General features: G+C 71.7%; 794 protein-coding genes, 15 tRNA genes, 1 other RNA gene, 7 pseudogenes and 3 riboswitches (1 of these 820 only partly in view). Of the genes and pseudogenes, 423 read left to right on the top strand and 394 right to left on the bottom strand.

What is annotated here, in order from left to right; genetic code table 11:
- The coding region (locus AB0C66_RS05880; RefSeq protein ID WP_362433425.1) for a biotin/lipoyl-containing protein at nt 1-474 on the top strand (474 nt) is incomplete at its 5' end.
- Between the two features lie 186 nt (nt 475-660).
- Here AB0C66_RS05880 and AB0C66_RS05885 read toward each other — a convergent pair.
- A complete protein-coding gene (locus AB0C66_RS05885; RefSeq protein WP_362433426.1) occupies nt 661-1,575 on the bottom strand; it encodes an alpha/beta fold hydrolase in 915 nt (304 codons plus the stop codon).
- A gap of 284 nt (nt 1,576-1,859) precedes the next feature.
- Here AB0C66_RS05885 and AB0C66_RS05890 point away from each other — a divergent pair, with 284 nt between their 5' ends.
- Both AB0C66_RS05890 and AB0C66_RS05895 read left to right on the top strand, forming a co-directional pair.
- The gene (locus AB0C66_RS05890) at nt 1,860-2,657 is read left to right on the top strand and encodes a 4'-phosphopantetheinyl transferase superfamily protein (RefSeq protein WP_362433429.1); all 798 of its coding nucleotides are present in this window, start codon (nt 1,860-1,862) and stop codon (nt 2,655-2,657) included.
- A 60-nt stretch (nt 2,658-2,717) separates the two neighbouring features.
- Nucleotides 2,718-2,933, top strand: a complete 216-nt coding sequence (locus AB0C66_RS05895; RefSeq protein ID WP_362433432.1) for a DUF2277 domain-containing protein — start codon at nt 2,718-2,720, stop codon at nt 2,931-2,933.
- Between the two features lie 102 nt (nt 2,934-3,035).
- On the opposite strand, the gene AB0C66_RS05900 is transcribed toward AB0C66_RS05895, so the two are convergent.
- The 6 genes from AB0C66_RS05900 to ehuB all read right to left on the bottom strand — a co-directional run bounded on the left by AB0C66_RS05900 (nt 3,036) and on the right by ehuB (nt 7,200).
- Nucleotides 3,036-3,109, bottom strand: a tRNA-Lys gene (locus AB0C66_RS05900).
- 74 nt (nt 3,110-3,183) lie between these two features.
- Complete coding sequence (locus AB0C66_RS05905) at nt 3,184-3,945, bottom strand: IclR family transcriptional regulator C-terminal domain-containing protein (protein ID WP_362433434.1); 762 nt, start codon at nt 3,943-3,945, stop codon at nt 3,184-3,186.
- Nucleotides 3,946-4,102: 157 nt separating this feature from the next.
- On the bottom strand, nt 4,103-4,873 hold the full coding sequence (gene ehuA, locus AB0C66_RS05910) for an ectoine/hydroxyectoine ABC transporter ATP-binding protein EhuA (protein ID WP_362433436.1): 771 nt from the start codon (nt 4,871-4,873) through the stop codon (nt 4,103-4,105).
- Between the two features lie 22 nt (nt 4,874-4,895).
- Nucleotides 4,896-5,546, bottom strand: coding sequence for an ectoine/hydroxyectoine ABC transporter permease subunit EhuD (gene ehuD / locus AB0C66_RS05915; RefSeq protein ID WP_362433439.1), 651 nt, complete (start codon nt 5,544-5,546; stop codon nt 4,896-4,898).
- Nucleotides 5,543-6,289, bottom strand: a complete 747-nt coding sequence (gene ehuC / locus AB0C66_RS05920) for an ectoine/hydroxyectoine ABC transporter permease subunit EhuC (protein ID WP_362433442.1) — start codon at nt 6,287-6,289, stop codon at nt 5,543-5,545. Before ehuC ends, ehuD begins: the two co-directional genes overlap by 4 nt.
- Nucleotides 6,286-7,200, bottom strand: coding sequence for an ectoine/hydroxyectoine ABC transporter substrate-binding protein EhuB (gene ehuB / locus AB0C66_RS05925; protein WP_362433444.1), 915 nt, complete (start codon nt 7,198-7,200; stop codon nt 6,286-6,288). Before ehuB ends, ehuC begins: the two co-directional genes overlap by 4 nt.
- Nucleotides 7,201-7,319: 119 nt before the next feature.
- Here ehuB and AB0C66_RS05930 point away from each other — a divergent pair, with 119 nt between their 5' ends.
- On the top strand, nt 7,320-7,829 hold the full coding sequence (locus AB0C66_RS05930; RefSeq protein ID WP_362433446.1) for a DUF3830 family protein: 510 nt from the start codon (nt 7,320-7,322) through the stop codon (nt 7,827-7,829).
- Nucleotides 7,830-7,894: 65 nt separating this feature from the next.
- Here AB0C66_RS05930 and AB0C66_RS05935 read toward each other — a convergent pair whose 3' ends face one another.
- Both AB0C66_RS05935 and AB0C66_RS05940 read right to left on the bottom strand, forming a co-directional pair.
- The gene (locus AB0C66_RS05935) at nt 7,895-9,319 is read right to left on the bottom strand and encodes an amidase (RefSeq protein ID WP_362433449.1); all 1,425 of its coding nucleotides are present in this window, start codon (nt 9,317-9,319) and stop codon (nt 7,895-7,897) included.
- Between the two features lie 26 nt (nt 9,320-9,345).
- On the bottom strand, nt 9,346-10,293 hold the full coding sequence (locus tag AB0C66_RS05940) for a D-2-hydroxyacid dehydrogenase (protein ID WP_362433451.1): 948 nt from the start codon (nt 10,291-10,293) through the stop codon (nt 9,346-9,348).
- Between the two features lie 201 nt (nt 10,294-10,494).
- Between AB0C66_RS05940 and AB0C66_RS05945 the strand changes: the two genes are divergently transcribed.
- The 3 genes from AB0C66_RS05945 to AB0C66_RS05955 all read left to right on the top strand — a co-directional run bounded on the left by AB0C66_RS05945 (nt 10,495) and on the right by AB0C66_RS05955 (nt 13,585).
- Entirely contained in the window at nt 10,495-11,439 is a 945-nt protein-coding gene (locus tag AB0C66_RS05945; RefSeq protein ID WP_362433454.1) for a decarboxylase, read from the top strand.
- A 130-nt stretch (nt 11,440-11,569) separates the two neighbouring features.
- The gene (locus tag AB0C66_RS05950; RefSeq protein ID WP_362435500.1) at nt 11,570-12,292 is read left to right on the top strand and encodes an aspartate/glutamate racemase family protein; all 723 of its coding nucleotides are present in this window, start codon (nt 11,570-11,572) and stop codon (nt 12,290-12,292) included.
- A 171-nt stretch (nt 12,293-12,463) separates the two neighbouring features.
- Nucleotides 12,464-13,585 carry an LLM class flavin-dependent oxidoreductase gene (locus tag AB0C66_RS05955; protein WP_362433456.1) on the top strand — a complete coding sequence of 374 codons (1,122 nt, stop codon included), beginning with the start codon at nt 12,464-12,466 and terminating at the stop codon, nt 13,583-13,585.
- A gap of 114 nt (nt 13,586-13,699) precedes the next feature.
- Here the strand turns inward: AB0C66_RS05955 and AB0C66_RS05960 are convergent, their stop codons facing one another.
- Complete coding sequence (locus AB0C66_RS05960) at nt 13,700-15,589, bottom strand: EAL domain-containing protein (protein WP_362433459.1); 1,890 nt, start codon at nt 15,587-15,589, stop codon at nt 13,700-13,702.
- A gap of 312 nt (nt 15,590-15,901) precedes the next feature.
- Between AB0C66_RS05960 and AB0C66_RS05965 the strand changes: the two genes are divergently transcribed.
- From AB0C66_RS05965 to AB0C66_RS05975, 3 genes are all read left to right on the top strand, one after another.
- Nucleotides 15,902-17,173, top strand: coding sequence for a M6 family metalloprotease domain-containing protein (locus tag AB0C66_RS05965; RefSeq protein WP_362433462.1), 1,272 nt, complete (start codon nt 15,902-15,904; stop codon nt 17,171-17,173).
- Nucleotides 17,174-17,342: 169 nt separating this feature from the next.
- On the top strand, nt 17,343-19,019 hold the full coding sequence (locus AB0C66_RS05970; protein WP_362433464.1) for an AMP-binding protein: 1,677 nt from the start codon (nt 17,343-17,345) through the stop codon (nt 19,017-19,019).
- Nucleotides 19,020-19,159: 140 nt separating this feature from the next.
- Complete coding sequence (locus AB0C66_RS05975; RefSeq protein ID WP_362433467.1) at nt 19,160-19,765, top strand: response regulator transcription factor; 606 nt, start codon at nt 19,160-19,162, stop codon at nt 19,763-19,765.
- A gap of 81 nt (nt 19,766-19,846) precedes the next feature.
- Here the strand turns inward: AB0C66_RS05975 and AB0C66_RS05980 are convergent, their stop codons facing one another.
- The 3 genes from AB0C66_RS05980 to AB0C66_RS05990 all read right to left on the bottom strand — a co-directional run bounded on the left by AB0C66_RS05980 (nt 19,847) and on the right by AB0C66_RS05990 (nt 23,832).
- Nucleotides 19,847-21,022: a histidine kinase gene (locus AB0C66_RS05980; RefSeq protein WP_362433469.1), complete on the bottom strand. Its 1,176-nt coding sequence runs from the start codon at nt 21,020-21,022 to the stop codon at nt 19,847-19,849.
- 214 nt (nt 21,023-21,236) lie between these two features.
- Nucleotides 21,237-23,579: a TOMM precursor leader peptide-binding protein gene (locus tag AB0C66_RS05985; protein ID WP_362433471.1), complete on the bottom strand. Its 2,343-nt coding sequence runs from the start codon at nt 23,577-23,579 to the stop codon at nt 21,237-21,239.
- A 7-nt stretch (nt 23,580-23,586) separates the two neighbouring features.
- On the bottom strand, nt 23,587-23,832 hold the full coding sequence (locus AB0C66_RS05990; protein WP_362433474.1) for a hypothetical protein: 246 nt from the start codon (nt 23,830-23,832) through the stop codon (nt 23,587-23,589).
- 191 nt (nt 23,833-24,023) lie between these two features.
- Here AB0C66_RS05990 and AB0C66_RS05995 point away from each other — a divergent pair, with 191 nt between their 5' ends.
- The 6 genes from AB0C66_RS05995 to AB0C66_RS06020 all read left to right on the top strand — a co-directional run bounded on the left by AB0C66_RS05995 (nt 24,024) and on the right by AB0C66_RS06020 (nt 30,372).
- Nucleotides 24,024-24,848: an AfsR/SARP family transcriptional regulator gene (locus AB0C66_RS05995; protein ID WP_362433476.1), complete on the top strand. Its 825-nt coding sequence runs from the start codon at nt 24,024-24,026 to the stop codon at nt 24,846-24,848.
- Between the two features lie 224 nt (nt 24,849-25,072).
- Complete coding sequence (locus tag AB0C66_RS06000) at nt 25,073-25,633, top strand: cyclase family protein (RefSeq protein WP_362433479.1); 561 nt, start codon at nt 25,073-25,075, stop codon at nt 25,631-25,633.
- Nucleotides 25,634-25,679: 46 nt separating this feature from the next.
- The gene (locus AB0C66_RS06005; protein ID WP_362433482.1) at nt 25,680-26,912 is read left to right on the top strand and encodes an FAD-dependent monooxygenase; all 1,233 of its coding nucleotides are present in this window, start codon (nt 25,680-25,682) and stop codon (nt 26,910-26,912) included.
- Nucleotides 26,913-27,094: 182 nt separating this feature from the next.
- Nucleotides 27,095-28,231, top strand: a complete 1,137-nt coding sequence (locus AB0C66_RS06010; protein ID WP_362433484.1) for an NAD-dependent epimerase/dehydratase family protein — start codon at nt 27,095-27,097, stop codon at nt 28,229-28,231.
- Nucleotides 28,231-28,935 (top strand): SDR family oxidoreductase, encoded by a 705-nt coding sequence (locus tag AB0C66_RS06015; protein WP_362433486.1) that lies wholly within the window; start codon nt 28,231-28,233, stop codon nt 28,933-28,935. Before AB0C66_RS06010 ends, AB0C66_RS06015 begins: the two co-directional genes overlap by 1 nt.
- A 90-nt stretch (nt 28,936-29,025) precedes the next feature.
- Nucleotides 29,026-30,372, top strand: coding sequence for a nucleotide disphospho-sugar-binding domain-containing protein (locus AB0C66_RS06020; protein WP_362433489.1), 1,347 nt, complete (start codon nt 29,026-29,028; stop codon nt 30,370-30,372).
- A 19-nt stretch (nt 30,373-30,391) separates the two neighbouring features.
- On the opposite strand, the gene AB0C66_RS06025 is transcribed toward AB0C66_RS06020, so the two are convergent.
- The 7 genes from AB0C66_RS06025 to AB0C66_RS06055 form a co-directional block, all read right to left on the bottom strand.
- A tRNA-Lys gene (locus tag AB0C66_RS06025) sits at nt 30,392-30,465 on the bottom strand.
- A gap of 56 nt (nt 30,466-30,521) precedes the next feature.
- The gene (locus AB0C66_RS06030; protein WP_362433491.1) at nt 30,522-31,115 is read right to left on the bottom strand and encodes a bifunctional DNA primase/polymerase; all 594 of its coding nucleotides are present in this window, start codon (nt 31,113-31,115) and stop codon (nt 30,522-30,524) included.
- Between the two features lie 196 nt (nt 31,116-31,311).
- A complete protein-coding gene (locus AB0C66_RS06035; RefSeq protein WP_254740761.1) occupies nt 31,312-31,677 on the bottom strand; it encodes a hypothetical protein in 366 nt (121 codons plus the stop codon).
- A gap of 259 nt (nt 31,678-31,936) precedes the next feature.
- Nucleotides 31,937-33,313, bottom strand: a complete 1,377-nt coding sequence (locus AB0C66_RS06040) for an AAA domain-containing protein (RefSeq protein ID WP_362433494.1) — start codon at nt 33,311-33,313, stop codon at nt 31,937-31,939.
- On the bottom strand, nt 33,310-34,890 hold the full coding sequence (locus AB0C66_RS06045; protein ID WP_362433496.1) for a hypothetical protein: 1,581 nt from the start codon (nt 34,888-34,890) through the stop codon (nt 33,310-33,312). The genes AB0C66_RS06040 and AB0C66_RS06045 overlap by 4 nt, the downstream gene beginning before the upstream one ends.
- Nucleotides 34,881-36,026, bottom strand: a complete 1,146-nt coding sequence (locus AB0C66_RS06050; protein WP_362435503.1) for a hypothetical protein — start codon at nt 36,024-36,026, stop codon at nt 34,881-34,883. The genes AB0C66_RS06045 and AB0C66_RS06050 overlap by 10 nt, the downstream gene beginning before the upstream one ends.
- Before the next feature lie 31 nt (nt 36,027-36,057).
- On the bottom strand, nt 36,058-37,092 hold the full coding sequence (locus tag AB0C66_RS06055; RefSeq protein ID WP_362433499.1) for a phosphatase PAP2 family protein: 1,035 nt from the start codon (nt 37,090-37,092) through the stop codon (nt 36,058-36,060).
- Between the two features lie 320 nt (nt 37,093-37,412).
- Between AB0C66_RS06055 and AB0C66_RS06060 the strand changes: the two genes are divergently transcribed.
- Entirely contained in the window at nt 37,413-38,006 is a 594-nt protein-coding gene (locus AB0C66_RS06060; RefSeq protein ID WP_362433502.1) for a histidine phosphatase family protein, read from the top strand.
- Between the two features lie 103 nt (nt 38,007-38,109).
- On the opposite strand, the gene AB0C66_RS06065 is transcribed toward AB0C66_RS06060, so the two are convergent.
- Complete coding sequence (locus tag AB0C66_RS06065) at nt 38,110-39,489, bottom strand: tetratricopeptide repeat protein (RefSeq protein WP_362433504.1); 1,380 nt, start codon at nt 39,487-39,489, stop codon at nt 38,110-38,112.
- A gap of 291 nt (nt 39,490-39,780) precedes the next feature.
- Between AB0C66_RS06065 and AB0C66_RS06070 the strand changes: the two genes are divergently transcribed.
- Both AB0C66_RS06070 and AB0C66_RS06075 read left to right on the top strand, forming a co-directional pair.
- The gene (locus tag AB0C66_RS06070; RefSeq protein WP_362435506.1) at nt 39,781-40,227 is read left to right on the top strand and encodes a hypothetical protein; all 447 of its coding nucleotides are present in this window, start codon (nt 39,781-39,783) and stop codon (nt 40,225-40,227) included.
- Between the two features lie 61 nt (nt 40,228-40,288).
- Nucleotides 40,289-41,179 carry a fused MFS/spermidine synthase gene (locus tag AB0C66_RS06075; RefSeq protein WP_362433506.1) on the top strand — a complete coding sequence of 297 codons (891 nt, stop codon included), beginning with the start codon at nt 40,289-40,291 and terminating at the stop codon, nt 41,177-41,179.
- A 63-nt stretch (nt 41,180-41,242) separates the two neighbouring features.
- Here the strand turns inward: AB0C66_RS06075 and AB0C66_RS06080 are convergent, their stop codons facing one another.
- The gene (locus AB0C66_RS06080) at nt 41,243-41,779 is read right to left on the bottom strand and encodes a hypothetical protein (RefSeq protein WP_362433508.1); all 537 of its coding nucleotides are present in this window, start codon (nt 41,777-41,779) and stop codon (nt 41,243-41,245) included.
- A gap of 42 nt (nt 41,780-41,821) precedes the next feature.
- Here AB0C66_RS06080 and AB0C66_RS06085 point away from each other — a divergent pair, with 42 nt between their 5' ends.
- From AB0C66_RS06085 to AB0C66_RS06095, 3 genes are all read left to right on the top strand, one after another.
- Nucleotides 41,822-42,559 (top strand): response regulator transcription factor, encoded by a 738-nt coding sequence (locus tag AB0C66_RS06085; protein ID WP_362433510.1) that lies wholly within the window; start codon nt 41,822-41,824, stop codon nt 42,557-42,559.
- A complete protein-coding gene (locus AB0C66_RS06090; RefSeq protein ID WP_362433512.1) occupies nt 42,556-43,935 on the top strand; it encodes a HAMP domain-containing sensor histidine kinase in 1,380 nt (459 codons plus the stop codon). The genes AB0C66_RS06085 and AB0C66_RS06090 overlap by 4 nt, the downstream gene beginning before the upstream one ends.
- Before the next feature lie 115 nt (nt 43,936-44,050).
- Complete coding sequence (locus AB0C66_RS06095; RefSeq protein WP_362433515.1) at nt 44,051-45,160, top strand: chitinase; 1,110 nt, start codon at nt 44,051-44,053, stop codon at nt 45,158-45,160.
- A gap of 71 nt (nt 45,161-45,231) precedes the next feature.
- On the opposite strand, the gene AB0C66_RS06100 is transcribed toward AB0C66_RS06095, so the two are convergent.
- The 5 genes from AB0C66_RS06100 to AB0C66_RS06120 form a co-directional block, all read right to left on the bottom strand.
- Nucleotides 45,232-46,878, bottom strand: coding sequence for a ubiquinol-cytochrome c reductase cytochrome b subunit (locus tag AB0C66_RS06100; RefSeq protein ID WP_362433518.1), 1,647 nt, complete (start codon nt 46,876-46,878; stop codon nt 45,232-45,234).
- A gap of 182 nt (nt 46,879-47,060) precedes the next feature.
- Nucleotides 47,061-48,488, bottom strand: a complete 1,428-nt coding sequence (locus AB0C66_RS06105) for a GH1 family beta-glucosidase (protein WP_362433520.1) — start codon at nt 48,486-48,488, stop codon at nt 47,061-47,063.
- A 62-nt stretch (nt 48,489-48,550) separates the two neighbouring features.
- Entirely contained in the window at nt 48,551-49,471 is a 921-nt protein-coding gene (locus AB0C66_RS06110) for a carbohydrate ABC transporter permease (protein WP_362433522.1), read from the bottom strand.
- Between the two features lie 72 nt (nt 49,472-49,543).
- On the bottom strand, nt 49,544-50,500 hold the full coding sequence (locus AB0C66_RS06115) for a sugar ABC transporter permease (RefSeq protein ID WP_362433524.1): 957 nt from the start codon (nt 50,498-50,500) through the stop codon (nt 49,544-49,546).
- Nucleotides 50,497-51,837 (bottom strand): extracellular solute-binding protein, encoded by a 1,341-nt coding sequence (locus AB0C66_RS06120; RefSeq protein WP_362433526.1) that lies wholly within the window; start codon nt 51,835-51,837, stop codon nt 50,497-50,499. The genes AB0C66_RS06115 and AB0C66_RS06120 overlap by 4 nt, the downstream gene beginning before the upstream one ends.
- 281 nt (nt 51,838-52,118) lie before the next feature.
- Between AB0C66_RS06120 and AB0C66_RS06125 the strand changes: the two genes are divergently transcribed.
- Nucleotides 52,119-53,165, top strand: a complete 1,047-nt coding sequence (locus tag AB0C66_RS06125) for a LacI family DNA-binding transcriptional regulator (protein WP_362433529.1) — start codon at nt 52,119-52,121, stop codon at nt 53,163-53,165.
- Between the two features lie 6 nt (nt 53,166-53,171).
- On the opposite strand, the gene AB0C66_RS06130 is transcribed toward AB0C66_RS06125, so the two are convergent.
- The 3 genes from AB0C66_RS06130 to AB0C66_RS06140 form a co-directional block, all read right to left on the bottom strand.
- Nucleotides 53,172-54,281 (bottom strand): glycosyltransferase family A protein, encoded by a 1,110-nt coding sequence (locus tag AB0C66_RS06130; protein ID WP_362433531.1) that lies wholly within the window; start codon nt 54,279-54,281, stop codon nt 53,172-53,174.
- Complete coding sequence (locus AB0C66_RS06135; RefSeq protein ID WP_362433534.1) at nt 54,278-54,574, bottom strand: hypothetical protein; 297 nt, start codon at nt 54,572-54,574, stop codon at nt 54,278-54,280. The genes AB0C66_RS06130 and AB0C66_RS06135 overlap by 4 nt, the downstream gene beginning before the upstream one ends.
- A 234-nt stretch (nt 54,575-54,808) precedes the next feature.
- On the bottom strand, nt 54,809-55,696 hold the full coding sequence (locus tag AB0C66_RS06140; protein ID WP_362433536.1) for a glycosyltransferase family A protein: 888 nt from the start codon (nt 55,694-55,696) through the stop codon (nt 54,809-54,811).
- A gap of 129 nt (nt 55,697-55,825) precedes the next feature.
- Between AB0C66_RS06140 and AB0C66_RS06145 the strand changes: the two are divergent.
- A pseudogene (locus tag AB0C66_RS06145) lies at nt 55,826-56,056 on the top strand (hypothetical protein); the annotation flags it as partial.
- 207 nt (nt 56,057-56,263) lie between these two features.
- On the top strand, nt 56,264-57,004 hold the full coding sequence (locus tag AB0C66_RS06150; protein ID WP_362433538.1) for a Clp protease N-terminal domain-containing protein: 741 nt from the start codon (nt 56,264-56,266) through the stop codon (nt 57,002-57,004).
- Between the two features lie 75 nt (nt 57,005-57,079).
- Here AB0C66_RS06150 and AB0C66_RS06155 read toward each other — a convergent pair.
- The 4 genes from AB0C66_RS06155 to AB0C66_RS06170 form a co-directional block, all read right to left on the bottom strand.
- Nucleotides 57,080-57,152: transfer RNA gene (locus AB0C66_RS06155), tRNA-His, on the bottom strand.
- 96 nt (nt 57,153-57,248) lie between these two features.
- Nucleotides 57,249-57,857: an oligoribonuclease gene (gene orn / locus AB0C66_RS06160; RefSeq protein ID WP_362433540.1), complete on the bottom strand. Its 609-nt coding sequence runs from the start codon at nt 57,855-57,857 to the stop codon at nt 57,249-57,251.
- 5 nt (nt 57,858-57,862) lie between these two features.
- Nucleotides 57,863-59,182, bottom strand: coding sequence for a helix-turn-helix domain-containing protein (locus tag AB0C66_RS06165; protein ID WP_362433542.1), 1,320 nt, complete (start codon nt 59,180-59,182; stop codon nt 57,863-57,865).
- A gap of 462 nt (nt 59,183-59,644) precedes the next feature.
- Nucleotides 59,645-60,160 (bottom strand): hypothetical protein, encoded by a 516-nt coding sequence (locus AB0C66_RS06170; protein ID WP_362433545.1) that lies wholly within the window; start codon nt 60,158-60,160, stop codon nt 59,645-59,647.
- Between the two features lie 437 nt (nt 60,161-60,597).
- On the opposite strand from AB0C66_RS06170, the gene AB0C66_RS06175 reads away from it, so the two are divergent.
- A complete protein-coding gene (locus AB0C66_RS06175) occupies nt 60,598-61,119 on the top strand; it encodes a universal stress protein (RefSeq protein ID WP_362433547.1) in 522 nt (173 codons plus the stop codon).
- Between the two features lie 513 nt (nt 61,120-61,632).
- Here AB0C66_RS06175 and glmS read toward each other — a convergent pair.
- The 3 genes from glmS to AB0C66_RS06190 form a co-directional block, all read right to left on the bottom strand.
- A complete protein-coding gene (gene glmS / locus AB0C66_RS06180) occupies nt 61,633-63,465 on the bottom strand; it encodes a glutamine--fructose-6-phosphate transaminase (isomerizing) (protein ID WP_362433549.1) in 1,833 nt (610 codons plus the stop codon).
- Between the two features lie 86 nt (nt 63,466-63,551).
- Entirely contained in the window at nt 63,552-63,827 is a 276-nt protein-coding gene (locus tag AB0C66_RS06185; RefSeq protein WP_362433552.1) for a hypothetical protein, read from the bottom strand.
- A 74-nt stretch (nt 63,828-63,901) separates the two neighbouring features.
- Entirely contained in the window at nt 63,902-64,843 is a 942-nt protein-coding gene (locus AB0C66_RS06190; protein ID WP_362433555.1) for a DUF4429 domain-containing protein, read from the bottom strand.
- A 106-nt stretch (nt 64,844-64,949) separates the two neighbouring features.
- Between AB0C66_RS06190 and AB0C66_RS06195 the strand changes: the two genes are divergently transcribed.
- Nucleotides 64,950-66,560 (top strand): beta-N-acetylhexosaminidase, encoded by a 1,611-nt coding sequence (locus AB0C66_RS06195; protein ID WP_362433557.1) that lies wholly within the window; start codon nt 64,950-64,952, stop codon nt 66,558-66,560.
- Between the two features lie 46 nt (nt 66,561-66,606).
- On the opposite strand, the gene AB0C66_RS06200 is transcribed toward AB0C66_RS06195, so the two are convergent.
- From AB0C66_RS06200 to AB0C66_RS06215, 4 genes are read right to left on the bottom strand one after another with little or no spacing between them, the layout of a single operon-like run.
- Nucleotides 66,607-67,773, bottom strand: a complete 1,167-nt coding sequence (locus tag AB0C66_RS06200) for an acyl-CoA dehydrogenase family protein (protein ID WP_362433559.1) — start codon at nt 67,771-67,773, stop codon at nt 66,607-66,609.
- Nucleotides 67,774-67,776: 3 nt separating this feature from the next.
- Nucleotides 67,777-68,739, bottom strand: a complete 963-nt coding sequence (locus AB0C66_RS06205) for a hydroxymethylglutaryl-CoA lyase (protein WP_362433561.1) — start codon at nt 68,737-68,739, stop codon at nt 67,777-67,779.
- A complete protein-coding gene (locus AB0C66_RS06210) occupies nt 68,739-70,856 on the bottom strand; it encodes a biotin carboxylase N-terminal domain-containing protein (RefSeq protein ID WP_362433564.1) in 2,118 nt (705 codons plus the stop codon). The genes AB0C66_RS06205 and AB0C66_RS06210 overlap by 1 nt, the downstream gene beginning before the upstream one ends.
- 14 nt (nt 70,857-70,870) lie before the next feature.
- Complete coding sequence (locus AB0C66_RS06215) at nt 70,871-72,514, bottom strand: carboxyl transferase domain-containing protein (RefSeq protein WP_362433566.1); 1,644 nt, start codon at nt 72,512-72,514, stop codon at nt 70,871-70,873.
- A 98-nt stretch (nt 72,515-72,612) separates the two neighbouring features.
- Between AB0C66_RS06215 and AB0C66_RS06220 the strand changes: the two genes are divergently transcribed.
- The 3 genes from AB0C66_RS06220 to tesB all read left to right on the top strand — a co-directional run bounded on the left by AB0C66_RS06220 (nt 72,613) and on the right by tesB (nt 75,482).
- Nucleotides 72,613-73,239 (top strand): TetR/AcrR family transcriptional regulator, encoded by a 627-nt coding sequence (locus AB0C66_RS06220; protein WP_362433569.1) that lies wholly within the window; start codon nt 72,613-72,615, stop codon nt 73,237-73,239.
- Between the two features lie 134 nt (nt 73,240-73,373).
- Nucleotides 73,374-74,531 carry an acyl-CoA dehydrogenase family protein gene (locus AB0C66_RS06225; protein WP_362433571.1) on the top strand — a complete coding sequence of 386 codons (1,158 nt, stop codon included), beginning with the start codon at nt 73,374-73,376 and terminating at the stop codon, nt 74,529-74,531.
- Nucleotides 74,532-74,594: 63 nt separating this feature from the next.
- Nucleotides 74,595-75,482 (top strand): acyl-CoA thioesterase II, encoded by an 888-nt coding sequence (tesB, locus tag AB0C66_RS06230; protein ID WP_362433574.1) that lies wholly within the window; start codon nt 74,595-74,597, stop codon nt 75,480-75,482.
- Between the two features lie 97 nt (nt 75,483-75,579).
- Here tesB and AB0C66_RS06235 read toward each other — a convergent pair whose 3' ends face one another.
- Nucleotides 75,580-76,380: a phosphatase gene (locus AB0C66_RS06235; RefSeq protein ID WP_362433576.1), complete on the bottom strand. Its 801-nt coding sequence runs from the start codon at nt 76,378-76,380 to the stop codon at nt 75,580-75,582.
- 214 nt (nt 76,381-76,594) lie between these two features.
- The gene (locus tag AB0C66_RS06240; protein WP_020871138.1) at nt 76,595-76,798 is read right to left on the bottom strand and encodes a cold-shock protein; all 204 of its coding nucleotides are present in this window, start codon (nt 76,796-76,798) and stop codon (nt 76,595-76,597) included.
- A 287-nt stretch (nt 76,799-77,085) separates the two neighbouring features.
- Here AB0C66_RS06240 and AB0C66_RS06245 point away from each other — a divergent pair, with 287 nt between their 5' ends.
- The 3 genes from AB0C66_RS06245 (at nt 77,086) to AB0C66_RS06255 (ending at nt 81,427) form a co-directional block, all read left to right on the top strand.
- Nucleotides 77,086-77,388 carry an SCO5918 family protein gene (locus tag AB0C66_RS06245; protein ID WP_362433578.1) on the top strand — a complete coding sequence of 101 codons (303 nt, stop codon included), beginning with the start codon at nt 77,086-77,088 and terminating at the stop codon, nt 77,386-77,388.
- A gap of 107 nt (nt 77,389-77,495) precedes the next feature.
- Entirely contained in the window at nt 77,496-78,482 is a 987-nt protein-coding gene (gene speB / locus AB0C66_RS06250; RefSeq protein ID WP_362433580.1) for an agmatinase, read from the top strand.
- 206 nt (nt 78,483-78,688) lie between these two features.
- On the top strand, nt 78,689-81,427 hold the full coding sequence (locus AB0C66_RS06255; protein ID WP_362433582.1) for a discoidin domain-containing protein: 2,739 nt from the start codon (nt 78,689-78,691) through the stop codon (nt 81,425-81,427).
- Between the two features lie 106 nt (nt 81,428-81,533).
- On the opposite strand, the gene AB0C66_RS06260 is transcribed toward AB0C66_RS06255, so the two are convergent.
- Together AB0C66_RS06260 and map (AB0C66_RS06265) are read right to left on the bottom strand one after the other, a co-directional pair.
- Entirely contained in the window at nt 81,534-82,550 is a 1,017-nt protein-coding gene (locus AB0C66_RS06260; RefSeq protein WP_362433585.1) for a helix-turn-helix domain-containing protein, read from the bottom strand.
- Between the two features lie 147 nt (nt 82,551-82,697).
- Nucleotides 82,698-83,465, bottom strand: a complete 768-nt coding sequence (gene map, locus AB0C66_RS06265) for a type I methionyl aminopeptidase (RefSeq protein ID WP_362433587.1) — start codon at nt 83,463-83,465, stop codon at nt 82,698-82,700.
- 82 nt (nt 83,466-83,547) lie between these two features.
- Here map (AB0C66_RS06265) and AB0C66_RS06270 point away from each other — a divergent pair, with 82 nt between their 5' ends.
- Entirely contained in the window at nt 83,548-83,826 is a 279-nt protein-coding gene (locus AB0C66_RS06270) for a helix-turn-helix transcriptional regulator (RefSeq protein ID WP_362433589.1), read from the top strand.
- Nucleotides 83,827-83,939: 113 nt separating this feature from the next.
- Nucleotides 83,940-87,902, top strand: a complete 3,963-nt coding sequence (locus AB0C66_RS06275; RefSeq protein WP_362433592.1) for an ABC transporter ATP-binding protein — start codon at nt 83,940-83,942, stop codon at nt 87,900-87,902.
- A gap of 103 nt (nt 87,903-88,005) precedes the next feature.
- On the opposite strand, the gene AB0C66_RS06280 is transcribed toward AB0C66_RS06275, so the two are convergent.
- Nucleotides 88,006-88,449, bottom strand: a complete 444-nt coding sequence (locus AB0C66_RS06280) for a hypothetical protein (protein ID WP_362433595.1) — start codon at nt 88,447-88,449, stop codon at nt 88,006-88,008.
- Between the two features lie 248 nt (nt 88,450-88,697).
- Here AB0C66_RS06280 and AB0C66_RS06285 point away from each other — a divergent pair, with 248 nt between their 5' ends.
- A complete protein-coding gene (locus tag AB0C66_RS06285) occupies nt 88,698-90,101 on the top strand; it encodes a S28 family serine protease (RefSeq protein ID WP_362433597.1) in 1,404 nt (467 codons plus the stop codon).
- 109 nt (nt 90,102-90,210) lie between these two features.
- On the opposite strand, the gene AB0C66_RS06290 is transcribed toward AB0C66_RS06285, so the two are convergent.
- The 3 genes from AB0C66_RS06290 to AB0C66_RS06300 all read right to left on the bottom strand — a co-directional run bounded on the left by AB0C66_RS06290 (nt 90,211) and on the right by AB0C66_RS06300 (nt 93,879).
- Nucleotides 90,211-92,157, bottom strand: a complete 1,947-nt coding sequence (locus AB0C66_RS06290; RefSeq protein WP_362433599.1) for a glycoside hydrolase family 3 protein — start codon at nt 92,155-92,157, stop codon at nt 90,211-90,213.
- A gap of 110 nt (nt 92,158-92,267) precedes the next feature.
- A complete protein-coding gene (locus AB0C66_RS06295) occupies nt 92,268-92,816 on the bottom strand; it encodes a hypothetical protein (protein WP_362433601.1) in 549 nt (182 codons plus the stop codon).
- Nucleotides 92,817-92,964: 148 nt separating this feature from the next.
- Nucleotides 92,965-93,879, bottom strand: a complete 915-nt coding sequence (locus tag AB0C66_RS06300) for a LysR family transcriptional regulator (RefSeq protein ID WP_362433603.1) — start codon at nt 93,877-93,879, stop codon at nt 92,965-92,967.
- A gap of 116 nt (nt 93,880-93,995) precedes the next feature.
- On the opposite strand from AB0C66_RS06300, the pseudogene AB0C66_RS06305 reads away from it, so the two are divergent.
- A pseudogene (locus AB0C66_RS06305) lies at nt 93,996-94,835 on the top strand (EamA family transporter); the annotation flags it as partial.
- Nucleotides 94,836-94,863: 28 nt separating this feature from the next.
- Here AB0C66_RS06305 and AB0C66_RS06310 read toward each other — a convergent pair.
- The 3 genes from AB0C66_RS06310 to AB0C66_RS06320 form a co-directional block, all read right to left on the bottom strand.
- Nucleotides 94,864-95,661, bottom strand: coding sequence for a sugar phosphate isomerase/epimerase family protein (locus tag AB0C66_RS06310; RefSeq protein WP_362433605.1), 798 nt, complete (start codon nt 95,659-95,661; stop codon nt 94,864-94,866).
- 536 nt (nt 95,662-96,197) lie between these two features.
- Nucleotides 96,198-97,388, bottom strand: coding sequence for a class I SAM-dependent methyltransferase (locus tag AB0C66_RS06315; protein ID WP_362433608.1), 1,191 nt, complete (start codon nt 97,386-97,388; stop codon nt 96,198-96,200).
- A gap of 190 nt (nt 97,389-97,578) precedes the next feature.
- A complete protein-coding gene (locus tag AB0C66_RS06320) occupies nt 97,579-98,631 on the bottom strand; it encodes a LacI family DNA-binding transcriptional regulator (RefSeq protein ID WP_362433610.1) in 1,053 nt (350 codons plus the stop codon).
- Nucleotides 98,632-98,900: 269 nt separating this feature from the next.
- Here AB0C66_RS06320 and AB0C66_RS06325 point away from each other — a divergent pair, with 269 nt between their 5' ends.
- Genes AB0C66_RS06325 through AB0C66_RS06335 form a run of 3 tightly spaced genes read left to right on the top strand, consistent with a single transcriptional unit; the run spans nt 98,901 to nt 102,138 of the window.
- Nucleotides 98,901-100,061, top strand: coding sequence for a Gfo/Idh/MocA family oxidoreductase (locus tag AB0C66_RS06325; protein ID WP_362433612.1), 1,161 nt, complete (start codon nt 98,901-98,903; stop codon nt 100,059-100,061).
- Nucleotides 100,058-101,230, top strand: coding sequence for a dihydrodipicolinate synthase family protein (locus AB0C66_RS06330; protein WP_362433615.1), 1,173 nt, complete (start codon nt 100,058-100,060; stop codon nt 101,228-101,230). Before AB0C66_RS06325 ends, AB0C66_RS06330 begins: the two co-directional genes overlap by 4 nt.
- Nucleotides 101,227-102,138, top strand: a complete 912-nt coding sequence (locus AB0C66_RS06335) for a sugar phosphate isomerase/epimerase family protein (RefSeq protein WP_362433618.1) — start codon at nt 101,227-101,229, stop codon at nt 102,136-102,138. The genes AB0C66_RS06330 and AB0C66_RS06335 overlap by 4 nt, the downstream gene beginning before the upstream one ends.
- Here the strand turns inward: AB0C66_RS06335 and AB0C66_RS06340 are convergent.
- The 8 genes from AB0C66_RS06340 to AB0C66_RS06375 form a co-directional block, all read right to left on the bottom strand.
- A complete protein-coding gene (locus AB0C66_RS06340) occupies nt 102,115-102,498 on the bottom strand; it encodes a hypothetical protein (RefSeq protein ID WP_362433620.1) in 384 nt (127 codons plus the stop codon). The genes AB0C66_RS06335 and AB0C66_RS06340 overlap by 24 nt on opposite strands.
- Entirely contained in the window at nt 102,495-103,163 is a 669-nt protein-coding gene (locus tag AB0C66_RS06345; RefSeq protein WP_362433623.1) for a sigma-70 family RNA polymerase sigma factor, read from the bottom strand. The genes AB0C66_RS06340 and AB0C66_RS06345 overlap by 4 nt, the downstream gene beginning before the upstream one ends.
- 72 nt (nt 103,164-103,235) lie before the next feature.
- A complete protein-coding gene (locus AB0C66_RS06350; protein ID WP_362433625.1) occupies nt 103,236-103,658 on the bottom strand; it encodes a hypothetical protein in 423 nt (140 codons plus the stop codon).
- 405 nt (nt 103,659-104,063) lie between these two features.
- Nucleotides 104,064-104,468, bottom strand: a complete 405-nt coding sequence (gene rbsD / locus AB0C66_RS06355; RefSeq protein WP_362433627.1) for a D-ribose pyranase — start codon at nt 104,466-104,468, stop codon at nt 104,064-104,066.
- Entirely contained in the window at nt 104,465-105,388 is a 924-nt protein-coding gene (rbsK, locus tag AB0C66_RS06360; RefSeq protein WP_362433630.1) for a ribokinase, read from the bottom strand. Before rbsK ends, rbsD begins: the two co-directional genes overlap by 4 nt.
- Before the next feature lie 46 nt (nt 105,389-105,434).
- Nucleotides 105,435-107,384, bottom strand: a complete 1,950-nt coding sequence (locus AB0C66_RS06365) for a substrate-binding domain-containing protein (protein WP_362433632.1) — start codon at nt 107,382-107,384, stop codon at nt 105,435-105,437.
- Nucleotides 107,374-108,951 carry a sugar ABC transporter ATP-binding protein gene (locus AB0C66_RS06370; protein WP_362433634.1) on the bottom strand — a complete coding sequence of 526 codons (1,578 nt, stop codon included), beginning with the start codon at nt 108,949-108,951 and terminating at the stop codon, nt 107,374-107,376. Before AB0C66_RS06370 ends, AB0C66_RS06365 begins: the two co-directional genes overlap by 11 nt.
- Nucleotides 108,948-109,964 carry a LacI family DNA-binding transcriptional regulator gene (locus AB0C66_RS06375; protein ID WP_362433636.1) on the bottom strand — a complete coding sequence of 339 codons (1,017 nt, stop codon included), beginning with the start codon at nt 109,962-109,964 and terminating at the stop codon, nt 108,948-108,950. Before AB0C66_RS06375 ends, AB0C66_RS06370 begins: the two co-directional genes overlap by 4 nt.
- 255 nt (nt 109,965-110,219) lie before the next feature.
- Between AB0C66_RS06375 and AB0C66_RS06380 the strand changes: the two genes are divergently transcribed.
- Nucleotides 110,220-112,460 (top strand): ATP-dependent RecD-like DNA helicase, encoded by a 2,241-nt coding sequence (locus tag AB0C66_RS06380; RefSeq protein WP_362433639.1) that lies wholly within the window; start codon nt 110,220-110,222, stop codon nt 112,458-112,460.
- Between the two features lie 152 nt (nt 112,461-112,612).
- Nucleotides 112,613-113,902: a citrate synthase gene (locus AB0C66_RS06385; RefSeq protein ID WP_362433641.1), complete on the top strand. Its 1,290-nt coding sequence runs from the start codon at nt 112,613-112,615 to the stop codon at nt 113,900-113,902.
- 496 nt (nt 113,903-114,398) lie between these two features.
- Here AB0C66_RS06385 and AB0C66_RS06390 read toward each other — a convergent pair whose 3' ends face one another.
- The 3 genes from AB0C66_RS06390 to AB0C66_RS06400 form a co-directional block, all read right to left on the bottom strand.
- The gene (locus AB0C66_RS06390; protein ID WP_362433643.1) at nt 114,399-116,687 is read right to left on the bottom strand and encodes a heavy metal translocating P-type ATPase; all 2,289 of its coding nucleotides are present in this window, start codon (nt 116,685-116,687) and stop codon (nt 114,399-114,401) included.
- A gap of 86 nt (nt 116,688-116,773) precedes the next feature.
- Nucleotides 116,774-117,013, bottom strand: coding sequence for a heavy-metal-associated domain-containing protein (locus AB0C66_RS06395; RefSeq protein ID WP_362433646.1), 240 nt, complete (start codon nt 117,011-117,013; stop codon nt 116,774-116,776).
- Nucleotides 117,014-117,235: 222 nt separating this feature from the next.
- The gene (locus AB0C66_RS06400) at nt 117,236-117,898 is read right to left on the bottom strand and encodes a TetR/AcrR family transcriptional regulator (RefSeq protein ID WP_362435509.1); all 663 of its coding nucleotides are present in this window, start codon (nt 117,896-117,898) and stop codon (nt 117,236-117,238) included.
- A 162-nt stretch (nt 117,899-118,060) separates the two neighbouring features.
- Here AB0C66_RS06400 and AB0C66_RS06405 point away from each other — a divergent pair, with 162 nt between their 5' ends.
- Nucleotides 118,061-120,403, top strand: a complete 2,343-nt coding sequence (locus tag AB0C66_RS06405) for an MMPL family transporter (RefSeq protein ID WP_362433648.1) — start codon at nt 118,061-118,063, stop codon at nt 120,401-120,403.
- A 155-nt stretch (nt 120,404-120,558) separates the two neighbouring features.
- Here AB0C66_RS06405 and AB0C66_RS06410 read toward each other — a convergent pair whose 3' ends face one another.
- From AB0C66_RS06410 to AB0C66_RS06440, 7 genes and pseudogenes are all read right to left on the bottom strand, one after another.
- Complete coding sequence (locus AB0C66_RS06410) at nt 120,559-120,765, bottom strand: MerR family transcriptional regulator (protein WP_362433651.1); 207 nt, start codon at nt 120,763-120,765, stop codon at nt 120,559-120,561.
- 190 nt (nt 120,766-120,955) lie between these two features.
- Nucleotides 120,956-122,002, bottom strand: a pseudogene (locus tag AB0C66_RS06415) (Gfo/Idh/MocA family oxidoreductase); the annotation flags it as partial.
- A 144-nt stretch (nt 122,003-122,146) separates the two neighbouring features.
- The gene (locus AB0C66_RS06420) at nt 122,147-123,166 is read right to left on the bottom strand and encodes a Gfo/Idh/MocA family oxidoreductase (RefSeq protein ID WP_362433654.1); all 1,020 of its coding nucleotides are present in this window, start codon (nt 123,164-123,166) and stop codon (nt 122,147-122,149) included.
- Between the two features lie 48 nt (nt 123,167-123,214).
- Nucleotides 123,215-124,135 (bottom strand): sugar phosphate isomerase/epimerase, encoded by a 921-nt coding sequence (locus tag AB0C66_RS06425; RefSeq protein WP_362433656.1) that lies wholly within the window; start codon nt 124,133-124,135, stop codon nt 123,215-123,217.
- Between the two features lie 185 nt (nt 124,136-124,320).
- The gene (locus tag AB0C66_RS06430) at nt 124,321-125,181 is read right to left on the bottom strand and encodes an ATP-binding cassette domain-containing protein (protein WP_362433659.1); all 861 of its coding nucleotides are present in this window, start codon (nt 125,179-125,181) and stop codon (nt 124,321-124,323) included.
- Between the two features lie 5 nt (nt 125,182-125,186).
- Nucleotides 125,187-126,260, bottom strand: a complete 1,074-nt coding sequence (locus tag AB0C66_RS06435; RefSeq protein ID WP_362433661.1) for an ABC transporter permease — start codon at nt 126,258-126,260, stop codon at nt 125,187-125,189.
- 7 nt (nt 126,261-126,267) lie between these two features.
- On the bottom strand, nt 126,268-127,278 hold the full coding sequence (locus AB0C66_RS06440) for a substrate-binding domain-containing protein (RefSeq protein ID WP_362433663.1): 1,011 nt from the start codon (nt 127,276-127,278) through the stop codon (nt 126,268-126,270).
- A gap of 281 nt (nt 127,279-127,559) precedes the next feature.
- Between AB0C66_RS06440 and iolC the strand changes: the two genes are divergently transcribed.
- The 7 genes from iolC (at nt 127,560) to AB0C66_RS06475 (ending at nt 136,714) form a co-directional block, all read left to right on the top strand.
- Nucleotides 127,560-128,507, top strand: a complete 948-nt coding sequence (gene iolC, locus AB0C66_RS06445) for a 5-dehydro-2-deoxygluconokinase (protein ID WP_362433666.1) — start codon at nt 127,560-127,562, stop codon at nt 128,505-128,507.
- Nucleotides 128,508-128,682: 175 nt separating this feature from the next.
- Complete coding sequence (locus AB0C66_RS06450; protein WP_362433668.1) at nt 128,683-129,561, top strand: deoxyribose-phosphate aldolase; 879 nt, start codon at nt 128,683-128,685, stop codon at nt 129,559-129,561.
- 52 nt (nt 129,562-129,613) lie between these two features.
- The gene (iolB, locus tag AB0C66_RS06455) at nt 129,614-130,531 is read left to right on the top strand and encodes a 5-deoxy-glucuronate isomerase (RefSeq protein WP_362433670.1); all 918 of its coding nucleotides are present in this window, start codon (nt 129,614-129,616) and stop codon (nt 130,529-130,531) included.
- Complete coding sequence (iolD, locus tag AB0C66_RS06460) at nt 130,528-132,414, top strand: 3D-(3,5/4)-trihydroxycyclohexane-1,2-dione acylhydrolase (decyclizing) (protein WP_362433673.1); 1,887 nt, start codon at nt 130,528-130,530, stop codon at nt 132,412-132,414. The genes iolB and iolD overlap by 4 nt, the downstream gene beginning before the upstream one ends.
- Nucleotides 132,415-132,439: 25 nt before the next feature.
- Nucleotides 132,440-133,933 carry a CoA-acylating methylmalonate-semialdehyde dehydrogenase gene (locus tag AB0C66_RS06465; RefSeq protein WP_362433675.1) on the top strand — a complete coding sequence of 498 codons (1,494 nt, stop codon included), beginning with the start codon at nt 132,440-132,442 and terminating at the stop codon, nt 133,931-133,933.
- A 178-nt stretch (nt 133,934-134,111) separates the two neighbouring features.
- A complete protein-coding gene (locus AB0C66_RS06470; RefSeq protein ID WP_362433677.1) occupies nt 134,112-134,573 on the top strand; it encodes a hypothetical protein in 462 nt (153 codons plus the stop codon).
- Between the two features lie 59 nt (nt 134,574-134,632).
- Nucleotides 134,633-136,714 carry an FUSC family protein gene (locus AB0C66_RS06475; RefSeq protein WP_362433680.1) on the top strand — a complete coding sequence of 694 codons (2,082 nt, stop codon included), beginning with the start codon at nt 134,633-134,635 and terminating at the stop codon, nt 136,712-136,714.
- Nucleotides 136,715-136,765: 51 nt separating this feature from the next.
- Here the strand turns inward: AB0C66_RS06475 and AB0C66_RS06480 are convergent, their stop codons facing one another.
- On the bottom strand, nt 136,766-137,371 hold the full coding sequence (locus AB0C66_RS06480; protein WP_362433683.1) for a TetR family transcriptional regulator C-terminal domain-containing protein: 606 nt from the start codon (nt 137,369-137,371) through the stop codon (nt 136,766-136,768).
- Between the two features lie 114 nt (nt 137,372-137,485).
- On the opposite strand from AB0C66_RS06480, the gene AB0C66_RS06485 reads away from it, so the two are divergent.
- Nucleotides 137,486-137,989 carry a PH domain-containing protein gene (locus tag AB0C66_RS06485; protein ID WP_362433687.1) on the top strand — a complete coding sequence of 168 codons (504 nt, stop codon included), beginning with the start codon at nt 137,486-137,488 and terminating at the stop codon, nt 137,987-137,989.
- Nucleotides 137,986-139,581 carry a PH domain-containing protein gene (locus tag AB0C66_RS06490; RefSeq protein WP_362433689.1) on the top strand — a complete coding sequence of 532 codons (1,596 nt, stop codon included), beginning with the start codon at nt 137,986-137,988 and terminating at the stop codon, nt 139,579-139,581. Before AB0C66_RS06485 ends, AB0C66_RS06490 begins: the two co-directional genes overlap by 4 nt.
- Here the strand turns inward: AB0C66_RS06490 and AB0C66_RS06495 are convergent.
- From AB0C66_RS06495 to AB0C66_RS06505, 3 genes are read right to left on the bottom strand one after another with little or no spacing between them, the layout of a single operon-like run.
- Nucleotides 139,556-140,311, bottom strand: coding sequence for a succinate dehydrogenase/fumarate reductase iron-sulfur subunit (locus tag AB0C66_RS06495; protein WP_362433692.1), 756 nt, complete (start codon nt 140,309-140,311; stop codon nt 139,556-139,558). The genes AB0C66_RS06490 and AB0C66_RS06495 overlap by 26 nt on opposite strands.
- Nucleotides 140,308-142,263, bottom strand: coding sequence for a fumarate reductase/succinate dehydrogenase flavoprotein subunit (locus AB0C66_RS06500; protein WP_362433693.1), 1,956 nt, complete (start codon nt 142,261-142,263; stop codon nt 140,308-140,310). The genes AB0C66_RS06495 and AB0C66_RS06500 overlap by 4 nt, the downstream gene beginning before the upstream one ends.
- Nucleotide 142,264: 1 nt before the next feature.
- Nucleotides 142,265-142,888, bottom strand: a complete 624-nt coding sequence (locus tag AB0C66_RS06505) for a succinate dehydrogenase (RefSeq protein WP_362435512.1) — start codon at nt 142,886-142,888, stop codon at nt 142,265-142,267.
- 250 nt (nt 142,889-143,138) lie between these two features.
- Between AB0C66_RS06505 and AB0C66_RS06510 the strand changes: the two genes are divergently transcribed.
- Entirely contained in the window at nt 143,139-144,098 is a 960-nt protein-coding gene (locus tag AB0C66_RS06510; RefSeq protein WP_362433695.1) for a LysR substrate-binding domain-containing protein, read from the top strand.
- A 29-nt stretch (nt 144,099-144,127) separates the two neighbouring features.
- Here AB0C66_RS06510 and crcB (AB0C66_RS06515) read toward each other — a convergent pair whose 3' ends face one another.
- From crcB (AB0C66_RS06515) to AB0C66_RS06530, 4 genes are all read right to left on the bottom strand, one after another.
- On the bottom strand, nt 144,128-144,502 hold the full coding sequence (gene crcB / locus AB0C66_RS06515; RefSeq protein ID WP_362433698.1) for a fluoride efflux transporter CrcB: 375 nt from the start codon (nt 144,500-144,502) through the stop codon (nt 144,128-144,130).
- On the bottom strand, nt 144,499-144,867 hold the full coding sequence (locus AB0C66_RS06520) for a DUF190 domain-containing protein (RefSeq protein WP_362433701.1): 369 nt from the start codon (nt 144,865-144,867) through the stop codon (nt 144,499-144,501). Before AB0C66_RS06520 ends, crcB (AB0C66_RS06515) begins: the two co-directional genes overlap by 4 nt.
- A complete protein-coding gene (gene crcB / locus AB0C66_RS06525) occupies nt 144,864-145,364 on the bottom strand; it encodes a fluoride efflux transporter CrcB (protein ID WP_362433703.1) in 501 nt (166 codons plus the stop codon). Before crcB (AB0C66_RS06525) ends, AB0C66_RS06520 begins: the two co-directional genes overlap by 4 nt.
- Before the next feature lie 92 nt (nt 145,365-145,456).
- Nucleotides 145,457-146,494 (bottom strand): polyprenyl synthetase family protein, encoded by a 1,038-nt coding sequence (locus AB0C66_RS06530; RefSeq protein WP_362433705.1) that lies wholly within the window; start codon nt 146,492-146,494, stop codon nt 145,457-145,459.
- Between the two features lie 300 nt (nt 146,495-146,794).
- Between AB0C66_RS06530 and AB0C66_RS06535 the strand changes: the two genes are divergently transcribed.
- Together AB0C66_RS06535 and AB0C66_RS06540 are read left to right on the top strand one after the other, a co-directional pair.
- On the top strand, nt 146,795-148,771 hold the full coding sequence (locus AB0C66_RS06535) for an AarF/UbiB family protein (RefSeq protein ID WP_362433708.1): 1,977 nt from the start codon (nt 146,795-146,797) through the stop codon (nt 148,769-148,771).
- A gap of 120 nt (nt 148,772-148,891) precedes the next feature.
- Nucleotides 148,892-149,893: a zinc-dependent alcohol dehydrogenase family protein gene (locus AB0C66_RS06540; RefSeq protein ID WP_362435515.1), complete on the top strand. Its 1,002-nt coding sequence runs from the start codon at nt 148,892-148,894 to the stop codon at nt 149,891-149,893.
- Between the two features lie 416 nt (nt 149,894-150,309).
- Here the strand turns inward: AB0C66_RS06540 and AB0C66_RS06545 are convergent, their stop codons facing one another.
- The 4 genes from AB0C66_RS06545 to AB0C66_RS06560 are packed head-to-tail and all read right to left on the bottom strand — an operon-like array spanning nt 150,310 to nt 153,855.
- The gene (locus AB0C66_RS06545; protein ID WP_362433710.1) at nt 150,310-151,521 is read right to left on the bottom strand and encodes an ABC transporter permease; all 1,212 of its coding nucleotides are present in this window, start codon (nt 151,519-151,521) and stop codon (nt 150,310-150,312) included.
- Nucleotides 151,518-152,279, bottom strand: a complete 762-nt coding sequence (locus AB0C66_RS06550) for an ABC transporter ATP-binding protein (protein WP_362433713.1) — start codon at nt 152,277-152,279, stop codon at nt 151,518-151,520. Before AB0C66_RS06550 ends, AB0C66_RS06545 begins: the two co-directional genes overlap by 4 nt.
- A complete protein-coding gene (locus AB0C66_RS06555; protein WP_362433715.1) occupies nt 152,276-153,340 on the bottom strand; it encodes a peptidoglycan-binding protein in 1,065 nt (354 codons plus the stop codon). Before AB0C66_RS06555 ends, AB0C66_RS06550 begins: the two co-directional genes overlap by 4 nt.
- Entirely contained in the window at nt 153,337-153,855 is a 519-nt protein-coding gene (locus AB0C66_RS06560) for a hypothetical protein (protein ID WP_362433717.1), read from the bottom strand. The genes AB0C66_RS06555 and AB0C66_RS06560 overlap by 4 nt, the downstream gene beginning before the upstream one ends.
- A 196-nt stretch (nt 153,856-154,051) precedes the next feature.
- Here AB0C66_RS06560 and AB0C66_RS06565 point away from each other — a divergent pair, with 196 nt between their 5' ends.
- Nucleotides 154,052-154,768 carry a response regulator transcription factor gene (locus tag AB0C66_RS06565; RefSeq protein WP_362433719.1) on the top strand — a complete coding sequence of 239 codons (717 nt, stop codon included), beginning with the start codon at nt 154,052-154,054 and terminating at the stop codon, nt 154,766-154,768.
- Nucleotides 154,765-155,931 (top strand): ATP-binding protein, encoded by a 1,167-nt coding sequence (locus tag AB0C66_RS06570; RefSeq protein ID WP_362433721.1) that lies wholly within the window; start codon nt 154,765-154,767, stop codon nt 155,929-155,931. The genes AB0C66_RS06565 and AB0C66_RS06570 overlap by 4 nt, the downstream gene beginning before the upstream one ends.
- Before the next feature lie 164 nt (nt 155,932-156,095).
- Here the strand turns inward: AB0C66_RS06570 and AB0C66_RS06575 are convergent.
- Nucleotides 156,096-156,171, bottom strand: a tRNA-Arg gene (locus tag AB0C66_RS06575).
- A 383-nt stretch (nt 156,172-156,554) separates the two neighbouring features.
- Between AB0C66_RS06575 and AB0C66_RS06580 the strand changes: the two genes are divergently transcribed.
- From AB0C66_RS06580 to AB0C66_RS06610, 7 genes are all read left to right on the top strand, one after another.
- Nucleotides 156,555-158,165: a dynamin family protein gene (locus AB0C66_RS06580; RefSeq protein ID WP_362435518.1), complete on the top strand. Its 1,611-nt coding sequence runs from the start codon at nt 156,555-156,557 to the stop codon at nt 158,163-158,165.
- Between the two features lie 6 nt (nt 158,166-158,171).
- Nucleotides 158,172-160,205 carry a GTPase gene (locus AB0C66_RS06585; protein WP_362433723.1) on the top strand — a complete coding sequence of 678 codons (2,034 nt, stop codon included), beginning with the start codon at nt 158,172-158,174 and terminating at the stop codon, nt 160,203-160,205.
- Between the two features lie 229 nt (nt 160,206-160,434).
- Complete coding sequence (locus AB0C66_RS06590; protein WP_362433725.1) at nt 160,435-160,875, top strand: single-stranded DNA-binding protein; 441 nt, start codon at nt 160,435-160,437, stop codon at nt 160,873-160,875.
- Nucleotides 160,876-161,081: 206 nt separating this feature from the next.
- Complete coding sequence (locus AB0C66_RS06595) at nt 161,082-162,476, top strand: Cys-Gln thioester bond-forming surface protein (protein WP_362433727.1); 1,395 nt, start codon at nt 161,082-161,084, stop codon at nt 162,474-162,476.
- A 269-nt stretch (nt 162,477-162,745) separates the two neighbouring features.
- Nucleotides 162,746-164,410, top strand: a complete 1,665-nt coding sequence (gene ettA / locus AB0C66_RS06600; protein WP_362433729.1) for an energy-dependent translational throttle protein EttA — start codon at nt 162,746-162,748, stop codon at nt 164,408-164,410.
- A gap of 4 nt (nt 164,411-164,414) precedes the next feature.
- Complete coding sequence (locus AB0C66_RS06605; protein WP_362433731.1) at nt 164,415-164,879, top strand: thioesterase family protein; 465 nt, start codon at nt 164,415-164,417, stop codon at nt 164,877-164,879.
- The gene (locus AB0C66_RS06610; RefSeq protein WP_362433733.1) at nt 164,876-165,646 is read left to right on the top strand and encodes a hypothetical protein; all 771 of its coding nucleotides are present in this window, start codon (nt 164,876-164,878) and stop codon (nt 165,644-165,646) included. The genes AB0C66_RS06605 and AB0C66_RS06610 overlap by 4 nt, the downstream gene beginning before the upstream one ends.
- A 90-nt stretch (nt 165,647-165,736) precedes the next feature.
- Here the strand turns inward: AB0C66_RS06610 and AB0C66_RS06615 are convergent, their stop codons facing one another.
- Nucleotides 165,737-166,141, bottom strand: a complete 405-nt coding sequence (locus AB0C66_RS06615; protein WP_176182937.1) for a globin — start codon at nt 166,139-166,141, stop codon at nt 165,737-165,739.
- An 80-nt stretch (nt 166,142-166,221) separates the two neighbouring features.
- On the opposite strand from AB0C66_RS06615, the gene AB0C66_RS06620 reads away from it, so the two are divergent.
- Nucleotides 166,222-167,307, top strand: a complete 1,086-nt coding sequence (locus AB0C66_RS06620; protein ID WP_362433735.1) for a methyltransferase domain-containing protein — start codon at nt 166,222-166,224, stop codon at nt 167,305-167,307.
- Between the two features lie 72 nt (nt 167,308-167,379).
- Here the strand turns inward: AB0C66_RS06620 and AB0C66_RS06625 are convergent, their stop codons facing one another.
- From AB0C66_RS06625 to AB0C66_RS06690, 14 genes are all read right to left on the bottom strand, one after another.
- The gene (locus AB0C66_RS06625) at nt 167,380-168,720 is read right to left on the bottom strand and encodes an FHA domain-containing protein (protein WP_362433737.1); all 1,341 of its coding nucleotides are present in this window, start codon (nt 168,718-168,720) and stop codon (nt 167,380-167,382) included.
- A 62-nt stretch (nt 168,721-168,782) separates the two neighbouring features.
- On the bottom strand, nt 168,783-170,141 hold the full coding sequence (locus AB0C66_RS06630) for a VWA domain-containing protein (RefSeq protein ID WP_362433739.1): 1,359 nt from the start codon (nt 170,139-170,141) through the stop codon (nt 168,783-168,785).
- Nucleotides 170,142-170,378: 237 nt separating this feature from the next.
- On the bottom strand, nt 170,379-171,647 hold the full coding sequence (locus AB0C66_RS06635) for a PP2C family protein-serine/threonine phosphatase (RefSeq protein WP_362433740.1): 1,269 nt from the start codon (nt 171,645-171,647) through the stop codon (nt 170,379-170,381).
- A 3-nt stretch (nt 171,648-171,650) separates the two neighbouring features.
- The gene (locus AB0C66_RS06640) at nt 171,651-174,167 is read right to left on the bottom strand and encodes a tetratricopeptide repeat protein (RefSeq protein WP_362433741.1); all 2,517 of its coding nucleotides are present in this window, start codon (nt 174,165-174,167) and stop codon (nt 171,651-171,653) included.
- The gene (locus AB0C66_RS06645; protein ID WP_362433743.1) at nt 174,160-175,491 is read right to left on the bottom strand and encodes a hypothetical protein; all 1,332 of its coding nucleotides are present in this window, start codon (nt 175,489-175,491) and stop codon (nt 174,160-174,162) included. Before AB0C66_RS06645 ends, AB0C66_RS06640 begins: the two co-directional genes overlap by 8 nt.
- Nucleotides 175,492-175,662: 171 nt before the next feature.
- Nucleotides 175,663-176,679 (bottom strand): glutamate ABC transporter substrate-binding protein, encoded by a 1,017-nt coding sequence (locus AB0C66_RS06650; RefSeq protein WP_362435520.1) that lies wholly within the window; start codon nt 176,677-176,679, stop codon nt 175,663-175,665.
- Nucleotides 176,680-176,699: 20 nt separating this feature from the next.
- Nucleotides 176,700-178,076 carry a hypothetical protein gene (locus tag AB0C66_RS06655; protein WP_362433746.1) on the bottom strand — a complete coding sequence of 459 codons (1,377 nt, stop codon included), beginning with the start codon at nt 178,074-178,076 and terminating at the stop codon, nt 176,700-176,702.
- A 233-nt stretch (nt 178,077-178,309) separates the two neighbouring features.
- Nucleotides 178,310-179,332 (bottom strand): BadF/BadG/BcrA/BcrD ATPase family protein, encoded by a 1,023-nt coding sequence (locus AB0C66_RS06660; protein ID WP_362433749.1) that lies wholly within the window; start codon nt 179,330-179,332, stop codon nt 178,310-178,312.
- Nucleotides 179,323-180,585, bottom strand: a complete 1,263-nt coding sequence (locus tag AB0C66_RS06665; RefSeq protein WP_362433752.1) for a 6-phospho-beta-glucosidase — start codon at nt 180,583-180,585, stop codon at nt 179,323-179,325. Before AB0C66_RS06665 ends, AB0C66_RS06660 begins: the two co-directional genes overlap by 10 nt.
- A complete protein-coding gene (locus AB0C66_RS06670) occupies nt 180,582-181,487 on the bottom strand; it encodes a carbohydrate ABC transporter permease (protein ID WP_362433754.1) in 906 nt (301 codons plus the stop codon). Before AB0C66_RS06670 ends, AB0C66_RS06665 begins: the two co-directional genes overlap by 4 nt.
- 73 nt (nt 181,488-181,560) lie before the next feature.
- Nucleotides 181,561-182,520, bottom strand: a complete 960-nt coding sequence (locus AB0C66_RS06675; RefSeq protein WP_362433757.1) for a sugar ABC transporter permease — start codon at nt 182,518-182,520, stop codon at nt 181,561-181,563.
- A gap of 11 nt (nt 182,521-182,531) precedes the next feature.
- Nucleotides 182,532-183,878 carry an ABC transporter substrate-binding protein gene (locus tag AB0C66_RS06680; protein WP_362433759.1) on the bottom strand — a complete coding sequence of 449 codons (1,347 nt, stop codon included), beginning with the start codon at nt 183,876-183,878 and terminating at the stop codon, nt 182,532-182,534.
- A gap of 43 nt (nt 183,879-183,921) precedes the next feature.
- Nucleotides 183,922-185,142 carry an ROK family transcriptional regulator gene (locus AB0C66_RS06685; RefSeq protein ID WP_362433761.1) on the bottom strand — a complete coding sequence of 407 codons (1,221 nt, stop codon included), beginning with the start codon at nt 185,140-185,142 and terminating at the stop codon, nt 183,922-183,924.
- 236 nt (nt 185,143-185,378) lie between these two features.
- The gene (locus tag AB0C66_RS06690) at nt 185,379-186,464 is read right to left on the bottom strand and encodes a mechanosensitive ion channel family protein (RefSeq protein ID WP_362433764.1); all 1,086 of its coding nucleotides are present in this window, start codon (nt 186,462-186,464) and stop codon (nt 185,379-185,381) included.
- A gap of 394 nt (nt 186,465-186,858) precedes the next feature.
- On the opposite strand from AB0C66_RS06690, the gene AB0C66_RS06695 reads away from it, so the two are divergent.
- From AB0C66_RS06695 to AB0C66_RS06715, 5 genes are all read left to right on the top strand, one after another.
- On the top strand, nt 186,859-187,395 hold the full coding sequence (locus AB0C66_RS06695; protein WP_362433767.1) for an HNH endonuclease: 537 nt from the start codon (nt 186,859-186,861) through the stop codon (nt 187,393-187,395).
- Nucleotides 187,396-187,661: 266 nt separating this feature from the next.
- Nucleotides 187,662-187,952, top strand: coding sequence for a hypothetical protein (locus AB0C66_RS06700; protein ID WP_362433768.1), 291 nt, complete (start codon nt 187,662-187,664; stop codon nt 187,950-187,952).
- Nucleotides 187,952-190,111, top strand: a complete 2,160-nt coding sequence (gene malQ, locus AB0C66_RS06705) for a 4-alpha-glucanotransferase (RefSeq protein ID WP_362433771.1) — start codon at nt 187,952-187,954, stop codon at nt 190,109-190,111. Before AB0C66_RS06700 ends, malQ begins: the two co-directional genes overlap by 1 nt.
- Nucleotides 190,108-190,350 (top strand): hypothetical protein, encoded by a 243-nt coding sequence (locus AB0C66_RS06710; protein WP_362433773.1) that lies wholly within the window; start codon nt 190,108-190,110, stop codon nt 190,348-190,350. The genes malQ and AB0C66_RS06710 overlap by 4 nt, the downstream gene beginning before the upstream one ends.
- A gap of 275 nt (nt 190,351-190,625) precedes the next feature.
- The gene (locus AB0C66_RS06715) at nt 190,626-191,600 is read left to right on the top strand and encodes an acyl-ACP desaturase (RefSeq protein WP_362433776.1); all 975 of its coding nucleotides are present in this window, start codon (nt 190,626-190,628) and stop codon (nt 191,598-191,600) included.
- Between the two features lie 92 nt (nt 191,601-191,692).
- On the opposite strand, the gene AB0C66_RS06720 is transcribed toward AB0C66_RS06715, so the two are convergent.
- From AB0C66_RS06720 to AB0C66_RS06730, 3 genes are all read right to left on the bottom strand, one after another.
- Nucleotides 191,693-192,793: a hypothetical protein gene (locus AB0C66_RS06720; protein ID WP_362433778.1), complete on the bottom strand. Its 1,101-nt coding sequence runs from the start codon at nt 192,791-192,793 to the stop codon at nt 191,693-191,695.
- 775 nt (nt 192,794-193,568) lie between these two features.
- Entirely contained in the window at nt 193,569-196,169 is a 2,601-nt protein-coding gene (pepN, locus tag AB0C66_RS06725) for an aminopeptidase N (RefSeq protein ID WP_362433781.1), read from the bottom strand.
- A 128-nt stretch (nt 196,170-196,297) separates the two neighbouring features.
- Nucleotides 196,298-197,323: an aspartate-semialdehyde dehydrogenase gene (locus tag AB0C66_RS06730; RefSeq protein WP_362433783.1), complete on the bottom strand. Its 1,026-nt coding sequence runs from the start codon at nt 197,321-197,323 to the stop codon at nt 196,298-196,300.
- A gap of 367 nt (nt 197,324-197,690) precedes the next feature.
- Between AB0C66_RS06730 and AB0C66_RS06735 the strand changes: the two genes are divergently transcribed.
- Nucleotides 197,691-199,424: a TIGR03767 family metallophosphoesterase gene (locus AB0C66_RS06735; protein WP_362433785.1), complete on the top strand. Its 1,734-nt coding sequence runs from the start codon at nt 197,691-197,693 to the stop codon at nt 199,422-199,424.
- Nucleotides 199,425-199,466: 42 nt separating this feature from the next.
- Here AB0C66_RS06735 and AB0C66_RS06740 read toward each other — a convergent pair whose 3' ends face one another.
- Together AB0C66_RS06740 and pepN (AB0C66_RS06745) are read right to left on the bottom strand one after the other, a co-directional pair.
- Nucleotides 199,467-200,495, bottom strand: coding sequence for a hypothetical protein (locus AB0C66_RS06740; RefSeq protein ID WP_362433787.1), 1,029 nt, complete (start codon nt 200,493-200,495; stop codon nt 199,467-199,469).
- 111 nt (nt 200,496-200,606) lie between these two features.
- The gene (gene pepN, locus AB0C66_RS06745; protein ID WP_362433789.1) at nt 200,607-203,210 is read right to left on the bottom strand and encodes an aminopeptidase N; all 2,604 of its coding nucleotides are present in this window, start codon (nt 203,208-203,210) and stop codon (nt 200,607-200,609) included.
- A gap of 166 nt (nt 203,211-203,376) precedes the next feature.
- Here pepN (AB0C66_RS06745) and AB0C66_RS06750 point away from each other — a divergent pair, with 166 nt between their 5' ends.
- A complete protein-coding gene (locus tag AB0C66_RS06750; protein ID WP_362433791.1) occupies nt 203,377-204,012 on the top strand; it encodes a DsbA family protein in 636 nt (211 codons plus the stop codon).
- 110 nt (nt 204,013-204,122) lie between these two features.
- Here the strand turns inward: AB0C66_RS06750 and AB0C66_RS06755 are convergent, their stop codons facing one another.
- Nucleotides 204,123-204,764 carry a superoxide dismutase gene (locus AB0C66_RS06755; RefSeq protein ID WP_362433793.1) on the bottom strand — a complete coding sequence of 214 codons (642 nt, stop codon included), beginning with the start codon at nt 204,762-204,764 and terminating at the stop codon, nt 204,123-204,125.
- A gap of 162 nt (nt 204,765-204,926) precedes the next feature.
- Nucleotides 204,927-206,348: an amino acid permease gene (locus tag AB0C66_RS06760; RefSeq protein WP_362433795.1), complete on the bottom strand. Its 1,422-nt coding sequence runs from the start codon at nt 206,346-206,348 to the stop codon at nt 204,927-204,929.
- A 272-nt stretch (nt 206,349-206,620) separates the two neighbouring features.
- Between AB0C66_RS06760 and AB0C66_RS06765 the strand changes: the two genes are divergently transcribed.
- Entirely contained in the window at nt 206,621-207,241 is a 621-nt protein-coding gene (locus AB0C66_RS06765) for a biotin transporter BioY (RefSeq protein ID WP_362433797.1), read from the top strand.
- A 163-nt stretch (nt 207,242-207,404) separates the two neighbouring features.
- On the opposite strand, the gene AB0C66_RS06770 is transcribed toward AB0C66_RS06765, so the two are convergent.
- Nucleotides 207,405-208,871 carry an amino acid permease gene (locus tag AB0C66_RS06770; RefSeq protein ID WP_362433800.1) on the bottom strand — a complete coding sequence of 489 codons (1,467 nt, stop codon included), beginning with the start codon at nt 208,869-208,871 and terminating at the stop codon, nt 207,405-207,407.
- A gap of 182 nt (nt 208,872-209,053) precedes the next feature.
- On the opposite strand from AB0C66_RS06770, the gene AB0C66_RS06775 reads away from it, so the two are divergent.
- Together AB0C66_RS06775 and AB0C66_RS06780 are read left to right on the top strand one after the other, a co-directional pair.
- Nucleotides 209,054-209,542 (top strand): ribose-5-phosphate isomerase, encoded by a 489-nt coding sequence (locus tag AB0C66_RS06775; RefSeq protein ID WP_362433803.1) that lies wholly within the window; start codon nt 209,054-209,056, stop codon nt 209,540-209,542.
- Nucleotides 209,542-210,351 carry a DNA-formamidopyrimidine glycosylase family protein gene (locus AB0C66_RS06780; RefSeq protein WP_362433805.1) on the top strand — a complete coding sequence of 270 codons (810 nt, stop codon included), beginning with the start codon at nt 209,542-209,544 and terminating at the stop codon, nt 210,349-210,351. The genes AB0C66_RS06775 and AB0C66_RS06780 overlap by 1 nt, the downstream gene beginning before the upstream one ends.
- A 17-nt stretch (nt 210,352-210,368) precedes the next feature.
- Here AB0C66_RS06780 and AB0C66_RS06785 read toward each other — a convergent pair whose 3' ends face one another.
- Nucleotides 210,369-211,598, bottom strand: coding sequence for a GNAT family N-acetyltransferase (locus tag AB0C66_RS06785; RefSeq protein ID WP_362433807.1), 1,230 nt, complete (start codon nt 211,596-211,598; stop codon nt 210,369-210,371).
- Between the two features lie 128 nt (nt 211,599-211,726).
- Here AB0C66_RS06785 and AB0C66_RS06790 point away from each other — a divergent pair, with 128 nt between their 5' ends.
- On the top strand, nt 211,727-212,869 hold the full coding sequence (locus tag AB0C66_RS06790; protein ID WP_362433809.1) for a PP2C family protein-serine/threonine phosphatase: 1,143 nt from the start codon (nt 211,727-211,729) through the stop codon (nt 212,867-212,869).
- Between the two features lie 116 nt (nt 212,870-212,985).
- On the opposite strand, the gene AB0C66_RS06795 is transcribed toward AB0C66_RS06790, so the two are convergent.
- Nucleotides 212,986-214,176 carry an acyltransferase family protein gene (locus AB0C66_RS06795; protein ID WP_362433811.1) on the bottom strand — a complete coding sequence of 397 codons (1,191 nt, stop codon included), beginning with the start codon at nt 214,174-214,176 and terminating at the stop codon, nt 212,986-212,988.
- Between the two features lie 620 nt (nt 214,177-214,796).
- Here AB0C66_RS06795 and AB0C66_RS06800 point away from each other — a divergent pair.
- On the top strand, nt 214,797-214,991 hold the full coding sequence (locus tag AB0C66_RS06800; protein ID WP_176182972.1) for a hypothetical protein: 195 nt from the start codon (nt 214,797-214,799) through the stop codon (nt 214,989-214,991).
- Nucleotides 214,992-215,128: 137 nt separating this feature from the next.
- Here AB0C66_RS06800 and AB0C66_RS06805 read toward each other — a convergent pair.
- Nucleotides 215,129-215,202 (bottom strand) — tRNA-Gly (locus tag AB0C66_RS06805).
- Nucleotides 215,203-215,376: 174 nt separating this feature from the next.
- Here AB0C66_RS06805 and AB0C66_RS06810 point away from each other — a divergent pair.
- From AB0C66_RS06810 to clpX, 5 genes are all read left to right on the top strand, one after another.
- Nucleotides 215,377-215,453: transfer RNA gene (locus tag AB0C66_RS06810), tRNA-Pro, on the top strand.
- Between the two features lie 176 nt (nt 215,454-215,629).
- Nucleotides 215,630-217,057, top strand: coding sequence for a trigger factor (tig, locus tag AB0C66_RS06815; protein WP_362433814.1), 1,428 nt, complete (start codon nt 215,630-215,632; stop codon nt 217,055-217,057).
- Between the two features lie 293 nt (nt 217,058-217,350).
- Entirely contained in the window at nt 217,351-217,965 is a 615-nt protein-coding gene (locus tag AB0C66_RS06820; RefSeq protein ID WP_362433816.1) for an ATP-dependent Clp protease proteolytic subunit, read from the top strand.
- A 61-nt stretch (nt 217,966-218,026) separates the two neighbouring features.
- A complete protein-coding gene (locus tag AB0C66_RS06825) occupies nt 218,027-218,683 on the top strand; it encodes an ATP-dependent Clp protease proteolytic subunit (protein ID WP_176182974.1) in 657 nt (218 codons plus the stop codon).
- Between the two features lie 179 nt (nt 218,684-218,862).
- On the top strand, nt 218,863-220,146 hold the full coding sequence (clpX, locus tag AB0C66_RS06830) for an ATP-dependent Clp protease ATP-binding subunit ClpX (RefSeq protein WP_362433819.1): 1,284 nt from the start codon (nt 218,863-218,865) through the stop codon (nt 220,144-220,146).
- A 106-nt stretch (nt 220,147-220,252) separates the two neighbouring features.
- On the opposite strand, the gene AB0C66_RS06835 is transcribed toward clpX, so the two are convergent.
- Genes AB0C66_RS06835 through AB0C66_RS06845 form a run of 3 tightly spaced genes read right to left on the bottom strand, consistent with a single transcriptional unit; the run spans nt 220,253 to nt 223,113 of the window.
- A complete protein-coding gene (locus AB0C66_RS06835) occupies nt 220,253-221,104 on the bottom strand; it encodes a hypothetical protein (protein WP_362433822.1) in 852 nt (283 codons plus the stop codon).
- 30 nt (nt 221,105-221,134) lie between these two features.
- Complete coding sequence (locus AB0C66_RS06840) at nt 221,135-222,184, bottom strand: hypothetical protein (RefSeq protein ID WP_362433824.1); 1,050 nt, start codon at nt 222,182-222,184, stop codon at nt 221,135-221,137.
- A gap of 29 nt (nt 222,185-222,213) precedes the next feature.
- Nucleotides 222,214-223,113: a hypothetical protein gene (locus tag AB0C66_RS06845; protein WP_362433826.1), complete on the bottom strand. Its 900-nt coding sequence runs from the start codon at nt 223,111-223,113 to the stop codon at nt 222,214-222,216.
- 123 nt (nt 223,114-223,236) lie between these two features.
- Here AB0C66_RS06845 and AB0C66_RS06850 point away from each other — a divergent pair, with 123 nt between their 5' ends.
- From AB0C66_RS06850 to obgE, 17 genes are all read left to right on the top strand, one after another.
- On the top strand, nt 223,237-225,870 hold the full coding sequence (locus AB0C66_RS06850) for a valine--tRNA ligase (protein ID WP_362433828.1): 2,634 nt from the start codon (nt 223,237-223,239) through the stop codon (nt 225,868-225,870).
- A 183-nt stretch (nt 225,871-226,053) separates the two neighbouring features.
- Nucleotides 226,054-227,502, top strand: coding sequence for a penicillin-binding protein 2 (locus AB0C66_RS06855; RefSeq protein WP_362433830.1), 1,449 nt, complete (start codon nt 226,054-226,056; stop codon nt 227,500-227,502).
- A 52-nt stretch (nt 227,503-227,554) separates the two neighbouring features.
- Nucleotides 227,555-229,066 carry a folylpolyglutamate synthase/dihydrofolate synthase family protein gene (locus AB0C66_RS06860; RefSeq protein WP_362433832.1) on the top strand — a complete coding sequence of 504 codons (1,512 nt, stop codon included), beginning with the start codon at nt 227,555-227,557 and terminating at the stop codon, nt 229,064-229,066.
- Between the two features lies 1 nt (nt 229,067).
- Complete coding sequence (locus tag AB0C66_RS06865) at nt 229,068-229,424, top strand: DUF4233 domain-containing protein (RefSeq protein ID WP_362433834.1); 357 nt, start codon at nt 229,068-229,070, stop codon at nt 229,422-229,424.
- Between the two features lie 75 nt (nt 229,425-229,499).
- Nucleotides 229,500-229,913: a nucleoside-diphosphate kinase gene (ndk, locus tag AB0C66_RS06870; protein ID WP_362433837.1), complete on the top strand. Its 414-nt coding sequence runs from the start codon at nt 229,500-229,502 to the stop codon at nt 229,911-229,913.
- A 318-nt stretch (nt 229,914-230,231) separates the two neighbouring features.
- Entirely contained in the window at nt 230,232-231,251 is a 1,020-nt protein-coding gene (locus AB0C66_RS06875; protein ID WP_060944038.1) for a rod shape-determining protein, read from the top strand.
- A 151-nt stretch (nt 231,252-231,402) separates the two neighbouring features.
- On the top strand, nt 231,403-232,449 hold the full coding sequence (gene mreC / locus AB0C66_RS06880) for a rod shape-determining protein MreC (protein WP_362433839.1): 1,047 nt from the start codon (nt 231,403-231,405) through the stop codon (nt 232,447-232,449).
- A 6-nt stretch (nt 232,450-232,455) separates the two neighbouring features.
- Nucleotides 232,456-233,169 carry a rod shape-determining protein MreD gene (gene mreD, locus AB0C66_RS06885; RefSeq protein WP_362435523.1) on the top strand — a complete coding sequence of 238 codons (714 nt, stop codon included), beginning with the start codon at nt 232,456-232,458 and terminating at the stop codon, nt 233,167-233,169.
- A 63-nt stretch (nt 233,170-233,232) separates the two neighbouring features.
- The gene (mrdA, locus tag AB0C66_RS06890) at nt 233,233-235,377 is read left to right on the top strand and encodes a penicillin-binding protein 2 (RefSeq protein WP_362433841.1); all 2,145 of its coding nucleotides are present in this window, start codon (nt 233,233-233,235) and stop codon (nt 235,375-235,377) included.
- Nucleotides 235,374-236,576 carry a rod shape-determining protein RodA gene (gene rodA, locus AB0C66_RS06895; protein ID WP_362433843.1) on the top strand — a complete coding sequence of 401 codons (1,203 nt, stop codon included), beginning with the start codon at nt 235,374-235,376 and terminating at the stop codon, nt 236,574-236,576. The genes mrdA and rodA overlap by 4 nt, the downstream gene beginning before the upstream one ends.
- A gap of 56 nt (nt 236,577-236,632) precedes the next feature.
- Nucleotides 236,633-238,201 carry a CYTH and CHAD domain-containing protein gene (locus AB0C66_RS06900; protein WP_362433846.1) on the top strand — a complete coding sequence of 523 codons (1,569 nt, stop codon included), beginning with the start codon at nt 236,633-236,635 and terminating at the stop codon, nt 238,199-238,201.
- Nucleotides 238,202-238,280: 79 nt separating this feature from the next.
- A complete protein-coding gene (locus AB0C66_RS06905) occupies nt 238,281-240,206 on the top strand; it encodes a TIGR03960 family B12-binding radical SAM protein (protein WP_362433848.1) in 1,926 nt (641 codons plus the stop codon).
- Nucleotides 240,207-240,343: 137 nt separating this feature from the next.
- Nucleotides 240,344-241,120: a TIGR03936 family radical SAM-associated protein gene (locus AB0C66_RS06910; RefSeq protein ID WP_362433850.1), complete on the top strand. Its 777-nt coding sequence runs from the start codon at nt 240,344-240,346 to the stop codon at nt 241,118-241,120.
- A gap of 220 nt (nt 241,121-241,340) precedes the next feature.
- Entirely contained in the window at nt 241,341-245,516 is a 4,176-nt protein-coding gene (locus tag AB0C66_RS06915; protein WP_362433852.1) for an Rne/Rng family ribonuclease, read from the top strand.
- Nucleotides 245,517-245,782: 266 nt separating this feature from the next.
- On the top strand, nt 245,783-246,103 hold the full coding sequence (gene rplU / locus AB0C66_RS06920; protein ID WP_362433855.1) for a 50S ribosomal protein L21: 321 nt from the start codon (nt 245,783-245,785) through the stop codon (nt 246,101-246,103).
- A 14-nt stretch (nt 246,104-246,117) separates the two neighbouring features.
- A complete protein-coding gene (gene rpmA, locus AB0C66_RS06925) occupies nt 246,118-246,375 on the top strand; it encodes a 50S ribosomal protein L27 (RefSeq protein ID WP_009717948.1) in 258 nt (85 codons plus the stop codon).
- Nucleotides 246,376-246,516: 141 nt separating this feature from the next.
- Nucleotides 246,517-247,950 (top strand): GTPase ObgE, encoded by a 1,434-nt coding sequence (gene obgE, locus AB0C66_RS06930; RefSeq protein ID WP_362433858.1) that lies wholly within the window; start codon nt 246,517-246,519, stop codon nt 247,948-247,950.
- Between the two features lie 170 nt (nt 247,951-248,120).
- Here obgE and AB0C66_RS06935 read toward each other — a convergent pair whose 3' ends face one another.
- Nucleotides 248,121-250,208 carry a hypothetical protein gene (locus AB0C66_RS06935; protein WP_362433861.1) on the bottom strand — a complete coding sequence of 696 codons (2,088 nt, stop codon included), beginning with the start codon at nt 250,206-250,208 and terminating at the stop codon, nt 248,121-248,123.
- A 338-nt stretch (nt 250,209-250,546) separates the two neighbouring features.
- On the opposite strand from AB0C66_RS06935, the gene proB reads away from it, so the two are divergent.
- The 5 genes from proB to AB0C66_RS06960 all read left to right on the top strand — a co-directional run bounded on the left by proB (nt 250,547) and on the right by AB0C66_RS06960 (nt 255,916).
- A complete protein-coding gene (gene proB, locus AB0C66_RS06940; protein WP_362435526.1) occupies nt 250,547-251,680 on the top strand; it encodes a glutamate 5-kinase in 1,134 nt (377 codons plus the stop codon).
- 380 nt (nt 251,681-252,060) lie between these two features.
- Nucleotides 252,061-252,546, top strand: coding sequence for a hypothetical protein (locus AB0C66_RS06945; protein WP_362433863.1), 486 nt, complete (start codon nt 252,061-252,063; stop codon nt 252,544-252,546).
- Between the two features lie 91 nt (nt 252,547-252,637).
- Nucleotides 252,638-253,936, top strand: coding sequence for a glutamate-5-semialdehyde dehydrogenase (locus AB0C66_RS06950; protein ID WP_362433865.1), 1,299 nt, complete (start codon nt 252,638-252,640; stop codon nt 253,934-253,936).
- 118 nt (nt 253,937-254,054) lie between these two features.
- The gene (locus AB0C66_RS06955; protein WP_362433867.1) at nt 254,055-254,699 is read left to right on the top strand and encodes a hypothetical protein; all 645 of its coding nucleotides are present in this window, start codon (nt 254,055-254,057) and stop codon (nt 254,697-254,699) included.
- 134 nt (nt 254,700-254,833) lie between these two features.
- Complete coding sequence (locus tag AB0C66_RS06960; RefSeq protein ID WP_362433870.1) at nt 254,834-255,916, top strand: hypothetical protein; 1,083 nt, start codon at nt 254,834-254,836, stop codon at nt 255,914-255,916.
- A gap of 50 nt (nt 255,917-255,966) precedes the next feature.
- Here the strand turns inward: AB0C66_RS06960 and AB0C66_RS06965 are convergent, their stop codons facing one another.
- Nucleotides 255,967-257,157 (bottom strand): M48 family metallopeptidase, encoded by a 1,191-nt coding sequence (locus AB0C66_RS06965; protein WP_362433872.1) that lies wholly within the window; start codon nt 257,155-257,157, stop codon nt 255,967-255,969.
- A gap of 104 nt (nt 257,158-257,261) precedes the next feature.
- On the opposite strand from AB0C66_RS06965, the gene AB0C66_RS06970 reads away from it, so the two are divergent.
- The 7 genes from AB0C66_RS06970 (at nt 257,262) to AB0C66_RS07000 (ending at nt 261,551) form a co-directional block, all read left to right on the top strand.
- On the top strand, nt 257,262-257,414 hold the full coding sequence (locus AB0C66_RS06970; protein ID WP_362435661.1) for a hypothetical protein: 153 nt from the start codon (nt 257,262-257,264) through the stop codon (nt 257,412-257,414).
- A gap of 126 nt (nt 257,415-257,540) precedes the next feature.
- Nucleotides 257,541-257,708 carry a hypothetical protein gene (locus tag AB0C66_RS06975; RefSeq protein WP_362433874.1) on the top strand — a complete coding sequence of 56 codons (168 nt, stop codon included), beginning with the start codon at nt 257,541-257,543 and terminating at the stop codon, nt 257,706-257,708.
- A gap of 59 nt (nt 257,709-257,767) precedes the next feature.
- On the top strand, nt 257,768-258,379 hold the full coding sequence (nadD, locus tag AB0C66_RS06980; RefSeq protein ID WP_362433876.1) for a nicotinate-nucleotide adenylyltransferase: 612 nt from the start codon (nt 257,768-257,770) through the stop codon (nt 258,377-258,379).
- A 13-nt stretch (nt 258,380-258,392) separates the two neighbouring features.
- Nucleotides 258,393-260,156 (top strand): LytR C-terminal domain-containing protein, encoded by a 1,764-nt coding sequence (locus AB0C66_RS06985; protein ID WP_362433878.1) that lies wholly within the window; start codon nt 258,393-258,395, stop codon nt 260,154-260,156.
- A 162-nt stretch (nt 260,157-260,318) separates the two neighbouring features.
- The gene (gene rsfS / locus AB0C66_RS06990; RefSeq protein WP_362433881.1) at nt 260,319-260,756 is read left to right on the top strand and encodes a ribosome silencing factor; all 438 of its coding nucleotides are present in this window, start codon (nt 260,319-260,321) and stop codon (nt 260,754-260,756) included.
- Nucleotides 260,753-261,406 carry a histidine phosphatase family protein gene (locus AB0C66_RS06995; RefSeq protein WP_362435529.1) on the top strand — a complete coding sequence of 218 codons (654 nt, stop codon included), beginning with the start codon at nt 260,753-260,755 and terminating at the stop codon, nt 261,404-261,406. Before rsfS ends, AB0C66_RS06995 begins: the two co-directional genes overlap by 4 nt.
- 72 nt (nt 261,407-261,478) lie before the next feature.
- Nucleotides 261,479-261,551, top strand: a tRNA-Ala gene (locus AB0C66_RS07000).
- Nucleotides 261,552-261,613: 62 nt separating this feature from the next.
- Here the strand turns inward: AB0C66_RS07000 and AB0C66_RS07005 are convergent.
- The gene (locus AB0C66_RS07005) at nt 261,614-262,498 is read right to left on the bottom strand and encodes a helix-turn-helix transcriptional regulator (protein ID WP_362435532.1); all 885 of its coding nucleotides are present in this window, start codon (nt 262,496-262,498) and stop codon (nt 261,614-261,616) included.
- 240 nt (nt 262,499-262,738) lie between these two features.
- Between AB0C66_RS07005 and AB0C66_RS07010 the strand changes: the two genes are divergently transcribed.
- The 9 genes and pseudogenes from AB0C66_RS07010 to AB0C66_RS07050 form a co-directional block, all read left to right on the top strand.
- Nucleotides 262,739-264,250, top strand: coding sequence for an MFS transporter (locus AB0C66_RS07010; protein WP_362433883.1), 1,512 nt, complete (start codon nt 262,739-262,741; stop codon nt 264,248-264,250).
- Between the two features lie 76 nt (nt 264,251-264,326).
- On the top strand, nt 264,327-264,485 hold the full coding sequence (locus AB0C66_RS07015) for a hypothetical protein (protein ID WP_362433886.1): 159 nt from the start codon (nt 264,327-264,329) through the stop codon (nt 264,483-264,485).
- Nucleotides 264,486-264,490: 5 nt separating this feature from the next.
- Nucleotides 264,491-264,724 (top strand): hypothetical protein, encoded by a 234-nt coding sequence (locus tag AB0C66_RS07020; protein ID WP_176183008.1) that lies wholly within the window; start codon nt 264,491-264,493, stop codon nt 264,722-264,724.
- A gap of 147 nt (nt 264,725-264,871) precedes the next feature.
- Nucleotides 264,872-264,944: transfer RNA gene (locus tag AB0C66_RS07025), tRNA-Ala, on the top strand.
- Nucleotides 264,945-265,288: 344 nt separating this feature from the next.
- On the top strand, nt 265,289-268,165 hold the full coding sequence (gene leuS, locus AB0C66_RS07030; protein WP_362433891.1) for a leucine--tRNA ligase: 2,877 nt from the start codon (nt 265,289-265,291) through the stop codon (nt 268,163-268,165).
- 177 nt (nt 268,166-268,342) lie between these two features.
- Nucleotides 268,343-269,086 carry a hypothetical protein gene (locus tag AB0C66_RS07035; RefSeq protein ID WP_362433895.1) on the top strand — a complete coding sequence of 248 codons (744 nt, stop codon included), beginning with the start codon at nt 268,343-268,345 and terminating at the stop codon, nt 269,084-269,086.
- 134 nt (nt 269,087-269,220) lie between these two features.
- Nucleotides 269,221-270,066, top strand: a complete 846-nt coding sequence (locus AB0C66_RS07040; RefSeq protein WP_362433897.1) for a DegV family protein — start codon at nt 269,221-269,223, stop codon at nt 270,064-270,066.
- A gap of 292 nt (nt 270,067-270,358) precedes the next feature.
- Nucleotides 270,359-271,351, top strand: a complete 993-nt coding sequence (locus AB0C66_RS07045) for a ComEA family DNA-binding protein (protein ID WP_362433899.1) — start codon at nt 270,359-270,361, stop codon at nt 271,349-271,351.
- Nucleotides 271,348-273,918, top strand: a pseudogene (locus AB0C66_RS07050) (ComEC/Rec2 family competence protein); the annotation flags it as partial. The gene AB0C66_RS07045 and the pseudogene AB0C66_RS07050, both read left to right, overlap by 4 nt.
- A 55-nt stretch (nt 273,919-273,973) precedes the next feature.
- On the opposite strand, the gene AB0C66_RS07055 reads toward AB0C66_RS07050, so the two are convergent.
- Nucleotides 273,974-274,441 (bottom strand): pyridoxamine 5'-phosphate oxidase family protein, encoded by a 468-nt coding sequence (locus tag AB0C66_RS07055; protein WP_362435535.1) that lies wholly within the window; start codon nt 274,439-274,441, stop codon nt 273,974-273,976.
- Between the two features lie 147 nt (nt 274,442-274,588).
- Complete coding sequence (locus AB0C66_RS07060) at nt 274,589-275,482, bottom strand: winged helix-turn-helix transcriptional regulator (RefSeq protein WP_362433901.1); 894 nt, start codon at nt 275,480-275,482, stop codon at nt 274,589-274,591.
- A gap of 57 nt (nt 275,483-275,539) precedes the next feature.
- Here AB0C66_RS07060 and AB0C66_RS07065 point away from each other — a divergent pair, with 57 nt between their 5' ends.
- The 3 genes from AB0C66_RS07065 (at nt 275,540) to holA (ending at nt 277,619) form a co-directional block, all read left to right on the top strand.
- Nucleotides 275,540-276,208, top strand: coding sequence for an O-methyltransferase (locus tag AB0C66_RS07065; RefSeq protein WP_362433903.1), 669 nt, complete (start codon nt 275,540-275,542; stop codon nt 276,206-276,208).
- Between the two features lie 103 nt (nt 276,209-276,311).
- Nucleotides 276,312-276,557, top strand: a complete 246-nt coding sequence (locus tag AB0C66_RS07070) for a hypothetical protein (protein ID WP_362435538.1) — start codon at nt 276,312-276,314, stop codon at nt 276,555-276,557.
- Nucleotides 276,558-276,629: 72 nt separating this feature from the next.
- Nucleotides 276,630-277,619, top strand: coding sequence for a DNA polymerase III subunit delta (holA, locus tag AB0C66_RS07075; RefSeq protein ID WP_362433905.1), 990 nt, complete (start codon nt 276,630-276,632; stop codon nt 277,617-277,619).
- 90 nt (nt 277,620-277,709) lie between these two features.
- Here holA and AB0C66_RS07080 read toward each other — a convergent pair whose 3' ends face one another.
- Nucleotides 277,710-278,465, bottom strand: coding sequence for a hypothetical protein (locus tag AB0C66_RS07080; RefSeq protein WP_362433907.1), 756 nt, complete (start codon nt 278,463-278,465; stop codon nt 277,710-277,712).
- A 438-nt stretch (nt 278,466-278,903) separates the two neighbouring features.
- On the bottom strand, nt 278,904-279,170 hold the full coding sequence (gene rpsT, locus AB0C66_RS07085) for a 30S ribosomal protein S20 (RefSeq protein WP_362433909.1): 267 nt from the start codon (nt 279,168-279,170) through the stop codon (nt 278,904-278,906).
- 225 nt (nt 279,171-279,395) lie between these two features.
- Between rpsT and lepA the strand changes: the two genes are divergently transcribed.
- The 5 genes from lepA to AB0C66_RS07110 all read left to right on the top strand — a co-directional run bounded on the left by lepA (nt 279,396) and on the right by AB0C66_RS07110 (nt 287,460).
- Nucleotides 279,396-281,276, top strand: coding sequence for a translation elongation factor 4 (gene lepA, locus AB0C66_RS07090; protein WP_362433911.1), 1,881 nt, complete (start codon nt 279,396-279,398; stop codon nt 281,274-281,276).
- Between the two features lie 252 nt (nt 281,277-281,528).
- On the top strand, nt 281,529-283,418 hold the full coding sequence (locus AB0C66_RS07095) for a long-chain fatty acid--CoA ligase (RefSeq protein ID WP_362433914.1): 1,890 nt from the start codon (nt 281,529-281,531) through the stop codon (nt 283,416-283,418).
- A 151-nt stretch (nt 283,419-283,569) separates the two neighbouring features.
- Entirely contained in the window at nt 283,570-285,606 is a 2,037-nt protein-coding gene (locus AB0C66_RS07100; RefSeq protein ID WP_362433916.1) for an ATP-binding SpoIIE family protein phosphatase, read from the top strand.
- A 342-nt stretch (nt 285,607-285,948) separates the two neighbouring features.
- The gene (gene hemW, locus AB0C66_RS07105) at nt 285,949-287,181 is read left to right on the top strand and encodes a radical SAM family heme chaperone HemW (RefSeq protein ID WP_362433919.1); all 1,233 of its coding nucleotides are present in this window, start codon (nt 285,949-285,951) and stop codon (nt 287,179-287,181) included.
- 12 nt (nt 287,182-287,193) lie between these two features.
- Nucleotides 287,194-287,460, top strand: coding sequence for a hypothetical protein (locus AB0C66_RS07110; RefSeq protein ID WP_362433921.1), 267 nt, complete (start codon nt 287,194-287,196; stop codon nt 287,458-287,460).
- Here the strand turns inward: AB0C66_RS07110 and AB0C66_RS07115 are convergent.
- Both AB0C66_RS07115 and AB0C66_RS07120 read right to left on the bottom strand, forming a co-directional pair.
- Complete coding sequence (locus tag AB0C66_RS07115; RefSeq protein ID WP_362433926.1) at nt 287,453-288,280, bottom strand: DUF3097 domain-containing protein; 828 nt, start codon at nt 288,278-288,280, stop codon at nt 287,453-287,455. The genes AB0C66_RS07110 and AB0C66_RS07115 overlap by 8 nt on opposite strands.
- Nucleotides 288,281-288,302: 22 nt before the next feature.
- Nucleotides 288,303-289,040, bottom strand: coding sequence for an MBL fold metallo-hydrolase (locus AB0C66_RS07120; RefSeq protein WP_362433929.1), 738 nt, complete (start codon nt 289,038-289,040; stop codon nt 288,303-288,305).
- 176 nt (nt 289,041-289,216) lie between these two features.
- On the opposite strand from AB0C66_RS07120, the gene hrcA reads away from it, so the two are divergent.
- The 12 genes from hrcA (at nt 289,217) to AB0C66_RS07180 (ending at nt 303,463) form a co-directional block, all read left to right on the top strand.
- A complete protein-coding gene (gene hrcA / locus AB0C66_RS07125) occupies nt 289,217-290,233 on the top strand; it encodes a heat-inducible transcriptional repressor HrcA (protein WP_362435540.1) in 1,017 nt (338 codons plus the stop codon).
- Nucleotides 290,234-291,370, top strand: a complete 1,137-nt coding sequence (gene dnaJ / locus AB0C66_RS07130) for a molecular chaperone DnaJ (RefSeq protein WP_362433931.1) — start codon at nt 290,234-290,236, stop codon at nt 291,368-291,370. It begins immediately after the preceding gene.
- A gap of 236 nt (nt 291,371-291,606) precedes the next feature.
- Nucleotides 291,607-292,698 (top strand): nitronate monooxygenase, encoded by a 1,092-nt coding sequence (locus tag AB0C66_RS07135; protein ID WP_362433934.1) that lies wholly within the window; start codon nt 291,607-291,609, stop codon nt 292,696-292,698.
- Nucleotides 292,695-293,438: a 16S rRNA (uracil(1498)-N(3))-methyltransferase gene (locus AB0C66_RS07140; RefSeq protein WP_362433937.1), complete on the top strand. Its 744-nt coding sequence runs from the start codon at nt 292,695-292,697 to the stop codon at nt 293,436-293,438. The genes AB0C66_RS07135 and AB0C66_RS07140 overlap by 4 nt, the downstream gene beginning before the upstream one ends.
- Before the next feature lie 109 nt (nt 293,439-293,547).
- Nucleotides 293,548-294,117: a hypothetical protein gene (locus AB0C66_RS07145; RefSeq protein ID WP_362433939.1), complete on the top strand. Its 570-nt coding sequence runs from the start codon at nt 293,548-293,550 to the stop codon at nt 294,115-294,117.
- Nucleotides 294,118-294,227: 110 nt separating this feature from the next.
- Complete coding sequence (locus AB0C66_RS07150; protein ID WP_362433941.1) at nt 294,228-294,587, top strand: histidine triad nucleotide-binding protein; 360 nt, start codon at nt 294,228-294,230, stop codon at nt 294,585-294,587.
- 4 nt (nt 294,588-294,591) lie between these two features.
- Nucleotides 294,592-295,512, top strand: a complete 921-nt coding sequence (locus AB0C66_RS07155; RefSeq protein WP_362433944.1) for a ribonuclease Z — start codon at nt 294,592-294,594, stop codon at nt 295,510-295,512.
- A 165-nt stretch (nt 295,513-295,677) separates the two neighbouring features.
- On the top strand, nt 295,678-296,781 hold the full coding sequence (locus AB0C66_RS07160) for a PfkB family carbohydrate kinase (RefSeq protein ID WP_362433947.1): 1,104 nt from the start codon (nt 295,678-295,680) through the stop codon (nt 296,779-296,781).
- A gap of 167 nt (nt 296,782-296,948) precedes the next feature.
- Nucleotides 296,949-297,953 (top strand): PhoH family protein, encoded by a 1,005-nt coding sequence (locus tag AB0C66_RS07165; RefSeq protein WP_362433950.1) that lies wholly within the window; start codon nt 296,949-296,951, stop codon nt 297,951-297,953.
- A gap of 12 nt (nt 297,954-297,965) precedes the next feature.
- Complete coding sequence (gene ybeY / locus AB0C66_RS07170) at nt 297,966-298,463, top strand: rRNA maturation RNase YbeY (protein ID WP_362433953.1); 498 nt, start codon at nt 297,966-297,968, stop codon at nt 298,461-298,463.
- Nucleotides 298,460-299,773, top strand: a complete 1,314-nt coding sequence (locus AB0C66_RS07175; RefSeq protein WP_362433955.1) for a hemolysin family protein — start codon at nt 298,460-298,462, stop codon at nt 299,771-299,773. Before ybeY ends, AB0C66_RS07175 begins: the two co-directional genes overlap by 4 nt.
- Before the next feature lie 438 nt (nt 299,774-300,211).
- Entirely contained in the window at nt 300,212-303,463 is a 3,252-nt protein-coding gene (locus AB0C66_RS07180; protein ID WP_362433958.1) for an Ig-like domain-containing protein, read from the top strand.
- A 127-nt stretch (nt 303,464-303,590) separates the two neighbouring features.
- Here AB0C66_RS07180 and AB0C66_RS07185 read toward each other — a convergent pair whose 3' ends face one another.
- Complete coding sequence (locus AB0C66_RS07185) at nt 303,591-305,075, bottom strand: MFS transporter (protein WP_362433961.1); 1,485 nt, start codon at nt 305,073-305,075, stop codon at nt 303,591-303,593.
- Between the two features lie 201 nt (nt 305,076-305,276).
- Here AB0C66_RS07185 and AB0C66_RS07190 point away from each other — a divergent pair, with 201 nt between their 5' ends.
- The 3 genes from AB0C66_RS07190 to AB0C66_RS07200 all read left to right on the top strand — a co-directional run bounded on the left by AB0C66_RS07190 (nt 305,277) and on the right by AB0C66_RS07200 (nt 307,685).
- Nucleotides 305,277-306,134, top strand: a complete 858-nt coding sequence (locus tag AB0C66_RS07190; RefSeq protein WP_362435543.1) for a helix-turn-helix transcriptional regulator — start codon at nt 305,277-305,279, stop codon at nt 306,132-306,134.
- Nucleotides 306,135-306,213: 79 nt separating this feature from the next.
- Nucleotides 306,214-306,564 (top strand): cytidine deaminase, encoded by a 351-nt coding sequence (locus AB0C66_RS07195; protein ID WP_362433964.1) that lies wholly within the window; start codon nt 306,214-306,216, stop codon nt 306,562-306,564.
- A gap of 86 nt (nt 306,565-306,650) precedes the next feature.
- Nucleotides 306,651-307,685, top strand: a complete 1,035-nt coding sequence (locus AB0C66_RS07200) for a GTPase Era (protein WP_362433967.1) — start codon at nt 306,651-306,653, stop codon at nt 307,683-307,685.
- Here AB0C66_RS07200 and AB0C66_RS07205 read toward each other — a convergent pair whose 3' ends face one another.
- Nucleotides 307,686-307,952 carry a protealysin inhibitor emfourin gene (locus AB0C66_RS07205; protein ID WP_362433969.1) on the bottom strand — a complete coding sequence of 89 codons (267 nt, stop codon included), beginning with the start codon at nt 307,950-307,952 and terminating at the stop codon, nt 307,686-307,688.
- A gap of 27 nt (nt 307,953-307,979) precedes the next feature.
- On the bottom strand, nt 307,980-309,065 hold the full coding sequence (locus AB0C66_RS07210) for a M4 family metallopeptidase (RefSeq protein WP_362433972.1): 1,086 nt from the start codon (nt 309,063-309,065) through the stop codon (nt 307,980-307,982).
- Between the two features lie 323 nt (nt 309,066-309,388).
- Here AB0C66_RS07210 and leuA point away from each other — a divergent pair, with 323 nt between their 5' ends.
- Nucleotides 309,389-311,164 (top strand): 2-isopropylmalate synthase, encoded by a 1,776-nt coding sequence (gene leuA, locus AB0C66_RS07215; RefSeq protein ID WP_362433975.1) that lies wholly within the window; start codon nt 309,389-309,391, stop codon nt 311,162-311,164.
- Between the two features lie 209 nt (nt 311,165-311,373).
- On the top strand, nt 311,374-312,090 hold the full coding sequence (locus AB0C66_RS07220) for a TerB family tellurite resistance protein (protein WP_362433978.1): 717 nt from the start codon (nt 311,374-311,376) through the stop codon (nt 312,088-312,090).
- A gap of 18 nt (nt 312,091-312,108) precedes the next feature.
- On the opposite strand, the gene AB0C66_RS07225 is transcribed toward AB0C66_RS07220, so the two are convergent.
- On the bottom strand, nt 312,109-312,609 hold the full coding sequence (locus AB0C66_RS07225; RefSeq protein WP_362435546.1) for a carboxymuconolactone decarboxylase family protein: 501 nt from the start codon (nt 312,607-312,609) through the stop codon (nt 312,109-312,111).
- Between the two features lie 156 nt (nt 312,610-312,765).
- On the opposite strand from AB0C66_RS07225, the gene AB0C66_RS07230 reads away from it, so the two are divergent.
- Nucleotides 312,766-313,233: a MarR family winged helix-turn-helix transcriptional regulator gene (locus tag AB0C66_RS07230; RefSeq protein ID WP_362433981.1), complete on the top strand. Its 468-nt coding sequence runs from the start codon at nt 312,766-312,768 to the stop codon at nt 313,231-313,233.
- 15 nt (nt 313,234-313,248) lie between these two features.
- Here the strand turns inward: AB0C66_RS07230 and AB0C66_RS07235 are convergent, their stop codons facing one another.
- The 3 genes from AB0C66_RS07235 to AB0C66_RS07245 form a co-directional block, all read right to left on the bottom strand.
- Nucleotides 313,249-314,286 (bottom strand): hypothetical protein, encoded by a 1,038-nt coding sequence (locus tag AB0C66_RS07235; RefSeq protein WP_362435549.1) that lies wholly within the window; start codon nt 314,284-314,286, stop codon nt 313,249-313,251.
- Nucleotides 314,287-314,463: 177 nt separating this feature from the next.
- Complete coding sequence (locus AB0C66_RS07240) at nt 314,464-314,655, bottom strand: YegP family protein (RefSeq protein ID WP_362433984.1); 192 nt, start codon at nt 314,653-314,655, stop codon at nt 314,464-314,466.
- 76 nt (nt 314,656-314,731) lie between these two features.
- Entirely contained in the window at nt 314,732-315,391 is a 660-nt protein-coding gene (locus AB0C66_RS07245; protein ID WP_362433987.1) for a GNAT family protein, read from the bottom strand.
- Between the two features lie 124 nt (nt 315,392-315,515).
- Between AB0C66_RS07245 and AB0C66_RS07250 the strand changes: the two genes are divergently transcribed.
- Both AB0C66_RS07250 and AB0C66_RS07255 read left to right on the top strand, forming a co-directional pair.
- On the top strand, nt 315,516-315,725 hold the full coding sequence (locus AB0C66_RS07250) for a helix-turn-helix domain-containing protein (RefSeq protein ID WP_030081114.1): 210 nt from the start codon (nt 315,516-315,518) through the stop codon (nt 315,723-315,725).
- Nucleotides 315,725-316,303: a Clp protease N-terminal domain-containing protein gene (locus tag AB0C66_RS07255; protein WP_362433991.1), complete on the top strand. Its 579-nt coding sequence runs from the start codon at nt 315,725-315,727 to the stop codon at nt 316,301-316,303. Before AB0C66_RS07250 ends, AB0C66_RS07255 begins: the two co-directional genes overlap by 1 nt.
- Before the next feature lie 22 nt (nt 316,304-316,325).
- Here AB0C66_RS07255 and AB0C66_RS07260 read toward each other — a convergent pair whose 3' ends face one another.
- A complete protein-coding gene (locus AB0C66_RS07260; RefSeq protein WP_362433994.1) occupies nt 316,326-317,804 on the bottom strand; it encodes a hypothetical protein in 1,479 nt (492 codons plus the stop codon).
- Nucleotides 317,805-318,111: 307 nt separating this feature from the next.
- On the opposite strand from AB0C66_RS07260, the gene AB0C66_RS07265 reads away from it, so the two are divergent.
- The 4 genes from AB0C66_RS07265 to AB0C66_RS07280 all read left to right on the top strand — a co-directional run bounded on the left by AB0C66_RS07265 (nt 318,112) and on the right by AB0C66_RS07280 (nt 323,357).
- Nucleotides 318,112-318,636: an N-acetyltransferase gene (locus AB0C66_RS07265; protein WP_362433997.1), complete on the top strand. Its 525-nt coding sequence runs from the start codon at nt 318,112-318,114 to the stop codon at nt 318,634-318,636.
- A 149-nt stretch (nt 318,637-318,785) separates the two neighbouring features.
- Nucleotides 318,786-321,599: an NACHT domain-containing protein gene (locus AB0C66_RS07270; RefSeq protein WP_362434000.1), complete on the top strand. Its 2,814-nt coding sequence runs from the start codon at nt 318,786-318,788 to the stop codon at nt 321,597-321,599.
- A gap of 60 nt (nt 321,600-321,659) precedes the next feature.
- A complete protein-coding gene (recO, locus tag AB0C66_RS07275) occupies nt 321,660-322,406 on the top strand; it encodes a DNA repair protein RecO (protein ID WP_362434003.1) in 747 nt (248 codons plus the stop codon).
- 114 nt (nt 322,407-322,520) lie between these two features.
- The gene (locus AB0C66_RS07280) at nt 322,521-323,357 is read left to right on the top strand and encodes an isoprenyl transferase (RefSeq protein ID WP_362434006.1); all 837 of its coding nucleotides are present in this window, start codon (nt 322,521-322,523) and stop codon (nt 323,355-323,357) included.
- A 22-nt stretch (nt 323,358-323,379) separates the two neighbouring features.
- On the opposite strand, the gene AB0C66_RS07285 is transcribed toward AB0C66_RS07280, so the two are convergent.
- From AB0C66_RS07285 to AB0C66_RS07295, 3 genes are read right to left on the bottom strand one after another with little or no spacing between them, the layout of a single operon-like run.
- On the bottom strand, nt 323,380-324,528 hold the full coding sequence (locus tag AB0C66_RS07285) for a (Fe-S)-binding protein (RefSeq protein ID WP_362434009.1): 1,149 nt from the start codon (nt 324,526-324,528) through the stop codon (nt 323,380-323,382).
- A complete protein-coding gene (locus tag AB0C66_RS07290) occupies nt 324,525-325,907 on the bottom strand; it encodes an FAD-linked oxidase C-terminal domain-containing protein (protein ID WP_362434012.1) in 1,383 nt (460 codons plus the stop codon). The genes AB0C66_RS07285 and AB0C66_RS07290 overlap by 4 nt, the downstream gene beginning before the upstream one ends.
- A complete protein-coding gene (locus tag AB0C66_RS07295) occupies nt 325,907-327,565 on the bottom strand; it encodes an L-lactate permease (protein ID WP_362434015.1) in 1,659 nt (552 codons plus the stop codon). Before AB0C66_RS07295 ends, AB0C66_RS07290 begins: the two co-directional genes overlap by 1 nt.
- Nucleotides 327,566-327,685: 120 nt before the next feature.
- Between AB0C66_RS07295 and AB0C66_RS07300 the strand changes: the two genes are divergently transcribed.
- A complete protein-coding gene (locus AB0C66_RS07300) occupies nt 327,686-328,396 on the top strand; it encodes a GntR family transcriptional regulator (protein ID WP_362434018.1) in 711 nt (236 codons plus the stop codon).
- Between the two features lie 353 nt (nt 328,397-328,749).
- Entirely contained in the window at nt 328,750-328,977 is a 228-nt protein-coding gene (locus tag AB0C66_RS07305; RefSeq protein WP_362434021.1) for a hypothetical protein, read from the top strand.
- A gap of 41 nt (nt 328,978-329,018) precedes the next feature.
- Here the strand turns inward: AB0C66_RS07305 and AB0C66_RS07310 are convergent, their stop codons facing one another.
- The 4 genes from AB0C66_RS07310 to AB0C66_RS07325 form a co-directional block, all read right to left on the bottom strand.
- Nucleotides 329,019-329,444 carry a transcriptional repressor gene (locus AB0C66_RS07310; RefSeq protein ID WP_362434024.1) on the bottom strand — a complete coding sequence of 142 codons (426 nt, stop codon included), beginning with the start codon at nt 329,442-329,444 and terminating at the stop codon, nt 329,019-329,021.
- A gap of 72 nt (nt 329,445-329,516) precedes the next feature.
- Nucleotides 329,517-330,389 carry a metal ABC transporter permease gene (locus AB0C66_RS07315; protein WP_362434027.1) on the bottom strand — a complete coding sequence of 291 codons (873 nt, stop codon included), beginning with the start codon at nt 330,387-330,389 and terminating at the stop codon, nt 329,517-329,519.
- 1 nt (nt 330,390) lies between these two features.
- On the bottom strand, nt 330,391-331,242 hold the full coding sequence (locus tag AB0C66_RS07320; protein ID WP_362434030.1) for a metal ABC transporter ATP-binding protein: 852 nt from the start codon (nt 331,240-331,242) through the stop codon (nt 330,391-330,393).
- A 20-nt stretch (nt 331,243-331,262) separates the two neighbouring features.
- Complete coding sequence (locus AB0C66_RS07325) at nt 331,263-332,282, bottom strand: metal ABC transporter substrate-binding protein (RefSeq protein WP_362434033.1); 1,020 nt, start codon at nt 332,280-332,282, stop codon at nt 331,263-331,265.
- A gap of 152 nt (nt 332,283-332,434) precedes the next feature.
- Between AB0C66_RS07325 and AB0C66_RS07330 the strand changes: the two genes are divergently transcribed.
- Complete coding sequence (locus AB0C66_RS07330; protein ID WP_362434036.1) at nt 332,435-333,817, top strand: glycine--tRNA ligase; 1,383 nt, start codon at nt 332,435-332,437, stop codon at nt 333,815-333,817.
- A 132-nt stretch (nt 333,818-333,949) separates the two neighbouring features.
- Entirely contained in the window at nt 333,950-334,243 is a 294-nt protein-coding gene (locus AB0C66_RS07335) for a hypothetical protein (protein WP_362434038.1), read from the top strand.
- 44 nt (nt 334,244-334,287) lie between these two features.
- Here AB0C66_RS07335 and AB0C66_RS07340 read toward each other — a convergent pair whose 3' ends face one another.
- The 3 genes from AB0C66_RS07340 to AB0C66_RS07350 all read right to left on the bottom strand — a co-directional run bounded on the left by AB0C66_RS07340 (nt 334,288) and on the right by AB0C66_RS07350 (nt 337,492).
- Nucleotides 334,288-334,872, bottom strand: a complete 585-nt coding sequence (locus AB0C66_RS07340; protein WP_362434041.1) for a TetR family transcriptional regulator — start codon at nt 334,870-334,872, stop codon at nt 334,288-334,290.
- A gap of 8 nt (nt 334,873-334,880) precedes the next feature.
- Complete coding sequence (locus AB0C66_RS07345) at nt 334,881-335,897, bottom strand: aldo/keto reductase (protein ID WP_362434044.1); 1,017 nt, start codon at nt 335,895-335,897, stop codon at nt 334,881-334,883.
- A 146-nt stretch (nt 335,898-336,043) separates the two neighbouring features.
- Complete coding sequence (locus tag AB0C66_RS07350; protein ID WP_362434047.1) at nt 336,044-337,492, bottom strand: MFS transporter; 1,449 nt, start codon at nt 337,490-337,492, stop codon at nt 336,044-336,046.
- 101 nt (nt 337,493-337,593) lie between these two features.
- Between AB0C66_RS07350 and AB0C66_RS07355 the strand changes: the two genes are divergently transcribed.
- A complete protein-coding gene (locus AB0C66_RS07355; RefSeq protein WP_362434049.1) occupies nt 337,594-338,475 on the top strand; it encodes a helix-turn-helix transcriptional regulator in 882 nt (293 codons plus the stop codon).
- A gap of 84 nt (nt 338,476-338,559) precedes the next feature.
- Here AB0C66_RS07355 and AB0C66_RS07360 read toward each other — a convergent pair whose 3' ends face one another.
- The gene (locus AB0C66_RS07360; RefSeq protein ID WP_362434051.1) at nt 338,560-340,047 is read right to left on the bottom strand and encodes an MFS transporter; all 1,488 of its coding nucleotides are present in this window, start codon (nt 340,045-340,047) and stop codon (nt 338,560-338,562) included.
- A 219-nt stretch (nt 340,048-340,266) separates the two neighbouring features.
- Here AB0C66_RS07360 and dusB point away from each other — a divergent pair, with 219 nt between their 5' ends.
- The 5 genes from dusB (at nt 340,267) to AB0C66_RS07385 (ending at nt 349,486) form a co-directional block, all read left to right on the top strand.
- Nucleotides 340,267-341,406 (top strand): tRNA dihydrouridine synthase DusB, encoded by a 1,140-nt coding sequence (dusB, locus tag AB0C66_RS07365; protein ID WP_362434054.1) that lies wholly within the window; start codon nt 340,267-340,269, stop codon nt 341,404-341,406.
- 124 nt (nt 341,407-341,530) lie between these two features.
- Entirely contained in the window at nt 341,531-342,775 is a 1,245-nt protein-coding gene (locus AB0C66_RS07370; RefSeq protein ID WP_362434057.1) for a hypothetical protein, read from the top strand.
- Nucleotides 342,772-345,030: a caspase family protein gene (locus AB0C66_RS07375; RefSeq protein WP_362434059.1), complete on the top strand. Its 2,259-nt coding sequence runs from the start codon at nt 342,772-342,774 to the stop codon at nt 345,028-345,030. Before AB0C66_RS07370 ends, AB0C66_RS07375 begins: the two co-directional genes overlap by 4 nt.
- A 23-nt stretch (nt 345,031-345,053) precedes the next feature.
- Nucleotides 345,054-346,016: a MoxR family ATPase gene (locus AB0C66_RS07380; RefSeq protein WP_362434062.1), complete on the top strand. Its 963-nt coding sequence runs from the start codon at nt 345,054-345,056 to the stop codon at nt 346,014-346,016.
- Nucleotides 346,016-349,486 carry an SAV_2336 N-terminal domain-related protein gene (locus AB0C66_RS07385; RefSeq protein ID WP_362434065.1) on the top strand — a complete coding sequence of 1,157 codons (3,471 nt, stop codon included), beginning with the start codon at nt 346,016-346,018 and terminating at the stop codon, nt 349,484-349,486. The genes AB0C66_RS07380 and AB0C66_RS07385 overlap by 1 nt, the downstream gene beginning before the upstream one ends.
- A gap of 4 nt (nt 349,487-349,490) precedes the next feature.
- On the opposite strand, the gene AB0C66_RS07390 is transcribed toward AB0C66_RS07385, so the two are convergent.
- Nucleotides 349,491-350,849 carry a hypothetical protein gene (locus tag AB0C66_RS07390; RefSeq protein ID WP_362434068.1) on the bottom strand — a complete coding sequence of 453 codons (1,359 nt, stop codon included), beginning with the start codon at nt 350,847-350,849 and terminating at the stop codon, nt 349,491-349,493.
- 545 nt (nt 350,850-351,394) lie between these two features.
- Here AB0C66_RS07390 and ppdK point away from each other — a divergent pair.
- Together ppdK and AB0C66_RS07400 are read left to right on the top strand one after the other, a co-directional pair.
- Nucleotides 351,395-354,118, top strand: a complete 2,724-nt coding sequence (gene ppdK, locus AB0C66_RS07395) for a pyruvate, phosphate dikinase (RefSeq protein ID WP_362434071.1) — start codon at nt 351,395-351,397, stop codon at nt 354,116-354,118.
- 403 nt (nt 354,119-354,521) lie between these two features.
- The gene (locus AB0C66_RS07400; RefSeq protein ID WP_362434073.1) at nt 354,522-355,589 is read left to right on the top strand and encodes a helix-turn-helix domain-containing protein; all 1,068 of its coding nucleotides are present in this window, start codon (nt 354,522-354,524) and stop codon (nt 355,587-355,589) included.
- Nucleotides 355,590-355,632: 43 nt separating this feature from the next.
- Here AB0C66_RS07400 and AB0C66_RS07405 read toward each other — a convergent pair whose 3' ends face one another.
- The 8 genes from AB0C66_RS07405 to AB0C66_RS07440 form a co-directional block, all read right to left on the bottom strand.
- Nucleotides 355,633-356,499, bottom strand: coding sequence for a carbohydrate ABC transporter permease (locus AB0C66_RS07405; RefSeq protein WP_362434076.1), 867 nt, complete (start codon nt 356,497-356,499; stop codon nt 355,633-355,635).
- Nucleotides 356,500-356,502: 3 nt separating this feature from the next.
- Nucleotides 356,503-357,495, bottom strand: coding sequence for a sugar ABC transporter permease (locus tag AB0C66_RS07410; RefSeq protein ID WP_362434079.1), 993 nt, complete (start codon nt 357,493-357,495; stop codon nt 356,503-356,505).
- Nucleotides 357,495-358,769: a sugar ABC transporter substrate-binding protein gene (locus AB0C66_RS07415; RefSeq protein ID WP_362434082.1), complete on the bottom strand. Its 1,275-nt coding sequence runs from the start codon at nt 358,767-358,769 to the stop codon at nt 357,495-357,497. Before AB0C66_RS07415 ends, AB0C66_RS07410 begins: the two co-directional genes overlap by 1 nt.
- 155 nt (nt 358,770-358,924) lie before the next feature.
- Nucleotides 358,925-360,289: a 3-carboxy-cis,cis-muconate cycloisomerase gene (pcaB, locus tag AB0C66_RS07420; RefSeq protein ID WP_362434085.1), complete on the bottom strand. Its 1,365-nt coding sequence runs from the start codon at nt 360,287-360,289 to the stop codon at nt 358,925-358,927.
- Between the two features lie 151 nt (nt 360,290-360,440).
- On the bottom strand, nt 360,441-361,646 hold the full coding sequence (locus tag AB0C66_RS07425) for a thiolase family protein (RefSeq protein WP_362434088.1): 1,206 nt from the start codon (nt 361,644-361,646) through the stop codon (nt 360,441-360,443).
- 156 nt (nt 361,647-361,802) lie between these two features.
- Nucleotides 361,803-362,618, bottom strand: a complete 816-nt coding sequence (locus tag AB0C66_RS07430; protein ID WP_362434091.1) for a putative protein N(5)-glutamine methyltransferase — start codon at nt 362,616-362,618, stop codon at nt 361,803-361,805.
- Nucleotides 362,619-362,754: 136 nt separating this feature from the next.
- Nucleotides 362,755-363,603: a helix-turn-helix transcriptional regulator gene (locus tag AB0C66_RS07435; protein ID WP_362434094.1), complete on the bottom strand. Its 849-nt coding sequence runs from the start codon at nt 363,601-363,603 to the stop codon at nt 362,755-362,757.
- A 21-nt stretch (nt 363,604-363,624) separates the two neighbouring features.
- Nucleotides 363,625-364,371, bottom strand: coding sequence for a DUF6879 family protein (locus AB0C66_RS07440; protein ID WP_362434096.1), 747 nt, complete (start codon nt 364,369-364,371; stop codon nt 363,625-363,627).
- Between the two features lie 200 nt (nt 364,372-364,571).
- Between AB0C66_RS07440 and AB0C66_RS07445 the strand changes: the two genes are divergently transcribed.
- The 3 genes from AB0C66_RS07445 to AB0C66_RS07455 all read left to right on the top strand — a co-directional run bounded on the left by AB0C66_RS07445 (nt 364,572) and on the right by AB0C66_RS07455 (nt 367,700).
- Nucleotides 364,572-364,877, top strand: coding sequence for a hypothetical protein (locus AB0C66_RS07445; protein ID WP_362434099.1), 306 nt, complete (start codon nt 364,572-364,574; stop codon nt 364,875-364,877).
- Nucleotides 364,878-365,212: 335 nt separating this feature from the next.
- Nucleotides 365,213-365,629 (top strand): hypothetical protein, encoded by a 417-nt coding sequence (locus tag AB0C66_RS07450; protein ID WP_362434100.1) that lies wholly within the window; start codon nt 365,213-365,215, stop codon nt 365,627-365,629.
- A gap of 46 nt (nt 365,630-365,675) precedes the next feature.
- Nucleotides 365,676-367,700, top strand: a complete 2,025-nt coding sequence (locus tag AB0C66_RS07455) for a hypothetical protein (protein ID WP_362434102.1) — start codon at nt 365,676-365,678, stop codon at nt 367,698-367,700.
- Between the two features lie 16 nt (nt 367,701-367,716).
- On the opposite strand, the gene nirD is transcribed toward AB0C66_RS07455, so the two are convergent.
- The 9 genes from nirD to AB0C66_RS07500 form a co-directional block, all read right to left on the bottom strand.
- Nucleotides 367,717-368,085: a nitrite reductase small subunit NirD gene (gene nirD / locus AB0C66_RS07460; RefSeq protein ID WP_362434104.1), complete on the bottom strand. Its 369-nt coding sequence runs from the start codon at nt 368,083-368,085 to the stop codon at nt 367,717-367,719.
- Nucleotides 368,082-370,676: a nitrite reductase large subunit NirB gene (nirB, locus tag AB0C66_RS07465; protein WP_362434106.1), complete on the bottom strand. Its 2,595-nt coding sequence runs from the start codon at nt 370,674-370,676 to the stop codon at nt 368,082-368,084. Before nirB ends, nirD begins: the two co-directional genes overlap by 4 nt.
- A complete protein-coding gene (locus AB0C66_RS07470; RefSeq protein ID WP_362434108.1) occupies nt 370,673-372,016 on the bottom strand; it encodes an FAD-dependent oxidoreductase in 1,344 nt (447 codons plus the stop codon). The genes nirB and AB0C66_RS07470 overlap by 4 nt, the downstream gene beginning before the upstream one ends.
- A 122-nt stretch (nt 372,017-372,138) precedes the next feature.
- Nucleotides 372,139-373,404, bottom strand: a complete 1,266-nt coding sequence (locus AB0C66_RS07475; protein ID WP_362434109.1) for a cytochrome P450 — start codon at nt 373,402-373,404, stop codon at nt 372,139-372,141.
- 28 nt (nt 373,405-373,432) lie between these two features.
- The gene (locus tag AB0C66_RS07480; protein ID WP_362435552.1) at nt 373,433-374,632 is read right to left on the bottom strand and encodes a cytochrome P450; all 1,200 of its coding nucleotides are present in this window, start codon (nt 374,630-374,632) and stop codon (nt 373,433-373,435) included.
- A gap of 50 nt (nt 374,633-374,682) precedes the next feature.
- Nucleotides 374,683-375,276: an ATP/GTP-binding protein gene (locus AB0C66_RS07485; RefSeq protein WP_362435555.1), complete on the bottom strand. Its 594-nt coding sequence runs from the start codon at nt 375,274-375,276 to the stop codon at nt 374,683-374,685.
- Nucleotides 375,277-375,337: 61 nt separating this feature from the next.
- The gene (locus tag AB0C66_RS07490; protein ID WP_362434111.1) at nt 375,338-375,697 is read right to left on the bottom strand and encodes a DUF742 domain-containing protein; all 360 of its coding nucleotides are present in this window, start codon (nt 375,695-375,697) and stop codon (nt 375,338-375,340) included.
- A complete protein-coding gene (locus AB0C66_RS07495) occupies nt 375,694-376,140 on the bottom strand; it encodes a roadblock/LC7 domain-containing protein (RefSeq protein ID WP_362434113.1) in 447 nt (148 codons plus the stop codon). The genes AB0C66_RS07490 and AB0C66_RS07495 overlap by 4 nt, the downstream gene beginning before the upstream one ends.
- Nucleotides 376,140-377,654: an ATP-binding protein gene (locus AB0C66_RS07500; protein ID WP_362434115.1), complete on the bottom strand. Its 1,515-nt coding sequence runs from the start codon at nt 377,652-377,654 to the stop codon at nt 376,140-376,142. The genes AB0C66_RS07495 and AB0C66_RS07500 overlap by 1 nt, the downstream gene beginning before the upstream one ends.
- Before the next feature lie 347 nt (nt 377,655-378,001).
- Here AB0C66_RS07500 and AB0C66_RS07505 point away from each other — a divergent pair, with 347 nt between their 5' ends.
- The 3 genes from AB0C66_RS07505 to AB0C66_RS07515 all read left to right on the top strand — a co-directional run bounded on the left by AB0C66_RS07505 (nt 378,002) and on the right by AB0C66_RS07515 (nt 380,879).
- The gene (locus AB0C66_RS07505) at nt 378,002-378,784 is read left to right on the top strand and encodes a TSUP family transporter (protein WP_362434118.1); all 783 of its coding nucleotides are present in this window, start codon (nt 378,002-378,004) and stop codon (nt 378,782-378,784) included.
- Nucleotides 378,785-378,976: 192 nt separating this feature from the next.
- The gene (locus AB0C66_RS07510; RefSeq protein ID WP_362435558.1) at nt 378,977-379,855 is read left to right on the top strand and encodes an aminoglycoside phosphotransferase family protein; all 879 of its coding nucleotides are present in this window, start codon (nt 378,977-378,979) and stop codon (nt 379,853-379,855) included.
- An 82-nt stretch (nt 379,856-379,937) separates the two neighbouring features.
- Complete coding sequence (locus AB0C66_RS07515) at nt 379,938-380,879, top strand: hypothetical protein (protein ID WP_362434121.1); 942 nt, start codon at nt 379,938-379,940, stop codon at nt 380,877-380,879.
- Between the two features lie 33 nt (nt 380,880-380,912).
- On the opposite strand, the gene AB0C66_RS07520 is transcribed toward AB0C66_RS07515, so the two are convergent.
- Complete coding sequence (locus AB0C66_RS07520; protein ID WP_362434123.1) at nt 380,913-381,290, bottom strand: cupin; 378 nt, start codon at nt 381,288-381,290, stop codon at nt 380,913-380,915.
- A 141-nt stretch (nt 381,291-381,431) separates the two neighbouring features.
- On the opposite strand from AB0C66_RS07520, the gene cutA reads away from it, so the two are divergent.
- Nucleotides 381,432-381,755 (top strand): divalent-cation tolerance protein CutA, encoded by a 324-nt coding sequence (gene cutA / locus AB0C66_RS07525; RefSeq protein WP_362434125.1) that lies wholly within the window; start codon nt 381,432-381,434, stop codon nt 381,753-381,755.
- Nucleotides 381,756-381,802: 47 nt separating this feature from the next.
- On the opposite strand, the gene AB0C66_RS07530 is transcribed toward cutA, so the two are convergent.
- Nucleotides 381,803-382,513 (bottom strand): ElyC/SanA/YdcF family protein, encoded by a 711-nt coding sequence (locus tag AB0C66_RS07530; RefSeq protein WP_362435561.1) that lies wholly within the window; start codon nt 382,511-382,513, stop codon nt 381,803-381,805.
- Between the two features lie 208 nt (nt 382,514-382,721).
- Here AB0C66_RS07530 and AB0C66_RS07535 point away from each other — a divergent pair.
- Both AB0C66_RS07535 and AB0C66_RS07540 read left to right on the top strand, forming a co-directional pair.
- Nucleotides 382,722-383,731, top strand: a pseudogene (locus AB0C66_RS07535) (adenosine deaminase).
- A 91-nt stretch (nt 383,732-383,822) separates the two neighbouring features.
- Nucleotides 383,823-384,281, top strand: a complete 459-nt coding sequence (locus AB0C66_RS07540; protein ID WP_362434127.1) for a MarR family winged helix-turn-helix transcriptional regulator — start codon at nt 383,823-383,825, stop codon at nt 384,279-384,281.
- A gap of 502 nt (nt 384,282-384,783) precedes the next feature.
- Here AB0C66_RS07540 and AB0C66_RS07545 read toward each other — a convergent pair.
- Nucleotides 384,784-387,042 (bottom strand): molybdopterin oxidoreductase family protein, encoded by a 2,259-nt coding sequence (locus tag AB0C66_RS07545; RefSeq protein WP_362434129.1) that lies wholly within the window; start codon nt 387,040-387,042, stop codon nt 384,784-384,786.
- 240 nt (nt 387,043-387,282) lie between these two features.
- Between AB0C66_RS07545 and AB0C66_RS07550 the strand changes: the two genes are divergently transcribed.
- The 5 genes from AB0C66_RS07550 to AB0C66_RS07570 all read left to right on the top strand — a co-directional run bounded on the left by AB0C66_RS07550 (nt 387,283) and on the right by AB0C66_RS07570 (nt 395,033).
- Entirely contained in the window at nt 387,283-388,125 is an 843-nt protein-coding gene (locus tag AB0C66_RS07550; protein WP_362435563.1) for a CbiX/SirB N-terminal domain-containing protein, read from the top strand.
- Nucleotides 388,122-389,531, top strand: coding sequence for a deoxyguanosinetriphosphate triphosphohydrolase (locus tag AB0C66_RS07555; protein WP_362434131.1), 1,410 nt, complete (start codon nt 388,122-388,124; stop codon nt 389,529-389,531). The genes AB0C66_RS07550 and AB0C66_RS07555 overlap by 4 nt, the downstream gene beginning before the upstream one ends.
- A 586-nt stretch (nt 389,532-390,117) precedes the next feature.
- Nucleotides 390,118-391,413 carry an FAD-dependent oxidoreductase gene (locus AB0C66_RS07560; RefSeq protein WP_362434134.1) on the top strand — a complete coding sequence of 432 codons (1,296 nt, stop codon included), beginning with the start codon at nt 390,118-390,120 and terminating at the stop codon, nt 391,411-391,413.
- Nucleotides 391,414-391,511: 98 nt separating this feature from the next.
- Entirely contained in the window at nt 391,512-393,461 is a 1,950-nt protein-coding gene (dnaG, locus tag AB0C66_RS07565; protein WP_362434136.1) for a DNA primase, read from the top strand.
- A gap of 180 nt (nt 393,462-393,641) precedes the next feature.
- Nucleotides 393,642-395,033, top strand: a complete 1,392-nt coding sequence (locus AB0C66_RS07570) for an RNA polymerase sigma factor (RefSeq protein ID WP_362434139.1) — start codon at nt 393,642-393,644, stop codon at nt 395,031-395,033.
- Between the two features lie 111 nt (nt 395,034-395,144).
- On the opposite strand, the gene AB0C66_RS07575 is transcribed toward AB0C66_RS07570, so the two are convergent.
- Together AB0C66_RS07575 and AB0C66_RS07580 are read right to left on the bottom strand one after the other, a co-directional pair.
- Entirely contained in the window at nt 395,145-396,602 is a 1,458-nt protein-coding gene (locus AB0C66_RS07575; protein WP_362434142.1) for an FGGY family carbohydrate kinase, read from the bottom strand.
- Between the two features lie 25 nt (nt 396,603-396,627).
- Nucleotides 396,628-396,900 (bottom strand): YtxH domain-containing protein, encoded by a 273-nt coding sequence (locus AB0C66_RS07580; RefSeq protein WP_362435566.1) that lies wholly within the window; start codon nt 396,898-396,900, stop codon nt 396,628-396,630.
- 224 nt (nt 396,901-397,124) lie between these two features.
- On the opposite strand from AB0C66_RS07580, the gene AB0C66_RS07585 reads away from it, so the two are divergent.
- The 3 genes from AB0C66_RS07585 (at nt 397,125) to AB0C66_RS07595 (ending at nt 397,548) form a co-directional block, all read left to right on the top strand.
- A tRNA-Asn gene (locus tag AB0C66_RS07585) sits at nt 397,125-397,197 on the top strand.
- A 5-nt stretch (nt 397,198-397,202) separates the two neighbouring features.
- Nucleotides 397,203-397,278, top strand: a tRNA-Asn gene (locus AB0C66_RS07590).
- Nucleotides 397,279-397,474: 196 nt separating this feature from the next.
- Nucleotides 397,475-397,548, top strand: a tRNA-Ile gene (locus AB0C66_RS07595).
- Nucleotides 397,549-397,895: 347 nt separating this feature from the next.
- On the opposite strand, the gene AB0C66_RS07600 is transcribed toward AB0C66_RS07595, so the two are convergent.
- Nucleotides 397,896-398,159, bottom strand: a complete 264-nt coding sequence (locus AB0C66_RS07600; protein ID WP_362434144.1) for a hypothetical protein — start codon at nt 398,157-398,159, stop codon at nt 397,896-397,898.
- 243 nt (nt 398,160-398,402) lie between these two features.
- Entirely contained in the window at nt 398,403-399,281 is an 879-nt protein-coding gene (locus tag AB0C66_RS07605; RefSeq protein WP_362434146.1) for an AraC family transcriptional regulator, read from the bottom strand.
- A 221-nt stretch (nt 399,282-399,502) separates the two neighbouring features.
- Here AB0C66_RS07605 and AB0C66_RS07610 point away from each other — a divergent pair, with 221 nt between their 5' ends.
- The 4 genes from AB0C66_RS07610 to AB0C66_RS07625 all read left to right on the top strand — a co-directional run bounded on the left by AB0C66_RS07610 (nt 399,503) and on the right by AB0C66_RS07625 (nt 402,952).
- Nucleotides 399,503-401,185, top strand: a complete 1,683-nt coding sequence (locus AB0C66_RS07610; RefSeq protein WP_362434149.1) for an FG-GAP-like repeat-containing protein — start codon at nt 399,503-399,505, stop codon at nt 401,183-401,185.
- A gap of 110 nt (nt 401,186-401,295) precedes the next feature.
- Nucleotides 401,296-401,742, top strand: coding sequence for a thioredoxin (gene trxA, locus AB0C66_RS07615; RefSeq protein ID WP_362434152.1), 447 nt, complete (start codon nt 401,296-401,298; stop codon nt 401,740-401,742).
- A gap of 4 nt (nt 401,743-401,746) precedes the next feature.
- Nucleotides 401,747-402,394: a histidine phosphatase family protein gene (locus AB0C66_RS07620; RefSeq protein WP_362434155.1), complete on the top strand. Its 648-nt coding sequence runs from the start codon at nt 401,747-401,749 to the stop codon at nt 402,392-402,394.
- Nucleotides 402,395-402,526: 132 nt separating this feature from the next.
- Nucleotides 402,527-402,952, top strand: a complete 426-nt coding sequence (locus tag AB0C66_RS07625; protein WP_362434157.1) for an OsmC family peroxiredoxin — start codon at nt 402,527-402,529, stop codon at nt 402,950-402,952.
- Between the two features lie 17 nt (nt 402,953-402,969).
- On the opposite strand, the gene AB0C66_RS07630 is transcribed toward AB0C66_RS07625, so the two are convergent.
- A complete protein-coding gene (locus AB0C66_RS07630; RefSeq protein WP_362434159.1) occupies nt 402,970-403,623 on the bottom strand; it encodes a hypothetical protein in 654 nt (217 codons plus the stop codon).
- A gap of 52 nt (nt 403,624-403,675) precedes the next feature.
- Between AB0C66_RS07630 and AB0C66_RS07635 the strand changes: the two genes are divergently transcribed.
- The gene (locus AB0C66_RS07635; RefSeq protein ID WP_362434162.1) at nt 403,676-404,545 is read left to right on the top strand and encodes an SMP-30/gluconolactonase/LRE family protein; all 870 of its coding nucleotides are present in this window, start codon (nt 403,676-403,678) and stop codon (nt 404,543-404,545) included.
- Between the two features lie 171 nt (nt 404,546-404,716).
- On the top strand, nt 404,717-405,463 hold the full coding sequence (locus AB0C66_RS07640) for a hypothetical protein (protein ID WP_362434164.1): 747 nt from the start codon (nt 404,717-404,719) through the stop codon (nt 405,461-405,463).
- A gap of 320 nt (nt 405,464-405,783) precedes the next feature.
- On the opposite strand, the gene AB0C66_RS07645 is transcribed toward AB0C66_RS07640, so the two are convergent.
- Nucleotides 405,784-406,212 (bottom strand): MarR family transcriptional regulator, encoded by a 429-nt coding sequence (locus tag AB0C66_RS07645; protein ID WP_362434166.1) that lies wholly within the window; start codon nt 406,210-406,212, stop codon nt 405,784-405,786.
- A gap of 100 nt (nt 406,213-406,312) precedes the next feature.
- On the opposite strand from AB0C66_RS07645, the gene AB0C66_RS07650 reads away from it, so the two are divergent.
- The 4 genes from AB0C66_RS07650 (at nt 406,313) to AB0C66_RS07665 (ending at nt 410,239) form a co-directional block, all read left to right on the top strand.
- The gene (locus tag AB0C66_RS07650) at nt 406,313-407,332 is read left to right on the top strand and encodes an NADP-dependent oxidoreductase (RefSeq protein WP_362434168.1); all 1,020 of its coding nucleotides are present in this window, start codon (nt 406,313-406,315) and stop codon (nt 407,330-407,332) included.
- Between the two features lie 305 nt (nt 407,333-407,637).
- Nucleotides 407,638-408,192 carry an IPT/TIG domain-containing protein gene (locus tag AB0C66_RS07655; RefSeq protein WP_362434171.1) on the top strand — a complete coding sequence of 185 codons (555 nt, stop codon included), beginning with the start codon at nt 407,638-407,640 and terminating at the stop codon, nt 408,190-408,192.
- A 269-nt stretch (nt 408,193-408,461) separates the two neighbouring features.
- Nucleotides 408,462-409,370 (top strand): virginiamycin B lyase, encoded by a 909-nt coding sequence (locus AB0C66_RS07660; protein ID WP_362434174.1) that lies wholly within the window; start codon nt 408,462-408,464, stop codon nt 409,368-409,370.
- Nucleotides 409,371-409,426: 56 nt separating this feature from the next.
- The gene (locus AB0C66_RS07665) at nt 409,427-410,239 is read left to right on the top strand and encodes an EI24 domain-containing protein (RefSeq protein WP_362434176.1); all 813 of its coding nucleotides are present in this window, start codon (nt 409,427-409,429) and stop codon (nt 410,237-410,239) included.
- A gap of 198 nt (nt 410,240-410,437) precedes the next feature.
- Here AB0C66_RS07665 and AB0C66_RS07670 read toward each other — a convergent pair whose 3' ends face one another.
- Nucleotides 410,438-411,700 (bottom strand): pyroglutamyl peptidase, encoded by a 1,263-nt coding sequence (locus tag AB0C66_RS07670; protein WP_362434179.1) that lies wholly within the window; start codon nt 411,698-411,700, stop codon nt 410,438-410,440.
- Nucleotides 411,701-411,872: 172 nt separating this feature from the next.
- Between AB0C66_RS07670 and AB0C66_RS07675 the strand changes: the two genes are divergently transcribed.
- From AB0C66_RS07675 to AB0C66_RS07690, 4 genes are all read left to right on the top strand, one after another.
- Nucleotides 411,873-412,583 carry an SDR family oxidoreductase gene (locus AB0C66_RS07675; RefSeq protein WP_362434182.1) on the top strand — a complete coding sequence of 237 codons (711 nt, stop codon included), beginning with the start codon at nt 411,873-411,875 and terminating at the stop codon, nt 412,581-412,583.
- A gap of 140 nt (nt 412,584-412,723) precedes the next feature.
- Nucleotides 412,724-413,197: a hypothetical protein gene (locus AB0C66_RS07680; protein ID WP_362434184.1), complete on the top strand. Its 474-nt coding sequence runs from the start codon at nt 412,724-412,726 to the stop codon at nt 413,195-413,197.
- A gap of 46 nt (nt 413,198-413,243) precedes the next feature.
- The gene (locus AB0C66_RS07685) at nt 413,244-414,557 is read left to right on the top strand and encodes a lipase (RefSeq protein WP_362434186.1); all 1,314 of its coding nucleotides are present in this window, start codon (nt 413,244-413,246) and stop codon (nt 414,555-414,557) included.
- Nucleotides 414,558-414,716: 159 nt separating this feature from the next.
- Nucleotides 414,717-415,217, top strand: coding sequence for a DUF6299 family protein (locus tag AB0C66_RS07690; protein ID WP_362434189.1), 501 nt, complete (start codon nt 414,717-414,719; stop codon nt 415,215-415,217).
- Between the two features lie 102 nt (nt 415,218-415,319).
- Here the strand turns inward: AB0C66_RS07690 and AB0C66_RS07695 are convergent, their stop codons facing one another.
- Nucleotides 415,320-416,213, bottom strand: coding sequence for an SGNH/GDSL hydrolase family protein (locus AB0C66_RS07695; protein WP_362434192.1), 894 nt, complete (start codon nt 416,211-416,213; stop codon nt 415,320-415,322).
- 370 nt (nt 416,214-416,583) lie between these two features.
- On the opposite strand from AB0C66_RS07695, the gene AB0C66_RS07700 reads away from it, so the two are divergent.
- Together AB0C66_RS07700 and AB0C66_RS07705 are read left to right on the top strand one after the other, a co-directional pair.
- Nucleotides 416,584-417,078, top strand: a complete 495-nt coding sequence (locus AB0C66_RS07700) for a DUF3145 domain-containing protein (RefSeq protein ID WP_362434194.1) — start codon at nt 416,584-416,586, stop codon at nt 417,076-417,078.
- A gap of 80 nt (nt 417,079-417,158) precedes the next feature.
- Nucleotides 417,159-418,052 carry an NAD(P)-dependent oxidoreductase gene (locus tag AB0C66_RS07705; protein WP_362434197.1) on the top strand — a complete coding sequence of 298 codons (894 nt, stop codon included), beginning with the start codon at nt 417,159-417,161 and terminating at the stop codon, nt 418,050-418,052.
- Nucleotides 418,053-418,126: 74 nt separating this feature from the next.
- Here AB0C66_RS07705 and fabF read toward each other — a convergent pair whose 3' ends face one another.
- The 5 genes from fabF to AB0C66_RS07730 form a co-directional block, all read right to left on the bottom strand.
- Nucleotides 418,127-419,413: a beta-ketoacyl-ACP synthase II gene (fabF, locus tag AB0C66_RS07710; RefSeq protein WP_362434199.1), complete on the bottom strand. Its 1,287-nt coding sequence runs from the start codon at nt 419,411-419,413 to the stop codon at nt 418,127-418,129.
- Between the two features lie 69 nt (nt 419,414-419,482).
- Complete coding sequence (locus AB0C66_RS07715; RefSeq protein ID WP_014060365.1) at nt 419,483-419,731, bottom strand: acyl carrier protein; 249 nt, start codon at nt 419,729-419,731, stop codon at nt 419,483-419,485.
- A gap of 82 nt (nt 419,732-419,813) precedes the next feature.
- Nucleotides 419,814-420,824, bottom strand: a complete 1,011-nt coding sequence (locus tag AB0C66_RS07720) for a ketoacyl-ACP synthase III (protein ID WP_362434202.1) — start codon at nt 420,822-420,824, stop codon at nt 419,814-419,816.
- Nucleotides 420,821-421,816: an ACP S-malonyltransferase gene (locus AB0C66_RS07725; protein WP_362435569.1), complete on the bottom strand. Its 996-nt coding sequence runs from the start codon at nt 421,814-421,816 to the stop codon at nt 420,821-420,823. The genes AB0C66_RS07720 and AB0C66_RS07725 overlap by 4 nt, the downstream gene beginning before the upstream one ends.
- Before the next feature lie 89 nt (nt 421,817-421,905).
- Nucleotides 421,906-423,090: a helix-turn-helix domain-containing protein gene (locus AB0C66_RS07730; RefSeq protein ID WP_362434204.1), complete on the bottom strand. Its 1,185-nt coding sequence runs from the start codon at nt 423,088-423,090 to the stop codon at nt 421,906-421,908.
- A 90-nt stretch (nt 423,091-423,180) separates the two neighbouring features.
- Between AB0C66_RS07730 and AB0C66_RS07735 the strand changes: the two genes are divergently transcribed.
- Complete coding sequence (locus tag AB0C66_RS07735; protein WP_362435572.1) at nt 423,181-423,858, top strand: pirin family protein; 678 nt, start codon at nt 423,181-423,183, stop codon at nt 423,856-423,858.
- A 42-nt stretch (nt 423,859-423,900) separates the two neighbouring features.
- Here AB0C66_RS07735 and AB0C66_RS07740 read toward each other — a convergent pair whose 3' ends face one another.
- Nucleotides 423,901-424,719 carry a serine hydrolase domain-containing protein gene (locus AB0C66_RS07740; RefSeq protein ID WP_362434205.1) on the bottom strand — a complete coding sequence of 273 codons (819 nt, stop codon included), beginning with the start codon at nt 424,717-424,719 and terminating at the stop codon, nt 423,901-423,903.
- Between the two features lie 153 nt (nt 424,720-424,872).
- Between AB0C66_RS07740 and AB0C66_RS07745 the strand changes: the two genes are divergently transcribed.
- Complete coding sequence (locus AB0C66_RS07745) at nt 424,873-425,322, top strand: MerR family transcriptional regulator (protein WP_362435575.1); 450 nt, start codon at nt 424,873-424,875, stop codon at nt 425,320-425,322.
- A gap of 23 nt (nt 425,323-425,345) precedes the next feature.
- Here the strand turns inward: AB0C66_RS07745 and AB0C66_RS07750 are convergent, their stop codons facing one another.
- The 7 genes from AB0C66_RS07750 to AB0C66_RS07780 all read right to left on the bottom strand — a co-directional run bounded on the left by AB0C66_RS07750 (nt 425,346) and on the right by AB0C66_RS07780 (nt 432,096).
- Nucleotides 425,346-425,534 (bottom strand): hypothetical protein, encoded by a 189-nt coding sequence (locus tag AB0C66_RS07750; RefSeq protein ID WP_362434207.1) that lies wholly within the window; start codon nt 425,532-425,534, stop codon nt 425,346-425,348.
- Nucleotides 425,521-426,720, bottom strand: coding sequence for an alpha/beta hydrolase (locus tag AB0C66_RS07755; RefSeq protein WP_362434209.1), 1,200 nt, complete (start codon nt 426,718-426,720; stop codon nt 425,521-425,523). The genes AB0C66_RS07750 and AB0C66_RS07755 overlap by 14 nt, the downstream gene beginning before the upstream one ends.
- A 187-nt stretch (nt 426,721-426,907) precedes the next feature.
- Entirely contained in the window at nt 426,908-427,591 is a 684-nt protein-coding gene (locus AB0C66_RS07760; protein ID WP_362434212.1) for a response regulator transcription factor, read from the bottom strand.
- Between the two features lie 39 nt (nt 427,592-427,630).
- Complete coding sequence (locus AB0C66_RS07765; protein ID WP_362434214.1) at nt 427,631-428,989, bottom strand: sensor histidine kinase; 1,359 nt, start codon at nt 428,987-428,989, stop codon at nt 427,631-427,633.
- 141 nt (nt 428,990-429,130) lie between these two features.
- Nucleotides 429,131-430,054, bottom strand: a complete 924-nt coding sequence (locus AB0C66_RS07770) for a DUF4429 domain-containing protein (RefSeq protein ID WP_362434217.1) — start codon at nt 430,052-430,054, stop codon at nt 429,131-429,133.
- A gap of 74 nt (nt 430,055-430,128) precedes the next feature.
- A complete protein-coding gene (locus AB0C66_RS07775) occupies nt 430,129-431,334 on the bottom strand; it encodes an alpha/beta hydrolase (RefSeq protein ID WP_362434220.1) in 1,206 nt (401 codons plus the stop codon).
- A 93-nt stretch (nt 431,335-431,427) separates the two neighbouring features.
- Nucleotides 431,428-432,096: a TetR family transcriptional regulator gene (locus AB0C66_RS07780; protein WP_362434223.1), complete on the bottom strand. Its 669-nt coding sequence runs from the start codon at nt 432,094-432,096 to the stop codon at nt 431,428-431,430.
- Between the two features lie 170 nt (nt 432,097-432,266).
- On the opposite strand from AB0C66_RS07780, the gene AB0C66_RS07785 reads away from it, so the two are divergent.
- Together AB0C66_RS07785 and AB0C66_RS07790 are read left to right on the top strand one after the other, a co-directional pair.
- Nucleotides 432,267-433,871, top strand: coding sequence for an MFS transporter (locus AB0C66_RS07785; protein ID WP_362434226.1), 1,605 nt, complete (start codon nt 432,267-432,269; stop codon nt 433,869-433,871).
- Between the two features lie 160 nt (nt 433,872-434,031).
- Complete coding sequence (locus tag AB0C66_RS07790; protein WP_362434228.1) at nt 434,032-434,415, top strand: peptidase inhibitor family I36 protein; 384 nt, start codon at nt 434,032-434,034, stop codon at nt 434,413-434,415.
- Nucleotides 434,416-434,504: 89 nt separating this feature from the next.
- On the opposite strand, the gene aceE (AB0C66_RS07795) is transcribed toward AB0C66_RS07790, so the two are convergent.
- Nucleotides 434,505-437,234, bottom strand: coding sequence for a pyruvate dehydrogenase (acetyl-transferring), homodimeric type (aceE, locus tag AB0C66_RS07795; protein WP_362434231.1), 2,730 nt, complete (start codon nt 437,232-437,234; stop codon nt 434,505-434,507).
- 468 nt (nt 437,235-437,702) lie between these two features.
- Here aceE (AB0C66_RS07795) and AB0C66_RS07800 point away from each other — a divergent pair, with 468 nt between their 5' ends.
- From AB0C66_RS07800 to AB0C66_RS07825, 6 genes are all read left to right on the top strand, one after another.
- Nucleotides 437,703-438,143, top strand: coding sequence for a DUF3052 domain-containing protein (locus tag AB0C66_RS07800; protein WP_362434233.1), 441 nt, complete (start codon nt 437,703-437,705; stop codon nt 438,141-438,143).
- 115 nt (nt 438,144-438,258) lie between these two features.
- Complete coding sequence (locus AB0C66_RS07805; RefSeq protein ID WP_362434235.1) at nt 438,259-438,717, top strand: peroxiredoxin; 459 nt, start codon at nt 438,259-438,261, stop codon at nt 438,715-438,717.
- Between the two features lie 158 nt (nt 438,718-438,875).
- Nucleotides 438,876-439,451, top strand: a complete 576-nt coding sequence (locus AB0C66_RS07810) for a TerD family protein (RefSeq protein ID WP_362434237.1) — start codon at nt 438,876-438,878, stop codon at nt 439,449-439,451.
- Between the two features lie 160 nt (nt 439,452-439,611).
- Nucleotides 439,612-440,187: a TerD family protein gene (locus AB0C66_RS07815; protein ID WP_362434240.1), complete on the top strand. Its 576-nt coding sequence runs from the start codon at nt 439,612-439,614 to the stop codon at nt 440,185-440,187.
- A 51-nt stretch (nt 440,188-440,238) separates the two neighbouring features.
- Nucleotides 440,239-441,396: a DUF475 domain-containing protein gene (locus tag AB0C66_RS07820; RefSeq protein WP_362434243.1), complete on the top strand. Its 1,158-nt coding sequence runs from the start codon at nt 440,239-440,241 to the stop codon at nt 441,394-441,396.
- A gap of 109 nt (nt 441,397-441,505) precedes the next feature.
- Complete coding sequence (locus tag AB0C66_RS07825; RefSeq protein ID WP_362434246.1) at nt 441,506-442,231, top strand: Tellurium resistance; 726 nt, start codon at nt 441,506-441,508, stop codon at nt 442,229-442,231.
- Nucleotides 442,232-442,346: 115 nt separating this feature from the next.
- Here AB0C66_RS07825 and AB0C66_RS07830 read toward each other — a convergent pair whose 3' ends face one another.
- The gene (locus AB0C66_RS07830; protein WP_362434249.1) at nt 442,347-443,411 is read right to left on the bottom strand and encodes a TerD family protein; all 1,065 of its coding nucleotides are present in this window, start codon (nt 443,409-443,411) and stop codon (nt 442,347-442,349) included.
- 244 nt (nt 443,412-443,655) lie between these two features.
- Between AB0C66_RS07830 and AB0C66_RS07835 the strand changes: the two genes are divergently transcribed.
- The 4 genes from AB0C66_RS07835 (at nt 443,656) to AB0C66_RS07850 (ending at nt 449,218) form a co-directional block, all read left to right on the top strand.
- Nucleotides 443,656-444,843, top strand: a complete 1,188-nt coding sequence (locus AB0C66_RS07835; protein WP_362434252.1) for an HpcH/HpaI aldolase/citrate lyase family protein — start codon at nt 443,656-443,658, stop codon at nt 444,841-444,843.
- Between the two features lie 24 nt (nt 444,844-444,867).
- Entirely contained in the window at nt 444,868-447,522 is a 2,655-nt protein-coding gene (locus AB0C66_RS07840; RefSeq protein ID WP_362434255.1) for a phosphoribosyltransferase, read from the top strand.
- On the top strand, nt 447,519-448,379 hold the full coding sequence (locus tag AB0C66_RS07845) for an HAD family hydrolase (RefSeq protein ID WP_362434258.1): 861 nt from the start codon (nt 447,519-447,521) through the stop codon (nt 448,377-448,379). Before AB0C66_RS07840 ends, AB0C66_RS07845 begins: the two co-directional genes overlap by 4 nt.
- A gap of 224 nt (nt 448,380-448,603) precedes the next feature.
- Nucleotides 448,604-449,218, top strand: a complete 615-nt coding sequence (locus AB0C66_RS07850; protein ID WP_362435577.1) for a class I SAM-dependent methyltransferase — start codon at nt 448,604-448,606, stop codon at nt 449,216-449,218.
- Here the strand turns inward: AB0C66_RS07850 and AB0C66_RS07855 are convergent.
- The 3 genes from AB0C66_RS07855 to AB0C66_RS07865 all read right to left on the bottom strand — a co-directional run bounded on the left by AB0C66_RS07855 (nt 449,193) and on the right by AB0C66_RS07865 (nt 451,881).
- On the bottom strand, nt 449,193-450,131 hold the full coding sequence (locus tag AB0C66_RS07855) for a DUF4383 domain-containing protein (protein ID WP_362434261.1): 939 nt from the start codon (nt 450,129-450,131) through the stop codon (nt 449,193-449,195). The genes AB0C66_RS07850 and AB0C66_RS07855 overlap by 26 nt on opposite strands.
- Before the next feature lie 180 nt (nt 450,132-450,311).
- On the bottom strand, nt 450,312-450,539 hold the full coding sequence (locus AB0C66_RS07860) for a zinc ribbon domain-containing protein (protein ID WP_362434264.1): 228 nt from the start codon (nt 450,537-450,539) through the stop codon (nt 450,312-450,314).
- A gap of 73 nt (nt 450,540-450,612) precedes the next feature.
- Nucleotides 450,613-451,881 carry a hypothetical protein gene (locus AB0C66_RS07865; RefSeq protein WP_362434267.1) on the bottom strand — a complete coding sequence of 423 codons (1,269 nt, stop codon included), beginning with the start codon at nt 451,879-451,881 and terminating at the stop codon, nt 450,613-450,615.
- A 194-nt stretch (nt 451,882-452,075) separates the two neighbouring features.
- On the opposite strand from AB0C66_RS07865, the gene AB0C66_RS07870 reads away from it, so the two are divergent.
- Nucleotides 452,076-452,150, top strand: a tRNA-Val gene (locus AB0C66_RS07870).
- 153 nt (nt 452,151-452,303) lie between these two features.
- Here AB0C66_RS07870 and AB0C66_RS07875 read toward each other — a convergent pair.
- The gene (locus AB0C66_RS07875; protein WP_362434270.1) at nt 452,304-452,525 is read right to left on the bottom strand and encodes a hypothetical protein; all 222 of its coding nucleotides are present in this window, start codon (nt 452,523-452,525) and stop codon (nt 452,304-452,306) included.
- A gap of 344 nt (nt 452,526-452,869) precedes the next feature.
- Between AB0C66_RS07875 and AB0C66_RS07880 the strand changes: the two genes are divergently transcribed.
- On the top strand, nt 452,870-453,091 hold the full coding sequence (locus AB0C66_RS07880; RefSeq protein ID WP_362434273.1) for a hypothetical protein: 222 nt from the start codon (nt 452,870-452,872) through the stop codon (nt 453,089-453,091).
- A 427-nt stretch (nt 453,092-453,518) separates the two neighbouring features.
- On the opposite strand, the gene AB0C66_RS07885 is transcribed toward AB0C66_RS07880, so the two are convergent.
- On the bottom strand, nt 453,519-453,893 hold the full coding sequence (locus tag AB0C66_RS07885; protein ID WP_362434275.1) for a hypothetical protein: 375 nt from the start codon (nt 453,891-453,893) through the stop codon (nt 453,519-453,521).
- Nucleotides 453,894-453,975: 82 nt separating this feature from the next.
- Nucleotides 453,976-454,341 (bottom strand): hypothetical protein, encoded by a 366-nt coding sequence (locus AB0C66_RS07890; RefSeq protein WP_362434276.1) that lies wholly within the window; start codon nt 454,339-454,341, stop codon nt 453,976-453,978.
- A 220-nt stretch (nt 454,342-454,561) separates the two neighbouring features.
- Here AB0C66_RS07890 and AB0C66_RS07895 point away from each other — a divergent pair, with 220 nt between their 5' ends.
- Nucleotides 454,562-455,371: a VWA domain-containing protein gene (locus tag AB0C66_RS07895; protein ID WP_362434279.1), complete on the top strand. Its 810-nt coding sequence runs from the start codon at nt 454,562-454,564 to the stop codon at nt 455,369-455,371.
- A 223-nt stretch (nt 455,372-455,594) separates the two neighbouring features.
- Here AB0C66_RS07895 and AB0C66_RS07900 read toward each other — a convergent pair whose 3' ends face one another.
- Nucleotides 455,595-456,230: a histidine phosphatase family protein gene (locus AB0C66_RS07900; protein ID WP_362434282.1), complete on the bottom strand. Its 636-nt coding sequence runs from the start codon at nt 456,228-456,230 to the stop codon at nt 455,595-455,597.
- Nucleotides 456,231-456,453: 223 nt separating this feature from the next.
- A complete protein-coding gene (locus tag AB0C66_RS07905) occupies nt 456,454-457,419 on the bottom strand; it encodes an MASE1 domain-containing protein (RefSeq protein ID WP_362434285.1) in 966 nt (321 codons plus the stop codon).
- A gap of 544 nt (nt 457,420-457,963) precedes the next feature.
- Between AB0C66_RS07905 and AB0C66_RS07910 the strand changes: the two genes are divergently transcribed.
- Nucleotides 457,964-458,746 (top strand): alpha/beta hydrolase, encoded by a 783-nt coding sequence (locus tag AB0C66_RS07910; RefSeq protein WP_362434288.1) that lies wholly within the window; start codon nt 457,964-457,966, stop codon nt 458,744-458,746.
- On the opposite strand, the gene AB0C66_RS07915 is transcribed toward AB0C66_RS07910, so the two are convergent.
- From AB0C66_RS07915 to AB0C66_RS07940, 6 genes are all read right to left on the bottom strand, one after another.
- Entirely contained in the window at nt 458,727-459,494 is a 768-nt protein-coding gene (locus AB0C66_RS07915; RefSeq protein ID WP_362434291.1) for a lytic transglycosylase domain-containing protein, read from the bottom strand. The genes AB0C66_RS07910 and AB0C66_RS07915 overlap by 20 nt on opposite strands.
- A gap of 222 nt (nt 459,495-459,716) precedes the next feature.
- On the bottom strand, nt 459,717-460,400 hold the full coding sequence (locus AB0C66_RS07920; RefSeq protein WP_362434294.1) for a VTT domain-containing protein: 684 nt from the start codon (nt 460,398-460,400) through the stop codon (nt 459,717-459,719).
- Nucleotides 460,401-460,596: 196 nt separating this feature from the next.
- A complete protein-coding gene (locus AB0C66_RS07925; protein ID WP_362434297.1) occupies nt 460,597-461,076 on the bottom strand; it encodes a DoxX family protein in 480 nt (159 codons plus the stop codon).
- Nucleotides 461,077-461,212: 136 nt separating this feature from the next.
- Nucleotides 461,213-463,159, bottom strand: a complete 1,947-nt coding sequence (locus AB0C66_RS07930) for an FAD/NAD(P)-binding protein (RefSeq protein WP_362434300.1) — start codon at nt 463,157-463,159, stop codon at nt 461,213-461,215.
- Between the two features lie 157 nt (nt 463,160-463,316).
- A complete protein-coding gene (locus AB0C66_RS07935; RefSeq protein ID WP_362434303.1) occupies nt 463,317-465,038 on the bottom strand; it encodes an alkaline phosphatase D family protein in 1,722 nt (573 codons plus the stop codon).
- Between the two features lie 129 nt (nt 465,039-465,167).
- Nucleotides 465,168-465,827, bottom strand: a complete 660-nt coding sequence (locus tag AB0C66_RS07940; protein WP_362435579.1) for an HNH endonuclease family protein — start codon at nt 465,825-465,827, stop codon at nt 465,168-465,170.
- A gap of 489 nt (nt 465,828-466,316) precedes the next feature.
- Between AB0C66_RS07940 and AB0C66_RS07945 the strand changes: the two genes are divergently transcribed.
- Complete coding sequence (locus tag AB0C66_RS07945) at nt 466,317-466,898, top strand: TMEM165/GDT1 family protein (protein ID WP_362434306.1); 582 nt, start codon at nt 466,317-466,319, stop codon at nt 466,896-466,898.
- Nucleotides 466,899-467,317: 419 nt separating this feature from the next.
- Here AB0C66_RS07945 and AB0C66_RS07950 read toward each other — a convergent pair whose 3' ends face one another.
- Nucleotides 467,318-467,980 carry an HAD-IA family hydrolase gene (locus AB0C66_RS07950; protein WP_362434309.1) on the bottom strand — a complete coding sequence of 221 codons (663 nt, stop codon included), beginning with the start codon at nt 467,978-467,980 and terminating at the stop codon, nt 467,318-467,320.
- Between the two features lie 162 nt (nt 467,981-468,142).
- A complete protein-coding gene (locus AB0C66_RS07955; protein ID WP_362434312.1) occupies nt 468,143-469,279 on the bottom strand; it encodes a peptidoglycan-binding domain-containing protein in 1,137 nt (378 codons plus the stop codon).
- A 167-nt stretch (nt 469,280-469,446) separates the two neighbouring features.
- Here AB0C66_RS07955 and AB0C66_RS07960 point away from each other — a divergent pair, with 167 nt between their 5' ends.
- A complete protein-coding gene (locus AB0C66_RS07960; protein WP_362434315.1) occupies nt 469,447-471,546 on the top strand; it encodes an MFS transporter in 2,100 nt (699 codons plus the stop codon).
- 34 nt (nt 471,547-471,580) lie between these two features.
- Here the strand turns inward: AB0C66_RS07960 and AB0C66_RS07965 are convergent, their stop codons facing one another.
- Nucleotides 471,581-472,144, bottom strand: a complete 564-nt coding sequence (locus AB0C66_RS07965) for a GNAT family N-acetyltransferase (RefSeq protein ID WP_362434318.1) — start codon at nt 472,142-472,144, stop codon at nt 471,581-471,583.
- A gap of 98 nt (nt 472,145-472,242) precedes the next feature.
- Here AB0C66_RS07965 and AB0C66_RS07970 point away from each other — a divergent pair, with 98 nt between their 5' ends.
- The 4 genes from AB0C66_RS07970 (at nt 472,243) to AB0C66_RS07985 (ending at nt 474,628) form a co-directional block, all read left to right on the top strand.
- Nucleotides 472,243-472,908 (top strand): hypothetical protein, encoded by a 666-nt coding sequence (locus AB0C66_RS07970; protein ID WP_362434320.1) that lies wholly within the window; start codon nt 472,243-472,245, stop codon nt 472,906-472,908.
- Complete coding sequence (locus AB0C66_RS07975; protein WP_362434323.1) at nt 472,905-473,408, top strand: hypothetical protein; 504 nt, start codon at nt 472,905-472,907, stop codon at nt 473,406-473,408. The genes AB0C66_RS07970 and AB0C66_RS07975 overlap by 4 nt, the downstream gene beginning before the upstream one ends.
- A gap of 69 nt (nt 473,409-473,477) precedes the next feature.
- Nucleotides 473,478-474,056: an XRE family transcriptional regulator gene (locus AB0C66_RS07980; protein WP_362434326.1), complete on the top strand. Its 579-nt coding sequence runs from the start codon at nt 473,478-473,480 to the stop codon at nt 474,054-474,056.
- Nucleotides 474,053-474,628, top strand: a complete 576-nt coding sequence (locus AB0C66_RS07985) for a GNAT family N-acetyltransferase (protein WP_362434328.1) — start codon at nt 474,053-474,055, stop codon at nt 474,626-474,628. Before AB0C66_RS07980 ends, AB0C66_RS07985 begins: the two co-directional genes overlap by 4 nt.
- Here the strand turns inward: AB0C66_RS07985 and AB0C66_RS07990 are convergent.
- From AB0C66_RS07990 to AB0C66_RS08005, 4 genes are all read right to left on the bottom strand, one after another.
- Nucleotides 474,618-475,814 (bottom strand): helix-turn-helix transcriptional regulator, encoded by a 1,197-nt coding sequence (locus tag AB0C66_RS07990; protein WP_362434331.1) that lies wholly within the window; start codon nt 475,812-475,814, stop codon nt 474,618-474,620. The genes AB0C66_RS07985 and AB0C66_RS07990 overlap by 11 nt on opposite strands.
- A 31-nt stretch (nt 475,815-475,845) precedes the next feature.
- Nucleotides 475,846-476,043, bottom strand: coding sequence for a hypothetical protein (locus AB0C66_RS07995; RefSeq protein ID WP_362434334.1), 198 nt, complete (start codon nt 476,041-476,043; stop codon nt 475,846-475,848).
- A gap of 419 nt (nt 476,044-476,462) precedes the next feature.
- Nucleotides 476,463-476,789 (bottom strand): antibiotic biosynthesis monooxygenase, encoded by a 327-nt coding sequence (locus tag AB0C66_RS08000; protein ID WP_362434336.1) that lies wholly within the window; start codon nt 476,787-476,789, stop codon nt 476,463-476,465.
- A 16-nt stretch (nt 476,790-476,805) separates the two neighbouring features.
- A complete protein-coding gene (locus tag AB0C66_RS08005) occupies nt 476,806-477,252 on the bottom strand; it encodes a DUF2000 family protein (RefSeq protein ID WP_362435581.1) in 447 nt (148 codons plus the stop codon).
- Nucleotides 477,253-477,682: 430 nt separating this feature from the next.
- Here AB0C66_RS08005 and AB0C66_RS08010 point away from each other — a divergent pair, with 430 nt between their 5' ends.
- Both AB0C66_RS08010 and AB0C66_RS08015 read left to right on the top strand, forming a co-directional pair.
- Nucleotides 477,683-479,683 (top strand): bifunctional glycosyltransferase 87/phosphatase PAP2 family protein, encoded by a 2,001-nt coding sequence (locus tag AB0C66_RS08010; protein WP_362435584.1) that lies wholly within the window; start codon nt 477,683-477,685, stop codon nt 479,681-479,683.
- A gap of 550 nt (nt 479,684-480,233) precedes the next feature.
- Nucleotides 480,234-481,304 (top strand): ice-binding family protein, encoded by a 1,071-nt coding sequence (locus tag AB0C66_RS08015; RefSeq protein ID WP_362434339.1) that lies wholly within the window; start codon nt 480,234-480,236, stop codon nt 481,302-481,304.
- A gap of 301 nt (nt 481,305-481,605) precedes the next feature.
- Here the strand turns inward: AB0C66_RS08015 and AB0C66_RS08020 are convergent, their stop codons facing one another.
- Nucleotides 481,606-482,727: an acyl-CoA desaturase gene (locus AB0C66_RS08020; RefSeq protein WP_362434342.1), complete on the bottom strand. Its 1,122-nt coding sequence runs from the start codon at nt 482,725-482,727 to the stop codon at nt 481,606-481,608.
- A 516-nt stretch (nt 482,728-483,243) separates the two neighbouring features.
- On the opposite strand from AB0C66_RS08020, the gene AB0C66_RS08025 reads away from it, so the two are divergent.
- Nucleotides 483,244-483,879: a superoxide dismutase family protein gene (locus tag AB0C66_RS08025; RefSeq protein ID WP_362434345.1), complete on the top strand. Its 636-nt coding sequence runs from the start codon at nt 483,244-483,246 to the stop codon at nt 483,877-483,879.
- A gap of 29 nt (nt 483,880-483,908) precedes the next feature.
- Here AB0C66_RS08025 and AB0C66_RS08030 read toward each other — a convergent pair whose 3' ends face one another.
- Nucleotides 483,909-485,141, bottom strand: coding sequence for a cytochrome P450 (locus tag AB0C66_RS08030; protein ID WP_362434347.1), 1,233 nt, complete (start codon nt 485,139-485,141; stop codon nt 483,909-483,911).
- A gap of 274 nt (nt 485,142-485,415) precedes the next feature.
- On the opposite strand from AB0C66_RS08030, the gene AB0C66_RS08035 reads away from it, so the two are divergent.
- Nucleotides 485,416-486,585 carry a steroid 3-ketoacyl-CoA thiolase gene (locus tag AB0C66_RS08035; RefSeq protein ID WP_362434350.1) on the top strand — a complete coding sequence of 390 codons (1,170 nt, stop codon included), beginning with the start codon at nt 485,416-485,418 and terminating at the stop codon, nt 486,583-486,585.
- A 34-nt stretch (nt 486,586-486,619) separates the two neighbouring features.
- On the opposite strand, the gene AB0C66_RS08040 is transcribed toward AB0C66_RS08035, so the two are convergent.
- From AB0C66_RS08040 to AB0C66_RS08065, 6 genes are all read right to left on the bottom strand, one after another.
- On the bottom strand, nt 486,620-487,474 hold the full coding sequence (locus tag AB0C66_RS08040) for an ECF transporter S component (RefSeq protein ID WP_362434352.1): 855 nt from the start codon (nt 487,472-487,474) through the stop codon (nt 486,620-486,622).
- Nucleotides 487,471-489,096, bottom strand: coding sequence for an ATP-binding cassette domain-containing protein (locus tag AB0C66_RS08045; RefSeq protein WP_362434353.1), 1,626 nt, complete (start codon nt 489,094-489,096; stop codon nt 487,471-487,473). Before AB0C66_RS08045 ends, AB0C66_RS08040 begins: the two co-directional genes overlap by 4 nt.
- Entirely contained in the window at nt 489,093-490,403 is a 1,311-nt protein-coding gene (locus tag AB0C66_RS08050; protein ID WP_362434355.1) for a CbiQ family ECF transporter T component, read from the bottom strand. Before AB0C66_RS08050 ends, AB0C66_RS08045 begins: the two co-directional genes overlap by 4 nt.
- On the bottom strand, nt 490,400-491,206 hold the full coding sequence (locus AB0C66_RS08055; protein ID WP_362434358.1) for an SCO2322 family protein: 807 nt from the start codon (nt 491,204-491,206) through the stop codon (nt 490,400-490,402). The genes AB0C66_RS08050 and AB0C66_RS08055 overlap by 4 nt, the downstream gene beginning before the upstream one ends.
- Complete coding sequence (locus AB0C66_RS08060) at nt 491,206-492,471, bottom strand: prenyltransferase/squalene oxidase repeat-containing protein (protein WP_362434360.1); 1,266 nt, start codon at nt 492,469-492,471, stop codon at nt 491,206-491,208. The genes AB0C66_RS08055 and AB0C66_RS08060 overlap by 1 nt, the downstream gene beginning before the upstream one ends.
- Nucleotides 492,472-492,662: 191 nt before the next feature.
- Nucleotides 492,663-492,748, bottom strand: a riboswitch (cobalamin riboswitch).
- A gap of 123 nt (nt 492,749-492,871) precedes the next feature.
- Complete coding sequence (locus AB0C66_RS08065; protein WP_362434363.1) at nt 492,872-493,927, bottom strand: MBL fold metallo-hydrolase; 1,056 nt, start codon at nt 493,925-493,927, stop codon at nt 492,872-492,874.
- Between the two features lie 96 nt (nt 493,928-494,023).
- Here AB0C66_RS08065 and AB0C66_RS08070 point away from each other — a divergent pair, with 96 nt between their 5' ends.
- Nucleotides 494,024-495,490, top strand: coding sequence for an aldehyde dehydrogenase (locus AB0C66_RS08070; protein ID WP_362434366.1), 1,467 nt, complete (start codon nt 494,024-494,026; stop codon nt 495,488-495,490).
- Nucleotides 495,490-495,723 carry a ferredoxin gene (locus AB0C66_RS08075; RefSeq protein ID WP_362434368.1) on the top strand — a complete coding sequence of 78 codons (234 nt, stop codon included), beginning with the start codon at nt 495,490-495,492 and terminating at the stop codon, nt 495,721-495,723. The genes AB0C66_RS08070 and AB0C66_RS08075 overlap by 1 nt, the downstream gene beginning before the upstream one ends.
- Before the next feature lie 71 nt (nt 495,724-495,794).
- Here the strand turns inward: AB0C66_RS08075 and AB0C66_RS08080 are convergent, their stop codons facing one another.
- Both AB0C66_RS08080 and AB0C66_RS08085 read right to left on the bottom strand, forming a co-directional pair.
- Complete coding sequence (locus AB0C66_RS08080; RefSeq protein WP_362434370.1) at nt 495,795-496,415, bottom strand: response regulator transcription factor; 621 nt, start codon at nt 496,413-496,415, stop codon at nt 495,795-495,797.
- Between the two features lie 284 nt (nt 496,416-496,699).
- Complete coding sequence (locus tag AB0C66_RS08085) at nt 496,700-497,314, bottom strand: TetR family transcriptional regulator (RefSeq protein WP_362434373.1); 615 nt, start codon at nt 497,312-497,314, stop codon at nt 496,700-496,702.
- A gap of 539 nt (nt 497,315-497,853) precedes the next feature.
- Here AB0C66_RS08085 and AB0C66_RS08090 point away from each other — a divergent pair.
- The 3 genes from AB0C66_RS08090 to AB0C66_RS08100 all read left to right on the top strand — a co-directional run bounded on the left by AB0C66_RS08090 (nt 497,854) and on the right by AB0C66_RS08100 (nt 501,092).
- The gene (locus tag AB0C66_RS08090; RefSeq protein ID WP_362435587.1) at nt 497,854-499,149 is read left to right on the top strand and encodes a glycosyltransferase family 4 protein; all 1,296 of its coding nucleotides are present in this window, start codon (nt 497,854-497,856) and stop codon (nt 499,147-499,149) included.
- 87 nt (nt 499,150-499,236) lie between these two features.
- Complete coding sequence (locus AB0C66_RS08095) at nt 499,237-499,986, top strand: methyltransferase domain-containing protein (protein WP_362434375.1); 750 nt, start codon at nt 499,237-499,239, stop codon at nt 499,984-499,986.
- A complete protein-coding gene (locus AB0C66_RS08100; protein ID WP_362434377.1) occupies nt 499,986-501,092 on the top strand; it encodes a prenyltransferase in 1,107 nt (368 codons plus the stop codon). Before AB0C66_RS08095 ends, AB0C66_RS08100 begins: the two co-directional genes overlap by 1 nt.
- 19 nt (nt 501,093-501,111) lie before the next feature.
- On the opposite strand, the gene AB0C66_RS08105 is transcribed toward AB0C66_RS08100, so the two are convergent.
- From AB0C66_RS08105 to AB0C66_RS08125, 5 genes are all read right to left on the bottom strand, one after another.
- Nucleotides 501,112-501,405 carry a hypothetical protein gene (locus AB0C66_RS08105; protein ID WP_362434380.1) on the bottom strand — a complete coding sequence of 98 codons (294 nt, stop codon included), beginning with the start codon at nt 501,403-501,405 and terminating at the stop codon, nt 501,112-501,114.
- Between the two features lie 85 nt (nt 501,406-501,490).
- The gene (locus AB0C66_RS08110; RefSeq protein WP_362435589.1) at nt 501,491-502,501 is read right to left on the bottom strand and encodes an LLM class F420-dependent oxidoreductase; all 1,011 of its coding nucleotides are present in this window, start codon (nt 502,499-502,501) and stop codon (nt 501,491-501,493) included.
- Nucleotides 502,502-502,631: 130 nt separating this feature from the next.
- Complete coding sequence (locus AB0C66_RS08115) at nt 502,632-503,459, bottom strand: hypothetical protein (protein ID WP_362434382.1); 828 nt, start codon at nt 503,457-503,459, stop codon at nt 502,632-502,634.
- 162 nt (nt 503,460-503,621) lie between these two features.
- Nucleotides 503,622-504,524, bottom strand: coding sequence for an N-acetylmuramoyl-L-alanine amidase (locus tag AB0C66_RS08120; protein ID WP_362434385.1), 903 nt, complete (start codon nt 504,522-504,524; stop codon nt 503,622-503,624).
- A gap of 48 nt (nt 504,525-504,572) precedes the next feature.
- On the bottom strand, nt 504,573-505,181 hold the full coding sequence (locus tag AB0C66_RS08125) for a class I SAM-dependent methyltransferase (RefSeq protein WP_362435592.1): 609 nt from the start codon (nt 505,179-505,181) through the stop codon (nt 504,573-504,575).
- A 222-nt stretch (nt 505,182-505,403) separates the two neighbouring features.
- On the opposite strand from AB0C66_RS08125, the gene AB0C66_RS08130 reads away from it, so the two are divergent.
- The 5 genes from AB0C66_RS08130 (at nt 505,404) to AB0C66_RS08150 (ending at nt 512,060) form a co-directional block, all read left to right on the top strand.
- Entirely contained in the window at nt 505,404-506,933 is a 1,530-nt protein-coding gene (locus tag AB0C66_RS08130; RefSeq protein WP_362434387.1) for an MFS transporter, read from the top strand.
- A 357-nt stretch (nt 506,934-507,290) separates the two neighbouring features.
- Nucleotides 507,291-508,178, top strand: coding sequence for a MaoC/PaaZ C-terminal domain-containing protein (locus AB0C66_RS08135; protein WP_362434390.1), 888 nt, complete (start codon nt 507,291-507,293; stop codon nt 508,176-508,178).
- Nucleotides 508,179-508,203: 25 nt separating this feature from the next.
- Nucleotides 508,204-509,289, top strand: coding sequence for a Zn-dependent alcohol dehydrogenase (locus AB0C66_RS08140; RefSeq protein ID WP_362434392.1), 1,086 nt, complete (start codon nt 508,204-508,206; stop codon nt 509,287-509,289).
- Nucleotides 509,274-510,254 (top strand): 3-oxoacyl-ACP reductase, encoded by a 981-nt coding sequence (locus AB0C66_RS08145; protein ID WP_362434394.1) that lies wholly within the window; start codon nt 509,274-509,276, stop codon nt 510,252-510,254. Before AB0C66_RS08140 ends, AB0C66_RS08145 begins: the two co-directional genes overlap by 16 nt.
- Nucleotides 510,255-510,572: 318 nt before the next feature.
- Complete coding sequence (locus AB0C66_RS08150; RefSeq protein WP_362434396.1) at nt 510,573-512,060, top strand: alkaline phosphatase family protein; 1,488 nt, start codon at nt 510,573-510,575, stop codon at nt 512,058-512,060.
- An 89-nt stretch (nt 512,061-512,149) separates the two neighbouring features.
- On the opposite strand, the gene AB0C66_RS08155 is transcribed toward AB0C66_RS08150, so the two are convergent.
- A complete protein-coding gene (locus AB0C66_RS08155; protein ID WP_362434398.1) occupies nt 512,150-512,317 on the bottom strand; it encodes a hypothetical protein in 168 nt (55 codons plus the stop codon).
- 1,975 nt (nt 512,318-514,292) lie between these two features.
- Nucleotides 514,293-515,294: pseudogene (locus AB0C66_RS08160) on the bottom strand (hypothetical protein); the annotation flags it as partial.
- Nucleotides 515,295-515,644: 350 nt separating this feature from the next.
- Here AB0C66_RS08160 and AB0C66_RS08165 point away from each other — a divergent pair.
- From AB0C66_RS08165 to AB0C66_RS08175, 3 genes are read left to right on the top strand one after another with little or no spacing between them, the layout of a single operon-like run.
- Complete coding sequence (locus tag AB0C66_RS08165; RefSeq protein ID WP_362434401.1) at nt 515,645-516,484, top strand: Nif3-like dinuclear metal center hexameric protein; 840 nt, start codon at nt 515,645-515,647, stop codon at nt 516,482-516,484.
- A gap of 48 nt (nt 516,485-516,532) precedes the next feature.
- Nucleotides 516,533-517,276 carry a C4-type zinc ribbon domain-containing protein gene (locus tag AB0C66_RS08170; protein ID WP_362435595.1) on the top strand — a complete coding sequence of 248 codons (744 nt, stop codon included), beginning with the start codon at nt 516,533-516,535 and terminating at the stop codon, nt 517,274-517,276.
- Nucleotides 517,277-517,280: 4 nt separating this feature from the next.
- Entirely contained in the window at nt 517,281-518,426 is a 1,146-nt protein-coding gene (locus AB0C66_RS08175; RefSeq protein ID WP_362434403.1) for a bifunctional RNase H/acid phosphatase, read from the top strand.
- 10 nt (nt 518,427-518,436) lie between these two features.
- Here AB0C66_RS08175 and eda read toward each other — a convergent pair whose 3' ends face one another.
- From eda to AB0C66_RS08205, 6 genes are all read right to left on the bottom strand, one after another.
- Nucleotides 518,437-519,069: a bifunctional 4-hydroxy-2-oxoglutarate aldolase/2-dehydro-3-deoxy-phosphogluconate aldolase gene (eda, locus tag AB0C66_RS08180; protein ID WP_362434405.1), complete on the bottom strand. Its 633-nt coding sequence runs from the start codon at nt 519,067-519,069 to the stop codon at nt 518,437-518,439.
- A 101-nt stretch (nt 519,070-519,170) separates the two neighbouring features.
- Nucleotides 519,171-519,974: a peroxide stress protein YaaA gene (yaaA, locus tag AB0C66_RS08185; protein WP_362434409.1), complete on the bottom strand. Its 804-nt coding sequence runs from the start codon at nt 519,972-519,974 to the stop codon at nt 519,171-519,173.
- Nucleotides 519,975-520,060: 86 nt separating this feature from the next.
- Nucleotides 520,061-521,716 (bottom strand): alpha-amylase family glycosyl hydrolase, encoded by a 1,656-nt coding sequence (locus AB0C66_RS08190; protein WP_362434411.1) that lies wholly within the window; start codon nt 521,714-521,716, stop codon nt 520,061-520,063.
- A 119-nt stretch (nt 521,717-521,835) separates the two neighbouring features.
- Nucleotides 521,836-522,681: a carbohydrate ABC transporter permease gene (locus AB0C66_RS08195; protein ID WP_362434413.1), complete on the bottom strand. Its 846-nt coding sequence runs from the start codon at nt 522,679-522,681 to the stop codon at nt 521,836-521,838.
- Entirely contained in the window at nt 522,681-523,673 is a 993-nt protein-coding gene (locus tag AB0C66_RS08200) for a sugar ABC transporter permease (protein WP_362434416.1), read from the bottom strand. The genes AB0C66_RS08195 and AB0C66_RS08200 overlap by 1 nt, the downstream gene beginning before the upstream one ends.
- Nucleotides 523,670-525,001: an extracellular solute-binding protein gene (locus AB0C66_RS08205; RefSeq protein ID WP_362434418.1), complete on the bottom strand. Its 1,332-nt coding sequence runs from the start codon at nt 524,999-525,001 to the stop codon at nt 523,670-523,672. Before AB0C66_RS08205 ends, AB0C66_RS08200 begins: the two co-directional genes overlap by 4 nt.
- A gap of 194 nt (nt 525,002-525,195) precedes the next feature.
- Here AB0C66_RS08205 and AB0C66_RS08210 point away from each other — a divergent pair, with 194 nt between their 5' ends.
- The gene (locus AB0C66_RS08210) at nt 525,196-526,584 is read left to right on the top strand and encodes a LacI family DNA-binding transcriptional regulator (protein WP_362434420.1); all 1,389 of its coding nucleotides are present in this window, start codon (nt 525,196-525,198) and stop codon (nt 526,582-526,584) included.
- 188 nt (nt 526,585-526,772) lie between these two features.
- Here the strand turns inward: AB0C66_RS08210 and AB0C66_RS08215 are convergent, their stop codons facing one another.
- Nucleotides 526,773-527,570, bottom strand: coding sequence for a MerR family transcriptional regulator (locus tag AB0C66_RS08215; protein ID WP_362434422.1), 798 nt, complete (start codon nt 527,568-527,570; stop codon nt 526,773-526,775).
- Between the two features lie 97 nt (nt 527,571-527,667).
- On the opposite strand from AB0C66_RS08215, the gene rnpB reads away from it, so the two are divergent.
- Nucleotides 527,668-528,070, top strand: an RNA gene (gene rnpB / locus AB0C66_RS08220) — RNase P RNA component class A.
- A gap of 78 nt (nt 528,071-528,148) precedes the next feature.
- Here rnpB and AB0C66_RS08225 read toward each other — a convergent pair.
- A complete protein-coding gene (locus AB0C66_RS08225; protein WP_362434424.1) occupies nt 528,149-529,963 on the bottom strand; it encodes a HAMP domain-containing sensor histidine kinase in 1,815 nt (604 codons plus the stop codon).
- A gap of 1 nt (nt 529,964) precedes the next feature.
- The gene (locus AB0C66_RS08230) at nt 529,965-530,672 is read right to left on the bottom strand and encodes a response regulator transcription factor (RefSeq protein ID WP_362434427.1); all 708 of its coding nucleotides are present in this window, start codon (nt 530,670-530,672) and stop codon (nt 529,965-529,967) included.
- 335 nt (nt 530,673-531,007) lie between these two features.
- On the opposite strand from AB0C66_RS08230, the gene AB0C66_RS08235 reads away from it, so the two are divergent.
- From AB0C66_RS08235 to AB0C66_RS08260, 6 genes are all read left to right on the top strand, one after another.
- Nucleotides 531,008-532,429: a peptidoglycan-binding protein gene (locus AB0C66_RS08235; RefSeq protein WP_362434430.1), complete on the top strand. Its 1,422-nt coding sequence runs from the start codon at nt 531,008-531,010 to the stop codon at nt 532,427-532,429.
- Between the two features lie 5 nt (nt 532,430-532,434).
- Nucleotides 532,435-533,160: an ABC transporter ATP-binding protein gene (locus AB0C66_RS08240; protein WP_362434432.1), complete on the top strand. Its 726-nt coding sequence runs from the start codon at nt 532,435-532,437 to the stop codon at nt 533,158-533,160.
- The gene (locus AB0C66_RS08245; RefSeq protein ID WP_362434434.1) at nt 533,157-534,437 is read left to right on the top strand and encodes an ABC transporter permease; all 1,281 of its coding nucleotides are present in this window, start codon (nt 533,157-533,159) and stop codon (nt 534,435-534,437) included. Before AB0C66_RS08240 ends, AB0C66_RS08245 begins: the two co-directional genes overlap by 4 nt.
- 102 nt (nt 534,438-534,539) lie before the next feature.
- Nucleotides 534,540-535,136 (top strand): hypothetical protein, encoded by a 597-nt coding sequence (locus tag AB0C66_RS08250; protein WP_362434436.1) that lies wholly within the window; start codon nt 534,540-534,542, stop codon nt 535,134-535,136.
- A gap of 221 nt (nt 535,137-535,357) precedes the next feature.
- Nucleotides 535,358-535,720 (top strand): DUF1304 domain-containing protein, encoded by a 363-nt coding sequence (locus AB0C66_RS08255; RefSeq protein WP_362434439.1) that lies wholly within the window; start codon nt 535,358-535,360, stop codon nt 535,718-535,720.
- A gap of 8 nt (nt 535,721-535,728) precedes the next feature.
- A complete protein-coding gene (locus AB0C66_RS08260; RefSeq protein ID WP_362434442.1) occupies nt 535,729-536,328 on the top strand; it encodes a TetR/AcrR family transcriptional regulator in 600 nt (199 codons plus the stop codon).
- Here AB0C66_RS08260 and AB0C66_RS08265 read toward each other — a convergent pair.
- Nucleotides 536,287-536,763, bottom strand: a complete 477-nt coding sequence (locus tag AB0C66_RS08265) for a helix-turn-helix domain-containing protein (RefSeq protein ID WP_362434445.1) — start codon at nt 536,761-536,763, stop codon at nt 536,287-536,289. The genes AB0C66_RS08260 and AB0C66_RS08265 overlap by 42 nt on opposite strands.
- Between AB0C66_RS08265 and AB0C66_RS08270 the strand changes: the two genes are divergently transcribed.
- Complete coding sequence (locus AB0C66_RS08270) at nt 536,753-537,166, top strand: hypothetical protein (protein WP_362434447.1); 414 nt, start codon at nt 536,753-536,755, stop codon at nt 537,164-537,166. The genes AB0C66_RS08265 and AB0C66_RS08270 overlap by 11 nt on opposite strands.
- 207 nt (nt 537,167-537,373) lie before the next feature.
- On the opposite strand, the gene AB0C66_RS08275 is transcribed toward AB0C66_RS08270, so the two are convergent.
- Nucleotides 537,374-538,522: a glycosyltransferase family 39 protein gene (locus AB0C66_RS08275; RefSeq protein WP_362434450.1), complete on the bottom strand. Its 1,149-nt coding sequence runs from the start codon at nt 538,520-538,522 to the stop codon at nt 537,374-537,376.
- A gap of 150 nt (nt 538,523-538,672) precedes the next feature.
- Between AB0C66_RS08275 and AB0C66_RS08280 the strand changes: the two genes are divergently transcribed.
- Nucleotides 538,673-539,449, top strand: a complete 777-nt coding sequence (locus tag AB0C66_RS08280; RefSeq protein WP_362434452.1) for an AfsR/SARP family transcriptional regulator — start codon at nt 538,673-538,675, stop codon at nt 539,447-539,449.
- Between the two features lie 122 nt (nt 539,450-539,571).
- On the opposite strand, the gene AB0C66_RS08285 is transcribed toward AB0C66_RS08280, so the two are convergent.
- Together AB0C66_RS08285 and AB0C66_RS08290 are read right to left on the bottom strand one after the other, a co-directional pair.
- Nucleotides 539,572-540,522: a hypothetical protein gene (locus AB0C66_RS08285; protein WP_362434455.1), complete on the bottom strand. Its 951-nt coding sequence runs from the start codon at nt 540,520-540,522 to the stop codon at nt 539,572-539,574.
- Complete coding sequence (locus AB0C66_RS08290; protein WP_362434458.1) at nt 540,512-541,144, bottom strand: TOMM precursor leader peptide-binding protein; 633 nt, start codon at nt 541,142-541,144, stop codon at nt 540,512-540,514. The genes AB0C66_RS08285 and AB0C66_RS08290 overlap by 11 nt, the downstream gene beginning before the upstream one ends.
- A gap of 272 nt (nt 541,145-541,416) precedes the next feature.
- On the opposite strand from AB0C66_RS08290, the gene AB0C66_RS08295 reads away from it, so the two are divergent.
- Nucleotides 541,417-542,541 (top strand): YcaO-like family protein, encoded by a 1,125-nt coding sequence (locus AB0C66_RS08295; protein WP_362434460.1) that lies wholly within the window; start codon nt 541,417-541,419, stop codon nt 542,539-542,541.
- A gap of 142 nt (nt 542,542-542,683) precedes the next feature.
- Here AB0C66_RS08295 and AB0C66_RS08300 read toward each other — a convergent pair whose 3' ends face one another.
- The 4 genes from AB0C66_RS08300 to AB0C66_RS08315 form a co-directional block, all read right to left on the bottom strand.
- Nucleotides 542,684-544,288, bottom strand: coding sequence for a M4 family metallopeptidase (locus tag AB0C66_RS08300; RefSeq protein WP_362434462.1), 1,605 nt, complete (start codon nt 544,286-544,288; stop codon nt 542,684-542,686).
- Between the two features lie 276 nt (nt 544,289-544,564).
- Complete coding sequence (locus AB0C66_RS08305) at nt 544,565-545,869, bottom strand: MFS transporter (RefSeq protein WP_362434465.1); 1,305 nt, start codon at nt 545,867-545,869, stop codon at nt 544,565-544,567.
- Complete coding sequence (locus AB0C66_RS08310) at nt 545,866-547,887, bottom strand: PEP/pyruvate-binding domain-containing protein (protein WP_362434467.1); 2,022 nt, start codon at nt 547,885-547,887, stop codon at nt 545,866-545,868. The genes AB0C66_RS08305 and AB0C66_RS08310 overlap by 4 nt, the downstream gene beginning before the upstream one ends.
- On the bottom strand, nt 547,887-549,269 hold the full coding sequence (locus AB0C66_RS08315) for an ATP-grasp domain-containing protein (protein ID WP_362434469.1): 1,383 nt from the start codon (nt 549,267-549,269) through the stop codon (nt 547,887-547,889). Before AB0C66_RS08315 ends, AB0C66_RS08310 begins: the two co-directional genes overlap by 1 nt.
- Nucleotides 549,270-549,631: 362 nt before the next feature.
- Here AB0C66_RS08315 and AB0C66_RS08320 point away from each other — a divergent pair, with 362 nt between their 5' ends.
- Entirely contained in the window at nt 549,632-550,921 is a 1,290-nt protein-coding gene (locus AB0C66_RS08320) for a PAS domain-containing protein (RefSeq protein ID WP_362434471.1), read from the top strand.
- Nucleotides 550,922-551,068: 147 nt separating this feature from the next.
- Nucleotides 551,069-552,757, top strand: coding sequence for a sigma-70 family RNA polymerase sigma factor (locus AB0C66_RS08325; RefSeq protein ID WP_362434474.1), 1,689 nt, complete (start codon nt 551,069-551,071; stop codon nt 552,755-552,757).
- Nucleotides 552,758-552,809: 52 nt separating this feature from the next.
- On the opposite strand, the gene AB0C66_RS08330 is transcribed toward AB0C66_RS08325, so the two are convergent.
- Nucleotides 552,810-553,886, bottom strand: coding sequence for a DMT family transporter (locus AB0C66_RS08330; RefSeq protein ID WP_362434476.1), 1,077 nt, complete (start codon nt 553,884-553,886; stop codon nt 552,810-552,812).
- A gap of 182 nt (nt 553,887-554,068) precedes the next feature.
- Here AB0C66_RS08330 and AB0C66_RS08335 point away from each other — a divergent pair, with 182 nt between their 5' ends.
- Nucleotides 554,069-554,680: a TetR/AcrR family transcriptional regulator gene (locus AB0C66_RS08335; RefSeq protein WP_362434478.1), complete on the top strand. Its 612-nt coding sequence runs from the start codon at nt 554,069-554,071 to the stop codon at nt 554,678-554,680.
- Nucleotides 554,681-554,699: 19 nt separating this feature from the next.
- On the opposite strand, the gene AB0C66_RS08340 is transcribed toward AB0C66_RS08335, so the two are convergent.
- Nucleotides 554,700-555,575 carry a glycosyltransferase family 2 protein gene (locus tag AB0C66_RS08340; protein ID WP_362434480.1) on the bottom strand — a complete coding sequence of 292 codons (876 nt, stop codon included), beginning with the start codon at nt 555,573-555,575 and terminating at the stop codon, nt 554,700-554,702.
- Between the two features lie 134 nt (nt 555,576-555,709).
- On the bottom strand, nt 555,710-556,339 hold the full coding sequence (locus AB0C66_RS08345) for a hypothetical protein (RefSeq protein ID WP_362434484.1): 630 nt from the start codon (nt 556,337-556,339) through the stop codon (nt 555,710-555,712).
- 489 nt (nt 556,340-556,828) lie between these two features.
- Here AB0C66_RS08345 and AB0C66_RS08350 point away from each other — a divergent pair, with 489 nt between their 5' ends.
- Both AB0C66_RS08350 and AB0C66_RS08355 read left to right on the top strand, forming a co-directional pair.
- The gene (locus AB0C66_RS08350; RefSeq protein WP_362434487.1) at nt 556,829-558,451 is read left to right on the top strand and encodes an alkaline phosphatase D family protein; all 1,623 of its coding nucleotides are present in this window, start codon (nt 556,829-556,831) and stop codon (nt 558,449-558,451) included.
- A gap of 124 nt (nt 558,452-558,575) precedes the next feature.
- On the top strand, nt 558,576-559,613 hold the full coding sequence (locus AB0C66_RS08355) for a serine hydrolase domain-containing protein (protein WP_362435597.1): 1,038 nt from the start codon (nt 558,576-558,578) through the stop codon (nt 559,611-559,613).
- Nucleotides 559,614-559,692: 79 nt separating this feature from the next.
- Here the strand turns inward: AB0C66_RS08355 and AB0C66_RS08360 are convergent, their stop codons facing one another.
- Nucleotides 559,693-560,700, bottom strand: coding sequence for a small ribosomal subunit Rsm22 family protein (locus AB0C66_RS08360; protein WP_362434489.1), 1,008 nt, complete (start codon nt 560,698-560,700; stop codon nt 559,693-559,695).
- 91 nt (nt 560,701-560,791) lie between these two features.
- Here AB0C66_RS08360 and AB0C66_RS08365 point away from each other — a divergent pair, with 91 nt between their 5' ends.
- Nucleotides 560,792-561,409: a TetR/AcrR family transcriptional regulator gene (locus tag AB0C66_RS08365; protein WP_362434492.1), complete on the top strand. Its 618-nt coding sequence runs from the start codon at nt 560,792-560,794 to the stop codon at nt 561,407-561,409.
- Here AB0C66_RS08365 and AB0C66_RS08370 read toward each other — a convergent pair.
- The gene (locus AB0C66_RS08370) at nt 561,396-562,331 is read right to left on the bottom strand and encodes a glycerophosphodiester phosphodiesterase family protein (protein WP_362434494.1); all 936 of its coding nucleotides are present in this window, start codon (nt 562,329-562,331) and stop codon (nt 561,396-561,398) included. The genes AB0C66_RS08365 and AB0C66_RS08370 overlap by 14 nt on opposite strands.
- Before the next feature lie 169 nt (nt 562,332-562,500).
- Between AB0C66_RS08370 and AB0C66_RS08375 the strand changes: the two genes are divergently transcribed.
- On the top strand, nt 562,501-563,238 hold the full coding sequence (locus AB0C66_RS08375; protein ID WP_362434497.1) for a bifunctional DNA primase/polymerase: 738 nt from the start codon (nt 562,501-562,503) through the stop codon (nt 563,236-563,238).
- A 34-nt stretch (nt 563,239-563,272) separates the two neighbouring features.
- Here the strand turns inward: AB0C66_RS08375 and AB0C66_RS08380 are convergent, their stop codons facing one another.
- From AB0C66_RS08380 to AB0C66_RS08410, 7 genes are all read right to left on the bottom strand, one after another.
- Nucleotides 563,273-564,142 carry a hypothetical protein gene (locus AB0C66_RS08380; RefSeq protein ID WP_362434499.1) on the bottom strand — a complete coding sequence of 290 codons (870 nt, stop codon included), beginning with the start codon at nt 564,140-564,142 and terminating at the stop codon, nt 563,273-563,275.
- Nucleotides 564,129-565,100: an iron uptake transporter permease EfeU gene (efeU, locus tag AB0C66_RS08385; protein WP_362434502.1), complete on the bottom strand. Its 972-nt coding sequence runs from the start codon at nt 565,098-565,100 to the stop codon at nt 564,129-564,131. The genes AB0C66_RS08380 and efeU overlap by 14 nt, the downstream gene beginning before the upstream one ends.
- 27 nt (nt 565,101-565,127) lie before the next feature.
- Entirely contained in the window at nt 565,128-566,390 is a 1,263-nt protein-coding gene (efeB, locus tag AB0C66_RS08390) for an iron uptake transporter deferrochelatase/peroxidase subunit (RefSeq protein ID WP_362434504.1), read from the bottom strand.
- Between the two features lie 70 nt (nt 566,391-566,460).
- Nucleotides 566,461-567,600, bottom strand: a complete 1,140-nt coding sequence (gene efeO / locus AB0C66_RS08395; protein WP_362434506.1) for an iron uptake system protein EfeO — start codon at nt 567,598-567,600, stop codon at nt 566,461-566,463.
- 125 nt (nt 567,601-567,725) lie between these two features.
- Nucleotides 567,726-568,580, bottom strand: coding sequence for a heme ABC transporter ATP-binding protein (locus AB0C66_RS08400; RefSeq protein ID WP_362434508.1), 855 nt, complete (start codon nt 568,578-568,580; stop codon nt 567,726-567,728).
- Nucleotides 568,577-569,719, bottom strand: a complete 1,143-nt coding sequence (locus AB0C66_RS08405; RefSeq protein ID WP_362434510.1) for an iron ABC transporter permease — start codon at nt 569,717-569,719, stop codon at nt 568,577-568,579. The genes AB0C66_RS08400 and AB0C66_RS08405 overlap by 4 nt, the downstream gene beginning before the upstream one ends.
- The gene (locus AB0C66_RS08410; protein WP_362435600.1) at nt 569,716-570,705 is read right to left on the bottom strand and encodes an ABC transporter substrate-binding protein; all 990 of its coding nucleotides are present in this window, start codon (nt 570,703-570,705) and stop codon (nt 569,716-569,718) included. Before AB0C66_RS08410 ends, AB0C66_RS08405 begins: the two co-directional genes overlap by 4 nt.
- 156 nt (nt 570,706-570,861) lie before the next feature.
- Between AB0C66_RS08410 and AB0C66_RS08415 the strand changes: the two genes are divergently transcribed.
- A complete protein-coding gene (locus tag AB0C66_RS08415) occupies nt 570,862-572,331 on the top strand; it encodes an HtaA domain-containing protein (protein WP_362434512.1) in 1,470 nt (489 codons plus the stop codon).
- A complete protein-coding gene (locus AB0C66_RS08420) occupies nt 572,328-573,887 on the top strand; it encodes an HtaA domain-containing protein (RefSeq protein WP_362434515.1) in 1,560 nt (519 codons plus the stop codon). Before AB0C66_RS08415 ends, AB0C66_RS08420 begins: the two co-directional genes overlap by 4 nt.
- A 121-nt stretch (nt 573,888-574,008) precedes the next feature.
- Here AB0C66_RS08420 and AB0C66_RS08425 read toward each other — a convergent pair whose 3' ends face one another.
- Entirely contained in the window at nt 574,009-574,677 is a 669-nt protein-coding gene (locus AB0C66_RS08425) for a biliverdin-producing heme oxygenase (protein WP_362434517.1), read from the bottom strand.
- Between the two features lie 147 nt (nt 574,678-574,824).
- On the bottom strand, nt 574,825-575,682 hold the full coding sequence (gene map, locus AB0C66_RS08430; RefSeq protein ID WP_362434520.1) for a type I methionyl aminopeptidase: 858 nt from the start codon (nt 575,680-575,682) through the stop codon (nt 574,825-574,827).
- A gap of 91 nt (nt 575,683-575,773) precedes the next feature.
- On the opposite strand from map (AB0C66_RS08430), the gene AB0C66_RS08435 reads away from it, so the two are divergent.
- Nucleotides 575,774-575,992, top strand: coding sequence for a hypothetical protein (locus tag AB0C66_RS08435; protein WP_362434522.1), 219 nt, complete (start codon nt 575,774-575,776; stop codon nt 575,990-575,992).
- 57 nt (nt 575,993-576,049) lie between these two features.
- Here the strand turns inward: AB0C66_RS08435 and AB0C66_RS08440 are convergent, their stop codons facing one another.
- Both AB0C66_RS08440 and AB0C66_RS08445 read right to left on the bottom strand, forming a co-directional pair.
- Entirely contained in the window at nt 576,050-577,339 is a 1,290-nt protein-coding gene (locus AB0C66_RS08440) for an MFS transporter (protein ID WP_362434525.1), read from the bottom strand.
- Between the two features lie 90 nt (nt 577,340-577,429).
- Nucleotides 577,430-578,050 carry a hypothetical protein gene (locus AB0C66_RS08445; protein ID WP_362434529.1) on the bottom strand — a complete coding sequence of 207 codons (621 nt, stop codon included), beginning with the start codon at nt 578,048-578,050 and terminating at the stop codon, nt 577,430-577,432.
- Nucleotides 578,051-578,315: 265 nt separating this feature from the next.
- Between AB0C66_RS08445 and AB0C66_RS08450 the strand changes: the two genes are divergently transcribed.
- From AB0C66_RS08450 to AB0C66_RS08475, 6 genes are all read left to right on the top strand, one after another.
- On the top strand, nt 578,316-579,440 hold the full coding sequence (locus tag AB0C66_RS08450) for a sialidase family protein (protein ID WP_362434531.1): 1,125 nt from the start codon (nt 578,316-578,318) through the stop codon (nt 579,438-579,440).
- A complete protein-coding gene (locus AB0C66_RS08455) occupies nt 579,437-580,774 on the top strand; it encodes an extracellular solute-binding protein (protein ID WP_362434534.1) in 1,338 nt (445 codons plus the stop codon). Before AB0C66_RS08450 ends, AB0C66_RS08455 begins: the two co-directional genes overlap by 4 nt.
- The gene (locus tag AB0C66_RS08460) at nt 580,771-581,691 is read left to right on the top strand and encodes a sugar ABC transporter permease (RefSeq protein ID WP_362434536.1); all 921 of its coding nucleotides are present in this window, start codon (nt 580,771-580,773) and stop codon (nt 581,689-581,691) included. Before AB0C66_RS08455 ends, AB0C66_RS08460 begins: the two co-directional genes overlap by 4 nt.
- Nucleotides 581,692-581,807: 116 nt before the next feature.
- Nucleotides 581,808-582,638, top strand: a complete 831-nt coding sequence (locus AB0C66_RS08465; RefSeq protein WP_362435602.1) for a carbohydrate ABC transporter permease — start codon at nt 581,808-581,810, stop codon at nt 582,636-582,638.
- A gap of 24 nt (nt 582,639-582,662) precedes the next feature.
- Nucleotides 582,663-583,400, top strand: a complete 738-nt coding sequence (gene npdG / locus AB0C66_RS08470; protein WP_362434538.1) for an NADPH-dependent F420 reductase — start codon at nt 582,663-582,665, stop codon at nt 583,398-583,400.
- 49 nt (nt 583,401-583,449) lie between these two features.
- On the top strand, nt 583,450-583,695 hold the full coding sequence (locus AB0C66_RS08475; RefSeq protein WP_362434540.1) for a hypothetical protein: 246 nt from the start codon (nt 583,450-583,452) through the stop codon (nt 583,693-583,695).
- 4 nt (nt 583,696-583,699) lie between these two features.
- Here the strand turns inward: AB0C66_RS08475 and AB0C66_RS08480 are convergent, their stop codons facing one another.
- Nucleotides 583,700-584,500 carry a site-2 protease family protein gene (locus tag AB0C66_RS08480; protein WP_362434542.1) on the bottom strand — a complete coding sequence of 267 codons (801 nt, stop codon included), beginning with the start codon at nt 584,498-584,500 and terminating at the stop codon, nt 583,700-583,702.
- Nucleotides 584,501-584,726: 226 nt separating this feature from the next.
- On the opposite strand from AB0C66_RS08480, the gene AB0C66_RS08485 reads away from it, so the two are divergent.
- Nucleotides 584,727-588,395, top strand: coding sequence for a BTAD domain-containing putative transcriptional regulator (locus tag AB0C66_RS08485; RefSeq protein WP_362434544.1), 3,669 nt, complete (start codon nt 584,727-584,729; stop codon nt 588,393-588,395).
- Nucleotides 588,396-588,540: 145 nt separating this feature from the next.
- On the opposite strand, the gene AB0C66_RS08490 is transcribed toward AB0C66_RS08485, so the two are convergent.
- The 3 genes from AB0C66_RS08490 to panB form a co-directional block, all read right to left on the bottom strand.
- Nucleotides 588,541-589,368 carry an ABC transporter permease gene (locus AB0C66_RS08490; RefSeq protein ID WP_362434546.1) on the bottom strand — a complete coding sequence of 276 codons (828 nt, stop codon included), beginning with the start codon at nt 589,366-589,368 and terminating at the stop codon, nt 588,541-588,543.
- Complete coding sequence (locus AB0C66_RS08495; RefSeq protein ID WP_362434549.1) at nt 589,365-590,390, bottom strand: ATP-binding cassette domain-containing protein; 1,026 nt, start codon at nt 590,388-590,390, stop codon at nt 589,365-589,367. Before AB0C66_RS08495 ends, AB0C66_RS08490 begins: the two co-directional genes overlap by 4 nt.
- Before the next feature lie 156 nt (nt 590,391-590,546).
- On the bottom strand, nt 590,547-591,437 hold the full coding sequence (panB, locus tag AB0C66_RS08500) for a 3-methyl-2-oxobutanoate hydroxymethyltransferase (RefSeq protein WP_362434551.1): 891 nt from the start codon (nt 591,435-591,437) through the stop codon (nt 590,547-590,549).
- A 245-nt stretch (nt 591,438-591,682) separates the two neighbouring features.
- Between panB and AB0C66_RS08505 the strand changes: the two genes are divergently transcribed.
- The 4 genes from AB0C66_RS08505 (at nt 591,683) to AB0C66_RS08520 (ending at nt 596,723) form a co-directional block, all read left to right on the top strand.
- Nucleotides 591,683-593,308, top strand: a complete 1,626-nt coding sequence (locus AB0C66_RS08505; protein WP_362434554.1) for a DHA2 family efflux MFS transporter permease subunit — start codon at nt 591,683-591,685, stop codon at nt 593,306-593,308.
- A complete protein-coding gene (locus AB0C66_RS08510) occupies nt 593,305-594,081 on the top strand; it encodes a TetR/AcrR family transcriptional regulator (protein ID WP_362434556.1) in 777 nt (258 codons plus the stop codon). Before AB0C66_RS08505 ends, AB0C66_RS08510 begins: the two co-directional genes overlap by 4 nt.
- A gap of 275 nt (nt 594,082-594,356) precedes the next feature.
- Entirely contained in the window at nt 594,357-595,382 is a 1,026-nt protein-coding gene (locus AB0C66_RS08515; RefSeq protein ID WP_362434558.1) for an endonuclease/exonuclease/phosphatase family protein, read from the top strand.
- Between the two features lie 135 nt (nt 595,383-595,517).
- Nucleotides 595,518-596,723, top strand: a complete 1,206-nt coding sequence (locus AB0C66_RS08520; protein ID WP_362434560.1) for an MFS transporter — start codon at nt 595,518-595,520, stop codon at nt 596,721-596,723.
- Between the two features lie 396 nt (nt 596,724-597,119).
- Here the strand turns inward: AB0C66_RS08520 and AB0C66_RS08525 are convergent, their stop codons facing one another.
- Nucleotides 597,120-598,883, bottom strand: coding sequence for an NAD+ synthase (locus AB0C66_RS08525; protein WP_362434563.1), 1,764 nt, complete (start codon nt 598,881-598,883; stop codon nt 597,120-597,122).
- Nucleotides 598,884-599,008: 125 nt separating this feature from the next.
- The gene (locus AB0C66_RS08530) at nt 599,009-600,715 is read right to left on the bottom strand and encodes a multicopper oxidase family protein (protein ID WP_362434565.1); all 1,707 of its coding nucleotides are present in this window, start codon (nt 600,713-600,715) and stop codon (nt 599,009-599,011) included.
- 502 nt (nt 600,716-601,217) lie between these two features.
- Here AB0C66_RS08530 and glnA (AB0C66_RS08535) point away from each other — a divergent pair.
- A complete protein-coding gene (gene glnA / locus AB0C66_RS08535) occupies nt 601,218-602,579 on the top strand; it encodes a type I glutamate--ammonia ligase (protein ID WP_362434567.1) in 1,362 nt (453 codons plus the stop codon).
- Between the two features lie 51 nt (nt 602,580-602,630).
- Here glnA (AB0C66_RS08535) and AB0C66_RS08540 read toward each other — a convergent pair whose 3' ends face one another.
- From AB0C66_RS08540 to AB0C66_RS08605, 14 genes are all read right to left on the bottom strand, one after another.
- On the bottom strand, nt 602,631-603,920 hold the full coding sequence (locus AB0C66_RS08540; protein ID WP_362434569.1) for a site-specific integrase: 1,290 nt from the start codon (nt 603,918-603,920) through the stop codon (nt 602,631-602,633).
- Between the two features lie 90 nt (nt 603,921-604,010).
- Nucleotides 604,011-604,250 carry a helix-turn-helix domain-containing protein gene (locus AB0C66_RS08545; RefSeq protein WP_362434571.1) on the bottom strand — a complete coding sequence of 80 codons (240 nt, stop codon included), beginning with the start codon at nt 604,248-604,250 and terminating at the stop codon, nt 604,011-604,013.
- Between the two features lie 480 nt (nt 604,251-604,730).
- Nucleotides 604,731-606,206, bottom strand: a complete 1,476-nt coding sequence (locus AB0C66_RS08550) for an ATP-binding protein (RefSeq protein ID WP_362435605.1) — start codon at nt 606,204-606,206, stop codon at nt 604,731-604,733.
- Nucleotides 606,207-606,208: 2 nt separating this feature from the next.
- The gene (locus AB0C66_RS08555) at nt 606,209-607,090 is read right to left on the bottom strand and encodes a bifunctional DNA primase/polymerase (RefSeq protein WP_362434574.1); all 882 of its coding nucleotides are present in this window, start codon (nt 607,088-607,090) and stop codon (nt 606,209-606,211) included.
- An 83-nt stretch (nt 607,091-607,173) separates the two neighbouring features.
- Nucleotides 607,174-607,446 carry a hypothetical protein gene (locus tag AB0C66_RS08560; RefSeq protein WP_362434576.1) on the bottom strand — a complete coding sequence of 91 codons (273 nt, stop codon included), beginning with the start codon at nt 607,444-607,446 and terminating at the stop codon, nt 607,174-607,176.
- Nucleotides 607,447-607,695: 249 nt separating this feature from the next.
- Nucleotides 607,696-609,816 (bottom strand): ATP-binding protein, encoded by a 2,121-nt coding sequence (locus AB0C66_RS08565; protein ID WP_362434578.1) that lies wholly within the window; start codon nt 609,814-609,816, stop codon nt 607,696-607,698.
- Nucleotides 609,817-609,913: 97 nt separating this feature from the next.
- The gene (locus AB0C66_RS08570; RefSeq protein WP_362434580.1) at nt 609,914-610,084 is read right to left on the bottom strand and encodes a hypothetical protein; all 171 of its coding nucleotides are present in this window, start codon (nt 610,082-610,084) and stop codon (nt 609,914-609,916) included.
- Between the two features lie 82 nt (nt 610,085-610,166).
- The gene (locus tag AB0C66_RS08575) at nt 610,167-610,499 is read right to left on the bottom strand and encodes a hypothetical protein (RefSeq protein WP_362434582.1); all 333 of its coding nucleotides are present in this window, start codon (nt 610,497-610,499) and stop codon (nt 610,167-610,169) included.
- Between the two features lie 17 nt (nt 610,500-610,516).
- Nucleotides 610,517-610,999 carry a hypothetical protein gene (locus AB0C66_RS08580; protein WP_362434584.1) on the bottom strand — a complete coding sequence of 161 codons (483 nt, stop codon included), beginning with the start codon at nt 610,997-610,999 and terminating at the stop codon, nt 610,517-610,519.
- A complete protein-coding gene (locus tag AB0C66_RS08585; protein WP_362434586.1) occupies nt 610,996-611,859 on the bottom strand; it encodes a DUF2637 domain-containing protein in 864 nt (287 codons plus the stop codon). The genes AB0C66_RS08580 and AB0C66_RS08585 overlap by 4 nt, the downstream gene beginning before the upstream one ends.
- On the bottom strand, nt 611,856-612,167 hold the full coding sequence (locus AB0C66_RS08590; protein WP_362434589.1) for a hypothetical protein: 312 nt from the start codon (nt 612,165-612,167) through the stop codon (nt 611,856-611,858). Before AB0C66_RS08590 ends, AB0C66_RS08585 begins: the two co-directional genes overlap by 4 nt.
- A complete protein-coding gene (locus AB0C66_RS08595) occupies nt 612,164-612,619 on the bottom strand; it encodes a Pycsar system effector family protein (RefSeq protein WP_362434592.1) in 456 nt (151 codons plus the stop codon). The genes AB0C66_RS08590 and AB0C66_RS08595 overlap by 4 nt, the downstream gene beginning before the upstream one ends.
- Nucleotides 612,616-612,882: a DUF6284 family protein gene (locus AB0C66_RS08600; RefSeq protein ID WP_362434596.1), complete on the bottom strand. Its 267-nt coding sequence runs from the start codon at nt 612,880-612,882 to the stop codon at nt 612,616-612,618. The genes AB0C66_RS08595 and AB0C66_RS08600 overlap by 4 nt, the downstream gene beginning before the upstream one ends.
- A 507-nt stretch (nt 612,883-613,389) precedes the next feature.
- On the bottom strand, nt 613,390-614,103 hold the full coding sequence (locus AB0C66_RS08605) for a GntR family transcriptional regulator (protein WP_362434599.1): 714 nt from the start codon (nt 614,101-614,103) through the stop codon (nt 613,390-613,392).
- Nucleotides 614,104-614,164: 61 nt separating this feature from the next.
- Between AB0C66_RS08605 and AB0C66_RS08610 the strand changes: the two genes are divergently transcribed.
- Together AB0C66_RS08610 and AB0C66_RS08615 are read left to right on the top strand one after the other, a co-directional pair.
- Complete coding sequence (locus AB0C66_RS08610; RefSeq protein ID WP_362434602.1) at nt 614,165-614,977, top strand: class I SAM-dependent methyltransferase; 813 nt, start codon at nt 614,165-614,167, stop codon at nt 614,975-614,977.
- Nucleotides 614,978-615,135: 158 nt separating this feature from the next.
- Nucleotides 615,136-615,276, top strand: a pseudogene (locus AB0C66_RS08615) (glutamine synthetase); the annotation flags it as partial.
- Between the two features lie 95 nt (nt 615,277-615,371).
- Here AB0C66_RS08615 and AB0C66_RS08620 read toward each other — a convergent pair.
- Nucleotides 615,372-617,093, bottom strand: a complete 1,722-nt coding sequence (locus AB0C66_RS08620) for a hypothetical protein (RefSeq protein WP_362434605.1) — start codon at nt 617,091-617,093, stop codon at nt 615,372-615,374.
- Between the two features lie 257 nt (nt 617,094-617,350).
- Here AB0C66_RS08620 and AB0C66_RS08625 point away from each other — a divergent pair, with 257 nt between their 5' ends.
- Nucleotides 617,351-617,977 carry a maleylpyruvate isomerase family mycothiol-dependent enzyme gene (locus AB0C66_RS08625; RefSeq protein ID WP_362434608.1) on the top strand — a complete coding sequence of 209 codons (627 nt, stop codon included), beginning with the start codon at nt 617,351-617,353 and terminating at the stop codon, nt 617,975-617,977.
- Between the two features lie 5 nt (nt 617,978-617,982).
- Here the strand turns inward: AB0C66_RS08625 and AB0C66_RS08630 are convergent.
- Nucleotides 617,983-618,062 (bottom strand) — tRNA-Tyr (locus AB0C66_RS08630).
- A 1-nt stretch (nt 618,063) separates the two neighbouring features.
- Nucleotides 618,064-618,158: transfer RNA gene (locus tag AB0C66_RS08635), tRNA-Ser, on the bottom strand.
- Between the two features lie 330 nt (nt 618,159-618,488).
- Between AB0C66_RS08635 and AB0C66_RS08640 the strand changes: the two genes are divergently transcribed.
- On the top strand, nt 618,489-621,725 hold the full coding sequence (locus tag AB0C66_RS08640; protein WP_362434611.1) for a bifunctional [glutamine synthetase] adenylyltransferase/[glutamine synthetase]-adenylyl-L-tyrosine phosphorylase: 3,237 nt from the start codon (nt 618,489-618,491) through the stop codon (nt 621,723-621,725).
- A 56-nt stretch (nt 621,726-621,781) separates the two neighbouring features.
- Here the strand turns inward: AB0C66_RS08640 and AB0C66_RS08645 are convergent, their stop codons facing one another.
- Both AB0C66_RS08645 and AB0C66_RS08650 read right to left on the bottom strand, forming a co-directional pair.
- On the bottom strand, nt 621,782-622,981 hold the full coding sequence (locus AB0C66_RS08645; RefSeq protein WP_362434614.1) for a hypothetical protein: 1,200 nt from the start codon (nt 622,979-622,981) through the stop codon (nt 621,782-621,784).
- Nucleotides 622,978-624,063 carry a hypothetical protein gene (locus AB0C66_RS08650; RefSeq protein WP_362434617.1) on the bottom strand — a complete coding sequence of 362 codons (1,086 nt, stop codon included), beginning with the start codon at nt 624,061-624,063 and terminating at the stop codon, nt 622,978-622,980. Before AB0C66_RS08650 ends, AB0C66_RS08645 begins: the two co-directional genes overlap by 4 nt.
- Nucleotides 624,064-624,181: 118 nt before the next feature.
- Between AB0C66_RS08650 and AB0C66_RS08655 the strand changes: the two genes are divergently transcribed.
- Nucleotides 624,182-624,715, top strand: a complete 534-nt coding sequence (locus tag AB0C66_RS08655) for a MepB family protein (RefSeq protein ID WP_362434620.1) — start codon at nt 624,182-624,184, stop codon at nt 624,713-624,715.
- Here the strand turns inward: AB0C66_RS08655 and AB0C66_RS08660 are convergent.
- The 6 genes from AB0C66_RS08660 to AB0C66_RS08685 form a co-directional block, all read right to left on the bottom strand.
- Nucleotides 624,700-625,365 carry a PAS domain-containing protein gene (locus AB0C66_RS08660; RefSeq protein ID WP_362434623.1) on the bottom strand — a complete coding sequence of 222 codons (666 nt, stop codon included), beginning with the start codon at nt 625,363-625,365 and terminating at the stop codon, nt 624,700-624,702. The genes AB0C66_RS08655 and AB0C66_RS08660 overlap by 16 nt on opposite strands.
- Nucleotides 625,362-626,537: a threonine synthase gene (locus AB0C66_RS08665; protein WP_362434625.1), complete on the bottom strand. Its 1,176-nt coding sequence runs from the start codon at nt 626,535-626,537 to the stop codon at nt 625,362-625,364. Before AB0C66_RS08665 ends, AB0C66_RS08660 begins: the two co-directional genes overlap by 4 nt.
- 124 nt (nt 626,538-626,661) lie before the next feature.
- Nucleotides 626,662-627,501, bottom strand: coding sequence for an HAD family hydrolase (locus tag AB0C66_RS08670; protein ID WP_362435607.1), 840 nt, complete (start codon nt 627,499-627,501; stop codon nt 626,662-626,664).
- A 260-nt stretch (nt 627,502-627,761) separates the two neighbouring features.
- On the bottom strand, nt 627,762-628,643 hold the full coding sequence (locus tag AB0C66_RS08675) for a phosphatase PAP2 family protein (RefSeq protein ID WP_362434627.1): 882 nt from the start codon (nt 628,641-628,643) through the stop codon (nt 627,762-627,764).
- A 115-nt stretch (nt 628,644-628,758) separates the two neighbouring features.
- Nucleotides 628,759-629,811 carry a LacI family DNA-binding transcriptional regulator gene (locus AB0C66_RS08680; protein ID WP_362434629.1) on the bottom strand — a complete coding sequence of 351 codons (1,053 nt, stop codon included), beginning with the start codon at nt 629,809-629,811 and terminating at the stop codon, nt 628,759-628,761.
- Between the two features lie 25 nt (nt 629,812-629,836).
- Complete coding sequence (locus tag AB0C66_RS08685; RefSeq protein ID WP_362434631.1) at nt 629,837-631,498, bottom strand: glycoside hydrolase family 13 protein; 1,662 nt, start codon at nt 631,496-631,498, stop codon at nt 629,837-629,839.
- A gap of 253 nt (nt 631,499-631,751) precedes the next feature.
- Here AB0C66_RS08685 and AB0C66_RS08690 point away from each other — a divergent pair, with 253 nt between their 5' ends.
- The 6 genes from AB0C66_RS08690 to pulA all read left to right on the top strand — a co-directional run bounded on the left by AB0C66_RS08690 (nt 631,752) and on the right by pulA (nt 640,523).
- Nucleotides 631,752-633,029 (top strand): extracellular solute-binding protein, encoded by a 1,278-nt coding sequence (locus AB0C66_RS08690; protein ID WP_362434633.1) that lies wholly within the window; start codon nt 631,752-631,754, stop codon nt 633,027-633,029.
- A 12-nt stretch (nt 633,030-633,041) separates the two neighbouring features.
- The gene (locus AB0C66_RS08695) at nt 633,042-634,055 is read left to right on the top strand and encodes a sugar ABC transporter permease (protein WP_362434636.1); all 1,014 of its coding nucleotides are present in this window, start codon (nt 633,042-633,044) and stop codon (nt 634,053-634,055) included.
- A 2-nt stretch (nt 634,056-634,057) separates the two neighbouring features.
- Nucleotides 634,058-634,888, top strand: coding sequence for a carbohydrate ABC transporter permease (locus AB0C66_RS08700; protein ID WP_362434639.1), 831 nt, complete (start codon nt 634,058-634,060; stop codon nt 634,886-634,888).
- Between the two features lie 52 nt (nt 634,889-634,940).
- Nucleotides 634,941-636,671, top strand: a complete 1,731-nt coding sequence (locus AB0C66_RS08705; RefSeq protein ID WP_362434642.1) for a glycoside hydrolase family 13 protein — start codon at nt 634,941-634,943, stop codon at nt 636,669-636,671.
- The gene (locus tag AB0C66_RS08710; protein ID WP_362434645.1) at nt 636,668-637,702 is read left to right on the top strand and encodes a LacI family DNA-binding transcriptional regulator; all 1,035 of its coding nucleotides are present in this window, start codon (nt 636,668-636,670) and stop codon (nt 637,700-637,702) included. Before AB0C66_RS08705 ends, AB0C66_RS08710 begins: the two co-directional genes overlap by 4 nt.
- A 199-nt stretch (nt 637,703-637,901) precedes the next feature.
- Nucleotides 637,902-640,523, top strand: coding sequence for a pullulanase-type alpha-1,6-glucosidase (pulA, locus tag AB0C66_RS08715; protein WP_362434648.1), 2,622 nt, complete (start codon nt 637,902-637,904; stop codon nt 640,521-640,523).
- An 80-nt stretch (nt 640,524-640,603) separates the two neighbouring features.
- On the opposite strand, the gene AB0C66_RS08720 is transcribed toward pulA, so the two are convergent.
- The 5 genes from AB0C66_RS08720 to AB0C66_RS08740 all read right to left on the bottom strand — a co-directional run bounded on the left by AB0C66_RS08720 (nt 640,604) and on the right by AB0C66_RS08740 (nt 648,889).
- Complete coding sequence (locus AB0C66_RS08720) at nt 640,604-642,553, bottom strand: hypothetical protein (RefSeq protein WP_362434650.1); 1,950 nt, start codon at nt 642,551-642,553, stop codon at nt 640,604-640,606.
- 114 nt (nt 642,554-642,667) lie between these two features.
- Nucleotides 642,668-645,820, bottom strand: coding sequence for an alpha-N-acetylglucosaminidase (locus tag AB0C66_RS08725; RefSeq protein WP_362434652.1), 3,153 nt, complete (start codon nt 645,818-645,820; stop codon nt 642,668-642,670).
- A gap of 142 nt (nt 645,821-645,962) precedes the next feature.
- Nucleotides 645,963-646,610, bottom strand: a complete 648-nt coding sequence (locus tag AB0C66_RS08730; protein WP_362434654.1) for a response regulator transcription factor — start codon at nt 646,608-646,610, stop codon at nt 645,963-645,965.
- A 170-nt stretch (nt 646,611-646,780) separates the two neighbouring features.
- Nucleotides 646,781-647,365: a hypothetical protein gene (locus tag AB0C66_RS08735; protein ID WP_362434656.1), complete on the bottom strand. Its 585-nt coding sequence runs from the start codon at nt 647,363-647,365 to the stop codon at nt 646,781-646,783.
- Between the two features lie 246 nt (nt 647,366-647,611).
- Nucleotides 647,612-648,889, bottom strand: a complete 1,278-nt coding sequence (locus AB0C66_RS08740) for a histidine kinase (RefSeq protein WP_362434658.1) — start codon at nt 648,887-648,889, stop codon at nt 647,612-647,614.
- A 280-nt stretch (nt 648,890-649,169) separates the two neighbouring features.
- Here AB0C66_RS08740 and AB0C66_RS08745 point away from each other — a divergent pair, with 280 nt between their 5' ends.
- A complete protein-coding gene (locus tag AB0C66_RS08745; protein ID WP_362434660.1) occupies nt 649,170-651,392 on the top strand; it encodes an MMPL family transporter in 2,223 nt (740 codons plus the stop codon).
- A 96-nt stretch (nt 651,393-651,488) separates the two neighbouring features.
- On the opposite strand, the gene AB0C66_RS08750 is transcribed toward AB0C66_RS08745, so the two are convergent.
- From AB0C66_RS08750 to AB0C66_RS08760, 3 genes are all read right to left on the bottom strand, one after another.
- Entirely contained in the window at nt 651,489-652,130 is a 642-nt protein-coding gene (locus AB0C66_RS08750; RefSeq protein ID WP_362435609.1) for a winged helix-turn-helix domain-containing protein, read from the bottom strand.
- 381 nt (nt 652,131-652,511) lie between these two features.
- Nucleotides 652,512-653,225, bottom strand: coding sequence for a serine protease (locus AB0C66_RS08755; RefSeq protein WP_362435611.1), 714 nt, complete (start codon nt 653,223-653,225; stop codon nt 652,512-652,514).
- Between the two features lie 323 nt (nt 653,226-653,548).
- Complete coding sequence (locus AB0C66_RS08760; RefSeq protein ID WP_362434663.1) at nt 653,549-656,884, bottom strand: AAA family ATPase; 3,336 nt, start codon at nt 656,882-656,884, stop codon at nt 653,549-653,551.
- A gap of 182 nt (nt 656,885-657,066) precedes the next feature.
- Here AB0C66_RS08760 and AB0C66_RS08765 point away from each other — a divergent pair, with 182 nt between their 5' ends.
- Complete coding sequence (locus tag AB0C66_RS08765) at nt 657,067-657,510, top strand: SPW repeat protein (protein WP_362434665.1); 444 nt, start codon at nt 657,067-657,069, stop codon at nt 657,508-657,510.
- Nucleotides 657,511-657,671: 161 nt separating this feature from the next.
- Here the strand turns inward: AB0C66_RS08765 and AB0C66_RS08770 are convergent, their stop codons facing one another.
- Nucleotides 657,672-658,424, bottom strand: a complete 753-nt coding sequence (locus AB0C66_RS08770) for a DUF2848 domain-containing protein (RefSeq protein WP_362434667.1) — start codon at nt 658,422-658,424, stop codon at nt 657,672-657,674.
- Nucleotides 658,425-658,571: 147 nt separating this feature from the next.
- Between AB0C66_RS08770 and AB0C66_RS08775 the strand changes: the two genes are divergently transcribed.
- The 3 genes from AB0C66_RS08775 (at nt 658,572) to AB0C66_RS08785 (ending at nt 661,267) form a co-directional block, all read left to right on the top strand.
- Complete coding sequence (locus AB0C66_RS08775) at nt 658,572-659,927, top strand: MFS transporter (protein ID WP_362434670.1); 1,356 nt, start codon at nt 658,572-658,574, stop codon at nt 659,925-659,927.
- Nucleotides 659,928-660,074: 147 nt separating this feature from the next.
- Nucleotides 660,075-660,887, top strand: a complete 813-nt coding sequence (locus AB0C66_RS08780) for a carbon-nitrogen hydrolase family protein (RefSeq protein WP_362434672.1) — start codon at nt 660,075-660,077, stop codon at nt 660,885-660,887.
- Complete coding sequence (locus tag AB0C66_RS08785; RefSeq protein ID WP_362434674.1) at nt 660,884-661,267, top strand: cupin domain-containing protein; 384 nt, start codon at nt 660,884-660,886, stop codon at nt 661,265-661,267. Before AB0C66_RS08780 ends, AB0C66_RS08785 begins: the two co-directional genes overlap by 4 nt.
- A gap of 1 nt (nt 661,268) precedes the next feature.
- Here the strand turns inward: AB0C66_RS08785 and AB0C66_RS08790 are convergent, their stop codons facing one another.
- Nucleotides 661,269-661,895: a GntR family transcriptional regulator gene (locus AB0C66_RS08790; protein WP_362434676.1), complete on the bottom strand. Its 627-nt coding sequence runs from the start codon at nt 661,893-661,895 to the stop codon at nt 661,269-661,271.
- Nucleotides 661,896-661,991: 96 nt separating this feature from the next.
- Nucleotides 661,992-663,104 (bottom strand): medium chain dehydrogenase/reductase family protein, encoded by a 1,113-nt coding sequence (locus tag AB0C66_RS08795; RefSeq protein ID WP_362434680.1) that lies wholly within the window; start codon nt 663,102-663,104, stop codon nt 661,992-661,994.
- Between the two features lie 198 nt (nt 663,105-663,302).
- Between AB0C66_RS08795 and AB0C66_RS08800 the strand changes: the two genes are divergently transcribed.
- Both AB0C66_RS08800 and AB0C66_RS08805 read left to right on the top strand, forming a co-directional pair.
- On the top strand, nt 663,303-663,986 hold the full coding sequence (locus tag AB0C66_RS08800) for a TetR/AcrR family transcriptional regulator (protein ID WP_362434683.1): 684 nt from the start codon (nt 663,303-663,305) through the stop codon (nt 663,984-663,986).
- A gap of 133 nt (nt 663,987-664,119) precedes the next feature.
- Nucleotides 664,120-664,638, top strand: coding sequence for an inorganic diphosphatase (locus AB0C66_RS08805; protein ID WP_362434685.1), 519 nt, complete (start codon nt 664,120-664,122; stop codon nt 664,636-664,638).
- 28 nt (nt 664,639-664,666) lie between these two features.
- Here AB0C66_RS08805 and AB0C66_RS08810 read toward each other — a convergent pair whose 3' ends face one another.
- From AB0C66_RS08810 to glnA (AB0C66_RS08825), 4 genes are all read right to left on the bottom strand, one after another.
- Nucleotides 664,667-666,604 (bottom strand): ABC transporter ATP-binding protein, encoded by a 1,938-nt coding sequence (locus tag AB0C66_RS08810; protein WP_362434688.1) that lies wholly within the window; start codon nt 666,602-666,604, stop codon nt 664,667-664,669.
- Between the two features lie 236 nt (nt 666,605-666,840).
- Complete coding sequence (locus AB0C66_RS08815) at nt 666,841-668,124, bottom strand: ricin-type beta-trefoil lectin domain protein (RefSeq protein WP_362434690.1); 1,284 nt, start codon at nt 668,122-668,124, stop codon at nt 666,841-666,843.
- A 291-nt stretch (nt 668,125-668,415) separates the two neighbouring features.
- Nucleotides 668,416-669,384: a helix-turn-helix domain-containing protein gene (locus AB0C66_RS08820; protein ID WP_362434693.1), complete on the bottom strand. Its 969-nt coding sequence runs from the start codon at nt 669,382-669,384 to the stop codon at nt 668,416-668,418.
- A gap of 226 nt (nt 669,385-669,610) precedes the next feature.
- Nucleotides 669,611-671,020: a type I glutamate--ammonia ligase gene (glnA, locus tag AB0C66_RS08825; protein WP_362434696.1), complete on the bottom strand. Its 1,410-nt coding sequence runs from the start codon at nt 671,018-671,020 to the stop codon at nt 669,611-669,613.
- 241 nt (nt 671,021-671,261) lie between these two features.
- On the opposite strand from glnA (AB0C66_RS08825), the gene AB0C66_RS08830 reads away from it, so the two are divergent.
- The gene (locus AB0C66_RS08830; RefSeq protein WP_362434698.1) at nt 671,262-671,732 is read left to right on the top strand and encodes an RDD family protein; all 471 of its coding nucleotides are present in this window, start codon (nt 671,262-671,264) and stop codon (nt 671,730-671,732) included.
- 97 nt (nt 671,733-671,829) lie between these two features.
- Here AB0C66_RS08830 and AB0C66_RS08835 read toward each other — a convergent pair whose 3' ends face one another.
- The 4 genes from AB0C66_RS08835 to lipB all read right to left on the bottom strand — a co-directional run bounded on the left by AB0C66_RS08835 (nt 671,830) and on the right by lipB (nt 674,951).
- Nucleotides 671,830-672,510: a DUF4191 domain-containing protein gene (locus AB0C66_RS08835; RefSeq protein ID WP_362434701.1), complete on the bottom strand. Its 681-nt coding sequence runs from the start codon at nt 672,508-672,510 to the stop codon at nt 671,830-671,832.
- Nucleotides 672,511-672,520: 10 nt separating this feature from the next.
- Nucleotides 672,521-672,718 carry a hypothetical protein gene (locus AB0C66_RS08840; protein ID WP_362434704.1) on the bottom strand — a complete coding sequence of 66 codons (198 nt, stop codon included), beginning with the start codon at nt 672,716-672,718 and terminating at the stop codon, nt 672,521-672,523.
- A 273-nt stretch (nt 672,719-672,991) separates the two neighbouring features.
- On the bottom strand, nt 672,992-673,942 hold the full coding sequence (gene lipA / locus AB0C66_RS08845; RefSeq protein WP_362434707.1) for a lipoyl synthase: 951 nt from the start codon (nt 673,940-673,942) through the stop codon (nt 672,992-672,994).
- Between the two features lie 193 nt (nt 673,943-674,135).
- The gene (gene lipB, locus AB0C66_RS08850) at nt 674,136-674,951 is read right to left on the bottom strand and encodes a lipoyl(octanoyl) transferase LipB (protein ID WP_362434709.1); all 816 of its coding nucleotides are present in this window, start codon (nt 674,949-674,951) and stop codon (nt 674,136-674,138) included.
- 226 nt (nt 674,952-675,177) lie between these two features.
- Here lipB and AB0C66_RS08855 point away from each other — a divergent pair, with 226 nt between their 5' ends.
- The gene (locus AB0C66_RS08855; protein WP_362434712.1) at nt 675,178-676,737 is read left to right on the top strand and encodes a regulator; all 1,560 of its coding nucleotides are present in this window, start codon (nt 675,178-675,180) and stop codon (nt 676,735-676,737) included.
- A gap of 587 nt (nt 676,738-677,324) precedes the next feature.
- Here AB0C66_RS08855 and AB0C66_RS08860 read toward each other — a convergent pair.
- Both AB0C66_RS08860 and AB0C66_RS08865 read right to left on the bottom strand, forming a co-directional pair.
- A complete protein-coding gene (locus AB0C66_RS08860) occupies nt 677,325-678,644 on the bottom strand; it encodes an NAD(P)/FAD-dependent oxidoreductase (protein WP_362434714.1) in 1,320 nt (439 codons plus the stop codon).
- A gap of 295 nt (nt 678,645-678,939) precedes the next feature.
- On the bottom strand, nt 678,940-679,839 hold the full coding sequence (locus AB0C66_RS08865; protein ID WP_362434716.1) for a TIGR01777 family oxidoreductase: 900 nt from the start codon (nt 679,837-679,839) through the stop codon (nt 678,940-678,942).
- Between the two features lie 67 nt (nt 679,840-679,906).
- Here AB0C66_RS08865 and AB0C66_RS08870 point away from each other — a divergent pair, with 67 nt between their 5' ends.
- Complete coding sequence (locus AB0C66_RS08870) at nt 679,907-680,455, top strand: GNAT family N-acetyltransferase (protein ID WP_362434718.1); 549 nt, start codon at nt 679,907-679,909, stop codon at nt 680,453-680,455.
- 60 nt (nt 680,456-680,515) lie between these two features.
- Here the strand turns inward: AB0C66_RS08870 and AB0C66_RS08875 are convergent, their stop codons facing one another.
- Complete coding sequence (locus AB0C66_RS08875; protein ID WP_362435613.1) at nt 680,516-681,037, bottom strand: DUF4240 domain-containing protein; 522 nt, start codon at nt 681,035-681,037, stop codon at nt 680,516-680,518.
- 192 nt (nt 681,038-681,229) lie between these two features.
- Here AB0C66_RS08875 and AB0C66_RS08880 point away from each other — a divergent pair, with 192 nt between their 5' ends.
- Nucleotides 681,230-682,150 (top strand): SDR family oxidoreductase, encoded by a 921-nt coding sequence (locus AB0C66_RS08880; protein ID WP_362434720.1) that lies wholly within the window; start codon nt 681,230-681,232, stop codon nt 682,148-682,150.
- Nucleotides 682,151-682,173: 23 nt separating this feature from the next.
- On the opposite strand, the gene AB0C66_RS08885 is transcribed toward AB0C66_RS08880, so the two are convergent.
- From AB0C66_RS08885 to AB0C66_RS08915, 7 genes are all read right to left on the bottom strand, one after another.
- Nucleotides 682,174-683,139 (bottom strand): WYL domain-containing protein, encoded by a 966-nt coding sequence (locus tag AB0C66_RS08885; RefSeq protein WP_362434723.1) that lies wholly within the window; start codon nt 683,137-683,139, stop codon nt 682,174-682,176.
- Between the two features lie 83 nt (nt 683,140-683,222).
- The gene (gene aceE / locus AB0C66_RS08890; protein WP_362434726.1) at nt 683,223-685,901 is read right to left on the bottom strand and encodes a pyruvate dehydrogenase (acetyl-transferring), homodimeric type; all 2,679 of its coding nucleotides are present in this window, start codon (nt 685,899-685,901) and stop codon (nt 683,223-683,225) included.
- Nucleotides 685,902-685,993: 92 nt separating this feature from the next.
- Nucleotides 685,994-686,617 (bottom strand): GntR family transcriptional regulator, encoded by a 624-nt coding sequence (locus AB0C66_RS08895; RefSeq protein ID WP_362434728.1) that lies wholly within the window; start codon nt 686,615-686,617, stop codon nt 685,994-685,996.
- Nucleotides 686,618-686,819: 202 nt separating this feature from the next.
- Complete coding sequence (gene sucB, locus AB0C66_RS08900) at nt 686,820-688,574, bottom strand: 2-oxoglutarate dehydrogenase, E2 component, dihydrolipoamide succinyltransferase (RefSeq protein ID WP_362434730.1); 1,755 nt, start codon at nt 688,572-688,574, stop codon at nt 686,820-686,822.
- A gap of 50 nt (nt 688,575-688,624) precedes the next feature.
- Nucleotides 688,625-690,013 carry a dihydrolipoyl dehydrogenase gene (lpdA, locus tag AB0C66_RS08905; protein ID WP_362434733.1) on the bottom strand — a complete coding sequence of 463 codons (1,389 nt, stop codon included), beginning with the start codon at nt 690,011-690,013 and terminating at the stop codon, nt 688,625-688,627.
- A 268-nt stretch (nt 690,014-690,281) separates the two neighbouring features.
- Nucleotides 690,282-691,814 (bottom strand): leucyl aminopeptidase, encoded by a 1,533-nt coding sequence (locus tag AB0C66_RS08910; RefSeq protein ID WP_362434735.1) that lies wholly within the window; start codon nt 691,812-691,814, stop codon nt 690,282-690,284.
- 193 nt (nt 691,815-692,007) lie between these two features.
- Complete coding sequence (locus AB0C66_RS08915) at nt 692,008-692,913, bottom strand: adenosylcobinamide-GDP ribazoletransferase (protein ID WP_362434738.1); 906 nt, start codon at nt 692,911-692,913, stop codon at nt 692,008-692,010.
- A gap of 33 nt (nt 692,914-692,946) precedes the next feature.
- Between AB0C66_RS08915 and AB0C66_RS08920 the strand changes: the two genes are divergently transcribed.
- Nucleotides 692,947-693,708, top strand: coding sequence for a hypothetical protein (locus AB0C66_RS08920; protein WP_362434741.1), 762 nt, complete (start codon nt 692,947-692,949; stop codon nt 693,706-693,708).
- A gap of 67 nt (nt 693,709-693,775) precedes the next feature.
- Here the strand turns inward: AB0C66_RS08920 and AB0C66_RS08925 are convergent, their stop codons facing one another.
- The 3 genes from AB0C66_RS08925 to AB0C66_RS08935 all read right to left on the bottom strand — a co-directional run bounded on the left by AB0C66_RS08925 (nt 693,776) and on the right by AB0C66_RS08935 (nt 698,030).
- Nucleotides 693,776-695,563, bottom strand: coding sequence for a phosphatidylglycerol lysyltransferase domain-containing protein (locus tag AB0C66_RS08925; protein ID WP_362434744.1), 1,788 nt, complete (start codon nt 695,561-695,563; stop codon nt 693,776-693,778).
- Between the two features lie 115 nt (nt 695,564-695,678).
- Nucleotides 695,679-696,770 (bottom strand): nicotinate-nucleotide--dimethylbenzimidazole phosphoribosyltransferase, encoded by a 1,092-nt coding sequence (gene cobT, locus AB0C66_RS08930; RefSeq protein WP_362434747.1) that lies wholly within the window; start codon nt 696,768-696,770, stop codon nt 695,679-695,681.
- 60 nt (nt 696,771-696,830) lie between these two features.
- A complete protein-coding gene (locus tag AB0C66_RS08935; protein ID WP_362434749.1) occupies nt 696,831-698,030 on the bottom strand; it encodes a bifunctional adenosylcobinamide kinase/adenosylcobinamide-phosphate guanylyltransferase in 1,200 nt (399 codons plus the stop codon).
- Between the two features lie 140 nt (nt 698,031-698,170).
- On the opposite strand from AB0C66_RS08935, the gene AB0C66_RS08940 reads away from it, so the two are divergent.
- The gene (locus tag AB0C66_RS08940; RefSeq protein ID WP_362434752.1) at nt 698,171-698,374 is read left to right on the top strand and encodes a hypothetical protein; all 204 of its coding nucleotides are present in this window, start codon (nt 698,171-698,173) and stop codon (nt 698,372-698,374) included.
- 92 nt (nt 698,375-698,466) lie between these two features.
- On the opposite strand, the gene AB0C66_RS08945 is transcribed toward AB0C66_RS08940, so the two are convergent.
- Both AB0C66_RS08945 and AB0C66_RS08950 read right to left on the bottom strand, forming a co-directional pair.
- Entirely contained in the window at nt 698,467-699,222 is a 756-nt protein-coding gene (locus AB0C66_RS08945) for a methyltransferase domain-containing protein (protein WP_362435615.1), read from the bottom strand.
- A gap of 62 nt (nt 699,223-699,284) precedes the next feature.
- On the bottom strand, nt 699,285-699,881 hold the full coding sequence (locus tag AB0C66_RS08950; protein WP_362434754.1) for a DUF3043 domain-containing protein: 597 nt from the start codon (nt 699,879-699,881) through the stop codon (nt 699,285-699,287).
- Nucleotides 699,882-700,142: 261 nt separating this feature from the next.
- Between AB0C66_RS08950 and AB0C66_RS08955 the strand changes: the two genes are divergently transcribed.
- From AB0C66_RS08955 to AB0C66_RS08970, 4 genes are all read left to right on the top strand, one after another.
- Nucleotides 700,143-700,916 carry a PspA/IM30 family protein gene (locus tag AB0C66_RS08955; RefSeq protein WP_362434756.1) on the top strand — a complete coding sequence of 258 codons (774 nt, stop codon included), beginning with the start codon at nt 700,143-700,145 and terminating at the stop codon, nt 700,914-700,916.
- A gap of 44 nt (nt 700,917-700,960) precedes the next feature.
- Nucleotides 700,961-701,239, top strand: a complete 279-nt coding sequence (locus AB0C66_RS08960; RefSeq protein ID WP_362434758.1) for a hypothetical protein — start codon at nt 700,961-700,963, stop codon at nt 701,237-701,239.
- 90 nt (nt 701,240-701,329) lie between these two features.
- Nucleotides 701,330-702,610, top strand: a complete 1,281-nt coding sequence (locus tag AB0C66_RS08965; RefSeq protein WP_362434760.1) for a histidine kinase — start codon at nt 701,330-701,332, stop codon at nt 702,608-702,610.
- Nucleotides 702,607-703,290 (top strand): response regulator transcription factor, encoded by a 684-nt coding sequence (locus AB0C66_RS08970; protein ID WP_362434763.1) that lies wholly within the window; start codon nt 702,607-702,609, stop codon nt 703,288-703,290. The genes AB0C66_RS08965 and AB0C66_RS08970 overlap by 4 nt, the downstream gene beginning before the upstream one ends.
- Before the next feature lie 95 nt (nt 703,291-703,385).
- On the opposite strand, the gene nadA is transcribed toward AB0C66_RS08970, so the two are convergent.
- On the bottom strand, nt 703,386-704,573 hold the full coding sequence (gene nadA, locus AB0C66_RS08975; protein ID WP_362434765.1) for a quinolinate synthase NadA: 1,188 nt from the start codon (nt 704,571-704,573) through the stop codon (nt 703,386-703,388).
- A 238-nt stretch (nt 704,574-704,811) separates the two neighbouring features.
- On the opposite strand from nadA, the gene erpA reads away from it, so the two are divergent.
- On the top strand, nt 704,812-705,165 hold the full coding sequence (gene erpA / locus AB0C66_RS08980) for an iron-sulfur cluster insertion protein ErpA (protein ID WP_362434768.1): 354 nt from the start codon (nt 704,812-704,814) through the stop codon (nt 705,163-705,165).
- A gap of 130 nt (nt 705,166-705,295) precedes the next feature.
- Here the strand turns inward: erpA and AB0C66_RS08985 are convergent, their stop codons facing one another.
- Entirely contained in the window at nt 705,296-706,855 is a 1,560-nt protein-coding gene (locus tag AB0C66_RS08985) for a hypothetical protein (RefSeq protein ID WP_362434770.1), read from the bottom strand.
- Nucleotides 706,856-706,947: 92 nt separating this feature from the next.
- Nucleotides 706,948-707,160, bottom strand: a complete 213-nt coding sequence (locus AB0C66_RS08990) for a hypothetical protein (protein ID WP_362434772.1) — start codon at nt 707,158-707,160, stop codon at nt 706,948-706,950.
- Between the two features lie 174 nt (nt 707,161-707,334).
- On the opposite strand from AB0C66_RS08990, the gene AB0C66_RS08995 reads away from it, so the two are divergent.
- A complete protein-coding gene (locus AB0C66_RS08995; protein ID WP_362434775.1) occupies nt 707,335-708,309 on the top strand; it encodes a carbohydrate kinase family protein in 975 nt (324 codons plus the stop codon).
- A gap of 57 nt (nt 708,310-708,366) precedes the next feature.
- On the opposite strand, the gene AB0C66_RS09000 is transcribed toward AB0C66_RS08995, so the two are convergent.
- Nucleotides 708,367-709,767 (bottom strand): aminotransferase class V-fold PLP-dependent enzyme, encoded by a 1,401-nt coding sequence (locus tag AB0C66_RS09000; RefSeq protein WP_362434778.1) that lies wholly within the window; start codon nt 709,765-709,767, stop codon nt 708,367-708,369.
- 314 nt (nt 709,768-710,081) lie between these two features.
- Between AB0C66_RS09000 and coxB the strand changes: the two genes are divergently transcribed.
- The 4 genes from coxB (at nt 710,082) to AB0C66_RS09020 (ending at nt 714,573) form a co-directional block, all read left to right on the top strand.
- On the top strand, nt 710,082-711,044 hold the full coding sequence (gene coxB / locus AB0C66_RS09005; protein ID WP_362434780.1) for a cytochrome c oxidase subunit II: 963 nt from the start codon (nt 710,082-710,084) through the stop codon (nt 711,042-711,044).
- On the top strand, nt 711,041-712,780 hold the full coding sequence (gene ctaD / locus AB0C66_RS09010; protein ID WP_362434783.1) for a cytochrome c oxidase subunit I: 1,740 nt from the start codon (nt 711,041-711,043) through the stop codon (nt 712,778-712,780). The genes coxB and ctaD overlap by 4 nt, the downstream gene beginning before the upstream one ends.
- Complete coding sequence (locus tag AB0C66_RS09015; RefSeq protein WP_362434785.1) at nt 712,777-713,175, top strand: cytochrome c oxidase subunit 4; 399 nt, start codon at nt 712,777-712,779, stop codon at nt 713,173-713,175. Before ctaD ends, AB0C66_RS09015 begins: the two co-directional genes overlap by 4 nt.
- A gap of 144 nt (nt 713,176-713,319) precedes the next feature.
- Nucleotides 713,320-714,573, top strand: a complete 1,254-nt coding sequence (locus AB0C66_RS09020; RefSeq protein ID WP_362434787.1) for an Ig-like domain-containing protein — start codon at nt 713,320-713,322, stop codon at nt 714,571-714,573.
- Between the two features lie 47 nt (nt 714,574-714,620).
- On the opposite strand, the gene AB0C66_RS09025 is transcribed toward AB0C66_RS09020, so the two are convergent.
- Complete coding sequence (locus AB0C66_RS09025; RefSeq protein WP_362434789.1) at nt 714,621-715,022, bottom strand: hypothetical protein; 402 nt, start codon at nt 715,020-715,022, stop codon at nt 714,621-714,623.
- Between the two features lie 199 nt (nt 715,023-715,221).
- Here AB0C66_RS09025 and AB0C66_RS09030 point away from each other — a divergent pair, with 199 nt between their 5' ends.
- The 6 genes from AB0C66_RS09030 to AB0C66_RS09055 all read left to right on the top strand — a co-directional run bounded on the left by AB0C66_RS09030 (nt 715,222) and on the right by AB0C66_RS09055 (nt 722,520).
- The gene (locus AB0C66_RS09030; RefSeq protein ID WP_362434792.1) at nt 715,222-715,842 is read left to right on the top strand and encodes a heme-copper oxidase subunit III; all 621 of its coding nucleotides are present in this window, start codon (nt 715,222-715,224) and stop codon (nt 715,840-715,842) included.
- Between the two features lie 69 nt (nt 715,843-715,911).
- A complete protein-coding gene (locus AB0C66_RS09035; RefSeq protein ID WP_362434795.1) occupies nt 715,912-716,721 on the top strand; it encodes a c-type cytochrome in 810 nt (269 codons plus the stop codon).
- Complete coding sequence (locus AB0C66_RS09040) at nt 716,718-717,776, top strand: Rieske 2Fe-2S domain-containing protein (RefSeq protein WP_362434797.1); 1,059 nt, start codon at nt 716,718-716,720, stop codon at nt 717,774-717,776. Before AB0C66_RS09035 ends, AB0C66_RS09040 begins: the two co-directional genes overlap by 4 nt.
- Nucleotides 717,773-719,410, top strand: coding sequence for a cytochrome bc complex cytochrome b subunit (locus AB0C66_RS09045; protein WP_362434800.1), 1,638 nt, complete (start codon nt 717,773-717,775; stop codon nt 719,408-719,410). The genes AB0C66_RS09040 and AB0C66_RS09045 overlap by 4 nt, the downstream gene beginning before the upstream one ends.
- A 231-nt stretch (nt 719,411-719,641) precedes the next feature.
- Nucleotides 719,642-720,715 carry an anthranilate phosphoribosyltransferase gene (trpD, locus tag AB0C66_RS09050; protein WP_362434802.1) on the top strand — a complete coding sequence of 358 codons (1,074 nt, stop codon included), beginning with the start codon at nt 719,642-719,644 and terminating at the stop codon, nt 720,713-720,715.
- 84 nt (nt 720,716-720,799) lie between these two features.
- Nucleotides 720,800-720,917: riboswitch (SAM riboswitch) on the top strand.
- A 199-nt stretch (nt 720,918-721,116) separates the two neighbouring features.
- Nucleotides 721,117-722,520, top strand: coding sequence for an aminotransferase class V-fold PLP-dependent enzyme (locus AB0C66_RS09055; RefSeq protein ID WP_362434804.1), 1,404 nt, complete (start codon nt 721,117-721,119; stop codon nt 722,518-722,520).
- A gap of 312 nt (nt 722,521-722,832) precedes the next feature.
- Here the strand turns inward: AB0C66_RS09055 and AB0C66_RS09060 are convergent, their stop codons facing one another.
- The gene (locus AB0C66_RS09060; protein WP_362434807.1) at nt 722,833-723,114 is read right to left on the bottom strand and encodes an Lrp/AsnC ligand binding domain-containing protein; all 282 of its coding nucleotides are present in this window, start codon (nt 723,112-723,114) and stop codon (nt 722,833-722,835) included.
- Entirely contained in the window at nt 723,111-723,833 is a 723-nt protein-coding gene (locus tag AB0C66_RS09065) for a rhomboid family intramembrane serine protease (protein ID WP_362434809.1), read from the bottom strand. The genes AB0C66_RS09060 and AB0C66_RS09065 overlap by 4 nt, the downstream gene beginning before the upstream one ends.
- Before the next feature lie 172 nt (nt 723,834-724,005).
- Here AB0C66_RS09065 and AB0C66_RS09070 point away from each other — a divergent pair, with 172 nt between their 5' ends.
- The 6 genes from AB0C66_RS09070 (at nt 724,006) to AB0C66_RS09095 (ending at nt 730,782) form a co-directional block, all read left to right on the top strand.
- Entirely contained in the window at nt 724,006-724,251 is a 246-nt protein-coding gene (locus AB0C66_RS09070) for a hypothetical protein (protein WP_362434813.1), read from the top strand.
- 17 nt (nt 724,252-724,268) lie between these two features.
- Nucleotides 724,269-725,630 carry an NYN domain-containing protein gene (locus AB0C66_RS09075; RefSeq protein ID WP_362434816.1) on the top strand — a complete coding sequence of 454 codons (1,362 nt, stop codon included), beginning with the start codon at nt 724,269-724,271 and terminating at the stop codon, nt 725,628-725,630.
- Nucleotides 725,631-725,902: 272 nt separating this feature from the next.
- Nucleotides 725,903-726,928 (top strand): NlpC/P60 family protein, encoded by a 1,026-nt coding sequence (locus AB0C66_RS09080; protein WP_362434818.1) that lies wholly within the window; start codon nt 725,903-725,905, stop codon nt 726,926-726,928.
- A gap of 279 nt (nt 726,929-727,207) precedes the next feature.
- The gene (locus AB0C66_RS09085; protein WP_362434821.1) at nt 727,208-728,263 is read left to right on the top strand and encodes an NlpC/P60 family protein; all 1,056 of its coding nucleotides are present in this window, start codon (nt 727,208-727,210) and stop codon (nt 728,261-728,263) included.
- Nucleotides 728,264-728,295: 32 nt separating this feature from the next.
- Nucleotides 728,296-729,597, top strand: a complete 1,302-nt coding sequence (locus AB0C66_RS09090) for a hypothetical protein (protein WP_362434824.1) — start codon at nt 728,296-728,298, stop codon at nt 729,595-729,597.
- A gap of 42 nt (nt 729,598-729,639) precedes the next feature.
- Complete coding sequence (locus AB0C66_RS09095; protein WP_362434826.1) at nt 729,640-730,782, top strand: glycosyltransferase family 4 protein; 1,143 nt, start codon at nt 729,640-729,642, stop codon at nt 730,780-730,782.
- A 97-nt stretch (nt 730,783-730,879) separates the two neighbouring features.
- Here the strand turns inward: AB0C66_RS09095 and AB0C66_RS09100 are convergent, their stop codons facing one another.
- A complete protein-coding gene (locus AB0C66_RS09100) occupies nt 730,880-732,676 on the bottom strand; it encodes an AMP-dependent synthetase/ligase (protein ID WP_362434828.1) in 1,797 nt (598 codons plus the stop codon).
- 254 nt (nt 732,677-732,930) lie between these two features.
- Here AB0C66_RS09100 and AB0C66_RS09105 point away from each other — a divergent pair, with 254 nt between their 5' ends.
- The 6 genes from AB0C66_RS09105 to AB0C66_RS09130 all read left to right on the top strand — a co-directional run bounded on the left by AB0C66_RS09105 (nt 732,931) and on the right by AB0C66_RS09130 (nt 738,098).
- Complete coding sequence (locus AB0C66_RS09105) at nt 732,931-733,695, top strand: metallophosphoesterase (protein WP_362434831.1); 765 nt, start codon at nt 732,931-732,933, stop codon at nt 733,693-733,695.
- Nucleotides 733,696-733,761: 66 nt separating this feature from the next.
- Entirely contained in the window at nt 733,762-734,202 is a 441-nt protein-coding gene (locus AB0C66_RS09110; protein ID WP_362434834.1) for an SRPBCC family protein, read from the top strand.
- A 115-nt stretch (nt 734,203-734,317) separates the two neighbouring features.
- Complete coding sequence (locus AB0C66_RS09115; RefSeq protein ID WP_362434836.1) at nt 734,318-735,682, top strand: ArsA-related P-loop ATPase; 1,365 nt, start codon at nt 734,318-734,320, stop codon at nt 735,680-735,682.
- Between the two features lie 112 nt (nt 735,683-735,794).
- Nucleotides 735,795-736,262: a DUF5304 domain-containing protein gene (locus AB0C66_RS09120; protein ID WP_362434839.1), complete on the top strand. Its 468-nt coding sequence runs from the start codon at nt 735,795-735,797 to the stop codon at nt 736,260-736,262.
- Nucleotides 736,263-736,318: 56 nt separating this feature from the next.
- Entirely contained in the window at nt 736,319-737,260 is a 942-nt protein-coding gene (locus AB0C66_RS09125) for an ROK family glucokinase (RefSeq protein ID WP_362434841.1), read from the top strand.
- 13 nt (nt 737,261-737,273) lie between these two features.
- Nucleotides 737,274-738,098: an endonuclease/exonuclease/phosphatase family protein gene (locus AB0C66_RS09130; RefSeq protein ID WP_362434843.1), complete on the top strand. Its 825-nt coding sequence runs from the start codon at nt 737,274-737,276 to the stop codon at nt 738,096-738,098.
- A gap of 6 nt (nt 738,099-738,104) precedes the next feature.
- Here AB0C66_RS09130 and AB0C66_RS09135 read toward each other — a convergent pair whose 3' ends face one another.
- The 4 genes from AB0C66_RS09135 to AB0C66_RS09150 all read right to left on the bottom strand — a co-directional run bounded on the left by AB0C66_RS09135 (nt 738,105) and on the right by AB0C66_RS09150 (nt 741,326).
- Complete coding sequence (locus AB0C66_RS09135) at nt 738,105-739,121, bottom strand: CU044_5270 family protein (RefSeq protein WP_362434846.1); 1,017 nt, start codon at nt 739,119-739,121, stop codon at nt 738,105-738,107.
- Nucleotides 739,114-739,728: an RNA polymerase sigma factor gene (locus tag AB0C66_RS09140; protein WP_362434848.1), complete on the bottom strand. Its 615-nt coding sequence runs from the start codon at nt 739,726-739,728 to the stop codon at nt 739,114-739,116. Before AB0C66_RS09140 ends, AB0C66_RS09135 begins: the two co-directional genes overlap by 8 nt.
- Before the next feature lie 115 nt (nt 739,729-739,843).
- Nucleotides 739,844-740,530, bottom strand: coding sequence for a hypothetical protein (locus tag AB0C66_RS09145; protein WP_362434851.1), 687 nt, complete (start codon nt 740,528-740,530; stop codon nt 739,844-739,846).
- Nucleotides 740,523-741,326 carry an alpha/beta fold hydrolase gene (locus AB0C66_RS09150; protein WP_362434853.1) on the bottom strand — a complete coding sequence of 268 codons (804 nt, stop codon included), beginning with the start codon at nt 741,324-741,326 and terminating at the stop codon, nt 740,523-740,525. Before AB0C66_RS09150 ends, AB0C66_RS09145 begins: the two co-directional genes overlap by 8 nt.
- A gap of 157 nt (nt 741,327-741,483) precedes the next feature.
- Between AB0C66_RS09150 and AB0C66_RS09155 the strand changes: the two genes are divergently transcribed.
- From AB0C66_RS09155 to AB0C66_RS09175, 5 genes are all read left to right on the top strand, one after another.
- Nucleotides 741,484-742,218, top strand: coding sequence for a lysophospholipid acyltransferase family protein (locus tag AB0C66_RS09155; RefSeq protein WP_362435617.1), 735 nt, complete (start codon nt 741,484-741,486; stop codon nt 742,216-742,218).
- A 142-nt stretch (nt 742,219-742,360) separates the two neighbouring features.
- Complete coding sequence (locus AB0C66_RS09160; protein ID WP_362435619.1) at nt 742,361-743,620, top strand: DUF5931 domain-containing protein; 1,260 nt, start codon at nt 742,361-742,363, stop codon at nt 743,618-743,620.
- Nucleotides 743,617-744,297, top strand: coding sequence for a response regulator transcription factor (locus tag AB0C66_RS09165; RefSeq protein ID WP_362434855.1), 681 nt, complete (start codon nt 743,617-743,619; stop codon nt 744,295-744,297). Before AB0C66_RS09160 ends, AB0C66_RS09165 begins: the two co-directional genes overlap by 4 nt.
- Before the next feature lie 165 nt (nt 744,298-744,462).
- The gene (locus tag AB0C66_RS09170) at nt 744,463-745,491 is read left to right on the top strand and encodes a 6-phosphofructokinase (protein ID WP_362434858.1); all 1,029 of its coding nucleotides are present in this window, start codon (nt 744,463-744,465) and stop codon (nt 745,489-745,491) included.
- Nucleotides 745,492-745,594: 103 nt separating this feature from the next.
- Nucleotides 745,595-746,236, top strand: coding sequence for a hypothetical protein (locus AB0C66_RS09175; RefSeq protein WP_362434860.1), 642 nt, complete (start codon nt 745,595-745,597; stop codon nt 746,234-746,236).
- A 54-nt stretch (nt 746,237-746,290) separates the two neighbouring features.
- Here AB0C66_RS09175 and AB0C66_RS09180 read toward each other — a convergent pair whose 3' ends face one another.
- Both AB0C66_RS09180 and AB0C66_RS09185 read right to left on the bottom strand, forming a co-directional pair.
- Nucleotides 746,291-748,222: an anthranilate synthase family protein gene (locus tag AB0C66_RS09180; protein ID WP_362434864.1), complete on the bottom strand. Its 1,932-nt coding sequence runs from the start codon at nt 748,220-748,222 to the stop codon at nt 746,291-746,293.
- A gap of 96 nt (nt 748,223-748,318) precedes the next feature.
- A complete protein-coding gene (locus AB0C66_RS09185; protein ID WP_362435621.1) occupies nt 748,319-748,375 on the bottom strand; it encodes a trp operon leader peptide in 57 nt (18 codons plus the stop codon).
- A 236-nt stretch (nt 748,376-748,611) separates the two neighbouring features.
- Between AB0C66_RS09185 and AB0C66_RS09190 the strand changes: the two genes are divergently transcribed.
- Nucleotides 748,612-748,956 carry a hypothetical protein gene (locus tag AB0C66_RS09190; protein ID WP_362434866.1) on the top strand — a complete coding sequence of 115 codons (345 nt, stop codon included), beginning with the start codon at nt 748,612-748,614 and terminating at the stop codon, nt 748,954-748,956.
- 768 nt (nt 748,957-749,724) lie between these two features.
- Here the strand turns inward: AB0C66_RS09190 and AB0C66_RS09195 are convergent.
- Together AB0C66_RS09195 and AB0C66_RS09200 are read right to left on the bottom strand one after the other, a co-directional pair.
- Nucleotides 749,725-749,988: a DUF397 domain-containing protein gene (locus AB0C66_RS09195; RefSeq protein WP_362434869.1), complete on the bottom strand. Its 264-nt coding sequence runs from the start codon at nt 749,986-749,988 to the stop codon at nt 749,725-749,727.
- Entirely contained in the window at nt 749,972-750,796 is an 825-nt protein-coding gene (locus AB0C66_RS09200) for a helix-turn-helix transcriptional regulator (RefSeq protein WP_362434871.1), read from the bottom strand. The genes AB0C66_RS09195 and AB0C66_RS09200 overlap by 17 nt, the downstream gene beginning before the upstream one ends.
- A 126-nt stretch (nt 750,797-750,922) precedes the next feature.
- Between AB0C66_RS09200 and AB0C66_RS09205 the strand changes: the two genes are divergently transcribed.
- The 3 genes from AB0C66_RS09205 (at nt 750,923) to AB0C66_RS09215 (ending at nt 753,117) form a co-directional block, all read left to right on the top strand.
- Complete coding sequence (locus AB0C66_RS09205) at nt 750,923-751,273, top strand: ATP-binding protein (protein ID WP_362434874.1); 351 nt, start codon at nt 750,923-750,925, stop codon at nt 751,271-751,273.
- 75 nt (nt 751,274-751,348) lie between these two features.
- On the top strand, nt 751,349-752,698 hold the full coding sequence (locus AB0C66_RS09210) for a class II 3-deoxy-7-phosphoheptulonate synthase (RefSeq protein ID WP_362434876.1): 1,350 nt from the start codon (nt 751,349-751,351) through the stop codon (nt 752,696-752,698).
- Nucleotides 752,699-752,862: 164 nt separating this feature from the next.
- Nucleotides 752,863-753,117 carry a (2Fe-2S)-binding protein gene (locus AB0C66_RS09215; RefSeq protein WP_362434878.1) on the top strand — a complete coding sequence of 85 codons (255 nt, stop codon included), beginning with the start codon at nt 752,863-752,865 and terminating at the stop codon, nt 753,115-753,117.
- A 36-nt stretch (nt 753,118-753,153) separates the two neighbouring features.
- Here the strand turns inward: AB0C66_RS09215 and bfr are convergent, their stop codons facing one another.
- Nucleotides 753,154-753,633 (bottom strand): bacterioferritin, encoded by a 480-nt coding sequence (gene bfr, locus AB0C66_RS09220; protein ID WP_362434881.1) that lies wholly within the window; start codon nt 753,631-753,633, stop codon nt 753,154-753,156.
- Between the two features lie 150 nt (nt 753,634-753,783).
- Here bfr and AB0C66_RS09225 point away from each other — a divergent pair, with 150 nt between their 5' ends.
- Entirely contained in the window at nt 753,784-754,416 is a 633-nt protein-coding gene (locus tag AB0C66_RS09225) for a sulfite oxidase-like oxidoreductase (RefSeq protein ID WP_362434883.1), read from the top strand.
- Between the two features lie 227 nt (nt 754,417-754,643).
- On the opposite strand, the gene AB0C66_RS09230 is transcribed toward AB0C66_RS09225, so the two are convergent.
- The 6 genes from AB0C66_RS09230 to thiO all read right to left on the bottom strand — a co-directional run bounded on the left by AB0C66_RS09230 (nt 754,644) and on the right by thiO (nt 760,525).
- On the bottom strand, nt 754,644-755,513 hold the full coding sequence (locus AB0C66_RS09230) for a deoxyribonuclease IV (RefSeq protein WP_362434886.1): 870 nt from the start codon (nt 755,511-755,513) through the stop codon (nt 754,644-754,646).
- A 97-nt stretch (nt 755,514-755,610) separates the two neighbouring features.
- Entirely contained in the window at nt 755,611-757,533 is a 1,923-nt protein-coding gene (gene pknB / locus AB0C66_RS09235; protein WP_362434888.1) for a Stk1 family PASTA domain-containing Ser/Thr kinase, read from the bottom strand.
- 88 nt (nt 757,534-757,621) lie between these two features.
- Nucleotides 757,622-758,080 (bottom strand): SRPBCC domain-containing protein, encoded by a 459-nt coding sequence (locus AB0C66_RS09240; RefSeq protein ID WP_362434891.1) that lies wholly within the window; start codon nt 758,078-758,080, stop codon nt 757,622-757,624.
- Nucleotides 758,081-758,243: 163 nt separating this feature from the next.
- On the bottom strand, nt 758,244-759,113 hold the full coding sequence (locus AB0C66_RS09245) for a thiazole synthase (protein ID WP_362434892.1): 870 nt from the start codon (nt 759,111-759,113) through the stop codon (nt 758,244-758,246).
- Between the two features lie 3 nt (nt 759,114-759,116).
- The gene (gene thiS, locus AB0C66_RS09250) at nt 759,117-759,317 is read right to left on the bottom strand and encodes a sulfur carrier protein ThiS (RefSeq protein ID WP_362434894.1); all 201 of its coding nucleotides are present in this window, start codon (nt 759,315-759,317) and stop codon (nt 759,117-759,119) included.
- Nucleotides 759,314-760,525 carry a glycine oxidase ThiO gene (gene thiO / locus AB0C66_RS09255; RefSeq protein WP_362435623.1) on the bottom strand — a complete coding sequence of 404 codons (1,212 nt, stop codon included), beginning with the start codon at nt 760,523-760,525 and terminating at the stop codon, nt 759,314-759,316. The genes thiS and thiO overlap by 4 nt, the downstream gene beginning before the upstream one ends.
- A riboswitch (TPP riboswitch) is annotated at nt 760,523-760,636 on the bottom strand. (Overlaps the previous gene by 3 nt.)
- Before the next feature lie 249 nt (nt 760,637-760,885).
- On the opposite strand from thiO, the gene AB0C66_RS09260 reads away from it, so the two are divergent.
- The 5 genes from AB0C66_RS09260 (at nt 760,886) to AB0C66_RS09280 (ending at nt 765,530) form a co-directional block, all read left to right on the top strand.
- Complete coding sequence (locus AB0C66_RS09260) at nt 760,886-762,067, top strand: FAD-dependent oxidoreductase (RefSeq protein ID WP_362435625.1); 1,182 nt, start codon at nt 760,886-760,888, stop codon at nt 762,065-762,067.
- Between the two features lie 123 nt (nt 762,068-762,190).
- Nucleotides 762,191-762,556 carry an Rv2175c family DNA-binding protein gene (locus tag AB0C66_RS09265; RefSeq protein WP_362434897.1) on the top strand — a complete coding sequence of 122 codons (366 nt, stop codon included), beginning with the start codon at nt 762,191-762,193 and terminating at the stop codon, nt 762,554-762,556.
- 85 nt (nt 762,557-762,641) lie between these two features.
- A complete protein-coding gene (gene thiE / locus AB0C66_RS09270) occupies nt 762,642-763,382 on the top strand; it encodes a thiamine phosphate synthase (protein WP_362434899.1) in 741 nt (246 codons plus the stop codon).
- A gap of 181 nt (nt 763,383-763,563) precedes the next feature.
- Nucleotides 763,564-764,484, top strand: coding sequence for a methylenetetrahydrofolate reductase [NAD(P)H] (gene metF, locus AB0C66_RS09275; protein ID WP_362434901.1), 921 nt, complete (start codon nt 763,564-763,566; stop codon nt 764,482-764,484).
- Between the two features lie 38 nt (nt 764,485-764,522).
- Nucleotides 764,523-765,530 carry a hypothetical protein gene (locus AB0C66_RS09280; protein ID WP_362434904.1) on the top strand — a complete coding sequence of 336 codons (1,008 nt, stop codon included), beginning with the start codon at nt 764,523-764,525 and terminating at the stop codon, nt 765,528-765,530.
- Nucleotides 765,531-765,557: 27 nt separating this feature from the next.
- Here the strand turns inward: AB0C66_RS09280 and AB0C66_RS09285 are convergent, their stop codons facing one another.
- From AB0C66_RS09285 to AB0C66_RS09300, 4 genes are all read right to left on the bottom strand, one after another.
- On the bottom strand, nt 765,558-767,090 hold the full coding sequence (locus AB0C66_RS09285) for an NAD(P)/FAD-dependent oxidoreductase (protein ID WP_362434907.1): 1,533 nt from the start codon (nt 767,088-767,090) through the stop codon (nt 765,558-765,560).
- A 371-nt stretch (nt 767,091-767,461) separates the two neighbouring features.
- Nucleotides 767,462-768,100, bottom strand: coding sequence for a TetR/AcrR family transcriptional regulator (locus tag AB0C66_RS09290; protein WP_362434910.1), 639 nt, complete (start codon nt 768,098-768,100; stop codon nt 767,462-767,464).
- Between the two features lie 77 nt (nt 768,101-768,177).
- Nucleotides 768,178-770,262 carry a YhgE/Pip domain-containing protein gene (locus AB0C66_RS09295; RefSeq protein ID WP_362434913.1) on the bottom strand — a complete coding sequence of 695 codons (2,085 nt, stop codon included), beginning with the start codon at nt 770,260-770,262 and terminating at the stop codon, nt 768,178-768,180.
- The gene (locus AB0C66_RS09300; protein WP_362434915.1) at nt 770,234-771,049 is read right to left on the bottom strand and encodes an ATP-binding cassette domain-containing protein; all 816 of its coding nucleotides are present in this window, start codon (nt 771,047-771,049) and stop codon (nt 770,234-770,236) included. The genes AB0C66_RS09295 and AB0C66_RS09300 overlap by 29 nt, the downstream gene beginning before the upstream one ends.
- A 213-nt stretch (nt 771,050-771,262) precedes the next feature.
- Between AB0C66_RS09300 and AB0C66_RS09305 the strand changes: the two genes are divergently transcribed.
- The 3 genes from AB0C66_RS09305 to AB0C66_RS09315 all read left to right on the top strand — a co-directional run bounded on the left by AB0C66_RS09305 (nt 771,263) and on the right by AB0C66_RS09315 (nt 773,393).
- Nucleotides 771,263-771,775 (top strand): SAV_6107 family HEPN domain-containing protein, encoded by a 513-nt coding sequence (locus AB0C66_RS09305; RefSeq protein ID WP_362434918.1) that lies wholly within the window; start codon nt 771,263-771,265, stop codon nt 771,773-771,775.
- Nucleotides 771,776-771,965: 190 nt separating this feature from the next.
- Nucleotides 771,966-772,724: a methyltransferase gene (locus AB0C66_RS09310; protein WP_362434920.1), complete on the top strand. Its 759-nt coding sequence runs from the start codon at nt 771,966-771,968 to the stop codon at nt 772,722-772,724.
- A 270-nt stretch (nt 772,725-772,994) separates the two neighbouring features.
- Nucleotides 772,995-773,393: a DUF3040 domain-containing protein gene (locus tag AB0C66_RS09315; protein ID WP_362434923.1), complete on the top strand. Its 399-nt coding sequence runs from the start codon at nt 772,995-772,997 to the stop codon at nt 773,391-773,393.
- 592 nt (nt 773,394-773,985) lie between these two features.
- Here AB0C66_RS09315 and AB0C66_RS09320 read toward each other — a convergent pair.
- From AB0C66_RS09320 to AB0C66_RS09335, 4 genes are all read right to left on the bottom strand, one after another.
- Entirely contained in the window at nt 773,986-776,406 is a 2,421-nt protein-coding gene (locus AB0C66_RS09320; RefSeq protein ID WP_362434926.1) for a transglutaminaseTgpA domain-containing protein, read from the bottom strand.
- Between the two features lie 70 nt (nt 776,407-776,476).
- A complete protein-coding gene (locus AB0C66_RS09325; protein WP_362434929.1) occupies nt 776,477-777,847 on the bottom strand; it encodes a DUF58 domain-containing protein in 1,371 nt (456 codons plus the stop codon).
- A gap of 14 nt (nt 777,848-777,861) precedes the next feature.
- Complete coding sequence (locus tag AB0C66_RS09330; protein ID WP_362434932.1) at nt 777,862-778,968, bottom strand: MoxR family ATPase; 1,107 nt, start codon at nt 778,966-778,968, stop codon at nt 777,862-777,864.
- Between the two features lie 205 nt (nt 778,969-779,173).
- A complete protein-coding gene (locus AB0C66_RS09335) occupies nt 779,174-779,734 on the bottom strand; it encodes a carbonic anhydrase (protein ID WP_362434934.1) in 561 nt (186 codons plus the stop codon).
- Nucleotides 779,735-780,141: 407 nt separating this feature from the next.
- Between AB0C66_RS09335 and rsmH the strand changes: the two genes are divergently transcribed.
- The 16 genes from rsmH (at nt 780,142) to AB0C66_RS09415 (ending at nt 798,619) form a co-directional block, all read left to right on the top strand.
- Nucleotides 780,142-781,101 carry a 16S rRNA (cytosine(1402)-N(4))-methyltransferase RsmH gene (gene rsmH / locus AB0C66_RS09340; protein ID WP_362434937.1) on the top strand — a complete coding sequence of 320 codons (960 nt, stop codon included), beginning with the start codon at nt 780,142-780,144 and terminating at the stop codon, nt 781,099-781,101.
- Nucleotides 781,102-781,402: 301 nt separating this feature from the next.
- A complete protein-coding gene (locus AB0C66_RS09345; RefSeq protein ID WP_362434940.1) occupies nt 781,403-781,915 on the top strand; it encodes a septum formation initiator family protein in 513 nt (170 codons plus the stop codon).
- A gap of 91 nt (nt 781,916-782,006) precedes the next feature.
- Complete coding sequence (locus AB0C66_RS09350) at nt 782,007-783,968, top strand: penicillin-binding protein 2 (protein WP_362434943.1); 1,962 nt, start codon at nt 782,007-782,009, stop codon at nt 783,966-783,968.
- Nucleotides 783,969-783,980: 12 nt separating this feature from the next.
- Nucleotides 783,981-785,741, top strand: coding sequence for a UDP-N-acetylmuramoyl-L-alanyl-D-glutamate--2,6-diaminopimelate ligase (locus tag AB0C66_RS09355; RefSeq protein WP_362434946.1), 1,761 nt, complete (start codon nt 783,981-783,983; stop codon nt 785,739-785,741).
- A gap of 62 nt (nt 785,742-785,803) precedes the next feature.
- The gene (murF, locus tag AB0C66_RS09360) at nt 785,804-787,231 is read left to right on the top strand and encodes a UDP-N-acetylmuramoyl-tripeptide--D-alanyl-D-alanine ligase (protein ID WP_362434949.1); all 1,428 of its coding nucleotides are present in this window, start codon (nt 785,804-785,806) and stop codon (nt 787,229-787,231) included.
- Nucleotides 787,232-787,296: 65 nt separating this feature from the next.
- Nucleotides 787,297-788,364 (top strand): phospho-N-acetylmuramoyl-pentapeptide-transferase, encoded by a 1,068-nt coding sequence (mraY, locus tag AB0C66_RS09365; protein ID WP_362434952.1) that lies wholly within the window; start codon nt 787,297-787,299, stop codon nt 788,362-788,364.
- Entirely contained in the window at nt 788,361-789,812 is a 1,452-nt protein-coding gene (gene murD, locus AB0C66_RS09370; RefSeq protein WP_362434955.1) for a UDP-N-acetylmuramoyl-L-alanine--D-glutamate ligase, read from the top strand. The genes mraY and murD overlap by 4 nt, the downstream gene beginning before the upstream one ends.
- A 55-nt stretch (nt 789,813-789,867) precedes the next feature.
- On the top strand, nt 789,868-791,313 hold the full coding sequence (gene ftsW, locus AB0C66_RS09375; RefSeq protein WP_362434958.1) for a putative lipid II flippase FtsW: 1,446 nt from the start codon (nt 789,868-789,870) through the stop codon (nt 791,311-791,313).
- Nucleotides 791,314-791,319: 6 nt separating this feature from the next.
- Complete coding sequence (gene murG, locus AB0C66_RS09380; RefSeq protein WP_176183474.1) at nt 791,320-792,414, top strand: undecaprenyldiphospho-muramoylpentapeptide beta-N-acetylglucosaminyltransferase; 1,095 nt, start codon at nt 791,320-791,322, stop codon at nt 792,412-792,414.
- Nucleotides 792,415-792,427: 13 nt separating this feature from the next.
- Nucleotides 792,428-793,225 carry an FtsQ-type POTRA domain-containing protein gene (locus AB0C66_RS09385; protein WP_362434961.1) on the top strand — a complete coding sequence of 266 codons (798 nt, stop codon included), beginning with the start codon at nt 792,428-792,430 and terminating at the stop codon, nt 793,223-793,225.
- 276 nt (nt 793,226-793,501) lie between these two features.
- Nucleotides 793,502-794,737, top strand: a complete 1,236-nt coding sequence (ftsZ, locus tag AB0C66_RS09390) for a cell division protein FtsZ (protein WP_362434964.1) — start codon at nt 793,502-793,504, stop codon at nt 794,735-794,737.
- 43 nt (nt 794,738-794,780) lie between these two features.
- Entirely contained in the window at nt 794,781-795,515 is a 735-nt protein-coding gene (gene pgeF / locus AB0C66_RS09395) for a peptidoglycan editing factor PgeF (protein WP_362434967.1), read from the top strand.
- Nucleotides 795,516-795,518: 3 nt separating this feature from the next.
- Nucleotides 795,519-796,238 carry a YggS family pyridoxal phosphate-dependent enzyme gene (locus AB0C66_RS09400; protein ID WP_362434970.1) on the top strand — a complete coding sequence of 240 codons (720 nt, stop codon included), beginning with the start codon at nt 795,519-795,521 and terminating at the stop codon, nt 796,236-796,238.
- 123 nt (nt 796,239-796,361) lie between these two features.
- Complete coding sequence (gene sepF, locus AB0C66_RS09405) at nt 796,362-796,976, top strand: cell division protein SepF (RefSeq protein ID WP_362434973.1); 615 nt, start codon at nt 796,362-796,364, stop codon at nt 796,974-796,976.
- Nucleotides 796,977-797,049: 73 nt separating this feature from the next.
- Nucleotides 797,050-797,346, top strand: coding sequence for a YggT family protein (locus AB0C66_RS09410; RefSeq protein WP_176183480.1), 297 nt, complete (start codon nt 797,050-797,052; stop codon nt 797,344-797,346).
- A gap of 49 nt (nt 797,347-797,395) precedes the next feature.
- On the top strand, nt 797,396-798,619 hold the full coding sequence (locus AB0C66_RS09415) for a DivIVA domain-containing protein (protein WP_362434976.1): 1,224 nt from the start codon (nt 797,396-797,398) through the stop codon (nt 798,617-798,619).
- Nucleotides 798,620-798,852: 233 nt separating this feature from the next.
- Here the strand turns inward: AB0C66_RS09415 and ileS are convergent, their stop codons facing one another.
- A complete protein-coding gene (gene ileS, locus AB0C66_RS09420; RefSeq protein WP_362434979.1) occupies nt 798,853-801,987 on the bottom strand; it encodes an isoleucine--tRNA ligase in 3,135 nt (1,044 codons plus the stop codon).
- Between the two features lie 605 nt (nt 801,988-802,592).
- On the opposite strand from ileS, the gene AB0C66_RS09425 reads away from it, so the two are divergent.
- From AB0C66_RS09425 to AB0C66_RS09440, 4 genes are all read left to right on the top strand, one after another.
- Complete coding sequence (locus AB0C66_RS09425) at nt 802,593-803,327, top strand: TraR/DksA C4-type zinc finger protein (RefSeq protein WP_362434982.1); 735 nt, start codon at nt 802,593-802,595, stop codon at nt 803,325-803,327.
- A gap of 74 nt (nt 803,328-803,401) precedes the next feature.
- The gene (locus tag AB0C66_RS09430) at nt 803,402-803,983 is read left to right on the top strand and encodes a signal peptidase II (RefSeq protein WP_362434984.1); all 582 of its coding nucleotides are present in this window, start codon (nt 803,402-803,404) and stop codon (nt 803,981-803,983) included.
- 100 nt (nt 803,984-804,083) lie between these two features.
- Nucleotides 804,084-805,025, top strand: a complete 942-nt coding sequence (locus tag AB0C66_RS09435) for an RluA family pseudouridine synthase (RefSeq protein WP_362434987.1) — start codon at nt 804,084-804,086, stop codon at nt 805,023-805,025.
- Entirely contained in the window at nt 805,022-805,498 is a 477-nt protein-coding gene (locus AB0C66_RS09440; protein WP_362434990.1) for a GNAT family N-acetyltransferase, read from the top strand. Before AB0C66_RS09435 ends, AB0C66_RS09440 begins: the two co-directional genes overlap by 4 nt.
- A gap of 20 nt (nt 805,499-805,518) precedes the next feature.
- Here the strand turns inward: AB0C66_RS09440 and AB0C66_RS09445 are convergent, their stop codons facing one another.
- Nucleotides 805,519-806,634, bottom strand: coding sequence for a mechanosensitive ion channel domain-containing protein (locus tag AB0C66_RS09445; RefSeq protein WP_362435627.1), 1,116 nt, complete (start codon nt 806,632-806,634; stop codon nt 805,519-805,521).
- A gap of 138 nt (nt 806,635-806,772) precedes the next feature.
- On the opposite strand from AB0C66_RS09445, the gene AB0C66_RS09450 reads away from it, so the two are divergent.
- Nucleotides 806,773-807,354: a dienelactone hydrolase family protein gene (locus AB0C66_RS09450; RefSeq protein ID WP_362434993.1), complete on the top strand. Its 582-nt coding sequence runs from the start codon at nt 806,773-806,775 to the stop codon at nt 807,352-807,354.
- A gap of 31 nt (nt 807,355-807,385) precedes the next feature.
- Here AB0C66_RS09450 and AB0C66_RS09455 read toward each other — a convergent pair whose 3' ends face one another.
- The 5 genes from AB0C66_RS09455 to AB0C66_RS09475 form a co-directional block, all read right to left on the bottom strand.
- Nucleotides 807,386-809,026 (bottom strand): alkaline phosphatase D family protein, encoded by a 1,641-nt coding sequence (locus AB0C66_RS09455; protein ID WP_362434995.1) that lies wholly within the window; start codon nt 809,024-809,026, stop codon nt 807,386-807,388.
- Between the two features lie 156 nt (nt 809,027-809,182).
- Nucleotides 809,183-810,016: a thioredoxin domain-containing protein gene (locus AB0C66_RS09460; RefSeq protein WP_362434997.1), complete on the bottom strand. Its 834-nt coding sequence runs from the start codon at nt 810,014-810,016 to the stop codon at nt 809,183-809,185.
- A 61-nt stretch (nt 810,017-810,077) separates the two neighbouring features.
- Nucleotides 810,078-810,776 carry a hypothetical protein gene (locus AB0C66_RS09465; protein WP_362434999.1) on the bottom strand — a complete coding sequence of 233 codons (699 nt, stop codon included), beginning with the start codon at nt 810,774-810,776 and terminating at the stop codon, nt 810,078-810,080.
- Nucleotides 810,777-810,820: 44 nt separating this feature from the next.
- Nucleotides 810,821-811,918: a thioredoxin domain-containing protein gene (locus tag AB0C66_RS09470; RefSeq protein ID WP_362435002.1), complete on the bottom strand. Its 1,098-nt coding sequence runs from the start codon at nt 811,916-811,918 to the stop codon at nt 810,821-810,823.
- A 95-nt stretch (nt 811,919-812,013) separates the two neighbouring features.
- Entirely contained in the window at nt 812,014-813,339 is a 1,326-nt protein-coding gene (locus AB0C66_RS09475; RefSeq protein ID WP_362435004.1) for a DUF2252 domain-containing protein, read from the bottom strand.
- 237 nt (nt 813,340-813,576) lie between these two features.
- Here AB0C66_RS09475 and dnaE point away from each other — a divergent pair, with 237 nt between their 5' ends.
- Nucleotides 813,577-817,122: a DNA polymerase III subunit alpha gene (gene dnaE, locus AB0C66_RS09480; RefSeq protein WP_362435006.1), complete on the top strand. Its 3,546-nt coding sequence runs from the start codon at nt 813,577-813,579 to the stop codon at nt 817,120-817,122.
- A 71-nt stretch (nt 817,123-817,193) separates the two neighbouring features.
- Here dnaE and AB0C66_RS09485 read toward each other — a convergent pair whose 3' ends face one another.
- Entirely contained in the window at nt 817,194-817,376 is a 183-nt protein-coding gene (locus AB0C66_RS09485) for a hypothetical protein (RefSeq protein ID WP_362435008.1), read from the bottom strand.
- Between the two features lie 287 nt (nt 817,377-817,663).
- Here AB0C66_RS09485 and AB0C66_RS09490 point away from each other — a divergent pair, with 287 nt between their 5' ends.
- From AB0C66_RS09490 to AB0C66_RS09510, 5 genes are all read left to right on the top strand, one after another.
- The gene (locus tag AB0C66_RS09490) at nt 817,664-818,974 is read left to right on the top strand and encodes an NYN domain-containing protein (protein WP_362435010.1); all 1,311 of its coding nucleotides are present in this window, start codon (nt 817,664-817,666) and stop codon (nt 818,972-818,974) included.
- Between the two features lie 150 nt (nt 818,975-819,124).
- Nucleotides 819,125-819,919, top strand: a complete 795-nt coding sequence (locus AB0C66_RS09495; protein WP_362435012.1) for an IPT/TIG domain-containing protein — start codon at nt 819,125-819,127, stop codon at nt 819,917-819,919.
- A gap of 97 nt (nt 819,920-820,016) precedes the next feature.
- Nucleotides 820,017-821,039 (top strand): ABC transporter ATP-binding protein, encoded by a 1,023-nt coding sequence (locus tag AB0C66_RS09500; RefSeq protein WP_362435015.1) that lies wholly within the window; start codon nt 820,017-820,019, stop codon nt 821,037-821,039.
- Between the two features lie 88 nt (nt 821,040-821,127).
- The gene (locus AB0C66_RS09505) at nt 821,128-821,976 is read left to right on the top strand and encodes an ABC transporter permease (RefSeq protein ID WP_362435017.1); all 849 of its coding nucleotides are present in this window, start codon (nt 821,128-821,130) and stop codon (nt 821,974-821,976) included.
- Between the two features lie 59 nt (nt 821,977-822,035).
- Nucleotides 822,036-822,707 carry an ABC transporter permease gene (locus AB0C66_RS09510; protein WP_362435019.1) on the top strand — a complete coding sequence of 224 codons (672 nt, stop codon included), beginning with the start codon at nt 822,036-822,038 and terminating at the stop codon, nt 822,705-822,707.
- Nucleotides 822,708-822,721: 14 nt separating this feature from the next.
- On the opposite strand, the gene ybaK is transcribed toward AB0C66_RS09510, so the two are convergent.
- From ybaK to AB0C66_RS09525, 3 genes are read right to left on the bottom strand one after another with little or no spacing between them, the layout of a single operon-like run.
- Complete coding sequence (ybaK, locus tag AB0C66_RS09515; protein WP_362435021.1) at nt 822,722-823,225, bottom strand: Cys-tRNA(Pro) deacylase; 504 nt, start codon at nt 823,223-823,225, stop codon at nt 822,722-822,724.
- A gap of 11 nt (nt 823,226-823,236) precedes the next feature.
- Nucleotides 823,237-823,977, bottom strand: a complete 741-nt coding sequence (locus tag AB0C66_RS09520) for an LON peptidase substrate-binding domain-containing protein (RefSeq protein WP_362435023.1) — start codon at nt 823,975-823,977, stop codon at nt 823,237-823,239.
- Nucleotides 823,978-824,011: 34 nt separating this feature from the next.
- Nucleotides 824,012-825,607 (bottom strand): oxidoreductase, encoded by a 1,596-nt coding sequence (locus tag AB0C66_RS09525; protein ID WP_362435026.1) that lies wholly within the window; start codon nt 825,605-825,607, stop codon nt 824,012-824,014.
- A 155-nt stretch (nt 825,608-825,762) separates the two neighbouring features.
- On the opposite strand from AB0C66_RS09525, the gene hisD reads away from it, so the two are divergent.
- The 9 genes from hisD to AB0C66_RS09570 all read left to right on the top strand — a co-directional run bounded on the left by hisD (nt 825,763) and on the right by AB0C66_RS09570 (nt 832,611).
- The gene (gene hisD, locus AB0C66_RS09530) at nt 825,763-827,088 is read left to right on the top strand and encodes a histidinol dehydrogenase (RefSeq protein WP_362435028.1); all 1,326 of its coding nucleotides are present in this window, start codon (nt 825,763-825,765) and stop codon (nt 827,086-827,088) included.
- The gene (locus AB0C66_RS09535) at nt 827,085-828,191 is read left to right on the top strand and encodes a histidinol-phosphate transaminase (protein WP_362435030.1); all 1,107 of its coding nucleotides are present in this window, start codon (nt 827,085-827,087) and stop codon (nt 828,189-828,191) included. The genes hisD and AB0C66_RS09535 overlap by 4 nt, the downstream gene beginning before the upstream one ends.
- Nucleotides 828,188-828,781 (top strand): imidazoleglycerol-phosphate dehydratase HisB, encoded by a 594-nt coding sequence (gene hisB, locus AB0C66_RS09540; RefSeq protein WP_362435033.1) that lies wholly within the window; start codon nt 828,188-828,190, stop codon nt 828,779-828,781. The genes AB0C66_RS09535 and hisB overlap by 4 nt, the downstream gene beginning before the upstream one ends.
- Nucleotides 828,778-828,942, top strand: a complete 165-nt coding sequence (locus tag AB0C66_RS09545; protein ID WP_362435035.1) for a hypothetical protein — start codon at nt 828,778-828,780, stop codon at nt 828,940-828,942. The genes hisB and AB0C66_RS09545 overlap by 4 nt, the downstream gene beginning before the upstream one ends.
- Nucleotides 828,939-829,580 carry an imidazole glycerol phosphate synthase subunit HisH gene (hisH, locus tag AB0C66_RS09550; RefSeq protein ID WP_362435038.1) on the top strand — a complete coding sequence of 214 codons (642 nt, stop codon included), beginning with the start codon at nt 828,939-828,941 and terminating at the stop codon, nt 829,578-829,580. Before AB0C66_RS09545 ends, hisH begins: the two co-directional genes overlap by 4 nt.
- A gap of 41 nt (nt 829,581-829,621) precedes the next feature.
- Nucleotides 829,622-830,353: a bifunctional 1-(5-phosphoribosyl)-5-((5-phosphoribosylamino)methylideneamino)imidazole-4-carboxamide isomerase/phosphoribosylanthranilate isomerase PriA gene (gene priA, locus AB0C66_RS09555; protein WP_362435041.1), complete on the top strand. Its 732-nt coding sequence runs from the start codon at nt 829,622-829,624 to the stop codon at nt 830,351-830,353.
- Nucleotides 830,350-830,760 (top strand): Rid family hydrolase, encoded by a 411-nt coding sequence (locus tag AB0C66_RS09560; protein WP_362435044.1) that lies wholly within the window; start codon nt 830,350-830,352, stop codon nt 830,758-830,760. The genes priA and AB0C66_RS09560 overlap by 4 nt, the downstream gene beginning before the upstream one ends.
- Nucleotides 830,757-831,545: an imidazole glycerol phosphate synthase subunit HisF gene (gene hisF, locus AB0C66_RS09565; RefSeq protein ID WP_362435047.1), complete on the top strand. Its 789-nt coding sequence runs from the start codon at nt 830,757-830,759 to the stop codon at nt 831,543-831,545. Before AB0C66_RS09560 ends, hisF begins: the two co-directional genes overlap by 4 nt.
- Nucleotides 831,546-831,759: 214 nt before the next feature.
- Nucleotides 831,760-832,611 carry an endo alpha-1,4 polygalactosaminidase gene (locus AB0C66_RS09570; protein WP_362435050.1) on the top strand — a complete coding sequence of 284 codons (852 nt, stop codon included), beginning with the start codon at nt 831,760-831,762 and terminating at the stop codon, nt 832,609-832,611.
- A gap of 54 nt (nt 832,612-832,665) precedes the next feature.
- Here the strand turns inward: AB0C66_RS09570 and AB0C66_RS09575 are convergent, their stop codons facing one another.
- From AB0C66_RS09575 to AB0C66_RS09585, 3 genes are all read right to left on the bottom strand, one after another.
- Nucleotides 832,666-833,280, bottom strand: a complete 615-nt coding sequence (locus AB0C66_RS09575) for a class I SAM-dependent methyltransferase (RefSeq protein WP_362435052.1) — start codon at nt 833,278-833,280, stop codon at nt 832,666-832,668.
- Between the two features lie 65 nt (nt 833,281-833,345).
- Nucleotides 833,346-833,978, bottom strand: coding sequence for a TIGR03085 family metal-binding protein (locus tag AB0C66_RS09580; protein ID WP_362435054.1), 633 nt, complete (start codon nt 833,976-833,978; stop codon nt 833,346-833,348).
- A 78-nt stretch (nt 833,979-834,056) separates the two neighbouring features.
- Nucleotides 834,057-834,989 (bottom strand): hypothetical protein, encoded by a 933-nt coding sequence (locus AB0C66_RS09585; RefSeq protein ID WP_362435056.1) that lies wholly within the window; start codon nt 834,987-834,989, stop codon nt 834,057-834,059.
- A 209-nt stretch (nt 834,990-835,198) separates the two neighbouring features.
- Here AB0C66_RS09585 and hisI point away from each other — a divergent pair, with 209 nt between their 5' ends.
- From hisI to AB0C66_RS09650, 13 genes are all read left to right on the top strand, one after another.
- On the top strand, nt 835,199-835,564 hold the full coding sequence (hisI, locus tag AB0C66_RS09590) for a phosphoribosyl-AMP cyclohydrolase (protein WP_362435058.1): 366 nt from the start codon (nt 835,199-835,201) through the stop codon (nt 835,562-835,564).
- Nucleotides 835,565-835,600: 36 nt separating this feature from the next.
- Nucleotides 835,601-837,112, top strand: coding sequence for an anthranilate synthase component I (locus tag AB0C66_RS09595; RefSeq protein WP_362435060.1), 1,512 nt, complete (start codon nt 835,601-835,603; stop codon nt 837,110-837,112).
- Between the two features lie 163 nt (nt 837,113-837,275).
- Entirely contained in the window at nt 837,276-837,944 is a 669-nt protein-coding gene (locus tag AB0C66_RS09600; RefSeq protein WP_362435062.1) for a TIGR02234 family membrane protein, read from the top strand.
- A 143-nt stretch (nt 837,945-838,087) separates the two neighbouring features.
- Nucleotides 838,088-838,339: an HGxxPAAW family protein gene (locus AB0C66_RS09605; protein ID WP_362435065.1), complete on the top strand. Its 252-nt coding sequence runs from the start codon at nt 838,088-838,090 to the stop codon at nt 838,337-838,339.
- A gap of 189 nt (nt 838,340-838,528) precedes the next feature.
- Nucleotides 838,529-838,957: a DUF2752 domain-containing protein gene (locus AB0C66_RS09610; RefSeq protein WP_362435629.1), complete on the top strand. Its 429-nt coding sequence runs from the start codon at nt 838,529-838,531 to the stop codon at nt 838,955-838,957.
- A 157-nt stretch (nt 838,958-839,114) separates the two neighbouring features.
- Nucleotides 839,115-839,924, top strand: coding sequence for an indole-3-glycerol phosphate synthase TrpC (gene trpC / locus AB0C66_RS09615; RefSeq protein WP_362435067.1), 810 nt, complete (start codon nt 839,115-839,117; stop codon nt 839,922-839,924).
- Nucleotides 839,925-840,282: 358 nt separating this feature from the next.
- Nucleotides 840,283-841,518, top strand: coding sequence for a tryptophan synthase subunit beta (trpB, locus tag AB0C66_RS09620; RefSeq protein WP_362435069.1), 1,236 nt, complete (start codon nt 840,283-840,285; stop codon nt 841,516-841,518).
- Nucleotides 841,518-842,333, top strand: coding sequence for a tryptophan synthase subunit alpha (trpA, locus tag AB0C66_RS09625; RefSeq protein ID WP_362435072.1), 816 nt, complete (start codon nt 841,518-841,520; stop codon nt 842,331-842,333). The genes trpB and trpA overlap by 1 nt, the downstream gene beginning before the upstream one ends.
- A gap of 57 nt (nt 842,334-842,390) precedes the next feature.
- Nucleotides 842,391-843,185, top strand: coding sequence for a thioredoxin domain-containing protein (locus tag AB0C66_RS09630; RefSeq protein ID WP_362435074.1), 795 nt, complete (start codon nt 842,391-842,393; stop codon nt 843,183-843,185).
- Between the two features lie 71 nt (nt 843,186-843,256).
- Nucleotides 843,257-844,258, top strand: coding sequence for a prolipoprotein diacylglyceryl transferase (gene lgt, locus AB0C66_RS09635; RefSeq protein WP_362435076.1), 1,002 nt, complete (start codon nt 843,257-843,259; stop codon nt 844,256-844,258).
- Nucleotides 844,259-844,425: 167 nt separating this feature from the next.
- A complete protein-coding gene (locus tag AB0C66_RS09640; RefSeq protein WP_362435078.1) occupies nt 844,426-845,157 on the top strand; it encodes a VIT1/CCC1 transporter family protein in 732 nt (243 codons plus the stop codon).
- A gap of 298 nt (nt 845,158-845,455) precedes the next feature.
- Nucleotides 845,456-850,006, top strand: a complete 4,551-nt coding sequence (gene gltB, locus AB0C66_RS09645; protein ID WP_362435631.1) for a glutamate synthase large subunit — start codon at nt 845,456-845,458, stop codon at nt 850,004-850,006.
- Complete coding sequence (locus AB0C66_RS09650; RefSeq protein WP_362435080.1) at nt 849,999-851,459, top strand: glutamate synthase subunit beta; 1,461 nt, start codon at nt 849,999-850,001, stop codon at nt 851,457-851,459. Before gltB ends, AB0C66_RS09650 begins: the two co-directional genes overlap by 8 nt.
- 132 nt (nt 851,460-851,591) lie before the next feature.
- On the opposite strand, the gene AB0C66_RS09655 is transcribed toward AB0C66_RS09650, so the two are convergent.
- Nucleotides 851,592-852,074 carry a PPOX class F420-dependent oxidoreductase gene (locus tag AB0C66_RS09655; protein WP_362435083.1) on the bottom strand — a complete coding sequence of 161 codons (483 nt, stop codon included), beginning with the start codon at nt 852,072-852,074 and terminating at the stop codon, nt 851,592-851,594.
- A 61-nt stretch (nt 852,075-852,135) separates the two neighbouring features.
- The gene (locus AB0C66_RS09660) at nt 852,136-853,056 is read right to left on the bottom strand and encodes a hypothetical protein (protein ID WP_362435085.1); all 921 of its coding nucleotides are present in this window, start codon (nt 853,054-853,056) and stop codon (nt 852,136-852,138) included.
- A 241-nt stretch (nt 853,057-853,297) separates the two neighbouring features.
- On the opposite strand from AB0C66_RS09660, the gene AB0C66_RS09665 reads away from it, so the two are divergent.
- Nucleotides 853,298-854,095 (top strand): serine protease, encoded by a 798-nt coding sequence (locus AB0C66_RS09665; protein ID WP_362435087.1) that lies wholly within the window; start codon nt 853,298-853,300, stop codon nt 854,093-854,095.
- Nucleotides 854,096-854,186: 91 nt separating this feature from the next.
- Here the strand turns inward: AB0C66_RS09665 and AB0C66_RS09670 are convergent, their stop codons facing one another.
- On the bottom strand, nt 854,187-854,564 hold the full coding sequence (locus AB0C66_RS09670; RefSeq protein WP_362435089.1) for a VOC family protein: 378 nt from the start codon (nt 854,562-854,564) through the stop codon (nt 854,187-854,189).
- A gap of 362 nt (nt 854,565-854,926) precedes the next feature.
- Here AB0C66_RS09670 and AB0C66_RS09675 point away from each other — a divergent pair, with 362 nt between their 5' ends.
- The 4 genes from AB0C66_RS09675 to AB0C66_RS09690 all read left to right on the top strand — a co-directional run bounded on the left by AB0C66_RS09675 (nt 854,927) and on the right by AB0C66_RS09690 (nt 861,096).
- Complete coding sequence (locus tag AB0C66_RS09675; RefSeq protein WP_362435092.1) at nt 854,927-855,340, top strand: chorismate mutase; 414 nt, start codon at nt 854,927-854,929, stop codon at nt 855,338-855,340.
- Between the two features lie 128 nt (nt 855,341-855,468).
- A complete protein-coding gene (gene pepN / locus AB0C66_RS09680) occupies nt 855,469-858,039 on the top strand; it encodes an aminopeptidase N (RefSeq protein ID WP_362435094.1) in 2,571 nt (856 codons plus the stop codon).
- Between the two features lie 157 nt (nt 858,040-858,196).
- The gene (locus AB0C66_RS09685; RefSeq protein ID WP_362435096.1) at nt 858,197-859,624 is read left to right on the top strand and encodes a pyridoxal-dependent decarboxylase; all 1,428 of its coding nucleotides are present in this window, start codon (nt 858,197-858,199) and stop codon (nt 859,622-859,624) included.
- Nucleotides 859,621-861,096 (top strand): SidA/IucD/PvdA family monooxygenase, encoded by a 1,476-nt coding sequence (locus AB0C66_RS09690; protein ID WP_362435098.1) that lies wholly within the window; start codon nt 859,621-859,623, stop codon nt 861,094-861,096. Before AB0C66_RS09685 ends, AB0C66_RS09690 begins: the two co-directional genes overlap by 4 nt.
- A gap of 87 nt (nt 861,097-861,183) precedes the next feature.
- On the opposite strand, the gene AB0C66_RS09695 is transcribed toward AB0C66_RS09690, so the two are convergent.
- A complete protein-coding gene (locus AB0C66_RS09695; RefSeq protein ID WP_362435100.1) occupies nt 861,184-862,995 on the bottom strand; it encodes a 5'-nucleotidase C-terminal domain-containing protein in 1,812 nt (603 codons plus the stop codon).
- Between the two features lie 146 nt (nt 862,996-863,141).
- Here AB0C66_RS09695 and AB0C66_RS09700 point away from each other — a divergent pair, with 146 nt between their 5' ends.
- The 3 genes from AB0C66_RS09700 to pyk all read left to right on the top strand — a co-directional run bounded on the left by AB0C66_RS09700 (nt 863,142) and on the right by pyk (nt 865,921).
- Nucleotides 863,142-863,600 (top strand): NUDIX hydrolase, encoded by a 459-nt coding sequence (locus AB0C66_RS09700; RefSeq protein WP_362435103.1) that lies wholly within the window; start codon nt 863,142-863,144, stop codon nt 863,598-863,600.
- Nucleotides 863,601-863,650: 50 nt separating this feature from the next.
- Complete coding sequence (locus tag AB0C66_RS09705; protein WP_362435106.1) at nt 863,651-864,346, top strand: SIMPL domain-containing protein; 696 nt, start codon at nt 863,651-863,653, stop codon at nt 864,344-864,346.
- A 144-nt stretch (nt 864,347-864,490) separates the two neighbouring features.
- Nucleotides 864,491-865,921, top strand: coding sequence for a pyruvate kinase (gene pyk / locus AB0C66_RS09710; protein WP_362435108.1), 1,431 nt, complete (start codon nt 864,491-864,493; stop codon nt 865,919-865,921).
- Between the two features lie 97 nt (nt 865,922-866,018).
- On the opposite strand, the gene AB0C66_RS09715 is transcribed toward pyk, so the two are convergent.
- A tRNA-Leu gene (locus AB0C66_RS09715) sits at nt 866,019-866,101 on the bottom strand.
- Nucleotides 866,102-866,198: 97 nt separating this feature from the next.
- Between AB0C66_RS09715 and AB0C66_RS09720 the strand changes: the two genes are divergently transcribed.
- Nucleotides 866,199-866,834, top strand: coding sequence for a response regulator (locus AB0C66_RS09720; RefSeq protein ID WP_362435110.1), 636 nt, complete (start codon nt 866,199-866,201; stop codon nt 866,832-866,834).
- A 77-nt stretch (nt 866,835-866,911) separates the two neighbouring features.
- Here AB0C66_RS09720 and AB0C66_RS09725 read toward each other — a convergent pair whose 3' ends face one another.
- The 8 genes from AB0C66_RS09725 to AB0C66_RS09760 all read right to left on the bottom strand — a co-directional run bounded on the left by AB0C66_RS09725 (nt 866,912) and on the right by AB0C66_RS09760 (nt 876,674).
- On the bottom strand, nt 866,912-867,628 hold the full coding sequence (locus tag AB0C66_RS09725; protein WP_254742931.1) for an ABC transporter ATP-binding protein: 717 nt from the start codon (nt 867,626-867,628) through the stop codon (nt 866,912-866,914).
- Nucleotides 867,625-868,551, bottom strand: coding sequence for an ABC transporter ATP-binding protein (locus AB0C66_RS09730; RefSeq protein ID WP_362435633.1), 927 nt, complete (start codon nt 868,549-868,551; stop codon nt 867,625-867,627). Before AB0C66_RS09730 ends, AB0C66_RS09725 begins: the two co-directional genes overlap by 4 nt.
- A 5-nt stretch (nt 868,552-868,556) precedes the next feature.
- Nucleotides 868,557-870,299 (bottom strand): branched-chain amino acid ABC transporter permease, encoded by a 1,743-nt coding sequence (locus AB0C66_RS09735; RefSeq protein WP_362435112.1) that lies wholly within the window; start codon nt 870,297-870,299, stop codon nt 868,557-868,559.
- 10 nt (nt 870,300-870,309) lie between these two features.
- Entirely contained in the window at nt 870,310-871,242 is a 933-nt protein-coding gene (locus AB0C66_RS09740; RefSeq protein ID WP_362435114.1) for a branched-chain amino acid ABC transporter permease, read from the bottom strand.
- Between the two features lie 101 nt (nt 871,243-871,343).
- The gene (locus AB0C66_RS09745; RefSeq protein ID WP_362435116.1) at nt 871,344-872,576 is read right to left on the bottom strand and encodes a branched-chain amino acid ABC transporter substrate-binding protein; all 1,233 of its coding nucleotides are present in this window, start codon (nt 872,574-872,576) and stop codon (nt 871,344-871,346) included.
- A gap of 279 nt (nt 872,577-872,855) precedes the next feature.
- Complete coding sequence (locus tag AB0C66_RS09750) at nt 872,856-873,545, bottom strand: hypothetical protein (protein ID WP_362435118.1); 690 nt, start codon at nt 873,543-873,545, stop codon at nt 872,856-872,858.
- A 270-nt stretch (nt 873,546-873,815) separates the two neighbouring features.
- Nucleotides 873,816-874,331: a hotdog fold thioesterase gene (locus AB0C66_RS09755; protein ID WP_362435120.1), complete on the bottom strand. Its 516-nt coding sequence runs from the start codon at nt 874,329-874,331 to the stop codon at nt 873,816-873,818.
- A gap of 63 nt (nt 874,332-874,394) precedes the next feature.
- Complete coding sequence (locus AB0C66_RS09760; RefSeq protein WP_362435123.1) at nt 874,395-876,674, bottom strand: FdhF/YdeP family oxidoreductase; 2,280 nt, start codon at nt 876,672-876,674, stop codon at nt 874,395-874,397.
- Between the two features lie 178 nt (nt 876,675-876,852).
- Between AB0C66_RS09760 and polA the strand changes: the two genes are divergently transcribed.
- The 6 genes from polA to AB0C66_RS09790 all read left to right on the top strand — a co-directional run bounded on the left by polA (nt 876,853) and on the right by AB0C66_RS09790 (nt 883,547).
- Nucleotides 876,853-879,591 carry a DNA polymerase I gene (gene polA, locus AB0C66_RS09765; RefSeq protein ID WP_362435125.1) on the top strand — a complete coding sequence of 913 codons (2,739 nt, stop codon included), beginning with the start codon at nt 876,853-876,855 and terminating at the stop codon, nt 879,589-879,591.
- Between the two features lie 137 nt (nt 879,592-879,728).
- Nucleotides 879,729-881,492: a lytic murein transglycosylase gene (locus AB0C66_RS09770; protein WP_362435128.1), complete on the top strand. Its 1,764-nt coding sequence runs from the start codon at nt 879,729-879,731 to the stop codon at nt 881,490-881,492.
- Between the two features lie 198 nt (nt 881,493-881,690).
- Nucleotides 881,691-881,825, top strand: coding sequence for an SPW_0924 family protein (locus AB0C66_RS09775; protein ID WP_362435130.1), 135 nt, complete (start codon nt 881,691-881,693; stop codon nt 881,823-881,825).
- A 15-nt stretch (nt 881,826-881,840) separates the two neighbouring features.
- Nucleotides 881,841-882,842, top strand: a complete 1,002-nt coding sequence (locus tag AB0C66_RS09780) for a DUF3068 domain-containing protein (protein ID WP_362435132.1) — start codon at nt 881,841-881,843, stop codon at nt 882,840-882,842.
- 109 nt (nt 882,843-882,951) lie between these two features.
- Nucleotides 882,952-883,170, top strand: coding sequence for a hypothetical protein (locus AB0C66_RS09785; protein WP_176183556.1), 219 nt, complete (start codon nt 882,952-882,954; stop codon nt 883,168-883,170).
- Nucleotides 883,167-883,547 carry a hypothetical protein gene (locus AB0C66_RS09790; RefSeq protein WP_362435136.1) on the top strand — a complete coding sequence of 127 codons (381 nt, stop codon included), beginning with the start codon at nt 883,167-883,169 and terminating at the stop codon, nt 883,545-883,547. The genes AB0C66_RS09785 and AB0C66_RS09790 overlap by 4 nt, the downstream gene beginning before the upstream one ends.
- Nucleotides 883,548-883,586: 39 nt before the next feature.
- On the opposite strand, the gene hrpB is transcribed toward AB0C66_RS09790, so the two are convergent.
- Nucleotides 883,587-886,292: an ATP-dependent helicase HrpB gene (gene hrpB, locus AB0C66_RS09795; protein ID WP_362435139.1), complete on the bottom strand. Its 2,706-nt coding sequence runs from the start codon at nt 886,290-886,292 to the stop codon at nt 883,587-883,589.
- Nucleotides 886,184-887,059: a class I SAM-dependent methyltransferase gene (locus tag AB0C66_RS09800; RefSeq protein ID WP_362435141.1), complete on the bottom strand. Its 876-nt coding sequence runs from the start codon at nt 887,057-887,059 to the stop codon at nt 886,184-886,186. The genes hrpB and AB0C66_RS09800 overlap by 109 nt, the downstream gene beginning before the upstream one ends.
- A 355-nt stretch (nt 887,060-887,414) precedes the next feature.
- On the opposite strand from AB0C66_RS09800, the gene rpsA reads away from it, so the two are divergent.
- Nucleotides 887,415-888,926, top strand: coding sequence for a 30S ribosomal protein S1 (gene rpsA / locus AB0C66_RS09805; protein WP_362435143.1), 1,512 nt, complete (start codon nt 887,415-887,417; stop codon nt 888,924-888,926).
- 146 nt (nt 888,927-889,072) lie between these two features.
- Here the strand turns inward: rpsA and AB0C66_RS09810 are convergent, their stop codons facing one another.
- Nucleotides 889,073-889,564, bottom strand: a complete 492-nt coding sequence (locus tag AB0C66_RS09810) for a hypothetical protein (protein WP_362435145.1) — start codon at nt 889,562-889,564, stop codon at nt 889,073-889,075.
- Between the two features lie 324 nt (nt 889,565-889,888).
- On the opposite strand from AB0C66_RS09810, the gene AB0C66_RS09815 reads away from it, so the two are divergent.
- From AB0C66_RS09815 to AB0C66_RS09825, 3 genes are all read left to right on the top strand, one after another.
- Nucleotides 889,889-890,833 carry a PAC2 family protein gene (locus AB0C66_RS09815; RefSeq protein WP_362435148.1) on the top strand — a complete coding sequence of 315 codons (945 nt, stop codon included), beginning with the start codon at nt 889,889-889,891 and terminating at the stop codon, nt 890,831-890,833.
- Between the two features lie 24 nt (nt 890,834-890,857).
- Nucleotides 890,858-891,460: a dephospho-CoA kinase gene (coaE, locus tag AB0C66_RS09820; RefSeq protein WP_362435151.1), complete on the top strand. Its 603-nt coding sequence runs from the start codon at nt 890,858-890,860 to the stop codon at nt 891,458-891,460.
- Between the two features lie 122 nt (nt 891,461-891,582).
- Nucleotides 891,583-891,975: a tetratricopeptide repeat protein gene (locus tag AB0C66_RS09825; RefSeq protein WP_362435154.1), complete on the top strand. Its 393-nt coding sequence runs from the start codon at nt 891,583-891,585 to the stop codon at nt 891,973-891,975.
- Nucleotides 891,976-892,011: 36 nt separating this feature from the next.
- Here the strand turns inward: AB0C66_RS09825 and AB0C66_RS09830 are convergent, their stop codons facing one another.
- Nucleotides 892,012-892,338, bottom strand: a complete 327-nt coding sequence (locus AB0C66_RS09830; RefSeq protein ID WP_362435157.1) for a DUF6343 family protein — start codon at nt 892,336-892,338, stop codon at nt 892,012-892,014.
- A gap of 122 nt (nt 892,339-892,460) precedes the next feature.
- Here AB0C66_RS09830 and AB0C66_RS09835 point away from each other — a divergent pair, with 122 nt between their 5' ends.
- A complete protein-coding gene (locus tag AB0C66_RS09835) occupies nt 892,461-893,669 on the top strand; it encodes an ADP-ribosylglycohydrolase family protein (protein WP_362435160.1) in 1,209 nt (402 codons plus the stop codon).
- 27 nt (nt 893,670-893,696) lie between these two features.
- Here the strand turns inward: AB0C66_RS09835 and AB0C66_RS09840 are convergent, their stop codons facing one another.
- A complete protein-coding gene (locus AB0C66_RS09840) occupies nt 893,697-894,899 on the bottom strand; it encodes an aromatic acid exporter family protein (protein WP_362435635.1) in 1,203 nt (400 codons plus the stop codon).
- Between the two features lie 90 nt (nt 894,900-894,989).
- Between AB0C66_RS09840 and AB0C66_RS09845 the strand changes: the two genes are divergently transcribed.
- The gene (locus AB0C66_RS09845) at nt 894,990-895,484 is read left to right on the top strand and encodes a type II toxin-antitoxin system PemK/MazF family toxin (protein WP_362435163.1); all 495 of its coding nucleotides are present in this window, start codon (nt 894,990-894,992) and stop codon (nt 895,482-895,484) included.
- A gap of 21 nt (nt 895,485-895,505) precedes the next feature.
- On the opposite strand, the gene AB0C66_RS09850 is transcribed toward AB0C66_RS09845, so the two are convergent.
- On the bottom strand, nt 895,506-896,051 hold the full coding sequence (locus AB0C66_RS09850; protein ID WP_362435166.1) for a DUF1697 domain-containing protein: 546 nt from the start codon (nt 896,049-896,051) through the stop codon (nt 895,506-895,508).
- 144 nt (nt 896,052-896,195) lie between these two features.
- On the opposite strand from AB0C66_RS09850, the gene AB0C66_RS09855 reads away from it, so the two are divergent.
- Nucleotides 896,196-896,843 (top strand): uridine kinase, encoded by a 648-nt coding sequence (locus AB0C66_RS09855; RefSeq protein ID WP_362435169.1) that lies wholly within the window; start codon nt 896,196-896,198, stop codon nt 896,841-896,843.
- A gap of 37 nt (nt 896,844-896,880) precedes the next feature.
- Here AB0C66_RS09855 and AB0C66_RS09860 read toward each other — a convergent pair whose 3' ends face one another.
- The 5 genes from AB0C66_RS09860 to AB0C66_RS09880 form a co-directional block, all read right to left on the bottom strand.
- Nucleotides 896,881-897,543: a DUF4360 domain-containing protein gene (locus AB0C66_RS09860; protein WP_362435172.1), complete on the bottom strand. Its 663-nt coding sequence runs from the start codon at nt 897,541-897,543 to the stop codon at nt 896,881-896,883.
- 82 nt (nt 897,544-897,625) lie between these two features.
- Nucleotides 897,626-898,279: a DUF4360 domain-containing protein gene (locus tag AB0C66_RS09865; protein ID WP_362435175.1), complete on the bottom strand. Its 654-nt coding sequence runs from the start codon at nt 898,277-898,279 to the stop codon at nt 897,626-897,628.
- A 392-nt stretch (nt 898,280-898,671) separates the two neighbouring features.
- The gene (locus tag AB0C66_RS09870) at nt 898,672-899,187 is read right to left on the bottom strand and encodes a methylated-DNA--[protein]-cysteine S-methyltransferase (RefSeq protein ID WP_362435637.1); all 516 of its coding nucleotides are present in this window, start codon (nt 899,185-899,187) and stop codon (nt 898,672-898,674) included.
- Between the two features lie 204 nt (nt 899,188-899,391).
- On the bottom strand, nt 899,392-900,273 hold the full coding sequence (locus AB0C66_RS09875) for a glycerophosphodiester phosphodiesterase family protein (protein ID WP_362435178.1): 882 nt from the start codon (nt 900,271-900,273) through the stop codon (nt 899,392-899,394).
- Between the two features lie 114 nt (nt 900,274-900,387).
- A complete protein-coding gene (locus tag AB0C66_RS09880) occupies nt 900,388-900,588 on the bottom strand; it encodes a DUF4177 domain-containing protein (protein WP_362435181.1) in 201 nt (66 codons plus the stop codon).
- Between the two features lie 99 nt (nt 900,589-900,687).
- On the opposite strand from AB0C66_RS09880, the gene uvrB reads away from it, so the two are divergent.
- From uvrB to AB0C66_RS09900, 4 genes are all read left to right on the top strand, one after another.
- Nucleotides 900,688-902,823 (top strand): excinuclease ABC subunit UvrB, encoded by a 2,136-nt coding sequence (gene uvrB, locus AB0C66_RS09885; RefSeq protein ID WP_362435184.1) that lies wholly within the window; start codon nt 900,688-900,690, stop codon nt 902,821-902,823.
- 241 nt (nt 902,824-903,064) lie between these two features.
- Nucleotides 903,065-903,643, top strand: coding sequence for a TerD family protein (locus tag AB0C66_RS09890; protein WP_362435187.1), 579 nt, complete (start codon nt 903,065-903,067; stop codon nt 903,641-903,643).
- A gap of 141 nt (nt 903,644-903,784) precedes the next feature.
- Nucleotides 903,785-905,707 carry a TerD family protein gene (locus AB0C66_RS09895; RefSeq protein ID WP_362435190.1) on the top strand — a complete coding sequence of 641 codons (1,923 nt, stop codon included), beginning with the start codon at nt 903,785-903,787 and terminating at the stop codon, nt 905,705-905,707.
- Between the two features lie 346 nt (nt 905,708-906,053).
- Nucleotides 906,054-907,067 (top strand): TerC family protein, encoded by a 1,014-nt coding sequence (locus tag AB0C66_RS09900; protein WP_362435192.1) that lies wholly within the window; start codon nt 906,054-906,056, stop codon nt 907,065-907,067.
- A 143-nt stretch (nt 907,068-907,210) separates the two neighbouring features.
- Here AB0C66_RS09900 and AB0C66_RS09905 read toward each other — a convergent pair whose 3' ends face one another.
- The 3 genes from AB0C66_RS09905 to AB0C66_RS09915 form a co-directional block, all read right to left on the bottom strand.
- Complete coding sequence (locus AB0C66_RS09905; protein WP_362435195.1) at nt 907,211-908,545, bottom strand: MFS transporter; 1,335 nt, start codon at nt 908,543-908,545, stop codon at nt 907,211-907,213.
- A gap of 90 nt (nt 908,546-908,635) precedes the next feature.
- Nucleotides 908,636-909,292 (bottom strand): MBL fold metallo-hydrolase, encoded by a 657-nt coding sequence (locus tag AB0C66_RS09910; RefSeq protein ID WP_362435198.1) that lies wholly within the window; start codon nt 909,290-909,292, stop codon nt 908,636-908,638.
- 4 nt (nt 909,293-909,296) lie between these two features.
- A complete protein-coding gene (locus AB0C66_RS09915; RefSeq protein WP_362435201.1) occupies nt 909,297-910,025 on the bottom strand; it encodes a maleylpyruvate isomerase family mycothiol-dependent enzyme in 729 nt (242 codons plus the stop codon).
- 226 nt (nt 910,026-910,251) lie between these two features.
- Here AB0C66_RS09915 and uvrA point away from each other — a divergent pair, with 226 nt between their 5' ends.
- Nucleotides 910,252-913,275, top strand: a complete 3,024-nt coding sequence (uvrA, locus tag AB0C66_RS09920) for an excinuclease ABC subunit UvrA (protein ID WP_362435203.1) — start codon at nt 910,252-910,254, stop codon at nt 913,273-913,275.
- Nucleotides 913,276-913,365: 90 nt separating this feature from the next.
- Here uvrA and AB0C66_RS09925 read toward each other — a convergent pair whose 3' ends face one another.
- Together AB0C66_RS09925 and AB0C66_RS09930 are read right to left on the bottom strand one after the other, a co-directional pair.
- Nucleotides 913,366-914,301 carry a carbohydrate kinase gene (locus AB0C66_RS09925; protein WP_362435205.1) on the bottom strand — a complete coding sequence of 312 codons (936 nt, stop codon included), beginning with the start codon at nt 914,299-914,301 and terminating at the stop codon, nt 913,366-913,368.
- A 33-nt stretch (nt 914,302-914,334) separates the two neighbouring features.
- A complete protein-coding gene (locus AB0C66_RS09930) occupies nt 914,335-915,333 on the bottom strand; it encodes a LacI family DNA-binding transcriptional regulator (RefSeq protein ID WP_362435208.1) in 999 nt (332 codons plus the stop codon).
- A 285-nt stretch (nt 915,334-915,618) separates the two neighbouring features.
- On the opposite strand from AB0C66_RS09930, the gene AB0C66_RS09935 reads away from it, so the two are divergent.
- The 6 genes from AB0C66_RS09935 to AB0C66_RS09960 form a co-directional block, all read left to right on the top strand.
- The gene (locus AB0C66_RS09935) at nt 915,619-916,044 is read left to right on the top strand and encodes a Rieske (2Fe-2S) protein (protein WP_362435211.1); all 426 of its coding nucleotides are present in this window, start codon (nt 915,619-915,621) and stop codon (nt 916,042-916,044) included.
- Between the two features lie 117 nt (nt 916,045-916,161).
- The gene (uvrC, locus tag AB0C66_RS09940; protein ID WP_362435213.1) at nt 916,162-918,345 is read left to right on the top strand and encodes an excinuclease ABC subunit UvrC; all 2,184 of its coding nucleotides are present in this window, start codon (nt 916,162-916,164) and stop codon (nt 918,343-918,345) included.
- Nucleotides 918,342-919,295 (top strand): RNase adapter RapZ, encoded by a 954-nt coding sequence (gene rapZ / locus AB0C66_RS09945; protein ID WP_362435216.1) that lies wholly within the window; start codon nt 918,342-918,344, stop codon nt 919,293-919,295. Before uvrC ends, rapZ begins: the two co-directional genes overlap by 4 nt.
- Complete coding sequence (gene yvcK / locus AB0C66_RS09950) at nt 919,292-920,311, top strand: uridine diphosphate-N-acetylglucosamine-binding protein YvcK (protein WP_362435219.1); 1,020 nt, start codon at nt 919,292-919,294, stop codon at nt 920,309-920,311. The genes rapZ and yvcK overlap by 4 nt, the downstream gene beginning before the upstream one ends.
- A complete protein-coding gene (gene whiA / locus AB0C66_RS09955; protein ID WP_055554275.1) occupies nt 920,302-921,291 on the top strand; it encodes a DNA-binding protein WhiA in 990 nt (329 codons plus the stop codon). The genes yvcK and whiA overlap by 10 nt, the downstream gene beginning before the upstream one ends.
- A 162-nt stretch (nt 921,292-921,453) precedes the next feature.
- Nucleotides 921,454-922,746, top strand: partial view of a M14 family zinc carboxypeptidase gene (locus AB0C66_RS09960; RefSeq protein WP_362435222.1) — the start only. Its footprint extends 1,671 nt past the window's final position; only the first 1,293 of its 2,964 coding nucleotides appear in the window; it begins with the start codon at nt 921,454-921,456; its stop codon lies off the right edge, out of view.

Consider the following 922,746-nt stretch of genomic DNA (forward strand, 5'->3'; position numbering starts at 1 on the left):
GCCTTCACCAGCGACCCCTTCACCATCCACACCCGCTGGATCGAAACCCAGTTCAACAACACCATCACCCCCTACACCCCCACCGGCACCGACGAGAACGACGACACCACCCCCCGCGAAACCGTCGTCGTGGAAGTCGGGAACAAGCGGCTGGAGATCTCCCTCCCGGCCGTTCTCGGACTGGCCGTCGCCCCGGCGGACGGGGCGGCCAAGAAGCCGAAGCGCAAGGCGGTCAAGAAGTCGGGGTCCTTCGCGTCGGGTGACGCACTGGCCTCCCCGATGCAGGGCACCATCGTCAAGGTGGCCGTCGCCGAGGGCGACACGGTGGCCGAAGGCGACCTCGTCGTCGTCCTCGAGGCCATGAAGATGGAACAGCCCCTCAACGCCCACCGTGCCGGAATCGTCAAAAACCTGAACGCGGATGTCGGTGCCTCGGTCAGCTCGGGCGCGGTCATCTGCGAGATCAAGGACTGATCGGAGCCCGTCCGCTTCCGGTGGCATCTTCGTGCCAGAGGCTGGGCCCGGCCGGTGTCGTGACGGACGATGGAGGCCCTGTTGGGACCGGTTCTCCCCCGCATACGGGGGCGGGGGAGACCGTGGGGTCCGTTCGCCCCGTGAAGACCGAAGCGGCCCCCTCGCGGGCCGGGGCGCCAGTGGCCGCTAGTCCTTGAGGGTGCGGTCCAGGAAGCCCAGGACGGTGTCGGCGTAGACGTCCGGCTGGGTCTTGACGCCCTGGAGGTGCTCGGTGTCCGGCAGGGTGTGCACCTCGGCCAGCGGATAGCGCTCGCCCAGGGCGTGCACCCCGGCGGCGGGGATCATGGTGTCCCGCTCACCGGCCAGGAAGAGCATGGGGGTCCGCTCATACGCGCCCTCGGCCGCCGGGGGCCACTGCACCCGCAGCATCGCCACCGCCGCCGACGAGGCGACCGTCTCCAGCACCGCGCGGGAGGGCCCGGAGCGCAGCGGGCCCGGTACCGGCACCCCGTCGGAGGCGACGAAGTTCCGGAACAGCGGGGCCAGTTCGAGGGCGGGCCCGCTGTCGCAGACCACCGCGTCCACCGGGCAGTCCTGCCCCCTGCCCAGCATGTAGAAGGAGGGGAAGGTGGAGATGGAGAAGCCGTAGATGGCGATGCGCGCCGCGGCGTACTCCTCCAGCGAGCGCATATACCGGACCACGGCGACCACGTCGTCCGTATGGCGCTCGCTCATGGCCCAGCAGGCCCGGTCGGCCACGCTCTTGCCGTGGTTGCGGTGGTCGAAGAGGGCCACCGTGTAGCCCGCCTGATGCAGCAGCTTCGCCTGGGCCAGGCTCGCGGACTTGCTGAGCCCCAGCCCGTGGCCGAGCACCACCACCCGCTGGGGGTCGCCGGGGCAGAGCCAGACATGCAGTCCGCGCCCCTTGAACCCGTCCAGCTCCACCGTGACGTCCGTACTGTCGATGCCCAGATCGGCCGGGCTCTTGTGATGGCGTTTACGGGGCGGGTGATAGATGAAGTACGAGAGGAACGCGCCGTACAGCGGTGCCACCGGGAGGGTGGCCGCGGACGCCGCCTTCGCCAGGAATCCCGTCGCCATATCGCAAGCCCCCATCACCGGTTGTGCACGGACGTGCGCGATCGTAGTGCCGCCGCCCCGGTGAGCGGTGCGTACCGGAGGTGAACGTGTCCTAACTCACCGGGTGTTCCGGTGCCGCAACACCGCGTGGCGCCAAGGGGGTTGGCTCGGGCCGGACGGGCCGCGGCGGCAGTTTCCTGCCGTGCCGCCGTACGGGTGAGCCGGGCCCGCACCCCGGCCCGCCCTGTAGCGTCGTCCCGACGGGACGCCGGATGGCGACGAGTTGTGCGGAGGAGAGCCGAACAGTGCCGTTCACCAGCCCGGCCGAGCCCACCCGGAACCCCGGGTCCTGGGGTCCGGCCCGTGCCCTGCCCCGCCCCGAGGACCGGCCGGCCCCCGGTGAGGTGGCCGTCTGGCTGCTGCGGATACCGCCCGCCGTCGGGGCAGCCGAGGAGGCCGCCGGAATGCTGGACGAGCGGGAGCGCGACCGCGCCGCCCGGTTCCGCCACGCCACCCCGCGGGAGCGTTACGTCGCCTCGCATGTGGGGCTGCGGACGCTGCTCGGCGGCTATCTCGGGGCCGATCCGGCGGAGGTGGAGTTCCTCCGGGAGACCTGCGGAATGCCGGACTGCGACAAGCCCCACGGCCGCCCCGCCCTGGCCGGGGACCCCACCCTGTGCTTCTCCCTCTCCCACGCCGGGGACGCCGCGCTCTACGCGGTCGCCGGGGTGACCGTCGGCGCCGATATCGAGGAGCGCGAGCCCCGGCGGGCGGGCACCCGGCTCACCGGGCTGATCGGCCAGCTGCACGCCGGGGAGCGGGCGGCGATCGAGGCGCTCCCCGAGGAGCTGCGGGAGGAGGCGTTCCTCGGCTGCTGGGTGCGCAAGGAGGCGTATCTCAAGGCCATCGGCACCGGGCTGCCCGGGGGCCTGCGCACCCACCACGTCGGCCTCGCCGAGGGGCTGGCGCCCGAGGGCGCGCCGCCCGGTCCGGACGGCTGGACACTGGCGGACGTGGACGCGCCCACGGGCTATCACGCGGCGGTCGCGGTGCGCGGCGACGAGGCCCCGGTGGTCACCGTGGGCGGGCTGGCGCTGGGCTGAGGGCCGCGGGGCGCCGCCGGGCCCGGGGCGCTGTCGGTGCGGCGGCGTACCGTCGGGAGTATGTGCAGATCCATCAAGACACTCCGCCCGCCCTTCGCCGAGACCGTCACCGAGGAGGACATGCGCGCCGCGGCGCTCCAGTACGTGCGCAAGATCTCCGGTTTCCGGCAGCCCGCCGCGCACAACGCGGAGGCGTTCGACCGCGCGGTCGAGGCGGTCGCCGCCGCCACCGGGGAGCTGCTGGGCTCACTGGAGGTGCGGGGCGGGGCGCGCTGAGCGCCGGGGCTCGACCGTGGGCTCCCCATGACCATGGGCCCACCATGCGGCTGGGCGTCCTCGGAAATCCGAGAACGCCCAGGTCAGCTTCCTGATCATCGGTGCGCCGCCAGGGACTCGAACCCCGGACCCGCTGATTAAGAGTCAGCTGCTCTAACCAACTGAGCTAGCGGCGCCTGCTGACGACGTAAATACTACCCGGTCCCGGAGGGTGCTCCTGACCACCGCCGCGACGGCCTCGGAGGGCGGCTCAGATGGTCAGGGAGAGCAGCATCGGGGCCACCTCCCGGTTGAGGGTGTAGGCGGCCTGGCGCAGCCGGTGGGCGTGCTCCAGGGGGAGCGAGAGGGCGAGGCAGCCGACCGAGCGGCCCGCGGTGATCGGCACGGCCGCGCAGACGGTGCCGACCGCGTACTCCTGGAGGTCGAGCACGGGCACGGTGGCGGGCTGGCTGTCCAGCTTGCGGAACAGCACCTTCTCGTTGGTCGTCGTACGGGAGGTGAGCCGCACCGTGCGGTGGCGGGAGAGGTGGTCCCGGCGGCCGTCGTGGTCGAGCTGGGTGAGCAGGCATTTGCCCGCCGCCATGGCATGGGCCGCGGACCGGAAGTCCACCCACTCGTTGACCTTGGGCATCCGCGGGCCGTCGGCGTACTGCGTGATCTTGACCTCGCCGTCCACATAGCGGCTGAGGTAGACGGCGGCCCCCACCGAGTCGCGCAGCGCGGTCAGCGACCGCTGGAGCTTGTGCTCCACGGCATGGCCGCGGTCGGCCGCGGCGGAGCCGAGCAGGGCCAGGGATTCGCCGCCGATATACGCCCCGTCGCCGACCTGCTCGACATAGCCCTCGCGGCGCAGCATCCGGAGCGGCTCGGCGAGCTGATGGGCGGGCAGCCGGGTCTCGCGCGCGATCACGGTGTCGTCCACGCCGCCGGAGTGCCGGGCGACGACCTCCAGGATGCGGAGGGCATGCTGCACCGAGTGGAATGGCGTGGTCGGCTCGGGCCTGAGCGCCACGGTGTCCCCCCCTCGCCGGTTGTGACCGCTTACGGCTGTGTACCACGATAACGGCCAAGGGTGGTGAACGGAGCGGGTGTTGGGCATTCGCATATGCCATGGGCGGGCCCCCGCCGATCACGGCGGGGGCCCGCTCTCCACTCGGGGGCGCGGAGCGCTAGAGCACCGCGCTCAGGAACTCCCGGGTCCGCTCGTGCTCCGGCTCGGTGAAGATCTTCTCCGGCGGACCGGACTCGATGACCCGGCCCGAGTCGAACATCAGGACGTCGTCCGAGATGTCCCGGGCGAAGTTCATCTCATGGGTGACACAGAGCATGGTGATGTCCGTGGTGTGGGCGATATCGCGCAGCACGTCCAGCACCCCCGCCACCAGCTCCGGGTCCAGCGCCGAGGTGACCTCGTCCAGCAGCATCACCTGCGGGCGCATGGCCAGCGCCCGGGCGATCGCCACCCGCTGCTGCTGTCCGCCGGACAGCTGCGTCGGATAGGAGTCGCACTTGTCGCCGAGGCCGACCAGGTCGAGCAGTTCCCGCGCCCGGGTCTCGGCCTCGTCCTTGCTCAGCCCCAGGACATGCACCGGGGCCTCGGTGATGTTGCGCAGCACCCGCATATTGGGGAAGAGGTTGAACTGCTGGAAGACCATGCCGATCTTCTTGCGCACCTCACGGGTGTGCTTCTCGCCCGCCGGGACCAGCTTGCCGGCCTTGTCCTCATGGGTGAGGTAGTCCCCGTCGACCCTGATCGTGCCCTCGTCGGGCTTGAGCAGCGTCATCAGCAGCCGCAGGATCGTGGTCTTGCCGGAGCCGGACGGGCCGATCAGGGTGACGTGCTTGCCCGAGGAGACCGAGAAGTCCAGGTTGTCCAGGACGACGTTGTCGCCGAAGCGCTTGGTCACCTGGTCGAAGCGGATCAGTTCACTGCCGTCCACGGCAGGATTCGTGTGGTCGGTTTCAGTGGCCAAGACGACGCTCCAGGGCTCGCATGAGAAGGGATGCCGGATAGGCGATGAGGATGAAGGCGATGCCGACCATGGTGAACGGCTCGATGTAGTTGAAGGACGAGGAGCCCTCGGCACGCGCCTTCTGCAACATGTCGACCACACCGATCAGCGCGAGCATCGGGGAGTCCTTCAGCATCGCGATGACGTAGTTGCCCAGGGCGGGCACCACACGGCGGATCGCCTGCGGCAGGATCACCGCCATCCAGGTGCGGCCGCGGGAGAGGCTGAGCGCGGTGGCCGCCTCCCACTGGCCCACCGGCACACCGTCGATACCGGCCCGGTAGACCTCGGCGGTGTAGGTGGAGTAGTGCAGCCCCAGCGCGATCACCCCGGTGGTGAGCGCCGAGAACTTGATGTCCCAGGTGGGCAGCACATAGAAGAAGAAGAACAGCTGCACCAGCAGCGGGGTGTTGCGGATGAACTCCACCACCGCCGACACCGGCCAGCGTATGAAGCGGGTGGGGGAGCGGAAGGCCATCGCCCACACCAGGCCCAGCGCGAACGCCAGCACCGAGCCGAGGGCGGTGGCCTCCAGCGTGATCAGCAGCCCGTCCAGCAGCTCCGGGAGAAAGTCCTTGGCTACGTCCCAGTTCCAGTTCACTGGGCCCCACCTCCCGTGATCATGTTGGACGACTGCTCGGCCTCCTGGCGGGCGGAGAGCTTCCGCGTCACCAGCGGGCCGCGCTTCTCCGGGAACTGTCCGATGCCCGCCTTGGCGCGGCGTTCCAGCAGCCGCATCAGCCGGGTCAGTACAAAGGCCAGTACGAAGTACATGACCAGGATGAGCGAGTAGATCTGGGCGCTCTCACCGGTCGCCAGCCGCGAGAGCTGACCGGCGAAGGTGATGTCGGCGACGTTCACCGCGGAGACCAGGGCCGTCCCCTTCAACAGCTCGATGAGCAGGTTGTTGAAGGGCGGGATCATCTCGGGGATCGCCTGCGGCAGGATCACCCGGCGCATCCGCTGCGCGGGGGTGAAGCTGAGCGCGATGGCCGCCTCGCGCTGGGCCGGGGCCACGGACGCGATGGCACCGCGCACGATCTCCGAGCCGTAGGCGCCGTAGGTGAGGCCCAGCGCCAGGACGGCCGCCCACATCGGGAACAGCTGCCAGTGGAAGGCCAGCGGCATCACGAACGCCAGCCAGAACATCAGGACCAGGGCCGAGGTACCGCGGAAGATCTCCACATAGAAGCCCGACAGGAAGCGGACGATCCACCGCGGTGAGGTCCGCACCAGGCCGATGCCGAAGGCCACGGCGGTGGCGAAGGCGGCGCTGTACAGGGTCAGCTGGATCGTGATCCAGACACCCGGGAGGAGCCAGTTTTCCCACAGTCCGGCTGTCATTTGCACAGCTCCTCTGCGGTCAGGTCGGTCATCTCTTCCTTGGTGAAGCCGAAGGGCCGCACGATCCTCAGCAGTTCGCCGCTCTTCTTTATCTTGTGCAGCTCTTTGTTGAAGGCGTCACGCAGCGCGGTCTCCTCCGGGCGGAAGGCGAAGCCGCCCGCCCCGATGTCCGGTTTGCCGTCCACATACGCCTGGAACGGCTCGGTCGCCTCCGCTCGCCGGCTGTTCCGCTGTTTCACGACGTTGTGAACGGTCACCGTGGTGCCCGCGAAGACATCGGCCCGGCCCTGTTCCACGGCCAGCAGTCCGGCCAGCTGATCGGGAAGGATCAGCATGTCGCCCTGCTTCACCCCGGCCGCCTCCGCGTAGCCGATTTGGGCATAAGCGGTACCGGTGGCCATCTTGGCCTTGGATTTCACGATGTCGTGGTAATTGTGGATGTTCTTCGGATTCCCCTTGCGCACGATGAACGCGTCACGCATGCGGTAGTCGGGGTCGGAGAAGATCACCTGAGCGCAGCGTTCCGGTTGGATGTACATCCCCGCCGAGACCACGTCGAACTGCTGCGACCGCAGACCGGGGATCAGTGATCCGAACTCGGTCGGCACCGGCTGGACCCTGTCCACGCCCAGCCGTTTGAAGATGACCTTCGCGAGTTCCGGTGCCTCACCGGTGAAATCGCCGTTTTTGTCGATATAGCCGAATGGGATCTCCCCCGCGATTCCCAGTCGTACCGTGCCTTGCGACCGCAGCCGCTCCAGCAGGTTGCCCCCGTCCTTGCCACCAGAGCTGGACACCCGGCTACAGCCGACCGCGCCCAGCAGACCCAGGGCCGCACCGCCGGTCAGCAGCGACCGGCGGGCGAGCCCTTTTCCTCTGCTCTCGATGTCTTTCCCACGTGGTGGAGCCATGGGCGCGCGACTACCCGACTCGGCGAAATGTATGCGGGCTGTTTCCAGCCCTTGATGTAGCCGATGCTGGGTATGTCCCTACGACAGCATTGACTCCGAACTGGCCTGGAGGAATGTCCATGGTTGACCGAGCTGACCGGTTCATCGAGGTCTCGCTCGACAAGCGCGGTGTGGCCTGCACGGCGAAACTCCTTGACGATCGTGCGCCGATCACCTGTGAGGCGGTCTGGAACGCGCTGCCCCTCGGAGGTGATGTGTATCACGCCAAGTACGCGCGGAACGAGATCTACACGTTGCTGCCGCCGTTCGCGCCGGAAGAGCCCCCGCTCGAGAATCCGACGATCACCCCCATCCCAGGTGATCTGTGCTATTTCACCTTTACGGACACCCAGCTCGGAACGAAGTCCTACGGTTATGAGACGGACGCCAAGCACCAGGGCCGTAACCAGGTCATCGATCTGGCGCTGTTCTACGAGCGGAACAACCTGCTGATCAACGGTGACGCGGGATGGGTGCCCGGCATCGTGTGGGGCACCATCGTGGACGGTCTGGACCGGATGGCCGACGCCTGCCAGGACCTGTGGCGGGCCGGGGCGCTGGGCGAGAGCCTCAACTTCCGGCGGGCATGACGGAGCGCCGGACGGACCCGGTGGGCCCGTCCGGCGCACGCTGATGTCCGGGTGGCTTCCCGGGCTCAGGCGGCGGGCGGCCGCACGCCGTCCGCCAGCCCCGCCCCGTAGAGCGCGTGGGCGGCCCGCAGCACCAGCGCGTCCGCATGACGCGCGCCCACCAGCTGTACCCCGATCGGCAGCCCCGCCGAGGACAGTCCGCACGGCATCGACGCCGCGGGCTGCTGGGTGAGGTTGAACGGGTAGGTGAACGGGGTCCAGCCGGTCCAGCGGGTGTGCTCCGAACCCGGCGGCACCTCGACCCCCGCCGCGAAGGCGGTGATCGGCATGGTCGGCGTGACCAGCAGGTCGTACGCGGAGTGGAACCGGCCCATGGCGTGGCCGAGCGCCATCCGCACATCCACCGCCGCCAGATAGTCCAGCGCGCTGTACGCCGCCCCCTGGGCGCACACCTCCCGCAGCCCCGGGTCCAGCAGCTCCCACTGCTCCTGCCCCAACGGCTGCACCACCCGGGCCGCGCCGCTGAACCACAGCGTGTGGAACGCCTCCACCGGATCCTCGAACCCCGGGTCGATCTCCTCGACCACCGCGCCCAGCCGCTCCAGCAGATCCACCGCCCGCCGGACCGCCACGGCCACCTCGGGGTCCACCTCCGCCGTACCGCCGAGCGCCGGGCTGTAGGCCACCCGCAGCCCGTCCACCCCGCCGCCGCCCGCCGTGATCGCGTCACGGAACCCCGCGCCGCCCTCCGGCGGGGCCGCCAGCTGGGACCAGTCGCGCCAGTCCGCACCGGAGATGACATCCATCAGGAGCGCGGCATCGGCCGCGTCCCGGGTCATCGGACCCACATGGGCCAGGGTGCCGAAGGCGCTCGCCGGATAGAGCGGAACCCTCCCATAGGTGGGTTTGAGGGCGAAGATGCCACAGAAGGACGCCGGGATGCGGACCGAGCCTCCGCCGTCCGTCCCCAGGCTCAGCGGACCCGCTCCCAGTGCCACCGCCGCCGCGCTGCCGCCGCTGGAGCCGCCCGCGGTCCGCCCCGGGTCGTACGGATTGCCCGTCACCCCGTGGACCGGGCTGTCCGTGACGCCCTTCCAGCCGAACTCCGGGGTGGTCGTCTTGCCCACGAACACCGCGCCGTGCTCCCGCAGCCGGGCCACCGAGGGCGCGTCCTCGTCCCACGCCCGGCCCTCCGGGCGCACCGTCCGCGAACCGCGCAGCGTGGGCGCGCCACGCTGCAACAGGATGTCCTTCACCGACACCGGCACCCCGTCCAGCAGCCCCATGGGGGCGCCGCGCCGCCATCGCTCGGCGGACTCCTCCGCCTGGTGGAGCGCCTCCTCGGCGTTCAGCCGGCAGAACGCGTTGACCTCGGGCTGGATCTGCTCGATCCGCTGAAGGGCCGCCCGGGTGGCCTCGACGGGGGACAGCTCACCGGAGGCGTACCGCTCCAGGTGTTGCACAGCGGTCAGATCGTGGATATCGGTCATCCAACTCTCCGTTCGGGGTTGTGCGTTCAGTCCACCGGTACGTATCCGAGCCGCTTGTCGACGACGTTGAGCAGTGGTTCGCCGGCGGCCCAGCGGTCGAAGTTGTCCTGGAACTGCTCGGCCAGGTGATCACGCCAGCCGACCGTGTCACCGCTCATATGGGGCGAGACGAAGAGCCCCGGAACGTCCCACAGCGGGTCGTCGGCGGCCAGCGGCTCGTTCTCGAAGACATCCAGCGCGGCGCCGCCGATCTGCCGGGCGACCAGGGCCGCCGAGAGATCCTTCTCGATCACCATGGGGCCGCGACCGACATTGATGAACCGGGCGGTGGACTTCATCCGGGCGAAGGCGGTCCGGTCGAACATCCCGCGGGTGGACTCGGTGAGCGGCGCCGCGCACACCACCCAGTCGGCCCGGGAGAGCAGCTCGGGGAGTTCGTCGCCGCCGCGCACGCCCTCCCGGGCGGTACGCCCGACGAGGTCGACCACCACGCCGAGCGCGGCCAGGGTGGCGCCGATGGCCCGGCCGATGGGGCCCGCGCCCACGACCACCGCGTGGCTGCCCGCCAGCCGCATGGTCTCGCGGTGCTTCCAGCGGCGCTGCCGCTGGAGCTCCCAACTCCCGGAGAAATCCTTGGCCATGGCGATGACCAGACCCGCCACGTACTCGGCGATCGGCTGCTCGAAGACGCCGCGGGCGTTGGTCAGGACGGTGTCGGAGGCGGTCAGCTCCGGGGAGAGCAGGCGGTCGACGCCCGCGCTCGCGGTGTGGACCCAGCGCGGCCGGGGCCCCTCGCCGGGCCAGGCGTCGCGGACCGCGTCGGAGGTGAAGTCCCAGACCAGGAGCACATCCGCGGAGGGGAGTGCTTCGGGCAGGGAACCCTCGTCGCAGACCACGACCCGGGCCCGGTCGGCCAGCCGGTCCAGCCGGACCGGAGGCTGGTCGCCGAAGACGACCACAGTGCATTCGGACATAGGCGGGAAACCGTTTCGAAACGTGGATGGGTTTGGCTGAACCAGGTCTGGGCAGACGCCTCAGTTTGCAGGATTGACCACGCTAGGCAGCGGAAACTACCGTCGTCAACAACGGCATCTGTTCCGGCGTCCCGGCATCAGGCCGGCTTCTCTGTATCTCTGGCCAATGGTCCAGCCCTCCGTTCTGATTTGGGGCTCGATATGGACGTCTCTTTTCTCGGTGGCCCGCAGCCGCAGCTCGGCGTGGGCATCGTGGCACCGTTCGACTTCGCTCTCGACCGGGAGCTGTGGCGCTGGGTACCGGACGAGGTCTCCCTGCACCTCACCCGGACCCCCTTTGTGCCGGTGGAGGTCAGCCTCGACCTGGCACGCCTTGTCAGTGAGCACGAGACCCTGCACGAAGGGGTGCGGGCGCTGAGCGCGGTCGCACCGGAGGTGGTGGCCTACGCCTGCACCTCCGGCAGCTTCGTCGGCGGAGTGGCCGGCGAGCGCGCGATGTGCGCGGCCATGACCCATGCGGGGGAGCTGCCCTCGCTGACCACCTCGGGCGCCCTGCTCGAGGCGCTGCACGAGATCGGCGCACGGCGGGTGGCGGTGGTCACGCCGTACACCCAGTCGGTGACCGACTCGCTGGAGGACTACCTCGGTGAGGGTGGTATCACCGTCACCGGACGGGCCTACCTCGGCCTCACCCGGCACATCTGGAAGGTGCCCTACCGCGATGTGGTCGACATGGCGCGGCAGGCGGTGGTCGGATCGCCCGACGCGCTGTTCATCAGCTGCACCAACCTGCCGACCTACGACGTGATCCCGCAGCTCGAGGCGGAGCTGCGGATGCCGGTACTGTCCGCCAACCAGGTCACGATGTGGGCGGCGCTGCGGAGGATGGGCGCCCGGGCCGTCGGGCCGTACCAGGCGCTGCTGGACCCGGCCGCCAGGTCCGGTCCGGCGGGGATGTCCGCGTCGTCGCTGAGCGCGCCGATCGCCGAGCAGGTGGCCGACGCGGAGCCGGAGCCCGAGGCGGCGCTGGCGGGGGCGGCCTCACCGGGGCCGGACCTCGACCCCGGGGACGGGCTCGATCCCGGGTTCGGCACCGGGCTCGGGGAGGGCCCGTACCTCGATGACACGGGCGGCCCGTCGGTGTGAGTGATCCGCCGGGTGAGAGGGAACCCGGCGGGCGTCCGCGGTGTACAAGAAGTGACAGAGCAGGGGCGGCGCTCACGGCGCCGCCGGATAGGAGGCAGAGCTAGTGGTAGCGGACACGACGCGGCCGGTCCTGGACACGGTGGGCTTTCTCTACCCGGGCTATTCCGCCGAGGACGACTATCCGCGCCTGGAGGGCATCCTGGGCGACGGCGTCCGGCTCCCGCTGGTCCATACCGATATCGGGGAGGACGCCCACCGGGTGGACGCCCTGCTGGAGATGGGGTCGGCCCGGCGGCTCGCGGCCGGGGTCTCGGAGCTGAAGGAGCGCGGCGCCCAGGCCGTGGTCTGGGCCTGCACCAGCGCCAGCTTCGTCTTCGGCTGGGAGGGCGCGCAGGAGCAGGTGCGCGAGCTGGGAGAGACGGCCGGACTCCCCGCGTCCAGCACCTCCTTCGCCTTCGCCCATGCGGTGCGGGCGCTCGGCGCCGAGCGGGTCGCCATCGCCGCCACCTACCCGGAGGACGTCGCGGGGCACTTCCGGGCCTTCCTCAAGGCCGCGGGCGCGGAGGTGGTCTCCACCCGGGGCAGCGGCATCATCACGGCCGCGGAGGTCGGCACCTGGGGCCGGGACGAGGTGCTGCGTCTGGCCCGTGCCGGAGACCATCCCGAGGCGCAGGCGGTGCTCCTTCCGGACACGGCGCTGCACACCGCCGCCTGGTTGCCCGATCTGGAGCGGGAGTTGGGCAAGCCGGTGCTCACGGCGAACCAGGTCACGGTCTGGGAGGGGCTGAGGCTGCTGGGCCGGGAACCGGTCCATGACCGGCTGGGCGTCCTGTTCGCCAAGGCCGGGCGCTGAGGCGGGGCGCCCGGGCCGGGCGCTGACGGAGCGGGATCGGGGCCGGGTCCGCCGTGGTGGCGGCGGACCCGGGAATAAAACGGAGTCCTTCTCCGGTTGTCCGGTCGCTGTGGGCGTACGCGCCCCGCGGAACAGCGACCGGAGCGAAAGTGACCAGGGAGGCGGGCCACCGTGGCCGATGAGCGGGACCGGCGAGACGAACAGCGCGACACCGTCCGGGGCGAGGCCCTCGGCAGCGCGCCCGTACCGCTGTCGGTACTGGACCTGGCGACCGTCGGCAGCGGGGTCACCGCCACCCAGGCGCTGAAGACCTCCGTCTCCCTCGCCCGGCTGGCCGAGCGCCGCGGCTTCCACCGCTTCTGGGTGGCCGAGCACCACTCGATGCCCGGTGTCGCCAGCTCCTCCCCGGCCGTGATCCTCGCTCATCTCGCCGCCCATACCGAGCGCATCCGGCTCGGCTCTGGCGGGGTGATGCTGCCCAACCACGCCCCGCTCGTCATCGCGGAGCAGTTCGGCACCCTGGAGGCGCTCGCCCCCGGCCGGGTGGACCTCGGGCTCGGCCGGGCGCCCGGCACCGACGGCGCCACCGCCGCCGCGCTGCGCCGCACGGACCGGCTGCGCGAGGGCGCCGATGAGTTCCCGCAGCAGCTCGCCGAGCTGATCCGGTTCCTCGACGACGACTTCCCGGACGGGCACCGCTACGCCCGGATCCATGCGGTGCCCGGCCCCGTGCAGGGCTCCGTACCCGGCGGGGTGCAGTCCGCCGACCGGCCTTCGGTGTGGCTGTTGGGGTCCAGTGGGTTCAGCGCCCGGCTCGCGGGCACCCTCGGTCTGCCGTTCTCCTTCGCCCACCACTTCTCCGCCGCGAACACCCTCCCGGCGCTCGACCTCTACCGCGAGACCTTCCGTCCCTCCGCCGTGCTGGACCGGCCGTATGCCTCGATCGGTGTCTCCGCGCTCGCCGCCGAGGACGGTGCACAGGCCCACCGCCAGGTGCTCACCGGTGCGCTGTCCATGGTCCGGCTGCGCACCGGCCGCCCCGGGCTGGTCCCCACCCCCGAGGAGGCCGAGGCGTACGCGTTCAGCGAGTTGGAGCGCGATGTCGCGCACGGCTGGCTGGCGAACGTGGTGTACGGGACGCCGGACGAGGTCCGCGAGGGGCTCGACGGGCTGGTCAAGCGGACCGGTGCCGATGAGCTCATGATCACGTCCACGGCGCACGGCCGTGAAGCGCGGCTGCGCTCCTATGAGTTGATCGCCGACGCCTATGGCCTGCCCGGCGCGCCCGCCTGATCACCCGCCCCGCCGCCGCCGTCCCGACGCCCCCTCACGACGGTGCCGACGTACCCCTTCACGACGGTGCCGAGGTACCCCTCGCGAGGGTGCTGACGTACCCCCGGCCGTCGCTCAGGACGCCCGGGGGGTGGCGATCATGGCCTGGATGCGGTCCGGCGGCACCGGGCGGGAGTAGAACCACCCCTGCCCGGTGTCACAGCCGATCCGCCCCAGCCGCTCCGCCTGTTCCGCGCTCTCCACACACTCGGCCGTGACCGTCAGCCCCAGCCGGTGGGCCAGCTGTACCAGCGCCTCCACGATCGTCTCGTCCGCCGGGTTCGGATGCTCCGCCGTCCGGAAGCCCTGGACGAACGATCCGTCGAGTTTGAGCGTGGAGACCGGCAGTCTGCTGAGGTAGGCCAGGTTGGAGTAGCCGGTCCCGAAGTCGTCGATGGCGATCGCCACGCCCATATCGCTGAGCCGCTGGAGCGCCTGGAGCGGTCGTCCCGCCGAGCCCATCACCGCGGACTCGGTCAGCTCCAGTTGCAGCAGATGCGGCGGCAGCCCGGTCTCCTGGAGGATCGCGCCCACATCGGCGACCAGGTCGGAGTCCCAGACCTGGCGGACCGCCACATTCACACTGACCACCAGCGGCCGCCGGGGATTGGCCCGGTACCAGGCGCTGGCCTGGTGGCAGGCGGTCCGCAGCACCCACCGGCCGAGCTGCACGATCGCGCCGTTCTCCTCGGCCAGCGGGACGAAGCGGTTCGGCGACAGCCGCCCGAACTGCGGATGGTCCCAGCGCACCAGCGCCTCCACCCCGCGCACCACCCCGTCCACCAGCCCCACCAGCGGCTGGTAGTCGAGGACGAACTCCTCCCGCTCGACCGCCGGGCGCAGTGTGCTGGAGAGCGCCTGACGGGTCATCCGGTGGGCGTTGCGCTCGGGGTCGAAGAGCGTCCAGCGCGCCTTGCCGTCCTCCTTGGCCCAGTACAGCGTGGTGTCCGCGGCCTGCATCAGCCAGGTGGTGTGGGTGCCCGCCGCGGGCCGCTCCACCACTCCGATGCTCGCCGACACCGAGAGCCGCTGGCCCACCACGTCGAACGGCCGCTGGAGCGCGGCCAGCACCGTCCGGGCCAGCTCGCACAGCTCCTCGGTACCGGTGGAGTTCCGCACCAGCAGCGCGAACTCGTCGCCGCCGAGCCGCGCCACCAGATGGCCGCCGGGCGCCGCGCATTCGGCCAGCCGCTGGGCCACCGCGCCCAGCAGCCGGTCGCCGACCCGGTGGCCCAGGGTGTCGTTGACGGCCTTGAAACCGTCCAGGTCCAGATAGCAGAGGCCGATCCGGCCGGTGCCCTCCTGGTCGTAGGCGGCCGACTCCAGCGCCGAGGCCAGCCGCTCGAAGAAGAGATGGCGGTTGGGCAGCCGGGTCACCGGGTCGTGCATCTGGAGATGGCGCAGCCGCCCCTGGAGGTCCCGGCGGTCGCTGATGTCCGCCATCGACAGCAGCATGCCGCGACTGTCCGCGGCGGGCTCGACCGTGATCTCCGCCCACAGCGCGTGGCCGTCGGAGTGCTGGAGCCGCCGGGTGCAGCACAGCCGTGCCCGGCGGCCGCACAGCACCTCGCGGTACTCGGTCCAGGTCCGTGGATCCTCCCGCAGACCGGCCAGTTCGGCGGCGGTGCGGGTGGCCAGCAGGGCCGGATCGGTGCCCAATAACGCGCCGAGCGCCGGGTTGGCGTCCAGCACCCGGCCTTCCCGGTCGACGACGGCCATCGCCAGCCGCGCCGCGTGGAACGCGGCGCGGTAGTCGGCGGGCACGGCGCCCGGGGGAGCGCCGGAGCCGGGGCAGGGTGCGCCGGCGCCCGCACCAAGGGGTGGAGCGCTGGGCTCCACATCACGCTCTGTGACTGTCGGCAGCGTCGCGCCGGGCGCGCGGCCCTGCCCGTCGGGGGTTCCGCTCACCGCTCGCTCCCGCATGGCGTTCGTCGTGGCCAGGTCTGTCGTACACGTCTCGCACATGTCTCACACCGGGTGCCGGACGGGCCGAGATCGCCCGTCCACCGAGGGAATCCCCGTGGGAAATGTGCCGATCATAGAGGCTCGCACTCCGGGCGTTCCATCGACGTCTTCACGCTCACCGCCGCCTTGACCGTGTGTTTGGTCGTAACTGTCCGACTCTGCGCGGGCCAACGGCCCGCCTGACCGATTGTGACCGTCTGTTACGTACCCGCATCGCGGCCGGTTCACTCGACCAGTCCAGCCGAACAGGGCGTACCGCCCGTTTCGACCCCAGGGTGGAGTGGGTGTTCCGACTACGCCCGGGAGGTCGACATGGTGCGTCCTCAGGTACCCGAGGGGGTGCACCGACCGCTCCGGCTGCGGCGGGCCGGAGCCGTCCTGACCTCGCTGAGCGCACTGGTCGCCACCTCCGTGCTGGCGGGCCCCGCGGCCGCCGCGGGCGCGGGCGGCCCCTGTGGTCTGGAGCGCACCGGGGCGCATCACTCCGAGGGGCTGGACAGCTGGAACTCGCGCTATCCGCGCCCGGCCCGGTCGCTGGACGCGGCGATGGTCTTCCTCCGCTTCCCCGACGCGAAGCCCAAGGTGACCACCGACCGGCTGGCCGCCGACCACACCCCCGCCACCGCCGACTTCTTCAAACGGGCCTCCTACGGGAAGTTCCGGCTCCGGGTGCATCCGCTCAAGAACTGGATCACCATGCCCCAGGCGTCCACCGCGTACGCGATACAGCGCGACTGGAACTCCGGGCGGCGGGCGGCCTATCTGCGGGACGCCATCTCCGTGGCCGATCCGCGGATGGACTTCAGCCGCTACGACATCGTCTATCTGGTCGCCGACCCCGACGCCCCGGGCGTGGACGCCGACGCGACAAAAGTGGTCAACTTCGAACGGCCGCTGCGCGCGGACGGCACCGATCTGCGCCGACTGGTTACCGTGTTCGAACACCATCCGCCGGACCGCAATGTCCTCGCCCATGAGACCGGCCATGTCTTCGACCTGCCCGACCTCTACCACCGCCCCGAGGACACCGACAACAGCGGTGAATGGGACACCTACGTCGGCGACTGGGACCTGATGGGCAGCCAGTTCGGACTGGCCCCCGACCCCTTCGGCTGGCACAAGTGGAAGCTGGGCTGGCTCGGTGACCGCCAGGTGGCCTGCGACCGTGCCCTCGGTTCACGGATGTACACCGTCCAGCCGCTCGCCGCCCCCATGGCCGAAAGCCGCCTCGCCCTCGACACCCGCACCCGGCTGGTCGTGGTCCGCACCGGCCCCACCACCGCCCTGGCCATCGAGGCCCGCGGCCGCTACGGCAACGACGCTCAGCTGTGCACGGAAGGGGTGCTGGTCTACCAGGTGCACAGCGACACCGCCTCCGGCGACGGCCCCATCCAGGTGCTGGACGGCCACCCCGCCAGCTCCGCCTGCTGGAACGATTCCGTCTACCCCGCGCTCGCCGACGCCCCGCTGGGCGTCGGGGACAGCCTCGCCGCCAAGGACGACGGCGTGCGGGTCACGGTGACCGGCCGCGGTACGGGCGGCGCCTGGAACATCCGGGTCACCCGCCGCGAACTGGGCACCTAGCCGCACGGCGGTCGGATCGGCCCGGCCGTGCCGCCAGCCACGCCGGAGGGGCGCGAGGTGGCGTTCGCCGTTGTGTCGGAGCGTTGTACCCACCCGTGATCAAGCCACCTTCGAGGTGGCGCTCCGAGACTGTGGGCCCGTTTCGACCTCAGGCGCCCGGGAGTTGTGCATGACGCGGTACGCGAATCTGGCGGAGGCCCTGAAGGAACGCGCTCTTCAGCGCCCCGGACACGACGCTCTGGTCCATCCGGCCGGAAGCGGCACCACCGCTTCCGGCCACCGGCTCTCCTACGCCGAACTCGACGCCCGCGCCACCGCCGTATCCGCCTGGCTGCGCGCTCGCGACGCCGGTGGCCGACGGGTGCTCATCGCCATGGACCCCGGCCCGCATACGGCGGTGGCCCTGCTCGGCTGTCTGCACGCGGGAGCCGTCGCGGTACCGGTGCCCGCGCCGTCCGACTCCCGCACCGACGCCGAGCGCACCGCGGCCATCGCCCGGGACGCCTCCGTGGACCTGGTCCTCACCGAGACCGCACACGCCACCGAGACCTCACGCCGACTCTCGCTCGTGGGCCGCGCCGATCTGACCTGCCTCGCCGTCGACGGACTGCGGCCGGACGGCCACCCCCAGAACCTCCGCGCCACCGGACAGGACCGGGAGCCCCATGACCCCGCCCGCACCGGCCCCGACACCCTCGCACTGCTCGCCTATGACTCCGGTCCCGCCACCGCCCCGCGCGGGACCCGGCTCACCCATGGCAATCTGCTGACGGCCATGGTCGCGCTGCGCGGGGCGCTGGGCACCGGGCGCCACTCCCGGATCGGCGGCTGGCTGCCCCGCCACCACACCCCCGGGCTGGTCGGACAGGTACTGCATCCGCTCTGGCTGGGGGCCACCGCCGTCACCCTGCCCGTACACCCCCTCGGCGCCGACCCGGCCGCCTGGCTGCGGGCGGTCAGCCGCCACGGCATCACCGAGACCGTCGCCCCCGACACCCTCTACGCCCGCGGCGCCGCAGCCGCCACCGAAGAACTGCTGGCCGGACTCGATCTGTCCCGCTGGCGGACCGCCCTGAACGCCGGGGAACCGGTCTCGGCCGTCACCATGGCCACCTTCCCCCGCCGCTGCGCCCCCGCCGGACTGCGGACCGGCGCCCTGGTCGGCGGCTACGCCCCGGCCGAGGGCGCCCCGGTGCTCTTCGCCGCCGGGCGCCGCGCGGCGGGCGGGGCGGACGCCGCCGTCGTCGATCCGCTGACCTCCCGTCGGCTGCCGGACGGGGCGACGGGGGAGATCTGGCTGCGCGGACCGGCCGTCAGCACCGGCCACTGGGGCGGACCGCCGGACACCGCGCCGCTGTTCGCCGCCCGTGCCGCCGGGGGAGCGGGCGGCTTTCTGCGCACCGGCGACCTGGGTCTCGCCGTGGACGGCGGGCTCCGGATGACCGGGCGGCTGCGCGACACCCTGCTCGTGGACGGACTCACCCTGCACCCCCAGGACGTCGAGCGCGAACTGCTGCGCCGCGGACGCCCGCTGGGGTCCGCGCGGGTCTTCTGCGACGGCCCCGGCACCGGCCGGCTGGTGGTCGTCCAGGAGGTCCGCGCGGCGGGCGGGGCCCGCGCCCGGCTGCCCCTGCTGGCCGCGCGGATCCGGGCCGGGGTGGCGGAGGAGTTCGGGGTCACCACCAGCGCACTGCTGCTCGTCCGCCCCGGCACCGTGCGCGGGGTCGGCGCCGTCAAGGTACGCCGCTCCCTGCTGCGCGAGCGCTATCTCCGCGGTGAACTGCGCACCCTGCACGCCGAATTCGCGCCCGGGCTCACCGAACCGGCGCATGGCGGCGCGGCCTGACCACCCGCGTACGCGGCCCGCGCGTTTCAAGGGACGGGTGTTCGACGGGCGGATTCGGCCGGGAATGGTGAAACGTCGGCGCGGATACGGGAATACTTGCCGAGGGGGCGATAAAGGGGCGGAATACAACCGGGGGCCACATGGTTCGCGTGCTCATAGCCGAAGACATGCACATGCTGCGCAAGGCCCTGGTCGCCTTGCTGGAATTCGAACCCGATATCGAAGTCGTGGCGGAGTTCTCCAGCGGCACCGATATCCTGCCGCGCGCCCGGGAACTCCGTCCGGACGTCGCCGTCCTCGACATCGACCTGCCCGGAATGGACGGGCTGACCGCCGCCGCCGAGCTGCGCACCGCCGTTCCCGAATGCCGGACCATGATGCTCACCAGCCTCGGCCGCCCCGGGAATCTGCGCCGGGCCCTCGCGGCCCAGGTCTCCGGATTCCTGCTGAAGGACAGCAGCCCGGACAAGCTGTCGGACGCGATTCGCGCGGTCGCCAAGGGCGAGCGGGTGATCGACCCCCAGCTGGCGCTGGCCGCCCTGGACGACGGTCCACAGCCGCTGACCCCGCGTGAGCTGGAAGTGCTGCGGCTGGCCTCGGAGGGGGCGGACTCGGCCCAGATCGCGGCCACGCTGTTCCTGTCGGTGGGGACGGTGCGCAACTATCTGACGTCCGCGGTGACCAAGCTGGACGCCCGCAACCGGGTGGACGCCATCCGGATCGCCCGTGAGGCGGGTTGGATCTGAGCCGTGGCGCGCGGGGCTCCGTGGGTACGTTCCACCCGCGGGGCTCCCCCGGCTGCCAACGGGCCCTTCCACAGGGCCCGTTCAGGCCTTGACGGTCGGCCCCGGGCCGTACTCCTCCTCCGCCCCGCGGCGCGCCCGGCGCCGCGGTTCCGGCTCCGGCCCCGGTTCCATGGATACCTCCAGCTCCGCCCGCAGTTCGAACCAGCCGTCCGGGCGCAGGCCCGCGCGCAGTCCGCCGCCCAGGCTCTCCAGCCGCACCTTGAGATTGCCGATCCCGCTGCCGCCGTCCGTACTGTCGGCGCGCAGCAGCGTGGAAGGCTTGCCCACCCCGTCGTTGACGAGCGTCAGCCGCACCCGGTGGCCGGTGCGGCGCGCCTCGATCGCGCAGTGCTCGGCCTTGCTGTGCCGCAGCACATTGGTCAGCCCCTCGCGCAAGACGCTCGCCAGCACCGTGTCCACCAGCTCGGGCAGCTTGCCGCAGCCGATGTCCGAGGTGGCGCTGATCCCGGCCGCGGACAGCATCGACCGCGCCGACTCCGCCTCCGCCGACAGCGACATGGTGCGATAGCCGCTGGCCACCGCGCGGACGTCGGCCAGCGCCTGGCGGGAGGTCTGGAGGATCTCCGAAAGCTCCCGCTGGGCCCGGGAGTTCTGCCGCGGCACCAGCCGGTGCACCAGCTCACACTTGAGGGTGATGGTGGACAGGCTGTAGCCCAGCAGGTCATGGACGTCCCGGGAGAACCGCAGCCGCTCCTGGGCGACGGCCAGCCGGGCCAGTTCGGCGCGGGACCGGGAGACCTCGGCGACCAGCCCGGAGAGCCGGGAGAGCCCGAAGACCACCAGTCCGGTCAGCGCCGTGGAGACCGTCGTATATCCCACCTTGCCCCAGCCGAAGCCGACTTGGAACAGCAGCACATCGGTACAGAGCATGATCGTGGCGAACGCCGTCCAGCCCAGCGCCGGGGAGAGGACGAGCAGCGCGGAACCCGCCAGGAACCCCGGCATGCCCAGCCACGCCTGTCCGAAGACCGCGAACGGCAGGAAGGTCAGCAGCGCCTGCACCGTGAGCGTCCAGTGCCGGGCGTCGGCGAACCGTGGCACCAGCGCGGGGAAGGAGTGCATCAGCTGGAGCCCCAGCAGCATCGCCAGCAACAGCAGGGCCAGCACCAGCAGGGCCGAGCCCATCGCCCGGCCCGAGGGGCGGGAGTCGAGCACATAGGTCACCGCGACGCAGAAGTAGCCCACGAGCACCACCACGGTGATGACGACGGCAAGGCGCGGCGCCAGGCTCTCATGAGGGCGTGGCCGGTTGTCCCCGGCAGCGCCGGAAAAGAGGCTCCGCTGCACTCGTCCTCCGGATGGTCGGGCCGGATTGGGCGGCTTGCCCGAGAGTATCCGATCTAAGCCGCAGGTGGAGAGGGAGCGTAGTGCGTTGATATGACGCTGAGTCTGACGAGGGAGCACCGGGCGATCACAGGAAGAGGGGAATGGGGTTGAGACTGCGGTAGGGCGTGGGGCCGGGCAACCGGCCGAGGGCGACCGGAACGTCGAAGAGGCGGCCGGGCGCGAACCGGGGCCAGTGCGGGCGCAGTCCGGGGACGAGGACCTTGGCCACGGGCAGTCCGACATCGGGCCGGGTCTGGTCCAGGACCAGCAGCTCCATCCCGCGGCGCCGGACCATCTCGGCTATGGAGGCCAGGGAGAACCCGTCCGCCGGGGTGGATATCTCCGGTGGCGGCGCGGCCGGGTCCGGCGTCAGATAGGGCTGCCCCGCGGTGGTCGCGGTACGGAACCAGCGCAGCGCCTCGGGGTCGGCGGCGCCGTAACCCCCGCCGTCCGCACGGGCCTCGACCACCGCCGGAAGCATCTGGTTGAGCTCGGCCAGGGCATGGCACAGGGCGGTGAGCCGGTCGGGGTGGGCACCGAAGCCGAGGGTGATGTCCTCGGCGGGCTTGTCGGTCCTGCGGGAGAGCGCGGCGACCACGGGGATACCGAAGTCCGTGGTGAGGTCCAGGGCCCACACCTGCCGCCGCAGCCCGGCGTGGAGCCGCGCCACCTCGCCAGGCCAGGGGTCGTCGAGGGCGTCCAGCGCGATCCCGGGCTGGCGGGTGCGGTTGTACCACCACAGGGCGACCGCGTCCCGCTCGACGAGCTCCAGGAAGCCGCGGACCGCCGCGTCCTCCAGGGTGCCGCCAGCCGCCGCCCCGTTGGAGTCGGCCCGGCAGAAGCGGCGGCCCGGGGCCTGCGGCGCGCCGTAGTACAGCAGGGCGGTGGGCAGCAGCCGGTGGCGCCCGGCCGTCAGCGACCACACCGGGGTCCAGTCCACCTCCGCGTCCTCGTCGAACGGGTCGTGGACGCGGTGGCGCGCGGGGGCCGTCCGGTCCCGGAACTGGCGGGGGGCGAAGAGCTGCACGGTGTCGGGGTGGACGGCGGCCCCGGGGGCCAGATCCCGGTAGCGGGCGCGCTGCCGGGGCTCGTCCCCCTGGAAATGGCCGCTGTAGTGCTCCAGGGCCTCGCACAGGGCGCCCGCGCGGGCCTGTTCGGCGGTACGGCCCTTGCCGTGGGCCGCGGCGCCCAGACCGGCGCGCAGCGCGTCCAGGCCGCCCAGGAGATCCGCTCCGGTGAACGAAGGGTGGCGCGCGTGAAAGCAGTTGAGCCCGTCGGGGCCGCGCGGATCGGGGCGGATCTCGGTGATCAGCCCGGTGACGGGGTCCACGAGATGGCCGTAGGTCTCCAGGACCCGGCGGGGCGAGGTGTCCGTGGCGGCGGGGCCCCGCCGCGCCGCCAGGCCCAGCGGGGCCCGCACCCGCGCCGCGACCAGCCCCGGATCACCGCAGCCGGGGCACTGCGGACGGCGGACCAGCGGATGCCGGTCCACGGTGGCGGTGAGACTGTCCAGCACGGACAGCGCGCGCTGGCCCGGATGCCGGTGCCCGGCGAGCCACTTGGCCGCCTCCAGGGCGGCCGACTGAAGGGCGGCGGCCCGGCTGGCGGGCAGCGAGGCGGGTGGCCTGGGCACCGGTCCCGAGCGGCCCAGCCTGCGCTGGAGATACGCCTCCGCCTGGCGTCCGCGCCACAGCCGGTCGGCCAGACAGGACCAGCAGGGGTCGTCGGGGGCGCCGAGGAACGGGCCCAGCCACGCCTGGGTGCCCACGGGTTTGACGGGCAGCCAGCGGCGCCCGGCGGCACGGTGCTCACGGTCGACGGTGGCGAGCCGGGGGTCGAGATAGTCATCGCACACCACAAGGGTGAGATCGGCATCGTGAGGTTGACGCGACCCGACGGGGCATACGCCATCGGGGAGTTCGGGGCCACCGGCGGCCCTGGGGCCGTCCGCCGCCGTGCCGTCCGGGGCGCGCGGAACGGCGGCCCGCAGACCCGCGGCCCGCAGCGCCCGCAGGGCCTCCTCCGGGTCGGTGGAGCCGAGGGTCAGCGCCGCCACGACGGCCGCCCCTGGGGCCCGGGGGCACCCCGCCCGGCCGCCCCCCTCCGCGCCGAGCCCGGCCAGCTCCCAGTACGCCTCCTCCGGCCCCGGGAGACCGGCCCGGCCGCGCTCGCAGACCAGCCCCGCCTCCCGCAGCCTGGCGATGACCAGCTCGGCCTGCTCCGCCGGGACGGCGCCCGCCCGGTCCGCCGCGGTGGCCGCCTCGGCGAGGATGCGCGCGAGATCCCGGGAACCGTCCAGCAGCGGGGCGAGGGTGGCGACGGTCCGCCCGTGGAGGGCGGTGACACCGTGCTCGGAGACGAGGTAGACGGCCTCGCCCGGGACCGGCTCGACCCGTAGGTGCGGGGTGAAGCCCAATTCCCCTGACATCCGGCCGTCAGTCTCCGGCGGTGCAGATGCAGATACAGGCACGGGGTGCGACAACTCCCCGCGAGGCGTCGGTGAGTTCCTCGATGACCAGGTCGTCCTGGAAGGCCGGCAGTGGTCCGGCCACCACGAGGCCCGGCGCGACGGACGCCAACTCGGAGGTGCCGGAGGGGGATGTGAAAGCGGGCGCGTCGATCATCGCGCTCTCCTCGAGATAGAGGGGCAGTTCGCTGCGGAAGGGCCGCGACGCGACCACGTGCAGCTCTCTACCTATCTTGTCGCCAAGGTATGAATTTATCATGGTTTTGCACCCCAGAACTCATATGGGGTTGGGTATTCCGACACTGGCCGGAGACATCCTCCGCACGCGAGTCTCTTAGTTGCCTCGGTGGCTGGGCCGCGCGGCACAAGAGGCACTTGACGGACCGTTGACGGAGGTACAGGACCATGGACATCAAGGTGTTGGGGCCACTGAGCGTCGAAGCGTGCGGTCATTCGATCGTGCCCACCGCGGGCAAACCGCGGCAGATCCTCGCACTGCTTTCCGTCTACGCCAACCAAATGCTGCCGGTCCCCACTCTTATGGAGGAAATCTGGGGCACTCAGATGCCGCGCAGCGCGCTGACGACCCTTCAGACCTACATCCTCCAGCTCCGCCGGAGACTGGCCACCGCGTACGGCCCGCAGGCCCCCAACGCCTCGAAGAGCGTCCTGGCCACCCGCTACGGCGGGTATGTGCTGGAGGCCCAGCCCGGTGCGGTGGACATCCATGAGTACGACCGGCTGGTGGCCGCGGGACGGGACGCGCTGGACGCGGGGGACGATGCGGAGGCGTCCCTGCTGCTGCGCGAAGCCCTTGCCGTCTGGCGCGGTCCGGCGCTGGTGGATGTGCGGGTCGGACCGGTCCTGGAGATCGAGCTGGCCCGGCTGGAGGAGAGCCGCCTCGGTGTCCTGGAGCGTCGGATCGAGGCGGATCTGCGGCTCGGCCGCCATGCCGAGCTGCTCACCGAGCTCACCGAGCTGACCGCCCGCCATCCGTTGCACGAAGGGCTGCACGCCCAGTGCATGGCCGCCCTCTACCGGGCCGGCCGTCCCTGGCAGGCGCTGGAAGTCTACCAGGGGCTGCGGGCCCGGCTGGTGGAGGACCTCGGGCTGGAGCCCTCGCCCCGGCTCCAGAAGCTCCAGCAGGCGGTGCTCGCCTCGGATCCCGCCCTCGACCTGGACGTGGACGCCCAGTGGCGGCGTCCCGTGCTCGATCTGTTCGCCGCTTGACCCGCCGCTGACCCACCGCCCCGGCTGCCGCGCGGTGCGTCCGGGTACGCCGTCGCCCCTCTCCCCGCGCGCCATCCGTCCCCCGTCCGGAGAGTCCTCCCCCCGAAACGCCCGGCGCCGCCCTTCAGCCGGGCCCGCTACGGCTCCGCTGCCCGATCCCCCCGCGCGGGCAAGCGGAGCCGTAGTGCTTTCCCGCCGTCCAACGCACCAGCCGAGGTGGCGCCTTGCGCATCATCGACCTGACCACTTCCGAGGACGGCCGCGGCCCGGAGCCGGTCCCCGGAGCGGCCACGCGGTGGGCTCCCCGCCCGGCCCATGTCCTTGACCTCAGCGCCGTGGCCCCGGTGACCCGCACCGCCGGGGTCGCGGACATCGACCGGGCGCTGGCCCGGCTCGGCTGCCGCCCCCGCCCCCGGGATGTGGTCCTGCTGCGCACCGGCGCCTCCGGTCTGGCCGGTACCCCGCGCTACTTCACCGACTTCACCGGGCTCGACGGACCGGCCACCGACTATCTGCTGGGCCTCGGGGTGCGGGTCATCGGCACCGACGCGTTCAGCCTCGACGCCCCCTTCCGCGCGATGATCCGCCGGTATCACGCCACCGGTGACCGCTCGGTGCTCTGGCCGGCGCTCTTCGCGGGCCGTCGGCACGCCTGCCGCCGGATCGAGCGGCTGGCCCGGCTGGACATCCTGCCGCCCACCGGGTTCCAGGTCGCCTGTCTGCCCGCGCGGACCGCCGGGCCGGGGGCCCAGCCGACCCGCGCGGTGGCGCTGCTCGACGACTAGGCCGTGTCCGAGGCCCCTGCCCCGGCCGACCAGGAGGAGGTGTGGGGTGCGCGAGATCGACACCGATGTATGTGTGGTCGGCGGCGGTCCGGCCGGGCTGGTGCTGGCCCTGCTGATGCTGCGCTCGGGCCTGGGCGTGGTCGTCCTGGAGCGGGCCCGCGCCCATCAGCGGGAGTTCCGGGGCGAGATCCTCCAGCCCGGCGCACTGGCGCTGCTGGACGCGCTCGGGGTGCTGACCGGCGTACGGGCTCGCGGCGCGCGCGAGTTGGACCGGTTCCGCTTCCTGGACGGTGACCGGGTACTGCTGGAGGCCGACTACCGGCTGCTACCGCCCCCATATGACCACCTGTTGACCGTTCCCCGACCGCATCTGCTCGATGAACTCCTCGCCCACTGCCGGCAGTCGCCGCGCTTCCGCTATCTGCCCGGACGGCGGGCCGGCGGCCTGCTGCGGCGCGAGGGGCGGATCGCCGGGGTCGTCGCCGACGGACCGTCCGGCCGCTGTGCGGTGCGCGCCCGGGTCGTCGTCGGCGCGGACGGCCGCTTCTCGCGGATCCGGCGGCTCGCGGGCATCGGGGCGGGCCGCACCGCGCCCCGCGGCCAGGACGTGCTGTGGTGCTCGCTGCGGACGGAGGCGGCCGCGCCACCGCCGCCCGAGGTCCGGGTGGTGCGTACACCGGGCGGCCCGGTGCTCCTCCACGGCTCATGGCCCGACCGGATCCAGCTCGGCTGGACCCTGCCGCACGGCCACGGCCGCGCCCTGACCGCGTCCGGCCTCGAGCGGGTCACCGAGCGGCTGGTGCGGGCCGTTCCGGAGTACGGCGGGCTGATCCGCGACCAGCTCAGCGCCCCGGACGACCTCACCGTGGTGGACGTCTTCTCCGCCCGCGCCGAGCGATGGGTGGCCGACGGCCTGGTGCTCATCGGCGACGCCGCCCACACCCACAGCCTCATCGGTGCCCAGGGCGTCAACCTGGCCGTCCAGGACGCGGTGGTGCTGCATCCGGTGCTGACCGACGCACTGGCCGCCGAGGACACCGGCGCGGCCCGGCTCGCCGCCTTCGAGCGGCGCCGGGGGCCGGACATCGCCGCGGTGATGCGCCGCCAGAGCCTCCACAGCCGGGTGATGCACGCCCATGGTGCGTACGCCACCCGCGTACGCCCCCGGCTTGCGCGGGTACTGCGCCATACGCCGCTCTACCGCCGGGCCCTCCAGCGCGTCGCCTACGGCAATCCGTCGATCCGGATCACCGACGACCGGGCCTGCGGCTGGGCGTAGCGGGTCCCGTGGCGCGTCCGACGCCGTGCCGCGCGGCCGCCCGTGGCAAGCGGACGGCCGTGGCAAGCGGACGGTCGAACTCCGGACGGCGGCGAGGGGGTCACCGGGTACGGGTCGAGGCGGGCTCGAGTCACGGCGGCGACCATGGGCGTTCCCAGCGAGAACAACCGCGAGGAGCGCCGATGGTGTCACACGCAGCCGGACTGTCGGTCGTGGTGCTCGGCGGCACCGGCGCCCTGGGCCGCCAGGTGTGCCGGGCCTTCCAGGACGCGGGCGCCCGGGTGCTGGTGGTCTCCCGCGGGGGACCGGCCGACCCCGCCGACCCCGTGGAGCCCCCGGACCACATCCGGCTGGACCTGACCCGCGCCCCCGCGGAGGCCCTGGCCGCGGTGCTCGCCGGAGCCGCCGCCGATGTGGTGGTGAACGCGGCGGGCCGGGCCGGGGACGCCACCGGGGAGCAGCTCGCCGCGGTCAACTCACGGCTGGTGGACACCGTGGTGGAGGCCGTGGCGCAGCTGGAGCGCCGTCCCCGTCTGGTCCAGCTGGGCACCGTCGAGGAGTACGGACCGGTCTGCCGGGGCGTGGGCACCACCGAGGATCTGCCGCCCTTACCGGCCAGCCCGTACGGCCGGACCAAACTGCTCGGCGCCCAGACGGTGTTGCGCGCCACCCGGGCCGGTGCGGTGGACGGCACGGTGCTGCGCATCGCCCAGGTCTTCGGCCCCGGTGCGCCCCGCGGCAGCCTGCTGGGCACCGTCGCCCACCATCTGGCGGTCCGTCGCCCGGCCGCGCTGCGGCTCGGCCCGCTGGACGGCCGGTGGGATTTCGTGGACATCCGCGATGTGGCCACGGCCGCCGTGGCTGCCGCCACCGCCCCGCGCGCGGTCGGGCAGGTCGTCAACATCGGTGGTGGCCAGGCGCTGGGCGTACGGCGGCTGGTCGAGCGGATGATCGTGCTCGGCGGGTACTGGGTGCCGCTGGTGGAGGACCCCGGCCTGGGCGGCGGTCCCGGTCCGGGCCCCGACTGGCAGCGGGTGGACATCTCCCGGGCCCGGCTGCTGCTGGGCTGGCGGCCCCGGCTGCGCACCGCCCGGTCGCTGCGCGACCAGCTCGCCGCGGCGGGGGTGCCCGAGTGGGGCGGGGCCTTCGCCCGCGCGGTCAGCCCCCCATGGGCGGCCGCCCTCGAACGCGCGGCCACCCGCGAGCACCAGACCACCCGCGAGCACCAGACCACCCGCGAGCACCAGACCACCCGCGAACGCCAGGCCATGCGTGAACGACGCGGCGCCCCCGGGTGGATGGCGGTGGAGCGCCCGTGATGGAGCTCGGTCTGGAAGGCCGCACCGTCCTGGTCACCGGTGCCACGGGCGCCGTCGGCCGGGCCGCCGCCCGCGCCTTCGCGCAACAGGGCGCGCGGGTGGCGCTCGCCTACCGTCACCGCCGCGCCGCCGCCGAGGAGTTGGCCGCCGAGCTGGCGGGCCCGAACGGCGGCCGCGCCTTCGCCGTGCCGTACGCGCTGGAGGACTCCGCCTCGCCGCGCTGGGTGGTGGCCGCCGTGGAGGAGCGCTGGGGCGGCCTGGACGTACTGGTGGCCAACGCCTGGCGGTGGGGGGTGCGGCAGGGCGCGGACGCCCGCTTCGAGGAGGTGAGCGAGGAGGACTGGCTGCCGGTCGTCGCGGACAACCTGGCCCCCGCGATCCGTACCGTCCAGTGCGCGGTCGCCGGAATGCGCAAACGGGGCTGGGGCCGGGTCGCGCTGGTGTCCCCGCACCCCGCGCTCGTCGCCGGTCACGGCCGGGAGTTCCACGGGGTGGCCAAGGCCGGGCTGCACGGTCTGGCACGCGCCCTGACGGACGGCGGTACGGGCGCCGACGGGGTACTGGTCAACGCCGTCTGCGCGGGCCCGTCGGCGGCCGATGAGGCGACCGCACCCGAGGACATCGCCCGGGTGCTGCTGTTCCTCTGCTCGGCGGCCAACGCCGCCGTCAGTGGCGAAACGCTCACGGTCGCGGGCGCCCGCTGACGGACCCGGCCGGTCGACCCACCCGGCGCACGGCCGCCCGGCGCCGGACCGACCGGTCCGGCGGCCCCGCTCGACTCCCCGGAGGAGACTGTGCGCGTCCTCTTCACGACCTGGGCCTCCGGTGCCCATCTCGCGTCCCTGGTGCCGCTGGCCCGCTCGCTGCTGGCCGCCGGTCACCAGGTGCGGTTCGCGGTGCCGTCCGGCTGTGCCGCGGCCGTCGCCCGCACCGGTCTGGTCCCGGTCCCGGTCGGCTCGCTGCCCCCGGCCGCGGTCAGGGTGGCGGCGGCCGCCCGCCGTCCGGCCGGGCACTGGCCCGCGGACTGGCCGGTGCGGCCCGCCGTGCTCAGCCCCGAACAGCACGGTGTGCTGCGGGCGTTCGGCGACCGGCAGGTGCGGATCGCCGACGGGATGGCCCAGGGGCTGGTGGCCTTCGCCCGCTGCTGGCAGCCCGATCTGGTGGTGCACGACGCGAGCGCGTACGCGGGCACGGTGGCCGCCGCGGTGCTGGGGGTGCCCGCGATCGGTCAACTCTGGGGCAGTACCGCCGTGGTGCGGCTGGAGCGGCACCGGCTGGAGGGCCCGCCGCTGCCCGGCTACGCCCGTCTGATGCGGCGTTACGGAGCTGACCCGGAGCGGGAACCCGACCTCTGGCTGGATCCGTGTCCGCCGAGCCTCACGCTGCCCTCGCGGTCGAGGCGGCTTCCGGTGCGCTTCGTCCCCCTCGACACCCCGGTCGAGCCGCCGTACGCCGTACCGCCCCGGCCGTCGCCCGCCCCGCCGTCGCCCCGGGCGGCGGTCCCCGCGCCGTACGGCCGCCGGCCGTACCGCCCGGTCCGCTCCGGGCCGCTGCGGGTCTGCGCGGCCTGGGACGACGCGGCGGGGCCGCCGGAGGCGGTACGGGCGGCGCTGCGGGTGGCCGAGGCCCGGGGTGTGGAGGTGGTGCGGGTGGGCAGCGCCGCCGAGGGACGTCCGCCCGCCGGACCGCTGCACCGGGTGCTGCCCGGCTGCGGCGCCGTGGTCCACCCCGGCGGGGGGACGACGCTGATGGCCGCGGCGCTCGCCGGGGTGCCGCAGCTGGTGGTCGCGCCCCGGCTCGAACAGCAGCTCAACGGGGCGCGGTTGGCCCGGGTGGGCGCCGGGGTGCTGGTGCCCGCCGACCAACTCGACGGTTCACCGCGTACGGCCACGGCGGCCGGTGCCCGGCTGGCCCGGAATCTGTTCGCGCTGCTGGAACAGCCCTCGTACGCGGCCGCGGCGCGTACCCTGCGCCGGGAAGCGCTGGCGATGCCCGGTCCGGACGACGCGGTCGGTGTGGTGACCCGGCTGACGGCCCCGGACCGGACCCGGACGGACCGTCCCGCCCCGCACCGTCCCGTCACCGACCGGGACGGCGGTGGACCCGGGCCGGGGCATGCGAAAGGCCCCCCACCGAAGTGAGGGGCCTCACACATGTCTGTGCGCCGCCAGGGACTCGAACCCCGGACCCGCTGATTAAGAGTCAGCTGCTCTAACCAACTGAGCTAGCGGCGCCTGCTGACGTAGAAGACCTTAGCACCCGGGTCGGGCTGCGTGAAAATCGATATCCCTCAGCCCGGAAAAGCGGCGGGAGCGCTGGTCACAGGGGTGGAGCCGGTATCGGAGCCGATCGCTCGGGCGGCCCGGACACAGGCCCACAGCAGCACTTCGGGACCCGGCAGCCAGGGGTTGCGCACATCGGGGGCGACCAGCCAGCGCGGGGACGGTGCCATGGCGGCGTCCCCGGGGGACTCCGCCGTGGGCGGGTCCGGGGGGAACAGCGGGGGAACGGTCACCGCGTCGCCCCAGCCGTAGCAGAGCAGCGGGGGAGCGGTGGCGCGCCACTCCTCCCAGCCGAGCAGCGCGGGCAGCCGCTGGGCCGCGCCCGGGGTGGCGAAGAGCATGACCCGGCCGCCTTGGGCGGCCACCGGTCCGGTGCCCGGGCCGTCCGTCCATAACCGGCTCACCACCCGGCGGCCGAACAGCGCGTCCATGCTGACCACGTCGAAGGCCGTACCGCAGGGCAGGGCCACGGACGCGGACGGATGCCGGGCCCACAGGGCGTGCACATCGCGGGGGGAGTGACTGGCCGAGGCCAGCCAGTCGGCGCCCGCCGGGGTGACGAACGCGGCGGTGTGCTGGATTTCCCGAGGCCATCTGCTCATGTCTCTACCTTTACCGTCGGTACGTACGGCGTAGGGGGATGAGGCAAAACCGGGACACGGCGGCGGGGGATGGAGTACCTTCCGCCCGCATATGCCCCCGGCTCATGATCGCGGCACGGAGAACGGAGTCCCACCCGCACCGCGGGACACAACCCGCACATCAGCCACCCCTCCTTCACCGCGAACGCCACAACCGTCAGTCCGACGGGTCGCCGCCCCGCATCAGCTCCCGGCCGAACTCGACCATCTTCTTGGCGTAGTCCTCCGTCCACTCCGCCCGCTCGGCGATCACGGCCGGGGTCAGCCGGTCGAACCGCCGCGGATCGGCGAGCTGGGCGGCGGCCATCGCCTGGAACTCCATGGCGCGGTCGGTGGCCGCGCGGAACGCCAGCACCAGCTCCGTGGAGCGGGCCAGCAGCTCCCGCGGGTCCTCGATGGACTCCAGGTCGAAGAAGTGCGCCTCGTCCTTGACGGCGGCCGCCGGCTCGAAGAGCAGCGGTGCGGGTTTCAGCCGCCGGGGCGCGGCGCCGTGCGGGCCTTGAGCCGGATCCGGCTCGGGCATGTGATCGCTCCTCCTGTGTGGTGAGCCAGGGTCGGTTCGCGGGTGCTTCCCGCTCTCCATTGTCGCGCGCGCGGCGAGACCGCCCCCACCGCACGCCGCCGACCAGGGTTTCTCTCCCCACCCCACCGCCCCGCGAACCATACGTAGGGCAGAACCCGAGGATCGGCGCCTACCAGGGCCGCTCCGACGGGCCCGCCGACACCCGCCGACGGCCGGGTCAAGGGGCCGGGCGGCCCGGGGTCAGGATCCGGACAGCACTTCAGGGGCGCCAGGGCACACGGTGTTCGGAGAGATGGGCCAGGACGGCGTGGTTGGCCTCCCAGCCGTCCGGGAACTTCACCGTGACCCCCAGCTGGACCGGTTCGGTGGACGGATGCTCGTCCAGCAGCTCGGCCACCCCCGCCCGGCAGACCACCACACAGGCGTGCCGGTGCCGGGAGGCGAGCACACACAGCCGCCCGGTCTCCAGATGGAAGGCCGTGGCGTCCGGACGGCCCGACAGCGGGTGCAGCACCACCGTCACATCGAACTCACGCCCTTGGAGGCGGTTGGCGGTATCGACGGTGACGCCGGACACCCCGAGCCCGGTGAGCGCCGCCCGTACCGCCGCCGCCTGGTCCCGGTGGGCGGTGCCCACCGCGATCCGGTCGGCGGTGAGCGGCACCGGCTCCGCCGAGCGCTCGCTGACCGCGGCCCCGCCCCGGTCCAGCAGCCGCCGCACCACCTGGGCGACGGCTGCCACCGCCTCCGGGTCGGTGCGCGGGGTGCTGCGGGCGGGCAGCTCCAGCAGCCCCCAGCCCGAGACGGCCGCCTCGTCCAGCACCCGGTCGGGACCCGAGCCGTCGGAGCCGACCCCGAAGCTCAGCCGCCGCTCACCGTGGCCGGTGCCGCTGCGGAACGGGGTGTACGGGTAGAAGGCGTCCGAGACCAGCGGTGCGGCCGAGGCGGGCAGCCGCCAGGAGACCGGCAGCCGGTGCTGCGGAAGCCGCGGGTTGTGCGCGAGCAGCGTGGTCACCGCGCTCGCCGACGGGTCGTACGACAGCCCCGCCCACTGGTCCGCGCCGACCACGCTGAACGGGTCCAGCTGACCGGGGTCGCCGACGAACAGCGCCCGCTCGAACAGCCCGGCGACGGCCAGCAGGGCGTCCGAGCGCATCTGGTACGCCTCGTCGACGATCGCGTGCCGCCACGGCTCCACGTTCTTGATGTGCGCCCACTTGGCGGCGGTGGACACCACGATGTCCAGCCCGGCGAGATCCGCGACCTTCGCCGAGGCCCGCACCGAGGGGTGCTCGTCGAGCACGGGGTCGTAGGGGTGCGGATCACTGCTGTGCAGCCGCCCCACCGGAAGGTCCGGGTCCGCGGTGGCCAGCCGGTCCACCAGATCGTCCACCTGGGCGTTGGTCTGCGCGACCACCATCAGTGGCCGGCCGGCCGCGGCCAGCTCCCGTGCCGCGCGCACCACCAGCGTCGACTTGCCCGCGCCGGGCGGGGAGTCGACCACCACACCGCGGTGGGCGCCGTGCAGGGTGTCGTGCAGGATCGCGTCGGTCGCGCGGGCCGCGGCGGCCGACGGGTCGAACGGCTCGGCCTCCACGCCACCGGCCCCACCCTCGACACGGTTTGTGCCGATCACAGATGGTCCTCCTCGGTCACCGGGTCGGGATCGGGGCCGAGCGCCGCGGCCTGCGGCGGGCCGCCGTGGGTCCATGGGGTGCTCTCCGCGTCGGGCAGCTCCGGGCCGCCGCGCGGCGCGTGCTCGAACAGCGTCCAGCACAGCCGGTCGCCCGGCTCGGGCACCGAACCGGGCTCGGGGGTCTTCCCGCGCCCCATGCCGCCGGTCAGCCGCACCACCAGCGCGTCCGGCGTGTGCGCGGCCGCGAACTCCCCGGTCTGCGTCCGGCCGTCGGCCATCACCCGGTACAGCTTGACCCGCTCGGCCAGCTGCGGACGGTCCTCGGTGCGCACCGTGACCAGCGGTCGGGGCCGCGGCACCTTCGCCTCCGACCAGGCCATCTCCACTTCGGTGACCTCACCCGCGAACGCCTCCCCGGCCAGCCGCCGCCCCGCCATCACCAGCGGGTCGTCCAGCGACTCCTGGGCCTCCAGCTGTGCCTGCGCGGTCTCCCGCGCGGAGAGCTTCTGGGCCGCGGTCACCGCGTCGTCCCGCTTGGGCTGCGGCGGCTCGCCCGCGCGGACCCGGTCCCGGTGGCCGGTGAACGACCAGCGGTCCCGCTTCCAGCGCTCCGCCACCCGCCCGCCCGGCGGCAGCGCGCGCAGCAGGTCCACGCCGTGCCACAGCGCGTCCCAGGTGGGCCGCAGCTGGGAGGCGATCAGCTCGCGCAGCCCGTTCTCGGCGAGCCGCAGCCGCGCCTCGCCCCCGGCCACACCGCCGGTGACCTCGGCGCGCGCCGCGTCATAGCGGGCGATGGCCGGGGCCAGCAGCCTGTTGTCGAAGGCCGGGTCGGTGGACGGGCCCGCGGGCGGGCACAGCAGCTGGCCGTCGGCGTCCCGCGCGGACTCCGCGAGCAGCGCCGCCTCCGGCCCCCCGACGCCCTCCGGGGGGTCGATCCAGGCGAGCAGCGAGCCCAGGTGCTGGTCCTCCAGATTGCTCTGGCCGGTGGCCCAGTGCCGGCCCAGCGTCTCGGTGAGCGACAGCAGCAGACTCGACCCCGGCACCCGGGACCGCTCACCGTAGTGCGTCAGCCAGCGCCCGAGCAGCGGCACCCGCGCGGGCGCGGGGAAGGGGGTGTCCGGGTCCTGGTCGGCCGTCCGCCGGAACCGCATCGAGCGGCCCAGCAGCCGGACGAACGCCACCCCCGCCGCGCTGGGCACCAGCAGCTGCGGGGCGTCCGCGCACAGCTCGACCTGGACCGGCACCTTCTTCCCGGTCTCCGGGTCGGTCTCCTTGCGCTCCTCCAGCTCCACGTCGTCCGCGTAGGAGTCCAGGTACGGCAGCATCTCCTCGGCCAGCTCGGCGAGGAAGGCGAACCGCAGATCGCGGTTGCGCGGCTGGGGGACGACCAGCAGCCGCGGCGCGTCCCGGTCGGTGCCCACCAGCGCCCCCAGCGGGGCCCCCGCCTCACCGGCGGTGGTCAGCGGGACGAAGGCCAGCGGGCGGTCGGAGAGATGGCGGTGGAGCACGGTCGCGACCGGCCGCGCCCGCCCGTCCCGGACGGCTTCCATCCGGGCCAGGGTGGTGATCAGCGACATGCCACCGCCCCGGGCGCGGCGAGCGCCTCGGCGCGCAGGGCCGCCGCACGGCGCAGGGCGTCCACCGCCGGATCGCCGGAGGGCTCCCCGTCGGTCTCGAGGGCGGCGGCCAGCACGGCCCCGATCGTGGTCAGCCCGCCCAGCTCGCCCCGCACCCCGCGGCCCAGCGACTCCACGGCGCCCGCGGTCCGGGACCGCGCCCGGCAGTGGACCGCCAGCTCACACGCGGCGAGGCACTCCGGGGCGTAGGCGGCGTCCACCGCGTCCACGGCGGCCGTCAGCTCCCCGACCGGGCGGGTCGCGGTGCGGCCGTCGTCCGCCAGCCGCAGATCGAAGGTGGTGCCCTCGGGGAGGGCCGCGGCGATGTCCTCGATCCGGGTCAGCCGGGCGAGCTGCCGCCGGGTGACGGACAGCTGCTTGCGCACATCGACCAGTTCGGCCGTCGGCAGGTTGGAGAAGTCCTTGGGGCACACCAGCAGCACCTGGTGGCGCACCCGCGCCGCCCGCGCCTCGCCACCGCCGTCGGGCTCGTCCTCCGGTGTGAGCTCATCGTCGGGCTTGAGCTCGCCGACCCGCGCCGCCACCCGCTCCAGCGCCAGCGCGTAGACCGCGGACTGCCGGGCGGCCGCGCCCACCTTGGCCGGGTCCGCCGAGCCGTCCACCATCGGGAAGGACTTGATCTCGATGACCGACCAGGAGCCGTCGGGGTGCACCACGACCGCGTCCGGTTCGAGGAAGGCGGGGGAGCCCGCCACGTCCAGGCTCACCATCGGGTGGTCCAGCAGCGCCCACCGCCCCGCGGCGGTGGCCTCGCGCAGCGCCAGGGCGGTACGCGCGGTACGGCCCTGCGGGCCCGCGGCGGTCAGATCGGGGGTGTCCACACCGCCCGGCTCGGGCGCGGGCGAGCCGTCCCGCAGCCGCTCGTGCAGCAGCCGGGTGAGCGCCTCACCGCGGTCCGCCTTGACCCGCGCCTCGAAGGAATTGCCGCGCTGGTGCGCGAACTGGGACTGGCCGAAGTTGGCCGAGGCGCCCAACGCCCGGGCGAGCGAGCCCTTGTCGACCCCGGCCCCGTCCAGCAGGGCACGGCGACGGCACCCCGGGTTGGCGGCCAGCGCCGCCAGGGCCCGGGCGTCCATCGGATGCGGAACGGCCTGCGGTCCGCGCAGCTCAGCGAGCCGCTGCCGCAGCGCTGTCGTCGGTCTCGGCCGCGGCACCGGTTCCTGCCGCGCCCGGTTTGTCACCGGCCGCACCGTGGTGGCGTTCCCTGTCCGCGCCCCTGCTCTGCTGTCGGGGGATCCGTTCCCGTTCACGCGCCGCAGTCTCGCACCTGTCACTGACATTCGTGGCCGCACCGGTGTTTCCGGTGGCCACGGCGGTCTGCGGAGAGGTGCCCGGAGAGGTCTGCGGAACGGCCTCGCGGGCCGGACCGAACCGGGTGCGCAGCCGCTCGGCGAGCCGCAGCGCGGGCTTCGCCAGCAGCGCCCCGGCCCCCATGACGGCCGCCCCGGCGGCCGCGTCCAGGAAGTAGTGGTTGGCGGTGCCCATCACCACGAGCGTGATGAGCAGCGGATAGAGGACCGCGAGCGCCTTCGCCCATACGGAGCGGCCGTGCCGCCACAGCGCCACCCCGCACCACAGCGCCCAGCCCACATGGAGACTGGGCATCGCCGCGTACTGGTTGGTCAGCCCGCCGAGCCCGCGCGGCGCGCTCGCCTCACCGCCCCACCAGCCGTACGAGCCGTACTGCGCCATGGTGTCGACGAAGCCGTGGCCGCCGTCCAGCAGCCGGGGCGGGCAGGTGGGCAGCAGGGTGAAGCCGATCAGCCCGATGAGCGTGGAGACCAGCAGCCAGGTGCGCAGAAAGCGGTAGTCGGACGCCTTGCGGCGCTTCCACATCCACACCAGGACCGCCGGGGTGGCCACGTAGTGCAGCGAGGCATAGGCGAAGTCGGCCGGTATGCCGATCGAGGCGTGGGCCGTGAAGAGATCGTTCAGCGGCGACTCGAAGTCGATGTTCAGCCGCTGCTCGAAGTGCAGGATGGCCAGCCCGTGGTCCACTGCCGTGGACACATCACCGCGGGCCAGCAGTCTGCCGGCTGAATACGCGGCGTACACCACGGCTATCAGGGGCAGTTCGGTCCACCAACGGGGCCGACCGCCCTGTGATGCCCCGGCACGGGGCGCGGTAGCGGTAGGGGGCATCCGGACGTTCTCCAATAAATGTCAGGCGACCACGACAAGGCGCGCGGTCAACCGTACGGTGTAGGCGGGGCGACCCGTGCACCGCCCCCGAAATGCCCCGGTGGCGGCGGGGGCGCCACGCCCCCTGGTCCCCGGCGGACGTATGCGCGAGGGGGAAGACGCCGGGATCGCCCCGCGGGTTGCCTCACGAACGAGTGAGCGATGATGGAGCCGGCGGACCGAGCGCGGTCCGCACCCGCGTTCGTATCATGCCGCGGGCGGCGGTGTGCGACGGGGCACGGCGGCGCGCCGTGGTGGCACATCCGCTGAAAGGCACACCCATGGCACCACGCATCCTGCTGGCCCGGCACGGACAGACGGAGTGGTCGCGGTGCGGGAAGCACACCGGCCGCACCGATATCCCGCTGCTCGACGAGGGGCGGCGCGGCGCCACGCTCCTCGGCGAGCGGCTGCACCGCGCGCCGTGGGCCGGGCTGCCGGACGCCGAGGTACGCACCAGCCCGCTCGCCCGCGCCAAGGAGAGCTGTGAGCTCGCGGGCTTCGGCGACCGGGCCCAGGAGTGGGACGCGCTGCTGGAGTGGGACTACGGCGCCTACGAGGGGCTGACCCCGGCCGAGATCGCGGCCGCCCGGCCGGGCTGGCTGATCTGGCGCGACGGCGTCCCGGAGGGCGAGGCGCGGGAGGCGGTCGCGGCGCGCGCGGACGCGGTGGTGGAGTGGGCGCGCTCGGCCGACCGCGATGTGCTGGTCTTCGCGCACGGCCACATCCTGCGCACCCTGGGGGCGCGCTGGCTCGGCTACGACATCTCCTTCGCGTCCCGGATCCGGCTGGACCCGACGTCGCTGTCCCTCCTGGGCTGGGCCTACGGCGAACCGGCCATCGAGCGCTGGAACGACACCGGCCACCTGACCTGACGCCCCCAGGGCCCCCGGGACCTCGCCCCCGGCTCGGCGCCCTCGCGGGTGCCGCCGCTCCGGCCGTGGCCGGATGGGTGGGGCCCGTGGGGACCGGACGGTCTCAGACTCGCTGCGGGCGGGTGGCCGTTTCGTAGTGGTCCAGGAAGTCCGCGACCGGTGGCACGGCGCCGTGCGGGCGCAGACGCCGGGCGGTGTCGTCGAGCATCCGCCGGATGCGGGACGAGGTGACCTGGTCCATCAGCCGCAGGGCGCGGCCCGCCGCGGCGGCGGCTTCGTCCGGCGCGCCGTCGTGCGCGAGGTCGGCCGCCAGCTCGGTGGTGAACAGCGCGATGTTGCGGGTGAAGTGGGGGTCCTGGAGCGCGACCGCGCGGCGCGCGTGATCGGCGGCCCGCCCCCAGTCGCCCAGCGCGGACCAGCACTGCGCCTCCAGACCCTCCAGCTCCGCCTCGCCGTAGAAGCTCATCCACTCGGGGTCGCCGTCCGAGGGCCCGCGGCCGAACAGGGTCTGGGCGCGCAGCAGGGCCGCCTCGCAGCCGCCGCGGTCGCCGAGCCAGGCCCAGCCGCCCGCCTCGCGCAGCGCCAGCAGGGACAGCAGCCGGGGGGAGGAGAGCCGTTCGGCGACCCGCTGCGCCGCCTGGGCCGCCCGGACCGCCTCGCGGGGGCGGCCCGCGTCGCGCGCCAGAAAGGCGGTGTTGCAGAAGGCGTGGGCCTCCAGGGCGGGGTCGCCGCTGACCCGCGCGGTGGCCAGCGCCTCGGCGTAGTGCGAGCGGGCGTCGGAGAGACGGCCGGAGTCGTGGGCCAGCCAGCCCACCGAGATGGCCAGTTCACCGGCGCCCGCGTAGAGCCGTTCGGCGACCGAGCGGCTGTAGCCGCCCGCGTCCAGCAGGGCGTAGGCGGCGCTCAGCGGGGTGGCGGTGTGGCTGTAGAGGGTGTCCGCGCCGTGCCGGTCGTCCAGCACCCGGATCCGGCGCACGGCCTCCTCCACGGCGGCTGCCTCCGCCTCGCCCACCCGGCGCCCGGACCGCCGGGGCGGGGGAACGAGCGGGGTCGGGGCCGCGGGGACGAGCGGGGTCGCGGCCACGGCGGCGGCCGCCGCCCCGCTGGTCATGAAGGCACGGCGTAGCAGTTCGCTCTCCTCGAAGACGTCGATGGACGCCCCCGCCCCGGGCGCGGGCGCGGGGACGGTGCCCGCTCCGTGGCGGGCGCCGTGGCCGCGGACCGACTCCCGGGAGGCGAAGCCCAGATCGGTCAGCGAGCGGCCGGGGAACATATGGCGGAAGACGCGTTCGTACGCGTAGTTGGGGCAGCGGATCGCCCCGGACTCGACCCGGCCGATATAGCGGGCGTCGCAGGAGACCTGTTCACCGATCTCACGGGCGGCGCGGCGTACGGAGGCCGCGAACTCGGCGGGGGAGAGCGGTCCCCGCAGCCGCCGGAACGCGTCGTTCGGCCGGAGGGACGGAGCTGGAAGCGGCGTCATATGCAGCCTCTCCCTTGGGTACTGCCAGGTGGGCGGGGGAGCACCGTACCGGCTGTGAGATCCACAACACCGGGGAAATTCCAGCAAATGGGACATGTCGCCCATGATCTGCCATGAACTGCCATCCTTTACGGCGGCATTCGGCCGTAGCCGTTGACACCGTCCGGGCGTTGAACCCCTTGCAACCCGATGAAGAGGGAGGCCGGAGTGGATACCAGCCGCTCGCGGACGACTGCCCAGCATCCCCCGCGCACCGCTCACCATCACCATCCCCCGCGCCAGGACTGCGATCTGGTCACCGTGCCCGCCCGGCAGGGGCTGGAGGCGGTGGACATCCTGCGTCGTGCGTGCGACGGCCTCGGCCCCGTACTGCACGACACCGCCTGTGACACCCTCGGCTTCCTGGTGCCGCCCGGTACCGCGGACGGCTGGGATCTGCCGGGCAGCGACTGCACCCAGACCTCCGGGCGCGGTATACGGATCAACTTCGGCGCGGGTTCCGGCCCCGGGAGCGACCCCGCGCCCGGCAGCGACGCCGGTGCCGGAAGCGACGCCGGTGCCGGACGCGATCCCGCGCCCGGTACGCCGGTCCGCGCCCCGGACGAGCCCCCGGGCATCGGCACCGGCTGGCTGGTGCCGCCGGACGCCGCGTACACCGTGGCCACCGACCCGGCGGAACTGCGGGCGGCGCTCGGCGCGGCGGCCCGCACCATCGAGGCCGTCGACCGCTGCCAGTGAATCAGTGATCCCCCGGTGACCGGATCGGCCGCTGTCGGTGGCCGGACGCATACTGGGGCCCATGGCGAGAGGCACACACAAGCGAGCGGCGCACGGGCGCGGAGCGGGCCGGGGGCGCACCCCCGAACCGGCCGTGGCACCCGTGGACGGGGGGCTCGCCGAGCTGGTGCCGGACCGCGATCACCCGCGCGCCTTCACCCTGCTGCTGGACGGCAAACCGCAGTCGCATGTGGATCTGGACGACCCGGCCCGCCTCGGCTTCGAGTACCAGCGCAGGTTCGGCCATATCGCCGATCTCGCCGCGCCGCCCGGCCGTCCGCTGCACGCCGTCCATCTCGGTGGCGGCGCCTTCACCCTCGCCCGCTATATCGCGGCCACCCGTCCACGCTCCACCCAGCAGGTCATCGAGATCGACGGGCCGCTCGTCCAGTTCGTCCGGCGTGAGCTGCCGCTCGGCCCCGGCGACCGGATACGGGTGCGCTCCACCGACGCCCGCGCCGGGCTGGCCAAGATTCCCGACGGCTGGGCCGACCTGATCATGGCGGATGTCTTCGGCGGCGGCCGCACCCCCGCCCATCTGACCAGTGTGGAGTTCCTGGGCGAGGTGCGGCGGGTGCTGCGCCCCGGCGGGGCCTATGCCGCCAATGTCGCCGACGGTCCGCCGCTGGCCCATCTTCGGGCCCAGATCGCCACCACCCGCGCGGTGTTCACCGAGGTGTGTCTGACCGCCGACCCCGCCGTGCTGCGTGGCCGCCGCTTCGGGAACGCGGTGCTGCTGGCCGCCGACCGCGAGCTGCCGCTGGCCGAGCTGACCCGGCGCGCCGCGAGCGACCCGCACCCCGCCCGGGTCGAACACGGCCGGGCGCTGGAGGACTTCACCGGTGGCGCGGCGCCGGTCACCGACGCCACCGCGGCGCCCTCCCCGGCCCCGCCGCCCGAGGTCTTCGACTGACATCGACGACGGGCACCGGCACCGGAGACCGGCACCGGAGACCGGATCGGCGCAGGCGCGGCGTCAGGGCTCGTCCACCCGGACCCGGGGCGGGCCGTCATGCCAGGTGCAGAAGACCGATGTGGTGTCCGCGCCCGAGACGAAGTCCACCCGGATCCACTGCGTTTGCTTCCACACCTGCATCCGCCAGCCGCTGTCCGGAGTGGCCGAGACCAGATCCGCCCAGGAGTCGCGGATGTCGAAGACCACCCGGCCGCCCCGCACCGGATAGCCGCGGACATTCCCGCCCTCGTCCGGCTTCGACTCCTTCGTCGCCCGCGGCTTCGGATCCGGCTTCGTCCCGCGCGAAGGCGGCGCCGAGGAGCTGCCGGACGGCGGGGACGCGGACGGCGAATTCGCGGGCGGCGAGGGCGGTTCGGGCTGGTGGGTCGAGGAAGCCCGCTCCTCCTCGGCCGACCGGTCCGCGCCCGCGATCGTCAGCGCGCGCGGCGGATCGTACGCCGTGCCGGTCAGCACCGTACGCACGCCGAACCAGGACAGCGTGACCGCGGCTCCCGTGGCCAGCACCCACGCCAGGCATTGGACCAGACCTCTTCGCATTCCCCCCATCCTGCCTCACCCGGATGGCGTACGGTGCCGCTCATGGCAAGTGTGCTCGTCGTCGAGGACGACCAGTTCGTGCGCTCGGCCCTCATCCGGCAGTTGACCGAGGCGTCCCACACGGTCCGCAGTGTGGGGACCGCGCTGGAGGCGCTGCGCGAGGTGGCGCAGATCGGCTTCGACCTGGTCATCCTGGATCTCGGCCTGCCCGACCTGGACGGCGCCGAGGCGCTCAAGATGCTGCGCGGGATCACCGATGTCCCGGTCATCGTGGCGACCGCGCGGGACGACGAGGCGGAGATCGTCCGGCTGCTCAACGACGGTGCCGACGACTACCTCGTCAAACCCTTCTCCGTGGCGCACCTTTCGGCCCGGATGGCCGCCGTGCTGCGTCGCTCCCGGGCCACCGCCGCCGGTGAGCCGCCGCCCTCGGGGGTGCTCCGGGTCGGTGGTCTCACCGTCGACCCGCTGCGCCGCCAGGCCGCCCTGGACGGTGCCGGACTCGACCTCACCCGGCGCGAGTTCGATCTGCTGGCCTTCCTCGCCGGACGCCCCGGTGTGGTCGTACCCCGTAAGGAGCTGCTGGCCGAGGTCTGGCAGCAGTCCTACGGCGACGACCAGACCATCGATGTCCATCTCTCCTGGCTGCGCCGCAAACTGGGCGAAACCGCCGCCCGCCCCCGCTATCTCCACACCCTGCGCGGTGTCGGGGTCAAACTGGAGCCCCCCGAGCGGAACGGGGAGAACGGCGAGCACCGGGAGCATCGGGAGCACCGGTGAGATGGGCCCTGGTCAAGGTCTGCCTGGCCGTCACCGCCATGGTCGTGGTCGCCTTCGCCGTACCGCTCGGCCTCGTCGTCAAGGAGCTGGCGCGCGACCGGGCGTTCGCGGACGCCGAGCGGCAGGCCGCCCAGATCGGCCCGGCGCTCGCCATCACCACCGAACGCGCCCGGCTCCAGCGCGCCGTGGCCAGCACCCAGGCGGGCGGGGACGGCCGACTGGCGGTCCATGTCCCCGATGTGCCGGGCAGCCGCGGCAGCGGCTACGACCTCGGCGAGAGCCGGGCCGACCGCCGCGACCTGGCCACCGCCCGCACACTGGGCCGGTCCTCGGTCTCCGAGGTCCCCGGCGGCTACACACTGCTCCAGCCCACCGCGCTGAGCACCGCTCAGGTCGCGGTGGTGGAGGTGTACGTACCGCGTGCCGTGGTCACCAGCGGGGTGACCACCTCCTGGCTGGTGCTGGCCGGGGTCGGTCTCGCCCTCATCGTGGGCGCCGTGGCCACCGCGGACCGGCTGGGCACCCGGCTGGTGCGCCCGGCGAAACGGCTCGCCGGGGCCGCCCATGACCTGGGCCAGGGCGAACTGGGGGTACGTGTCCCCGAGGAGGGGCCGTCCGAACTCCGTTCCGCCGCCGTGGCGTTCAACTCCATGGCCGACCGGGTCGTCCAGCTGCTGGCCGGGGAGCGTGAGCTGGCCGCCGACCTCTCCCACCGGCTGCGCACCCCGCTCACCGTGCTGCGCCTCAACGCAGCTTCGCTCGGCGACGGCCCGGCGGCCGACCAGACCCGGGCCGCCGTCGCCCAGTTGGAGCGCGAGGTCGACCAGATCATCCGCACCGCGCGGCAGCAGAAGGCGCACGCCCCCTCCGGCTGTGATGTCTCCGAGGTGATCCGGGAGCGGATGGACTTCTGGTCCGCGCTCGCCGAGGACCAGGACCGCACCGTACGGCTGGCCGGGGTCGACCGCACCGTACGGGTCCCGGTCGCCCGCCCCGAACTCGCCGCCGCCCTGGACGCGTTGCTCGGCAATGTCTTCCGGCACACCCCCGAGGGCACCGCGTTCGCCGTGGACGTCCACAACGGCGAGGACAGCGTGATCGTGCTGGTCTCCGACGCGGGCCCCGGGATCGAGGATCCGGAGGAGGCGCTGCGCCGCGGCCATGGCGACGGCGGACCCGGTTCGACCGGGCTCGGACTGGACATCGTGCGCCGGGTCGCCGAGTCCACCGGCGGCGATCTGCGCATCGGGCGCTCGGTGCTGGGCGGTACCGAGGTACGGGTCTGGCTCTCGCTCCAGGGCGACGCCGCGGCGGTACGGGGGCGCCGCGGCAGCCGCCGCCGGGCCCGGCTTAATCGCCCCCGATGGGCTCCTTAAGGGCGCCATAAGAAGCGCAACCCGCGCCCGGAACAGGGCTTTCGCCCGTTTCGGTCCCGCTAGCGTGCTGCCCGCACCCCCACCCCCACCCCCGTACGCCGAAGGCAGGCAGCTGATGAGCACTACGCACCGTCGCACGGTGAGCCGGAGCAGCAAGGTGATCGGAGCGGTGGCCGCCGCCGCGGTGGCCGGCGGCGCGGCGTTCGCGCTCAGCGGTGCGGCGAACGCCGGAACCGTCGCCGGGCAGAAGCACACCGCCACCCAGCACGGGAAGGCGAAGAAGGCGGCCAAGGCGAAGAAGGCCGAGAAGGCCGAGAAGACGCCCCGGGCGGCCGCGGGCTTCGCCCCGTACGTCGACACCTCGCTCTCGCCCGCCTTCGACCTGGTGGGCGCGGCGAAGAAGACCGGCGTGAAGGAGTTCAACCTCGCCTTCCTCACCTCGGGTGGCGGCTGTACGCCCAAGTGGGGCGGTGTCACCGACCTCGAAGGCGACGCCGTGGCCCGGCAGATAGGCACGCTGCGCGCGGCCGGGGGCGATGTCCGGGTCTCCTTCGGCGGTGCCTCCGGCTCCGAACTGGGGCTGGTCTGCACCTCGGTGGATCAGCTCACCGCGGCGTACGCCAAGGCCGTGGACACCTTCAAGCTCACCAAGGTCGACTTCGACATCGAGGGCGCCGCGCTGCCGGACACGGCCGCCAACACCCGCCGTGCCCGGGCCATCGCCGCCCTCCAGAAGAGCCACCCCGGCCTGGATGTCTCCTTCACCCTGCCGGTGATGCCGACCGGGCTCACCCCGGACGGCGTCAAGCTGGTGGCCGACACCAAGAAGAACGGGGTGAAGGTCTCCGCCGTGAACATCATGGCGATGGACTACGGCGCCTCCTTCGACGGCGATATGGGCCAGTACGCGATCGACGCGGCCACCGCGACCCAGGGGCAGATCAAGGACGCCCTCGGGCTGGGCGACACGGCGGCCTGGCGGACCGTCGCGGTGACGCCGATGATCGGCGTCAATGACGTGGCCACCGAGATCTTCACGGTGGCCGACGCCGAGCAGCTGGTGGACTTCGCCAAGTCCAAGAAGCTCGGCTGGCTGTCCATGTGGTCCGCGACCCGTGACAAGCGGTGCCCCGGCGGCTCCCAGAACTCCGCGTCACCCACGTGCAGTTCGGTCGAGCAGGAGGAGTTCGCGTTCTCCGAGGCGCTCGGCGCGTACCGGGGCTGACGCCGGGCGCACCCCCGACCACGCGACCGGCCCCCGGGGACGCGCCCCGGGGGCCGGTTCCGGCCGGTCCGCTAGGGATGGTGCTGCCGCTCGTACTCCTCGCGCGTGGGCTTGGTGATCTGGCCGTACTCGCCGAAGTAGGCCCGGGAGAGCCGGACCCGCAGCCGCTCCTTGCGCGTCAGCTTCCGCTCGACCCCCGACTCGTCGACCGCGGCCGGCAGCTCCAGCGGCCGGTACTGGTCGAACGAGGTCAGGGTGTACCGCTCGCCCGGTGACAGCGGTTCATGCACCTCGGTGTACTCGCCGTGCGGCAGCCGCTGGATGATCCCGGTCTCCCGGCCGTGCAGCACCTTCTCGTGGTCGCGCCGCTGAAGGCCCAGGCAGATCCGTTTGGTGATGAGGAACACCACGACCGGCGCCACGAAGAAGCCGATCCGGCAGGCCCAGGTGATGGTGTTGATCGACAGATGGAAGTGGGTGGCGACCAGGTCGTTGCCGCCGCCGATCAGCAGCACGATGTAGAGGGCGACCCAGGCGGCGCCGAAGCCGGTACGGGTCGGGGCGTTGCGCGGACGCTCATTGAGGTGGTGCTCGCGTCTGTCCCCGGTGACCCACGCCTCCAGGAACGGATAGAGCCAGATGACGAGCAGCACCGTCGGGAAGACCATCAGCGGGATGAAGACGCCGAGGACGAGCGTATGGCCCCAGAGGCTGATCTCCCAGCCCGGCATCAGCCGGATGAGCCCCTCGGAGAAGCCCATGTACCAGTCGGGCTGGGCGTCGGTGGACACCTGGTCGGGGCGGTACGGGCCGTAGGCCCAGATCGGGTTGACGGTGGCGAGGGCCGACATCAGGGCGGTGATGGCGAACACCAGGAAGAAGAAGCCGCCGGACTTGGCAACATAGACCGGCCACAGCGGCGGCCCGACGATGTTCATGTTCCTCCGGCCGGGCCCCGGGTGATGGGTGTGCTTGTGATAGACGAGCAGCATCATATGGAGCGCCAGCAGCCCCAGCATGATGCCCGGGATCAGCAGCACGTGCACGGTAAACAGACGGGGCACGATGACATCGCCGGGGAATTGCCCGCCGAAGAGGAAGAACGAGATGTAGGTGCCCACGATGGGCACCGACAGGATCGCGCCCTCCATGAAGCGCAGACCGGTTCCGGAGAGCAGATCGTCGGGCAGTGAATAGCCCATGAAGCCGTCGAACATACCGAGGATCAGCAGTCCGGCGCCGGAGAGCCAGTTGATCTCACGCGGTTTGCGGAACACGCCGTTGAAGAACGTGCGCATCATGTGGACGAGCATGCTCGCGATGAACAGGATCGCCGCCCAGTGGTGGATCTGCCGCATCAGCAGTCCGCCACGGACGTCGAAACTGATGTCCAGGGTGGATTCGAAGGCCGCGGACATCCGGATGCCCTGGAGCGGGGTGTAGCGGCCGTGGTAGACGACCTCGTTCATCGATGGTTCGAAGAACAGGGTCAGATAGACACCGGTGAGAATGATGATGATGAAGGTGTAGAGGGCGATCTCACCGATCAGGAAGGACCAGTGGTCCGGGAAGACCTTCCGCAGATTGGCCTTGGCCATCTTGAAGAGGCCCACCCGCCCGTCCGCCCAGTCGGCGAGGGCCTCGCCCTTGCCGACCGGTCTGGTCCGGGCGGAGCCGTCGTCGTGGACCCTCTGCCGGCGCCCCGGGGATGCACTCATGTTTCGGATTTACCAGTCCCTCCCCCGTCCCGCCCGCGCCCGCCGGGCGCGGCTAGCCCCTTTGGCGGAAATGTTGGAGGAAACGTGGGAAGAAACGCGGCATACGCGTGGTCCGGGGAAGCCGGGAATCGGTCGAACATCCACTCGGGCCGGGTGCGGTCCTCGAGCGCGGTTTCCGAGCGCTATTCCGCCGGCAGCTCACCCGTCTCCGCCACCCGTGCGTACCAGCGGGCGCTGGATTTCGGGATGCGGGTCTGGGAGGGATAGTCCACATACACCGCGCCGAAGCGCTTGCTGTAGCCGTAGGCCCATTCGAAATTGTCCATCAGGGACCACAGGAAATAGCCGCGCAGATCGGCGCCGTCGGCCAGCGCCCGGTGCGCCGCCGCCAGATGGCCGCGCAGGTAGCCGATCCGCTCCGGATCGTGGACCCGGCCCTCCGCGTCCGGCTTGTCGTCGTACGCCGCACCGTTCTCCGTGATGTGGAGCGGCACCCCCGGAGCCTCCTGGGTGTAGCGCATCAGCAGGTCGTACAGCCCGCTCGGATCCACCGACCAGCCCATCTCGGTGCGGTCCCCCGGAGGCTGGTGGAACACCACGTCCTCCGAGCCGGGCCAGGGGGAGTGGGCACTGGCGCCATGGCCGTCATGACGCCCGGCGGGCTCATCACCGGCCGGGGCGGACACCAGGGCCGGGGTGTAGTAGTTGATGCCCAGCGCGTCCAGCGGCTGTCTGATGACCGCCAGATCGCCGTCGTGGACAAAACCCCAGTCGGTGACGGACCGGGTGTCCTCGATCAGGTCCTTCGGATACGCGCCGCGCAGCAGCGGCCCGGTGAAGACCCGGTTGGCCAGCGCGTCGATCCGCCGCCGCGCGTCCAGGTCCGCCGGGCTCCCGGTCAGCGGTCTCACCGCGGCCGGGTTGAGGCTGATGGCGATCCGGGCACGGGCGGGCAGTGCGGCGCGCAGCGCCTGGGTGCCCAGGCCATGGGCGAGATTGAGGTGGTGGGCGGCGCGCAGCGGGGCCAGCCGCTCGGTGCGCCCCGGGGCGTGCACCCCCGAGCCGTAGCCCAGGAAGGCACTGCACCAGGGCTCGTTCAGCGTGGTCCAGAAGTCCACGCGGTCGCCGAGCGCGCCCGCCACGATCCCGGCGTACTCGGCGAACCGCTCGGCCGTCTCCCGCTCCGGCCAGCCGCCGCCCGCCGCGCCTCCGCCGCGGAACCGGGACTCCAGCTCCTGCGGCAGATCCCAGTGGTAGAGGGTCAGCACCGGCTGGATGCCCGCCGTCAGCAGCTCGTCCACCAGGGAGCGGTAGAAGTCCAGCCCGCGCTGGACGGCCGGGCCGCGACCGGTGGGCTGGACGCGGGACCAGGAGACCGAGAAGCGGTACGCGCCCAGCCGCAGCTCGCCCATCAGCCGGACGTCCTCGCGGTAGCGGTGGTAGTGGTCGGCGGCGATATCGCCGGTGTCACCGCCGAGCACCTTTCCGGGGGTGCGGCTGAAGGTGTCCCAGATGGACGGGGTGCGGCCGTCCTTCTGCGCGGCGCCCTCGACCTGATAGGCGGCCGTGGCCGCGCCCCACAGGAATCCGGGCGGAAAGGCGAGTGTCATGGAAGCGCTCCCAAGCGTACGAGGGAATGGTCCGGACGGTTCGAGAGGAGAGAAGGGGAAATTCAGCCCTTGACGGCGCCCTGCATGATGCCGCCCACGATCTGTTTGCCGAAGAGGACGAAGGCGATCAGCAGTGGAAGGGTGCCGAGCAGCGCACCCGCCATGATCACCGACTGATCGGGGATATAGCCACGGCCCAGACCGGTCAGTGCCACCTGAACGGTCGGGTCGCCGTTCTGGGTGAGCGCGATGACCGGCCAGAAGAAGTCGTTCCACGCCTGGACGAAGGTGAGCATGCCCAGCACGGCCATGGCCGGACGCGCGGCCGGGAACACCACATGCCAGATGATCCGCAGACTGCTCGCCCCGTCCATCCGCGCCGCCTCGACCAGTTCGGACGGCAGCGCCTGAAGCAGGTACTGCCGCATGAAGAACACCCCGAAGGCGCTGACCAGGGTGGGGAGGATGACCGCCTGGAGCTGGTCGGTCCAGCGCAGTTCGGCGATGGTCATATACAGCGGCACCACACTCAGCTGCGGCGGCACCATCATCGTCCCGATGGTGAGCAGCAGCAGCGCGTTCTTGAACCGGAACCGCAGCTTGGCGAAGGCGAACCCGGCGATGGTCGAGAACAGCACGGTCCCGGCCGCGATCGTCCCCGCCACCACCGTCGTATTGAGCAGCGCCGTGCCCATATTGGCGTCGGTCCAGGCTATTTCCAGGTTCCTGGCGAGGTTCCCGCCGAACCAGAACGGTGGCGGGGTCTCCGCCAGCCGGGTGTTGCTGCGGGACGCCGCGACGGCCGTCCACACCAGCGGGAAGAGCGAGCCCGCGGTGAAGAGGATCAGCACGGCGTAGGTCACCGGTCCGCCGTGCAGCTGGCGCCCGGCCCGGCCGCGGCCCCGCGCGGCCGGGGGCGCGGAACGCGATGCGGACGCCGTCGCGGGGTCAGCCGCCGGACGGGACGGCACGGTGGCGGTCATGGCACTCCCTCGCCTTCCTCTTCGGCTTCGTCGGATGGGTCTTTGGTCTCGGCAGGGCCCGCCGCACGGCCCTCACCGGCTCTTCCGCAGCCGTCGCCCGATCAGCCCGTACACGGCGGCGATCAGCAGCAGGATGAGGAACATCGTCCAGGCGATGGCGGAGGCCCGGCCCAGGTGGAGATTGACCCAGCCCTGCTCGTACAGATAGAGGCCGAGCGTCTGGTACTGGTGGTCGGCGCCGCCGGTGGCCCCCGCCGCCCCGTTGAACAGCAGCGGTTCACCGAAGAGCTGGGTGGCGCCGATCGTCGAGACGACCACCGTGAACAGGATCGTGGGCCGCAGCGAGGGGATCGTGACATGGCGGAACTGCTGCCAGCGCGAGGCCCCGTCCAGCGCCGCCGACTCGTACAGATCGCTGGGCACGGCCTGCATCGCCGCCAGATAGATCAGCGCGTTGTACCCCGTCCAGCGCCAGATCACGATCGTGGAGACCGCGAACTGCGAGGTCCAGGAGCCGTTCTGCCAGTCGATCGCGTCGAACCCGACCAGTCCCAGGGCCCAGTTGATCATCCCGTAGTCCCGCCCGAAGAGCAGCACGAAGACCAGGGTCGCCGCCGCGACCGAGGTGGCGTACGGGGTGAGTACCGCGACCCGGAAGAACATCGAGCCGCGCAGCCGGTAGTTGAGCAGATGGGCGAGACCGAGCGCCATCAGCAGCTGCGGCACCGTGGAGATCACCCCGATGGTGAAGGTGTTCCGCAGCGCGTTCCAGAAGAACTCGTCCTCCCACAGCCGCGCGTAGTTGTGCGGCCCCGCCCACTCCATATGGGTGGGATCGGTGAGCTCCACCCGGTGCAGCGAGGCCCAGCCCGTGTACAGCAGCGGGAACAGTCCGAAGGCGGTGAAGAAGAGGAAGAACGGGGCGATGAAGGCGTACGGACTCCAGCGGATGTCCCGGCGGTGGCGGCGGCTGCGCCGGGCGCGGCGGCGCTCCTCGGCGGGAGCACGCGCCGCGGTGAGCGCCGTCACCGATCCAGGGCGTTGTCGATGGAGCGGACGGCGGCCTTCCAGCCCTCGTCCGCGGATTTGCCCTGCTGATCGACCTGGAGCAGTCCGACATCGGTGATGTTCTGGTGGATGAGCGAGTCCTTGGGGCCCAGCACCTGGGTGGGGATGCCCTCGGCCGCCGCGCTGAACAGGGCGCCGATCGGCGCGCCACCGAAGTACGGATGTTTGGCCCCGGCCACCTGCGGCAGCTCGTACGCGGCCCGGGAGCTGGGGAAGCTGCCCTGCTTCTCGAAGAGGGTGGCCTGCTGCTCGGGCGCGGTCAGCCAGGCGGCCAGCTTCACCGCCTCGTCCGTGTGGCTCCCGGCGCGGGGTACGGCGAGGAAGGAGCCGCCCCAGTTGCCGGGCCGGGGCGCGGCGGCCACGTCCCACTGGTCCTCGGCCTTGGGCCCGGCCTTCTCCTTGATATAGCCGAGCATCCACGGCGGACAGGAGACGGTGGCGAACCGGCCGTTGGCGTATGCCTGGTCCCAGGTCTTCTGGAACTGCTGGAGCCGGGCGGTCAGATTGCCCTTCGCCGCGGCCGTGGCGATGCGCCACGCCTCCTTGACCCCCGGGCTGTCCTGGTAGACGGGGTTGCCGCCGGTGTCGTAGTAGCGCTGGGCGCTGCTGGAGACCGCGGCGTTGTAGACCCCGGCCGCCGAGTCGACGAAGGCGGTGCCGCCCGGGGCGCTCTTCCTGTAGCGCTCCCCGGTGTCGAGGTACTTCTGCCAGTCGCCCGCCCACAGCTCGGCGACCTTCTTCCGGTCGGTGGGCAGTCCGGCCCGGCGGAAGAGGTCCTTGCGGTAGCAGATCGCCATGGGGCCGATATCGGTTCCGAGGCCGATCGTCCGGCCGTCCTTGGTAGTGGATTGCGCCCATTTCCAAGGAATGAAGCTGTCCTTCTTCACCCCCTTCGCCTTCGAAAGATCAATGAACTTGTCCGCCTGGGTGGTGGTGACCTCGTTGATGTTGGCCACTTCGACCGCCTGGATGTCGGCGAGTCCGCTGCCCGAGCCGAGGTGGGTGAGGAGCTGGGGGTAGTAGTTCTCGTTCCGCTCGATCGAGGTTTCCTTGATCCGGATATCCGGGTGGAGCTTCATATACGCGTCGTAGAGCCCGGCCTGCTTGTAGCCGAAGACGCCGAAGACCCCGACGGTCACGGTGGTTCTGCCGCTTCCGTCACCGCCTCCGGAGGCTCCGGCGGGGTCGTCGCCGTCGTCGGCGCAGCCGGTCAGCAGCCCGGCGCCGAGGGCCGCCGCGGCCAGCAGGGCCACCATCCGCCGCCGGTGCCCCACCGCTCTTCCTGAACACGTGCGCATTCCGTCCTCCTCGCACCCTGACGTACCGCTCCCGGCCAAGAGGCGGGCATACGTGGGACTTTGAGTTGCCTCGGCTCGGGCGGGGAACGTGCGGCTTGTGTATGGCTCAGGTAGTGTGGGAGCGCTCCCAGATTGATGTGTTGAAGGGTCGCGGCTCGCCGTGGGGGTGTCAAGAGATCGCGCGAAACAACGCTCCCAAACCACACTGATGTTGAATGTCCCTTCGCAGCCGCCCAGGCAGGGGGAGCTGCCGGGCACGTACGTACGGCTGGAGGCGCGACATGGCAGGAACGCGACGACGAGGGGCGGGGCGGGGACGGCCCACGCTGGAAGAGGTCGCGGTCCGCGCCGGAGTCGGCCGGGGCACCGTCTCGCGGGTGGTCAACGGCTCGCCGCGGGTCAGCGACCGTACCCGCGTCGCCGTGCAGCGGGCCGTCGCCGAACTGGGCTATGTGCCCAACCGGGTGGCCCGCGCCCTGGCCGCCAACCGGGCCGACGCGGTGGCCCTGGTGATACCCGAGCCCGAGACCAGACTCTTCGCCGAGCCCTACTTCTCCGACATCATCCGCGGCGTCGGCGCCGAACTCGCCGATACCGACCTCCAGTTGCTGCTCACCCTCATCCGCACCCCCAAGGAGCGCCAGCGCTTCGCGGACTATCTCGCCGCCCACCGGGTGGACGGGGTGCTGCTGGTCTCGGTCCACGCCGACGATCCGCTGCCGGACCTGCTGGGGCGGATAGAGATCCCCGCGGTGCTCAGCGGCCGCCGCTCGGCGCATGAGTCGGTGGCGTACGTGGACTCGGACAACACCGGTGGGGCACGGGGCGCGGTGGAACACCTCATCGCGCGCGGCCGCTCCACCATCGCCACCATCACCGGACCCCTGGACATGTATGCCGCGCAGTGCCGTCTGGACGGCTATCGCGCCGCGCTCCGGGCGGCGGGCCGGGCGGTGGATCCGGCGCTGGCCGTCGCCGCGGACTTCACCGAGGAGGGCGGCCGCCGCGCGATGCGCGATCTGCTGGACCGCGAACCCGGTCTGGACGCGGTCTTCGCGGCGTCGGACGTGATGGCCGCGGGCGCCCGGCAGGTGCTGCGCGAGGCGGGCCGCCGGGTGCCGGACGATGTCGCGCTGGTCGGCTTCGAGGACTCCGCCGTCGCCCGCCATATGGATCCGCCGCTCACCAGCGTCCGGCAGGCCACCGAGGAGATGGGGCGGGCGATGGTGCGGGTGCTGCTGGAGGAGATCGAGGGCGCGGCGGAACGTACGGCGGCGCGGCCGCAGTTGGTGCTGCCGACGCGGCTGGTGACGCGCTCCTCGTCCTGAGCGGGTTCAGCCCCGCGGGCCGGGGCTCGCCGCCGCGGCGACCGGGGCCGCGTCCGCCGGGGCCGCTGCGGCCACCGGGCTCGTGCCCGCCGTGTCCGTGTCCGCGTCGGCCGTTCCGCCGTCCCGCCGGGCCAACGCCGCCTCCAGCCGCTGGATATGACGGTGCTGGAGCCGGGCGGTGCGCTGGAGCGAGAGAACCGCCCGCAGGAACTGGTCCATATCGGCGGCCCGGGTGAGGATGTCGTCCGGCACCCGCGCGTCGTCCTGGCAGTCCGGCGGGGACGGGCCGAGCACCGCCTGCGCCCACGCCCGGGTGACCGGCTTGAACATCCGCGGATGGTTGGCCACGATCCGGGCCCGCACCGCGAGGTCGTTCTCCGCGGCCTCCACATGCAGCCCGTCGTCCTTGTTGCGCGCCCCGAAGAGCGGCTCGTGGAGATGGTGGGCGGTGAACCCGCGCTCGGCGCAGGCGATCCAGAAGTCCCAGTCCTCCCCGGCGCGCATCTCCTCGTCGTAGCCGCCCACCGCCTCCCACACCTCACGGCGGTAGAGCGAGCAGTAGAACATGATCAGCCGGCGCAGCAGCAGCCGCGGATCGTAGGCCGGGAGGGCCAGTACCTGCGAGGGGAGGTCCTGGTCGTCGGTGAAGGCGGAGACGTCGGTGGAGGCGATGGCGATGTCCGGATCGCCCTCCAGCACCGCGACGGTCTTCTCCAGCATGGTCGGGGCGATCACGTCATCGGCGTCCAGCGGCAGCACATAGCGGCCGGTGGAGACGGCGATCCCGGCGTTACGGGCGGCGGAGACCCCCGCGTTGGCCTGGCGCAGCAGCCGGATCCGGCGGCCGGGGTGGCGGGCGATGAGCGCCTCGGCCACCGCCGCGGTGTCATCGGGGCTGCCGTCGTCGACGACGATCAGCTCCCAGTCCTCGTAGCTCTGCGCCAGTACGCTCGCCACCGCCTGCGGCAGATAGCGGCCGTAGCCGTAGCAGGGGATCACCACGGAGACGGCCGGGCGCGGGGCGTGTTCGGCGTACTCGGTGGACGAGCCGGACGCGGCCCCCGGGAGGTGAGTCTCCAGGGGGCCGTGCCCGGTCGCGGTGGACGCCGTTCTCACAGGGCTCCGGCCGCGGTGGTGGACGGCGCCGAGATGTTGCTGCACCCGGGGCTGAACTTGATCGGCGCGATCACGACATTGGCCGCGCTGGAGGCGGAGTTGTCGCAGTGGTTCTGCTGGGTCACGGCCGCGTCGTCACCGAAGACATGGCTGAAGTTCAGACACTCGGTGGACCCGGTCACGCCGACGCAGGTGACACCGTTCTGGAGCGGGTCGGCCAGCGCGTGGCCGCCGACGAAGACCACCGCCCCTGCCGTCGCCGTCACCAGGGCGGCCGTTTTGCCGATGTTCATGAAAGCCTCCTCATGGACGCTCCGCGGGGGTACCCGCGGGCCTGTGTCCAACGACGGCCGCAGGGGTGGGCATCGAGAGAGCCGACGGCTTCACCTGTCCGGCGCAGCGGACGGCGACGGTGTCGCCGTGCGCCAGGGCGAGTTGCGGCGGGGCGCCGTCGTCCGCGTCCGCTCGTGGCGCGGTGTTTCGCCGTGCGGCGCGGCCAGTAGGGCTGGACCGGCATCGCGGTGTTGTCAGGGCGCGGGCCTCGGTAGTGGCAGGTCCGCCGTGGTCAGGGGCAGCCGCGTCGCCATCTCACGCGTCCGCTCCTCGTAGCCGTCGCCCGTCCACCGCTGGGCCGCCGCCTCGAAGAGGCGCGCGAGATGCGGCTCGTCGCAGGTGTTGGCCCCGTGGCAGACGTAGGTATAGAGCTCCGGGGCGTCCACGGACACCACGAGCCCGGCGCGGACCACCCCGAGCGCGACCGCCGAATCCTCACCGCGCCGCAGCGCGGGATAGCGCGGCATCCCCTCCCTGGCACAGAGCATGGAGTTCTCCCACACCCGCGCCCCGGAGAGGGCCAGAGTGCGGCGGGCGGGCCACCACAGCCGCTCCCGGGCGAGGAAGCAGGCGCTCGCGCCCAGTCCGGCGACCGCGGCGAGCTGCACCTCCAGCCGCTCCGGGTCGTACACATCGTCGTCGTCCCACTGGCACACATACGGCCCGGCGGCCAGCTCCACCGCCAGATTGCGCACCTCGCCCAGGGTGAGCCCCGGGCGCGGGGTGCGGTGGTGCCGGATCCGCGGGTCGGCGAGCGCGTCGAGGTGGCGGGCCAGGGTGTCGTCCGTGCCGTCGTCCACGACGACCAGCTCCGCGGGGGCGTGGGTCTGGGCGAGGAAGCACCGGACGGCGCGTGCGGCGAACCCCGGCCGGTCCTTGGTCACCATCAGACAGGACACCAGCGGTGGCGGGGTGTCCGACGTCCACCGTGCGCGCTGGGCGTCGAGGTCGAACTCACCGTTCGCGCCCGGCCGCGTCCGCTGGCTGGTCCAGTACCGGACCCTCCGCCACCGCCGGGAGATGATGTCCCGGTCCCTCCTGGTCCGCTCGCTCATCGGCGGGATTCCGCTCTGCTCGGGCATCCGCACAGTATGTCCGGGTGTGGCGGGGGAGCCGCCGCCGTGTCACCCGCCCGGCCCCCCGGGGCGCGCGGATCGCCCGTCTGGGGCGCCCGGGGTGCGGTGGTGGGCCGTCAGCCGCACGTTGGACGCATGACCGAGAGTGAGATCCCGCGTATCAACCGGCCGTCGATCGTGGTGCTCGGTGTCCAGCCGGGGGATCCCCCCTACCGGCTGGTGGAGGTGGCCGGTGAGCTGGCGGGCAAGGCCCACTCGGTCCTGGACGTGATCGAGATCGCCCGGGCGGTCGGGCTCGACGACGTCGATCTCGACGACCCCGATGTCGTCCGCTGGGTGGGCGGCGACAAGTTCACCTGGACCTCGTGGTGGCCCTATCACCCGCCGCCGCACGAGGAGGGCGAGCGGCACGGGAGGCGGCATGGCTGGCGCGGGCGGCACGAACGCCATGAGGACGCCGAGGACCCCGAGGGGCGGGCGCCCGACGGGACATCCGACTGACCGCCCCCTCGACCGTCCTCGACTGTCAACCGTCCGTTGACACCCCTCGGACTGTCAACCTATGGTTGACGTATGACGGAGCCAGTCGGCATGACGCGTCCCGTACGCCTCGACGACCTCATCGGGGCCATCAAGAAGGTCCACACCGACACCCTCGACCAGCTCACCGACGCGATGCTCGCCGCCGAACACCTCGGCGAGGTGGCCGACCATCTGATCGGCCACTTCGTGGACCAGGCGCGGCGCTCGGGCGCCTCCTGGACGGACATCGGCAAGAGCATGGGGGTCACCCGCCAGGCGGCCCAGAAGCGGTTCGTCCCCAAGGGCGCCGGTGATCTGTCCGCCCTCGACCCCGGCCAGGGCTTCGGCCGGTTCACCGCGCGCGCCCGGAACGTGGTGATGGCGGCCCAGAACGAGGCGCGCGCCGCCGCCAACGACGAGATCCGCCCCGCCCACCTCGTACTGGGCCTGCTGGCCGAACCCGAGGCCCTCGCCGCGAAGGCGCTCACCGCGCAGAAGCTGTCGGCGGACGCGGTCCGCGAGGCGGCCACCGCGGCCCTGCCCCCGGCCGCCGAGCCGGTCCCCGACCTCATCCCCTACGACGCGGCGGCGCGCAAGGTGCTGGAGCTGACGTTCCGCGAGGCGCTGCGGCTGGGCCACGACTACATCGGCACCGAGCACATCCTGCTCGCCCTGCTGGAGTTCGAGGACGGCGCGGGTCCGCTCACCGCCCTCGGCGCCGACAAGGCCGCCGCGTCGGAGCACATCGCCCACGCCGTAGCCGAAATCGCCGCCACCCGCGGCCGGGACTGACGCCCAGGAGGCGGGCGTTGGGGGTACGAGGAGGGCCCCCGTCCGCTCGCGCGGACGGGGGCCCTCCTCGTACAGGGTGAGTAACGGGACTCGAACCCGCGACATCCTGGACCACAACCAGGTGCTCTACCAGCTGAGCTATACCCACCATGACCGGCACTTTCCGTACCGGCCGAGAAAAAGTGTACAGGGTCGGCGGGGGTGCTCGCGCCCGGCTTTCGGGGAGCCGGGCGCGAGCGGTGGATCATGCCTCCCGGGCGGGCAGGACGTGCTTGGCCGCGAGCGACTTCGCCGTGTCCGAGTCCGGGCCGGGCTGGGGCACGAAAACCGCCTCCCGGTAGTAGCGCAGCTCGGCGATCGACTCATGGATGTCGGCCAGCGCGCGGTGGTTGCCGTTCTTCTTGGGGCTGTTGAAGTAGGCCCGCGGATACCAGCGGCGGGCCAGCTCCTTGATCGAGGAGACGTCGACGATCCGGTAGTGCAGATAGCTCTCGAGGGTGGGCATGTCCCGGAGCAGGAAGCCGCGGTCGGTGCCGACCGAGTTCCCGCACAGCGGAGCCTTGCCCGCCTCCGGGACGTGCTCGCGGATGTACGCCAGGACCCGGTCCTGAGCGTCCTCCAGCGAGGTGCCGCCGTCGAGCTCGGCGAGCAGGCCGGAGGCCGTGTGCATCTCACGCACCACCTCGGGCATGGTGGCCAGCGACTCGGCGGGCGGCCGGACAACGATGTCCACTCCCTCGCCCAGGATGTTCAGCTCGGAGTCCGTGACCAGCGCGGCCACCTCGATGAGCGCGTCGTCCGACAGCGAGAGCCCGGTCATCTCGCAGTCGATCCACACCATGCGATCGTTCATACGTCTCACCCTACGGGGCGTTCCCGCTGGCCGGGCAGGGTCGGGCGGCCCGGTGCACGTCCCGCCGCCTGCTCGGGCAGGCGTGGGGCGTACGCGTCCGACTCCGGCTTGCCCGGGTCCGTGCCGCCGTGCGGATGCGGAGGGTGATGGTGATGCGCCGCGGGGTGACCGAGGGGTGTGCCGGGGCGGCGCAGCGCCACGGCGTGCTCGCCCGAGCGCTGCTCGATCACCTCGGCCCGCTCCGGGCGGTCCATCCGCTCGCCCCGCTCCATCCGCTCCAGCCGGTCCGGCCGGTCCGCGGAACCGCTCTGCGGCCTGCGGGCGCGGTACGCGGCCCGGTACGCGGCCGGGGAGGACCCCAGCTGCCGCCGGAAGTGGCCGCGCAGGGCCACCGGGGAACGGAAGCCGCAGCGCCCGGCCACCTCGTCCACCGAATAGTCGGAGGTCTCCAGAAGGCGCTGTGCCTGGAGCACCCGCTGGGTGATCAACCACTGGAGTGGAGCGCTCCCAGTGAGGGACCGGAAACGCCGGTCGAAGGTGCGGCGGCTCATATACGCGCGCGCGGCCAGGGCCTCGACGTCGAACTGCTCATGCAAATGCTCAAGGGCCCATGCCACCACCTCGGCGAGCGGATCCGCGCCGATCTCCTCTGGTAAGGACCTGTCCAGGTAACGCTCCTGCCCTCCACCGCGGCGCGGCGGTACGACGAGGCGGCGGGCGAGGGCCCCCGCGGCGTCGGCGCCGTGGTCGGTGCGCACGATGTGCAGGCACAGGTCGATCCCGGCGGCGGTGCCCGCCGAGGTCAGTACATCGCCGTCGTCCACGAAGAGTTCGCGTGGATCCACATGGACGGACGGATAGCGCTTGGCGAGTGTCGGCGCGTACATCCAATGTGTGGTCGCCGGACGTCCGTCGAGCAGCCCGGCGGCCGCGAGTACGAAGGCCCCGGTGCACAGGCCCACGATCCGCGCGCCCTCCTCGTGCGCGCGGCGCAACGCGTCGAGCGCGGCGGCCGGTGGCGGCTGGGTGATCGACCGCCAGGCCGGTACGACGACGGTTCCGGCCCGGGACAGCGCCTCCAGGCCGTATGGTGCGGTCAGTTCCAGTCCGCCAGTCGTTCGCAGTGGCACATCTTCGCCCGCGCACACCAGAAGTCGGTAGCGAGGCACCCCGGCGTCCTGCCGGTCGATACCGAAGACGGAGAGCGGGATGGAGCTTTCGAAAATGGGGCCGCCGCTGAACAGCAGCACCGCGACGATTTCTCGTCGCCGGCGTCCGGAGAGCTTGCGCGAGGTCTCCGGTACGGTCGTGGAGTCCTGGCTCATGGCTCTAAGCCCCCCTCGGTGGTCGCGTCCTCTCGGTCCTGCACGTTTCCCCTCGGTCCTGAACGGTTCCCCCGCCGGTCATGGCCAAGATCGAATCTACTGTGTCGCGTGTGGTCGCCGTGACCAGTTCACCACCCGCCACTATGTCGACATGACAACTTGGCGCGAAGCATTCGATCACGAAGCGTTGCACTCGTAGCCCTCGCTGTGAAGTGCGCCTAGTGCGGACATCCACTTCGCGTAGGGGGTCAGATCCCCCCACGCCCCTTTCTACGCTGGCCTGAACGCGGTTGAGCACGGTGTTTGCCAAGGGAAGAACTGTGACGCGAAGTTGGCCGAAAATAGCCAGGTGTTGAGGTGGAAAAGCGTCATGCGCCCGGCGTACGACTCTCTCGTACTCCATCACCCGAGTGTGTACGCGGCGCTACGCAGCGCGCCCTCCGGGGGGTCCCGGGCGGGTCCTCAGCCGTGCCGGCCGCCGCGGTGGGCGCCGATACCGGTACGCCCGTGACGGCCCCGGTGGGGCGCTCCCGCGTCCGGGCCCAGCCGGGCCGCCACCCGCTCGGAATGACGCAGCAGGGCGCGGCTGACGGCGGTTACCGCCGCCAGGCCCGCGGCGGCGGCGAGCGCCGCGCCGAAGGGCAGTCCGCACACCAGGAGGACGAGCGGAACCACCGCGCAGCTGAAGGACGCCCAGCGGATCACCTCGTTCACCGTCCCGTCCGCCGGGGCCGCCCCGGGCGCGCCCTGCGGGAGGGCCGGTGGGGGCGCCGGGGGGAGGGCGGTCGGGGCCGCCGCCCGCCGGGGGGCGGGGATGGCGGGGGGCCGCGCGACGGTCCTGGGGCGGCGCCGCGACCGGCGGCGTGAGGCCGCACGTGAGGCCGCGCGGGAGGCGGCGCGCGAGGTGGTCGCCGAGGTGGTGCCGGGGGCCGCGCCGGGGGTGCTGCCATGGGCGTCGCGGGCGCGGGGGACGGGCACGGGCGGGGGGCTCCTCTCAGGCCGCTGACGGGCACCGGCGGAGCCGGACCCGGGCGTCCGGGCGGGCCACCGGCCCGGTGGCGTCCGGTCGCGGCTACTACAACGCCGGGCCCGTCCGCAGGTCACTGCGTGGCAGCCGCACGGTGTACGCGAGGGGACCGTGAGGCACCAGGGGGGACCACTTGGGGCATTGCGTATCGGGCCGGGCTCCGGCATGCTCCGGTGAATGCTTCGGGCGCTCCGCTGCCGAAGCGGCCCCTGGGCAGGCGAGGAATGGCGCCGTACCCTTAGGGGTAAGGGCTTGGATAGATGAATCCCGGACGGATTTGGTTCGTTCGCTCCGTCCCCGAGCTCCAGCGGAGCTCCGTCCCCCGACAACTCCGACCCGAGCCCCCGCCGATTCCCTCCGCACGAGGACATCCTTCGCCGAGACACCGATGGCCGGTCACGAAATCCCCGAACCCGCGGACCGCAAGCGGGTCGCCGATCACACGGCGCACCCCGAAGCGGCGGAAGAAACACGTCATTCCTGCGATCCGGCGTTCCACCACGGTGTTGTGGTGGGCTTCGACGGTTCCACCTCCAGTGAGCGCGCCCTCGCGTACGCGATCGGGATGGCCCGGCGCTCAGGCTCCGGCCTGATCATCGTCCACGTCGCCAACCGGCTGCCGACGACGGTGTGGGCGGGCTGTGAGCCCCCGGTCTTCGTCGATGTCCCCGATCACCGCACCGAGGTGCTGGGGCTCGAGCTGGCCTGCGCCGACCACCTCTCCGAGGTGCCCTGGATCCTCGTCGAGCGGGGCGGGGACATCTGCCACGAGCTGGAGGAAGTCGGCCGGGAGTACGAGGCCGACGCCATCGTGGTCGGCTCCACCCACGGTCTGGTGGGGCGGATCTTCGGCTCGGTGGCCGGGCGGCTCGCGCGGCGGGCGCAGCGGCCCGTCGTGGTCATCCCCTGAGCGTCGCCTGACGGGCGGTCGGGCACCACTTGACGATCGCCGGAATCCCGCTGGATCTCGCTTGAGCCCTGGTCGGTCCTTCCTTGGGCTCTACGTGAGCCCGCCTCGAACGTTCCCGGGCCGACGTACGTCCATCCCTCGCCGTTCCCCGTCCCGGTTCCGGCCCGTTTCCTTTCCCTCGCCCCAAACCGCCGTCCTGGCCGGGCGATTGGTCGTGCGCCGGGAATCGGACACCCCCAACACGCCGTGACCGCAGGTGAGATGGCGTCAAGTTCATCTTGACAGTCGATAAATCTACCGGCGCGTAGGGGTGGGTTGTGCGCTTGTGAGGGGTACGTACGCATCATTCGCGCTGTCGCGCGGGAAGTGACGGTTCCCGCGGGGCGGCCGCCGCCGGCGGAAGGGCGACGCCGGCCAAAGGGAGGCGGCCCCCGCGTGTGTGGTGGCACACGCGGGGACCGCCGGCCAGCCGCTCGGAGCGTGCTCGGAGGAGCTGGGAGGGGGCCCGGGGGCCTACTCCACCGTCACCGACTTGGCGAGGTTACGGGGCTTGTCGATGTCCCGGCCCAGCGCCAGCGCCGTGTGGTAGGCGAGCAGTTGGAGCGGGATGCCCATGAGGATCGGGTCGAGCTCCACCTCGTTACGGGGCACCACGATGGTGTGGTCCGCCTTCTCCTGCTCCTGGTGGGCGACGGCGAGGATCCGGCCGCTGCGGGCCTTGATCTCCTCCAGGGTCGCGCGGTTCTTCTCCAGCAGGTCGTCGTCGGGCAGTACCGCCACGGTCGGCACCTCCGGCTCGATGAGCGCCAGCGGTCCGTGCTTGAGCTCGGAGGCCGGGTACGCCTCGGCGTGCACGTAACTGACCTCCTTGAGCTTCAGGGACGCCTCGCGCGCCACCGGGTAGCCGCGGACCCGGCCGATGAACATCATGCTCTTTGCGTTCGCATACTCCGCGGCGAGCTTCTTGATCTCCTCCTCGCCGCGCAGCACCTCGGCGATCTGCTCCGGCAGCCTGCGCAGCCCGGCGATGATCCGCTTGCCGTCGGCGACCGACAGATCGCGGATCCGGCCCAGGTGCAGGGCGAGCAGGGCGAAGGCGACGGCGGTGTTGGTGAAGCACTTGGTGGAGACGACGCAGACCTCCGGGCCCGCGTGCACGTACACCCCGCCGTCCGTCTCGCGCGCGATGGCGCTGCCGACGACGTTGACGACGCCCAGCACCCGGGCGCCCTTGCGCTTGAGCTCCTGGACGGCGGCCAGGGTGTCGTAGGTCTCGCCGGACTGGCTGACCGCGATGTAGAGGGTGTCGGGGTCCACCACCGGGTTGCGGTAGCGGAACTCGCTCGCGGGCTCGGCGTCGGCGGGGATCCGGGCCAGCTCCTCGATCAGCTGGGCACCGATCAGACCCGTGTGGTACGCCGAACCGCAGCCGAGGATCTTCACCCGGCGCACTCCGCGCGCCTCGCGGGCGTCCAGGTTGAGCCCGCCCAGCCGGACGGTGGAGAAGCGGTCGTCGATCCGGCCGCGCAGCACCCGGTCCACGGCGTCGACCTGCTCGTGGATCTCCTTGTGCATGTAGGTGTCGTGGCCGCCCATGTCGTAGGACTCGGCCTCCCACTCCACCGTGGTGGGGGAGGGGGCGGTGCGGCTGCCCTCGGTGGTGTAGGTGCGGTAGTCATCGGCCTTGAGGGTGGCCATCTCGCCGTCGTCCAGGGTGACCACCTGGCGGGTGTGGCTGACCAGCGCGGCGACGTCGGAGGCGACGAACATCTCCTTCTCGCCGATGCCCAGCACCACGGGCGAGCCGTTGCGGGCGACGACGATGCGGTCGGGGAAGTCCGCGTGCAGTACGGCGATGCCGTAGGTGCCCTCGATCAGGGTGAGCGCGTGGCGGACCTTCTCCTCCAGGGTGCTCGCCTGGGAGCGGCCGATCAGATGCGCCAGCACCTCGGAGTCGGTCTCGGAGACCAGCTCCACCCCGTCGGCGACCAGCTTGGCGCGCAGATCGGAGGCGTTGTCGATGATCCCGTTGTGGACGATCGCGACCTTGCCGTCGGCGTCCGTGTGGGGGTGCGCGTTGATGTCGTTGGGCGCGCCATGGGTGGCCCAGCGGGTGTGGGCGATGCCGACGGTGCCGGCGAAGCGCTTGGGCAGCCGGGACTCGAGGTCCCGGACCCGGCCCTTGGCCTTGGCGGTCTTCAGTCCTGCGCTCTGGGCGCCCTTGGCGGGCTTGGCCTGGATCGCGATGCCCGCGGAGTCGTAGCCGCGGTACTCCAGTCGCTGGAGCCCCTCCAGCAGCAGCGGTGCCACATCGCGTTTGCCGATGTATCCGACGATTCCGCACATGGTGTTCAGGCCCTCCCTGGTTGATCGTTCGCGGGTGCTCGTGGTCCCGGACCGGCGATGGCGGCCGCGGCCCGTGGTCCGTGGTGTCAGCCGTAGACGATGCGGCGCAGCTGCCGCAGCGAGAGTTCGGGCGGCGCCACCGCGCGGTGCGGCAGCTCGGCCGTGATCCGCTCGAAGATGTCCGCGTTGGTCAGCCCGCCGGACTGCAACTCGCGATGGCGGCGGCGGACGAACTCCTCGGTCGTCTCGTCGAAGTACGCCAGGACGTCCAGCACCACCCGGGCCGCCTCGCCGCGGCTCAGCGGCGTGGAGCGGACCAGGTGGTCGACAAGGTCATCGTGGGACATACGGCGATCGAGCACCCGTTGATACTGCGGGGATGAGGGTGGTTTCGCAAGAATCCTGCCCGATATCGGGCAGGGGGTGAGATGAATGGCTAGAAACGGCGGAGTACGGCGTGCTTGGCGGCTGTGAACTCCTCCTCGGTGAGCACCCCGCTCTTATGGAGATCGCCGAGTTCGCGCAGCCGTCGCAGCAGGGCGTCGTGATCCGCGTCACCGCCGCCGGAGTCGCCTGCCGCGTCCTGGCCGTTAAGTATGCTTTGCCCGGATTGACGGGTATAGGTGTCCGTGGTGAGGGCGGGGGTCGGGTCGGCGGGTCCGGCCGACGGGGCGACCGGGGCGCCCGGATGCGGCAGCCGGGCGGTGACGGCCGCCGCGATCAGCGCCATCAGCGGGTCCTTCTTGAAGCCGTACAGCACCACGGCGTGCGGGTCGTACTTGGGCGCCGCCGGGGCCGCCCTCGCCGTACGGAACCGCAGGTAGCCGTTCTCCAGTCCGACGGCGGGCTGCCACTCCACCGCCTCCAGGTCGGCCAGCCGGATCGTCCGGGTGCCGCCCGACTTCTTCGACTCCTCGGTCTTCCAGTTCCACTCCAGCCGCACCCGCTCCCCGTCGAAGGCGACCGTGGCGTCCCCGGCCGTCGCCGACAGCGGAACGTACGGTCCGGGCAGCAGATAGCGGTCACACGGGCCGGACGGCACCTGGTCCAGCAGCAGCGCCTGCCGGACCTCCTCGGCCATGTACTCGGCGACGCCCGCGCGCTCCGCCTCGACCGTCAGCTGATACGGATCCGCCGCGTCCGGCAGCTTGCCGCCCGTCACCTGGATCAGCGGATCCGCGCCCTCGCGCAGCTTCAGCCGCAACCGCCCCGATTTGCGGCCCGGTTCATGGGCGAGCCCCGCCAACGCCTCCAGGGGGACGGTCAGTTCGCCGAGCGCCTGCCGCGCCGGGTGCACGCTCTTGTCCCGCCCCGGGACGATCCGTATCGCGTCGCCGTCGAAGAACCATGCGCCATCGCTCTGGGTGATTTCCGCCATGGTGTGAATTCTGACAGGTACACAGTGCAATATTGGTCTACACCCTTGACCGTCGGCGAGGGCGCACGGTACCCAAGGACGCGACCTTTCGTTGAAGGGATTCCCTGTGGGACGACGCCGTGCCCGACTTCTGTGTTCCCTCCTGCTGACCGTGGCGGCGGGGGCGGGGACCGCCGCCACGGCGGAACCATCCGCCGCCGCTCCGGCCCGATCCGCCACCGCGCCCACTCCGCTGGACCGGGTGGTGCCCGCGCCCGCCTCGGTACGCCCCGCCGCCACCCCGTACACCCTCGGCCCGGACGCCCGGATCCGCGTCTCGGGAGACTCGTCCGCGGCGCGGCGGGTGGGCGACTACCTCGCCGACGTACTGCGCCCCTCCACCGGCTACCGGCTGCCGGTGACCGCGCGCGGCGGGGGTGACGGCATCCGGCTGCGGCTCACCCCCGGGGCGCGCGCCGTACGCGGCCTCGGCGCGGAGGGCTACCGGCTCCAGGTGACCGGCCGCGCGGTCACCCTCAGCGCCCGCGCCTCCGCGGGGCTGTTCCACGGTGTCCAGACGCTGCGTCAGCTGCTGCCGGCGTCCGTGGAGCGGACGACCCGGCAGCCCGGCCCCTGGCGGATCTCCGGCGGCACCATCACCGATGAGCCGCGCTACGGCTACCGGGGCGCGATGCTCGATGTCTCCCGGCACTTCTTCACCGTCGGCCAGGTCAAGCGCTATATCGACCAGCTCGCCCTGTACAAGATCAACAAGCTGCATCTGCATCTCTCGGACGACCAGGGGTGGCGGATCGCCATCGACTCCTGGCCCCGGCTGGCCACCCACGGCGGCTCCACCCAGGTCGGCGGGGGACCTGGCGGCTACTACACCAAGGCCGACTACCGGGAGATCGTGCGCTACGCGGCCGCCCGCGAACTGACCGTCGTCCCCGAGATCGACCTGCCGGGACACACCAACGCGGCCCTCGCCTCCTACGCGGAGCTCAACTGCGACGGGGTCGCCCGGCCGCTCTACACCGGCACCGAGGTCGGCTTCAGCTCCCTGTGCGTACCCAAGGAGGTGACCTACGACTTCGTGGACGACGTCATCCGCGAGCTCGCCGCGCTCACCCCCGGCCGTCTGATCCATATCGGCGGCGACGAGGCACACTCCACCAGCCACGCCGACTACACCGCCTTCATGGACCGGGTGCAGCCCGTGGTGGCCCGCTACGGCAAGACGGTGGTGGGCTGGCACCAGCTGACCGGCGCCCACCCCGCCCAGGGGGCCATCGCCCAGTACTGGGGGCTGGACGGCAGCGAGAAGGAGGTCGCGGACGCGGCCAAGGCGGGCACCCGGCTGATCCTCTCGCCCGCCAACCGGGCCTATCTGGACATGAAGTACACCAAGGACACCCCGCTGGGGCTCTCCTGGGCCGGATATGTCGAGGCCCGGCAGTCCTACGACTGGGACCCCGGCGCCTATGTGAAGGACGCCCCGGCCTCCTCCGTCCTCGGGGTGGAGGCGCCGCTGTGGACGGAGACGCTGTCGACCAGCGCGCATATCGAGTACATGGCCTTCCCCCGGCTGCCCGGGATCGCCGAACTCGGCTGGTCGCCGCGGGCCACCCATGACTGGGACGCCTACAAGGTGCGGCTGGCCGCCCAGGGGCCCCGCTGGGACGCCCTGGGCATCAGCTACTACCGCTCACCACAGGTGCCCTGGCCCACCTCCTGACGGACGGGCCGGGGAAGGCGGTGGGCCCCGGTGGGGCCCGCCGTCCTCAGCCCGCGAAGCCCAACTCCCGGGCGATCAGCATGCGCTGGACCTCACTGGTGCCCTCGCCGATCTCCAGGATCTTGGAGTCACGCCACATCCGGGCCACCGGATACTCGTTCATGAAGCCGTAGCCACCGTGGATCTGGGTGGCCTCCCGGGCGTTGTCCACCGCGACGCCGGAGGAGTAGAGCTTGGCGATCGACGCCTCCTTCTTGAACGGCTCCCCGCGCACCAGCCGGGAGGCAGCGTCACGCCAGGCCACCCGGGCCATATGGGCGCGCATCTCCATATCGGCCAGCTTGAACTGGATCGCCTGGTTGGCGCCGATGGGACGGCCGAAGGACTCCCGGGTCCTGGCGTACGACACCGACTCGTCCACACAGCCCTGGGCCAGCCCGGTGGCCAGTGCCGAGATCGCGATCCTGCCCTCGTCCAGTATCCGCAGGAACTGGGCGTAGCCACGGCCCTTCTCACCCAGCAGATTGGCCGCCGGGACCCGGCAGTCGGTGAAGGACAGCTCCCGGGTGTCCGACGCGTTCCACCCGACCTTGGAGTAGGGGGCGGCCACGGTGAAGCCGGGGGTGCCCGAGGGCACGATGATCGAGGAGATCTCCGGACGGCCGTCCGGCTTGCGGTCGGTGACGGCGGTGACCGTGACCAGCGCGGTGATATCCGTACCGGAGTTGGTGATGAAGCACTTGGAGCCGTTGATCACCCACTCGCCGGTGGCCTCGTCCAGCCGCGCGGTGGTGCGGGTGGCGCCCGCGTCCGAACCGCCGGCGGGCTCGGTCAGCCCGAACGCGCCCAGCGACTCACCGGAGCACAGCCCCGGCAGCCACTGCCGCTTCTGCTCCTCGGTGCCGTAGAGGTAGATCGGCATCGCGCCGAGCGAGACCCCGGCCTCCAGGGTGATCGCGACCGAGGAGTCGACCCGCGCCAGCTCCTCGAGGGCCAGGCCGAGCGCCAGATAGTCGCCGCCCATGCCGCCGTACTCCTCGGAGAAGGGCAGGCCGAACAGGCCCATCCGGCCCATCTCGCGGATGATCTCGTACGGGAACTCATGGTGCTCCCAGTACTCCCCGATCTTCGGGGCGACCACGTCATGCGCGAACTCCTCGACGGTACGGCGCAGTTCCTCGTGCTCGGTGGAGAGACGGTGGTCGATCGTCATGACTCAGATCTCCTTCTGGGAGAGGGCGCGGACGGTACGGGACGGGCTGGGCCGCCCCAGGTGCCGGGCCATCCACACACTGGTCGCGGTGAGACGGCCGAGGTCGACCCCGGTCTCGATGCCGAGGCCGTCGAGCATCCACACCAGGTCTTCGGTCGCGAGATTGCCGGTGGCGCTCTTGGCGTAAGGGCAGCCGCCGAGGCCACCGGCGGAGGCGTCGACGGTGGTGACGCCGTGCTGGAGCGCCGCCAGGGTGTTGGCGAGCGCCTGGCCGTAGGTGTCGTGGAAGTGCACCGCCAGCCGGTCGTTGGCCACTCCCGCCTCGTTCAGGGCGGCCAGCAGCTCCTGGACATGGCCGGGGGTGGCCACGCCGATGGTGTCGCCGAGGCTCACCTCGGTACAGCCCATGTCCACCAGACGGCGGCTGACCGAGACGGTCTGGGAGACCGGGACCGGCCCCTCCCAGGGGTCGCCGAAGCACATCGACAGATAGCCGCGCACCGTCACCCCGGCCTCCAGGGCCCGGGTGACGACGGGGGCGAACATCTCCAGCGCCTCGTCCACCGTGCGGTTGAGATTGGCCTTGGCGAAGGACTCGGTGGCGCTGGCGAAGACGGCGATCTCACGGGCGCCCAGGGCGAGCGCCCGCTCCAGACCTCGCTCATTGGGGACCAGCACCGGAAGCCGTACGGAGACATCGTCGATCAGCGGCATCAGCTGCTCGGCGTCGGCCAGTTGGGGCACCCACTTGGGGTGGACGAAACTGGTGGCCTCGACGGTGGTGAGACCGGCGTCGGCCAGCCGCCGGATGAACTCGGCCTTCACGGCCACCGGCACCAGCGTCTTCTCGTTCTGAAGGCCGTCCCGCGGGCCCACCTCATGGATCCGGACCCGGGCGGGCAGCCCGGGGGCCGGAACGGTCATGGGGAGCCCGGCCGGTCCGGCGGGGGTGTCCGGCGCGGACATCACACACGCTCCTCGGGTTCGCCGGGTGTCTCGGACGGGGTGACGACTGCCAGCAGCTGGTCCATGGCGACCGTGCTGCCGGGGGTGACATCGAGCTCGGTGACGGTGCCGTCGTGCGGGGCGGAGATGAGGTGCTCCATCTTCATCGCCTCGACCACCAGCAGGCCCTGGCCCGCGGTGACCTCATCGCCGACGGCCGCCTTGACCACGGTGACGGTGCCGGGCATCGGAGCGGTGAGCTCCCCGGCGTGGGCGGCGGAGCCGCCGCCGCGCAGCGCCTCCTCGACCGGGTCATGGCCCACCACGCGCCAGGTGTCGCCGTCGCGGCCCAGCCACTGGCTCGCGCCGTCCGCGATCTGCCGGAAGGGGAAGGTGACCCCGGCCAGATCGAGCACCACCCGACCGCCGTCCTCGCCGAGCACGGTCAGCCGGGCCCGCAGGGGCTCGACCGGGGACGCGCCCTGGGTGTCCTGGGCGTCCCGCGCGGTGGGACCGCCGTCCTCGCGCTCGATCACCACATCGGCGTCATGCGCCCGGCCGCGCACCCGGACCGTGACCGGGGGGTGGCCGGAGATCCGCAGCCGGTGGACGGTCCGGGCGGGTGTACCGCCCAGCCGCCAGCCGGTCGGCACCGAGAACGGGTCGACCCAGCCGCCGGGCTCCGGCCGCGCACCGGCCCCACCCGGCTCGAGGGCCGCCTGGCGCAGCAGCGCCGCCGCCACATAGACCTCGTCCGGGACCTGCTCGGGGATCAGGGACGCCGCCGCACGGTCCACAAGACCGGTGTCCAACTCGCCGGAGACCACCTGAGGATGGGCGGCCAGCCGGCGCAGAAAGCCCGCGTTGGTGTCCACGCCCAGCACGCTCAGCTCGGCGAGGGCGGCCCGCAGCCGGCGCAGCGCGGTGGGGCGGTCCGGGCCATGGGCGATGACCTTGGCGAGCATCGGGTCATAGGTGGTGCCGACCTCGGTGCCGGTGCTCAGCCCGGAGTCGACCCGGACGCCCTCGCCCCCGGGCTCGTCCAGCGCGAGCACGGTGCCCGCCGAGGGCAGGAAGTCGACCCGCTCGCCGGTGGCCCGCGCGGTCTCGGCGCAGATCCGCGCCTCCACGGCATGGCCGGTGAAGGTGATGTCCTCCTGGTTGTGGGGCAGCGGTTCGCCCGCGGCCACCCGCAGCTGCCACTCCACCAGATCCAGCCCGGTGATCAGCTCGGTCACCGGATGCTCGACCTGGAGACGGGTGTTCATCTCCATGAAGCAGTACGCGGACGGGTCGTCGCCCGGCACGATGAACTCCACCGTGCCCGCGCCGACATAGCCGCAGCTGCGCGCGGCGGAGGCGGCCGCCTCGCCCATCAGCGCCCGGGTGGCCTCGTCCAGCAGCGGACTGGGCGCCTCCTCGATGATCTTCTGATGGCGGCGCTGGAGCGAACACTCGCGCTCCCCGAGGTGGATCACTCCGCCATGGCCGTCGGCCAGCACCTGGATCTCGATATGGCGGGGCCGGTCGATCCACCGCTCCACGAGCAGGGTGTCGTCGCCGAAGGCGCCGCGCGCCTCGCGCCGGGCGGCCGCGATCTCATCCGCGAGCAGCGCCTCGTCCCGCACCAGCCGCATGCCCTTGCCGCCGCCGCCCGCCGAGGGCTTGAGCAGCACGGGCGTACCGATCTCCCGGGCCGCCTCGATGAGCTGGGCGTCCGTCAGCCCGCTGCCGGAGGAGCCGGGCACCACGGGCACCCCGGCCGCGCGCACTGTCTCCTTGGCGCGGATCTTGTCGCCCATCAGCTCGATGGCGTCGGCCGGGGGCCCGATGAAGGCCAGCCCGGCGGCGGCGCAGGCGCGGGCGAACGCCGCGTTCTCCGCGAGGAAGCCGTAGCCGGGGTGGACGGCCTGGGCGCCGGTGCGCTCGGCCGCCTCCAGCAGCCGCTCGATCGACAGATAGCTCTCCGCGGCCTGGGCGGGCCCGATCCGCACGGCGGTGTCCGCCTCCCGCACATGGCGGGCGTCCGCGTCGGCGTCGCTGTAGACGGCGACCGAGCGCACCCCGAGCCTGCGCAGGGTGCGGATGACCCGTACCGCGATCTCACCGCGGTTGGCCACCAGGACTGTCTCGAACATCGGGTGCATTCCCCTCACATCCGGAAGACGCCGTAGCCGGGCGCCGCGGGGTCCTTCTCGGGCAGCGGGGCGCTCGCGCAGGCGGTGAGCGCGAGACCGAGCACCGTACGGGTCTCCAGGGGGTCGATCACTCCGTCGTCCCACAGCCGGGCGGTGGCGTAATAGGCGCTGCCCTGTGTCTCGTACTGCTCGCGGACCGGGGCGCGGAACGCCTCCTCGTCCTCGGCGCTCCACTCCTCGCCGCGCGCCTCCAACTGGTCGCGCTTGACGGTGGCGAGCACCGAGGCGGCCTGCTCGCCGCCCATCACCGAGATCTTCGCGTTGGGCCACATCCACAGGAAGCGCGGCGAATAGGCCCGGCCGCACATCGAATAGTTTCCCGCGCCGTAGGAACCGCCCACCACCACCGTGAGCTTGGGAACCCGGGTGCAGGCCACGGCGGTGACCATCTTGGCGCCGTGCTTGGCGATACCGCCCGCCTCATAGCTGCGGCCCACCATGAATCCCGAGATGTTCTGAAGGAAGACCAGGGGAATGCCGCGCTGATCGCACAGCTCGATGAAGTGGGCGCCCTTCTGGGCGGATTCGGAGAACAGAATGCCGTTGTTGGCGACGATACCCACCGGATGGCCCATGATCCGGGCGAAGCCGGTGACCAGTGTGGTGCCGAACTCGGCCTTGAACTCGGCGAACCGCGAGCCGTCCACCACCCGCGCGATCACCTCCCGCACGTCGTACGGCGTGCGGGAGTCGACCGGAACCGCCCCGTACAGCCCGGCGGGATCCACCGCGGGCTCCCGGGAGGGCTCCACCCGCCAGGGCAGCGCGCCGCGCTGGGCGGGGGAGGGCGGCAGGGTGGCGACGATGTCGCGCACGATCCGCAGTGCGTGGGCGTCGTCCTCGGCGAGGTGGTCGGTGACGCCGGAGACCCGGGAGTGGACCTCGCCGCCGCCCAGCTCCTCGGCGGTGACCACCTCGCCGGTGGCCGCCTTCACCAGCGGCGGCCCGCCCAGGAAGATGGTGCCCTGGCCGCGCACGATGACCGCCTCGTCGCTCATCGCCGGGACATAGGCGCCGCCCGCGGTGCACGATCCCAGCACCGCCGCGACCTGGGGGATCCCGGCGCCGGACATCCGCGCCTGGTTGTAGAAGATCCGCCCGAAGTGGTCGCGGTCGGGAAAGACCTCGTCCTGCATGGGGAGGAAGGCGCCGCCGGAGTCGACCAGATAGACGCACGGCAGCCGGTTCTCCAGCGCGACCTCCTGGGCGCGCAGATGCTTCTTCACCGTCATCGGGTAATAGGTGCCGCCCTTGACGGTGGCGTCATTGGCGACCACCACCACCTCGCGGCCCGCGACCCGGCCGATCCCGGCGATCACGCCCGCCGCCGGGGCCTGCCCGCCGTACAGCCCGTCGGCCGCGAGCGGGGCCAGCTCCAGGAAGGGGGAGCCGGGGTCCAGCAGGGTGTCCACCCGGTCGCGCGGCAGCAGCTTGCCGCGCGAGGTGTGGCGCGCCCGCGCCTTCTCGCCGCCGCCCAGCCGCGCCGCGGCCAGCTTCTCGCGCAGGAGCGCGGCCAGCTCGCGGTGTGCGGCCTCATTGGCCTTCCAGGCGTCGGACGCCGGGTCGGCGCCGCTTCGCAGCACCGGTGCCTGCTCCATCCCTACGAGCCCCCTCGCTCGGTCGCCGTACGGGTTAATCAGCGTTAACCCATCCATCAGGTTAACGACCACTAACCCCGCTGTCTAGAATTGATTTCATGAGCACGCATGCCCCCGCCCCGACCCGCCGTGAGCAGATCCTCAAGGAGGCCGCGCGGCTCTTCGCCGAGCGCGGTTTCCACGGTGTCGGCGTCGATGAGATAGGCGCCGCGGTCGGCATCAGCGGCCCCGGTCTCTACCGCCACTTCCCCGGTAAGGAGGCGATGCTCGCCGAGCTGCTGGTGGGTATCAGCGGCCGGCTGCTGACCGGCGGGAAGAAGCGCGCCGCCGAGGCGGAGGGCGGCGGTCTGAGCCCGGCCGAGGTGCTGGACTCCCTCATCGAGGGCCATATCGACTTCGCCCTCGACGACCGGCCGCTGATCATCCTCCATGACCGCGAGCTGGACCGGCTCCGGGACACCGACCGCAAGCTGGTGCGCTCGCTCCAGCGGCAGTACGTGGAGCTGTGGGTCGAGGTGGTGCGCACCGTCTACCCGGGGCTCGCCGAGGCAGAGGCCCGCGCCTGTGTGCACGCCGTCTTCGGGCTGCTCAACTCCACTCCGCACCTCGGTCGGCCCGGTGCCCTCCCCGGGCGCGAGGCCACCGCCGCCCTGCTGCACCGGCTGGCGCTGGGCGCCTTCGCCGCCGCGCACGCCACCGACGGCGCCTCTGGACAGGGTCACTGACCGGCCGGTAGCTTTCGCTGAGCAAGCGCTTAGATGCCTGCTGTCAACCCGGCATGGCGCGATCACGGCGGCGCGCGGTCACAGCCGCGCATGCGGTGGTGGTTGAGCCGCGAGAACGATTAGGGGAGTGGCTGATGCGCCGCACGGTGTTCAACGAGGACCACGAGGCGTTCCGGCAGACCATCCGCGACTTCATCGCGGCCGAGGTCGTGCCGTACTACGACGAGTGGCGCGAGGCCGGCCAGGCTCCCCGCGACTTCTACAAGAAACTCGGTGAGCTGGGCGTCTTCGGGATCGAGGTCCCCGAGGAGTACGGCGGCGCGGGCGAGACCAGCTTCAAGTTCAACGCGGTGATCACCGAGGAGTGCGCCCGGGCCGGGGTCAGCTTCGGCGGCAGCGGCGTGCACACCGGTCTGTGCCTGCCCTACCTCCTCGAGTACGCCACCGAGGAGCAGAAGCGGCGCTGGCTGCCCTCCTTCGTCTCCGGCGACATGATGACCGCCATCGCCATGACCGAGCCGGGCACCGGGTCCGACCTGGCGGGGATGAAGACCACCGCCAAGCTCTCCGAGGACGGCACCCACTACGTCCTCAACGGCGCCAAGACCTTCATCACCGGCGGGGTGCTCGCCGACCGGGTGCTGGTCTGCGCCCGTACCGCCGCAGCCACCCCCGAGGACCGCCGCGCGGGCATATCCATCCTCGTCGTCGACACCACGAGCGAGGGCTACGCGGTCGGCCGCAAGCTGGAGAAGCTGGGCCTGAAGACCTCCGACACCGCCGAACTGTCCTTCACCGACGTCAAGGTGCCGGTCGAGGATCTGCTCGGCGAGGAGGGCAAGGCGTTCGGCTACCTCGCCCACAACCTGCCCCAGGAGCGGCTGGGCATCGCCATCGGCGCCTACGCCCAGGCCGCCGCCGCCCTGGAGTTCGCCAAGAGTTACGTCCAGGACCGCACGGTCTTCGGGAAGTCCGTGGCGTCCTTCCAGAACACCAAGTTCACGCTCGCCGACTGCAAGTCGGAGGTGGACGCGATGCAGGCGGTCGTGGACCGGGCCCTGGAGGCGCATGACGCCGGTGAGCTGACCGCCGCCGACGCCGCTTCCGCCAAGCTGTTCACCACCGAGCGGGCCAACATCGTCATCGACAAGTGCCTCCAGCTGCACGGCGGTTACGGCTACATGATGGAGTACTCCATCGCCCGGCTGTACGCGGACACCCGCGTCAACCGCATCTACGGCGGCACCAGCGAGGTCATGCGGTCCATCGTCGCCAAGTCGATGGGGCTGTGATGGCCGTCCGCCCCGCCCGTCGGCGACAGCCCCGCGACACCGCTCTGCCAGACTGCTCGAACCATGAATGACGCACTCCAGGGCCTGCTCGAACTGCTCGACCTCGAGCGGATCGAGCGGGACATCTTCCGCGGCACCAGCGACGCCGCGCCACTGGTGCCGCGGGTGTTCGGCGGCCAGGTGGCCGCGCAGGCCCTGGTGGCCGCGGGCCGCACCGTCCCGGACGACCGCTCGGCGCATTCGCTGCACGCCTACTTCCTGCGGCCCGGCGACCCCGGGGCGCCCATCGTCTACACGGTCGACCGGATCCGCGACGGCCGGTCCTTCACCACCCGCCGGGTGGTGGCCGTCCAGCACGGCCAGCCGATCTTCCACCTGTCGGCGTCGTTCCAGACGTACGAGGAGGGGCTCGAGCACCAGGAGCCGATGCCGGACGTCCCCGATCCGCTCTCCCTGCCGACCGCCGAGGAGCTGCTGCCCCGCTACCGGGACCTCATCCGGCCGGAGGTCGCCCGGCGGATGCTGATGTCCCGGGCCGCGGTGGACCTGCGCTACGTGGACGAGCCGCCCTACGGCAGCGTCGGGCGGCCGCGCGAGGCGAAGTCGCGGGTGTGGTTCCGGACCAACGGCAAACTGGACGGTGTGGCCGACGACCCGCTGCTCCACGTCTGCCTGGCCACCTATGTCTCCGATATGACCCTGCTGGACTCGGTGCTGCTCGCCCACGGCCGGGGCGGCTGGGTGGTGGGGGACATCGTCGGCGCCAGTCTCGACCACGCCATGTGGTTCCACCGACCGTTCCGGGTGGACGACTGGCTGCTGTACGACCAGGAGAGCCCCTCGGCGTCCGGCGGCCGCGGCCTCGCCAAGGGCCGGATCTTCACCGCCGACGGGCGGCTGGCCGTCTCCGTGATCCAGGAGGGGGTCATGCGGGTGCCGCACAAGGCGTGAGCGCGGGCTCCGGACGTGCGGTGGGTCCTCGGGGCCCGCGGCGCGCGGCGGGGACGCGCGCCGGTGCGTCGGGGAGGCGAGGGCCGGGGCCCAGGCGTCAGAAGCGGGCCTCGAGCCCGGCCGCGTCCAGCAGGTAGGCGGTCATCGGGTCGTAGAACCGCGGATTGGTGACATGGTCGTCCAGCGGGACGACCGCCGAGAGGGTGCCCTCGGACTCGCCGAGGAAGAGGGCCGGGTCATTGCAGTCCGCGTAACCCACCGCGTCGATACCCCGCTGTCCGGCGCATCCGGCCCAGCCGTGGTCGGCGACGACCAGATCGGGCAGCGGACGCCCCTCACGGGCCAGCCCGTCCAGGATCGCCGCCATCGGCGCGGGGGAGTGGGTGTGCCAGAGCGTCGCCCCTCTCTCCAGCATCGCCACATCGCAGAACTGGAAGACATACCCCTCGTCCGCCTGGAGCCCGCCGGGGATCTCCACGATGTCGCAGCCCGCGGCCCGCAGCGCCGCCGCGGTGGCCCGGTGCACCTCGAGCAGCCCGCCCGGGTGGCCGGTGGCGAACAGCACCCGCTCCTGTGTCTCGGCCGCCTTCCGCAGCACCGACGCCATCCGGTCCAGCGCGCCGACCGTGAGCTCGGGGTCGATGGTGTCCTGTCCCGAGCGGTGCTCCGGATCGTCGATCACCCCGCACCGCTCCGCCATGACGGCCAGTACGTCCTGTTCGTCGACCCAGCGGTCGCCCAGCTCCAGGCCGAGCCAGTAGTGGCGGTCACCGTTGGCCAGCTTGCGGTAGTGGGAGAGGTTGTTCTCCCGGGGAGTGGCGACATCGCCCGCGATGCGGGTGCGGACAAGGTGGTCGATCAGATCGGCACGACTGGGCACGGTACTGGGTATGGGCATGTGGCCCATTGTCGCCCCTGCCGGGGCGGAATGGGGGCCTCCGCCGAGTGGTGGACACGGCCCGTCGCGGTGTGACGAGGGCCACTGATCCGCCGGAGCCAGGGCGCCCGTCGGCGCGCCCGGTGCCCACACCGATCGCCGACACGAACCGCCGACAACAAACCGGGGCCCGCACCTTGTCAGGTGCGGGCCCCGGCTGTGAAACGCGTCAGCGTCAGGCGGGAACGATGTTCTCGGCCTGCGGGCCCTTCTGGCCCTGCGTGACGTCGAACGTCACCTTCTGGCCCTCCTGGAGCTCACGGAAGCCCGAGGTGGCGATGTTCGAGTAGTGGGCGAAGACGTCGGCGCCGCCGCCATCCTGCTCGATGAAGCCGAAGCCCTTTTCCGCGTTGAACCACTTCACGGTGCCAGTAGCCATGTCAATCTCCTTCTATGGGGAACGAGTCGGAACCCGAATGTGACGGATTCCGGTGTCGCCGCAATGACCCCATCCGGAAATGACCGGTAAAAACAAAATGCGCCTGATGGCTACATCCCGTCAGGCGCACACAAAGTTCATGGGTACCAAAACTGCAACTGATAGCGACTGTACCACGCATCCCGACCGAGCGGTGGGAACCTCCGAGAATCTCCGCCGCTTCCCCTGGGGTGCCCGGTGTGGGACGCTGGATTTTCCGGTTTCCCCCTCTCTCCCGTTGAGGCACTATGCGCTGCATTATCGCCAATTTCGCCTTCGACCTGACCGCGCGCGAGGTGACGGAGGCCATGGTGGGCATCAGCCCCGAGCCCGTCACCGGCCCCTCGGTCCGCATCGGGCGCCGCACCTACCCGGTCAAGCAGGTCGGAGCCGTGATCACCCGCCAGGACCGCCGCGACTTCACCGCGGGCGAGGTCACCCGGGCCATGAAGCGTCTCGGCTTCACCTGCTACCCGGCCCCCGAGCCCACCCTGGACGACCCCGTCAGGAACGCCTCCGGGCTGCTGGGCGGACCGGCGCAGGAGAGCTGAGCGGGCGGCCGAACGGCCGAACATTGGACGCGGTGTCCAAATGACCCGCTCCGGACCCTCGGGAACGTATATGTGACGAGGCGAGGGAGCTGCCTACGCTCCTCCGTATGACCTCAGCACCGCGACAGCCCTCCGCCGCCCCCGTCGGCCCCGTCGACTCCTCCCGTGTCCCGCGCTTCGCGGGTCCCGCGACCTTCGCCCGGCTGCCGCGCGTGGACGAGGTCGGTGGCACCGCGGATGTCGCCGTGGTCGGAGTGCCCTTCGACAGCGGTGTCTCCTACCGGCCCGGCGCGCGCTTCGGTGGCAACGCCATCCGCGAGGCGTCCCGGCTGCTGCGCCCCTACAACCCGGCACAGGACGCGTCGCCCTTCGCCCTCGCGCAGGTCGCCGACGCCGGCGACATCGCCGCCAACCCGTTCAACATCAACGAGGCCGTCGAGACGGTCCAGGCCGCGGCCGACGACCTCCTGGACACCGGCGCCCGGCTGATGACCCTGGGCGGCGACCACACCATCGCCCTCCCGCTGCTGCGCGCGGTGGCCCGTCGGCACGGTCCGGTGGCGCTGCTCCACTTCGACGCCCATCTGGACACCTGGGACACCTACTTCGGCGCCGAGTACACCCATGGCACACCGTTCCGGCGCGCGGTCGAGGAGGGCATTCTCGACACCGCCGCCCTCTCGCACGTCGGCACCCGAGGTCCGCTCTACGGGAAGAAGGACCTGGACGACGACGCCAAGATGGGCTTCGGCATCGTCACCTCGGCCGATGTCATGCGGCGCGGTGTGGACGAGATCACCGATCAGCTCCGCCAGCGCATCGGTGACCGTCCGCTCTACATCTCGATCGACATCGATGTGCTGGACCCGGCCCACGCGCCCGGCACCGGCACCCCCGAGGCGGGCGGTCTGACCTCCCGTGAGCTGCTGGAGATCCTGCGCGGTCTGGCCGGCTGCCATCTGGTCTCGGCGGACCTCGTCGAGGTCGCCCCGGCCTACGACCACGCCGAGATCACCTCGGTGGCCGCCTCCCACACCGCCTACGAGCTGACGACGATCATGGCCCGCCAGATCGCCGCCTCCCGGAGCGAGTGACACTCACCTGACACCCGGCCGACCTCCGTCCGGCCCCCGCCCGCCGCCCCCGGCCGGGCGGGGGCCGGACGCGTCTCGGCGCCGGACGCGGCCCGTTCGGCTGAACTTGTGTTCATGCGTTGAAGACATTCGCTTATCCATTGACCTGTTGTGTTCACTTCTTTATCGTCGCTGGGACCGTCATCGGCGAACCACGACGGAGAACAATGACGTACTCCACGCCCCGGCTGCCCCGCGCCGCCCGGCTGATCACACCGCTTGTCCTCTGCGGACTGATCGCCGGGGTGCCCACCGCCTCGGCGGGACCCCTGCCCGAACCGTCCGCCCCGGGCGGTGATGACTCCGGGTCCTGTACACGCGGTTCCGGCGACCGCTCGTCCGACGGCTGGTCGCTGTCGTCCACCCGGATCGATCCGGAGGACAGCTACCACGCCTACGTCGGCAACGGGTATCTCGGACAGCGGGTGCCGCCCCAGGGCACCGGCTACACCGGCGGCGGTGACAAGACCGGCTGGCCGCTGTTCACCCCGCGCTACGACGGCTCCTTCGTCTCCGGGCTCTACGCGCACAACAAGAAGACCACCGACAACCGGCAGGTCGCCGCGGCCCTTCCGACCTGGTCCACCCTGGAGGTGGCCACCGGGGGCGCCGCGGGCGAGACCTTCGGCTCCAGGACACCCGCGGGCCGGATCTCCGACTACCGGCAGACCGTCCAGATGCGCTGCGGTCTGGTCCGCACCTCGCTCACCTGGACCGCGTCCGACGGCCGCGCCACCGACCTCATCTACGACGTGCTCGCCGACCGCCGCCACGCGCATGTCGGCGCCGTACGGCTGCGGATGACCCCGCACTGGAGCGGCGACGCCACCGTCACCGACCGGCTCGACGGGCGTGGCGCCCGGCGGCTGTCGGGGACCGGCGGCGGTGCTCACCGCGGCGGTTCGGTGGACGTCGGGTTCCGCACCGACGGCACCCGCACCGACGGGGCCGTGGCCTCCACCCTGCGCCCCGACGACGGGGTGCGGGCGCGGGCCCACGGCACACCCGGCGCCTCCGGTGAGCTGAGCGCCCGTCAGGGCCTGCGCTTCCCGGTCCAGCGCGGCCGTTCCTACGCGTTCACCAAGTACGTCGGCGTCGACACCGGTCTGACCTCGCGCACTCCGCGCGCCGACGCCCTCGGTGCGTCCCGGGGCGCCGCGTCCCGCGGCTGGCACGCGCTGTTCGCGTCGCACACCGCCGCCTGGCGGAAGCTGTGGCGCTCGGATGTCGAGGTGGCCGGGCGGGACCAGGCCGAACTGCGCTCCTGGGTGCGCTCGGCCCAGTACGGACTGCTGTCCGCCACCCGCGCCGGATCCCGTAACAGCATCGCGCCCACCGGGCTGACCAGTGACAACTACGGCGGTCTGGTCTTCTGGGACGCCGAGACCTGGATGTACCCGGGGCTGCTGGCCGCCCATCCCGAACTGGCCAAGTCCGTGGTCGAGTACCGCTACAAGACCCGCGCGGGCGCCCGCGCCAACGCCCGCAAGCTGGGCTACCCGGGGCTCTTCTACCCGTGGACCAGCGCGAGCCGGGGCGGGCTGTGGACCGAGTGCCACAGCTGGGACCCGCCGCACTGCCGCACGCAGAACCACCTCCAGAGCGATATCGCCCTCGCGGCCTGGCAGTACTACCAGGCGACCGGGGACTCCGGCTGGCTGCGCAGCCGCGGCTGGCCGGTGCTCAAGGGCATCGCCGAGTTCTGGGCCGACCGCGCCACCCGCAACGACGACGGCAGCTACTCCATCAAGAACGTCGCCGGACCGGACGAGTACAGCAACGGCGTGGACGACGCGGTCTTCACCAACGCGGGTGCCGCCACCGCGCTGCGCCACGCGGTCCGCGCCGCCCGGCTGCTCGGCGAGGACGCCCCCGCCTCCTGGACCCGGATCGCCGACCGGCTGCGGATCCCCTACGACAAGAAGAAGGGCGTCTTCCAGCAGTACCGCGGCTACCAGGGCTCGACGATCAAGCAGGCGGACACCGTGCTGCTGATGTATCCGCTCCAGTGGCCCATGTCGGGCGGGGCCGCCGCCCGGACGCTGGACTACTACGCCGCGCACACCGACCCGGACGGCCCGGCCATGACGGACTCGGTGCACGCCATCGACGCCGCCGCCATCGGCGAGCCCGGCTGCTCCTCGTACACCTATCTCCAGCGCTCCATCAAGCCGTTCGTCCGCGGCCCGTTCCGTCAGTTCTCCGAGGCGCGGGGGCGGAAGGCGGGCGCCAGCGACCCGCTGGCCGGCTCCCCGGCGCAGGACTTCCTCACCGGCAAGGGCGGTTTCCTCCAGGTCTTCACCCATGGGCTGACCGGGCTGCGCGCGGAGGAGGACCGGGTGCGGCTGAACCCCACGCTGCCGCCGCAGCTCCACGACGGGGTCACCCTGCGCGGACTGCGCTGGCAGGGGCGCAGCTATGACGTGGCGATCGGGCCGCGGGAGACCACGGTGCGGCTGACCGGCGGTGCGCCGTTCACCCTCGAGACCCCGCACGGCGGGAAGCAGATCGTGAGCCGGGAGGCCCCCGCGGTGCTCAAGACGCGCCGTCCGGACCTGGAGCCGACGGCCAACCTGGCGCGCTGCGTCAAGGCGACGGCGAGTTCGGAGGAGCCGGGGATGTACGCGGGCGCCGCCGTGGACGGCGGCGAGGCCACCGCCTGGGTGCCGAACACGGCCGGGGCCACGCTCACCGCCGATCTCGGCCGGGTGGTGCGCGGTGCGAAGGTCACCCCCCGGTGGACCTCGGTACGGCCCGCCTCGTACCGGGTGCGGACCTCGGTCGACGGCCGCCACTGGCATCCGGCGGGCTCGGGCCCGGCCCGCTATGTCCGGGTCACGGTGCGGTCGGCGGACGCCAAGAAGCGAGCCGGGATCGAGGAGTTGAGGGTGACGGGCGACGGCTGACCGGGCGGTGGGTGTCGTACGGCGCGCCCGGCGAAGGTGTGCACAGAGTGCCAAGAACTGTGCAAGGGATGCCAACGACACCCCGGCCCCGCCGGGCCATGCTGGATCAGGTCAGGCAGGCAGGGTTTCTACGGGGGGAACCCTGCCTGCCTGCGCCCAGCGCCTCCTGGCGGAAGTCCCGCGGCGGGACGCCGTAGGCGCCGCGGAAGGCCCGGCTGAATTCGGCGGCGTGGCCGAATCCCCAGCGGGCCGCGATGGCGTGGATGGGGGTTTCGCCCAGCGCGGGATCCGCCAGATCGCGGCAGCAGCGTTCCAGACGCTGGCCGCGGATCCACGCGGAGACGGTGTGGCCCTGCTGCTCGAAGAGGCGGTAGAGATAGCGGACCGAGATGTGATGGGCCGCGGCGATGGAGGCCGGACTGAGCTCCGGATCGTGCAGATTGCGCCGTACGAACTCCTGGACGCGTAACAGCAGGGTGCGGCGGCGGCCTTCGGGGGTGACGGCGGCCTCGGCGTGGCCCACCGGGCCCGCGTCGAGCTCATGCGCGAGCAGTGCGGTGAGCAGATCGAGGACGACCGTGCCCAGCCGCGGGCCGTCGGCCGGGCCGTAGCCGTCGGTCTCGGTGGCCAGCCGGGTGAGGAGGTCGGCGAGCATCGCACCGATCCCGGTCTGCCCGGACAGCGGGCGCCCGAGCAGCAGTCGCAGATCGGACGGGGCGAAGGGCAGCAGCGCCGGTGCGATGCCGACCGTCAGCTCGTCGACCCGGCCGCGGACGCTCTCACCCCGGTAGGGGGTGGAGGTCGAGGTCAGCATGAACTGCCGGGGGCCGAGGGTGGTGTGGTGCCCTCCGTGGTCGAGGTCCGTCTCCCCCCGTACCACCAGATTCAGGTGGTACAGCTGGGGATCGGAGCGGCGGATATGGACGGAGGTGCGCTCATTGTGCAGCGAGGGCACGGAGGTGAAGGCCACGGTCACCTCACCGAGCCCCACGCCCCGCATCAGGGCGGCGAAGTCGTTCTCGTGATCGCTGCGCAGCTCCACGGGAATGGTCACCTCATCGGCCAGCGCGCGCCATGCCGCGAACCGTTCGGCGGGCGGGATGTCATCGATCCGGGACACCATCTCGATCCTCGTCCTTCCCTGTGCGGCGATCGCTCCGGACGACCGTAGTCAGCGGCCCTAAGTGTTTGATGAACGATCCGGCGTTGAACAGTCCGCATGCGCGCGCCGTCCGTGCGCCCCTTGAGCCGGGGCCGTGCCCCGGCTTGCTCAGGGCGCGGTCAGGATCCGCGGTCCGTCGTCGGTGATCGCCACCGTGTGCTCGAAGTGGGCGGCGCGGGTGCGGTCGACGGTGCGCAGGGTCCAGCCGTCGGGGTCGGTGAGATACGCGTCCCGCCCGCCCGCCAGGAACATCGGCTCGATGGCCAGCACCAGCCCGTGCCGCAGCGGAAGCCCCCGGCCGGGGCGGCCCTCGTTGGGCACCGGCGGGTCCTCGTGCATCCGGCGGCCGATGCCGTGGCCGCCGAAGTCCGCGGGGATGCCGTAGCCCGCGGCGCGCCCGACCGTGCCGACGGCGTGTGCGATATCGCCGATGCGCGCCCCGACGACGGCCGCCTCGATGGCCGCCGCCAGCGCCCGCTCGGTGGTCTCGACCAGCCGCAGGTCCTCCGGGCGCGGTGTGCCGACGATGAAGCTCACGGCGGCGTCCCCGGCCCAGCCCGCCAGTGTGGCGCCGCAGTCGATGCTCACCAGATCGCCGTCGCGCAGCCGGTAGCCGTCCGGGATGCCGTGGACGATCGCGTCGTTGACCGAGGCGCAGATGACCGCGGGGAAGGGGGTCGGGGCGAACTGCGGGGTGTAGCCGAGGAAGGGGGAGCCCGCCCCGGCCTCGTGCAGCACGCTCCGCGCCGTCTCGTCCAGCCGGCGCAGCGACACGCCCACCGCGGCCGCCTCCCGGACCGCGGCGAGCGCGGTGCCCACGACGCGGCCCGCCTCACGCATGGCGTCCAGGGACGCGTCCGTCTTGATCTCCACCATGGCCCGCTGCCTTCCGTTCGCGCCGGGTCCGGCCTCCCGACCGGCCGCACCCAATTCTTATACCGGTATTAGTATCACGGTCATGGTACGTACCCCTCTCACCCCGCTGGAGCGCGAACGCGGCCGCTTCCTCGGCGTGCTGCTGCGGCAGGCCCGCGGTGAACGCAGCATGGCCGAGATCGCCGCCGTGGCCGGGATCTCCGCCGAGACGCTCCGCAAGATCGAGACCGGCCGGGCCCCGACCCCCGCCTTCTTCACCATCGCGGCCCTGGCCACCACCCTGGGCCTCGGCCTGGACGAGATCGCCGCGCGCTGCGCCGCGGTCACCGAGCCACCGGAGGAGGACAGCGCGGCGGCGTGATCCGGCTCACTCCGGGCGCCCGTTCGCGGCGGCTTTTGTTGCGGGCGGATGAAATCCGCTCACCTGTGTGTTGGTGCCTTCCGGCAGGACGTGCGGACAGGAGAGGACACGGGGTGACGGACGGGGTGACGGATGTGGCGGCGACGGACGAGCCGGAGACACGACAGGGCTGGGTGCGGCGGCTGACCCGCTGGAGCTGGCGGTACCGGCGCAATGTGCTGCTGGCCCTCGGCTCCTCGCTGGGCGGGATGGCCGTCATGGCGCTCGTCCCGCTCGTCACCAAGCTGATCATCGACGACGTGATCGTCGGCCATGACCGGTCGATGACCCCATGGGCCACCCTGCTGATCGTCGCCGCCGTCGCGGTCTACGGCCTCACCTACGTCCGCCGCTACTACGGCGGACGGCTCGCGCTTGACGTCCAGCACGATCTGCGCACCGAGATGTACGCCTCGATCTCCCGCCTCGACGGCAGACGACAGGACGAGCTGTCCACCGGCCAGATCGTCGGCCGGGCCACCAGCGACCTCCAGCTGATCCAGGGGCTGCTGTTCATGGTGCCGATGATGATCGGCAACGTACTGCTCTTCCTGGTCTCCCTCGTGGTGATGGCGGTGCTCTCACCGCTGCTCACCGTGGTCGCGCTCGCCGTCGCCCCCGCACTGTGGGTGATCGCCTCGCGCAGCCGCGTCCGGCTGTTCCCCGCCACCTGGTACGCCCAGGGGCAGGCGGCCGCCGTCGCCGGAGTCGTCGACGGCGCCGTCACCGGCGTCCGCGTCGTCAAGGGCTTCGGCCAGGAGGGCCAGGAGACCGGCAAACTGCGCGGGGTCAGCCGGGAGCTGTTCGCCGCCCGGCTGCGCACCGTCAAGCTCAACTCCCGCTACACCCCCGCCCTCCAGACCGTCCCCGCCCTCGGCCAGGTCGCCATGCTGGCGCTCGGCGGCTGGATGGCCACCCGCGGGCAGATCACCCTCGGCACCTTCGTCGCGTTCTCCACCTATCTCGCCCAGCTGGTGGGCCCGGTCCGGATGCTCACCATGATGCTGACCGTCGGCCAGCAGGCCCGGGCCGGAGTGGAGCGCGTCTTCGAGCTCATCGACACCGAACCCGCCATCGAGGAGCGCCCCGACGCGCGGGAGCTGCCCGCGGAGGCGCCCGCCACCGTCGAGTTCGACCGGGTCACCTTCGGCTACGACCGTGACCACCCGGTGCTCTCCGACGTCTCGCTGCGCATCGAACCGGGCGAGACCCTGGCCGTCGTCGGTGCCTCCGGAAGCGGCAAGTCCACCCTCTCGATGCTGCTGCCCCGCTTCTACGACGTGACCTCCGGCGCGGTCCGGGTCGGTGGCCACGATGTGCGCGAGCTGACCTACGCCTCACTGCGCGCGGCCATCGGGCTGGTCCCGGAGGACAGCTTCCTCTTCTCCGACACGGTCCGCGCCAACCTCGCCTACGGACTGCCGGACGCCACCGACGAGCGGATCCGGGCCGCCGCCCGCGCCGCCCAGGCCGACGGCTTCGTCTCCGCACTGCCGCACGGCTACGACACCCAGGTCGGCGAGCAGGGGCTCACCCTCTCCGGCGGTCAGCGCCAGCGGCTGGCCCTGGCCCGCGCGATCCTCACCGACCCCCGGCTGCTGGTCCTCGACGACGCCACCTCGGCGGTCGACGCCCGTGTCGAGCACGAGATCCATGAGGCGCTGCGCGGGGTGATGGCCGGGCGCACCACCCTGCTGATCGCCCACCGCCTCTCCACGCTCGCCCTCGCCGACCGGGTCGCGGTCCTCGACCGCGGCCGTCTGGTGGACATCGGCACCGACGAGGAGCTGCGCGAGCGGTGCCCGCTGTACCGGCGGCTGCTCACCGACCCGGACGAGCTCGGCGGCGTCACCCGCGATCCGGCCGGGCGGCTCGCCACCGCCGGGGCCCTGGACGGGGAGCACGCGGCCGACTGCCTCACACCGCCCTCGCCGAACGGCGAGCACGCGGCCGATGGATCGCGCACCCCCGATCTGGCCGGGCTGACCACGGCGGCCCGGTGTCGCCCGCACGGCGGTGACGACCCCGAGCACGCCGCCGCCTCCGACGGCGCCGACCCGGCCGCCGCCCCCGCAGTGACCCCCGGACTCGTCACCCCCGGCCTGTGGGTGCGGCGCGAGGGCGGGACCGGCGGACCGGCCGTGAAGGACGGCGGCACCCCCGCGGCCGCACCCGCCCCCGGGATCGCCGGGGCGCTCGCCGGGATGCCCGCGACCCCCGATCTGCTGGCCAAGGTCGAGGCCCTGCCGCCCGCCGACGACCTCCCCGACGTCGACGAGGATCGCGCGGTGCGCCCCGAGAAGACGTACGGGCTGCGGCAGTTGCTGCGCGGCTTCGGCGCGCCGCTGCTGGTCTCGCTGCTGCTGGTGGCCGTCGACGCCCTCGCCGGGCTGCTGCTGCCGGTCCTCATCCGGCACGGCATCGACGAGGGTGTCCAGCGGCTGGCCCTGGGGGCGGTGTGGGCGGCGTCCGGGCTCGCGCTCGTTGTCGTACTCGCCCAGTGGGCGGCGCAGATCGGTGAGACCCGGATGACCGGACGGACCGGTGAACGGGTGCTCTACGCCCTCCGCGTCAAGATCTTCGCGCAGTTGCAGCGGCTCGGACTCGACTACTACGAGCGCGAGTTGACCGGCAAGATCATGACCCGGATGACCACGGACGTGGACGCGCTGTCGACGTTCCTCCAGACCGGACTGGTCACCGCCGTGGTCAGCCTGCTCACCTTCTTCGGCATCCTGGTCGCACTGCTGGTGATCGACGTCCAGCTGGCGCTGGTGGTCTTCGCGACCCTGCCGCCGCTCATCCTCGGCACGGTCTTCTTCCGGCGGCAGAGCGTCAAGGCGTATGAGCTGGCGCGCGAACGGGTCAGCGTGGTCAACGCCGACCTCCAGGAGAGCGTGGCCGGGCTGCGGATCGTGCAGGCGTTCCGCCGCGAGGGTTCCGGCCGGGAGCGGTTCGCCGGGCGCAGCGACGACTACCGCCAGGCGCGGGTCCGCGGCCAGTGGCTGATCTCGGTGTACTTCCCCTTCGTCCAGCTGCTGTCGTCCACCGCCGCCGCGCTGGTGCTGATCGTGGGCGCCGGACGGGTCGGGGACGGCTCGCTGACCGCGGGCGCGCTGGTCGCCTATCTGCTCTACATCGATCTGTTCTTCGCCCCCGTGCAGCAGCTCTCCCAGGTCTTCGACGGCTATCAGCAGGCCAGCGTCTCGCTCGGCCGGATCCAGGAGCTGCTGCGGGAGCCGACCACCACTCCGCTGCCCGAGGAGCCGCGCGAGGTGTCCGCCGTCCGCGGCGATGTCACCTTCGAGGACGTGCGCTTCCGCTACGGAGGTGAGGGCGAGGAGGCGCTGTCGGGCGTCTCGCTCACCATCCCCGCGGGCCAGACCGTGGCCTTCGTCGGGGAGACCGGCGCGGGCAAGTCCACCCTGGTCAAGCTGGTGGCCCGGTTCTACGACCCGACCGCGGGAGCGGTCCGCGTCGACGGCACGGATCTGCGCGAACTCGACCTCACCGGCTACCGCAACCGGCTGGGCGTCGTCCCCCAGGAGCCGTATCTCTTCCCGGGGACGGTGCGCGAGGCCATCGCCTACGGACGGCCCGGCGCGAGCGACGCGGAGGTGGAGGCGGCCGCGCGGGCGGTCGGCGCCCACACCATGGTGGCCTCGCTGGAGGGCGGCTATCTGCATCCGGTCTCCGAGCGCGGACGCAATCTCTCCGCCGGACAGCGGCAGTTGATCGCGCTGGCCCGGGCGGAGCTGGTGGGCCCGGACATCCTGCTGCTGGACGAGGCCACCGCCGCACTGGACCTGGCCACCGAGGCCCTGGTCAACCAGGCCACCGACCGGCTGGCGGGGCGCCGCACCACCCTGGTGGTCGCCCACCGGCTGACCACCGCGGCCCGCGCGGACCGGGTGGTGGTGCTGGACCACGGCCGGGTCGTCGAGGACGGCACCCACGCCGAGCTGGTGGCGCGGGGCGGCCGCTACGCCGTGCTGTGGCGGACCTTCACCGGCCAGGCGGCCCCGGTCGGCGCGTAACGGCGAGCGGTCGGCGCGGGGCGCGGCCGGGTCCTTTCGGACGGGCCGAGCGCCCCCGCCGTCCGTCACTCTGGGCGTTCGTCCGGGGTGACGCAGGGTGAGGTCAGGGCTCCATCCCACTGGCCCGCGCTATGCCCTCCACCTCGATGCGGTCCCGCTCCCGCTGCTCCGCCTCGGCGGCCACCCGCTGCTTGTGGCGGTGCAGGTAGTCGGGGTCGCCCACGCGGTCCTGGGGGACCAGCACCTTCATCCCCTTGGCGTGCGGGCTGTCGCCGAGATCGACCACCACCCGCTCGTCCTGGGAGGTGAGCAGACCGAACAGCACCAGCAGCTCGGCCTGCAAGGCGGGGGTGAACAGCTCCTTCTCCTCCGGACCCATACCGAGCTCGTAGGTCCCCCCGCGGACGGCCGGTGAGGTGCTCAGTTCGCGCAGCAGCCGCATCAGCAGCTCGAGTGAGCGCGGGTCGATCCGTTCCTGCAATTCCGTCAGATACCGCGTCAGCCGCTCGGCCCGTTCACTCCGGTCGTGCCGTTCGTCTCGGTCCATGTACGCAGCATGGGCCATCACAGCCCGCTACGAAAGAGGGCGGGGGTAACAACTCTCCGTATTCGGCCGTGGGTTGGCGGGAAGGAGAGACCACGAGGTCGTGTCGTTCGGATCTTCGCGGATCAGGCCGCGGCGTGGACCCGCGAAAGATCCGAACGACACGGCCTAGCGGCTCCGGGCGTGCCCCGAGTAGGTTCTCGGCGACCTGTGCGAATTCATGGGAAACCAGGGGAAGAAGAGGAGGCCGCATGGGCAAGGCGCTCAGATGGCTGTTGTCGCTGGTGATACTCGTGGGGGCGGCCGGATGGGGTGCGGGCGATGCCTCCGCGCGCCCGGCAGCCCCCCAGGAGCCGGACATCAAGGAACGGGTCCTCGACATTCCGGGGATGAGCTTCGTCGAGGAGAAGCCCTACGAGGGCTATCGCTTCCTCGTGTTCAACTACGCCCAGCCGGTGGACCACCGGCATCCGTCGAAGGGGACCTTCCAGCAGCGGTTCACCCTGCTGCACAAGGCGACGGACCGGCCGACGGTCTTCTACACCTCCGGCTACAACGTCACCACCACTCCGCGCCGCAGTGAGCCGGCGCAGCTGGTCGACGGCAACCAGGTGTCGATGGAGTATCGATTCTTCACGCCCTCCCGGCCGCAGCCCGCCGACTGGTCGAAGCTGGACATCTGGCAGGCCGCCAGCGACCAGCACCGCCTCTACCGGGCGCTGAAGACGGTCTACGGCAAGAAGTGGCTGGCCACCGGGGGCAGCAAGGGCGGAATGACGGCGACCTACTACCGCCGCTTCTTCCCCCGTGACATGGCCGGAACGATCGCCTATGTCGCCCCCAACGACGTGATGAACAAGGAGGACTCGGCCTACGACCGCTTCTTCCGCGGCGTCGGCACCGCCGAGTGCCGCACCAAGCTCAACGCGGTGCAGCGCGAGGCACTGGTGCGCCGGGACGAGATCGTGGCGCGCTACCAGAAGTGGGCCGACGACGAGAAGCAGACCTTCACCGTCGTCGGCAGCGCCGACAAGGCGTACGAGAACGTGGTCCTGGACCTGGTGTGGGCCTTCTGGCAGTACCACCTGCTGAAGGACTGCGCGGACGTCCCCGCGGCCACCGCCTCGACCGATGAGCTGTACGGCTTCATCGACGAGATCTCCGGCTTCTCCGCCTACACCGACCAGGGTCTGGAGACCTACACGCCGTACTACTACCAGGCGGGCACCGAGCTGGGCTCGCCCTCGTTCGAGACCCCGCACCTGGACGGGCTGCTGCGCTACCCGGGCATCTACGCCCCGCGCAACTACGTGCCGCGGGACATCCCGATGCGGTTCAAGAACCAGGCGATGCGTGACGTGGACAGCTGGGTGCGCCATGACGCGCAGCGGATGATGTTCGTGTACGGGCAGAACGACCCGTGGGGCGCTGAGCGGTTCCGGCTCGGCAAGGGCGCCAAGGACTCGTACGTCTACACCGTCGCGGGCGGCAACCACGGCTCCAACATCGCCGGTCTCGCGGCCGGTGAGAAGGCCAAGGCCACCGAGGAGGTCCAGCGGTGGGCGGGGGTCTCCCCGGCGGGTAAGCCGCTGGCACCCACCGACAAGCGGCTGGACAAGCGCGAGATCGAGCGTCAGCCGGTCCTGCGGCCCTGAGCGGACCGGCCGGGAGCACTCGTCCCCGTTCCGGCGGGACGTCAGGTGCGACGCGGGGGCCGGGGGCGACAGCCCCCGGCCCCCTTCCGTCTCCGGTCCCGTCTCCGGGTCAGCCGTACGAGAGACCGTGCCCGATCGGGTACAGCACCCGGGACGGCTCGTCCGCGTCCCGTACCGCGACCGGCAGACGGCCGCGCGGATCCGCCTTCCCCGCGATCACCCGGGCCGCCGCGCGCAGTTCCACATCCGTCCAGGAGTAGACGGCGAGCGACGCCCCGGGCTCGGTGTCCGCACCGCGCAGCCGCGCGATGTCGTACGGATTGCGGATGGCCAGGTGCACCACCGGCTTCCCGGTGGCCACCAGCGCCGAGACCAGGGTCCGCTGCGCCGACCCGGCGCCCAGGTTGTACGTCGCCACCACCACCGCGTCCCGGCCCCGGGCCGCCGCGACCGCCTCCTCGATCCGTCCCGGTGACGGATCGGGCGCGGTGCCCGTCCCGGTGGACAGGGCCTCCGCCGAGAAGCCGAGACCGTCCAGGGCGCGGGCGAGCACGGCCGTGAGCGGCCCGCCGGTCCCGGACGGCGACGCCGGGTCCACCCCCACCACCAGCAGCCGGTGGTGGCGCCTGCGGGACAGCGGAAGCAGCCGCTCGCGGTTGGTGAGCAGCGTGGTGGTGCGCTCGGCGATCCGGTCGGCGGCGGCGTGGTGCGCGCGGGTGCCCACCGTACGGTCCACTTCCCGGTCGCTGGTGTACGGATCGTCGAACAGGCCCCGGCGCGCCTTGAGTTCCAGGACGCGCCGCAGTGAGATGTCGAGCCGCGCCTCGGTGAGCTCGCCGTCCCGTACGGCCTTGTGGACCCCGCGCCAGGCGGCGGCCAGGTCCGGCGGGTTGAGCAGCTGGTCCACACCCGCCTTCAGCGCGAGCACCGGCACCCGGTCGTCGCCGTACTTCTTGCGCACGCCCTCCATACCGAGCGAGTCGGTGACCACGACTCCGTCGTAGCCGAGCTCTTCGCGCAGCACCCCGGTGAGGATGGGCCGGGAGAGGGTGGCGGGGTCGTCGGCCGGGTCCAGGGCCGGGAACAGCAGATGCGCGGTCATGATCGAGTCGATACCGGCGTCGATGGCGGCCCGGAACGGCGGTGCGTCCAGCCGCTCCCACTCCTTGCGGGAGTGGGTGATCACCGGCAGTCCCACATGGCTGTCCACGGTGGTGTCGCCGTGCCCGGGGAAGTGTTTGGCGGTGGCCGCCACCCCCGCGCTCTGGTACCCCGCGACCTGGGCGGCGACCAGGCGGGCGACGGCCCGTGGGTCGGCGCCGAAGGACCGTACGCCGATCACCGGGTTGGCCGGATTGACGTTGACGTCGGCGACCGGGGCGTAGTCCTGGCGGATGCCGAGCGCGGCCAGTTCGGCCCCGGCGATCCGGCCCGCCGTCCGCGCGTCCTTCGCGCCGCCGCCCGCGCCGAGCGCCATCGCGCCCGGCATGAGGGTGGCGGGTGCGCCGATCCGGGCCACGATGCCGTGCTCCTGGTCGGTGGAGAGCAGCAGCGGCACGGGGGCCCGGCGGTCCCGCAGCGCGGCCTTCTGGATGCCGTTGGAGAGCGCGGCGACCTGGTGGGGGTCGCGGATGTTGTGCGTCCAGCCGAAGTAGATGATCCCGCCGACGTGGTACTTCGCGATCAGCTCGGCGGCGTTGGCGACCCCCAGCTCCTTCTGGTTCGACGCCACGTCGTCAGGGTCGGGCGCGGTGGCCGAATGCCCGTACACCCGCATCACGAAGAGCTGACCGATCTTCTGGTCCAGCGTCATCCGTCCGATGAGCGCGTCGACGCGGTCGCGGTGGTGGTCGCGGGCGGTGTCCTCGCGCCGTGTGGCGGCCCGTTCCCCGGTCGCCCCCGCCCCGGCGCCGGAGCGGGCCGGGGAGGCGCTGGAGGGGGACGGACGGCGCGCCGGGGCGGCGCCGGGCGCCACCGGGGCGCAGGCGGTCGCGGCGGCGGCCACGGAGGCGGCGGTGGCGGCGAGCAGGGCGCGGCGTGACGTGGGCTCGGGCACCCGCACTCCTTCCGTCGGGGTGGAGGGGGGGCGGCTGGCGGTTGCTAGGACACGCTTCAGTGGAATGCGGATCCGGGTCAATGGGAATGGCTTTTTCGGTTCAACTTCGGTCAGGAGAAAACTGGTTCCGATGGAAGTCGTTCCTTCGGCACCACGAAGACGGCGATCAGATGGAACGGCGCGAAGCATTCCGGCGGTGGTGAGGGATGCCGCCCCGGGATGAGCGCCAGCCGGTCCCCGGACCGCTTCAGCGTCGCCGACGGCCACCGCGCGCATCCCGTGGTCGTGGACCAGCCGACCAGCGCCGACCGCGAGAAGTCGGTGTTCCGGGCCTCGGCGGTGATGGCGTCGGCCCGCTTGCCGAAGTGGCGGGCGAAGGCGTCGAGTCCGGCCCGGTCGCGCACCACGGTGTGGACCTCGGGGACACCGCCGGAGGTACTGGTGACATAGGCGAGCCCGGAGTCGATCCGTCCGCCGTGCGGGGACGGGGAGGCGCCGCCGCTGCTCCCGGGGCTGGCGCCGCTCGGGGGGCCGCCGCTGCTCCGGGAGGGGCGCGGGCCGTCGCCGGGGTGCTGCTGGCCGCAGCCCGCGGCGAGCGGCAGCACCGCCCCGACCAGCAGCGATGCCGATACCGCTCCGCGGACAATTCTCGTCGGCACACCGCTTGGACGCCGCGCCCCATGGGCCGGTTCCGGGCGCGGCGCGGCCGTCTCGCCGTGGTGGGTAACGGGACACACCCGCCCATAGTGACAGCTGGAGACGGCGCCCCGGGGCCCGTGCCGGTTCCCTGCCCTGGACGCGTCGGGGTCAGTGGGTCCGCTGGGGCCAGAGCTCGCGCAGCAGATGGACGGTCTCGGCGATGGCCGGGCGGCGGGAGGCACCGGTGCGCCACAGCGCGTACAGCCGCCGCGTCGGGACCGGTTCCAGGGGGACCGCCAGCACCCCCTCCGGCAGCGGGCCGCGCCCCAGGCGGGGCATCAGGGCGATGCCGAGACCGGCCGCGACCAGCGCGATCTGGGTGTGGTTCTCGGCCGCCTGGTAGGCGAGTTCCGGTTCATGACCCGACGCCCGCAGGGTACGGACCAGCCAGTCATGGCAGACCGAGCCCGGCGGCTGGCAGATCCAGCGCTGTCCCGGCAGGTCCTCACGGCTCAGCGGCCGCTTCCCGCCGCGTTCGGCCAGCGGATGTCCGGCCGGGACCAGGATGTCGCAGGAATCGTCCCCGACGACCGCCCGCTCCTGGCCCTCCGGGGCGGGCAGCGGCGCGATGTCCCAGTCGTGGGCGACCCCCATATCGATCACGCCCTGCGCCACCAGGTCCACCGACAGATGCGGATCCACCTCCACCAGGCGGGCGTCCAGCGAGGGGTGTTCCTCGCGCAGCCGCGCCAGCACCGGGGGCATCAGCCCGCGCGCCGCCGAGGGGAACGCGCCGATCACCAGCCGTCCGGTGGGACGGCCGCGCCGCTCCTCCAGCGTGGTCTCCGCGCGCTCGACGATGGCCAGCAGCTGCTGGGCGGTGGCGGCCAGGTGCCGGGCCGCGTCGGTCAGCGCGATGCCCCGGCCCTGGCGCTCCAGCAGGGTGGTGCGGGTCTCCCGCTCCAACTTGGCGATCTGCTGTGACACCGCGGACGGGGTGTAGCCCAGCGCCGTCGCCGCGGCGCTCACCGAACCGTGTACGGCGACCGCGTGCAGAGCCCGCAGCCGGGACAGATCCAGCATGGGGCGCCCTCCCTCTCGCCGTATGCGCTCACGGCAGCACCTTTCACATTCACTGCATCCAACCATGCAGATATCCGCGCTGGTGCTACAAGGTCACCAGACGTGATCCTCGACCCATGCGACCTGCACACATCGCCCTCGCCGTCCTTGTCGCCGCCGCCTGGGGCGTCAACTTCACGGTTATCGAAGTGGGGCTCGACCACTTCCCGCCACTGCTCTTCTGCGCCCTGCGGTTCCTGGCGGCGGCGCTGCCCGCGGTCTTCCTGGTCGGACCGCCCCGGGTCGCCTGGCGCTGGGTCCTCGGGGTCGGATTCGCCCTGGGGGTGGCCAAGTTCGGGCTGCTGTTCATCGGGATGCACGAGGGGATGCCCGCCGGTCTCTCCTCGCTCGTACTCCAGATCCAGGCGGTCTTCACCGCGCTGTTCGCCTCCGTGGTGCTCTCCGAACGCCCCACCCGGGTACGGCTGCTGGGCATGGGCGTCGCCCTCGCCGGGATCGCGGTGGCCGCCGCCGACGAGGGCACCTCCGGACCGCTGCTCGGCTTTGTGCTGGTGATCGCGGCGGCCGCCTTCTGGGGCGTCTCCAACGTCCTCATGCGCAAGGCCGCACCGCCGGACGCGCTCAGCTTCATGGTCTGGGTGAGCCTGGTGCCCGTGCTGCCGCTGCTCGGCCTCTCGCTGCTGTTCGAGGGCGCCGAGCCCGACCTGCGGGCGCTGGCCGGGATCGACTGGGCCGGTGCGGGCACCATCGTCTACGTCGCCTGGATCACCACCGTGTGCGGCTTCGGGGTGTGGGGCTTCCTGCTGCGCACCTACGACGCGTCCGCGGTCGCGCCCTTCTCGCTGCTGGTGCCGGTGTTCGGGATGTCGTCGGCGGCGCTGGCGCTGGGGGAGGGGATCAGCCCGGCGCGCTGGCTGGCGGCCGCGCTGCTGGTCGGCGGCGTGGCGCTGACCTCGCTTCCGGTCGCCCGGCTGCGCGGTCTGCTCAGGCCGCGTCGGCCAGCAGTCGCAGCAGATGCTCCCGCCCCGGGGCCAGCAGCCCTGACAGCTCCGGAACCCGCGGGTACCAGCGCTTCTCGTACTCCCAGCACAGCCAGCCGTCCCAGCCTTCACGGCTGAGCAACTCCACGCACTCGGTCAGCGGCAGCACCCCGGCGCCCAGCGGCAGCGGGGTGGTGTCGTCGACCGAGGCGATGTCCTTGACCTGCACATAGCCCAGCTGCGGGGCCAGCGCCGGATAGCTGGCCGCCGGGTCCTCCCCGGCCAGCCAGGTGTGCATCACATCCCACAGCGCCCCGACACTGCCGTGTCCCACGGGCCCGAGGATCCGCGCCGCGTCGGCCCCGGACGGATGTGAGTCATGGGTCTCGAGCAGCAGTCGCACCCCCAGGTCGGCCGCCTGCGGCGCGGCGGCGGCGAGCCGCCGGGCGGCCGTGGCGTCGGCCTCCGCGGCGCTCTGGTCGCCGCCGCCGGGGAACACCCGGACGTGCGGCGCGCCCAGGTCGTGCGCCAGCCGCGTCAACGCACCCAGCTCGGCCAGCACCGGCTCATCCGGCCCGGCCGCGGCGACCCGCGTGTACCCGGCCACGGTCAGCACCTCGACCCCGCCCTCCGCGAACTCCCCCCTCACCCGCGCCCGCTCCTCGTCCCCGATCCCGGGATGCACCGGCTCCTCCGGATGGGCCCGCAGTTCCACTCCGTGATACCCCCTGTCGGCGGCGAGCCGGACCACATCCCGCACGGCCATGCCGGGGACGCCGAGGGTGGAGAAGGCGAGCTTCATACGGGCTCCGTTGCTGGTCGGTGGATCTTCAACGCGAAGCTAAGCAGGGGCACGGGCGGGGTCAATCCCGCCGTGCCGGTCGGCCGGGCGACTGGGCGCGCCCGGCCGGGTGCGGTGCGCTCCCGGCGAGGCGATGGCTGATCGGGTGCCCGGCCGGACAGCGAGTATGCGCCCCCGGCCACGGGCCGTGCCCGGGTGGTGGGGCGGTATCGCTCCGGCCCCGCCCCGGCGTCCGGCCGCGCGGCGGCCATCGGCGCCCGCCTCGGGCATGTGGCCATGCCACGCTGCCCCGGCGCCCACGGGGCGGCGCCCCGTGCCGGGCTTGGCGCCCCGGCGAGGCGATGGCTGATCTGGCGCTCGGCCGAGCGGGGGGTGTGCCTGCCCGGGCACGCTGCCCCCGGCCGTACGGGCGGAGTCGGGACCGGGCGTGGGGGCGCTGCGACCGGCGGCGTGGCGACCACCGGCGTCGCCGGTTCGGGGCGTGTGTTGTGCGGGGCTCGCGCGCCGTGGCGGGCCCCCGCGCGCCGCAGGGCTTGTTACGGGCGCGGGGGGTGCTGGGCCTCAGAGGGGGTCAGGCGCCAGAGGGAGGTTCGTTCGGCGGCGCGGGCGGTGTGGAGGGGATCGTCCGGGTCGGTCGCGCGGCCGTGGGTGGGGCGGGTGTCGTGGCGGGCCAGCACCTTCAGGCCCGCCGCCTCGATCGCCGCCAACAGCTCCGCCCGCGACCGCAGTCCGAGGTGCTCGGCCAGGTCGGAGAGGACCAGCCAGCCCTCGCCGCCCGGAGTCAGCCGGGCGGTGAGGCCGTCCAGGAAACCGCGCAGCATCCGGCTGTCGGGGTCGTACACCGCGTACTCCACCGGGGAGGAGGGGCGCGCCGGGACCCACGGCGGGTTGCAGACGATCAGCGGGGCGCGGCCCGGTGGGAAGAGGTCGGCCCGGACCACCTCCACCCGGTCCGACAGGCCCAGCCGGGAGACGTTCTCCCGGGCACACGCCAGCGCCCGCGGATCCTGGTCGGTGGCGATCACCCGGGCGATCCCCCGGCGCGCCAGCACGGCCGCGAGAACGCCCGTACCGGTGCCGATGTCGAAGGCGGTCCCGCCCGGGGGCAGCGGCGCCTCGGCCACCAGGTCGACGTACTCGCCGCGCACCGGGGAGAAGACGCCGTAGTGCGGATGGACGCGGTCGCCGCCCAGCGCCGGTACCTCGACGCCCTTGCGGCGCCACTCGTACGCGCCGATCAGCCCCAGTAACTCGCGCAGCGAGGTGACCGAGGGCGCGTCGGACGGGCCGTACGCCTCCGCGCACGCCTCCCGTACGTCCGGTGCGCGGCGCAGCGGGACCCCGAAGTCGGCGTCCAGCGGCACCAGCAGCATGCCCAGCAGCCGGGCTCGCCGGGACTGCGCCTGGCGGTGCCGGTGGAACGCCTCGGCCGGGGACTCCGCGGGCGCCCGGCGTCCGCGCGCCCGGCGCGGGCCCCGGTCGACCCGGCGGGCCACCGCCGTCAGCAGCTGACGGGCGCCCGGGTAGTCGCCGCGCCACAGCAGCGCGGTGCCCTCGCACACCAGCCGGTAGGCGGTGTCGGCCGCCGTCCGGTCGTCGGCGATGTGGACCCGCCCCGGTGGCGGCGCGCCGCTCTCGGAGCGCCAGTGGGCGGAACGGGACCGGCCGTCCTCGGTCCAGTGGATGTGGATGACGTGCTGCGTGGTCAGGGGACACCCTTTGCTCATGCGCGTGCTCATGCGCCGTTCGTGTGGGCCGATCCTCGCCGTACCGGGGTGGGCGCGCGAGCCGTTTTCCGGACGGTGCCACCGGGTCGGTGCCACGGGTCGGTGATCCGGTGCGTCGGTCCGGTGCGTCGGACCGGTCGCGTCATGGCATCGGATGAGATGCGCTCAGCTGAGACCTCCGCCGGTGGCCTCAGCCCCGCGGCGGCGGCGCCGTGGACGACCGCGCCATCAGCTCGCCCCGCACCATCGCCACCCCGCCCGGCGGCTGCGGCTCGCGGCCCAGCGCCAGCCGCCCCGCCCGTATGCCCGCCTCGTGCAACGGCAGCCGGACCGTGGTGAGCGAGGGCACCGCGTCCGCGCTGAACGGCAGGTCGTCGAAGCCCGCCACCGACACGTCCTCGGGGATCCGCAGCCCCCGGTCGCGCAGCGCCGCGCAGACACCGAGCGCGATCGTGTCGTTGGCGGCGACGATCGCGGTCAACCCGCCGTCCCTACGGAGCAGTTCAAGGGTGGCGTCATAGCCGGAGGGGCGGTCGTAGAGACCGTGCACGGTCAGCCGCTCGGCGTCCTCGTCCAGCCCGGCCGCGGCCAGCGCCGCGCGATGGCCCTCCAGCCGGTGGCGGGTGGTGGTGCGTTCGGAGGGGCCCGCCACATAGCCGATCCGGCGGTGGCCGAGGGTCACCAGGTGCTCGGTCAGCCGGCGCGCCCCGCCCCGGTTGTCGAACGCGAGGGTCACCGTGTCCTCCAGCGGCGGACGTCCGCACAGCACCACCCGGGTGCCGGACGCGGCGAGCCGGGAGACCTTGGTGGCCACCGCCGCGGCGTGGTCGGGCTGTTCGGCCGCACCGCCGGTCAGCACCACCGCGGCCGCGCGCTGCCGCTGGAGCAGGGTGAGGTACATCAGCTCGCGCTCGGGCGAACCGCCCGTACTACAGATGACGGCCAGCTTCTCGCCCCCGCGCCCCGGAGTGCCGCCGGGCGCGCCCATCTCGGACTGCACCGCGCCCGCGATGATGCCGAAGAAAGGGTCGGCGATGTCATTGACCAGGACCCCGACCAGATCGGAGGTGGCGGCAGCGAGAGCGCTTGCCGGGCCGTTGACCACGTACTCCAACTCGTCGACGGCGCGCAGCACCCGGGTCCTGGTCGACTCGGCGACCGGGTAGTTGCCGCTCAGGACGCGGGACACGGTGGCCGCCGAGACCCGAGCCCGGGCCGCCACATCAGCCAGGGTCACTGCCATGTTTCCTCCGTCGTTGGTCACCTGGTGGTACGCCGCGAGCGCCGGTGGGGGCGGCGTACATGGTCTCACTGCCACCGTCACCGTGGTCCGGGATCGGGTGCGTTGGCCCATCCGTTGCGATGCGGCGTGCTCGTCCGCGGTCACTTCCCGGATGGCCTGAACTGCCCCGTGGCGACCGGGGTGTCCCATCTGTACAGGGTGGTGACGGACGGCTAGCGTGAAAGATCCAGAAAGCGCTTACCGTGCCGTCCGTGAGGAGAAGAAGCCACGTGACACGCAAGACCGTGCGGATCGCCATGAACGGTGTGACCGGCCGGATGGGCTATCGCCAGCATCTCGTCCGGTCCCTCCTCGCCCTGCGCGAACAGGGCGGTCTCGATCTGGGCGACGGCCGGACGCTCTGGCCGCGGCCGCTGCTCGTCGGCCGCCGGGAGCACGCGCTGAAGGCGATCGCCGCGCGCCACGGACTCGATCCGGTCGACGACGTGTCCACCGACGTGGACGCCGTCCTGGCCGACGAGAGCGTGGACGTCTACTTCGACGCACAGGTCACCGCGGCCCGCGAGGACGCCCTCAAGAAGGCCATCGCGGCGGGTAAGCACATCTACACCGAGAAGCCGACGGCCACCGGTCTGGACGCGGCGCTGGAGCTGGCCCGGATGGCGCGCGCGGCGGGCGTCAGACACGGGGTCGTCCAGGACAAGATCTTCCTCCCGGGGCTGCTGAAGCTGAAGCGCCTGGTCGACGGCGGTTTCTTCGGCCGGATCCTGTCGGTGCGCGGCGAGTTCGGCTACTGGGTCTTCGAGGGCGACTGGCAGGACGCCCAGCGGCCGTCCTGGAACTACCGCGCGGAGGACGGCGGTGGCATCGTCGTCGACATGTTCCCGCACTGGGAGTACGTGCTGCATGAGCTGTTCGGCCCCGTGCGCAGCGTCCAGGCCCAGGCCACCACCCATATCCCGACCCGCTGGGACGAGCGGGGCAAGCCGTACGACGCCACCGCCGAGGACGCCGCGTACGGCGTCTTCCGGCTCGAAGGCGGTGCCATCGCGCAGATCAACTCCTCCTGGGCGGTCCGCGTCCACCGCGACGAACTGGTGGAGTTCCAGGTGGACGGCACCGAGGGCTCGGCCGTCGCGGGGCTGCGCGGCTGTCGGGTCCAGCACCGCTCGGCCACCCCCAAACCGGTCTGGAACCCCGACCTCCCGGCCACCGAGTCCTTCCGCGGCCAGTGGCAGGAGGTCCCGGACAACGGGGAGTTCGACAACGGCTTCAAGACACAGTGGGAGCTGTTCCTGCGCCATGTGGTGCTCGACGAACCCTGGCGCTGGGACCTGCTGGCGGGCGCCCGCGGGGTCCAACTGGCCGAGCTGGGGCTGAAGTCGTCGGCCGAGGGCCGTCGGCTGGACGTACCGGAGCTGAGCCTGTGATCCTCCGCCTCCCCGCACCGGGCGGTGCGACCCGCCCCCACCGGCCGTGTGCCGAACCCGCCCGCCTCGCCCCGGGCGGCGCCCCGCTCACCTCCCGCGTGGTGTTCGCGGCCGCCCATGTGGTCGCCGATCCCTACGCCGACACCCACCCCGGCGGCCCGGCCGCCGTGGACTGGGACGCGACCCTCGCCTTCCGCCGCCATCTGTGGTCCCACGGACTGGGCGTGGCCGAGGCGATGGACACCGCCCAGCGCGGTATGGGGCTGGACTGGGCGGGCGCGGCAGAGTTGATCCGCCGTACGGCCGCCGAGGCCCGGGCGGTGGGCGGACGGCTCGTCTGCGGTGCGGGCACCGATCAGCTCGCCGTCACCGGGATCGGCCGTCCGTACGGTCTGGACGAGGTGCGCGCCGCCTACGAGGAACAGCTCGCCGTATGCGAGGAGTCCGGCGCCCGGACGGTGCTGATGGCCTCGCGGGCGCTGGCCGCCGTGGCCAAGGGCCCGGAGGACTACCTGGAGCTCTACGGCCGTCTGCTGGAGCAGGTGGCCGCGCCCGTCGTGCTCCACTGGCTGGGCCCGATGTTCGACCCGGCGCTGGAGGGCTACTGGGGAAGTGCCGACCCGGACGCCGCCACCCGCACCGTACTGGAGCTGATCGCCGCCCATCCGGACAAGGTCGACGGCATCAAGGTCTCGCTGCTCGACGCCGGTCGCGAGATCGGGCTGCGCCGTCTTCTGCCGGACGGGGTGCGCTGCTACACGGGTGACGACTTCCACTACCCCGAGCTGATCGAGGGCGACGACCACGGCGCCAGCCACGCCCTGCTGGGTGTCCTCGACCCGCTCGGGCCGCTGGCCGCCGAGGCGGTCCGGGCGCTGGACGCGGGCGACGCGCCGGGCTTCCGCGCGCTGCTGGACCCGACGGTGGAGCTGGCCCGCCACCTCTTCCAGGAGCCGACGCGCTTCTACAAGACCGGGGTGGTGCTGCTGGCGTGGCTGGCCGGGCACCAGTCGCACTTCACGATGGTGGGCGGCCTCCAGTCGGCCCGTTCGCTGCCGCATCTGGCCCGGGCGTACGAACTGGCCGACGGGCTGGGCCTGTTCCCGGACCCGGAGGCGGCCGCCGCGCGGATGCGGCAGCTGCTGATCGTCCAGGGGGTCGCGCAGTGAGCGCGGTGCGCGGTCCCGACCGGCTCGGCCGACTCAGCCTCAACCAGGAGACCGTGCGCCAGTGGTCGCTGCCGGAGCTGGCCGAGGGCTGTGCGGCGGCCGGTGTGCGCGGTGTCGGCCTGTGGCGGGGGCCCGTCCAGGCGTACGGCGTCGAGGCCGCCGCCCGGCTGATGCGCACCGCCGGGCTGACCGTCACCTCGCTCTGCCGGGGCGGTTTCTTCACCGCCGACGACCCCGCGGAGCGGGCCTCCGCGCTCGACGACAACCGCGCCGCGCTCGACGAGGCCGCCACCCTCGGCACCGGCACCCTCGTCCTGGTCTCCGGCGGTCTGCCGCCCGGCAGCCGCGATCTGTCCGGCGCCCGCGAGCGGGTCGCGGACGCGCTGGGGGAGCTCAGCCCGTACGCCGCCGAGCGCGGGGTGCGGCTGGCCGTCGAACCGCTGCACCCCATGTACGCCGCCGACCGCTGTGTGGTCTCGACCCTCGCCCAGGCGCTGGACCTGGCCGAGCGGTTCCCGGCCGAGCGGGTGGGCGTGGTGGTGGACACCTACCACCTGTGGTGGGACGACACCGTGGCCGCCCAGATCGCCCGGGCGGGCGCGGGCGGCCGGATCGCCGCCTTCCAACTCGCGGACTGGATCACTCCGCTCCCGGCGGGGGTGCTGCTGGGGCGCGGACAGCTCGGGGACGGCTCGATCGATCTGCGGTGGTTCCGCGAGCGGGTCGACGCGGCCGGGTACGACGGGCCGATCGAGGTCGAGATCTTCAGCCCGGCGCTATGGGAGCGGGACGGCGCGGAGGTACTGGCGGAAGTCGCCGACCGCTACGCGTCCTTGGTGCTGCCCGAGCCGCCGGACCCGTCCGCGTCGTCCGCGGCGCCCGGCCTACGGCGACTGCGCGCCCGCTGACGTGGGGACCGCACTGTCCGGTCGCGAACCGGACGGATCGGGCAGTGGTGTCTCGCTGGGCCGGGGCGTCGGGGCGTCCGAGGTACGGGGGTCGCGGGCGGGCGGCGCCGGGCGGTCCGGCTCCTGGCCGGGGCCGGTGGGGAGCAGCAGAAGGCAGACGGCCACCACGGCCGCCGCGGCCACGAGGACGACGGAGGCGGCGCGCCGGATCCTCCGGGTCCCCCAGGCCGGTCCGGTAGGCGGCCGGGCGGGGGTCAGCGTATGCGGGGTGATGAGCCGCGCGCGGGCCTCGAGCGCGGCGCGCAGGCGGGTCTCGACGGCGCGGTGCCGGTCCGCAGCACCGGGGGATGGAGCCCTCATCGATCCGCCTCCAGCAGTTTCTCCAGGGTGTCCAGCGCACGGCTCGCGGTGGACTTCACGGTGCCTCGGGACACGTTCAGGGTCTCCGCTATCTGTGCCTCGGTCAGATCGGACCAGTAGCGCAGGACGAGGACCTCGCGCTGCCGCCGGGTGAGTCTCGCCAGGGCGTCCAGGACTTCCCGGTGCTCCTCGGCGAGCAGCAGCCGCTCGTCGACCGGCGCCCCCTCGGTGTGGTGTGGCGGGGTGTACGCCCGCGCCGTACGCCGGCGGCGCAGCACCGAGCGGGCGCCGTTGACCACCGCCGTATGCAGATAGGCATGTGCGTCCTGGAGGCTGTCCAGGCGCGAGCCGTGTCGACGGCAGACGGCGGCGAAGGCTTCCTGGACGACGTCCTCGGCGGTATGCCGGTCGTCCACCAGGGAGACCGCCAGCCGGATCATGTCGAGCCGCCGGGCCCGGTACAGGTCGTCCAGCGTGGGCCGCGGTTCCGCGTCACCGCCCCGCCGGACGGGCCCCAGCAGCCGTAGCCCGCGCCGTTCGGCGGTCCGCTCCGCGTCCGCGGCCGGTGCCCCCGCGTGCCGGGCGGGAGCGGTACGCGCCCGGCGCAGCAGCCGGTCCCACCAGCCCGGCCGGCGGACCCCCGGCAGGATGTACGTGAGCTCCATCTTCTTCGTCCACCTCATGGGGCAGGGCCGAATGCCGTATCCGGCCCTGCCCGGCTACTGGCTGGGAGCCGGTTATCGGCTGCTGGACTTGGTGGGGGACTTGGAGGGTACGGGCTTGGCCGTGGCGCCGGTGTGTCCGGGCTTGGTCGGGGAGGCGGAGGGTACGGGCTTGGCCACCGAGGCGCCGGTGTGTCCGGGCTTGGTGGGGGACGCGGAAGGCACGGGCTTGGCCGAGGCGCCGGTGTGTCCGGGCTTGGTGGGAGACACGGCGGGCTTCGGCTCGGCCGAGGTGCCGGTGTGTCCGGGCTTGGTCGGAGAGGCGGAGGGCTTCGGCTTCGCCGGCGCTTCCGTCCCCTTCGGACGGGGGTGTTCGTCGCCCCCGCCGGTGGCGGCCTGGGCGGCGAGCCCACCGCCCAGTATCAGGGCGAATCCGGCCGTGGACCCCACGACCCAGGTACGCAGGCGACGCGACTTGCCGGAACGGTTGTGCTGCATAGGGAACGACTCCCGAAGTGAGGTGAGGACTCTGGTGGGTGAGGCGGGGATCCAAGGCCGAAGGTCATGCCGAGGAATCCCGCCTTCAACCCACCAGACGTGCGGCCCGCCCCCGGGTTGTCGCACCTCGGAGAATTACCCGAACCGCCCTCCCGGCGGCCGGAATCGGCTTCGGGTACCTGACATTGCGTAACAGATCGATAACTCGCGGAAATCGTGCAACCCTTCCCGGCCCCGGCGGGTCGTACGGGGCGTCGGGCTTCCTGGGGAGGGATCCGGGGGGATCGAGAGGAAGCCCGGAGGAGGGGGAAACGAGGGGCCCGGTCCATGGACCGGGCCCCTCGAAGTGCTCATCGAAGTGTTCGCCGAAGTGTTCTCAGCCGGTGGTGACCGGGACGCCGCCCGTCAGAACGGAACCCCGCACCGCAGCAGCACATTGGCGTACGGCCGCGCCTCACCGGTGCGCACCACCAGCCGCGCCCGGCCGGTCAGCGACTTGAGCTCCTCGTGCGGCACCAGCGTCAGCGACGCGTCGGGGAACAACCCCTCCAGCAGCGCGGTCGCCTCCTTGTTGCGGTCCCGCACTTCGGACGCGGCCGTGGCCCCCTCGACCACCAGCTCGTCCAGCAGCCCGGTCAGCACCTGCTCGAAGGTCGGCACCCCCAGGACGAAGGCGAGGTCGACGACGACCGGTCCGCCGGGCCCGGCGGGGACCGGCAGACCCGCGTCGCACACCATCACGGTGTCGGTGTGGCCCAACAGGGCCAGCCCGGTGCTCAGATGGCGGTTGATGACTCCTGCCCGTTTCACAGCCGCGTCACGTCCTCGGCGGTGGGGAAGGACTGCTGGGCACCGGCCCGGGTCACCGCGGCGGCGCCCACGCGCACCGCATACCGCACCGCCGTCTCCAGGTCGTCGCCGACGCCCAGCCGCCAGCCGAGCGCCCCGGTGAAGGCGTCCCCGGCGCCCGTGGTGTCCACGGCCTCGACCGGGAGGCTGGGCACCCGGACCGCGGGCCCGCCGTCGGCGACGAGCGCGCCCTGCGCGCCCAGGGTCACCACGACCGAGCGCGGGCCGCGCGCCAGCAGGGCCGCCGCCCACTCCTCGGGCTCCGCGGAACCGCCCGCCGGATCGTCGCCGAGCAGAAAGCGCGCCTCGTGCTCGTTGACGACCAGCGGATCGCAGACGGCCAGCACCTCTCCGGGCAGCGGCGCGGCGGGCGAGGGGTTGAGCACCACCCGCGGCCCCGGCCGCCCGTCCGCACCCGCCGCCGCGCGGACCACCTCGGCCACGGTCTCCAGCGGGATCTCCAGCTGGAGCGAGACCACGCGGGCCGAGGCCAGCAGGGGCGCGGCGGCCCGTACGTCCTCCGGGGTGAGGCGGGCGTTGGCGCCGGGGGAGACCACGATGCTGTTGTCGCCGGACGGGTCCACCGTGATCAGCGCGACACCGGTGGGCGCCCCGCCGGTGAGCACACCGGAGGTGTCCGCCCCGGCCGTCCGCAGCGAGTCCAGCAGCAGCCGGCCGTGGCCGTCGTCGCCGACCCGGGCCAGCAGGGCCGTACGGGCCCCCAGCCGGGCGGCGGCGACGGCCTGGTTGGCGCCCTTGCCGCCCGGGTGGACGGCCAGGTCGGAACCGAGGACCGTCTCGCCAGGTCCTGGGCGGCGCTCGACTCCGATCACCAGATCGGCGTTGGCGGATCCCACGACCAACAGGTCGTAGTCGTGCATCGTTACGTCCCTTCGCGTGACGGGTGCCGTGGGGCGCGCCGCGGCGTCACTTGGCCGCGACGACCTTCACCGGCACCTTCACCGTCTTGTCCACGTCCTGGCCCTTGGCGGCCCGGATCGCGTTCCGTACGGCCATCTTCCCCAGCTCGCGGGGCTGCTGGGCGACGGTCGCGGCGAGAGTGCCGTCCCGCACCGCCTTGAGACCGTCCGGGGTGCCGTCGAAGCCGACGACCTTGACGGACTTGCCCGCCTTGGGGCCCAGCGCCTTGACCGCGCCGAGCGCCATCTCGTCGTTCTCGGCGAAGACCCCGTCGACACCCGAGTGGGCCTGGAGCAGGTTGGTGGTCACGTCCAGCGCCTTGGCCCGGTCGAAGTCGGCGGGCTGCTTGCCGACGACCTCGATGCCCGGGTACGCCTTCAGGCCCTCCGCGAAGCCCTGGCCGCGCTCCCGCGAGGCCGAGGTACCGGCGACGCCCTGGAGCACCAGGATCTTGCCCTTGCCGCCGAGCCGTTCGGCCAGCGTCTTCGCGGCCAGCTTGCCGCCCGCGATGTTGTCCGACGCCACCAGGGTCTCGATGCTCGCCTTGTTGACGCCGCGGTCGGCGGCGAGCACCGGGATACCGGCCTTGTTGGCGGCCTTGACGGACGGACCCGCGGCATCGGAGTCCACCGGGTTGATGATGATCGACTTCATGTTCTGGCTGGTGAAGTTCTGGATCTGATTGGCCTGCTGGGAGGCGTCGTTCTGGGCGTCGGTGACGGTCAGGCTCACCCCGGCGGCCTTGGCCTCCTGCTGGGCGCCCGCCTTCAGCTGTACGAAGAAGGGGTTGTTGAGCGTGGAGACCGACAGACCCACCTTGGTGCCCTTGCCCCCGGAGCCGCCCGAGTGCAGGAGCGAGGAGGCGAGCACCACGGCGCCGACGGCCACCGCGGCCACGGCGAACCGCCCCGCCGTCGCGGCCGCCTTCCTGCCGGGCCCCTTCGGCCCTCCGGCCGGATCGCCGGGCGCGGCCGGACGGGAGCCCGCGCGGCGGCGCAGGGTGTCGAGCAGCACCGCGAGCGCGATGACCACACCGATGACGACCTGCTGCCAGAAGGCGGACACCTCCAGCAGATTGAGCCCGTTGCGCAGCACCGCGAGGATCAGCGCGCCGATCAGGGTGCCGGACGCCTTGCCGACCCCGCCGGACAGGCTCGCGCCGCCGATCACCACCGCGGCGATGGCGTCCAGTTCGTAGCCGACCGCCGCCTGCGGCTGCGCCGAGGACAGCCGGGAGGCCAGCACGATGCCCGCCACGGCCGCGAAACCGCCGGAGAGCGCGTAGATGACCAGCTTCTGGCGTGCCACGCGGATCCCGGAGAGCCGGGCCGCCTCCTCGTTGCCGCCGATCGCGTACATCGCCCGGCCCGCGTAGGTACGGCCGAGCACACCCGCGGTGATCAGACCCATCGCGATCATCACGATCACCGGGACCGGCAGCCAGCCGCCGAGGGTGTCCCCGAGTCCGGAGACCGCGTCGGGGACGGCGATCGGGCTGCCCTGGGAGATGACCAGCGCCAGCCCGCGGCCGATCGAGAGCATCGCCAGCGTGGCGATGAACGGCGGCAGTTTGCCGTACGAGACCAGCGCCCCGCTGACCAGACCGCAGGCGAGGCCGGTGGCGACGGCGAGCAGCGCCGCCAGCCACACCGGCAGCCCCTGGGAACTGGCCGACCAGGCCAGCACGGTGGCCGAGAGCGCGGCCACCGAGCCGACGGACAGGTCGATCCCCGCGGAGACGATGACGAAGGTGACGCCGAAGGCGAGGATCGCGGTGACCGCGGCCTGGACACCGACGTTGAGGAGGTTGTCGGTGGTCAGAAAGTCGCCGGAGAGCAGCGACATGGCCGCCACCAGCAGTACCAGGGCGCTCAGCGCGCCGTTGTCGAGCAGCACGCGGCGCAGCACCGCCGGGCCCCCGGGGTCCTTCGTGGTCGGATACGTGTCAGTGGCCACGGGTGCCCTCCTTATCCGTGACGTCGACGCCTTCGTCGACGCCCTTGACGTCCTTCACTGCCAGGGCCATCACGGCGTCCTGGGTCGCTTCCCGCGCGGTCAGCTCACCGGCGATCCGGCCCTGGGCCATGACCAGGACGCGGTCGCTCATCCCCAGCACCTCGGGCAGGTCGCTGGAGATCATCAGGACCGCGTGGCCGGATGCGGTGAGTTCATTGATGAGCTGGTAGATCTCGACCTTGGCGCCCACGTCGATGCCGCGGGTCGGCTCGTCGAGGATCAGCACCTTGCTGTCGGCGAGCAGCCACTTGCCGATGACGACCTTCTGCTGGTTGCCGCCGGACAGGGTGCGCACCCGCTGGTCGAGACCGGCCATCCGGACGGCCAGCCGCTCCGCGACGCGCTCGGCGGCGCGCCGCTGTCCGGCCCGGTCGACGAGGCCCGCGCGGGTCGCGGAACGGAGCGTCACCAGGCCGAGGTTCTCCTGTACGGAGGCGTCCAGGACCAGGCCCTGGCCCTTGCGGTCCTCCGGTACCAGACCGACACCGGCGGCCATCGCGGCCACCACGTCATGGCGGCGCAGCGGACTGCCCGCGACCTCGACGGTGCCGGAGTCGTAGGGGTCGGCGCCGAACAGCGCCCGCACCACCTCGGTGCGGCCCGCGCCCACCAGACCGGCCAGGCCCACCACTTCACCGGCGCGCACCTCGAAGCCGATGTCGTGGAAGCTGCCGTCGCGGGTGAGCCCCTCGACCTTCAGCAGCGGTTCACCGGCGTCGGCCCGCTCGCGCGGGTACTGCTGCTCGATGGTGCGGCCGACCATCAGCCGCACCAGCTCGTCCTGGTCGGTGGCGGCCGGGACCTGGGTGACGCTGCGGCCGTCGCGCAGGACGGTGACCCGGTCGCCCAGGGCGGCGATCTCCTCCAGATGGTGGGTGATGAAGACGACGCCCACCCCGTCCTCGCGCAGGGTGCGCACGATCCGGAAGAGCTTGTCGACCTCCTCCGTGGTGAGCACCGCGGTCGGCTCGTCCATGATCAGTACGCGGGCGTCCAGACTGAGCGCCTTGGCGATCTCGACCATCTGGAGCCGGGCGATGCCCAGATCCCGTACCCGGGTCCTGGGGGAGACCTCCACCCCGACGCGGGCGAGGAGTTCGGCTGCCCGCTCGTGCATCGTATGGCGGTCGATCATGCCGAAGCGGCGCGGCTGGCGGCCCAGGAAGATGTTCTCGGCGACGCTGAGGTCGGGGACGAGGTTGAACTCCTGGTAGATGGTGGCGATACCGAGCCGCTCGGCGTCCTGGGCGCCGTCGATGCGCACCGGCTCGCCGTCGACCAGGACGCGGCCGCCGTCGGGGCGGTGGGCGCCGGAGACCATCTTGATCAGCGTGCTCTTGCCCGCGCCGTTCTCGCCCAGCAGTACGTGCACTTCGCCGCGGCGCAGATCGAAGTCGACGCCGTCCAGGGCGATCACCCCGGGGAAGGTCTTGCGGACGCCCTCCATCCGCAGCAGTTCGGACTCCGGGCGCGACGGCTCTTCGGCGACACGGGGCGTCGTGCTCATGGCTTGCTCCCTTCGGGCTCGCCGCACGAGCGGCGGGTGACCAGGCGGGCGGAGAGGGTCACCGACTCCGCGGGGCGGCCCTCGACGAGGTCGATCAGCGCCCGTACGGCGGCGTGGCCGAGCTCCCCGGTGGGCTGGGCGATGGCGGTGATCGGCGGATCGGTGTGGACGAACCAGGGGATGTCGTCGAACGCGGCGAGCGCGATGTCGTCGGGCACCCGCAGCCCGCGGGCGCGGATCTCGTCCATCGCGCCCAGCGCCATCAGGTTGTCCGCGGCGAAGATCGCGTCGGGCGGCCGCGGCAGATCGAGGAAGCGGGCGGTGACCCGGCGTCCGCTGTCCGCCTGGAAGTCGCCCTGGCCGATATGGCCGTCGTCCAGTGTCAGACCGAACTCCCGCAGCGCCGCCCGGAAGGCGGCCACCCGCTCACGCCCGGTGGTGGTGGCCGCCGGGCCCGCGATGATGGCGAGCCCGCGGTGGCCGAGGGCGTGCAGATGGGCCACCAGATCGCGGATGGCGTCCCGGCCGTCGGTGCGCACCACCGGCACCGCCGCCAGGCCCGGGTCCTCGATCCAGCGGTCGACGAAGACCATGGGCGTACCGGTGCGGACGGCGTCCAGCATCATCGGCGAGCCGCCGTCGGTGGGGGAGACCAGCAGCCCGTCGATGCGGCGGTCCATCAGGGTCTGTACGTGGTGGTCCTGGAGATCGGGCCGCTCATCGGCGTTGCCGATCACCACGCTGTAGCCGAGGTCGCGGGCCGCGTCCTCGACGGAGCGGGCCAACTCGGTGAAGAACGGATTCAGCACATCGCTGATGACCAGTCCCAGGGCCCGGGTCTGGTCGGTGCGCAGCGAGCGGGCGACGGCGTTGGGGCGGTAGCCGAGGTCGGCGACCGCGGTGAGTACGCGCTCCCGGGTACCGGCGCGGACGGACGGGTGGTGGTTGAGCACCCGCGATACCGTCGCGACGGACACCCCGGCCCGTTGCGCCACGTCCTTGATGGCCGGCATCGTCCACCTCCTCGTGGAATCGATTACACGGAGGATTGGAATCGATTACACGGGAGGTGGACAAGGGCTCGGTCCGCCCCGAAACCGGATCGTGATATTCCGCCGCCGGATCGCGGCCGGATCATCGGGGCCGGATCGCCGCTAGCTCACCGCCGGGTCGCCGCCGGTACGTTCCGGCCATCGCCGCCGGGCGGGTTGTCCACAGCCGCACACCGCTCCGGACCGGGTGTCGGGCCCCGGCGGTACGGTCGGTCCATGCTCAAACTCGCGGTGGTCGAAGGGGTTCTGGAGCGGATCACCTACGCCAATGAGGAGAACGGCTATACGGTCGCGCGGGTCGACACCGGCCGTGGCGCGGGCGATCTGCTGACCGTCGTGGGCTCGCTGCTGGGCGCCCAGCCGGGCGAGTCGCTGCGGATGGAGGGCCGCTGGGGCTCCCATCCGCAGTACGGCAAGCAGTTCACCGTGGAGAACTACACCACCGTCCTCCCCGCCACCGTCCAGGGCATCCGCCGCTATCTGGGCTCCGGTCTGATCAAGGGGATCGGCCCGCGGATCGCCGATCGGATCACCGAGCACTTCGGCGTCGAGACCCTTCAGGTCATCGAGGAGCGGCCGGAGCGGCTGATCGAGGTCCCCGGGCTCGGCCCCAAGCGCACCAAGATGATCGGCGCGGCCTGGGAGGAGCAGAAGGCCATCAAGGAGGTCATGATCTTCCTCCAGGGCGTCGGCGTCTCCACCTCCATCGCGGTGCGGATCTACAAGAAGTACGGGGACGCCTCGATCTCCGTCGTGAAGAACGAGCCCTACCGGCTGGCGGCCGATGTCTGGGGCATCGGCTTCCTCACCGCCGACAAGATCGCCCAGTCGGTCGGCATCCCGCACGACAGCCCCGACCGGGTCAAGGCCGGTCTCCAGTACGCCCTGTCCCAGTCCACGGACAACGGCCACTGCTACCTCCCCGAGGAGCAACTGATCGCGGAAGCCGTGAAGTTGCTCCAGGTCGACACCGGCCTGGTGATCGACTGCCTGGGGGAGCTGGCCGCCGAGGAAGGTGTGGTGCGCGAGCGGCTCCCCGCCCCCGGCGGCGGCGATCCGGTCGCGGCGGTCTATCTGGTCCCCTTCCACCGCGCGGAGCTCTCGCTGGCCGGGCAGGTGCTGCGGCTGCTGCGCACCGAGGAGGACCGGATGCCCGCCTTCCGGGGCGTGGACTGGGAGAAGGCGCTGACCTGGCTGGCCGGGCGTACCGGTGCCGAGCTGGCCCCCGAGCAGCGGGACGCGGTGCGGCTCGCGCTCACCGAGAAGGTCGCGGTGCTCACCGGCGGACCGGGCTGCGGAAAGTCCTTCACCGTCCGCTCCGTGGTGGAGCTGGCCCGCGCCAAGAAGGCCAAGGTGGTGCTGGCCGCCCCCACCGGCCGGGCCGCCAAGCGGCTCGCCGAGCTGACCGGCGCCGAGGCGTCCACCGTCCACCGGCTGCTGGAGCTCAAGCCCGGCGGCGACGCCGCATACGACCGCGACCGCCCGCTCGACGCCGATCTGGTGGTGGTCGACGAGGCGTCCATGCTCGATCTGCTGCTGGCCAACAAGCTGGTCAAGGCGGTTCCGCCAGGTGCCCACCTGCTCTTCGTCGGCGATGTGGACCAGCTGCCCAGCGTCGGCGCCGGGGAGGTGCTGCGCGATCTGCTGGCCCCCGGCGGGCCGGTCCCCGCGGTGCGGCTGACCCGGATCTTCCGCCAGGCCCAGCAGTCCGGTGTGGTCACCAACGCCCACCGGATCAACGAGGGGGTGCCACCGCTCACCCAGGGGCTGTCCGACTTCTTCCTCTTCGTCGAGGACGACACCGAGGAGGCCGGGCGGCTCACGGTCGATGTCGCGGCCCGTCGCATCCCCGCCAAATTCGGTCTGGACCCCCGCCGTGACGTGCAGGTTCTCGCCCCCATGCACCGTGGCCCGGCAGGCGCCGGCGCGCTGAACGGACTGCTTCAGCAGGCCATCACCCCGGCCCGCCCGGACCTCCCGGAGCGCCGTTTCGGCGGCCGGATCTTCCGTGTCGGCGACAAGGTGACCCAGATCCGTAACAATTACGAGAAAGGGGCCAATGGGGTCTTCAACGGCACGGTTGGAGTCGTCACCTCCCTCGACACCGACGAGCAGCGGCTGACCGTGCTGACGGACGAGGACGAGGAGGTGCCGTACGACTTCGACGAGCTGGACGAGCTGGCTCACGCCTATGCGGTGACCATCCACCGCTCCCAGGGCAGTGAGTACCCGGCCGTCGTGATTCCGGTGACCACCGGAGCCTGGATGATGTTGCAGCGCAACCTGCTCTACACCGCGGTGACCCGCGCCAAGCGCCTTGTGGTGCTGGTGGGCTCGCGCCGCGCGCTGGGGCAGGCGGTGCGCACGGTTTCGGCGGGAAGGCGCTGTACGGCACTGGACCACCGGCTCGGCGGCGATGTACGAGTCGAGGACGCCATGAGGGTTTCCCCACGATGACGAACGGGGCAGGATGGGCGTGAAAGCGGCACTGAGTGCCGCCAAAGGGCCCTTTGGCCGACCCCGAGTGCACGACCATCGTCCGGATGGGGGAAGGTGGGGGGAGTCAGGGCACCTCGAAGAAGAGAACCAGGACGTCCGTGAGGGATGACGTGAGCGACAACTCTGTAGTACTGCGGTACGGGGACGGCGAATACACCTACCCGGTGGTCGACAGCACCGTCGGCGACAAGGGCTTCGACATCGGCAAGCTGCGCGCCCAGACCGGTCTGGTGACCCTGGACTCCGGTTACGGCAACACCGCCGCGTACAAATCCGCGATCACCTACCTCGACGGTGAGCAGGGCATCCTGCGCTATCGCGGCTACCCCATCGAGCAGCTGGCGGAGCGCAGCTCGTTCCTGGAGACGGCCTTCCTGCTGATCAACGGCGAGCTGCCCACGGTGGACGAACTGGCCGCGTTCCGCGAGCAGATCACCACCCACACGCTGCTCCACGAGGACGTCAAGCGCTTCTACGACGGCTTCCCGCGCGACGCCCACCCGATGGCCATGCTCTCCTCGGTGGTCAGCGCCCTGTCGACGTTCTACCAGGACAGCCACAACCCCTTCGACGAGAAGCAGCGCGACCTCTCGACGATCCGGCTGCTGGCCAAGCTGCCGACCATCGCGGCGTACGCCTACAAGAAGTCGGTCGGCCACCCCTTCGTCTACCCGCGTAACGACCTCGGCTACGTCGAGAACTTCCTGCGGATGACCTTCTCGGTGCCGGCCCAGGAGTACGACCTCGACCCGGTCGTCGTCAGCGCCCTCGACAAGCTGCTGATCCTGCACGCCGACCACGAGCAGAACTGCTCGACCTCCACCGTCCGCCTGGTCGGCTCCTCGCAGGCCAACATGTTCGCCTCCATCTCGGCGGGCATCAGCGCCCTGTGGGGCCCCCTGCACGGTGGCGCCAACCAGTCGGTGCTGGAGATGCTCGAAGGCATCCAGGCCGCGGGCAGCGACGTCGACACCTTCATCCGCAAGGTGAAGAACAAGGAAGACGGCGTGAAGCTCATGGGCTTCGGGCACCGCGTCTACAAGAACTTCGACCCCCGGGCGAAGATCATCAAGTCCGCGGCGCATGACGTCCTCTCCGCCCTCGGCAAGTCGGACGAGCTTCTTGAGATCGCCCTCAAGCTCGAGGAGCACGCCCTCGCCGACGACTACTTCGTCGAGCGCAAGCTCTACCCGAACGTGGACTTCTACACCGGTCTGATCTACCGGGCGATGGGCTTCCCGACCGAGATGTTCACCGTGCTGTTCGCGCTCGGCCGGCTGCCGGGCTGGATCGCCCAGTGGCACGAGATGATCAAGGAGCCGGGTTCCCGTATCGGCCGCCCGCGCCAGATCTACACGGGCGTGGTCGAGCGCGACTTCGTCCCGGTCGAGCAGCGCTGACCGCGGCCTGACCGCCGGAGTTCTGGCATGGGGCGCCCCCAAGGGGGCGCCCTTCGTCATGAGTGCCACGCCTCTCGGGCTGGCCGCCGTACCGGCGAGAGGGCCCCAAAAAAGCCAGAAAGCGCCCCGCTTCCGATCCCCCCACGGGTCGGAGCGGGGCGCTTCCCATGTCCCGGTTCGGATTCCCCCCACGGGATCCGGCCGGGCGTCCACGGGCCGCACAGGCGGCATTGCGGCGCGATCTGCCGGGACGAGTACCTACGGGAGGGCCGCTCAAAGCTCCCCGAGTACCTCGCCCCGGCCACGCGTAGCGGGATACGTCCCCCAAGACGAATCCCCACCGTCCCATTAGACTCGCGACCCGCCGAAATGGTTACGTTGGGTTGCCTGTGATCTGCGTCTCTTGCCATAACGGGCGTACAAGGGCAAGAGCCTCGATTTGAAGATCGAGGCTCTCGTGTATGGGTGTTGTGCGGCTTATGGGGAGTCGGTGAAGCTATGTGGATGCTGTGAAGGTCCGCAGTCGCAGGCTGTTGGTGACGACGAACACCGACGAGAACGCCATGGCCGCTCCCGCGATCATCGGGTTGAGCATCCCGGCCGCCGCGAGCGGCAGCGCGGCGATGTTGTAGCCGAACGCCCAGAAGAGATTGCCCTTGATGGTGGTCAGTGTCCGGCGCGCCAGCCGGATCGCGTCGGCCGCCACCCGGAGGTCGCCGCGGACCAGGGTCAGGTCCCCGGCCTCGATGGCCGCGTCCGTACCGGTGCCCATGGCGAGCCCGAGGTCGGCGGTGGCCAGCGCGGCCGCGTCGTTGACGCCGTCGCCGACCATGGCGACCGTACGGCCCTCGTCCTGGAGCCGCTTGACCACGGCCACCTTGTCCTCGGGCAGGACGTCGGCGATGACCTCCTCGACACCGACCTCGCGCGCCACGGACTCGGCGACCGGCCGGTTGTCCCCGGTCAGCAGGACCGGGGTGAGGCCGAGGGCGCGGAGCTGGGCGACGGCCTCGGCGCTGGTCTCCTTGACCGCGTCGGCGACCAGCAGGATGCCGCGCGCCTCGCCGTCCCAGGCCACGGCGACGGCCGTATGGCCCTCCGCCTCGGCGGCGGCCTTGGCGGACAGCAGCTCCTCGGGCAGTCCGACGGCCCACTGGGCGAGCAGCTTCTCCCGGCCGACCAGCACCTTGTGCCCGTCGACGACACCGCGGACGCCGAGTCCGGCGACGGAGGTGAAGCCCTCGGGCACCGGGAGGGCGCCGACGCGCTCGGCCGCGCCGTCCGCGATGGCACGGGCGACCGGGTGCTCGCTGGCGTGCTCCACGGCGCCGGCAAGGCGCAGCAACTCGTCCTCGTCCGTGCCGGGGGCGGTGACGGCCCCGCGCAGCCGCATCCGGCCGGTGGTGACGGTGCCGGTCTTGTCCAGGACGACGGTGTCCACCCGGCGGGTCGACTCCAGCACCTCGGGACCCTTGATCAGGATGCCGAGCTGCGCGCCGCGGCCGGTGCCGACCATCAGCGCGGTCGGGGTGGCCAGGCCCAGGGCACAGGGGCAGGCGATGATCAGAACGGCCACGGCGGCGGTGAACGCGGCGGTCGTGTCGCCGGTGGCGGCCAGCCAGCCGAGCAGCGTGCCGAGGGCGATCAGCAGCACGATCGGTACGAAGATCCCGGAGATCCGGTCGGCGAGCCGCTGCACCTCGGCCTTGCCGTTCTGCGCGTCCTCCACGAGCCTGGCCATCCGGGCGAGCTGGGTGTCGGCGCCGACCCGGGTGGCCGCCACGACGATCCGGCCCGACGTGTTGACGGTGGCGCCCGCGACCGCGTCCCCCACCACGACGTCCACCGGGACCGATTCGCCGGTGAGCATCGAGGCGTCCACGGCGGAGCCGCCCTCGACGACGGTGCCGTCGGTGGCGATCTTCTCGCCGGGGCGGACGACGAAGCGGTCGCCGACGGCCAGTTCGGCGACGGGGACGCGGAGCTCCCGGCCACCGCGCAGCACCGCCACGTCCTTGGCGCCGAGCTCCAGCAGGGCGTGCAGCGCGGCCCCGGCCCGTCGCTTGGACTTCGCCTCCAGGAAGCGGCCGAGGAGGATGAAGGTGGTCACCCCGGCGGCGGCCTCGAGGTAGATCGACGACGAACCGGCCGCGCGGGAGACGGTGAGGTCGAAACCGTGCCGCATACCGGGCATGCCCGCGTCACCGAGGAACAGCGCCCACAGGGACCAGCCGAGGGCCGCCAGGGTGCCGATGGAGACCAGGGTGTCCATGGTGGCGGCGCCGTGCCGGGCGTTGGTCCAGGCGGCCCGGTGGAAGGGCGCGCCGCCCCAGACGACGACGGGCGCGGCGAGGGTGAGCGAGAGCCACTGCCAGTTCTCGAACTGGAACGAGGGCACCATCGCCAGCACGACGACGGGCAGGGACAGGGCGAGGGAGACGAGCATCCGGTGGCGCAGGGTGTCCGGCCCGTCCTCGGCGCGGCCGGGGCGGTCCGCAGGGGCGCCGGGGGGCTCGGTGTGCCCGGCCGGGGGCGCGGGCTCGGCCGGGCGCGGTTCCTCGGCGGTGTAGCCGGTTCTGATGACCGTGGTGATCAGATCCGCCACCTCGACCCCGGCGCCGTAGGACACCTTGGCCTTCTCGGTGGCGAAGTTGACCGTGGCGGACACTCCGTCGATGCGGTTGAGCTTCTTCTCGATGCGCGCCGCGCAGGAGGCGCAGGTCATACCGCCGATGGCGAGTTCGACCTGTGCCGTGGGCCCGGCTTCGGAAGCCGTGCTGGTCATGTCTGGGTCTCCTGGGAGGAGGGCCGGTGCCGTACGGCGTCTGTATGAGCAGGGCGGTACGGTCCGGCGGGAGGAGTCGGGGGTGCTCAGGCCCGCCCGGCGAGCTCGTAGCCCGCCTCGTCGACGGCGGCGCGGACGGCCTCGTCGTCCAGCGGGGCGGCCGAGACGACGGTGACCTCTCCGGTGGCGGCCGCGGCGTTGACGGACGAGACGCCGTCGAGGGCGCCGAGCTCCTCGGTGACGGCTCCCTCGCAATGGCCGCAGGTCATACCGGTCACCTGGTAGACGGTGGTGACGCCGGAGCCGGTGTTCGCCTCGGAGCTCATGGACTTTCTCCTGTGGGGTGGGCGTGACGGTTGGGACGCGGGAGACGCCGGATGCGCCAGGGTCTCCTGACTCTTTCAACTCTATACCCCTAGGGGGTATTCCCGAAAGCCGGAGGTGCGCCGGTTCGCAAGGGGTGCGCCACGCCCGCGCGCGCTCCCCCTTCGCGCGTACGTGCGCGGGTGGCGGACGACGGGCGGTGGCGGGCAGGGGCGCGGCCGGGGTCAGGGGGCGGGGGCGCCCTCGGTGCCGAGGGTCGGCGCGAGATAGCCGTACAGGGCGGCCTTGGACTCGGTGACGTACGCCTCCCGCTCCGCTCCCTCGTGGGCCAGGATCAGATCGAGACCGGCCTTGAACAGGTGGAACGCCATGGTGGCCGTCTGCGTGAGGCGGTCATCGGGAAGATCGGGCCGGTAGACCGCGATCAGCTCCTCCACCCGGGCCTGGAGGGTGACATGCAGCGCGTGGTGCTCCTCGATGACACGGCCGGGGGCGTCCGTGGAGTTGATCAGCGCGAGGAAGGCGGGATTCGCGCAGTTGAACTCGATCATCGGATCGAGGACCGCGTCCAGCATCTCGCCCAGCGGCAGCGAGGCGTTCTCCTCGGTGAAGACCAGACCGTGGGCCTGTCGCATCTGATGGATCAGCCGCTCGCCCAGCTCGACCGCGATGGCCTCCTTGTTCGGGAAGAACTGGTACAGCGTGCCGGGGGAGACGCCCGCCTCGCGCGCGATGGCGTTGGTGCTCGCGCCGGTGTAGCCGCTCTGCCGGAAGACGTTGGCGGCCGCGTCGAGAAGCTGCTGGACCCGGCGCTCACCGCGCGCCTGCCTGCGGCGCGGCTTGATGGCTCCCTCGGGCCGGGCTCCCTTGCTCTCGGTCACGGCAATCTCCGGATCTTCGTGTTCGATTGACAAACGCGAGTGCTCGCTCGCATTCTTGTAAAACGCGAGCGATGACTCGTGTTTGCCAGTCTATGGCAATCAACGACCCATGCTGCCTGCCCAAACGCTGTGCGGTGGCCTGGGCACAGGTGAAGGGGACACCGTGCCATGACCACTGTCAACCGGCCGTCGGGGGATCGGATCGGGGGATGGACCCGTCTGGTCACGGCGCGTCCCCGGCTCTCGTTGCTGCTCGCCCTGGTCTTCGCCGCGCTCGCCGTGGTGGCGGGCAGCGGGGTCGCCGACCGGATGGGCAGCGGGGGCTGGGAGGACCCGGCGTCCCAGTCCGCCTACGCCACCAAGGCGTTGGAGAAGCGGTTCCCGACTTCCCAGCCCAATCTGTTCCTGCTGGTCGACAGCGGCAAGGCCACCGTGGACGATCCGGCGGTCGCCGCCGAGGGCCGCGCGCTGGCGAAGAAGCTGGCGAAGGAGGAGTCCGTCACCGGCGTCACCTCCTACTGGGACACCGGTGCGCCCACCCTCCGGCACCGCGACCGCGGTGAGGCGGTCATCGCCGCGCGCATCGTGGGTGACGAGTCCGCCGCCAACAAGGCGCTGGAGCGGCTCGCCCCGCACTTCCGCGGGCACCACGGCCCGGTCGAGGTGTCGATCGGCGGCATGGTCGCGGTCCGCCATGAGCTCCAGACCACCATCCAGGAGGATCTGCTGCGGGCCGAGATGATCGCCCTGCCCATCACCCTGGTACTGCTCGTCATGGTCTTCGGCAGTGCGGTGGCCGCCCTGCTGCCGCTCGGGGTGGGCGTCATCGCCATCCTCGGCACCGACGCGGTGCTGCGCGGCCTCACCGAGTTCACCGATGTCTCGGTCTTCGCGCAGAATCTGACCACCGCGCTCGGCCTCGGGCTGGCCATCGACTACGCCCTGTTCATCGTGCGCCGCTTCCGCGAGGAGCTGGCCACCGGCGCCGACACCCTGCCCGCCGTGGCCGCCACGCTGCGCACCGCGGGGCGCACCGTGCTCTTCTCGGCGCTGACCGTCGCCGTCTCGCTCGCCGCCATGATGGTCTTCCCGCAGTACTTCCTGCGCTCCTTCGCTTACGCGGGTATCGCCGTGGTGCTGATCGCCGCGGGTGCCGCCCTGGTGGTGCTGCCCGCGGCGCTGGTGCTCCTCGGTGACCGGGTCAACTCCCTCGATCTGATGAAGCTGTTGCGCCGCGGCCGCGCCGCCCGCACGGGGGAGCCCGGCAGGGGCTGGGGGTGGGTCGCCCGGCTGGTGATGCGGCGGGCCCCGCTGTTCGCGCTGGCCACCGTCGCCGGTCTGGTCGCGCTGGGGCTGCCCTTCCTGAGGGTGGAGTTCGGCACCGCGGACGACCGTCAGCTGCCGACGGGCGCCGAGTCGCACGTCGTCCAGCAGCACATCCGGGACGGCTTCCCCGGCGGCCCCGGTGGCGCCGTCGAGATCATCGCCGAGGGCCGCCCCGGAGCCCGCGCCCTCGCCGAGTACAGCACCGAGCTCTCCACGCTCCCCGGTGTGCGGCGGGTGGACGGCCCCGCGGGCCAGTTCGCGGGCGGCCGTCGGCTGGCCGAGCCAGGACCGGCCGAGGCGGCGCGCGCGGCCGAGGGGAGCGCGTACCTCACCGTGCTGGCCAAGGGCGAGGCGGTGGACGCCGCGGGCCAGGACCTGGTCCGTGATATCCGCGCCCAGCACCCCCCGTTCCGCACCTCGGTGACCGGCACCGCGGCCGTCCTGGTGGACACCAAGGACTCCATAGCCGACCGGCTGCCCTGGGCCGCCGCGATCATCGCCGCCGTCACCCTGCTGCTGGTCTTCCTGCTCACCGGAAGTGTGCTGATACCGATTCAGGCGGTCCTGCTCAACGCGCTCAGTCTCACCGCGATGTTCGGTGCGGTGGTGTGGGTCTTCCAGGACGGCCATCTGTCCGGGCCGCTGTCCTTCACCACCACCGGCTCGATCGAGACCACCCTGCCGGTGCTGATGTTCTGCGTCGCCTTCGGCCTCTCCATGGACTACGGGGTCTTCCTGCTCTCCCGGATCAAGGAGGAGTACGACCGCACCGGGGACCATACGGCGGCCGTGGAGTTCGGACTGCGGCGCACCGGTGGGCTGATCACGGCGGCCGCGGTGATCCTCGCCGTGGTGATGGTCGCCATCGGCACCTCGCGGGTCACCAACACCAAGATGCTGGGCCTGGGCATCGCCCTGGCGGTGCTGATGGACGCCATGGTGGTGCGCAGCCTGCTGGTGCCCGCGGTGATGCGGCTGACCGGTCGGGCCACCTGGTGGGCGCCGGGACCGCTGCGGCGGCTGCACGCCAGGATCGGGCTGAGCGAGGGGGAGTCCGCCCCGTCCCGGGGCGGCGATGGCGACGGTGTCGGCGAGGGCGGCAAGGACGGCGACGGCGACGGCGGGGATGACACCGGGCCCCGCAGCGAGGAGGAGCTGCGGGACCCGGTCCGCGCGGGGCACTGACGCCTTCCGGGGGGCTCACGCCCGCCCGTAAGGCGCCGGGGACATGATGTGCCGAGGTGTGTGACCTGCACCTACCGCGCGGGGTATAGGGGGGTGGTCAGCGGCCGGTGCCCCCTTGGGGCCTGTCGTCCGGACAGGGACGGTGCGCACGCGCCCTAAGGGGCGCCGCTGCGGCCGCGCCGGTTGCCCGGTCTGCGGGCCACCCAGGCGCGGACGGTGTCCGCGTACCAGTACGGCTTGCCGCGCTCCACCAGATCGGGTGACGGCAGCAGTCCGTGCTTGCGATACGACCGTACGGTGTCGGTCTGGACCCCGATATGAGCGGCGATCTCCTTGTACGACCACAGCCTCCGGTCGGTCATTCTCCAGCCCTTCCCGCAGCCACCGTTGACCACGGCCCCGGTGGGGCCGTCGGGGGAGCCACGGCGGACCTGCTGACGATCTCTCAGCCTGTGCCGGGTGAACGACGCTGAGTGATCACCGGTGAGGGGCTGTTGAACACCTGTGACGAAGACGTGTGGAGATGTGACGGCTGTGACAGTGGGGTGACGCTCAGGCCCTCAGCTCGGACATCCGTTTGGTGATCTCCTCCAGCCGCACCGGGCGGTGCTCCAGCCGGGACAGCTCACATGCCTCGGCCACCAGCAGGGCGTAGAGCGCCTGCTCACCGGAGCAGGGGTTGGCGGCCTCGCCCCGGGCGGCCCGGACGAAGGCGGCCAGCTCCGCCCGGTAGGCGTCCTCGAACCGCTCCAGGAAGTGCGCCCAGGGCCGGGCGGGACCGATGGGCCCGCCGGGTTCGGCCGAGGTGAACGGCGTACGGCCGTCCAGCCCCACCACCAACTGGTCGCGTTCGCCGGACAGTTCCATCCGTACGTCGTATCCGGCCCCGTTGTAGCGGGTGGCGGTCGCGGTCACCAGCGTGCCGTCGTCCAGCGTCAGCAGCGCCGCGGCGGTGTCCACATCGCCCGCCTCCCGGAAGAACGCGGCGCCGTCCGCCGATCCGGACGCGAACACCTCCACCACCTCACGCCCGGTCAGCCAGCGCACGGCGTCGAAGTCATGCACCAGACAGTCCCGGATCAGCCCACCGGAGTGCGGCAGGAACTCCGGCGGCGGGGGAGCGGCGTCCGAGGTGATCGCACGGATGGTGTGCACCCGGCCGAGACGCCCCTCGCGCAGCGCCTCCCGCGCGGACCGGTATCCGGCGTCGAACCGCCGCTGGAAGCCCATCTGGAGCATGGTCCCGGCGGATTCGACCTCGTTCAGCGCCCGGACGGTGCCCGCCAGGTCCAGGGCGATGGGCTTCTCGCAGTAGGCGGGCAGCCCGGCCCGCGCCGCCCGGGTGATCAGCTCGGCGTGCGAGGCGGTCGCGGTGGCGATCACCACTGCGTCGATCCCGGCGCTGAAGACCGCGTCCACCGACGCGGCGGCGGCCACCGGCACCCCGGCCTCCCCGCCGACCCGCACGGCCAGTTCGGCGGCCCGCGCACTGTCGGCGTCCCCGATCAGCAGCTCGTCGACCCCGTCCGTGGCGGCGAGGGCGGCGGCATGGAAGGAGCCGATCCGCCCGGCGCCGAGGAATCCGATGCGCATGATGTGTTCCCGTCTGAGTGAGTGGAGTGGCGTCGGGTGCGGCGAAGGGCCGGCCGCGGCGGCGGCCGGCCCTCCGGTGCGTCAGCCGTGACGGTCGGTCGGCGGTGAGTGCCAGCAGTGCGGGTCAGCGGCGGGTGTCAGTGGTGCGGGTCAGCGGTAGAGGGCGGGCCGCTCGATCATCTCCACGGCCGTGCGCTCACCGGTCTTCTGGGCCCGCAGCCCCGCCTCGCAGACGGCGGCCGCGGCATAGCCGTCCCAGGTGCTGGGGCCCTCGACCACCCCGCGCCGGGTGGCGTCGACCCATGCCTGCACCTCCCGGTCGTACGCCTCCTCGAAGCGGGCCACGAAGTCCGGGGCGATCTCGCCGCCCCAGGCGCCGGGGCGGTTGACCAGCATCCCGTGGGCGTCGCCGACCCGTGCGGTGCCGCGTTCGCAGACCGCCTCGGTCTGCACCTGGTAGCCGAAGCCGCAGGTGGCGAACATCTCGACGTTGACGAGGGCGCCACCGCTGGTCTCGAAGATCACCAACTGGGGGTCGCTGAGCCCCTCGGGCGCGTTCGCGTTGGGCGTCGGCTTGAGCACCGTCACCGTGGTGATCTCCTGCTCCAGCAGCCAGCGCGACTGGTCCATCTCATGCACCACCGAGTCGCTGATCAGCATCTCGGTGGTGAAGTAGGAGTGCACCGAGGCATTGCGGTGCCGGCAGTGCAGCATCAGCGGACGGCCCAGCTCGCCGGCGGCCAGCAGCGCCTTGAGCTTCATGAACTCGGAGTCGTAGCGGCGCATGAAGCCGACCTGGACCCGGCGGTGGCCCAGCTTCTGCTCGGCCTCCAACACCCGCAGCGCGGACGTCGAATCCGGGGTGAGCGGCTTCTCGCAGAGCACCGGCAGATCCCGCTCGAACGCGCTCAGCAGCGCGTCCTCATGCGCGGGTCCGGGCGAGGCGATCAGGACGGCGTCCACACCCGGCGCGGCCATCGCGGCGGCCGGGTCGGTGAACGCGCGGCAGCCCTCGGCGGTGTCGGCGACCGAGGCGGCGCGCGCCTCGTCGACGTCGACCACGGCGGCCACCCGCGCGCCGCTGATCACGTCATTGATCCGGCGGACATGGTCGGCGCCCATCTTGCCGGTCCCGATGACGGCGATCCCGAGCGTCCCCTGCTGGGTCATATGCGGTCTCTTCTCTTTCTGCCGGTGTTGGTGTGCCGGGGCGGGGCGTCAGGCGCCGCAGGAGCGCAGGAAGCGACGGGTGCGCTCGGCGATCGGGAACGGCTGGTCGGGCGGGCAGGGGTACATGTCCTGCTCGACGATGGCGAACAGGTCCACGTCCAGCTTCTGGGCGGCGGCGAGGACCGGTGCCAGCTCGGGCACCCCGTTCGGCGGTTCGCACATCACCCCGCGCTGGACGGCCGGGCCGAACGGCACCCCGTTCTTCACCACATCGGCCAGGATCTCCGGGTCCACCTGCTTGAGGTGGAGATAGCCGATGCGCTCGCCGTAGGTCTCGATGAGCTTGACGCTGTCCCCGCCGCAGTAGGCGTAGTGCCCGGTGTCCAGACACAGGCCGACCAGGCCGGAGTCGGTCGCGTCCAGGAAACGGGCGACGTTCTCCTCGGTGTCGATATGGGTGTCGGCGTGCGGGTGGACGACGATCTCCAGCCCGTAGCGCTCCCGCACCTCACGGCCGAGCCGCTCCATGCCGGTGGACAGGTGGCGCCACTGCTCGGCGGTCAGCTCACGCGGCTCGATGATCTCGGCGGTCTTGTCGTCCCGCCAGAAGGAGGGGATGACCACCAGGTGCTTCGCGTTCATCGCCTGCGTCAGCTCGGCGACCTGGGAGACATGCGCCCAGGTGGCGTCCCAGACATCGGGTCCGCGGTGCAGCGAGGTGAAGACGGTGCCCGCCGAGACGGTGAGCCCGCGGCGGGAGGTCTCCTCGGTGAGCCGGGCCGGGTCGGTCGGCAGATAGCCGTACGGACCCAGTTCGATCCAGGAGTAGCCGGCCTCCGCGACCTCGTCGAGGAAGCGCTGCCAGGGGACCTGCTGCTCGTCGTCGGGGAACCACACCCCCCATGAGTCGGGGGCCGAGCCGACCCGGATGCGGTCCAGGGCGGGTACGGGAGAGGCGGCGGCAGTCATGGGGAGGGGTCTCCTCTCGCCGGTCATCGACGACCGGGGAAGGGGGCGGTGCGGATTTCTGTGCTCGCTGAGGGGATGGGTGCCCGCGTCGTACTGTTTTGGGCAGCTTCACGGTCCGGGCGGGCGGTCGTCAAGGGTTCGTCAGGACATTCGGACGTCATGTCAGAGGGGGAGCGGCGGACGCCTCAGGTGCTGGGCGTCTTCACCACCTCCGGCAGCTCCTCCACATCGACCCCGCGGACCTGCGCCAGCTCGTGCTTGAGGGCGGCCAGTTCGGCGCCACCCGCCATATGGTTGGTCAGCTCCTCGAGGCTGACGTTCTCACGGGAGGCGTTCAGCTCCAGGGCGCCCAGCCGGAGCACCGCGAAGTGATCGCCGACCATATAGGCGTGGTGCGGATTGTGGGTGATGAAGATGACGCCGAGCCCGCGCTCGCGCGCCGCCGCGATGTACTTGAGCACCACACCGGACTGTTTGACGCCGAGCGCCGCGGTGGGCTCGTCCAGGATCAGCACCCGGGCGCCGAAGTGGACGGCCCGCGCGATGGCCACGGACTGCCGCTGGCCGCCGGAGAGGGTGCCGATGGGCTGTTCCAGGTTGTCGAGGTGGATGCCCATCGCGGACAGCTCCTCGCCGGTGGTCCGCTTCATCCGCTCGATATCGAGGCGGCGGACCGGCCAGGGGCCCTTGGTCAGCTCGGAGCCGAGGAAGAAGTTCCGCCACACCGGCATCAGCGGCACGGTGGCCAGGTCCTGGTAGACGGTGGCGATGCCGAGGTTCAGCGCGTCACGGGGGTTGTTCAGCCGTACCGGTTCACCGTCGACGAGGTAGTCGCCCTCGTCGTGCTGGTGCAGTCCGGACACGATCTTGATGAGGGTGGACTTCCCGGCGCCGTTGTCGCCGAGGACGCAGGTGACCTTGCCCGGCCGGACGTCGAGGTCGATCCCCTCCAGGGCGCGGACGGTGCCGTAGAGCTTGCCGACGCCCTTGAGCCGGACGACCGGCTCATCGGCCCCGCCGGTCTTGGTGGTGTCCTTCGATGCCACGGTGATCACCTCCTGGCGGCCTGACGGCGCACCCACAGATTGACGAGCGTCGCGAGCAGCAGCATCACGCCCACGAAGAACTTGAACCAGTCGGGGTTCCAGTTGGCGTAGACGATGCCCTGGTTGACCATGCCGAAGATAAACGCCCCCAGGACCGCGCCGATCGCCGAGCCGTAGCCGCCGGTGAGCAGACAGCCGCCGATCACCGCCGCGATGATGTAGTAGAACTCGTTGCCGACGCCCTCGCCCGCCTGCACGGTGTTGTACTCGAAGAGCAGGTGCATACCGACGAACCAGGCGGCGAAGCCGACGGTCATAAAGAGAGCGATCTTGGTGAGGTTCACCGGGACGCCGACCGCCCGGGCGCTCTCCTTCGAACCGCCCGCCGCGAAGATCCAGTTGCCGAACTTGGTGCGCAGCAGCACCCAGGTGGCGATGGCCGCGAAGGCCAGCCACCACAGCACGGTCACCTTCACCTCGACGCCGAAGACGGTGACCTCGGAGGCGAAGACCGACTTGGCCTGGTCGAAGCCGTCCATGTCATTGATGGTGTCGGTGGCGACATTGCCGGTCAGCAGCTTGGTGATGGCCAGATTGGCGCCCTGGAGCATCAGGAAGCTGGCGAGCGTGACCAGGAAGCTGGGCAGTCCGGTGCGGATCAGCAGCAGTCCGTTGATCAGGCCCACGCCGAGCGAGACCAGCAGGGCGACGACCACACCCACCCAGACGTTGGCGGTCAGCTGGAAGCTCAGCATGGACGCGGCCAGCGCCGAGGAGGTGACGGCGACACCGGCCGACAGGTCGAACTCGCCGCCGATCATGAGCAGGGAGACGGCGAGCGCCATGATGCCCATGGTGGACGCCTGGTAGAGCACGGTGGCGAAGGAGTCGGCCTGCCGGAAGGTCGGGGCGACGGCGAAGAAGAAGATATAGACGCCGATGGCCGCGACCAGCGCGCCGATCTCCGGCCGGGCCAGCAGCCGCCGGGCCAGCGAGCGTTCGGGGGCCCGGCTCTTCGGCTCCCTGGCGGGGGAGGAGGCCGGCGGCGTGGCCGCCGCCGGCGTGACGGTATGGGTCATCGCTGGATCACCGCGTCCCCTTCTGTGCGAACTTCGCGATGGTGTCCACGTTGTCCTTGCTGACGAAGGCCGGGCCGGTCAGCACCGGCTCCTCGCCACCGCCGCTGAAGTTGCCGTTGTACCGGTAGAGCCACATGGAGTCGATCGCCAGATAGCCCTGGAGATAGGGCTGCTGGTCGACGGCGAACTGCACATCCCCGCTCTTCACGGCGGCGACGAGCTCCTTGTTGAGGTCGAACGTGGCGACCTTGGCCTTACCGCCCGCCTCCTCGGCGGACTGCACGGCGGTCAGCGCGAACGGGGCGCCGAGGGTGACCACATGGTCGATGCTGGAGTCCTGCTTGAGCTTGGCGGCGATGGTCGACTTCACCGACGGCATATCGGTGCCGTTGACGTAGAGGATGTCCGTCTTGCCCTTGAAGGTCTTCTTCACACCCGCGCACCGGGCCTCCAGGGCGACATGGCCCTGTTCCTGGATCACACAGATGTTGTGCTTGGCCTTCACCTCGTTCAGCCGCTTGCCGAACGCCTCACCGGCGATGGACTCGTCCTGCCCGAAGTACTCCAGCAGGCCCATCTCCTTCCACTGCTCCAGCCCGGCGTTGAAGGCGACCACCGGGATCCCGGCCTTCTTGGCCTTGGCTATCGCACCCTTCATCGCGTCCGGCTTGGCCAGCGTGATGGCGATCCCGTCGACCCTCTGGTCGATCGCGTTCTGGATCAGGCTGGCCTGGTCGGCACCGCTGGGGTTGCTGGAGTAGACGAGGTCGATGTTGTCCTTGGCCGCCGCGGCCTTGGCACCCTTGCGGACGGTGTCCCAGAAGGTGTCGCCCGGTGCCGCATGAGTGATCATCGCGATCTTGAGCCGGGGGGTGTTCGCCTTTCCGGCGACGATGTCGTCGTCGGCTTCCTGTGCCTTCTTACCGCCTTGACTGCTGCATCCCGCCGCGAGGAGGACGGTTGCGGTGGCGAGCGCGGCGAGTCCCGCTCCGCGGCGTCGGTTGATTCTGAGGTCCATCTGTTCCAGCACCTCTCAAGCCAGGTCCGTTGTTCACACGGCCGTTGCAGAACGGGAGCCAACTCCTCCCGGCCATCGGCTGTCAAGGGTTTGTCATGACAACATTTCATCTGGACGTAACGACGCGATAACGCCTGTCAGTCCCACCTCATCTTTACGTCCGAATGTAAGGACAAATTCTTGACAGGGAGGCCGGAGCACGTCTAGACCTGAAAGGGCCGGGCGTCGTCCGGTGTTCTGCACCACCACCCTGAGCTGCGTCTTTTCCCGAAGGGGCACGCATGAGTGAGCCGTACGACCTGATCACGATGGGCCGGATCGGAGTGGATCTCTATCCGCTCCAGACCGGTGTCCCTCTGCCGCAGGTCGAGTCGTTCGGAAAGTTCCTCGGCGGCTCGGCGACCAACGTCGCGGTCTCCGCCGCCCGGTTCGGCCGCCGCTCCGCGGTCATCAGCCGCACCGGCGCGGACCCGTTCGGTGACTACATCCACCAGGAACTGCGGGCGTTCGGGGTGGACGACCGGTTCGTCACCCCGGTCGAGGAGTACCCGACCCCGGTCACCTTCTGCGAGATCTTCCCGCCGGACGACTTCCCGCTGTACTTCTACCGCCGCCCCAAGGCGCCCGATCTGGAGATCCACCCCGGGGAACTGGACCTCGACGCGGTCCGCGCGGCCCGGATCTTCTGGATGACGGGCACCGGTCTGAGCGAGGAACCCAGCCGCGCCAGCACCCTCGCGGCCCTGGCCGCCCGCGCCAGGAGCGGCATCACCGTCTTCGACCTCGACTGGCGGCCGATGTTCTGGCGCGACCCGGACACCGCCCGCCCCTTCTACACCGAGGCACTGCGCCATGCCACGGTCGCCGTCGGCAATGTGGACGAGTGCGAGATCGCCACCGGTGTCCGCGAACCCACCGACTGCGCGGAGGCGCTGCTGGCGGCCGGAGTTGAACTGGCCGTCGTCAAACAGGGGCCCAAGGGCGTCCTCGCCGTGCACCGGGACGGCACCACCGCCGAGGTCCCGCCCGTCCCGGTGGAGGTGGTCAACGGGCTCGGCGCGGGCGACGCGTTCGGCGGCGCCCTGTGCCACGGCCTGCTCTCCGGCTGGGACCTGGAACGGATCATGCGGTACGCCAATGTGGCGGGGGCCATCGTCGCGTCCCGGCTCGCCTGCTCCTCGGCGATGCCGACGGCGGCCGAGGTCGAGGCCCTGCTCAAGGGGGACTGACCGTGGCGCCGATGGGTGCCTCGGACCCTCCGGGTGCCCCCGGTCGGCCCGTGGGCGCCATTGGGTTCGCTGCTCTACCGGCGAGAGAGCCGAAGGGGCGAGCACGGTCGACCGTCGACAGCGGCTCCGGCGCCCCGGAGGCGAGCCGAGCCCCAAAAAAGAAGGGAAACACCCCTTGAGCATCAGCATCTCCGACCTCGTCACGGTGCGCAGCCGCCACCCCGAGGCCATCGCCGAGGCGGCCGCCCGCCGGGTCCGCCGTCCGCTGATCGGCGACCGCGGCCGGCTGATGATCGTGGCCGCCGACCACCCGGCACGCGGTGCCCTCGCCGTCGGAGACCACAAGCTGGCCATGGCCAACCGGTTCGAGCTGCTGGAGCGGCTGTGTACGGCGCTGTCCCGCCCCGGTGTCGACGGGGTGCTCGCGACCGCCGACATCCTGGAGGACCTGCTACTGCTCGGCGCCCTCGAGGGCAAGGTCGTGATGGGCTCGATGAACCGCGGCGGCCTGGCCGGTGCCACCTTCGAGCTGGACGACCGGTTCACCGGCCACCGCCCCCGGGACATCGCCCGCCTCCGCTTCGACGCGGGCAAGCTGCTGCTGCGGATCGACTACGCGGACGCGGGTTCGCTGACCACCATGGCCAGTACCGCCCGTGCCATCGACGAGATGGCCGAGCACCGGCTGCCGGTCTTCGTCGAACCGTTCATATCCCGGCGCATGGACGGCCGGGTCCGCAACGATCTGGGTGCCGAGGCCGTCACCAAGTCGATCGCCATCGCCTCCGGCCTCGCCGGGACCTCCGCCTACACCTGGCTGAAGGTGCCGGTGACCGATGACCCCGATGAGATGGCCGCCGTCATGGAGACCAGCACCCTTCCGGCGGTACTGCTCGGCGGTGAGGTGGGAAGGGACCAGGAGGGGGCGTACGAGCGATGGCGGAAGGCCCTGCGCCTGCCGACCGTCCAGGGCCTCGTCGTCGGCCGTTCGCTGCTCTATCCGGCGGAGGGCAGCGTCGAGACCGCCGTGGACACCGCCGTCGGACTGCTCTGACACGTCCCGCACCACGGGCCCCGCCCCTGGAGGAAAGGCAGAAACTGACGTCATGACCAGCACCGAGCCTTCGACCGGTTTCCATGTGCGGGCCGGTGAGGCGGCCGACGGCCCCTATGTGGTGGATATCGGCCCCGAGCGGGCCGGATGGGGATACTCCGCGCTGCGGGTGCTCGAGCTGCCGCCCGGCGGTTCGCACTCCCTGGCCACCGGTGACAGCGAGTGGATCGTGCTGCCGCTCAGCGGCGGCTGCACAGTGGTCACGGAGGGGGAGCTCTTCGAACTCCACGGCCGCGACAGCGTGTTCAGCGGAGTGAGCGACTTCGTCTATCTGCCGCGCGACACGCACGCGCGGATCGCCAGCGGCGCGGGCGGCCGCTTCGCGCTCACCGGCGCCCGCTGCGAGCGGCGGCTGCCCGCGCGCTACGGCCCCGCCTCGGAGGTCCCGGTCGAACTGCGCGGCACCGGTAACTGCTCCCGCCAGGTCAACAACTTCGGCGCGGCAGGGGTTTTCGCATGCGACAAGCTGATCGCCGTCGAGGTGCTGACCCCGGGCGGCAACTGGTCCTCGTACCCGCCGCACAAGCACGACGAGTGCCGTCCCGGTGAGGAGAGCGAGCTCGAGGAGATCTACTACTTCGAGATCGCCGAGGCCCATGGCAGCGAGGGCATCGGCTACCAGCGGGTCTCGCCGTCCGGCCGCGGCCGTGGCACCGATGTGCTGGCCGAGGTCCGCTCCGGAGACGCCGTTCTCATCCCGGACGGCTGGCACGGCCCGTCCATCGCCGCCCCCGGCCATGACATGTACTACCTCAATGTGATGGCGGGCCCGGAGGCGGAGCGCGCCTGGCTCATCTGTGACCACCCCGAGCACGCCTGGATCCGCTCCACCTGGCCGGACCAGCCCGTCGACCCCCGGCTCCCGCTCTATGAAGCCCCCGATCACGCCCCCGATGGAGGCCCCCGATGAACGCCTCGGCAGTGCGCCGTCTGACCGTCGCCCAGGCCCTGGTGGAGTTCCTGGCCCACCAGTACACCGAGCGGGACGGCCGGCGGCACCGACTGATCAACGCCACCTGGGGCATCTTCGGCCATGGCAATGTGGCCGGGATCGGGCAGGCGCTCCTGGAGTCCGGCCCGGCGGCGATGCCGTACCTCCAGGGCCGCAATGAACAGGCCATGGTGCACGCGGCCGTGGGCTTCGCCCGGCAGTCCAACCGGCTCGCCGCCCAGGCCGTCACCACCTCCATCGGCCCCGGCGCCACCAATCTGGTCACCGGCGCGGCGCTGGCCACCGTCAACCGGCTGCCGGTGCTGCTGCTGCCGGGCGACACCTTCGCCACCCGCCCCGCCGACCCGGTGCTCCAGCAGCTCGAACTCCCCTCCGCGGGTGATGTGTCGGTCAACGACTGTCTGCGCCCGGTCTCCCGCTACTTCGACCGGGTGACGCGTCCCGAGGCGCTGATCCCGGCCGCCCTGGCGGCCATGCGGGTGCTCACCGACCCGGCCGAGACCGGCGCGGTCACCCTCGCCCTGCCGCAGGACGTCCAGGCCGAAGCCTTCGACTGGCCCGAGGAGTTCTTCGCCGACCGGGTCTGGCAGGTACGCCGCCCGGCCGCCGATCCCACCGAACTCGCCGTCGCCGCCGAGGCGATCCGGTCCGCCCGCAGACCGCTGATCGTCGCGGGCGGCGGGGTCCACCACAGCGAGGCCGAGGACGCGCTGCGCGCCCTGGCCGACGCCACCGGGATCCCGGTCGCCTCCACCCAGGCGGGCAAGGGCTCGCTGCGCCATGACCACCCGGCCGACATCGGCGGGATCGGGCACACCGGCACCGCCGTCGCGGACGATCTCGCCCGCACCGCCGACCTGGTCATCGGCGTCGGCACCCGCTACAGCGACTTCACCACCGCCTCCGCGACCCTCTTCGCCGAGCCCGCGGTCCGCTTCGTCAACCTCAACATCACCCCGTTCGACGCCCACAAGCTGGGCGCCACCACCCTGGTGGCCGACGCCCGCGCCGGTCTCGAGGCGCTCACCCGCGAACTGTCCGGCCACCGGGTCGACGAGACCTACGAGGCGGAGTACCGCACCGGCAAGACCGCCTGGGAGCGCCGGGTGGACGCCGCGTTCGCCGCCGGGAACGAGGGGGCACGCCCCTCGCAGACCCAGGTGCTGGGCGCGCTGGACGCGGTCGTCGGCGACGAGGACGTGGTGGTCAACGCGGCCGGATCGCTCCCCGGCGATCTCCACAAGCTGTGGCGCGCCCGCTCGCCCCGCCAGTACCACCTGGAGTACGGCTACTCCTGTATGGGCTACGAGATCCCCGGCGCCATCGGGGTACGGCTGGCCGCCCCCGACCGCCCGGTGTGGGCGCTGGTGGGCGACGGGACGTATCTGATGATGCCGACCGAGATCGTCACCGCGGTCCAGGAGGGCATCAACATCAATGTCGTCCTGCTCCAGAACCACGGCTACGCCTCCATCGGCGCCCTCTCGGAGGGGATCGGCGCCGAGCGGTTCGGCACCGCCTACCGTTTCCGGGCGGCCGACGGCACCTATACCGGCGATCCGCTGCCGGTGGATCTCGCCGCCAACGCCGCCTCGCTCGGTATGGATGTGCTGCGCGCCAAGAGCGTGGGCGAGCTGCGCGAGGCGCTGGCCGCGGCCCGCGCCTCGGACCGTCCCACATGTGTCTATGTGGAGACCGAAACAGCCGACACAGTGTCCGGCCCGCCCGAGGCGCAGGCATGGTGGGATGTGCCAGTCGCCGAGACCGCGACCCGGCCGGCCGCCGTGAAGGCCCGCGAGGACTACGACCGGCAGGCCGCCGCCCGCCGCCGCCACCTCTGACGTTTTTCGAGAGAAAGGCCCACCCATGAAGACCGTCAACCACTGGATCGGCGGCAAGGCCGTCGAGGGCGCGACCGGTCGCTTCGGTCCGGTCTACAACCCCGCCACCGGCGCCCAGGACACCCAGGTCGCCCTGGCCTCCGTGGACGAGGTCGACGCGGCGGTGGCCACCGCCAAGGAGGCGTTCCGCGTCTGGGGCGGGACGTCCCTGGCCAAGCGGACCGCGATCCTGTTCAAGTTCCGTGAGCTGGTCGTCGCCCACCGCGATGAGCTGGCCGAGCTGATCACCGCGGAGCACGGCAAGGTGCACTCCGACGCGCTGGGCGAGGTGGCCCGCGGTCTGGAGATCGTGGAGCTGGCCTGCTCGATCGCCGAGAAGCTCAAGGGCGAGCTGTCCACCCAGGTGTCGACCGGGGTCGATGTCTCCTCGATCCGCCAGCCGCTCGGTGTGGTCGCGGGCATCACCCCGTTCAACTTCCCGGCCATGGTGCCGATGTGGATGTTCCCGGTGGCCATCGCCTGCGGTAACACCTTCGTCCTCAAGCCCAGCGAGAAGGACCCGTCCGCCGCGGTCCGGCTGGCCGAGCTGGCCTTCGAGGCCGGGGTACCGGAGGGCGTGCTCAACGTCGTCCACGGCGACAAGGTGGCCGTGGACCGGCTGCTGGAGCACCCGGACATCGCCGCGGTCAGCTTCGTGGGTTCCACCCCGATCGCCCAGTACATCCAGGCCAAGGCCGTGGAGCACGGCAAGCGGGTACAGGCGCTCGGCGGCGCCAAGAACCACATGCTGGTGCTGCCCGACGCCGACCTGGACTTCGCCGCGGACAACGCCATCAACGCCGCCTACGGGTCGGCCGGTGAGCGCTGTATGGCGGTCTCGGTGGTCGTCGCGGTCGGGGACACCGGCGATGAGCTGGTGAAGAAGATCGCCGACCGCGCCGCCAAGCTCCGGATCGGCCCCGGCAACGACCCGGCCTCCGAGATGGGCCCGCTCATCACCAAGGAGCACCGCGAGAAGGTCGCCTCCTATGTGCGCGGGGCCGCGGCCCAGGGCGCCGAGGTGGTCGTGGACGGCACGGGCTACACGGTCGAGGGCCACGAGGACGGCTTCTTCATCGGTGTCTCGCTGCTGGACAAGGTGCCGACCACCGCCGACGCCTACCGCGACGAGATCTTCGGCCCGGTGCTGTGCGTGGTCCGCGCGGAGACCTACGACGAGGCCATCGAGCTGATCAACAGCTCCCGGTGGGGCAACGGCACCGCGATCTTCACCCGGGACGGCGGCGCCGCGCGCCGCTTCCAGCTCGAGGTGGAGGCGGGCATGGTCGGCGTCAATGTGCCGATCCCGGTGCCGGTGGGCTACCACTCCTTCGGCGGCTGGAAGGACTCGCTCTTCGGCGACCACCACATCTACGGCAATGACGGGGTGCACTTCTACACCCGCGGCAAGGTGGTCACCACCCGCTGGCCCGACCCCAGCGACGGCGGTATCAACCTGGGCTTCCCCAGCAACCACTGAGCGCGCCGCGCGTCCGTGACGAACCCCCCGTCGGCCCCCGGCCGACGGGGGGTTCGCGCGTCAGGGGACAGGCCACCGGAGAGTGCGTGGACGGCGCACAACCATCCGGAGGGTTGGCGGGTCTTCCTCGGTGTTCGCCCGAATAATGGGCGCAACGACCTACTCAGGGGGATTCATCATGTTTCGTGTGTTTCGTTCCTCGGCGGTGCGGGTCGGCTGCACGGCCGCGCTCGGCCTCGGGCTCGCCCTCGCCGCGAGCGCTCCCGCCTCCGCGCACCCGACCCGTACCGACCCCAACAACCGCTACACCGCCGAGGAGATCCACCACTTCCTGGAGGGCTTCTACGGCAACCACGGCCCGCGCCCCTGGGAGCGCGAGCACCTGGTCTCGGACCAGCTGAAGGAGGAGGCCGGTCAGAACCCCGGCTATGACGTGCTGCTGTGCGCGCAGAACACCCCCCGGCGGATCGACGTCGGCGAGGTGACCACGGCGCAGTCCGCGCGGGTCGGCTGGGCCACGGTCACCACCCACTGGCGCGGCTCCCCCGCCACCACCTCGTCCTTCACCGCCTATGTGGACCTCGACGGCAGCCGTCCGATGAAGCTGCTCGACGTGGACTGCGGTACGCCCGAGGGCTGATCGCGTCCCGCCGGGCCCGCGGTTTCGGTTCCACCGGACCGGAGCCTTAGTCTCGCCGTATGACCTGGTCGCGCGCGCTCAAGGAGACCGCGCGCGACGGGCTGTCCATCGAGCGCACCCGGCTGGAACCGCTGGTCGCGCTGCGCGGCGCGTGCGGGGTGGCGATCGTCGTCGGGCTGACCCTGTGGCTGGGGTCGCCGACGCTCGCGGTCTCCTCCGCGTTCGGCGCGTTCTCCGCCGGGATCGCCATCTTCCAGCGCAGCTGGCGGCCGCGTCCCGCGCTGGCGCTGGCCGCCGCGGCCGGTCTCGCGGTGAGCACCTTCCTGGGCTATCTGGCCGCCGCCCACACCGCCACCTTCGTTGTCATGCTCGCCGTCTGGACGCTGCTGACGGGGATGGCGTGGGCGGTCGGCCCCGTCTCCGGGCTGGTCGCGACCCAGATGGTCGCCGTGATGCTGGTGACCGTCACCCTTCCCACCTCGGTGGTCGGCGCCCTGGAGCACGCCGCGCTGATCGGCCTCGGCGGGGTCGTCCAGGCCGCGCTGATCGTGCTGTTCCCGGTGCGGCCGTGGGGCGTCCAGCGGGACGCGCTGGCCGACGCGCTCGCCGCCGTCGCCGACTACGCCCGGCGGCTGCGCCACGACCCGGTGGCGCCCTTCGACCCCACCCCGCTGATGGACGCGCGCAACGCCGCCGAGCTGACCCCGCGTCAGGCCCGGCGGCGCCCGCGCCAGCTGCGCGGCTACCGGCTGCTGGCCGAGCGGATCCGGCCGGTGCTCGCCTCGCTCGCCGACCCGGTCGTCGGCGCCGCGGCCGAGGGGCCCGAACGTGACCGGGCGCGTGAACTGCTGGGCGCCACCGCCACCGTGCTGGACGCCGTGGCCCACGCGATCCGCAAGGGCGCGCCGGTGCGGCTGCCGCCGGAGGCGATGGCGGTGCTGGAGGTGCCGCCGACCGGCCCCAAGCTGGACGGCGCCGCCCGCCGCGCCGCGCTGCGGCTGATGGCGCTGGTGAACGACGTGGTGGAGTCCTCCGACGAACCGGTCGAGACGGTGACCGCCGAGGGCGGCCGGGACCGTCGCTCCCTGGTGCGCCCCACCCCCGCCGGCGTGCTGCGGGTGTCCTGGCACGCGCTGCGCCGGGAGACCCGCTGGTCCTCACCGGTCGCGCGGCACGCGGTACGGGTCTCCGTGGTCGCCGTGACCGGCTATCTGCTGGCCACCGCGCTGCCCTTTGGCCACGGCTACTGGGCGCCGCTGACCTCGGTGATGGTGCTGCGCCCCGACTTCGGCCAGACCTTCTCGCGCGGGGTGGCCCGGTTCACCGGAACGCTGGCGGGGGTGCTGGTCGCCGGGGTGGCGGTGGCACTGGCCGACCCGGCCCCCTGGGTGAGCGCGCTGCTGGCGGTGGTGTGCGTCGGCTCGCTGTATCTGCTGATGCGCACGGGGTTCATCGTGGCCTCCGCGTGCATCGGCGCCTATGTGGTCTTCCTGCTCGGCATCGCGGGCGCGGCCCTGGGGCAGACGGTGCAGGCGCGGGTGGCGCTGACCCTGCTGGGCGGGGTGCTGGCGATGGCCGCGTATGTGGTCTTCCCGGCCTGGGAGACACCGCTGCTGCGGGACCGGCTGGCGGACTGGCTGACCGCCAACGGCCGTTACGCCACCGCCGTGTTCGACGCCCACGCCCGCCCCGCCGACCGCCGCCCCCGCCAGGTGCGCGAGGCGCTGCTGGACGCGCGGGCGGCACGGGCCGCCTGGGAGCAGCTGGAGGCGCGGGCGCAGCGGGAGCCGGTGCGCCACCGCGGGCTGTCCCGGCGCGCGGCCCGGGAGGCGCAGACCGCGGTGTCCACCACGGGGCGGGTCACCATGCTGCTGGAGGCGCACCTTCCGGACGGTGCCGCGCCCCCGTCCGCGGAGGCCGGGGAGTTCGCCGCGGCGCTGCGTACGGTGATGCCGGAGGCCGGTGCCGCGGTACGGGAGCGGCGGCCGCTGGACTGGGAGCCGCTGCGGGAGGTGCTGGAGCGCTGGCAGCGCCGGGCCGGGGACCGGCCCGGGGTGGCGGTACGCGGCGCCGAACTGCTGGTGGAGGCCCTGGAGGATCTGGCGGAGGCCCTGACGGCGCCCAAGCCGAGCCGCGGCTAGCTCTGTTGCCCGAGCCGGGCGGTGCCCAAGCCGGGCCGTCGCCGGGCTTGGTCATGGCTGGGCCACAGCCGTACCGCTGAACAGCCGTCCCAGGTGCAGATCGATCAGCTCCATGGCCTCCTCGGGGGTGTGCAGCTCCAGCAGGGTGTGCCCGGTGACCCCCTCGACCAGGGCCATCAGCAGGGACGCCTCACGCTCGGGGTCCCGGTCGGCGGCCACCTCGCCGCGTTCGACGCCACGTGCCACCTGTCCGGCGAAGAAGGCGCGGAGCGCGCGGGCGCCTTCCCGGGAGTGGGCGCGCGGCCCCTTGTCGTACAGCGCCCGGGTGAAGTAGGCGATCTGCACCAGATTGCCGATCCGGCTGTTCTCGTCCAGCGGCAGGATCTCCGCGAGCGTTTCCCGCAGCACGGTGCGCGGTGTCGGCTCGTCCGGCAGTGCCTCGATCCGGGCGCGGATCCGCCGCTCGGCGAGCTGCCCGATGTGGTCGAGCGCGAAGCCCAGCATCTCGTCCTTGCTGGTGAAGTAGTGCTGCAACTGACCGAGGGAGATGCCCGCCTCGGCCGCGACATCGCGCAGGCTCGCGCCTTCCAGACCGCGTGCGGCCGCGATCCGCCACAGCGCCTCGGCGATCAGCTTGCGCCGCTCTTCGTGATCCACCCGCTTGGGCACCCCGTGGTCCTCCCCGCGCCAACCCTTTTTGGCAAGTCACTTGTATTGCTATAGTAGCCCCGTTCGATACAGCTGACGTGAAAAGTTCACGGGGGACTCGCGATGCCCGAACTCAGGCCGCCGCGCCACCGCGTCGATCCACGAGCCCGCCGCTGGTGGACCGTGCAGGCCCTGCTCGCCGTCAGTGGCCCGGCGCTGCTGACCGCCCTCGCCCTGGCCGTCCTCTCGCTGCTCTTCTTCCCCGGCGCACTGCCCTGGCTCGGCCCGCTGCTGCTGGTGGTCCTGGTGCTGCCCGCCGTCGGCTATCTGTGGTTCATGCCGAAGTGGCGGTACACGGTGCACGCCTGGGAGCTGGGGGAGCGCGCGGTCTACGCGGCCGGCGGCTGGTTCTGGCGCACCCGGCGGATCGCCCCGCTCTCCCGGGTGCAGACCGTGGACACCGTACGCGGCCCCATCCAGCGGGCGTTCGGGCTGGCCACCGTCACCGTCACCACCGCCTCCACCGCGGGCGACATCCGGATCGCGGGGCTGTCCGACGCCGACGCCGAGGAGCTCTCGCGCCGGATCGGGGAGGCCGCCCAGCTGGTCCCCGGTGATGCCGCGTGACCGGCACCCCGCTGCCCGGGACGGCACCGGCACCGGCGCCCGAGTGGCGCTCCCTCGACCCGCGCACCGTCGCCGTCCACCTCAGCTGGATGGCCGCCCCGCTCGGCTCCCTCGGGCTGACCGCCCTGGCCACCCATGGACGGCTGGACGCCCGCGCCTGGATCACCCTCGGATGTATCGCCGCCGGTTTCGCCGTGGTCACCACCGGTGGGCTGCTGCGCTGGTGGCGCACCCGCTACCGGATCACCGCCGACGCCTTCGAACTGCGCACCGGGCTGTTCACCCGGCGGCTGCGCGCCGTCCCGCTGCACCGCATCCGCAATGTCGATCTGACCGCCCACCCGGTCCAGCGGCTCTTCGGCCTCACCGTGCTGCGGGCCGGGACCACGGCCGACAGCGCCGCGGGCGGCAGCGCGCTCACCCTGGAGGCGCTCACCCGCCCCGCCGCCGAGCGGCTCCGTGCCGAACTGCTGGCCCGCGCCGGGAGTACGGACACCGCCGGGGAGTCGGATCCGGTGCTCTCCACCGTCGACCGGCGCTGGCTGCGCTACGCCCCGCTCACCTTCTGGATCTTCGGTGGGGTCTTCGCCGTCCTCGGCACCGTCTGGCGGGTGCTCAGCGACGCCGGTGTCGAGCCCTGGCGGATCGGCGTGGTCCGCGACAGCTTCCAGGAGTTCGGCCGGAGCGCGCTGTGGCTCACCGCGCCGCTCGCCCTCCTCGGTATCGCCGCCGTCGGCAGCGTCGGCGCGGTGGTGCTGTACACCGAGAACTGGTGGAAGTACCGCCTGGAGTGGACGGACGCCAGCACCCTCCGTGTCCGCCGCGGACTGCTCACCACCCGCTCGGTCTCCTTCGAACGCTCCCGGCTGCGCGGTGCGGTGCTCCGCGAACCGCTGCTGCTGCGCCTGGGCGGCGGCGCCACCGTACGGGCGGTCGCGGGCGGCCTCGGCAGCCGTGAGGAGAACTGCAAACGCAGCCAGGTGCTGCCGCCCGCGCCGCGCGCCGAGGCGCTGCGGGTGGCAGCCGGAGTGACCGCGGCGGGACCCGGCGGCGACCCCACGGCGCTCTTCGACCGGCCCGCGCTGCGCCCCCACCCCGCCGCCGCCCGCCGCCGCCGGGTCTCCCGCGGGCTGCTCTGGGCCGTGCTGCCCGGCACCGCCGTCCTCGCCGTACTCGGCGCGCTGCTCACCCCGGTGCTGCTGTACTGCGGGCTCGGCTACGCCCTGCTGGCCACGCCCCTGGTGCTGGTGCTCGCCCGGGACGCCCACCGCTCCCTCGGCCATGCGGTGACCGGCCGTCATCTGCTGATCCGCTCGGGCACCTTCAGCCGGGACACCGTGGCCCTGGAGCGGGACGCCGTGCTCGCCTGGAGCTTCACCGACAACCCGCTGTCCCGGCGGGCCGGTCTCACCACCGTCACCGCCGCCGTCGCCGCGGGCCAGGAGGGTTATCGCGCCCCGGACATGGCCGCCGGGGACGCCGTCCCCTTCGCGGCCGCGGCCGCGAAGGGGATCCTTGACGAGTTCCTCGTGACCGGCGCGGACGGCACGGCGACGGCGGACCCGGTCAGTCCTTCCGGTCGCCGCCCTTGAGGCTCGCCCTCAGGAACTCCCGGTTCATCCGCGAGATCGACTGGAGCGGTATCCCCTTGGGACAGGCCACGGCGCACTCCCCGGTGTTGGTGCAGCCGCCGAAGCCCTCCGCGTCCATCGTCTCCACCATGTCCAGCACCCGGGACTCGCGCTCCGGCGCACCCTGCGGCAGCGCGTTGAGATGCACCACCTTCGCCGAGGTGAAGAGCATCGCCGAGCCATTGGGGCAGGCCGCCACACAGGCCCCGCACCCGATGCACTCGGCGTGCTCGAAGGCGAGGTCCGCCACCGGTTTGGGCACCGGGGTGGCGTGCGCCTCCGGGGCGCTGCCGGTCGGCACGGAGATGAACCCGCCCGAGCCGATGATCCGGTCGAACGCCGACCGGTCCACCACCAGATCCTTCACCACGGGGAACGCGGCGGCCCGCCAGGGTTCCACGTCGATGGTGTCGCCGTCCGCGAACTGCCGCATATGGAGCTGACAGGTGGTGGTGCGCTCGGGGCCGTGCGCCTGCCCGTTGATCACCATGCCGCAGGCGCCGCAGATGCCCTCACGGCAGTCGTGGTCGAAGGCGACCGGCTCGTCCCCGCGGAGGATCAGCTCCTCGTTGAGGGTGTCGAGCATCTCCAGGAAGGACATCTCCGGTGCGATACCGCTGACCTCGTAGGTGGTCAGGGCGCCCGGCTCCTCGGGGCCGCGCTGGCGCCAGATCCGCAGGGTGAGCCTCATGCGTAGCTCCGTCGGGTGGGGTGGACGACATCGAAGGTCAGCTCTTCGCGGTGGAGTACGGGCGGGTCACCGGTGCCCGCGAACTCCCAGGCCGCCGCGTACGAGAAGGTCTCGTCCCGCCGCTCCGCCTCGCCTTCCGCGGTCCGGCTCTCCTCCCGGAAGTGGCCGCCGCAGGACTCCTCGCGGTGCAGCGCGTCCAGACACATCAGCTCGGCGAGCTCCAGGTAGTCGACGACCCGGTTGGCCTTCTCCAGTGCCTGGTTCAGCTCCGCACCGCTGCCCGGCACCCTGATCCGGCGCCAGAACTCCTCGCGCAGCGCGGGGATGCGGTCCAGCGCCTTGCGCAGTCCGCTCTCGCCGCGGGCCATCCCGCATTCGTCCCACAGCAGTTCGCCCAGCTCACGGTGGAAGGAGTCGGGGGTGCGGTCGCCGTCGTTCGCCAGCAGCCGGCGCAGCCGGTCGGACACCTCCGCCACCGCACCGGTCACCGCCGGATGGGCCGGGTCGACCTCGGCGGTCTCACCGTGGGGATGGCGGGCCAGATAGTCGTTGATGGTGGCGGGGAGCACGAAATAGCCGTCCGCCAGCCCCTGCATCAGGGCCGAGGCGCCGAGCCGGTTGGCGCCGTGGTCGGAGAAGTTGGCCTCGCCGATCGCGAACAGACCGGGCACAGTGGTCTGGAGGTCGTAGTCGACCCACAGCCCGCCCATCGTGTAGTGGATCGCCGGATAGATCCGCATCGGCACCCGGTAGGGATCCTCCGCGGTGATCCGCTCGTACATCTCGAAGAGGTTGCCGTACCTCTCCGCCACCGCCGCGCGCCCCATCCGCGCGATGGCGTCGGCGAAGTCCAGATAGACGCCCTGGCCGCCGGGACCGACCCCGCGCCCCTCGTCGCATACGTTCTTCGCGGCGCGGGAGGCGATATCGCGCGGCACCAGATTGCCGAACGCCGGATAGATCCGCTCCAGGTAGTAGTCGCGCTCCCGCTCCGGGATCTCCTCCGGCGGCCGGGTGTCGCCCTTCGCCTTCGGCACCCAGATCCGGCCGTCGTTGCGCAGCGACTCGCTCATCAGCGTCAGCTTGGACTGGTGGTCACCGGAGCGCGGGATACAGGTGGGGTGGATCTGGGTGAAGCAGGGGTTGGCGAAGTACGCACCGCGCCGGTGCGCCCGCCAGATCGCGGTGGCGTTGGAGTTCTTGGCGTTCGTCGACAGATAGAAGACATTGCCGTAGCCGCCGGAGGCGAGCACCACCGCGTCGGCGAGATGGGTGGAGATCCGCCCGGTGATCAGGTCCCGGGCCACGATGCCGCGCGCCCGGCCGTCGACCACGATCAGATCCAGCATCTCGGTGCGCGCGTGCATCTCCACCCGGCCCGCGGCGATCTGCCGGGACAGCGCCTGGTACGCGCCGAGCAGCAGCTGCTGGCCGGTCTGGCCGCGGGCGTAGAAGGTGCGGGAGACCTGCACCCCGCCGAACGAGCGGGTGTCCAGCAGCCCGCCGTACTCCCGGGCGAACGGCACGCCCTGCGCCACGCACTGGTCGATGATCTCCACCGACACCTCGGCCAGCCGGTGCACATTGGACTCGCGGGCGCGGAAGTCACCGCCCTTGACGGTGTCGTAGAAGAGCCGTCGGATCGAGTCGCCGTCGTTGCGGTAGTTCTTGGCGGCGTTGATTCCGCCCTGCGCGGCGATGGAATGGGCCCGGCGCGGGGAGTCCTGGTAGCAGAACTGCACCACCTGGTAGCCCTGTTCGGCCAGGGTCGCCCCGGCCGCGCCGCCCGCCAGCCCGGTGCCCACGACGATGACCCGGCAGCCGCGCCGGTTGGCCGGGTTGACCAGCTTCGCCTCGAAGCGGCGGCGGTTCCAGCGCTCCTCGATCGGACCGTCCGGCGCGGTGGTGTCGGCGATCGGCTCACCGGTCCGGTAGTCGGTGTACGCGCTCATATCAGCTCACCACTCCACTCATCACGCCCACCGGTACGGCGATGAAGCCGCAGGTCAACAGGGCGGCCAGAACATTCGCGGCCGTCTTCAGGGCCTTGTCGCGGCGGGGCCGCCCCGCGCCGAGGGTCTGGGCCGCGCTCCAGAAGCCGTGCCGGATGTGCAGACCGAGGGCGAGCATCGCCGTGATGTAGAGGGCGTTGCCGTACCAGGTGGAGAAGGTCGCCACCACGTTCTGGTACGGATGGCCGGGCTCGGCCCGCTCGTTCACCGTGAGCGTGGTCAGGTCCAGGATGTGCCAGACGAGGAACAGCCCGAGGATCACCCCGCCCCAGCGCATGGTGCGGGTGGCGTAGCTCGTCCGCGCCCGCTGATGGGCGTAGCGGCGCGGGCGGGCGGCCAGGTCGCGGCGGCTGAGCTGCGCCGCGGCCACCGCGTGCAGCACCACGGCGGTCAGCAGCGCCAGCCGGGCCAGCCACAGGAACCCCTCGTGGGGGAGGAACGGTTCGCCGAGCGTCCGCAGCCAGTGGGCGTAGCCGTTGAGGTCGTCGGGGCCGAGGAAGACCTTCAGGTTGCCGAGCATATGGGCCACCAGATAGGCCAGCATGATCAGCCCGGTGACGGCCATCACCGCCTTCTTGCCGACGGTCGAGCGCCAGACGGAGCCGATGAACGACGGCTTCCGCGGCGGCTTCCGTGGCTGGTTTCGCGACGGCCCCCGCGGGGGCTCGCCCGGGACCTCTCGCCGAGGGCCGGGCCCGGGGTGGTCCGCGTCCGTGCGTGTCGCCAGTGCCATGTCATCGACGCTAAGCAGCCCCGTGTGATTCGTCCAAGACATGATGTGGCTGGTTTCCATAGGACCGGGCTATCATCGCTGCGTGCGACTCCAGCAGCTCCGCTATTTCGCCACCGTCGCGGACACCCGCCACTTCACCCGCGCCGCCGAGCTGCTGCATATCGCCCAGCCCTCGCTGTCCCAGCAGATCAGAACGCTGGAACGGGAACTGGGTGCCGAGCTCTTCCACCGCGCCCGCGGCAATATCGCGCTCACCGACGCGGGGGAAGCGCTGCTGCCGCTGGCCCGCCAGATCCTCGCGGACACCGAGACCGCCCACCGCGAGGTCCAGGAGGTCGCCCAGCTCCGGCGCGGCCGGGTACGGCTCGGTGCCCCGCCCAGCCTGTGCGCCAGCCTCGTCCCCGATGTGCTGCGCCGCTTCCATGACGCGTTCCCGGGGATCGAGCTGTTCGTGCACGAGGGCGGTTCCCAGGACCTGGTGCGCAGCCTGGCCGCCGGTGAGCTGGATCTCGCCCTGATCATCACCCCGCTGGCGGGCCAGGCCCCGGCGCTGGCCGCCACCGAGCTGCTGCGCGAGGAGCTGGTGGTGGCCTCCTCGCCCGCCTCCCCGCCACCCACCCGGCGCCGCCGGATCAGGGTGGAGGATCTGCGGGACCAACCGCTTGTGATGTTCCGGCGCGGCTACGACCTGCGGGAGTTCACCACAAGCGCCTGCCGGGCGGCCGGGTTCGAGCCCACCTTCGCGGTCGAGGGCGGCGAGATGGACGCGGTGCTCGGCTTCGTCCGCGCCGGGCTCGGCATCGCCGTCCTGCCGGGGATGGTGGCCGAGCGGTCCGGGCTGCGGATCACCCCGTTCGCGGGCCACCGGATGCGGCGGACCATCGCGGTGGCCCACCGCAAGGACGTCGCCCCACCCCGCGCCGCGCGCGAACTGCGCCGCGTGCTGCTGGAACACCTCCGCACGGCGAGCGAGGGCGCAGGCGAGGGCCTGCCACCCAGTACGACCCTGCTACCCGCCGATCCGGCCGATCCGGTGGGGTAGCCGGGGCGCGCCGTGGTCGGCCGGGGCGGTCAGTTCCAGAGGGTGTCGGCCAGGCCCGCGCCCGCGAACGCCGCGCCCACTCCGGCCACCACACTGCCCACCACATTGGCGGCGGCGAAGAGCCGTGCGCCGTCCTCGGCCAGCCGCAGCGTCTCGTACGAGAAGGTCGAGTACGTCGTCAGCGCCCCGCACAGCCCGGTGCCCAGCAGCAGTTGGAGCTGTGAGGAGGCGGCCCCGGCGGCGACCGCGCCGGTCAGCAGACCCAGCACCGCACACCCCACGACGTTCACCGTGAACGTGCCCCACGGGAACATCGCGTCGTGCCGCGACTGCACCGCGCGGTCGGTCAGATAGCGCAGCGGGGCCCCGGCCATCCCGCCGACCACCACCAACAGCCAGTTCACTCCGGCCGCCCCGGGTGGCCGACGATCTCGACCGGGTCCAGGACCATCAGGGCCTCACCCGCGATCTCCTCCAGGCAGGGCAGGAAGGACCGCACCCGTTCCTCCGTATCGACGATCACCACGACCATCGGCAGATCCTCGCCGAGCGACAGCAGCCGTGAGGTGTGCACCAAGGACGAGGTGCCGTAGCCCTCCACCCCGCGGAACACACTCGCGCCCGCGAGCCCCGCGCGATGGGCGCGGTGCACGATCTCCGCGAACAGCGGCCGGTGGCGCCAGGTGTCGCGCTCGCCGACGAAGACGGTCAGCCGCAGCCCGTCGGTCCCCTGCGCGGCGCCGTTCCCCGGCCCGGACGGCGCGCTCATCGCGCGCTCCGCCCGTGGCCGCCGAGGGCAAGGGCGCGCCGGGTCGCCACGACCCCCGCCCAGACGGCCGCCATCGCGGCCAGCGCCGTTCCGATCAGACAGAGCATCCCGGAGGCGACGCGGCCCGCGTCGAGCAGGCGCTTGACGTCCACGGCGTACGTCGAGAAGGTGGTGAACCCGCCCAGCACCCCGGTGCCGAAGAACGGCCGGTGCAGCCGGTGCGCGCCCCACACCTGGTCCACCAGCACCAGCAGGACGCCGATGAGGGCGCATCCGACGGCGTTCACCAGCAGTGTGGTCCAGGGGAACGCGGCCGCCGGGGTCGGCCACAGCAGCGAGGCGCCGTAGCGCGCGGCCGCCCCGATCCCGCCGCCGACCGCCACCGCGGCCAGCACCGGCCCCTGACCGCGCCACACACCGCGCCCGGCGGGCACGGGCGGCCCGGTGTCGGGGTCGGCGGGCCCCTCCGCCACCCCCGGAGACCATGAGCTGCCCATGGAGCTCAGATTACGTGCTCGGGCGCCCGGCGGCCGGACCGCGGGTCGAGGTGAGCCGGACCGCGGGTCGAGGTGAGGTGGTCGGGACCGGCTCAGTGGTCCCGGTCCGCCACCACGTCGCACAGCCCGTACAGCACCCGGGTCGCGGCCCCCTCCGGCAGTGCGCCCAGCGCGCCCCGCGCCAGCGCCAGCCGCGCCCGCATCATCGCCTCGGCCTCCGCGAGCGCGTCCCCGCCGCGCAGCAGCGCCATGGCCCGCGGCACCACCGCGCCGTCCTCCCGCCCGCGCCCGGCGGCCGTGAGCAGCTCCCGCAACTCGTCCGCCGCGGGGCCCCCGTCGGCCAGTGCGAGCAGCACCGGGAGGCTGGCCACTCCGACGGCCAGGTCCTTGCCCTGCTCCTTTCCGGAGACCTCGGAGGCGGCGGTGATGTCGAGGATGTCGTCGGCGATCTGGAAGGCGGTGCCGAGGTGTTCGCCGTACTCCGCGAGCGCCTCCACGGTGTCCGCGGGCGCGCCCGTCCGGATCGCGCCGCTCTGGAGCGCCATCGCGATCAGGGCGGCGGACTTCCCGGCGACCACGGCGAAGTAGTGCGAGAGCGGGTCCTCGCCCGACGAGGCGCCCGTCAGCTCCCGTATCTGCCCCGCCACCAGCCGGTTGGTGACCCTGGCCTGGAGCCGGAGGATCTCCGGGCCGAGCTCCGCCGCGAGCCGGGCGCCCTTCGCCAGCAGCCAGTTGCCCGCCAGGACGGCGACCGAGTTGCCCCACAGCGCGTTGGCGCTCGGCGCCCCGCGCCGGGTGCGGGCCTGGTCCATCACGTCGTCGTGGTGGAGCGAGGCGACGTGCACCAGCTCCGCGAGCGCCGCCGCGTCCACGGCCGCGCCGGGGTCCCGCTCCCCGAACTCCGCGGCGACCAGGGCCAGCAGCGGGCGCAGCCCCTTTCCGCCGGTGCCGATGAGATGGCCGACGATCCGGGCGACACACGGGTCCCCGGCCTCGGCGGCGAGCCCCCGCAGCCGCTCCTCCGACGCCTCCAGACCGTGCCGGAGGCGGGCGGCGAGAGCGGGTTCGCGGGCGGCCAGCTCTCCGGCCAGGGAACCACCGCGCACGGTGTGGGCGAACGACGCGACCATGCCGCGGACGCTAGGCGAGGAATGCGGCCGCATCGCGGGGTGTGTCAGGAAGGTGCCACCGGTACGGGCGGCCCGCCACGCGGTGTCGCGAAGGGGGTGGGCGCACACCCCCGTCACCGAAAGACCCCTGGCACCTTCCTGGCAGCTTCCCGCGCCCCGTCGCGGCCCGCCGAAGTCCGGTGCCGAAGATGGGGACGGCCCACGGGGACGGAACACCGATCGTCCGGGGCGGCCGGAGACGGGGTACGGACACATGGGGGCTGCGACGGCGGTACGTGGTCGGGGCGCCGCGGGACCGCGGTGAAGGCGGCCCAGTTCGCCCTCGTCGTCCTCGTCATGAGCGGCTTCATGACGGTCTTCGTGCTGAGCGCGCGACGGATGCTCGGGCTCCATATCGGCTTCATCCGCGCCCTGTTCGCCGGGCTGGTGAGCCTGGCCGGGCTCGGGGTCTTCAACCTGGTGATGCAGCGGCCGGAGCAGCAGGGCATTCTCACCGGCGTCCAGTTCGGCTCCACCCTGCTGGTGACGATGGGCTTCCTGGCCGCGTGGGAGGTGGTGCTGCCGAGCGGTTCCATGGGCTCCCCGGCGGGCTGGCCGAGGGCGCTGAAGTCCCGGGTCGCCCGCGGCCGCCGCTACTCCCACATCGTCTCCATCGCGGTGCGCCACGGGCTGCGCCCGTATCTGCGCGGCCGCTCCGGCGAGGGGGCCGCGGGTGGCACCGCGCGTCTGGCCCGGCCGCTGCGTCTGGCCCTGGAGGAGGGCGGCCCCACCTTCGTCAAACTGGGCCAGATGCTCTCCACCCGGCACGACATGCTGCCGCGGGAGTTCGTGAGCGAGCTGAGCCGACTCCAGTACCAGGTGGCCCCCGCACCCTGGCCCGCCGTCGAGGAGGCCCTCATCGCGGCGTACGGCGTCCCGCTGGACACGCACTTCAAGGAGTTCGAGCCGACGCCGCTGGCCGCCGCCTCCATCGCCCAGGTGCACGCCGTCTGGCTGCACGACGGCGGTAAGGCCGTCGTCAAGGTGCTGCGCCCCGGCGTCCGTACGGTGGTCGAACGCGACCTGGACATCATCTGCCGGCTCGCGGCCATGCTGGAGCGCCGCACCCGCTGGGCGCGCGCCATCGGCCTCGTGGAGCTGGCCGAGGGGTTCGCCGCCTCCGTCCACGAGGAGCTGGACTTCCGGGTGGAGGCCGCCAACATCGCCACCGTACGGGCCGCGTGGGCACGGCGGCGCCCGGACGACGCCCTCCGGCTGCCCACCGTCCACGAGCCGCTGTCCGGTGAATCCGTCCTGGTCCTGGACTGGCTGGCGGGGGAGCCCGTGGGCGCCGCGACCCGGCTGGCCTCGGCGAGCGAGGACGACCGCGCCCGGTGGGCGCACACCCTGCTGTCCACCCTGCTCGACCAGGTCCTCGTCGACGGTGTCTTCCACGCCGATCCGCACCCGGGCAACATCCTGCTGCTGGACGACGGCCGGGTCGCCCTGATCGACTTCGGCTCGGTGGGCCGGGTGGACGCCCAGCTGCGGGCCGGGCTGAAACTGTTCCTGCTGGCCGTCAACAGCGGTGACCCGGCCGCCCTGTGCGATGCGCTGCTCCAGATCGTCGACCGCCCCGACGAGATCGACGAGCGCGCACTCGAACGGGCCCTGGGCCGCTTTCTCGCCCGCCACTTCATCCCCGGCAGCGCACCGCAGGTGCAGGTGTTCGCGGATCTGTTCCGGCTGGTCGCCGGATACGGGCTGACGGTGCCGCCGGAGGCCGCTGCCGTCTTCCGGGCGCTGGCCACGCTGGAGGGCACGCTCACCACCGTCCGCCCCGGGTTCAACATGGTCGACGAGGCGCGCTACCTCACCGGTGGACGGCGCGGCGCCGCCTCGGCCTCGGGGCGGTCCTTCGGGGCGTCCGCGTCGGGTCCGTCGCCCGAACCGGCCGTACCGGCAGAGCTGCTGGCCGCGTGGGAGCTGCTGCGCCGACTCCCGCGCCGTCTGGACCGGGTGACCAGCGCGCTGGAGCAGGGGCGGCTGGGGGTGGGGGTCCGGCTGTTCGCCGACGCCCGCGACCGCAAGTACGTACGCTCCCTGGTCCATGAGGTGCTGCTCACCTTCATCGCGGCGACCAGCGGGGTGATGTCGGCGATCCTGCTGAGCATCGAGCGCGGACCCGAGGTGATCCCCGGCACCGGACTCTTCCAGCTGTTCGGCTACCACCTGCTGGTGATCACCGCGGTACTGGTGCTGCGGGTGCTCTTCATCATCTCCCGCGAGGACCGCTGAACGCGGCGTGCGGGGTGCGGTGCGGCGGCCTGGCGGGCGCGCCCTGACGGCCCGACCCACCACCCCGGCGTTACGTTGTGACGCGTGACGGCTGCCGCGAACGCTGACCTCCCCCCGACCATGCGCGCCTGGGTGGTCCGTACCCCCGGCCGGATCGACCAGGTGGACCTGCCGGTGCCCCGGCCCGCCGCCGATGAACTGCTCGTCCGGGTGCGGGCGTGCGGGGTGTGCCGTACCGATCTGCATGTGCGGGACGGCGATCTGCCCCCGCACCGCAGCCCCGTCGTCCCCGGCCACGAGGTGGTCGGCGAGGTGGTCGCGGCGGGCCCGGAGGCCGCGGGGCGGCGGCTCGGCACCCTGGTCGGCGTCCCCTGGCTGCGCCGCACGTGCGGCCGCTGCGTGTACTGCCGCCGCGGCCAGGAGAACCTGTGCCCCTCGTCCGAGTACACCGGCTGGGACGCGGACGGCGGCTACGCCGAGTACGTCACCGTCCCGGCCGACTACGCCTACGACCTGCCCACCGGCTACGCCGACGAGGAGCTCGCCCCGCTGCTGTGCGCGGGAATCATCGGCTACCGGGCCCTGCGCCGGGCGGAGCTGCCACCCGGCGGCCGCCTGGGCATCTACGGCTTCGGCGGCTCGGCGCATCTCACCGCGCAGGTGGCCCTCGCCCAGGGCGCCGTCGTCCATGTGCTCACCCGCTCGGCCGAAGCCCGCGCCCTCGCGCTCGAACTCGGCGCCGCCTCCGCGGGCGACGCCGCCGGGCGGCCGCCCGAGCCGCTGGACGCGGCCATCCTCTTCGCGCCGGTGGGCGACCTGGTGCCGGTGGCCCTGGAGGCGCTGGACAGCGGCGGCACCCTCAGCGTCGCCGGGATCTACCTCTCCGACATCCCGTCCCTCGACTACGAGCGCCATCTCTTCCGCGAGCGCACCCTGCGCAGTGTCACGGCCAACACCCGTGAGGACGGCCGGGAGTTCCTGGCCACGGCCTCCACCCACCGCATCCGCGCCACCATCACGCCCTACCCCTTCGACCGCGCGGACGTCGCCCTGAACGACCTCGCGGCGGACCGGGTCAACGGTGTCGCGGTGCTGACCATGCCGCCCGGCGCGGCGCGTTAGCGCATCGCGTCAGCGCGGGAACACGATGCCCGGGGCCCTCCGCGCTCTCGCCCCAGTGTTCGACTAGCAATTTTCCCTGGTGTCACCACGCGCCGACTCTGGAAGCATCGGCCCCGGGTCCACCGCAGGTGTCATCCGGCACCGGCCATGACGAGGCCCCACCCCGCGCCGTGAATACGGCGTCACCCCCGAGAACAGCCTCCTGGTGGCCCCGCCTCGCCCCCGTAACGGGACCATCAGGAGGCCCTTTTGGCATGCCTGACACGCGGCCACGGACGCGTGGACGGCCGCATGCACCGCGCGTGGCTACGAGGCGACAGCGGTGTGGTGCACGGCCCCGTACGCGCCCGAGCCCCCGTACGCCGCCGTATGGGTCTCATACGGCGGCGTACGGGGGCCCGTAAAGTCCGCCCGGCTCATGCCGCGTGCAGCGCGAGCGTGGGCGAGAGCCGTGAGGCGCGTATGGCCGGATACAGCCCGGCGATACACCCGATGACCAGCGTGGTTCCGAAACTTCCCGCGACGGCCCACGGCGGGATCACCCATGGGAGATCGCTCCCGAGCGCGTACACCGCGGTGGCGCCGGAGCCGAGCAGTACCCCCGCCACCCCGCCCAGCCCCGACAACAGCAGCGACTCGGTGAGGAACTGGAAGCGGATCTGCCCACGGGTGGCCCCGATGGAGCGCCGCAGTCCGATCTCGAAGCGCCGCTCCAGCACCGAGATGATCATGGTGTTGGCCACCCCGACCCCGCCCACCAGGAGGGCGACCCCGCCCAGCCCCAACAGCAGGCTGTTGAAGGTGCCTTCGGTGGCGGCCTTGGCCTGGAGCGCGGCCGAGGGATCGCTGACCGACACATTGCTCGGCGACTCGGGGTCCACCGAACGCGGGATGAGGGCCCGGACCGTGGACACGGTGGCGTCCGTGGACCGTTCGTACACCGAGGTGGGATGCCCGTCGAAGTCGAGGTGGGCCTTGGCGGCCCGCCAGCCGACCAGGGCCGAGCGCTCGATCTCGGGGGCGAGGGGCAACGGATCGAGGATCCCCAGCACGGTGAAGTACCCGCCCTTGATGTACACCCGCTGCCCGGGCTCGGTGATGCCCAGCCGCTCGGCCGCCACATCGCCCAGGACCACCGAGGGGTAGGCGGCGGTGGCCGCGTTGAACCACGTACCGGAGCGCATCGTGGCGCGCAGCGTCGTCCGCAGCTCCTGGCTGGTGGCCTGGACGGTGATCCCGCCCGTTACCTGGTCGCTGATCTTCTCCGAGCGGCGGACCGAGAGCGGGAGCTCTCCGGTCGCGCCGACGTCCTCGACGCCCTCGATACGGCTGACGCGGCCCGCCGTGTCCTTCGCCAGCGATACGGGATCCCCGGTCAGCAGGGACTCCCCGGGCTTGACCACGAGCATATTGGTGCCCAGGGAGTCGAGTTCACGGAGCAGCCGCTCCTTTCCGGACGAGGAGATTCCGACGACGGCGATCATGGTGGCGATGCCGATGGCGATCCCGAGTGCGGAGAGCACGATGCGCAGAGGTCTGCTGCGCATACCCGCCGCACCGGTGTGCAGGATGTCGCGCGGGGTCAACCGGGCGGGGGCGAGACCCGGCCGCCGCTGCCGCGGGTTCATGGTGTCTCTCCTCGTCGCCCGGTGGCCGTCGTCCCGTGCACCGGCCGCTCGGCGCCGCCGGTCCCGCCGACCCCGACACCGGCGGCGTCGCGCCGGATGTCCTCCACGATCAGCCCGTCATGCAGCCGCACCTGGCGGGGCAGGGTGGCGGCGACCTCCCGGTCATGGGTGATCACGGCGATGGTGGCGCCCTCCCGGTGCAGTTCATGGAGGAGTTCCAGCACGTTCTCCCCGGAGACGGAGTCCAGCGCGCCGGTCGGCTCGTCGGCCAGCAGGAGGTCCGGTTCACCGACGATCGCCCGCGCGATGGCGACGCGCTGCTTCTGGCCACCGGACAGTTCATGCGGCCGGTGACCGAGACGGTCCCCGAGGCCCACCCGCTCCAGCGCCGCCGTCGCCCGCCGCCGCCGCTCGGCGCGCGGCAGTCCGGTGTAGAGCAGCCCCTCCGCCACGTTGTCCCGGGCGCTGACCCCGGCGAAGAGGTGGAACGCCTGGAAGACGAAGCCGATGTGCTGTGCGCGCAGGGCCGACAGCCGACGGTCGGACAGCGCGCCGGTGTGGTGCCCGGCGATCGTCACCGAACCGGCGGTGGGGGAGTCGAGGGTGCCCACGATGTGCAGCAGGGTGGACTTCCCCGATCCGGAGGGACCGACGATCGCCAGCAGTTCGCCGCGTTCGACGGTCAGATCGACGCCGCGCAGGGCGGCGACCCCGCCCGGATACTCCTTGCGCACCTCGGTCAGACATACGACGCTCATATCGAGGGAACCCCGACTCGCATACCTTCCCGCAGCCCGCCCCCGGTGACTTCCACCCGGCCCTGGGCGAACAGCCCCAGCCGCACCTTCACCTCACGGACCTGGGTGCCCTCGACGACCTGCACGCCGTAGGAATTGTCGGGCAGTGCGAGAAGGGCGCTGACCGGAACGCTGAGCACATTCTCGCGCGTCTCGCCCTTCAGATGGATGGTGACGGGGGCCTTGTCGATTCCCCTGACCTTGTCCGGATGGTCGAAGGCGACGGTGATGCTCACCCGCGGATCGGTGTCGGAAGGGTCCTTGCCCGGCTTGGCGGTGTTCGCCACCGCCGTGACCTCACCCATCTCCCTCTTTCCGTCGGGCAGTTCCACCTCCACCTTCTTTCCTTCCGTGGCCATGGCGGAGTCCACGACCTTGACGTCGAACTGCACCACACGGTCCGAACTGGTGATGCTCAGTACGGGCTGTCCGGGAGTGGTGCGGTCACCGACCGCCGCCTGGGTTTCCCGTACCCGTACCGGCCCCGTCGCGAAGAAGACCTGATCCGGGCCGATGGTGCCGGTCACCTTGAGACCGTGGTCCTTCTGCCATCTCTTGACGGCCTTTTCCGTGCCTTGGGTGAACTCCTCGTCCACCGAAAGACCGATGCCATAGCCGAGGGCGATCAGATTGGTCTTCAACTGCCGTACGTCGGTACCGGTGTTCCCCTTCTTGAGGGTCCGGTACATCGGCTCGGAGCCGTACATCAGCCGTACGTCCCGGCCGTCGACCGCGTACAGCCGCTCCTTGCGGGTGATCTTCGAACCGCCGCCCGGGAGCCAGGTCACGGTGCCACCCGCACCGGCGTTGACCTTCCGCTTCTTTGCGTAGCCGAGCGTCCCCTCCACCGTCGTACTGCTGATGAGGTCGTTTCTGACGACCTTGTCGGTCGCCTTCGGAAGGCCGGTCCGCTCCTCGACGCCGCTCTTGCCGGAGCTGGATATCTCATGAGCGGCGAGCCCCGCTCCGGACAGGGCGGCAACAGTGATCACACCCCAGGTGACCGCGGCCCAACGCCTCACGCTCCGCACTCTTTCCAGTCCTTCATGAACTTTTCCTTGTTCTCCCCCTTCGGAATGGGAATGGTCGCCCTCGTGCCGCTGCCTCCGCCCTCGATGGGCTTGGGGTCGGGCAGGTCATAGCCCTTCTTCCGCATACAGGCGGCGAGTTTCACCTGCTGCTCCTGGAACTGGCGATTTTCCTCCGGGCTGCCCCCGCCCATGCCGCCGCACTTCTTCATGGCCGCGAAGAACTTCTTCTGCGAGGTGCCCTCGGGCGGTCCGATGGCGAGCATCTTCCCGTCCTCGGTCTGCTTTTGATCCGGCAGTTCCACGCCTTGGCCGCGCATGCACTTCTGGAGCTTCAGGAATGAATCCGATGCTTCGACCTCGGAATTTCCCGCGGCATTGCCGCCGGACCCGGGGGCCTCCGCCGGCGTCTTGTCGGTACCGCCGCCGTCGGATGAACAGCCGACGGTCAGCAGAGCGAGACCGGTCACAACAGAGGCCATCACCAGCTGAATCCGTGAATTCCTCATATGCGTTTCACCTCCATGATGGAACGGAAGAGAGAAGGGGAAGTGAGCACACGGCGACCCCTATCGCGGCGGCCTTCGGCGTCACACTGAGAGGCAGCGTGACACAAAGGCCCGTTTCGTTTCTCTTACCGAGTCGCGGGGGATTGCGGCCATCATGTAATGGCAATGAAACGCGGAACCCGTGTATACAGGGAACATGCGCGTACTTCTGGTAGAGGACGAGCAGTTCCTCGCAGAGATGATCGCTCACGGTCTGCGACGCGACGCGATCACCGTCGACATCGCACTCGACGGGGAGAGCGGACTCGGCAAACTCGTCTACGGCGACTACGACGTGGTGATCCTCGACCGGGACCTGCCGGGGATGCACGGCGATGACGTCTGCCGCCATGTGGTGGCCGAGGGCCTGCTCACCCGCGTCCTCATGCTCACCGCGTCCACCACCGTCGCCGAGCGGGTGGCCGGTCTGGGGCTGGGCGCCGATGACTATCTGACCAAGCCCTTTGCCTATGACGAACTGCTGGCCCGGGTCCTTGCCCTGGGCCGCCGGAACCAGCCCGCACTGCCCCCCGTTCTCCGGGGGGCCGGTCTGGTACTGGACACCTCGCGCCGCCAGGTGACCCGCGACGGCCGCCAGGTGGTGCTCGCGCGCAAGGAGTTCGCCGTGCTGGAGACCCTGATGCGGGCCAACGGCGCCGTGGTCAGCGGCGAGAGCCTGATCGAAAAGGTCTGGGAAGAGGGCACCGGATACGACACCAATCCGGTGCGGGTCACCATGAGCCGCCTGCGCACCAAACTCGGTGCCCCGCCCGCGATCGAAACGGTCCCGGGCGCGGGATACCGCATCGCCCCCAGTGCCCGCCGGGCCCCGTCCGGGCGGAAGGACGAGATACCGCGACAGGAATGTCCATGATCCGCCGCTTGCGCCTCGGGACCGAACGGGCCCGGCTGACGGCGCTGTACACCGGACTGATCCTGCTCGCCGGCGGCCTCCTCACGGCCTTCATCTACTCGCTGGCCCAACGCTGGCTCGAGGGGCCGGTACAGCGGGCGGCCATGGACGCGAAGCCGACGGGCATGGTCGCCCCGTTCGCGTTCGTCCGGCCGGTCCGCCTCCCCAGCACGGAGATGACCAAGACCGCCGCGTTCAGAATCCAGTCGGACGCGGTCGAGGCGGTCACGGGAATGACGCTCAGCCGTCTGCTGATCATCTGTGTCATCGGATTCGGCGTCTTCTCCGTGCTCTCGGCCTTTCTCGCGTGGTGGATGGCGGGACGGGTACTCCGCCCCGTCGGCGTGATCACCGCCACCGCGAACAAACTCTCCGGAGAGAACCTCGCGCAGCGCATCGATCTCAAAGGCCCGCCCGGAGAGCTGAAACAGCTGGCGGACACCTTCGACCGGATGCTGGACCGTATCGAGCGACTGGTCCAGGCGCAGCAGCGGTTCGCCGCCAACGCGGCGCATGAACTGCGCACCCCGCTGGCCATTCAGCGGGCCGCCGCCGAGATCGGTCTCTCCGACCCCCGGCCGGAGGAGGTCCAGTGGATCCGGCGGCGGCTGATCGACACCGCCGACAGCAGTGAGCGGCTGATCGAATCGCTGCTGCTCTTCGCCGACGCGGCCGAGGGGCTGCGCCACTGTGAGGCCGTCGCGCTCGACCGGACGACGGAGGCGGCGGTGGCGGAGGCCGGTGAGGAGGCGCGGCAGCGCGAGATCACGCTCACCACGGTCCTGAAGCCCTGCACCGTGGAGGGCGACCCCGTCCTGCTCGGCCAGCTCATCCGCAATCTGGTGCGCAACGCCCTGCGGTACAACCACCCCGGCGGCGAGATCCGGATCGTGCTCGGCGACGGGACCCTGCGCATCACCAACACCGGGCCGCACGTTCCCGCCGGGATGGCGCCCCGGCTCTTCGAGCCGTTCCACCGCCTCCAGGCCCGCACCCGGGTACGGGGCGAGGGCGCGGGGCTCGGCCTGGCCATCGTCGCCGCCATCGCGCGCGCCCACGGTGGAACCGCCGCCGCCCATCCCCGCCCGGGCGGCGGTCTCACCGTCACCGTGGAGTTCCCCTGACGGCGGATGGAGTCGACGCCGGTACGGTGCGCCCCTGTTCACCCGGGGCGACCCCGGTCGGCGCAGCCGTCCACGGCGCTTACGCGGCCGCTACAGGGGCGCCGCTAGAGTCCCGCGGAACAGGAGGCGAAAGCCCCCTCCGCGGCAGGCGGGGAGGGAGCCGATGGCGCCCCCGGCAGGACTCGAACCTGCGGCCAAGCGCTTAGAAGGCGCCTGCTCTATCCACTGAGCTACGGGGGCCGGTGGTGGTCATGGAACGGTGAGCCCCCGGGTGCCCGCGGTGCCGTCGGTGCGACCGTGGTGCGGGTGGCCGGGTTCGGCGGACCGTGACCTTGCCGGGGACAAGGATAGGGCTCCTTGCGCCTCGCCCCGGTTGCTTCACCTCCGTGGCACGTTGTGGAGGTTCGGTGAAGCGGTCTGATAATCGCAGGCAGGTCCGAAACTCGCATCGTTTTTCACGCCCCAGCGGGCGGGTGTTGTCTACTCGTTATGCCTGGGCCCCAGTCGTCCCGTCCGCCTCGTGCCCCTTCTGGGGTGATCCGGGCGGGTCTCTTTGACGCGCATCTATGGGCATACGCTTCAAAAACACATCAAAAACGGGCATTCTTCACCACGTGGCGATCTTGGACGTACGGCCCCGGCTGCTCGACGCGTTGACCGCACTGCGTGATCGCGTTGACGCCGCCCACTTTCCGCTTCCCCTTCCCGGTGCCGACCGCGCTCGACGCAGCCGCGCCGAACTTCTCGCCCAACTGGACGACTACCTCGTGCCCCGGCTGCGCGCCCCCGAAGCGCCCCTGCTGGCGGTGATCGGGGGGTCCACCGGGGCGGGCAAGTCCACGCTCGTCAACTCGCTGGTGGGCAGACGGGTCACCGAGGCCGGGGTTCTGCGGCCGACCACCCGGACACCGGTGCTGGTGTGCCACCCCGACGACCGTCCCTGGTTCGCGGGACAGCGGGTACTGCCGCAGCTCACCCGGGTGTGGGTACCGGCGCAGGGCGAGCGGGCGGAGACGGCGTACGACGAGGACGACCGGGGGCAGGAGGGGGCGCGGGCCCTGCGGATCGAGACCGATCCGGGTCTCGCGCGCGGGCTCGCCCTGCTCGACGCGCCCGACATCGACTCCCTCGTCGCCCGGAACCGCGATCTGGCCGCCGAGCTGATCTGCGCCGCCGACGTCTGGGTGCTGGTCACCACCGCCACCCGCTACGCCGACGCCGTCCCCTGGCATCTGCTGCGTACCGCGAAGGAGTACGACGTCACCCTCGTGACCGTGCTCGACCGGGTGCCGCATCAGCTCGCCGCCGAGGTCTCGCGGCAGTACGCGGCCCTCCTTACGGCGGCCGGACTCGGTGATGTACCGCGCTTCACCATCCCCGAACTGCCCGAGTCCGCGGGCGGCGGCAGCGGGCTGCTGCCCTTCACCGCCGTCGCCGCGCTGCGGTCCTGGCTCACCCAGCACGCCCAGGACCCGTACGCCCGGAGCGTCGCGGCCTCCCGTACGGCCGCCGGGGTGCTCGCCTCACTGCGTTCCCGGATGCCCGCCCTGGCCGGTGCGGCCGCCGCCCAGCACGCGGCGGCGGTACGGCTGGTGCAGCGGGTCGAGGGGGCGTACGGGGAGGAGCTGGAGCGGGTGCGGCGGGAGATCGCCGGCGGCGCGGCGCTCGCGGGCGGCGCGCTCACCCACTGGCACGGCCTGCCCCACGACAGCACCCCCGAGGAACTGCTCGGCGCCCTCGTCGACTCGCTGGCGACCCTGCTGCGCAGCGCGGCGGCCGCCGCGGACGAGCGGGTCGCGGAGACCGGGAAGCGGGATCCGGTGGCACGGGCCGGGCTCGCCCCGTGCGACGCGCGCGGCGCGGGGGAGCGGATCGGCGTGGCGGTGCGCCACTGGCGGCGGTGCGTCGAGGAACTGGCCGAGGAGGAGGCGCGGACGCGGGTCGCCGAGAACGGCGGCAGATGCGCGCCCGACGAGGTCGCCGCCCTGCTGATGGCATCCCTGCTGGGCGGCCGTCGCGCCCGTACGGCGGGTGAGCGGCTGGCCGAGACCCTGGGCGCCCACGGTGCGCTGAACCTGGGCGACCGCGGCGGGCAGCTGCTGGACGGCTGTGTCGCGCGCGCCCTGGAGACGGAGCGGGACCGGCGGCTGGCGCCCCTGGACACCCTGGACGTGACGCCGGACCACCAGGTCCAGCTGATCGCCGCGCTGTCCGTACTACAGAAGGAGAGGTGACCGAAGGTGACCGCCACTGAGGGCCACGGAGCGGACCACCCCACGGCCGACCGGCCGCGCCAGACCTGGGACGACGGCCTCATCGCCCGGCGCGCCCAGCGGCGGGCGGAGGGGCACGCGGCGCGCGGGGAGACCACGGACGCGGAGGCGGTGGTTCCGGCGGACGGCGGGGTCGGCGCCGCGGCGGGCCCCGAGGGTCCCTGGGGGGACGACGGCCGCGCCGGGGGCGGCGCGGCGGCCTGGGCGGCGGTCGGCGCGATGGGCGGGCGGGGACCGGGCGGCGGGTTCGCGGCCGGGGCGGCGGGCGATATGCGGACGGCGGGCGGGCAGGGGGCGTACGGCAGCCCCTCGTACAGCGCGTACGGGCCCGGCGCGCGCGGCTTCGTCACGGGTGCCCTGCGGCCGCGTCTGGAGGCGCTGCGCCAGCTCGTCGGGCTGTCCCGGACCCGGCTGGACGGGCGGACGCTGGCGGGCGCCGGGCGGGTGCTGGACGAGGCCGACGCGCGCGGGCGGCATCCGCTCGGCCACACCGTCGTCGCGCTCGCGGGAGCCACCGGAAGCGGCAAGTCCACTCTGTTCAACGCCCTGGCCGGGACGCAGCTCTCGGAGGCCGGGATCCGCCGCCCCACCACCGCCACGCCGCTGGCGTGCGCCTGGACCGACCACGCCGACGGTCTGCTGGACCGGCTCGGCATCCCGATGGCCGACCGGCGGCGCCCCGCCTATCCGTACGACCCCGCGCTGCGCGGCCTCGTCCTGCTCGATCTGCCCGATCACGACTCGGCCGCCGCGGGGCACCGGGAGCGGGTGGACCGGCTGCTGGGGCTGGTCGACGCGGTGGTGTGGGTGGTGGATCCGGAGAAGTACGCGGACGCGGTGCTCCATGAGCGCTATCTGCGGCCGCTGGCCGGATACGCCGAAGTGACCTTCGTGGTGCTCAACCAGGTGGACCGGCTCCCGGGCGAGGCCGCCGACCAGGTGCTGGACGATCTGCGGCGGCTGCTGGACGAGGACGGGCTCGCCCTGGGCGAGCACGGGGAACCGGGGGCCGCCGTACTGGCGCTGTCGGCGCTGACGGGGGAGGGCGTCGGCGAGCTGAGGGACATGCTGGGGCGGCTGGCGGCCGAATGCGGGGCGGCGGAGCGGCGGCTCGCGGCCGATGTGGACGGCGCGACCGCGCGGCTGCGCCCGCAGTACGTGGCGGACGGCGCTTCGGTCGGGTTGGGCGACCGGGCGCGGGCGGAGTTCGAGGACCGCCTCGCGGAGGCGGCGGGCGCGGCGGCGGCCGGCCAAGCGGCCGAGCGCGCCTGGCTGCGGGACGCGGAGTGGGCGTGCGGTACGCCATGGGGGCGGGTCGCCCGCCGGGGGCCATGGGGCGTGCGGGGCTCCCGGGGCCCGTACGGCTCCCTGGGGCTGTCCTCGGGGACGGGCACCAGACGGTCCGCGGGGCGGCGGGTGGAGGACGCCAGGGAGATCCCGGGGGCACGGGCGAAGGCGGCGGCGGTGGAGGCGGTCACGGCCCGCCCCGCGGTGGAGGAGGCGGTACGGACGCTGGCGGACGAGGCGACGGCGGGACTGCCCGGCCCTTGGGCCCAGGCGGTACGGGAGGCGGCGGGGTGGGGCGGCAGAGGGCTGCCGGACGCGATCGACGAGGCGGTGGCGGCCGCGACGGCGGGGCGCCGCCCGGCCCGGCCAGGCTGGTGGTCGGCGGTGGCGTCGACACAGGTGGCCCTGATGCTGATGCAACTGGCGGGGATGGTGTGGCTGGTGGGGATCGTGGCGGGGCTGTTCGGCGGGCTGCTCTGGTGGCTGCCCGCGATGCTGCTGTCGGGAGCCGTCGCGGTCAGCGCGGGGCTGGCGTGGGGCTGCGGGGTGATGGCCCGGGGGCCCGCGCGGCGGTACGGGCGAATGGCGGAGGCGCGGCGGCGCGAGGCGGCGGTGGCGTGTGGCCGGGCGCGTGTGCTGGAGCCGGTGGGGGCGGAGCTGTCGCGCTATCGCGAGGTGCGGGCGCAGTACGTCATCGCGGCGGGCGGAAGCTGACGGCACGCCGGGGAAGCCGACGGCGGGAGAGACGGGGTCCGCGGGGGGTTTCACTCGGGCGGGGCGCCGAGTTGTCCACAGCCTGGGGGTTCCGCACAGGGCCCGGCGGGATCTCGCGGTCGCGTGCAGCATGAGAACCGAGCGCGGGAGGACCGGGCGCAGGAGGACCAAGCGGCGTCGTGGCGCCGCCGGATGACGGTCCGCGAGAGGCACGGGGGAGGCATCACCGGTGAACGAGAGCTGGGTGACCGTGGTGGGCAACGCCGCGACACGGCCGGATTTCCGCGAGACGGCGTCCGGGGTCGCGGTGGCCCGATTCCGGCTGGCGGTGACGGTGCGCCGCTGGGATCGGCGGCGTGAGATCTGGGCGGACGCTCATACGAGCTTCTACACGGTCTGGACCTGGCGGTCGCTCGCGGCGAATGTGGCGGGTTCGGTATCGCTGGGTGAACCGCTCCTGGTCCATGGCACATTGCGGCTGCGCGAGAGAGAACGGGACCGGTCACGGGAGCAGCCGCCGGACGGGCCAGGGGGTACCAACCGCTGGATCACCGCGGAGATCGACGCGGTCGCCGTAGGCCATGACCTTACGCGCGGTACGTCCGCCTTTCGTCGGATCTCACCGGCGAAACCTCTGCTAAACGTACCGACTAGGGCAACTTCCCCTTGACCATCGGTGATTTATCGATAATCCCAGGTCATACCGGGTCTCAGGCGGAGATAACAATTCCGATTCGGATCGGTGAGTCCACGTACTGGCGGGGGTCGTGGGGTCTCTTTCTCCCTAAGATCCGTGAGTGCCCAACGGGGGTTCCTGAGTTTTGAGTTCGCTGGCGTGCGCACCTATCTGACTGGCGCTCGCCCGAAGGGAAAACCATGATTGCTGTTAAAAGGCGGGGGTCAGCCCGCCTGGGTGCCGCCATGTTGGCGTCCGGCCTGGTCGCGGTAGGCGTGATGGCTGCCGCCGGTACCGCCGCCGCGGATGGCTCGGCCCCGAACCAGGGCGGTGCCACCGCCACGCTGAGCGGTCTCAAGACCTTCGACAAGGCCGTCATCCACGAGGGCGGCAAGGACCAGCGCGTCGGCGCCGGTCTCTTCGAGATGGCTGTCGACAACGGCGGCACCATCCAGACGTACTGCATCGACCTGCACAACCCGACGCAGGACAAGGCGAAGTACGAAGAGAAGTCCTGGAGTGCCACCTCGCTGGCGAGCAACCCCGACGCCGGCAAGATCAACTGGATTCTTCAGAACTCCTACCCGCAGGTGAACGACCTTTCGGCGCTGGCCAAGAAGGCCAAGTCCGGTCCGCTCACCGAGAAGACGGCCGCCGCGGGTACGCAGGTCGCCATCTGGCGCTTCTCCGACAAGGCGGATGTCGACGCGGTCGACCCCGCGGCCGAGAAGCTGGCGGACTACCTCCAGAAGAGCGCTCAGAAGCTCCAGGAGCCCAAGGCGTCGCTGACGCTCGACCCGCCCGCCGTCTCCGGCAAGGCCGGTGACCGGCTCGGCCCGGTCAAGGTCCGCACCAACGCGGACAGCGTCACCCTCACCCCGGGTACCGAGGCCACCGCCGCCGGCGTCAAGCTGGTGGACAAGAGCGGCAAGACCCTCACCAGCGCCGCCAACAACGGCGAGGTGTACTTCGACGTGCCGAAGGGCACGCCCGACGGCACCGCCACGCTGACCGCCCAGGCCGCCACCAAGGTTCCGGTCGGCCGTGCGTTCGCCAGCGCCACCAAGAGCCAGACGCAGATTCTGGCGGGCTCCAGCGAGAGCACCGTGACCGCCACCGCCACCGCCAACTGGGCGGAGAAGGGCGCGGTCCCGGCGGTCTCCGCCGAGAAGAACTGCGCCAAGGGCGGGTTGGACATCACCGCGGCCAACAAGGGCGACGAGGCGTTCACCTTCGAGCTGCTGGACGAGAAGTACACCATCGGGGCGGGTCAGTCGAAGACCGTCACCGCGCCGGTGAAGGAGGACCAGAGCTACACCTTCACCATCAAGGGTCCGAACGGTTTCAAGAAGACCTTCTCCGGCGTCCTGGACTGCAAGACCTCCAGCAGCGGCGGCAGCAGCGACACCCCGTCGAAGCCGAGCCCGGCCTCGGCCGGTGGCGCCAGCAGCGGCAGCACCGGCGGTGGCGACCTCGCCGAAACCGGTAGCAGCAGCAACACCCCGATGATCGCGGGCATCGCCGTGGCGTTCGTGGCGATCGGCGGCGGCGCGATCTTCTTCGTCCGCAGGAAGAACGCGACCGCGGGGGAGTGACCTCGGGGTCACCCTCGGTCGGCGGCGCATCGCGCCCCAAGGGCGTGATGACCGGCGACTGACAGTGATGACACGGCGAAGGGCCGGAGTCCCAGCGGGACTCCGGCCCTTCGTACGCGGTTCGCGGGCGGGCCCGCGGATAACCGGTTTTCGCCTCGGGCTTGGCGTACGGCAAGATGGGGTGTATCTGCCCTCACGCGGTGGGAGCCGCCCAGGACCACGCTGCGGGGCCGCACCTCGATACCTACCAGATTGCCGGACGGTTTCTCTTGGCTGAGTACATCTACACCATGCGCAAGACGCGCAAGGCGCACGGTGACAAGGTGATCCTCGATGACGTCACGCTGAGCTTTCTGCCCGGCGCGAAGATCGGTGTCGTGGGCCCCAACGGCGCCGGTAAGTCCACGGTGCTGAAGATCATGGCCGGTCTGGAGCAGCCCTCCAACGGTGACGCCTTCCTCTCCCCGGGCTACAGCGTCGGCATCCTGCTCCAGGAGCCCCCGCTGGACGAGTCCAAGACCGTGCTGGAGAACGTCCAGGACGGTGTCGCGGACACCAAGCGCAAGCTGGACCGCTTCAACGAGATCGCCGAGCAGATGGCGACCGACTACAGCGATGAGCTGCTGACGGAGATGGGCAAGCTCCAGGAGGACCTGGACCACTCCAACGCCTGGGACCTGGACGCCCAGCTCGAGCAGGCCATGGACGCCCTCGGCTGCCCGCCCGGCGACTGGCCGGTGCTCAACCTCTCCGGTGGTGAGAAGCGCCGCGTCGCGCTCTGCAAGCTGCTGCTGGAGGCCCCCGACCTGCTGCTGCTCGACGAGCCCACCAACCACCTGGACGCCGAGTCCGTCCAGTGGCTGGAGCAGCACCTCGCCAAGTACGCGGGCACCGTCGTGGCCATCACCCACGACAGGTACTTCCTGGACAACGTGGCCGAGTGGATCCTCGAGCTCGACCGCGGCCGCGCCATCGGCTACCAGGGCAACTACTCCACCTACCTGGAGACCAAGCAGACCCGTCTGAAGGTCGAGGGGCAGAAGGACGCCAAGCGCGCCAAGCGCCTCAAGGAGGAGCTGGAGTGGGTCCGCTCCAACGCCAAGGGGCGGCAGGCCAAGTCCAAGTCCCGGCTGGCCCGTTACGAGGAGATGGCCGCCGAGGCGGAGAAGACCCGGAAGCTGGACTTCGAGGAGATCCAGATCCCGCCGGGCCCCCGCCTGGGCAACGTGGTCGTCGAGGTGGAGAACCTCTCCAAGGCGTTCGGTGAGAAGGTCCTCATCGACGACCTCTCCTTCACCCTCCCCCGCAACGGCATCGTCGGTGTCATCGGCCCCAACGGCGCGGGCAAGACGACCCTCTTCAAGATGCTCCAGGGGATGGAGACCCCGGACGCGGGCACCATCAAGGTCGGCGAGACCGTCAAGATCTCCTACGTCGACCAGTCGCGCGCCAATATCGACCCCAAGAAGACGCTGTGGGCCGTCGTCTCCGACGAACTGGACTACATCAACGTCGGCCAGGTCGAAATGCCGTCCCGGGCCTATGTCTCCGCGTTCGGCTTCAAGGGCCCGGACCAGCAGAAGCCAGCGGGGGTGCTCTCCGGCGGTGAGCGCAACCGCCTCAACCTCGCGCTCACCCTCAAGCAGGGCGGCAATCTGCTGCTCCTCGACGAGCCCACCAACGACCTGGACGTCGAGACCCTGTCCTCCCTGGAGAACGCGCTGCTGGAGTTCCCCGGCTGCGCCGTGGTGGTCTCCCACGACCGCTGGTTCCTGGACCGCGTCGCCACGCACATCCTGGCGTACGAGGGCGAGTCCAAGTGGTTCTGGTTCGAGGGCAACTTCGAGTCGTACGAGAAGAACAAGGTCGAGCGGCTCGGCGCGGACGCGGCCCGTCCGCACCGCGCCACCTACAAGAAGCTCACCCGGGGCTGAGCGGATGGCCCGGCACATCTACTCCTGCCCCCTGCGCTGGTCCGACATGGACGCGTTCGGCCATGTCAACAACGTGGTCTACCTCCGCTATCTGGAGGAGGCCCGCGTCGACTTCATGTGGCGGCTGGCACCGGGGGACGGGAGCGAGGCGTTCACCGGCGGGGTGGTCGTGTCCCGCCACGAGATCGACTATCTGAAGCCCCTCGTCCACCGGCACTCCCCGGTGACCATCGAGACCTGGGTGACGGAGATCCGTGCCGCCTATCTGACCCTGCGGTACGAGGTCAAGGACGAGGACGGGGTGTACGCGCGGGCCGCCACCCGCCTCGTCCCGTTCGACCTCGAACAGGGGCGTCCGCGCCGGGTCAGCCGTGAAGAGGTGGAGTTCCTCACGGAGTACCTGGAGCCCGCCGCGCCCGCCAAGGGCGCCGGGCGGGACGGGCGGCCGGAAGGGGCCCTCACGGTATGACGGTCGCCCGCCACGAGCTCCACTTCGCCGACGCCGGGGAGGCGGCCGATCTGGCCGCCTTCCTGGCCCGGCTGATCCACTACGACCGCGCCGCGGCGGTGCGGCTCCAGGCGGGCGCGGGTGTGCTCGCCGTCTTCGGCCGTCCGCCGTCCTTCGAGGTGCTCGCGATCCGCACCGCGCGGGTGGAGGCGACGGTCATGGGCGGTGGCGAGGGGACCCCGGACACCACGGTCTCGGCCGGTGAGTTCGCGGACGCGCTGGACACGGCGCTCGCCGCGCGGACCACCGCCGGGCAGGAGCCGCTGGTGGTTCCCGTGCCCGACGCCGTCACCGGTCCGCCATGGGCCGGGGTGCTGCCGCCGCGCGGCGGCTGGCGCCGGATCGAGGGGCTGCCGGGCGCGGACGAGGTGCGGGCGGCGGTCTCCGCCGCGGTCGCCGAGTTCCGGGCGCGTGACGAGGCCCTGCCCGAGGAGCGCCGGACCCGCGCCGAGCGCGACCGCATCGGCCGTGAGATCTGGTCGCGCACGCTGGGCTCCACCGGGCTGCCGCTGCGTGCCGTGCACGCGGCCCAGTCGCTGGGCTTCCTCCGCCCGGCCCGCGCCGCGGCGGGCGTCGGCGCCGGCCACACCGGGGGAGCGGCGCAGGAGCCGGTCGCCGAGCCGCTGGCCCTGCTGTCCGCGGGCGGGTGGCTGCGGCTGCGCACCCCGTACGGCTCGGTGGCGGTCCGGACCTCGGGGCTGCCCGGTCTGACCGTCTCCCCGGCCTGACCGTCACCCCGGCTGAACCCCGCCTCGCTTGCTCGCGAATCCTGTCCGATCCCGCCGCCGGTGTCTGCCCGGCGGTGTGCCGGGGGCCGTTCAGCCCTCGGTGTTGACCATGGACGCGGCCGCGTAGGTGAGGTAGTTCCACAGCTGCCGCTCAAGGTCCGGGGCGAGCTCCAGCTCGTCCACCGCGTCGCGCATATGACGCAGCCAGGCGTCATGGGCCGCGCGGTTCACCGTGAACGGGGCATGCCGCATCCGCAGCCGCGGATGGCCGCGGTTGTCGCTGTAGGTGCGGGGACCGCCCCAGTACTGCATGAGGAAGAGCGCCAGCCGCTCCTCCGCCGGTCCCAGATCGTCCTCGGGGTACATCGGCCGGAGCAGCGGGTCCTCCGCGACCCCCTGGTAGAAGCGGTGCACCAGACGACGGAAGGTCTGCTCGCCGCCGACCTGCTCGTAGAAGGTCTGCTCCTGAAGTGTGCCGCGCGGAATGTCTTTCACGCCTCCATGCTCTCAGACCACCCGGCTGGCGGAAGGGGGCGTGGGTCGCGGCCCGGAGGCGGGCGCAGGACAGTGGAGTCATGGGCAGCACGGGCGGTCGTACCCGCGGCGCGCCGGAGCCCGGCCCTCGCGCCGCGGCCGACGCCCCTTACGCGGCGACGGACGACCCCGGCGCCACCGAGGCCGCGGCGCGGGCGCGGAACGGGCTGGTGCGGCGGCTCACGGAGGACGGCGCGCTCACCGATCCCCGCTGGTGGGCGGCGTTCGAGGCGGTGCCGCGCCATCTCTTCGTGCCCTACTACTACGAGGCGGGCGAGGGGCGGGTCGGGTCGTACGCGGCGCAGGGGAGCGGGAGCGCCGGCTACGCCCGGCTGTGCCGCGATGATCCGGATCCCTCGCGCCGGGCGCGCTGGCTGGCCGGAGCGTACGCCGACGCGCCCCTGGCGACGCGGATGCGCGGGGGTGAGCTGATCTCCTCCAGCAGCCAGCCGTCGTTGATGGCGCGGATGCTGGAGGCCCTCGAGGTGGCGGACGGCAACAGCGTGCTGGAGATCGGCGCGGGCACCGGCTACAACGCCGCGCTGCTCGCCCACCGGGTCGGCGACGAGCGGGTCACCACACTCGACCTGGATGCGGAGATCACGGACGCCGCCCGTGCCCAGCTGGCCGCGGCCGGTTTCCGTCCGGCCGTCGTCACCGGTGACGGGGCTCGCGGCTGGCCCGACCGCGCCCCCTACGACCGGATCATCGCCACCTGCGCGGTGCCGTCCGTGCCGGGGGCCTGGCCCGGCCAGTGCCGACCGGGCGGGCTGATCCTCACCCCGCTCGCGACCGGGCTGATCGCGCTGCGGGTCCCCGACGCCGGACACGCGGAGGGGCGCTTCCTGGCCACTCCCGCCTATTTCGTCCCGCTGCGCGGCACCGCTCCGCCGCCCTCGGTCTCCACCCACGGCATTCCGCCCCGGCCGCTGATGGACGACTCCTTCCGCTTCCTGCTGAACCTGGTCGCGGGCCGGATGGAGCCGGTCGAGGCCCTCGCGCTCTGGGAGCACGAGGACCGGCCGGGGCGCGAGCGCTACGGCGTGACGGTGCGGGGCGACCGCCAATGGGCCTGGCTGGACGACCCGGAGGGCCCGTACGGCTGGCCGCTGGGCCCCGGCCGCTGACCGGGGCCGCGGCCCCGGGCGGGACCCCGGCCCGTTCCGGCCGGACCGCCACCCGGTGGCCGCGGCCGGTGCTCAGCCTCGGCGGACCGTGATCGTCGTCCAGGCGCCCACATGGACGCGGTCGCCGTCCTGGAGGGGGATCGGGACGTATGGCTGGATCGGGTCCTCACCACCGTTGATCGTGGTGCCGTTCGTCGAGTCCTGGTCGACGACCGACCAGCTGCCGTCCGGCTGCTGGACGAGCACCGCGTGCTGATGCGAGACGCCCGGGTCCTCGGGCGGCCGTCCGAGGTCGATATCGGGGGACTCGCCCGTGCTGTGGCGTCGGCGGCCGATGGTGATCTGCTGGCCGTTGAGCGGCAGCTGCTGCTCGGGGGAGTACGCCGGGAGGTTCAGCCCGGCCGCCTCCGGACCGCTGCGGTGCATCATCGCCATGAAGTACTCGCGGTCCGGTGCGACAACCGCGACCCACCCGGCGGGCGACGGCGGAGCCCCGCCGTGCTCGAACGGGGAGGGCGGCGTCGCGTGCTGCTGCTGCGGCGGCGGGGGCGGACCCGGGTGCCCCTGGTACGCCGGAGGAGGCGGGGGCGGCGCGGCGCCCGGGAACTCGTCATGGCCGTACGGCGGTGCGGGCGGCGCGGGCTGTGCCGCGCCCTGCGGCGGCTGCGGATAGCCGTATCCGTACTGCGGCTGCGGCTGCTGCGGCTGCTGCGGGGGCGCGGCCGGACCGGCACCGGCCTGCGGCGGCGGCAGCGTCCAGTCGTCGTCGCCGAACCCCTGGCCGGGCGGCGGGCCCGGCTCCGCGCTGGGCAGCGGCTCCGCCGGGCGGTTCATCTGGGACGGGCGCGACGCCTGGTAGTCACCGCCGTGCGGGGGCTGCTGGCCCTGCGGCGGGAATGGCTGCGGCGGACCCGGCAGCGGCGGCGGGGCGAACCCGCCGGACGAGGGCGGGGAGTACGGAGTGGGTGACTGCGTCAGGAAGTTGAACCGGCACTCCTCACAGAACGGGGCCTGTGCCTCCCGCGGGGTACGGCACTGGGGGCACAGCTCCGCCTGGAAGGTGGCGTCCGGCTGCGGTGGTGTGGGCGCGCCGGGGTAGCCGTAGCCACCGCCCGTACCGCCGGGCGGGGGCGGCGGCGCACCAGGACCGCCGTACGGCGGGGGTGCGCCCGGTCCGCCGTAGGGCGGCGGCGCGCCGGGACCGCCGGGAGGCGATGCTCCGGGGCCGTGCGGGGGCGGGCCCGCCGGGCCCGGGAAGCCGTAACCGCCGGGGGCACCCGGGGCTCCTGGCATCGGGGGCGGCGGAGGCGGGGGGACGGCGCCGGCCGGCATCGGCGTCCCCGACATCCGGTGGCCACACACCTCGCACCAGTCGTCGGCCGTCGATTGGTGGCCGTTAGGGCATGTCGGCATGTCGGTGATCCCCCTCGTGTGCCGTTCTTGGCGTTTCCTGCTTGGATGTGCTGCTTTTTCTGCTATTTCTTAACGCGAACTGTCTTGGTGGAACGCGTTTCGAGTGTCATCTCGTCCGCTTCCGCGACCTTCGCCTTCAGTCGCACAGTACCTGTCGCCGCGTCGACGACGTCCACCACCTTCGCGAGCAGCCTCGCGGTGCCCTCGTTCCCGGAGGCGCTGGCCAGCTGAACCGCCCGCCCCAGCTTGGCGGTGGCTCCTTCGATATCTCCCGACTTGCGGGCATCCATCCCCTGTTGGATGACCTGGGCCAGTTCCGCCTGACCTGTGTAGTGCGCGACATGGCTGTTCATCGCGGTGGAGGCGACCACGTCATCCGTCCACACCGCCCGTACCAGCCCCTGCGCCAGCGGGGCCGCGGGGCCGCCGTCCGGCTGTGGCAGCACCAGGGAGACCCGCGCCGCGAGCATCTCCCGGCCGAGCTCGGCCGCGGGCACCCGGACACACACGTGGTAGTCGCGGGACTCGTCCCCCCAGGAGCCCGTCGGATAGTCGGCCGCGCGCGGACCGGCCTCGGTGCGCCGGGCGGACAGATCCTCGACCGTCGGTGCGACCTGTTTCACAAAGGCCACCTCGGCGCCCATCGGGGTCCACAGCCGCAGACTGACGTCGGCGACCTCCTTGCCCATCGCCGTTTCCATCATCCCCGTGAAGTCGCCGGACAGATCGGCGGGGTCGGCGACGATATCGGCCGTGCCGAGCAGCGCGGAGGCGATCCCGGTGACCTCCTTGACCTCCCAGTCCGTGCCCACCCCGCGGGCGTCGCAGGTGAAGCGGCCCGCGCAGGCCTCCAGCGCCGCCCGCAGATCCTCCGGCTTCTCATGCTCGTTACGGCCGTCGGTCAGCACGATGCCGTGGCGGATGGCGACGTCGGCGGAGGCGAGCAGCCGGTCGGCCAGCATCAGCCAGGTGCCGATCGCGGTGCCGCCGCCCGCGCTCAGGGTGCGCAGCGCGTCCTTGGCCAGGGCGCGGGTCTCCGGATCGGCGGTCGCCAACCGGCCGTCGCCCGGGAAGACTTCCACCGCCTTGTGGGTGCCCGCGACCACCGCGAAGGCGACACCGTCGCGCACCGTGTCGATCGCGGCGGCCGTCGCGTCCCGGGCGTTGCGCATCTTGGTCGGTGGGTAGTCCATCGAACCGGAACAGTCGACCATGATCACCACGGCCGCGTCGGGGGAGGCGCCCCCGCCGTCCCGCGGGCCCGGGAGCTGGCCGGGCATCGGCATCCCGCCGGTGGTCCCGCCGCCGGTCGAGGTGACCGTGACGATCGCGTTCACCTCGCGGGCGCCCTCGGGGAGGTACGGGTTCTGGTCGACCTCCACCGAGAAACGCGGCGCTTGGGACTTGGAGAAAGTGGCCATCGGGTTCGCTCCTCGGCGCTCCATGCGATCTGTCCCATAGTGGTCCATGGACAGGTCGTCCTATCGACAAAAAGGGCCGAGCGGAGCGGCAGCGCACAGCGGCGCCCGCCGGAGGAGACCACCACGGCTCCCCCGCGCCCCCACGCGACGGCGGTGCTCCGTGGGACCTCCACGAGCCGTCGTCGCGCCGCGGAGGTCCGTCTCACCCGGCGGGGATCCGCGACCCCCCTCGAGCCGTCAGGCGGATCCTGCCCTCCCCCGTGGAGCGGGGAACGGCACCACCGCCACTGTTACGTTGTCGTGGCCCCCGCCGTCGAGGGCGTGACCCACCAGTACCTGGGCGCTGTGCAGCGGCCGGGACCTGGCGTCCGGAGGGACCACCATGGCCATCTCCTCCGCGGACTCGGCGTAGTTCCACAGTCCGTCGGTGCAGACCACCACCACCCCCGGGCGGTCCGGTTTGAACGACGCGGTGTGCGGCTCCAGTTCATAGGCGTCCGCGCCGAGCCAGCCGGTGATGGCGTGGGCCCGCTCGTCCGCGTACGCCTCGGCCTCCGACATCAGCCCGGCGGCCACCATCTGCGCGGCCCAGGAATCGTCCTCGGTGAGACGGGCGGCCGGGGTCGTACGGTCGTCCGGCACCCAGTAGGCGCGGCTGTCCCCGATCCAGCCCACGGTGAGGATGCCGGGGGTGACCACCGCGCTGACGATGGTGCACGCCGGGGCGTTCTGATGGCGCTGCTGCTGTTCCTCGTGGGCGGCGGACCCGGGCTCCAGCGCCAGTGAGTTGACCGCCTCGGCGGCGGCCATGATCGCCTCGTTCATGGCCTGCTGGGGGTGGGCGCCGCGGGGGAGCGCGGTCCGCAGCGACGCTTCCGCGGCGTGGGCGGCGGCGGCCGAGGCGTCATCCGGGCGGGTGGCCGAGGAGACGCCGTCACAGACGACCGCGACCACGGCCGGGGTGCCGTCGGGCAGCGCGGCGGCCGAGAGCGAGAACGCGTCCTCGTTGCGGTGGTGGCGCAGGCCACGGTCGCTGGCCGCGGCCACCCCCTCCAACTCGCGCTCCATATGGTCGCGCTCGCGTGCCTGCGCATGGCCGCAGTGCTCGCAGTAACCGTCCTGGTCGATGGTGCCCTCCTGACACGCGACACAGCGGGGGCGGCCCGCGCCGCCGTTCAGCCGGGGATCCGCTCCGCCGCCCGCCACCGGGGGAGCCGGGGCCTGGGCCGGAGCCGGGGCCGGAGCCGCCAGTGGATAGTCCGCCGGCTCCGGAGCCCGGCCGGAGGGCGTGCCGCCCGCGGAGGGCACGCCCGCGGACGTACCGCCCGCGGAGGGCACGCCCGCGGACGTACCGCCTGTGGACATACCGCCCGAGGGCGCCGGGCCCGGCGGCGCGGCCGCCGTCAGGTCGGCGCCGCAGTTATCGCAGTAGTGGTCCCCCGACTGCGGCGGCTCTTCACAGGTCGGGCAGGCTGACAGCTGGGGAAGCTGCGGCATCTGCGACATCGATCACACCCACGTCCTGGGGCGGAGACGGTTGGCCCGCTCCACCAGTTCGATCCTTTCCTCGCCCCGCTGCGCGAGCCTGGCGAGTACCCGGTACGAGCGCTCCAATCCGAAGCGCAGCCCGCGCTCGTCCAGGCTGCTGCCGAGCAGAGGCGGCCCGGTGTGACCCGGAGGCGCCCCGCTGCTGCCGGACAGTATCCAATCCAGCGCACTGCCGAGCACTTCCGTGCGCAGCCGCTCGCGCCGCACCGCGTCCAGTCCGAACTCGCCCAGCCGCTCGACCTGGAGGGCCGAGGCCGTCAGATCGGCCAGCAGGGCGTCATACGGGGCGCGCTGGCGCAGCCGCGCCCGTACCGCCGCGACCCGCGCCGCCGTGTAGTGGATCGACGACTCCGGCACCGACTCCAGGACGTGCACCGCCCCGGCCCGGTCCCCGGCGCACAGCCGCACCCGGGCCAGCCCGAAGGCGGCGCTCACGAAGCTGGGGTCGGTCGTCCACACCAGGCGGTAGTACTCCGCCGCGTTGTCCAGCTGGCCGAGCACCTCGGCGCAGACCGCCAGCGCCAGCTTGGGGGCGGGCTCGCCGGGGAACGCGTCGTAGACGGCGTCGAAGGAGAGCGCGGCCGTCGCGTGGTCGCCGGTGGCCAGCGCGTGCAGCCCCCGGTACCAGACGATCCGCCAGTCGTCGCTGTACGCGGCCTCCAGACCGGTCAGCGCGGTGCCCGCCTCCCGCGCCTGGCCCAGCTCCAACTGGGCCCGTACCCGGCGCAGCCGCAGCTCCAGCGAGTCGGCGGGGGCGCTCTCGAGGGCGGCGGTCAGCTCCGCGGGCGCGGCGGCCAGCAGCCCGGCGAGGAATCCGGCGTTGGGATCGGCCTGGTCCACCAGCGGCACCGGCAGTGCCAGGGCGGTGGCCCGGGCGTCCAGCGGGGCGATGGCGGGCAGCGACAGGGGCGGTGGCCCCGGCCGCTGGCCGAGGGGCCCGCCCGTGCCGCCCTGGCCGTTCGCTGCCGGGCCGCTCGCCGTCCGGCGGCCGGTCTCCCGCGCGCCCAGTACGGACGGATCCTGGTCCTGACCGGCGAACACCTCCGTGTCCACCACCCGCGGCTCGGGCCCGAAGAGGGTGGACAGCGCGGGCCGCGGCCGACCGCTCTGGACCGCCACGACCTCCCGCAACACCCCGGTCAGCTGGTCGGCCATCTCCTGCGCGGAGGCGAACCGGCGGCCCGGGTCCGGGTCGGTGGCCCGCACCAGCAGCCGGTAGAACGACTCATAGCGCCGGAAGACCTCGATGTTCTCCGGGTCGGGCAGGCTGTCCGCGTAGACGTTGGTATAGCCCTGGAAGTCGAAGGTGAGCACCGCGAGCGTGCGCGCCACCGTGTACAGGTCGGAGGAGACCGACGGCCCGGCGTCCGAGATCTCGGGCGCCTGGTAGCCGACGGTGCCGTAGATCGCGCTGTCCTCGTCGTCCATCCGCCGGACCGCGCCCATGTCGATCAGCTTCAACTGGTCCTGCTGCTGTATCGCGTTGTCGACCTTGAAGTCGCAGTAGAGCAGATTGCGGCTGTGCAGATGGCCCAGGGCCTCCAGCGCCTCGATGCCGTACGCGCACGCCTGCTCCACCGGCAGCGGATCCCGGCGGCCGTCCGCGGCGCGCCGGTCGTTGGCGATGTCCTTCAGCGACTTGCCGCCCACGTACTCCATGACGATGTAGCCGTCGAGGCTGCCGGTGCGCTGGTCGAGGTGTTCGACGAAGTTGTAGATGCGGACGATGTTCGAATGCTCGATCTCGGCGAGGAAGCGGCGCTCGGAGACGGCGACCGCGAGCGCGTCCTCGTCACCGGTGTCCAGCAGGCCCTTGAGCACCACCCAGCGGTCGGAGACCGCGCGGTCTATGGCCAGATAGATCCAGCCCAGACCGCCGTGGGCCAGACAGCCCGCCACCTCGTACTGCCCGTGCACCACATCGCCGGGGCTCAGCTTCGGTACGAACGAGTACGGATGACCGCACTTGGTGCAGAAGCCCTCGGTGCGGCCCGGACGGTCGCCGCGGGAGCGGCCCACCGACGCCCCGCAGTCCCCCCGGCTACAGAACCGCTTGCGCTCCGGCACCTCGGGGTCGGCCAGCACCGCCGCCCGCGGATCGGGACGCGGCACCTCCGGGACGCTGACCAGGCCCGCGCCCAGCGCGTTCCGCCCGGAGGCGGAGGAGGTGGAACGGGAGCTGCGCACCGAGACCGAACGCGCCGAGGACCGCCCCGACAGCGAGGAGCGGGACAGCCGCCCGGAGACCGAACGCCGCGACGAGGAGGAGCGCGCCGACCGCGAGCCGCCCGAGGACCGGGCCGAGGGCGCGGAGCCGCTTCGGCCCCCGCCCGCGACCCCGGTGGGGGGTGAACTCACCAGCCCCGCCGGGGAGACGACCGGAGCCATCCCGCAGGTGTCGCAGTACAGCTCGCCGCCGCCCACGTCCTCGTAGGAGCCGCCGCACTCACGCCGCTGGCAGCTGACCGCTTCACTCATGCCGTGCCCCCTGGGTGCCGTGATCGGTGGGGCCCGCCTGGCGGGGTACGAGGGCGTCGGCCGCGGCCCGCTGGTAGCGCAGCACCGCCTGCTCGGCCGCCCGCAGATCGCACGGGGCGCTCCACAACATCCGGCGCGCCGCGTCGTACCGCTCCACCAGCAGCGGATCCTCCGCCATTCCATGCCGGGCGACCTTGGCCTTGTACGCGTCGAGCCGGCCGCGCAGCTCGGCGCGGACCGCGAGCGGCGCGGTCACCGCCGTCAGGGACTCCCGGGCCCGCAGCAGCTCGTCGTCGGCGCGCTGCTCCAGGCTCTCCAGCAGTGGCGAGAGCCGGTGCCACTGGGAGCGCCTGCGGTAGTCGGCCGCGGCCACCAGCTGTTCATGCAGCACGGTGGGCGGGCCGCTGACCGCGGGCACCTCGGAGGCCGCGATCTTCGCCAGCACCTCGCCGCGCGCCTGCCGGGCCTCGGCCAGGGTGCGGTCGGCGCGGGAGAGCACATCGCGCAGCCGCATCAGCCGCCGCTCCGCGTCCTGCCGTACGTCCAGCACGGCTTCGATCTCGCGCCGCACATCCTCCAGGGCACGGGCCGCGCGGTCGTACCGCTCGGTGTCCGGGGAGCCGCCGCCCGGCGCCGAACTGCCGCTCTTCCTCGGCTTCCAGAACGCCAGCGGATCGGAGACCACCTCGGCGCGGAGCGCGGTCAGCTCGGTGGTGATCCGCTCCAGATCGTCGCCCGAGGGGTGCTCACCGGGGCGCACACCCACCGAATGCGCCAGGGAACGGGTGCGGTGCAGCTCGGCGGAGAGCATATCGATCCGGGCGGGCAGCGCGGACCACACGGCGTCCGCGGTGACGATGACGTCCAGCGCCTCGGCGTACCAGCGGTTCATCCGGTCCACCAGCCGGTCCAGGCTCAACTGCTCGCTCAGCAGCGGCGATCCGGTGAGGGTGGCACTGCTGGGCAGGGTGATCCCGGGGCCGCGCAGCAGCTCGGTGAGGTCGGCCAACTCGCCCGGGGTGGGCCAGCGGTGGCGGGCGCGCAGCTCACGGGCGCGGGTGAGGGTTTCGGTGTACGCGTCGAAATAGCTCCACAGCAGGGAGACGGCCTGTTCGGTGGTGGCCCAGCGCTCCTTGGTGACACCGGTCAGCTCGGCGCCCTCCAGGAGTCTTCTGCCCGCGTGGTCCTGGAGAGCGAGCAGCGAGGTCTCGATGGCCTCGTGCTCGGCGGCGAGCTTCGCCAGCGCGCGGTCCACCTCCTCGCGGCCCATGGCCGGCCCGTCGGGTGTCCCCGCTGAACTGGGGAAGGGTCCCGGGACCCCCATCGATCACCTCTCCGTGTCCGTATCCGCCGTGTGATCCGTTACCGCGTCATCCCTACGCGTGCGGGCCGGGCGCTAATCCTTACCGGTCCGTCATCCTCGAATCGCCGTCCGCCGCCGCCCCTTTCCGCTTCCGTCCCCGGCCGTCTTCCCCGGCCTCCGGCACCCCGTCCGTCAGTCCCTGTACACGGGGTCCGGCGGGGCCGGTTTCTCCTGCGCCCCGCCGAAGTCCTCCGCGAGCCACTTGCGGTAGGCGCGCATCCAGGGGCTGCTGTCACCGCCCTCGCGGTAGTCCGCCAGGACCTTGTTGACCCGGCGTACCAGGTCCTTGTCGTCCTTGTTCATCGCCACGCCGTACAGCTCGTCGGTGAATCGGGAGCCGACCAGCTTGACGGAGGGGTCCTGGGCGGCCTGGCCCGCCGCCAGCGCATTGTCCGTGATCACCGCGTCCACCTGGCCCAGTTGCAGCCTGACCAGGCAGTCGAGCTGATTGGGGACCGGTTTGACCTTGATCGCGCCGAGTGCCTCGGCACCCGTCTCCGGCTTGTCCAACTCGGCCTCGGCGGTGGAACCCTGTGCGGTGCACACCTTCTTGCCGCGCAGCGTCCTGTTGTAGCCGGTGGTGGACGAGCCCTCGCCCACCAGCACCTGCTGACCGGCCTGGAAGTAGGCGGTGGAGAACGCCACATCCTTGATCCGGTCGCAGTTGATGGTCATGGTGCGCACCACCACATCCACCTTGCCCTGCTGAAGGGCCTTGATGCGCTGACTGGTGGGGATGGTGCGGTAGATGACCGCGTCCGGATCGCCGAAGATGTCCTTGGCGATGGCGCGCACGATGTCGATATCGAAACCGGTGAGGTCGCCGGTGGCCGGATCGCGGTAGCCCCAGCGGTAGCTGTTCTGGTCGACGCCCGCGATCAGCTTGCCGACCTTGTGGCCATTGATCTCACGGTTCTTGATCCGCTTGATGGCCGGGCCGCTCGCACCGGACGGCCGCAGACTCGCCTCCGGCTTCTCACAGCTGTCCGCGGCGGTCCGGTGTCCGGCCCGCAGGGCCTGCGGCCGCCGGTCGGCGGCGGTGCTCCGGCCGCTGTCGTCCTGGCCGTCCACCATGGCGGGCGCCACGATCGCCGTGGCCACCCCCAGGGCGCACACCGCCACCGCGGCGGCAGATCGCACCGAGCGCATGCTGATGCCCCCCATCACCCTCATCGGTACTCCGACAGTCTGCGGCCTATGCCCAGCACCGCGCCCACGGCCCCGAGCACCGCCAGCGCCGCGGCCCCGGCGGCCATCGCGGTGAACGCGCCCCGCCCGTCGTCGGCGGCCCGCTGGAACTCCCGCTGCTCATGGTCGACGGCCTTGGCCAGCAGGGTGTCCACGGTGTCGAAGGAGCCACCCGTGCTGTCCTCGGTGCCGATGACCTTCTTCAGCGCCTCCCCGTAGTCACCGGCGTCATCGGCGCTGCGGGCGGCCCGGTGCCGCTTCTGCCACTCCTGGACCGCCGAGCGGGCGCTGTCCACCGGATCGCGCCCGGCGCTGTCGTCGGCGGCCTCCCGCGCACCGCGCAGATCCCCGGCCAGGCTCTTCATCCGGGAGCCGTAGCTGACCTCATAGGCGTCCTTGCCCTTGTCCGGGCCGTCCTTGTCGATGACGACCGCGCCGCGCGCGACCAGCGTCAGATTCTCGTCGGCCCGGGCCCGGAGGGCGTCGATCCGCGCCGCGTTGAGCACGTGCAGGGACTGCGCGCCGTGCTCATCGGAGTCGCTCAGCTGGGCCCGCGCGACGGCGTGGCCGACCACCGTCCACAGCAGCACCACCGCGGCGGCGGCGGTGGCGGCCAGCAGACCGTGGTTGAACACCCGGTTGGTACGGCGGTAGTGACGGCGCTGCGCCCAGCCCAGCGCGCCCAGCGCGATCACCCCGGCGCCGAGCGCCGCCCAGGGCCAGGCCCTGGCGTCCCCGTAGTCCTCGCCGAGGCGGGCCGTCTCCGCCTCGTAGAGCCTGCCGGCCGCGGGGAGCAGCTCACCGCGCATGGTGTCGTTGGCATAGCGGAGATACGCGCCGCCCAGCGGCAGCCCCTGGCGGTTGTTGGCGCGCGCGGACTCCACCAGACCGGTGTAGACCGGCAGCAGCCGGTTGATCGTGCGTATCTCGTCCCGGGCGGAGGCCGCGCCCTCGGTGGTGGCCGCGGCCCGCACCAGCAGCTGGGAGGCGGTGTCGATGTCCTTCTCGTACCGCTGGCGGACCGCCGCGGGCTCCTCCTTGCCCGCCAGGAAGCCGCTGGCCGCCGTGGTGTCGGCATCGGCCAGCGAGCGGTAGATCCGGGCGGCGTCGGCGCTCAGCGGCGCGCTGCGGTCGGCCACCGCGTCCGCCGCGGACTGGCGGTCCGCGACCTGCCAGGCCGTCACCGCCCCGAACGCCACCACCAGCACGGCCAGCACCGCTCCGATGATCCGCAGCCGCCCCGGCTCGGTCGTGGCCGCAGCCCGCGCCCGGTCGACGCCCTCGCGCCACGCGGTGCGCGGCGGAGCCGCGGGCGCGGGCGGCGGTGCGGCTCTGCCGGTGGTCGGCGGGTGTGACACAAGACCTCCCCCTCGGTCCGGATCCCCTCGGTCGTTCTCGCAGGACGTCCCCCGGCATGACGGGAGACGGCTACCCGGCAGCAGTATGACCGCGGGCCCGGGACCGGGTCACCGGTCTTGCCCCGATCTTGCTCGGATCGGGATCTTCCCGGTGCGATCGCGCATTCCCTGCCCCTCTCTACTTTCCTTACGTCCGGGGCGGTCGCGCGGTTCCACTCCTCCCGTCCAAACCCTCAGTCACGGGCGTATTGCGCCCGCAACCGGGCGTGCGCCCCGGCGGGCGCCCCCATGCGGTCCAGACCGAGCAGCGCGGCGCCGAGCACCGGCGGGGCGGTGACCACACGCGGCTCCGCCTTGGGGGCGCGCACGGTGAGGAGTTCGCGGATCCGGTCGTCCAGCAGGGGATGACGGGCCGCCAGCACCCCGCCGCCCAGGATCACCGGGGTCGGCTCGGCCAGCAGATCCAGCCGGGTCAGCGCGACCGCGGCCAGCGCGACCACCTCCTCGGCCTGCCGGGCCACGATCGCGCGCGCCACCGGATCGCCGGACGCGGCCACCGCGAAGAGCACCGGCGTCAGCTCCAGCCGCCGGGTGGCCCGGACCACCCCCAGATGCAGCGCCTCGATCAGTTCGTACATCGTGGTCAGGCCGAAGTGCGCGGGCAGGGCGCGGGCCAGCTCGGTCGGCTCGCCCCGGCCGTCCTCGGCGCGAGCCGCCCACCACAGCGCCTCCTCGGACAGAAAGCCCCCGCCGCCCCAGTCGCCGGAGATCCGGCCGATGGCCGGGAAGCGGGCGGTCCGGCCGCCGTGGCCGAGCCCCGCGCAGTTGATGCCCGCCCCGCAGACGACGGCGACTCCGGTCGGTTCACCGGCGTCCGCCACCCCGGCCCGCAACAGCGCGAAGGTGTCGTTGGCCACGGTGACCCCGGCGCCCCAGCGGCGGGCGGCCAGCGCGTCGGTCAACTCCTCCTCCTCGGCGGGCAGATCGGCGTTGGCCAGACATGCCGAGATATGGCCGATCCGGGCCGGTCCCGGGCCGCCCGCCGTCAGGGCCGCCCGCGCCACCAGCGGCGCCAGCGCGCCCACCGCCTGCTCGGCACCCACCACCGGTGGCCGGAAACCGCCGCCGCGGGCCGTGCCGAGGACCGCACCGTCCAGCGCCACCAGCGCGATGTCGGTCTTGCTGTTGCCCGCGTCGATCGCGAGGACGGCCCGGCCCCCCGCGGCCGGAGGCGGTACGGACTGGGTCAGATCCACGCCAGATGCTCCCGGTTGTGCGCGATCAGGTCATCGGTCAGCTTCTCGGCGTACTCGATCTGGCCGATGAGCGGATGGGCGAGCAGCGCCCGGAAGATCCTCTCCCGCCCGCCCCTCAGCGCCGCCTCCAGCGCCAGCTCCTCGTACGCCGTCACCTGGCCGATCAGCCCGGCGAACAGCGGCTCCAGGGGGCGCACCGGCAGCGGCTCGGCGCCCCGCGCGTCCACCGTCGCCGGGACCTCGATCACCGCGTCGTCGGGGAGGAACGGCAGGGTGCCGCCGTTGAAGGTGTTGACGATCCGCACCTCGCCGGTGTCCCGCAGCAGCGAGGAGGTCAGGTCGACCGCCGCCTCCGAGTAGAACGCCCCGCCGCGCCTGCCGAGCAGTTCGGGCTTGTGGTCGAGCGCCGGATCGCCGTACATCGCCAGCAGCTCCCGTTCGATCGCCGCGACCTCCGCCGCCCGCGACGGCCGGGTCCGCTGCTCCCGCACCACCGCGTCGTGCTGGTAGAAGTAGCGCAGGTAGTAGGAGGGGACGACGCCGAGCCGGTCCAGCAGGGCGCGCGGCATCCGCAGGTCCCCGGCCACGGCGTCACCGTGCTCGGCGAGCAGCGCGGGCAGCACATCCGCACCGTCCGGGCCGCCGATCCGCACGGCGCGCTCCCAGGTGAGGTGGTTGAGCCCCACATGGTCCAGCCACACCTCGCCGGGCGCGACGCCCAGCAGCTTCGCGAACTTCCGCTGGAAGCCGATGGCCACATTGCACAGCCCGACCGCCCGGTGACCGGCCGACAGCAGCGCCCGGGTGACGATCCCCACCGGATTGGTGAAGTCCACGATCCAGGCGTGCGGGTTGCGCGCACGCACCCGCTCGGCGATGTCCAGCACCACCGGGACCGTACGCAGCGCCTTGGCCAGCCCGCCCGCCCCGGTGGTCTCCTGGCCCACACAGCCGCACTCCAGCGGCCAGGTCTCGTCCTGGTCGCGGGCGGCCTGGCCGCCGACGCGCAGTTGCAGCAGCACCGCGTCCGCCCCGTCCACGCCCGCGTCCAGGTCTGCGGTCCAGGAGATCCGGCCGGGGTGGCCCTGCCGGGCGAAGATCCGGCGGGACACCCCGCCGACCAGCTCCAGCCGGTCCGCGGCCGGATCGATCAGGACCAGCTCCTCCAGCGGGAGCAGATCCCGCAGCCGGGCGAATCCGTCCACGAGTTCGGGGGTGTAGGTGGATCCCCCACCCACCACTGCGAGCTTCAACCCTTGACTCCTGTCAGTGTGACGCCTTCGACGAAGGCTTTCTGGGCGAAGAAGAAGACGACGATGACGGGGGCCATGACCAGCAGGGTCGCGGCCATCGTCAGGTTCCAGTTGACGCTGTGCGCGCTTTTGAAGCTCTCCAGGCCGTAACTGAGCGTCCAGGCACCGGGATTCTGCGCGGCGTAGATCTGTGGGCCGAAGTAGTCGTTCCAGCAGTAGAAGAACTGGAAGAGGGCGACGGCGGCGAGGCCCGGCTTCGCCATCGGGACCACCACGCGGAGCAGGGTGCGCAGTTCCCCGCAGCCGTCGATCCTGGCCGACTCCAGGTATTCGCGGGGAATCGTCAGAAGGAACTGGCGCAGCAGGAAGATGGAGTACGCGTCACCGAATGCCATCGGAATGATCAGCGGCCAGAGCGAACCCGACAGATGGAGCTGCTGGGCCCAGACCAGATACATCGGGATGACGATGACCTGGGGCGGCAGCATCATCGTCGAGATGACCAGCAGCATGGCGGTCCGGCGGCCCCGGAACCGGAATTTCGCCAGAGCGTAGGCCACCGGGAGGGAGGAGCAGACGGTGAAGAGGGTGCCGAGTCCGGCGTACAGCAGGGAATTGCGCCACCAGTCCGCGAATCCGGGAGTGGTGAAGACCTCCGCGTAATTCGACCATTTCCACTCATGCGGCCACAACTCGCCGCTCATCGCCTGCTCATCGCTCATCACCGAGGTGAGGAGGACGAAGACGAACGGCAGAAGGAAGAAGAGCGCCGCGGCGAGGGCGACGGTGTGCACGGCGATCCACTCCAGGGCCGCGCGGCGGCGGGCCGCGGGGGCGGGGGAGCGGCGGGTGGCGGGGCGCGAAGGGGCGGAGGGCGCCGGGAGGGTGGTGGTCGCGGTCATTGCGGATCGGTCCTCTCAGCCCTCGGCTCAGGCTCGGTACTCGTCGGTCGTCGGCTCGGCACGGCTCCTCGGCTCAGTCCTCGGCCGACAGCAGCCCGGAGCGGCGCCGCATCAGCAGCGTGGTCACGGCCATCGCGAGGGCGAAGAGCACCAGCGAGAGCACACATGCGGCGCCGGTGTTGAAGTTCTGGAAGCCGAGCGAGTAGACGAGCTGCGGCACGGTGAGCGTGGAGTGGTCGGGATAGCCGGGCTGGATCACCGAGCCGGGGCCGACGCTGACGCCGGAGGCCAGCTTTCCGGCCACCAGCGCCTGGGTGTAGTACTGCATCGTCTGCACCACACCGGTCACCACCGCGAACATCACGATCGGGGTGATCGACGGCCAGGTCACATAGCGGAAAGTGGTCAGCGCCCCGGCGCCGTCCAGCTCGGCCGCCTCATATTGCTCGCGTGGGACGTCCAGCAGCGCGGCCATGAAGATGACCATGAGGTCGCCGATGCCCCACAGCGAGAGCATCACCAGCGAGGGCTTGGCCCAGTTCGGATCGTTGAACCAGTTGGGGGCGTCGATGCCCACCTTCCCGAGGATCGCGTTGACCGGTCCGGTGCCGGGGTTGAGCAGAAAGACAAACGCGACCGTGGCCGCCACCGGCGGGGCCAGATACGGCAGATAGAACGCCGTCCGGAAGAAGCCCACCCCGGTCTTCACCTTGGTGACCAGCAGTCCGATGCCCAGTCCGAAGACCACGCGCAGCGCGACCATCACCACGACCAGCCACAGCGTGTTCCATAGCGCCGGGCCGAACAGCGGCATCTGTTCCCACACATACCGCCAGTTCCGCAGACCCACGAAGGTGGGGGGCTCGATCTGGTTGTAGTGCATGAAGGAGAAGTAGACGGTGGCGATCAGCGGATAGCCGAAGAAGACCGTGAAGCCGACCAGCCAGGGTGAGAGAAATCCGAGGGTGCGCAGCCGCTCGCGGAGGACTTTGCGGCGCAGGGCAGAGGCGGGGGCGGGGGCGAGAGGGGCCATGGCGCGCTCCATCAGTTCCGAGCCTGGAGATTGTCGGCGTCGATCTGCTCGTCCAGCTCCCTCAGCCCCCGGCCGAGGTCGCGCACCCGGCCCGATTCCACCTCATAGCCGAAGTCCTGGAGCGAGACGACGTACTGCCCGCCGTTGACCGAGGCCGGAAGGGCGCTGCTGTAGCGGTTTCCGGCGATGCGCAGGAAGGTACGGAAGGCCGGGTCGGAGTCCAGCTCCGGGGAGGCGAGCGCGGCCTTGGTGGACGGCACATTGTGAATGGCGTTGGCGAAGGCGACGACCTGGTCGGTGTCGGAGGTCAGGAATTCCACCAGCTTCCAGGCGGCGTTCTGATGGGTGCTGCTGTGCGCGATGCCCACGACCGTGCCGGTGAGATAGCCCCGGCCATACGTCTCCGGCCGGTCGTCCGGAACGGGCAGTGGCGCGGTGCCCCAGCGGAAGGGGGCGTCCTTCAGGAAGAGGCCGCGCCATTCGCCGTCCAGATGCATGGCCAGCTTTCCGGTCAGAAAGGCGTTCTGCGCGGACATCTCATCGCCGAAGGAGGTACGGAACTTCTCCAGCGGGCCGTAGCCGCCCTGGCTGCGGATCAGCTCCCGCTGGGTGGCGAAGAACTCCCTGGCCGCCGGTTCCTGCGCCAGCCGTGCCTTTCCGTCCTCGCCGAAATAGGACGGCCCCCACTGGGCGAACAGCCGGTCCGGACTGTTCTGGTAAAGGCGGAAGTTGGGCATGAAACCGACGCGTTCATAGCCACCGCCCTTGGTGCGCCGGGTCAGTTCGGCCGCGTCCCGCGTGAACTCCGACATGGTGCGCGGCGGGCGCTCGATACCCGCCTCCTCGAAGGCGTCCTTGTTGTAGTAGAGGCCGTACGCGTCGGCGAGCAGCGGCAGGGCGCACTGCTCGCCCTGGTAGCGCGTGTAGTCCAGCAGGGTGGCGGGGAACACCCGGTCCTTGTCCAGCCCGGTCTTCTTCATGAAGGGGTCGAGATCGACCCACATTCCGGATGAGCAGTACTGCCCCACGTTGTTGGTGGTGAAGGAGGAGACGACGTCCGGGGCGTCGTCCCCACCGGCCCGCAGCGCCTGGTTCACGGTGGCGTCGGTGACGTTTCCGGTCGCCTTGACCCTGATGTTGGGATGGAGCCGTTCGAACCGGGCGATGCTGTCATCGATCGCCTTGACCTCGTTCTTCTCCGCCCAGCCATGCCAGAACCGCAGCGTCACGGGCTTGGTCGGGTCGTCCTCGGCGCTGCCGGTGCTGGGGTTGGCGCAGCCCGTCAGCACCAGGGCACAGCTGCTCAAGCCCGAGAGGAGGAATGCCGTTCGTCGTGCCGATGCCGTATGTCGTGCCATGGGGACGCCCTTCGGAGGCGGAGGCGGGGGCGGGGCGGGGGAGTCACACGTCGAAGCGGGTGGTGTCGAAAACGGTGTGGCGCGCATCGGCCAGGGCCTGCCGCAGTGCGCCGAGGAGAATCGGATCGCCGTCCAGCGCGCTGATCCGTATCTCCGGCCTGGGCAGGGCGAGTCCGGTCAGCTCTGCCTCCACCAGCTCCCGCAGCCGCTCCCCTCCGGCCTGGGCGATCTCGCCCGACAGCACGACCAGTTCGGGGTCGACCACCGCGACGACGGAGGCGAGTCCGGTGGCCAGCCGACGGGCCAGCTCGGTGAGCACCGCATCGCCCGCGCCGGGGGTGCGCAGCGCCGCGGTCAGCGCCTTGGCGGCGGTGGGCGCGTCGATGCCGTGCTCATGGGCCAGCTCCAGCACGGCGGGTGAGCCGACGAGCTTCTGGAACCCCCCGCCCGCGTCCGGCCGGGCGGCGTCGTCCTGGCCACCGCGGGCGAGCGGTGCCCCCGGCAGCGGCATATAGCCGATCTCCCCGGCCCCGCCGGTGGCCCCGCGGAGCAGGGCGCCGCCGAGCACGATGGCCGCGCCGACCCCCTCGTCGGCCCAGACCAGTACGAAGTCGTCGAAGTCCTGGGCGGTGCCGTGGTGTTGTTCGGCGACGGCCGCGAGATTGACGTCGTTCTCGATGACGACCGGGGTGCCCAGCACCTCGGCCAGGTCGTCCCTCAGGGTGCGGGACTGCCAGCCGGGCAGATGGGGCGCGTAGCGCAGGGTGCCGGTACGCGGGTCGAGCGCGCCGGGGGTGCCGATCACGGTGGAGCGTGGCGCGCCTTGCTCCAGCCCGGCGGCGGCCAGCGCCCCGTCCACGGCCTCGGCCACCAGCTCGGCGGTGCGGGCGCGGAGCGCCGGGTCGCCCGCGGCGGCGGCCACCCGGTACTCGCCGACGGTCCGGCCGGTGATGTCGGCGACCACGGCGGTGATGCCCGCCTGGTCCACCGCGAGCGCGGTCACATGGGCGGCGGCCGGATCGATCTCGTACAGCTGGGCGTTGGGCCCCGGCCGCCCGGTCACATTGCCGGTGGTGCGGACCAGACCGGCGGATTCCAGCCGGGACAGCAGCTGGGAGGCGGTGGGCTTGGACAGCCCGGTCAGCTCCCCGAGCCGGGTCCGGGTGAGCGGTCCGTGCGCGGCCAGCAGCTCCAGGGCGGCCCGGTCGTTCATGGCGCGCAGCACGCGCGGGGTGCCGGGTGTGCTGCCGGATGCTGCGGCCATGCGGTGCCCCGTCTCCGCGGCTCGGATGAGTCGCCTACCTCGCTCTGTTAAGAAACTTTCCTATTGATGAACAGGAAAGTAGGCGCCGCTCCGCGCGGCGTCAATGGGTACGACCGGGCGGCGTCAGTGGGTACGACCGGCAAGAGACGCTCCAGGAGCGAGGGCCCCCGGAAACGACGGACGCCACCGTCCCCGGAGCGGGGCGGGAGCGTCGTCTCGGGCGGCGGCCCTGTGCGTCACTTCTGTACGGGCGGCGGGGCGGCCGCCGGGGCGGTGGGCGGCGGGATCGCGCTCGCGGCCTGGGACTGCGGGGAGTCCGGGTTGCCCAGGGCCGAGGGCGCGGAGACACCCGAGGACGGATCGGCGGCCGCCGTGTCCAGCGCCGCCCCCTCGGGCCGGCCGACCAGCGGGATGCCCTCGTCCTCCAGCGCCTTCTTGATCCGCCAGCGCAGCTCGCGCTCGACGCCCAGTGCCTTGCCCGGCATGGTGCGCGCGGAGACCCGCACCACCATGGAGTCCAGATAGACCGCGTCCAGTCCCAGCACCTCGACCGGCTCCCACAGCCGCTCGTTCCAGGGCTCGTCCTTGGCCATGTCCACGCCGACCTGCGTGATCACCGCGCGGACCCGGTCCAGGTCCTCGTCGGCTCGCACCTGGACGTCGACGCTCGCGGTGGCCCAGCCCTGGCTGAGGTTGCCGATCCGCTTCACCTCGCCGTTGCGCACGTACCAGATCTCGCCGTTGTCCCCGCGCAGCTTGGTGACGCGCAGCCCGACCTCGATCACCTCACCGGAGGCCACCCCGGCGTCGATGGAGTCGCCCACGCCGTACTGGTCCTCGAGGATCATGAAGACACCGGAGAGGAAGTCGGTGACCAGGTTGCGGGCGCCGAAACCGATCGCGACACCGGCCACACCGGCGCTGGCGAGCAGCGGTGCGAGATTGAGCTTCAAGGCGGAGAGGATCATCAGCCCCGCGGAGCCCATGATCATGAACGAGGCGACGGAGCGCAGTACCGAGCCGATCGCCGCGGACCGCTGCCGTCGCCGCTCCACATTGACCAGCAGTCCGCCGAGCGCGGTGCCGTCGACCGCCTGGGCGGTCCGGTTCATCCGGTCGATCAGCTTGGTGATGGCACGCCGGACGAGGGAGCGGGCCACAAACGCGATCACCAGGATCAGCGCGATGCGCAGCCCGACACTGAGCCAGGTGGACCAGTTCTCCTCGACCCACCCCGCGGCGTTGGTGGCGCTCTCCTGTGCGTCGTCGATCGTCGTCGGACGAGGCGTCGAGTCAGCGGCCAGAGCAGCGGACCAGAACACAGCAGAAACCCTTCGTGTGCGACATGCCCACACGGATCACCCGCGCGCGCAACCCCTCACACAGTAGCCGGGCGCGGGAAGGCGCCGTTCCTGTGTTCGACAGCGCGCGAGCGCGTCCAGGGGGCGCGTATCAGCGGGCGGACCGGCCTCAGCTCCCCGTTTCCACCGCTTTCCGCCGTACGGGGGAAAGCGGCGCGGAACCGGTCCGGGCACCCGTGATTCTTGCCACTCCCGGCCGGTGACAACGCACTGTGCGGACGGGATACGCGGGGTACGCGGAAATGCCTCTCAACCGTTAACCCGGTGATAGTGGCGTTCCGGCCAGGGTTCAGGGGAAACTGGGGGAGATCGTCCCGGCGCGAGCCACGCGCCGCCGGCGTACAAGGAGGCATCCGTGCCGCATGTCCTGGTCCTCAACGCGTCGTACGAGCCGCTCGGCGTCGTACCGCTCCGCCGCGCGCTCATTCTCGTCCTCAACGACAAGGCCATCAGCCTCGAGGACTCAGGCGCCCTGATGCACAGCGCTACCCGGGTCATACCCGCTCCCAGCGTCGTCCGGCTGAAGCGCTTTGTGAGGGTGCCCTTTCGCGGCCCCGTCCCGCTCACCCGCCGTGCCCTGTTCGCCCGTGACGGCGGCAGGTGCGCGTACTGCGGTGGCGTCGCAACCAGCGTCGATCACGTCATTCCGCGCAGCCGCGGTGGCCAGCACACCTGGGAAAACGTGGTCGCCGCATGCCGTCGCTGCAACCATGTCAAGGCCGACCGCCATGTCGCCGAGATCGGCTGGCGGCTGCGCCATCAACCCGCGCCGCCGTCCGGGCTGGCCTGGCGCATCATCGGCACCGGGCATAGGGACCCGCGCTGGCTGCCATACCTCCAGGCATACGGCGCGGAAGACGCCATGGCCCGGATCGACGGCAAATCCGCCTGAGACCGGGCCATCGTCATGTCTGCCCGCCGTGCCGCCCGCGGCGGGCAGCCCACCCTCCGGGCGCGACGTGGGGCACGGCTCCGCAAGTCTGACGGGCCAGGGGCGGTCCTGTTCGTAAACTCTGTGTCCCCGACCCCCTGTCGCCGACAAATCGCCGCCCGTGCGGGATGTGAGCTGCGGCACGTCCGGGGGTTGTTTACGTCTGCACCGGTTTCGACTGGGTAAGCGCGACGTTGACCCACTGCCGACACCCCACGGAGGTCCGTGTGGCCGCGTCAGCTCAGCTTCTGCTCTCCGCCCTGTCCAAACCCGTGCCCGAGGCATCCAGCCCGTTGGATCCCTTCGACGGGGTTTCCGACCCCGACTGCGGACTGTGCGGACTGGACGGCTTCGGGACCGGCGGCGCCACCGAGGCGCCCCTGACCAGCGAGCCTCCGCTCGCCGACAATGTGCCCCTGACCAGCGAGCCCCCGCTCGCCGCCGAACTTCCCCTGACCAGTGAGCCGACCGCCGCCGCCATCGGCGCGGGAGCGGGCTTGGAGCCGATGGAGTTCTGATGGGCAGAGCGCGGCTCGCCGAGCTGCACGGTGTCGCCACCTCCTACGAGCCCGCCCCGGGCCGCACCGTCCAGGTGCCCGAGGACACGATCGTCGCCGTACTCGCCGCGCTCGGCGTGGACGCCTCCACCCCCCGATCCGTCACCGAAGCGCTCGCCCGGCATACGGGCCGTGAGCGCGACCGGCTGCTGCCGCCCTGCGTGGTGGTGCGCCCCGGTGCCACACCCCGGCCGCAGGTGCCCGAGGGCACCGTTCTGCGGGTGTGCACCGAGGACGGCGCACCGCACACGTGGGGGCCGGTGGACGGCCCGGCCGCCGACCGGCTGCCCCCGCTGCCGCCCGGCGCCCACACCCTGACCGCACGGGCGCCCGACGGCCGCCGGGCCCGCGCCACCCTGATCGTCGCCCCGGACCGGATGCCGGTCCCCGCGGCGCGCACCCACGGCTTCCTCGTCCAGCTCTACTCGCTGCTGTCCGCCCGCTCCTGGGGCATGGGCGACCTCGGCGACCTGGTCGACCTCGCCGCCTGGTCCGGCCGGGCGCTCGGCACCGGCTTCGTCCAGCTCAATCCGCTGCACGCGGCCGTGCCCGGCGCTCCCACCGACCCCTCGCCCTACCGCCCCTCCTCGCGCCGCTTCCCCGACCCGGTCCATCTGCGGGTCGAGGACGTGCCCGAGTACGCCCAGCTGCGCGGCACCGCCCGGGAACGGGCCGACCGGCTGCTGGAATCGGCCGCCGGACTGCGCAGGGCCGTCTTATCCGAGGGCGCGCTGATCGACCGGGACGCGGTGTGGGCGCTCAAGCGCGAGGCGCTTCAGCTGGTGCGGTCCGTTCCGCTCAGCCCCGGCCGCCGCGCCGCCTACTGCGACTTCCTCGCCGAGCGCGGCCGGGCCCTGGAGGACCACGCCCTGTGGTGCGCGCTCGCCGAGGCCCACGGCCCCGAGTGGCGCGGCTGGCCCGACGGTCTGTCCGATCCGCGCTCCGCCCGCACCGCCCGCGCCCGCGGCGAGCACCTGGACCGCACCGACTTCCACTGCTGGCTCGCCTGGCTCACCGACGCCCAGCTCGCCACCGCCCAGCGCACCGCCCGCGAGGCGGGTATGGACATCGGGCTGGTGCACGACCTGGCGGTCGGGGTGCACCCCTCCGGCGCCGACGCCTGGGCCCAGCAGGACGTGTTCGCGTCCGGCATGTCCATCGGGGCGCCCCCGGACGCGTTCAACTCCCGCGGCCAGGACTGGGGCCTGCCGCCCTGGCGCCCGGACGCCCTCGCCGCCACCGGTTACGCCCCCTACCGCGAGCTGCTGCGCGGTCTGCTGCGCCACGCGGGCGCGCTGCGTATCGACCATGTGATGGGCCTGTTCCGGCTGTGGTGGGTCCCCGAGGGCAAGGAGCCGACCCAGGGCGCCTACGTCCGCTATGACGCCGAGGCCATGCTCGGGGTGCTCGCCCTGGAGGCGCACCGCGCGGACGCGGTCGTCATAGGCGAGGACCTGGGCACGGTCGAGCCCGGCGTACGGGAGACCCTGGCCCGCCGCGGTGTGCTGGGCACCTCGGTGCTGTGGTTCGAGCGGAACTACAACGGCGGGGGCGCGGCCCGGCCGCTGGCCCCCGAGGAGTGGCGCGCCGACTGCCTGGCCACCGCCACCACCCACGATCTGCCGAGCACCGCGGCCCGGCTCAGCGGCGACCACGTCGACCTGCGCCACCGGCTGGGGCTGCTCACCCGCCCGCTGGCCGAGGAGCGCGCCGCGGACGCGGTCGAGGTCGCCGAGTGGCTGGCGCTGCTCGGGCGGCTGGGGCTGCTGCCGGAGGGGCCCGGTGACGAGGAGGCCGCCATCCGGGCCGTCCACCGCTTCCTGCTGCGCACCCCGGCCCGGATGGTGGGGGTGTGGCTGCCGGACACGGTGGGGGACCGCCGGCCGCAGAACCTGCCGGGCACCTGGGACCAGTACCCCAACTGGCGGCTGCCTATCGCCGATGCCGAGGGGCGGCCCGTCTCGCTGGAGGAACTGGTGGCCTCGCCCCGGCTGCACACCCTGATGGCCGAGCTGGCCCGTGCCGTACGGGAGGAGCCCGCGGCGGCGGGGGCGCGGGGTGCCGCGGACGCCACCCCGCGCACGACCGGCGCGGGGGCGTCGGATAAGTTGAGTCCGTGAGCAACAAGGTCAAAATGAACGCCGTGCGCGCCGGGGCCGTGGTCGCCGCGACGACGGCGATGGTGCTGATGTCGTCCCCCGCGTTCGGGCTCACCCCCGATGACGGCGACGACCCGGGTCCGGGCCTGAGCGTCGCCGCGACGCTGGGCCTCTACGTCGTCACTCCGATTGTGCTCTTCCTGGTGATCGCCGGGCTGGTGATGGTCGGAGGCAAGAAGACCGACCAGAAGTCCGACTGACACCGGGCGATCGACGAAAGCGCCCCAGGCGGCGCTGCGAAGGCGCCCCCGGCCATCCGGCCGGGGGCGCCTTCGTCGTCTGCGCGGCCGGGTCCGCTGTTGCGTTCACCACGGCGCGCCGCGCGTGTCGCGGACCGACTCCCCCCGTGACACGGTGAGTTCACCACCGGCCTGCCGGGCGCCACGGGCCGTTTATTTTCGCTTTAACCTACGGTGACGTAACCTACGGGGCCGTAGGTAAAGATCGCCGTACCCCCGTCCTCAGGAGCCGCGCTGTGACCCTCGCCCCCTCCCGCCGAAACGGCCAGGTCGTGTGGAGCGACAGCCGGCTGCTCTACGCCCTCGAGGAAGTTGTCGAGGTCGAGCTCAACCGGCATCTGAAGGTCGCCAAGGAATGGATGCCGCACGAGTACGTGCCCTGGAGCGACGGCCGTAACTTCGACGGTGTGCTCGGCGGCGAGGCATGGGAGCCCGGGCAGTCCAAGGTCACCGAGATCGGCCGGACCGCGCTGGTGGTCAATCTGCTGACCGAGGACAACCTCCCCAGCTACCACCACGAAATAGCTTCTCTGTTCGGCCGCGACGGCGCATGGGGCACCTGGGTGCACCGGTGGACCGCCGAGGAGGGCCGCCACGGCATCGTGATGCGCGACTACCTGCTCACCAGCCGCGCCGTCGACCCGGTCGAGCTGGAGCGCTTCCGGATGCAGCACATGGCGGAGGGGTTCGAGTCCGACAACGCGCACAGCATGCTGCACTCGGTGGCGTACGTCGCCTTCCAGGAGCTCGCCACCCGTATCTCGCACCGCAACACCGGCCACCACTCGGGTGACCCGGTCTGCGACCGGATGCTGGCCCGTATCGCCACCGACGAGAACCTCCACATGGTCTTCTACCGCAACCTGCTGTCGAAGGCGTTCGAGCTGGCGCCCGACCAGACCATGTCCGCCGTCCGCGATGTGGTAGTCAACTTCCGCATGCCGGGTCACGGTATGCCGGGATTCGAGCGCGCCGCCGCCCGGATGGCCATCGGCGGCATCTACAACCTGCGCATCCACCACGACGACGTCCTCCAGCCGGTGCTGCGCTTCCTCAAGGTCCTGGAGATCGGCGGGCTCGGCCCGGAGGGGCTGAAGGCGCAGGAGGAACTGGGCCTGTACATGGGCGGCCTTGACGACCAGGCCGTCAAGTTCGACGAGAAGCGAGAGGCGTTGCTGGCCCGGCGCAAGGCCCGCGCCGAGCGCGTCTGACCTCTCCACCCTCCGGGATGCCGGCCGGGCCGGGTCCGACAGCACGTGGCTGCTGTCGGACCCGGCCCGGCCCGTTTCATGGGCCGGGGTCATCAGCCCACGCAGCTGGGCGGGATGAAGGGGCTGCCGATGCAGTTGGTGGGCTGGTTGCCGGTGATGGGGGAGTTGGTGACGGTGTACGGGACGTCGGAGTAGATGCCGCCAGGCTGACCCATGGTGGCGGTGTTGTTGGTCACCGGGCTGTTGATCAGGGTCATGGTGCCCTCACTGTTGAAGATCCCGGCGGGCCAGGAGTCGGCCCTGTTGGAAGTGACGGGGCTGTTCCTGAGCAGGAGCGTGCCCTCGTTCTCGATGCCCCCGACCGATCCGTCGGCGGCGTTACCAGTCACCGGCGTGTTGGTGAGCGTCAGGTTTCCCGAGTTGAACAGACCCGCGTACGAGGCGGCGGTGGCGGTGTTGTTGGTGACGCTGCTGTTGTTGAAGGTGGCGGTGCCGCTGGAGACATAGCCACCACCGCCCTCGTTGGCGGTGTCGTTGTTGCGGACGGTGCTGTTGTTGACGGTCAGGGTCCCCACCTCGGTGTAGAGCCCGCCTCCAAAGGTGTCAGCCTGGTTCGAGGTGATGGAGGAATTGCTGATGGTGGTGGTGCCCACGTTGTGGATACCGCCTCCGTCGTTGTCGGCGCTGTTGCCGGTGATGGTGCTGTAGGAGATGGCGGCTGTGCCTCCGACGCTGATGCCCCCTCCGTTGCCAAGGGTGGTGTTCCCACTGACGGTGACGGCTCTCAGGAGGCGGAGCGTGCCACCGGTGTCGACGAGGATGCCTCCGCCGTCGTTGGGGGTGTCGCCGCCGGAGATGGTCAGTCCGTTGGTGAGGCTGAGGGTGCCGCCGCTGCCGACTTCGAAGATGCGGAAATCGGGGGCGCCCGGGTCGCGTTTGATGATGGCGTTGTTGCCGACGATGGTGAGGGGCCTGGTGATGATGGGGAGTCCGTTGTCGCCGATGGCGGTGGTGAGGGTGTAGGTGCAGCCGGAGGCGAGGACGAGGGTGTCGCCCGCGGGTGCGTTGGTGATGGCGGTGATCAGTGCGGGGGTGGAGCAGGGGACGACGGTGGCGGCGTGGGCGGGGGCGGCGAGGGCGCCGATGGCCAGGGCGGCACAGGCGGGGGCGGCGAGGGCGCGGATGAGCTTCATGGCGGTGTCCTTATCTGCGGCTGCTGTCCTTCTCGGCCCGGCGGGTGGGCCGTTGAAAAGGGGGCGGTGGTGTTCCGCCGGTGGTGGAAGGTGACCCGGGCAGCGCTGAGGCAGGCAGGGGCGTGCCGGGGCGAGGTGGTGGACGGGGCAGAGCGTCCCGCGCTCCTCCCGGACGACGCCGACGGAGCGGGGGGGAAAGGGAGCGGCCCGGAAGTACCTCCGGAAGCATCCGGTGAGGGCGAGTCCTGATGAATCCCGGAGTGCTATCAGTGATGCAGGAACGCCCATGGGGAGCAAGGGCCCGGACCGGGCGTCACCTGTACGGTGCAGCGCGCGGAGCCATACGTAGAGCCGGGCGTCACGTTCCATGAGCCCGGCGCACCTCCAGCGCAACACCGCTCCCGGAAGTCACGATGTGGTCTTCCGTGTGCCTCGCCGAAACTGGCCGACCGACTACGGACGAGGTGGGAGGCGGCCGCCATGCGGCACGAAACGTGGTGGCGCCCCGTACTCCGAGGTCGCGTGCGGACGACGGTGCGCCCGGAACTCACCTGGCCGAGGGCAGGTCGGCAGGGCTCGCGACGGGATGGCCGTCGTCGAGCAGGAGGCCACTCCTGGTCACGGGCAGGCCGGGACGGCGACGAGGAGCGGACAGCCCTCCACTCGTGCCCGGCAGCGCGGCGCGGGTGGACACCCGCGGCCGCGGCCGTTCCGCGCTGTGGGCGCGGTCGCTGCCGTGCGCAGCATGGAGGAGCACGCACGGCAGCGCGGTCGGTCAGCCCGCCGCCGAGGCGTCCGCGGCCTGGGCCTTCAGGGCCCGCTCCACGCCCGCGCGGGACTCGGTGACCAGGCGGCGCAGGGCCGGGCTGGGGTCGGCCGAGGCGAGCCAGGCGTCGGTGGCGTCCAGGGTGGCCCGGGAGACCTGGAGGGCCGGGTAGAGGCCGACCGCGATCTGCTGCGCCATCTCATGGCTGCGGCTGTTCCAGATGTCCTTCACCGCGGTGAAGTACTTCTCCGTGTACGGCGCCAGCACCTCCCGCTGATCGGTCTGGACGAAGCCGCCGATCACCGCCTCCTGCACCGCGTTCGGCAGGTTGTCGCTCTCCACGACCGAGGCCCACGCCTCCGCCTTGGCCTCGGGGGTCGGCCGCGCGGCCCGCGCAGCCGTGGCGTGCCGCTCGCCCGCCGAGGTCCTGTCGCGCTCCAGCTCCGCGGTGATCGCCGCCTCGTCGGCCCGGCCGGTGGCCGCCAGCCGCTCCAGCAGCGTCCAGCGCAGCTCGGTGTCGACGGCCAGGCCCTCGATCGTCTCGGTGCCGTCCAGCAGCCCGGCGACCAGGTCCAGCTGGGCGTCGGTACGGGCGGTGGCGGCGAACGCCCGTGCCCAGGCGAGCTGGTGGTCGCTGCCGGGGGCCGCGGCCCGCAGATGGTCGAGGGTGGCCTCGGTCCATGCCGTCAGCCCGGCCGGCCGCCAGTCCGGCGCCGCGTACAGCTCCAGGGCCAGCTTGACCTGGCGCTGGAGCGACTGGACCACACCGATGTCGGACTCCTTGGCGATGCCCGACAGCACCAGCGACAGATAGTCACGGGTGGCCAGTTCGCCGTCCCGGGTCATGTCCCAGGCCGAGGCCCAGCACAGGGCGCGCGGCAGGGACGCCTCGAAGTCGCCCAGGTGCTCGGTGACCACGGCGAGCGAGTCCGGGTCGAGCCGCACCTTGGCGTACGACAGATCGTCGTCGTTGAGCAGGATCACCGCGGGGCGCTTGGCCCCGATCAGCTGCTCCACCTCGGTCAGTTCACCGTCCACGTCCAGCTCGATCCGCTCGGAGCGGACCAGCTTGCCGGTGGCGTCCAGGTCGTACAGGCCGATGGCGATGCGGTGCGGGCGGAGTGTGCCACGCGGCGCAGCCGCATCATCGGACACAGCGCCCGTGGCGCCGGGCGGCAGTGCCGGGGCCTCCTGGCGGACCGCGAAGGAGGTGATGGTGCCGGTCGCGTCCGTGGTGATCTCCGGGCGCAGCACATTGATGCCCGCGGTCTCCAGCCACCGCTTCGACCAGGTCTTCAGATCGCGGCCGCTGGTCTCCTCCAGCGCGCCGAGCAGATCGGACAGCCGGGTGTTCCCATAGGCGTGGCGCTTGAAGTACGCCTGGACACCGGTGAAGAACTCGTCCATGCCGACGTACGCCACGAGCTGCTTCAGCACGCTCGCGCCCTTGGCGTAGGTGATGCCGTCGAAGTTGACCAGGACGTCGTCCAGGTCCCGGATCTCGGCCATGATCGGGTGGGTGGAGGGCAGCTGGTCCTGCCGGTAGGCCCAGGTCTTCATGGAGTTGGCGAACGTGGTCCAGGCGTGCGGCCACTTGCTGCCCGGGGCGTGCGCCTGGCAGGCGATGGAGGTGTAGGTGGCGAACGACTCGTTGAGCCACAGGTCGTTCCACCACTCCATGGTGACCAGGTCGCCGAACCACATGTGGGCCAGCTCGTGGAGGATGGTCTCGGCGCGCGTCTCGTAGGCCGCGTCCGTCACCTTGGAGCGGAAGACGTACTGGTCGCGGATGGTGACCGCGCCCGCGTTCTCCATCGCGCCCGCGTTGAACTCCGGCACGAAGAGCTGGTCGTACTTGGCGAAGGGGTACGGGTAGTCGAACTTCTCCTCGAACCAGTCGAACCCCTGCCGCGTCACCGCGAAGATCGCGTCCGAGTCGAGGAACTCGGCCAGCGAGGGACGGCAGTAGATGCCCAGCGGCACCGAGCGGCCGTCCTTCTCGTAGGAGCTGTGCACGCTGTGGTACGGGCCGACGATGAGGGCCGTGATGTACGAGGAGACCCGCGGCGTCGGCTCGAAGCGCCAGACGTTGTCCTTGGGCTCCGGCGTCGGCGAGTTGGAGATCACCGTCCAGCCCTCGGGCGCGGTCACGGTGAACTGGAAGGTGGCCTTCAGGTCCGGCTGCTCGAAGCTGGCGAACACCCGGCGGGCGTCCGGCACCTCGAACTGGGTGTACAGATAGGCCTGCTGGTCCACCGGGTCGACGAACCGGTGCAGCCCCTCACCGGTGTTGGTGTAGGCGCAGTCGGCCACCACCCGCAGCTCGTTGCGCCCGGCCAGCAGACCCGGCAGCGCGATCCGCGAGTCCTTGAACACCCCGGCCGGGTCCAGCACCTCGCCGTTGAGCACCACCTCGTGCACGGTGGGCGCCGCCAGGTCGATGAACGACTCGGCGCCCGCCTCCACGGCGTCGAAGCGCACCGACGTCACGGAGCGGTAGGTGCCGCCCTCCTGCGCGCCCGAGAGATCGAGGTCGATCTCGTACGAGTCGACGGTGAGCAGGCGGGCCCGCCGCTGTGCCTCGTCGCGGGTGAGGTTCGTTCCAGGCACCTGGCATTCTCCTTGTGTCGCGTTTCCGGCCATCCTTCCACGGACACCCGCCCTCGCGGCGGTGCGCTGAGGGCCGGGGCGGACGGTCGGCCCGCCCCGCTCCGGCCCTCGATGGCTCCGGCTCGGCCTCAGCCGAGGTCGGCCGCCACCAGCTCCGCGATCTGCACCGCGTTCAGCGCGGCGCCCTTGCGGAGGTTGTCGTTGGAGAGGAAGAGCGCGAGGCCGTGCTCGACGGTCTCGTCCGCCCGGATCCGGCCGACATAGCTGGGGTCCTGGCCCGCGGCCTGGAGCGGGGTCGGGATCTCGGAGAGGGCCACGCCCGGAGCACCGGCCAGCAGCTCATAGGCGCGCTCGACGCTGATCGGACGCTCGAAGCGGGCGTTGACCTGGAGCGAGTGGCCGCTGAAGACGGGCACCCGGACACAGGTGCCGGAGACCTTCAGCTCGGGGATCTCGAGGATCTTGCGGCTCTCGTTACGGAGCTTCTGCTCCTCGTCGGTCTCATGGCGGCCGTCGTCGACGATCTTCCCGGCGAGCGGGAGCACGTTGAACGCGATCGGCCGGGCGTAGACACCGGGCTCGGGGAACTCGACGGCCCCGCCGTCGTGGGTGAGCTCGGCCGCGCGGTCCGCGGTCTTGCGGATCTGGCCGTCGAGCTCGGCGACACCGGACAGACCGGAACCGGAGACGGCCTGGTAGGTGGTGGCCACCAGGGCGGTGAGACCGGCCTCGCGGTGCAGCGGGCGCAGCACCGGCATGGCGGCCATGGTGGTGCAGTTCGGATTGGCGATGATCCCCTTGGGGCGGTCCACCGCGGCATGCGGGTTGACCTCGGAGACCACCAGCGGGACCTCGGGGTCCATCCGCCAGGCCGACGAGTTGTCGATCACGACGGCGCCCTGGCCGGCGACCTTCTCGGCCAGCGCCCGGGAGGTGGCGCCGCCCGCGGAGAAGATCACGATGTCCAGACCGGAGTAGTCGGCGGTGGCCGCGTCCTCGACGGTGACCTCCTCGCCGCGCCACGGGAGCGTACGCCCCGCGGAGCGGGCCGAGGCGAACAGCCGCAGCTCCTCGGCCGGGAAGTCGCGCTCGGCGAGTATCTTGCGCACCACTCCGCCGACCTGCCCGGTCGCACCGACGATTCCGATCCTCATATCTACCCTTTTCCTCGGTCGTGCCTGCTCCGGGCCCCCTACCCAGCGGCCAGTGTCTCAGGCTGTGATGTAGCCCGCTCGTGACTTTCGCCCCGGCCGCGCCCCGCGGTGGCCCAGGGCCCCGGGCCCGCCGCACCGCCGCTGAGCGCCCTGTCGGCTTCCCTCCCGGATGAACACCGGGTGAGCGGAAGAATGCCTGCTCACAAGGGTGCGGTAACCGTTTGCCGGTGCGGAGATCCACGTGTGGAGATCGGCGGCCGGCGTTGCCGTCGCGTTCACGCACAGGCCATCCCCACTGCCAACGATCCGAGGTGAGGGGCAGTTCCCTGCCCGCCCGCTTCCGCGAATCCACTCGGGGAGATCGCGTATGTCCCGCATACGGTCCGCCGCCTCTGCCGTCGCCGCCCTCGACCGCCGCACCTTCCTGGCCGCCGCCACCGCCACCGGCGCCACCGCCGGTCTGGGGATCGCCTTCGGGCCCGGCACCGGCTCCGCGGACGCCTCACAGCGTCCCATGGCGCGCGCCGCCGCCCGCCGTGTGGTGGAGGCGCCCGCCGCACCCTCCAACGCCGGTACGACGCTCGAGACCTTCTCCGCGGCGCACGGCGGGATCGGCTACCGCAGGCTCACCGACGGCCCGGCCTGGGCCCGCGGTGTACGCACCGACATCGTGGCGGGCAAGGGCGGCCGGGAGGACCGGCGCACCGCGCTCGCCTCCTTCGTCCAGCTCACCGATCTGCACATCACCGACGTCCAGCACCCGATGCGCTACGAGTTCCTGCGGTCCGGCCGCACCGGGGCCTGGCGGCCGCACGAGGCGCTGACCGTGGTCGGCGCCGCCTCCCTCATCGAGCGGGTCAACGGACTGCGCGGCGGACCGGTCACCGGGGCGCCGCTGTCCTTCGTGATGACCACCGGCGACAACACCGACAACAACGCGAAGATCGAGCTGGACTGGTTCCTGGCCGCCATGAACGGCGGCCGGATCACCCCCAACACCGGCGACCCCCGGCGCTACGAGGGCGTCCAGAACAGCGGGATCAAGGAGTTCTGGCACCCCGGCCGGGCCCTGCGCGACGCCGACAAGCAGCGCGGCTTCCCCCGGATCGACGGCTTCCTGGAGGCGGCGCTGCGCCCCGTACACAGCCCCGGACTGCGGCTGCCCTGGTACTCGACCATCGGCAACCACGACGACCTGGGCGGCGGGGTCTACTCCTTCGGCGGCGGCTACCTCGCGGAGCTGGCCACCGGCGGCCGCAAGCTCGAGATCGTCCCGGCCGCCGAGGCCGCCAGGATCTACGAGGGCGAGCGCAAGGGCGCCGACCCCCGCGGCAAGGACATGAAGGAGCTGCTGCGCGCCCACGCCCGGGACATGCGCAGGGTCACCCCCGACGAGCGCCGCGCGCCCTTCACCCAGGCCGAGTACCTCACCGCGCACCTCGACCCGGCCGCGGCCGGCCCCGGTCCGGTCGGCCACGGCTACACCAAGGCCAATCTCGAGCAGGGCACCCTCTACTACTCGTTCCGGATCTCGGACGACGTCATCGGCGTCAGCCTGGACACCACCGACCCCGGCGGCCACTACACCGGTTCGGTCGGCACCGCCCAACTCCGCTGGCTGGAGCGGACCCTGAAGGCCCACAAGGACGACCACGTCCTGGTCTTCAGCCACCACTACAGCCGCAGCATGACCAATATGAATCACGACCCGGCCCGGCCCGGCGAGGCCCGGCACGGCGGTGACGAGATCATCGCCCTGTTCCGGCGCCACCCCCAGGTACGGGCCTGGATCAACGGCCACAGCCACCAGAACGAGATCACCCCGCACGACACCTTCTGGGAGATCACCACCGCCTCGCACGTGGACTTCCCCCAACTGGCCCGGGTCATCGAGATCGTGGACAACCACGACGGCACCCTGTCGCTGTTCACCACGCTCATCGAGGCGGCCGCGCCGCGCCGCACGGACCACACCGACCTCTCCCAGACCGGTCTCGCCGCGCTCTACCGCGAACTGTCCTTCAACGCGCCCGGCGCCAGCCAGAAACTGGCCGGGGACCCGGGCGACCGCAACACCGAACTGCTGCTGCGCAAGGGCTGACCACCACACCCGGCGGCGGCGGCCGGAGCCGCCGCATGGACGTCACCGCGGCAGCACCACGACGTACGGGGCCGGGTCGCGGTCGGCCGCCGCGATCAGGGCGGTCCGCACCACCGCGGCCTGCTCCTCCAGACCGTCCCGCAGCTTCCGCGGGGTGACCCGCACCACCGTGATGCCGAGCCCCTCCAGGTGCTCGCGCTTACGGGCGTAGGCGCCGCGCAGCGCGTACTCGTCATGGCGCGGCGCCCGCGCGTCGATCTCCAGCGCCACCGCCTGCTCGCCCCAGTAGGCGTCCACCTCGCCCAGGCGGTGGCCGCCCGGCAGCCGCAGCTCGACGTTCCACAGCGGTTCGGGCAGCCCGTGGCCGCGCACCATGTCGTACAGCCGTCCCTCGGCGATGGCCCGCCCCTCGGCCAGCAGTGCGTCCACCGCGTCGATCACATGCGGCCGGGACAGCAGCCGGGCCTGGCTCAACTCCTTGACCACGGCCGTCGCCTCGCAGTGGCCGTGGCGTACGGACTCGGTGAGCAGCCTGCGCACCAGCACCGCGTCGCTGAGCCGGGCGACCGCGTCGGCGAGCGCCCGGGCGACCGGGGCGGTGGGCACCCCCGCGAGGTACCGCGGACCGGGCAGGGTCTGGGCGCGGACGAACCGCACATAGCCGGTGGCGCGCAGCCGCCGGGTGCGCGGCACCAGGATGTCGACCTCGTCCAGGGAGGCCAGCGGGGGAGCGGCGGAGAAGTGGTGCAGGGCCAGCGCCGCGAGCCCGGTGACCATCGCCTCGCCGTACGGCTCCGCCTCCTCGGCGCCGCTCCCGGCCGCCGCCGTCTGTCGGCGGCTCGCCGTGTACAGCAGCGCCGCGTGCAGCCGCTCCTCGCTGGTGGCCGGGCCGGGGTGGAGCAGATGGACGCCCGGCAGGATCTGCTGCCAGGGCCCGCCCTCGCGGCAGCGCTCGGCGGCGGTGGCCGCGCTGACTCCGTGCTCACGGAGCTGACGCGTGGTCAGCACCCGGCGCTGCACATCGGTGAGGTGGTGGAGCGGGCGGGGGGACAGCGGCGTGTTGTGGCTCATGCCCCGGCCATTCCCGCTCGCTCCACCCCACTCACCGCTGTTACCAACTCGTCGACAAACCCGGACAACGCCGTCCTAAAGTACGGGAGTTCGAATGCCGAAAACGGTCCGTCAGACGGCTGCCCGTGTATCGCACTCCTGACCGCGCCGGGTGCGCGCCAGATCGTCCCGCGCCTCCAGGACCAGCCGCCGCAGCGCGGGCGCCGCGTCCGGCCGGGCGGCCAGCCAGTCGTCCGCGGCCTTCAGCGTGGTGGCGTCGCCCTGGGTGGCCGGGAACAGACCGCGTACGATCGCCATCCCGATCTCGATCGACCGCTCCTGCCAGACGCGTTCGATCACCTCGAAGTAGCGCGGCGCGTACGGTGTCAGCAGCTCCCGCTGGCCCGGCTGGTCGAAGCCCGCGATGGTGGCCTCCACCAGGGCGTTGGAGAGCCGGTCGGAATCGACCACGGCCGTCCACGCGCCCGCCTTGACCTCCGCCGAGGGGCGCGCGGCCAGACAGCGCACCTGGTGGCGCTTGCCGGACGCGGTGTCGTCACGGGCCAGTTCGGCCGCGATCACCGACTCGTCGGCCGTCCCGGCCGCCGCGAGCGACGCCAGGAAGGTCCAGCGCAGCTCCTGGTCGACATCGAGTCCGTCGATCCGGGCCGAACCGTTCAGCAGCCCTTCCAGCAGCCGCAGTTCGGACTGGTCCGTGGCGAGCTCGGCGAAGAACCGCGCCCAGGCCAGCTGGTGTCCGCTGGCCGGCTCCGCGCGGCGCAGCTCGGCGAGCGCGCCCTCGGCCAGCCGGGCCCCGGCCGCCTCACGCGTCCCCGGCGCGGCGTAGTGGTGCAGCGCGGACAGCGCCCACGCCTGGACCATCTGGAGCACCCCGATATCGCTCTCGGTCCCGGCGAAGCGCAGCACCAGACCCAGGTAGTCACGGGCGGGCATCAGCCCGTCCCGGGTCAGGTTCCACACCGCGGACCAGCACAGCGCGCGGGCCAGCGGATCGCTCAGCTCGCCCAGGTGCTCGCGCAGCGTGGCCAGCGAACCCTCGTCGAAGCGGATCTTGCAGTAGGTGAGGTCGTCGTCGTTGACCAGGACCAGATCGGGCCGCTCGGCGCCGGTCAGCTCACCGACAACGGTCCGCGCTCCGTCGACGTCGGTCTCGGCACGGGCGTAGCGCACCAGCGCCCCGTTCTCGTCCCTGCGGTACAGACCCACGGCGATCCGGTGCGGGCGCAGCGTCGGGTGACTCTCGGGGGCCTCCTGGACCACGGCCAGCTCGGTGATGTGCCCGGCCGCGTCACACGTGAGCTGCGGGGTGAGCACATTGACGCCCGCGGTCTCCAGCCAGGCCCGGGACCAGGCGGCCAGGTCCCGGCCCGAGGTCTCGGTGAGCACCGCCAGCAGGTCGGTCAGCCGGGTGTTGCCGAAGGCGTGCCGCTTGAAGTAGCGCCGCGCGCCCTCCAGGAAGGCGTCCTGACCGGCGTAGGCCACCAGCTGCTTGAGCACCGAGGCGCCCTTGGCGTAGGTGATCCCGTCGAAGTTGAGCTTGGCGTCCTCCAGGTCACGGATGTCGGCGGTGACCGGGTGGGTGGAGGGCAGCTGGTCGGCGCGGTACGCCCAGGACTTGCGGCGGTTGGCGAAGGTGATCCAGCCGTCGGTGAAGCGGGTGGCGCCGACCAGCGCGAAGGCCCCCATGAAGTCCGCGAACGACTCCTTGAGCCACAGGTCGTCCCACCACTCCATGGTCACCAGATCGCCGAACCACATATGGGCCATCTCGTGGAGGATGACGTTGGCCCGGTGCTCGTACGACGCCCGGGTGACCTTGCCGCGGAAGATGAACTCCTCGCGGAAGGTGACACACCCCGGGTTCTCCATGGCGCCGATGTTGTACTCCGGCACAAACGCCTGGTCGTACTTGCCGAACGGATACGGGTAGTCGAAGCGGTCGTGGAAGAAGTCCAGTCCCTGCTTGGTGACGGTGAAGATGTCGTCGGCGTCGAAATGCTTGGCGAGACCCGCGCGGCACAGCGCGCCCAGCGGGATCTCCAGGACCGTGCCGTCGGACAGGGCGCGCCGGTAGGTGTCGGTCTCGTAGTGGTACGGGCCCGCGACGACCGCCGTGATGTAGCTGGAGATGGGCAGCGTCGGGGTGAAGTGGGTGGTGGTGCCGGGGCCGCCGGAGACGGTCGGCTCACGGCGGGCCTCGGTGCCGTTGCTCAGTACGGTCCAGTGGTCGGGCGCGGTCACCGCGAAGGTGAACGGGGCCTTGAGGTCCGGCTGTTCGAAGGTGGTGAAGACCCGTCGGGCGTCGGCCGGCTCGTACTGCGTGTAGAGGTAGACCTCGCCGTCCTCGGGGTCGATGAAGTGGTGCAGCCCCTCACCGGTGCGGCTGTACGCGCACCGGGCGTCCACGGTCAGCTCGTTCTCGGCGGCCAGCCCGTCCAGCGCGATCCGGGCGCCGTCGAAGACGGCCGCCGGGTCCAGCTCCCGGCCGTTGAGGCGCACCGAGGTCACCGAGGGCGCCACCAGATCGGCGAAGGCCGACGCGCCCGGCTCGGCGCAGCGGAACCGCACGGTGGTGGTGGAACGGAACGTGCGCGGCCCGGGTGCGGTGTGCGGTTCGACCGCCGACCGCACGTCGAGCGCCACCTCGTACGCGTCCACGGTCAGTAGCCTCGCCCGCTCCCGGGCCTCGTCACGGGTCAGGTTCTCACCAGGCACGACGCGGGCTCCCTCGCGCTCGTCTCGAATATCGGACAGCGCGCATCATGTCACGCCGTACTCCCCGGGGGAATCGGGGAATGGGGCTCGATCGTCGATGCGTTGGTGTGAGGAGAGAGCCCGATATCCCGCTGCGTTTTTGTATGCGCCCGCATGAGGAGACACCGTGACGGAGACCGCCAAGACCCCCGCCGACTTCTGGTTCGATCCGCTCTGCCCCTGGGCCTGGATGACCTCGCGCTGGATGCTCGAGGTGGAGAAGGTGCGTCCGGTCGAGGTGCGTTGGCATGTGATGAGCCTGGCCGTGCTGAACGAGCCCAAGCTGGACGAGCTGCCCGAGGAGTACAGCGAGTTCCTGAAGACCGCCTGGGGCCCGGTGCGGGTCTGCGTCGCCGCCGAGCAGAAGCACGGCAGCCAGGTCCTCGGCCCGCTCTACACCGCCCTGGGCACCCGTTTCCACAACCAGGGGCTGGAGAGGGACCGCGAGACGATCGTGGCCGCCCTCGAGGAGGCGGGGCTGCCCGCCGACCTCGCGGACGCCGCCGACTCCGACGCCTATGACACCGAGCTGCGCGCCTCCCACAAGGAGGGCATCGACCTGGTGGGCCAGGATGTGGGCACCCCCGTGATCGCCGTACCCGGCCCGGAGGGCGAGCGCGTCGCCTTCTTCGGCCCGGTGATGACCCCCGCCCCCAAGGGCGAGGAGGCCGCGAGGCTGTGGGACGGCACCCTGATGGTCGCCTCCGTCCCCGGCTTCTACGAGCTCAAGCGCACCCGGACGGTCGGCCCGATCTTCGACTGACCGTCCGCCGGAGGACGGCGGGGCCCCCGCGCGAGTCGACCGCGCGGGGGCCCCTTATTTCCGCCTGCCAGGTGTTCGGTGAGAAGACGATCACGCAAGCAGGAGGTCTGTTACGGCGCGAGCAGCAGGTTGTTCGCGCGCTCCTTGGCGGCCGTGTAGCGGCGCGCCACGTCCTGCCAGTTCACGACCTGCCACATGGCCTCGATGAAGTCCACCTTCTGGTTCTTGTACTGGAGATAGAAGGCGTGCTCCCAGGCGTCGAAGACCAGGATCGGCACCGAGCCCTGGCCGACGTTCCCCTGGTGGTCGTAGACCTGCTCGACGATCAGCCGCCCGCTCACCGGCTCATGGGCGAGCACACCCCAGCCCGAGCCCTGGGTGGTCGCGGCCGCCTTGGAGAGCTGTGCCTTGAACGCCGCGAAGGACCCGAAGTACTCGGTGATCGCGTCGGCCAGCTCGCCCACGCCGTCCTTCTCCAACGGCTCGCCGCCGCCGTCACCGGTCATGTTCCGCCAGTAGATGCTGTGCAGGATGTGGCCCGACAGATGGAAGGCCAGATTCTTCTCCAGCCCGTTGATCGAGCCCCACTGGTCCTTGTCCCGCGCCTCCGCGAGCTGCTCCATGGTGTCGTTCGCGCCCTTGACGTACGCGGCGTGGTGCTTGTCGTGGTGCAGCTCGATGATCTCGGGGCTGATGACCGGGGCCAGCGCCGAATAGTCATACGGAAGTTCAGGAAGTGTGTAGATGGCCATGCGAAGCCCTCCGGGACCGGCTTAATGCAATTAACTTGCAACTGCACGCTACCAGCAAGAAGGTTTTCCGCCAGCCGGGACCGGATCTCCGGGCCAAAAGAAGGAGGCGGGGTGAGCCCCCGGACCGAGGACCCACCCCGCCTCCTCGCGGGGATCACGAGATCAGGCCTTGCGGGCCACCGCTCGCTGGCGGGCGTAGCCGATGATGGCGAGGGCCACCGTCAGAGCGGCCGTGGCGTACAGCTGGGTACGGGTTTCGCTCTCGCGCAGCATCAGGCCCAGCACGCCGAGCGTCGCGGCCAGCGCGACCCAGGTGAGGTAGGGGAACAGCCACATCTTGACCACCAGCTTCTCCGGCGCCTCGCGCTGGAGCCTGCTGCGCATCCGCAGCTGGGCGACGGCGATGAAGCCCCACACCACCAGCACCGCGGCGCCGACCATGTTGAGCAGCCACTTGAAGATGGTCTCCGGCCACCAGTAGCTCAGCAGGACCGCGACGAAGCCGAAGAAGGACGAGGCGAGCACGGTGAGCCGGGGGACGCCACCGCTGACCTTGCCCAGGAAGGCCGGGCCCTCACCGCGCGCGATCAGCGAGTACGACATCCGGGAGGCGCCGTAGATGTTGGCGTTCATCGCGGAGAGCAGGGCGATGAGCACGATGACGTTCATGATGTCGCCGGCCGCGGGGATGTCGAGGTGGTCGAGGACCGCCACGTACGGGCCGTTGGCCAGGATGGACTTGTCGTCCCACGGGATGAGGGTGACGACGACCAGCATCGAGCCGACGTAGAACAGGGCGATCCGCCACATCGCGGTGCGCACGGCCGCGGCGACGCTCTTGACCGGGTTCTCGGACTCGGCGGCGGCGATGGTCACCGTCTCCAGGCCGCCGTAGGCGAACACCGAGGCGAGCAGACCCACCACCAGTCCGTCCACGCCGTTGGGCAGGAAGCCGCCGTCACCGGAGAGGTTGGAGCCGCCCGGGGCGTCGGTGCCGGGCAGCACCCCGGCTATCGCCAGCACGCCCAGGACCAGGAAGAGGGTGATCGCGGCGATCTTCAGCGCGGCGAACCAGAACTCGAACTCACCGAAGTTGCTGACCGCCGCCAGGTTGGTGCCGCAGAAGATCGCCATGAACAGGGCGACCCACATCCAGGAGTCGGTGGCCGGGAACCACTGGACCATGATCCCCGCGGCGCCGATCGCCTCGGCGGCGATGCCCACGCACAGCAGCACCCAGAACATCCAGCCCGCCGTGAACCCCGCCCATGGCCCGATCGACCGCTCCGCGTGCACGGAGAAGGAGCCCGAGGCCGGGTTGGCGGCCGACATCTCGCCCAGCATCCGCATCACCAGCATCACCAGCAGCCCGGACAGGGCGTAGGCGAGCACGATGGAGGGGCCGGCGGCGGCGATACCGGCACCGGAGCCGACGAACAGGCCCGCTCCGATCACCCCACCGAGGGCGATCATCGACAGATGGCGCTGCTTGAGGCCGTGGGAGAGCGCGGGCGAGGCGGGTGTGCCCGCGCCGGTCGCCTCCATGTCGCGCTGTGGCGCGGAGGACGCAGGTGTCCGGTTCATGTGCTCTTCTCTGTCCCTTGGGTGGGGGGCGGACGGGTGCAAAACGAGCTCAGTGTGAGGCGTGTGTCCGGTGAGGACAACAGCGCATGCTGGATTGTCTGGATATCGGACATCGCGGTGACGCTCCGTATCCCGGCGTTATGCCAGAAGCCGCCAAGGGGCCGGTCCGCCCTTTGTGGTCAACCGACGGTGATCGGGACCGCCCGGCCGGGTTAGCGTCGCCTTATTGTTCACCACCGCGGTCCACCTTTCTCACCTGGGAGCTTTCGCTGATGAGCACCGCCTCGCCCGCCGCCTCGACCGGTTCGGTCCTCGCGGACGTGGTCTTCCCCGCCCGCTCCGCCCGCGCCGCCGGTCTGCCCGACCGGCGCGATCTGGCCCGTGACGCCGTCCTGGTGCTCGGCGGCGCCGCGCTCACCGGGCTGGCCGCACAGCTGTCGGTGCCGGTCCCCGGTTCGCCGGTGCCGGTGACCGGCCAGACCTTCGCCGCCCTGCTGGTGGGCACCTCGCTGGGCGCCGGACGCGGTTTCGCGTCCCTGCTGCTCTACGCCCTGGCCGGGATGGCGGGCATGCCGTGGTTCGCCGAGGGCAGCTCCGGTACCGCACCGTCCTTCGGCTATGTGCTCGGCATGATGCTCGCCGCGACCGTGGTGGGCGCCCTGGCCCGGCGCGGCGGCGACCGCGGGGCGCTGCGCACCGCGGGCACCATGGCGGTCGGCTCCGCGATCATCTACGCGGTGGGCGTCCCCTACCTGGCGCTGGCCGCCGATCTCTCGCTCTCCCAGGCGGTCGCCGCCGGGCTGACCCCCTTCCTCCTCGGGGACGCCCTGAAGGCGGCGCTGGCGATGGGCGCGCTGCCCGCGGCCTGGAAGCTGCTCGGCCGCCGCGGCTGAGACCCCTCGCGGTCGGAGGAGACCGCTACCCGGCCCCTCGCGTCCCACGGGGCTGGGGAGCCGGATACGGAGCCGGGGCCCGCACCGATCACTGGTGCGGGCCCCGGCTCCGTATGACGCGGCTCGTAGGCACCCGGAGCCCCAGGTGAGGCGGGAGGCGCGGTTACGGGGCCACGGACTCCTTGGTCCGGCCCTCGGCGGCGTCCACCTTGCGGGCGGGCGACAGCTTGTCGCGCACCAGGGCGAAGGCCACCACCAGAAGGGCCACCAGCGCGGAGAGGATGACCTGCTCGCGCCCGTCCTTGTCGGTGAGCATGTAGACCAGCACGAACGAGATCATCGCGATGGTCGCCCAGGTCAGGTACGGGAACAGCCACATCCGGACGATCAGCTTGTCCGGGTTCTCGCGCAGGATGATCCCGCGCATCCGCAGCTGGGTGAAGCAGATGACCAGCCAGACGAAGAGCGCGACCGCACCCGAGGAGTTCAGCAGGAAGTCGAAGACGGTGTCCGGCCACTGGTAGTTGAACCAGACGGCGACGAAGCCGAAGACGACCGAGCCGAGGATCGCGGTCTGCGGTACGCCGCGGGAGTTGGTCCGGGCGAACGCGGCCGGGGCGTCACCGCGCTGGCCGAGCGAGAAGGCCATCCGGGAGGCGGTGTAGAGGCCGGAGTTGAGGCAGGAGAGCACGGCGGTCAGCACGATGACGTTCATGACCTGGCCGGCGTGCGGGATGCCGATGGACTCCAGCGAGGCGACGTAGGAGCCGTGCTTGGCGATGGCCTTGGAGTCCCAGGGCAGCAGGGTGATCACAACGAAGATCGAGCCCAGGTAGAAGACCGCGATACGCCAGATCACGCTGTTGGTGGCCTTGGAGACGGCCCGCTGCGGGTTCTCGGACTCACCGGCGGCCAGGGTGACGATCTCGCTGCCCATGAAGGAGAAGACGACCAGCAGCACACCGGTGAGAATCGCGCCCGGTCCGTTCGGCATGAAGCCGCCGTGGTCGGTCAGGTGGTCCAGTCCGGCCCCGGGGTTGTCCGAGCCCGGCAGGACGCCGAAGACGGCCAGTCCGCCGATCACGATGAAGGCGGCGATGGCGACGACCTTGATGCCCGCGAACCAGAACTCGAACTCACCGTAGGAGGCGACCGAGGCCAGGTTGGTGGCGGTGAGCACGAACATCACGATCAGTGCCCAGGCCCACTGCGGTACGGACGGTACCCAGCCCTCGAGGATGACCGCGCCCGCGGTCGCCTCCACGGCCAGCACCACGACCCAGAAGAACCAGTACAGCCAGCCGATCGAGAAGCCCGCCCAGCGGCCGAGTGCCCGGTCCGCGTAGGCGGAGAACGAGCCGGAGGTGGGGTTGGCCGCGGCCATCTCGCCCAGCATCCGCATCACCAGGACGACCATCAGGCCGACCAGGGCGTAAGAGATCAGAATTGCGGGTCCCGCCTTGGCGATGCCCGCGCTGGAGCCCACGAAGAGGCCGGCGCCGATCACTCCGCCGATGGCGATCATCGACAGATGTCGGTTCTTGAGTCCGGCCTTCAGGCCGTCGGGGGAGCCGGGGCCGGAGTCGCCGGGCCTCTGCTGCTCCGAGGTGGTCGCAGGTTGTGCGCTCATGGGCTCGATTCCTTTGCTCTCGGGTTACGAGCGTCGCCAGTGAATCTCAGGAAGACCTTTTGATGAACCTTTGATTCCAGATTGTTACTTGAGGTTTCCATGAGGTTCCTTGGTATTGGCGAGGTTTTTGGGGTCGCGTACCCGGCGCGGCGGGGGTGACACGGGCGTGTCACACTCAGGACATGCGCGTGTACCTCGGTTCCGACCATGCTGGTTACGACCTCAAGAACCACCTCGTGGAGTGGCTCAAGGCGGATGGGCACGAGCCCGTCGACTGCGGCCCGCACCTCTACGACGCCCAGGACGACTACCCGCCGTTCTGTCTGCGTGCCGCCGAGCGGACCGCCGCCGACCCCGACAGCCTCGGCGTCGTGATCGGCGGATCCGGCAATGGTGAGCAGATCGCGGCCAACAAGGTCAAGGGCATTAGGGCCGCCCTCGCGTGGAGTGAGCAGACGGCGGCGCTCGGTCGCGAGCACAACAACGCCAACGTGATCAGCGTGGGGGCCAGGATGCACACGGAAGACGAGGCGACCAAGTTCGTCGAGATCTTCCTCAACACCCCCTACTCGGGTGAGGAGCGCCACACCCGCCGGATCGAGATGCTCTCCGCGTACGAGACCACCGGTGAGCTGCCCCCGATCCCGGCCCACCACCCCGACCACGGCTGATGCCCGAAGGGCACACCATCCACCGGCTGGCCGCCGACCACCTCGAGCGGTTCGGCGGCCGTCCGGTGCGGGCCAGCAGCCCCCAGGGCAAGTTCGCCGACGGCGCGGCCCTGATCGACGGCCTGCCGCTGCACCACGCCGAGGCCCACGGCAAGCACCTCTTCCTGGACTTCGCCGCCTCCGGCTGGGTCCATGTCCACCTCGGGCTCTTCGGGAAGTACGGCTTCGGCCCGGCCCCCGCCCCGCCGCCCACCGACACCGTCCGGCTGCGGCTGGCGAACCCCACGGGGTACGCGGACCTGCGCGGCCCGACGGCCTGCGCGCTGATCACCGAGGGCGAGAAGCAGGCGGTGCACGACCGCCTCGGCCCCGACCCGCTGCGCCCGGAGGACGACGGCGAGGGCGCCTGGGACCGGATCTCCCGCAGCCGGGTCAGCGTCGCCGCCCTGCTGATGGACCAGAAGATCGTCTCCGGGGTGGGCAATGTGTACCGCGCCGAGGTGCTGTTCCGGCACGGCATCGACCCGTACCGCCCCGGCCGCGGGCTCACCCGCGCCGAGTGGGACGCGATCTGGGCCGATCTGGCGGAGCTGATGCGCGAGGGTGTCCGGAACAACCGGATCGACACCGTCCGGCCCGAGCACACCCCCGAGGCCATGGGCCGCCCGCCGCGGGTGGACGACCACGGCGGCGAGGTGTACGTCTACCGCCGCGCGGGGCAGCCCTGCCACATCTGTGGCGGCGAGGTCCGCACCGCCGGCCTCGCCGCCCGCAATCTCTTCTGGTGCCCCGGCTGCCAGCGGGCCTGAGCGCCCCGCTGACCGCCTCAGAAACCGTGGGGCAGCCAGGGGGTCCGGGTGCCCAGGAAAGCCGCCGAGGCCGCCTCCAGCGCCCCCTCGCGCACCTCCCGTACCAGGCCCGCGCCCGCGAGGGCGGTCAGCGACACCCCGCCGAGGTAGGCCGCGCCCAACTCCCGTACGCCGAGCCGGAGATCGGGGGCATCCGAGGTGCGGGCACAGGAGGCGCCCTTGGCGTCGCCGGTCAGCCGCCAGCGCCCCTCGTTCCAGGGGCAGAAGGGGTCGTCGACCTCCAGCACGACGTCCAGCGGCGCGGTGTACGCCCGCGCCTGAAGCGCCGCGCCCACATCCACCAGCCGTACGTGCAGCGCGTCCTTCACCCGTACCTGGCACCGGCGGATGTCCGAGACCAGGTACTGCCAGGGGTCGTCGACCGGACGGCCGCCGGTGCGGAGGACCGAGGTCAGGTCGATCTCGAACAGGAAGCGCCACAGCGCCGCGTAGGACGCCGGGTCCAGGGCCTCCAGATCGCGCAGAACGACCGTGCCCTTGGGGCCCGCCAGGTCCCAGTCGGGCTTGATGGCGAACCGCGCGTACCCGGTGACCTCGCCGCCCGACTCGGCCAGCACACAGCGGAGCGGGGACGCCCCCTCGCGCTCACCGGGCGGGTCCAGTACCGGCAGCCGCTCCCAGCCCGGGAGGCGCTCCAGCAGCCCCGGCCGGGTGGGCACCAGCCGGGCGTAGACGGCCTCGCAGCGCTCGACCGCGTCGGCCGGGGCCACCTCGCGCAGCGTCACCTCGCCGGCGCCGTCCGGGACGGACAGCCGCACCCGGTCGGTGTCGATCGCCGCGTACGCGCTCCGGGTGGCGATGCCGTAGCCGAACCGGCCGTAGATGTCCGGTTCCGATGCGGTCAGCACCGCCAGCGGCTCGCCCGCCGCGCGGACATCGTCGAGCTGGCGTCTCATCATGGTGCGCAGCACCCCGCGCCGCCGGTGCGTGGCCTGCACGCTGACCATGGTCACACCGGGTGCGGCCACCGAAGCCCCGCCGGGAACCGTCATCCGGAAGCTGAACAGCCCCGCGGTGCCGACGATGTCGTCGCCGTCCCACACCCCGATCGAGCGCTCGCATTCGGTCAACTCCCGCCAGAGCCCGGATTCCTCGGGAGCTTCGGGAACACCGCCGAACGCGAGTACCAGCTTTCCGTACCAATCATCCCAAACCGCAGGATCGAGCACGCGCAGCTCAGTCGTCATATTCCCATCCCTAGCAGCAGTTTCCCGTACACGCGAACGAATTTCGCTTACGATTGCCCCCCTGGGCGGGTGGTTCGACGCGCCACGAATCGACGCGCGTCCAAACGGGTGGGTAGGGTCCCGGTTCAATGACAGGCGGCGTGGACACTCCGATGACCCGGATGCGCAGAGTTCTGCACCGGGCTCGCACTGGCGTGCGCAAAGCCGGAGTGGACTATTTCCGCGGCGAGGGCTCCGACCGGCTGGCGCTGGCCGTGCTGCTCCTCGGCGTCCCCGCCATCGCCTGCGGCACCATCGCCCAGCCCGACTGGTGCGCTCCCTCCGCCCTCGTCCTGCCCATCGTCGCGGGCGGTCTGCTGCTGCGCCCCGCCAGCCTGCTCGCCCTCTACGCGGCGGCCGCCACCGCCCTGATCGTGGAGTCCGCCGTCCTCGGGCCCTACACCGAGGAGGACGCCTCCTCCCGGGTCACCCCCGGCACCATCCTGGTCGTCGCCGCCGTCGGCTTCTTCGGCCTGCTGATCGCCCAGTTCCGCAGCCGGGTCGGAGTGCCCTGGCGGCGCGGCGGCACCATGCTGTTCGACCTGCGCGAGCGGATCCGGGTACAGAGCAAACTGCCCGGACTGCCGCGCGGCTGGCACCGCGAGATGGCGCTGCGCCCGGCCGGCGGGCAGTCCTTCTCCGGCGACTTCGTGGTGGCCGCCCGCACCGGCGGCGGCCGCACCCTCGAGGTCGTCCTCACCGATGTCTCCGGCAAGGGCATGGACGCGGCCTCCCGCGCCCTGCTGCTCTCCGGCGCCTTCGGCGGGCTGCTCGGCTCGCTGCCGCCGCACGGCTTCCTCCCCGCCGCCAACGGCTACCTCCTCCGCCAGGACTGGGACGAGGGCTTCGCGACCTCCGTCCACCTCGTCCTGGACCTCGACAGCGGCGACTTCGAGCTCTTCTCCGCCGGACACCTCCCCGCCCTCCAACTCAGCGCGGGCACCGGCAAATGGGAGGAGAAGGCCGCCGACGGGCCGCTCCTCGGCGTCTACGACGGCGCCCAGTTCGACCCCACCAAGGGCACGCTGCGCCCCGGTGACGTCCTGATGCTCTTCACCGACGGTCTCGTGGAGACCGCCGACCGCGACATCAGCGAGGGCATCGACCGGCTCACGGGGGAGGCCGACCGCTATGTCTCCTCGGGCTTCCACGGCGCCGCCTGGCATCTGATCGAGACCGTCGCCAAGGACGTCAACGACGACCGCGCGCTGCTGCTGATCTGCCGCGAGTAGTACCCGCCGGGCCACATACCCGCCGGGACACATACCCGCCAGGACACGAAGAGGGCCGGAGCCCTATGGCTCCGGCCCTCTCCATGTCCCGCTCGTCCCGGGGCGGCTGTGGTGTCTCAGGCCGCCGTCGTGGTGCGCTTACGGGCCTGCTCGGCGGGGTCCTTCTTGAAGGCCCACGCCATCTTCGGCTCCATCGCCCAGCGGAAGGCCCGCTGGACGGGGGGTGTGCAGAGCACGGTGACCACACCGGCCGCCATGATCGTGACCGCGATCTCGCCGAACGGCTTGTGCAGCCACTCGTACTCGTCGAACCAGCCCCAGAAGCGCGAGCCCTTGGCGAGGAAGCCGTGCAGCAGATAGCCGTACAGCGTTCCGGCGCCCAGTGCGGTGAACCACATATGGCGCCGCGGCACCCAGGCGAAGAAGCAGCTGACCAGCACGATCGAGCAGCCGAACAGGGCCAGCGTCATCACCGGACCGGTCCACGGCGGAGCGCCGAGCTCCTGGACGCTGTCCCGGTGGTAGAACCAGGCCGAGTTCATCCGCGGTGCCGCCCAGTAGGCGAACAGCAGGGCGCACAGCCCGATCGGCAGCGACAGCCAGCGCGTCTCGCGCCGCCGGACCATCTGGAAGTGCTCGGGCTTCATGCACAGGCCGAGCACGAAGAACGGCAGGAACTGGAGCACCCGCTGGAGGTCGAGGTCGTCACCGATGTCGGGGGAGACCGACGCCAGCGTGGCGATCGCCAGTGAGAGCGGAATCGGCCAGCGGACCAGCTTCCAGAGCGGGGTCGACATCCGCCAGACGAACAGCGCGATCAGGAACCAGGTGAGGTACCAGGGGTCCAGCAGGCTGAAGTCATAGGTCGGGTCGTCGTCGGCCCAGCGCTTGAAGAAGGTGTACGCCACCTCGAAGAGCACATACGGGACGGCGATCCCGGTGACCAGCCGCTTGAGCCGGTCCGGCCGCATGTCGAAGCTGCGCGAGAAGTAGCCGGAGATCACGATGAAGGCCGGCATATGGAAGGTGTACACCGTCATGTACAGCGCTTCCGCGGTGCGGCTGTGATCGGTGAGCGGCTCCCACGAGTGGGCCATCGCGACCAGCACGATCGCCAGGTACTTGGCGTTGTCGAAGAACGCGTCGCGCTGCTTCGGCTTCTGTCCGGCCGCGGTGCTCGGGGCGGGCGGGGCCGCCTGGTGCCGTCCTGCTTCGTCGTCCCGCGAGGTGGGGGAAGTGGGCACCGCCTCCTGGGCCGGGGGGAGGGGAGCCCGCTGGTAGCCGTGCGGGCGCAGGGAGTTGGTCACAGGCCCTCCCACCATGAACTGGGGGAGACCGTCCGGGACCTCACTGCGCGAGGGGGAGTCATGGCAGCGTGGAACATCCAAGGCACGATAGCGCCGAAACCTGTAATGCGTAAAACCTCGTTCACTTCTTTGTGGCTAATACCTTCCGTTCCTTGGTCGATAGCCCTTCGCGATCAAGTCGACAAAGCGATCCGAGAGGGCAATTTCGCACAACAGGATGTCCGTTCTGTCATGCTTCATACTGCTTAAATGGTGCATATGCCCCGCAGGAGGCTCTGGCGGAATGTCTGATTCATTGATGTTTTGTCACCCGCGCGAGCGACCGCCAGATGAATTTCGAATTGGCCGTACAGGCCGCCGTGTTGGCTATCGGATCGGCGTTGAATTTGATGTTCGGGCGGTTCCTCGAATTGTGGGCAGGGTCACCCGTGTCCGCTTGTGTGATGGATAACCGGATGGGTACCGGAGGGGTGGGTGAGCTGCGGGCCGTCCGCCGGTGGCCACTTCACCCCGCTGCTGTGGAGCGGGAGTTGGTGGCACGATGGTGACCGCGGGGGTGTGCGGGGTCGCGTGCTTCCGGGGCCGGTGAGACGCGTGCGACCGAGGGTGTGTGATCAGTTGTGGTCATTTCTCTGTCATTGGTGGTGCTTGTCGGCATCGTCCTGGTGCTGATGATCCGCAATGGCTCGATCAAGTGGGGGCCGGGCCTTGTCGCGATGCTCTTCGGCTTCCTGCTCGCCTCCTCGGATCTCGCACCGGACATCCAGGACTTCCTCGACTCGGTCGCGAACGCCATCAGCGACATAGATGTCTGACCCCGTCCGCGGGGGAGTGTGCGTCCTCGCGGACGGCGGCAGCGGGACCGGGATGGCCGAAACCGTACGCACCGCACCTGCGCGCAACGCACAACGGCCCGGTCCGGACAGAAGTCCGGAGCCGGGCCGAGGGCCGTTGGAGCGGGCGACGGGAATCGAACCCGCGTAGCCAGTTTGGAAGACTGGGGCTCTACCATTGAGCTACGCCCGCGCGCGCCGCGTCCGCCCGGTCAAGCCGGGACGGCACCGTCCGGGAACGATCGCCCGGAGCGCGGCACGGCATGCATCGTAGCGGGTTCCGGCGGTCTCCCGCACACCCTTGCCCACCAGTCGAATATCCGGCGGCCAGGGCGTCCGCGGCCATGTACCCTACGTGTCGCACCGACGGGGTGTGGCGCAGCTTGGTAGCGCGTCCGCTTTGGGAGCGGAAGGTCGTCGGTTCGAATCCGGCCACCCCGACCATCACCGGCGAGCAAGATCGCGCACCGGCGAGCAAGATCGCGTTGTGGGGCGCGTCAGCCGTGCGGTTACTATGCAAGCTGCGCGTCTGTGTCTTTATCTCTGCCGGGCGCGATCCGCTGCGAACGCATCAGCGCATGCAGCAGAACCCCACACGTCAGCCCCAAGGAGACCGAACCGTGAAGAGCGCCGTGGAGAACCTGAACCCGACTCGGGTTCGGCTCACTGTCGAGGTGCCCTTCGAGGAGCTCAAGCCCAGCCTCGACGCGGCGTACAAGAAGATCAACCAGCAGGTCTCGGTGCCTGGGTTCCGTAAGGGCAAGATCCCGGCCCGCGTCATCGACCAGCGGTTCGGCCGTGGTGCGGTGCTGGAGGAGGCGGTCAACGACGCGCTCCCGAAGTTCTACACCGAAGCGGTCAACGAGGGTGAGCTCAACCCGCTCGGCCAGCCCGAGGTGGACATCACCGAGCTCAAGGACAACGAGCTGCTGGCGTTCACCGCCGAGGTGGACATCCGCCCGACGATCGAGATCCCGGACTACTCGGGTATCGAGGTCACCGTGGACTCCGTCGAGGTGTCCGACGAGGACATCGACAGCTCGGTCGAGCAGCTGCGGGACCGCTTCGCCACCACCACCGCCGTCGAGCGGGCCGCGGCCGAGGGCGACATCGTCGTCATCGACCTCGAGGCCAAGGTCGACGGGGAGGTCCTGGAGGACGGTGTCGCCCAGGGCGTCACCTACACCATCGGCTCCGGTGAGCTGCTGGACGGTATCGACGAGGCCGTGACCGGTCTCGAGGCCGGTGGCTCCGCCACCTTCACCTCCGAGCTCAAGGGCGGCTCCGCCCAGGGCAAGGAGGCCGAGGTCGCGGTCCAGGTCTCCGAGGTCAAGGCCCGTGAGCTGCCCGAGCTGGACGATGACTTCGCTCAGCTGGCCAGCGAGTTCGACACCCTCGAGGAGCTGCGCGCGGACAGCCGTAAGCGGCTGGAGCAGACCAAGAAGTTCGAGCAGGCCACCCAGGCCCAGGAGAAGGTGCTGGACGCCCTGCTGGAGCTGGTCGAGGTCCCGATCCCCGAGAAGCTGCTCGAGGACGAGATCAACACGCGTAAGCACAACCTGGAGCACCACCAGCTCGGCCAGATGGGCCTGAACCTGGACTCCTACCTCCAGATGCAGGGCAAGACCGCCGAGGAGTTCGACGCCGAGCTCAAGGAGCAGGCCGAGAAGGGCATCCGCACCCAGTTCGTCCTGGACGAGCTGGTCAACAAGGAGCAGCTGTCGGTCGGCCAGGAGGAGCTCACCGAGCACCTGATGCGCCGTGCGCAGTCCTCCGGGATGAGCCCCGACCAGTTCGCCCAGGCCGTCGTCGAGGGTGGCCAGGTGCCGATGCTCGTCGGTGAGGTCGCCCGCGGCAAGGCGCTCGCCGTCGTGGTCGAGGCCGCCAAGGTCGTCGACGACAAGGGCGAGACCGTCGACCTGGACGACGAGGACGAGACCGGCGAGACCGTCGAGGCCACCTCCGAGGAGGGTGCCGAGGCGTCCGCCGAGGAGACCGAGGCCGAAGGCGAGAACGACGACAACAAGGGCGACAAGGCCGAGGGCTGACCCTCACCCGCTCCACAGCCCGTACGAACGGGCCCGAACGTATGCACACGTCCGGGCCCGTTCGTGTTCCGCGACGCGGTACCTCCCGGGCCGGTGCGACGGGTGGGACATGCGCTCAGAGCGAACAGTTCCTGATGCGGGATGGCGCCCGCCGACCAGCGCGTTAGGGTCCGTAGATACGAGGGCAGGGGAGTCTCACGAGCCCGCCGGGGCGCACCGGCGGCCATGTCCCCCGCGCCCAGACGAAGACGCTGTAGACGGCCAGTCGCCGTCAGAGACGAGCAGGTGGATACGTGACGAATACGATGCCTTCCGCCGCCGGCGAGCCGACCATCGGTGGCCTCGGCGACCAGGTCTACAACCGGCTGCTCGGTGAGCGGATCATCTTCCTCGGCCAGCCGGTCGACGACGACATCGCGAACAAGATCACGGCGCAGCTGCTCCTGCTGGCAGCCGACCCGGACAAGGACATCTACCTCTACATCAACTCTCCGGGCGGCTCGATCTCCGCCGGCATGGCGATCTACGACACCATGCAGTACATCCAGAACGACGTGGTCACCATCGCCATGGGCCTCGCGGCGTCGATGGGGCAGTTCCTGCTCAGCGCCGGCACCCCGGGCAAGCGGTTCGCGCTGCCGAACGCCGAGATCCTGATCCACCAGCCCTCCGCGGGTCTGGCGGGTTCGGCCTCGGACATCAAGATCCACGCGGAGCGGCTGCTGCACACCAAGAAGCGCATGGCGGAGCTGACCTCCTTCCACACCGGCCAGTCCGTGGAGCAGATCACCCGCGACTCCGACCGTGACCGCTGGTTCTCCGCCGATGAGGCCAAGGAGTACGGCCTGGTCGACGATGTCATGGTGTCCGCGTCCAGCGTTCCGGGCGGGGGCGGCACCGGGGCCTGAGTCCCGCCGTCCCGTAGCCGACCTCCAGCCCTCAGATCGCCACAGGATGGTGAAGACCCAGATGAACAACTTTCCCGGCAGCGGCATCTACGACCGCCCGATGGCCGAATCCCGCTATGTCGTGCCGCGCTTCGTCGAGCGCACCTCCCAGGGCATTCGTGAGTACGACCCGTACGCCAAGCTCTTCGAGGAGCGGGTGATCTTCCTGGGCGTGCAGATCGACGACGCCTCGGCCAACGACGTGATGGCGCAGCTGCTGTGCCTGGAGTCGATGGACCCGGACCGCGACATCTCGGTCTACATCAACTCGCCCGGCGGCTCGTTCACCGCGCTGACCGCCATCTACGACACGATGCAGTTCGTCAAGCCCGATATCCAGACGGTCTGCATGGGCCAGGCGGCCTCCGCCGCCGCCGTGCTGCTCGCCGCCGGTACCCCCGGTAAGCGGATGGCGCTGCCCAACGCCCGGATCCTGATCCACCAGCCGTACAGCGAGACCGGCCGCGGTCAGGTCTCCGATCTGGAGATCGCGGCCAACGAGATCCTGCGGATGCGCTCGCAGCTGGAGGAGATGCTGGCCAAGCACTCCACCACGCCGATCGAGAAGATCCGCGACGACATCGAGCGGGACAAGATCCTGACCGCCGAGGAGTCGCTGTCGTACGGTCTGATCGACCAGATCGTCTCGACCCGTAAGACCTCCGTCGGCCTCGGGTGACGCACCGGTGACATGGCCCCCCGCGGACCGAGTAGGTCCAAGGGGGGCCCGAACCGGGGGCCCGGCAAGGTACCGTCATAGAGGGCCGGGGTCGGTCTCCGGTAACAGACGCAGAAAGCGCAGCGCAAGCACCCGGGTCCGCGGAGCAAAGCGGATCCAAGGCGAAGGGGAAGCACCTCGTGGCACGCATCGGTGACGGCGGCGACCTGCTCAAGTGCTCGTTCTGCGGGAAGAGCCAGAAGCAGGTGAAGAAGCTCATCGCGGGCCCCGGTGTGTACATCTGCGATGAGTGCATCGATCTCTGCAACGAGATCATCGAGGAGGAGCTCGCCGAGACCTCCGAGGTGCGCTGGGAGGAACTCCCCAAGCCGCGTGAGATCTACGAGTTCCTCGAGGGCTATGTGGTCGGCCAGGAGGCCGCCAAGAAGGCGCTCTCCGTCGCCGTCTACAACCACTACAAGCGGGTGCAGGCGGGGGAGAACGGCGGCCACCGCGACGACGGCATCGAGTTGGCGAAGTCCAACATCCTGCTGCTCGGTCCCACCGGCTCGGGTAAGACGCTGCTGGCCCAGACCCTCGCCCGGATGCTCAACGTCCCCTTCGCCATCGCCGACGCCACCGCGCTCACCGAGGCGGGCTATGTCGGCGAGGACGTGGAGAACATCCTCCTGAAGCTGATCCAGGCCGCTGACTACGACGTCAAGAAGGCCGAGACGGGCATCATCTACATCGACGAGATCGACAAGGTGGCCCGCAAGAGCGAGAACCCCTCGATCACCCGCGATGTCTCGGGCGAGGGTGTCCAGCAGGCGCTGCTGAAGATCCTGGAGGGCACCACCGCCTCCGTTCCGCCGCAGGGCGGCCGTAAACACCCGCACCAGGAGTTCATCCAGATCGACACCACGAACGTGCTGTTCATCGTGGGCGGTGCGTTCGCCGGTCTGGAGAAGATCATCGAGTCGCGGGCCGGCGCCAAGGGCATCGGCTTCGGCGCCACCATCCGCTCCAAGCGCGAGATCGAGGCCAGCGACCAGTTCCAGGAGGTCATGCCGGAGGACCTGGTGAAGTTCGGGATGATCCCGGAGTTCATCGGCCGTCTGCCGGTCATCACCTCCGTCCACAACCTCGACCGCGAGGCGCTGCTCCAGATCCTGGTCGAGCCGAGGAACGCTCTGGTCAAGCAGTACCAGCGGCTGTTCGAACTCGACGGTGTGGAGCTGGACTTCGACCGTCCCGCCCTGGAGGCCATCGCCGACCAGGCCATCCTGCGCGGCACCGGCGCGCGCGGGCTGCGCGCCATCATCGAAGAGGTGCTGATGTCGGCGATGTACGAGGTGCCGTCCCGCAAGGACGTCGCCCGGGTCGTCATCACCGAAGAGGTCGTGCACTCCAACGTCAACCCGACGCTGGTCCCGCGCACCCGCGGCACCGAGCCGGGCGAGCGCCACGAGAAGAGCGCCTGACCGCCTCACCGCCCCACAGCGCATACGAAGAGGGCCCCGGCTTCCGGGGCCCTCTTCGTGTCTCTCCGTGTCTCTGACGCGCTTCTGAGGGCGCCCCCGCGGCGCCTCAGGCGGGCTTGCGGGTGTCCTTGTAGATGCCGGCGGTCACCTTGGCGAAGGCTTCCATGTCGACGTCGGAGGCTTCTTCGTTCTCCCCGTCGACGTCCAGCACCATCGCGGCGTCGGTCTTCTCCGCCCAGGCGCAGGCCGGGGCGTAGAGACGGTTGTAGATCTTGACGACCTGGCACTCGATGGCGGGGCCGTCCGCGCCGTCGGGCTGGAACTTCTTGCGCTTGCCCTCGGCGCCCGGGTCGCTGTCGCCGCCCTTGAACCCCTTGAACATCGAGTCCTGGACCTTGGCGGGGTCGCTGATCTCGCCGTACATACCGGAGAAGACCAGCCCCGAGTTCTCGTCGTCGGCCTGCGTGTAGCGGGCCATGACGGAGGTCGCGCCCTCGGGCATGCTGTCCTGCACGCTGGTGCCCTCGTTCTTGAGGTCCGTCGTGCCCTTGTCCAGCGTGTAGCCGCCGTCGTCGAGCTCCTTGGGGGTGACCAGCTTCATCGCCTTGGGCTTGTCCTCGCCACCGGTGAGCACCACGGCTCCGGTGACGACCGCGCCCACCACCACGAGCGCGGCGGCGGTGATGGCGATGATTTTGGTCGTGTTGCGGCCGCCCCCGGGCGCGGGCTGTCCGGGCTGCCCGGGGTAGGGAGGCTGGCCGTAGGGTGCCGGCTGCTGGGGGAAGCCGTACCCCTGCTGGGGTGCCTGCGGCTGCTGGGGGTAGCCGTAGGACGGGGACTGGGCGTACGGGTTGGGCTCGGCGGACGGCTGCTGGCCCCCACCGTACGGATTGGGCTGACCGCCACCGAGCGGTCCGGGCGGCGGACCGGGTGGTGGCGGTGGCTGGTTGTAGCTCATGGGTGCTGGGGACTCCCCTTTCCGGTTGGCTTAACTGATCTCGACACGCGCGTCCTTGCGGACGTTGGCGGTGATCTCGGCGGCCTGGTCCAGCGTCATGCCCCTGCCCGACACCGCGGACGCCGTGTCGGAGACCACCACATAGCCGACCGTGCTGTGGTCACCCCACATGCAGATCGGGATGGTGAAGGACTTGGCGCCGCTGGTGGCGGACGAACCCGGCGTGAACTTGGCGTTCTGGCACTTCATCACGGCGTTGTCGAGGCCGCTGGGGGACATCTCCTCGGGGCTGCCGACCAGTTCGGCCTGGGCGCCGCTGGAACCGGCGGACGGGTCGTTCGTGGCCTCCTTGGCCATCTTCGCGAAGGCGCCGTCGACCACCTTCGCCGGGTCCTTCACCTGGCCCCAGACGCCCTTGAACTCCAGGGCCTTGAGATCGAGGCCCGTGCCCGACCTGTACTGGCCGCCCGCGCCCTCCGGGTTGGTGACACCGAAGGCGGCGAAGTCGCTCTTGTCGCTCTCGCTCAGGGCGGAGTCGCTGTCCTGCCCGGGCTTCTTGGTGTAGTCCGTGGCCACGGTCTGGGGCGCGGTGAGCTTGTAGCGCTTGCCGTCGTCGGCGACCTTCGAGCTGCCGCCCTTGCCGCCGCCCTTGGCGCTGCCGCCCTTGTCGTCGTCACCGCCGCCCATGAGCACGATGCCGCCGACCACCGCGGCCACCACGACCACCGCGCCGATGGCGATCGCTATGCCCTTCTTCTTGTTGCCGCCGGGGCCGGGGCCCGGCTGGTACGGGCCCGGCATGCCCGGCTGCCCGTAGGGAGGCTGCTGACCGTACGGCTGCTGGGGCTGGCCGTACGGCGGGGCGGGCTGCTGGGGCGCCTGCGGGTAGCCGTAGCCCGGCTGTGGCTGACCCTGCGGCTGGCCCTGTGGCTGGCCGTAGGGATTCGGCGGCGGGGGCTGCTGCCCGTAGCCGCCCTGCTGCGGGTAGCCGTAGCCGGGCTGGCCGGCGGCACCGCCCTGCCCGTAGGGCCCCGGCTGCTGGGGCTGCTGGCCGTAGGGGCCCGGCTGGTTGTAACTCATCTCAGTCCTTCGTTTGAACTTGGGTGTTGCTAGCTGTCCCGTGCGACGCGCGCGTCCTCGCGCACCTTGGCCGTCAGGTCGGCGGCGTCCTTCAAGGACATGCTGTCGCCGAGAACCGCGGCAGCCGGGTCCGCCATCACGGCCACGCCCAGGGTGTTCCTATCGCCCCAGACGCATGCGGGCGCCTCCATGGATCCCTGTTGCGAGGTGAACTTCATCGACTGGCACTTCAGGACGTCCCCGTCGAAGCCGTCCGGGGTGAACTCCTGCGCCGAGCCGTTGGCCTCGGCGGTGCCGTTGTCCCGCAGGGTTTTGACGATGACCGCCAGTACGAGGTCCGCACCCCGCCGTGGATCGGTCACCTCGCCCCAGACGCCGGTGAATTTCATCATCTTCTTGCCGGCCGTCTGGTAGTCGGCCGCCACCAGATGCGGATCCTTGATGACCGGAATGCTCTGGAGGTCCTTCTTGCCCGCCGCCGACAGATCGCTGTCGTCGGTGCCCGCCCCCTGGCGTTGGTACTCCGCCGCGACCGTCTCGGGCGTCGTCAGCTTGTACGGACCGCTCTCCCCGCCGAACAGCGCGAAGCCCCCCGCCACCAGACCGCCCACGACCACCAGGGCGCCCACCGTGAGGCCGATGGTCCGCCCCTTGCCGCGGCCACCGGCCGCGGGCGGCGGTCCGCCGTAGTAGCCCGCCCCCTGCTGCGGAGTCTGCGGAGGCTGACCGTAGGGTCCCTGGGGCGCCGCGTACGGCCCCGGCGCGCCGTACGGTCCCGGCTGGCCGTAGCCTCCCTGCGGGGGCTGGGCGTAGCCGGGGTGCTGGGGCTGCTGGGCATATGGATTGGGCACAGGCGGCTGGCCGGCGCCGTACGGCCCTGGCTGACCCCCGTAGGGGCCGGGCTGCGGCGGCGGCTGCTGATAGCTCATCGTGCCTCTCTCCGTGATGTGCAGGGCAGGGTGCGGAACATCCTTCCCGACGCGCTGCCGTGGCTCGGCGCCGGGGCCACAACGGGTTCGTAACGGAGTGCCCCCGCCCTTTAGACTGCGACCGTGACCGAGAACTCTTCGCAGCGCCCCGACAGCGGGCCGAACAGCCACCCCGAACTGCCGACCCAGTACGCGCCGGCCGATGTAGAGGGGCAGTTGTACGAGCGCTGGGTGGAGCGTGGTTATTTCGAGGCCAGCGCGAAGAGCGACAAAGAGCCCTACACCATTGTCATCCCGCCCCCGAACGTGACCGGATCGCTGCACCTCGGTCATGCCTTCGAACACACCCTCATCGATGCGCTCACCCGGCGCAAGCGCATGCAGGGATACGAGACGCTCTGGCAGCCCGGCATGGACCACGCCGGTATCGCCACGCAGAACGTGGTCGAGCGGGAGCTGGCCAAGGAGGGCCTCTCCCGCCACGACCTGGGCCGTGAGGCGTTCGTCGAGCGGGTGTGGCGCTGGAAGGGCGAGTCCGGCGGGCAGATCTCCGGCCAGATGCGGCGCCTGGGCGACGGTGTCGCCTGGAACCGCGAGCGCTTCACGATGGACGAGGGGCTGTCCAAGGCCGTCCAGACCATCTTCAAGAAGCTCTACGACGATGAGCTGATCTACCGCGCCGAGCGCATCATCAACTGGTGCCCACGCTGTCTCACCGCCATCTCCGACATCGAGGTGGAGTACGACGACGAGGACGGCGAGCTGGTCTCGATCCGCTACGGCGAGGGGGAGTCCTCCATCGTCGTCGCCACCACCCGCGCCGAGACGATGCTCGGTGACACCGCGGTCGCGGTCCACCCGGACGACGCCCGCTACCGCCACCTGGTCGGCACCGAGATCGAGCTGCCGCTCACCGGCCGCCGCATCCCGGTCGTCGCCGACGCCCATGTCGACCCGGAGTTCGGCACCGGCGCGGTCAAGGTCACCCCGGCCCACGACCCGAACGACTTCGAGATCGGCCAGCGCCACGGCCTGCCGAACCTCTCCGTCCTGGACGAGCACGCGGTGATCACCGCCCATGGCCCCTTCCAGGGCCTGGATCGGCTGGAGGCGCGCAGCGCCATCGTCGGCGCGCTCCGTGCCGACGGCCGGATCGTCGCCGAGAAGCGGCCGTACACCCACTCCGTCGGCCACTGCTCGCGCTGCAAGACCACCATCGAGCCACGGCTGTCGATGCAGTGGTGGGTCAAGGTCGGTCCGCTCGCCAAGGCCGCGGGCGACGCGGTCCGCGACGGCCGGGTGCGGATCCACCCGGAGGAGATGTCCAAGCGCTACTTCGACTGGGTCGACAACCTCCATGACTGGTGCATCTCGCGCCAGCTGTGGTGGGGCCACCGGATCCCGGTCTGGTACGGGCCGAACGGCGAGGTCGTGTGCGTCGGCCCGGACGAGGAGCCGCCCGGCGGCGAGGGCTGGACGCAGGACAACGACGTCCTGGACACCTGGTTCTCCTCGGGTCTGTGGCCGTTCTCCACTCTGGGCTGGCCGGAGCGGACCGAGAGCCTCGAGAAGTTCTATCCCAACGCGGTCCTGGTCACCGGCTACGACATCCTCTTCTTCTGGGTCGCCCGGATGATGATGTTCGGCCTCTACGCGATGGACGGCACCCCGCCGTTCCACACCATCGCCCTGCACGGCATGGTCCGTGACCAGTTCGGCAAGAAGATGTCCAAGTCCTTTGGGAACGCGGTCAATCCGCTGGACTGGATGGACCAGTACGGCTCCGACGCCGTCCGGTTCACCCTGGCCCGCGGCGCCAACCCCGGTGTGGACGTGCCGATCGGCGAGGACTGGGTCCAGGCGTCCCGCAACTTCGCCAACAAGATCTGGAACGCGACCCGCTTCGCGCTGATGAACGGGGCCACGGTCGAGGGCGAACTCCCCGCCCCCGAGCGGCTTTCGGCCACCGACCGCTGGATCCTGTCCCGGCTGAACGAGGTCGTCGCCGCGGTCGACGGCTTCTACGAGGACTACCAGTTCGCCAAGGTCTCCGACGTCCTCTACCACTTCGCGTGGGACGAGGTCTTCGACTGGTATGTCGAGCTGTCCAAGACCACCTTCGCCAAGGGCGGTCCGGAGGCCGACGCCTCGCGCCGCGTCCTCGGTGAGGTCCTGGACGTCACCCTGCGGCTGCTGCACCCGGTCGTCCCCTTCGTCACCGAGAAGCTGTGGACCTCGCTGACCGGCCAGGAATCGGTGGTCATCGCCGACTGGCCGAAGGACAGCGGCTTCCGGGACGAGGCGGCCGAGCGGGAGATCGAGAACCTCCAGCAGGTGGTCACCGAGGTCCGCCGGTTCCGCGCCGACCAGGGGCTCCAGCCCGGCCAGCGGGTCCCCGCGCGGCTCGAGCTGTCCGGCACCCAGCTGGCGCCCCACGAGGACGCGATGCGCTCGCTGCTGCGCCTCCAGCCCGCCGGTGAGGAGTTCACCGCGACCGCCTCGCTGCCGGTCGCGGGCGCCACGGTGGCGCTGGACCTGTCCGGCGCGATCGACGTCGGGGCCGAGCGCAAGCGGCTGGCCAAGGACCTCGCCGCGGCCGAGAAGGACAAGGCGCAGACCACGGCGAAGCTGGCCAACGAGGGCTTCCTCGCCAAGGCGCCGGACCATGTGGTGGAGAAGATCCGCACCCGGCAGGCGGCCGCCGAGGCCGATATCGCCCGGATCACCGCCCAGTTGGAGGCGCTGCCCAAGGGCTGAGCCCGCAGCGCGCCGCGTTCGTCCGTCAGCGCCCCCGCCGTCCGTCGGCGGGGGCGCTGACGCGTGCGCGGGGTGGTGGCGCACACCGGTTTCACAGCCGATGCACAGGTATGCCCCATCGGGAACCACAACGGCCCTTCCGGGAGTCTTTCCCACGTACGTCCCGGAAGGAGCTCTGGCTGAATGAACAAGCCGCTGCGGAAGGCATCCGTGTTCTCGCTGCTGCTGGTGCTGACCCTCATCGCCTGGGTCACCTATGTCCAGATGGCGCAGGGCAGCAGTCTCCGGGACAACCCGCACAACACCCGTAAGGCCATCGCCCAGTACGCGAACCCCCTCGGCGACATCGTCGTCGACGGCAAGCCGGTCACCGGCTCCCGGGCCACCGGGGGCAATCTGCGCTACAAGCGCACCTACACCGACGGCGAGCTGTACGCGCCGGTCACCGGCTACGCCTCCCAGGCGTACGGCAGCAACCAGCTGGAGGCCCTGGAGCACTCGGTCCTCGACGGCTCCGACAACAGGCTGAAGAACCCCCTCCAGGCGGTCACCCGGGAGCCCTCCAAGCCCGGCGACGTGATCACCACGATCGACCCGGCCGCCCAGAAGGCCGCCTTCGAGGGGCTGGGGGACAAGACCGGGGCGGCCGTGGCGATCGACCCGGACACCGGCCGGGTCCTCGCCCTGGCGAGCACGCCCTCCTACGACCCCGGCACCTTCGCGGGCTCCTCCGCCGATGACCAGAAGGCGTGGCAGAAGCTCCAGAAGGACAAGGAGCAGCCGATGCTCAACCGGGCACTGCGCCAGACCTATCCACCGGGCTCGGCCTTCAAGCTGGTGGTGGCCGCGGCCGCGCTCGAGGACGGGCTGTACGACTCGGTGAACGAGCGGACCCACAGCCCCGATCCGTATCTGCTGCCGGGCACGGTCACCGAACTGCGCAACGAGAACGCGTCGGCGCCCTGCGAGGACGCCACGATCCGCACCGCCCTCCAGTACTCGTGCAACACCGTCTTCGCGAAGATGGCCGTGGACCTGGGCCAGAAGAAGGTGGCGGCGCAGGCCGAGAAGCTGGGCTTCGACGACTCGGAGCTGGACATCCCCGTGCGCGCCGCGAAGAGCGTCTATCCGGACGGGATGAACGACTCGCAGACCGGGCTGAGCGGTATCGGCCAGTTCGACGTCACCGCGACCCCGCTCCAGATGGCCATGGTGACCTCGGCCATCGCCGGGGACGGCAAGCTGATGACCCCGAATCTGGTGGACCGTACGACGGACGGCAGCGCGTCCGTGCTGGACCGCGCCGAGGCGAAGGAGTACGGCCGGGCGATGTCCGAGGACACCGCGGCCCAGCTGCGCTCGGCGATGCGGACCGTCGTGGACCGGGGCACCGGCACCAACGCCGCGATCCCCGGTACCGAGGTGGGCGGCAAGACGGGCACCGCGCAGCACGGAGAGAACAACAGCGGTAAGCCGTACGCGTGGTTCGTGAGCTACGCCGATGACGGCAAGGGCCACCAGGTCGCGGTCGCGGTGGTGGTCGAGGACAGCGACGCGGCGCGCGCCGATGTCTCCGGCGGCGGGCTGGCCGGTCCGATCGCCAAGGCGGTGATGCGGGCCGCGCTGGGGTGAGGGCATGAGGCGCGCGAAGGACCAGCGGGTCCGCCCTCGTAGACTGGACCGCGTGAGCGAGCGCCCCCAGAACGAAGCCGACGAACCGGACGAATTCGAAGAGATCGTCGGAGCCGAGACCGACCGTGACCCCGATCTGGCGGTGATCGAGGCCGGCAGCCGGACGCTGCGTACCCAGTCCGGCCCGCCGCAGGGTGACGGCGTCCCGGCCCGGCCCGCCGACCCCGAGGTGGACCGCGCGCTGCGCGAGGTGGAGGCGAAGCTGGCCGAGCGCTGGCCGGAGACCAAGCTCGACCCGTCGCTCGGACGGGTCGAGGCGCTGATGGACATCCTCGGTTCGCCGCAGCGCGCCTACCCCTCGATCCACATCACCGGGACCAACGGCAAGACCAGCGCCGCGCGCATGATCGAGTCGCTGCTGGGCGGCTTCGAGCTGCGCACCGGCCGCTACACCAGCCCGCATGTGCAGTCCATCACCGAGCGGATCAGCCTGGACGGCGCGCCCATCTCCGCCGAGCGGTTCATCGAGACGTACCAGGACATCCAGCCGTACGTGGACATGGTGGACGCCCAGCAGGAGCACCGGCTGTCCTTCTTCGAGGTGCTCACCGGGATGGCCTACGCGGCCTTCGCGGACGCGCCCGTGGACATCGCGGTCGTCGAGGTCGGCATGGGCGGCTGCTGGGACGCGACCAATGTGATCGACGCGGGAGTCTCGGTGATCATGCCGATCTCCCTGGACCACACCGACCGGCTCGGCACCACTCCTGAGCAGATCGCCCAGGAGAAGGCCGGGATAGTGAAGCAGGACGCCACCGTGGTGCTGGCCCAGCAGCCGGTGGAGGCCGCGTCGGTGATCCTCAAGCGCGCGGTCGAGGTGGACGCCACGGTGGCCCGCGAGGGCATGGAGTTCGGGGTGCTCTCCCGTGAGGCGGCGGTCGGCGGCCAGCTGCTGACCCTGCGCGGTCTCGGCGGTGAGTACCCGGAGGTCTTCCTCCCGCTCTACGGTGCCCACCAGGCCCATAACGCCGCGGTGGCCCTGGCCGCCGTCGAGGCGTTCTTCGGTATCGGCACCCAGCACGCGCGCACACTCGACATCGACACCGTCCGCACCGCCTTCGCCTCGGTCACCTCGCCCGGCCGGATGGAGGTGGTGCGCCGCAGCCCCACCGTGGTGCTGGACGCCGCCCACAATCCGGCGGGCGCGCGCGCCGCGGCCGAGGCGGTCACCGAGGCGTTCGGCTTCAGCCGGCTGATCGGTGTGGTGGGGGCCAGCGGCGACAAGGACGTGCGCGGGCTGCTGGAGGCGTTCGAGCCGGTCTTCGCCGAGGTGGTGGTGACGCGTAACTCCACCCACCGCGCGATGGACGCGGACGAGCTGGCGGCCATCGCCGTCGAGGTCTTCGGCGCCGACCGGGTACAGGTCGAGCCCCGGCTGGACGACGCTCTGGAGCAGGCTGTCACCCTGGCGGAGGAAGAGGGTGAATACTCCGGCGCGGGGGTGCTGGTCACCGGATCCGTGATCACGGTCGGCGAGGCCCGGCTGCTTCTGGGAAAGGGCTGATATGCGAACGCTCTGTGCCTCCACCCTGATCGGTGAGTTCTTCGTCATCGGCTTCGGGGGGCTGGTCGCGATGAAGACGGCCGATCTGTCGACCGGCGCCGTCTGGACGGTCTGCGCGATCGCCATGGCGCTCTGTGTGCTGCTGTGCGGCATGCTCAGCCGTCCCGGCGCGGTGCGGATCGGCTGGGCCCTTCAGCTGGGCCTGGTGCTGAGCGGTCTCATCGTCCCCGTGATGTTCTTCCTCGGCGCGGTCTTCGCCGGGCTGTGGTGGGCCTCGGTCCACTTCGGCCGGAAGGTCGACGAGGCCAAGGCCCGGTTCGCCGGAGCCGGTGCCACCCCCTCCGCTGACGCTGCGTAACGTGACCACTGTTCACCCATGTAGCCTCTGCGGCACAGCTTCACCCGTATGCCACTTCCCTAAGGAGCCCGCACCGTGAGCCAGCGCACTCTCGTCCTTCTCAAGCCCGACGCCGTACGCCGCGGTCTGGTGGGCGAGGTGCTGGGGCGGATCGAGAAGAAGGCGGGCTGGGCCATCACCGCCCTGGAGCTGCGCGAGCTGGGCCGGGACCTTCTCGAGCAGCACTACGCCGAGCACGTCGGCAAGCCGTTCTACGAGCCGCTGGTGGAGTTCATGTCCTCCGGTCCGGTCGTGGCGCTGGTCGTCGAGGGCGAGCGGGTCATCGAGGGCGTACGGGCGCTGGCCGGGCCGACCGACCCGATCGCCGCGGCCCCGGGTTCCATCCGCGGGGATTTCGGCACCATCGTTCGGGAGAATCTCATCCACGCCTCGGACTCGGAGGAGTCCGCGCAGCGGGAAATCAAGATTTTCTTTCCCGGTCTCGCCTGATTACCGGCGGGTCACACCCGGCTTGGGCTAAATGATCATCAAGTGGTCATACCCCTGCTGACCTGGGGGCGGTCGAATTAATCGACCGCCTCTCGGTATATGCGGCCCGATCGGGGGAACGCATCTCCGCGACACGACGTCACCATTAGAGGGGGCGGGCTCGTGTTCTGCTGACAATGGCGGAGGACCCCCGCAGCGTGTTCGAGCGGGCGTGACTACGATGAGAGCTTCCGCGCTCGCAGCGCAACCATCCTGCCGAACCTCAAGCAAGCAATCGCTCCAGTAGGGAAGGCCTGACGTATCCTCATGGGGAACAACATGTCGTTCATCGGCCGTGACATGGCTGTCGACCTCGGCACCGCCAACACGCTGGTGTACGTCAGGGGCCGCGGGATCGTCCTCAACGAGCCGTCCGTCGTCGCCATCAACACCAACACCGGTGGAATTCTCGCGGTGGGTGCCGAGGCGAAGAAGATGATCGGCCGGACCCCTGGCAACATCGTCGCCGTGCGTCCGCTCAAGGACGGTGTGATCGCCGACTTCGAGATCACCGAGCGGATGCTGCGGTACTTCATCCTGAAGATCCACAAGCGCCGCTATCTCGCCCGGCCCCGCGTGGTGGTGTGTGTGCCGTCCGGTATCACCGGTGTGGAGCGCCGTGCCGTCATCGAGGCGTCCACCCAGGCGGGCGCCCGTCAGGTGCACATCATCGAGGAGCCCATGGCCGCCGCCATCGGCTCCGGCCTCCCGGTCCATGAGGCCACCGGCAACATGGTGGTGGACATCGGCGGCGGCACCACCGAGGTCGCCGTCATCTCGCTCGGCGGCATCGTCACCGCGCAGTCCATCCGGGTGGCCGGCGATGAGCTGGACAACGCGATCATCCAGCACATCAAGAAGGAGTACAGCCTTCTGCTCGGGGAGCGCACCGCAGAGAACATCAAGATCACCATCGGCTCCGCGTTCGAGAGCGACCAGGAGGAGCACACCGAGATCCGCGGCCGTGACCTGGTCAGCGGACTTCCCAAGACCGTTGTCATCTCCGCCGCCGAGGTCCGCAAGGCGATGGAGGAGCCGGTCAACTCGATCGTCGACGCGGTCAAGACGACCCTCGACAAATGCCCTCCGGAGCTCTCCGGCGATGTGATGGACCGGGGCATCGTGCTCACCGGCGGCGGTGCCCTGCTGCGCGGCCTGGACGAGCGGCTGCGCCGGGAGACCGGGATGCCGATCCATATCGCCGAGGACCCGCTGGACTCCGTCGCGCTCGGCTCCGGCAAGTGTGTCGAGGAGTTCGAGGCGCTCCAGCAGGTGCTGGACGCCCAGCCCCGCAGATGACGATCCGGCGGATCCGCCGCACGGGTTGACGGCCGCTGGCTGCCCGTGCGGCGGAACGCTGATATACAGGCATAAGGCTCCCCAGGACCGGCCGTGGACCACATAACAGCGGGACCGGTCCGACTCCGACGAGGAAGGCACGTCGCCGCACGTGAGGGACACACGAGAGAGCCGGCTGCTCCTGGTGCTGCTGGTCGCCATCGCGTTCGCGCTGATCACGGTGGACATCCGCGGCGGCGAGGACTCACCCCTCGACGGCGCGCGCCAGGCCGCCGCTTCGGTCTTCGGCCCGGTGGAGGACGGCGTCGCGTCCGCCGTCGACCCGGTCGGCAACGCCGTGGCGGCGGTTCGGGACTCCGACGACCGGCACGACCGCATCAAGGCGCTGGAGCAGGAGAACGCCAAGCTGAAGGCGCGGCTCGGCAGCAATGACCGCAACCGCGCCCGGGTGGTCGAACTCGACAAGCTGCGCAAGGTCGCCAGCCGCGGCCAGTACGGCATCAAGGGCGCCGAGGTCATCGGTATCGGCGCCGCCCAGGGCTTCTCCTGGACCGTCACCATCGACATCGGCAGCGACGACGGCATCCGCCGCGATATGACCGTCCTCAACGGTGACGGACTGGTCGGCCGGGTCACCACCGTCGGCCCCTCCACCTCCACCGTGCTGCTCGCCATCGACCCCGACTTCACCGTCGGCACCCGGATGGAGAAGTCCGGTGAGCTCGGCTTCGCGGGCGGGCGCGGCGACCGCTCGCTCCACGTCCAGCTCCTCAACGGCAAGGCGAAGATCAAGAAGGGCGACCGGCTGGTCACCTTCGGCTCCCAGGCGGACAAGCCGTTCGTACCCGGCGTTCCGGTCGGCAAGGTGGTCCGGGTCGACCCCACCGGCGGCGACCTCACCCGCACCCTCCAGGTGCGCCCCTATGTGTCGTTCAGCAAGCTGGACATCGTCGGTGTGGTGGTCGAGCCGCCGCGCTCCAACCCGCGCGACACCGTGCTGCCGCCCAAACCGGCGAAGCCCAAGCCGACGCCGACGGTCACCGTGACGGCGACGCCCTCCGGCCGCCCCTCGGGCAACGCCAACCGGGACAGCGCCGCCGAAGGGGGCCCCGACGCCGCCGGGAACCCCAACGCCGCCGGGGGCGAGACCACCGCCCCCGGGGAGAACGACGCCGCCAACCGGGACAACGGGGACTGACCGATGCTGCACCTCAACCGGATCCTCCTGTCGACCCTCCTGGTCCTCTTCGCCCTGCTCACCCAGATCTGCGTACTGGCCCGGCTGCAACTGCCCGGCGCCGTCCCCGATCTGCTGCTGCTCGTCGTGCTCGGTCTCGCCCTGGTCTACGGACACACCGGCGGTGCCCTCATCGGCTTCGGCGCCGGACTGCTGGCAGACCTCGCCCCGCCCGCCGACCACGCGGTCGGGCGCTACGCCCTGGTGCTGTGCGTCATCGGCTATCTGGCCGGGCTGGCCAAGCCGGAGAGCGGCCAGCTCCGGTCGGCCACCGGACCGATGCTGGTGGTCGTCGCGGCGGCCATCGGCGCCACCCTGCTGTACGCGGGCGTCGGCGAGCTCGTCGGCGATGACGCGGCCCGCCATGTGGGGCTGAGCAAGCTGCTGTTCACCGCCGCCCTCTACGACCTGCTGCTGGCCCCCTTCGCGGTACCACTGATCATGGCGCTCGCCCGCAAGGCCGAGAACGATCCGATGGCCGACAGCGCGGGCGGCCCCGGTGGCGACAGCGCCTCCCGCTGGATCAGCGCGGCGGGCGGCGTCCGTACCGCGCGGGCCGGCCGGCTGAGCCGTCTGAAGCGCACGGGCCGCACCGCCCGGATCGGCGGCCAGCGGGGCGGGCTGCTGACCAAGGGCGGCAAGGGCCGGACCGGACGCATCAAGGGGGTCAAGCGCCTGTGAGCAGCGTCCGCATGTCGTCCGCCGCCTGCCCGTCGTCGTCCACCACCACCCTCGGGGGAGGCCATGAGTAACATCCCTGAGACCGGGCGGACCCCGCGGGTCACCGTCCGGCTCGTGGCCATCCAGATCCTTGTCTTCTCACTGCTGCTCACCCTCGGCGGACGGCTGTGGTACCTCCAGATCCGCAACGGCGACGAGTACACCAAGAAGGCCGCCAACAACCACGTCCAGCAGGTCGTCCACCCCGCGGTGCGCGGTTCGATACTGGACGCGCGGGGCGTGCCGCTCGCCGACAACGAGACCCGGCTCGTGGTCTCCGCCAGCCGGACCGCCCTGATGAAGGAGCCGGACGACGGAAAGGCCGTCCTCACCCGTCTCGCGGGCGTGCTGAAGCTGAAGCCCGAGGACGTGCTGACCAAGGTCCGGCTGTGCGACGCCAAGACCCCGCAGCCGTGCTGGAACGGTTCCCCGTACCAGCCCATCCCGATCACCGATGAGGCCAGCCCCCAGCAGGCCCTCCAGATCCGGGAGCGCGAGGAGGACTTCCCCGGGATCAGCGCGGAGCCCACCGCGGTGCGCCGGTACGCCGCGCCCGCCGGGTCCAACGCCGCCCAGGTGCTCGGCTATCTCTCCCCGGTCACCGATGAGCAGATCAAGAAGGCCGAGCACACCAAGTCCCCGCTGCTCCGCTCCGACCAGGTGGGCAGCAACGGGCTCGAGCACCAGTACGACAGCCAGCTGCGCGGCAAGGCCGGGGTCACCCGCTACGAGGTCGACAACCTCGGCCGGGTGATCGGCCAGAAGGAGAGCCAGCGGGCCCGCCCCGGGGACAACGTCGTCACCAGCATCGACTCACGCGTCCAGTCGGTCGCCGAGAAGGAGCTGGCACAGGCGATGAAGGACGCCCGTAAGCAGTTCGACAAGAACACCGGCCGTAACTACAAGGCCGACTCCGGTGCGGTCGTGGTGATGGAGGCGAAGACGGGCCGTGTGGTGGCCATGGCCTCCAACCCGACCTACGACCCCAACGCCTGGGTCGGCGGTATCTCCGGCAAGGACTACAAGCAGCTCACCGGCAAGGACTCCAACTACCCGCTGCTGAACCGGGCCATCCAGGGGCAGGCGGCCCCCGGCTCGATCTTCAAGGTGATCCCGACGACCGCCGCGGTCAACGCCGGTTACGACTTCGACGGCCGCTACCCCTGCACCAGCTCCTTCAGCATCGGCAGCCAGGTCTTCAAGAACTTCGAGTCCGCCAACTACGGCCCCATCAGCCTCGGCCGCGCCCTCGAGGTCTCCTGCGACACCGTCTTCTACAACCTCGCCTACGAGCAGTGGAAGAAGGACGGCGGCAACAAGCCGAAGAAGAAGGCCGCGGACTGGTTCTACAAGACCGCCCACCAGTTCGGCCTGGGCAAGGAGACCGGTATCGACCTCCCCAACGAGGTCACCGGCCGGGTCCCGGACCGCCAGTGGAAGAAGGACTACTGGAAGGCCAACAAGGACGGCTGGTGCAAGAGCGCCAAGAAGGACGGCGACTACGGCCAGCGGCTCTCCTACGAGAACTGCCTCGAGGGCATGAAGATGCGCGCCGGTGACTCGGTGAACTTCTCCATCGGCCAGGGCGACACCCTCGTCACCCCGATCCAGATGGCCACCATCTACTCGGCCATCAGCAACGGCGGCACGATGTACGACCCCAGCATCGGCAAGGCGATCGTCAGCCCCGACGGCAAGAAGATCACCAAGATCAAGCCCACCTCGCACGGCAAGCTGCCGATGAAGCCCGGCACCCGCGACAAGATCGACAACGCCCTCGCCGGCGTGGCCACCCGGGGCACCGCCGCCTGGCGGTTCAACGGCTGGCCGCAGAACAAGATCCCGATGCACGCCAAGACCGGTACCGCCGAGGTCTACGGCAAGCAGACCACCTCGTGGTTCGCGACGTACACCAAGGACTACTCGGTCATCATGACGATCTCCCAGGGCGGTACCGGCTCCGGGGCCTCCGGCCCGGCCGTGCGCAAGATCTACAACGCGCTCTACGGCATCGACAACAAGGGCGGCATCGACAAGAAGAAGGCGCTGCTGCCCCAGCCGCAGGCCAACCTTCCCAAGATCGAGCCCGATGGCTCCATCGAGGCCCAGCCCCTGGGCAAGCAGTTCGCCCTCGCGGCGAACGAACGGCGCCGGGGAGCCCAGCGATGAGCGCGTCCACCCATAACTACTCCGTCCGCCGCTTCACCCCGGAGCGCGGCACCTGGAGCAAGCTCACCGCCCGTGACTCGCTGGTCCGCCGACTGGACTGGGTGCTGCTGATCTGCGCGCTCGCCCTCTCCGCCATCGGTGCGGTGCTGGTGTACTCCGCGACCCGCAACCGCACCGAGCTCAACCAGGGCGACCCGTACTACTTCCTGGTCCGGCACGCGCTCAACACCGGTATCGGGCTGCTGCTGGCCATCGGCACCATCTGGCTGGGCCACCGCACCCTGCGCGGTGCGGTCCCGATCCTCTACGGGCTCTCCGTGGTCCTGGTGCTGGCCGTGCTCACCCCGCTGGGCTCGACCGTCAACGGCGCCCACGCCTGGATCCAGATCGGCGGCGGCTTCTCGCTCCAGCCCTCCGAGTTCGCCAAGATCACGATCATCCTGGGGATGGCCATACTGCTGGCGACCCGGGTGGACGCGGGCGACCGGGTGCACCCCGACCACCGCACCGTGGTCCAGTCCCTCGGTCTGGCCGCGCTGCCCATCGCCATCGTGCTGCTGATGCCGGACCTCGGCTCGGTGATGGTCATGGCGGTGATCGTGCTCGCCGTACTGCTCGCCTCCGGCTCCTCCAACCGCTGGGTCGCCGGGCTGATCCTCACCGCGGTGATCGGCGCGGTGCTCATCTGGCAGCTCGGCGTGCTGGACCAGTACCAGATCGACCGCTTCGCGGCCTTCGCCAACCCCGCCCTGGACCCGGCCGGTGTCGGCTACAACACCAACCAGGCCCGGATCGCCATCGGTTCGGGCGGGCTCACCGGCAAGGGGCTGTTCCACGGCACCCAGACCACCGGCCAGTTCGTGCCCGAGCAGCAGACCGACTTCGTCTTCACGGTGGCGGGGGAGGAACTGGGCTTCCTCGGCGCGGGCCTGATCATCGTGCTGCTGGGGATCGTGCTGTGGCGGGCCTGCCGTATCGCCCGGGGCACCAGCGAGCTGTACGGGACGGTCGTCGCCGCCGGGATCATCGCCTGGTTCGCCTTCCAGGCGTTCGAGAACATCGGGATGACCCTCGGCATCATGCCGGTGGCCGGACTCCCGCTGCCGTTCGTCTCCTACGGCGGCTCCTCGATGTTCGCCGTCTGGATCGCGGTCGGTCTGCTCCAGTCCATCCGGGTGCAGCGCCCGGTTTCCGCCTGACGTCGGCGCGCTCCGGGGGACTCCCGCACCCGCCCCGGGGCGACTAGATTCGGTTCATGGTGGACAAGATGCGGGAGATCGAGCGCAAGTACGAGGCGAACGGGACCACCACTGACCGCGGACTGCCGGATCTGACCGGCGTCGCCACGGTCGCGGGTGTGACGGACCGCGGTGTGGTCACGCTGGACGCCCTCTACTACGACACCCCCTGCCGCCGCCTGGCGGCCGACGGCGTCACCCTGCGCCGCCGCACCGGCGGCGGCGACGAGGGCTGGCACCTCAAACTGCCGGTGGGCGCCGACACCCGGGACGAGATCCGCGCCCCGCTCTCGGACGCCCTGCCCGCCGAGCTGGCCGCGCTGGTCCGCTCCCGCGTCCGCTCCACCGAGCTCGTACCCCTCGTCCATCTCCTGTCCGAGCGGGAAGTCAGGCAGCTGGTGGACGCCGACGGCGCGCCGCTCGCCGAGATCTCCGCCGATCGCGTCACGGCCCGGCGGCTGGCACCGGAGGCCGGGGAGGCGGTCCGGTGGACCGAGTACGAGGTGGAGCTGGCCGAGGGCGGTGACCCGGCGCTGCTCGACGCGCTGGAGCCGCGGCTGGCCGAGGCCGGGCTGTGCCGGTCGGCCTCCCCCTCCAAGCTGGCCCGGGCGCTGGCCGAGACCGATCCCGCGACGCGGTCGGCGAAGAAGCCCGCCAAGACCAAGAAGTTGGATGCCAGGGCGAAGAAGCCGGACGCCGGGGCCACCGCGGGCGATGTCGTCCTCGCCTACGTACGCCGTCAGATCACCGCCATCGTCACCCTCGACCCCGCCGTACGGCTGGACACCCCCGACTCCGTCCACCGGATGCGCGTCGCCACCCGCAGGCTGCGCTCCGCCTTCCGCTCCTACCGCAAGGTGCTGGACCGCGCCGTCACCGACCCCATCGGCGCCGAGCTGAAGTGGCTCGCCGCCGAGCTGGGCATCGACCGCGACCGCGAAGTGCTCACCGCGCGGCTCGAGGAACGGCTCGCCGAGATCCCCGTCGAACTGCGGCTCGGCCCGGTGGCCGCCCGGCTGCGCATCTGGTCCGAGGCGCGCCGCCAGGGCTCGCGCGGCAGGCTGCTGGAGGTCCTGGACGGCGAGCGGCATCTCGCGCTCCTGGACCGGCTCGACGCCCTGCTCGCCGACCCGCCGCTGCGCCCGGCCGCCGCCCGCCCCGCCGAGGAGGTGATCCTCAAGGCCGTGCTGCGCGACTACCGGCGGCTCGCCGACCGCGTCGAGACGGCCCTGCACGCCCCCGCGGGCCCGGACCGGGACATCACCCTCCACGAGGCGCGCAAGGACGCCAAACGGGTCCGCTACGCCGCCGAGGCGGCCCGTCCCGCGCTCGGCAAGCCCGCCAAACGGTTCAAGAAGCTGATGACCGCCGTGCAGGAGCTGCTCGGCGACCACCAGGACAGCGTGGTGGTCCGCGAGGCGCTGCGCGAGCTCGGCGTCCAGTCGTACGCGGCGGGGGAGAGCTCCTTCACCTACGGACTGCTGTACGGCCGTGAGGAGGCGCTGGCCGCCTCCCGGGAGCGGGAGCTGCCGGAGCTGTGGGCCGAGGTCTCCCGGCCCGGCCACCGGGCGGCCCTGGAGACGTAGATCCGTGGCGAGAGGCCGCCCGCGGGACCGGTACGCTTGAGGGTCACCCCTGTCAGCTCACGAAGGTATCTCCCACACGATGTCTGTCGAGTCGGTCTTCCCACAGCTCGAGGCCCTGCTCCCGCACGTGCAGAAGCCGATCCAGTACGTAGGCGGGGAGCTCAACTCCACGGTCAAGCCGTGGGACGACTGTGACGTCCGCTGGGCGCTCATGTACCCCGACGCGTACGAGGTCGGTCTGCCCAACCAGGGCGTCATGATCCTCTACGAGGTCCTCAACGAGCGCGAGGGTGTGCTCGCCGAGCGCACCTACAGCGTCTGGCCCGATCTCGAGGAGCTGATGCGCGAGCACAAGGTGCCGCAGTTCACCGTGGACTCGCACCGCCCGGTCGCCGCGTTCGACGTGTTCGGTGTCTCGTTCTCCACCGAGCTGGGCTACACCAACCTGCTCACCGCGCTCGACCTGGCCGGGATCCCGCTGGACGCCGCCGACCGCACCGAGGACCACCCCGTCGTGGTCGCGGGCGGTCACGCCGCGTTCAACCCCGAGCCGATCGCGGACTTCATCGACTGCGCGGTGATCGGCGACGGTGAGCAGGCCGTGCTCGAGATCACCGAGATCGTCCGGGCCTGGAAGGCCGAGGGCCGCCCCGGCGGCCGTGAGGAGCTGCTCTTCCGGCTCGCCCGCACCGGCGGGGTCTACGTTCCGCGGTTCTACGACGTGGAGTACCTGGCCGACGGCCGGATCGCCCGTGTGGTGCCCAACCGCTCGGGTGTGCCGTGGCGGGTGTCCAAGCACACCGTCATGGACCTCGACGAGTGGCCGTACCCCAAGCAGCCCCTGGTGCCGCTGGCCGAGACCGTCCATGAGCGGATGTCGGTGGAGATCTTCCGCGGCTGCACCCGTGGCTGCCGCTTCTGCCAGGCGGGCATGATCACCCGTCCGGTGCGCGAGCGCTCCATCACCGGAATCGGCGAGATGGTCGAGAAGGGGCTGAAGAACACCGGCTTCGAGGAGGTCGGCCTGCTGTCGCTGTCCTCCGCCGACCACACCGAGATCGGCGATATCGCCAAGGGGCTGGCGGACCGGTACGAAGAGGACAAGATCGGTCTGTCCCTGCCCTCGACCCGGGTGGACGCGTTCAACATCGATCTGGCGAACGAGCTGACCCGTAACGGCCGCCGGTCGGGGCTGACCTTCGCCCCCGAGGGCGGTTCGGAGCGCATCCGCAAGGTCATCAACAAGATGGTCTCCGAAGAGGACCTCATCCGGACCGTCTCCACCGCCTACGGCAACGGCTGGCGGCAGGTGAAGCTGTACTTCATGTGCGGGCTGCCGACCGAGACCGACGACGACGTCCTCCAGATCGCCGATATGGCGACGAAGGTCATCGCCAAGGGCCGTGAGGTGTCCGGTAAGAACGACATCCGCTGCACCGTCTCGATCGGCGGGTTCGTCCCCAAGCCGCATACCCCGTTCCAGTGGGCGCCGCAGCTCAGCGCCGAGGAGACGGACGCGCGTCTGGAGAAGCTGCGCGAGCGGATCCGTGGCGACAAGAAGTACGGCCGCTCCATCGGCTTCCGCTACCACGACGGCAAGCCCGGCATCGTCGAGGGCCTGCTCTCCCGCGGTGACCGCCGGGTGGGCGCCGTCATCCGCGCCGTCTACGAGGACGGCGGCCGTTTCGACGGCTGGCGCGAGCACTTCTCCTACGACCGCTGGATGGAGTGCGCCGAGCGGGCGCTGCCCGAATTCGGGCTGGACGTCGCCTGGTACACCACCCGCGAGCGCACCTACGAGGAGGTCCTGCCCTGGGACCACCTGGACTCCGGTCTCGACAAGGACTGGCTCTGGGAGGACTGGCAGGACTCGCTCGACGAGACCGAGGTCGACGACTGCCGCTGGACCCCCTGTTTCGACTGCGGCGTCTGCCCGCAGATGCAGACCGAGATCCAGATCGGCCCCACGGGCCGCAAGATGCTGCCGCTGTCGGTCGTGAAGTAGCCGACCGTTCACCGGCAGCCCACGAAGTAGGCTGGAAGGTGCCGGGCCGAGCGGGCCCGGCACCGAAAGGCCGAGGAATTCAAGGAGAGACTCCCCTGGGCAAGCGACAGCCCGAAGGCCCGCCGCCCGCACCGGCGGTGCAGCGCATCCGTTTGCGCTACACCAAGCGCGGCCGCCTCCGGTTCACCAGCCACCGCGACTTCCAGCGCGCCTTCGAGCGGGCGTTGCGCCGCGCCGAGGTGCCCATGGCGTACTCGGCGGGATTCACCCCGCACCCCAAGGTGTCGTACGCCAATGCCGCACCCACCGGCACCGGCAGTGAGGCCGAGTACCTGGAGATCCAGCTCACCGAGGCGCGCGAGCCCGACACGCTGCGCGCTCTCCTCAATGAGTCGCTGCCCCCCGGCCTGGACGTGATCGACGCCGTCGAGGCCGGGACCTCCGGTCTGGCGGACCGGCTGGAGGCGTCCGTATGGGAGCTCCGGCTGGACCGGGTCACCCATGCGGAGGCCGAACGGGCCGTCGCCGCCTTCCTCGAGGCCGACACGGTCGAGGTGCAGCGCCGGACCAAAAACGGGTTGCGCACCTTCGACACCCGCGCCGCGGTGGTCCGGCTGGAGGCGATCGATGCCCCGGCCGATAGGCCGGTGGACGGTGGCTGTGCGATACTGCGGCTGGTGGTACGGCATCTGACACCTGCCGTACGACCCGACGACGTCCTGTCCGGTCTCCGCGCTACGGCCGACCTGGCGCCGCCGGTCCCCGCAGCGGTGACCAGGCTGGCGCAGGGGCTGCTCGATGAGGAGTCCGGCACGGTGACCGACCCGCTCGCGCCCGATCGCGAGGCAGTCACGGCCGCCCCACCCACGGCCGCCGAGCTGACCGCCGCGATGGCGCCGGAAGGTTCCGCGTAAGGACCGCCGTCGACGCGCCGCCGATGCACTTGGGAGCCACCCGGGTCCGGCTGGCGCACTGACCAGGAGACTTTCGCCGGTCCCGGCCATAGCCGGATCCGGCGAGCGAGACGACAGCTCCCGTGCGGCGCCCGCGCCCCGGACGGCGGCACCCGCGCACCGCGCGGCTGCGGCCGGAAGACGGCGCGGCGCCCGGGAGCGTGACGGGAGAACCGCCCGCATGCTCGAGCCCATTGAGCCGATCGAACCTGTCCAGCCTGCCCAGCCCCTGGGGCAGAGCGCGCCACGCGTCGGCGCCCCCGGGGACGTTCAGGACACCACCCCCAGTGACACCCTGCCGCCGCGCCGCCGCCGTGCGGCCTCCCGGCCCGCCGGTCCACCGGTGGGCGGAGTGGGTGACGCGGAGACCGTCACCCCCACCGTGCCGGCCATACCGGCCGAGGAGATCGCCGAGGTCACCGCCTCCGGGCCGGTCGCCGCCGGTGCCGCGATGGCCGCCGGTGCCGATGCCGAATCCGCCGCGCCCGCCCGTAGCCGCCGTCGGGCGATCCGTAAGGCGACCGCCCCGGCCGGAGCGCCGGAGGCCGCCGAAACGGTCGTGCCCGCCGACGCCGGACGGGACCCGGAGAGCGCCGCCGCCGAGCCCGCGGCCGAACCGGTCACCGAGGCCGCGCCGCCCGCCCGGTCGCGCCGTCGCGCCACTCGTAAGGCCACGGCTCCGGCCGGTGCGCCGCAGACCGCGGAGACGGTCGTGGCGGCCGAGGAGAAGGCCGCTCCGGCCGCGGCCGACGCGCCGTCCCGGCCGGAGTCCGGATCCGCCGACGAGCCCGCTTCCGAGCCCGCGCCGCCCGCGCGATCGCGTCGCCGTGCCACCCGTAAGGCGACCGCTCCGGCGGGCGCGCCGCGGTCGGCCGACGAGGACGCGTCGTCTACGGCGGCCGCTGGCGGCAGTGGTGAGGAGGCCACCGCCCCAGCCGCAGTCGCAGCCGATGCCCCGGCCGAACTCGTGGAGCCCGCCGAGTCCGCCGAGGAAGCCCCGCGGGGCCGTAGCCGCCGCCGGGCGACCCGTAAGGCGACCGCCCCCGTCGGTGCGCCGCAGGAGTCCTCCGCGGTCGCGCCGGAGCCGGAGACCGCCGAGGCGGCTGCCTCCGCTGAGGAGCCCGCCGGGACCGCGCCCGCGCGGACGCGGCGCCGGGCCGCCCGTAAGGCCGCGGCCGGTGCGCCGGAGGCCGCCGGGACGCCCGCCGCGCAGGAGGGCGTAGCCGCCGAGGAGACTCCCGCCGCGGCCGAGGAGACCACCGCGACCGAGGAGGCGCCGCGCGGCCGTGGCCGCCGCCGGGCGACCCGTGCGGCCGCCGCCGAGTCCGAGGCCGCGTCCACCGAGTCCGGGGCCGCCGAGGCGGAGCCCGAGCAGGAGCCCGCGCCGCGCCGCCGCCGGGCCGCGCGCCCGCCGACGGCCGTGTTCCAGGCGCCGGTCTTCACCGAGCCGGTGTTCCAGACCCCGGAGAGCGCCGCCGCCGAGGCCGCGGCCGCCCAGGGCGGGGAAGCCGGGGCCGAGGAGACCGAGGAGGAGCAGCCCGCGGCCGAGACCGCGGCGCCCGCCCGCCGCCGTCGCCGCCGCCGTGGCGAGCCCGCCGAGGAGCGCACGGAGACCACCGAGGCCGCCAAGGCCCCGGAGACCCCCGAGACCGACACCGCCGCCGAGTCCGCCGAGCCGTCCGAGGCCGAGGAGCAGCGGGCCGAGGGCGAGCAGGACGACGACGAGTCGGGTGACCGCCCGGCCCGCCGCCGTCGCCGTGGTGGCCGTCGCCGCCGCCGGGGTGAGGCCGCCGACGCCGAGGGTGGCGAGGGGCGCGCCGAGGGCGAGGACCACGAGGACGAGTCCGCCGAGGGCGAGGGCGCCGAGGAGTCCGGCAGCGGCCGGGCCGACGAGGGCGCCGAGGACAACGGCGGAGGCTCCAGCAGCAGCCGTCGCCGTCGTCGCCGCCGCCGTCGCAGCGGGGACTCCGATGTCGACGGGGGCGGTGACGACCCGGAGCGCACCGTCGTCAAGGTCCGTGAGCCCCGTAAGAAGGAGGCCGAGCCCGGTACCGGCGCCGACGAGGTGCAGTCCATCAAGGGCTCGACCCGTCTGGAGGCCAAGAAGCAGCGCCGCCGTGAGGGGCGCGAGCAGGGCCGCCGCCGGGTGCCGATCATCACCGAGGCCGAGTTCCTGGCCCGCCGTGAGGCGGTCGAGCGGGTCATGGTGGTGCGGCAGAGCGGTGAGCGCACCCAGATCGGGGTGCTCGAGGACAACGTCCTCGTCGAGCACTTCGTCAACAAGGAGCAGTCCAGCAGCTACGTCGGCAATGTCTACCTGGGCAAGGTCCAGAACGTGCTGCCGTCGATGGAGGCCGCCTTCGTCGACATCGGCAAGGGCCGTAACGCCGTGCTGTACGCGGGCGAGGTGAACTTCGAGGCGCTGGGCCTGGCCAACGGGCCGCGCCGGATCGAGACCGCCCTGAAGTCCGGGCAGTCGGTGCTGGTCCAGGTCACCAAGGACCCGATCGGCCACAAGGGCGCCCGGCTGACCAGCCAGGTCTCCCTGCCCGGCCGCTACCTGGTGTACGTGCCCGAGGGCTCGATGACCGGTATCAGCCGCAAGCTGCCCGACACCGAGCGGGCCCGGCTGAAGCAGATCCTCAAGAAGATCGTTCCCGAGGACGCGGGCGTGATCGTCCGCACCGCCGCGGAGGGCGCCAGCGAGGACGAGCTCGCCCGCGACGTCCGGCGTCTCCAGGCGCAGTGGGAGGAGATCCAGAAGAAGGCGAAGACCGGCAACGCGCCGTCGCTGCTCTACGGCGAGCCGGATATGACCGTCCGGGTCGTCCGCGACATCTTCAACGAGGACTTCTCCAAGGTCATCGTCAGCGGTGACGACGCCTGGAACACCATCCACGGCTATGTCGAGCATGTCGCGCCCGACCTCGCCGACCGGCTCCAGAAGTGGAGCTCGGACGTCGATGTCTTCGCCACCTACCGGATCGACGAGCAGCTGATGAAGGCGCTGGACCGCAAGGTCTGGCTGCCCAGCGGCGGTTCGCTGGTGATCGACCGGACCGAAGCGATGATCGTGGTCGACGTCAACACCGGCAAGTTCACCGGCCAGGGCGGCAACCTGGAGGAGACGGTCACCAGGAACAACCTGGAGGCGGCCGAGGAGATCGTGCGCCAGCTGCGGCTGCGCGACCTCGGCGGCATCATCGTGATCGACTTCATCGACATGGTGCTGGAGTCCAACCGGGACCTGGTGCTGCGCAGGCTGCTGGAGTGCCTGGGCCGGGACCGCACCAAGCACCAGGTGGCGGAGGTCACTTCGCTGGGCCTGGTGCAGATGACCCGTAAGCGGGTCGGCCAGGGGCTGCTGGAGTCCTTCTCCGAGAGCTGTGTGCACTGCAACGGCCGTGGCGTGATCGTCCACATGGACCAGCCCACGTCGGCCGGTGGCGGTGGCGGCAAGCGCAAGAAGAAGAAGTCCGGTGGCGGTCAGCAGGCGCCCGAGCAGGACCGGGCCGTCGCCGAGACCGAGGCGGAGGCCGAAGCCGAGGCCGAGGGCGAGACGGTGGTCGAGGCCGCCGAGGAGGCCGCCGCCGAGGCCGCGGCCCCCACGGCACTGCCGGAGCCGGTCTTCGCGGCCGACGAGGAGCTGTACAGCAGCGCCGCCGAGGCCGAGGCCGCCGCGACCCGTGGCCGTTCCCGCCGCCGGGTGACCCGTAAGGCGTCCGCCCCGGCGGGTGCCCCGAAGGCCGCCGCGCAGCAGGAGGCCGTGGTCGTCGTCGGCCCGGACGAGCAGAAGGAAGCCCCCAAGGCCGGAAGGCGGGGGAAGCGGGCAGCAAAGGCCGAGCAGGCGCAGCAGGCCGAGCAGGCGCCGGAGCAGGCCGCCGGGGCCACGGCCGAGGCGCCCGCCTCCGCCGCCGCCCCGGAGGCCGCCGAGGCCCCCGAGGCCGCTCCCGCGCCGCGTACGCGCCGTCGGGCGACCCGGAAGGTGTCCGCCCCGGCGGGCTCGCCGACGGGTGCCGAGGACGCGGCCGTGGTGGTCGTGGGCGCCTCCGCGCCGGAGGCGGCGTCCGCGCCCGCCGCCGAGCCGGAGCCGGTCGCCGAGGCGGCCGAGTCCGCCCCGGCCGAAGGCGAGACCGCCGCACCCGCCAGGAAGACGGCGCGCAAGACCGCCGCCAAGAAGGCCCCGGCGAAGAAGACGGCCGCCAAGAAGACCGCGGCGAAGAAGACCGCCGCCAAGAAGACGACGGCCAAGAAGACGACCGCGAAGAAGACCACGGCCAAGAAGTCGGTGTCGAAGAAGACCGCGGCGGCGGAGCAGCAGACGCCGCAGTCGGTCTCGGCCGCCACTGACGACTGACGTTCCCGGTCGTCCGGACCCCGGTGGGGCACCCGCTCACCCCGAGCAGGTGCCCCTCCGGGCTCTGGTAGCCTTGTCCCTCGGCGTCTGTACGCCAAACCCCTGAGCAGATCCCTCCCGACCCCGTCGGGAGAGGCCGCTCGGCCGAAGGTGAATCGCAGCGACGTTCCGTCGCGAGAAAGCACTCGGTTGTCATGATCCGCGGAGGGTCATGTGGAGCGGCTGGCATCAGAGGACCCGTCTACGAGCGAGAGAGTGAGAACCGCGTGTACGCAATCGTGCGCACCGGCGGCCGCCAGCAGAAGGTGGCCGTGGGCGACGTCATCGAGGTCGACCGGATGTCCGACAGCAAGGTCGGCGACTCCGTCGAGCTCTCGACTCTGCTCGTCGTCGACGGCGACGCCGTCACCAGCGACCCGTGGGTCCTGGCCGGCGTGAAGGTCCGCGCCGAGGTGGTCGACCACCACAAGGGTGCCAAGATCGACATCCTGAAGTACAAGAACAAGACCGGTTACCGCAAGCGGATCGGCCACCGCCAGCTGCACACCGCGCTGAAGATCACCGGCATCGACTCGGCTGCGAAGTAAGGGACTGAGAAGACATGGCACACAAGAAGGGCGCATCGTCCACTCGGAACGGTCGCGACTCCAACGCCCAGCGGCTCGGGGTCAAGCGCTTCGGCGGCCAGGCCGTCAACGCGGGTGAGATCCTGGTCCGCCAGCGCGGCACGCACTTCCACCCGGGCACGGGCGTCGGCCGCGGCGGCGACGACACGCTGTTCGCGCTGGCCGCCGGTGCGGTGCAGTTCGGCACCCACCGTGGTCGCAAGGTCGTGAACATCGTTCCGGTCGCTGAGTAATCAGTCCCGGCGCGACACCGCACACCTTTCCGAGGGCGGACCGCTCTTTCCCGTGACGGGGAAGCGGGTCCGCCCTCGGCGCGTTGAGCCGACCGAGACCATCACCACAGATCAGTTCCGTACACCCTGGAGGCATCCGTCATGACCACCTTCGTGGACCGCGTCGAGCTGCATGTCGCCGCGGGTAACGGGGGCCACGGCTGCGCCTCCGTGCACCGCGAGAAGTTCAAGCCGCTGGGCGGCCCGGACGGCGGCAACGGCGGCCGTGGCGGCGATGTGATCCTGGTCGTCGACCAGTCGGTCACCACGCTGCTCGACTACCACCACAGCCCCCACCGCAAGGCCACCAACGGCAAGCCCGGCGAGGGCGGCAACCGCTCCGGCAAGGACGGCACGGACCTGGTCCTGCCGGTCCCCGACGGCACCGTCGTCCTCGACAAGAAGGGCGAGGTCCTCGCCGACCTCATCGGCGAGGGCACCACCTATGTCGCCGCCCAGGGCGGCCGCGGCGGCCTCGGCAACGCGGCCCTCGCCTCGGCCCGCCGCAAGGCCCCCGGCTTCGCGCTGCTGGGCGAGCCCGGCCACGCCGGGGATATCGTCCTGGAGCTCAAGACCGTCGCGGACGTGGCCCTCGTCGGCTACCCCAGCGCCGGCAAGTCTTCGCTGATCTCGGTGCTCTCGGCCGCCAAGCCGAAGATCGCCGACTACCCGTTCACCACCCTGGTGCCCAACCTCGGTGTGGTCACGGCCGGTTCGACCGTCTACACCATCGCGGACGTCCCCGGGCTGATCCCCGGCGCCAGCCAGGGCAAGGGCCTGGGGCTGGAGTTCCTGCGCCATGTCGAGCGGTGCTCGGTGCTGGTGCACGTCCTGGACACGGCCGCCCTGGAGTCCGAGCGCGACCCGGTGACCGACCTCGATGTCATCGAGGCGGAGCTCGCCCAGTACGGCGGGCTGGAGGACCGGCCGCGCATCGTGGTGCTCAACAAGGTCGACGTGCCCGACGGCAAGGACCTCGCCGACATCATCCGCCCTGATCTGGAAGCCCGTGGCTACCAGGTCTTCGATGTCTCGGCGGTGGCCCATCTCGGCCTCAAGGAGCTGTCGTTCGCCCTGGCGAAGATCGTCGGTGATGCGCGCGCGGCCAAGCCCAAGGACGAGGCGACCCGGATCGTCATCCGGCCCAAGGCCGTGGACGACGCGGGCTTCTCGGTCGTCGCCGAGGACGGGTTCTACCGGGTGCTGGGCGAGAAGCCCGAACGCTGGGTCCGCCAGACCGACTTCAGCAACGACGAGGCCGTCGGCTACCTCGCCGACCGGCTGAACCGCCTCGGTGTCGAGGAGGAGCTGATGAAGTCGGGTGCCCGCGCGGGCGACGAGGTCGTCATCGGCCCCGAGGACAACGCGGTCGTCTTCGACTGGGAACCGACCATGAACGCGGGCGCGGAGATGCTGGGCCGCCGGGGCGAGGACCACCGTTTCGAGGCCCCGCGCCCGGCCGCGCAGCGGCGCCGGGACCGCGACGCGGAGCGGGACGAGGCCGAGGAGGAGTTCGACTCCTTCAAGCCGTTCTAGCCAACCCGTCCAGGGCGCTCCGCCGGTCGGGGAGCCCAGGACGGTACGGGTCCTCAAGGCCGCTGTACGGCGTTCTGCGGGCCCGGCACGGCAGCCCATGACAAGGGGCCCGGGAGGCAAGCTCCCGGGCCCTTCTCGTGTCCGTCGCGCGGATCAGACGGTCGCCGTCATCAGACCGTCGCCGTCTCCTCCGGCTCCGGTGAGCCGGGCTCCAGCTCCATCTCCTCGGCCGCGTCCCGGGCCTCGCGCTGCGAGGGGATCTCGTCCGACAGCCGGGTGGCCATCCGGGCCCGGCGCCGGTCGGCCTCGGCGGCCAGATCCAGCGCCGCCTGGTTGAAGCGGACCAGCGAGGGCGGGTCGGACGGGCCGAGCAGGTGCACCTTCAGCTCGGCGCGGGCGGCCAGCAGGGTGTCCTTCTCCGGGTTCCGGACCGCCTCCAGCAGCTCCGCGACACCCTCGGCCTCCGGGGTGAGGATGGTGGCGGCGCGCACGGTCGGGAAGCCCGCCCGGAACTCCTCCTCCGACAGCCCGCTGGTGTTCGCCACGGCGTACGGCTTCTCGCTCGTCAGGTAGTCGGAGACCACGCTGGAGACGTCGCTGATCAGCACGTCGGCCTGGTTGAAGCAGGTGAAGATCGCCGGACGCGGGCCGGTGATGATCTGGTGCTCCCAGACCGGCAGCGAGGCCCAATAGGCGCTCTCCCAGGCGGCGGTGGCCGCGGCGACACCCGCCGCGCGGTTGTCCTCCGGGGCGCCCTGGATCTTCATCCGCTCGATCTCGTCCGCGCTGGCGCGGAAGGAGGTGCTGGTGAGCTGGTTGAGCTCATCGGCCCGCCGGGTCAGCTCGGCGGCCGCCTCCGGACCGGGCCGGTCACCGCCGCGCCGGGTGTTCGCCTCGGCGATCATCGCCTTGATGCGCTCGTTGGCGCTTCCCGCGCGGGGGTCGACGGAGCCGGTCATCGGGTGCGGCTTGTACAGCAGCCGGACCTTGGGGTCGGCGAGCAGCGCGCGGACGACGTTCTCACCCGCGAGCACCACCGAGGTGTTGCCGGGGTTGCCGTCCCAGCCCTCCCAGGTCGGCGCGTAGAGCACCGTGGTGAACTCGCCCGTGGGCACGCCGGTGTGCGGGCGGATGGGCGCGAGCTGCGGACGGCCGACCTCGACCACGTCCTTGTCCTCGACGCCGATGTCGGCGAGCTGGTAGCGCTCGCGCGCGGCCGGGCCCGCGACCCACACCTCGTCGTACGCCTTGGCGTACGGGTTGCAGCTGGAGAGCTTGTCGCTCTCGCCGTGGTTGGTGAACGCGTGCTTGATCGAGGGGATGCGCAGCACCTGGGAGGTCTTACCGGAGTTCGCCGGGTGCAGCAGCACCTTGAGCGTGGAGTGCTCCAGCCGCATCAGGTGCGCGACCTTCGGCAGGCAGACGATCGGCACATCGGTGGCGTCGATCTTCTGCACCATGAACCGCTCGCGGAGCACGATGATCGGGTTGCCGTCGAGCGCCGCGAGGGTGGAGAGCCACATGTTCGCCTGGTAGGCGGAGGAGTTGCCGCCGGAGAAGTACATGCCCACGGTCGGCCGGTACTCGGCCAGCCAGGCGTCCAGCCACTCCAGGGCCTTGGCCTCGCCGATCACGCGCTTGCGCGGCAGCAGCCAGGTGGCGAGGTGCACGGTGCCGCCCAGGGCGATCAGCAGCGCGACCGCCAGACCGGCCCCGCCCCACCAGCCGTTCTTGGTGGCCGCGGTGACCAGCAGACCCACGGTGACCGGGGCGGCCAGCCGGAGCAGCCGGCGGCCGTGCTGGCGGGCGAAGAGCCGCGGCGGTGCGTCGCTCAGCCGCAGCGCGGACGCGTCGATATTGCGGGTGACGAACGGCAGCTGCCGCGAGCGGCGGACCAGTATGGCCACCGCCTGGCAGGCGAAGTGCAGCACATAGAAGGTGAGCAGGGCCACGGTGAGCGGGGCCTGCTCGCGCAGCGGATTGATGCCCTCGATCCGCAACAGCCCGACCATGATGAGCATGTCGCGGAACAACTGGCGCACCGTGACGTCGAAACGGACCTTGCCCAGCAGCGACAGCAGTCCTGGTTGCTTGTGCTGGAGGAAAAGATCGAGTGCGAGACCACACGCCGAGGCGACGATGAGGAGAGGTACGTTCGGAAGCACGGCGCCGACAAGCTGTGTGGTGAAGAACACCACCATCGCGAGCAACGCCGTCAGCTGTACGACCCGGCGTGGGGCGAATCCGGCAGAGGGCACTGGGAGGGCTCCTGGCAGGAGGGCAACGGACGTAAAGGGGGACCCCTGACCGTATGCCGCCGCCCGGCCCGGTAGCAATCCGCGCGGGTGCCAACCGCCCCGAACCGGGTCCAAACGATCACCGGAGCGCCGCCTCGCGGCCCCGTCCGGGGGCTGGAACTCGCAGGCGGGCGAGGGCGCGCCTGCCGTAGATTGCCCCCTTGTCATGATGAGTGTGCAGGGCACGCGTGTCGTCGGGCGTACGGTGCGTGACGACGGCGTCGGGACGTGTGACGAGGCCGGGGACGGAGCAGGGGAGCGGAGTGACTGAGCAGGACGGGTCGGCGGTACGGAGCGAGGTGGCCGCCGCCCGCAGGATCGTGGTCAAGGTCGGTTCGTCCTCCCTCACCACCGCGGCGGGTGGTCTGGACGCGGACCGGGTCGACGCACTGGTCGATGTCGTCGCGAAGGCCCTGGAAGGGGACGGCGGCGACCGGGAGACGGCCGGGGACGGCAAGGAGATGGTCCTCGTCTCCTCGGGCGCCATCGCGGCCGGGCTGGCCCCGCTGGGCCTGGACCGGCGCCCCCGTGACCTGGCCCGCCAGCAGGCGGCCGCCAGCGTCGGACAGGGCCTGCTGGTGGCCCGCTACACAGCCTCCTTCGCCCGCTATGGACGGCGGGTCGGTCAGGTGCTGCTCACCACGGACGACACCAGCCGCCGCGCCCACTACCGGAACGCCACCCGCACCCTGGACCAGCTGCTGGCCATGGGTGCGCTGCCGATCGTCAACGAGAACGACACGGTGGCCACGGACGAGATCCGGTTCGGCGACAACGACCGGCTGGCCGCCCTGGTGGCCCATCTGGTGCGGGCCGATCTGCTGGTGCTGCTCTCCGATGTGGACGGTCTCTACGACGGCGACCCCAGGAGCCCCGGCACCTCCCGGATCGACGAGGTCCGGGGGCCGAAGGACCTGGACGGGGTGTCGATCGGCAGCGCGGGGCGCTCCGGGGTCGGCACCGGCGGCATGGTGACCAAGGTCGAGGCGGCCCGGATCGCGGCCGCGGCGGGGGTGCCGGTGGTGCTCACCTCCGCCAGCCGGGCCGGTGACGCCCTGCTCGGCCGCCGTACCGGCACCTACTTCCACCGCACCGGCCGCCGCTCGGCCAACCGGCTGCTGTGGCTCGCGCACGCCTCCGCGCCGCGCGGCGCGCTCGTCCTGGACGACGGGGCGGTGCGGGCCGTGGTGGAGCGGCGCACCTCGCTGCTCCCGGCCGGGATCGCGTCCGTGGAGGGCGAGTTCACCGCGGGGGACCCGGTGGAGCTGCGGGACACCGCCGGGCGCGCGGTCGCCCGCGGGCTGGTCAACTTCGACGCCAAGGAGATCCCCCGGCTGCTCGGCCGGTCCACCCGTGAGCTGGCACGTGAGCTCGGACCGGCCTATGAGCGCGAGGTCGTGCACCGCGACGACCTGGTGGTGCTGGACCGCTGAGGCTCCTGGGGCGCCGGGAAACGCCGGGGCCGCGCCGGGGCTGACCCGCGCCCCCGGGCTCCCGACCGGCGCCCGCGGCTTCCTGGCGCCCGCGTACCGGCTCCCCGGGGTCGCGCACGGATCGCGGAGGGCGCGGGTGGGCGGTGGAGAAGGGGAGGAATTCGCGACAAGTCCGTGTCATTCCTTGAAGACCTTGTGCAAAAAGGCCACGCGGCACCGCCGGGGCTGGTCAACTTTGTTCCACGGGGCCGTGAGGGCAGCGGGTCCGTGGTGGGCCGCGGCGGCCCCGGAGCGGAAGCGGAAGCCGCGGGACCATCGCCACACCGCCACTAGTGCTCCGCCCGCTGATGAGCGGAGCAGCGAGCTACAGGAGGCCGCCGGTGAGACGAGGGCGCCCGGGGGCGCCGTCCAGAGGGGCGGCGGAGCGCACCCTGACCAGTGTGGGAACGGGCGACGTGGGTACGGCGGCCGCGGAGGCCGGGACCGGGGACGCCACGGCGCGGGCAGCCGGGCGCGTCGTCGAGAGCTCCCGGCTGTGGCACATCACCCTCAGCGTCTCGGGCGTCGAGGCGCCCCTGCGGGAGGTCCGACGGGCCCTGGAGCAGCTGGCCCATGACCACCCCTTCCTGCTGACCAGCCGCTATGCCAACGATCACGCCGAGATCCGCTACTGGGAAGAGGCCCGTGATCTGCATGACGCGGCGGCCGTCGCGCTGCGGCTGTGGGGCGAGCACCGCTCCACGGCCAATCTGCCGCCGTGGGAGATCGTCGGGCTCGAGGTCATCGACCGTGATACGTATCACCAGCGGATCGCGGAGGGCTACGGCCCGCCGCCGGCCTCTCCGGTGGGCGTGCACCCGTTCTGAGGACGTATGTGCCGCACCCGGAATATGAGACTCCATCTCGAAGACCGGAACAGTGGGCGGCTCGGGCTCCCGGGCTCAGTAGGCTGCCTGCATGACCAGCGCACCCACGTCGCCGCTCACCGACCCCTGGCCGAAGTCCCCCGTCCTCCAGGCCGCCTACCGGGCCCGGGCCGCGGCCGCCGATCTCGCCCCGCTGCCGCGCGCCGTCAAGGACGACGCGCTGCTCGCGATGGCCGACGCCCTCGAGGTGCGCACCAAGGAGATCGTCGAGGCCAACGCGACCGATGTGGAGCGGGCCCGTGAGGCGGGCACCAGCGAGGCCATCGTCGACCGGCTGACCCTCACCCCCGAGCGGGTGCGGGCCATCGCCGCGGACGTCCGGCACGTGGTCGCGCTGCCCGACCCGGTCGGCGAGGTGGTGCGCGGCTCGACGCTGCCCAACGGGATCGATCTGCGCCAGGTGCGCGTACCGCTCGGCGTCGTCGGCATCATCTACGAGGCCCGGCCCAATGTGACGGTGGACGCGGCCGCGTTGTGCCTGAAGTCGGGCAACGCCGTACTGCTGCGCGGCTCCTCGTCCGCGTACCACTCCAACAGCGCGCTGGTGAAGGTCCTGCGGGACGCCGTCGGCGGCGCCGGACTGCCCGCGGACGCCGTGCAGTTGGTGCCCGGGGAGAGCCGGGAGTCGGTGCGCGAGCTGATGCGCGCCCGCGGTCTGGTCGATGTGCTGATCCCGCGCGGCGGCGCGTCCCTGATCCGCACCACGGTCGAGGAGTCGACGGTTCCGGTCATCGAGACCGGCACCGGCAACTGCCATGTGTACGTGGACGCCGAGGCGGACCTCGACATGGCGGTCGACATCCTGGTGAACTCCAAGGCCCAGCGGCCGAGTGTGTGCAACGCGGCCGAGACGCTGCTCGTGCACCAGGACATCGCCGGTGAGTTCCTGCCGCGCGCCCTGGACGCGCTGGCGGAGGCCAAGGTCACCGTGCACGCCGACGAGCGCGTGATGGCGCTGGCGGAGGGCGCCAAGGCCACCGTGGTCCCGGCGGTGATGGACGACTGGGAGACCGAGTACCTGTCGTACGACATCGCGGCGGCGGTGGTGGACTCCCTTGAGGCCGCGGTGTCCCACATCCGGCTGTGGTCCTCCGGCCACACCGAGGCCATCGTGACGACGTCCCAGGCGGCCGCCCGCCGCTTCACCCAGCTGGTGGACTCCACCACGGTCGCCGTCAACGCCTCGACCCGCTTCACGGACGGCGGGCAGTTCGGCTTCGGCGCCGAGATCGGCATCTCCACCCAGAAGCTGCACGCCCGCGGCCCCATGGGGCTGCCCGAGCTGACCTCGACCAAGTACATCGTCACCGGCGACGGCCACACCCGCTGACCCCACCCGTCGACTCACCCGTTCGGGGGATACCGGTACCGGGTCCCCCTGGGGGAGATCTTCCCCCGAATACCATTTCGCCCTGCCCAAATTGACCCGTCCGGTCTACTCTGAACGGGTGCCGGACGACGTGGGGGGCAAGCCGTTCCCGAACGGCGACGAGCCCGACGACCGCGGCCACGGAGAGGCGAACGACGAGTTCGCCGCCGTGGCCTTCGACGAGGACTTCGTACGGTCGGCCCTGATCCATGAACCGACCGCGGTGGAACGGATGCTGGCGGCCGCCGAGGCCCGTGCCGAGGCCGAGGCGTCCCGGCGGCGCCCCGCGGGTGTGCCCTCCGAGGACGAGCTGTTCGAGGACGGTTACGGGCCCGACGGCGACGCCGAATTCGGCTATGACCCGGACGACACCGATCCCGACGGCCGTTTCGGCCACGGCCGGGACGCCGACGGCCTCTACGGCCCGTACGGCCCCTATGGGCGGTACGGCAGCGCCGGGCGGCCCTATCGCGGCCATGCCCGCTGGCAGCGCCCGGTGGCCTGGCTGCTGGCCGTCCTGATGGGCGTCGGGGTGGTCGCGCTGGCCTTCACCGCCGTCTACCGGGGCGCCTCGGGCAACCGTCAGGACCCGAGCCCACCGCCCGCCAGCAGCGGGGTCGACGGCAGCCCCACCGGGCCGCCACGGCTGGAGCCCTCCTCGTCCTCCTCCGACCCCGCCGAGTCCGGGACACCGCCCGCCTCCACCGCGCGCAGCTCGCCCTGAGCCCTCGCCGAGGCGCCCGGTCCGCCGGGCCCCTCTAGCACGCCGCGCGGTATGCGGCGTTTCCTCCTGGAGCCGTCCGAAGTTGTGGAGTACCACCGCGTTTACCGGTGCCCGCCGCGACCTACTCTTGAGGTATGACCGGGCGTGGAGACCCTCCCGAGGGGACACCCGAAGGCGTCCCGGGAGGTGGTGAGGACGAGTACCGCTCCGTCGTATTCGACGAGTCGTTCGTTCGTGCTGCCCGGCTCCAGGAGTTCTCCGCCCGGGAACGGATGGGTGACCACGCGCGGGCCGTGCGCAGCCGTCACGCCTGGGCCAGGGCCGGGGCGTCACGGCAGGCCGTCGTCCTCATCCTGCTGATCGCCCTCGCCTTCGCCGCTGCGGTCTACATGGGGGTGCGCCACCCCTACCAAGCCCCGCCACCGCAGACCGTCGAACCGCTGCGCAGCAGTGTGGTGCCGCTGGCGCCGCGCGGTGAGGTGCCCGGCGGGGCGCCGGAGCAGCTGGTCCGCACCAGTCCGGCCGCCGAGTTCCGCACCGGCGCCGAGGGCATCACCCTGCCCGGCGCCCGGCGCACCCAGAGCTTCTCCGAGAGCCAGGTGATGTCGGCACTCACCACCGCGAAGGACTACGTGGTCACCTCGGCCCTCGACCCGGGCGTGGTCACCGGCGGTCCGGTGCGCATGGTGCGGCTGCTGCTGGACCCGGCCCAGCAGAACCAGTTCGACCGGAGCTTCGAGCACCCGGTGGACGACGGACGCCACTCCGCCACCGGCTGGCTCACCCGCTTCAACCCCGCCGAGGTCACCCTGGCCGACGCCCCGGTGCGGGTGCGGGGCACGCTCACCGTCGTCGAGCGCAGCCCGGCCACCCTGGAGGTCACCGCCGACCACATCTTCGTCTACGCGGTGCAGCGGGCCCATGAGCGAGGTCCGGACCACGCCTCGCTGTTCACGGTGCGCCGGGAGACGCGGTTCCGCTTCGACCGCGGGGACCTGCGCGACCACCATCTGGAGCTGGTGCAGAGCGCCGTACTGGCGGGCCCGCAGTCCTGTGCGGCGAACGCCTCCGGCTATCTGCGGCCGCTGCTCGCCGGGCAGAGCGCCAAGGGCGACGCTCCGGCCGGCACCGACCCCTACGCACCGGGCCGGACCCCCGTCTCGCTCTGCGGGGCCCTGACGCCCGGCTCCCAGCCCCGGATGGGCGGCGGCTCGTAAGGGGCCCGTCGGCCCGCGCGGCGCCTCCGGCGGGCCCTCCTGCGACGTGCTCAGCCCTTGCGCGGGGTGTCGGGGCCGTCCGGGCCCTCGGTGTCCTCCGGACCGTTCTCGGGTCCGGCGGGGCCGTCCTCGCGGCCCGTACCACCCGCGCCGGAGCGGTCCTCCGCGTCCGAGCCCTCGGACGTCTCGCCGCCCGTACGGCCGCCGCCGAACCGGTCGCGCAGCTTGCTGCCCAGGTCCCCGGCGCCGCCCGCCACATCCCGTACGAACGCCATCAGCGGGTCCTTGCTGGTGCGCACCGACTCCGCGTAGTGGCTCGCCGACTCCCGGAAGGAGTCGCCGACCGAGGTGTCCTTGTCCTCGTCACGTCGCGGATAGTGACCGTCCATGAGCCGCTGGTAGTCACGGCTGGCGGCCCACTTCTTCAGCTCGGCCGCGCGCACCGTGGTGAACGGATGGCTGCGCGGCAGCATGTTGAGGATCTTGAGCACGGAGTCGCGCATATCCCCGCTCGACTCGTACTCCTCCGCCTGCTCCAGGAACGCGTCCACGTTCATCTCATGCAGGTGGTGGCCGCCCGCGAGCTTCATCAGCCCGCGCATCGACGCGTGGAGGTCCTGGCCCACCAGCAGCCCCGCCCGGTCCGCCGACAGCTCCGACTTGCGGAACCATTCGCGCAACGCCGTCACCAGGGCCAGCACCGCCACATTGCCCAGCGGGATCCAGGCCACCTTCAGCGCCAGGCTGGTGAGGAAGAGCAGTATCGTCCGGTAGACCGAGTGGCCGGAGAGCGCGTGGCCCACCTCATGGCCGATGACCGCCCGCATCTCCTCCTCGTCGAGCAGCTCCACCAGCCCGGTGGTCAGCACGACGATCGGCTCGTCCATGCCGATGCACATCGCGTTCGGCTGCGGGTTCTGCGTGATGTACATGGCCGGGACCTTCTCGAGGTCCAGTATGTAACAGGCGTCCCGCAGCATGTCGTTGAGGTGGGCGAACTGCCGGTCGCTCACCCGCACCGAATCCGACAGGTACAGCAGCCGCAGACTGCGCTCGGGCAGCAGTCCGCTCAACGCCTTGAAGGCGGTGTCGAAACCGGTCAGCTTGCGCAGGGCGACCAGCGCCGAGCGGTCCGCGGGGTGTTCGTACGCGCGGGAGGAGATACCGGGGAACCGCCGCCGGCTGCGCCCCGGCACCCGCTCCGGCCCGCCGCCCCGTCCAGAGGTGTCGCTGTCGCCCATGTGGCCCCCTCGTCGCCGATGTTCCGCCCAGTCTGCCCGGTCGTGCCCCGTCCCCCGGCGGACCCCAGCCTAGGCCCTGACCGGCGGGGGGTTAGCGTGGAGACATGCCCGATATGACTGGTCTCACCGAAGTACTCGCCGCCACCTCCAAGGACGCCGGACCGGGAGCGCTGCTGCGCGTGGTCATCGTCGTCGGTGTGGTGGGGGCGGGTCTGCTCGCCTGGTTCCTGCTCCGCGGATACGGCAAGCAGGACTGACCACCGCGCTCAACCGGCGACCGGGCGCGGGGCGGAGGACGGCGCGGAGAGCGGTGCCGAAGGGGGCTCGCATACGATGTGGCCGACGTGACTCGACGCCTAGACCCCGATAGGTAGTGCCCCGCGATGAGCGCTTACAGCACCGCACACAACCTGGTCACCCTCGCCGCCGAGGGTGGCGAGCACCACACCGACACCCATGCGAGCATCAGCCCGTATATGACCGGTGGCGGCGCGCTGCTCATCCTTCTGCTGCTGCTGTGGATCACCACCCGCTTCAACCGGGACCGCTGACCGGGGCCGTGGACCCTGCGGGCCCCGGCCGCGGACCGGGCCCAGTAGGGTCTGCACGCATGGAAGAGCAGAAGGTGCCCGGCAAGCGGCGGCTCGGTGTGATGGGCGGGACGTTCGACCCGATCCACCACGGACACCTGGTCGCGGCGAGCGAGGTGGCGTCGCAGTTCCACCTCGACGAGGTGGTGTTCGTGCCCACCGGGCAGCCGTGGCAGAAGAGCCACAAGAAGGTCTCCCCGGCCGAGGACCGCTATCTGATGACGGTCATCGCGACCGCCTCCAACCCGCAGTTCTCGGTCAGCCGCATCGACATCGACCGCGGCGGCCCGACGTACACCACCGACACCCTCCGGGACCTCAGGGCGTCCAGCGGTGACGCGGATCTGTTCTTCATCACCGGCGCGGACGCGCTCTCCCAGATCCTCACCTGGCGCGACGCCGAAGAGCTGTTCTCCCTCGCCCACTTCATCGGGGTGACCCGGCCGGGGCACATACTGGCCGACCCGGGTCTGCCGGAGGGAGGGGTCTCCCTGGTCGAGGTGCCCGCGCTGGCGATCTCGTCCTCGGACTGCCGCTCGCGCGTCGTCCATGGCGAACCCGTCTGGTATCTGGTGCCGGACGGCGTGGTGCGCTACATCGACAAGCGCGAGCTGTACCGGCACGACTGCTGAAGGGGTACGCCCGGTGAATGACGGACAGGACCCGTACGACCCGTACGCGCAGGATCCGTACGCCCAGGAGCCGCGGATCTACGGCTACGACGCCTATGGGCGTCCGGTCTACCAGCCGCAGGCGGGGCAGCAGACCTACGACCCCCAGCAGAGCTACGACCCGCAGCAGGGCTATGACCAGCAGCGGAGTTACGACCCCCAGCAGGGCTATGACCCGCAGCAGGGTTACGACCCGTACGGGCAGCAGGGGCAGGGCGGCTACGGCTACGACCCCTACGCGCAACAGCAGCCCCAGCAGCCGCAGGCCCAGCCGTACGACCCCTACGCGGCGCAGCGGCAGTATCCCTACGACACCCGGCAGCAGGGCTACGACCACGCGCCGACCGTCCCGCCGCAGCGTGAGCCGAGCCCCTACGAGGAGCTGAGCCCCGAGGCGCTGCGGGAGCCGCCGCCCGAGCCCGCCACCGGGCCGGAGCCCGCCCGCGGACCGGGAGCGGCGAAGGCGGGGGAGCCAGACGAGGACTACCGCACCGAACAGTTCGCCTTCATCGAGGAGGAGGACGAGGAGTCCGACGACGTCATCGACTGGCTGAAGTTCGCCGAGACCCGTACCGAGCGGCGCGACGAGCGCAAGCGCAAGGGCCGTAACCGGATGGTCGCGCTGATCGTGGTGCTGGTACTGGCGGTCACGGGCGGGGTCGGCTACCTCTGGGCCGTCGGCAAGCTGCCGGGGCTGTCCGGCGGGAAGACCGACGAGGCGGTGGGCGGTCCGCAGAAGCGCGAGGTGATCGTGGTCCATCTGCGCGAGACCAAGGGCGGTCGCAGCTCCACCGCCCTGCTGGTGGACAACGAGACCACCAAGGAGGGCACCACCGTCCTGCTGCCGAACGCGCTGTCCGTCTCCACCGAGGAGGGCGGCTCCACCACGCTCGGCAAATCGGTCATCGATCAGGGCTCGGACTCCACCCGGGAGTCGCTGAGCACCCTGCTGGGTTCGCGGATCCAGGGCACCTGGCGGCTGGACACCCCGTATCTGGACAGCCTGGTCGAGCTGGTCGGCGGGATCACCGTGACCACCGACGCGACCGTGCCGGACCGGCAGAAGGGCGCCGCCCCGCTGGTGAAGAAGGGCCGGGAGCAGCCGCTGGGCGGCCAGGCGGCCGTGGCGTACGCCACGTACCGCGCGCCGGGCGAGCCCCAGACCAAGCAGCTGGCCCGGTTCGGACAGGTGATGCACGCGGCGCTGAGGAAAGTCTCCAGCGACGAGAAGGGCGCGACCAGCACCGTGGAGTCGCTGGCCCAGATCCCCGATCCGTCGCTGTCGGAGCGGCAGCTCGGCGCCTCGCTGGCCAGACTGGCCGGACAGGCCAAGAGCGGCGACTACAACACCGCGATGCTGCCGGTGCGACAGGACGGGACGCTCAGCGCCCGGTCCACCGACCGCGTGGTCAAGGACATCCTCGGCGGCACGGTCAAGAACACCGAGGGCGACGCCCCCCGGGTCAGCGTGACCAACGCGGGCGGCGCCGCGGACGCGGCGGGGTCGGCCCGGGTCACCCTGGTCAACGGCGGTTTCACGGTCGTCTCCGCGACCGAGGGCGGCGGCACCCCGCAGCAGCTCTCGCGGGTCACCTACGCCGACGCCGCCCAGGCGGCGCAGGCCAAGGAGGTCGCCAAGACGCTCGGCCTGCCCGCGAGCGCGGTGCGCAAGGGCAAGGGCGCGGCCAACGCGGACATCACGGTCGTCCTCGGCCGGGACTACACGGGCAAGGGCTGAGCGGCCGGACCGCTCCCTCGGATCGCCGCGGCGGCCGCCTCCGGGCGGCCGCCGTGCCATGGCCGGGCGGCCACCGGGTCCTGGCCCGGCGGGGCGGTCGCGGGGCGTGAGACCCTTGGGGTGCCAGACCTTCGAGGTACTACGACGACCGAAAGCCTGCCTGTGACCGCCACGGACCGCTCCATCGAGCTCATCAACGCCGCCGCCCAGGCGGCCGCCGACAAGCTCGCGCACGACATCATCGCGTACGACGTCAGCGACGTGCTCTCGATCACCGATGCCTTCCTGCTCGCCTCGGCGCCCAACGACCGCCAGGTGAAGGCGATCGTCGACGAGATCGAGGAGCGGCTGAACAAGGAGCTCGGCGCCAAGCCGGTGCGTCGCGAGGGCGACCGCGAGGCCCGCTGGGTGCTCCTGGACTACGTGGACGTCGTCGTGCACGTCCAGCACAGCGAGGAGCGGGTCTTCTACGCCCTGGAGCGGCTGTGGAAGGACTGCCCGCAGCTGGAGCTCCCGGCCGACGCCGTCGCCACCCGGGGCAAGGCGAACGAGTACGCGCAGGCGCAGGCCGACGGCGGCGCTGGTGGTGAGGTCAGCTGAACGGCACCACCGGAGGCCGGGGCCGCCGTGTCGTCCTGTGGCGGCACGGCCAGACGGCCTGGAACGTCGAGCGGCGCTTCCAGGGCTCCCTGGACATCGAGCTCACCGAGACCGGGCTCGCGCAGGCGCGCCGCGCGGCCCGGCTGCTGGCCGCGCTGAAGCCGGACGCGGTCGTCGCCTCCGACCTCAAGCGGGCCGCGGCCACCGCCGCCGAGCTGGCGGCCGTCACCGGGCTTCCGGTCTCCCATGACGCGGCGCTCCGGGAGACCTACGCCGGTCAGTGGCAGGGGCTCACCCACGACGAGATCATGGCGCGGTTCGGCGAGGAGTACACCGCCTGGAAGCGCGGTGAGCCCATCCGCCGCGGTGGTGGCGAACTGGAGTCCGAGGTCGCCGACCGGGCCGCCCCGGTCGTGACGGAGAACGTCGAGAAGCTGCCCGACGGCGGCACGCTCGTAGTGGTCAGCCACGGCGGCACCATCCGTACCACCATCGGCCGGCTGCTCGGTCTGGAACCCCGGACCTGGGAGGCGCTGGGCGGTCTGTCCAACTGCTGCTGGTCGGTGCTGGGCGAGGGGCTGCGCGGCTGGCGGCTGCTGGAGCACAACGCCGGATCGCTGCCCGAGCCGGTGCTCGGCGACGACGACTGAGCGGATTTCCTTTTCCGGCTGGTCACCGGCTATGCTCCTTCTCGTTCCCAGCGCTTCGGCGCGAAGAGCAGCGGGGCTATAGCTCAGTTGGTAGAGCGCCTGCATGGCATGCAGGAGGTCAGGAGTTCAATTCTCCTTAGCTCCACAGCACCGCACCGATCCCGTCCCCCTCCCTGAGGGTGGCGGGATCGCTGCTTTCCCGGCCCGTCAAGGGCGTTCGGCGTGCTGAGCCCGCTCGGCCCGCACCGCGGAGAGCGGCCGCACATGGTCGGAGCAGCCGATCAGCGGATCGTGGATGCCCCGCAGCCGCTCCAGGAAGCCCCGGCTCTCCTCGTCGTCCGGTGTGTAGACCACCACCCGGGTCTCCGTCGCCCCATTGATCTGCATCGACGTCGAGATCAGCCGTATCGCGCCGACCGAGGCGTGCTGCACCACCTTGATCCGCGAACCGGGCGGGGCGACGTCCCCGGTGCGCCAGAGCCGTGCGAAGTGGTCGCTGGCGGCCAGCAGCCGGGTGAGGAACGCCTCCCAGGCGGGCTCGCCCACATGCCGTCCGTACGCGCCGCGCAGCGTCGCCACGATGACCGGCAGCTCCTGGTCCAGGTTGTGCAGCGAGACACAGCAGCGCTGGGTCACGAAGAGCTGCCACAGCACGTTCCGCTCGGAGGGGGAGCTCAGCAGCATCGACGGAAACAGGTGCCGGTACCCGGCGTTGTTCGCCAGGATGTCGTACCGGGCGTTGTAGACGACGGCCGGAAGCGGATCGAGGGCGTCGAGGATGGCCTGCACCTCGGGGCCGACCGTGCCCGCGTCCCGCATCCGGTCCGGGACGTACGGCACCTCGGCCAGGTCGTACAGATGCCCGCGCTCGGCGTCGTCGAGCCGCAGGGTGCGCGCGACCGCGTCCAGCACCTGCACACTCGCGTTGATCGGACGGCCCTGCTCCAGCCAGGTGTACCAGGTGACGCCGACGCCGGAGAGCTGGGCCACCTCCTCCCGGCGCAGCCCCGGGGTGCGGCGGCGCAGCCCGGGCGCCATCCCCACGTCCGCCGGGGTCACCCGGGCGCGGCGGCTGCGCAGGAAAGCGGCCAGCTCGGGCCGCCGCCGCTGGGTGGTCTGCCGGTGCCGCGCGGTGTGCGAGGCGGTCTCTTGTGCGGTCTGTTGTGCGGTGTTCACGTGTGCGGTGTTCACGGCCATCGTCGATCCCCCATGTCCCCCGTTGCCCCCGTTGTCCCCCATGCTCCAGGCGGCGGCCGGAGGCTGCCAGGTGCTGCCACTACCAGCATCGGCGGGCTCTCGTTACCGGTACCCACGCGCCCGCACGCTCGGCTCATGACCTACACCACTCCGACCACCCCTCTCCCCGCAGAGGACTCCACACCCAGTAAAGACCGGACCACTGACATCCCGGCCGCCGCGGCGCCCGCCCGGCGGCCCCCGCGCCCCGGCTGGCTGCTCGCGATCGTCCTCACCGGCCAGCTGATGGCCGTGCTCGACGTCCTCATCGTCAATGTCGCGGCCCCGACCATGCGCGCCGATCTGCACGCCTCCGGCGGCGGACTCCAGCTCGTCATCGCCGGTTACACCATCGCCTACGCCGTACTGCTGATCACCGGGGCGCGTCTGGGCGCTCTGCTCGGCCACCGGCGGATGTTCCTGTCCGGGCTCGTCGGGTTCACCGCCGCCTCGCTGGCCTGCGGTCTGGCCACCGGCACCGGGCAGCTGATCGCCTTCCGGTTCATCCAGGGCGCGGCGTCGGCCATGATGCTGCCGCAGGTGCTCACCCTCATCCAGCGGACGTACACGGGCAGTTCGCGGGCACGGGCGCTCGGCGCGTACTCCGCGGTGCTCGCCTCGGGAGCCGCCGCCGGGCTGGTGGTGGGCGGGGTGCTGGTCGAGGCCGACCTGATGGGCACCGGCTGGCGTCCGGTCTTCCTGGTGAACGTGCCGATCGGTCTTGTGCTGCTCGTCCTCGGCCCCCGGCTGATGGGCTCCGCCGAGCAGTCATCCGGACCGGCCACCGGGCTCCGCGGCGGTCTCGATCTGCCCGGTCTGCTGCTGCTGGCCTCGGCCGTCCTGCTGTTCACGGTGCCGATGGTGCTCGGACAGGAGCGGGACTGGCCGCTGTGGGGCTGGGTCATGCTGGGGCTGAGCGCGGTCCTCACGGCGCTGTTCGCGGTCTACGAGACACGGCTTGCCCGGCGCGGCGGCAGGCCGCTGATCTCCCCGCGGGTGGTGCGGGCGCCCGGGATGGCGGTCGCGGTGATCCGTATCGTGCTGGCGATGGCGGCGAACGGCGGCTTCCTCTTCGCCACCACCCTGCATATGCAGGGTGGGCTGGGCTACAGCGCGATGCGGGCCGGACTGACCTTCGTGCCCTGCGCGGTGGCGTTCGGTGTGCTGGGGCTCAACTGGCAGCGGCTGCCGGTGCGCCGGCAGCCCGCCGTGGTGCCGGCCGGATTCGCGCTGGCGGCCGTGTCGTTCCTCGGGATCGGTCTGGGGCTGCGGAACGGCGGCGACGGCGGGCCGTGGCTCTACGTCGCCCTGGCGGGCGTGGGAGCCGGGCTCTCGCTCGCCTACGGCCCCGTCCTGACACGGACGTTGGCGACCGTACGGCAGCAGGACGCGGCGGACGCCAGCGGCGTCCTGGTGACGGCGGCTCAACTCGGTCTGCTCAGCGGTGTCGCGGTCTTCGGCACCGTGTTCCTGAACGCGGCGGAGGGCGGGGCCCCCGGAGCGCGCGCCTCGGCGGACGCCCTGTGGGTGACCTGCGTCGCACTGGCCGCGGCGGCGGCATGCGGAACGCTGCTGAGTCTCGTGAGGCGGCTGAGGCATCTCCGCTGACCTGGCCGTCGTCCCATGGCAGAATCGGACGGCCGGAGGGGTAGGGGCCGACAGTCCGATGGGGAGGGCAGGTGGGATGCCGACGAGCATCCTCGATGCGATCGAGGACCTTTCCGACGAGGATCGGTCGGGCATCGCGTGTCCGTCCTGCGGCTCCGGCAAAGTGGCTCAGGTCCTCGGCGACAACGGCGGTGTTTCCTACGTGTGTACGGCCTGCGGCCACATCTGGAGCTGAGTGACATGGGAGCACACAGCCGGAAATGTGACTGGTGCGGCAGCGGCACACCGATCGTCCGTGACATGGAGCCGCTCAACTCCGACTACCAGTACTGGTGCGCGGAGTGCGCACGGGCGCTGATCATCAAGGGCGATCCCATCGAGACCTACCGGGAGCTGGAAGGGGAGCCGATCTACGGTCGGCTCCTCGACGAGCACTGCACGCTGAAGCGTTTCTACTCGTTCGCCACGGCGTGACCCGGGGCCGCCCCGGGCCCTGTTCCGGCCCGGCTCCGGCGCCGCCGCGGCCCCGCTCCGGCCCCGCGGTAATCGATTTGGCGGAAGGCCGGGGCGTCCGTGTAATGTAGGCGATGCCGCCGAGGGGAACCGGGCGGAGCAAGACCTGGGGCTATAGCTCAGTTGGTAGAGCGCCTGCATGGCATGCAGGAGGTCAGGAGTTCAATTCTCCTTAGCTCCACAGTGACCGGAGACGGATTGTCCGCTATGGACAGTCCGTTTCTTTTGTCTTCCCGGCTCTTTTGAGTGTCGCGGCTGCCCGCTGCTTTGTCTTCCGCGGCCGCCCGCCGCGGCTGGCTGCCGCGGTTCCCTCGATGCGGGCCCTTGGCGCCCTGCGGTAACCTGACCCCATGCGTGCCGTACGCCTTCTGCTTAGCGGGCCGCGCTGATCGAGAACCGACCGAGAACAGCTCCGGTCGGCATCGGCGCGGCGTCCCCTCCTGTGCGAGGGGTCTTTTTGTTTCGGAGGCAAGAGGGAGTCGTTCCCTACCGCAGGCAGAGACGACCGATGGAGCTTTGAGGATCATGAGCGAGACCACTGCCGCGGCCGAGGTGGCCGCGCCGCACCGCTATACGGCCGCACTGGCCGCTGACATCGAAGCCCGCTGGCAGGACTTCTGGGACGCGAACGGCACGTATGACGCGCCCAACCCGAGCGGTGATCTGGCCGGTGACGCCGAGGCGGTCGCCCGCCCCAAGAAGTTCGTCATGGACATGTTCCCGTACCCCTCGGGCGCGGGTCTGCACGTCGGCCATCCGCTGGGCTACATCGCCACCGATGTCTACGCCCGCTACCACCGCATGACGGGCCACAACGTCCTGCACACCCTGGGCTTCGACGCCTTCGGACTGCCCGCCGAGCAGTACGCGGTGCAGACCGGCACCCACCCCCGGGTGAGCACCGAGGCCAATATCGAGAACATGCGGCGCCAGCTGCGCCAGCTGGGCCTGGGGCACGACGCGCGCCGGTCCTTCGCGACGATCGACCCGGACTACTACAAGTGGACCCAGTGGATCTTCCTCCAGATCTTCAACTCCTGGTACGACCCGGAGGCGAGGAAGGCCCGCCCGATCGCCACCCTGGTCGAGCGGTTCGCCGCCGGTGAGCGCCCGACGCCCGACGGCCGCCCCTGGGCCGAGCTGACCGAGGCCGAGCGCGCCGACGTACTGGGCGGCCACCGCCTGGCGTACGCCTCCGACGCGCCCGTCAACTGGTGCCCCGGGCTGGGCACCGTGCTGGCCAACGAGGAGGTCACCGCGGAGGGCCGCTCCGAGCGCGGCAACTTCCCCGTCTTCAAGGCCAAGCTGCGCCAGTGGAACATGCGCATCACCGCCTACGCCGACCGGCTGCTGTCGGACCTGGACGGGCTGGACTGGCCCGAGGCCATCAAGCTCCAGCAGCGCAACTGGATCGGGCGCAGCGAGGGCGCCCGGGTGGACTTCCCGGTGGCCGACCGCCCCGACGCGAAGATCACCGTCTTCACCACCCGGCAGGACACCCTGTTCGGCGCCACCTATATGGTGCTGGCCCCCGAGCACGGCCTGGTGGACGAGATCGTTCCGGCCGCCTGGCCCGAGGGCACCCACCAGGTGTGGACCGGCGGGCACACCACCCCGGCCGAGGCCGTCGCCGCGTACCGCAAGCAGGCCGCGGCCAAGTCCGATGTGGAGCGGCAGGCCGAGGCCAAGGACAAGACCGGCGTCTTCACCGGCGCCTTCGCGGTCAACCCGGTCAGCGGCCAGCCGGTACCGGTCTTCATCGCGGACTATGTGCTGATGGGTTACGGCACCGGCGCGATCATGGCCGTTCCGGCGCATGACACGCGTGACTTCGCCTTCGCCCGCGCCTTCGAGCTGCCCATGCGCTGTGTGGTCGAGCCGTCGGACGACCGTGGCACCGACCCGTCCACCTGGGACGACGCCTTCGCCTCGTATGACGCGAAGATCGTCAACTCGACGGGGGAGTCCGTCTCCCTGGACGGGCTGGGCGTCGTCGGGGCCAAGGCCCGTATCACCGAGTGGCTGGAGACCCGCGGGATCGGCGAGGGCACCGTCAACTTCCGGCTGCGCGACTGGCTCTTCAGCCGTCAGCGCTACTGGGGCGAGCCCTTCCCGATCGTCTACGACGAGGGCGGCATCGCCCACGCGCTGCCCGAGTCGATGCTGCCCCTGGAGCTGCCCGAGGTCGAGGACTACTCGCCGCGCACCTTCGACCCCGAGGACGCCGACACCTCCCCGGAGACCCCGCTGTCCCGGAACCAGGACTGGGTCAACGTGGTGCTGGACCTGGGCGACGGCCGCGGCCCCCGCCCGTACCGCCGCGAGACCAACACCATGCCCAACTGGGCCGGATCGTGCTGGTACGAGCTGCGCTACCTGGACCCGCGCAACGGCGACCGGCTGGTCGACCCGGATATCGAGGGCTACTGGATGGGCCCGCGCGAGGAGCGGCCCACCGGCGGTGTCGACCTGTATGTCGGCGGCGCCGAGCACGCCGTACTGCATCTGCTGTACGCGCGCTTCTGGTCCAAGGTGCTGTTCGACCTGGGCCATGTCTCCTCGGCCGAGCCGTTCCACAAGCTGTACAACCAGGGCATGATCCAGGCGTATGTCTACCGGGACAGCCGGGGCATCGCCGTGCCCGCCGCCGAGGTCGAGGAGCGCGACGGCGCCTACTGGTACCAGGGCGAGAAGGTCACCCGGCTGCTGGGCAAGATGGGCAAGTCCCTGAAGAACGCCGTCACGCCGGACGAGATCTGCGCCGAGTACGGGGCCGATACGCTGCGGCTGTACGAGATGGCCATGGGTCCGCTGGACGTCTCACGCCCCTGGGACACCCGCGCGGTCGTCGGTCAGTACCGGCTGTTGCAGCGGCTGTGGCGCAATGTCGTGGACGAGGACACCGGCGAGACCGTGGTCGTCGACGCCGAGCCCGACGAGGCCACGCTGCGCGCCCTGCACAAGGCGATCGACGGGGTACGGCAGGACATGGTGGGTCTGCGCTTCAACACCGCCATCGCCAAGATCACCGAGCTGAACAACCACGTCACCAAGGTGCGCGAGGTGCCGCGGCAGGTGGCCGAGGGCCTGGTGCTGCTGATCGCCCCGCTGGCCCCGCATATCGCCGAGGAGCTGTGGCGCAAGCTGGGCCACACGACGTCGATTGTCCACGAGCCGTTCCCGGTCGCGGACCCGGCGTACGTGGTGGACGAGACGGTGACGTGCGTGGTGCAGATCAAGGGCAAGGTCAAAGCCCGGCTGGAGGTAGCCCCGTCGGTCACGGAGGGCGAGCTGGAGAAGCTGGCCCTGGGTGACCCGGCGGTGATGGCGGCGCTGGACGGCGCGGATATCCGGAAGGTGATCGTGCGGGCGCCGAAGCTGGTCAATATCGTCCCGGCGTGATCGTTCCGGCGTGATCGCCGTCGTCGCGGGGTGACGGCTTCTCCGCGTGACGGCTTCCCCTTACGGGCGGGCCGGGGGTTCCTGAAGGAACCCCCGGCCCGCCCGGTCCGTTTAGGGTGGAGGAACGGGTGCCGTTGACGCGTGCCGCCGCCGTGACCCACGCCAGAAGGAGCGCGCATGGAAGCCGTCTGGATCCTGTTGGTGCTGTTCCTCGTCTGCGCCGGAGTGAGCGTCTACGCGACCGCGCGGGCGGTCAAGTCGGCCAAGCGGGGCATCGACCGCACGGTGCACCAGGCCCGGCGCACCGTGGAGGACACCCGGCTGCGGGCCCGCCAGTTCGCCCAGCCGGGCACCGCCGGTGAGCTGGCCGAGCTGCGGCTGTCCCTGCGCTCCTCGATGCACGCCACCGAGCAGGCGCTGAACGCCTCGGCGGAGCAAGACCGCTCCCTGTCGGAGTCGTTGGGGCTGTTCCGGCGGCTCACCGAGCACGGCCGGGAGCTGGAGGAGGATCTGAAGCGGCTCGAGCGGGACCCCGACAGGGCCAGGGTCACCGCCCTGCTGCCCGAGCTGCGGGACCGCACCCAGCGGATCACCCACTCCGCGGACTCGCTGCGCTGGGCGGCGCGGGACCGGGCCCAGCGGTTCGCCCGGGACGATCTGGACGAGCTGGGGCGCGCGATCGACATGGAGGCGGGTGCGCTGCGGCACTGGACGTCGGAGTCGGAGGCGGAGGCGGGTTCCGCGTCGGATTCGGCGTCGGCGGGCGCGCGAGGCCCGGCCGGGGCGCAGGGAGCCCCTGAGGGCGCTTCCGGGCGGGCGCGGGACCCGGAGCCGCCGTCGATCGGTACGACGCCCCGGACGGAGGGCTACTCCTGGCAGAAGCCATGGCGGAAACCCGCCCGTCCGGAGAACACGGCCTGACGCGCCACGGGACGGACGCGGCGCGGCCCGGTGGGGGCCCGCCGGAGCCGGATACGGGGCTGACCGGTACGGTCAGTGATCGTCCGGCGGGGTCGCGCTGTCGGCCCGACGCGTCCCCCGATAACCTCCCTGTCATGTCCCGCCATGTCGCGATCGTGACCGATTCAACGGCGTACCTGCCGCAGGAGGCGATGGAGCGGCACCGCATCACCGCCGTCCCGCTGACCGTGGTGCTCGGAGACCGGGCCCTGGAGGAGGGCACCGAGATCTCGGCGCGTGCCCTCGCGCAGGCCCTTCAGAAGCGCAGGCCGGTGACGACGTCCCGGCCCAGCCCCGAGATGTTCGCGGCGGCCTACCGCGCCGCCGCGGCGGAGGGGGCGACGGGCATCGTCTCCCTCCATCTGTCCGCCGAGATCTCCGGCACCTACGACGCGGCGGTGCTCGCCGCCCAGGACGCGCCGGTGCCGGTACGGGTTGTGGACAGCGGCATGGTCGCGATGGCGCTGGGCTTCTGCGCGCTGGCGGCGGCCGAGGCGGCGGAGGGCGGGGGCACGCTGGACGACGCCGTGGCGGCGGCCCAGAAGCGGGCCGACGGCACAGCCGCCTACTTCTACGTGGACACCCTCGACTATCTGCGGCGCGGCGGCCGCATCGGCACGGCGCAGGCACTGCTCGGCTCCGCGCTGGCGGTCAAACCGCTGCTCCAGCTCGACGAGGGGCGGATCGAACTCCGGGAGAAGGTGCGCACCGCCTCGAAGGCCATCGCCCGGCTGGAGGAGCTGGTGGTGGAGCGGGCCGGGCAGAGCCCGGTGGACATCGCGGTGCAGCACCTGGCGGCGGAGGAGCGGGCGGCGACGCTCGCGGAGCGGCTGCGGGAGCGGGTGCCGGGGCTGGTGGAGCTGTACGTGGGCGAGGTGGGTGCGGTGATCGGTGCCCACACCGGGCCGGGGCTGTTGGGCGCGATCGTTTCGCCGCGGTAGGGCGGGCTGAGGGGGTCACCCGCCGGGGTGGCCGAGATATCCACAACTGCTCGGTTTTCCCCCGGATTTGGGGCGTCCCGGCGGGATCGACCGGAGGTGCCTACCGTCGGGAGGCATGAGGTCACAGTCACAGACAGTAATCATCGGTGCGGAGCGCGGGCGTCATCGCGGGGGTGGGGCAGGCCGTCCTTCCGGCACCCGGGCGGGCCTGTCGTCGCCGTTGTCCCCACCCTCGCGCCCGGCCTCGTCTTCGGCTCGTGCCGCGGCGCTGTTGCCCGGGCCCCGGTCGGCCGTGAGGGACTCGGGGCCTCCTGAGTCCCGGCAGACCGATACCGGGCAGACGAGCGGCTGTGGGGCTGTTGCCCTCGGCAGCCGGGACGGTCCGGAAGAGGGGGCTCGAGCCCGTCCGGCACCCCGCTGGGCCGACACCGCCGAAAGCGAGCCCCAGTCCGATGGTGCCGGTGCCGGTGCCGGTGCCGGTACGCGTGCCGGTGATGGTGCCGGTGAGGCCGGGGCCGACACCGATGGCGGCGGGGCGTTACGACGGCGTGAGCGGATCCGGCTGGCGCTGCGCGAGCGGCTGCCGACCTGGCTCCAGGTGCGCTGCGGTATGCGGCTCAGAACCCTGGCCGCGCTGACGGCCGCCCTGCTCGTGGCGGTGGCCTTCGCGGTGTACCACTTCTGGACCGGCCGTCCGCAGACCGTGCGGGCGCCGGAGCCCGAGCCGCCGCGCGCGGCGCCCGCCGGGCCCGTACCCACCCCCGGCGGGCGGCCCGGCCCGAGCGCCGGCCGCTCGGTCGTGGTCGATGTGACGGGCAAGGTCCGGCGGCCGGGGCTGCGTACGCTGCCGTCCGGCGCGCGGGTGGACGACGCTCTGGAGGCGGCGGGCGGGGCGCGGCCCGGCGCGGACACCAGCGGGCTGAACCGCGCCCGTCCGCTGGTCGACGGTGAGCAGATCGTGGTCGGCGCCCCGGGCGTCCCGGCGGGCCAGGCCCCTGGTGCGCCACCCGCCGCCGCGGCCACGGGAGCGGGCGGTGGAGCGGGCCCCGGCACCGGCGCTCCGGGCCCGGCCGGGGGACCGGGTGTGCCCGGGGCACCGGTCAGCCTCAACTCCGCGACACCCGAGCAACTCGACACCCTGCCGGGTGTCGGTCCGGTGCTGGCGCGGCACATCCTCGACTACCGCACCCAGCACGGCGGTTTCCGCAGCGTCGATGAACTCCGCGAGGTGACCGGCATCGGTGAGCGCCGGTTCGCCGATCTGCGTCCGCTGGTCCGCCCATGACGGAGCAGCTCGCCCGGGCCCGCGCACCGGTGCACGCCGCGGCCGCCTCACCGCGCGGGGCGTCCGAGCCCCGTCAGGAGGGTCCGCCGGATCTGCGGCTGGTGCCGCCCGCGCTCACGGCCTGGGCCGCCGCGGGTATCGCCCTGGGCACACCGGGCCGGACCGTCGCCGTGTTCTGCGCGCTGGCCTGCCTCATGGCGGCCGTGCTCCTGCTCGGGACCCGCCGTATCGCCTCCACCGCGGCCGGGCGGCCACCTGGTGTCTCCCGTCCTGGTTCCGGAGGACGGGCCGGGTGGTCCGTCAACGGCCCGGCGCACGGCGGTGGGTGGCATCGGCGGGCGGCGGGGGCGATGGCCGCGGCGCTGTTGTGCGGTGCCGCGGCGGGGGCGGTCGCCGCGCTGCACGCGGCGGAGGTGCGGCACGGCCCGGTGCCGGACCTCGCCCGGACGTACGCCGGGGTCACCGCGGAGGTGGAGGTCACCGGTGACCCCCGGCTCACTCGCCCCCGGGTGCGGGGTGCCGCGCCGGTGCCCGTGGCGGTGGTGATCGAGGCGGAGGCCGACCGGGTCACCGGACCCGATGGCACCACGACCGCCACCCGCGCTCCCGTGCTGGTGACGGTCAGGACCGGCGCCGAGCGGGAGCGGGCGCGCTGGCTCGCACTGCTGCCCTCGACCCGGCTTCGGGTGCACGGCCGGCTGGCGCCACCGCTGCGCGACGGGGACCGCGTCGCCGCCGTGATGCGGGTCGACGGCGATGGGCCGCCGAGGGTCATCGGCGCCCCCAGCGTCCTCCAGCGGCAGGCGGGACGGCTGCGCGCGGGGCTGCGGACAGCGACGGACGGGCTCTCCGCGGATGCGCGGGCGCTGCTGCCGGGGCTGGTCGTGGGGGACACCTCCCGGGTGCCGCCCGACCTCGACGAGGTGTTCCGGGCCACGGACCTGCTGCATCTGATGGCGGTCTCCGGCAGCAATCTGACGCTTGTGCTCGCCCTGTTGACCGGTCCGCCGCGGCTGGCCGCACGGGCCGAGCGGCGGGGTCTGGCGGCCGCGCTCGGGATGCGGCTCAGGACCACGGCCGTGCTCGGCGGCGCGCTCACCCTCGGCTTCGTCGTCGTATGCCGTCCCGAGCCCAGTGTGCTGCGTGCGGCGGTGTGCGGGCTGATCACCCTGCTCGCCCTCGGCACCGGGCGGCGCAGATCCCTGCTACCGGCCCTGGCCGCCGCCGTCCTGGCATTGGTGCTCTACGACCCGTGGCTGGCGCGGAGTTACGGTTTCGCGCTCTCCGTCCTGGCCACCGGCGCGCTGCTCACCCTCGCGCCGGTGTGGTCCGCCGCGCTGCGCAGCCGTGGTGTGCCGCCGCGAGGGGCGGAGGTGCTGGCGGCGGCCGCGGCCGCCCAGGCGGTCTGCGCTCCGGTCGTGGTGGTGCTCGCCGAGCGGGTGAGCCTGGTCGGGGTTCCCTGCAATCTGCTGGCCGAAGCGGCGGTCGGCCCGGCCACCGTCCTGGGGTTCGCCACCCTTGCCGTGGCCCCGTTCGCCCCGCCGCTCGCCGGCTGGCTCGCCTGGCCGGCCGGATGGCCGGCGGAGTGGATCGCCGAGGTGGCCCGGCGGGGCGCGGCCCTTCCCGGGGCCGAGCTGGACTGGCCGGGCGGCTGGACCGGCGGATTGCTGCTGGCCGTGGCCACCCTGGCCATCGTCCTGGTGGGGCGACGGCTGCCACACCGCCGGTGGCTGGGTGCGGTGAGCGCGCTGGTCCTGCTGCTGGTGCTGGTCCGCCCGGCGCCGCTGGCCCGGGTCATCACCGGCTGGCCACCGCCCGGTTGGCGTCTTGTGGTCTGCGATGTCGGCCAGGGTGACGCACTGGTCCTGGCGGCCGGATCCGGTACGGCCGTCGTGGTGGACACCGGTCCCGACCCACAGGCGGTGGACGGCTGTCTGCGTTCTCTGGGCGTGGTCCGGATCCCGCTGCTGGTGCTCACCCACTTCCACGCCGACCATGTGGCCGGGCTGACCGGTGCGCTGCGCGGGCGCGCCGTGGGCGCCATCGAGACGACGACCCTGGAGGATCCGCCCGGCCAGGCCGAGTTCGTACGCCGTCGCGCACGGGCGGCGCACGTTCCGGTGGTCGTGGCGGGGCCGGGGGAGCGCCGCCGGGTCGGCGCGCTGTCCTGGGAGGTGCTGTGGCCCGCGCCACCGTCCCCGCCGTCGCCCCCGGGCGCCCCCACCGTGCCCCCGGTGGAGGGGGCGAACGACGCGAGTGTCACCCTGCTCGTCCGTACCGCGGGGCTGACCCTGCTGCTGCTCGGTGACCTCGAACCACCCGCTCAGCGGGCCCTGCTGGCGGCTCACCCCGAGCTGCCCCGGGTCGATGTGGTCAAGGTCGCGCATCACGGTTCGGCCTATCAGGACCCCCGGCTGACGGACCGCCTCCGCCCGCGCCTGGCCCTGATCTCCTGCGGTGCGGACAATCCGTACGGACACCCGTCGCCGCGCACCGTCGCGGCACTGCGCGCCAGGGGAGCGGTCGTGCTGCGGACGGACACCGACGGGCCGATCGCCGTGACGGGCCCCGCGCTGCGCGCCGTGCTCAGACGGTCCACCCGGCTCGGGTGGTTCACCCGGCTCAGACGGCCCACGCGCCGTTCCGCATCAGATGGCGGGCCGGTAGCTCGGCCTCCTCGTACCAGACCTGCACCTCGGTGGGTGCCACCCGGAAATAGGCGTAGGGAGAGCCGCTGTGGGGCCGCCGGGGATCCCACCGGGACTTGGCCGCGAAGGCGTCGGCGGTGGCGACCGGCGCCTCGTCCAGGGCGAACACCTCCACCGTGCCCCCGATCAGCACCACATCACGGGTGTCGGCGAGGGAGAGCCGGGCGCGGCCGACCTCCAGCAAATTGCGGCCGGTGGGGTTGGCCCGGCGGGTGGAGAGCCAGATCGCCTCGCCGTCCCACAGGAAGGACAGCGGCACCAGGCAAGGCAGGCCGTGCCCGTCGGCGGACGCCACCCAGATGTCCGCCTCCCGCCCCAGCCGTGCCAACAGATCGCGCTTGCGCTGTCGTTGATCGCGTACCGCCGCCGCGTCGTTCCCCATGCCCGCCCGTGCCCCTCTCGTCCGGTCTGCCTGGGCGCACGCTATCCACGCGGTGGTGCCCGGCGCGTCGGGCGTGCGGCGTAGGGCCGGGGCCCCACGGCGACGGCCCGGACCGTGGCGCGGGGCGGACGACGGCGGGCCGACGGCTCACCGGGTGGCCGTGTCGGCCACCTCCCGGGCCAGGGCGAGGGCCTCGGCCACGGCCGCCGGGATGTCGGTCACCGGGTAGAGGGCGTGCCGGACGGTGCGGTCCGCGCCCGAGACGACCAGGATCAGCCGCTTGAGACGGAGTTGCTGCGCGGCGCGGAAGGAGGGCAGTCGCAGCGCCGCGGCGAACCGCAGCTCGCCGTCGGACAGCAGGGGGAACGGCACCTTCTCGGCGGCGGCGAAGACGGCCTGCTCATCGGGGCGTTGGGTACTCACACCCCGTACCGCCGCGCCCACCGCACGGAAGGACTCCCAGGCATCGCGGAACAGCCGGTTCTCCAGGGTGCAGCCCGCCGCGCCCGGAATATCCGCCCAGTCGTCCGGGAGCGGGGAGGGAACCCCGGTCGCCGGATAGGTGAACAGCACCGTGGCCGCGCTCCGTTCCGCGATGACGTCATGGGCGGCGCCGTCGGAACCGGGCAGCGCGAGGCCGGGCGGTACGGCGGTGCCCACCAGCTCCCGGACCCGGGCCGTCTCCGCGCTGCCGTCCTCGGCGGTGGCGGTCAGGGCGCCGTCGCCGGGCAGCCAGCGGTCGGCCCAGTCCTGCATGCCGATCAGCACGGGCAGGAACGCCCGGCCGCGTTCGGTCAGTTCGTAGGCGTACCGGAGCGGCCGTTCCTGGTAGGGGCGGCGCTCCAGCACCCCATGACCGACCAGCTCCTTCAGCCGCTCGGTCAGCACCTTGCGGGAGATGGCCAGTTCCCCGGTCAGCTCGTCGAAGCGGGTGTGCCCCCGTGCGACCTCGCGCAGGATGAGCAGGCTCCACCAGTCGCCGAGCACGGCCGCGGCCCGGGCGATGCCGCAGACGTCGTCGAGGTCTCGCTTCCTTGTCATGGCGGTCCATAGTAAGTTCCTCTTGAAAACCATGTCCGTTCCGAAAGGAAACTCACTGTGTCGCTGGCTCGGTGGACCGAGGTCGACAGCTACTTCAACACCCTGCTCAACCCCGCCGACCCGGCCTTGGACGCGGCGCTGGACCTCAGCGCGGCGGCCGGTCTGCCGCCGCACCAGGTGGCGCCCAACCAGGGCAAGCTGCTGCATCTGCTGACGAGGATCCGGGGCGCCCGCAGGGTGCTGGAGATCGGCACCCTCGGCGGCTACAGCACCATCTGGCTGGCCACGGCCCTGCCCGCGGACGGACGGCTGATCTCCCTGGAGGCCGATCCGGGGTGCGCCGAGGTCGCCCGCGCCAATGTGGCGCAGGCGGGGATGGCCGGGATCGTCGACATCCGCACCGGACCGGCGCTCGACTCCCTCGCGCTCCTCGCCGAGGAGGGCGCGGACCCCTTCGACGTGGTCTTCATCGACGCCGACAAGCCGAACAACCCCGGCTATCTCGACTGGGCGCTCCGGCTTACCCGCCCCGGCAGCTTGATCATCGGCGACAACGTGGTGCGGGACGGCGCGGTGGCCGACCCCGCCAGCACCGATCCCACGGTCCAGGGCATCCGGCGCTTCACCGAGCGGATGGCCGAGGAGCCGCGGCTGACGGCCACCGCGGTGCAGACGGTCGGTGAGAAGGGGTACGACGGCTTCGCCCTGGCCCTGGTCACGGACTGACCGGCGGCAGGGGGCACCGGCCGCCCGGCGGTCCTGGTCACCGGCCGCCCGGCGGTATGCCGCACGGCCGATACCGGACAATGACCCGGTGATCGATGAAGGACTGAACGGCGCACGGCACATCCTGGTGCTGCCCGACCGCGACGCCGCGGAGGAGGTCGCCGAGGCGCTGCCCGAGCGCTTCCGCCTCGCCCACGAGCCCCAGTTGGTCCGGGACGCGCTGGCGGGCGAGGACGACGCCGAGGACGCCCAGTGGCTGGTGGTGGTCGAGGACCCGGCCGGGGAGCTGGACCCGGCGGCGCTGGACGCGTTGGCCGCGGAGCACGAGGGCTGGCTCGAGACCGAATAGCGGCCCCCGGGCTCCACGTCGCGCCCGGCGCCCGGCCGGGGATGTCGGTGGTCCGTGGGATGCTGGACCGCGATGGCCAGGAAGACGACGACCGACGATCCGCTCGCCCCCGTGACCCTTGCCGTGGGTCAGGAGGAGCTGCTGCTCGACCGCGCCGTGCAGCAGGTCGTGGCGGCCGCCCGCGCGGCCGACGCCGACACCGATGTGCGCGACCTCGCCCCCGACGCGCTCCAGCCCGGCACCCTCGCCGAGCTCACCAGCCCCTCGCTCTTCGCCGAGCGCAAGGTGGTCGTGGTGCGGAGCGCGCAGGATCTCTCGGCCGACACCATCAAGGATGTGAAGGGCTATCTCGGCGCCCCCGCCGAGGAGATCACCCTCGTTCTGCTGCACGCGGGCGGAGCCAAGGGCAAGGGGCTGCTCGACGCCGCCCGTAAGGCCGGGGCGCGCGAGGTCGCCTGCCCCAAGATGACCAAGCCCGCCGACCGACTGGCGTTCGTGCGCTCGGAGTTCCGCGGCACGGGGCGGTCCGCCACCCCCGAGGCGTGTCAGGCGCTGGTCGATGCCATCGGCAGTGATCTGCGCGAGCTGGCCAGTGCGGTGACGCAGCTCGCCGCCGATGTCGAGGGCACCATCGACGAGGCCGTCGTCGCCCGCTACTACACGGGCCGCGCCGAGGCGTCCAGCTTCACCGTCGCCGACCGGGCCGTCGAGGGGCGGGCGGCCGAGGCGCTGGAGGCGCTGCGCTGGGCCGTTGCCACCGGAGTGGCCCCGGTGCTGATCACCAGCGCTCTGGCGCAGGGCGTCCGCGCCATCGGCAAGCTGGCCTCGGCCCCGCGCGGCGCCCGCCCGGGCGATCTCGCCCGGGAGCTCGGGATGCCCCCCTGGAAGATCGACCGGGTGCGGCAGCAGATGCGCGGCTGGTCGGCGGATGGTGTGGCGGTCGCGCTGCGCGCGGTCGCCGAGGCCGACGCCGGGGTCAAGGGTGGCGGGGACGATCCGGAGTACGCCCTGGAGAAGGCCGTCGTGGCCATTGCCCGCGCCGCTCGCTCGGGCCGCTCCTAGCGGAACCGGCCGCCACGGCAGCCCTCACAGGAACCAGAGCACCCACGAGAGCCTTCACGAGAACCAGAGCCCCCGGGGGCGCCGGATCGCTCACCCCTTCATCTTCTCGAGCGTCACCTCGGCGCTCTTCTTGAGCATCTCGGTGGCCTCGGCGTTCGTCTTCGCGGTGGCGCTGGAGGAGCTGGACACATACTCCGACCACGTCGACTGGTAGGTGGTCCAGCCGTCGCGGACCGCGAGGATCACATACGCACCGGTTCTGGTGCTGGACCGGTTGGTCTGCGTCACCACGTACGCCTCGTCGCCGAGCCCGCCGACCGCCTTGACCTCGTACCGGTAGGTGGAGGTCTTCTGGTCCTCATAGGCCCGGTAGGTGGCCTCGAACTCGGGCCCCGGGTCGGTCTTCTTGTGCAGCGACGCCGTCGTGTAGAGCCAGACCGAGGAGTAGTCGCTGCTGGAGGCGGAGTCGGGCTGGAAGTCGATGTTGCAGGTCATCGAGTCCAGTGCCTCGCTCTGGGAGCTGCTGTGCGTCGGGTTGGACGCGCTCGAGCTGGTGTCGTCCTTCTCCTCGTACCCGGCGCTCTCGAAGGCTTCGGTGTCGGTCGGGTCGCACAGGTTGTCCGTGTACTTGTACCCGGCGAGATCGGCCTTCGCCTCCTCGCCGCCGCCGAACCCCCCGGTGGCCAGCAGGACACCGGCCCAGACCGCCGAGGCGAGCACGGCCCCGCCGAGCCCCCACAGCCAGCCCTTGCCGCCGGTGCCGCCGCCACCCGCCGGGACGCCCGGAGGCATCGCGAGCGGCATCCCCATGGGCGCGGCCTGCTGCCCGTACCCGGCCATGGGCATGGCGGCCATCGTGGGCTGGGCGTAGGGATTTGCCTCCGGTGGCCGGGGCTGCTGAGGCACACCGTAAGCGCTGTGCTGAGGCTGCTGGGGCGGCTGAGGCTGCCCGTACGGATTGGGTGTCTCCCCCGGTATCGACATGACGTGAACATACCCGAGAAAACGACAAAATCCCCACGCTGTCCTGGGGAAGGACGACGTGGGGATTTCGGTTCGATCACTGTCGATCAACGCCCGAAAGGCATCGATCAAGCGACCGGTCGATCCGAGTGCGCCGCACCCGCGTGGCGAACGCAGGCCGTGTGCGGCGCGGTGCCGCAGTCAAGCTGTCGGCTGCCGGTCGGAGCGGGTGAGAGGGACCGCTGGGCCCGGACCGGCGGGGTGGGACGGGTTGCGTCCCGGACGGGACGGTGTACGTCCCTGAGGCATCAGCCCCGGACGTCAGCCCTTGAGGCTGGCGACCTGCTGCGCGAGCGCCGACTTCTTGTTGGCGGCGTTGTTCTTGTGGAGCACGCCCTTGCTGACGGCCTTGTCCAGCTTGCGGCCGGCGGCCTGGGCGGCGGCGGTGGCCTTCTCGGCGTCACCGGCGGCCACGGCCTCACGGGTACGGCGGATGGCCGTCTTCAGCTCGGACTTGACCGCCTTGTTGCGCAGCCGGGCCTTCTCGTTCGTCTTGTTGCGCTTGATCTGGGACTTGATGTTCGCCACGTAAAGAGCCTTCGCAGGTTCGTTGGATTTCGCTGGTCGTGTGCTGTGCCCGCGACCGCGCGGGGGCGGCACGAGACACAGTCGGCCAGGTTACCAGCAGGGTCTACGGCGTCCCAAACCCGGACGCGGGCGTCCCGCACCCGGATGCAGTCGCCAGTCATGGGACCATGGACGGACTGACATCACCCCGATGACACCGCGTCCCGCCTAGACACAGGACCCTGCGTGCCCGCGATCCCTACCAATGTGCCGGAGCCGAGCCGTACCGACCCGGCTCTCATCCGTAACTTCTGCATCATCGCGCACATCGACCACGGCAAGTCGACGCTCGCCGACCGCATGCTCCAGCTGACCGGTGTGGTCGACCAGCGGCAGATGCGCGCGCAGTACCTCGACCGCATGGACATCGAGCGCGAGCGCGGCATCACGATCAAGTCCCAGGCGGTCCGGCTGCCCTGGGCGCCCACCGAGGGCGAGGGCCGGTCCGAGGCGGCCACCCATATCCTCAACATGATCGACACCCCCGGCCATGTGGACTTCACCTATGAGGTCTCGCGGTCGCTCGCGGCCTGTGAGGGCTGCGTCCTGCTGGTCGACGCGGCGCAGGGGATCGAGGCCCAGACCCTCGCCAACCTCTATCTGGCGATGGAGAACGACCTCACGATCATCCCGGTCCTCAACAAGATCGACCTCCCGGCCGCGCAGCCCGAGAAGTACGCCGCCGAGCTGGCCCACCTCATCGGCTGTGACCCCTCCGATGTGCTCAGGGTCTCGGCGAAGACCGGCGAGGGCGTCGCGGATCTGCTGAACCGGGTCGTGGAGCTGGTTCCGGCCCCGGTCGGCGTCAAGGACTCCGCCGCCCGCGCGATGATCTTCGACTCGGTCTATGACCCGTACCGGGGCGTGGTGACCTATGTGAAGGTCGTGGACGGCACGCTCAACAGGCGTGAGCGGATCAAGATGATGTCCACCGGCGCCGCCCATGAGCTGCTGGAGATCGGCACCAACTCACCCGAGATGACCCCCTCCGACGGGCTCTCCGTCGGTGAGGTGGGCTATCTGATCACCGGTGTGAAGGATGTCCGCCAGTCCAAGGTCGGCGACACCATCACCCAGTTCACCAAGGGCGCCGAGGAGCCGCTGGGCGGCTACAAGGACCCCAAGCCGATGGTGTTCTCCGGGCTGTATCCGCTGGACGGTTCGGACTACCCCGAGCTGCGCGAGGCCCTGGACAAGCTCCAGCTGAACGACGCCGCGCTGGTCTACGAACCGGAGACGTCCGCCGCGCTCGGCTTCGGCTTCCGCGTCGGCTTCCTGGGGCTGCTGCACCTGGAGGTCATCCGTGAGCGTCTGGAGCGCGAATTCGGTCTCGACCTGATCGCCACCGCGCCCAACGTGGTCTACCGCGTGGACATGGAGGACGGCAGCGAGCACACGGTGACCAACCCCAGCGAGTTCCCGGTGGGCAAGATCGACACGGTCCATGAGCCGGTCGTCCGGGGCACCATCCTCGCCCCGAGCGAGTTCATCGGCGCGATCATGGAGCTGTGCCAGAACCGCCGCGGTGTGCTGCTCGGTATGGACTACCTCTCCGAGGACCGCGTCGAGATCCGCTACACCCTGCCCCTCGCCGAGGTCGTCTTCGACTTCTTCGACCAGCTCAAGTCCAAGACCCGCGGCTATGCCTCGCTGGACTACGAGCCCACCGGCGAGCAGACCTCCGACCTGGTCAAGGTCGACATCCTGCTGCACGGCGACAAGGTCGACGCCTTCTCCGCGATCACCCATAAGGACAAGGCGTACGCCTATGGTGTCCGGCTGGTCGCCAAACTGCGCGAGCTCATCCCGCGGCAGAACTTCGAGGTGCCCATCCAGGCCGCCATCGGCTCCCGGGTCATCGCCCGTGAGACGGTCCGCGCCATCCGTAAGGACGTCCTCGCCAAGTGCTACGGCGGTGACATCTCCCGTAAGCGGAAGCTGCTGGAGAAGCAGAAGGAGGGCAAGAAGCGGATGAAGATGGTCGGCAGCGTGGAGGTGCCCCAGGAGGCGTTCATCGCGGTGCTGTCCTCCGACTCCGACGGCGGAGAGAGCAAGGGGAAGAAGTGACGCGCGGTGTCACTGGGAAGTGACGCGAAATGAGTGCTCAGCGGGCCCGGTGCGAAGGATGCGCCGGGCCCGCTTTCGTGGTGACAGAGGTGCGGTGCGTCCCGGTGTGAGGGGTGCGGCGGACCGCCCCGTCGTCGTTTGAACAACGTGACCTGCAACCCCTTACGCGGTAAGGATTCGGCCCTTACGCTGATCACTGCTCGAAGGTTACTCGCGAGTCACCAAGCAATGAGGCTGGCCCCGGAGGATGCCGTGACGGACACACAGACCTTGCTCGAGAACCGGCCGCCGTCCCTGGCGACGCACTTCCTCCAGCGCGTCGAGGCGACGCCTGACAAGGAGGCGTACCGCTATCCGGTCCCGGCCGCCTCGGGTACGGGCCCCGACGAATGGCGCCCCCTGACCTGGCGCGAGAGCGCGGACCGGGTCTTCGCCATCGCCGCCGGTCTGATGGGTCTGGGCGTCCGGCCCGAGGAGCGGGTGGCACTCGCCGCCAGCACCCGTGTGGAGTGGATCCTCGGCGACCTCGGAGTGCTCTGCGCGGGCGCCGCGACCACCACGGTCTACCCGAGCACCAACGCCGAGGAGACCGCGTTCATCCTGTCCGACTCCGGCAGCCGGGTGCTGATCGCCGAGGACGGTGTCCAGCTCGCCAAGGTCCGCGAGAAGCGCGACCAGCTCCCCGAGCTGGCCCATGTGGTGGTGATCAACGCCGATGACGCGGTTCCGGCCGCGGGCGACCCGGAGGGCTGGGTGCTCTCCCTCACCGAGCTGGAGAAGCGCGGCACGGCCTACCTGGAGCAGCACCCGCAGGCCGTACGGGAGCGGATCGACGCGCTCCGCGCCGACCAGCTGGCCACGCTCATCTACACCTCCGGCACCACCGGGCGCCCCAAGGGCGTACGGCTGGCGCATGACTCCTGGTCGTACATGGCCATCGCGATCGGCAGTGTCGAAGGGCTGCTCTACGCCGACGATGTGCAGTACCTCTGGCTGCCGCTGGCGCATGTCTTCGGCAAGGTGCTGACCGCCGGGCAGATCTACGTCGGCCACTCCACCGCCGTGGACGGCCGGGTCGACAAGATCATCGAGAATCTGCCGGTGGTCCGCCCGACCTATATGTGCGCCGTGCCGCGGATCTTCGAGAAGGTCTACAACGGAGTGGCCGGGAAGGCGCGCGAGGGCGGTGCGGCCAAGTACAAGATCTTCCAGTGGGCGGCCGGGGTCTCCCGCGACTACGCCAAGATCTCCCAGGACAACTTCCGCCGTACCGGCACCCCTTCGGTCCCGTTCGGCCTCAGGACCCAGCACGCCCTCGCCGACAAGCTCGTCTACGGCAAGCTGCGCGAGGCGTTCGGCGGCCGGCTGCGCGCCGCGGTGTCCGGCTCGGCCGCGCTCGCGCCCGAGATCGGCTACTTCTTCGCGGGCGCCGGGATCAACATCCTGGAGGGCTACGGCCTCACCGAGTCCAGCGCCGCCAGCTTCCTCAACCCGGTGGACTACCGCACCGGCACCGTCGGCAAGGCGTTCCCCGGTACCGAGGTGCGGTTCGGCGAGGACGGCGAGATCCTGCTCCGCGGCCCGGGCGTCATGCAGGGCTACCACGGGCTGCCGGAGCTGACCGCGCAGGTGCTGGAGTCCGACGGCTGGTTCCACACCGGTGACATCGGGGAGCTGTCGCCCGACGGCTATCTGCGGATCACCGACCGCAAGAAGGACCTGATCAAGACCTCGGGCGGCAAGTACGTGGCCCCGGCGGAGGTCGAGGGCCAGTTCAAGGGCGTCTGCCCGTTCGTCTCCAACATCCTGGTGTACGGCGCCGACCGCAACTACTGCACCGCGCTCATCGCCCTGGACGAGCCGACCATCATGGGCTGGGCCAAGGAACACGGTATGGACGGCAAGTCCTACGCCGAGGTGGTGGCCACCGATGAGGCGCGCCAGCTGATCGACGGTTATGTGCGGCGGCTCAACGAGGACCTCCAGCGCTGGCAGACGATCAAGAAGTTCCGGCTGCTGCCCCGCGATCTGGACGTGGAGCACGGTGAGTTGACGCCCAGCCTCAAGCTCAAGCGACCGGTGGTCGAGCGCGAGTACAAGGACCTGATCGAAGACATGTACGCCGGAACCCGGGAGGCCTGACGGGGAGTCGACCGTGCCCGGTACGCCGGGCACGGGAATTTTCCCCTCATCGCGGCTCACTTGCGTAACTCGGCGCATATGAGGGCGGTCCGTCTGTCACGCTGTCCCTGCCGGTGCTGTTGGCACCGGACGCGGATGCGGATACGGCACTATGACGGAGCTTCTCAGGAGCCGCACAGTGGGGACGTCATCTTCTGCCATGTCTGGCGGGTCGGTCGAGGCCGGCGGGGTGGCTGTACCGGTCGGGGGTGTGGGCCCGGTCCGGACCAGCGCCTCGGCCCGCGCCAGCCTGCCCGGCTCACCGCTGGCGGCCTCCGCCGCGCGGCGGTTCGTCCGGGCCGCCCTCGCCGAATGGGCCACCCTGGACGTCCCCGCCGCCGACCGGATCACCGGACGGGTCGGGGACGAGGCCGTCCTGCTGGTGAGCGAGTTGGTCACCAACGCGGTGGTGCACGCCGGTACCGCCGTCGAACTCAGCTGCGCGCTGGACGTCCCCGGCCACGACGGCGAACCGCCCTCGCTGGTCTTCGAGGTGACCGACCACCACCCCACCCGGGTGCTGCGCGGCGAACCACCGGACGGGGAGGAGCCGGAGTACGTCGGCGGCCATGGGCTGCGGCTGGTGGCCGGGATCGCCGAGTCCTGGGGCACCACCTACCGGCGCACCAGCAAGACCGTGTGGTTCCAGCTCGCCGTCGCCGCGGAGGCGGACGAGGGCCCCGCCGCCGTGGGATTCGACGGCCTCGGCCGGGACGGCGCCCGGCGCGCCGAGCGCGCCCTGCCGCGCGAGGCACTTCCCGTCGAGCTGATCGCCCCCGCGCCGCGGCGGGCGCCCGCCCGCCGCCATGATCCCGAATGGGCGCGGCACGGCGCGCTCTCCTTCCTCGCCGAAGCGTCCGATCTGCTCGCCGGGCAGTTCGACGAGGAGCTGGTGACCTCGCTCGCCGTCCAGCTGCTGGTGCCCCGGCTGGCCGACTGGTGCGCCGTATGGCTCGACGCCGCGAGCGGCCCGCCGCGGCTGGTGCGGGTCTGGCACGCCAGCGAGAGCCGTGCCGAGGAGCTGCGGCGGGTGCTGGAGAAGGAGCCGCCCCATCTGCCGGCCGCCGCCCGTGGCGGCGCCGTGGACTGGCCGTGGCCCGCCGACCCCGCCGCGTACGGGCCCGGCGGGGCCGCCCTGGCCTGCCGGCTGCTCGCGGGCGGCCGGGCGATGGGCACGCTGCTGATGGGACGGGCCGGGCTGGTGCGGATGCCCGACGAGGTCGTCGGCCTGGTCGAGGACTTCACCCGCCGGGTCGCCCTCGCGCTGGCCTCCGCCCGCCGCTACACCCGGCAGGCGGATATCAGCCGGGTGCTCCAGCGCGGCCTGCTGCCCTCCGGCATCCCGCGCATCCCCGGCGCGGAGGCGGCCGTCGTCTACGAGCCCACCGGCGAGATCTCCGCCGGGGGCGACTTCTACGACGTCTTCCCGGCCCGTGACGGCCGCTGGGGCTTCGTCCTCGGCGACGTCTGCGGCAACGGCCCGGAGGCCGCCGTCGTGACCGGTCTGGTGCGCCCCTGGCTGCGGCTGCTGGCCCGCGAGGGCTACGGCGTCGGGGAGGTCCTCGACCGGCTCAACCAGCTGCTCGGCGAGGAGGCGGTCGAAACGGCCGTCGAAGAGGCCGCCGAGGCCGTGGTGGCGGGCGTCGAGGCGGCCGGGGTCGGCGTCGGGGTCGCGGAACTGGTCGACGCCGGGCTCGTCGGCGCGGGGCTGCCGCCGGGCGGCGGGATGGCCCGCTTCCTGTCACTGCTGTACGGGGAGCTGGAGCCGCTGGGCGACGCCGGCGGCGGGCTGCGCTGCACCCTCGCCAGCGCGGGCCATCCGCTGCCGCTGGTGCTGCGGCCGGACGGCTCGGTGCGCACCGTCACCGAGCCGCAGATACTGCTCGGCGTGGTGGACGATGCCGCGTACGAGAGTGAAACGTTTGATCTGGCGCCCGGGGAAACGCTCCTGTGCGTGACGGACGGCGTCACCGAGCACCGCTCGGGCAGCCGTCAGTTCGACGACGAGGAGGGACTCGCCGCCGTCCTCGCCTCCTGCGCGGGGCTGAGCGCGCGCGAGGTCGCGGAGCGGGTGCGCGAGGCGGTCCACGCGTTCGCGGTGGAGCCGCCGGACGACGACCTGGCCATGCTCGTCCTGAAGGCCCTCTAGGACGGGTCCCTCGGGCCCCGGGCGCTGGAATCGTCGGCGCCGAGCCGGGGAGTGGTGTGTGCCGTCGCCCGGCCCTGGAGCGGTGGGCGCGTGGGGCCCGTGCCTCCTCCGCCTTCGGCGTCGGCTACCGGGGTTGTCGGTGTCGATCCGGGCAGCGCGCGGCGCTGAATCCCCGGGCACGGGCCAGGGGGTGCCGAGCCACGGCATGTGGCGTCGTCGGCCCGGGGCGCTGGAATCGTCGGCGCCGGGCCGGGGCGGCGGCCGTAACGCACCGGGCCCGGCTCGGCACGGGCGGAAGCGGGGCGGTGCTCGGGTCGGTGGCGATGCCGGACAATGGGTCCCATGCCTTCCGTACTGCCCGATGGCGAGCCCATGCCCGAGGACGGTGCGCTGCCCCCCGCCGCGCTCGCCGGGGCCGCGCGGCGCCCGCTGGGCTTCTATCTGCATGTGCCCTACTGCGCCACGCGCTGCGGGTACTGCGACTTCAACACCTACACCGCCAGTGAGCTGCGCGGCTCCGGCGGGGTGCTGGCCTCCCGGGACAACTACGCCGAGCAGGTCACCGAGGAGGTGCGGCTGGCGCGGAAGGTGCTGGGCGACGACCCGCGCGCGGTCGAGACCGTATTCGTCGGCGGCGGTACGCCGACCCTGCTCGCGGCGGCCGATCTGGGCCGGATGCTCGCGGCGATCCGGGAGGAGTTCGGACTGGCGGAGGGCGCCGAGATCACCACCGAGGCCAATCCGGAGTCGGTGGATCCGCGCTATCTGGCGGAGCTGCGCGAGGCCGGGTTCAACCGGATCTCGTTCGGGATGCAGAGCGCCCGCCAGCACGTGCTGAAGGTGCTGGACCGTACCCACACCCCCGGCCGCCCCGAGGCGTGCGTCGCCGAGGCGCGGGCCGCGGGCTTCGGCCATGTGAACCTCGACCTGATCTACGGCACGCCGGGCGAGAGCGACGATGACTGGCGGGCCTCCCTGGAGGCCGCCCTCGGCGCCGGACCGGACCATGTCTCGGCCTACGCGCTGATCGTCGAGGAGGGCACCCAGCTGGCCCGCCGGATCCGGCGCGGCGAGGTCCCGATGACCGACGACGATGTGCACGCCGACCGCTACCTGATCGCCGAGGAGATGCTCTCGGCCGCCGGGTTCGACTGGTACGAGGTCTCCAACTGGGCCACCACCCCCGAGGGCCGCTGCCGCCACAACGAGCTGTACTGGCGCGGCGCCGACTGGTGGGGCGCGGGCCCCGGTGCCCACAGCCACGTGGGCGGGGTCCGCTGGTGGAACGTGAAGCACCCCGGCGCCTACGCCCAGGCCCTCGGCGAGGGCCGGTCGCCCGGTGCGGGCCGTGAGGTGCTGGCCGACGAGGAGCGCCGCGTCGAGCGCGTCCTGCTGGAACTGCGGCTCGCCGAAGGCTGCCCCCTGGACCTGCTCCGCCCCGCGGGCGCGGCGGCCGCGCGGCGGGCCCTGGAGGACGGCCTGCTGGCCCCGGAGCCGTACCGCCGGGGCCGGGCCGTGCTCACCCTGCGGGGGCGGCTGCTGGCGGACGCCGTGGTGCGCGACCTGGTGGACTGATAGGCGAGGAACATGACTGCGCTGAGTGCACGCCGGGAAGAGCGGGATCATCGCGATGACCGCTGTGGGCGACCGGGTGCCGCTTACGCCGCCGGGCAGGTACCCGCCTACCTGATCATCGACCCCATCGCCGCCGAGTGCGTGCTCCTCACCGAGCCGAAGGGGACCGGCGAGGCGGCCGACTACGGGACGGAGCGGGCCAGTGAGTTCGGTGACCCGGTCACCGTCGAGGCGCTGGACATCACGCTGGAAACAAGCGACTTCCGGACGCTCAGCTGACCCCGACCGTCACAAAATCGATCAGCTCCTCCACCCGGCCCAGGAGTTCGGGCCGCAGGTCCTTGTAGGAGTGGACCGAGGAGAGGATGCGCTGCCAGGCGGCGCCGGTGTTCTCCGGCCAGCCCAGGGCGCGGCAGACGCCCGTTTTCCAGTCCTGGCCGCGCGGGACCGTGGGCCAGGCGGAGATGCCCAGCGAGGACGGTTTCACGGCCTCCCAGATGTCGATATAGGGGTGGCCGACGACCAGTACGTCGTCGCCGGTGACCTCGGCGGCGATCCGGGACTCCTTGGAACCGGGCACCAAGTGGTCGACCAGGACGCCGAGCCGGGCATCCGGGCCGGGGGCGAACTCCCGGACGATGGCGGGGAGATCGTCGACACCCTCCAGGTACTCGACGACCACGCCCTCGACGCGCAGATCGTCCCCCCAGACCCGCTCCACCAGCTCCGCGTCATGGCGTCCCTCGACATAGATGCGCCCCGCGCGGGCCACCCTCGCCCGCGCCCCCGGTACGGCGAGCGAACCGGAAGCCGTGCGCCGGGGCGCGGCGGGGGCCGTCGCGCGCGGGCGCACCAGCGTGACGACACGGCCCTCGAGCAGAAAGCCGCGCGGCTCCATGGGGAAGACACGGTGTTTACCGAAGCGGTCCTCCAGAGTGACCGTCTGCCCCTGCGCGGTCTTCTCACAGCGGATCACCGCCCCGCAGAACCCGGTGGTGACCTCCTCCACGACGAGGTCCGGTTCGGCGGCGACCTCCGGGGCGGGCTGCTGCCGCTTCCAGGGCGGGGTCAGATCGGGGTTGTCGTATCGGCTGCGCACCCGGCAGACGATAGCGCCGGGACTAGGGGGACACGCCGAAGCGGGCGGCCAGATCGGCGCGCTGGGCACGTACGAACTCCGCGTCCACCACCGCCCCGTGGCCCGGGACGTACCGCGCCTCCTCCCCGCCGAGCTCCAGCAGCCGGTCCAGGGCGGCGGGCCACCGCGCGGGGATCGCGTCGGGCCCCGCCTGCGGCGGTCCGGACTCCTCGACCAGATCGCCGCAGAAGACCACCTCGGGCCGGCCCGGGACCAGGACCGCCAGATCGTGGGCGCTGTGCCCGGGGCCCACGTTCGCCAGCAGCACCGGCCGGTCGCCCAGGTCAAGGGTGAGCTCCCCGGAGACCAGGTGGTGGGGGAGGACCAGATGGTCGGCGGCCTCGGTGGCGGCGCCCCGCTCCACACCCTGCCGGATGGCCGACTCGCGCAGCTCCTCCCGTTCCGCGCGCAGCAGTTCGTCCAGGCCCGCCGCGCCGTACACCTCGCAGCCCGAGAAGGCGGCGGTGCCCAGGACATGGTCGAAGTGCGGATGGGTGAGCGCGATCCGGGTGGGGCGGCGCCCGGCGAGCCGGGTGATCTGGGTGCGCAGCGCGGCGCCGTCACGCAGGGTCGCCCCGGTGTCCACGACGAGTACGTCCGTCCGGCCGACGATCACGCCGATGGTCTCGTCCCAGCCCGGCATGCGGAGCCGGGCCACCCCGGCGGCGATGGTCTCCCAGCCCGCCTCGTGCCACCGCGACTCTTCCCAATACGTCTCCATACCGAGACGCTAGCTCTCCTGGCGATAGCGTGGCGGATCGTGCGGGCTCCGCCACACGGCGGCCCTTGCCCCGGCCACCGCACCCCGCCGTACACTGGCGTAGGGGTTCTGGCACTCGTGCCCGTTGAGTGCCAGGGGACGACCTGAAGAGACCGCTGGACTGGGAGGTGCGCGGGGTGCTCAGCGAACGCAGACTCGAAGTGCTGCGTGCCATTGTCCAGGACTATGTGGGGACCGAGGAGCCGGTCGGCTCCAAGGCGCTCACCGAGCGCCACCGGCTGGGGGTTTCCCCGGCCACCGTGCGCAACGACATGGCCGCGCTGGAGGACGAGGGCTTCATCGCGCAGCCGCACACCAGCGCCGGGCGCATCCCCACCGACAAGGGCTACCGCCTCTTCGTGGACCGGCTGGCCGGCGTGAAGCCGCTGTCCACACCGGAGCGCCGCGCCATCCAGAACTTCCTGGACGGCGCCGTGGACCTCGATGACGTGGTGGGCCGCACCGTCCGGCTGCTGGCGCAGCTGACCCGGCAGGTCGCGGTGGTGCAGTACCCGTCGCTGACCCGCTCGACGGTGCGCCATGTGGAGCTGCTGCCGCTGGCCCCGGCCCGGGTGATGCTGGTGCTGATCACGGACACCGGCCGGGTCGAGCAGCGCATGGTGGACTGTCCGTCCCCGGTGGGCGAGGAGTCGCTCGCGGATCTGCGGGCCCGGCTCAACAGCCGTGTCGTGGGGCGGCGGTTCGCGGATGTGCCGCAGTTGGTGCAGGATCTTCCGGAGTCCTTCGAGCAGGAGGACCGGGGGACGGTCTCGACCGTGCTGGCGACCTTGCTCGAGACGCTGGTGGAGGAGACCGAGGAGCGGCTGATGATCGGCGGCACCGCGAACCTCACGCGTTTCGGGCATGATTTCCCCCTGACGATCCGGCCCGTTCTGGAGGCACTTGAGGAGCAGGTCGTCCTCCTCAAGCTGCTCGGCGAGGCCAAGGACTCGGGTATGACCGTCCGCATCGGGCATGAGAATGCTCACGAGGGGCTGAATTCCACCTCGGTGGTCGCGGTCGGCTACGGTTCGGGCGACGAGGCCGTCGCCAAACTCGGCGTGGTCGGACCGACCCGCATGGACTACCCCGGAACGATGGGAGCGGTACGCGCAGTGGCACGTTACGTCGGACAGATCCTGGCGGAGTCGTAAGTGGCGACGGACTACTACGCAGTCCTGGGCGTGCGGCGTGATGCCTCGCAGGACGAGATCAAGAAGGCATTCCGCCGGCTCGCGCGTGAGCTGCACCCGGATGTGAACCCGGATCCGAAGACCCAGGAGCGGTTCAAGGAGATCAACGCCGCGTACGAGGTGCTGTCGGACCCGCAGAAGAAGCAGGTCTACGACCTCGGCGGGGACCCGATGTCCGGTGCGGGCGGAGGCGGCGGCGCCGGTGGCTTCGGCGCGGGCTTCGGCAATTTCTCCGACATCATGGACGCCTTCTTCGGCACCGCCTCACAGCGTGGACCGCGGTCCCGCACCCGGCGCGGCCAGGACGCCATGATCCGTCTCGATGTGGAGCTCAGCGAGGCCGCGTTCGGGACCACCAAGGACATCCAGGTCGACACCGCCGTCGTCTGCACCACGTGCAGTGGTGAGGGCGCGGCGCCGGGCACCTCGGCGCAGACCTGTGACATGTGCCGCGGCCGCGGTGAGGTCTCCCAGGTGACCCGCTCCTTCCTGGGCCAGGTCATGACCTCGCGGCCATGTCCGCAGTGCCAGGGCTTCGGCACCGTGGTGCCGACCCCGTGCCCGGAGTGCGCCGGTGACGGGCGGATCCGCTCGCGCCGCACCCTGACGGTGAAGATCCCGGCCGGTGTGGACAACGGCACCCGGATCCAGCTGGCGGGCGAGGGCGAGGTCGGCCCCGGCGGCGGCCCGGCGGGCGACCTGTATGTGGAGATCCATGAGGTCCCGCACCCGGTCTTCCAGCGCCGCGGTGACGACCTGCACTGCACGGTGACCATCCCCATGACGGCGGCGGCGCTCGGCACCAAGGTGCCGCTGGAGACGCTGGACGGTCTGGAGGAGGTCGACATCCGGCCCGGTACCCAGTCCGGCCAGTCGATCCCGCTGCACCAGCGCGGTGTCACCCATCTGCGAGGCGGCGGCCGGGGCGATCTGATCGTCCATGTCGAGGTGACCACCCCGACCAAGCTGGACGCGGAGCAGGAGGAGCTGATGCGGCGGCTGTCCAAGCTGCGCGGCGAGGAGCGGCCGACCGGCGAATTCAAGCCGGGGCAGCAGGGCCTGTTCTCGCGCCTGAAGGATGCCTTCAACGGCCGGTAGGCGCCGGGCCGGGGGTCCGGGGGTTTGTCCCCCGGGGGATGGGGCCAAGCCGGGGCAGCAGGGCCTGTTCTCGCGCCTGAAGGACGCCTTCAACGGCCGGTAGGCACCCGGCCGGGGGTCCGGGGGTCTGTCCCCCCGGAGTCGCCGCCAACGGGCGGTAGCCGCCCGGCCTGGACCCGGCGAGCCGCCGTAGATCCGGTTGTCGGACGGTGCGGAGCGCATGACACGATGTGGTCATGCCCTCCGCACTGACCGATCTCTTTCGGTATCCGATCGTGCAGGCGCCGATGGCGGGCGGAGCTTCCTGCCCCCCGCTGGCCGCCGCCGTCTCCGAGGCCGGTGGCCTCGGTTCCCTCGCCGCCGGGTACAAGACCCCGGAGGCGATGTACGAAGAGATCAAACAGCTGCGCGGGCTGACCGGCCGCCCCTTCCTGGTCAATCTGTTCATGCCGCAGCCGCCCACCGCCGACCCGGCCGCCGTCGAGGTCTACCGGGAGCAGCTGGCGGGTGAGTCCACCTGGTACGAGACACCGCTCGGCGACCCCGAGGCGGGCGCCGACGACGCGTACGAGGCGAAGCTGGCGATCCTGCTCGAGGACCCGGTGCCGGTGGTCTCGTTCACCTTCGGCTGCCCTACCCGTGAGGTCCTGGCCGCGCTGGCCGGGGCCGGTACCCGTACCGTCGTCACGGTGACCTCGCCGGTCGAGGCGCAGACCGCCCAGTGGGCGGGCGCCGACGCGCTCTGTGTGCAGGGTGTGGAGGCGGGCGGCCACCAGGGCGGCTTCCGTAACGACCCCTCCGAGGACGGTATGGGCGGCGGCCTCGGGCTGCTGTCCCTGATCGCGCTGGTCCGCGAGTCCGTACAGATCCCGGTCATCGCCGCGGGCGGGCTGATGCGCGGTGCGCAGATCGCGGCGGCGCTGGCCGCGGGTGCGAGCGCGGCCCAGCTGGGCACCGCGTTCCTGGTCACCGCGGAGTCGGGGGCCAACGCCCTGCACAAGCGCGCCATGACGGACCCGATGTTCGGCCGGACCGAGCTGACCCGCGCCTTCTCCGGGCGTCCGGCCCGGGGCCTGGTCAATCGATTCATCCGCGAGCACGGCCCGTACGCCCCGGCCGCCTACCCCCAGCTGCACCACCTCACCTCCGGGCTGCGCAAGGCCGCGGCCAAGCAGGGCGATCCGCAGGGCATGGCGCTGTGGGCCGGACAGGGGCACCGGCTGGCCCGTGCGCTGCCCGCCGGGCGGCTGGTGGAGACGCTGGCGGCCGAATTGGACGCGGCGCGCGCCGCCTTGACCGTCAAGCCGTCCGACGGCGAGGTCTGGTGACCGCCCCGGTGTTCGTGGCCGACTCCCTCCAGGGGGCGGCCGCGGGGGCCCGGATCGCGCTGGAGGGGCCCGAGGGGCGGCACGCCGTCTCCGTACGGCGGCTGCGCGTCGGTGAGCCCGTGGTGCTCACCGACGGGCGCGGTACGGGCGTCCACGGCGCCGTGGCGGCCGTCGAGGGCAAGGACCGGCTGCTGGTGGAGGTGGCCGAGGTACGCCATGAGGAGCCGCCGAGCCCGCGGATCACCGTGGTGCAGGCGCTTCCCAAGGGCGACCGCGGCGAGTTGGCCGTGGAGACCATGACCGAGACCGGTGTGGACGCCGTGGTGCCGTGGACCGCCGCCCGGTGCATCACCCAGTGGAAGGGCGAGCGCGGGCTGAAGGCGCTCGGCAAGTGGCGGGCGACCGCCCGGGAGGCGGGCAAGCAGTCCCGGCGCCTGACCTTTCCGGAGGTCACGGACGCGCTGACGACCAAGCAGGTTGCCCGACTTCTGGCCGATGCCGATTTCGCCGCCGTGCTGCACGAGGAGGGCAGTGCGCCGCTGGCCACGGCCGGACTTCCGGCCGCCGGTGAGATCGTGCTCGTCGTGGGCCCCGAAGGGGGAGTCTCCCCCGAGGAGTTGACGGCCTTCGCGGCGGCGGGCGCGGCGCCGTACCGGCTGGGGCCGAGCGTGCTGCGCACGTCGACGGCGGGAACGGCGGCGGCCGCGCTGCTGCTGGGGCGCACCGGACGCTGGGGCTGAACGGCCCGTCCCCGCCGGGGTCCCGGGCCCGTCCCGGGGCGGGGCACGGTGGCCGACGATGGTCTTCCGGTTCGTCGCGCCCAATGGGAACCTGTCCCCTATGGGGGTAATGAGCCATGTAAGGCATCGGCGCGGCCGCCAGCTCCTGGCCGTCGCGGTATCGGTCGCGGCCGTCGTCGCGGTCACCGGATGCGACCCGGAGGACAACGGGGTCAGCTCCATCGTCGTCGCGGTCACCACCGACAAGGTCGCCTCCCGCGCCCTGGAGAAGGGCGATGTCGACGTCCGCTGGCTGACCTGTAACGCGGAGATGAAGGGCGGCCGCACGGCCGGTGCTTCGGCCTCCGGCGACGCCAACCGCGAGCGGGACGAGGGCGCCGAGACCGACGCGTCGGTCGACTGCCGGGGCGAGACCGGGAACGACAAGGACATCAGGGTCAACGGGCGGGTCACCTTCGTACGGAAGAACCACTGCGTCCGGGGCCACTTGACCGCCTCCGTGGACGGGCACCGGGCCTTCGAGGCCCGGGTGATCGGGGAGTGCGAGGGCGGCCGCGACGACGACGGCGATACCGGCGGCGGCAACGGCCGGAACGACGCCCGCGGGACCGACCGCCCCGAGCCGCACCGCAGCTACCCCCTGGACCACCACACCACGGCCGGCACCCAGGGCAAATAGCGGCACATAGCGGCAGCGGCCACCAGGGCGAAGAGGATTCGCGGGTACCGTCGGCGGGGCGTCCCGGTACCATCCGGTCCGTATCAGCCGACGACCGTGAGGAGCCACCGGTGGCGGGAGAACCGCAGGCCGACTGCCTGTTCTGCAAGATTGTCTCGGGGGAGGTGCCGGCCACCGTCGTCCGCGAGACCGACACCACGGTCGCCTTCCGCGATATCAACCCCCAGGCGCCGACCCACATTCTGGTGATCCCCAAGGTGCACTACCCGGACGCCGCCTCCCTCGCCGCCGCCGAACCGCAGATCACCGCCGATGTGCTGCGCGAGGCGGGCGTGGTCGCGGCCGAGGAGAAGATCGACGGCACCGGCTTCCGCGTGGTGTTCAACACCGGTTCCGGCGCCGGGCAGACGGTCTTCCACGCCCACGCCCACGTCCTGGGCGGCCGCGGGCTCAACTGGCCCCCCGGATAGTCCGGTGTCCGCACGCGAACTGGTCGTCCTCGGCACCGCGAGCCAGGTCCCCACCCGCCACCGCAACCACAACGGCTATCTGCTGCGGTGGGACGGCGACGGGCTGCTCTTCGACCCCGGCGAGGGCACCCAGCGCCAGATGGTGCGGGCCGGTGTCGCCGCGCACGACATCGACCGGATCTGTGTCACCCACTTCCACGGCGACCATTCGCTGGGGCTCTCCGGGGTGATCCAGCGGATCAACCTGGACAAGGTGCCGCATCCGGTGACCGCGCACTACCCGGCGAGCGGACAGCACTTCTTCGAGCGGCTGCGCTACGCCACCGCGTACCGCGAGACGGTGCCGCTGACCGAGCAGCCGATCGAGGGCGAGGGCGGGGTGATCGCCCGGACCCCCGCCTACACACTTCACACCGCGCGGCTCTCGCATCCGGTCGAGTCCTACGGCTACCGCCTCGTCGAGCCCGACGGCCGCCGCATACTCCCCGAGCGGCTGGCGGTGCTCGGCGTCCGCGGCGCGGACATCGGCCGCCTCCAGCGGGAGGGCGCGCTGGAGCGGGACGGGCGCACCATCGGCCTGGAGGAGGTCAGCGAGGTCCGCCACGGCCAGCGGTTCGCCTTCGTCATGGACACCCGGCTGTGCGAGGGCGCGTACGCCCTGGCGCAGGGGTGCGATCTGCTGGTCATCGAGTCGACCTTCCTGGACGAGGACGAGTCCCTGGCCGTCGAGTACGGCCATCTGACCGCGGGCCAGGCGGCCCGCCTCGCGACCGGCGCGGGCGTCCGCCATCTCGTCCTGACCCACTTCTCGCAGCGCTACGGCGATCCCTCCGAGTTCGAACGCCAGGCCCGCGAGGCGGGGTTCGAGGGCGAGCTCACGGTGGCCCAGGACCTGATGACCGTGGCCGTGCCCAAACGCGGCTGAGACGGCGCCCCCGGCGCCGCCCGGCGTCGCGGCGGTGTGTCCCGGCGTCGCGGCTCCCGGGCGTTCCGGCGGGCGGATCGGGCACACTGGCGGCACCCGCTTCCGACGGCGAGGGCACGGCGGCCGGGAGCGCCGAACACGACCGGTTCGACCTGGGAGCACACGGTGACGACATACGACGGCGACGAGCGCGCGGCGGGCCGTCCCCTGCTCGACCCGCTCGCGGCCGTTCGCGAGCCCGGTGATCCGGCCTGCGACGTCTATCTGACCGGCACCGTCTTCCTGGACATCATCTTCACCGGGCTGGACTCCGCCCCCATCCGCGGTACCGAGTCCTGGGCGCGCGGGATGGGCTCGAGCCCCGGCGGCGTCGCCAATATGGCCACCGCCCTGGCCCGGCTCGGCCTGCGCACCTCACTGGCCGCCGCCTTCGGGGACGACCACTACGGCGACTACTGCCGGGACGCGCTCGACCGCGGCGAGGGGATCGACCTGGCGCTGTCCCGGACGATCCCGGGCTGGCACTCCCCGGTGACCGTCTCGATGGCCTACGAGGGCGAGCGGACGATGGTCTCCCACGGCCATGAGGCGCCGCCGCCCGAGGAGCCCGCCCCCAGCTGTCCGCCCCCGGCCCGCGCCGCCATCGCCTCGCTCGTTCCCGGCCGCCGTGAGGAGTGGGTCGCCGAGGCCGCGCGCAAGGGCAGCCGGGTGTTCGCGGACGTCGGCTGGGACGACACCGGCCGCTGGGACCCGGCCGATCTCGCCGATCTGGAGCACTGCGAGGCGTTCCTGCCGAACGCGGCCGAGGCGATGAGCTACACCCGCACCGACTGTCCGCGGGCCGCCGCCCGCGCGCTCGCCGACCGCGTACCGCTCGCGGTGGTCACCCTGGGCGCCGAGGGGGCGTACGCGGTCGACGGCCGCACCGGTGAGACCGCCGAGGTGCCCGCGATCGAAGTGGAGGCGCTGGATCCCACCGGTGCCGGGGATGTGTTCGTGGCGGGCTTCGTCACCGGCACCCTCGCCGACTGGCCGCTGGCCGACCGGCTCGCCTTCGCCGGGCTGACCGCCGCGCTGTCCGTCCAGGAGTTCGGCGGTTCGCTGTCCGCGCCCGGCTGGGTCGAGATCGCCGCCTGGTGGCAGCACACCCGTGCCTATGACGACCAGCCGCTGCGCCGTTACGCCTTCCTGGACCGGATACTCCCGGCCGCCGCCCGCCCCTGGCCGCTCCGCCGGGCCGTCCCCACCATCGGCTTCCGCCGGGCGTGACCGCCCCGGGTCCGGCCGCCGCCCGCCTTCCACGGATGGTGTGATGGGCCGGTACGGAGTAAAAGCGCTCGGGTGTTGTCGGTGCTCCGTCGTACCCTGGTATCCCAAGGTTGTCGAGCGGCGAGAACCCTGTCACAGGAGGTAGGAGCAGGCCCGAGAGCCGGCCCATGACGCGACCAACCACAGCCCGGCAGGCGCACGCGCAGTTCACGGTCCCGACCAAGCACCCGATGGTGATGGTCCTGGGGTCGGGGGATTCGCTGCTGCGTGTGATCGAGAATGCGTTCCCGGCGACCGATATCCACGTGCGGGGCAATGAAGTCAGCGCGACGGGGGATCCCAAGGAAGTCGCCCTCATCCAGCGCTTGTTCGACGAGATGATGCTGGTGCTGCGCACCGGTCAACCGATGACGGAGGATGCGGTGGAGCGCTCGATCTCCATGCTGCGCACTGCGGAGAACGGGGAGGGCGCGACCGAGGAGACGCCCGCCGAGGTACTCACCCAGAACATCCTCTCCAACCGCGGCCGCACCATCCGCCCCAAGACGCTGAACCAGAAGCGCTATGTCGACGCCATCGACAAGCACACCGTGGTCTTCGGGATCGGCCCCGCCGGTACCGGCAAGACGTATCTGGCCATGGCCAAGGCGGTTCAGGCGCTCCAGTCCAAGCAGGTCACCCGGATCATCCTGACCCGCCCCGCGGTCGAGGCGGGGGAGCGGCTCGGCTTCCTGCCGGGCACGCTCTACGAGAAGATCGATCCGTATCTGCGGCCGCTGTACGACGCGCTGCACGACATGCTCGACCCGGACTCCATCCCGCGGCTGATGGCCGCGGGCACGATCGAGGTCGCGCCGCTGGCGTACATGCGCGGCCGTACGCTCAATGACGCGTTCATCATCCTCGACGAGGCGCAGAACACGAACCCCGAGCAGATGAAGATGTTCCTCACCCGGCTCGGCTTCGACTCCAAGATCGTGATCACGGGTGATATCACCCAGATCGACCTGCCCGGCGGGACCAAGAGCGGTCTGCGCCAGGTGCGGGAGATCCTGGACGGCGTCGATGACGTCCACTTCTCCATGCTCACCAGTACCGACGTGGTCCGGCACAAGCTGGTCGGCCGCATCGTCGACGCGTACGAAGAGTACGACAGCCGCAACGGAAAGTAATCAAGAAGCCTCATGGCGATCGACGTCAACAACGAATCCGGCACGGACATCGACGAGCGGGCGGTGCTGGACGTCGCCCGCTACGCACTGGCCCGGATGCGCATCCACCCGCTCTCCGAGCTCTCGGTGATCGTCGTTGACGCCGACGCCATGGAGCAGTTGCACATCCAGTGGATGGACCTGCCCGGTCCGACCGATGTGATGTCCTTCCCGATGGACGAGCTGCGGCCGCCCGTCAAGGACGACGAGGAGGCTCCGCAGGGCCTCCTCGGTGACATCGTGCTCTGCCCCGAAGTGGCGAGGAAACAGGGCGAGGAGGCGCCGACCGGGCACTCCATGGACGAGGAGCTCCAGCTGCTCACCGTCCACGGCGTCCTCCACCTCCTCGGCTACGACCACGAGGAGCCGGACGAGCGCGCCGAGATGTTCGGCCTCCAGGCCGCGATCGTCGACGGCTGGCGTGCCGAGTACGGGCTGACCGGCCCCTCCCCGGCCCCCACCACCCGATGAGCGGGCAGCACATCGCGGCGGCCGTCCTGCTGGTGGTCGTCGCCTGGCTGGCGGCGTGCGCCGAGGCGGGTCTCGCCCGCACCACCCGGTTCCGCGCCGAGGAGGCCGTACGCACCGGGCGGCGCGGCAGCGCCAAGCTGATGCTTGTCGCCGAGGACCCCACCCGCTATCTGAACGTGGCGCTGCTGGTCCGGGTGGCCTGCGAGGTGGCGGCGGGCGCGGTGGTCACCTACGCCTGTCTGCGCGAGTTCCCCGAGACCTGGAAGGCGCTGACCGTCGCCATCGGCGTCATGGTCCTGGTGTCCTACGTCGCCGTCGGCGTCTCACCGCGCACCATCGGCGCCCAGCACCCGCTCAACACCTCGACGGCGGCCGCCTATGTGCTGATCCCGCTGGCCCGGGTGATGGGCCCGATCCCGCCGCTGCTGATCCTCCTGGGCAACGCGCTCACGCCCGGAAAGGGCTTCCGCAAGGGCCCGTTCGCCTCCGAGGCCGAGCTGCGCGCCCTGGTCGACCTCGCGGAGCAGGAGTCGCTGATCGAGGACGAGGAGCGGCGTATGGTCCACTCCGTCTTCGAGCTCGGCGACACCCTGGTGCGCGAGGTGATGGTGCCGCGCACCGACCTGGTCGCCATCGAGCGCTACAAGACCATCCGGCAGGCACTCACCCTCGCGCTGCGCTCCGGCTTCTCCCGGATCCCGGTCACCGGGGAGAACGAGGACGACATCGTCGGGATCGTCTACCTCAAGGACCTGGTCCGGAAGACGCATATCAACCGCGAAGCCGAATCCGAGCTGGTCTCCACCGCGATGCGGCCCGCCGCCTTCGTCCCGGACACCAAGAACGCGGGCGATCTGCTGCGCGAGATGCAGCAGGATCGCAACCATGTGGCCGTCGCCATCGACGAGTACGGCGGCACGGCCGGGATCGTGACCATCGAGGACATCCTCGAGGAGATCGTCGGTGAGATCACCGACGAGTACGACCGGGAGCTGCCGCCCGTCGAGGACCTGGGCGACGGCACCCACCGGGTCACCGCCCGGCTCGACCTCGGCGACCTCGGCGAGCTCTACGGCACGGACCTGGAGGACGAGGACGTCGAGACGGTGGGCGGACTGCTCGCCAAGGCCCTCGGCCGGGTGCCGATCGCGGGCGCCACGGCCCAGATCGATGTGCCCGAGGGCGGTACGGACCCGGCGCTCAAGGCCCTGCGGCTGACGGCGGAGTCCCCGGCCGGCCGCCGCAACCGCATCGTCACGGTGCTGGTCGAGCCGGTCCGGGAGACCGCCGCCGCCGAATCGGAGTCCTAGCCGGACCACCGTCATCACGGCCACTACCGCGCCGCGGTCCGCCCTCACCGGGCGGGCCGCGGCGCGCAGTTGTGCGCAGCCCCAGGCACACCGCCAGCCCCGTCCCCGCGCACTTGGCGCTCCCCGTCCGCTCGGCGCGGCCGCCGCCCGCGTCGAGGCGCCCCGGTACGCCCGCGTAGCCGGGTGCGCGGGGACGCGCTGCGCCATCCGGGTGGAAAGGGCTCCCGCACCCTGGCTCATCTGGCCTAGTCCCCGGCTTACTTGCAGATACCGACTGGTGGGTCGCCCATACCTCTGTCGGGGGACTGTCGGCTTGTCTATGTGACGTAGACAGCCGGCCGTATGGGCACCCCCGCACAGATGGCCACGGCCCCCGCAGACACCTTGCGGGGGCCGTGGCGGCCCACTCCTTACCGCGACCGGGAAGGGGCCACTCTCATGGCTGCCTCGACCACTGTGGTGACGTCCGCGCCGAACCCCTCGGTCTTCGGCGAGACCGTCACCTTCACCGCGACCGTCGCCTCAGTACCACCGGGTGCGTTCACTCCGACCGGTACGGTCGGCTTCTCCGTGGATTCCGGCACACCCGTGACCGTCCCCGTCGACGGGGCCGGACAGGCATCGTTCACCATCAGCACCCTGAGCGTGGGCCCCCACACCGTGTCCGCCGCCTACAGCGGCGACGCCAACCTCGACCCCTCCACGGATTCCACCATCCAGCAGGTCGACGCGGCGGTGACGAGCACCACCCTGACCGTCTCGCCGAACCCCGCGGTCTGCGGGCAGGCCGTGACGCTGGGCGCCACGGTGGCCACCGTGCCCCCGGGCGCCGTCCCCACCGGGTCGGTCACCTTCATCGTCAGCGCCGACGGTCCGGCGGTGGTCGCGCCGCTGGACGCCACCGGACATGCCTCGATCACGGTCCCCGACCTGGAGGTGGGCGCCCATCTCGTCGCCGCCTTCTACAGCGGCGATCCGGGCTTCGGCCCTTCCAACTCCGCGCTGGTGCCGCTCACGGTCAACCAGGCGACGTCCACGGTGGCCTTCACCGCGACACCGGACCCGTCGGTCTGCGGGGAGCCGGTGACGATGTGCGCCCAGGTGACGGTCGAGGCTCCCGGCACCTGTACGCCGACGGGCATGGTGACCTTCTCGGTGACCGGCGGCCCGACCCTGTCGGCGGAGCTCGACGCGACCGGCCAGGCATGTGTCACGACGAGCGCCCTCCCGGTCGGCACCGACACGGTGACGGTCACGTACTCCGGTGACGAGGGTGTCGCGGGCGCCAGTACGACGGCCGCCGTCACGGTGGACCAGGGCACCTCGGCGACCGCGGTGACGGTGGCCCCGAACCCGGCGGCATGCGGTGCGGCGGTGACGATCTGTGCCCAGGTGACGGTCGGTTCGCCGAGCACCTGTATCGCGACCGGGGACGTCACCTTCGTGATCTCCGGTGGTCCGACGCTGACCGGCACCCTCGACGCGAGCGGCCAGGCGTGTGTGACCACCACGGCGCTGGGCGCGGGCAGCCACACCGTGAGCGCCACCTATGAGGGCAACGCCGACGTCCTGGGCTCCACGGCGACCACGACCGTCACGGTCGACCAGGGCGTCTCGTCCACCACGGTGACGGTCGCGCCCGACCCCTCGGTCTGCGGTGAGACGGTGCAGATCTGTGCCCAGGTGACGGTCGGTTCGCCGAGCACCTGTGTGCCGACCGGGGACGTGACCTTCGTGATCTCGGGTGGTCCGACGCTGACCGGCACGCTCGACGCCAACGGCCTGGCGTGCGTGACCACCACCGCCGTCCCCGTCGGCAGCCACACCGTGACCGCCACCTATGAGGGCAACGCCGACGTCCAGGGCTCCAGCGCCACCGCCCCGCTGACGGTCAACCAGGCGACCTCCAGCACGGCGCTGAACGTGAACCCCGAACCCTCGGTGTGCGGCCAGGCAGTGACCCTGTGCGCCCAGGTGACCGTGGGCCAGCCGGGAACGTGTGTGCCGACCGGCAATGTGACCTTCACCATCGCGGGCGGGCCGACGCTGACCGGCATGCTCGACGCCACTGGCCAGGCATGCGTCACCACCAGTGCCATCTCCGTCGGCAGCCATGCCGTCATGGTCGACTACCCCGGTAACACCGGTGTCGCGGGCTCCAGCACGACGGGCACGGTCACCGTGAACCAGGGCGTCTCGTCCACCACGGTGACGGTCGCGCCCGACCCCTCGGTCTGCGGTGAGACGGTGCAGATCTGCGCCCAGGTGACGGTCGGTTCGCCGAGCACCTGTGTGCCGACCGGGGACGTGACCTTCACCATCTCGGGTGGTCCGACGCTGACCGGCACGCTCGACGCCAACGGCCTGGCGTGCGTGACCACCACCGCCATCCCCGTCGGCAGCCACACCGTGACGGCGGGGTACGCGGGCTCCACAGGGGTCGTGGGCTCCGTCGGGACGGCAACGGTCAATGTGAACCAGGCGAACTCCACCACGGCGCTGACGGTGACCCCCCAGACGTCGGTGTGCGGCCAGTCGGTGAGCCTGTGCGCCCAGGTGACCACCACGGCCCCCGGCACCTGTGTGCCGACCGGCACGGTGACCTTCACCATCGCGGGCGGGCCGACGCTGACCGGCACGCTCAACGCGAGCGGTCAGGCGTGTGTGACCACCACGGCCATCCCCGTCGGCACCCATGCCGTCACCGCCTCCTACGCGGGCGGCGGAGGCGTCGCGGGCTCGATGGCCACTGGTTCGGTCACCGTCAACCAGGCGAACTCCACGACCACGTTGACCATCACCCCCAACCCGTCGGTGTGCAGCCAGTCGGTGAGCCTGTGCGCCCAGGTGACCACCACGGCGCCCGGCACCTGTGTGCCGACCGGCACGGTGACCTTCACCATCCCCGGTGGCCCGACGCTGACCGGCACGCTCAACGCCAGCGGTTCGGCCTGCGTCACGGCCAGCGGCCTGGGCGTGGGCCCGCACACGGTGACGGTGGCGTACGGCGGCAACGCCGGGGTGGCGGGTTCGACCACCACCGGAACGGCCACCGTCAACGCGACGCCCACCACCACCACGCTCACCTCCTCGCCCAACCCGTCGATGGTCGGGCAGACGGTCACCTTCACCGCGACCGTGGCCCCGGTGTCCCCGGGCACGGGCGTCCCGACCGGCACCGTGACCTTCGTGATCAGCGGTGGGCCCACCCTGATGGGCACGCTCAACGCCTCCGGACAGGCCAGCGTGAGCACCAACGCGCTCACCAGCGGCCCGCACACGGTGGTCGCCACCTATGGCGGCGACGCCTGTTACAGCGCCTCGTCCGCCACGCTCGTCCAGAGCGTGGGCACCACGGGTACCACGCTGACGGCGACCCCCGCGATGATCCGTTTGCGGATCAACGGAACGCTGGTCATCCCGACCCTGAGCGCCACGCTCAGGGACAGCTCCAACAACCCGGTGCCGGGGCAGACCATCACCTTCAGGGCCAACAGCGCCACCGGCCCGATCGCCCTGGGCAGCGCCGTCACCAACGCCAGCGGCACGGCAACGCTCACCACCGTGAACGTACCGCCGACCGTGCTCTCGGCCGCCAGCTACACCGCCTCCTTCGCGGGGGCACCCGGTCTGAGCCCGGCGTCGGCCAACGCCACGCTGACGTTCCAGGCGTACCCGTTCTTCCCGTAAGGACGGCGCGGAACCTCCCCCGGGCGGCCCCGCTCACAGGCTCCCCGGGGGAGGGCACTCGCTGACCCACCCACAGCTGCGCCGGACCGCGTCCAGCGGCCCGGCGCAGCTGTGGTGCGCGCACCGGTCACCCGCGGCCACGGCGTCCGCGCAGACTCAAGCCCACCGCGAGCGCGATCAGCGCGAGGACCGCCGCGTCGACGCCGATGCCCAGCCGCACTCCGCCCAGCGTCGCGGCCGCGAAGTCCGCGCCACCGTCGCGCAGCGAGGCGATATGGGCCGAGGCCAGGGCGCTGAGCAGCGGGATGCCCACGGTCATCCCGATCTGCTGGGAGCTGGTCACCAGCCCGGTGGCCAGGCCCTGTTCATGGTCCGGCAGTCCGGAGGTGGCGATGACGCCATAGGAGACGATCACCCACAGATGAGCGACGCTGGCGAGGCTCACCGCGGCCATCGCCAGCCAGGCACCGGCGGTGGCGTCCTCGCCCAGAGCCACCATCACGGCCGTCAGCACCGCCTGGATCAGCATCGATCCGACCAGGGTGCGACGGGCGCCGAAGCGGCCGATCACCTTGGGCGCGACCGCGCCCGCGACCGCCGACAGGACGCCCTGCACACCGAAGACCAGACCGGTGACGAGCGACGACAGCTCCAGCACCTCCTGGAGGTACAGCGTCAGCAGGAAGATGACCGAGCTCATCATCGCGAAAGTGGTCAGCCCGGCCAGATTGCCCCAGGCCACGGTGGGACGGCGCAGCATCGGCAGCGACACCAGCGGTTCGGCGGCCCGGGACTCCACCACCGCGAACAGCACGAGCAGCAGGGCGCCGCCGACCAGCGTCACGATGACGTCGGTACCGCCGAAACCGCGCTCGGCGGCGGTCGAGAGGGCGTAGATGACACCGAGCAGCCCACCGGTGACGGCCACCGCGCCCGGTACGTCCAGCCGCGGCCGCCGCGGGTGCCGGGACTCCGTCAGCAGCGCGGGGGCGGCGGCCAGCACCAGCACGCCCGCGACCGCGAGCAGCCCCATGGTGGAGCGCCAGCCGAGCGCGTCGGTCATCCCGCCGCCCAGGACCATGCCGATGGTGAAGCCCAGCGACATCAGGGTGCCGCTGATGCCCAGGGCGCGTTCGCGCTGCGGGCCCTCGGCGAAGGTGGTGGTGAGCAGCGACATCCCGGTGGGCACGATGACAGCCGCGCCCAGCCCCTGGGCGGCCCGCCCGGCGAGGAAGACCGCCGGGTTCCAGGCCAGGGCGGCCAGCAGGGACGCCACCGTGAACAGGGCGAGCCCGGTGAGGAACAGTCTGCGCCGCCCGTACAGGTCGGCCACCCGGCCGAAGAACAGCAGGAAGCCACCGGACGGCAGGGCGAAGGCGGTGACCGCCCACTGGAGGTCGGACTGGCCCATGCCCAGGTCCCGGCCGAGCACCGGGAGCGCCACGTTCAGGATCGAGAAGTCCAGCGCCACCATGAACTGGGCGGCGCACAGCACCAGCAGGACCAGCTTGGCGCGGCCGGTCAGCCGTGCGGGAGCCGGATCGGGAACCGGGGGAGCGCTACCGCGCCCGGCGGTGGGGTCGGAAAGAACGGAGGAGGAATCGATCGCCATGGTCAACAGGTTCGGATGATCCGGGAGAGCGTGGGGAGCGGGCACTTATCCTGTTGGCCGCACCACCAGTTTCGGTGAGAGCACACCGGTGGGGACCCACCGGTGAGGAGGGGGAACGGCGTGGCAGCAGCCGCGGAGACGACGGCGAGGACACGGACCACCGGTAAGTCACACCGCCGACAGGAGCTGCGTGACTTCCTGATGAGCCGCCGGGCCCGGGTCAGCCCCGCCGAGGCGGGGCTGCCGGACGGCGGCCGCCGCCGTACGCCCGGGCTGCGCCGGGAGGAGGTCGCGGTGCTGGCCGGGGTGGGCGCGTCCTGGTACCAGTGGCTGGAGCAGGGCAGGGACATCACCGTCTCGCCGCAGGTGCTGGACGCGGTCGCCCGGGTGCTCCGGCTCAACGACCCCGAGCGCCGCCACCTCTATGTGCTGGCCGGGCTCAACCCGCCGGTCCCCGCGTCCGAGTACGACACGGACTATCTGTGCGACGGGCTCCGGCGGCTGATCGACGGCTGGATGCCGTTCCCCGCGCACATCATGGACCGGTACTGGAACGTGATCGCGTACAACGAGGGCGCGGCGATGGTGCTGGGGCTGCGCCCGGAGATCGCGCAGAACTGCCTGATCACCTTCTTCACCGACCCGGTCTACCGGTCCCGCGCCAAGAGCTGGGCGCAGAACGCGCCCTGGGTCGTCGCCCAGTTCCGCGCCGCCTTCTCCGACTACCCGGACGACGAGGGCTATGGCGAGATCGTCGCCGAACTGTCCCGGCTGTCCACGGAGTTCACCGAGCTGTGGGAGCGACGGGACATCCAGGCCGCCGGGCAGATGTTCAAGGAGCTGCACCATCCGCTGGTGGGCGCGTTGCGCTTCGAATCCACCCAGCTGCGGATCCCGGCCCGTCCGGACCTGACGATCGTGCTGCACCAGCCGATGCCGGTCGCGGGCGCCGGGCCGGGGACGGTGGCGCAGCCGGCCGAGGAGACCACGGCGAAGCTGGAGTGGCTGCTCTCCCCGGAGGGACGGCGCGGCGGGATGTACTCGGTGGCGGGCGGCTGATCCGCGCCACCGGCATCCGGACCGAGCGGCCGCCCCACCGGCATCCGGCCCGATGGGCGGCCCGCATATGCTCGTCCGTATGAGCGACGCAGCGCAGCTGGACCCCGAAGACCGCAAGATCGTCACGCTGGCCCGCTCGGCGCGGGCGCGCAACGGCGTGGCCGAGGGCGCCGCGGTGCGCGACGAGACGGGGCGCACCTATGTGGCCGGTACCGTCGCCCTGGACTCGCTCCGGCTGAGCGCGCTGCGGACCGCGGTCGCCATGGCCGTCGCCAGCGGCGCCACCTCGCTCGAGGCCGCGGCCGTCGTCACCGAGGCCGAGGCCGCGTCCGAGGAGGACCGCGCGGCCGTACGGGACCTGGGCGGGGCCGGTACGCCGGTGCTGCTGGCGGGCCCGGACGGCACCGTGCGCGGCACCTTCCCGGTCTGACGGCGAGACCGCCGTACGGCCTGCGCGGATCCGCCGGACCGCCCGGTCCGGCGGACTGGTCCGAGCCGGTCGGGGCATCGGGGAGAATGGGCGCCATGAGTGTCCGTACCCCTCCGTCCCCGTCCGAGCCGGCGAAGCCGCCACACCGCTCGGGCTTCGCCTGTTTCGTCGGCCGCCCCAACGCCGGCAAGTCGACCCTCACCAACGCGCTGGTGGGGACGAAGGTCGCGATCACCTCCAACCGGCCCCAGACCACCCGGCACACCGTGCGCGGCATCGTGCACCGGCCCGACGCACAGCTCGTGCTCGTCGACACCCCCGGTCTGCACAAGCCGCGCACCCTGCTCGGCGAGCGTCTCAACGATGTCGTGCGGACCACCTGGGCCGAGGTCGATGTGATCGGCTTCTGTCTGCCCGCCGACCAGAAGCTCGGCCCGGGTGACCGCTATATCGCCACCGAGCTGGCAGGGATCAAGAAGACCCCCAAGGTCGCGATCGTCACCAAGACCGACCTGGTCGAGCCCGAGCAGCTGGCCCGGCAACTGCTGGCCGTCGACCGGCTCGGCACCGAGCTTGGCATCGAATGGGCGGAGATCATCCCGGTCTCGGCGGTGGACGCGGAGAAGCAGGCGGGCCGCGGCCCCGACGCCGCTGCCGCCGACGGCGACAACGGAGCCGGGGCGGGGGCCGGTCAGGTGAGCCTGCTGGCCGATCTGCTGGTCCCGCTGCTGCCCGAGGGCCCGGCCCTCTATCCCGAGGGCGACCTCACCGATGAGCCCGAGCAGGTCATGGTCGCCGAGCTGATCCGCGAGGCGGCGCTGGAGGGTGTGCGGGACGAGCTGCCGCACTCCATCGCGGTGGTCGTGGAGGAGATGCTGCCGCGCGAGGACCGGCCCGCGGACAAGCCCCTGCTGGACATCCACGCCAACCTCTATATCGAGCGGCCCAGCCAGAAGGGGATCGTGATCGGCCCCAAGGGACGGCGGCTCAAGGACGTCGGCACCAAGTCCCGCAAGCACATCGAGGCGCTGCTGGGCACACCGGTCTTCCTCGATCTGCATGTCAAGGTCGCCAAGGACTGGCAGCGCGACCCCAAGCAGCTCCGGAAGCTGGGCTTCTGATTACGCCCCCTCCTTGAGCACCGTGCGGACCAGCTCCCGCTGGGCCTCGCTCAGGTGCGGGTCCGCGGCATGGACGGTGCGGCCGTCGATGGTGATCTCGTAGTGGAAACCGTCGGGGACGCCGCGGCCGGCGGCCGCGGCTCCCTTCTCGACGGCCTGGTGGGCCAGGGCGGCCAGATGGGTGGCGTCGGGCCGGCCGGAGGTGTCCAGCTCGGCCCGGCGCTCGATTCCGGCGAATCCGCCGGTGCGGGTGACGGAGATACGCATGCGTCCATCACTACCCGAGGGCGGGCCCTAGCGCGCGCCCGCCCGCGTCCGCAGATCGGTGATGCCGACCCCGGCCCACGCCTCCCGCACCGCCGTGAGCTCCTCGCCCTCGCCGTAGCGGGACTGCGCGGCGGCCACCGTGAGCTGGGCGAAGTCGCTGAACTCGGCGTCGGACGCCAGATCGCCGCCGGTGAGCACGTCGTACCAGATCTGCCCGGCGCGCTCCCAGGCGTTGCCGCCGAGGGCGGTGGCGGCGAGGTAGAAGGCGTGGTTGGGGATGCCGGAGTTGATGTGGACCCCGCCGTTGTCCCGTGAGGTGTGGACGAAGTCGTCCATCGTGCCGGGCTGCGGGTCCTTGCCGAGGACATCGTCGTCGTACGCGGTGCCCGGGGCCTTCATCGAGCGCAGAGCCACCCCGGTGACCCGCTCCGCGAGCAGCCCCTTGCCGATCAGCCAGTCGGCCTCCTCGGCGGTCTGGCCGAGGACGTGCTGCTTGACCAGCGAGCCGAAGACATCGGACATGGACTCGTTGAGCGCGCCGGACTGGCCGAAGTACTCGAGGTTGGCGGTGTACTGCGTGACGCCGTGGGTGAGCTCGTGGGCCATCACATCGACCGGGATGGTGAAGTCGAGGAAGATCTCGCCGTCCCCGTCGCCGAAGACCATCTGCTCGCCGTCCCAGAAGGCGTTGTTGTAGTCGTCGCTGTAGTGGACGCTCGCGTTCAGCGGGAGTCCGGAGTCGTCGACGGAGCGCCTGCCGTACGCCTTGAGGAACAGTTCGAAGGTGGCGCCCAGACCGTCGTAGGCGCGGCTGACCGACTCGTCACGGCCCGCCGCGTCGCCCTCGGCGCGCACCTTCTTGCCGGGCAGCCGCGTCTCGTGCTCGGCGTCGTAGATGGTGCGCTTCGGCTTGTTGGACGGGGCCCGCTCCGCGGTGGCGGTGACCCCGCGGACGGTGGTGATCCGGCGGCGGGTGCGCTCCAGGGCGTCCCGCTCCAGGGTGCGGCGGGCGGGTCCGGCCACCGCGGGATCGTCGGCGTGGGAGAGCTTGTCGAGGACGTGCGGCGGCACGATCGTGCAGAAGACACGGTGGGTGTTCGGGTAGACGTCCATGGCTGGCAATGTGGCACTGCGCTGCGGGGTTGTCACTCCTTGCGGTCATGATTGATGAAATCGAGTGGTAGATGGGGATTTCCCGGCGGGCGGCGGCGGGAGATGTGCCGTCCCGCATAGTGATACGGCCCCGCCGGGTCCCGGGCGTCTCGGTTAGGCTGCTTCCCATCATGCGTTTCGGGCTGCTTCTTCTTAGCTGCCGCGGCGAGGGCCTGTAGTCGTAGGCCGACCCCCTCCCCGCGGAGTTCGGTGTTGCGGTGATTACGCCCGTCGGCCGCCCAGTGGACCTACGTCCAGCGGACTCACGAGGAGCCCTACGCGCCATGACCCACTCCGATACGCCCGGCCATTCCGTCGGCCGCCCCACGCCGATCACCGCCGCGACCGTCACCCAGCGCCCCTCCGGGATGCCGATCCACCGCTACGGCCGCTACGAGGCCGTGGACATCCCCGACCGCACCTGGCCGGACAACCGCATCACCGTCGCGCCGCGCTGGCTGTCCACCGATCTGCGGGACGGCAACCAGGCGCTGATCGACCCGATGTCCCCGGCCCGTAAGCGCGAGATGTTCGACCTGCTGGTACGCATGGGCTACAAGGAGATCGAGGTCGGCTTCCCCTCCTCCGGGCAGACCGACTTCGACTTCGTACGGTCGATCATCGAAGAGGGCGCGATCCCCGAGGATGTGACGATCTCCGTCCTGACCCAGGCGCGCGAGGAGCTGATCGAGCGCACCGTGGAGTCGCTGCGCGGCGCCCACCGGGCCACCGTGCACCTGTACAACGCGACCGCCCCGGTCTTCCGCCGGGTGGTCTTCCGCGGCAGCCGGGACCAGGTCAAGCAGATCGCGGTGGACGGCACCCGGCTGGTGATGGAGTACGCCGAGAAGATCCTGGACGACCGGACGGCCTTCGGCTACCAGTACAGCCCGGAGATCTTCACCGACACCGAGCTGGACTTCGCCCTGGAGGTCTGCGAGGGCGTGATGGACGTCTGGCAGCCCGAGGACGGCCGCGAGATCATCCTGAACCTGCCCGCCACCGTCGAGCGCTCCACCCCCTCCACCCACGCCGACCGCTTCGAATGGATGTCCCGCCGGCTGTCCCGGCGCGAGCACGTCTGTCTGTCGGTCCATCCGCACAACGACCGCGGCACCGCCGTCGCCGCCGCCGAGCTGGCGATCATGGCGGGCGCCGACCGGATCGAGGGCTGTCTGTTCGGCCAGGGCGAGCGCACCGGCAATGTCGACCTGGTGACGCTGGGCATGAACCTGTTCTCCCAGGGCGTCGACCCGCAGATCGACTTCTCGGAGATCGACGAGATCCGTCGTACCGCCGAGTACTGCAACCAGATGGAGATCCACTCGCGCCACCCCTACGCGGGCGATCTGGTCTACACCTCCTTCTCCGGCTCCCACCAGGACGCCATCAAGAAGGGGTTCGAGGCGATGGAGGCGTCCGCGGCCGAGCAGGGCAAGCCGGTCGACGACATCGAGTGGGCGGTCCCGTATCTGCCCATCGACCCCAAGGACGTCGGCCGCTCCTACGAGGCCGTCATCCGGGTCAACTCCCAGTCGGGCAAGGGCGGCATCGCCTATGTCCTGAAGAACGACCACAACCTGGATCTGCCGCGGCGGATGCAGATCGAGTTCTCCAGGACGATTCAGGCCAAGACCGATGCCGAGGGCGGAGAGATCACCCCGGCCCAGATCTGGTCGGTCTTCCAGGACGAGTACCTGCCGACGGACGACAACCAGTGGGGCCGGATCTCGCTGCGCTCGGCGCAGACCTCCACCACCACCGAGGGCACCGACGCGCTGACCGTGGCGGCCGTCGTGGACGGCGCCGAGGTGGTGCTGACCGGCTCCGGCAACGGTCCGCTGGCCGCGTTCTTCGAGGCCCTGGGCGCCATCGACGTGGACGTCAGGCTGCTGGACTACTCCGAGCACACGCTGAGTGAGGGCGCGACCGCACAGGCGGCCGCGTACATCGAATGCGCGATCGACGGCCAGGTGCTGTGGGGCGTCGGGATCGACGCCAACATCGTGCGGGCCTCCCTGAAGGCGGTCGTCTCGGCGGTCAACCGGGCCGGTCGCTAGCCTCCGCCGCGGGCCCGCCGCCAGGGCCGGGCGGCCCCTCGGCAAGGGCCGGTTGACCCGTCACCCACATGGGCCCCGTCCACCGCGTGAGGTGGGCGGGGCCCCGGGTTTGGCCTGTTGTCTCCGTTCGGGGTACTGACGTCACCTCATTGATGTGGCTAGCATCACGTCAACGCGGCAACGTGGCCGAAGCGTTATGGAGGTGTGACGTGGTGCACGCGCGTGCCCGACGAGACCGGGACCTGTGTGTGGTAGGCGTACGCACTCTGTGGCGGACCGTCGGCGACGGTGAGTTCTTCTGCCCCGACTGCGGAGGTGATCGCAACTACCGCCGCCGCACCGGCCGCCGCCGTATCGTGCTGCTCGGCCTGCCGCTGCTGCCCCGCGGTCCGGTCGCCCCCGTCGTCGAGTGCGCCGCCTGCTGCGGCCGCTTCGGCACCGAGGCGCTCGACCATCCGACCACCACCCGCTTCTCCGCGATGCTGCGCGACGCGGTGCACACGGTGGCCCTCGCGGTGCTGGCCGCCGGTGGCACCGAGGCGGCCGCGGTCCGCCAGGTCGCGGTGGGCGCGGTCCGCGCGGCCGGGTTCGCCGATTGCAGCGAGGAACAGCTCCTCGCCCTCATCGAGGCCCTCGCCGCCGACACCGGCCGTCTCCCGGGCGCCTGTGGCACCGGGGAGCGCGACGGCCTCGACCCGTGCGGTACGGCGCTGGCCATCGAGCTCCACGAGGCCCTTGAGCCGCTGGCCCCCCATCTGGCCCCCACCGGCCGTGAGGCCATCCTGCTCCAGGGCGCCCGGATCGCCGTCGCCGACGGCGCGTACCGCCCGGCCGAGCGCGCCGTCCTGGAAACCGTGGGCCGCGCCCTGATGATCGGCCCCGATGACACCGCACGTCTCCTGGCCGCCACCCGCGCGCCCTTCTGACCGCCGGGGGCCAGGTCCTCAGCCCGCGGCGGGGCGCGCCTGGGCCGGGGCGGGCCGTTCCTCCAGCGGCGCCTGGGTCATCCGGTTGGCGAACGTGGACAGGGTGTACGCGCCGATGCCGAGCACCACCTCCAGCGCGTTGCGCCGGGTGTATCCCCGGGCCAGGAAGGCGTCCAGGGCGCCGGGGCTCAGCGCACCGGCGGTGGCGAGGGCGTCGAGGGCGAAGATCCTCACGGCGTCGAGCCGTTCGTCCTCCAGGGGCCGCGCCTCACGCAGGGCTTCGATGAGCCCGGCCTCCGCGTCCAGGGCGCGGAGGGTGGCGGTGTGCATCTCGACGCAGAGGTGGCAGGCGTTGCGGACGGCGATCGTGAGGATGAGCACTTCGCGGGCGAGCGGATCGAGGGTGGTCGTCTCGAACGCCGCACTCAGCTTGAGGAACCCGTCCAGCAGCTGCGGCGACTCGGCGAGTCTCGCCACGGCGGGGGAGAGGTGGCCGAGACGCTGGACCGTCATCTCCATGGCGCGCCGCGCGGCGGGCGGCGCGGAGTCCACGGTGTGGACGGGGAAGGCGTGATCGGATACGGGCGTGGGCAAGACGGACTCCCGGAGCTAGAGTAGTCAACGTGGTTGTCGAAAAAGTAAACCAGGTTGTCGATTGGCGCAAGGGCGGTCCGCATGGCTGAGGACACCCCGGGGTTCGAGCTGCCGCTGCTGCTCTTCGCCGGATTCCGCTCGATCGTCGACCAGTTGCACGCCGAACTGGCCCGCCAGGGCCATTCCGATATCCGCCCCGCCCACGGCTTCGCCATGCAGGCCATCGGGCGGGACGGCACCACCGCCAGCGAGCTGGGCCGACGGCTCGGGGTCTCCAAGCAGGCCGCGGGCAAGACGGTCGACCGGCTGGCGGCGCTGGGCTACGCGGCCCGGGTGGACGACCCGGCCGACGCCCGGCGCAAGCTCATCCGGCTCACCCCGCGCGGCTACGACGCGCTGGCCCGGTCGGCCGCCGTCTTCGAGGAGCTGCGCACCGCGTGGGCCGGGCGGCTGGGCGAGGAGCGGCTGCGCCAACTGGAGGCGGATCTGCGGACGATGGCGCCGCCCAGCGGCTTCCGGCTGGATGTGGCGGGCTGGTTCGGCCCCTGACGGCAGGGGACCCGCTCACCGCTTGGCGGGTGCTCCCCAGCCCTTCCGGTACGCCCTCCAGTCCTCCTCCGTCGCGGCGAAGTCCACGTACAGCGCCACCCCGAACCGCTGCCGGTGGCGGTCCTGGCGGGCCAGGCCGAGGCGGGTGCCGCGTACCGCCGCCGGGACGGTCTCGGCCCAGGCGTGCCGGCCCAGGTTGTCGGTGTGGTAGCCGGGCAGGCCCATCAGCAGGTCCGTGGTGGGCGGGGTGATCTCGAGCGCGAGCTCGGTCTGCTGGGCCACATAGCCGCCGTACAGGCTCTCCAGCGGCGTCGAGGTGTCGTACGACATCACCGCGATCTGGTCCACCCGCCGGGCCACCTGGCCGAAGTACCGCTGCGACCACCACTTGGGGTGGCCGGTGAGGAAGCCCGCCGCCGAGTGCAGCCCCGGCAGCGGGTCGATCTGATGGGCGGCCACCGACAGCGGGGCGTGGCGGGCGCGGGTGAGGGCGTGCAGACCGTCCAGGAGCGAGAGATAGGAGCCGTCGCCGGAGTGCAGCGGCTCCAGGTCGAAGTGCACCCCGTCGAAGCCCGCGTCCAGCACCTGTCGCGCGGACGTGACGACCCGGGCCCGGTTGTCCCGGTCGCCGAGCCGGAGGCCGGTCGGCCCCTCGGTGGCCAGTACGTCGCCCAGCCACGCCTGTACGCGGACGCCGGGCAGTTCGCGGTGGACGGCCTTCAGCAGCCAGGCGGCCTTGGGGTAACGGGCCGCGGGCAGGGTGCCGTTGTGCTCCAGCGGGCCCGCGTGGACGTACAGGTCGCGGATGCCGCTGCCGCGCACCCGCCGGGCCAGGGCCGCCAGTTCGCGTTCGCCGCCCCGGCCGTCCACCCAGGCGTGGCCGAGCCAGACCGCGTCCCGGCCCCGGGTCCGGGTGCCGGGCCCCGGCTCCCCCGCGTACAGCAGCCGCAGCGAGATTCCGGCGGCGAGCACGGCGAGGGCCAGAGTGCCCACGAGTGCGGCCGTGACGCGCTTGGGCCACTTCAGCCGGGGGTGCTTCCAGCCGCGTCGCACGGCGCGCCGCGCCCGCCGGAGCCGGTCGGCCGCGGCCTTGGCTATTCGAGGCTTCTTCACGTCGGGGAGAATAGCGAGCGGTGCGCGGAGAATCGCACGCTCCGCTCAGCGGCCGCGCCGCGCGCTCACGACCGCCCCGCCCGTCCCCGCCTCACCTCGTGCCGCGACGTCCTGTCGCTACATTTTGTCGCTCGGCATTTCCTTGACCTCGGCCGTGGGCGCGTTCTTCTTGACCGATTCCACGCCTTTTTCGGCCGCGTTCCTGGATTCGTATGCCTCGCCGACCGCGATGATCTCGCCATTGCCCGCCTTCAGACGGAAGCGGTGTTTACCGGCCTTGTCCTCGTAGATTTCGAATTTGCCCGCCATGGGGTGTCCACCTCCAATGCGTCCCTACCCCCTCGAACCACCGTAGAGCGGGCGGGTGGGCCTCGCATTCCGGTGGTCAGGGGGCCGGTCGCGGGGCGCCGAACAGTGTGCGGCACGGCTCCAGTCCACTCACCTCGACCGGGATGGCGGCGCGGTGTTCCGCCCAGGCGGCGCGGTCCAGCCGCAGCCGCTGGACGGTCCGGGCGGTGCCCCGTACGGCGACGGTCTCCAAGCCGTCGGGGCGGTAGCCGAGCCGCCGCGACACCGCGAGCGAGCGGCCGTTCTCCACCATCGCGCCCGAGGTCAGCCCGTGCGCCCCCAGGCCCTCGAAGGCGAGGTGCGCCACCGCCGCCCGCATCTCCGTGCCGAACCCCCGCCCCTGGTGGGCCAGGCCCAGCCAGGAGCCCGTCTGCGCCTCCCCGGTCACCGCGAACTCCCGCGCCGTCAGGTCCTGCCGCCCGATCACCGCCCCCTCGTGCAGCACCGCCAGGCTCAGCGTCCAGTCCTCCGGACGCCACTCCGCCACGGTCCGCAGTACGTGCTGGAAGGTGCCGCGTCCGCGCTCCTCGGGGGTCACGTCGGTCCACGGGACGCTGAACGGCATCTCGGCCGGGTCGTGCACCCCTTCCGCCGCCACCGCGGCCAGCTCATCGAGCCGGGGGAGATCGGGGAGCCGCAGCTCGAGGCGGGGGGTGCGGACGCGGAGCCCGTACAGGGGCCAGAAATGAGGGTCCATGGCGGGAGGGTGCCGGACGCCCCCTGGCCGCGTCGAACCAATTCCGGCCCCGGGGTGTCCCGACGCGCGCCCCGATGTCAATCGGGGTTGACGCCAGGGAGTGCGTCAACCTACATTGACACCCATGACCGAAGCAACGGATCTCGCCGAGCGCGCCGGCGACCGGGACCCCCGGATCGGGCTGCGGGCCGTCGCCGCGCTGCGCCGCCTGCTGGAACAGCTGGAGGCCGTCCAGGTGCGCAGCGCCCGCGCCAAGGGGTGGTCATGGCAGGAGATCGCCGCCGAACTGGGCGTCAGCAGACAGGCGGTCCACAAGAAGCACGGGAGGCGTTGATGTTCGAGAAGTTCACCCGCGATGCCCGCGAGGTCGTCCACGGAGCCGTACGCCACACGGAGGAGACGGGCGGCGCCCAGGTCGGCGAAGCGGAGCTGCTGCTCGCGCTGCTGGACCGCACCGGCGGCCCCGCCGCCACCGTGCTCTCCGGTCTCGGCGCGCACGGGCGGCGCGACTCCATCGAGCGTTCGCTGGCGGAGGTGCGCCGCCGCGGCGGCATCTCCGGCGCGGACGCGGCGGCGCTGGCCGGACTCGGTATCGACATCGAGGAGATCGTCGCCCGGGTGGAGGAGGTCCACGGCGCGGGCGCCCTCGCCGCCTCGGGCGCCCCCGGCGCCCGGTCCGGCCTCCGGCGCGGCAGGCGCATGGGGCGGCGCCCCTTCGCCCCGGAGGCCAAGGCGGTTCTGGAACGGTCGCTGCGGATCGCCCTCGGCCGCGGCGACCGCCACATCGGCGATGAGCATCTGCTGCTCGCCCTTCTCGCCCGGCCGGGCGTCGCCGCGCACATCCTCGCCGACCACGGTGTGACCTACGTCCTGGTCGAACGCGCCCTGGAAGTACGGCCGAAGGCGAGCTGAGCCCGCCTCAGGGCGGACGGGGTCATTCGGCGCCGATCACCATGGCCAGCGGCACGCCCAGCTTCTTGTTGTACTCGCTCGAGGGTTTGCTGGCGGTGTTCTTGCCCAGATAGAGCCGTTTGCCGGCGTACAGGTAATGCCCGTCCATATCGATATACGACTCGACCTCCGCGTTTTCTGACGGGTTCCGCATCAGCTGCTTCTTCTTGTACGACGCCGGATCGATCCGCCAGACCGCACTTCCCTCCGAGAGCGTGGGCTTCTGGTAGGCGATGACGGAGCCGTCCTTGTCGAGCCCCAGTGGCATCAGCGGGCCCGCCTCGGTGCCGTCGGCCTTGCCCGCCACCTTGCCGGTCTTCAGGTCGATGCCCACGATCTCGTTGCTGGGGCCGGAGGTGGACCGGGCGCGGTAGTCCGTGCCCAGGAAGAGCGTCTTGGACTGGGGATCGACGGCGACCTGCGCACAGCCGCCGAGCTCGGTCGCGGGGCAGCCTTCCTCGTACGTGTACTCACCGCCCTTCAGGGCGACCGTGCTGACCAGCTTGCCCCGCTTCCCGCTGTCGTCGATCGTCAGGACCTCGGCGACGCCGGTCCCGCCCTTCGTGATGCCGACCACCAGCGGGGAGGTGGAGATCACATGGGCGTATTCGGTGCCCCGCGCCAGCTTGTAGGCCGATGTCACCGCCCGGGTACGGGGGTTGAGGGTCCGGATCTCGAGCTGTTCGGTGTCCGACGCGGACGCCTGGCAGGAGCGCAGCGCGATCAGCTTCTTCTCGTCGCCGACGTAGCCCTTTTCCGCGCAGTCCGCCGAGGACTCCGGCATCCACAGCGGTTTGCCGTCCGTGGTCCATGCCGCGCCGCCGCTGGTACCACCCGCCGCGACGGTGCCGCCGCCGATGGACACCTCGTCGAACATCACGGCCCCGTCCGACGCCAGTTCACCGGTCTCCTTGCCATGCCTCGTCCAGAGCAGCTTGCCCTTGTCGAGGTCGACGAGGCCCACCTGGGTGCAGACCGACGGGTCCTGCGAGTCGTCCTCGAACAGCACGGTGGTCAGGCCGTCCTTGGTGACCTGCCGGGAGGACCAGCACAGTTCACCGCCGAGCGGGATCTTCCACCGGGTGGAACCGCCGTCCAGCGGATAGCCGACGATCTGTTTGACGCCCGCCTTGGCGAAGGTCCTGTCGGTGACCCACATCCCCGGGGTGTGGACCAGGCCGCCGCCGCGGATCTTCGGTGCGGGCACCTTGCCGAGCACCTTGCCCTCGACCACGTCGGCCGTCGAGCCACCGCCGTCGGAGTCCTTGTCCGCGGTCACCCAGATACCCCCGCCGACCAGCAGCGCGACCGCCACCACCGCCCCGGTCACCTTCGCCATGGGCGACTTCGGGGGACGGCGGCGGCTGCCGCGTCCCCCGCCGGGCGAACCGCCCGGATGGACCGGGGGTGCGCCCGGATACGAGCCACCTCCGTAGGGCGGCGGCGGAGGTGGTTGTGACATGAAGAATTCTCCCTCTCGCGCGGATTGCGCGTCCAGGCGGGTCAATTGCGGAAAGGAATGTTTATCAGTGACCGCCACCGCCCTAATCGCCGGGGTCGATCTCCTGGAATTCCGCAGCTCAGGCAATTAGTTATCTCTATTCCAGTGGAAATGATCCGCGGTTCATTTCGCGGGGCGGGACGGGGCGGGGCGGTGTTGTCCGGTATGGCGGGGTGACCGCGGCGCTCTCGCGGTGCCCCGGCGGCCCGGTACTCGTCCTCGCACAAATCGGTTGCCCCTCCCCACTTCGGCCGCCCACACTGTGCCGGTGCTGATCCGACGAGAAACCCGCGCAGACATCGCCGCCGTGGCCGACGTCACCGCGGCGGCCTTCGCCAGCAGGTCCGAGGCCCCGGTCCCGGTCGAGGTCACCCTCCTGGAGGGGCTCCGCACCTGTGACGCCTGGCTGCCCGCGCTCTCCTTCGTCGCCATCGGCGACGACGCCGAGGTGGTCGGCCATGTGGTGTGCACCCGCGGCCATCTAGGCCCCGACCAGGCCCTCGCGCTCGGTCTCGGCCCGCTCAGCGTCCTCCCCGCCCATCAGCGGCGCGGTGTGGGCAAGGCGCTCGTGCACGCCGTGCTCGGCGCCGCCGACGCCTTCGGCGAACCGCTGGTGGCCCTGCTCGGCAGTCCCGACTACTACGGCCGCTTCGGCTTCCGCCCCTCCACCGAGTTCGGTATCACCGCCCCCGACCCGGCCTGGGGCGAGTACTTCCAGGTCCGCACCCTGACCGCCTATCGGCCCACCCTCAAGGGCGCGTTCAACTACGCCGAGCCGTTCTCCCGCGTCTGAGCCGTCTCCTGAGACGCTCGCGCCGGTCCGGGCCGAACAGGGCCCCAACCGGCGGTGTTTGCGCTATAACGGAACGTCACGGGCCTCTCGGGGGGAGAACGGTGGCGGGTGGCAAAGGCGCTGGGTTACTGACACGCGGTGCGCTGGCGGTGGCGAGCCTGGTGCCGCCCGCGATTCTGGGGGCCCGCTTCTGGTCCTCGGTGAGCCGCCATCCGGTCGGCTCCCTGCTGCTCTTCCTCGGGTACGCGGCACTGCTGGCGGGCGTCGGCTTCCTGGCCAAGGTGTACGGCAAGGTGGCCGACCGGTGGGTGGAGCGGGTCGCCGACGCGGTCGACCGGAGGCTCCAGTGGCGGGTCTCCCGTTTCGAACGCGACTACCGGGCCTATGTGCTCAGCCGCCACCGGTTCATCGATCTCAAAGGGCTCGCGACGCGCGGGGACTACACCCCGGGGCTCGAAGAGGTCTTCGTCGACGTCAGCCTGATGCCGCGCTCGGCGCACCAGGTGTCGCGCGAGTCCCTGGCGGGCGCCGACGGCGGCGCCGTCACAGCGCGGCGGTCGGTGCGGGACTTCCTCGGCGGGCCGCGGGGCGCGGCCCTCGCCGTCATCGGCTTCCCCGGCACCGGCAAGACCACCATGCTCAAACACCTGGCCCTGGGACTCGCCCAGGAGCACCGCGGCCGGGGCCGCCGCGATCTGCCGGTGCTGCTGTTCCTCCGGGACCACGCCGAGGCGATCACCGCGAATCCGGCGATCACCCTCCCCCAGGTCATCGGCGCCTCACTGGGACGGCTGACCGGCGGTGAACCGCCCGACTGGTTCGACGGCCGGCTCCAGCAGGGCCGTTGCACGGTGCTGCTGGACGGCCTGGACGAGGTGGCCCGCGAGGAGCACCGCCGGGAGGTGTCCCGCTGGGTCGAGCGGCAGATCGAGAGTTACGAGGCCAATGACTTCGTTCTGACCTCCCGGCCGCAGGGCTACCAGGGCGCCCCGGTGAACCGCGCCCGGGTGCTCCAGATCCGCCGATTCACCGGTGAGCAGATCGGGCGCTTCGTCCACGGCTGGTACCGCGCGATCGAGCGGCTGAGCACCGGCGCGGACGACGCGGCCGTCGCCGACCGCGCCCATGAGGGCGCCGAGGACCTGCTGAACCGGCTGCGCGCCCGGTCCGTCCTCTACGACCTGGCGGCCAACCCGCTGTTGCTGACGATGATCGCCAACGTCCACCGCTACCGCGGCGCCCTGCCCGGCAGCCGTGCCGAGCTGTACGGCGAGATCTGCGAGGTGCTGCTGTGGCGGCGGCAGGAGGCCAAGGGCGGGACGGCGGCGTCACCGGACGAGCTGAGCGGTGCGAAGAAGGAGGTCGTCCTCCGTGAACTCGCCTTCGTGATGATGGCCGACCGGATGCGGGACATCCGCGGCGAGTACGCGTCCGACGTCCTGCGACCGCTCCTCTTCCGGGTCTCCTCGGCCATGTCCACCCAGGAGTTCCTGGACACCGTCGTCGTCAGCGGACTGCTGATCGAGCGGGAACGCGGGCTGTACGCCTTCGCCCATCTCACCTTCCAGGAACATCTGGCCGCCCTCCATATCCAGCACCGCCGCCTGGTCGACGTCCTGGTCGCCCAGGTCGACGACGACTGGTGGCGGGAGACGACCCTGCTGTACGCGGCCCGTGAGGACCCGGCCCCGGTCGTCGAGGCGTGCCTCGCCTCCGGCACCGTCCGGGCGCTCGCCCTGGCCTACGACTGCGCGGCGGAGGCGACGGAATTCGCCCCCGAGGTGGCACGGCGGCTGGAGGCGCTGCGCGAGGAGTCGCTCGGCGGTCCGGTCGGCTCGGCCCGGCGCCGGCTGATGACGGCGATCACGGTGATACGTGAACTGCGCCGGACCGTACGGCTCGGCGAGACCACCGTGGCCTGCGCCCGCCCGGTGACGCGGGAGATCTACCGGCTGTTCGCGGAGGAACGCGACCGGCCCGGCGCGCCCGGCCTCACGGATGGCGCGCCCGGCCTCACGGACGGCGGGGCGGACGACACCGCGGTGGGGATGACCCGGACGGCGGCGAGGGAGTTCGTGGACTGGGTCAACTCCCTGGCCCCGGACGGGGACGCGTACCGGCTGCCCACGGTGACGGAGGCCAAGGACGGGGCGTTCGGCCTGGTCGCCCGCTCGCCCCGGCACACGATGTGGTGCGAGAACGGGCCGGACACCCTGCTGTCGCTGTGGCTGCCGGAAGGGACGCGCCACCCCTGGGTGGTTCCGGCGGGCGAGGCGGCCTGGAACTGGCTCGGCCAGGGCCCCGCGGACGAGGAGGTGCTCAGCCAGGGGAACATCGCGCTGGCCACCGTCCTCGAACTGCGCGCCGTAAGAGACCGGCGCATGAGCCGGGACTGGCACGCCGACGTCAGCAGCCCCGAGGTCCGCGCCCGCCTCCGGGCCGATGAGCTGGCGGCCGCGAACTTCACCGAGCGGATCGACACGGCCGCCCGTATCGCGGCGCTGCTGCACCTCCTGGCCGAGCCGGAGGGAGGGTCCCTCCTCACCCTCCGGGCGCCCTCCTTCGCGGACCGGGTGGCGCCGGTGCTCGGCCACCCCGTCGACACCACGCGCCCGGTGTACGGGGAGGACCTCGCCACCCAGGCCACCCGCTACGGCGACCGGCTGGACACCCTGCTCCCGTACGACGCCCCGGAGTGGGTCGCACCGGTCCTGGGCACGCTGGTGGACCGCGTCACCGGCTGGTCCCGGGCGCTGACGGAGGCGCCACGCACCATGGACCCCGGGGACGGCCCGTACTTCCGGCTCGCGGCGCTGACCGTGGCGGCCGTCGCCGAGCGGCTGCTGGGGGCGCCAATGGTGGCGAAAACCTACCGGGGCATCGCCGCCCGCTTCCTCCTTCTGCAACGCCGCACGGAGGGCATCACCCCTCCCTCCGAGACGATCGTGCTGGTCCGCGCCTGAGCTCGAGGGAACGGGCAGGGCGGGTTCGATCACATGCCCCGCTGAGGGAGAATGAGCGCCATGAGTCTGTTCCGCGACGACGGCATCGTGCTGCGCACCCAGAAGCTGGGTGAGGCGGACCGGATCATCACCCTGCTCACCCGCCACCACGGCCGGGTGCGCTCCGTGGCGCGCGGGGTGCGGCGGACGAAGTCCAAGTTCGGCGCCCGGCTGGAGCCGTTCTCCCATGTCGATGTGCAGTTCTTCGCACGCGGCGGTGAGCTGATCGGGCGCGGACTGCCACTGTGCACACAGAGTGAGTCCATCGCTCCGTACGGTGGCGCCATCGTCACCGACTACGCCCGCTACACCGCCGGTACCGCGATGCTGGAGACCGCCGAGCGGTTCACCGACCACGAGGGCGAGCCCGCCGTCCAGCAGTATCTGCTCCTCGTCGGCGCCCTGCGCACCCTCGCCTCCGGCGAGCATGAACCGCATCTCGTCCTCGACGCCTTTCTGCTGCGCTCGCTCGCCGTCAACGGCTACGCGCCCAGCTTCGACAACTGCGCGCGGTGCGGGATGCCCGGCCCCAACCGGTTCTTCTCGGTCGGCGCGGGCGGTGTCATCTGCGGGGAGTGCCGGGTGCCCGGAAGCGTCGTACCCTCGGCGGAGTCGCTGGCGCTGCTGGGCGCGCTGCTGACGGGGGACTGGGAGACGGCGGACGCGTGTGAGCTCCGGCACGCCCGGGAGGGCAGCGGGCTGGTGGCGGCGTATCTGCACTGGCATCTGGAGCGCGGGCTCCGGTCGCTGCGGTACGTGGAGAAGTAGCCGCCGGTCCCGCGCTCCGGCAGCGGACGAGCACGGACGACCGACAACAGACGACAGACAGAGCACCGGGACCACCGGAGCCACCGGAACGACGGACGAGGAGACGTGGCAGGCATGGCACGACGCGGGATTCTGGGCCGACAGCGACGCGAGTACCGGGCCCCGGACCCCCACCCCTCCGGCGCCCGGCCCCCCAAGCTCCCCGGAGAGCTGGTGCCGGCCCATGTCGCCGTCGTCATGGACGGGAACGGCCGCTGGGCCAAGGAGCGCGGTCTGCCCCGCACCGAGGGCCACAAGGTCGGCGAGGCCGTCGTGCTCGATGTGCTCAAGGGCTGCCTGGAGATGGGGGTCAAGAACCTCTCCCTCTACGCCTTCTCCACCGAGAACTGGAAGCGCTCGCCCGACGAGGTCCGCTTCCTGATGAACTTCAACCGTGACGTCATCCGCCGCCGCCGTGACGAGATGGACGAGATGGGCATCCGTATCCGCTGGGCGGGCCGGATGCCGAAGCTGTGGAAGTCCGTTGCCCAGGAGCTCCAGGTCGCCCAGGAGCAGACCAAGGACAACGACGCCATGACGATGTACTTCTGCATGAACTACGGCGGCCGCGCCGAGATCGCGGACGCCGCGAAGGCCCTGGCCGAGGACATCCGCTCGGGCCGGCTCGACCCCTCGAAGGTGAACGAGAAGACCTTCGCCAAGTACCTGTACTACCCGGACATGCCGGATGTGGACCTCTTCCTCCGCCCCTCCGGCGAACAGCGCACCTCCAACTACCTGATCTGGCAGAGCGCCTACGCCGAGATGGTCTACCAGGACGTGCTCTGGCCCGACTTCGACCGCCGGGACCTGTGGCGCGCCTGTCTCGAATACGCCTCCCGCGACCGCCGCTTCGGCGGTGCGATCCCGAACGAGCAGGGGGCGGAGGGCGAGGGCACCCAGCCCGCCTGAGCGCCCGATGCCGCCGGTCCGGTCAGGGCTTCGCCATCGCCAGGAACTCCGCGAGGTGGACCGCTCGGACGGGGGAGCGGTGGCGGCGCAGGCCCTGCTGGAGCTGGCGCTGGCAGCCGGGGTTGACCGTGATGACGAAGTCGACGTCCAGGCGGGCCAGGGCCTCGAGCTTCGGGTCCAGGACGGCGCGGCTGTCGGCGGGGCGGAGCATCGCGTAGGTTCCGGCGGCCCCGCAGCAGTCGCCCGCGCCCGGGAGTTCGACGTAGTCGGCGACGGCGGCGATGAGGTCGCGGGGCTGGCGGGTGACGCCGAGGCCGTTGCGGAGGTGGCAGGAGTCCTGGAGGGCGGCCCTGGCCCGGCGGCCGGCCACGGTGACCTGGCCCGTGGGGCGGTGGCCGGTTTCGTCAAGGTACTGGCTCAGCTCCCGGACCCGGTCCTGGCCCAGGTGGTCGGCGAGATGGGCGGCGCAGCCGCCGGCGGTGGTGACGAGGGTGCCGGGCAGCTGTTCGCCGAGGGCACGAGCCATCTCCCCGCCGGTGGTGGAGTCGCCGTTGTGGGCGTGCAGCGCACCGCAGCAGCCCTGGCGGGCGGGGACGGTGAGCTCGGGGCAGAGTGCCGCGGCGGCGCGGGAGACCTTCGGGTACAGGCCGCGTTCGACACAGCCCAGCATCAGGGCGGGGCGCGGCGCGGCCGCGCCACCGCTGTCGTCGCTGTCTCCGCCGCCGCGGGCATGGCGGCGGACCAGGCCCTGGAGCCACAGCAGCGCGGGGCGGGAGACCAGGGCCATCAGGATCCGGGCGATCCAGGGCCGGTCGCGGCCCTGCCACTGGTGGTCGCGCCACTGCTCCAGCAGCGCGCCGTACTCCACCCCCGCCGGGCACACCGTCTCGCAGGCCCGGCAGCCCAGGCAGTACGAGGACTCCTCGGCCAGTGTCGGGTCGTCCGGGGGGAGTTCACCGGTCTCCAGCGCGCGCATCAGGGTGATCCGGCCGCGCGGGGAGGAGGTCTCCTCGCCGGTGAGGGCGTAGGTGGGGCAGGCGGGCAGACAGAAGCCGCAGGAGATACAGCGGTCGAGCTGCCGCTTGTCGAAGATGCCGAGCTCGCGGCCCGGCCCCGGGGCGGGGCGGGGGCCGTTGCCGGTGGGTTCGGTCGGTTCGCTGGCTTCGGTCATGATCCGAGCTTTCCGGGGTTGAGGATGCCGGCCGGGTCGAAGGCCAGCTTGAGACGGCGCGCCAGGGCGATCTGATCGGCGCCGATGCGGTCGGCCAGGTACGGCAGCTTGGCCGCGCCCACCCCGTGTTCACCGGTGATGGTGCCGTCCAGGGCGATGGCCGCGGCGAAGATCTCGCCGAAGGCGCGGTGCGCCCGTTCCACGGCCGCGCCGTCGTCCGGGTCCAGCACACAGGTGGGGTGGAGATTGCCGTCACCGGCGTGGCCGAAGGTGGCGATCCGCAGGTCGTACCGGGCGGCGATGGTGTCGATACGGTCCACCATCTCGGCGAGCCGGTGCCGGGGCACGGTGGCGTCCTCCAGGATGGTCAGCGAACCGAGCCGGGAGAGCGCGGGCAGTGCGCAGCGGCGGGCGGCGAGCAGCGCCTCGGCGCGGGTGATGTCCTCGGCGAGGGTGACCTCCAGCGCCCCGGCCCCGGTGCACACCTCCGCGATCCGGGCCAGGGTGCTCGCCACCGTCCGCGGGGCGCCGTCGTCGCCGAACATCAGCAGCGCGCCCGCGTCCGTCCGCAGGCCGAGCCCGGCGAACTCCTCGACCGCCGCGATGCACTTGCGGTCCAGGAACTCCAGCGTGGCCGGGACGATCCCGGCGGCGATGACGTCCGCCACCGCCCGGGAGGCGTCCGCGAGCGAGTCGAAGTAGGCCACGCCGGTGCCGCTGTCCTCGGGCGCGGGCAGCAGCGCCAGCGTGGCCTCGGTGATCACCGCGAGGGTGCCCTCGGAGCCGGTGAGCAGCCGGGTGAGGTCGTAGCCCGCCACGTCCTTCCAGAGTCTGCCGCCGGTACGGATGATCTCGCCGGTGGGCAGTACCGCCTCGAGCCCGAGGACGTAGTTGCGGGTGACGCCGTACTTGAGGCCGCGCAGTCCGCCCGCGCAGGTCGCCACATTGCCGCCGATCGTGGAGACGGTGCGGCTGCCGGGGTCGGGCGCGTACAACAGCCCCTCGCGGGCGGCCGCTTCGGCGAGCCGCTGGGTGGTGACCCCCGTCTGCACCCGCGCGAGCAGCTCCGGGGCGCTCACCTCCAGGACCCGGTCCAGCCGGGTCAGCACCAGCACGATGCCGCCGCTGAGCGGGACGGTTCCGGCGCACAGGTTCGAGCCCGCGCCCCGGGGCACCACCGGTACGCCCCGGTCGGTGGCGTACCGGAGGACGGCGGCCACCTCCTCGGTGCAGCCGGGGAGCACCACCGCCTGCGGGCGGGCGTGGAAGAGCGGGGTGGCGTCGCGCGCGTAGGCGGCCAACGCGCCGTCGTCCACGCGGACATGGCCGTCGCCGACGAGGGCCGCCAGGTCACGGGCCAGTTCCGTGGTGGCGGCCATCAGCGCACCACCATCCAGCCCAGCACCGGGGTGGACTGGAGGTACACCAGCAGACAGACCGCGACCAGCAGAGCGAGCCCCCAGCCCACCACCTTCCGGAACAGCTCGCCCTCGCGGCCCTCCAGGCCCACCACGGCGGCGGCGATCGCCAGATTCTGCGGGGAGATCATCTTGCCCAGGACACCGCCGGTGGTGTTCGCGGCGCCGAGCAGATACGGCGAGATGCCGGTCTTCTCGGCCGCGGTGAGCTGGAGCAGTCCGAACAGCGAGTTGGAGGAGGTGTCGGAGCCGGTGACGGCCACGCCCAGCCAGCCGACGACGGGCGAGAGCAGGGCGAAGGCGCCGCCCGTCTCGGCCAGCAGCAGCCCGAGGGTGACGGTCTGGCCGGACAGGTTCATCACATAGGCCAGGGCGAGCACGGCCGTGACCGTGACGATGGTCCAGCGGAACTGGCGGACGGTGGCGCCGTACGCCCGTGCCGTACGCCCGGCCCGGATCCGGTAGAGGACGGCGGTCAGCAGCCCGGCCAGCAGCAGAACGGTGCCCCCGGCGTTGAAGACGTTGAGGTTGAACGTCATGGTGGCGAGCGGCTTGCCGTCCGGCGTCGTCACATCCAGCCCCGGCCAGCCGAACGTCCAGCCCGAATGCACCTCCAGCCAGCTCTTCACCGGGCCGAGGGTGGCCACCGCGAAGAGCACCACCACGATCAGATAGGGGGCGAACGCCATCAGCGCGGAGCCCTCGCCGCCCTGCTTGCGGCGCTGTACGGCGTCGAACCGCGCGTCCTCGGCCGCGCCTCCGGCGATCACCGGGGGAGCGGTCCGCGCGGCCAGCACCTCGCCGGGCCGCCAGACCCGGAGCAGACCGATGACGGCCAGCGCGCCCGCGAAGGCCGCCACGATGTCGGCGATCTCGTAGGAGAGGTAGTTGGCGGTCACGAACTGGGCGGCGGCGAAGGCGAATCCGCCCACCAGCGCCACCGGCCACACCTGCCGGACTCCGCGCCGTCCGTCCACCATGAACACCAGCAGCAGCGGGACGAACAGCGCCAGCAGCGGCGTCTGCCGCCCGACCATCGCGCCCAGGTCCGCCGCGTCCATCCCGGTGATCTTGCCGAGGGTGGTGATGGGCACCGCGATGGCGCCGAACGCCACCGGCGCGGTGTTGGCCACCAGGGACACCGCCGCCGCCTTCATCGGCCGCAGCCCGACGGCGATCAGCATCACCGAGGAGACCGCCACCGGGGTGCCGAAACCGGCCAGCGCCTCGAGCAGCGCGCCGAAGCAGAAGGCGATGATCACCGCTTGGACGCGCTGGTCGTCCGAGAGCGAGCCGAACGCCCGGCGCAGTGCCGCGTCCCAGCCGGTGATCTCCGTCAGCTTGTAGATCCACAGGGCGTTCAGCACGATCCAGATGATCGGGAAGAGGCCGAACGCCGCCCCCTCACTCGCCGCCAGCGCCGCCTGGCCCACCGGCATCCCGTAGGCGAACACCGCCACGCCCAGCGCCATCGCGAGCGCCACCAGCGACGCCTTCCACGCCTTCCAGCGCGCCCCGCCCAGCAGGACGAACAGCGTCACCAGCGGAAGCGCCGCGAGCAGGGCGCTGTAGCCGAGGGAGTCTCTTACGGGGTCGAATACCTGTTCGTAGGCGGCCATGATCGCTCTCGCCTCTCCTCGTCTTGTCCGTCCGGACCTGTGCCATGTGACCCCCACCACGTCGCGATGAAGGTTCCGGCGATTGTCAGACAATGGCGCATGGTGGTCAATGGATCGAACATGACACATGCGAGAATGGCGATGTCCCCGCTGGAGGTGTGCATGGCTCAGGACGCCGCGTACCGGCTGTCCACCGTCTCGGTCGTCGAGGCGCTCGCGGCATCTCTGCGCGACCGGGTGCTGGACGGGCAACTCCCGCCCGGCACCGCCCTCGCCGAGACCGAGATAGCCACCGAGTACGCCGTCTCACGGCCCACGGCGCGCAGTGCCGTGACCGCCCTGGTCCACGAGGGGCTGCTGCACCGCGACGCCAACAAGCCCGCGTACGTCCCCCGGCTGACCCGCGCCGATGTCGAGGACCTCTTCCTGGTCCGCACGCCCCTGGAGACGGATGTCGTCCGCGTCCTGGTCGAGCGCGGCACCGTCCCGCTCGCCGCGGCCGCCCGCGCCATCGGCGACCTCGGCCAGCTGGAGCCCGACGCCCCGCACAGCGCCTTCGCCGAGGCGGATCTGCGCTTCCACCACTCCCTGGTGGAGGCGGTCGGCAGCCCGCGGCTGAACCGTCTCTACCGCGGCATCCAGGGGGAGGTCCACCTGTGCATGGTCCAGACCCGGCGCACCCTGGGCCGCGAGCGCATCATCGCCGAACACACCGCCGTCCTCGATGCGTTGCGGGCGGCGGACGCGGAGGGAGCGGCGCGGTGCATGCGGGCGCATCTGGAGGGTGCGTGCCGTTCGCTGCGGGAGATGTCCGAGGAGCCCGCCCGCTGACCGGCCAAGAAACGGCGGCCGCAATCGCGACCGCCGCCGATTGACGACAACAGCTACGACTTCGACGCCATTGTCCATGGCGAAGCTCCCGGGGCTGCCGGACTCCGGGGACATCTGCTGGTTCACGGTGCCGTGAACGGCGTGGAGTTCAAGGCCGGTGTCGTGGTCACCGGGCGTATCCATGGGGGGGGGGAGTGGGTCATGACCGGCGGGGCGGTGGAACTGCATCGGCTGACGGGTTCGAACGCGTTCCGGAGCCGCCCGGCTCGAGCGCCGCCGCCAAGACGGCACGGCCACCTGGATTGCGCTCTCCGGGACACGGGGACGTCTGGAGTGTGAGTGAGTCTCGGCTGATGTCGTTGGACTACTTGGTGGAGGTCCGGGTCGTCGCCCATCCCGAGCGGCAGCCGGAGGGGGCCGCGGGGGCGGTTCTCGGGATCTCCGAGCCGGTCGGTCCGGCGGTGTCCCCGCAGTACGGCGTCATGCGCGACGGGGTCGATCTCGTCCACACCTTCGCCGAAGAGCAGTTCGGGCCGAGCGGTCGTTCGGCGGATCCGTCTGCCCGACCGGGCACGCGGTGAGTTGCGGGCGGCCGTGCGCTGAGGGACGGCCGCCCGGGGGATCAGGCGTCGGCGGCGGCCGCTGCCGCGCAGTCTCCGCAGGTGCCGAAGATCTCGATGGTGTGGGCGACGTCCACGAAGCCGTGTTCGGCGGCGATGGCGTCGGCCCATTTCTCCACCGCCGGGCCCTCCACCTCGACCGCCTTGCCGCAGGAACGGCAGACCAGGTGGTGGTGGTGCTCATCGCTGTTGCAGCGGCGGTAGACCGCCTCGCCCTCCGTCGTGCGCAGCACATCGACCTCGCCCGCGTCGGCGAGGGACTGGAGGGTGCGGTAGACGGTGGTCAGGCCGACCGAGTCGCCGCGGTGCTTGAGCATGTCGTGGAGCTCCTGAGCACTGCGGAACTCGTCCACCTCGTCCAGCGCCGCCGCCACCGCGGCGCGCTGCCTGGTGGACCGGCCGCGTACTGGGGGACCCGCGGTCGCCACAGCTGCCTCCTCAACCTCGCACGCTCCGTCGCTTCGCCCGGCCATTGTGCCAGCTACCGGCGCGGACGCGGACTAGACGAGTACATCGTCTCTCAGGGTGCACCTCTCCTCGGCCGCCGCGGCCCGCCGGGCACGGGATTTCGCCAAGGGCGCGGCCAGGGCCGTGATCACGGCGAAGACGCCGATGGCGAGGACGACGATGCTGGCGCCCGGGGGCACGTTCTCGTAGAAGGAGAACACCGTGCCGGACAGGGTGACCACCACCCCGATCGAGACCGCGAGCGCCAAGGTCATCGCGAAGCCACGGGTGGCCTGCTGGGCGGCGGCGACCGGGACCACCATCAGGGCGCTGACCAGCAGCAGGCCCACGACGCGCATGGCGACGGTGACGGTGACGGCCGCGGTGACGGCCAGCAGCAGATTGAGGGTGCGCACCGGCAGCCCGGTGACACGGGCGAACTCCTCGTCCTGGCAGACGGCGAACAGCTGGCGGCGCAGACCGAGGGTGATCAGCATGACGAACCCGGCGAGCAGGCTGATCACCACCACGTCCTGCCGGGAGACCGTGGTGATCGAACCGAAGAGGTACGTGGTGAGGTTGGCGTTGGAGCCGTTGGGCGAGAGGTTGATGAGCAGGACGCCGCCCGCCATACCGCCGTAGAAGAGCATGGCGAGCGCGAGATCGCCGCGGGTCTTGCCGTACCAGCGGATCAGTTCCATCAGGACGGCGCCGAGGGCGGAGACCGCGACGGCGGTCCACACCGGGTTGGTGCCGGTCAGGAAGCCGAGGGCGACGCCAGTCAGGGCGACATGGCCGATACCGTCGCCCATGATCGCCTGGCGGCGCTGGACGAGGTAGATGCCTACGGCGGGCGCGGTGATGCCGACCAGGACGGCGGCGAGCAGCGCCCGCTGCATGAAGGGGTAGGTCAGAAGCTCGAGCATGTCAGGTCAGCAACCCTGTCCGGATCGGTTCGGCGTCGGGCGCCGCATGGGGGTGGACGTGGTCATGGCCGGGCAGCGCATGCTGGCCGACGGCCTTGGGCGGCGGGCCGTCGTGGACCACACAGCCGTCGCGGAGCACCACCGCACGGTCGATGAGCGGCTCCAGCGGACCGAGCTCATGCAGGACCAGCAGCACCGTGCTGCCGCTCGCCACCTGCTCGCGCAGGGTCCCGGCCAGGACCTCCTGGCTGGCGAGGTCGACCCCGGCCATCGGCTCGTCCATGATCAGCAGCTCGGGCTCCCCGGCCAGCGCGCGGGCGATCAGCACCCGCTGGTGCTGGCCGCCGGAGAGGGCCCCGACCGGGTCCTTGGCCCGGTCGGCCATGCCCACCAGCTCCAGGGCCCGCTGGACGGCCGCGCGGTCCGCCTTGCGCGGCGGGGCGAGCCTGCGGCGGGCCAGCCGTCCCGCGGAGACGACCTCGCGGACGGTCGCCGGGACACCGCTGGCGGCGGTGGTGCGCTGCGGTACGTAGCCGATCCGGGCCCAGTCGCGGAAGCGGCGGCCGGGGGTGCCGAACAGGGTGAGCTCACCGCCGCTGAGCGGCACCTGTCCGACCACGGAGCGGACCGCGGTGGACTTGCCCGAGCCGTTGGCACCGAGCAGGGCCACGACCTCGCCGCGGTGCACGGACAGGTCGACCCCGCGCAACACCGGCCGGCCGCCGAGGGAGGCGGTGGCGCCGCGCAGGGATATGACCGGATCCGGCGGCGCCGCCGCCTCCTCCGGCCGGGCGGGGTCGGGGACGCGCGGTTCCGGGGTGCGCGGCTCCGTGGTGCGGGGTTCCTTGGGCATGGGTTCCTCCGTCACATGGCTCATGCGGCGCCCAGGGCCTTCCGTAGGGCCGCGAGGTTCGCTCGCATGACCTCCAGGTAGTCGTCGCCCCTGGACGCCTTGCCGATCCCCTCGAGGGGGTCGAGCACATCGGTCTTCAGATGGAGATCGCCCGCGAGGGTCTTGGCCGTCCGGTCGCTGACGAGGGCTTCGAAGAAGACCGTGCGGACGTTGTCCTTCTCGGCGATCGCGTGCAGTTCGCGCATCCGGGCCGGGCTGGGCTCGGACTCGGGATCGAGGCCGGAGATGGCCTCCTGGTGCAGTCCGTAGCGTTCGGAGAGATAGCCGAACGCGGAGTGGGTGGTGATGAAGGTGTCGGTGGTGCGGCCCTTCAGCCCGGTGCGGAAGTCCTTGTCGAGTGTGTGGAGCTGCGCGACCAGGGTCGCGGTGTTCTTCTTGTAGCGGGCGGCGTGGTCCGGGTCGGCCTTCTGGAGGGCCTTGCCGACGCCCTCGGCGGCCTGGGCGTAGCGGACCGGGTCCAGCCAGATGTGGGGGTCGGCGGCGGCGTCGCCGGAGTGCACCTCGTGGCCGTGGTCCTCGTGGCCCGCCTCGCCCTCATGGCCGTGGTCCTCGTGGCCCCCGTGGTCCTCGCCGCCCCCGTGGTCGTGGCCGTCCACCTCCGTGCCGTGGTCCTCCAGCGTGGTGTACGACGCGGCGTCGGCCACCTGCTTGGGTTCGGCCTGGCCGATGGCCCGGTCCACGGCGGGCTGGAGCCCCTTGAGGTAGACCACGAGCCCGGCCTCGGTGAGCTTCGCCGTCTGCTGCGGGCTGATGTCGAGGTCGTGCGGTTCCACGCCCGGTTTGGTCAGCGTGGACACATTGATCTTGTTTCCGCCGATCCGCTCGGCGAGGTACTGAAGGGGATAGAACGACGTCACCACGTCCAGCTTGCCGTCCGTCCTTCCGTCCCCGGCGCTGAAGGAGCAGGCTGTGAGCGTGGTCAGGCCCAGGGCCACGGCCCCGACCAGGGCTGTAGCAGGGCTCGAGCGACGTATGTTCATGACTCCCATTTTCAACAAAGTTGGAAATGATTGTCAACAAAGCGGTTCCTGTCGATCACTTCGCCAACCGATTTGATCCGAGGGGTGCCGCCGCCGGTAACCTGAAGCATTCGCTTCGTCGTCCTCAATGTCGTCACAATGAAGAGAGCACCGTGGCCGCCGACAAGATCGACACCATCGTCAGCCTGAGCAAGCGCCGTGGGTTCGTCTACCCGTGCAGCGAGATCTACGGCGGCCAGCGAGCCGCCTGGGACTACGGACCGCTCGGTGTGGAGCTGAAGGAGAACATCAAGCGCCAGTGGTGGCGTGCCATGGTCACCTCGCGCGACGACGTCGTCGGACTCGACTCGTCCGTGATCCTGGCCCGTGAGGTCTGGGAGGCGTCCGGCCACGTCGCCACCTTCACCGACCCGCTCACCGAGTGCACCTCCTGCCACAAGCGGTTCCGCGCCGACCACCTGGAGGAGGCGTACGAGGCCAAGCACGGCAAGCTCCCCGAGAACGGCCTCGCGGACGTGAACTGCCCGCACTGCGGCAACAAGGGCAGCTTCACCGAGCCCAAGCAGTTCTCCGGGCTGCTCTCCACCCATCTCGGCCCGACCCAGGACTCCGGCTCGGTCGCGTATCTGCGTCCCGAGACCGCCCAGGGCATCTTCACCAACTTCCTCGCGGTGCAGCAGACTTCGCGCAGGAAGCCGCCGTTCGGCATCGCGCAGGTCGGCAAGTCCTTCCGGAACGAGATCACACCGGGCAACTTCATCTTCCGCACCCGTGAGTTCGAGCAGATGGAGATGGAGTTCTTCGTCAAGCCGGGCGAGGACGAGACCTGGCACGAGTACTGGATGGAGCAGCGCTGGAACTGGTACCGGGACCTCGGCCTCCAGGAGACCAACATCCGGTGGTTCGAGCACCCGCGGGAGAAGCTCTCCCACTACTCCAAGCGCACCGCCGACATCGAGTACCGCTTCAACTTCGGCGGCTCGGAGTGGGGCGAGCTGGAGGGTGTGGCCAACCGCACCGACTACGACCTGAAGGCGCACTCCAAGGCGTCCGGCCAGGACCTGTCGTACTTCGACCAGGAGGCCGGTGAGCGCTGGACGCCGTTCGTCATCGAGCCCGCGGCGGGTGTGGGCCGCGCCATGCTGGCCTTCATGCTCGACGCCTATGTCGAGGACGAGGCGCCCAACGCCAAGGGCAAGATGGAGAAGCGCACCGTGATGCGGCTCGACCCGCGGCTGGCGCCGGTCAAGGTCGCGGTGCTGCCGCTGTCCCGCAACCCGCAGCTCTCGCCGAAGGCCAAGGGGCTCGCGGCGGATCTGCGCAAGCACTGGAACATCGACTTCGACGACGCGGGCGCCATCGGCCGCCGCTACCGCCGCCAGGACGAGATCGGCACGCCGTTCTGCGTCACCGTCGACTTCGACACCCTCGACGACAACGCGGTGACCGTGCGCGAGCGCGACACCATGAAGCAGGAGCGGGTCTCGCTCGACCAGATCCAGTCCTACCTGGGCGGCCGCCTCATCGGCTGCTGAGGCCGCCGACGCCGCCCCGGGCGGCGGACACCGAAACACCACGACGGGCTCCGGCACCGCGGATGAACTCCCGCGGTGCCGGGGCCCGTCGGCCCGGCAGGAGAACCGGGGGGTTCACACACCGTGCGAGGCGTGACGCACCGCATCACCGCCACCCGTGAGGACGGCACCGTCTTCGAAGTGGGCTACGGCTACGGCCGGGGCCGCAGACGGCTGCTCGGCTGCCGCCACTGCGACTGGCGGGAGCGCATCGGCCAGGGCGACGCCCGCCACCGTGGCCTCGACCATCTCGCCCAGGCCCACGGCGCGCTGGGCTCCCCCCGGATGACCGCCGACCGGGCCGCCCGCCGGCAGACCGTACTGCTCATGCTGATGTGTTTCGCGGCGGCAGCGGTGGTGGTGTGGTGGGCGGCGTCCCAGGGCTGACGACCGCCCGGACCGTCCGCCGCCGTGGCGTCGGCGGACGCGTCCTAGCCCCGCAGACCGTTCAGCAGCAGGTCGCAGACGGCGGTGAAGGCCGGTTCCAGCTCGGGGTCGGACCATTGCGCCGCGTACACCGGGTCGTGGAAGCGGCCGGTGGCGTCCCAGAGGGCGCGGGCCGCGCGGGGGGTGTCCTGGGGGGCGAACTCGCCCCCGGCGACACCGCTTTCGACGATCGTGGCGAGCTGGCCGACCATCGTCTCGATATGGCGGGCGACGGTGGCGCTGTTCTCTTCGACCAGGGCCAGATAGGTGGCGAACAGCTCCGGATCGTCGCCCGCCTTGCGGCGCTTGGCGGCGAACAGGGCGGTCAGCCAGTCGCGGAGCCGGTCCGCCGCCGGGGCCTCGGCGCGGGTGATGGCGGCCAGTTGGTCATGTGCCTGGTCCAGCCAGCGCTCGGTGACCGCCTCGCGCAGCGCCGCCTTGGTACGGAAGTGGCGGTAGACGCTGCCGTGGCTGACCCCCAGCACACGGGCCACGTCCACCACGGTGGCCTTGGCCGGGCCGTAGCGCCGCAGCACGTCCTCGGTGGCTTCGAGGATGCGGTCGGGGGTCAGGGGCGTCTCGGGCGGCATCGGGTCCCTTACTTCTCGCTGTCGAGGTGGCCCATCTGGCTCTCCGGGTAGCGGGCGCCGGCGGCGGCACCGGCCGGGACGGCCTCCTCGATGGCGTCCAGATCGTCGGCGTCGAGCGTAACGTCAAGTGCCCCGAGGGCCTCCGCCAGCCGGTCGCGGCGGCGGGCGCCGACGAGCGGCACGACCGCCGCCGCCTGCCGCGGGCCCTGGGCGAGCACCCAGGCGATGGCGGTCTGGGCGACGCTGACGCCCTTGCCGTCGGCGACCGTGCGGAGCGCCTCGACGAGGGAGAGGTTGCGCTCCAGGTTCTCCCCGCTGAAGCGCGGGCTCATACCGCGGAAGTCATGGGCGGCCAGCTTGCGGTCACGGCTCCAGTGGCCGCTGATCAGCCCGCGGGAGAGCACCCCGTACGCGGTGATGCCGATGCCCAGCTCACGGCAGACGGGCAGGATCTCGTCCTCGATCCCGCGCGAGATCAGCGAGTACTCGATCTGGAGGTCGGAGATCGGGGCGACGGCGGCGGCCCGGCGGACGGTCTCGGCGCCCGCCTCGGACAGCCCGATATGCCGTACGTGACCGGCCTGGACCAGCTCGGCGATGGCGCCGACCGTCTCCTCGACCGGGACCTGGGGGTCGATCCGGGCGAGGCGGTAGATGTCGATGTGGTCGGTGCCCAGCCGCTGGAGCGAGTAGGCGGCGAAGTTCTTCACGGCGGCGGGGCGGCCGTCATAGCCGGACCAGCCGCCGGCCGGGTCGCGCAGGGCGCCGAACTTCACGCTGACCAGCGCCTGTTCCCGGTGGGCGGCGGGGGCGGTGCGCAGCGCCTCGTTGATGAGCAGTTCGTTATGGCCCATGCCGTAGAAGTCACCGGTGTCGAGCAGGGTGATCCCGGCGTCGAGGGCGGCGTGGACGGTGGCGATGGATTCGGCCCGGTCGACGTCGCCGTAGAGGGCGGACATGCCCATACAGCCGAGGCCGAGGGCGGAGACCTGGGGACCGGCGGTGCCGAGGGTGCGGTTCTGCACGGGGGAGCTCCTTGGGGACGGAGGTGTTTCCGGGTACTCAGGGAGAGTGACATATGCGATGACAGATTTCAATATCTGTCATCGCATAGTCGTCGCACAGCCATCAAGGCCATGTCAGCCCACCCGCACCGGGCCGCGACCCCGCGTCAGGCCACCGTCCGCGGCAGCCGCAGGCTCAGCAGCGCGGTCACCGCGACCGTCGCCAGCTGGACCGCGAGCGTGATCACCAGCGCGTCCCCCATGCCCACCGACGGCACCAGGGACAGGAAGAGCGTCCCCAGCGTCGCCACGCCCAGCGCCAGCGCGGACTGCTGGGCGGTGACCATGACGCCGCTGCCCACCCCGGCCCGCTCGGTCGGCACATCGGCCAGCACGATCCGGAACAGCACCGGCAGTTGGAGTCCCTGCCCGAAGCCCGCGAGGGCCATGCCCGGCAGCAGGGCGAGGAACGAGACGTCCGGCCAGTCGCTCTCCGCGGCGAGCATCAGCAGTACGAGCCCCGCCGCCTGCATCGCGGCGCCGACGGTGACCACCCGGCTGCCGTACCGGCTCACCAGCCGCGGCCCCATCAGGGAGGCCGCGAAGAAGGCGGCGGCCATCGGCGCCAGCGCCATGCCCGCGGCCACCGGCCCGTAGCGCAGCCCCTGCTGCAACGCGACGGCGATGACGAACATGAAGCCGCCGAAACCGATCGAGAACGGCAGCATTATCAGCAGCCCGTGCCGCATCCCGCGCAGCGCGAACAGGCTCGGCGGCAGCAGCGGTGTCCGCCCGGCCCGGTCCGCTCGCCGCTCCACCACGTAGAACGCGGCCGCGGCGAACGGGAAGACACCGAGCAGCAGCCAGGTCCACAGCGGCCAGCCCGCCGCCCGCCCCTCGGTGAGCGGCACCATCAGCGTGATCAGGGAGACCGCCAGCAGTACGGTGCCCGGGACGTCCACCGGCGCGGGCCGCTCCGAGCGGGTCTCCGGCACCGTGCGCACCGCGAGCACCAGGCCGACCAGCGCGACCGGCACGTTCACCAGGAAGACCGCGCGCCAGCCGGTGCCCGCGATGTCCGCGGCCACCAGCACCCCGCCCAGGATCTGCCCCGCGACCATCGAAAGGCCCGCCGTGGCGCCGTACATGGACAGTGCGCGGGCGCGGTGGGAGCCGGTGGTGGAGGAGTGGATCGTGGCGAGCACCTGCGGAAGCATCAGCGCGGACGCGGCGCCCTGCGCCACCCGCGCGCCCACCAGGCTCCAGGCGTCCGGTGCGAGCCCGCAGGCGAGCGAGGTCACCCCGAAGGCCGCCATCCCGGCCAGGAAGAGCCTGCGCCGCCCGAAGGAGTCGCCCAGCCGTCCGCCGAGGACCAGCAGGACGGCGTAGGCCACGCCGTATCCGGCGACGACAAGCTCCAGCAGGGCCGGACCCGCGTGCAGATCGCGGTCCATGGTGGGCAGGGCGACGTTGACGATAAAGAAGTCGATCAGCGGGAGCGCCGCTCCCAGCAGTACGGTGAACAGCCCCAGCGGGGTCAGCGGCCCTCCGCCGGCCGTGGGCCGCGTGGTGGTCCCGGTGGCGGCGGTCCGGGTGAGTATCTCGGTTTCGGTCACGGATACGACGATCGCCGTTGGCTCAGACTGGTACCAGATTGTGTTTATCCTGGTAGTGGCAGTACCTGGCAACTGGCTGAGCGACACGGCACTCTGGATCCATGACCACAGTGGTACGGGAGCCCGGGCCCGGCAGCGGGGCCGAGATACGACGCGGCGAGCTCGCCGCGTTCCTGCGCAGCAGACGTGAGCGGATCACACCCGAGCAGGTCGGTCTGGTGCGCGGTCGGCGCAGGCGCACCCCGGGGCTGCGCCGCGAGGAGGTCGCCCATCTCTCCACGGTGGGCGTCACCTGGTACACCTGGCTGGAACAGGCCCGCGACATCCATGTCTCCGCGCAGGTCCTGGACGCCATCGCGCGCGCCCTGCTGCTGGACCGCAGCGAGCGCGCCCATCTCTTCGCGCTCGCCGGGGCGGCGGATCCGGCGCCCGCCAGTGAGTGCACCGGGGTGTCGCCCGCGCTCCAGGCGATGCTGGACCAGCTGGAGCCGTTCCCCGCGTGTGTCCAGAACAGCCGGTTCGATCTGCTCGCCTACAACAGCACCTACCGGCTGCTGCTGTGCGATCTCGAGCAGGTGCCCCCGGAGGACCGCAACTGCCTCTGGCTGGCCTTCACCCATGAGGGCTGGCGGGCCAGTCTGGTCGAATGGGACGAGGTGATCCGGTCGATGGCGGCCAAGTTCCGGGCCGCGATGGCCGAGCATGTCGCGGAGCCCCCCTGGAAGGCGCTGGTGAAGCGGCTGGAGGAGGCGTCACCGGAGTTCCGGGAGATCTGGGCCCGGCATGAGGTGCTGCGTCCGTCCGACAAGGTCAAGCTCTTCCGGCAGTCGCAGGTGGGCATCTTGCGGCTGTCCGCCACCAGTCTGTGGACCGGGCCCAACCAGGGCCCCAAGCTGCTCACCTACAGCCCGGCGGACGCCGAGACCCGTGAGCGCCTGGAGCGGCTCCGGGAGCTGGCGTCGACCCCGGTCACGGTCGGATAGCCCCCGGTCGGGTAAGCCCGGTCGGGTAGCGGGAGAGGCGGGCAGCCCCGGTCGGGCAGCCCCGTCGGGCGGCGGGCCACCGGCTCACCGTCTGGCGTCCGCCGATGTCTGCCCCGTCGGTGCCCCCTCCTCGAACAGGGCCGCCGCATGCCGGGTGGTGCCCTCCGCCCAGCGGCCCGTGGTCACCACCCCCAGCAGCAGGATCAGGACCCCGCAGCCGGCGATGATCCACCACGCGGGCCGGGCGGCGTCCACGAACGCCGCGGCCACCCGCGCCGAGGCCGCGTGGCCCGCCGTAGCGGCCGCCGACGCGGCGCCCGCCGCGAGCACCGCGCCGATGACCGCGACCCCCAGCGAGGTGCCGACCTGGCGGCTGGTGGAGGCCACGGCGGCGGCGACCCCGGCCTGGGAGCGGGGCATCCCGGAGACCGCCGTATTGGTGATCGGGGCGTTGACCAGGCCGAAGCCGATGCCGAACAGGACGAAGCCGATCAGCAGCAGCGCATCGGTGGCCTCGGCGTCGAAGACCGCGAAGAGCACCCCGCTGGCCGTCATCGCCACCCCGGCGAGCACCAGCGGCAGCCGGGGCCCGTGGGAGCCGACCAGCCGCCCCGACAGTGGGGCGCAGATGAAGCACATCAGCGCCATCGGCAGGATCCACAGTCCGGCGCCCAGCGCGCTGAGCCCGCGCACATCCTGGAGGTAGAGCGTGTTCATGAAGAGGAAGCCGCCGAACGCGGCGAAGGCGCTCACCGCGACCACCGTGGCCCCGCTGAACGGCACGCTGTGGAAGAACCGCACATCGATCAGTGGCTCGGGGTGCCGCCGCTCGTAGTGGATCAGCAAACCGAGCGCGGCGGCGGAGACCGCCGCACAGCTCAGGATCAGCGGTGAGCCCCAGCCCCGGTCCGGCGCCTCGATGATCGCGTAGGTGAGGAGACCGAGGACGGCGATGACCAGCAGCTGGCCGACGGGATCGGCCCGGCGCGGCTTCGGGGCGCGGGACTCGGGCACGTAGCGCATGGTGAGCAGCAGCGCCGCGATCCCGAGCGGAAGGTTTATCCAGAAGATGGAACGCCAGCCGACCGACTCCACCATCAGCCCGCCGACGATCGGCCCGGCGGCCATGCTGATGCCGACCACACCGCCCCACGCCCCGATCGCACGGGCCCGCTCCCGGGGCTCGGTGAAGGTGTTGGTGATGATCGACATCGCGACGGGATTGAGCATCGAACCGCCCACCGCCTGCACCATCCGGAAGCCGACCAGCGCCCCCAGGCTGGGCGCGAGACTGCACAGCGCCGAACCGATCGTGAAGATCACCAGCCCGGTCTGGAAGACACGCCGCCGCCCCACCCGGTCCGCCGTGGAGCCCGCGAGCATCAGCAGGGAGGCGAGGACGAGGGTGTAGGCGTCGACCGTCCACTGCATCCCGGAGACGGAGGCGTGCAGTTCGCTCCGGATCGAGGGCAACGCGACATTGAGGACGGTGTTGTCGAGGCTGACGAGCAGCAGGCTCATACAGCAGATGGCCAGCACGAGCATGCGGTGCCGACGGCTCAGCTCACCCATGGTTGAACGCTACATCGATATGGTCGGCGCGGTTGTCAGAACCGCTGGTGGAGCCGCACCGCGCGGGGGCGGGAGTGCCCTGCCGTACGGGGGCGGGACAGCCCGGTCCGCGAGTGCGGGAGAATGAGAGGTCCGGCCCACTCGTTCCGGACCGCTCGCCCCGGCCCGGCGGCGCGGGGCCCGGTCGTTCCATTGTCGTACCGCGAGGAAGCTCACTCCATGTCGCAAGCGCAGTTGCAGTTCGGACCGCATACGGTCCGGCCACCGGTGGTGCTCGCACCGATGGCCGGGATCACCAACGCGCCGTTCCGCACCCTGTGCCGGGAGTTCTCGGGCGGCAAGGGACTGTTCGTCAGCGAGATGATCACCACTCGGGCCCTGGTCGAGCGGGACGCCAAGACCATGCGGCTGATCCATTTCGACGGCACCGAGAAGCCGCGCTCGATCCAGCTCTACGGGGTGGACCCGGTGACCGTCGGCAAGGCCGTCCGCATGATCGTGGACGAGGATCTGGCCGATCACATCGATCTCAACTTCGGCTGCCCGGTGCCCAAGATCACCCGCAAGGGCGGCGGCTCCGCGCTGCCCTACAAGCGCCATCTGCTGCGCGCCATCCTGCGCGAGGCGGTCTCCGGCGCGGGCCCGCTCCCGGTGACCATGAAGATGCGCAAGGGCATCGACGACGACCACATCACCTACCTCGACGCGGGCCGGACCGCCGTCGAGGAGGGCGTCACCGCCATCGCGCTGCACGGGCGCACGGCGGCCCAGCACTACGGCGGCACGGCCGACTGGGACGCCATCGCACGGCTGAAGGAGGCCGTCCCGGAGATCCCGGTACTGGGCAACGGCGATATCTGGTCCGCCGACGACGCGGTGCGGATGATGCGCGAGACCGGCTGCGACGGCGTGGTCGTCGGCCGCGGCTGTCTGGGGCGCCCCTGGCTCTTCGGCGACCTGGTGGCCGCCTTCGAGCCGGACGGCGGCGCCGGGTACGCGCGTCCCACCCTCAAGGAGGTCGCGGCCGTGATGCTGCGCCACGCCGAGCTGCTGACCCAGTGGCTGGAGGACGAGGAGCGCGGCGTGATCGACTTCCGTAAGCATGTCGCCTGGTACACCAAGGGGTTCTCGGTCGGCTCCGAGATGCGCAAGCGGCTCGCGATCGCCTCCTCGCTGGCCGAACTGGACGACCTGCTCGCCGGACTCGACCTGGACCAGGAGTGGCCGACCGGTGCCGACGGCCCCCGCGGCCGTACCTCCGGCCGCAACCGCGTGGTCCTCCCGGACGGCTGGCTGGACGACCCCTGGGACCGCGCCCAGGTGGCCGCGGACGCGGAGCTGGACACCTCCGGCGGCTGAGCCCGCCACCCCCGCGCCGCTCCCCCGGCCGCTTCCCCTCGCGGGGTCGACACTTCGGGTGACCGCTCGGTGATCGCGCGTTAAAGTTGTGGGCGCGCGACCGCGGTGGGGATCGGGGGGATCGGTGACGAGCGTCGTCTTCGTCCATGGCACGGGGGTCCGGGCCACTTCGTACGACAAGAGCCTCAGCGGTGTGGAGAGCGGGCTGGCGCGGGTACGTCCCGACGTGCGCGTGGTCCGCTGCTTCTGGGGCGAGGACCACGGCGCCTCGCTGGGGCTCGACGGGGCGTCGATCCCGGTGCGCACCACTCACCGCGGCGTACCGGACGGCGGCGTACCGGACGAGGACGATCCGCTGGCCCTGTGGGCGCTGCTGGAGGCCGAACCCCTCGCCGAGCTCTGGGAGTTCACGGAGACGGCGGCCGGCGACGGCGGGGACATGGGGTTCGCGCCCGGCCGGGTGGACCCCTGGGAGACCGTCGCGGACAAGGTGCGCGGGCTGACCCTGGCGGGGGTGGCGGACGGCGGCCGGACGGGTCTGCGCCAGCTGGTGGCCGACCTCGCCCCGGGGCTGGACGAGGCCGCCGAACGCGTCGCGGACGAGATCTCCCGCGCCCTGGGCGGCGCACCGCCCGCCGACGGCGTCGAGGTGATCGCCGCCCGCGCGGTCTACGCCCTGGCCCTCCGGTCCGCCGAGACCGTACGCGACATCGATGAACTGCTCCCGGTGGACGGCGCCGACCGGGACACCGTCGTCGGCGCCCTCGCCGACCAGCTCGGCGGTGCCGACCGCGGCGGGATCGTCTCCCGCGCCGCCCGCGGTGTCGGCGGCCGGATGCTCAACTCGTATCTCTCGCCGCTCTCCTCACTGGCCCAGGTGTTCCGCGGCGGGATCACCAAGGGCTCCGTCCCGGCCGGCGGCGACATCCTCCGCTACCAGGCCCGCGGCGCGGGAGTGCGGGCCGCGATCGCCGCCGCGGTGCGGGAGGCCGCCGGGAGCGGGGGCGGTCCGGTCGTGCTGCTCGCCCACAGCCTCGGCGGAATCGCCTGCGTCGATCTGCTCGCCGACGCCGCCGGACCGCCGCCCGGGGTGGAACTGCTGGTGACGGTCGGCTCGCAGGCGCCCTTCCTCTACGAGCTGGACGCGCTCACCTCGCTGCGCCGCGGTGAGCCGCTGCCCGGCGGCTTCCCCCGCTGGATCAACGTCTACGACGAGCACGATCTGCTCGGCTTCGTCGGCGCGAAGGTCTTCCCCGGCCGGGTCACCGATCTGCGGGTGACCACCCGTCAGCCCTTCCCGCGCGCCCACACCTCCTACTTCGCCCACCCGCGCCTGTACGACCTGCTCGCCCCGGAGCTGCCGCGGTGACGGAGGCGGGACACGACTGGCGTCGTACCCACGCGGTGATCGTGGCCGTCGAGCAGTACCGGGGCAGCGACGACTGGACCCTCGACGGCCCGGTCAAGGACGCGATCGGGATGCGCTCCTGGCTGACCGGGCTGGGCGTACCCCCGGCCAACATCCGGCTGCTGGCGTCGCCGAAGGAGGAGAACCGGGCCGCCCTCGCGGACGCGGACCCCGGCTACCGCGCCGCGGACAGCGGGACCGTCCGGCAGGTCTTCATGGACGAGCTGCGCCGTATCGACGGCGACTGGCTGTGGATCTACTGGGCGGGCCACGGGGTGCAGGCACCGGGCGGGCGCTGGAGTCTGCTGTACCCCGAGACGCGCGACACCGATATGCGGGGGCTGAACGCGCACAACCTGATGTCGCTGCTGCGCACCGAGCATCTGCCCCGGCGCGGTGTGGACCGGGTGACCGTGGTCACCGACGCCTGCTGGCGCGCGCTGCCCGCGCACGCCCATGAGCTGGCCGCCACCCCGGAGGACCTCACCAGGCACCGGGAGATCAACCACGCCCGGGAGATCTCCTGGATGCGGGCCTGCCAGTCCGGGGCCGTGGCCAAGAACCAGCAGGGCGCCGGGGTGTTCACCGCCGTTCTGCTGGAGCAGCTCGCGGCGGCCTCGGACGGCGGTACGGCACCGGACCTCGGCCGGGTCTGGCAGGGCGTCCAGGACGAGTTCCTGCGGCGGCACGGGGAGGAGGGGCTGCGGCAGTACCCGACCGTGCACCTCAGCGACGGGAGGGGCAACGACAGCGAGACCACGCTCGGCCCGCCCGCCGCGCCCCGGCCGTCCCTGGACGAGCGGGGGTGGCGGGCGCGCGGCACCCTGGCCGCCGCGGCCGCCGGTCTGCTGGCGGCGGAGCCGGGCCGCGCGGCGCGCGTCCTGGTCCGGCTGTCCGAGGAGTTCACCGCCGCCCCGCCCGCGACCACCTCCCCGTCGGCCGAGGAGCTGGTCGACTGGGCGCTCGGCGAGCACCACGGCACCGCCACCCTGCTGGCCGCGCTGGCCGGGGAGGCACCCGGTGAACCGGTGCCCGCCCCGGCCCACGCGGCGTCTCTGGTCCTCCAGCCCGGGCGCTGGCTCCTGCGCACCGAGTACGACGGACTGGTGGGCCTGCTCGACGGATTGACCCCGCGGCAGCTGGACGGCCTCGCCGACGCCGCCCGCGCCGAGCTCCCCGGGGTCTGGCTGCCGCCCCCGGCCCCCGCACCGCTGGCCGACGCGCTCGAGGAGCTGCTGTGCGCCCCGCACCAGCTGCCCCAACTGCTGCGTACGGTCGAGCGGTTCGCCGCCGGAGCGGAGCCGGAACCCCGGGCGGAGACCGCGGAGACCGGGACCGCACCGGTGGAGACCGCACAGGCGCTGCGCGCGTGGTCGCTGGGGTGCGCGGTGCGGATCGGGCTCGAGGGCGCCCTGCGCGACCGGCGCGCCGAGGCCGAGGAGCGGGCGGCGGCCGCGCGGAGCGCGGGACCCGTCGACGAGCGGGTGCAGATCCGGCTCCATCCGCCCGGCCCCGGCCAGCGACGGGCCTACGAGGTGTGGGCGCGCCGCGGTGACCGGGTCGACTCGCTGGCCAAGGTGGACACCCCCGCCCCGCTGGAGGAGATACAGCGCGGCGTGGACGAGCTGTTGCGCGGCTGCGCCCGCAGCCAGGAGACCGTGGTGGAGTTCTTCGTGGCCGCCGCCGACCTCGAACTCGACGTCCACTGCTGGCAGCTGACCACCCCCTTCGCGCGTTCGCTCGGCACCGACTTCCCCGTCGTCGTACGGTGCAGCGAGTTCCGCGCGGAACAGCGCCATCTGTGGCTGCGCCGCTGGCGGGCGGTCGAGGCGGCGAGCACCGACGATCTGTACCGGCTGCCCGCCCATCTCGTCCGCAGCACCAACGTCTACGGCGACCTCCAGGCCCGCGAGGACGTCCCCGGCGTGGTGCTGACCACTCCGGCGCGCGCCCGCGCGGAGGTGTTCACCGCCTGTCTGTTCGGCGGCGTCCCCGTACTGGTGTGGCACGGCGCACCCGAACGGGCGGGGGCGGAGGCCGAGTTGGAGGCGCTGCTCGGCACCGAAAAGCTGCGTTCGCTCCCCCAGCAACTGCGTAAACTCCGCTCGGCGAGCGACGCCGACGCCGACCCCGACCACCCGGGCCGGCACCTGGCGCTGCTCTGGGACGATCCGCACCGCCCGCTGCCCGGCCCGCTCGATCTGTCGGCCCCCTGACCGCCCCGAGGAGAGGGAAGCACATGACACAGGACTGGCGGCTCTTCCGGGGCGGCGACACCGAGCCCCACGAGGTGGAGAGCTGGCCCACCGCCCCGCCGTGGCGGCGCTTCGGCGAGGACTCCCCGCGCCGGGCCACCGGGCGGGGGCTGCCGTACCTGATCTCCGACGAGCACCGTGACATCGTCAACATGGCGCTCCATCTGCACCGCCCGCTGCTGGTCAGCGGCCGCCCCGGCACCGGCAAGTCCACCCTCGCCCACGCCGTCGCCCGTGAACTGTCGCTCGGCGAGGTGCTGCACTGGCCGGTCAACAGCCGTACCGCCCTCGGCGACGGGCTGTACGCGTACGACGCGGTGGGACGGCTGCGCGACGCGTCGCTGCGGCAGCGCGCGGACGGCGGAAGCGCCGCCGACGAGCCCGACATCGGCGACTATCTGCGGCTCGGCGCGCTGGGCACCGCGCTGCTGCCCGCCGACACACCCCGGGTGCTGCTCATCGACGAGCTCGACAAGGGCGATGTGGATCTGCCCAACGACCTCCTCACCGTCTTCGAGGAGGGCGAGTTCGAGATCCCCGAACTGGCCCGGCTGCGCGAGACGGAGGCCGAGGTACGGATCACCGGCTCCCGGCAGAAGGCGCGGATCCCGGAGGACGGCTGGGTGCGCTGCCGGGTCTTCCCCGTCGTGGTCATCACCAGCAACGGCGAGCGCGAGTTCCCCCCGGCCTTCCTGCGCCGCTGTGTACGGCTGGATCTCCAGCAGCCCGATGAACGGCAGCTCCAGCAGATCGTCACCATGCACCTCGGGGACGAGGTCGGCCGCCGCGCCCTGGGCATGATCGCCGATTTCGTGGCCCTGCGGGAAGAGCGCGAGCTCGCCACCGACCAGCTGCTGAACGCCGTCCGGCTGCGCTCCTCCGGGGTCCGGGTGGACCACACCGTCCTCGACAAGCTGTTCCGCTCGCTCAACGAAGCCGACGTGTGATGATCGGGCGGCTGTGCGCCCTGCTGGAGGACGCCGGGGTCGAACTCTCCCCGGAGGAGCTGCGCGACGCCCTGTGGTTCGCCGCCACCACCGCCCCGGCCGCGCCCGCCGGGGAGGGCGGCGGCCCGGCCCGTCCCCCCGGCACCGACGAGCCCGCCGACCGGGCCGACGGCGAGGACACCGGCGGAGCGGCGCGCCGCCGTGACGCCACCGGGGCGCCCGCCGACGGCCCCGGGTCCGAACCCACCGCCCCCACCGGGCTGTTCGCCCCCGGCGCGGTCCGTCCCGCCGCCGCCCGCCCGGCCCGCGCCGTCGACATCCGCGGTGTACGGGCCCTCCCCGGCGCCCGCGGGCTGTCCCGCGCACTGCGCCCGCTGCGCAGAAGCGTCCCCTCCAGGACCGCCTTCGCCCTGGACGAGGCCGCCACCGCCGACTGGATCGCCGAGACCGGACTGCCGGATGTGGTGCTGCGCCCCAGGCCCGAGCGCTGGCTGAGCGTCGCGCTCGTCGTGGACGACGGCCCGTCGATGGTGCTGTGGCGGCAGCTCGCCGCCGAACTGCGGGTACTGCTGGAGCGGCAGGGCGCCTTCCGCTCGGTCCGCGGCTACGGCCTGGACAGCGCGTCGGAGACCCGGCCGGTGCTCCGAGCCCGCCCGTACGCCCCCGGCGCCCCGCGCCGCGGCGTCCGCCAGTTGCTCGACCCCTCGGGCCGCACCGTGGTGCTGGTCCTGTCCGACGGTGTCGGACCCGGCTGGAGCAGCGGGGCGATCCCGCGGCTGCTGCACCGGTGGGCCCGCCACTCGCCGGTGGCGGTGGTGCAGCCGCTGCCCGCGCGGCTGTGGCCCGAGCGCGGTATGCCCACCGAGCGGCTGCTGGTCGGCGCGGGCGGCCGGGAGGGAGCGCCGGGCCGGGCGCTGACCGTGCGTCACCCCGTACTGCCGCCCGGGCTCAGGACGTACCCGGGCACCCCGGTGCCGGTGCTGGAGCCCACCGGGGCGGACCTGGCGGCCTGGGCGGCCCTCACCGGCACGGGCGAGGGGAGCGCGCTGCTGCCGGTGATGCTGCTGGACGCCGCCGAGAAGCCGGTCACCTCCCGGGCCGTCGCACCGGTGCCCGCGCCCACCCCCGAGGAGCGGCTGCGCCGCTTCCGCGCCGCCGCCTCCCCGGAGAGCCAGCGCCTGGCCGGTGCGCTCGCCACCGTCCGTCCGCTGACCCTGCCGGTGATGCGGCTGATCCATGACGCGAGCGGCGCCGGAGCCGCACCGCTCGCCGAGGTCTTCCTCGGCGGGCTGCTGCGCCGTCGCGGGGGCGGGGCGGAGGAGTACGCGTTCCACCCCGGCGTCGCCGATCTGCTGCTGGACACCGTCCGTACCTCGGCCGCGCTGGACACGGCGGCACAGGTCACCGACTTCCTGATGCGCCGCCAGAGCGGCGGACCGGCGTTCCGCGCCCGGCTGTCGGGGCCCCACGGCGACACGGCGGTGGCGGCCGAGGCCCGTCCGTTCGCGGCGGCGTCGCCGGAGCTGCTGCACCGGCTGGGGCTGGCGCGGGACGAACCGGAACCGGACGCGGAGGCCCCGGCTCCCGCGCCGGAGGAGCGGCCCGCCGCCCATCCACCGCGCTCCGGCGCCTCCGAGTGGGTACAGCCACCGCTCACCGCGCTGGTGCGGCGGATCGCCGCGGACCCCCGGCTGCCGCCGGCGGTCCTGGAACGGGCCGACACGGTGCTGACCCGGGCCGAGGAACGGGACGAGGAGACCGGCTGGTCGGCCGTACGGACCCTGGCGGCCTTCGCCGAACAGCTCCTCGCCGCCGGATGGACGGACGACGCGGACGAGCTGTGCCGGGAGATCCGGGCGACGATCGCCCGGCTGGAGCCCGCCGTCGACCTCGAATCCCGTAATCTCCGCGGCCACTTGGCGCTCGCGCTGAACAAGCTGGGGAAGCATGACGAGGCGGAGCGCCAGCTGCGGGACGTGGTCGCGATCTCGGCCGAGGAACACGGCGCGGACCACGAGTACACCCTCTTCGCACGCTCCTATCTCGTCGACCTCCTCGAGGACGCCGGACGGGCGGCGGGCGCGGAGGAGGAGTGCCGCGCCCTGATCGGGACCTGGGAGCGCAGGGGCCATGCCGAGCACCTGCGGACCGTGCTGAGCCTGCGGCTTCAGCGCGGCCGGATGCTGCTGACCCTCGGGCGGGTGACGGAGGCCGAGCGCGAACTGCTGACCGTCGCGGTCGGCCGGGGTGCCCTGTTCGGCGCCTGCCACTTCGATACCGTCAACGCCCGCGCCTGGCGGGCCACCGCGCTGGAGCGGCTGGGACGCTACGACGAGGCCGAGGCCCAGATGCGGGAGGCCGTCGAGGAGTGCGCGCCGGAGGCGCCCGCCAGGGACCCGGCGCTGCTGACGGCACGGTTCACCCTGGGCGACATCCTGATCGCCCGGCGGTTCACCGAGGAGGCGGAAGCGCTCTGGCACGAGCTCACCGAGCAGACGTCCGTCGCCCTCGGGCCCCGGCACTGGCGGACCCGCACCGCCCGCCGCAAGTGGATCAACCGGCTGCGTGCCCTCGAGCGGTTCACCGAGGCGGCGGCCGAAGTCCGCACCCTGCTGGCGGAGACGGTCGAAGCCCTGGGGGAGTGGCACCCCGACACCTTCGTCGCCCGCCGTCTGGAAGCGATGATCCTGGACGACCAGGCGCGGCACGACGAGGCACAGACGGCCCACCGTGCCCTGTTGGACACCCAGCTCTCGGTGATCGGCGCCGAACACCCCAGCACCCTCACCACCCGCCATCACCTCGGGGTCAGTCTGGGGCTGGCCGGTCGGCACGACGAGGCGCTGTCCCATTTCACCGCGCTGCTCCAGGACCGCGTCCGGCTGCTGGGGGAGGACGCCCAGCCGACCCTGGCGACGCGCTACTGCCTGGCCGGGGCGCTGGAACAGCTCGGGCGGACGGACGAGGCCGAGGCCGAGTACCGCAGAACGGCCGAAGGCGAGGACCACGAGGTGGGGCCCGACGACCCCACCACCCTGCTGACCCATCGCCGGCTCGCCGACCTGTTGCGTGACCAGCAGCGGTACGAGGAGGCGGAGCCGGAGTACCGCAGGGTGGTCGAGGGGCGTACCCGGTCGCTGGGCGCCGAGGCCCGGCTGACCCTGACGGCCCGGCACAGCCGTGCCAACGTCCTCAACAAACTGGGCCGGTTCGCCGAGGCGGAGGCGGAGAACCGGGAGACGGCCGGGATCCGCGCCCGGGTGCTGGGCCCGGAGCACGCCAACACCCTGTGGACCCGGCACAACCTCGGCACCTCGCTCCAGGGGCTCGGGCGGCCGGACGAGGCCGCGGCCGAGTGGCGCGCCGTGCTCGAGATCAGCGCACGGGTCCTCGGCGAGGAGCACAACTGCACCCGGCAGACCCGCGAAGCCCTGGACGCGCTGCGCGGCGGCGACGGCGACCCGGAGTGAGGGCTCAGACGCCGGACTCCGGGGCCAGCGCGAGGTCCAGCGCCAGCGCCGCCGTCCAGCTGAAGGCCCTCGTACCGCGCGCCCGGCCGGTGTACGGGTCGACGTACTCGGCGAAGCCGGAGGCGGCGGCCGACTCCAGGACGGCGGTGCGCAGGGCGTCGGCCGTGGCCGTCTCGCCGTGCAGCCGCAGGCCGCGCTCCAGCAGCCAGTTGACGTTGAACCAGGCCGGGCCGCGCCAGTAGCGGAACGGGTCGAAGGCCGCGCCCAGCAGGTCATAGCTGGGGACCAGCCGGACCGTACGGCCCAGACCGAAGTGCTCGCCCCGGAGGGTGGCGAGGAGCGCCCGCCGTACCGCGGGCGGCAGGTCCGGGAGGAGCAGGGGCAGCAGCCCCGCCGCGCTCCGCTCGGGCACCAGGGTGTCCGTCCGCACGTCACGGCAGAGGAACAGCCCGGTGGCGGCGGACCAGAGCCGGTCCACCAGCGCTGCCGTGAGCCGGGCGGCCCGGATCCGGTGGGGTCCGGGGTCGGCGCCGATGGCCATCGCGATCTCGGCCAGGGCGTGTTCGGAGGCGATCAGCAGGGCGTTGGTCCCGGGGTCCTCGACGGCGAACCCCGTGTCCGGAGCCGCCCCGTCCCGGTGGCCGCCGTCCCGGTAGCCACGGTCCCGGTAGTCCGTGGCGAGCCGGACGTAGCGCCCGTAGTCCAGATCGGTGGGCCGGTCGGCGGCGGCGCCGTGGTCGAGGTCGGCGCGGTGGAAGGCGCCCGGCGGGACAGGGGTGACCCGGGCCAGCGGGGCGTCCCAGCAGGGGCTGTTGTCCATGCCGGGCTCCCAGGGGTGGACCGCCGACACCAGCCCGTGGCCGCCCAGATCGCGGGCCCGGGTCAGATAGCCGTGCCAGGCGGCGAGCCGTGGATACGCCCGGTCCAGGAAGCCGCTGCGGACCGAGGCGTCCGGATCGGCCCGGTGCGTCAGCAGCGCGGCCAGCGCGTGGACCGGGGGCTGGACGATACCGGAGGTCTCCGGACGTGCCGGGGCTCCGGCGGCGGCGCCCGCCGTGGCGGAGCGCCAGAAGTCCGGGCCGGGGAAGTAGGCGTCGCGTGGCACCGCCGGGTTGAAGACGATATGCGGGATCCGGCCGTCGCCCCACTGCGCGCCGAACAGGGTCTCCAGCTCCCGCTGGGCGCGATGTGGCATCAGATGGCGCAGCCCGATCGCGATGAACGCCGAGTCCCAGCTCCACTGATGGGGGTAGAGGGTGCGGGAGGGCACGGTGGAGGTGCCGGTCCAGTTGTCGAGGAGGACACGGCGGGCGCCTTGTGCCAGCCGTCCGTGTGGTCCGGGCGCGGGCCGGGTGCCGGTCACGGGCCCTCCTTGTCCTGGAATGTGCCGTCACGATAGCGGCGTGGGGGTGCCGGTACGGGAGGCGGGAGGGTGCCGCCGGACCTTTTTCCGGGTGGCTACGGCCCCGCTCACCTGCACATCGCTCATCTGAGCGAGACCCCTCTCGTTGTATCCAAAAGACGAGATACGGCCCCGCACAAGGGCGTGATTCTCGCCACTCTGATCAGCTCTCCGCTCAGATGAGCGACCAGATGAAGGGGTTCCGATGGGTCAAGGCTGCGCTCACCTCTCCAATACGTGGCACTCAGTGCCACCTTGTTGATGTTCGATACCTCCGGCATTTGGTCACGGAGAGTGGTGAAAGCGGAGGCGGTCTTCTGCGGAGCGTGGGCATGTGTTCGAGTCTTGAAGCCTTGGCAAAATGATGCGCTTTCCCCGCCGAACTTTCGAACGCGTGGCAGGCGGGTGGTTACAGCCGAATGACGGTGGAGTGGACATGCTCAGGCGCCTTCGATCTGGGTACGCTCCCCGCCGTCAGGGCAGCCGAGCCGAGGAGATCGAGTCCCGTGCCGGAAACACAAGATCAGCAGAAGTTCGTTTACGACTTCACCGAGGGCAACAAGGATCTCAAGGACCTGCTCGGCGGGAAGGGGGCCAACCTCGCCGAGATGACCAACCTCGGTCTCCCGGTGCCACCGGGATTCACCATCACCACCGAGGCGTGCAAGGTCTACCTCGACAGCGGCTCGGAGCCCGCGGCCCTGCGGGACGAGGTGAGTGCGCACCTCGAGGCCCTCGAGACCAAGATGGGCAAGAAGCTGGGCCAGTCGGACGACCCGCTGCTGGTATCCGTACGCTCCGGCGCCAAGTTCTCGATGCCCGGCATGATGGACACCGTCCTCAACATCGGCCTCTCCGACGACTCCGTGGCCGGGCTGGCCGCGCAGGCGGGGGACGAGCGGTTCGCCTGGGACTCCTACCGCCGTCTCATCCAGATGTTCGGCAAGACGGTCCTCGGCGTGGACGGTGAGCTCTTCGAGGAGGCCATCGACGAGGCGAAGCGGGCCAAGGGCGTGGTGGTCGACGTCGACCTCGACGCGGCCGACCTCAAGCGGCTGGTCGGCGAGTTCAAGGACATCGTCGCCAAGCAGACCGGCCGCAGCTTCCCGCAGGAGCCGCGCGAGCAGATGGACCTCGCCGTCCGCGCCGTCTTCGACTCCTGGAACGGCGACCGCGCCAAGCTGTACCGCCGTCAGGAGCGCATCCCGCACGACCTGGGCACCGCGGTCAACATCTGCTCCATGGTCTTCGGCAACCTCGGCCCCGACTCCGGCACCGGTGTCGCCTTCACCCGTGACCCCGCCAGCGGCCACCAGGGCGTCTACGGCGACTACCTCCAGAACGCGCAGGGCGAGGATGTGGTCGCGGGCATCCGCAACACCGTTCCGCTCGCCGACCTCGAGCAGATCGACAAGCGGTCCTACGACCAGCTGATGCAGATCATGGAAACCCTCGAGACGCACTACAAGGACCTGTGCGACATCGAGTTCACCATTGAGCGCGGCAAGCTGTGGATGCTCCAGACCCGCGTCGGGAAGCGCACCGCCGGTGCCGCCTTCCGGATCGCCACCCAGCTGGTGGACCAGGGCCTGATCGACGAGGCCGAGGCGCTGCGCCGGGTGAACGGCGCACAGCTCGCCCAGCTCATGTTCCCGCGCTTCGACCTCGAGGTCGCCGACGGCGACACGGTCCAGCGGATCGGCCGCGGGATCGCCGCCTCCCCGGGCGCCGCGGTCGGCAAGGCCGTCTTCGACTCGTACACCGCCGTCAAATGGTCGCGTTCGGGCGAGAAGGTCATCCTCATCCGCCGTGAGACCAACCCCGACGACCTCGACGGCATGATCGCGGCCGAGGGCATCCTGACCTCCCGCGGCGGTAAGACCTCGCACGCCGCCGTGGTCGCCCGCGGGATGGGCAAGACCTGTGTCTGCGGTGCCGAGGAGCTCGAAGTCGACACCAAGCGGCGCCGGATGACCGCCCCCGGCCGGGACGGCAAGGACGCGGTGGTGATCGAGGAGGGCGATGTCGTCTCGATCGACGGCTCCTCCGGCAAGGTCTACATCGGCGAGGTGCCGGTCGTGCCCTCCCCGGTGGTGGAGTACTTCGAGGGCCGGATGCACGCCGGCGCCGAGGAGGCCGACGAGCTGGTCGGCGCCGTGCACCGGATCATGGCCTACGCGGACCGGGTGCGCCGGCTGCGCGTCCGCGCCAACGCGGACAACGCCGAGGACGCCTCCCGCGCCCGCCGGTTCGGCGCCCAGGGCATCGGGCTGTGCCGCACCGAGCACATGTTCCTCGGCGAGCGCCGGGAGATGGTCGAGCGGCTGATCCTCGCCCACACCGAGGACGAGCGCGAGGCCGCCCTCCACGAGCTGCTGCCGCTCCAGAAGGACGACTTCGTCGAGCTCTTCGAGGCGATGGACGGACTGCCGGTCACCGTACGGCTGCTGGACCCGCCGCTGCACGAGTTCCTGCCCGACATCACCGAGCTGTCGGTGCGCGTCGCGCTCGCCGAGTCCCGCAAGGACCACAACGAGAACGACCTCCGGCTGCTCCAGGCCGTCCACCGGCTGCATGAGCAGAATCCGATGCTGGGGCTGCGCGGCGTACGGCTCGGCCTGGTCATCCCCGGGCTGTTCGCCATGCAGGTCCGGGCGATCGCCGAGGCCGCCGCGGAGCGCCGTGACGCCAAGGGCGACCCGCGCGCCGAGATCATGATCCCGCTGGTCGGTACGGTCCAGGAGCTGGAGATCGTCCGCGAGGAGGCCGAGCAGATCATCGAGGAGGTCGAGCGGGCCCGGGGCGTGGACCTCAAGCTCTCCCTCGGCACCATGATCGAGCTGCCCCGCGCCGCGCTGACCGCCGCTCAGATCGCCGAGTCGGCCGACTTCTTCTCCTTCGGTACCAACGACCTCACCCAGACCGTATGGGGCTTCTCCCGCGACGACGTCGAGGCCAGCTTCTTCACCGCCTACCTGGAGAAGGGCATCTTCGGGGTCAGCCCGTTCGAGACCATCGACAAGGACGGCGTGGGCGCCCTCGTCCGGGACGCGGCACGGGCCGGCCGGGCCACCCGCCCCGACCTCAAGCTGGGTGTGTGCGGTGAGCACGGCGGCGACCCGGAGTCCGTCCACTTCTTCCACCAGGTGGGTCTGGACTACGTCTCCTGCTCGCCGTTCCGCATCCCGGTCGCGCGCCTGGAGGCGGGCCGTGCGGCGGTGAGCGGCTGACCACCGGGGCATGGCCGGGAATCCCTCAGCCCGGCGGCTGCCCCGGCTCTCAAAGGGGGCGGCACCTTGTGCGGAGGTGCCGCCCCCTCTCACTCCCCCCACGGGAGCTGTTGCCACGCGCATCGGCTACGGGCGGCAACACAAGTGCCCAGTCGCCGTAACGCACTCGTCACCCCCCACGGGAACGAGCTATGTGGCTCTGAGCACCGCCTGTTGAATTATGGACGGCCCCGGGGCTTTTCGCCGGTGGCCTCCCGTTTGCACAAGGAACAGCTTTCCTCTTCGCAGCCCTGGGGCGCGCCTCGTTTCACATCTGGCCAAAAGGACGTGGTGACTGACCGTGTAAGCGTGCATACTCATCGGTGATCGGGGGGACGGTCGGCATGTCACATGTGAGGGTCTAGTGCTACGTGTTCATTTCAGTGAACTCGATCTGGCCCGGCTGCGGATGGCGGTACGCCCGGATGTGCTCTGGGAAACCGTTCTGAGTTTCCATCGCCTACGGGAGAACCGGGCCGAGACCGTATACGGGGAATGGCGTTCGGAAGCGCGCAACCGGCTCAACGGGGAAGCGCGGCTCCTGGCGCCCCTCATTCCCTCGCGCGGTTATTTTCCTGACTTCCTGACACCCGCCGAAGGGGTAATCGGTTGCGACAGTGCCATGGCCGCGCTGCGTGCCACACCGGGAGAGCGCTTGCACCACGAGATAGCCGGGCTGCCGGCGTCCCGCGCCCTCCCGGGCTGGATACGTGATCTCGCCCAGGGCGAGGCGCGGCCGCTGGATCGTCTGATCACCACCCTGCGCACCTACCACCGGGCGGCCATCGCCCCCTACTGGCCCCATATCCAGGCCCGGATCGAAGCCGACCGGGCCGCCCGGGGCCGGGCGCTGCTGGATGGCGGGGCGGACGGCCTGCTGTCCTCGCTGCCGCCCACGATGCGCTGGCGGGCACCGGTGCTGGAGGTCGACTACCCCGACGACCGGGACCTCCATCTGCGCGGCCGGGGGCTGTTGCTGCTGCCGTCGTTCTTCTGTCGCGGCACCCCGGTGACCTTCCGCAACCCGGAGCTCACCCCGGTACTGGTCTATCCCGTCGAGCACGCCCGGCGCACCGCTCCGCCGCGTCTCCAGCCGCGCCCGGCCCCCGAACCGGCCTGCGCCCGCTCACTGGGCAAGCTGGTCGGCCAGACCCGCTCGGCGGTGCTGCTGGAGGTCGGCGGCGGCTGCACCACCAGTGAACTCGCCCGCCGGGTGGGCGTATCGCTCGCCTCGGCCAGCCAGCACGCCAGTGTGCTGCGGGAGGCCGGGCTGGTGCACACCCTGCGCCAGGGCAGCGCCGTACTGCACACACTGACCCCGCTGGGCGCGGCCCTGCTGCGCGGCGGCGGCTCCCCGGGGGAGCGGGTCTTCGGCGCGCAGGCGGCGTTCCCGGCGGTGGCCACCGCGCAGGGGCACGCGGGGCGCGGATGACATCTCCGCAGAAACGGTTCGCGAAGCCGCGCCCCGGGACTGCTCAGTCGTCGATCCCGGAGCGTTCGACGCCTGCGACGATAGAGCGCTGAAGGACCAGGAAGACCACCAGCAGCGGCAGGATCGACACCGCCGCCGCCATGAACAGCTCATGGATGTTGACGCTCTGCGCGGTGGTGAAGGTCGACAGCGCCACCTGTACCGTCCATGCCTCCCGGTCCTGGCCGATGACCAGCGGCCAGAGGAAGGAGTTCCAGGCGCCGATGAAGACGATGGTGCCCACCGCGGCGAACACCGGCCGTGAGTTGGGCACCACCACCTGCCAGTAGGTACGCCAGTGGCCGAGCCCGTCCACCCGCGCGGCGTCCTCCAGCTCCCGGGGGAAGCCCAGGAAGTACTGGCGGAAGATGAACGCGGCCACCGCCTGGAAGAGCGTGGGCACCACAAGACCGCGCAGGGTCGAGACCCAGCCCAGCGAGCTGACCAGCACAAAGCTGGGCACGAAGGTCACCGCGGCGGGCACCATCAGGGTGCCCAGGATCCAGTAGAAGACCACGTTGGCATGGCGGTACGGGATACGGGCGAGACCGTACCCGGCGAGCGAGGCCAGCAGCAGGGTGCCGAGCGTGGTGACCACCGCGATCAGCGAGGAGTTGAGGAGCGCGTGTGCCATGGGCACATCGGGATCCTCGAACAGCTCGCGTAGGTGTCCCCAGTGCAGTTCGCCGGGGAAGAAGGTCCACTCGGGCGAGGTGATCTCCGCCTCGCTCGACAGACCACCCCGCACCAGCAGATAGAAGGGGAGCAGGAAGAGCAGCGCGAGCGCGATCAGCAGCACCAGCCGCACCGCGCGGCCCGCCCGGGCCAGGCCGTCGCCCCGCCGGTGGTGCGGGGGGAGAGTCCGGGGCATCGCTCAGTCCTCCTTCCGGCCCAGGCCGAACCAGCGCGCCTGCACCACCGTGACCACCGCGATGATCAGCGCCAGGATCACCGCGCCCGCACTGCCCAGGCCCAGGTTCTGCCCCTGTCCCAGCGCGGTGTAGTAGAGGTAGACCAACGGCGGGCGGGCGTACGGCGGATAGCCGCGCGAATCCGACAGCAGGTTGTAGAACTCGTCGAACGCCTGGAAGGCGTTGATCACCAGCAGCAGCACCACGGCCACCGAGGTCGCCCGCAGCTGCGGGAAGGTGATGTGCCGGAACACCTGCCACCCCGGCCGGGCCCCGTCCACCGCCGCCGCCTCGTACAGCCGCGGGGAGATCCGCTGCAACCCGGCGAGGAACAGCACCATGTAGAACCCCGCCTGGAGCCACAGCCGCACGGTCACGATGACCAGCCAGTACCAGGGCGGATCGGTCGTGGACAGCCAGGCGACCTGATCGGCGCCGAACCAGCCGAGCACGGTGTTGGCCAGTCCGAACCGCACCCCGTTGAAGATCGACATCTTCCAGATCAGCGCCGCCACCACATACGAGCACGCCACCGGCAGGAAGAACACCGACCGGAAGAACGCCTGTGCCCGGCGCAGCCGGTTGACCATCAGCGCCAGCGACAGCGAGAGCGCATAGGTGGCCGGGACGATGAACGCCGTGAAGACGAGGAAGGTCAGCAGGCTGTCGGTGAACGCGTCGTCGCGCAGCATCGCCGTGTAGTTGTCGAAGCCGACGAAGTCGGTCGGCGACACGGTGTTGTGCGCGTCGAAGAAGCTGAGGTACGCGCTCCAGGCCAGCGGTACGTAGGTGAACAGGGTCAGGCCGAGGGCGAACGGACCCACGAAGATCCAGAACCACAGGGTGCGGTTCTGGTGTCCGAACCGGCCCTTCCGCGCCGGCGCCTTCCGCTCCGACGCGCGCCGTACGGGGGTCCGCCGCGCGTCTGCCTTCTCCGTTGCCCCCGCCCCGGGCATCAGCGCTTCTTCTGAACGCGCCGCAGCTCCGCCCGGGTCTTGCGGACCACGGACCTCAGCTCCCGCTCCGGACTCGCACCGCTCTTGATGATCCGGCTCAGCGCGTCCTGGTAGGCGGTCCTGCTCGCGGGCGTCCACAGCAGCGGTTCGGCGTGGCCGTGGTCGGTCGCGTAGCCCACCGCCTGACCGGCCGCGCCCTCGCGCAGTTCGGCGGCCTTCCTCGCCAGCGAGATCCGGGCCGGGATATGGAAGCCGTAGGTGAGCGCGAAGTCCTCCTGGTACTCGGTCTTCTCCACCCACAGCCACTTCACATACGCCTTCGCCGCCTCCTTGTGGGGACTGCGCGCGCTGACCGCCGCCCCGTAGGCGCCCACCGGCACCGCGGGAGCGCCGTGCGCCCCGTCCTTGGGGAACGGCAGCACCCCGAAGTCGTCCCCCAGCGCCTTCTCCACCTGGGGCAGCGCCCACAGCCCCGACCACTGCATGGCCGTCAGCCCCTGGGTGAACGCGGCCGGATCCGACCAGTCCGAAGGCGCCCCCAGCAGCAGCGACTTATCGGCGTAGAGCCGGTGCAGCTTGCCCAGGGTGCGGGCGGCGGCCGGATCGTCGAACCCGACCTCGCCGTCGGAGGTGATCAGCTCCAGGCCCGCGGCGTTCAACGGGGTGCCGCCGAGGACGCCGGGGCCGCCGTCGTTGCCGAGGAAGAGCCCCTTGACGTCCTTGGTGGTCAGCTCCTTCGCCGCGGCCACCAGCGCGTCGAGCGTCCGCGGCGGCTCCACACCCGCGTCCTTCAGCGCGCTCTTGCGGTAGTAGAGCAGCTGCGCGTCGATGACCTGCGGAATGGCCCAAATCCTGCCCTGGTGGGTCTTGGGCGCCAGTACCGCCGGGTTGATGTCGTCCTTCGCCTCGCTGAGCAGATCGGTCAGGTCGACCACCTGACCGCCCTGGATCTGGTCCAGCGTCGGGCCGTTGACCTCGAAGACATCGGGGCCGGACGCCGTCAGCAGCGCGGCGGCGGTCTGCTGGTCGTAGTTGCCCGGCCGCCACTGCACCTGGACGTCGGCCTTGTCATAGGCGTCGGCGTACCGCTTCACCGCCTGCCGGGTGCCGGGCTCGCCGTACTGGTGGTACCAGTGCTCGAGGAGCGGCCGGCCGCCCTCGCCGTCCGATTCCCGGCCGGTGTTGGACCCGCAGGCGGTGGTCAGCCCACCGGTCAGGACGAGCCCTCCGCCCGCGCCGAACGTACCGAGCAGTCTTCTGCGGCTGATGGACACAGCGTGCGCCCCCTCGCTCCTCGTGTGGCCGGTCCCGGGCCACCGTATGTACCAACGATCAACGATGGGTGCCGATTACGACAGGGGCGATGCGGCGTCATGTCACCTACGGCGGACGGATGATGACGGTCCGTCGGCCGTCGTCGTGCGCGCGGCTAGGGGGTGGTGTCCCGTGCCGTGCGGCGGAGGGCGCGGACGACCAGGTCGGGGGCGGCGCCGGTGGAGGTGGACGGGTCGGTGAGGGCGCGCAGTTCCTCGGGGGGCAGCGCCCGCGTCACCTCCGGCTCCCGGGCCAGCGCCGCCGCCAGCCCGGTGCCCTCCTCGGCCGCCCGCCGCGACACCGCCGTCAGCAGCTCCTTCGCCCGGCCGCGGCCCAGCCGCGGGGCCAGGGCCATGGCGACGCGTTCGCTGACGATCAGCCCGTCGGTGAGGTGCAGATGCCGGGTCATCCGGTCGGGGAACACCCGCAGGGAAGCGGTGAGTCCGGCCGTCTCCCGGGCGGCCCCGCCCGCCAGCCGCAGCAGCTCCCGCAGCGGCTGCCACTCGGCGTGCCACGCTCCCGCGGGCCGTTCGTCCTCCGCGGCCAGCGCGCCGAGCAGGGTCGCGGCGAGCGCGGGGGCCTGGCGGGCCGCGGCGGCGATGAGCGTGGCACGCACCGGATTGCTCTTGTGCGGCATCGCGGAGGAACCGCCACCGGCGCCCTCGGCCACCTCCGCCACCTCGGTCCGCGCCAGCACCAGCACATCCGCCGCCACCTTGCCCAGCGCTCCCACGGTGAAGGCCAGCGCGCAGCCCAGGTCGGCCACCGGTGTGCGCAGGGTGTGCCACGGCAGCTCGGGCTCGGCCAGCCCGGTCTCGGCGGCGAACCGGCCCAGCAGCCCCACCCCGTCCTCGAAGGCCGCCAACGTCCCCGCCGCGCCGCCGAGTTGGGCGGGGAGGCGGAGCGCCGCGAGCCGGTCGCGGGCGTCCAGGACCAGCGCGCGCCATCCCGCCGCCTTGAGTCCGAAGGTGGTGGGCACGGCGTGCTGGGTGAGGGTACGGCCGGGCAGCGGGGTGTCCCGGTGCGCTTCCGCGAGCCGGGCGAGACCCGCCGCCGTACCGTCCAGGTCGGCCACGATCAGCGGCAGGGCGCGGGCGGCCATCAGCATCGCGGCGGTGTCGACGATGTCCTGGCTGGTGGCGCCCCGGTGCACCCACTCCGCCGCGCCGGGGTCCGCACCGGCCACCGCCGCCGTGAGATCGGCGACCAGCGGGATGACCGGGTTACCACCGGACCGGGCCCGCAGGGCGAGCCCGCGGATGTCATAGCGCTCGGCCCGCGCCGCCGCGTCCACCGCCCGCGCCGCGTCCGCCGGGGCCCGCCCGGCCGCGACCAGCGCCCGGGTCAGCGCGGCCTCCGCGTCCAGCATGGCCTGGACGAACGCGGTGTCCCCGGTGACGGCCTCGACCGCCGACCCGGCCCGCACCGGCGACAGCAGGCCCAGATCGTGGCCGTCGTCCGGGATCTCGGCTGAACTCACGGAAGACCGTCTCCTTGTCGCCCCGCGACCGGATGTCCGGGCGTCCGGCTTCCGGGCCATGGCCCGGCCGTCGCCACCAGCGTCTCGCGGCGGCCCGGATCCGGCGAGGCGAGCGGCGGATCCGCGGCGGCCCGGTGGGGGGACACAGGGCCTAGCGTTCGAGGACGAGGGCCAGGCCCTGCCCGACGCCGATGCACAACGTGGCCAGCCCGGTGCCCGAGCCGCGGGCCGCCAGCTGGTGTGCCACCGCCCCGGCCAGCCGGGCGCCGGAGCAGCCCAGGGGGTGGCCGATGGCGATGGCGCCCCCGCGCGGATTGACCACGCCCGGGTCGAAACCGGGGTCCTCGGCCCATTCGGCGAAGCACCCCAGCACCTGCGCGGCGAACGCCTCGTTGAGCTCCAGGGTGGCCAGATCGCCGAAGCCCCGGCCCGCCTTGGCGAGGGCGCGGCGCACCGCCTCCACCGGTCCGAGGCCGAAGTACTGGGGCTCGATCCCGGTGACGGCCGAGGCGCCGATCCGGGCGAGCGGTTCCCGGCCGGTGGCCGCGAGCCCTTCCTCGTCGACCAGCAGCAGGGCCGCCGCGCCGTCGTTGAGCGGTGAGGAGTTGCCCGCGGTGACGGTGCCGCCGGGCTTGCGGAACGCGGGCTTCAGCTTGGCCAGGGACTCCAGCGAGGTGGTGTCACGGATGGTCTCGTCGCGCACCAGCTCGGTGTCCGGGTACGGCAGCACCTCGGCGTCGTACGCCCCGTCCTTCCACGCCCGCGCCGCCTTCTCGTGGCTGGCGAGGGCGAACGCGTCCTGCGCCTCGCGGGTGACGGTGTGCTTGTCGGCGATCAGCTCGGCGCCCTCGCCGAGGGCGACGGTCCACTCCGGCGGCATGTCCGGGTTGGTCATCCGCCAGCCGAGGGTGGTGGAGTACAGCTGCTGATGTCCGGCGGGGAAGGCGCGCTCGGGCTTCTGGAGCACCCAGGGCGCACGGCTCATGGACTCCACGCCACCCGCGAGCGCGATATGCGCGTCGCCGACGGCGATGGCGCGGGCTGCCTGGAGCACCGCCTCCAGCCCGGAGGCGCAGAGCCGGTTGACGGTGGCGCCGGGCACGGTGACCGGAAGTCCGGCCAGCAGTACGGCCATCCGGGCCACATCGCGGTTGTCCTCGCCCGCGCCGTTGGCGTTGCCGAGGTACACGTCGTCGATCCGGGCCGGGTCCAGCTCCGGGGTGCGGGCGAGCAGCCCGCGCAGCACGTGGGCGGCCAGATCGTCGGGGCGGACGCCCGCGAGCCCACCGCCGTACTTGCCGACGGGGGTGCGGACGGCATCGACGATATAGACGTCACGCGGACGGTCGGGGGTCATCAGGCGTCCTTTCCTGTGGCCTTGAGCGCTGGTCGCACGGCCGGCCATGGTCACACCGCTCCACAGATGCTCAGTGTACTGAGCAATTTCTCACCGTTCCGTACGCTGCCATCGGGCGGTGTGCTCGTCAAGGGAGCCCAGGTCGCGCAGGGCCGCTCAGCCATGCGGCGGGCGGGTGGCGATCACCACCGTGGCCTCCCGCTCCTCGCACTCGGCCACCGTGGGCCGCAGCCCGTCCCGGGTGACGATCTCCACGGCCGCGGCCGCCTGCCGTCGGCTGGTCTCGAAGAGCAGACAGCCGCCCGGCGCCAGCCACGCGGCCGCCGCCGCGGCCACCCGGCGCAGCACGTCCAGCCCGTCCACCCCGCCGTCCAGCGCCACCCGCGCCTCGTGGACCCGCGCCTCCGGCGGCAGCAGGCCGACCTTCGCGGTCGGCACATACGGCACATTGGCCAGCAGCACATCGACCCGGCCGCGCAGCGCGGCGGGCAGCGGCTCGTACAGATCGCCCTCGTAGACCCGTCCGCCCACGTGCTTGACGTTACGGCGGGCACAGCGCACCGCCGCCGGGTCGATATCGGTGGCGTACAGCGCGATCCGCTCCAGCGCCGCGCCGAGGGCGGCACCCAGCGCGCCCGAGCCGCAGCACAGATCGACCACCACCGCCCCGGCCCGCGCGGGCGCCAGCGCGGCCGCCCGCTCGATGAGGAATTCGGTACGCCGCCGTGGCACGAACACACCGGGGTCCACGGCTATCCGCAGGCCCCGGAACTCCGCCCAGCCCAGGACGTGTTCCAACGGAAGCCCGGCGGTGCGCCGGTCCACCATGGACTCCACTTCGGCCGGATCACGGGCGGTGGACAGCAACAACTCCGCCTCGTCCTCGGCGAACACGCATCCGGCAGCGCGGAGCCTGGTGACGACGGCGGAGAAATCGAGGATCGAAGCGAGAGGGAGAGATGAAGTCGACATGGAGCCTTCCGGGATTCCCAGGGCGCTCCGCCGGTCACCTACACCGGTTCGGCCGCTTGGCCGCACAAGGGGAGCACCCAGCCTGACCTGGCGTTGATGGGTCTCACCTCCTCGGTGCGTACGAGTGACGGCCACATTACCCGATCAGCCCCCGCCGGGCCTCGTGGATCAGGCGGTGGGCGTCGGCGCCGAAGACGGCGGATCCGCGGAGGGTGTTCCAGGCGCGGAGGTAGAGGGCGATGCTGTCGGCGTCGTCGATCCAGAGTTCGGCGTGCCAGTCCTCGACGAGCACCAGCCGCTCATCGTGGATCCAGAAGCCATTCGCTGGTTGGATCTTCAAGGGCGCGGCGAACGGGACGATCCCCAGCTCGAGCGTGTCCAGGCCGATGACGCTCATCAGCCGGTCGAGCTGGGCGGCGAGGACTGACGGGGGGCAGACGAGGGCGCGCAGCGCCCCTTCCCACATGATGATCCGGTACCGCTTGCGTGAGTCGTACAGCCCTTCCTGGCGCTTCACCCGGGCACGGACTGCGGCCTCAATGTCCCGTGGAGTCTTGTGCAGGTCTGCGTTCCGGGTGAAGACCGCGCGTGCGTAGTCGGCTGTCTGGAGCATGCCCGCCACGAGACAGTTTTCCCAGATGCCCAGTGTGGCTGTGCGGTCGTGTTCAGCGGTGATCGCGTCCTGTACGGGCTTGTATCCTGCGGCGAGTTGGCGGCGCCACGATCGGATGTGGGATTCCAGCCCGTTGAACCGGGCGAGTAGTTCCTCGGCGGCTTCGGGCTGGTCGGTTGCCGTGGCCCAGGCGCGCAGGTCCTCGGCTGTCGCTGTCTGGCGCCCGTTTTCCAGCTTGTAGATCTTCGAGTGAGGCCAGCCCAGCCGCTCGGCGAGTTGTGTACCGGTGAGTCGACCTCCAGGGCATGACGCGCGCAGCTCCCGAAGCCGCGCCCCTAGGGCCACCCGTGCTTGCTGAAAGTCAGTGCTCACCGGTCACACGCTACTTGCAAGCTACGTGGTCAGTCCCGCTGCGAACGTGTCGTACCGAACGGCGTAGTGCCATGCCGCGTCCCGGACCTGGAGATAGCGATTGACCTCCATGGGCTCGGTGATCACCTCGACGTTGAGCAGATTGTCGTCGTCATCGAAGTTGAGGAGGGCGACGAGCCGGGAGTCGAAGACCCAGAAGTCCTCGGCGGGCAGTCGCAGCCGGTCGGCGTCGCCGCGCCACAGGTTGCGGATGTCTTCTCCCATGTCGCAGTTCCGCTTGGCGCTGTAGAGGAGGTAGCGCTGACCCATCGTGGGCGGATCGTCGACGATGCGCACTCGCTCGCACCGCTTGCCCTGCTGAGTTTGGTTGCGGATCGTGGTGAAGAACGGATGGTAGAGGTCAAGTGGAGCTTCGCCCGTCTCGACGAACTCCTGGTAGTCGGGCGCAGTTTCATCACTCGCGAACCGGCGGCGGGTCTCCAGCCGCCAGGCGGTGTGCTTGAAGTTCTCGAAGAGCTTGCCGAAGTCATCCAGGTCGATGATGTGCGGCGTGCGAGTGACCTCCTTGGGGCCGAAGTCGACCAGCAGTTCGCGCGGGACCACGATGGGTGCCTCGCCCTCTCCAAGGTGTTGGAGCTGGGCAACGTCCTCGGGGTCGGTAAGCGGTGTTCCGTGGATGACGATCTCTCCGCTGTCCAAGTCCTCGTGCACGGCGGGGCAGCCCCCAACGCCAGACCCCGTGCCCTTGAAGCGCAGTCGTCGCGCCATGATCACGTCCTCCTTATTGATCTGGACACCCCGAGCATGTCGCACCCATGGGTGCGCTCGGTACCGATTCGCTGACCCTGCGTGAGATCAATCAAGAACATCCCGCCCGTAGTCGAGAACATTCGAGAACATCGCCTCGCACACCCCGGACCTCTCTCCCTAATGTCCCGTTCACGCAGAAACGGCGGGAGAGGTGACCGATGAGAATCCGCGAACAGGACATCGAGGCACTGGGTGCCGATGCCCATGCCACGCCCAGGGCCGAGGCCCAGGCCGTGGCCGATTTGCTGCGCCAGGCGTTGGCGCGCCTCGGCTTCACGCCGGACGTCCCGCACGGCGTCAAGGGCGGTGAGTTGTACTGGCCGACCCTGCGCGGCGAACTCACCGTGTCCGGGTATCCGTTGGTGGCCCTCGGGCGCATCCCCCTGGACAGCGCGAACCGGCTCGCCGAAGTCCTGATGCGGGCCGCGCTGGAGGAGCAGACGAAGAACGCCGCCTCGGCATAGGCGGCGCAGACCCCCGTACCGGCTGGACCGGAGCCCTGGCAGGTGGAGCCCAGCCGGAACGGGTGCACGTGCGCGACGGCGTGCGGAGAGCCCACGCGCCGACAGCACAGGAGGGAATCATCCCGATGCGACTGGCAGGACACAAGGCCGTCTTACGGGTCTTACGCCAGGACCCGGACGACGGCGACACCTTGCCCGACACCGACGCACCGTCACCCCCTTCGGGCGGCAGTTGCGGTGGCGGTGACGGCTGCGGCCGTCGATAACCCCATGACGGAGGGCAGTTCCGGCCCACGCGCGGGGGCTGCCCTCTTATGGCCAGCGAAGGCGGCACAGTGCACCACCATCACGGCTACACCTGGCTCGGCCCGGGCCACGCCCTCCTCAAGGACGGCCCCAGGCGGCCCATCCACCCGGACTTCAGGTCTTCCAAGGTCGTACCCCTCGAACTCGCCCACTGGCTCCTCAAACCCCCCACCTTCATCCGGGGAACCTGGACCGACCCCGCACAGGCCGCCGACTGGTTCGGCGCCCGGGCGCGCGAGCACGCCGCCTCCTTCGCCTCCGACCACGACCGGGCCCCCGCAGCGCTGTCCGCGAAGGTTCAGGGCGCGGCCGAGGCGGTCGCGGGCGGGGAGGACCTCGCCGGAGGCTGGTACCTCTCCGGGCAGCGGTTTCTCTCCGTATGTCTCATCGCCTGCGACCCCCACCGCTTACGCCCCGAAATCCCGTGTCCGCACCGGCGAACGTGACTCAGCCGATGTGTGCGGTGTCAGTGGCATGGGCGAGGATCTGCTCATGGGACACGCAATTGGGGGAACTCCGGTGCTCGACCGGGCCGGAGGCGAGAGGCTGGACGACTGGAAGGTGGCCACCGCGCTGAGCGGGCTGGTGGACGCGGCCGGTATGTGGTCCAGAGACGGTGTGCTGGCCGAGCTGGAACGCACCGGGCGCTTCTTGGCCGGGACTTGGGACCCCCCGGAGGGAGAGGACGGCCTGGGGACGGCGGGTGAGGGGTCCTGGACACGGTTCCTCGGGCGGATCGGCGCCCTCGCCCTGCGGGCCGCCGTCGAGCCCACCCGCGACGAGCACCGGCAGCGGCTGCTGGCCTGGCTGGAGATCTGGGCGGAGAGCCCATTCGCTGACCCCTCGGCCCGCTGGCGCACCGGAGTGGTGCGGACCGACCGCAAGGGCGTCCGGGATGAACACGGCGCCGCCGTCTGTATCGGCTGGATGCGTGGCGGGGCCCGGAAATTCCTGGAGCTGCGCACCGGCCAGGGCGAACCGCCGTCGCTGGGGGAGACAGTGGAGGTGGCCGACCTCGTCCCCGGCGGTGGCTGGGGCTCTCCGGAGCAGATACGCACGCTGGTGGCGCTGGTCCGCGAGCGCGGTCCGGTGCCGTGGGACCCGTCGGCCGTCGCCCTGCTGCGCGAGGCCACCGGGCTCGGGCGGGCGACGGCGTCGTTCGTCCTGGCCGGGGTGATCAGCCGCAACTACCTGCCGTTCCTCGACGCCGACGAGCGCCGGATCCACGGCGTGAAGGTGGCCCAGGCCGAGGACGGCGGCACCGAGTTGGTGACGCTGAGCCCGTTGGAGCGGCTGGAGCTGCTGGCGGACGTACTGCCCGCCGACCCCGCCGCGCTCTGGGAGCCGGAGGGGATGCGGGAGGTCGCCGAGCGGATCGGTGCGGGGTGGCGGGCCGGGTTCGGGCGGCGCACGGTGGTGCCCGAGCCCACCCTCGCGGCGGTGATCGAGCGGGAGCCGTTTCGGATGACAGCGGGCAGGCTGTGCTGGGCGTTCACCGATCCCTCCGACATACCCACGCTCCGTACGGGTATCGACAGCCGGTTGGCCAACTCCGACTTCGGTCCGTATGTCACGGACGGCCTGACCCTCACGTGGCGGTTCGACCACGTCCTGGTCGCCGTGGTCGGGCAGCTCCCCTGGATCTACGCGGAGCTTCCGGGCGGGGACGTGGTGCGCGACGGTACGCCCGGTCTGGTGCGGGTGCTGCGGGAGCGGCTGGCTCATCCGGGGCTGCTGCTGGACGCGGGCTCGAGTGACATGCGCGGCAGCGATCTGACGGCCGAGGTGCCCGACGGTTTCGGCAGCCGCCCCTACGCGGGCCCCGAGCCGCTGGACGATCCGAGCGTGGACGACGGGCTGACCGTGGTGGTGCGGCGGCGGGGGAGCCGTCCGGACGACGGGTCCCATATGAGCCTGTCCTTCCGCCCCGCCTTCTACGGGGACGACGAGCGCTCCCGCCGGCTGTCGGCGTGGGTGACCGACCGCCGGGACCGGGAGCAACTGGACGCGGTCGCGTGGCTGCGCGGCCCGGTCTGCTCCCGCATCGTCGACCGGATCGGCTCGGCGGCGCTGCCCCCGGGGCGCTATGAGTCCGACCCCGCGGTCTCGGCCCCCGAGGTGGTCGCGCTCGCCGCCGGGAAGCTGGGCCTCGATACCGACCAGGCGCGGCTGTATCTCCAGCTGCTGGCGCTGCCCGCGCCGACCGACCGCAAGGTCAAGGTGTGGAACGGCTGGACCACCGCCCGCCACCGCGCCGCCCGGGACGGGCTGCTGGCGCGCGGTGTGGTGGTGGCGGACAAGCGGCCCCGCGCCGGGCGCCAGATCTTCCTGCCGGGCGACTGGGGCCACGCGGTCGAGCCGTACCAGCCGATGGAGCTGTGGAAGGCGGCGCTGCTGGGTGTGGAGCGTTCGTACAACGGCCGCTACGACAACCACCCACCGCTGCCCACCCACGCCCTGCCCGAACTCTTCGCCCACGCCTGGACACGGGTGGAGCAAGGCGAGGGCCCGGCCTGACCCCTGAGGGCGCGGCTCACCGGCCCGGCGCGGGGCTTCCGACGCGGGTGGCGTACGCGGTGACGGACACCGTCTCGTCGTCCAGGCAGCCGCCGGTCTCCAGGTCGAAGCGCTGTTTCAGCAGCGGCGAGGCCACGAACGGCCGTCCGTCCGCGGTGCCCAGCAGCCCGCGCGAGAGCACATACGCGCCGGTGAACGGATCGCGGTTGCCGATGGCGTACGCGCGCCCCCGTCGGTCCAGGAAGACCGCCACCTGGGTGCCGTCCGGCAGCAGGGCCGCCACCCCGCGCCCCGGGATGAGATCGGTCAGCTCGCAGATCGCGAACCACTTCTGGTCGACGAGGAGTTCCACACGGATGTCGATCCGCTCGGGAGCCATGGTCATCGGCTGGAGGTCCCTTCGAGAGTACGGGCACGGACGGGGATGGTCGGGCCGGAGAGGATCGTCAGGTCCGGCTTGACCTGGTCGCGCTCGGGCACGAACCGCACCGTGGGGTCCGGTGCCTCGGGCGCGTTGACGAAGGACACGAAGCGGCTCAGCCGCTCCGGGTCGCCCAGGGTTTCGGCCCACTCGTCGCGGTAGCCCGCCACATGGTCGGCCATCAGCGCCTCGAGCTCGGCACACAGTCCCAGCGAGTCGTTCACCACCACGTCGCGGACGTGGTCGAGACCGCCCTCGATCCGCTCCAGCCAGGCGGAGGTGCGCTCCAGCCGGTCGGCGGTGCGGATGTAGAACATCAGGAACCGGTCGATGAGCCGGATCAGCTCCTCGTCGTCCAGGTCCTGGGCCAGCAGGTCGGCGTGGCGCGGATCGGCGCCGCCGTTGCCCCCGACGTAGAGGTTCCAGCCGTGGGAGGTGGCGATCACCCCGAAGTCCTTGCCGCGCGCCTCGGCGCACTCACGCGCGCACCCCGAGACGGCCGACTTCAGCTTGTGCGGGGAGCGCAGCCCCCGGTAGCGCAGCTCCAGATCGATCGCCATCCGCACCGAGTCCTGCACCCCGTAGCGGCACCAGGTCTGCCCCACACACGACTTCACGGTGCGCAGCGCCTTGCCGTACGCGTGGCCCGACTCGAACCCGGCGTCCACCAGCCGCGCCCAGATCACCGGCAGCTGGTCCACCCGGGCGCCGAACAGGTCGATCCGCTGACCACCGGTGATCTTCGTGTAGAGCCCGAAGTCCCGCGCCACCTCGCCGATCACGATCAGTTTCTCGGGGGTGATCTCCCCGCCCGGGATCCGCGGCACGATCGAGTACGAGCCGTTGCGCTGGAGGTTGGCCAGGAAGTGGTCGTTGGTGTCCTGGAGCGCGGCCTGTTCGCCGTCCAGGACATAGCCGCTGGCGCCCAGCGTCGGGGCGAGCGAGGCGATGATCGAGGCCACCGCGGGTTTGCACACCTCGCAGCCGTCGCCCCGCCGGGCCTCCTCGCGGCCGTGGCTGTCCAGCAGTTGCGCGTACGTGGTCACCCGCAGCGTGCGCACGATCTCGTACAGCTCGGCGCGGGTGTAGCCGAAGCAGCCGCACAGCCCCTTGTCGACATTGACACCGCTCGCCTCGAGCTCGTCGTGGACCAGCGAGGTGAGCGCCTTGACGCAACTGCCGCAGCCGGTACCCGCCTTGGTGCACTTCTTCACCTCCGGGACGGTGGTGCACCGGTGGTCGGTGACGGCGACCCGGATCGCGCCCTTGGTGACGTTGTGGCAGTTGCAGATGACCGCCTCGTCGGGCAGTGCGGACGGGCCGAGCGCGGCGGGCGCCCCCGCCCCCGCCGGGAGCACCAGCTGTTCGGGGGCGACCGGTGGCACCGAGCCGGTCAGCGGGCGCAGCATGCCGTACGCCTCGGCGTCACCGACCAGCACCCCGCCCAGCAGGGTGCCGTCGGCGCCGACCACCAGCTTCTTGTAGACGCCCGCGCGGGAGTCGGAGTACACCACGTCCAGAGACCCCTCGGCGGTGCCATGGGCGTCGCCGAAGCTGGCCACGTCCACGCCCAGCAGCTTGAGCTTGGTGGAGGTGTCCGCGCCGGTGAAACCGGTGTGCGCACTGCCCGCGACCTCGTGCGCGGCCACCTCGGCCATCTCGTAGCCGGGCGCGACCAGGCCGTACACCCGGCCGTCGGCGGCCAGCGCGCATTCGCCGATCGCGTACACCGCCGGGTCGCTGGTGCGGCAGCGTTCGTCCACCGTGATCCCGCCGCGCTCGCCCACCTCCAGACCGCAGTCACGGGCCAGTTGGTCCCGGGGGCGCACCCCGGCCGAGAAGATGACGAGGTCGGTGTCGATGGCCGAACCGTCGGACAGCGCCATCCCGGTGACCGCGCCGTCGGCGTCCGCCGTGATCTCCTTGCCGCCGACGCCGGTGTGCACGATCAGGCCCATCTCCTCGACGGTGCGGCGCAGCGCGGCGCCGCCCCCGTCGTCCACCTGGAGCGCCATCAGCCGCGGGTTGAACTCCACGATGTGGGTGGTGAGTCCGAGCCCCTTGAGCGCCCCGGCCGCCTCCAGCCCGAGCAGTCCGCCGCCGACCACCGTGCCCGAGGCGCGGTTCTCGGCGTACGCCTCGATGGCGAACAGGTCCTCGACGGTCCGGTAGACGAAACAGCCCGCGCTGTCCTTGCCGGGGACGGGCGGGACGAACGGGTACGAGCCGGTGGCCAGCACCAGCGTGTCGTAGCCGACGGTGAGCCCGGAGCGGGCGGTCACCGTGCGCGCGGCGCGGTCCACGGACTCGGCCGGGTCGCCGAGGCGCAGCTCGATTCCGTGCCGGGCCAGGAACCCGTCCTCGACGAGGGAGAGATCGTCGGCGGTGCGGCCGGAGAAGTACGAGGTGAGCTGGACGCGGTCGTAGGCGGGCCGGGGCTCCTCGCAGAACACCACGACCCGGGCGGTCTCGGTGACCTGCCGTTCGACGAGCGCTTCGAGGAACCGCTGGCCGACCATCCCGTGGCCGATCAGCACAATCGTCGGCTTCGTCATGAGCAGGCGCCTCCATCGTTGGTGAGCAGGTGCAGCAGTGGGGTGGCGGGGAGCGGCTCATCGCCCTCCCAGGTGCGGGCGAGCGCGCCGACGGTGCCGAGATCGCCGAGGAGGATGCCGCCGACGAGCCGGCCGCCCCGGACGACGACCTTGCGGTACGCGTCGCGGGTGGCGTCGGTGAGACGGATGACGTCGTCGCCGGGGGCCGGGCTGGTTTCGCCGAAGGAGGCCAGGTCCAGGGGGCGGGCCGAGGCGAGGGTGAGCCGGGTCAGGGTGCGGGTGCCCTGGTAGGGGGTCGCGGTTCCGCTGCCGGGTGCGGTCCGGTCGTCGGGTGGTGCCCACCCGTGCCGCCCCGCGGAACGATGGCCCACCACGGTGCCGACGGCGTCCGCCTGTTCCTGGGCTGCCTGGGCCAGGCCGTAGACCACCCCGTCATGCTCCGCGCAGTCGCCGATCGCATGGATCCGGGGGTCGCTGGTCCGCAGCTCGTCATCGACCACGATGCCGCCGGCCACCTCCAGGCCGGCCGCCCGGGCCAGACCCACCCGCGGCCGGACCCCGCAGGCCAGCACCACCAGGTCGGCCTCCAGCGCGTAGCCGTCGGCCAGCTCGACGGCGCTCACCGCGCGTCCCCCGCCGTCCAGCGGACGGGTCCGTACATCCCGGACCCGGCACTTGGTGTGGACCTCCACCCCCAGCGCCGCCATATGGTCCCGCAGCAGCCGCGCGGCGCCCGGATCGAGCTGGCGCTCCATCAGATGCTCGCCCTGGTGCGCCAGCACCACCTGGGCGCCGCGCTCGGCCAGGGCGCGGGCGGCGGACACCCCCAGCAGCCCACCGCCGATGACCACGGCCCGCGCCCCGGGGCGCGCCGCGGCGCCCAGGGCCAGACAGTCGTCCAGGGTGCGGAAGGCGTGTACCCCGTCGGGAAGTTCATGGCCGCCGGGTGTGAACAGACCGCGCAGCGGCGGCAGTACCGGGTTGGAGCCGGTGGCCAGTACCAGGGTGTCGTAGGGGACCGCGCGGCCGTCGTCGCACAGCACCCGCGCGGTGCCGCGGTCGACGCGGACCGCGCGCACCCCGCTCAGCCGGTGGGCCGCGGGGGCCGGGGCCGGGAGCGCGATGACCTCCGGGGCGTACCGCCCGGCCAGCACCTCGGCGAGCAGCACCCGGTTGTACGCGGGGTGCGGCTCCTCACCGATCAGCGTCACGCCGACCGGCGGGGCGTGCGGCACCGGCGGCCCGGCGGTGAGCCGCTGTGCCAGCCGGGTACCCGCCATACCGCCGCCGACGATCACCACACGGTGGTGGCGGCGCTCCGGCTCCCTGTTCGACCTCATGGCAGGAAGCCTGCGGGCCGCCTGTTACCCGGCGGCATCCCCGTCGTTTCCCGTAGGCAACGCTGCCCTCAGCGCGCCCCCTCCGTGGCTGTGAGCCCGGTGGCCCGCCGCCGCTCCCGCCGTCAGCCCAGCCGGACCGGCAGCTCCACCGGGCTGTTGCCGACGAAGCTGGGATGCGGCACCAGTTCCGCGTCCGGCACCGCCACCTCAAGAGCGGGGAAGCGGGTGAACAGCGCCTCCAGCGCGATGGTGGCCTCCATCCGGGCCAGCGGTGCGCCCAGGCAGTAGTGGGCGCCGTGGCCGAAGGAGACATGGCGGGTGGCGGCGGGCCGGGTGATGTCGAAACGGTCCGCGTCCGCGCCGTGGGCCCGCGGATCGCGTCCGGCGGAGGTGTACGAGACGAGCACGGGCGCGCCGCGTGGGATGACGGTGTCGCCGACCGCCAGATCCCGGGTGGGGTAGCGGAACGGGAAATAGCTGACCGGGGAATCCCAGCGCAGGGTCTCCTCGACCACATCGGCCCAGGTCGGACCGTGCGGACCGGCTCCCGCGCGGACCAGCTCCAGCTGGTCGCGGTGGTCGCACAGCGCCCGCACCGCGTTGGTGATCAGGCTGAGCGTGGTCTCGTGTCCCGCGACGATCATCAGCAGCAGGGTGCCGATCAGTTCGCTCTCGCTGAGCCGGTCGCCGTTCTCCTCGCGCGCCGCGATCAACGCGCTGGTCAGGTCGTCGCCGGGGGAGGCCAGCCGGGCCGCGGCCACCTGGCCGAGGAGGGCGACCATCTCGCGGTTGGCGGCCACCACCCGCTCGGGAGTGGTCCGGGTGGAGACGATCTCGTTGGACACCTCGTGCAGCCGGTCCTGGTGCTCGGCGTCCACGCCCAGCATCCGGCAGATCACCCCCATGGGCAGCGGCAGCGCGAGGTGGCGGCGCAGATCGGCCACCCCGTCCGGGGCCCCGGCGGCGGCCCGTTCGAGACCGTCCAGCAGCGTTTCCGTCAGCTCCTCGATCGCCGGGCGCATCGCCTCCACCCGGCGCGGGGTGAACGCCCGGGTCACCAGGGAGCGCAGCCGACGGTGGTCCGCGCCGTCCGCGGTGGTCATGCCCTGCACGGTGGCGAAGGTGGCCAGCGGCCAGCCCGGCGGGATCCCGCCGCTCCGGAGCGCGGCGAAGTGGCAGGCGTTCTTGGCCACATCGGGGTGGGTGACGAACTCCTTCAACTCCTCGTGCCGGGTGATGGCGTACCCGGGCACCTCACCGGGCAGCAGGATCGGGACCGCGGCCCCACGGGCGCGCAGCCGGTCGTTGACCGCGTGCTGGGCGGCCCCGGTGGGGTCCAGACGGTGCGGCGGTGCGGCGTGCGGCACGGGGCATCGGCCGTCGGTCATCTGCTGCCTCCTGAAGGCTGCGAGGGCGTCACGGACGGTTCTGGGCGGCGTTCCCGGCCGGGGCGACGGCGGCCAGCTGGGGCGCGGAGAACCGCACCGGCAGCGCGGCCAGCCCCTTGGACCACGGCGAGGTGATCCACGGCAGCTGCTCCTCCGGTACCGCGATCTCCATATCGGGCAGCCGGTGGCGCAGGGTGTCCACGGCGGTGCGGGTGATCAGCCGGGCCGGGTCGCGCGCCGGGCAGGTGTGCGGACCCGCGCCGAAGGCCAGGTGCGAGCGGTTGCCGACGACCGGACGGCCGTCCTCGGGCAGCACCTGGGGATCGGCGTTGGCCCCCGCGAGGCCCAGGATGAGCATGTCCCCGGCCCGGATGTCCTGGCCGCCGAAGCGCAGATCGCGGGTGGCGTAGCGGCCGGGGAAGTTGGCGGTCGGCGGGAAGCGCCACAGCACCAGGTCGAGCGCGTCGTCCACGGTCATCTGGCCGTGGGCGAGCGAGGAGCGGAACGCCGGATCGGTGAGCAGGACCCGGGTGGTCTCGGCGATCCAGTTCACGGTGGTCTGGTTGCCCGCGACGATGATCACGACCAGGTTGTGCAGCACCTCCTCGTCGCCGAGCCCGATGGGGTGCTCCAGCAGCCAGGAGGTCAGATCCGGCCCCGGCCGCCGCTTCTTCTCCGCGATCAGCTCCAGCAGGATCCGGCCCATGGTCCGGTTGGCGCTGGTGGCGGCCACCGTCGGGGCGTTGGCGATGTCCCTGATGGCCTCGACCAGCCGCGGCCCGTTCTCCTCGTCCAGCCCCAGCAGTTCGGTGACCACCTGGAGCGGCAGGATCCGGGCGTACTCCGCCACCAGATCGGCCCGGGAGCGCCCGGCGAACCCCGCCACCAGCCGCTCCGCGGTGGCCCGCACCGTACGGATCAGCTCATGGCCGTTGACCCGGCCCAGCGCGTCGACCACGGCCGAGCGCATCCGCCGGTGCTGCTGCCCGTCGGCGAACAGCAGCGCCGGGCGCCAGCCGACCAGCGGCATCAGCGGCGAGTTGGTCGGCACCCGGCCGTCGCGCAGCGGGGTCCAGCGCCGTGGATCGTGGGAGAAGTACTGCTCGTCGCGGGTGAGATGGAGCAGTTCGCGGTGGCCGATCACCAGCCACGCCTCGATACCCGCGGAGATGTCCACCGGGACCACCGCGCCGTGCTCCCGCCGCATCCGTTCGTACAGCTCCGTCATCCGCCCTTCCAGCGCCGCCCCGTACAGCGGCACCCGGCGGGATCCGGCGGTCACGGCGCCTCCGCGACGGTCTCGATGAGATGGGACACCAGCGAGATCAGCGCCTGCACCGACGACTTGTGCTCCCGCGCGTCACAGATGACCAGCGGGGTGTGCGGCAGCAGATCGAGTGCGCACCGCAGATCCTCCTCGCTGTGCAGCACACTGTCCGGGAAGGCGTTGACCGCCACCGAGAACGGCACGTCCAGGTCCTCCAGGTGGCCGATCGCGTCGAAGGACGCCTCCAGGTCGCGGGTGTCCACCAGCGCGAGGGCGCCCAGCGCACCGCGTGCCAGGTCCTTCCAGGCGGGGAGGAAGCGCTGCTGGCCCGGGGTGCCGAAGAGATACAGCACCAACTCGCCGCCCAGCGTGATCCGTCCGAAGTCCAGCGCCACCGTGGTGGTGGTCTTCGACGGCCGGACGACGGTGTCGAGCCGTGCTCCGGCCCGGCTCATCGTCGCCTCGGTGGAGAGCGGGGTGATCTCCGAAACCGTGCCGATCAGTGTGGTCTTGCCGACCCCCATCGGCCCGACGACCAGGATCTTGGCCGCGCCGGAGACGCTGGGCTGCACATACATGACGGGGCTGTCGTCCATGCCGTCCATATCGCCCGGCTCCGTTGTGTCGTCCGTATCGGCTGTGTCGTCCGTATCGGCCATCGAGATCTCAGAGCTTGCTCTCAAGCCCATTGAGCACCTTCCTCAGCAAGTCCATATCGGCGCGCTCGGCCGCCCTGATCGGCGGGCGCGCCACGATGTGCCCCCAGTCGATGAGATCGGCGAGCAGCACCTGCACCACGGCCGGTGGCTGACCCAGGTGTGCCGCGACCTCCGCCACCGACAGCAACCCCCGGCAGAAATGGGCGATCCGCCGGTATTCGGGCTGCAATGTCGGAGGCAGTGTGCTCCCGGAGGCCATGACGAGCGTTTCCAGCGGCAGAGCATCCCGTGAGGAACCCGCGCGCCCCCCTGTGATCACATAGGGGCGCACCGCGGTCGTGGTCCGTTCCTCCCCGGGATCGGTCATGACGCCGGGCTGATCGGCTCCCGCGGCTGACTGCTCAGGTGGGCGCCGATCTTCGCCACCAGCAACTGCATCTGCTGTGCCACCAGACCGACATCCGCCTCGGTGTCGGTGGCCACCCCCAGTGAGGCGCCCTGACCGGCCGAGGTGAACAGCACGAACCCGCTGTCGGACTCGATCATCAGCTGTCGCACCCCCGCCTCGTCGCCGAAGAGCAGCGACACCGTGGACTGACTGGTCACCGTCAGCGCGGCGCAGGCGGCGGCCAGCGACTCGGCCTCGGCGACGCCGAGTTGGGACACCTCGCCACTCAACCCCTCGGCGGAGCCGTGTCCCATGCGCAGACCGTCCTCCGAGACGACGACGGCGTGCCGCACCCCGGGAATCTGGGTCAGGGGACGCAGCATCCAGCCAACGTCGGGCAGCCTGGATATGGTTCCGGCCACTACCGGCCTCCTTCTCGATCCTCTTGGTCTTCTCGGTCCCGGCCCGGGTCGGGACCGGCGCCCTGTGCCCGGGTCCGGCGCCCGGTCCCGGTCACGCTCTCCGCCCCGGCTCCGGTCCCCGCCCCGGCTCCGGTCCCGTTCCGCAGGGATCGCGCCACCTCGTCCCGGCCGCGGCGGGTGCCCGTGACCACGCTGGTGACGGAGGCGCGGGCGGCCTCGGGCGTCCAGCCGCCGCCGTCCGGCGCGGGTGCGGTGACGACGGCCGCCGGTGGGGCGGAAGCCGTCGGGGCGGCGGCCGTCGGGGCCGTCGCCGGTGCGCCGGTGCTCGGTGCGGTCTCACGTGCGGCGTCGTTGCCCGGTGGCGGGGTACGGCGGCGGCTACGACGCTGGGGCAGCCCGGTGGCGGCCGGGCCCCCTGGTCGTACCGTGTCCGGATCCGGGGCGGTGGCCGGATCCGGGACCGTGTCCGGCCGCTCGGTGGCCTCCGCCGCCTCGTCGTCCACGGAGAGCGGATCGACCGCCAGGGAGGCGGGCTCCACCACGAGCGGCTCCGCGAGCGACACCGGGGCGCCGACGCTGAACTCCGTGAGCAGCTGGTGCGGTACGAAGACCACCACCCGGGTCCCGCCGTACGCCGAGGCCGTGGACAGCTCGACCCCGAAGCCCAGCTCCCGCGACCAGCGGCCCACACAGGCCAAGCCCAGTCGTGGCACCGCGCCCAGCTGCGCCAGGTCCAGCCCCTCGCGCAGCTGCCCGAGGGCCTGCTCCAGGACGTCGGGCGGCATTCCGAGCCCCGCGTCGTCGATCTCGATGACCGCGCCCGCGGCCACTTCCCGGACGGAGACGGCCACTTGGGTGCGGGAGGGGGAGAAGACGGTGGCGTTCTCCAGCAGTTCGGCCACCGTGTGCATCAGGCCCTCGACGGCGGGCGCCACCACATAGAGGCTCTGCCCGCCGTGCACCTCCACCCGGCCGAACTCCAGGATTCGCGACTGCGCACCGCGGACACAGTCGAAGAGCGTCACCGGCCGGGTCTCCCGGCGCGCCGGCCAGATCCCGCACATCACCAGCAGGGTCTGCGCCTTGCGGGTCATCTGGGCGGCGGCGTGATCGGCCTTCATCACCTCGGCCATCAGCCGGGGTTCGCTGACATGCTGCCCCAGCCCGTCCAGCACCTGCTGCTGCACCACCGACATGGCGTGCATGTTCCGGGCCACCGACTCGAACGAGGCCTGCACCGAATCCCGCAGGATCCGCTCCCGGCGCGCCGCCTCGTCGAGCTCGGCCCGTACGGCCGTCATCCGTGCCACTTCTTCGGCGCGCTCGGCCGCCAGGGCCCGCTGCTCCGTCGCGTTGGCGCGTTCCTGTTCGGAAACGGCTTGTTCCCGCTCGGTCTCGGCCCGTGCCGCGCCGACGGCTCTGCGCAATCGGAGCACCCAGATCAGGCACAGCGATAACACCAGCACCAGCAGTGTGGACGCGGCCACGGCGACGGCCTCCGCCCCCGACAGCACCTATGACACCTCCATACGGAACATGGCCAAGAACGGGCAGATACTACTGACCAACTGATCAGAAGAGTCCCGTAGTTGCCAAACTCTCACCGTTACGGACGGAGCGGGCATCCGCCCGCCGTATTCGGGCAGCCAACCGGAAGCGGCCCGCGGCAGGCGCGACAGGGCGAACCCCGCCCGCCGGGCTGGTGCGGACCGTGAGCGTACCGCCGTGGGCATGAGCGATGTCATGGCCCTCCGCCGTGATATCACCGCACGGCTCGGGGGCGACCGCCCCGGACCGTCGCCGCGGCCCCGTCCGGGGCCCTCGGCGCTCCGCCCGTCAGAGCCGATCTAGGGTTCTGACCATGCCTGACATACCCCTGACGACGCTGCTCCTGCTCTGTCTGGCCGCGGCGGCGGCCGGCTGGATCGACGCCGTCGTGGGAGGCGGGGGGCTGCTGATGCTCCCCGCCCTGCTGGTCGGACTCCCGCACCTCCAGCCGACGTTCATCCTCGGCACCAACAAGGCGGTCGCCATCTGCGGCACCACGGGCGCCGCCGTCACCTACGTCCGCAAGGCGCCCCTGGATCTGCCGATCGCCGTCCGTATCGGTGTCGCGGCCGCCATCGGCTCACTCGCGGGGGCGTATCTCGCCTCCGGTATCGACAGCGGTGTCCTCCGCCCGCTCATCATGGCCGTCCTGCTGGCGGTCCTCGCGTTCGTCCTGCTGCGCCCCACCTTCGGCGCCGCCCCCGCGCTGACCGGTCCGGTCTCCCGCCACCGCGTCCTCGCCGCCGTCCTCGGCGTCGGCCTGGGCATCGGCTTCTACGACGGCCTCATCGGCCCCGGCACCGGCACCTTCCTCGTCCTCGCCCTGGCCGCCACCCTCGGCACCGACCTGGTCACCTCGTCCGCCACCGCAAAGGTGGTCAACGTCTGCACCAACATCGGCGCCCTCCTCACCTTCGGCCTCCAGGGCACCGTCCTCTGGCGCCTGGCCGCCGTCCTGGCCTGCTTCAACCTGGTGGGCGGCATGGTGGGCGCGCGGATGGCCCTGAAGCGGGGGAGCGGGTTCGTGCGCGGGGTGCTGGTGGTGGTCGTGGTCTCGCTGGTGTGCAAGCTGGGGTACGACCAGTGGCTCGCCTGACCCGCTGACCCGCTGACCCGCTGACCCGCGTGCGCACGCGCACGTCCGGCCGCCGAAACTGCGTCGACGGTGCGCGTCAGCGGACCTAGCCTTACCGGGATCGAGGAGCCGCGGGAGCGGCTGAAGGGCCAGGTTGTGTCGTTCGGCTGGCCCGGGCAGGGAACCGAGAGATCTGGCGGATACATGGGCACGATGCACGCGGACGAGACGGAGACCGACGGCGACCTCGTCCGGCGGCTGCTGCGCGGCCAGTTCCCCCGGTGGGCGGAGCTGCCGATCACCCGGCTCGCCTCCGGAGGCACGGTCAACGCGATCTACCGGCTCGGCGAAGAGCTGATCGTCCGGCTGCCACTGCGTCCCGGCGGCGCCGAGGCCATCGCGAGGGAGGCACGGCTGCTGCCCCGTCTCGCGCCGCTGCTGCCGCTGCCCATCCCGGAGGTGGTGGCGACCGGCACCCCGGCCGAGGGATATCCCCTGACCTGGGCGGTGCACCGGTGGATCGAGGGCCGCAACCCGGTCGAGGGCGAGCTGGCCGAACCCGAGCGCGTCGCCCGTGACCTCGCGGAGTTCGCGGTCGCCATTCGCGGGATCGATCTCCCCGGCGGTCCGCCCGCACACCGCGGCGCGCCGCTGATCGCCGAGGACCAGGAGATGCGGGAGTCGATCGAGGCGCTGCGCCGCACCGACGAACCTTTCGACGCCGACCAGATCACGGCGGTCTGGGAGGAGGCGCTCGCCACACCGCGGTGGACGGGCCCGCCCTGCTGGACGCACTCCGACCTCATGCCGGGCAATCTGCTGCTCGGCGGCGACCGCGTCTCGGCGGTCATCGACTTCGGCACCGTGGGCATGGGTGAACCCGCCACCGATCTCATCCCGGCCTGGAACCTGCTGCCCGCCCCGGCGCGGCGGGTGTACCGCGAGGCGGTGGACGTGGACGACGCGACCTGGGCCCGTGGCCGGGGCTGGGCGCTGTCCATGGCGGTCATCCAACTGCCGTACTACCGGACGACCAATCCCCTCATTTCCGCCAACGCCCGGTACGTCATCCGGGAGATCCTCGGGAGCTGACGAGCGCTACGGGGCCGCGTACAGGGGGATTTGAGTAGCCGTACTCAGGTGTGCGGGCCCCGCGCCGACGCACCATCGGGCGGTGGAGACCGCCGGGAGACGATGGATACGCATCCCCCGCTACACCGGACTGGTGTGGCTGCTGGGCGCGTTGCTGGTACCGCTGGGCCACCGGCTCGCGCTCGCGCCGTGGTGGGGGCGGAGCACCGCCGGGGCGCTGGTGGCCTCGGGCGCCGTCGCCCTGGCCGTGGTGACGGCGCTCGCGTACGGCGTCGTCCCGGTCCGCCGTGCGGTGCCGATATGCCGTACGGCCAGGGGGCGTTGGGGATGGGCCGTCGTGGTGTTCTGCGGTGGCACGGCAGGGCTCATGGCCGGTGCCGGTGCCCGGCGCGCCGGGGCGCTGGACGTGGGCGGTGCGCTCTCCCGCGCGGCCCTGTGCGGAGTGCCGTACGCGCTGGTGGCGGCGGTGTTCATCCCGGGTGTGGCGGTCCGGCTCGTCTCCGGGGTGGCTCTGCTCGGTGTGGTGGCGTACGGCACCGCCGTGACCCATAGGGCGCGCCAGGCGGAGGAGGTCCGGACACTGATGTCCGGCACCTCGCTGGCGCGCCGGGAGCTGGTGCTGCCGGATCCGCCCGCCGGTTACCGGATGGACGAGGGCCACGGCGACCTGGCGGACGACCACTTCGGGGTCCGGTACGTGTACATCGGCGCGGGGCGCGAGCGGCCCGATGTGGTGTGCACCGTCGGCCGCGTGTCCGGTGGCGGGGACGGGCCGGGCGACCGGCACCGCGGGCGGATCACCGAGGCGGTCCGGACGCGGGGTGACGGCCGCCGCGCGGTCGTGCTGACCTGTCACCGCGACGGCCTCCGGCTGACCGTCACCGCTCACGGCGCCCCCAGGACGTGGCGCGGTCCGGACCCGCTGGACGCGGTGGACCGGGACGAGCTGCGGCGCATGCTGCGCAAGGCCCGGACGGCCACCGACGGCCAGGTGCTGCGCGCACTGCGCCGTCCGGTCGCCTGAGGGGCGCGGTCGACCGCCGTCGGACAGCGACCGTCAGGCGGTGGCCGTGTTCTCGGCGGTCGTGTTCCCGGCGGGTGTCGGACAGCCGGCCGTCGCGGTCACCGCCGTCAGCAGCACCACCGAATCCTCCAGGGCGCCCAGCCGGTGCCGCTCCTGCGGGATGCGGTGCACCTGCCCCGCGATGAGGTCCGTCGTCTCGCCACCGGCGCCGGTCAGCCGGACGTGTCCGTGCAGCACCTGGAGGCTCGCCGCCGGGGGCGCGTTGTGCTCGTCGAGCTCACAGCCGGAGACCATCGCGATCACACTCTGCCGCAGCGGCCCGTCGTGCAGGAACAGATGTGCGCTGCGCCCGTGCGGATCGGACTTCGCCTGGTCCAGATGGTGGCGCGCGAGCGCGGTGAGGTCATCCATGTGTGCCCCTCGATCGGCCTGGTCTGATCGTCGGCGGGTTCCCTCAATCGTCACCGGCTAGCGTGGTGCGCGCCAGTTCACCGGCGGGTCCCGGGCGGAGCCGGGAGGCCCGGGGCCGCCCAGGAGAGAGGTTCAGCAGCCGTGGCCGACCATCTGACCGTCCTGACCACCACCGACACCCCCGAGAAGGCCGAGGCGCTGGCGCGCGGGGCCGTGGAGGCGCGGTTGGCGGCCTGTGCGCAGATCAGCCAGCCCGTGACGTCGGTGTACCGCTGGGAGGGGGCGGTCGAGACCGCGGCCGAGTGGCAGGTCCTGTTCAAGACGACCGCGGCCCGTTACGAGGAGCTGGAGGCGCACCTCCGCGAGGCGCACGACTACGACACCCCCGAGGTCATCGCCACCCCGATCACCAACGGCAGCGAGGACTACCTGGCCTGGGTGGTCACGGAGACGACCATCGGCTGAGCGGCGAGACCCGCTGGTCAGGGCTGGTCAACGCCGGTCCGCGCCGGTCAGCGGGGATCGGCGGACGCCGCCAGCGCGTCCTGGATGCCCCGCTCCCGTGGCCCCATGAAGGCCGGATCCGGCCGGAAGGTCGCGTCCATGGCCGCCTTGTTCGCCGCCAGGACCTCCCGCAGCGCGCCGTAGCTCCAGGTCACATCGTGCGGCTCGGCGACCGCCACCCCGTACGCGTCGATCCCCGCGGCATCGCACAGCGCCAGCGCCCGCTGGATATGGAACCCCTGGCTCACCAGCACCGCCCGGTGCACGCCGAAGATCCGCCGGGCGCGGCTGCACGAGTCCCAGGTGTCGAAGCCCGCGTAGTCGCGCACGACCCGGCGCTCGGGAACGCCGTGTGCGGCGAGGTAGGCGCGCATCACATCCGGCTCGTTGTAGTCCTGTCTGCTGTTGTCCCCGGTGACCAGCAGCGCGCGGACCTTGCCGGTCCGGTAGAGCCGCGCCGCGGTGTCCAGCCGGTGTGCCAGGTACGGGGACGGCGAGCCGTTCCACAGCCCCGCCCCGAAGACCACCCCGACCGGGGCCGCGGGCACATCGGCCACCGTGCGGATCCGGTCCCCGGTGGTCAGCCGCAACCAGGTGGCGGGGAGCAGCGCCAGCACACACAGCAGCACGCCGAGCTGGAACAGCCGCCGCTGCTCCCGCCGCGTACGCCGCCGGAACAGCCGCCGCAGCCGCCGCCGCGCCCGGTACCACGGCGTCATCGCGAGCCACCGCATCCGCTCGAACCGCGCCCCCGTGCCCCGCATCCGTCCCCCGGCCCCGTTCCGTCCACACCGACCACCGTCGGGCTGTGGGACGCCCACCAGCGCCTTCCGGTTGCGCCGGACGGCCCGGCGGCGGCCCGGCGGGCCGGTTCCGCATAGCCTGGGGCAGCCTTCCGTACGACCGAGAAACAGGTGTGATCAAGCCGTGCCCCCGATCCCCACAGCAGAGCTCCACCTCCACATCGAGGGCACCCTCGAGCCCGGGCTCGCCTTCGCGCTCGCGGAGCGCAACGGCGTCGTGCTGCCCTACGACACCCAGGCCGAGCTGCGGGCCGCGTACTCCTTCACCGACCTCCAGGACTTCCTGGACCTGTACTACGCGCTGATGGCCGTGTTGCGCACCGAGGACGACTTCGCCGACCTGGCCAACGCCTATCTGGCCCGCGCCCGGGAGCAGGGCGTGCGGCACGCGGAGATCTTCTTCGACCCGCAGGCCCACACCGAGCGGTCCCCATCGGCACCGTCATCGGGGGCCTCTCCCGGGCCCTGGACGCCGCCCAGGAGAGCTACGGCATCACCACCCGCCTCATCATGTGCTTCCTGCGCGACAAGAGCGCGGAGTCCGCCCTGGAGACGTTCGAGTCGGCCCGGCCCCATCTGGACCGGATCGCCGCCGTCGGCCTGGACTCGGCCGAGGTCGGCAATCCGCCGTCGAAGTTCCGCGAGGTGTACGCGCGGGCCAGGGCGGCCGGGCTGAAGTGTGTCGCGCACGCGGGGGAGGAAGGGCCGCCCGCGTATGTGTGGGAGGCGCTGGACGTCCTCGGTGTGGACCGGATCGACCACGGCGTGCGCTGTCTGGAGGACGAGGCCCTGGTCGCGCGGCTGGTCGCGGACCAGGTGCCGCTGACCGTATGCCCGCTGTCCAACGTCCGGCTGCGCGTCGTCGACCGCCTCGAGGACCATCCGCTGCCCGCGATGCTGGCCGCCGGACTGCTGGTGACGGTCAACTCCGACGACCCCGCCTACTTCGGCGGCTACGTGGGCGACAACTACACCGCCGTGCGGAACGCGCTCGGCCTGGACGACGCCACCCTGCGCACCCTGGCCCGCAACTCCTTCCGCGCCGCCTTCCTGGACGAGGAGACGCGGGCGGCGTACCTCGGGGAAGTCGAGGAAGTCGGGGAAGCGGGGGAAAACAACGGCACCTCGGGTTGACCTCACCTTTGGTTCAACTTCTACCGTCGTGACCAGTCGCGTGATCGGTCGTGCGATCAGTCCTACGGACGGACGAAGTGAGGACAGGGTGATGGAGTACTCCCACAGTGACGCCGAGCTGGTCCGGCAGCCCATCGGCTACTGGAGCTGGGCGGCGCACAAGGCGGTCGTGACCCATATCCGCGCCGGGCTGGCCGAGTTCGGCCTGAGCCAGCCACAGTGGTGGGTGCTGAACCAGGTGCTCGACGGCGGCGAGGGCGGTCGGCTCCGCGAGGAGGTACGGGTCGTCCTCGAGGGCTACTTGGACGTGGGCGAGGCCATCGAGCCGGAGATCGACGTCCTCCTGGAGCGCGGTCTGCTCCGCACCGTCGACGGCGAGCGGCTCCAGCTGACCGACGACGGGCGGGCGCTGCGCGAACGGACCGCGGAGCGCCAGGCCGAGATGCGCGCGCGGATCCACGACGGCATCGACGACGACGCGTATGTGGCCGCCCTCAAGGTCCTCCAGCGGATGATCCACAATGTGGGCGGACAGGCGTGGCACCACTGACCGTACCGCGGAACGTATTCCGGTGACCGTATGCGGAATGTCCCCGCGCATGGTCTGAAGTGCCATCACACGAAGCGCCGCCTCCTCGCGGCGGGGCAGCCGGAAGAGGCGGCGCTTACGGCGCTTGCGCCGCTTACAGCGGATCAGGCGCTTCCGGCGTCGTAGGCATCCGAAAAGGTCGAGTTGTAGGTCGACCAGTTCCCCTTCTCACCGGAGGCGTGGACCTCGGCCGCGGAGGTATCGCTCGGGGCGGTGGCAATCGGGGCGTGAGCCCCCCGGTCGAACCCCACCGCTTTCGCAGGGGGATTGGGTAAGGCAAGCGTCTCATCCGGTCGATCCCCGGTAATCCTCGCCTGTTGAGGGAAAGGAGAACGCCATTCCTTGATACATGGCCCGTGTGCGGCGGCGTATTTACTTCCTCATTCTTCCCGTCCTCGACATGGAAAAGAGGTTGATGGCGTGCGGATTGCGCGCAAATCGAGTCATGCCCGCTTATGCGGGGTCAGTCCTCCGCCAACTCCACCCGTACCGCGCACACCTTGAACTCCGGCATCCGCGACACCGGGTCGAGCGCCGGATTGGTGACCGTGTTGGCCCGGCCGGGCCCCGCCCAGTGGAACGGCATGAACACGGTGTCGGGCCGGATGTCCCGGCTGATCCGGGCGGGGGCGACGCTGCGCCCACGGCGTGACACCACGGCCAATGGGGCACCCTCGACGGCCCCGAGACGCTCGGCGAGCAGCGGATGCAGTTGCACGAACGGACCGGGCGCGGCCTCGTTCAGCTCGGCCACCCGCCGGGTCTGAGCCCCCGACTGGTACTGGGCCAACACTCGCCCCGTGGTGAGCAGCACCGGATACTCCGCGTCCGGTTCCTCGCCCGCGGGGCGGTGGCTGACGGCGACGAAGCGGGCTCGCCCGTCGGCGGTGGCGAACCGGTCGAGAAAGAGCCGCGGCGTCCCGGGGTGCGCCGCGGAGTCCACTGGCCGTGGCCGGGTTACGGGGGTACCGGGCCGCGGCCGGTGGGCACCGTCCGGGGCCCTATCCGCCCCCACTCCCGCCGCGTCCGCCGTCCCCGGACCGGCCGTCCCCGGACCGGCCGTGTCCGGGCAGGGCCAGAACACCCCGTCCTCCTCCACGATCCTCCGGTACGTGATGCCCGAGTAGTCCGCGGGTCCGCCCGCCGACGCGCGGCGCAGTTCGTCGAAGACCTCCTCCGGGTCGGTCGGGAACCCCTTCTCCCAGCCGAGCCGTGTCGCCAGCCCGTTCAGCACCGCGAGATCCGTCCGTACCCCCGGCGGCGGGGAGATGGCGGCCCGGCGCAGGATGACCCGGCCCTCCAGATTGGTCGTCGTGCCCGTCTCCTCGGCCCACTGGGCCACCGGCAGGACGACGTCCGCGAGGGCCGCCGTCTCCGAGAGCACGACGTCCGCGACCGCCAGGAAGTCCAGCGAGCGCAGCCGGGATTCGATATGGGCCGCGCGGGGCGCGGAGACCAGCGGGTTGGAGCCCATGAGCAGCAGCCCCCGCACCTCGCCGCCGAGCGCGTCCAGCAGTTCGTACGCGCTGCGCCCCGGCCCCGGGAGCGCGTCGGGGTCGACGCCCCAGACGGCCGCCACATGGGCGCGCGCGTCGGGGTCGGCCAGCTTGCGGTAGCCGGGGAGCTGATCGGCCTTCTGGCCGTGTTCGCGGCCGCCCTGGCCGTTGCCCTGTCCGGTGAGACAGCCGTAGCCGGACAGCGGGCGGCCCGCCCGGCCGGTGGCGAGGCACAGATTGATCCAGGCGCCGACGGTGTCGGTGCCCTTGGACTGCTGCTCGGGGCCGCGCGCCGTGAGCACCATCGCGTTCTCCGCGTCGCAGAACATGCCGACCGCGCGGCGGAGTTCGGGCACCGGAACGCCGGTGATCCGCTCGACCAGTTCCGGCCAGTGGGCCATGGCGGCGGCCCGCGCCTCCTCCCAGCCCGCGGTCCGCCGGGCGATGAACTCCTCGTCCACCCGCCCCTCCGCCACCACCAGGTGCAGCAGCCCGAGAGCCAGTGCGAGATCGGTCCCGGGCCGCGGCGCGAGATGCAGATCGGCCTGCTCGGCCGTGCGGGTACGGCGCGGATCCACCACGACCAGCCGTCCCCCGGCCTCCCGCAGCTCGGTCAGATAGCGCAGCGCGGGCGGCATGGTCTCGGCGAGGTTCGAGCCGACGAGGATCACACAGCCCGTACGGGAGACGTCCGCGAGCGGGAACGGCAGCCCCCGGTCGAGGCCGAAGGCCCGCTGGTGGGCGGCGGCGGCCGAGGACATACAGAACCGGCCGTTGTAGTCGATCTGCGAGGTGCCGAGCACCACCCGCGCGAACTTCCCCAGCGCGTACGCCTTCTCGTTGGTCAGCCCGCCGCCGCCGAAGACGCCCACCGCGTCCCGGCCGTGCGCCCGGCCGGTGGCCGCCAGGCCCTCCGCGACCCGGTCGAGGGCCTCCTCCCAGGTGGCCGGTTCGAGCCGACCGGTGCCAGGGCGGCGCACCAGCGGCCCGGTCAGCCGCACCCGGGAGGAGAGCACGGCGGGCGCCGTACGCCCCTTGCCGCACAGCGCGCCCCGGTTGACCGGGAACGCGGTGCGCTCCACCACCTCGACCCCGCCGTCCACGGCCGAGGGCCGCAGCCCCATCCCGCACTGCAACGCGCAGTACGGGCAGTGCGTATCGACAGGCGCGGAGGCGGGCGGCGCGACGGCGGGTGCGGAGGGTGCGTCCCCAGGGGCGTGCTGCATACGAGGGAGCGTGCTACGCCCGTGTTACGGCCCGCGTCCCCGTGCGTTACGCCCCCGGGAACCGGATCTCACGGGCCGCGCGGCCGCCGGTGAACTCGGCGCAACCACCCGTCACGGCGGCGCAACGGCGGCGCAACACACCGCTGCCAGGCTCCTTTCATGACGGCGTCGCCCCGCCCGGGCCCTCCCGGCTCCCCCGCCCCCACCGCCCCGCACGAGTTCGACAGCACGGCGCAGCTCATGAACCGGATCACCGCACAGCTCCACACCCAGCTCAGCCGCGGAAAACCGCTCACCCGGCGCCGCCCCGCGCCCTCCCGGTCGTCCCCGTCGTCCCCGTCGTCCCCGCCGACCCTGGTCGCCGTCGCCCACGGCAGCCGGGACCCCGGGGCGCTGCGCACCGTGACCGCGCTGCTGGACCGGGTCCGGGCGCTCCGCCCCGAGGTGCCGGTGCGCCTCGGCCATATCGAGCTCAACCAGCCGCTGCTGACCGACACCCTCGCCGCCCTGCGCGGCGATGTCGTCGTGGTGCCGCTGCTCCTCGGCCGCGGCCATCACATCAAACGGGACATCCCGGCAGCCGTCGCCGCCGCGCCCCACCTCGCCGCCCGGATCGCCGCCCCGCTGGGCCCGCATCCGCTGCTGGCGGAGGCCCTGCACACCCGGCTGGCCGAGGCGGGCCGGCGGCCCCTCTCCGCCGCCGTGTCCCCGGCCACCGGTGTGGTGCTGGCCGCCGCGGGCTCGAACGACCCCGACGCGGCCATCGACACCGCCCGTACCGTCGCCCTGCTCAGCACCCGGCTCGGCGGCGTCCCCGTACTGCCCGGCCACGCCTCCGGCGCCGGGCCCGGTGTGCCCGACGCGCTGCGCGCCCTGGCCGCGCTCGGCCATGAGCGGGTGGCGGTGGCCTCGTACTTCACCGCGCCCGGCCGTTTCGCCCGCCAGTGCGCGGAGGCCGCCCCCGGGGCCGCGGCGGCCCCGCTCGGCGCCCATCCGGCCGTCGCCCGGCTCGTTCTCCACCGCTACGAACAGGCCCTCACAAATGCTCCCTTGTCACACAGGGCGGTTACCGTCGGTGTATGAGCAGCGCAGCAGGACCCGATCCCGACCCCGACTCCACCGACGCGTGGCGGCAGTCCCAGACGTCCGGTGAGGCCGACGTCCGCCGGACCCCCGGCTACGTGGCGGCGGACCTCGAGCGATGGGCGGCCGAGCCCGACAAGCGGCCGGGCCGCACCGCCTTCCAGCGGGACCGGGCCCGGGTGCTGCACTCCGCCGCCCTGCGCAGGCTCGCCGGGAAGACCCAGGTCGTACCCGCCGCACCCGCCGCCGACCACGGCCCGGCCCGGCGCGCCCCGGCCTGGGACGCCACCCCGCGCACCCGGCTGACCCACTCCCTGGAATGCGCCCAGGTGGGCCGGGAGCTGGGCGCGGCCCTGGGCTGCGATCCGGATCTGGTCGAGATGGCCTGTCTCGCCCATGACCTCGGCCACCCGCCCTTCGGGCACAACGGCGAGCAGGTGCTGAACGAGATCGCCGAGCCCTGCGGCGGCTTCGAGGGGAACGCGCAGTCGCTGCGGCTGCTCGCCCGTCTGGAGCCCAAGCGGTTCGTCCCCGACGAGGAGACCGGGGTCCTGCGGAGCGTGGGTCTCAACCTCACCCGCGCCGCGCTGGACGCCGCCACCAAGTACCCCTGGCCGCGCGGCGGCCACCCCCGCGACCCCGGCTCCCCGAAGTTCGGGGTCTACGCGGACGACATCCCGGTCTTCCGCTGGTTCCGGCAGGGCGCCCCCGAGGGCCGTACCACCTTCGAGGCCCAGGTCATGGACTGGGCCGACGACGTGGCGTACTCGGTGCACGACGTCGAGGACGGGCTGCACGCCGGTCATCTCGACCCGGCCAGCCTGCTCGCCGAGCCCGAGCGGCGCGAGGTGTTCGCCGTCGCCACCGACCGGTACGCGCCCGGCGCCGATCCGCAGGAGCTGGCCGAGGCGCTGGACCGGCTGCTGGAGCAGGAGTGGTGGCCGCACGGCTACGACGGCTCACCGGTCGCCCAGGCCCGGCTGAAGGACGCCACCAGCCAGCTCATCGGCCGGTTCTGCCTCGCCGCCGAGGCCGCCACCCGCACCGCGTACGGCACCGGCAGGTTCACCCGCTACGCCGCCGAGCTGGTGGTGCCCCGTGCCGCCAGGCTGGAGTGCGCGGTGCTCAAGGCGGTGGCCGACCGGTACGTCATCCAGCGCGCCGACCAGGAGCTGGTCCGCGCCGACCAGCGCGTGGTCATCGCCGAGCTGGGCGAGGCGCTGATCGCCCGCGCCCCGGTCGGGCTCGACCCCCAGTTCCGCGCGCTGTACGACGAGGCCGAGGCGGCCGGGGACGACGTCGGACGGCTGCGCGCGATCGTGGACCAGATCGCCGCCCTGACCGACGTCTCGGCCCGCTCCCTCCACGCCCGCCTCACCACCCCCCGCCCAGCCCGCCACCCATAACGCCCCCTCACGCCATACGGACGGCGCCACCGCCGGGAGCCACGACGGCGGGCCCGTGCGCCCGCCCGACGACCGCCGTCGGCGGCCCCCGGCCCCCGCCCGGCGCGAGTTCAGCCGCGCACGCCGCACGTCCCGATGGACCTGCCGTGCCGCGTGTACCGGACGGCGCCACGGCCGGGGGCTTGTGTCGGCGGGCTCGTGCGCCCGCCCGACGACGACCGCGCCCGGCCGCGTACGCCGCACCGGACGGCGTCCGGACGGGTGCCGACCGCTCGGCAGGGGTGGTGCCGGGCCTTCCCGGGGGCCGCGTGGTGCGGGAGGCTCCTTCTTGGCCGGGACGCGGTCGTCGCGGCGCGGCCGAGGCGCCTGACAAGGGCCACCGGGGACACCGACGGAACAGGCCGAGAAGAGACCTCCGATACCGGACCGGCGGCAGACTGACGGGAGAACGACACACGACACACCGCGGAACGACACACGACACACGCGACACTCACGCGAGAACCACGCGAGACCCCTGCGCCAGGCCGACGCGACCGGGGTAAGGCATACGCAGAGCCACTGCTCGGCAGCGAGGAGGAGACAAGTGGTCGACGCACACCAGACGTTCGTCATCGTCGGAGGGGGTCTGGCCGGGGCGAAGGCCGCGGAAACCCTTCGAGCGGAGGGCTTCACCGGCCGGGTGATCCTGATCTGTGACGAGCGCGACCACCCCTATGAGCGGCCACCGCTGTCCAAGGGCTTCCTCACCGGCAGCCAGGAGCGCGACAGCGTCTTCGTCCACGAGCCCGCCTGGTACGCGCAGGCCGATATCGAGCTCCATCTCGGCCAGCCCGCCGTACGGCTGGACCGCGTCGCCAAGGCCGTGACGCTCGGCGACGGCACCCGGATCAACTACGACCGGCTGCTGCTGGCCACCGGCGCCGAACCGCGCCGCCTGGACATCCCCGGCACCGATCTGGTCGGGGTTCACCACCTGCGCCGCCTCGCCCACGCCGAGCGGCTGAAGGGCGTCCTGACCGCCCTCGGCCGGGACAACGGCCAGCTGGTCATCGCGGGCGCGGGCTGGATCGGCCTGGAGGTCGCCGCCGCCGCCCGCGGCTACGGCGCCGAGGTCACCATCGTCGAACCCGAGCCGACCCCGCTGCACCCGGTCCTCGGCCCCGAGCTGGGCGCGCTCTTCGCCGATCTCCACGGCGACCACGGCGTCCGCTTCCATTTCGGCGCCCGGCTCACCGAGATCACCGGACAGGACGGTGTGGTGCTGGCGGCCCTCACCGACGACGGCGAGGAGCACCCCGCCCACACCGTGCTGGCCGCCATCGGCGCCGCCCCTCGGATCGCCCTCGCCGAGGCCGCGGGGCTGGAGGTGGCGGACCGCGCGCTGGGCGGCGGCATCGTGGTCGACGCCTCGCTGCGCACCAGCGACCCGGACATCTTCGCCGCGGGCGACGTTGCCTCCGCCCCGCTCGCCTTCCTGGAGGGCAGCCCGGTCCGGGCCGCGCTGCCGCCCGGCACCCGGCTGCGGGTGGAGCACTGGGCCAACGCGCTCAACGGCGGCCCGGCCGCCGCCCGCGCGATGCTCGGCCAGGACGTCGCGTACGACCGGGTGCCGTACTTCTTCTCCGACCAGTACGACGTCGGACTCGAGTACTCCGGCTACGCCCCGCCCGGCTCGTACGACCAGGTCCTGGTCCGGGGTGATGTCGCCAAGCGGCAGTTCATCGCCTTCTGGCTGAACGACGGCCGCCTGCTGGCGGGCATGAACGTGAACGTGTGGGACGTCACCGAGACCATCCAGGGGCTGATCCGCGGCGGTGCCCGGCTGGACCCGGCGGCGCTGGCCGACCCGGCCGTCCCGCTGGCCTCGCTGATGCCGTAACGGCGAACGTGCCAGCGGCGAGCGGCGAGCCATGAGCGGCGAACGGGGTCCGGCATGGAAGGGAAATCCGTGTCGGACCCCGGCCGTAGAATTCTCACGTGGCAGGCAGGATCAACGATGACGACGTGAGGGCGGTACGGGACGCGGTCCCGATCGACGCCGTCGTGTCCGAGTACCTCCAGCTGCGGGGCGCGGGGGGCGGCAATCTCAAGGGCCTGTGCCCCTTCCATGACGAGAAGTCCCCGTCCTTCCAGGTCAGCCCCAGTAAGGGGCTCTATTACTGCTTCGGCTGCCAGGAGGGTGGCGACACGGTCGACTTCGTGATGAAGATCGATCACCTCTCCTTCGCCGAGACCATCGAACGGCTGGCCTCCCAGGCGGGCATCACCCTGCGCTACGAGGAGGGCGGTGCCGCCCCCGGCCGTCAGCAGGGTGAGCGCACCCGTCTGGTCGAGGCCCACAAGGCGGCGGCCCAGTTCTACGTCGAGCAGCTGGACGGACCCGAGGCGGAGATCGGCCGGAAGTTCCTCGCCGAGCGCGGTTTCGACCAGGACGCCGCCCGGCATTTCGGCGTCGGCTACAGCCCGGCGGGCTGGGATCACCTGGTCCGCTTCCTGCGCGGCCGCGGCTTCACCGACAAGGAGCTGATCGTCTCCGGTCTCGCCCAGGAGAGCCGCCGCAATCCGATCGACCGCTTCCGCGGCCGTCTGATGTGGCCGATCCGCGATATCACCGGTGAGGTCGTCGGCTTCGGCGCCCGCAAGCTGCGCGACGACGACAACGGCCCGAAGTACCTCAACACCCCCGAGACCCCGCTCTACAAGAAGTCCCATGTCCTGTACGGCATCGACCTCGCCAAGAAGGACATCGCCAAGACCAGTCGGGCGGTTGTCGTCGAGGGCTATACGGATGTCATGGCCTGCCATCTGGCCGGGGTGACCACCGCCATCGCCACCTGCGGCACCTCCTTCGGCGGCGACCACATCAAGATCCTCCGTCGGCTACTGATGGACAATTCGGGCGCCGAGGTGGTCTTCACCTTCGACGGTGACGCGGCGGGCCAGAAGGCGGCCCTGCGTGCCTTCGAGGACGACCAGAAGTTCGCCGCGGAGACCTATATCGCGGTCACCCCGGGCGGGATGGACCCCTGTGAACTGCGGCTCGCCGAGGGCGACGACGCGGTCAAGGCGCTGGTCGACAGCCGCACCCAGCTGTTCGAGTTCGCCATCCGGCAGATCATCGCGCGCCACAATCTGGACACGGCGGTGGGCCGCGCCGCGGCCCTGGAGGAGGCGGCCCCGGTCGTCGCCGGGATCAAGAACAGCTCCATCCAGCACGAGTCGGCGGTCCATCTCGCCGGTCTGCTCGGCATCCTCGACACCCAGTTCGTCGTACGGCGCGTCTCGCAGCTGGCCCGCTGGGCCCGTGAGCGCGGGCGCGGGGGTGACGCCCGCGGCCGGGGCGACCAGCGCGGCCGTCCCGGTGGCGCCCCCGGGGACGGCGGCGCGCGCGGGCGACAGCAGGGCGGCCCGGAGGCGAGCACCGCCCCCGCGGGGCCGCGCGGCCCCGCCCTCAACCTCCGCAGCCCCGCCCACCGCGTCGAGCGCGAGCTGCTGAAGCTGGCCCTCCAGCGCCCCGAGCTGGTCTCCCCGGCCTTCGACGCCTACGGCGTCGACGAGTTCACCGCCCCGCCGTACGCCGCCGTGCGCCGCACCATCGAGGAGGCGGGCGGGGCGACCGGCGCCGATGGCGACTACCTCGCCCGGGTCCGGGATGTCGCCCCCGACGACACGGTCCGCGCGATGGTCACCGAGCTGGCCGTCGAGCCCCTGCACACTCGCAGGGAGGCGGACGAGGCGTATGCGGGCGTGCAGTTGGTGGCCGTGCGCCTGGCCGCCGTCAATCAGCGGGTGACGGAGGTCCGCGGCGCCCTCCAGCGCCTCGGCCAGCAGGCCGACCCCGCCCATCTCGCCGCCGTCCAGAACGAGCTGTGGGTCCTCCAGCAGTACGGACAGTCCCTGCGCGACCGGGGTGCGGCGGCGCTGTAGGGCGCCGCGAGCCGGTCCGCCCGGCCCTTCCGGCCGCCCCCTCAGCCTCGGGAGCCCCACGGGAAGCGCCCCCGGGCGATAGGTGTAGCCGCCGGGTAGTCGGCCGGTCACGGGCCGCTGAGCAAAAAGTGCCCGCACGCCCCTCGTGGCGGGCCTGTCTCGTACTCCACACTGGGGGCGGTGCCTGAGTCCTCGGAGCGCGGCGGTGTTGACCGGCCAGTGCCGGATTCCCCCGCAGATCCACTCATGATGTACGGGACGGACGGCGGCGTGGCCGCCGCATCCGTACCCGATCGTTCTGCCGCCTCAGCAGCGATCACCCTGGAGGTCGCCCCCGTGCAGACCCAGACCCTCACCGATGCGGCCCCGGCCGCGCCACCGCACTCCCGGCCAGCCCCCTCGCCCGGCGTGGAACCGGCCGCGCCGCCGCGGTCCGCGGACTCCTCGGGCGCGCCGGACGCCGGACCGGAGGGGGCAAGGGATGTGACGGCGTCACCAGACGGAGCCGAGCGGGCCGGGCCGGACAGACGGCGTGCCCCGTCCGAGGCCGCGGACCCACCGGAGCCACCGGACCGGTCCGACGAGCCCGAAGCGACGGCCGACGAACCCGACGAGCCCGAGGCGGCGCCACCGCCGTCGGCCCTGCGGCCCGACACCAGCGGCCCGTCCTCCGACCTCTTCCGGCAGTACCTGCGGGAGATCGGCCGCGTCCCGCTGCTCTCCGCGGCCGAGGAGGTGGACCTCGCGCGCCGGGTCGAGGCGGGCCTGTTCGCCGAGGAGAAGCTCGGCAGCGCCGCCGACCTCGACACCCAACTCGCCCTGGACCTGGACCGGTTGGTGGTCCAGGGCCGGATGGCCAAGCGCCGGCTGATCGAGGCCAACCTCCGCCTCGTCGTATCGGTCGCCAAGCGCTACATCGGCCGCGGACTGACCATGCTCGACCTGGTCCAGGAGGGCAATCTCGGCCTGATCCGCGCGGTCGAGAAGTTCGACTACGCGCGTGGCTACAAGTTCTCGACGTACGCGACCTGGTGGATCCGCCAGGCCATGTCCCGCGCCCTGGCCGACCAGGCCCGGACCATCCGGGTCCCGGTGCATGTGGTCGAGCTGATCAACCGGGTGGTCCGGGTACAGCGCCGGATGCTCCAGGAGCGCGGCTACGAACCCACCCCCGAGGAGGTCGCCGTCCAGCTCGACCTCACCCCGGAGCGGGTCACCGAGGTGCTGCGGCTGGCCCAGGAGCCCGTCTCGCTGCACGCGCCGGTCGGCGAGGAGGACGACGTCGCCCTCGGCGACCTCATCGAGGACGGCGACGCCGCGTCCCCCGTGGAGTCCGCGGCCTTCCTGCTGCTGCGCGAGCATCTGGAGGCCGTGCTGTCCACCCTCGGCGAGCGCGAGCGCAAGGTCGTCCAGCTCCGTTACGGGCTGGTGGACGGCCGCCCGCGGACGCTGGAGGAGATCGGCCGGATCTTCGGTGTGACCCGGGAACGGATCCGCCAGATCGAGTCGAAGACGCTCAACAAGCTCCGCGACCACGCCTTCGCCGACCAGCTCCGCGGCTATCTGGACTAGGGCGTGTCCGCCTCGGCCCTGCCCGGCGGGTCCTCAGCGGATCCACCGGACCGGACCTAGGTCGTGTCGTTTGGATCTTCGCGGACCCGCGAAAGATCCGAACGACACGGCCTAGCCGCCCGCCTCGCCCTCGAAGGCACCCGGATGGATCTGCTCGCGCACCGTCACGTACTGCTGCCGCACCGCCTGCCCCACGGCCAGCTCCGCACCCGGTTCGAAGACCTGGCTGGCCGCCGCCGGCCAGCGGGGCGGCTCATGCGGCGAGAGGGTGCCATGCGCGGCGCCGAGCGCCCAGGCGGCCTGCCGGGCCGCGCCGATGGCCGCGTAGTCCGCGGGCTGCGGGACCACGACCTGCGCGCCCAGCAGCGCGGGCGCGATGGCCCGTACGGCCTGGAGATCGGCCGCGGGCCCGAGCAGGAAGACCCGCCGCACCTGGACCCCGCGGCCGCGCAGGACGTCCAGCGCGTCCGCGAGCCCGCACAGCATGCCCTCGAAGGCGGCGCGCGCGAGGTGCTCGGGCTTCATCGACTCACGCCGCAGCCCGGTGAGCGTTCCGGCGGTGTGCGGCAGGTGGGGGGTGCGTTCACCCTCCAGATACGGCAGCAGCACCAGCCCGTACGAACCGGGGCTGGACTTCAGCGCGAGCGCGGACAGCCCCTCCAGGTCCGTGCCGAGCAGCTCGGCGGTGCCGCGCAGCGCCCGTACGGCGTTGAGCGTGTGCACCACCGGCAGATGCATCCCGGTGGCATCCGCGTACGAAAGGATCGTGCCGGTCGGATCGGCCAGCGCCTCATGGTGGACGGAGAAGACCGAACCCGACGCCCCGAGCGAGATCACCGCGTCCCCGAGGCCGACGCCGAGCCCGAAGGCGGCGGCCATCGTCTCGCCGGTCCCGGCGGAGATCATCAGCCCCTCGGGGGTGTGCCCGGCCACCTCGGCGGGGCCGATCACCTCGGGCAGCCGCACCTGATGGCCGAGCGCCAGCTCGACGAGGTCCGGGCGCCAGGAGCCGGTGGCGGCCGACCAGTAGCCGGTGCCGGAGGCCGTGCCCCGGTCGGTCGTACGCCGGTGCGGCCGCCCGAGCAGCTGCCACACCAGCCAGTCGTGCGGCTGCATCAGCTCGGCGACGCGGCGCGCCGCGTCCGGTTCGGTACGGGTCAGCCAGCGCAGCTTGGCGATCGCCTGGGTGGCGGTCGGCACCGCGCCGACGGCCTGGGCCCACGCGCTGCGGCCACCGAGCGCCTCGATGACGTCGGCCGCCGCGGACTGGGCGCGCTTGTCGTTGCCCACCAGCGCGGGGCGCACCAGCCCGCCGCCCGAATCCAGCGCGAGCAGCCCGTGCGGCTGTGCCGAGACGCCGATGGCCTGCACCCCCTCCAGCAGCCCGCCCTCGGCGGCCTCACCGAGGGAGAGCAGCCAGGACTGCGGGTCCACGTCATGTGGGGAGCCGTCGTCGCCGACGGCTTGATGCGGGGCGTACCCCTGTTTGAGTACGGCTCCCGTATCTGTGTCACAGACGACGATTCGTGTGCTGTCGGACGAACTGTCCAACCCGGCGACTATCCCCATGGACCAGATGATGCCACCGTGGGCACTAGGTGTTGCTGGTGCCCCAGTCGTCCTCCTCCATGACCCGCTCCTCGCGCTGCCCGCCGATCCGCTCGCGCAGCGGGCGCACCTTGCCGAGCGCCTTGGCGGCGGCCTGCCGACCGCCGTGCGCGGCCGATTCGGCGGTGTTGCGGACGGCAGGGTTGTGTGCGAACCGCTGCGCACAGCTGCGCAGCTGCTCGTACCGCTCGCGGCCGGCCCGCGTGCCCAGTACGTAACCAACAGCCAGCCCGGTGATGAACGTCAGCCGGTAGCGCATCGACCTGCCCTTCTGGTTGTCCTTCACATCGGACCCCGGGGTCGTGCTGCGCCTACCCGCCCGTGCCGCAGATCACCCACAGATCATCAAGAGATCATCCGACGGCCCCACACGGGGATACCGATTGGCGGAGCACCCCCCTGCTTGCGCTAATGTATGTGTCGCAGCGAACGCACGCCCTCCGGGAGCACCGGACGGGGGCGCGGTCGAGGCACACGGAGCAATCCCCTGTAGCTCAATTGGCAGAGCAGCCGGCTGTTAACCGGCAGGTTACTGGTTCGAGTCCAGTCGGGGGAGCTCGGTCCCCTGTAGCTCAATTGGCAGAGCATTCGGCTGTTAACCGGAGGGTTACTGGTTCGAGTCCAGTCGGGGGAGCCAGCGGGAGAGGGCCCTGAGGGGCCCTTTTTCATGCCCAGGATTCCTGCCGGACAAGGGTGCCCTGGACGGCGGCAGAACAAGATCAAGCCATGATCGAGCCGCCGAGGCGTCCAACATCGGCCTGCTGAAGCAGCAGATCGTATGAGCGGCTATGCTGCGGCAGACGGCGCGCACGACCGTGAAGGCGCGCCGTTACGGGGCGGTAGCTCAGCCGGTTAGAGCAGCGGACTCATAATCCGTCGGCCGTGGGTTCGAGTCCCACCCGCCCCACCGCGCGGATGTTCGCGAAAACGTTCCTGACCTGGTCTGACAGGTCGGGAACGATCTCTTTGGGGCGGGGTGTCGCACGATACCGCGCACCAGGGTGTCAGCACGGGAACGACGTCGCCCACGATCGTGTCCCGTAGTGAGAGAACGAGCCGGACGCCCGAAGGGACACGAGCGGCGGCGCCACCGTGGCCGCACGCTCTCTTGGTGTGGCCAACTCCCGCCCCTGACCGCGTTCCTCTTCGAGAGCTCGACCCACGAGCTCCGCGAATCGGTCACCGGCGCCCGGCGCCGCCGACGCCCCCTCGAGCCGGGGCCGAGGGGAACGCCGGAGCGCCATGCGCCAGCGGTCAGCCGCTGGCGATGTTGGAGCAGTGGCCGCCGATCGAGGTGTCGCCGACCGGAGCGGCCCCGCCGACCGGGGCGATGGTGCCGGACGCGGCATCGCAGTCGTTCGTCTGGAAGATCAGGCTGAACCCGCCGCCGCCCAGACCGTTGCCCGTGCCGCCTTTCCCGGCGGCCGGCACCCCGTACGCGGCCGCACTCCCCGCGCCGACCAGCACCAGCGTCGCGGACGCCGCAGCCATCAGGGCTGCCTTCTTACCGATTCGCATGCGATTCCTCCGGGTGAGCCATGTGGCCAAATCTGACCATCAGATCTAACGGGGAGCCGCGCACGTACCCCGGCCGACGCGGCGACGGGTAACTCGACCGGTCCGGCAATACGCTGGTTCTGCCCAAAGGATTCCGCCGATCGGCGGCGCCCCGGCGACGGATCGCCCGGTTCATCAAGGACAACATGGGCGTCGGGCTGATCTTCGACGGAACGCCGCCATGATCCTCGCCCTCGCCCAGCGTCACACCGCGGCGGCCTCGACGGGGATCCACAGCTCGGCGTCCCCCTGACGTCCGTCCTCCGAGGGCCTGGTCCGCAGGATCTCCGGTCCGGGCCTGCTCCGATACGGGTTGGACGGGAACCACTGGGTGAACACATCCCGCCACAGGTCCTGGATCGCCCGCGGGAACTCGCCCGAGACCTCGAACACCGCCCATGCCCCGGCCGGGACGGTGAGGGTGTCCAGGCCCCCGCCGTCCCCGGCCAACGCGCCCTCGCCCGTCACCACCGCGTGGTAGTAGTCGAGTTCGGTGCCCTCGGCACGGCTTTCGTCGAGGTTGTCCGTCACGGCCACGATCCCCCGCGGCTCCTGGTCGCTCAGCTCCTCGAGCCGGGTCAGTGTCTCCGGGGCGATGCTCCGTACGAAATCCACGATGGCCGAGTTGAGCCCCTCGTGGACCAGTGGGATGCGGGCCTTCCTGCCCACCACCCGGAATTCCTCCTTCTCGACGATCCGATATCGCATGCTGCCGCTCCCTTCGACGATGAGGCGGAAGGACATCCGTGGCTGGGAGTGAAGAGCGGCGCCGTCGCGTCTGGCCTCCCCCGGACCGACGCCGTGCATCGCACGGAACGCGCGGGCGAACGCCTCGCCCGAGCCGTACCCGTAGTGCGTCGCGATGTCGAGCAGGGTGCGCTGTCCGGCGAGCACTTCGGCGCCCGCGACCGTCAGCCGCCGACGCCGGACATAGACGGACAGCGGCATGCCCGCGAGCGCGGAGAACAGCCGTCGGAAGTGGTATTCCGAGGTGACGGCGATCCGCGCCAGTTCGGCCGCGTCGATCTCGTGGTCGAGACGGTCCTCGATGTGGTCCATGGCCTGGTTCAGCCGCTCCAGCACTCTCCCCGGCCTCCTTCCTCTCCTCTTTCTCTGCGTGCCCCTTCACGCTAGGGAGGGCCCGCCCTGCCGCACCCGACATTCCGTGCCCGGAACGATCGCCCCGTACCGAACGGACCGGGGCCGGGACGAGCAACCCGGGGGCCCGTCGCGGGGTCCTTGCTCACAGAAGCCGTTGTCCGCGAAAGACGTCCGCAACCGTCGACCGCCCCCGAGGTGCCGCTGTGCGTCCGCTCGTTCACGTCGCCACCGCGACCGCCTTCGCCGTTGTCCTCCTGGCCGGATGCAGCGTGGGGGAGGGCGCCGACACCTCGCGCTCCCCCACGCGCGGGGGCAACACCACGAACGGCCGCGTCTCGCCCGGGGACTTCAACGGCGACGGCTACGACGACTTCGCCACCACCATCCGGCCCACCAGCGCCTCCCGGGGCCCGTTGCCCAGCAGGCTGGCCGTCGTCTACGGCTCCTCCCGCGGCCTCGACCCGCACCGACGGCTGGTCGTCGACGTCCCCGAGGACGACTACGTGGGTCCGCTGCTCCGCGTCGACCTCGACCGCGACGGCTACACCGACCTGGTGACGGCGCGCTGGGCCCACGCCGCTGCGCCCGGCGGCGAGCGGACCGGCCAGACGGTGGTGCTGCGCGGCGGACGCAAGGGGCTGGAGCGGCCGCGGCCCCTGGGCGGCGACGGGCTCACCGCGCTCGCCGCCGGTGACTTCAACGGCGACGGGGCGCCGGATCTGCTCGCCTCCGGTCACACCCGCCGGACCGGTGCGGTGCGGGTGCTCTACGGTCCGTTCGGCACCAGCACCGGCGAACCCGCCCGCAGCACGCCCCTCCCGCGCGCCCGCGACCCACACCTCCCCGACGGTGGCCGGGACAAGGGCGGGGCACAGCCGCGGGACCTGGCCCCGGCCAGTGCCACCGCCGGGGACTTCGACGGCGACCGGCGCACCGACCTCGTACTCACCTACCGGCAGGACGCGCAGCAGGACCAGGACGCCGACCAGGACGCGCCCGCACCCGCTCCCGCGGAGCTGCTCACACCCGTCGTCCACTACCGGGGCGGCTCAAAGGGGCTGGTCCGGGACAGACGGCCGGAGGCGCGCCTCGACCACGCCCTGGAGACGGCGGACGGACCGCGTGAGCCCTCGGCCGGGGACATCGACGGCGACGGCATCGACGATCTGCTCGCACCCGGCGAAAGCGGCCCGGCCCTCCGGCCCACCGACACCGACGGACCCACCGACGCCGACGGGCCCACCGACACCGACGGGCCCACCGACACCGACGGGGACCACCGCCGTGGCCCGGCCGGGACACCGGAACCCTCCGGCCGACTGACCGTCGTCCACGGCTCCAAGTCCGGTCTGGGCAAAGGGAGTTCCGATTGGTTGATCGACCAGTCCACCCCTGGCGTACCCGGGAAGCCGGAGAGCGACGACGGTTTCGGCGCGGCCCCGGCCGTGGGTGACATCACCTCCGACGACCGCCCCGATCTGGTGGTGGCCGCGCCGGAGAAGGGCCGTGGCAACGGGCGGCTGACCCTGCTGCCGGGCTGCGGGCTCGGCCAGGGCGACCGCGGATACGCCCCGCCCACGGCCGACCCCGAGGGCGAGGACGACCCCAAGGGCACGGGCCGGGAGCGGGCACAGACCATCGACCTCGACACCCCCGGTGTGCCCGGCGGCCACACACCCCACGGCTTCGACGCCTTCGCACCACAGACCCCGCTGCTCGACGTCGACGGGGACGGCCACGCCGATGTGATCGCCGCCGCGCCCGGCTACGGACGCGGCAGGACCGGCGGTTTCTGGGTGTTCCGCGGCACCGGGCACGGGCTGGCCACCCGCGCCGTCGACCGCTTCACCCCCGCCGGTCTCGGTATCCGCTACCGGACCCGCTGACCCCCGTAGCACGCCCCTGACCTGCGGCAGGACGGCCCCGAGGAATACCGGACGGAGGAGAGGGGTTACCGTCGTGGCAACTGCCGACGTACGGAAGCGGGAACTCAGGCATGAGCACGAGCACCGTTGAACTCACGAAGGACAACTTCGACGAGATCGTCTCGGGAAGTGGCTTCGTATTGATCGACTTCTGGGCGTCCTGGTGCGGACCGTGCCGGATGTTCGCCCCCGTGTACGAGCGGTCGGCGGAGCGTCACCAGGACCTGACCTTCGCCAAGGTCGACACCGAGGCACAGCCCGAGCTCGCCGCCGCCTTCGACATCCAGTCCATCCCCACGCTGATGATCGTGCGTGAGAACATCGCGGTCTTCGCCCAGCCGGGCGCCCTCCCCGCGGAGGCGCTGGAGGACGTCATCGGCCAGGCCCGGGCCCTCGACATGGACAAGGTCCGCGCCGACATCGCCACCGCCGAGAGCGCCGCGGCGAACGCCGAGGCGAACAAGGAGCGGGCGCCCCAGGACGGCTCCGGCGCGGGCGAGCCAAGCGAAGGCGTCTGACGGCATGAGCGAGCTGGTGCTGATCCGCCACGGCGAAACCGAGTGGAGCCGGTCGGGGAAGCACACCAGCTGGACCGAGCAGCCCCTGACGGCGCGCGGGGAGGACCAGGCCCGCGCGCTGCGCCCGCTGCTCGCCGAGCGGAAGATCGGGCTGGTCCTGGTCAGCCCACTGGGCCGGGCCGCGCACACCGCGCGGCTCGCCGGGCTCGACGGCGCGCGCACCGAGCCCGATCTGCACGAATGGGACTACGGCGGCTACGAGGGCATCACCACCGCCGAGATCCACCGCACCCGCCCCGGCTGGAACCTGTGGACCGACGGGGTGGCACCGGGCGACGCCGAGCACCCCGGTGAGTCACCCGAGCAGATCGGGGCCCGGGTCGACCGGGTACTGGCCCGGATCGCGCCCGAACTGGACGCGGACGACAGCGCGCCGGACGCGGACGACAGCGCGCCGAACGGGGCGGCGGCATCCGGCGGCGGTGATGTCGTCCTGGTCGCCCACGGCCATGTCCTGCGGGTGCTCACCGCCCGTCGGCTGGGCCTGCCCCCGGCCGCCGGAGCCCTCTTCCGCCTCGACACCGCGACCCTCAGTCGACTGGGAACCGAGCACGGCCGCCCGGCGGTTGTCGCCTGGAACGTAGGCTCGTAGCCCGGCCTCCGGGCGGGTCGCAACCGGCAGCGGTGCGGCCACGGCCGGATGATCGGACCGAACGCCCCGTGGTACGTCACCTGACGACGTCACCTGACGACGTCACCTGACAGAAAGCAGGGAACAGCGAGCATGGCTACGACGCGCACCGCGCACACCGTCTGGAACGGCAATCTGGCCGAGGGCAAGGGAGTCGTCACCTTCGACTCGTCCGGGATCGGCGAGCAGCCGGTCTCCTGGCCGTCCCGCGCCGAGCAGGCGAACGGCAAGACCAGCCCCGAGGAGCTGATCGCCGCCGCGCACTCCAGCTGCTTCTCGATGGCGCTGTCGCACGGCCTGACCCAGGCCGGGACCCCGCCGACGCAGCTGACCACCCAGGCCGATGTCACCTTCCAGCCCGGCACCGGTATCACCGGGATCCACCTCACCGTGGAGGGCTCGGTCGAGGGCCTGGACGAGGCGGCGTTCGTCGCGGCCGCCGAGGACGCCAAGAAGAACTGCCCGGTGAGCCAGGCGCTCGCCGGTACGGAGATCACCCTGTCGGCGAAGCTGGCCTGATTTCCGTTGGCGCGAGGTCAGTTGGCGGGGTCCACCCGTTCCACGCGCTGAAGCAGACCCCAGGTGAACTCCGCCACGTACGGGCGGAGTTCACCTGTCTGCGTTTCTGGGGCGCCGTCCGGAGCGCCGTCCGGGGCGTCGAAGGCCAGCCGCCAACGGGTGGGCGCCGAGCCCTCCATGGGCCGCGCGGGCGCGAAGGCCCGCGCCACCTCGTCCACCGTGCAGGACCAGGGGTCCAGGTCGGCGGCCGTACGGAGGGCCGGTCCGGCCGCGCCCGGTGCACGGACCAGCCACTCGTTCCACACCGCCCCGCCGGGCGCGGTGAGCACCTCGAACCGCAGATCCGGCCACAGGGGCACCGGCCAGCTCAGCGCATCGCAGGTCAGATCGCCGATCCGGCGCTTCGCGGTGGTCTCGGGCGGGCCGAGCACCGAGCGGTAGCGGGCGACGGCGGGTCGCCGCCGCGGCGACCGCTGCATCGCCTGCCAGCGGCGGTTGGCCTCGCGCATCACGGCGCGTCCGAACCCCAGCTCCCGCAGCGCGTCCTCGACCAGCCCGGGCTGGAAGTCGGCCATCCGCCGCAGCAGGACGAGTACGAAGGGGAAGGGCGCGGGAAACGGTTCGGACCCGGGGGACCCGGGTGTCCCGGGGAACGAGGACGCGGAAGCCATGTCCCCATCCTGACGCAGGTTTGCCACCCGGCTCATGGGCCAGGCTCCAGAGATGGTCCGACGGCAGACGTTCGACATCGCGGTCCGCGCCACCGCCTCGCTCGGCGAGGGCCCCACCTGGGACCCCACCGCCCGGCGGCTGATCTGGGTGGACATCCTCGCCGCCCGCGTCCACACCTACGATCCGGCCACCGGCGACCGCACCACCCTCGCCACCGAGCAGCACATCGGCGCGGCCAAGCCCCGCGCGCGCGGCGGCCTCGTCGTCAACCTCCGTGACGGCGTCGGGCTCTACGGCGCCGACGGCGGCTTCCGCTGGCTGCTGCGCGAGGTGGTCCCCGGCCGCCGTGGCAATGACGCGGCCGTGGCCCCCGACGGTTCGCTGTGGGCGGGCACGATGCGCTACGACGCGGCGCCCGGCGGTGGCACGCTCACCCGGATCGCCCCCGACGGCGGCCGTACGGACGTCCTGTCGGATGTCGCGGTCAGCAACGGCATCGGCTGGAGCCCGGACGGCCGGCTGATGTACTACGTCGACACCCCCACCCGCCGTGTCGACGTCTTCGATGGGGACGGCGGCCGCGGACCGGCGGAGTTCTCCGCCCGGCGGCCGTTCGTACGGCTGGAGGAGGGCGCGGGCCAGCCGGACGGGCTGTGCGTGGACGCCGAGGGAGCGGTCTGGGTCGCCCTGTGGGACGGTGGCGCGATCCGTCGTTACGCCCCCGACGGCACACTCGATCGGGTGGTGGAGCTTCCGGTGCCGCGCCCCACCGCGTGTGCCTTCGGCGGCCCGGATCTCACCGATCTGTATGTGACCACCGCCCGGGTCGGCGTCAACCCCGCCGCGGCTCCGCTCGCGGGATCGCTGCTGGTCGTCCCGGGTGCCGGACGAGGTCGGGCGCAACCCGCCTTCGCGGGCTGAAACCGGGCAGGACCAGGGGCTTTCCCCGCAGACCAGGACCGAACCACGGCGGGTCGGGCCCGGACCACGGCGAGCCGGGCCCGGGGCGGCCGTTCCGGTGGCTCCCTGCACAGGATCCTCACACACGCCGGTATCGGCATTGTTCAGCGGTCACATAACCTGCCCCGCGTCATGGATTACTGCCCTCCCTGCCGACGCCATCTCAACGGCGCGCTCTCCTGCCCCGGATGCGGGAAGCCCGTTGAGGAACTGGAGCTGCCCAGGGCCGGTTCGGGTGCGGCGGCGCGAGCGGGCGCGGCGGGCGCCGATGACGCCTCCGATGCGCCGATGACGCGTGCGGAACGGCGCAGGGCGCAGAAGACGCCGTCCGCCGCCAGCCGCCGTAAGCCCAAGTCCCGCGGGGTCGTGCGCGGGGGCCGTGCGCGCCGGGCCCGGCCGGGGCGCGGTCGCCGGAGGATCGTCGTGGCCGCGGTGCTGGGCCCGGTGCTGGCCGCGCTGTTCGTGGCGGAGCTGGCGAACGAGGGGTACTTCCGGGAGTCGGCCCCGGCGCCCGCCCGCGAGAAGCCGGTGGCCGACCACGGCGGCGGGGTGACGGAGTCCGCCGAGCCCGTCGCGCGGGACAGCGGCGGGCCGAGTACGGCCGCGTCCACCGGGAGCGGCCGTCCGGACGGGGACACCGAGGACCGCGACCACAAGAAGGGCGAGGACGGGAAGAAGGCGAAGCACGCCTCCTCGTCCGCGCCCGGCACCCCGGTCTCCGGCGCACCGGACCCCTCGGCCCCGGCCACCGGCGGAGCCGGCACCACCCAGCCGTCCCCGCCGTCGCAGCCGCGTCCGACCACGCCGGGGACGTCCGCGCCGACCCCGACCCCGACACCGTCCGAGACCTGCAACCGCTTCCTCTGGTGGTGCACCTAGGCCGTGCCGTTCGGATCTTTCGCGGGTCCGCGACGCCGGCTACGGCACCTCGCGGCGTTGTCGCCAGACCCGAGTACGCCCAGTACGCGGGTCAGGCTCCGCCTTGCGATGCACCGCATCCGACGCCGCGGCCTGATCCGCGAAGATCCGAACGACACGACCTAGCCCGTGCCGTTCGGATCTGCGCCCCGAAGGGGCGCGGGGAACTGCGCGACCGGCCACGACGTGGCCGCGGACGCATGACGGCACTTCGCGGCACTTCCCGCGGCGCGCTCAGCGGTCGGTGAGGCACCCGGCGGCAGCCGGAGCGGTGAGCGGTCTCAGGGCTCGATGCCGAGCATCCGCCGCAGCAGGTCCCGCAGGACCGTGCGCTCGTGGGCCGAGAGCCCGGCCAGCGGCTCGCGGGCGAAGTCGAGCGAGCCGCGCAGCCGGTCGGAGGTCTCCTTGCCCGCCTCGGTGGCCGCGGCCAGCTTGACCCGCCGGTCGGCGGGATCGAGACGGCGCTCGACGAGCCCACGGGACTCCAGCCGGTCCACGATCCCCGTGACGTTCGACGGCTCGCACTTCAGCTGCTGGGCTATCCGCCGCATAGGGATGGGGCCCCGGGAGAGCAGCCCCAGGACCCTGGCCTGCGCTCCGGTCAGGGCGTGCTTGGCCGCCGCCTCCTCGTACTCCTCGTGGTAGCGGGCCACGACGGTGCCGATGAGCTCGACGACCTCGAGGGTCAGCGGATCGATGCGGGATGCCATGGGCACCAGGATACCCATTTACTTGACAACATGAAATATCCAGGTGCATGATTGTTTCACCTGCTGAAGTATTTCTCCGCTACGAGGGAGGCCCCTTCTCATGTCCGTCACCCCCGCCACCGGCCGCGAATGGCATCTCGTCGCCCGCCCGCAGGGCTGGCCCAAGCCGGAGGACTTCGCGCTGCGCGAGGTCCCCGTCGCCGAGCCGGGCCCCGGAGAGATCCTGGTCCGCAACCTCTACATGTCGGTGGACCCGTACATGCGCGGCCGGATGAACGATGTGAAGTCGTATGTGCCGCCCTTCCAGCTGGACCAGCCCATGGAGGGTGGCGCGGTCGGCAAGGTGCTCGTCTCCAACGCGGACGGCATCGAGGTCGGCGACCACGTACTGCACTCCAGCGGCTGGCGCGAGTACGCGGTGGTGGCGGACAAGAGCGCGGTCAAGGTCAGCCCGGAGACCGCCCCGCTCCCCGCCTACCTCGGTGTGCTCGGCATGACCGGCCTCACCGCCTACGCGGGTCTGCTGGAGGTGGCGTCCTTCAAGGAGGGCGACGCGGTCTTCGTCTCCGGTGCCGCGGGCGCCGTCGGCAGCCAGGTCGGCCAGATCGCCAAGCTCAAGGGCGCCTCCCGGGTGATCGGCAGCGCGGGCACGGACGAGAAGGTCCGGCTGCTGGTCGACGAGTACGGCTTCGACGCCGCGTTCAACTACAAGACGGGTTCGGTCACCGAGCAGCTGAAGGAGGCCGCGCCCGACGGGATCGACGTCTACTTCGACAACGTCGGCGGTGACCACCTCGAAGCCGCCATCGACCGGCTCAACCTGCACGGCCGGATCACCGTCTGCGGCATGATCGCCCAGTACAACGTCACCGAGCCGCCCGCCGCCCCGCGCAACCTCGGGCTGGTCATCGGCAAGCGGCTGCGGATTCAGGGCATGCTCGTCTCCGACCACCAGCACCTGAAGGAGCAGTTCTTCGAGGAGGTCGGGGCCTGGGTCCGCGACGGCGAGCTGCGCTACCGCGAGACGGTCGTGAAGGGCGTGGAGAACGGGGTGGACGCGTTCCTCGGCGTGCTGCGCGGCGACAACATCGGCAAGATGATCGTCTCCTTCGAGGACTGAGCTCCACGAAGGCCGGACCAGCGGCGCACAGGGTGGCCCCGGGGATTTCCCCGGGGCCTCCGGCGTACGCCGACGCGCTGCGCTTTCCGGGTGAACCGGCGTCAACTCCCTTGTGGCGTACACACACGAATGAGGTACTGAAAACAACCAAACGGTGGGCCGCCCATCCCTCCCGGGGAGCGGCCTGCGGATTTCTGCGCTCGAAGCGTGCGGACCGGTCAGGCAGTGTCGCCGCCCTGCTGACTGTGAGGGCCTCCCCGAGGGACCGCGGTGTCCACTCCCGTAACTCAATGAGGAGACACCTCATGTCCTCACCCGTGTCCAACCAGGACGTCGCGCTCGCGGTCGGCGTGCCGACGATCCTCCTCGTCGTCCCGAGCTCCGGGCCGATCGGCGGTGGCAACCCCGTCGTGCTCATCGGAACGAACCTGAACACCGTCACCTCGGTGACCTTCGGCGGCACCTCGGCCACCATCGTCGCGCAGGATCCCAGTGGGACCGTGCTCGTCGCCACCGCCCCCGCCCACGCGGCGGGTGCGGTGCCGGTCATCGCCACCAACCCGTCGGGCGCGAGCACCCCGGCCGCCTACACCTACGTGGCCCCGCCGCCCCCGGTCGCCCTCCTCATCACCCCGGTCAGCGGCCCGGCGGCGGGCGGCACCCCGTTCACCATCGTCGGCGCCAACCTCACCGGTGCCTCGGTCACCTTCAACGGCACCGCGGCGACCGGTGTCACGGTGGTCGCGAGCGGCGCCGTGCTGACCGGCGTCACCCCGGCGGGCACCGCGGGCCCCGCCACCGTCGTGGTCACGACCCCCGGCGGGAGTGCCACCGTGCCGGGCGGCTACCTCTACGTCTGATACGTCTGAGGGGCCCGTAGGCGGAGAACTCCGCGGAGGACCGGGCCGATCGCACCGGCTCACCGTTCCCCGTCCGGTACGTCCGGGCGGGGAACGGCCGACTCGGCGTCGCCCGCCGCCGTTCCGGCTCCGTGCCGTTGGTGCCGTGACTGTCGTCTCCCCGGACGTGGCGGCCCCGGTGTGCGGTCGCGAAAAGAGATTGCGCGCACCGGGCCGTTGGACGAAGGTGTGCACCGCTGCGCCCCTCGTCCGTTCACAGGAGGTACCCCATGCCGGACCACGACCGATGGGCGATCCGGGAGTTCGCCGTCGGCCGCCCGGGGGCCGGGCCGTACGGCATCACGGCGGGTCCCGACGGCGCCCTGTGGCTCACCCTGGTGCACTCCGGGGAGATCGCCCGGCTGTCCGTCACGGGCGAGGCGGCGGGCGAGGCCACCGTCTGGCCGCTGGACTCGGGGGAGTGCGGCCCGATGGTCATCACCCCCGGCCCGGACGGTGCGCTGTGGTTCACCCGCTCCCGCGACGGCCGGATCGGCCGCGTCGGCCTGGACGGCGGGATCACCTCGTTTCCCCTGCCCACCCCGGACAGCGCCCCGTACGGCATCACGGCGGGCCCCGACGGCGCTCTGTGGTGCACCCTGATGAACCGCGACGCCCTCGCGCGGATCACCACCGGGGGAGAGGTCACCGTCTTCCCACTGCCGGTGGCGGGTGGCTTCCCGTCGGCCGTCGTGGCGGGCGCGGACGGGGCGCTGTGGTTCACCCTCAACCAGGGCAACGCCCTCGGCCGTCTCGCCCTCGACGGTGACACCACCCTGTACGAACTGCCCACCCCGGGCGCCGGACCGGTCGGGATGGCGCTCGGTGGCGACGGCGCGGTGTGGTTCGTGGAAATCCTCGCGGGCCAGGTCGGGCGGATCACACCGGACGGTCACCTCCAGGAGTTCCCGCTGCCGGACCGCACCGCCAAACCGCACGCCATCGCCCCGGACCCGGCCGGAGGCTGCTGGTTCACCGCATGGGGCACGGGGCGTATCGGCCATATCGACGCCACCGGGGAGATCCGCGAACACCCGCTGCCCACGCCCTCCTCGGAGCCGCACGGCATCGCGGTGACCGCGGACGGTGTGGTGTGGGCGGCGCTGGAGTCGGGGAGCGTGGCGCGGCTGACGCCGTAGCGGGGCCGACCCCCGGGGGGCGTTTTCGCGCCACACCCGCCGAGTAGGCTTCGCCCATGCGTGATCTTGCGACCGGCTTCGGCTATCTGGTGAAGGGGCAGCGCTGGGTGGCCCGGCACGGGCGATGGTGGGGGATAGGGATGCTGCCCGCCCTCATCACCCTCGTCGGCTACGCGGCGGCGCTCGTGGCGCTCTTCTTCTGGACCGACGACGTCATCGCGTGGGCCACCCCGTTCGCCGACGACTGGTCCTCGCCATGGCTCGGTGTCTTCCGCGGGACCCTCGCGCTCGTCTTCGCCGCCGCCTGTCTCTTCCTGGCCATCCTCACCTTCACCGCGGTCACGTTGCTGGTCGGCCAGCCCTTCTACGAGTCGCTGTCCGAGGCGGTGGACCGCTCCGAGGACGGCCACGCCCCCGAGTCAGGACTGCCGCTCTGGCGTGAGCTGTGGATCGGGCTGCGCGAGGCCATCGCCCTGGTGATCCGCGTGACGCTGTGGAGCGTGCTCTTCTTCGCACTCGGCTTCGTCCCGGTGATCGGCCAGACCGTGGTCCCCGCGCTCGCGTTCTGTGTGACCGGTTTCTTCCTCGTCGAGGAGCTGACCTCGATCGCGCTGCTGCGCCGCGGTGTGCTGCTGAAGGAGCGGCGGCGGATGCTGCGCGGCCGCCGGCTGCTCTCCCTCGGATTCGGTGTACCGCTCGCCCTGTTCTTCCTGCTGCCGCTGGTGGCGGTGATCCTGATGCCGGGCGCGGTCGCGGGGGCCACCCTGCTGGTACGCGATCTGACCGGCGAGGCCGAACCGGCCGACGACAACCCGGCCCACCCGGCGGACATGGTGGCGGGTGACCCGCCACCGCGTCCGCCGGCCTAGACCCTGTCCGGTGGTTCGTTGAGGATCAGCCCGCGCTGTCTGGTGCGGGGCCACCTCCCAGCGGCCGCCGGGGTCGGATCGCAAGGCGGAGGATCGTCCTCGTACGGGCGAGTCCGACAACGCGGCCGGGGGTACCTCCCAGCGGTAGCCGGCATCGGAGGTGGCGGTCGACCCGCCACCGCCACCGCGTCCGCCGGCCTAACCGGCCGCCACGGTCAGTACGGAGCGCACCTGGTCCGTGATGGCCACGCGCTCGCGGACGAATTCCGGATCGGTCACGTCGCCGGTCGTCGGGTCGGTGTTCCCGGGGCCGAACCGCAGTACGGGTGTGTGCAGATGGCCACCGGGCGCCTTCAGCCCGACCGCGTCCCGCAGCAGCGTCGCGCGGTAGGCGATCTCGTTGGACAGGTAGTCCCCGCCACCTCCCTCGCGCGCCGTGGAACCGGGCGTCGGCCCGTCCGGACGCACCACCGGACCGCCGCCGCCCGCCGGGATCTCGGTGACCTCGGTGTGGTCGTACACCGGGAACGGCCCGGTGTCCGCCGCCACGATCCGCCCGTACGGCAGCGTGGTGGTCGTCCACTGCGGCTGCGGCTCGGGGGTCGGCACACCGGCGGGGATGGGCACGGTCCCCGTCTCCGACACCTTGGCGTTGTCGGGATAGCCGCCCCGCCAGGCGCCGTTGGTGCGCTCCACGTCGAACCGCCCGTCCCGGCCCTGGCTCACGGTCATGAACACATCGGCCCTGCGCGGCCCGGACCGGAACGACGGCAGCAGTGTCCGCTCGACCGTGCCGGCCGCGAAGTCCGCCCAGCGCACCGGGAACACCGCGGTCTCGATCCGCGCCGGACCCCGTTCCGTACGGACCGTGGTCCCGTCCAGGGCGAGCGCCGCCGCCCCCGAGGGGTTGGACCGGCGCGGATCCGCGTCCAGCTGGAACGGATCGAAACCGGTCACCACGATCCGCCTGATCTCCTTGCCCGCGGGCAGATCGATGGAGTCCTCACCGCGCGAACCGCGCTCAAGGGTGGTGAGCAGCGCGGCCCGCCGCGCGTCGGACAGCGGGAACGCGGGCCGCCACTCGCCCAGCGCCCGCGTCATCCCCAACCGCGCCCAGTACAGCGGCCGGTCGTCCTCCCTGCTGAGGTCGCCACCGGCGGGACCGTGCCCCTGCACCCGGTCCACGGCCCGCCGCCACAACCGCCGCCCGTCGCGCGCCACCACGGTCTCCGCCTCCGCGACGGACCGCGCCCCCGCCAGCGCCCGCGCGAACTCGGGCGCCACCGTGTCGAACCCGCTGCGCCGCAGAATCTCCCGCGGCGCCTCCAGCCCCAGCCGCCCCTCCTCCACGGTCGGTCCCGCACTCAGGGGCGCGGCCGCCACCGGCCCGGCGAACACCAGGGGCGCCGCGGTGAGCAAGGCAGCCCCGAAGAGGGCCAGACGAGCGTGAATGGGTCTCATATGGAGTCCTTTCTCCCGGCCGCGCAGTCTAGGACGCCTGTACGACGCGACGCAGGAGGGCCACCGTGCCGCGGGCCGCGGGGAAGTTCACGCTTGACTTCGAGAGCGCTCGAGGTGATGGGCTGTCGTTCACCACACACCACAGCCCAGCGCAGATCTCACGGGGGCCAGCATGGACAAGAACACCTCACCCGTCACCCTCATCACCGGCGGCAGCAGCGGCATCGGGGCCGCCACCGCTCGCCGACTGCTCGACGCCGGACACCGGGTGGCCGTCACCGCGCGCGGTGAAGAGCGGTTGCGGCGGTTCGCCGGTCAAGTGGGGGACGGCGACGGGCGGTTGCTGACGTTCGCCGGGGACGCGGGGGACCACACGGACGTCCAGGGCGCCGTGGACGGCACGCTGGAGGCGTTCGGGCGGCTGGACACCGTCGTGGCGAACGCCGGGTTCGCCACACATGACACCGTCGCCGACGGCGATCCCGAGGGGTGGCGGGAGATGGTGCTGACCAACGTCCTCGGGCCCGCGCTGCTGATACGGGCCGCGCTGGGGGCGTTGAAGGAGACACAGGGCCGCATCGTGCTCGTGGGGAGCGTGGCGGGGTTCATCCATACGCCGGGAAACCTCTACGGGGCCACCAAGTGGGCCGTCACCGGGCTGGCCGAGAACACCCGGCGGGCGGTGACCGGGGACGGGGTGGGGGTGACGCTGATCGCGCCGGGCCGGGTGGAGACCGCGTTCTGGGACGGGCTGGACGGGGCCCTCGAAGGAAGGACGCTGACGGGCGATCAGGTCGCTGAATCCATCGTGTGGGCCATTCAGCAGCCCCACGGCGTGGATGTCAACAATGTGATCATCAGGCCCGTTGGGCAACCCGTGTAGGGCCTGTCTGCCGAATGGCTCGAACCACCGCGCCCGCACCGCTGATCGGTCTAAGGGACCGTGTCGGTTCCGACCCCCGTCCATGCCAGCCGGAAGTCTGCACGCAGACATCCGTGGACGAGTACGGGAAAGGTGACCCGATGAGACGAGTCATGCGAGCAGTGGCCCTGGGCGCTTCCGCGTTCTGCGCAGTGGCCTTCGGCGGGGCCGGCGTGGCCCAGGCGCAGTCGGGGCCCTCGGGCGAGGCCCTGCTCGCCTCCGCCCTGGGCGGGACGATCCAGAAGAACGACTGTGGCACCCAGTACGGCGGGGTCGACCTGGAGGCGGCTGTCGCCGGTGCGACCGGCGACACCAACGTCGGTGCCAAGTGCTCCAACCTCAGGTTCAGAGGCTCGTCGTCGCCCACGCAGGGCCGCACGGGCATGTCGCGCCCGGGGATGCCCACGCAGGGCCGCGCGGCCCTGCCGCAGGGCATGTCGATGCCGCAGGGCGTGAGCATGCCGCAGGGCGCGACGATGCCGCAGGGCACGGCCGCGCCGCAGAGTGGTGCCACGATGCCGCAGGGCATCACGATGCCCACGCAGAACCAGCAGAAGGTCATGGAGCAAGGCTGACTTTCGGCAGTGTTCCCATGCCCCGGCCCTCAGCGAGGGTCGGGGCATGCGAATGACACGACGTCAACTCCTCGGTGGAATCGCCGCCACCGGCGCCACCGTCACCCTCACCTCCGTCGCCCTCGCCTCCGGGGCCGAGGAAACCTCCGGAGGGAAGGGCCGTGCGAAGGCGGACGAGCCCCTGCGGCTCGAACTGCCCCGGCCCACCGGCCCCTACCCCGTCGGTGTCACCGAACTGCACCTCGTGGACCGGACCCGGCACGAGCCGCGCTGGACCGGGGCGGCGGAGCGGTTCCGTGAGCTGATGGCCGGGGTGTGGTACCCGGCGGCCCAGGGCGGCCACGCACCGGCCGCGCCGTATATGCGGCCCCGCGCCGCGGCCGTGTTCGGGGCGGGCGCGGCGCGGATACTCAAGCGGGAGCCGGGGGATATCGACTGGGCCGGGTTCACCACCCACGCCCGCACCGGCGCGCCGTTGGCGCCCGGCCGGACCCGCAGGCCGGTGGTGCTCTACTCCCCGGGGATGTACAACGAACGCACCCTGGACACGACGGCCGTCACCGAACTGGCCAGCCACGGCTATGTGGTGATCACCGTTGACCCCACCTACGAGGCGCACGCCGTGGAGTTCCCCGGTGGCCGGGTGGTCGAGCCCTCCCCCGGTCTCGGCGCCATCGAGCCGCCCGCGAAGCGCAACAAGGCCGCCCTGGACGTCCGCGTCGCCGATATCCGCTTCGTCCTCGACCAGGTGGTGGCGCTGGGGCACGGCCGGGCGCCCGGGAGGGTATCCCGCGCCCTTCCGCAGGGACTCGCCGCCGCCCTCGACCTTTCCCGTATCGGTATGTTCGGGCATTCGCTCGGCGGGATGACCACGGCCGAGGCGATGCGGCTGGACCGCCGGATCCGGGCCGGGGTGAATCTCGACGGGCCGCTCGGCTACGACTGGGCCGACCCCGAACAGCTGCTGCCGGTGGCCCGCACCGGTCTCGACCGGCCGTTTCTCCAGATGGGCGGATGGCTGACCACGGCCGACACCCGCGAGCCGCACACCCACCGCCACTCCCCGTCCTGGCGGGCCATGTGGCGCAACTCCACCGGCTGGAAACGTGATCTGTGGACCGAGGCCGCCGAACACAACTCGTTCACGGACTATCAGACGGTGCTGCCCGGTCTCGCCGAACGGTTCACCCTGCCGGACGGGCTACGGAACAACATGATCGGCCGGGTTGACGCCCGACGGTTCACCGCGAGCCGACGGGCCTATCTCACCGCGTTCTTCGAGCACCATCTGCGCGGCCGTGACCAGCGGTTGTTCAACGGCCCTTCGCCCCGCCACCCGGATGTGCGCTTTATCGACTGATCGGGTCGGCGACCGCCGTACGGCTCAACGGGCCGCCGTGGGGCCACCCTTTGGGCGGTGCCGGACACGCCGCCCGGCGGGTGAGGTTCCCCCAGCCAGGGGTGTGCGCCCGGTAGCTCTACAGGAATCCGCTCCCCGCACTCGGAGGGAATCCGAACCATGCGTAACTGTCATCGCGTCCTCGGCGCCATCGCCGTTCTGCTCATCTCGGCACCGGCCGCCCACGCCACGTCCGCAGGCGCCGTCGAGGGCCGCGGCGTGTCCCCTCGGACCGACGCCCTCTCCCGCCCGGCCGTGCCCCTGCCCTGGGGCGACAGCCTGACCGTCGACCGCACCGGGTACGTCAACCGGGGCGGCGACGTCACGGTGTACGGCACCTACCGCTGTGTGTACGACACGGTGGACTCCCCGCGCGCCAGCATCCTCGTCACGCTGACGCAGGGCGCCGAACGCGACACCATCGGCTCCGCACCGGCCATCTGTGACGGCCAGCAGCACCGCTGGGCCGTCAACGGCACGGGTGGCGCGTACTACGTCGGTGGCGCGGCCTACGCCGAGGCCCGCATGGTGAAGTACGGCGACCGCGGTGACTTCGTGCCGATGCCGCGGACCGTGGCCGACACCGAGCACTCGATCACGCTCGTCAACGGGATGCGCTGATCCGCGCGGGGCGGGGCGGCCGGGCACCCGGGCCGCCCCGCCTCAGCCGTCCGGCTCCCCGGAGCCCCCGTCGGCCCGCTCCCGTCGGCCCGGACGGATGGGCTATGGCGCCGAGATCCGGCGGTAGGCCATCGCGGCCAGCTGCTGCTGACCGGCCTTACTGGGGTGGAACCAGTCCCACTTGCTCAACTCCCGTGTGCTGAAACGGTAGTTGTGCACGGCCGGGTCGTAACGGCACAGCTGGTCCTGGCCGCAGACGTCCTTGAGCACCTTGTTGTAGCTCTCCACCCGCTGCGCCACCTGGTGCCGGCGGTCCATCGAGGCCGCGTCCAGGGCATCGGAGTCCTTGAGCATCGAGGGGCAGATGCCCAGCTTCCAGATCTGTTTGCCCAGGACGTTCTTCCGCCCCTCCGACCACAGCCGCTTCAGATCGGGCACGCTCGCCACGTACACCTGGGTCTTCGGCAGTTCGCGCCGCAGCCTGGTGAGGGCCGAGGTGAAGGTGGTGCGGAACTCCTCGGGCGAGGTCATCTCCGACACCGAGGCGCGGCAGGCGTCATTGGCGCCGATCATCACGGTCACCAGCTGCGGTTTACGGGCCACCGCCGCCGTGACCTGACCGGGCAGATCGTCCATCACCGCACCGGTCTTGGCGAAGTTCCAGCTGCGGGTGGAGGAGCGCAGCCGCTGGGCCAGGCTGTTCACATCGCTGCCGGTGGACCAGGACACCTCCGGGCAGTCGGAGAGCACGGAGCAGGCGTCGAAGCCACGGGTGATGGAGTCGCCCAGCGAGGCGAGGGAATCGGGGCTGGTGTTCCAGACGACCTTCGGCTTGGCGTGCGCGGACTTCCCGCCGCGGGAGGGGCCCTGCCGGGACGGGCTGTCCGAGCTGCCGAAACAGCCCGAGGCGCTGAGCACGGCGGCCGTGGTGAGCAGTGCGACACCGGTGCGCGCCGCGGTGCGCGCGGTCGGACGTACGGCGGTGCGCCCGGTCATGGACGCGGTGGTCGACCCCGTCCGGCGTGTCGCGCTGGCCCGCATGGCTTTCCCCCTCCGGCTGATGAGTGATATCTATCCGGGTCCGACGGTACGTCACTCCTCCGACTGGCCCGCGGGGTACTTTTTTCTTGTGACAGATGGGCTTCCGGCCGGTGTCGAAGGGCGCTGTGCGGTACGGGCATCTTACGCCGCGTCACATCGTGTCCCTTTTCTAGAGAATTCTGCACGATAAATTTCACTGAAGGTAATGTCGGGACTGGTGCGGAGGTGATCACTAGGGCAGAATGTCGGGTGGTGTCCCGGGCACGACCGGTACGGGCATGAGGCCGCTGGGGAAGGCGCACCTCGAACCGCACAGGAGGTCCCGGTGACGACACGTGGAGTTCTGTATGTGCACTCCGCTCCGCGCGCGCTGTGCCCGCATGTCGAATGGGCCGTCGCGGGCGTCCTCGGCGTGCGCGTCACGCTCGACTGGATCAAGCAGCCCGCCGCGCCCGGCACCTGGCGCGCCGAGTTCTCCTGGCAGGGCGAGGTCGGTACCGCCTCCAAGCTGGCGTCCGCGCTGCGCGGCTGGCATCTGCTGCGCTTCGAGGTGACCGCCGAGCCCTGCGCCACCGCCGAGGGCGAGCGCTACAGCTCCACTCCTGATCTGGGCATCTTCCACGCCGTCACCGGAATGCACGGCGACATCCTGATCCCCGAGGACCGGCTGCGCGCCGCCCTCGCCCGCTCCGCGCGCGGTGAGAGCGAGCTGCCGGGCGAGATCGCCAAACTGCTCGGCAAGCCCTGGGACGACGAGCTCGAGCCCTTCCGTTACGCGGGTGAGGGCGCCCCCGTCCGCTGGCTCCACCAGGTCGTCTGACCGCCTCGCGGCCCCGCCGTCCGCCGGACGCGCCGCTCTCCCTCGGCCCCCTGGTGCCCGCCGCGTCCTAGCGTGGCGTGATGACCGAAACACTTCCGGCACGCTCCGTCGCCCTCCTCGGCACCGGCCTCATGGGCTCCGGCATGGCCCGTAACCTCGCCCGGTCCGGACTCGACACCCGCGCGTGGAACCGCACCCGCGCCAAGGCCGAACCGCTCGCCGCCGACGGGGTGCGCGTCACCGACACCCCCGCCGAGGCCGTGGACGGCGCCGATGTGGTGCTCACCATGCTGTACGACGGCCAGGCGGCCCTGGAGACGATGCGTCAGGCCCAGGACGGCTTGCGCCCCGGCACCGTATGGGCGCAGGCCACCACCGCGGGGCTGGACGGGCTGGCGGCCCTCGTCGCGTTCGCCCGGGAGAGGGAACTCGTCCTCGTCGACTCCCCGGTGCTGGGCACCAGACAACCCGCCGAGAGCGGACAGCTCCTGGTGCTCGCCGCGGGCCCGGCCACGGCCCGTGCCGTCGTCCGGCCGGTTTTCGACGCGATCGGCAGCCGTACGGCCTGGGTCGGCGAGAGCGCGGAGGACGCCGCGGCCACCCGGCTCAAGCTGGTGATCAACAGCTGGGTGCTCAACCTCACCCATGGCGCGGCCGAGGCGCTCGCCCTGGCGAAGGGGCTGGGCGTGGATCCGCAGGGGTTCTTCGACGCCATCGCCGACGGGCCGCTGGACAACGGCTATCTGCGGGTCAAGGCGGGCCAGGTGCTCAGCGGTGACCTCGAACCCAGCTTCGCGACCAGGACCGCGGAGAAGGACGCCCGGCTGATCGTGGCGGCGGGGGAGCGCAACGGGGTACGGATGGACGTGGCCGCCGCGGGGGCCGAGCGGTTCCGGCGCGCCATCGCCCAGGGTCACGGCGACGAGGACATGGCCGCCTCGTACTTCGCCAGCTTCGACGACGACCGGGGCTGAGGCCCCCGCGGACACCGGTGGCCCGCCTCCGGCCGGAGCCGGAAGCGGGCCACCGTGAGGTGGGCCGAGTGACGTCAGACGGTGCGGAAGGCCAGCACCACGTTGTGTCCGCCGAAGCCGAACGAGTCGTTGAGCGCGGCGATGGTGCCCGCCGGAAGCGCCCGCGGCTCGCCGCGTACGACGTCCGCGTCCGCCTCCGGATCGAGGTTGTCGATGTTGATCGTCGGCGGGGCGATCCGGTGGTACAGCGCCAGCACACTGGCGACCGTCTCCACACCGCCCGCGCCGCCCAGCAGATGGCCCGTCATGGACTTGGTGGCGGACAGCGCCATATGGTCCACGTCCTGGCCGAACACCTTGCGCAGCGCCTTGATCTCGGCGACGTCGCCCTGCGGGGTCGAGGTCGCGTGCGCGTTGATGTGCGCGATCTCGGCGGGCTTCAGATCGCTGGAATCCAGCAGGTTCTGGAGCGCGTGCGCGATGCCGTTGCCGGACGGCTCCGGCTGGGTGATGTGGTGGGCGTCGGCGGAGATGCCCTGGCCGATGGCCTCCGCATAGACCCGCGCACCGCGCTGCGCGGCGTGCTCGGCCGACTCCAGGACCACCACACCGGCGCCCTCGCCGAGGACGAAGCCGTTGCGGTCGACGTCGTAGGGGCGGGAGGCGCCCTGCGGGTCGTCGTTGCTCTTGGACATCGCCATCATGTTGCCGAACGCGGCGATGGGCAGCGGGTGGATGGCCGCCTCGGTGCCGCCCGCGACGACCACATCGGCACGGCCGGTGCGGATCATCTCGATGGCGTAGCCGATGGCCTCCGCGCCCGACGCACAGGCGCTGACCGGGGTGTGGACACCGGCGCGGGCGCCGACCTCCAGACCCACATTGGCCGCCGGGCCGTTGGGCATCAGCATCGGCACGGTGTGCGGGGACACCTTGCGGACGCCCTTCTCCCGCAGCACGTCGTACTGGTCGAGGAGGGTGGTGACCCCGCCGATGCCGGAGGCGACGACCGCGCCCAGCCGGTCGGGGTCGACCGGGGCGCCCGCCGCGCCGGCGGCCGATGTCACAGTGCCCGCCCTGGCGGTGAAACCGGCGTCCGCCCATGCCTCACGGGCCGCGATCAGCGCGAACTGCGCCGAGCGGTCCAGCTTGCGGGCCTGCGGCCGGGGGATGACGGTGGCCGGGTCGACCGCGATGCTCGCGGCGATCCGGACCGGAAGCTCCGCCGCCCAGTCCTGCTCCAGGAGGCTGACGCCGGACCGGCCGGCGAGCAGGGCCTCCCAGGTCGTCGAGGCGTCGCCACCCAGCGGCGTCGTAGCACCAACACCGGTGACGACCACGGTGCGATTGGTCGAGTTCACAGGAATTCTTACTCCACGTGTAGAGGGTGCTGGACCTGCCGCCGCTTGGGTGGCGACGAGCCCTCGGGCTCAGCCCTGGTGCTTGAGGATGTACTCGACGGCGTCGCCGACGGTCTTGAGGTTCTTCACGTCGTCGTCCGGGATCTTGACGTCGAAGCGCTCTTCGGCGGCGACGACGACCTCGACCATGGACAGCGAGTCGACGTCCAGGTCGTCGGTGAAGGACTTGTCCAGCAGGACGTCCTCGGTCGGGATACCGGCGATCTCGTTGACGATCTCGGCGAGACCTTCGAGGATCTCTTCCTGGGTGGCGGCCATTGCGGCGCTCCTTCTTCGGTGTGTTGCGGTGGGTGCGCAGCGTCCGAGTCGTACGGGGCTGCGTGGATATGGACTATGGAGCCTAAGGGAGGGTAACGACCGTCGCTGCGTAGACGAGACCCGCTCCGAATCCGATGACGAGCGCGGTGTCGCCGCTTTTCGCCTGCCCCGTCGCCAACAGCCGCTCCATGGCGAGCGGAATGGAGGCGGCCGAGGTGTTGCCGGTGGTCTCCACATCACGGGCGACCGTGACATGCTCCGGCAGCTTGAGGGTTTTGATCATCGAGTCGATGATCCGCATATTGGCCTGGTGGGGGATGAAGGCGTCGAGCTCGTCCGCAGTGATCCCGGCCTCGTCCAGGGCCTGCTGGGCGACCTTGGCCATCTCGTACACGGCCCAGCGGAAGACCGCCTGGCCCTCCTGACGGAGCGCGGGGAAACGTACCTCCTCGCTGCTCCGTTCGCGGTAGACGTCCCAGGGCAGCGTCTGGCTGATGACGTCGGACTTGTCGCCCTCCGAGCCCCAGACGGTCGGGCCGATCGCGGGCTCCTTGGACGGGCCGACCACCACGGCGCCCGCGCCGTCACCGAACAGGAAGGCCGTCGCCCGGTCCGTCAGATCGGTCAGATCGGACAGCCGCTCGACACCGATGACCAGCACATGCTCGGCGGTGCCGTCGGTGACCATGCCCTTGGCGAGGGCCAGTCCGTAGCCGAAGCCCGCACAGCCCGCCGAGATGTCGAACGCGGCAGGCTTCCTGGCGCCGAGCAGATGCGCGATCTCCGTGGCGACCGCCGGGGTCTGCTTGAAGTGGGAGACCGTCGAGACGATCACGGCGCCGATCTGCTCGGGCGTCAGCCCGGCGTCGGCGATGGCCTTGCCGCCCGCCTCGACCGACATCTGGGCGACCGTCTCGTCCGGTCCGGCCCAGTGGCGGGTGGCGATGCCCGAGCGGCTGCGGATCCACTCGTCCGAGGAGTCGATGTGCTTGAGGATCTCCTCGTTCGGCACCACCCGCGTCGGACGGTAGCCGCCGACACCGAGGATGCGCGCGTACGGTGCGCCCTTACTGGGCTTGATCTTCGCGGTCATGCGTCTCGGAGCTCCTGTTCGGCCGGTGTGTCGGCGGCGGGGTCGGCATGCTCGGCGATCAGCGCGCGGGCCGCGTCGAGGTCGTCCGGAGACTTGAGGGGCACGTTCACCACGCCCGGCAGCGCGCGCTTGGCGATACCGGTCAGGGTCCCGCCCGGGGCGAGCTCGATCAGCCCGGTGACACCCAGCTGCTGGAAGGTCTCCATGCAGAGGTCCCAGCGGACCGGGTTGGACACCTGGGCGACCAGCCGCTCGATCACCTCGGCACCGGAGGTCACCACCTTGCCGTCGCGGTTGGAGACATAAGCGGTACGCGGGTCGGCGACCGGGACACCCGGGACCAGGGCCTCGAGCGTGGCGACCGCCGGGGTCATGTGGTCGGTGTGGAAGGCACCGGCCACCTTCAGGGGAACGACGCGGCGCACGCCCTCCGGCTTGTCCTCGGCCAGCGCCGCCAGCTGCTCGGCGGTGCCCGCGGCCACGATCTGCCCGGCGCCATTGACATTGGCCGGGGTCAGCCCGTGCTTCTCGAGGTGTGCGACGACCTCGTCCTGCTCACCACCCAGTATGGCCGCCATACCGGTCTCGGTGCGGCTCGCGGCCTCCGCCATGGCCAGACCGCGGCGGCGGACCAGCACCATGGCCGCCTCGTCGGTCAGCACCCCGGACAGCGCGGCGGCGGTGATCTCACCGACGCTGTGGCCCGCGGCGGCGCCCAGGCGGTGCGCCGAGGCGGCCGGGCCGGCGGGGGCGCCGGTGCCGTCGGAGAACAGGGCGTGGGCGGCGACGAGACCCGCGGCCACCAGCAGCGGCTGGGCCACCGCGGTGTCGCGGATCTCCTCCTCGTCGGCCTTGGTGCCGTAGTGGATCAGATCCAGACCGGAAACGGCCGACCACCAGGTCAGACGTTCGGTGACACCGGGGAGGTCGAGCCAGGGAGACAGGAAGCCGGGCTTTTGAGCGCCCTGGCCGGGAGCGACGAGTACGAGCACTCTCACACTCTCTCTTGTGGGTGGTCCGACTCGCCCGTGAGGACAGGGACGAAGAACCGTCAGGGGAATTGTTGGAGTCCAACAAAGGGTCAGAGCAGAAGGTCTCCATCAGCGAGGCGACCGAGGATCAGGGCTATGCGCAGCGTAAACGCCGACCTGACGTCGGAAGGTGACCATCCGGTGACGTCGGTCACACGTCGTAGCCGGTAGCGGACGGTGTTGGGGTGCACGAACAGCATCCGGGCCGCCCCCTCCAGGCTGCTGGCCTGCTCCAGGTAGACACTCAGCGTCTCCAGCAGCGCCGAGCCCGCTTCCTCGAGCGGTCTGTAGATCTCCTCCACCAACTGCTCACGGGCAGCCGGATCCCCGGCCATCGCCCGCTCCGGCAGCAGATCGTCCGCCAGCACCGGACGCGGCGCGTCCGGCCAGGCGGTGCACGCCTTGAGCCCGGCCGCGGCGGCACCCGCCGAGCGGGTCGCGGCCAGCAGGTCGGAGACGACCGGACCGGCCACCACCGGACCGGCGGCGTACGGGCCGATCAGCGCCTTCGCCGCCTGGAGCGGATTGTCCGAACCGCCCGCCACCACCACCAGACGGTCGCCGAGCACTCCGGTGAGCACCTGGAGCTTGGCGTGCCGGGCGGCCCGCCGGATCGCCTCCACGGTCAGCTCGCTGTCCCCGTCCGGGGCGGTGCCCAGCACCACACACACATGCTCGGGCGCGTTCCAGCCGAGGGCGGCCGCGCGGGACAGCGCCCCCTCGTCCGCCTCCCCCGACAGCACCGCGTTGACCACCAGGGACTCCAGCCGGGCGTCCCAGGCGCCGCGCGCCTCGGCCGCCTGCGCGTACACCTGGGCGGTGGCGAAGGCGATCTCCCGCGCGTACACCAGCAGCGCCTCGCGCAGCACCGACTCATCACCCGGAGCCGCCACATCGTCGATGGCGGACTCCATGACCTCGATGGTGGTCCGCACCATCTCCACGGTCTGCCGCAGGGTGATCGCGCGGGTCAGCTCGCGCGGAGCGGTGCCGAAGACATCGGTGCTGATCGCCTGCGGGGCCTCCGGATGCCGGAACCACTCGGTGAAGGCCGCGATACCCGCCTGTGCCACCAGCCCGATCCAGGAGCGGTTCTCGGGCGGCATCGCCCGGTACCACGGCAGCTGCTCGTCCATGCGCGCGATGGCGGCGGCAGCCAGCTTCCCGGAGGACTTCTCCAGGCGGCGCAGGGTGGCACTGTGGGGATGCGGGAGGTTCGCGGCTGGTTCAGGCACGAGGACAAGACTGCCTTATCGGGTGGCGTACGCGGGGGGCGGGGAGGCGGGGGTCGGCGGGAGGAGGGGCGCACTACCGTGGACCGCGTGATGTGGATACAACGGTCCGGTGCACGGTATCCGGGCGGGGACGGCACCGGCATCGAGACGCGCCACGCCTTTTCCTTCTCCGGGCACTACGACCCGGAGAACGTGCGCTTCGGACTGCTCGTGGCCTGCAACGAGGAGCGGATCGCGCCCGGCACGGGCTTCGCCGAGCACCCCCACCGCGATCTGGAGATCGTGACCTGGGTGGTGTCGGGCGAGCTCACCCACGAGGACTCCACCGGCGTCCGGACCGTGGTGCGCCCCGGCGATGTGCAGCGGCTCAGCGCGGGCAGTGGAGTGCGTCACACCGAACGGAACGCGGGCGCCGAACCCCTGGTCTTCGTACAGATGTGGCTGGTGCCCGGCCCCGGCGCCGCGCCCGAACCCGGGTACGAGGTGGTGCGCGGTATCGCCGACGGCACCCCGTACGCGCTGGAGCGCACCGAGGCGGTGCTGCACGTACGGCGACTGGTGGACGGCGAGCGCACCGCGCTGCCGGACGCGCCCTGGCTCTACGTCCACGGGGTGCGCGGCGCGGTGCGGATCGGCGACCGGAGCGACCGGACGCTGGGCGCGGGCGACGCGGCCCGGGTGCGGGACGCGGACGGGCTGGAGGCGCGCGCCGAGGGCCCGGCCGAGCTGCTGGTGTGGGAGATGCACACGGAGCCGGTGTACGGCTGACGCCCGCCGGGCCCCGGGCCCGCGGTGGTTGGGGTACGGGGCTCAGCCGGTGCGCAGCTCGGCGAGGACCGCGTCGGTCAGGGCGGGCCAGACCTCCACGGCCCACGGTCCGAAGGCCCGGTCGGTCAGGGCCACACAGGCTGCCCGCGCCTCGGGGTCGACCCACAGGAAGGTGCCGGACTGGCCGAAGTGCCCGAAGGTGCGGGGCGAGGAGGAACCGCCGGTCCAGTGCGGGGACTTGGCGTCGCGTATCTCGAACCCCAGCCCCCAGTCGTTGGGCCGCTGGTGGCCGTAGCCGGGCAGCACCCCGGTCAGCCCCGGGTGCACCACGGAGGTGGCCTCGGCCAGTGTCATGGGCGCGAGCAGCCGCGGCGCCTGGAGCTCGGCGGCGAAGCGCACCAGGTCGTCCACGGTGGAGACGCCGTCCTTGGCGGGGGAGCCGGGCAGATCGGTCGCGGTCATACCGAGCGGCTCCAGCACCGCCTGGCGCAGATACTCGCCGAACGGGATGTCGGTGGCCTTGGCGATGTGATCGCCCAGCACCTCGAAGCCCGCGTTGGAGTACAGCCGGCGGTCGCCGGGGGCGGCGACGGCGCGGTGCTCGTCGAAGGCGAGCCCGGAGGTGTGCGCGAGGAGGTGGCGGACGGTGGAGCCCTCGGGCCCGGCCGGTTCGTCCAGCTCGACGGCGCCCTCCTCGACGGCGACCAGTACGGCGTACGCGGCGAGCGGCTTGGTGACCGAGGCCAGCGGGAAGCGGTGGCCGGCCGGGCCGTACGATCCGGTCCGGGTGCCGTCCGCCGTGACGACGGCCGCCGCCGCCGTGGGGACCGGCCAGTTCTCGATCATCCGCAGGCTCTCCATGGCTCAGAGCCTAGTGGCCGCCGGAATCCGTCCCGCTATCCGCTTGCTTGGAGTGTGCTCTAACTTCATAGCGTTGTCCTTCGTGGCGTGGCCCCGGTGCGGCACACGCGCGCACAGCAGCGATCGGCGAGAGGGTGTTTCGGCATGACCGTCATGGAGAGCGCTCCGGCCCCGGCGAAGCCGCGGGTCTGCGAGGTGGGACACCCCTACCCCCGGCCGACCGGGCAGGACCGCTACACGATCAGCGAGGTGGCCGAGCACACCGGACTGTCCGCGCACACCCTGCGCTGGTACGAGCGGATCGGGCTGATGCCGCATGTCGACCGCACCCACACCGGTCAGCGCCGGTTCACCAACCGCGATCTGGACTGGCTGGAGCTGGTGGGCAAGTTGCGGCTGACCGGGATGCCGGTGGCGGACATGGTGCGGTACGCCGAGATGGTCCGCGCCGGGCAGGGCACCTTCCACGAGCGCGAGGCACTGCTGACCGAGCTCCGGGAGAACGTCCGGGCGCGGATCGCGGAGCTCCAGAGCTCACTCGAGGTGATCGACTACAAGATCGGCATCTACTCCGGGGCGCGGCAGCGGGCGGAGAGCGCCTGACCCAGGCCACCGGGGCGAGTGGTTCAGCCGCGGAGGGCGGTCAGCGCCACCGTCACGCACAGCACGGCGAACGCGACGGCGGCCCGGCCCAGGACGGCCCGGCTCATCGGCGCCGGATCCTCCGGTGGTGCGGGGCGTTCCCGGCGGTCCAGGGCGAAGAGACCGGCGCACAGCACCGCGAGCGCCGACGGCCGGGGGTCATAGGAGGCCATGGCGGCAGTCCTGGGTCTGTTCGTCGTGCTCCGCGCACCGGACCCCGTCGAACCGGCCGAGGGCGATCCGGGCGAAGTTGCGCAGCGAGTCCGTACCGGGGGCGAAGTAGCCGGTGTGGCCGTGGGCGCGGTCGGCGGAGACGACCCGGGCGCCGAAGGACCGGTCGGTCGGGTCCTCGCCGTGGCCGAGGCCGAGGAACGCGTAGCCCGTCACCCGCCGTATCCAGTCGGTGCTGTCCCGCGCCGCCCACACCCGGGCGGCGGTGCCCAGCCCCGCGGCGCTGTCGGCGCGCATCCCCGGGCTGCCCAGGACCACCAGGTCCGAGACCCGGGCGCGGTCCATCGTGGAGGCGGCGACCCCGCACAGCACCGAGCCGTAGCTGTGGCAGAAGACCGCGGGCGGCGCCTCCGCGGTGGCCGAGGTGGTCACCGCCAGCCCCGCCAGGAAGCGGTCCAGGCGCGGTGCCCCCGCGTCGGCCAGCCTGCTGGTGGCGGCGTCCGGGCCGAGCCCGACCGGGGTGGTGTAGCCGACCCACGCCACCACGGCGGTCGGGGTGCCGGGCGCCTCCCGGGCCATCCGCGCCCGCAGCGACCGCGCCATGCCGACGGGCGTGCCGTACCGGTCGTGGTCGCGGTCGAAGGCGGTCAGATCGATATCGGAGCCGGGCACCACGACGGCCGTGCGGTGCGCCGTCGCCAGATCCCCGAAGACCTCGGCCACCTGGCCGCGGCCGCGCGGATCGAAGGCGAGGATCTGCCGGCCGGGGGAGAGCAGCGAGGTGTAGCGCTCGACGAGCGGGCTGTGCGGATCGGCGGCGCGCTCCTTGTCGCGCGCGGCCCGGATGGCACGGGCGTTGGCCTCGTAGCGCAGGGCGAGGGGCGCACCGTCGAGGTTGCCCACCACCTGCGGATGGCGGATGGCCAGGGCCCGCCGCTGGACGTCGCCGAGCCCGGCGAAGAAGCGGGCGATATGGGCCGGGGAGGCGGTGGCCGGATCGGGCAGCTCCCGTCCGGGGCCCGGCAGCGAGTGGTCGGCGAGCCAGCCGGAGGTACCGGGCGGCGGTCCGGTGATCGGCTGCTCCTCGTGGGCGACGGTCCACCCGGCCGTCCCGGCCATGACGGTGACGGTGAGCGCGGCCGTGATCAGACGGCGGGCGTAGTGCCGTGGTCGATGCGTCTGGGACATGGCCGCGGGTTCCCTCTTCCGTTTCGGTGGCGAGGGAAACGTAAGGAGCCGGTGGCTGGCGGGGCGTCACACCGCGGTGCCAAGTCGGGGGTGATACCGGGGTAGGGGGTGAGCCGCCCGACGAACGGGGTCACACCCCCCGGTCGGCGGGGGCACCGTACGACCGGCCACGGCCCGCTGCCGGTGGCTACTGTCCGCCGGGCGACACCAGCCCCGACTCATAGGCGAAGATCACCGCTTGGGCCCGGTCGCGGAGTTCCAGCTTGGCCAGCACCCGGCCGATATGGGTTTTCACCGTCTGCTCGGCCAGCACCAGCGATTCGGCTATCTCCTGGTTGGACAGCCCGCGCGCGATCAGCTCCAGCACCTCCGTCTCCCGCGGGGTCAGCGCGCCGCGGCGCAGCGCCAGGGTGTCCTTACGGCGGTTCGCCGGGCGCTGACGGGCGAAGTCGGCGATCAGACGCCGGGTGACCGAGGGCGCGAGCAGCGCCTCGCCCGCCGCCACCACCCGTACCGCGGAGATCAGATCGGCGGGCGGGGCGTCCTTGAGCAGAAAGCCGCTGGCTCCGGCGCGCAGCGCCTCGTAGACGTAGTCGTCCACATCGAAGGTGGTGAGCATCAGCACCTTGGGGCGGTGGGTGACCCCGCGCGGCGGATCGAGCAGTTGGCGGGCGGCCTCCAGACCGTCCATCTCCGGCATCCGGACGTCCATCAGCACCACATCGGGGTGGGTGTGCCTGCTGACCTCCACACCCTGCCGTCCGTCGGGCGCCTCACCGACGACGTCGATGTCGGACTGCGCGGCGAGCAGCGCGGCGAACCCCGCCCGCACCATCGCCTGGTCGTCGACGATGATCACCTTGATGGTCATGTGTCCGTCTCTTCGGGGGCTACGAGGGTTCTTCGGAAGCTATGAGGCTTCGTCGAGGTCTATCAGGGGCAGCCGGGCCGCGACCCGGAAACCGCCCTCCGGCAGCGGGCCGGTGTCGAGCATCCCGCCCACCAGCCGGACCCGCTCCACCATGCCGACCAGGCCATGACCGGTACCGGTGGTCTCCAGGGGGGTGGTGGGCACACCGGTCGGCGGCCCGTTGACGACCAGAACGGTGAGTGCCGCCGGATCACCGGCGGCCGAGACCGAGACCCGGGTGGCGGCGCCGGGCGCGTGCCGCACCACGTTCGCCAGCGCCTCCTGCACGATCCGGTACGCCGACAGCTCCACCGCCTGCGGCAGCGGGCCGAGCGCGGCGACGGCGTCCGCGATGGTCAGCTCGGTCGGTATGCCCGCCCGTACGGTGGCCTCGATCAGCTGGTGCACCTGGTCCAGCCCCGGCTGCGGCGCCCGCTCACCACGGGTCTCCTCGCTGCGCAGTACGCCCAGCAGCCGCCGCATCTCGGCGAGGGACTCCCGGGCGGTGGCGGCGATGGAGCCGAACTCCCGCTCCGCGTCGGGCGGGAGGCCGTCGATCCGGTAGGGCGCGCTGTCCGCCTGCACGGTGATCACGGACATATGGTGGGCGACCACATCGTGGAGTTCGCGGGCGATCCTGGTGCGCTCCTCCAGCAGGGTGCGGTGGGCACGTTCGGCCTCGCTGATGGTCTTCTGCTCGGCCAGCCGCCGCTGGACGTCGCCGCGTTCCCGCAGCGCGCCGCCGATCAGCAGCACCACACCGCTGAGCACGAACAGCAGCACCCCGGAGTTGTCGGACCGGCTGGTGACGCCGGTGCCGAGGGCGAGTCCGGCGCCGCCGGTGACCAGCCACACCGCCACCAGCGCGGGCCGTGGTTCCCGCAGCGCGAGGGCCAGCATCAGGAAGAGATAGGTCACGATCCCGGCGGGCAGCCAGGGCCAGATGCGGTTCTCCATACCGGGGTTGAGCACCATCACCGCACCGAGCACATTGGCGAGGATGGCGATCCACCACGCCTGGAGGGGGCGGGTGACGGCCAACAGCAGCGGGGTGGTCTGGGCGACGGCGATCAGAGTGGCGGTCTCGCCGCTCTCCCCGTAGTCGCTGAGGGCCTGGGCGGAGGACGGGACCAGGATCGCGGTGAGCACCATCGCCACCCCGTACGGCATCCTGCGCAGCCAGCGCCGGGGCGACTGGGAGAACAGCGGGGTGGCCGGATAGCTGGGTGTCACCAGGGCCCGGAGCAGGCCGCCCACCTGCCGCCGGGCGGCCGCGAGAAGGCCCTCATGCGCGGTGGAGGGGGCGCTGCTGGAAGGGACGCCGGCGGAGGGGGCGTTGGCGGAAGAAGTGCTGGACATGGCGGATTCAGCGTAGGGTTCGCGGCGCACCGGCACGTCATACCTGGGAGTCGGATGCGGGTCATACCTGGGTATCGGTGCGGTGGCGGTGGCAGTGGCAGTGGCGGTGGCGGTGGCGGAGCGGTGGCCCCTCGCCACGTACTACAGCTCCGCCAGCAGCTCGGCCTTCTTCGCGCTGAACTCCTCGTCCGTCAGCAGCCCCTGGGTGTGCAGTTCGCCGAGGTGGCGGATGCGCTCGGCGATATCGGCGGGGTCGCGGCGGGGGGCCGTGGGGCAGGCCGACGCGGGGGCGCTCTCGGCGCCCTGCGCCGGGTTTCCGGCGCGTACGGCCTCCAGTACGGCGGCGGCGAACGGCAGCGACTGGTGGACAAGGCCGTAGCCCATCCCGAACACCACGGCGGCGGGGTCGTGGTCGGCCCGGCCCGCGGGGCGGTCCTCGGTGGCGCGCTCGATCAGCCGCAGATGGCCGTTGCCGTTCTTGGCGGCGCCCTCTTTGGGCGCGGCGCCGCCGGAGCCCTTGCTCTCCGGTGAACACCACTCCACACCGCTCAGATCGTCGATCCGGAAGCGCTGGTCCCCGGCCTTCCACTTGGCCGAGGAGGCACCGGTCCAGAACCAGCGGAAGGAGACCTCCTTGCCGTCGAAGGACGCCTTGCCGTCGTACGCCTTGAAGGACAACGGGGCCGCGGGGGCGGTGACCAGATGGGTTTCGGCGGGGGTGTCGGCGTCGGGGGCGAGCCCGCCGCGTATCTCCTCCGCGTAGTACTCGGCCAGCTTCTCCCGCTCGGCGGGCAGCACCAGCCGGTACGGGTCGTACGCCTCCTTGAGCTGGCCGTCCGCGACGTCCATCAGGGGGTCGGCACCGGGTCTGGGCATGGCGCGGAGCACGACGGTGCCTCGTTTGCCGGGAGCGAGCTCCACCGCGGACAGCGCCTCGAAGGGAACGCGGCGTTCGCCGAGCGCCTGGAGCAGCTTCGGCGTGCGGATCCCCCGTTCGAAGCGGATGAGCACGGAGTCGGTGTCGAACTCCCAGACGGTCTGAAAACCGGCCAGCACATCACCCATGCGGCTCATCGTATGCGGCGGTGGCCCGCCCGTCCCCCCTTGAGCGCTACGCGCGTCGCGTGTGTGGTGTGCGGTCAGACCAGCCCGGCGGTGCATTCGTCACCGTCCGCGCAGCTCACGGACTGGACCGAGCCGACGCCCACCCGCGCCAGGTTGTCCAGGCTGGTGGTGCCGGGCTCGAAGTACCCGGCGTGGCCGTCCGCGCCGTCGGCGGACAGCCTGCGGGCGCCGAAGCCGGAGCCGTACGGGTCGGCGCCGTGGCCGAGTCCGCCGACCTCCAGGTGCGGGATGTCCTCGATCCAGTCCCCGGAGTCGCGCATGGCCCAGACCCGGGCACTGGTGCCCAGGTCGGAGGCGTGGTCGGCGCGCATTCCGGGGCTTCCGGCCACCGCGATGTCGGTCACGCTGGGCGGCAGGTCACGCGCGGCGACACCGCACACCACCGAGCCGTAGCTGTGGCACATCAGGGAGACCCGCGAGGGGCCGGGCAGCGCGTTGACCAGGCCGCGCAGCCGCAGCGCGCCCTGGGCTGCCAGCTTGCCGGTGGCGGCGTCCATGCCGATGCCCGCGGGTGAGGTGTAGTCGGCCCAGGCGATGACGGCGCTACGGGTCTCCGGGGCGTCGGTCCGCTGGTTCCGGTAGAGCGCGCGGGCCATGCCGACGGTGGCGGAGTACGGCTTGTCGCTCTTCTGGAAGGTGAGGATGTTGGTGTCCACCCCCGGTACCACGATCGAGACCCGGCCCGCGTGCGGGAGGTCGCCGAAGACCTCGGCGGCCCGGCCCTGCCCCGAGGGGTCGAAGGCGAGGATCTGCCGGCCGGGGGCGAGCAGGTCCTGGTAGCGGTGCATCCGGCGGCCGGCGTCGGTGCGGCCCAGCGGCGTCAGCCTGCTGTCGTGCATCCGCGCCCGCTCCACGGCCTTGGCCTGGAGCAGGGCGGTCCGGTTGGCCCGGTAGCGCAGCTCCGCGGGCGCGCCGTTGAGATTGCCGACGACAAGCGGGAAGCGGCGTACGAGACGGTGGGTCTCGGCCCTGTCCAGCGCGTCGAACCAGCGGCTGAGCCGCCGCGGCGAGGAGTACGGGTCGGGCAGCCGGTGACCGCCCAGGGACGCGTGGCGCCAGGCGGTGATCGACGCGGCCAGCGGGTCCCGGTCCCCTCTCTGGGCCCGTACGGCCGTCCAGCCGGTGGTGGCGAGCAGGACGAACACCACCGCCAGGGCGAGCAGGGCGCGCCAGGCGGTGGAACCGGGAGAGGGGGAGCCGAGCTCCGAGAAGGAAGTCACCGCGGGACACACTAGGAGAAGCCTGGTGGTGGTCGCCAAATGCCGTGAGTCATATCACGTTTGGGGACCGCGCGATCCAGGCGTTATGTCCGATTAGTGCTTTTTCGTCCAATGTTCGGCGAGCGCCGGTCCCACATGGTCGAGTTGGTGGGCGGCGATGTCCCGCAGCGCCGTCGTGCTGAGGTCGTCACGCTCGCCCCACAGCTTGCCGGTCACCCGGACCACTCCGCCGAACATCGCCACCACCAGGCGTGGACGGGGGTCCTGGTCGATGTCCAGACCCTCGCGGCGGGCGACCTCCCGGGCCAGCCGCTCCTCCATCTCCATCGTCCGGCGCAGATGTACCGCGAGCAGGGCGGGCGTCGATTCGATCACCTGGTACATCCGCAGATGGAGCTCGGTGGGGACCAGCTCCTCGATGGTCTCGCCCATCCGGTCCCAGGCGTCCAGTATGGCGTTGCGCAGGGCGGTCAGCGGTGGCTCGTCGGTGGGGCGGGCGCACAGCGCGTCGAAGCACAGCGCCTCCGCCGACCCCTGGGTGGCGAAGGCGACTTCCTCCTTGTTGGCGAAGTAGCGGAAGAAGGTGCGCTGGGAGACATCCACCGCCTCGACGATCTCGTCGATCGTGGTCTCCTCGTATCCCTGACGGGTGAACAGCTCGAAGGCGGTGTGCACCAGGGCGCTCCGGGTGCGCTGCTTCTTGCGCTCGCGCAGTCCGGTCGGCGCGGGCGTCACCGCCTCCGCCGCCTCGTCCGTTGTCACCTGTCGGCTCGCTTCCTGCCCGCGTCCAGCTGCGTTTCGTACTGCGCCCGGGCCGCGTTCGTACCGCGGCCGGGATGCGTTCGGGCTGCTCAGAATACCTGTGGGAGGAGACAGCAACCCGCGGATGATTCCATTTGTCAAATGTCAGAGACTGACATTAGCCTCCGAGTATGACGTCTTCGACCCCCGTCGCCGACACGGCGGCGGAACCTCCGCCCATATCCGACTCCCGCAAGGGACTGCGGGGGCATCCCTGGCTGACGCTGCTGACCGTCGGCTTCGGCGTGGCGATGGTCGCCCTCGACAGCACCATCGTGGCCATCGCCAACCCCGCCATCGCCCAGGACCTCGGCGCCTCGCTCGCCGACGCCCAGTGGATCACCAACGGCTATCTGCTCGCCCTGGCCGTCGCGTTGATCACGGCGGGCAAGCTGGGCGACCGGTTCGGCCACCGGCAGACCTTCCTCATCGGGGTGGTCGGCTTCGCGCTCTCCTCCACGGCCATCGGCTTCTCCTCGACCGTGCCGCTCGTGGTGTCCTTCCGGGTGCTCCAGGGCCTGTTCGGCGCGCTGCTGATGCCCGCGGCGCTCGGGCTGCTGCGCGCCACCTTCCCCGCCGAGAAGCTCAATATGGCGATCGGTATCTGGGGCATGGTCATCGGTGCCTCCACGGCGGGCGGACCGATCGTCGGCGGACTGCTCGTGGAGCATGTCAACTGGCAGTCGGTCTTCTTCATCAATCTGCCGGTCGGTCTGCTCGCCCTGATGCTGGGCCTGTTCATCCTGGTCGACCACCGCGCCAAGAACGCCCCGAGGTCCTTCGACATCCCCGGCATCCTGCTGCTGTCCGGTGCGATGTTCTTCCTCATCTGGGCCGTCATCAAGTCCTCGGAGTGGAGTTGGGGCGACCCCAAGACCCTGCTCTTCCTGGGTCTCGCGGCGGTCTGCTTCGTGGCGTTCGCCTTCTGGGAGAACCACACCGCCGAACCGCTGATCCCGCTCGGCATGTTCCGCTCCGTCCCGCTCACGGCGGGCACCGTGCTGATGGTGCTGATGGCCTTCGGCTTCATGGGCGGACTGTTCTTCGTCACCTTCTATCTCCAGAACGTGCACGGGATGAGCCCGGTCAAGAGCGGACTCCATCTGCTGCCGCTGACCGCGATGATGATCGTGTCCTCACCGCTCGCGGGCGCCGTCATCACCAAGGTCGGGCCGCGCATCCCGCTGGTGGTCGCGATGTCGCTGACCGCCGTGGCGCTGTTCGGCGCCTCCACGATGGATGTGGACACCTCCACCCTCGAGATGTCCCTGTGGTTCGGTCTGCTCGGCCTCGGCCTCGCCCCGGTGATGGTCGGTGCCACCGAGGTCATCGTCGGCAACGCGCCGATCGAGCTGTCCGGTGTCGCCGGAGGTCTCCAGCAGGCGTCCATGCAGGTCGGCGGAAGCATCGGGACGGCCGTCCTGGGCGCGGTGATGGCGGCCAAGGTGGACGACGACCTGCCCGGCAAATGGGCGGCTGCCAAGCTGCCGCCCGTCACCGGTGAGCAGATGTCCAAGGCGTCCGAGGCGGTGGAGGTCGGCCGGGCGCCGATCGCCAAGGGCACCCCGCCGGAGCTCGCGGGCAAGATCACCCACGTCGCGCAGGACACCTTCGTATCGGGGATGAGCCTCGCGTTCGTGGTGGCCGGAGTGATCGCGGTGATCGCGGCCGGGGTCGCGGCCTTCACCAAGGCCGGGACCAACGCGGAGGCGGGTGCCGGGGTGGGCCACATCTGATCCCGCGCGGGAGCATCCCGCGCGGGCAACCGGTTGCGGGGTCTCGCCGAGGGACACCCCCTATCAGGGTGGCGCTCGCTCAACTCCCTGGTGGGCAGCGGGAGTCGGCCGACAGGCTGACTCCCGTTTCTGCTGTCGTCACACGGGGAGTTCGTTCACCATGCGCACATCGCGCACCATCGTCACCGCGGCCGTCACCGCGGCCCTCTCGGTCCTCGCCGCCGCGGCCGCGACGGCACAGGACCGGACCGCACCGCCGCCACAGCTCGGGAACTGTGACGCCGGACAGCTGTGCCTCTGGCACGGAACCGGTTTCACCGGACCGCGTCAGCTCCATGAGCTGGCCGACACCGATATCGAGAGCTGTGTCGCCCTGCCGTCCGGCGCCTCCGCCGCCTCGCTGGCCAATCGCACCGGGCGCCCGGTCACGGCGTACCAGAGCGCGGAGTGCGCCGAGACCGGCGAGTTCCGCACCTATCCCACCGGCTCCTGGGCCCCCGAAACCGCCTACCGGGTACGGGCCTTCAAGATCTGGGAGCGCTGAGGACAAGGGGGCGGGGAGCGGCGAAGACGAACGCTGGGCGGACTGGAGATCCAGCCCGCCCAGCGTTTCCGCTCAGCCGTCGAGGACGGTTACGCGTCGCCGCCCGCCGGGCCCGGGTCGGCCGCCGCCACATCCAGCAGCTGGTAGCGGTCGATCGCCTGCTTCAGCACCGAGCGGTCGATCTTGCCTTCCCTGGCCAGCTCCGTCAGCACCCCGAGCACGATCGACTCGGCGTCGATGTGGAAGAAGCGGCGCGCCGCGCCACGGGTGTCGGCGAAGCCGAAGCCATCGGCGCCCAGCGACTGGTAGGTGCCGGGCACCCAGCGCGCGATCTGGTCCGGAACGGCACGCATCCAGTCGGAGACGGCCACCTTCGGACCCTCCGCGTCCGCCAGCTTGCGGGTGACGTAGGGGACGCGCTGCTCCTCCTCCGGGTGGAGCAGATTGTGCTCCTCGGCCTCGATCGCGTCGCGGCGCAGCTCGTTCCAGGAGGTCGCCGACCAGACGTCGGCCTTGACGTTCCAGTCCTCGGCCAGCATCCGCTGGGCCTCGACCGCCCACGGCACCGCGACACCGGAGGCGAGGATCTGCGCCGGGATCGCGCCCTTCTCGCCCTGCTTGTAGCGGTGGAGCCCCTTGAGGATGCCCTCGCGGTCCACATCCGCCGGCTCGGCAGGGTGCTGGATCGGCTCGTTGTAGACGGTGAGGTAGTAGAAGACGTCCTCACTGTTCTCGCCGTACATCCGGCGCAGACCGTCCTGCACGATATGGGCGATCTCGTAGCCGAACGCCGGGTCGTACGCGACGACCGCGGGGTTGGTCGAGGCCAGCAGCTGGGAGTGGCCGTCGGCGTGCTGGAGACCCTCACCGGTCAGGGTCGTACGACCGGCGGTCGCGCCCAGTACGAAGCCCCGCGCGAGCTGGTCGGCCATCTGCCAGAACTGGTCGCCCGTGCGCTGGAAGCCGAACATCGAGTAGAAGACATAGACCGGGATCAGCGGCTCGCCATGGGTGGCGTAGGCCGAGCCCGCCGCGATCAGCGAGGCCGTACAGCCCGCCTCGGAGATGCCGTCGTGCAGCATCTGCCCGGTCGGCGACTCCTTGTACGCGAGCAGCAGCTCACGGTCGACGGACTCGTACTGCTGGCCCAGCGGGTTGTAGATCTTCGCCGAGGGGAAGAGCGAGTCCATGCCGAAGGTGCGGTACTCGTCCGGCGCGATCGGCACGAAGCGCTTGCCGATCTCCTTGTCCCGCATCAGGTCCTTCAGCAGCCGGACGAAGGCCATGGTGGTGGCGATCGACTGCTGGCCGGAGCCCTTCTTCACCGCCGCGTACGCCTTGTCGCCGGGCAGCGCCAGCGGCTTCGCGCGCACCACACGGGTCGGCGCGTAGCCGCCCAGCGCCTTGCGGCGGTCGTGCATGTACTGGATCTCCTCGGACTCCCGGCCCGGGTGGTAGTACGGCGGAAGGCCGGACTCCAGCTCCTTGTCCGGGATCGGCAGGTGCAGCCGGTCGCGGAAGCCCTTGAGGTCGTCGACGGTCAGTTTCTTCATCTGGTGGGTCGCGTTGCGGCCCTCGAAGTTCGGGCCGAGCGTCCAGCCCTTGACCGTCTGGGCCAGGATCACGGTCGGCTGGCCCTTGTGCGCCTTGGCCGCCGCGTAGGCCGCGAAGATCTTCCGGTGGTCGTGACCGCCACGGCCCAGGTGCAGGATCTGGTCGTCGGTCATGTGCTCGACCATGGAGCGCAGCCGCTGGTCGTCACCGAAGAAGTGCTCGCGGATATAGGAGCCGGTCTCGGTGGCGTAGGTCTGGAACTGACCGTCCGGCGTGGTGTTGAGCTTGTTGACCAGGAGGCCGGTGCGGTCCTGGGCGAGCAGCGGGTCCCAGGTGCGGTCCCACACCAGCTTGATCACGTTCCAGCCGGCGCCGCGGAACTGCGACTCCAGCTCCTGGATGATCTTGCCGTTGCCGCGCACCGGGCCGTCGAGCCGCTGGAGGTTGCAGTTGACCACGAAGGTCAGGTTGTCCAGACCCTCACGGGCGGCCAGCGAGAGCTGGCCGAGCGACTCCGGCTCGTCCATCTCGCCGTCGCCGAGGAACGCCCAGACATGGGAGCCGGAGGTGTCGGCGATACCGCGCGACTCCATATAGCGGTTCATCCGGGCCTGGTAGATCGCGCCCAGCGGGCCCAGCCCCATGGAGACGGTCGGGAACTCCCAGAAGTCCGGCATCGACCGCGGGTGCGGATAGCTGGACAGGGCGTGACCGGCCTTGGACTTCTCCTGGCGGAAGCCGTCCAGATGCGCTTCGTTCAGCCGGTCCAGCAGGAAGGCACGGGCGTAGATACCGGGGGAGGCATGGCCCTGGAAGAAGATCTGGTCGCCGCTGTCGTTGTCCTTGCCGCGGAAGAAGTGGTTGAAGCCCACGTCGTACAGCGAGGCGGAGGAGGCGAAGGTGGCGATATGGCCACCGACCCCGATACCCGGACGCTGGGCCCGGGAGACCATCACCGCCGCGTTCCAGCGGGTCGCGTTGAGGATCTTGCGCTCGATCTCCTCGTTGCCGGGGAAGAACGGCTCGTCCTTGGTGGCGATGGTGTTGATGTAGTCCGTGCTGCGCATCTCGGGCACGGCCACCCGCTTCTCGCGGGCGCGCTCGATCAGTCGAAGCATCAGGTAGCGGGCACGTTCCCGGCCGCGCTCATCGACGGCTGCGTCGAGCGAGTCGAGCCACTCCTGGGTTTCCTCGGGATCGAAGTCCGGGACCTGGCTGGGAAGGCCGCCAATGATGATCGGGTTGCGATCGGATCCGGAAGCCACGCTATTCCTTCGCTTTTCGGTCGTGCGGTGCACGGACATGGATTCATGCTCTATTGGTCGCGCCGGTCTCCATCGTGTACCTCGGGTACGGGATACGTCATCTCTACTGGGTGGTAACCGCCACCAGACGAGATGGGCGCTGAGGGCCGGTCGGGTGTGACGGCCAAATCGCAACCTTACGCCCACGACGGGGGGCATCTGCGTACGACCGTTCGGCTCCGGGTCGGCGTAGGGTGGCGATACGCACACGTAAGCCGGACATAATGGGGCAATCAGCATGGCCACCCGCTGATTCACGCCGTTCCTCCCTGATGGGAGTTGCGGCGAGACGTCAACGTTTGGGCGGGATCGCTGGCCGGGTACTTGCGCGATCCGCCCGGCCCGTGTGGACTACGCCCCATGCCCCTCGCGTACGCGCGCGGGGTCACCGGATCCGAAGAGTGAATGAAAGATGACAGGAGGCAATCCGTGAGCGCGACCGCGGACCACGCGGAGGAGCGGACCAACCTGGCCGCCAGGCTGGGTTTCCAGCCCGGACAGGTGGTCCAGGAGATCGGCTACGACGACGATGTCGACCAGGAGCTCCGCGAGGTCATCGAGGAGATCACCGGCCAGGAGCTCGTCGACGAGGAGTACGACGACGTGGCCGACGCCGTGGTGCTGTGGTTCCGAGAGGACGACGGTGATCTGACGGACGCGCTGGTGGACGCCATCCAGATGATCGACGACGGTGCCCCGGTATGGCTGCTGACGCCCAAGACCGGGCGTGACGGCTATGTCGAGCCGAGCGACATCAACGAGGCCGCGACCACCGCCGGACTCTCCCAGACCAAGAGCTTCAACGCGGGCAAGGACTGGACCGGCAGCCGCCTGGTCACCCCGAAGGCCGCCCGCACCAGCAAGCGCTGAGACCGGGAAACCACACACCCGAGCCCCCCTCCGTTCGCTTTCGGAGGGGGGCTCGGCGCGTAGGGTGGACGCCACCGCACGTGATCACATGAGTGAGAGAGCGAAGGGACATCCCATGGCGATAGAGGTCGGTACCAAGGCCCCCGACTTCGAGCTGAAGAGCCAGCACGGAGAGACGGTCAGGCTCTCCGACTTCCGGGGCGAGAAGAACGTCGTTCTCCTCTTCTACCCGTTCGCCTTCACCGGCGTCTGCACCGGCGAGCTGTGCGCCCTCCGCGACGAGCTGCCGAGCTTCGTCAACGACGAGGTCCAGCTGCTCGCGGTCTCCAATGACTCGCCCTTCAGCCTGCGCGTCTTCGCCGAGCAGGAGGGGCTGGAGTACCCGCTGCTGTCGGACTTCTGGCCGCATGGCGGGGCCAGCCGCGCCTATGGCGTCTTCGACGAGGAGAAGGGCTGCGCGGTGCGCGGCACATTCGTGATCGACAAGGAGGGCGTGGTGCGCTGGACCGTGGTCAACGGTCTGCCCGACGCCCGCGACCTCAACGACTACGTGAAGGCCCTCGAGGCCCTCTGAGCCGCGTCCGCGCGTCGCGAAACCCCTGTAGCCACCGGGAACCGCTCACTAGGATCGACGCGTTGATCCTGATGGGTTCCGTAAGGCTCACCGAAGGTATCCGCATCCACCATGAGGGGGCACGCAGTGCTCCTGACGAACCTTTTTAGGGAGGACTCGTGGGAGTCAGCCTCAGCAAGGGCGGCAACGTCTCGCTGTCCAAGGAAGCCCCGAACCTGACCGCGGTCATCGTCGGTCTGGGCTGGGACGCCCGCACCACCACGGGCACCGACTTCGACCTCGACGCCAGCGCCCTGCTGACCAACGCCGAGGGCAAGGTCGCCAACGACCAGAACTTCGTGTTCTTCAACAACCTCAAGAGCCCCGAGGGCTCCGTCGAGCACACCGGTGACAACATCACCGGTGAGGGCGAGGGCGACGACGAGCAGATCAAGGTGAACCTGGCCGGGGTCCCGGCCGATGTCGCCAAGATCGTGTTCCCGGTGTCGATCTACGACGCCGAGTCCCGCCAGCAGAGCTTCGGCCAGGTGCGCAACGCGTTCATCCGCGTCGTGAACCAGGCCGACAACAATGAGCTGGCCCGCTACGACCTCTCCGAGGACGCCTCGACCGAGACCGCCATGGTCTTCGGCGAGCTGTACCGGAACGGGGCGGAGTGGAAGTTCCGCGCCATCGGCCAGGGGTACGCCTCCGGGCTGCGTGGCATCGCGCAGGACTTCGGCGTCAACGTCTGACAGCCGCCACGGCGAGCCGTGGGCCGCGTGTGCACACCACCGGTGGGCATCCGCGGCCGTGAACGGCACCACCGCGTCCGGCGCCGCATCCCTGTATCCAGGCAGGAGTGCGGCGCCGGACGCGCTGAGCGCACGCAACACCCGGGGAGGAACAAGGATCATGGGCGTTACGCTCGCCAAGGGAGGCAATGTCTCCCTCTCGAAGGCCGCGCCGAACCTGACACAGGTGCTCGTCGGCCTGGGATGGGACGCGCGCTCCACCACCGGAGCGCCGTTCGACCTCGACGCCAGCGCACTGCTGTGCCAGAACGGGCGGGTGCTCGGCGACGAGTACTTCGTCTTCTACAACAATCTCAAGAGCCCCGAGGGCTCCGTCGAGCACACCGGTGACAACCTGACCGGTGAGGGCGACGGTGACGATGAGTCGCTGCTGGTCGATCTCGCCGCGGTGCCGGCCCATGTCGACAAGATCGTCTTCCCGGTCTCGATCCATGACGCCGATGCCAGGGGTCAGACGTTCGGGCAGGTCAGCAATGCCTTCATCCGGGTGGTGAACCAGGCCGACGGTCAGGAGCTGGCCCGCTACGACCTGTCCGAGGACGCCTCCGGCGAGACCGCGATGATCTTCGGCGAGGTCTATCGCTACGGCGGCGAATGGAAGTTCAGGGCCGTGGGGCAGGGGTACGCGTCGGGACTGCGCGGCATCGCTCTAGACTTCGGGGTCAACGTTTCGTAAAGCCGCGTACAGCGCGCGGGGGAGACCTTACGAAGAAGGATTGGGTTGCCTGTGCTCCTCAAAACCTTTGGTTGGTCGTTCGCCGTAACGGCGGGCGGTCTGGCCTTGGCCGGCGTCCTCTGGGGGTGGAAGGGGCTCGCGATCGTCGGGATCCTCTCGATCCTGGAGATCTCGCTCTCGTTCGACAACGCGGTCATCAATGCGGGCATCCTCCGCAAGATGAATGCCTTCTGGCAGAAGATCTTCCTGACCGTCGGCATTCTGATCGCCGTCTTCGGCATGCGCCTCGTCTTCCCGGTGGTGATCGTCGCCATCACCGCGAAGCTGGGGCCCCTCGAGGCCGTGGACCTCGCGATCAACGACAAGGAGAAGTACGAACACCTGGTCACGGCGGCCCACCCGTCGATCGCGTCCTTCGGCGGGATGTTCCTGCTGATGATCTTCCTCGACTTCGTCTTCGAGGACCGTGACATCAAGTGGCTGGCCTGGCTGGAGAAGCCGCTGTCCAAGCTGGGCAAGCTGGACACCTTCTCCATCGCGGTGGCGCTGGGCGTCCTGCTCATCACCGCGACCACCGTGGCCACCGACGTGGCCCACGGCGGCGGTGACAAGAGCTCCACGGTGCTGCTCGCCGGTGTCGCCGGTCTGCTCACCTATCTGATCGTCGGCGGTATCTCCGGCTACTTCGAGGACAAGCTCGAAGAGGACGAAGACGACGACGAGGCCGACGCGGCCGACGAAGGCGGTGCCGAGGAGAAGGCCGCGGCCGCCAAGAACGGCGGCGGCAAGCCCACCGTGGTGGGGCTGGCCGGTAAGGCCGCGTTCTTCATGTTCCTCTACCTCGAGGTCATCGACGCGTCCTTCTCCTTCGACGGTGTCATCGGCGCCTTCGCGGTCACCAACGACATCTTCGAGATGGCGCTGGGTCTGGGTATCGGCGCGATGTACATCCGGTCGCTGACCGTCTTCCTGGTCCGCAGGGGCACCCTGGACGACTACGTCTACCTGGAGCACGGCGCGCACTACGCCATCGGCGCGCTCGCCCTCATCCTGCTGGCCACCATCAAGTACGAGATCAACGAGGTCATCACCGGCTCGGTGGGTGTGCTGCTGATCGCCGCCTCGTACTGGTCCTCGGTGGTGCGCAACCGCCGGGAGGCCGAGGCGGAGGGGTCCGGGAAACAGACGGAAGTCTCCTCCGGAGTGTGACCGGGGGGCGTTTGAGGAACGCTCTGAGCGGGGCGGCCGAGAGTATGAGCTCCCGGCCGCCCCGCGGCAGTTCGGCAGGCGGGGCCAGTGAAGGGTGGGGGTGTACGCGATGGCGTTCTGGAGCAACTGGGGGCGGGCCGCGTGGCGCGATTTCGACAGCGGTGACGCGTCCGGGGTGGTCGAGCTGACCAAACGGCACTCCGTGATCTCCCTGACCAAACAGGGCGCCGCCAGTGGCAACCTGCGGATCAACCTGTCGTGGCAGATGCGGACCTCGGACTTCAACGAGAGCGGGCGCGGCTCGCTGCGCCATCCGTTGCGGATGTTCAAGCCCGCGGTGGTGCAGGCCCAGGGCCCCGCCATGGTCAATGTGGACCTCGACCTGGCGGTGATGTACGAGCTGAAGAGCGGCTCCAAGGGTGTGGTGCAGCCGCTGGGAAACTTCTTCGGCAACCTCAATGAGGCCCCGTACGTCAAGCTCAGCGGGGACGACCGGTTCGGGTCGGGCTCCGGCGAGACGATCTACATCAACATGGACCACAAGGACGACATCAAGCGGCTGCTGGTGTTCGTCTACATCTACGACGGCACCCCCGCCTTCGACCGCACCCATGGCATGGTCACGCTCTACCCGAGCAATGGCCCCCGGGTGGAGATCGCCCTCCACGAGCGGGCCCCGCAGGCCCGCTCCTGCGCCGTGGTCATGATCGAGAACATCAAGGGCGAGATGGTGGTGCGGCGCGAGGTGAAGTACGTCTACGGCTTCCAGGCGGAGCTGGACCGGCTGTACGGCTGGGGGCTCCAGTGGGGCCGGGGCTACAAGAGCAAGGTCTAGGCCGTGTCGTTCGGATCTTTCGCGGGTCCGCGAAGATCCAAACGACACGACCTAGGCCGTGTCGGCCTAGCCCCTGTCCGGTGGCTCTTCTCGGGCCCGCGGCCCCCTGGCGCCGCTAGCGGTTCTGGAACTGCGGTCCCTGCGGCGGCAGCGTGAAGTTGGGGTCCGGCACCGGTGCGGGCAGCGGCGGCGGGGGCGGTACGGCCCCGGTCGGCTGCACCTGCTGTGGATAGCCGTACGCGGGCGGCTGTGGATAGGCGTACGAGGGCTGCGGCGCGTAGGGCTGCTGCGGCGGGGCCTGCTGATAGCCCGGGGGCGGTGGCGGCGGTGAGGTGGGCTGCGGGGGCACATAGCCATAGCCGTCGCCCTGGGCCGCGGCGGGCGTCATCCGCTGCGGGTCCCAGGGGTCCGGGGTCGGCCCCTGCGGATGCGGCTGGGGGTGCGGCGGCGGATAGCCGTAGCCGGTCCCGGGTGCGGGCGCCTGGGGCGGCAGCGCCTGGGTCTCGGCCTGCGAGGGGGTCGGGGAGGACGGCGGCGGAGCCGGAGAGGCGGCCGACGGCGGTGCGGCGGGGGCGGACGGCGGCTCGGTGGCGTCCGCCGGCTCCTCGCGCCCGGACGCGGCGCCCGCGCCCTCGCCGTCGTCCACCGAGATGCCGTACTCGGTGGCCAGGCCGACCAGACCGGTCTCATAGCCCTGGCCCAGTGCGCGGAACTTCCAGCTGTCCTCGCGCCGGTACAGCTCCCCGCAGATCAGCGCGGTCTCCGCGCCCGTCTCGGGCTGTACCTCGAAGATCGCGATCGGATCCGCGTCCGCCGCGGCCGAGGCGTCGTACAGCAGCAGGCTCAGATCCCGGACCCGTCCGAAGGGGCCGCCGTCCGCGGACGCGGCCAGCACCACCCGGCGCACCCCCGCCTCCAGACCGGACAGCTCGGCCTCGATGGTGTCGGTCAGCCCTTCCGGCATCCGCTTCTTGGGCAGGTGGCGGACCAGGCCCGAGGGGTGGCGCGGCTGGTTGTAGAAGACGAAGTCCTCGTCCGAACGCACGCGGTCGTCCCCGGCCAGCAGCAGCGCCGAGGCGTCGACATCCGGTACGTCGGTGCCGGGGGTCCAGCGCAGCACCGCGCGTATGGCGGTGGTCTCGAGCGGGATGTTCGATCCCTTCAGCATCGCGTGCGTCATGGCCGCAATCCTGCCCTCCCACCCGGCCCGGGGACAACGCAGGGTACGGGGGCGGAGGCGGTGCGCGTCCGGAGCGAAGGGCGCACGCACCGGTCGACGGGGTGGAAAGGACATGGATCCGACCCCGATGAGTTACTTGATTTTCACGGTCTTGGGGAACTTTTGACCCTGGCCCGCACGTACGATTATCGGCCAACCAGGGGTCGTCGCGGCCCGTAGCGGGTACTGGCACACGGGGAGATTTATGAGGCATTTTGGGCACCTGCCAGCTGAGGTGCGGTCGGGTCTTTTCCATCAGGAGCCCGGCGAATTCACCGTGGACTCGCCCGCCAGGACCCTGGCGGTCGCCCTCGGAGCCACCCTCTACTCGCCCGCCACCCGGCCCCGCCTCGCCGATGACATCGTCAAACAGGCAGGTCGCGGCGTGGTGTCCATGGTGCTGTGCCTGGAGGACTCCATCCATGACGCCGAGGTCGCCGACGCGGAGGAGAACCTTGTGCGCCAGCTCGGCACGCTCGCCGAGCGCGGTCCCGACCCGGCCCTGCCCCTGCTGTTCATCCGCGTCCGCACCCCGGAGCAGATCGTCGATCTCGTCCGGCGCCTGGGACCGACCGTCCGGCTGCTGTCCGGATTCGTACTGCCGAAATTCACCGAGGAGCGCGGCGCCTCCTTCCTCGAGGCGCTGATCTCCGCCGAGACCGCCGAGGTGACGGCCGCCCTCGGGGGGCGGCGGCTCTTCGCCATGCCGGTCCTGGAATCCCCCGAGCTGATGCACCGGGAGAGCCGTACCGAAACCCTCAGCGGCATAGGCCGGATCGTCGACAAGTACCGGGACCGGGTGCTGGCGCTGCGGCTCGGGGTCACCGATCTCTGCTCCGCGTACGGACTGCGCCGGGCGCCGGATATGACCGCCTACGACGTCCAGATGGTCGCCTCCGTGATCGGGGACGTGGTGAATATGCTCGGCCGTGCCGACGGCACCGGCTTCACCGTCACCGGCCCGGTGTGGGAGTACTTCAAACAGCATGAGCGGATGTTCAAACCGCAGCTCCGCCTCAGCCCCTTCAGCGGTCATGCCGAGGCGCTGCGCACCGCGCTCATCGAGCACGATATGGACGGCCTGCTGCGCGAGATCGAGCTGGACCGGGCCAACGGCCTGCTGGGCAAGACCTGTATCCACCCCACCCATGTCGCCCCCGTGCACGCGCTCTCGGTCGTCAGCCACGAGGAGTTCAGCGACGCGGCGGACATCCTGGAGCCCGAGCGGTACGGCGGCGGGGTGCTGCGCTCCTCGTACACCAACAAGATGAACGAGGTGAAACCGCACCGGGCCTGGGCGGAGCGCACCATGCTGCGCGCGGAGGTCTTCGGTGTCGCCAGGGAGGACGTGAGCTTCGTCGAGCTGCTGTCGGCGAGTGTGCGGCCGGGCTGAGCGACGGGGCGCGGAAAGGGAGTTGTGACGAGCGAGAGAGACGAGGCGTACGGCGTGGTGTGGTCGGGACAGTGGGTCGCGGATCGGCTGGGGGTACGGCTCGACGGCGGCGAGGAGCTGACCGGACTGCTGGGGCTGGCGCTGCGGCGCAACCCCAAGCGCGCCCATCTGCTGGTGTCGAATGTGCTCGGCAAGCATGTCCCGCAGCGGCCCGCCACGGTCCACGGCGCGGGCGTACGGCTGGGCCGGCGGGTCCGGGAGCTGCTCGGCGACGCCGCCGCGGCGCGTGCGGTGGTGCTCGGGTACGCCGAGACGGCCACCGGGTTGGGCCACAGCGTCGCGGACGGCCTCGCCCTCGCGCCGTATCTGCACTCCACCCGCCGGCCGGTCGACGGTGTCGCCGCCGTCGGCGGCTTCGAGGAGGAGCACAGCCACGCCACCTCCCACCTGCTGCTGCCGGAGGACCCGGAGCTGCTGGCCGGTGACGGTCCGCTGGTCCTGGTGGACGACGAGTTCTCGACCGGCCGTACGGTGCTCAACACCATCGCCGCGCTGCACCGGCGCTTCCCCCGCGAGCACTATGTGGTGGTCGCCCTGGTCGATATGCGTTCCGCCGGGGACCGGGCCCGGCTGGAGGAGTTCACGGCCGAACTCGGCGCCCGGGTGGACCTGATCGCCGCGGCGACGGGTACGGTCCACCTCCCCGAGGGCGTCCTCGAACGCGGCCGGCGGCTGGTGGCCGCGTACGAGTCCGAGCGGGAGTCCGCTGGTGAGCCCGCCCGCGAAGCCGCGCCCGGGTCCGGCTCGCCCGCCGCCGTGCGGGTCGCACTGGGCTGGCCCGCCGGGCTGCCCGACGGCGGCCGCCACGGCTTCACCCCCGCCCACCGCGCCCGGCTGGACGCGGCGCTCCCGGACATGGCGTCCCGGATCGCCGCGGCGGTGCCGACCTCGCGGGACGGCGCCCGCCCCCGGGTCCTCGTGCTCGGCTTCGAGGAGTTGATGTACGCGCCGCTGCGGCTCGCCGAGGCGCTGGACCACGCCCTCGACGGGGCCGAGGTGCGGTACTCGACGACCACGCGGTCGCCCGTGCTCGCCGTCGACGACCCCGGCTACGCCATCCGCACCCGGCTCGCCTTCCCCGCCCATGACGACCCGGCCGACGGCCCCGGCCCGCGCTTCGCGTACAACGTGGCGCCCGGCGGTGACCCCGCGCGCCGCTTCGACGCGGTCGTCGCCGTGGTGGACTCGGCCGCCGACACCCCCGCGCTGCACGCCCCCGACGGACTGCTCGCCCAACTGGCGCCGCACACCGACCGGGTGCTGCTGGCCGTCGTCCCCTCGTATCTGCCCGCGCAGGTGGCCGCGCCGCCCGCCGAGCCCTCCTCCCCGTCCCCCGTCACCCGCACCGAACGACAGGCCCCCCGTATGCCGCAACCACCGCATGAGCCCCTGCGCGGACCCGACTTCTCCTCCTACGCCGCCGAGGACGTCGGCTGGCTGCTCCAGGACTTCTCGGACGTCACGCTGGAAGCCCCCACCGAGGAGCGTGAGGAGGCGATCCAGAGCGGCGGTGCGCACTACGCCGAATCGCTGCCGCAGGAGTACCAGCCGAGCGAGGAGTACCAGGCGCTGTTCCGGGCCGCGCTGACCACGTCGGCCGCCCGGATCGCGCGTGCGGTCGGCGCCGTCACCGAGACCGTGCTCGCGGAGCGCTCACCGCGTCCCGTGCTGGTCTCGCTGGCCCGCGCCGGAACCCCCGTCGGTGTGCTGATGCGCCGCTGGGCGCGGCACGCGCACGGGCTCGACCTGCCGCACTACGCCATCTCCATCGTGCGCGGCCGCGGTATCGACACCGCCGCGCTGCGCTGGCTGGCGGACCATCACGACCCGGCCGACATCGTGTTCGTCGACGGCTGGACCGGTAAGGGCGCGATCACCCGCGAGTTGGCGGACGCGGTGGCCGCCCATCCGGATATCGACCCGCGGATCGCGGTCCTCGCCGACCCGGGCGGCTGTGTCGAGACCTATGGCACCCGGGACGACTTCCTCGTCCCCTCCGCCTGCCTCAACTCCACCGTCTCCGGGCTGATCTCGCGTACCGTGCTCCGCGCCGACCTGGTCGGACCGGATGACTTCCATGGCGCGAAGTTCTACCGCGAACTGGCCGGATCCGATGTGTCCCAGCACTTCCTGGACACCGTGAGCGCCCACTTCGACGAGGTCGCCGCGGACGTCGCCGCCGACGTCGAGCGGCTCGCCACCGAGGACCGCAGCCCCACCTGGGCGGGCTGGGCCGCCGTCGAGCGGATCAGCGAGGAGTACGGCATCCACGACGTCAACCTGGTCAAGCCGGGTGTCGGGGAGACCACCCGGGTGCTGCTGCGCCGCGTTCCCTGGAAGATCCTCGCCAAGCGCGGTGCAGGCGCGGACCTGGACCACGTACGGCTGTTGGCCGGGCAGCGCGGTGTGCCGGTGGAGGAGACCGACGATCTGCCGTACACCTGCGTCGGGCTGATTCACCCGCGCTACACCCGCGGCGCCACCGGAGCCGACGGAAAAGCGGTCCAGATCACAGCCGATGGCGCCGAGGTCGGCCAGACTACGTCTGACAGCCGCATGGCTGAAAATGATCCATCAGACGAGAACATGGTCGAAACGAGAACGGCGGACGCGCGATGAGTGTTGTGGTGGCGAGTGACCTCGACCGCACCCTGATCTATTCGGCGGCCGCGCTCGGCCTGGACATACCGGACGCCGAAGCCCCGCGGCTGCTGTGCGTCGAGGTCTATGAGGGCCGTCCGCTGTCGTATATGACGGAGACCGCGGCCGGGCTGCTCGCCGAACTGGCCCGCACCTCCGTGTTCGTACCGACGACCACCCGCACCCCCGAGCAGTACCGCAGGGTCCGTCTCCCCGGCCCGCCGTCCCGCTTCGCGATCTGCGCCAACGGCGGCCATCTGCTGGTCGACGGCGAGTCCGACCCCGAGTGGCATGCGAGTGTGCGCACCCGTATCGAAGGCGAATGCGCCCCGCTCGCCGAGGTCACCGCCCATCTCAGCGCCACCGCCGACCCCGGCTGGCTGCTCAAGGAGCGGGTGGCGGGCGATCTGTTCGCCTATCTCGTGATCGACCGGGACCGGCTGCCCGAGGACCACGTCAAGGAGTTGACGGAGTGGGCGGAGCCGCGCGGCTGGACCGTCTCCCTCCAGGGCCGCAAGCTCTACGCGGTGCCGAAGCCGCTCACCAAGAGCGCGGCGGTGGCCGAGATCAAGCGCCGCACCGGGGCGGACGAGGTGCTCGCCGCCGGGGATTCGCTGCTCGACGCCGATCTGCTGCTGGCCGCCGACCGCGGCTGGCGCCCGGGCCACGGTGAACTGGCCGACGCGGGCTGGACCGCACCGGAGGTGACCGTGGTCGAGGAGCGCGGTGTGGCGGCGGGCGAGGTCATCACCCGCGCGCTGGCCGAGCGCGCCTCGGTCACCTGGGCGCGGGCGCGCAGCGAGGTCATCCGCGCCGTTTCCCGCGGCCGGGGCTGATCGGCCGGACGCCGACGCCGGCCCCGTCGTGACGGCGCGGTCGGCGGCGGCATATCGGCGCGATCTTCGACAAGGTCGAACTCAGGTCGAACTCCCCGGCGGCTCGGGTTACAGTCGCCGAGTCCTGGCTGTCCTGTGCTACCTGGGCAGTTGAGCGAAGAATCGAAGGGGAGTCCGTGGCCGAGAGCAAGAGCACTCCGATCACGCCCGAGCTGTACGAGTACATGCTGCGGCACAATCCGCCGCTCGACCCCGTACAGCGTGAGCTTGTCGAGGTCACGCACACCCGGCTCGCCCAGTACGCCGGGATGCAGTCGGCCGAGGAGCAGGGCCCGTTGCTGGCGTTCCTGGTCCGGCTGACCGGCGCCCGCCATATCGTCGAGGTCGGTACCTTCACCGGTTTCTCCGCACTGGCCATGGCGCAGGCGCTGCCCGCCGACGGCACGCTGATCGCGTGCGACATCTCGGAGGAGTGGACCGCGTACGGGCGGGAGGCATGGGCGAAGGCGGGTGTCGCCGACCGCATCGACCTGCGGATCGCGCCCGCGCTGGAGACGCTGAAGGCGATGCCCGCCGAACCGCATATCGACCTCGCCTACCTGGACGCGGACAAGGCGAGCTATATCGACTACTGGGAGGAGCTGGTGCCGCGGCTGCGCCCCGGCGGGGTGCTCGTCGCGGACAACGTCTTCTTCAACGGCGGTGTCACCGATCCCGAGGCGACCGGTTCCCCCGCCGCGATCCGTGCGTTCAACGAGCATGTGAGCGCGGACGACCGGATGGAGTCGATCATGCTGACGGTCGCGGACGGACTCACGCTGGCCCGTCGCCGCGGCTGAACCGGTCGCGCAGCCGGCGCCGGGGACGGCGGTGGTCCCCGGCGGACGGATCTCCGGACCGTTCGTCGGGCCGGTTGTCGGACCGGCCGTCGGGGCGATCCATCTTGCCCCACTTGCCGGGCGGCTGATCGGCGCGGGACCCGCTCTCACGGGGTTCGCGCTCAGGTGATCCGCCGTCGTCCCCGGCCGTCTGCTTCCGCTTGCCCCCGGAGTCGGCGGGCCGGTCCAGCTTGCCCCATTTACCGGGCGGCTGACCGGCCCGTTCGCCGTGCTCCTCGCCCTCCGACCGCTCCGCCTTCCCTTCCCCACGGCCTTCCACGGCGCGGTGGTGGGTGGCGGCGGCCGTACGGGCCCGGTCCTCGCGTTCGGCCAGATCGGGGTGGCGGGCCCGCCAGTACGGATTGTCGTGCGGCAGTTTGCTGCTCACCCGCCCGTACATGCCGAACCACATCAGCATCAGCCCGACCACAAAGCTGAACAGCACGTTCTGGAGGCGGAACGCCAGGGGGTTGAAGTCCCTCTCCAGCAGGGCGAGATTGACGAACCCGCTCAGCAGGAAGAGGACCCCGAGCACGATATTGAGCGTCGAGGCGAAATTGCCGCCGATGACCATGCCGATGAACAGCAGCAGTCCGATGACGATGGACAGCACGCTCAGCGCGCCGTTGGTGTTGAGCCCGGCGACCGTGTTGTCACCGGTGGCGAAGAAGCCGATCTTGTTGATCAGGCCGAGGATGCCGAAGGCGACCAGGACGAGCCCGGTGAGCCCGGCCCCGATGCGATAGACCTTGCTCAGCCCGTGGTCGACGGGCAGGTGCTCGTCGAGGGTGGTGTGCCCACCGATCCGCTCGGGGAAGTGGCGGGCGATTCCCGCGGGGTGCGCTCCGATGGGGGAGGGGCGGCCCGTAGCCATCTCCGGCCTCCTTCGCTTCGCCGGACCTCGGCATCGCCGTCGAGGCCGTACCCGCGGGCCGTACCGCACCCGTGCGGGTACGCAGGTACCTCCAAGCATCCGCCCCCCGCCGGATCCGCACCACCGCAGCCGCACACGTCAGCGGCGGCCGCGCACGTCAGCGGCGGCGGTGGTGGCGGCTCAGCCGCAGCAGCCGCCCCCGCAGCAGCCGCCACCGCCGCCCTGTGGCCGGGGCGGCGCGGCGGCCGCCGAGGCACCCGCGGTGCCGGTGACGGCCACGGTGGACAGCAGCTTCACGGTGTCGTCGTGCCCCTCGGGGCAGGACGCGGGCGCCGAGGACTCGGCCATCGGCCGGTTCAGCTCGAAGGTGGTGCCGCAGGAGCGGCAGCGGTACTCATAGCGAGGCATGGCAGGAGCATAGCCAGCGAAGCCCGAAGGCCAGGTCGGGGCGGTGGAGAGAGCGGGAGGGCGATACGGCCGCTCAGTGTCCGGCCGCGCCCCCGCGCTCGTCGCGGATCTCCTGCACCACACGGGCGGCCGTCTGCCGTACGGCCTCGGTCTCGGACAGGAAGTGCCACCAGTCGGGGTGCCGCCCCTCCAGCCCCGCCACGGCCCGCTCCAGCCGCCCCACCGCGTCGTCCAGGGGGCGCGCATGGCGCGGGTCCGGGGTGCTGCGCCCGGCCATGGCCAGCCGCTGGGCGTCACGGATGGCGAAGCGGGTGCGCTCGACCTCCTTGCGGTGGTCGAAGGAGACCTCGTCCAGCCGCCGCAGCCGGTCCCCGGCGGCGGAGACGGCCTCGTCCGTGGTGTTCAGCAGGGCCCGTACGGTGGCGAGCAGCGCGGTGGCGTCCGGCCAGCGCTGCTCCTCACGGGCCTGCTGCGCCTCCTTGAGCTTCGCCTCGGCCAGGGCCACATCCCGCTCGGCCTGCGCGGGAACGGGCTGGAGGTCCTGCCAGCAGGCGGCGCTGTAGCGGCGGCGCAGCTCGCTGAGGACGGGCTCGACCCCGGCCGCCCGGGTGGTGATCGCCTGGGCGCGGGTCCGCAGGGACACCAGCCGGCGGTCGATCTCGGCGGCCCGCTCCGGCAGCCGCTCGGCCTCGCCGCGGACCGCCTCCGCCTTGCGCAGCACATCGTCGGCGCGCCGGATGGTCTCCTGCACACCGTGCTGCCCCGCGCCCTGGTTGAGCTTGGTCAGCTCGGGGGAGAGGGCGGCCAGCCGGGCCGCGAGATCGTCCGCCCGCAGCCCGGAACCCCGTACGGCGTCCAGCGCGTTGGTGGCGGCGAGCAGCGCCTGCCGGGCCCGCTCCACGGCGGGTGCCAGCCGCGCGAGCTGCGTCTCGGCCTGCCGCAACAGCGGCCCGAGCCCCTGCTCGAACCGGTCGAGCTCGGCCTTGGCGCGCAGCAGCTCGTCCTTGGCCCGGGTCAGCTCCATCCGCGCCCGGGAGGCGGTGGCCCCGTCGAGATCGTCACGGTCGAGATCATGGGCGTCGACGGCGGTGATGTACTCCTGGCTGACCTGGTCGATCCGCTGGCCGAGCGCGGCGAAGTCGGCGGCGGTCCGGCGGGCGCCGGGCGAGTCGTCCACCGCGGTGATCGTCTCTATCGAGATCCGCAGATCGCGCTGGGCGGTGTCCAGCTCGTAGAAGGCCGCCGCGGCCGCGTCCTTCGCCGCCTGCGCCTCGGCCCGCTGACTCTCCCCACGTCCCCCGAACCAACGCCGCCCGCCCCCGCCGCCAGGTGTCGCCGCCACTTACCTCTCCCAATGGATCGCCCGTGGGATCGCCATGGATCGCCCGTGGCCCGGATGTCATTCTCCCACCCGTCACGGACGTGCACAGCGGCCGGGCGGTTCGCGTCGGGCGGGTCGCGGTGCGGGCGGTCCGGCCCCGAAACGGGGATTGCGGCGCCGCCGCGCGGACACTGTAGGCTGACCTCTCGCTCCAGGGGCGCATAGCTCAGCGGTAGAGCGCTGCCCTTACAAGGCAGATGTCGGCGGTTCGAACCCGTCTGCGCCCACCACGGTACGAAGGCCCCCAGCCGATGACGGCTGGGGGCCTTCGACGTCTGTGGCCGCGCGCTGTACGGGGCCGGGCACGGCGGTGCCGGGCCGCCGTACCGCAGCCGTCACGGATACAGCGGCGTGAGCGGATGGAACGTTCCGTCGCGAGGGTCTCAGAGCTTGGCCAGTTTGGCGTACGGACTCATGATCCGTGCCTGCACCGAACCGAAGTCGACGAGGACGGCGATCTTATCCTCCACACCGATCACCCGGCCGAGGCCGTATTCATCGTGTGTGACCCGGTCGCCGACCGCGAACTCCTTGGGAGGCCGCGTGACCGGGGGCTTGAAGGGGCTGGACGGCAGATGGCGCCGGGCTACGGTTGGCTTCGTCATTCCCCTCAGTATGCTCCTGGTGAGCGGGCTGCCCCTGCCATGCGGGCTAATGCAACCAAGCCGAGATCTCCGGCGGCGGGCTCAGGCCGGCTTCACGCGCCGCCGCCCCGGCAGCCCGGGCCCCGCTCCGGCGGCCCCGTGCCCCGGCGGCATGATGGCCTCCGTGAGCGACCGCGCGGCTCTGCACCCCACCCGGATACCGGGCTACGGCGGCGGTCCGTTCGCCCGCCGCCCCGAGCGGCTGGACGAGCACCTGTTCTGGCTGGGGCACCTCTCCTCGTGCGCGCGGGGGCGCGGAGGCGGAGGAGCTGCTGTTCGGCGCGGACTACGACGACGGGTGCTTCATGGGGCCCGCGCCGTCCTGGCCGGAGCCGGCCGCCGCCGCGGAGACCGGTCCGCCCGGCGGCACCACCACCGATCCCCACGCCCGTCTGACCAACGACGGCGCGTACTCCACCCGCAACCCCGCCAACCCCTTCGCCCTGCCGCCCGCCCGGCTGGCCGGGTGGCCACCGCGCTGGCCCCCCGACCCACTGGCCCCGTCGCGGGGCGGCTCACTACGGTGAGCGGATGTGCTTCTACGCCATGACCTACTACAAGCCGCACTACGCGTGTGTGTCATGCCGTGTCAGCTTCAAGCTCCACCCGGGTCCGGCGGGGAAGCACCGCCCGTGCCCGAACTGCGCCCAGCCGCTGGTGTGCGCGGGCCACGACTTCGCGCCGCCGCGGAGGCGTGACGTCCGCGCGTGGTCGGTGGTCGCCGAGGTCCTGGGCGAAGGCATGCGCTACGAGGGGCTGTCGGTGTGCGGCTGCGGCAAGGACCCGAAGCCCCGCCCGCGCACCCGCGCCGAATTGCGGTCGTACCGGGCTCTCGCCGACAGGCCCGGACATCCGGCTGGTCGCGCGCCCGCGGCGCTGAGGTGGGGCGGGGGGAGGGCTCCCCGGCGAGCGAGGCCCGGGGGCCGTGGTCAGGGAGCCCTCGTGTATGAACCGTCAGCAGCCCCGGGATACATGGGTGATCGACCCGGACGCGCCGGTCTGGTACTTCTTCTTGCCCTTCTCGCCCGCATCGGTCGGCAGACAGTGCTTGTGCGGACCCTCGAGGTCGGTGACCTCGAGCGTGACATTCACCGAATGACCGCAGTGGTTGTTGAAGTAGACGGTGGTGTGGACGGTGCCGGTATTCCACGAGAAGTTGGCGGTGTCACCGGGTGTATTGCATGCGACGGTGTAGTTGTCGGCGGCCGCCGATATCGTTCCGGGGGTCGACTGCTCTGCCGCGCTCGCCGGTCCCGCGAGCATCAGGGCGGAGCCCGCCATCGCTGTGGCGGCGATTCCGGCCATTACCGTTGCCTTGATCGGCCTCATGGTGTTTCCTCCCCGTGGTTTGGTTTCGGTGCGGATGTCCCGAACGCGGGCGGGGCAACCGCTGTCTGACGGTGTGCTGGGGTCAGCACCCCCTGCTCAGGGTGGTGATGTGCTCACCGCCGACGTACAGGCGTTTTTGGCTCTTCGTGTTGGCGTTCGCCGCGATACACTTGTCGCTGTCGCCGCCACCGGTGATGTGGACGGTGACGTTCACATCGTGGGTGCAATGGTTGTTGTAGTACACCGTGGTCGAGGAATTATCCGAAGGGTCGTATCGGAAATTCGCTGTGTCACCGGGGTTCTCGCAGGCGACGGTGTAGCCCTTCCAGTCGCCCGCTGTTACGACATCAGAACCCTCCGCGGCGACGGATGGACCGGCGGTGACCGCCGTACATGTTGCCGCTGCGGCGGCGATGACGACCGCCGTCAGGATTTTCTTGGTCTTCATCTCGATCCTCCCGTTTGTGATCGCCGAGGCAATCGCAAAAAACCCTACATCCCATGTGTCATGGGTCAAGGGATCTAGGAAAGTTTCAAATTGAAGAGGCCAATTCCAGTTGTGTAGAGCGGCCGGGGATGGCGTTACCGCCAATGCCTTTGGAGACCAAGTGCGTTCGTTCGGTCGAAGGGGGGACGTGTCCCGGTCCTGAGGTGCACAATCTCTGCGTATGGCCATCGATTACCGCAAGCGCCCCCGAATCGACTACCGCAAACGGCCCGAGTCCGAGCCCGAGCCGAAGCCGAGCGCACCGGCCGCCGGGGTCAGTCTGGAGAAGGTCGCCGCCCGGGCTCCCGGGCTGGTCAGCCTCTACAAGTCGGCCGCGGTGTCCTTGGCCAAGCACCGGGTGGGCGGGCAGCGGGCCGCCGTGTATCTGGTGCTGGACCGGTCCGGGAGCATGCGGCCCTACTACCGCGACGGGTCCGTACAGCACCTGGCGGAGCAGACGCTCGCCCTCGCGGCCAACCTCGATGACGACGGGGTGGTGCCGGTGGTGTTCTTCTCCACGGGCATCGACGGCACCGCGGAGATCAGCCTCGACGGCTACCGGGACCGGATCAATCCGCTGCACGACTCGATGGGGCACATGGGGCGTACCAACTACCACGTGGCCATGCAGGCGGTGATCGACCACTACCAGGCGTCCGGGGCCGAGGACCCGGCCTTCGTCGTCTTCCAGACCGACGGCTCCCCGACGTCCAAGACGGCCGCGGAGCATGTGCTGTGTACGGCCGCGCGGCTGCCGATCTTCTGGCAGTTCATCGGCTTCGGCTATGACGAGTTCCGCTTTCTGCGCAGGCTGGACGAGCTGCCGGTGCCGGACAAGCGCGTGGTCGACAACGCCGGGTTCTTCGCCGCCGGGGCGTCACCGAAGTCGCTGACGGACGAGGGGCTCTACGACCAGCTGCTGGGGGAGTTTCCGCAATGGCTGACCGCCGCCCGGTCCGCGGGCGTGGTGCGGGGGCCCTCCCGGGTGTGAGGAGGCTCCTTCAGAGGGCTCTTCACGTTGCTCGCGGTGTGCGGGGTCATGGACCGGTCCGTGACGGCGGTCCGTTGTCAGTGCCGGGCCCTACGGTGGGCCCTGTCCTTATTCACGCTTGCTGGGCTGCATGCGACTGACTCGGACACGGCGGGGGCCGGACCCAACAGCGCGGGTCCGGCCTTCGGCGTGCCCTCTCGCGCGGGGCCCGGGCCCGGGGCGGTTACGGCAGGGTCCGTAGCTCCGGTGACAGGCCCGTCCAGCGCAGCTCCGCCGAGAGATGCGCCGTGTCGTTCCAGAAGACCACGGAGGCCGGACGGCCGGGGGCCGGATAGCGGATGACCGTCAGGGCCGCATTGCCGTGGTTGAGGCCCAGCCAGCGCCAGGCCGGGGCGTCGAGGACGTCGCGGAGCAGCCAGCCGATCAGGAAGTTGTGGGTCACCACCAGCTCATGGCGGTCCTCGGGGCCGTCCACCGGGCCGGTGAAGCGCTCCACCGCCTGTCGCGCCAGCAGCGGACCGCGCTTCCGCTCCTCGGCCGGGAAGCGGTGGACGAAGTCGAGCAGGAAGTCGGCCGAGTCGGCGGGCAGTTCATCCCGTTCGGGGGTGTGCGGGACGTAGTCCCCGGCCGGTTCGCAGACATGCGCGGGTACGCCGTCCAGCTGGTCGCCGATCAGCCGCGCGGTCTGGGCGGTCCGGGGCAGCGGACCGTGGTGGATCGCCGACAGGGGCGCTCCCCGGAGCCGCTTGCCGAGGAGTACGGCCTGGCGGCGGCCGACGGCGGTCAGCTCGCTCTCGTCCTCGGTGGCCTCGCCGTGCCGGGCCAGATACAGATAGCGGGTGGCTGTGGTCGCGGTCATGGGTCCCTGTCGTTCCGTTGGCGCGCGGGGGCGCCGGTCGCGACCGGCACGAGGGCGCTCTTGTCCGGGCGCACGCCCCTTGCGTACGCCGCCGGCGGGTGTGCCCATTCGTGCTTCCGTTCGCGTACACCCCGGCCGCGTACGCTCCCGTCGCGCGCCGTGTTCCGTACGCCTTGTCAGACGGAAGCGCGGTCGCCCGGGTTCCCCCGGGCCCCGGGTGCGGCTACCGCGCGCCCTCCGGCGGTTCGTCGTCGTGCCGCCGCGACGGCCAGGTTCCCAGGGTCTCGCCCGGTGTCAGCCGGACCACCACCTCCGCCAGCTCCGCGCAGACCCGCTCGATCTGCCGCCGGGTGTTGTTCCGTTCGGCGATGATCGCCGAAAGCAGCAGTGCGGTCAGGGTGGTGGTGCCGTTGAACGCCTGGAGGGTCACCATCTGCCTCAGCAGGGAGTCGCCCGAGAACGGACCGACGTCCTCCGCCGTCGCGTTGATCGCGAGGAGGGAGACGATGAACGAGCACGGCGCCGCGCCCGCCAACTGGAAGCGCAGCGCCGCCCAGATCAGGAACGGGAAGACCAGGAAGAGGAGACTGGCGAGGCTCCGGGTGGCCACGAGGGTGACGGCCACCGTGCCCGCGAGCAGGACCACCGCCTCCAGCCAGCGGTAGGGGTGGACCCCGCGCGGCGGCCGCGCCCCGCGCAGCGCCAGCAGCAGCGGAGTGATCACCAGGACCCCCATGGCGTCGCCCGTCCACCACACCGACCAGGTGGGCCAGAAGCCGTCCGCCGTGAGCGCGTCCGCCAGGACGAGTACGGCGGTTCCGACGGTGGCGCTGATCAGCATCCCGAGCAGGGCGCCGAGGAACACCAGGGCCAGCGCGTCCCGGAGCCGGTCCAGGGAGATACGGAAGCCCACGCGCTGGAGGAGCAGATACGCGCAGAGCGGGGCGAGGGTGTTGCCCGCCACGATCCCGGCGACGGGGAGCGGTGACGGGCCGATGGGGGCGTTGACCGCGAGCGCGCCGAGCGCGATCCCGGGCCAGACGCCGGGGCCGAGCAGCAGCAGACAGGCGAGCGCGATCCCGGTCGGCGGCCACAGCGGGGTGACCTGGTCACGCACCAGTTCCTGCAACAGTCCGATTCTGGCGCCCGCGTAGTAGAGGGCGGCCACGGCCGCGATCCGCAGAACCATGGCACCGTATCGCCGGATCGTCCCGTCATCGCGCGCCACAGCCGCCATCTGACTACGCCCCCGCCCGCGCGGCAGGGCTGACACGCAGACGGGGCGGGGGACCCGCCCGTACGGGGGAACGGTGTGGCGGGAGGTGGTGCGCGGGGCGGATACCGATGACCGGCCACCGTGCCCGTCAAGGCCGTATTGACACCGTAATCCGAGGGTTCTAGCGTCCTGTCCACGGCGGTACGGACCGATCAACTCACCGTTTCTCTGGGCCAGTTGGCTGGAAATCCATGGTGCGGGTGCGCTTTCCGTCCGCACCGCACACCGCAATCGCGATCGGTCGGTTCGTCAAAATCAAGCAAGAATGTGGCGAACCTCGTGAACCATCCCTAAGCTCCCCCGACACACGCAACACGCCATGTCCACGATGTGGACTCCCGCCACATCAGCGGGCACGCATATGCGCATCGGGCTTGCCCCCTTCCGTGGGAGACGCCACCGTTGTCCCCCACGGGCGTGCGCCGCGTGCCCGTTTCCGACCGGGACCGGAGGCGCCATGGGGCCCATCGTTCCACCCCTCGTTCCACCGTATGAGACCGTCGGGGACGGTCCGCACCATGTCATGGCGGTGCACGGCTGGTTCTCGGACCGTGCCGCGTACGCCGCGATGCTGCCGCATGTCGACCGGCGGGCCTTCACCTATGTCCTGCCCGACCTGCGGGGCTATGGGGAGGCGCGCGACGTCTCCGGCGCGTTCACCACCGAGGAAGGGGGGCGGGATCTGCTCGCGCTCGCCGACCACCTCGGCTGGGACCGCTTCTCACTCATCGGACACTCGATGGGCGGGTCCGTCATCCAGCGGGTGGTGGCGGCGGCCCCGAGCCGTGTCCGGCGGCTGGTCGGGGTGGCGCCGGTGCCCGCGAGCGGGGTACCGATGGCCGGTGAGCAGTGGGAGCTGTTCGCCTCCGCGGCCGAGCGCCCGGAGAACCGGAGGGCGATCATCGATCTGACCACCGGCAGCCGCCATCCGGCCGCCTGGCTCGATCTGATGGTGCGGCACTCGGTGCAGCACAGCGACGCCAAGGCGTTCCGGACATGGCTGGACTCCTGGGCCCTGGAGGACTTCCACGAGAAGATCAGCGGGGCCGAGGTGCCGGTCCGGGTGGTCGTCGGGGCCCACGACCCGGCGCTGACGGCCGAGGTGATGCGGCAGACGTGGCTGCGCTGGTACACCAACGCCGAGTTGGTCGAGCTGCCGTGCGCCGGGCACTATCCGGCCGATGAGACCCCGCTGGAACTGGTCCGGGCCGTGGAGGACTTCATCGCCGCCGACGCGTAGGGGGCGGCACGAGGGTGCCGGGCGCGGTCGACAGCGGCCGGACCGTGGAGGGTACGGGCACGGGCAGGGGTGACGCCGAGGCGGATGACGCCTCGGCACCGGACGCCGGGGAGGGGAGGGAGGGCGAGGGGAAGGCGGCGCGGCTCTTCTTCGAGCGGTGCTTCGCCTCGCTCCCCTGGTACTTCTTCTCGGCCTTCCGGTACTTGGGCAGCAGATCGTTCATGATCTTGTCCACATAGCCGCGGGTCTCGCTCATCCTCGGCATGCCCCCGGCCCTGACCACCGCGCTCGGCCCCGCGTTGTACGCCGCGAGCGCCAGCCGGGTGGAGCCCCGCCGGGTCGAGCCGCCGGGGACCTTCTCGACCACGGTGTAGAGATGGCACATATAGCGCGCCTGGGTGGGGATGGCGTCCCGGGGCTCCCAGACATCGGCCTTGCCGTCGCCGTCGCCGTCCCGCCCCCACTCCCGCCAGGTCTCCGGGGCGAACTGCGAAATGCCCTGGGCCTGTCCGGAGTCCGCGTCCGCCCGCCAGCCGCTCTCCGCGTCGATCTGCGCGGCCAGCAGGGGAACGCTCAGCGCCGAGCAGACGTGCGCCGCGACCTCCACGACCGGCCGCCGCGCCTCGGGGATGACCGGCAACGCGGACTTCGAGGGCTCGGTGAGCTGACGTACGACGAGGACGGCGGCGACGACCAGGGCGAGGCCGGCCAGGAACGCCGCGACCAGTCCGGTGGTGCGGCTCAGCATGCCGGACCCGGCAGATCCGGCAGGAAGGTACGCATAGGGGGACGGTAGCCGGAATCCGGGGCCGAGCCTTTGATCACCGAACGACACCGGCCAGTGACCGCGCGCTCCGGCGTGGCGGTTCCGGCGAGGCGCCTCCGGCGTGGCGCGTCCGGCGGCTCAGGACCCGGCGCGGCGCCCGGCGCTGACGGCTACGCCGCCGGAGACGGCACCACGCGGACCGCGCTACGGATGGTGGACCGGCTGGCCGCCCGCGGCCGCCGCCACCGGAATCGGACCTTCTTCGTCCGCACCGGGGCGCTTCATCACATACGCCGCGCCCGCGCCCGCCGCGAAGAGCGCGAGCACCGAGACCGCGGTCCCCAGCCAGGTGGCGCCGAGCCACTGGCCGCCGACATAGCCGAGGGCCACGCCGTACGCGGCCCACGCCAGCCCGGCCGCGGCCGACCAGGGCAGGAACTCCTTGACCCTGCGATGGGCGGCACCGGCGGCCAGGCTGACCACCGAGCGCCCGGCGGGCGCGAATCGGGCTATGACGACCAGCGGACCGCCGCCCCGGACAAGGGCGGTGTCCAACTTCTCCTGGGCGTTGGTGAGTCGGCGCGAACGAGCAATGGCTCGATCCAGTCGGTCGCTTCCACGCCAGGCCAGCCGATAGGCGACCATGTCCCCGAGTACGGAGGCGGTCGCGGCGCACAGCACCAGGGCCAGCATCGCGGGGAAGTCGGCGGCGTCGGCCTGGCGCACCACACCGACCGCGTCGACGGTGGTCCCGGCGGCGGCGGTGGCCGCGGTGATGACGAGGACCCCGCTCGGCAGGACCGGCAGGAAGACATCGAGCAGGACAGAAAGCGCGATCACCGCGTAAATCCATGGGGTGTTGGTCAGCGACCCCAATTGTTCCAGCACCGTTCTTCTCCCGATCCCGTTCCCCCCGCTGCGTATGTCGCCGGGAAGCGGCAGACGCGGCCTGTACCGCCATACAGCGTACGCCTGTGCCGGTGGAGGATAGCGGTACGGGGTGATGATGTTGTTCGGATCACGCCATGCGGGGGCACATGTCCCCGCATGGCGTGATGCGGGACGAGTCCTGAACGGTGCCTTGTTACACCGCGGTCGGCTGGCGCCGCGGCTCGGTCTGGCCGGCCGTCTCGCGCGGCGAGCCGAAGAGCCGCTCCAGCGCCAGCGGGCCGGGCCCGGTGAAGACGAGGAGCAGCAGCGCCCAGCAGAACATGGCGGAGGACTCGCCGCCGTTCTGGATGGGCCACAGCTTCTCCGGCTGGTGCTCCACGAAGTAGGCGTAGGCCATCGAGCCGGACGATATGAACGCCGCGCTGCGGGTGCCCAGTCCGAGCATCACCAGCCCGCCGCCGACCAGCTGGATCACCGCGGCGTACCAGCCGGGCCAGGTGCCCGCGTCGACCGTCTTGCCGGTGCCCATCATCCCGCCGAACCAGCCCAGCAGGGAGGCGGCGCCATGGCAGAAGAAGAACAGGCCGACGACGATGCGGAAGAGGGACAGGACGTACGGTCTGGCGCTGTCGAGCAGTTCGCCGAGCGAGCGCGGCGAGGTCGAGGGAGACATGAAGGATGTGCTCCTTGTTCCGGGGACGGGAGACAACGCGCCAGGTTAGGGTAGCCTCACCATTTGTTGCAAGTTCAAGTTCCTGCCAAATATGGGGCCCCTGACCTACGCGTCATATCCCTCTGATCTCGCCGCTTCAGGGCTGGATACGGGATGCGGGGACAACTTCCTGCCAGGGGTGGCCCGATATGGCCGTGTGCAGCACCGCACGCGCTATCGCGTCCGTATCGCACAACGTGACCGAGTTCACCCCGGGCCGCGCCCCGGCGGCTGTCACCCAGTGGACGCCCTCGGTCGGCACGCCGACGGCGAAGCGGCGCGGATGCGGTCTGCCCTGGGCGTCCACCAGCCGGTACGGCGCCGGGGTGACATCGACGCCGCCCGTCTCGTAGCCGTCCACCCGGTGCGGACGGCACTGCCCGGTCCGCAGCAGACGCCCCAGCAACTCGTCCGCCGTGCGGCGCAGATCGGGCTCCGGCAGCCGGGCCTCGATCAGCGTCGTGGCCAGCACGGGCGGACCGAGCACCTCCGCCGACCGCCCGAGGAACCCGGCGCCCGCGCTCTCCGCCGCCGGGGAGACCGTCAGCCGGGGACCCAGCACCTCGAGCACCCCGGCCTCGATCAGGGCCGCCATCTCCTCGATCCGGCGCCGCGGCGGGCCGATCGACAGAAACGCGTTGAGCGGGGTGTACCAGCCGTCGAGATGCGCGTCGCGCGAGGCGCCGCTCAGCCCGCCGTGGTCGACGATCTGCCGCAGCTCGTTGCGGAGATCGCGCAGTACGTCCAGGGCCGCCTTCACCGGACCGTCCACATTGCCCTGCCGCGCGTGCGCCGCGTCCTCCCGCAGATACGACAGCAGCCAGCCCCGGAAGTCGTCGCGCCCGGTGAACCGGCGTCCCCGGTGCGGCCGGGACACCGTCTCCCAGCACCAGTGCCGCTCGGCCGGGACGCCGAATTCCATCAGCACGGCCGTCTCTTCGGGGCTGCCGTGCTCGGTGGCCAGGAACGCCCGCCGGAACGCCCGCCGGAACTCCCGCAGGAGGAGAGGGGTCTGTGCGGTCGTGGACCGGGTCAGCAGCGCCTCGTAGTAGACCGTCTCGGCCTCCTTGGCCACCAGCGGCCATATCTCCGCAAGGAAGTCCGGCGGATCGCCCGCCTCCGCCCGCTTGCGGAACTGGGCGAGCACATCGGGGGTGAGCAGCAGCGGGTGGTGGCGGCCGTACGGGCCCTTCGCGTTGTCCCCGCGCGCCTGGTGCGGGATACCGCGCCGGGACCCCGCGTACAGCCGGGGCTCGCGCCCTGAGGGCCGGTAGACCAGGGCCGGGCCGTCCGGGCCGTCCGGGCCGGATGCCGGGACGAACGAGCCGCCGCGGCCCTGGGTCAGCAGCGCCATATGGTCGAAGAAGTTGAGGCCCAGACCGCGCAGCAGCACCGGTTCGCCCGGTGCGATGGGCGACAAATCGACATCGGCGGGGTTGGCGGGCGGGTAGTAGCGCAGTCCGTACCGTTCGGCGTGGTCCGCGAACCGGCTCTCCGTCTCATCGGCGGCCGCCGCCAGATGGCCCTGGGCCAGCACCACCGCGCACAGCCCGGCCAGCCGGGTGCCGTTGTCGAGGCTCAGGATCTGCTCGCCGTCGCCGCCCTCCTCGAGCCGTACGGCGCGGGCGGTGTGCACCCGGACCGTCACCGGGTCCGGTGCGCCCCGCACCACCTCCGCGAACACCCACTCCAGATAGCGGCCGTACAGCGCGCGGCCGGGGTAGTCGTCCGGGCCGAGACCGGGCGCGACGCCCCGCGCCGCGGCCCATTCGTACAGACTCGGCCCGGTGCGCACCGGTCCGTCGCACACCACACTCGCATCGGTGAACAGGGTCACCTGCGAGGCCACCGTGTTCATCAGCAGCTCGCCCGGCTGCGCGGCGCGCCACACCCGTCCGGCGCCGGGCGGATACGGATCCACCACATGCACCGTCAGCCGGGCACCGGGTGCCAGTTCCGGAGCCGAGGCGCACAGTCGCTCCAGCACGCTGGTGCCCCGCGGACCGGCTCCGACTACGGCTATGGCGTGGGGGTCTCCGGCCAAGGTGGTGTCTCCCGGGGCAGATGGAGGCAGGACGCGCGCCCATCATGCCGGTCGCTCCCGGAGAATCGAGCCGCTGGCCGGAACTGATCCCTCCGGTGTGGGGCGGATCACGTGCGTCGCCCCGGGGGAGGCCGGTATGAGGAGGTTCAGCCCCCGGTCAGGGGCCGGTCCACTCCGTATCCAACTCCGCGACCAACCGGGCCGGGCCGCCCGAAGGATCGCTGCGCGCCTGGTCCATCCGCAGCCGCGCGGTGCGTCCGCGCAGCGTCAGGGTCATCAACTGGTTGCCGAACCACGGACCGCCGGTTTTGCGCCAGCTCAGCTTCGAACGCTCCACCCGGCCGTGGCGGGCGAAGAGCCGGCCGATCGCCCGGCCCGCCCCGCTCCAGCCGAAGCGGAATCCCGCCCGCACCGAGGCGTGGATGCTGTTGTGCACCGGTGAACAGGTCAGCTGGCGCACCTGGCTGCGCGGCCGTCCCGGCCAGTGCGACCAGTCCGGTTCGGCGATATAGGCGTGATGCACATCGCCCGACAGCACACTGATCGTGGCCGGGGCCGAGGGGGCGTCGCCGACCTCCGCGACGAGGCCCGTCAGGGCGTCGAACGACTCCGGGAACGCGGCCCAGTGCTCCAAGTCGCCCCGCTGCCGCAGATCCTCGCCGACGCGCGCCCAGCGCGCCCCGCGTCTGCCCGCGCACACCGAGGCGTTCCAGCGCTCCACGTCATGGACGAAGTGCGGGAGCAGCCAGGGCAGGGAGCTGCCGATCAGCAGGTGGTCATAGCCCGGGCCGGGGCCGTGGGGCGAGTCCGTACCGTGGGGTGGGTCCGTGCCCTCCAGGGCCTGTTCGCGGACCCAGGCCAGCTCCTTTTCGTGGACCATCGCCCGCTCGTGCTCGCCCAGCACCCGGGCGCCACGCGTGTCCACCATCAGCAGTCGCACCCGCCCGAAGTCACGGCGGTAGCTCCAGCGGGTGTACACCGGGTCGGCGTCGGCGTGGGAGGCGAACTCCCGCAGCACCTCGGTGCCGTCGGCCGCCTCGCGCACCGCCGCGTACAGCGGATCGGTGGCCAGCTCGGCGGGGGAGAGGTTGCCCAGGTGCTGATGGACCCAGTAGGACATCAGACCGCTGACGATCCGCTCCTGCCACCAGGGGGTGGCGCGCATCCGGCGCAGCCACGCCTCGCTGGTGTTCCAGTCGTCTATGACGTCGTGGTCGTCGAAGATCATGCAACTGGGGACGGTGGAGAGCAGCCAGCGCACCTCCGGGTCCAGCCACGATTCGTAGTACAGCCAGGTGTACTCCTCGTAGTCCGCGACCTGCTCACCCGGCGGCTCGCCCAGATCGCGGCGGGCGTCGATGCGGCGGCGGATCTCGGCGGAGGTCTCGTCCGCGTACACCTGGTCGCCCAGCAGCACCAGGACGTCGGGGCGCGGGGCGTCGGGGGTACGGGCCAGCGTGGCGGCGAGCGTGTCCAGCGCGTCCGGCCCGATCGGGTCGTGCGAGGTGTCGGAGGGCGGCGCCGCCCAGCGGCAGGAGCCGAACGCGACGTGTACGGGCACGTCCTCGCGCCCGGCGGTGGCGGCGGGTGCCGGGGTGCGGATCGTGCTGTCCGGAAAGCCCGAATCGGGCAGTGGCCAGACCTGCGCGCCGTCCAGCAGCACCCGGTAGGCCGTCTCACCGCCCGGACGCAGCCCGGTGACCGGGATCAGGGCGTAGTGATGCCCGGCGACCTGCCAGGTGGTGGCGGAGCCACCGGCGCCGTCGGCGCAGCGCACCTCCGCCTCGCAGGGCCGGTCGGTCTCGACCCAGACGGTCGCGTTCGTCCCGGTCTCCCAGTCGACCTGCCGCAGCAGTGGTCCCAGGCGCAGCCCGGCCATCCGGCCCTCCTCCGTCGTTTCCGTATGCGTACGGTACGGAACGACGGAGGAGGGCGCGGAGGTTCCGGCACGTGTCTCACGCCGTCCGTGCGGTGCGCGGTGTGTGCGGTGCCGGGTGGCGGGCCGGGCTCAGCACCCGTTGAGGATCTCGCTGAGCTTGGACTTCTCGGCGTCGTCGACCGACAGCTTGTACTCGTGCTTCACCGAGACCCACATCCGGGCGTACACGCAGTGGTAGGACGCCTTCGGCGGGAGCCACTCGGCCGGGTCCTGGTCGCTCTTGGACTGGTTCACATTGTCCGTGACGGCCACGAGCTGCGAATGGGTCAGGTCGTTGGCGAAACCCTGGCGCTGGTCGGTGGTCCAGGAGCTCGCACCGGACGTCCACGCCTCGGCGAGCGGAACGACATGGTCGATGTCCACGTCGGCCGGGTCGGTCCAGCTGCCGTCGTCGTAGGGGGACTTCCAGGTGCCGCTGGTGGCGGCGCAGCTGGAGTCGGTCTGGACGTTGGTGCCGTCGCGCTTGAGGACTTCCTCGCGGGTGTTGCAGCTGCCGCTCTGGGTGATCCAGTGCGGGAACTTCTCGCGGCTGTAACCGTCCATCGACCCCTCCGTCTTCACCGTGAGCTCGCCGAGGTAGCCCCGGACGGTCTCGGCGCTCGGCGGAGCGGGCGGCTCGGCCTGGGCATTCGGCCCGTTCAGGACGAGAGTGCCCAACAGGGCCGCGAATCCGCCGAAGACGGATATTCGACGCGCGTAGACGCTGCGCCGGGTGGAGTGGCTGTGCATGGTGGACATGCGTACTCCCTTGGTGTGGGGGGTCGTTGGCCCGTGTCCGGCCATCGTGTCGGCGCCGGGTTGCTGTGGGGTTGGCGCCAGGTAACAGGGTGACGACGCGGCCATGTCAACGCAAGGGGCTTCCGGAAGTGGATGCCCCGGGCCGGTGTACCCCCGCGTGGTGGGGCGGCCGTACCCCCTGCCCGACGGGCGGGGTCGCTTCGGCCCGTGGGCCCGGCCGCCGGGGGTTCCGGGGGTGTCCCGTATCCTGGTGGCAGCAGAAGGGGAGTAGCTCCTCGCCGGACCGTCGACATACTGCCCGCCCCTCAGGGGTGCGGGCCGGCGCCCGGAGCGTATGAGAGCGAGACCGCCGTCACATCGCGCGGACCGGTCGTTCATACGCCAGCGAGACCTTCGGCCGCAGTGTCCGACGCTGCCGTGCCGAAGCGATCCCTCCCCGGGGCCCCTCGGTGCGGCCCGACCCGATGAGGTAACCAGCCCGTGTTCAGCTTCACCGTCGCCGCCGTCGTCTTCGGCGTCGTCTTCCTCGCCGAGCTGCCCGACAAGACCGCCCTGGCCGGGCTGATGCTCGGCGCCCGCTACCGCGCCTCCTATGTCTTCGTCGGCGTCGCCGCCGCCTTCGCCCTCCATGTCGGCCTCGCCATCGCGGCGGGCAGTGTGCTCACCCTGCTGCCGCAGCGGCTGCTCTCGGCGATCGTGGGGGTGCTCTTCCTCGGCGGCGCGGTGATGCTGCTCTTCAAGAAGGACGACGACGAGGAGGAGATCCGCAAGCCCGCCGACCAGAGCTTCTGGAAGGTCTCCGGGGCGGGCTTCATGCTGATCCTGGTCGCCGAGTTCGGCGATCTGACGCAGATCATGACCGCCAACCTGGCCGCCCGCTACGACGATCCGCTCTCGGTGGGCGTCGGCGCGGTGCTGGCGCTGTGGGCGGTGGCGGGTCTGGGCATCCTGGGCGGGCGCACGCTGATGAAGTACGTACCGCTGCGGCTGATCACGAAGATCGCGGCGCTGGTGATGATGGCGCTGGGCGGCTTCAGCGTCTACGAGGCCGTGAGGCCGTGACGGGCTGACCGTGGACCCGGCTTCTGGCGGCCGGGCCCGTCCCCCGCCTCGGCCGCCACCCCGTCGTCGGCGGTGATGACGTCCGGGGCGGAGGCGGTGACGCCGCCCGCCGAGGAGCTGGCGGCGTCACCGCCCACCGAGGAGCCGGTGGCCGTCTCCCGCGCCCTTGCCGCCCTCGTGGGCCGAGGGGCTGGTGGTCGCCCGGCCCGGAGCCCCGGGGTGTTGCTCGCCCTCGCCTCGAGGCGACGCGGCCGGGCAGCACCCCCTGCCAGGAGGCCGCTCCGAGAGTGGAGACGGCGGGTGGGGCCGGTCGCGCTCCCGCCACGGTCGGCGCGGGTGACCGGGGCACGGCTGGTGCGGTACGGCTGCCACGCGCGCGGCCGAGCGGGGCGCGACGGTCGTCGGGGACCGCCCGGGGCTCAGGTCGGGAGGTGCAGTTGGAGGGTGCCGTCGGGGTGGGGGGTGATCCGGATCCCGTCCAGGTCCCGCACATGGGCGTCCGGCGCCTGGGCGGCGGCGCGCGGGCCGACGCCGACCACGCGCATCCCCGCCGCCCGTCCGGCCGCGATGCCCACCTCGGAGTCCTCGAAGACCACACAGTCCTCGGGTGCGAAGCCGAGTTCGGCGGCGCCCTTGAGGAAACCCTCGGGATCGGGCTTGCTCACGCCGACCCGCTCGGCGGTCACCCACACCTCGGGCATCGGCAGTCCGGCCGTGTCCATCCGGGCGCGGGCGAGCCGTTCGTCGGCCGAGGTGACCAGGGCGTGCGGGAGTCCGGCCAGCGAGGCCATGAAGGCGGGGGCGCCGGGCACCGGGACGACACCGTCGAGGTCGGTGCTCTCCCGCTCCAGCATCCACCGGCCGTCGGCCACGTTCTGCGCGGTGGGCCGGTCCGGGAGGAGCACCGCCATGGTGGCGTGGGCCTGCCGGCCGTGGGAGACCTTGAGCACGCTCTCCTCGTCCAGCCCGTGATCGGCGGCCCACAGCCGCCAGTAGCGCTCGACGACGGCGTCGGAGTTCACCAGCGTGCCGTCCATGTCGAGGAGCAGGGCTCGGGCGGAGAGCGTGGCGGTGCGCGACATCGGCGGACTCCTCAGAGAGCGGACCCCTCAGAAAAAGAAGACAAGTGGCTCCGCCCGCCGGTCAGGGAGTGCGGGCGGAACCACTTTGTTCCTCCACCATACAAATAGCGGGGCCACAACGCCAGTGCTGTCCGTGAACCATCTCCCGGACGGGCGGCGTGATCATGGCTTGTCGGTCCTGGACTCCAGGTCACGGCGGGTGTGCTCGCCGTAGATGCCGTCCGGGTCGCCCGTCACGTCATAGCGGTCCTGATAAGAGGAGACCGCGTTCTTCACCCCCTCGTCGTACTCGCCGTCCGCGGCGCCGAGGTACATCAGCAACTGCGTCAGCCGCTTCTGGAGCTCACGGACCTCGGTACCGCTGTCGCCCTCGCCCAGCACGGGCGGACCGGTGGGGTCCGGACCTGTCGGCGGAGTGGAGGAGGCCGGGTCGCTCGGCTCCATCGGCTTCGGCTCGGCCTCGCTGTGGGACGTGGAGGTCGAGGCGGACGGGCGCGGGGGCCCGGGGGTGGAGTCGAGGCCCGGGCCGGATCCGGAGTCCGTATGCGGTGCGCCGGACCGGTGCGCACCGGAGGACCCGGGCGGACCGGACGCCGTGGACGCGGCGGGCCCGCCGGACCCGCCGCCGTCCTCGGATCCCTCGCCGTTGTCACCGGGCGGGGCGCTCGGCTGAGTGGTCGCGAGCGCGCGCTCACGCTTTCCGGCGCCGCCGTCGTCCTCGGAGTCGCCGCCCAGCAGACCCGTGCCGAAGGCGAGCGTTCCGGCCACGGCCACGGCGGCTGCGCCGGTGAGGATGATCGCGACCGGTTTGCGGCGGCTCTTGCGGTGGCGGCCGGAGGCGGCGTCGCCGGTGTCGCCGGTCGCACGGGTGTCGCCCGTCTCTCCGGTGTCGCCGGTGCCTTCGGTGGCGTCGGTGTCCCCGGCCGTGGTGTCCGGGGCCGCCTCCGTGTTCCCGCCGCCGTCGACGGGGGCGATCACCCGAGTCGCGTCGGGGTCGGCATCAGCGTCGGCAGTGGTATCGGCGTCGGCGCCGCCGCCGGTGTCGGCGCTCGCCTCCGCCTCCGCCTCCGCCGTCGCCTTCGACGGGCCGCGTTCGAAAAGCCGCACATCGCGCGGATCGGGTCTCGTCACGCTCTCCTCGGCGTCGGAGTGCGTGACAACGGGCCGCACATGAGGCATCGCGGCGTCGGCCTCGGCGGCCTCGGCGGCGGCAGCGGCGGCGCGCGCCGCGCAGGCGCACCCGGGGCGGCCGTTGGCACGCGGCGGAGCCAAGCAGTGCGGGCAGGATTCTGCCGTCACGGGTCTTTCCCTCCCTGGATTCGCAGCGATTATGCGCATCCGAACGCCTTCCGCGCAGGTGTTCGTTGGCTGTGTGGACCGCATCGTGGACCCACTCGGCGGGCCGTAACGGGGCATAAAGGTGAGGATGGGGTGAAGATGGGAACCCGAGCAGCCGAGGAGTCGCCATGGCGCAGGACGCCGGCCACCCGACTCCGGCGCCGGGCGCGCCGGATCCCGTGGCAGCCGCCCCCTGGGAGGGCCGCCCCCGGCGTACCGTCCTGGTGGCCATCGGCGCACTGCTGCTCGGACTGCTGCTCGCGGCGCTCGACAGCACGATCGTCTCCACCGCGCTGCCGACGATCGTCGGCGACCTCGGCGGTCTGGAGCATCTGTCCTGGGTCGTCACCGCGTATCTGCTCGCCTCCACCGCCGCCACCCCGCTGTGGGGCAAGCTGGGCGACCAGTACGGACGGAAGAGGCTCTACCAGGGCGCGATCGTCCTCTTCCTGATCGGCTCGGCGCTGTGCGGGCTCTCCCAGAACATGGTTGAGCTGATCGCCTTCCGCGCGCTCCAGGGGCTGGGCGGCGGCGGGCTGATCGTGCTGTCGATGGCCATCGTCGGCGATATCGTCCCGCCCCGTGAACGCGGCCGCTACCAGGGCCTCTTCGGCGGAGTGTTCGGCGCCACCAGTGTGCTCGGACCGCTGCTCGGCGGGCTGTTCGTCGACCAGCTCAGCTGGCGCTGGGTGTTCTACATCAACCTTCCCCTCGGCATCGTCGCCCTCCTCGTCATCGCCGCCGCGCTGCACATCCCCGTCCGCCGCACCCCGCACACCATCGATTACCTGGGCACCGCCCTGATCGCCGCGGTGGCCGCCGCCCTGGTGCTGATGGCCTCGCTCGGCGGGGTCACCTTCGGCTGGGGCTCCTGGCAGATCGTGGGGCTCGCGGTGGCCGGTGTGCTGCTGCTCGCCGCCTTCGTCCGGGCGGAGGCGCGGGCCGCGGAACCGGTGCTGCCGCTGACGCTGTTCCGCAGCCGCACCTTCAGCCTCTGCGCGGTCATCAGCTTTGTCGTCGGCTTCGCGATGTTCGGCAGCATGACCTATCTGCCGACCTTCCTCCAGGTCGTCCAGGGCGTCTCACCGACCATCTCCGGTGTCCATATGCTCCCGATGGTCGTCGGCATGCTGCTCACCTCGACCCTCTCCGGACACCTGGTCAGCGTCACCGGCCACTACAAGGTCTTCCCGATCCTGGGCACCGCCGTCACCGGCGTCGGGCTGCTGCTCCTGCACCAGCTCGAGGAGACCAGCGGGGTGCTCGCGACCAGCGCGTACTTCTTCGTCTTCGGCAGCGGGCTGGGCCTGGTCATGCAGGTGCTGGTACTGATCGTGCAGAACTCGGTGGGCTACGCGGACTTGGGCGTCGCCACCTCGGGCAACACCTTCTTCCGGTCGATCGGCGCCTCGTTCGGCGTCTCCGTCTTCGGCACGATCTTCGCCAACAACCTGGGCCCGCATATCGCCGACGCGCTCGCCGGACAGCGGCTCCCGGCGGGCGTCGGCATCGGCGACCTGACCGCCGATCCGCGGGCCATCGGACGGCTGCCCACCGGCCAGCGTTCGGCGGTGCTGCACGCGTACTCCGTCTCCATCACCGATGTCTTCCTCTACGCGGTGCCGGTGGTGCTGGTCGCCTTCGTGCTCGCCTGGTACCTGCGGGAGGAGCCGCTGCGGGGCAGTGTCACCGCGCCCGACGCGAGCGAGGTGCTCGCCAGCAACCCGGTCGAGCGCTCCTCGCACGAAGAGTGCGCGCGGGCGCTGTCGCTGCTGGGCAGCCGGGAGGGCCGTCGGCAGGTCTACGCGGACATCACCGAGCGGGCCGGGCTCGACCTCCGACCGGCCGCGAGCTGGATGCTGCTGCGCATCAGCCACCAGGGATCGGTCGAGCCCGCCCTGCTGGCCGAGCGCACCCCCGTACCGCTGCGGGTCATCACGGACGCGTCCCGGCAGATCGAGGAACGGGGGCTGGGGCGGCGGTACGGGCTGGATCTGACGCTGACCGCGCGGGGGCGGGAGGCGGCGGCACGGCTGTACCGGGCCCGGGAGGCGTCGCTGGCCGAGCTGCTGGGCGACTGGTGGTCGCCGTCCCGCCCCACCGACCTGAACGAGCTGGTGGACGAGCTGGCGCGGGAGATGTGCGGCTCGGACGCGGAGCAGCCGCACAACGGCGGCGGCCGGGGCGGCGGCCCGTGGCAGGGGCGGCAGCCGCCGTGGGCGAGGTGAGCGATACGCCGCAGGGGCGCGCGCGACGGGGCGCTCACCCCAGCTCCTTGGCCATCCACACCTCGGCGTACGCCCCGTCGCCGAACGGCGCGACCTCCCGGTAGCCGTGGCGGGCGTACAGCGCGCGCGCCTCGACCAGGTCCAGCCGGGTGTCCAGGACGATCCGCCCGGCGCCCAGCCCGTCCGCCGCGGCGTCCACGGCGGCGAGCAGCGCGGCGCCGCCGCCGAGCCCGCGGCTGCCGGGCCGTATGAACACCCGCTTCAGCTCGGCGGTGTGCGGGTCGAGCAGCCGCAGCCCGGCGCATCCGGCCGGTTCCTCCGCACCGTTGAGATGGGCCAGCAGGAACACCCCGTCCGGCGGGGCGAGGTCATCGCTCCGCATCTCCGCCAGCGCGCTTTCGATCTCCTCTGACGTGGCGTTCCGGCCGTTGTGCAGCTGGTAGTAGCGGTCGGCCACATCGACCAGATACGCGCGCAGCAGACCGACCGCCGACGGATCGTCGACCGGCCCTACGGACACGGTCCAGGAGACGGTGGGGCGGGGGGCGCGGGGCGGGGTGCGTGGCATGCCGCGCATCTTTACAGCGGTGGCGTCCATGTCGCGACTCAGTTTGAGGCCGGGCGCTCGGGCTACCCGCATAGGTAGGGCGCTCCCGGATCCGTCGGGGGCGACTGGCGGGAAGGCAGAAGCAGACCATGTCAACTGGCGCCATCATCTTCGTGGTTGTCGTTGCGGTCGTCGTCGCGGCCGCGCTCGCCGTCCGGTTCGCGCGGGGCGGTGCCGGGCGCAGAGAGCGCGTACTGCGACGCCACTTCGGACCGGAATACGAACTCAGTGTGGCCGAGCACGCGGGTGACGCCGCGGCCGCCCACCGGGAGCTGGAGGAACGGCTCGCGCGCTACGGAGAGCTGCGGACCGAACCGCTCGCCGGTGAGCTGCGCGAGCGGTACGTGGCCGAGTGGGCCGCCGCGCAGGAGATGTTCATCGACTCGCCCGAGCACGCGGTGACCACCGCCGACCAGCTGCTGGGGCGCCTCGCCCGGGACCGCGGCTATCCGTCCGACAGCCACGCCGAGCAGGTCGCCGCGCTGTCCGTGCACCATGCGCAGTGTGTGCAGGGCTACCGGCAGATCCACACCGCGGCGGCGCGGACGCGCGAGGGCCTGGCGGACACCGAGGAGCTGCGCGAGGCCGTGGTGCACGCCCGGCCGTTCTTCGAGGAGCTGGTGAAGCCGCCGCACCACGCCGACGCGCAACAGGCGCCCACTCCCACTCCGGCCCCGCGCGGCCCGCGTCGCTCGCACCGCGGCGGCCGGTGGGAGCTGGGCCTTGGCCATACGAAGAAGGGCGGAGCCTGGTGACGGACCCGACGGCGGACCACCCCCTCACGATGGAGGACCCGGTGGCCATGGAGGACCCGATAGCCCCGCACACCCCGGGGCGTGACACCCAACGACTCAGGCGGATCAACCGGCGCAACGGCGAACGGCATGAGACGCGGCGGCTGCGGACGGTCGACAAGCAGGAGCCCGCGCCCCGCGCGGAAGGCGCTACGCCGAGCACGCAGCGCACCCCGGGCGGGCCCAGCTTCCCGGTGCTGCCGAACGGTGAGCACGACGCGCTCGACGAGCGGCTGCGGCACGCGGTGAGCGGATTCGTGGACTCCCCCCGTGGCGCGGTCGAGGAGGCGGACGTCCTCCTCGAAGAGCTGGCGGCCCGTATCCACACCCTCCTCGCCGAGCGCCGCGAAACCCTCCGCTCGGCATGGCACGACGACGGCACGGTCATCTCGGAGACCGAGGAACTGCGGCTGGCCATGCGTGGCTACCGCAATGTCCTGGAGCGCCTGCTCACCATCTGAGAGCCCTACCGCCCCCGCCCCCGGCCCCGGCCGGGGGCGGCGTCTCGTATGTGGGATACCCTCTCGCATATGAGAGATGCTGGGCTGGATACGGACGCGCTGGACGCACGGCTGTCCACACGCCTCGCGGAGCTGCGGACGGAACGGGGCTGGTCGCTCGAGGAGTTGGCGCGGCGGGCGGACATCAGCCGGTCGACGCTGTCCCGCCTCGAGCGCGGCGAGATCAGCCCGACGGCGGCCCTGCTGAACAGGTTGTGCGCGGTCTACGAGCGGACGATGTCACGTCTGCTGGCCGAGGTGGAGTCCGAGCCCCCGGCGGTGGTACGCGCCGCGTCACAGCCGGTGTGGCGGGACGCTTCCTCCCGCTTCGTACGCCGCTCGGTTTCCCCGCCGCATGCCGGACTGCGCGGCGAGATCGTCGAGGGCACCCTGAGCCCGAGCGCGGACATCGCGTACGACGAGCCGCCGGTGCCGGGGCTGGAGCAGCACGTATGGGTGCTGGAGGGAGCGGTGGAGATCACCGCGAACGGCCAGGCCCACGAGTTGGAGGCGGGGGACTGTCTGCGGTTCCGGCTGTGGGGGAGTTCAAGGTTCCGCTGCACGGGCGCCGAACCGGTGCGTTACGCGGTGATGGTGGTGCTCCCATGAGGCCGTCCGACCACACCGTCGACCGTCTGACCCCCGAGACCTTCGGCGGCAGCGTCAAGGGGCTCGCCGCCCTCCTCGTCGACGCCGTGGACGACGGCGCCTCCCTGGGCTTCCTCGCCCCCTTCGACCGGGAGTCGGCCGCCGCCTGGTGGCGCGGCCAGGCCCCGGCGGTCGCCGACGGCAGTCTGCTCGTCTGGGTCTGCCGGGACGAGAACGGCATCAACGGCACCGTCAGCCTGGCTCTGTCCGGCAAGCCTAACGGCCGCCACCGCGCGGAGATCCTCAAACTGATGGTCCACCGCACCGCCCGCGGCCGCGGCCTCTCCCGCGTCCTCCTGGCCACGGCCCAATCCGCCGCCACGGCGGCCGGGGTCACCCTCCTGATCCTGGACACCCGCACCGGCAGCCCCGCGGAACATGTCTACCGCTCCGACGGCTGGACCCCCTACGGCGTTGTCCCCGCCTACGCGACCGACCCGGACGGCACCCTCGAGGACTGCACCTTCTTCTACAAACAACTCCCGGCGGCCGTCCCGGCCCAACCTCGGCTGACCAGCTCCGTCAAAAGGTGAATGGATCCTCGTCCAGCTTTTCTGACAAATACTCAAGAGTATCCGTAAGGCTTGTCGGTGCACCGCTCAGCCTTTCGCGCTGCTTGGCGACATGACCGATGAGGCGGAGGGTCCGTCCCGAGGAGATTCCGGGTGCGGCGGTGACCAGGGACCTGACGACGTCTTCCGCGTCGCGCCAGGCATGGACGTCCAGTAGGCATTGTGCGAGCCGTGCGACTCGCTCGCTTGAATAGCCGGTCGTGACGTCGCGCCCTGGTTGTACGGATTGCAGTAGTAGCTCGATTGCCTTCTGTGCGTCACCTGCGATCTGGAGTGAGTGACCCCACTGGCGGTCAATTTCCCCGCTGGTCACCCACCATGTCCAGGCCGGTTCGCCGACGCCGCTACCGTCCTCGATGAGCGACCGGGCGCGTCCGAGTGACTCGATCGCATCCGACGTACGTCCCGTGCCGACCAGTCCCTTGGCTTCACGGATGCGGAACATCGCCTCGACGCGCGGGGACAGCCGTCTACGGTTGAGCACCGACCGGGCGATGGACAGCGCTTCCTGGTTCCGTCCGCGCCATTCACTCTGCATGGCCATGTTCTGCAACGTCAGCAATGCGATGGAACGGTCCCCTGCGAGATCCGCGAGGAACAGCGCCTCATGGTTGAAACGCTGGGCGGCGTCTTCTCTTTCCGCGTCCCAGAGAGCCCATCCGGCGACTTCGGCCAGTTCGGCGGCGGCCGACTGGATGTCGCGCTCGTGCCGGGAATCGTAGTCTCCGGCACCGAGCCGTCGATGTACGACCTTGAACGCGCGGCCCGCGGGCTCTGCGATGGAAACCCCGTTGAGCTCATTGTCCAGGGCGATCAGCCGGTGCGAAGTCTCCCGGATGGCCTGTGCGAGGTCGGCTCCACGGGCCTCGTTGAGTGTGAGCATCCGATCGGTGAGGGCCGGTGTATCAGTTGCTTCCGGCGAAACTGTCGGCGGTGCTACTCGGGCCGCGAGTGTGGCGAGTTCCCCGTTCGCCTGGAGCAGGTTGTCCAATCCCGTGATGAGTTGCGCCGACGGCTGCTGTTTCCCGGAGAGCACACGAGACAGATAGGCGTGGTCGTAGTTCAGCTGACGGGCGACCGCCCGGACGCTCATGCCCCGATCGCGAAGCAGGTCGCGGACTCTTTGGCTGAACTCCCCGCCGGTCATGGTGACCAGGGTACGGGCTGTCACCGCGCAGTCACCAGCCGGTCACCAACCGGGACTTCACCAGCGCGGTTGTCTTGACGTAGATCAGGACCCCGCGGCAGCGCGAACTGCCCGGGGTACGGCCGACGCCGCACAGGAGCGCCAACGTGGAAGAGAACAGGTCCCCCGGGTTACGGCCGACATGGCCCGCCGAGACCCTGTTGGGCCCGAGGAACGTCCACACGGGCATTCCGTCGGAATGCCCCGTCTGTCGGCTTGGTCTTCCGGCCGGGCAATCACCCGTGCGGTGCGATGTGTGCCGCGCTCTTCTGCGACAGCAAGCGCACTGGAACGCCGTCGGGGATTATTCCAAGGCGGTGGATTGCCTGGTGGCACTCCAGCGGCACCATGAGGGACCGCTGCACAGGGACACGGACCGGTGAGGCGCCGCCCCATGATGACGCTGCGCGTGTCCCGGGACGGCGGGAAGACCTACGGACCAATGCGCGTGGTCAGGTCCACCGAACCGCTGAATCCGGTGGAGACGTCGGCGTGGCCGCCGTGCCGGTGCGCACGGTGTGCGTCGGTGCGAGGGGCTGGTCGGCAGCCGCGCTGATGGCCAGGGGCCGACACCGTCGGCCCCTGGCCGACGGTGTGCGCAGGGCCGGATCAAGCCTGCTTGGGGGCTGCCTGCTGGACGACCTCGAAGGACCAGAGGGTGGAGCCGGCGGCGGCGGGCTTCTGCTGCGGGGCGCCCTCGCCACCGCGTTGGTGGGCCGCCTTCATGGGGCCCTCCATCCACGCCTGGAAGGACTCCTCGTCGCGCCAGCGCGTGTAGACGAGGTACTGGTCGGTGCCCTCGACCGGGCGGAGGAGCTCGAACCACTCGAAACCGTCCGAGTTCTCCACGGAACCGGCGCGCGAGGCGAAGCGCTTCTCCAGCACCTCGCGCTGCTCCTCGGGCACGGTCAGCACATTGATCTTGACTACGCTCATGGGGCCATCCTGCCACTCAGCCGTGCAGCTTCAGCCCCTTGGTCACCTTGACCACCGCGCTGCGCGGCCCGTACACCGCGAGGCCCACCAGACGGAGATCCTCGGCCGCCACCGCCCGTACCGCGGCGCGGTGGTCGTCCTCGTTGTCGGTGGTGAACAGCTCCTCGGTGCAGAGGGCGGTGGTCAGTCCGCGGGCGAGGGCGCGGGTGTGGGCGCGGGTGAGGGCGGGGGAGTAGCCGGTGTAGACGAGGACGGGCCCGCGGAACATCGGGAGGTAGGTGTTACCGGAGGCGTCCTCGTAGGTCCCGCCGACCACCTGGTCCGTGGCGTGCGCGATCCCGCTGGAGAGACGGGCCGTCACATGGAGCTTCTGCCAGTCGGCCAGATCGTCCCGGACGATGACCGCGATCTTGGTGTCGTATCGCCTGGGGGGACCTTCCCCCGTGGCCCGGGGCGGGGTCAGGAACGCCGGTGCGGAGCGGGCCGGCCGCACAACGGAGCGGTGAACCACGGTGCCGGGCGGGACGGTGTCCCCGGCGACCGGGCCCGCTGCCGGCGTGCCCCCGACCGGCCCGTCGAAGCCCTGCACGCCCAATTCTTCCGCCACGCTTCCACCCCCACTGCGATGCCGATGATCCGCACAGAATTATGCATATCGGCCCGGATGTCGTGGGGACCGCCCTATCTCGGACAACCCGACGCGACAGCCAGTGAAGAGAGGGTGCTCGGCGTCTGAGGAGGTGGCTCAGTAAGGTCTCCTCGTATCCGGATCGATACAGATAGTGAGTGGGGGAGCGCGGAGCGTGGCGAACGCGGAGCGGAGCGGACTGGAGTCGACCCCGGGCTCGCGGAGAGCGTCCGGCGCCGTCGGGGCGGGGACGTCACGGACCAGAATGGTGCTGGGCGCGCTGTGGTTGCTGGCCGGTGTGCTGGCCGTCCGTCAGGCCGCCGCGGTGCTGCGGCTGCCACCGGACCAGCGGCTGACCGACCTCGAGACATGGATCGGCGACCGCGGCGTCCTGCATATAAGCGGATCGCTCTACGACGGGGAGGCGTTCACCGGCACCCCCTTCTCCGGGCTGGTGCTCAAACCGCTGACGCGTGCCGCCGAGCAGAGCCTCGGAGTCGTCTGGACCTTCGGCACCCTGCTGCTCGTCGTCGTCCTCGGACTTGTCGCCGCCCGCGCGCTGCCCGGTCCGGTCTCCCGGCGTGTGTCGCTCCAGGCCGCGCCGCTCGGTATCTGCCTGTTGGTGCTCTCGCTCCCGGTGCGCAACACCTTCACCCTCGGCCAGACCAGCGTCATCCCGGTGCTGCTGGTCGTGTTCACCGTGCTGCCCCGAACCTCCGGACGGCAGGCGGGGGCGCTCATCGGTGTGGCCGCGGCGCTCCAGCCCGCGCTGCTGCTGTTCGCCGTGGTGATGTGGCTGGTCGGACGGCGCCGGTCGGCCGCGCTCGCGGGCGCGACCTTCGCCGTCTGCACCGCGCTGGCCTGGGCCGCGATGCCGCATGACTCCTCGACGTACTGGCTGCACCACATCGGTGGCGCCGGATTGGGCGCGCCCGCCGACGGCCTGGCCAACCAGTCCCTGCACGGACTGCTGTTACGCGTCGGCCTCGAGGGCCCGGCCGAGCTGGCGCTGCTCGCGCTGCTGGCGGTGGCGGTGGCGGTGGTCGGTCTGCGGCGCGCGGTGCGCTACGCCCGGGACGGTCAACTGCTGCTGGCCACCGCGATCACCGGCTGTGTGGCGCTGGCGGTCTCGCCCACCTCCTGGCAGTACCAGCAGTTATGGATTCTGCTGGCCATGGTCGGCCGGGTCGGCAAGCGCGCCGCGGACCGGCTGGTGTGGCCGCTGCTGGTGGTGCTGGTGATGTCGCTCAGCCGTACCGCGCTACTGCCCGACATCGATGTCCTCGGCCATATCGGCTACAACGCACCGCTGTTGGCCGCGCTCGCCGCCGCCTGTGTGGTGCCGTTCCTCTCCCGGTCCTCGCCGCTATGGGACACCCCGGACGCGACCCCGGTGACGGAGCCCGCGAAGAGCCGCTTCTCCTGGGTGCCGCTGCTGCGTTTCGCGCGGCGACCGCTGTCCCGCCCCAATCTGATGCTCGAGCTGATACTGATCCGCGTCGGCTACTTCGTGTACTCGTGGATCCGCGCCCACGCGCCCGGTGAGCGCGGTGCGGCCGAGGACCACGGCCATCAGGTGCTCACCCTCGAGGGCTGGCTGCGGATCGATGTCGAGCACTGGTCCAACGCGATCGTGGCGGACACATCGTGGCTCAAGGGCGGAATGAACTGGTACTACAGCACCTTCCACTTCCTGATTCCGCTTTCGCTGCTGGGCTGGCTGTATCTGCGCCGCCCGGCCACCTACCGATGGGCCCGTACCCCGCTGGCCCTCGCCACGCTGCTGGCGCTGGTCGGATTCTGGCTCTACCCGCTGGCCCCGCCGCGGCTGATGGGCCTGGGTTACGTGGACACCGCGCACGGTCCGCAGGACCTGCGGGACCCGGACTTCGGCGCGCTGACCAAGCTGTCCAACCAGTACGCCGCCATGCCCTCACTGCATGTGGGGTGGTCGCTGTGGTGCGGTGTGGTGATCGCGATCGTGGCGCCGTACGTCTGGGCGAAGGTGCTCGGTGCCCTGTACCCGCTGCTGACCACCGCCGTGATCGTCGGCACCGCGAACCACTACATCCTGGACGCGATCGGCGGCGTCGCCGTGGTCTCGGCCGGGTTCGGGCTCCAGTACCTGCTGCTCGGGGTGGGCGGGCCGCCGCGGGAGAAGGCGCCACCGCTGTCGGCGACGATGGGCGCCGTGGCCGCCCCCGTGCCGGAGTGGGCCGACAAGCCGGTCGGGGCCGACGACAAGACCGAGGTGTCGCAGCGCTAGGCACCATCCGGCGGACGGCATGTCGGACAGGATCCTTGCGTGCCGTCCGCCGGGATCGAGCGGACGATCAACCGGCTCGAACTCCCCGGCGCGGCACCTCGCTCTGACGAGGGGGTTCCTGACGACACGCCAGAGCGTATGGGTGAATAGTCATTATTGTCCGCTTATTTCACACTTCGAGTTCTTTGGTATGTAGTGATTCTTATGATGCTATTAGCACGCTTAAGTGAGTGACGGTCCCTCATCACTTGCGGTCGTCAGTCGTGCTGCGGTCCTGTGCTTATGCGGTGCCCGTGGACGCGACGCGCGCGGCGGGCGGCTCTCGCCTGACCAGAACTCACGAGCACGCTCGGAGTCCCCTGCCGGGGCGACTGAGTTCAACGACGAGAAGAAGGGTCATGCCATGGCAGTGGACACCATGCGGTCCGCCCCCCCATGCAGAGAACGTAAACGCACTCGCCTCAAGCGGGCCCTCGCCCTGCTCCCCGGAGTGGCTTTGCTGGCGGCGGTCTCCATGCACTCGAGCCCCGCAAGCGCCGCGGAAGCCCCCGTGCAACTGGGCACTGCCACCAGTTACGCGGTCCTCGCCGGTTCAACGGTCACCAATACGATCACCCCCACCGTCGTCAACGGCGACCTCGGGGTGAGCCCGGGCTCCGCGGTGACCGGCTTTCCGCCCGGAATCGTCAACGGGACGATTCACGCGGCCGACGCCCCCGCCGCTCAGGCGCAGTCCGATCTCACCATCGCCTACAACGACGCGGCCAGCCGGGGCCCCGGGGCCTCCGTCTCAGGCGATCTCGGCGGATCGACGCTGACGCCCGGCGTCTACACCTCCACATCATCTCTGGGGCTCACCGGGACAGTCACTCTCGATGCCCAGGGCGACCCCGACGCCGTCTTCATCATCCAGATGGCCTCGACTCTGACCACGGCGTCGGCGAGCAACGTGCTGCTCACCAACGGAGCCCAGGCGTGCAACGTGTTCTGGCAGGTGGGCAGCTCCGCCACGCTCGGAACCAACTCCTTCTTCAAGGGCAACATCCTGGCCCTGACGTCCATCACGGTGCAGACCGGCGCGGTGATCGAAGGCCGTGCCCTCGCGCGTAATGGCGCGGTCACGCTGGACAACAACGTCATCACGCGGGCCGCCTGCACCGTTGGTCCGCCCGGTCCGCCCGGGCCGCCCGGCTCCCCTGGAGCTCCCGGTGCCCCCGGCGCTCCTGGTGCCCCTGGTGCCCCCGGCGCTCCCGGCGCTCCCGGTGCCCCCGGATCCCCCGGCGCCCCTGGCCAGCCTGGAGCAGCGGGACCCGCAGGGCCCGCAGGACCGGCAGGAGCCGCTGGACCCACAGGCCAAGCCGGGCCCGTTGGACCGGCCGGACCGGCCGGACCGGCTGGACCCGCTGGACCTCCCGGGCCTCCCGGGCCTCCCGGACCGGGTGGTGGTCCTGCGGTTCCCTGCACTCCGGGCGACCACGGCGGCCATGGCTACGACCATGACCGGGGCCACGACGACGACTGCGACGAAGAGGGCAAGAGCGATCACTACCGCCACGACGACGAGTGTGCCTCCTCCTTCAGGAGCGCCTCGGCGCCGGCTCACGGGACGTGCGAGGCCTGAGTCTCCCGGTCCCTCTTCGTGAGGAGAGAAAGGCAAGGAGCGGAGAGACGACGGCACTGAGCCATCGCAGGCGTTGACCGCCTGGTGCACCGTTCCTGTCCGTCGTTCGTTCGACGGACTGGGCCCCCGGACACACCGTCCGGGGGCCCACCGCGTTGTTCAATACACCCGCTATGTCGGAAAAGTTCCCTGGGCGTAGCATGGTGAGTGGGCCGGTCCACGCTCACGTGCGACCGACCCGAAAGGGCGGCCCCGGTGTGTATACGCCGGGGCCGTTGTACGGCCGTCGGCGCGACCGGGGTCATGCCCGCGGTTCGGCCCGCAGGGGTGCTCCCACCGCGTGGAGGTGGCGCAGTGCCTGTCGGTACGAGTCCACCAGGCCCGTCTGCGTATAGGGCAGGCCGAGCTCGGCGCAGAAGGCGCGGACCAGGGGCTGGGCGGTCGGCAGGGCGCTTCGGGGCATGCTGGGGAACAGGTGGTGTTCGATCTGGTAGTTCAGGCCGCCGAGCAGGAAGTCGATGACCCGCCCGCCCCGCACATTGCGCGAGGTGAGGACCTGGCCGCGCAGGAAGTCCGGGCGCTCGTGCTCCTCCGGCATCGCCATGCCCTTGTGGTTGGGGGCGAACGAAGCTCCCATGTAGAGGCCGAAGAACGCCTGTTGGACCACGATGAACGCCAGCGCCTTGAGGGGCGAGAGGACCAGGAACACGGCGGTGAGATACGCCGCCGCATGTACGAGCAGCGCGAGGGCCTCGACCGCGAGAGGAGCGGGAGCGCTCGTCCTGCCCCTTCGCAGCGACCGGAAGGTGGCCACGTGCAGTGCCCAGCCCTCCAGCAGCAGCATGGGGAAGAAGAGGGGGGCCTGGTGACGGGTGAGGAAACCGGCCGTACCCGTTCGCCCGCGGGCCTCGTGATCGATGAAGACCAAGGCGCCGGTCTCGATGTCGGGATCGCGGCCGACCTGGTTGGGATGGGCATGGTGACGGTTGTGTTTGGCGACCCACCAGCCGAATCCGAGGCCGATGAAGAGATCGCCGAACAGCAGCCCGGTGATGTCGTTCGCCCGTTTGCCGCGGAACAACTGGCGGTGGCCCGCTTCATGGCCGCGGAACCCGCACTGGGTGAAGGCGAATGCCAGCGCGGCGGCGGTGGCCAGCTGCCACCAGGAGTCGCCGACCAGGAGGAAGGCAGCCCAGCCACCGGTGAGGAAGAGCAGCGTGCCGGCCAACGCCGAGACGGAACGCAGCGGCCGGTGGCGCAGCAGTCCCGCGCTTCTGATGCGGCGGGAGAGCAGGGCGTAGTCACTGCCGGCGGGTCGGTCACGGAAGGTGGCGCGCTCGCCCGGAGTCTTTCCGCGGGGCTCGGCCCGCGGTGCCGAAGAGCGCGTGAACGCGGGGCGTCGAACGAAGTCTGAGGACTCCATTGATCTCGATCCTGATCGTTGTCACCTGTCAGCGGCGCGCGGATGCGGGCAGCTCGTGCGGGCCGTCGGGCGCGTCCCTCGCGGGGCCAGGGAACGGACAAGGATCGTGAAGATCGGCCGGTTCGTCCGGCCGGTGCTCAGACCACGTGTCCTCCGCTCACGCATCGCCGGGGCCGTGGTGGCCATCCCGCGGGGCGCCCTGGGCTGTGCTTGCGCGCTCTCCGAGCCCATGGGTCCGGACCGTGTCGGGTATCGCGATGTGCGCGGGGCGACCGTCGGTGCGGATCGCCCTCCGTCCTCTCACCGTACTCCCCGCACGCCGAGGCGGCTGATGCGGGAAGCATGACCGGTGTTGGGCCAACCCGGCCCGTGTCATGGCGAGCTCGCTCACGTTGAAGGGTGTGACCGACACGTCTAGCGTGGAGAAAAGGGGCGAAAAGGCGCGAAAGCGCGTTGACCGGGGGGATCCGGGAATCGAGACGGGGATCGGGGACCCCGACCGAGGAGGGATCAAGGATGTTGCTGGTGAAGGCAGTGACCGCGGCGGTCGCCATGGGCGCCTCCCTGGCCCTCGCGGCACCCGCGGTCGCCGCGCCGCCACACCCCTTCGTCTTCGTCCACGACAAGTTCCAGCCCGCGGCACAGGCGCAGAACGCCGGTGCGGTGACCTATGACAAGACGCTGGTGCCGACGTCCGCGAGTGTGTTCATCGCGGAGGCGCGGGTGGGCGGCAAGGGCATGAAGCACCACGAGGGTGCGGACGGCCAGGAGCACGGCTACCGCATGATGCACCGCGGAACGTTCGTGTTCATCAGTCTGCGCGGCCTCGCGCCCGACCACCACTTCGGGATCCATGTGCATACGAAGCCGTGCGGCACCAAGCCCGACTCGTCGGGGCCGCACTACCAGAACGAGCAGGACCCCCATCAGCCCTCGACCAATCCCACGTACGCCAACCCGCGCAACGAGGTGTGGCTCGACCTCACCACCAACGGGGTCGGCAAGGGTTGGTCCAAGTCATGGGTGAAGTGGCATTTCCGGTCCGGTGAGGCGCGCTCCGTGGTGATCCATGAGCACGGCACCAGTACGCACAAGGGGAAGGCCGGGATGGCAGGGGACCGCGTCGCCTGTGTGAACGTCCCGTTCAAGTGACCCACGCCGGATGACCCACGCGCCACCGGTCAGGCGTAGGCCACCCGGAGCTCCTTGATCCCGTTGAGCCATGCCGAGCGCAGCCGCCGCGGATCGCCGGTCAGCCGGATGTCCGGCACGGCGTCCGCGATGGCGTTGAAGATCAGCCGGATCTCCAGCTCCGCGAGGCTCTTGCCGAGGCAGAAGTGCGGTCCGCCGCCGCCGAAGCCGAGGTGGGGGTTGGGATCGCGGGTGATGTCGAAGACCTCGGGACGGTCGAAGACCTCCGGGTCGTTGTTGGCGGAGGAGTAGAACACCCCGACCCGCTGCCCGGCCCGGATCCGCGCACCGCCGAGTTCGGTGTCCCGGGTGGCGGTGCGCTGGAAGGACATCACGGGGGTGGCCCAGCGGACGATCTCCTCCGCGGCGCCGGCCGGGCGTTCGCGCTTGAACAGCTCCCACTGGTCGGGGTGGGTGAGGAAGGCGTGCATCCCGTGGCTGATGGCGTTGCGCGTGGTCTCGTTCCCGGCCACGGCCAGCAGCAGTACGAAGAAGCCGAACTCATCGGACTGGAGGTTGCCTTCGTCCTCGGCGGCCACCAGTCTGCTGACGATGTCCTGGGCGGGGCACGCCTTGCGGTCGACGGCCAGGTTCATCGCGTAGGAGATCAGCTCCATGGCCGACTCCGCGCCGATCTCCTCGGTGATGGCGAGCTCCGGATCGTCGTACGCCACCATCTTGTTGCTCCAGTCGAAGATCTTTGAGCGATCCCGCTGGGGGACGCCGATCAGCTCGGCGATGGCCTGGAGCGGCAGTTCACAGGCGATATCGGTGACGAAGTCCCCGCTGCCGTTCGTCTTCGCCTCCGCCACGATCCGGATGGCGCGGTCGCGCAGGGCGCCCTCCAGCGCGCGGATGGCGCGCGGGGTGAATCCGCGCTGGACGATCTGGCGGACCCGGGTGTGTTCCGGCGGGTCCATATTGAGCATGATCAGTTTCTGTACGTCGATCTGCTCCCGCTGGATGCTCTCGTTGAAGCGGATGATGGCGGTGTTGCGGTGGGAGGAGAAGACCTCGGGCCGGGTGGACACCTCCTTCACATCCGCGTGGCGGGTGACGGCCCAGTAGCCGTCGTCCTGGAAACCGGCGATACCGTGCGGCTGCGCGTTCCACCAGACCGGGGCGGTGCGGCGCAGCAGGGCGAGTTCCGGGAGCGGCACCCGCTGCTGGTGGAGGTCGGGGTCGGTGAGATCGAAGCCCTCGGGGAGCGCTGGACACGACATCGGCCACTCCAGGTTCCGGACCTAAAACATCTGACGGTTCATCAGAAGTGTCCGCAACGTAGTAACGAGTTCTACAAGTGGCAAGAGATGTGGCGGTCATTGTTGTCCCGAACGGCCCGACTCGGGCTCTGCACAACCCTTGCGCGGCCGGGGCGGGGCTCAGCAGACTGAGAGAGGAACTAGAACACGTACTAGTTGCGTGGGCAGTACGTACGTCACGGGCGCGGGTGCCGCCGGGAGCCCCGCGGAGGCGAGGACGAGGAGAGGACGAGACATGGCCGCGGAACCCGTCATCGTCGAAGCCGTACGCACGCCCATCGGCAAGCGCGGTGGCGCGCTCGCCAATCTCCATCCCGCCTATCTGCTCGGCGAGACCTACCGGGAACTCCTCGCCCGCACCGGGATCCAGCCCGACTGCGTCGAGCAGATCGTCGGCGGCACGGTGACCCACGCGGGGGAGCAGTCGATGAACCCCGCCCGCACCGCCTGGCTGGCGATGGGGCTGCCGTACGAGACCGCGGCGACCACGGTGGACTGTCAGTGCGGCTCCTCGCAGCAGGCGAATCACATGGTGGCCAATATGGTCGCCACCGGGGTGATCGACATCGGTATCGGCTGCGGGGTCGAGGCCATGTCGCGGGTGCCGCTGGGCAGTGGCTCCAAACACGGGCCGGGCAAGCCGTTCCCGGACGAGTGGAACGTCGATCTGCCCAACCAGTTCGAGGCGGCGGAGCGGATCGCCCGCCACCGGGGGCTGACCCGGGAGCGGGTGGACACGCTCGGGCTGCTCTCGCAGGAGCGGGCCGGGCGGGCGTGGGCCGAGGAGCGCTTCAAGCATGAGACGTTCGCCGTACAGGTGCCCACGACCGATGAGGAGCAGGCGGCCGGACAGGGCATGTGGCGGCTGGTCGACCGGGACGAGGGGCTGCGGGACACCAGTATGGAGGCGCTGTCCCGGCTGAAGCCCATCATGCCCACCGCCGTGCACACCGCGGGCAACTCCTCTCAGATCTCCGACGGCGCGTGTGCGGTGCTGTGGGCGTCCAAGCGGATGGCGCGCGCCCTCAAGCTGAGGCCGCGCGCCCGGATCGTGGCCCAGGCGCTGGTCGGCGCCGATCCGCACTACCACCTCGACGGTCCGATCGACGCCACCCGGGCGGTGCTGGGCAAGGCCGGGATGTCGCTCAAGGACATCGATGTGGTGGAGATCAACGAGGCGTTCGCCTCCGTGGTGCTGTCCTGGGCGCAGGTCTTCGAACAGGACCTGGGGAAGGTGAATGTGAACGGTGGCGCCATCGCGCTGGGCCACCCGGTGGGCGCCACCGGAGCCCGGCTGATCACCACCGCCCTGCATGAACTGGAGCGCGCCGACCGGGAGTTCGCGCTCATCACGATGTGCGCGGGCGGCGGACTGGCGACCGGCACCATCATCCAGCGGCTCTGACCACCGCCCCCGGGGACTGGCCGTTGGGTGGCGTTCAGCCCTTCTCGAACACGGCGGTCGCGTCGAAGGCCGCCCGCCGGGTGGCCCGGCGCAGCGCCTTGAGGACGGTGCCGCCGAGCGTCAGCGTCAGCGCCACCGTCACCACCGCGCGCGGCAGGTCCCAGCCGAGCGAAGTGGCCAGGCAGTACGCCACGAACCGGACCAGGTTCTCGCCGACCGGATCCCCCGGCACATAGCTGATCCCCGAGGCCGTGCCCTGCATCAGCGTCCAGCCCTGGAGGTTCATCACCGTGCCGTAGCAGACGGACGCCACCGCCCCGTACGCCGCGAGCAGCGCCAACTCACCGCGTCCGCGCAGCCGGGAGGGGCCGGGCAGCAGCCCCGCCCCCATCGACACCCAGCCCATCGCCAGCATCTGGAACGGCATCCAGGGGCCCACCCCGCCGGTGAGCAGCGCGGAGGCGAACATCGACACCGAGCCCAGCACAAAGCCGAAACCGGGCCCGAGCACCCGCCCCGACAGCACCATCAGGAAGAACATCGGCTCGATCCCGGCCGTCCCCGCGCCCAGTGGACGCAGGGCCGCACCGGCCGCCGCCAGTACCCCGATCATCGCGATGGCCTTCGCGTCCAGACCGGTGTCGGCGATCGTCGCCACCACCACGGCCAGCAGCAGTGGCAGCAGCGCGGCGAACAGCCAGGGCGCGTCGGCGGCGTGGGTGGTGACACCGGAGTCGCCCGGTGCGAACAGCGGCCACCCGAAGGCCACCACCCCGACCGCGGACACCAGCGCCAGCGCGGCCACCGACCGCGGGCCCAGCCGCACCGGCCGTACCGGTCGCACCCGCTGCCCCCTCGCCACCGTGCCGACGGTGTCCGGCGTGCTCATGGCGCCGCCTCCAGCGCGGTGCGCACCTGCGCCACGGTCAGCCATGGCAGCGGCGCAAGGATCTTCGCCACCTGGGGCGCGAAGGCGGGTGACGAGACCACGACCTCCGCCATCGGTCCGTCCGCCACCACCTCGCCCTCGGCCAGGATCACCACACGGTGGGCGAGTTCGGCCGCCAGCTCCACATCGTGGGTGGCGAGCACCGTGGCATGGCCGTCCGCCGCCAGCTCCCGCACCACTTCCACCAGCCGCGCCTTCGCCGCGTAGTCCAGCCCGCGGGTCGGCTCGTCGAGCAGGAGCAGCGGGGGACGGGCGGTCAGCACGACGGCCAGGGCGAGAGCCAGCCGCTGGCCCTCCGACAGATCGCGGGGGTGGATGGTGTCCGCCACGTCCGGCAGCAGCCGCGCGACCAGGGCGCGGCAGGTGCCCGGGGCGGCGTCCGCGTCCCGGTCGGCCGCGGCGCACTCGGCGGCCACCGTGTCCGCGGCGAGCAGATCGCGCGGCTCCTGCGGTACGAGGCCGACATGGCGCAGGAGTTCGGCGGGCCGGGTGCGGTGCGGGACCACCCCGCCGTCCCCGCTCCCCACCCGGACGGAGCCCGAGGCGGGCCTGTTCATCCCGACCAGGCTCGCCAGCAGGGTGGACTTGCCCGCGCCGTTGCGTCCCATCAGCGCCACCGTCTCACCGGGCCGCACCGACAGGCCGACCCCGCGCAGCGCCTCGACCCGGCCGTGGCGCACCGCCAGCCGGGACACCTCGGCCACCGGAGCGCCGGGCGCGGGCCCGGCCACCGCGCGGGGCGCGGCGTCCGCGAGCCGCTCCCGCAGCGGCCCGGCCCTGCGCCGCGCGTCGCGCACCGACAGCGGCACCGGTGACCACCCGGCCAGGCCGCCGAGGGCCACCACGGGCGGCTGGACCGGTGAGACCGGCATGACCTCGGCCGGATCGCCGACCACCGGGGCGGCCCCGGGGGAGGGCAGCAGGATCATCTGGTCCGCGTACTGCACCACCCGCTCGAGGCGGTGTTCGGCCATCAGCACGGTGGTGCCGAGGTCGTGCACCAGCCGTTGCAGTACGGCCAGCACCTCCTCGGCGGCGGCCGGGTCCAGTGCGGAGGTGGGCTCGTCCAGCACCAGCACCCGGGGGTGGGTGGTGAGCACGGAACCGATGGCGACGCGCTGCCGCTGGCCGCCGGAGAGGGACGCGATCGGGCGGTCGCGCAGCTCGGCCAGGCCGAGCAGATCGAGGGTCTCCTCGACCCGGCGGCGCATGGTGTCCGGCGGGACGCCCAGCGACTCCATACCGTAGGCGAGTTCGTCCTCGACGGTGTCGGTGACGAAGTGGGCCATCGGATCCTGCCCCACGGTGCCCACCACATCGGCCAGTTCCCGCGGTTTATGGGTGCGGGTGTCACGGCCCGCGACGGTCACCCGCCCGCGCAGGGTGCCGCCGGTGAAATGCGGCACCAGTCCGGAGACGGCGCCCAGCAGCGTGGACTTGCCCGATCCGGACGGGCCGACCAGCAGACACAGCTCGCCCTCGGGAACGGTCAGGTCCACCTCGCGCAGGGCGGGCCGGGCCGCGCCCTCGAAGGTGACGGACACCTGCTCGAAGCGGATCACTGTGCGGCCTCCTCGGAATCTGCGTCGGGTCGTCGGTCGGTTCGTCCACCGGGTCGTTCTTCGGTTCGTCCGCCGGTTCGTCCGCCGGGTTGCCGGTCCGGCGGGGTGCGGTCGCCGTTCCGCTCCGTGGCCGGGGGCGCCGGGCGCGGGCCGGGCACCGCCGGTGCCGGTTCCGGTGCCGTTCGCGGCGTGCGTCCCGGGGGCGCCGGGGCGGCGAACGCGGGGAGCAGCCCGAGCAGCACCCCCGCCGCGGGCCACAGCGGCAGGGTCGGCGCGGTGAGCGGCACGGTGGGCGGTTGCAGCGCCTCCGGCGCGTACGAGGTGGCCCAGATCATCACCGCCGCGGCCGCCGCGCCCGAGCCCGACACCAGCCATGCCACGACACCCCACCGGTCCGGCCGGTAGCGGGTGCGCACCGAGCGGCGGCCGCCCAGCCACAGTCCGCCGAGCGCCGCCGCCAGCCCGGCGAGCAGCAACGGCAGCCCGTAGCCGCCGCCTTCGGCCGCCAGCAGTCCGTAGGTCCCGCAGCACACACCGAGCAGCCCGCCCAGGGTCAGTGCCGCGGTGACCCGGCGTACGGCGGGTGGCACCTGTGCGGTACGGCCGTAGCCGCGCGCGTCCATCGCCGCCGCCAGCGCCACCGACCGCTCCAGCGCGCCCTCCAGCACCGGGAGTCCGACCTGGAGCAGTGCGCGGAACCCCCGGTCGGGGCGGCCGCGCAGCCGCCGGGCGGCACGCAGCCGCTGGACGTCGGAGACCAGTTGGGGCGCGAAGGTCATCGCCACCACGATCGCCACCCCGGCCTCGTAGAGCGCACCGGGCAGGGATTTGAGCAGCCGGGCCGGACTGGCCAGCGCGTTCGCCGCGCCCACGCAGATGAGCAGGGTGGCCAGCTTGAGTCCGTCGTAGAGCGCGAACACCAGCCCCTCGGCGGTGACCCGGCCACCGATCCGCACCCCTTGCGCCCAGTCGGGAAGCGGGACTTCGGGGAGGGTGAACAGGATCCGGGTGCCGGGGATCGGCGAGCCCAGGAACACCGCGAAGAACAGCCGGATCGCCAGCACCAGCAGTCCCAGCTTCAGGAACGCGCCGTACGAGCGGGCCCACGGCGCGTCGGTGCGGCGCGCCGCGACCACATAGCCCGCGACCGCGATCAGCAGTCCGAGCAGCAGTGGATTGGTGGTGCGGGACGCCGCCGTGGCCAGCCCCAGCGCCCACAGCCACCAGGCGCCCGCGTGCAGTGCGCCGCCGCGGGTGGCGGCGGGCGCGCGCAGCCGGGCGGAGACTTCGGCGACCGGGGTGTTCATACGCGGCGGCGTCGTGCCTGCCAGACGCCCGCGGCCCCGAGGAGGACAACGGCGGCGATGCCGCCGATCAGCCCGGCCGACGGACCGCCGTCGTCACTCTTCTCCGCACCGCTCCGCCCGGCGCCGGAGCCCGGGTCACCCTTGCCGCCGTCGCCGCTCGTGCCCTTGCCGTCCGTCTTCTCACCGCAGCCCGAGGAGGGGTATCCGGCGATGGCGCACAGCAGCGCGGCGGAGTTGTAGCGCAGCGGTTCGGCGACGGCGGCCAGCGCCTCCCCGGCGCTGGCCCGCGTCTCGACCCGGGCACAGCGGGTACGGGCCTTCCCCGGCGGGGTGTCACCGCCGGGCGCGTCCGCGGCCGTGCCGAAATCGATGATCACCGCGATCCGCTTGCTGCCGTCCTTGGCGGGGGTGTCCGCGCAGACCGTGTCGAAGTCGGCGGCACCGCGCGGCTGGACGGCGTTCTCGGAGTCCTCGCTGACGCCGAAGCGGAAGCCGATCGTCTCGCCATCGACGGGCCGTGCCACCGACGGCCCCTGCGTGGCGTACGTCCAGCTCTTCGCGCCGGCCTCGCGCTCCCAGAACGACCAGTAGCGGTACCCCGCCCCGGCCTGCGCCGGAACCGCCCCGACCACCAGCACCAGCAGCCCGGTGAGCACGGCCACCACGGCCGACACCCGACGCGGCGCCCCGGCCCGCCACGGCCCGCGCCCGGTGCACCGCCCGGTCGGCCGGACGGCGGACCGGACCGTGGCCCGGACGGCGCGGTCATCTCCGCGCACGGTGGCGAACGGCGCTCTCCGCATCAGACCCGCTGCTTCTTCCGGCCGCTGATCAGGAAGCCGATACCCATACCGGCCACCGCGCAGATGCCCACGACCCACCAGACGCCGTTGCCGTCGCCGTCGTCCTTCTTGTCGCTCTCGGCGGACGCCTCCGGGCCCGACGCGGCCTGCGGCTTCGGCCCGGTGGCGTTCAGCTGGCGGACGAGGTCGACACCGCCGAAGTCGCGCGGGTCGCCACCGGCGGCGTGGGACGCCAGCACCAGCTTGGCCAGCGCGCCCGGGTCGCCCTTCGCCCAGGCCACCGCGGAGCCCTCCTTGCTCTGGAGCCACGCCAGCGGCTTCGCCGCGGCGGTGCGGTGGCCACCCGCGGAGAGCGCCACGATCGCGTCGGCGGTGCCGCCGAAGTCCGGCTGGTCCTTGGCGCCGGGCATGGCGGACAGCAGATGGTCGCCGTGTCCGGCCATGGTGGTCGCGAGGTAGTCGGCGGCGCCCTCGGCGGCCTGCTCCGGGGTGCGGTCCTTCGCGCTGTCCCCGCAGGCCAGCGGCTTGGGCTCAGCGGCGCTTCCCTTGCCCTCGGTGTCCGGGACCAGCCCGCTGCCCCGTACGGCCAGCGCGGCGCTCGCGGTGGCCAGATCGTTGGCGGCCGGACCGCCCTTGGCCTTCTGGTACGCGAACGCCCCGCGCTCGTCCGCCTTGGCGTCACAGCCGAGCTGGAGGCCGAGCAGCGCGTCGTACGGGGTCTTGCCGCTCTCCGCGGAGGTGACCTCGGCGGGGTCCACACTGGTGGCGGCGAGGGCGCCGACCGCGGCGGAGGTGGAGTTGGCGTCGCTGGCTCCGCCGGGGTTCATACCCCAGCCGCCGTCCTCGTTCTGGTTCCGCTTCAGCCAGCCGATGCCCTTCTCGACGGCCTTGGCGCGGCCGCCGACCGCGGCCAGCGCCTGGACGGCGGCGGCGGTGGCATCGCTGAACTCGCCCTTCTTCGCGTCGCACGGCTTGGCGGTGTCCGCCCGGTACGCGGCGAAGCCACCGTCCGCGCACTGCTGCCCGGCCAGCCAGTCCACCGCCGACTTCGCCGGGGTGACCTCCACCGCGTCCTGCGCGAGCAGTGCGAGCGACTGCCGCCACACCCCGTCGAACTTGGGGTCCTTGGTGCCGTACAGCCCCTTCGGCAGTGCGGCGCCGGACCCCTTCGGAGCGGGCTTGCCGTCCGCGAGGGCCGCGGGCGCGGCGGCCGCGCACAGGGCGGCGGAGACGGCCAGAGCCGCGACGCTGCGGCGTACGATCATGGCTGTGGTGCCTCTCATGAGTGTCGCTGCGACGGGCGACATGGGGGACGACGGGCGTACGCGCTGCCGCGCACGGCGCACCCACCGCGCGCGGACACTCCGCGACACGTCGGCACCGGGCTCAGCTCCGCATACCTCGACGGTGCCGCCGCCGGCGGTCCGGCGGCGGGAGCCTGCGGTGCGTCCGGCCAGGTACTCCGGCTGGGCACGGCATACGCACGGGGCGGCGCCGTACGGTCACGGTTGCGGGTCAGCGCCGGATTGCCACCGGCTTCCCCCGAACGGACGCGGATGAAGTTTTCCCGCATACCTTAACCGCCCGGTCGGTCCACGATTCCCCGGGCTGTCCGGAATCCGGAGCTCCGGTCCGGTCCGTCCGCGGTGCGGGGCCGCGCCGGGCTCAGACGGCCCGGTAGGTGACCGGGTCGGTACCGGGGACGGGTGCGGCGCGGCCCTGGGTGACCAGATGACGCAGATGGGCCTCGGCCTCGGAGACGGCGATATTGCGGGAGGCGTAGCCGATCTCGGCCCAGGGGCGGTTCCACTCCATGGCCTCGGCGAGCTGCCAGGGGGTGAGCGGGGTGCCGAGCAGGACGAGCAGACCGGTGAGGCGCTGCTCATGGTGGTCGAGCAGGGCACGGACCCGGGCCGGGGCGTCGGTGAAGGCGTACTGGTGGGCCGGGAGCACCTCGGCCGGGCCGAGGTCGGCGACGCGCCGGAGGGAGGTGAGGTAGTCGCCGAGGGGGTCGGTGACGGTGTGGTCGTCGGGGTCCTCGTAGAGCCCGATATGCGGGCTGATCTCGGGCAGCAGATGGTCGCCGGAGAACAGGCGGCCGTGGCCGGGGGCGTTGGCGGGGTGCCGCTCCTCCAGGTGCAGACAGACGTGGCCGGGGGTGTGGCCCGGGGTCCAGACGGCGCGCAGCCGGCGGCCGGACAGATCGAGGAGGGCGCCGGGGACGATCTCGCGGTCGGGGAGGGCGGCCCGGTGCCCGGGGAAGGTGCCGCCGCCTGCGGTGCGGGCGGCGCGCAGCGGGGCGAGGTGATCCTCGGGGGCGCCCGCCGCGGCCAGTTTCCCGGCGAGGTAGGCGAGCCAGCGGGCGGGCTCGGCGTCACGGGTGCGGCGTACGACGGTGGCGTCGGCCGGATGCATGGCGATCCAGGCGCCGGAAGCCTCCCGCACTCGCGCGGAGAGCCCGTGGTGGTCGGGGTGGTGATGAGTGATCAGCACACCGTGCAGCTCGGTGACGGAGGTACCGCACGCGGTCAGTCCGGCGGTGAGGGTGTCCCAGGCGGTCGGATCGTCCCAGCCGGTGTCGATGAGGACCGGGCCGCGATCGGTGTCGAGGAGGTGGACCAGGGTGTGGCCGAGGGGATTGTCCGGGATCGGTACCGGGATGCTCCGGACCCCGCCGCCGTGGTCTCTCACCCGTACCGCTCCGGTTGTCCGTGCCGTCATCAGTGTCCCCCTGTCGTTCGGCCATTGCCCACTATAACGAGAGCTGGTATCAGTTCTGATGCACCGTCAGATCGATCCCCACGGGAGGCATCAGCGATGGGCGACCTCATCGAGCACGGGCAGCTCTACATCGGCGGGGAGCCGGTCGATCCGGCGGGCACGGAGACCATCGAGGTCGTCTCGCCGCATACCGAGCGGGTCATCGGACGGGTGCCGCATGCCGCGCGGGCGGATGTGGACCGGGCGGTGGCGGTGGCGCGCACGGCCTTCGACGAGGGGCCGTGGCCCCGGATGACCTTGGACGAGCGGATCGCCGTGGTCACCCGGATCAAGGACCTCATCGCGGTGCGCCATGAGGAACTGGCCCGGATCATCAGCGCCCAGAACGGCTCCCCGTACTCCTGGAGCGTGCTGGCCCAGGCGCTCGGCGCGATGATGGTGTGGGACTCCGCGATCACCGTGGCGCGCGGCGCGGTCCACGAGGAGCGGCGGGACGGATGTCTCGGTCCGCTGCTGGTGCGCCGTGAACCGGTCGGGGTGGTGGCGGCCGTGGTGCCGTGGAACGTCCCGCAGTTCGTGGCGGCGGCGAAACTGGCCCCGGCGCTGCTCGCGGGGTGCACGGTGATCCTCAAGCCCTCACCGGAGACCCCGCTGGACTCCTACGTCCTGGCGGAGATCCTGACCGAGGCGGGGGTGCCCGAGGGAGTGGTCTCCATCCTCCCGGCGGACCGCGAGGTCAGTGAGTATCTGGTCGGGCACCCGGGCGTGGACAAGGTGTCGTTCACCGGATCGGTGGCGGCGGGCAAACGGGTCATGGAGGTCGCCTCCCGCCATCTGACGCGGGTGACACTGGAGTTGGGCGGCAAGTCGGCGGCCGTGATCCTGCCGGACGCCGATCTGGACGCGGCGGTCACCGGGATCGTCCCCAACGCCTGGATGAACAACGGCCAGGCGTGTGTGGCCCAGACCCGGATCCTCGCCCCGCGCGCCCGGTACGACGAGATCGCCGAACGCCTCACCGCGGCCGCCGCCGCCCTGGTCGTCGGCGATCCGCTGGACCCCGCCACCCAGGTCGGCCCGCTGGTCACCCGGCGGCAGCGGCAGCGGTCACTGGACTACATCGCGCTCGGGCAGCGCGAGGGCGCCAAGGTGCTGACCGGCGGCGGCCGTCCGGCCGGTCCGGACACCGGCTGGTATGTGGAGCCGACCCTCTTCGGCGATGTCACCAACTCGATGCGGATCGCCCGCGAGGAGATCTTCGGCCCGGTGATCTGTCTGCTGCCGTACGGCGACGAGGAGGAGGCGGCCCGGATCGCCGACGACTCCGACTACGGACTGTCGGGCAGCGTTTGGACGGCGGACCCCGCGCGCGGTGTCGCCTTCGCCCGGCGGATCCGCACCGGCACCTACTCCGTCAACACCTTCAGCCTGGACATGCTGGGCCCCTTCGGCGGCTACAAGAACTCCGGTCTGGGGCGGGAGTTCGGGCCCGAGGGCTACGCCGCCTATCTCGAGCACAAGATGATCCACCTGCCGCAGGGCTGGGACGGGGAGCCGGTCTGATGGGCGACCGCTGGCGGATCGAGGTGGACCGGGGCGTCTGTATCGGCTCCGGACTGTGCGCGAGCACCGCGCCCCGCGGCTTCCGGCTGGACACGGCGCGGCAGGCGCATCCGGTGGCGGCGGAGGCCGATGCCTCGGAGGCGGTGCTCGCGGCGGCCGAGGGATGTCCGGTGGAGGCCATCGCGATCCGGCTGCGGGACGGCGGCGAGCAGGTCTTTCCGCCGGACGAGTAGCCGGACGAGTGGAGAGCCGGGAGGGGCTGGGCCGGATCCGGTGGGGATCCGGCCCGGTGGGGTGGCCGGGGTCAGACCCAGCCCTCGGCGTGCGAGATCCGGATGGCGTCCACCCGATTGCGCGCCCCCGTCTTCCGCGTGATCGCGGCCAGGTAGTTGCGGATCGTCCCGTTGGACAGATGGAGGGTCCGGGCGATCTCGGCGATCGAGGCGCCGTCCGCGGCGAGCGAGAGCACCCCCAGTTCGCGCTGGGTCAGCGGGATCTCGGCCGCCTGGAGGAAGCCGTAGCCGAGTGAGTCGTCGACGAACCGCTCCTTCCTGGCGACATGGCGGATGCCGTCCAGCAGCCGCTGCGGCGGGGCGTTCCGGTCGATATAGCCCAGCGCCTGCGCCTCATGGGCACGCCGCAAGGGACCCGGGCGTCCCGCACTGGCCAGGACCAGCAGTGCGCACCCACCGTGGTCACCGGCGGCGGCGCTCACGATCTTCTTCAACTCCCCCTTGTGCGCGGGTGCGTCGGAACCGGGGCAGTCGGTGTCCATGACGCACACATGGGGCTGTAACGAGCGCGCTCTACTACGCGCGTCACGCCAGGAGCACGCGGCCACCTCGATGTCCGGTTCGGCCCGTATCAGCGTCGCCAGCGCGGATCGCAGCAGGCATGAGTCATGCACCAGAAGTACCCGTATCACGGACTTCTCCACCCCCAGTGAAGTTTCTTTTGGTTGCACGCCGTTGTCGCTCTGTCGCGCGCCGTTCATGAATACCGGGATTGCCCGGGTCGTGAACGCGGGTTTTGCGCCAACGGGGAGCGCGCGGGCGCACAAACAACTGCCCCGTTGCTCGGCGGGGGCGCGGCTAAAAGAGCGTGCGCCCCTGGCGCGCGGTGGCGAAAGTCGGTCGGGGGTATACGGAGGCGACCCGAGGCGCTATGCGGGGGTCGCGTGGGCTCAGTTGGTGGGGTCGATTGAGGAGGTCAGGGGGACGCGGGGGGAGCCGTGAGGTCGATCAGCCGGCAGACCGTTTCGATGTCGATCTTCACCTGGGCGATCGAGGCCCGCCCGGAGAGCCAGGTGATCAGTGCCGAATGCCAGGTGTGCTCGATGACCCGGACCGCCGAGAGCTGCTCGGGTGTCGGCGGCCCCTCGAGGCCCATGGCGTCGAGGATGATCGCGGTGGTCAGCCGGGAGACCGTGTCCACCTCCGGGCTCACCGAACGGTCGGCGAAGGTGAGCGCCCGGACCATGGCGTCCGCCAGATGGGGTTCGCGCTGAAGCGCCCGGAAGGCGCGCATCAGGGTCTGGGCGACCCGGGCGGCCGGATCCTCCTCGGTCGGCGGGCGCTTGCGGAGCGCCTCGTGCATGTGCTGGAGCTGGTCCTGCATGGTGGCGACCAGCAGGTGGACCTTGGAGGGGAAGTAGCGGTAGAGGGTGCCGAGGGCGACGCTGGAGTTCTCGGCCACCTCGCGCATCTGGACCGCGTCGAAGCCGCCGCGGCTGGCCAGCCGGGCACTGGCGTGCAGGATGCGGCGTCGGCGCGCCTCCTGCCGCTCGGTCAGCTGCAAGGGGGCTGGCTTGACTTCTGCGGTCATATGTCCCACTTCAGATGTGTCGCGTCTGCGGGTCGGGGCCATGTGGACCCGAGCATGATGGCAGGCCCGGCCCGGGGGTGCGAGTCACCGGATCCCTCACTGAAACTCGTTCTAGGCTAGCGCGGGGGGCCGCCGCCGTACCGGTGTCCGCGCAGTTGAGGCAGGTTGCTGCCGCCCGGGTGGCGCCCGGCGGGTACCGCCTTCCGCGCACCCCGTACGACGCTCCGACGGCGCGGCGCCCGGACCGGCCCCCTTGCCCGGACCGCTCCCTGGAGCGGGGGAGTTTGCCGCACTCGCACCGATATCGCCCGGCCCGTCGCGCGGCTGTCTCATACCCACGGTTACTGAGTGGTAGGAATCACCTGTTCCGGCTCTGGCGGAGCCGTGGGAGCCAGGTATCTTCGAGACTTCTCGGGCTATCCGATAGTGAAACTTGTTCTAGATAATCGGAAGCGGCTACGCTCCCGCTGAACTGCACCTAGGAGGGGGCGCGAGTGACCGCAGAGGCCGCGCAGGAGATCGGGCCCGACCCGCTTCGAGTGGATCCCCCCGCCGCCACCGACCGGCCGCTGCGGATCGCGCTGCTCAGCTACAAGGGGAACCCCTTCTGTGGCGGTCAGGGCGTCTATGTCCGGCATCTCTCCCGGGAGTTGGCCCGGCTCGGCCACACCGTCGAGGTCATCGGGGCCCAGCCGTACCCGGTGGTGGACACCCGTGAGGGCGTGACCCTCACCGAACTGCCGAGCCTGGACCTCTACCGCCAGCCCGATCCGTTCCGCACCCCGGCACTCGCCGAGTACCGCGACTGGATCGACGCCCTGGAGGTCGGCACGATGTGGACCGGCGGCTTCCCCGAGCCGCTCACCTTCAGCCTGCGCGCCCGCCGCCATCTGGCCGCCCGCCGCGGCCACTTCGACGTCGTCCACGACAACCAGACCCTCGGCTACGGGCTGCTGGGGCTGGAGCGGATCGGCTACCCCCTGGTGACCACCATCCACCACCCCATCACCGTGGACCGCGCACTCGACCTGGACGCCGCCGAGGGCTGGCGGCGCCGCGCCTCGGTGCGCCGCTGGTACGGCTTCACCCGGATGCAGAAGCGGGTGGCCCGGCGGCTGCCCTCGGTGCTCACCGTCTCCGGCTCCTCCCGGCGCGAGATCGTCGACCACCTCGGGGTGGCCCCGCGGCGGGTCCATGTGGTGCATATCGGCGCGGACACCGAGCTGTTCTCGCCCGACCCGGCCGTGCCGGAGATCCCCGGGCGCATCGTCACCACCTCCAGCGCGGACGTCCCGCTCAAGGGCCTTGTCCACCTCGTCGAGGCGCTCGCCAAGGTCCGCACCGAGCACCCCGGGGCCCATCTCGTCGTCGTCGGCAAACGCCCCGAGAAGGGTCCGGTGGCCACCGCCATCGCCCGCTACGGACTCGAGGGCGCGGTGGAGTTCGTCAAGGGCATCAGCGACCCCGAACTCGTGGACCTGGTGCGCGGCGCCCAGGTCGCCTGTGTGCCCTCGCTCTACGAGGGGTTCTCGCTGCCCGCCGCCGAGGCCATGGCCACCGGCACCCCGCTGGTCGCCACCACCGGCGGTGCGATCCCCGAGGTCGCGGGCGCCGACGGGGAGACCTGCCTCGCCGTACCGCCCGGTGACGCGGGAGCGCTCGCCGCCTCCCTGGTCCGGCTGCTGGGCGACGCCGACCTCAGACTCCGGCTCGGCACGGCCGGACGTGAGCGGGTGCTGCGCCGGTTCACCTGGGAACAGGCCGCCCGCGGCACCGTCGAGCACTACCGCGCGGCCATCGGCGCGCGGACCCCGGCCGCCCGCGCCCGCCGCTGACCGCCCCGACCGCCGAGCCGCGCCCCGTAAGCCCAAGAACCCGTAAGCCCGCCAGCCCGCGAACCCGCCGGACGAAAGCAGACCCCCGTGCTGACCGTCGATTTCTCCCGCTTCCCGCTCGCCCCCGGCGACCGAGTCCTCGACCTGGGCTGTGGCGCCGGACGGCATGCCTTCGAGTGTTACCGGCGCGGTGCGCGGGTCGTCGCCCTGGACCGCAACGGCGATGAGATACGCGAGGTCGCCAAGTGGTTCGCGGCCATGGAGGAGGCCGGCGAGGCCCCGGCCGGTGCCACCGCGACCGCCATGGAGGGCGACGCCCTCGCCCTGCCCTTCCCCGACGACAGCTTCGACGTCGTCATCATCTCCGAGGTGATGGAGCACATCCCGGACGACAAGGGTGTGCTCGCCGAGATGGTGCGGGTGCTGCGCCCCGGTGGCCGGATCGCCGTCACCGTCCCGCGCTACGGCCCGGAGAAGGTGTGCTGGGCGCTGTCGGACGCGTACCACGAGGTCGAGGGCGGCCATATCCGGATCTACCGCGCCGAGCAGCTCCTGGAGCGGATGCGCGAGGCGGGGCTGCGGCCGTACGGCACCCACCACGCCCACGCCCTGCACAGCCCCTACTGGTGGCTCAAGTGCGCCTTCGGCGTGGACAACGACAAAGCCCTGCCGGTGCGGGCGTACCACAAGCTGCTGGTCTGGGACATCATGAAGAAGCCGCTGGCCACCCGGGTCGCCGAACGTGCGCTGAACCCGCTCATCGGCAAGAGCTTCGTGGCGTACGCGACCAAGCCGCACACCCCCGGTGACACCGGCAGCCCCATCGAGGGGGCGTGATGGCGTACGGCCCCCGATCCGGCGGCCCCGGCCCCCGGACCGAACGGCTCGCGCTGCCCGGGGTGCTGACCGCCGAGGAGACGCTGCGCACGGTCGGCGCCATCGCCGCCGTACAGCGCGCCGACGGCGCCATACCGTGGTTCCGCGGCCACCACCTCGACCCGTGGGACCACATCGAGGCCGCGATGGCACTCGACGTGGCGGGTGAGCACGACCGCGCCGAGGCCGCCTACCGGTGGCTCGCCGACCACCAGAACACGGACGGCTCCTGGTACGCGGCCTACCCCGACACCCCCGACGGCGTGGCCGCCACCGAACCCACCGACCGCGGCCGCGAGACCAACTTCTGCGCCTATGTGGCCGTCGGCGTCTGGCACCACTACCTGGCCACCGGCGACGACACGTTCCTCGACCGGATGTGGCCCACCGTCCGCCACGCCGTCGAGTTCGTCCTCGGCCTCCAGCAGAGCGGCGGCCAGATCGGCTGGCGCCGCGACGAGGACGGCAGCGTGGACACCGACGCCCTGCTGACCGGCTCCTCCTCCGTCTACCAGGCCCTGCGCTGCGCCCTGGCCATCGCCGAGCACCGCGAGGAGCCCCAGCCCGACTGGGAGCTGTCGGCCGGCATGCTGGGCCACGCCATACGCCACCACCCCGAGCGGTTCCTGGACAAGAACCGCTACTCGATGGACTGGTACTACCCGGTCCTCGGCGGGGCGCTCACCGGCGCGGCCGCCAAGGAGCGCATCGAGGGCGAGTGGGACCGCTTCGTGGTGCCGGGGCTCGGGGTGCGCTGTGTGCACCCCAACCCCTGGATCACCGGCGGCGAGAGCTGTGAACTCGCGCTCGCCCTCTGGGCGATGGGTGAGTCCGACCGCGCGGTGGACGTCCTGCGGTGGATCCAGCCCCGGCTGCGCGCCGAGGACGGGATGTACTGGACCGGCTACGTCTTCGACGACGACGCCATCTGGCCCGAGGAGCGCACCACCTGGACCGCCGGATCACTGGTGCTGGCCGTGGCGGCACTGGGCGGCGACGAGGCGACCACGGCCGTCTTCGGCGGGGAGTCCCTGCCCAGGGGGCTGGACTCGGACTGCTGCCGCTGAGCGACCGCCGCGGCGGCCGTCAGCCGCGGCGCATACGGTTGGCCAGGGTGTGGCCGATGAACAGGTAGACCAGGGCGGGCAGACCGTAGTTGAGGATCGTCCGCAGCCACTCGGTATCCATGGTGAACAGGTCGTGCGACCAGCCTGCCAGCCACTGGGCGGCATCATGGACGGCGTTGACGAGATCGTTGGTGCGGTTGGCGTCGAGGAGGGAGAACAGGATCCACAGGCCGAGGATGACCGCGGCGATGTCCGCGACGACCGCCAGGACGGTCGCGGCCTGATTGCTTCTGGAGCGATAGCTTGGGGACATGCCGATGAGGGTTGCCGCTCCGGCCGGTGTCAAACCCTGTTGACCGCCGCCACACCGCTCACCTGCGTGAATCCACCGCGCCTGATCAGCTGTTGAGTTCGGCCAGCACCCGCAGTGTCTCCTCGTCCGGTGCGAGCGCCAGCAGATCCGTGACCGGACCGGAACGCCACATCTGGAGCCGCTCCGCGATCCGTTCCCGGGGGCCCACGAGCGAGATCTCATCGGCGAACGCGTCCGGCACCGCGTCGATCGCCTCGGCGCGGTGCCCCGCGAGGAACAGCTCCTGGACCCGCCGCGCCTCGTCCCCGTAACCGAGCCGCGCCATCAGATCGGCATGGAAGTTACGGGCCGCGTGGCCCATCCCGCCGATGTAGAAGCCGAGCATCGCCTTGACCGGCTTCAGCCCCTCCGCCACGTCCGCGCAGACCCGCACCTGTGCCATCGCCGCCACCATGAAGCCCTCGCGGGCCTCGGCGAGCGCCGCCGCGTACAGCTCCGTGCGCAGTGGCGACCAGTACAGCGGCAGCCAGCCGTCGGCGATCCGCACGGTCTGCGCGATGTTCTTCGGCCCCTCGGCGCCGAGCAGTACGGGCAGATCGGACCGGAGCGGATGGACGATCGGCTTGAGCGGTCTGCCGAGCCCGGTGGCGTCCGGACCGGTGTACGGCAGCGGATGGTGGCGCCCCTCCAGCCGCACCGGTGCCTCCCGGCGCAGCACCTGCCGGATGACGTCGACGTACTCACGGGTGGCGGTCAGCGGACTGCGGGGAAACGGCCGTCCGTACCAGCCCTCCACCACCTGCGGTCCGGACAGCCCGAGGCCGAGCATCATCCGTCCGCCGGAGAGATGGTCCAGGGTGAGCGCCTGCATCGCGGTGGCGGTGGGGGTGCGGGCGGCCATCTGCGCCACCGCCGTACCCAGCCGGATCCGGCTGGTGTGCGCGGCGATCCAGGTCAGCGGTGTGAAGGCGTCCGAGCCCCAGGACTCGGCGGTCCACACCGAGTGGTACCCCAACCGCTCGGCCTCCCGGGCCAGTTCCAGATGGCGGGGGTCGGGACCGCGGCCCCAGTAGCCGAGCGCCAGACCGAGCCGCATCATGTCCCCTTCCCGCCACCGTGAATGATGGAGCGTCAGTTGGTGCGCCGGACTGTACGGGCCGGTAACGGGAATGGCAACGGCCCCCCGCCCGGTGAGGGGCGAGGGGCCGGGTGGCACGAGGGGGAGATCAGCCGCGCTGGATCCCCGTGGTGTCCTGGAGGACGCCGCGACGGCCGTCCTGGGTCTGGGCGACCAGCGCCTGACCGCGCTGCTCGACCGCGAGGTACCAGGTGCCGGGGGCCAGTTCGGCGATGGTGTTCGACGAACCGTCCTCCGCGTACAGCGGACGGGCCACCGGAACGGCGAACCAGAACGGCGAGAAGTCACCACCGGCGGCCGGGGCCGGGGCCGCCGGACCGGGCTGGCCGCCGAACGGCTGGCCGCCGGGCTGGGGCTGACCGGGCTGGGCGCCGAACGGCGCCGGGGCGCCGGGCTGGGCACCCGGACCCGGGTAGCCGTAGCCGGGCTGCGGGGGCTGGTGGCCGTACGGGGACGGAGCCGCCGGGCCGGTGGCCATCAGCGGTGCGGCCAGGGCCGGAACGCGCGGGGTCGCGATGACCGCCGCCGCCATGGCGAGGGTGGCCAGCAGTGCGAGGATCGCACCGACGCCCACGCTGCCCCCGTCCGGAGTGGCGATGAGGCTCCAGAGCGAGTCCCACGCCGCCACCACGACGAAGCCGGCACCCCACTGGCTGAGGGTGAGCCCGCCGATCTTACGGCTCTCGGGCTGGAAGCGCCCGGCGACGACCAGCCCCGCGCCGATCAGACCGATCAGGAACACCGCGGGGAGGACGATCAGGAGCTTGTCCGTGTCCCATCCGTTCGGCATGTCGATCTTGTCGCAGTAGGGGCCGTCGCAATCGGCTGAGTAGAACTCGAGGAAGGAGGCGATGAAGAGCAACACCGCTGCTCCGATCACCACGCCGTCGCCTCGAGTGAGCGAGCGGATGTTCAACGTGAGGTCCTTTGTCGGTTTCGTGGGTATTAGCGCTGCCGCCAGGCGCGTGGCGCTGAAGGCGTCGGGGGTGGGCCCCATCGTACGGGTGAAACTTTGCGTGGAGAGCGGGGGTGTCCCATCGGTTTCACGGTCGTGACCTCCCGTTCGGATGCGGAGACGCTACCCGTTCAAGAAGTCCGTAATGCCCTCCGCGATACCCCGCGCGGCCCCTTCCCGCCAGCGTGCGTCGGTGAGATGCGCCGCGTCCTTCGCGTCCCGCATATTGCCGCATTCGATGAACACCTTGGGAACGGTGGAGAGGTTGAGACCGCCGAGATCTCCCCGGACGTTCAGCCCGCTGCCGTCTCCGATATAGCCCGCCGGTTCGCTGCCGGTCTCCTCGGTGAACGTCTTCAGCAGCCGCTCACCGAGACGGCGGGAGGGCTTGGTGATGGCCGAGGTGTCGGCGCCACCGCCGTGCACCCCCTTGGGCAGGATGATGTGGAAGCCGCGCTCCCCGGGGCCCGCGCCATCGGCGTGGACGGAGACGACGGCGTCCGCGTGGGCCTTGTTGCCGATCTCGGCGCGTTCGTCGACACACGGCCCGAACGCCTTCTTGCCGTCCTGGGTGAACTTCACCGTGGCGCCACGGGCTTCGAGCAGGGTGCGGGCGCGGCGCGCCACATCGAGGGTGAAGGACGCCTCGGAATAGCCGGAGTTGGTCGCCGTACCGGTGGTATCGCATTCCTTCTTGTTGGTGCCGATGTCCACCCGGCGGCCGATCTGTGCGGCGTGGTCGTGATTGTTCGGGTTATGGCCCGGATCGATCACCACGACCTTGCCCTTGAGCGCCTTCTCCGGGGCGCCGGAGGAAGGCGCGACGGACGGCGGCGAGGGGGACGAGGTGGACGACGCGGTGGGCAGTCCGGTGCCGCCCGCCGTCCCGTCGCCCTTCTCCGGGCCGCCCAGGGAACTCCACAGCAGCCAGCCCGCGAAACAGGTGGGGATGAGGGCGGCCAGGACGACGGCGAGGGTGCCGCCGCGTCGGCCGCCGGGCGGGGGAGGAAAGCTGCCGTAGGACACGCACGCGATGGTAACCGGGCCGGATGACGCGCCGGGGCCACCGCTGGGTTATGCGCCCGGGTCGTCGTCGAGCGGTACGTCGGTACGGCGCAGCACCCGCAGCGAGCGGGTCGCGGACACCTCGGTGAAGGCGCCGGACTCCAGCGCGCGGCGGTAGATCCGGTACGGCGCCTGACCGCCGTCGGCCGGGTCCGGGAAGACGTCGTGCACCACGAGGAGCCCATCGGGCGCGAGATGCGGCGCCCAGCCCTCGTAGTCGGCGCTGGCGTGCTCGTCGGTGTGGCCGCCGTCGATGAACACCAGCCCCACCTGCCGCCCCCAGATCGCCGCGACCCGCGGTGAGCGGCCGACGACCGCGATGACGTGCTCCTCCAGACCGGCGGCGTGCAGGGTGCGGCGGAAGGCGGGCAGCGTGTCCATCCGCCCGACCTCGGGATCGACGACCTCCGGGTCGTGGTACTCCCAGCCGGGCTGCTGCTCCTCGGAGCCGCGGTGGTGGTCGACGGTGACCGCGACCGTGCCCGCCGCGCGGGCGGCGTCGGCCAGCAGGAGGGTGGACCGCCCGCAGTAGGTGCCGACCTCGACCAGCGGCAGCCGGAGCGCGGTGGCGGCCTCATGGGCGGCGGCGTACAGGGCGAGCCCCTCGTCGACGGGCATGAAGCCCTTCGCCGCCTCGAACGCGGCGAGGACGGTGCTGTCGGGGGCCGGGGCGGCGGCGGGCTGAGTCACCCGGCCATCCTCCCGTACGGTCCCGGCGGCCGGGCGGGTGGGGCCGGACCCGACGGCTCTTCCCGCGCGATACGACCTAGGACCCCCGGCGGTCTGGATGCGACGAAATGCTGATGCGGGGGGTGGGGGCGAACTGGCAGCATCAGGTCCATGGGCGCCCACACTCCTTACCCGCCATCATCGGCCACCGAAACCAGCGACGCCGTCCCTCCGGTGACGTCCTCCGCCATCACCTCGTCCGCCCCGCGGGCCACGCCACCGGTCTGGGCGGTGCTGCTCGCCGCCTGTGCCGGTCAGTTCCTCGTGGTGCTCGACGTCTCCGTCGTCAACATGGCGCTGCCGTCGATGCGTTCGTCCCTGGAGCTCGGTGAGACCGGTCTCCAGTGGGTCGTGAACGCCTATGTGCTCACCTTCGCGGGATTCCTGCTGCTCGGCGGGCGCGCGGCGGACCTCTTCGGCCGTAAGCGGGTGTTCCTGCTGGGCCTCGGCCTGTTCACCGCCGCCAGCCTGGCGGGCGGACTCGCGCAGGAGCCGTGGCAACTGATCGCGGCGCGCGCCGTCCAGGGCGTGGGCGCCGCGGTGGTCTCCCCGGCCACGCTCACCATCCTCACCACCACCTTCCCGCACGGTCCGGCCCGCACCCGGGCCATCGGCACCTGGACGGCGGTCGGCGCGGGCGGCGGAGCGGCGGGCGCGCTGGTCGGCGGGCTGCTCACCGAGTATCTGTCGTGGCGCTGGGTGCTGTTGGTCAATGTGCCGGTCGGGGCCCTGGTCCTGGTGGCCGCCACGGTGTGGCTGGCCGAGAGCCGGTCCGGCGCCGCGCGGCGGCTCGACATGCCGGGTGCGGTGCTCGTCACGGCCGGGCTCGCGGCCCTCGCGTACGGCATCGTCCAGACCGAGGCGCACGGCTGGTCCGCCGCCGCCTCACTCGTCCCGATGCTGGCCGGTCTCGCGCTGCTCGGCGTCTTCCTGACGGTGGAGGCCCGCACCAAGGAGCCACTGATGCCGCTGCGGCTGTTCCGGGTCCGGGCGGTGTCGGCGGCGAACGCGGTGATGACGGTGTTCGGCGCCGGGATGTTCGCCATGTGGTACTTCATGTCGCTCTACTTGCAGAACGTGCTGCACTACAGCCCGGTCAAGGCCGGTCTGGCCTTCCTTCCCCACACCCTCTCGATCGTCCTCGGATCGAAGCTGGCACCCCGGCTGATGGCGCGGATCGACGGGAAGACGCTCGCGATAGTGGGCGGCACCCTCGCGGCGATCGGTTTCGGCTGGCAGAGCCGGATGGACGCGGACGGCACCTTCCTGGGCACGGTCCTGGGCCCGGCCCTGGTGATGTCGCTGGGCTCGGGGCTGCTGATGACCCCGCTGGCCGCCGCGGCCACCTCGGGCGCCACCGCGTCCGACGCCGGACTGGTCTCGGGTCTGGTCAACACCTCCCGGCAGATGGGCGGTGCGCTCGGCCTGAGTGTGCTGGCCACGGTGGCGGCCGAGCGCATCTCGTCCGCGCGCGGCCACGGGGACACGGCGGAGAAGGCGCTCGCGGCGGGCTACGCCCAGGCGTTCACCGTGGCCACCGGGATCGTCGCGGCGGCCACGGTACTCATGGTCGTGGCCCTGCCGCGGACATCCGCCGCCACCGCGGGGCCGGGCGGCGGGGGTGCGGACCGTTCGGCGTAACGGACGCCCTCACCGTCTCCGCCGCGCGCCCTCACCGTCTCCGCCGCGCCCGTTCCCCGACCGGGGACCGGGCGCGGCGGCGCCGCTCGTCCGTGGCCATGACCTGGGCCGTTGCGAAGGTGGCCGGGCGGCGGGGGCATGGCTCCCGAGCGAAACTGACGAGGTGTCAGCACTCTTCCCAGTCCCACGGGATTGGGCTATACATGGGGCCATCGGCTAGAACGCGTTCTCGTTCTGCCGACCAGATGCGACCCCGGCACGGCCGACGGTGCGGACGGGCGGGCCGGGGTCTTCACACGGTGGGGACTTCACCCGCCGTGTCGCCGTGGCCGAGGAACCGAGGAGTGCTGTCGCCCTATGCCCATCGATGCCGTCAAGGCCGTCTCGGCCGAACCCCGGACCACGGCTCTCAGCTGGGGCCATAAGGACATCCAGCTCTACCACCTCGGTATCGGGGCCGGAGTCCCGGCCACCGACCCCGAGGAACTCCGCTACACCCTGGAGAGCAGACTGCACGTCCTCCCCAGCTTCGCCACCGTGGCGGGCGGCGGGATGGCCCTCGCGGGCGGGCTCACCGCACCCGGGATCGACGTGGACCTCGCCGCCGTGCTGCACGGCGGACAGTCCGTCGAACTGCACCGGCCCATCCCGGTCAACGGCCGGGCCACCCAGCTGTCGAAGGTGGCCGCGGTGTACGACAAGGGCAAGGCCGCGGTGATCGTGCTGCGGACCGACGCCACCGACGCCGACGGACCGCTGTGGACCTGTGACACCCGGATCTATGTCCGCGGCGAGGGCGGCTTCGGCGGTGAACGCGGACCCTCCGACCGGGCGGAGCCCCCGGCCCGCGAACCCGACCACACCGTGGAGCGGGCCATCCGCGAGGACCAGGCGCTGCTGTACCGGCTGTCCGGCGACTGGAACCCGCTGCACGCCGACCCCGACTTCGCCAAGGGCGCCGGGTTCGACCGGCCCATCCTGCACGGGCTGTGCTCGTACGGGATGGTGCTGAAGGCCGTCGTGGACACCGCGCTGGGCGGTGAGGTGGCCCGCGTCCGCGCGTACACCACCCGATTCGCCGGGGTGGTCTTCCCCGGCGAGACCCTGTGCGTCCGGATGTGGCGGGACGACAGGGAGAACGGGGACGGCGCGGCCGCCGGTCCGGGCCGTATCCATGTGACGGCCACCGCCGTCGAACGGGACGGCGCGCCCGTCCTCACCGACACCACCGTCGAGCACGCTTGACCCATGTGACCCAGGAGGAGGCGCCGTGCGCGCGGCCGTACTGCACGAGACGGGGCAGGAGAAGCTGGAAGTCCTGGACGACATCGAGCCGGTGGGCTTCGGCCCCGGCACGGTCCGGCTGCGCGTCAGGGCCACCGGACTGTGCCACTCCGACCTCTCCGCGATGAGCGGCGTCCTGCCGCAGCCCGCACCCTTCGTCCCCGGACACGAGGGCGCGGGCGAGATCCTGGAAGTCGGCGAGGGCGTGACCTCGCTGTCCGCGGGTGACCGGGCGCTGGTGTGCTGGCTGCCCGCCTGCGGCGGCTGTCCGTCCTGCCGCCGTGGCCAGCCGCATCTGTGTCTGACCGGTTTCATGAACGCCGGAACCCCCAACTACCGCCGTTCCGGCGGCAGTCCGGCCGATGTCTTCGGCTTCGCGGGCACCGGCACCTTCGCCGAGGAGGTCGTGCTGCCCGCGCCCTGCGCCGTACCGATCCCCGACGATGTGCCGTACGACATCGCCGCCCTCATCGGATGCGGGGTCACCACCGGGCTCGGCGCGGTGTTCACCACCGCACGGGTGGAGGCCGGAGCGTCGGTCGCCGTCATCGGCTGCGGCGGCGTCGGCATCAGCGTGATCCAGGGCGCGAGGGCGGCCGGTGCGGCCCAGATCGTCGCCGTCGACCCGGTCGAGGCGCGCCGCGAGGCGGCCCTGCGGTTCGGCGCCACCGAGGCGGTCACACCGGACGGACTCACCGACGCCAGGAACAACGTCACCGCGGGCGAGGGCTTCGACTACGTCTTCGAGGTGGTCGGCCGCGCCGCCACCGCCCGCACCGCCTACGAGGCCACCCGGCGCGGCGGCACCCTGTGCGTCGTCGGCGCGGGCGCCTCCGACGACCTGCTGCACCTCAACATGTTCGAGCTGTTCTTCGACGAGAAGCGGATCCTGCCCTCGCTCTACGGCGGTGGCGATGTGCTGCGCTCCTACGAACGCACCATCGCGCTGTGGCGGGCGGGCCGGATCGACCTCGAAGGGCTGATCACCCACCGGGTGCGGCTGACCGAGATCAATGACGCGCTCGACCAGATGCGGACCGGGGAGGCGCTGCGCACATGCATCGAGATCTGAGGCCCAACGGGGCCCGGCCGCTGGCGGGGAAGACCGCGATCGTCACCGGGGCCGGACGCGGTCTCGGTCGCGCCGAAGCGCTTGAACTGGCCCGTCTCGGCGCCCAGGTCGTGGTCAACGACTTCGGCCAGGGCGGCCGTGACGGCTCGGGCGAGGCGTCCGCCGGACCGGCCGAGCGGGTCGCCGAGGAGATCCGCGCCGCCGGTGGCCGGGCCACCGCCCACTCCGGTGATGTGGCCGACTTCGACCACGCCCGTGAGCTGGTCCAACTCGCCGTGGACAGCTACGGGGCGCTGGACATCCTGGTCAACAACGCGGGTATCCTCCGTGACCGGATGATCTTCTCCATGTCCGAGGAGGAGTGGGACTCGGTCATCCGCGTCCATCTCAAAGGCCACTTCAACACCACCCGCTTCGCCGCCGCCCACTGGCGCGAACGCTCCAAGGCCGCCCGCGGCGGCCCGGTCCACGGCCGGATCGTCAACACCTCCTCCGAGGCGTTCCTCGCCGGATCCGCGGGTCAGCCCAACTACGCCGCCGCCAAGGGCGGCATCGTCGGCCTCACCACCTCCACGGCGGGCGCCCTGGCCAAGTACGGCGTGACGGCCAATGTCATCGCCCCCCGCGCCCGCACCCGGATGACCGAGGACGTCTTCGCCGACTTCGCGCTCCCCGAGGACGGCCGTCTCGACCCGCTCGCCCCCGAACATGTCGCCCCCCTCGTCGGCTACCTCGCCTCGCCCCGCGCGGCCAAGGTCAGCGGCCAGGTGTTCGTGGTCCACGGCGGCATGGTGGCCATCCTGGAGCGCCCCAAGGTGGCGGCCAAACTCGACGCGACGAAGGACGCCTTCGGCTTCGAGGAACTGGACGACGTGCTGACGCCGTACTTCGCCGGACATGGCGGGGAGAACTTCGCGGCGGTGGAAGTGCTGGGGCTCAAACGGGGTCAGTCGCGCGTGCCGTGAGTTCTTCCGGCCCCTCGCCTCGCCCCCATCCGGGCCGGGCGAGGGGCCGTCGCGCGTCCCGGTGCCCGGCCGGACACCCGGCCCGACAGCCCTGCCCCGCAGGCGTGTTGGCCCCGGGTGGATGGTGTGACGGAGCGTCAGACAGGGAAGTAACTGAAAGATAACGGGTCTGATCCAAAAGTCGTGCCGCGTTCATCTCCCGGGGATTTCTCGTGCACACGACGATCGCCGCTCGGGCGGATGCTCATGGCACACCGGCCCGGCCGGTTCAGGCATCAACTTCCCTCAGCCCGCCCGGACTTCCCCTGGGAGAACCCCGTGCACCCGTCCCGATTCCTCCGTGCCGCCATCGCGGTCACCGCCGTCTCCACCGTGCTGCCGCTCCTCTCGACCGTGCGGGCCGACGCCGCGGCCGCCAAGCGGCCCAAGTCGCTGGTGATCGGCGTCGACGGCGCGACGTTCGCCACCTTCGGCGCGGCGCGGATGCCGAACCTCGCGGCCCTCAGAGCCGGTGGCATGACCGCCACCAGCAACCTCTACGCCTCCCCGATGGCCCCCACCTCCTCCGGCCCCGGCTGGTCGACCATCGCCACCGGGGTATGGCCCGACAAGCACAAGGTGGTGGACAACTCCTTCAACGGCGCCGACTTCGCCCACTACCCGGACTACGCCACCCGCCTCGAGACCGCGAAGCCTGAGCGCAACACCCTCGTCGTCGGCACTTGGGGGCCCATCACCGGCAATGTCTTCGGCAAGGCCGTGGACACCCGGATCGCCGGGGCCGATGACGCGGACACCACCGCGAAGGCGGTCGACAAGCTGGCCACCACCGACGCGGACGCCACCTTCGTCCACCTCGACGAGGTCGACGCCGCCGGTCACAGCCACGGCACCGCCGGCCAGCAGTACCGGGACGCCCTGGCGGCCGCCGACACCGAGATCGGCCGTATCCTCCAGGCCGTCTCCTCGCGCTCCGGCTACGCGGACGAGGACTGGCAGATCATCGTCACCGCCGACCACGGTCACACCGCCGGCGGCGGCCACGGTGGCAGCAGCCCCGCCGAGCGGCAGACCTTCGTCATCGCCAAGGGGGCCGGTTTCACCCCGGGTTCGGTCCGTAACGACGTCAAGATCTCCGACATCGCCCCCACCGTGCTGGCACACCTCGGTGTCCCCGCCGACCCCGCCTGGAAACTCGACGGCACGGCGATCGGCGCGCTGAAGCCCGACGCCTTCGACGCGCTGCGCCCGTCCCTGCGCACCCGGGTGGACGAGACCGGGCTGCCCGCGGAGCTCAAGGGCTGGACGAACGCCGCCCCGTCCGGCTGGAGCATCGACAACTCGGCCATGCCCGGCGGTGGGGTGAGCGAGTGGCGCGGCTGGTCGTTCGCGAACGACGAGTTCTGGAGCAACAGCCAGCTCGGCCAGGGCCGTGAGACCGACGTACGGGCCCGGGACGTGTTCGCCGTCGCGGACTCCGACGAATGGGACGACAAGGCGCATGGCGCCGGGCAGTTCGACTCGACGCTCAACAGCCCCGCCTTCCCGGTCGAGGGCGGGCGGAAGGCGACGGTCTCCTACGCCTCGAACTACAAGGTGGACGGTCCGCAGACCGGCGATGTGTACATCTCCTTCGACGGCGGAGCGCGGCAGCCGCTGAAGTCCTACCGCTCCGACCTCAACACCGTCGAGAAGCTCACTGTGGACGTACCGGCCGGTGCCACGTCCGCCCGGCTGCACTTCCGGTACACCGGCACCAACAGCGCCTTCTGGACGGTCGACCAGGTGGCGGTGGCGGCGGGCTGACCCCGCTCGACCCTCGAGCGCCGGAGGGGCTGGTCATATCCAGCCCGTCCGGCGCCCGAGCGCCAGGTCCACTCGGATCTACTCGAGTGTCACGAGGCGCGTTCGTCCGGGCGGCGGTGGCGGCCGTGGACCGGCGCCTGTGCCTCCTCCGAGCTCGCCTGCCGCCCCCGGTGCCTGCCCTGAGCTGCGGCATCGGCCTCGTTCGCGGCCGCCTCGCGCGGACGCGCCTGGGCCGTGTCGATCTGGGTTTCGGACATGTGGGTAGTCACCCTGTCAAATCGCTCCGTACTGTGCGAGGGAGGCCGGAAGCGAGGGTGGTCACGGCATCAGGATGCGCGGCACCCGAAACGCCCGCGGGTGCCCGGAACGCATGGCTGCACAGCCCCCGGCCCGAGTCTAACCAGGGCGCTGATCTCTGACCCACCGGGGTGGACGGGGCTGGAGCGGGCGCGCGAGCGGTGCCTGCTGGAGCGGTACGGGGCGCAGCGCGTCGGCCCCCGCGACGGTGGCCTGAGCCACCGGATCCGGCCCGAGACCGGCCTCGGCCTCGGCCTCCGGGCCGGTCTGCGCCACCCCGGCCCAGGAACCGGTCCCGCCCCAGGGCTCGACCCCGGACACCGCCGCCGTGTCCGCCCGGTCCTCGCCCTTGACCCGCGTCCACGGGGTGATCCGTGCGGGGGCCGGGATCCCGGCGGCCTCGGCACGCGCCGCCGGGTCCGCCCCCCGCCGCACCACGCGCCGCACGACGCGGGCAGCGGAAGGCCCCGCCGCCACCAGCCCCCCACCCCAAGGCCCATCCGTCCCCCGTCCACCGATCCCGGCGTGGGAAATCTGGGGCAACTCCGCGGCGCGGTAAGTGTCCGCGGTGAGGGGCGACTCCCCGGTGTGCGGCAGCCCGCCGGGACGGCGGCCCACCTCCCCGACCCCGGACAGCCCCGCCGCACGACGCATCTCCGCCGTGCGGCGGATCTCTCCCGCGCGGCCCGCCTCCCCGGCGTGGGGGATGTCCGTCATGGGAGACAGCTCCCCGGGGCGCGTCAACCCCCGAGCGTGGGGGACGCCCACGGCACGGGACCCCTCCCCGCTACGCGGGAACGCTGCCGTGCGCGGCGTCTCTCCGGCCCGATGCATCTCCGTCGTGCGTGGCAATTCCCGAGGGTGGGGGATTTCCACGGTGCGGCGAGCCTCCCCGGTGCGCGGCGTCTCCGCCCTTCCGGGCGACCAGTCCGCTGCGGGGCGTCCTGCCCCGGCGGGGGATACTTCGCCCGTCGGGCGCGCTCCTCCGGTGTGGGGGGTGTCCACGGTGCGAGGCAACTCCACGGGGCGCGGCAACCGCTGGGCGTGGGGGATGCCCTCGGCGGGGGACCCCTCCCCAGTACGCGACAACTCCGCCGTGCGGCGCATCTCCCCGGTGCGCGGCGTCTCCGCCCTTCCGGGCGACCAGTCCGCTGCGGGGCGTCCTGTCCCGGCAGGGGATACCTCTCCCGTCGGGCGCGCTCCTCCGGCGTGGGGGCTGTCCGCTGTGCTGCGCGCATCCCCGGCGTGGGGCGTCTTCCCGGGGCGCGGCAACCCCCCGGAGTGCGGCATGTCCGCGGTACGTGCCCTCTCCACCGCACCGGACGTTGCCGCCCCGGGCCGTGGCATCTCCGCCGCGTGGAGCGAATCCCCGGTCTGCGGCATCTCGGCCGCGCGGCGCGGCTCGCCGGTGTGGGGCGTCGCCCCGGGACGCGGTGCCTCCGTCGTGTGGGGAGTCTTCCCGGACTGGGGCAACCCGCCGGTGCGGGACGGCTCCCCGCCAGGGTGTGCGTCCTCGGTACGGGGCGCCGCCACCGTGCCGGACGGCCCCCCTGAACGCGGCAACTCCGCGGTGCGGCCCGTCTCCCCGGGCCGCGGCAGCTGCACCATGCGGTGTGCGTCCCCGGCATGGGGCATGTCCCCGGGGCGCGGCAGGTCCGCCGCGCGGAGCGCATCCGCGGGGCGGGCGGGCGCCGCCGGGCCGGGTGAGGGCGTCGCTTCGCGGGCGGGCAGTTCCGCCGCGCGCCGCAGCTCCGACACTCGGCGGATTTCCCCGGTGCGGGGCAGCTCCGGCCTGCGTGTCGGCTCCGGCCTGCGGGCCGGGTCGGCCGGGCGCGGCATCTTGGGTGGGCTCGGGCGCAGTTCGAGGGCGGCCAGGGGGTCGCCCGTACAGGAAGGACCCGCCCCGCACCCCCGCTCCGTCATCGTCACCGGGAGCCGCACCCGCGCCACTGCGCACGCGACCTGCCGCGTCGAGCACGGCAGCAGCAGCTCGCCCTCGCGTGTCATCAGGCCCGCGCCCGGCAGCCAGCCGTCCGGGGCGGAGAACTGGTGCAACTGGCGGTCGGCCGGGCGCCATACGCCGATCCAGGGGCGTCCGGCCGGGCCGTCGACGCGGAAGGCGACCGCGCACGCCTCCGGGGTGAGGACCTGGCCCGGCTGGACCGCGAAGGGGGTCGCCTCCGACTGTGCCGCGGGGCGCAGGCAGTCCGGGAAGCGGACCGGGCGGGTGCTGCCCAGTACGCCCCAGCCCAGCCGCTCGTCCCCGGGGGCGTCGGACCGTACGAGCAACAGGCCGCTGTCCGGGTCGGCCAGCAGCAGCCGGTCGTTGCTGCGCTCGGTGATCTGGAGCAGCGGGCTGGTCTCGCCGCCGCGCCCCAGATCGACGACGACGGTCTTGGTCCGGCCGTCGAGTGCGCGGTCGAGGGCGAGCAGCCGCCCGGTGCGGTCCAGCCAACTGCCGCCCGTGCAGCGGCCGGGGATCTCGGCGAGGTGCTGGGGGACGAGACCGCCGTGCACCAGCCAGACGGAGGTGGAGCGCTCGCCGCGGGCCAGGGCGAAGGCCGAGAGGCCGCCCGGTGCCGGGGGGAGCAGTGAGACGTCGGCCCGGTCGAGGGCGCCGAGCAGCCGTTCGCCGGTGCCCGGACCCGCCGGGTAGAGCAGCGAGAAGGCGTGGTGTCCGGCCACCCGACGGTGGATCAGCACCTGTCCGTCGGCGAGCGGCAGCAGTTCGCTGTCCGGCTCCTCGGGCTGGGCGCCGGGCAGCGGCACGGCGTACGGCTCGGGCCCGTCCAGCGTCCAGCGCTCCGGGTACCAGCAGCGCGTCTCCGGCTGGAACGCGAGCCGTGCGCCGTACGAGCCGTCGGCGGCGACGGTGAACCTCTCGCGGGCCGCTCCGTCCGGGGCGGAACCCCGGGCGGACCCATCGCGCCGCCGGATGCTGACGCCGGTCGTGAGGGCCGCGTCGAAAGCACAGGCAGTCATTGATCAGTCACCTCCGGCCACTGAACGTAGTTTTCGCCCTCCCCGACAACGGCTGAAAGGGTCCTGCTCCACCCGTACGTGTGGCGATTGCCCGATTCGCCTGAGAGGTCGCGGGTGAATGTGCTGTAAGCACCGGCGTGCCGTGTTGCGCCCGGGGCCGTCCGGGCCACCGCCGTACGTCCCCCCGGCCCCGGCCGTAGCCGCGCCCCCGCCCCCGCCCCGGACCCGGCCCGCACCGTCCACCGGTCGCGGTGAGTGAAGGCGGGGGCAAGGCTTACCGGTGATCCGGGAGGTAGCCTTGCCCCGTGCCCGCACTCAACGACGTCCTCGCAGCCCTCGACACACTCTGGCCGCCCGAGCGGGCGGAGCAGTGGGACGCCGTGGGAACGGTGTGCGGAGACCCCGACGCCGAGGTCAGCCGGGTGCTGTTCGCCGTCGATCCCGTCCAGGAGGTCGCCGACGAAGCGGTACGGCTGGGCGCCGATCTGCTGATCACCCACCACCCCCTCTATCTGCGGGGCACGACCACGGTCGCCGCCTCGACCTTCAAGGGCCGGGTGGTGCACACCCTGATCAAGAACGACATCGCGCTGCATGTCGCGCACACCAACGCCGACCGTGCCGACCCCGGCGTCTCCGACGCCCTCGCCGGTGCGCTCGGGCTGCGGATCACCGGTCCGCTGGTGCCCGATCCGACCGACCCGGCGGGCCGCCGGGGCCTCGGCCGGGTCTGCGAGCTGGACCAGCCGCGGACGCTGCGGGAGTTCGCCGAGCGCGCCGCCGAGGCCCTGCCCGCCACCGCCCAGGGGATCCGCGCCGCGGGCGACCCGGACCGGACCATCCGTACGGTCGCGGTCTGCGGCGGCTCCGGCGACAGCCTCTTCGCGGAGGTGCGGGCGGCCGGTGTGGACGCGTACCTCACCGCCGATCTGCGCCACCACCCGTCCTCGGAGGCGCGTGAGCACAGCGATCTCGCACTGGTGGACGCCGCGCACTGGGCCACCGAGTGGCCGTGGACCGAGCAGGCCGCCGCCCAGCTCGACGAGATCTCCGACCGGCACGACTGGGGTCTGCGCACCCATGTCTCCCGTACGGTCACCGACCCCTGGACGGCCCACGCCTCGGCGCACGCCTTCTCGGTCTGAGTACGCCCCCAAGCCTTTCCGCCCCTCAACCACCCCTGGAGCCCCACGCTGAACGCCGCGCCCGCCGACCAGATCCGCCTGCTGGACGTCCAGGCTCTCGACGTCCGGCTCTCGCAGCTCGCGCACAAGCGCAGGACGCTGCCCGAGCACGCCGAGATCGACGCCCTGAACGCCGACCACACCCAGCTGCGCGATCTGCTGGTCGCCGCGCAGACCGAGGAGAGCGACACCGCCCGCGAGCAGACCAAGGCGGAGCAGGACGTGGACCAGGTGCGCCAGCGCGCCGCCCGCGATCAGAAGCGGCTGGACTCCGGGGCCGTCACCTCCCCGAAGGACCTGGAGAACCTCCAGCACGAGATCGCCTCGCTCGCCAAGCGCCAGGGCGCTCTGGAAGATGTGGTGCTCGAAGTCATGGAGCGCCGGGAGTCCGCGCAGGAGCGGGCCACCGAGCTGACCGGCCGGGTGGAGTCGATCCACTCCAAGCTCAGCGACGCCACCTCGCGCCGGGACACCGCAGCCGAGGAGATCGACGCGGAGATCGCCTCGGTCACCAAGGAGCGCGAGGTCATCGCCGGGACCATCCCGGCGGATCTGCTGGGGCTCTACGACAAGCTGCGCGGCCAGCAGGGCGGTGTCGGCGCGGCCCGGCTCTTCCAGCGGCGCTGCGACGGCTGCCGCCAGGAGCTGGCCATCACCGAGCTGAACGAGGTGCGGGCGGCCGCCGCCGACGCGGTCGTGCGCTGCGAGAACTGCCGCCGGATCCTGGTGCGTACGCCCGAGTCGGGGCTGTAGGGCGATGGCGCGCCGCGTCATCGTCGAGGCGGACGGCGGCTCCCGGGGCAACCCGGGTCCCGCCGGTTACGGCGCGGTCGTGCTGGACCCCGTGACGGGCGAACCCCTGGCCGAGGCGGCCGAGTACATCGGCACCGCCACCAACAACGTGGCCGAGTACCAGGGGCTGATCGCCGGATTGCGGGCGGCGCACGCTCTGGACCCACAGGCCCGGGTCCAGGTCCGGATGGACTCCAAGCTGGTCGTCGAGCAGATGTCGGGGCGCTGGAAGATCAAGCACCCGGATATGCGCCCGCTGGCCGCCGAGGCCCGGTCGGTGTTCCCGCCCGGCCAGGTGACGTACGAGTGGATCCCGCGCGAGCGGAACAAACACGCGGACCGGCTGGCCAACGAGGCGATGGACGCGGGCCAGCGGGGCGAGCGGTGGAGCCCCAAGGCCCCGGCGGGCGCCCCCGCCGACGACCCCCTCGCCGAGCCCGCCGCCGGTACCAAGGCCCCGGCGCGCGGCTGGGGCGCCGCGGACCTCGGCACCCCCGCCACCTTCGTCCTGCTGCGGCACGGCGAGACCGCGCTCACCCCCGAGAAGCGGTTCTCCGGCAGCGGCGGCACCGACCCGGAACTCTCGCCCGTCGGCCTGCGCCAGGCCGAACTGGTCGCCGCCGCCCTCGCCGCGCGCGGCACCGTCCAGGCGATCGTCAGCTCCCCGCTGCGACGCTGCCGGGAGACCGCCGGGGCGGTCGCGGAGCGGCTGGGCCTGGAGGTCCGGATCGACGAGGGGCTGCGCGAGACGGACTTCGGCGCCTGGGAGGGGCTGACCTTCGCGGAGGTCAAGCAGCGCCACCCGGACGACCTGGACGCATGGCTCGCCTCCACCAAGGCGGCACCCACCGGCGGCGGTGAGTCCTTCGCCGCGGTAGCCCGCCGGGTCGCCGTCTCCCGCGACAAGCTGATCGCCCGCTACACCGGCCGTACGGTGCTGCTGGTCACCCATGTCACGCCGATCAAGACCCTGGTCCGGCTGGCGCTCGGCGCCCCGCCGGAGTCCCTGTTCCGGATGGAGCTCTCCGCGGCCTCGCTCTCGGCGGTGGCGTACTACGCCGACGGCAACGCCTCGCTCCGGCTGCTGAACGACACCTCCCACCTCCGTTAGCGGGCTGTCGTCAGCTCCGCAGGGCCGCCGCCTCGCGGGCCAGCGTCTCCACCCGGGCCCAGTCCCGGTCGGCGAGTGCGTCCGCGGGCAGCATCCATGTGCCGCCCACACAGCCCACGTTGGGCAGGGCCAGATAGTCCGGGGCGCGCAGTGCGTCGATACCGCCGGTGGGGCAGAAGCGGGCCCGCGGCAGCGGGGCGGCGAGCGAGGCCAGATAGGCCGGGCCGCCGGCGGCCTCCGCCGGGAAGAACTTCAGCTCCGTCACCCCGCGCTCCAGCAGCGCCATCACCTCGGACGCCGTGGACACCCCCGGCAGATACGGCACCCCCGATCCGCGCGCCGCGTCCAGCAGCCGGTCCGTCCAGCCGGGGCTGACCAGGAAGCGCGCACCGGCCGCGGCGGAGGACTCCACCTGCTCGGGGGTGAGCACCGTCCCGGCGCCGACGACCGCTTCCGGGACCTCCTCGGCGATGGCCCGGATCGCGTCCAGGGCGGCCGAGGTGCGCAGGGTGACCTCGATCGCGGGCAGCCCGCCCGCGACCAGCGCACGGGCCAGCGGTACCGCGTCGGCCGCGGCACGCAGCACCACGACGGGGAGGACGGGGGCGAGATCGAGCGGGGATACGGCGGCGGGGGTGGACACGGCGCCATCCTGCCCACCCCCGGCGCGGTACGCAACGAGCGTTGCGTACCGCGCAATGGGCTTCCGGGCTCCGTCAACGGGCCGCGGCCCGTTCTCACCGGCTACAGCTCGGTGACGATCACATCCAGCGCCCACGGCCGCCCCGCCTTCTCCGGCTCCGCGGCCTCCACCGCGTAGCCCAGCTCGCGCAGCGCCCCGACCAGCTCGCGCGGGCCGGAGGGCGTGGCTCCGGCGATCAGCAGTTCACGGACCAGCCGTCCCTTGGTCGCCTTGTTGAAGTGGCTGACCACCGACCGCTTCTCCACACCGTCCACAACGGTGGAGTGCAGCACCCGCACCGTCGCCGTACGCTCCGCCAGCTCGCCCTTCGGCTTCCACGCCGCCGCGTACGCCGACGACCTGAGGTCCAGCACCAGACCGCGTCCGGCGACCCGGGGAACCACCTCGGCCAGCGGGGTCCGGTTGCGCCAGTACGTGCCCAGCGCGCCGACGCCCGGCAGCTTCACCCCCATCGAGCAGCGGTAGGAGGGGATCCGGTCACCGATCCGCACCGCACCCCACAGCCCGGAGAACACCAGCAGCGACCGGCCCGCCCGGCGCCGGGCGGCGGTGGGCAGGGTGGCCAGGCCGAGCGCGTCGTAGAGCACCCCGGTGTAGATCTCCCCGGCGGGCCGGGTCCCGGCCTCCCGCAGCGCCGCGTTCTTGGCGACCTCACCGCGCAGCCCCTCGCTGAGCCCCAGCACCTCGGCGGCCTTCGCCTCATCGCCCGAGCACAGCGACACCAGCTCGTCCAGCACCTCCGCGCGCGCCGGGCCCAGCTCGGGCAGCGACAGCGTTTCCAGGTCCAGCGGCGACCGGGAGCCTCCCGTGGCCTTTCCCTCGGACGGCGGCAGCAGGACGAGCACGGTGGTTCTCCTCGAAGGGTCGGCGGCGGAGCGCGGGGCGGGCCCGGAGAACCGCGCCCGCCCCGCCCGCAGCCTACGGCCTTCGGCTAGCGCAGCCAGACCGTCGTATGCGCGGGCACCTCACCCCCGTCGACCGGCCCGCTGGCGAGCACCACCTCGAGGCCGTCCGGCAGCGGCACCGGGCCCGCCGAGAGGTTGGTGAGGCTGTGCCAGCCGGTCGAGCGCCGGAAGTGCAGCACCCCCGCGCTCAGCTCCTCCACCGTGCCGATCCACTCCACTTCCTCGTCGCCGCCCAGCGAACGGCGCAGCCGCAGCGCCGCGCGGTACAGCTCCAGCGTGGAGCCCGCCACCCCGTCCTGCGCCTCGACCGACAGCTCGCCGAAGACCGGCGGCTGCGGCAGCCAGGAGCCGCCCTCGCCGAAGCCGTACGACGGGCCGGACCGGGTCCACGGCAGCGGCACCCGGCAGCCGTCGCGGCCCTTGATCCGTCCGCTGCTGCGCACCCAGGTCGGGTCCTGGAGCGCCTCCCGCGGCAGATCGGCCACCTCCGGAAGGCCCAGCTCCTCGCCCTGGTAGAGATAGGAAGAACCGGGCAGCGCGAGCATCAGCAGTGTCGCCGCGCGGGCCCGGCGCAGCCCCAGCTCCCGGTCGGGCTCCGGCTCCCGGCCGTCGGCCAGCAGCCATGCCTCGCGGCCCGCCCGGCTCACCTCGTCGGGCAGCGCGAACCGGGAGGCGTGCCGGATCACATCGTGGTTGGACAGCACCCAGGTGGCCGAGGCCCCGGCCTTGCGGGCGTCGCCCAGCGCGCTGTCGATGGCGGCGTGCAGCGCGGGCGCGGACAGCGGGGTGTAGAGGAAGTCGAAGTTGAACGCCTGGCCCAGCTCGTCCGGGCTGGCGTAGGGGGTGCGGCGGGAGTTGCGCACCCATGCCTCGGCCACGGCGATCCGCGGCGGGTCGTACTCGTTCATCACCTTCCGCCACTCGCGGAAGATGCCGTGCACCTCGTCGCGGTCCCACAGCGGATGGCTGCCGTCCTCGGGCAGTTCATCCGGGTCGTAGCCCTGGATGTCGCCGATGTCGCGCAGTGGTTCGGCCAGGTCCTTGGCCAGCCCGTGGGCGACGTCGACGCGGAACCCGGCCACCCCGCGGTCGGACCAGAAGCGCAGCGTGGTGAGGAAGTCGGCGCGCACCTCCGGGTGGTCCCAGTTGAGGTCCGGCTGCTCGGGCGCGAACAGGTGCAGATACCACTGCCCGTCGGGCAGCCGGGTCCACGCCGGACCGCCGAAGCAGGAGATCCAGTCGGTGGGCGGGAGCGAGCCGTCCGGGCCGCGGCCCGGACGGAAGACATAGCGGTCGCGGGCGGCGGAGCCGGGGGCCGAGCGCAGCGCCTCCTGGAACCACACATGGTCGTCGGAGGTGTGGTTGGGGACGATGTCGACCATGACCTTCAGGCCGAGCCGGTCCGCCTCGGCGATCATCCGGTCGAAGTCGTCCAGGGTGCCCAGACGCGGATCGACATCGCGGTAGTCGGCCACGTCGTAGCCGCCGTCGGCGAGCGCGGACGGATAGAACGGGCTCAGCCAGACGCAGTCCACGCCGAGTTCGGCGAGGTACGGCAGCCGGGAGGTGATACCGGGCAGGTCACCCACGCCGTCCCCGCCCGAGTCGGCGAAGGAGCGGGGGTAGATCTGGTAGAAGACGGCCTGCCGCCACCAGTTGGGGTCCGAGGGCTGAAGGGTCACGAGGTCCTCGCGGGAATGGTTACGGGCGTCGGATGCGTAGGTGCACGGACGCGTAGGTGCACGGACGCGTACGGGTCATGGCTGCGGCGGGGCGCCGCGCGTATCAGCTCAAGGCGGTGTCACCCCTTCACCGCCCCGGAGGTCATCCCGGAGATCACCGACCGCCGGAACACCAGGACGAGGATGGCGATGGGCACCGTGGCCACCATCGCCCCGGCGAAGATCGTGCCGTAGGGGACGGTGTACTGGCTGCTGAACAGGGCCATGCCGACCGGCACCGTACGGAACGCGTCCTCGCTGTTGAGGGTCAGCGCCATCAGGAACTCCGCCCAGGTGGCGGTGAAGGTGAACACCCCGGCCGTGAACAGGCCCGGCCGCGCCAGCGGAAGGATCACCGAGACGACGGTGCGCAGCGGACTGGCGCCGTCCACCGTGGCCGCCTCCTCCAGCGCCCGTGGCACCCCGAGCAGATAGTTGCGCAGGATCCAGATGGAGAAGGGCAGGTTGAAGGCGATATAGGGGATGATCAGCCCCTGGTAGCTGTTGAGCATCCCGGCCGAACGCTCCAGCAGATACAGCGGGGTGACCACGGCGATGGCGGGGAAGACCGAGATCATCAGCAGCGCGATCATGATCGGTCCGCGGCCGCGCATCGGCAGCCGGGCCAGCGCGTACCCGGCGAAGAAGGCCAGGGCCAGCACCACGACCGTGGACACCACCGACACCAGCGCGCTGTTGAACAGATAGCGGCCCAGGCTGTTGCCGCCGAACGCGTCCGCGTAGTTGCCGGCGGTCGCGTGCTCGGGGAACAGGGTGGGCGGGCTGGCGCTGATCTCGCCGGTGCCCTTGAAGGAGGCCGTGGCCATCCAGTACAGGGGCGCGGTGGTCAGCACCACGATGATCAGGGCACCGACGTTGACCACGTTGACATAGCGTCGCCAGCCGTGGGCGGTTCGCGTTCTCATCAGCGGCCTCCTTCGTCCACCTGGGCCCGGAAGGCGCGCAGGAAGAGCAGACAGCACCCCATGACCAGGGCCGCCGTACTGGTGGCGACGGCCGCGCCCGGCCCGATGCTGAGGTTCTGGAAGAGCGTCTTGTAGCCGAGGATCGCCAGCGACTGGGTCGCCGTACCCGGCCCGCCCTGGGTGAGCACGAACGGCAGGTCGAAGACGCCGAACGCCTGGAGGGTGCGGAACAGCACCGCGATGACCAGGATCGGCCGCAGCTGGGGCAGGGTGACCCGCCAGAAGGTGGTCCAGGGGCCGGAGCCGTCGATCTCCGCCGCCTCGTACACATCCTTGGGGATCTGCATCAGTCCGGCGAGCACGATGATGGCCACGAACGGGGTGGTCTTCCAGATGTCGGCCACCGCCATCGCCGCCATCGCGGGCACCGGACGGCCGAGGATGGCGGGTTCACCGCCGCCGAGCGCCTCGATCGCCCAACTGACCACACCGTAGGTGCCGTTGTACAGATAGCCCCACAGCTGGGCCGCCACCACGTTGATCATCGCCCAGGGCAGCAGCAGGACGGCCAGGATCCAGCCGCGCGCGGCGCCCAGCCGCTCCAGGACCAGCGCGGCGGCGGTGCCGAGCGCCAGTTCCAGGACGACGGTGACCAGGGTGAAGCCAAGGGTGAAGACAAGCGATTCGAACCACGCCGAACTGTGCGCCAGCGCCGCGTAGTTGTCGGTGGTGAAACCCTCGATCCGGAAGCCGCCGTAGTTGAGGCGCACCTCGGAGAAGCTGAGGACGACGGAGAACAGGATCGGGAAGATGGTGACGGCCGCGATGATGGTGAGCGCGGGGGAGGCGTAGAGCCACCCGGCGCGGGCGAGACGGCGCTCGGTGGAGCCGGTGGCGGGGGAGCGGTGTGCCGTCCGGCCGGTGGTCCGGGCAGTGGCGGTGGCCTCGCGGGGCTCACCGGTTCTGGTGCTCGTATGGCTGGTGGTACTCACAGCGCCTTGCCCTCCACTGCCGCGGTGATGTCGGAGCGGGCGGCCCGCAGTGCGTCGCCGACCGGTTCCGAGCCGCCGATCGCCGAATTGACCCGGGTGTAGACGGCCTCGCTGACCTGGGGGTAGTACGGCGTCTGCACAGGACGGGCGACCAGACGCAGCCGCCGGGTGGTGGTGATGGTGGGATCGCCGGTCCTGGCCGCCGCCGGGCTGTTGAGCACGGTCTCCATCGCGGGCAGCACCCCGGACTCGCGCACCAGCATCATCTGGACTTTCTCCTCGGCGCAGAAGCGGGCGAACGCGACGGCGGCGCCGAGGTTCTCCGAGTTCGGATTGATGAAGTTGCTCCAGCCGCCGAGACAGGCGTAGCCGGAGCGCGGCCGGCCCTCGAAACCGGGCCGCGGCACGACGCCCACCTTGCCCGCCACCTTCGAGGCGGCGTCGGCGTCGGACATCCCCCAGGCGTAGGCCCAGTTGCGCAGGAAGACCGCGCGGCCGCCCGCGAAGGCGTCCATGGCGTCCTGTTCGGCGAAGGTGGTGACCGCCGACGGTGTCACTCCGGCGTCGACCAGCCCGCGCAGATAGCTCACGGCACGCTGTGCGGGTTCGTCGGCGACGGCGACACGTCCGGAACGGTCGAGCACACTGCCACCCGCGTCGGCCAGGAACTCGGTCACGACACAGGTGAGGGACTCGCTGACGGAACCCTGCCAGACGAAGCCGTAGTCGGCGTCCCCGGCACGCTGGATCCGCCGTGCGCTGCGCTCCAGCTCCTCCCAGGTCCTCGGCACCGGGAGGCCGTGCTTGGCCAGCAGGTCCTTGCGGTAGAAGAGATAGGCCGCGTCCGTGTAGCAGGGGAACGCGTACACCTTGCCCTTGAGGCTGGACGCCTGCATCAGCGCCCGTGGATAGCTGTCCCAGAAGCTCTTGGGCACCAGCGGATCCACCGGCAGGGCGAGGTAGTTGGCGCCGAACTGGGCGGGCCAGGTGGTGTCGCCGAGATAGACGTCCGGGGTGGCCGAGCCCCCGCCGATCTGGGTGGTCAGCGCCACGCGGTTGCCGTCGGTGGTGCTGAGTCCCTTCGCGATCTCGACGTGGATGTTGGGGTGTTCGCGGCGGAACGCCGCGATGATGGCGGCGCGCATATCACCCCCGTCGCGGGCGGGTATCTTCCCCGCCCACCAGCGGACGGTCGCCGGTCCCTTCGGCGGCCGTTTCGCCTTGACCAACAGGTCGTCCAGGTTGTTGGTCCCGCACGCGGTGGTGAGACCGGCGGTCATGGCGAGGCTGCCAGCGGTTGCAAGCAGCGTCCTGCGGCTCAGGGCCATGCGCTCTCCTCCCGTTCCCGTCAGGGCTGCCTCTCTGACAGCGTTTGCAAGCTAGGCGGGCAGCGGGAGAGGTGTCAACGGGCGTGGCGGCGAAAGTTCGAGGAAGGTGGCGGTGATCTTCGAATGACAGCGTTGCCAAAATGTAGTGGCCGGGCCCAGGCCGACGGCCTGCGGGCGCGTGCTACCGTCCCGCCATGTCCGCAGCTTCCGACGGTCCCGACAGCACGGCCGGTCAGCTTCCCCGGGACAGCGCTGCCAGCGCTGCCACCCGCGGTCCGGACGCCCCGGAGGGCGCGGGCCGCGTGATCGGCCCCCGGCCCCCCGGCGACACCGGTACGCCGGGCGACACCGGGGCCCCTGGCGAGGCCGGGACGCCGGGTGGCACCGGGACGCCGGGCGACACCGGGGCTCTTGACGAGGCCGGGACGCCGGGTGGCACCGGGACCCTGGGCGACACCGGTACGCCGGGCGAGGCCGGGACGCTCGGCGACACCGATGGCCTCGGGGGTCAGAACGGCCACGGCGGCGAGGCCACCATGGCCGATGTCGCCGAGCGCGCGGGCGTCTCCGTCTCCACGGTCTCCCGGACCCTGCGCGGACTCTCCAGCGTCTCCCCGCAGACCCGCGGCCGAGTCGAAAAGGCCGCCCGCGAGCTGTCGTTCGCCGTCTCGCGCAGCGCCTCCAGCCTGGTCACCGGCAAGACACGGCGGATCGCCGTCCTCACCCCGCACCTGGACTCGTGGTTCCTCGGCAACACCATCGCCGGAGTGAGCGCGGTGCTGCGCGAGGCCGATCTCGATCTGCTCGTCTACAGCGTCACCGACGTGACCGAACGCAGCGCGTTCTTCGACCGGTTGCCCGCCCGGCGCAACGCCGACGCGATGCTGGTGACCTGTTTCGACCTCACACCGGAGGAGCGGGCCCGGCTGGACGAGCTGGGCATGCCGGTGGTCTTCGTCAGCCAGCACGCCCCCGGGCGGCCCAGCGTGTACATCGACGACGCGGACAGCGCCGAGCGCGGTATGCGCCATCTGCTCAACCTCGGCCACCGGAGGATCGCGTTTCTCCAGTCGAGCGACAACACCGGCTTCTACTGGAGCTCACAGGAGCGGCTGACCGGCTACCGCAGGGCGCTCGCCGAGGCCGGACTGCCGTACGACGAGGAGCTGGTGCTCTACCCCGTCGCCCGCCATCCGCGTGGTATCCGCGAGGCGATCGGCCAGCTGCTGAGCCTGCGCAATCCGCCCACCGCAGTCTTCGCCGAGTCCGACGAGGTGGCGATCGAGGTCATGGGGGTGCTGCGGTCCGCCGGGGTCGACATACCCGGCCGGATATCCATCCTCGGTTTCGACGACCACCATCTCTCCGAATGGCTGGACCTCACCACCGTGGCCCAGCCGGTGGAGGAGATCGGCCGCGCCGCCGCGGAGCTGGCCCGGTCGATCATCGATGACCCCGAGGCCGACCCCGCCCGCCACATCGTCTTCCCCACCCGGGTCATCCCGCGGGGGAGCACCGCCCCGCCCGGGCCGTCGGAGGCGGCGCGGCGAGAAGCCGATCCGGTGCGTCCGCGGGACATCTGACCGTACGCACCGCGACGGCGCCACCGCGGGGCAGCCGGGCCGTCACCGGCTCGGACACCTCGATGACCAGGCCGGTCCGTGATCCGACGGCCAGCGTGAGCACCCCGTCCCGGACCCCGTCCCGGACCCCGCCCCGACCCCGTCGCGGCGCCGGTTCGCCCACAGTGCCAGGGTGCGGGTCAGCCGGATCACCGCAGACGCTCCTCGATCGTTGCGAGAGCCCGGCGTACGGCCGCGGCCTGGGCGGGTGCGAAGTCCGCGAAGAACGCCTCCATGAACGCCGCGCCCCACGCCTCCGTGTTCCCCTCCTGCGCCCGCATCCCGGCCACCATCTCGTCCGGCAGCGCCGCCACGAGCACCCGCGCGGCCTCGTCCACCCGCGGATCGTCGGGCTCCGCGTCCGCGAGCGCGTCCAGCAGGGCGTAGGTCTCGTACGCACGCTCCATCGCGCCCGGCGTTCCCGTCATCGCCGTACGGAACAGCGTGAAGATCCGCTCGGCCTCCTCCGGCGTCGCCACCGTCTCCAGCAGCGTCAGGAACTCCCGCTCCCGCGCCGCCATCGCCGGTTCAGGTCCGGGCAGCGCCGCCGAGGCCCGCGCCATCTCGCCGAACAGCGCGGCCAGCCCCTCCGACACCGGCCCCTCCGCCGGCAGCCCGCCCTCCTCGGCCTGCCGCAGCAACCCCGCCAGCCGCGCCCGCCGCCCCCGGATCACCTCTTCCTGCCGCGCGAGGTCGGCGTCCAGCTCGGCCAGCACCTCGTGCAGTTCCCGCCCGGCGTCATCGGCCAGCACATCCCGCACCTCGTCGAGGCCCAGCCCCAACTCCACCAGCCGCCGCACCCGCGCCAGCGCGACGGCGTCCCGCAGCCCGTACACCCGGTACCCGTTCGCCCGCCGCCGCGGCTCCGGCAGCAGCCCCAGATGGTGGTAGTGCCGCACGGTCCGGGTGGTCACCCCGGCCACCGCGGCCAGCTCTCCGATCCTCATGGGGCCAGTGAATACCTTGACGCCACGGCAAGGTCAACGGCCGCGGGCGGCGGCGGGGCGCCCCCGCCGCTGCGGGTAGCATGGTCATCACGGCGGACGAGCCGGCCGGGCGGTCGCGTCGGGGTCCCTTCGGGATCCCGCCGAGGAACGTCCGGGCTCCACAGGGCAGGGTGGTGGGTAACGCCCACCCGGGGTGACCCGCGGGACAGTGCCACAGAAAACAGACCGCCGGGGACTTCGGTCCCCGGTAAGGGTGAAACGGTGGTGTAAGAGACCACCAGCGTCCGAGGTGACTCGGACGGCTCGGTAAACCCCACCCGGAGCAAGGTCAAGAGGAGCCGCCTCGGCGGCTCTGCGCGGACGACCGAGGGCTGCCCGCCCGAGTCCGCGGGTAGACCGCACGAGACCGGCGGCAACGCCGGTCCTAGATGGATGGCCGCCTCCCCACGGGCCGCAAGGCCCGCGGGAGACAGAACCCGGCGTACAGGCCGACTCGTCCGCCGCCTCCTGCGGCCTTTTCTCGGAAGGGGCCTCCGACCTGTGCATTTCCGCCGGTCCCGGGGAGAGACCGGGCAGTTTCACCGGTGCGGCAGCCGGACCGTGAAGACGGAGCCGCGGCCCGGCGTGCTGATCACCGAGACCGTCCCGTCGTGTGCCTCGGACAGTTTGCGGATGATGGCCAGCCCGAGGCCGCTGCCGCCGGTCTGCCGGTTGCGGGATTTGTCCGCACGCCAGAACCGGTCGAAGACATGCGGCAGATCCTCGGGATCGATACCGCTCCCGGAGTCGGCGACCTCGATGACCAGCTCGTCGCCCTCCGCCCGGGATCGCAGTACGACGTGCCCCCCGCTCGGTGTGTGCCGGATCGCGTTGGAGACGAGGTTGCTGACCACCTGGCGCAGTCGCACCGGGTCGGCGTACACCTCGAGCTCTTCGGCGGCCTCGATGGCCAGTGTGACGCCCGCCGGACCGGCGGACCCCTGGTGCGCCGCCGTCACCTGCTCCAGTACCTGGCGGACAGGCAGCGTTTCACGGTGGAGTACGAGGCTTCCGGACTCCGCCGCGGCGAGGTCGCGCAGGTCGTCGATGATGTGCTGGAGCAGCATCGCCTCGTCCAGGAGAAGGGCGAGCAACTGCTGATCGGCCGGTGTCAGACCGTCCTGAGCCGCCTCCACCCAGCTGCGGATGTTGGTCAGCGGGGTACGCAGCTCGTGGGCCACGTCGCTGACCATGGCCCGGCGCTGTCGCTCCAGAGTCTCCCGGCGCTCGGCGAGGTCGTTGAACGCGGCGGCGACGCGGCCGATCTCGTCCTTGGTGAGCACCGGGACCCGTGCCGCCTCTTCGGCCGGGCGTTGGGCCGCCGCGATCAGGGCACGCAGCGGGCGGACGAGCCGACTGCCCAGCAGGACGGTCACGGCGCACGTCACGGTGAGGACGATGCCCGCGGCGCCCGTGATCCGCGCGATGTTCGCTTCCGAGAGGTCGATGGCCGTGGTGTCCGGATTCTCGCGATCGGAGACGAACAACAGCACGGAGGGCGAGACATAGGGCCGCAGCTGCGTTCGGCGGCCCTCGTTCACGCACTCCTGCGCGGCGCGGTCCGAGTTCTCCGGGGCTCCGTTCCCACGGAAGCGCCAGGAGAAGTCGGCGAAGACCTCGACAGGTGGTCTGGCCTGCTGCTTCAGGCACTCCGAAGCCAATTCGGCGACTTGGGAGAGCGGTAGTTCCTCCGGCGGCAGGGGCTCCTTGAGCAGATCGAGGCCGCACGTCCCGGCGCGGGAACGGCCGTTGGTGCCGGGCTCGGGGGTCGGGATCGCCCCGGAGTCCAGGTCGCCGCCCCCGGTGACCTGGACCGTGGAACGCCCGCTGGGCAGGCGGACGATCTTGGCGGCGATATGTTGCGCGGCCAGGCAGCTCCTGGTCCTGCGCGCCATCTTCCGCACCAGGTCCTGGTCCTCGGCCTCCAGAAGGAACGGGCCCACCGCGCGCGGGTCGATCGGGCCGATGCTCTCGTGGGACAGGACCGGGTCGAGCCGCAGGGGGTCGACGGAGGCGGACGGCCTGCCCGGGAGCCGAACGGTCGATTCCGAACTCGCGATGCGGGTACGAGCGGGAGTGGTGAGGGTGATCGCCCTGCCGGTCCGCTCCGCGAGTGCACGCACCAGGTCCTGAACCCCGCCCCAGTCGGTGTGCGTGGCCGCGTAGCCGATCAGAGCGTCGTAGATGCGCGCGTCGGCCTTCGAGGACCGGCCCTGTTCCGTGTTGATCGCCCGGGTCGTGCTGGTGACGGCGAGCCAGGTGGTCGCGGCCACCGAACAGATCGCGACCAGGAGGGACGCGATGAGGAGCCGGGCGAAGAGGCTGGTGCGCAGGGGAACTCCGGAGCGCCGCACCTCAGTTGCCCACGGGGCCCGGTCCTGGCGTCAGCTTGTAGCCGACCCCGTGGACGGTGAGGAGATGCGTGGGGCGGCGCGGGTTGAGTTCCAGCTTCTTCCGCAGGTTCATGACGTACATGTCGACGGTGCGATCGGTCGAGGAGACGTCCCAGCCCCGGGTGCGTTCCAGGAGTTGCTTGCGGGTGAACACCCGGCCGGGTTCGGCGGCCATGGCCGTCAGGACGGCGAACTCGCCACGGGTGCAGGCGACCAGCTCTCCGGATGGCCCCCGCACCTCGTGCCGGAGCGGGTCCACCGATATCGCGCCCACCCTCAGGACTCCGTCGTGCGGCGGAGCGGTGCGTTCGACCCGTCGCAGCAGCGTCCGGACCCTGGCCATCAACTCGCGCGGGCTGTAGGGCTTCGTCATGTAGTCGTCGGCGCCGAGGTCGAGACCGAGCAGCAGGTCGTCCTCGCTGGAGCTGGCGGTCAGCATCAGGACCGGCACGGACGACTCCTGACGCAGGATCCGGCACACGTCGAGACCGTCGACCTTCGGCATCATCACGTCGAGGACGAGCAGGTCCGGCCGGAGCCGGCGGACGGTGTCGATCGCCGACCGTCCGTCGTGCACGACCACCGCGCTGTGACCCTCCGACTCCAGGTACATCCGCAGTACCTGTGCCTGTCTGACGTCGTCCTCGGCCACCAGGATCTGTGCGCTCATGGCGGCGACTATAAGCCGGGCCCCGTGCGGGCCCCGACGTCCTGACAATCCCGATACATCTTGCTGAAAGCGTTCTGATGGCCGTGCGGCATCGTCGAGGCGTACCCGAAGTCGGGCCCTCCAGCTCGCCCGTGACCGCTTCCGATCGCAGGATGCGTCCGCGTTCACAGCGGTGCCCGCGTCACCCTGGGAGTCATCTGCATGATCCGCCTCATAGCTCGAGCCACCGCGACGACCGTGTGCGGCCCCGTACGGGACCGTGTACGCGTCGACGGCCGCCGTTCCGGCGGCGCGGCAGGAGCGGTCCTCGGCCTGCCCGCCGTGGGGTTCTCCCGGTGACCCGTACGGGAGGGGAGCCCGTCATCGGGACGGACGAGGATCCCGCCCGCACCACCACCGCGGGTGCCCCGAAGGGGCGCCGTATCCGGATCGTCGGTGCCGTGCTCGCCATGGCCCTGGCCTGTGCCGGAATCGCCGTGGGCGTGCCCTGGGGGCAGGGCGGCGGCTCGGCGCCCTCCAAGGCGGAGCCGAAGGCGAAAACGGTCGAGGTCGAACGGATCGATCTGTCCGACACCCGGTCGCTGGACGGCACGCTCGGCTACGGCACGCCGCAGACCGTCAAGGGGGCCGGGGAGGCCATCGTGACATGGCTGGCCTCCGACGGGACCACGGTGACCCGGGGCAAGGCGCTGTACCGCGTCGACGACCGCGAGGTGCCGGTCTTCTACGGCACCGTGCCGCTCTACAGGCGCATCGCGGGCCGGAACACGGTCGGGCGGGACGTGCAGGTGATCGTCGACAATCTGCGGGCGCTGGGGTACGACATCGGGCCCCAGCCCCTGCCCGGACAGGTGGTCGGCGTCACCGCTCCGAAGGATGGCTCGGGACCGGCGGGCGGCAAGCAGGACCAGGAGGCGACTCCGTCGAAGCCCGCCTCGCCCCCGGGGACTTCGCCCGGTCCCGACTCGGGAGCGTCCGGAGAAGGAAGCCCGGACCCTCGGACGCCCGCGAGTGGCGCGAGTGGATCCGACCGTGACTCGCCCGCGGAAGGGGCCGGGGCGAAGGGGACCGGGACGGAGGGAACCGGGGCGCCGGTACGGAAAGCCGCCGCGACCGAGCAGGTGAGGGTCAAGTCCGGTGACGGTGTCCTCACTCCCGCTCTGGAACACGCGATCATACGCTGGCAGACCAACCGCGGAGTGCCGGCCACCGGTGTGATCGAACCCGGTGACGTGGCGGTACTCAGGGGCGCTGTCCGGGTGGACAGCGCCAGTGCCCAGGTGGGCGACCCGGCCTCCGAACCGCTGTTGCGGGTGACCTCGACCGACAAGGCCGTGACCGTACCGGTGGACGCCTCGGAGCGGGGCTCCGTCAAACGCGGCGACCCGGTGACCGTACGACTCCCGGACGGCACCTCGGCCGCCGGCAAGGTGGCCGGCGTCGGCACCGACGCCGACGAAAAGGAGGGCGGGGGCCCCGGCGAGCCGAAGGTGACCATCACCGTCTCGTTCACGGACCCGGACAAGGTGAAGAGGCTCGACTCGGCGCCGGTCCAGGTGGAGTTCGTCTCGGAGACCCGGGAAGGGGTGCTCGCTGTTCCGGTCACCGCGCTGCTCGCGCTCCGCGAGGGCGGCTACGGGTTGCGGATCGCCGGAGGGCGGGTGGTCGCCGTCGAGACCGGGCTGATCGCCAAGGGGATGGCCGAGATCACCGGGGACGGGATCGCCGAGGGTACCGCGGTGGTGACGTCATCGTGACGGGCGTGCGCACCCCGGTCCTGTCGGTCCGTGACGCCGTGGTCGAGTACCCCGGCGGGGTCAAGGCCCTGGCCGGGGTCTCCCTGGAGATACGGAACGGCGAACTCCTGGCCATCGTCGGCCCGTCCGGCTCGGGCAAGTCCACCCTGCTGAACATCATGGGCACCCTCGACCGGCCGACCACCGGCACCGTCGTGATCGCCGGTGAGGACGTCACCACCCTTCCCGACCGGCAGCTGTCCGCGCTGCGGGGACGCTGGCTCGGCTTCGTCTTCCAGCAGTTCCACCTCTCCGAGGGGCTGACCGCCACCGAGAACGTGGCCACCGGCCTGCTCTACGCCGGGGCGCCGAGGAAGCAGCGCCGGCCGCTCGCGCTCGCCGCGCTGGAGCGGGTCGGCCTGGCCCACCGGGCCGGTCACCGGCCGCACGAGCTCTCCGGCGGCGAACGGCAGCGGGTGGCCATCGCGCGGGCCCTCGTCCATGAACCCACGCTCGTCCTCGCGGACGAGCCGACGGGCGCGCTGGACACCGCCAACGGACGTGCCGTGCTGGAACTTCTCACCCAGCTCAACGAGGAGGGGACCACGATCGCTCTCATCACCCACGACCGGGACATCGCCGCGCGACTGCCGAGGCGGGTGGAGATCCAGGACGGCCGCATCGTCATCGACACCGCCGCCGAAAGGCACCCCTGCCGCGACAGGACCGGCGTCGTCGGGGTCGCGCCGTGACGGGGGCCCCGTGGCGTCGTGGCACGCGGTGGCACTCGGTACGCGGGTGGCGCCGGTCCACAACGAACCCACCGCACCGGCCTGTTCGTCTCTCGCCCGCCGATCTGCTGCGTCTCGGGCTGATCGGCATTCGCACCCGGCGGACGCGGGCGGCGCTGTCCGCGCTCGGCATCTCCATCGGCATCGCGACGATGATCGTGGTCACCGGTATCCCGGCCTCCAGCCAGCAGGCGCTGAACGCGGAGCTGACCGCGCTCGGCACCGATCGGCTCCAAGCCGTCGCGAACACATCCTCGGGCGCGGGTGATGAGCCCGTCTCGTTCCCGCCCGAGTCGGTCGAGATGGTCAAGCGCATCCAACCCGTGAACGCGGTGACCGCGGTGGCCAACACCCATGCGGAGGTGCGGCGTTCCGACCGGCACGGCCGCCTGGACGCCGCCGGGCTGACGGTGCTCGCGGCCCAGCCGAACCTGCCGGATGTGATCAACGCGCAGGTTCGCTCCGGCCGGTATCTCTCCGAGGTCACCGGGCGGTTTCCCACCGCCGTCCTCGGCGCGGTCGCCGCGGCCCGCCTGGGCTTCCCCGATCCGCGCCCCGGCGATCCGCCGCCGCTCGTGCTGATCAACGACAGGTGGTTCAGCGTCATCGGGATCCTGCGCGCGGTTCCCCTGGCCCCGGACATCGACCGCGCCGTTCTGGTCGGCTGGGAGGCCGCGCACACCGCGCTCGGCTTCGACCGCCGGCCGACGCAGCTGTTCCTCCGAGCGGATGAGCCGGCGATCGAGGATGTGCACGCGGTACTCCCCGCCACGATCAGCCCGCGGTCCCCGAGCGAGGTGCGGGTCAGCCGGCCGTCGGACGCCCTGGCCGCGAAACGCTCCACCGAGGCCACGTTTTCGGGGCTGTTCATCGGCCTGGCCGGAGTCGCGCTGCTGGTCGGGGGCATCGGCGTGGCCAACACCATGGTCATCTCCGTACTGGAACGCCGCCGCGAGATCGGACTGCGCCGCGCGCTGGGCGCCAACCGGAGGCAGATCCGAGGTCAGTTCCTCACCGAGTCGATCGCGCTGTCCGGCCTCGGTGGCCTCGCCGGAATCACCCTCGGCGTTCTCGGCACCATGGGCTACTCGGCGTACAAGGACTGGCCGCCGGTCATCCCGGTCACCGCGGTGAGCAGTGGGCTCTGTGGCGCGGTGCTCGTCGGCGTCGTCGCCGGTGTGTACCCGGCCGTCCGTGCCTCCCGGCTCTCCCCGACCGCAGCGCTGGCTTCGGCCTGACCCGACCCGGCGGAAGGCGGACGCCGCCGACCCCACCCGACTCCACCGGTGGCCAGCCTCCGGGCCCTGACCGGACTCCACACCACGAGAGAGGTTCACACCATGCGAGCTGCTGATACATCCCGTTCGCCCGGCGCGAGGCGTCTGCTCACGGCCGTCACCGCGCTCACCGCGGCGCTCCTTCTCGGAGCGTGCGGAGGCGGGTCCGACGCGGCCGAGGACGAAGAGAACACGGGCGTCGCGAGCGCGACGGATACCAAGAAGGGCGCCGAGGACAAGAAGGAGCCGAAATCGGCGGCGAAGGTCGAGCGGCCCCTTCTCAGGCCGGACTCCTCCGATGAGGAGGAGAGCAGGCTCTGGGACGTGTATTACGACTGCCTGGCGAAGCAGGGAGTCAAGGTGAGCAAGAACGAGGATGGTTCCTACAGGGGCATCAACGACTCCGACACGGACCCGAAGTTCCCGGCGGGCCAGAAGAAGTGTGGGCAGAAGGAACCCGAGATGCTGTCGTGGCGATCCGCCAGGGAAGACCCGGACTACCGGGACAAGGCGGACAAGTGGCTGAAGTGTCTGAGCTCCCACGGCATCAAGGCGACGGCCGGAGACGACGGCATGCTCGCCCTGGAGGACGGACTGCCGCCCGCGAACAAGAGCAAGTGGCTCGACAAGTGCGAGGCAGCGGCGTTCATGGAGAAGTAGTTGGTGCCCCGCACCGTCGAACGGGCCGGGTCCGGCTCGGCAGTTGGAGCGTATCCGCACGCATGCCGTACGCCCGAGTGCTCACACGGCCGCCCCGGGGAACGCCCCGGGGCGGCCGCGCGCCGTCGCGGCCGACGGCCGACTTGGCGCCCGACTTCCTGTACAGTTGTCCAGGAAGTCGGGGGTCATGCGAAGAGGGTCATACGAAGGGGTGGGGATCCGTGCAGACGGTCGCGTACGTTCTGGTCGGCATCGTGGCGGTGCTTCATGCGTACTTCATGGTGCTGGAGATGTTCCTGTGGCAGCGCAAGCCGGGGCGCGAACTCCATGGGATGGATGCCGGGATGGCCGCGGCCACCGCTCCGCTGGCCGCCAACCAGGGGCTCTACAACGGGTTTCTGGCCGCCGGGCTCGTCTGGGGGCTCATCGCGGCCGACCCGACGGGCTTCCGGGCCCAGATCTTCTTCCTGTGCTGCGTCGTGGTCGCGGGCGTCTACGGCGCGGCCACCGCCAACCGCCGCATCCTGATCGCCCAGGCCCTGCCCGGCGCGCTCGCCCTGGCCGCCGTCCTGGTCGCGGGCTGAACTCCGCCATGGCCACGCAGGACCCGCGTACCGCCCGCACCACCGCACGGCTGCGAGCAGCCCTGCTGGCCGAATGCGCCACGCGTCCGCTGGAGAAGGTCAGCGTGTCCGCCGTGACGACGCGGGCGGGAGTGGGCAGGGCCACGTTCTATCTGCACTACGACGATCTGCGGGCGCTGGCGGCGGACGCGTGCGCGGAGGTCGTGCGCGACGCCGTCGACGCCCTGCACGCCTGGCAGGACGAGACCAACCACTCCCGGCAGGCCCCCGCGAAGCCGTCACGGGCCCCCGTCGAGCCGCCCGCCGCGCTGACCGCGTTCTTCGCCGGGGTGCGGCAGCACCGTGCCCTCTACCGCACCCTGCTGCGCCCCGGCGGCAGCGGGCCGCTCGGCGAACTGCTCCACCACGAGCTGCGTGAGCGGTCCAGGACCGAACGGGAGCGGGTGGGCGCACCCCATGCCGACCTCGCCGCGTCGGCGGTGGCCGCGTCCTTCACCGGTGTCCTCGCCGACTGGCTCCACGGGCTGATCGACGTGGACGCGGACGCCATCGCGCGACATGTGTGGTCACTCCTGATCGCCGTCCACGGGGCCTGGCCCCGGCCCTGACCGGCGGCGTGCGGGGTCCGTGATCCGGCGGTCGACCTCCAACGCGAGGGTCAGTTCGGCCAGTTCGCGGGGGCGGGACAGCGAGCGGCCCGTCTGGTCCTGGAGGCGGCGCAGCCGGTGCCGGACGGTGTTCGGGTGGCAGAACAGGGCGGCGGCGGCGCGGTCGGCGGAGCCGTCGGCGTCGAGCCAGGCGGCGAAGGTGTCGAGCAGCAGGGACCGGTCGCGTTCGGCGACCCGGTCGAGTGCGCCGAGGGTGGTGCGGGCGACGGCGCGCATGACCTGGGGGGCGCCGGCGGCCGCGATGGCCAGTGGGTCCCGGTCGCCTTCGAGCAACGCCTGCACCACGGCCGAGCGTTCGGCCTCGCGGCCGAGGGTCTGGGAGGTGATCTCCTCGCGGTAGCCGTCGGCCATCTCCTGGGTGTAGGTGTCGAGCACGAGCCACATCTCCGAGGCGGCGCGCAGGACGGCCTCGGGCGCGATGTCGCCGGTGGTGGTGGGTTCGGCCTACCGCCGGCGATGTCGAATGCTCGGCCAGGAGCCGCTGCATCCAGTCCGTGACCTTCGCCAACTCGGGTGGTGTCGGCATGTGGCCATCCTTGATGGACAGGTGGAACAGCCAGTCGTCGATACGGCGGTGGATGAACTCGCGGTTCGCCTCCGTCTTGAGCTGGTCGATCTCCGGCAGCAGTTGGGCCGACCACTGCCGGAACTCGGCGGGACCGGTCACCTTCATCGCGATCCTGTCCACGAGGGCGACCACCGCCCCCTTGGACACGATGTCGAGGGGGTCGCGCAGGATCGTGGCCACGATCGCGCGGTCTCGGTCGCGGCTCCGTGAGGAAGCGGTCACCGAGACGACGCGTCGGTAGACGGACGATCGGAGGTGCTCGTCCGCGACGGCATCGTCGACCTCCACGTCGACGATGCCGGCCCCCGCCAGCAACTCGGCCACATCGGAACGCAAGGTCATCGCTTCATCCCTCGCCGCAGGGTTGGTCCTTGGCGGCCTTGCGCCGCTCTCCTTCGGCTCGTCGCGTCCGCCGCGTCAGGGCGGACCGGAACCGTTGAGCCAAAGGGCACCATAGGCGGCGGAGGCCATGCACATCGAAGCGATCACCGAAACGCGCGCCGTGCTGCCCTTCCGGCTGAGGAACAGCGCCGGAGGGATGAGCAGGCTGAAGGCCGGAATCAAGAGGCGAGGCTTCGACTCAAAAAATCCCGAGGAACCCAGGGCGAGGATGATCACGATCCCGGAATATACCTGGACGGGAAGTGGGTACCTGGCTGAAAATCCCAGCAGATAGGTCCGGATCACCATGCCGACACCAATAAGGAGGGCAATGCCTCCAGCGTACGGAGGGGTACTTGCGAGGGTGCCCAGGAACTTGATGAAGGTGACCCCGCCGTCATATCCGTTGCCCCATTCCGACTGGACGTCCAAGTAGCCGAATGGGGTGCCTCTTGAGGCCCCCACCCACGAGATGTAACAGGTGAAACCGGCGGGGGAGAGAGCGAATGAGACGACCTTTGGTGCGCTCCATCCCTCTCTTCGTACGCTGATTGCTACGGCGCTCCAGATGGCCAAAGCCACGGAAATGCCCACCGGGCGGGTCAGCCCTGCCGCACACGCAAGGACACCCGCAAGTACCCACTTCTCCTGGAGTGCGAAGCACAGAGCCCAGGCGGCGGCAGCCGTGAACAGCGACTCGCTGTAGGCCATGCTCTGAACGATACTCACCGGGGTGGTTGCCCAGAGGGCGACCGTGAGGAGGGCTGTTCTGCGGTCGGTGAACATGCCGACGAGCCGATATATGCCGGCCCCGGCAAAGAGCGATGACGCCGCGCTGATCAATAGCCCGGCATCTGCTGGAGAAAGGTGCAGGAGGTGTGACAACACCTTTTCGAAGGCCGGGAACAGTGGGAAGAACGCCTGGTCGGACAGGACTCGACCATCCGGTGCGGTCAAGGTGAAGCTGTATCCGTGTTCTACGACTCTGACGTACCAGAGTGAATCCCACCGGGCGGATAGCAGGAGATGTGCGCTCCTGCCGTTCAGCGAGGACCAGAGTGCCAGGGCGAGCAGGCCGATGGTTTTGACCGACGCCATCAAGGCAAGCGGATGCGCATAGCGCGGACGGTGATCATTCGACGCGGATAATCCTTGTGATGATTCGCGCCAATCGAGCGTGAACATGAGTGCCAAACTTCAGAGATGGCGCACTTCCGCCGTCGGACGGGGGAAGTGCGTGCAGGAAAGAGGACTCGTCCGCCCCGGTCGCCGCGCGTGCGCCGTGCCATACACGATCCATACGGGGTCCGTGCAGGCCGCTGACACGCTGCGTCCATGTATCTGCATCTACTGGGTCCGGTAGGGATCAGCGACGAAGGACACCATGTCAACCCCCGTTCCGCCCGTGCGCGCGGGCTGCTCGCCGCGTTGGCCGTGAAGCCGAACGAGGTGGTGCCGGACGATGTGCTCATCGGCCGGATCTGGGACGACCGGCTGCCCGAGAACCCGTTGGACGCGCTCTACACCTGTGCCAAGCGGCTCCGGAAGGCGGTCGGGGAGGTTGCGACGGGGGAGTGCGTGGTGCGTCGGAGGGGTGGGTACGAGCTGCGCACCGAACCGCTCGCGGTCGATGTGTTCCGCTTCCGTCGCGCCGCACAGCAGGCGGCCCGGACGACGGCCGCCGGAAACCACACGCGGGCGCGGGAGTTGTACTCCGCCGCGCTGTCCCTGTGGTCCGGCACCCCGCTGGCCGATGTGATCGGCGGCTGGGCCGAGCGGACCCGGGAGGTGCTGCACCGGGAGCGGCTCGCCGCGCAACTGGCCGAGGCGCGGATCTGTCTGCGGCTCGGCCAGCACGCCACCACGGTGGCCCGGCTGGACGAACTCGCCGCCGACCACCCGACGGACGAGGGCATCGGCGCCCTGCTGATGCTCGCGCTGCACCGCTCCGGCCGCCGGGCCGAGGCGCTCGGGGTGTACACCCGCACCCGCCGTCATCTGGTCGAGAACCTGGGGGTGGAACCCGGCGGCGAACTGCGCGAGCTGCACCGGCGATTGCTGCGCGGCGACGCCTCGCTGGACCGCCCCGAGAGCGTGCTCCTCGGCGCCTGAGCGTGCCGGGCACCGGGGCCCCGGGGGATGGACGGGGCCCGGGCGGTCAGGGGCGACGACGTGCCGGAGACATACGGCGGGATGTCGGTGGGGCGGCGCGGGGCGCACGGGGCGTTCCGCGGTCATGCGCCGGTTTGTGCGTCGTCGCCGACGGCGAGGACGGCCGGACGGGGAGGGCAGTCCGGGCAGTCGGATTCGGGTGCCACCAGGAAGGATTCGCTGGAGCCGCCGTCGAGCGGGATCCGGGTCACCGTGCGCGGCGCGCGCATCGCGGTGGTCCTCAGCAGGAAGGCAAGTGCCTCCCCGCCCGCCAGCGCGGCCATCGCGTCGGCCACCGGAGCGGTCGGCGCCGGTGCGCCCCACCCGGCCGCCTCGCGTCCGCGGCGGAAGCAGTCGACGCACCCCGTGTACCCGGGGAAGAACACCGGCCCGACCTCCAGGTGGCCGGGGCTCGCGGCCAGCCGTACCACCGGGATCTGCGGGAACTCCCCCTGGCCGCAGCGGGCGACCGCGTCCGCGAGCAGATCGTCCTCATGCGGGTGGCCGGGGTCGTGCGGTCCGTCGACGCAGATCACCAGTCGGCGGGCGGCATCGCGCACCAGCTCCGTCTGGTCCGGGTCGAGTGCCCGGGCCGCACGGTGGACCTGACCGACCCCGGACCCGCGTAGCTCGTCGGCGATCCGCTGCCCCGCCTCGGAGGCGCCGAGGATACCGGCGGCGGAGTCGGCGAGGGTGTCGAGCAGGGCGGCCACTCCGGGGTATCCGCCGCCGGCGTCCCGGGGCCGGGAGGAGTACGGACGGAGGTGGTCCGGGACGTTCTCGCTGACGGGCCCGGCCGGTGGCTCCACGAGCAGCCGTGCGTTCAACATGCCAAGGATCCGGTGGAGTTGGCCGTCGGAGAGGCCGGTCCCGGCGAGGACATCGTCCTCCGGGTGAAGCAGCCGGGGCAGCACCGAGACCGCGGCGCGGCCACGGAAGACGTAGCGGCGCGACGCGCCCTGCACGATCAGCCCCTGATCGATGAGGGTGACGGACAGGCCGGCGCCCGGCCGGGGTGTGGTCTCATCGGGCACGGTCGGACTTCCCTTTCTCCGCCGTGGCCGGGCGCGGAACCGCCCGCAGACCGCGTTCACCGGGGGCGCCGCCGCAGCGGTCGCAGTCACGGCAGGGCACGACCACGTCACTGGACACGGACAGATCGCGCAGGGACACCCGCGTCACCCGGCCTGTCACACGGTCGGGGCGTTGCAGCCGGGACAGGGCGATGCCCCCGGCGATCCGCGCGCCGTGCGGAAGGTATCCGGCCGAGTCGCGGTCCGGGGCGTTCCCGTGAGCGCGGTGCGGTGCGGTGGAGGCGTCGCGAGCGGCGCCGTGCCGGCGCATGAGCGCGTAGCAGCGGAAGCACGGACCCGCGCCGGGGACCACCCAGGGCCCGACCATGAGGTACGGATTCTCGTCGACGACCGGCAGCCAGGGGGTGCCCGTCCGGTGGGCGAGCCGGTCCGCGTTCTCGCAGAGGGCCGGTGCGGGCCGCCACGAGGCGATGACCACGGCGTCCGCCGTGCCGTCGAAGGCCGCGCGCGGATCCTCGCCGGGATGGAGCCGCACGCCGGGATGGCACTTCTCCATCATCTCGGCCACCCGTCGGCCGAAGGGCCCCGAGCCCAGCACCACCACGTTCTCCCTTGCCTCCACAGACTGATGAACCTTTCCTGGACGGCCCTACGGGGTGCCTGCACGAAAGAGGGGTGTACGGCAGGCACCCCGCCAGCCGCAGTGCACCGGCTGGTCAGAGGGTGCTCGCACATCACCTTGCCAGGGCGGTCCGTCCCGCCCCGGTCGCGCGACCGTCGCAGGACCGGACGCCCGGTGACAGATCCACGACCGTTTCGTGACCGGGGCCGGGTGCGAGGCTGGCCGGGCCGCACCACACAACCCACCGCCAACCTGGAAGAGGAAGGACCGACATGGACGCCGCACCCCCCGACCTCGCCTTGCCGGCACGCCGCGACGCGCTCGCGGAGGCGGCGGAGCGCTCTGCGGGGTTCGACGTCCTCGAGGAGGAGCGGATCTGGGCCACCGCCGAGGAACTGCGTGGTGAGTGCCTGGAGCCGGACCGGTATCCGCGCTGCTCCGAGGCCGAGTACGGGCATCCGCAGGCACGGGTGGTGCCGTTCGACCCCACCGCGAAGATCCGGTGGCAGCGCGGTCTCGACCTGGTGTCACGGTGTCCGGTGTGGGTGCCGTCGGTCATGGCCTGCTACGGGCTCACCGACAACGTCCCGGCGGAGAAGTTCAGCCACCAGGTCTCGACGGGGTACGCGTTGCACACCGATCCGGTGGTGGCCGCGCTGCGGGGCCTGTGCGAAGTGATCGAGCGGGACGCGGTGTCCGTGGTGTGGTTGCAGCGGCTGCCCGTTCCGGCGCTGGATCCGGCGCTCCTCGGCGGGAACGCCGCCGAGATGGTCGAGGCGCTGCGCGAGCGGTTCCCGCGGGTCCATCTCTTCGACGCCACGTCGGACGTGGGGGTGCCGACGGTCTACTCGCTCTTCGGGGCGGAGCATGACACCACCGCACGGATCGGGGTGGCGGCCGGATGCGGTCTCACCCTGGCGCAGGCGGCGGAGCAGGCCGTGCACGAGGCGATGTCCGTGCACGGGGTGGCCCATTGGGACGCGGACGAGGCGATGCCCGGTTCGCTGGCGGAGACGCAGGGCCTCGGCGACACCACGCGCTACCTGGCCCAGCCGCACCACGCCTCCGCGTTCGACTTCCTCCTCGCGGGGGCGGGGGATCTCCGGCCGCCGCGGAGAGCTCCGCTGCCCCGCGATCCGGGGGAGGCGCTGGACGTGATCGTCGACCGGCTCGCCGGTGCGGGGATGCGGCCGGTGGTGGTGGACCGGACACCGCGGGAGCTCCGGGGAGTGGGACTGACGGCGATCAGCGCGGTGGTACCGGACCTCCAGCCGATGGGCGTCGATCCGCTCGCGCAGTTCAAGGGCCACCGCAGGCTGTACGAGGCGCCCCGGCGGATGGGGTACCGCAGTGTGCCCGAGGCCGAACTGAATCCGCTGCCGCAGCCGTTCTCCTGACGGGCTTGCCGGGCCTGACCACATGAAGCCGATGGGCCAGGGGTGGGGATGAGACGATCCCCGGCGCCCCGCGCGGGGGGCGGGGCGCCGGGGATCTTTGTCGGGGGCCTGATCAGATCGGATCAGGCCAGATCGGTGGGCGTCAGCGGACGTTGACGGCCTTCCATGCCGCGCCGACCGTCTTGTACTCGGTGCTGGTCTTGCCGTACAGGTCGCCCGCGGCCTTCAGGGTGGCCTTGCGGGCGCCCTTGTAGTCGGTCGTCGAGGTCATGTAGACGGTCAGCGCCCGGTACCAGATCTTGGCGACCTTCTGGTTGCCGATGCCCTTGACCGTGGAGTGGTCGAAGGTGGGGCTGTTGTACTTCACGCCCTTGATGGTCTTCCGGCCGCTGCCCTCGCTGGCCAGGTAGAAGAAGTGGTTGCCGACGCCGGAGGAGTTGTGCACGTCCAAGTCGCCGAGACCGGACTTCCAGTAGTCGGCGGACGAGCCGTCCTGCGAGGGCTGGTCCATCCGGCGCAGCCACGGCGGGGTGGACTGGTCGCTGAAGAGGTAGTCGGGCTTGTCGACGGCGTTCTTGGCGTACCACTCGACCATGGTGCCGAAGATGTCGCTGGTGGCCTCGTTGAGGCCGCCGGACTCACCGCTGTAGACCAGGTTGGCGGTGGCGCTGGTGACGCCGTGGGTCATCTCGTGGCCCATGGTGTCCAGGTCCACCTGCTCGGCGTCCTTGTTGCCGTCGCCGTCACCGGTGAACATGCAGAAGCAGTCGTCCGACCACTGGGCGTTGTCCCACTTCTCACCGACGTGGACGAAGACCGTGGCGCCCTTGCCGTCGTTGCGGATGCCCTTGCGGCCGAAGGTCTTCTGGAAGTAGTCCCAGGTCCAGGCGGTGTTGGCGTGGGCGTCCACACCGGCGGTGGCGCGGTTGGTGGAGAACTTCTTGCCGTCGCCCCACTCGTTGTCGCGGTCGGTGAGGAGCTTGCCGGAGGTCGGCTTCAGCCCGTCGGCGTCGACGTTCTTGGCGTCCCTGGTGATGGTGCCGCGCTTGGGGTCCTTCAGCGCGTACTTGCCGTTGGACTGCTTGGTGGTGTCGATGCCGATGTCACCGGTGTACTCGGAGTGGCCCTTGCCCCTGGCCTGGTGCTGTGCGTCGTAGGCCGCGATCTTCTTGCCGTTGGCCGCGTCGGTGACGAGGACCTTGGCGACCGGTTCACCGTGGGCGCCGGTGCCCTTCACGGTGGTCTGCCAGGCCAGCCGCGGGGTGCCGTCGATGGCCCAGACGATCAGCTTGGGGCGGGAGGTGGCGTCCTTGACCCCGTCGGTCTTCTTCAGCGCCTGGTCGGCGGTGTGCTGCGGCGAGACGGCCGGGGTGGTCTTCTTGACGGCCACCGTACGTGCTCTGGCCCGGCTGAGGTCGGTGAAGTCGCCGTCCTTCGCCTGGTGGACGACCAAGTCGCCACCGAGGACCGGGAGTCCGCGGAAGGTGCGGTCGAAGCGTATGTGCTGGGTGCCGTCGGCGTCGAAGACGACGTCCTTGACGGTGAGGTCCTGCCCGCTGCCGAAGCCGAACTCCTCGGCGTGCGCACGGACGTTGGCCTCGGCGTGGGCGATGGCCTTGTCCCGCGGTGATGCCGCGGCCTGCGCGGAGGCCGGACCGGCGATCTGAAGGCCGGTGGCGACGAGAGCGGATGCTGCGGCTAGCGCGGCCGCGGCGGCGCGACGGCGCTGTGGGGAAGCCGATATCACGCTGTATCTCCTCGGGGGAGTTGACGGAAAGATGGTGAGATCTTGTCGTTAACAGCGGCAAAAGTGATCAAATCTGAGCGATCTTTACCTGAATTTGACGACGCGCAGCGGGCTTCCCGCTATGAGGACGAACGGAAGAGGGCGCGGGTTGAGTCCGTCGTGGTCCCGACGCGACCTTGGTGACCACTTGGTGGGCGCGGAACGAACGGAACGGCCGCCCGGGGGAGCCCGGACGGCCGTCTTTCGTCAGGGGAGTTGGACCCGCCCCGGACGGTGTTATCTCGGTGGCGCGTGGCCGACGGGTTGCTGCCGTTCCTCGGAGGTGGTGCGCGGCGCGTGGGTCCGCCGGGGCCGCCCGATCAGCACCGCCAGATGTACGACGAGCATCACCGCGCCGGTCACCGCCGCGCTGTGCCACAGCAGGGCGTCCATCCGGCCCGCCGAGAGATACGCGCCCGCGGCCACCGCCACCAGCGCGCACACCGCACGGTCGATGATGCTCTCCACCGACAGCAGGGTGGCGCGCGGAGCGCCGGGTGGCACCGCGTCGTTCACCAGCTTGCGCTGGATCGGATACGCGAAACCGGTGACCGCCGAGAACAGACAGAGCAGTGCGATCGCCGCCATCGGCCCGCCGAGGGTGATCCCGGCCAGCGTCACCGCCATCGCCAGGCTCAGCACCGACACCATCGTCAGCGGTGAGAGTCTGCGCCCAAGCCACTGCGGCCGGGCGGCGCCCACCGCCTCGGCCACGGTCACCGCCGCCAGCACACCGCCGTGCGAGGTCTCGGGGATGCCCTGGTCGATCAGGATCGGCTGGAACAGGTTCACCTGGCAGATCCGGGAGAGCGTGAAGACCGCCACCCCCTGCACCATCACCAGGGTCAGCCAGGGGGAGCGGCGCAGCTGGCGCAGCGCGCCCCCGGCCTCCTTCCAGACCCCCGACCGCCGTTCGCCGCTCTCGCCACCGGCCAGCCGGGGCAGCGCCATGACACACGCCAGTGACGCCGCGGCGCTGGCCGCGCTGAGCACATACGGCGTGGGCCGGGACAGCGCCATCAGCGGTCCCACCAGCGGCCAGCACACCACCTTCGCGGCCAGGCCCAGGGCCCGCGCGGTCCCTTCGGCCCGCAGATAGTGGTCGTCCGCGCCCTCCGCGCGCAGCGCGTCGTAGAGGTACGCGCTGGCCGCCCCCGAGGTGAGGGAGCGGCCCGCGGCGATGGCGAGGAAGTGGACCAGGAAACCGGTGTAGTCGGGGGAGAAGACCGGGGCGAGATTGGCCGCGGTCATCACCACCGCGCCCGCGCGCAGACAGTTGCGGGCGCCGATCCGGTCGGCGATCAGCCCGGTCGGGATCTCGAACAGGCAGAACGCGATGTAGTAGATGGACTGGATACCGAAGATCTGCGCGTCCGAGAGCCCGGCCTCCCGCTGGTAGGCGTAGAAGACCGGCATCCACCACAGCAGGTTGAACAGCAGCTGGAAACCGTTGTTGAGGGCGATGACCCGGCGGGCCCCGGCGGAGAGCGGCGTCCGCCCCTCCGCCGGGGAGCGGCGGAGGAACGGTATGCGGCCCTTCACAGCGCGTACGGGCGGAGCTGGACCAGCCGGAAGCCGCCCTCGTCGGTCATCAGCCACTCGATGTCCAGCGGATCGTCCGGGTCGTCCGAGAAGTGCGACTGGAGCAGCCGTCCGGTCAGCGCGAGATCCGCCAGCCGGGCCCGGTCCGCCGCGGGCAGATCGGCGCCGGAGGAGCCGAGGTCCACGGTGCGGCCCCCGCCCTCCACGGTGTTGTACAGGTACTGCAACGGCAGCGCCGTACCGTCCACGACGCTCTCGGGCGAGCCGGGTGTGCAGTTGATGTAGACGTTGCGGAAGTCCTCGCGCCGGGTGGGGTTGCAGGTGACCAGCACCCCGCCCAGTTCGGCAGGGGCGTACTCCTGGACGATGACGCCCATGTAGGTGTCGTCCAGCGAGATGCCCGCCTCATGGCGCAGCCGCACACTGCGCGGCGACAGCAGCGAGGCCCACACCTGCCGTACCGCGTCCAGCAGTTCGGTCATCCCGTGCACCGTGGTGATGGAGTCGTAGACCCCGGCCGCGGAGAACCCCGGCAGATCCTCGGCGTTGGAGGAGGACCGCACCACCAGCCGTCTGCGGCACACGCTGTCCGCGAACGGGCCGGTGATCCGCGCCGCCACCTCCTCCGGCACCGGGGTGCCGCGCACCAGCTGCTGGAGGCTGAGACACAGCGGGTCCAGTACGTCGGTGGCGCCCAGCTCCAGTGCCATCTTCAGCTTGCCGATGCCCTGTTGGAGGGCGGGCGAGGAGATCAGGAAGCGGTGCTGGAGGGCGAACGGCAGCGCCACGCCCTCCGGTGCGGTGACGGTGGCCGCCACGAACTCCGAGGCCGCCTGGCGCAGCGCCGGGGGATCGGCGGACGCCGGGCCGGCGGAGGCGGTCAGCCGGGAGGCGAGATGGCCGTACAGATCCTTCCGGGGCGGCCGGGAGCGGCCGTAGAAGGCGGTGAGATCGGCGGTGCGGCTGTCCAGTACGTGGTGGAGCTCGCCCAGGTTGGCGGCCTTGGTGCCGTAGCGGTCGTGGTCCTCGCGGCGCAGTCGGCGCAGTTCGAGGACGGGCACGTCCTCCAGCAGCGGCGGCTCCAGCCGGATCCGCTGCTGGTGCCAGGCCGGTTCCGCCAGCTCCGGGATCTCGTGCAGCCGGACCACGCTGACCTCGTCGTCCCGGACCCGGTAGCGCACCCAGGCCCGGTCCAGCCCCTCCGCCTCCACCAGCCGGGCCATATCGCGCACGATGGCGTTGGGGATGCCCCAGCCGGAGGCCAGCACATTGGTGTGGGACAGCGGGGTGATGGGGGCGGCGTTGATGAATCCGGCCACCCGCGGTATGTCGTCCGGCAGACAGTCCATGGCCACGATGTCCGACCAGCCGAGGTGTGCGGCGTGTGCGCGGTAGTCCTCCAGCGAGCCGAACCAGCGCAGCCGGCCGATGGCCTCACCGGTGTTCAGCGGGGTGCGGGGGCGGCTGACGAACAGCTCATGGCTGAGGATGCGCGGCAGCCGTACGTCGCTGACCGGTGCCAGCGCGGCCTCCTGGGCGTGGTTGGCGGGTTTCATCAGCAGCGGCAGCCGCCCGTCCACCCGCTCCCGGACGAAGTCGTAGAACTCCTGCAGCAGCGGGCCGTCCATGGTGTCGGCCTCGGTGGTCTCCAGTACCAGGAACGGACGCTCCCGGCCCTCGGTGTCCTCGTCGGCGTGGAGCGAGACCACACCGAGCAGGAAGCGGCGGCCGGGGTCGGTGTACACCGAGGCGTTGAACGCGTCCAGCTGGGCGTCGAGTTCGTCCAGGTCCATCCCGAGGATACGGGTGGCCACATAGTTGACGTGGAACGGGTGGACGGCGGTGTCCAGCAGATGCCAGGTGTGCTCGACGCGGTCGACCACCACCTTCAGATAGGGATGCCCGGCGAGCACCCCGGACAGCGTCCGGAACAGCGGCAGCGACAGGTTCTCGCCGACCACGGTGGCATCGGTGCCGGGCGCCGTGGCCGGACTCGGAAACGCGGTGATGCCGGTCATCAGGACCTCCCGGCGGCCGGTACGGGCGGAAGGACGGTGGGCAGGGCGTCGTTGAGCCGCTCGAAGTCACGTATCACCGTGACCGGATCGTCGGCGACCAGCAGACACAGCGCCGCCATGGTGTTCGCGCCCGCCGCCGGGTCGTAGACCGGCACCGGGGTGCCGTCCGGCAGCGAGTGCTCGGCCACCTTGGTCAGCCGCCCGCCGGTGGTGATCAGCTCCGAGCGCTGGACGGCGGCGAAGTCCCACAGCCGCCGGTCCGGCCATGGCGCGCCGGAGCCGTCCACGGCCAGCACCACCAGGGATCCGGCCGCGCCCTTGGCGTCCGCCGCGCCCAGCACCGAACCCGGCCCGGGATCGGGCCAGTCCACCGCACGGCCGAGCAGCCGGTCGATGAGCATGCCGATGACGTCCACCCCGAAGACGTCCTCGATCTGCGGCACGGTCATGGCACCGCCGAATCTGGCGGCGGTCTCGATGACCCACATCTCCCCGTCGGCGCCCAGCTTGATCTCGGTGTGGGTGCCGCAGGTGCGCAGGCCGAGCGCGTCCACGGCGGCCGCCGCGAGCTCCACCACCTTCCGTTGGGCGTCCTCCGGCAGCAGGGCCGGGGTGATCGCGGCGCGTTCGGTGAACGGCTCGATCGTGGGCATCCGCCCGCTCAGGCACACCGGATGGTAGACACCGTCGGCCACCACGCCCTCGACGCTGACGTAGTCGCCCCAGCCGGGCTCCTCGAACCAGTCCTCCGCCGTGCCCGTCACGATCTGCTCGACGAGGAAGTCCGCGTCCGCACCTGCCACGTGGAGCTCGGCGTAGCCCTGGCGGGCGGACTCCTCCATCACCTCACGGGCCCGTGCCCAGGCGGGCGCGATGTCCTCCGGCCCGCGCAGGATCTGATGGGCGGTCGACCCGGCGCTCCAGGCGGCCTTCATCAGCATCGGGTACGGGATCTCGGCCGCGGCCTCGTGCAGATCGCGCTCGGTCGCCACGGAGCGGAACCGCGGCTGGGACACACCGTGCGCGTCCCAGGTGCGGCGCATCATCCGCTTGTCGCGGGCCAGTACGCAGTGCGCACCGGCCCCGGCCAGGCCCAGCCGTTCACAGGCGTCGGCCACGGCCACCACGGCGTACTCGGACGGGGTGTAGACCGCGTCGGCGCCGACGGCCTGTGCCTGAGCCGTGATCAGCGCCACCAGGTCCTGGGAGGCGGTGTCCGCGGGGGCGACCACCGAGGCGCACAGCCGGGTGACCACATCGCGTGCGGAGGGCGGAAGGGGACTGAGCACGAGCAGATGCACTTCGGCCTTCGCGGCGACCCGGGACAGCGCGTATTCCAGCGGAGGCCCGCCCTTGGCGTAGACAAACAGCACCTTACTCACAGATAACGACTCCTCGGTTCAGAGTTTCTCGATGGCTCAGCGAAAACCGGCGGGCTGGCACTTCCGCCGCGATCCGGGCCCATCAAGCGAACCAGTCGGGCACCACGCTTACCCACCGAACGGGGGGTGGGCGCTCAGGCAAATGCCTGAGTGTCACCGGGAGTTCACGGTGAGCGAGGGCCCCAAGTGCGGGTTTCGGCCCTTCTCGAACTCAGGTGCGTTCCGGCCGGTTACGGTGCATGTACGTACGGTGTCTGGGCAAGCCTTGGCCATGCCTTAACCATGCCTTCGGTGATCTGCCCGGAGGCCTACCGGAAAGGCGGTTTGTGTCCGATATGGGCCTGAGTACGCTACTTGAGCGCATGCCCGTGTCATGGTGGGAGGCCGATGAGGGGCTGCGCATCGTCAACTGCGGCGGGGGCGCGTTCCATGACCCCGGCACCGCGCAGCGGTTCGTCGACAGCCTCGGCCACACGGCGGACGGCCCGCCCGCGGGAGCGGCCGCCGAGGACCGGGCGGCGGAGATCGACCGCCGCCAAGTCCGGTTCGGCGGGCGGCTGTTCGACGTCACCTCCTACCCGGGACGGCTGGCCGGTGGCCGCGGTGGCGGGACCAGCGGGCTCGCGGTGGACATCAGCGCCCTGGACCTCGGACGGCGCGGCCACGCCGCGGCCTTCACCGACTTCGCGGACTACGCGCCCGCCGCCGCCTTCATCCGCGACATCCACGGCCGCTATCTGTGGGCCAACCACGCCTACGCGCATCTGTACGGCACCACCGCCGAGGCCGTGATCGGCAGCAGCGTCACCGACTTCGACGCCCCCGAGGACGTGGCCACCTTCCGGACCCTGGACCGGCAGGTGCTCAGCTCCGGCAGACCGGTGCGGCACACCATCAGCTACCACCGCCCCGACGGCAGCGCCGGACGCGCGGTCGGCCACCGCTTCCCGGTGACCGAGGGCGATCAGACCTGTGTGGCCGGGATCTATATCGACATCACCGACTACACCCTCGCCCTCAGTCAGCGGCGCGCCGCCGAGGAGGACCTGCAAGCGCTCAGCGAACACAGCGGTCTGCCCTGCGCCCTGCTCTCGGCGGGCGGCCGGATACGCCGGGTCAGCGCCTCGGCCGCCGAACTGCTGCGGATGCGCGTCCCCGATCTGCTCGGCCGCCCCGCCCACGGCTTCCTCGCCCACCACGACGATCTGGCCGGACTGCGCCACGGCTGGCGGGACCTGGTGAACCGGCGCCGGCGCCGGGTGCAGACCTCGGCGGTCTTCCTCGACGCGCGCGGCGACGAGTGGCGGGCCCGGGTGCTGCTCACCGCCGTCAGCAGTGGCTCACGGCGGGCCCGCGGCGTCTGGGCGGTGCTGCCCCACCACACCCTGCCGCACCGGCCGTTGCCCCCGCTGACCGCGACGCAGTTGCGCATCCTCACCCTGCTGTCCGCCGGGCACGGCAACAACGAGATCGCCGCCTCCCTCCGGCTCTCCCGGCAGACCCTGGACTACCACCTCGGCCGGCTGCGGGAGTTGCTCGAGGCGCCCACCCGGATCGCCCTGGTCAGCCGGGCGTATGTGCTGGGCATCCTCGACCCGCAGGCGTGGCCGCCGCGCTCGGCCGTCGGCCGCCACCCTGCCGGTTCCGGCTGAGAAAAAGCGGACGGGGGGCTTCAGTGTGGGGTGGTTCACAGCGCCTTCACCCCATCTCCTGAATGAATTCCTGTTATCCGCTCTCCGGGCCCGGGTCTCCCTCGGTGCCAGGACGACGAGTCGAGCCCAGGAAGAGGGGCGCTGAGTGTGAGCAGCGAGGTCGGAGCAGAGGTCATCGAGGCCGCGCGGTCCGGTGACCCGGCGGCGCGGGATCAGCTCGTCAGCGCGTATCTGCCGTTGGTCTACAACGTCGTCGGCCGCGCCCTCAAAGGGCACGCCGATGTCGACGACGTGGTCCAGGACACCATGATCCGGGCCCTTGGCGGCCTCGGCGGTCTGCGGGACACCTCCGCCTGCCGCTCCTGGGTCGTGGCGATAGCGATGAACCAGATACGCCGCCACTGGCGGGAGCGGCAGGACGCGCCCGTCGGCGGTCTGGGAGAGGTGCACGAGATGCCCGGACCCGAGCCCGACTTCGCCGATCTGACGATCGTGCGGCTGGGGCTGGAGGGCCAGCGCAAGGAGGTCGCCGAGGCGACCCGCTGGCTCGACGACAGCGAGCAGGAGGTGCTCTCGCTGTGGTGGCTGGAGGCCGCGGGCGAACTGACCCGCGCCGAGGTGGCCGCCGCGCTCGACCTCTCGCCGCAGCACACCGCCGTGCGCGTGCAGCGCACCAAGGACCAGCTGGAGACCGCGCGGGTGGTGGTCCGCGCACTGTCCACCACCCCGCTCTGCCGCGATCTGTGGCAGCTCATCGGCATCTGGGACGGCCGCCCCTCCGCCCTGTGGCGCAAGCGAATATCCCGCCACGCCCGCGGCTGCGCGGAGTGCTCCGGCCACTGGTCCGGACTGGTCCCGGCCGAGGGACTGCTCGTCGGCCTCGGGCTGGTGCCGGTGGCGGGCGCGCTGGTGGGCTGGCGCGCGAGCACGGCCGCCGCCGGGCAGCTCCCCGCGGACCCGGCCGGAGCGGCCACACCCGCCGACGGGTGGGCGCACGCGGTGGACACCACGGTGCTTCCGGCGGTGGACAGCGGCGCGGCACATGGCTCGGGCGGCGCACACGCCGCGGGCGGCGCGGCGCGCGGCGCCCGGCACCGGGCCCGTAAGCGGTCGCGGGCGGCCCGCGCCACCGGGGTCGCGGCGCTCGCCCTGGCCGTCGGAGGCTCGGCGCTGCTCTTCGAACTCCCCGGGGGCAAGGGGCATGACGACGCCGGGCGCGGCCGGACCGCACCGCTGGCCGAGGAGGACGCCCCGGCCACCGACGAGCCCACCCCCGACCGCACCACCACCCGGCCCGCCAGCCGCAAGGAGAGCCCCTCCCGGCACTCGGTCACCAAGAAGCCCCGGGCCTCCAAACCCGCCGCGCGGCCCGGCACCAAGGCTCCGACCGCGCAGCCCACCCGCTCCGCGCCGACCACCACGCCCCCCAAGGCCGACCCTCCTTCGGGCAACAGCACCGCGTTCGCGCAGGAGGTCATGGAGTTGGTCAATATCGAGCGCGGCAAGGTCGGCTGCTCCCCGGTCCGGCTCAACGACAAGCTGAACTCCGCCGCCCAGGGCCACTCGGACGATATGGCCGCCCGCGGCTACTTCGACCACACCGCACCCAGCGGCTCCGACCCCGGCGACCGCATCACCGCCGCCGGATATCCCTGGCGCACCTACGGCGAGAACATCGCCAAGGGCCAGCAGACCCCGGCCGCGGTCATGGACTCCTGGATGAACAGCCCCGGCCACCGGCAGAACATCCTCAACTGCGACTTCACGGAGATGGGCCTCGGCGTCAACCGCGGTGGCGGCGGCCCGACCTGGACCCAGGCGTTCGGCGACCGCTGAGGTCGCTTCCGCCCCCCGGGGACCGGCTCATGGCCTCCCGGTACCCATCCGGTCAGCCGGAGGTGAGGGCGAGGTCCCCGGCATCGCCCGGCTCGCCGTGGAGCGGGGCCGCGGGGGCGCGGAGGGACAGCAGGCCGGGGGCGGGCAGGAGCGGCGCCAGAACGCCGGGGGCCGGGACGCCGGTGAGCAACACCGGGTGGACGGCACCCCGTTGGGGCGTGTGCGGGGACGGCCGGTCCGCGAGCGCGGCCGGGACCTGGACCGGTGCCGGAACCGGCGCCGGGAGGGCGTCGGCCGGGTGCTGGGCGCGGGCGAGCAGGACCACACCGCGAGCGGCCGCCGCGGCGCCCGCGAGGGCGAGCGCGGTCCCGGCCGGGCCGCCGTGGAGACGTTCGCCGAGCAGGATGATGCCGATCGAGGCGGCGGCGATCGGGTTGGCCAGGGTCAGGGTGGCCAGCGGGGCGCCCAGACCGCCCGCGTAGGCGCTCTGGGAGAGCAGCAGACCGCTCACCGCGAACGCCGCCACCAGGACGGCCACCGCCGGCACGGGCCACGACAGCACGGCGGTCCCGGTGTGGGCGGTGAGCGCGACGGTGAGGGTCTGGGTGAGCGCCGAGGCGACGCCGGAGGCGATCCCGGACGCGGCGGCGAACCGCAGGCCACGGCCGCGCGGGGTGGCCCGTCCCGACCGGGTGAGCACAGCGATCAGGACCAGCACGACGGCCGCCACCGACAGGGCCTCGGGCAGCGCGAGGGTGTCGTCCGGCGCGGCGCCACCGGTGACCGGCAGCAGGGCGCCGAGGCCGAGCAGGGCCAGCGCGGTGCCGCGCCACTCGGTGCGCAGCACCCGTCGGCCCGCGAGCCGCGCGCCCAGCGGCACGGCCGCGACCAGGGTGAGCGCGCCCAGCGGCTGGACGAGGGTGAGCGGACCGTACGCCAGCGCCGCGACATGCAGCAGCGCACCGGTCGCGTTCAGCCCGACCGCTCCCCACCAGGCGCCGCACAGCAGCAGCCCGGCGATTCCGGCCCGTCGGCTCCGGCCCGCCAGCCGCTCCTGGGCGACGGCGGCGGTCGCGTAGGCCACGGCGGAGGCGAGGGCGAGTACGACGGCTATCAGAGTCGGGTCCATCCGCCGCACCTCCCGTCGGCCCGGCCGTCTGCGGGCCGGTAGCTATCGGTACACGACTGTACCGATACGAGAGTGTACCGGTTCACCGGCGTATCGGTACAGGGGTGTATCGGTACGTCGATGTCTCGGTACACTGCGGGCAGGGGCAGCCGGGAAACCCGGGGAATCCGAGGAGGAAACACATGCCGTCGGAGGCCACGGCGACACCGCAGCGCCGTTCGAAGATCACTCCCGAGCGGGAGCAGGAGTTCTACACGGCGGTGCTCGACCTGCTCCAGGAGGGCGGATACGAGGCGCTCACCATCGAGGGAGTCGCCGCCCGCACCCGTTCCAGCCGCTCCACGCTCTACCGCCAGTGGAACTCCAAACCGCAGCTCGTCGTCGCCGCGCTGCGGTCGGGCAACCGGCGGCCGGCCCTGGAGGGCATCGACACCGGCTCCCTGGAGGGCGATCTGCGCGCGGTCGCCGAGGCCGCCGGGTCCGTATGCGGTGGGGACACCAAGCTGATGTACGCGGTCGGGCACGCCGCGCTGCACGACGACGAGCTGCTGGAGGCGCTGCGCTCGGCGCTGATCGAGCACGAGGTGGCGGCGATCCGGGCGATGGTCCGCAGGGGCGTGGCGCGCGGGGAGGTCGCCGAGGACAACGCGGCGGCCGAGTTCGTACCCACCCAGCTCATCGGTGCGATGCGGGTGCGCCCGCTGCTCGAGGGGCGGCAGGCCGACTCGCCCTACCTGACCCGCTTCCTGGAGTCCTCGGTCTTCCCCGCCCTGGGGATCGGCGTACGGGTCTGACCCCGCCTCCGGGCGGCCGTCAGATCACCGGCGGACGGCCCAGCCGGGTCATCCGCCACACCGTGCGCCAGCGCATCGGACGCCGGGTGCCGCACGGGGTGCGGACCCCCTCCATGAACCCGCCCGCCCACGCCCGCAGACCGTCCAGGGCGCGGGTGCGCACCAGGGTGAGCAGCGTCCAGCTGCCCAGGTAGAGGGGGATCAGGGGGAGCGGCAGATGGCGGCGGGCCAGCCAGACCCGGTTGCGCGCGGTCATCCGGTAGTAGACCGCGTGCCGGGCGGGGGAGGTCTTGGGGTGCTGGAGCAGCAGCTCGGGGGCGTACCGCACGGTCCAGCCGTCGTCCAGCGCCCGCCAGGCGAGGTCGGTCTCCTCATGGGTGAAGAAGAACGCGTCCGGCCAGCCGCCGATCCGCTCCAGCATCGGCACCGACAGGGCGTGGCCGCCGCCGAGGAAGGTGGTGACCTCACCGCCGCGCATCGGGTCCGAGGACCGTAGCCGGGGGACGTGGCGCCGCTGGGTCTCGCCGTTCTCGTCGGCGATGCGGAAGCTCACGATGCCCAGCCGCGGATCGGCCGCGTACAGATCGCGCACCGTACGGAACACATCGGGATCGACGAGCAGTCCGTCGTCGTCGAGATCGATCACCACATCGACATCGCCGAATTCTTGCAGCCGCCGCAGCGCCACATTGCGGCCGCCCGACACGCCCAGGTTCTCGTCCAGTTCGACGGCGGTGACATGCGCGGGGAGCTCCGGAAGCGGGGAGCCGTTGCCGACGACCACGATGCGGGCCGCCGCCACGTCCTGCTTGTCCACCGACTCCAGGAGCGCCGCCACCTCGCGGGGCCGGTTGCCCATGGTCAGAATGGCGACACCCAGGCGGGGTTCGGACACGGCGGGACTCCAGGGCTCGGCGACGATTCCCGCGATCGTAGCCGTTCACCGGAGTGGTCACTTCCGTACAGCCGATGTTCATCAAGGAACGCGCGGCCGGTGGAGCGCATGGCCGGACGAGCGACCGGGCGGCGTCAGCCGTCGAGGGCGGCCACCGCCTTCTTGGCGGCGCCGACCGCGCCCTCTCGTATCACCGCGGCGGACGGCGCCCGGTGGTTGCCGAAGTCGCTGCCGTTGTACGTCACCGTGACCGTCGCATTGGCCTTCCGGACGGTGACCACGGCCTCGCGCACCTGCTGGCCGTCCTCGGTGGCGAGGGTCTCGTCGATCCACGCCGGGTCGCCGAGGCCGGACAGCGGCTCCGCGGAGTCCGGGCCCCGCTTCCCCTCCCCGGAGGTGCCGACGACGTCGAAGGCGAGGTCCAGCCAGCGGTAGTCGTAGTCGTCGAGGGCGTGCCAGGAGCAGCCGGTGCGGCGGGAGACATCACTGGTCCGCAGCTCGTTCCCGGCCGCCGGGGCCCCGGGCACCAGTTTCTTCGCCATGGCCTCGGGGACGGCGGCGCACGGCTTCGAGGGCGCTTTGGGATAGCGGCGCGGCGCCACGGAGTCGCCGGTGGCGGGGGCCGAGGCCGAGGGCTTGGGCGAGTCGGCGGCCTGCCGGGGCTGCGCGTCCGAGTCGCCCGTGGCGGACATGGCCACGCTCGCGGCGGCGAGCACGGCCACGGGCACCAGACGGGCGGCCAGCGTGAGCGGCAGAGAACGCATGGCGGTCTCTTTTCGGTCGAATGGCGATGGTGAAACAGGAGGCGCGAGCGGGGCGATGGGCTGCTGGGGGCGGTGGGAGAGACCATGCCATATGGAGCCGCTGTGGAACACCCCGGGCCCGGAGGAGATCCCCACTGCCCTAAAGGGGTGAATTTACATCTTCTTCACATTATCTACCCAAATCCCTGGTTATCTACGACGGGTGACGATCCATCGCTCCTCGCCCGCGAGCGGTTTACGGCCTTCGGCCCGCCCGCTCCGCCGCCCTCCGCATCTCCCTTCCCCCAGGCCCCGGGCCCACCGCCATCTCCTCCTTCACCACACCGACCTGATGTCACATCAGCCGGTGCGCGGGACGGCGGATTGCGTCAAACGCCCCTTCCGGCAACGGTCCTCATCCAGTGGCCATGTACGTGTTGTGTGCGGGCAAACACCCCGCCGCTCCCCGACACTCCAATTCCTCTGACGCCACGAGCCAGGGGAGAGCACATGGCACACGACTCGCACCAGCGGGCGATACGAGCCGCGGCAGCACGGCTGGGCCGCCGCCGCTTCCTCACCGTCACCGGTGCCGCCGCCGCACTCGCGTTCACCACCAACCTGCCCGGCGCCCAGGCCGCGCAGGTGTCCTCGCGCTCGCTCACCGACGATCCCTTCACCCTCGGCGTGGCCTCCGGCGATCCGCTGCCGGACTCCGTCGTGCTGTGGACCAGACTCGCGCCCCGCCCCTACGAGCCGGGCAATGGGCTGCCCGAGCACGGCACCTTCACCGTCGACTGGGAAATGGCCCGCGACGAGCAGTTCAAGCGGATCGCCCGGCGCGGAACGGCCGTCGCGCACGCCGAGTTCAACTACACCCTGCACGTCGAGGCCAAGGGGCTCGACCCCGACCGCGTCTACTGGTACCGCTTCCGCGTCGGCAAGTGGACCAGCCCGGTGGGCCGCACCCGTACCACCCCCTCCACCGGGGCCCGGATCCATGACCTCCGGTTCGGTCTGGTGTCCTGCCAGGCGTACCACGACGGCTACTACACCGCCCTCGCGCATCTCGCCCGAGAGGACCTCGACGCCGTCTTCCACGTCGGTGACTACCACTACGAGTACGCCGTCAGCGCCACCGGCGGCGCGCGCAACTACACCGACCGCCGCCTCCCGGCCGTCTTCAACACCGAGACCAAGACCCTCCAGGATTACCGGCTGCGCTACGCGCTCTACAAGTCCGACGAGGACCTCCAGGCCGCCCACGCCGCCTTCCCCTGGTACGTCACCTGGGACGACCACGAGACCGAGAACAACTACGCCGACGACGTCGACGAGAACAACAGCCCGTCCGAGGAGTTCCTGGTCCGCCGGGCGGCCGCCTACCGCGCGTACTGGGAGAACATGCCGCTGCGTATGCCGCAGCGGCCGCAAGGCCCCGATATGCGGCTCTACCGCCGCTTCCACTACGGCCGGCTGGCCCAGTTCGACATCCTCGACACCCGCCAGTACCGCTCCAACCAGGCGTACGGAGACGGCTGGCAGTACCCCGGGCCCGACTCCGAGGACCCGGCGCGCACCCTCACCGGCGCGGCCCAGGAGCGCTGGCTGCTCGACGGCTTCCACCGCTCCAAGGCCACCTGGAACGTCCTTCCGCAGCAGGTCACCTTCTCCCAGCGGAAGAACAGCACCGCCGCCCGCTCCCAGCTCTCCATGGACTCCTGGGACGGCTATCCGGCCTCCCGCGACCGGATCCTCGCGGGCGTCGAGCAGGCGGGTGTGGAGAACTTCGTGGTCCTCACCGGTGACGTCCATGTCCACTACGCCTTCGACATCAAGATGGACTTCGACAAGCCCGACTCCCGCACCCTGGGCGTCGAGTTCGTCTCCACATCCCTCACCAGCGGGAAGGACGGCGCGGTCAAGCCGGACAACTGGTCCACCCTCATGGCGGCCAACCCGCACCTCCAGTTCTACAACGGCCGGCGCGGCTATGTGACGGTCACGCTGGACGAGCGGCAGGCACGGGCCGACTACAAGACGGTCTCCGCCGTCACCACCCCGGGCGCGCCGCTCACCACCGCGGCGTCGTTCGTCAGCGAGGCCGGAAACCCCGGTCTGCGCTCCGTCTGACGCCCTCGCGTCCGGTTGACGGTACGCGTCCGGCCCCACCCCGGGCCGGGCGCGTACCCTGCCGTCCGTGGCGACGAGCAACGAAGCGAACCGCGACCGCGAACTGTCCCGGCTGGTCCGGGACGTGGCCGCGCTTCCCGAGGGGGAGCATCCGTGGTGTGCCGGGGTGGCCCTGGCCGCCGGGACCGGCTCGGGACCGCTGGTCCGGGAAGCCTCCGGCTGGGCGGTGCGCCACGCGGCCCACGACCGTGAGCTGCCGCGCGAACGGTGGGTGCCGGTCCGGGCCGACACCGTCTTCGACCTCGCCTCGCTCACCAAGCTCTTCACCACGATCGTGGCGGTCCGCGCCCTCGAACGCGGCACGATCGCGCTCGACGCGCCCGTCGCCGGATACGCCCCGCGCTACACGGCCGCCGCCGAGCACCGCGTCACGGTGCGGCAGCTGCTCACCCACACCTCGGGCCTGGTGCCCGAACTCCCCCTGTACGACTGCGGCTCCGACGAGGAGCGGCTGGCCCGGCTGGCCGCCGAGCCCCCGGTCACCCCGCCCGGTACCGCGCGCCGCTACTCCGATCTCAACTTCCTGCTGTTGCAGGCGGTGCTGGAGGGGGCCGAGGGCGAGCCCCTGGACCGGCTCGTCCACCACACCGTCACCGGTCCGCTCGGTATGACCTCCACCCGCTTCCGCCCGCCCGCCTCCTGGCTGCCGCGGATCGCCGCCACCGAGGACCAGCGGCGCCCCTGGGGCAAACTCGACCGGGGCATGGTGCGGGGCACCGTCCACGACGAGAACGCCTACGCCCTGGGCGGTGTCGCGGGCCATGCGGGGCTCTTCTCCACCGCCGACGACCTCGCCGCGCTCTGCCGCGCCCTGCTCCGGGGCGGCGGGCCGCTGCTCTCCCCGGCGTCCGTGGAGCTGATGCTGACCGCGCCGGGCCTGGGCTTCGAGATCGACCAGCCGTGGTTCATGGGCGGGCTGGCGGGGCGGGGCGCGGCGGGCCACACCGGTTTCACCGGCACCAGCCTGGTCCTGGACCGCGCCACCGACTCCTATCTGGTGCTGCTGGCCAACACCGTGCACCCGCGTCGCCGCCCCGCCGACAGCCGCCCGAGAGCGGCCGCGGCGACGGCCCTTTCGCGGGCCGTACGGAGCGGCCGGTGATCGCGTCCGTCGTGGTACGCCTCAAGTCGGCCCGTGGCAGGGCGAGTCGGGCCGCTCGGGGCGCGGCTCGAGGCGCGGGTCAGTCCTCGGCGGGCGGCCAGACATCGCCCCATACGGTGTCACGGGCCGCGCGGTAGAGGGGGCCATGGCGCTTGGTGACCGTCCGGCGGGTCAGCCCCTCGTCCGCCGTGCACAGATCCAGCAGGACCTGGCCCTTGCGGATCTGGGGGTGGCGGGTCACCCGGGACGTGGCGGGCGGGGCGGGGAAGCGGACCGCGGCCACATAGCTGAACTTCTCGTCCTCGTACGACAGTGAGCCGCCCTTCACCTGGCGGTGGAGGGAGGAGCGGCTGACGCGCGCGGCGAAGTGGCACCAGTCCTCACCCGGCGCGATCGGGCAGGCCGCGCTGTGCGGGCAGGGTGCGATCACACGCAGGCCCGCCGCGGTGAGCCGGTCGCGGGCCGCACGGACGCGGGCGAAGCCGTCGGGGGTGCCCGGTTCGACCAGCACCACGGCCCGGGCGGCGCGCGCGGCCTCGTCGACGACCGCGTGCCGGTCGGCCTCGGTCAGCTCGCCCAGTACGTACGAGACGGTGACGAGGTCGGTGGTGTCGGGCAGTGCCAGACCGTCACCGATGGCCAGGCGCCGCCACTGGGCGCCGCGCAGCGCCTCCGCGTCCGCGTGGCGGGCGAGTTCGCGGCCGAGGGCGAGGGCGGGCTCGGCCCAGTCCAGGACGGTGGTGGTGTGGCCGCCGTCCGGCCAGGCGGCGGCCACCGCCCAGCTCGCCGCGCCGGTGCCGCCGCCGATGTCGATATGGGAGGCCGGGGCCCAGTCGGGGGCCTGGGTGCGGAAGGCGGTGAGGGCGGCGCGGACCGCCTCGAAGGTGGCGGGCATCCGGTAGGCGGCGTACGCGGCGACATCCGAGCGGTCGCGCAGTACGGGCGCGTCGGTGGGGGTGCGGCCCCGGTAGTTGGCGATCAGCCGGTCGACCGCCTGCGCCGCCTGGCGGGGCGGCAGTCCGTCGAGGAGCCCGGCGAGCGCGGTGCGCAGTGTCTCGTCGGCGGGGGCGGGGTGAGGGGCGTGCATTGTGCGGATTCTACCGGCCGGGGTGGCGCTTGGAGGTCCGAGACGATACGTATCGGTTCGAGGTGCGGAGATCCTTCGATAGATTGGCTCCATGGCCGACAAAGCGACCCCCGACGCCACCCGACGCAACCAGCGCTCGCACCGCGCGATCCTCGACGCCGCCATCGAACTCGTCGGTGAGGTCGGCTATCCCAAGCTCACCATCGAGGCCATCGCCGCCCGCGCCGGGGTCGGCAAACAGACCATCTACCGCTGGTGGCCCTCGAAGGCCGCGGTGCTGCTCGACGCCTTCGTCGCACTCGGCGAGCGGGCCGCCCGGGAGGCGGGCGGCGAGGACGTGTACGAGATCCCCGACACCGGGGACCTGGAAGCGGATCTGAAGGCCGTGGTGCGGGCGACGGTCGACGAGTTGAACGCGCCCGGGTACGACGCCCCGTCGCGCGCCCTGGCCGCCGAGAGCGTGATCAACGCCGAAGTGGGCGCGGAGTTCGTCCGCCGGGTGCTGGAGCCGCAGCTCCAGCTCTATGTGAAGCGGCTGCGCGCCGCGCAGGACGCCGGACAGGTGGACCCCGCCGTCGATCCGCGGATCGCCCTGGAGCTGATCGTCGGGCCGCTGGCCCACCGCTGGCTGCTGCGCACCCTGCCGCTCACCCATGAGTACGGCGACGCCGTGGTCGAGCTGGTGCTGCGCGGGGTCACCGTGCGCTGAGCACCGGTCCGCCCGGCGCGGCCCGTCCGGCCGTCCATCCCCCGGCCGCCCGTACCGGCGGGGGCGGGGTGCCCAGCCGCTGCGGCGCGTCGGTGATGATGCCGTCGCAGCCCAGCCGCAGCATCCGGTCCCGCTGCCCGGGGGTGTTCACGGTGTGCGCCCAGACCCGGGGGATGCCCGAGGCGACGGCCCGCCGCACATCGGCGTCGCTCGCCTTGTAGTCCACGTCCAGCAGTTCGACGATGCCGCGCCAGTCGCGCGGCTGATCGGTGGCCATCTGCCGGGCGGACCGCCACAGCTGGGTCCGCAGCCCCAGACCGTGGGCCTGCCGGGCCACCTCGGGGTGGTTGGTGTTGACGAAGACCGAGCGGACCAGCCCCCGGTCGCGGATCATCCGGGCCAGCCGCGGCAGGCTCTCCGGGTCCTTGGCCTCGACCATCAGCGTGCTCCGGCCCCCGAAGCGGTCCAGCACCTCGGCGACGGTGGGCGGCCGCTCGGGCCGCCAGCTGCCGGGGAGCGCGGGGTCGGGGCGCAGCCGCACGGACTGCCAGTCGGCCGCGGTGAGGTTCTTCACGGGACCGGTGCGGTTCGTCGTACGGTCCAGCGTCGCGTCGTGGATCACCACCAGCGTGCCGTCCCCCAGCGCGCGGGTGTCGAAGTCCAGGACCTGCGCGTGGTGCCGGACGAACGCGGCGGTCAGCCCGGACATGCTGTTCTCGGGCTCTTCGAGGGCGCCACCGCGGTGCGCGGTGTAGACGATCGCCTGATGGGGCCGGGCCGGGCGTATCGCCTCCGGAAGCGGGGCGCTGATGAGCGGGGCGGGGCGGCGTGCGAAGGGCCGCCCGGCGGGGTGGGCCGCGAGGGCCACCGGTATCGACAGGGTGAGGATCGCCATACCGGTCATAAGGCGCCTGGTGATCATAAACGGAACGCTAAGGGCCGGACATCCGTTATGCCCTGATATCAGCACCCGGACGTGGGTCTCTCCCGTACCCCGGATGCGGACACCGGCCCCCTCGGGAGCAGGATGGTGGCAGCATTGATCGGGTACCGGCCGTACCGCCGGTACCGGCGGTGAAGCGAGGCGGTAGATGGAACGCAAGGGCAGGTTCTCCCAGTGGCTGCGTCGGCCGAGGAGCGGATCGGGCGGCGATACCGGCACGGGAGCGGGCGCCGGGGGCGTCCGCGAGGACCTGCTCCTGGCCGCCGCGGCCGCGGGATTCCCGCTCGCGCCGGCCGCCCATCCATCCGGCTACGGCTGTTCCTGTGACCGCATCGGCTGTCCGACCCCGGCCCGCCACCCCGTCTCCTTCGCCTGGCAGACCCAGGCCAGCACCGACCCGGACAAGGTCACCGGATGGCTGCGCGCCGATCCGCAGGCCAACTTCATCACCGCCACCGGCATCGTCCACGATGTGCTCGACGTCCCCGCGGACGCCGGCCGGCAGGCCATGGAGTCGCTCGGTGAGGCCGGGGTCGAGATCGGGCCCGTCGCCACCACCGGCGCCGATCTCCAGCAGGGCCGGATGCTGTTCTTCACCGCCACCCGCGGCACCCCGGACGACGAGGACGAGTGGTGGCCCTGTGAGCTGGACTGCCACCCCGAGACCATGGACGAGCACCCCGGGCTGCGCTGGCACTGCCGCGGCAGCTATGTACTGGTACCGCCCGCGCGGCTGCCGGCCGACGGCCACGTGGGCTGGCTGCTCGGCCCGGAGCGGCCGCTGCCCGACCCGCTGTCGCTGCTGGAGTCGCTGACCGACGCCTGCGCCCGCTTCATCGGCGAGGGCCATGAACACGACCACGCCGCCTGGCCGATGGGACGCTGACCGGCGGGGGCACCGCACCCGAAGAGGCCGGGCGTCACTCGCCCTTGGCCGCCGTCACACCCTCCAGCCGGTTGAGGAACACCACCTTGGGGTCCGCGGCGTCCTTCGCCGGGACCCGTACCGCCGACTCCGAGATCCGGGTCAGCGTCACCGCCCGCTTCGCCTCACCCGTCATCAGCGCCTTGATCTGCGCATCGGGGTTGGGCCGGAACCCCTTGGCCATCGTCTGCTTCTGGCGGTGGTGGGAGGCGAAGAAGACCAGTGCCCCGCCGTCCTGGGTGCGCAGCCCCACCGGGGCGTAACGGGCGCCCTGCGCCGCCGTGTCGATGTACTCGGTCCAGAACTTCGGCGTGCGCAGGAACTTCTTCCGGGTGGCCCGGATCCCCGACGTCGACTGGCCGTCGGCGAAGACCTCGCCCCTGCCCGTCATCAAGTAGCGGGTGTACGCGGTGCTCAACCGGTCCGGACGGACCGCCAGCCTCGGCGCCGGGCCCCGGACCGCCACCGGCCGTGCCCAGCCGTCCTTGTCGGTCGCCAGATCCGGCACCTCGTCCTGGCTCAGGATGGACAGATACGCGGCCTTCCACGGCTCGTCCGCACTGTCCCGGGTGAAGACGAACAACCAGCGGTTGTCGTCCCGGTTGCTGTTGGTGTCCGCGACGAAGAACTTGGGCCAGCCCACCTGTTTCGGGATCCGGTACCGGGCCCCGGTCAGCTCCAGCGCCGGGAACTTCGGGTTGCCCCCGGGCCGGTTGGCGTGCTGCGCCTTCAGATCCGCGGCGGTCATGGCCTCGAGCGGACCCGTCTCGACCTGACCGGCCAGCGACGGGTCCAGCTCGCGGTACGCCTTGTTGTAGGTGTCGGTGAACCGCTTGAGCGCCCTGGGCGCCTCAGCCTTCTCCACCGACGGGATGTTCTCCCGCTCGCCGTGCACCGTCATACACCCTGTCAGCGCCGTCCCCAGCGCCAGTACCGCCGCGGCCGTCCGAACTGCCTTCCGCCGGGGGCGTGGCCTGGGTGTCATGGGGCTCCGGCTCCTTCGGGGCGCGTGTGGACGGCGACACCCTACCGGGGGCGAAGAAGAAGGCCAGCGTGGGGACCAGATACAGCAGCCACACCGTGACCTGGACCCAGGTCGGGTCCGGCTGGAAGTTGAACACGCCCTTGAGCAGCGTGCCGTACCAGGAGTCCGGCGGAATCGTCGCGCTGATGTCGAAGGCCCGGTCGGTCAGCCCCGGCAGGAAGTCGGCTTCCTGGAGGTCATGGAAGCCGTACGCCAGCACACCGGCCGCCACCACGACCAGCATGCCGCCGGTCCAGGTGAAGAACTTCGCCAGGTTGATCCGGAGCGCGCCCCGGTAGAACAGCCAGCCGAGCACCACCGCGGTGAGCAGCCCCAGCACCACGCCGACCAGCGGGTCCGCGGTGCCGTCGTTGCTCGCCCGGACCGCCGTCCAGACGAACAGCGCGGTCTCCAGGCCCTCCCGGCCCACCGCCAGGAAGGCGGTGGCCACCAGCGCGCCGGTGCCCATCGCCAGCGCGGCGTCCAGTTTGCCGTGCAGTTCGGCCTTCAGATGGCGGGCGGTGCGCCGCATCCAGAAGACCATCCAGGTCACCAGGGCGACCGCGATGATCGACAGTGAACCGCCCAGCGCCTCCTGCGCCTCGAAGGTCAGCTCCTGCGAACCGAACTCCAGCGCCGCGCCGAAGGACAGGCTGATCGCCACCGCGGTGGCGATCCCCAGCCATACCGGCCGCAGCGCGTCCCGCCGCCCGGTCTTGACCAGATAGGCGACCAGAATGCAGACGACCAGGCTGGCTTCGAGCCCTTCGCGCAGACCGATCAGATAGTTGCCGAACACGAGGTTCGCCTTCCTCTCAGGAGTCCCTCAGGAGAACAGCGCCCGGCCCCACCAGTCGTCCTTGTCGCGGACGCCCGGCGGAACGGCGAACAGCGCCGAACCCACGTGCTGGATGTACTCGTTGAGCGCGTCCTGCCGCGCCAGACTGCGCTGCACGGTGACGAACCCGTCCCGTACGTCGTGCTGGTAGGCGAGGAAGAACAGACCGGCGTCCAGCCGCCCCAGACCGTCGGTGCCGTCCGTGAAGGAGTAGCCGCGGCGCAGCAGCCGCGCCCCGCCGTTGCTGTCCGGATGGGCCAGCCGGACATGGGCGTCGGGCAGCATCGCCTTGAGATTGGGCTCGTCCCGCTCGCGCTGTTTGCCGTACGGCGCGCCCTCGCCCTTGTCCCGGCCGAAGATGTCCTCCTGCTCCTTGAGCGAGGTGCGGTCCCAGGTCTCGATATGCATCCGGATGCGTCGGGCCACCAGGTAGGAGCCGCCCACCAGCCAGTCCGGGCCCGCCTTCCCGTCCACCCACACATGCTTCTTCAGGGCCGCGCCGTCGGTGCCCGAGATGTTCCGGGTGCCGTCCTTGAAGCCCATCATGTTGCGCGGGGTCTGGGCCTCCGGCGTGGTCGAGGACGTCTTGCCGAAGCCGAGCTGGGACCAGCGGATGGCGACCGTGCCCATACCGATCCGGGCGAGGTTGCGGATGGCGTGCACCGCCACCTGCGGATCGTCGGCGCACGCCTGGACGCAGATGTCGCCGTCGCTGCGGGCCGCGTCGAGGTTGTCACCGGGGAAGGCGGGCAGGTCGATCAGCGCCTTGGGGCGCCGCTTCGCCAGGCCGAACCGGTCCTTGCCCTTCTTGTCCTCGAACAGGCCCGGCCCGAAGCCGATGGTGAGGGTGAGCCGGGACGCCTTGAGGCCGAGCGCCTCTCCGGTGTCGTCCGGCGGCGCCTCCGCCAACTCGCCGACCGCGCCTGCGCCGACGGCGTGGCCCTGGGTCATCCGCGCCGCGGCCGCCGTCCACTCCTTCAACATCGCGACCAGTGCGTCGCGGTCGTCGGTGGTGACGTCGAAGGCCGCGAAGTGCAGCCGGTCCTGTACCGCGGTGGCGATACCCGCCTGGTGCGTGCCGTAGAAGGGCACGGCGGCGCCGCTGTCCGCGACCGACCGGGTCTTCTCGCCGTCACCGCCGCTCAGGGCGGCGGCCGTACCGCCGGCGGCCGCGGCGCCGAGCGCGAGCCCGGCGCCTCCCCAGCCGATCAGGGCGCGGCGCGAGGGGGTCGTCATGGCCTCGTCGGTCATGTCCGGCTTCTTCCTGTCGCGTGGGTGTTCCGTGGGCTCCGTCGGCGATTCCGTCGGCCGGTGACGGGGGTCACTTCTTGACGACGACGACGGCGGCGGCCAGCTTCGACAGCGGCTCGGCCAGCGCGTTCACCGCGTCCGAAAGCTTCTTGCGGTCCGCCTTGGAGACGGTGTCATAGGAGACGAAGCCGTCCCCCTCGCGGTAGCCGTCCAGCAGCTTGTCGACCGCCTTGAACTGCTTGTCCAGCTCCGTGGTCAGGGCGGGCTTCCGCTGGGAGGCCACCGGCCGCAGCAGGGTGTACGAAGTCTCGGCGCCCTCGACATTGGCCTTGAAGTCCACCAGGTCGGTGTGGCTGTAGCGCTCCTCCTCGCCGGTGACCTTGCCGGTCTGCACCTCGTCCAGCAGCTCCTTGGCGCCGTTGGCCATACCGGTGGGGGTGATCTCGGCGGTGCCGACCCGCTTCTGCCAGTCCTTGAGGTCGGTCACCAGCTGGTCGGCGAGGTCTTTGTCGGCTGCCGTGATCTTCTTGGTCTGCCAGAGCGACTTCTCCAGACGGTGCCAGCCGGTCCACTTCTGGCCCTTCTCCAGACCGTCCTCGCGCACATCGACCTTGGGGTCGATATCACCGAAGGACTCGGCGACCGGCTCGGTGCGCTCCCAGCCGATACGGGAGGGGGCGTACGCCTTCTTGGCGGCCTCGAGGTCGCCCTTCTTGACGGCGTCGGTGAACTTCTTGACCGCGGGCAGCGTCTCGTCGGCCTGGGTCTGCGCGTAGGTGCGGTACGCGGCGACGGCCTTGTCCAGCTTGGGGTCGCGCTTGGCGACCTTCCCCTCGCCGGTGGCGGCCACCTTCTGGCGGATGCCGTCGCCCTTCATCCCGGGCTTGCAGGCGATCTCGTAGCTACCGGCCTTGACCTCGGCGTTGATCGTGGTCTTGGTGTGCGGGCCGATGTTCTCCCGCTCGGTGACGATCCGGTCGCCCGGGGCGTACACATAGACCTCGGTGACCTTGGATCCCGTGTTCTCCACGGCCAGCTTGACGTGTCCGGCGGGGAAGGAGGTCTTGGAGACCTCGCACTTGTCGTCGGAGGCGGTCACCTGGATGGCGTCGGAGTCCTTGGCGTCGGACTTCTCGGCGCAGCCGGCGACGGCGGTGATCGTCGTCAGCGCCGATATCGCGGCGACAACAGAGGTGCGAGCGGCTCGCATGCGGGCTCCAGGCTGGCTCAGGGGTGGAACGGGCGGACGGACATCACGGCGCATTGCCGATAAGGCTGCCCTAACTTAACTGAGGCTTGCCTGCGCCGTTCCTATGGAGTCTCATGATTTGGTCTTCACCGGGTAAAGGTTTTGCCATGTGGTGCGTCGCGAAGCGGCAGAACCAGCAGTTCCGTGGTCCGGGGGTGGGGGAGCACCTCCACCGGCTGCCGGTAGACCCGGGAGAGCAGCGCGGCGTCGAAGACCCGCTCCGGCGGGCCCTCCGCCGCCACCCGCCCCTCGTGCAGCACCGCCACCCGGTCCGCGTACGCCGCGGCCAGCCCCAGGTCGTGCAGGACCACCACCACCGCGTCCCCGGCCGCCGCCCGCTCCCGGCCCAGCCGCAGCACCAGCTCCTGATGGCGCAGATCGAGTGCGGCGGTCGGCTCGTCGAGCAGCAGCAGCGCGGTGCGCTGGGCCAGCACCCGGGCCAGCGCCACCCGGGCCCGCTCCCCGCCGGAGAGCGACGAGAAGGGGCGCGCCGCGAACTCACCCACCTCGGTCGCGGCCATCGCCGCCGCCACGGCCTCGTCGTCCTCGTCCTCCGCCGCGGTCCCGGCCCACGGCGCCCGGCCCATCCGGACCACCTCGGCCACGGTGAACGGGAACGAGAGGGCCGAGGACTGGGGCAACACGGCGCGGCGCAGGGCCAGTTCTGCCGGGGCCCACTCGGCCGCCGGCCGCCCCTGGATCCGTACTTCCCCGGACTCCACCGGCAGATCGGCGGCGAGGGCGGCCAACAGGGTGGATTTCCCCGCCCCGTTGGGACCCACCAGCGCCAGCACCTCCCCGGCCCGTACGGTCAGGTCCACCTCCGAGAGCACGGTGCGGTCCGCGAGCCGCACCCGCGCCCCGGACGCCTCGGCCAGGACGGTGCCGGCGGCCACCGGACCGGGCAGCCGCCGGTTCCGCGCGGTGAACAGCCGCCTCATGCCCAACCCCCCTGTCCGCGCCGGGTCCTGCGCAGCAGCCAGAAGAAGAACGGACTGCCGACGAGCGCGGTGAGCACACCCAGCGGCAGTTCGGCGGGCTGGGCCGCGGTGCGCGCCGCCAGATCCGCCGCCACCAGCACCAGCGCGCCGCCCAGGGCGCTGCCGGGGATCAGGAAGCGGTGCCCGGGTCCGGCCGCCATCCGCAGCAGATGCGGAACCAGCAGCCCGACGAAGCTGATGACGCCCGCCACGGCGACCGCCGCCGCCGTCAGCAGCGCCACCACCAGGATCAGCGCCATCCGCAACCGTTCGACATCCACCCCGAGATGGCGGGCCGGGCGCTCGCCGAGCGCCAGCAGATCCAGCTTGCGGGCGTAACACGGGGCGATCGCCAGACCCGCCAGCGCACAGGGCAGCACCGCCAGCACCTTCGGCCAGGTGGCCTGGGCGAGCGAGCCGAGCTGCCAGAAGGTGATCTGGGTGAGCTGGGCGTTGTCGGCGAAGAAGACGGCGAGCCCGATCAGCGCCCCCGCGAAGGCGTTGACCGCGATACCGGTGAGGATGAGGGTGACCACCTCGGTCCGGCCGTCCGAACGGGACAGCGCGTAGACGAGGAGGACGGTCAGCAGTCCGGCGGCGAACGCGAACGCGGTCACCGTCCAGTTGCCCAGTACGTCCAGCCCCAGCGCGATGGCACCGGCCGCGCCCACCGCGGCGCCCATCGAGATGCCGATCACCCCCGGCTCGGCCAGCGGATTGCCGAACACCCCCTGCATCAGCGCTCCCGCGCACCCCAGCGACGCCCCGACCAGCAGCGCGAGCACCACCCGCGGCAGCCGCACATTCCACAGCACGCTCTCGCCGACCCGGTCCAGCGCGGCGCCGCCCAGACCGACGCGGTGCAGCAGGGAGTCCACGATGCCGCCGAGCGGGATCTCGTACGCGCCGATCGACACGGACAGCAGGGCGAACACGGCCACGGCGGCGCCGAGCGCGGCGGTGAGCCAGGCGGTACGCCCGCCGCGGCCGTGCCCGGCGGCCGGGGTCCGCGCCTCGGCCGTAGCGCCCGTAGAGCCCCTGGGGCCCGGTCCGTCCGGTGCGCTCTGCGCCGGGGCGGTGTCGCGCGGGGGCGCGCTCACCGCTGGTCCGCCGTGTGCAACTGCTTCACCAGGGAGCCGAGCACCTGGTCGGTGCGGGGGCCGTAGTTGAGCAGCACCCCGTCGTCCACGGTGACCACCCGGCGGTCCATGCCCGCCGGGGTCTCGGCGACCCCCGGCAGCTTCAGCAGCCCGTCGACGCCACCGACCGATTCGAGCCCCTTGGTCATCACAAGGATCGCGTCCGGCGCGGCCTTGGCGAGGGCCTCACTGGTGATCGGGGTGAAGTCCTTGGTGAGCCCGGACGCCTTGCCCGCGTCCACCGCCCCGGCCGCCTCCAGCAGCGAACTCGCCCCCGAGTCACGGCCGCCGAGCAGATGGACGGAGGCCGAGCCGCGGACGTAGAGGAAGGCGACCCGGGGTTCGCGCCCGGTGGCGGGGATGTTCGCGCGCACCTTCTCGATCCGCCGGTCGGTGCGCTCGGTCAGCCTCGCCCCGGCCTCGCGCACCCCGAGCGTCGCGGCCACCGCCTCGATCCTGCGATGGATATCGGACATCCGCTTCGGTGGGTCGAAGAGGACCAGCGGGATCCCGGCGTCCCGGATCTGGTCGATGGCCTCGGCCGGTCCGGTGGTGGTGTCCGCGAGGACGACGGTGGGCTCGAGGGAGAGCACACTCTCCGCCGAGACATCGTGGGCCCGGGTGACCACCGGCAGCTTCGCCGCCTGGCTGAAGGTGGCGGTGATGTCCCGGGCGACCACATGGCGGCCCAGGCCCAGGGTGAAGACGAGTTCGGAGAGCGAGCCGCTGAGCGGGACGATCCGGTCGGTGTCGCGGACCGTCACCCGGTGTCCGTCGGCGGATCGCACGGTGGCCGGAAGCGTGGGCCGCGCGGTGGTGCGCAGCGGCTCCACCCGGTCGGCGGCCGGGGCGCGGCCGGATGTCTTCCCGGTGGCCCCGCCCGACCCTCCGCAGCCGGTCAGCGCGAGCAGGGCCAGCACGGTCAGCGAGGTCAGCAGGGCGGCCAGGAGTCCGGCGGGACGCGGTCCGGGGCGCAAAGGCCGGGCTGCCGGGGGCAGTTGATCCACGAGTCAGCCTCTCCGCGCGACGGCGCTGTTCCGACCTGATGAGATGTAGCTTAGGTTAGCCTTACCAAGCTTCGCCAGGTATGGGAGGGGCTCGTGATGCCGTCGTTCAAGCCAGTCCGCGGATCCGCGGTGGGGGCCGTACCGGTGCTCTGCGCCGCGCTGCTGAGCGGGGTGCTGCCCGGTGGACCGCCGGTGCCTGAGGCCCATGCGGCGGACCGCACGGTCGCGGGCGGGCGGCTGGACTGGGGCATCAAGTCCTCGTTCCAGAGCTATGTCACCGGACCCGTCGCGCGGGGCGGTTGGAGTCTGCGGGACGGCGCCGCCACGGTCGGCGGCAGCCAATTCCGCTTCCACTCCGCCACCGGTGCGTACGACCCGGACAGCGGGGCCTTCCGGGCGGGCTTCTCGGGCGGGGTGCGGTTCACCGGCCACCGCAAGGCGGACGGCACCTATGAACTGGACCTCACCATCAGCCGTCCCACCGTGCGCGTCGCGGGCGGCAGCGGAACCCTCTACGCCGACCTCAGCAGCAAGGCGAAGGGCACCGGCACGGTCACCCGGTCCACCCAGGTGCCCCTGGCCTCGCTCGACCTCCGCGGGGTGAACGTGCGCGGCGGCGGCTCCCCGGTGACGCTGACCCACCTGCCCGCCACCCTCACCGCACGCGGCGCCAAGGCGTTCGCGGGCTACTACACCGCGGGCACCGCCCTGGACCCGGTGAGCCTGTCGGCGGACGTCGCCGGAGCGAAGCCCACGCCCGGCGCGAGCAAGAGCCCGGGGTCGTCCGGGGCGGGCGAGGGCGCCGGGCGCGAGAAGCGTGGCACCTTCCGCGAGGCGGCCGTCGACTGGGGGGTGCGCCGCACCTTCCGCGAGTACGTCACCGGGCCGATCGCCAAGGGGGAGTGGCGGCTGTCGGATGGCGCGCAGGACGGTGGCGCACTGTTCCGCTTCCCGCATGGCAAGGGGGAGTACGACGAGCGGAAGGGCACCCTCCGGGCCGACTTCCAGGGCCGGTTGCGGTTCCGGGGCACCAAGCTGGACCTCACGCTCAGCGGGGTGTCCGTCCGGATCGCCGACGGCCGGGGCACGCTCTCCGCGGAGGTGGTGAACCGCCGCGCCACGGACCGGGACGTCCCGCTGGCCACCTTCGAGGTCACCCGGCTCCGCCCGAAAAACGGCCTGATCACGGTGGTGGAGGCCCCGGCGGAGCTCACCGGGCGCGGCGCCGGCGCGTTCGGCGGCCTCTACAAGGCGGGCACCGCCATGGACCCGGTCTCACTCGCGGTCGCCGTGGACGGCGAGGCCGCACTGCCCCCGCTGCCGGACCTCGGCAGCGAGCCCTCGGCCGCCGCGCCGGAGCCGACCGGTACGGACCGCGCGGAGCCCGGCGGCTCGCCCAAGGCGGCGTCGTCGTCCGGCGGTTCGCACTCTTCCACCGTGGCGTGGGCCGCCGGGGCGGGCGGCGGTGTGCTGGTCGCCGCGGCGGTGGCGTTCGCCGTGCTGCGCCGGCGGCGGGCCGTTTCTTCTGTTTCTTCTTCTTCCGATTCCGATCAGGAGGCACCATGAACACCATCCCGAGCACCTCCGGCAGACGGTCACCGCGCGCCGCGCTCGCCCTCGCCACGGCCGTCGCCGCGGCGGCCGCCTTCGGCGCCACCGTGGCGGTGCTGCCCGCCCAGGCGGCCGGGAAGGCTCCGGCCGCCCCGGCGCTGGAGCTGAAGGACGGCACCCTGGACTGGGGTGTGAAGGAGGGGTTCCGTAAGTACGTCACCGGCCCGATAGCCCATGGCAAGATCGAGGTGTCGGACGGGGCCCGACAGGCCCCCGACAACGGCCCGTTCACCTTCACCGACGGCACCGGCAGCTATGACACCTCCACCCACGGCGTGGCCACCACCTTCAAGGGCCGGGTCCACTTCACCGGCCACGACGGCGCCTTGGACCTCGGCCTCACCGACCTCAAGGTACGGACGAAGGGCACCACCGGCGCCATCACCGCCGATGTGACCGCCTCCGGCACCACGAGTGACGATGTCGAGCTGGTCACCCTGGACCTGTCCCAGGTGCGTCCGGAGACCGGTGAGGGCGGCCGGATGACGTTCGCGAAGATCCCGACCAAGCTGACCGCCGACGGCGCCAAGGCGTTCAACAACATGTACGCGGAGGGCCAGGAGCTGGACCCGGCCACCCTGGCGGTGACCCCGGGCGGCCCGGCCGGGCCCACCCCCTCGGACACTCCGACCACCGCCACCCCCACGCCGACCGCGAGCGACACCCCGACGGCCACGCCGACCACAGGGGAACCCACCGCGAAGCCGACCGGTGAGCCCACCACCGACGGCCCCTCCGACGGGAAGCCCACAGTGGTCGACGGAAACCTCGACTGGGGTGTGAAGAAGTCCTTCCGCGACTACATCACCGGGCCGACGGCCAAGGGGAAGATCACCCTCAGCGGCGGTGCCGCCAAGCACGGGAGCGGCTACCGCTTCCCCGACGGCGAGGGCAGCTTCGACGCCGACAAGGGTTCGCTGGAGGTCAAGTTCGCCGGTGCGGTGCGCTTCACCGGCCATGAGGGCGCCCTGGACCTGAAGTTCAGCGATCTGGGTGTCGAGGTGAACGGCGTCAAGGGCGCGCTGATCGCCGATGTGTCGGCCAAGGACCGCGCCACCGGCAAGGTCACCCGCAGCCAGGACGTCCGGCTGGCCGATCTGACCACGGACTCCGGCTCGCTGGAGGCGAAGGACGACGTCATCACGCTCACCGGCCTCCCGGCCGCCCTCACCGCCGACGGCGCCAAGGCGTTCGGCGGCTTCTACGAGGCGGGCGCGGCGCTCGACCCGGTCAGCGTGGCCGTCTCCCTCGACGAGGACGCCACCCTGCCCGGGGGGACGGGCGGCGGGGGCTCCGGCACCGGCGGTTCCGGCTCGACCGGTGGTGACGGCGGCGCCGGGGCCACCACCGGGGGCGGCACCACCGGCGGCGGCTCCCTCGCCTCCACCGGCGCGGGCGTTCCGGCCGAGGCGCTGATCGGAGGGGCCGCCGCGATGGTGGTGGTCGGCGCCGCGGCCGTCTTCGCGGCGGCCCGCCGCCGCACCGACTCCGCGGCCACCGCCGGATCCTGACGCGACCGTCACGGCGGCCCCACCGCTCCGGGGCCGCCGTGACCATCGGTCCGTACACTCCCGTGCCCACCGGACTCCGCCGGTGGGCACGGCACTTCTCCCGCGCTCTCGCGCGGCCGTCCTACGCGCTGAGCGGGAACTCCTGGCCCAACTCCCGGAAGACCGCCGTGTTCAGCGCGAAGGCCCGCTTGCACTCCTCGACCACACGCTGCTTCTCCAGATCGTCCACCGGCAGCGCGTCCAGCAGGGCGCGGTACTCCCGCTTGAAGGCGGCCGGATTGCCTATCCCCTCGAAGACGTAGAACCGCACTCCGTCGCCCTTGCGCGCGAAGCCCCAGTTCTTCTCGGCCGTGCCCCGGATGATCTGGCCGCCGGACAGATCGCCGAGATAGCGGGTGTAGTGGTGGGCGACATAGCCCGCGGGCCAGCCGCGGACGCACCACTCCACCCGCTGTGCGTACGCCTGGGTGGCGGGCAGCGGGGAGAGCCCGGCCCGCCAGTCCGGGCCGCCCAGATGGCGCAGATCGCGCTCCAGCGCCTCGGTACGGATCAGCTCGGGCCGGATGAACGGCCCCGCCACCGGATCCGCCGCCAGCGCCTGGGCCGCGGACTCCAGCGCCTGGTACACGAACCACAGCTGCTCGGTGTAGCGGCGGTAGGCCGCCACTCCGAGGCGGCCCCCGAGCAGGTCGCTCATGAACGTCGAGTTCTCGGCCTCGGTGTGCGCCTCATGGGAGGCGGTGCGGATGAGCGTCGAGAACGGGGTCGGGGCGGCGGGTGCGGCGTCCACGGTGGACCTCCGGGTACCGGTGCGAGTAGGTTAGGCTTACCTAAGCCGCTCGGTTCGCCTACGTCAATGATTTCCCGACAGGCTGTCGGTAAACCTCGGTCCCGCACCGCTTCCGCCGCCCGCTGCCCGCTTCCGGCCGCGCCGGGGTCACGGCAGGGTGAGGATCTCCGCGCCCGTCTCCGTCACCACCAGCGTGTGCTCGAACTGCGCCGTGCGCCTGCGGTCCTTGGTGACCACCGTCCAGCCGTCGTCCCACATGTCGTACTCATGGGTGCCCAGCGTCAGCATCGGCTCGATGGTGAAGGTCATCCCGGGCTTGATCTCGGTCGTGTGGTGCGGGCTGTCGTAGTGCGGCACGATCAGGCCCGAGTGGAACGAGGTGTTGATGCCGTGGCCGGTGAAGTCGCGGACCACGCCGTAGCCGAAGCGCTTGGCGTACGACTCGATGACCCGGCCGATGATGTTGATCCGGCGGCCCGGCCGGACCGCCTTGATCGCGCGGTTGAGGGACTCCCGCGTCCGCTCGACCAGCAGCCGCGACTCCTCGTCCACGTCACCGCAGAGATAGGTGGCGTTGTTGTCGCCGTGCACCCCGCCGATGTAGGCGGTGACGTCGAGGTTCACGATGTCGCCGTCGCGCAGCACGGTGCTGTCCGGGATGCCGTGACAGATGACCTCGTTGAGCGAGGAGCACAGCGACTTGGGGTAGCCGCGGTAGCCCAGGGTCGAGGGATAGGCGCCGTGGTCGCACATGTACTCGTGCGCCACCCGGTCCAGCTCATCCGTGGTGACACCGGGCTCGATCAGCTTGGCGGCCTCCGCCATGGCGCGCGCGGCGATCCGCCCCGCGATCCGCATCTTCTCGATCGTCTCGGCGTCCTGGACCTCGGGCCCGGTGTATGGCGTCGGGCCCTCCTTCCCGACGTACTCCGGACGCGGGATCGAGGCGGGGACGGTACGGGTGGGGGAGAGCGTCCCCGGGACAAGAAGCGACTGGCCAGACATATCAGCGAGTGTATCGGCGGCGCATCGGGCAGCATGGCCGCAAGGGCGATACCGCGGGGTGCGACGGCGCCCGCGGAGGACGGAGAGCGGAATGGCGCTGTTCAAGAAGAAGGCCGGGGGCAAACCGGGCGAGTGGTACTACTGCCTCAACCACGGCACGGTCGAGGAGGGCCCGGAGTGCCGCGCCGCCGACCGCATGGGGCCGTACGCCTCCCGGGAGGAGGCCGCGCACGCGATGGAGACCGCGCGTGAGCGGAACGAGGAGTGGCAGAACGACCCCCGCTGGCAGAACGGACCGCGGGGGGACTGACCTCCCGAAGGACCGCGGGGGACCGACCCCCGGCCCGCCCCCGCGCACGCGTCCGGATCAGGCCGGCGCGGGGGCGGCCTCGCGGACCTCGCGCGCGTGCTCGTCGGTGCGGGCGTCGTACGACATCAGCCGGGGCAGGGTCAGCGCCAACAGCCCCACGGAGACCACACACGCCACACCGCCCGACCACACCGCCGCCCGCACCCCGGTGAGCCCGGCGACCGTACCCGCCCGGACCTGGCCGAGCTGCGGTCCGGTCGTATAGGACAGCAGCTCGATACCGGCCAGTCGGCCCCGGAGCCGGTGCGGGATGGTCTGATTCCACATCGTGGCGCGGAACAGTCCGCTGACCATGTCACCGGCGCCCGCCGCCGCCAGACACACCAGCACCAGCCAGACGTTGTCCAGCCAGCCGGCCGCGGCCATCGAGAGACCCCACCCCGCGGCGCCCAGCGCCACCATCCGGCCGTGCCGGTGGATCCGGGACGTCCAGCCGCTCGTCAGGGTCACCACCATCGAGCCGACCGACCCCGCCGCGTACATCATGCCCAGCGCCCAGGGCGCGTCCAGATCCTCGGCGAGGAAGGGGAAGATCGCGTTCGGGAAGGCGAAGAACATCGCGACCATGTCCACCGCGTACGTACCCAGCAGCTCCTTGCGCCGCCACGCGTAACGCGCGCCCTCGCCGATCGCGCGCAGCGACGGCGGCTCGGCGTCATGGGCGGGCGGCGCCGGGGACAGCCCGAAGGCGAGCACCACGGAGACGGCGAAGGTGAGCAGATCGAGGCCGTAGGCGAACGGCAGCCCGGCGTACGCCACGACCACACCGGCGAGCGAGGGGCCCGCGATGGCCGACAGCTGCCAGCGGATCGCGTTGAGCGCGGCGGCGGCCGTGAGCTGGTCGTGCGGCACGATCCGGGCGGTGACCGCGTCGAGGGCCGGGCGCTGGATGCCGACGAGCGCGCTGGTCAGCGCGGCGACCACATACAGCGGCCAGACCATGGGGTCCGGCAGCAGGCTGTTGACCAGCAGGACGGCGGCCAGCAGCCCGAGCCCGGCCTCGGTGAGCAGGATCAGCTTCCGGCGGTCCAGGGCGTCCGCGAGCGCACCGCCGTAGAGCCCGAAGACGATGAGCGGCACCAGCTCGACCGCTCCGACGGCGCCGACCGCGAAGGCCGAGTCGGTCAGCTCCTTGATCTGGAGCGGCAGCGCCACCAGGGTCAGGAAGCTGCCGAAGCCGGTCACCAGCCCGGCGGTCCACATCAGGCGGAAGTCGCGGGAGGAGCGCCAGGGCGCGAGGTCGGGGAGGAGGGCGCGCTTGCGCGCTCGGTCGTCTGTGGGGGTCACAAGGGCTCATCGTCCGCCGGGCCCCACCGCCGGGGCAACTCATTAAAGGCCGGGACAAAGGCCCGGGACACAGGCCGGGCGGCCCCGGGGTCACCAGCGGGGCGGCGGTGGCGCCGTCAGCTGTTCCGCCAGCCGGGCCAGCCGGTCGCGGAAGCGGTGGCGGCCGGGCCGGGCCGGGAGGCTGTTCTCCCCGGCGGCCGCGCTCACCAGGTGCTGCACGGTGTCGAGATCGAGCCCGGCGCCCTCGAGCCCGGCCCCCTCGGGCACGGCCAGCGCGTCATGGGCCAGGGTGTGCAGCTCGGTGTCGCCGCCGTCGAGGGCGAGCACGGTCGCGCCGCCCCGGCGCGCGTCGTGCACCCGCTCCAGCAGCCCGGCCCCGGGGTCGCCCGGCGCGACGACGAGCAGCGTCTCACCGCGCCCGGCGCCCTCCAACCGGCCGAGACCCACGGACAGATGCGCCGGGACCGGGCCGTCCGGCACCCGGTGGCGCACCAGGGTGGGGGACAGCTCGGGCAGTCCGGACCAGGCGGCCTCGTCGTCGAGGTGCGCGGCCAGGTGCCAGGGCTCGTACTCCTCGCTGCCGACCAGCAGCAACCCGCCCTCGCGCGGTCCCACCGAGGCCCGCAGCGATCCGGCGAAACGGCGGGTGGTCTGCAACCACTCGGTCCCGGCGAGCACTTCGCGCAGCAGCGCGACCCGTACGGCGTCCATGGCATCCGTATCCTGCCGTTCCGCGCGGCGCGGCGGAGGCGGTTCGCACGGTGCGTCACCCCTTCGAGCGGCGGCTCCCGTTCAGGCCCGGACAGGCCCGCGATCCCCCGGGCCGGGTGCGCCCGGCGGTGCCGTCTCCCACAGTTCATGTGCCGTCTCTTGACGCTCTGTGAGGCAAACCCTAAGGTCGCCGCACACAAGGGACGTCCTACGTCCCATTTTTCTGGCTCGGCACTCGATTGCGACGGGGCATCGGGAGGGTCTGATGGCAAGCGGTGCGGAAGTCCGTCCGTACGAGGTGTCCGTCCCCTACCGGGCGGGGGCCGGGGGATACGCGAGCTACCGGATTCCGGCGGTGGTGCTGACCCGCGCCGGGACGCTGCTCGCCTTCGCCGAGGGGCGGGCGGGCTCCTCGGCCGACCACGGGGACATCGACCTGGTGGTCAGGCGGTCCGCCGACGGCGGGCGCACCTGGGGCGCGTTACAGGTCGTCGCGCGCAACGGCGCCGGTACGGCGGGCAATCCGGCCCCGGTGGTCCTCAGCGGCGGCGCGCACGACGGCCGGATCGTGGTGGTCCAGGTGCACAGCGCCGCGTCCGCCACCGAGGACCGGATCCGGCGCGGTGAGGTGTCCGCGGCCGACAGACGGCGGGTGTGGGTCGTCCACAGCGACGACGACGGCGCCGCCTGGAGCGCGCCCCGCGAGATCACCCGGCAGACCAAACGGCCCGAGTGGCGCTGGTACGCCACCACCCCCGGCCACGCCCTCCAGCTGCGCCACGGCCCGCACGCGGGCCGGATCGTGGTCCCGGCCAACCACTCGCTGCCGCCGACCGTCCCCGGCGACGACGGCACCGAGGGCCGCTACAACGGCGGACACGCGCTGCTCAGCGATGACGAGGGCGCGACCTGGCGGATCGGCTACGTGGACGACAACCCCGACGGCTATGTCAACGTCAACGAGACGACCGCCGCCGAACTCCCCGACGGCCGCCTCTACTTCAACACCCGCACCGACGCGAACGCCCCCGGCACCCGCGCCGACGCCCACTCGCTCGACGGCGGCGCCACGCTGACCACCCCGTTCCGTCCGCAGGCGGGTCTGGTCACCCCCGTCGTCGAGGGCTGTGTGCTGCATCCGGGCACCCCGGACGTACTGCTGTACTCCGGTCCGGCCGACCCCGGGTACCGGGCGCTGATGACGGTGCGCGCCAGCCGGGACGGCGGTGTCACCTGGCGTCCGGTGCACACCGTGGACGGGCTGCCCGCCGCCTATTCGGATCTGGTCCGGCTCGATGAGCGCACGGTCGGACTGCTCTACGAGACCGGCGACTTCAGCGCCTACTCGACCATCACGTTCCGGCGCATTCCGATGGAGGAGCTGGTATGAGCACATCAGACACACACGGGTACGGAACACCGCGCCGCGCCGTCCTCGGCGGTGCGGCCGCCGCGGCCGCCGGGTTCGCCCTCGCGGGCTGCGGTTCGGACGACGACAACAAGCCCGCGGAGCGCAAGAAGGGCGAGAAGATCACGCTCACCTTCTGGTCCTGGGTGCCGGGAATCGACAAGCCCGTCGCCCTGTGGAACCGCCACCACCCCGAGGTGCGGGTCGAGGTCGAGAAGGTCTCGGCGGTCGACGGCGCCCAGTACGCGAAGATGCACGCCGCCATCAAGGCGGGCAATCCGCCGGACCTCGGCCAGATCGAGTACCCGGTGGTCCCCAGCTTCCTCGTCGACAACGGCCTGCTGGACCTCACGAAGTACGGGATCGGCGCGCACAAGGACAAGTTCATCGGCTGGCAGTGGCAGCAGTCCGTCTTCGGCAAGGCCGTCTACGCCGTGCCGCAGGCGTCCGGTCCGATGGGCCTGTTCATCCGTCATGACCTCTTTGAGAAGTGGGCCGTCGAACCGCCCACCACCTGGGACGACTACGCCGACGCCGCCGAGGCGATCCGTAAGAAGGGCGCCTGGATCGAGACCTTCTCGGCCACCAACGGCAACCGCTTCGCCGGACTCGCCTGGCAGGCCGGGGCCCGCTGGTTCCGCACCGAGGGCGACACCTGGGTCGTCTCCCTCGACGACGAGCCCACCCTGAAGGTCGCCGACTACTGGCACGATCTGGTCCGCCGGAAGCTGATCAAGACCATTCCGGACCGTCAGAACGCCTGGTACAAGGATGTCCAGACCGGGGCGATGGCCTCCTGGCTCGGCGCCAGCTGGGGTGACGCGCTGCTCGTCGGCAACGCGCCCAAGACATCCGGCACATGGCGGGTGGTGCCCATGCCGCAGTGGAAGAAGGGCGACAACGCCTACGCCAACTGGGGCGGCTCCACCACCGCCGTCTTCGCCAAGACCAAGTACCCCAAGGACGCGCTGGAGTTCGCGGTCTGGCTCAATACCGACCCCCGGTCCATCAAGCTGCTGATCGAGAACGGATACGGCACCCCCGGCGCCAAGAAGGGCTACGCCACCTCCGACCTCGATGTGCACAAGGACTTCTTCGGCGGCCAGACCTACAGCCGGGTGTTCGAGAAGGCCAGCGAGGGCGTGGACACCAGCTGGCGCTGGGGCCCGGCCACCGACACCCTCTACCAGCGGCTCGGCGACGCCTTCACCGCCGCCATCGGCAGCGGTGACAGTTTCCGTGCCGCCCTGAAGAAGGTGCAGGGCGAGACGGTGCGCGATCTGAAGGAAAAGGGACTCACGGTGGAGGCCGGGTGAGGCGGCCCACCCGGACGGAGATCCGCGGTGCGCGGGCGGCGGCCGGATTCCTGCTGCCGTTCCTCGCGCTGTTCCTGCTCTGCTTCGTGGCGCCCATCGGCTACGCCCTCTACGAGAGCATGCTGAAGGTCGAGCGCACCGGCGCGCTCGGCCTGGGCGGCGAGACCACGGAGGTGTGGGCGGGCTTCTCCAACTACGCCCACGCGCTGGAGGACGACCGCTTCACCGCCGGATTCGGCCGGGTGCTGCTCTTCGGCGCGGTACAGATCCCCCTGATGATCGCCTTCGCCACCGCGCTCGCCCTGCTGCTGGAGGCGGCGTCCGCGCGCTGGGTCGGCTTCTTCCGGACCGCTTTCTTCCTGCCGTACGGCGTCCCCGGGGTGATCGCGTCCATCCTGTGGGGCTTCCTCTACGTACCCGGTATCAGCCCGCTGGTGGAGATGGCTCATACGGCGGGCTGGGAGGTGGACTTCCTGGGCCGCTCCACCGTGCTGTGGTCCATCGCCAACATCGTCACCTGGCAGTTCACCGGCTACAACATGCTGGTGCTGATCGCCCAGCTCAAGGCCGTCCCCGGTGAGCTGTACGAGGCCGCCCGGATCGACGGGGCCAGCGCCTGGCAGGTGGCCCGGCATATCAAACTGCCGCTGATCCGGCCCGCGCTGGTGCTCACCACCGTCTTCAGCCTCATCGGCACCCTCCAGCTCTTCGCCGAGCCCAAGGTGCTCAAACCGCTCAGCAACTCCATCGACTCCGGCTACACCCCCAATCTGGCCGCCTACAACGAGGCGTTCACCAGCAACAACCAGCACATCGCGGCGGCGGAGGCGGTACTGCTCGCACTGGTGGCGTGTGTGCTGTCCTTCGGCTTCCTCCGGCTGGTGGGACAGCGCGGGAAGGACGGCGAGAGCAGGTGACCACCGAGCTCACCGAGGAACTCCCGGCCGACGGCACCCCGGGGGCGGAGCCCGGCCCGCGCGGCAAGGGCCGCGAGCGCCGCCGGGGCCGACGCGGCGGCGGGCGGCGGCCACCGCTGCGGCACCGCGTCATCACCGTCTCGCTGCTCACCGTCGCCGCCCTGTACTTCCTCACCCCCGTCTACTGGCTGGCGGTCTCCGCCACCAAGTCCAGCAGCGATCTCTTCGGCACCTTCGGCTTCTGGTTCCACGACCCCCGGCCGCTGGACTACCTCCACCAGGTGCTCAGCTACGACGACGGCATCTACGTCCGCTGGTTCCTCAACAGCCTGATGTACGCGGGTGTCGGCGCGCTCATCGCCACCCTGCTGTCGGCCGCCGCGGGCTACGCCCTGGCCAAGTTCCGCTTCCCCGGCCGGGAGGGGATCTTCAACGTGGTGCTCGCCGGAGTGCTGATCCCCGGCACCGCCCTGGCCCTGCCGCTGTATCTGCTCTTCAGCGAGGTGGGTCTGGCCAACACCTATGCCGCGGTGCTCATCCCGAGCGTCGTCAGCCCCTTCGGCGTCTATCTCTGCCGGATCTACGCGGCGGCCGCCGTCCCCGACTCACTGCTGGAGGCGGCCCGGATCGACGGCGCGGGGGAGGCCCGGATCTTCTCCACGCTGGGGCTGCGGCTGATGACCCCCGCTCTGGTGACCGTGTTCCTCTTCCAGTTCGTGCATATCTGGAACAACTTCTTCCTGCCGCTGGTGATGCTCTCGGACTCCGATCTCTATCCGATCCAGCTGGGGCTGACCTCCTGGCAGGGCTACGCCGACCGGCAGCCGGAGCTCTACCAGTACACGGTGGGTGGTGCGCTGCTGTCCGTTCTGCCGCTGATGGTGCTGATGGGCGTACTCCAGCGGTACTGGCGCACCGGGCTGACGGAGGGGAGCGTGAAGGCGTGAGACGGGCGTGACAGTATCGCTGTCATGACTACTTCCGATGGTGCGACTCCCGAGACCACCGCCCCCGCGAAGAAGGCTCCCGCCAAGGACCCGTGGGATCTCCCCGATGTGTCCGGCCTGGTCGTCGGTGTCCTCGGCGGCACCGGTGACCAGGGCCGCGGCCTCGCCTACCGGCTGGCCAGGGCGGGCCAGAAGGTGATCATCGGCTCGCGCGCCGCCGAGCGCGCGGCGACCGCCGCCGAGGAGCTGGGCGGCGCCGCACTGGGCATCGAGGGCGCCGACAACGCCGAATGCGCCCGGCGCAGCGACATCGTGATCGTCGCCGTGCCGTGGGACGGCCACGCCAAGACGCTGGAGTCGCTGCGCGAGGAGCTCCGCGGCAAGCTGGTCGTCGACTGCGTCAACCCGCTGGGCTTCGACAAGAAGGGCGCGTTCGCCCTGACCCCGGAGGAGGGCAGCGCGGCCGAGCAGGCCGCGGCCCTGCTGCCGGACTCCCGGGTCACCGCCGCCTTCCACCATCTGTCGGCCGTTCTGCTCCAGGACCCGGAGATCGAGCGGATCGACACCGATGTGATGGTGCTGGGCGAGTCCCGCGCCGACACCGATGTGGTCCAGGCCCTGGCGGGCCGGATCCCCGGGATGCGGGGCGTCTTCGCCGGGCGGCTGCGCAACGCCCACCAGGTCGAGTCGCTGGTGGCCAATCTGATCTCGGTCAACCGCCGCTACAAGGCCCATGCGGGGCTGCGCGTCACGGACGTCTGACGGGGCGGTCCGCCGCCACCGCGCCTCCCCGACGGGGCATGGACGGGGCATGGGGGACAATGTCCGGGAAGCCGAGAACACCCCCCGACAGGAGCCGCGCCCCATGCCCCGCCTCGCGATCTACGCCCTCGCCGTCTGCGTCCTCGCCCTCGCCGCGGCCGTGGTGTCCTTCGCCCGGGGCAGTCTCCTCGGGGTGGTCTGGATCCTGCTCGCGGGCGTCTCGTCCAATATGACCTGGTACTACGTACGCAAGGCGCGTATGGACCGGGCCGCCGCCCGCGAGGTCACCGGCTGACCGGTCAGGAGCCGCTGATCCCGGGCAGCTGTGGCTCGCCCTGCCAGAACCGGAAGAACTCCTGGCCCCAATAGGTGTCCCACTCGGTCACCCCCATCGCCCCCATGATCGCGTCCACGGCGTGGAAGAACGCCTCGTTGACCTCCGGGATCCACAGCACCCCGAAGACCGCGAGCAGCCCGAACGGCGCGTACGGCTCGACCTGCCGCCGCACCCGGTGCGACAGCCACGGCTCGATCATCCCGTAGCCGTCCAGCCCCGGCACCGGCAGCGAGTTCAGGATCGCGGCGGTGACCTGGAGCAGCGCCAGGAACGCCAGCGCGAAACGGAACACCACCGGCACCCGGTCCACCGCGTCCAGCCAGAACGGCGCGGTCAGCGCGGCGGCGAACAGCACATTGGTGAGCGGCCCGGCCGCCGATATCAGACTGTGCTTCCACCGCCCCCGGATCCGGTGCCGCTCGATGAACACCGCCCCGCCCGGCAGCCCGATCCCACCCATGATCACGAAGACCACGGGCAGCACGATGCTCAGCGCGACATGGGTGTACTTCAGCGGGTTCAGGGTCAGATAGCCCTTCGCCCCGATCGACAGATCACCGCCGTGCAGCGCGGTACGGGCGTGCGCGTACTCGTGCAGACACAGCGAGACGATCCAGCCGGAGACGACGAACAGGAACACGGCGAACCCGGGGCTCGCGGAGAAGTCCGTCCACACCGCCCACCCGGATACGCCCATGATCGCGACCAGACCGAGGAAAACGGGGCTGATCCGCCGCTCGCGGCGGCTTACTGCGGTGGTCATCGAGGGGGGTCTCCGTAGTGGGGGGTGCGGTTACCGAGGGAGGAACGTGGACCAGTGTGCGGTGAGTTCCTGCCCGTACGGAGCCCTGTGTGACGGGCGTCACGGCGGCGGGTCCCGCCGCCCCGACGACGGGGGCGGCGGGGGTCACCATGCCACGGCGGCACGAAGCCGTCCGGGCTGCGGAGGGCGGCCTCCGGCCGCGTGGGCCATCGACCACAATGGGCCCGTGCGCTATGCCATCCTCGGCACCACCGAGGCCCACCGTGACGACGGCACCCCTGTCGCACTCGGTGGCGCACGGCTGCGGGCGTTGCTGGCCGCCCTCGCGCTGAGCCCGGGGCGGCTGTGCACCACCGGCGCCCTCATCGCCCACATCTGGGACGACGACCCGCCCGCGGACGGGCACGCCGCGCTCCAAGCCCTCGTCGTACGGCTGCGCCGAGCCCTGGGCAAGCAGGCCGTGACCTCCGCCCCGGGCGGCTACCGGCTGGCCGCCGACCCCGACGACGTCGATCTTCACCGCTTCGAGCGGCTCGCGGAAGCGGGCGACCGCGCTCTCGCCGAGGGCGCCCCGGACCGGGCGGCCGACCTCCTCGGCACCGCCCTCGCACTATGGCGCGGACCCGCCCTCGCGGATCTGCCGGGCGGCACGGCGGCGGCCACCCGCGCCGACGCCCGCCGTCTGGACGCGCGCCGCGCCCGGTACGCCGCCGACCTCGCCCTCGGCCGCGCCGCCCAGGCCCTCCCGGCGCTCACCGAACTGTGCGCCGCGCACCGGCTGGACGAGCCCCTGCACGCCCTGCGCATCCGCGCCCTGCGCGACGCGGGCCGCCCGGCGGAGGCGCTCGCGGCGTACGAGACGATCCGCGCCGAGATCGCCACCCGCCTCGGCGCCGACCCCGGCCCGGACCTGAGAGCCCTCCACGCGGCCCTGCTGACCCCGCCTCCCGGCGTCCCGGCGGCGCCGGGGGCTGCCGCCGGTGCCACGTCGTCGGCGGCGCCCGAGCCCCCGGCTTCGGCGGGCGCCGGGGCTGCGGGCCCGCCCGCCGCTTCCGCGCACCCCGCGGCCCCGGGTGCCTACGCCCTTCCGGGCGGGGTGGCGCTCCCGGCCGTCCACGTCGCTCCCGGCGCGGGCCCCGCGGCCGCTGCCGTGCCAGGGGGTGCTGTTGAGCCCGGCGTCCCGGCCGCGCCCGGGGCGTGTACGGGCCCGGGTGCCCCGGCGCCCTCGGCGGCGCCCGGGGCCGGTGCGCGCGTCACTTCGGCCGCCCCGGCGGGGGGTCCGGTGGCGGCACCGGGCGTGGGTGGGAATCTGCGGGCTCGGCTCACCAGCTTCGTGGGGCGGGAGGCCGATGTGGAGGGGTTGCGGGGCGACCTCGCCGGGCATCGGCTGGTGACCCTGCTCGGGCCCGGCGGGGCCGGGAAGACGCGGTTGTCGCAGGAGGCCGCCGAGGCGGTCGGGCCCGCCTGGCCGGACGGCGTCTGGCTGGCCGAACTGGCGCCCGTCGACGACCCGGAGACCGTCCCGGAGACGGTGCTCACCGCGCTCGGCGGGCGCGAGACCGTCATCCGCGGCACCGCCGCCGAGGGGTTGCGGGCCGCCGCCGACCCCGCGAGCCACGATCCGCTCACCCGGCTCGTGGAGCACTGCGAACCCCGCCGCATGCTGATCGTGCTCGACAACTGCGAACACCTCGTCGAGGCCGCCGCCCGGCTCGCCGACACACTGCTGGCCCGCTGCCCGGGTGTCGCCGTCCTGGCCACCAGCCGTGAACCCCTCGCCGTGCCCGGAGAGCTGATCCGGCCCGTCGAACCGCTCCCGGACCCGGTCGCGCTGCGGCTGCTCCAGGACCGGGGCGCGGCGGCGCGCCAAGGGTTCCGTACCGACGACGATCCGGCGGCCTGCGCCGAGATCTGCCGCCGTCTCGACGGTCTGCCGCTGGCGATCGAACTGGCCGCGGCCCGGTTGCGGTTGCTCACCCCGCGCCAGCTCGCCGACCGGCTCGACGACCGGTTCCGGCTGCTGACCAGCGGCAGCAGAACCGTCCTGCCACGCCAGCAGACCCTCAGAGCGGTCGTCGACTGGTCCTGGGACCTGCTCGACACCCGCGAACGCACCGTCCTGCGCCGACTGTCGGTCTTCGCGGGCGGCTGCGACCTCCCGGCCGCCGAAGCGGTCTGCGCGGATGCGGCGGATGCGGCGGATGCGGATCACTCCGCCCCCGTCCGCCCCGACGCCGTCGATCCCCGAGACGTCGCCGCGCTGCTCGGCTCACTTGTCGATAAGTCTCTTGTCGTCGCCGCTCCCGGAGCGACCGGCGAGATGCGCTACCGGCTGCTGGAGACCGTCGCCGAGTACACGGGGGAGCGCCTGGACGAGGCGGCGGAGCGGGCCGCGGCCGAGCGCCGCCACCTCGTGGCGTACCGGGAACTGGCCCGCACCGCCGACCCGTTGCTCCGCGGCCCGGAGCAACGCGCGTGGCTGGACCGGCTGGAGGGCGAGCACGAGAACCTGCGCACCGCGCTGCGCCGCGCCATCGCCGCCCGCGACGAGCAGGAGGCGCTGTGCCTGGTGCTCTCCCTGGGCTGGTTCTGGAACCTGCGCGGCCACCGCGCCGATGCCCGCCACTGGGCCACGGCCGCCGCCGAACTCGGCCCGAACCCGTTCGCGCCGCCGGTGGCCCCCGCCCCGCCGCTGCACAGCAGCTGTACCGACGCCCCGCCCCCGATGACACCGGAGCTGCTGGCCGAAGCACGCCGCGGAGTACGGCTGTTCGCGCTGGCCAATATCGAGGGTGACCTCCAGTCGATGACGGGCGAGGCCGCCCAGCGCGACCTGGAGGGGATCGTCGCCGCCTACCGGCCGGGGCTGCCGCAGACCTGCCGTCTCCCCGGCCTCCTGTGGTTCTTCGCGGTGATCATCAAGGGTGAGTTCGACCTGCTGCGGGGGATGGCCGGCGAAACGGTGCGCACCTGCCGGGAGCTGGGCCACACCTGGGAGCTGGCCTTCACCCTCCAGCTGCGCGCCAAACTGCTCAACGAGCGCGACGGCCGCTCCCATAGCGACGCCGACAGCACCGAAGGCACCGGCGACGCCGACGAGAGCCTGGAGATCTTCCTCCGGCTCGGTGACGCCTGGGGTGCGGCCGAGGCGCTGTCCGGCCGCGGCGAGGCGCGGGAACAGCGGGGCGACGGCGCGGCCGCCGCCGAGGACTACCGCGCGGCGATCCGCTGCGCACAGGACCTCGGCGCCCATGAGCAGGTGGTGCTGCTCCGGGCCCGGCTGGCCGGGGTGTTCGTGGAGTTCGGGGACGAGGAGGAGGCCGCCGAGGGCGAGCGGACGCTGCGCGAGGTGGTCGACCGGGGCCCGCAGGCGGGCGCCGAGGCCCTGTCGTACGCCCGGATGCACCTGGCCCTGCGCTACGGCACCACGGGCCGGTTCGGCGAGGCGCGCGCCCAGCTGACCGCGCTGCATTCGGAGTTCGAGCTCCGGGCGCTACAACTCTTCCAGGGCATCACGGAGGGATTGCTGGCCTGGCTGGATCTGGAGGAGGCGCGACCGGGCAACGCCCTGGTGGGGGTGCGCGCGGCCCTGAAGAAGACGGCGGACCCGATAACGGCGCTGGTCGCGCCGTTCGTCCCGGTGACCCAGCTGCTGACCGGAGCCGAGGCGCTGGGCGCACTCGGCGGCGCGGAGCGGGCCGGGACGGCGGCGCGACTGCTGGGGGCGTACGACGAACTGCGCGGCTCCCACCCCCACTGGCGCTCCGGCAACGAGCGCGCGAGCCGGGAGCGCGCCGAGGCGGCGGCGCGGGCCCGGCTCGGGGACGCGGCGTACGGCCGGGCATACGGCGAGGGCGCCGGCCTGTCCCTGGAGGAGGCCATCGCCCTGGTCTGAGCCGTCCTGGTCCGAGCCGCGCTGGCCGAGCCGCTCCGGTCCCAGGCGATTCCGCACACCGCCGCGACCGCCGGCCAGGTGAGCTGCCCCCCGTGCGGCTCACATGATCGGCGGTCGCGGCCGCGGGAGGGAGACCCCCGCCCCCTCAGGTGGTCTTGTTGCGGAACTTGGCCACCGCCAGCGGAGCCGTGACCACCGTGATGGCCACCGCCCACAGCAGACAGACCGTCACCGGATGCGCGATCGCGCCGTGGCCGCTGGTCAGCGCCCGCGCGGCATCCGCGAGCTGGGACAGCGGGTTGTACTTGGTGAAGGACTGGAGCCAGCCGGGCATGGTGCTGGTCGGCGCGAAGATGGACGAGCCGAACTGGAGCGGCATGATCACCAGCATGCCGACGCCCTGGACCGCCTGCGGCGTCTTCATGGACAGGCCGAGCAGCATGAAGATCCAGGTCAGCGAGGAGCCGAAGAGGAGCGCGAGGGCGATGGCGCCCAGCAGCTCCAGCGGGCCGGTCTTGAGCTCGAAGCCCATGAGGAAGCCCATGGCCAGCAGGATGAGGGTGGACACCATCATCCGCCCGGTCTCCACGATCAGCTTGGCGATCAGCACCGAGGAGCGGGCTATCGGCATCGTCCGGAAGCGGTCCATGACTCCCTTCTGGAAGTCGTCGTTGACACCGGTGCCGACCGACATCGCGATGTTCAGCCCACCCATCGCCATCATCCCGGGGATGAAGTAGTTGATGTAGGCGCCGCGGTCGCCCGCCGCCACCGCGCCGCCGAAGACATAGACGAACAGCAGCGAGAAGATGATGGGCATCAGCACGGCGTCGAACATCGACTCCGGGTCCTGCTTGATCTGAAGGGCGTTCCGGCGGACCAGCGCGCCGATGTGGCGCAGATTGGCCCGCGGCCCGATCCGGCCCTCGCCGGGGAGCGCCTTGGCGGGCGCGGTCATCGTTGCCGCGCTCATGCGGCGACCTCCTGGGCGATGTCGTGGGTGGTGGCCTCGTCCTCGGGGGTGGAGGTCTTCTGGCCGGTGATGGCGAGGAACACCTCGTCGAGGCTGGGCAGATGGGTGTCGATCCCGGCGATGGTGAAGCCGCGCTCACCGAGCAGCCCGATCACCGCGGTCAGCTGCTCATCGCTGATGATGGGCACATTGACCAGGCCCTCCGCGCTGTCCGCGGTGGCGCTGCCCACGCCGTCCAGCCCGGCCTGTGCGATGGCGCCGACCATCCGGGGCAGCTCCTGGGGATCGGACGGGCGGATCTGGAGGGTGCGCCCGCCGACCTTGGCCTTGAGCTCGTTGACCCGGCCCTCGGCGATGACCTTGCCGCGGTCGATGACCGTGAGGTCGTCCGCGAGCTGCTCGGCCTCCTCCATGTACTGCGTGGTGAGCAGCACCGTGGAGCCGTCGGCGACCATCCGCTTGACCTCGTCCCACACCTCGTTACGGGTGCGGGGGTCCAGACCGGTGGTCGGCTCGTCCAGATAGAGCACGGAGGGGCGGCCGATCATGGAGGCGGCCAGGTCGAGCCGTCGGCGCATACCGCCGGAGTAGGTGCGCGCGGCCCGCTTGGCGGCGTCCGTCAGCGAGAACCGCTCGAGCATCTCGTCCGCACGGCGGCGGGCGTCCTTACGGGGCAGATCGAGCAGCCGCCCGATCATGTAGAGGTTCTCCCAGCCGGACAGCTTCTCGTCCACCGAGGCGTACTGCCCGGTGAGCCCGATGGTGCGGCGCAGCTGGCGGGGTTGTTTCACCACGTCGTACCCGGCCACCACGGCGGTCCCGGCATCCGGCACCAGCAGCGTGGACAGACAGCGGACGAGAGTGGTCTTCCCGGCCCCGTTCGGGCCGAGCACACCGAGGACAGTGCCCTCCGGGACCTCCAGGTCGACGCCGTCGACCGCTTTGGTGTCACCGAAGTGCTTGACCAGCCCCCGAACTTCGACGGCCTTGCCGCCTCTGATCGTGTGTTCCTGTCGCTTCATGTCCACCACCATGACAGCGACCACCGACATCCCACCGACAGACGGCAGACAGACGGCGGACAGCCCGCCGACGGGGGAAGATCGGCGGGCTGTCGGTGTACCGCGGTGGCTCACCGGAAGCCGGTCGGGCCCGGGGCCGGGCCGGCCCCTGTCCGGCTAGCGGAAGGAGTGCTCGGCGGTCGGGTACGCCCCGCCGACCACGTCCTCCGCGAAGGCCCGTGCCGCGTCGCCGAGGCTCTGGCGCAGCTGGGCGTACTGCTTGACGAAGCGCGGCACCCGGCCGTCGGTCATCCCCGCCATATCGGTCCACACCAGGACCTGGGCGTCACAGTCGGGGCCCGCGCCGATGCCGACGGTGGGGATGTGCAGCGAGCGGGTCACCTCGGCGGCCAGCTCGGCCGGGACCAGCTCCAGCACGACCGCGAAGGCACCCGCGTCCTGTACCGCCTTGGCGTCCCGCAGCAGCTGCTGGGCGGCCTCCTCGCCGCGCCCCTGGACGGGGTAGCCGCCGTAGGCGTTGACGGACTGCGGGGTGAGGCCGACATGGGCCATCACCGGGATCCCGGCCTGGACCAGCAGCTCGATCTGGTGGGCGGAGCGCTCACCGCCCTCGAGCTTCACCGCGCCGACCCCGGCGTCCTTGATCAGCCGGGTGGCGTTGCGCAGCGCCTGGACGGGGCCCTCCTGGTACGACCCGAAGGGCAGATCGCCGACGATGAGGGCGCGCCGGGTGCCGCGTACGACGGCGGCGGACAGCAGGGTCATCTCGTCCATCGTGACGGGCACGGTGGACTCGTAGCCGAGGTGGCAGTTGCCCATCGAGTCGCCGACCAGCATGACCGGGATGCCGGCCTGGTCGAAGACGGAGGCGGTCATCGCGTCGTAGGCGGTGAGCATGGGCCACTTCTCGCCGCGCTCCTTGGCGGCGGAGATGTCACGGACGGTGATGCGGCGGGATCCGGTCCCTCCGTACAGCGCCTTGTCGGCCGCTGCCGGACCGTTCGTACCGCTGCCGGACTGCTTCTGCGCAGGGCTGACGTGCGTCATTACGACGGCTCCTGTTCGTCATCTCGAGGCGCCCTGACGGCGTCCCCGGACCACTCCCATGCTGGCACGGCTCCGGTCGGGGGGAAAGTGGGCGCCGGAGGTCAGGGCGGTGGCCTTGGCCACCCTCGCCCCACCCCTTCCCGGCCTCTTCCCCGTCCCCTTCGGCCGTCGTCGTTGGCCAAAGCATCGCAAAGAGTTTTCAATACGAGACGGTTCCGTATCGCAATGGACTTAGTCTGGCCCGTATGGCAACTCCCTCCCACACCCAGGACGCCCCCGGCGGGTCCGGCGTCTCCGAGGCGATCCACCGCAGACGCTGGGCGATCCTCGTCGTCCTGATGTTCAGCGTCCTGGTCGTCGTCCTCGACAACTCCATACTCAACGTGGCGATGAAGACCATCGCCTTGCCCGAGCCCACCGGCCTCGGCGCCACCCAGTCCGAGCTGGAGTGGGCGATCAACTCGTACACCCTGGTCTTCGCCGGGCTGCTGTTCACCTCGGGTCTCCTCGGTGACCGGCTGGGCCGTAAGAAGGTGCTGCTCGGCGGGATGGCCGTATTCGGCATCGGCTCGGTGCTCGCCGCGTTCTCCGGTTCGCCCGCCGAACTCATCGGCTTCCGCGCGCTGATGGGCCTGGGCGCCGCCTTCGTGATGCCCGCCACCCTCGCCATCCTGGTCAATGTCTTCGAACGCGAGGAACAGGCCAAGGCCATCGGCATCTGGGTCGCCGCGGTCGGCCTCGCCATCGCCATCGGCCCGATCACCGGCGGACTGCTGCTCGAGCACTTCTGGTGGGGTTCGGTCTTCTTCATCAACGTCCCCGTGGTGATCGTCGGGCTGATCGCGATGGTGCTGCTGGTGCCCGACTCCAAGGACCCCAGGCCCGGACGGCTGGACCCGCTGGGCGTGGTGCTCTCCGTCATCGGTCTGGTCCTGCTGGTCTACGGCATCATCAAGGGCGGCCAGCTCGCCGACTTCACCGACGCGCAGGTGCTGGCCACGATCGGCGGCGGGCTCGCCGTGCTCACCGTGTTTGTGCTGCACGAGAAGCGGATCGACCATCCGTCGATCGACGTCGGCTACTTCCGCAAGCCCGCCTTCTCGGCCGCCGTCGCCGCCATCGCCCTGGTCTTCTTCGCCCTCATGGGTGTGACCTTCTTCATGGTCTTCTACATCCAGAGCGTGCGCGGCTACAGCGCCCTGGACTCCGGGCTGCTGATCCTGCCGCTGGCCATCGCCCAGCTCCTCTTCGCGCCCCGTGCCCGGCTGGTCGTCGAGCGGTTCGGCGCCCGTGCGGTGTGCACCGGCGGCATGCTGCTGGTGGCCGCCGCCATGTCCGGGTTCCTGCTGCTGGACGTGGACAGTCCGATCTGGATCCTCGAGGTGCTGTTCTTCGCCCAGGGCGCCGGAATGGCGCACATCATGCCGCCGGTCACCACCTCGATCATGCAGGCGCTGCCCCGTGAGAAGGCCGGTTCCGGATCGGCGCTCAACAACACCTTCCGGCAGGTGGGCGGTGCGCTCGGGGTCGCCGTCCTCGGTTCGGTGCTCTCCACCGCCTACCGCGAGGGGATCCAGGACAGCCTGGACGCCGTCCCCGGGCTGCCCGACTCCGTACGGCACACCGCGGGCGAGTCCGTCGAGGCCACCCTCGGTCTCGCCGAGCGGCTGGGCCCCAAGGGGCACGCGCTGATCGGCCCGGCCCAGGACTCCTTCGTCCACGCCATGCACATCACGGCGCTCGGCTCCGCCGGAGTGGCCCTGTTCGGCGCGCTGGTCGTACTAGCCTTTCTGCCCGGCAAGGAGAGCGGCGACCAGGCGCCCGGGGGCGGGCAGCCGCGGGAGCGGGCGGAGGCGGAGGCGAACCGATGACGGACGTGGCGCCCGATGCGGCGATGGACGTGGCGCCCGATGCGGCGTCGGATGTCGTGTCCGATGCGGCGACCGATGTGACGTCGGAGGTCGCGGCCGACGCGGTGACCGACGTCGTGTCCGATGGGGCCGATCCGGGCGATCGGGCCGCGCTCGGCTGTGCCGCCGCCAAGGTTCGCGGGCGGCCGCGCAGCCCCGCCGCCGACGCCGCGATCATCGAGGCCGCGCTGCGGCTGCTGGAGGAGGGCACCACGGTCGACGGGCTGTCGATCGAGCGGATCGCGCGCGAGGCGGGCGTCGGCAAGGCCACCGTCTACCGCCGCTGGCCCGGCAAGGGCCCCCTGATGCTCGATGTGCTGCGCTCCCTGGAGGAAACCGGCCCGGAACCGGCCGGTGTCTCGGTGCGCGATGACATCGTCGCCAACCTCGAGTTCATGCGGCGGCGCGGACTGGCCAAGCGCAACTCCGCCCTGCTGCGCAGCGTGGTCACGCAGATGCACGCCAACCGCGAGCTGTGGCGGGCCTATGAGGAGAACGTGATAGCGGCCCGGCGCGCCTCGCTGCGGGATGTGCTGCGCCGCGGTGTCGAGTGCGGGGAGATCCGCGACGACGTCGACCTGGAACTGCTGGGCGAACTGTTCACCGGGCCGATGCTGACGCGCGCCATCCTGCACGAGTGGCGGGAGCTGCCGGAGGGGCTGGCCGAGCGGATCGTGGACACGGTCCTGGAGGGAGTCTCCCCGCGCGAGCCGAGAGTCTCCCCGCGCGGCTGACCCCGGAGGATCCTCCCCCCAGGGGTGAGGGTGGAGGATCCTCCCCGCGGGGGTGACGGTGGAGGATCCCTCCCGCACGAGTTCCGCACGGATCCCTCGCGATGGATTGTGCCTGTTGTGTCACAACAGGCCCTCCTACGTCCCGACTCGGAACCCCCACGCGATCCCCTATCGTCCTCGACAGCGGGAACGCCCGATGGCGACGTCGGGAAACGCCCTGGTCATCGCCTATGGTCTTCCCTAGGCGCGGCAGTTGAGGCAGTGAGGGACAGCGAATGGCGCAGGCGTACACACAGGAGACGGACCAGCCCGGGGGCGCCCCCCAGCGCCCCGGATCCAAGGTCGCCCTTCTGCTCGACCGGCTCCGTAACGACCGCGGGATCTGGCGGCGCGGACTGGTGCTGGCCGGGATCGCGGTGCTGCTCGGGCTGGTGATGATCTTCCATGCGGAGATCCCCAACGACATCGGCAACCTCGGCAGTCTGTCGGAGACCTTCCTGCCCTGGCTCGGGCTGCTCATCCCGGTGCTGCTGATCCTAGGACTGGTCCGGCGGTCGGCCAGTGCCGTCCTCGCGCTCGTGCTGCCGGTCGCCGTCTGGCTGAACCTCTTCGGCGGGCTGATGTTCTTCGACAAGGCGGACCACGGCGGCGACCTGTCCGTCGTCACCCACAACGTCAACGCGGACAACCCCGACCCGAACGGCACCGCCGACATTCTGCGCACCTCGGGCGCGGACGTGGTGGCGCTCGAGGAGCTCGCCGGGGACGCGGTGCCGGTCTACGAACGGGCGTTGAAGGACGCCTACCCGTACCACGAGGTGCGCGGCACGGTCGGCGTCTGGAGCAAGTACCGGCTCTCCGCCACCGAACCGGTGGACATCAAGCTCGGCTGGACCCGTGCGCTGCGCACCACCGTCGCCGCTCCGCAGGGCAAGGTCGGTGTGTACGTGGCCCATCTGCCCTCGGTGCGGGTGCGGTTCAACGCGGGCTTCACGGCGGGGCAGCGCGACGACAGCGCCATGGCGCTGGGCAAGGCCATCGAGGACGAGAAGCTGGACCGGGTGGTGCTGCTCGGCGATCTGAACGGCACGATGAACGACCGGGCGCTCGCCCCCGTCACCTCCCAGATGCGCTCCGCCCAGGGCGCCGCCGGTGACGGCTTCGGCTTCAGCTGGCCCGCCTCGTTCCCGATGGCGCGGATCGACCAGATCATGGTGCGCGGACTGGACCCGGTCGGGGCGTGGACGATGAAGGAGACCGGGAGCGACCATCTGCCGGTGTCGGCGTCGCTCGACTTCTGAGGCCGGACCTCAGCCGTTCATCTCGGTGTCGCACCGGGGGAACAAACGGCGTGAGAGACTTTGTTTAGCGTGAGAACATAACCATCCCCGTATGGCGTCTCTCCGCCGTTTCTCCGTCGTTGTGAAAGGTCTCTCATGCCCCTGGCTCTGCTCGCGCTTGCGGTGAGCGCCTTCGGCATCGGTACCACCGAGTTCGTGATGATGGGCCTGCTGCCCAATGTCGCGGACGATCTGGGCACTTCGGTGCCCACCGCCGGCTACCTCGTCTCCGCGTACGCCATCGGCGTCGTGGTGGGCGCTCCGCTGCTGACCGCCCTCGGCTCCCGCGTTCCGCGCAGGCGGATGCTGGTGCTGCTCATGGCGCTCTTCACGGTCGGTAACCTCGCCTCCGCGCTCGCCCCCTCCTTCGGCCCGCTGGTGGCCGCACGCGTTCTCGCGGGGCTGCCGCACGGCGCGTTCTTCGGGGTCGGCGCGGTGGTCGCGGCCCGCCTGGTCGCCGAGGAGCGGCGGGCCCGCGCCGTCGCCACCATGTTCCTGGGCCTGACCATCGCCAACATCATCGGCGTCCCCGTGGCCACCCTGCTCGGCCAACACCTGGGCTGGCGCGCGACCTTCCTGGTCGTCGCCGGGATCGGGGTCGTGGCCATGGCGGCCATCGCCCGCCTCGTCCCCCAGGTCCCGCTGGACCAGCAGGGCGGTCTCCGCCGGGAGTTGGGCGCGCTCCGCGACCGTCAGGTACTGCTCGGCCTGCTCACCGCCGTCTTCGGCTTCGCCGGGGTGTTCGCCGTCTACAGCTATCTCGCCTCGATGATGACCGAGGTCACCGGCCTCGCCGAGTCCTCCGTCACGGTGGTCCTCGCGCTCTTCGGCATCGGTATGACCTTGGGCGCGCTCGCCGCGGGACCGCTCACCGACCGGGCCCTGCGGCCCACCCTGTACGGCTCGCTGGCGGCGCTGGCCGCGGTGCTCCTCCTGTTCGACGTCACCGTGCACACGACGTGGGCGGCGCTGGCCACGGTGGTGGTGCTGGGTGCGGTCGGCTTCATGACCACCACCCCGCTCCAGATGCTGGTCATGAACAAGGCCCGCTCGGCTCCCACCCTGGCCTCCGCCTCCAACCACTCGGCCTTCAACCTCGCCAACGCGGGCGGTGCCTGGCTCGGTGGCGTGGCCATCGCGGCGGGCTGGGGCTGGACCTCCCCCACCCTCGTCGGCGCGGCTCTCGCCCTGATCGGTCTCGCCATCGCCCTCCTCGCGGGCCGCCTCGACCGCACGCCGGAGGAGCCGTCGCGGGTGGTGGCGACGAGCGAGTCGCTGCCGCGGATGTCCGAAGTCAACTGACCCCCGGCCCTCCGGCACCCGTCCCGGCCGCACCCGCCCCTGGCCCTCCCGGGCCCGGGGGTCCCGGATCGGTGAGCCCGGCGGGCCCAGGGCCGGGCCCATGCGCCGTGTGGGGCGTACGCGTGGGGCCCCGGCGCACCGGGCTCGGGCTTGTGCGCGCCGTGCGCGTGGGGCTCGGGCGTACCGCCCGCGACCCCGGCGTGCCGGGTCGGCGTGCCTCCCAAGCCCGGGGCGGCCGACGCGTGCCGTGCGCGGGCCCCGGGGCATACCGGCCGTGGCCCCGGCGGGCCGGGACGGCGTTGGTGCCCGGCCCGGGGCGGGCGATGCTTGCCGCGTGCGGGCCCCGGCCCGGGGCCTTCCGGTTGGAGACGGCGGGCGGCGGGCGGGGCGGCCGCGTCAGGGGCGTTCGCGCCAGCGGTTGGTGATGGGGAGGCGGCGGTCCTTGCCGAAGCCCTTCGCGGAGATCTTCGTACCCGGCGGGTACTGACGCCGCTTGTACTCCGCGCTGTCCACCAGCCGCAGCACCCGCGTGACCAGCTCGTCGTCGAAGCCCGCCGCGACGATCTCCTCCCGGCCCCGGTCCCGGTCGACGTACAGCTCCAGGATCCGGTCCAGGACGTCGTAGTCCGGCAGTGAGTCCGTGTCGACCTGGCCGGGACGCAGCTCGGCGCTGGGCGGCTTGGTGATCGAGTTCTCGGGGATGGGCGGGGTCTGGCCCCGCTCCTCCGCCGCGCGGTTACGCCACTGCGCCAGGTGGAAGATGGACGTCTTGTAGACGTCCTTGATCGGGCCGTACGCCCCGACCGAGTCGCCGTAGAGCGTGGAATAGCCGCAGGCCAGCTCGGACTTGTTGCCCGGCGCGAGCACGATATGGCCCTCCTGGTTGGAGAGGGCCATCAGCATCGTGCCGCGCAGCCGCGACTGGAGGTTCTCCTCCGCCAGCCCGGTGAGCTGGAGCGAGCCCATATACGCGTCGAACATCGGGGCGATGGGGACGGTGCGGAAGTTCAGCCCCGTGCGCCGCGCCAGCTCGGTGGCGTCGGCGATCGAGTGCTCGGAGGAGTAGCGGGACGGCATGGCCACGCCGTAGACGTTCTGCGCGCCCATCGCGTCACAGGCGATGGCCGCGACCAGCGCGGAGTCGATCCCGCCGGAGAGCCCGATCAGCACACTGCGGAAGCCGTTCTTCGCGGCATACGCGCGCAGCCCCACCACCAGCGCCGTGTAGACCTCCTCGTCGTCGCCGAGCCGCTCGGCCTCGCCGCCCGCCAGCCGCTCCGGTTCCGACGGGGACGCCGGGAGCGGATCGGTGGAGAGGGTGAGGTGGTCGATGCGCAGCCCGTCGTCCACGACCCCCTCCGGGACGGAGTCCGGATCGGCGGCGGGCAGATCGAGGTCGACCAGCACACAGCCCTCGGCGAACTGCGGAGCACGGGCGATCACCTCGCCGTCACGGCCGACGATGATCGAGTCACCGTCGAAGACCAGCTCGTCCTGGCCGCCGATCATCGCGAGGTAGGCGGTGGTGCAACCCGCCTCCTGGGCCCGCTTGCGTACCAGGTCGAGGCGGGTGTCGTCCTTCTCGCGCTCATAGGGCGAGGCGTTGATGGACAGCAGCAGCCCGGCCCCGGCCGAACGGGCGGCGGGCACCCGGCCGCCGTCCTGCCACAGGTCCTCGCAGATGGCGAGGGCGACATCGACGCCGTGGACCCGGACGACGGGCAGCGTGTCACCGGGCACGAAGTAGCGGAACTCGTCGAAGACGCCGTAGTTCGGCAGATGGTGCTTGGCGAAGGTGAGGGCGACCCGGCCGCGGTGCAGCACCGCCCCCGCGTTCTGCGGGGCACCGGCGGGCTGGCCGAACCGCTCGGCCCGCTCGCTGCGGTCCAGATAGCCGACGACCACGGGCAGCTCGCCGAAGCCCTCGTCGTCCAGCCGGGCGGCGAGGGCGTGCAGCGCGGTACGCGACGCCTCGACGAAGGAGGAGCGCAGCGCGAGGTCCTCGACCGGGTAGCCGGTCAGCACCATCTCGGGGAACGCCACCAGATGGGCGCCCTGCTCGGCGGAGTGCCGGGTCCAGTGGACGATCGACTCGGCGTTGCCCGAGAGGTCACCGACGGTCGAGTCGATCTGGTTCAGAGCGAGGCGAAGTTGAGGCACGCGACCAGTCTAATCGTCTGTCTGACGCGATGGCCGGGACTGTCTCCCTTCTCACGTTCTCCGACGGGAGGAGAGGAGGGGGAGGGAGGCGGTCCCGGACCGGGGGCGCGGGGGGCGGAGACCCCCTAGCGCTGATAGCCGAGGACGGTCATCATCCCCGACTCCGAGTGGTAGACGTTATGGCAGTGGATCATCCACAACCCCGGATTGTCCGCGTCGAAGTCCACGCTCACCCGGGAATGCGGCAGCAGGATCGCGGTGTCCTTGCGCGCCCCGCCGTCCGGCAGCGCGAAGGTGTGGCCGTGCAGATGGAACGGATGCCACATCGAGGTGCTGTTGATGAAGGTCATCCGGACCCGCTCGCCCTCCCGTACCGGATAGCGCTGCGCCGGGTCGTAGGGCTTGTCGTTGATCGACCAGTCGTAGTGGCGCATCGACCCCGTCAGCCGCATCCGGATCGTACGGTCCGGCTCGCGCGGGCTCAGCCGCACCTGTTCCGCCGCCTTCAGCCGGGCGGCCGTGAGCAGCTCGCCGTCCAGCTCCTTGGGGCGGGGGAAGTTCCGGGGCCCCTTGCCGCCGGTGCGCAGTACGGCCATCGTGGACCGCCCCTTGCCCTCGGCGAGGGCGGCGAACGGGAACACCCCGCTCTTGACCTTGACCACCACGTCGTAGCGCTCGCCCATGCCCACCAGCAGGGCATCGGTCCGCGCGGGCACCACCGGATAGCCGTCGGTGTGGGTGACGGTCATCTGGTGGCCGCCCAGAGCGACCCGGAAGGCGGTGTCACCGCCCGCGTTGATGATGCGGATGCGCACCCGGTCACCGGTTTTGGCGCGGAAGACCTGCGGGGAGTGCGGGGTGCGGCCGTTGGCCAGGTAGTAGGGGTAGGCGACATCGCCCGCCACCCCGCCCAGCAGGGCGCTGCCACCGCCCCTCAGGCTCCGGGGCGGCGGGCGGAGGGCCGCCTTCGCCCTCCCCTTCCTGCCCTTCGCCTTGCCCTTCGTCCTGCCCTTCGTCTTGTCGTTCGCCGCGGCGGCGAGTGCCGCGTTCGCGGGGGCGGGGGACGCGGCCGAGCCGGCGGGTGCGGGGACGCGCCGCGGTCCGCCGTGGTCCATCCCCGGGCCCCCGCGGCCGTTGAGCTCCGCGAGCACCGCGTCCGGCGTACTGCCGCCGACCCCGTCGAGCCAGTCGTCGAGCACGATGACCCACTCCTTGTCGTACGACAGGGGCTCCTTCGGGTCCTCGACGATCAGCGGTGCGTACAGCCCCCGGTCCAGCTGCACACCGGAGTGCGGATGGACCCAGTACGTGCCCGGGTGCGCCGCCGTGAAGCGGTAGTCGTACGCCGTGCCGGTCCCCACCGGCCGCTGGGTGAGGCCCGGTGCGCCGTCCATGTCGTTGCGCAGCCGGATGCCGTGCCAGTGCAGTGAGGTGGGCTGCGGCAGGTTGTTGGTGAGGGTGAGCGCGAGCGTGTCGCCCGCGGTGACCCGGATCTCCTGGCCCGGCAGCATGTCGCCGTACGCCCAGGACTTCACCGTACGGGCGCCGAGGTCGAGCGTGGTGGCGGTGGCGAGCAGCTGGAACCGCCGGACCGGCCCCGCGCCGCGCTGCCGCTCGGCGGCCATGACCTCGGGGCCGTCGGGGGAGACGTACTCCGGGCGGGGCGCGGCGACCGCGTCGCCGCCCTTGCCGGAGGTGTCCATGCCGTTGCCGTCCATACCGCTCTCGCCCATGGTGTCGGGCGGCACGGAGGGGCTACAGGCGCCGAGCAGACCCGTGCCCGCGGCGGCGATTCCCGCGCCGAGCACGGCGCGGCGAGAGTGTGCGTGCATGAGAGAGCACCCCAATGCTGGTGTCGTGATGTGCGCAGGGGAGGACAGCGCGCCCGCCGTGCCCCGCGTGGGGGACGGGGCGGACGCGCCGCTCTATGCGCCGTGGCACCAGTGGGGGGCGGGGGGAGGGGACGGCGGGACCGGGGACCCCGGCAGTACGGGACACGGCACGGTGCGGTGGCCGGCCGCGGCCGGCGGTCACCCTCCGCTGTGCGTGCACCGGTGCCTCCGTCCGGTCGTTCCCGACGTGCCGAAATCCTGATGTCCGATGATCGTGATAATCGGCACCTTACCCCCAAGGGGTATCGCTTCCTCGAAGGCGCCGCCGGGGCGTGGAACGGTTGGGTCCGTCGCGGCACCCTGGAAAGTACGATGCACACATCGTGGTGCGGGGCGGGGCGGGCGGAGGAAACCTCCCGGAAACCCCGCCGCGTGATACTGGGCCGCGACAGGTGCCTGGCGCCCGCCGAAAGAGCCGCTTGACCTGCAAGGATTGGGGACCATGGATAAGCAGCAGGAGTTCGTGCTCCGGACGCTCGAAGAGCGCGACATCCGGTTCGTGCGGCTGTGGTTCACCGACGTGCTCGGCTTTCTGAAGTCGGTCGCCGTCGCACCCGCCGAGCTCGAGGGCGCCTTCGACGAGGGCATCGGCTTCGATGGCTCCGCGATCGAGGGATTCGCCCGCGTCTACGAGTCCGACATGATCGCCAAGCCGGATCCCGGCACCTTCCAGATCCTCCCCTGGCGTGCCGAGGCCCCCGGGACCGCCCGGATGTTCTGCGACATCCTGATGCCGGACGGCTCCCCCTCCTTCGCCGACCCCCGCTACGTCCTCAAGCGCATCCTCGCCCGGACCTCCGACCTCGGCTTCACCTTCTACACCCACCCCGAGATCGAGTTCTTCCTGCTCAAACAGAAGCCGGTGGACGGCAGCCGTCCGACACCCGCCGACTCCTCCGGCTACTTCGACCACACGCCGCAGAACATCGGCATGGACTTCCGCCGCCAGGCCATCACCATGCTCGAATCCATGGGCATCTCGGTCGAGTTCTCCCACCACGAGGGCGCCCCCGGCCAGCAGGAGATCGACCTGCGCTACGCCGACGCGCTCTCCACCGCCGACAACATCATGACGTTCCGTCTGGTCATGAAGCAGGTGGCGCTGGAGCAGGGCGTCCAGGCCACCTTCATGCCGAAGCCGTTCTCGGAGTTCCCCGGCTCCGGTATGCACACCCACCTCTCCCTCTTCGAGGGCGACCGGAACGCCTTCTACGAGTCGGGCGCCGAGTTCCAGCTCTCCAAGATCGGCCGCTCCTTCATCGCCGGGCTGCTCCGCCACGCCGGGGAGATCTCCGCGGTCACCAACCAGTGGGTCAACTCCTACAAGCGCATCTGGGGCGGTTCCCAGCGCACCGCGGGCGCCGGTGGTGAGGCCCCCTCCTACATCTGCTGGGGCCACAACAACCGCTCCGCGCTGGTCCGGGTCCCCCTCTACAAGCCCGGCAAGACCGGCTCCACCCGTGTCGAGGTCCGCTCCCTGGACTCCGGCGCCAACCCCTACCTCGCCTACGCCGTGCTGCTCGCGGCGGGTCTGAAGGGCATCGAGGGCGGCTACGAACTCCCGGCCGGAGCCGACGACGACGTCTGGGCCCTCTCCGACGCCGAGCGCCGCTCCCTCGGCATCGAGCCCCTCCCGCAGAACCTCGGCGAGGCCATCACCCTGATGGAGCGCAGCGAACTGCTCGCCGAGACCCTCGGTGAGCATGTCTTCGACTTCTTCCTGCGCAACAAGAAGCAGGAGTGGGAGGAGTACCGCTCCGAGGTCACACCGTTCGAACTGCGCAAGAACCTGCCGGTGCTGTAGGCGCAGCTCAGCGGGTGTTTCGCGCTAGACCGATGATCCGGGCCAGCGTCGTCACGGCGCTGGCCCGGAGTCGTCGCATTCCTCTTGGGCCGTCTGTGGGCCGTCCGGCGCGGATTCGACCGCCTCATAGAGCCGGTCTACTGCCGTGCGGGTCCGTCCCTCGCTGCTGGGCATCAGGTGCGTGTACGTCCGGAGCGTGAAGCCGGGGTCCGCGTGGCCAAGGTAGCCGCTCAGGGCCTTGATGTTCTCCCCGGCGTCCAGCAAGACCGACGCGTAGAAGTGCCGCAGCGCGTGCATGCCGTGCTCGCGGGCCGCCTCGTGCCGCTCACCCTTCTCGGGCTCGGGGATCACTCCGGCCGCGACGAGTGCGGGCTTCCACAGCCGGGTGTTGAAGTCGGTCCGGCGGACCGCGCCGCCCCCTATAAGGGAGAACAGCAGACGCTTGGTGACGGGCGGGCCGTCCGGCCGCAGCCATGGAAGCGTCACCTCCACGGGCGGGAACTGCTCCCGGTGCTCAATGAGCGCGCCACCGACGCGCTCCGCCAGTGGCACGTCCCGCTCCTTGTTGCGCTTCGGCGGCGCGAAGACCAGGTGTCCGTTGACCACCTTCACTTGATAGGCGACGTGCAGCCATCCCGTTTCGTAGTCCACTTCGTCATCCGACAGGCCGAAGATCTCGCCCTGTCGGAGACCACAGCCGCCCCCGACGTCGACCATCGCTTGATAGCGCTTAGGGAGCGCGGCCTGCACTGCGAAGACACGCTCTGCAGTCCACGGCCGTACGCGAGGGGCCCCGCGCTCCGGTGCACGGACCGATCGAGCCTTGCACGGATTCTTGAGTAGCAGGGTGTCGTCCACGGCGGCGTTCAGGACAGACGAGACGTTCGCGAAGATCACCCGGCGGTACGACGATGCCGGTACCGCTCGTTCCAGCTCGGCCAGCCACTCTCGGATGTGCCCAGGCTGGAAGGAGTCCAGCGGGCGTGCGCCGATGTAAGGGAAGGCGTGAAGCCTGAGCTGCACACCCACCGGTACCCGCGTGTTCGGGTCGGTGGTCTGCGCGGCGAGCCACTTCTCGCCGTACTCGCGGAATGTGATGCGCCCGGCCTGCGGGTCGATGTACTGCCCGCGTGACATGTCGGCCTCGATGTGGGCAAGCCACTGGTCAGCCAGCCGCTTCTGTTTGTCGGGGAATGACTTGCTCTTCTCGGTGCCGTCGGGGCCGATGTAGCGGGCGCGGTAGCGCATGCCGGTGCCGTGACGGTCGGTCTTGACACGGCGGGTTTTGCCGTCGGGGTCTGTCTCCGTCTTGTACCAGCGGTCTTGGATGTGGCCTGCCATGGAGGCTGTGGTCCCTTCGCGCGTGCATGGGAGCGGGGCGGGGCCGTGTGGCCCCGCCCCGTGGCGTGGGTGGGTGGGCTGTGTCTGTGGTCAGGCAGCGACCGAAGCTGCCTTGCGCTCCCGGACGTAGCGATAGACGTCGGCCGGGTCGTAGCGCAGGTGCTTGCCGATCCGGAAGCCGGGCGGGCCGAGGTGCTTCTTGCGCCACTGGTAGACGGTCTCCTTGGGCACCTCGAAGATCTCGGCGATGTCGTCGGGGGTGAGGTAGCGGTCCGGCAACCCGGCGCGGAGCGTGGCGCGCGGGTCCGGCTGTTCACGTGCGGTGCTCATGACGTGTCCTCAGTGCGCGGGCGAGGGGTCCGGTCTCCGGGGGTCTGCGCCTGTCCGAAGCGCGGATTTCTGCGTCATCGCGTCACGCACGTCATTTGCGGCTATGACCTGCTGTTATGCGGTGACGCGGGCAGCTCGGGGCGTGTCACAGGGTGGGGCGGGGGTTCTGTCACCCGTGACGCGGGTGACGCGGGATGACGCAGGTTTGGCCGTCTGCGTCACCGCTGTCATCGCTGGTCAGGGTCCGGGTTCGGGTGGCTGGTGACGTGGGTGACGTGGGTGACGCAGGGTCTCTTCTCTTAGGAAAAAGAGAGGGGTGGTGTCTGTGGTGGTGCGGTACTGCTCAGGACGTGAAGAAGGAGCCGCTTCGCGGCGCGTCTTGTGGGGCGGCGGCAAGCCGCCGGAACAGCAAGAGGAGCAACGCCCCCGGCGCGGCGTTGCTCCTCTTGCTTGTTCGGTGTGGCGCCGTGGTGGCGCGGGTCAGAACGCCGGTTCCTGCTCGTTCGGTTGCGGGAGCGGGGGGCGGGTCATCTCGATGTAGCGGGCGGCGCTGGTGCGGCCCCAGTCGATGAGGACGCCGCGTGCGGCGAGGGTCGGCTGTAGCCGCTTGAGCCGGTCGGAGAGGACCTTGCCGGTGGTGGGCCAGCCCTTGGGCAGGGGACGGCACTCCTCGCCGCTGTAGAGGCCGGTGAGGCAGTGCAGCCACTCCGAGGACGACATACGGACTTCCGCGCCCGCATCGAGCCCGGCAGCGTGCTTCAAGACCGTCTGCGCGAGGAGGTCTCCTTCGATGACGTCGTCGTTGAGGTCATCGAGGCTGGCCCGGTACGCGGCCAGCGAGCCGAACCCGGTAGCCGCGTCGAGCTGGGCGCACAGGTGGGCGAAGTCGGCCATCCGCAGGTCGGTGGGGGTCTCCGCCTGCGCGGCCCGCACCTTCACTGTCAGGTCCAGCAGGGAGCCGAGAACGACCGGCAGGATCTCCGCGTACTCCGTCCACAGCTCCGCCTCGGTCCGCCGCACCCGGGGCCGCACGAGACGGAGCGGGAGGAGGCGTTCAGCGAGGTCCGGGCGGATGACGCCGACGTCGATGCCGGTCAGGAGCATGGGGCGGCGGTAGCGGGAGCGGACGACGTCGCCGTCGGTGAAGAGCGCGCGCTTGATGCTCTCGGCGCCGGTCACGATGCAGCACATGAGGTCGGACAGGTCCGGGGGCAGGTGGGAGAGGTTGTCCAGGGCGGTGACCCATCCGGCGGCAACGGCCGTGATCATGTTCTCCTCGTCCTTCGGCGCCCGGCGCAGGTCACTGCTCATGCCCTCGATGATCCGCACGAGCATCCGGCCGCCGGTGGACTTGCCCGCACCTTGGGGGCCGGTGAGGAACGGCGCGGGCACGGGGACGGACGGCTCCAGGCAGCCGATCAGCCAGGCGATGGCCAGGCACTCGGTCTCGGCGCTGGCAAAGTTGCACAGACGGAGCAGGAGGTCGAGGCCCTTGCCGTTGGTGTCCTGGGCGGGCAGGGGGAGTTCGCCGGTGAGCTGGGTGCGCCGCCAGCAGACTTCCTGCGGGTCGGGGGTGAGGATGTCCCAGCTGGTGGGGTGGATGCGGACGGACTTGCCGTCGTCGCGGCCCAGGTCGAGCCAGGTCGCACCGTCGAACCCGGGTGCCACGCGGATGTGGGTGGGCTGTACGTCCTCGGTCAGCGCGAGTGCTTCGATCAAGTCCAACGCCTCCTTGAGTGCAGTCCCGTTGAACACGCCGACCCCGTCCCTGAAGAGGCCGACCATGAGTTCCTGCCGGTGGCTCCCCGTGGTGCCCTGGGAGCGGATCGGCCGGGCTACGGGGTGGCCGTTCTTCTGCGCGTACACGGTCCCGTCGGCGGTGCGGAAGTACCGGAAGTGCGCCTGCGCGTAGTCGGTGATGACCTCGCGGGCCGGAGTCTTCTCGTCGTCGGACATGGTCACAGTCCCAACGTGGTACGGGCGTTGGCCCACGCGTCGGTGCAGTGCCGGGGGGACTCGCCCTTGGCGTGCGCGGCGGTGAACAGCCGGGCGACGTGAGCCTCGGTGAGGCAGCCGCACCGGCCGTGGGTGGAGAGCACGGCGAGGAAGGTCCGGTAGACGGTGGCGTGGACCGCGCTGCGGGCCTCGGTGATGCGCTGCTCGGCCATGGCGATGCCACGGTCCAGGTAGGCGGGCGTGCGGTGAGGGCACACTGTTTCCCCGGCCCATGCGGGCACGGTGATGGCCTGCGGGGCCGACCGGACCGTGGAGGGCTCCTTCACTGCCAGCGCGCGCACGATGTCCGGCAGGTCGGTCATGGTGCCGGTGCCGTGACCGAGCCACCGGGCGTAGGCCATCGTGGACTTGAGGTCGACACCCTCACGGACGGCGTTCACAGACCGCATGGCGCCTCGGTAGATCCAGTGTTCACCGCGAGTCGTCGGCACGATCCGGGTAGTGGGCAGGGTCTCCCGGGCCCATGCGACGGCTTCGGTGTCGTCGAGGTCCACCACGGTCAGCCCGGCGCCGCCGGGATGGTAGGCGACCGTCACGGCCTCCCGCCACGCCGACGCCCATGCAGGCGAGGCGATGACGGACGGGTCGGTGGTGGCGGCGGCCCACGCGTGGCAGGGGCCGGGGCACTGGCAGGGCCCTGCGTCTTTCATGTTCGGCCGCCCGCCACAGGCGGGCGGCTGGCCGGTGCACGCGGGGCAGTTGCCGAACGGGACCTTGCCCCGGCGCAGCGGCAGCACCGGCAGGCCGGTCGCGGCCAGCTCCAGCGCGGTCCGCAGCGGCGACGGGGTGGGAGGTACTCGCCGGATGAGGGTGGGTTGGGTCATGCTGGATGTCTCCAGTCCTGTGATGGGTGCTGGGAGACCGGGGCGGCCGTGACTTTGGCGAGAGACGGCCGCCCCAGCTGTGGCTAGAACGGGGCGTCGGCCCATGGGTCGACGTCGGGGCGTTGCCGACGCAGCCACCGGGGGCGGTGCGGGAGGGTCAGCAGGGTCCAGCGGCGGGTCTCGTCCCAGCAGGGGCAGGGCTCCCAATCGGTACCCGCGTATTCGCCGGTGTGGTCGCCGTAGTCGTGTGCAGTGCCGCCGTCTCTGTCGCAGTCGGGGCAGTCGGGGCGGGGCGTGTCGGTGAGGACGAGCACGCGCCGGGACCAGCCAGTGCGTTGGATGCGGAGTCGAGGCATGCGGGGTTCCTCGTTTCGTCGTGGGGTGCTGGCGGGTTGGGGTGCATGCGGAATCTGACCTGCCAGTGGCCAGGGAGGTAGAGACACCCCCTGCCAGGGTGCTTGTGGAGGGGGTTTCAGGGGTGCTGACCTGTGTGCCTCCCTGACTCCCTGATGGATCATTTGGGCTGGTCAGGGGCAGGGAGGCGGCACAGGGAGGGGTTCAGGGAGTTCTCCCTGCCTCCCTGGCTCGCGAGGGCGTGCTTCCCTCTATGCGACAGCAGAAGCGGAATCCGACTCGTCCCGGTCGGTGAGGGCACGCAGGATGCGGTCGCGGCCGACGACCATGCGGCCATCGGATTTGTACGGCTCGGCCCCGGTGCCCTCGAGGACGCGCTTGAGGTCGATGAACGACCACTTGCCGTAGGCGTCTGCGTCCAGCGCGGCGAGGCGCTTGAGCACGTCTTGAGTGAGCACGCGCGAGGCGTCCCCGACCACGTCGGCGATGTCGCCGAGCGGGTCACGCTCCTCGCCCCTGTCGATGACATGCAGCGTGGTCACACCGTCCCGCAGTGCCTTGGCTCGATTGATGATCGCCTCGGCCTGGTCGTCATCGATGTAGTGCGTGCGCACCGTGAGAGACGACTGCCCCTTGGGGATCTCAATCCCGTCACTGGCGACAACCAGGGTGCCCTTGTCCAGCCCCTGCCGCAGCAGATGCGGCGCGGCCCCACCGTCAACAGCCTTGTCTCCCAGCGCCATGCGAGCCTGAGACTCAGTGCCCAGCGCGAGAGAGGCGCGGGTGTGGGCGCCCTCGCGGACCAGCTTGGGCAGGTTCTGGTCGGTGGGGTCCTGCGTGCCCTGCCAAAGGGTCACGTCCACAACACGGCCCTGGTTGTTGACCTTGCGCACGGCCATGAAGTACCGGGAGGTGGCCTTGGAGCCGCCGTAAGGACGGTTCTCCTCGTCCTTGACCGGGCACATGAACGCCACCTGCGCCTCGTCCACGATGCCGATCAGCGGTGCGAAGACGGCCTTGGGGTCGAGCCTGCGCGCCTCGATCCGGCGGTTCATCTCCACGACCAGGCCCTCGACCATTTCGGTGGCCTCGATGACGTTCTCGTCGGCCGGGCCCTGGATGAGCACGGTGGCCAGGCCATCGAACATGGCCCAGTCGCCCGCACCCTTCAGGTCAGCGATGCGGAATTCCACTGTGCGGTCCAGCGCCGTCCACAGAGCCAGTGCCCGCAGGGCTGCGGTCTTGCCCTGGTTGGACAGACCGGTGACCAACAGGTGCCGCTGATACACGCTCAGCGCACCGGCATCCCCGCGCAGGTCCTGACCCCAGGGGGCGCGGCCCTTCTTGTAGTCGGCGGTCATCGTCTCGTCGGTGACCAGCGGGGACGGGCCGATCGGCTCGTCCAGCGCACCCGAGTCGGCGATCCACAGCCGCACCGTTCGGGCCGCCTCCGAGATGGTGATGAACACCTCGTGCTCATGTCGCCCGAGGTTCTCCGCGAGCTTCCGGCGCCGGTTCTGCACCTCGATGGTGGAGACCCCGGAGGGGAGGGTGGCATCGAGTTCGACCCCGCATCCGGCGATCACGATCGGGGAGAGCATCGACGCGCCCGCGTCGCCCATCTCCTTGATGGCGTTGCGCAGTGCGGAAACGCCAAGGTCACGCAGGGCTTTGACGACGATCGAGGGCGTGATGGGCTCACCCCCGCTGCTGCGGGCGCCTGTGGGCAGTGCCCAGGTGGGCGCGGCTTGCTGGTGGCGGCCGACGGCCCACAGGCCGAGCAGGGCGAGGATGGGGCCGATGGTGATCATCGGGCCCCACACGATGGTGACGATGGTGATGAGTAGCCGGATGAACTCGATGACCGCTATCAGCGGGGTGAGGACATCGGTGAAGTCCTTGTTGGCGACGGCCAGCGCCACCCCGAGGCCGACCAGGGCACCGACGCCCATGCCGGTGCCGACCACCAGGCCCTTGGCGGCATCGACCGGGGAGCGCAGCAGGTCCATACGGCGCCGGTGCCGGGCCTCGCGGAAGCGCTGCCCGCGCTCTTCCCACTCGGCGGCCACCTCGTAATTGGCAGCCGCCTCGGCGGCCCGCAGCATGCGTTCGTAGCGGGCGGGGGTCCGGCCGTCCCAGGTGCGCCGGGCCACGATCCGCACCCCGCCCACCACGTACATGTTGTGCCGCACGATCGCACGGGCGGCGGTCCTGGTGCGCTCATGCGTGACAGCCGTCTTCACGGCGCGGCCGGAGCGCACCCACAACGGCACGACCGGGGCGGGGGCGCTCTCCACCACGGTCAAGGTGGGCCCCTGGCGGGAGGGGGGAGCCTCGGAGCTCTTGTAGAGGTGAACGACGTTGTCACTCATGCGGGAAGCCTCCTGACCGCCCCCTTCCAGGGGCGGGATAGCGGACGCGGAGCCCAGGAACGTGCCGGCGCCCTGGGCCGGGTGAAGGTGGCCGCCCTCAGCGGCGGTACCAGGGGATGTGCTTCTCGGCCTCGACCACGCGGTCGTGGTCGGCCAGGTACGCGGAGCTGTCCGCGTCGGTGTGCGTGGCGAGCGAGCGTTTGGCGGCCTTGTACTGGGCCGCCGCCTTCTTCGCCGCTGCCTTCTGTTCCGGGGTCTTCCGGGCCATCGCGTGTCCTTTCCCGTGCGGGGCTGGTCTGTCCGGTCCCACCGCACCCCCACGGGAAGCCCGCAGGGGACGGAAGGGCCGGTCAGAGACCAGCGCGGCGGATGGCCTGTTCAGTGGCCCGCGCCCGCTTCTCCGCCCGCTTGCGGGCATCGCGGGCGGCGGTCCGGTCCTCACGTGAGGCGGCGCGCTCAGCAGCCTTGGCGGCGGCCAGTTCGGCCCTGGCCTTGTCGTTCTGGCGGTGCAGGGCCACGGCCTCCAGCTGGCCGCGCTCCTCGGCGCGGGCGTCGATCTGCTCGATCCTCCGGTTGAGCTTGGGATCGACGGCGTCGGCGGCGGCCTGCTTGGTGGTGCGCAGGATCAACATCGCGCGCTGGCGCTTCTCACGGGAGGTGTAGGAGCGGTAGACATCGCTCACGGGGTTGTCCTTCCTGGTCAGCGGTTGCGGACGGTGGTGTGCGAGCGGCCCCACCAGCGGTTCGTGACGTGGTGGTGGGTGATGAAGGTGTCGCCCCGTCCGCGCCGGAAGCCGGAGAAGACCGGGGCGACGACCACGGCGGCCACGGCGATGGACACCGGCACCAGGACGGGCGCGGCGATGGCCAGCCCGGCGGCACCGAGGTACACCGCGCCACCCACGCCAAGGGCGAGGACACCGCGCGCGATGAGCCGTTGGGCCTGGGGATCCAGGCCGGTCGGGGCCGGGACGGGGGCGGGCATCTGCACGGTGGGCAGGTCGATCCGGCGGACGGCGACCATGCGGTTGAGGTCGTAGGGGTCCGGGACCCACACCACCGGGCCACGCTCGGCCGCCAGTTCCACAGGCCCGTCCAGCGGGACAGGAACGGGCTGGTAGACCTCGCGGGCGGACCAGTCGGTGACCGGTTCGCCCGGGCGGTAGGGCAGGGGCTCGTTCATGCGGCCACCTCCATGGAGTCGGCGGTGTTGGCCCGCTCGGCCCGCAGCGTGTCCCGCAGCCCGCGCGCCTTCTCCGCCGAGGTGCGGACCGTCTTGCGGATGGCCTCAGCGGTCAGCTGCTCGTCGGGCCAGTCGGCCGTTGCCGACCGCGCCTCGTCGAGCAGCTCGGCGGGCGTCCGCTTCGGTCGGGCGGTGCGGGCCGACTGCGGGACCCGACCGGTCGCCCGACGGGGCCGGGCCGACTCAGCCGCCACCGCCACAGCGCCGGGAGCCGACTGGTCGGAGCCCGGCTGGGCGACCGGTTCAGGGGCTGGGAGGGGCAGAGGGTCGGCGACCGGCGCGGGTGGCTCCGGGGCCGACTCTTCCTGCTCAGACGTAGACCGATTGATGATGGTCTCATCCGGTTTGATGGCGTCTGTGGTGGTGTCCGGTCGGTGGTGGAGCACCTTGGCGACCAGATCCGACCCGAAGTAGATCGAGCCAACCGGGAGCGAGGTAGCCAGCAGCACCAGCAGCCAACCGGCCCGGCTCAAGTCGGCCAGTCCGCCGGGGCCGACCGCACCACCGTGCAACTCGGGCACGAGCCCGTGAACGAAATTCAGGACGAGCGAGGCGGCGGTGTACGCGGCCAGAACCCGCAGCGCGAATTTCCGGTCCCGACCGGTCAGGACGAGCGCGGCGACCAGCGCCAGCGCCATCAGCCCATCGACCACGTACCCGTAGAGGGTCGCGGCCGTGGCATCGGCACCGATGGCCCTGGCGACATCCCGCAGCGCGTTCCACGACACCCGGAACGCCATCCCGACCACGGCCACCAGCGCCACGACGAGAAGAGCCTTGGCCTTGTCTTGGCGGGTCACCGGTCTACCTCCCCGTCACCACGCTCCGGGTCGTGCGCGGTGCCGTAGCCAATCGGTGGCTTCGCTGCGAGCATCCGGCGCAGGTAGCCGGTGTTCCACGGGGTACTGAGTCCGGTGCTGTCACCCAAGAGGCAGTGGAGGGCCACGACGGCGTCCCTGGCGCGGTCGGCCAGGATCGCGTCACGGACCTGCTCGTCCTCACCCGTGGCGGGGTCGGGGATCTCGATCGCCTCCAGGACGGCGCGCAGCAGCGCGGCAACGGCCTCCGGCAGCGGGCCGGGGGCGACACTTGTAGCAGAGTCGCTCACAGCGCACCCCCCACCGCGATACCGGCCGACACGATCAGCAGGGCACCAGCCACGCCGGTCACATCGACCGCACGGCGCAGGTTGGCGAACTTGGCGACCGCGATGCGCGAGAGGTTCGCGATGTCCTGCGCTCGACTGTCCTCGGCCAGCTCGGTGCGGATCTGGGCGGCGGTGAGCTTCGCCCACAGCGGGAAGCCTGTCGGGCGGGCACCGCCCAGGTTCGGCCGCACCGCCCGGAGCAGCAGGGCTGCGGCACCGATCAGCAAGGTCACACCAGTGCCGCCGACCACGTATGCGGCGGTCGGGAGGTGGGCGTCGCGGGCGACGGTCCACACGCCAGCCAACAGAGCGCCGATGAAGGCCAGTAACAAGCTGGTCTTGGTGTCGGTCCGGGCGATCTCTGCCTTCACCTCGGCGTGGGCGGCGGTGAGGTTGACGTCCAAGGTGCTCACGCCCCCACCCCCGACGTGCTCACTGCGGCACGGTTCAAGAGCTCCCGGCGGGCGGCCAGCACCCGGCGACGGGCCCGACGGATACGGCGTTCGTCCAACTCGGACACCGGCCGGTCAAGCGTCATGATCTGCGCATCCAACAGCTCGACCTCGGCCGTGATGACGGGCATCTCGAGGTCGATCGCGTCCAGCTCAGCGCCGGTCGGTTCGCGGTGGGACAGGTCGGCGGTAACAACCGCCCGAAGTGCACCGATGTGCTCCATGGGTCGTGTTCCTCTCAAGGGTGAACGGCCCGAACAGCGGCGCCGGTGCTGCAACACCGGCGCCGCGCGCCGTTGAAGTCGGTAGATCCGGCTCCCCACACCCCGCCCGTACGGTCACCACCCGGTACGGGGGCCGGACAGGCGGAGGAGGCAACCGGCCGCCGCGGTAGCGGCGGAGGTTGGGTCGTGCGATGCGCGGACCTCATCCGCGCTGGCCGCCTTCTCGGAGAGTCGGCGACTCCGTCCACTGTTGAGTTCTCAAGGAACGAGCGCTTCCTTTCACCCCCTTGTGAAGGGCTTCCGGGCGCTGGCGCGGCTCAGCAGTTCCGCCTCCGGCGGGCTGCCTTGCGGCCACACGTAGATACTGGACCGGTGGACCGGTCCAGTCAACCTCTGTGGGTTGGATTCGTTGATGCCGTGGCACAACTTCGCAGGTGAAAGCCACTTCGGGACGCCAAAAAAGGCTGGACCGGCGGACCGGTCCAGCCTTCTCGTGATGTAAGGGAGCTACATCGGGTAGGTCTCCACCCGCTCGAAGAGGGCCCCTGGCGTGACACCTTCCTCGCACACCACCGGGCGGCCTTCCTGGTCGTACGCGGTGTGCAGCACGACGGCCACTGCGGTCGGACCCGTCAGGGTCAGGTGCTCCGCCTCAGCCTCTGTTGCGAGGCGCACTGTGGTCGTGTCCGTCCCCTCGACGGGGAAGCGGCCGGTCTGGCGGCGGACGTAGCGGGAGGTTCCCTCGGCAATGGGGGCGGGCTGAGCCAGGCGAGGCGCCTCATCGGCGACTTCCGGCGGGAACCAGGCCGTGACGTAGCTGTGAGGACTCCCGTCGGGAAGTTGCAGGACACGAACACGACGAAGTGCTTCCACGTCGGCTCCCAGGCGCAGTGCCTCGGCCACGTGCGCCGGTGGCATGGCCCGGTCAGGTGTGCCGACGCGCAGAAACGGCATGCCGCTGGCGCGGGCTGATCCGGCCTGGCGCCCGCCCGCTGGCCGTGCCACAGGAGTCTCCGTGACGATGAAGCCCGTTCCTTGGCGCGCTTCGACGACGCCGTCGGCCCTCAATACATCCATGGCCTTGATAGCGGTGGCGCGCGAGACCGACCACTGCTCGGCCAGGTCCCGTCCGGATGGGACGGTCTCACCGGGCTGGAATTCCCCCGATGCGATCCGGACCCTCAGCGATTCCGCGATCTCTTCATACTTCAGCAGTGCCATAGCTCCCCTTGTCGGTAGGCGGGCGCTGGACTGGTCCACCGGTACACAGGATACTGCCCTCATGTCGAAAGCAGAGATCGCCCTAGCACCGGAGATCGAACACTTCTACTCAGAGGTCATTGACGAGGACGTCCGGCTGAGCATGTCGGCAGACGGGCGGCTGGAACTCCTCCGTACGCAGGAGATCCTGCGCCGCTTCCTCCCGCCGACACCGGCGCGCGTCCTCGATGTGGGAGGTGGGACAGGCGTGCACGCACGGTGGCTCGTGGAAGACGGCTACAAGGTCGAGCTGGTCGACCCCATCGCCCGGCACGTTGAGCAGGCGGCGAGGATCTGCCCCGCTTCGGTGGGCGACGCCCGTGCACTGAACGCGGAAGACGCGAGCTACGACGTCGTACAGCTACTCGGCCCGCTCTACCATCTGCCCGACCCGGAAGACCGGCGCACTGCCCTCTCGGAGGCGCGGCGCGTAGTGATGCCCGGGGGACTTGTCGCCGCAGCCGCCATCAATCGGTACTCGTCCCTCTTCGAGCACGTCACCTACGCGCATCTGCACACGGACCGCTTGCAGGCGGCTATCTCCAAGATTCTGCGCACCGCTGTGCACGACGGCAAAGGCTTCACCCTGGCCTACTTCCATCGCGCGGAGGAGCTCGCCGACGAACTGCGAGTGGCAGGGCTCACTGACGTGGAGGTATTCGGGGTGGAGGGTCCCGCGTGGTCGCTCCTCAAAGCGGTCGAGCAGCAGCCCGGGGAAGGCCCCACAGATGACATGTTCGCCTCCGCCCTGACAGCCGCGCGCATGGCAGAGCCGTACCCGGAGCTCCTTGCCGCCAGCTCCCATCTGCTGGCGGTCGGGCGAGTGCCCGCGTGACGCGCCCTGCCCGTTCTGGCGTGTGCTCAGAACGAGCGGTCTGGTCCCGGAGACGGCGGGTTCGCTCCCGTCCCCGGGACCGCGCTCCGGGCCGTCCGTGGGCCGTCCGAGGGTGACCAACGACGACCAACGACGGCCAATGACGACCGTGCCGCCCTCGCTCGGAAGCGGCATCGGAAGAGGTCTCCCAGGTGGCGGATTCGCCGCATGACTTCCTGCGCAACAAGAAGCAGGAGTGGGAGGAGTACCGCTCCGAGGTCACACCGTTCGAACTGCGCAAGAACCTGCCGGTGCTGTAAGAGCACTGGCAGACCGCTGGACAGATGCCTCCGGGCCGACGTCGTCATGACGTCGGCCCGGAGGCATCTTCAGTGTGTTCGGCGGGCGTCGCGGACTAACCCCGGTCGACGAGGTTGCGGCAGCCTGTCGCGACGTTCGTGTCGGCGTCGGCACCGGGCTGGTTGGCGACGGTGAGGTCGATATCCCGGCTGTTGGTCGCGTCGCACCCGTTGTCCTGCGCGATGGCCTCGTCGTGCATCCGGCCCCTGTTGGACACCTGGTTGTCGCATGCGGCCCGCACCTCGAGGTCGGCGCTCGCTCCCGGGGAGTTGACGACGGAGGTCTCGAAGTCACCGGTGTTGGTGCTGTCGCAGCTGTCGTTCTGGGTCACGGTGACGCGCTCCATACGGCCGTCATTGGTCACCTTGTTGTCGCAGTGGCCGAGGACCCGGGTCTCGGACGTGGCCCCGGGCGAGAGCGGTCCCACGAGGGGCGACAGGTCCCCGGTGTTGGTGGCGTCGCACGCGGCCCGCTGGCCGAGGGCGCTGTCGTGGACCGTGCCCCGGTTGGTCACCGCGTTGCCGCACCGGGCCGCGACCGTGGTGTCCACCGAACCGCCCGGGGATTCGAACACCTCGGGGGCGTCGAGATCCCCGGTGTTGGTGGTGTCGCAGTCCGCGGACTGGCCGACGGTGCTGTCGGTCAGCTTTCCGTCGTTGCGGAGGTCGTTGTCGCAGCTGGTCGTGTACGCGGCGTCCACCGAGCCGCCCGGGGATTCGGCGTTGCCGCCGCCGAAGAGACCGGTGTCGGTGCTGTCGCAGGTGGTGCTCTGGCCGAGGGCCGCGCGGTCCAGGCGGCCGTCGTTGGTCACCTTGTTGCCGCAGCGGGCCGCTACGTCCAGATCGGTGGAGGAGCCCGGGGAGAGATTGTTGGTACCGGTGTTGATCTCGCCGGTGTTGGTCGTGTCGCACGCGTCCCGCTGACCGATGACGCTGTCCTCCACCACCCCGGTGTTCGCCACCTCGTTGTCACAGCGGCCGATGATCCGGGTGTCGAGCGTGCCCCCGGGCGAGGCGTCTCCCAGGTCGGGATTGATCAGACCGGTGTTGGTGGCGTCGCACGCGGCCCGCTGGCCGAGGGCGCTGTCGTGGACCGTGCCCCGGTTGGTCACCGCGTTGCCGCACCGGACCGCGAGGGTGGTGTCCACCGAACCGCCCGGAGACTCATCCAGCCCAGGTGTCGCGACATTGCCGGTGTTGGTGGTGTCGCACTCAGCGGACTGGCGGACGGTGCTGTCGGTCAGCTTTCCGTCGTTGCGGAGGCCGTTGTCGCAGCGGGCCGAGAAGGTGGTGTCCGCCGAGCCCCCCGGGGAATCGATGAACTCGGGCCTGACCGCTCCGGTGTTGGTCGTATCGCACTCCGCGGACTGAGTGACGGCGCTGTCGGATACCCGCCCCGTGTTGCGGAGGTCGTTGTCGCAGCGGGCCTCGAGGGTGGTGTCCGCCGAGGCTCCCGGGGAGTCGTTGACAGCGGGGTTGATCAGTCCGCTGTTGGCGGCGTCGCAGTCCGCGGACTGATCGACGCTGGTGCCGGACATCCTCCCCATGCCGCGCGCGGAGTTGCCGCAGTGGGTCGAGAGATCGAAGTCGGTCGAGGCTCCCGGGGATCCGACGACCACGGGGGTGATGAGGCCGCTGTTGCCGGATGAGCAGTCCGTCCCCTGCCGTACCGTGTTGCCGTCGCTTCCGGAACTCGCCGCCATGGCACCGTTCGAGGAGGCCAGCACCACCGCGCACACCCCCGGGACCATCAACCACATCTTCTGCTTCATCGCCATCCGCTTTCCCTCTCCGCGCGGGGCAGGCCCCTGACCCGACCATCATCGGGACGCGGCGGAGGCGGACTTGACCCGTGTCACCGGGATGGCCCAGAACCCCTGTCCGGGGCCACTCCTTCGGCCCAATCGGGGGCGGCGGGATCGCGGTCGGCCGTGTCCACCTCGGCCATCCGGGCGACGGGCGATAGCCGGCGCTTCTGGCCGCGAGAACCATCCGCTCTTGGACGGATGTCCGCCGGGGCCGGGATCCTTGTCGTATGGACACCACGGGGATCCGGGCCGCCATCGCGGCCGAACGCAGGGAACTGGCCGATCTGTTGGACAGCCTGTCCATTGAGCAGTGGGACGCGCCGAGTCTGTGCGGGGGCTGGCGGGTGCGGGAGGTCGCGGCCCATATGTCGCTGGGGTTCCGCTACTCGCTGCCCAAGGTGGCGCGGGAACTGGTCAAGGCCAGGGGCAGCCTCCACCGGATGACCGACCGGACCGCCCGCAGGGAGGCGGCCACCGCCACCACCGCCCAACTCGCCACCTGGCTGCGGGAGAACGCCCACCACTCCTGGACACCCCCGGTCGGCGGGCTCGCCGCGGCGCTCGGCCATGACGTCGTCCACGGCCTGGACATCTCGGTCGCCCTGGACCTCGGCCGACGGGTACCCGAGGACCGCGTCCGCGTCCTGCTGGGGACGGTCGAGCCCAAGACGCTGAAGTTCTTCCGCGCCGACCTCAGCGGTGTCCAGCTGCGCGCCGACGACCTCGACTGGACCTACGGCACCGGCGCCCCCCTGACCGGCGCCGCCCAGGACCTCCTGCTGGTCGCCTACGGCCGCAAGCTCCCACCGGGCCGCCTGCGCGGCGAGGCGTGCGGCCGGTTCGTCGGGGTGTGAACGGGTGGGCGAGGACGGAGTCGAACCGTCATAGCCGGAGCGGGGGCTTTACAGGCCCTTGGGCTCGCCAGTGCCCAGCTCGCCCGTGGCGGAGGAGGTGGGGGTCGAACCCACACGGCTGCTCGCGCAGCCCAACGGTTTTCGAGACCGCGGCCGGCGCCACCTTTCGGCTGGCTCCTCCTGGCGATGGTGCGACGCGCGCATGGCGCGGTGGCGGCAGCGAAAAGCCGCCCGGACGGGGATCCCGTGGGCGGCCGCGGTCCGTCTGGGACGGTTACCTGGCGTACCCGGGGGAGCCCGATGAGGACGATGAGCGCGGATACGAGCCACTGCTCGGCTGCTGGTTCATCGTGGGCTCCTCTCCCGTCTCGGCGGTGAGATCACTCTGCCCGGCCCCCGGCCGGTGCGGCAACGGGTTTTCCGCCACGGCCGGGACCTGCCGCTTCGCCGCCGTGGTCGCTTAGGCTCAGCAGCGAGCGTTGATCACGACGGCGGACGGGAGGCGTGCGGGATGTCCGTACCGCAGGGACGCAGAAGCAGCAACTTCACCCGGCTGCTCCGGCACGGGTTCACCGACGCCTCCTCCGCCCAGCGGCTGCTGGACGTGCCCGAGCTGTCCGCGGTGCGCAGCGACCCGGTGCTGCTGGAGGCGCTCGGGGGGACCGCCGATCCCGATCTGGCGCTGCGCGGGCTGGTGCGGCTGGTGGAGGCGCTGCCGGAGGAGGCGGGGGAGGGGGAGAACGGGGGACAGCGGGCCGGGTCGCGGCAGGCGTTGCTGGACACCCTGGTCACCGCCAAGCCGCTGCGCGACCGGCTGCTCGGAGTGCTCGGCGCCTCCGAGGCGCTGGGCGACCACCTGGCCCGCCATCCGCAGGACTGGCACGCGCTGGTCACCTATGAGTCGGCCGATCTGCATCCGACCACGCCCGAGTTCGAACAGGCCCTGGCCGAGGGGGTCTGGACCGGACCGGGCGCGGAGCTGCCGCGGCCGGACGCGCTGCGGATCGCCTATCGGCGGGCGCTGCTGGCCATCGCGGCGCGCGATGTGTGCGGGACCACCGATGTCACACAGGCCGCCGCCGAGCTGGCGGACCTGGCCACCGCCACGCTGCGGGCCGCGCTGGAGATCGCGGCCGAGGAGCAGCCCGAGGACGCCGCGGCCTGCCGTCTCGCCGTGATCGGCATGGGCAAGTGCGGGGGCCGTGAGCTCAACTACGTCTCGGACGTGGACGTGATCTTCGTGGCGGAGACCGTCGACGGAGTGGAGGAGGGGAAGGCGGTGCAGGCCGCCACCCGGCTGGCCGCCCGGCTGATGCGGATCTGCTCGGACGTCACCGTCGAGGGCACCATCTGGCCGGTCGACGCCAACCTGCGGCCCGAGGGGCGCAACGGCCCGCTGGTGCGCACGCTGTCCAGCCATCTCGCGTACTACCAGCGGTGGGCCAAGACCTGGGAGTTCCAGGCGCTGTTGAAGGCCCGGCCGGTGGCGGGCGACGCGGTGCTGGGCCAGGCGTATGTGGACGCGCTGGCGCCGATGGTCTGGCAGGCCGTCGAGCGCGAGAACTTCGTCCCCGATGTGCAGCAGATGCGCCGCCGGGTGGTGGAGAACATCCCCGTCGCCGAGGTGGACCGCGAGCTGAAGCTGGGCCCCGGTGGGCTGCGCGACGTGGAGTTCGCCGTCCAGCTGCTTCAGCTGGTGCACGGCCGGTCGGACGAGTCGCTGCGCAGCGGCACCACGCTGGACGCGCTCGCGGCGCTGGCCGCGGCGGGCTATGTGGGGCGTTCCGACGCGGCCGCGCTGGACGCCGCCTACCGCTTCCTGCGTTCGATGGAGCACCGCATCCAGCTCTACCGGCTGCGCCGCACCCACTTGGTGCCCGAGGACGAGGCGGATCTGCGGCGGCTCGGCCGTTCGCTGGGGTTCCGCACCGAGCCGGTCACCGAACTGGGCACCGCGTGGCGGCGGTACGCGCGCGAGGTGCGGCGGCTGCACGAGAAGCTCTTCTACCGGCCGCTGCTGGACGCCGTGGCCCAGCTGGAGCCCGGTGAGATCCGGCTCAGCTCCGAGGCGGCCGGGCAGCGGCTGGAGGCCCTGGGCTACGCCGATCCGGTCTCGGCGCTGCGCCATCTGGAGGCGCTGGCCTCCGGGGTGACCCGGAAGGCGGCGATCCAGCGCACCCTGCTGCCGGTGCTGCTGGGCTGGTTCGCCGACTCCGCGGATCCGGACGCGGGGCTGCTGGGCTTCCGCAAGGTGTCCGACGCGCTCGGCAAGACGCCCTGGTATCTGCGGCTGCTGCGGGACGAGGGGGCCGCCGCGGAGAATCTGGCCCGGGTGCTCTCCGCCGGGCGGCTGGCCCCCGATCTGCTGCTGCGCGCGCCCGAGGCGGTGGCCCTGCTGGGCGATCCGGAGGGGCTGCGGCGGCGCGGTCGGCACCATCTGGAACAGGAGGTGCTGGCCGCGGTGGGCCGTGCCGACGGGGCCGAGCAGGCGGTCGCGGCCGCGCGCGGGGTGCGGCGGCGGGAGATGTTCCGCACGGCCGCGGCGGACATCATCGAAAGCGCGCGGCTGGCCAACGGGGCGGTACGCCCCACGGTGAGCTGGCCGCCGCCGGGTGACGAGGGCACCGGCGGCCCCCGGGCCGTGGCCGCCCCCGCGGCGCCCGTCGCCGCCCCGGGTGGCGCGCCCGAGGTCCCCGGCGCCCTGCGGGACTCCGAGCCGCATGCGCCCGCCCGTCCCGGCGGGGCCGCCGCGGACCAGCCGCCCGCCGACCCGGGGGTACTGGTCGACATGGTGGGCGACGCGCTCTCCGACCTCAACGCGGCCGCCATCGCGGGCGCCCTGCGCGCCGCCGTCCGCGACACCTGGGGCGATGAACTGCCCACCCGCTTCGCCGTCATCGGCATGGGCCGCTTCGGCGGCCATGAGCTGAGCTACGGCTCGGACGCGGATGTGCTGTTCGTGCACGAGCCGCGCGAGGGCGCCGAGGAACAGGAGGCCTCCCGCGCCGCGTTCGCCGTGGCCAATGAGATGCGGCGGCTGCTCCAGCTGCCGACCGTCGACCCACCGCTGCTCATCGACGCCGATCTGCGCCCCGAGGGCAAGTCCGGCCCGCTGGTGCGCACCCTGGGCTCGTACGCCGCCTACTACCGCCGCTGGTCGCTGGTCTGGGAGAGCCAGGCGCTGCTGCGCGCCGAACCGGTCGCGGGTGACGCGGAGTTGGGTGAGCGCTTCATCGAGCTGATCGACCCGCTGCGGTATCCGGCCGAGGGCCTGGGCGAGGACGCGGTACGGGAGATCCGGCGGCTGAAGGCCCGGATGGAGTCCGAGCGGCTGCCCCGCGGCGCCGACCCCACCACCCACGCCAAGCTGGGCCGCGGCGGTCTCAGCGATGTCGAGTGGACCGTCCAGCTGCTCCAGATGCGCCACGGCTGGGCCGAGCCGGGGTTGCGCACCACCCGCACCCGCCGGGCCCTGGCCGCCGCCCACGCCGCCGAGCTGATCGGCACCGAGGACGCCCAGACCCTCGACGAGGCGTGGGTGCTGGCGTCCCGGGTCCGCAACGGCGTGATGCTGGTGCGCGGCCGCTCCGGCGACACCTTCCCCAGCGAGACCCGTGAACTGGCCGCCGTGGCACGGTACTTGGGCTACGGTCCAGGAACTGTCGGGGAGATGCTGGAGGACTACCGCCGTACCACCCGCCGGGCCCGGGCCGTCGTCGAGCGTCTCTTCTACGACTACGAGGGCTGAACCGGGCGGCCGACCGGCGGCGGAGCGGTGGCCGACCGGCGGGTGGTGGCCCGGGTTCAGCCCGGCAGCTCGATCCGGAGCGGACCGCAACCGATCCGGTCCGCCTCGGCCGCCACATAGCGGGGGAGCAGTCCGCGGATGTCGCCCGGGTGCCGGCCGTTCTCCGCCCGGACCAGGAAGGTGACCTCACCGGTCTGGCACTTGGCCTGGAACAGCCCCAAGTCGGCACGGAGGAAGCCGGATCCGTCCCGGTCGCCGGGGGTCTTGATCGGCTCGCCGCCATCGAAGGCGAGATTCCGGTAGAGCACCGAGAGCCGCGGGTCCTCGACGGTCATCAGCCGCAGCGAGGGGTGGTCGAAGAGTACGTCGCGGTCACAGGTGCGCACCGGGCCCCCGCCCCGGGTCACCAGGGGGCGGTTGTACGAGACGGCCTCCTGGCGGGCCTTGGGGAGGCTCAGCCCCTCGATACCGCAGAGCGCGTCGGGCCGTTCCTCGTGGAAGCGGGGCGGGTCCGGCATCCGGTCGACCGGGTCGGCGAGGGTTCCCCCGCATCCCAGGTCCGCCATGTAGTGGTTGACCAGGCGGACCGCGGTACGGGCGAGCCGGTCGCGCTCCCCGGCGTCCACCCGGTCCCGGTGGACCGTCCAGCCGGTGTCGATGTCGAATACGGTCGGGCCGTCGTCGTCCGCTCGACCGATGCAGCCGTCAGCCACCGCCAGCCAGGCGCGGGTGTCGGAGGCCATGCCCAGCAGCCCGCCGCCCATCGGGGTCAGCCGCGCGGACAGGTACTCATCCGCCCACTGGTCCGCGGCGCCGCCGAAGCGGACGTCGAGCTGGTGGGCCCGGATGGTCACCTTCGCACCGCGGGGGGACGTGAGGACGCAGGTGCCGGTGGGGCCCCTGTCGCCTATGTGGTCCGTGGTGATGGGGGTGTCGGACGCGTCGATGTCCGTATGGCCGTGGAACAGCTCCGCCACCTCGTCCGTGCCCAGCGCGCTCCAGCAGGCACGGGACTCCGCGAACGGACCCGTATCGGTCTGCCAGGCCACACCGGTGGCGCCGAGCAGCGCCCCGGCCACGGCGGCGGCCAGCGCGGGCCGCCACCGGCCGCGGGTCAGCCGCCGCCAGTGCCACCAGGGCGGGCGCCGCTTGGGCAGCCACGAGGGCGGCTCGGCCGCGGACCGGGGCCCGTCACCGCTCCGGTCGTGGTCGTGGTCGTGGTTGTGGTCGGGGTCGGGGTGGTCGGTGTCGGTCATCGGTCGGCAGCTCCCGGTGCGACGGGCGGACAGCCGACGCGTGTGGTCACGGCGTCGGTGAAGGCGGTGAAGTACCGCGTGTTCTCGCGTGCGGACGGGCCGAGCATCAGCAGGGTCATGGGCCGTCCCGCGCAGTCGGCCCGCACCACCTGGTAGCCGTCGGCGAGGACCCCGGTGCCGCGCCAGCCGCGCGCGGCGGCCTTGCTCCCCGTCGTACCGTCGAACAGCGCGGACAGCCGTGGTCCGGAGACCATCAGGGCGTCGAAGATCCGGCCCTCGCTCCGGTCGTCGGTCCGCACCGAACAGGACTGGAGATCCCGGCCGACCGCGCCGACCTGGTACGCGAGGTCCGCCGCGGATCTGCCGTCGAACTCCAGCCCCCTGATCCGGCAGGCGCGTTCGAAGAAGGTCTCCCGCTGCTCGGACAGGGTGAGCACCGGCGAGGTGGTGCGCAGCGGCTTCGCGGGGGCACAACCGGTCTTCGTCATCGCCCGGTTGGCGACGGAGACCATCAGCTCGGCCGCCGAGCGGGCGCCGCCGAGCCCGGCCGCGCTCGGAGCGAAGCCTCCGTCGGGGGAGGCGGTGGTGGCGGTGGCGTCGAGGGTGACCGCGGTCGGCCGTCCGTCGCGGGTGTCGCACCGCTCGGGCAGGACCAGCAGTCCGCGGCTGCCGTCGGTGGCGCCCGGCAGTCCGTCGGGCAGCGGCACCGCGCGGCCGCCGAGATAGTCGTTGATCCACTCCAGGCGCCGTTCGGTGTCCCGGGGCGCGGGGCCGTAGCCGACGACGACCCTGGTGTCCCGCGAATCGTCGGAGTCGTCGCCGTAGCCCGGGGCGTGGATCGCGACGGTGCACCGGCCGGTGGTGCGCCGCGGACCGAGCGCGGTCTCCTCGGCGGTACGGCTGCCCTCGCCGTCGGTGAACACCTCGTCGCCGAGGAACTCCGGTCCGCTGTCCTGCTCCCAGGCGCCCCAGCAGTACCGGTCCTTGGCGTTGAACGGCCAGGTGTCCGTGGCGAAGGCACCGATCCCCGCGGCTGCCAGCGTGAGCGCGAGGACGCCGCCGACCACGGCGGTGCGGCGCATCCGCGGCTTCATCAGTTCCCCGTTCCCCGTTCCCCCATGTGGCGGCCGATTGTAGCCACAGACCGCCGCCGAGCCCGGGGGCAGGGGGTTGTCAGTGGCGGATGGCACGCTGGTGCGCATGGGAACAGAAGCGGCCTGGCGCGGGCCGGTGCACAGCGACCTCCAGGCGGCGAAAGCCCTGGTGTACGACGCCTGCGGCTTCCGCTGCACGGAGCCGGTGCCGGAGGAGGAGAGCGCCGAGTACGCGGCGTGCGCCTTCAGCGTGGACGGGCTGGCGCTCCGCTTCCGGGTGGCCAAGACGACCCCGACGAAGACCGGTCAGTTCGTCACGGTGTGGCAGCGGTCCGAGCGGGGGCCGATCCGGCCGTTCGACGTGGCGGACGCGGTGGACCTCTTTGTCATCAGCTCACATGAGGGCGACCGCTTCGGGCAGTTCGTCTTCTCGTGCGAGGCGCTGCGCGCGCGGGGGATCGTCTCGGCGGACGGCGCCGGAGGGAAGCGGGGGTTCCGGGTCTATCCGCCATGGGCCGCCACCACCAGCCGTCAGGCCCGTGCCACCCAGGCGTGGCAGCTGGAGTCCTTCCTCGACATCCCGGTCGCGGGGCCGCTCGACACCGCCCGCGCCAAGGCGCTCTATCAGCCGCGCAGATAGTTGTAGACGGTGGCCCGGGAGACCCCGAGCAGTTCGGTGACCACCTGGACGGAGTGCTTCATCTGGAGGAAGCCGCGCACCCGCAGCGAGTGGACCAGCTCCTTCTTGGCGGGGGTGCCCAGGCTGCGCGGGGTCTGGCCGCGGGCCGCGGCGAACTCCTCGACGACGGTGCGCAGCTCCGCGGCGGTGCGGGCGCGCAGGGTCTCGGTGAGCGGCTGTTCCTGCTCCTCGGTGCGCACCAGATTGGTGAGGCTGCGGGCGGCGCTGGCGAACAGGGAGACGTCCAGGTTGAGGCAGATCGCGGCCACATAGGTGCCCGCGCTGTTCTTGATGCCGATCGAGGTGCTCTTGGCGGGGCGGCCGTCGGGGAAGCTGTTGGCGTAGTTCTGGACGATGCCGGGGAAATCGGGGTCCTCGATCCGGGCCAGACCCAGCTCGGTGGCCGGATCGCCGACCGAGCGGCCGGAGAGATTGCTCTCGATGGCGCGGATGGCCCGGTCCGGCCGGCGCAGATCGTGCAGGACGACCTCGCACAGCCCGGGGAACATCCGGCCGAGGGCGGTCACGATCTTCTCGGCCTCGCGCAGCAGCAGTTCGTCCTCGGCGGCCGCCTCCGGCGGCTGCTCCCGAGGGGGACGCCGCGCGCTCATCGGGGGTCCCCTTCTTCCGGGGCGAAGAGCGCCGCCATCGTGGTGGTCGCCTTCAGCCCCGAGCCGGTGAGCACCACGGCCGTGGTCTCGCCGGGGCGGATGGCGCCCCGCGCCCGGAAGAGATCGACGGCCGCGGCCGCGGTCGCGCTGGTGGGCTCGGCGTACAGCCCCATCGCCGCCAGCCGCCGCACGGCCGCGACGATGGCGTCCTCCGGTACGGCGGCAATATCGCCCCCCGAGCGGCGGATCGCGCGCAGCACCTCGGTATGGCGGACCGGCCGCCGGATGGCCGTGCCCTCGGCGATGGTCGGGGCGTACTCGAACGGTACGGGGGTCTCGGTGCCCGCCGCGAAGCTGGCCTGGAGCGGGGCGCAGTGGGCGGGCTGGGCGACCAGCAGCCTCGGGCGGCGGCTGATCTGACCCGCCGCCAGCAGTTCGGAGAAACCGAGGTCGCAGCCGAGGACGGTGCTGCCCGCCCCGGCCACCGTCACCACGGCGTCGGGGGCGGTGTGGCCCAGGTCCTCCCACAGCTCGTAGGCGAGGGTCTTGACGCCCTGGAGGAAGAGGGGGTGCCAGTTGTGGCTGGCGTAGGAGGTGTGCGCCGACTGGCGCAGCGCCTCGGCCGCGGTGGCGTCCCGGTCGCCCGGGACCACCTGGACCTCGGCGCCGTACGCCCGGCTCTGGAGGATCTTCGCCGGGGAGGTGCCCTCGGGGACGAGGATCCTGGCCCGGATCCCGGCCGCGGCGCAGTACGCGGACACCGAGGAACCGCCGTTGCCGGAGCTGTCCTCGATGACCTCGCGGACGCCGCGCTGCCGCAGCGCCGAGATCATCACGCTGGTGCCGCGGTCCTTGAAGCTGCCGGTCGGGCTGAACCACTCCAGCTTGAAATGGACCCGACCCCCGCCCCAGTCCCGCTCCACCAGCGGGGTGCATCCTTCTCCCAAGGACACCGGGGTGTCGAGGCGCACCGGGAGGGCCGCTCGGTAGCGCCATAGTGAACGGTCCCCGGTGTCCACCTCCGCACGGGTGATCCCGGGGAGCGCGGAGACGGTGAGCGGAGCGCCGTCGTCACCGCACCAGCGTGGATCGTCGAGGGGGTACGTGGCGCCGGAGCGCTCGTCGACGTAGTGGGGTCCGGCGGGGTGGGGTTCGGCTCGCACCTTGGACATTCTGTTTAGACATAGACCGCCCGTCAAGACTGTCTCCGGTGGGTCAAGTGCGCCACGAGGGCGGTTCGAGGGCCGCTCGACTGGGAGGGCGGCGAGTCCCGGAGCCCGCGAGTCCGGTGGCCGCTCACGCGGGCGCGAACAGCCGTTCCAGCACCACCGCGACGCCGTCCTCGTCATGGCCGGGCGCCCGCTCATCGGCCACCGCGACCAGCTCCGGATGGGCGTTGCCCATCGCGACCCCGTAACCGGCCCAGTTCAGCATCGGGATGTCATTGGGCATATCGCCGAAGGCGATGGTCTCCGCGGGGGTGAACCCCATCCGGTCCGCGGCCAGTTGCAGCCCCACCGCTTTGTCGGTGCCCGCGGGCAGCACCTCGATCATCCCCTTCTCGGAGTGGGTGACCGCCACCTCGCCCCCGCCCACCCGTGCGGCGGTCGCCGCGACCAGCCCGTCCGGCAGCTCCCGATGGCGCATCAGCACCTTCTCGATCGGCCCGGCCCACAGCTCCGCCCGGTCCGGGACCACCCCCCAGCCGGGACGTATCCGGTCGGCGAAGCCCGGGGTGACCACGAAGCGGTTCTCGGGCGCGGCGGTGACCACCGCCAGCTCCAGCGGTCCCGCGCCCAGCTCCCGCTCCGTACGCCCCACCACCGACCGGGCCAGCTCCCGGTCCAGCGCCGCGGAGACCAGCAGCCGGTCCGCGGAGGCGTCGTACAGCTGCGCGCCCTGTCCGCACACCGCGAGCCCCCGGTAGCCGATCGCGACCAGGAACTCCCGGCAGGACGCGGCCGGGCGTCCGGTGACCACCAGATGCCGTGCCCCGGAGCGCCGGGCCAGGGCGAGCGCGGCACGGGAGCGCGCGGAGACCGTCAGATCGCTGCGCAGCAGCGTCCCGTCCAGATCGGTGGCCACCAGCGGGAAGCGCGGCGGTGCGGAGCGCGGGCGGGGAAATACACCGACCACGCCGGAAGCGGGCGGGGAAGCGGTACCGGAGATGGCGGCTGAGGCGGTGGCGTCGGCGGTGTGCACGGTGCCGGTGGTCCCTTTCGTCACGCTCGTCGTGCTCGGCCCGCGGCGGAGCACACCCCGGCCGCGCACTCCGCATCGAGCCCCTGAACTCGGTGGAAGACGCCACCAGGATGGCGGCACGGAAAGAGACGATCAAGCTGAGCGGGCAGCGGCGATCACACCATGCGGAAGCGGGGCGGGGCGGATCCGGCCGCTCAGGCCGTCCGCAGCTCGCCCTCGCGCTCGGCGGCCGCCACCCGCCGTCCGCTCACCTGCTTGGGCAGCCTGGCGGGTGTGGTGCCGTACCAGACGTAGGACAGCGAGAAGCCGATGGACAGACAGATGACACCGCCGACCGCGTCCATCCAGAAGTGGTTGGCCGTCGCCACGATCACCAGCAGGGTGGCCGTCGGATAGAGCAGCCCCAGCGCCTTCGCCCACACCGGCCGGGCCAGGGTGGCGATGGCGATCCCGCACCACAGCGACCAGCCGATGTGCATCGAGGGCATCGCCGCGTACTGGTTCGACATCGCGGCCAGGTTCCCCGAGGCCATCGAGCCCCAGGTGCGGTGCGCCACCACGGTGTCGATGAAGTGACCGCCGCTCATCAGCCGGGGCGGCGCCAGCGGGAAGAAGTAATAGCCGAGCAGCGCCACGCCCGTGGTGGCGAACAGCACCAGCCGGATGGCGGCATAGCGGCCCGGGTGCCAGTGGTAGAGCCACACCAGCACACAGATCGTCACGATGAAGTGCAGCGTGGCGTAGTAGTAGTTCATGCCCACGATCAGCCAGCTGACCGAGTCGATCGCGTGGTTGACGCCGTGTTCGAAGGCCATACCGAGCCGGTGCTCCCACCGCCAGATCCAGCCCGCGTTGCGCAGCGCCTCGGACTTCTGCTCGGGAACCGCGTTGCGGACGAGGGAGTACGTCCAGTAGCTGACGGCGATCAGGGCGATCTCGAACCAGAGACGGGGTCTGCGGGGGGTGCGCAAACGGGCCATCAGCGTGGTGTGCCCCGCCGGGCGCGCCCCCGTCGCCGCGAGGGGTGACGAGGCGGCCGTCCGGCCCTCCACGGTCCTCACAGTCGCTTCACCCATAGGGCAACAGTCTGCCAGATATGACCCACCGCCAGATCATCTGCGAAGCGGTTCCTGGTCGCATATGTACCGGTCCGGGGGTTCCTTCATGCGACGTACGCCGCCATACGTCCGGCTATGTCGTCCGCTCGGCCGCCCCGTTGCGCACCGGGCGGCCGTGGGCCGAGGCCGTGGAACCGCGGACCACCAGCTCGGGCAGGAAGACGAACTCGCTGGGCGGCGCCGGAGTGCCGCCGATCTCCTCCAGCAGCGCCCGTACCGCCGCCTGTCCCATCGACTGCACCGGTTTGCGGATGGTGGTCAGCGGCGGATCGGTGAACGCGATCAGCGGGGAGTCGTCGAAGCCCACCACCGAGATGTCCTGGGGGACCCCCAGACCCCGCTGCCGGGCGGCCCGTATGGCCCCCAGCGCCATCATGTCGCTCGCGCACACCACCGCCGTACAGCCCCGGTCGATCAGTGCGGACGCCGCCGCCTGGCCGCCCTCCAGGGTGAACAGTGAATGCTGGATCAGCTCCGCGGACTCCTCCGGCCCGAGCCCCAGCCGGTCCCGCATGGCCTGCTGGAACCCCTCGATCTTGCGCAGTACGGGGACGAACCTCTTGGGCCCGAGCGCCAGCCCGATCCGGGTGTGGCCCAGCGAGACCAGATGGGTGACGGCCAGCAGCATCGCCGCACGGTCGTCGGGGGAGATGAACGGGGCCCGCACCGCCGGTGCGTAACCGTCCACCAGAACGAACGGCACACCCTGGCCGCGCAGCTGGTCGTAGCGCTGCATATCGGCCGAGGTGTCCGCGTGCAGCCCGGAGACGAAGATGATCCCGGCCACCCCGCGGTCCACCAGCATCTCGGTGAGCTCGTCCTCCGTGGAGCCGCCCGGGGTCTGGGTGGCCAGCACCGGGGTGTAGCCCTGACGGGTCAGCGCCTGCCCGATCACCTGGGCGAGCGCGGGAAATATCGGGTTCTCCAGCTCGGGCGTGATCAGTCCCACCAGACCGGCGCTGCGCCGGCGCAGCCGCACCGGGCGCTCGTAGCCGAGGACGTCCAGGGCGGCGAGGACGGACTCGCGGGTGGCCGTGGCCACCCCCGGCCTGCCATTGAGGACGCGGCTGACAGTGGCTTCGCTGACCCCCGCCTGGGCTGCGATGTCAGCGAGCCGTGCGGTCATGGGATTGGACTGTACCGGTCGCATGTCAGATTGCCCACCACGCGCAGCAATCGGGAGGAATGCGCACCGTAGCGGCACGGTACGCGAGCGGCGCGGAGGACAGCAGCGCGCGCCCCGGAACGGGAAGTTCGACCTCCTCCCCGAGGGTGTTCAGCGTGCAGACGAATCCCGGGCGGGCCAGCGCCAGCACCCCCGCCGGGGCGTCGAGCCAGGTCATCCCGGAGTCGCCGAGGCCCGGCAGCTCCCGGCGCAGCGCGAGTGCCGAGCGGTACAGCTCCAGCGTAGAGCCCGGGTCGCCGGTCTGCGCCTCCACCGAGAGCCCGGCCCACGCCGCGGGCTGCGGCAGCCAGCTGCCGCCGGGCCCGAAGCCGTAGCTGGCGCCCGAGCGGGACCAGGGCAGCGGCACCCGGCAGCCGTCGCGGAAGCCGTCCTGACCGTCCTGGCCGTCCTGCCCCTCGGCGGAGGTGCGGAAGAACGCCGGGTCCTGACGGCATGCGTCCGGCAGGTCGACGACCTCCGGAAGGCCCAGCTCCTCGCCCTGGTAGAGGTAGACCGAACCGGGCAGCGCCAGGGTGAGCAGGGCCGCCGCGCGGGCCCGGCGCAGCCCCCGGGCCGGGCTGCCGTCGGCGTAGCGGGTGGGGTGCCGGACCACGTCATGGTTGGAGAGCACCCAGGTGGTGGGGGCGCCCACGGACGCGGTCGCGGCCAGCGACTCGTCGATCACCGTACGCATCGCCGCCGCGTCCCAGGGGGACTTGAGGAACTGGAAGTTGAACGCCTGGTGCAGTTCGTCGGGGCGCACATACAGCGCCAGCCGCTCGGGGCTGGGCGCCCATGCCTCGGCGACCCCGATCCGGTCGCCGGGGTAGGAGTCCAGCAGCCGCCGCCAGGAGCGGTGGATCTCATGCACCCCGTCCTGGTCGAAGAAGGGCAGCACCTGGGAGCCGATCAGCTTGGCCTGTTCGGTACGGCCGATATCGGGCATCCCGGCCGCCTTGACCATGCCGTGGGCGACATCGATACGGAAGCCGTCCACGCCCAGGTCCAGCCAGAAGCGCAGCACCGAGTCGAACTCCTCGCGCACCTCGGAGCAGTCCCAGTTGAGGTCGGGCTGCTCGGGGGCGAAGAGGTGGAGGTACCACTCGCCCGGGGCGCCGTCCGGACCGGTGGTGCGGGTCCAGGCGGGGCCGCCGAAGACCGACTCCCAGTCGTTGGGCGGCAGTTCGCCGCCCGCGCCCCGGCCGGGACGGAAGTGGTAGCGCGCACGGTCCGGCCCGCCCGGCCGGCCGGTGAGCGCGGCGCGGAACCAGGGGTGCCGGTCCGAGGTGTGGTTGGGCACCACATCCACGATCACGCGCAGCCCCAGCTCATGGGCGGTGCGCACCAGGTCGTCGGCGTCGGCGAGGGTGCCGAAGAGCGGATCGACCGCGCGGTAGTCCGCCACGTCGTAGCCGCCGTCGGCCTGCGGGGAGGCGTAGAAGGGGGTCAGCCAGACGGCGTCCGCGCCCAGCCCGGCGAGGTGGGGCAGCCGCTCGCGGGCCCCGCGCAGATCGCCGATGCCGTCGCCGTCGCTGTCGGCGAAGGACCGCACATACACCTGGTAGATGACGGCGTCGCGCCACCAGCCGGACCCTCCGGACGGTCGCGCGGTGTCGGCCTGGAGGGAGGTTGTGAGCTCCTGGGTCATAACGGCGAAGTTAACAGCTCTGCAATGCCTTGCGGAAGAGATTGCAGGGGTGGCGAGGCGCCCCTGAGCGTGCTCCGGCGCGCATTCCGCGCGCTCACAAGGGTTCGGCCGGATACCGGCAGGACACGCGGACGTAACGAATCCGGGTGCCTTGCAGAAAATTCCCGCAAGGTCTTTCGAGTTTCTTGCAGCCCTGTTACGTTCCTCGGCAACCCGGGGCCGCGACGACGCGGCCGGTCTTGGAGGAGTTCAGATGCGACGTGGCATAGCGGCCACTGCGCTTGTCGCGGCCATGGCGCTCGCGGCGACCGCATGCGGCGGTGGCGACGGTGACAACGGCGGCGGCAAGTCGGGCGGCAAGCTCTCCGGCACGGTGACGTACTGGGACACGTCGAACGAGGCCGAGAAGGGCACGTACAAGAAGCTCGCCCTCGGCTTCGAGAAGAAGCACCCCGACGTCAAGGTCAACTACGTCAACGTGCCCTTCGGCGATGCCCTGGCCAAGTTCAAGAACGCCGCGGGCTCCGGCGGCTCCGGCGCCCCGGACGTGCTGCGCGCCGAGGTCGCCTGGACCCATGACCTGGCGAACATCGGCTATCTCGCCCCGCTGGACGGCACCGCCGCCCTCGACAACGAGTCCGACTACCTGCCCAAGGCGGCCGCCGGTACCAAGTTCAAGGGCAAGACCTACGCGGTGCCACAGGTCATCGACACCCTCGGCCTCTTCTACAACAAGAAGATGCTGCGGGACGCCGGGGTCGAGCCGCCCAAGAGCTGGACCGAGCTCAAGGCCGCCGCCAAGAAGATCAAGAAGAAGACCGGGAAGACCGGTCTCTATCTGCGCGGCGACGACGCCTACTGGTACCTGCCGTTCATCTACGGCGAGGGCGGCGATCTGCTCGACACCAAGGCCAAGAAGGTCACCGTCGACGACAAGCCGGGTGTGAAGGCGTTCGCCGCCGCCCGGGACCTGGTCACCTCGGGAGCGGCGGAGACCGACGCCACCGACGGCTGGGACAATATGCAGAACGCCATCAAGAACGGCGACGTCGCGATGACGATCAACGGGCCGTGGGCGATCGAGGACACCCTCGCGGGCAAGGCGTTCAAGGACAAGTCCAACCTCGGCGTGGTCCCGGTGCCGGCCGGAAGCGCCGGTCAGGGCGCCCCGCAGGGCGGCCAGAACCTCACCGTCTACGCGGGCTCCAAGAACCTGGACGCCTCCTACGCCTTCGCCAGGTACATGAGCTCGGCCGAGGTGCAGGCCAAGACCACCGAGGAACTGAGCCTGCTGCCCACCCGCACCTCCGTCTACCAGGAGAAGGCGGTCGCGGCGAACGCCAATGTGAAGTTCTTCAAGGACGCCGTCGACAAGGCCGTCGAGCGCCCCTGGATCCCCGAGGGCAACAGCCTCTTCCAGGCGATCCTGGTGCAGTTCCCGGGCGTTCTGACCGGTAAGACCTCGCCCGAGAAGGCGGCCGCCTCCGTCGGCGACGCCTACCGCAAGCTCCTCAAGGGCGACTGGAAGTAAGGACCGGCAACGATGGCTGTCGACACCAGCCGGTCGGTGAATCCGGCCGCGGGTGCCAAGAGCACCCGCGGCCGGGTCCGCGGGACCGGGGACAAACCGCCCGGCCGGATCCGTTCCGCGTTCGCCAGGCACTGGTACGCCTGGGCCATGGTCGCGCCCGTCGTGCTCGTCATCGGGCTGATCATCGGCCTTCCGCTGGTCCGCGGCGTCTATCTGTCGCTGACCGACGCCGATGAGGCCAATGTCGAGCGCACCATCGGGGTCAACCACATCCCCGCCACGTACCAGAACGTGGGCCTCGACAACTTCCGGGCCATCCTGGAGGACCAGGTCTTCTGGGACCGGCTGAGCTGGACGGCCACCTGGACGGTCTCTTGCGTGGCCGTCACCTTCGTACTCGGCCTCGGCCTCGCCGTCCTGATCAACCGAAGGTTCGTGGGCCGCGCCGTCTACCGGTCACTGCTGATCCTGCCCTGGGCGGTGCCCGCCTTCGTCTCCGTCTTCGCCTGGCGGCTGCTCTACAACGAGAAGAACGGCATCCTCAACAAGGTGCTGGAGGGCGGCGGTATCGACGGGGTGCCCTGGCTGAACGACCCCACCATGGCCAAGGTCTCGGTGATCGCCGTGAACATCTGGCTCGGGGTGCCCTTCATGCTGGTCGCCCTGCTCGGCGGACTCCAGTCCATCCCCGGTGAGCTCTACGAGGCCGCCGAGATGGACGGCGCCGGCCCCTGGCAGCGGTTCCGTCATATCACCCTGCCCGGACTGCGATCGGTCAGCTCCACCGTGGTGCTGCTCTCCACCATCTGGACCTTCAACATGTTCGCGGTGATCTACCTGCTCACCCGCGGCGGTCCCGGGGACAGTACCGAGATCCTGGTGACCTACGCCTACCGGCTCTCGTTCGTCAACAGCCCCCGTGATTTCGCGGGCGCCTCCGCCTGGGGCGTGCTGATCCTGATCATCCTCATGCTCTTCGCGGTGGTCTACCGCCGTTCGCTCCGCAAGCAGGGAGAGGTCTGGTAGCCATGCGCGACCGCCGCCGCAGCCCGCTCGCCTCCATCGGGCTGCACACCACCTTGTGTCTCGCCTCCGCCGTGGCGGTCTTCCCGCCGCTGTGGCTGCTGGTGACCTCGTTCAAGCCCAAGAGCGAGGCGTTCAGCACCGATGTGGTGCGGAACCCCACCTTCGACAACTACACACATGTCCTGAACGACACCGAGTTCCTGACCTGGTTCGGCAACTCGCTGTTCATCGTCGTCTTCACCACGGTCCTGGGCGTCTTCGTCGCTGCCACCACCGGCTACGCCGTCAGCCGCTTCCGGTTCCCCGGAATGCGCCCGCTGATGTGGCTGCTGCTGATCACCCAGATGTTCCCGGTGGCCATCCTGATCGTGCCGCTGTACAACATCATGTCGACGCTGGGCTGGCTCAACCAGCCGATCTCGCTGATCGTCACCTACCTCACCGTGGCCGTACCGTTCTGCGCCTGGATGATGAAGGGCTTCTTCGACACCATCCCGGTGGAGATCGACGAATCGGGCCGGGTCGACGGCCTCAACCCGTTCGGCACCTTCTGGCGTCTGGTCGTCCCGCTGGCCAAGCCCGGCCTCGCGGTCACCGCCTTCTACACCTTCATCACCGCCTGGGCCGAGGTCGCCTACGCCTCCGCGTTCATGACGGGCGAGCAGAACCTCACCCTCGCCGCGGGGCTCCAGACCTTCGTCAACCAGTACACCTCGGACTGGGGTGCGATGACCGCCGCCGCCGTCATGATCGCCATCCCGGCCGCCCTGGTGTTCTCGTGGGCCCAGCGCCATCTGGTGGCCGGTCTGACCGCCGGTGCCACCAAGTCCTGACCCCGCGCGACCCCGTGATCGAACCGACGCCTCCGATGAATCCAAGGACGACATGACGCAGTACCTCGCCGACCCGTCGGCCGCTACGGCACCGGACTCCAGCGGGGCGGGCGACCGCCCGGCCTGGTGGCGGGAGGCGGTGATCTACCAGGTCTATCCGCGGAGCTTCGCCGACGGCAACGGCGACGGCATGGGCGACCTCGAGGGCATCCGCGCCCGGCTGCCCTATCTGAAGGAGCTGGGCGTGGACGCCGTCTGGCTGAGCCCCTTCTACGCCTCCCCGCAGGCCGACGCCGGATATGACGTCGCCGACTACCGGGCCATCGACCCCATGTTCGGCACCCTGCACGACGCCGACGCGGTGATCCGCGACGCCCACGCCCTGGGGCTGCGCATCATCGTCGACCTGGTCCCCAACCACTGCTCCGACCAGCACCTCTGGTTCCGCAGGGCGCTGGAGGAAGGCCCCGGCTCACCGCTGCGCGAGCGGTTCCACTTCCGGCCCGGACAGGGCGCGGACGGCGAACTGCCGCCCAACGACTGGGAGTCGATCTTCGGCGGGCCCGCCTGGACCCGCACCGACAACCCCGACGGCACCCCGGGCGAGTGGTACCTCCATCTCTTCGCCCCCGAGCAGCCCGACTTCAACTGGGAGCACCCCGCCGTCCACGACGAGTTCCGCTCGGTGCTGCGGTTCTGGCTGGACCTCGGCGTCGACGGTTTCCGTATCGACGTCGCCCACGGCCTGGTCAAGGCGGCCGGGCTGCCCGACCTCGGCCGCGCCGAACAGCTGAAGCTGCTGGGCAACGACGTGCTGCCGTTCTTCGACCAGGACGGGGTGCACGCCATCTACCGCAGCTGGCGCACCGTCCTCGACGAGTACCCCGGTGAGCGCATCGGGGTCGCCGAGGCATGGGCACCCACCACCGAGCGCACCGCGCGCTACGTCCGCCCCGACGAACTGCACCAGGCGTTCAACTTCCACTTCCTGGGCGCCGATTGGGCCGCGGGGCGGATGCGCGAGGTCATCGACGACTCGCTGGACGCGATGCGGCCGGTCGGGGCCCCCACCACCTGGGTGCTCTCCAACCACGATGTGGTCCGGCACTCCACCCGCTACGCCGACGGGGACCCCGGGCGCGGGCTGCGCCGGGCCCGGGCCGCGACCCTGCTGATGCTGGCGCTGCCCGGCTCCGCCTATCTCTACCAGGGCGAGGAGCTGGGGCTTCCGGAGGTCACCGAACTCCCCGACGAGGCCCGTCAGGACCCCGCGTTCTTCCGCACCTCCGCCGACGGGCAGGACGGCCAGGACGGGCTGCGGGACGGCTGCCGGGTGCCGATCCCGTGGTCGGGCACCGAGGCCCCGTACGGCTTCGGCCCGCGCGCGGGCGGCCCCAGCTGGCTGCCCCAGCCCGACGGCTGGGCGGAGCTCAGCGTCCAGGCCCAGACCGGACGGCCGGGGTCCACGCTGGAGCTGTACCGCGAGGCGCTCACCGTCCGCCGGGCCCATCCGGCGCTCGGCGCGGGGGAGTCGGTGGAGTGGCTGACGGCGCCCGAGGGGGTACTGGCCTTCCGCCGCCGGGCGCACGGCGACGGACCGGACTTCGTCTGCACGGTCAACACCGGCGGTCAGCCGGTCACCCTGCCCGCCCCGGGCCGGGCGCTGCTGTCCAGCGCTGCGGAACCGCCCGGCCCCGGAAGGGAGTCCGCGGCGGAGCCCGTGGGGGAGTCCGCGGGGAAGTTCACGCTTGCCGCCGATACGGCCGTCTGGTGGGCGGTGTGAGCGCACTCCTGCCGCCGCGGCTCGCCGATATCGCCGTCCAGGCACAGGTCAGCGAGGCCACCGTCAGCCGGGTGCTGAACGGCAGGGCGGGGGTCGCGGACGCCACCCGGCAGCGGGTGCTCGCCGCCCTCGACGTGCTCGGCTACGAGCGGCCGGTACGGCTGCGGCGGCGCAGCGCCGGACTGGTGGGCCTGGTGATCCCCGAGCTCATCAACCCGGTCTTCCCCGCCTTCGCGCAGGTCATCGAACAGGTGCTGGCCGGGCACGGCTACACCCCGATCCTGTGCACCCAGATGCCCGGCGGCGCCACCGAGGACGAACTGGTGGAGCAGCTGGAGGAGCGCGATGTGGTCGGCATCGTCTTCATGTCCGGCCAGCACTCGGACACCACCGCCGATCCGGCCACCTATCTGCGGCTGGCCGAGCGACGGGTGCCGTTCGTGCTCATCAACGGCTACCACGAGCGCATCCGGGCGCCGTTCGTCTCCCCCGACGACCGGTCTGCGGCCCGGATGGCCGTGCACCACCTGGCCGCGCTCGGCCATGAGCGGATCGGGCTCGCGGTCGGGCCCGCGCGGTACGTTCCGGCGCGGCGCAAGGTCGAGGGGTTCACGGCGGTCATGGGCGAGGTCTTCGGCCGGTCGCCCGCGCAGGCCGGGGAGTTGATCCGGCACACCCTGTTCAGCGTCGAGGGCGGCCAGGTGGCCGCGGCCGCGCTGCTGGACCAGGGCTGTACGGGCTTCGTCTGCGGCAGCGACCTGATGGCGCTGGGGGTCATCCGGGAGGCGTCCCGGCGGGGCCTGAGCGTGCCGCGGGACGTCTCGGTGGTCGGCTTCGACGACTCCCCGCTGATCGCCTTCACCGATCCGCCGCTGACCACGGTCCGCCAGCCGGTGCAGTCGATGGCCACGGCCGCGGTGGGCGCGCTGCTGGAGGAGATCGCCGGAAACCCGGTGCAGTGCACCGAGTTCGTGTTCCAGCCCGATCTGGTGGTGCGCGGCTCCACCGCGCGGGTCCGCCGCGGCGGATGACCGGCCCGACCAGCCGGGCGCGTGGGGCCCGCGCACGGGCCCCCGGCCGGCCGGACCGGAGACGTGCTTGAACGTAACACCGCCGCAATCGCTTGCGAAAGGTCTTGCAGCAAGGAATCGTCCGCGCCCCGGACCATGAACCGGACCACGCCAGGCCCACGTCCGGACCACGGACCGGACCACGAAGGAGTCCCGCCTCGTGAACCGCACCCTCCGCCGTACCGCCGCCGCCCTCGCCGCCCTGGCGCTGTGCACGGCGGCCGCCCCCGCGGCGGGGCGGCAACCCGCCGCCTCCGCCGCCGAGGCCCAGTGGATCGACCGCTCCACCGTGGTGTGGAAGGTCGAGGCCGGTGGCTCCACCACCGAGGAGCTGCGCTCCTCACGCGGCGGGGCGCTGCGGCTGTCCCCGGCCACGCTGACCGCCGGGCAGAAGGCCGCGTATCCGCATCTCGCGTCGTTCCCCGCCTTCTCCGTCGATCCGCGTGACCGCGACAAGGCCGCCACCGCGCTGCGCGGTCATGTCACCGTCGTCCAGCGGGCGGACACCGGCGACCACCGGGTACTGCACCGCACCGATGTGCAGCTCCCCGGAGTGCTGGACGACCTCTACGCACCGGCCGCCCGCCGCGCCCACCTCGGCCCGGTCTTCCGCGACGGCCGCCCCACCCTGGCCGTCTGGGCGCCCACCGCCGAGAGCGTGGCGCTCGAACTCGACGGGCGCAGCGTCCCGATGCGGCGGGACGCCACCAGCGGGGTGTGGCGCGTGACCGGTGGCACCGACTGGCGGGACAAGCCCTACCGCTACCGGGTCCGGGTCTGGGCGCCCACGGTCCAGAAGGTCGTCACCAACGAGGTGACCGACCCCTACGCCACCGCGCTGACCGCCGACTCCACCCACAGCCTGGTCACCGATCTGGCCGATCCGAAGTTGGCACCCCCCGGCTGGGCGTCGCTGAGGAAGGCGAAGGCCGTACCCGAGCGCGACGCCCGGATCGAGGAGCTGCACATCCGCGACTTCTCCATCGCGGACCGCACCAGCGCCCACCGCGGCCAGTACCTCGCCTTCACCGACCGCCGCTCGGACGGAATGAGGCACCTGAGGGCGCTGGCCCGCGCCGGTACCTCCTACGTCCACCTCCTCCCCGCGTTCGACTTCGGCACCGTCCCCGAGCGCCGCTCCGACCAGGCCGAGCCCGGCTGCGATCTGGCCGCCCTGCCGGCCGACTCCGGGCGGCAGCAGTCCTGTGTGGGCGAGGCGGCGGCCAAGGACGGCTTCAACTGGGGCTATGACCCGCTGCACTACACCGTGCCGGAGGGCTCGTACGCCACCGACCCCGACGGCCCGGCCCGCACCCGCGAGTTCCGGCGGATGGTCCAGGGGCTGAACCGCGCCGGGCTGCGCACCGTCATGGACGTCGTCTACAACCACACCGTGGCCTCCGGCCAGGCCCCCGGGTCCGTACTCGACCGGATCGTGCCCGGCTACTACCAGCGGCTGCTGGACGACGGCAGCGTGGCCACCTCCACCTGCTGCGCCAACACCGCGCCCGAACACGCGATGATGGGCGAGCTGGTGGTCGACTCCATGGTCACCTGGGCCCGGCAGTACAAGGTCGACGGCTTCCGCTTCGACCTCATGGGCCATCACCCCAAGGCCAATATCCTCGCCGTCCGCAAGGCGCTCGACGCCCTCACCCCCGCGAAGGACGGCGTGGACGGCAAGGCGATCCTGCTCTACGGCGAGGGCTGGAACTTCGGCGAGGTCGCGAACGACGCCCGGTTCGTCCAGGCCACCCAGCCCCACATGGCGGGCACCGGGATCGCCACCTTCAGCGACCGGGCGCGGGACGCGGTGCGCGGCGGCGGTCCGTTCGACGAGGACCCGCGGGTACAGGGCTTCGCCTCCGGTCTGTACACCGACCCCAACTCCTCCCCGGCCAACGGCACCCCGGACGAGCAGCGTTCCCGGCTGCTGCACTACCAGGACCTGATCAAGGTCGGACTCTCCGGCAACCTCGCCGACTTCACCTTCACCGACACCACCGGCCGCCGGGTCAAGGGCTCCGAGGTCGACTACAACGGCTCCCCGGCGGGCTACGCCGCGGGCCCCGGCGACGCCCTCGCCTACGCCGACGCCCACGACAACGAAACCCTCTACGACGCGCTCACCTACAAGCTGCCCGCCCGTACCCCGGCCGCCGACCGGGCCAGGGCGCAGGTGCTGGCGATGGCCACCGCCACCCTCTCCCAGGGCCCCGCGCTCAGCCAGGCCGGAACCGACCGGCTGCGCTCCAAGTCCCTGGACCGCAACTCCTTCGACAGCGGCGACTGGTTCAACGCCCTGCACTGGCGGTGTCAGGACGGCAACGGCTTCGGCCGCGGACTGCCCCCGGCCGCCGACAACGAGGCCAAGTGGCCCTACGCCAAACCCCTGCTGACCGAGCCGGCCGCCCGCCCCGGCTGCGCGGAGATCACCTCGGCCTCCGCCGCCTACCGGGACCTGCTGCGGATCCGCACCACCGAGAAGGCGTTCAGCCGGGCCACGGCCGCGCAGGTGCGGCGGGCGCTGTCGTTCCCGCTGTCCGGGACCGGGGAGACCCCGGGCGTCATCACCATGCGCCTCGGCGACCTCGTCGTGGTCTTCAACGCCACCCCGGACCGGACGGCCCAGCGGGTGGCGGAGCTCGCGGGCACGCCGTACGCACTGCACCCGGTGCAGGCGCACGGCGCGGACCGCACGGTCAGGACCTCCTCGTACGAGCGGTCGTCGGGCACCTTCGGCGTCCCGGGCCGGACGGTCGCGGTCTTCGCCCGGCGGTAGTCGGCGGTGCGGCTCCGCCGCGTGGCCACGACGCGGCCGCGGACACGAGACGGCCTCTCGCGGCACTTCCCGCGGAGCGCTCAGCGCAGGGCGCCGAGCCGGTCACCGTTGTACAGCCGGGCCTTGAGGTCCGCATGCGCCCCGGCCTCGGCGGGCAGCGTCAGCTCCCGGCCCCACGCCCGGCCCCGGACGCCACCGCTCGCCGCGATCGACGTCACCTGACGGCTGCCCGCCGCCAGCAGGTACCACCGCCCGGTCTGCGACTTCCACAGCACCCCGGCCATCACCCGCGGCTCGCGCGGACCGCAGGCCGGGGAGTTGTCGGCGCTCGCGGCCACGGCGCCCGCCGCGCCCCGCCGCACGCCCCACGGCTGGAACTGCGCCAGCACCCGGCTGCCCCGGCCCCGCCAGGTCTCCGCCCGGGTGCACAGCCAGGCCGCCCGGCCGCCCCCCTCGGGCAGCGACTGGGCCGCGAACCGCCAGGTGTTGACCGTGCGCACCCCGCGCGCCTGCATCACCGGCAGCCGACAGGCCGTACGCGCCCAGCTCGCCCGCGCCGCCCGGCCCGCCACATCGCGCGGCGCCGACCGCCCCGGCGCGCCGTACGTCAGCCGGACCGGGGACAGCTCACCGAGGTCGACGACCAGCCGCGAACCCAGTTGCAGCGCGGGCCAGCCACGGCACGGCCGCAGCTGCGGCATGGTCCGCACCGGATCGGTCACCCCGTCCGGGGCGCGGTGCACCGGACGCGGCGGCTGGGTGGGACGCAGCAGATCCCGGACCGAGACCCGGTGCACCCACGGCGCCGTCAGATAGCGCACATTGCCGTCCGCGCGGGTCAGCACCAGCGCCGTGGAACCGGCCGTGTCCGCGGCGTCCAGCCGGGCCAGGTCCAGCGCCACCGCACCGCCGTCGGCGCCGTCCGCCTCCGCGTAGCGCGCGATCCGCAGCCCGTCGTACAGCAGCACCACCGCCGCCTGGTCCACCTCGCCCGCGTAGAGCAGCTGCGGAGGGCCGGACGGCGGCCCGGACTGGGTGCCCGCCGTGGTCGAGACCCGCACCGAACGGCCGGGCCGCGCCCAGACCGCCAGCGCGCGGCGCAGCAGCGCGGTGTCACCCGCCCGCTCACCGCGCGCGGGCCACGCCGAGAAGTCCACCCGGCTCGCGGTGCGCCACGCCTCCGGTGCGACCCGGGTCAACCGGGCGGGGTTCAGGGCCCGTTCGGCGGAGGGGTTACGGGCGTACGAGGGCGCCGCCGCACCGCTCGGCCCCCAGCCCTCGCCCGGCATCCCCAGCAGGGTGCCGCACACCACCAGCGCCACCACGGCCACCAGCAGTGCCCGCAGATGCTGGCGGCGCCGCATCAGATCGGTCGGCCGCGCCTGGAGCGAACACGGGTCGAACTCCCCCGACTCCAGCGGCGAACCGTCCCGGCTGCCCGCGGGCTCCGGCACACCGTCCGCCTCGGCGAGCGCGCCCCGCGCGTCGTCGACCCCGGCGGACTGGAGCAGCTTGCGCACCTCGCGGTCCTCCAGCCGCTCCAGTTCACGCAGCACATACGCGGCGCGGCCGGGGCCGGAGAGCTCGGACAGCGCCTGGTCCAGGGCGAGTTCGTCCGCGCCGCCGGAGCGGGGGAACAGCCGCAGCCCGAACACCTGCGGCAGCAGCGGCGGAAGCTGCCACCAGCGGCGCGGTCCGGCGGCCCGCAGCGCGGTGCGCAGCACCCGCAGCCGGACGTAGGCGTAGCCCGCGTCGGCCGCCGCGCCCTTGGTGCCGCGCTGCCAGGGCAGTTCGAGATCGGGGTGTGGATCGGGTCCGCCGCTGCCCGACCGGTTGCGCGGCAGCGCGCGCTGTGCGAGCGCGTGTGCGGCCAGCACCCGGCGGGTGCGTCCCATACCGGGCGGCAGGATGAGATATCCCAGCCGCACCAGCCGCGGGTAGTGCTCGACGATGGCGGCCTCGGCCTGCTCGACGTCGATCGGACCGGTGGTGTCGTCGTCGAGGGTGGCTGTCGCCTGGTGCTGTTCCACGTCTCACAGAACGACTGGCGGGGTGGGTAGGTCACCTCGACGGCGCCTCGGCCGGCCCGCGACGGCCCTTCGCCGACCCCGCGACGGGCGTCCGCCGCGGGGCCGGCCGGGGGGTTACGAAACCTTCCAGCCGCTGAACTCCACCGTGCCGCGGGCCCCGTCGCCGCCGCTCGCCGCGCTCATGAACATCCCCGCGTCCTGTGCCGCGGCGGCGCCCGGCGCGGTCACCGTCGCCACCTTCCGCCAGGTCGCGCCGTTGTCGGTGGACAGTTCACCGGTGTACGCGGTGGCGGCGGACCGGGTCAGCCGCAGCAGTACGGGCGCCTTGACGCCGGTGATCCGCTGGTAGGTGTCCAGCGTGCCGTCGCCGCCGGAGTCGTACGACAGCACCACCCCGTTGGCCGGGGTGACGGACAGATTGACGAAACCGGGGGAGCCCGCCGTGGCCAGTGCGTTACGGACGATGATCCCGGCACGCGCCCAGGGACCGGTGACCGCCTGGGCGTCCACCCTCACCGTCACCGACTTCCCCACGGTCAGGGCCGCTTCGCGGTAGGCCGCGCCGAACTCGGCGGTGGCCTTCCACAGGTCCTGGCCCGCACCGTCGATGGCGAACGTCTGCGACAACTGCCCGAAGACCGCACCGTTGTTGGTGACCGTCCGCCAGCCGTCGGCGAGCGGACCGGCGATCCACAGGGTGCCGGTGCGCACCGCCCGCACCCGGTCCGCACCGCGTGGTCCGTAGGTCACGCCCAGCGCGTACGGCAGGGCCTTCAGCGGGTGTTCCAGCGGTTCACCGGGGGCGGTGGCGCGCCAGTGGGCCTCGCCGGTGCCGCCCGCCCGCACCGAATCCAGCGAGGTGGGGCCCTGAGGCTCGGCCTCCGCCCCGGTCACGGTCAGCTCGAAGTCCACCCGGCCGGTGGCCCGCAGCCCGTTGACATTGCGCAGAGCGGCGGTGACGGCGGCGGTGCCCCCGGGAGGCAGCGCGGCCGGTTCCGCGGTGACGGTCAGCGTGCCCTGGTACGGCGCCGTGGCCAGGGTGTTGTGGACCCGCTGCGCGGTGCGGTGGGCGTCGGTCGTCGGCCGCACCGGATAGCCGGTGCGCTCCCGGGTCCAGGGCTCCTCGACGGCGTACCAGTCGAAGGTGCGCGGGGCGCGTCCCTCGGCGAGCGCGTCCTCCAGCTCATCGAGGTAGGCACGCCACTGGGGGAGGTGGAAGTCGGCGATCAGACCGTTCCAGTCGCGGTTGGCGTAGTTGGCCAGTTTGCCGCCGTCGGCGGTGACCTTGTCCGCCCAGGTGGTGATCAGGGTCCGGGCGGCCCGTTCGAGCTGGGCGGACTCCGCCTCGCCGGTGGCCATCCGCTTGGCGTCCGCCAGCCAGGGGCCCAGCAGGAAGCGGCGGTGCGCACCGGTCATGTCGTCGCTCAGCCGCATCAGTTTCAGCCAGAGCCGGGACAGCGCGCGGAAGGTGGTGAGGTCCTTGCGCTGGTACGCCTCCTGGAGCTGGGGGATGAGCTGCCAGGACCGGTTGGCCAGCGCCTGCCGGGCGATATCGGTCAGATCGTGGCGGTAGGCGTCGCTGTCGCGCAGCACGGGCCGTACCGCGAGCAGCGCCGCGAGCGCCGGGTCGAAGGCCGCCGGGTCGAACGAGGGGGTGTGGGTGGCGTAGTTGGTGCCCGAGCGGGCGGTGAGACTGGGCCGGGCGGCGAACACCGAGTCGTGCGGACGGCCGTCCTTGCTGCTGATCTCGTACGCGGTGTCGCGCAGTGCGGCGTACGCGGCACGGCCCTGGTCGTCGCGTCCACCGAGCCGGACGTCCGCGTAGTCCTGGAACCAGCCGCTGCGGTCCACCGGCTCGTCCCGCCACGCCAGCTCGCTGAACAGCTCGAACGCCGCCGGGTCCCGTTCGACGGCCTCGGCCATATAGGCCGTGCCGACCAGTTTGCTGCCCGCCTTGTCCCGCCAGTCGGTGAACCGCTTCGCCCACATATGGGTCTTGGCGCCGAGGGTGGTGCGGCCGCCGAAGTTCGGGATGGTGCCGAACGCGTACGGCACCCCGCCCCAGTCCTTCTCCCGGTCGGTCACCGTGTCCAGGTCCGAAAGACCGTCCACCACCAGCATCCGGTCGTGGTCCACCGCGTCCAGCAGATCGCGCCGGGGGTTGTCCTGCCAGCCGAGGATCACCCAGGTGGCACCGGGCCGGGAGGTCTGGAGGGCCTTCTCCACCGCGCGGGCGGCGTCGGGCACCGGGACATCCCCGGGGTCGCCGCCCTCGTGCAGCAGATCCATCTTGAACAGGTCGACAGGGCCGAAGAGATCGTGCTGATGGCGGTAGAAGGCGGCGGCCACCTCGCGGAAGGCGGCGGTGCGCGGATCGAGCCAGTCGGGGCGCTTCAGCCCCGCCCAGTCGCCCTGCGGCACGGTACGCGCCCCCGCGTTGCGGTCGGCGAAGCCGTCGGGCACGGTGCCGAAGTAGCCGGGGAGCACCGGACGCATCCCCAGTTCACGCAGCCGGTCGGCGATCCGGCGGCCCAGCGCGGCCCGCTTGGCCAGCAGTTCGGGGGAGACCGGCCCGCCGTAGGCGCTCATGTTCTGGAGCAGCCACCAGGGTTGGTGGGAGGGGGCGGGGAGCCAGCCGCGGGCCTCGGCGTCGGAGTAGCCGAAGTCCTTCAGCAGCCGGTGGTAGACGGCCTCCTGGCCCGGGGTCACCAGCAGTTCGTTGCAGCCGTGCAGGGCCGCGATATCGATCAGGTGCTCCCAGCGGTCCCAGTCGGCGAACGGCGCGGTGTAGCCGTCGTGGGTGTCGTTGAAGGCGAACCGGTGCGGCAGCGCGGTGGAGCGGGCGACCGGGCGGTGCGGCGCGGGCAGCTTTCCCGGCAGGCGAAGCTGGTCCCCGGACCAGGTGATCTGGGCATGGCACTCGTACTTCAGATACCAGTGGACACCGGTGAGCAGTACCGCCGGACTGGTTCCGGCCACGGTCAGCCGGCCCGCGGCGCCGGTGACCTCGAATCGCTCCCCGCCGCTCTTCTCCTCCTTGGCGGGCGGGAGCGCCGCCAGCCGGAACTGCTCCGCGTGGTCCGGGAGCAGCCGCCGCAGCGCGTCCTGGGCGGGGCCGGTGTCAAAAGCGGTCACGGCGGGATCCTGTGGACTGTCCTGTGCCCCGGCCCGTTCCTCCGCGGCGGCGGGGAAGGTGCTCCCCAGCGCGGCTCCGGCACCGAGTGCTCCGGCGGTTCCGATCAGCGTGCGTCTGGTCAGGTCGCTCATGCGCCCCCCAACGGACTACGGCCAACGGTCCATCTGCGAACGGCACTTAACCAGCGTTGCGGGGTGGGAGCAATGGGGTGTACGAGGCGCGATAGGCCCGCTTCAGCGGTCGCGCCCGGCCCGGCGCCCGGGGTGGACGGGCTCAGCCCTGGTCCAGATAGGCCAGAACGGCCAGCACCCGGCGGTTGTCGTCGTCGGAGGGCGGCAGCCCCAGCTTGCCGAAGATATTCGAGGTGTGCTTGGCCACCGCCCGCTCGGTGACCACCAGCTGGGCCGCGATCGCCGCGTTGGACCGCCCCTGCGCCATCAGCTCCATCACCTCGCGCTCCCGCGGGGTGAGACGGCCGATCGGCCGGTCCTGGGAACGCCGGTCCAGCAGCTGCGAGATCACCTGCGGATCCATCGCGGTACCGCCCCCGGCCACCCGGCGCACCGCGTCGATGAACTGTTCCGCGTCGAACACCCGGTCCTTGAGCAGATAGCCGATGCCCCCGCTGCCGTCGGCCAGCAGCTCACGCGCGTACAACTGCTCCACATGCTGGGAGAGCACCAGCACCGGCAGGCCCGGGCGGGCCCGCCGGGCGGCCAGCGCGCACTGGAGTCCCTCGTCGGTGAAGGACGGCGGAAGCCGTACGTCCACCACCGCGACATCGGGCTTCTGTTCCTCGAAGGCCCGGGTGAGCGCGGGGCCGCTGTCGACCGCGGCCGCGATCTCGAAGTCGTACGCCTCCAGCATCCGCACCAGCCCGTCCCTGAGCAGGAACAGATCCTCGGCGATCAGAACGCGCACGTGACGGCTCCAGAAAGTCATCGGGCCCCGATCCGGACGGGGCGGGCGAGGGCGGACGTCGAATGTACCGCTCCCGGGGCCCGGCCCCGGGGCCGCGCCGCGAGCGGGCGGCACACACCGGGGCGGGCCGGACTCCCTCAAGGGTCCGGCCCGCCCCGGTGGGTGAGCGGTCAGCCCTTCACGGGCCATTCCAGGGGATCGTTGTAGAAGCCCTGGGTCAGCTCCACCGCGGCGGCCTTCTGGCCCTCCGGGATGAGGAAGGTGGTGCAGATCTTCTCCGACTGCCCCGCCGCGAGCTTCTTGCCGGTGTCGGGTGCCGCGCAGTCCTTCCACTTGGCCTCGCCCATCAACACGATCAGGGCCCGGGTGCGCTGTCCGGAGGCGGTCCGTACGACCAGATCGGCGTCCATGTCACCGACCTCCATGGCCTTGCCGCTCTTGTGGGTGAGCGTGGACCAGACATGGACGGGGATCTGCGGACCGTCCTTCTTGTCCTTCTTCAGGCCGGAGTTGTCCATCTCGTCCTTGGTACCGGTCACCACCTTGGTGGGCGTGACCGTGAACGTGGCCCCGGAGGACGCCTTCATATCGCTCTTCTGCGGCGGGCTCGCCTCACCGAGCCGGAAGGTCTGCTGCTTCTTCTCCCGGGAGCTGGACCCGCTGTCCCTCTTCCCGTCGGACTTTCCCTTGGAATCCGAGTCGTCGCAGCCCACCAGGGCCACGGCCAGCGCCACCGCACCCAGCGTCGCCGGCACGGCACGAGCCCACGTTCGCATGTTGTCCTCACTTCCCCGTTGCGTTGAGCGGCTCCGGCCGGCCGTTCGACGGCGCGTCCACCGGGCCATGACGTGGCCCCTCCGGTGGGACGCGCGGGCGCGCGAAAGCGCGGCAGCGCGGATGATGCCGGGGGACATGACGTCGTGAACGATGTTAGCGATTGGCCGGATCACCTCGTTCAGTGGCCCGGCCCAGCTGCTACGGGGATACGGGGGAGCAGGGGCTCAGACCGTGGGCCGGGATGCGCTGAGCGCGCAGGGGATCTCCATCGTCACCATGGTCGGCCCGCCGGGCGGGCTGCTGACCGCGACGATCCCGTCGAAGGTGCCCAGGCGACGCTCGACCCCGCTCAGCCCGCCGCCCGGGGTGATCCGGGCGCCGCCGTGGCCGTCGTCGGTCACCGCGATCCGCAGGGTGCTGCCGTCGTGGTGCAGATCGATCCACATCCGGCTGGCCTCGGCGTGCTTGGCCGCGTTGGTCAGCACCTCGCTGACCGCGAAGTACGCGGCCGACTCGACCGGTTCGTCGGACCGGCCAGGAAACTCCACGTCCACCTCGACCGGGACCGTCATCCGCAGCGCCAGCGCCCGTACCGCGTCCCCGAGACCGCGTTCGGCCAGCACCGGCGGATGGATACCGCGGACCAGGTCGCGCAGTTCGGACAGGGCCTCCGCCGAGTTGGTGCGGGCCGCGGCGATCATCTGCTTGGCCTTGGCCGGGTCCTTCTCGATCAGCGCCTCGATGGTGCCCAGGCTCATGCCCATGGCCACCAGCCGGGCCTGGGCGCCGTCGTGCAGATCGCGCTCGATACGGCGCAGTTCGGCGGCGGAGGTGTCCACCGCGTCATGCCGGGTCTCGGTCAGCCGCCGCACCCGCGCGGCCAGCGCCATCTGCGGAGTGGGGGCCAGGAACGCCCGGGACGCCAGGAAGCAGGCGCGCAGGATGTGGGACGAGACCACCAGACCGATGGCGAAGAAGGCCACACCGAGCAGCCCGGCGAGATAGGCGGTGGACTGGGAGTCGACGGGGATGAACGCGTACCAGTAGGTGCCGCCCGCGTGCACGACCGGCTTCCACACCCCCGCGGCCATGACCCATCCCTCCACCCCGTAGGGGATGAACGCGAAGGTCAGCGTGGCGAGGAACAGGCCACCGACCATGTCGTAGGCCAGCCACAGCAGATCCCGCCAGGTCGCCGGGTCCTTCAGCAGGAAGGTCAGCAGCTCCACCTGGCCGGTGAGGCCGGGGCGGCGGAGCTCGGGCAGCGGGCGGTAGGGCACCGCGATCTCGATATCGGCCCACTGGGCGGCCAGCCGCCGCCGCTGGTTGGCGTAGATCCGCACCAGCCACACCAGCGCGGGGGTGGTGAGCACCCCCAGGCCCAGCGGGATGAAGCAGAGGGAGACGACCATCAGCGTGAACAGCGGGATCGAGCAGAGCCCCGCGATGAACAACAGCGCCAGCCCCCGCGCACAGGCCATGAACCCACTGCGTGCCTTCATGCGTCGTCCCCTAGGTGATGGTCGGTGGACCGGTGGTGATGAGCGGTGGTCGCGGAGATGATCGATGCGACGCCCCTCATTGTTGGGCACGTCCAGTCTGACCGTGCACCGAACCCAGGTCACGGGGGTACGGCCCCGTCCGGGGGTGTAGCTGGCCCCACCCCCGCACCTCGCCTTCCGGCTCCGTCATCGGGTGGCTGACCGGCTGGGGCGGAGGCGCGCTGATTTCTAGCGTCGTGGACATGACCGATTCAGTCCGTACCTTCACGGGAGAGACGCCATGAGCGCATCGAGGCAGGGCCTGGCCGTGCGGCTGGGCGGGTGGAGCACCCGCCACCGCAAAACCGCGATCATCGGATGGCTGCTGTTCGTCGTGGTCGTCGCCGTGGCCGGTGGGATGTCCGGGTCCAAGACGATGACGAACTCCGAGAACGGTACGGGCAATTCCGCGCGCGCCGAGAAGATCCTCGAGGACAACGGGCTCCAGACCCCGGCCGGTGAGATGGTGATGCTGCGCAGTGAGCGGCCGGACGGCTGGCGCGCCGCCGCCCGCGATCTCACCGCACGTCTGGAGAAGACCGGGGAGACGGCGCGGATCCAGTCCCCGGTGCGCTCGGAGAACGGCCGCGAGGGACTGGTCAGCTTTCAGCTCAAGGGAGATCCGGACACCGTCGGCGACCGGGTGGACCCGGTGCTGGACGCGGTCGAAGCGACCCGGGCCGCCCACCATGGCATCACCGCCTATGAGTTCGGCGACGGCAGCGGCGCGCACATGCTCAACGGGATGCTGAAGAACGACCTCAAGAAGGCGGAGCTCACCGCGGTGCCGCTGGCACTCGGCATCCTGCTGGTGGTCTTCGGCGCGCTGGTGGCGGCGCTGCTGCCGGTGCTGCTCGCGGTGACGGCCTGTGTCGGCACCTTCGGACTGCTGGCCGTCGTCAGTCACCAGGTGCCGCTGGCCGAGTCCACCAACTCGGTGATGTTCCTGGTGGGGCTGGCCGTCGGGGTCGACTACTGCCTGTTCTATCTGCGCCGGGAGCGCGATGAGCGGGCCGCGGGCCGGGACGCGGCGACGGCGCTGCGGATCGCGGCGGCCACCAGCGGCCGGGCGGTGCTGGTCTCGGGAGTCACCGTCATGCTGGCGATGGCGGGCATGTTCCTGTCCGGGCTGCTGCTCTTCCAGGGCTTCGCGGTCGCCACCATCCTGGTGGTGCTGATGGCGATGCTGGGCTCGGTGACGGTGCTGCCCGCGATGATGTCGTGGCTCGGCGACCGGATCGAGGCCGGGCGGATCCCGCTCCGGGGCCGCCGGAAGAAGGGCGTGCGCACGAGCGGTGGGCTCTCCGGACGGCTGATGCGGCCGGTGCTGGCCTGGCCGAAGGTGTTCGCCGTGGTGTCCGCTGCGCTGCTGCTGGTCCTGAGCGCCCCCGCGCTGGGGATGAAGACCGAACAGCTCGGTCTGGAGAAGCAGTTCGGCTCCGACGCCGAGCTGACCGTGGCGTTCAAGGAGATCACCGGAGCCTTCCCCGGTGGCCCGGCCCCGGCCGAGGTGGTCGTACGCGCCGATGACATCGGCTCGGCCCGCTTCGGCGCGGCCGTCGCCGACCTCAAGAAGGAGATCGCCGGGTCGGGGCGGTTCGGCAAGACCGTCGATGTGGAACTGCACCGCCGTGAGGGTGTGGCCCGGATCGAGGTGCCGCTGTCCGGCAACGGCCATGACGCCACCTCCGAACGCGCCCTGGACACCCTGCGCGACGACCTGGTGCCGCGGATCCTCGGCCCGGTCTCCGAGGAGGCGTATGTGGGGGGCGAACTGGCCGGGAGTCTCGACTTCAACGACCAGCTGAAGAGCGATATCGCCCCGGTCCTCCTCTTCATCGCGGGCGTGACCTTCCTGCTGATGCTGATGTGCTTCCGCTCGCTGCCGATCGCCCTGGCCTCGATCGTGCTCAACCTGCTGTCGGTGGGCGCCGCGTTCGGCACGATGACCGCCGTCTTCCAGCACGGCTGGGGCGCCGAACTGCTGGGCATGGAACCGGCGGGCGCGGTCGAGGGGTGGATGCCGCTGTTCGTCCTCGTCATCCTCTTCGGGCTGTCGATGGACTACCACGTGTTCGTGGTCTCGCGGATCCGTGAGGCCCGCACCCAGGGGCTGACCACCCGCGACGCGATCCACGAGGGCATCCGGACCACCGCGGGCCCGGTCACCGGGGCGGCCGCCATCATGGTCGCCGTGTTCGCGGTCTTCGCCCTGCTCCAGATGCAGGACATGCAGCAGATGGGCGTCGGTCTCGCGGTGGCGGTGCTGGTGGACGCCACGCTGGTGCGGATGGTGCTGCTGCCCTCGGTGCTGGCGCAGCTCGGTGAGCGCGCCTGGTATCTGCCGCGGGGTCTGCGGTGGCTGCCGAGGTTCGGGCACGGCGACGAGCCGTCGTCGGTGCCGGCCCCGGCGCCGGTCCTTTCGGGCGAGGTCCCGGGGCCGTCGGTGTCGGCGCGCCGCTGAGCCGCCGGCCGACTCCTTGAGTCGTCCTGTGTGGCCTTGCGCCGCCTGAGTCGCCGCCCCGGTGGGTCCATGACCCGCCGGGGCGGCGACGCGTACTCAGCGGACGGGCGCGGGCGGTACGTACTTGTAGCCCACCCGCCGCACCGTCACGATCGACCCCCGGTGCTCGGCGCCCAACTTGCGGCGCAGCCGGGCCACATGGACATCGACGGTCCGGCCGTCGCCGACATGTCCGTACCCCCACACCGTGGTCACCAGCTGATCGCGGGTGTGCACCCGGTGCGGATGGGCGACGAGATGGGCCAGCAGCTCGAACTCGAGGTAGGTCAGCTCCAGCGGCCGGTCCGCGAGGTGCGCGGTCCGCCGCTCGGGGTCGATCCGCAGCAGCCCGTCCCCGGTGCCCGCCGCCGCGGACTCGCCGGGCGGCCGCGGGACCTTGGTGGCCACGGTCACGGGGGCGGCGGTCACGGGGGCGGCGGCGGTCGCGGTGGCCGTGGCGTTCTGCCGGTCGGCGGGGACCAGCACCAGATAGCCCACCATCGGCGGATGGCCGGGCAGCGAGGGCAAGGTGTGCTCGGGAGCGGGCAGCCAGGTGGCGCCGGGATGCAGCAGCTCGGCCACCGGCGGCACCTCGTCCGGTGCAACGGCCCGCAACCGTTGACGGTGAGCGGTGACCGCGGGGGCGGCGGGTGGGGTGACGGGGGCGGGGGAGGACGCCAGGTTACGGACGTTCGTCAGGTTCGACATGAGTGTCAGCTCTTTCGCGCTCGAGAGGTCATCGGGGACGTCGTGCGCGCGGGCTGGGTCGGCTGGCCGGAGTGGCGCCTGAAGGTGCGGCGGCGGAGGGTTCAGCGGCCGAGCGAGCGGGCCCGCGCATGCGATGCGCGGCAACACTCGCGATCGAAATGGTGCGCCTGCCGGGACGGCCAGAACGGCTCGAGGTCGGGATGACCCGTCGCGACGTGCTGAAGGCTGACCATGCCCCTATTGAAGCAGACAACCCGCCCGACCCGCTCGGCTCGGGACGGTGAGGGAGCACACGGAGCGCCTCCCGGACCCGGTCGTGCGGGTGCCCCTCCCCGGCCCTGCGGCCGGGGAGGGGCGTTCAGCGGCCGGAGGTCAGGAGTTGACCTGGGCCGACACCAGTGAGGAGAAGGTGGTCAGCCGGCTGTAGATGCCCGGGTATCCGGCGAGGGCGCAGCCCTCGCCCCAGGAGGTGATCCCGGCCAGCTTGCCGTTGATGACCAGCGGGCCTCCGCTGTCGCCCTGGCAGGTGTCCACGCCGCCCTGGGAGTATCCGGCGCAGACCATGTCCGAGGCGATGTAGTCCGAGCCGTAGGAGCCGCGGCAGCTGGAGTCGGACACGGTCGGGACGGTGGCCGTGCGCAGCTGGTTCGAGGAGGAGCCGCCGGAGCGGGTGGTGCCCCAGCCCAGGATGCGGGCGGTGGTGCCCGCGGCGTACAGCCCGGTCTCGGACGGGGTGACGTAGGGCAGTGTGCTGTACGGCATGGCGGTGGAGAGCGTCAGCACCGCCACGTCGTCGCCGTTGGTGACATCCGTGTACGACGGGTTGATCCAGATCTTGCTGACCCTGCTGACCGTGCCGTTGGTGCCGTTGAGGTAGGTGCGGCCACCGACCACGCGAACGCCGCTGGTGGTCTCGCCGACCATGCAGTGGGCGGCGGTGACCACCTTCGTGGGCGACACCAGCGTGCCGCCGCAGAACTGTCTCTGCGACGAGTCCGTGATCTGCATGACGTACGGATAGGCGGACGCGGTCGTGGTGGTACCGCCGACGATGGGCTTCGGCGCCGCCTGGGCGGTGCCGGTCATGACTCCCGCGAGGGACGCGGCGGTGGCGATGACTGCCGCGGCCGTGAGACCGAGGCGGCGGGGGAGTGTGAAGGACATGCTTCTCTCCAGGGTTTCGGTGAGTGGGGGAAACCTGCACGGAGCACATCGCGTCGACGACGCCCCGGATCGCCTGGGGCGGACCGGGTCGCACTGCGTCGTCGACGGCGGATCCACGCTAGAAGCGGCCCGTCAACCGCCCAATGAGGGTTGGCCCTTGAGGTGTGGGCATAGGGAAATCCCCCTGTCTCACGGGGAGTCAGGGGGATGGTGTGGTCCGAAGCCCGCGCGGGTGCCGGTCGCGGTCAGTCGCCGTCGCGCGTCGCCAGTCTGACGATGTCCACCCGCGAACGGATCCCCAGCTTGCGGTAGACCCTGGTGAGCGTGGCCTCCACGGTCTTGACGCTGATGAACAGCCGTGCCGCGATCTCCCGGTTGGTCGCGCCCTCCAGGACGAGCGCCGCGACCCTCCGCTCCATCTCGGCCAGGGTGTCCAGCAGCCGTGGCGGCGACAGCGCCCGCGCCGCCGCGCCGAGCGCCGACTCCGCCCCCACGGCGGCGCGTTCGGCCGAGGCGCGTTCCAGCCAGGGGTGGGCGTGGGCGTGCCGGAAGACCCGGACCGCGGTGTCCAGCGCCGTACGGGCCGCCGCCATCTCCCCGCGGCACAACTCCACATGCGCCAGCGCCAGCTCGCACCGGCCCTGCTCGATGCGGTACCCCAGGTCGCGCAGACCGCGCCCGGCCGTCCGCAGAGTGTGCGCGGCCCGTTCCGGATCGCCCTGCGCGGCCGTCATCAGCGCCTCGGCCCGCGCCAGTACGGCCAGCACACTGTCGCGCCTCAGCCGAGTGGCGGACCTCCGGGTGGCCTCGACCACCTCGGCGGCCTCCTCCGGTTCACCGGTGCGGACCAGGGCCTCGGCCAGATCGCCCTGCCAGCGGCCGCGCGCCGGATCCGTCACCCCCTGCCCGCGCTCCAGCTCCCGCACCCGCCGCAACGCCGTGACCGCCCCCTCGGTGTCACCCGCCACCAGCCGGGCGTGCCCCAGCGCGTACAGATTGCGGGCGAGATAGAGCAGGTCGCCGTCCTCCTCGGCGCTGCGTACGGCGTCCTGGGCGAAGGACAGGGCACGGGCCACACTGCCGCCCGCCGCCTCCGTCAGGGCCGTGAGCTGGAGCGCGGGGCCCTCGCCTATCCCGGCGTCTCGGGCCAGGCGCAGACTGCGGTGGGCGAGGTCCAGCGCGGGTTCGCAGCGTCCGGCGCGCAGTTCGGTCTCGGCCAGCCCGCGCAGAAAAAGGATCTGGCTCTCGACCGCCCCGCGCCGCTCGGCGAGCCGGACCAGCGCGCCGACCGCCGTACGGGCCTCGTCCAGCCGGTCGCCCATCAGCAGACAGCGGAAGCGGGTGTAGCCCGGCCCGTTGTGATCGCAGGTCACCCGGGGGTCCTGGGGCTCCTCCAGGGCCTTGGCCAGGGTGTGTTCGGCGTCCCGATGGCCCATCAGGGTCTCGGTGAGCGCCTGGAAGGACAGCGCGAGCAGCTCGGTGCGGCGGTCGCCCGCCAGCCGGGCGAGCCGGGCCGCCTCGGCGGCCTCGCCACGGGCCCGCGGCAGTGACCCCCGCACCAACACGGCCCGCCAGGACAGCTGGTAGCGCAGCGGGGCGAGCAACCGTGGGTCACCGCCCGCGTCGGCGAGCGCCCGCGGGAAGACGTCGTCCACGTCGGCCATGGCCTGCCCGGCGGAGTCGATCACCGCGATCCAGGCGCGGATGCGGTCGGCGGGGTGTACGGACTCGGCCAGTACCTCATGGGCGGTGGCGCGGGCCAGTTCGGGTTCGCCCGCGGTCAGCGCGTCCTCGGCCGCGTCCAGCCGCCGGGCGTGGGCGGCGGGGGCGGCCTCGGCCGGGGTACGGTCCGCGGCGAGGAGCCCGAGCCGGGCCGCCGCCGCGGGCGCCCCGCGCTCCCGTGCGACGGCGGCCGCGGCCGCGAGGGTGCGCGCGACGCGCTCGTCCCGTCCGGGAGTGGCCAGCGCCAGATGGCGGGCGCGCTCGATGGGGTCGGTGGAGGCGGCGGCGAGGGCGGTGTGCGCGGCGCGCCGCTCACGCGGCGCGGCCGCCGCGTACAGGGCGGCGGAGATCAGCGGATGCGTGAACCGCACCACCGGCTCGGCCTCGCCGTCCACGATGCCGAGGGCGGTGGCCTCGCCCCATTCGGCCTCGGCGTCGGTCCGGCCCGCCGCTCGCAGCAGCGCGAGTGTGGGCCGTGCGGCGGCACTGGCCAGCAGCAGGGTCTCCCGGGTCCCGGGGGCCGGGGCCCGCAGCCGGTCCAGCACCAGGGCACGCAGCCCGGTCGGCACCGGCAGAGGCTCCCCGGGCCGGGGCGGGGTCCCCGACTCGACCAGCGCACGGCCGAGTTCAAGGGCGTAGAAGGGGTTGCCCGCACTGGTGCGGTGGATATCCCGCACCACGGATCCGGGCAGCCCCACGCGTCTTCGCGCCGAGAGCAGCGCGGCAGTCTGCGGATACGTCAGCGCCGTTACGGACAGCACCAACGCGGGCGGCGGCAGAACCCGCAGATAGGTCTCGTGGTCTTGGCCGCCTCCCAAGCGGTCGTGGGTGTGTTGGCCGGTGGCGCCACCGGCGCCGTTGCCGGGGACGGGGCTCGCCTCAGCCCCGGAGTCGGGGTGAGGGTCGGCGCCATGGGCAGGGTCGACGGGCCGGTGAGGGCCCGGGGTTGAGGTCGAGGCGAATCCGACGCCGGGGACGAAGCCAGGGCCGATGCCCATGCCGGTGTCTTGGTGGGAGCCGGAGTCGTTGGCGGGCGCCGGGCCCGCTTCAAGGCCGGGGCCGGGGTGGCTGCCGGGCCCGTTCGCGGCGGCGGGTGTCGCCCCGGGTTCGGGGTCGGAACCGGGGTGTGAACCAGGGCGTATGCCCGTGCCGACGCAACTGCGGCAGCCGGGGGTGTTGGTGGGGGCGGGGCCCGCGTCGGGTCCGGGGTCGGGGGTGATGACCTCGGCGTGGGCGGGGGAGACGGCCGGGCCACGGGGAGGGCTCGGGGTGGCCCAGGGAGCGGCGCCCTCCTCGGCATCCCGCCCCTCCGGCCCGCCCGGAGCCGCTACCTCCGGGCCGGTCCGGACCGCCGCGATCATCTGCACCGGCAGCCCACCCGTCCGCCGGGCGGCGAACGCCAGTAACTCCCGGCTGGGGACGTCCATCCACTGGAGGTCATCGGCCACCACCAGCACCGGCCCCCGCTCGGCCAGCGCCCGGAACACCGACAGCACGGCCAGCCGCAGCGCCAGCCCGCCGTGCTGCTCCGACGGGCTCTGCCGCCCGGTGAGCGCCGCGTCGAGGACGGTGCGCTGTGAGGCGGGCAGGGCGCCGGAGACGGTGTCGGCGACCGGCCCCAGCAGATCGATCAGGGAGAGAAACGGAAGCTGGCTCTCCGAGGCGGTCGGGGCGCAGCCCAGCACCAGCCGTCCGCCGCCGGAAAACCCCGCGGCGAGCGCCCGCAGCACGGTGGACTTGCCGATTCCGGCGGGCCCCGGCAGCAGTACGCTGCCGCCCCGCGCCAGCTGTTCACGCCCTCGTATCAGCAGCTCATCGCGTCCGACCACGGGCTCTGGCTGCTCGCCGTACCGCTCCACGCGTATCGCCCCTCCCTGCCTCCCGCGCGGCGCCCTGCGGAGGGAGACAGCTGATGGCGAACCGTGAAGCATCGGAGCCAATCAGACATCTACCTATAAACCAAGGCGAGGCGCACAATGGTGGTGCGGTGTTTTACCGCACTGCGCGGTCAGACTTGCATGGATCGAAGGAGGCGAGTCGTATGGCCGACGTCTCACACACCAGAGGGGATATCACGGGTCACCCGGACGTGACCGAAATGCGGGAGCGTTACGCCCGCATGATGGACGCACGTGATGTTGTCTTCCTCGACGGACCGGTGCTTCTCGCCGGTCTGTACTTCGCCATCTCTCCCTGGGTGGTGCATTTCTCGAGCACCAGCCCCAACCTCATGGTCCACAACCTCATCCTCGGCCTCGCTGTCGCGTTGCTGGGGATCGGCCTCACCGTGGCCCCGAGGAGGATGTACAGCCTGTGCTGGACCATGGCCGCGATCGGTGTCTGGATGATCATCTCTCCCTGGGTGGTCGCGAGGGGCCCCGATGCCGGGATGATCTGGAACAACGTCATTGTCGGCGTCATCACCTGCCTGTTCGGGCTGGTGGCGGCGGGGATGGTGATGCGGAAGGGCCGGGGGGAGAGCTGACCGATTCATCAAGAGTTCAACCGAGACACCGGCCATGAGGCCGGACAACCGAGACCCGAGTGGAGAGGGCCGCCGACCGCACACCCCGTTGGGGGTCGTGCGGTAGGCGGCCATCGCTCGGTCCGGAGCAACCTCGGTCCGGAGCAACCAGTTGGCGCGGCTCAGCCGATCGGCTCGGGCATGGGCACCACGTCGTAGGCGCACTCGATGGTCTCGCCGGTGGCCGGGTCACCCAGCTCCACCCGCCAGCGCTCGGCGAACTGGTCCACCCCCTCGGCCATCGGGATCGTGCCGGAGATCAGGACCGTGCCCGGTATCAGCCCACCGCGCTCGCGCAGCACCTCGATCCAGTACGCGGGCGGCAGCAGCTCGGCCAGGGTGCCGCGCTGCACCTCGGCCTCCTCGCCGCCGTGGCTGACCCATGCCCGGAGGGTCAGCTCGTCCAGCCGCGGTGCCACCTCCGACAGGCGCCAGGCGCGGGAGGCGAGCACATCCGGGCCCGCGTTCTTGCTCCACGCCACGCCGTGCACCTCCAGATCGCGATCGGTGTGGTCGCAGGCGGCCGTGAGCAGCAGCTCACCGTCGTCCGCCACCACCAGTGCCCATTCGGCCTCGCCGGAGGTACGGGCGTGCTGCACGCTGACCCGCGCCGTCTGCTGGGCGAGATACGGCGCGACCGGGTAGAGCGCGGGTGTGACGGCCGGGGCGGGTACCCCCAGCTCGGCGAGCTCGGCGACATGCGCGGCCACGTCCTCCTGGCTCCGCCCGGCATAGCCCGCGTTCAGCACCTGGACGACGGTCGCCCGCCGGGTGGTGCCGTCGGGGAGCTCGAAGGTGAGCGCGGAGTGCGGGGGGGATGGGTGGGGCGGTCCGGGCTGTGTGCTGCCGTGCGGCGACTGATGTGTGGTGGTCATCGGCGGATGCCTCCAGGGGGCGGGGCGGTGAGAATGCGAAACGGTTGATTTCCCCTCGGGGGGTTGCGCATACGGTGTGTATACAACAAGTATGCCGGAAGGTCGAACGTACACACCGCCACCCGCACCACCCACCGAGGACGGAACATGCAGCCCACAGCACCGAGCGCGACAGCGCCCCGGCCCGGCGGGCCCGGGGTACGCCGGGCCTTTGTCGCCAGCCTCACCGGCACCGCCCTGGAGTGGTACGACTTCGCCGTCTACTCCGCGGCCGCGGCCCTGGTCTTCGGCGATCTCTTCTTTCCCTCCAGCGATCCCTTCACCGGCACCCTCCTGGCGTTCTCCACCTATGCCGTCGGCTATATCTCCCGTCCGCTGGGCGGCTTTGTCTTCGGGCGGCTCGGGGATGTCATCGGCCGTAAGAAGGTGCTCATCGCGACGCTTGTCCTCATCGGCGCCGCGACCCTGCTGATCGGACTGCTCCCCACCTACGCCACGGTCGGCGTCGCCGCCCCGGCCGCCCTGGTGCTGCTGCGCTTCGCGCAGGGCGTGGGCGTCGGCGGCGAATGGGGCGGCGCGGTGCTGCTGTCCAGCGAGTTCGGCGACCCCGGGCGGCGCGGCTTCTACGCCTCCGCCGCCCAGATCGGCCCTCCGGCGGGCAATCTGCTGGCCAACGGTGTCCTGGCCGGACTCGGCGCCGCGCTGACCGAGGAGCAATTCCTGTCCTGGGGCTGGCGGGTGGCCTTCCTGCTCTCCGGCCTCCTGGTGGTCTTCGGCCTGTGGATCCGCGCCAAGCTGGAGGAGACTCCGGTCTTCAAGGAGATGGAGGCCGCGCAGACCCGCCCCGAGGCACCGGTGCGCGAGGTGTTCGCCACCCAGCCCCGTGCCCTGGCCGCGGCGATCCTCAGCCGGATCGCGCCCGATGTGCTCTACGCGATGTTCACCGTCTTCGTCCTCACCTACGCCACCGACGAGTTGGGCATGTCCCGTGGCTCCGCGCTGACGGCGGTCCTGATCGGCTCCTCCCTCCAGATCGTCCTGATACCGCTCGCCGGTGCCCTCTCGGACCGGGTCAACCGGCGGCTGTTGTACGGCGGTTCGGCGGTGGCCGCCGGAATCTGGCCCTTCCTGTTCTTCCCGATGGTCGCGGACGGCAGCTGGGCCCTGCTCACCCTGGGCGTCATCGGCGGACTGGTGATCCACTCGCTGATGTACGGGCCCCAGGCGGCCTTTGTGGCCGAGCAGTTCTCCCCGCGGCTGCGCTACACCGGCTCCTCGCTCGCCTACACCCTGGCCGGGGTGGTGGGCGGGGCGGTCGCGCCGCTGCTGTTCACCACACTGCTCGGGACCTACCACGCATGGGTGCCGCTGGCCGTCTATATCGCGCTCACCGCCGCGCTCACCGTGACCGGGCTCTGGCTGGGCCGGGACCCCGTCCCCGCCAAGGAGGAGGGGCCGGACCGCCACCCCGTCGGCCACACCGCCTCGACGAGCGTCTCCTGAACCGCACGCCGGTGCCGTAAAGCGCACCGCACCGGGGAAGGGGCTGGATGGCGCACCCCCTCTACACTCCGACCTCCCGCACAGGACCCGAGCAGGACCGCACCGGACCCGGCCGGGACCCGACCAGGAAATGAGGCAGCACCCGTCATGCCCCTCCGCATCGCACTGAGCCAGCTCACCACCGGCCCGGACCCGGCCTCGAACCTCGCCCTGCTGCGCCGGGAGACACAGCGGGCGGCGGAGGCCCACGCCCGTCTGATCGTCTTTCCGGAGGCCGCCATGGCCTGCTTCGGCACCCGGCTCGGTCCGCTCGCCGAACCGCTGGACGGCCCCTGGGCCACCGAGCTCCGGCAGATCGCGAAGGAGACCGGTCTGGTGGTCGTCGCGGGCATGTTCACCCCCGCCCCCGACGGGCGGGTCACCAACACTCTGCTGGCCACCGGCCCCGGGGTCGAGGCCGCTTACGACAAGATCCATCTGTATGACGCCTTCGGTTTCAGGGAGTCCGACACCGTGGCCCCGGGCTCCCAGGTGGTCACCTTCACTCTCGACGGCATCGGGATCGGCCTCGCCACCTGCTACGACGTACGCTTCCCGGAGCTCTTCCGGGCCCACGCCGACGCCGGGGCGGTGGTCTCGCTGCTGCCCGCCTCCTGGGGCGCCGGACCGGGCAAGCGTGAGCAGTGGGAACTGCTGACCCGTGCGCGGGCGCTCGACGCCACCGTGTGGCTCGCCGCCGTGGGCCAGGCCGACCCGGTCGCCTCCGGGGCCGGTCCCGCCCCGGCCGGCACCCCCACCGGCATCGGCCACAGCGCCCTGATCGGCCCCGATGGAACGGTGCGGGAGCGGCTGGACGCTGCCCCGGGCCTGCTCATCGCCGATATCGACCCCGACGAGGTCGGCGCGGTGCGCCGCACGGTGTCCGTCCTCGCCAACCGCAAGCTGGGCGTACGGCCATGAGCGGTGACCGCGGGGCCGGACCAGCGGCCAAGCCGGAGCTCGAGTTCCATCTGCCCTCCGGGCCCTGGCAGCGGCCGCCGGGCGCGGTCGAGGGGGTCAGCGAACAGATCCTCGCCGCGGACGGCAGCGGGACCCGCACCACCGCACTGGTGCGCTGGGAGCCGGGGACGGACACCTCCCCGTCCGGGGTCGTCCGCCATGACGGCTGGGAGGAGGTCTATCTCCTCGAGGGCGGCATGCGCGATCTGACGCTGGACACCACCTTCTCGCGCGGCTTCTACACCTGTCGGCCACCGGGGATGCCACACGGTCCCTGGGTCTCCGAGGAGGGCGTCACGATGCTGGTGATCACTTATCCGGAGGCTTCGGCCGACGGATGACTCATCCGGCGAGCAGCACCTTCAGCGTCGACTCCAGATGGCCGCTGATCGCCGCGCGGGCCGCCTCCGCGTCCCCGGAGGCCACCGCGTCCAGGATCGCCCGGTGCTCGCAGAGCACCGCCTCCTGGCGGCCGGTCTGGTTGTACAGGGCCACCACCCCGGCCCGGATCTGGCGGCTGCGCAGCCCCTCGTAGTGCCGGTTGAGGAGTTGATTGCCCACCGCGGCGACCAGGGTCGCGTGGAACAGGTGGTCCACGGCGATGAACTCCTTGGCCTGGTCGGGGCCGGTGAGCCGGCGCTGCCGCTCCAGCAGCCCGGTCAACTCCGCCACCGGCACCTTCGCCGCCGCGATGGCCCGGTCGGCGGCATGCCGCTCGACGATCCCCCGCAGCTCCATCAGCTCGGTGATCTCCCGGCCGGACAGCGGTGCGATATGCGCACCGCGCTTGGGGACCAGCTGGACCAGGTCCTCGGCGGCGAGCAGCAGCAGCGCCTCGCGGATCGGGGTCCGGGAGATGCCGATCCGGTCGGCGATCTCCTGCTCGGTCAGAAATCTGCCCTGCATGTCGGGGTCGGTCAGCACGGTTTCCTTCAGAAACGCGTACGCCTTCTCTCGTCCGGACTGCACCTGGGCCCCCATGGCTGTGGGTCATCGCATACAACTCGTATACGAAAATTATCACGGAGGGACGGGGTCCGCGCCGGTGATCGGGAAGGGTGTCGCTCATCGCGGGCCCGCCCCGCCGCTCCGCCCGGCGCCCCCGTCCACGGGCCCGAGACGGCCCTCGGCGGCGCGCCGCCCGGTCTCCTCCCGGTCGGCCCCCATGACCAGGACGACCTTGCCGGTGACCGTGCCGGACTCGGCCAGCCGCATCGCCTTCGCGACCTCGCTCAGCGGTATCCGCGCCGCCACCTGGGCGGAGAACTCACCGCTCGCCAACAGCGCCAGCACCTCGCCCAGATCGGCGCGCATCCGCGCCTGATAGTCGGCCAGCTGCCGACGTCCGGCCCACAGGTTGTAGAAATGCGCCCGCCGTCCGTTCGGCAGCAGATTCCACAGGAGCAGCCGGCCGAACAGCTTGAGCACGGGCAGCCGCGAGGAGCCCGGCACATCCCGGGTGGCGGCCGTGCCGTACGACACCAGCGTGCCGCCACGGGCCAGCAGCCGGAAGGAGTCCACGATGCCCTCGCCGCCCACATGGTCGAAGACCGCGTCCACCCCGCCGGGGGCCAACTCGCGCACCCGCGCGGGCAGTTCGGGGTCACGGTAGTCGAGCGGGGTGGCGCCCAGCGCCCGCACCGCTTCGTGGTGGCGCGGTGAGGCGGTGCCGATGACCCTGATGCCCGCCCGGCGGGCGAGCTGGACGAGGGTCGAGCCCACCCCGCCGTTGGCACCGAGGACCAGGATCGTGCCCCCGGAGCGGACCTTGGCCACACGGTGGAGCATCTGCCACGCGGTGATCCCGTTGACCACCACGGTCTCCGCCTCGGCCGCGCCCACCTCTTCCGGGACCGCGACCAGATCGCCCGCGTCGACCAGCGCGTGGGTGGACCAGCCGCCCGTCTTCGTCAGCACCGCGAACCGGTGGCCCCGCAGGCCCGGATCCACCCCGGCGCCGGTCGCGGTGACCCGCCCGACCAGGTCATATCCGGGGACGAAGGGGAACGGCGGCTGGTCGTAATACTTCCCCCTGCGCATCTGCTGCTCGGCGAACGAGACCCCGGACGCCTCGACCTCGACCAGGGCCTGGCCGGGGCCGGGCTCGGGCAGCGGGCGGGTGCGGAGCTCGAGCCCTTCCGGCTCCACCAGACCAGGCAGCACGACTTCGGTGATCACTGCGAACCTCGCTTCTTCCGAGCCTCACGACCGTCGTGTCGTGAGGACTTCTCTCGTCGGTGAGAACTTCTAACAAAACAATGAACCTGTTACCCTCGATCTGTCAACCCCGGTTCTCCAGCCGGTTTCCGAGCCGGTCTCCGGACCGCCCGCGGAGGCCGTCCGAGCCGCCCGTCGAAGAAGGTGAGAGGCGCGTCCATGGCGACAGCACGGCGAGAGCGCTACCGCAAACAGACCCGTGAGGAGGCCAAGGCCGTAGCCCTCACCCAGCTCGCCGAGGCGGGCACGGCGGGCATCTCGGTGAACGCGATCGCGAAGGCGATGGGTATGACCGGTCCCGCGCTCTACCGCTATTTCGCGGGCCGGGACGAGCTGCTCACCGAGCTGATCACCGACGCCTATCGCGATCTGGCCGAGGCCACGGCCGCCGCGGTCGGCGAAGCCGCCCCGGTCGACCGCTTCCGCGCGCTGGCCCACACCATCCGCGACTGGGCCACCGCGCAGCCCGACCGCTATCTGCTCATCTACGGCACCCCGGTGCCCGGTTACCAGGCGCCGCCGGAGACCACCGAGATCGCCCGCGCGCTGATGCGCACGATCCTCGACGCCTGCGCGGGGCTGGGCGGCCCGGCCGCCGGTGAGCCCGTCTCCCCCCTGGAGGCCGAGCTCGCGCGGCAGCTCGATGCCGTCGGCCCCTGGACCGATGGAGCGGAGCCCGACGGGGCGGAGCCCGATGGCGAGCTGAAGGGCCGCGCCCTGCGCACCTGGACCCGGCTGCACGGTGTGATCAGCCTCGATGTGCAGGGCCAGTTCAGCGGGATGGGCTTCGATCCCGGGACGCTCTTCGAGGCCGAGGTCGAGGCCCTCGCACGCGGCGTATGAGGACCCCCACCACAGCGCCCGCCCGGAGCCGCGCCGCCTCGAGCCGCGTCACCCCGACCCGAGCTGCCCTCCCGGCGCGCCCGGCGCACACTGGAAGGGCACCGGAGCGTCGCACGGGTGACCGGAGGCCGCGATGGAGTCCGCCGAGTTCGATGTGGTCGTGGAGATCCCCGAAGGGTCCCGCAACAAGTACGAGATGGACCATGAGGCCGGCCGGATCCGGCTGGACCGGATGCTGTTCACCGCCACCAAGTACCCGGCGGACTACGGCTACATCGATCACACCCTCGGCCGCGACGGCGATCCGCTCGACGCCCTGGTCACCGTCGGCGAGCCGACCTTCCCCGGCTGTGTCATCCTCTGCCGGGCCATCGGCATGTTCGTGATGAGCGACGAGAAGGGGCCGGACGAGAAGGTCCTCTGCGTCCCCGCCCACGATCCGCGCTATACCGGCGTCCAGGACATCGACGACGTCCCCGAATTCGACCGGATGGAGATCACCCACTTCTTCGAGGTCTACAAGGAACTCGAACCCGGCAAATCGGTGGAGGGTTCGCACTGGGAGGGCCGCGACGACGCGTACACGGAGATAGCCGCCGCCCGCGCCCGCGCCGCGCCGCCGACGGAGCCGCAGGGCGCCACGGAGCGCTGAGCCCCAACCCCCGCCGCGCCACCGCCGGTCAGAGCTCACCGCGCGGCGCCGGGACGCCCCGGTCGTTCTGTAGCTCCCACAACTCCCGGAACAGCCCCGGCGATCGGGACAGCTCCTCGAACGTCCCCTGCTGGATCACCCGCCCGCGGTCGAGCACCACGATCCGGTCGGCCACGGCCACGTTCGCCAGCCGGTGCGTCACCAGGACCACCGCCCGGTCCTCCGCCATCCGCCGCAGCCCCGCGAAGATCCGGTGCTCGGCACGGGCGTCGAGCGCGCTGGTCGGCTCGTCCATGACCAGCAGCCCGGCGGGCCGGTGGAACGCCCGGGCCAGCGCGATGCGCTGCCACTGCCCACCGGACAGCTCCACCCCGCCCCACCACTGCCGGGCCAGCAGGGTGTCCAGTCCGCTGCGCAGCCCGTCCAGCACCTCATGGGCACCGGAGTGCGCCGCCGCCGTCCGCACCGCCTCGTCCCCGTCGTGCGGCTGGCCCAGCGTGATGTTGTCGCGGGCGTTCAGCGGCCAGTGGGCGTAGTCCTGCGGAACGACGGCCGTATGCCGCCACATCTCCTGCGGATCCAGCTCCGCCACACTGGTGCCGTCCCAGGTCACCGTGCCCTTGCTGGGCAGATAGAGCCCGGTGAGCAGCTTGCTGAGGGTGGTCTTGCCGGAACCGTTCTCCCCGACCAGCGCCAGGACCTCGCCGCGCCGCACCTCGAGGGTGACGTCGTCCAGCGCCGGGGCCCCGGCCTCCGGATACGCGTAGGTCAGCCCCTCGGCCCGGATCACCCGCGGCACCGCCGGGGCCCCGCTGCCGCGCCGCATCCGGTGACCGCCCGCCTCCTCGATGAACTCCGCCCAGTCGTCCAGATAGAGCCCGGTGCGGAACAGCCGGGTCCCGTACCCGACCATGCCCTGCAACGACGTGGCCACCGTACGGAGCGCGAAGACGGCGGTCCCCGCCGAGGCCACCGACATCCGCCCCGTGCCCAGCAGCAGCGCCAGCGACACCCAGACCAGGCCCGAGGCGAGACCCCCGGCCACCGCCCCCAGCAGCGCGTAGCGCGCGCTCCGGTGCACCGCCTTGTCGGTCGCGGTGTCCACCCGCGCCCCGATGGCCCGGTAGCGCTCGAGCAGAAAACCGGCCATGGTGCCGGACCGGAGCTGATCGGCGATGTCCTTGTCGATCATGAACCAGCGCAACAGCGCCAGGGTGCTCCGCTCGGCGCTCATCGCCCGGCTGGTCTCGTACTGGACCCGGGCCGCCTTCATCCCGGCGATCCCCTGCGGCAGCGCCGCCAGCAACAGCAGCGGCAGCAGCGCGGGATGGAGCACCGTGACCACGCCCGCCGCGGCGATCAGCGAGGCCAGACAGGCCATGAGCTGCTGCGACTCGGTGATCAGATCCTGTGCGACCTCGGCGCCCCGGTCCGCCGCGTCCCACTTGTCGTTGAACCCGGGGTTGTCGTACGCCGCCAGCTCCGCGTTGATCGCGGCGTCCAGCATCTGTGTCTCGGCCTCCCGCGAGATCCGCGGCGACAGCCTGGTGGAGATGTTGTTGACCGCGATCCCCAGCAGCGCCCGCAGCCCGGCCGCCCCGGCCAGCACCGCGATCGACGGCAGCGCCTCCCGCAGCCGCTCGGTGATCTGCCCGGAGGAGATCAGCGCGGTGATGGTGCCGGTGGTGGCCAGCAGCCCGAACGCCTCAAAGAACCCCGACAGCGCCTGGCAGACCAGCAGCGTCAGCACCGCCCTGCGGTCCACCTTCCAGGCCAACGCCAGGGATCTGCGGACCAGTTGCGGCAGCCGGCGGACCATGGTCCGGGTGGTGATCGGGGTGTTCTGCAACGCCACCAGCGACGGGGGCCGGAATCTCAGCTCCTCCTCGCCGGGCGGTTCGGCGGGTGTGGAACCGTCGGACGGTTGGGACGGTTCGGCCGGTTGCCCGGAAGTATCTGATGCCACGAATCCCCCTGGACGGTGCAACAGTGTTGTTCAGCGCGATCGGCGTCGTACGGTGCGGCGCCGTCCAGACTCCCGCAAATCACCGCCGTCCGCCGCGCGTTACCGGTGAGATGCACACGATCGGGCACGTTTCGGCCGCATGGCCGCGGGGGAACGAAGGGCGGCCCGGGGAGCGAAAAGCCCCGGGTCCGGACAGGGCTTGCCTGTCCGGACCCGGGGGACGCGCGGGGGGCGGGTTACTTCGGAGCCACCCACACCTGGCGCTTGTACGAATTGGCCGAGTGGAGCTGGATCTTGGTGCCGTCGGTGGTCTTCCCGCCGGTCACGTCGAGGACCTTGCCCGAGGCGAGGTGCACGATCTGGCCCTTGGCATTGACCGACCAGCGCTGTGACGCACCGCCGTCGCAGTCATGGAGCTCGATCTTGTTGCCGTCGGCGGTCGCGTTGTGCGCGTTGGCCAGGCACTTGCCCAGGGCGTGGAACGAGCCGTCCTTGTCCAGGATCCACGACTGGGTCGCCGAGCCATTGCACTTGTAGAGCTGGATCTGCGTACCGTTGGCCGGGTTGCCCGCCTTGACGTCCAGGCACTTGCCGCCGAGGCCGGTCACCCTGCCCTGCGGGGAGAGCGCCGCGCCCCCGCCCTTGGCGAGGTGGCGCAGCCCCTGCACATCGAACTGCTGGACGTAGGTGCCCGCGCGGCTGTCCTGGTAGCCCCCGGCGGGCGAGCACATGACCGGCTTCTGGCCGGAGTCGCCGGCCACGGCACAGTCGCCTCGGGTCGAGCTGCGGTTGGCGTGGCTCAGCCCCATGGTGTGGCCGAGCTCATGGCTGATGTGGTTGCTCATCTGCTTGTCGCCCACGGAGGGCAGGGGCTTTCCCGCCGAGGTGAAGAACTCGCTGTCGATGTAGGCGTGGCCGCTGGTCACCGTGTCGGGAACGGAGGAGGCGATCAGGCCGCAGCTCAGGTTCTTGGCCCCCGATCCGTCGCGTACCACCTTCCAGCCGTGCTGCCCGCCGTCCTTGGGCGGCACGCACGGGCGCTTCAGCACCCCGATGACCACAACGCCCTTGGGCCGGGTGTAGTCCCAGCCCACCGGCGTGGTGTCGACATTGATCGGCAGGTTGGTGACGCGCCGGAGCTCCTTGGCCGACGTCTTCACATAACGGCCCAGCCAGTCCACGGACTTCTGGTCGTAGAACTTGATCGTGTAGCCGGTGGACAGCGACTTGCCCGGCCCGGCGAGCTTCCACCCCTCGCCATGGGCCGGGGTGGCCGCGGCCATGCCGCGTACGTCCGAGGACTTCACCGGCAGGACGCCGTTCTTGAAGGCCGTCCCGTCGGTGTCGGATATGCCGAAGTCGTCCTGATGGGGCGCCGCTGCCACGGGCCGGTGGCGGTCGCCCGGCTCGTTGTCGTCGGTGCCGAACGCGCTGGACGAGAGCTGGAGCCCGCCCGCGACCGCTGCCGCCGCCGCACACGCGGCGATGATCGATATCCGACGCTTACCTGTGAATCCCAAGTCCCCGTTTCCTTTTCACCCGGTGGAGTTGTGGTGGAGCCGGCCCCTCCACGGCACCGAATCGGAGGGGCAGCCGGGAGGGGCCGGAACCGGGGGACGAGGACCGCGGCGGCAGGCTGGAGGCTCGCGCGAACCTTGGGAACGCCTGAGCCGCCGCGGTGGTGCGCGCAGTGACGAAGGGACTCCCTTGGCAAAGGTCCCCCGACGCTTCCCCCGGCGCACACCATCAGAGTGCACGATGCGCCGGAAAAGGTCGTGAGCACAGAGTCCACAGCCGTGTTGGCAATCCGTTCACTCGGCGAGCGCCCGGTGGCGGTGGTCCTTCGGGGTGGTCCCGTAGGCGGCGCGGTAGGCCCGGCTGAAGTCGGAGGCGCGGCGGAACCCCCAGCGGCTGGCGATGGCGTGGATCGGCGTGGTGCCGAGTGTCGGGTCGGTGAGTTCACCGTGGGCCGCCTCCAGCCGCAGTCGCCGGATCCAGTCGGCGACGGTGTCTTCCTCGTCCCGGAAGAGGCGGTGCAGATAGCTGACGGAGATGTGGTGCGCCGCGGCGATGGAGCTGGGAGTCAGGCCGGGGTCGTGCAGACGCGCGCGGATGAACGCCTGGATGCGCAGCGCGAGGGACCGCCGATGGGTCTCCGGAGGCAGCCCCTTCTCCTCCTCGAGCGCATGGGCGAAGACCATGGTGACCAGGTCGCTCGCGACCCTGCCCAGCCGGTACGCGTCGGCGGGCCGGTACGCGGAGGTGTCGGCGGTCAGCTGGGTGAGAAACCCCGACAGCAGCGCGCCGACTCCCTCACGCGCCGAAACCGGCCGCGCGATGATCCTGCGCACCTTGTCGTGCGGCAGCGGCACCAGGGCATGGGGGATCTCCACGCCCACGGTTCTCACCGGGTTCCCGGTGCTGTGGATCTCGTAGTCCACCGAGGAGGAGTTGATGTGCAGGTCGAGGGGCCGGTACGAGGTCTCCCGGTGTTTCCACACCCCGGCGCCGGTGCCGTCCAGGAGAAGCGAGAGGTGGTACGTCTCGGGGTCCGACTGCCGGATCAGCTTCCGAGTGCGGCGGAAGACCACCGGCTGGAAGTTGGCCGGCCACACGGCGACCGGGCCGAGCCCCAGGACGCGCAGGGTGGCCCGGTAGTCCTCGGTGTGGTCGCTGCACAGCTCCATGGGGGCATGGGTGCGACCCATCCGTTCCACCCAGAGGCCGAAGCGGTCCGCCGCGGCCACCTCTTCGGTCCGGAACATCATCTCGTCCAGCAACTGACTCTCCTGATTCCCTGCCGTGGCCGTGGCCGTGGTGCCGTGCCCGCTACTGGTGCCGTGCCCGCTACTAATGACGGACGGGGAGAGGTCGGCGGTTGAGCGCGAAGGCCATGGCCGGGCACAAAAAAGCCGCCGGCCGTGGCCTCCCGGTGAGGGGAGGCACACGGCCGGCGGATCGTGGCTGGCCGTCAGCGCGAGAGCCCGCTGTGACCCGCGACGCTCTTTAGACGTCGAAGTACAGCTCGAACTCGTGCGGGTGCGGCCGCAGCTGGAGCGGGGCGATCTCGTTCGTCCGCTTGTAGTCGATCCAGGTCTCGATCAGGTCGGAGGTGAACACCCCGCCCTGGAGCAGGAACTCGTGGTCGGCCTCGAGGGAGTCGAGGACGGCCGGGAGGGAGGTGGGCACCTGCGGGACGCCCGCGTGCTCCTCGGGGGCCAGCTCGTAGAGGTCCTTGTCGATCGGCTCGGCCGGCTCGATCTTGTTCTTGATGCCGTCCAGACCGGCCAGCAGCAGGGCCGAGAAGGCCAGGTACGGGTTGCCGGAGGAGTCCGGGGCGCGGAACTCGACGCGCTTGGCCTTCGGGTTCGAGCCGGTGATCGGGATACGCATCGCGGCGGAGCGGTTCCGCTGCGAGTAGACCAGGTTGACCGGGGCCTCGAAACCGGGGACCAGGCGGTGGTAGGAGTTCACCGTCGGGTTGGTGAAGGCCAGCAGCGACGGGGCGTGCTTGAGGATGCCGCCGATGTAGTAGCGGGCGGTGTCCGACAGGCCCGCGTAGCCCTGCTCGTCGTAGAAGAGGGGCTCGCCGTTGCTCCACAGCGACTGGTGGACGTGCATACCGGAGCCGTTGTCACCGAAGATCGGCTTCGGCATGAAGGTCGCGGTCTTGCCGTTCTTCCACGCCACGTTCTTGACGATGTACTTGAACAGCTGGAGGTCGTCGGCCGCGGCCAGCAGCGTGTTGAACTTGTAGTTGATCTCGGCCTGGCCGGCGGTGCCCACCTCGTGGTGCTGGCGCTCGACCTTCAGGCCCGCGCGATCCAGCTCGAGGCTGATCTCGGCACGCAGATCGGCGAAGTGGTCGACCGGCGGGACCGGGAAGTAGCCGCCCTTGTAGCGGACCTTGTAACCGCGGTTGTCCTCCACCGCGCCGGTGTTCCAGGCGCCCGCCTCGGAGTCGATGTGGTAGAACGACTCGTTCGCGGCGGTGTTGAAACGCACGCTGTCGAAGACGTAGAACTCGGCCTCGGGACCGAAGAACGCGGTGTCCGCGATACCGGTGGAGGCGAGGTATGCCTCGGCCTTCTTGGCGATGTTCCGCGGGTCACGGCTGTACTGCTCGCCCGTGATCGGGTCGTGGATGAAGAAGTTGATGTTGAGCGTCTTGTCCCGGCGGAACGGGTCGACACGCGCCGTGGAGAGGTCCGCACGGAGCGCCATGTCCGACTCGTGGATCGCCTGGAACCCGCGGATCGACGAGCCGTCGAAGGCCAGCTCCTCGTGCGGGTCGAACGCCTCCGCCGGTACGGTGAAGTGCTGCATGACGCCGGGAAGGTCGCAGAACCGGACGTCTACGAACTTCACGTCCTCGTCCGAGATGAACTTCCGAGCGTCGTCGGCGTTCTGGAACATCCAACTCCTCCTAGCCCGGCCGCGGGGGACGGGATTTGTTCGGTCGCACGGTCCATATGCGTGGTGTGCTGAGCCCGACCATAGGCAGACGGGATTTCCCGGGCATGACCCATTTGTTTCACCCAGGTTAACCGGCCGAGGACCGAAACGCTGGGGCCGAAGAGGCGATCATGGGCCCGTCGCGGGGGCCGGACACCACCCGGCTCCTGGGAAACGTATGCGGTCGCAGTAACGTGGTCGGGTGGACAAGAGGCAAGCAATCGGATCGTGGCTCTCCGGGCCCCGCGCGGCCGCCGAGGACATGGGCGTCGACGTGGGGGGCCACCGGGGCGAGGCGCTGGGGCTGCCCGAGAGCGGACCGGGCGCCATCGCGCCGCTCGGCCGCCGTTTCGGGGCGCTCTTCATCGACTGGGGGCTGTGCCTGCTGGTCGGCTGGGGGCTGCTGTCCGGCGGCGACGCACGGGCCGCGGGGAACTGGGCGCTCGCCGTCTTCGTCGCACTGAGCATCCTGACCGTGGGCACCGTCGGCGCCACCCCCGGGAAGCTGCTGCTGAAACTGCGGGTCATCGGCGAGGGCGGGGTGCGGCTCACCCTGCCGCGGGCAGTGCTGCGCAGTGTGCTGCTCGCGCTGGTCATCCCCGCCGTCGTCTGGGACCGGGACACCCGCGGACTGCACGACCGGCTCTCCCGCGCCGTACAGATCCGGATCTAGCGGACGGGATCCAGCACCTTCGGATTCAGGCGGATCGCATACGAATGGCGGCCGGGACAGGGGCCCGGCCGCCATTCGTATCAGTCATCCGCGTACGTCAGCGCCCCTTCGGCATCCGCATGCCCTTGGGCATCGGACCCTTCGGGATCGGCATATTGCTCATCAGGTCGCCCAGCGCCCGGAGCCGGTCGTTGACCACCGTCACCTGGGGACCCGGCAGCACCCGCGGCAGCTTCATCAGCGTGGTGCGGAGCTTCTTGATCTCCACCTGGCCCTCGCCGGAGCCCACGATCACATCGTGCACCGGGACATCCGCCACGATGCGCGCCATCTTCTTCTTCTCGGCCGCCAGCATGCTCTTGAGCCGGTTCGGGTTGCCCTCGCCGACCAGCACGATGCCCGCCTTGCCCACCGCGCGGTGGATGACGTCCTGGCTGCGGTTCATGGCCACCGCGGGCGTCACCGACCAGCCGCGTCCCACGTTCTCCAGGACCGCGGCCGCGGCGCCGGGCTGGCCCTCCATCTGTCCGAAGGCCGCCCGCTCGGCACGGCGGCCGAAGACGATCGCCATCGCGAGGAAGGCCAGGACGAAGCCCAGGATGCCCAGGAAGATCGGGTGGCCGATCCAGAAGCCGACCGCGAGGAGGACACCGAAGGTGACGATCCCCACGCCAGCGACGACAAGGCCGACCTTCGAGTCGACCCGCTTGGTCATCTTGTAGGTCAGGGCGATCTGCTTCAGCCGCCCGGGGTTCTCGGATGTTTCCTTCCTCGCCATACAGCGAAGTTTACGTGGCCCGAGAAGCCTCGGTGGACACGGCCTCCAGTACGTGCTCGGCCTCATGCCGGTCCTTGGCCCGGCGCCGGTCCTCCAGCACCGCGGTCCAGGCATTGCGGCGGGCGGTGCGCTGCCCGCCGCGCAGCAGCAGACCCTCCAGGGCGAGCAGCGCGTCGGTCACGGACGGGCGTACGGGCGCAGCCGACATGGGATCCCCTCGAAGCAGCGGATGATCACGACGCATGCACTACGGATAAGCAGTGCGTGGCTTAATCGTTACCCAATGGTGTTACCAGCGCGTGACCGGGCGGTCAAACACCGATGAAACCTGGATGCGGCCCGTACTCTCCCCCTGACCTGCGGAAGGACGCGGGCCGGTGGTGCGTGGTGTGCCGGTACTCACACAGCGTGTTGCTGCTCACACACCTGGTGCCCGGTGGGGCCATATGGGTGCGGTGCATGCCCTGTGGGGCCGTGTGGTTCAGATGGTCTGTGAGGCCACTGCGACGTTACGCCGGTCGATCGCCTGCTGGTAGAGGCGCCCCGCGCGGTACGACGAGCGGACGAGGGGGCCTGACATGACACCGGCGTAGCCGATCTCGTCCGCCTCCTCCTTGAGCTCGACGAACTCCTGCGGCTTGACCCAGCGGTCCACCGGGTGGTGCCGGACGGACGGCCGCAGGTACTGGGTGATCGTGATCAGTTCGCAGCCCGCGTCATACAGGTCCTGGAGCGCCTGGCTGATCTCCTCGCGCTCCTCGCCCATGCCCAGGATCAGGTTGGACTTGGTGACCAGACCGGCCTCCCGGGCCTTGGTGATGACCTCGAGCGAGCGCTCGTAACGGAAGCCCGGGCGGATCCGCTTGAAGATCCGCGGGACCGTCTCCACGTTGTGCGCGAGCACCTCGGGACGGGACGAGAAGACCTCGGCGAGCTGCTCGGGAACCGCGTTGAAGTCCGGGATCAGCAGCTCGACACCGGTGTCCGGCATCAGGGAGTGGATCTGGCGGACGGTCTCCGCGTACAGCCAGGCGCCGCCGTCCTCCAAGTCGTCACGGGCGACCCCGGTGATGGTGGCGTACTTCAGCTCCATGGTGCGTACGGATTCGGCCACCCGGCGCGGCTCGTCGCGGTCGAGGTCCTGGGGCTTGCCGGTGTCGATCTGGCAGAAGTCGCAGCGGCGGGTGCACTGGTCGCCGCCGATGAGGAAGGTCGCCTCGCGGTCCTCCCAGCACTCGTAGATGTTCGGACAGCCGGCCTCCTGGCACACGGTGTGCAGGCCCTCGCGCTTCACCAGGCCGTGCAGCTCGGTGTACTCGGGACCCATCTTCGCCCGGGTCTTGATCCACTCCGGCTTGCGCTCGATGGGGGTCTGGCTGTTGCGGACCTCCAGACGCAGCATCTTCCGTCCGTCGGGTGCGACTGCGGACACGTCCGGCACTCCTCTTTGCTTGGCGGCTCGGCTGGCGAGTTTGCTGGCGCGGCTTTCGAATCGTCGGCGGTCACCAGGGTACGCCCGTCATTCGTACGGATTTACGTCCAGGGCAACCCATGGGCCGCAAGGACCATTCCCGGGGCCTCCGCCGTACCGGCCCCGGGCCGCACGGGCCCGGGGGCGTCGGGACCTATACGGCCCGCGGCATCGGGATCGAGTCCTCCAGGACGGCCCGCAGATGTTTCTCGACCACCGGGAGCACCTCCGCGACCGGTACGTCCCGGCCCAGCTCCGCCGAGAGCGAGGTCACGCCCGCGTCCCGGATCCCGCAGGGCACGATCCGGTCGAACCAGGTGTTGTCCGGATCGCAGTTCAGCGCGAAGCCATGCATGGTCACGCCCTTGGCGATACGCACCCCGATCGCGGCCAGCTTGCGGTCCTCACGGCGCTGACCGGCGTTGGACGGGGCGTACTCCGGACCGTTCAGCCGGGGGTCGAACTCCTCGTCGTCGATCCGGGGGTCGAAGTCCAGGCTCAGCCCGCCGAGGGACTGGCGCTCCTCGACCGGGTCGCCCAGCACCCACACCCCGCTGCGGCCCTCCACCCGGCTGGTCTCCACACCGAACTCCGCGCAGGTCAGCAGGAGCGCGTCCTCCAGCCGCCGGACATGCGCGATCACATCCACCGGACGCGGCAGCTTCAGGATCGGGTAGCCCACCAGCTGGCCGGGGCCATGCCAGGTGATCTTGCCGCCGCGGTCCACGTCCACCACCGGGGTGCCGTCGAGCGGGCGCTCGTTGTCGGCCGTGCGCCGCCCCGCCGTGTAGACCGCCGGGTGCTCCAGCAGCAGACAGGTGTCGGGGATCTCGTCCGCGAAGCGCGCGGCGTGCACCCGGCGCTGCTCCTGCCACGCCTCCTCGTAGTCCACGGCGTCCGCACCGAATCCCAGGTGGACATAGCGCAGCGACGTGGAGCCGGGGATCTCCCCCGGGGACGATGCGGTCACGGCACGCTCCTGTTCGGACCTGTTCAAGGACCTCGTACAACCGCGTACAAGGGGTGGCGAAGCCTGGCGGCCGCGCCCCAGCCACTGTACGGCCGTGGATCAGGTCGACCCCATCGGGCTCGTTCTCACACGATCGGATGAATGCCGCCCGACGGCCGCGATCAGCCCTCGAGCGCCAGTTAAATTCGCGCCGTTCCACAGGGCGATCAGGGAGACCGGCAAGCTGATGACGGAACGACCCCCGCAGCGCATTCCCAATCGTCAGCTCGCTGCGCTCATTGCCGAGGCTGGCTTCTCCAACGCCGGGCTCGCCCGGCGGGTGGACCAGCTCGGTCTGGAGCACGGCCTTGACCTGCGTTACGACAAGACCTCGGTGACCCGCTGGCTGCGCGGACAGCAGCCGCGCGGCACCACCCCGGCGCTGATCGCCGAGGTGTTCACCCGGCGTCTCGGGCGCCGGCTGACGGCGCAGGACCTGGGTCTTGACGCCTGTGCCCCGGTCTACGCGGGGCTGGAGTTCGCGGCCACCCCGCAGGAGGCGGTGGACATCGTCAGCGGGCTGTGGCGGAAGGACTCCGGCAGCCACGCGGAGCTACGGAAGATCGCGTTCACCCCGGCGGGCCTGGTGGTCCCCAGCCGTGACTGGCTGATCGGACGGCCCGACGACCGGGTGGCGCGCGGTGAGCCCCCGGCGGGCGCGCCCCCGTCCGGGACCCCGGGCGGCGCCGCCCCGGGTGCCGGTGGCGCGGCCCCGGCCGTCCGGCTGCCCGCCCAGAGCGGCCGCCCCGGCGCCCCGCCGCCCGGGGCCGCACGCGTCCCCGCGGCGGGCCGGGCCCCGGTGCCCCGCCAGCGGCAGGCGGACCGCTGTCAGCGCGGCCCGGGCCACCGGGTGACCACCGGGGACATCGCGGCGCTGCGCTCGGTCAGCGAGCTGTTCCGGACGCTGGACCAGACCTACGGCGGCGGTCACGCCCGGCAGGCCCTGGTGCGCTACCTCGAGCACGAGGGCGAGCCGATGCTGCGCGGCAGCTACAGCGAGGCGGTGGGGCGGCGGCTGTTCGGGGCGATCGCGGATCTGACCCGGCTGGCCGGATGGACCTCGTACGACATCGCCGCCCACGGTCTGGCGCAGCGCTACTTCGTCCAGGCGCTGCGGCTGGCCCAGGCGGCCGGGGACCGGGCGTACGGCAGCTATGTGCTGGTGACGATGAGCCGCCAGGCCGTCTACCTGGGCCACGGCCGGGAGGCGGTGCAGCTGGCCCGGGTCGCCCAGCAGGGGGTCGGCGGCGGCGCCCCGCCGGTGCTCCAGTCGCTGCTGCACGCGGTCGAGGCGCGGGGCCACGGGGTGCTGGGTGAGGTGCGGGCCTGCACCGCCTCGCTGGCCCGTGCCGAACGGGCGCTGGAGACGGCGCGGCCGGGCGACGACCTGCCGTACTGGGCGCGGTACTTCGACGAGGCCCAGCTCGCCGACGAGTTCGGCCACTGCCACCGCGACCTCCAGCAGTACCGGGCGGCCGCCCAGCACGCCGAACGCTCGCTCCAGCTGCGCGGCAACGGCCACGCGCGCAGCCGGTTGTTCTGCCGGGTGGTGCTGGCCACGGCGCGGCTGGGCCTCGGCGAGCTGGAGCAGGCGTGCGTCCTGGGCGCGGAAGCGGCGCAGCAGGCCTCCGAGATGCGGTCGATGCGGGCGCTGGACTACGTACGGGACTTCGAGCGCCGCCTCGAGCCGTACCGGGACGCGGCGCCCGTGCGGGGCTATCGGGAACGGGTGGCGGCGCTGCCGTAGCCCGTCGGGCGGGGCCCGTTGGCGGGGGCACGTCGCCGGGCCCCGGCGACGGGAAAGCCCGCCACCGGGCCCGCGGGCGCGGGATGTCGTGGGGTGGCCGGTTGCGGGGCGTCCCACCGCGCGGTCCCGGCCACGGGCTCGCCCGTACGGCGGTGCGGGATGCCTCGTGCCGTCGTGGGGTGGCCGGTTGTGGGGCGTCCGACCGTGTGGTCCCGGCCGCGGGCTCGCCCGTCGGCGGTGCGGGCCTCCCGAACCCGGAGGGGGGCCGCTCGGGTCGGGGCTCCGGGCGCGGAAGCCGGTGTGGTCGGCCGACGCCTGGCAGGACGCAGTGGCCGACGCGGCCGTGTGCGCCCTCTCAGGGGCCCTGGGCAGCGGCCGAGTTGGTCTGCCGAGGCGGAGGGGCGGGGAGTCCGTCAGAACGGCTGTGGCGGGCGTAACGGCGTCGCTATGCGCCCCTGGGTAGCCGCCGAGTTGGACTGCGAGGCCGAGGGGCCGGGAGGCCGTCAGCGCGGCCGTGGCGGGCGTTGTGGCGGCATTGTGCGCGGGCGGCGCCGTCCGGGGTCCGTACGGCGCCGCGCCGCGGTGGGTCAGGCCGCGGCCGGGAGGGTGGGGGTGGTGCCGGATCCCGGTGGGGCGCCGAAGTCGGTGAGCACCGCGCGGGCGGCACGGCGGCCGGAGACGAGGGCGCCCTGCACCGTGCTGGAGTCGCGGTGGTCGCCGCAGACGTACAGCCCGGACAGCAGCCGCACCGGGCGGCGCAGATCGTGGGGCGCGGGCATGGCCGGGACGGCGTACGGGTCGTGGTGCGCGGCCAGCAGCTCCCAGCGGTCGGTGGAGGTCCCGTAGACGGCGGCCAGTTGGCCCCGCGCGGCCCGGTCGAGCTCGGTGGTGGGCCGTCTGGCGGCGGGGCCGAGCACCGTGGAGGTGATCAGCACCCGGCCGGGCGGGGTGCGCGAGGGGTCCACCTCGCTGGCCACCATGGTGTGGGCCACCGGGCCCGAGCCGTCGGCCGCCAGGACCAGCGCGGGTTCGCGCAGCGGCGGCCGGTCGGCGGTGTGGTGCAGCACCGTCACCGGATGGAAGGCCGGGAGCCGCAGCCCGGGCAGGAGGGCCGCCGCGTCATGCGCCCCCGTGGCCACCAGGACCGCGCGACAGCCGATCTCGCCGTGCTCGGCGGTGGCCACCTCGGTGGTGGAGGCCGCGACGGCGCGGACGCCGGTGTGGACCGTCCCCGGCGGCAGGGTGGCCGCCAGCAGTTCGGGGACGGTGGACGCGCCGCCCGCCGGGAGGCAGAGGCGGCCGCGCGCGTAGCCGCGCAGGGCCAGATCGGCACAGCGGCTGGAGGTGTTCAGCTCCGGGTCGCTGAGCAGCGACACCAGCAGCGGACGCAGCACCCCCTGGACCGTACGGGCAGGTAGGCCCCGCCCCCCCAGGGTCTCGTGGACCGGCCGGTCGGGGCGGGCGAGCAGGCGGTCCGCGGGCAGGTGGGCGAGCCTGCCGAGCGCGGCACCGAGTCGGGCTTGGTCGAGCCCGTTGCCCAGAGGAGCACGGGCGGCGCTTGCCAAGGCGCGCGCCGATGTGAATGCGCCCCTCACGCTCCGGGGGGTGCCGAACCGCTGGGTGCGTCCCTCGCTGTGGACCAGCACGCCCCGGGTGAACGGGCGCAGGGCGAGGGCGCCGAGACCCGGAGTGCGCCGCAGCTCCGGGAAGGAGGTGTTCATCAGCTGTCCGGTGCGGTCGAGCCGGAAGCCGTCCACGCTGTCGGTCGCCATCCGGCCGCCCACCCGTGGCGCGGCCTCCAGGACCGTGACCGCCACCCCCGCGCCGGCCAGCAGTTGAGCCGCGGCCAGTCCCGCGAGGCCGGCTCCCACGATGACGACGTCCGTGCGGTGCGCGCTGCTGAGCACGTGCCCTCCTCGAGGTCGGTGCGTTCGCTACGGGGGCCTGATGCCCCAACCGGCGGCCCGGAAGCGTGAGGTCCGCGACACCGCTCCGTGACATCGGTAACGCGACACCTACGTGACGGTAGTCAGAAACACGTTCGAGGGCAGTCGCGCATCGACCGAGCACGGTCGCACAACGGTCGCACGCCGGTCACCGTTCGGTCGAAAGTGCGCCCGCCGTAAGGGGGTTGACGCACCGTCCGGCCTCCCGGACGCCGCCCCGTGCACCCCCTCCGGCGGGATGTTCGACGTGGTGGGCTCAGCGCTGATCCTTCAGCGCGGCCCGCAGGGCCTCGTCGATATGCGGATAGGTGAAGGAGAAACCGGAGTCCATCAGCCGTCGCGGCAGCGCCCGTACGCTCCCGAGCACATCGCCGGACATCTCGCCCAGTGCGATCCGCAGCGCCGGGGACGGCACGCTGAACAGCGTGGGGCGCCGCAGCACCCGGCCCATGGCCGCCGTGACCTCGCGGTTCGTGACCGGCGTGGGCGCCGTGAGGTTGACCGGGCCCGCGATGTCATCGGTGGCGATGACATGGCGCAGCGCGGCGATGTGGTCGTACAGGGCGATAAAGCTCCAGTACTGCCGGCCGTTGCCCATCCGGCCGCCCAGCCCCGCCTTGAACAGGGGGAACAGCCGCCCCCACGCCCCGCCTTCGGGGGAGACGACAAGTCCGGTGCGGGTGAACACCGTGCGGATGCCCGCCTCCTGGGCCGCCCCGGCCGCCTCCTCCCACTCCTGGCACAGATCGGCGAGAAAGCCGTCACCGGGGGGCGCGTTCTCGTCCACCGCGCGCGCCCCCGTGTCCCCGTAGAACCCGACGGCGCTGCCGCTGATCAGCACCCGCGGCGGGGTGTCCAGCGAGGCCACCGCCTCGGCGATGGCGGCGGTGCCCAGCACCCGGCTGTCCCGCAGCTCCTTCTTGTAGGCGTCGGTCCAGCGGTGGTCACCCACCCCCGCGCCCGCGAGGTGGACCACCGCGTCACACCCCGTCAGCCCCGCGGTGTCCACCCACTGCCGCTTCGGATCCCACTCGACCTCGTCCTCCCCGCGCGGAGCGCGCCGCACCAGCCGTACGACGTGGTGGCCGTCCTCGCGCAAGGAGCGGATGAGAGCCGTGCCGATGAGCCCGGTGGAGCCGGTGACCGCGATACGCATGGCACCATCCTGCCCTCGATCTTGAAAGGGATGTCGGACGACGGGGCGGGGTGGCACACTTCCCCTCATGTCCGAGTCACTCGTGCCTTCTTCGGCCACCGCGCAGGACCGGGTGCCAGACCCGGACGAACTGGTCATCCGTGCCGCCGTGGCGGATGACGAGAGCGCGCTCGCCGCGCTGGACCGGCGCGCCTGGTCACCGACGCATTCGGTGCAGCCGCGTCCCCAGCCGCCCTACGCCGCCTTCTTCACCGACCGGAACCTCCCCGAGCACATCCTCGTGGCCGAGCTGGACGGGCAGCCGGTCGGCTATCTCCGGCTCGTCCCGGCCATCCCGCTGGCCTCCAACGCCCATGTGCGGCAGATCCAGGGGCTCGCGGTCGACGAGCGGGCCCGCGGCAGGGGAGTGGCGCGGGCGCTGCTGGCCGCGGCGTACGAGCGGGCGCGGCGGGCCGGTGCCACCCGGATCACCCTGCGGGTGCTGGGTCCCAACACCCCCGCGCGGCGGCTGTACGCGTCCGAGGGATTCGTGGAGGAGGGCGTGCTGCCGGGGGAGTTCCTGATCGAGGGGGCGTATGTGGACGACGTCCTGATGGGGCGCCGCCTCACCCCCTGACGTCACGTCGCGGCGACGGACGGACACCCGGGCCGTCGGGGAACCGCGGCCGTCGGGCCGTCAGTCCCGGAAGCGCTCCCACAGCCGGGGGTAGCGCTCCGCCAGCTCCCGCTCGTTCTCGAAGTCCACGGCCACGCCCATCGGTTCGTCCGGCGATCCCGGAAGCCCCAGCTCCGGCAGGGCCGCACCGGTCAGCCGCTCATACGCCTCGTCCGCCGCGAACCCCAGGTCCTCACAGTCCCCGTCCACCTGGTCATCGAAGTCGTCCAGCAGCTCGGCGAGCGCGTCCGGCTCGTGCAGCGCCCCCTCGAAAACCTCCCGGCCCTGTCCGATCAGCCAGAAGCGGAACGCCTCGAACGCGTCGTCGCTGACCCCGCCCAGCAGCACCCAGGCCGCGCCCCAGAGATCCCAGCGGAACGCCCGCTGGGAGCGGGCTTCGAAGTGCCGCGCGAAGTCCAGCACGGCGTCCGGGTCGAGCTGGGACAGTTGCTCGACGAGCACATCGGACTGGTCCTCGGGGTCGCCGTCGGCAGCCTCCCGAGCGCTGTCGACCAGCCCCCAGAACTCCGTCTCGTCCATCATCACGGGACCAGCATCGGCCCTCACCGGCGGCCCCGCACGTGGAGCGACCCGGATGCGGCCCTCTCGTTATCCAGAGCGACCCGGCCGCCGGGGACCCGGGGAAGTGCGAACAAAAAGCGACAGAAGATGTCGGGATTTCCTGCGACCGTCGAACGCGCAGCCATAGGGACAGCATCGAAGGGACGGAGCTACGTGAGCACACAGGGCGCACTGGCGGGCAGGATCGCACTCGTCGCGGGAGCCACGCGCGGCGCGGGCCGCGCGATGGCCGTCGAGCTGGGAGCGGCCGGGGCCACCGTCTACGCGACGGGCCGCACCACGCGGGAGCGGGTGAGCGAGGTGGGGCGGGCCACGGAGACCATCGAGGAGACGGCGGAGCTGGTCACGGCGGCGGGTGGTGAAGGCATCGCGGTGCCGACCGATCATCTGGAGCCGGAGCAGGTCAAGGCGCTGATCGAGCGCATCGACCGCGAGCGGGGGCGGCTGGACATCCTGGTCAACGATGTCTGGGGCGGTGAGGCGCTGATCGAGTTCGACAAGAAGACCTGGGAGACCAACCTGACGAGCGGGCTGCGGATGCTCCGGCTCGGCATCGAGACCCACCTGATCACCCTCTACTACGCGCTGCCGCTGCTGGTCCGGAACCCGGGCGGCCTGGTGGTCGAGATCACCGACGGCGACGAGGAGTTCAACAGGACCTACCGGGTGAACCTCTTCTTCGACATCACCAAGAACGCGCCCATCCGGACCGCCTTCGCGCTCGCCCAGGAGCTGAAGGAGTTCGACGCCACGGCGGTATGCCTCTCCCCGGGGTTCCTGCGCTCCGAACAGATGCTGGACCACTTCGGGGTGGCCGAGGAGAACTGGCGGGACGCGGTGGAGAAGGAGCCGCATTTCGCCATCGCCGAGACTCCGCACTTCGTCGGGCGCGCGGTCGCCGCGCTCGCAGCCGACCCGGACCGGGCGCGGTGGAACGGGAAGTCCGTCTTCAGCGGTGAACTGGCCAAGGTCTACGGCTTCACCGACCTCGACGGCTCCCGGCCGGACGGCGTCGGCTACTTCCGCGACATCGTCTTCGGCGGCGGCGAGGGCACCGCGGACGACTACCGGTAGCGACAAGGAACGACGCGGTGAACCTAGCGGTAGAGGCGTGCCATGCGGTGCGCCGCCTCGGCGAACCGCTCACGCAGCTCCAGCGGCTCCAGCACCTCGGCCTCCGGGCCGAGCGCCAGCAGTTGCGCGAAGGCCACGTCCGCCGACTCGATGGGCAGGGTGACGGTGATCCGCCCCTGCCCGTCGGGCTCCCCGGCCGCCCGCACCGCCTCCTCGCCCGCCGTACGGTCCGTGACGTACGGCAGCTGCCGCGCGCCGTCCGGCGTCAGCCGCAGCACGGTCTTCTCGCGCAGGATCGACCGGGCGAACTGGGCCGCCCGCTCCTCCCAGAAGGCGGGCAGCTCGAACTCCTCGGCCCGCTCGAAGCGGTCGCCGCCGGGCTCGACGGAGACGAAACGGTCCACCCGGTACACCCGGAAGTCACCCTCCGCCCGGGCCGCCAGGTACCAGACGCCCGCCTTGAGGACGAGGCCGTACGGCTCCAGCTCGCGGGCCACCTCCGTGTCCCGCCGCCGGTAGCGGACCGTGATCCGCCGGTCGTCCCAGACCGCGTCGGCCAGCGGTGGCAGCAGTCCGGGCGTCTGCGGCTCCTGCCACCAGCCGGGGGCGTCCAGATGGAAGCGCTGGGCCACGCTGTGGGAGGCGTCGCGCAGCTCCGGCAGGAGGGCCGCGGACACCTTCAGCCGGGCCGCCGAGGCGGCGTCCGCCAGCCCCATCTCGTGCAGCGCGGACGGTACGCCGGACAGGAACAGCGCCTCGGCCTCCGCCCGGCCAAGACCGGTGAGCCGGGTGCGGTAGCCGCCGATGAGCCGGTAGCCCCCGGCGCGCCCCCGGTCCGCGTAGACCGGGACGCCCGCTTCGGAGAGCGCGGCGGCGTCGCGGGTGACGGTCCGCTCGGAGACCTCCAGCTCACGGGCGAGCTCGGCCCCCGTCATCGAGGGCCGGGCCTGGAGCAGAAGCACCATCTTGATCAGCCGGGCAGCACGCACCCGCCCATCATGCACCGGTATGAGAACCGCCGTTGTGCGACCGCCAGACGCGGCCGCACAACGGCGGAGCAGGGGGGCCGGGACTACAGCCCGTAGTGGCGCGCGGCCTCCTTGGCGGCGGTGCCGCTCACCTCACCGCGGCGGGCCAGCCGGTCCAGGGCCGCCACCACGATCGCCGGGGCGTCCACCCCGAAGTGGCGGCGGGCCGCCTCGCGGGTGTCGGAGAGGCCGAAGCCGTCGGTGCCGAGCGAGGACCAGTCCTGTTCGACCCACTGGCCGATCTGGTCCGGTACCGCGCGCATCCAGTCGCTGACCGCGAGGACCGGGCCCGGTGCGCCAGCCAGGGCACGGGTGACGAACGGGACCCGGTCTTCGCCATTGAGCCGCGCCGTGTCACAGGACAGGGCGTCACGGCGCAGCTCGCTCCAGGAGGTGGCGGACCACACGTCGGCGGCCACACCCCAGTCGTCGGCGAGGAGTTTCTGGGCCTCCAGCACCCAGTGGATGGCGGTGCCGGAGGCGAGGAGCTGGATCCGGGGCGCGTCGGCGGCGGGCGCCTCGGCCTCCCGGTAGCGGTACAGGCCCTTGAGGATGCCCTCCTCGACGCCCTCGCCCCGCGGCATGGGCGGCTGGACCTTGGTCTCGTTGTAGACGGTGAGGTAGTAGAAGACGTCCTCGGCGTCGGGGCCGTACATCCGCCGCAGCCCGTCCCGCACGATCACCCCGACCTCGTAGGCGAACGCCGGGTCGTAGGCGAGCGCCGCCGGGTTGGTGGAGGCGATCAGATGCGAGTGGCCGTCGGCGTGCTGGAGCCCCTCACCGGTCATGGTGGTGCGGCCCGCGGTGGCGCCGATCAGGAAGCCGCGGCCGAGCTGGTCGGCGAGCGCCCACATCTGGTCGGCGGTGCGCTGCCAGCCGAACATCGAGTAGAAGATGTAGAACGGGATCATCGGCTCGCCGTGGGTCGCGTACGACGAGGCGGCGGCGGTGAAGTCGGCCATCGAACCGGCCTCGGTGATCCCCTCGTTGAGGATCTGACCGTTCGTGGCCTCCTTGTAGTACAGAAGCTGATCGCGGTCGACCGGGTCGTAGGTCTGGCCGAGCGGGGAGTAGATCCCGGCGGTCGGGAACAGCGACTCCATACCGAAGGTCCGTGCCTCGTCGGGCACGATCGGCACCCAGCGCTTCCCGGTCTCCTTGTCCCGCATCAGCTCCTTGACCAGCCGGACGAAGGCCATGGTGGTGGCGATCTCCTGGCTGCCGGAGCCCTTGGCGAGGGCCTCGAAGGGCTTGGCGGACGGCTCGGGCAGCGCCACCGGGTGGACGGTGCGGGCGGGCGCCGGACCGCCGAGCGCCGCGCGGCGCTCCTGGAGGTAGCGCACCTCGGGGGAGTCGGCGCCGGGGTGGGCGTACGGGACGAGCTCGTCGTCCAGCTCGCGGTCCGGGATGGGCAGCTCCAGGAGGTCGCGCATGGTGCGGAACTCCTTGCCCGTGAGCTTCTTCATCTGGTGGTTGGCGTTGCGCGACTCGAAGCCGGGGCCGAGCGTCCAGCCCTTGACGGTCTGCGCGAGCACCACGGTCGGGGCGCCCTTGTGGTCCACGGCGGCGCGGTAGGCGGCGTGCACCTTGCGCGGCTCATGGCCCGCGCGGGAGGTGTGGAAGCACTCGGTGAGCTTGGCGTCGGTGACGCTCCGGGCGAGCCGGGCCAGCTCCGGGTCGGCGCCGAAGAAGTGCTCACGGATATAGCCGGCGTCGCGGGTGGCGTACGTCTGGAACTGGCCGTCGGGCACCTCGCGCAGCCTGCGCACCAGCGCCCCGGAGGTGTCCAGTGCGAACAGCTCGTCCCAGGCCGAGCCCCACAGCGACTTGACCACGTTCCACCCGGCCGCGCGGAACTGCGCCTCCAGCTCCTGGACGATCTTGAAGTTGGCGCGTACCGGGCCGTCGAGCCGCTGGAGGTTGCAGTTGATGACGAAGGTCAGGTTGTCCAGGCCCTCGCGCCCGGCCAGGGCGAGCGCGGCCGTCGACTCGGGCTCGTCCATCTCGCCGTCGCCGAGGAAGGCCCATACGTGGGAGTCCGCGGTGTCCTTGATGCCGCGGTTCGCCAGATAGCGGTTGAACCGGGCCTGGTGGATCGCGGAGAGCGGGCCGAGGCCCATGGAGACGGTGGGGAACTCCCACAGCCAGGGCAGCCGCCGCGGATGCGGATAGGACGGCAGCCCGTCGCCGCCCGCCTCGCGGCGGAAGTTGTCGAGGTGGCGCTCGGTCAGCCGGCCGTCGAGGAAGGCGCGGGCGTAGATACCGGGGGAGGCGTGGCCCTGGATGTAGAGCTGGTCGCCGGAACCGCCCGCGGCCTCCTTGCCGCGGAAGAAGTGCTGGAAGCCGGTTTCGTAGAGCCAGGCGGCGGAGGCGAAGGTGGCGATGTGGCCGCCGAGGCCGTCCCGGCTGCCGCGGGTGACCATCGCCGCCGCGTTCCACCGGTTCCAGGCGGTGATCCGCCGCTCCATCTCCTCGTCACCGGGGAAGGCGGGCTCCGCGGCGGTCGGGATGGTGTTGAGGTACTCCGACTCCAGCAGCGGCGGCAGCGCGAGCCCGGCGCCCTCGGCGCGCTCCAGGGTCCGGCGCATCAGATACGCGGCGCGGTGCGGACCGGCGGCCTGGGTGACGGCTGTGAGTGAGGCGCCCCACTCCGCGGTCTCCTCGGGGTCCCGGTCGGGGAACTGGTCGAGCGCACTCGGCTGCGTGCTGGCGAGATCGGTCATGATGCCGACTGTAATTCTGATCGATGATCGATCAAAGCGGCCGGGCGAAAAAAGTACTCCGTACCGCGAAATTGGCATTCCGTGCCGCGAAATCAGGCACGCGGTGCACAGCCGAGCACATGCTCCTTGACGAGTTCACCCACCCGCGGATCCCGGCGGCGGAACGCGTCCACGACCGCCTGGTGCTCCTCCGCGTAGGACTGCTGCACGGTGCCCAGCCAGCGGATGGACAGCGTGGTCCAGATCTCGATGCCCAGCGACTCCCAGGTGTGCAGCAGCACGCTGTTGCCCGAGGCCCGCACCAGCTCGCGGTGGAAGGCGACGGTATGCCGGACCTGCGCCTCGCCGTCGGCCTCGCGGTCCGCCGCGTACAGCGCCCGCACCTCGGGCTCCAGGGCGGAGGTGTCCTCGGCCAGCCGGGGCGCCGCCAGCTCCGCCGCCATCTGCTCCAGTCCGGCTCGTACCGGATAGATCTCCTCGAGGTCGGAAGCCGTCAGGTTCCGCACCCGGACGCCCTTGTTGGGGGCCGATTCGATCAGCCGCAGCGACTCCAGCTCCCGCAGCGCCTCCCGTACGGGGGTCTGGCTGACCTCCAGCTCGGTGGCGATCCGCCGCTCCACGATCCGCTCTCCCGGCTTCCAGCGCCCGCTGACGATCCCCTCCACGATGTGCTCGCGGATCTGCTCGCGCAGCGAGTGGACGATGGGCGGGGCCATGGGGCGCTCCTTAGGAACCAGCGGTGAACGGAAGTCATTATCCAGGCGGCGGGACCCCCGCGGACCGCACAGGGGACGCCCGGCGGCCGTCGGAACGGAAAAGGGCCGCGCCCCGCACGGAATCCCGTACGGGGCGCGGCCCTCTGCCGAGGCGTCCGCCGTGGGCGGACCAGCGGCCGGTCAGAAGCCGGTCACAGGCCGGTCAGAGGCCCAGCTCGACCTCGAACTCACCGGCCTCCAGGATCTCCTTGACGGCCGACAGGTAGCGGGCCGCGTCGGCACCGTCCACCAGGCGGTGGTCGTAGGAGAGCGTCAGGTACGTCATGTCCCGGACGCCGATGACGGTGCCCTCGGGCGTCTCCAGGACGGCCGGACGCTTCACCGTGGCGCCGATGCCCAGGATCGCGACCTGGTTCGGCGGCACGATGATCGTGTCGAACAGCGCACCGCGCGAACCGGTGTTGCTGATCGTGAAGGTCGCACCGGCCAGCTCGTCCGGCGTGATCTTGTTGCCGCGGACCTTGCCCGCCAGATCGGCGGTGGCCTTGGCGATACCGGCCAGGTTGAGGTTGCCCGCACCCTTGATGACCGGGGTCATCAGGCCCTTCTCGGAGTCCACGGCGATGCCGACGTTCTCCGAGTCGAAGTAGGTGATGGTGCCCTCGTCCTCGTTGATCCGGGCGTTGATGACCGGGTGGGCCTTCAGCGCCTGGGCCGCGGCCTTGACGAAGAACGGCATCGGGGAGAGCTTGACGCCCTCCCGGGCCGCGAACGAGTCCTTGGCCTGGGTGCGCAGCTTCATCAGCCGGGTGACGTCGACCTCGACGACCGAGGACAGCTGCGCCTGGCCGTGCAGCGCCTTCATCATGTTGTCGCCGATGACCTTGCGCATACGGGTCATCTTGACGGTCTGGCCGCGCAGCGGGGACGCCTCGAGAACCGGGGCCTTCTTGCCGGCCGGCGCGGCGGCGGCCGGAGCCGGGGCAGCGGCGGCGGCCTTGGCGGCCTCGGCGGCGGCGATGACGTCCTGCTTGCGGATCCGGCCGCCGACACCGGTGCCCTTGACCGCGGCCAGGTCCACACCGTTCTCGGCGGCGAGCTTGCGCACCAGCGGGGTCACATAGGCGCCCTCGGCCTCGGGGGCCGAGGGGGCGGGGATCGAGGGAGCTGCGGGGGCTGCCGGAGCCGGAGCGGCCGGAGCCGGAGCCGGGGCGGCGGGCGCCTGCGGAGCCGGGGCCTCCTTGACCGGCGCGGGGGCCGGGGCGGGGGCTTCCTGCTTCGGGGCTTCCTGCTTCGGGGCCTCCTGCTTCGGGGCCGGGGCGGCCGGAGCCGGGGCGGCGGCCCCCTGATCGGCTGTACCGATGACGGCCAGCCGGGCACCGACCTCGGCGGTCTCGTCCTCGGCGACCAGGATCTCCAGCAGGGTGCCCGCGGTCGGGGCCGGGATCTCGGTGTCGACCTTGTCGGTGGAGACCTCGAGCAGCGGCTCATCGGCGTCGACCGAGTCACCGACCTCCTTGAGCCAGCGGGTGACGGTGCCCTCGGTCACCGACTCGCCGAGCGCCGGAAGCACCACATCGGTGCCCTCGGCGCCACCGGCCGGGGCGGCCGCGGCGGGCTCGGGGGCCGGAGCCGGGGCCTCGGCGGCCGGGGCGGGCTCGGGCTGCGCCGCCGGAGCGGGCTCCGCCGCGGGGGCGGGGGCCTCGGCGGGGGCGCCGCCGCCGTCGTCGATGACGGCGAGCTCGGCGCCGACCTCGACCGTCTCGTCTTCGGCGACCTTGATGGACGACAGCACACCGGCCGCCGGGGCCGGGATCTCGGTGTCGACCTTGTCGGTGGAGACCTCGAGCAACGGCTCATCGGCCTCGACACGCTCACCCTCGGCCTTGAGCCATCGGGTGACGGTGCCCTCGGTCACGCTCTCGCCGAGCGCCGGCAGGGTTACGGAAACCGCCATGGTTTCGGTTGCTCCTTAACGATCTGTACGGATGATTCGCGCTCGTGCGATTAGTCGTGGGAGTGGAGCGGCTTGCCGGCCAGGGCCAGGTGGGCCTCGCCGAGCGCCTCGTTCTGGGTCGGGTGGGCGTGGACGAGCTGTGCGACCTCGGCCGGCAGCGCCTCCCAGTTGTAGATCAGCTGGGCTTCGCCGACCTGCTCGCCCATCCGGTCACCCACCATGTGGACACCGACGACGGCGCCGTCGCGGACCTGGACGAGCTTGATCTCGCCCGCGGTCCTGAGGATCTTGCTCTTGCCGTTGCCCGCGAGGTTGTACTTCAGGGCGACGACCTTGTCCGCACCGTACAGCTCCTTGGCCTTGGCCTCGGTGATGCCGACGGAGGCGACCTCGGGGTGGCAGTAGGTGACCCGCGGCACACCGTCGTAGTCGATCGGCACGGTCTTCAGACCGGCCAGCCGCTCGGCCACCAGCATGCCCTCGGCGAAGCCGACGTGGGCCAGCTGGAGGGTGGGGACCAGGTCACCGACGGCGGAGATGGTCGGGACGTTGGTCTGCATGTACTCGTCGACGAGGACATAGCCCCGGTCCATGGCGACCCCGGCCTCCTCGTAGCCCAGGCCCTGCGAGACCGGGCCGCGGCCGACGGCCACGAGCAGCAGCTCGGCCTCGAAGGTCTTGCCGTTCTCCAGCGAGACCTTGACGCCGTCGGCGGTGTACTCGACGCCCGAGAAGCGGGAGCCGAGGGAGAAGTTGATACCGCGCTTGCGGAAGGCGCGCTCCAGCAGCTTGGAGCTGTTCTCGTCCTCGACCGGGACGAGGTGGGGAAGGGCCTCGACGATGGTGATGTCGGCCCCGAAGGACTTCCACGCGGAGGCGAACTCGACGCCGATGACACCGCCGCCCAGCACGATCGCGGACTTCGGCACCCGGTCCAGCACCAGGGCGTGGTCCGAGGAGATGACGCGGTTGCCGTCGATCTCCAGACCGGGGAGCGACTTCGGCACCGAGCCGGTGGCGAGCAGGATGTGGCGGCCGGTGTAGCGCTGGCCGTTCACATCGACCGAGGTCGGGGAGGACAGCCGGCCCTCGCCCGTCACATAGGTGACCTTGCGGGAGGCGATCAGCCCCTGGAGGCCCTTGTACAGGCCCGAGACCACGCCGTCCTTGTACTTGTGCACACCCTCGATGTCGATGCCCTCGAAGGTGGTCTTCACGCCGAATTCCGAACCCTCGCGGGCCTGGTCGGCGATCTCACCGGCGTGCAGCAGAGCCTTGGTGGGGATGCAGCCGCGGTGCAGGCAGGTGCCGCCCAGCTTGTCCTTCTCGATCAGGGCGACGTCCAGACCCAGCTGCGCCGCGCGCAGGGCAGCGGCGTAACCGCCGCTACCGCCTCCGAGGATCACTAGGTCGAAAACGGTGCTGGCGTCGTTCGCCACGTCACGTCCTCCATGCATGGTGCGCCGGAGCCGGCCGTCGGTCGGCCGGGCGGCGGCTGTTGTTCGGCCGCTTCTTGCTTCGGCCCTGGTGTCGGGGGCCCTGTCCTGCCGAGACAACATCTTCGCACTTGTTGACGTGAGGCGGGACGCCGGGCCGTGTTGTGAGATTTCTCCAGACCCCAGTTCAGGGGTTACTCATGCGTATAAGGAATCCATGGCCCCGCCGATTTCGTTTACGGCGAAATCGGCGGGACTTTAGGCCCGTGCCTCAGCCCAGGTCGCCCGCGGCGGTGCGCTCGGCGAGCCGCACCAGCGTGCGCACGGCGGCACCGGTGCCGCCCTTGGGGGTGTAGCCGGACGGACCGGAATCGTTGAATGCGGGACCCGCGATGTCCAGATGGGCCCAGGTGATGTCGTCCTGAAGGAATTCCTTCAGGAACAGACCGGCCACCAGACCGCCGCCCATCCGTTCACCCATGTTCGCCAGATCGGCGACCGGCGAGTCCATGCTCTTGCGGAGATCGGTCGGCAGCGGCATCGGCCAGGACTGCTCGCCCGCCTCCTCCGCGATCTCGTGGACCGTGGTGCGGAACGCCTCGTCGTTCGACATGATCCCGAAGGTGCGGGTGCCCAGGGCGAGGACCATCGCGCCGGTGAGCGTGGCCACGTCCACGATCGCGTCCGGCTTCTCCTCGCAGGCGCGGGTGATCGCGTCCGCGAGCACCAGCCGCCCCTCGGCGTCGGTGTTCAGCACCTCGACCGTCTTGCCGCCGTACATCGTCAGCACATCGCCGGGACGGGTGGCGGAACCGGACGGCATGTTCTCCGCCAGCGCCAGCCAGCCGGTCAGATTGACCCGCAGCCCCAGCTTGGCGGCGGCCACGATGGTGGCGAACACGGCGGCGGCACCGCTCATATCGCACTTCATCGTCTCGTTGTGGCCGGCCGGCTTGAGCGAGATGCCGCCCGAGTCGTAGGTGATGCCCTTGCCCACCAGCGCCAGCGTCTTGGCGGCCTTGGGGTGGGTGTAGGCGATCCGCACCAGCCGCGGCGGGGCGTCCGAGCCCTGGCCGACGCCGAGGATGCCGCCGTAGCCGCCCTTCTTGAGCGCCTTCTCGTCCAGCACCTCGGTCTTGAGGCCGAACTCCTTGGCCGCCGCGACCGTGTTCGCCGCGAAGGAGGCCGGGTTGAGCACATTGGACGGGGTGTTGATCAGGTCACGGGCCCGGTTGACCTCGGCGGCCACGGCGATGGCGCGCTCGGCGGCGGCCTTGTACGCCTTGTCCCGCGGCTTGCCGCCCAGCAGGGTGACCTCGGCCAGCGGGCCGTTGCCGTTCTTCTTGTCCTTGGCCGCGGTGCCGTTGCCGCTGATGGCCTTGTCGTACGCGTACGCGCCCAGCAGCGCGCCCTCGGCGACCGCGGCGGTGGCCGCCACGTCCTCCACCGGCAGCGCGAACGCGCCCTTCTTGGAACCGGACAGCGCGCGGGCCGCCGCCCCCGCCGCCCGGCGCAGTGCCTCGGCGTCGTAGCCGTCGCCCTTGGCCGGGGCCTCGCCCAGGCCGACCGCCAGCACGACCGGGGCCTTGAGGCCGGACGCGGCGGGCAGCTTGGTCACCTCGCCCTCGGCGCCGGTCGCGCCGAGCGTCTCCAGTACGGCCGCCAGCTTGCCGCCGAACGCCTTGTCCACGGCCTCCGCGCCGGCGGCGACGACGGGGCCCTTCGCCCCCTTTGCCACGCCGACGACAACGGCGTCCGCGCGCAGTGTCGCGGCGGAGGAGGTGCTGAGAGTCAGTGCAGTCACAGTGGTCGGGTCCCTCTTCCGGTTAGTTCGTCGGCCGACATCGGATGTCCCCGCGAGGCGGGGGCGGTCGGCCGCGCCCGTCGGCATCGTATGCGCCGGTCGCCGGACGCCCGAGCGGCGGGCTTGTCGCGGCTCACCGCGAGGGTAGCTCTCACCGCGCCCGGGCGCGGCACCCAGTTGGCCGCGCGAGGGGTCAGCCGAGGGCGAGAACGACCAGCGCCGCGGTGGCCGCGGTCTCCGCCAGGGCGCCGAAGACATCCCCGGTGACCCCGCCGAACCGGCGGCGGCAGTGGCGCAGCAGGAGTTCGGCGGCGGCCAGGGCGGCCAGCACCGCGAGCCCCTGGCGCAGCGCGGACAACGGGCCGGACACCAGCCCGGCCGCGGTGCCGACGGCCACCGTGCCCACGGTCACGACCAGCGCCGAACGGAGCGGCACCGCACCCGCGACGGCGGCGCCCAGCCCCTCCGGACGGGCCGCGGGCACCCCCGCGCGGGCCGCGAGGGTCAGCGCGCAGCGGGCGGCGGTCCCGGCCACGGCGGCGGCCATCGCGCCCTGGGCCCAGCCCGCCGCGTACAGCTCCGCCAGCGCGGCCGTCTGACCGAGCAGCACCAGCAGCAGTGTGATGACGCCGAACGGCCCGATGTCGGAGCGCTTCATGATGCGCAGCGCGTCCTCGGCGGGTTTGCCGCTGCCGAGTCCGTCCGCGGTGTCGGCGAGCCCGTCGAGGTGGAGCCCGCGGGTCAGTACGGCGGGTACGGCGACGGTGGCGACGGCGGCCAGCGGTGCGCCACCGCCGAGCAGCAGCAGTACTCCGCCCAGCGCCGCCGCGCACAGCCCGGCCACCAGCCCGGCCAGCGGGGCGCACAGCATTCCGGCGCGCGCCGCCTGCCGGTCCCAGCGCGCCACGCGGACGGGCAGCACGGTGAGGGTGCCGAAGGCGAAGCGGAGCCCGTCGTCCCAGGCGAGGCGGGGAGCCCGGTCGGGTCGGGGCGGTGGCCCGGGTTCGGGTGCGGGTCCGGGCGCGGGGGACCGCCCGGTGTCCGCCGGGCGCTCCGGCTCCGGCGGTCGTGCGGGGGACTGCTCCGGCGTGGTGTCCATCGCGCCGCAGGCTATCGCGCACCCTGAGGGGCCATGGGCCACTGGTTGGAGCGGAACATCATCGAGCCCGGCAAGCTGCCGCTGCTCCTCGCCCTGGCCTCGTTCATCCTGTCGTTCGTCGTCGTCCGCACCATCACGCGGATGATCAGGGCGGGGCGGGGGCCGTTCCGCAACATCAGCCCGGGCGGGCTGCACATCCACCACGTGGTGCCCGGGGTGGTGCTCACCGTCATCGGCGGGTTCGGCGCGGTCGCCAGCTGGCAGCAGGGGGTCGGAGTGGCGATCTCGGCGGTGCTGTTCGGGGTGGGCGCGGGGCTGGTGCTGGACGAGTTCGCGCTGATCCTCCACCTCCATGACGTCTACTGGTCCGAGCAGGGCCGCAAGAGCGTCGAGGTGGTGGTGATCACCGCCTCCCTGGTCGTCCTGGTGCTCAGCGGGCTCCTTCCGTTCGGGGTGAACGAGGTGTCGGAGGCGGAGCGGAGCAGCCGCGGGGCGGTGATCGCGGATGTGGTGATCAACTTCGCCTTCGCGCTGTTCGCACTGGTCAAGGGGAAGCTGCGGATCGCGGTGATCGGGGTGATGGTGCCCATGGTGGCGATCGTCGGCGCGGTGCGGCTGGCCCGCCCCGACTCGCCGTGGGCCCGGCGCTTCTACCGGCGCCGACCGCGGGCGAGGAGGCGGGCGCGGAAGCGGGCCGAGCGGCATGACGCCCGCTGGCGACGGCTGAGCCGACGGCTCCAGGACTGGATCGGCGGTTTCTCCGAACCCCCGCCGCCGTCCACCCCGCCCTCATGAACCCGCCCGCGCCAAGAACCCCGCCCGCGCCAAGAACCCCGCCCGCGCCATCAACCCCGCCCCGCCCTTATGAACCCCCGTCGGCCCCCGCGCCGCTCTCGGCCTTCTCCACCCTCGTCCCTCTGGCCAGCCGGGTACGGTTCAGCCACTTCGGCAGTCCCGGCGCCTCCAGGAACCCTTCCGCGCGGGCCGAGGCGATCCCGATCCGCGGCAGCTCCGTGGACTTCTCGAAGAGGAGATAGCGCGGCTCCCAGATCGGCCGGTACTTGGCGTTGGCCCGGTACAGCGACTCGATCTGCCACCAGCGGGAGAAGAAGCTCAGCAGCGAGCGCCACAGCCGCAGCACCGGCCCCGCGCCCAGCCGTGCGCCCCGCTCGAACACCGACCGGAACATGGCGAAGTTCAGCGAGATCTGATCGACCCCGACCTCGTCCGCCCGCTGGATCAGCTCCAGCACCATGAACTCCACCAGACCGTTCTCGGAGTCCCGGTCCCGTCGCATCAGATCCAGCGACAGCCCGTGCGGGCCCCAGGGCACAAAGCTCAGCAGCGCCTTCGGCACCCCCTCGGCGTCGGTGCTGACGAGCATCACACAGCGGCCGTCGCGCGGATCGCCGAGCCGCCCCAGCGCCATCGAGAAGCCGCGCTCGGTCTCACCGTCCCGCCAGTCGTCGGCGAGCCGCAGCAGATCGGCCATCTCCGCCGCCGGGATGTCCTCATGGCGGCGGATGCTGACCGTGTACCCGGCCCGCTTGACCCGGTTGTACGCCTGGCGGACGGTGCGCATCGCCCGTCCCTCGAGGGTGAACTCCGCGGTGTCCACCAGCGCCTCGTCGCCCAGTTCCAGCGCGTCCAGACCGTGCCGGGCGTAGATCGTGCCGCCCTCCTCGCTCGCGCCCATGACCGCCGGGATCCAGCCGTGCTCCCGCGCCTCGGCAAGCCAGCGGTCGATCGCGCCCGGCCATGCCTCCGGATCCCCGAGGGGATCGCCGGAGGCCAGCGAGACCCCGCCCACCACCCGGTAGGTCACCGCCGACTTGCCCGACGGCGACCACACCGCGCTCTTGTCGTGGCGCAACGCGAAGTAGCCGAGTGAGTCCCGTTCGCCGTGCCGGTCCAGCAGTTCCCGCAGCCGACGGTCGTCGTCCGGGGAGATCGGGTCCACCGCACGGCGGGAGCGGAACGCCGCCCAGAGCACGAGCAGCAGCAGACCCGTGCTCATCACGTTGATGATCACGTTGGCCCAGCCGGGGGTCTCGATGCCCTCGAAGCGTCCGTCCACGGCCACCAGGGAGACCAGCCGCAGCGTCCCGTAGTGCCAGCGGTCCAGGAAGGTGGAGCGGTCGCCGTCGGCCGCGGTGTTGGTGACGGTGACCAGGGCGGCGGCCAGCAGTGAGCCGATCAGCAGCCCGATCACCGCGACGGCCGCGGCCAGTTTCGGGTTGGACCGGTCGCCCTTGGCGTAGAACCCGCGGCGCCCGATGAGCAGCGCGGCCACGAACGCCGCGGTGAGCAGCAGCGAGATCCAGTTCTGCGGATGGTGCCGGGCCGGGGCCCAGCTCATGGCGACGCCGATACCCAGCAGGGTCAGCCCGCCCAGAACCAGGTTGAGGATCCAGGCCGCGCGCTTGTGCCGGCGCATGGTGACGGCCAGGAACATCGAGAAGGCGGCCGAGAAGAAGCCCGCGGTCAGCAGATACGGGGTGAAGTACTCGTCGACGTTGTGCCGTTTGATGTCGTTGCCGAACGACACCCACACCGCCCCGAGCAGATTGATGAAGGTGACGGTACGCAGGTACCAGACGGTGAACGCCGCGGCGCGCGGCGGCCAGGCGGCGAAAGCGTGGCGGTCCAAGCGGGACCTCTTCCTCTCAACACGGCCGAGCGGAGGAGGGTGGGGCGTGGGCTGGCGGTCCGGACCATCGTGTCTGATATGTCCGGACCGCTCAACCGCAGTGCTCGGTCGGTGCTCAGTCCTGTCCCGGTCCGGCCTCTCCGGATTCCGTACGCCCGGCCTCTTCGCGCTCGGGCAGTTCCGCCGCCAGGGCCGCGGCCGCCTGCACCAGTGGCAGGGCCAGCAGCGCCCCCGTTCCCTCTCCCACAGTGACGCCGTGGTCGAGCAAAGGGGTGAGTGCGATCCGGTCCAGCGCCTTCTCCTGTGCCGGTTCCCCGCTGTTCTGCCCGGCCAGCCACCAGTCCGGGGCGCGGAACGCCACCCGCTGGGCGACCAGCGCGCCCGCCGCCGAGACCACGCCGTCCAGGATCACCGGGGTGCGGCGCACCGCGCTCTGGAGCAGGAATCCGGTGATCGCGGCCAGGTCGGCACCGCCGACGGCGGCCAGCAGCTGGAGCTGGTCGCCGAGGACCGGGCGGGCCCGGCGCAGCCCGTCCCGGATCGCCGCGCACTTGCGCATCCAGGCCAGGTCGTCGATCCCGGCGCCGCCGCGGCCGGTGACCACGGAGGCGTCGGTACCGCACAGCGCGGCGATCAGGGTGGCCGCGGCGGTGGTGCCGCCGACGCTCAGATCGCCCAGGACCAGCAGGTCGGTGCCCGCGTCGGCCTCCTCGTCGGCGATGGCCATCCCGGTGCGGAACGCCTGCTCGGCCTCCTCGTGCGTGAGGGCGTCCTCGATGTCCAGCCGCCCCGAGCCCCGGCGCACCCGGTGGCGGGTGACCTCCTCGGGCAGGTCGGCCGGATCGCAGTCCAGCGCCATGTCGATCACGCGGACCGGGACGCCGAAGCGGCGGGCGAGGATCGCCACGGAGCTCTCGCCGTCGAGCACCGCGCGCACCAGCCGTCCGGCGCTTCCGGCGGGACGCGCGGAGACATCGAGTCCGGCGACGCCGTGGTCGCCGGCGAACAGCACCACACGGGGACGCTCGACGGGCCGCACCGGCACCCGCTGTTGCGCGGCGGCCAGCCACTCGCCCAGTTCGTCCAGCCGCCCGAGGGCGTCGGCCGGTGGCACGAGCCGTGCCCGGCGCTCCTCGGCATCGCGGCGGACGCCCCCGTCGGGGCGCTCGATCAGATCGACGAAGTCATCGAGATTCAGGGCACTCACGCCGCGAACCCTACCGTCGGGGTGGCGGGGGCGCGTCCGCCGGTGCGCGGCGGGCGCCGGTCAGCCGCGCAACGGCACCGCCTGACCCGCCACCACCAGCAGCACCTGTTCGCATTCGGCCGCGAACGCCGCGTTCAGCCGCCCCAGTTCATCGCGGAAGCGGCGGCCCGAGGCGGTGGCGGGGACCACGCCGGAACCCACCTCGTTGCTGACGGCCACCACGGTGCGGCCGGTCGCCCGGACCGCCGCCACCAGGGCGTCCACCCGCTCGCGCAGGGCGCGTTCACCGCCGTGGGCCCACTTCTCGTCGTCCCAGGCGCCCACGGAGTCCATCGCGTCGGTGAGCCACAGCGCCAGACAGTCGATCAGCAGCGGCGGGCCGTCCTCCGCCAGCAGCGGGGCCAGTTCACAGCTCTCGGTGGTGCGCCAGGAGCCGGGCCGCCGGTCGCGGTGGGCGGCGATCCGGGCGGCCCACTCGGGGTCGCCGTCGCGGGTGCCGCCGGTGGCCACGTACAGCACCTCGGGGAAGGCGGCCAACCGCCGCTCCGCCTCCAGGGACTTGCCGGACCGGGCGCCGCCCAGCACCAGGGTGCGCCGGGGCAGATCCGGCACCGCGTGGTACTCGCCGACGATCACCGTCCGGCCGTCCGGGACCGCCCGCGCGCCCGCCGTGGCCAGCCGCCGGTGCAGTTCGCGGCCGGGTGGCACGGTGTGGTCGATATGCGCCGCCAGGACGTCGGTGGTCGCGCCCACCGCCCCGCTCGCCCGCAGCCGGGCCAGCGCGTCGGGGCGGCCCAGCACATCGAGCACCACCATGTCGTACGGCTGGCCCTGCTCGGTGAGCCCGGCCGGGGCGCCGCCGGGCGGCAGATACAGCAGCCGGGTGCCGTCGGGCCCGGTGACCCCGTAGCCGGTGCCGGGGGAGTCCAGGGCGATGGCCCGCACCCGGTGGCCGCTGATCAGGGACAGCTCACGGCCGTCCGGCACCCGCCCCGGGGCGGGCAGTCCGGCGGGGAACTCCACGGCCGGGCCCGCGTGCGGATGCGACAGCAGCACCTGCCGCACCCCGACCAGGGAGTATCCGGCGCGGGCGGCGGCGAAGGCGGCCCCGGGGGTGAGATCCAGGAGCAGTGCGCCATCGATGAGCAGGGCCGTCGCGGCCCGTGCCTCGTCGCCGACGGCGGTGGCGCAGGCCGCGCAGGGGCAGTCCTGCCGTGGCAGCCCGTCGGGGGCGCCGGTGCCCAGAAGTGTGAGTTCCACGTCCCGATCGTCTCGCGTCCACTGTCGCGGGTCGCGCGGGGCCACCCCGTACGGAGTGATCAGTCGCCTAGGCTGCGGGCAGATATCACCTGTGGACCGGCGGGCATCACCCGTCGACCGGCGGGATGGAGGAGGCGGACATGGCGTGGACGTGGCGGTTCGAGAAGTCCGATGGGACGGAGACGAAGCCCGCGGTACAGCCGGAGGAGTTCCCGACCCAGGGGGATGCGGAGTCATGGATCGGGGAGGAGTGGAAGGCGCTCCTCGAGGGAGGGGCCGAGCAGGTCGTCCTCTTCGAGGACGGCACCAAGATCTACGGTCCGATGAGCCTGCGCGGCGAATGACCGCCGACGGCTGAGGTTCGGAGCCCGGAGGTGGCGGCGCCCGATGCGGCGCCGCCACTTCTCTTGCCCGGTTCTCTTCGCCCGGGGCCGCTTCAGCCGGCGCGTACCCCGCACAGATGCAGCAGGGCCGCCACCGAGCGGTACGGATCCGTGCGCCCGGCCCGCTCCTCGGCCGCCAGCAGCCGCTCCCACTCCGGGGACGGCGGGGGCGGGGTGTCGCCCGTGGCCTGGTCGCCGAAGACCCGTACCCCGTACCAGGTGTGCAGCGGAGCGCCGATCGCGGTGAGCGTCGTGGTCAGCTCCGCGCGCCGGTCGGCGCGCACCCGCAGCCCGATCCGGTTGGTGTACGCGGGGGAGTCGAACGCGGCCAGCGCGGTGTCCCAGTCCCCGGCCAGACCGGGCCGCATCGCCAGCGCGTCGGCGTTGCGCACCAGCAGCGACAGCAGACCGCCCGGCGCCAGCACCCGGGCGAGCCCCGCCAGCAGCGGATCCGGCTCGGACACGTACATCAGCACCCCGTGGCAGAGCACCACATCGAAGGTGCCCGGCAGGAAGTGCGCGCCGGTGTCCCGGCCGTCGCCCTCGATCAGCCGCACCCGGTCCCGGATGCCCTCGGGCTCGTCCGCCAGCGCGGTGCGCACCACCGCCAGCATGGTGGGGTCGGACTCCACACCGGTCACCTCATGCCCGGCGCGGGCCAGCCGCAGCGCCTGGGTGCCCTGGCCGAGGCCGACGTCGAGCACCCGCAGCCGCCGGCCCACCGGATAGCGGGCGGTGATCTGCTCGTCGAGCTGGAGGGCGACCAGCGCCTGCCGGAGGGTGTTCCGCAGGCCCCCGAGCCCGCTCAGCCAGCCCTCGGCCCCACCGGCGAAGCCGGACGGCTGCCCGCTCCGGTCCGCGAGTCTCCCGCTCAGGGCCGCTCTCCGCGCTTGACCTGCGGCTTGGGCAGCCGCAGTCGGCGCATCTGGAGGGTGCGCATCAGCGCGTACGCCACGGTGCCGCGCAGATTCTCGTCGGGGAACCTCTCGCGCAGCCGGCGCTTCAGCTGGAAGGCCAGGATGAACGAGTTGATCACGATCATCACGATGACGACCATCCACAGCAGCAGCACATAGCTCTGCATGGCACCGGCACGGATCATGCTCAGCACCAGGATGACCACCGCGAGCGGCAGAAAGAACTCGGCCACGACGAACCGGGAGTCCACGAAGTCCCGGGCGAAACGGCGCACCGGGCCCTTGTCGCGGGCCGGGAGGTACCGCTCGTCACCGCTGGCGAGCGCCTCGCGCTGGCGGGCCATATCGGAACGGCGGGCCTCCCGCTGGCGCCGGGAGGCGTCCTTGCGGTTGGCCGGCGTCTTCGCCAGGCTGCGGCGCTGCGACTGGGAGTCGCTGCGCTTCGGCGTGGGGCGGCCCTTGGGCGCCTGCGGGTCACGGGGCTGCTGCGGCTGGTCCGCGGTCACCTTGGCGGTGGCGGCCTGCTCATCCTTGGAACGGCTTCGGAACACAAAGCCCAAGGGTAAGGGTTCCCGGGTGTGCGCCCCAGCCTCATGGGGAACGATCCGGCAACGGCGGTACCGCCGTATCGGGACACAGCGGTCACCCTACTCCTCGCGCCGGAGGCGCCGGGGTCGCGATCGTCCTGGAGGAGGAGCGCGAGCGGGCCCGAACAGTGCGGTAATAGAAGGAGGGCCCGTAGTCTGGGTCTGTTGGAGTGCTGGAGTCTCAAGTCCGTCAGAAGGGGGCGCGCGAGGCCCATGAGCGGTGTCATGAAGCGTATGGGGATGATCTTCCGCGCGAAGGCCAACAAGGCCCTGGACCGGGCCGAGGACCCGCGCGAGACCCTTGACTACTCGTACCAGAAGCAGCTCGAGCTGCTTCAGAAGGTGCGCCGCGGTGTCGCCGACGTGGCCACCTCCCGTAAGCGGCTGGAGCTCCAGCTGAATCAGCTCCAGGGCCAGTCCACCAAGCTGGAGGACCAGGGCCGCAAGGCGCTGGCGCTCGGCCGCGAGGACCTGGCGCGCGAGGCGCTCTCCCGCCGTGCCGCGCTCCAGCAGCAGGTCACCGATCTGGAGACACAGCACCAGACCCTCCAGGGCGAGGAGGAGAAGCTCACCCTGGCGGCCCAGCGGCTCCAGGCCAAGGTGGACGCCTTCCGCACCCGCAAGGAGACCATCAAGGCCACCTACACCGCGGCCCAGGCGCAGACCCGGATCGGCGAGGCGTTCTCCGGCATCTCCGAGGAGATGGGCGACGTCGGCATGGCGATCCAGCGCGCCGAGGACAAGACCGCGCAGCTCCAGGCCCGCGCGGGCGCCATCGACGAGCTGCTGGCCTCCGGCGCCCTCGACGACCAGTCCGGGATGGCCAAGGACGACATCGCCGCCGAGCTGGACCGGATCTCCGGTGGTACGGATGTGGAGCTGGAGCTCCAGCGGATGAAGGCCGAGCTGGCGGGCGGCAGCCCGCGGCAGGCCCTCGAGAGCGGTCAGCAGGACGAGTCGCAGCAGTCCCAGGGCCAGCACAAGTTCGACAAGCAGTAGCCCGCGCCCCCACCGGGCGAGGTCTCCTACCGGAGGAGGGCGTCGTGATCGTACGGATCATGGGGGAGGGCCAGGTGCAGGTGGCCGAAAATCAGCTGCCCGCACTGAACAAGCTGGACGACGATCTGCTCGCCGAGGTCGAGAGCGGCGACCAGGACGGCTTCCGGCGGACACTCGGCGCACTCCTCGACGCCGTACGCTCGGCCGGTGAACCGCTGCCGGACGACTCCCTGGAACCGTCCGAGCTGATCCTTCCCGCCCCCGAGGCCACCCTCGAGGAAGTCAAGGCGATGCTCAAGGACGACGGCCTGATCCCGGGTTAGCCCGGGCGCACTCCGGCACAGGTCGTGACCCCTTCACCGCCCGGGCACGGGCCGCCCTCGACGGCGCGCGGTCCGGCACGGCGCTTACCGTTGGATCCCGTGACTCCCCTCTCCGTGGGGCCGGGCCTGGCCCGTCCCTACCGCTGGCTGGCCGCGCATCCGAGGGCCCTGGACATCCTGGTGGCGATCAGCGTCTTCGCGCTGATCATCATCGGCGCGGTGGCCAATCCGCATATGCGCGGGCAGCACATCGGCCCGGCCTTCGTACTGCTGGCCCTGCTCTCCTCGGCCTCCCTGGTGTTCCGCCGCGATCTGCCGGGCAGTGTGCTCGCGGTCACCTCGGCACTCACCGTGGTGGAGATCACCACCCACCAGAGCGGACCGCCGCGCACCGCCATCGTGCTGGGTGTGGTGGTGGCGCTCTACACCCTCGCCGCCCGCACCGACCGCCCCACCACCTGGCGGGTCGGCCTGCTCACCGCGGTGCTGCTGACCGGCACTGCGATGCTCTTCGGGCTCAGCCCCTGGTACTCCCAGGAGAACCTGGGCATCTTCGCCTGGGCCGGGCTGGCCGCCGCCGCGGGCGACGCGGTGCGCAGCCGCCGCGCCTACATCACCGCCATCGAGGAGCGGGCGGTACGGGCCGAGCGCACCCGCGAGGAGGAGGCGCGCCGCCGGGTGGCCGAGGAGCGGCTGCGGATCGCCCGGGAGCTGCATGACGTGGTCGCCCACCACATCGCCCTGGTCAATGTGCAGGCCGGAGTGGCCTCCCATGTCATGGACAGCCGCCCCGATCAGGCCAAGGAGGCGCTCGCCCACGTCCGGGAGGCCAGCCGCTCGGCACTGGACGAGCTGCGCGCCACCGTCGGCCTGCTGCGGCAGTACGGCGACCCCGCCGCCCCCACCGAACCGGCACCGGGCCTGGGCGTGCTGGACCAGCTGGTGGAGGGCTTCGCCCGGGTGGGGATGCGGGTCGAGGTGGACGCGGAGCCGCCCGGCGGCCTCGGGCCGCTCGCGGGCTCGGTGGACCTCACCGCGTACCGCGTCGTCCAGGAGGCGCTGACCAATGTGCACAAGCACGCCGGGCCCGAGGCCAGTGTCCGGATCCGGATCGCCCGTGCCGGCGGCGCGCTGGAGATCACCGTCGTGGACGACGGCGCGGGGGCCGAGCCGCCGACCGCCGAGGCGGCCGCGGCGGACCTGCCCGTCACACCACTGGACGACGAGTACGGCGGCGGCCACGGGCTGATCGGGATGCGGGAGCGGGTCACCGCGCTGCGCGGCAGCTGCGAGGCGGGCCCCCTGCCCGGCGGCGGCTTCCGGGTGCGGGCCAGACTGCCTTTGCAGGGCCGTACGGGAGGGGACTCATGACGATCAAGGTGCTGCTCGCCGATGACCAGGCGTTGCTGCGCAGTGCGTTCCGTGTGCTGGTGGACTCCGATCCGGAGATGGAGGTGGTGGGGGAGGCGTCCGACGGCGCGGAGGCGGTCGAGATCGTCCGGGCCGAGGGTGCGGACGTGGTCCTGATGGACATCCGGATGCCCGGTACCGACGGGCTGGCCGCGACCCGCATGATCAGCGAGGATCCGGAGCTGACCGAGGTCCGGGTGGTCATGCTGACCACCTTCGAGGTCGACGAGTACGTGGTGGACTCGCTGCGGGCGGGCGCCAGCGGCTTCCTCGGCAAGGGCGCCGAGCCCGAGGAGCTGCTGTCCGCGATCCGGATCGCGGCGGCGGGCGAGGCGCTGCTCTCCCCGGCCGCCACCAAGGGCCTGATCGCCCGCTTCCTGGCGCAGGGCGACGGCGCCCCGGACGACGGTGACTCCGCCTACGACGCGACCAGGCTGGACGCGCTCACGGTGCGCGAGCGCGAGGTGCTGGTGCAGGTGGCCGGGGGGCTGTCCAACGACGAGATCGCCACCCTGCTGGAGGTCAGCCCGCTGACGGTGAAGACCCATGTGAACCGGGCGATGGCCAAGCTGGGGGCGCGGGACCGGGCCCAGCTGGTGGTGATCTCCTACGAGACGGGCCTGGTGCGCCCGGGAGCCTGAGACACCCCGGAAGACGCCTCGCGGTGGACGACGGACGGGGCGCGGAGCCCCTCGGCCCCGCGCCCCGTCCGTCGGCCCCGCGGCCCGTCCGTGCGCTACGGCAGCGCCAGCATCCGCTCCAGCGCCAGCTTGGCGAAGCTCTCGGTCTCCGGGTCGACCTGGATGCGGTTGACGACCTTGCCCGCGGCGAGCGACTCCAGCGTCCAGACCAGATGCGGCAGGTCGATCCGGTTCATGGTCGAGCAGAAGCAGACCGTCTTGTCGAGGAAGACGATCTCCTTGTCCTGATCGGCGAAGCGGTTGGCCAGCCGCCGGACCAGGTTCAGCTCGGTGCCGATCGCCCACTTGGATCCGGCGGGTGCGGCCTCCAGGGCCTTGATGATGTATTCGGTCGAGCCCACATGGTCCGCGGCCGCGACCACCTCGTGCTTGCACTCGGGGTGGACCAGCACCTTGACGCCCGGTATGCGCTCACGGACGTCGTTGACCGAGTCCAGCGAGAAGCGGCCGTGCACCGAGCAGTGGCCGCGCCAGAGGATCATCTTCGCCGCGCGCAGCTGCTCGGCGGTGAGCCCGCCGCCCGGCTTGTGCGGGTTGTAGACGACGCAGTCCTCCAGCGACATGCCCATGTCGCGGACGGCCGTATTGCGCCCCAGGTGCTGGTCGGGCAGGAACAGCACCTTCTCGCCCTGACCGAAGGCCCAGTCCAGGGCCCGCTTGGCGTTGGAGGAGGTGCAGATGGTGCCGCCGTGCTTGCCGGTGAACGCCTTGATGTCCGCCGAGGAGTTCATATACGAGACCGGCACCGTCACCTCGGCGATCCCCGCCTCGGTCAGCACGTCCCAGCACTCGGCGACCTGCTCGGCGGTGGCCATATCGGCCATCGAGCAGCCCGCCGCCAGGTCGGGGAGGACGACCTGCTGGTCGTCGCCGGTCAGGATGTCGGCGGACTCCGCCATGAAGTGCACACCGCAGAAGACGATGTACTCCGCGTCCGGCCGGGCCGCCGCGTCCCGGGCGAGCTTGAAGGAGTCCCCGGTGACATCCGCGAACTCGATGACCTCGTCGCGCTGGTAGTGGTGGCCGAGCACGAAGACCTTGTCCCCGAGCTTCTCCTTGGCCGCGCGGGCGCGGGCCACCAGATCCGGGTCGGAGGGCGCCGGAAGATCTCCGGGGCACTCCACACCCCGCTCGCTCCGCGGGTCGGCCTCCCGGCCGAGAAGCAGCAGAGCGAGCGGGGTCGGCTGCACGTCGAGGGGTTGGGCGGTGGTCACGTCACGCACCCTTCTTTCTTCGCTGGGGAAACCCTGATCCTGTTAATCGTCAAAATGACGCTATCTATCATAACTGCTTCACGTCACTTTGACGATGGGCATCATGTCGATGTGACGCATTCCCGGTCCGCCGGGCGGTGTGCGAGCATGAAGAACGCAGGAAGTAAGCGCTGGGCCCGGAATGAATCCGGGGGGCCGTTGGTTGGTGCCGACGGCAAGCAGTCCGTACGACCCGGGAGACAAGCAGATGACCGTTCAGGACGAGACCACCGCGAGCGAGGGCATCATCCTGTCCGACGCCGCCGCGTCGAAGGTCAAGAGCCTGCTGGAGCAGGAGGGCCGTGACGACCTCGCGCTGCGCGTCGCCGTCCAGCCCGGCGGCTGCTCCGGCCTGCGCTATCAGCTCTTCTTCGACGAGCGCGCGCTCGACGGCGACGTCGTGAAGGACTTCGACGGTGTCAAGGTCGTCACCGACCGGATGAGCGCCCCGTACCTGGGCGGCGCCTCGATCGACTTCGTGGACACCATCGAGAAGCAGGGCTTCACGATCGACAACCCGAACGCCACCGGCTCCTGCGCCTGCGGCGACTCCTTCAGCTGAGCCCCCCGCGCGGACCCGCGCGCAAGCAGGACGCGCGAGACGCGCGGAGAAGAAGGCGGCGGTCCCGGCCGGGACCGCCGCCTTCTTCATGGCCCGCGCTACAGATGGCCCGCGCTACGGAGGGCCTCCGCTACTTCTTCCGCGGCACCGCCTTGTCGGTCGACTTGTCGACCACCTTGCGACCGTCCAGCGGCTTGTCCAGCTTCACCTTCTCGGTCATCTCCTTGGCGATCAGGACACAGGCCCGCCCGGGGTGCTTGGGCTTGCTCTTGATCTCCACCGTCACCTGCTTCGACGTCTCCTCCGCGGAGACCGAGTAGGTGCTGCACACACCGCCCCAGAAGCGCAGCGTCAGGCTCTTGTCGTCCGCGCTGTACGAGATGACGTGGTTGAGCTTCTTCTTGCCGGACTCATCGGGCTTGCCGCTCCGCCCCTGTCCGGGGCTCTCGGTCCCGGCGGCGGCGTTCTTGATGTACTTGGGCTGCACCGCCGGGAACGGAACGGCCATGGAGACCTTGTTGGTCCCGGCCGGCCGGGTCTCGAAGATCCACGACGGCACCAGCGCCCGCCGTCCGTCCACCATCTGCGAGGCGAGACCCAGGGTCGCGCTGCGCACCATCAGCTTGCCGGACGTGCCCGAGGGGTCCGGCTCGCACGGCGCGATCTGGCCGCCCGACTCCGGCTTCTCCGCCCCCGGAGTGGCCGACGGGCAGTTCGCGTCGCTGCTCGAACTCCGGCCCTTGGTGGCCGCGTTGAGCTTCTTCAGCGCCTCGTCCGCGCCGATCAGCGGATAGGTGTCGGCCTCCTTGGGCATCGCCAGGGTGCCGCTGCCGCCCACCAACTGGCCGTCGGCGGCCACCTGGAGACTGGTCGACCAGCCGTGTGTCGGCAGATCGCCCACCCGCGGCTCCGCGTTGACCATGCGGATGGCGGCGAAGCGGCCGGTCGCGTCCAGCTTGGCGTCCGACAGGCCGAGCGCCTTCAGCACCGGCTTCGCGGTGCTCTTGGCCTTCGCCTCGGACACCACCTTGTCGTGGTCGGCGTCGCTGCGCTCGGAGTGGCCCGGGTGGTCGTCGCCCTTCTTGCCGGACGTCCCGTCGCGGTAGACGGGGCAGTCCGGGGTGGCGCCGCCCTTGCCGCTGCCGGTGTCCGAGCCCGGCCGGACGCAGTCACCGGCGGCGGGGGTGCCGTAGCGGGAGTAGCTCCAGCTGCCCGGGCCCTCCTGATGCACCCGCAGTACCGGCTGGGCCGAGTCCTTACCGCCCCCGACCTTCCAGAAGCCGTGGTCGGCCCGGGGTTCGCCGGACACGTCCAGCGCCCTGGCCAGCCGGGCCACGTCGGCCTTGGTGACCTTGGGGTCGGCCAGGTACACCGGGGCCGAGTCCGGTCCGTCGGGCAGCTTCTTCTCCGTCACATAGCGCCCGCCGCCGGGGTCGGGCTCACCTGGCGCGATGCCCTCACGTCCGGAGGACCCGGAGGAGGGGTAGGCGTCCAGTGCGAGGGGTTTCGGCGATCCGTCCTTGCCCGCCGTGCCGTTGCCGTCCGCCGCGGTGGAGGCCCAGTAGGCTCCGCCGCCGCCGGCCACCAGTACCGCGGCCGCGACCGAGACCACGGCCAGCGGCGAACGGCGCCGCGGACGCGGATGGTCGTCGTCGGGGGTCTGCGGGGTGTCGGTCTCCTCGGTGCTCACCGTTTCGCTCCTTCAGCTCCGCTCACGTTGTACGGTCCCATTCCCTCGCGAGGGGACGCCGGTGAGACGGGGCGGACGGGCGTACGGTTCCGTCAGTCGCCGTAATCGAACATGTTGTCCAGCAGATGTGCCGACGCGGGCGGCACGCTGACCCCGCGGATCCGCGACAGATGGACCGGAGCGGCGGGCGGCGATACGGTCACCGGCCAGTGCGGCACCATCCGTGCTCCCTGGCCGCGCAGCTCTTCCAGGTACTCGGGCTCGATGGCACCGGTGGGAAGGGCGTGGATCACGTGCTCCGGCATGGGAGCCTCCCGGTCCGAAGGGGTCGCGGATGAATATCTGATGCATACGCACCGTATGCACCGGATCTCTGGCGAAAAAGGCCCTACTATCGGGTAGTTTCTTACGTTCGCGAGGGTGTGGCAAGGCGATAGCGTAAAGGGTCCGATCCCGCCGCCCCCGCAGGAGCGACTTCCGTGCGTATCGCCGTCACCGGCTCCATCGCCACCGACCATCTGATGACCTTCCCCGGCCGCTTCGCCGAGCAGCTGGTCGCGGACCAGCTGCATACGGTCTCCCTCTCCTTCCTGGTCGACACCCTCGACGTCCGCCGTGGCGGCGTGGGGCCCAATATCTGTTTCGGTATGGGTGTGCTCGGTCTGCGCCCGATCCTGGTCGGCGCGGCCGGTGAGGACTTCGCCGAGTACCGCGCCTGGCTGGACCGCCATGGGGTGGACACCACATCGGTCAGGATCTCCGAGGTGCTGCACACCGCGCGCTTCGTCTGCACCACCGACGCCGACCACAACCAGATCGCGTCCTTCTACACCGGTGCCATGAGCGAGGCCCGGCAGATCGAGCTCCAGCCGGTCGCCGACCGGGTCGGCGGGCTCGACCTGGTGGTCATCGGCGCGGACGACCCCGAGGCGATGGTCCGGCACACCGAGGAGTGCCGCACCCGTGGCATCCCCTTCGCCGCCGACCCCTCCCAGCAGCTCGCCCGGATGGACGGCGAGGACATCCGGCTCCTGGTCGGCGGTGCGGAGTACCTCTTCACCAACGAGTACGAGGCCGCGCTGATCGAGACCAAGTCCGGCTGGACCGCCGAGCAGATCCTCGCCAAGGTCGGCACCCGCGTCACCACACTGGGCGCCCAGGGGGTGCGGGTCGAGCGCGCGGGCGAGGAGCCGATCGTCGTCGGCTGCGCGGAGGAGGAGGAGAAGGTCGACCCCACCGGGGTCGGCGACGCCTTCCGCGCGGGCTTCCTCGCCGGGCTGTCCTGGGGACTGACCCTGGAGCGCTCCGCCCAGGTGGGCTGCATGCTCGCCACCCTGGTCATCGAGACCGTGGGCACCCAGGAGTACGAGCTGCGCCGCGGCCACTTCATGGAGCGGTTCGCCAAGGCGTACGGCCATGACGCCGCCGCCGAGGTCAACGACCACCTGGCCTGAATTCCCGGCCGTCCGTGTCCCCGGGCTCTTCTCCGGGGGCACGGACGGTGCCGGAGCTCAGGTACGGCGGCGCACCCGGTAGGCCACCCCGCGCTCGGCCGGACGCTCGCCCTCGTACTCCTGGTCCCGCATGGCGCACCAGGCCGGGATGTCCAGCCGGGCCGCCGCGTCGTCGGACAGCACCGTGACCACACCGCCCACCGGGACCTCGCCGATCACCTTGGCCAGCTCGATCACCGGGATCGGGCACCGCTTGCCGAGCGAGTCCACCACCAGCTCGGGCGCGGCCGCCTCCGCCCGTACCGGGGGCGTCGCCGTCTCCGGGGCGCCGAGCCGTCCGCGGACCTCGCGCACCACCCCCGGCAGCAGCTCCAGGAACCGGTCCACGTCCGCACCGGCCGTCCCGAGCGGCAGCGAGACCCGGATATTGCCCTCGGACAGCACCCCCATCGCCCGCAGCACATGGCTCGGGGTCAGCGTGGAGGAGGTGCAGGACGAACCGGACGAGACCGAGAACTCCGCACGGTCCAGCTCATGCAGCAGTGTCTCCCCATCGACATAGAGACACGAGAAGGTGACCAGATGCGGCAGTCTCCGCTCCGGGTCGCCCACCACCTCCACATCCGGCACCAGCTCCGGCACCCGCGCCCGGATCCGGTCCACCAGACCCCGCAGCCGCGCCGCCTCGGCGTCCGCCTCCGCCCGTACGGCGCGCAGCGAGGCGGCCGCGGCGACCACCGCCGGGAGGTTCTCGAAACCGGGGGAGCGGCCCGACTCCCGTTCGTCCGCCGGACCCTGGGGCGCGAAGCGCACCCCCTTGCGGACGGCGAGCAGCCCGACCCCCGAGGGGCCTCCCCACTTATGGGCACTCGCGGTCAGCAGCGACCAGTCACCGGCCACCGGACCCCAGCCGAGCGACTGCGCCGCGTCCACCAGCAGCGGTACGCCCGCCTCCGCACACGCCGCCGCGGTCTCGGCCACCGGCTGCACCGTGCCGACCTCGTGGTTGGCGGACTGGAGGCACGCCAGCGCGGTGGGGCCGGGGGCCTCCCGCAGGGCCCGCGCGTAGCCGTCCGGCGCGACCCGCCCGGTACGGTCCACCCCGACCTCGGTCACCGTGCCGCCGCCTGCCTCATGGGTGGCCGCGGTATGCAGCACCGCGGAGTGCTCGACGGCGGAGACGATCAGATGGCGACCGGCCCGGCGGCGCCCCGCGAGCGCCCCGGCAATCCCGTCGTGCAGTGCGCGTGTCCCCGATGGAGTGAACACCAGCTCGTCCGGGCGGCAGCCGACGGCCTCGGCCGCCGCCTCCCGCGAGGCGTCCAGCAGCAGCCGGGCGCGGCGCCCCTCGCGGTACAGCCGCGCGGGGTCGGCCCACCCCTCGTCCAGGGCGGCGAGCAGCGCCTGCCGGGCGACCGGATGGAGCGGAGCGGACGAGGCCGCGTCGAAGTAGGACACATCAGGAACGCTAGTCGGTGGGTACCGCGGGCGTCCGCGAGGACGGCCGGAGCCGGTTCCGCCGCGCGCCCCGCGGCCCGGATCCGGCCTCGCCCAACACCCCGTACCGGGGCGAAAACCGCTGGCGGAGCCGGGCATTCCACCCCTTCGGAGTGCGGCCCGGCGCGTTGGGCACCCTGGCCGCGCGGCCCCAAATAGCGTCCAGTAGGGTTTGGTCCGCATAAACATCCAAACCCCTGCCCGCACCGGGCCGGCGACCGACCAGATGACGGCCGCGGCGGACCGCGCGGGCGAGACTCTCGGGAAGGCGCTACGTGAGTCCCAACGGCTCCGACCGCTCGTCGCGGCGCCCGGTGCGGCGGAAGCTGCTGCAGGCGCTGGCCGCGGGCTTGGTCCTGGCGACCGCCACCGGTTGCACATCCAAGGACTTCCCCCGCCTCGGAATGCCCACCCCGGTCACGGAGGAGGCGCCGCGGATCCTCTCCCTGTGGCAGGGCTCGTGGGCGGCTGCGCTCGCCACGGGCGTTCTGGTCTGGGGCCTGATCCTGTGGGCGGTCATCTTCCACCGCCGCAGCAGGACCAAGATCGAGGTTCCCGCTCAGACCCGGTACAACATGCCCATCGAGGCGCTGTACACCGTGGTCCCGATCATCATCGTCTCGGTGCTGTTCTACTTCACCGCGCGCGATGAGACCGAGCTCCTCAAGACCTCCAAGAAGCCGGACCACGTCGTCAACGTCGTGGGCTACCAGTGGAGCTGGGGCTTCAACTACATGGAGAACGTGGACGGGAAGACCGCCACTCCGAAGCAGAACGCCAAGGAGATCGAGGCCATCCCCGACCGGATGCTCGCCGCGGTACCCAAGGGCGCCGAGGGCGTGTACGACGCGGGTGTCCCCGGCCAGCGGAACCCGCAGAACGGCAACCCGGGTCCCACCCTGTGGCTGCCGAAGGGCGAAACGGTCCAGTTCATCCTGACCTCCCGCGATGTCATCCACTCGTTCTGGGTCGTCCCCTTCCTGATGAAGATGGACGTCATCCCGGGGCACACCAACCGGTTCCAGGTCACCCCGAACCGCGAGGGCACCTTCATGGGCAAGTGCGCCGAACTGTGCGGCGTCGACCACTCCCGGATGCTCTTCAACGTCAAGGTAGTGTCGCCCGAGCGCTACCAGAAGCACCTGAAGGACCTGGCGAAGAAGGGCCAGACCGGCTACATCCCGGCGGGCATTGAGCAGACGGACGCTGCCAAGAACGCGGAGACCAATAACCCATGAGCATCCTCAACGAACCTCAGGGTGCCGACGCCACCGCCTCGTACGAGGACGAGTTGCCGGTGCGCCGCAAGCAGCCCGGCAATGTCGTCGTCAAGTGGCTCACCACCACCGACCACAAGACGATCGGCACGCTCTACCTCGTCACGTCGTTCGCGTTCTTCTGCATCGGCGGCCTGATGGCGCTCCTCATGCGCGCCGAGCTGGCCCGGCCGGGTACGCAGATCATGACGAACGAGCAGTTCAACCAGGCGTTCACGATGCATGGCACGATCATGCTGCTGATGTTCGCCACTCCGCTGTTCGCGGGCTTCACGAACTGGATCATGCCGTTGCAGATCGGTGCGCCCGATGTGGCGTTCCCGCGGCTGAACATGTTCGCGTACTGGCTGTACCTCTTCGGCTCGCTGATCGCGGTGGGCGGCTTCCTCACTCCGCAGGGCGCGGCCGACTTCGGCTGGTTCGCCTACTCCCCGCTGTCGGACGCGGTCCGTTCCCCGGGTGTGGGCGCGGATATGTGGATCATGGGTCTGGCCTTCTCCGGTTTCGGCACGATCCTCGGTGCGGTCAACTTCATCACCACGATCATCTGCATGCGCGCCCCGGGTATGACGATGTTCCGGATGCCGATCTTCACCTGGAACGTCCTGCTCACCGCGGTGCTGGTGCTGCTGGCCTTCCCGGTGCTGGCCGCCGCGCTGTTCGCCCTGGAGGCGGACCGAAAATTCGGGGCGCATGTCTTCGACGCGGCCAATGGCGGCGCACTGCTCTGGCAACACCTCTTCTGGTTCTTCGGCCATCCAGAGGTGTACATCATCGCGCTACCGTTCTTCGGGATCATTTCCGAGATCATTCCGGTCTTCTCCCGCAAGCCGATGTTCGGCTACATCTCGCTGATCGCCGCGACGATCTCGATCGCCGGTCTGTCGGTGACCGTCTGGGCGCACCATATGTATGTGACGGGCGGCGTGCTGTTGCCGTTCTTCTCCTTCATGACGTTCCTGATCGCGGTTCCGACCGGTATCAAGTTCTTCAACTGGATCGGCACGATGTGGAAGGGGTCGCTGAGCTTCGAGACCCCGATGCTCTGGGCGATCGGCTTCCTCATCACCTTCACCTTCGGTGGTCTGACCGGTGTCATCCTGGCCTCGCCGCCGATGGACTTCCACGTCTCGGACACCTACTTCGTGGTGGCCCACTTCCACTACGTGGTGTTCGGCACCGTGGTGTTCGCGATGTTCGCCGGCTTCCACTTCTGGTGGCCGAAGTTCACCGGCAAGATGCTGGACGAGCGGCTCGGAAAGATCACCTTCTGGACGCTGTTCATCGGCTTCCACGGCACCTTCCTGGTGCAGCACTGGCTGGGCGCCGAGGGCATGCCCCGCCGGTACGCCGACTACCTGGCGGCCGACGGCATCACCACGCTGAACACGATCTCGACGATCGCCTCGTTCCTGCTCGGCCTGTCGATCCTGCCGTTCCTCTACAACATCTGGAAGACGGCCAAGTACGGCAAGAAGGTCGAGGTCGACGACCCCTGGGGGTACGGCCGTTCGCTGGAGTGGGCCACCTCCTGCCCGCCGCCGCGGCACAACTTCCTCACGCTGCCGCGGATCCGCTCCGAATCCCCGGCGTTCGACCTGCACCACCCGGAGATCGCGGCGCTCGACCAGCTCGAGAACCACGGTGCCTCCGACGATGACAAGGCCCTCACGGGTGGCAAGGAGGCCGGCAAGTGAAGGTCCAAGGCCGGATGTTCATCTGGCTCGCCGTCTTCATCCTGGTCATCGCCATCGTCTATGGCGTGTGGTCCAAGGAACCGGCGGGCACCACCGCGCTCTTCCTCGCCTTCGGCCTGAGCATCATGATCGGCTACTACCTGGCGTTCACCGCGCGCCGGGTGGATGTCGGAGCGCAGGACAACAAGGAGGCGGACGTCGCCGACGACGCCGGTGAGCTGGGATTCTTCTCCCCGCACAGCTGGCAGCCGCTCTCCCTGGCGGTCGGTGGCGCGCTGGCCTTCATGGCCGTGGCCTTCGGCTGGTGGCTGCTCTACTTCTCGGCCCCGATCATCATGGTCGGTCTGTTCGGCTGGGTCTTCGAGTACTACCGCGGCGAGAACCAGAACCAGTAACCGGTCCTGGTACCGGCGAAATGCGGGGCCCGGACACCTCTCGGAGGTGTCCGGGCCCTCGCGTATCTCCGGGCGCTCCGGCGGGTGTCACTCAGGTGCTCCACTCCGCGCGCGATCCCCAGGGGCCGTTCATAGCGTGTGTCCATGAGCCACACATCGCGATCACCTCGAACCCGGGCGGTGCTCACCTGCACCCTGCTGGTGGCGTCGCTGATAGCGGGACTCAGCGGCTGCGGGGGGCCCTCCTCCAACCCGCTCTCCGCCAAGCCGTACGACGCCGCCGACCAGATCTCGTTCAGCGGCGACGGAGAAGAGAACCACCGGGCCGATCCGGACAAGCCACTGGAAGTGACCTCCAAGGGCGACGACGGCCGGATCACGGATGTCACCGCCACTGACGCCGCGGGCCGCTACGTCCGGGGCGAGCTGACCGAAGACGGCAGCCGCTGGCGCAGCACCGTACCGCTGGCCGCCGGAGCCCACTACACGCTCCGGGTGAGCACGGAGGACTCCAACGGGTCCCCCGGCCGTCGGAACATCGACTTCACCACCAGCTCCGCCCGCAAGCTGCTGAAGGTCACCTTCGGGCCGAAGGCGGGGGAGTACGGCGTCGGACAGCCGGTCACCGCCAAGCTGAGCCGGCCGGTGAAGGACCCCTCGGCGCGGGCCGTGGTGGAGCGTGCTCTGAAGGTCGACTCCCAGCCCGCGGCGGACGGTGTCTGGCACTGGGTGGACAGCAAGACCCTGCACTACCGTCCGCAGGACTACTGGCCCGCCCATGCGTCCATCAATGTGCACTCCAACCTCAAGGGCATCAGGATCGGCGGTGGGCTCTACGGCGGTGACGCCAAGTCCCTGCGGCTGACCACCGGTGACCGCATCGAGGCCCTCACCGACTCCGGTACCCACCAGATGACGGTGAAGCGCAACGGGGTGCCGATCCGGACCATCCCGATCACCACGGGCATGCCCGGCTTCGACACCCGCAACGGCACCAAGGTGATCCTCGCCAAGGAGTCCGCGGTGCGGATGACCGGCGCCAGCATCGGCCTCGGCAACTCCTACGACCTGATGGTGTACTGGGCCACCCGGGTCACCTGGAGCGGTGAGTACGTGCACGCCGCACCGTGGTCCACCGGCGCCCAGGGCGTGGCCAACGTCAGCCATGGCTGCACCGGTATGAGCACGGAGAACGCCCAGTGGTTCTTCAACACCGTGAAGCTCGGCGACGTCGTCAAGGTCATGAACAGCAATGGCGCCGATATGACGAACTTCGACAATGGCTACGGCGACTGGAACATGGCCTGGAACGACTGGCGTCAGGGCAGTGCCCTCGCCGCCGGTCAGCGGGACGGCTCGACCCCGGCCGACTCCGCGCGGCTCCGGCCCCAGGTGTGACGGTGGCGACAGCCGTGACCGCCGCGACCGTCAGGAGACCCCTGCGGTCAGGCGCTCACGGCCTGCCGCTTGCGGAGCAGCTCGGCCAGCGTGTCCGCCAGGGCCACCGGGTCCACCGGATGCGTGACCGCGGCCTCCGCGCGGCTCCAGGTGGCCAGCCAGGCGTCCTGCGGGCGGCCGATGAGCAGCAGCACCGGCGGACAGCGGAAGATCTCGTCCTTGATCTGCCGGCAGACGCCCATCCCGCCCGCGGGCACCGCCTCGCCGTCCAGCACACAGAGGTCGATACCGCCCTCCTCCAGCGCCATCAGCACGGCGGGCAGGGTCGCGCACTCCACGAACTCCACCGGGGGCACGTCGGCTGCGGGCCGCCGTCCGACGGCGAGCCGCACCTGTTCGCGGGTGCTCGCGTCGTCGCTGTAGACCAGCACCGTGGCGGTAGACCGCATCGTGTCCTCCGGATGAACTAAGTGATCCGCTGGGCTCCTGTGGCGGATGCTACTCCGGTACAGCCGCCCGGAGGAGGGGGCGTACAGATCTCTACCCCCTTCGGGGGACCGCCCCCAGGGCCCCCGACGAGCAGGGCCGATGGCCTTGACACTCCGAACGGTACCCCCGGGAGTGAGCGCTGGATAAGCGACCGACATAATGTCGGTCGTGGCGACAGCAACAGCAGTAGATACCGGGCACGCGCACCCGTCGGTCAACCGGCCGAACCTCACCAGCGTCGGAACCATCATCTGGCTGAGTTCCGAGCTGATGTTCTTCGCGGCCCTCTTCGCGATGTACTTCACCCTGCGATCGGTGACCGGAGCCGAGCACTGGAAGGAAATGGCGTCCGCGCTGAACTTCCCGTTCTCCGCGACGAACACCACGATCCTGGTGCTCTCCTCCCTCACGTGTCAGCTCGGTGTCTTCGCCGCCGAGCGTGGCGACGTGAAGAAGCTGCGCACCTGGTTCGTGATCACCTTCATCATGGGCGCGATCTTCATCGGCGGTCAGATCTTCGAATACACCGAGCTGGTCAAGCACGAGGGGCTCTCGCTCTCGTCCGACCCGTACGGCTCGGTGTTCTATCTGACCACCGGCTTCCATGGCATGCACGTGACAGGCGGTCTCATCGCCTTCCTGCTTGTCCTGGGCAGGACGTACGCGGCCAAGAGGTTCACCCACCAGCAGGCGACGGCGGCCATCGTCGTGTCCTATTACTGGCACTTCGTCGATGTCGTCTGGATCGGCCTCTTCGCCACGATCTACATGATCAAGTAAGCCGGTCACCGCACCGGAACCACGTCCTTAAAAGCATCGACGCAGAAGATCCTGACACCGGGGTAATCCGTGAAAAAGCTCTCCGCACGACGACGCCATCCGCTGGCTGCGCTCGTCGTCCTACTCTTCGCGCTGGCGGTCACTGGGGGGCTGTACGCCGCGTTCTCGCCGAGCGAGGCGAAGGCCGATGACAGCTCCGCCCAGTCCCTCGCCATCGAGGAGGGCAAGAAGCTCTATGCCGTCGGCTGCGCCAGCTGCCACGGCACGGGCGGTCAGGGGTCCTCCGACGGCCCGAGCCTGGTCGGCGTCGGGTCCGCCGCCGTCGACTTCCAGGTCGGCACCGGCCGGATGCCCGCCCAGCAGCCGGGCGCCCAGATGCCGAAGAAGAAGAAGGTGTACACGGACGCCGAGACCGAGCAGCTCGCCGCGTACATCGGCTCGCTCGGCGCCGGTCCGGTGACGCCCACCAAGAGTCAGTACGACATCGAGGGCGCGGACGTCGCCAAGGGCGGCGAGCTCTTCCGTACCAACTGCGCGCAGTGCCACAACTTCGCCGGCAAGGGCGGTGCCCTGACCAACGGCAAGTACGCGCCCGCCCTCGACGGGGTCAGTCCCAAGCACATCTACGAGGCCATGCAGACCGGCCCGCAGAACATGCCGTCCTTCCCCGACGCCACGCTGCCGGAGAAGAACAAGCAGGACATCATGGCGTACCTCGACACGGTCAACAGCGACAAGACCAAGACCCCCGGTGGCCTTGAGCTCGGCGGGCTCGGCCCGGTCAGCGAGGGCCTGTTCGCCTGGGTCTTCGGCATGGGCGCCCTGATCGTCCTCACCATCTGGGTCGCCGCCCGGACCGCAAAGGCCAAGAAGTCATGAGTAGCCACGAGATTCCAGAAGCAGACGAGCAGCTGCCCGAGAAGCGGGAGTCCGCCGAGGGCGCGGTGCGGGTCTCCGAGGACCCCTTCGCCGACCCGGGCATGCCGCCGCACGAGCACCGGGTGCAGGACATCGACGAGCGGGCGGCCAGGCGCTCCGAGCGCACCGTCGCCCTGCTCTTCACGACCTCGATGGTGGCCACGATCGCCTTCATCGCCGCGTATGTGACGCTCCCGGTCGACAAGTACATCTACGTCTTCCCGATCGGTCACATCAGCGCGCTCAACTTCGCGCTCGGTATGACGCTCGCCGTCGCCCTCTTCGGTATCGGCGCGGGCGCGGTCCACTGGGCCCGCACCCTGATGTCCGATGTGGAGATCGCCGACGAGCGCCACCCGATCGAGGCCAGCCCCGAGGTCAAGGCCAAGGTCATGGAGGACTTCCGGGCCGGTGCCTCGGAGTCCGGGTTCGGCCGCCGCAAGCTGGCGCGGAACACCCTCTTCGGCGCCCTGGCGCTGGTGCCGCTCTCCGGTCTGGTGCTGCTGCGCGACCTCGGCCCGCTGCCCGGCACCAAGCTGCGGCACACCAAGTGGGCCAAGGGCAAGCTGCTGATGAACCAGAACACCATGCAGCCGCTGCGCCCCGAGGACATCATCGTCGGCTCGCTCACCTTCGCCATGCCCGAGGGCATGGAGGAGGACCAGCACGACTTCCAGACCGAGATCGCCAAGGCCGCCCTGATGCTGGTCCGGCTCCAGCCGGAGAACATCAAGGACAAGCGCGAGCTGGACTGGTCGCACGACGGCATCGTGGCGTTCTCCAAGATCTGTACGCACGTCGGTTGCCCCATCAACCTGTACGAGCAGCAGACCCACCACGTGCTGTGCCCCTGCCATCAGTCGACCTTCGACCTCGCCGACGGCGGCCGAGTGATCTTCGGTCCCGCCGGGCATGCGCTGCCGCAGCTGCACATCACGGTGAACGACGAGGGATACCTCGAGGCCATGGGCGACTTCCCGGAGCCCGTCGGTCCTGCTTTCTGGGAGCGCGGATGAGTACTGCACAGACCAATGACGCGCAGCGGCGCGGAAAAGCGTCGGCGGGCGAGCGCGTTGCCGACTGGGCCGACGGCCGGCTGGGCATCTACAGCATGGCCAAGGCCAATATGCGCAAGATCTTCCCGGACCACTGGTCCTTCATGCTGGGTGAGGTCGCGCTCTACAGCTTCATCATCATCATCCTCACGGGTGTGTATCTGACGCTGTTCTTCCACCCCAGCATGGGCGAGGTCGTCTACCACGGCCCGTACGAGCCCATGCAGGGCGTGCGGATGTCGGAGGCGTTCGCCTCCACGCTCGACATCAGCTTCGAGGTGCGCGGCGGTCTGCTGATCCGGCAGATCCACCACTGGGCCGCGCTGATCTTCCTCGCCGCGATGTTCGTGCACATGATGCGGGTGTTCTTCACGGGCGCGTTCCGCAAGCCGCGTGAGATCAACTGGCTCTTCGGCTTCCTGCTGTTCTTCCTCGGCATGCTGACCGGCTTCACCGGCTACTCGCTCCCCGACGACCTGCTCTCCGGTACCGGACTGCGGTTCATCGAGGGCGTGTTCCTGTCGGTCCCGGTCGTCGGCACCTACATCACGATGTTCGTGTACGGCGGCGAGTTCCCGGGCACGGACCTGATCGCCAGGCTCTATCCGGTCCACGTCCTGCTGCTGCCGGGCATCATGCTCGGTCTGCTGGTGGCCCACCTGATCCTGGTCTTCTACCACAAGCACACGCAGTACCCCGGGGCCGGAAAGACCAACAAGAACGTGGTCGGCATGCCCCTGCTGCCGGTCTACATGGCCAAGGCGGGCGGCTTCTTCTTCCTGGTCTTCGCCGTGATCGCGATCCTCTCCGCGGTCGCCACGATCAACCCGATCTGGACCATCGGCCCCTACCGGCCGGACCAGGTGTCCACCGGTGCCCAGCCGGACTGGTACATGGGCTTCGCCGAGGGTCTGGTCCGTGTGATGCCAGGCTGGGAGATCAACGCCTGGGGCCATACGCTCGTCCTGGGCGTGTTCATCCCGATCGTGCTGTTCCCCGTGGTGCTGGTGGCGATGGGCGTCTACCCGTTCATCGAGTCGTGGATCACCGGCGACAAGCGCGAGCACCACATCCTGGACCGCCCGCGCAACGCCCCGACCCGTACCGCCTTCGGTGTGGCGTGGCTGACCGCGTACTTCGTGATGCTGGTCGGTGGTGGAAACGACCTGTGGGCCACCCACTTCCATCTGTCGATCAACTCGATCACATGGTTCGTCCGGATCGGCTTCTTCGCCGGCCCGGTGGTGGCCTTCATCGTCACCCGGCGGATCTGCCTCGGCCTCCAGCGCCGCGACCGCGACAAGGTGCTGCACGGCCGTGAGACCGGCATCATCAAGCGGCTGCCGCACGGTGAGTTCGTCGAGGTCCATGAGCCGCTCTCGCAGGAGCAGCTGCACATGCTGACCCAGCACGAGCAGCCGAAGCCCTACGAGGTCGGCCCGGAGGTCGACGAGAACGGGGTCGCGCGGAAGATAAAGCGTTCGCAGAAGCTCCGCTCGAAGCTCTCCAAGGGCTACTACGGCGAGCAGGCGATGATTCCGAAGCCGACCCGCGAGGAGTACCAGGAGATCACCAGCGGCCACGGCCACCACTGATCCACTCGGTATCCGCTGACGCCACCCACAGACCAGGGCCCCGGCCCGGACCACCACGGTCCGGCCGGGGCCCTGGTCGTTGGTACGGACGGCGTTGCCCGGTGTCACATGGTGTCCGCCATACGGGCGCGCGGCATCCGGGGTCATGGCGCCGATAGGCTGTGGACGGGCCCGCCGCCGCCCGCGCGGACCCCTTTTCCCCTGCCCACCCCACGGATCCAGGAGCGGACCATGGACGTTGTGACCCCAGCCGGAGGCGACAGCACCGCGACGGCCCGCACCTGGCCGGACGTCCTCACCTCGCTGCTCAGCGGCCAGGACCTCACCGCCGATGACACCGCCTGGGCCATGGACCGGATCATGCGCGGTGAGGCCACCGACGCCCAGATCGCCGGATTCATCGTGTCGCTGCGGGCCAAGGGCGAGACCGTGGAAGAGGTGTCCGGACTCGTCCGGACCATGTATGACCACGCCACGGTGATCGAGGTCCCCGGGGACACCGTCGATATCGTCGGCACCGGTGGCGACCGCGCCAGGACCGTCAATATCTCGACGATGTCGGCGCTGGTGGTGGCCGGTACCGGAGCGCGGGTGGTCAAGCACGGCAACCGCGCCTCGTCCTCCGCCAGCGGCGCGTCCGATGTGCTGGAGAAACTGGGCGTCAATCTCGAGCTGACCCCGCGGCGAGTGGTCGAGGTGGCCGAGGAGGCAGGGATCACCTTCTGCTTCGCGGTGAAGTTCCACCCGTCGCTGCGGCATGTCGCCGCCGCCCGCCGGGAGCTGGGCATCGCCACCACCTTCAATATCCTCGGCCCGCTCACCAACCCGGCCCGGGTGCGCACCCAGGCGACCGGTGTGGCGGACGCCCGGATGGCGCCCATCGTCGCCGGTGTGCTGGCCGACCGCGGTTCGTCCGCGCTGGTCGTCCGGGGTGACGACGGGCTCGACGAGCTGACCGTCACCGCGACCTCCCAGGTCTGGGTGGTGCGGAACGGCACCGTGCGGCAGGAGACCTTCGACCCGCGGGACGTCGGTATCGAGCTCGTCCCGGTGGAGGCCCTGCGCGGTGCGGACGCCTCGTACAACGCGGATGTGGCACGCCGGCTGCTGGCCGGGGAGACCGGCCCGATCCGGGACGCGGTGCTGCTCAACTCGGCTGCCGCGCTGGCCGCCCTGGAGCCCGACCCGGGCGCCAGGACCCTCACCGAGCAGATCGGGGAGGGGCTGTCGCGCGCGGCGGAGTCCATCGACTCGGGCGCGGCGCGGAACGCCCTGGAGCGATGGGTGCGCGCCAGCAACGCGTAGCCCCTGCCGCTGTCGCGCACCGCCCCTGCCCGGATGCCGGACAGGGGCGGTGCGCCGTTTTCCGGTATGGCATACTCCTGGCCAGGTCACGAGCGACAGCGACTACGGCCCCGGCCCGCTGTCCGGCAACCCTCCGTCCGTGGCGGGGTGCCCCGGGTGATGACCAGGCCGCAGGCAGCGAGGTCTGCGGCAAGCGCGGACCCCTCGCACTAGGGGTCCTGGTGGTCGAGGGAGTTCTTCCGTGACGCAGCGAATGCTTTAGGGCCGGTCGGCCCGTATCCCCCAGCCTCCGTACGGCGCCCTTGTCCGTGCGTTGAGCGATTTTCCACGCCCGCACCGGCGGTGAGCCGCCGGGTCCGCGTGTGACGCATTCACGCCTTCACCCTCCGGGAGACTTCGCCATGTCCGTGCGCCCTGCCGCCCCTGCCGCCCCCGTTGCCCATGCCTCCTCCGCCGCCCCCGCCGATGTCTGTAGGCCGCTGCCCGTGCTGGGCGCCGATGTCCGGGTGCCACTGGTCACCGGTGGCGAGGTGACCTACGCGGCGCTCGACTACGCCGCCAGCGCCCCCGCCCTCCAGCGGGTCTGGGACGACATCGCCGCCTACGCCCCGTACTACGGCAGCGTCCACCGCGGCGCCGGGTACCTCTCGCAGCTGTCCACCGATCTGTTCGAGAACAGCCGCCAGGACGTCGCCGCCTTCCTCGGCTGCCGCGAGGACGACCAGGTCGTCTTCACCCGCTCCACCACCGATTCGCTCAATCTGCTGGCCGCCGCGGTGCCGTCCGGCACCGAGGTCTTCGTCTTCGAGACCGAGCACCACGCCTCGCTGCTGCCGTGGGAGCAGCGCGAGGACGTCCATGTGCGCTACCTCAGCGCGCCGCGCTCTCCGCGGCAGGCCGTGGAGACGCTCGAGCGGGCGCTCGCGGAGCGGGCCGGGGGCCCGGCGCTGGTGTGTGTGACGGGTGCGTCCAACGTGACCGGTGAGCTGTGGCCGGTGCGGGAACTGGGCGCCGCGGCCCACGCCCACGGCGCCCGTATCGTCCTCGACGCCGCCCAGCTCGCCCCCCACCACCCGGTGGACATCGCGGCGTCGGACGTCGACTGGGTCGCCTTCTCCGGGCACAAGCTGTACGCCCCCTTCGGCGCCGGAGTGCTGGCCGGACGGGCCGACTGGCTCGTCGAGGCCCGCCCGTACCTCGCGGGCGGCGGCGCCAGCCGTAAGGTCGCCCGGCGGGACGACGGCGGGGTGGACGTCGAATGGCACACCACCGCCGCCCGGCACGAGGCGGGCTCGCCGAACGTCATCGGCGTCTACGCCATCGCCTCCGCCTGCAAGGCGCTGACCGAGGCCGGGTTCGACGGGCTGGTCGCCCGTGAGCGGCAGCTGATCGCCGCGGTCCGGGAGGGTCTGGCCGAGGTGCCTGAGGTGCGGGTGCTCTCGCTGTTCGGGGACGACGCCCCGCGGGTGGGGGTGCTGTCGTTTGTGGTGGACGGCTGGAACAGCTCGCACTTCGCCGCCGCGCTCTCCGCGGAATACGGCATCGGCGTCCGTGACGGCCTCTTCTGCGCCCACCCGCTGGTCCGTACGCTGCTGGGCAGCGAGCCGGAGGAGCCGGGCGAATGCGGCGCCCCCGAGGCCGCCCCGGGCGAGCGCTCCCTGAACGCGATCCGCGTCAGCTTCGGCGCGGGCACCCCGGACGAGCATGTGGACCGCTTCGTCCGCGCGGTGAAGGAACTGGTCCGTGACGGCGCCCGGTGGACCTACCGCACCGAAGACGGCCGCTGCGTCCCCGCCCGCGACTGACCCCGCCGCCGCGCGAGCGGCTTCGGCGGGACGCCCGCCGGAAGCGCGGCCCGGCGCCCGCACCGTGCGGGGTGCGCGCGGTGCGGCCAGTCCGCGAAGGGGTCATCCGCGCTCGGGCGCCGGGGCGACGGGCGCCCAGCGGGCGGTGGGGCCGAGACGGGGCTCCCGGCCAGGAACGCCGCAGCCGGTCGGGCGGGCCGCCGGATACGACGCGGCCGCGTCCGGGCCCGCGACCGGTGCACACCAGAGGCCAGCGGACGGGGCCGCCGGAGAGGCGCGGCTTTGCCGTCGCCCGGTCCGCGGCGGGTGGGGCTAGCCGTCGAGGCCGATGGCGAAGGCCGCTTCCAGGTCGTGCTGGGAGTACGTACGGAAGGCGATGTGGGTCTCCGTGGCGGCCACCCCGGGGACCTTGCTGATCTGGCCCGGGATGATGTCCGCGAGGTCGTCGTGCTCCGCCACCCGCACCATCGCGATCAGGTCATGCGCGCCGGTGACCGAATAGACCTCGCTCACGCCCTCCAGCGAGGCGATCTTCTCGGCGATCTCCGGGATCCGGTCCACGCTGGTCTTGATGAGCACGATCGAAGTGATCACGGCTGGCTTTCTCCCTCGCTGGGCCTGGCTGCGCCGCCCACTCTAGCCGTCCGCCCGAAGCGGGCCCATGCGTAGAGGAAGCCGAGGGTGAAGCCCACCAGATGAGCCAGATAGGCGACTCCCGGGCGGTCGTCGGCCTGCCGGGCGGCCAGCCACTGGAGGGCGACCCAGAAGACCAGGACCGCCCAGGCGGGGAAGCGCAGCGGCATGAAGAACAGGAACGGGAAGAGGCTGGTCACCCGGGCCCGGGGGAAGAGCCACAGGAACGCGCCGAGCACCCCGGAGATGGCACCGGAGGCGCCGACCAGGGTCTGCCCGGACTCGGCGTGGGCGGCGGCGTAGCCCAGGAGCGCCAGATAGCCGGTGGCGAGGTAGAAGAGTGCGAATTGCACTCGTCCCATGCGCTCCTCGGTCATCGCACCGAAGACGTAGAGAAACAGCATGTTCCCGAGGAGATGCAGCCAGTTTCCGTGGACGAAAAGCGCGGTGAGGGGGGTCAGCGGCTGATCGGGCCCGCCGGTCCACAGGGCGCTGGGAATCACCCCCCAGCGCTCGAAGTACGCGGACTGCGCTTGGAGCAGCTCCCCGCCCGTGCCGTACTCGGGATTGAGACCGGAGGCCGGTCCGAGGACGAAGATCACGCAGCAGATGACGATGAAGGTGTACGTCATCAGGGGGCGGCCGGACGTCTCACCGGAACCCTCAGACGTATCGATCATGGCCAGATCATCGCGTACCGGACACAACCTGCCCAGAGCGCCTCGCCGCGCTGGCCCGAGGGGCGGTACGGGCCCGGCACGGGCCAGTGCTCAGGCCGTAGGGTGACAGGACACCCTCTGAGCCGCCGAGACACGCCGAGACACAAGCCGAGAAGCGAGGACGCGAGAAACGATGGCCGTTCCCACGCCGACTGCCGAGACCCGCTGGCGTTGCACGCTCTGCGGCAACCTCACCCGATTTGATGTGACCCGCTCGACGAAGGCCGTGGAGTATGTCCATCTCGACCTTGCCGGGGAACCCAAGGTCGAGGAGCGCGAGGTGGTCAGTGAGACCATTGAGTCAGTGCGCTGTCGCTGGTGCAACGCGGTCGATCAGATCGAGCTGGTGGACCGGCCGAGTACCGGTGCGAGCGCCTGAGAACGGAGCGATGACAGGTGGTGGAGCGGACGGGCGGCCCCGGGGCGGCCGGTGACGCCGAGGGTGTCACCGAGACGCTCGACCGCCCCCTGCCGGAAGGGGTGCGGCGGCGTGTCGTCGCGCTCGTCGCGGACGCCTTCGGCGGCCTGACGGTCACCGAATTGCCTCCCCAGCTGCGGCAGTACGCCCGTTTCACCCCGACCCGCCGGGCCAAGTTCGCGGGGAACGCGATGGCCGCGGCGGTGGCGGGCGACACGGTGTTCCGGCAGCGGATCGCGGCCCGGCTGCGCGAGACCCAGCCGGAGCTGTCGGAGGCCATCGAGGGCGGTTCGCCGCCCGCCGCGGCCGATCCGGTGGACGTCGCCGCGGTGGCGTACGTCCTGCGCCCGACGGGCTGGGTGAAGCTGGTCGAGGCGGCCGGTGAGGAGGCGCAGCGGGCCTCGGCCGAGCGGGCCGGTGAGGAGGCCGCGCGGGAGCTCCAGCGGCTGCGTGAGGAGCTGTCGGAGGCCAGGAGCGCGGCACGCGGTGAGGCGGAACGGGTGCGCGGGGAGCTGGAGACGGCGCGCAAGGAGGGCGACGCGCTCCAGCGCAAGCTGCGCAGCGCGCAGAGCGATGTGAAGCGCGGCGCGGCGGCGCTGCGCAAGGCCGAGGCCGAGCTGGAGTCCGTACGGTCCGAGGCGGCGGCGCGGCAGGCGACCGCGGACGGTGAGGCGCGGCGGCTGCGGGCCCGGCTCGCGGAGACCGAGTCGGCGCTGGAGGCGAGCCGCCGGGCGGTGCGCGAGGGCCGCAGCGTGGAGGACATGCGGGTGCGGCTGCTGCTGGACACGGTGCTGGACGCGGCGCAGGGCCTGCGCCGCGAACTGGCCCTGCCGCCCGCCTCGATGCGCCCCGCCGAGACGGTGGACGCGGTGGAGCCGGGCCGGATGACGCCGAAGGACATAGCGACCAGGGCGCTGTCCGAAACCGATCCCGCGCTGCTGGACCAGTTGCTCGCGCTGCCGCAGGCACATTTGGTGGTGGATGGCTATAACGTCACCAAAACCGGCTATCCGACGATGCCGTTGGAGAAGCAGCGGCTGCGGCTGCTGGGCGGTCTCGCCGTGCTGGCGGCCCGTACCGGCGCGGAGATGACCTGTGTCTTCGACGGGGCGGAGCTGGCCGCTCCGGTGCTGCTGGCGCCACCGCGCGGGGTGCGGGTGCTGTTCAGCAAGCCGGGGGTGACGGCGGACGAGCTGATCCGGCAGCTGGTGCGGGCCGAACCGCCGGGCCGGCCGGTGGTCGTGGTGTCCACCGACCGCGAGGTGGCGGACGGGGTGGCACGCGCCGGAGCGCGGCCGGTGGCATCGGCCCTGTTGCTGAAGCGACTTGCTCGGACCTGAGTGAAGTCTGATTATCAGCGCAGTGTCAATTGACCGTCACTGCCCGTGTGATGTTTGTAAAAGATGTGCTCTGAGGGGCACTTTTTTGCCGTTGGGATTTGAACGGATCACGGCAGGGTCACTATCGTCGCCTCGAACCTCCGCGCGGTTGATCATCCATCGGGGATGGCAGCGGAGGTACCGCCGAGTCCGTAAGTCCCTTTTGCGGAGCCGGGGTCTCGACCCCCACTCACCACCCGGTAGGCGGCTGGAGGAAGAAGGAGCTCGCCTTCGTGGCGTCCCACCGTCGACCCAAGCAGCCGAGCCGTACTCGGGTGACCGTCCTCACCGCGACGGCCGCCGCGGCTGTCGCCCTCACCTCCCAGGCCGCCCAGGCTGCTCCCAAGCAGGACAAGAAGGACGTCAAGGAGCAGGTCGACAAGCTCTACGAAGAGGCGGAGCAGGCCACCGAGAAGTACAACGGGGCCAAGGAGAAGCAGAAGAAGCTGGAGAAGCAGGTCGGCGACCTCCAGGACAAGGTGGCGCGCGGCCAGGAGGACCTCAACAAGCTCCGCGACGGCCTCGGTTCGATGGCCACCGCGCAGTACCGCTCCGGCGGGATCGACCCCTCCGTGCAGCTGCTGCTCTCCTCCGACCCGGACACCTACCTCGACAAGGCGTCCACCCTCAGCCAGTTGAGCGGTAAGCAGGCCGAGTCGCTGCGCAAGATCGGCGACAAGCAGCGCACCCTCAAGCAGCAGCGCGAGGAGGCGTCCACCAAGCTCACCGACCTGGCGGACACCCGTCAGGCGCTGGGCAAGAAGAAGACGGAGATCCAGGGCAAGCTCTCCAAGGCCCAGAAGCTCCTCAACACCCTCACGGCCAAGGAGCGCGCCGCGCTCGCCGCCAAGGAGCAGGAGCGCGCCAACCGCTCCAGCAGCCGTGTGGACCTGGGCAGTGATGTGCCCGACTCGCAGCGTGCCGCCGCCGCGCTGGCCGCCGCCAAGACCAAGATCGGCTCCCCGTATGTGTGGGGTGCGACCGGTCCCTCCTCCTTCGACTGCTCCGGGCTCACCGGATGGGCCTACCAGCAGGCCGGGGTGCAGCTGCCCCGTATCTCCCAGGACCAGGCCAACGCCGGTACCCGGATCGGCCGGGGCGAGCTCAAGCCCGGCGACCTGGTGCTCTTCTACGGCGATATGCACCACATAGGTCTGTACGCGGGCAACGGACAGGTGCTGCACGCTCCGAAGCCCGGCGCCAACGTCCGCTACGAGTCGATGGACAACATGCCGTTCCAGTTCGGCGTGCGGATATGAACCGCTGAGCGGCGCTCCGCTCACCATCCTCCGGAACCAGGGGGCGAAACGTCGGGAGAGCCGTCCGTTCGGGCGAATCCCCCTCACTCCCCCTGGCCCTCGCCCCGTCGGTGACCTGCGTCTCCGGCGGGGTGCTCGGATGTGCCCCCGCTTCCCGCGTTTGGACCCCGTGTAGTCACCCGGCTACTGTCTGCCCGCAGTTCGTTCCGGCTCTACGGAACCCGACACTGCGGAACCCGGCACAGCGGGGCGCCGCACCGCGGAAGGAGTGCGGCTTTCATGGCGTCATGTCGCCGCGTCCCGAAGTCCGGCCTCGGCCGGGCGACCGTCTGGACCGCCGCCGCCACGGCCGCGGCATCCGCCGCCGCACTGGGCGCCGGTACCGCCGGTGCCGAGCCGCGCGACCCCGCCGCGGGGCATCCCGCCGCCCGGCTGCTGAGCGACCGGATCGAGCGGCTCTACACGGAGGCGGAGCGGGCCACCGAGCGCTACAACGCGGCGGAGGCGCGCACCGACACCCTGCGCCGTGAGGTGGACCGGATCCAGGACCGCGTCGCCCGCGGCCAGGAGCGGGTCAACCGGATGCGGGTGGCCCTCGGGGCCTTCGCGGGCGGGCAGTACCGCAGCGGTGGTATCGACCCGGGCCTCGCCCTGCTCCTCTCCGAGGAGCCCGCCGCCTATCTCGCCAAGGCCACCACCCTCGAGCGCATCGGCCACCGCCGGAGCGCCCAGCTGCGGGTGGTCCAGGGCGCCCAGCGCACCCTGCGCCAGCAGCGCGCCGCGGCCGCCGTCAAACTGGTGCGGCTGGAACACAGCCGAAAAGCCGTGGCCCGTCATAAGCGGGAGGTACAGCGCAAGTTGGCCATCGCCCGGCGGCTGGTCAATGACCTGTCCCCGGACGAGCGCGAGGCGTACGCGCGGGTCTCGCGCGAGGGCCGCGCCCCCTACGGCGTACCCGGCGCCCTCGCCGGATCCCTCCCGCCGGCCTCCCCGCGGGCCGCGGCGGCGTTCGGCGCGGCGAGGGACGCGCTCGGCACGCCGTACGCCTGGGGCCAGGCCGGACCCACCGCCTTCGACTGCTCGGGGCTGACCCAGTGGGCCTACGCCCGTGCCGGGGTGGCCATTCCGCGTACCTCGCAGGCCCAGTCCGGAGCCGGACAGCGGGTGCCGCTCTCCCAGGCCCGCCCCGGCGATCTGGTCGTCTACCGCGCCGACGGCAGCCATGTGGCGATGTACGCGGGCGGCGGCCAGGTGATCCACGCCCCGCACCCCGGGGCCCGGGTCCGCTACGACCCCGTCGGCATGATGCCCATCTCATCCATCACACGCGTCTGAACCCGGGCGCGCGGCCTCGTACGATCTAAGGCGTGGCGGGTCGGTGGAGGTCGGGTGGATGGCGGGCGCTGCTGTGTCTGCCGCTGGTGTGGGCGCTGCCGCTGGCGGCACTGACCGGATGCGGTCCGGTGACCGGACCGGACGACGCCGTGGGGCGGGACGGCCGGGCCGTACAGCATCTGCTCGACCGGCGGGCCGAGGCCGTCCGTGAGCGGGACGCCGCCGCCTTCCTGGCCACCGTGGACCACGGCTCCCGGCGCTACCGGGAGGAGCAGGGGCGGGTGTTCCGGCAGCTGGCCGCCGTCCCCTTGCGCTCCTGGAGCTACCGGCTGGTGCGCACCGGCGGCTTCCAGCCCGCGCTGGGCACCGGCCGTCGCCTGGCCGCGCAGATCGAACTCCGCTACCGGCTGGCGGGATACGACACCGCGCCGGTGGTCTCCGCCCAGCATCTGACGCTCGCGCAGCGCGGCAGCCGCTGGTACGTGGCCGCCGACGACGGGGTGGTCGACGGCAAGCGCTCCGGTGAACAGCTGTGGGACCAGGGCCGGGTCGAGGTGGTGCGCGGCGCCCACAGCCTGGTGCTCGGCGTCGGGCAGCGGCGGGGGCTGCTGCATGAGGTGGCCGACACCGCGGACCGCGCGGTGCCCGCCCTCGGCAGGGTGTGGCCGGGTGCCTGGGCCGGGCGGGTGGTGGTCGAGGTGCCCGCCGATCTGGACCGGATGGCCGCGCTGCTTGGCGCCTCCCCGAACGGCTACCGCGGGATCGCGGCCGTCACCACGGGCGAGGTCGGCGGGCGGGACGGCAATCCGTCGCCCGCCGACCGCGTGATCGTCAACCCCGAGGCGTACCAGGTGCTCGGCGACTTCGGCCGACAGGTCGTGATCACCCATGAGACCGCCCATGTGGCCACCCGCGCCGCCACCACCGCGTCCACCCCGCTGTGGCTCTCGGAGGGGTTCGCCGACTGGGTCGGCTATCGCACCCCCGGCCGCACCCCGGGCCAAGTCGCCCCGGAGCTGGCCGACTCCGTGGCCTCCGGCCGACTGCCGCGCGCCCTCCCGCCCGACGACGCCTTCCGCTTCGGCAGTGAGCCGGACCGGCTCTCCCAGGCGTACGAGCAGGGCTGGCTGGCCTGTCGGCTGATCGCCGACCGGTGGGGCAGCCGCAAGCTGGTCGAGTTCTACCGCGAGGTCGGCGAGGCGCCGGGGCGGTCCGGGGCGGTGGAGTCGGCGCTGCGCCGGGTGCTGGACGTGGACCTGGCGGAGTTCACCGCGGACTGGCGTACGTATATGAAGAAGGAGCTGGGCGAAGGGGTCGGCGCGGGGGGCGGTTGACGCGCCCCGGGCGGACGCGGCGAACCGGTACTGTCGGCGGCGATGGACAAGACCCTGCTCGTGACCAACGACTTCCCGCCCCGGCCCGGCGGTATCCAGGCGTTCCTGCACAACATCGCGCTGCGGCTGGACCCGGAGCGGATCGTCGTCTACGCCTCCACCTGGAAGCGCGGCCAGGAGGGCGCCGAGGCCACCGCCCGCTTCGACGCCGAGCAGCCGTACCGTGTCGTCCGCGACCGTACGACGATGCTGCTGCCCACCCCGCGCGTCACCCGCCGTGCCGGGGCGCTGCTGCGCGAACACGGCTGCACCTCGGTGTGGTTCGGCGCCGCCGCGCCGCTCGGGCTGATGGCCCCGGCGCTGCGGAAGGCCGGGGCCCGGCGGCTGGTGGGGACCACCCACGGGCACGAGGCGGCCTGGGCGCAGCTGCCCGCCTCCCGCACCCTGCTGCGGCGGATCGGCGAGGGCACCGACACCCTCACCTACCTCGGTGAGTACACCCGCTCCCGGATCGCCGCGGCGGTCGGCCCCGAGCCCGCGTCCCGGATGGTCCAGCTGCCGCCCGGGGTGGACGAGAAGACATTCCACCCGGGGTCGGGCGGGGACGCGATCCGGGCCCGGCTGGGCCTCGCCGACCGGCCCGTGGTGGTGTGCGTCTCCCGGCTCGTACCGCGCAAGGGGCAGGACACACTGATCGAGGCGATGCCGCGGATCCTGCGGCGGGTGCCGGACGCGGTGCTGCTGATCGTGGGCGGCGGCCCGTACGCCAAGGAGCTGCGGCGGCTTGCGGAGACCGCCGGGGTGGCCGGGTCGGTGCGCTTCACCGGCGCGGTGCCCTGGGAGGAGTTGCCCGCCCACTACGGCGCGGGCGATGTGTTCGCCATGCCCTGCCGCACCCGCCGCGGCGGACTGGATGTGGAAGGGCTCGGCATCGTCTATCTGGAGGCGTCCGCCACCGGACTCCCGGTGGTCGCCGGGGACTCCGGCGGCGCCCCGGACGCGGTGCTGGACGGCGAGACCGGCTGGGTGGTGCCCGGCGGCTCCGCCGAGAGCTGCGCGGAGCGGATCGTGGCCCTGCTGGAGGACCCGGAGCTGCGGCGCCGTATGGGGGAGCGGGGCCGGGCGTGGGTCGAGGAGCGCTGGCGCTGGGATCTGCTCGCCGAGCGGCTGATGTCACTGCTGTGAGCTGTGACCCGCCGCGACTTCCCCTCACTCTGAGACTGTTCTCATGGCCGCCCCGCGGCCCGCGGGCGGCCATGAGAACACAGAGCGCTTGGGCGGCTCAGCCCCGGTAGATCGCCTCGATCTCGGCCGCGAAGTCCTTCGCCACCACATTCCGCTTCAGCTTCAGCGACGGGGTGACATGCCCGGAGTCCTCGGTGAACTGGGTCGGCAGGATACGGAACTTGCGCACCGACTCCGCCTTGGACACCGCCGCGTTGCCATCGTCGATCGCGGTCTGGATCTCCGCCAGCAGTTCCGGATCGTCCCGCAGCTCGGCCACCGTGACATCCTCCGGTTTGCCGTGTTCGGCGGCCCACCGGGGCAGGAACTCCTCGTCCACGGTGACCAGCGCGGCGACGAACGGACGGCCGTCGCCGACCACCATGCACTCGGCCACCAGCGCATGGGCGCGGATCCGGTCCTCGATCACCGCCGGGGCGACGTTCTTGCCGCCCGCGGTGATGATGATCTCCTTCTTGCGGCCGGTGATGGTGAGGTAGCCGTCCTCGTCGAGGGTGCCGACGTCCCCGGTGTGGAACCAGCCGTCGGACAGCGCCTCGGCGGTCGCGGCCTCGTTGTTCCAGTACTCGGTGAAGAGGTGGTCGCCGTGGAGCAGCACCTCGCCGTCGTCCGCGATCCGCACCACCGACCCCGGCATCGGCTGGCCCACCGAGCCGATCTTCTGCCGGTCCCAGGGGTTGAAGGTGGTGGCGGCACAGGTCTCGGTGAGGCCGTAGCCCTCCAGCACGGTGAAGCCGATGCCCCGGTAGAAGTGGCCAAGCCGCGCGCCCAGCGGGGCGCCGCCGGAGATCGCGTGGGTGGCCCGGCCACCGAGGACCGCCCGCAGCTTGCTGTAGACGAGCCGGTCGAAGACCTTGTGCGTGAACTTCAGCCGCAGCGACGGCCCGGAGGGGGTGTCCAGCGCCTTGCTGTAGGCGATGGCGGTGTCGGCCGCCTTGTCGAAGATCTTGCCCTTGCCCTCGGCCTGCGCCTTGGCCCGCGCCGAGTTGAAGACCTTCTCGAAGACCCGGGGCACGCCCAGCACCAAGGTGGGCCGGAACCCGGCCAGTTCATCGGTGAGCGTCTTGATGTCCGGGACATGGCCCAGCTTGATCGGCGCCAGCACCGCCGCGATCTCCACCAGACGCCCGAAGACATGGGCCTCGGGGAGGAACAGCAGCACCGAGGACTCACCGGTGTTGAAGATCGGCTTCATCCGGGCCACCGCGTTGCCGCACTCTGCGAAGAAGCTGCGGTGCGAGAGCACACAGCCCTTGGGACGGCCGGTGGTGCCCGAGGTGTAGACGATGGTGGCGGGGGAGTCCGCGTTCGCGAGCGAGCCGCGCTCGTCGACCACCTCTTCGGGGACGTCCGCCCCCAGCTTGCGCAGCGTCCCGATGGCGTCGCCCTCGATCCGCCAGACGTTCTCCAGCGCGGGCAGGGAGTCCCGGACGGCCTCCACGGCCGCCTCGTGCACCCCGGTCTCCACCAGCGCCGCGACCGCTCCCGAGTCGCTCAGGATCCACTGGACCTGCTCCGGTGAACTGGTCTCGTACACCGGCACGGTGACGCCGCCCGCGCTCCAGATGGCGAAGTCCAGCAGCGTCCACTCATAGCGGGTGCGGGACATCAGCCCCACCCGGTCGCCCGGCTGCACCCCGGCCGCGATCAGGCCCTTGGCGGCGGAGCGCACCTCGGCCAGGAACTCGGTCGCGGTGACGTCCTCCCAACGGCCGTCGACCTTGCGGCCGACCACAGCGACATCCGGATGCTGGGAGGCATTGCGGCGGATGAGGTCGGTCAGATTTCCGTCGGCCGGAACCTCGTACAGGGCCGGAAGGCTGAACTCGCGCAAGACTGCTGCTCCTCGTGGGCGCCGACGCCGCTACAGGGCAAGGGGGGTGGCTTGGACGGCCCGGACGTTACCCATCGGTACGGGCTCCGGGATAGGGGTTTCTGCCCAGATGTTTTATGCGTCACACACCGCCTTCTTACTGCCCGCAGACTAGTCGACCGGACCGACTGCTGATAAGTAACCGCAGGTAGACGCGGGGCGGCGGGGACAGAACACCTTACGGCCCGGTGGCCGCAGGTCTTAGGGTGACACGCATGCGAGTCCACGTGGTGAGCGACGTGCATGGCAACAGTGAGGACCTGGGGAAGGCCGGTGACGGAGCCGATGCCCTGATCTGCCTCGGTGACCTCGTGCTCTTCCTCGACTACGCGGATCACTCCCGCGGCATCTTCCCCGATCTGTTCGGCGTCGAGAACGCCGACCGCATCGTGGAGCTGCGCACGGCCCGCCGCTTCGAGGAGGCACGGGAGTTCGGCAACCGGCTGTGGGCGGGTATCGACCGCCGGACCGCCATCGAGTCCGCCGTCCGCCGCCAGTACGCCGAGCTGTTCGCCGCGTTTCCCACCCCGACGTACGCCACCTACGGCAATGTCGACATACCGTCCCTATGGCCGGAGTACAGCCGTCCCGGTCTCACCGTCCTCGACGGTGAGCGTGTGGAGATCGGGGGACTGGTCTTCGGCTTCGTCGGCGGCGGGCTGCGCACCCCGATGCGCACGCCGTACGAGATCGACGACGAGACCTACGCCGCCAAGATCGCGGCCCTCGGTGACGGGGTGGACGTGCTGTGCACCCACATTCCGCCGGATGTTCCCGAGCTCTGCTACGACACCGTGGCCCGCCGCTTCGAGCGGGGCAGTTCGGCCCTGCTGGAGGCGATTCACGCGGTCCGTCCCAGGTACGCCCTCTTCGGCCATGTCCATCAACCGCTCGCCCGCCGGATGCGGATCGGCGCCACCGAGTGCGTCAACGTCGGACACTTCGCCTCCTCCGGCACCCCCTGGAGCCTGGAGTGGTGAGCGGCGCGCGGTAGCCTTCACCGGCAGACACCCCATGCGGCGGACCGGTACGGAGGAGCCACGGCGATGGCGGAACACACCAGCTCGAGCATCACGATCGATGCGGCACCGGCCGACGTGATGGAGGTGATCGCCGACTTCGACCGTTACCCCGAGTGGTCCGGAGAGGTGAAGGAGGCCGACATCCTCACCAAGGACGACCGCGGCCGCGCCGAGCAGGTACGGATGGTTCTCGACGCCGGGGCGATCAAGGACGACTACACCCTCGCCTACACCTGGACCGGCGAGGACGAGGTGAGCTGGGCCCTGGTCAAGTCCCAGATGCTGCGCGCCCTCGACGGCTCCTACCGGCTCGCCCCGGTGGACGGCGGCAAGCGCACCGAGGTGACGTACCAGCTGACCGTGGACGTCAAGATCCCCATGCTCGGCATGATCAAGCGCAAGGCCGAGAAGGTCATCATCGACCGCGCCCTGGCGGGTCTGAAGAAGCGCGTCGAGACCGTCTGAGACCGGCCGGGCGGCTCCCGGGCCGGAAGGACGACCCGCTGAGCCGCCGGTCCGCCGGCCCGCCGTACCGCCCGCACACGCGCACCCCGTACCACCCCGCCCGGAGGCTCCTTTCATGCGTACGGTCCTCGTCACCGGTACCGGCGGGGCGGGCCGCACCACCGTGGCCGCCGCGACCGCCCTGGCCGCCGCCCGCGAGGGGCGGCGGGCGCTGCTGCTGACCGCCGACCCGGACGGCACCCCCGAGACCCTGCTCGGCACCGGTCCGCTGCGCCCGGCCCCCGGCCGGGACGCCGACCGGCTGCCGTGGTCCGTGCCCGTCGAGGTCACCCCGGGGCTGTGGGCCGCCCGGATCGTCACCGACCACTGGTTCCGCGACGAGCTGACCGCGCTCCAGGAGCGCGGCCGGAGCGCCCTCGACATGCTGGGCGCCAGCCCGCTGGACGGCGAGGAGCTGACCGCCCTCCCCGGGATGGAGTCCTTCGCGCTGCTGCGCGCGCTGCGGCTGGCCGGGGCCGCCTCGCCCGGCACCGGCTGGGACGTCCTCGTCGTCGATATGCCGCCCGCCCCGGAGGCGGTCGGGATGCTGGCCCTGCCCGAGCAGCTGCGGCGCTATCTGCGGCGGCTGCTGCCCGCCGAGCGGCAGGCGGCCCGCGCGCTGCGTCCGATGCTCGCCCAGCTCGCCGGGGTGCCGATGCCCGCGCAGAAGCTCTATGAGACCGCCGAGCGCTGGGAGCACGAGCTCGCGGCGGTGCAGAGCGTGATCGACTCCGAGGCCACCACGGTACGGCTGGTGGTGGACCCCGGTCCGCTCGCCGACCGCGCGCTGCGCACCGCCCGCGCCGGGCTCGCCCTGCACGGCTGCCGGGTGGAGGCGGTCATCGCCAACCGGCTGCTGCCCACCGGCACCGCCGACCCCTGGCTCGCCGCCCTCTCCGGCCAGCAGCAGGCCGCGCTCAAGGAGCTGTACGAGCAGTGGGCGCCCGCCGTACCGGTGCGTGAGCTGCCGCATCTGGGCCGCGATCCGCAGGGCCTCGGCGATCAGCCCGCCACCGGCGACCGGCCCGCCACCGGCGAGGCCTCCGCCCCCGGCGAGGCGTCCGACCCCGGCGAGGCGTCCGCCCCCGGACCCGATGACGCCGACGGTCCGCGGCCCGCCGGGCTCGCCGCCCTCGCCGGGGCCGTCGGAGCGCCGGAGCCCCGCCCCGACCGGCCCGCCGCCGACCCCTGGACCGTGGAGGACCGGCTCGCCGACGACGGGGTCCTGCTGTGGCGGCTGCCGCTGCCCGGCGCCGAGCGTGACGCCCTCGCCCTGGTCCGCCGCGGCGATGAACTGATCGTCACCGTCGGCTCCTTCCACCGGGTGCTGTCCCTGCCGTCCGCGCTGCGCCGCTGCACCGTCTCCGGCGCCGGACTGCGCGACGGAGCGCTCCAGGTGCGCTTCACCCCCGACCCCGATCTATGGCCCAAGGGGCTCTGACCCCGGCCGCGCACCTGGGGCTCTGACCGGGCTCCGCCGTTCCGGTAACGTCGGTGGCAAGCCCGGAGATACGCACCGGACCGCCAGAGCCTCCCCGCCGCAGGAGTTCGCCATGAGCGATGCCACCGAGCGCCCCGCAGACCCGGACACCGAGATCCCGGTCGCCGAAATCGATCCCGACGCCTGGGAGCGGGCCTGCGCCGAGGATCTCGCCGCCGAGCGGGCCCGCCGGACCCGGGAGTCGGCGGAGGAGCCGGGCAGCGCCGCCGAGGAGCTGCGCAAGCTGGCCGAGGCGCTGGCCGACCGGTTCACCGGCACACAGTCCCCGCTCGCCGGCACCCCCGTCCATGGGGCCGTACAACAATTGATCGCACAGGCCAAGGCCGCTGTGGAACCGGTCATGGAGCGCAACCCGGATGTATTTGACCATCTCGCCAGCGCCGGAACGGAGCTGCTCGCCGCCTATCGCGCCGCTGTTGCGGGCCAGGAGCAGCGCTGGACCAAGGACACCGACAGTGGTGCCAAGGGTCGTGATGAGGGAGGAGAGAGTTCGAGTAGTGAACACATCGACCTCGATTGAGCGCTCCTCCGGTACCGTTAGCGGCGGCGGGGTTCGACCAAATAACTGAGGGACTCATGGGACTCACCATCGGCGTCGACATCGGCGGCACGAAAATCGCGGCTGGCGTGGTCGACGAAGAGGGCTCGATTCTCGAAACGAGCACGGTATCGACCCCACCGACCCCGGAGGGGGTCGTCGATGCCATCGCGGACGCGGTGCGCAAGGTGAGCAGCGGATACGACGTCGAGGCCGTGGGCATCGGCGCCGCCGGATACGTGGACGACAAGCGCGCCACGGTGCTCTTCGCGCCCAACATCAACTGGCGGCACGAGGCGCTCAAGGACAAGGTCGAACAGCGCGTCGGGCTGCCCGTGGTGGTGGAGAACGACGCGAACGCGGCCGCCTGGGGCGAGTTCCGCTTCGGCGCCGGCGCCGGCCATGACGACGTCGTGTGCATCACGCTCGGCACCGGTCTGGGCGGCGGCATCATCATCGGCGGCAAGCTGCACCGCGGCCGGTTCGGCGTCGCCGCCGAGTTCGGCCATATAAGGGTCGTCCCGGACGGTCTGCTGTGCGGCTGCGGCAGCCAGGGCTGCTGGGAGCAGTACGCCTCCGGCCGCGCGCTGGTCCGCTACGCCAAGCAGCGCGCCGCCGCCACCCCGGAGAACGCCGAGGCGCTGCTCGGCCTCGGTGACGGCACCGCCGAGGGCATCCAGGGCAAGCACATCAGCGACGCCGCCCGCCAGGGCGACCCGGTCGCCATCGACTCCTTCCGCGAGCTGGCCCGCTGGGCCGGGGCGGGCCTCGCCGACCTCGCCTCGCTCTTCGACCCCTCGGCGTTCATCGTCGGCGGCGGAGTCTCCGACGAGGGCGATCTGGTCCTGGAGCCGATCCGCAAGTCCTTCCGCCGCTGGCTCGTCGGCAACCAGTGGCGTCCGCACGCCCAGGTGCTCGCCGCCCAGCTCGGCGGCAAGGCCGGGCTCGTCGGAGCCGCCGACCTGGCCCGCCAGGGCTGACCGGGCCGCCGCCGTGGCCCTCGCGGATCTGCCCGGATCCTCCACCGGCCCGGACGCGGCGGTGGTGCGCGTGCTCAGCTACAACATCCGCTCGCTGCGCGACGACCGTGAGGCGCTGGTCCGGGTGATCCGGGCCTGCGCCCCCGATGTGCTGTGCGTCCAGGAGGCGCCGCGCTTCTTCCGCTGGCGCAAGGCGGCCGCCTGGCTCGCCCGGGAGACCGGCCTCGCCTACACCACGGGCGGGGCCACCGCCACCGGCCCGATGATCCTCACCTCGCTGCGCGCCCAGGTGGAGCGGACCGAGGACATCCTGCTGCCCCGGGTCCCCGGGCTGCACCGGCGCGGTTTCGCCACCGCCGTGCTGCGCTTCGGGGCCGGTCACCGCGATACCGACGGGGTGCGGCTCGGCGTGGTCAGCTGCCATCTGAGCCTGTCCGCCGCCGAGCGCTACGACCAGGCCGGGATGTTGCTGGACCGGGTCGCGGCCCTCGACGTGCCGTACGCGGTCGCCGCCGGGGACATCAACGACCGACCCTACGGCCGGGCCTTCCGCAGGATCGCCGGGCGGCTGCGGGACGGCTGGGCCACCGAGCCCTGGGGGAGCGAGGTCACCTTCTCCGTGGATGAGCCCCGCCGCCGTATCGACGCGGTCTTCGCCTCGGAGGGGGTGGAGATCATCGGCTGTGGGGTCCCCGTCGGGCTGCCCGGTGTCACCGACACGGACCTGAGGGCGGCCACGGACCATCTCCCGGTCCTGGCCGCCCTCAGGCTCCCGCGTGTGCCCCGGCCCGAGGGGCGTTCCCCCGTCTCCCCGGACCGGGGCCGTTCCGGCCGCTAGCCGCCCTCAGCCACGCCGCTGGGGGCGCTGCTTGGCCTTGTCCACGACGGCGTAGTCCGCCAGGTATGAACGCTGGACGAACACCTTCCCGCCCGAGGTGCGGGTGTCGCGCATCCCCAGGTACTCATAGCTGCCCGGGGCGAAGATGAACACCGCGGACAGGCCGGCCTCCCCCTTGTACGAGATCGCGATCCCCTCGCGGCCGTTGGCGTCCTTCTCGCCCGGCGTCGCCTTCACCCCGGGGATCTTGGCCAGCGCCTCATAGGCGGCGGGCCGCAGCCCCTTGGGCATCACCGGTACCCGGTAGAGCAGCCCGGCGAGGCCGAACTCGATGTCGCCCCAGTCCTTCTTGCCGACCGGCTTGTCGTACCGCGGCTTGTCGTACAACATCCAGTCCCGGACGGCGATCAGCAGTTTGTCCGGGTCGGTGGGAAGGGCTTCGAGCCGTGTCCAGTCCTGCGGCGGCCAGACCGACTCGTTCTCCTTGACCGGATCCGACCACCAGCCGTGGCCGATCTCCATGATCCAGGAGCGCTTGGAGTCGTCCACCGACCGCCAGGTCTCGTCCGTGTAGGACTTCGTCTCGCCGCTCCGCTTCGAGGTCTCCTTGATGATCTCCTTGGTGTAGACGAACTGGTCGTCGCGGGGGGCGAGATCCTTCTCCCGCTTGCGCTCCGCCACCGCGGCGCCGCGCAGCACGGTCGCCGCGCTCACGTTCGCCAGCCGGGGCTGGACGCCGCCCGGCCGGGCCTTGGCGCCGCCGCTGTCGGAGCCGTGGTCCGCGGCGACCAGCACCCCTGCGGTCGCCGCCGCGGCGAGGCACGCGGCGAGCGCGATCCGCAGTACCGGACGGCGGCGCGGCCGGACCGCGGCGGGCACGGTCCTGACCGGGCCGCCCGCCTGCTGGTCCATCGCCGCGAGCAGCCGGTCGCGGGCCCGGTCGCGGGCCTCGCCGGACAGCGGGGGTTCGCCCGTGTCCCACTCCCGCAGCAGTTCGATGTCATTCCTGGGCTTGTCATGCATGGCCGGAGTCCTCCCGGAGAGCCGATGGATCGGATCCGCCCAGCGCTTCGCGCAGTCTGCTGCGAGCCCGGTGCAGCCGTGATCTGACCGTGCCGACGGGGACCCCCAGCGCCAGTGCCGCCTCCTCGTACCCGAGGTCGGCCCAGGCCACCAGCAGCAGGACATCGCGGTGGCGGGCGGAGAGCCGGGCCACTGCCGCGGCCAACTCCCGGCGCACCCCCTGCGCGCTGACCCGCGCCGCCACCCGGTCCGCGACCGCCTCCTCGTGCTCGGCGGGCACCGGAAGGCCGGCCAGCGCCCTGAAGCGCCGTGCCTCCGCCCGGCGGTGCCGGCTGATGAGATTGGTCGCGATGCCGAACAGCCACGGGCGGGCGTCGTCCCGCGCGAGGTCGTACCCATGACGCCGCTGGAACGCGGTGGTGAAGGTCTCCGCCATCAGGTCGTCCGCCGCCTCGGCGCCCAGACGGCGGGCCGCGTAGCGGTGCACCGCCTCGGCATGGCGGTCGAACAGCACGGCGAACGCTTCGGGCTCATCCCGGGACCGTTCGATCAGCGAGGCGTCGGTGTCCTGTGACTGGCCGACGCGGACGCCCGGTTCGACGGTCATCGGGGCTCCTCTCGTTCCTACGAACTCTTCGAAGGTGTGGGCTTGTTGTTCACCCGTACTTCGCCGTTCGCGGGAATCGAGTTCCCTTTTACCGCCGCTGGCGCGTATGCCGAGGTCAGACGACCGCGCCGCGCCCCGGGTCGTCGTCCTCCTCGTCGTCGCCGTCCCTCATCCGCATCACCAGAGTGGCGAAGCCGCCCAGGAAGCCGCCGATGCCCAGGGTGGTGATCCACCAGGTCATCTCGACCCTGAACACCACCACACCGATCAGCAACAGCGGTCCGCCCAGCACACCCAGCCAGGCGAAGCGGGAGGTGGTGTCGGACTCGGGCAGCGGAGGCGGCTCGGGCGGGACGAAATGGCCCTCGTCGCTCTCGTCGAAGTCGTCCTCGGAGGGCTCGTCGGCCTCCCAGTCACGCGGACCGACGCCCGGCGCGTAGACGACAAAGCTGCCGACCGGCTTGTCTCCGTCGCCCGGAGCGCCGGTGACCGGCTTGGTGACGTCGTCCGGACCCGGGCCGTCGGCGCTCTTGCCCTCCAGGCCCTTGCCCTCGGGGCCGGTGCCGTCCGCGCTCTCGTCCTCGGCACGGTCGGATGTGCCCGGCGCGCCGTCCTCGTGGGCCGGATCGGTGGCCGGGCCATGCTCCCGCCCCCACCGCTCGACCAGGTTCTCCGCGACGGGCCAGCGCTCCGCCTCCGGCGGGTCCGGCGGCTCCTCCCCGTACGCCGCGACGATCTCGGCGAAGGCGGCGTCGTCGCGCCGCGCATCCGCCTCGTTCTCGTTCGAGTCGCGCTCAGCCACTGGCCGCCGCCCCCTCCCTTCCGGTGCCCGTCCCGGTCTCCTCCTCCATACCCGCCGTCAGGCGGGTGATGAACGCGACCGTCTCCTCGAAGATGAACTCGGCGTCGTGGTCCAGGGTCGCCACGTGATAACTCCGCTCCAGCAGCCGCTCGGTGGTGTCCCGGGAGGACACCTGGCTGAGGATGCGCTCGGAGTCGGCGGGCGGCACCACATGGTCCTGCGCGCTGTGCATCACCAGCAGCGGCTGGGTGACCTGCGGCAGCTCGGCGTCGACCAGCCGGAAGAAGCGCCGCAGCGAGTGCACCGCGTGCAGCGGGGTGCGGTCGTAACCCAGCTCGTGGGAACCGGGCTTGGCGATATCGCTCGCGATGCCCTTCACCGACGGCACCAGATGGCGCATCACCGGCAGCGCCACCGCCAGCGGATCATGGATCTTGTTCGCCGGGTTGACCAGGGCCAGTCCGCTGATCGCCGGACCGTGCTGGGCGGCCAGCCGCAGCGCCAGCGCCCCGCCCATCGACAGACCGCAGACGAAGACCCGCTCACAGCGCTCCGTGAGCGCCCGCAGCTCCCGGTCGACCTCGGCGTACCAGTCCTGCCAGCCGGTGACCGCGAGATCCTGCCAGCGGGTGCCGTGGCCGGGAAGGAGCGGCAGTGAGACGGTGAAGCCCCGCGCCGCGAGATGATCGGCCCAGGGACGCACCGACTGCGGAGAACCGGTGAAGCCGTGCGAGACGAGCACGCCGATCCGCCCGCCGTCGTGGCGGAACGGCTCGGCTCCGGGAAGGAGCGGCACCACGGATCTCCGTTCGATGGTGAGTGGGGCAGGGGAGGAACCGGTGTTCGGGACCAGGCGGCCCGGCACCTCAGCGTACGCGGCGCGCCGCACACGGGGTAGGCAGGTTAAGGTCTCCTCGTCGGATACAGGAGGTTCTCGGTTGTTCTACGGTGCGATGAAGCTGTCGGTGGGTGGCTCACTGAAGCTCGCCTTCCGGCCCTGGGTGGAGGGACTGGAGCACATCCCCGCCGAGGGGCCGGCCATTCTGGCCAGCAACCACCTCTCGTTCTCCGACTCCTTCTTCCTGCCCGCGATGCTGAACCGCAAGGTCACCTTCATCGCCAAGCAGGAGTACTTCACCACCCCGGGCGTCAAGGGGCGGCTGACGGCGGCCTTCTTCAAGGGCGTCGGCCAGCTCCCGGTGGACCGCTCGGGTTCCCGCGGCGCCGGTGAGGCCGCGATCAAGGCGGGCATCGATGTGATCAAGCGCGGTGAGCTCTTCGGTATCTACCCCGAGGGCACCCGCTCGCCCGACGGCCGCCTCTACCGCGGCAAGCCGGGCGGCCTGGCCCGGGTGGCACTGGCCACCGGCGCGCCGGTGATCCCCGTCGCCATGATCGACACCGAGAAGATCCAGCCGCCCGGCAAGGTCATGCCCAAGCTGATGCGGCCCGGTATCAAGATCGGCAAGCCGCTGGACTTCAGCCGCTACCACGGCATGGACGGTGACCGCTTCATCCTGCGCTCGGTGACCGACGAGGTCATGTACGAGATCATGAAGCTCTCCGGCCAGGAGTACGTCGACATCTACGCGACCGCCGCCAAGCGGCAGATCGCGGACGCCGAGGCGGCCAGGAAGCAGGCGGAGAAGGCCGAGAGGGAGAAGCACAAGGACAAGGCCGGGGCGTAACGCGCGGCCGGCCCGGGGGTGGGGGATCGTGGCGCAGCAGCCCGAGCACACGCGTGCGCCGGGGGAGTCGGGGCACGGGCACACGGCGGGAGAATCCGGCCACGGTCGGGAGCGCCCGGCCGAGCGGCCCAGACGCGAGCGCGTGGTGCGGATGTCCGTCGAGCAGCCGCTGTGGCAGGCGCTGACCGCCTACCGCATGCTCACCCTCCTGTACGCCCTCACCCTCTACGTCCTCTCCTTCCACCACTACGACCATCCGCTGGGCGCGGGCGCCTATATGGCCGTGCTGACCGTGTGGACGGCGCTGACCTTCCGCATGGTCTCCTCGGCCGAGCGCTGCACCCGCCGCTTCCTGGTCGGCGACCTCAGCGTGGCGGTGGTGGGCATCCTGCTCACCCCGCTCGTCGACACCCACGACCGGATCGCCGAGGGCACCCCGACCCTGCCGTCCATATGGACCGCGGGCGCCGTCCTCGGATTCGCCATCAAGGGCGGCTGGCGCTGGGCCGCGTGGGCCTCGACCGTGGTCTGCGCCGCCAACATCATCGAGCGCGGCGGCTTCGCCCAGGACACCGTCCATATGCTGCTGCTCGTCTGGGTGGCGAGCGTGGCCATCGGCTATATCGTCGAGGTGGCCCGGGCCAGTGAGCGCACCCTCGCCCGCGCGCTCCAGATCGAGGCCGCGACCCGCGAACGGGAGCGGCTGGCCCGCGACATCCACGACAGCGTGCTCCAGGTGCTCGCCATGGTGCAGCGGCGTGGCGCCGCGATCGGCGGCGAGGCGGCCGAACTGGGCCGGATGGCGGGCGAACAGCAGGTCGCGCTGCGCACCCTGGTCTCCACGGGTCTGGTGACCCCGCCGCGCACCGCCCCCGACCGGCGTGCCGCGGCCCTCGCCCCGGACGACGACCCCGAGGGCGCCGATGCCGAGCCATGCGATCTGCGGGCCCTGCTGGCGCCGCGTACCGGAGCCAAGGTCACCCTCTCCGAACCCGGCGCCCCCGTGTTCCTCCCGGCCCACGCCGCCCGGGAGTTGGCGGCCGCCGTCGGCGCCTCGCTGGACAACGTACGGGCCCACGCGGGCGAGGAGGCCCGCGCCTGGATCCTGGTGGAGGACGAACCGGGCGCCGTGATGGTGACCGTACGGGACGACGGCCCCGGCATCCCCGAGGGACGGCTCGCCGACGCCGAGCGGGAGGGCCGCCTCGGGGTGGCCCTGTCCATCCGGGGACGGCTGCGCGACCTCGGCGGTACGGCCGAGTGGATCTCGGCCCCGGGCCAGGGCACCGAAGTGGAACTCACCGTCCCGAAGGCCCCCGTGCCGTCCGGGACTTCGGCTTCGACGGACGCGCCGTCGGCGGACGACCCGTCCGCGGACGACAAGGGGAAGGCAGCACGATGACCGATCACCACGAGGACCGCCCGGTGACGGTGATGGTGGTGGACGACCATCCGATGTGGCGCGACGCGGTGGCCCGCGATCTGTCCGAGGCCGGGTTCGATGTGGTGGCCACCGCCGGGGACGGCCCGCAGGCCGTCCGCCGGGCCAAGGCCGCCGAGCCCGACGTCCTGGTGCTCGACCTCAACCTCCCCGGGCTGCCCGGTGTCGAGGTCTGCAAGGAGGTCGTCGCCGCCCACCCCCAGCCGCGGGTGCTGGTGCTCTCCGCCAGCGGTGAGCACGCCGACGTCCTGGAGGCGGTGAAGTCCGGCGCCACCGGCTATCTGCTGAAGTCGGCCAGTACCGAGGAACTCATCGACGCCGTTCGCCGCACCGCCGCCGGGGACCCGGTCTTCACCCCCGGTCTCGCGGGTCTTGTGCTCGGCGAATACCGGCGGCTCGCCGGAGAACCCGCCCCCACCGCCGCCGACCAGCCGGTCGCCCCGCAGCTGACCGAGCGTGAGACGGAGGTGCTGCGGCTGGTCGCCAAGGGGCTCTCGTACAAGCAGGTCGCCGAGCGGCTGGTCATCTCCCACCGCACCGTGCAGAACCATGTGCAGAACACCCTCGGCAAGCTGCAACTGCACAACCGTGTGGAGCTGGTGCGGTACGCCATCGAACGGGGCCTGGACGACGCCTGAGGTTTGGCGGCGGGCCCGCCCCTCGTACGGGTGAAGTTCAAAGTCAACTCCCTTGGCAGGTGCGGGAATCGACCGCGGCCCCATCCCCTGTGACCTGGATCACCGTTAGCGTGGCCCCTCCGTACCGGGCCCCTCATGGGATTCCACGGCAGAAGGGAAGAAACGATGCGGGTCGGAGTGCTGACCGGTGGCGGCGACTGCCCCGGACTCAACGCGGTCATCCGCGCCGTCGTCCGCAAGGGCGTACAGGAATACGGCTATGACTTCATCGGCTTCCGGGACGGCTGGCGAGGCCCTCTCGAGAACCACACCATTCCCCTCGACATCCGCGCGGTGCGCGGCATCCTGCCACGCGGGGGCACCATCCTCGGCTCGTCCCGTACCAACCCCCTCCAGAGCGAGGACGGTATCCGCCGGGTCAAGGACACCCTCGCCAAGCAAGAGGTCGACGCGCTGATCGCGATCGGCGGCGAGGACACCCTCGGCGTCGCCGCCCGGCTCTCCGGCGACTACGGCATCCGCTGCGTCGGCGTCCCCAAGACCATCGACAACGACCTCTCCGCCACGGACTACACCTTCGGCTTCGATACCGCCGTCAACATCGCCACCGAGGCGATCGACCGGCTGCACACCACCGCCGAGTCCCATATGCGTGTCCTCGTCGTCGAGGTGATGGGCCGCCACGCGGGCTGGATCGCCCTCCACTCCGGGCTCGCGGGCGGCGCCAACGCCATCCTCATCCCCGAGCGGCGCTTCGACGTCGACCAGATCTGCGGCTGGGTCGAATCCCGCTTCAAGATCCGCTACGCGCCGATCGTGGTGGTGGCGGAGGGCGCCATGCCGAAGGGGGGCGACGCCGTGCTGAAGGACGACACGCTCGACTCCTTCGGGCACGTCCGGCTCTCCGGGATCGGCGAATGGCTGGCCAAGGAGATCGAACGCCGTACCGGCAAGGAGGCCCGTACGACGGTGCTCGGCCATGTGCAGCGCGGCGGCACCCCCAGCGCGTTCGACCGCTGGCTCGCCACGCGCTTCGGACTGCACGCGATCGACGCCGTGCGGGACGAGGACTTCGGCACGATGGTCGCCCTTCGTGGCACCGATATCGTCCGCGTCCCGCTGGCCGACGCGACGGCCCGTCTCAAGACGGTGAATCCGTCGCTGTACGCGGAGGCGGAGGTCTTCTTCGGCTGAACCGCGTCCGCCCACGGCCGGAGCGCTCATCTGACGTGAGCATTGTGGGGCCGGAGTGGGCTGAGGGGCGTTCGGTGTCCGTGGGACGTGCTTCGTTGGACTCATGCGAAAGTCACGTCCCACGTACCGACGGTCCCTGATCGCGTCAGCCGGTCTGCTCGCTCTGGTGCTGTCCGGGTGTGGCGGAGACGGCGAGTCGGACACCGCCAAGCCCTCCGCCGAGTCCTCCGCCAAGTCCACCGCCAGGCCCTCCGCCACGCCGGACTCGAAGGCGAGCGCTTCGCACTCGGCCACGCCGCCCGCGCCGGACACCGAGGCACCGCCCGCGACGGAGGACGCGGACCGGAGTGACGACGGCTCGGACTGGAGCGACGACGGCTCGGACTGGAGCGACGACGGCACGGGCTGGAGCGACGACGACGAGGACCTCAGCATCACCAGGGCACCGAAGCGCAAGGACGCGAAAGAGGTGCTGGTCAGCGTCGACTCGGCCAAGGGGAGTCGGACGATCAAGGTGAAGCCCGTGACCGTCAACGGCCTGTCGTGGCAGCTGAACTGTCAGGGCGAGGGAGACATCTCCATTTCCATGGGCTCCGCCCTTGAAGAACAGGAGGGTCCGTGCGGGGGCGGTGACGTCAACTTCATGGCGGGGAGCGAGCACGGTCCCGAGTCCCGGACGATCCGGTCCGTGGTCATCAAGGCCCCCGCGCACGTTCGCTGGAGCCTGACGATCGGCCGGTACTGACGCCTGACCTGACGCCCGACCGGGGGCCCGGGGGCGGGCCGGGCCCCCGAGGATTCACACCCGCACGGCGGCAAGCAGCTCCGCCACCACCCCCACCCCATCCATCGTCAGCACCGACTCCGGATGGAATTGAAGCCCCGCGAACCCCGGCCCCCGCACCGCGTGCACATCCCCGCTCCCCGCGTCCCGGCTGAGCTCCACCCGGTGCATCGCCAACTCCGCCTCCACCGCCTCGTCACACCGCGCCGTGAACGTGTTGTAGAAGCCCACCGTCTCCTCGCGCCCGAAGAAGTCGATCCGCTCCTGCGCCCCCTGGAACGGCACGTCCTTCCGTACGATCTCCAGCCCCAGCTCCGCCGCGATCAACTGATGTCCCAGACACACCCCCAGCAGCCCGTGCCGGTGCCCGGCCACCAGCTCCGCGGCCAGTCCCCGCAGGAACCGCATCCTCGGGTCGGCGGTGTCCCTCGGATCGCCCGGCCCGGGGCCCAGCACCACCGGCCCCTCGTGCGCGAGCGCCGCCTCCCGTACGCCCGGCTCGTCGTACCGCCGCACGGTGACGGTCAGTCCGGCCGTCCGCAGCAGATGGGCGAGCATCGCGGTGAAGGTGTCCTCGGCGTCGATCACCAGCGCGTGCCCCGGCACCCCGCCCGCCGCGGCGTCCGTCCGCATCCGCAGCCAGAACGGCGCGAGATCGGCCCGCCGCGCGTCCAGCGCCGCCCGCACCCGCGGATCGTCGGCGAGCCGGGGCCGCGCGACGGCCTCGTCCCGCACCACCGGCCGCGGCAGCACCCCCAGCGCGCTCAGCACCCCCGCCGCCTTGGCGTGTGTCTCCGCCACCTCACCCCGCGGATCGGAGTGCCGCACCAGCGTCGCGCCGACCGCCACCCGCAGCGCACCCGCCCCGTCGATGTCGGCGGTACGGATCAGGATCGGTGAGTCCAGGGTCTGCGCCCCGCCGCCGTCCCGTCCGATGAGGGCCAGCGCCCCCGCGTAGTAGCCACGCCCGCCGGGCTCGTACCGCTCGATCACCCGGCAGGCGTTCTGCACCGGGGATCCGGTGACCGTCGCCGCGAACATCGTCTCCCGCAGCACCTCCCGCACATCCAGCGAGGACCGCCCGCGCAGCTCGTACTCGGTGTGCGCGAGATGCGCCATCTCCCGCAGCCGGGGGCCGACCACCACACCGCCCCGGTCGCCGACGGTGCACATCATCTTCAGCTCCTCGTCCACGACCATGGACAGCTCCTCCACCTCCTTGCGGTCGTGGAGGAAGGCCACCAGCCCGTCGGCGTCGGCCCCACCGGCCGGGTAGCGGTACGTCCCGCTGATCGGGTTCATCACGACCGTGCCCCCGGACATCCGCACATGCACCTCGGGGCTGGCCCCCACCAGCGTCCGGCCGTCCGCCAGCCGCACCACATACGTCCAGTACGCGCCCCGCTCACCCGCCAGCAGCCGTCGGAAGAGCGCGAGCGCGTCGGTACTCCCGAATTCCGGGATCTCTCCCCGGAAGGTCCGTCGGATCACGAAGTTGGCGCCCTCGCCGGTGCCGATCTCCTCCGCGATGACCCGCCGTACGATCCCGGCGTACGTGTCGTCGTCGACGTCGAAGGCCGCGCCCTCGACGTTCACCCGGTGCGCGGGCAGCGCGTCCAGCACCTCGCCGAGCGGCAGTTCGTAACGCTCCTCCGGCCGCAGCACGGCCAGCGGTGTCCCGTCGTCCCGTACGTCGAACCCCCGCTCCCGGATCTGCCGGAACGGCACCAGCGCCAGCGCGTCCGGCACCGGTGCCCCGCTCTCCGGGGCACCGGTCGGCAACGGGATGTCGGTCAGCCGCTCCACCTCGCCCACCGGGCCGACCAGGACCTCCACGGTGTCCTCGGCGTGCCCGGGGGTACGGCGGTGGAGCAGGGCGAACGGGGAGTCGGCGGCCAGCAGCCGCGCGATGACGTCGCGGGTCGCGGGATGTGTGGCGTCGCGCATGACGGTGTGTTCCTTCCGGGAAGGAGGAACGGCCCGCACAAACGCCGAAGGCCGCCCCTCGGGCGGCCTTCGCGTGGTGTCTGGGAGTACGCGCGATCAGTGGGCCGCCGGATGAGCGGTCCACCACCAGTTCATGTTCCGTCGCGCGCGCATGTCCGGAACCCTACACGAGCGGTCATCGGCCGGGCTGGCTGTCGTGTGTGTCACGGTTCGGTGAGGGGTTCTTCACGGGGCGGTCGCCAGCCGTCCCGAGATGCCCGGGATCGTCGCTCTTGTGGGCGGGGCGCCCGCGAACCGCGTTTTTGCCATGTCAGAGGGGTGGGCTAACTTTCAGGGCCGCGCATCGTATTGATGTGCACAGCACACCACCACCACGGGGGTAATTCGCCATGTCCACGCTCAGCCATCAGACCAAGGTCAAGATCATCGCCATCCCGCTGGCTCTGATCATCGCGGGTGTCTGGTACTACAACAGCCGCGGCAACACCACCGGCCCGGAGCAGCAGAAGAAGGTGGCCAGCCAGACCATCGACACGGGCGACTGCGTGCAGAACAAGGGCACCGAGGGCGACCCGGACCTGACGAAGGTCGACTGCGGTGCCGCGACGGCCGACTACAAGGTCAAGGAGGACTGGCCGCTGGACCACGCCTGCGAGGCGGGTCTGAGCCAGTACCAGGTCACGAGGAACGGCCGGGCGCAGTACACCCTGTGCATGGAGAAGCTGGCCGGCTGACGCCCGGCACCCGCCGCCGCGGCCCCGCACATGAGGTGCGGGGCTTCGTCGCACCACCCCTGTCACGCCTGTGATGCGGGCTGGACAGGCGTGACGAGCACACTGACACCCGCGGGCCCTCCCACGCGTGGGCCGCAACGGCATCGTCCCAGACGGCCCGGATATCGGCGGCGATGTCGTCGGGGGCAACGGCCTGGAAGACCGGAGCGGGCTCTCGCTCTCCGGAACTCCTGCTGTAGTCCCTTCTGGCCTCGGCCGAGGAATCCCAGGTGTCCCTGTCAACGATGTCCCGGCCGTCCAGCGCGAACACCTGGCCCGCGGGAGCGTCGGGCCGTCCCTGACGTTGGTACTCCCGGGACCACAGCGCCACCGACAGCCACGCTCGCCTGTCCTCGGAGGCGAGTTCGTGCCATATGCCCGCGCGGTTCAGGTGACCCGTGCGAATCAGGTCCCATACCCATTCCGCCCCAGGCAGGGCGTTCTCGCACCACAACGTCACCGTGACGTCGACGAGGTCGGCTCCGCGGGCGGAGGGCTTGACGTCGACGACTGTGACCTCGTTGACGAAGTAGGACCCCATGGTGGCACCGTCGGCGTCGAGGACGTCGAACCAAACGTTCCCCGCCATGGCGCGACGACTGCCAACGTGGTCAAGGCTCTTCAACAGGCCGCCCTGCGGGAGGCAGCCCGCGAGGTGCACTCGGCGTGCCGCTTCTTCTTCCGGAAGCGGCGTGAACAGCCCCTCGGCCTCGTGACAGGCTCTGACCTTCAGAGGGTGCCGGTCGCTGTCGCGGTGACGAAGTCGGCGAAGGCAGCGGGGGAGAGCAGCAGGGTGGGGCCGTGGGGGTTCTTGGAATCCCGCACGGCCACCCGGTGGTTGGCGGTCTCCGCGACCTCGACGCACTCGCCCTGGTCCTCGCTGTAGCTGGACTTGCGCCAGGTGAGACCGCCGAGAGGGGCGCACTCCACGCATTCGCTATTGCCGACATCCCCGCTGTAGCTGGACTTGCGCCACTCAGGACTGCGTTCCATAGCGTTCCTCCATCACGTGCGCGATCAGATCCGTCGATTCCTGTAGGGAGAGGGCGGCAGCCTGGAGATGAGCGTAACGAAGGCTGAGGTCCGCGACGTACTCTGGATCGGCGGACATATGTCCCGCTCTGTAGGTCTCGTCGTATGCGAGATCAGGGCTGTTCTTGAAGCGCAGTAACGAGAAAGCGCCTTGAAAGCCAGCATGTGCTCCGGCCGTGAACGGCAGGATCTGGATGTGCACTTGGGGGTGGTCGCGGAAGCCCAACAGGTGCGCCAGTTGGGCTCGCATGACATCCCGGCCGCCGATTCCCTGGCACAGCACCCCTTCGCCAAGCACGGCCCACAGTAGCGGCGGGCGCTTCCTGTGAAGGATGTGCTGGCGTGACAGTCGCTGCTCCAGCCGTGATTCGATCTCGTCCTTGTGGAGCACGCCGAGCACCGCCCGAGCGTAGTCCTTGGTCTGCAACAGGCCGTTCACCACGGTCATCTCGAAAACGAACTTCTGGGTGGCTTCGGCCTCCAGCTCACTGTGATCCTTGAATTTGAGGGGCACGCCGAAGCACATGGCCATCTCCAGCAGCCGTAGCAGCGAGCCGCCCGTGTTCAGCACGTCGTCCAACTGCATGGTGAAGCGGTTGGTAGGGATCTTCCTGGCCGTCTCGTACTGGCCGATCAGCGATCCCGTGCAGAACACCTTGCCGCCGAGCTCGTCCTGCGTGAGGCCCGCCGCCTCCCGGTACCGGCGCAACTCCGCGCCGAGGTGGTGCATCGGTGACGTGGTCGGGTCCAGCTTTCGGATGTTCGGCATGACGGCCCCCAACTACCTGCCCGTTGTGTTCACGGCGTAGCCGAGCGTAATCGACCGGATCCACCCTTGTGGCGTGAACAAAGACATCGCGTACCCCCGCCGCAGTACCACCTCACCCTGGCCGCCATGTCGCCGCACGCCGTCCGGCACATCCGCCGGATCGTCCGCACGTATGCCGTGATGTGGGAGATGCCTCACATCGCGGAGGCGGCCGAGCTGGCCGTGAGTGAGCTTCTCGCCAATGTGATCCGGCATGTGCCCGGCCGGTCCTGCACCGTGCTGCTGATCGCGGAGGAGGGGCGGCTGCGGGTGGAGGTGGGGGACAACTGGCCGCCGTTACCGGCCCGGCGTGCGGCGGGGCCGTGGGAGGAGAGCGGCCGGGGGCTGGATCTGGTGGATCTGATCACGGACGCGTGGGGCGTCGACCGGACCCCGGCCCGGCCCGGGAAAACGGTCTGGTTCGAGTTCAAGGCGTGACGGGACGTGACCGGAGATGTCTCACCTTGTGGGCGTCGGAATGGACCACCGTAAAGACCCCGTAACCTTGGCGGCGTGACCGTGAACGCTGAATCCCACGCCGGTGGCAACACCTGGCAGTCTCTTCCCGCGGCGCAGCAGCCTGACTGGCCGGACCAAGCGGCTCTGCGCGATGTGATCGCTGAGCTCGAGTCCTATCCGCCGCTCGTCTTCGCGGGCGAGTGCGATGCGCTGCGGCACCGCCTGGGGGCCGTGGCGCGGGGTGAGGCGTTTCTGCTCCAGGGCGGGGACTGCGCCGAGGCGTTCGACGCCGTGGGTGCCGACCAGATCCGCAACAAGCTGAAGACGCTCCTCCAGATGGGCGCCGTGCTGACCTACGCCGGGTCCGTGCCGGTGGTGAAGGTCGGCCGGATCGCCGGGCAGTACAGCAAGCCGCGCTCGAAGCCGACCGAGACCCGGGACGGGGTCACCCTGCCCACGTACCGGGGTGACTCGGTCAACGGCTTCGAGTTCACGGAGGCGGCGCGGATCCCCGATCCGCAGCGTCTCAAGCGCATGTACCAGGCGTCGGCGTCCACGCTGAACCTGGTGCGCGCCTTCACCACCGGTGGCTACGCGGACCTGCGCCAGGTGCATGCCTGGAACCAGGACTTCGTGAAGTCGTCTCCGTCGGGTCAGCGCTACGAGGCGCTGGCGCGCGAGATCGACCGGGCGCTGAACTTCATGAACGCCTGCGGGGTGGACCCGGAGGAGTTCAAGACGGTGGAGTTCTTCTCCTCGCACGAGGCGCTGATCCTGGACTACGAGTCGGCGCTGACGCGTACGGACTCGCGCTCCGGCGACCTGTACGACGTGTCCGGGCACATGGTGTGGATCGGTGAGCGCACCCGGCAGCTGGACGGGGCGCATATCGAGTTCGCGTCCAAGATCCGCAACCCGGTGGGTGTGAAGCTCGGCCCGACGACCACGCCGGAAGAGGCGCTGACGCTGATCGACCGGATCGACCCGGACCGCGAGCCGGGCCGGCTGACCTTCATCACGCGGATGGGCGCGGACAAGGTCCGCGACAAGCTGCCCAACCTGGTGGAGAAGGTGACGGCGTCCGGGGCGCAGGTCGTCTGGGTCTGCGACCCGATGCACGGCAACACCTTCGAGGCGGCGTCCGGCCACAAGACCCGGCGCTTCGACGATGTGCTCGACGAGGTCAAGGGCTTCTTCGAGGTCCACAAGGAGCTGGGCACCCACCCGGGCGGTATTCATGTGGAGCTGACCGGGGACGATGTCACGGAGTGCGTGGGCGGCGGCGACGAGATCTTCGTCGACGATCTGCACCAGCGCTACGAGACGGCCTGCGACCCGCGGCTGAACCGCAGCCAGTCGCTGGACCTGGCGTTCCTGGTGGCGGAGATGTACCGGGACCAGTGAGCCGGTGAGCCCGGTGAGCCCGGTGGGGCCGCCGCAAGATCGCTGAAAGATGAGTGGGGCACGGATCACATGGATCCGTGCCCCTCGGCGTTGTGGGGTACAGCTATGGCAGGTAAGGTAAGGGTTACCTCACTGATCATGCTGGTCAACGCTGGAGAGTTCGCGTGTACGTCTGCTCATGCTTCGGTATCACCGAAAAGCAGGTGCGCGAGCACGCGGATTCGGGTGCTTGCACACCGCGCCAGATCGCCGGCGCCTGCAAGGCGGGCACCGACTGTGGCTCCTGCGTCCGCAAGATCCAGGCATTGCTCGGGCGCGGCTCCTGCCCGCGGCGCGAGAACCTCGATCCGGTGGTGCTGACCCCGGCGGCCGCTGAGGTGTCCGCCGTCGTCGAGCTGCCCGCGGCCGAGGCCGCCTGAGCGCTGGGGCCCGGAATATGGGCGGGTCCGGGCGGGTCAGTCGCTCGGCTGCTCGATCTGCTGGGCGATGTACAGCGCCTCACCGAGCTTCTCGATCAGCGCGAGCTGGGTGTCGAGATAGTCGATGTGCTGTTCCTCGTCGGCGAGGATGTCCTCGAAGATATTGGCCGAGGTGATGTCGCCCTTGCTGCGCATCAGCTCGATGCCCCGCTTGAGCCGGTCGATGGCCTCGACCTCGACCTGCCGGTCGGCCTGGAACATCTCGGTGAGGGTCTGACCCACGCGGACGTGGAAGAGCCGCTGGTAATTGGGGAGACCGTCGAGGAGCAGGATCCGGTCCGTGATGATCTCGGCGTGCTTCATCTCGTCGAACGACTCGGCCCGGGTGTATTTGGCAAGCCGTGTCCAGCCAAAGTTGTCCTGCATCTTCGAGTGCAGGAAGTACTGATTGATCGCGGTCAGCTCACCGGTCAGCTGCTCGTTCAGGAACTCAAGGACCTCGGGGTCGCCCTGCATCGAAGGGGCTCCTTCCCATCAGTACGGGGAATGCCAGGTTGCGCGCATCGTCGCATCGTCGCTGGTGGGGCGTCCAGTAAGTGCACGCTTAGTGCGAGTTGCCCCTGCGGATGATCCCCTGGTCACAACCACCCCCGGCGGTCTGAGACCATGGAGTCCATGGGTCAGTCGGAAAGCCGCGAGGGGGAGCTCGCGCAGCTGCCTCCGGGTCAGCGACTGCAACGCGGTTGGCCGGTTACGCACTACGGGCCGGTGCCGAAGTTCAGGCCGGAGCGCTGGGAGTTCCGGGTCTTCGGTGCGACGGCGGACGGCGAAAAGCACTGCTGGACGCATGAGGAGTTCTCGGCGCTGCCGTACTCGACGGTTGTGGCCGATCTCCACTGCGTCACCAAATTCAGCATGCTCGGCGCCGAATGGGGCGGGGTCTCGACGCAGGCGATCGTGGATCTGGCGCCCCCGGCGCCGGATGTCACCCATGTGATGGTGTGGGCGGAATACGGCTTCAGCTCAAATATGGGGTTGTCGGACTTCACCGCCTCGACCTCCATTTTCGCCACGCACAAGGACGGCGAACTGCTGACGGCGGAGCATGGATTTCCGGCCCGTCTGGTCGTTCCGCATCTCTACGCGTGGAAAGGGCCCAAATGGGTCCGGGGCGTGGAGTACATGACGGCCGACCGCCGGGGCTTCTGGGAGGAGCGGGGGTACCACAACCTCGGCGACCCCTGGAAGGAGCAGCGCTACTCCTACCAGGAAGTGCCGGGGGACGGCCCCGAGCTCTGAGGGGCGGTCGGCGCGCTGCCCGGTGCGTGCCGCTCCGTGCGCGTCGCTCAGCGGTGCTGGTGCGTACCGCATGTCCTCTGCCGCGCCCGATCATCCACGGTGGCCCGCGCGGCCAGGGGCCAGCTCACGGTGGCGGACGCGCCGTGGCGCCATCGGAATCCTCCTGGGGAGCGTCTGCCCGGCGGTGATCCCTCGCCTCGCGGGCAGCGGGGGGGGGGCTCACGGGCCTATCCGCCCCGTAGCTCCTTCAGCCGTGCCACGTCCGCCGCGTGTCCCTCCGTACCGCCGGGCGTCTCGATCACCAGCGGTACGCCCTCCGTCGCCGGATGCCCGAACAGCTCGCGGAACGGTTCCGCGCCGATATGCCCGGCGCCGATGTTGGCGTGCCGGTCCTTATGGGCGCCGACCACGTCCTTGGAATCGTTGGCGTGGATCAGCTTCAGCCGCCCCGGCCCGGTGACCGCCACCAACTCGTCCAGGGTCTGCTTCATCCCGCCCGCGGCGGCGAGGTCGTGGCCCGCGGCGAAGACATGGCAGGTGTCCAGGCAGACGCCCAGCCGTGGATGCCGGTCCAGCGCCTCGAAGTACGGCCCGAGGTCTTCCACCAGCGCGCAGAGCGAGGTGCCCTGTCCCGCGGTGGGCTCCAGCAGCAGCCAGGGGTCGTCATCGTGCGTCAGCTCGTCCAGTAGCGGCAGCATCCGCTCCCGCACCTGGGCGAGCGCCGTGCCGCGCTCCCGGCCGCCGGTGGCCGAGCCGGTGTGGACGACAACGCCGCGCGCCCCGATCTCCCGCCCGCGGCGCAGCGAATGGCGCAGGGAGTCCACCGAGCGGTCGGCCGTGGCCTCGGTGTGCGAGCCGAAGTTGATCAAGTACGGGGCGTGCACATAGACCGGCATCGACTGCTCGGCGCAGCCGGTGCGGAACGCCTCGTCCTGGGCGGGGGTGCCGGTCGGGGTGGCCCAGCCGCGCGGATTGGCGACGAAGACCTGGACCGTCTCGGCGCCGATGTCCCGGGCGTGGGCGAGGCCGACGGTGGCCAGACCGCCCGCGACACGGATATGGCCGCCGACGGGGTTGCGGGTGCGGTGCGTACTCACGGGTCAAGGGTCCCAGGCGGGACGGACGCCCGGGACCGCCGGGGTCCCGGGCGTCGCCTGCCGTACATGGTGGCCGTGTGCCGTCTCAGAGACGCCCCTAGAAGACGCCCTTGACCTCGATCGTGATGGTGCTGCCCTTGGGCGCCTTGTCCCCGCCGTCCACCGACTGGTCGTCGATCGTGTCCCCGCCGAACAGCGGCTTGTCGACGTCGACCTCGAAGCCCTTCTCCTCCAGCGCGGTGGTGGCGTCGTCGATGCTCATGCCCTCGACATCCGGCACCTCGATCATCTCCTGGCCCTTGGAGAGCGTCAGGGTCACGGTGTCGCCCTTGGCGCCCACGTCCCCCGGGGACTGCCGGGCGACCGCGCCCTTGTCCTCGTCGGAGAAGACCCGCTGCTTCGCGATCTTGACCTTGAAGCCCTCGTCGGCCAGCTTCGACCGGGCGTCGTCGACCGTGTCGCCGATGACGTCGGGGATGTCGATCTTGGGGCCCTTGCTGACCACGATCGACACGGGGGTGTTGGGGCGGCGTACGGCACCCTCGCGGGGGCTGGTGGACAGCACCGCGTTCTGAGGCGTCTCCTCGCTGAAGCTCCGGGTGATCCTGCCCACCGAGAGCCCCTGGTCGGCGATCTTCTTCTTCGCCTCGGAGAGCGAATTGCCGACCACATTGGGCATCGTGGCCCGCTCCGGCCCCTGGGAGACGCTGATCGTCACGGTGCCGGTGTCGCGGATGCGCTCGCCGACGCCGGGCTTGGTGCTGATGACATGGCCCTTGTCGACCACCTCGCTGAACTCCGAGACGACCTTCACGTCCAGGCCGGAGCCGTGCAGCTTCTTCTCGGCCGCCGACTGGCTCATCTTCAGCACCGGCGGGACCTTGGTGAACTGACCGGAGCTGATGTACAAGACACCGGCGCCGATCCCGAGGGCGAGCAGGACCGCGGCGACGATGGTCACGACCCCGCGGCGCGACATCCGGCCGCCCCGGCCGCGGCCGCGCCCCCGCCGCTCGGGCGGGTCCTGCGGCAGCTCCAGACGGCTGGTGCGGTTGAGCTGGTCCTGATCGGCCGCCGCGGCGGCGGGCCGCGGGATCACCGTCGTACGGTTCTCCGAACCACTGTCCCCGCCGGTCTCCCTGGCCTGCGGCGGCACCGCGTCCAGCTGGGCGTTGGTCAGCGCGGCGCGGGCCGAGCGGGCCTGGCCGAGCAGTGCGACGGCGTCGGTGGGGCGCAGCGAGATCTCGCGCGCGGTGGCGGAGGCCACCAGGGCGTCCAGTTCCGGCGCCACCTCGGGGGCCAGCACGGACGGCGACGGGACGTCCTCGTTGAGGTGCTGGTAGAGGACCTGCGCCGGGGTGCTGCCGCCGTGCGGCTTGGAGCCGGTCAGCATCTCGTAGAGCACCACACCACAGGCGTAGACATCGGCCCGCGGATCCGCGGTGCCGTTCTCTATCTGCTCGGGCGCGAGGTAGGAGACGGTGCCGAGGACGGTGCCGGTGGAGGCGCTGGTGTTGGTGTCCACCGCCCGCACCAGACCGAAGTCGGCGACCTTGACCCGGCCGTCGTCCCCGATCAGCACGTTCTCCGGCTTCATATCGCGGTGGACGAAACCGGCCCGGTGGGCCGCGCCCAGCGCGGCGAGCACCGGCTCCAGGATGTCGAGGGCGGCGCGCGGCTGGAGGGCGCCGCGCTCGCGCAGCACATCGCGCAGCGTGCAGCCCGCGACGTACTCCATGGCCAGATAGACATGCACACCGTCGGTGCCCTGGTCGTACACGCCGACCACGTTGGAGTGCGCGAGTCTGGCGACGGACTTCGCCTCGCGGATGAAGCGCTCGACGAAGGCGGCGTCCGTGGCGAGGCTCTGGTGCATCACCTTCAGGGCGATGACGCGGTCGAGCCGGGTGTCGACGGCGCGGTAGACCGTCGCCATCCCGCCCACGGCGATGCGGGCCTCCACGCGGTAGCGGCCGTCGAGCACCTGCCCGACAAGGGGGTCCTGGAGCGTCGTATCCACGAGAGAGCAGTCTACGGACCGTCCCGGAGCGCTCCGACCGCCCGTCCGGGCGGCAGCGGAGTTGAAGCCGAACGGTGACACCCGCGGGTCAGTTGTGCGACGCCGCGGCCAGGGCGGCGAGCTCCTCGAGGGCAGAGGTCCAGGCCAGCGCGGCGTACTCGGCGTGCTGGGCCTTGGACTCGTCGGAAACCTCCAGAGAGCGGATACCGGATTCCGTCAGGCGGAGGCGGGTGCCCTCGCCCTCGGGGGAGATCCGGAACTCCACCAGGGTGGCCGTGGCCGCCTCGGTGCCGGGGCGGTCCGGTTGGTGGGCCAGCCGGAAGCGGAACAGGGCGTCCGGTACCGCCTTCTCCACCCGGCCGTGAAACTCGCCGTGCTCGTCCCAGCGGAAGCGGAGCGTGCCGCCGGGGCGCAGGTCCAGTTCGCAGCCCGCGAAGGCGTACCACGTGCGGATGTGCTCGGGCGTCGTCAGCACCCGCCACACCCGGTCGACGGGCGCGGGGACGTACACCTCGCGCTCGATCCGGTCGGCCACGGTCACGGTCACGGCGACCACCTCCGGCTTCCACGGTAGGCGGGACCCCCGGCCCATGACGTGGTGAGCCCCGCCCTGTGACGGGCTGAGCCCCTGGGCCCTGGCCGGTGGGCCGGTGGGTCCCACCGGGCCCTCGAAGATCCCGCCGGACAGGGCCTGGCCCGCCGGACAGGGCCTAGAACGCGGGGCGCTCCGGGTCGAACGCCGCCATCCCCTCCGCCGGGGACGACGCCTCCGCGAAGTGGCGGCGCGGGATCCGGCCCGCCCGGCGGGCCAGCCGCCCCGCCGCCACCGCGTGCCGCATCGCCGCCGCCATCAGCACCGGCTCCCGGGCCCGGGTGACGGCCGAGGCCAGCATCACCGCGGCGCAGCCCAGCTCCATCGCGAGCGAGGCGTCGGAGGCGGTGCCCGCACCCGCGTCCAGGATCACCGGCACAGTGGCCCGCTCGACGATCAGCTCGAAGTTGTGCGGATTGCGGATACCGAGGCCGGAGCCGATGGGCGAGCCCAGCGGCATGATCGCGGCGCAGCCCACATCCTCCAGCTTGCGGGCGAGCACCGGGTCGTCATTGGTGTACGGCAGCACCGTGAAACCGTCGTCCACCAGGGTCTCGGCCGCGTCCAGCAGCTCCACCGGGTCGGGGAGGAGGGTGCGCTCATCGGCCACCACCTCCAGCTTCACCCAGTCCGTGCCCAGCGCCTCACGGGCGAGCCGCGCGGTGAGCACGGCCTCACCGGCGGTGAAACAGCCCGCGGTGTTGGGCAGGGCGCGGATGCCGTGCCGGTCCAGTACGGAGAGCACCGAGCCCTGCACCGTGGGGTCCAGCCGCCGCATGGCGACGGTCGTCAGCTCGGTGCCGGAGGCGAGCAGGGCGCGCTCCAGGATCTCCAGGCTGGGCGCCCCGCCGGTGCCCATGACCAGCCGGGAGCCGAACGCGGTCCCGGCGATGGTCAGCGGGTCGGCGGCGGGCGCGGGCTCGGCCGTTCCGGGCCCGGCCGTACCGGCCGTCGCGGTGTGCGCCGTCGTATCCGTGGTGGTGGCCATCGGTCAGCCTCCCTGGACCGCGGTGAGGACCTCGACGCGGTCGCCCTCGCCCAGCGCCGTCACCGGCCACTGGCCGCGCGGCACCACCGTCTCGTTGAGGGCCGCGGCGACGCCCGAGGGCGCCTGGGTGAGGGTGGCCACCAGCCGGTCGAGGGTGGTGCCCTCGACGATCTCGCGGGGCTCCCCGTTTACGGAGACGGTCATGCGGGCTGCTCCTGTGCTGCGTTGATCGGGGGCCGGGCGGTGCCGTCGAGCCGGTGCGGGGTGAACGCGCGCGCCACCGGCGGGAGTTCTCCGCCGGTCAGCGCCTCGGCCATGACATCGCCCGTGATCGGGGTGAGAAGGACGCCGTTGCGGAAGTGGCCGGTGGCCATCTGGAGCCCCGGCAGTGACGTCGGCCCGAGGAAGGGGCCGTTGTCGGGGGAGCCGGGACGCAGCCCGGCACAGGTCTCCACCAGCGGCAGTTCGGTGATGCCGGGTATCAGCTCATGGGCGTCGCGCAGCAGTTCGTAGACCCCGCTCGCGGTGACCGTGGTGTCCCAGCCGCGCTCCTCGGAGGTCGCGCCGATCACCAGCTCGCCGTCGAGACGCGGTACGAGATAGACGTCCGTGCCGCGCACCACGGCCCGCACCACCCGGGACAGGAAGGGCCGGTAGGGGGCGGGCACGGTCAGCCGCAGCACCTGGCCCTTGACCGGGCGCACCGGCGGCAGCACCTCCGGGGGCACACCCGCCAGCCGCGCGCTGAGGCTTCCGGCGGCGAGCACGGTCTGCCCGGCGGACACCCGGGTGCCGTCGGCCAGCTCGGCGCCGGTGGCGCGGTCCCCGCCGACCGTCAGCCGCTCGGCGAGCAGACGGTGGATGACCACCCCGGCCCGCTCGCAGGCGCGCAGCAGCGCCGCCGTCAGCCGCCGCGGATCCACCTGGTGGTCGCCGTCGACCCGCATACCGCCGCGGACGCCCGGGGCCAGCATCGGCTCCAGACGGCGGCATTCGCGCCCGGTGAGCCACTCCACGTCCAGCCCGTAGCGCTGGTGCTGCTCATGGAGGTCGCGCAGATGGGCGCGGTCGTCGGCGTCGAGCGCCACCATGAGCGTGCCGCTGTCGCGGTAGCCGACCTCCTGGCCGCCCGCCTCCTCCAGCTCCGCCACGAACTCCGGATAGCGGGCCGCGGAGGCGAGGTTGAGATCGAGCAGCGCGTGCTCGCCGTACTGGAACTCGCCGACGGATCCCAGCATCCCGGCCGCCACCATGGCCGCCCCGCCGCCCGGCGCCGGGTCCGCCAGCGCGGTGCGCAGCCCCCGCTGGGCCGCCCGCCAGGCGGTGACCAGGCCGATGATGCCGCCCCCGATCACGAGGGCGTCGTAGCCTTGCGTCCCCTTGGTGCTCGCATGGATCCCCGATGTGCGCATGGGCATGCTGCCCCTCCCTTCGCCGGCATGACCCGGATCAGGTTCATACGGTCGGAGGCCGCCCCAGCCTCCCTCTCAGCCCGGTGCGTCCGAACTCCCGCGAGTGCTCTGAGGCGCCACCCTAGTACGAGCCCCGAAGAGCCCGGAAGGGCGATCCGGGCGATCCGGGAATCACGGCAACAACCTGCCGTATGCCTTGCATCGATCTTGTATGGGAGATCTCGCCCCGCGCTCTGCGGTCCGCCCCGCGCCCCGCCATACAGTGATCGTGTGAGCGATCAGACGACGAGTACGGTGACGGCGGCGGCGCCGGTGTCCACGGTGGGCAGCGGGCAGCGGGTGGTGATCGTCGGCGCGGGCATGGCGGGGGTGCAGACCGCCGTCGCGCTGCGTGAGGAGGGCTGGGCCGGGGAGATCCTGCTGCTCGGCGCGGAACCCCACCAGCCGTACGACCGGCCGCCGCTGTCCAAGGCCGTACTGCTCGGCAAGGCCGAGGGGTCGGCGTTCGACGTGGACTTCCCCGCGCTCGGCATCGAGCTGCGGCTCGGCGTCACGGTCTCCGCGCTCGACGGCGAAGCGCGACGGCTGGAGACCGAGTCCGGGCCGGTGCCGTACGACGTGGTGGTGATCGCCACCGGTGCCGAGCCGATCGCCCTGCCCGGCAGCAAGGGCGTCCCCGGCGTCCATCTGCTGCGCACCCTGGACGACGCCGAGCGGCTGCGCCCGGTGCTCGCCCGGCAGCACGAGATCGTGGTCGTGGGGGCGGGCTGGATCGGCGCGGAGTTCGCCACGGCCGCCCGGGAGGCGGGCTGCGTGGTGACCGTCGTCGAGGCCGCCGACCGGCCGCTGGCGGGCGCCCTCCCGGCCGAGGTCGCCGCCCCCATGGCCGACTGGTACGCGGATTACGGCGCCACCCTGGTCACCGGCGCCCGGGTGGACGGGGTGGACGAGAGCGGGCTGCTGCTCGGCGACGGCACCCGGCTGCGGGCGGGCGCGGTGGTCGTCGGGATCGGGGCGCGGCCCGCCACCGACTGGCTGGCGGGCTCGGGCGTGGAGCTGGCGGACGACCGGTCCGTCGCGGCCGACGAGCGGCTGCGCACCTCGGTGGAGGACGTCTACGCGGTCGGCGACTGCGCTTCCTTCCCTTCCGCGCGCTACGGCACCCGGCTGCTGGTGCACCACTGGGACAACGCGCTCCAGGGGCCGCGCACGGTGGCCGCCGACGTCGTGGGCAGCCGGACGGCCGCGCACACCGGCGGCTCGGTCTACGACCCGGTGCCGTACTTCTGGTCCGAGCAGTTCGGCCGGTTCGTCCAGTACGCGGGCCACCACGCGGCCGCCGACGAACTGGTGTGGCGGGGCGATCCGGCCGGGGCGTCGTGGGCGGTCTGCTGGCTGCGCGAAGGGGTGCTGGTCGCCCTGCTGGCCGTCGGCCGTCCGCGCGATCTGGCCCAGGGCCGCAAACTGATCGAACGCGGTTCCCGGCTGGACCGGGCGCGGGCCACGGACCCCTCGGTGCCGCTGAAGTCCGCCGTTTCCTGACCCTTCCCGACCGCTCGGGCCCGCGCCGGGGGCGCGGGGCGGGGGCCCGGTGGACGGGGCGGGACCGCCCGCGCGGCGGACGCCCGGCTATCCACTGTCAGTCCCAGATGGCAGGCTTGTGCCGTGACCGAGATTGACGCAAAGATCGATGCTCTCGTCCCCGCCTGGCTCACGCTCCCCGACGCCGCCGAGAGGCTCGGCGTCGAGGTGACCCGCGTCCGGCAGCTGGTCAAGGAGGGCCAGCTGATCGCGGTGCGCCGTGGCGAGAACCGGGTGCTTCAGGTGCCCGAGGAGTTCATCGGTGACGGCAAGGTCGTCAAGGGCCTCATGGGGACCTTGACGCTTCTGAAGGACGACGGCTTCAGCGATGAAGAGATGCTGGAGTGGCTTTTCACCCCCGACCCCACCCTGCCCGGCACCCCGGCGCGGGCCCTGCGGGAGAATCGCGGCACGGAAGTGAAGCGCCGGGCGCAGGCACTGGCCGTCTGACCGCATTCCGCACCACCACCTCGGCGTGCGGGCGGGGGCAGCGTCCCCCGCCCGTACGCCGCCGACCCGGGGGGACCGCCGCACCATGGCCGCCACCAGCCCGTCCACCGGTCCGCAGACCGGTCCGTCCGCGGGCTCGTCCGCGAGTTCGTCGGCCGCCCCGTCCGCGGGCTCGTCCGCCGGTTCGTCCGCTCGCGAGAAGCTGGCCGACGCCCGGCTGTATCTGTGCACCGACGCCCGGAAACGCCAGGGCGATCTGCCGGAGTTCCTGGACGCCGTGCTCTCCTCCGGAGTGGATATCGTCCAGCTCCGCGACAAGGGCATGGAGGCGGCCGAGGAGCTGGACCACCTGGCCGTCTTCGCCGAGGCGTGCCGCCGCCACGGCGCGCTGCTGGCGGTCAACGACCGGGCGGACGTCGCCCACGCCATCGGCTCCGGCGTCCTCCATCTGGGCCAGGGCGACCTTCCCGTCCCGGCGGCCCGCGCGATCCTCGGCCAGGACGTGCTGATCGGGCGCTCCACCCACGCGGAGGCGGAGGTGGCCGCGGCGGTCGCCCAGCCCGGTGTGGACTATTTCTGCACCGGCCCGTGCTGGCCCACCCCCACCAAGCCCGGCCGCCCCGCCCCGGGGCTGTCCCTGGTGCGCCATACGGCCGCGCTGCGCCCCACCCGCCCCTGGTTCGCCATCGGCGGTATCGACGCGTCCAACCTGGACGAGGTGCTGGAGGCGGGGGCGCGCCGGATCGTGGTGGTCCGGGCGATCACCGCCGCCGCCGACCCGGCGGAGGCGGCGGCGGGGCTGGCCAAGCGGGTCCGGGCGGCGTAGTTCCGCTGGGCGGCACGGTTCCGCCGGCAGGACGGGTTGGCCGCACCGGGCTCTCCGAGTGCTTCGGCGCAGGTGAGGGCGGGCGCTCCGGGTGTCCGCACTGCGGGACGCGCCCCCGGCAAAAGGTAAATATCGCCCGCTCGGGTGGGCGCGGCCCACCCCGCTGGCTAACCTTCCCAATATGGCCCTAGGCACCGCTTCCACCAGGACCGACCGCGCCCGTACCGTGCGCGACCTGCTCGCTTCGGGCGAGCAGTCGTACTCCTTCGAGTTCTTCGCCCCCAAGACGGCGAAGGGCGAGCACACACTGTGGAACGCCATCCGCCGACTGGAGGCCGTCTCCCCGACCTTCGTCTCCGTGACGTACGGCGCCGGTGGCTCCTCCCGCGAGGGCACGGTGCGCGCCACCGAGCGCATCGCGACCGACACCACCCTGACCCCCGTCGCCCATCTGACCGCGGTCAACCACTCCCGGGCCGAACTGCGCAACATCATCGGCCAGTACGCCGACGCCGGGATCCGGAACATGCTCGCGCTGCGCGGCGACCCGCCGGGCGACCCGATGGGGGAGTGGGTCCAGCACCCCGAGGGCCTCGACTACGCCGTCGAGCTGGTCCGGCTGATCAAGGAGTCGGGCGACTTCTGTGTGGGCGTCGCCGCCTTCCCCGAGATGCACCCGCGCTCCACGGACTGGGACACCGATATCCGGCACTTCGTGGACAAGTGCCGCGCGGGCGCGGATTTCGCCATCACCCAGATGTTCTTCTTCCCGGAGGACTATCTGCGGCTGCGCGACCGAGTGGCGGCGGCGGGCTGTACGACGCCGATCATCCCTGAAATCATGCCCGTCACGAACGTGCGGCAGATCGAGCGGTTCGCCAAGCTCAGCAACGCGGCTTTTCCGCCCGAGCTCGCGGAGAGGATCCTGGCCGTCAAGGACGACGCGGCCGCTGTACGCTCGATCGGGATCGACTACGCCACCGAGCTGTGTGCGCGGTTGATGGCCGAGGAGATCCCCGGGCTGCACTTCATTACCCTGAACCACTCCACGGCGACGCTGGAAATCTACGAGAACCTGGGACTGCATCAGCGGTCCTCGTAACGGCAGCCGACGGGCGGCCGCACTTGAGAGGGGCGGGCATGGGCTGGACGGTCCTCTACATCGCGTTCGGCGTCGTCGCGCTATGGCTGCTGGGGGAGGTCCTGCTCCAGTACAAGGCGCGGCTGCGCTGGCGGCTGCTGGCCTTCGTCGGCTTCCTCGGTGTGGTGGCCGGAGTGCTCGTCCCGTCCGTGCTGGTGATCGTGATCGGAGCGATCACGTTCGCGGTCGGCCAGACCTATGTGACGCTCTCCTTCCGGCGTGGCTTCGCGGCCGGATGGGCGCTGCGCGGCGGACTGCCGGGGCTGGGCCGGGGCCGGGACGAGGAGCACGACGGGCCGTCCGAGCCGGAACCGATCCTCCAGGTCTCGGACCTGGAGGACGTCCCGGCCGCCCCGGCCGAACCGCCCATGTACCGGCCCGAGCCGATGCCCGACGACACCGGTGAGTACGGCGTCTACGACAGCAACTCGCCCTTCCCGTCCGCCCCGCCCGCCGGGGCGGCGGCGTACGGCGGCGGGGGCGTGAACGACGGCTACAGCGCGTACGAGACCTACGGCGGCTACGGCTCGCAGGACGACAGCCAGGGCCATGGCCACGCGTACGGCCAGGACGCGTACGCCGACGCGGGCCAGGCGGGCCAGCAGGGGCAGTACGACTACGGCAACGCGGCGTACGCGGCCTATGGCGACCCCTACGGCACCGCCCAGCCGCAGCCCCAGGGCGATCCGTACGCCCAGCAGCAGCCGTACGCGGCGCAGCAGCCTTACGGCCAGCAGCAGCCGTACGCCGATCCGTACGCCGCCTATGGGCAGGACCCCTACGGCACCGACCCGCTCAGCGGCGATCCGCTCTCCGGCGACCACTGGGCGGCGGGCGGCTCGTACCCCGCGCAGGGGCAGTACGCCCCGGGCGGCGACCCGATGCAGCCCGGCGGCACCTGGGTGCCGCAGCAGCGCGACGGCGAGGCCGAGCCCCCGGCCGAGCAGCCGTACCCCTACCAGCAGCAGGGCTTCCAGCAGGGCTACGACGAGCAGTACCGCTACTGAGCCCGTGCAGGGTTCGGGGGCCGCTGGTCACCGCGAGCCGCGGAAGTCCTCGCCCTCCACGATCAGCCCGGCGACCAGCGCACCGGACATTCCGGTGTGAGCCAGTCCGCCGCCCGGGTGGGCCCAGCCGCCCGCCAGATAGAGGCCCGGGAGACGGGTGAGATTGGCCGGGCGCAGCAGGCGGCCCCCGGCGCCCGCGAGAGCCGGGCCGGGCACCGCGCCACCGCGCGCGCCGGTCTCCGCCTCCGTGTCGACGGGCGTACGGACCTCGCGCCACAGCACCCGGTCGGCCAGGTCCGGGATGACCGCCTTGGCCGCCGTCATCAGCCCGTCCGCGTCGTCCTCGGCCGCCTCGCGGTCGGCCCAGTCCACCGGACCGTGCGGGGCGACCACCGCGGTGAGGGTGACCCCTTCGTGGTCCGCGTCCGGGCACACCGTGGGGTCGCCCGGCCGGAGCACGGTCACGGTGGGGCGCAGACAGGGGCGGCGCGTACGGTGGCCGTCGCCGAAGACACCGGCCAACTCCGCGGCCCGGTCCGGGGCGTGGACCACGGTCCGGTGCGGGGTGCCCTCGGGGCGGGCGCCGCGCAGCGCCAGATGGACGGTGAGACGGCCCGCGGAGCCGTGCCCGGGGTCAGGGTCGGGGGCGACGTCGCCATCGCCCCAGGGGCGCGCTCCGCCGAGCAGCGGGGGCAGCAGCGCCGGGTCGACGGCCGCGACCACCGCGTCCGCCTCGACGGCGGTGCCGTCGGCCAGTGCCAGGCCCGCCGCGCGGCCGTCCCGCACCGCGATGCCGGTGACCTCGGCATCGAACCGGAACTCCACCCGCCGCTGACGGCAGCGCTCATACAGCGCGTCGGCCAGCGCACGCGTCCCGCCGCGTACGTACCAGGTGCCGAAGGTCTGCTCCAGATAGGGCAGCACGGTGGCGGAGGCGGGGGCGGAGCGCGGATCGATGCCATGGGCCAGCGCGTGGCTCTCCAGCAGGGCGACCGCCCGGGGGTCCTTCAGCTCGCGGCGCGCCACCTCGGCGAGGGTGGCCGGGCGGCGGCCGCCGAACCAGCGCCGCACCGGGGCGGCCGGATACGGATCGCGGCCCAGGGCCTGCCAGTCGGCGCGCAGCGGCTCCTCGAGCAGCGGTCTGCGGGTGGCGTCCCACGCCTCGCGGGCCCGGGTGAGCAGATCGCTCCAGCGCTCGCCCGCGCCCGCGCCGAACGCGCCGTCCAGCGCCTGGCCCACCCCGCCGTGCGAGGCGTTGGGCAGCAGCACCTCGGTGCCGTCGGCGAAGAGATGACGGGCGGCCGGATCGACCTGGCTGAGCTCGACGCTCCGCTCCAGCGTCTCCTTGCCGGTCTTCACGAACAGATCCCGGTAGACCGCGGGCAGATGGAGCAGACCCGGGCCGGTGTCGAAGGCGAAACCGCCCCGCTCGAACAGCCCGACCGCGCCGCCGTGCGCCGGGCCGCGCTCGTACACCACCACCCGGTGGCCCGCGACGGCCAGCCGGGCCGCCGTCGCCATGGCGCCCATCCCCGCGCCGATCACCGCAATCCGTGCCATGACCGCGACCTTATCCGCCGCCACCGACAGCCGCGGACGGCGGTCCGCGGTACGGCAGTGGGGAGGAGCGCGGGGGTCTGAGTACGCGTACTCAGACGGGGAGATGAGTAGCCGCGCGGATGGGCGGGAGCCCGTCCGGACGGAAGAGTGGAGCACACGGAAGGGCCGCTCGCCGGACCGCCGACACGGGGCGGCGGAACGGCGGGGGCCCGGACATACCGGGGGTGTACGGGGGAGCCACCGCTGCCACGGTGGCTCTTACGGGGGAGTTACGGGGGGAGGCGCTGTTCCGGCACGGGACCGATCGAGGTCGAAACCGTGCCGGGACAGCGCCTTCTGCTGCGCCCGGCGCCCGGCCCCCGGTGCCGTCATCAGCCCGGTGCCGGGGTGCCCTCGGCCGTGCTCCCGCCGCCCACCCGCCCCTGGAGCAGCAGCGAGAGCGCCGCGTGCACATCGTCCAGCGACCGCTCGGGCTGGAAGGACTGCCAGTCGAGCGCGGCCACCAGGACCATGCCGAACAGCGCCGAGGCGGTCAGCGGGATGTCGAGGTCCTCGCTCAGCTCACCCGCGGCCACCCCGTCCCGCAGCTCGGTCTCGATCACCGCTATGGCGCGCTGCCGGACCATCATCAGGGTGGACTGCCAGGCGCGGTTGGTCCGCCACAGCTCGGCCACGTACAGCTGGGTGAGCGCCGGATAGCGGGAGATGAAGCCCAGCCCGGCGCGGACCATCGCGTCCAGACCGTCCACATGGCTGCCGCCGCGTTCGGCGTTCTCGTCGGAGGCGTGCTGGAGGGAGGTGGTCAGCAGCTCGACACCGTGCCGCAGCAGCTCTTCGAAGAGGACGGTCTTGCTCGCGAAGTTGTAGTAGACCGTGCCCTTGGCCACCCCCGCCCGCTCGGCGATCTCGTCCACGGTGGTGGAGGAGAAGCCCTGTTCCGCGATGAGGGTGACCGCTGCCTCGAAGAGCTTCTGACGGGTGGCCCGGCGACGTGTGTTGCTGCTGTCCATGGCGCCGATTGTGCCCGCTGGGTATGTGGTGCCGCGCGCGGGCCGGGGGCCCGGGGCCGCCGTCACCGGTCCGGGGCTCACAGGGTCAGCTCCGGGTGCAGCCGGTCGACGGACCACACCTGCTTGCTCCGGGCCGACCAGGCGGTGAGGGCCAGGGCGGCCACGCTGTAGCCCACCAGCACCGCACAGGCCAGCCAGACCGGGCCGAGCCCGCCTCCGGTGATGAGCCGGCGCAGCCCGTCCACCACATAGCTCATCGGCAGGAAGGGGTGGATGACGTTGAAGAAGTGCGGGCTGGTCTGCACCGGATAGGTGCCGCCCGCCGACGTCAGCTGGAGCATCAGCAGCGCCAGGACGAGGATTCTCCCGGCCGGTCCGAACCGTGCGTTGAGCCACTGCACGATCGCCACGAAGCACCCCGTCACCAGCATCAGGAAGCCGATGGTGCCCGCCGCGCGGTCCATCTGGAGGCCGATCGCCCAGTGCAGTACGGCCATCAGGGCCAGTGTCTGGAGCACCCCGATCGCGGCCACCGGCAGCCAGCCCGCGAGCGCCACCCGCCAGGAGTTGGCGCCCGCGGCGAGCGCGCGCCGGTTCAGCGGCTGGATGAGCATGTAGGCCACCATGGCGCCCACCCAGAGGGAGAGCGGGATGAAGTACGGCGCGAAACCCGTGCCGTAGTTGGGTGCCTTGTGCATCGCCTGGTTGACGAGCTGGACCGGGTCCGACATGACATCGGTGCGCGCGTCCCGGTCGTGCTTGTCGTAGTCGGGGATCTTCGCGGCGCCGTCGTGCAGTCCGCCGGAGAGCTTGCCGGAGCCGTCGACCAGTTTGAACATCCCGCCGCTGAGCGTGTTCGCGCCGGTGTGCAGCGTGCCGACCCCGCTGTTGAGGTCGGACGCGCCGGTCTTGGCGGTGGTCAGACCGGTGTGGAGGGTTCCGGCGCCCTTGGCGACCTTGTGCGCCCCGGAGTTGAGGGCGTTGATCTTCCTTACGGCGGTGTCGAGGTCCTTACCGAGGTGCGGTGCGTTGTCGGCGAGCCAGGTCGCCTTGGAGTGCAGATCGTCCAGGTGGGTGCCGAGCCGGTCGAGCTGACCGGTGTTGTCCTTGACCAGCTTGTTGACCTGCTCGGCCACATCGGCGGCGGTGTCGGCGGCGGCCACCGACCTCTTCAGCGCCGGACAGTCCGGATCGAGGGTCACCACCCCCTTGCAGCGCGTCCGGTAGTCGGCCGCCAGGTCGTCGGAGGCCGTACGGGCCTTGGTGGCCGCGCTGGAGGTGGTCTCCGGAAGGGTGTCCAGGTGGTCGGACGCCTTCTGCGCGGCGTCGGCGACCAGCCGGGAGACCTTGCCGATCTCCGCGCCGTGCGCCTTGAGGAACGGACCGACCTTGACCGAGACGTCGTTGACCTTGTCGGAGAGGGTCTGGGTGCCGTCGGCGACCTTGCCCGAGCCCTTCTCCAGGCTGTCGGCGCCCTTGTTGAGCTTGCCGAGCCCGGAGTTGAGGTCCTTGGTGCCCTTCTTCGCCTTGCCGAGCCCCTTGGCCAGGTCGCCCGCGCCCTTCTTGGCCTTGGAGATGCCGTTGCCCAGTTTGTCGGCGCCCTTGGCGGCCTTCTCCGTCTTGCCGTGGAGGTCGGAGAAAGAGATGAAGATGTTGTCGTAGAAGCCGCGGGACGCCTTGGCGGACGCCGCGGCGCGCACCTCGGTGAAGACCGAGCGGGAGATCTGGCCGACGATGTAGTTGTTGGCGTCGTTGGTGCGCACCTGGAGGGCGCCGGTCTCCGGGGACTTCCCGGAGCTGGAGGCGATCTGCTCGCTGAAGTCCGGGGGCACGGTCAGCGAGAGGTAGTACCGGCCGTCCGCCACCCCGTCACGGGCGTCGGCGGCGCTGGTGGTGTGCCAGTCGAAGGTCTCGCTGTCGAGCAGCTTGCCGGTGATGTCGTCACCGGCGTGCAGGTTCTTGCCCTTCACGGTGGCGCCGTCGTCGGCGTTGACGAGTGCGACCGGGATCTTGTCCAGCTTGCCGTAGGGGTCCCAGAAGGACCACAGATAGAGCGCGCCGTAGAGCAGCGGGAGCAGAAGCAGGGCGGCGAGCGCCGCCCGGGGCATCTTCCCCCTGCCGAAGCGCTTCAGCTCAAGCGCGGCCAGTTTCGGCGAGCGCATCCTCCGCCCCCTCTTCGTTCTCGTGGTCTTCGTTCTCGGCCGCGTTCTTATCCGCGTCCGTATCCGCGTCCGCGTGCTCGATGGGCCGGGTCGGGACGACAACGGCGTCCTCCGGGGCCTGGCTGCACACCGCGAGCACGGTGGTGCCGCTCGCCGCGATCTCCCGCAGCAGGGCCCACACCTGGTCGCGTTCGGCGTCCGAGAGCTTCATATCGGTGTCGTCGACGGCCAGCAGCCGTGGCCGGGAGATCAGCGCGAGGGCGATCGAGAGGCGCAGCGCCTCCAGCCGCTCCAGGTCCCGTACGGCCGTGCGCGGCCCCTTGGGCAGCGTGTCCAGGTCGAGTCCCGCGGCCCTTACGGCGGTGTCGATCGCGGCGCGGGAGGCGGCGGCCCGTTCGCGGCGGGGCCGCAGCAGCCCGCGCGGGGCGTCTCCGAACCGGCGCTGCAACAGGGCGCGTTCCCGCAGGTGCTCGGCGACGCTGAGCACCGGATCCAGTTCGCTGACACCCGGTACGTGGGCCAGGGCGCTCATCCGGCGTATGCGCGCCATCTGTTGGGGAACACGGAAGCCACCGACGCTGCCCTGCCCCTCGGCGGGGCGCATCCGCCCGGTGAGTGTGAGGAGCAGACAGGTGCGGCCGGAGCCGGAGGGCCCCTCGACCGCGATCAGCGCGCCGGGTCCGGCGCCGAGGGTGAGATCGCGGAACGCCCAGCCGCGTGAGCCCTTGACGCCGAGTCCTTCGGCCGTCACCGCGGCCCCGGTCTCCGGGTCCGGGGTGCCCTCCACAAGAACCACTCCCTCGTTCGCATGCTGGAGTCCCTACAAAATTGAACTGACCGGTCAGTTCAAAATGAAGAATAGGGGAAGCTCGTCCCGGTTGCCGCACCGGGGTCGGATGCGCAGGTCAGAGCCGATTGTCAGTGGTGTGCCCCACGATGGGCCCATACGGCGGTCGCTCTACCACACGACCGACCGCCACGCGACGACAGGAGGTTCGTCATGGCCAGTACCGCCGCAGCGCGCCGGCACCGTGCCGCCGTCCCCGCCCCTTCGTTGACCGGCCCCGCGGGCGATGTCCACCCCGTGCTGCGCCGCGCCGCCGCCCCGCCCGCCGCCCTCGATCTGCTCGGCCAGGCCCACCAGGGCCTGGAGGAGGCCACCGGGCTCGAAACCCCCAACGAGTGCTACGCCACCGCCCACCTGGCCGCCCTGCGCGCGGCTGCGGCCGTGCTCGCGGTGCGCGGCCGGCCCGAGCCCTCCGCCCGCCGCCGGGCCCGTATCCGCAGCGCCTGGGAGGTGCTGCCGGAAGTCGCTCCCGAACTCACCGAGTGGTGCGGGCTGTTCGCCTCCGGCGCCGACCGCCGGGCCCGTGCCGAGGCGGGTATACCGGGCGCGGCCACCCGCCGGGACGCCGATGATCTGCTGCGTGACGCGGCCATGTTCGTGCGGCTGGTGGAGCGGATGCTCCAGCTCCAGCCCGCCCTGCCCCAACAGGCGCCACCGGGGCGGTGAGCCCCCGGCGGGCGGGGGTGCCGTGGGACGGCGGGGGTGCCGTCGGGGGGCTTCCGGCGCCGGTGGGCGGAATGTGCCCGGCGCCTGTGGGCGGCCCGGGGCTCCCGAGGCAATAGGCTGGGCCCGACGTCAGTAAGTCGTCGTCATCGCCCCCGGGCGGTGGCGGCACCGCGCCGAGGAGCCACCCGCCGTGTCAGACCCACAGCGCCCCCGAGCGTCCCTCCGTACCGCCGTGGTGTGGGAGGTCCTGGAAGACGCCCTGGACCGGCGGGCCAAGGCCACCGGCCGGGACGGGGCGCTGGACGTGCTGGACACCGGCGGCGGCAGCGGCAATTTCGCCGTTCCGGTCGCCGGCCTCGGCCACCGCGTCACAGTGGTCGACCCGAGCCCCAACGCGCTGTTCGCCCTGGAGCGGCGGGCCGCCGAGGCCGGGGTCGCCGAGCGGGTGCGCGGGGTGCAGGGCGATGCCCACGGTCTGTTCGACGTCGTGGAGCGGGGCGGCTATGACGCGGTCCTGTGCCACGGCGTCCTGGAGTACGTCGACGACCCCGCCGAGGGCCTGCGGAACGCGGTCGCCGCACTGCGCCCGGCCGGGACGCTGAGCGTCCTCGCCGCGGGCCTGGGCGGCGCCGTGCTGGCCCGTGCGCTGGCCGGACACTTCACCGAGGCCCGGCAGGCGCTGGTCGACCCGGAGGGCCGCTGGGGCACCGGAGACCCCATGCCACGCCGCTTCACCGCCGACCAGCTGACCGGGCTGGTGGCGGGGGCCGGGCTGGAGGTCGGTGCGGTGCACGGGGTGCGGGTCTTCGCCGACCTGGTGCCCGGGGTGCTGGTGGACACCGAGCCCGGAGCCATGGACGCGCTGTTGCAGCTGGAGGCCGCCGCCGCCGAGCTGCCCGCCTTCCACTCCGTCGCGACCCAGCTGCATGTGCTCGCCGAGCGTGACTGACCCTCCCACCTGCACCGCCGCCTGAGGGACGGACCAGGTGGAGTAGGCCACAGGCCCCCCGACTGGCCCCTCGGCCCCGTATGATCGGGGTACACCGTCCGGCATGGCGAATCGGCGGGAGGGGAATGGACGTCTCAGCGTCAACTTTCGCTACTGAGGGAACGGTGGGCGAATTGGCGCTGAGGGGCGGGTTTCACGGGGGCGATTCCCTGCCTATCCTGAAAGGGTCGCACCCGGTCGCCCCCCGCGACCGACGAGTAGGAGGACTCCGTGCCGCTCTCGGAGCACGAGCAGCGCATGCTCGAGCAAATGGAGCGAGCGCTGTACGCCGAAGATCCCAAGTTCGCGACAGCGCTTGAGGGAAGCGGCCTGCGCACGTACACCCGGCGACGGGTCTACCTGGCGGTCGCGGGTTTTCTGCTGGGCATCGCGCTCCTGATGGTCGGAGTGATCCTCCCGAAGACGTGGATCAGCGTGGTGGGATTCCTGATCATGCTGGGCTGTGCGGTGCTTGCGGTGACGGGCTGGCGCAAGGCGCCCAAGCCCGGTGAGGCACAGCGCCCCGGTGCCGGTGCGGCGGCCCCCCGCCGTCAGAGCCGTCAGCGCCGTTCGATGATGAACCGTATCGAGGAGCGGTGGCAGCGCCGCCGCGATGAACAGGGCCACTGAGCACGTCTGAGACGCCGAGGGGCGACCACCGCCGGGTGGTCGCCCCTCACCCGTCCCCGCGCCGCGGGGCGCTTTCCGCGTCCCGCGGCCCGGACGGCTGGCTACCGGGCTCTCCACTCCCGCCAGGGGCGGGCAGCGGGCCCGATGCGAGCTGGGCCGCCCCGGGCCGCGATCGCCCCTCTCCGGCCTCCGGCCCGAGCCGCGCTCGCCTGCCCCGTCCCTGATCGCCTGTCTCCGCCCATGGGCTGGCCGGGGCGCCGCCTGAGCCTGCCGCACCCGGCGCGCCCGGGCCGGACTGGACCCACTGAGCCCCGCCCTTGCCCGAACCGGCCGCCCCGGCCGACCCCGGAGCAACCGGCGGGCCCGGCACCCGCCCCGGGAGGACCGTGTCCCAGCCTGCGGTCGCTTGAGCGGGTCCCCGGGATCCGGTGTCCGCCGGGGGTCGCGTCGCTCGGTGTCTGCCGGGGAGCGGCCGTGTCCAGCCTGCGCCGCCTGAGCGGGCCCGCACGGGGCTCGGCGGGTGCCCTGGAGCCGCCGGGCCCAGGTGGTCGTTCCCGGTCCGGGCTGGGCCCGGGCCGGGAACGGGGGCCGGTCAGCCTCGCTGGTTGCGGAGGCGGGTGACCCAGCGGGGGGTGGTCCAGCGGTTGAGCAGGGCGGAGCGGCGGTCGGCGGCCGCCCAGACCAGGCGGGCGGCGGAGCGCGGGAGCAGGAGGGCGCGCAGGCGCTCCCAGCGGGTGGCGCGGGACCGGAGACCGGCCAGCACCTGACGGACATCGTCCGCGATACCCGCGCTCGGATGCGGCCGCGGCGCGTAGAGCACCTGCTCCACCGCCGTGGCCACCCGGCGAGCCGCCTCTGCCGCCTCGTCCGTCCCGTCCTCGAGTCCGGCGATCCGCACGATCCGGGCCACCGTGTTGCGCGAGGTCTGGGAGTCGTCCGGCACCACGCCGAAGTCCCAGGCCGAGTCGACCAGTTCGCGCCAGGCGGCGAGGGTGCGGTCGGCCGCGTCCTGATCGGTGCGGCCGGCGGAGCCGCCCAGTCTGCGGGACCGGACCCGGCGCCGCCACACCATCGGCAGCAGGGGAACCACGACCAGCAGCACCGCCAGTGCACTCCAGCCGGTGACCTTGGACGCGGACCAACCGCCGCCCGAGGAGCCGCTGTCCGGCACCTGGGCCGCCGGGCCGTCGCAGCTGCCCTCCTTCTTCATCTGCGGGGGGCAGGTGTCCGAGGCGGTCGGCGCGGCCGACGGCTCGGAGGAGGCGCTGGGCTCGTCCGAGGGCTCGTCGCTCGGCTCGCCGGTGGGCGTCTGCTCCATCGTGTAGTCGGGCTGGGTGCCACGGCTCGGGGTGGGCTCGAAGCGGGTCCAGCCGACGCCCTCGAAGTACAGCTCGGGCCAGGCGTGCGCGTCCTTGAGCCCCACCGACACCGAACCGTCCGCCTGGGTGGTGCCGGGAGTGAAGCCCACGGCCACCCGGGCCGGGATGCCCAGCGTCCGGGCCATCGCCGCCATCGAGAAGGAGAAATGGACGCAGAAGCCTTCCTTCTGCTTCAGGAAGCGGACGATGGCGGCCGAACCACTGCCGGACTGCACCTGGGTGTCGTAACGGAACCCACCGTTCACCGCGAACCAGTCCTGGAGCTTCACCGCCTTCTTGTACGCGTTGTCCGCGCCCTTCGTGATCTGCCGCGCCGTGCGCGAGACCACGGGCGGCAGCGAGTCCGGCACCTGGGTGTACTCGCGGAGCAGCCGCTTGGGCGGTGCCGGGGCCCCGGCCAGCTGCTCGGCCGTGGGCTCCACCAGCAGGCTGGAGACCCGGTACTGCTCGCCCCGGGTGGTCTGGCCGCGGTCGCCGACCAGCGTGCGGCCCTCCGGCTCATAGCGCCAGCGCCCGTCGATCTCCACCTTGGTGGCCGGGTAGGGGAGGGGCAGCCAGTTCTGCGCGTACCAGTCCGCGGCCGTGATGGTGGTGTCGACGGAGGAGACCCGCACCGAGGGGCCGAGCCCGGCCGGCGACGGCATCTGGTCCGGCACATCCGTGACATGCCGCTCCGAGGACTTCCACGAGGTGCCGTCGAACTTGTCCAGCGCGACGATCCGCAGATAGAGGTCCTGGGTGGTCTGTGAGGAAGTGCGGTACCGCAGCACCTCCTTGTTCTCCGGCTGGTTCAGGCTGTCCTGGAGCGACACCAGCGGATTCACCGCCGAGATGGTGCCACCGCTGCTGCCCGAGCCACTGCCGCCGTTCTTCTCGTCCAGCAGCCCACCGTCCAGCGAGGGCAGTGCCGCGGGCACCGCAAGGGCGATGCCCAGGGCCAGCACACCGATCCGGCGGCCGTTGCGCACCGGGGCGAGTGCCTGGCCGCCACCGGCCCCGGCCAGCCCCGATGGCGGTGCGCCGCCGGGGTGGCGGGCGCCACCGCTGAACACCCGGCCCCACTGGGACAGCCGGTCCCGGCCCTCGGCCAGCAGCAGCACCAGATATCCGGCCGCGGCCACCAGGAACCACAGCCAGTCGCCGCTGTCGTCGGAGAGCCCGGCGGCCACCGAATACAGGGCGAGCAGCGGCAGCCCGGCCGGGGCCGCGCTGCGGTAGGTGACCGCCAGGGCGTCGACCACCAGACCGATCACCAGCACTCCGCCGATCAGCAGCAGCCGGATGCCGTCGGTGAGCGGCGCCGGGATGGCGTACCGCCCGACGTCGTCCGCGCCCGAGCGCAGCAGGAGCGCGAACTCCTGAAGGGCCTGCGGGCTCGGCAGCAGCCCGCCGAGCGCCTGACCCTGCGCGAAGACCAGCGTGAGCAGCACCAGCGAGGTCAGGGCCTGGGCGGCCACCGTCAGCGGACGGGCCAGCGGCACCCGGCGGGCGGCCACGCCCACCGCGCTCTGGACCGCCAGCAACAGCAGTGCCTGGAAAAGCCATCCGGACGCGTCCACCAGCGGCAGCAGCGCACAGCCGGCCGCCACCGTGGCGAGGGTCGCGCATATCGCGAGCCGAACGCTCCCACTCATCCCGCGCCCCCCTCCGTCGCCTGAGCCGCGCCGGGGCGACTGCCCATGCGCGCCGCCGCGCCCGCGTCACTCATGCCCAGCTCCCTGTCTTACCGCCCAGCACCGACGGCCCGGCGTCGGTCCCGGCCATGCCCATGGCGTCGGCCTGCCGCCACAGCTGTGCCAACGAGCTGCCGGGGCCCACCGGAAGGGCCGTCCAGCCCGCCTCGCGCAGCCGCCGCAGCCGCTCCTCCAGCGGCTGCGGCCCCGCGCCCGGGACCCCGCGCGCCCATGCGGCGCCGTCCAGGACGAAGGCCACCGCCGCGGTGGTGCGCTGCCGCATCCGGGCGGCAAGCGCCGACTGCTCCTCGTCCAGATCGCCGAAGAAGGCCACCAGCAGCCCCTCATTGCCGCCGCGCAGCACGTCGTAGGCGGCGGAGAGGCCGACATCGTCGGAGTGGTCCACCACCGCGAGGGTGTCCAGCATCAGTCCGGCCGTCTCCGCGGAGTCATGTGAGGAACCGGAGAATCCGCCCCCGCCGTCCGGGCCGGGCACCGAGCTTCCGGTGTCGGTCAGCAGCCGCACCGCGTAACCGCGCTCCAGCAGATGCACCGCGGCCGAGGCCGCGCCGGATACCGCCCACTCGAAGCCCGAATCCGGCCCCGAGCCCTGATGGGCCACATACCGGGTGTCCAGCAGCACCGTGCAGTGGGCACGCCGCGGCTGCTCCTCCCGGCGGACCATCAACTCGCCGTAGCGCGCGGTGGAGCGCCAGTGGACACGGCGCAGATCGTCGCCGTGCCGATAGCCGCGCGGGATCACATCGTCCTCACCGGCCAGCGCCAGTGAACGGTGGCGCCCGTCCCCGTATCCCGCGGCCTCGCCGGTGAGCCGCACCGCGGGCAGCGGCTCGACCCGCGGCACCACCGTGAGGGTGTCGTAGGCGCTGAAGGCACGGGTCAGCTCGCACATCCCGAACGGGTCGTTCAACCGGAGCTGGAGCGGGCCCAGCGGATAGCGGCCCCGCAGATCCGAGCGGACCCGGTAGGACACCTCGCGGCGCCCGCCCGCCTCCACCCGGTCCAGCACGAAGCGGGGGCGCGGCCCCAGTACATACGGGACGCGGTCCTGGAGCATCAGCAGCCCGGTGGGCAGCCGCGAGACATTGTCGATCCGCAGATGCACCCGGGCCTCGGAACCGGCCGGGACCCGGGCGGGCGACAGCCGTCTGCTGCCCGCCACCCGGTACCGGGTGCGGTAGACCACGGCCACGCAGACCAGGGGGAGCGAGGCGAGCAGCAGCCCCACCCGCAGCAGATCCCCCTGGCCCAGCACATAGCTGCACACCGCGGCGGCGACTCCGGCGGCCAGGAAGGAGCGGCCGCGGGTGGTCAGCCCGGCGAGGGCGGTCCGGAGCGCTCCCTTCTCCTCCTCACCGGAGCCGTCGGGATCCGCGCTCATCCCCCCGGGGACCATCACAGCCTCCGCGCGCCCGGCTGCTGCTGGCCGTAACCGGTCGGCGGCATGGGCGGCACCGGCGGCATGGGGCCGGAATGCGGCACGGGTCCGGACGGCGACAGGGGACCTGACTGCGGCACCGGGCCCGCGCCGCGCGGAGCCGCCGTGGGCACCGAGGTGCGCTGCACGATCTCCGTGACCACCTGCTCGGAGGTGCGCCGGTTCAGCTGGGCCTGCGCCGTCGGCAGCAGCCGGTGCGCGAGCACCGGCACCACCAGCGCCTGCACATCGTCCGGCAGCGCGTATTCCCGCCCGGCCAGCGCTGCCGCCGCCTTGGCCGCCCGCAGCAGATGCAGGGTGGCGCGGGGCGAGGCACCCAGCCGCAGATCGGGGTGGTTACGGGTGCTGGACACCAGGTCCACCGCGTACCGGCGCACCGGCTCGGCCACATGCACCGAGCGCACCGCCTCGACGAGCTTCACGATGTCATGGGCGTGGGCCACCGGCTGGAGGTCGTCGAGCGGGGAGACACCGCCGTGGACATCCAGCATCTCCAGCTCGGCCTGCGGACTGGGATAGCCGATGGACACCCGCGCCATGAAGCGGTCGCGCTGCGCCTCGGGCAGCGGATAGGTGCCCTCCATCTCGACCGGGTTCTGCGTGGCCACCACCATGAAGGGGCTGGGCAGCTCATAGGTCTCGCCGTCGATGGTGACCTGCCGCTCCTCCATCGACTCCAGCAGCGCCGACTGGGTCTTGGGGGAGGCGCGGTTGATCTCGTCACCGATCACGATCTGCGAAAAGATCGCGCCAGGCTTGAACTCGAACTCCTTGCGCTGCTGATCGAAGATGCTCACCCCGGTGATGTCCGACGGCAGCAGATCCGGGGTGAACTGGATCCTCCGCACCGAGCAGTCGATGGACCGCGCCAGTGCCTTGGCGAGCATGGTCTTTCCCACGCCCGGGACATCCTCGATCAGCAGATGTCCCTCGGCGAGCAACACGGTCAGCGAAAGCCGCACGACCTCGGGCTTGCCCTCGATCACACCCTCCACCGACTGGCGGACACGCTCCGCTGTCGTGGTCAGATCGCTGAGGCTCGCTCGCTCGTCATAGGTCGTCACCCGGCCCTCCTCGGCCCGTTCTCAGGGCCGTTGCCCTGGGAAACGGACCGGCCCACCGCACACGCTGGCATCGAATCCCCCCGCGGGGTTGCGGGGGGCGATGTCACCTACGCATTCTTGCGGTCTTCGCGGCCTCGCGTCACTCGGCTGTGGATAACCCAGGGTTATTTGTCACGTCTGTACGAGTTCAGGGGGTAAATCCCCCTCAGTCGCGTGGCTCGATCTCTCGCAGCAGACCCGTCTTGACGTCGAAGACGAAGCCGCGGACATCGTCGGTGTGGAGCAGGAACGGAGAAGTGCGCACCCGCTGCATCGACTGGCGTACATCGCCGTCGAGGTCCTTGAACGCCTCGACCGCCCACGACGGCCGCTGGCCCACCTCGTTCTCCAGGTCGTGCCGGAAGTCCTCGGTCAGGTTCAGCAGACCGCAGCCGGTGTGGTGGATGAGCACCACGCTGCGGGTGCCCAGCGCGCGCTGGCTGATGGTCAGGGAACGGATGACGTCGTCGGTGACCACACCGCCCGCGTTCCGGATCGTATGGCAGTCACCCAGCTCCAGGCCGAGCGCCTCGTGCAGGTCCAGGCGTGCGTCCATACAGGCGACCACGGCGACCCGCTGCACGGGGCGGGCGTCCATGCCGGGGTCCTCGAACGTGTCGGCGTACCGCCGATTGGCCTCGACGAGGCGGTCGGTGACCGAACCTGACGGCTGGGCGTCGCGGTCTGCGGACGGCTGAGACTGCTGCTGCGGCGCGGATATCGACATGGTGACGACGGTAAGCCCACCAGCGGTCTTTGTCCTTTCTTTAGCCTGCGCAAACGAGGGCATCGGGTGCGCCGAAGGAGTGATTGTGATGCGATCCACACCCTCGCGCCCCCTCCCGGCGCGCGGTCGCCGACGCCGATCGCAACGGGGGGCGGGACGCGCTGACCGGTTGGTTGACCGAAGGGACGAGTGGACTAAAGTGGCGCGAAGTGGGAGGCGTGACGCTCCCCTTGGATTCCGGTTTTTCGCGTGAGCGCGGTGCGTACGTACCCCTCGGCCTCCTCCCGCTCCGGTCGCCTGACGTCACTTCCCCGGCGCCAGTAGGCCGCTTCCCCTTCAGAGCGGGCGGGGACCCGGAGGTGCGTACCCTCCTCGCCCGACCCTCAGAAGGGCGCACGAGCAGCGCAATGAGCAGCAACGCTCTCCATGTTCCCGTCATGCTCCAGCGCTGTCTGGACATGCTGGCCCCCGCTCTCGCCCAGCCCGGCGCGGTAGTGGTCGACTGCACCCTCGGCCTCGGCGGCCACAGCGAGGCGCTGCTGAGCAGCTTCCCGGCGGCCCGCCTCATCGCCCTCGACCGCGACCCGGACGCCCTGCGGCTCGCCGGTGAGCGGCTGGCCCCCTACGGCGATCGGGCGACGCTCGTGCACGCCGTCTACGACGAACTGCCCGAGGTGCTCGATCGCCTCGGCGTACCCCGCGTCCAGGGGGTCCTCTTCGACCTCGGCGTGTCGTCCATGCAACTGGACGAGGCCGAACGTGGCTTCGCCTACGCGCAGGACGCCCCGCTGGACATGCGGATGGACCAGACGACCGGGATCAGCGCCGCCGAGGTGCTCAACACCTACCCGCCGGGCGATCTGGTGCGCATCCTGCGCAACTACGGCGAGGAGAAGTTCGCCAAGAAGATCGTGGACGCGGTGGTGCGCGAGCGTGCCAAGGAGCCGTTCACCACCAGCGCCCGGCTGGTGGAGCTGATCCGCGAGGCGCTGCCGCAAGCCGCCAAGCGGACCGGCGGCAACCCGGCCAAGCGCACCTTCCAGGCGCTGCGCATCGAGGTCAACGGCGAGCTGGCGATCCTGGAACGGGCCATTCCGGCGGCCGTGGGGACGCTCGCGGTCGGCGGCCGGATCGCCGTCCTGTCGTACCACTCGCTCGAGGACCGCTTGGTCAAGCATGTGTTCGCGGCGGGCGCGACCAACACCGCACCGCCGGGCCTCCCGGTCGTCCCCGAGCGCTACCAGCCGCGGCTGAAGCTGCTCACCCGCGGTGCGGAGCTGCCCACCGAGGAGGAGATCGCGGAGAACCGCCGCGCGGCCCCGGCCCGCCTGCGCGGCGCGGAACGCATCCGCGAGGAGGCACTGTGAGCGACGCGCGCGCGGCCGCCGGGCCGCGGATGGCGACGGTGGCGTGGCTGCTGCGCCGTGTGGGCGGAGAAGCGAACGGGGTGGCACTGTGAGCGACGCGCGGGCGGCCGCCGGGCCGCGGATGGCGACGGTGGCGTGGCTGCTGCGCCGTGTGGGCGGAGAAGCGAACGGGGTGGCACTGTGAGCGACGCGCGCGCGGCCGCCGGGCCGCGGATGGCGACGATGGCTTGGCTGCTGCGCCGCGTGGGCGCAGTGGCCGTGCGCCGGGAGTCGCCGTGAGGGACACCAGCGGGGAGGGGCGATGAGCGGAGCAGGGTCCGGGGCGGTGCCCAAAGGGCGGTCGGTGCCGGGGTCCACGACGGCACGGCGTACGCCCTTCGTCCTGCTCGTCGTCGTCCTGCTCGGCTCCGGCCTGATCGGGCTGCTGGTGCTGAACTCCTCCCTCAACCAGGGCTCGTTCGAGGTCAGCCGACTGGAGAAGCAGACCGACGAGCTCACCGACGACCGACAGGCGCTCGAACAGGACGTGGACCGGCTCTCCGCCCCCGGAGCCCTGGAGCGGCGCGCCCGCGAGCTGGGCATGGTGCCGGGCGGCAGCCCGGCGTTCCTCAAGCCGGACGGCACCGTCAGCGGGGTGCCCGCCCCGGCCACGGCGCAGCCCACCACCCTCGGCACCACCGGCATCTGGGTGCCGCCCGCGCTGGACCCGACCCCCGCGGCGCCGCTGATCCCGACGCCGACCACGCCGACCACCCCGGCCACGCCCTCCCCCGCGGCCGCCGCCTCCGCGAACTCCACCCCGGCTCCCCAGTAGGTGACACGGTGACGCGATCCCTTGCCCGCGCCCGGCCCCGTCCGTCCGCGCACCGCTCCCGCCCCGCGGGGCCGATGAGGGAGGCCGCCGCGTGACCGCGCCCGAGGGACCGCGCCGCCGCCGGGTGCCCGGCCCGGCGGATCCGCGTGCCGAGCGGCGCCCGCGCCAGGGGGCGCCGCGGCGCCCCGGTGACCGCCCGGGCCAGCGCCCCCGCTCCGGGGCGCCACAGCAGCTCCGGCTCGGCAGCCCGCGCCCCCGGCTGCGGCTGATCAGCCTCGGTCTCACCCTGGTGATGCTGGTCTTCGTCGTACGGCTGCTCCAGGTGCAGGCCGTCGACGCCGACGCGTACGCCGCCAAGGCCAACGTCAACCGCTACATCCCGGTGAACCTGGCCGCCGAGCGCGGCTCCCTCACCGACCGCGACGGTGTCGAGCTGGCCACCACCGTGGACGCGTACGACATCACCGCCGCCCCCGACCTGCTGACGCCCAAGACGGCCAGGACGAACGACGCGCCCCGGCGGGCGGCCGCCCTCCTCGCGCCGATCCTCGGCAAGGACCGGGCGGACCTGGAGAAGAAGCTCACCGACAACCCGAAGTCGAAGTACGTGGTGCTGGCCCGGCAGCAGTCCCCGCAGGTCTGGAAGCAGATCAAGGACCTGAAGAACGCCCTGGACGGGGCGGCCGGGAAGGGCAAGGGCACCAATGTGCTGGCCGGGGTCAACCGCGAGGCCCACAGCAAGCGGATCTACCCCAACGGCGACCTCGCCGCCGGGCTGCTGGGCTTCGTGGGGGCCGACGGCCGGGGCTCCGCGGGGCTGGAGCAGCAGCTGAACAAGAAGCTGGCGGGCCAGGACGGCAAACGCGTATACGCCCAGTCCGGCGGCCACCAGGTGCCCACCGGCGACGTCAAGGAACAGCCCGCGGTGCCCGGCAGCGATGTGGAGCTGACCATCGACCGGGACCTCCAGTGGGCGGCCCAGAGCGCCATCGCCTCCCAGGTGGCCAAGTCCGGGGCGGACCGCGGCTACGTCGTCGTCCAGGACACCCGCACCGGCGAGATCCTGGCGCTGGCCAACGCCCCCGGCTTCGATCCCAACGACCTCTCCCGGCAGAAGGCGGACGCCCTGGGCAACGCGGCCGTCTCGGACGCCTACGAGCCGGGCAGCGTCAGCAAGCTGATGTCCATGGCCGCCGTCCTGGAGGAGGGCGCGGCGCGCTGGGACACCCATGTGGAGGTCCCCAACCGGCTGCCGCGCGCGGACCGTGCCTTCGCCGACGACATCGACCACCCCACCTGGTACCTGACGCTCAACGGCGTGCTCGCCAAGTCCAGCAATATCGGCACCATCCTCGCCACCGAGCAGCTCGCCAAGACCCAGCGGCAGAAGAACCGGATTCTCTATTCCTATCTGCGGAAGTTCGGGATCGGCCGGCCCACCGGACTCGGCCTCCCCGGCGAGACCCCGGGCATCCTGGCCAAACCGGAGAAGTGGAGCGCCTCGCAGCAGTACACCATCCCGTTCGGACAGGGGCTCTCGCTCAACGCCGTCCAGGCGGCCTCGGTGTACTCCACCATCGCCAACGGCGGTGAGCGGATCGCCCCCACCCTCGTCCGCGGCTCCAAGGGCCCCGGCGGCGACTACACCGCCGCGCCCAAGCCGAAGAAGACCCGGGTGGTGGGCAAGGAGACGGCCCGGACACTGTCCGAGATGCTCGAATCGGTCGTCGACGACGAACAGGGCACCGGTATCAAGGCCAAGATCCCCGGCTACCGGGTGGCGGGCAAGACCGGCACCTCCAACCGCGTGGACCCCGAGACCGGACGCTACCGCGGCTACACCGCCTCGTTCGCCGGATTCGCCCCCGCCGACAAGCCCCGGCTGACCGTCTACTGCGCCGTGCAGAACCCGACCAGGGGCAGCTACTTCGGCGGCCAGGTCTGCGGTCCGGTCTACAAGAAGGTGATGGAGTTCGGGCTCAAGAGCCTCCAGGCGGCCCCCAGCGGCACCAAGGGCAAGCAGCTCCCCGTGAGCTACAGCCCGGGTCAGTGAGCGGAACCAGCCGTGACGACGATCACGCCGGACCCCGGGAACCGCGGGCCGGTACCGCCCCGGTTCGCCCGCTCATTTCGCGGGGGACCGGGTGTCCCGGGTACGCTCACCGCCGTGCCCCACGCTGATCAGTCGCAAACGCCTCAGAAGGACGTTTCTGTGGAATATCCAGGAGCGCCGCGCCCCTTCCAGGTCCGTCCGGTTCCACTGGCGGAGCTGGCGGATCAGCTGGGCGTCGATGTCCCCGAAGCGCCGGCCGGCGCCGCGGTCACCGGGATCACCCATGACTCGCGCGCCGTACGCCCCGGCGATGTGTACGCCGCACTGTCCGGCGCCCGGCTGCACGGTGCGGACTTCGCCGCCCAGGCCGCCGATCTCGGCGCGGTGGCCGTGCTGACCGACCCGGCGGGCGCCGAGCGCGCCGCCGCCACCGGTCTGCCGGTGCTGGTCGTGGACAATCCGCGCGGCCGGATGGGCGCGCTGGCCGCCACCATCTACGGCGAGCCGGGCCGTGCCCTGTTGCAGCTGGGCATCACCGGTACTTCAGGCAAGACCACCACCGCGTACCTCATCGAGGGCGGTCTGCGGGCCGCCGCGAAGGACAAGGGCGCCCTCACCGGTCTCATCGGAACCGTCGAGACACGGATCGGCGACGAGCGGATCAAGTCCGAGCGCACCACCCCGGAGGCCACCGACCTCCAGGCGCTGTTCGCGGTGATGCGCGAACGCGAGGTCGGCTCGGTCGTCATGGAGGTCTCCAGCCACGCGCTGGTCCTCGGCCGCGTCGACGGCTGTGTCTTCGACGTCGCCGTCTTCAACAACCTCAGCCCGGAGCACATGGAGTTCCACTCCGGGATGGAGGACTACTTCCAGGCCAAGGCGCAGCTGTTCACCAAGGCCCGCAGCCGGGCCGCGGTGATCAACTACGACGACGAGTACGGCAAGCGGCTGGTGGAGCAGGCCGAGGTCCCGGTCACCACCTTCTCCGCCGAGGGCCACCCCGACGCCGACTGGCGTGCCGACGGCGTCGAGGTCGGCCCGCTCGGCTCGACCTTCACCGCCCTCGGCCCCGACGGCGAATCCGTACGGGCCGCGGCCCCGCTGCCCGGCCCGTTCAACGTGGCCAACGCGCTCGCCGCCGTCGTGGCCCTCGTCGTCGCCGGGGTCGACCCGCAGACGGCGGCCGACGGTGTGGCCGCCGTCCCCGGGGTGCCGGGGCGGCTGGAGCGCGTGGACGCGGGCCAGCCGTACCTCGCCGTCGTCGACTACGCCCATAAGACCGACGCCGTGGAGTCGGTGCTGCGCGCCCTGCGCCGGGTCACCGACGGCAAGCTGCACGCCGTCCTCGGCTGCGGCGGCGACCGCGACCGGCTCAAGCGCGGGCCCATGGGCGCCGCGGTGGCCCGGTACGCCGACACCGCCGTACTGACCTCCGACAACCCCCGCTCCGAGGACCCGCTCGCGATCCTCGCCGCCATGCTCGCGGGCGCCGCCGAGGTGCCCACGCACGAGCGGGGCGACGTACTGGTCGAGGAGGACCGGGCGAACGCCATCGCCGCCGCCGTGGCCCGCGCCGAGCCCGGTGACACCGTCATCGTCGCGGGCAAGGGCCATGAACTCGGCCAGGACATCGCCGGAGTGATCCGCGCCTTCGACGACCGCCAGGTCCTCCGCGAGGCCATCGAGCTGAGCGAGCAGACCAGACAGCGCGAATCCGATCGCCCCGCGGCGAACGGACAGCACCGGGACACACCTCAAGACAACCAGGGATGACAGACCGCCATGCGCGCACCAGCACCCTCCAGGCAGCTCTCCCGCACGGCCGGAGGTGATCAGTGATCCCACTGTCCCTCACCGAGATCACCGGCCTCGTCGGTGGACAGCCGCACGACATACCGGACCCTGATCTGAAGGTCACGGGCCCGGTAGTGATCGACTCCCGCGAGGTGCGGTCAGGCAGCCTCTTCGCCGCGCTCGCCGGAGAGCGCGTGGACGGCCATGACTTCGCGCGCGGCGCGGTCGAGGCGGGCGCGGTGGCGGTCCTGGCCACCCGCCCGGTCTCCACCCCGGACGCCCCGGTCCCCACGATCGTCGTACCCGACGTCATCGCCGCCCTGGGGGCGCTGGCGCGTGCCGTCGTGCGCCGTCTGGGCACCTCTGTGGTGGCGCTCACCGGCTCCGCGGGCAAGACCAGCACCAAGGACCTCATCGCGCAGCTGCTCCAGCGTCACGGTCCGACCGTGTGGACGCCGGGCTCGCTCAACAACGAGATCGGGCTGCCGCTGACCGCGCTGACCGCCGACGAGACCACCCAGCACCTGGTGCTGGAGATGGGTGCTCGCGGTAAGGGCCACATCCGGTACCTGACGGACCTCACCCCGCCCCGGATCGGCCTCGTCCTCAACGTCGGCACCGCCCATATCGGGGAGTTCGGCGGCCGGGAGGCGATCGCCGAGGCCAAGGGCGAGCTGGTGGAGGCGCTGCCGTCCGCCGAGGACGGCGGAGTCGCGGTGCTCAACGCCGACGACCCCCTGGTGCGCGCCATGGCGTCCCGCACCACGGCCCGCACGGTGCTGTTCGGAGAGCGCGAGGGCGCCGACGTACGCGCGGCGAACGTCCGGCTCGCCGACGGCGGCCGGCCCGCCTTCACGCTCCACACCCCCACCGGGTGCAGCGAAGTGACCATGCGCCTGTACGGTGAGCACCACGTGTCGAACGCGCTCGCCGCGGCCGCCGTCGCCCATGAGTTGGGCATGTCCGTCGACGAGATCGCCGTGGCGCTCTCCGAGGCGGGTCAGCTCTCCCGCTGGCGGATGGAGGTCACCGAGCGCTCGGACGGCGTGACGGTCGTCAACGACGCCTACAACGCGAACCCCGAGTCCATGAGAGCCGCGCTGCGGGCGCTGGTCGCCATGGGCGCCGCTACACCGGGGCGTCGTACGTGGGCGGTGCTGGGCCGGATGGCCGAGCTGGGCGAGGAGTCACTCGCCGAGCACGACGCGGTCGGGCGGCTGGCCGTCCGGCTCAACGTCAGCAAGCTCGTGGCGGTCGGCGGCCAGGAGGCCGCCTGGCTGGATATGGGCGCCAAGAACGAGGGTTCGTGGGGTGAGGAGTCGGTGCACGTGTCCGACGTGCGGGCAGCGGTCGATCTGCTGCGCGGCGAGCTGCGACCGGGGGACGTCGTGTTGGTGAAGGCGTCCAGGTCGGTCGGTCTGGAGAAGCTCGCGCAGGCGCTGCTCGAGGGTGAGGTCACCGGCCGATGAGCATGGGGCAGACGCTCTTGGCCGGAGCCGTCGCTGTAGGCCAGGGAGAAGAACACGTACCCGCGATGAGGCAGATCCTCTACGCCGGAGCCATCGGGCTCTTTCTGACGCTGATCGGCACACCGCTGCTGATCAAGCTGCTCGCGCGCAAGGGCTATGGCCAGTACATCCGGGACGACGGCCCGAGGACCCACGGCTCCAAGCGCGGTACCCCCACGATGGGTGGTATCGCCTTCATCCTGGCCACGCTGATCGCGTACGCCGTGACCAAGGTGATCACCGGCAGCCAGCCCACCTTCTCCGGTGTGCTGGTGCTCTTCCTGTTCGCGGGCATGGGCCTGGTCGGCTTCCTGGACGACTACATCAAGATCGTCAAGCAGCGGAGCCTGGGGCTGCGGGCCAAGGCGAAGATGGCCGGACAGCTCATCGTCGGCATCGCCTTCGCGATCCTCTCGCTGAACTTCGCGGACGCGCGCCAGCAGACCCCGGCCTCCGACCGGCTCTCCTTCGTCCAGGACTTCGGCTGGTCCTTCGGCCCGGTGATCTTCGCGATCTGGGCGCTGTTCATGATCCTCGCGATGTCGAACGGTGTGAACCTCACCGACGGTCTGGACGGTCTGGCCACCGGCGCCTCGGTGATGGTCTTCGGCGCCTACACCTTCATCGGCGTCTGGCAGTACCAGGAGTCCTGCGCCAACGCCAAAACGCTCATCAACCCCTCGTCCTGTTTCGAGGTCCGTGACCCGCTCGATCTCGCGGTCGTGGCCTCGGCGCTGATGGGTGCCTGCTTCGGCTTCCTGTGGTGGAACACCTCACCGGCCAAGATCTTCATGGGGGACACCGGCTCGCTCGCCCTCGGCGGCGCGCTGGCGGGGCTGGCCATCTGCTCCCGTACGGAGCTGCTGATGGCCATCCTGGGCGGTCTGTTCGTTCTGATCACCCTGTCCGTGGTCATCCAGGTCGGCTCCTTCCGGCTCACCGGACGCCGGGTCTTCCGGATGGCGCCACTCCAGCACCACTTCGAACTCAAGGGGTGGAGCGAGGTCCTTGTGGTGGTCCGGTTCTGGATCATCCAGGGCATGTGCGTGATCGTCGGACTCGGCCTGTTCTACGCGGGCTGGCGGGCCCAGTGACATCCCCCGCCACCGGCCCCGATGTGGGCGACCTCGCCGGGCGACGGGTCACCGTCGCCGGGCTCGGCGTCTCCGGCGTCCCCGCGGCGCGTGCGCTGCGGGGACTCGGGGCCCTCGTCACCGTGGTCAACGGCAGTGACGGCGAGGCGCAGCGCGCCCAGGCCGCCGAGCTCGAGCCGCTGGGCATCACCGTCCGGCTCGGCGACGGCGACACCTTGCCCGAATCCTCCGAACTGGTCGTCACCACGCCCGGCTGGAAGCCCTCCAGCCCGCTCTTCCTGGCCGCCGCGGAGGCCGGGGTACCGGTCTGGGGCGATGTGGAGCTGGCGTGGCGGCTGCGCGCCCCGGACGCACCGCCCTGGCTCGCGGTCACCGGCACCAACGGCAAGACCACCACGGTGCGGATGCTGGCCTGCATCCTGGAGGCGGCCGGGCTGCGCACCGCGGCCGTCGGCAACATCGGCGTCTCGCTGCTGGACATCGTGCTGGGCGAGACGCCGTACGACGTGCTGGCGGTCGAACTGTCCAGCTATCAGCTGCACTGGGCGCCCTCGCTGCGCGCCCACTCCGGGGCGGTGCTCAACCTCGCCCCCGACCACCTCGACTGGCACGGCTCCATGGCGGCCTACGCGGCCGACAAGGGCCGGATCTACGAGGGCAACCAGGTGGCCTGTGTCTACAACACCGCCGACCCGGCCACCGAGGACCTGGTGCGCGCGGCCGATGTCGAGGAGGGCTGCCGGGCGATCGGCTTCACCCTCGGCACCCCCGGCCCCTCCCAGCTCGGCGTCGTGGAGAACATCCTCGTCGACCGGGCCTTCGTGACCAACCGGCAGAAGCAGGCGCAGGAGCTCGCCGAGGTCTCCGATGTGAACCCCCCGGCGCCCCACAACATCGCCAACGCGCTCGCCGCGGCGGCCCTGGCCCGCGCCTACGGGGTGCCGCCCGCGGCCGTACGGGACGGCTTGCGCGCCTTCCGTCCCGACCCGCACCGGGTGGAGCACATCGCGGACGTCGGCGGGGTCGCCTACGTCGACGACTCCAAGGCCACCAACACCCACGCCGCCGAGGCGTCGTTGGGCGCCTACGAGCGCATCGTGTGGATCGCGGGCGGGCTGGCCAAGGGCGCCACCTTCGACGAGCTGGTGGTGACGGCCGCCAAGCGGCTGCGCGGGGTGGTGCTGATCGGCGCCGACCGCGCGCTGATCCGGGAAGCGCTCGCGCGACACGCAGCGGATGTCCCGGTCGTGGACCTCGAGCGGACCGACACTGGGGCGATGGCGGCGGCTGTGCGCGAAGCGGCCCGGCTCGCCCGGCCGGGCGATACCGTCCTGATGGCACCCGCCTGCGCCTCGATGGACATGTTCGTCAACTACAACAAGCGGGGCGACGCCTTCGCCGCGGCGGTCCACGACCTGGCCTCCGGCCCGGTCCCGGACGACCGGTAGCCCACCGGTCCCCGCCCGTGCACCGCTCGCGCGGGGAATCCGGAGGGGATACGAGATGACGCCTGAGCAGCCCGCCGCCCCGCGGTCCCGGCAGAGCGCCCCCGGCGCGGGCCGCACCACGCCCCGCGCGGGCGCGGCGCCGCGTGTGCGGGCGGCCGTGCGCGCCGGAGGGCGGGCGGCGGTCCTCGCGCGCCCGCGCGGCGGCGGCCCCAAGCTGCCGCGCCGCCCCACCCGCTCCTCGGTGCTGGAGTCGCTGCGCCGGACGCAGGCGCGCGTCCGGCGGGCCTGGGACCGGCCGCTCACCGCGTACTACCTGGTCCTCGGCGGTGCGCTGCTGATCACGGTGCTGGGTCTGGTGATGGTCTACTCGGCCTCGCAGATCAAGGCGTTGCAGTCCGGTCTGTCCCCGTCGTACTTCTTCCGCAAGCAGCTCTTCGCGGCGGCGCTGGGCGGCTCGCTGATGCTGCTCGCGGTGCGCATGCCCATCAAACTGCACCGCGCCTTCGCCTATCCGCTGCTGGCGGTCTCGGTCTTCCTGATGTGTCTGGTCCAGGTGCCCGGGATGGGCATCTCGGTCAACGGCAACCGGAACTGGATCTCCTTCGGCGGTCCGTTCCTCCTCCAGCCCAGCGAGTTCGGGAAGCTGGCGCTGGTGCTGTGGGGAGCGGATCTGCTCGCCCGTAAACAGGACAAGCGGTTGCTGGCCCAGTGGAAGCACCTGCTGGTGCCGCTGGTGCCCGCCACGGCGATGCTGCTCGGCCTGATCATGCTGGGCGGCGATATGGGCACCGCGATCATCCTCACCGCGATCCTGTTCGGCCTGCTCTGGCTGGCCGGTGCCCCCACCCGGCTGTTCGTCGGCGTGCTGGCGTTCGCCGGGGCCGTCGGGGTGCTGCTCATCAAGACAAGCGCCAACCGGATGTCCCGGCTCGCCTGTATCGGCGCCACCGAGCCCGGAGACCATGATCAGTGCTGGCAGGCGGTGCACGGGATCTACGCGCTCGCCAACGGCGGCTGGTTCGGCTCCGGACTCGGAGCATCCATGGAGAAATGGGGCGAACTACCTGAACCGCATACCGACTTCATCTTCGCCATTACCGGGGAGGAACTCGGCCTGGCGGGGACGCTGTCGGTCCTCGTCCTCTTCGCGGCTCTAGGCTATGCGGGTATCCGCGTGGCCGGACGCACGGAGGACCCCTTCGTGAGGTACGCCGCGGGAGGTGTGACCACCTGGATCACGGCCCAGGCCGTGGTCAATATCGGTGCGGTGCTCGGTCTGCTGCCGATCGCCGGGGTTCCGCTCCCGCTGTTCTCCTACGGAGGGTCCGCCCTGCTGCCGACCATGTTCGCCGTCGGTCTGCTGATCGCCTTCGCACGGGCCGAGCCCGCCGCGCGGGCGGCGCTGGCCATGCGGCAGCCTGCTTTGCGGAAGAAGCTGGCTCGGGTGAGACGGAAGACGATGAGACGGCCCGTCAAGAAGCGGCCGTCCGGAGAGCGGTGAATTTCGGTGCATGTCGTACTCGCCGGTGGGGGGACCGCCGGCCACATCGAGCCCGCGCTCGCCCTCGCGGATGCCCTGCGCAGGCAGGATCCGACCGTGGGGATCACAGCGCTCGGCACGGAGCGGGGTCTTGAGACCCGACTCGTGCCCGAGCGTGGCTATGAACTCGGGCTGATCCCCGCCGTGCCGCTGCCGCGCAAGCCCACCCCCGAGCTGATCACCGTCCCCGGGCGGCTGCGCGGCACCATCAAGGCCGCCGAGCAGATCCTGGAGCGCACCAAGGCCGACTGTGTGGTCGGCTTCGGCGGCTATGTGGCGCTGCCCGGCTATCTGGCCGCCAAGCGCCTCGGGGTCCCGATCGTGGTCCACGAGGCCAACGCCCGGCCCGGCCTCGCCAACAAGATCGGCTCCCGCTACGCCAAGTACGTCGCGGTCTCCACCCCGGACAGCAAGCTCCGCAACGCCCACTACGTCGGCATCCCGCTGCGCCGCTCGATCGCCACCCTGGACCGGGCCGCCGTCCGGCCCGAGGCGCGCGCGGCCTTCGGCCTCGACCCCAACCTGCCGACGCTGCTGGTCTCCGGCGGTTCGCAGGGCGCCCGCAGGCTCAACGAGGTGGTCCAGACGGTCGCCCCGTTCCTCCAGCGGGCCGGGATTCAGGTACTGCACGCGGTCGGCCCGAAAAATGAAATGCCGCATGTGGACAACATGCCCGGAATGCCGCCCTACATCCCGGTACCGTACGTGGACCGGATGGACCTCGCGTACGCCGCGGCGGACATGATGCTCTGCCGCGCGGGCGCGATGACCGTCGCCGAGCTGTCCGCCGTCGGGCTTCCGGCCGCCTATGTGCCGCTGCCCATCGGCAATGGTGAGCAGCGGCTCAACGCCCAGCCGGTGGTCAAGGCGGGCGGCGGGCTGCTGGTGGACGACGCCGAGCTGACTCCCGAGTGGGTGCAGAACCATGTGCTCCCGGTGCTCGGCGACCCGCACCGGCTGTACGACATGTCGCGGCGCGCCGCCGAATTCGGCCGCCGGGACGCCGACGAGCTGCTGGTCGGCATGGTGTACGAGGCAATCGCGGCACGCCGCCAGGCGTGAGAAGGCAGGGAGCGTGGCCGGACCGACGACCGCCAAGAGCGGCTCCCGACGGACGTCGCCGTCCGGCCCGCCCCCGAGCGTCTTCACCACCCGCCGCGGGCCGCGGCTGCCGAGCCGCCGCACCGTGCTGGCGCTCGCGGCGGCCCTGACCGTGCTGGGCGCCGCGACCGTCTGGCTGCTCTACGGCTCGAGCTGGCTGCGCGCCGAGCGGGTGACGGTCACCGGCGCCCGGGAGCTGACCGCCGGCGAGATCCGCGAGGCCGCGGACGTTCCCCTGGACACCCCCCTGGTCACCGTGGACACCGCCGGGATCGCACATCGGCTGCGGGAGCGGCTGCCGAGGATAGCGAAAGTGAACGTTTCCCGGTCATGGCCGCACACCATCAGTCTGGATGTGACGGAACGCAAGGCCGAAGCGATTGTCGAAGAGGGCGGGAAGTTCCGCGAAGTGGACGCCCATGGCGTACGGTTCGCCACCTCGGCCAAGCGTCCGAAGGGTGTTCCGCTGCTGGAAATGGAGCCGGACCGGTCGCCGAGTTCGCGCCATTTCGGTGCCACCAGGCTCCGTCGGGAGGCGGTCCGGGTGGTCACCCAACTCCCCGCCGCGGTCCGCCGGGACACCCGTTCCCTCCGGGTCCGCTCGTACGATTCGATCACGGTGGTCCTCACCCGTGGGCGTACGGTCGCCTGGGGCAGTGGGGAGCGCGGTACGGCGAAGGCGCGGACCCTGACGGCGCTCATGAAAGCGAGGCCGGACGCGGACCACTTCGACGTCAGCGCGCCGAGCGCCCCCGCGGTGTCTCGCAGTTGACCTGATCGACCCTGGCCAGCACCCTGGTTGGCTTGCCCACTGGGTGATCACATAGGGTGAAAAGAAAAACGGGAGGTTCGGCGTGTTCATTGAACGCGCGCCACTTGTCGACTTAGTGTCCTGTTCCGAAGAGTCCGGGAAACAGAGGCACTGGTAACCCTAAACTTCAGCGTTAGGGTTGGGGTCGGCAATCGGAACCGTCCCATTCGGCATCAGTCGGCGCACCGCTTCAACGGCGGGGTGACGACACGTAACTCGAGGCGAGAGGCCTTCGACGTGGCAGCACCGCAGAACTACCTCGCAGTCATCAAGGTCGTCGGCATCGGCGGCGGTGGCGTGAATGCCATCAACCGGATGATCGAGGTCGGGCTCAAGGGCGTCGAGTTCATCGCGATCAACACCGATGCGCAGGCCCTGCTGATGAGTGACGCGGACGTCAAGCTGGACGTCGGCCGTGAGCTCACCCGTGGCCTCGGCGCGGGCGCCAACCCCGAGGTCGGCCGGAAGGCCGCCGAGGACCACCGCGAGGAGATCGAGGAGGTCCTCAAGGGGGCCGACATGGTCTTCGTGACGGCGGGCGAGGGCGGCGGCACCGGCACCGGAGGTGCCCCGGTCGTCGCCAACATCGCCCGTTCCCTGGGCGCCCTGACGATCGGTGTGGTGACCCGCCCGTTCACCTTCGAGGGCCGTCGCCGCGCCAACCAGGCCGAGGACGGTATCGCCGGCCTGCGCGACGAGGTCGACACCCTGATCGTGATCCCGAACGACCGCCTGCTGTCCATTTCGGACCGTCAGGTGAGTGTGCTCGACGCCTTCAAGTCGGCGGACCAGGTGCTGCTGTCCGGTGTCCAGGGCATCACCGACCTGATCACCACCCCGGGCCTGATCAACCTCGACTTCGCCGACGTCAAGTCCGTGATGTCCGAGGCGGGCTCGGCGCTCATGGGCATCGGCTCGGCGCGCGGCGACGACCGCGCGGTGGCCGCGGCCGAGATGGCCATCTCCTCGCCGCTGCTGGAGGCGTCCATCGACGGCGCCCGGGGCGTGCTGCTCTCCATCTCCGGCGGCTCCGACCTCGGTCTCTTCGAGATCAACGAGGCCGCCCAGCTGGTGAGCGAGGCCGCCCACCCCGAGGCGAACATCATCTTCGGCGCCGTGATCGACGACGCGCTCGGCGACGAGGTCCGGGTCACCGTGATCGCCGCCGGATTCGACGGCGGCCAGCCGCCCGCGAAGAACCGCGACAAGGTGCTCGGCGCGTACAACGGGAGCGGCCCCCGCGAGGAGGGCTCGAGCAGCTCTTCGAACCGCCCGGCCACCCAGGAGCCCAGCCGCCCGTCCTTCGGCGGACTCGGCAGCGTCACCCCGCGCGAGGAGGAGCCCGCCCCGGCGGACCCCGCCCCGGTGGCCGAGGTCCCGGCACCCCCGGTCGCCACCCCGCAGGTTCCCCCGGCCCGGCCCTACCCGGAGAGCCAGGCCGAGGAGCTGGACGTGCCGGACTTCCTCAAGTGAGCCCGGTGAGATGGTTCCCCGGCAATCCTGAAGTGATCGAGCAGTGATAGGGCAACAGCACGACGCGAGCGGCGCGCACTTCGCCTTCACCGACCGGTGGGGCGGGGTGAGCGCCGTTCCGTATGACGAGCTCAATCTCGGCGGCGCGGTCGGCGACCTCCCTCAGGCCGTACGGACCAACCGCGAGCTGGCCGCCAAGGCGCTGGGCCTGGACCCGGCCGCGGTGGTCTGGATGCACCAGGTGCACGGCCGGGATGTCGCGGTGGTCGACGGCCCGTGGACCGACGTCGAGCGGATCCCCTCGGTGGACGCCCTGGTGACGCGGCGTCGGGGGCTGGCCCTCGCCGTCCTCACCGCCGACTGCACCCCGGTGCTGCTGGCCGATCCGGTGGCGGGTGTCACCGGGGCCGCGCACGCCGGGCGGCCGGGTCTGGTCGCCGGGGTGGTCCCGGCGGTGGTCGAGGCGATGACGGCGCAGGGCGCCGACCCCGCCCGGATCATCGCCCGCACCGGCCCCTCGGTCTGCGGACGCTGCTACGAGGTGCCCGCCGCGATGCGCGCCGAGGTCGCCCGGACGGTCCCCGAGTCCTGGGCCGAGACCGGCTGGGGCACCCCGGCGGTCGATGTGGCCGCGGGCGTACGGGCCCAACTGGCCTGTGCCGGTGTCGAGATGGATGGACAATCTCACATCTGCACGCTGGAATCGGCGGACCACTTCTCCTACCGACGCGAGCACACCACCGGGCGGCTCGCGAGCTATGTGTGGCTGGACGGCTGAGCTGTGACGGATCGCAAGACGGAACTGGCCGCGAATCTGACCCAGGTAGAGGAACGTATCTCCGCCGCCTGTGCCGCCGCCGGTCGCAAGCGCGAAGAGGTGACCCTGATCGTGGTCACCAAGACCTACCCGGCGAGCGATGTCCGTTTGCTCGCGGAACTGGGCGTACGGCATGTCGCCGAGAACCGTGACCAGGAGGCGGCACCCAAAGCAGCCGAATACGCGGATCTGCCGCTGATCTGGCACTTTGTCGGGCAATTGCAGACCAATAAGGTACGTTCCGTCTCCAGTTATGCCGACGTGGTGCAATCTGTCGATCGCAAGCGATTGGTCGACGCTCTCTCCGCGGCGGCGGTGCGTACCGCCCGGGAGATGGGCGTCCTGATCCAGGTCGCCCTCGACGCGGACTCCGGTGAGCGGGGAGCGCGCGGCGGGGTCGGCCCGGACGGAGTGGAGTCGCTGGCCGAGTCCGTGATCGCGGCCGAAGGGCTGCGGCTGGACGGTCTGATGACCGTCGCACCGCTGGCCGGTCCCTACGAGGGGCGGCCGCGGGCGGCCTTCGACCGGCTGCTGGAAATCTCATCCCGCCTGCGCGCGGCCCATCCGGCTGCCAACATGGTCTCCGCGGGAATGAGCTCGGACCTGGAGGAAGCGGTGGCGGCGGGGGCGACACATGTGCGCGTCGGCACTGCGGTACTCGGAGTCCGACCCCCGCTCCGGTAACGTCGCGAAGAAGTCGGACCACAGTAGAAAATATGGTCATTCCCGTCAAAAGGCGGGCAGGCCACGTGGATCCATGGCAGCCGGTGGCGGAGCCGATCCACCACAGAGCGGAGGACGCAGAGAATGGCCGGCGCGATGCGCAAGATGGCGGTCTACCTCGGCCTCGTGGAGGACGATGGGTACGACGGCCGGGGGTTCGACCCCGATGACGATTTCGAGCCCGAGCCGGAGCCCGAGCGGGACCGTCGGCGGCACCAGGTGGTGGAGACCGAACCTCGCCCGGAAAGGGGCGAATCCATGCGAGTCGTCCATCCCCCCGCACAGCGTGAACCCGCTCCGCTAGCGGTGGAAACCGGACGACCCGCGCGAATTGCCCCCGTGGCGTCCATCACACCTGAACGTCAGAACTTGGAGAAGAACGCACCGGTGATCATGCCCAAGGTCGTGTCCGAGCGGGAGCCCTACCGCATCACCACACTGCACCCGCGGACCTACAACGAGGCCCGTACTATCGGGGAACACTTCCGTGAGGGCACTCCGGTGATCATGAATCTGACGGAGATGGACGACACGGACGCGAAGCGACTTGTCGACTTTGCCGCCGGACTCGTCTTCGGTCTCCATGGGAGCATTGAGCGGGTGACGCAGAAGGTGTTCCTGTTGTCTCCTGCTAACGTCGATGTCACGGCGGAGGACAAGGCCCGTATCGCAGAGGGCGGGTTCTTCAACCAGAGCTGAGACGCAACACGGCAACATCGAGTCATCCGAGGCCGCGAGGCCGAGTACGAGCCAGGGGAGAGGGACGCGCGGGATGGGCATCGCACTACAGGTGGTCTACATCGCGCTGTACTGCTTCCTGATCGTGCTGATCTTCCGGCTGGTGATGGACTACGTCTTCCAGTTCGCACGCTCGTGGCAACCCGGTCGGGCGATGGTGGTCATCCTCGAGGCCACCTACACTGTGACCGATCCGCCACTCAAGCTCTTGCGGCGGTTCATTCCACCGCTGCGTCTCGGGGGTGTGGCGCTCGACCTGTCCTTCTTCGTGCTGATGATCATCGTCTGGATCCTGATCACCGTCGTGAGCAATTTTGCGAGCAGCGTGTGAACGATACGGTCTTGCCGATTGCCGACGACTACGTTGAGGTGAAGTAGAGATGCCGTTGACCCCCGAGGACGTGCGGAACAAGCAGTTCACGACCGTCCGCCTCCGAGAAGGCTATGACGAGGACGAGGTCGATGCCTTCCTCGATGAGGTCGAAGCCGAACTGACCCGGTTGTTGCGGGAGAACGAGGACCTGCGCGCCAAGCTGGCGGCCGCCACCAGGGCCGCCGCGCAGAGCCAGCAGCAACAAGGCATGCGCAAGCCTCCAGAACAGCAGGAGAGGCCCGGGGCACCTGTCCCCGCCGCCATATCCGGACCGCAGCCGGTGCCGCCCGGCCAGCAGCAGATGGGTGGCCCGCCCCAACTTCCGGGCGGTGCCCCGCAGCTGCCGGCCGGTCCGATGGGCCAGAACGGCCCCGGACCGATGCAGCAGGGCGGACCCGGCCCGATGGGCCAGAACGGCCCGATGGGTCAGAACGGCCCCATGGGTCAGAACGGCCCGATGGGTCAGAACGGCCCGATGGGTCAGAACGGCCCGATGGGCCAGAACGGCCCCATGGGACCCGGTGGACCCATGGCCGGCCCGATGGGCGGTCCCGGTGGTCCCGGCGGTCCCCAGCTGCCGCAGCCGGGGCAGGGCCCGGGCGGCGACAGCGCCGCGCGCGTGCTCTCGCTCGCGCAGCAGACCGCCGACCAGGCGATCGCGGAGGCCCGTTCCGAGGCCAACAAGATCGTCGGCGAGGCCCGTAGCCGCGCCGAGGGCCTGGAGCGGGACGCCCGCGCCAAGGCCGACGCCCTGGAGCGGGACGCCCAGGAGAAGCACCGTGTCGCGATGGGCTCCCTGGAGTCCGCTCGCGCCACGCTCGAGCGCAAGGTCGAGGACCTGCGCGGCTTCGAGCGCGAGTACCGCACGCGGCTGAAGTCGTACCTGGAGAGCCAGCTGCGCCAGCTGGAGAACCAGGCCGATGACTCGCTGGCCCCGCCGCGCACCCCGGCCACCGCCTCGCTGCCGCCGTCCCCCTCGATGAGCGGTTCCATGGCCTCGGCCGGTGCCGGCACGATGGGCGGCCACACCATGGGTGGCAACCAGTCCATGGGCGGTCAGTCCATGGGTGGCCACGGGCAGAACGGTGGCGCGCCGTCCTACGGTGGGCAGCAGCAGATGTCGCCCGCGATGACACAGCCGATGGCACCGGTGCGGCCGCAGAGTCCGCAGCCGATGCAGCAGGCGCCCAGCCCGATGCGGGGCTTTCTGATCGACGAGGACGACAACTGAGGCGGGCCGCTTAGCGCGGAGCGTTCGGCAATCACGAGGGCCGGGTCCCGGGAGATCTCTCCTGGGGCCCGGCCCTTCGTCGTGTGTGCGGCTGTGGGGGGCTTTCCCCTACCCGCCCCTTCCCGTAACCGGGGCTCCGCCCCGGACCCCGGTCCTCAACCGCCGGACGGGCTGGAACCAGCCCGTCCGGCGATCGAGGGCACGCCCGGAGGGCGTTCGCCCCCCGGCCGGGGTTACGCCTTGCGGAGGCGGAAGGTCAGGGCCAGGGGGGCGTCTTCGAAGGGGGGGCCGTAGGCGGCGTCGGCCTCGCCGGTGGCGAAGTCGGTCGCGAGGACCTCGTCCGCGATCAGGCCCGCGTGATCCGTGAGCGCCTGCCGCAGCTCCTCGTCCGCCGTCTCCCACCGCAGTGCGATCCGGTCGGCCACGTCCAGGCCGCTGTTCTTGCGGGCCTCCTGGATCAGCCGGATCGCGTCACGGGCCAGTCCGGCGCGGCGCAGCTCCGGAGTGATCTCCAGGTCGAGTGCGACGGTGGCGCCCGCGTCGGAGGCCACCGACCAGCCCTCGCGCGGCGTTTCGGTGATGATCACCTCGTCCGGGGAGAGCGCGACGGTCTCACCGTCCACCACCACCGAGGCCGTGCCCTGGCGCAGGGCCAGCGACAGCGCCGCGGCGTCCGTCTCGGCGATGGCCTTGGCGACCGGCTGGGTGCCCTTGCCGAAGCGCTTGCCGAGCGCGCGGAAGTTGGCCTTCGCCGTGGTGTCCACCAGCGAACCGCCCACCTCGCTCAGCGAGGCGAGGGAGGAGACATTCAGCTCCTCCTCGATCTGCGCTCGCAGATCAGTGGAGAGCAGCTCGAAGCCGGTTGCCGCGACCAGCGCGCGGGACAGCGGCTGGCGGGTCTTCACGCCGGACTCGGCCCGGGTGGCCCGGCCCAGTTCGACCAGCCGCCGGACCAGCGCCATCCGGGTCGACAGGGCGGGGTCGATCATAGCCTGGTCGGCCTCCGGCCAGCCCGCCAGGTGGACGGACTCCGGCGCCCGGGGGTCCACCGGCACCACCAGGTCCTGCCAGACCCGCTCGGTGATGAAGGGCACCAGCGGGGCCATCAGCCGGGTGACCGTCTCGATGACCTCGTGCAGGGTGCGCAGCGCGGCGGCGTCGCCCTGCCAGAAGCGGCGGCGCGAACGGCGCACATACCAGTTGGACAGATCGTCCACGAACGACGACAGCAGCTTTCCGGCGCGCTGGGTGTCGTAGGCCTCCATGGCCTGGGTGACCTGCTCGGTCAGGGTGCCCAGTTCGCCCAGCAGCCAGCGGTCCAGCAGCGGACGGTCGGCCGGGGCCGGGTCGTCCGCGCCGGGCGACCAGCCGGAGGTACGGGCGTACAGGGCCTGGAAGGCGACCGTGTTCCAGTAGGTCAGCAGCGTCTTGCGGACGACCTCCTGGATCGTGCCGTGGCCCACCCGGCGGGCGGCCCAGGGCGAGCCGCCCGCGGCCATGAACCAGCGGACCGCGTCGGCGCCGTGCTGGTCCATGAGCGGGATCGGCTGGAGGGTGTTGCCCAGGTGCTTGGACATCTTCCGGCCGTCCTCGGCCAGGATGTGACCGAGGCAGACCACGTTCTCGTACGAGGACTTGTCGAAGACCAGGGTGCCGACCGCCATCAGCGTGTAGAACCAGCCACGGGTCTGGTCGATGGCCTCGGAGATGAACTGCGCCGGGTAGCGCTTCTCGAACAGCTCCTTGTTGCGGTACGGGTAGCCCCACTGCGCGAAGGGCATCGATCCCGAGTCGTACCAGGCGTCGATCACCTCGGGCACGCGCCGGGCGGTGAGCGAGCAGCCCTCCGCGGTGCAGGTGAAGGTGATCCCGTCGATGAAGGGGCGGTGCGGGTCCAGACCTGACTGGTCGCTGCCGGTCAGCTCGGAGAGCTCGGCGAGGGAGCCCACACAGGTCAGGTGGTCCTCCGCGCAGCGCCAGATGGGCAGCGGGGTGCCCCAGTAGCGGTTGCGCGAGAGCGCCCAGTCGATGTTGTTGTTGAGCCAGTCGCCGAAGCGGCCGTGCTTGACCGAGTCGGGGAACCAGTTGGTCTTCTCGTTCTCCCGCAGCAGCGCGTCCTTGACCGCGGTGGTGCGGATGTACCAGGACGGCTGGGCGTAGTAGAGCAGCGCGGTGTGGCAGCGCCAGCAGTGCGGGTAGCTGTGCTCGTACGGCAGGTGCCGGAAGAGCAGGCCGCGCTCCTTGAGGTCCGCCGTCAGCGCCTCGTCGGCCTTCTTGAAGAACTGGCCGCCGACCAGCTCCAGGCCCTCCTCGAAGGTGCCGTCCGGGCGGACCGGGTTGACCACCGGCAGGCCGTAGGCGCGGCAGATCTTGAGGTCGTCCTCGCCGAAGGCCGGGGCCTGGTGGACCAGACCGGTGCCGTCCTCGGTGGTCACGTACGCGGCGTTGACCACGTAGTGCGCGTCCTCGAGCGGCACCAGGGAGAAGGGGCGCTGATAGGTCCAGCGCTCCATCTCGGCGCCGGTGAACGACTGCCCGGTCGGCGTCCAGCCCTCGCCGAGCGCCTTCTCCAGCAGTGGTTCGGCCACCACCAGCGTCTCCTCGCCGTTGGTCGCGGCCAGGTAGCGCACCTCGGGGTGGACGGCGACGGCGGTGTTGGAGACCAGCGTCCACGGGGTGGTCGTCCACACCAGCAGCGACGCCGCACCGGCCAGCGGGCCGGAGGTCAGCGGGAAGCGGACGTAGACCGAGGGGTCGACGATGGTCTCGTAGCCCTGGGCCAGCTCATGGTCGGAGAGGCCGGTGCCGCAGCGCGGGCACCAGGGGGCGACGCGGTGGTCCTGGACCAGCAGCCCCTTGGTGAAGATCTCCTTGAGCGACCACCACACCGACTCGATGTACTCGGGGTTCATCGTCCAGTAGGCGCCGTCGAGGTCGGTCCAGTAGCCCATCCGCGTGGTGAGCTCGGCGAAGGCGTCGGTGTGCCGGGTCACCGACTCGCGGCACTTGGCGTTGAACTCGGCGATGCCGAACGCCTCGATGTCCTTCTTGCCGTTGAACCCCATCTCCTTCTCGACGGCCAGCTCCACCGGCAGGCCGTGACAGTCCCAGCCCGCCTTACGGTCGACGTGGTAGCCGCGCATGGTGCGGAAGCGCGGGAACACGTCCTTGAAGACGCGGGCCTCGATGTGGTGGGCGCCCGGCATGCCGTTGGCGGTGGGCGGGCCCTCGTAGAAGACCCACTCCGGCCGGCCCTCGGACTGCTCGAGGGTGCGGGCGAAGATCTTGTTCTCCCGCCAGAAGTCGAGCACGGCGTGCTCGAGGGCGGGCAGGTCGACCTGGGCGGGCACCTGGCGGTACAACGTCATCGGGAATCTTCCTCCGGCGGACACACGCTCGTCGTTCCGTCGGAGGGACGAGAGCCGTGCGCTCCCGCGGTACCACCCTCCTTGGCCGGGGGCACTGCGCTCCCAGCCCCCTCATTGGGGTCGCGATGCCGGTTCTACTGGCCCTGGACGGGGGTTCTTCCGGCGGCTCCGGGGTGATCCTTCGCATCGCGCTCGCCCCCGGGCTCTCACCGTCCCCGGGTCGCTCATGGCCGCGTACGACGCTACTCGTCCCCATCCACGCCTTTCGCTGCGCCCAGTGTACGGGGCCGGACGGACCGCGGCCGACCGAGTTTTCCTCCCGCCGTCGCCGTACGGCTGCGCCGAGTGAGGTACCGGGAGCCCGGGGATGACCCGAATGCCGATACGCCGGGTGCTGGAGGCCGGGGGAGCGCCGGGTCACCCTCCCGTACCGGTCGCGGCCGGATTCACCGGGCGCGGAGTGGGGCACAACGGTGGAGACCGGGTTGTCGTACGGGCAAGCCGGGCGAATCGGGCGGCGTGCCCCGTTGCCGCGTGCCCGGAGTCGATTTATCGTTCCGGAACGATTCGCGAGCAAGATCACAATATGTGAAGGGGCCGCGGCCATGGTGGCTAGGAAGACCGCCGCGCAGGACAGCGCGGCGAAGGCGACGCAGGCCGCGCCCGCCAAGAAGCGCGCATCGGGCAAGAAGGCCACGAAGAAGACCGCCGCGGCGGCCACGTCCACGGCCGAGGCGACCGCGAAGGCTGCCAAGAAGAGCGCACCGGCCAAGAAGGCCACAGCCAAGAAGGCCGCACCGGCCAAGAAGGCGGTGCCCGCCAAGAAGACGGGAGCCAGGAAAGTGGTTGCGAAGAAGAGCCCGGCCGGTGCGCCGAGTGCGAAGAAGGCCACGACGACCGCCCACCCCGTGCCCAAGGCCCGGGCCGCGGGCGCCCCCGTCGACCCCGGCGAGCTCGCGGTACGCCCCGGTGAGGACCCCTGGTCGGCCGAGGAGGTGGCCGAGGCACGCGCCGGGCTGCTCACCGAGGCGGGTCGGCTGCGCACCGAGATCCTCGCCTCGGAGGAGGCGATCACCGGACTGATGCGCGACTCCGGCGACGGCGCGGGCGACGACCAGGCCGACACCGGCACCAAGAACATCACCCGTGAGCACGAGATGGCCCTCGCCGGGAACGCCCGGGAGATGCTGCTCCAGACCGAGCGCGCCGCCGAGCGGCTGGACGCCGGGACGTACGGGATCTGCGAGAACTGCGGCAACCCCATCGGGAAGGCGCGGATGCAGGCGTTTCCGCGGGCCACGCTCTGCGTCGAGTGCAAGCAGCGCCAGGAGCGCCGCTGACCGCCCGTACGCGTGTGCCGTACCCTCGTCCTCAGCCAGGGGGAGACTGGCCCGGACGACGTTGAGGGACTCACGTGACAGAGGCGGAGCAGGCCATCGGTACGCCAGACGCGGGGAAGGCCGAGGAGGACGCCGGGGCCGGTGCCGACCCGGCCGGCACCCAGGACAGGGGTAAGCGGCGGGTCGGGGTGCTGCTGGCCGTCGCCGCCTTCGCCTACCTGCTCGATCTGGTCAGCAAGCTGGCCGTTGTCGCCAAGCTGGAGCACCATGCGCCCATCGAGGTGATCGGCACCCTGCTCCAGCTCGAGGTGATCCGGAACCGGGGCGCGGCCTTCGGCTTCGGCGAGGCGATGACCATCGTCTTCACGGTGATCGCCGCCGCCGTGATCGTGGTGATCGCGCGGCTGGCCCGCAAGCTCTACAGCCTGCCGTGGGCCATCGCGCTGGGCATGCTGCTCGGCGGGGCCTTCGGCAATCTCACCGACCGGATCTTCCGGGCGCCCGGGCACCTCCAGGGCGCGGTGGTGGACTTCATCGCCCCGGCCCACTTCGCGGTCTTCAACCTCGCCGACTCGGCCATCGTGTGCGGCGGCTTCCTGATCGTGATCCTTTCCTTCCGCGGTCTGGACCCGGACGGCACGGTCCACAAGGACTGAGCGGAGTCCGGTCCTCCAGTGCCGGTGCCGGTGCCGGTGCGCGGGGTCCGGTGTGCGACTGCCGTACGAACCGGTCCGTCCGGTCCGGCATACTCGACGGGTGAGTACGATTCCCGAGATCCGCACCCTGCCCGTACCCGATGGCCTGGAGGGCGAGCGGGTCGATGCCGCGATCGCCAGGATGTTCGGCTTCTCGCGGACCAAGGCGGCCGAACTGGCCGCCGCCGGGAAGGTGCAGGTCGACGGCAGCGTGGCCGGTAAGTCCGACCGGGTCTCCGGCGGCGCCTGGCTCGAGGTCGAGATGCCGCAGGCCGCGCCGCCGGTGCGGATCGTCGCCGAGCCCGTCGAGGGCATGGAGATCGTCCATGACGACGACGACATCGTGGTGATCGTCAAGCCGGTCGGCGTCGCCGCCCACCCCAGCCCCGGCTGGTCCGGTCCGACCGTGATCGGCGGACTGGCCGCCGCCGGGTTCCGGGTCTCCACCTCCGGCGCCGCCGAGCGGCAGGGCATCGTCCACCGGCTGGACGTGGGCACCTCCGGGCTGATGGTGGTGGCCAAGTCCGAGCGCGCGTACACCCTGCTCAAGCAGCAGTTCCGGGAGCGCACCGTGGACAAGCGCTATCACGCGCTGGTGCAGGGTCACCCGGACCCGCTGAGCGGCACCATCGACGCACCGATCGGCCGCCATCCGCAGCACGACTACAAGTGGGCGGTGACCAGCGAGGGCAAGCCGAGCGTCACCCACTACGACCTGATCGAGGCGTTCCGCGCCGCCAGCCTGCTGGACATCAAGCTGGAGACCGGCCGCACCCATCAGATCCGGGTGCATATGGCCGCCCACCGCCACCCCTGCGTCGGCGACCTCACCTATGGCGCGGACCCGACGCTCGCCAAGCGGCTGAAGCTCACCCGGCAGTGGCTGCACGCGGTCCGGCTGGGCTTCGAGCACCCGGCCGACGGCGGCTGGGCCGAGTTCGAGAGCGCCTACCCCGACGACCTCCAGCGCGCGCTGGACATCGTCCGGGCGGAGAGCGCGTGACCGCCCACATCCTCCGCGTCATCACCGACGGCGATCTGACGGGCTGCTTCGCGGTCCGCCGCGAGGTCTTCGTGGGCGAGCAGGGGATTCCCGAGACCGAGGAGATGGACGCGTACGACAGCGCCGCCGTCCACCTCCTGGCGACCGGCGCCGAGGGGCGTCCGGTGGGCACGGTCCGCTTTCTGCACGGCGCCGCGGCCGACAAGAAGTACGGCCACGCCGGGGTGGACGGCGCCACCACCGCCGCCCTCGGCCGACTGGCCGTGACGGCGGCGGCCCGTGGCACCGGGCTCGGCGCCGCGCTGGTACGGGCCGTCGAGGCCGAGGCCCGCCGCCGCGGGCTCACCGCGGTCTATCTGGAGGCCCAGACCTCTGCGCTCGGCTTCTACCAGCGGCTGGGCTACGAGGCGTTCGGCCCGGAGTTCGACGAGGGCAGCGGTATCCCCCACCGCGCCATGCGGCGGGCGCTCTAGCGCACTCCCCGGGGCGGTCGCTACTTGGTCAGCTTGTCGTCGAAGCGGGTGAAGTGGTCCTCGCGCTCGGTGCGGCGCCGCGGCTGCGGGGTGGGGGCGGCGATCGGCGCGGCCGCGGTGGCGATCCTCGGCAGGGCGTACGGATGGACGTCCCGCAGGAACGCGATCATCTGCTCGCGCACCTCGCAGCGGACCGTCCAGGCGTCGTCCGGATCCCGGGCGGTGACCAGCGCCCGCACCACGATGGTGCTCGGGGTGGTGTCGGTGACCAGCAGGTTCCAGTCCCGGCCGTCCCAGGCGGTGGAGCTCTGCACGATCTCCCGCAGCCGGTCGCGCATCTCCTCGATCGGCGCGCCGTGGTCCAGGTGGAACAGGACCGTGGCGGTCTTCTGGGTGCCGCCGCGCGACCAGTTCTCGAACGGCTTGGAGGTGAAGTACGAGACCGGCATGGTGATCCGGCGCTCGTCCCAGGTCCGTACGGACAGGAAGGTCAGGGTGATCTCCTCGACCGTGCCCCACTCGCCGTCGACCACCACCGTGTCGCCGATGCGCACCATGTCGCCGAAGGCGATCTGGAGTCCGGCGAAGAGGTTGCCCAGGGTCGACTGGGCGGCGATACCGGCGACGATGCCGACGAGTCCGGCCGAGGCCAGCATCGAGGTGCCCACCGCGCGCATCGCCGGAAAGGTCAGCAGCATCGCGGAGATCGCCACCACTCCGACGACGGCCGTCACCACCCGCTGGATCAGCGTCACCTGGGTGCGCACCCGGCGCACCCGGGCCGCGTCATGGGCGCTGGCGGCGTAGCGCGAGTAGGTGGACTCCACCACGGCCGACGCGACCCTCACCACCAGCCAGGCGGTGGCCGCGATCAGCACCAGCGCCAGGAGCTGGCCGATGGCGTCGCCGTGTTCCTTGACGACCTCGGCCCGTGTCTCGTCGTACGAACCGCTGAGCAGCGCCGTGCACACGGTCACCTGGAGGGGGAGCCGACAGCGGCGCAGCAGACCCCACAGCGGGGTCTCCGGGTGCCGGGCGTCGGCCCTCCGCAGCAACCAGTCGACGGCCCAGCCGATGCACATCGTGATGGCCAGCGAACCGCCGATGACGACGAGCGGACGCAGTACGTCCTCCATGGACACCTACCTCATCCTTCCTTCGCGAGTCCTGGATGTCCCGTCTTCCCGGATCCACCTCCTCCGGAACGTAACTGGCACGATGGGAGGAGCGCGAACCACAGAGAGCGCGTACCACGAAAGAGGAGAAGTGAAGCGGTGGCGGAAGCGTCGACGGTCGTTCTGTTCCACTCCGCGTACGGGCTGCGCCCCGCCGTGCACGCGGCGGCCGAGCGGCTGCGCGGGGCCGGGCACGAGGTGATCGTGCCCGACCTGTACGAGGGGCGGACGGCGGACACCGTCGAGGAGGGAATGGCCGTCAAGGACGAGATCGGCCGGGAGGAACTGCTGAGGCGGGCCGTCACCGCCGCCGCGCCCCACTCCGAGCGCGGGCTGGTCTACGCGGGCTTCTCGCTCGGCGCCTCGGTCGCGCAGAACCTGGCCCTGGGCGACGCCAGGGCGCGCGGGCTGCTCCTGCTGCACGGCACCTCGGATATCGCCGATGACGCGGCCGTCGACGAGCTGCCGGTGCAGCTGCATGTCGCCGACCCCGATCCGTTCGAGCCGCACGACTGGCTCAGCGCCTGGTACCTGCGGATGCGGCGGGCGGGCGCCGAGGTGGAGGTCTTCCGTTACGCCGGGGCCGGGCATCTGTACACCGACCCCGAGCTGCCGGACTACGACAAGGAGGCGGCCGAGGCCACCTGGCGGGTGGCCCTCGGCTTCCTCGACGAGCTCTGATCCGGCGAACTCCCGGCCCTCAGGGGCGGGTTCAGGTCACCGGCGCGTCCACGCGCTCGATCTTCTGGGTGCCCGAGCGCGTACGGTACGACCGGGCCCAGGCCGAGGTGGCCTGCTGATCGGTGCGGTCGGAGACCGTGTAGTAGTCCATCTGGGCCCGCTCGGCGGTGATGTCGAGCACACCGTAGCCGTGCGAGTCCATGTCCACCCACTTCACATGGCGGTTGGCCGCCTTGATGGCGGCGGCCGCCAGCAGGGACACCGTGTGCGGCGCCACATGGAGGATGTCGTCGATGTTGTCGGAGGTCACCGAGGTGACCACGAACTCGGTGGCGGCGGACCGGGACAGCGGATAGGTGGCGGCCTTCACCGGTACGTCGTTGGCCCACGCCATATGGATGTCACCGGTCAGGAAGACGGTGTTGTCGATGGAGTTGTCGGTCAGATGGGCCAGCAGCTCGCGCCGGTCGTCGGTGTAGCCGTCCCACTGGTCGGTGTTGATGGTCAGCCCGCCCTTGGGCAGTCCGAGCAGCTCGGCGAGCGGGCCCAGCAGATCGGCCGGGATGGCGCCGAAGGCCACCGGCGAGATCATCACCGAGTTGCCCACCAGCCGCCAGGTGGTCTGCGAGCCGGACAGACCGGACTTGAGCCAGTCGAGCTGGGCGCGCCCGGTGACCGTGCGGTTCGGGTCGTCCACCGCACCGCTGCCGGTGGACGCCTGCTGGTCGCGGTATGAACGCAGGTCCAGCAGATGGAGGTCGGCCAGGGTGCCGTAGCGCAGCCGCCGGTAGGTGGTGCCCTGGGTGGAGGGGCGCACCGGCATCCACTCGAAGTACGCCTGCTTGGCGGCGGACATCCGGGCCGACCAGGAGCCCTCGCCGGCCGGGGTGTGGTTCTCCGCCCCGCCCGACCAGGCGTTGTCGGCGAACTCGTGGTCGTCCCAGATGGCGATCATCGGCAACGCGGCGTGCATCGCCCGCACATCGGCGTCCGTCTTGTAGGTGGCGTGCCGGACGCGGTAGTCGGCGAGGGTGATGATCTCGTGGGTGGGCCGGTGCGGCCGGACGACGTACTCGGCCTCCGGGTACTCGCCGCTCTTGTACTCGTAGATGTAGTCGCCGAGGTGGAGGATGGCGTCCAGGTCGGTACGGCCCGCCAGATGACGGTACGGCGAGAAGTAGCCCGCCTCCCAGTTGGCGCAGGAGACGACGCCGAAGCGCACCCCGTCGGTGGCGGCGTCCTGGGCGGGGGTGGTGCGGGTGCGGCCCACCGCCGAGGTGGCGCCGCCGTCGGTGCTGAACCGGTAGAAGTAGTCGGTGGCGGGCTTCAGTCCGCGCACATCGGCCTTGACGGTGTGGTCGGAGGCGGCGGTGGCGCGGACGGTGCCATGGGCGACGACCGAGCGGAACTCCTTGTCGGAGGCCACCTCCCAGCGGACGTCGACGGCGGGGCCGCGGCCGGAGCCGGGCACCGCCTCCGGTGTGGGAGTGATTCGGGTCCACAGCAGGACTCCGTCGGGCAGCGGGTCACCGGAGGCGATGCCGTGCTCGAAGGACGGACCCTGCGCGGCATGGGCCGGGAGGCCGGCGGCGAGGGGCAGCAGGGCGGCGGTCGCGGCTACGGCCGTGACGGCGCTGCGGCGCGATATGTGGTGGTTGTCATGGGGGGTCACGGCCGAGCAGATTACTGGTAAGTAATCCCAGGGGACAGGCCCTAGGGGGAAGTTCGCCTACATGTATCCCTAGATACCGCGCGAGGACACCGACGGGGCCGGTGCGCGGGCCGCTTCCGGCGCGCACCGGCCCCGCGAAGGTCCGGAAGGGCGTGGCTACTTCTTCAGGTACTGCTTGACGAGCGGGGTGAACTGCTCCGGAGTCATCGGAGGGTTCTTGTTGACCTCCAGGAGATGGCCGTTCATCTGGAAGGCCGGGGTGCCGTCGATCCCGTACTTCCTGGCGTCGTCGTAGGTCTTGGACATCTCGACCGCCCAGTGGTCGTAGGTGCCCTTCTCCACGGCCCGCTCGAACTCCTTGTTGCCCTTGAGCGCCTTGACCTGCTGTGCGACGGCGAGCAGTTTCTTGTCCTCGGAGAAGGCGTCGTCGGTCTCCGTGGGGTGGTTCTTCGCCGAGTAGAGGGCGGACTTGTACTCGAGGAAGGCGTCCGGGCTGACGTTGAGCGCCGCGCCCAGCGCGCTCAGGGCGTTCTTGGAGCCCACGCCGATGATCTGCTGGGCGTCGTCCAGGAAGGCGGCCATCGTGAACTGGGCCTTGTACTTCCCGTCCTTGATGTCCTTCTCGACGGTCTTGCCGGTGAACTGCTCGAACTGGGAGCAGACCGGGCAGCGCATGTCCTCGTAGACATGCAGGGTGTTCTTGGCGCTCTTCTTGCCGATGATCACCGTCGTGCCCTTGGGGCCGGTCGCGTTCGCGGGTATGACCAGCTTGGTCTTCTCGGCGGCGGCCGTCCACTTCTGGCTGGCGTTGTCGCTGTTCATATTGGAGACGGCATAACCTATGCCGCCGGCTATCGCCAGGACCGTGACGACTGCCCCGCCCACGAACAGCTGGCGGCGCATCCGGTCCTTCTTCGCCTGGCGCTCGCGCTCGGCGCGCAGCCGCTCGCGTGCGGCCTGCTTGTTCTGATGGCTATTGCGGTTGCTCATATGTGATCGATCTCCGTCGTGAATGCGTCAGTACTGCGTACGGGTGGGTGGATCGCTGTGCTCAGACCAGAGCCGAGCGGGGCGGTCCACGACGCACGACGGAGTGCACCAGGAGGGGGAGCGCGGGCGCCGGACGGACCGGGCGCACCACGCGCGGAGCCGGGCCGAGCGGCCGCGGTGCCGCACCGGCCGCCGCGGCGGCCAGCAGCAGCGGCCGGAAGGCGAACCAGGCCAGCGAGGCCAGCAGCCGGCCGACGGCGGTCTCGCCGCGGCGCAGCCAGGCCGAGGCGACCAGCCCCACCGCGACATGCGCGGCCAGCAGCAGCCAGGGCGTGGCGGAGCCGACCGCGTCCGTCAGCGGGGTGCCGCCGCCCGCATGGGTCACCTGGGCCAGCGGTGAGCCCACATCACCGCCGCCGCAGAGCACGGTGACGCCCATGGAGCGCAGGGAGCCCGTCACGGGGCCGCCGGACGGTCCGTAACAGGTGTCCTGGCCGATGGTGAAGACGGTGTCGGCGGCCAGCTCCAGCGGGACGAGCAGGGCGGCGATGCTCCAGAAGCCGCGCTCCCGGCCCGCGAGGGCGTAGGCGACGGCGAAGACGGCGACGGCCAGCGTGGCGAGCGTGGCCAGCGGCAGAGGTGTGTGCGACAGCACCACATGGGACGCCGACGACAGCGTGACGCACAGCGCTGTGAAGAGCGCCGCGCGCACGGTCCTCAGTGCGGGTCCGGTGCCGTCCATGACCTCAAATTTTGCCATGCTCGGCCGTATGGGCGACATCAAGAGCCGGTGCCCGGCTCCGGTCACCCCTTGAGCTGGTCGTTCACCGCCTCGGTGAACTCGGTCGCGGTGAGCGGGGCGCTTCCGCCGCTCCCGGTGAGCGCGGTGCCGTCGAGCTTCACGGTGGGGGCCGCGCCCACCCCGGACCGGTCGAAGGCCGAGGCCATCTCCTGCGCCCAGCGGTCGTAGGTGCCCTTGCGGACGGCTTCGCGGAAGGCGGCACTGTTCTCGAGGGCGGGTACGTCGTCGGCGATGTCCAGCAGGAAGGCGTCGCCGGCGAAGGAGTCCTCGGCCTCCTCGGGGTGGTGCTCCTCGGACAGCAGTGCGGCCTTGTAGTCGAGGAAGGCGTCGGTGCTCACGTTGAGTGCCGCCCCGAGCGCGCTGAGTGCGTTCTTGGAGCCGCTGCCCTTCAGGCTCTTGTCCAGGAACGTGGCGAAGTGGAAGGACGCCTGGTACGTGCCGTTCTTGATGTCCTTACGGACGGTGGGTCCGACCTTCTGCTCGAACCGGGCGCAGGGCGGGCAGCGCAGATCCTCGTAGACATCGAGGGTGTGCCCGGAACCCTTGGTGCCGATGAGCACGGTGGTGCCGTGGGGGCCGGAGGTGTGTGCGGGCTTGACCAGTGCGCCCGAGCCGGAGCCGTCCGCACCGCCGTTGCTGTTTCCGCCGCCGCCTCCGCTGTTGCTGGCTCCGGCGGCTCCGGAGCCGGAAGAGTCATCCGTGCTCCCCGAGGGGGCGGAGCCCGCCGGGCCCGGCAGGGAGGGCTGCGACTGGTCCGCGGAGCCCTGGGAGCCCGGGTCCGTCGCGTCGTCATCGGTGATCACCAGGATGGCGGCGAGCACCGCGGCGGCGGCCGACACCCCGATGATCGTGGTCAGCGCGGCCCGGCGCTGCCGGTCCCGCGGCGGCGGGGGAGGGCCCCAGCCCCCGCCGCCGCCTCCGCCCGGTGGCGGCGGCGGGCCGGGCGGAAAACCCGGTGGCTGGGCGGGCGGTGGCCCCGGGGGCGGCGGGGGCGACCCCGGCGGAGTCGTCCCGGGCGGCGGGAACGGCTGGTGCTGACCGTTGTGCTGCGGGTCCGGCTCGCCCCCCGGCGGCTGCTGTCCGTGCTGTCCAGGCCACATGACCGCAACGATAGAGGGCGGGCCGGTGGACGGGGGCCGGCGGGTCCTGCCCGCCGACCGCGCCAACGGCCGCCCGTGGCCCGGGTGCCGGGCCGTCAGAGACCGGGGATGCGCCCGTTGCGGAAGAGGTCCACGAAGATCTGGTGGTCGGCCCGCGCCCGCGCCCCGTAGGAGTGCGCGAAGTCCACCAGCAGCTCCGCGAAGCCGTCCTCGTCGGCCGCGATCACCGCGTCGATGGCGCGCTCGGTGGAGAACGGCACCAGCGAGTGACCGCTCTGGTCGTCGGCGGCCGCGTGCATGGTGGCGGTGGCCCGCCCCAGGTCGGCGACGACCGCGGCGATCTCGGACGGGTCGTCGATATCGGACCAGTCGAGGTCCACCGCGTACGGCGAGATCTCGGCGACCAGCTGCCCGGCGCCGTCCAGCTCGGTCCAGCCCAGCCACGGGTCGGCGTGGGCCTGGAGGGCGCGCTGGGAGATGACCGTGCGATGGCCCTCGTGGTGGAAGTACGCGCGCACCTGCTCATCGGTGATGTGCCGGGAGACCGCCGGGGTCTGCCCCTGCTTCATATAGATCACCACATCGTTCTCCAGGGCGTCGCTGTTGCCCTCCAGAAGGATGTTGTACGAGGGGAGCCCGGCGCTGCCGATGCCGATGCCCCGGCGGCCCACGACGTCCTTGACGCGGTAGGAGTCGGGGCGGGTGAGGCTGGACTCCGGCAGCGTCTCCAGATAGCCGTCGAAGGCGGCCAGCACCTTGTAACGGGTGGCGGCGTCCAGCTCGATGGAGCCGCCGCCCGCGGCGAACCGGCGCTCGAAGTCGCGGATCTCGGTCATCGAGTCCAGCAGTCCGAAGCGGGTCAGCGAGCGGGCGTCGCGCAGCGCGTCCAGCAGCGGGCCCTCGGCGGTCTCCAGGGTGAACGGCGGCACCTCGTCGTCCTTGGCGCCGGTGGCCAGGGCGTGGACGCGCTCGCGGTACGCGGCGGCGTAGGTCCGCACCAGGTCGGAGATCATCTCGTCGCTGAGCGCCTTGGTGTAGCCGATCAGCGCGACCGAGGCGGCGAAGCGCTTGAGGTCCCAGGTGAAGGGGCCGACGTACGCCTCGTCGAAGTCGTTCACATTGAAGATCAGCCGACCGTTGGCGTCCATGTAGGTGCCGAAGTTCTCCGCGTGGAGATCGCCGTGGATCCACACCCGGCTGGTGCGCTCGTCCAGATAGGGACCGCCCGAGCGCTCCCGCTCCACATCCGAGTAGAACAGACACGCCGTACCGCGGTAGAACGCGAACGCCGAGGCGGCCATCTTCCGGAACTTGACGCGGAAGGCGGCCGGGTCGGCGGCGAGCAGCTCGCCGAAGGCGGTGTCGAAGACGGCGAGGATGTGCTCGCCGCGCTGTTCCGCCTGGGTCTGCTGGGTCGACATGCGGAACGCCTCCTGGGGCATGAGGGATCTGGCCGGGGTGAGTGGAACCGAACAGGAACCGACAGGGTAAGTGCCGTCACGCCCCGGCGCGCGCATCGGCGCCCGCCGGAGAGGACGGCCTGTCCGGATCAACGCCTGAGGCTACTCGCGAGTGCCCGTCCGCTGTCAGTGCGGAGGGGTAACCTTCGGAGCTGGCTCGCCCTGCCGTCATCGACCGTTCTCCGGAGGTCTGCCACCGTGACCAAGCCGCCCTTCACGCACCTGCACGTTCACACCCAGTACTCGCTGCTGGACGGTGCCGCGCGGCTGAAGGACATGTTCAACGCGTGCAATGAGATGGGCATGACCCATATCGCCATGACCGACCATGGCAACCTCCATGGCGCGTATGACTTCTATCAGCAGGCGACGGGCGCCGGGGTCACCCCGATCATCGGCATCGAGGCGTATGTGGCTCCGGAGTCCCGCCGCTACAAGCGGAGGGTGCAGTGGGGCCAGCCGCACCAGAAGCGCGATGACGTCTCCGGTTCCGGTGGTTACACCCACAAGACGATCTGGGCGGCGAACAAGACCGGTCTGCACAATCTCTTCCGGCTCTCCTCCGACGCCTATATGGAGGGCTATTTCGTCAAGTGGCCCCGGATGGACAAGGAGACCATCGCCCAGTGGTCGGAGGGGCTGATCGCCTCCACCGGCTGCCCCTCGGGCGAGCTCCAGACCCGGCTGCGGCTCGGCCAGTTCGACGAGGCCGTCAAGGCCGCCTCCGAGTACCAGGACATCTTCGGCAAGGACCGCTATTTCCTGGAGCTGATGGACCACGGCATCGAGATCGAGCGCCGGGTCCGGGACGGGCTGCTGGAGGTCGGCAAGAAGCTGGGCATCCCCCCGCTGGTCACCAATGACTCGCACTACACCTACTCCCGCGAGTCCACCGCCCATGACGCCCTGCTGTGCGTCCAGACCGGCAAGAACCTCTCCGATCCCGACCGCTTCCGCTTCGACGGCACCGGCTACTACCTGAAGTCCACCGACGAGATGTACGCCATCGACTCCTCGGACGCCTGGCAGGAGGGTTGCCGCAACACCCTCCTGGTGGCCGAGCAGGTCGATGCCACCGGCTGGTTCGACAAGCGCGACCTGATGCCGCGGTTCGACGTCCCCGAGGGGTTCACCGAGGTCACCTGGTTCCAGGAGGAGGTCCGCAAGGGGATGGCCCGCCGCTTCCCCGGTGGCGTCCCCGAGGACCGCCAGAAGCTCGTCGAGTACGAGATGGACGTCATCATCCAGATGGGGTTCCCGGGATACTTCCTCGTGGTCGCCGACTTCATCATGTGGGCGAAGAACAACGGCATCGCGGTCGGCCCCGGCCGCGGCTCCGCGGCGGGTTCCATCGTCTCGTACGCGATGGGCATCACCGACCTCGACCCGGTCGAGCACGGGCTGATCTTCGAGCGGTTCCTCAACCCCGAGCGCGTCTCCATGCCCGATGTCGACATCGACTTCGACGAGCGCAGGCGCGGTGAGGTCATCCGGTACGTCACCGAGAAGTACGGCCATGACAAGGTCGCCCAGATCGGCACCTACGGCACCATCAAGGCCAAGAACGCGATCAAGGACTCGGCCCGGGTGCTCGGCTATCCGTACGCGATGGGCGACCGCATCACCAAGGCCATGCCCGCCGACGTCCTCGGCAAGGGCATCCCGCTGTCCGGTATCACCGACGAGAAGCACCCCCGCTACAGCGAGGCGGGCGAGGTGCGCGGGATGTATGAGAACGAGCCGGATGTGAAGAAGGTCATCGATACCGCGCGCGGTATCGAGGGCCTGGTGCGCCAGATGGGCGTGCACGCCGCGGGCGTGATCATGTCGAGCGAGACGGTCACCGACCATGTCCCGGTCTTCTCACCGAAGAACGACGGCCAGGTCGTGACCCAGTGGGACTACCCCACCTGTGAGTCGCTCGGCCTGCTGAAGATGGACTTTCTCGGCCTGCGGAACCTCACCATCATGGACGACGCCGTGAAGATGGTGCGGGCCAACAAGGGCGTCGATCTCACGATGCTCGACCTGACCCTGGACGACCCCAAGACCTTCGAACTGCTCTGCCGCGGTGACACCCTCGGCGTCTTCCAGTTCGACGGCGGCCCCATGCGCTCCCTGCTGCGCATGATGAAGCCCGACAACTTCGAGGACATTTCCGCCGTCTCGGCCCTGTACCGGCCGGGCCCGATGGGCATGAACTCGCATATCAACTACGCGCTGCGGAAGAACGGCCAGCAGGAGATCACCCCGATCCACCCCGAGCTGGAGGAGCCGCTCAAGGAGGTCCTCGGGATCACCTACGGCCTCATCGTCTACCAGGAGCAGGTGCAGAAGGCCGCCCAGGTGCTCGCGGGGTATTCGCTGGGCCAGGCCGACCTGCTGCGCCGGGCGATGGGCAAGAAGAAGCAGGAGGTCCTCGACAAGGAGTTCGTCCCCTTCCAGAAGGGCATGCGGGACCGGAACTACTCCGACGAGGCCATCCAGGCCGTGTGGGACGTACTGGTCCCGTTCGCCGGATACGCGTTCAACAAGGCGCACTCCTCCGCGTACGGCCTGGTCACCTACTGGACCGCCTATCTCAAGGCCAACTACCCGGCCGAGTACATGGCGGCGCTGCTCACCTCGGTGCGCGACGACAAGGACAAGTCGGCGATCTACCTCAACGAGTGCCGCCGTATGGGCATCAAGGTCCTCACGCCCAATGTGAACGAGTCCGAGGCCAACTTCACCGCGCAGGGCGACGATGTGATCCTCTTCGGCCTCACCGCCGTGCGGAACGTCGGTCAGAACGTGGTGGAAGCGATCATCCGCAGCCGCAAGTCCAAGGGGAAGTACAGCACCTTCCCCGACTACCTGGACAAGGTCGAGGCGGTCGTCTGCAACAAGCGCACCACCGAATCGCTGATCAAGGCGGGCGCCTTCGACGAGATGGGCCACACCCGCAAGGGGCTCACCGCGCACTACGAGACGATGATCGACAACGTGGTGGCGGTGAAGCGCAAGGAGGCCGAGGGGCAGTTCGACCTCTTCGGCGGTATGGGCGACGACAGCGGCGGTGACGGCGGCCCGGGCTTCGGTCTGGACGTCGAGTTCTCCGATATCGAGTGGGAGAAGACCTATCTGCTCGCCCAGGAGCGGGAGATGCTCGGTCTCTATGTCTCCGACCATCCGCTCTTCGGTATCGAGCACGTCCTCAACGAGAAGGCGGACGCCGCCATCGCCCAGCTCACCGGCGGTGAGCACGCCGACGGCGCGATCGTCACCATCGGCGGCATCATCTCCGGTCTCCAGCGCAAGATGACCAAGCAGGGCAACGCCTGGGCCATCGCCACCGTGGAGGATCTGGCCGGTTCCATCGAGTGCATGTTCTTCCCCGCCACCTACCAGCTGGTCTCCACCCAGCTGGTCGAGGACGCGGTGGTCTTCGTCAAGGGCCGGCTGGACAAGCGCGAGGACGTCCCGCGGCTGGTCGCGATGGAGCTGATGGTCCCCGATCTGTCCGAGGCCTCGGCCAACGCCCCGGTCACGATCACCATTCCGACGGTCAAGGTCACCCCGCCGCTGGTCGAGAAGCTGGGTGAGGTGCTCAGCCACCACCGCGGCTCCACCGAGGTGCGGATCAAGCTGCAAGGGGCCCGTAAGACCACGGTGCTGAGGCTCGACCGGCACCGGGTCACCGCGGATCCGGCGCTGTTCGGCGACCTCAAGGTGCTGCTGGGAGCGTCCTGTCTGGCCGGGTGACGCCCGGCCCCGTACCCATATGAGGGGCGCGCCCGGTCCGGGCGCGCCCCTCAACCGCTCACCGGCCGCGGTCAGTTATGGCCGAAACTCTTCTGCCGGTCCTTGCGGCCCGCCGCCGGGGCGCCCTCCGGTCGCATCGCCTGGGACTGCGTCTCCGACGAGGACCCCTGCGTCTGCTCGGCGGGGCGCTCGTCCATGCCGCGGTTCTGGCGCGCCTGCGGCTGCTTGCGATCGCGGTTCTTGTTCTTGCCCATGGTGGTGTGCCTCCAGTTGGGATCAGCCCCCCGGTGCAGGGCCCTCCGGAGAGGAAGCCCTCCGGCAAGAACAGTGACATGGCTCTGCTACAGGTGCATTTCGGGCAATTACCGTGAGTGAGAAGGAGGGTCTTCGCGGGTAGGCCGTATCCGCCACGCCGGTGATCCAGTTCGGACTGATAACCCTCGCAAGGTCGGGCAGACTCGAGAGAAAGCCAAGTGAAATTCCGGGGCACGGCTGTGTACGGGGGCGACCGAGGACTGGACTGTCTGAAAGAGGGTGGAACGTGGACCGCTGCGTCGTCCTGGTGGACGCCGGCTATCTGCTGGGCGCCGCCGCGAGCCTGCTGGCCGGGGAACCCGCCCGGTCCCGTATCTCCGTCGACCACGCGACCCTCATCCAGGGCCTGCGGGAGCGCGCCGAGGCCGAGACCGAGCGCCCCCTGCTGCGTATCTACTGGTTCGACGGCGCCCCCGACCGGGTGCCCCAGCCCGAGCACCGGCGGCTGCGGGTGATGCCCCGGGTGACCGTCCGGCTCGGTGCCCTGACCCGCAGCGACGGCCGCTGGGCACAGAAGGGCGTGGACGCCGCCATGCACGCCGAACTCACCGAACTCGCCCGCAACCGCGCCTGCTCGGACATCGTGCTGGTCACCGGGGACGGCGATCTGCTGCCCGGGCTGATGTCGGCCAAGGAGCACGGGGTCGCCGTCCATCTCTGGGCGGTCCAGGCCGCGGACGGCGACTACAACCAGTCCGAGGACCTGGTCGCCGAGGCCGATGAGCGGCGGGTGCTGGACCGCGCCTGGATCACCGGGGCGGTCCGCGCCAAGGAGCCGCCCGGCCCTTGCGCCCCCACCGCCGCGCCGCGCCCGGAGATCGCCGCCATCCTGTCCGCCCCGCTGCCCGAGACGGCCGCTGCCGCCGCCGCGGCGGCGGCAGCGGGGTCCGGCGGCGCCGACGCCCCCGCCGGCCGCAACGGCACCGCCCGGCCCGGCGCGGGTGCCATCCCCCGCGGTCCGGCGGACGGCACGGGGGGCGCGGGCGCCACCGGATCCGGGGCGGCCGCCGACGCGGCGACGCACGCCGCCAAGGCGGGTGTGCCCACCCCCAAGGACCTCGCGGGCCTGGGCCGGACCCACGGCGGTGCCGCACAGCAGCCCGTCCCCAATGCCACCCTGCGCTGGTCCTCCGACAAGGGCTGGATCGACCGGGGGCCGAGCGCCGGGGTGGGCGAGCCGCCGGAGACCGCCAACCTCCCGATGCTGGCCCAGCTCACCAGCGCCGAGCAGCGCTGGGCCGATCGCGAGGAGGACATCACCACGGTCAGCGGCGACCCCTTCGAGGTCGGCCAGGTCTTCGCCCGCCGGTGGATCGAGCGGCTCTCCGAACCCGGCCACCTCCCGCAGCTCTCCACCGAGTACCCGCGCATCCCGCACCGCATCGACGGCGAACTGCTGCGGTATGCCGCGCGCTTCGGTCTGCTGGCCCACAAGGACGACCAGATCGACGAGCACGACCGCTATGCGATCCGGGCCGGGTTCTGGCGCGAGATCGATGTCCGTACGGCGGCGGAACACACTCCGGCGCCCGATTAGAGCGACGGGGAGCGGCCCCGCGCCCCGGGACGTCCGTCTCCTCCCGGTCGTCCTTCCGTACGCCTGCCGCCATGGTTCACCCGATTGCTTTAATCGGCCTCACCGCCCGGCCGGCGCGGTGGCCCAGCGGGCACACCACGGAGGACGGTCATGGCGACTCTCACCTCACTGGTCGACGCGGCAACCGGCACGGACCGGGGCAAGGCCGGGGACACCCTGGTCCTCACCGGTTCCGGTCTCGGCGGCACCACCCGGGTGAACATCGGCCGCGCGGCGGTCGCCCCGTCGAGCGTGGCCCCCGGCACGGTCACCGCCATCGTCCCGGCGCTGTGCGCGGGACAGCATCCGGTCAGCGTCACCGCGGCCAACTCCACCAGCAACGCGCTGCCGTTCTTCCTGGTGCCGGTGCCGGTCGTCACCGGGCTGAGCAGCAGCTCAGGACCGGCAGCGGCCACCTCGGTCACCCTGATCGGCGAGGGCTTCCTGACCGCGACCGGGGTCACCTTCGGCGCGGTGGGCGCCGCCACCGGTACCTTCCCGCCCCCGACGGACACCGCGCTCACCGTCACCGCCCCCGCCCACGCCACCCCCATCGCCGGCTGCACCGACACCGTCGATGTGACCGTCACCTCGCTGGGCGGCACCAGCACCCCGTCCGACGGCGGCCAGTACACGTACCACGACGTGCCCGACGCGGTCTCGGCCACCCCGGCGCTCCAGGTGCTGGGGCGGAACGTGACCATCACCGGCACCTGCCTGGCCGACACCACCTCGGTGGTCTTCACCAACGGGGTCACCCAGACCCCCACCCTCTTCAGCAATATCTCCGCGACCCAGCTCCTCGCCGTCGTCCCCTCCTTGTCGCTGGGCACCTACCAGATCCTCGTCACCACCCCCGGCGGTACGGACACCGCCACACCACCCTCCGTCACCATCATCCTCTGAGGGCGGGTGACCCCGGGGTCCCGGCGCGGGCCGCCCGGACCGCCCGCGAGGGACCCGAGGACGGGAGCGGGTGTTTGGGCGCGTACCCTCATAGCTCGTGAGGACGGGCGCGAAACAGGCGACGGGTGGCGATGTGGTGTGCACCGTGCGCGGCCTGGTCAAGACCTATCCCGCCGTGCGCGCACGCCGCGGGAGACCCGCCACCCCCGCCGTACGCGCCAGCGACGGCATCGACCTGGATGTGGCGCGCGGTGAGGTCTTCGGGCTGCTCGGACCCAACGGTGCCGGGAAGTCCACCCTGGTGCGCCAGCTCACCGGACTGCTGAGGCCCGACGAGGGCACCGTCCGGGTGCTCGGCCACGATCTGGTCCGCCACCCCGAGCGCGCCGCCCGGCTGCTGGGCTACCTGGGCCAGGACTCCAGCGCACTGGACGAGCTGACCGTCGCCCTCGCCACGGAGACCACGGCGCGGCTGCGCGGCCTCGACGCCCGTGCGGCCCGCGCCGAGCGGGACGCCGTGATCGACGAGCTGGACCTCCGCGAGCTGTCCGGACGGCCGCTGAAGAAGCTCTCCGGCGGTCAGCGGCGGCTGGCCTGTGTCGCCGCCGCGCTGGTCGGCGAGCGGCCGCTGCTGGTGCTGGACGAGCCCACCACCGGTATGGACCCGGTCGCCCGCCGGGCGGTGTGGGCGGCGGTGGACCGGCGGCGTGCCGAGCGCGGCGTCACGGTGCTGCTCGTCACCCACAACGTCATCGAGGCCGAGACCGTGCTCGACCGGGTCGCCGTGCTGGACCGCGGCCGGGTGATCGCCTGCGACACCCCCGCCGGGCTGAAGGCGAGGGTCGCCCAAGAGGTCCGGGTGGAGCTGGTGTGGCGCGCCGAGCCGCCGCTGGACGTCCCCGGGATCGCCGCGCTGCGGGACGCCGCCCATTCCGTCTCCGGGCGCCGCTGGACGCTGCGGCTCGCCCCGGACGAGGCGCGCGCCGCCATCGCCACCGTGACCGGAGGCCCCGCCTTCGCGGCACTGGACGATTTCACTCTCGCCACCCCCAGCCTGGAGGATGTGTACCTCGCGCTGGGCGGCCGTGCGGAGGGGACGCAGGGACTGGTGAAGGCGTGAACGCATCCGTGACCGTGTCCGTAGTGAAGTCCGTGAAGCGGCCGAAGCCGTCGTAGGCGAAGTCGTAGGCGAAGAGGAGCAGCACAACGTGAGTGTCGTGCCCGCGCAGGCCATGCCGTCCGGCATCACCGGGGGAAGCGCCCCGGCGAAGGCCGCCGCGCCGGCCGGTGCGGCCGACGCGCCCGCCCCGCTGGCGGCCGGCGCGCGGCTCTTCCCCGCCCTCGTCGCGGTCTACCGGGCCCAGCTCAGCCGGGCCCGGGTGGCCCGGATCCCACTGCTGTTCGTGGCCACCTTCCAGTCCGTCGGGATCATGGTCCTGATGCGCGGGGTGGTGGACGGCGGGGCGGAGGCCCGCTCCGTGGTCGCCGGGTCCAGTGTGCTGGTCGTGGCGTTCGTGGCGCTCAATCTGCTGGCCCAGTACTTCGGGCAGCTACGGGCGAGCGGCGGACTCGACCACTACGCGACCCTGCCGGTCCCGCCGTCCGCGGTGGTGCTCGGCGCGGCCGCCGCGTACGCCTCGTTCACCGTGCCCGGAACGGCGGTCACCGCCGTCGTCGGCAGCGCGCTCTTCCAGCTCCCGATGGCGCATCTATGGATCCTCGCCGCGGTGATCCCGCTCTCCGGCGCCGCCCTCGCCGGACTCGGCGCGGCCCTCGGGCTGCTCGCCCCGCGCCAGGAACTGGCCACCCTCTGCGGGCAGTTGGGGATGTCGGCCGCGCTGCTGCTGGGGGTGCTGCCCGCCGAGCGGATGCCGGAGGTGGTGTCGTACGCGCGTGATCTGCTGCCGTCGACGTACGGTGTGGAGGCCCTGGCGCGGTCCTTCGACGCGCGGCCCGACTGGCTCGCCGTCTGTACCGACCTCGGGGTGTGCGCCGGGGTGGCCGTGGTGTCGCTCGCCGCCGCCACCTGGGCCTACCGGCGGGCGGCCGTGCGGTGACGCGCCGCAGCGGACCTCCCGCTGACCGAAGTACGCCGTCCGCCTGGCACGATGACGGGGTGACCGCACCGTTGACGCCACAAGATCAGCCCTCGCCGCACGACGAGTCCGCCGAGGCGCCTCACTCAGGACAACCGCACCACCCCGAACACCCCGAACATCCGGAATACACCGAGCAGGGCGAGTACTCCGAGCCGGGACCCGAACTGCGGGCGGAGCTGGTGCAGGCGTCGCTGGTGGCCATCGCGGTGGCGGTGTCGGGGGTGCTGCTGGGGCTGCTGTGGCTGTGGCTCGCCCCTCGGGTCCCGCTGATCTGGGCCGGGGACAACGCCGTCTATCTGAAGAACTCCGAGGCGGAGGACGCCATCGGCGCGGACGGGATGTTCGCGCTGCTCGGTCTGGCCTTCGGCGCCGTATCGGCGGTCGTGGTCTTCCTGTTCTTCCGGCACGGCGGGATCGCGCTGGTCATCGGACTGGCCGTGGGCGGGGTCATCGCCTCGGTGATCGCCTGGCGGCTGGGCGTCTGGCTGGGCCCCAGCGCGGATATCGCGGCCCACGCCAAGGAGGTCGGCAAGGGTGTCGCCTTCGACGGACCGCTGAAGCTACGCGCCAAGGGCGCGCTGCTGGCCTGGTCGGTCGCGGCGATGGTGGTGCATCTCGCGCTCACCGGTCTGTTCGGCCCGCGTGACCCCGAGCCCCCGCTGCCGGACTCGGGCCTCACCCCCGCCTGACACCGGGCTTCCCCTCACCCCTCGTGACGCGCGATCGGGGCCACTACGGCCTCGGTGAGCGCGGCCAGATCCGTGGGGGACAGCTCGACCTCGAGACCGCGACGGCCCGCCGAGACGCACACCGTCTCGTATCCGGCCGCCGAGGCGTCCAGGGCCGTGGGCAGCCGTTTGCGCTGGCCCAGCGGGGAGATACCGCCGCGGACGTAGCCCGTGGTGCGCTCGGCCGCCGCGGGGTCCGCCATCGCCGCGCGCTTGCCGCCGACCGCCGCCGCGAGGGCCTTGAGGTCCAGCGACGCGGAGACCGGCACGATCGCCACGGTCAGCCGGTCGTCCACGCTGGCGACAAGGGTTTTGAACACCCGGCCCGGCTCCACCCCCAGCGCCCGCGCGGCCTCTTCGCCGTAGGACGGCGCCGCCGGGTCATGGGTGTAGGAGTGCAGGGTGAACGGGGTGCCCGCCGCGGTGAGCGCGGTCGTGGCCGGGGTCCCGGCGGAGTTCTTCCTGGATTTCTTGGCCATGCTTTCGCGCCTCAGTTGGGGCTGGTCGGGCGGCGGGTCAGATCGACGGCGGGGAGCGACGGGAGCTTACCGATGACCGCGCTCTCGGCGCGAAGGAGTTTCAGCTCCTCGGCCAGCCGGCTCGCCGTGTCCGGCGCCTGGAGCAGCCGCTGTTTGGACGGGGTGTCGAGCACCGCGGCGGCCGCCACCAGGTAGGAGAGGACGGACGGTTCGCCCGGCAGGTCCTGTTCGGTGGACAGGGTGCGCTCCCGCGCCCCCGCCAGCCGCTTCTGATAGGTGCGGAACGCCCGCACCACCCCGGAGGCCAGCGCCCCGGCGCCGTCGCCCTGCTCCTCCTCCAGCTCGTTGATCTCGGCGGTCAGATACGGGCCGGAGGAGTCCACCGAGAGCAGTTCGAACCGGGTGGTGCCGGTGGCCAGCACCTCGAAGGTGCCGTCCTCCTGCTCCCGGATGGTGGCCGCGTCCGCGATACAGCCGACCGGGTAGAACGACTTCGCCGGGTCGGGCCCGAACCCCGCCGCGGGGCCGCGGTCGGGCAGGGTGACGGCCTCCGGGAGCCCGAGGGCGCTGGGGGCCACCTCATGGCCGTCCCGGATCGCGATCACCCCGAACCGGCGCGGCGCGTCCTCGGCGAGCGCCGACAGATCGCGCATCAGGGAGCGGTACCGCTGCTCGAAGACGTTCAGGGGCATGACGAGCCCCGGGAACAGCACCGTGTTCAGCGGGAAGAGCGGAAGGCGCGCGGAGGTCACGGGGCGTAAGCCTAATGGCCCCGCGCGTCCCGCTTCACTGGCGGCGCAGTAGCCGGGAGGCGCCCGCGGCGACCGTGGTCGCCAGCACCCAGCCCAGCAGGATCATCACGATGGACGCCCATTGGAGCGCCCCGCCGGGTTTCCAATAGCCGTCCTGGCCCAGGTTGACCACCGGGATCAGCAGATCGAGCGTGTACAGCGAGGCGTTCCAGTGGGGGGATTCCTCCGGGTTCAGCGCCTCGGGGCGGTTGTGGGCGAAGAACACCGAACCCACCGCCCACAGCACCGCCATCCACACCGCCGCCCGGCCGGGGCGATAGCCGTAGGCCACCGTCCAGTCCTGGAGGTAGCCCCACATCTTCCCGGCCAGCGGCAGCGTTTCCCGGCGGCGCCGCTGCTTGGCGAGCAGCACCTCCCGCGCGTCCGCGTCCTCACCGCTGGCCCGCAGCGAGTTGGCCAGCATCTCGTACGGCTCGGGCGCGTACTCCGGGGTCGCGGCGGCCACCCACTCCAGCCGCCGGGCCAGCGGGAAGTGGCCGCGCGGGATCAGGCACTCGTACGAGAAGCCCGCCATGGTCAGCCCGCCGGGCCCCGGCCAGCTCACCGACTTGTCGACGAGGTTCACCACCCGGGCGCCGGAGAGGATCACCCGGCCGCGCTGTGGACGCTCCCCGATGAACCGCAGCTCGGGCGTCTGGACCCGGCGCAGCGACAGCTCCTGGTCGTTCTCCATGATGAAGCGGGCCTGGTCGAAGTCGATGGCGTCACCTATCCGCCCGTCGTCCAGGCGTATACCGCCCTCGCATTCGAAGCGCTGGATCCGGGTGCCGCGGGTCGGGGTGTCGGTGGTGCTGTACGGCGGGGTGGAGCCGGGGGCGTAGGTGCTTATCCCGCCGCCGGTCAGATACAGACTCCGCTCGACGGTCAGCTGCGGTGCGTTCAGCGCCCGCCGCCCGTACGGATTGCGCAGCCGGGAGCCGCGCAGACTGAGCGATACGCCCACCTGCGCCCCGCGCAGACTCAGCTCGCCATACGACTCGATCATGTCGGCCTGGAAGTCCTGGGCGACGGTCAGCCCGTCGGCGCTGATCGACATGCCCCGGCGGTCCCGGCGCACGATGAGCTGGTTGAGCAGTAAATCCGTACCGATATGGGCGTCGGTGAGCCGGATCCCGTGCTCCACCACACACCGGGGCAGATGCAGATCGCCCTCGGTGCGCAGCCGGGCCGCCTCCAGCCGGGGGAGCGCACAGCCCACCAGGCGCAGCGTGGCGAAATGCGACTCCGGGAGCAGCACCTCCCGCTCGAAGCGGCAGTTCTTCAGCTCGACGTACGGGGTGATGACGCCACCGGCCAGATCCAGGGTGCCGGTGATATGCACCCCGTTCAGCTTGAGCGCCGCGACCCGGCCCGGCTGGGCGGGCGGCCCGTTCAGCAGCAGCAGCGCCACCACCCGCGCCCGCACACTGCGCTCGGGGCCCCAGGCGTACGGGCCGGACGGATCGTTCCGCTGGGGATGGGAGGTGCGCAGATCGTGGGTGCTGCCGTTGCGGAAGGCCTGCCACATGCCCCATTCGGCGGTGGTCAGATCGAGGCCCGGGGGCGGATCGCCATCGTGCGGCTCGGTCACAGCCGTGTCCCCTCCTGTTCTCCGTATCCCCGTACGGACCACATTCCCGCTGAGTAACCGGTTGAACGCCAACGGTCAGGGTCAACTTAGGGGGTCCGTATCACTGGCTGATACGGGGGACGGGCGGCCGTATCGCGTCTGAGACAATTGATCGCGTGATCTCCCGTATCGATCTGCGCGGCGCCGCCCTTCCCGAGGGCGGCATCGACCGTGACCTGCTGCCCCGTGCCGAGCTCGATGTCGAGGCCGCCCTGGAGAAGGTGCGCCCGATCTGCGAGGACGTACGGCATCGCGGCACCGCGGCGCTGATCGACTACGCGCGGCGGTTCGACGGCGTCACCCTCGAGCGGGTGCGGGTGCCCGCCGAGGCCCTCCAGCGCGCCCTCGCCGAGCTGGACCCGGCGGTGCGGGCCGCCCTGGAGGAGTCGATCCGGCGGGCCCGGCTGGTCCACCGCGCCCAGCGGCGCGAGGACCACACCACGCAGGTCGTGCCCGGCGGCACGGTCACCGAGCGCTGGGTGCCGGTCGAGCGGGTCGGGCTGTACGTGCCCGGCGGCCGCTCGGTCTACCCCTCCTCCGTCGTGATGAACGTGGTGCCCGCGCAGGAGGCCGGGGTCGGCTCGATGGCCGTCGCCTCCCCGCCGCAGAGCGAGTTCGGCGGGCTGCCGCACCCCACCGTCCTGGCGGCCTGCGCCCTGCTGGGCGTCGACGAGGTCTACGCGGCCGGGGGCGCCCAGGCGGTGGCCATGTTCGCGTACGGCACCGAGGAGTGCCGCCCGGTCGCGATGGTGACCGGGCCCGGAAACATCTGGGTCGCCGCCGCCAAGCGTCTGCTCAAGGGCCGGATCGGGATCGACGCCGAGGCCGGGCCCACCGAGATCGCCATCCTCGCCGACGCCACCGCCGATCCGGTGCATGTCGCCGCGGACCTGATCAGCCAGGCCGAGCACGACCCGCTGGCCGCCTCGGTGCTGGTCACCGACTCCGACGAACTGGCCACCGCGGTCGAGAAGGAGCTCGAGGCCCAGCTCGCCGCCACCAAGCACGTCGAGGACCGCATCCGTCCGGCGCTCACCGGCCGCCAGTCCGGCATCGTGCTGGTCGACGGCGTCGACCAGGGCCTGGCCGTGGTGGACGCGTACGCCGCCGAGCACCTGGAGATCCAGACCGAGGACGCGGCCGCGGTCGCCGCCCGGGTGCGGAACGCCGGGGCGGTCTTCGTGGGGGCCTACGCCCCCGTCTCCCTCGGTGACTACGCCGCGGGCTCCAACCATGTGCTGCCCACCGGCGGCTGCGCCTGCCACTCCTCCGGTCTGTCCGTGCAGTCCTTCCTGCGCGGTATCCATGTGGTGGACTACAGCCGGGAGGCGCTGGCCGAGGTCGCGGGCCATGTGGTGACGCTCGCCGAGGCGGAGGACCTGCCCGCCCACGGCGCCGCGGTGAAGGCAAGGTTCGACTGGAAGGTGCCACCGAGCAAGTGACCGACATTGACGATCTTCCGATCCGGGAAGAGCTCCGTGGCAAGTCCCCGTACGGCGCTCCCCAGCTCGATGTCCCCGTACGGCTGAACACCAACGAGAATCCGTATCCGCTGCCCGAGCCCCTGGTGGCCCGGATCGCCGAGCGGGTCGCCGAGGCGGCCCGCGGACTCAACCGCTACCCGGACCGGGACGCGGTCGAGCTCCGCACCGAGCTGGCCCGCTATCTCAGCCGCACCACCGGCCACCAGGTCGGGACGGCGGGCGTCTGGGCGGCCAACGGGTCCAACGAGGTGCTCCAGCAGCTGCTCCAGACCTTCGGCGGTCCCGGGCGCACCGCGATCGGCTTCGAGCCCTCGTACTCGATGCACGCGCTGATCTCCCGCTCCACCGGCACCGGCTGGATCTCCGGTCCGCGGAGCGCGGACTTCACCATCGATGTGGACGCCGCCCGCGCGGCCATCGCCGAGCACCGGCCGCATGTCGTGTTCATCACCTCCCCCAACAACCCCACCGGGACGGCCGTCGCCGCGGACACGGTGCTCGCGCTGTACGAGGCGGCACAGGCCGCCGGGGATTCGATCGTCGTGGTCGACGAGGCGTACGGGGAGTTCAGCCACCACCCCTCGCTGCTGCCGCTGATCGAGGGCCGTCCGCGGCTGGTCCTCTCCCGGACCATGTCCAAGGCGTTCGGCGCCGCCGGGCTGCGGCTCGGCTATCTCGCCGCGCACCCGGCCGTGGTGGACGCCGTCCAGCTGGTCCGGCTGCCCTACCACCTGTCCGCCGTCACCCAGGCCACCGCGCTGGCCGCCCTGGAGCACACCGATACGCTGCTGGGGTACGTCGAGGCGCTCAAGGCCGAGCGCGACCGGCTGGTCGCCGAGTTGCGCAGCATCGGCTGCCAGGTGACCGACTCCGACGCCAACTTCGTCCAGTTCGGCCGCTTCGAGGACGCCCACGCGGCGTGGCAGGGCCTGCTGGACCGGGGTGTGCTGGTCCGTGACAACGGCGTACCGGGGTGGCTGCGGGTCACCGCGGGCACCCCCACCGAGAACGACGCGTTCCTCGACGCGGTACGCGAGCTGATGAAGGAGACGAGCGCATGACCCGCGTGGGACGCGTGGAGCGCACCACCAAGGAGACCTCGGTCGTCGTCGAGATCGATCTCGACGGCACCGGACAGGTCGATGTGGCGACCGGTGTCGGCTTCTACGACCATATGCTCGACCAGCTGGGCCGCCACGGCCTCTTCGACCTCACCGTCAAGACCGAGGGCGACCTGCACATCGACACCCACCACACCATCGAGGACACCGCCCTCGCGCTCGGCGCCGCGTTCAAGCAGGCGCTCGGCGACAAGGTGGGCCTCTACCGCTTCGGCAACTGCACGGTGCCGCTCGACGAGTCGCTGGCCCAGGTGACCGTCGACCTCTCCGGCCGCCCCTACCTGGTGCACACCGAGCCGGAGAACATCGCGCCGATGATCGGCACCTACGACACCACGATGACGCGGCACATACTGGAGTCGTTCGTGGCGCAGGCGCAGATCGCCCTGCATGTCCACGTGCCGTACGGGCGCAATGCCCACCACATCGTGGAGTGCCAGTTCAAGGCCCTGGCACGGGCCCTGCGCTACGCCAGTGAGCGCGATCCGCGGGCCGCCGGGATTCTCCCCTCGACGAAGGGCGCGCTGTGAACGGGACGGCGACCGCATTCATCGTCCTGGGACTCTTCCTGCTGGGCGGGGTGTTCTCCTTCGTGAAGCAGGGGCTGCCCAAGGGCGTGATCGTGCTGCTCGGTCTGGGCGCCTCGATGGCCCTGGTGGCGGGCGTCATGCGGCTGGAGGTCTGGAATTGAGCACGTCCCCGAAGGTCGTCGTCTTCGACTACGGCTTCGGCAACGTCCGCTCCGCCGAGCGCGCCCTCGCCCATGTCGGCGCCGAGGTCGAGATCACCGGTGACTACGACCGGGCCATGACCGCCGACGGTCTGCTGGTCCCCGGTGTCGGCGCCTTCGCCGCCTGTATGAAGGGGCTGCGCGAGGCCCGCGGCGACTGGATCGTGGGCCGCCGTCTCTCCGGCGGCCGTCCGGTGATGGGCGTCTGCGTCGGGATGCAGGTCCTGTTCGGGCGCGGTATCGAGCACGGTGTCGAGGCCGGGGGCCTGGACGAGTGGCCCGGCACCGTCGAGCAGCTGCGCGCCCCCGTCGTCCCCCACATGGGCTGGAACACGGTCAAGGCCCCCGCCGACTCCCGGCTGTTCGACGGCGTGGACGAGGGCGAGCGGTTCTACTTCGTCCACTCCTACGCGGTCCGCACCTGGGAGCTGGAGGTGGCCAACCCGGCCATGCCCGCCCCCAAGGTCGCGTGGACCACCCACGGCGAGCCGTTCGTCGCCGCCGTGGAGAACGGCCCGCTGTGGGCCACCCAGTTCCACCCCGAGAAGTCGGGCGACGCGGGGGCGCGGCTGCTCCGCAACTGGCTCGACACGCTCTGACCGGCCCGCACCAGCCCAGCACTCACCGTAAGGTTCCCCGCATGCCAACGCACCGCCTCGAACTCCTCCCCGCCGTCGATGTCCGGGACGGTCAGGCCGTCCGTCTCGTGCACGGCGAGTCCGGCTCCGAGACGTCGTACGGCGACCCGCTGGAGGCGGCCCTCGCCTGGCAGGCGGCGGGCGCCGAGTGGCTGCATCTGGTCGACCTCGACGCCGCCTTCGGCACCGGCGACAACCGCGCGCGGATCGCCGAGGTCGCCGCCGCCATGGAGCTGAAGGTCGAGCTGTCCGGCGGTATCCGCGACGACGCCTCGCTGGCCGCCGCCCTCGCCACCGGCTGCACCCGGGTCAACCTGGGCACCGCCGCGCTGGAGACCCCCGAGTGGGTCGCCAAGGTCATCGCCGAGCACGGCGACCGCATCGCGGTCGGCCTCGATGTGCGCGGCACCACCCTGCGCGGCCGCGGCTGGACCCGCGACGGCGGCGATCTGTACGAGACCCTGGCCCGGCTGGACTCCGAGGGCTGCGCCCGCTACGTCGTCACCGACATCGCCAAGGACGGCACCCTCCAGGGCCCCAACCTGGAGCTGCTGCGCAATGTCTGCGCCGCCACGCCCAAGCCGGTCGTCGCCTCCGGCGGCGTTTCCTCCCTCGATGACCTGCGCGCCCTTGCGACTCTGGTACCGGAAGGCGTCGAAGGCGCCATCGTCGGGAAGGCGCTCTACGCCAAGGCGTTCACCCTGGAAGAGGCGTTGGAGGCGGTATCCGCATGACCTCACCCGAGATCGCACGACGGGTCCAGACCGACAGTCCGTGGGAGGAGTCCATCGGCTTCGCACGGGCCGTCGAGGCCGGTGACCTGGTGGTCGTCGCCGGGACGATGCCGCTGGCCGACCGCGGCGTCCTGGAGGGCGAGGGCGATCCGTACCAGCAGACGCTCGCCGCCTTCCGCCATGCCCTGGACGCGCTGGCCAGGTTCGAGCTGGGCGTCGAATCCGTGATCCGCACCCGGATGTACCTCACCCACGCCCGTGACGTGGACGAGGTGGGCCGCGCCCACAAGGAGCTCTTCGACGCCGTGCGCCCGGCCGCGACCCTCGTCGTGGTCTCCGGCTTCGTCGACTCGCGGGTCCTGGTCGAAGTCGAACTGGAAGCATTCCGAGGAGCCCGAAAGACATGACCCTCGCGGTCCGAGTCATCCCCTGCCTGGACGTCGACAACGGCCGGGTCGTCAAGGGGGTCAACTTCCAGAACCTGCGCGACGCGGGCGATCCGGTCGAGATGGCCAAGGTCTACGGCGAGGAGGGCGCGGACGAGCTGACCTTCCTCGACATCACCGCCTCCTCCGGCAACCGCGAGACCACCTACGACGTCGTCCGCCGCACCGCCGAACAGGTCTTCATCCCGCTCACCGTCGGCGGCGGCGTCCGCACCACCGAGGACGTCGACAAGCTGCTGCGGGCCGGAGCGGACAAGGTCGGCGTCAACACCGCCGCCATCGCCCGCCCCGAGCTGATCCGGGAGATCGCCGAGCGCTTCGGCAGCCAGGTCCTGGTCCTCTCGGTCGACGCCCGCCGCTGTGCCCCCGCCGCCGACGGCGAACCGGCCGCGGTCACCGCGTCCGGCTATGAGGTCACCACCCACGGCGGCCGCCGCGGAACCGGTATCGACGCCGTCGAATGGGCCCACCGCGCGGCCGAACTGGGCGCGGGCGAGATCCTGCTCAACTCCATGGACGCGGACGGCACCAAGGACGGCTACGACACCGCCATGATCGAAGCCGTCCGCAAACACGTCACCCTCCCCGTCATCGCCAGCGGTGGCGCGGGTACGCTCGCCCACTTCCCCCCGGCCGTCGCCGCGGGCGCGGACGCGGTACTGGCCGCGTCGGTCTTCCACTTCGGCGATCTGCGGATCAGCCAGGTGAAGGACGAACTGCGGGCGGCGGGGCACCCGGTGCGCTGACCACCCGCCGGTGGCCCCGGGGCGACCGGGCGGACTTGACGCCGTGTTCCCGGGAGCGCTTGGATCGCGGCAGTCGGCCCGGGGAGACCGCCCGGAGCCCAGAGGTGCGCCCAGCCGGTACGGGATCCGCTCCCCAGCCCGGCCCCAGTCGCCAGGATCCGCCCCGACGGGTCCGAGGCGGGGCCGCTACCCGCGAACGCTGGAGCACCGCGCCATGCCCGCCAGCCGCCCCGCCGTACGGTCCGCCGCCGTCGCGGCCGCCGTCCTGCTCGCCCTGACCGGCTGTACGTCGTCCTCCGGGTCCACGGAGTCCGCCAAGCCCTCCGAGTCCGGGCGCGAGGGCCGTTCCTCGGTGACGCTGCCGCCCGTCCACGCCGGATTCGACTACCAGTTGGGCGGTGCGTACCCCCCTGCGAAGGGTGTCCGGATCGTCAGCCGCGACCGTAAGGCCGAGCCCGCGGACGGGCTGTACAACATCTGCTACGTCAACGCTTTCCAGTCCCAGCCGGAGGAGCGCGAGCGGTGGCCCGCCGATCTGCTGCTGCGCGATGACGGCGGGAAGGTCGTCCTCGACAAGGACTGGGACGAACCGCTGCTGGACATCGGCACACCCGCCAAGCGCGAGCGGATCGCGGACCGGGTCGACGGGTGGATCGACGGCTGCGCCGACAAGGGCTACGACGCCGTGGAGCCGGACAACTACGACAGCTACACCCGCTCCGGCGGCAGGCTGTCGGCGGCCGACGCCAAGGCGTTCATCACCCTGCTGTCCGCGCACGCACACTCCCGGGGCCTGGCCATCGGCCAGAAGAACACCGTGGAACTCGCGGACAGCCGTGGGCGGACGGGGCTGGATTTCGCCGTGGCCGAGGAGTGCGGCGCCTATGACGAATGCGGCGGCTATGTGGACGCCTTCGGCCGTCATGTGGTCGTGGTCGAGTACACCGCCAAGGGGCTCGCCAAGGGCTGCGCCGAGTGGGGCGACCGGCTGAGCATCGTACGCCGGGACCTCGATGTCACCCCGCGGGGCGACGGCGACCACCTGCGCGAGACCTGCCGGAGCTGACCGCCCGGAACCGACCGTCCGGGCCCGGGCCGAGGGCGGGGCGCGGGGGCACGATCAGGGCTTGTCCCACAGCAGCGAATAGCGCCACAGGAGGTGGCGCCGGAAGCGGCAGCCGGGGAGCAGCCGGCGGGCCTCCCGGCGGACCTGCCCCCAGCTCATCGCGGGCATCCGGACCGGCATACCGGCGGGATCGCGCACCCCGCCGTGGCGCCGGTGGAGGATCGCGGCGGCCGGGACTCCGGCGCCGCTGATGATCCAGTCCAGCGGGGTGCGATTGGTGGCCAGGCCGACGACGGTCAGCCGTCCGCCCGGCGCCAGCAGCCCCGCCATGGCGCGCAGCGTCTCCGCGAAGTCCAGGTGGTGGACGACCGCGACGGCGCTGATGAAGTCGTAGCCGCCCGCGGGCAGCCGGCCCCGGGCGGCGTCGAGGAAGTCCGCCTCGAGATAGGTCACCCGGGGCGGGGTGCCCGGCGGATCGGCCTCGCGGGCCGTGCGGATCATCTCGGCGGAGCGGTCCACACCCGTCACCGTGGCCGCGCGGGCGGCCAGTTCGCGCACCAGCAGACCGTCACCGCAGCCGACGTCCAGGGCCGCGCCGCAGCCGTCCGGGACGGCGCCGAGCACCAGCGGGTGGTAGTGAACGTTGTGGTTCCAGTAGCTCCGCGACATCGCGTCACCCTATGCGGCGCCCGGGGCCCGCCGCCCCTCGGGCGGGAGCCGACGAGCGCACCCGCTCAGATACCGAGCGGGGCGGACCGTGCCGTCTCCACGGCCGCCTTGTCGCCGTCGAGCTCGACCCGCGCCGCGTCCTGGCGGCCGTGGAGGAACAGCGCCAGCTCACCCGGTTCGCCGGTGACCGTGGCCACCGGGGTGCCGCGGTGCGCCACCGCCGTGCGGCCGTCGGGGCGGCGCAGCACCAGGCCCACCGGGGACCTGCGGCCGAACACCCGGGCGGCGCGCTCGATACGGGACCAGAGCACATTGGCGAAGACCGGGTCCACCTCGCGCGGCGCCCAGTCCGGCCGGGCCCGGCGGATGTCCTCGGCGTGCACAAAGAACTCGAGGCTGTTGGCCGCCTCGTCCACCTGCTTGAGGGCGAACGGCGACATCCGCGGCGGACCGGCGCGGAAGAGCTGGAGCAGCTCCTCGTACGGCTTGGCGGCGAACTCGGCCTGCACCCGGGCCAGCCGTGCGGCCAGTGGCTTGATCACCAGGCCCCCGGCCGCGTCCGCGCGGCGCTCGCGGACCACCAGATGGGCCGCCAGATCGCGGGTGGTCCAGCCCTCGCACAGCGTCGGGGCGTCGGGGCCCGCGCTCTCCAAGAGGTCGGCGAGGAGCAGACGTTCGCGCTTCGCGTGAGTGGACATAACGCCCACCCTACGACCGCCGTCCGGGCGCCGCCACGCCAACGGCCGACCGGCGCGCCGGACGCGCGGGCGCCGGGGCTACTTCGGAAGCGGCTTGTGCAGCTTGGTGCCGTCCAGGCCCGAGCTGAGCGTCAGCGCACAGGAGACCGTGTCCTCGCCCTGGACGGAATAGGTGCCCAGCGCCGGGTAGAGCGCGTAGTAGTAGTAATTCCGCCCGTCGTTGGGGATCTTCCGCAGCCGCTTCTTGGCATCCACCGCGCAGAGCGCGAGGGCCTTCTGCTGGATCGCCTTCTCGGAGGAGAAGTCACCGGTCAGCGTCTCATTGGCGATCACCTCGCCGTCGTGCCCGCCCGAGCAGGAGCGCTTCTCGATCTTGCTGACACTGCTGTCCATGGCCGGGTGGTCGAAACAGGTGCCGGGCTTGAGGGCCACATACGGCACCCGCGCCCCGGGCTCGGCGGACTCGGAGGCTTCCGGGGAGGTCCCGGAGTCCGGGTCGCCCTTGGGCACATCGTCGAACGGCGCGCCCTGGCCCGGGTCCTCCGAACCCGAGGGGCCGGAGGGCGAGGCGGAGGGGGCGGACGGGGTCGCCGTGGCGCTCCGGGAGGCCGAGGCGGACGGCGTCTCGTCGGCCGCCGCCCGGTCACCGTCGTCGTCGCCCTGGGAGCCGAGGGCTATCGCGCCGACGACCACCGCTATGGCCACCACCGATGCGACCACGATCGCCGTGACCCTGCCGCCGCCGCGCGACGGCGGAGGCGGCGGGGAAGGCGGGAAGCCGCCGGGCAGCGGGCCACCGGACTGCGGCGGGCCGAACGCGCCGAAGCCGCCGCCGGGCGGCAGCGCGGGCTGCGCCGCCGGGCCGGACGGGGGCGGGGGCGGCGGCGGGCCGAAGCCCTGCGGCTGCTGCTGAGGCGGCTGTGGCTGCTGCTGCGGGTCCTGCTGCGGCGGCGGACCGAACCCCCCGCCGTTTCCAGGCCGGTTGGCGTCGTTCGGCGGCGGAAACGTCATGTCCGAAGCATGCCCCATCCCGCCGACATTCCGGCCATCGGCCCCGGTGATACCGGCCATGCTCACCGCCGCACCGGGGAGCCGCACGCTCGCGCCGGTCCTCGGGGCCGCCCCGCCCGCCGTCCGTACCGTCCCCTGGGCCGGCCGTCGGCTGATCACCACATGAGACCGTTCGCGGGACCACCCGCCCGGCCGTGCAGAATGGTCACATGACCGGTTCCGACCGCCCCTCCGCCCTCGACCCGGCCGTCGCCGCCCGCCTCAAGCGCGGCGCCGACGGGCTCGTGCCCGCCATCGCCCAGCAGTACGACACCGGCGAGGTGCTGATGCTCGGCTGGATGGACGACGAGGCGCTGCACCGCACCCTCACCACCGGCCGCTGCACCTACTGGAGCCGCAGCCGCCGGGAGTACTGGGTCAAGGGCGACACCTCCGGCCATGTCCAGCTGGTCAAGTCCGTCGCCCTCGACTGCGACGCGGACACCATCCTCGTCAAGGTCGACCAGGTCGGGGCCGCCTGCCACACCGGCGACCGCACCTGCTTCGACGCCGACGTCCTCCCGCTCGGCCAGTAGCCGGGCCCCGGCCCGGCCCCACTAGGCTCCTCAGCCATGACCCAGGACGCTGCCACCATGGATCTCGAGACCTTCCGCAAGCTGGCGGCCGACCGCCGCGTCATCCCCGTCACCCGCAAGCTGCTGGCGGACGGTGACACACCGGTGGGCCTCTACCGCAAACTGGCCGCCGAGCGCCCCGGCACCTTCCTCCTCGAGTCCGCCGAGAACGGCCGCTCCTGGTCCCGCTACTCCTTCATCGGCGTCCGCAGCGCCGCCACCCTCACCGAGCGCGACGGCCGCACCCACTGGCTGGGCACCCCGCCCGTCGGCGTCCCCACCGAAGGCGATCCGCTGCGGGCGCTGCGCGCCACGGTCGAGGCCCTGCACACCCCCCGTGACCTCGGCGGTCTGGTCCATCTCCCGCCGTTCACCGGCGGGATGGTCGGCTACCTCGGCTACGACATCGTCCGCCGTCTGGAGAAGGTCGGCGAGCACGGCCGCGACGATCTGCGGCTGCCCGAGCTGACCATGCTGCTCACCTCGGACCTGGCGGTGCTCGACCACTGGGACGGCACCGTGCTGCTGATCGCCAACGCGATCAACCACAATGATCTCGACACCGGGGTCGACGAGGCGTACGCGGACGCCGTGGCGCGGCTCGACGCGATGGCCGCCGACCTGGCCCGCCCGACGGCCACCGACCCCACCGCGCTGCCCGCCTCCGAACTCCCCGTGTACACCGCGCTGTGGGGTGGCGAGGACTATAGGGCGGCGGTCGACGACATCAAGGAGCGCATCCGCGCGGGCGAGGCGTTCCAGGTCGTGCCCTCGCAGCGGTTCGAGACGCCCTGTACGGCCTCCGCCCTCGACGTCTACCGGGTGCTGCGGGCCACCAACCCGAGCCCCTATATGTACCTGTTCCGGTTCGAGGGCTTCGATGTGGTGGGCTCCAGCCCGGAGGCGCTGGTCAAGGTGGAGGACGGGCGGGCGATGGTGCACCCCATCGCCGGGACCCGCCCCCGTGGCGCCACCCCGCAGGAGGACGCGGCGCTCGCCGAGGAGCTGCTCGCCGACCCCAAGGAGCGGGCCGAGCACCTGATGCTGGTCGACCTCGGCCGCAACGATCTGGGCCGGGTGTGCGAACCCGGCAGCGTCGAGGTCGTCGACTTCATGTCGATCGAGCGCTACAGCCATGTGATGCACATCGTCTCCACGGTCACCGGCACCCTCGCCGACGGCCGCACCGCCTTCGACGTGCTCACCGCGTGCTTCCCGGCGGGCACCCTCTCCGGCGCCCCCAAACCGCGCGCCCTCCAGATCATCGAGGAGCTGGAGCCCAGCCGCCGGGGGCTGTACGGCGGCTGTGTCGGCTATCTCGACTTCGCGGGCGACTCCGACACCGCCATCGCCATCCGGACCGCCCTGCTGCGCGACGGCACCGCCTACGTCCAGGCGGGCGCGGGCGTGGTGGCCGACTCCGAACCGGCCGCCGAGGACGCGGAGTGCCAGAACAAGGCGGCGGCGGTGCTGCGGGCGGTCCACTCGGCCAACCGCCTCCACCACTGATCGGAGCGGGCCCGGACGTCGATCGGCGCGGACCGTGCGTCGCTCGGCGGGGCCCGCGCGCCCCGGGTGATTCCCTGGTCGTGACGGGGCGTACCGGCGCGGAACGGGTCATCCCGTATCCCCGGGATCCGGGCTCCGCGCGCCGTGGGGGATAGTGGTACGCGTGAGTGCAGCAGCCGAACCCCAGCCCCGGGCCGAGAACGAGCCCTCCGCCCGCGCCGCGCGCGGCCGCCGGATCAGCCTTGCCGTCGCCCTGCTCGCCGGGGCGCTCGGTGCCGCACTCGTTCTGCTGGCCACCAGCCGCACCTGGGCCGAGGGCACCGCCTCGGTCGCCCAGGGCACCCTGCCCCAGCGGGCGAACGGTGAGGACATCACCGGGCTGCCGGGCGCGCTCGCGGTCGTCGGGCTCGCCGCGCTGGTCGCCGTCTTCGCCGTGCGCCGGGTCGGCCGGGTCGTCGTCTCCGGGCTGCTCGCGCTCACCGGCGCGGGCATCGTCGTCGCCTCGGCGCTCGGCGCGTCCGACAAGGCGGCGCTGGAGGAGAAGGCGTCCAAGGCGACCGGCTTCACCGACAGCGCCATCCACGACGTGGCGTACACCCCCTGGCCCTGGGTGGCGCTGGCGGGCGGGGCGCTGCTGCTGCTCGCGGGGCTGCTCGCGCTCGGCTACGGCCGCCACTGGCCCGCGATGTCCGGGCGGTACGAGCGTTCCGGCACCGAGGGGCGCACCCGGGCCCGCCGCGGCGCCCGCCCCGCCCCCGATCCGGACCGCCCCGAGGAGCTGTGGAAGGCCCTGGACCGGGGCGAGGACCCGACGGCCCAGCAGGGGGCGTAACCCCGGGCGCGTCGGCGCGGGTGCCCGCCGGGGAGGTCCAGCGGCACCCCCGCTCAAGGGAACTCCGCGCGTCGGGGACAATGGCGTGGGAGCGTTCGCCCCGGGCGCCCGGACCAGGCGCAGTACAGCTACGAGGAGTATTCATGGCGGGTCATAACCACGGACACACCCCGGCCGCCTGGACCGGTGTCACCATCACCTTCATCGGCTTCTGTGTCTCCGGTGCCTTCACCGTGCTGGCCAACCCGCTCGGCTTCTGGGCGGGCATCGTCATCATCGCGCTCGGTGGTGTGGTCGGCATGGCGATGCGCGCGGCCGGACTCGGCATGCCGAAGGCGCAGACCCACCCGCGGCCCACCCCGCAGCCCCGCCCCGAGGCGCAGACCCAGCAGTAGGCGAGACACCGGGCGCGGCCCGGGGCCCGGTCCGACGCCTGCGGTGGCCGATCCATGGCCGTGACCCGTACGGCGCCAGGCAGACGGCCCTGAGCTGCGCCTTCGTCGATCCGGGCGCACACTCGGCGTGTGAGCGCTTCCTCGCCGGCCGCCCCGGATCCGGTCCCGTCCACCGCCCCGTACGGCGCGGTGCGGCGGCTGCTGGCGCCCCTCGGGGCGCTCGCGGGCACCGTCGCCGCCTTCGGCTACGTCGGCGCCGTCGACCCCCATCAGCCGGGCCACTATCCGGTCTGCCCGCTGCTGCGGCTCACCGGGCTGTACTGCCCGGCCTGCGGGGGCTTGCGCGGGGCCCATGCCCTCGCCCACGGCGATCTGCCCGCCGCACTGCGCGACAACGCCCTCGCGGTCCTCTGCTACGCCCTGCTCGCCGTGGGCTGGCTGCTGTGGTGCGCACGGTCCGTGACCGCGGGGCGGTCCGTCGCCGGAGGCCGGTTCCCGGCCCTGGCGCGGGGACGGCCGTACACCCCGCGCGGCTGGCAGGTCCGGTCGTTCCTCGGACTCGTGGTGATCTTCACGATCGTCCGGAACTTCCCGTTCGGGGGACTGCTCACCCCATGACCGATGTGGTGTATGTCCATGTGGTGGGACTCGGCGTCAACCGGATGCGAGACCTGAGGCCATTGACAGCTACCATCGCAGTGCCTGGTGCAGCGGTTTTCCGCCCCACCGGCGCCGACCATCCGCTTCATGCCCACCCGGGAAGGGGGCCGCTCGCGTGAGTGTGCTCGACGAGATCATCGACGGAGTCCGTGCCGACCTCGCGGAGCGGCAGGCGCGCGTCACCCTCGACGAGCTCAAGGAGCGGGCGGCCAAGGCGCACCCGGCCAAGGACGGTGTCGCGGCCCTCAAGGGCGACAGCGTCAAGGTGATCTGCGAGGTCAAGCGGTCCAGCCCGTCCAAGGGCGCGCTCGCCGCGATCGCCGACCCCGCCGGGCTCGCCGCCGACTACGAGGCGGGCGGCGCCGCCCTCATCAGCGTGCTGACCGAGCAGCGCCGTTTCGGCGGATCGCTGGCCGACCTGGAGGCCGTGCGCGCCAGGGTCGACATCCCGGTGCTCCGTAAGGACTTCATCGTCACCTCCTACCAGCTGTGGGAGGCGCGGGCGTACGGCGCCGACGTGGTGCTGCTGATCGTCGCCGCACTGGACCAGGAGGCCCTGGTCTCGCTCATCGAGCGGGCCGAGTCGATCGGACTGACCCCGCTGGTCGAGGTGCACGACGAGGAGGAGGTCGCGCGGGCCGTGGACGCCGGGGCGAAGCTCATCGGCGTCAACGCGCGCAACCTGAAGACCCTCGAGGTGGACCGCGGCAACTTCGCCCGGATCGCACCGGAGATCCCCGACAACATCGTGAAGATCGCCGAGTCCGGGGTGCGCGGCCCGCATGACCTGATCGCCTACGCCAACGACGGCGCGGACGCCGTGCTGGTCGGCGAGTCCCTGGTGACCGGGCGCGACCCCAAGGGCGCCGTCGCCGATCTGGTGGCGGCCGGAGCCCATCCGGCGCTGCGGCACGGGCGGGACTGACGGATCATGGAGACATACGCACGCTTGGCCCGGGGGTGCCGTCCCCGGGGCTGCCGCGCGCCCGCACGGCGGGTGCGGGGGCGGCGCGTGCGCTACCACATCGGATGCGAACCGGGACAGATCAACGGGCGCCGATGGCGGCACGCGGCGCGCCGCTGACACCGGCGGAGATGCCGTAGGCCGTACCGTGCCGCGGCCGTGAGACCGTCCGGACCCCGGGGACCCCAGCGCTCCCCGCGGTCCGTCGATTCCGCGGCCCTCCGGACCGGTGACAGACGGCCCTACGGCCTCGCCCCGGCCGCGGTGTGCCCGTCCCGCGTTGTGGTCGTCATCCATCGAGACATGCGGAGTACAGCGAATGTCCTCTGATTTCTTCATTCCGGACCCCGAGGGTCAGGTCCCCAGCGCCGAGGGGTATTTCGGCGCCTTCGGCGGCAAGTTCATCCCCGAGGCGCTGGTCGCCGCGGTGGACGAGGTCGCCGCCGAGTACGAGAAGGCGAAGGCCGATCCGGCGTTCGCCGCCGAACTCGAAGACCTGCTGGTCAACTACACGGGGCGGCCCAGCGCCCTGACCGAGGTGGGGCGGTTCGCCGAGCACGCGGGCGGCGCCCGGATCTTCCTCAAGCGGGAAGACCTCAACCACACCGGCTCGCACAAGATCAACAATGTGCTGGGCCAGGCCCTGCTCACCAAGCGGATGGGCAAGACCCGGGTCATCGCCGAGACCGGGGCCGGACAGCACGGGGTGGCCACCGCGACCGCCTGCGCCCTGTTCGGGCTCGAGTGCACGATCTACATGGGCGAGGTGGACACGCAGCGGCAGGCCCTCAACGTGGCCCGGATGCGGATGCTGGGCGCCGAGGTCATCGCGGTGAAGTCCGGCAGCCGGACCCTGAAGGACGCCATCAACGAGGCGTTCCGCGACTGGGTCGCCAATGTGGACCGCACCCACTACCTCTTCGGCACCGTGGCCGGACCGCATCCCTTCCCCGCCCTGGTGCGCGACTTCCACCGGGTGATCGGCGTGGAGGCGCGGCGGCAGATCCTGGAGCGCGCCGGACGGCTGCCCGACGCCGTGGCGGCCTGCGTGGGCGGCGGATCCAACGCGATCGGGCTGTTCCACGCCTTCCTGCCGGACGAGAGCGTGCGGATCGTCGGCTTCGAGCCCGCCGGACACGGCGTGGACAGCGGGGAGCACGCCGCGACCCTGAGCCAGGGCGAGCCGGGCATCCTGCACGGCTCCCGGTCCTATGTCCTCCAGGACGAGGACGGCCAGATCACCGAGCCGTACTCGATCTCTGCCGGTCTGGACTACCCCGGCGTCGGCCCCGAGCACGCCTATCTCAAGGACGTCGGCCGCGCCGAGTACCGGGCCGTCACCGACGACGAGGCGATGCGGGCGCTGCGGCTGCTGTCGCAGACCGAGGGCATCATCCCGGCGATCGAGAGCGCCCACGCCCTGGCCGGGGCGCTGGACCTCGGCCGGGAGCTGGGCGAGGGCGGCCTGATCGTCGTCAACCTCTCCGGACGCGGTGACAAGGACATGGACACCGCGGCGCGGTATTTCGGGCTGTACGACGAGGGAGCGAAGTGATGGCCGGAAATCTGGAGCTGCTGTCGTCGGTCCTGGCGAACGCCAGGAGCGAGGGGCGCGCCGCGCTGGTCGGCTATCTGCCCGCCGGATTCCCCACCGTGGACGGCGGAGTGGCCGCCATGACGGCCATGATCGAGGGCGGCTGCGATGTGGTCGAGGTCGGGCTGCCGCACAGCGACCCGGTGCTCGACGGACCGGTGATCCAGACCGCCGACGACATCGCGCTGCGCGGCGGGGTGAAGATCCGCGATGTCATCCGGACCGTCGGCGAGGTGCACACGGCCACCGGTGCGCCGATCCTGTGCATGACGTACTGGAACCCGGTGGACCGCTACGGCCCCGAGCGGTTCGCCGCCGATCTGGCCGAGGCCGGGGGAGCGGGCTGCATCCTGCCCGATCTGCCGGTCGAGGAGTCCGAGGTGTGGCGGAAGGCCGCCGAGCAGCACGGTCTGGCGACCGTCTTCGTGGTGGCGCCCAGCAGCCGGGACGAGCGGCTGGCGAAGATCACGGCGGCGGGCAGCGGCTTTGTCTACGCGGCCTCCCTGATGGGTGTCACCGGCACCCGGGAATCGGTCGGACAGGAGGCCCGTGAGCTGGTGGAGCGCACCCGCGCCACCACCCGGCTGCCGGTCTGCGTGGGCCTCGGGGTCTCCGACGCGAAGCAGGCGGGCGAGGTCGCGGCGTTCGCGGACGGGGTCATCGTGGGCTCGGCGTTCGTGAAGCGGCTGCTGGACGCCGAGGACGAGGCGTCCGGGCTCCGGGCGGTGCGCGAACTGGCGGGTGAGCTCGCCGAGGGCGTTCGCGTCGCTCGTTAGAGGGAATCGCGGGGCGGAGGAGCCCGACGGTGCTCCTCCGCCTCGTTAGGCGTGGGCGTGAGCCAGAAAAACCGTGAGGGAAAGCGCAGCGCCCGGGAGCGACTGCGGGAACAGCGCGAGAAGGACAGGGCGCGCGACAAGAGGAAGCGGACGATGGGTGCCGTCGGGGCGGTGGTCGTGGCGCTCGCGGTGGCCGCCGGAGTGGGCGTGTTCGCGTCCAAGGCCAACAAGGACTCCGGCAAGTCCGGCGGCTCGGTGGAGCCGCCGCGGGGCGCGGTCGGCAAGGGCCGGATGGTGATCGAGACCGGGAAGTCCATGAAGCCGGGACGGCCCGCACCCTCGACGCTGACCGTCTACGAGGACTTCCGCTGTCCGGGCTGCAAGCAGTTCGAGGACGCGTTCCGCCCCACGCTGCACGCGTTGCAGGACACCGGGCGGCTGAAGGTCCAGTACCACCTGGTGACGATCATCGACGGCAATATGGGCGGTATCGGGTCGCTGCACGCGGCGAACGCGGCCGCCTGCGCCCAGGACGCCGGGAAGTTCCGGGCGTACCACGATGTGCTCTACAAGCATCAGCCGGAGGAGACCCGCGACAGCTACGCCAGCAAGAACCGGCTGATCAAGCTCGCGGGCACGGTCCCGGCGCTCGACACCCCCGCCTTCCGCTCCTGTGTGAAGGACGGCCGCCACGACGGCTGGGTGAAGAAGTCCAGTGAGACCTTCAACCGCTCGGGCTTCGCCTCGACCCCGACCGTGCTGCTCAACGGGAAGTCGGTCTACGGTGACCCGAACAAGCCGCTGAGCCCCAACAAGCTCAAGCGGATGGTCGCCGCGGCGGCCCGGGGCTGAGCCCGTTATGCAGCCGTTGTGCCGGGTGGGTTGTGGTATTCGCCGCCCGGCACGGTAGCGTCGACCCTGTCATGGACCTCGCTTACATTCCCAGCCCGTCTTCCGGCGTGATCTATCTCGGCCCGATCCCGCTGCGCGGCTATGCGTTCTGCATCATCATCGGTGTCTTCGTGGCGGTCTGGCTCGGTGGCCGGCGCTGGGTCGCCCGGGGCGGCAGGGTCGGCACCGTCGCCGACATCGCCGTCTGGGCGGTGCCCTTCGGCCTGGTCGGCGGACGGCTGTACCACGTCCTCACCGACTACGAGCTGTACTTCACGGACGGCCGGAACTGGGTCGACGCGTTCAAGATCTGGGAGGGCGGCCTCGGGATCTGGGGGGCCGTCGCGCTCGGTGCGGTGGGTGCCTGGATCGGCTGCCGCCGCCGGGGGATCCCGCTCCCGGCCTACGCGGACGCCATCGCGCCCGGGATCGCCTTGGCCCAGGCGATCGGCCGCTGGGGCAACTGGTTCAACCAGGAGCTCTACGGCAAGGCCACCACGCTGCCCTGGGGCCTGAAGATCGACGCGGACGCGGACGCGGGCCGGGTCGCCGGTACGTACCACCCGACCTTCCTGTACGAGTCGCTGTGGTGCGTCGGCGTCGCGCTGCTGGTGATCTGGGCGGACCGGCGCTTCAAGCTGGGGCACGGCAGGGCGTTCGCCCTCTATGTCGCCAGCTACACGGTGGGCCGCTTCTGGATCGAGTACCTGCGGGTGGACGACGCCCACCATGTGCTCGGGATGCGGCTCAACAACTGGACCTCGATCGTGGTCTTCCTCGGTGCGGTCGTCTACATGGTGATCTCCGCGAAGAAGGCTCCGGGCCGGGAGGCCGTGGTCGAGCCGGCGGCCGTGGAGGAGAGCGTGGACGGGGCGGTCGGCGCGGACACCTCCGCGACGAGCGAGGACGCCACCGGGGGCCCCGACACCGCGAAGAGCACCGACACCGCGAAGAGCCCCGACACCGCGAAGGACGCCGGGACCGCCGCGGACACCGACAGCACGGTGTCCGCGGAGGCGGAACCCTCCAAGTAGCGCCCCGCAGAAGGCCGCCGGACCTATCGGGTTCGGCGGTTTTCGCGTTTTCGCAGGTCAGAGAGGTAAGTTCGGCCTTCCTTGCTGGCGGGAGAGGGGAATTCGCGCGTACCTTCGAACCGTTGGGGTGAGGGCGGGGAGCCCTCCGCGAAGGGAGCACTTCACAGATGTCCGTCATCGACAGCGCCGAGTCACCACATATCGCCCACCGTGACAACCACACCCACCGGGATGTGAACGGCGGCTGGCTGCGCCCCGCCGTCTTCGGCGCGATGGACGGTCTGGTCTCCAACCTCGCGCTGATGACCGGTGTCGCGGGCGGTGCGGCGGACCGCCAGACCATCGTGATCACCGGGCTCGCCGGGCTCGCGGCCGGTGCGTTCTCGATGGCCGCGGGGGAGTACACCTCGGTCGCCTCCCAGCGTGAGCTGGTCCAGGCCGAGCTGGAGGTGGAGCGGCGCGAGCTGCGCAAGCACCCGGTGGACGAGCTGGAGGAGCTGGCCGCGCTGTATGTGTCGCGCGGGGTGGAGCCGCGGCTCGCCCGCGAGGTGGCCGAGCAGCTGTCCAAGGACCCCGAGCAGGCGCTGGAGATCCACGCCCGCGAGGAGCTGGGGGTGGACCCGGACGATCTGCCGTCGCCGACGGTCGCCGCGGTGTCGTCGTTCGGCTCGTTCGCCCTGGGCGCGCTGCTGCCGGTGCTGCCGTATCTGCTGGGCGCGGTCGCGCTGTGGCCCGCGGTGGTGCTGGCGCTGATCGGGCTGTTCGCCTGTGGTGCGGTGGTGGCCCGGGTGACCGCCCGGAGCTGGTGGTACAGCGGGCTGCGGCAGCTGGCGCTGGGCGGTGCGGCGGCCGGTGTGACCTTCGCCCTGGGCACCTTCTTCGGCACCGCCGTAGGCTAGCGCCGGGGCGTGGCCATACGGCCCTCCGCATCACTATTCCGTTACTCAGCGGTTTCGAACCTTTTTCGAGCGGGCATAAAGCCGTAACGCGCGGGCAGTGTCGCCCGCCTCCACCGAGGTGACGGTCGTCGCCAGGTACCCAATTGCCTTGATCACCCCGTGCAGGGGTGTCCGCATGATGAAACGGAATGACCAGTTCCCGAGAATCACCGCATCATGTAACCTGCACGAAATTCTCGCGGAGGGCCAAAGTCGTCCCTCGGCACACTCAGCTGCCATGACGACGACGGGAGAGCCGATGCGTTCCGCATCCCACCCCGCCCGCCAGGGAATGTACGACCCGCGCAATGAGCACGACGCCTGTGGCGTCGGCTTCGTGGCGACCCTCACCGGCGAGGCCAGCCATGAACTCGTGGAGCAGGCTCTCACCGTTCTCCGCAATCTCGAGCACCGCGGAGCCACCGGTTCGGAGCCCGACTCGGGCGATGGCGCGGGCATTCTCGTGCAGGTCCCGGACGCCTTCCTGCGGGAGAGCGTCACCGGCTTCGAGCTTCCGGAGGCCGGTGCCTACGCGGTGGGTATCGCCTTCCTCCCGGAGGGAGCGGCCGAGGGCGCCGCGGCCGCGGAACAGATCGAGCGGATCGCCGCCGAGGAAGAGCTGACCGTCCTCGGCTGGCGTGAGGTGCCGGTCGCCCCCGATCTGCTGGGCAACGGCGCGCGCACCACCATGCCCGCCTTCTCCCAGCTCTTCGTCACCGACGGCGTCAGCACCGGGGTGGCCCTGGACCGCAAGGCGTTCGTGCTGCGCAAGCGCGCCGAGCGCGAGGCCGGGACGTACTTCCCCTCGCTGTCCTCCCGCACGCTCGTCTACAAGGGCATGCTGACCACCGGGCAGCTGGAGCCGTTCTTCCCGGACCTGTCCGACCGCCGCTTCGCCACGGCCATCGCACTGGTCCACTCGCGGTTCTCCACCAACACCTTCCCGAGCTGGCCGCTGGCCCACCCCTACCGGTTCGTCGCCCACAACGGTGAGATCAACACCGTCCAGGGCAACCGCAACTGGATGCGGGCCCGCGAGTCCCAGCTGATGAGCGAGCTGTTCGGGGAGCGGGAGCTGGACCGGATCTTCCCGGTCTGCACCCCGGACGCCTCCGACTCCGCGACCTTCGACGAGGTGCTGGAGCTGCTGCACCTCGGCGGCCGTTCGCTGCCGCACAGCGTGCTGATGATGGTCCCGGAGGCGTGGGAGAACCACCCCTCCATGGACCCCGCCCGGCGCGCCTTCTACCAGTACCACTCCACGATGATGGAGCCCTGGGACGGCCCGGCCTGTGTCACCTTCACCGACGGCACCCAGGTCGGCGCCGTGCTGGACCGCAACGGTCTGCGGCCGGGGCGCTACTGGGTCACCGACGACGGCCTGGTGGTGCTCTCCTCCGAGGTCGGCGTGCTGGACATCGACCCGTCCCGGGTGGTCCGCAAGGGCCGCCTCCAGCCGGGCCGGATGTTCCTGGTGGACACCGTCGAGCACCGGATCATCGAGGACGACGAGGTCAAGGCCCAGCTCGCCGCCGAGCAGCCGTACGGCGACTGGCTGGAGGCCGGTCTGATCGACCTGGCCGACCTGCCCGAGCGTGAGCACATCGTGCACACCCACGCCTCGGTCACCCGCCGTCAGCAGACCTTCGGCTACACCGAGGAGGAGCTGCGCGTCCTGCTCGCGCCGATGGCCAAGGCCGGTGCCGAGCCGATCGGTTCGATGGGCACCGACTCGCCGATCGCCGCGCTCTCCGAGCGGCCGCGGCTGCTCTTCGACTACTTCACCCAGCTGTTCGCGCAGGTCACCAACCCGCCGCTGGACGCGATCCGCGAGGAGCTGGTCACCTCGCTGATCTCCTCGCTGGGTCCGCAGGGCAATCTGCTGGAGCCCACCTCGGCCTCCTGCCGCAGTGTCACCCTGCCCTTCCCGGTGATCGACAACGATGAGCTGGCCAAGCTCATCCACATCAACGCCGACGGCGATATGCCCGGGCTGAAGGCGGCGACTCTCTCCGGTCTGTACCGGGTCGGCGGTGGCGGTCAGGCGCTCGCCGCCCGGCTGGAGGAGATCTGCGCCGAGGCCGACGCCGCCATCGAGGACGGCGCCCGGCTGATCGTCCTCTCCGACCGCCACTCCGACGCCGAGCACGCGCCGATCCCCTCGCTGCTGCTCACCTCCGCCGTCCACCACCATCTGATCGGGACCAAGCAGCGCACCCGGGTGGGGCTGCTGGTCGAGGCGGGCGATGTCCGCGAGGTGCACCATGTGGCGCTGCTGATCGGCTACGGCGCCGCGGCGGTCAACCCGTACCTGGCGATGGAGTCGGTCGAGGACCTGGTCCGCGCGGGCACCTTCCTGCCCGGCGTGGAGGCCGAGACCGCCATCCGCAACCTGATCAAGGCGCTCGGGAAGGGTGTGCTGAAGGTGATGTCCAAGATGGGCATCTCCACCGTCGCCTCCTACCGCGGCGCCCAGGTCTTCGAGGCCGTCGGTCTGGACGAGTCCTTCGTGGACACCTACTTCCACGGCACCGCCACCAAGATCGGCGGCGCCGGTCTGGACGTGGTGGCCAAGGAGGTCGCCGCCCGCCACACCAAGGCGTACCCGGCCTCCGGGATCCCCTCCGCCCACCGGGCGCTGGACATCGGCGGCGAGTACCAGTGGCGCCGTGAGGGCGAGCCGCACCTGTTCGACCCGGAGACCGTCTTCCGGCTCCAGCACTCCACCCGCGGCCGCCGCTACGACATCTTCAAGAAGTACACCGAGCGGGTGAACGAGCAGTCCGAGCGGCTGATGACGCTGCGCGGTCTGTTCTCCTTCAAGGGGGAGCGGCCCTCGATCCCGATCGAGGACGTCGAGCCGGTCAGCGAGATCGTCAAGCGGTTCTCCACCGGCGCCATGTCGTACGGCTCCATCTCCCAGGAGGCGCACGAGACCCTCGCCATCGCCATGAACCAGCTGGGCGGCAAGTCCAACACCGGTGAGGGCGGCGAGGACTCCGAGCGGCTGCACGACCCGGCCCGCCGTTCCTCCATCAAGCAGGTCGCCTCCGGCCGCTTCGGTGTGACCAGCGAGTACCTGGTCAACTCCGATGACATCCAGATCAAGATGGCGCAGGGCGCCAAGCCCGGCGAGGGCGGTCAGCTGCCCGGTCACAAGGTCTACCCGTGGGTGGCCAAGACCCGGCACTCCACCCCGGGTGTCGGCCTGATCTCCCCGCCGCCGCACCACGACATCTACTCCATCGAGGACCTCGCCCAGCTGATCCACGACCTGAAGAACGCCAACCCCCAGGCGCGTATTCACGTCAAGCTGGTCTCCGAGGTGGGGGTGGGCACCGTGGCCGCGGGCGTCTCCAAGGCCCATGCCGATGTGGTGCTCATCTCCGGCCACGACGGCGGTACCGGCGCCTCCCCGCTGACCTCGCTGAAGCACGCGGGCGGCCCCTGGGAGCTGGGGCTCGCCGAGACCCAGCAGACCCTGCTGCTCAACGGGTTGCGCGACCGGATCGTGGTGCAGACCGACGGTCAGCTGAAGACCGGCCGTGACGTGGTCATCGCCGCGCTGCTGGGCGCCGAGGAGTTCGGCTTCGCCACCGCCCCGCTGGTGGTCTCCGGCTGTGTGATGATGCGCGTCTGCCACCTGGACACCTGCCCGGTCGGCATCGCCACCCAGAACCCGGTGCTGCGCGAGCGCTACAACGGCAAGGCCGAGTTCGTGGTCAACTTCTTCGAGTTCATCGCCGAGGAGGTCCGCGAAATCCTGGCCGAGCTGGGCTTCCGCACCCTCGACGAGGCCATCGGCCACGCCGAGCTGCTGGACACCGCCCGCGCCGTCCAGCACTGGAAGGCCCAGGGCCTGGACCTGGCCCCGCTGCTGTATGTGCCGGAGCTGCCCGAGGGCGCCGTCCGCCACCAGGCGGTCGCACAGGACCACGGGCTGGCCAAGGCGCTGGACAATGAGCTGATCAAGCTGGCGGCCGACGCGCTGAACGCCGAGACCGCCGAGGCGGCCCAGCCGGTCCGCGCCCAGGTCGCGATCCGCAACATCAACCGGACCGTCGGCACCATGCTGGGCCATGAGGTGACGCGGAAGTTCGGCGGCGCCGGGCTGCCCGACGACACCATCGACATCACCTTCACCGGTTCGGCCGGTCAGTCCTTCGGCGCGTTCGCACCGCGAGGGGTCACCCTGCGGCTGGAGGGCGACGCCAACGACTATGTGGGCAAGGGGCTCTCCGGTGGCCGGGTGGTGGTCCGCCCGGACCGCGGCGCCGATCACCTCGCCGAGTTCTCCACCATCGCGGGCAACACCCTCGCCTATGGTGCGACCGGCGGTGAGATGTATCTGCGCGGCCGGGTGGGCGAGCGGTTCTGCGTCCGCAACTCCGGTGCCACCGTGGTCTCCGAGGGCGTGGGCGACCACGGCTGTGAGTACATGACCGGTGGCCGGGCGGTCGTCCTCGGCCCGACCGGGCGTAACTTCGCGGCCGGTATGTCCGGTGGTATCGCGTACGTCATCGACCTCGACCCGGACAACGTCAACGGCGAGCTCGTCGACGCCGTGGGCGAGCTGGACGACACCGACAAGCGGTGGCTGCACGACGCGGTGCGACGCCACCAGGAGGAGACCGGCTCCACCGTCGCGGGCGCGCTGCTCGAGGACTGGGACGCCGCCCTCACCCGGTTCAGCAAGATCATCCCCGCTACCTACCAGGCCGTGCTCGCCGCCAAGGACGCCGCCGAGCGAGCCGGGCTCTCCGAGTCCGAGACCACCGAGAAGATGATGGAGGCGGCGACCAATGGCTGACCCCAAGGGCTTCCTGACCACGGACCGCGAGGTCGCCGAGACCCGTCCGGTGGGCGAGCGCGTCAAGGACTGGAACGAGGTCTACGTTCCCGGCTCCCTGCTGCCGATCATCAGCAAGCAGGCCGGGCGCTGTATGGACTGCGGTATCCCGTTCTGTCACAACGGCTGTCCGCTGGGGAACCTCATCCCCGAGTGGAACGAGTACGCCTACCGCGAGGACTGGCGGGAGGCCAGCGAGCGGCTGCACGCCACCAACAACTTCCCGGAGTTCACCGGGCGGCTGTGCCCGGCCCCGTGTGAGTCGGCGTGTGTCCTCGGTATCAACCAGCCGGCGGTGACCATCAAGAACGTCGAGGTCACCATCATCGACAAGGCGTGGGACACCGGCGATGTCACCCCGCAGCCGCCGGAGCGGCTGAGCGGCAAGACCGTCGCCGTGATCGGCTCGGGCCCGGCGGGTCTGGCCGCCGCCCAGCAGCTGACCCGGGCGGGCCACACGGTCGCGGTGTACGAGCGCGCCGACCGGATCGGCGGACTGCTGCGCTACGGCATCCCCGAGTTCAAGATGGAGAAGCGCCACATCAACCGGCGTATCGAGCAGATGCGCGCGGAGGGCACCAAGTTCCGTACCGAGGTGGAGATCGGCCGTGACATCGACGCGGCCAAGCTGCGCCGCCGCTATGACGCGGTGGTCATCGCGGCGGGTGCCACCACGGCCCGCGACCTACCGGTGCCCGGCCGGGAGCTGACCGGTATCCACCAGGCGATGGAATACCTGCCGCTGTCCAACAAGGTGCAGGAGGGCGACCTCACCACGTCCCCGATCAGCGCCGAGGGCAAGCATGTGGTGGTGATCGGCGGCGGTGACACCGGCGCGGACTGTGTGGGCACCGCCCACCGCCAGGGCGCCGCCTCCGTCACCCAGCTGGAGATCATGCCCAAGCCGGGCGAGGAGCGGAGCCCCGGCCAGCCGTGGCCCACCTTCCCGATGCTGTACAAGGTCACCTCGGCCCATGAGGAGGGCGGTGAGCGGGTCTACTCCGTCTCCACCACCCACTTCGAGGGCGACGAGGACGGCAACGTCCAGTGGCTGCATCTGATCGAGGTGGAGTTCAAGGACGGCAAGCTGGAGCAGCAGCCCGGCACCGAGCGGAAGATCCCCGCCCAGCTGGTCACCCTGGCCATGGGCTTCACCGGCACCGACCGGGAGAACGGTCTGGTCGAGCAGTTCGGCCTGGAGCTGGACGAGCGCGGCAATGTGGCGCGCGACGCCGACTTCGCCACCAATGTGGACGGGGTCTTCGTGGCCGGTGACGCGGGCCGCGGCCAGTCGCTGATCGTCTGGGCCATCGCCGAGGGCCGCTCCGCCGCCCGCGGGGTCGACCGCTACCTGGCGGGGACCAGCGCCCTGCCCGCCCCGATCCGTCCCACCGACCGGTCCCTCATGGTCTGAGTCCCCCGAACACTCCAGGTCTCCGTCCGTACAACGGCGTACGGAACCGGCCGCGCGGCGCCCTCCCCCCTTTACCCGACCGGGGCGGGCGCCGCGTGGCGTTCGTATGCGGTTTCGGGGACCGGCCGCCCCTCACCCCTGCTGCTGCTCGTCCTCCACCAGACGCGCGGGGAAGCCGCCGGTGGCGACCGGGCCCCAGCGGGTGGGGGTGACGCGGATCAGGGATTTGCCCTGCTTGCGCATGGCGGAGCGGTACTCGTCCCAGTCGGGGTGGTCCCCGGCGATATTGCGGTAGTACTCGACCAGCGGCTCGACGGAGTCGGGCGTATCGATCACCTCGGCGGTGCCGTCGATCTGGACCCACGGGCCGTTCCACTCGTCGGAGAGCACCACCAGGCTGACCGCCGGTTCACGGCGGGCGTTGCGGACCTTGGCGCGTTCGGGATAGGTGGACATGACGATCCGTCCGGAGTCGTCGACACCGCACGTCAGCGGGGATGCCTGAGGCGATCCGTCGGACCGGCGGGTCATCAGGAGGGCGCGGTGGCGCGGGCGTACGAACTCCAGCAGCTCATCGATGCCGACAGCGGTGTTGGTGGCGATGGAGGGGCTCATACCGCCGAGCGTACGACGCGGGGTCGGCCGCGGTCGGGAGGATTCCGACGAGGCGGCTACGTCAGGTGTCGCACTCCAGGACCGTACGGCACAGTCCACAGCGGGCCCGGACCCGTCCGCGCACCGGTACGCGGATCCGCTGACGGCAGGTCGGACAGGGGAAGGAGACATTCAGCGGACTGCCCCCCTCGAAGGAGTAGTCACCGCCGGTGGGCGGCGGTTCGAACGGGGCCCCGGCCCGGGATCCGGCCTCGGCCAGGGAGCGGGCCGACCGGCGGTCCCGGGCGTAGCGGCGGCGGCCCGTCCATCCGGCCGCGGCCAGCGGCGGCTGCCGCCCGTCCAGCTCCGCCAGCTCGAGCCCCTTCGTATACGCCTCGTACGCCTGCGGGCTGGTGAACCAGGGCCGGGGGTCCTCGTCGAAGAGCATCGCCCGTTTGGCCAGTACGTAGCCGAATTCCTCCGGGGTGAGATAGCCGAGTTTCTGGCTGGTGAGCCGGTCCTGGCGGTAGGCGTCCAGCAGCAGCCAGCCGGTGCCGAGATAGGCGGCGGTGGTGTCGGTGAGGATTTCGTTGTCCCGGCTGCCGGGAAAGGAGAGATCCAGACGGTGCAGATACACATGGGTCACCTCGTGGGCCAGCGCCGCGCCGATGTCCCGCCGGTGGTCCTTGAAACGTGAGTTGAGCTCGATGAAGTACTCCGGACCGGCGGTCAGATCCACATTGCCGGCGTGTTCCATCTCGCGGAAACTCACGATCATGCGGGCGTCGGGAAGCATCAGGTGGTGCACCATCACCCGGGCGACCCGCTGCACCCCGAGACAGAGATCGTCCTGGTCGGAGAAGGCCACATCGCCGGGGGCCACACTGAGGCCGAACCGCTCCACCGAGTCCCGGGACAGCCGCCGGTAGAGGGCGGTGATCGAGGCCCGGACGGTCTCCAGATGGGGAAATCCGTGCTTGATGTCACTGCCCGGTGCCGCCACGCCGTCACCCCGAGTCCGTGTTTAGCCGAGACCGTGTCAGAATTCCACGTTACGGACGTATTTCACACTGGCCGGTAGGCCGCGCTGGCCGGAACGCGACCCTTGTCACACGGTTCACCCGCTCCACATAATTGCAATGTGTTTCGCGGGCTCACCCCACTGGGCTTCGGCGGGCGTTTCCGATTTCCGGATTGGCATGAGCCTGACACTGGCGCACCAACCCCCCACGAGAGGAAATCCGTTGCGCAACCACCTGAAGCACCTCAAGAGAGCCACGGCCCTCGGCGCGGTCGCCCTCGCCGCCTTCAGCCTCACCCCCGGTACGGCGACGGCCCTGCCGAGCGGCCCCGAGCCCGGCCCCACCGTCGTCGGCGGCACCCCCGCCGCGCAGGGTGAATTCCCCTTCATGGTCCGGCTGTCCATGGGCTGTGGGGGTGCCCTCTACACCAACGACATCGTGCTGACCGCCGCCCACTGCGTCGACGGCAGCGGCCCCAACACCTCCATCACCGCCACCGCGGGCGTCGTCGACCTCCAGGACTCCGCCGCCACCAAGGTGAAGTCCACCGAGGTCCTCCAGGCCCCCGGCTACAACGGCCAGGGCAAGGACTGGGCCCTCATCAAGCTGGCCCAGCCGATCGACCAGCCCACCCTGAAGATCGCCGAGACCGACGCCTACAACAACGGCGACTTCACCGTCGCCGGCTGGGGCGCCGCCCAGGAGGGCGGCGGCCAGCAGCGCTATCTGCTCAAGGCCAGCGTTCCGTTCGTGGACGACGCCACCTGCCAGGGCGCCTACGGCGAGCTCGTCCCCGGTGAGGAGATCTGCGCCGGCAAGATGGACACCGGCGGCGTCGACACCTGCCAGGGCGACTCCGGCGGCCCGATGTTCCGCAAGGACGACAGCGACCAGTGGATCCAGGTCGGCATCGTCAGCTGGGGCGAGGGCTGCGCACGGCCCGGCAAGCCCGGCGTCTACACCGAGGTGAGCACCTTCGCCAAGGACATCAAGGCGGGCGCGGACCAGCTCGGCGGCTGATCCCCACCCACCCCGGACCGGGGCCGGCCGCCGCGGCCGGCCCCGGTTCCCTACTGTCCCCGCGCCCCGCCCCCGGCCCGCGGCGGTGGTGTCAGTCCTGGCCGTAACAGATGCAGAAGGGGTGCCCGGCCGGATCGCTGAAGACCGGGAACCCCGACCGCTCGCCCCCGCTGTCGTGCAGGAACACCGCCCCCAGCTCGATCACCTCCCGCTGGGCCCGCTCCGCGTCCGCACGGGTGTCCACGTCGAAGTCCAGATGGACCTGTTGCGGGTGGGCCGGGTCCGGCCAGCGCGGCGGCCGGTGGTCCGGGGCCAGCTGGAAGGCCAGCCGCCGGCCGTCCGCGGAGGTGAGCGTCGCCCATTCGGGGTCGCTGTCGTCCAGCCGCCAGCCGAGGATCCGGCCGTAGAAGGCGGCCAGCGCGGCGGGGTCCGGACAGTCGATGACGGTGCACTGAAGCGTCGCGATCATGTGCCGACCCTAAGTGTCCCCAGCCCCCGGGGGCAGCGTCGGACCGCGGCGTTCCGGAGCCGCACCGGAACATTCCGGCATGGACCGGGAAAGCCCCGATCAGGTCGGACCAGTGCGGATCAGGCGGATCAGCGCGGATCAGGCGGATCAGGGCCGACAAATCCCGGTCACAGACCGAAAAGTCCGGTGCCGGGACGTGAAAGTCCGGCAAGAAATGGAACCTCCTCCGGGGCGGATCGCTCCTCCACGGTGGAGGAGCCGCGCCGGGGGCGGCCCCTCCGGTCCGGACCGCCCCGCCCCCTTCTCAACCCCCCACCGGGGTCGGGGCGGTCCCGCGACGCCCTGGCATAGGGTCGGGGGTCATGACGCACAGCGAGACCCACCGCGCCGACGAGCCCGACCGCGGCGGCGCCCCCGGTACGGACCACGCCCCCGGCGGAACCGGAACCCCCACCGCGGCCGCCCCCGGCACAGCCGCCCGGGACCTCGACGACTCCGTCCTCGCCGAACTGGCCCGGCTGCGCGACAGCATCGACAACATCGACGCGGCCGTGGTCCATATGCTCGCCGAGCGCTTCAAATGCACCCAGCAGGTCGGCCACCTCAAGGCCGCCCACCGGCTGCCCCCGGCCGACCCCGGCCGTGAGGCCCGTCAGATCGCCCGGCTGCGCCAGCTCGCGGAGAGCGCCAAACTCGACCCGGCCTTCGCCGAGAAACTGCTCAACTTCATCATCGCCGAGGTCATCCGGCACCACGAGACCATCGCACGGTCCTGAGCCCCGGCGCCCGGACCGCTCCCGCCGCCCCGGCGGGCGCACTCCGGCGGCGCCCCCGCCCCCCGCCCGCACCCCGTAACCGCTTCCCACCCGTGTGCCGCCCGAGGGACGTAGGGCAGCATGTCCCCATGTCCGTACTGACGCGCGAGGAAGCGCAGATCCGAGCCCGCCTCATCGAGGTTCACCGCTACACGATCGACCTCGATCTCACCCGCGGTGATGAACTCTTCGGCTCGACCACCACCATCCGCTTCAGCGCGCGCGAGGCCGGCGCGGACACCTTCGTCGAACTCGATCCGGCCGTGGTGCACCGCGCCGTCCTCGACGGCGACGAGCTCGACCTCGCCGCCGTCGCCGCGCCCCTCGCCGACGGACGGCTCCCGCTCACCGCCCTCGCCGAGGGCGCGCACGAGCTGCGCGTCGAGACGGATATGCGCTACTCCCGCACCGGCGAGGGCATGCACCGCTTCACCGACCCCGCCGACGGTGAGACCTACCTCTACACCATGTGCTGCTCGACGGACGCGGGCGCCGTCTTCACCGCCTTCGACCAGCCCGACCTCAAGGCCGTCTTCGACGTCCGCGTCACCGCGCCGTCCGAATGGACCGTCCTGGGCAACGGCATCGCCACCCGTGTCGGCGACCCCGCCGAAGGGCGCTGGGAGCTCGCTTCCACCCCGCCCATCAGCACCTACCTGGTCGCCCTGGCCGCCGGGCCGTACCACTCGGTGCGCACCGAGCACGCCGGACTGCCGTTCGGACTGCACGTCCGCCGCTCCCTCGCGCCCCACCTCGAGGACGACGCCGAGGAGCTCTTCGACATCACCCGGCGCTGCTTCGACCGCTACCACGAGCTCTTCGAGGAGCCCTATCCGTTCGACTCCTACGACCAGGCGTTCGTCCCCGAGTTCAACGCCGGTGCCATGGAGAACCCCGGGCTGGTCACCTTCCGCGACGAGTTCATCTACCGCTCCGCCGTCACCGACGCCGAGCGGCAGACCCGCGCCATGGTCATCGCCCATGAGATGGCCCATATGTGGTTCGGCGACCTTGTCACCATGACCTGGTGGGACGACCTCTGGCTGAACGAGTCCTTCGCCGAGTACATGGGCTACCAGGTGCTCACCGAGACCACCCGCCACACCGACATCTGGGCCGACTTCGGCGTCCGCCGCAAGAACTGGGGCTACGACGCCGACCAGCGCCCCTCCACCCACCCCGTCGCCCCCGCGCCCGAGCAGGTGCCCGACACCGCCGCCGCCCTCCTCAACTTCGACGGCATCTCCTACGCCAAGGGCGCCTCCGCCCTGCGCCAGCTGGTCACCTGGCTCGGCGAGAAGGACTTCCTCGCCGGAATCAACCGGCACTTCGCCCGCCACCGCTTCGGCAACGCCACCCTCGCCGACTTCATCGACTCCCTGGCCCATGGCTCCGACCGCGATGTCCCCGGCTGGGCCGACCGCTGGCTGCGCACCACCGGGGTCGACACCCTCACCCCCGTCGTCACCACCCAGGGCGACCGCTGGACCGCCGAGATCCGCCATGACGGCGGAGGTGACGGCCCCGTCCCCACACCCCGCCCGCACCGCATCGCCATCGGGCTGTACGACCATGAGCCCGCAGCCGCCCACCAGCTGGTGCTGCGCCAGCGCGTCGAGGCCGAGCTCACCGGCACCGAACCGGCCCTCACCCTCACCTTCACCGGGCCCCGGCCCGATCTGCTGCTGCTCAACGACGGCGACCTCAGCTATGCCAAGGTCCGGCTCGACCCCGGCTCCTGGAAGGCCGTCGTCCGGTCGCTGTCCGGGCTCCCCGAGGCCGTCAGCCGCGCCGTCGTCTGGAACGCCGCCCGCGATATGGTGCGCGACGGCGAACTGCCGCCCACCGACTATCTCGACGCCGTCCGCGCCCACCTCCCGCACGAGACCGACATCGCGATCGTCCAGGGTGTGCTGGCCTTCGCCCGCACCCAGGTCGCCGACCGCTACCTCCCCGCCTGCCGCCGCCCCGCCGCCCTGGCCACCCTCAACGCCACCTGCCGCGATCTGCTGCGCCGCACCGAGGACAACTCCGGCCCCGGACTGCGGCTCGCCGCCGTCCGCACCTTCATCGACAGCGCCACCGCCCCGGCCGGGCTCAGCGACTGGCTCGACGGCGACACCGTCCCCGGCGGCCCGCTCCTCGACCCCGAACTGCGCTGGCAGATCCTGGGACGGCTGGCCGTCCTCGGCGCCATCGGCCCGGCCGGGATCGAGGCCGAACTCGCCCGTGACTCCAGCGCCACCGGTCACGAGGGCGCCGCCCGCTGTCGCGCCGCCCTGCCCGACCCGGAGGCCAAACGGGCCGCCTGGGACGCCCTGTTCGGCACCGGGGCCGATGAACTGTCGAACCACCTGGTCACCGCCACCGCCACCGGATTCTGGCAGCCCGAGCACCACGATCTGCTCGCCGACTACCTCCCCCGCTACTTCCCGGCCGCCGCCGAGGTGGCCGCCCGCCGCGGCCCCGCCATCGCCGACGCCGTCGCCCGCTACGGCTTCCCCACCACCGTGGACAGCCGGACCCTGGAGCTGGGGGAGGAGTGGCTGCGCCGCGACGACCTGCTGCCCGCACTGCACCGGCGGCTCGCCGACCAACTCGACGATCTGCGCCGTGCCCTGCGCGTCCGGCGGAAGGAGGAGCGGGGGAGCGAGGCCTGAGACGCGCCGCGGGCCGCCCCGGCGGGCGGCGGCAAGGGGCCGCGCGGCGCCGTCCCACGTACGAGTGGACTTCATGGCCCCACCGGCCGAACCGCTTGCGCACGAAGTACGTTGAGGCAGCTTTCGCCTCCCCTACTTCGAGACGAGGCGCACACCCATGTCTGTGCCCGCCACCGGGACCGCCCGTCTGCTCGCGGGCGGCGGCCGCGGCCCGGACGCGCTCCGGCCCATGGTCGACACCGTCCTGGACGCGCTGGCCCACGGCGCCGCCGACCGCTCCGGACCGCTGCCCGCCGGCGGCCCCGGCGCCGTGGCGCGGCGCGTCCGTGCCGTCGCCGAACCGCTCATCCCCGACGTCGGCGAGGGCGCGCCGCTCGCCCTGCGCACCCTGGTGCGCGCCTTCGCCGCGGGCGCCGCCGACCCGGCCGACCCCCGCTGCGCCGCCCATCTGCACTGCCCGCCGCTGGCCGTCGCGGCCGCCGCCGACCTCGCGGTCTCCGCGCTCAATCCGTCCCTCGACTCCTGGGACCAGGCCCCCGCCGCCTCCGAACTGGAGACGCTCACCTGCCGTGCCCTGGCCGCGCTGGTCCACCCCCGCGGCCCCGCGCCCGACGCGCTCGTCACCACCGGCGGCACCGAGGCCAACCAACTCGCCCTGCTGCTGGCCCGCGAGGCCGCCCGCACCGCCGTCCCGTCCGGCCCGTCCGCCGCCCTCCGGATCGTCTGCGGGGCCAACGCCCACCACAGCGTCCACCGCGGCGCCTGGCTGCTCGGGCTGCCCGCCCCGCTCACCCTCCCCACCCCCGCCGGAGTGCTCGACCCGGCCCGGCTGCGCGACGCCCTCACCAAGCTGACCGGCCACCCCGGCCCGGTGCTGGTCGTCGCCACCGCGGGCACCACCGGCACCGGCGCCATCGACCCCCTCCCGGCCGTCGCCGACCTCTGCGACCACCAGGGCGCCGCCCTCCATATCGACGCCGCCTACGGCGGGCCGCTGCTGTTCAGCGACACCCACCGGCACCGGCTGACCGGGCTGGACCGCGCCCGTACCGTCACCCTCGACCTCCATAAGCTCGGCTGGCAGCCGGTCGCCGCCGGACTGCTCGCCGTCCCCGACGCACCGGCGCTGGCCCCCCTGGACCACCGCGCCGACTATCTCAACGCCGACGACGACACCGAGTCCGGCATCCCGGACCTCCTCGGCCGCTCCCTGCGCACCACCCGCCGCCCCGACATCCTCAAGGTCGCGGTCACCCTGCGCGCCCTCGGCCGCCGCGGCCTCGGCGACCTCGTCGACCGTGTCTGCGCCGCGGCCCACCAGCTCGCGGACCTCATCGAGGCCCACCCCCGCCTCGAACTCCACGCGCGCCCCACCATCAGCACCGTCCTCTTCCGCCCCACCGGAGCGGGACCCGCCACCGTGGCCGCACTGCGCCGCCGCCTCCTCACCGAAGGCCGCGCCGTCCTCGGCCGCGCCACCACCGCCGACGGGCTCTGGCTCAAGGCCACCGTCCTCAATCCGCACACCCAGCCCGCCGATCTGCGCGGGCTGCTCGAACTCGTGGAAGGCGACAGCACCCCATGAGCAGCGCACCACCCCCCACCGGCACCCCCGCCCCCGTGCCCGGTCCGCGGTCCGCGGCCGCTTCCCCCCTCGATGAGCCCCTGGACCTCGCCGGTGTCGGCATCGGCCCGTTCAACCTCTCCCTCGCCGCCCTCGCCGACCGCGTCCCCGGACTGCGCACCGCCTTCTACGACCAGCGCCCCGCCTTCCAGTGGCACCCCGGCCTGCTCATCGACGGCGCCACCATCCAGGTGCCCTTCCTCGCCGACCTGGTCACCCTCGCCGACCCCGCGAGCCCCTGGAGCTTCCTCAGCTATCTCAAGGCCCAGGAGCGGCTGTTCCCCTTCTACATCGCCGAGCGCTTCCACATCGAGCGCTCCGAGTACGACGCCTACTGCCGCTGGGTCAGCGAGCGGCTCCCCGGCCTCCACTTCGGCCACCAGGTCGACGCCGTGCGCTGGGACCACGGCCACGGCCTCTTCGAAATCGACTTCACCCGCATCGGCACCGACGGCGAGGCCGAAGCCCTCGGCCGCACCCACGCCCGTAACGTCGTCCTCGGCGTGGGCACCGAGCCGTATGTCCCCGAACCCCTGCGGCCGCTCGCCGAGGCCCCCAACGTGCCGGTGCTGCACGCCGCCGACTACCTCGAGCACCGCGAACGGCTGCTGGCCACCGGCCAGGTGACCGTCATCGGTTCCGGCCAGTCCGGCGCCGAGGTCTTCCTCGACCTGCTGCGCCACCGCCCGCTGGGCGCCGAGGGCCTCCACTGGCTGGCCCGTACCCCCGCGTTCACCCCCATGGAATACAGCAAGCTGGGGCTCGAGCAGTTCAGCCCCGACTACACCCGCTACTTCCACGGTCTCCCCGAGCCCGTACGGGACCAGCTCCTGCCCCGTCAGTGGCAGCTGTACAAGGGCATCGCCCACGAGACCATCGACGCCATCCACCAGGAGCTCTACCGCCGCGCCCAGCTCACCGGCGGCTGGCCCGGCGCCGTGCTCACCCCCGGCGTCACCGTCCGCACCGCGGGCCGGATCGCCGCCGCCCGCCTCGAACTCCACCTGGAACACGCCCAGCAGGGCACCCGGGCCCGGCACACCACCGAGGCCGTCGTCCTCGCCACCGGCTACCGCGAGCGCCGGGTGGACACCCTGCTCGCCGCCCTCGACCCGTATCTCCGCCGGGACTCCTCCGAACGCCCCCGTGTCGACGCCCAGCATCGGCTGGTCCTCGATCCGATGATCAAGGGCTCGGTCTATGTGCAGAACGCCGAGCGCCACAGCCATGGTGTGGGCACCCCCGATCTGGGGCTCGCGGCGTGGCGCTCCGCCGTCATCCTCAACTCGATGACGGCGGAGCCCGCCTACCCCCTGCCGTCCCGCACCGCCTTCACCAGCTTCGGGCTCCAGCCCTCGGGCCCCGGCTGCCCGGTCGTCGGACGTCCCCAACTCCCGGACCAGCGCGACCGGTTGACCCCTACGCGGACCTGACCCCGCCCTCGCCGCCGCCCCCTCCGCCATCGCTACCCGGGGCGGCGGCGAGGTCATCGGTCATACGCCCCGCGCTCGGAGAACCGCTCAGAACACCGGGGCGCCCTCGCGGGTGAGCTTCCAGTCCACCGAGGCGAACCGCGCCACATCGATCGTCCCCTGGGCCTTCACCCACGCGATGATGGTGTTCCGGATCTCGTCCGAGTTGGCCCACACCTGCTTGGCCTTGGCCACATGCGGGAAGTTGCCGCCGCCGCTGGCGCGGTAGTTGTTCACGGCCAGCACGAACCGGGCGTCGTCGGCCACCGGCTTGCCGTCGAAGGTCAGCTTCGCGATCCGGGAACCCGGCGCCTTGGCGATGTCGATCTCGTAGCTCACCCCGCCGACCACGTCGTAGTTGTAGTCCGGGGTGTTGTCCGCGTTGGTCAGCTTCGCCGGGTCCACGTCACCACCGGCCGGGGTCCGTACGTAGTAGCGCGCCGAGAACTCCAGGTAATCCTTCAGCTGGGCGCCCGTCAGCACCCGGGCCTCCAGGGTGTTCTCGAACGGGTAGAGCCCGGCCACCTGCCGGATGGTGACCTTGCCCGCGGGCACCGACGCCGTCCGCGAGAAGCAGGACGCCTGCGAGAGCACCGGCAGCGCGGCGTGCTCGGTCCCCTCCAGCGCCTTCTTCACCGTCTCGGTCTGCACATGGTTGATGAAGTCGATGATCGGGGCGTCCTTGTACGGCGCCTCGGTGGCCGCCATCGCCGCCGTGGAGCTGCCGATCACCTGGTTCACATAGCCGACGACCTTCTTGTGCTCATCGCCGAGCAGCGTGACGATCCGCGGATCCTCCTCGGCGGTGGCCGAGTTCAGCACCTTCGCCGACACCGACTCCACCCGCCAGCGGCCCCGGGCCCACTCCAGCTCGAAGTCGAACACGGTCAGCCGCTGGCCCCACTTGAGCGGCTCGGAGAGCACCACCTCACGGCCGGTCTCCTTGTTCACCACCCGGGACTCGGGGACCTCCACATGGGCGTGGCCGACCAGGATCGCGTCGATCCCCGGTACCTGCTCCGCCACCAGCGCCGCCGCGTTCTCCACGTACGGCACCTGGTCGCCGTAGCTGGACGTGCCGCTGGTGCCCGAATGCGCCGAGACGATCACCACGTCCGCGCCCATCGAACGCAGCCGCGGCACCCACTTCGCCGCCTGCTCCTCCAGCCCCGGGAAGGTCATCTTGCCCTGGACATTGGCCTTGTCCCAGATGGCGATGCCCGGGTTGGTCAGCCCCAGCACCGCCACCTTCACCTGACGCCCGCAGGGGGTGCGCAGCCGGGTCATCCAGTACGGCGGGAACGCGGGCCGCAGCGTCTTCGCGTCGAGCGCGTTGGCGCCCAGCAGCGGGAAGTCGCACTGCTCCTCGAACTTCCGCAGCACCGGGATGCCGTAGTTGAACTCGTGGTTGCCCAGCGCCGCCGCGTCATAGCCGATGGCGTTCATGGCCTGGGCCATGGGGTGCACCGGGCCGCCCGCACCGGTGATCGGGTCCACCTTGGCGTAGTAGTACGACAGCTGGGTGCCCTGGATGGTGTCACCGGCGTCGATCAGCAGGGTGTGGCGCCGCCCCTTCTCCTCGCGCACCTGCTCCACCAGTGTGGAGATCTTCGCCAGCCCGACGTCGTTGTGGGCGGTGTCATCGAACTCGGCGTCGGTGAAGTAGTCCCAGTTGAAGACGTTGCCGTGCAGATCGGTGGTGCCCATGACGGTGAAGGCGTACCGCCTGGTACGTCCGCCGCCCTTCCCGCCCTCCCGGTCGTCCGCCTCGGCCGGAGCGGCGGCCATGCCCCCGGCCAGCGCCACTCCGGCGCTTGTCGCGGCCGAGCGGCCGAGGAACGTTCTGCGGTTGAGCGGCATGGTGTCTCCCCTGGTGCGGTTGGTGCGAGTTGATGCGCGTGGCGCCCTCCGGAACGGGCACAACGCGCGTAGATTCTGGCCCAACCCAGCCATTCCGCAACAGCCTTGACAGGTTGCGATCAGATTGCTTCCGGCATTCTGGGGGCATGGCCAACCGACATCTGCGCGTCGCCGCGTACGCCGTCTGCGTCGACGACGGCAAGGTCCTGCTCGCCCGGTGGATCGGTCCCGATGGCAAGCGGTGGACGATGCCCGGCGGCGGACTCCACCACGGCGAGGACCCCTGCGACGCCGTCCACCGTGAGGTCGAGGAGGAGACCGGTCATACGGTGGAGATAGAGCGGCTGCTCGGTATCGACACGGTCCGCGAGCGCACCCCCCGGCGGTTCCGTCGCGACGCCCGCTTCCACGGGGTGCGCGTGCTCTACGCGGCCCGGGTGACCGGCGGAGCGCTGCGCCATGAGACGGGCGGCTCGACCGACCGCGCGGAGTGGATCGACCTGGACCGGGTGCCCGCTCTGGACCGGGTGCCGCTGGTGGACATCGCCCTGGCCCTGAACGCCGAACGCCCGCCGCGGGGACGGCTCACCACACCGTCCCCCTGAGCCCTCCCTCCGGCCCGCTACGTCCCCCCCCATCAATCCAGGAGCATCCCATGAACCAGCCCGCGGCCCCCGTCCCGTACGGCACCCCCGACACCCCGCGGCTGGCCGTCCGCGGTGAGGCACGGCTCGAGGTCGACCCCGAGACCGCCCGCCTCGGGATCACCGTCGCCGCCCGCGGCTCCGACCGGCGGGCCGCGCTGGCGGATCTCACCCGGCGCAACAAGGACGTCCTCGACCTCGTCACGTCCTACGGGGACGCCATCGAGACCGTGGAGACCGGCGCCTTCACCCTCACCCCCGAGCTCACCGCCAAGGGGCGCCATGAGCGCGTCCGCGCCTACCACGGCCGGGTCCATCTCACCGTGACGATCGCCGACTTCACCGTGCTCGGTGAGCTCACCACCCGGCTCGGCGACGCCGAACTCACCACCGTCAACGGCCCCCGATGGGCGCTGCGCCCCGACTCGCCCGTCCACCGCGAGGCCCGTCAGGAAGCGGTGCGCCAGGCGGTACGCCGCGCCCGCGAGTACGCCGAGGCGGTGGGCGCCTCCCTGGTCGCCCTGGTCGAGCTGGCCGATCTCGAGGCGGAGGGCGCGGCGATGTCCCCGGCGGCGTCGGTCACCCACCGGTCACGCTCCGGGTACGGCGGCGCCGAGCAGGCCCCCGCCCTGGATCTGGAACCGGAGCGCCAGACCGTGTACGCGCATGTCAACGCGCGCTTCACCATGACCCGCCCGGAGCTCTGAACCGGCCCGGAAATCGCTTCTCGGTCGCTCATCGGAGCAGAGCCATGCACGTTTCATTAGTTGTCAATAACCTGCCAGGCAATTGCCATGGAGGAGTATGGACTTCTCGGTCCTTTACCCACGGGTAAGTCATAGGCTCGAGCCATGCGCCGAGCAAAAATCGTCTGTACGCTGGGACCCGCCACCGACTCGTACGAGCAGATCAAGGCACTCGTCGAGGCCGGAATGGATGTGGCCCGCTTCAACCTCAGCCACGGCACCTACGCCGAGCACGAGGAGCGATACCGGCGGGTGCGGAAAGCCTCGCTGGAAACCGGCCGCAGTGTCGGCATCCTCGCCGACCTTCAAGGCCCGAAGATTCGCCTCGGCCGATTCCACGAAGGTCCCGTACTGCTTGAACGCGGCGACGAGTTCACCATCACCGTCGAACCGATCGAGGGCGACCAGCACCGCTGCGGCACCACCTATGACGGACTGGCCGCCGATGTCAGCCGGGGCGAGCGGATCCTCGTCGACGACGGCCGCGTCACCCTCGAGGTCGTCGATGTCGACGGCCCGCGTGTGCACACGATCGTGATCGAAGGCGGCATGGTCTCCGACCACAAGGGGCTCAACCTCCCCGGAGTCGCCGTCTCCGTCCCCGCCCTCTCCCAGAAGGACATCGACGACCTGCGCTGGGCGCTGCGCACCGGCGCCGACATCATCGCCCTGTCCTTCGTCCGCAACGAGAAGGACGTCATCGATGTGCACCGGGTGATGGACGAGGAGGACTGCCGCCTCCCGGTCATCGCCAAGATCGAGAAGCCGCAGGCCGTCGAGAACCTGGAGGGGATCGTCGACGCCTTCGACGGCATCATGGTCGCCCGCGGTGACCTCGGCGTCGAAATGCCGCTGGAGCAGGTGCCGATCGTCCAGAAGCGCGCGATCAAGCTGGCGAAGCGGAACGCCAAGCCGGTGATCGTCGCCACCCAGATGCTGGATTCGATGATCGACAACTCCCGCCCCACCCGCGCCGAGGCCTCCGACGTGGCCAACGCGGTGATCGACGGCACCGACGCGGTGATGCTCTCCGGCGAGACCAGCGTCGGGAAGTACCCCATCGCCACAGTCAAGACGATGGGCCGGATCGTCGCCGCTGCCGAGGAGGACATCCTCGCCAAGGGCCTGCCCCCGCTCACCGAGCGCAACAAGCCCCGCACCCAGGGCGGTGCGGTGGCCCGCGCGGCGGCCGAGATGGGCGACTTCCTCGACGCCGCCTGCCTGGTCGCCTTCACCCAGTCCGGCGACACCGTCCGCCGCCTCTCCCGCTACCGCTCCCCGATCCCGCTCCTCGCCTTCACCCCCGAGCCGAACACCCGCTCCCAGCTCAACCTCACCTGGGGCGTCGAGACCTTCCTCGGTCCGAGGGTCGACTCCACGGACTCGATGGTGGCCCAGGTCGACGAGGAGTTGCTGCGCCTCGGCCGCTGCAAGAAGGGCGACCTCGTCATCATCACCGCCGGTTCCCCGCCCGGTGTCTCCGGCTCCACCAACCTGGTCCGCGCCCACTACATCGGAGCGGACGATCTGCGCTAGCCGACCGTACTCAGGTGTGAACCGAGCGTCGCACCCGGGAGATCCCGATCTCGGTGCGTCGGCCGTGTCACAAAGGTCGGCCGTTTCAAGAAATGGGTACCGGGTGCGGGATTCGAACCCGCAAGCCCTCTCGGGCAGAGGTGTTTGAGACCTCCGTGTATACCGTTCCACCAACCCGGCAAGGTGTTTGGAGCGCGCGCACAGCTTACCGTGTGCGAGACGATCTCGTCCCACAGGTAGGCTCGGGGTGCAGCACCTGCCATGAACGAGGAGCCCCGTGAGCGCCACCGAGCCCGTCGACGAGCAGTCGCATATCCCGCCACAGACCACCCGCGTCGTCATCGCCGAGGACGAGGCACTGATCCGCCTCGACCTCAAGGAGATGCTCGAGGAGGAGGGGTACTCCGTCGTCGGCGAGGCGGGCGATGGCGAGAGGGCCGTCGCGCTCGCTCAGGAGCACCGGCCCGACCTTGTGATCCTCGATGTGAAGATGCCCGTGCTGGACGGGATCTCCGCCGCCGAGCGGATCGCGGGTGAGCGGATCGCGCCCGTGCTGATGCTCACCGCCTTCTCACAGCGCGAGCTGGTGGAGCGGGCGCGGGACGCCGGGGCGATGGCGTATCTGGTGAAGCCGTTCAGCAAGAGCGATGTGGTGCCCGCCATCGAGATGGCGGTCTCCCGCTTCACCGAGCTGAGGACGCTGGAGCAGGAAGTCGCCGATCTCTCCCAGCGGCTGGAGACCCGCAAGCTGGTGGACCGGGCCAAGAGCATCCTTCAGACCCAGTACGGGCTGACCGAGCCCGCCGCGTTCCGCTGGATCCAGAAGACCTCGATGGACCGACGGCTGTCGATGCAGCAGGTGGCCGAGGCCGTCATCGAGGACGCCGAGGAGAAGAAGGCCAAGGAGCAGTAGGCGCGGGCAAGAAGAGAGACAGAGAGGAGAGGCCCGCACCGGGAATCGGTGCGGGCCTCTCCTCTGTCCCGGCGCTCTCAGTCCTCGCCGAGGTATGCCTTCCGCACCGACTCGTCATGCAGCAGCGACTCCCCGGAGCCCGACAGCACGATCTTGCCGATCTCCATCACATGGCCCTGATCGGCCAGTGACAGTGCGGCCTGGGCGTTCTGCTCCACCAGCAGGATGGTGGTGCCCTGTGCCTTCAGTTCGGCGATCGTCTGCATGATCTTCTGCATCATGATCGGCGAGAGCCCCATCGAGGGTTCGTCGAGCATCAGCAGCTTGGGGCGGGACATCAGCGCCCGGCCCATGGCGAGCATCTGCTGCTCACCGCCGGAGAGGGTGCCCGCCGCCTGGGCGCGGCGTTCACCGAGGATGGGGAACAGGTCGTACGCCTTCTGGATATCGGCGGCGATCCCGTCGGTGTCCTTCCGGAGAAACGCTCCGAGCTGGAGGTTCTCGGCGATCGTCAGCCGCGGGAAGATATGCCGTCCCTCGGGGGAGTGGGCAAGGCCCAGCGCGACGATCTTGTGAGCGGGGATGCCCTTGAGCGGCTTGCCGTCGAAGCGGATGGAGCCGCCGAGGGGTTCCAGAAGGCCGGACAGGGTGCGCAGAGTGGTCGTCTTACCGGCGCCGTTGGTGCCGATCAGGGTGACGACCTGGCCGGCCTCGACGCTGAACGAGATGCCCTTGACGGCTTCGATCTTGCCGTAGGCCACCCGCAGGTCTTCGACCTCGAGCAGTGCGGTCACTGTTCGTCCTCCGTACGTGCTGTGGTGCTCTCCGCGTCCCCGGCGGTGCCCGTCGACTTCGTCGGGCCCGCCCCGCCGGTGCGCCCGGTGGCTCCGGCCTCCGCGGCCTCGACCTCGGCGGCCTCCTCCTCGCCCGGGTCGCCCTCGAAGGGGGTACCGAGGTAGGCGGCGACCACGCGTTCGTCGCTCTGGACGACGTCCGAGGTGCCCTCGACCAGCTTCTGACCCTGGACGAGCACGGCCACCCGGTCGCACAGGTTGAAGATGAAGCGCATGTCGTGCTCGATGACGAGTACGGCGGTGCCCTGGTCCCGGATGGCGAAGACCAGTTCCTCGGTGGCCCGGGTCTCCTGCGGGTTCATCCCCGCGGTGGGCTCGTCGAGGAGGAGCAGCCCGGGGTCGCTGGCGAGCGCCCGGGCGATCTCCAGCTTGCGCTGTTCACCGTAGGGGAGGTTGCGGGAGAGGTGGTCGGCCTTGTCGGCGAGGCCGGTGAACTCCAGGAGCTCCATGGCCCGCGCCCTGGACGCGGCCTCGGCGCGCTTGAAGCCGGGGCCGCGCAGGAGTGCGGACCACAGCCCCTCCCTGGTGCGGGTGTGGCGGCCGACGAGGACGTTCTCCAGCACCGTCATATTGGCGAAGAGCCGGATGTTCTGGAAGGTGCGGGCGACCCCGGCCTGGGTGACCAGATGGGGCTTGGGCGGCAGTACGTTCCCCTGGTAGGACACGGTGCCTTCGGTGGGCACGTACAGACCGGTGAGGCAGTTGAAGAAGGTGGTCTTGCCCGCGCCGTTGGGACCGATGAGTCCGACGATCTCGCCCGGGTGGACGGCGAGGTCGACCGAGCGTACGGCCGTGAGTCCGCCGAAGCGCATGGTGACGCCGGTGGCGGTGAGCACGGGAGCGGTGGTGGTGATGGTCGTCATCTCGGTCACGCCTCCGCCTTGGTGACACCGACGGTGCTGTTCTGGAGCGCCGTGCCGTCGGGCACGTCGAGCTGGCCCGTCTCGTGGTACTCGAGCTGCTGCCGCCGGTTGGGGATGATTCCTTCGGGGCGGAAGCGCATCAGCAGGATCAGCGCGAGGCCGAAGGCGAGAAGCTGGTAGTCCTGGAGGAATTCCAGCTTCTTGGGGATCAGGAAGAGCAGCGTGGCGCCCAGCAGCGGACCGCCGATGGTGCCCATACCGCCGAGGATGACGGCGGCGAGCAGGAACGTGGAGTTCGGCGGTACGGGACCGGCGAAGACGTACTGCTCGGGGACGACGGTGGTCTGGAAGTGGGCCCAGACGGTGCCCGCGACACCGGCGAGGGTGGCGCCCAGCGCGAAGGCGATCAGCTTGACCCGGAAGCCGTTGATGCCCATCGCGGTGGCGGCGGTCTCGTCCTCACGGATGGCCACCCAGGCGCGCCCGATACGGGAGTTGCCCGCCCGGCTGAAGACCAGCACCACGAGGATCGTGACGAGCAGCATCAGCAGGTAGTAGTTGCCGTTGGAGTCGAGGGTGAGCCCCCCGATGCTGTGCTCATCGTCGAAGTTGAAGCCGAAGACCTCCAGCGGCGGGATGTTGGGGACGCCGTTGGGGCCGTTGGTGACCGAGGGGCCCGAGGTGCCGTCGAGGTTGAGCACGGTGATGCGGAAGATCTCTCCGAAGCCCAGGGTGACGATGGCGAGGTAGTCGCCGCGCAGCCGCAGGGTCGGGGCGCCGATGATGACGCCGAAGATCAGGGAGACCACGGCTCCGGCGATCACCGCGGCCCAGAACGGGAGGTGGACGTCGATGGTGGAGGCGGTGGCTCCGGAGACCAGGGCCGCGGTGTAGGCGCCGACGCCGAGGAAGGCGACGTAACCGAGGTCGAGAAGCCCGGCGAGGCCGACGACGATGTTCAGGCCGAGGGCGACGGTCGCGAAGATCGCGATGTTGACGCCGAGCTCGGTGTAGCTGGCCTTCTCCTGGAAGAAGGGGAAGGCGACCGCCGTGACCAGTGCCGCGATCAGGGTGGTGGAGCGGTGGGTGGTGGTGAGCGCGCTGATCCGGGTGATGAGACCCGACTTCGTCAGGGCGAGGGCACCGAAGATCACCGCGATGAGATAGCCGAGGAACGGCTCGGGGTGGTCGGCGTCGGTCTGGATGCCGTAGTTGAGGACGTACAGACCGATGGCGAAGGCGCCCGCGATGATCAGGATCTCGGCCCAGGAGGGCAGCTCCTTGGGGCGGCGGATCGGCCGGGCGTCCCCCGGCAGCAGGAAGCTGGTGGCGACCGGGACCGCGGTGGCCAGGCCGGCCACCCAGGCGCCGGGCTCCAGGTTGACCAGGCCGTCGAGGTCGACGGCGATGGCGATGACCGTGAACCAGGTGACGGCGAAGGTGCCCAGGGCCGCCGCGCGCAGGGCCGCGGTGGAACCGGCAGGGGTGAGCCAGCGCAGCCCCCGGATGTCCAGGGCGGCGAGCGCGAAGACGGTGGTGGCCAGGGCCAGCACCAGGGTGAGGAGCTGGAGTCCGCCGGGATAGCCGTAGACGGTGAGGTCCCCGGGGAAGTCGGCCGTCCAGGTCCAGGCGAGGAAGGTGGAGACGACCCCGGCGAGTCCGCCGGCGGCGGTGAGCGCGCGCAGCAGGGTGGTGCGGGGGGCGGCGCCGGTGTTCGGGGCGGTGTTCTTGGTGGTGTCGGTGCTCATGGTCACTCCCTCACGCCCGGTCCGCTACGCGTTCGCCGAGCAGACCCTGTGGCCTGACCAGCAGGACGAGGATGAGCAGGGCGAACGCCCAGACGTCCTTCCAGGCACCGCCGCCCAGCTGGTCCATCCCGGGGATGTCCTGGATGTACTTGATCGCCAGCGCTTCGGCGATGCCGAGGACGACGCCGCCGAGCATGGCGCCGTAGATATTGCCGATACCGCCGAGGACGGCGGCGGTGAACGCCTTGAGACCGGCGATGAAGCCCATCTCAAAGTTGATCTGGCCGTACTTGAGCCCGTGGGCGAGGGCGGCGACGGCGGCGAACGCACCGCCGATGGCGAAGGCCATCACGATGATGCGGTCGGTGTTGATGCCCATCAGCTTGGCGGTGTCGGGGTCCTGGGCGGTGGCCTGCATGGCGCGGCCGGCCCGGCTCTTGGACACGAACAGGCCCAGGGCGAGCATGCACATCGGGGCGGCTATCAGCAGGAACGCGTCACCCCGCTGGATATGCAGATTGCTGAAGATCTCAAAGGACGTGCCCTCGAACTGCGGGAAGCTGCGGGGCTTCTTGGCGTCCGGGTAGAAGGCCCAGACGGCCTGCTGCAACGCGATCGACAGACCGATCGCCGTGATGAGTGGAGCGAGCCGTGGTCCGCCACGCAGGGGTCGGTAGGCGAACCGTTCGGCCGCCGTGGCGATACCGACCGACGCGACCACTCCGCCGACGAGCATCAGCGGCAGTGCGAGGGAGAGCGCGGTGCCACTGGGCAGCCAGATGTAGATGGTGAGGGCGCCGAAGCCCCCGATCATGAAGATCTCGCCGTGGGCGAAGTTGATGAGCTGGACGATGCCGTAGACCATGGTGTACCCGATGGCGATCAAGCCATAGAGAGCACCCAGGGTCAGGCCGTTGACCAGCGTTTGCGGCAGTTCGTGCACCGCAGGGCCTCCGATGAGCGTGTCGGATTATGACGCCGCGCGAGGGCGCTGGTGTGCGCCCTCGCGCGGTTTCGTTGGGTGAAGTGCGGGGCAGTCGCCGGTCAGTCCTTGAAGGTGGCGCTCTTCACGGACTTCCAGGCGCCCTTCTTGACCTCGTAGACGGTGAGCTGCTTGTTGGTGGTGTCGCCGTACTTGTCGAAGGAGACCTTGCCGGTGACGCCGTCGAACGAGACCTTGCCGAGCGCTTCGGTGACCTTGGCGCGGGAGTCGTCCGGGAGCTCGCCGTCGTTGTCGTTCACGACCTGCTTGACCGCCTGGATGATCGACCAGGCCGCGTCGTAGGAGTAGCCGCCGTAGGCCGCGAACGGGTCCTTGTACCCCTGGGCCTGGTAGTTCTTCATGAACGTCTTGGCGGAGTCCAGCTGCTCGACCGGGTAGCCGACGGAGGTGGCGAGGTCACCGTCGTTGCTGGTGCCCGACGCCTTGATGAAGGCGGGGTCGTAGATGCCGTCGCCGCCCATGATCGGGACGTCCGCACCGGCCTGCTTGACCTGGTCGGAGAGGAGACCGCCCTCGGGGTACTGGCCGCCGAAGTAGACCGAGTCGGCCTTGGCGGACTTGACCTTGCTGGAGATCCCGGAGAAGTCGGTCTCCTTGACGGTCAGGTGGTCGGTGCCGACGACCTGGCCGCCCAGCCGCTTGAACTCGGCGGCGAAGATCTTGGCCAGGCCGTTGCCGTAGGCCTGCTTGTCGTCGACGACGAAGACCTTCCGCTTCTTGGCGTCGTTGTAGTAGTACTGCGCGGCGAAGCGACCCTGGATGATGTCGGTGGTCGCGGTGCGGAAGTAGGTCTGGAACGGGCGCTCCTTCTTGCCGGAGGCCCAGTTGTCACCCTGGCTCAGCGCCGGGTTGGTGTTGGCCGGGGAGACCTGCGCGAGATCGGCCTTGTTGAAGACACCCTGCATGGACTGGGCGACGCCCGAGTTCAGCGGGCCGACCATGCCGAGGATCTCCTCGTCGTCGACCATCGAGGTGGCGTTCTGCTTGCCGGAGGACGGCACGGCCTGGTCGTCGAAGGACTTGACCTTGAAGGTCACGCCCTCCACCTCGTTGTTCTTGTTGGCGATCTTCGTCGCGAGGTCGACGGAGTTCTTGATGCCCTGGCCGAGGGCGGACAGCGAACCCGTCAGCGGGGCATCGACTCCGATGACCACAGTGGTCTTCTGGTCCTTGTCCCCGCTTGAGTCTTTGCCGTCGCGCGACCCGCAGGCGGTGAGGGTGAGGGCTCCCGCAGTGATCGCGGTCGTCATGATGAGCAAGGAACGGTGTCGCACGAGGAATCCTTTCTTGGCCGGCCCCCCTTTTCCCGGGGTGCCGTGTCCTCGCCGAATAGACCTGTTGTAGCCGTGCAGGTGCGGCGTACACCCGACGGGGTCGTGACTGGCTGTGACTCTAAGCGTGGGGCGTCGCGGGTGGCAGAGGTGCAGGCCATGATGTGACTGTCTTGTTATGACGCGCGTCACCCAGGGACGTCCGTGTAGCGGAACAGAACGAACGAATCGGGCAAAACCGGATTAATTATTTGGTCCGGATGCTGAGAAGTTGCAGTTCCGCTAAGGAGTGTGGGGAACTCGCGAGCGATGTGCGGAGCAGTGTGCACGCAGTGCGGTGGAAAGATCGTTTGCGTAGGCGTCGCCGAGCAGAAAAGTCTGGTCCTGCATTGCGCGAATGTTACGGAGCGTGATGTCGAGCGGAGGCAGTTCGACGCTGCGCGGAAGCCCCGAACAATGCCGCACCGAGATGCGCACGGTGAGCTCACGACTGGCCCCGGGTGGCACCGAGATGGGAGTGCGAGGGCTGGTGGTGAGGGTCAACGAGGGATACGGCTGGGCGATGTTCTCCACGGTCAGAGCGGTGTCCCGGACCGCGGCGACCCGTATCCGGAATGCGAAGACACCGTCGTCTGCCGCACTCCCCAGGGCAGTTGCGCCCGCGTAGCTCACCTCGACCGCCTGGGCGGGCCAGGGGGGTGGCGGGGGTGCGGGCGGAGCGTGTCGGTCCAGCAGGAGATAGCAGCCCGTCGCGATGACGGCGACGACACCGGTGACGGCGAGGGTGGTCAGGCGCGTACGCCGGGGCAGCGCCGCCCAACGCCCATGGACGCCGGGGGAGTCGGGGTCACCGGCGCGGCCGGAGAGGGTTTCGGGGGTTTCGGCGGATTCGGCGAAGGGCGCGGCGCGGGGGAGCGCGGGGCGCGGCTCATCGCCGGGGGCGGCCGGTTCGACCGGCCCGATGGCGCTCATGCCGGAGGCCGCCGGTGCGCGGCGGGGCGGCTGACGCGGTGGAGAGCGCGGTGGACGGGCGCATGGCGCCGCGCCGCCTGATGTCTGATCAACTCCTGTGCCGCACGGTCCGTGTGCACCCGGGTCGATGCCCTCATGGAGAAACGTTAGACCGCGCCCGGGGGAGAGGCAACGGCCGTGCACCAGGGGAGCCGGAGACCGTGCGGGGGCGGGCCGGTGGCGCGGCGGGGGAGAGCCGGGGCGAGGGGGCGCCGCACCACCGTCAGGGCGTCACTGGGCGGCGCGCTCCTTCGCCTCCCGCATCTCGGCGACCGTCCGGGCCCGGCCGGCCTCGTCGATCTCGCGCAGCAGACAGGTCAGCCGGGCGGTGCACACCCGGCGGCCCTGCTCATCGCTGATCACGATCTCGTAGGTGGCGGTGGAGCGGCCCTGGTGGGCGGGGGTGGCGACACCGGTGACCAGACCGGAGCGGACCCCGCGGTGATGGGTGCAGTTGAGGTCCACCCCGACCGCGATCCGTCCGCTGCCCCCGTGCAGCATCGAGCCGATCGAGCCGAGGGTCTCGGCCAGTACCGCGGAGGCGCCGCCGTGCAGCAGCCCGTACGGCTGGGTGTTGCCCTCCACCGGCAGGGTGCCCACCACGCGCTCGGCGGAGGCCTCCTGGATCTTCACCCCCATACGAGCGCCGAGGTGGCCGGCGGAGAACAGCGCGGGAAGGTCGACGCCGAGCGCCGCGTATTCGTCGATGACCTCTTGCGGGAACTTCACGCTGGACTGCTCGCCCATGGACCGGCTCCGATCGTGTGCTGTCTCGTAGCCACCTTTCTTATCAGGTGGCTGAGCAAACGCTTAGGCCGGGGCGCTCGGCTCCAGGCGGATCACCACCGACTTGCTGGCCGGGGTGTTGCTGGTGTCGGCGGTGGAGTCCAGCGGCACCAGGACGTTGGTCTCCGGGTAATAGGAGGCGGCGCAGCCGCGCGTGGTCGGGTAGTGGACCACGCGGAAGCCGGTGGCGCGCCGCTCGCTGCCGTCGGTCCACTCGCTGACCAGATCGGTGTACGAGCCGTCGGCGAGCCCCAGCTCCCCGGCGTCCTCGGGGTGGATCAGCACCACCCGGCGACCGTTCTTGATCCCCCGGTAGCGGTCGTCCAGGCCGTAGATCGTGGTGTTGTACTGGTCGTGGGAGCGAAGCGTCTGGAGCAGCAGACGGCCCTCGGGCACCTTTGGATACTCCACCGGGGCGGCGGTGAAGTTGGCCTTGCCGGTGGCGGTGGGGAAGGTGCGGCTGTCGCGCGGGCCGTGCGGCAGGGCGAAGCCGGCGGGGTCGCTCACCCTGGCGTTGAAGTCCTCGAAACCGGGGATCACGGCGGCGATCCGGTCCCGGATCGAGGCGTAGTCCTTCTCGAACTCCTCCCAGGGGGTGCGGCTGCCGGGGCCCAGCACCCGGCGGGCCAGCCGGGCGACGATCGCGGGCTCGGAGAGCAGCTGGGGACTGGCGGGCTCCAGGCGGCCGCGCGAGGCGTGCACCATGCCCATGGAGTCCTCGACGGTGACGAACTGCGGACCACCGGCCTGGAGGTCGCGGTCGGTGCGGCCGAGGGTGGGCAGGATCAGCGCCCGGGCGCCGGTGACCACGTGCGAGCGGTTGAGCTTGGTGGAGACGTGGACGGTCAGCCGGGCGCCGCGCATGGCGTCCTCGGTGACCTCGGTGTCGGGTGACGCCGCCACGAAGTTGCCGCCCATGGCGAAGAAGACCTTGGCCTGGCCGTCGCGCAGCGCCCGGATGGCGCGGACCACGTCGAAGCCGTGCTCGCGGGGCGGTGCGAAGCCGAACTCGCGCTCCAGGGCGTCCAGGAAGGCCGGGGCGGGCCGCTCGAAGATGCCCATGGTGCGGTCGCCCTGCACATTGCTGTGGCCGCGCACCGGGCACACCCCGGCGCCGGGACGGCCCACATTCCCGCGCAACAGCAGGAAGTTGACCACTTCCCGGATGGTGGGCACCGAGTGCTTGTGCTGGGTGAGCCCCATCGCCCAGCAGACGATGGTGCGCCGGGAGGCGAGGACCATGCGCAGCGCGCGGTCGATCTCGGCGCGGTCCAGACCGGTGGCGCGCAGCGTCTCGTCCCAGTCGGCGTCGCGGGCCGTGGCGGCGAACTCCTCGAAGCCATGGGTGTGCTCGCGGACGAACGCCTCGTCGACCGCGCCGTCGGTCTCCAGGATCAGCCGGTTGAGCAGGCGGAAGAGGGCCTGGTCGCCGCCGAGCCTGATCTGGAGGAAGAGGTCGGTGAGCGCGACACCGGTGGTGAGACCGCGCGGGGTCTGCGGGTTCTTGAACCGCTCGAGCCCCGCTTCGGGCAGCGGATTGATGGAAATGATCTTCGCGCCGCTGTTCTTGGCCTTCTCCAGGGCGGCGAGCATCCGGGGATGGTTGGTGCCCGGGTTCTGCCCGGCGACGATGATCAGGTCGGCCGTGTGGAGGTCCTCCAGCAGCACGCTGCCCTTGCCGACGCCCAGGGTCTCGGTGAGCGCCGAGCCCGAGGACTCGTGGCACATATTGGAGCAGTCCGGCAGGTTGTTGGTGCCGAACTCGCGGGCGAAGAGCTGGTAGAGGAAGGCCGCCTCGTTGCTGGTGCGGCCGGAGGTGTAGAAGACGGCCTCGTCGGGGGAGGACAGCGCGCCCAGCTCCTCGGCGATGATCCCGAACGCGCGGTCCCAGGAGACCGGCTCGTAGGAGGTGCCGCCCTCGGGCAGATACATGGGGTGGGTGAGCCGCCCCTGCTGACCGAGCCAGTAACCGCTGCGGGTGGCGAGGTCGGCCACCGGGTGGGCGGCGAAGAACTCGGGGGTGACCCGGCGCAGTGTGGCCTCTTCGGCGACGGCCTTCGCGCCGTTCTCACAGAACTCCACCGTGTGCCGCTTCTCGGGCTCCGGCCAGGCGCAACCCGGACAGTCGAAGCCGTCTTTCTGGTTGACCCGGAGGAGGGTGAGCGCGGCGCGGCGCACGCCCATCTGCTGGTGGGCGATGCGCAGGGAGTGGCCGACGGCGGGCAGGCCCACGGCGGAGTGCTTCGGAGGCGTGACCTCCGGCGCGTCCTGGACCGGGTCGCCCGTGGGCGGCTTGGCTGCCATGTCACTCCCCTTTGAGCTCGGCGGTGTGTGTCCTGTGCAGGGATCTGCTGTGACCGATCCTGTCATGGGGCACCGACATCCGGCACCGGGCGGTTTCCCCTGATCCTCACCCGGGTGTCCGCCGGTCCGGTACCCGGGGCGGGAAGCATTGTCGGTGGGGCGTGGCAGGATCGGGGACGTGGCAGAGAAAGCATCGAAGAAGACCGCAGCGCCCGCGTCCGACCGCACGGGGGAGGACCGTCCCCGCCTGCTCCTGCTGGACGGGCATTCCATGGCATACCGGGCATTCTTCGCGCTGCCGGCGGAGAACTTCAATACGACCACCGGCCAGACCACCAACGCGATCTACGGCTTCATCTCGATGCTGGCGAATACGCTCCGTGATGAGCGGCCCACGCACCTGGCGGTGGCGTTCGACGTCTCGCGCAAGACCTGGCGCTCCGCGCAGTTCACCGAGTACAAGGCGAACCGCTCCAAGACCCCGGACGAGTTCAAGGGTCAGGTCGAGCTGATCGGCGAGCTCCTCGACGCCATGAGCGTCACCCGCTTCGCGATCGACGGCTTCGAGGCCGACGATGTGATCGCCACCCTTGCCACCCAGGCCGAGGCGGAGGGGTTCGAGGTGCTGATCGTCACCGGCGACCGCGACTCCTTCCAGCTGGTCAGCGACCATGTCACGGTCCTCTACCCGACCAAGGGCGTTTCGGAGCTGACCCGTTTCACCCCCGAGAAGGTCCAGGAGAAGTACGGCCTCACCCCCGCCCAGTACCCGGACTTCGCGGCGCTGCGCGGCGACCCCTCGGACAATCTCCCCGGGATCCCGGGCGTCGGTGAGAAGACCGCCGCGAAGTGGATCAACCAGTTCGGCTCGTTCCAGGAGTTGGTGGACCGGGTCGACGAGGTCAAGGGCAAGGTCGGCGACAAGCTCCGCGACCACCTGGAGTCCGTCAAGCTCAACCGGCAGCTCACCGAGCTGGTGCGGGATGTGGAGCTGGGCACCGGACCGGACGGTCTCCGGCGCGCCCCGTACAACAGGGAAGCGCTCGCGGTGATCCTGGACGCCCTGGAGTTCCGCCATCAGAACTTCCGGGACCGCGTCATGGCCGCCGACCCGGGCGCCACCGAGGAGGAGCCGGTGGCCGCGGGCCCCGGTGTCGAGGTCGACGGCGTCACGCTGGACGCGGGCGGGCTCGCCCCCTGGCTGGAGCAGCACGGCGGTGCGGCCCTGGGCCTGGCCACCGTCGACACCTGGGCGCTGGGCAGCGGCAGTGTCAGCGAGATCGCGCTGGCCACCGCCGGGGGCCCGGCCGTCTGCTTCGACCCCGCGGGGCTGGACGAGGCCGATGAGCGGGCGTTCGCCGAATGGCTCGCCGACACCGGCCGCCCCAAGGTGATGCATAACGCCAAGGGGCTGATGCGGGTCTTCGCCGAGCACGGCTGGTCCATCGCGGGCGTGCGCATGGACACCGCCCTGGCCGCGTATCTGGTCAAGCCCGGCCGCCGCTCCTTCGAGCTGGACGCACTGTCGGTGGAGTATCTGGGCCGTGAGCTCTCCCCGGCCTCCGCCGCGGACAGCGGACAGCTCGCCTTCGGCACCGACGACGAGGCCGAGCAGGACGCCCTGATGATCAAGGCGCGGACCATCCTCGACCTCGGCGAGGCGTTCGGCGAGCGGCTGGAGGCCGTCGGCGCCGCCGGGCTGCTGCACGATGTGGAGCTGCCCACCTCGGAGTTGCTGGCCCGGATGGAGCGCGCGGGCATCGCCGCCGACCGCGCCTGGCTGGACCGCATGGAGCAGCAGTTCGCCGCCGCCGTGCAGCAGGCCGTGCAGGAGGCCCATGCCGCCGTGGGCCATGAGTTCAACCTCGGCTCGCCCAAGCAGCTCCAGGAAGTGCTCTTCAACGAGCTGGGTCTGCCCAAGACCAAGAAGACCAAGACCGGTTACACCACCGACGCCGACGCGCTCGCCTGGCTGGCCGGGCAGACCGACCACGAGCTCCCGGTGATCATGCTGCGCCACCGTGAGCAGGCCCGGCTGCGCTCCACCGTCGAAGGGCTGATCAAGACCATCGCGCCCGGCGGCAGGATCCACACCAGCTTCAACCAGACGGTGGCCGCCACCGGGCGGCTGTCCTCCACCGACCCCAACCTCCAGAACATTCCGGTGCGCACCGACGAGGGCCGGGCCATCCGGCGCGGCTTCGTGGTCGGCGAGGGCTTCGAGGCCCTGATGACGGCCGACTACAGCCAGATCGAGCTGCGCGTCATGGCTCATCTCTCCGAGGACGAGGGCCTGATCGAGGCGTTCACCTCCGGTGAGGACCTGCACACCACGGTCGCCTCCCAGGTCTTCGGCGTCGCCAAGTCCGCGGTGGACCCGGAGATGCGCCGCAAGATCAAGGCGATGTCCTACGGTCTGGCGTACGGCCTGTCGGCGTTCGGCCTCTCCCAGCAGCTGGGCATCACCCCGGACGAGGCGCGCAAGCTGATGGAGAACTTCTTCCAGCGGTTCGGCGGGGTGCGCGACTATCTCCAGCGGGTCGTGGAGGAGGCGCGGGCCACCGGCTACACCGAGACCATGCTCGGCCGCCGCCGCTATCTGCCCGACCTCACCAGCGACAACCGCCAGCGCCGCGAGATGGCCGAGCGGATGGCGCTCAACGCCCCGATCCAGGGCACCGCCGCCGATATCGTGAAGATCGCGATGCTCAAGGTGGACGCGGCGTTGACGAAGGAAGAACTCTCCTCGCGGATGTTGTTGCAGGTCCACGATGAAATCGTGCTCGAGGTGGCGCCCGGTGAGCGGGAGCGGGTCGAGGAGTTGGTGCGCCGTGAGATGGCGGGCGCCTTCCAGCTCCGCGCCCCGCTGGATGTGTCGGTCGGTTCCGGTGCGGACTGGGAGTCGGCCGCTCACTGAGGCAACCCTTACCGGGGAAGTGCGGAGAAGCCCTGGAGCGAGGTGTGCATCGCTGGATGCGGGCCATAAGTTGCCGTAGTGTCGCGAGGGTTGACGCGCGGGGGGAGCGCATCGTGTTCGACGGGAGGGACACACGGATGGCACCGCTTATCAGCCGACGTCTGCGCAAGGGGGCGGCCACGACGGCGGTGGCGGCGGCCGCGATGGCCGCGCTCACCGCATCGCAGGCACCGGGGTTCGCCAGCAGTCCGGACCATGGCGACCGTGACCGGGACCGGGAGCAGTCGGCGAGCGAATCACCGGCGGCGGACGACAACACCCCGATCGACGGCGGTTCGTCGTACCACACCGATCTGCCACCCCTGAAGACGCCCGACAAGCCGGACGCCTCGGCCGATCTGCCCGGTATCCCCGGTGGCGGCGCCAAGGCCGAGGCCGGTATCCCCGCCACCGTCCTCGACGCGTACAAGAGGGCGGAGAGCACCCTCAAGGACACCCGCCCGGGCTGCAATCTGCCCTGGCAGCTGCTGGCCGCGATCGGCAAGGTCGAGTCCGGCCAGGCCCGCGGCGGCAATGTGGACGCCGAGGGCACCACCCCCCGGCCCATCCTCGGCCCGGTGCTCAACGGCAATGGCTTCGCCATGATCAAGGACACCGACCGCGGTGCCTTCGACGGGGACGCCACCCATGACCGGGCCGTCGGCCCCATGCAGTTCATCCCGTCCACCTGGGCCAACTGGGGCCGTGACGGCAATGGTGACGGTGACCGGGACCCCAACAACATCTACGACGCGGCCCTCGCCGCCGGGCACTACCTGTGCGCGGGCGGCCGGGACCTGTCCACCGAGGGCCAGTTGCACCAGGCGATCCTCGGTTACAACCACTCGCAGGAGTATCTGAACACGGTCCTGTCGTGGTTCGAGTACTACAAGCGCGGCACCCATGAGGTGCCCGACGGCGCCGGGGTGCTGCCCTCGGACAACCGCTCCGGCGGCTCCGGACCGGGCACCGGCGGCAAGGGTTCCGGGAAGGGCCACGGCGGCAAGGGCCAGGGCGGAAAGGACCACGGGGGCAAGGAGCAGGGCCGTCCGCACCCGCTGCCCAAGCCCGAGCCCGGCACCGACTCCGGCAGCCCCAAGCCCCCCTCGCAGGGCGGCGAGACGCCCGGCACCCCCGCGCCGAAGCCGCCCACGAAGCCCGCGCCCAGCACCCTCGCCTCGGTCGGCGCCAAGGAGCTGTCCGCCACCGCGGGCACCGAGTTCGCCGAGACGCCCCGCGTCCGCGCGGTGGACGCCAAGGGCAAGCCGGTGGCCAAGGCGAAGATCCGCTACGAGATCAGTGGTGAGACGGGCGCCCGCTTCGTCGGTCTGGTCACGTCCGCCGTGGTGCTCACCGGTTCGGACGGCACCGCCACCGCGCCCAAGCTCACCGCGGGCGAGCGGCCCGGCTCCTTCACCGTGCGCGCCACGGTGGAGGGAAAGAAGCTGACCCCGGTCGAGTTCAAGGCCACCGTCAAGGCCCGGCCCGCCCCGCGGGCCGATGTGCTGGCCCGGATCGGGGACAAGGCCCTCGAGGCCGAGACCGGCGGCGCGTTCGCCGATCCGCTCACCGTCAAGGCCACCTACAAGGGTGAGGTCGCCGCGGGTGTGCCGGTCACCGCGACCATGGTCACCGCGGACCCCGAGAAGCCCGTGGAGAACGACGAGGGCCCGTACTTCCTGGATGAGAAGGGCAAGCCCGTCCGCACCCTGGCCGGGCTGAAGACCAACGCCCTGGGACAGCTCACCCTGCCGAAGATCGTCGCCGACGACCACGCGGGCAGCTATCTGCTCCGGCTGACCACGGCCGACGGCGCGGTGCTCACCGTGGAGCTGAAGGTCACTCAGGCCACCGCTCCCTGATGACCGGGGTGCCGTAAGGCCGCGTACCGCATACGTGCCGCCCGTGGGTCCCGACGGACCCGCGGGCGGCGCGGTGCTATTCCGGGGCCCTTCTTTCCCGCGCCCGTGTTCTCATCTGCGCCACCCGTTGCTACGGTGCCCCGAACTGACGCTATGTCAGATATCGCTCGTCACCCCGGAGCAAACGGGAGGCCCACCATGCGTGCCCTCGCCGCCGCCGCGATCGGGCTCACCGCCGCCCTCGCGCTCATCCTCACCGTCACCGCACTCGGCGGCCCCGGCGGCACGACCTCCCCCGAGCCCCTGCTCACCACCGTCCCCGAACACCCCTGAGGGAGGCGGACCGCCATGCGCCGCACCGCCAGCCTGGTGCTGCTCGCCTTCGCCGTGTTCTGCGCCGCCCTCTCCCCCCTGCTGCGCTGGTACGCGTTCCCCCGGCTCGCCAAGATCCCGCCGGATGAGTACCAGACGGCCGTACTCGAAGCCGCGCCCGCCACCCTCCTCGACTACGGGACCATGAAGCCCCGCCAGGTACCCAAGATCAGCATCGTGCAGACCCTGCGCGGAAACGTGGCGGCCGCCGAGAAGGTCGGCCGGACCACCGGGCGCGATGTGGTGGTCTGGGATGCCTTGTCGTACGTCGCGGGGCCCGACGGGAAGATGGTCTCCCGGATCCCCGAGCGCTATGTCTTCGACGCCCACTCCCAGGACCCGGTGCACTCCGGCGGTGAACACGTCGACGGCGACCCGGTGCGCCGCGACGGCATCGAGTTCAAATGGCCGTTCCTCACCGAGAAGCGCGACTACCGCTACTTCGACGCCCAGACCCGCACCTCCGCCCCCATCCACTACAAGGGCACCCGCACCTTCCGCGGACTGGAGGTCTACTACTTCGAGCAGACCATCCCCTGGACCAAGGTGCCGCTGCCCAAGGCCATGCCCGTGGACGGCGTCACCCCCGAGACCGTCCGCAAGGCCGGAACCTCCCGCTGGTACACCACCAAGCGCATGTTCTGGGTCGAGCCCCTCACCGGCGCGCCTGTCAACGGCGAGGAAATCCACCGCGAGGAGCTGCGCGGCGGCACCCTGCTGGGCGACCGGGACAAGGTGACCGTCTTCGCCGGTCATGTGAAGATGCGCGAGGACTACCTCGAGCACACCGTGGACCTGGTTTCCTCCCAGCGGCAGCTGATCCTGCTGCTCACCAGCTATCTGCCGTGGGGTCTGCTCACCCTGGGGGGCGGGCTGTTCGCCCTCGCGCTGTGGCTGGAGGCCCGTGGCCGCCGCCCGCGCCCCGCGGCCCGGGCCGGACCGGCCGCCGCCGAGCCGGTGGCCAGCGGTTCCCCCTAGCGTTCGGACGGACCGGTCAGCATCTGCGGCGTCAACTTCTGTCCTGGTATTCGCTCGAGGTGGCGAAGCCGGTAGTGATCAGGGCAGGGGCATGGCTAGCATTCCGCCCATGCCGGGCATCACGATTGAATTCACCGAGCAGGAGCTGGCCGAGCTGCGGGCGGAGGCCAAGGAGAAGGGCGTCGCGATCAAGCGGCTGGCGCACGACATACTGACCGAGGACGTGGTGCGGCGGCGGCAGAAGCAGCGCTTCGTCGAGGGCGCCGTGCGGTTCGCCCTGGAGTACAAGACCGAATTCGAGCGGGAGTTCCCGCACGGCATGCGGTGATCCTGTACGTCGACGCGGGCTGGGTGCTCAACGTCCAGGTCGCGGTCTCCCCGGTGAACACACCGGTGCGGGACTGGGGTGCGCTGCACTGTATGACCGAGCGGCACCGCTACGAGCGCTTCGCGGGCGAGCCGTACTACGAGGAGGCCGCCGCCCGTGCCGCCACCTTTCTGCACACCTCCCTGATCCTCGAACCCTTCTCCGACTACAACGCCACGATCGGCGTGGCCTGCGCGCAGATGTATATAGAGGAGTCCGGGGAACGCATCAGCCCGCCACCGGGCGCGATGGTCGAACTGGTCCGCGACATGCGGAAGACCACCGGACACCGCCTCGGCGAAACGGCCCGTCGGCTCCGCGGCTGGGCAGCCGACTGACGCCTTCGGCCTCGGCTCCGGCTCCGGGACGGCGGCCCCTCAGCGGCGGGGGTTGGTACGGCGGGTGGGTTCGGCCGCGGCCGGGTCCTCGGGCCAGGGGTGCTTGGGATAGCGGCCGCGCAGCTCCGCCCGGACCGAGCGGTAGCCCTCCTTCCAGAAGGACGCCAGATCGGCGGTGACCGCCGCCGGGCGGCCCGCCGGAGACAGCAGATGCACCAGCAGCGGCACCCGTCCGCCCGCGATCCGCGGGGTCTCCTGCCAGCCGAACAGCTCCTGGAGCTTCGCCGCGAGCACCGGCTGGCCCTCGCCGTAGTCGACCCGCACCCGTGAACCGCTCGGCACCTCGACCCGCTCCGGCGCCAGCTCCTCGAAGCGCGCCGCGTCACCCGTCGCCCACGGCATCAGCCGGGACAGCGCCTGCCCGGCGTCCACCCGCGCCAGACCGGCCCGGCCGCGCGCCCGGCCGAGCTCCACGCCGAGCCAGTCGTCGGCCCGTTCCACCAGCGCCGCGTCGGAGACGTCCGGCCAGGGCGGGCCCAACTCCCGGTGCAGAAAGGCCAGCCGCTGCCGCAGCGCCGTGGCACCGGCCGACCAGCGCAGCAGCCCCGGGCCCTCCCGGCGCAACCCCTCCAGCAGGGCGCTGCGCACCCGTTCCGGATCGGGGTCGGTCAGCGGGCGGGTCACCAGCTCGATCGCGCCGAGCCGTGACACCCGCCGCGCGACCACGTCGCCCCCGTCCCAGCGCACCTCCTCGCCCTCCGAGCCGAGCGCCGCGGCGGCGGCCCGCGCGGTGGCCTCGTCGGTCACGGCCGCGAGCCGCACCCGTGCGGACGCGGAGGTCACCGGCCGGTCGGCGACGGCCACCGCGAGCCAGTCCGGGCCGCCGAGCCGCGACCCGTCGCCCAGCTCCGCGCCCGTCCCGGCCGCCATCAGATACGTCCGCTCCCCGCGCCGCCGGGCGACCCGCTCGGGAAACGCCAGCGCGGCCACCAGCCCGGCCACCGCGTCCTCGCTCCGGGCGCCCCCACCACCGCGCTGCCGCTGGTCCTCGGCCTCCGACGACAGGGCACGTTCCAGACGGCGGACCTCCTGCCGCCAGCGGGCGGCATAGGGGTCGCCGCCCCGGCGGGCGGTGCGCCAGGCGCCCGCCAGGTCGTCGCCGTACTCCCGCGGCGGCTCCTCGCTCAACAGCGCCACCACCTCGGCCGCCCGGCCCGCGCCGACCTCCCGCGCGCCGTCCAGCAGCGCCCGTGCGAGCCGGGGGTGGAGCCCCAGCCGGGCCATCCGGGTGCCGCGCTCGGTGGACCGCCCGGCCGCGTCCACGGCGCCGATCGCGGTCAGCACCCCGCGCGCGGCCGCCATCGCCCCGGCGGGCGGCGGGTCCAGCAGGGCGAGGCCGGATCCGTCCGGCGCGCCCCAGCACGCCGCGTGCAGCGCGAAGGCCGTCAGATCCGCACCGGCGATCTCCGGGGAGGGGAAGCGCGGCAGCCTCGCGTCCTCCGCCTCCGGCCAGCAGCGGTAGACCGTGCCCGGCGCCTCACGCCCGGCACGGCCCGCGCGCTGGCGGGCGGCGGCGCGGGAGGCCCGTACGGTCGTGAGCGCGCTCAGCCCCCGCGCGTGGTCCATCCGCGGTTCGCGGGCCAGCCCGCAGTCCACCACCACCCGTACGCCCGGCACCGTCAGGCTGGACTCGGCGACGGAGGTCGCCAGCACCACCCGCCGCGGACCGCCGTCCGTCCCGGCGAGCACCGCCTCCTGCACGGCGGCCGGGGCCCGGCCGTGCACCTGGAGGACCTCGGCCCCGCCGAGGCCGCCCAGCATTCCGGCCACCCGCGCGATCTCCCCGACACCGGGCAGGAAGCACAGCACATCGCCCTCGCGCTCGCGCAGCGTCCGCCGCACCACCGACGCGACGTGCTCCAGCAGGGCGGGGTCCACCCGCATCCCGTGCGACGGGCGCACCGGACGGGCCGGTGGTGCCCAGACGACCTCCACCGGGTGGGACAGACCGGGGGCCGACACCACCGGTGCGGCAGCGCCCTCGCCGCCGCCGAGCAGCCGCGCCCAGCCCTCCGCGTCCGTGGTGGCCGACGCCGCGACCAGCCGCAGCTCCGGGCGGAGCGTCGCCCGGACATCCAGCAGGAAGGCGGCGGCCGTATCGGCGTCCAGATGGCGTTCATGGCATTCGTCGAGGACGACCACATCGACCCCGGCCAACTCCTGATCGCGTTGCAGCCGTTGCAGCAGCACACCGGTGGTGACCACCTCGACCACGGTCCCGCGGCCCGCCTGCCGCTCCCCGCGCACGGTGAAGCCGACCCGTTCGCCGACCCGCTCGCCCAGCAGCCACGCCATCCGCCGTGCCGCGGCACGGGCCGCGATCCGCCGGGGCTCGGCGACCAGCACCCGGCGCACCGGCCGCCCGTCACCCGCCGGCCCGTCATCCACCGGACCGTCACCCGCCGGCCCGTTCCCCACCAGCCCGGCGAGCACCAGCGGCACCAGGGTGGTCTTACCGGTGCCCGGCGGCGCGCAGAGCACCGCCGCGCCCCGCTCGTCGAGGGCGCGCAGCAGATCCGGGACGGCCTCCCGTACGGGAAGCCGGTCCAGGGCGTCGGGCGCGCCGGAGCGAGGGGTCACCGGGCGGCCCGGTCCCGCTCGCAGACGAAGACGGCCGTGCCCGGGATCAGCCCGCCGCGCAGCGGGGACCAGCCGCCCCACTCCTGATGGTTCCAGTCGGGCCATTCCGGTTCCACGAGATCGATCAGCCGGAAGCCCGCGGCCACCACGTCCCGTACCCGGTCACCCAGGGTGCGGTGGTGTTCCACATAGACCGCGCGACCCTGCTCGTCCTGTTCCACATACGGGGTGCGATCGAAGTAGGAGGCGGCGACCGACAGCCCCTCGGGCCCCGGTTCGTCGGGGAACGCCCAGCGGAGGGGATGGGTCACCGAGAAGACCCAGCGGCCGCCCGGCCGCAGCACCCGGTGGACCTCCCGCATCACCCGCACCGGATCGGCGACGAACGGCACCGCGCCGTAGGCCGAGCACGCCAGGTCGAAGGAGCCGTCCTGGAAGGGGAGCGCCGTGGCGTCGGCCTGGACCAGGGCCACCGGCTCCATGGCCGCGGCGGAGCCCCCGGCCCCGGCGTCGATCCGGCGGGCGTGCCGGAGCTGCTGGTAGGAGAGGTCGAGCGCGACCGGCCGGGCGCCCCGCGCCGCCAGCCAGCGCGCGCACTGCGCGGCGCCCGCCCCCACCTCCAGGACGTCCAGCCCCTTCAGCCCCGCCGCCGGACCGAGCAGCCCGGCGTCCGCCTCGTCGAGCCCTTCCGGGCCCCATATGAAGCGGTCGTCGCCGAGGAAGCCGCCGTGCTCCTCCTGGTACTCGTCCGCGTTGCGGTCCCACCATCCGCGGCTGGCCCTGCTGCTCTCCGTGTCGTCCGCGGTCCGCCGGGTGGCCGCCGGTTCCGCCGCTGTTCCGGGGTGGCCGTCGGGTTCGTGTTCTTGGACCATCGCGCGCGTCGTCGTACTCTCTGTATCGACCTGTGGCTGCGGGGCACGGTGTGACCGCGTCGCAGTACGGACCATGCAAAAATGCCGGGTTCGGGGCGATAAGCCCCGCGTGTGCTCTTCGTGCATTGACCATGCCCGGCTGCCCCCGTATGCTACAAGTTGCGCTGCGGGCTTGCGCGCCTCGGACGGAGCAGGCCGCGCTCGTATCTGTTGTATGTCCCCTCGGTTGTCGAGGCGCTTTTCGAAATCTCGGAAAGGTCAACGCCTCCAAGGCTGTCCGGCTTCGGCAGTGCGATAAGGGTCCCGGCGTAGCAGTACCTACGACTTCAATGTCCGTACCGGAGCCCATTCCCACATGACGAGCAGCACCGAGGCAACCCGCACCACCCCGCAGGTGGCGGTCAACGACATCGGTTCCGAGGAAGCCTTCCTCGCCGCGATCGACGAGACGATCAAGTACTTCAACGACGGCGACATCGTCGACGGCGTCATCGTGAAGGTCGACCGGGACGAGGTCCTGCTCGACATTGGTTACAAGACCGAAGGCGTCATTCCTTCTCGCGAGCTTTCGATCAAGCACGACGTCGACCCCAATGAGGTCGTGGCCGTCGGCGACGAGATCGAGGCCCTGGTTCTCCAGAAGGAGGACAAGGAAGGCCGCCTGATCCTCTCGAAGAAGCGCGCCCAGTACGAGCGCGCTTGGGGCACCATCGAGAAGATCAAGGAAGAGGACGGGATCGTCACCGGTACCGTCATCGAGGTCGTCAAGGGTGGTCTCATCCTCGACATCGGCCTCCGCGGCTTCCTCCCCGCCTCCCTGGTGGAGATGCGCCGTGTTCGCGACCTCCAGCCCTACGTGGGCAAGGAGCTCGAGGCCAAGATCATCGAGCTGGACAAGAACCGCAACAACGTGGTCCTGTCCCGCCGTGCCTGGCTGGAGCAGACCCAGAGCGAGGTCCGTCAGACCTTCCTCACCACCCTCCAGAAGGGGCAGGTGCGCTCCGGCGTCGTCTCCTCCATCGTCAACTTCGGTGCCTTCGTGGACCTGGGTGGCGTCGATGGTCTGGTCCACGTCTCCGAGCTGTCCTGGAAGCACATCGACCACCCGTCCGAGGTTGTCGAGGTCGGCCAGGAGGTCACGGTCGAGGTCCTGGACGTCGACATGGACCGCGAGCGCGTCTCCCTGTCGCTCAAGGCGACCCAGGAAGACCCGTGGCAGCAGTTCGCCCGGACCCACCAGATCGGTCAGGTCGTCCCGGGTAAGGTCACCAAGCTCGTTCCGTTCGGTGCGTTCGTCCGCGTGGACGAGGGCATCGAGGGCCTGGTCCACATCTCCGAGCTGGCCGAGCGCCACGTGGAGATCCCGGAGCAGGTCGTCCAGGTCAACGACGAGATCTTCGTCAAGGTCATCGACATCGACCTCGAGCGCCGTCGCATCAGCCTCTCGCTGAAGCAGGCCAACGAGGCGTTCGGTGCCGACCCGTCCGTGGTCGAGTTCGACCCGACCCTGTACGGCATGGCCGCGTCCTACGACGACCAGGGCAACTACATCTACCCCGAGGGCTTCGACCCCGAGACCAACGACTGGCTCGAGGGCTTCGAGACCCAGCGCGAGGCGTGGGAGACCCAGTACGCCGAGGCGCAGCAGCGCTTCGAGCAGCACCAGGCGCAGGTCATCAAGTCCCGCGAGGCCGACGAGCAGGCTGCCGCCGAGGCCGGCGCCGCCGCTCCGGCGCCGGGCGGGCAGGCCTCCGGTGGCGGCGGCGGCGGTTCGTACTCCTCGGAGTCGGCCGACAACTCCGGCGCCCTCGCTTCGGACGAGGCCCTGGCCGCGCTCCGCGAGAAGCTGGCCGGCGGCCAGAGCTGACCATCGGCTGAGGCGGTCGGCGGCGGATCCGCCACCGACCGCACCGGCTGACGGCCCGGGCTCGATCGCCTGAATGTCACGTAAGGCCCGTTCCCCCTGGGGGAGCGGGCCTTACGCATGCCCGCACAGCGGCAGCAGGACTCGGCTCACGCCCGGCCGGGTCCATCGGCTCGTGAGTGGCGCCGGTCGCCGACCGAGACCGAGACCGAGCCCGACACCGCGTCCACGGTGACGCTCTCCGCGCTGTCGATCTTGATGCCCTCCCGGCCGCCGCTGACCGTGATCCCCTCGACCGTCCAGTACGAGGCCCCGTTCAGCCGCAGACCGTAGCCGTCCCGGGTGGTGAGAACGGCCCTGGGGGAGCCGGTGAGGGTGATCCGTGAGCCGGAGGTGCCGGACGCGGTGATCTCGAAGCTGCCGCGGTAGGTCCCGTCGGAGAGCCGGATCGTATCGCCGGGCCGGGCGGTGGCCAGGGCGTTCCTGAGTCCATCGGCGTCCGAGACCGCAATCGGCGTGGCCGTGACCGCGGCCTCCTCCTGTGGGATCGAGCCCGCGGCGACCAATGTGCCCGTGGCGAGCACGGCGGCGGCGCAGGCGCTGGTCAGAGTGCGTAACCGGGAGGGGCCGTGTGGCTGCATGGGGAGGGCTGCCTTCCTGCCGTGGCCTTGGGGACGCGTGCCGGGCGAACGGGGGAGCCGATATACGCGAGAGGCATGGTTCAGGTTCTGATAAGTGAACATTGGACGACATAGCGAACGGCTGACGGCTCGCGAAGATAGGGTCCGCGTACCGGGGCGTCAACCCTGCCTGGCATGTACGCGACCGAAATTGGCCGGTGGGACCACTACGGACCACGGCGGACCACAACGGCAGTGGCCGCGAGCGAAGTTCGGACCAGGCCGGGAATGCCCCCGCCCCCGTTCGGTGTTCTTGGGTGTGGAACACAAGGAGGAGCGGTCATAGTGCTGGATCCGCAGGATTTGTACGCATGGGAGTCGAGCGGGCTCGCGGAGGTCGACGCGATCGCCTCCAGAGACTCGGCCGGGCTGGTTCTGCTCTACCACTTCGACGGCTATATCGACGCCGGGGAGACCGGTGACCAGATCGTCCAGCGGCTGCTGGACGGGCTGCCGCACCAGGTCGTCGCCCGTTTCGACCACGACCGGCTGGTCGACTACCGGGCCCGGCGCCCCCTGTTGACCTTCCAGCGCGACCGCTGGACCGACTACGAGACCCCGGCCATCGAGCTCTATCTGGTGCGCGATGCCACTGCGGCGCCCTTCCTGCTGCTCACCGGCCCCGAACCGGACGTGGAGTGGGAGCGGTTCGCGGCGGCCGTGCGGCAGCTGGTGGAGCGGCTCGGAGTGCGCCTCGCGGTGAACTTCCACGGCATCCCCATGGGCGTTCCGCACACCCGCCCGGTCGGGATCACCCCGCACGGCAACCGCACCGATCTGACGCCCGGCCACCGCGGGCTCTTCGACGAGGCCCAGGTGCCCGGAAGTGCCTCGGCGCTCATCGAGTACCGGCTGATCGAGGCGGGCCACGACGTGCTCGGCGTCGCCGCGCATGTCCCGCACTACCTGGCCCGTTCCGCCTATCCGGACGCGGCGCTCACCGCGCTCGAGACGGTCACCGCGGCCACCGGTCTGGTGCTGCCGGGCGCCGCCCACGCACTGCGCACCGAGGCGCTGAAGGCGCAGGAGGAGATCGAGCGGCAGATCTCGGAGGGCGACGAGGAACTGGTCGCGCTGGTACGGGGGCTTGAGCACCAGTACGACGCGGTGGCCGGGGCGGAGACCCGCGGCAGTCTGGTCGCCGAACCGGCCGAGCTGCCCTCCGCGGAGGAGCTGGGCGCCGAGTTCGAGCGCTTCCTCGCCGAACGGGAGGGCGAGGGCGGCGGCTGACCGCGGCCCGTATAGCGTGACTCCATGCTGAAGCTGGGGCTCACGGGCGGGATCGGCGCGGGCAAGAGCGAAGTGTCACGAATTCTGTCCTCGTACGGAGCGGTGCTGATCGACTCGGATCGGATCGCTCGTGAGGTGGTGGAGCCGGGGACACCTGGACTCGCCGCGGTCGTCGCGGAGTTCGGGCCCGAGGTGCTCACCCCCGACGGCGTTCTGGACCGGCCCAAACTGGGCGGGATCGTCTTCGGAGATCCCGAGCGGCTGCGCGCCCTGAACGCGATCGTGCACCCACTGGTCCGTGACCGCTCCGCCGAGCTCGAGGCGGCCGCCGGATCCGGCGCCGTGGTGGTCCATGACGTTCCGCTGCTCGCCGAGAACGGGCTCGCACCGCTCTTCGACGTGGTGGTGGTCGTGGACGCCTCGCCCGAGACCCAGCTCGACCGGCTCGTCCGGCTGCGCGGGATGGCCGAGGAGGAGGCGCGGGCCCGGATGGCGGCGCAGGCCACCCGCGCCGAGCGGCTGGCCGTCGCCGATGTGGTCATCGACAACGACGGACCGCTGGAGGCCCTGGAGCCACGGGTCCGCGAGGTCTGGACCGAGCTGATGGAGCGGGCGGCCGGGAGCTGATCGGGTCTGGCCGGGGGCCGGGCGGGGAATGAGGTAGGCGGGGCGGTTGTTGTGCCGCCCGTACTGATTGCCGTTTCGCCGCGGCCGATCATCGTTGGCCGTGCCCGGGGAAGGAACCAGCCGTGCCCCAGCCCACGCCCGAGACCCATGTCATCGACTTCCGCGCCGCGGAGCAGCTGCTCGCCGCCCGCGATCCGCGCGGCGCCGTCAAGCTGCTCGACTCGGTGATCACCGCCCACCCGGAGAACACCGCCGCCCGGTTGCTGCGTGCCCGCGCCTTCTTCGGCGCGGCCCAGCTGCGCTCGGCGGAGCTGGAGTTCCAGTTGGTGCTGGAGCGCGAGCCGGACAATGCCTTCGCCCACTTCGCGCTGGCCCGCACCCTGGAGCGGGCCAACCGGCCGGACGAGGCCACCCGCCACTTCCGGCTGGCGGCGGCGCTGGACCCGCGCCCGGACTTCGTCGAGGCGGCGCGGTTCGGCGAGCGCGAGGACAAGCGGGAGGAGCGGGGGGAGTAGCGGTCAGGGGCTCATCGGGGCCGCCCCGGAAGGGGCTCACCCCCGGTGGCCCCGCGCACCCCGTCCGTGGTTCCCGGCCGTCCACCGGCCGCGCCCCCTGACCGGGGCGTACGGCGGTACGTCACGGCCGGGCTGGTAGTGCGGCCCCTGCCGGATATGCCGGATGACCAGGACAAGATCGGTGAGGGTGATGGCGGCCAGCACCGCGCAGGCGGCCGCCCAGCCGGGCCGCCCGGCGACCGCGAAGGCCACCGTGCCTCCCAGCGTCCAGAGCAGCCCCCACGCCGCGAGCCAGAGCCGCATCCGCAGGGGACTGCGCGCGTGCAGAGGCTCATCGCCCGTCCGGATGAAGCGCATCGACATGGCCCAGCACCTCCCTGCTTCCTTCTCTTCTTCCCTCTCTTCGAATCTAACGCCGCCCGGTCCGGCGCGGAGACCTGCGATCATGTCCGTGAGCGCACACCGCACCGCAGGAGGAGCCGCCAGTGATCCGCCAGTCATGGGATGAATCGGCGGCCCGGCGGGCCCGTATCCGCGGCTGTCTGCTGGGCGGCGCGATCGGCGACGCCCTGGGCAACCCGGTGGAGTTCCTCTCCCTGCGGGCGATCCGCGAGACCCATGGGGTCGCGGGGGTCACCACCCTCCTGCCGGACGGCACCGGCGCCGTGGGCCTGGTCACCGACGACACCCAGATGACGCTGTTCACCGGCGAGGGCCTGATACGCGCGCATGCCAGGGCCATGTCCAAGGGCATCACAGGCGCCGAGACCGCCCTCGTCCGCAACGCCTATCTGCGCTGGCTGGACACCCAGAACCACCCCGCGCCGCCGCCCGCCCGGGACGCGTACGACCCGGTGCGCTCCGGCTGGCTGCGCCACCAGCCCTGGCTGTACGCCCGCCGCGCGCCCGGTAACGCGTGCCTCTCCGGACTGACACAGGAGCACATCCCCTCCCCGCACGATCCGGTCGACGGCCGCCCCGGTCCGGTGAACCCCGGCTCCAAGGGCTGCGGCACCGTGATGCGCTCGGCCCCCTTCGGACTGGTCGGCCTGGACCCCACCGGCTCCTTCGAACTCGCCGCCCGCTGCGCCCAGATCACCCATGGCCACCCCACCGGCTACTACGCCGCGGGCGCCCTGGCCGCGATGATCGCGTGCCTGCTCGAGGGCGAATCCCTCGAGGGCGCCGCCCTGCGCACCCTGGAACTGCTGACCCGCTATCCGCGCCATGAGGAGACCACCGCCGCCCTGCGGAGGGCGGTCGACCTGGCGGCCGAGGGCGATCCGACCCCGGAGAAGACCGAATCGCTGGGCGGCGGCTGGATCGCCGAGGAGGCCCTCGCCATCGGGGTGTACTGCGCCCTGGCCCGGACCCCGGACCAGCAGATCTCCTACGGCCCCGGCGGGCTGATCAGCTACGACCCGATGCCGCCGCGCACTCCGCTCCAGGCCGCCCTGCTGCTGTCGGTGAACCACTCCGGCGACAGCGACTCCACCGGCTCCGTCTGCGGCAACCTCCTCGGCGCCCACCACGGCGACCACCGGCTCCCGCCGTCCTGGCTGTCCCGGATCGAGGGCCGCGCCGTCATCGCCGAACTCGCCGACGACATGGCCTTCGAGTTCCACCGCTCGGTCGAGCTCTACGAGCCCTACGAGGACCTGGTCTTCCCCCGGGACCGCTACCCGGTCGGCTGACCCGCCGCCCGCCGCCGGTTCCCCCGCTCAGCCCGCCGTCCTGCGCTCCGCGCGGCCGCGGCGGAACCGCCGCTGTGCCTTGGCGAGGAGGGGGAAGCGTTCATGCTTCTCCCGGGCGCTGCGGTCCAGCTCCTCCATCAGCCGCTTGGAGCGCTGCTCCATGTCCAGCTCGGCGAGGATGCGATCGGCCTCCGCGAGCAGCGCGCCGTGCAGCTGCCACTGCTGGGGGTGCTCCTGGACGCGGCGCAGCAGGGTCCGGGCGACATGGTTCCGGCTGGTGTGCGCCTTGGCCAGCTCGTTCGCCAGCCGGGATTCGGCCTCCTCGGCGTTGGCGCTGACCGGGCTGGTGACCAGCACCGCGAACGCCTCGACGGCCGAGGCCATATGGACGAAGAGTTCGTACAGCTCCTCGGCCACGTCCGGCGGGAAGAGCGGTTCCTCGGTGCGCTCCTTGGCCAGGTCGGTGAGGGTGCGGGTCAGCACCCGCAGGACTACCGTGCAGATTTCCAGGGTGTCCAGTCCGGTGCGCAGCACCACCCGGTGCAGCAGCCCCTCCTTGACGCGGGGGTTGAGCCGGACGCTGTCCTCCGCCTGCCGCAGCGCCCCGTCCACCTGGGCGATGTCGTGGTCGAGGCGGCGGGCCTCGTGGAGCCGGGCGGCGGCGCGTTCCACCGGGGTGTGGCTGCCGAGCTCCTCGGCCATGTGCAGCAGCAGCTGACGCATCCGCCGGGCCAGGTCCTCGATGGACTTGCCCGCCGTCTCCACCCACACCGGCGGTGCGAGCAGGAAGTTGAAGAGCAGTCCGACCACGGCGCCGATCAGCGTCTCCAGCACCCGGTCCCAGGCGGTGTTGGTCACCTGGGTCACACCGAGGACGAGCATCGCGCTGATCGCGACCTCGGGCACGAACTCGCTGACCCGTACGAAGTGGCCCGCCGTCAGCGAGGCCAGGATGATCAGCCCCAGGCTCCACCAGGACAGCCCCACCAGCGCGCTGAAGGCGATGGCGATCACCACGCCCACCACCACCGCGTTGACCCTGCGGATCCCGGTGGTGAGGGTCGCGTACAGGGTGACCTGGACGACCAGCAGGGCGGTGAGCGGTGCGGTCAGCGGGGCGGGTTCGCTGCTGATCTCCAGCGCGACGACATAGGCGATGGTCGCGGCCGCCGCGGACCGCAGGGTCTGCACGACGACCGGGTTGCTGCGCCGTTTGACGAGGTCCGCCATCGGGTCGAGAGCTTCTGGCACGTTACTGCCCCTTCCACCCGCGGGGACCTCGCATGACATCCGGTCTCGCGGACGGGCTAACGTGTGGGGATGATCAGGCCATTCCATCGGAATCACGCCACGGACGGAACCCGCGCGGCCGAGGAGAGCGACGGCGCCGCCCTGCCGGGGAGCACCGGCCCCGCCGCCACGGTCGAAGCACGGCCGCGCCAGGTCGGCCGGGTGCGCACGGAGTACGCACCGGACCCGGACGGGGATCCGGACCCCGGGGAGGTCGTCTGGACCTGGGTGCCCTACGAGGAGAACGACGGGCGCGGCAAGGACCGCCCGGTGCTGGTGGTGGCGCGGGAGCGGGGCGGCACCCTGCTGGCCGTCCAGCTCTCCAGCAAGCGGCATGACGACGACCGCGAGTGGGTGGCGATCGGCTCCGGGCCGTGGGACCGGGCCGGGCGTGCCTCATGGGTGGATCTGGACCGGGTGCTGCGGGTGCATCCGGAGGGGATGCGCCGTGAGGCGTGCGCGCTGGACCGGCCGCGCTTCGACCGGGTGGTGGCGCGGCTGCGGCAGCGCTACGGCTGGAGCTGACCGGGGCTCGAGGGCTCCGCCTCAGCCCGCGTCGGCGAGGGCCAGCAGCTTGGTCACGGTGTTCCAGTTGCGGGCGGTCGCCAGTACGCCGAGCCGGATTCCGGTGATCTTCGCGGCCAGTTTGGAGCGGCCTATCCCGTCCGGGCAGTGCAGATAGATCTCGCGCTCCACCAGCCGGAAGCTGTCGGGGGCGTAACCGGCCAGGTCCAGGGCGTCCAGTGGCGCGGTGTCCGCCGGCACCTCCGAGAGGAAGACCAGGTGCAGGGTCTTGGGCTCGGCGGTGGCACCGGGATAGGGATTGGCCGCCACGGCGGCGGCCAGCTCGTCCCGGGTGCGGACCATCACCGGTACGGAGAAGCCGAGGTCGGCGGCGAAGCGCTCCTCCAGGACGCGGGCCGTCTCCTCGGGCGGGGTGCCGGGGTCGGCGAAGACGATATTGCCGGTCTGGAGGTGGACGGTGACGTCCTTGAACCCGAGATCGGCCATCAGCTCGCGCTGCCGGGCCGTCGGGAACCTCTTGTTGCCGCCCACATTGATGCCGCGGAGCAGCGCGATCTGGGATGCCATGGCCGTACTCTCCTCGTGCACCGGCCTCTGTCCTCCGCGCAGGGTCGACCGCGCGGGGACCGGACGCTCCGATCGTACGGCCCGGGTCCGACAGCGGGCCCCGGGCCGGTCCGGGCCGGTCCGGGCCGGGGGCATGATGGGGGCGTGCGGCTGGAAGCGATCACCTGGGAACGGCTGACCGACGCGACCGCCGACCGGATCGCCGGGCTCACCGCGGCGGACGGCGGCCGCCGGCTCAGGGTGGCGGTCGACGGCGCCCCGGCGGCGGACCCCGGAGCGCTGGCCGGGGCACTGGCGGAGGGCCTGCGGCTGCGCGGCCGCCCGGTGTTGGTGATCGCCGCGGCGGGGTTCTGGCGGCTCGCCTCACTGCGTCTGGAGTACGGACGGCACGACCCGGACGCGTACTACGACCAGTGGCTCGACACCGGGGCGCTGTGGCGCGAGGTCTTCGCCCCGCTGGAGGGCGGTCCGGACGCGACCGGCCGGGTGCTCCCCGATCTGTGGGACCCGGTGACCGACCGGGCCACCCGCTCCCCGTACGCCGAACTGCCGCCGGGCGGTGTGCTGTTGCTGCACGGCGCGCTGCTGCTGGGCCACTGGTTCCCGTTCGACCTGTCGGTGCATCTGCGGCTGTCCCCGCCCGCCCTCGCCCGCCGTACCGACGAGGACCAGCGGTGGACGCTGCCCGCCTACGCGCGCTACGAGGACGAGGTGCGGCCGGGCGAGACGGCGGATGTCGTGGTGCGGGTGGACGACCCCCGGCATCCGGCATGGCGCCGCCCGGAGGCATGACCCTCGCCCCCGGGCGGCGTTGGTGCGACAGTTGGCTCTACTTCTTCTTCTCCGGGCACTCCTTCCAGGCGAAGTGATAGGTGGTGCTCACATCGCCGTCGGTGGAGTCCATCGTCATGAAACTGGTGGTGTCACGGGTGTTGGAGGTACCCGCGTTGACGCGTAGCTCCGTGTTGATGTTGAAGTTCCGGAGTTCACCACAGGGCGACCACACCACGGTGGCGATATCGGCGGTGTCGGTGGTCTGCCAGTTGTCGTCGTACGGCCCGTTGAAATCATGGGCGTTGGACGTGGTCTGCGACTGCCCCTGGAAGTAGTACGAGGCTTTCTCCACGCTGGACGCACCCTTTTCCAGATGCGCGTAACCGCGGTAGTCCACGCTGGCTATCGCGTAGCTGAATCCCTGCGGAACATGGGTGACCAGGCTCAGCTGACAGTTCTTCCGGTAGTCCGTCGGCTTGGCGCCCTTGCCCACCTGGGCGAGATAGTCGCTGTAGGTGACGGTGAACGCCGTATTGTCCTCGGATACGGCTACCGCCGCCGTACCCGCCGGACAGCCCGAGCCGTTGACGGTGGCCACGGTGATCACGATCTTGTCGGGCGGTACCGTGTCGAACGGCGGTTGAGCGGAACCCTGGGAGGTCATTGTCGAGGCGAATAACGCCGCGATCATACCGCCTGTGTACAGAACAGCGGGCATGATTCTCCATTCAATCATCGGGCTTGACGGCGGCGGTAATCCGGGTGGGGTCCGATGCCGTCGTGGCTGCGGGGTTTCCGCCCTACCGGGAGATGGAAGGGCATTCCTTCCAGGCGAGGTGGTAAACGGTGTTGACGCCACCGTCGGTGGAGTCCATGGCCATGAAGCTGGTGCTGTCCGCGGCCGAGGACCCGGCGCTCACCCGGAGTTCGGTGTTGATGTTCAGATTCCGGTCCTGGCCGCAAGGTGCCCAGACCAGCGCGCTGTAGTCGGTGGCGTCCGTGGTCTGCCAGTTGTCGCGGTACGGGCCGCCGAACTCATGGGTCCGCGAGGCGGTGTCGGCCGAGCCCTGGAAGTAGTAACTCGCCTTCTCGGTGCCGTGGGCGCCCCTTTGCAGCGAGGCATAGCCGCGGTAGTCGACCTGGGCGATGGCGTAGGTGAACCCCTGCGGGATATGCACATCCAGGTTGAGCTGGCAGTTCTTGCGGATGTCGATGGGGTCCGCGTCGGGTCCGACCTGGGCGAGATAGCGGCTGTAGCTGACGGTGAACGCCGTGTTGTCGTTCGCCACCGCGACGGCCGCGGTCCCTTTCGGGCAGCCCGATCCGTTCACGGTCCTGACATCCACCTGGATCTTTTGCGGTGGCGCATCGGGGGCCGGGGAAACACCTTGGGTGGAAAGGGCCGAGGCGAATAACGCGACGGCCGCGCCACCGGCGAGCAGTACACCGGACATGGCACTCCAATTCGATCAGTGATGGGGACGTGGTGGAACGTGGTGGGGCATGGTTGAGCGGTGAAGGAACGCGCGGTTGTTTCGGGGAGAGCGGCAGAACGCGGTACGGACAACGCGGTACGAGAACGCCGTACGAAGAGCGCGGTACGAAGAGCGCGGTGCGGAAGAGCTGTTGAGCGGAACAGCTACGAGAGGGTGCCCAGCGGCTGGCAGAATGCCAGGGCAATGGGCGTCAGTAATATGCGTCCGACGCATTCTTGCCCGGTGCGGGTCCGCGAGCGCTCCTAAGATAAGGGCGGGCGGCATCCACGACAAGTGGAACGGGGTATTTCCTGGACAAGATATTTTCCGGTCCGCCGCACCTGCGAAGAGGCCGACCGGAGAAGAACGATTCAGAACAGCGGCTGCGGGAGAACGCCTTCCAGCGCCAGAAGGGCGCGCTTGGTCTCCAGACCGCCACCGAAGCCACCGATACCGCCGCCGCTCTCCACCACCCGGTGGCACGCGACCACGACCGGCAGCGGATTGCTGCCCATGGCCGTGCCCACGGCACGGGCGCCACCCGGTTCGCCGACCCGGTCCGCGAGGTCCTGATAGCCCACCACCGTGCCGTACGGAACGCCGTCGGCCAGCTCGCGCAGCACCCGGCGGTTGAAGCCGGTGGTCAGCGACCAGTCCAGCGGGACGGTGAACTCCCGGAGCCCGCCCGCGAAATAGCCCTCCAGCTGCCGGGCCGTCTCGGTGAGCGTCGCCGTGCGGTGCGGTGCGGGCGCGGGGCCGCCGCCCAGCCGGCGGGTGAGCCGGGCGACCGCCCCGGCCGCCGTCTTCTCATCGGCGTGGAAGACCACCAGGGCCAGCCCCTCGTCGGTGGCGGCGAGCAGCAGCGGGCCGATGGGGGTGTCCCGCACCTCCCAGGACCAGGCGCGCGCCTCCGGCCGCGCCGGGGCGTCCCGCTCGGTGGTCCGCTGCCCCGGGGTGTCCCGCTCGGGGTCCTGCCGCTCTGCGATCGTCACGGTTCCAGCGTAGGCGGGGGCACCGACAGCGCCCCGGCGGCCGACGGCCACCGGGGCGCTCCCCCGCACAGGGCCGTCAGGGGCCCGCACACGGAACGGTCAGTCGATGTCGTCCAGGGCGTCCCGGACCACATCGGGTTTGTTGGTGATGATGCCGTCCACCCCCATCCGCGCGACCGAGACCGCCGCCGGACCGTCGTTCACGGTCCAGGTGAAGACCTCCAGCGGACGTCCGTGCACACCGCGCACCGCGTGGACCGCGGCCACGTACCCGGCGTCGATGGTCCGGTAGCTCGGATTGATCTGGTCGGCGAAGTCCGCGAACTGCGGGAGGTCGGCGACGGCGGGGGTGCCCAGATAGCCGGTCGTGACATCCGGCCGCAGCCGGTGCACCGTGCGCATGGCGGTCGCGTTGAAGCTCTGGATGATCAGCCGGTGCCGGTGCTTGCCGTTGAGCCAGCCCTCCCGTCGCAGCTCCCGCAGGGTCTGGCGCTCGATGCCGGGATAGAGCTCCGGGGCCTTGAGCTCCATGAGGAGCTTCTGGTGGTTGTCCGAAACCCGGTCCATGTACTCCTCGAGGGTGGGCACGGTCTCCCCCGCGAACTCGGGGCCGAACCAGCTTCCGGCGTCCAGCTTATCGATCTCGTCGAGGGTGAAGTCGGAGATCTTCCAGGGCGCGCGGTCCGGGAAGACCTCCTCGACATTCGTGGTCCGGTCGAGCGTGGTGTCGTGCATGATGACCAGCTCGCCGTCCTTGGTGCGCTGGACGTCGTTCTCCACCCAGTCGATGCCGAGTTCATCGGCCGCGTCGACGGCGGAGAGGGTGTTCTCGGGGGCGTAGGCGGAGGCGCCCCGATGCGCCACGGTGACCGTGTGGTGGTGCGGATGGCCGGTGGCCTCCGCCGTGGTCACGGGGAGGAGGAAGAGCGCGGACATACCCAGGAGCGCGCCGGTTAACGCGGCGGCGGGACGGATCTGCATACGGACTCCTCGCGTCGTGTGACTCGCGATTCGCTCGCGAACGGCCAGAGGGTCCCAGACGCGCCGCACCCGGGGATAGGTATCGGACGGGGGAAACGGCCGGCGCCGTCCGAGTCACCTCCGGGGGCGTTCGAACGTCACGAGCAGCCCCTCCACCGCGCCCGGTCCGACCCGGCCCTTCACATCGGCGCTCGTTATGGCCTTCACCTGCCAGCCGTCGGCCGCGTACTTGTTCAGCAGATCCTCGACCTTGTCCGCGGACATCTTGCCGCCGAGCAGACCCTCACGGATCTGGATCACCTTGTACTCGTACATGATCGATTCCCTTCGTTCCGGGTTTCGGGCCAGGCTACGGGGCGGCCGCCGGGGGCCATGGGCCCGGCGTTGTCAGTGGCGAGTCGTACCGTGGGGGACATGCGGCCCGTAACCCAGATCGAACGCAAGGTGGCGCCTTTCGAGGTCGTCAGCCCGTACCAGCCCAGTGGTGACCAGCCCACGGCCATCGCCGACCTCGAGCGGCGCATCCGGGCCGGTGAGAAGGATGTCGTGCTCCTCGGCGCGACCGGCACCGGCAAGTCCGCCACCACCGCGTGGATGATCGAGAAGCTCCAGCGGCCGACGCTCGTCATGGCGCCGAACAAGACACTGGCCGCCCAGCTCGCCAATGAGTTCCGCGAGCTCCTGCCGAACAACGCGGTGGAGTACTTCGTCTCGTACTACGACTACTACCAGCCCGAGGCGTACGTTCCGCAGTCGGACACCTACATCGAGAAGGACTCCTCGATCAACGAGGAGGTGGAGCGGCTGCGCCACTCCGCCACCAATTCGCTGCTCACCCGGCGCGATGTGGTGGTCGTCGCCTCCGTCTCCTGCATCTACGGCCTCGGCACGCCACAGGAGTACGTGGACCGCATGGTGCCGCTCAAGGTCGGCCAGGAGATCGACCGCGACCAGATGCTGCGCCGCTTCGTCGACATCCAGTACACACGCAATGACCTGGCGTTCACCCGGGGCACCTTCCGGGTCCGCGGCGACACCGTGGAGATCTTCCCGGTCTACGAGGAGCTCGCGGTCCGGATCGAGATGTTCGGCGACGAGATCGAGGCGCTGTCCACCCTCCACCCGCTCACCGGCGAGGTCATCAGCGACGACCAGGAGCTGTACGTCTTCCCGGCCAGCCACTATGTGGCCGGTCCCGAGCGGATGGAGAAGGCGGTCAACGGCATCGAGCGCGAGCTCGAGAGCCGCCTCGCCGAGCTGGAGAAGCAGGGCAAGATGCTGGAGGCCCAGCGGCTGCGGATGCGCACCACCTACGACATCGAGATGATGCGCCAGATCGGCTCCTGCTCCGGTATCGAGAACTACTCGATGCACTTCGACGACCGCGAGCCCGGCTCCGCGCCCAATACGCTCCTCGACTACTTCCCCGAGGACTTCCTCCTCGTCATCGACGAGTCCCATGTCACCGTGCCGCAGATCGGCGCGATGTACGAGGGCGACGCCTCCCGTAAGCGGACCCTGGTCGACCATGGCTTCCGGCTGCCCTCCGCGCTCGACAACCGCCCGCTGAAGTGGGAGGAGTTCCAGGAGCGGATCGGCCAGACCGTCTACCTCTCGGCCACCCCCGGCAGCTACGAGCTGTCGCGCGGCGACGGCTTCGTGGAGCAGATCATCCGGCCGACCGGCCTCGTCGACCCCGAGGTCGTCGTCAAGCCCACCGACGGCCAGATCGACGACCTCATCCATGAGATCCGCACCCGCACCGAGAAGGACGAGCGCGTCCTCGTCACCACCCTCACCAAGAAGATGGCCGAGGACCTCACCGACTACATGCTCGAACTGGGCATCCAGGTGCGGTATCTGCACAGCGACGTGGACACGCTGCGCCGGGTGGAGCTGCTGCGCGAGCTGCGCGCCGGCGAGTACGACGTGCTGGTCGGCATCAACCTGCTGCGGGAGGGCCTGGACCTGCCCGAGGTGTCGCTGGTCGCCATCCTCGACGCCGACAAGGAGGGCTTCCTGCGCTCCGGTACCTCGCTGATCCAGACCATCGGCCGCGCGGCGCGCAATGTCTCCGGCCAGGTCCATATGTACGCCGACAAGGTCACCCCGGCGATGGAGAAGGCCATCGAGGAGACCAACCGCCGCCGCGAGAAGCAGATCGCGTACAACACCGAGCGCGGTATCGACCCGCAGCCGCTGCGCAAGCGGATCGGCGACATCGTGGCCACCCTGGCCCGCGAGGAGATCGACACCAAGGAACTGCTGGGCACCGGCTACCGCCAGGCGGACCAGGGCAAGGGCAAGGCTCCGGTGCCCGCCCTGGGGTCGCAGAAGGCGGGCCGGAAGGGCGGCAAGGCGGCCGCGGGCAAGGACGGGGCACTGACCGACCGTCCGGCCGCCGAACTGGCCGAGCTGATCGAGGAGATGACCGAGCGGATGCGGGCCGCGGCGGCGGAGCTCCAGTTCGAGGTGGCGGCCCGGCTGCGGGACGAGGTGGGGGAGTTGAAGAAGGAGCTGCGGCAGATGAAGGAGGCCGGGCTCTCCTGATCCGCCCGGCTCCGGGGCACACCGCACCTCCGGGGCACACCGCACCTCCGGGGTGCCCCCGCCAGGTGCCGCGTCTCCGGCCGTGCCCGGCTGTGTTGCAAGAACGACACAAAAGCCGCCCGCCCGGCTGGAGTCCAGCCACCAGTGCATAGGGTTTTCGCAAGGGCCGCGCATTCCGGCGGACCAGGGCCGCGCCATGCGCAGGCCACGGGGCTTCGAGAGACGAGAGTGGGGACAGCACGTGACTGTCAACATGTCCAAGGGTCAGGCCATCAGCCTGCAGAAGGCCGACGGGGGCACCCTGACCGCGGTGCGGATGGGGCTGGGCTGGCAGGCGGCGCCTCGCCGTGGGCTGTTCGGATCACGTACCCGGGAGATCGACCTCGACGCGTCGGCGGTGCTCTTCGCCGACCAGCAGCCCACCGACGTCGTGTTCTTCCGTCATCTGGTGAGCGATGACGGCTCGGTGCGGCACACCGGTGACAACCTGGTCGGCGGCGCCGGTCAGGGCGGCGACGACGAGGCGATCCTGGTCGACCTCCAGCGGGTTCCGGTGCATATCAACCAGATCATCTTCACCGTGAACTCCTTCACCGGTCAGACCTTCACCGAGGTGCAGAACGCGTTCTGCCGTCTGGTGGACGAGACCAACGGCCAGGAGCTGGCGCGCTACACCCTCACCGGCGGCGGTCAGTACACCGCGCAGATCATGGCGAAGGTGCAGCGGGTGGGCAGCGGCTGGCAGATGAAGGCCGTGGGCGAACCGGCCAACGGCCGTACCTTCCAGGACCTGATGCCGCACATCCTGCCGCATCTGTAAGGCGCCGCTGTCCGTCGGCCCGGTGGCGCATCCGCCCGCCGGGCCGATCTGTTCGGCCATGACGCACACGACGCACGCGACGCACCTGACGCACACGACATACGCGACGCGTACAACGGCACACAACGAGGGGACGCAGCGATGACGGTCGAGCTGGTGCGGGGGCAGAACCACCCTCTGCCCCAGACCCGTTTGGAGATCCGGATCTCGGCGGGCAAACCGATCGTGGCCGGGGTGACACTCGGCGATGAACAGGGCACGGTGCGCGGGGCGGACCGGGTCGCCCACCCCGCCTCCCCGCAGCTGCCCGGTGTCGAGGTGCCGAAGCAGGCCGCGGCGGACCACCGGCTCGCCGTCGATCTCGGCGCGCTGCCCGAGGGCGTCCACCGGGTCACCGTGCTGCTCGCGCTGCCGACCGGTGTCGGCGGCCCGGTCCGATTCGGCGCCCTGGCCGCCCCGTTCGCGGCCGTCACCGGGCTCGACGGCACCGAGGTGGCCAGCTACACGGTCGCAGGTCTGGACGAGGAGTCCGCGGTGGTCGCGCTGGAGCTGTACCGTCGGCAGGACGCCTGGAAGGTGCGCGCCGTCGGCCAGGGGTACGCGGGCGGGCTCGCCGCGATGCTCCAGGACCAGGGGCTGCCGCGGGCCGCCGAACTCGCCGCGGAGATCAATGAGGCGGTGGCCCGGGGCATGGCCCGTTCGGTCGCCCAGCCGCCTCCCCGCTCCGGGGACGACGGACGGGTGCGGACCGCCACCGCGGGCGGCAGCTCCGAGCCCGGCCCGGTCCCGGCCCAGGCGCCGGGCCCGGCCCAGCCGCAGACGCCCGCCGCGTCCGGCTCCGGTGGCCCGGTCAGCTACCAGCACCCCGGCCGCCGTACGGCCACCCCGCCCACCCCGCCGCCGGCCGTCCCGCCCGCCGCGCCCGGTCAGCCCGCGCGCCCGGTCGCGGGCGACGCCTCCGGCTGGACGATGGACGAGCGGCTCTACAACCAGGTCTGGGGGATGTTCGAGGACCTGGCCCGGACCACCGCCGCCTACCGCAGCGCCGTGGACTTCGCGGACTCGCGGATGGAGCAGGAGCTGGACCGGGTGCTCTCCGATCCCCGCTCCCGGATCGGCGCCGCGGCCGACACCGCCCGCGCGGAGGCGCGCGCCAAGCACTCCGCGCTGGTGGACCAGGCCCGTGCCGCGCTCGACCGCGACCTGGCGCAGCTCGCCGCCGAGGCCGAGGTGGTCGAGCCCGCGCTGCCGCCCGCGTACGCCCGCTGGGAAGGCCCGGTATGGCAGGGCTACCAGGTACCGATGGAGATCCCGATGGCCCTGCGCCTGGGCGATCTGCACCTTCCCGAGAGCACCGAGCTGCGGATCCCCATGCTGGTGCGGCTGCCGCTGGAGCGCGGGCTGTGGATCGACTCCGGCCGGAGCGGCTCGCTCGAGAGCGCGATGCTGGAGTCCGGGGGGCTGCGCAAGCTGGCGTCGGACACCGCGGTGGCCATCGCCGCCCGGCTGCTGGCCGTCTATCCGGTGGGGGAGTTCCAGCTCCAGGTGATCGACCCGGCCGGGTCGGCCTCGGCCTCGTACGCCCCACTGCTGGAGTCGGGCGCGCTGCGGGCGCCCATGGCCGGGGCCCAGGGCGTGAGCCAGACGCTCGCCGCGCTGACCCGCCGGGTGGACCTGGTGCAGATGGCGGTCCGCAGCGGTGCCGCGGACGCGCTGCCGCCGGATGTGGACCCCGCCGAGCAGCTGCTGATCGTGCATGACTTCCCGCACGGCTTCGACGACCGGGCCGTGACCCAGCTGCGCTATCTCGCGGACGAGGGGCCCTCGGTGGGCGTGCATCTGATGATGGTCGCCGACCGGGACGACGCACGGGGCTATGGACCGGTGCTGGACCCGCTGTGGCGGTCGCTGCTGCGGATCACCCCGGTCGCCGACGACCATCTCGCCGACCCCTGGGTGGGGCACGCCTGGACCTATGAGCCCTCGCTCGCCCCGGCGGGCAGCCAGGTGCTGTGGCAGGTGATGGGCCAGGTGGCGCGCGCCAGGGAGGCGTACGGCAGGTAGGGCGGGCGGCAGGTAGGGCGGGCGGAGCCCGTCCGGACGCGCTCCGTCAGCGTCCCGCGGTGGCCCGCGATCCGGTCACCGCGGGTGCGCACTGGCTTGCGCATTGACTTGGCAAGCCCTTCCGACCTGCACTTTTGCCTCTTTCTTTACTCTTCCATGGGCATTCCTGTACTCTCTTTCCTACGGAGGGGAGTACTCCCGAACGGTGTTCCCGTCACCACGGATCGTGACCGTCTTTCGCTGAAGGCCGGACGCGATCCCGGGGCATCGGCCCGTGCGCACGCGCGGGCGGAAGAGACCTCCGGCAGCGACACGCTGAAACTGCCGCACACATGCCGGAGGAACCGTGACTGTCTCCCTGACCATGTGGGCACTGACCATCGCCGGTCTCAGTGCCCTCATAGCCGTCGACTTCTTCATCGGCGGCCGCAAACCGCATGAGGTCTCCCTCAAGGAGGCCGGGATCTGGACCACCGTCTGGATCGCCCTCGCCGGGCTCTTCGGCCTCGGCCTGCTGTTCTTCGCGGGCGGCCAGCCCTCCGGGGAGTTCTTCGCGGGCTTCATCACCGAGAAGTCGCTGAGCGTCGACAATCTCTTCGTCTTCGTCCTGATCATGGCGAAGTTCGCGGTGCCCACCATCTACCAGCAGCGCGTACTGATGGTCGGTGTACTGATCGCGCTGGTGCTGCGGGCAATCTTCATCGCCGGCGGCGCGGCGATCATCTCGACCTTCTCCTGGGTCTTCTACCTCTTCGGCGCCTTCCTCATCTGGACGGCCTGGAAGCTCATCCAGGAGGCGCGCTCCGGTGAGGAAGACGAGGAGTTCGAGGAGAACCGCCTGCTCAAGGCGGTCGAGCGGCGCGTCCCGTCCACCGACAAGTACCACGGCACCAAGCTGTTCATCAGGGAGAACGGCAAGCGGCTGATGACGCCGATGCTGATCGTCATGCTGGCGATCGGCACCACGGACGTCCTGTTCGCACTGGACTCGATCCCCGCGATCTTCGGTCTCACCCAGGACCCGTACATCGTCTTCACCGCCAACGCCTTCGCCCTGATGGGTCTGCGCCAGCTGTACTTCCTCATCGGCGGACTGCTCAAGAAGCTGGTCCACCTCTCGTACGGGCTGTCGGTCATCCTCGGCTTCATCGGTGTGAAGCTGGTGCTGCACGCGCTGCACGAGTCCGGGGTGGCCGTCCCCGAGATCAGCATCCCGGTCTCGCTCGGCGTCATCTGCGCGGTGCTCGCGATCACCACGGTCACCAGCCTCTACGCCTCGAAGAAGCAGGCCGCGGCGGAGGCCGGCACCACACCCGAGGCCGATGATCCGAAGCGGGAGAAGGACAGCGTGGACGTCTGACCCACGCCAGGGCGCGCATCGTCCCGCGCGCCCCCGTCCGACTCCCCTCACCAGGCGCGCACTCCGAGCACCCGGTGCGGGCGCCCCGCCCGGCGCCCACTCCGACGCACCCGGTGCGCGCGCCCGGGAAGGCGCCCCCTCCATCAGGCGGGCGCCTCTCCTGCCTCCAGAGGCCGTACGGCCGGCCGCTCCTCCACGGAGTGGTCGGCCGTCGGCCGCGTCTCGGGCAGCAGTGCGAAACAGCCCAGGCTGAGCAGGGCCACCGCGGTCAGATAGCCGGCCACCTCCCACGGCGGGCCGTCGCCGTGCGACAGCGCCGTGGCCACCACCGGGGTGAGCGCACCGCCCAGGACGCCCCCGAGGTTGTAGCCGACCGCCGCACCCGTACAGCGCACCCGTGCCTCGTACAGCTCCGGCAGATACGCCGAGATCACCGCGAACATGGTGATGAAGCCGAGCAGCGCCACCGCGAAGCCGAGGAACATCAAGGGGGGCTCCCCGGTGCGCAGCAGCGCGATCATCGGGAACATCCACACCACCGTGGCCGCGCAGCCCGCCAGACACATCGGCCGCCGTCCGAAGCGGTCCCCGAGATGGGCCGCCAGCGGGGTCAGGGCACCCATCACCGCCACCGCCGCCATGATGCAGCCCAGCATGACCGTACGGTCCACACCGAGCGTTTCCGTGCCGTACGCCAGGGACCAGGTGCTGACCGCGTAGAAGACGGCGTAGCCGACCGCCAGCCCGCCCGCGGTGAGCAGCACCAGCCGCCAGTGGCCGCGCACCACCTCGGTCAGCGGGGCGGTGGCCCGCCCACCGTGCTCGGCCAGCTCACGGAAGCGCGGACTCTCGGTCAGCCGGGTGCGCAGCAGCAGCCCGGCGCCCGCCAGCACCCCCGCCACCCAGAACGGCACCCGCCACCCCCAGGAGCGGAACTCGGCGTCGCTGAGCATCGCCGAGAGGGCCAGCATGATGCCGTTCGCCAGCAGGAATCCGACGGCCGGGCCGATCTGCGGAAAGCCCGACCACAGCCCGCGCCGCCGGGCGGGCGCGTGCTCCGCGGTCAGCAGCACCGCACCGCCCCATTCACCGCCGACCCCGAGCCCCTGGAGGAAGCGCAGGATCAGCAGTAGTACGGGGGCGGCGACCCCGATGGAGTCGTAGGTGGGAACGAAGCCCACCGCGACCGTGGCCAGACCGGTCAGCAGCAGCGAGGCGACCAGGACCGGCCGCCGTCCGTGGCGGTCCCCGAGCGGCCCGAAGAGCAGGGCGCCGAGCGGCCGCGCGATGAAGCCGACGGCGAAGGTCGAGAAGGCGGCCAGGGTCCCGGCGAGCGGGGAGAAGGTGGGGAAGAACAGCGGGCCGAGGACGAGGGCCGCGGCCGTGCCGTAGGCGAAGAAGTCATAGAACTCGATCGCGGTACCGGCCAGGGACGCGGCGGCGAGTCGGGCCATGGACGGGGAGCGGTCAGCGTGCATGCCGCGCCAACCGCCGTCACCCGCCACCGGTTACGGGGCGGACGACGGCGTACGGAGGGGCCGGGGGCTCCGGCGGCGCGCGGAGGGTCGTTACCAGCCGCGCTTGCGCCACTCGCCCAGCTGCGGGCGCTCGGCGCCGAGCGTGGTGTCGTCGCCGTGGCCGGGGTAGACCCAGGTCTCGTCCGGCAGCCGGTCGAAGATCTTGGTCTCGACGTCGTGGATGAGGCTCTGGAACGCCTTGGGGTCCTTGAAGGTGTTGCCGACCCCGCCCGGGAAGAGGCAGTCGCCGGTGAACACGTGGGGGTGGCCGTGCGGGTCGTCGTAGACCAGCGCGATGCTGCCCGGGGTGTGGCCGACCAGGTGGCGGGCGGTCAGCTCGACCCGGCCGACGCGCAGGGTGTCGCCGTCCTCCACCAGGACGTCGGTGGGTACCGGGATGCCCTCCGCGTCATAACGGCCCGCGTAGGTACGGGCGCCGGTGGCCTCCGTCACCTCGCGCAGCGCGTCCCAGTGGTCCTGGTGGCGGTGGGTGGTGACCACGGAGGCGATCCCGCTGTCGCCGATGAGGGAGAGCAGGGTGCCCGGCTCGGCGGCGGCGTCGATCAGCAACTGCTCGTCGGTGGCCCGGCAGCGCAGCAGATACGCGTTGTTGTGCATGGGGCCGACCGCGACCTTCGAGATCATGAGATCGGTCAGTTCGTGCACGTCCGCCGGTCCGCCGACCGTCACCGCTCCGCTGTAGGTCATGGCCTCAGCCTAGTGGCGGCAGCACCGGGGCGGGGCCGCCCGCCCAGAACAGATCCGCGCCGTCCGTACGGCCGGTGAGCCAGCCCAGCAGGGCGGCCGGGGAGCCGCTGACGGTCAGCGGGGTCTCGTCCGGCGCCGCGGCCCGGCCGGTGTGCCGCGCGGAGTCCGCGCCCGGCACGGTCAGCCGCAGCGGGGGAATAGCGGGGTGCCCCGCCAACCTTGTAGAGGTGAGGACGTCGAGCTGGCGCTCGACGGACTCGGCCGGCAGGTCCGCCACGGTGTAGCCGATGGCGAGGTCGACATGGTGCAGCTCGACCTCGGCCAGGCGGCGCGGCGGGAGTCCGGCGGCCGGTTCGCGTACCCCGCCGCGCAGGGTGACCTCGCGGGACCGGTGCTCCACCGGGAGCGCCGCGACCGCGGTGTCGAAGCGGGCGGCCGCGGTGCGCAGATCGTCCAGGTGGGCCGGGAGCGGACGGGCCGCGTCCCGTGCGATCTCGGCGTCCCGCGCCTTGTCGTCGCGGTACATCGGGATCTCCTCGCCGGTGCGTGCCCCTGTGAGCAGGTTCACCAGGGCGTCGGCGTTGCGCGCCAGGTGCGCCAGCACATGGCCGCGGGTCCAGCCCGGCAGGGCGGAGGGCTCGGTGAGGGCGGTGTCGTCCAGCCGGGCGACCGCCGTCAGCAGCCGGTTCGTCGCCTCGGTGACGGCGGCGGCGTCGGATGCGTAGTCGCTCATGTCCCGACCGTAGTGCGAGCCACACGTTCGGGTGAACCCGGCTCACTACCCCCGCAAATCGAATGTGCGTGCTATAGGCTCGGCGTGCTGCATCCTTAAGACATCGCCGAGGCGCCCTCATACTCTTGGTCTGGGGGCTTCGCTCCGCTCCGTTCCTGCTCATCGGCAGGGAGCCCCGGAAGCGGGCCCGGCACACCCACCTCTCTCAAGAAAGGTGCCGACCGGCGTGGCCGACCGTCTCACCGTCCGTGGCGCTCGTGAGCACAACCTCAAGAACGTCTCGCTCGACCTCCCGCGTGACTCTCTCATCGTCTTCACCGGTCTGTCCGGGTCGGGCAAGTCGTCCCTCGCGTTCGACACGATCTTCGCCGAGGGGCAGCGCCGCTACGTCGAGTCGCTCTCCTCCTACGCCCGTCAGTTCCTGGGCCAGATGGACAAGCCCGATGTGGATTTCATCGAGGGCCTGTCCCCGGCGGTGTCCATCGACCAGAAGTCCACCTCGCGCAATCCGCGCTCCACGGTCGGCACCATCACCGAGGTCTATGACTACCTCCGGCTGCTGTTCGCCCGGATCGGCAAACCGCACTGCCCCGAATGCGGCCGCCCCATCGCCCGCCAGTCGCCGCAGGCGATCGTGGACCGGGTGCTGGAGCTGCCCGAGGGCAGCCGCTTCCAGGTGCTCTCGCCGCTGGTGCGCGAGCGCAAGGGGGAGTTCGTCGACCTCTTCTCCGACCTCCAGTCCAAGGGATACAGCCGGGCCCGGGTGGACGGCACCACCGTCCAGCTGACCGAGCCGCCCAAGCTGAAGAAGCAGGAGAAGCACACCATCGAGGTGGTCATCGACCGTCTCACCGTCAAGGACAGCGCCAAGCGCCGGCTGACGGACTCGGTGGAGACCGCGCTCGGGCTCTCCGGCGGCATGGTGATCCTCGATTTCGTGGATCTCGACGAAGACGATCCGCAGCGTGAGCGGATGTTCTCCGAGCACCTCTACTGCCCGTACGACGACCTGTCGTTCGAGGAGCTGGAGCCGCGCTCCTTCTCGTTCAACTCACCGTTCGGCGCCTGCCCGGAGTGCACCGGCATCGGCACCCGGATGGAGGTCGATCCCGAGCTGATCGTCCCGGACGAGGAGAAGTCGCTCGACGAGGGCGCCATCCACCCCTGGTCCCACGGCCACACCAAGGATTACTTCGGTCGGCTGGTCGGCGCGCTCGCCGACGCACTGGGCTTCCGTACCGACATCCCCTGGGCCGGGCTGCCGCAGCGCGCCAAGAAGGCGCTGCTCCAAGGGCACAAGACCCAGATCGAGGTCCGCTACCGCAATCGCTACGGCCGTCAGCGCGCTTACACCACCGCCTTCGAAGGCGCGGTGCCCTTCGTCAAGCGGCGCCACTCGGAGGCGGAGAGCGACTCCAGCCGGGAGCGCTTCGAGGGCTATATGCGCGAGGTGCCCTGCCCCACCTGTGAGGGCACCCGGCTCAAGCCGATCGTGCTCGCGGTCACCGTGCAGGGCCGGTCCATCGCGGAGGTCTCCGCGATGTCGATCAGCGACTGTGCCGAGTTCCTGCGGAGCATGAAGCTCACCGCCCGCGAGAAGACCATCGCCGAGCGGGTGCTCAAGGAGGTCAACGAGCGGCTGCGGTTCCTGGTCGACGTCGGCCTGGACTATCTCTCGCTCAACCGCGCGGCGGGCACCCTCTCCGGCGGCGAGGCCCAGCGGATCCGGCTGGCCACCCAGATCGGCTCCGGTCTGGTCGGGGTGCTCTATGTGCTGGACGAGCCGTCGATCGGTCTCCACCAGCGCGACAACCACCGGCTGATCGAGACACTGGTGCGGCTGCGCGACCTCGGTAACACCCTGATCGTGGTCGAGCACGACGAGGACACCATCAAGACCTCGGACTGGGTGGTGGACATCGGCCCCGGCGCCGGTGAGCACGGCGGCAAGGTCGTCCACAGCGGACCGCTGAGCGAGCTGCTGGTCAACGAGGAGTCGATGACCGGGCACTATCTGTCCGGTAAGAAGGTCATCCCGCTGCCCGCGCTGCGGCGGCCGGTGGACCCCAAGCGGCAGCTGACGGTCCACGGCGCCCGGGAGAACAACCTCCAGGACATCAATGTGTCCTTCCCGCTCGGGGTGCTCACCGCGGTCACCGGTGTCTCGGGCTCGGGTAAGTCCACCCTGGTCAACGACATCCTCTACACCCATCTGGCCCGTGAGCTGAACGGTGCGCGGGCGGTCCCCGGGCGCCATACCCGGGTCGCCGGTGACGACCTGGTCGACAAGGTGGTGCATGTCGACCAGTCGCCGATCGGCCGTACCCCGCGGTCCAACCCGGCCACGTACACCGGTGTTTTCGACCATGTGCGCAAGCTGTTCGCCGAGACGATGGAGGCGAAGGTGCGCGGCTATCTGCCGGGCCGCTTCTCCTTCAACGTCAAGGGCGGCCGCTGCGAGAACTGCTCGGGTGACGGCACCATCAAGATCGAGATGAACTTCCTGCCGGATGTGTATGTGCCGTGCGAGGTCTGTCATGGCGCGCGCTACAACCGGGAGACCCTGGAGGTGCACTACAAGGGCAAGTCCATCGCCGAGGTGCTGGACATGCCGATCGAGGAGGCGCTCGACTTCTTCGAGGCGGTGCCCACGATCAGCCGCCATCTGCGCACGCTCAACGAGGTGGGGCTCGGTTATGTCCGGCTGGGACAGCCCGCGCCGACCCTCTCCGGTGGTGAGGCCCAGCGGGTCAAGCTGGCCAGTGAGCTCCAGAAGCGGTCCACCGGGCGCACCGTCTATGTGCTCGACGAGCCCACCACCGGGCTGCACTTCGAGGACATCAGCAAGCTGATCAGTGTGCTCTCCGGACTGGTCGACAAGGGCAATACGGTGATCGTCATCGAGCACAACCTCGATGTGATCAAGACGGCCGACTGGGTGGTGGACATGGGCCCCGAGGGCGGCAGCGGCGGTGGTCTGGTGATCGCCGAGGGCACCCCGGAGAATGTGGCCTCCGTTCCGGCCAGCCACACCGGGAAGTTCCTGCGGGACATGCTGGGCGACCGGGTGAGCGACGCGATGGTGCCCGCGGCGCGCAGCGGCGGTAAGAACAGCGCCGGAGCGAAGAAGACCGCGGCCAAGAAGGCGCCCGCCAAGAGCGCGGCGAAGAAGACCGCCGCCAAGAAGACCGCCACGGCCGCCGCGGCCGCCACGAAGAAGGCGGCGGCCAAGAAGGCGGCCGGTAAGTAGCGCTACGCGCCTGTGGCCCGGCCCGCCGTGTTGAACGGCGGGCCGGGCCATGGGAGTTGGTGGGCCACCCGGCCGGGAGGCCCCGCTGCGTCAGATCAGCTCGGCGGCGTAGGGCGGTTCGGCGCCTGCCCGTGAGCAGGTGATCGCGGCCGCCCGCGCCGCGAAGCCCAGCACATCCCGCCAGACCGCCTCGTCCAGCGTGCCGAGCGCGGACGCCGACAGCGCGTCATGGCCCGCGAGCCGGTGCAGCAGCGCGGCGTTCACGGTATCGCCCGCGCCGATGGTGTCCACGATCTCCACCCGCTCACCCGGCACCGCACGGCCACCGCCGTCCCGGCAGCGCACGCTCATCCCGTCCCCGCCGTGGGTGAGCACCACCGCGGCCGGACCGGCCGTCAGCCACTCCTGTATCGCCGCGTCCACGTCATCGGAGTCCGCCAGCCAGAGCGCGTCCTCGACCGACAGCTTCAGCAGCCCCACATACGGCAGCCAGCCGCGGAAGCGGGCCCGGTAGGCGTCCGCGTCCGCGATCAGACCGGTGCGGATATTGGGGTCCAGCGTGGTGAACACCCCGCGCTCCGCCTCACGTCGCAGCAGCGCCTCGTAGGCACTGGCGCCCGGCTCCAGCACCAGCGAACAGGTGCCGAGCGAGAGGGCGGTGACCCCGTCGGGCAGCGACTCCGGCAGGGCGAACAGCCGGTCCGCGGTGCCCTCGACATAGAAGCCGTAGCCCGCCGAACCGTCGGCGCCGATGGACGCCACCGCGAGAGTGGTGGGCTCCGGGCCGCGCTGCACCAGCGCGGTGTCCACACCGTCCTTCCGCAGCCCGGACAGCAGCGCCTCACCGAAGCTGTCGGTGGACACCCGTGAGCAGAACGCGGTGGGCGAGCCCAGCCGGGCCAGCGCCATCGCCGTGTTGTACGGGCCGCCGCCGCGCCGGGGCAGCAAAGCGGGCAGCTCACCGCCCGGCGGCGTCGCACCACCGGGCACGAGGTCGATCAGGGCTTCTCCGGCGACGACGATCACGGATCGGATCCTTTCCTGGTGCGGACCGGGGTCTCAGGCGGCACAGCCGCAGGAGGTGCGATGGACAAAGGAGCAGGGCAGCCGGACGGTCCTGGGCGGCCGTGCCGGGTCCGCCAGCCGGTCGAGCAGCAGCCCCAGCGCGGTTCCGCCGATCTCCCGGCTGGGCTGGGCGATCGCGGTGAGCCCGGGGGAGAACACATCGGCCCAGGAGAAGTCGTCGAAGCAGACGAGCGCGATGTCCTCCGGGACGCCCAGACCCGCCGCCCGCAGGGCGCGCAGCGCGCCGATGGTCATCGCGTTGTTCGCGGTGATGAGCGCGGTGGGCGGGGCGGGGAGGGCGAGCAGCCGCTGGGTGGCCTCCTCGGCGCCGCGCGCCTCCGAGTGGCCGCCCGCCAGCAGTTCCGGGGCGAACGGCAGCCCATGGGAGCGCAGCCCCGCCCGGTATCCCGCGATCCGCTCCGTGCTGGTGCTCAGCCCCGGCTCCCCGGCGATCATGCCGATCCGGGTGTGGCCGAGACCGGTGAGGTGGCGGACCAACTGCTCGACCGGGGCGGTGTTCTCGGCGCACACCTGGTCATGGCCGTCGCCCACCAGCCGGTCGAGGAAGACCGCGGGCACCTCGCGCCGGGTCAGATAGTCCACCAGCGCCGAGGGCTCGGCGGACGGGGCCACGATCACCCCGTCCACCCGCCGCTCATGGAGGAGTTGGACCACCATGCGCTCATGGGCGGGGTCATCGTGCGGATCGGCGATCAGCAGGCTGTAACCGTGTTCGAGGGCGCGCGCCTCGACCCCCTGGAGGATCTCGGTGAAGTACGGATTGCTGATCGCCGAGACGGCCAGCCCGATCGACCGGGTGCGCGCGGTGACCAGGGAGCGCGCGAGCGTGTTCGGGGTGTATCCGAGGGTGTCGATGGCGTCCAGGACCGCCCGGCGGGTGTCCGGGCGCACCGGCCGGGTCTCGTTGAGCACATGCGAGACGGTGGCCACGGACACGCCCGCGCGCCGCGCCACATCCGCCATGGTCGTCATCCGCCGTCCCTCTCGCCCTCTCGCCGTCCTCGCGAGGCCGTGCCGCGCCATGTGCCACGCCCCACCGGTCCTGCCCGCCGGGGGAACGTACACCACTCCGGGGCGTGACGTAAACGCTTGCGCAAGCGTTTACGCGATGCCCGGTTCCTGACCGCCGCCACGACCACCGCCGCGCCCGCCACCACGACCACCGCCGCGCCCGCCACCACGGCCCGGCCGCGGTGGCGGCCGGAGCGATCTGTACCGGTATCGTCGTTACGCCACGACCCTGACCAGGAGCCCGCTATGAGCAGCCAGCCCGCCTCCCGACGAACCGTGCTGTGCGGCGCGGCCCTGGCCGGTGCCGCGGGCCTCGGCGCCGTCGCCTGCTCCGCGGGCGGCGGGGACGCGAAGGCCCCCGCCACCCCCACGGCCCCCGTCGACCTCGGCGCGGCCGACGCCGTCCCGGCCGGTGGCGCCAAGATCTACCGGGAGGACCGGGTGGTGGTCGCACGGGACGCGGACGGTGCGTACACGGCGTTCAGCGCGGTGTGCACACATGCCGGATGCGTGGTGGACGCGGTCGAGGACGGCAAGATCAGCTGCTCCTGTCACGGCAGCCAGTTCGACGCCCGGACCGGCAAGGTCCTCCAGGGCCCGGCCACCCGGCCGCTGCCCGCCGTCCCGGTCACCGCCAAGGGCGGGAAGCTCGTCGCGGGCCCGGACGCCTGACGCCCACCGGCCGTACGCCCCGTCACGCGCGGACGCCCCCGGAGCCGCTGTCGATGCCCCCGGCGCCGCGTCCGCCGGGCACCGGAAGTGTCACTCCCCGCAAGTAGGGTGGTGACCATGGCCGACCCGAGCAGTTACCGCCCCAAGCCGGGACAGATCCCCGACTCGCCGGGGGTCTACAAGTTCCGTGATGAGCACGGCCGGGTGATCTATGTCGGAAAGGCGAAGAGCCTGCGCCAGCGGCTCTCCTCGTACTTCCAGGACCTCGCCGGTCTCCACCCGCGCACCCGCACCATGGTCACCACGGCCGCGGCGGTCGAGTGGACCGTGGTCTCCACCGAGGTCGAGGCGCTCCAGCTCGAGTATTCGTGGATCAAGGAGTTCGATCCCCGGTTCAACGTCAAATACCGTGACGACAAGAGCTATCCGTCCCTCGCGGTCACGCTCAACGAGGAGTTCCCCCGGGTCCAGGTCATGCGCGGGCCCAAGAAGAAGGGCGTGCGCTATTTCGGCCCGTACGCCCATGCCTGGGCCATCCGCGAGACCGTCGATCTGATGCTGCGGGTGTTCCCCGTACGCACCTGCTCCGCAGGGGTGTTCAAGCGCTCCGCCCAGATCGGCCGCCCCTGTCTGCTGGGTTATATCGGCAAGTGCTCGGCACCCTGCGTGGGCCGGGTCACCGCCGGGGAGCACCGTGAACTGGCCGAGGAGTTCTGTGACTTCATGGCCGGGCGCACCGGCACCTATCTGCGCCGCCTGGAGCAGCGGATGCAGGAGGCGGCCGAGGAGATGGAGTACGAGAAGGCCGCCCGGCTGCGTGACGACATAGGGGCGCTCAAGCGCGCCATGGAGAAGAACGCGGTGGTGCTCGCCGACGCCACCGACGCCGACCTGATAGCGGTCGCCGAGGACGAGCTGGAGGCGGCCGTCCAGATCTTCCATGTGCGCGGCGGCCGGGTGCGCGGGCAGCGCGGCTGGGTCACCGACAAGGTCGAGGCCGTGGATACCGCCGATCTCGTCGAGCACGCCCTGCAACAGCTCTACGGCGAGGAGCGGGGCGACGCGGTGCCCAAGGAAGTGCTGGTGCCCGCGGTGCCGGACCCCGCCGAGCCGGTCACCCAGTGGCTCACCGACCGCAGGGGCTCCCGGGTCGATCTGCGCATCCCGCAGCGCGGCGACAAGAAGGACCTGATGGCCACCGTGCAGCGGAACGCCCAGCAGGCGCTGGTGCTGCACAAGACCAAGCGCGCCTCCGATCTGACCACCCGTTCCCGGGCGCTGGAGGAGATCGCGGTCGCCCTGGATCTGGACTCCGCACCGCTGCGCATCGAGTGCTTCGACATCTCCCACCTCCAGGGCGAGGACGTGGTGGCCTCCATGGTGGTCTTTGAAGACGGGCTCGCCAGGAAGAGCGAGTACCGCCGGTTCCAGATCAAGAGCTTCGCCGGCCAGGACGACGTGCGCTCCATGCATGAGGTGGTCGGCCGCCGCTTCCGCCGCTACCTCCAGGAGAAGCAGCGGACGGGGGAGTGGGAGGAGGAGCCTCACGAGGAGCCCACCGCCGTCCCCGAGGACACCGAGGCCCCGCAGGGCACCGGTGCCCTCCAGGACACAGAGGTCCCACAGGGCACCGAGGCCCCTCAGGACACCGACGCCCCCGAAGGGACCCCCGCCCCCGAACGGACCCCCGTCCTCCCGGAAGCGGCTCCGGGTGAGTCCGGCGAGTCCTCCGGCCCCCTCGACGACAGCGGCCGCCCCAAGCGGTTCGCCTACCCCCCGCAGCTCGTGGTGGTCGACGGCGGTCAGCCCCAGGTCGCCGCCGCCCAGCGGGCCCTGGAGGAGCTGGGCATCGACGATGTGGCCGTCTGCGGCCTCGCCAAGCGGCTGGAGGAGGTCTGGCTGCCCGGTGAGGACGACCCGGTGGTGCTGCCCCGCAGCAGCGAAGGGCTCTACCTGTTGCAGCGGATCCGGGACGAGGCCCACCGCTTCGCCATCTCCTACCAGCGCAGCAAGCGCGCCAAGTCCATGAAGGCCGGACCGCTGGACGCCGTGCCGGGGCTGGGCGAGAGCCGTAAGCAGGCGCTGCTGAAGCACTTCGGGTCCCTCAAACGGCTGCGCGCCGCCACCATCGAGCAGATTTGCGAGGTGCCCGGCGTGGGCCGTAAGACGGCGGAGACGGTGGCCGCCGCTCTCACCCGGGCGGCCCCTGCCGCTCCTGCGGTGAACACCGCCACAGGAGAGATCATTGAGGATGAGACCGCGACCGCGGTGCCGTCCGCGAATCGGGGGACGAGATCATGACAGAGCACAAGAGCGCGACAGAACACGAGAACCACGGAGACGGAGCGCAGGTGGCGACGGGCACGACGGGTGAGGGCGCCGAGGCGGCGGCCATCCCCGAGCTGGTGATCATCTCTGGAATGTCCGGCGCGGGCCGCAGCACCGCCGCCAAGTGTCTGGAGGACCTCGGCTGGTTCGTCGTGGACAATCTGCCGCCCGCGCTGATTCCGACCATGGTCGACCTCGGCGCCCGGTCACAGGGCAATGTGGCCCGGATCGCCGTGGTGGTGGACGTCCGCGGCCGTCGCTTCTTCGACAACCTCCGGGAGTCGCTCGCGGACCTGGCGGCCAAGAGCGTCAAGCGGCGCGTGCTGTTCCTGGAGGCGTCCGACGAGGCGCTGGTGCGCCGTTTCGAATCCGTGCGCCGTCCGCATCCGCTCCAGGGCGACGGCCGGATCGTCGACGGGATCGCCGCCGAGCGCGATCTCCTGCGTGAGCTGCGCGGTGACGCCGATCTGGTGATCGACACCTCCAGCCTCAACGTGCACGAGCTGCGCGCCAAGATGGACGCCCAGTTCGCCGGTGAGGAGGAGCCCGAGCTGCGGGCCACCGTCATGTCCTTCGGCTACAAGTACGGTCTGCCCGTCGACGCCGACCTGGTGGTGGACTGCCGCTTCCTGCCCAATCCGCACTGGGTTCCCGAGCTGCGCCCCTTCACCGGGCTCAACGAGGAGGTGTCCGGCTATGTGTTCAACCAGCCGGGCGCCAAGGAGTTCCTCGACCGCTACGCCGAGCTGCTCCAGCTCATCGCCGCGGGCTACCGCCGCGAGGGCAAGCGCTATGTGACCATCGCCATCGGCTGCACCGGCGGTAAGCACCGCAGCGTGGCGATGTCCGAGCGGCTCGCCCCGAGGCTGGCCGCCGAGGGCGTCGAGACCGTCATCGTCCACCGTGACATGGGGCGCGAGTGACGATTCGAACCAGGCGGCTGCGACGGCTGGTCGGCGCCCGAACGACCCGGGGCGCCCAGCCCAAGGTCGTGGCGCTCGGCGGCGGTATGGGCCTGTCCGCCTCGCTCGCCGCGCTGCGCCGGATCACCGGAGATCTCACCGCGGTCGTCACCGTGGCCGACGACGGGGGCTCCAGCGGACGGCTCCGCGACGAGCTGGGCGTGCTGCCGCCCGGCGATCTGCGCAAGGCGCTGGCGGCGCTCTGCGGGGACGACGACTGGGGTCAGACCTGGTCCCGGGTGATCCAGCACCGCTTCATCAGCGAGGGTGAGCTGCATGACCACGCGGTCGGCAATCTGCTGATCGTCGCCCTCTGGGAGCAGCTGGGCGACCATGTGAAGGCGCTGGACCTGGTGGGCAAGCTGCTCGGCGCGCACGGCCGGGTGCTGCCGATGTCGGCCGTGCCGCTGGAGCTCCAGGCGTATGTGCGCGGCCATGACCCGGCGCGCCCGGAGGAGGTCTCCACGGTCGCGGGGCAGGCGACCGTGGCGCTCACGCCGGGCGAGGTCCAGTCGGTGCACCTCGTCCCGCACGACCCGCCCGCCGTACCCGAGGCCGTCGAGGCGGTCATGGACGCCGACTGGGTGGTTCTCGGGCCCGGATCCTGGTTCTCCTCCGTCCTCCCGCATCTGCTGGTGCCGGACCTGCTCCAGGCGCTCACCGACACCAAGGCGCGCCGGGTGCTCTCCCTGAACCTCGCCCCCCAGCCGGGCGAAACCGATGGCTTCTCCCCGCAGCGTCATTTGGAGGTTTTGGCCCGACACGCCCCTAAACTCGCCTTCGACGTGGTGCTGGCCGACGAGGCCGCCGTTCCCGACCAGAGCAGTCTGTGCGACGCCGCGAAGCGGCTGGGCGGCACGGTCGAGCTTGCGCCGGTGGCCGCGACCGACGGTGCCCCGAAGCACGACCCGGAGCTTCTGGCGGCCGCGTACGACCGTATTTTTCGGATGCATGGAAGGATCGGCCCATGGCGATGACGGCAGCGGTGAAGGACGAAATCTCCCGGCTTCCCGTCACCCGCACCTGCTGCCGGAAAGCGGAGGTCTCGGCGATCCTGCGGTTCGCGGGCGGTCTGCACCTGGTCAGCGGGCGCATCGTGATCGAAGCGGAGCTGGACACGGGCATCGCCGCCCGCAGAGTCCGCAAGGACATCCTGGAGATCTTCGGCCACTCCTCCGACCTGGTGGTGATGGCCCCCGGCGGGCTGCGCCGCGGCAGCCGGTACGTGGTGCGGGTGGTGGCGGGCGGTGACCAGCTGGCACGGCAGACCGGCCTGGTCGACGGCCGCGGCCGGCCGATCCGCGGACTGCCGCCGCAGGTCGTCTCCGGAGCCACCTGTGACGCCGAGGCCGCCTGGCGCGGGGCCTTTCTGGCCCATGGCTCGCTCACCGAGCCGGGCCGCTCCTCCTCCCTGGAGGTGACCTGCCCCGGTCCGGAGGCCGCGCTCGCCCTGGTCGGTGCGGCGCGTCGGCTCCAGATCGCCGCGAAGGCACGCGAGGTCCGCGGAGTGGACCGGGTTGTCGTCCGGGACGGTGATGCCATCGGCGCGTTGTTGACGCGGCTGGGGGCGCATGAGTCGGTTCTCGCCTGGGAGGAGCGGCGGATGCGCCGCGAGGTCCGGGCCACCGCCAACCGGCTGGCCAACTTCGACGACGCCAATCTGCGCCGTTCGGCCCGGGCCGCCGTGGCCGCCGGGGCCCGGGTGCAGCGCGCCCTGGAGATCCTGGGCGAGGAGGTGCCCGAGCATCTGGCCGCCGCCGGCCGGCTGCGTATGGAGCACAAGCAGGCGTCGCTCGAGGAGCTGGGCGCCCTCGCCGACCCGCCGCTGACCAAGGACGCGGTCGCGGGCCGGATCCGGCGGCTGCTGGCCATGGCCGACAAGCGCGCCCAGGATCTGGGCATCCCCGGCACCGAGTCGACCCTGACCGACGAGATGGCCGAGGGCATGGTCGGCTGACCGGGCCCCGTCCGCGTCGTCCCGCACTTCCGAACGGCCGCCCCCGGACCCCGACCGGGCCCGGGGGAGCACCTTTTACCCCACTGTTGACATGGCCATGGGCCGACATCAGTCTTAGCGCCTGCGCAACCCACATGCGTCGGACGACAGCCAGGGGGGCTCATGCACAGACGCAAGGCGAGACCGATCAGATCGCTCGTCGCGGTGGCTTCACTGCTTCTGGGGGGACTGGCCGCGGCACCCGCCGCACAGGCACAGCCCACCGCGGACACCTCGGCCGACGGACTGTCCGTCTGGACGGCCGAGGTGAGCAAGGCTCAGATCCCGTTGCTGCTGCGCTCCGGCGCGGACGGGCATGAACTCGGCCGCCAGGTCCCGGAGAAGGGCCACGGCGCCGTCGAGCTCTACCTCACCGGGAAGCAGGCCGCGAAGCTGCGCGGCAAGGGGGTGCGGCTCACCGAGAAGAAGGTGTCCGCACAGGCCCGCAACCGTCTCAAGGCCGCGGGCGACGGGGTGTTCCGCCCCTACAGCGGTGAGGGCGGGCTGAAACAGGAGATCGTCGAGACCGGTCAGGCCCATCCCGGTCTTACCAAGGTGGTCAGCATCGGCAAGACCACCCAGGGCAAGGACATCCTCGCGCTCAAGCTCACCAAGGGCGCCGCGAAGTCCCGCGACGGCAGCAAGCCCTCGGTGCTGTACATGTCGAACCAGCACGCCCGGGAGTGGATCACGCCGGAGATGACCCGGCGGCTGATGCACTACTACCTCGACAACTATGGCAAGGACGACCGCGTCACCCGGATCGTGGACCGCACCGAACTGTGGTTCGTCCTCTCCGCCAACCCGGACGGCTACGACTACACCCACCAGAGCCCGGCCAACCGCCAGTGGCGCAAGAACCTGCGCGACAACAACGGCGATGGAAAGATCACCCCCGGCGACGGTGTCGACCCCAACCGGAACTTCCCCTACAAGTGGGGCTACGACAACGAGGGCTCGTCGGCCGACCCGGCCGATGAGACCTACCGCGGCCCCGCCCCCGGCTCCGAACCCGAGACCAAGGCGCTGGACTCCTTCGAGAAGCGCATCGGTTTCGACTACGGCATCAACTACCACTCGGCCGCCGAACTGCTGCTCTACGGCGTCGGCTGGCAGGTCGCCACCCCCACCCCCGACGACGTCCTCTACAAGTCGCTCGCCGGCACCCCGGAGCACTCGGCGATCCCCGGCTATCACCCGCAGGTCTCCTCCGAGCTGTACACGACCAACGGCGAGGCCGACGGCCACGCGGCCAACGTCAACGGGATGATGATGTTCACCCCGGAGATGTCGACCTGTCAGACCGCCTCCGGTGTGGACCCCGATGACGCCTGGAAGCCCGGCGACTGCGCCTCCGTCTTCACCTTCCCGGACGACGAGAAACTGATCCAGCAGGAGTTCACCAAGAACATCCCG

The sequence above is a fragment of the Streptomyces sp. NPDC048636 genome (assembly GCF_040650655.1).
Lineage (GTDB): Bacteria > Actinomycetota > Actinomycetes > Streptomycetales > Streptomycetaceae > Streptomyces.

Coding starts and splice junctions, on each gene's coding strand:
- AB0C66_RS06875 (WP_060944038.1), top strand. CDS start 230,232: ATGTCGTTCATCGGCCGTGACATGGCTGTCGACCTCGGCACCGCCAAC.
- hisF (WP_362435047.1), top strand. CDS start 830,757: ATGACCCTCGCGGTCCGAGTCATCCCCTGCCTGGACGTCGACAACGGC.
- AB0C66_RS09785 (WP_176183556.1), top strand. CDS start 882,952: ATGCCGGGCATCACGATTGAATTCACCGAGCAGGAGCTGGCCGAGCTG.
- AB0C66_RS06545 (WP_362433710.1), bottom strand. CDS start 151,521: ATGAACCCGCGGCAGCGGCGGCCGGGTCTCGCCCCCGCCCGGTTGACC.
- AB0C66_RS07480 (WP_362435552.1), bottom strand. CDS start 374,632: ATGACGGAGCTGTACGAACGGATGCGGCGGGAGCACGGCGCGGTGGTC.
- AB0C66_RS08205 (WP_362434418.1), bottom strand. CDS start 525,001: ATGGCCCTGAGCCGCAGGACGCTGCTTGCAACCGCTGGCAGCCTCGCC.
- AB0C66_RS07735 (WP_362435572.1), top strand. CDS start 423,181: ATGTGGATACAACGGTCCGGTGCACGGTATCCGGGCGGGGACGGCACC.
- AB0C66_RS07300 (WP_362434018.1), top strand. CDS start 327,686: ATGACACATGCGAGAATGGCGATGTCCCCGCTGGAGGTGTGCATGGCT.
- AB0C66_RS08075 (WP_362434368.1), top strand. CDS start 495,490: ATGGGCGACCGCTGGCGGATCGAGGTGGACCGGGGCGTCTGTATCGGC.
- AB0C66_RS08690 (WP_362434633.1), top strand. CDS start 631,752: ATGCGACGTGGCATAGCGGCCACTGCGCTTGTCGCGGCCATGGCGCTC.
- AB0C66_RS06105 (WP_362433520.1), bottom strand. CDS start 48,488: ATGACACTCGCCTTTCCGCCCGGATTCCTGTGGGGCGCGGCCACGGCC.
- AB0C66_RS08055 (WP_362434358.1), bottom strand. CDS start 491,206: ATGCGGAGAGCGCCGTTCGCCACCGTGCGCGGAGATGACCGCGCCGTC.
- AB0C66_RS09840 (WP_362435635.1), bottom strand. CDS start 894,899: ATGGCGGACCTCGTCAAACGGCGCAGCAACCCGGTCGTCGTGCAGACC.
- AB0C66_RS07195 (WP_362433964.1), top strand. CDS start 306,214: ATGAGCGACGCAGCGCAGCTGGACCCCGAAGACCGCAAGATCGTCACG.
- AB0C66_RS08835 (WP_362434701.1), bottom strand. CDS start 672,510: ATGGCGAGGAAGGAAACATCCGAGAACCCCGGGCGGCTGAAGCAGATC.
- sepF (WP_362434973.1), top strand. CDS start 796,362: ATGGCCGGCGCGATGCGCAAGATGGCGGTCTACCTCGGCCTCGTGGAG.
- AB0C66_RS07190 (WP_362435543.1), top strand. CDS start 305,277: ATGAGCCGCCGGGCCCGGGTCAGCCCCGCCGAGGCGGGGCTGCCGGAC.
- AB0C66_RS09445 (WP_362435627.1), bottom strand. CDS start 806,634: ATGGAGGACGTACTGCGTCCGCTCGTCGTCATCGGCGGTTCGCTGGCC.
- AB0C66_RS08805 (WP_362434685.1), top strand. CDS start 664,120: ATGGAGTCCGCCGAGTTCGATGTGGTCGTGGAGATCCCCGAAGGGTCC.
- AB0C66_RS07695 (WP_362434192.1), bottom strand. CDS start 416,213: ATGACCGGGCGCACCGCCGTACGTCCGACCGCGCGCACCGCGGCGCGC.
- AB0C66_RS08230 (WP_362434427.1), bottom strand. CDS start 530,672: ATGAGCGCACAGATCCTGGTGGCCGAGGACGACGTCAGACAGGCACAG.
- AB0C66_RS08660 (WP_362434623.1), bottom strand. CDS start 625,365: ATGAGCGCGCGGCGTCCCCCTCGGGAGCAGCCGCCGGAGGCGGCCGCC.
- AB0C66_RS08350 (WP_362434487.1), top strand. CDS start 556,829: ATGGCACACGACTCGCACCAGCGGGCGATACGAGCCGCGGCAGCACGG.
- AB0C66_RS06485 (WP_362433687.1), top strand. CDS start 137,486: ATGCCCGAACTCAGGCCGCCGCGCCACCGCGTCGATCCACGAGCCCGC.
- AB0C66_RS08145 (WP_362434394.1), top strand. CDS start 509,274: ATGCATCGAGATCTGAGGCCCAACGGGGCCCGGCCGCTGGCGGGGAAG.
- rbsK (WP_362433630.1), bottom strand. CDS start 105,388: ATGCACGACTACGACCTGTTGGTCGTGGGATCCGCCAACGCCGATCTG.
- map (WP_362433587.1), bottom strand. CDS start 83,465: ATGGTGGAGATCAAGACGGACGCGTCCCTGGACGCCATGCGTGAGGCG.
- AB0C66_RS06215 (WP_362433566.1), bottom strand. CDS start 72,514: ATGGAGCAGGCACCGGTGCTGCGAAGCGGCGCCGACCCGGCGTCCGAC.
- AB0C66_RS07245 (WP_362433987.1), bottom strand. CDS start 315,391: ATGGACCCTCATTTCTGGCCCCTGTACGGGCTCCGCGTCCGCACCCCC.
- AB0C66_RS08695 (WP_362434636.1), top strand. CDS start 633,042: ATGGCTGTCGACACCAGCCGGTCGGTGAATCCGGCCGCGGGTGCCAAG.
- AB0C66_RS06845 (WP_362433826.1), bottom strand. CDS start 223,113: ATGAGCTATCAGCAGCCGCCGCCGCAGCCCGGCCCCTACGGGGGTCAG.
- AB0C66_RS07440 (WP_362434096.1), bottom strand. CDS start 364,371: ATGGCGCGACGACTGCGCTTCAAGGGCACGGGGTCTGGCGTTGGGGGC.
- ileS (WP_362434979.1), bottom strand. CDS start 801,987: ATGACGTTGTACCGCCAGGTGCCCGCCCAGGTCGACCTGCCCGCCCTC.
- AB0C66_RS06350 (WP_362433625.1), bottom strand. CDS start 103,658: ATGCAGCACAACCGTTCCGGCAAGTCGCGTCGCCTGCGTACCTGGGTC.
- AB0C66_RS08510 (WP_362434556.1), top strand. CDS start 593,305: ATGACGGACGTGGCGCCCGATGCGGCGATGGACGTGGCGCCCGATGCG.
- ehuC (WP_362433442.1), bottom strand. CDS start 6,289: ATGACAGCCGGACTGTGGGAAAACTGGCTCCTCCCGGGTGTCTGGATC.
- priA (WP_362435041.1), top strand. CDS start 829,622: ATGCCAACGCACCGCCTCGAACTCCTCCCCGCCGTCGATGTCCGGGAC.
- glnA (WP_362434567.1), top strand. CDS start 601,218: ATGGATAAGCAGCAGGAGTTCGTGCTCCGGACGCTCGAAGAGCGCGAC.
- efeB (WP_362434504.1), bottom strand. CDS start 566,390: ATGACCGACGAGGCCATGACGACCCCCTCGCGCCGCGCCCTGATCGGC.
- AB0C66_RS07675 (WP_362434182.1), top strand. CDS start 411,873: ATGGACAAGAACACCTCACCCGTCACCCTCATCACCGGCGGCAGCAGC.
- AB0C66_RS08040 (WP_362434352.1), bottom strand. CDS start 487,474: ATGAGCACGCCGGACACCGTCGGCACGGTGGCGAGGGGGCAGCGGGTG.
- AB0C66_RS06495 (WP_362433692.1), bottom strand. CDS start 140,311: ATGAGGCTCACCCTGCGGATCTGGCGCCAGCGCGGCCCCGAGGAGCCG.
- erpA (WP_362434768.1), top strand. CDS start 704,812: ATGACCGTTCAGGACGAGACCACCGCGAGCGAGGGCATCATCCTGTCC.
- AB0C66_RS09930 (WP_362435208.1), bottom strand. CDS start 915,333: ATGACGACCATGGCGGATGTGGCGCGGCGCGCGGGCGTGTCCGTGGCC.
- AB0C66_RS09135 (WP_362434846.1), bottom strand. CDS start 739,121: ATGCATGACAAGCCCAGGAATGACATCGAACTGCTGCGGGAGTGGGAC.
- AB0C66_RS09595 (WP_362435060.1), top strand. CDS start 835,601: ATGACCCAGGACGCTGCCACCATGGATCTCGAGACCTTCCGCAAGCTG.
- AB0C66_RS09775 (WP_362435130.1), top strand. CDS start 881,691: ATGCGTGCCCTCGCCGCCGCCGCGATCGGGCTCACCGCCGCCCTCGCG.
- AB0C66_RS07650 (WP_362434168.1), top strand. CDS start 406,313: ATGTCCGTCACCCCCGCCACCGGCCGCGAATGGCATCTCGTCGCCCGC.
- AB0C66_RS08640 (WP_362434611.1), top strand. CDS start 618,489: ATGTCCGTACCGCAGGGACGCAGAAGCAGCAACTTCACCCGGCTGCTC.
- AB0C66_RS06110 (WP_362433522.1), bottom strand. CDS start 49,471: ATGACCGCCACCGTGCCGTCCCGTCCGGCGGCTGACCCCGCGACGGCG.
- AB0C66_RS09675 (WP_362435092.1), top strand. CDS start 854,927: ATGACGCACAGCGAGACCCACCGCGCCGACGAGCCCGACCGCGGCGGC.
- AB0C66_RS08565 (WP_362434578.1), bottom strand. CDS start 609,816: ATGAGTGACAACGTCGTTCACCTCTACAAGAGCTCCGAGGCTCCCCCC.
- AB0C66_RS06175 (WP_362433547.1), top strand. CDS start 60,598: ATGGCCGGTCACGAAATCCCCGAACCCGCGGACCGCAAGCGGGTCGCC.
- AB0C66_RS07630 (WP_362434159.1), bottom strand. CDS start 403,623: ATGGCTTCCGCGTCCTCGTTCCCCGGGACACCCGGGTCCCCCGGGTCC.
- AB0C66_RS09180 (WP_362434864.1), bottom strand. CDS start 748,222: ATGCGCGACGCCACACATCCCGCGACCCGCGACGTCATCGCGCGGCTG.
- AB0C66_RS08600 (WP_362434596.1), bottom strand. CDS start 612,882: ATGGAGCACATCGGTGCACTTCGGGCGGTTGTTACCGCCGACCTGTCC.
- AB0C66_RS07690 (WP_362434189.1), top strand. CDS start 414,717: ATGCGTAACTGTCATCGCGTCCTCGGCGCCATCGCCGTTCTGCTCATC.
- AB0C66_RS08705 (WP_362434642.1), top strand. CDS start 634,941: ATGACGCAGTACCTCGCCGACCCGTCGGCCGCTACGGCACCGGACTCC.
- AB0C66_RS07835 (WP_362434252.1), top strand. CDS start 443,656: ATGAGGCATTTTGGGCACCTGCCAGCTGAGGTGCGGTCGGGTCTTTTC.
- AB0C66_RS07550 (WP_362435563.1), top strand. CDS start 387,283: ATGAACCGGATCACCGCACAGCTCCACACCCAGCTCAGCCGCGGAAAA.
- AB0C66_RS07490 (WP_362434111.1), bottom strand. CDS start 375,697: ATGACCGATCCCGGGGAGGAACGGACCACGACCGCGGTGCGCCCCTAT.
- AB0C66_RS07785 (WP_362434226.1), top strand. CDS start 432,267: ATGACGTCTTCGACCCCCGTCGCCGACACGGCGGCGGAACCTCCGCCC.
- AB0C66_RS07620 (WP_362434155.1), top strand. CDS start 401,747: ATGAGCGAGCTGGTGCTGATCCGCCACGGCGAAACCGAGTGGAGCCGG.
- AB0C66_RS06120 (WP_362433526.1), bottom strand. CDS start 51,837: ATGCGCACGTGTTCAGGAAGAGCGGTGGGGCACCGGCGGCGGATGGTG.
- AB0C66_RS07205 (WP_362433969.1), bottom strand. CDS start 307,952: ATGCGTATCTCCGTCACCCGCACCGGCGGATTCGCCGGAATCGAGCGC.
- AB0C66_RS08480 (WP_362434542.1), bottom strand. CDS start 584,500: ATGACCACCGCAGTAAGCCGCCGCGAGCGGCGGATCAGCCCCGTTTTC.
- thiS (WP_362434894.1), bottom strand. CDS start 759,317: ATGACCGTCTCCGTAAACGGGGAGCCCCGCGAGATCGTCGAGGGCACC.
- AB0C66_RS08035 (WP_362434350.1), top strand. CDS start 485,416: ATGGCCGCGGAACCCGTCATCGTCGAAGCCGTACGCACGCCCATCGGC.
- AB0C66_RS05995 (WP_362433476.1), top strand. CDS start 24,024: ATGGACATCAAGGTGTTGGGGCCACTGAGCGTCGAAGCGTGCGGTCAT.
- AB0C66_RS07295 (WP_362434015.1), bottom strand. CDS start 327,565: ATGGCCGCCTACGAACAGGTATTCGACCCCGTAAGAGACTCCCTCGGC.
- AB0C66_RS08645 (WP_362434614.1), bottom strand. CDS start 622,981: ATGACCGACACCGACCACCCCGACCCCGACCACAACCACGACCACGAC.
- AB0C66_RS07645 (WP_362434166.1), bottom strand. CDS start 406,212: ATGGCATCCCGCATCGATCCGCTGACCCTCGAGGTCGTCGAGCTCATC.
- AB0C66_RS06030 (WP_362433491.1), bottom strand. CDS start 31,115: ATGAGCAGATGGCCTCGGGAAATCCAGCACACCGCCGCGTTCGTCACC.
- AB0C66_RS08365 (WP_362434492.1), top strand. CDS start 560,792: ATGGCCGACAAAGCGACCCCCGACGCCACCCGACGCAACCAGCGCTCG.
- AB0C66_RS07855 (WP_362434261.1), bottom strand. CDS start 450,131: ATGGCTACGGGCCGCCCCTCCCCCATCGGAGCGCACCCCGCGGGAATC.
- pepN (WP_362435094.1), top strand. CDS start 855,469: ATGTCCGTACTGACGCGCGAGGAAGCGCAGATCCGAGCCCGCCTCATC.
- AB0C66_RS06550 (WP_362433713.1), bottom strand. CDS start 152,279: ATGAGCGTCGTATGTCTGACCGAGGTGCGCAAGGAGTATCCGGGCGGG.
- AB0C66_RS08520 (WP_362434560.1), top strand. CDS start 595,518: ATGCCCCTGGCTCTGCTCGCGCTTGCGGTGAGCGCCTTCGGCATCGGT.
- map (WP_362434520.1), bottom strand. CDS start 575,682: ATGTCTGGCCAGTCGCTTCTTGTCCCGGGGACGCTCTCCCCCACCCGT.
- AB0C66_RS09475 (WP_362435004.1), bottom strand. CDS start 813,339: ATGTCGACCCAGCAGACCCAGGCGGAACAGCGCGGCGAGCACATCCTC.
- hemW (WP_362433919.1), top strand. CDS start 285,949: ATGCCTTCCGTACTGCCCGATGGCGAGCCCATGCCCGAGGACGGTGCG.
- AB0C66_RS09875 (WP_362435178.1), bottom strand. CDS start 900,273: ATGCAGATCCGTCCCGCCGCCGCGTTAACCGGCGCGCTCCTGGGTATG.
- AB0C66_RS06645 (WP_362433743.1), bottom strand. CDS start 175,491: ATGGGGGTCCCGGGACCCTTCCCCAGTTCAGCGGGGACACCCGACGGG.
- AB0C66_RS06855 (WP_362433830.1), top strand. CDS start 226,054: ATGAACAAGCCGCTGCGGAAGGCATCCGTGTTCTCGCTGCTGCTGGTG.
- AB0C66_RS06345 (WP_362433623.1), bottom strand. CDS start 103,163: ATGGAGCTCACGTACATCCTGCCGGGGGTCCGCCGGCCGGGCTGGTGG.
- AB0C66_RS07755 (WP_362434209.1), bottom strand. CDS start 426,720: ATGTCCCAGACGCATCGACCACGGCACTACGCCCGCCGTCTGATCACG.
- lgt (WP_362435076.1), top strand. CDS start 843,257: ATGGACCTCGCTTACATTCCCAGCCCGTCTTCCGGCGTGATCTATCTC.
- AB0C66_RS09755 (WP_362435120.1), bottom strand. CDS start 874,331: ATGGGCGAGCAGTCCAGCGTGAAGTTCCCGCAAGAGGTCATCGACGAA.
- AB0C66_RS09640 (WP_362435078.1), top strand. CDS start 844,426: ATGTCCGTCATCGACAGCGCCGAGTCACCACATATCGCCCACCGTGAC.
- trpA (WP_362435072.1), top strand. CDS start 841,518: ATGGCCGGAAATCTGGAGCTGCTGTCGTCGGTCCTGGCGAACGCCAGG.
- leuS (WP_362433891.1), top strand. CDS start 265,289: ATGAGCGAGACCACTGCCGCGGCCGAGGTGGCCGCGCCGCACCGCTAT.
- AB0C66_RS09410 (WP_176183480.1), top strand. CDS start 797,050: ATGGGCATCGCACTACAGGTGGTCTACATCGCGCTGTACTGCTTCCTG.
- AB0C66_RS09295 (WP_362434913.1), bottom strand. CDS start 770,262: ATGCGCTCGCCGAAACTGGCCGCGCTTGAGCTGAAGCGCTTCGGCAGG.
- AB0C66_RS06055 (WP_362433499.1), bottom strand. CDS start 37,092: ATGCCCCCTACCGCTACCGCGCCCCGTGCCGGGGCATCACAGGGCGGT.
- AB0C66_RS07965 (WP_362434318.1), bottom strand. CDS start 472,144: ATGGACGCCACCGCTGTAAAGATGCGCGGCATGCCACGCACCCCGCCC.
- AB0C66_RS05960 (WP_362433459.1), bottom strand. CDS start 15,589: ATGTGCGAGACGTGTACGACAGACCTGGCCACGACGAACGCCATGCGG.
- AB0C66_RS07200 (WP_362433967.1), top strand. CDS start 306,651: ATGGGCGCCATGAGTGTCCGTACCCCTCCGTCCCCGTCCGAGCCGGCG.
- AB0C66_RS07210 (WP_362433972.1), bottom strand. CDS start 309,065: ATGGACGTCTACCCGAACACCCACCGTGTCTTCTGCACGATCGTGCCG.
- AB0C66_RS07405 (WP_362434076.1), bottom strand. CDS start 356,499: ATGCCCCGGACTCTCCCCCCGCACCACCGGCGGGGCGACGGCCTGGCC.
- AB0C66_RS06375 (WP_362433636.1), bottom strand. CDS start 109,964: ATGCCGGCCATCAAGGACGTGGCGCAACGGGCCGGGGTGTCCGTCGCG.
- rsmH (WP_362434937.1), top strand. CDS start 780,142: ATGAGCAGCAACGCTCTCCATGTTCCCGTCATGCTCCAGCGCTGTCTG.
- AB0C66_RS08650 (WP_362434617.1), bottom strand. CDS start 624,063: ATGCGCCGCACCGCCGTGGTCGGCGGCGTCCTCGCGCTCACGCTGGCA.
- AB0C66_RS07340 (WP_362434041.1), bottom strand. CDS start 334,872: ATGCCGCCCGAGACGCCCCTGACCCCCGACCGCATCCTCGAAGCCACC.
- AB0C66_RS08870 (WP_362434718.1), top strand. CDS start 679,907: ATGTCCGAGTCACTCGTGCCTTCTTCGGCCACCGCGCAGGACCGGGTG.
- AB0C66_RS07765 (WP_362434214.1), bottom strand. CDS start 428,989: ATGTCCAGCACTTCTTCCGCCAACGCCCCCTCCGCCGGCGTCCCTTCC.
- AB0C66_RS07230 (WP_362433981.1), top strand. CDS start 312,766: ATGGCTGAGGACACCCCGGGGTTCGAGCTGCCGCTGCTGCTCTTCGCC.
- AB0C66_RS07520 (WP_362434123.1), bottom strand. CDS start 381,290: ATGGATGACCTCACCGCGCTCGCGCGCCACCATCTGGACCAGGCGAAG.
- AB0C66_RS09465 (WP_362434999.1), bottom strand. CDS start 810,776: ATGGCAAAATTTGAGGTCATGGACGGCACCGGACCCGCACTGAGGACC.
- AB0C66_RS07555 (WP_362434131.1), top strand. CDS start 388,122: ATGAGCAGCGCAGCAGGACCCGATCCCGACCCCGACTCCACCGACGCG.
- AB0C66_RS08780 (WP_362434672.1), top strand. CDS start 660,075: ATGCCCCTCCGCATCGCACTGAGCCAGCTCACCACCGGCCCGGACCCG.
- AB0C66_RS07305 (WP_362434021.1), top strand. CDS start 328,750: ATGTCGTTGGACTACTTGGTGGAGGTCCGGGTCGTCGCCCATCCCGAG.
- AB0C66_RS06735 (WP_362433785.1), top strand. CDS start 197,691: ATGTCCCGCATACGGTCCGCCGCCTCTGCCGTCGCCGCCCTCGACCGC.
- AB0C66_RS07740 (WP_362434205.1), bottom strand. CDS start 424,719: ATGGAGAGCCTGCGGATGATCGAGAACTGGCCGGTCCCCACGGCGGCG.
- AB0C66_RS08275 (WP_362434450.1), bottom strand. CDS start 538,522: ATGTTCACGCTCGATTGGCGCGAATCATCACAAGGATTATCCGCGTCG.
- AB0C66_RS06050 (WP_362435503.1), bottom strand. CDS start 36,026: ATGGACGCCCGGGCCCTGGCGGCGCTGGCCGCCAACCCGGGGTGCCGT.
- AB0C66_RS07455 (WP_362434102.1), top strand. CDS start 365,676: ATGGGACACGCAATTGGGGGAACTCCGGTGCTCGACCGGGCCGGAGGC.
- AB0C66_RS07120 (WP_362433929.1), bottom strand. CDS start 289,040: ATGGAGACGTATTGGGAAGAGTCGCGGTGGCACGAGGCGGGCTGGGAG.
- AB0C66_RS06790 (WP_362433809.1), top strand. CDS start 211,727: ATGACAGGCGGCGTGGACACTCCGATGACCCGGATGCGCAGAGTTCTG.
- rpmA (WP_009717948.1), top strand. CDS start 246,118: ATGGCACACAAGAAGGGCGCATCGTCCACTCGGAACGGTCGCGACTCC.
- whiA (WP_055554275.1), top strand. CDS start 920,302: ATGGCGATGACGGCAGCGGTGAAGGACGAAATCTCCCGGCTTCCCGTC.
- AB0C66_RS06470 (WP_362433677.1), top strand. CDS start 134,112: ATGTTTCGTGTGTTTCGTTCCTCGGCGGTGCGGGTCGGCTGCACGGCC.
- AB0C66_RS06420 (WP_362433654.1), bottom strand. CDS start 123,166: ATGACCCAGCAGGGGACGCTCGGGATCGCCGTCATCGGGACCGGCAAG.
- AB0C66_RS08495 (WP_362434549.1), bottom strand. CDS start 590,390: ATGAAGCGACAGGAACACACGATCAGAGGCGGCAAGGCCGTCGAAGTT.
- AB0C66_RS07290 (WP_362434012.1), bottom strand. CDS start 325,907: ATGGCCGCCACCACGGAACTGGCCCGTGACCTGGCGGCCCTCGTCGGC.
- AB0C66_RS08250 (WP_362434436.1), top strand. CDS start 534,540: ATGCGAGCTGCTGATACATCCCGTTCGCCCGGCGCGAGGCGTCTGCTC.
- AB0C66_RS08955 (WP_362434756.1), top strand. CDS start 700,143: ATGAAGCGTATGGGGATGATCTTCCGCGCGAAGGCCAACAAGGCCCTG.
- AB0C66_RS07035 (WP_362433895.1), top strand. CDS start 268,343: ATGGAAGCCGTCTGGATCCTGTTGGTGCTGTTCCTCGTCTGCGCCGGA.
- AB0C66_RS06900 (WP_362433846.1), top strand. CDS start 236,633: ATGGTGGACAAGATGCGGGAGATCGAGCGCAAGTACGAGGCGAACGGG.
- AB0C66_RS08020 (WP_362434342.1), bottom strand. CDS start 482,727: ATGGAGTCCTCAGACTTCGTTCGACGCCCCGCGTTCACGCGCTCTTCG.
- hisI (WP_362435058.1), top strand. CDS start 835,199: ATGACCGGTTCCGACCGCCCCTCCGCCCTCGACCCGGCCGTCGCCGCC.
- AB0C66_RS06095 (WP_362433515.1), top strand. CDS start 44,051: ATGAGCACTACGCACCGTCGCACGGTGAGCCGGAGCAGCAAGGTGATC.
- AB0C66_RS06625 (WP_362433737.1), bottom strand. CDS start 168,720: ATGCCGACATGCCCTAACGGCCACCAATCGACGGCCGACGACTGGTGC.
- AB0C66_RS07910 (WP_362434288.1), top strand. CDS start 457,964: ATGGGGCCCATCGTTCCACCCCTCGTTCCACCGTATGAGACCGTCGGG.
- AB0C66_RS08210 (WP_362434420.1), top strand. CDS start 525,196: ATGTCCGCAGCTTCCGACGGTCCCGACAGCACGGCCGGTCAGCTTCCC.
- dusB (WP_362434054.1), top strand. CDS start 340,267: ATGTCGCAAGCGCAGTTGCAGTTCGGACCGCATACGGTCCGGCCACCG.
- AB0C66_RS08330 (WP_362434476.1), bottom strand. CDS start 553,886: ATGGACCCGACTCTGATAGCCGTCGTACTCGCCCTCGCCTCCGCCGTG.
- iolB (WP_362433670.1), top strand. CDS start 129,614: ATGACCAGCACCGAGCCTTCGACCGGTTTCCATGTGCGGGCCGGTGAG.
- AB0C66_RS09025 (WP_362434789.1), bottom strand. CDS start 715,022: ATGCGGTCTACCGCCACGGTGCTGGTCTACAGCGACGACGCGAGCACC.
- AB0C66_RS07935 (WP_362434303.1), bottom strand. CDS start 465,038: ATGGCCGGGCTGCGCCTGGGACCACTGCTGCGGCAGGTCGACTGGGAG.
- AB0C66_RS09575 (WP_362435052.1), bottom strand. CDS start 833,280: ATGTCGCGGAGCTACTGGAACCACAACGTTCACTACCACCCGCTGGTG.
- AB0C66_RS07850 (WP_362435577.1), top strand. CDS start 448,604: ATGCTGCGGCACAATCCGCCGCTCGACCCCGTACAGCGTGAGCTTGTC.
- AB0C66_RS08345 (WP_362434484.1), bottom strand. CDS start 556,339: ATGCGTTCTCTGCCGCTCACGCTGGCCGCCCGTCTGGTGCCCGTGGCC.
- AB0C66_RS07760 (WP_362434212.1), bottom strand. CDS start 427,591: ATGACCATCAAGGTGATCATCGTCGACGACCAGGCGATGGTGCGGGCG.
- malQ (WP_362433771.1), top strand. CDS start 187,952: ATGGGCAGAGCGCGGCTCGCCGAGCTGCACGGTGTCGCCACCTCCTAC.
- AB0C66_RS06520 (WP_362433701.1), bottom strand. CDS start 144,867: ATGAGCGCGCCGTCCGGGCCGGGGAACGGCGCCGCGCAGGGGACCGAC.
- hrpB (WP_362435139.1), bottom strand. CDS start 886,292: ATGGCCCGACTGGAACCATCAGGAGTGGGGCGGCTGGTCCCCGCTGCG.
- AB0C66_RS07830 (WP_362434249.1), bottom strand. CDS start 443,411: ATGACGCACGCGATGCTGAAGGGATCGAACATCCCGCTCGAGACCACC.
- AB0C66_RS09570 (WP_362435050.1), top strand. CDS start 831,760: ATGCCCGCCAGCCGCCCCGCCGTACGGTCCGCCGCCGTCGCGGCCGCC.
- AB0C66_RS07505 (WP_362434118.1), top strand. CDS start 378,002: ATGCCTGACATACCCCTGACGACGCTGCTCCTGCTCTGTCTGGCCGCG.
- AB0C66_RS07995 (WP_362434334.1), bottom strand. CDS start 476,043: ATGCCCGTGTGGACGTTCCTCGGGCCCAACAGGGTCTCGGCGGGCCAT.
- tesB (WP_362433574.1), top strand. CDS start 74,595: ATGAATGACGCACTCCAGGGCCTGCTCGAACTGCTCGACCTCGAGCGG.
- AB0C66_RS08060 (WP_362434360.1), bottom strand. CDS start 492,471: ATGATCGTACGCCGCAGCGTCGCGGCTCTGGCCGTCTCCGCCGCCCTG.
- AB0C66_RS07885 (WP_362434275.1), bottom strand. CDS start 453,893: ATGAGGCCGATCAAGGCAACGGTAATGGCCGGAATCGCCGCCACAGCG.
- leuA (WP_362433975.1), top strand. CDS start 309,389: ATGACCCACTCCGATACGCCCGGCCATTCCGTCGGCCGCCCCACGCCG.
- AB0C66_RS06240 (WP_020871138.1), bottom strand. CDS start 76,798: ATGGCTACTGGCACCGTGAAGTGGTTCAACGCGGAAAAGGGCTTCGGC.
- AB0C66_RS08065 (WP_362434363.1), bottom strand. CDS start 493,927: ATGACGGCACGGACAACCGGAGCGGTACGGGTGAGAGACCACGGCGGC.
- AB0C66_RS08085 (WP_362434373.1), bottom strand. CDS start 497,314: ATGACCGCAGAAGTCAAGCCAGCCCCCTTGCAGCTGACCGAGCGGCAG.
- AB0C66_RS06390 (WP_362433643.1), bottom strand. CDS start 116,687: ATGACCAGCACGGCTTCCGAAGCCGGGCCCACGGCACAGGTCGAACTC.
- AB0C66_RS07315 (WP_362434027.1), bottom strand. CDS start 330,389: ATGCTCGAGCTTCTGACCTACCCCTTCATGCAGCGGGCGCTGCTCGCC.
- AB0C66_RS07580 (WP_362435566.1), bottom strand. CDS start 396,900: ATGCGCTACCGGCTGACGTTCATCACCGGGCTGGCTGTTGGTTACGTA.
- AB0C66_RS08855 (WP_362434712.1), top strand. CDS start 675,178: ATGACGGAACGACCCCCGCAGCGCATTCCCAATCGTCAGCTCGCTGCG.
- AB0C66_RS06255 (WP_362433582.1), top strand. CDS start 78,689: ATGACGTACTCCACGCCCCGGCTGCCCCGCGCCGCCCGGCTGATCACA.
- AB0C66_RS09280 (WP_362434904.1), top strand. CDS start 764,523: ATGGGCTGGACGGTCCTCTACATCGCGTTCGGCGTCGTCGCGCTATGG.
- AB0C66_RS08920 (WP_362434741.1), top strand. CDS start 692,947: ATGGGCCACTGGTTGGAGCGGAACATCATCGAGCCCGGCAAGCTGCCG.
- AB0C66_RS06075 (WP_362433506.1), top strand. CDS start 40,289: ATGGCGAGAGGCACACACAAGCGAGCGGCGCACGGGCGCGGAGCGGGC.
- AB0C66_RS08505 (WP_362434554.1), top strand. CDS start 591,683: ATGGCAACTCCCTCCCACACCCAGGACGCCCCCGGCGGGTCCGGCGTC.
- AB0C66_RS08990 (WP_362434772.1), bottom strand. CDS start 707,160: ATGCCGGAGCACGTGATCCACGCCCTTCCCACCGGTGCCATCGAGCCC.
- AB0C66_RS06775 (WP_362433803.1), top strand. CDS start 209,054: ATGCGCGTGTACCTCGGTTCCGACCATGCTGGTTACGACCTCAAGAAC.
- AB0C66_RS08685 (WP_362434631.1), bottom strand. CDS start 631,498: ATGACCCAGGAGCTCACAACCTCCCTCCAGGCCGACACCGCGCGACCG.
- AB0C66_RS07790 (WP_362434228.1), top strand. CDS start 434,032: ATGCGCACATCGCGCACCATCGTCACCGCGGCCGTCACCGCGGCCCTC.
- AB0C66_RS09650 (WP_362435080.1), top strand. CDS start 849,999: ATGGCTGACCCCAAGGGCTTCCTGACCACGGACCGCGAGGTCGCCGAG.
- AB0C66_RS08335 (WP_362434478.1), top strand. CDS start 554,069: ATGCCGTCGGAGGCCACGGCGACACCGCAGCGCCGTTCGAAGATCACT.
- AB0C66_RS08370 (WP_362434494.1), bottom strand. CDS start 562,331: ATGATCACCAGGCGCCTTATGACCGGTATGGCGATCCTCACCCTGTCG.
- AB0C66_RS09415 (WP_362434976.1), top strand. CDS start 797,396: ATGCCGTTGACCCCCGAGGACGTGCGGAACAAGCAGTTCACGACCGTC.
- rapZ (WP_362435216.1), top strand. CDS start 918,342: ATGACAGAGCACAAGAGCGCGACAGAACACGAGAACCACGGAGACGGA.
- AB0C66_RS09170 (WP_362434858.1), top strand. CDS start 744,463: ATGCGGGTCGGAGTGCTGACCGGTGGCGGCGACTGCCCCGGACTCAAC.
- glnA (WP_362434696.1), bottom strand. CDS start 671,020: ATGTTCCAGAACGCCGACGACGCTCGGAAGTTCATCTCGGACGAGGAC.
- AB0C66_RS08455 (WP_362434534.1), top strand. CDS start 579,437: ATGAGCACATCAGACACACACGGGTACGGAACACCGCGCCGCGCCGTC.
- AB0C66_RS07060 (WP_362433901.1), bottom strand. CDS start 275,482: ATGACAAGGAAGCGAGACCTCGACGACGTCTGCGGCATCGCCCGGGCC.
- AB0C66_RS06785 (WP_362433807.1), bottom strand. CDS start 211,598: ATGACGACTGAGCTGCGCGTGCTCGATCCTGCGGTTTGGGATGATTGG.
- AB0C66_RS06505 (WP_362435512.1), bottom strand. CDS start 142,888: ATGGCCGTCACCGGGCTGATCATGCTGGCCTATCTGGTGGCCCATATG.
- AB0C66_RS07425 (WP_362434088.1), bottom strand. CDS start 361,646: ATGACCCCCGACCGTCCGCGTGACGTCTATATCGTCGATGCCGTCCGC.
- AB0C66_RS08755 (WP_362435611.1), bottom strand. CDS start 653,225: ATGACCGGCACCGCCCAGGCGGCGCCGAAGCCCATCGTCGGCGGTACC.
- AB0C66_RS08420 (WP_362434515.1), top strand. CDS start 572,328: ATGAACACCATCCCGAGCACCTCCGGCAGACGGTCACCGCGCGCCGCG.
- holA (WP_362433905.1), top strand. CDS start 276,630: ATGGCCAGGAAGACGACGACCGACGATCCGCTCGCCCCCGTGACCCTT.
- AB0C66_RS08450 (WP_362434531.1), top strand. CDS start 578,316: ATGGCAAGCGGTGCGGAAGTCCGTCCGTACGAGGTGTCCGTCCCCTAC.
- AB0C66_RS08545 (WP_362434571.1), bottom strand. CDS start 604,250: ATGAGCACCGCACGTGAACAGCCGGACCCGCGCGCCACGCTCCGCGCC.
- AB0C66_RS07860 (WP_362434264.1), bottom strand. CDS start 450,539: ATGCCTCGCTATGAGTACCGCTGCCGCTCCTGCGGCACCACCTTCGAG.
- AB0C66_RS06440 (WP_362433663.1), bottom strand. CDS start 127,278: ATGGACCTCAGAATCAACCGACGCCGCGGAGCGGGACTCGCCGCGCTC.
- AB0C66_RS06770 (WP_362433800.1), bottom strand. CDS start 208,871: ATGAGCGCACAACCTGCGACCACCTCGGAGCAGCAGAGGCCCGGCGAC.
- AB0C66_RS06650 (WP_362435520.1), bottom strand. CDS start 176,679: ATGCGCTCGGTGCGATCTGCCGCCGCGGTGGCGGTGTGCGCCCTGGGG.
- AB0C66_RS08025 (WP_362434345.1), top strand. CDS start 483,244: ATGTTGCTGGTGAAGGCAGTGACCGCGGCGGTCGCCATGGGCGCCTCC.
- AB0C66_RS09425 (WP_362434982.1), top strand. CDS start 802,593: ATGGTGGCTAGGAAGACCGCCGCGCAGGACAGCGCGGCGAAGGCGACG.
- AB0C66_RS09305 (WP_362434918.1), top strand. CDS start 771,263: ATGGCCAGTACCGCCGCAGCGCGCCGGCACCGTGCCGCCGTCCCCGCC.
- AB0C66_RS06165 (WP_362433542.1), bottom strand. CDS start 59,182: ATGAGCCAGGACTCCACGACCGTACCGGAGACCTCGCGCAAGCTCTCC.
- AB0C66_RS07380 (WP_362434062.1), top strand. CDS start 345,054: ATGACACAGGACTGGCGGCTCTTCCGGGGCGGCGACACCGAGCCCCAC.
- AB0C66_RS05970 (WP_362433464.1), top strand. CDS start 17,343: ATGACGCGGTACGCGAATCTGGCGGAGGCCCTGAAGGAACGCGCTCTT.
- AB0C66_RS06285 (WP_362433597.1), top strand. CDS start 88,698: ATGGGCAAGGCGCTCAGATGGCTGTTGTCGCTGGTGATACTCGTGGGG.
- AB0C66_RS09485 (WP_362435008.1), bottom strand. CDS start 817,376: ATGGGCAAGAACAAGAACCGCGATCGCAAGCAGCCGCAGGCGCGCCAG.
- AB0C66_RS09175 (WP_362434860.1), top strand. CDS start 745,595: ATGCGAAAGTCACGTCCCACGTACCGACGGTCCCTGATCGCGTCAGCC.
- AB0C66_RS07100 (WP_362433916.1), top strand. CDS start 283,570: ATGACGGAGCTTCTCAGGAGCCGCACAGTGGGGACGTCATCTTCTGCC.
- AB0C66_RS07770 (WP_362434217.1), bottom strand. CDS start 430,054: ATGGGTGATGTGCTGGCCGGTTTTCAGACCGTCTGGGAGTTCGACACC.
- AB0C66_RS06220 (WP_362433569.1), top strand. CDS start 72,613: ATGAGCACGCATGCCCCCGCCCCGACCCGCCGTGAGCAGATCCTCAAG.
- AB0C66_RS07845 (WP_362434258.1), top strand. CDS start 447,519: ATGAGTGTTGTGGTGGCGAGTGACCTCGACCGCACCCTGATCTATTCG.
- AB0C66_RS05935 (WP_362433449.1), bottom strand. CDS start 9,319: ATGACCGATATCCACGATCTGACCGCTGTGCAACACCTGGAGCGGTAC.
- AB0C66_RS07240 (WP_362433984.1), bottom strand. CDS start 314,655: ATGGCGGGCAAATTCGAAATCTACGAGGACAAGGCCGGTAAACACCGC.
- AB0C66_RS06150 (WP_362433538.1), top strand. CDS start 56,264: ATGACGGAGCCAGTCGGCATGACGCGTCCCGTACGCCTCGACGACCTC.
- AB0C66_RS07385 (WP_362434065.1), top strand. CDS start 346,016: ATGATCGGGCGGCTGTGCGCCCTGCTGGAGGACGCCGGGGTCGAACTC.
- trxA (WP_362434152.1), top strand. CDS start 401,296: ATGAGCACGAGCACCGTTGAACTCACGAAGGACAACTTCGACGAGATC.
- AB0C66_RS09120 (WP_362434839.1), top strand. CDS start 735,795: ATGAGCGATGCCACCGAGCGCCCCGCAGACCCGGACACCGAGATCCCG.
- AB0C66_RS08765 (WP_362434665.1), top strand. CDS start 657,067: ATGGCCGACGTCTCACACACCAGAGGGGATATCACGGGTCACCCGGAC.
- bfr (WP_362434881.1), bottom strand. CDS start 753,633: ATGCAGGGCGACCCCGAGGTCCTTGAGTTCCTGAACGAGCAGCTGACC.
- AB0C66_RS08135 (WP_362434390.1), top strand. CDS start 507,291: ATGCCCATCGATGCCGTCAAGGCCGTCTCGGCCGAACCCCGGACCACG.
- AB0C66_RS09585 (WP_362435056.1), bottom strand. CDS start 834,989: ATGACGTTTCCGCCGCCGAACGACGCCAACCGGCCTGGAAACGGCGGG.
- AB0C66_RS05945 (WP_362433454.1), top strand. CDS start 10,495: ATGGACGTCTCTTTTCTCGGTGGCCCGCAGCCGCAGCTCGGCGTGGGC.
- AB0C66_RS09070 (WP_362434813.1), top strand. CDS start 724,006: ATGGCCGTTCCCACGCCGACTGCCGAGACCCGCTGGCGTTGCACGCTC.
- orn (WP_362433540.1), bottom strand. CDS start 57,857: ATGAACGATCGCATGGTGTGGATCGACTGCGAGATGACCGGGCTCTCG.
- AB0C66_RS06475 (WP_362433680.1), top strand. CDS start 134,633: ATGACCTGGTCGCGCGCGCTCAAGGAGACCGCGCGCGACGGGCTGTCC.
- trpB (WP_362435069.1), top strand. CDS start 840,283: ATGTCCTCTGATTTCTTCATTCCGGACCCCGAGGGTCAGGTCCCCAGC.
- AB0C66_RS08400 (WP_362434508.1), bottom strand. CDS start 568,580: ATGAGGCGGCTGTTCACCGCGCGGAACCGGCGGCTGCCCGGTCCGGTG.
- AB0C66_RS07655 (WP_362434171.1), top strand. CDS start 407,638: ATGTCCTCACCCGTGTCCAACCAGGACGTCGCGCTCGCGGTCGGCGTG.
- nirB (WP_362434106.1), bottom strand. CDS start 370,676: ATGACGAAGCCGACGATTGTGCTGATCGGCCACGGGATGGTCGGCCAG.
- uvrC (WP_362435213.1), top strand. CDS start 916,162: ATGGCCGACCCGAGCAGTTACCGCCCCAAGCCGGGACAGATCCCCGAC.
- AB0C66_RS06380 (WP_362433639.1), top strand. CDS start 110,220: ATGCTCAAACTCGCGGTGGTCGAAGGGGTTCTGGAGCGGATCACCTAC.
- AB0C66_RS08875 (WP_362435613.1), bottom strand. CDS start 681,037: ATGATGGACGAGACGGAGTTCTGGGGGCTGGTCGACAGCGCTCGGGAG.
- AB0C66_RS09205 (WP_362434874.1), top strand. CDS start 750,923: ATGTCGCCGCACGCCGTCCGGCACATCCGCCGGATCGTCCGCACGTAT.
- obgE (WP_362433858.1), top strand. CDS start 246,517: ATGACCACCTTCGTGGACCGCGTCGAGCTGCATGTCGCCGCGGGTAAC.
- efeO (WP_362434506.1), bottom strand. CDS start 567,600: ATGCGAGCCGCTCGCACCTCTGTTGTCGCCGCGATATCGGCGCTGACG.
- AB0C66_RS08560 (WP_362434576.1), bottom strand. CDS start 607,446: ATGCCTCGACTCCGCATCCAACGCACTGGCTGGTCCCGGCGCGTGCTC.
- AB0C66_RS09905 (WP_362435195.1), bottom strand. CDS start 908,545: ATGCACGCTGACCGCTCCCCGTCCATGGCCCGACTCGCCGCCGCGTCC.
- AB0C66_RS06465 (WP_362433675.1), top strand. CDS start 132,440: ATGAAGACCGTCAACCACTGGATCGGCGGCAAGGCCGTCGAGGGCGCG.
- AB0C66_RS09910 (WP_362435198.1), bottom strand. CDS start 909,292: ATGACCTACAGCGGAGCGGTGACGGTCGGCGGACCGGCGGACGTGCAC.
- AB0C66_RS09290 (WP_362434910.1), bottom strand. CDS start 768,100: ATGGACAGCAGCAACACACGTCGCCGGGCCACCCGTCAGAAGCTCTTC.
- AB0C66_RS07135 (WP_362433934.1), top strand. CDS start 291,607: ATGCCCTCCGCACTGACCGATCTCTTTCGGTATCCGATCGTGCAGGCG.
- AB0C66_RS06085 (WP_362433510.1), top strand. CDS start 41,822: ATGGCAAGTGTGCTCGTCGTCGAGGACGACCAGTTCGTGCGCTCGGCC.
- AB0C66_RS08000 (WP_362434336.1), bottom strand. CDS start 476,789: ATGAGCGTAGTCAAGATCAATGTGCTGACCGTGCCCGAGGAGCAGCGC.
- AB0C66_RS09260 (WP_362435625.1), top strand. CDS start 760,886: ATGGCGGGGGTGCAGACCGCCGTCGCGCTGCGTGAGGAGGGCTGGGCC.
- uvrB (WP_362435184.1), top strand. CDS start 900,688: ATGCGGCCCGTAACCCAGATCGAACGCAAGGTGGCGCCTTTCGAGGTC.
- ybaK (WP_362435021.1), bottom strand. CDS start 823,225: ATGGCCAAGAAATCCAGGAAGAACTCCGCCGGGACCCCGGCCACGACC.
- AB0C66_RS08320 (WP_362434471.1), top strand. CDS start 549,632: ATGCCCGTGTCATGGTGGGAGGCCGATGAGGGGCTGCGCATCGTCAAC.
- AB0C66_RS06960 (WP_362433870.1), top strand. CDS start 254,834: ATGACCGGGCGTGGAGACCCTCCCGAGGGGACACCCGAAGGCGTCCCG.
- AB0C66_RS06530 (WP_362433705.1), bottom strand. CDS start 146,494: ATGGTCGCGTCGTTCGCCCACACCGTGCGCGGTGGTTCCCTGGCCGGA.
- AB0C66_RS07055 (WP_362435535.1), bottom strand. CDS start 274,441: ATGGGGAACGACGCGGCGGCGGTACGCGATCAACGACAGCGCAAGCGC.
- AB0C66_RS06685 (WP_362433761.1), bottom strand. CDS start 185,142: ATGGCCGCAGCATCCGGCAGCACACCCGGCACCCCGCGCGTGCTGCGC.
- AB0C66_RS09865 (WP_362435175.1), bottom strand. CDS start 898,279: ATGTCCGGTGTACTGCTCGCCGGTGGCGCGGCCGTCGCGTTATTCGCC.
- AB0C66_RS08725 (WP_362434652.1), bottom strand. CDS start 645,820: ATGAGCGACCTGACCAGACGCACGCTGATCGGAACCGCCGGAGCACTC.
- AB0C66_RS09345 (WP_362434940.1), top strand. CDS start 781,403: ATGAGCGGAGCAGGGTCCGGGGCGGTGCCCAAAGGGCGGTCGGTGCCG.
- AB0C66_RS06245 (WP_362433578.1), top strand. CDS start 77,086: ATGCGCTGCATTATCGCCAATTTCGCCTTCGACCTGACCGCGCGCGAG.
- AB0C66_RS07625 (WP_362434157.1), top strand. CDS start 402,527: ATGGCTACGACGCGCACCGCGCACACCGTCTGGAACGGCAATCTGGCC.
- AB0C66_RS07430 (WP_362434091.1), bottom strand. CDS start 362,618: ATGTCGACTTCATCTCTCCCTCTCGCTTCGATCCTCGATTTCTCCGCC.
- AB0C66_RS06905 (WP_362433848.1), top strand. CDS start 238,281: ATGTCTGTCGAGTCGGTCTTCCCACAGCTCGAGGCCCTGCTCCCGCAC.
- AB0C66_RS08175 (WP_362434403.1), top strand. CDS start 517,281: ATGGCGCGCCGCGTCATCGTCGAGGCGGACGGCGGCTCCCGGGGCAAC.
- AB0C66_RS09695 (WP_362435100.1), bottom strand. CDS start 862,995: ATGCCGCTCAACCGCAGAACGTTCCTCGGCCGCTCGGCCGCGACAAGC.
- AB0C66_RS06235 (WP_362433576.1), bottom strand. CDS start 76,380: ATGCCCATACCCAGTACCGTGCCCAGTCGTGCCGATCTGATCGACCAC.
- AB0C66_RS09915 (WP_362435201.1), bottom strand. CDS start 910,025: ATGAGCGACTACGCATCCGACGCCGCCGCCGTCACCGAGGCGACGAAC.
- iolC (WP_362433666.1), top strand. CDS start 127,560: ATGAGTGAGCCGTACGACCTGATCACGATGGGCCGGATCGGAGTGGAT.
- AB0C66_RS09780 (WP_362435132.1), top strand. CDS start 881,841: ATGCGCCGCACCGCCAGCCTGGTGCTGCTCGCCTTCGCCGTGTTCTGC.
- AB0C66_RS07895 (WP_362434279.1), top strand. CDS start 454,562: ATGGCCATCGATTACCGCAAGCGCCCCCGAATCGACTACCGCAAACGG.
- AB0C66_RS06975 (WP_362433874.1), top strand. CDS start 257,541: ATGAGCGCTTACAGCACCGCACACAACCTGGTCACCCTCGCCGCCGAG.
- AB0C66_RS08620 (WP_362434605.1), bottom strand. CDS start 617,093: ATGGCGATGAAGCAGAAGATGTGGTTGATGGTCCCGGGGGTGTGCGCG.
- AB0C66_RS06570 (WP_362433721.1), top strand. CDS start 154,765: ATGATCCGCCGCTTGCGCCTCGGGACCGAACGGGCCCGGCTGACGGCG.
- recO (WP_362434003.1), top strand. CDS start 321,660: ATGAGTCTGTTCCGCGACGACGGCATCGTGCTGCGCACCCAGAAGCTG.
- AB0C66_RS06755 (WP_362433793.1), bottom strand. CDS start 204,764: ATGGCCATCTACACACTTCCTGAACTTCCGTATGACTATTCGGCGCTG.
- AB0C66_RS06840 (WP_362433824.1), bottom strand. CDS start 222,184: ATGAGTTACAACCAGCCGGGCCCCTACGGCCAGCAGCCCCAGCAGCCG.
- AB0C66_RS08700 (WP_362434639.1), top strand. CDS start 634,058: ATGCGCGACCGCCGCCGCAGCCCGCTCGCCTCCATCGGGCTGCACACC.
- AB0C66_RS09860 (WP_362435172.1), bottom strand. CDS start 897,543: ATGCCCGCTGTTCTGTACACAGGCGGTATGATCGCGGCGTTATTCGCC.
- AB0C66_RS09320 (WP_362434926.1), bottom strand. CDS start 776,406: ATGAGTGGGAGCGTTCGGCTCGCGATATGCGCGACCCTCGCCACGGTG.
- ybeY (WP_362433953.1), top strand. CDS start 297,966: ATGGCGATCGACGTCAACAACGAATCCGGCACGGACATCGACGAGCGG.
- AB0C66_RS08785 (WP_362434674.1), top strand. CDS start 660,884: ATGAGCGGTGACCGCGGGGCCGGACCAGCGGCCAAGCCGGAGCTCGAG.
- AB0C66_RS09190 (WP_362434866.1), top strand. CDS start 748,612: ATGTCCACGCTCAGCCATCAGACCAAGGTCAAGATCATCGCCATCCCG.
- AB0C66_RS06125 (WP_362433529.1), top strand. CDS start 52,119: ATGGCAGGAACGCGACGACGAGGGGCGGGGCGGGGACGGCCCACGCTG.
- AB0C66_RS08770 (WP_362434667.1), bottom strand. CDS start 658,424: ATGACCACCACACATCAGTCGCCGCACGGCAGCACACAGCCCGGACCG.
- AB0C66_RS09605 (WP_362435065.1), top strand. CDS start 838,088: ATGGCGGGTCATAACCACGGACACACCCCGGCCGCCTGGACCGGTGTC.
- AB0C66_RS09495 (WP_362435012.1), top strand. CDS start 819,125: ATGGCGACTCTCACCTCACTGGTCGACGCGGCAACCGGCACGGACCGG.
- AB0C66_RS07545 (WP_362434129.1), bottom strand. CDS start 387,042: ATGCAGCACGCCCCTGGGGACGCACCCTCCGCACCCGCCGTCGCGCCG.
- AB0C66_RS07325 (WP_362434033.1), bottom strand. CDS start 332,282: ATGAACATACGTCGCTCGAGCCCTGCTACAGCCCTGGTCGGGGCCGTG.
- AB0C66_RS09125 (WP_362434841.1), top strand. CDS start 736,319: ATGGGACTCACCATCGGCGTCGACATCGGCGGCACGAAAATCGCGGCT.
- AB0C66_RS06670 (WP_362433754.1), bottom strand. CDS start 181,487: ATGACCGCGACCACCACCCTCCCGGCGCCCTCCGCCCCTTCGCGCCCC.
- speB (WP_362433580.1), top strand. CDS start 77,496: ATGACCTCAGCACCGCGACAGCCCTCCGCCGCCCCCGTCGGCCCCGTC.
- AB0C66_RS09030 (WP_362434792.1), top strand. CDS start 715,222: ATGTCGGTCGTGGCGACAGCAACAGCAGTAGATACCGGGCACGCGCAC.
- AB0C66_RS07915 (WP_362434291.1), bottom strand. CDS start 459,494: ATGCTGAGCCGCACCACCGGACTGGTCGCGGCGTTCCTGGCCGGCCTC.
- AB0C66_RS06635 (WP_362433740.1), bottom strand. CDS start 171,647: ATGTCGCAGATGCCGCAGCTTCCCCAGCTGTCAGCCTGCCCGACCTGT.
- crcB (WP_362433703.1), bottom strand. CDS start 145,364: ATGGGCAGCTCATGGTCTCCGGGGGTGGCGGAGGGGCCCGCCGACCCC.
- AB0C66_RS07665 (WP_362434176.1), top strand. CDS start 409,427: ATGCGTGATCTTGCGACCGGCTTCGGCTATCTGGTGAAGGGGCAGCGC.
- AB0C66_RS08435 (WP_362434522.1), top strand. CDS start 575,774: ATGGCGCTGTTCAAGAAGAAGGCCGGGGGCAAACCGGGCGAGTGGTAC.
- AB0C66_RS07640 (WP_362434164.1), top strand. CDS start 404,717: ATGGATTACTGCCCTCCCTGCCGACGCCATCTCAACGGCGCGCTCTCC.
- AB0C66_RS07475 (WP_362434109.1), bottom strand. CDS start 373,404: ATGACCGACGGCCGATGCCCCGTGCCGCACGCCGCACCGCCGCACCGT.
- AB0C66_RS07485 (WP_362435555.1), bottom strand. CDS start 375,276: ATGGACGGCATGGACGACAGCCCCGTCATGTATGTGCAGCCCAGCGTC.
- AB0C66_RS09020 (WP_362434787.1), top strand. CDS start 713,320: ATGAGCCACACATCGCGATCACCTCGAACCCGGGCGGTGCTCACCTGC.
- AB0C66_RS06190 (WP_362433555.1), bottom strand. CDS start 64,843: ATGGCGGAAATCACCCAGAGCGATGGCGCATGGTTCTTCGACGGCGAC.
- AB0C66_RS08800 (WP_362434683.1), top strand. CDS start 663,303: ATGGCGACAGCACGGCGAGAGCGCTACCGCAAACAGACCCGTGAGGAG.
- AB0C66_RS06135 (WP_362433534.1), bottom strand. CDS start 54,574: ATGAACATCGGCAAAACGGCCGCCCTGGTGACGGCGACGGCAGGGGCG.
- AB0C66_RS07165 (WP_362433950.1), top strand. CDS start 296,949: ATGACGCGACCAACCACAGCCCGGCAGGCGCACGCGCAGTTCACGGTC.
- ehuB (WP_362433444.1), bottom strand. CDS start 7,200: ATGGCTCCACCACGTGGGAAAGACATCGAGAGCAGAGGAAAAGGGCTC.
- AB0C66_RS07635 (WP_362434162.1), top strand. CDS start 403,676: ATGGTCCGACGGCAGACGTTCGACATCGCGGTCCGCGCCACCGCCTCG.
- AB0C66_RS08155 (WP_362434398.1), bottom strand. CDS start 512,317: ATGTCCGAAACCCAGATCGACACGGCCCAGGCGCGTCCGCGCGAGGCG.
- AB0C66_RS07260 (WP_362433994.1), bottom strand. CDS start 317,804: ATGTCACAACCACCTCCGCCGCCGCCCTACGGAGGTGGCTCGTATCCG.
- AB0C66_RS07250 (WP_030081114.1), top strand. CDS start 315,516: ATGACCGAAGCAACGGATCTCGCCGAGCGCGCCGGCGACCGGGACCCC.
- AB0C66_RS07575 (WP_362434142.1), bottom strand. CDS start 396,602: ATGGGGATAGTCGCCGGGTTGGACAGTTCGTCCGACAGCACACGAATC.
- AB0C66_RS08665 (WP_362434625.1), bottom strand. CDS start 626,537: ATGTCCAAGGTGCGAGCCGAACCCCACCCCGCCGGACCCCACTACGTC.
- AB0C66_RS06205 (WP_362433561.1), bottom strand. CDS start 68,739: ATGTCCGCGCCGGACACCCCCGCCGGACCGGCCGGGCTCCCCATGACC.
- AB0C66_RS07880 (WP_362434273.1), top strand. CDS start 452,870: ATGGGGCCCGCGCCGTCCTGGCCGGAGCCGGCCGCCGCCGCGGAGACC.
- AB0C66_RS06045 (WP_362433496.1), bottom strand. CDS start 34,890: ATGTCGCTGATCACCACCCTGGCCCGGATGGAAGCCGTCCGGGACGGG.
- AB0C66_RS08445 (WP_362434529.1), bottom strand. CDS start 578,050: ATGGACGCCGTACGGGTCGCGCTGCTGCGCGAAGTGCTCGCCGGGACC.
- iolD (WP_362433673.1), top strand. CDS start 130,528: ATGAACGCCTCGGCAGTGCGCCGTCTGACCGTCGCCCAGGCCCTGGTG.
- AB0C66_RS09810 (WP_362435145.1), bottom strand. CDS start 889,564: ATGCAGCCACACGGCCCCTCCCGGTTACGCACTCTGACCAGCGCCTGC.
- AB0C66_RS06300 (WP_362433603.1), bottom strand. CDS start 93,879: ATGCTGGATCTGTCCCGGCTGCGGGCTCTGCACGCGGTCGCCGTACAC.
- AB0C66_RS06315 (WP_362433608.1), bottom strand. CDS start 97,388: ATGAGCAAAGGGTGTCCCCTGACCACGCAGCACGTCATCCACATCCAC.
- ctaD (WP_362434783.1), top strand. CDS start 711,041: ATGAGCATCCTCAACGAACCTCAGGGTGCCGACGCCACCGCCTCGTAC.
- AB0C66_RS08740 (WP_362434658.1), bottom strand. CDS start 648,889: ATGAAGGCACGCAGTGGGTTCATGGCCTGTGCGCGGGGGCTGGCGCTG.
- AB0C66_RS08555 (WP_362434574.1), bottom strand. CDS start 607,090: ATGACCCAACCCACCCTCATCCGGCGAGTACCTCCCACCCCGTCGCCG.
- AB0C66_RS06680 (WP_362433759.1), bottom strand. CDS start 183,878: ATGGCACGACATACGGCATCGGCACGACGAACGGCATTCCTCCTCTCG.
- AB0C66_RS09335 (WP_362434934.1), bottom strand. CDS start 779,734: ATGTCGATATCCGCGCCGCAGCAGCAGTCTCAGCCGTCCGCAGACCGC.
- AB0C66_RS09045 (WP_362434800.1), top strand. CDS start 717,773: ATGAGTACTGCACAGACCAATGACGCGCAGCGGCGCGGAAAAGCGTCG.
- AB0C66_RS07680 (WP_362434184.1), top strand. CDS start 412,724: ATGAGACGAGTCATGCGAGCAGTGGCCCTGGGCGCTTCCGCGTTCTGC.
- AB0C66_RS09470 (WP_362435002.1), bottom strand. CDS start 811,918: ATGTGGCCTGGACAGCACGGACAGCAGCCGCCGGGGGGCGAGCCGGAC.
- AB0C66_RS07875 (WP_362434270.1), bottom strand. CDS start 452,525: ATGACGAAGCCAACCGTAGCCCGGCGCCATCTGCCGTCCAGCCCCTTC.
- AB0C66_RS07815 (WP_362434240.1), top strand. CDS start 439,612: ATGGGCGTTACGCTCGCCAAGGGAGGCAATGTCTCCCTCTCGAAGGCC.
- AB0C66_RS06765 (WP_362433797.1), top strand. CDS start 206,621: ATGAGCACCGCCTCGCCCGCCGCCTCGACCGGTTCGGTCCTCGCGGAC.
- AB0C66_RS09730 (WP_362435633.1), bottom strand. CDS start 868,551: ATGACGACCATCACCACCACCGCTCCCGTGCTCACCGCCACCGGCGTC.
- AB0C66_RS09110 (WP_362434834.1), top strand. CDS start 733,762: ATGGCGGAACACACCAGCTCGAGCATCACGATCGATGCGGCACCGGCC.
- AB0C66_RS09750 (WP_362435118.1), bottom strand. CDS start 873,545: ATGAGCGCCATCGGGCCGGTCGAACCGGCCGCCCCCGGCGATGAGCCG.
- AB0C66_RS09195 (WP_362434869.1), bottom strand. CDS start 749,988: ATGGAACGCAGTCCTGAGTGGCGCAAGTCCAGCTACAGCGGGGATGTC.
- AB0C66_RS09200 (WP_362434871.1), bottom strand. CDS start 750,796: ATGCCGAACATCCGAAAGCTGGACCCGACCACGTCACCGATGCACCAC.
- AB0C66_RS08375 (WP_362434497.1), top strand. CDS start 562,501: ATGGAACGCAAGGGCAGGTTCTCCCAGTGGCTGCGTCGGCCGAGGAGC.
- AB0C66_RS09040 (WP_362434797.1), top strand. CDS start 716,718: ATGAGTAGCCACGAGATTCCAGAAGCAGACGAGCAGCTGCCCGAGAAG.
- AB0C66_RS06410 (WP_362433651.1), bottom strand. CDS start 120,765: ATGACCGACCGGAGGCTGTGGTCGTACAAGGAGATCGCCGCTCATATC.
- AB0C66_RS05940 (WP_362433451.1), bottom strand. CDS start 10,293: ATGTCCGAATGCACTGTGGTCGTCTTCGGCGACCAGCCTCCGGTCCGG.
- AB0C66_RS06425 (WP_362433656.1), bottom strand. CDS start 124,135: ATGACTGCCGCCGCCTCTCCCGTACCCGCCCTGGACCGCATCCGGGTC.
- AB0C66_RS08295 (WP_362434460.1), top strand. CDS start 541,417: ATGGACGCCGCACCCCCCGACCTCGCCTTGCCGGCACGCCGCGACGCG.
- AB0C66_RS09225 (WP_362434883.1), top strand. CDS start 753,784: ATGGAGTCCATGGGTCAGTCGGAAAGCCGCGAGGGGGAGCTCGCGCAG.
- AB0C66_RS07360 (WP_362434051.1), bottom strand. CDS start 340,047: ATGGGTGAGCTGAGCCGTCGGCACCGCATGCTCGTGCTGGCCATCTGC.
- AB0C66_RS06270 (WP_362433589.1), top strand. CDS start 83,548: ATGGTACGTACCCCTCTCACCCCGCTGGAGCGCGAACGCGGCCGCTTC.
- AB0C66_RS06825 (WP_176182974.1), top strand. CDS start 218,027: ATGAACAACTTTCCCGGCAGCGGCATCTACGACCGCCCGATGGCCGAA.
- AB0C66_RS09895 (WP_362435190.1), top strand. CDS start 903,785: ATGACGGTCGAGCTGGTGCGGGGGCAGAACCACCCTCTGCCCCAGACC.
- AB0C66_RS07355 (WP_362434049.1), top strand. CDS start 337,594: ATGACCACAGTGGTACGGGAGCCCGGGCCCGGCAGCGGGGCCGAGATA.
- AB0C66_RS07255 (WP_362433991.1), top strand. CDS start 315,725: ATGTTCGAGAAGTTCACCCGCGATGCCCGCGAGGTCGTCCACGGAGCC.
- nirD (WP_362434104.1), bottom strand. CDS start 368,085: ATGACCATGGCTCCCGAGCGGATCGACATCCGTGTGGAACTCCTCGTC.
- AB0C66_RS07080 (WP_362433907.1), bottom strand. CDS start 278,465: ATGCCCATGGCCGGGTACGGGCAGCAGGCCGCGCCCATGGGGATGCCG.
- AB0C66_RS07720 (WP_362434202.1), bottom strand. CDS start 420,824: ATGACCGCGAAGATCAAGCCCAGTAAGGGCGCACCGTACGCGCGCATC.
- AB0C66_RS08530 (WP_362434565.1), bottom strand. CDS start 600,715: ATGCACGCACACTCTCGCCGCGCCGTGCTCGGCGCGGGAATCGCCGCC.
- AB0C66_RS09245 (WP_362434892.1), bottom strand. CDS start 759,113: ATGGCCACCACCACGGATACGACGGCGCACACCGCGACGGCCGGTACG.
- AB0C66_RS08610 (WP_362434602.1), top strand. CDS start 614,165: ATGTCGAAAGCAGAGATCGCCCTAGCACCGGAGATCGAACACTTCTAC.
- AB0C66_RS08215 (WP_362434422.1), bottom strand. CDS start 527,570: ATGAGGATCGGAGAGCTGGCCGCGGTGGCCGGGGTGACCACCCGGACC.
- AB0C66_RS07925 (WP_362434297.1), bottom strand. CDS start 461,076: ATGTCTCCCTCGACCTCGCCGCGCTCGCTCGGCGAACTGCTCGACAGC.
- AB0C66_RS07280 (WP_362434006.1), top strand. CDS start 322,521: ATGGCACGACGCGGGATTCTGGGCCGACAGCGACGCGAGTACCGGGCC.
- AB0C66_RS09800 (WP_362435141.1), bottom strand. CDS start 887,059: ATGGTCCAAGAACACGAACCCGACGGCCACCCCGGAACAGCGGCGGAA.
- thiO (WP_362435623.1), bottom strand. CDS start 760,525: ATGCGCACATCGGGGATCCATGCGAGCACCAAGGGGACGCAAGGCTAC.
- AB0C66_RS07825 (WP_362434246.1), top strand. CDS start 441,506: ATGGCGTTCTGGAGCAACTGGGGGCGGGCCGCGTGGCGCGATTTCGAC.
- AB0C66_RS08775 (WP_362434670.1), top strand. CDS start 658,572: ATGCAGCCCACAGCACCGAGCGCGACAGCGCCCCGGCCCGGCGGGCCC.
- AB0C66_RS07040 (WP_362433897.1), top strand. CDS start 269,221: ATGTCCCGCCATGTCGCGATCGTGACCGATTCAACGGCGTACCTGCCG.
- AB0C66_RS09830 (WP_362435157.1), bottom strand. CDS start 892,338: ATGTCGATGCGCTTCATCCGGACGGGCGATGAGCCTCTGCACGCGCGC.
- AB0C66_RS06035 (WP_254740761.1), bottom strand. CDS start 31,677: ATGCCCGAGCCGGATCCGGCTCAAGGCCCGCACGGCGCCGCGCCCCGG.
- AB0C66_RS07015 (WP_362433886.1), top strand. CDS start 264,327: ATGCCGACGAGCATCCTCGATGCGATCGAGGACCTTTCCGACGAGGAT.
- AB0C66_RS07660 (WP_362434174.1), top strand. CDS start 408,462: ATGCCGGACCACGACCGATGGGCGATCCGGGAGTTCGCCGTCGGCCGC.
- AB0C66_RS07445 (WP_362434099.1), top strand. CDS start 364,572: ATGAGAATCCGCGAACAGGACATCGAGGCACTGGGTGCCGATGCCCAT.
- AB0C66_RS06370 (WP_362433634.1), bottom strand. CDS start 108,951: ATGAGCACGACGCCCCGTGTCGCCGAAGAGCCGTCGCGCCCGGAGTCC.
- AB0C66_RS09735 (WP_362435112.1), bottom strand. CDS start 870,299: ATGAGCACCGACACCACCAAGAACACCGCCCCGAACACCGGCGCCGCC.
- AB0C66_RS07705 (WP_362434197.1), top strand. CDS start 417,159: ATGACCGAAACACTTCCGGCACGCTCCGTCGCCCTCCTCGGCACCGGC.
- AB0C66_RS07180 (WP_362433958.1), top strand. CDS start 300,212: ATGGCTGCCTCGACCACTGTGGTGACGTCCGCGCCGAACCCCTCGGTC.
- AB0C66_RS08540 (WP_362434569.1), bottom strand. CDS start 603,920: ATGGCAGGCCACATCCAAGACCGCTGGTACAAGACGGAGACAGACCCC.
- AB0C66_RS08475 (WP_362434540.1), top strand. CDS start 583,450: ATGGGGGACAATGTCCGGGAAGCCGAGAACACCCCCCGACAGGAGCCG.
- AB0C66_RS08895 (WP_362434728.1), bottom strand. CDS start 686,617: ATGGCCCCGCCCATCGTCCACTCGCTGCGCGAGCAGATCCGCGAGCAC.
- AB0C66_RS09880 (WP_362435181.1), bottom strand. CDS start 900,588: ATGTACGAGTACAAGGTGATCCAGATCCGTGAGGGTCTGCTCGGCGGC.
- AB0C66_RS06310 (WP_362433605.1), bottom strand. CDS start 95,661: ATGAAGCTCGCCTTCTCCACCCTCGGCGTCCCCGGCATGGCCGTGCGG.
- AB0C66_RS08680 (WP_362434629.1), bottom strand. CDS start 629,811: ATGACCGCACGGCTCGCTGACATCGCAGCCCAGGCGGGGGTCAGCGAA.
- AB0C66_RS07950 (WP_362434309.1), bottom strand. CDS start 467,980: ATGTCGCGCACCGCCACGCTCTCCGCCCGAGCCCTGCTCCTCGACATG.
- AB0C66_RS09285 (WP_362434907.1), bottom strand. CDS start 767,090: ATGGCACGGATTGCGGTGATCGGCGCGGGGATGGGCGCCATGGCGACG.
- nadD (WP_362433876.1), top strand. CDS start 257,768: ATGGAAGAGCAGAAGGTGCCCGGCAAGCGGCGGCTCGGTGTGATGGGC.
- AB0C66_RS09115 (WP_362434836.1), top strand. CDS start 734,318: ATGCGTACGGTCCTCGTCACCGGTACCGGCGGGGCGGGCCGCACCACC.
- AB0C66_RS08415 (WP_362434512.1), top strand. CDS start 570,862: ATGCCGTCGTTCAAGCCAGTCCGCGGATCCGCGGTGGGGGCCGTACCG.
- AB0C66_RS07225 (WP_362435546.1), bottom strand. CDS start 312,609: ATGGAGATGACGGTCCAGCGTCTCGGCCACCTCTCCCCCGCCGTGGCG.
- AB0C66_RS09055 (WP_362434804.1), top strand. CDS start 721,117: ATGTCCGTGCGCCCTGCCGCCCCTGCCGCCCCCGTTGCCCATGCCTCC.
- AB0C66_RS06640 (WP_362433741.1), bottom strand. CDS start 174,167: ATGAGTGAAGCGGTCAGCTGCCAGCGGCGTGAGTGCGGCGGCTCCTAC.
- AB0C66_RS08490 (WP_362434546.1), bottom strand. CDS start 589,368: ATGAGCGCGGCAACGATGACCGCGCCCGCCAAGGCGCTCCCCGGCGAG.
- AB0C66_RS07750 (WP_362434207.1), bottom strand. CDS start 425,534: ATGGCCTCCTATGACCCCCGGCCGTCGGCGCTCGCGGTGCTGTGCGCC.
- AB0C66_RS06560 (WP_362433717.1), bottom strand. CDS start 153,855: ATGAGGAATTCACGGATTCAGCTGGTGATGGCCTCTGTTGTGACCGGT.
- AB0C66_RS07175 (WP_362433955.1), top strand. CDS start 298,460: ATGAGCGGGCAGCACATCGCGGCGGCCGTCCTGCTGGTGGTCGTCGCC.
- aceE (WP_362434726.1), bottom strand. CDS start 685,901: ATGACCGATCTCGCCAGCACGCAGCCGAGTGCGCTCGACCAGTTCCCC.
- AB0C66_RS05885 (WP_362433426.1), bottom strand. CDS start 1,575: ATGGCGACGGGATTCCTGGCGAAGGCGGCGTCCGCGGCCACCCTCCCG.
- mrdA (WP_362433841.1), top strand. CDS start 233,233: ATGAGTAACATCCCTGAGACCGGGCGGACCCCGCGGGTCACCGTCCGG.
- AB0C66_RS07145 (WP_362433939.1), top strand. CDS start 293,548: ATGAGCCATGTAAGGCATCGGCGCGGCCGCCAGCTCCTGGCCGTCGCG.
- AB0C66_RS06225 (WP_362433571.1), top strand. CDS start 73,374: ATGCGCCGCACGGTGTTCAACGAGGACCACGAGGCGTTCCGGCAGACC.
- AB0C66_RS06500 (WP_362433693.1), bottom strand. CDS start 142,263: ATGAGCGCGTACACCGACTACCGGACCGGTGAGCCGATCGCCGACACC.
- AB0C66_RS07110 (WP_362433921.1), top strand. CDS start 287,194: ATGACTGCGCTGAGTGCACGCCGGGAAGAGCGGGATCATCGCGATGAC.
- AB0C66_RS08280 (WP_362434452.1), top strand. CDS start 538,673: ATGTATCTGCATCTACTGGGTCCGGTAGGGATCAGCGACGAAGGACAC.
- AB0C66_RS08515 (WP_362434558.1), top strand. CDS start 594,357: ATGGCGCAGGCGTACACACAGGAGACGGACCAGCCCGGGGGCGCCCCC.
- AB0C66_RS08745 (WP_362434660.1), top strand. CDS start 649,170: ATGAGCGCATCGAGGCAGGGCCTGGCCGTGCGGCTGGGCGGGTGGAGC.
- AB0C66_RS06100 (WP_362433518.1), bottom strand. CDS start 46,878: ATGAGTGCATCCCCGGGGCGCCGGCAGAGGGTCCACGACGACGGCTCC.
- AB0C66_RS08605 (WP_362434599.1), bottom strand. CDS start 614,103: ATGGCACTGCTGAAGTATGAAGAGATCGCGGAATCGCTGAGGGTCCGG.
- AB0C66_RS06610 (WP_362433733.1), top strand. CDS start 164,876: ATGACGGTCGCCCGCCACGAGCTCCACTTCGCCGACGCCGGGGAGGCG.
- pyk (WP_362435108.1), top strand. CDS start 864,491: ATGCGCCGAGCAAAAATCGTCTGTACGCTGGGACCCGCCACCGACTCG.
- AB0C66_RS07020 (WP_176183008.1), top strand. CDS start 264,491: ATGGGAGCACACAGCCGGAAATGTGACTGGTGCGGCAGCGGCACACCG.
- AB0C66_RS06565 (WP_362433719.1), top strand. CDS start 154,052: ATGCGCGTACTTCTGGTAGAGGACGAGCAGTTCCTCGCAGAGATGATC.
- AB0C66_RS09560 (WP_362435044.1), top strand. CDS start 830,350: ATGACCTCACCCGAGATCGCACGACGGGTCCAGACCGACAGTCCGTGG.
- AB0C66_RS09770 (WP_362435128.1), top strand. CDS start 879,729: ATGGCACCGCTTATCAGCCGACGTCTGCGCAAGGGGGCGGCCACGACG.
- AB0C66_RS09140 (WP_362434848.1), bottom strand. CDS start 739,728: ATGACCGTCGAACCGGGCGTCCGCGTCGGCCAGTCACAGGACACCGAC.
- AB0C66_RS06675 (WP_362433757.1), bottom strand. CDS start 182,520: ATGGCCCCTCTCGCCCCCGCCCCCGCCTCTGCCCTGCGCCGCAAAGTC.
- AB0C66_RS05930 (WP_362433446.1), top strand. CDS start 7,320: ATGGTTGACCGAGCTGACCGGTTCATCGAGGTCTCGCTCGACAAGCGC.
- AB0C66_RS08675 (WP_362434627.1), bottom strand. CDS start 628,643: ATGGGTGAAGCGACTGTGAGGACCGTGGAGGGCCGGACGGCCGCCTCG.
- AB0C66_RS07540 (WP_362434127.1), top strand. CDS start 383,823: ATGGAGTACTCCCACAGTGACGCCGAGCTGGTCCGGCAGCCCATCGGC.
- AB0C66_RS09095 (WP_362434826.1), top strand. CDS start 729,640: ATGGACAAGACCCTGCTCGTGACCAACGACTTCCCGCCCCGGCCCGGC.
- AB0C66_RS08110 (WP_362435589.1), bottom strand. CDS start 502,501: ATGCGGCTCGGTCTGGCGCTCGGCTACTGGGGCCGCGGTCCCGACCCC.
- AB0C66_RS08050 (WP_362434355.1), bottom strand. CDS start 490,403: ATGAACACCCCGGTCGCCGAAGTCTCCGCCCGGCTGCGCGCGCCCGCC.
- AB0C66_RS07900 (WP_362434282.1), bottom strand. CDS start 456,230: ATGACCGCGACCACAGCCACCCGCTATCTGTATCTGGCCCGGCACGGC.
- AB0C66_RS06340 (WP_362433620.1), bottom strand. CDS start 102,498: ATGAGGGCTCCATCCCCCGGTGCTGCGGACCGGCACCGCGCCGTCGAG.
- AB0C66_RS07805 (WP_362434235.1), top strand. CDS start 438,259: ATGGCGATAGAGGTCGGTACCAAGGCCCCCGACTTCGAGCTGAAGAGC.
- AB0C66_RS07980 (WP_362434326.1), top strand. CDS start 473,478: ATGAGAGATGCTGGGCTGGATACGGACGCGCTGGACGCACGGCTGTCC.
- AB0C66_RS06210 (WP_362433564.1), bottom strand. CDS start 70,856: ATGTTCGAGACAGTCCTGGTGGCCAACCGCGGTGAGATCGCGGTACGG.
- AB0C66_RS08940 (WP_362434752.1), top strand. CDS start 698,171: ATGGCGTGGACGTGGCGGTTCGAGAAGTCCGATGGGACGGAGACGAAG.
- AB0C66_RS07685 (WP_362434186.1), top strand. CDS start 413,244: ATGCGAATGACACGACGTCAACTCCTCGGTGGAATCGCCGCCACCGGC.
- AB0C66_RS08130 (WP_362434387.1), top strand. CDS start 505,404: ATGGGCGCCCACACTCCTTACCCGCCATCATCGGCCACCGAAACCAGC.
- AB0C66_RS09705 (WP_362435106.1), top strand. CDS start 863,651: ATGAACCAGCCCGCGGCCCCCGTCCCGTACGGCACCCCCGACACCCCG.
- AB0C66_RS09105 (WP_362434831.1), top strand. CDS start 732,931: ATGCGAGTCCACGTGGTGAGCGACGTGCATGGCAACAGTGAGGACCTG.
- AB0C66_RS06540 (WP_362435515.1), top strand. CDS start 148,892: ATGCGCGCCTGGGTGGTCCGTACCCCCGGCCGGATCGACCAGGTGGAC.
- AB0C66_RS06080 (WP_362433508.1), bottom strand. CDS start 41,779: ATGCGAAGAGGTCTGGTCCAATGCCTGGCGTGGGTGCTGGCCACGGGA.
- AB0C66_RS09845 (WP_362435163.1), top strand. CDS start 894,990: ATGATCAGGCCATTCCATCGGAATCACGCCACGGACGGAACCCGCGCG.
- AB0C66_RS07185 (WP_362433961.1), bottom strand. CDS start 305,075: ATGGCGATCGATTCCTCCTCCGTTCTTTCCGACCCCACCGCCGGGCGC.
- ftsW (WP_362434958.1), top strand. CDS start 789,868: ATGACGCCTGAGCAGCCCGCCGCCCCGCGGTCCCGGCAGAGCGCCCCC.
- AB0C66_RS07960 (WP_362434315.1), top strand. CDS start 469,447: ATGGCGCAGGACGCCGGCCACCCGACTCCGGCGCCGGGCGCGCCGGAT.
- AB0C66_RS06740 (WP_362433787.1), bottom strand. CDS start 200,495: ATGAGCCACAACACGCCGCTGTCCCCCCGCCCGCTCCACCACCTCACC.
- AB0C66_RS09850 (WP_362435166.1), bottom strand. CDS start 896,051: ATGGCATCCCAGATCGCGCTGCTCCGCGGCATCAATGTGGGCGGCAAC.
- AB0C66_RS07320 (WP_362434030.1), bottom strand. CDS start 331,242: ATGCCCAAGGAACCCCGCACCACGGAGCCGCGCACCCCGGAACCGCGC.
- AB0C66_RS07285 (WP_362434009.1), bottom strand. CDS start 324,528: ATGACCGAAGCCAGCGAACCGACCGAACCCACCGGCAACGGCCCCCGC.
- glmS (WP_362433549.1), bottom strand. CDS start 63,465: ATGTGCGGAATCGTCGGATACATCGGCAAACGCGATGTGGCACCGCTG.
- AB0C66_RS08865 (WP_362434716.1), bottom strand. CDS start 679,839: ATGCGTATCGCGGTCACCGGCTCCACCGGGCTCATCGGCACGGCTCTC.
- npdG (WP_362434538.1), top strand. CDS start 582,663: ATGACTACTTCCGATGGTGCGACTCCCGAGACCACCGCCCCCGCGAAG.
- AB0C66_RS06970 (WP_362435661.1), top strand. CDS start 257,262: ATGCCCGATATGACTGGTCTCACCGAAGTACTCGCCGCCACCTCCAAG.
- AB0C66_RS07940 (WP_362435579.1), bottom strand. CDS start 465,827: ATGCACAGCCACTCCACCCGGCGCAGCGTCTACGCGCGTCGAATATCC.
- AB0C66_RS05965 (WP_362433462.1), top strand. CDS start 15,902: ATGGTGCGTCCTCAGGTACCCGAGGGGGTGCACCGACCGCTCCGGCTG.
- AB0C66_RS08310 (WP_362434467.1), bottom strand. CDS start 547,887: ATGACCGGCATCACCGCGTTTCCGAGTCCGGCCACGGCGCCCGGCACC.
- trpD (WP_362434802.1), top strand. CDS start 719,642: ATGGACGTTGTGACCCCAGCCGGAGGCGACAGCACCGCGACGGCCCGC.
- AB0C66_RS09700 (WP_362435103.1), top strand. CDS start 863,142: ATGGCCAACCGACATCTGCGCGTCGCCGCGTACGCCGTCTGCGTCGAC.
- AB0C66_RS07745 (WP_362435575.1), top strand. CDS start 424,873: ATGGAGAGCGCTCCGGCCCCGGCGAAGCCGCGGGTCTGCGAGGTGGGA.
- AB0C66_RS08195 (WP_362434413.1), bottom strand. CDS start 522,681: ATGAGAACGCGAACCGCCCACGGCTGGCGACGCTATGTCAACGTGGTC.
- AB0C66_RS09065 (WP_362434809.1), bottom strand. CDS start 723,833: ATGATCGATACGTCTGAGGGTTCCGGTGAGACGTCCGGCCGCCCCCTG.
- AB0C66_RS06065 (WP_362433504.1), bottom strand. CDS start 39,489: ATGACGCCGCTTCCAGCTCCGTCCCTCCGGCCGAACGACGCGTTCCGG.
- AB0C66_RS06595 (WP_362433727.1), top strand. CDS start 161,082: ATGATTGCTGTTAAAAGGCGGGGGTCAGCCCGCCTGGGTGCCGCCATG.
- gltB (WP_362435631.1), top strand. CDS start 845,456: ATGCGTTCCGCATCCCACCCCGCCCGCCAGGGAATGTACGACCCGCGC.
- AB0C66_RS09085 (WP_362434821.1), top strand. CDS start 727,208: ATGGCGTCATGTCGCCGCGTCCCGAAGTCCGGCCTCGGCCGGGCGACC.
- AB0C66_RS09935 (WP_362435211.1), top strand. CDS start 915,619: ATGAGCAGCCAGCCCGCCTCCCGACGAACCGTGCTGTGCGGCGCGGCC.
- AB0C66_RS08360 (WP_362434489.1), bottom strand. CDS start 560,700: ATGCACGCCCCTCACCCCGCCCCCGCCGACGAGACACTGCGCACCGCG.
- AB0C66_RS07890 (WP_362434276.1), bottom strand. CDS start 454,341: ATGAAGACCAAGAAAATCCTGACGGCGGTCGTCATCGCCGCCGCAGCG.
- AB0C66_RS08915 (WP_362434738.1), bottom strand. CDS start 692,913: ATGGACACCACGCCGGAGCAGTCCCCCGCACGACCGCCGGAGCCGGAG.
- AB0C66_RS06630 (WP_362433739.1), bottom strand. CDS start 170,141: ATGGCCACTTTCTCCAAGTCCCAAGCGCCGCGTTTCTCGGTGGAGGTC.
- sucB (WP_362434730.1), bottom strand. CDS start 688,574: ATGGCGGTTTCCGTAACCCTGCCGGCGCTCGGCGAGAGCGTGACCGAG.
- AB0C66_RS06720 (WP_362433778.1), bottom strand. CDS start 192,793: ATGAAGCTCATCCGCGCCCTCGCCGCCCCCGCCTGTGCCGCCCTGGCC.
- AB0C66_RS06605 (WP_362433731.1), top strand. CDS start 164,415: ATGGCCCGGCACATCTACTCCTGCCCCCTGCGCTGGTCCGACATGGAC.
- mraY (WP_362434952.1), top strand. CDS start 787,297: ATGAGGCAGATCCTCTACGCCGGAGCCATCGGGCTCTTTCTGACGCTG.
- AB0C66_RS08125 (WP_362435592.1), bottom strand. CDS start 505,181: ATGCCCGTCGACGAGGGGCTCGCCCTGTACGCCGCCGCCCATGAGGCC.
- AB0C66_RS05895 (WP_362433432.1), top strand. CDS start 2,718: ATGTGCAGATCCATCAAGACACTCCGCCCGCCCTTCGCCGAGACCGTC.
- AB0C66_RS09690 (WP_362435098.1), top strand. CDS start 859,621: ATGAGCAGCGCACCACCCCCCACCGGCACCCCCGCCCCCGTGCCCGGT.
- AB0C66_RS06405 (WP_362433648.1), top strand. CDS start 118,061: ATGACCACTGTCAACCGGCCGTCGGGGGATCGGATCGGGGGATGGACC.
- AB0C66_RS09760 (WP_362435123.1), bottom strand. CDS start 876,674: ATGGCAGCCAAGCCGCCCACGGGCGACCCGGTCCAGGACGCGCCGGAG.
- AB0C66_RS07970 (WP_362434320.1), top strand. CDS start 472,243: ATGTCAACTGGCGCCATCATCTTCGTGGTTGTCGTTGCGGTCGTCGTC.
- AB0C66_RS09325 (WP_362434929.1), bottom strand. CDS start 777,847: ATGAGCGCGGATCCCGACGGCTCCGGTGAGGAGGAGAAGGGAGCGCTC.
- AB0C66_RS06950 (WP_362433865.1), top strand. CDS start 252,638: ATGACCAGCGCACCCACGTCGCCGCTCACCGACCCCTGGCCGAAGTCC.
- AB0C66_RS09165 (WP_362434855.1), top strand. CDS start 743,617: ATGACCGATCACCACGAGGACCGCCCGGTGACGGTGATGGTGGTGGAC.
- AB0C66_RS07510 (WP_362435558.1), top strand. CDS start 378,977: ATGCACGCGGACGAGACGGAGACCGACGGCGACCTCGTCCGGCGGCTG.
- rodA (WP_362433843.1), top strand. CDS start 235,374: ATGAGCGCGTCCACCCATAACTACTCCGTCCGCCGCTTCACCCCGGAG.
- AB0C66_RS06965 (WP_362433872.1), bottom strand. CDS start 257,157: ATGGGCGACAGCGACACCTCTGGACGGGGCGGCGGGCCGGAGCGGGTG.
- AB0C66_RS06015 (WP_362433486.1), top strand. CDS start 28,231: ATGGAGCTCGGTCTGGAAGGCCGCACCGTCCTGGTCACCGGTGCCACG.
- AB0C66_RS07530 (WP_362435561.1), bottom strand. CDS start 382,513: ATGACGCCGTGGTACCGGGCGCGGCGGCGGCTGCGGCGGCTGTTCCGG.
- AB0C66_RS05985 (WP_362433471.1), bottom strand. CDS start 23,579: ATGTCAGGGGAATTGGGCTTCACCCCGCACCTACGGGTCGAGCCGGTC.
- AB0C66_RS09655 (WP_362435083.1), bottom strand. CDS start 852,074: ATGAGCCCCTCCATCGCCACCAACACCGCTGTCGGCATCGATGAGCTG.
- AB0C66_RS07670 (WP_362434179.1), bottom strand. CDS start 411,700: ATGAGACCCATTCACGCTCGTCTGGCCCTCTTCGGGGCTGCCTTGCTC.
- AB0C66_RS06915 (WP_362433852.1), top strand. CDS start 241,341: ATGCTCGAGCCCATTGAGCCGATCGAACCTGTCCAGCCTGCCCAGCCC.
- AB0C66_RS08580 (WP_362434584.1), bottom strand. CDS start 610,999: ATGAACGAGCCCCTGCCCTACCGCCCGGGCGAACCGGTCACCGACTGG.
- AB0C66_RS08550 (WP_362435605.1), bottom strand. CDS start 606,206: ATGTCCGACGACGAGAAGACTCCGGCCCGCGAGGTCATCACCGACTAC.
- AB0C66_RS07985 (WP_362434328.1), top strand. CDS start 474,053: ATGAGGCCGTCCGACCACACCGTCGACCGTCTGACCCCCGAGACCTTC.
- AB0C66_RS08070 (WP_362434366.1), top strand. CDS start 494,024: ATGGGCGACCTCATCGAGCACGGGCAGCTCTACATCGGCGGGGAGCCG.
- AB0C66_RS08260 (WP_362434442.1), top strand. CDS start 535,729: ATGGCCACGCAGGACCCGCGTACCGCCCGCACCACCGCACGGCTGCGA.
- metF (WP_362434901.1), top strand. CDS start 763,564: ATGGCCCTAGGCACCGCTTCCACCAGGACCGACCGCGCCCGTACCGTG.
- AB0C66_RS07410 (WP_362434079.1), bottom strand. CDS start 357,495: ATGCCCGGGGCGGGGGCAACGGAGAAGGCAGACGCGCGGCGGACCCCC.
- AB0C66_RS09580 (WP_362435054.1), bottom strand. CDS start 833,978: ATGTCCACTCACGCGAAGCGCGAACGTCTGCTCCTCGCCGACCTCTTG.
- AB0C66_RS06620 (WP_362433735.1), top strand. CDS start 166,222: ATGGGCAGCACGGGCGGTCGTACCCGCGGCGCGCCGGAGCCCGGCCCT.
- AB0C66_RS07990 (WP_362434331.1), bottom strand. CDS start 475,814: ATGACCGGCGGGGAGTTCAGCCAAAGAGTCCGCGACCTGCTTCGCGAT.
- AB0C66_RS08010 (WP_362435584.1), top strand. CDS start 477,683: ATGGTGCTGGGCGCGCTGTGGTTGCTGGCCGGTGTGCTGGCCGTCCGT.
- AB0C66_RS06835 (WP_362433822.1), bottom strand. CDS start 221,104: ATGAGCTACAACCAGCCACCGCCACCACCCGGTCCGCCGCCCGGACCG.
- AB0C66_RS07470 (WP_362434108.1), bottom strand. CDS start 372,016: ATGAGGTCGAACAGGGAGCCGGAGCGCCGCCACCACCGTGTGGTGATC.
- AB0C66_RS06780 (WP_362433805.1), top strand. CDS start 209,542: ATGCCCGAAGGGCACACCATCCACCGGCTGGCCGCCGACCACCTCGAG.
- AB0C66_RS08970 (WP_362434763.1), top strand. CDS start 702,607: ATGACGATCAAGGTGCTGCTCGCCGATGACCAGGCGTTGCTGCGCAGT.
- AB0C66_RS06320 (WP_362433610.1), bottom strand. CDS start 98,631: ATGGCAGTGACCCTGGCTGATGTGGCGGCCCGGGCTCGGGTCTCGGCG.
- AB0C66_RS08100 (WP_362434377.1), top strand. CDS start 499,986: ATGGCGTACGGCCCCCGATCCGGCGGCCCCGGCCCCCGGACCGAACGG.
- AB0C66_RS06435 (WP_362433661.1), bottom strand. CDS start 126,260: ATGACCCATACCGTCACGCCGGCGGCGGCCACGCCGCCGGCCTCCTCC.
- AB0C66_RS06760 (WP_362433795.1), bottom strand. CDS start 206,348: ATGAACCGGACACCTGCGTCCTCCGCGCCACAGCGCGACATGGAGGCG.
- AB0C66_RS06010 (WP_362433484.1), top strand. CDS start 27,095: ATGGTGTCACACGCAGCCGGACTGTCGGTCGTGGTGCTCGGCGGCACC.
- AB0C66_RS07010 (WP_362433883.1), top strand. CDS start 262,739: ATGACCTACACCACTCCGACCACCCCTCTCCCCGCAGAGGACTCCACA.
- AB0C66_RS08625 (WP_362434608.1), top strand. CDS start 617,351: ATGGACACCACGGGGATCCGGGCCGCCATCGCGGCCGAACGCAGGGAA.
- AB0C66_RS09460 (WP_362434997.1), bottom strand. CDS start 810,016: ATGAGCAACCGCAATAGCCATCAGAACAAGCAGGCCGCACGCGAGCGG.
- hisB (WP_362435033.1), top strand. CDS start 828,188: ATGACCCGCGTGGGACGCGTGGAGCGCACCACCAAGGAGACCTCGGTC.
- AB0C66_RS06140 (WP_362433536.1), bottom strand. CDS start 55,696: ATGCCCGAGCAGAGCGGAATCCCGCCGATGAGCGAGCGGACCAGGAGG.
- AB0C66_RS06200 (WP_362433559.1), bottom strand. CDS start 67,773: ATGACGATCGACCACCGTCTCTCCACCGAGCACGAGGAACTGCGCCGT.
- AB0C66_RS07715 (WP_014060365.1), bottom strand. CDS start 419,731: ATGGCCGCCACCCAGGAAGAGATCCTCGAAGGTCTCGCCGAGATCGTC.
- AB0C66_RS08570 (WP_362434580.1), bottom strand. CDS start 610,084: ATGGCCCGGAAGACCCCGGAACAGAAGGCAGCGGCGAAGAAGGCGGCG.
- AB0C66_RS06060 (WP_362433502.1), top strand. CDS start 37,413: ATGGCACCACGCATCCTGCTGGCCCGGCACGGACAGACGGAGTGGTCG.
- AB0C66_RS07600 (WP_362434144.1), bottom strand. CDS start 398,159: ATGCGAATCGGTAAGAAGGCAGCCCTGATGGCTGCGGCGTCCGCGACG.
- coaE (WP_362435151.1), top strand. CDS start 890,858: ATGCTGAAGCTGGGGCTCACGGGCGGGATCGGCGCGGGCAAGAGCGAA.
- AB0C66_RS09670 (WP_362435089.1), bottom strand. CDS start 854,564: ATGATCGCGACGCTTCAGTGCACCGTCATCGACTGTCCGGACCCCGCC.
- AB0C66_RS06865 (WP_362433834.1), top strand. CDS start 229,068: ATGCGAACGCTCTGTGCCTCCACCCTGATCGGTGAGTTCTTCGTCATC.
- AB0C66_RS06260 (WP_362433585.1), bottom strand. CDS start 82,550: ATGGTGTCCCGGATCGATGACATCCCGCCCGCCGAACGGTTCGCGGCA.
- thiE (WP_362434899.1), top strand. CDS start 762,642: ATGGCCGCCACCAGCCCGTCCACCGGTCCGCAGACCGGTCCGTCCGCG.
- AB0C66_RS06280 (WP_362433595.1), bottom strand. CDS start 88,449: ATGGACCGAGACGAACGGCACGACCGGAGTGAACGGGCCGAGCGGCTG.
- AB0C66_RS08030 (WP_362434347.1), bottom strand. CDS start 485,141: ATGTCGTGTCCAGCGCTCCCCGAGGGCTTCGATCTCACCGACCCCGAC.
- AB0C66_RS06730 (WP_362433783.1), bottom strand. CDS start 197,323: ATGAGGATCGGAATCGTCGGTGCGACCGGGCAGGTCGGCGGAGTGGTG.
- AB0C66_RS08840 (WP_362434704.1), bottom strand. CDS start 672,718: ATGTCGGCTGCGCCCGTACGCCCGTCCGTGACCGACGCGCTGCTCGCC.
- panB (WP_362434551.1), bottom strand. CDS start 591,437: ATGACGCACGTCAGCCCTGCGCAGAAGCAGTCCGGCAGCGGTACGAAC.
- AB0C66_RS09155 (WP_362435617.1), top strand. CDS start 741,484: ATGAAGCTGTCGGTGGGTGGCTCACTGAAGCTCGCCTTCCGGCCCTGG.
- AB0C66_RS08105 (WP_362434380.1), bottom strand. CDS start 501,405: ATGTCCCCAAGCTATCGCTCCAGAAGCAATCAGGCCGCGACCGTCCTG.
- AB0C66_RS06395 (WP_362433646.1), bottom strand. CDS start 117,013: ATGAGCTCCGAGGCGAACACCGGCTCCGGCGTCACCACCGTCTACCAG.
- rpsA (WP_362435143.1), top strand. CDS start 887,415: ATGACGAGCAGCACCGAGGCAACCCGCACCACCCCGCAGGTGGCGGTC.
- AB0C66_RS09685 (WP_362435096.1), top strand. CDS start 858,197: ATGTCTGTGCCCGCCACCGGGACCGCCCGTCTGCTCGCGGGCGGCGGC.
- AB0C66_RS05975 (WP_362433467.1), top strand. CDS start 19,160: ATGGTTCGCGTGCTCATAGCCGAAGACATGCACATGCTGCGCAAGGCC.
- AB0C66_RS07905 (WP_362434285.1), bottom strand. CDS start 457,419: ATGGTTCTGCGGATCGCGGCCGTGGCCGCCCTCTACTACGCGGGCGCC.
- AB0C66_RS08655 (WP_362434620.1), top strand. CDS start 624,182: ATGGGAACAGAAGCGGCCTGGCGCGGGCCGGTGCACAGCGACCTCCAG.